This is a genomic window from Arthrobacter sp. SLBN-112 (genome assembly GCF_030944625.1).
GTDB lineage: Bacteria > Actinomycetota > Actinomycetes > Actinomycetales > Micrococcaceae > Arthrobacter.
In genome coordinates this window covers 622,712-1,534,892 of sequence record NZ_JAUSXY010000001.1, presented here as the reverse complement: position 1 = coordinate 1,534,892, position 912,181 = coordinate 622,712, and the positions used below count along the sequence as shown (strand labels likewise).

Sequence of the window (912,181 nt, the reverse complement as noted above, 5' to 3'; positions counted from 1 at the left end):
GTCCGGCCCGAGGTCCTCGAGGCCCGCTTCCCGGTACCGGAGCCTGCCGCGGTCCAGCGCATCCCGGACCAGGTCCAGGCACTGGTCCAGCCCGTAGCTGCCGTAGTGGACGTCCTCCTCCGGCTCGGGCTGGGTGGATAGCATGTGGTCCCCTTCCCGGACCATGTTCCGGCGGCGGAACTCCAGCGGGTCCATCCCGATCCCGGCGGCCAGCTCGTCCATCGCGGACTCGATCGCAAAAATCATCTGGCTCAACCCGTAGCCGCGGAACGCCCCGGCCGGGACGGTGTTGGTATAGACCGAATGCGCGTCCACCTTCTTGTTCGCGCACTTGTAGACAGCCAGCGACTCGCCGCAGCCGTGGAACATGACGCCCGGGCCGTGGTTGCCGTAGGCGCCGGTGTTGGTCACTACGTCCAGTTCCAGGGCCGTCAGCCTGCCGTCCTTGGCGGCGCCGGCTTTCAGCTTGATGGTGAACGGGTGCCGGGTTGTGGTGGCGGTGAACTGTTCCGTGCGGGTCAGTTCCAGCTGGACCGGCCGTTTCAGTTTCAGGGCCGCGAGCGCTACGAGGTCCTCGGTGAGGACCTCCTGTTTGCCGCCGAATCCGCCGCCCACGCGTCCTGCCACCACGTGCACGCGGTCCTCCTCGAGCCCGAACACCCGGCACAGCGTGCGGCGCACCAGGAACGGGACCTGGCTGGACGTGCGCACCTGCAGCCGGCCGTCGTCGTCCACCGTGGCGATGGCAGCGTGGGTTTCCAGGGCGACGTGCTGGACGCGCTGGGTCCGGTAGGTCTGTTCGTGGATGAAGTCGGCGGCGGCGAAGCCGTCGGCGACGTTTCCCAGTTCCGAGTGCAGCTCAGCCACCACATTCCGCTCCGGGCGGGAGATACGCGCTTTCGCGGCGTCCTTGTCTCCGTGGACCAGGGCGGCGCCCGGGAGCAGCGCTTCCTGCGGCGAAAAGACCGCAGGAAGTTCCTGGTACTCCACCTGCAGGGCGCGGACGCCGGCTTCGGCGGCGCTCACCGATTCAGCCACGACGGCGGCCACCCGCTGGCCGATGAACCGGACCACGTCATCGAGGACCCGGGTATCGTCCGGGTCATCGGTGAAGAGTTCGTGCTGGGCCGTGGAAAACAGCTGCGCCGGGGCGTCCTCGGAGGTGAGGACCGCCACCACGCCGGGCACGTTCAGCGCCGCGTCCTTGTCGATGGACACTACTCGGGCGTGCGCGTGCGGGGATCGGAGGATCTTCAAATGCAGCAGCCCTTGCTGCTGGTCCGGGGGGACGTCGAGCGTGTAGCGCGCGGCCCCCGTGACCACGGCGCGGCTGGCCGGGGCCGGGACGTCGTCGCCCAGCCTGCCCGGTTCCGGATCCGGCTGGCCCTCCCCGGCGATGCCCGAGCCCGGCCCTTCGGGATCCGGGTGGCCTGCGTTCCCGCAGACGGCATCGGCGATGGCGCGGTAGCCGGTGCACCGGCAGAGGTTGCCTTTGAGGTTGCGGGGCAGGTTGTCCTTTTGCGCGTCGTCGAACGTGGCCGCGGTCATCACCATGCCGGCCGTGCAGAAGCCGCACTGGAAGCCTTGCCGCTCCAGGAACTGCTGCTGCACCGGATGCAGGCCGCCGTCAGTGGTGCCGGCCAGCCCCTCGATGGTGGTCACCGCATGGCCCTCGGCGCGGACCGCAGGGTAGATGCAGCTGTGGACCGGGGTGCCGTCCACGTGCACCGTGCAGGCTCCGCAGTCGCCGCCGTCGCAGCCTTTCTTGACGCCCAGGTTGCCTTGCTCGCGCAGGAACGTGCGCAGGCACTGCCCGGGCCGCGGAGCAGCCTCGGACGCGGTGCCGTTGATCTCGATGGCCATGCTCAGGCCCCTTTCGGACGTGTGGTGGGCCGGGCTGCCGGTGTTGCACTGGTGCGGGGCGGCCAGAAGTCTCCGGAGAAACGCAGCCCGGGCACACCGGCCGGCACGGCAAGTTCGGCGCGGATTTCCTCTGCCAGCCGGTAGGTCATGTCGCGGCGCCAGGCCGGCAGCCCGTGGATGTCGTCGTGGTAGAGCCCGGCCGGGATGGCGTCGTCCAGGGCAACTGCCAGCCGGTCGGCATCGGGCAGGCCGTCGAAGCGCAGCTGCACCGGCCGTTTGGTCGCGGCGGTGACGGTCAGGACCAGCGAGCCGCCGGCGTCGAGCCGCCCGATCAGGAGCACCCCGGACCGGCCCAGGTTGCTCAGGGACAGGCGGCGGAACGCCACGCGTGAGGAAAGGGCCGACGCCGGGAGGTGGACGCTGCGGAGCAGCTCGCCCGGTGCCAGGCAGTTGGTGGCGTCACCGGTCACGAAGTCCGAGACCGGGACGTTGCGGCTTCCGCCGCCCGGGGTGAGGATGGTGGCCACACCGTCCAGCCCGGCGCAGAGCGAGATGACGGGGCCGGCGGGCAAGGACGTGCAGAGGTTGCCGCCCACAGTGGACATATTCCACACCTTGAAGGAGGCCACGAAGGAATCGCAGCAGGCCCGGACCAGGTCCAGCCCGGGCCAGCCACGGCCGTCCGCGGCCGCCGTGCCGGGAAGTTTGTACAGGTCGGCAATGGTGCAGGTGGCGGCAAGGTCAATGCCGTCGTCGGTGACGGTGACGGGGGTCCAGCCGGCTGAGCCGAGGTCCAGGAGCCGCGTGAGCGGCTGGGGCCCAAAGGCGTAGCTGCCGTAGGAGAAGAGGACCGTTCCGCCGGCCAGCCAGGCGTCGCCGTCGCGCCATTCTGCGGGGTCGGTGGTGCGGACCACCGCCTCGATGGTGTTCATGTCCATGCGATCTCCTGCGGGGTAAGGTCTGCGGGCGCCGTTGCCGGCGCACGGTGGTGGATGGTGCCGGTGGTGTCGCGCAGCGGCACGCAGGTGGCGGCGCGGCTGCGCGCCGCGATGAGTTCCGCGGTGACGGACACCGCCACCTCGGCGGGGGTGACGGCGCCGAGGTCCAGTCCGATGGGTGAGTGCAGCCGGGCAATCCGCTCCGGCGGTATGCCAGCGCTGAGGAGTTCGTCAACCCTTTGCAGATGGCTCCGCCGGGACCCCATGGCCCCCACATAGGCGAGCTCCAGGGTCAGTGCCGTTTCCAGCAGGGGGACATCGAACTTTGGGTCATGGGTCAGGACGGCGGCCACGGTGCGGCTGTCCGTCCGGCCCGCGGCCGCTTCCGCCGCCAGGTAACGGTGCGGCCAGTCGGTGACCACTTGGTCTGCGGCGGCGAACCGGGGCTGCGAAGCGAAGGCCGGCCGGGCGTCCACCAGGGTCACGTGGTAGCCAAGCAGCTTGGCGGCGGGCACCAGGGCCGCCCCGAAATCGTTGGCGCCGAACACCAGCATGCGTGGCGGGGCGAGCCGGGACTCCACCAGGACGGCGGGTTCCCCGGAACGCCGGCTATCGCCGTCGCGGTGCGGCAGGCAGTCCACTGCCTGGACCAGCGGGACCAGCCCTGCGCCGCCGCCGCGCAGGATGGACTCCACCCGCAGCGCGGACTCCCCGCGCAGTACAGGTGACAGTTCCGGGGAGGCAGCCACGCGGAACTTCGCCGGATCAAGGAGTACGACGGCGGCGCCACCTTGTGCGCCCACCAGCCGTACCAGCGCCACGGGTTCGTCGTGGCCGAGGCCGGCGAGTTGCCGCACGGCTGCCCGGAGCGGGTGCCCCGGTTTATCGGGAACGGCCGCCGGCACCGGCTGGACATGGATCTCCAGCTGTCCGCCGCAGGTGAGCCCGGCCGCGAAGGCGTCGGCGGAACTGAAGCCGAAGACCTTGTGGCGCGGGACGTCGTCGTCCATTGCCTCCTGGGCGAGCGCCACCACGGCGCCTTCAACACAGCCGCCGGAGAGGCTGCCCAGCACCTCACCGGATTCCGTGACGAGCATTGAGGTCCCCACGGGGCGGGGCACCGAACCGGAGGCAGCCACGATGGTGGCCACGGCGAACTGCCGGTCCGCGAGGCGGGGCAGCCAGCGGCCGAGCGAAGGGATCAGGTCAAGCATGGCGGCACTCCTTCTTCCGCGCGGCGGTGGTGTCCATTGTCTGTCCTGTCAGGGGCCGGGCCAAGCATTGGCCCGGCCCCTGGTCTGGTTGGGGCAACGATCAGCCGCCCAGCAGGAGGTTGATCGGTCCGCGGGCGAAGTACACCAGGAACCCGGCGCTCACCACCCACATCAGCGGATGGATCTTCTTTGCCTTGCCGGACGCGGCGCCGATGACGGCCCAGCTCACGAAGCCGACGCCGATGCCGTTGGCGATCGAGTAGCTCAGCGGCATGGTGACGATGGTGAGGAATGCCGGCAGGGCCACGGTGAACTTGGTGAACTTGATCTCGCGGATTTGGGCCATCATCATGGCGCCCACCACCACCAGCGCGGCGGCGGCGACCTCGAGCGGCACCACGCTGGTGAGCGGGGTGAGGAACATCGAGCCGAGGAACAGCACGCCGGTGACCACCGAGGCAAGGCCGGTCCGCGCGCCCTCACCGATACCCGCCGCGGAGTCGATGTATACCGTGTTGGACGAGCCTGAGGTTGCCCCGCCCGCCACGGCGCCGAAGCCTTCAACGATGAAGGCCGATTTCAGGCGCGGGAACGTGCCGTCCTTGTGGGCCACGCCGGCGTTCTTGGCCAGGCCGGTCATGGTGCCCATGGCGTCGAAGAAGTTGGTGAACACCAGCGTGAACACCAGCATGGTGGCCGCGAGTCCGCCGATCCGGCTGAACGAACCAAAGAGGTCGAAGTGGCCCACCAGGCCCAGGTCGGGCGCGGAGACCAGCTGGCCGGACAGGACCGGGGTGTTCAGGTGCCAGCCGCCGGGGTTGGTGGTACTGGCAGGGCCCAGTTTCAGGACGGCTTCGACGACGGCGGCCAGCACGGTGGTGCCGACGATGCCAATGAGCAGGCCGCCCTGCACTTTGCGCGCCACCAGGATGCCCATGGCCAGGAGCCCGACGACGAACACCAGCGTGGGCACGGAGGTGATGGAGCCGCCGTCGCCCAGTTGCACGGGCGGCCCGCCGGTGGTGGGCCGGACGAAGCCCGAGTCAACAAAGCCGATGAAGGCGATGAACAGGCCGATGCCCACGGTGATGGCGGCCTTGAGTTCCTTGGGAACGGCCCTGAAGATGGCGGTCCGGGCGCCGGTGACGCCGAACAGGACGATCAGGATGCCGTTGATCACCACCAGTCCCATAGCCTCGGGCCAGGTGACTTCGTGGATCACCGAGACGGCCAGGAAGGAGTTGATGCCCAGCCCGGCGGCGAGCCCGAAGGGCAGGTTGGCGATGAGGCCGAACAGGATGGTCATGACGCCGGCGGTGAGGCCGGTGACGGCGCCCACCTGGGATGCGGAAAGCCAGCCGCCGGCGACGTCGGTGGGGGCGTTGTCCGCGCTGAACCCGCCGAGGATGAGGGGGTTCAGGATGACGATGTACGCCATGGTGAAGAAGGTGACCAGGCCGCCCCGGAATTCGCGGGCAAGGGTTGAGCCGCGCCGGGTGACCTGGAAGAAGCGGTCCAGGAAGGAGCCCGACGACGGCGGCCCGGGGATGGGTGACGCTTGCGCCGGGGTGCGCGGCACCCGCCGCGACGTGCTGGTGGTTGGAGCCGGATGCTCCTCGTGGGAATGGTCCAGGATGGTCATGTCAGCCGCCCGGCCTAGTAGTCGATCCTGGATTCGAGCGTGTTCCAGGTGTTGAACGGCTCCAACGCCGCAGGGGCCTGGGGATCGCCCAGCTCCAGCTTGGAGACCGGCATCAGGGAGTCCCTGTCCTGGTTTTCGAAGTATTCGTAGAAGACGGCGTCGTCGAAACCCACCGAGGCGGCATCGTGCCGGTCGGCGGCGTAGACCACGCGGTCAACGCGTGCCCAGAGTGCGGAGGCCAGGCACATAGGGCATGGCTCGCAGCTGGTGTAGAGGACCGCGCCGCTGAGGTCGAAGGTGCCGAGTTCGCGGCAGGCGGTGCGTATGGCGGTGACTTCGGCGTGGGCCGTGGGATCGTTGTCCGCCGTGACGCGGTTGACGCCGTCGAACGTTGTGCCGTCCGCGGTGACGATCATGGCGCCGAAGGGGCCGCCGCTGTTCAGGACGTTGGCCGTTGCCAGCCGGATTGATCTGGCCAGGAACTGCTCGGCCGTGACGGTGGTACTCATGATGCGACTTCCTTTTGCCGGGAAGCCTGATGCCGTGCAGGACCAGTAGAACCAGGTGCGACGGTTACCAGGCTTCAGCATGTGCTGTGAAGGTTAAGTTGCGCCTGGTAGATAGCTTCCCGGGTTCGGGTGCCCGCCTTTGGCAGAATCGAGATTAGCACCGGTTTGTGGTCCGCGCCATAGTTTTCTGGAAATTTAATTTCGCAATGTGAAATCCGTGTTTCGGGTTGTTAACGCCGCCCAGTCACATCCCGCCGGTGTTGACGCCCGGCGCCCGGGCTGGCTAATCTCGTCGGACCCGCGGCCCGGCCGCGGCCACCTGGATCAGCAGACAGGGCCTCACTGAGCTGGAACAACTGCCACCGCGCTCAGGACAGGAACATCCCATGCACCAGCCCATTCCCACACCCGCACCCCGGCTCTGGATCCGGAATCCGCAGGCCGCGTTCACCGCCAACAGCCTTGATGCTTCAGGCGGGGTGGTGGTCAGCGGCGGCCTCATCACCGAGGTTCTGGCCGCCGGAGAGCGGCCGTCCGAACCATGCGCCGAGATGTTCGACGCCGGCAGCCACGTGCTGCTGCCGGGACTGATCAACACGCACCACCACTTCTACCAAACCCTCACCCGCGCCTGGGGTCCGGTGGCCAACGCCCCGCTGTTCCCCTGGCTGCAGAACCTCTACCCGGTCTGGGCCCGGCTCACGCCCAAGGACGTGGAGCTCGCCGCCACCGCGGCCCTCGCGGAGCTACTGCTCAGCGGCTGCACCACCGCGGCCGACCACCACTACCTCTTTCCTGCCGGCTTGGAGGATGCCATCGACATCGAGGTGGCGGCGGTGCGCCGGCTGGGCATGCGGGCCACGCTCACGCGCGGCTCCATGACGCTGGGAACGGACGACGGCGGCCTGCCGCCGCAGTCAACGGTCCAGGCTCCGGAGGTTGTGCTGGCGGACAGCGAACGGCTGATCGGCGCCTACCACGAACGCGGGGAGGACGCGATCATCCAGATCGCCCTGGCGCCGTGTTCACCGTTCTCCGTCACCAAGGAAATCATGGCCGAGAGCGCTGCGCTCGCCGAACGGCTGGACGTCCGGCTGCACACCCACCTGGCCGAAACCCTTGACGAGGAGGACTTCTGCCGGGAGATGTTCGGGCTGCGGACCGTGGATTACCTGGACAGCGTGGGCTGGTTGACGGACCGCACCTGGCTGGGGCACGGGATCCACTTCAGCGACGCGGAGATCACCCGCCTCGGCTCGGCGGGGACCGGCGTCGCCCATTGCCCCACCTCCAACATGCGGCTCGCCTCGGGCACGGCCCGGGTCCTGGAACTTGAGGACGCGGGCGTGCCGGTGGGGCTGGGAGTGGACGGCTCTGCGTCGAACGATGCCTCCAACATGATCTTGGAGGCCCGGCAGGCGCTGTACCTCCAACGCCTGCGTTATGGCGCCGATGTCCCGGTGGAGCGGGCACTGGGTTGGGCCACCCGGGGCTCGGCCGCAGTGCTGGGCCGCCCCGGGCTGGGCCAGTTGGCTCCCGGGATGCAGGCTGACCTGGCCCTGTTCAGGCTTGATGACCTGCGCTTCTCCGGCAGCCACGACCCCGTCGCCGCCCTGCTGCTGTGCGCCGCCGACCGCGCCGACCGGGTGATGGTGGGTGGCAGGTGGCGCGTCGTGGACGGGCAAATCCCCGGCCTTGACATCGCAGGGCTCATCGCGGAGCACTCAGCCGCGGCAAAGCGCCTGGTAAACGGAGGCCGGTGAACGGCTGACACGGGTCCGGGCCACTGCTACCGTGGCGGCATGACTCCGTCAAAGACGCCGGCCGAGATCCTGGACATCGAGGGTGTTGAGGTCCGGATCTCGAGCCCGGACAAGGTGGTATTCCCGGAGCCCGGGCTGACCAAGCTCGACCTGGTGCGGTATTACCTTGCAGTTGCGGACGGAGCGCTCCGGGGTGCGGGAGGCCGGCCGATGGTGCTCAAGCGGTTCCCCAAGGGCATCAACGCCGAACCCTTCTTCCAAAAGCGCGTGCCGGAGAACCACCCGCCCTTCGTCGACACCACCACACTGCATTACGCGTCCGGCACGTCGGCGGAGGAAGCAGTGATCCGGGATGCGGCGGGCCTGGCCTGGGTGATCAACCTTGGCTGCCTCGATCTGAATCCGCATCCCGTGCGGGCCGAAGACCTGGAGCACCCGGACGAACTGCGGGTGGACCTCGATCCGATGCCTGGCGTCGACTGGTCGCAGATCGTGGACGTCGCCTACGTGGCCCGGGAGGTCCTGGACGACGTGGGGTTGGTCGGATGGCCTAAGACCAGCGGGTCCCGCGGGTTGCATATCCTGGTGCGCATCGCCCCCCAGTGGTCGTACCGCGATGTCCGGCTCGCCGCCGAAACCCTTGCGCGGGAGGTGGAAAACCGCGCTCCAGGACTCGCCACGGCACGGTGGTGGAAGGAGGAGCGCGGCGAGAGCGTGTTCGTGGACTTCAACCAGAACGCCAAGGACCGCACCGTTGCCTCGGCCTACTCGGTCAGGCCCCTGCCGGACGCCCGGGTGTCCACCCCGCTCACGTGGGAAGAGGTCCGTACCGCCCGGCCGGAGCAGTTCACGGTGCAGACGGTGCCGGAGCGCTTCGCGAACATCGGGGACCCGCACGCCGGGATCGATGATGCCGTGGGCGCACTCGACGGACTCCTCGCCCTGGCCGAAAGGCTGGGCCCGGCGGAGAAGGCTCCCCGCGCCGGCAATGGAACCGGACGCCGGCAGTCCCTCATGCCGCTCATCGAGGTGGCCCGGACCAAGACCAAGCCCGAGGCCCTGGCAGCCCTCGATCAGTGGAAGGCCGGGCACCCCGCGGCAGTGGGCGCGCTCGAGCCGGCCGACGTCCTTGTCGATGGGATGCGCGGATCCAGCTCACTGTGGTACCGGGTCCGCGTGAACCTCCAGCACGTCCCTGAGGATGAGCGGCCGCCGCAGGAAGAGCTCATCGCCGACTACGACCCCTGGGCCGGCAAGCAGTGGCCGGGGCGGCCCGGCTCCTGAGGGGTTACTGCCAGGCCCGTACCCAGTCCACCCGGACCGCGCCATCAGGGCCCAGAGTTTGCCGGTCGCCCCAAAGGCCAACGTTCAGTATCAGGTAGTGCGGAGCATTGCCGTCGGTTGTGCTGTAACTGAAAACGAGCTTGCCATCGAAGTAAATGTCATTGGCGCCGATCTTCCGGAGAACGCCATATGTGTGGTAGTTACCAGCCCAACAACCAAGGACAGATTTCGCGATGTCACGGCCTTCGGCGTGATACACACTCGTCGCGATACCTTCCAGGGGCTCCGCAATGTCTATCTCGCCAGTGCTGGGAAACTTCTGCCCGGTGGTCCACCAGGCGGGCCAATTGTCGGTGCCGCCCGAGCAGGTACCGGGAAAGTAGATCCTGGCTTCGACGTATCCCGTGGTGTATTGGAAGCCCACGTGGCCGGGAACCCCATCCTTGGGGTTGGTGGACAGCAGCCCCCCGGAGTCGGAGTCGGAGAGTTGGAGGACGGCCTCGCCATTGGCGACCGTGACGTTGCTGGAACAGGTCTTGACACCGTTCATCTTGGATTCAGGATGACAGTCCCTGAACCAGTAGGGAGTCCATACTGCAGGGTTCAGCGTATTGAACTCCTCGTCGAACGCCAGATGCCAGGAGCCGGGGACTCCCGCGGGCCCCAGTCCCTGGCTGGACACCACCGGCTTGCCTTTCAACGACTCATCATGGGCCGTGTCATCGGCGGGCGGCGCGTCGGAGGGTGCGGCGTCCGCCGGCGCTGCGGCCTGGCCGGTGGAGGCATCCAGTCCGGGCGCTGCCGCGGAATCCGTAGGCGCTGCCGGCGCATCAGTCCCGGGAGCACCTTGAGCTCCCGGAGTCCCTGGAGTTCCTGAGGGCGTAGGAACGATGACACCGGGAGAACCGGAGGCCGCTTCAGCGGAATCCGCGGACAGGCCGGGTTCCGCGGTGGTGCGGACCGCGCTGGCCGAAAGACCTCCGATCACCAGGAGGCAGCACACGCATTGCAGCAGGCGGGTCTTCACGGGCAAGCCCCGCATGGGCCACGTCGGGAACCGGACTGCTCCATAATGTCGCGCATCCTTGCCTCCCTGGCGCTCAGTGGCATCCGGCCCGGGCAGCCGCGCAAGCCCAGCTCCGGTCCACTACTTACCGCCTCAGGCTATGGGAGTTACCGGTGGGGGTCGCCAGTAGCGACTACCTGTGTTTGCCGGCGCGGTTCCGCAGGTACGCAGGGCGGTACTCAGATCCGCCGGCCGAATACCGGCAGCGAGTGGACCCAGCGCGAGAAGCGCCCGCGTTCGTGGTGCCGTTCCTCCGGCACATACAGGTCCGGGTCAATGCCGCCGCCGAGCGGGAGGTAGAACTCCGGCGCTCCGGTTCCCGCGGCCGGGGCGGCCGGCACGGGAGGGGTGTCCTGCTGGTACATCGAAACCTCCTTATTTCATATTACGGAAAGCAAATTCTGCTATGTGAAAGTCTAGAAGCGCGACCGTCGGCGCGTCAACAGTCCAACGGCACCTCCCCCCGGCCGCTCCGGTCACAATCTAAATTTTGGAGTTGTGATGTACACCACCGGCCGGCGGGGGTACGCTGGTAGGCAACTCGTGGCGCAGGTCACGTAACCTGGGAGCAGCAGGCAGGGTCGTAATGAGCTGGCATCAATGGATGCCGGCTCTTTTTTGTTGGGTCGGCTCCACCGGAAACGCGCTTGAAACGCGCGCTTAATTTCAGTGATGGAACCTTGGTTCCACTTACCGGAGATTGGGAAAAGACCATGAGCAGCAAGATCATCCTCGGCGAAAACCAGTACGGCAAGGCCGAAGTCCGCGTCGTCAAGATCACCAGGGACACCAACCGGCACGAGATCGAAGACCTGAACGTTACCTCGCAATTGCGGGGCGACTTCGCCGCGGCCCACCTTGAGGGCGACAACGCCCACGTGGTGGCCACGGACACCCAGAAAAACACCATCTACGCCTTCGCCCGGGACGGCATCGGCTCACCGGAAGCCTTCCTGCTGCGCCTCGGCGAGCACTTCACCTCCAGTTTCGACTGGGTCACCGGCGGCCGCTGGGAAGCCGAGTCCTACAGCTGGAACCGCATCCAGGCGCACGGCAGCGAACACGACCACTCATTCGTCCGCAACGGCCAGGAAGTCCGTACCGCCGTCCTGGTCCGCGATGGCGCCACCAGCCACCTGATCTCCGGCCTGAAGGACCTGACGGTCCTGAAGTCCACAGAGTCCGGCTTCGTGGGCTACCCCCGCGACCGCTACACGACGCTTCCGGAGACCACCGACCGCATCCTCGCCACGGACGTCTCGGCCCGCTGGCGTTTCAAGACCGGTACCGACTTCAGCAGCCTGGACTTCAACAAGAATTACGACGACGTCAAGGGCCTCCTGCTCGAAGGCTTCACCGAAAAGTACTCCCATGCCCTGCAGCAGACACTGTTCGACATGGGCACCAAGGTGCTTGAGGCGCACAGCGAGATCGACGAAATCAAGTTCTCGATGCCCAACAAGCACCACTTCCTGGTGGATCTCTCGCCGTTCGGCCTGGACAACCCCAACGAGGTCTTCTTCGCAGCCGACCGCCCGTACGGCCTGATCGAGGCCACCGTCCAGCGCGAGGACGCTGCGGCAGCTCCGGCTGGCTGGTCCGGCATCGCCGGCTTCTGCTAAAGCACCATCCCAGGGTTTCGGCTGGCTCAACCACCAACCATCGGTGGTTGAGCCAGCCGCAATCCACCTGTTAGCCAGACACAAGTTAGCCAGACGATGACGTCTGCCATGAACCAAGAAAGTCTGCCATGAACACCAAGAAGAAACTGGCCGCCGCGGCCGCCGGTAAAGGGGCCAAGGGCCGCCCGGAGGACCAACGACTCCCGATCGGAAGCACGTTTGCCTACGGCTTCCAGCACGTCCTGACCATGTACGGCGGCATCATCGCCCCTCCCCTGATCATCGGCGCAGCCGCCGGAATGAACTCCCAGGACATAGGCCTCCTCATCGCGGCCTGCCTCTTCGTCGGCGGCCTTGCCACCATCCTGCAGACCGTCGGCGTTCCATTCTTCGGCTCGCAACTGCCGCTGGTGCAGGGGGTCTCCTTCGCCGGCGTCTCCACCATGGTGGCCATCGTGCACGGCGGCGGCGGGATCCAGGCAGTCTTCGGATCCGTCATTGCTGCCTCCCTGATCGGCCTGCTGATCACTCCACTGTTCTCGAAGATCATCCGCTTCTTCCCACCCGTCGTGACCGGAACCGTGATAACCACCATCGGCCTGACGCTGATGCCAGTGGCCGCGAACTGGGCCATGGGCGGCAACAACAAGGCTCCGAACTATGGCAGCGTGGCCAACATCGGCCTGGCCGCCGGCACCATGGGCATCGTCCTGCTCCTGAGCAAGGTGGGCAGCGCCGCCATCTCCCGGCTTTCCATCCTCCTTGCCATGGTCCTGGGCACCCTCATCGCCCTGGTTTTCGGCATGGCCGACTTCTCCAAGGTGGGCCAGGGCGAGATCGTCGCCTTCCCCACCCCCTTCGCCTTCGGGCCGCCCACGTTTGAGTTGGCTGCCATCATCTCGATGCTGATCGTCATCCTGGTCACCCTGACGGAAACGTCCGCGGACATCATCGCGGTAGGCGAGATCGTAGGCACCAAGGTGGATTCCAAGCGGATCGGCAACGGCCTGCGCGCGGACATGCTCTCCAGCGCCGTGTCCCCCCTCTTCAACTCCTTCACCCAGAGCGCCTTCGCACAAAACGTGGGCCTGGTGGCCATCACCGGCGTCAAGAGCAGGTTCGTGGTCAGCGCCGGCGGCGTGATCCTGGTGGTCCTCGGCCTGCTGCCCGTCCTGGGCCGCGTGGTGGCAGCGGTGCCGACACCCGTCCTGGGCGGTGCCGGCGTCGTGCTCTTCGGCACAGTGGCTGCCAGCGGCATCCGGACCCTGTCCAAGGTGGATTACAAGAACAACATGAACCTGATCGTGGTGGCCGCTTCCATCGGCTTCGGGATGATCCCCATCGCCGCGCCCACGTTCTACGACCAGTTCCCTTCCTGGTTCGGCACCATCTTCCACTCCGGCATCAGCTCGGCCGCCGTCATGGCCATCCTGCTGAACCTGCTGTTCAACCACTTCCGCGCCGGAAATTCGGATAACCAGTCCGTCTTCGTCGCGGGCACCGAACGGCTGGTCAAGGCGGAGGACATCCGCTGCCTTGCGGACGGCGACCGGTTCGAGAACGGCAAGCTCATCGACTGCGACGGAAAGGAAGTCCCGGTCCAGGCATCAGAAACGGTCCAGTCATCCGACAAGGCGTCGGAACACTGACCCTGCCTGAAACCGTCGACGGCGGCCCGCTCCGAAAGGAGCGGGCCGCCGTCGTGCGTGGTTGGCACAGCCTTTGCAGGCCGGGTGCCTCAGGTGTGGTTGAGCTCGCGGGAGATGGCCTCCGCGGCTTCGCGGAGGATGGGGACGGCTTTGTCGGCGAAGTTCTCGTCCACCCGGGACACCGGACCGGAGACCGAGATAGCTGTGGGCGTGGGGGCGTTGGGGACCGCCATCGCGAAGCAGCGGACGCCGAGCTCCTGCTCCTCCTCGTCGATGGAGTAGCCCCGCTCGCGGATGAGCTTGAGGTCGGCCAGGAGTTCCTCGACGTCGCCAATGCTCTTGGCCGTGGGCGTGGGCATCCCGGCGCGGGCCACGATGCCGCGGACAGTGTCGTCGTCGAGCTGGGCCAGGATGGCCTTGCCCACGCCGGTGGCATGGGTATGGGCGCGCCGGCCCACCTCCGTGAACATGCGCATGGAGTGCAGCGACGGGACCTGGGCCACGTAGATCACCATGTCCGAATCAAGCACGGCCATGTTGGAGGTCTCCCCGAGGCGGTCCACCAGGGTTTTGAGCTGCGGGCGGGCCAGGGCGCCGAGCTGCTTGTTGGCGCCTTCGCCCAGCCGGATCAGCCGGGGCCCCAGGGCATAGCGCCGGTTGGGCAGCTGCCGGATATAGCCGAGCGATACCAGCGTGCGGAGCAGGCGGTGGATGGTGGGCAGGGGCAAATCGGTCGAGGACGACAGCTCACTGAGCGTGACGTCGCCGCCGGCATCCGTGATGAGCTCCAGCAGCTCGAAGACGCGCTCCACCGACTGCACTCCGCCGGAGGCTTTTTCTGCCATTCCGTTGTCTCCTATGGCTCGGAATCCGACAACTCTTATCCACATCGTGAAAAGAGTTGCTTAGAACACCCAACATACAGCACGGCAGGACGCACGGCGACGTCCCTCAGCAGTCACATCACAAAGGGGTTGTGTTTCCATAAAGTAGATAATAATATCCATAATACGAAAACATTCGGATCAGAGCAGAAGCCGGACAAGGCCTAACAGGAGGACATTCAATGGCGAACCCCAGCCCCGGAAATTCGATCACCCTGCGCGTGGAAGCGCCGTCGAGCTTCAGCGCCACCAGCGAGCTTGCAGCGGCCGTGGGAGCAGCCGGCGCCGCAATCACCGCGCTGGACGTCACCGAGTCCCACCACGAGACCCTCGTCGTCGACGTCACCTGCAACACCACCGACGACGCCCACGCAGCGCGGGTCAAGGACGCCCTTAACGCCCTCGATGGCGTTACCGTCCAGCATGTTTCGGACCGCACCTTCCTGATGCACCTCGGCGGCAAGCTCGAAGTGGTCCCGAAGGTCCCGCTGCGCAACCGCGACGACCTCTCGAGGGCCTACACCCCAGGCGTTGCCCGCGTCTGCCTGGCCATCGCCGAGGACCCCGCCGCTGCCCGCAACCTCACCGTCAAACGGAACACTGTCGCCGTCGTCACCGATGGCTCCGCCGTGCTGGGCCTGGGCAACATCGGCCCCGCAGCCGCCCTGCCGGTCATGGAGGGCAAGGCCGCCCTGTTCAAGCAGTTCGCCAACGTGGACGCGTGGCCGGTCTGCCTGGATACCCAGGACACCGAGGAGATCATCCGCACGGTCAAGCTCCTGGCGCCCGTGTTCGGTGGGGTGAACCTGGAGGACATCGCCGCTCCCCGCTGCTTCGAGATCGAGGCGCGCCTGCGCGAAGAACTCGACATTCCGGTGTTCCACGACGACCAGCACGGCACCGCCATCGTGACCCTCGCGGCCCTGGTCAACGCCCTGCGCGTGGTGGACAAGAAGATCGAGGACGTAAAGATCGTGGTCTCCGGCGTTGGCGCTGCCGGTTCGGCGATCATCCAACTGCTCAAGGCCCAAGGCGCACGCCACATCGTGGCCGCAGGCCGTTCCGGTGCCATCCACAAGGGCGAGAAGTACGACGACGGGCACCGCACCTGGATCGCGGAAAACACCAACGAGGAAGGTTTCTCCGGCAGCCTGCACCAGGCCCTGGCAGGGGCGGACGTCTTCATCGGCGTCTCCGCCCCGAACATCCTGGACGAGGAGCACGTCGCCTCCATGGCAAAGGACTCCATCGTTTTCGCCATGGCAAACCCCACGCCCGAGGTGGACCCGGCCATCGCATCCCGGCACGCCGCCGTCGTGGCCACCGGCCGCAGCGACTTCCCCAACCAGATCAACAATGTCCTGGCCTTCCCGGGCCTCTTCCGCGGGCTCCTGGACGTCGGAGCCAGCGACATCACCCCGGAAATGCTGGTGGCCGCCGCGGAGGCAATCGCCAACCGGGTGAATGATAATGAGCTCAATGCCAGCTACATCATCCCGAGCATCTTCGACCCGCACGTGACCGCCAACGTCGCGGCAGCCGTCGCAGCCGCGGCACACGCCTCAAACGTGGCAACGGCGGCCGATTCCGCCAAGGAGCCGGTGGCCGCACTGGCCTCCGCCTGACCGCCCCGACTTCCCGCACAAGGAAAGGACCAGAAATGGCCATCACCGTCACAGATCCCCGGCCGATCAACCGCGCAGAGGAGATCCTCACGCCCAAGGCTCTGGCCTTCGTGGAGGAGCTTCACAACCGGTTCGCCGGCACCCGCAACGAGCTCCTGGCGGCACGCGCCGTCAAGCGGCAGCGGGTGGCAGAAACCGGCAAGCTGGACTTCCTGCCGGAGACACAGGACGTGCGCGACGGCGACTGGAAGGTTGCGCCCGCCCCCGCAGCCCTGCAGGACCGCCGGGTTGAGATGACCGGGCCCGCCTCGCCGGCGAAGATGGCCATCAACGCCCTGAACTCCGGTGCCAAAGTGTGGCTGGCGGACCTCGAGGATGCCAGCACCCCCACGTGGGCCAACGTCATCGATGCCATCCTGAACCTCCGCGACGCCGCCCAGGGCACTCTGAGCTACACCTCGGAGGAAGGCAAGGAGTACCGGCTCCGCACGGACGCGCCGCTGGCCGTCGTGGTGGCCCGGCCCCGCGGCTGGCACATGCAGGAGAAGCACCTGCTGCTCAACGGCGAGCCCGCCGTTGGCGCGCTGGTGGACTTCGGGCTGCATTTCTTCCACGTCGCCAAACAGCTGGTCCTCAACGGACAGGGCCCCTACTACTACCTGCCCAAGATGGAGAGCCACCTTGAGGCCAGGCTGTGGAACGACGTGTTCGTGTTCGCCCAGGACTACCTGGGCCTGCACCAGGGCACCATCCGGGCAACGGTCCTGATCGAGACCATTCCGGCCGCCTTCGAGATGGACGAAATCCTCTACGAACTGCGGGACCATGCCTCGGGCCTGAACGCGGGCCGCTGGGACTACCTGTTCAGCATCATCAAGTACTTCCGTGACGCCGGCGAGGAATTCGTCCTGCCGGACCGCGCGTCCGTGGTGATGACCGCACCGTTCATGCGCGCCTACACCGAACTCCTGGTCAAGACCTGCCACCGCCGCGGCGCCTTCGCCATGGGCGGCATGGCTGCGGTCATCCCCAACCGCCGCCACCCGGAAGTGACCGAAGCAGCTTTCGAGAAGGTGCGGGCGGACAAGACCCGTGAGGCAAACGACGGCTTTGACGGCTCCTGGGTTGCACACCCGGACCTGGTATCCACCTGCCGCGAGGTCTTCGACTCCGTGCTGGGGGACAAGCCGAACCAGGTGGACAAGCAGCGTCCGGAGGTTTCGGTCACCGCGGAGCAGTTGCTCGATGTCTCCTCCGCCGACGGCCAGGTCACCGAGGCCGGCCTGCGCCTGAACCTGTACGTGGCCGTGGCCTACACGGCGGTGTGGCTGTCCGGAAACGGCGCCGTGGCCATCCACAACCTGATGGAGGACGCCGCCACCGCGGAGATCTCCCGCTCACAGGTGTGGCAGCAGATCAGGAACAAGTCCATCCTGGCGGACACCGGCAACACGGTGACCAAGGAGCTGGTGGAGCGGATCCTGGGCGAGGAAACCGAGCGGCTCCGGACCGAATTCGGCGACGAGGCCTTCCGCCGCTACTACCAGCCGGCCAGCGAACTGATCGCGGACATCTGCCTTTCGGATGGTTACACGGACTTCCTCACCACCCCCGCCTACGAACTGGTGGGCTGAGATGGCAGCACCCAAGCCCTCACTTTCCGCGGCGGATCTCGCGCACATCGACGGGCAGTTGGCTGCCACGGACCGGCTGCTGGAGCAGAACTACCCCGGCGACGACGGCTCACGCCAGCCCGTGCACACGGTGTACGTGCCGGCGGACCGTTTCACGCCGTCGCTCGCCACGGACTGGGGTGCCCAGGCAACCGCGACGGCGGACGCGCACGGCGGCTTCGAAAAGCTGGGGCGGCTCCTGGGCCAGGACGCGGGCCACGCCGGGGCGGTGGCCGCCCGTGTGGCGGCGAAACTGGCCACCGAGCCAATCGAGGACCTGCGGCTGGACTTCGAAGACGGGTTTGGCGACCGGGGCGACGACGCCGAGGACACTGCCGCGGTGGCCGCGGCAGCAGCGGTGGCAACCGCCGTCGCGGCCGGGTCCGCTCCCCCGTTCATCGGCATCCGCTTCAAGTGCTTCGAAGCCGCCACCCGGGCCCGCGGACTCCGCACCCTCGACCTGTTCGTCTCCGGCCTTGCCGCCGCCGGCGAGCTGCCGGATGGGCTGGTGCTGACCCTGCCCAAGGTCACCACCGTGGCCCAGGTCCAGGCGATGGACTACGCCGTGTCCCGGCTGGAGGACGTCCACTCGCTGCCGGCCGGCCGCCTCCGCTTTGAGGTCCAGGTGGAAACGCCGCAGCTCATCCTGGGCCCGGAGGGCACCTCGCCGGTGGCACAGCTGCCGCACGCGGTGCCCGGCAGGATCAGCGGGCTGCACTACGGAACCTATGACTACTCGGCGTCGCTGCAGATCTCAGCCGAATACCAGTCCATGGAGCACCCCGTGGCCGACTTCGCCAAAGAGGTCATGCAACTGGCCGTGGCCGGTACCGGAATCCGGCTTTCCGACGGATCCACCAACATCATCCCGGTGGGCGACAACGTTGAGAACGCCTGGCAGCTGCACGGCCGGCTGGTGCGGCGGTCGCTGGAGCGCGGCTACTACCAGGGCTGGGACCTGCACCCGGCCCAGCTGGCCAGCCGGTTCGCGGCCACCTACGCCTTCTACCGGGAGGGCCTGCCGGCCGCAGCGGCACGGCTGCGCAACTACGTGGAGCGGACCGAAGGCGGCGTCATGGACGAGCCCGCCACGGCCCGGGCCCTGGCCGCGTTCGTGCTCCGCGGGGTCCAGTGCGGCGCCGTTGGTGCCGAGGAAGTCCAGGCGCTTGCCGGCGTCGGAATTCCGCAGCTTACCGGCCTGGCACACCCGCGGCTCGCCACCACTTCCAACTCCTAGGCAAAGGATCCCTTTCATGGGCAAGTACTACTCCCCCACCGGCGGACTGCCGCCGCAGACCCACCTGACCACCGAGCGCGCCATCGTGACCGAGGCGTACACGGTGATCCCCAAGGGCGTGATGACGGACATCGTCACGTCCAACCTGCCCGGCTTTTCGAACACCCGGTCCTGGATTATCGCCCGTCCCATCTCCGGCTTCGCCACCACGTTCTCCCAGTTGATCGTGGAAATCGGACCGGGCGGCGGCGCTCCCAAGGCGGAGTTCGAGGCCGGCGTCGAAGGTGTCATTTTCGTGACCCGCGGCAAGGTCAACCTCACCCTCGACGGTGAATTGCACCCGCTGGAGGAAGGTGGCTACGCCTACGCGGCTGCCGGTTCGGAGTGGGGCCTGGAGAACGTTTCGGACGACGTCGTGTCCTTCCACTGGATCCGCAAGGCCTACGAGCGGCTCGAAGGGTACGAGGCAAAGTCCTTCGTCACCAACGAAAAGGACGTGGAGCCCACGTCCATGCCGGACACGAACGACGTCTGGAAGACCACCCGATTCACGGACTCCAACGACCTGGCGCACGACATGCAGGTGAACATCGTGACCTTCCAGCCCGGCGGCGTCATCCCGTTCCCGGAAACCCACGTCATGGAGCACGGCCTGTACGTCCTGGAGGGCAAGGCCATGTACCTGCTGAACAACGACTGGGTGGAGGTGGAGGCAGGCGACTTCATGTGGCTGCGCGCCTTCTGTCCGCAGGCCTGCTACGCCGGCGGCCCGGGCGAGTTCCGCTACCTGCTCTACAAGGACATGAACCGCCAGGTGAAGCTCACCTAGGAACCCTCCGGTCTGCCCGGGAAGCAGCAGGGGCCATTACGGATGTCCGTAACGGCCCCTGCTTTTTGTGCCGGCAGCCGGGCTCACGCGCCCGGGTTGAGGACCACCTTGATGCAGCCGTCCTCTTTCTTCTGGAACTTTTCGTACAAGGCGGGCGCACCGTCAAGGCCCGCGCGGTGGGTTACAAGGTCCATCACACCCAGCGGCTCGGCGTCGTCCTCCACGAGGGGGAGCAACTGGTCCGTCCAGTTCCGCACATTGCACTGCCCCATCCGCACCTGCAGCTGCTTGTCGAACATGGTGAGCATGGGCAGGGGGCTGGCCTGGCCACCGTACACTCCGCTCAACGAGAGCGTGCCGCCGCGGCGTACCGCGTCAATGGAGGCGTGCAGCGCAGCCAAACGGTCCACCCCGGCCGTCTCCATAGCCTTCTGCGCGAGCTTGTCCGGCAGGAGTCCCAGCGCCTGGTGTGCAAAGCCCGCCACCGGCGAGCCGTGGGCTTCCATGCCGACGGCGTCCACCACCGCGTCCGGGCCACGTCCGGCGGTCATTTCCCGGAGTTCGTCCCCGATGGCCTTGCTGTAATCGAGCGTTTCGACGCCGTGCCGCGCCGCCATCTCCCGCCGTTCGGGAACCGGGTCAACGCCGATCACCCGGAAGCCCCGATGCACGCCGATCCGGGCAGCGAACTGGCCAACTGGTCCCAAGCCGAACACGGCAAGCGTGCCACCTTCCGGGACGTCCGCGTACTCCACGGCCTGCCAGGCAGTGGGCAGGATATCGGAGAGGAACAGGTACCGTTCGTCCGGAAGTTCGTTTCCGACCTTCACGGGACCGTAGTTGGCGTGCGGCACCCGCAGGTATTCAGCCTGGCCGCCGGGAACAGAGCCGTACAGTTCCGAGTAGCCGAATAGCGCCGCGCCGGACCCCTGCTCGGTGACCTGGGTGGTTTCACACTGGGATTGCAGGCCCATCTTGCACATGTAGCAAGAGCCGCACGAGATATTGAACGGGACAACAACACGGTCTCCTTCGCGGAGGTTGGTGACACCGCTGCCCACTTCTTCAACGATGCCCATGGGCTCGTGCCCGATGACATCACCCTTGTGCATGTAGGGGCCCAGGACCTCGTAAAGGTGCAGGTCGGAACCGCAGATGGCGGTGGAGGTGATCCGGACTATCGCGTCCGTCGGTTCCTGGATGACGGGATCGGGTACTTCTTCCACGCTTACCGACCGTTTTCCTTGCCACGTCAGTGCTTTCACAGTCTCCCTTTCGCTCTGTCTTGCCACAGGGGTTTCTCCGGCGCGCGGACCAGGACGCCTGCAGGCACCCTCTCTCCGACGCTATCGGCTTTACGCCTAAAAAGTAAGCATGCTGATGAAAACCTTGTGGGCGCCGTCGGCTGCTCCTAGCGTAGGAAGGGCAGGGAAGAAGACAACGTGAAAGAGGAACGCCATGTCGCTGTACCAGCCCGAACCGGTCGAGATCTCCACCCGTATACGTCCCGGCGAATGGACGGAAGAAAGCCTGGCGGAACTGGTCAGCACCTACCGCGCGCGGATCGCGGAAATGGGGGCACCCCCAACTGAGGTGGCAACGGACATTGAGCGGAACGACGACGGCTCGGTCAAGGTCGTGGTGTCATGGGTAAAGCCCGCCATCGCCGGCGACGAGGACTCGGTGCCCGGCGGCCAGCCGCTGTGACCGCCCTGCAATGCTGCCGTCAGGTGTTTGGCTGGAGCGCGAGCAGCCGACCGATAGCACTGGACCCAAGGTTTTCCAGCAGGTCGCGGGGGCCTTCATAGACCTCGACGGCGCCCGCGTCGCGCAGTTCCGTCGAGTTGATTCCGCCGCAGGTAACGCCGATCGCAGGAATGCCCAGCGCCGCCGCCGCCTTCATGTCCCACACCGCGTCACCGACATAGACCGCGTTCGTAGCGTCGACGCCAACGGCGGCCAGGCTGCCTCCAGGATGTCCGGCGCAGGTTTGCTTTCCTCCGCATCGTTGGCGCTGGTGGCGGCATCGATAAAGGCGTCGGCGTCCAGCACCGAGCGCATCACCTGCAGGTCCCTCTCCCGCGCCGAGGAGGCCAGCGCCACGGCCAGGCCGCCGGCGTGGCACTTGCCTAACAGTTCCTTGGCACCTGCGAAGGCACGAAGCGAGGGCCAGTTCGAGGCATACAGTGCGCCATGGCTGGCCATGATGTCCTCATCCTCGGCACGGTCCCGGCCGGACGGCAGGAGATTGTCCACCAACCGGGCGCCACCCATGCCGACGAAATGGTGGATGGCCGCCATGGGCACATCATGGCCGTACTGGCGGAACGCACCCCACCAGGCCATCGTGTGGATGTACGACGAGTCGATCAGCGTCCCGTCAACGTCAAAGAGGACTCCCCGGCGCGGGCCGCCAGGCGGTGAACCGGCAGCGGGCATCAGCCGACCGCCGCCCGCCGCACACCGGGCGCCTTCTTCCGTTTCGCGGCGTCCTCCTTGGGGGAACTGACAGGCCGCACCCGCTCGCGGATAACCGACCCCGCGCCGTCCAGGCTCTTGTCCCGGATCAGGCCCGTGCCCGCAATTTCCCTGGCCATGGCGATGCCTGCGACGGCCGCCCGCTTGGTGGGGAAGGTCACTGAAATGGCCATCAGGTTCCCGCTTCCGTCCATCATCCGGATCCGGTATCCGCCATCAGGGGCATCCACGAGTTCAAAAAATCCGGCCATAACTATCACTCCTCCATCAATCACGGCGCTGTGCTTGGGAGCACTCCATGAGGTATTAGTAAGTATACTTATCTATCCTGCGAAGGAGAAGTTACAGCCCCGGTCCGCGCCGCCTCAGCGCGAATCCGCCCGTTCCGGCGGAATGGGGGTGTCACTGCGCCGAACCGTATCCTGATGGAGCTCCAGGGCGCTAGTCACAAGCGCAAAGTGGCTGAAAGCCTGCGGCGTATTGCCCAGTTGGCGCTTGGCCTTCACCGCCCATTCCTCGCTCAACAGCCCTACATCGTTGCGCAGCTCAAGAAGCCGCTCGAAGAGTTCGCGCGATTCCTCATAGCGGCCGGCGCCGAGGAGCGCCTCCACAAGCCAGAACGAGCAGGCCAGGAAGACGCCCTCGTCACCCGGCAGGCCGTCGTCGCTTTGTTCCGGCCGGTACCGCAGCACGAACCCGTCCTGGGTCAGCTCGCGCTGGATCGCCTCGATGGTCCCCAGCACCTTGGGGTCATTCGGAGGCAGGAAGCCCACCCTGGGAATCAGCAGGAGGCTGGCGTCCAGTTCCGGACGGCCGTAGGACTGGACAAACGTGTTGCGCTCCGCGTCGAAGCCGTTGGCCAGGATGTCCTGCCGGATCCGGTCCCGCAGCGCCTCCCAGCGCTCCACCGGGCCAGGCAAGCCGGACTCCCGCACGCCCTTCACCATCCGGTCTGCAGCCACCCAGGCCATGACCTTGGAGTGCGTGAAGTGCCGCCGCGGCCCCCGCATCTCCCAGAGCCCATTGTCCGGCTGGTCCCAGATGGTCTCCAGGTGTTCCATCAGGGCAATCTGGACGTCCCAGGCCTCGTCCGTATGTTTGAGCAGCGAGTTCCGGGTCAGCGCAAGGCAATCAAGCACCTCACCCCACACGTCCAGCTGGAATTGCGCGGCAGCCGCATTTCCGATCCGCACCGGCGCGGAGTTCTCGTAGCCTTTCAGCCAGGGCAGTTCCATCTCCGGCAGCCGCCGCTCGCCGTGGATCCCGTACATGATCTGCAGGTCCGCGGGGTCTCCCGCAACGGCACGGAGCAGCCAGTCCCTCCAGGCGGCTGCCTCTGCCTTGTACCCGGCAGCCAACAGCGCCTGCAGGGTCATGGTGGCATCCCGCAGCCAGCAATAGCGGTAGTCCCAGTTGCGTTGGCCGCCCGGCTGTTCCGGCAGTGATGTGGTGACGGCGGCGACGATTCCCCCGGTGGGTGCGTAGGTGAGGGCCTTGAGCGTTATGAGGGAGCGCACCACGGCATCCTGGTACTTCCCTTCGACCGTGCATTGCGAGGACCAGCCCTGCCAGAACTCAAACGTGCTGTGCAGGACTTTCTCCGCATCCACGGAAACCGGCCGGCCCACGTGGCTTGGCGCCCAGGTCAGCACGAATGGCACTTTCTCGCCCGCATTCACTGTGAAGTCACTGACGGTGTGCATGTTCTCGCCATGCAGGGGTGCGGGAGTGACCAGGTAGACGGCGTCGGGACCGGCAATGGCGTGCAGCCCCCGCTTGTCTTTGCGCACCCAAGGCACAATATGCCCGTAGTCGAAGCGAAGCACCAACTCACCGTGCATCTTTACGCTGCCACTGACGCCTTCGACGATCCGGACGATGTCGGCCACCGAATCGCGGGGCGGCATGAAGTCGGTGACCCGCACCGTTCCGTCCGGGGTCTCCCACTCGGTATCCAGGATCAGGCTTCCGTCGCGGTAGCTTCGACGGGTGCAGGAACCACCCCCTTCCGGTGCCAGCAGCCAACGTCCGGAGTCCGGTGTATCCAGCAACGCGTTGAAGCACGCAGGGGAATCGAACCGCGGCAGGCAAAGCCAGTCGATCGAGCCTTCATTGCTGACGAGGGCACCTGTGTGAAGGTCGCCAACCACCGCATAATCCTCAATTCGCGCCATGACATTACCCTGCCACACAACACTGTAGGAATATCGAAGAATGACTGTGCACATCGGTACCTCCGGCTGGAGCTATGACCATTGGGAGAACGTCCTGTACCCGCCCGGGCTGCCGGTCCGGGACCGGCTCCAGTGCTACGTCGCCAGGTTCACCACGGTTGAACTGAATGCCAGTTTCTACCGGTGGCCCCGCGATACCACCTTCGCTGGCTGGAACAGGCGGCTGCCGCCGGGGTTCAGCATGTCCGTCAAGGCCCCGCGCGGCCTTACCCACGCCCGCAAGCTGTACGCACCGGAAGTCTGGGTGGAACGCATAGCCCGGTGCTGGCATGAGCTGGGGGATAAGCGTGCGGTGCTCCTGGTCCAACTGCCTCCGCAACTGAGCCGGGACGACGCACGGCTGGACTATTTCCTGGCCGCAGTTCCAGCCTGGATTCGGGTGGCCGTTGAATTCAGGCACCCCAGCTGGGACTGCCCGGAGGTGTTTGCGCTGCTGGAGCGGCACCAGGCGGCCTACTGCATCATGAGCGGCGCCAACCTGCCCTGCATCCTGCGCACCACCGCGCCGTTTACTTACGTCCGGCTGCACGGCCCGGACCATGAGCATTTGTACGGCGGCTCGTACTCGGATGTCGACCTGCATTGGTGGGCCGACCGGATCCGGGAATGGGACAGCGGAGGCCTTGACGTGTACGCCTACTTCAACAACGACGGCGGCGGGAATGCCGTGCGCAATGCCGAAACCCTGCGTGGGATCGTCGGCGCCGGCTGATCCGCGCTCCACCCTGTGGCAGAGTGGTGGCATGGACACGGCTCCCCAGCATCCGGCCCGGAAGACACGTAAACCCGCGCAGGCAGTACTGGCTCAGTACGCGCTCTCCGGGAACCAGGCCTTCCGGCTGGCGCACCGGCTCTCGGACGTCGTCAACGGCCTCCGGATCCGGCTGGCCAAGCGCTGGGGTTTCGTACCGCAGACCATTGCCTACCAGGGCTATGGTTCAACGTCCCGGGTGCGCGTGCTGGGCCGGGTACTGCTGACGCATAAGCCCCTGCCGGGAAGCAGGGCGGAGCAGGAGGCGAAAGACGGTAACCAGAACATCCGGGGCTGGCGTGCCTTCACCGGCGTGCCGCTGCAGTTTACCGACGTCGAGATCACCATCGGCAACGTCGTCACCCACGTGACGGCGGACCGGGGCGGCCTGATCGACACGGAAGTGGACGTCCAGCTTCCCCCCGGCTGGCACACCGCGGTCCTGCGCGCGAAGGGCACCGAACCGGAAGAGGCGCTGATCCAGGTGATCGCACCTGAGGTGGGATTCGGAATCGTCTCGGACATCGACGACACCGTCATGGTGACCGCGCTCCCCCGGCCGTTCCTGGCGCTGTGGAACACCTTCGTGCTCAGTGAACGGGCACGGAATGGCCACCCCGGGCATGGCGGTGCTGCTGGACCGGCTGACCATCGAGCATCCGGACGCCCCGGTCGTCTACCTGTCCACCGGCCCCTGGAACGCTGCACCCACGCTGGGCCGCTTCCTGACCCGGAACATGTACCCCAAGGGCGCGCTGCTGTTGACGGACTGGGGCCTGACCCAGGACCGTTGGTTCCGCAGCGGCCAGGAACACAAGCGGCGGAACCTGGAGCGGCTGGCCCAGGAATTCCCGGACATGCGGTGGCTCCTGATTGGTGACAACGGGCAGCACGATGAAGCCATCTACTCCGCGTTCGCCGCAGAAAACGCGGACAAAGTGGCAGCCATTGCCATCCGGCAGCTGTCCGTCAGTGAGTCTGTGTTCGCCGGGGGCCACTCCGAGGACGGCGACCACACCTCATCCAGGGTTCCGTGGATCTACTCCCCGGACGGCGCAGGCATCGCCAAGCAGCTGGCCATGCTGGACCTGCTCCGGGGCTGACCGGGAGCGGGGCCGGCCCGTCCGGCCTATGCGGTGGCACCCAGCGCCGCGCCGTCGTCGGGCGCTTCACTGCCGCCCAGGATCTCCGGAACAACCGCCTGGGCGATTGCTGCGTCTGCCGCCGCGGCCAGGTCCCTTTCCTCGATGAGCTCCTGGAACCAGAAGTATGAGGCTTTAGGCGTCCGCTCCAACGTTTCGAAGTCCACGTGCAGGAGGCCGAACGGTTGCTTGTACCCGGCGGACCACTCGAAGTTGTCCAGGAAGGACCATACGTAGTAGCCGCGCAGGTCCACCGATTCGGCTTCGCCGCCGGGAGCCGTGGCCTTCAATGCAGCCTCAAGGTGATCGGAGATGTACTTCAGCCGGCGCTCGTCCGGAATGAACCTGGTATTGGTCGACTTGTCCCGGACAATAATGTCCTCGAAGCTCGCACCGCCTTCGGTGATGATCACCGGAGGCAAGTTGGGGTACCGCTCCGCCATCTCCTTCAACGCGACCGCCATATACTCGGGCTTGACCGGCCACCCGTAAGCGGTAATGTCCGCTTCCGGCCACGCCTCCACGTGGAACGGTGTTGTACCGCCTCCTGCTGCGTTGAGGTCGCTCCCCATCGCCTCCGCCATGCTTTCGGGCACAGCACCGCTGCCGGGCCCCACGGCGACCTTGGTGGGCATGTAGTAGTTCAGCCCGTAGAAGTCCAAAGGTTGGGAAATGACCTGCATGTCCTCCTCGGGGTGTTCGAAGGAGCTGAAGAACTTGGCCGCCCGGATGAGGTCCGGATACCTGCCTGTCAGGACCGGGTCTGCGTACAGCCGGTTCTGGCCCAGGTCCATGAGCCCGGCGCTGATCTTGTCCAGCGGGTTGATGGAGTTCGGCACCATGGGCGAGTAGACGTTGGTCATGCCGATCTCGCCGGGCACCCCCGCGGCACGGAGGGCCTGGACCGCCAGGCCATGGCCGAGCAGCTGATGGTGGACGGTGGGAAACGCGCCCAGGGCCAGCTTCTTGCCGGGGGAATGCACTCCCAGTGAGTAGCCGTTGGCGCTCACCGTTGCCGGTTCGTTGATGGTGACCCAGCGGGCCACCCGGTCGCCGAACGCGTCGGCTACGAGGGCGGCGTACTCCCCCAGGCGGTAGGCCATGTCCCGGTTCATCCAGCCGCCCGCTTCGTCCAACTCCAATGGTGTGTCCCAGTGGTAGATGGTGGCCATGGGTGAGATCCCGTTGGCCAGGAGCTCATCCAGGAGCCGGTCGTAGAACGCCAGTCCGGCCCGGTTTGCGGGCCCGGTGCCGCCAGGCTGGATGCGCGGCCAGGAAAGGGAGAACCGGTAGGAGTCCACGCCAAGCTGCTTCAGCAGGGCCACGTCCTGCGGCATCCGGTGGTAATGGTCGGCGGCTACTGCCGGACTGTGCTCACCCACGATCACACCGGGCTTGGCGGCAAACACGTCCCAGCCCGCCTTCCCGCGGCCGTCTTCGTCCAGCGCCCCTTCAATCTGGAATGCTGCGGTTGCGACGCCAAGCGTGAACCCCGGAGGGATAAGCGCTGCGAGGTCCTTGGCGGATTTGTGCATGGGGGCCAGCCTTTGTTGCGGTGATTCGGGTACGTCTCAGGATTACACAGCGGGAACCGGCTGACGAGCAGCAACCCCCCGGCCGGCACCGCTGGTTACTGCGACCCGAACAGGAACTCCTTGGCGTGCGCCACCGCCTTGCGGAAGGCGTCATTGCGCAGGGTCACCAGATGCTCCGTGTCGCCGTCGGATGGTTCCAGGTAACCGGTGTAGCCCGGCCGCAGGACCCAGATATCGCCGGCAGGGGGCAGGTAGAACACGCCGAAGGACCGTTGCTGCGCCTCATCGGCCGTCCAGATCGGAACCACCGCCAGGGCGGCACCAGTGGCCGGGTTGATCCACTGCGCCCGCGGCATGGGCTGCTCATGGGCCTCGGGGTCCAGGAATGGCGCCGTTCCCGGCCCCCACCGCTGTTCGAAGCGCTCATGGAAGGCAGGGATCAGGGGTGAATCGTAGCGCCGCCACTCACTCATAAGGGTTTCCGCCTCCTTGGATGAATACGTCTGTGCCTGCCATGGCTGCCGGCGTCCCCGCCCGGAGGCAGGGGCGCCGGCGGAGTGCCACCGGTCCTAGGCGTTGATCTGCTGCATGCCGCCCTGTTGGGTCTGGATCTCGATCTTGCGTGGCTTTGCCTGCTGGGCCACCGGGATCCGCAGGGTGAGCACGCCTTGGTCGTAACCGGCCTTGATCTTGTCGGTGTCCAGGGTGTCCCCCAAAATCAGTTGGCGGCTGAACACTCCCCGGGGACGTTCCGACGCCACCAACTCCACATCGGGCTGCGTGGGGTCGCGGCGCTCAGCCCGCACCGTCAGGACGTTCCGTTCCACGTTCAGGTCCACAGAGTCCACGTCCACACCGGGAAGGTCGAACGCCACCACGAATTCGTCGTCTTCCTGCCAGGCGTCCATGGGCATGGCAGCCGGGCGGGCGGCGGTTCCCAAGACCTGCTGCGCAAGCCGGTCCAGCTCACGGAACGGGTCCGTACGCATCAACATCATTTCCCACTCCTTCAGCTTCAAGGTGTTGGATTTCCAGCTACCCACCACCCTTCTAATCTATGGTGGTGGATGTAGATTTTTTATAGCACCGGTGGGAAACTTAGGCAAGACGGCAAGCGAAGGTTTTTTGGGAGAACACATGGCGGAATCTGCAGCCGGCCGGCCCGGCCGTTCCCCCGGCCCGCGCGCCCTGTACGCCATCTCGGTAGCGGCGGAACTGACGGGTACGGGACAGCAAAACATCAGGCTGTACGAGGCCAAGGGGCTGCTGACGCCGTCCCGAACCGCGGGCGGAACGCGACAGTACAGCGAGGATGACATCGCCGTACTGCTGCGGATCGGCGAGCTCCTCCAGGAGGGCCTGAACCTGGCCGGTGTAGCCAAGGTCCTGGAGCTGGAGGCAGCAAACCTGAAACTGCACCGGGCGCTGAAACGGGCGCGGTCCAGGCCTTAGCGGGACAGGGAGTGAACCGGTTCCAGGGGCCGGTTCACTCCTGCGGTGATTCCGCTTTGGACAGCTCCCCTGTGATCGGTTCGCCTTCGATCCTGGCCGTCCGCCAGGTATCGAGTGCGATGACTCCGCCCAGGATCAGCAGCGAGAGAGAGAACGAAGCCAACGTGTCGGTGGGCCAGTGGTAGCCCAAATACAGGCGGCTGGCGATTGCCAGGACAATTCCGATTCCCGCGCCGATGAACCCGTAAACGGCTGCCCGGCGGTTCCGGCGGCGGGAGGCGATCAGGTACGCGCCCACCAGCAGGAAGTCGCAGGCACCCAGGACATGCCCGGATGGGAACGAGAAGGTCTGGTCGGCGCCAAACAACATCTGGTCCACAGGCGGGCGCGAGCGCTGGACGATGTGGAGGATGATCTGCGAAACGATCACGCCGGTCAGCATCGCAGATGCCAGCAGGATGGGCCGCCAGGCGTGTTTGGCTGCGAAGCCCCAGACCACGATCACCACCAACACGATGATGGGCAGGGCGATAGGGCCGAAGAAGATCGCCAGGAAGATCATGATGGCGGTCAGGGCCCCGGAACGCGTGGTCAGCAGCCAGTCATGCACGGGTTCGTCGGCCGCGGACAAGCCAGTGGCCTGCACCACGCTGACGAGCGTGGCGATAAAGAGCGCCAGCCCCACCACCGAGAGGATGACCGACGCCCGGTACAGCCTGCGACGGTCAGCCACGTCAACGTAGCGCTCCTCCACCACGAACTTCTCATTGAAGGCACGCCACTTGCCGGCATTGTGTTCCGCGGCCCCGGACCGTGCTGATTTTTCTACCAATGTGCTGCCTTGTCCCTGCCCCGTGATAAATGCTTAGGCTGAACACTATCCCGGTGACAGCCCATTCCTCCATCACGGCGCCAACAATCGCGGTGGCCGCTAGAACGAGCCGGTGGTGAACTGCCAGCTCCCATTTGAGAGCGGATTGCCGGCGAGGTCCCTGATGGCGGCGCCCCCGCCGATCAGCGTCACGGTATAGCGGGTCTTTGCCGCCAGGGCGCCCTGGGGGTCGAGGATCCACTGGTTGGTGGTGCCGTTGCGGTAGACCGATGCTGCCACTACCGCCCCCGTGGACGCGTTCTTCAGGGTGAAGGTTGCTGTTCCGACGCCTTGGACCGCCTCGCTGAAGGTGGCACTGATGTTGCTGCTCCTGCGCACCAGGAGGGCATTGCTGCCGGGGCTGATGCTGGTGACGGTGGGCGCGGGGCCGGTGGTGAAGGTCCAACTCGTGGTAGCCAGCGGTGTACCGGCAGCGTCCCGGATGGCAGCGGGTCCACCCACCAGGGTGGCGGTGTAGGTGGCATCGGCGGCCAAGTTCACTGCAGGGTCAAGGGTGGCAGTCCTGGTGGAGTCGTTGTAGGTGACGGTGGCGGTGATACTGCCGCCGGCCGCGTTCGTGAGCATGAACGTCCCTGCGGACACACCCTGCACGCTGGCGCTGAAGGTGGCCGTCACGTTGGTGCCAGCCGCGGCTGCCGTTGCCTTGGCGGCCGGCGAAACGGAGGTGACGGTCGGTGCAGGTGCAGGTGCAGGTGCAGGTGCAGCCGCACCCGTATAAAGCAGGCGGTCGGGGGTCCCAGTGCCGGCCCCGGCGACCACGCCGGGAGTGGCATTGGATACGAGTGCTGCGGCCACATCGGCAGGCGCCAGGGCCGGGTTCTGCGAGAGCAGCACGGCCGCGGCCCCGGCGGTGTGCGGGGCAGCCATGGAGGTCCCTGACATGGATGCCGTGGCTGTGGTGGAGGTGTAGTAGTCGGAGGTGATGCCTACCCCGGGAGCGTACAGGTCCACGCAGGATCCGAAGTTGGAGAACGATGCCTGCTTGTCGGCGGAGTCGCTTGCAGCCACCGTGACGGCGCCGGGCACGCGGGCGGGAGACGCAGTGCAGGCATCCGTGGCGGAGTTTCCGGCGGCCACCACTGTGGTGACGCCGTCGTTCAGGACTGCCTGGATGGCGTTGTCCACTGCCGTGCTCGCGGCTCCGCCGAGACTGAGATTGGCCACTGCGGGTGTTCCAGCGGCGTGGTTGGCAGCGATCCAGTCCAGGCCCGCCACTACATCGGAGTTGTAGCCGGACCCGCTGCAATCAAGCACCCTGACCGGCACCAGGGTGGCGCTCTTGGCGACCCCGTAGGTTGAACCGGCCAGGGTTCCGGCTACGTGGGTGCCGTGACCGTTGCAGTCTGTGGTGCCGTTGCCGTCCGACACCGCAGTCCACCCGGCGGCCACCCGGCCGCCGAAGTCGGTGTGGGAGGCCAGGATGCCGGTGTCCACGACGTAAGCCGTCACACCGGCGCCGGCCGCGGTCCACGAGTACGAACCGGAGAGTGGAAGGGACCTTTGGTCGGCCCTGTCAAGGCCCCAGGGGGCGGGTTGCTCGGTGCCGGAAATCCGGACAGGGGAGTCTGCCTCCACCGACAGCACCTTGCCGGACTTGGCGAGGGCCGCCGCTTGGGCCGGGTTGGCGGTGACAACCGCGCCGCGGATTGCGTGGTCAAACGTACGGCCGACGGCGACACCTTGGGCCCGCAGGCCGGAAACCTCCGCAGCAACGTCCGCGGCGGGGGCGTACTGGACAATGTAGCGGCCGGTTGCGTTGGTGGGTGCGCCGGCGGTGACGGAGGAAGCAGCGGCAACGGGCAGGGACGCCGTGGACAGGACGACGGCGGAGAGCAGCGCTGTGATGACGGGAAGCACGAGGGATCGGATACGAATTTCGGGGTCCTTGTGGTGGCGGGGGCCCACTCCCGTTCAGGGACTCCGCCCCGGAACCGGCAATGGTTGCGTGTACCAAAAGGATAGGAGCCGGAAGCTCACGGCTCCCGGCTCCTTGGATGATCCTTCGCCAACCTTTGGCGATTCCTGCGAACCGGTGATTATTCCTGGCTTTCTCCTGCGCCGGAACCGGCCGCCGCGTGGTTCCGCCAGCTGTGTTCGGGCTCGAAGCCGAGCAGGCGCCGGGCCTTGTCAATGGACAGCATGGTTTCGTGCTCGCCCAGTTCCTTGGTGACCTTGACGCCGGGGAAGACCTCCGCGGCCAGGCTGTTGCTTGAGCGGCTCATGACGGTATCGGCGTTGGCGATGATGAAGGCTTCGAAACCGGGCTTCGCGTTCTCCAAGGCCCGCGCCACTGCCTGCGCGCCGTCCCTGCCGTCGATGTAGCCCCAAAGGTTCCACTTGCGCAGCGTCGCGTCGTCGTCGAAAGAGGGGAACCGCGCGTAGTCGGACTCGTCCATGACGTTCGAGAACCGCAGCCCGGTGATGCTCAGTTCCGGGTCCCAGCGGGTCAGTTCCACCGCCATCCGCTCCTCAAGGGTCTTCACCAGGGAATAGGTGCTTTCCGGCCGCGGAGGATATTCCTCGTCCACCGGAATGTAAGGCGGGTCAATGTCGAATGGCAGCCCCAGTACTGTCTCGCTGGAGGCGTACACCACCTTCTTGATGCCGGCCCGTCGCGCCGCCTGGAAGACGTTGTAGGTGGAGAGCATGTTGTTCTCGAACGTCGCGGCGTCCGGAAGGATGCCCGGGGCGGGAATGGCACCGAGGTGCACCACGGCGTCGAACCCGTCATGGCGGTCATCCACTCCCAGCAGCGCATCCACCACCTGGCCATAGTCGCGCAGGTCCACCACGAGCAAGCCAGGACTCCGGGTCCCGGCACGGTCCAGGTTGAGGACCTCGTGGCCGTCGTCGGTGAGCCGGCGCACCACGTGCCGGCCAAGTTTTCCGCTTCCGCCGGTAACGGCAATTCTCATCAGTTTTTCCTTCTGCTCGAGTTCACCATGCGTTGTTTCGGTCAGGATGGCCGCCTGGGTGCTGCCAGGAATTGTTCGACGGCGGCTATCGCCAGCGCGGTAATTTCCTCCGGATCTCCGCTGCCGTTGACGGATAGCAGGATTCCCCGGCCCGCGTACACCGAGACTACTTCATGTGTCTGGCGGCGGTAGAGGTCCAACCGGCGCCGGAAGACGTCAATGGTGTCGTCGGTGCGCCCTTGTTCCACCGCCCGCCGGTGCATCCGCTCTTCCAGTTCAGCATCGGGAGCCTGCAATTCGATGACGGCGTCCAGCCCGTGTCCCTGCGCAGCGAGCATACCGTCCAGTTCCATTGCCTGCGGCGCGGTGCGGGGGTAACCGTCCAGCAGGAAACCGTGCCTGACGTCGCCATCAAGGAGGCGGTCCTTCACGAGTGCATTGGTGAGGTGGTCCGGAACGAAATGGCCACCGTCGAGGTATTCGGCAGCCTGGTTCCCCAGCTCTGTCTTCCGGCTGACGTTGCTCCGGAAGATATCTCCCGTCGATACGGCCGGGATCCCGAAGTGGCGGGCCAGGTGTTCAGCCTGGGTTCCCTTGCCGGAGCCCGGTGGACCGATGATAAGAAGCCTGGTCATGTTCCTGTCCTTCCCCGGCGGGCAGCTTTGGGTTGGCGCCGCATCCGGTGGCCGGCTCCCGCTTCATTGTGCCGGTTACCCCTGCATGGCGCCAGCACCCGGCTGTGACGGCCCGGCGGACATGACGTTTCGCCTTCCTTGCGGATGTATATACTCTGGTTATCGGTTTAGCAGCGGGCCGTTGGAAAGTTCTTCGATCCAGCGACCATCACCGGCTCCCCGCCCAAGTTGCGGGGCGTTTGTGTGTTGCCGGTTCGTTTTGACCTGAGCGAATGGCACCAAGAAACAGTGGCCAGCGAGTCAACAGCTAAACCCGATACATCCATAACTGAGTACCTGCACGAAATTGTCCTTGACAGCTCTGACGTCGAGGACTTCCTCAACGAACTGGCGCAGGTCTCAGCACGCAACCTGTCTGAACCCGGTGATGAGATGCTGTGCGCCGTCACCCTGCTCAGGCAGCGGAAGGGCACCACGGTAGCCAGCAGCAGCCACGAGGCACGGTCCATTGGACGGCTGGAACACCGGTTCACCGAGACACCGGGCATGACGGCAGCAACCACCCAGGAAACTGTCCATATTCCGGATCTCACCTCTGGCGGCCGCTGGCCGGACTATTCCTCGGCCTTGTTGGCAGAGGGAATCCGCTCCGTTGCGGCGCTCCCGTTCCGGCTGGAGGGCGACACCAAGGCAGCCCTGTTGCTGTACTCCGGCCGCGCGCACCGCTTCGAGGGCCGCATCCTGGAATTCGCCGAGGATTTCGTCAGCCAGACCTCATTGGCCCTGCGCCTTGCGATCCGCTTTGCGCATTTCAGCGAAACGGCCGCGAACCTCCGCGCCACCCTGGAAACCCGGACCGTCATTGATATGGCGGTGGGGATCATCATGGCCCAAAATCGGTGCAGCCAGCAGGACGCCTTCGACATCCTTAAGACGGCGTCAAGCACCCGCAATTCGAAACTGCATGATGTGGCCGCTGCCGTGGTCCACTCCCTGGGCCAGGGTCCCGCGCGGACACATTACGACGGATAAGGCCAAGGCCCGATAAACCCGCCACAGCCCCGGTAGACTGTTGCCAACTTTTTCGCCGGGGGGCTTGGATGGAACAGCAGCGCACCTGCCTTGTCGTTGAAGATAACGACGATATCCGCGGACTGATCTCGGTAGTCCTTTCGCGTGCGGGCTTCGTCGTGAAAGCCGTAGGCACGGGAGCGGAGGCCATCGCCGCCGCGGCCGATCCCGCCATCGTCCTGGTCACCCTGGACCTTGGCCTTCCGGACATGGACGGGCACGTGGTTGCCCGCGCCATCCGTGCCAGGACCTCTGCCCCGCTGCTTTTCCTGACGGCCCGTTCGGAGAGCGATGACGTGTTGGCCGGCATGGCGTCCGGGGCCGCCGCCTACCTCACCAAGCCTTTCCACCCCCCGGAACTCAAGGCACTTGCCGAGCAGCTGTGCCCCGTACCCGTGGTACAGGAGCCCCGCATCACTGGCCCGTCCCTCCGCTGACAAGATAAGCAAAGGGCGACGACGGGAGTCCCGCCGCCGCCCAAGGATGCCCTACCTGGAGAGGAACCCGAGCAACGCTTCGTTGACCTCTGCGGCGTGCGTCCAGAGCAGGCCGTGCGGCGCGCCTTCGATTTCGACGTATTCCGCGCTGGGCAGCGCCTTGGCGAACAGCCGGCCGGTCGAGTCGATGGGCAGGATATTGTCGGCGGTGCCGTGGACGATCAGGGCGGGAACATCGATCTTGGGGATGTCCTGCCGGAAGTCCGTCAGCCATGTCGGCTGGGCGGCAACGGACGCTGTGGCCCCGGCACCGGCGGCAAGGTTCCAGCTGGCGTTGACGGCATCCTGGCTGAGGCGCGGAGTGCCCAGGAAGGTGTCCGAGTTATAGAAATTCTTGAAGAACTCAGTGAAGAAGGAATACCGGTCAGCAGTGACCGCAGCTTTGAGGCCATCGAATACGTCCTGCGGAACGCCGCCTGGGTTGTCATCGGTCTTAAGCAGGAAGGGCTCCAGCGACCCGAGGAACGCGGCGCGGGCAACCCGCGCGGAGCCATAGGTACCAAGGTAGCGGCCCACCTCGCCGGTGCCCATGGAGAAGCCCACCAGCACCACGTTGTCCAGGTCCAGGGTGGTCAACAGGGTGTTGAGGTCCGCCGCGAAAGTGTCGTAATCGTACCCCTCGGCGGGTTTGCTGGACTTGCCGAAGCCGCGGCGGTCGTAGGTGATGACCCGGTAGCCGGCGGCGAGGAGCGCGGCAGTCTGCTTCTCCCAGGATGATCCGTCCAGGGGGTAGCCGTGGATCAGCACCACGGGCTGGCCCGAACCGTGATCCTCATAGTAGAGCTCGATATCAGTGCTGTTCTCAGTACCTACGGTGATGAAAGCCATCGGGGTAAATTCCTTTCGAGACTGACCGGAGCGGCCGGCGGCACGCCGTGCCCGTACCCTCCTACTTTAGGGGCCCGCCCTGGCCTGCACGCCGCCGGTCGCTAACGTGCAGGATGCCGATATGCGCGACAGCCGGCATTGTGACACTATATGCGCATGAATGCAGATAATAATGCTTGCTCGCTGGGAACGGACAGCCAGTACGTGGAGTTGGCCGTGGAGGTCTTCTCGATGCTGGCTGACGCCACGAGGGTGCGGATTATCCTGGCCCTTCGCGACGGCGAAATGGCAGTGGGTGCCCTGGCGGAAGCCGTAGGGAAATCCCCCGCAGCCGTGTCCCAGCACCTGGCCAAAATGCGGCTGGCCCGAATGGTGTCAACGCGGCAGGACGGCACGCGGGTTTTGTACCGGCTGGAGAACGAACACGCCCGGCAACTGGTGGCCGACGCCATCTTCCAGGCCGAACATGCGCTCGGCGGCGAGCCGGCGCACCACCGGGCACCTTCCCATCACGCACAGAGGAGCGCCTCATGACCGGGCCGCACCATGAATCAACCCATACGCACAATCACCATGATGACGGCCACGCCGGCCATCATCACGACCACGACCACGACCACGACCACGACCACGACCACGACCATCATCACCATTCCGGCTTCAAGGGCTGGCTTTTCGAGCTGTTCGTTCCGCATACCCATGACGCCGCCGATTCCATCGACGACGCCATGGAGGCCAGCACCGAGGGCATCCGGGCGCTGAAGATCAGCATGTTCGTCCTGCTGGCCACCACGGTGCTGCAGTTCCTGGTGGTCCTGTTCAGCAGTTCGGTGGCACTGCTCGCGGACACCATCCACAACTTCTCTGACGCCCTGACCGCCGTGCCACTGTGGATTGCCTTCATCCTGGGGCGCAGGGCGGCGACCCGCCGGTACACGTACGGGTATGGCAGGGCCGAGGACCTGGCCGGCCTGTTCATCGTGGCCGTGGTGGCCCTCTCCGCCATTGTGGCGGGCTGGCAGTCCGTGGACCGGCTCATCCATCCGCAGGCGCTGCAAAACCTGGGCTGGGTCATGGCGGCTGGCCTGATTGGTTTCGCCGGCAACGAGGCCGTGGCCATCTACCGCATCCGGGTGGGCCGCAGGATTGGTTCTGCGGCTCTGGTGGCGGATGGGGTGCACGCCAGGACGGACGGTTTCACCTCGCTCGCCGTGGTGATCGGCGCCATTGGCGTCATGCTTGGTTTCCCGCTGGCGGACCCGATCGTGGGATTGATCATTTCCGCCGCCATCATGGTGTTGCTCTGGGGGACGGTCCGCAGCATCGGGCGTCGGCTCATGGACGGCATCGAACCGGAACTGGTGGAGCGTGCCGAGGCCGCACTGCAGGACACACCCGGTGTCCTGGCGGTCCGGCAGCTGCAGCTGCGGTGGTCCGGCCACCGGCTGCAGGGCTCCGCGCGCGTGGAACTGGCCGATACCGGTTTGTCCCAGGCCGCGGAGATCCTTGACCGCGCCGAGCACCGGCTTCGGCATGCCCTGCCGAAGCTGGACCACATGCTCCTGGCGCCCGAAAGCCGGCGCTAAAGGGCCGGACAAAAAGGGCCCAAAGACAGGAAGTGACCCGGCCGGACAGCTCCAGCCGGGTCACTTCCTGCGTTGTGCTTGTGGTCCTTAGGCGCGGGCAGCCTTACCGGGCAGTGCCAGCTTGAAGACCTTCGCCCAGGACGAACCCACCTGCTTGAGCAGCGGACCGGTGGTGTACTTCAGGCCGTAGCGCTGGCAGATCTCGCGGACCCTGGGTGCCACCTCTGCGTACCGGTTGGAGGGCAGGTCCGGGAAGAGGTGGTGCTCGATCTGGTGGGACAGGTTTCCGGTCATGAGGTGCATGAATTTGGACCCGGAGATGTTCGCGGAGCCGATCATTTGGCGCACGTACCAGTCGCCCCGGGTTTCCCCTTCCACCATTTCTTCAGTGAAGGTGTCGGTGCCTTCAGGGAAGTGGCCGCAGAAGATGACGGCGTGGGCCCACACGTTGCGTACCGCATTGGCGGCAATGGCGCCGAACAGCGCCTGCTTTGCGGAGCCGGTGAGCATGGCCAGGGCAGGGGTGGCGGCGTAGTCCTTGGTGAACTGGGTGATCACCTTGCGGCCTAGAGCCTTCAGGTCCTTGAGCAGGGCCTCCTTGGACTTGGTGCCTTCCTTGTACTCGGTCAGCTCGAGGTCGTAGACGGCGATGCCCCACTCGAACACGGGAGCAAGGATCGCATTGAACAGCGGGTTGGCCAGGTTGATAGGCTTCCACGGCTGGTTCTCGTCCATCCGGAGGAGGTTGTATCCAACGTCGTTGTCCTTGCCCACTACGTTGGTCCAGCGGTGGTGGAGGTCGTTATGGGTGTGCTGCCAGGAGCGGGACGGGGTGACGAAGTCCCATTCCCAGGTGGTGGAGTGGATATCAGGGTCCCGCATCCAGTCCCACTGTCCGTGCAGGATGTTGTGGCCGAGCTCCATGTTTTCCAGGATTTTGGCCAGGCTCAGGAGGGTGGTGCCGGTAACCCAGGCAGCCTTGTTCTTGCTGACCAGCAGGGCGGCCCGGCCGGAGATTTCAAGCCCGCGCTGGATCTTGATCATGCGGCGGATGTAGGCGGCATCCTCCGCACCGCGCTTGCCCAGGATCTCGTCCCTGATGGCATCGAGCTCGCGGCCCAGCTCCGCCACCTGTTCGTCGCTGAGGTGCGCTGCGGCCGGGGGCCGGACAGTGGGGCTGCCGGATTCTGCGAGCTTGCCGGGGCGCGTTCTTGAGCTTCCCGTGGCCGTGGCCTTGGCGGGTGAGATTACAGACATACCGTGGTGCTCCTCAGATTTCGAGGTTGACGGGTCCGGCGGCTGCCGAGACACACGTTTGGATAAGTTCGCCGGGTTCGCCATGGACTTCACCGGTGCGGAGGTCGCGGACCTGGCCGGCCAGGAGCGGAGTGAGGCAGCTGTGGCAGATGCCCATTCGGCAACCGCTGGGCATCAGGACCCCGGCGTCCTCGCCGATATCCAGGATGGGGGTATCGCCGTCGGCCTGCACCTCCCGGTCGGAGGCCTCAAAGGTGACCAGGCCGCCGTCGTGCCCTACCCCGGCGTTGAAGGTGGTGTTGAAGCGTTCGATCATCAGGTTGCCCGGGTCTCCGGCGACGGCGACGTCGGTGCCGGGCGCGCGGGTGGTCAGCGCTGCCCGCTTCCAGAGGGCTTCGGCATCGTCCAGGAAGCTGTCCGGGCCGCAGGCGTAGGCTGCGCGCTCCTTCCAGTCGGGGCAGATCTCGTCCAGTTCCTTGGTGCTGGAGAAGTCCATCCGGCCCTGCTCGCCGGTGTACCAGTGCGCCAGCCGGAAGTTGGGGAACTGGTCCGCCAGCTCCGCCAGCTCCTCGCGGAAGAGGCTGTCACCCGGCGTGCGGGCGGAGTGCACCAGCACGACGTCGGCATCCGGACGACGCGGCACCAGCGTACGGATCATGGACATCACCGGAGTGATGCCACTGCCCGCGGTGACCATCAGGAGGGGGCGGGGATGTTCCGGGAGCACGAAGTCACCCTGCGGCGGGGCCAGGAACAGGACGTCGCCGGGTTTGGTGGTGCGCACCAAGGTGCCGGAGACAGCCCCGACATCCGTGACAGTGATGGCAGGGTCCTTGCCGGCCGGGGCACTCAGTGAGTAGGAGCGCCAATGGCGCACGCCATCGAGTTCGACGCCGATGCGGGCCCACTGGCCGGCGAGGTGGGACTTCCAGCCTCGACCGGGGCGGAAGAAGATCGTGGCCGATTGGGCCGTCTCCTGGACGACCCGGGTGACCACGCCGCGCAACTGCCGGGCTGAGTAGACAGGGTTGAATAAGGCCAGGATGTCCTCTGGCGCCAAGGGTGTGGTCAGCACTGAGGCCGCCTGGGCCAGCTGACGTAGCCGGATCATACGGTTAAGCCTAAGGCGGTGCGAGCCATATTTCTCTCTCTCCGTCATATGACCGTTCCGCAGTCACACAGTAGTAGGGGCGCGAAGCCCCCACCACGCACTTACAAGCCTAACGGTTGGGTGTCACAAAAGGTTCCCCCGGCATCAGCGGCGGCTCCATCCCAGGGCAGGAGCAACGTGTTCCACGATGTTGCCAAGGAGCTTGGCGTTGTACTCAACGCCGAGTTGATTGGGAACTGTCAGCAGGAGCGTGTCCGCCGTCTGCACCGCCGTGTCGGCTGCGAGCTGCTCGGCCAGCCGATCCGGCGCACCCACATAGCTCTTGCCGAACCTGGCTGTGAGGCCGTCGATCACGCCCACCTGGTCGCGGCCGTCCCGGAGGGCGCTGCCGGCGAAGTAGTAGTTGTCCTCTTCATCCACGATGGGAAGCACGCTGCGGCTGACCGAAACCCGCGGGGTGCGCGCATGTCCTGCCGCGGCCCATGCCTCCTTGTACAGCTGGATCTGCTCGGACTGGAGTTCATGGAACGGAACGCCGGTGTCCTCGGTGAGCAGGGTGGAGCTCATCAGGTTCATGCCGAGTTCCGCCGCCCACACCGCGGTCTTCCTGCTGCCGGCGCCCCACCAGATCCGGTCCGCCAAACCCGGGGACTGGGGCTGGACGGGCAGGAGGCCGCTGGCGCCGCCGGCGTACCGGGGGTCTGCCTGGGCAACGCCCGCACCGGTAATGGCCTGGCGGAAGGCGGCCGTATGGCGCCGGGCCATGTCCGCGTCGGTCTCCCCGGACTGCGGCCGGTATCCGAAAGCCGACGCGCCGTCCCGGGCAGGTTCGGGTGAGCCGCGGCTGATGCCCAGCTGCAGCCTGCCGCCGCTGATCAGGTCTGCGGCAGCCGCCTCCTCCGCCATGTAGAGGGGATTCTCGTAGCGCATGTCGATGACGCCCGTGCCGATTTCCAGGCGGCTGGTGCGCGCGGCAATGGCTGAAAGTAGAGGGAAGGGCGAGGCCTGCTGGCGCGCGAAATGGTGGACGCGGAAGAATGCGCCGTCAACTCCGAGTTCTTCGGCAGCTACCGCAAGTTCGATCCCCTGGAGCAGCGCGTCGGCGGCCGTCCTGGTGCGGGAACCCTGGCCGGGGCCCCAGTGGCCGAAGGAAAGAAATCCAATGCGCTCCATACCTGCCCCAACTGTCCGGCCACCCTCCGCATTCCCGGCTGGCATGATGGCTGCGTGGATATTCTGGAAGAAACCGTCAGTGTCTTCAAGACCATTGTGCTGTTCAGCGGAGTGTTCGTGGCCGGCTCCCTGGCCTGGGGCATGGCGGAGCGGGGGGGGTAAACAGCGCACCGGTGGCTAGACTCTAGCCACAACGAAAGGCGGAGACCCGTGGAACGGACGGACTACTGCATCATTGGCGGCGGAATTGTGGGCCTTGCCACTGCTTACCAGCTCCTGCGGAAAGAGCCCGACGCCTCATTGGTCCTGCTGGAGGCCGCCCCCACGCTGGCTTCGCACCAGACCGGGCACAACAGCGGCGTCATCCACTCCGGGATCTACTACGCCCCGGACAGTCTCAAGGCCGAATTCAGCAAGGCCGGAGCCCGCCAGACCAAGGAATTCTGCCGGGACCACGGCATCAGCTACGCCGAGCCGGGCAAACTGCTGGTTGCCACCACAGCCGTGGAACTGGAGCGGCTGGACCGCCTGGAGGAACGAGCCGCCATCCACAGCCTGGGCTGCGAGCGCATCGACGAGGCGGAGCTCAATCGGCGCGAACCCAACGTTTCCGGGCTGGGCGCCCTGTTCATCCCCAGCACCGGCATCGTCGACTACCAGCAGGTGGCGCACAAGCTGGCAGAACTCATAACGGCCGCCGGCGGAAGCGTCCTCACCGGAGCCCGGGTCACCTCCATCGTGGAACACTCCGGGCATGTGGAGGTTGGCACGGATCATGACGCCTACGCCTGCCGCCGGATGATCGCTTGCGCCGGGCTGCAGTCGGACCGGCTCGCCGAACTGGCCGGAATGAACATCGATGTCCAGATCATTCCCTTCCGCGGCGAGTATTTTGAGTTGCCCGAAACAAAATCGCGCTACGTCAAACACCTCATCTACCCGGTACCTGACCCTGAATTGCCTTTCCTGGGCGTGCACCTCACTCCCACCATCAACGGCAGCATCACCGTCGGACCCAACGCGGTGCTGGGCCTGGCCCGGGAGGGCTACCCCAAGTTCTCGGTGAACCCGAAGGACGTGGCACGCTACCTGCGCTTTCCGGGGTTGTGGCACGTGGCGAGGTCCAATGCCGCCACAGCCGTTCGGGAGGTCCGGAACTCCCTGTTCAAGGGAAGCTACCTTCGGGAATGCCGGAAATACGCACCCGGCCTGGCCAAAGAGGACCTGCTGCCCCGCGAGGCAGGCATCAGGGCGCAGGCCGTGCGCCGGGACGGCACGCTCCTCCATGATTTCCTGCTGGCCGGGACCGACCGGATGATCCACGTATTGAACGCTCCGTCCCCCGCAGCCACCGCCGCCTTGCCCATCGGTGAGCACTTGGCCGGCAAGGCGGCGCTCCGCCGGGCGGCCTGACCGGTCATCGTGCTGTGCCGGCGCGGCTAAACTGGGCCCGTGACCAAGAGTGAGCAGCCGCCCGGCCCTGCGGCCCCGTCCTCGCGTGGACGACTCGCGGAACGCCTGCTGCCAGGCGGCGAGGAGCCGGACCCGCGATTTACCCTTGCCAACGAACGCACTTTCCTCGCATGGATCCGCACGTCCCTTGCGCTGCTGGCCGGCGGCATTGCCGTCGAGGCCTTCACGTCAGGCCTGTTCATCGAGCCGGTCCGCAAGGGCCTGGCCGTCATCCTGCTTCTGATGGGCATGATGCTCAGCGGCGGTGCCGCAGTGCGGTGGCTTCGCGTGGAGCGAAGCATGCGCAATAAAGCGCCGCTTCCCCTGCCGTTCTTCGTCCCCCTGTTGGCCGGGGCAGGCGCCCTGGCGGCCGCCGTCGTACTCGTCTTTATCCTCATGCGCTGATGGCATCCGGCGCACCCCGGCCGCACGGCGATCCGGGCCTCCAACCCGAACGGACGGCACTCGCCTGGGGCCGGACCATGTTGGCGCTGGTGACAGCGAGCGCCTTCTTCCTGCGCTGGCTTCCCACCTACGGGCCGCCCATCCTGATGCTCTTGGCAGTGTCCGGCAGCGCCGCCTTGGCCATCTATCTCACCCAGCGCCGCCGCTACCGGGCGAGGTCCCACGGCCTGGCAGGGGAAAGCATCGAAGCGGACCTTTCGGCCGTGCTCTGGACCGCAGTCGCGGGCGTCGTCCTGGGCGCACTGGGCATCGTTGTGGTGGTAGCCGGCTAGGGGCCTGCGGCTAAAACATCGGCAGGACGAACCCGCCCAGCAGGGCCACGGTACCGATTGCCGTCAGGCAGCGGCCCAGGACCGACGCCGTCCTGCCCGCCTCTTCCGGGGCGGTGGCCTGCCACTGGGTTGGGCGTTTGGGGTGGTAATAAATGGGCAACGTGTCCCCCACCGCCATGTCCCTGATGTCGTAGGGGGACATGGGGGCGTTGTGCACCTGGTGCTTCCGGTCGAACCAGCGGAATCCGACGCCGGTGGAGTCCGAATACACCACGGCCTCGGCCACGTCCCACGGATGGACAAAGCGGCGGAGGAAGCCGGTGTAGATCAGCAGTCCCAGCCCGGCGGGCAGGCACAACCAGGTCAGCACTTCCAGGATGGGACCTGCCATATCGAGCGCAGTGGGCATGAAATTGATGGTACAGCGCGGGGGCTGGTGGCTTCAGCACCTGCTACGTACGCTGAAGGTGACCGGACCGGAGTTAGGGGAAACCATGAATGACCAGGATATTTTGACGCACATCCAGTCCCTGGTGGAGGAGGAGCACGCGCTGCGCGAGGGCGCGACAGGCGGCCGGGCGCCGGACCAGGCGCGGCTCAAGTATGTTGAAGAAAGCCTGGACCAGTATTGGGACCTGCTCCGCCAGCGGAGGGCCAAGAAGGACTCCGGCGAAAACCCGAACGAAGCCCAGGCCCGCCCCATCAGTGAAGTGGAGGGCTACAGGCAGTAGCTTCGAGGCGTGAAAGGTTCCGCCACCCAGGGTGGGGCGGCGGAACTTTTCTACGCGTTCACGCCGCTCGGTGCCTCGCTTAGCCGATGGGTTGCGGCATTTGCTCCACGACATACTGCACGTCCAGCGACTCTCCAGTCACCGGATCCGCCATCTCCACCTTCCAGCTGCGGGCGAACTGGTCCACCCCGCCGGTCATCGCCACGGTGCCGGAAATCAGCACGGTGCCCGGCTGGTTGAGACCGCGACCGGCCAGCACCTCCAGCCAGTAGTCCGGCGTCAGCAGAGCCTCGAGGGAACTGTCCTGGATGAGGGTGTCCGGGGTTTCCCCCTCCCCTACCCAGCCCCGCAGCGTGATGCGGTCCAGGTGGTCCCGCACATCCTCAAGCCGCCATGCCTTGCGGCCCAGGACGTCAGGGCTGGCGTTCTTGCTCCATGCCACACCATGCACTTCCAGCTCACGGTCCGTATGATCACAGGCGGCGGTGAGCAGGACGCCCTCGTCGGTGATGACCAGCGCCCATTCCGCCTCCCCGGACGTCCGCCCATGCTGGACCCGGACCTCGGACACCTGCTGCGCGAGATAGGGCGAGACGGGGTACATGGCCGGCGTGGTGGTGGGGCCGGGGACGCCAAGCTCGGCGAGTTCAGCAATGTGCGCCTGCACCTCATCCTGCTCGCGCCCTGCGTAGCCGGCGTTGAGGAGGTGCCGGACCTGCACGTTCTTGATGCTGCCGTCGGGAAGTTCAAAGCTGAGAGCCGTCATGGTGCAGTCCTTTTCGAAGGCCGCGGAGCCGGTGCACCGCGGGAAAATTAACAAACCGGAAACCGGAAACAGTCGCCAATGTACATCCAGTATGCGTAATGTATACATTTAACGCCAGCGTGACAGGCGTCACCTGAAAAAATCCACTGTGGAGGACACAATGAGCAATTCTCCGGTTTCGGCTGCGGGCGCAGCATCACAGCCAGGGCCGCCGATCCATCCCAAGGGCCTGTTCAAAGCTTTTGCGGCGAGCCTGACCGGCACGGCCTTGGAGTGGTACGACTTCGCCGTCTATTCCGCGGCTGCCGCGGTGGTCTTTCCCATCGTTTTCTTCCCGTCCTCGGATCCCCTGACCGGCACCATCCTCGCCTTCTCCACCTACGCCGTCGGCTATGTGTCACGGCCCGTGGGCGGGGTGGTCTTCGGCCGGCTCGGCGACAGGATCGGGCGCAAGAAGGTCCTGGTCACCACACTGATGATCATCGGCGCGGCCACGGTGCTGATCGGCGTCCTCCCGGGCTACGGCAGCATCGGCGTTGCCGCCCCGATCATGCTGGTGCTGCTGCGCTTCGCCCAGGGCGTGGGCGTGGGCGGCGAATGGGGCGGCGCGGTGCTGCTCTCCAGCGAATACGGCGACCCGCAGCGGCGGGGTTTCTGGGCCTCGGCCGCGCAGGTGGGTCCGCCTGCCGGCAACCTGCTGGCCAACGGCGCGCTGGCGGTCCTGACCCTGATGCTCACCGAGGAACAGTTCCTCAGCTTTGGGTGGCGCATCGCATTCCTGGTATCCGCACTGCTGGTCGGGTTCGGTCTGTGGATCCGGCTCAGGCTTGAGGACACCCCCATCTTCAAGGCCATCGAAGCCCACGGCGAACAGCCCGCCGCACCCATCCGGGAGGTGTTCAGCAAGGAACTCCGGCCACTGATCGCTGCCATGCTCTGCCGCGTTGGGCCGGACGTGCTGTACGCGCTTTTCACCGTCTTCACCCTTACCTACGGCATCCAGGGGCTCGGCTACGAACGCAACCAGGTGCTCACCGCCGTCCTGGTCGGCTCGGCCTTCCAGCTGTTCACGATCCCCCTGGCGGGCGCAGTCTCAGACCGCTTCAACCGGCGGCTGGTCTATGGTGTGGGTGCAGTAGTGGGCGCCGTCTGGACCTTCGTTTTCTTCGGCGTCCTGCGTGGCAACAACGAGCCGATGCTGATCGTGGGCATCGTCCTGGGACTGGCGGCACACTCCTTTATGTACGGACCGCAGGCAGCCTTCATCGTGGAGCAGTTCTCGCCGCGGCTGCGTTCCACGGGAAGCTCACTCGCCTACACCTTCGCAGGCGTCATCGGCGGGGCCATCGCACCATTGATGTTCACAGTCCTGCTTTCGCAGTTCGGCACCTGGATTCCGGTGGCCATTTATGTGGCGGTCGCGGCGGCAGTGACCCTCGTGGGCCTGGCCTTGGGCCGGGACAACAACACAGTGGAGGACCAGGACTACCGCCTGCTGCTGGAAGGGACTGCGGCGTCCCGGGCAGCCGGCGAAGCGGCGCGTGCATCCGGCGTTGGCCACGTCCGATGATCAGGTGCGCAGGAGGATGTCCCGCGTCACCGCGAGGTGGCGGTCGATAGCCTCCTTGGCACGGGCGGAATCGCCGGCCACCAGGGCATCGAGGATGTCCTGGTGTTCGGCGCACACCGCCTGGCGCCTGCCGCCCGTGCGGAACAGGGCGGCGACGCCCACCAGGATCTGCCGCACATGGAGCTTGCTGTACGTTCGTGAAATGAGTTCGTTTCCGGCGGCGTCGATGAGCTGCTGATGGAAGAGCGTGTCCAGGCGGATGAATTCGCGGGCGTCTTCCGGGTCATCGTTGTTCGGAATTTGCGCCTGCTGCTGCAGGGTGTCCTGCATTTGCTTGGCGGGCACGCGGTGTTCGTCAATAACGAGTTTGGCCGCATGGCTTTCCAGCACGCCGCGGAGTTCCATGAGCTCGGAAATCTCCCGGCCGGTAACGACCGGAACGTATGCGCCCCGCTGCGGAATGAGCTCCACCAGCCCGTCGGAAACCAGCAGCAGCAGCGCCTCACGGACCGGAGTGCGGGACACCCCGATGTCCGCGGCAAGCTCCTGCTCGTTGAGGAAACGGCCTTGCAGTTCCGGGTCGGTCAGGACGTTTTCGCGCAGGTAGGCGTACGCCTTTTCGCGGCCCGAGGCGGCCGAACCCGAAATTTTTACCATACATTATGTATACAACAGATCGGAGATCTTCCATGCGTATCGCCATCGCCCAAATCATCAGCGGCGCCGACACGGCGGCCAACCTTGGCATCATCCGGGACTATGCCGCCCAGGCGAAGAACGCCGGTGCGCAGCTGGTGGTCTTTCCGGAGGCGGCCATGCGCGCCTTCGGCCACTCGCTGAAAGACATTGCCGAACCGCTCGACGGCCCCTGGGCAGGCGAGGTTCGCCGCGTCGCCAAGGACCTGGGCATCACCATCGTGGCAGGCATGTTCACCCCCGGCGCGGAGGGGCGCGTCCGCAACACGCTGCTGGTCACCGGCCCCGGCGTGGAGGCGTCCTACGACAAGGTCCACCTCTTTGACGCGTTCGGCTTCACCGAGTCCAAGACAGTGGACGCCGGGGAGGCGCCGGTAACGTTCGAGCTCGAAGGCACCGTGTTCGGCCTGGCCACCTGTTACGACGTCCGCTTCCCGGCCCTGTTCACGGCTAACGCCAATGCAGGAGCACAAGTGAACATCGTGTGTGCTTCCTGGGGAGCCGGCGAGGGCAAGGCCGAGCAGTGGGACCTGCTGGTGCGTGCCCGGGCGCTGGACAGCACCACGTTTGTGATTGCGTGCGGCCAGGGCGATCCCGAAACCGTCGGCGCGGGCCCCGCAGGCGCGGCACCCACCGGAATTGGCCACAGCGCCGTTGTCACACCCCTGGGCACCGCCGTGGTGGCCCTCGGCGGAAAGCCTGAACTCGCCGTCGTCGACATCGATCCCGCGTCCGTTGACTCCGTGCGCGCCACGCTGCCGGTCCTGGCCAACGCCCGCAGGTTCTGAACGGTGAATCGCCGTTCACGGTCCTGAAACATAAGGGAAAAGGCGCACGACGGCGGGTTCTCACCCCTGGAACAGCCGGAACCCCCGCGAATTCGGCAGGATCGCGGGGGCGGCGGCGGGGACGAGCCGCCAGGGGTGGGGGCGTGTTTACATTCCCGAAACATAGCTGATACGTGAACTTCACGCAGGAGCGATTTGTGTAACCTGACCGCAACTTTAAGCGGCACTGGCTGAAACACGCGGCACCAAAAATAGACCGCGGGGGAAATGCCACGGGGCCAAGCGGGCCCCACACACCGTTCACGCTGCGAAGGGACCCACCAGTGGAAATCACTGCCCAACACGTCTGGTTGATGATTTCAGCCGCGATGGTACTGCTGATGACTCCTGGCCTTGGCCTCTTCTACGGCGGTATGACCCGGGCCAAAGCCGCCCTGAACATGATCATGATGAGCTTCATCTCTGCCGGCATCGTGGGCGTGGTCTGGGTCCTGTGGGGTTACTCCATGACCACCGGCAACGGCGTGCTGGGACTCTTCGGCAACCCCTTCACCAGCTTCGGCCTGCAGAACCTCATTGGTTCGCCGGACCTGCTCAAGGCCGGGTACAGCGCCACGTTCGCCATCATCACCGTGGCCTTGATCAGCGGCGCCATTGCGGACCGCGCCAAATTCAGTGCCTGGGCCCTCTTCGTGCCCGTCTGGATTACGGTGATCTACTGTCCCCTCGCCTACATGATCTGGGGCGGCGGCCTGATGAGTGCCGGCGGCGCCGTCACGGCAATCTTCGGCCAGGTCATCGACTTCGCAGGCGGCGCGGTTGTGGAGATCAGTTCAGGCACCGCCGCCCTGGTGCTGGCCATTATCGTGGGCCAGCGGCACGGCTTCGCCAAGGACCCCAACCACCGCCCGCACAACATCCCGTTCATCATGCTGGGCGCAGCAATCCTGTGGTTTGGCTGGTTTGGCTTCAACGGCGGCGCCGCAACCAGCGTGGAGCAGGCCGGCCTGATCTGGATCAACACCCTGATAGCTCCCGCCGCGGCGATGCTGAGCTGGCTGGTCACCGAGAAGATCCGCCACGGGCACCCCACCTCCCTGGGTGCCGCCTCCGGCGTTGTGGCCGGACTGGTAGCCATCACGCCGTCCTGCGCGAACATCAGCCCGCTCGCTGCTGTGGGCCTGGGCCTGGTTGCCGGAGTTGCCTGCTGCGTGTTCGTGGACCTCAAGTACCGCTTTGGCCTCGATGACTCCCTGGACGTGGTGGGTGTCCACCTGGGCGCGGGCCTCATCGGCACCCTGGCGCTGGGATTCATTGCCCTTCCCGTGAACGGCCAGGGCGGCGGACTCTTCTACGGCGGTGGCGTGCAGCAGCTGGTCGCCCAGTCGGTCGCGGTCGTCATCACCCTGCTGCTGTCAGGGATCGGAACGGCGATCATTGGCCTGGTCATCAACAAGACGGTTGGGTTCCGTGTCAGCCACGAGGCCGAGACCGCCGGCGTGGACCTGTCCGAGCACGCGGAAACCGCCTACGCATTTGGGGAAATGGGCTCCGGATTCAGCACCCTCAGCCACATGCTGACCCACCACACCGCCCACGCTTCGGCTGCACCGGCCAAGGCCGACGTGCAGGCCAAGGAAGACGCTTTCGCGTAGATTCCCTTCACCGGGACTTCCGTTCGCAGGATTTCCGTTCGTTTGACTTCAGGTCCTGGAGCTTGTCCCGGGCGGAGCCGGCGCCTGCGGGCCCGGACCGCCCGGAGCACCTAGTCAGCAAGGATCTTGTAGAGTGCACGCCGCAGTTCGTCCATCTTTTCGACGGCTGCCGCGCGCTGTTCCTCAGTAGCACCCGTACGGAATTGATGGATGGCACCCAGCAGCTTTCCTATGCTTTGGTGGAAGTCCCGGTCCGCACTGTCCGGCTCAGCGCTCCAGGCGTTTTCCATTTCCTCCGCGTGCTCTGCCACATAGGCTTTGCCGGCGTCAGTGAGCGCAAACTCCGTTCCCCGGCCCTCGCTGAGCGCCTCGATCAGGCCTTCGTCCACCAATTGCTGAAGGGTGGGGTAGATCGATCCGGGGCTGGGGCGCCACATGCCGCCGGTCTTCGCGGCAATGGTCTTGATCAGCCCGTAACCGTTGGAGGGCGCCTCGGCCAAGAGCGAGAGGATGGCCGCGCGGACATCCCCGCGGCTTGCCCGCCGTCCGCCGCGGCCAAAACCGGGACCGAACCCGGGACCAAAGCCGGCGCCAAAACCGGGTCCAAACCCAGGCCCGAAGCCGGGCCCAAACCCTGGCCCCCGATGCCCGTGCGGACCCCTGTGGGCCCTCCCCCGCTCGAAGCGGCCTTGACCGAAATCCGGGCCGGGGTGTTTCTCGTCGAATATGCCTTTCATAGCGGCATCGTCCTTTCAATGTATTTTTCGCTGATGATTCAGCGATAGTTAACGATATGTCGCTAACTATCGCTGGTCAATAGGCGTGACGTGACCAAATCCTGCCCCTTCCGCCTCTGGCACGCCCCTTGCCGGCGGCGTATTCTGTTCACACCTTCAAGCACGAGGGCTGAGGCATGGCGAAGAAGCGGAAGCGCAGGCGGAGTTTCGGCGCAGCTGTGGGACGGCTCCTGGGGTTCCTTGCAGCCAGCATCTTGTGCGGAGTACTTGCCGCCAGCCTGGTGATTCCGGCGGTGGCAGCCGCGGGTCTCGGCGTCAGTTCTTCCATCGGATTCTTCGAGAACCTGCCTGCGGAGCTGACCGTGCAGCCGCCGTCGCAAGCCACCAAAGTCCTGACCTCCGATGGACAGCCGATCGCCACCCTGTACGCGGAGAACCGTGTGCGCGTGCCACTGGACCAGATGTCACCGTTCATCAAGGACGCCATCATTTCGATCGAGGACAGCAGGTTCTACGAGCATGCAGGGGTGGATCCGCAAGGCATCCTCCGCGCCCTGTTTTCGAACCTGACCAAAGGCAGCGAGCAGGGTGCATCAACCATCACCCAGCAATACGTCACCAACATCCTCAATGAAGCGGAGCTCTCACAGGACAGGCCGGACGCGGTGGTCCTGAGCGGGCAGAAGAACCTCGGCGACAAGCTGCGGGAGATGAAGCTCGCCATCGCGCTCGACAAAAAATACACCAAGGACCAGATCCTTGAGGGCTACCTGAACATCGTGTTCTTCAGCAGCAACGCCTACGGGATTGAGGCGGCGGCCCGCTATTTCTTCAGCACCACCGCAAAGGACCTCACCTTGCCGCAGGCGGCCCTGCTGGCAGGGCTCGTGAACAGCCCCACTTTCTACAACCCGGCCACCAATCCGGACAAGTCCGTAGTGCGCCGCAACCAGGTCCTGGCCGAAATGCTGCGCCTGGGAAAGATCACCCAAGCCCAGCATGATGAGGCCGTGGCCACCCCCATCGAATTGAAGATCACGCCCCAGGAGCAGGGGTGCGCCAATGCGGCCATGGCACCGTACTTCTGCGATTACATTTCCCACTTGGTCCTGGAAAATCCCGCATTTGGGCAAAGCGAGGCTGACCGGGAGCGGCGGCTGTATCGGGGCGGCCTCACCATCGTCACCACCTTGGACAGCAGGCTACAGGCTGCGGCCCAGGCACAAGTGGACGGGACTGCGGGCCCCAACCCGGACCGCTGGGCGGCATCCTTGGTGACCATCCAGCCCGGCACCGGGAAGATCCTTGCGATGGCCCAAAACACGGTTTTCCTTCCACAACCCGGCAAGTTCGATACCAACCTGAATTTCAACGTGGATGCCAAAGACGCGCAGGGCAATGACCTCAACGGGGCGGGCGGGTTCCAGCCGGGGTCAACCATGAAGCCCTTCACGTTTGCCGAGTGGCTGAATGAGGGCAAGGCCCTAACTGCAGTGGTGGACGCATCACGGCGGGTCTATCCGCTCGACTTTCCGTGGAAGGACAGCTGCGGCAAAGTGCTGGGCGCCTATGACAGCGCGCAGAACAACCCCACCCTTGGTGCGGCCGACGACCTGCAGAATGCCGAAGACGGTTTTTACCGGCCAATGCCCGTCAATTACGGCCTGTACAACTCGATCAACACCGCCACCTTCGCCTCTGCCGCGCAACTCGATTTCTGTGGCATCCAGAAGATGATCGACTCGGTGGGCCTGCATAGCGGGTTGGACAGCACATCGGTCAACATGCACCAACTGGGCAACCTCCTGGGCGGCACTGGAGTGGCGCCCCTGACCCTTGCCAACGCTTTTGCCACCTTCGCCACCGAGGGCCGCTACTGCACGCCCATCGCCTTGGTGGAGATCACTGATGCCGCGGGCGCGAAACTCCCCGCACAGGCCCCGGACTGCCATGACGCCGTCAAGCCGGACGTGGCCCGCGGTGTGAACTCGGTCCTGCAGGACGTTCTGAAGCGGGGGTCCGGTGTGTGGATCAACCCGAAGGTGCAGGACAAGTTCCCCACCGCGGCCAAGACCGGAACGTCGAACAACAACGGCTCCACCTGGGTGGTGGGCTACACCACCGGACTGGTCACGGCGTCCTTCTTTGGGGATGCCCTGGGAGGACAGAAGCGATCCGGCCAGAACGTCACCATCAACGGCACGTTCTACCCCAGCCTGGACGGCTACATGATTGCCGGCCCGCAGTGGGCCAACTACATGCTGAAGGTGGCGGCCCTGTATCCCGCAGCACCGTTCGCGCCGCCTCCCGCATCGATGATCGGGCCAAATCCGACTCCGAAACCCTAGCACCGGAGTGAGAGTGGGACGTGCCAAAGGTTGTTGCAGTGACGCATCCTGCCAACACAGTATCCCAGCGGGTATGCACCAGGATTGGCATGGCCCATGCGGACAGACCGACAAGTACTACAACGCACGGTGTGAACTCTACGAATCGCGGACCGCTTAGTCCTGGCCCGTCCCCTTCCACAACCGCTGCCACCATGAGCGCTCGGGTTCCGGCTCCGCGGGAACTTCGGCAACCCGCGCTGCCCGGCGGCTGCGCCAGTGCTCCAGTTCCGCTTCCACGTCCCGCGTCTTGGTGATGACAGGCGGGCCGCCCTGCAATTGCCGGCGTGCGTCGATAACCCTGCGGTTGAAGTCCTGCAGGAGGTCCCGGACCTGCTGCTCCGTGTACTGGGCGTCAAGGGTGTCATCGAGTTCGGCGTCCTCGGCGCGGAGCAGGATGGCCGCCGGCCCCAGTCCGCTGATATTTTCCCGCTGGATCAGTCCCTTGACCCACCAGTCCGGATCATAGGATTCACCGAGGCCGGGTATCGGTTTGCCGGCGTACTTGAGGTTGTCGAACTTGCCCTGTGCCATCGCATCGCGGACCAGGTATTCCGCGAGGGCGGCGTCGCTGACCTTCCGGCGCTTGTCCCTCTCCTGTGCGTCAAGGGCATCCAGTTCGGCTTCTTCTTCGGCACTGATGCCGGCGCCACGGTAGGAGCGCCGCTCGGCTGCCCGCTCCAGTCGCTTGCGGAAATCCGCTGCCCCGCCACTCATTGCCGCCACCGCCTTACGTGAGGTTGGTCCACCTTCCAGTATTCCGGCGCCGGCTTGTGCCTTCAACGCCCGGGGTGGGGAGGACGACGGCGGGACGTCCCGCCGTCGTCCTTCCGCCTGACGCCGTGGCAAGGTTCCTGCCGGGTATCAGATATTGGCGTGCTCGGCGAGGATGCCGTCGATCTGGCCGGCGGCCAGTTTCAAGCCTTCCTCCATGCCCATGGCAACCATCTGCTCCAACTGCTCCTCGGACTCGAACGCGGAATGGATGGTCATGCGGGTGCGCTCCCCCACCTGCTCGAGCGTGACGGTCGCATGGGTAACCCCCAAGTCACCCGCGGGGTTTCCGTCGCTGTCGGCGAACCCGTCGTCGAACTGGAGCTGCCGGGGTGCCTCGATGGCCGTGAACTCCCACCAGCCATGGGCTTGCTCCCCCTCCGGACCCGTCATGTAGTAGTTGGCGCGGCCGCCGGGGACGAAGTCATGCTTGTGGAAGGTGGCCGGCCAGGTGGGTGGGCCCCACCAGCGCTCGAGCTGGCGGGGGTCCTCCCAGAGCTGCCATACGCGTTCGACGCCGGCATCGAACTCGGCGACCAGCGTGAGGGAGAGCGCCTCGGGGTTCTTGTCCATACTGATGACTGTCATGGCCGTGCCTTCCTAACCTTCAGCGAGAATGTCTGCCATCCGGGCGGCGCGCTGCCGCCAGATCTGTTCGTATTCGTCAAGCAGCCGCCGGGCTTTCTGGAGCCCCTCGTGGTTGCCCCGGACAATCTGCTCCCTTCCGCGTTTTTCCTTGGTGACCAGTGATGCACGTTCCAGCACCGCCACATGCTTCTGTACGGCGGCGAAACGTGTCAACGGGTTTCCTGGCAGCCCTGCCCAACAGCACCGCAGGGGCTGTTAGGAGTCGAAGTGCGTCTTCACGCCATCGCCGGACAACTGCTCAACGAGCTCGCTGGCAACATCCCGGAGTTTCCGGTTGCGGTTGCTTGAGACCCGCGTGAGGATATCCATTGCTTCCTGCTGCGAGCAGCGGTTTTGCGCCATGATCACCCCGCACGCCAAGTTGATGGCAGTCCTGCTCTCGAGCGCCGCCTCAAGATCGTCAGCACGGTTTTGCGCAGTGTTGATCCGAACGGAGAGATGCAGCGTGTTGCGGGCGGCGGCCGCGAAGCCCACCGCCTTGTCGTAAACGTCCGCCGTGAACGCACCAGGGAGGGTGGCGAAGAAGTTCAGCGCGGCACCGGCGTCGCTGGTGATTTCCAGCGGCACGCCAAGGGTACTGTGGACGTCGCGTTTGACCAGTTCCTGGCTGTAGGTCGACCACCGCGAATCCTGGGTGACGTCATCAATCATCACCGGGGCCATCTCCCGGAGGGCACGGAGGCAGGGCCCATCGCCCAGCGCTTGCTCAACCTGGTCCAGCTCCAGCGCACGGGCGCTGCTGGCCGCCGCAGTGGAGGGACGCCGGCGGAGCTGGAGGGTAATGGCACACTCGACCTTGGACCCGGCAGCGTCAGACACTGCCTCTGCCGCCAAGCCGGAGAGTCCGGACAGGAATTCCACGGCATTCCCGGCACCCACCAGGATCTCCTGCAGGTGATGAACGATTTCGTTATCGACAGGATTGAGCATGGGTTTATCCTACGGCTGACCGGCGCTCCGGAGGACCCCTTCGACAAGGAGCAACTGTGCCGCGCCTCACACGTGATGAGATTCACTCGCAATAAAGCGCTATTTGGTTGAGCCCGCCATTCCGGCTTGGGCACTATGGATGAGAAGGGTGGGCAAGCCCCCGCCCCGAGATCCTGGTGACGCAACGAGGCCCACCGGTGAGCGCAGGCCACCGATCCCCGGAGCGTGGACAGGCCAATCCAGCGGCACCAAGCGGCCGCACTGACGAAGGAAAGTACTGAACAATGACGTTTAACGCTGCCAAATCCGTAACACTGAAAATCTGGGACCGGGCCTCTCTCCACGAAACCCTCGATTCCGCAGTGACGGACCTCTCCAGCCGCCACAACACCACCACCTGCCGCATCGCCGTCACCTGCAGCGGCCCCAACACGTTCACACTGAGCGTTCGCGGCGACGAAGCGGCCCTCGCGGCCGTCTAAGCGGCACCCCCAAGGGGAGCGGACGACGCCGGGACCTCCCGGCGTCGTCCGCTCCCCTTTTTCACGCCCCCCCGGCACCGTCCTGGCGGCTTCATATTGGAGCGCCGACGGGCGTAGCATTCGTCAGGTACGCACAGCCTGCCCGGGAGGGATTTGTTGAACAGCCAGCGGAAACCACGTCGGTTCAGTCTCAAGTCCCTGGAGCTGCCCGTCATCCAGGCGCCTATGGCCGGTGGGCCGTCCACTCCGGAGCTGGCGGTTGCAGTCAGCACCAATGGCGGCCTGGGCTTCCTGGCTGCAGGCTACAAGGCTGCGGCCGCGATGCGCGCCGACATTGAAGCCGTCAGGAAACAAACGGGTGCGCCATTCGGCGTGAACCTTTTTGTCCCCCAGCCGTCCGTCATTACTCCCGAAACCCTGCAGCGCTATGCAGCTTCGCTTGCCCCCGACGCTGAACACTTCGGCGTCGCACTGGGGAATCCACGGCATGACGATGACGACTGGGACAACAAGCTTGAGGCCCTGCTGGACCTGGCACCGGCAGTGGTGTCCTTTACCTTCGATTTTCCCGGCGCCGGCGTAGTGGAGGCCCTGAAGGAACACGGGGTCTACGTCATGGCCACGGTGACAGGCCGCGAAGAGGCGCTCCAGGCACTTACCCGCGGTGCTGATGCCCTCTGCGTCCAGGGGCCCGAAGCCGGCGGCCACCGGGGGACGTTCAACGCAGCCGGTGCCCCGCCCGAGGTGCCCCTGCACGGGATCCTCGAGGAACTGTCCGATCTCGAGGTACCGCTCGTCGGGGCGGGCGGGATCACCACCGCTGACGAAGCCCGGGCAGTCCTCAGCGTCGGTGCCGTGGCCGTCCAGGCCGGAACGGCGTTCCTCCGCGCTGACGAGGCGGGAACCAAGCCGGCGCACCGGGCTGCATTGTCGTCGTCGGACCGATTCACCACCACCGCCGTCACCCGTGCCTTTTCAGGCCGCAACGCCCGCGGCCTGTACAACGGGTTCATGCGCCGCCATGACGGCGACGCACCCTACGGGTATCCGGAAATCCACCACCTCACCACTCCACTGCGTGCCGCGGCCGCGACCGCGGGCGATCCGGAAGGGCTGAACCTGTGGGCGGGAATCAACTACCGGACCACCATGGAAGGCCCGGCCGCGTCGATCCTGCGAAGCCTCACCCCCTGAGGTTCGTCCCGCCGTCGTCCTCCGTGCCTTAAAGCACGACGGCGGGCCGGCCCCTTTCGGAGCCGGCCCGCCGCACGTGGTGGCGCCTTAGAGGGTGGCGGTATCGATCACGAAGCGGTACCGGACATCCGAAGCGAGGACGCGCTCGTAGGCGTCATTGATCTTTTCGGCCGGGATGACCTCGATCTCGGCGCCCAGGTGGTGCTCGGCGCAGAAGTTGAGCATCTCCTGGGTTTCGCGGATGCCGCCGATCATGGAACCGGCGAAGGAACGGCGTCCGCCAATCAGTGCGAAGGCGTTGACGGGAAGCGGCTCGGCGGGGGCACCGACGTTCACCAAGGCGCCGTCGAGCTTCAGCAGGCCCAGGTAAGAGCTGATGTCGATCGAGGCGCTGACCGTGTTGATGATCAGGTCGAAAGAGCCGGCCAGTTCACTGAAGGTGTTCTCATCACTGGTGGCGTAGTAGCTGTCAGCTCCCAGGCGGAGCCCGTCCTCCTGCTTCTTCAGCGACTGCGACAGGACCGTCACGTCGGCGCCCATGGCGTGGGCCAGCTTGACGGCCATGTGGCCCAGTCCGCCGAGGCCGACGACGGCGACCTTCTTGCCCGGACCGGCGCCCCAGTGCCGCAGCGGGGAGTATGTGGTGATGCCGGCACACAGCAGCGGTGCAGCGACATCGAGTTCGATGCCCTCGGGGATGGTCACCACGAAGTCCTCGGTAACCACGACGTGGGTGGAGTAGCCGCCCTGGGTGATGGTGCCATCGCGGTCAACGGCGCCGTAGGTGCCCACGTTGCCCTTGAGGCAGTACTGCTCCTCGCCCTTCTGGCAGTTGACGCACTCCTTGCAGGAGTTGACCATGCAGCCCACACCCACGCGGTCACCCACGGCGTGCTTGGTGACGGCCGCGCCCACCTCGGTGACGATGCCGGCAATCTCGTGGCCGGGAACCAGTGGGTACTGCTGCGGGCCCCAGTCGCCGCGGACGGTGTGGATGTCCGAGTGGCAGATGCCGGCGAACTTGATCTCGATCATGACATCGTGCGGACCCACCTCGCGGCGTTCAATGGTGGTTGCCACCAGGTCCTCCGTGGCGGACGGGGATGCAAAAGCCTTGACGGTAGTCATGGTTCTCCTCTGATCTGTTGGGGGGATAACTCGATGTTACAAGGGCTTGCCTGGTGAAACCCTGTGCAGGGGCACAGCCAGGGTGGCCCTGTTGTACCTGGTCTTGGGAGTCCTACCCTTGGCGGCCATCGTTGCGGGCCATGGTTGCCGGCCACGGCAGGACTGCGGTCACGGGCGCAACAGCACCTTGATGGCCCGGCGTTCGTCCATGGCCTTGTATGCCTCCGCAGCCTGCTCCAGCGGCAGTTCAAGGTCGAACACTCTACCGGGATTGATCTCGCCGCGGAGGATCAGGTCGATCAGCTCGGGCAGGTACTGCCGCACCGGGGCGGGCCCGCCGTGGAGGTGGACGTGCGAGTAGAACAGGTCCCTTCCGGGCAGCGCCACATCATGGGACACACCCACGAAACCAACGTGGCCTCCCGCACGCGTGGAGTGGATGGCCTGCAGCATGGATTCCTGGGTGCCCACGGCTTCGAGCACGGAGTGCGCGCCAAGCCCACCCGTGAGTTCCTTGATCTTCTTCACGCCCGCGTCGCCACGCTCTTCGACAACGTCGGTGGCGCCGAATTCGCGGGCCAGTGCCTGCCGGTCGGCATGCCTGGACATGGCGATGATCCTCTCGGCGCCCATCTGCTTCGCCGCCAGGATCCCGAGGAGTCCCACGGCACCGTCGCCCACTACCGCAACGGTCTTGCCGGGGCCCACCTCGGCCGCCCTGGCGGCGAACCAGCCGGTGCCCAGGACATCGGAGGCGGCAAGCAGCGACGGAATCTTCCCGGCGTCGGGCATTTCCGGGGTGGCCACCAGTGTGCCGTCCGCCAGCGGGACGCGCAGGTACTCGGCCTGGGCGCCCCCCACGCCCTGGCGGTGGACGCAGCCGCTTTGGTAGCCGGAACGGCAGATTTCGCAGGTGTTGTCCGAGGCGAAGAAGGACCCCACGACGAACTGGCCGGGGTGGACGTTCTTCACTTCGGCGCCGACTTCGTCGACGATGCCCACGTACTCGTGGCCCATCGGCTGGGGCCGGGCCAGCTTGTCGGCGCCGCGGTAGGGCCACAGATCGGACCCGCACACGCAGGCGGCAACGAGCTTGATGACCGCGTCCGTGGGCTGCTGGATGGCGGGCTTGTCACGGTCCTCGACGCGGACGTCTCCTGGGGCGTGCATGATGGTTGCGCGCATGCTGGGTCCTCCAAATACTGAAAGGCTGAAAGCGGACGATTACATCAAACCTGCACCGGCGGCAGTAAGCGAGGGCCCTGCTGTAACTGGTTCTGGCAGACCCTCCTTACGGTTGAAGGAATCGTCGTAACGTGTTCCCTATGGATAACCGAGCCGAGGTACGTCAGTTCCTCTCCTCCCGCCGTGGACGCATCACCCCCGAGCAGGCAGGCATTGAACCGTACGGCGGCCGGCGCAGGGTCCCGGGGCTGCGGCGCGAGGAGGTGGCACGGCTGGCAGGGGTCAGCGTGGACTATTACACACGCCTTGAACGGGGCAACCTCAGCGGTGTCTCGGACAGCGTCCTGGATGCCATTGCCGGCGCCCTTGAACTGGACCGGGCCGAGCACGACCACCTCTACGACCTGGCAAGGGCGGCCAACTCCTCCGGACGCAAGCGGGCTGCGAGCGCCGGCGGTTCCGCGTCCTCGGCGGTGCGGCCGGAATTGCAGTTCCTCCTGGACACCATCACGGGGGCACCCGCCTTCATCGGCAACAACCGCATGGACATCGTGGCAGCCAACACCCTGGGCTACGCCCTCTACTCGGACATGTACCGCAACCCCTCACGGCCGGCCAACCACTCCCGGTTCATCTTCCTCGACCCCCGCGCCCACAACTTCTATACGGACTGGGACCGGGCAGCGAACACCAACGTGGCCATCCTCCGCCGCGAGGCCGGCCGCAACCCGCATGACAAGGGCATCGCCGAGCTCATCGGCGAACTGTCCATGCGCAGCGATGAATTCCGGACCCTGTGGGCCGCCCACAACGTCCGGCGCCACTACGCAGGCACCAAGTTCTTCCAGCACCCGGTGGTGGGGTTGCTGGAGCTGAACTACCAGGTCCTGGGCCTGGAGGAGGACCCCGGGCATACCCTCACCGTGTATCCGGCCACACCCGGCAGCCCCTCCGAGGAAGCCCTCAAGCTCTTGGCCTCCTGGGCGGTCACCGAGAACATCGCCGACACGGCCCAGGGGCACGTGCGCGCCTGACGCCCAGAGCACGTGCACAAACGGGCGGCGGCCACAGTTCCGGCAGCAACTGTGTGATACCGGCGCTGACGCGGGTACTCCCTAGACTGGCAGGTGGACGATTGACGACGGAACGAGGGAAGGACCCCAAAGCATGAGTGGAGTAGTCGTAGTAGGTGTGGATGCCAGCGCATCGGCACGGAAGGCAGCGGAAGTTGCCCTGGGCCTGGCGGAATCGCTGGGAGCATCACTTCATGTGGTGACAGCGTTTGAAACCGAGAATGCCGAAACGTACGGCGTGGGCTCGGACAAGGTCAGGATCTCCAACGCGGACAGCTCCGAGCTCGTGGCCAAATCCCTGGTTGGCTCACGTCCGGGGGTGGAGGTCACCCACTTCGCCGCACGCGGCAAGCCTGCCGATTCCCTGATCAAGGAAGCCATCCGCCTGGACGCCCGGCTGATCGTGGTGGGTAACCGAAGGATGCGCGGCATCGGCCGGCTCCTGGGCAGCGTCGCCAACAGCGTGGCTCATAACGCCCCGTGCGATGTCTACATCGCCAACACCTACGACGACTGACCCTTACCCGCAACGAGGAGAGCGGACGACGCCGGATTCATCCGGCGTCGTCCGCTCTTTTTCCTGCCCGGGCGGGAGCTAAGCCCCGTATTCTGCCTCAGTGACGTGGTCGAGCCAGGTGACCACCTGGCCGTTCGCATCGGCTTCCTGCATGGCGACGTGCGCCATGAACCGCTCCGGAGTTGCCCCGTGCCAGTGCTCCTCGCCGGGCTCTATGTAAACCACATCGCCGGGACGGATTTCCTGGACCTCTCCGCCGCGCCGGGCCACCAGCCCAATGCCGTCGGTGACGTAGAGGGTCTGGCCCTTGGGGTGGTGGTGCCACGCGGTGCGGGCACCCGGGGCGAACCGGACATGGGCGCAGCCGATGGCCGACTGCTCATCGGGGTTGCGGATCCCGTCGATGTGCACCGTTCCGGTGAACCATTCCTTTGGCCCGGCGCCAGTCTGGCCGCCGCTCTTCGTGAACTTCATGGTCTCCTCCAGTTGATTCGGTTGACGGAAAATCTGTCGCCTGCTCAGGCGGTGCGGCGTGTGGCCCGGGCGGTCACGAAGGCCAGGACGCCCGCGGCCGAAAGAACCGCTGCGCTCGCGATGAAGGTGCCGCCGTGGCCTGCAGAGTCGAACAGTACGCCGCCCAGGGTTGATCCGATGGCAATCGACGTCTGGACCACAGCCACCATCAGCCCGCCGCCTACCTCGGCATCGTGCGGCATGGCCTCGGCGATCCAGCTCCACCAGCCCACCGGCGCGGCCGTGGACAGCAGGCCCCACAGGCCCAAAAGAACCACGACGGCGGCTATCCAGCCGCCGGCCGGAACGAGCAGGGCCGCGATGACGGCCATAAGCACGGGAATAGTGGCGAGCGTCCGGTACAGGCCTTTCCCAAGGAACCGGCCAATCAGCATGGTGCCCGCAAATCCTGCCACCCCCATCACCAGAAGGACCAGGGAGACGGTGGCCGCATCAACCCGCGTCACCCGTTCCAGGAACGGGCGGATATAGGTGAACAGGACGAACTGTCCCATGAAGAAGGACCCACAAGCGGCCATGCCCCAGGCTACCGACCGGCTTTTGAACGCGGCGAAAATCCCGAAGACGCTGCCGGACTCCCGCGGCTTGTCCACCTTCATGGACGGAAGGCTGATCCACTGCCAGACCATGGCAACCACCGCCAACGGCACCAGGCAAAAGAAGGCAGCGCGCCAGCCCATCACGGCGCCCAGATAGCTGCCCAACGGGGCGGCCAAAACCGTGGCAAGGGCGTTGCCGCCATTAAAGATCGCCAGGGCGCGTGCCACCTGGTGGGCCGGCACCAGCCGCATGGCGCTGGCTGCGGACAGGGACCAGAATCCACCGATCACTATGCCGATGAGGGCGCGGCCGACCATGAAGAGCAGGTATCCCGGCGCCATGGCCACCAAGGCTCCGGAGAGTGCCATCAGCGCCGTGAGGCCCAGCAGCAGGGTCTTGCGGTTCATGCTGCCGGCCAGGGTGGACACCGACAAGCTGGTCAGGACCGCGAACAGGCCGGAGATTGCGATTCCCTGCCCCACCATCCCCCTCGGAGACCTGAAGCTCGGAGGCCATCGGCGTGAGCAGGCTGACGGGCATGAATTCGGAGGCGATCAGGGCGAAGACGCACAGCGACATTGCGAAGACGCCTCCCCAGTGGGCCTGGTGGTGCTCGGGGCCATGGGTTTTCTGCGGCTCGCGGGTACTGCTGACTGTAGTTTCGGGGGGCATAGTGTCCATCAAAGCGCGTTCCCCCAGCCCTAGCGAGGGCTCTGTTGAAACGGGTTTTGGCAGACCCCCCTTTACCGCGGCAAGGCAGCCGACGGAACGTCCCGGCGTCGTCCATTGTCCATTTCCGGCTCCTGGGGCTTGTAGACCCAGGCCACCAGCACCACGGAGATGAGCATCAGCAGGAACCAGGAAACGAGTTTCTCCAGGCCTACCGGGTGCCAGCCGGCAACCTGGCTGGGGTAGAGCCAGGCCCCGGACCAGGTGGCGATGTTCTCGGCGATCCAGATGAACAGGGCCACCAGCAGGAAGGAGACCGCCAACGGCATCCGGAACTCCCGGCGGAACACGCGGAAGTGCATCACGCAGCGGCCATAGACAATGACGACGGCGGCCAGCAGCACCCAGCGCAGGTCCCAGATGTAGTGGTGGGTGAAGAAGTTGGCGTAGATGGCGCCGGCAAGGATGGCGGTGATCCAGCGCCGTGGGTAGGCAGCGAATTTCAGGTCGAAGAGCCGGTAGACGCGCACCATGTACGAGCCCACGGCGGCGTACATGAAGCCGCTGAAAAGCGGTACCGCACCCACCCGGAGGAAGCCCTCGGCCCCGTAGGACCAGGAGCCGACGTCGGTCTTGAACAATTCCATGACGGTCCCCACCAAATGGAACAGGACAATGACGCGCAGTTCCTTCAAGGTTTCCAGTTTGAAAGCGACCATCAGGACCTGGATTACGACGGCGGCGAGCGTCAGGAAGTCGTTCCGTGCCAGCACCGCCGTGTCCGGGTACCAGAGCCGGGCCGCCAAGAGCACCGCCAGGAGGGAGGCTCCGAAGGTGCAGGCCCAGCCCTGCTTGAGGCCAAAAACGACGAATTCGGTGAGCCGTGCCTTGGCGCCGCGGGCAGGGGACGCAGCCAGGAAGCGGCGGGCGTAGTCATCGATCCGCTGCTCGACGGAGGTGGAACTACGCACGGGTCCCCTGACGCTGTTGGGGCTGGCCGCTCCTGCGCAGGTCCTTGTCGAGCTCGCCCAGGCAGTAGTCCTTGAACCAGTGCCGGGTTCCCCGCGGCAGTTTGGGGTAGGCCACGGCCAGGACGCGCATGGTCCGGTCGAAGCGCCGCTCGTGGCGGTCGCTCCAGGCAAGGCCAAAGTCTTTCCGCAGCTGGTCGGGAAGCAGCCCGGCGGTGAGGAACCGGGCCGAGGGCATAATGGCCCGGTACCAGAGGGCTGTGTGTTCCGGGTACAGCAGGCCGCGGCCGACGTGCGCGCCTTCTTCCTCCACGCGCAGGGCGGCGAGCTGCTCCTGCCAGTAGCGGCCGAACGCGGCCCGGTCCTTAGGCCACAAGCCAGCGGGAACCTGCAACGATGTGCCGAGCCGCGCATAGTCCCGGTACATGGCGTCGGCGGAGTCGTCGTCGAGCGGGCCGTAGATTTTTTCGATGACGGTGAGCGCCGTGTCGTAGAGCGTGGCCACCACCCAGAGCTGCAGCGCGGGATCGTAGGCGTTGTACCCGGCCGATGACTCGTCGGCCGCCCGCCGCACGGGGGCATGGGCCCGGTTCACCCTGCGGCGGACCTCGTGCACCTGCTCATCGGTTCCGTACACGACGGCGTAAACGTAGGTGAGCGTGCCCTTGAGCCGGTTTACGGGACGCCGGGTGAAGGTGCTGTGTGCCGCCACCCCGCGGCCGATGGCGGGATTGGCAAGCTGCAGCAGGATGGCCCGTCCCGCCCCGGCGAGCAGGATGCCTTCTGCCCTGTAATCGGCCACTTCCTGCACCATGTGAAAAGGGTACCGGAGGGGCAGGACAGCAGGGCGGGGCCTTTGTCCCCATTGTCCGGGCAGGCCCCGGCCCGCAGCATCCGGCTAGCGATTCACCGGCCGCAGCGAGGTGATCATTTTCCTGATGTCCGAATACTCGGCCGTGTCCCGGTACTTCCGGGCGAGTTCCAGGTATGGGAGGGACGGGTCGCCGGGCGTCGCATTGTTGTCGGGGTCATAGGACGCACCGAACATGGCAGCGTTCGGGGGCCACCTGAAGAACTGGAAGATGGGGCAGGCGTCCGGTCCGCTTGCCGCGGGGCCGGACGTGATGCCGTAGCCGGCGGCCGGTGTGGTGTACAACCCCGGCGTCGCGGCGTTTGCGCGTGATTCGAACACGAACTGCGGCACCACTCCGCCCTGGACCAATGCCGGGACGTCAACGGTGTCCATGATTTCGTAGGGGTACCTCTCGGTGCAGGTGGATCCGGTGGCCATGTTGGTCCTCAGCGTGGCTATCACCTTTCCGGCCTGGTTCCTTACCTCAGCGAATGCCCCGCCGCCCTCAGCCAGTTCCCCCGCAGGGTCCTTGACGCGCCAAGCGGCCGGAAGATCGAACGCCATGGTGCCGTCCGCCGTCGTAAACGTGGTCCATTGTGCCGCGGCCGTGCCGGACGTTGTTTCGGCGGCCGGTGTGGACGGAACGTCCGACGGCGTCGGCGCGGCGGGCGTCCCGGTCGCCGTTGCGGAGGCAGCAGCGGAAGAGGACTGCGCAGGCTGCCGGCTTCCCGGCTGCGGCGAGCAGCCGGCCACCAGCATCACGGACAGCAGCATCACGGCCAGGGACGCGGGCGGAAGTGACTGATCAAACCTGCGCACCACACCTCCCCGGGCCCTACGATGACCCTTCAAGTGTGGCGCGGTAACCCCGGGCGGAGGAGGGCCATTGGACCTGCCCCTCCCCCGCCGGGAAAGAGCCTTAGCGCTCCAGCAGCGACACGTCCCGGACGGCTCCCTTGTCCGCGGAGAGGGCCATGGCGGCGTAGGCACGCAGGGCAGCGGAAACCTGGCGGTCCCGGGCCTTGGGCTTGTACCCGCCGTTGACTTCCAGCTTCTCGCGGCGTTCGGCCAGGATCTCATCGGAGACCTCCAGCTGCATGGAGCGCCGGGTGATGTCGATGCTGATGATGTCGCCGTCCTCCACCAGGGCGATGGTGCCGCCGGAGGCAGCCTCCGGGGAGATGTGCCCGATCGACAGGCCGGAGGTTCCACCGGAGAATCGGCCATCCGTGATGAGGGCGCACTTCTTTCCCATGCCGCGGCCCTTGAGGAACGACGTTGGGTACAGCATTTCCTGCATGCCGGGACCGCCGCGGGGGCCTTCGTAGCGGATGACCACCACGTCGCCTTCCTTGACGGTCTTGTTCAGGATCTTTTCGACGGCTTCGTCCTGCGACTCGCACACCACGGCCGGGCCGGAGAAGACCCAGATGGACTCGTCCACGCCGGCGGTCTTCACCACCGCGCCGTCAACGGCTACGTTGCCGCGGAGCACGGCCAGGCCGCCGTCCTTGGAGTATGCGTGCTCCACGGAGCGGATGCAGCCTTCCGCGGCGTCAGTGTCCAGGGAGGTCCACTCGTTCGACTGGGAGAATGCGGTGGAGGAGCGGACGCCGCCCGGGGCCGCGTGCCAGAGGGCCTTCGCTTCATCCGTGGCCTTGCCGCCGCGGATGTCCCAGTCATCCAGCCAGCCGTCCAGGTCATCGGAGTGCACCGAGTGGACGTCCTTGTGCAGGAGGCCGCCGCGGTTCAGCTCGCCCAGCAGGGCCGGGATGCCGCCGGCGCGGTGCACATCCTCCATGTAGTAGGTCTTGTCCTTGGCGACGTTCGGTGCCACCTTTGCCAGGCAGGGCACTTGGCGGGATTTGGCGTCCATCTCGGCCAGGCCGTAGTCCACGCCGGCCTCCTGGGCCGCGGCCAGCAGGTGCAGGATGGTGTTGGTGGAGCCGCCCATGGAGATGTCCAGGGCCATGGCGTTGTCGAAGGCCTTGGCAGTGGCGATGGAGCGCGGCAGCACGGACTCGTCGTCGCCGTCGTAGTAGCGCTTCACCAGCTCGACGACGGTGGCGCCGGCCTTCTCGTACAGCGCCTTGCGGGCGGTGTGGGTGGCCAGCACGGACCCGTTGCCGGGCAGGGCCAGGCCGATGGCCTCGGCGAGGCAGTTCATGGAGTTGGCGGTGAACATGCCGGAGCAGGAACCGCAGGTGGGGCAGGCATTCTCTTCGATGAGGTTGATGTCGGCATCGGAGATGGACTCGTCCACGGCGTCGGCAATCGCGTTCACCAGGTCAAGGGAGCGGACGGAGCCGTCGGTCAGGGTCACCCGGCCGGCTTCCATGGGGCCACCGGAGACGAAGACCACGGGGATGTTCAGGCGCAGTGCTGCCATGAGCATGCCCGGGGTGATCTTGTCGCAGTTGGAGATGCATACCAGGGCGTCGGCGCAGTGGGCGTTGACCATGTACTCAACGGAGTCGGCGATCAGGTCGCGGGACGGCAGTGAGTAGAGCATGCCGCTGTGGCCCATGGCGATGCCGTCGTCCACGGCAATGGTGTTGAACTCGCGCGGCACGGCACCGGCGGCGAGGATGGCGTCGGAGACGATCCGGCCCACGGGGGCGAGGTGGGTGTGGCCGGGGACGAATTCGGTGAAGGAGTTGGCCACGGCGATGATCGGCTTGCCGATGTCCGAGTTGGCGACGCCGGAGGCGCGCAGCAGTGCGCGGGCTCCGGCCATGTTGCGGCCGTGGGTGACTGTTCTAGAGCGGAGTGCAGGCATGCTTACCATCCTGCGGGCATCGCCGCCCGTGCGGAAGACGCTCTTGCTACTAGTAGTAGGAGTACCAGAGTAATAGTATTTTCCAGTGAATGATCCCGGGCGCCGAAAAGAACTTGGCCTTTTCCTGAGGGCCCGGCGCGACCAGGCGCTGCGGGCGGACTACGGCCTGCCACCGATCGGACGTGCGCGGGACCGCGGGCTGCGGCGTGAGGAGGTGGCCTTCCTCTCCGGCGTCAGTGTCACCTGGTACACCTGGCTTGAGCAGGGACGGGACATCAGTCCGTCGCGGCAGGTCCTGGAAGCGGTCAGCCGCGCCCTGCATCTCTCGGCCACAGGCGTGGGTTACGTCCTGTCCCTTGGCGGCTACGCGTCCGCCGCTCCCGCCGGGCCTGCGGCGGACACTGCCCCGCCCCATATCCAGCGGCTGCTGGATGCGCTGGACCCCAACCCAAGTTTCGCGCTGTTCCCGGACTGGGGCGTGGCCGGCTGGAACAGGGCCTACGCGGCGCTCTACCCCAACATCGCCACCGTGGCTCCGACGGACCGGAACCTGCTGTGGCTGGTTTTCACCGACCCCTACGTCCGCGACCTGCTCCCGGACTGGGAGACCACCAGCAAGCGGTTCCTTGCCGAATTCCGCGCCGAAGCCGGGCAGCGGCTGGGTGATCCGGACATCCAGTACCAGGTGGAACGGCTCAAGGATGCCAGCCCCGAATTCCGGCAGGGGTGGGACCTGTACGACATCCTGGGGTTTGAATCCCGCGAGCGCCTCTTTCACCACCCGGCGGTGGGGGTGCTGCAGCTGGAACACCACCAGGTCTCCCCCTCTGACCGGCCGGACCTGCATATCGTGGTGTACACGCCGGCCCCGGGCAGCAACGCGGCCGCACAGATGAAGTCCTTGCTGGCCAAAAGCTGACTGGCCCCGAAGAACCAAACGGCCGGCGGCGGGTGTCCCCTCCGCCGGCCGCCTCTGCTTTCCGGGAACGCTAGGCCGGCACCCCCTGCCGCACCACGGCCGGCTCGAATTGCGCACCCGCGCCCGGAAATACCGGCACGTCAATCCGCGCGTGGGTGTGGACCCCGGCCACCGTGGCCTTGGTGTGGCGGGCAATCTGTTCCATGGTGGTGACCCACATCCCGTCCATCGCTTTCACCCGCTCGATCAGCTGCTCCAGTGCCACGGCCTTGGACGGCCGGCCGGAGATGAACGGGTGGTTGGTCAGGACGAAGCAGCTGCCCTGGGAGTGGTGGGCCTCGGCCTCAAGGGTCCACATTTCCAGGACCTTTGCCGGGCTTTCGATGACGCCACTGCCGGTCACGCCGGGGTAGAAGGCATACTGTTCCCAGTCGTCCAGGGTCCAGTCCACGGGGATTTCCACGATGTCCCGGGGATCGTCGGCGGCGACGGCGAAGCGGTAGGGGGCATCGCCGTCGAGCAGGCTGGAATCGTAGAGGAAACCGCGGTCGGCCAGCAGGCCCGGGGAGTGCCAGTTCAGTTCCCACCACGGTGCCCGGTACCCCACCGGCCGGACCCCTGCCACCTTGGCCAGGGCTTCGAGGCCGCGGTCCATGTAGCTGGCCTCGGTGGCGGCGTCAATGCCCTGCATCGGTTCGTGGAGGTAGCCGTGGTGCCCCACTTCGTGCCCGCCGTCGACGATCCGCCGGACCACGTCCGGGTAGGACTCCGCCGTGAAGCCGGGGATGAAGAAGGTGGCCTTGATGTCCTGGCGCTCGAGGATTTTCAGCAGCCGCGGCACCGCCACCTTGGGGCCGTAGGACTGGTGGGTCATCAGCGACATGCGACGGGTGCTGGTGGGTTCGTGGGCGATGGTGCAAGACTCGGCGTCCACGTCGAAGGTGAAGGAGGCTGCGGCTTTGGCGCCGTCCGGCCAGGTGATGGGGTGCAGGGCATCCGCGATGGCGGGCTGGTTCACGGGAAATCCTTTCGGCGGGCGCAGGGCGCCCGCCAGGTTTGTGGGAAGAGGAGCCGTGCCGGTTAGAGGGCGGGAAGGGCAGGGGCGGTGTCCGCTTCTTTGCCTTCTGCTCCGGGAGCGGTATCAGCCTTCCCACTGGTGCGGGGCTCCAGGGCAAGGTAGCGGATGTGCTGCCGCGGGCCCAGGATGGCGTACACCCCGGCGCTGGTCAGTCCGCCGGCGAGCCAGGACAGGTCCCAGCCGCCCAGGGCGACGGCAATGGGGCCCTGCATGATGGGGATCAGGCCGTACATGAACAGCCAGGTGGCGAAGATGCCGGCCACCAGGGAGACGACGCCGGCCCAGTTGACGCCGGGCAGCCGCTTGGTTCCAACGGCGTCGAACAGGCGTTCGGGCTCTCCGGGCCAGCGCTTCTCCAGCCAGAAGTAGTGCACCAGCATGATCCCGCCCCAGGCGGCCACCCAGGCCACCAGGCCAATCAGCCAGGCGTCCAGCACCGCGGCGAAGTCCTCCTGGAAGATGAAGAAGACGACGGCGGCGAGCGAGAAGACGCCGACGAACAGGTTGAGCTTGCGGCGGCTGATGGAGATGTCCAGTGCCTGGGTGGCAACCGAGAAGGTGTAGATGTTCAGGATGTTGGTGGCGATGGGGCCGTGGAGCACCATCAGCAGCACCGGGAGCGCCATGGCGCCGAAGTTCAGGACGATCAGCTTGCCGGGATCGATCTCCCCGCTGTTGGTGGCGAGGCTTGCGCCCAGGACGCCGAGCCAGACCACCGGGATGAACTGGCCAAGGACGGAGGCGAGGTAGACCTTCTTCTTGGGGACGCTGGTGCTGACGAACCGGGAGTAGTCGGCGGCGTAGGTGAACCAGGTGATGCCCCAGCCGATGCCGATGGCCGTCATGACGGCGCTCATGGCCGCGATCCGTTCGGAGCCTTCCAGGATGTGCCCGGCGGGTCCGGCGTAGCCCCAGTCGATGTCCATGCCGAACCACGCGACGGCGGACATGACGGCGAGGATGAGGATGGTGGGCGGCACGGTCCACTTTTCGAAGGCCGCGATGGCCTTGTAGCCAAACCAGGCGATGGCCACCTGGAGGGCCATGATGAAGGTGGCGACGCCGATCTTCCAGGCGTAATTGGGGGCTTCCGGGTCAACCCAGCCAAGGGTTCCGAAGAGGGCCATGACCAGGTCCAGGATGATCCAGGTGTTCACCGCGCACCAGCCGATGACCAGCAGGGCCTGGATGGCGGCCGGCAGGTAGTTGCCGCGCCGGCCGAATGCTGCCCGGGCCAGGACCATGCCGGTGGCTCCGGTCTTTTGGCCCAGGAGGACGAAGCAGCCAAAGAGGAGCATGCCGATCAGGTTGCCCAGGACCAGGACGGTGATGGTGTCCGCCAGCCCGAGTCCCAACTGGATACCGAGTGCCCCCAGCACCCAGTTGATGGGAGCCAGGTTGGCGCCCGCCCAGATCCAGAACTGGCCGGATACCTTGCGTGTGCGCGCTGATTCGGGGATGGGCTGCAGCCATGCTTCGTGGTCCACGGCGTTGTGGTCCTGACCGGCTGGGGCAGCGTGCCCGTGCGTTGCTGGTGAAAGCTTTTCTTGCATGGGGGCCTCCGTGAGGTGAATAAGTACTCAAAGGCTATGTGGCCCCCATCACAAGCAACAAGATACAATCTGTCTAACAAAATTCCCTACTACGTTACGGAATGTCGTGTCACTGTTTCTTGGTGAAATACTCGCCCATCCCGCCCTTGCCGCCGCCGATCCCGTGGTCCACCCTCTGGGCGCGGTAACTGACGCCCAGCCGGTCCGCTGGGTCCACTCCAGCGAAGTCCTGGACATCGCTCCCCTGCTCCGCGGCGGCGAGCTGTTGCTCTGCGGCGGGATCACCCTGGCCACGGCCACCCCCGCCAAACGCGAAGACTATGTCCGTGAGCTGGCCCAGCGGGGTATCGCGGCGCTGGCTATCGAGACTGGTGGGGCCCTGCCGGAAATTCCGGCCGACATGCTGACGAAGGCCGAGGAATACGGCCTTCCGGTGGTGGAGCTGCGCAAGGTGGTGCCCTTCGTGGGCGTCATGCAGGCCATCAACTCCATGCTGGTGAGCGAGTCGGTGGGGCACCTGCAGCAGGCCGACGCCGCCACGCGCGCCATGGCCGCTGAGCTGGCGCACGGCGCCTCGCTGGACAAGATCCTCAGCGTGCTGGCTGGCATCACCCGCGCCGCGGTGAAGCTCACCTCCCCATGGGGAGTGACCATGGGCAGCGCCGTGCCGCGAGGGGTGGAGCAGTGTGGTCGACGCGGAAGCCGGGGAAGGACCGGAGGACGACGACGGCCCCAGGCCGGGTGCGCACGCCGGCTTTGACGGCAGTGCCGCAGGGCCCGGCGGACCGGTGGTCACCGTGGATATTCCTGTGCGCGGTGTCCTGATGGGCCGGCTTGAGGTGGGGGTGCCGGACGCCGCGGACGTGGCGCTGGCGCAGGTGGCCGGAGAACGCTCCGTGGACATCCTTGGGCTGGCGCTGCTGCAGCACACTCCCCCCGGGCTGCATGCCTTGGCCGGGGCCGAACTGATGCGGGCCGTGCTGAGTTCCGCCCCGGAGTGGCGGCTTGAGCAGCTGGCCCCTGCGGCCGGCTTTCCGGCGGATTCCCCGGCGGTGGTGGCGGCAATCCACGCGGCGTCACCGCAGGAGGTGCGTGGCGCCGTCGAAACCTTCCTGAGCTCACGCCGGATTCCCTGCGCCGCTTACCTGGACGACGCCGAGCTGGTGGTGATGATCGGGCTGTCCCGCACCGATACCGCCGGTGAGCGGCGGCAGCTGCTGGATTCGATGAAGGGCTTGGCGGGCGACCCTGATGCGGTGATTGCCGTGGGGCCCTTGGCCGGCAGGGTGTCGGAGGCTTCCTGGTCGCTGGCGGAGGCGCGGCGGGCCTTGGAGGTGCGCCAGATCCGGCGGCGGAACGCGTCGGTGCGCCGGCAGTATCCGGCCCGCGGCCTGGTGGTGGTCGATGCGGAGGATGCCGCCGTCGAAAGCCTGTCCCTGACCTGCCTGGATGCCTCGGCACGGGAGGCGTTCGTGATCCGGCAGTTGCGGGCGGTCCTGGAGCATGACGCACAACGGCAGTCCCAGCTGCTGGAGACCTTGCAGGTGTGGCTGGACTCGGGCTGCAATACCGCTCAGTCAGCGCGCGAACTGCACCTGGAGCGGCAGTCCATGCACCACCGGCTGCAGCGGATTTTCGAGCTGTGCGGAGGCGATCCCCGCGGAACGGGGCGGCTGGCTGCATTGCACCTTGCTGCCCGGATGGCGGGGCTCCCCTGAGAAACCCGTCACCTGATGTACCCCGAAGCAGGCTTTAGGGCCTGCACCTATGCCTGGAAACCAGGTGCGCTCAGCGCCGGACTTCGTACCTCGTAAGGACCACACCGTCGGGAAACGCCCGGGTCTCCACCAGCCTCAGCTGCACCCAATTGTCCAAGGCTGTATAGAAGGGCGTGCCGCCGCCCACCAAGACCGGATGGGTGACCATCGCATACTCGTCGATCAGCCCTGCCCGCATGGCCGCCGCGGCGAGCGTGGCACCGCCGATGTCCATGGGGCCGCCATCCTCCGCCTTGAGCCGCGCGATCTCCGGAACCGCATCGCCGGTGACCAGGCGGGTATTCCAGTTGACCGGGCGGGCCCTCGAGGAGAACACCACTTTTGGCATGTCCCGCCAACGGCGGGCGAACTCGATCTGCGCCGCTGTGACGCCCGGCTCCTGGTCCGCGGTGGGCCAGTGGGAGCTCATCGTCTCCCACAGTTTGCGTCCGTACAGGGCCAGGCCCGTCGCCGCCACCCGGTCGGACCACCATTGGAACAGTTCGTCGCCCGGCACGCTCCAGCCGAGGTCGTCCCCGGGCGCGGCGATATAGCCGTCCACGCTCACGTTCATGGCGAAGGTCAGTTTGCGCATGGCGCCAGTCTCCCGTGCGCCGGTCTTGGTTGTACAGACCAGACCGGCCGGGGTGAACGCCCGGCCAGGCCGCGCAGAAGCCTGGGGCTTCCGCCACATATCGTCCACATGATGGGACATTCTTGCTCAAATAATGGACACATCGTTTAGCCTGCACTGTATGGACGAGACCCCAATAGCCCAGGCGGACCTGCCACCCTTTATGGATGCCGCGTGGCTCGAGGCGCACCGAAGGAATGTTGTCATCGCCGATGCGCGCTGGTACCTCGACGGCGCGTCGGGCCGTTCAGCGTACGACGGCGGGCATCTTCCGGATGCCGTGTTTGTGGACCTGGATGCCTGGCTCTCGGGCGATCCGGGACCGCACGGGTTGAACCCGCTTCCCGACCCGGAAGTGTTTGCCAGTGGAATGTCCTCGCTGGGAATCGGTGACGACACAGCTGTTGTCGCCTATGACGACGCGGGAGGAGTCATTGCCGCGCGTCTCGTCTGGATGCTGCGTGCGAGCGGGCATCCGGCAGCGCTGCTCGACGGCGGGATGGCCGCATGGACGGGACCCTTGGAGACCACGCCCGCGAAGCCGATCCCCGCGACGTTCACTCCGGTTCCGTGGCCCGGGTCCCGCCTGGCCCAACTGGAGGACATCACGGCAGGGCCCGCCGGGATCATCGTCGACGCCCGCAATGCCGACCGGTTCGACGGAACCCTCCAGCTGCCCACCGATCCCCAAGCAGGACACATCCCGGGCGCAGTGAACGTACCGTGCCGTGAGAACCTCTCCCCCCATGGACGCCTGCGCCCGATCGCGGAGGTCCGGACTGCGTTCGCGAGGGTCGGGATCGACGACGCCGCCACCGTCATCTCCTACTGTGGCTCAGGCGTCACGGCGTGCCACAACCTCCTCGCCCTCGAACATGCCGGACTTGGCCAAGGCCGCCTCTACGCCGGCGGGTGGTCGGAGTATGGAGCCGGTCCAGGGCGCCGAGCCGAACTGGGCTGACAAGCTGCAAAGCCCGCCCGCGCCTGGACCCCGCATCTATCTCCCGTGATGCCTCCGCTTTCGGACGTATGCTTGCCTGGCATTGCCTTGGGGGCCGGCGCCATGCGTACGGCGGCCCAGCCGGATTCGAAAGGGTGCATTATGGCTATTCGGGATACGTCGTCGGTAGGTGCGCCATGCTGGGTGGATACCTGGCAACCGGAACCGCAGGCCGCCACAGAGTTCTACGGCCAGCTTTTCGGCTGGAGTTTCGACGAGGCCATTCCCATGTCGGGGATTGACGGCGAGTACTACCGGGCGCGCCTCAACGGACACCTGGTGGCCGGAGTGGGGCAGGCCCCGCCACAGTCGCCTGCGGGCTGGCTGACGCACGTCCGGGTGGAGGACGTCTCGGAGGCTTCGGCCCGCGCAGAACAGGCGGGGGGCCGGCAGCTTATGTCCCTCGACGCCCACACTCCCACCGCACTGGTTGCCGACTCCTCCGGCGTGCTGTTCTGCCTGCGGCAGGCAGGCGAACATGAGGGCGTTGAGCTTGCCGATCAGCCGAACTGCTGGGCGATGAGTTCCTTGCACACCCCGGATCTTGGAAAAGCCCGGGATTTCTACCGGACAATGTTCGCGTGGGAGCTGAAGTCATCGCCGGACGCCGCCTTCTCACTATGGCTTCTGCAAGACCGGATGGTGGCAGTCGCCACCTCAACAGAGGGGGTGGACGTTCCGCCGAACTGGAGTGTGAACTTCGCAGTCGACAGTGCAGACACCACCGCCGACCGGGCCGTTGCATTAGGGGGCGGCATCCTCATGGAGCCCTCGAATACCCCGGGATTCCGGAGCGCGGTGATCAGCGACCCCTGGGGTGGCGTCGTCGCAGTCAGCGCTGTGGCAGCGTGAACCAGGTATTCACTCCAACCGCCTGAACATGCAGGATCAGCGTGCCGGCCGGCCGCCCAAACGCGTGGTCACCTTGCCGGCGGCGGCCACGCAGGCTTCGGCCAGGCTCTCGAACCGCTCCTTCGACACCCGGAACCGGGGTGCCGGGATGAGGACGGCGGCCACCACGTCGCCGCGGTGGTCGCGGACGGGGGCTGCCACGCCCACCTCGTCCATGGACGATTCACCGTAGTTGCCCGCCCATCCCCGCCGCGCCACGTCCTGGAGCCGGGCCTCGTAGGCCGCCAGTCCGGCGTCGTCTATTCCTGGAAAGGTGATGGTCCCGCTCCGCAGCAGCTCACGCACCCGCTCGGCCGGCAGCGTGGACAGGAACACCTGGACGGAGGCGCTCATGGCGTCACGGTACCGGGCGCCCAGCGGGGTGGTGTGCTTGATCTGGTGGTGGCTGGCAATCTGCTCCACGCAGATGGCTTCGTCCCCGTTCCAGAGCATCAGCGCACTGGTTTCGCCCGTCTGTTCAGTCAACTGCCGCAGCACGGGGTATGCGACGCGCCGCTCCTCCATTTCGGCCAGCAGCGGCCCCGCGACGGCGATCAGCCCCAGGCCCAGCCTGAACCGCTTGGTTTCCGGGTCCCGTTCCACCAGGTTTTCCTGCTCGAAGGTGGCAAGGATCCGGGAGACACTGCTCTTGTGCATGCCCACGCGGTTGGCGATTTCCGTGACCCCCAGCAGGGGTTCGTCCGCCGTGAAGGTGCGCAGGACGGCGATGGCATTGACGACGACGGAGGCACCTTTCGCGTCCGTCCCGCCGTTGGTGCCGGTGCTGGTGCCTGTGCCGTTGCTGTCGGAAGTTGTTGCAGGAGTCATGGTGGACACCATCTTTCCTCATGGACGGCAGAAGCGGCGCCACGTGTCCGTCGCGCCGCTTCCCTGTGGCGATGGTTATGCCTGGATGATGTTGTGCTCGGGACCGAACGGGAACTTGGTGATGTTCTCCACCGTGTTGTCCTCCCCGATCACCAGGATGTCGTGCTCACGGTACCCGCCGGCGCCCGGCAGGCCGTCCGCCACCGTGATCATCGGTTCCATGGACACCACCATGCCCGGCTCCAGGACCGTATCGATGTCCTCCCGCAGCTCCAGGCCGGCCTCGCGGCCGTAGTAGTGGCTGAGGACGCCGAAGGAGTGGCCGTAGCCGAAGGTGCGGTTGGCCAGCAGGCCGTGGCCGATGTAGATCTCATTGAGTTCGGCGGCGATGTCCTTGCAGACGGCGCCGGGCTTGATGAGTTCCAGGCCGCGCCGGTGTACCTCCACGTTGATGTTCCACAGTTCCAGGGAGCGCTCGTCCGGCTGGCCCAGGAAGAGGGTGCGCTCCAGGGCCGTGTAGTAGCCGGAGGTCATGGGGAAGCAGTTCAGGGAGAGGATGTCGCCCTGCTGCAGCTGCCGGGTGGTGGCCCAGTTGTGCGCGCCGTCGGTGTTGATGCCGGACTGGAACCACACCCAGGTGTCGCGGACCTCGCGGTCGGGGAAGGTCCGGGCGATCTCGTGCACCATGGCCTCGGTGCCGATCAGGGCAACCTCATACTCGGTAATGCCCTCGCGGATCGCGTTGCGGATGGCCTCGCCGCCGAGGTCGCCGATGCGGGCGCCGTGCTTGATGACCTCGATTTCCTCGGCGGACTTGATCATGCGCTGGCGCATGGCGTCCTGGGAGACGTCCAGGAGCGTGGCGCCGGGGAACGCTGCGGCGATCTTCTCGCGGGTCAGGCCCGGGAGGAAGTCATCCTCGACGCCGAGGCGGGCGGCCTTGACACCGCGCTGGCGCAGGGCCTCCTGCAGGCCGAAGTAGAAGTTGTCCCGGCGCCAGTCGGTGTAGACGATGTTCTCGCCGTACGAGGTGCGCCACGGCATGCCGGCGTCGATGTTCGCGGTCACGGTGACCGAGTCGTCCGCGGTAACCACCAGGGCATAGTTCCGGCCGAACGTGGTGTAGAGGAAGTCGGAGTAGTACTTGATGCCGTGGTAGCTGGTGAGGATGACCGCGTCCAGGCTCTTGGCGGCCATGATCTGGCGGAGGCCGCCCAGCCGGCGCTCGAACTCCGCGTCGGAGAACGTGAGCTTGCCCTTGGTGCCGTTGTGCAGGACCTTGAGGCGCTCCAGCTCGGCGATGGAGGAGGCGTTGTCGGTGGTGATGGTCACAGGTGTGCCTTTCGATGATGCGGCTGTTGGCCGCAATGGGGGTTGTGTGGAAGGAAGGGTTTTCAGCGGCCGCTGCAGGATCAGAGGTGCTTGAGCGGCTTGCGCGAGGTTTCGGCCGCGAACAGGACCGCCGCCAGCGAAATGGCGGAGGCGGCCACGAGATACCAGCCGGGAGCAAGCTTGCTCTGGGTCAAGCCGATGAGCAGGGTGGCCATGAACGGGGCCGTGCGCGCCGAAGAGCGCGTTGGAAAGGTTGAAGCTGACGGCGAAGCCGCTGTACCTGACCTTGGTGGGGAACAGTTCGGCCAGGAAGCTGGGCAGCGTGCCGTCATTCAGGGTGAGCATGCCGCCCAGCAGGATCTGGACCAGGACGATGACCAGGAAGTTGCCCGTGTCCAGGAGCATGAAGGCAGGGACGGTCAGGAGCATGAAAAGCACCGACGCGGTGATCAGCATCCGTTTGCGGCCGAACCGGTCCGAGGCCATGCCGGTCAGGAAGATGAAGCCGATGTAGCTGGCCAGGGCAATGGTGGTGGCCAGGAACGATTCGGTGGGGCCAAAGCCCAGTTCCTCGGACAGGTAGGTGGGCATGTAGCTGAGGATGACGTAGAAGCCGACGGCGTTGAGCAGCACCGCCCCGCAAGCGATGATGAGCTGCTTCCGGTAGGTCCGGAACATGTCCAGCGCGGGAGCTTTGGGGGCGGACTCTTCGTGCTCAGCCAGGGCGCGGAAGGCGGGAGTGTCCTCCAGCTTGGTGCGGATGTAGCGGCCGATCAGCCCCATGGGGGCGGCCAGGAGGAACGGCAGCCGCCAGCCCCAGTCATGCAGTTGTCCGGTGCTGAGCACCGAGCTGAGCAGTGCCGCGATCAGCGAGCCCAGGAGCAGGCCCGCGGCGGTGCTGGCGGGGACGACGGCGGCGTAGAGTCCGCGGCGGTTGGCCGGCGCGTATTCCACCAGGAAGGCCGATGCCCCGGCGTATTCCCCTGCCGCCGAGAAGCCCTGGACCACACGGACCAGCAGGAGCAGGACCGGGGCCAACATGCCGATGGTTCCGTACCCGGGAATGAGGGCGATGCAGAAGGTGGAGACGGACATGATGACGATGGAGAGGGAGAGTGCCTTGCGCCTGCCCAGCTTGTCGCCGATGTGGCCCCAGAAGAAGCCGCCCAAGGGCCGGACGAAGAAGGAAATCGCGAAAACGGCGAAAGTGGCCAGCAGTGCGGTCTGCCGGTCGGCTTCGGGAAAGAAGACGGATGAAATGACGGCTGCGAGGTAGCCGTACACGGCGTAGTCGAACCATTCGACGAAGTTGCCGATGAAGCTGGCCGTGACCACCCGGCGTCGAACATCCTTGCTTGCCACGGCGTTGCCGGCGCCTTGGCCTGCCAGGACGGACCCGTTGGCGTCAGCGGCAACGGCTCCTGCCCCGGCGGAGTTTGAATTGGTACTCATGGAACCACCATTAGAAGTTTGAGTTGCACTGATTGCAACGTGGTTGTTTCAAGATAGATGGCGACGAGCACCACAGTCAAGAGTTTTCTGCGGCATTAATCTTTGGCAGGTCAAGCATCCAGCAGCGCGGTGGCACAACCGGAGCGCCGTCCAGCCGATTGGCGAGAAGTTGCAATAAGAGCAACAGGGTTGTCAAGAATGTGGAACGCGGAAGTTAACGCAGCAATGGCCGCCAAGCGAAGGCTTGGCGGCCATTGAAGGGTTGGGGCTTTACCGTGCCGGGACGGGCTCCGCGGCAACGACGGGATGGTCCCGATGCAGGTTTCCCAGGGCAGAGGCGCCCTGCGGCGACCCCAGGTCATGGAAGAACTCCACGTTGGCGCGGACGTAGTCTGCCCATTCGTCAGGCACATCGTCCGAGTAGTAGATGGCCTCCACGGGGCACACCGGATCGCACGCACCGCAGTCCACGCATTCGGACGGATGGATGTAGAGCGAACGTTCACCCTCGTAGATGCAGTCCACGGGGCACTCCTGGAGACACGCCTTGTCCTTCACATCCACGCACGGCTGCGCGATCACATACGTCATGGAACTACACGCCTGTGTAGACGGTCTTGCCCCAGGTGAAGAATTCCAGCGCGGACCTGCCCTGCTCGCGGAACGTGTTGGTGGAGGAATCCTTGACGCCGCCGAACGGCACGTTCAGGTCCAGTCCGGCGGTGGGCCGGTTTACCTTGATGACTCCGGCCTGGGCCCGCGCGGCGAAATCGGTGGCCAGCGCCAGGGAATCGGTGCAGATGCCGGCGGTTAGGCCATAGCGGGAATCGTTGATGGCTGCCAGTCCCGCCTCGTAGTCGGGCACTTCCAGCACGGCAACCACGGGGCCGAAGATCTCCTCCGTCACGGCAGGATCGTCGAATGCCAGCCCGGTGAGCACCGCGGCGGGAAAGAACAGCGCGTCGGAGGAATCGCCGTCGTACTTTCCGTGCAGGAGCGTGGCACCGCGCTCGACGGCGCCGCGCACCGCCGCCTGGTCCTGCTCGAACTGCTGGGGGCTCACCACTGCCCCCATGGCGGATTCCAGGCCGTCCCCCGGGGTGTACTTCGCCGCCTCTGCCACCAGGGCTTCCAGGAACGCGGATCGGATGCCGGGGGTGACGTACACACGAGACGTGGCCGTGCAGGCCTGGCCGGTGAGGCCGAAGGCGCCGGCGGCCACCACCTGGGCTGCCTTGAGGGGATCGGCGTCGTCCAGGACCAGGACGCCGTTCTTGCCGCCCATCTCCAGCTGCACCCGTGCCCGCCGGCCGTTGAGGATCTCCTGCAGCCCGAGGCCCACGTTGGTGGATCCGGTGAAGGACATCCCGGCGATGCGCGGATCGCGGGCCAGTGCGTCGCCCACCACACGTCCCTTGCCGTGCACAACGTTGAACACGCCCGCCGGCAGTCCGGCGTCCTGCAAGGCCCGGGCCAGGTGGGTGGCGGAGAGCGGCGTGAGTTCGGCGGGCTTGATTACCACGGCGTTGCCGCTGATCAGGGCCGGCGCCGTTTTCCAGGCCGGAATGGCGATGGGGAAGTTCCAGGGGGTGATCAGGCCAACCACGCCCAGCGGTTCGCGCCGGGTGGTGATGGTGGTGTCCGGCAGGCCACTGGGCAGTACTTCGCCGGTGGCGGCCCAGCCGAGTGAACCAAAGAAACGCAGCACGTCGGAGGCACGCTTCACCTCGCCCTTGGCTTCGGCCAGGGTCTTGCCTTCCTCGCGGACCAGGTCCTCGGCGATCGCGGACTGCCGTTCGATCAGCAGGTTGCCGGCGGCAATCAGGACGGCGCCGCGGGACGGGGCGGGCAGGGCGGCCCAGGCGGGCTGCGCGGCCGCTGCCGCGGTGATGGCGGCGTCAACATCCTCCGCAGTGCCGCTGGGCGACAGGGCTGCCAGTTCGTCCGGCCGGGCGGGGTTGCTGCGGCGGGTTTCCGCGGTACCAAGCCACTGGCCGTTGATCAGGTGCTGGGCGGTGAGGTGGGCGTGGACGGTGGTGTTGGGGTCCAGGGCGGTGGAGGTCATGGCATTCCTTTGGAAGTTTGGGGCTAGAGGCTGCGGATGAGGCCGCCGTCGCACCGCAGTGCCACGCCGGTGATGTACGACGCCGGGGCGCTGCAGAGGAAGGCGGCGGCCGCGCCGAATTCGGCGGGCTCGCCGTAGCGGCGGGCAGGGATGGTTTTGCGGGATTCCAGCCGGATGTCCTCCAGTGTGGTGCCGCGCCGCTTGGCGGCCGCCTGGTCCAGTTCGGTGACACGGTCCGTGGCGATCCTGCCGGGCAGGAGCAGGTTCACGGTCACACCGTCCAGGGCCACCTCGGCGGCGAGCGTCTTGAGGTAGCCGGCAAGGGCGGCGCGGCCGGCATTGGAGACGGCGAGGTTGGGCAGTGGGGCTGCGACGCCGCTGGAGCCGATGGCAAGGATCCGCCCCCACCGCCGTTCGCGCATGGCCGGAAGGGTGCGCGACACCAGGGCATGGTGCGGCTTGACCAGGAGGTCGAACGCCGCGGCGATGTCCTCGCTGCCCAGGGTCGCGGCGGCTCCGGGCCTGGGCCCGGGCCCGTTGAGGACCAGGACATCCACCGGCCCCAAACCGGATTCGGTCTGCGCTACGGCGGCATCGACGCCTTCGGTGCCGGTGAGGTCAGCCTCGACGGCGATGGCGGCAAAGCCCGGCAGGCCACCGAAAGCCTCCTGCAGCTCCTCCACGATCTCCTTGGCCCGGATGCCGCGGCGGCCCACGATGGCCACCCTGGCACCTTCCGCGGCGAGCGCGCGGGCCACGGCGAGTCCCAGGCCGCCCGTGGAGGCGGCCACCAGCGCCGTCTTGCCGGCGATTCCCAGATCCATCAGTTCCTCCCTGCGGGGGCCAGTGCACGGTTGAAGTCCAGTGCGACGGAGGCTTCGCGGAGATGTACCTCCATGGCGTGCCGCAGGCTTTCCGGGAAGCCTGCGGCCGGTGCACGTACACCCGGGTCCTTGATCCAGCCGCGTTCCCGGAGGCATTCTTTGCGGATGGCAAGGGCCACCTTGGCCTGCTGCTCGAAGTTGATCAGGGGCAGGTAGGGCACCAGCTGCCCGGCGGCCGCCGCATACCCATGCTCCTGCCAGGCGCGGACGCAGGCGATCAGTGCCTCGGGGAAGGAGAAACCGGTCATGGCACCGGCAGCACCTGCCAGGAGTTCGTCCAGCAGCCCCTGGCCGCCGAGCCCGCCGAACACCGAGACCCCTGTGGCCGCACTGAGTTCGGCGATGGCCACGCTGGTGGGCGGCGCCTCAGCCTTGACGGCGATGACGCAGGGGCTTGCCGTGACCACGGCGATCAGGGCGGCGGTGGAGATGGCGACGCCGCTGGCCATCGGGTAGTCCTGCAGCACCACCTTGGCTCCGGTGGCGCGGTGGATGGCGTCCAGGTGCGCGGCGACCACCTCCGGCTTCGCCGAGTTGGCCTGCACCATCACCGCGGCCAGGCGCTGCCCGGCAGCCTGCTGAGCGGCGCGGATTTCCTCGATCGCGGGCCGCGTGGCCAAGGCGGTAACGCCCACCACCAGTGGCAGGCTGGTGCATTCGACGGCGATTTCCAGGACCTGGTGGCGCTCCTCCGGCGTCAGCGCGGCCGCCTCACCGAAGACGCCCAGGACGGTCAGGCCCGTTGCACCGATGGCTTCGTACCGCTCCACGAGGTCGGAGAGGCTGTCCAGGTCCACGTCCAGCGTGCTGCCCTGGAACGGTGTGGCAACAACGCCCCACACGCCTGGCGTCAATGACTCCCGCATTGGGTTCTCCCTTGGTTTGTTGTTCATCTGACGCATTCCTTACTTGCCGGGCCAGGCCGGTTTCCGCTTTTCCTGGAAGGCGCGGACGCCCTCGGCGGAGTCTTCGCTGTCCAGGGCTGCCATCAGGGCCGGCAGCCGCAGGCCGCGTGCTTCCGCGGCTGTGAGGTGCCCGGTCCGGGCGACCATCTGTTTGACGGCCCGGACGGAGGTGGGGGCGCAGGCCAGGACCTGGTCCACCCAGCGCTGCACGGCGGCGTCGAGTTCCGTTGCCGGTACCACTTCGTTGACCAGGCCCATGGCCTGCATCTCGGCGGCGTCAGCTTTCCGGCCGGTGAGCAGCATGCCCATCGCCTGGGTGTAGGGGACGCGGCGCACCAGTTGGTGGATGCCGCCGTCGAGCGCCAACCGCCCCACGCGGGGCTCCGTCAACCCGAACCTTGCACTGTCCGCCGCCACCACGATGTCCGCGCCCAGGACGATTTCCATGCCGCCGCCCAGGGCGTAGCCGTTCACCCGGGCGATCACGGGGATATCCATCGTGGTCCGCAGGCTCAGCCCGCCGAAGCCGTTGGGGTCCAGGCCGGCCCAGTACTCCAGGCCGGTCTTGTCCACGGCGGCGGCGGACATGTCCGCGCCAACACAGAACGCCCGGGGTCCGGCGCCGGTGATGACCACGGCGCGGACGTCCGGATCAGCCTCGAGCTGGTCCCAGATGGCGTTGAGCCTGGCTTGGGCCGTGCCGTCCACGGCGTTGAGGACATGCTGCCGGTCGATCACCACGGTGGCCACCTGGTTCTCGATGGTCAGGGTGACCTGGTCAACTGCGGCCGGGGCCGCGGGGCTCACGGGGGCTTCCGACACGGCCGTCACCGGAGCACCCCGAGTTCCTGCAGGCGCTTGATGGTGGCTTCGTCGAAGCCGTTCTCCAGCAGGACCTCCACGTTGTGCTCGCCCAGGCGCGGAGCCACGCGGCGGACGCTCGGCGGGGTGGCGGAGAGCCGGATGGGGGCGTTGAGCATTCTCACCGTGCCCACGCCCGGGTGTTCCGCCTCCACGATCATGCCGTTGGCCTCGGTCTGGGCGTCGGCGAGCGCCTGTTCCAGGGTGTGGACGGGGGCGTTGAGGAGCCCTTGTTCCTCCAGTTTGCCGGTCCAGTATTCGGTGGTGTTGGCGGCGAAGTGCTCGCGGAAGATGGCCTGCAGGGCCGGCTTGTTCTTGAACTGCTGTTCCAGGGTGGCGAATCCGGGGCGTTCGGTGAGGTCCTCGTCCAGGCCCAAGGCGTCGGAGATCCGGGCCAGCGGGTCAGGGGTGAAGCCGCCCACCATGCAGACGGCGCCGTCGGTGGTTTCAAAGACGCCGCTCAGGGGCATGGCGCCCCAGTTGACCTCGTAGCCGCGGTTGAGCTGCATGCACGCCTCCTGCATCTGCAGGTGCAGCATGGAGTCGTACATGGTCACCTCCACCTTTTGCCCGGTTCCGGTGGTTTCCCGGGCGCGCAGCGCCAGCAGGATGCCCTGCATCAGGTGCATGCCCGTGATGTAGTCGCAGAGGGTGGTGGGGTAGATGGCCGGCTTCTGGTCCTCCGATTCCCGCCGCCACATCACGCCGGAGTAGGCCTGCGCGATCGCGTCCTGGCCGCCCTTGTGCGAGTACGGTCCCACGGGGCCGAACCCGGTTCCGGACGCCCAGATGATGCCGGGGTTCTCCGCCTTGAGGTCCTCGTAGCCGAACCCCATCCGTTCCATGACGCCGGAGCGGAAGTTGCTGACCACCACGTCCGCGTCCGCCATGATGGCGTGCAGGACGTTGCGGCCTTCCTCGGTGCGGGTGTCGATGGAGACGCTCCGCTTGTTCCGGTTGATGGACAGGAAGATCGGGTTGTCCTGGCCGTCCTTGTCCGGGAACGAATTGCGCGAGATGTCCCCGGCGCCCGGGCGTTCCACCTTGATGATGTCCGCGCCGTAGTCGCCCAGCAGCTGGGTGCAGGACGGGCCCATGAACACCTGGGTGAAGTCCACGATCTTGATGCCGTCCAGCGGCAGCGGGGTGGCCGGCTGCGCGCCCTCGGTGAGGGGTGAAGCTGCGGCGGGTGCCGGCGTCGTACGTTCTGCCGTTGCCGTGCTCATGCCGGCACCGCCGCGTCGGAATCGATGCTGGCGTTCGACGACGGGACGTCGCCCGGGTCCGCACCGTGCCGGCGCATGCCCTGCTGGATGTCCGCTGCCGCGACGTCGCGGACCAGCACGCCGGACTGGACGGCGAGCGCTGCCGCGACGCCTACGGCCTGGCCCATGGCCATGCACGGCGGAATTTCGCGGGACATCTTCTGCGCCTCGGGGGTGGCGGAGTAGTGGCGGCCGGCCACCAGCAGCTGGTCCACTTCCTTGGGCAGCAGCGAGCGGTAGGGGTAGTAGTAGTCCCGGCCGCGGGCCACGCTGTCATGGAAGTGCCGGCGCTGGGTGACGTCCTCTTTGGTCATGACGTATTCGCCCTGCAGCAGGCGGGTCTGGCGGACGCCCATCTGGGAGGCGACATCCAGCATGTAGCACTTTTCGAATCCCGGAAGGTTGGCGCGGACGTAGTCCACGGCTTCGGAGATCTTGTCGCGGGCGGCGAACTCGGCGGCGGTCATGTCCGCCGGGTCCACGCCGTCGTAACCGGTCATGTGCGGGGCGTTGCACCAGACCACGCCGTCGATGGGGGTCTTGAGCCACCACAGTTCCCAAGCGCCGCCGAGGAGGCGCTTGATCTTGCGGTTGATGGCGCGGGCTTCCTTGGGGTTGGCCTGTTCGAAGGCTTCCGCGGCGGCGGTATCCACGTTGCCCAGGCGGAACACGAGGGTGGTGAGGTAGTTGTCCTGGGCGTAGCTGGCGCCGGCCCGGGAGGCGACGTCGATGTCACCGGTGGTGTCGATGACCACGTCCGCCATGAAGGCCTGCGGGCCAAGCTTGGTCTCGCAGACGACGCCCTTGATCACGCCGTTGTCCACGATGGGGCGGGAGAACCAGGAGTGCAGCCTCAGGTCCACGCCTGCTTCGCGGACCAGGTCGTTGGAGACGCGCTTCCAGCCGTCGGGATCGAAGGCGGCGGCGTAGCAGATGGGCTTGGGGGTGGTGTGGGAGTGGAAATCGAAGGTGCCGTAGCGGCCCCACTTGTTCCAGAGCTCCTCTGACGTGCGGCGGTCTTCGGCCGGCGGGACGATGGCAAGGCCCAGTTTCTGCAGCCGTTCCACGTATTCGGAGACGATGCCGGTGACCGTGATGTCCTGGCCGTTGATCATGTCGTCCAGCACCAGCACCATGCCGCCGGAGGCCAGGCCGCCCAGGGAGGAGTAACGCTCCAGCAGGGTGACCTTGGCGCCGGAGCGGGCTGCGGTGACGGCGGCGGCCACACCGGCGGGGCCACCGCCTACCACCAGGACGTCGGAGCGGGAGATCACCGGGGCGGTGAGGTCCGCCGTGGTGGTGCCCAGTTCCAGGGAACCGTTTTTGGGCGCGACAAAGCTGCGTGTGTTGTTCATGGGGAAGTCCTTACTTTCCGACGAAGATGCCGTTGGAGCGGCGGGCGGCGAGGTAGAAAACGATGCTGAGGACGGAGAGGACGGCCACGTAGACCGGGAAGATCCAGGTGAGGTTCAGGGACTGCAGCCACACCAGCAGGTAGGAGGCCGTGCCGCCGAAGATTGCGACGCCGATGCCGTACCCGAGTGCCACGCCGGTGCCGCGGATGTTCTTGGGCATCAGGGACGAGCTGACCACGTTGTAGAGGGTCATGTTCAGGACCAGGACGATCGAGCCGCCCAGCAGGACTGCCGCGAATCCGCCGATGCCCGGCTGGACATAGAGGAGCATGAGGAAGACGGACGGGATGGCCAGGACCCGGGTCACCAGGAACCAGCGGGACATCGACCGGCCATCGGCGAGTTTCCCGATGATCCAGCTGCCTGCCACCAGGATGACGCCCAGGATGGTGGTGAGGGCGAAAACGGCGGTGGGGTCCTCCTTGAAACCACTGCGTGCGGCGCTGGGGAGGCCCACGTTCCAGGCGTAGTTGTAGGCCTGGGCCGCACCCACCACGAACACGATGGCCAGGACGGAGAGCCAATGCTTGCCGACTCCGGACCATACGGACTTTGCCGTGGTGGAGGCCATTTCCTCTGCCTTCAGGGTTTCAGGCAGTGAACGGCGCAGGTAGAGCACCACGAAGCCGAACACGGCGCCGATGATGAACGGGACGCGCCAGCCCCACTCCCCCATGGCCGCGCCGCCGATCATCAGGCTGCAGACGAAACTGACAAGGGAGGCGAGCAGGATGCCGATATTGACGTAGAAGGACATGATGCCGGCCACGTAGCCTTCGCGGCCCTCCGGGGCGAGTTCCACCGCGTGGGAGGTGGAAAGCGGTGCTTCGATGCCCGTGGAGATGCCCTGCAGGACGCGGCAGGCCACCAGGATGATGCCGGACCAGGCGCCGATGGTGGCGTAGCTGGGGGTGATGGCGATGACCAGGGTGGTGCCGGCCATCAGCATGATGGACAGCAGCATCACGCGGCGGCGGCCGATCCGGTCCGCGAGCGTTCCCAGCAGGATGCCGCCCAGCGGCCGGAAGGCGAATCCGACGGCGAACACGGCCAGCGCGTTCAGGGTGGCCGAGAGCGGCTCGTCGTTGGGGAAGAAGTTGGGGCCGATGAAGGCGGACAGGAGGCCGAAGACCATCCAGTCGTACCATTCCAGGGCGTTGCCCAGGCCAAGGCCCAGGAGGCCTTTGCGGACTTCGGGGGTGAACTTCTCGCGGTTGCGGGGGGATGAGGTGGTGGAACGGGGTGACGGGACGGCATTGTCCGTCGCTTGGATGTCGAGCATGGAAGTGTCCTTACGCTGGCGCCGGGGACGGCGCAGGAGGGTATGACGCAGCCGCGCCTGTTGGAGGAGGCGCATGCTGCGAAGATGGCAAGGATTGTCCGGGGCCACGTGTGGGGTCCGGGCAGTTAAGGGGAAACGCTGGCGCCGGCGGGGACCGGGACGCCTACCACTTGTGTGGTGCGTTCACCCAGATGGCTACGCATACCTCTTCGTAGCTGTTCTTGTACCAGTGCGGGGTCTCTGCCGGGTAGGTGATGGAGTCGCCCTCTTCCAGGCTGTAGCAGACGCCGTCCAAGTAGACGTCCTTGCGGCCCGAGATGATGTAGCAGAACTCTTCCCCGCTGTGGGTAAAGGGTGTTGCGCTGGTGTCGTGCCCTGGGGGCGTACTGATCCATTGCGCTTCGATGGTGCCGTCGCGGTCCGGGGTGAGCAGTTCATGGACTGCTTCGCCGACGGATTCGCGGGTGACGTTTTGCAGGTTCCGGCGTGCCGACCTGCGCACGACGGGGGATTTGGATTGTTCCTGGCCAATGAAGAACCTTCCCACGGGAATGTCCAGTCCATGGGCCAGCTGGGCAAGGGTTGTGAAGGACGGGTTGGCCATACCGCGTTCGATCTGGCTGACGATCGCCTGGCTGAGTCCGGTGATGTCCGAGAGCTTGGCGAGGGTCATGCCCTTCTCCTTGCGCATGGCCCGCACCTTGTTTCCAACCGTGGCCAGCAGTTCGCTGGTGGCTGGAGGTGCGGTGGTGCTACTCTCGGTGGTCATCGGTTGTCTTTCACTGGGTGAGCTAACTCACATAACTATAGTGAAAATTTCGGCACAGTCAACGCTTTTTCTTAACTATGTTGAAGATTGGGCTGAGGTCGCGTCCAGAACAGGCCTAAAGGCACAGGTGAAACCGGCCGCCCGGATCGATACTCATGCCATGGACGACGCAGCACGAAGACCGGACCGGATCCTCGTCGCCCTGATGGGCGTGGTGGCCTTGCTGGTGGTGGTTGCACTCGCGGTGGTGTTCACCCGCGGTGAGCCGGCCCCGCTGGACCAGGCCAGTCCCGCCGGAGTGGTCCAGCGGTACAGCAAAGCAGTGATCGACGGCGACATACCCACCGCGGAAACATTCCTCACGCCAGGTGCCCGGAGCAGGTGCTACGGCTCCTATTCCGGCGAACCCCGCCCGGCCCGCATCGTATTGATTTCGACGACGGAGCGCACCGATTCGGCCACCGTGCGGGTCTCGATCGTCCAGTCACCCCAAGGCGGCCCGTTCGGCCCGTCCGAGTATGAGATGGAGGACGCCTTCTCGCTCCTGAAGGTGAATGGACAATGGATGATCGACCAGGCCCCGTACCCCCTGATGGCCTGCACGGCCGTTCCGGTGAAGCCATGAGCGCCCCGGCAGGTACCGTTGCCGCCCCCGCCGGCGGCCTGGCCACCCTCCGCCGCCTGATCATGTATGGCCTGCTCTTTGCCGTGGTGGTCATTGCCGTGTCGGGCTTGGTCGGACTGCTTGAGCGGCTCTTCCGCACGGCGTCCACCCTGGTTGCGGGCGACGTGGCCGGGCTGGCCCTCTCACTGGCATTCACCCTGATCGGCGGCCCGCTGGCGCTGCTGCTGTGGTGGTTTGTGTGGCGGCGTCTTGACGACGAGTCGGAGCGCACCGCCGCGGGCTGGGGCCTCTACCTGACCGGGATGTACGCCGTCTCCCTGATCATCGCCACCACCTCGTTGCTGGACCTTGCCTCCTCCTTTATCGGTGCGCGGGAAAGCCAGTGGCCGTCCCCGCTGGCCAACGGACTGGTCTGGGCCGCCATCTGGCTGTGGCACCGGTGGATGTGGAAGCATCCCCGCAAGCCGTCGTCGCACCTCGAGGACGTGCGGGCCGTCGTCGGATCCGTCTTTGGCCTGCTGCTTGGCGCCGGCGCGGCGATTGCGGCGTTGAGCGCCCTGCTGGACACTGCCATCCGCGGCTTCACGGCAGCAGCGTCCTTTGAGCCCTGGTGGTTCGATGTCCTTCGGTCAGTGCTGTGGGCGGCCGGCGGAGCGTTCGTGTGGTGGTGGCACTGGTTCCGCGAGGGCGGCCGGCGTTTCCGGACCGGCCTGGTGGACGTTGCCATCATCGCCGTCGGCATCTTCGTTGCCGGCATCACCGCCCTGGGAGGCCTGGGCGTGGCCCTGTTCGTGCTGCTGCGGCTGGCATTTGACCGGACCGATCCGCTGACCGCCCTGCTGGAACCGCTGGCCCCGGCCATCGCGGCTGCCGTCATCGGAGCCGTGATCTGGCGCTACCACCGCACCGCCTCCATTCTGCGTTCCACCCGGACCCGGCGTGCCAGCCTCCTGGTGACATCGGCCGTTGCCCTCGCAGCAGCGGCGTCCGGGGTGGGCGTTGTGGTCAACGCACTGCTGGCTGCCGCCGTCTCGCCGCTGGCGGGCGGCGCCACCCGCACCCTGCTCCTTGGCGGCATCAGTTCGCTGGCAGTGGGCGGCCCGGTCTGGTGGTTGGCGTGGAAGCCGCGGCACCAGCCGCGGACGGCGGACCAGATCCCGCCCGGGCGGCGTGTCTACCTGGTGGCGTTCTTCGGTGTCAGTGCCGTCGTTGCCCTGATCACGCTGCTGGTGATCGGCTACCGGCTCTTCGAGTTCCTGCTCAGTGACGTTACGGGCGGGAGCGTCCTGGACCGGATCCGCGCACCCGTGGGCCTACTGGTGGCGGCCGGGCTCGTGGCGGGCTACCACCTTGCGTTGTGGCGGCACGACCGGACCCTGCTCGCTGCCGCGGCCCCTGCACGCAAGCGAGTGATCGAGCACATCACCCTGGTCAGCGGCTATTCGGCGGCCGCCGTAGACCCCGATGCCCTTGCCCGCGGCATCGCCGACGCCGGCCGCGGTGCCAAGGTGACCACCTGGCTGCGGGCGGACGACGGCGGTCCCGGCCTCCCGCCGTCGACCACCGCTCCGCCCTCCGTGGAGGAGCTCACGGCGCAGGCGGCGACGGCGCTGGACGGCGTGGCGGCACGGCACGTCCTGGTGCTCGCCGGCCCCGGCGGCAGGATGGAAATCATCCCGCTGGCGGGCCCTGATTCGCGTGCGCCGGCGAGTGCTGAACGTCTGAGCAGGGCCGCCGTTCAGGGTCCCCAATAGCAGCCATCCTCAAGATTTGCGCAGTTTATCCCGCCCGTGGATTAACCCTCTTCCCATGCCATTCGGGGGCTCCTAGTGTGGGCACACAGGCTTGTCGAGGGGGACGCGTGAAAAGCTCAGTCGAAGATCTTCAAGGCACCACGAACCAGGACGCGCAGCAGGTTTCCGCGCCCGCCGAACTGGACGTTGAAGGCACGGTTGCCGAGTGGTCGTCCGACTGTCTCCTCACGCTGCAGAGCCCAATCCGCTTCACCCGCGCCGACTGGCCCTGAGGTCCCGGCAGTCCAGACCGGCCGCTTCCTCACCCCAGGAAGGTGCGGTGGACCTCGCTGCCGTAGCGGCCGATGATGCTGCGCTTGGCCTTCCGGAAGGCCTCCAGGTCCCCGGCGTGGCCGTGTTGTTCCACCCGGCGCCGTGCCAGTTCCTCCGAGATAACGTCGAGGAAGAGCTCGGCCAGCAACAGCCGGGCGGAGTCACGGAACCGTCCGCGGCCATCGACGTAAAGCTGCACAGTGGGTGCGGCGGTGTTGATAATGACTTTGCGCTCCGCCTCGCTGTAAACGGCCCGGTCGGTGCTGTTGTGGAGGTTGCGGAAGTCGTAGCCGGTGAAGAGGTCAACGCCATGATCCCGACCGGGACGGTGGGCCTGGTGGTGCGGGCCCGGCCGGGTGCCGGCAGCAGCGATGGCAGGGTGCGGCGGCTGGTCCGCGCTTTGGCGTGAAGCGTGTTCGGCGATGACGATTTCGCAGAGCGCCCAGTAGTCCCCGGCACGTACGGTGATTTCCCCGTGGTCCCCGGGCCGGTCCCCGGTAACCGTCCATTCAAGCCGGGTTGTGTCCCCTACACCGGAAACGGGCATGGACACCGGGAACGGGGTCATCCGGATCGAATCCGGCAGGTCCAGATCGAATTCCAGGGTCCCGCCGGCGGGGAGCTGGCCTGGGTTCAGCAGCAGAGCCGCATGGAACGGATGCCCCGGCGGGCGGTAGTAGAACGGCGTGGTGAAACGCAGCGCCGCCGACGCTGCCTCCTCCGTTGCCGGGGTTCCGTCTTCGTGACGAACGGATGCGGTGTCCAGGCCCAGGTCCAGGACGGCTGCGGCGCTCATGTGCTGCAGCAGGTGTTCGATCATTTCAGCAGTGCGTCCGGAGGTGGTGGCGCGTTCCAGGTGGGTGAGTTTTTCCTTCTCTGCCTGCACGGCGCCGGCGATCATCCGGCTGACGGCGACGGAGAACGCGGCAACGAACGGGTCTTTGGGGTTCAGCCCCTCACGTTCGTCGCTGATGATTGCTTTGCCCCTGCCCAGCATTTCCGTCAGCGCCGGGCACCTGACTGTGCCGAAAAGGTACTCCGTGCCCACCTGGTTTTCGTAGTCGAACATCTGGCAATCCAAGACGGCCATGCCGGATTCCACCACCAGGCCTGCGGTGCGCTCGTCGCCCTTCAGCGTCAGCTCAACGCCGTTGGCCCGCTTGAGCGTGACGGTGAAGGCATATTCGCCGCCGTCAACGGTGAAGGTTCCGGGACGGTCGGGTCCTATCAGCGTGGTGGCCGCGGGTTCTTCGAAGCGGATGGCGTCCCTGCCGTAGCCGTCGGTGCCCGGGGTCCCGCGCTCCAGCTGCACTTCGCGGCGGTCCAGCACGTCGCGCAGGTAGATGTTGTCCGCGAGCAGCTGCAGCAGGGTCGCCTGCTGCGTGATCGTGGCGCGGGGATTGTCGACGACGATGGTCACCTTGGTGCCGTTCCGTGCGTGGCCGGGGACCCCGGCGTCGTCTATTCCAAGCCGGGCGTAATCGGCCGTGAAGGCCTGGCGGTCAGCGCCGTCGTCGTCGTAGAGGTAGCCGCCGTTCTCGCCGCGGAAGACATCGACGCGGGTGAACCTGCCGCCCTGGATGGTTTCGATCCAGCCGTGGCCCAGGCCGAAGATAGCCTGTTTGAGTCCGCGCCCGAAGTACCCGCGGCCGGCGCCCTCGCCGCGGGCCAGGGGGCTGTGCGCGCCGCCGTAGCTGAGGATCCGGCCGGCCTGTTCGAAGGACATGCCCTCCGCTTGGTCGCTGACTGTCACGACCGCGCCGGCGTGGTGGCGCTCATAGTCCACCACGATCCTGCCGGTTACCTGGCTGCCCGCCTTTTCCAGGCGCGCGTAGCTGTCATCGCTGTTGGTGATGAGCTCCACCAGGGCCTTCTCCACCGAGGCGAACCGCCGGGAGTCGATGCCGATCACGCGCTGGTCCACCTGGATTTCCGCGACGGCCATGCTTGGATACCCCGCTCACAACTGAAGCTGCTGGTGGCTGTTGGCCAGCCGGTTGGCGCATCAATGGGCCAACTACGTGGAGCGTATCAGGTATGCGCCGATCTCAGGAGGCCTCGGCGAGCAGCCCGTCAATTCGTGCCAACAGGCTGGGCCAGCCATTAGCCATGCCGTCGATCGCGTGGCGGCCATGGGGGTATCGAGGCGCTGCCGCGTCAAGGGGATTGAACTGGCGGCGCGCCTGTTTCCGGCCCCGAAGGCATCGAAACGAAGCCGGAATATCGGGTCCTGCAGGCAATCGGCGCCCGCCTGTTCCAGGGCTGTTGGTTCGGTACACCGGCGTTCGAGCAACGTCCCGAAGTACCCATCCCGGTTGCCACCACAGGCGCGCAGGGCCTGGCGGCGCCTCCCGGCTAACGAGGACCGGAACCGGTCCGGCGGCCAGCCACCAGCCCGGCCCAGAATGCGAGCACCAGCAGGCCAACGACGGCGAGCGCCAGGCCCAGCTGGGTGCCTTGCGTGATGAACGCCGCGCCATTGGCGGTGAAAGGCTGGTTGCTCAGCGGCGCGTAGGCAAACCAGCCGGTGAAGTCGCGGTTCAGGTACGCGACCAGGCAGCCGCCCAGCACTGCCGCGAGGCCCAGGAAAGGCACGACGGCGGCAGGCAGTTTGGCGGGTTTGGACGGTTGGCGTTCCCCAGGTGTGTTGTTTTCCCCCATGAAGGGGAGTCTAGCCGGGCCGCAGCCGCCCGGTTTAGGCTGGTCGAATGTTGACCATCGGCACCATCGTCCTCGGCGTCAACAACGTCGCCGCCGCCACCACGTTCTGGCATAACGCCCTCGGCTACGTGCCCAGGGAACCTGGCAACGAAACGTGGGTGACCCTTGCCCCGCCGTCGGGCCCAGGCGCCCACCTGTCACTCATGCTGAGCGAAACCCAGGTCCAGGCTTACCCGCGGATCCACCTTGACCTGTACGCGGACGACCAGGCCGCGGAGGTGGAACGGCTTGTCTCACTCGGCGCCAAGCGTGTGGACTGGGACATGTATCCGCAGGACCCGGACTTCGTGGTGCTCGAGGACCCGGACGGGAACCGGTTCTGCGTTATCGACAAGGGCCCGGAGTAGCGCCGGCGCGCTCGATAAATTCCGTGGGTAAGCGGCCCGGCCATGAATCCTTGGCCGGGCCTTCCTCCACCCTGGTCAGCGGTGGTTCTTGCGCTGCTTTATGACGTGGAGCTCACTGCTTTCGCTTTTCGCCCTTTTTTCAGCCCGTTTCTCAAGGATCGACTTGCCGACCTTTTTGGCTGCTCCGCCTTTTGATTTTCCAGACACCGGAACCACGCCTTTCTCTCGCGTTAACGGCCACCATACCCCTTTCTACTTTTTTGGCCAGTCCCCTGTTCCGCCGCGGCCGGAGGCTTCGCAGGGCACCAAATCAAGGGTGATGACGTGACTCCACCAGTTACGGGAAATTCATAATTTTGACGGGTTCCAAGTTTTTTCGTGCTTTTTGTCATGGTCGGAAAAACGCCAAAGAACTTGTGTGCCAATAACTTCCGGGACGTTGGGCCCTACGGCGCACACCTGGAATTTGGCAAGGTTATACGGGACCAATACGGACACCACCAGGAGATCGATGATGGCCAGCATCTATATCCCGTACGGCACCACCGAGGGCCAGACGGCCAGGATCGCCGAGTTTATCGGGGACGTGGTCCAGGCGCACGGGCACGAGGCCCGCATTGCGGACATCAAGCAGGCAGGGGATGCGATCCCGCCGGGGTGTGATGCGGTCTTGGTGGGGGCATCGGTGCACATGGGCAAGCATGAGGAGTACGTCCAGGACTTTGTCCGGAAAAACCGGGACACCCTGGAGCGCCTCCCGTCCGCCCTGTTCTCCGTCAGCCTTGCCGCGCATGGAGATGCCGAAAACGCCGAAAGCTACGTCCAGGAGTTCGAGCAGCAAACCGGCTGGCGGCCGGCCCACGTGGCGTTGTTCGGCGGCGCGCTGCTCTACACGCACTACGGGTTCATCAAGCGGCTCATGATGAAGAAGATCGCCGGCGACAAGGGTTCCCTGGATACGGACACATCCCGGGACTACGTGTACACCGAGTGGGACGGCGTAAAGAGGTTCGCGGAGGACTTCCTGGCCACGCTTTAGGGGAACGCGTTCGACGGCGGGTGCCCACCCGCCGTCGAACGGTCCCGGGAGACGTCAGCCCCAGAAGGCCGCGAGCCGCCCGGCAAGGGCCTTGCCTTGGTTGTAGCCGGCCTGGGCGGCGGCCGGGCGCAGCGACAGGTCCATGGCGTTGGCACCGAACATGTGCTCCGAGTCGGAGTCCGGGAAGATTGCTTCCACCACGCTGCCCCCGGCCCGCAGTTCATCGACCTGGGCTGAGAGCTGCATGTCCCACTCCAGCGGCATCCGTGTCCTGCCGCCGAAGGGCGACAGCACCAGCACCCGCCCGCACCCGGCAGCCAGGTCGGCGTTCTCGTTGCGCCGGTAGCCGCCGTCGATATAGCTGCCGTTCCCGATCCCGTACGCGAAGCCGCTGGCGCAGCTGGCCGCCACGGCATCCACCAGGTCCACGCCGCTGTGCCGGTCGAACACCACGGGTGTGCCGGTGTGGGCATCAACCGCGGTAATCAGCAGCTCATGCTGCGGCCAGTCCCGGCTTGGCAGCCGCGCGGCAACGGTCTCCCGCCACCGCGCGGTTGCGTCGTGCGCCGCAGCCAGGTCCAGTGCCAGCGCACCCATCCTGCGGCGCATGTCCGCCGCGTCTTGGGAGGATGCGATGATCCTGCCGGTCCGTTCCAGGTGATCGGATACCGGCTTGCCGGGCGGCTGGGATCCCGCGGGACGGCGTCGTGGCGGAAGCGGTGCGTCCAGGATGGCGGCATAAAGTTCGGCGGCCCCGGCGCCGGAAGTTTGGGCTGCGGCCGTGGACCCGGCGGACGTTCCGATGACCCGGCCGGCGCCGGTCACGTCCAGCCCGGCATCGGCGAGGCCTGCGAGGACGCCGATCAGCCAGGCGTTGCCTGTTGAGCCGCCACCGCCAAGGACGAGGGCGCGTTTGGATGGGGCTTGTGAAGAAGGTGTTGTGTTCATGGGAGTCGCCTTTCGCGAATTGCCTGTTTGGCGCTCCCGGTGGCGGCTAGTTCAGCCGCGCGATCGTGGACTGCGAGGGAGCACCCATTGCGGATACTGCATTCATGGGTCTCACCTCCTGCGGCCGGATCACGATCACCCGAATAGTCGCACACCGGCGCCGCGGTAGGCAACCGGTAAATTTGAAGCGATGATTTCCATAAACCGGGACAGTCCCACGCGCGACGACGTCCACCGCCTCCTGAGCGAACACCTGGCAGACATGTTCGCCACCTCGCCGGCGGAAAGCGTCCATGCCCTGGACCACTCCGCGCTCTCAGCGCCGTCCATCTCGTTCTGGACCGCCCGCGAGGACGGTGCCCTGCTGGGGTGCGGAGCGCTCAAGCTCCTGGACCCCGCACCGGGCGCAGGCGGGCAGGGTGAGATCAAGTCCATGCGCACCGCGGCCACGGCGCGGGGACGCGGCGTGGCCACCCTCGTGCTCCGGCATATCCTCGACGACGCACGGTCCCGGAACCTTGAAAGCGTCTACCTTGAGACCGGGACCGAGGACTACTTCGCCCCAGCGCGGCGGCTGTATGCCCGGCATGGCTTCACCGAGTGCGCACCCTTCGCCGATTACGTGCTGGATCCCAACAGCGTCTTCATGGAGCTTCAGCTCTAGCAAGGCACGTCGCGCCTGATCGGCTTGACGATGATTCCCTGCGGTTACCGCCCTGTTCCCTGACAAAGAATTACGGCGCAGAGGGTTTCCACACTTGAAGGTAAGCATGCTTGCTATTAGGTTGGAGTTCAGCTTCTCCGCCTGGCCCCCATCAGGCGGAGTGGTTGCCTGGAAGGCCCCGCTGTGCACCAAGTGTTGCGGGGCTTTTCGGTATCTACGCGGAGGCGGCAGGTAACCAACATCCGTGACGGCAGAAGGAGTAACGCAATGGCTCAGGGTGACATCGAGACGTACCACGAAGACGGCGCATGGAAGAACCGGCGCGAGGGCACGGGCCGCGCATTCGGTGCGGTATACGCCACGAAGGATGAAGCTGTCGCCGCAGGCCGGGAGGCTGCCCGGGCAGACAAGGTGGAGCACATCATAAAAAACCAGAACGGCCAGATCGGCTCCAAGCACAGCTACGGCAACGATCCCAGCAACGTGGCGGGCTGACCCAACAGTCTCCAATGCCTGGTGCCTGGGACGGCTGAAACACCGAGGCGCCGGCTGTGCCCGGCACACAAGGAAAGCGGACGACGGCGGGTGGGCACCCGCCGTCGTCCGCTTCCTGTCTTCTTTCCTAGACTTCGCCTCGCCAGCCGCCGGATTCGGTGCCGCGGGATTCGATGAAGTCCTTGAACTTCCGCATGTCCGCCTTCACCTGCATGTCGTCGGCCTTCAGTGCCGCGCCCGCCTTTTCGGTGACGGTTTCCGGCGACCACTCGAAATGGACTTTGACCTTCGTGTGGTTGGCGTCCACCTGTGTAAACCTGATGATGCCGGCGTGGGATTTTCCGTCGGTGCTGCGCCAGGCGATGCGGTCATCCGGCTCCTGGTCAACTATCTCGGTATCGAATTCCCGCTGGACACCACCCACTTTGGTTACCCAGTGGTTGGTGGTGTCGGTGAGCTGGGTTACGGATTCCACACCGGACATGAACTGCGGAAACGATTCGAACTGGGTCCACTGGTTGTACGCCGTCCGCACCGGGACAGCGACTTCAACAGTCTCTTCAACCTCTTCAACGTGCTTCATTGCTGCCTCCTCATGATGGACGGCCGCAACAGCGGACCGGCAGAGCTTGCCATCCTGCCAGTCAGGCAGCCGCCACCCTTGCACGATAAATCCGGAGATTACCCGTGTCCAGACCCTTAAAACCACAGCGGACGACGGCGGGTGGGCACGCGCCGCCGTCCGCTTGCGTTTGGAGCTACTCGCTGTAGCGGACCTTTTCCCACCTCAGGACGTCGGCGCCCTTGGCGCTGTTGCCTGACACGGTGACGCGGAGGTAGTCGACGGCGTTGTTGGCGCCGTCCACGGTGATGCGCTCCAGGTTGTCCGCGGCCGGCGAGCCGTAGATGTCCAGCCAGGGCGAGCCGGCGGCGAGAGGCTGGTTGGCGGCGAAGACGTGGCTGTCGCCGTTGACCAGGTAGACCGGGGCGTCGAAGTGGTTCGTTTCGTCGACGATCGCCTGCACGATCTCCCGGAAGCCGGACACGGTCTTGGGGTCGGCGGTGGCGTCGGCGAGCAGTGCGGGATCAAACATGTCCGCCTGCTGCATGAGCACCACGGCGCGGTCGTTGCTGCGCTTGGCATCGGCGAACGTCTGGTGGATTTGGGCCAAGACGGCATCCGTGCGGTGTTCCACCTCGGCGAGCTGTTCCGGCGTGGGAGCAGTCTTGCCCAACCCCGTCCACGGCAGGAGGGAGTTGTTGCTGCCCTGGACGTTCAGGACGGAGAAGGCCACGCGGTTCTTGGTGAAGCGGACGTCCTCGGGCAGCCCCAGGTCCTCCTGGCTCTTGACCGGCATGTTGGCGCCGAGGGTCTTGCCGGGTTCGTTGAAGAACACCTCCCTGATCTTGTCCAGGCGTTCCAGGGGGTTGTAGGCGCCGTTGTTGGTCCGGTGGCAGTCCACCCATTCGTTGTCGCCGGGCGTGTACACCAGCGGGTGGGTGAAGGTGTCGAACTGGGAGCGGATGTAAGAGAAGTACTCGTTGGAGCAGACGGAGGAGCCGTTCTTGATATCACCCAGGTGTGCTACAAACTTCAGGTCCTGATCGGCGTTGAGGTCCTGGATGTGCGACGGGAACTTGGCGATCTCGGCGGCGCCGTACGGGATGTCGCCGATGACGCCGAAGGTGAAGGCCTGGTTGCTGCTGGTGGTGCTGTCCGCGGCTGGGGTTGATCCGGCGAAGGCGGGCTGGGCCGCGAGGAGGCCGAGCGCCAGGGTGAGTGCCGCCGTCGTGGCTTTCAACGTCTTTGAAGGCATGGGAATGGTCCTGTTTCTCGTGGGGCTTAGGCGGAGCGGGCGGTGAGGAACTGCTGGAGTCCGGCGAGGTCGTCGGTGTTGATGTGGTCCACGCCGGCGTCGGCGAGTTCGGTCCAGACGGCGTCACGGGCGGCACCGGGCTGGTCCGGGGTGGCCCAGAAGCGGACGCGGTAGCCGTTGGCGTGGGCGGTGGCCACGAAGGCACGCAGCTTGGTGCGCTCAGCCTCGGGCATGGGGCCGACGCCCTGCCAGGTGAAGAGCTTGGTCCAGTTGTCACTGACCAGCGGCATCAGGGCGGCGGGCAGGCCTGAGGTGAGGTCGGCGGCTCGGCCGTCGTAGAAGCTGAAGCGCTGGGTCTGTGCCTGCATGGTGGCCAGCGGACGGTTGCCGCTGATGACCGCGGTGACCGGGCCGGTCTTGACGTTGCCGTTGGTGTAGCGGCTCATGATGTCGCGGTGCTCAGCCAGTTCCTCCTCGACGGCGGCGTAGGTGGCCTCGCCCTCGCTCTTGATGTCAATGAGGAGCTGCAGGCTGCCGTCCCACTGGGGGTAGACGCCGTGGCCGGGCTGGCTGCGGACAAGGTCCTGCAGCGGATCGAGGTAGAGGCTTTCGAGCGTGACGCCCTGTTTTGCGTCGGCCAAATCATGCGCCACCCGCAGCTCACCGTCCACCAGCCACACGTCCGCCTCGACGCTGGTGAAGCCGTGCTCCAGGGCGTCATACAGGGGGCGGTCATGCTCGTAGTCATTGTGGGCGTGGGTGCCGGCGAGGGGCTGGCCGACGACGACGTCCGCCGGTTTGGCTGCCTCAGCGCCGGCATTGGCGGGGGCTGAGGCTGTCCCGGCCAGGGACGCGAGGACGGCGACGGCGGCAAGGGTGCTTTTCACGAACACGGAGTACTCCTGGTACCTCGGGGATGTCCGCCCGTCTGGGGGTGTGCCGGGCGGAAGGGTGCGTGAAAAGACTGGTGGGTCTGATGGAACGGTATGCGGCTTGGTGATTGACGGCGGGTGAACGCCACTGGACAACGTGCCCGGAATATCAGTGGCCGTGCGTAGTCCCGGTTATGCAAGCGGCGGCGCTGACGGCGCGGGAGCGGCAGCGGAAACGCGAAGCCTGCCCACTCACGCTGCCCGGGGAAGCAGCGTCTTGCTGCACCCGGGCAAAGTCGGACCACGGCTAGGCAACGAGATAGTCAACGATGAGTGTCTCCAACGGGCTGCTTCCGTCCGGGAGGAAACCTGGAGGCCAGAGCGTTGGTTCCCGGTCAGCTCGTTCGGCATTGTATTTGCGGCCAGAGGGCGAGACCCAGCCGGGCGGCTTATTCGCGGCTGCAGGGCCCGGGCTCCAGCGGGTCCGATGCTTAAGCCGATGATGCTTGGGACACAACTGACCCAGGTTGCTGATCCCGGTGCTTCCACCTCGCTCCCAGGCCCTGAGATGGTCGGCTTCGTTGTCCTGACTGTGGTTGCTGCAGCCGGGAAACGTGCACTTTCCATCGCGCATCCGCAGCCACCGCTTCAGTGATTCCGGAAGCCGGTAGCTGGTCCGGCCGATTTCCAGCGGCGCCCCGTCCCGCGGGTCCACCAACACCCGGTAGAAGGAACCGGCGCCTTCCGAAACGAGTTTGCGGGCCATCGATGCCGGGATGGGTCCGTAGTTGTCAAGATCTGCGGGTTCGTCTGTGGCGCCAAAGAGAGAGAGGACCGGCACCGTGACCAGGACGTCCGCATTGAGCGACGGCCCGGCCCCGGCATTCTTCCCTGGCGTGCCCAGCAACAATCGGGCGGCCTCGTCGACCTTGATTTGGGTGAGGGTCCGCGGTTCGTCTGGTCCCTGCAGGCCACGGGCCAAGGCAGTGGTCTTGTTCCAAATGGCGCAAGCCTTGTCTGCACGCATATATAGCGAAACCCACGCCATCCCGTTGCGGTCCGGGGAGTATTCCATCCGTCGGTCTTCCACGGACTTCGCGTGTCTGATCTCGAGGGATTCGGGATGATGGCGTTCCCGCCAGGCACGTACCTTCCGCCGGAAGCGGGCCGGCGCCAGCTCCCCCGCCGCGGCGCCCCTGGCCGCGTTCGGCGCCTCGGCGTCCAGGAAATGCGCCTCCAGAGCTGACGCGGCGGCTTTGTCCAGGCCCGTGGTTTCATCGACGATGATCCGGGCGTGCTGCCAGGAAATCTTCCCAGCCTGCAAGGCATCCAGTGCGGCCGGCAACGTTGTGGTCAGCGCATGCGCCTCGCCCAGCAACGCGGCTGCGGCCCGTTCCCCGATGGTGAGAAGGCAGGCGACTTCCGTCACCTGGCTCATTTCCCGCGCCGAGGACTCATATGCACTTTGGGCTGGCCCTTCCAACGCGTCTGCCGACTCTGTATAACTGGCAAGCAGCCGGACCTTCACCGCGGCCGTGACCGCTTCAAGGCGGGCCACGACCCCCAAACCGTCCAGGCATGACTGGGAAAGTTCACGCAACGGGTCATTGTCCGCCAAACTCCCCACAGCTTGCGAAGGACGGGCCAAGCCGGCGGCCAACTCGTCCACCAGCCCAGCCATGGGCGCGACGGCAGCGGCCAACGTGGCCCTGACTCCAGCATCCACGACCACTCCCGGTTTCCATAAAGCAAACTCTCCCACGGGGGTCCGACATTTTGATTCGGCCCCACAAAGCGTCCCGCACCGCTGCCGGGCAACCCGGAACCAGGTTTTGCATTCCCGAAACCCAAAACCCTATTCGCAAACCAAATTGCAGAGTACATTGGATGCAATTGCACTTGCAGAGTGATCCGCGTTACAGGACAGGCCTCACCGTGAACCCCAGCACTTCCACAGAGCAGGCAGCAGAGCAGGCACCCGAGCACGCCGCCGAAAGCGGCGGCAACGGCTCCGGCATCAGTTCCCACGCATGGCTCGGTGATGCCTTGCCGGATGTTGTGCTGACCAAGGCCCAGAGCCGCGTGGTGGAGGTCATCCGCCGCAACCCGCAACTGTCTTCCTACGCGGACATCGCCGAGATTGCCCAGCGCGCAGACGTGAACAGCTCCTCCGTAGTCCGCACGGCACAGCACCTGGGTTACCGGGGCTGGCCCGACCTGCAGCGCGAACTCCGCTCCCGCTACCTGGTGATGATCTCCACGGAGGACACCCTCACCGAACACGGCGAAACCCGCAGCCCGCTCTATGAAGCCATCACCCACGACATCGAAAACCTCCGCCTGACGCTGGACTCGAACACCCCCGAGGAAGCCGAGGCAGCCATCGCCGCGCTGGCCGCAGCGAAGTCCATCACCGTCGTCGGCATCGGCTCCTTTGCCGGGCCCGCAAGCGTCATGGCGCACCTGGGCTCCACCATGGGCTACCCGATCAGCCTGGAAAACCGTGGCGGCCCGCACCTGGCGTCGGGCACCAACAACCTTGGCCCCGGCGATGTCCTGGTGGTCATCAACATGTGGCGCTCGGTAAAGCAGATCATCATCGCCGCCGAAGCCGCCAAACAGGCAGGCGCCACGGTCATCGCCATCAGCGACCTCCGCCGCGGCCGCCTGGCCACCGCCGCGGACCACCTCCTGGTGGTGGCCTCCGAAGGCATCTCCTTCTTCCAGTCCGTCACCGCCGCGAACTCCCTGGTCTACGGCCTGCTCGCCGGCATGGAGGCGGCGCATCCGGAGCGCAGCCGGGCCACCATCCGCCGCACCCAGCAGCTCTGGAAAGACTTGGACATCTACCTCGACTAACTGCCCTGACCACACAAAACTTTCCGCACAGAACCACCAACCGCCACCCAGGAGTACCCCTATGAACGAGCCACAAAACCGCCGCGTCGCCGTCATCGGCCTCGGCGCCATGGGCGGAGCCATGGCCGCCACCCTGCACAAGGCTGGCTGGGACGTCACCGGCTTCGACCCCTCGGAGGCCGCCCGCCAAGCAGCCGCAGAAACCGGCATCGGCACCACGGACACCCTGGCCAGCGTGGCCGGGACGCCCTACGTGGTCCTATCCCTCCCCGCTGCCAGCATCGTGGAAACCACGGTGCCGCATCTCCTGGCCAGCCCGGGAACCGTCGCCATCATTGACACCACCACCTCCGAGCCCGCCACCAGCAAGCAGATGGCCCAGCTCGCGGAAGCCGACGGTGCGGCTTTCATCGACGCCCCGGTTTCCGGCGGCCGCGACGGCGCCGCAACCGGAACGCTCAGCGCCTTCGTGGGTGCCACGGAAGCCGCGCTGAAAGCCGCCGAACCCGTACTGCTGGCCCTCACCGGCGGCAACTACAGCCACATCGGCGGCCCCGGCAGCGGCAACGTGGTCAAGCTCCTCAACAACGTCCTGGCCGCCGCAAACCTCGCCTCCGTGGGCGAGGCCCTGGGCGTGGCCAAGGCCTACGGCATCGACCCCGCCACGGCAGCGGCCAGCATCAGCGGTGCCTCCGGCGGCAGCAAAGTCTCGGCCACCATGTACCCCAACTGGATCCTCACCGGCACCCACGATTCCGGCTTCTCCATGGGCCTGATGGCCCGCGACGCCGCCCTGGCCGTCGACGTGGCCGCCCAGATCGGCGAGAAGCCCGCGCTCCTGGCCGCCGTCGCCAACCAGTGGCAGGACGCCCTGTCAGTCCTCGGCCCGCGGGCGGACTTTACCGAGATCGCCCGCACCGTAGCCCCCGCCATCACCCCCGCCGGTGCACCAAGCCCCGCTACCGCAGCCTGACGCCCAAACAGCGACACCGGCAGCAGAACCCCCGGCATCCCAACGCCCCCAAAGGAAACAAACATCTTGAGCATCACCACAGCACCTACCTCTTCCTCCGCGGCCACCGCCAGGGAAGTCCTTGACGCCGCCTTCCCGTCAGGCCTCGGCGCGTTCGTTGACGGCCGCGTCGCCACCGGCAGCGGAGACAGCATCACCCTCACCGCCGCGGCAACCGGCGAATCCTTCGCCACCTACGCGGACCCCGGCGCCGAGGGTGCCAACGCCATCCTGGAAAGCTCGACGGCGGGAGCCGCCGTGTGGGGGCGGCTGAACGGCTTCGAGCGGGCCGCCATCCTGCGCGACGTCAGCCGCGCCGTGGAGCAGCACGCCGAGGAACTGGCCATCCTGGAATCCGCCACCACCGGCAAGCCCATCCGGGACGCCCGTGCTGAGGCCGCCAAGGTGGCCGAAATGTTCGGCTACTACGCCGGCTGGGCGGACAAGCTCACCGGGCAGACCATCCCCGTCCCAGGCAACTGGCATACGTACACCGAGCGCGTGCCGTGGGGCGTCGTCGTCGCTATCACGCCCTGGAACGCTCCCCTGTTCACCGCCGGCTGGAACTCCGCCGCCCCGCTGGCCGCGGGCAACGCCGTGATCATCAAGCCCAGCGAATTCACCCCGGCGTCCTCGGTCCGGCTCGCCCAGATCGCCCACGAAGCAGGACTCCCGGCAGGGGTGTTCAACGTGGCAGCGGGACTCGGCCAGACCGTTGGTGCGGCACTGACCACGGACACCCGGGTGGGCAAAGTCAGCTTCATCGGCTCCGTCCCCACCGGCCGCAGGGTGGCCGTCGCGGCTGCCCAGGCAGGCATCCCGGCCCTGCTGGAGCTCGGCGGCAAGAGCGCCAACATCGTCTTCGCCGACGCCGACCTGGACCGTGCCGCGGACGGCGCCATTTCCGCCATCTTCTCCGGCGCGGGCCAGTCCTGCGTGGCCGGGTCCCGGCTCCTTGTGGAGCGCAGCGTGCACGCACAGTTCGTGGAGATGGTCGCCGCCAAGGCGGCAAGGCTCCGCGTGGGAGATCCGCTCAGCGCGGACACCGAGGTGGGCCCCATCATCACCGCGCAGCAGTTCGCCACGGTCACCGGCCTGATCGAAGCAGGAATGGACGACGGCGGCCGTCGCCTCACCGGGTCCGCGTTGCCGGAGGCGCTGAGCGGCGCCCTGAAGGGCGGCCACTGGGTGATGCCCACGCTGCTGGATGGCGTGACACCCGAGAACCGGCTGGAGACCACCGAGGTGTTTGGCCCCGTGGTGGGCGCGGACGCGTTCGATACCGAGGCCGAGGCCATTGCCCGCGCCAACAACACCAATTTTGGCCTGGCCGGGGCGGTGTGGACCTCGGACGTCTCGCGCGCCCACCATGTGGCCCGCGAGGTCAAGGCCGGCACGTTCTGGATCAACTCCTACAAGACCATCCATGTGGCGGTGCCGTTCGGCGGGTTCGGGGATTCCGGCCACGGCCGTTCCTCCGGCCCGGGCGTGCTGGACGAGTACACCCAGACCAAGGCTGTGTGGGTGCCCACCCGCGCCGCCGGCTCCCCCTTCCCCTCACTGTCTTACTAGGAGTCCCGTGCACACGACTGACACAACCCCCGCGGCAGGTGCGATGCGCACTGCCCTGGCGGACGGCGTCGAACGCTGGAAGCCCCAGGTGGAGGCGCTGGCCAAGGACATCCACGGGTTCAAGGAACTCTCCTTCGAGGAAGTGAAGTCCGCTGAAGCCATCACCACGCTGCTGGCCGACGGCGGATTCGAGGTGGAGCGCGGCACCGCCGGGCTGCCCACCGCCTTCACCGCGACCACCGGCAGCGGCGACCTGACCGTGGCGCTGTGCGTGGAGTACGACGCACTGCCGGGCATCGGCCACGCCTGCGGGCACAACCTGATCGCCGGCGCCTCCGTGGCCGCAGCCCTGGCGCTGCAGCCGTACGTGGACCAGTTGGGCATCACGCTCAAGGCCATCGGCACCCCCGCGGAGGAGCACGGCGGCGGCAAGGCGCTGATGCTGGAGCAGGGAGCGTTCGACGGCGTGGGGCTGGCATTGATGGTCCACCCCGTTCAGGACGGGGTCACCTACAACCCGGCCGGCACCAGCGCCCAGGCCGTGGGCCGGTACAAGGCGACGTTCACCGGCAAGGCCGCGCACGCAGCGGCCGCCCCGCACCTGGGCGTGAACGCCGCGGATGCGGCGGTGCTGAGCCAGGTGGCGATCGGCCTGCTGCGCCAGCAGATCCCGTCCGACCACCGGATTGCCTGCTTTGTAGCGGAGGCCGGGCACGTCACCAACATCATTCCGGAGAAGGCCGTGGTGGAGTTCGAGTGCCGGGCCTTCACCCTGCCCGAGTTCGAGGCGCTGCTGGTGCGGGTGCGGCGCTGCTTCGAAGGCGCTGCGCTGGCTACCGGGACCACGCTGGCGTTCGAGGACACCGAACCGCTGTACGAGCCGCTGATCCAGGACGACGACCTGGCAGCGCACTGGACCTCGGCAATGGACGCGTTCGGCAAGGACACTTCCCCGGCTGCGGGTTTGAGCGGCGGTTCCACGGACATGGGCAACATCTCCCAGGTCATCCCGTCCCTGCATCCGTGGTTGAGCATTCCGGGTGCGGACGTTCCCATCCATTCGCATGCGTTCGCCGCCCTGGCGGACACTCAGCAGGCGTACGGGGTGATGTTTGAGGCCGGCACCGCGCTGGCCTGGACCGTTGCCGCAGCTGCCTCAACCCCCTCCCAACGTCAACGCTTCACCCAAGCGGCGTACCGCCGTCGTACTTTCACCCAGGAAGGCGCATCATGAGCACTGTCAAAACAGCCCGGACCGATAAGGCCGGCACCAGGCTGACCATCCCCATTGCCGCTTTGGCGTTCGTGATTGCCCTCGCCGTCCAGTTCATTGGGCAGGCGAAGATCGATCTGGGCATCGGCGCCATCATTATTTTCCCCATGGTGTGGGGCCTGATCCTGGGCCTGCTGGTGTCCATCCAGAAGTTCAAGCCGCTGGGCATCGACCTGCAGCGGGTGGCGGCGGCCCTGGTGGGTGTGGCGGTGCTGCTGCTGGTGGCGCGGCTGGCGTTCAATATCGGTCCCAGCCTGCCCACCCTGTTGAAGGCGGGACCGGCGCTGCTGCTGCAGGAGGTGGGGCACCTGCTGGGCACCATCGTGCTGGCGCTGCCGCTGGCTGTGCTGCTGCGGATGGGCAAGGCCACGGTGGGCGCCACGTTCTCGCTGGACCGTGAGCCGTCCTTCGCGATGGTGTCCGAGAAGTACGGGCCGGACTCGGACCAGTACCGCGGCGTGCTGGCCATGTACGTCTTCGGGACGCTGTTCGGTGCCGTGTTCATCACGCTGCTGACCTCGCTTGTGGCCAACTGGAAGATGTTCGACCCGCTGGCGCTGGCCATGGGTTCCGGCGTGGGGTCCGGTTCCATGATGGCCGCGTCCGTTGCGAGCATCACCGCCGCGTACCCGGGCGACCAGGACGCGATCCTGGGGATGGCCGCCGTGTCCAACCTGATCACCACGGTGCTGGGTGTGTATGTGGGCATCTATGTGGCGCTGCCGTTGGCGGACAAGTTCTACCGGGTGCTGACGCGGAAGCAGGAGAGCCGTGAGGTGGTTGCTGCTGGTTCTGGCGCTGCCGCTCCTGCTGCTCCGGCTGCTTCCGCTGCCGACGTTGAGCGCGAGGCCGCACAGGCGGAGGAGAACCGGCGGTTCCGTGAGCGGGTGGCCGAGTCCTCCGCGGCGATCAAGCTGCCGCTGTGGCTCTCGCTGTCTGTGCTGACGGTGCTGGGTATTGGCACGGCGTCGATCGCAGCGAAGGGGTTCAGCCTGACCATCGTGCTGGGGTACGTGGTCCTGCTGGCGCTTGTCCTGGTCGGCATCGCGCTGGCGAAGATCACCCGGAAGATCTCGGCCATCGTGTTCATCACGACCATCGGCGCATACATCTCCAGCCCGTGGTTCTTCGGGGCCGAGGCGCTGAACGCGGCCGTCAAGACCGTGGACTTCCTGTCCATCGCCACGGTGATGCTGACCCTGGCGGGCCTCTCCTTGGGCAAGGACATCCCGCTGCTGAAGAACATCGGCTGGAAAATCATCCCGGTGGGGCTGGTGGCCATCACGGCGTCGTTCCTACTGTCCACGGTGATTGCCGAGTTCGCGCTGGGGTTGTGGCACTGAGGTAGTTTGCGGGGCGGCTTTGTTGGGCGGCTTGGACGGAGCGGACGACGGCGGGTACGCACCCGGCGTCGTCCGTGTCGTTGTGTACGGAAAACGGTAGTTGCAGCCGGACGTTGCTGGCACACTGGGCCTATGAATGAGGCGCTTCCACCCACGCGGCGACCGGGCATCCGCTCGGCCATGTTCGTGGACTTCGACAACGTTTTCACCGGCCTGCAGGCCATCGACCCGCTGGCGGCCAAGCGCTTCGCAGAGGATCCCAAGCACTGGGCGGATGCCCTGTCCGCCGGAGGTTCCGGTGACGGGACCCGGCGCTTCCTGATCCGCAACTGCTACCTGAACCCGATGGTGTATTCGAAATACCGCCCGTACTGGACGCGTGCCGGGTTCCGGGTGATCGACTGCCCGTCGCTGACGCAGCGTGGAAAGAGCAGCACGGACATCAACCTGGTGCTGGATGCCATGGATGCCCTGTCCGGAAGCGTGGGCATCGAAGAGTTCTTTATCGCCTCAGCGGACGCGGACTTCACTTCGCTGATTCAGCGGTTCCGGGCCGCGGACCGGATGACCACCGTCATCGCCGCCGGGGCTGTGGCCTTCGCCTACCGGGAGATGGCGGACCATGTGGTGGAGTCCCACGACTTCGTTTCCATCTTGACCGGCTCCACGGCCGAGCCAGTCCGCGCCCTGGCATCCGTGAACCAGCGCCAGTTTCCCGCCCCTGCCAAGGCGAAAACCAAGGCGGTACCGCCGGGGGTCCGCGAAGTGCTGGAGTTTATCCGCACCGCACCGGGGCCTGTGGTGGGAGCGATGGTGGCGCACCGGGCCCTCGCTGCGGACCCGTCGCTCAAGACGGACTGGGGCGGCTACGGGAAGTTCGGAACGTGGGTCTCGCAGATCGGCAAGGACGTGGAGTACTCGGCGGTGCAGGGCGGCTGGGTATGGGATGCCAAGCGGTTTTCCAGCGAGGATCTCCCGGCTCCGGTCGAAACCCAGCCGGGAGTTGAAGAGCAGGTTGCCCGGGTCACGGACATCCCGGCGCTCTCAGCAGCGCAGTTCCGGCAGATCTTCCAGGCCATGGCGGCGCGGCTGCGGGAGCATCCGGCCAACCGTACAGAGTTGTCGCGCCAGGTCCGGGATGATTGCGTCTCCGCGGGAGAGCCGGTGTCCAGGAACGCGGTGAGCTTTGTACTGCAGGGGCTCGGATATGCCAACTTCCAGCTCACCGACGAAGCTACGGCGCAAGAACTGGCGGCGGCCTGGACACGCTACGTGGAGGAACTGTGCCGGGTCGCCCTGCTGGAGTTCGACACCGGTGAACAGTTGGCGGTTCGGCTCTGGGCCAGCGGCGGGCTGCTGGCCCAGTAGCCTGCGGGGACGTTCGGCAGTGGCAGCGGTCCCGCAGGCGGACGCCCTTGGAGACGATGGCCTGCTTGCAGCCGTTGACGGCGGCCTTGGTCTGCAGGAGGTCCTGGCTGGTTTCGATAAGGAACGCGTCCGCGCCGCCGTCGATGAGGCCTTCCGCCTGCAGTGCGAAGGTTTGCTTGAGCCAGTCGTAGCTGGTGTGGCCCAGGCTGGGGAGCTTGGTGCCCGGGCCTATGGAGCCGAGGACCCAGCGCATGCGCCCGTCTATTTCTTCCGCGGCTTCGGAGCGTTCGCGGGCCATTTTGGCGCCCTTGAGAGCGAGCTCCTCGATGCGGTTGTCGATGCCGGTGGCGAAGTAGGCGTCGTGGATGTCCGCGATGACGTCCGGCCGCGTGTCGTTGAGGATCTCGGTGCAGCCCTCCAGGTTTTGGAAGTCCGTCTCGAGCTGGAGGTCCCGGCCCTGCAGCATCGTGCCCATGGCGCCGTCCGCAATGACCACCCGGTGGTTCACGGCGTCGAGGAGTTCCTGGGAACGGACCGGGCGGGGGACGGACTCGATGTCCGGTGCGAAACGAGGCATTTAAACAGGTTACGGGCGGGGGCTGACGCGTTGCGCTCTGCGTCGGTGTGCCACGGTGGGGTGATGATCGACGCAGAAGCACCTACTCAGTTCGCAAATACTGGCCCGGGAACCCTGACGACATACTCTGCTCGTGGACATATTCGGCTGCTACGCCGATACCGCAGAGGTTTAGTCAGCTGTTCCTGACGAAGGCCCAAGTATATAGCGGAAACGCGCAACTAAGGCGATTGTAAATCGGGTAAATTTAGCAAGGGGCAAAGCGGGTCTCTTCATAAGTAAGCCAGTGCACGCCTTCGGCAGTGAGGACGCTGTGCACATGCGAGCTGCTTTGGTTCCAACATCCTGCTCTCAAAAAGACTTGCGGCTCTAATCCTTGCATCTTGGCAAACAGAAACCCCGCTATCAGGGTGAGATCGTTGAGGATCCGTTCGAAAAAGTCCGCACCATAAAGCAGATGTGGGTCGTACTTGAATTCCGGTCTCTCCAGTAGCTGTTGGTAATCTTCCGGATCACCGAAGAGCGCTCCCAGCGCAGGACGCATACCTCCATGCCCAATGAACTTGTTTCGAATCTCCTTCAGGGAATAGATCAGACCGACTGTTTCCACTGCCAAGATTCCTTCAGCAATCAGCGCTTCCTTTACCCTCTTGGAGAAAATGATTTTGTCTTCAAGAACGTTTTTCACTGCATCGGGCGGCAACTCCGCCTTCCAAGCTAGTTGCTTGATAAACAGTTCAATGACCTTGAAGAACTCGACAATGGCACTCTCGGGGTCTGACATGAGTGCCAGGCCACGTGAGAAGGTAAAGCGAGCCTGTATCTGGTAAGGGTCCCGCGCCCGTTGGAGTTCACTGATAGTCGTCATGACCTCCTCAGAGTAATTCGGTTCCTCGTACTCTTCAGGACTAGGACTTGCAAAGTACCCCCCGAGGCCTCCCGCGGCCCTTTCCCTGAACCCCACTCCGAAGTAAATGCTCAGGAGGGCTAATCCGACAGAGAGTCTTTCGAAGGCTTCCCTCCGATCAACTTGTTCGCGCGTACGAAGGATCACGGAGTGACCACCCTCGCCGGCCACGTCCAGTCCATAAATCGGATGCGCCACGCCAAACACAGGGGCGGGTACGAGCGGGAACATGTGCCGGAAGCTTTTTGGAACGGAGCTGGGCCCCGTGACGTTGAGGCTTGGAACGTACCTTCTGCCGCTGTATGCCATACTCCAATTCTGAAGCATCAGACTCGGGTCGCTTGTCTGCGGAAGGGACATTACGCGCTGTAGCGGATTCTTCTGGTTCGGGCTAAATAGTGACAGATCGGTTTGAGGCCTCCGTCTGCGAGCAACGGATGTTGCAGCCCGACATCTTGGATGTTTCGCTCCGAAATTTGCTACGTCCCTTGGTCATTAGTGTCACGTTCTGTAAGTCTTTTCGGCATCTCAATCGGACTCCATTCGCAAAACCCGACTGTCCCGGGGCGCCGCCGTTAGTCGCCTCTTGCTAATCTCTTGAGAGAGACAATAAAGATGCGTCTACCGCTGCGGCCTCAACCTCGTTCGGCACACAGGCGATTGAGCGGAAATTTGGGAATACAAGTTCCGCCAGCCAAGTTCCCATGCAGGCTCGCAGATCGACATCAGCCAGCATCCAAGTCGCGTTGCCCATCAAGCCCTGAGTAATAGCAAACTCAGACTGCCGTTGCCGAATACACAAGCTGTGTACGTAAATGGCTTGTTACCTTCGAGCGTGTCCTTGCATCCCGGCAACCCAAATCTCGACAAGAATAAAGACTTCACTATTAGGACAAGCTTAGGAAATTAATGGCACGACTGGCAAAAACACTCCCCAAGCTCACTTCCGATTGGGCTACAGAACGAAATAGCTCTAAAGGGTGGCCAAAGTTCCTCGACTCTGTCAGTGTCAGTGGAATCCGAGGATGGTCAGGACAGAAAGTTGAGTTCCGTTTCCCGGTTGTGGCCATAGCAGGAGAAAACGGCGCTGGGAAGAGCACAATCCTCAAAGCGGCCGCCGCTTCGTACTCCGCAGATCCATCAGCCGCAGCGACGCTTGCGCAGACATACTCGCCAGACGATTTTTTTCCGACCACCCCTTGGGAAGTGGTCAGCAATGCCAAACTCGCCTACCAAGCCAGACAAGGCACCGATACTTCTATCTATGCAGTCGGTAAAGTCACTAGTCGGTGGCGGGGAATGCCTGAACGCCCAAAGCGACCGGTCTTCTTCTTAGATATCTCGAGGACTCAGCCCATCGATACCTTGATTGGATACGGTCGAATCGCGATGACAAAAATGGCCGACAAGAACTTCTCCGCCCTGATCGATGAGGAGTATCTGGGCGTACTCTCCCGCGTGCTGGACCGCACCTATGACAGCGGCGAGATTGTTCAAAGCAGTAACAAGCAGGTCGGGGTCCTGAGCAGGGATGGCCGCAAGTACTCTAATTTTCACCAGGGCGCAGGCGAAGACGCAACGGCTGACCTCGTGGCTCTGCTTCAGAACGCCCCAAGACACTCACTCGTGATCATCGATGAGGTAGAGGCCTCGCTCCATCCCCGTGCACAACGCCGGCTCATGACTGAACTAATCGAGTTGGCGCAGAAGAACCGGCTTCAGATCATCGTCTCGACTCACTCCCAATACGTCCTTGAGCAACTGCCGCCCGAAGCCCGACTTGTCTTGACTACAGATGAACAGGGCATCAAGGAAGTTATCTACGGTGCAACGACAGAGCTGGCGCTGTCCCTGATGGACGACGAAGCACATCCTGAGCTGGTTCTGTACTGTGAGGACGACAAAGCCGAGTACCTGATCCATCGCTTTATCGCGTTCACTGATCCGGATTCGCTTTCTCGGCTCGCGGTCATAATTGCAGGGCCCGCTAGTTCAGTGAAAACGCTAGGCCTGATGGCGGAGCAGGGCCGCTTGCCAGGACTGGTAACTGGCGTCCTCGACGGAGATCAGTCGGCTAGCCCGGGGTGCACCGTGATGCCCGGCGGAGCGGCCCCGGAGAGAGTAGTTTACGAAGGCCTCACCACCGATGGCTGGCGAATCGTGGCTGAGCGACTCGGTGTGCGTGAGGGAGACCTTGCCGACGGGTGGGAGCATGCGAAGCGAATTCCCCAGAAACACCACGTTTGGACCGAACGAATAGCTGAAAAACTGCCAGCACACATTCGAAAATCCCGCATCTGGGAATCAGCTTGCGATGTCTGGATCGAGGACATGCTTGACGAACAGATCCGAAAGGACTTCGTGGGCGAACTTTTGTCGGCCTTACCATCCTTTAGTCGTAATAGCTAAAGGAAAGTGTCGCCCGTTCTGGGACCGGCTTCGGCCAACCGAAGTCGGTCCCAGAACCGAGCGTAACCCGAAGTCAGACGAAACGTGGGCGAACGGAGCCCGATCAGCCACGTATGGTGCCGCGCCATCCCGATCCGCCGGTTCAGGATCAGGGTGGCGATGTCTCTGCCATCAAGTTCTTCCGCCCACAGTCGTGAACGGGCGATCTATTGCATCCCTCAGCTGTCAGCTTCACTGGAGTTCGCTATTGAGAATAAGAGCTTTCCGAGCTTGGCCAAAATTAGGGGGTTGCGGCGGTGAATAGAAGGCCAATGGTGTCCGGACTCGTTGCAGGAAATTTATGCTCATATGGGCAGTCATTTTTCTGACGTGGACACCCGTCGATGCCCTTCGGTTGATTACCGGAATTGTGTTGGTGCCGCTGGGGCTATGGCTGGTGGCCCGCTACATTGTTCTGCGTCGTCGGGCGGAGCGTACTTCACCGGCAACATAGCCCTTGCCGTAGCTTAAACCTCCGCCACCGGCGCCGCGAACTGCGCCTCGTACAGCCGGGCGTAAGCCCCGCCGGCGCCCAGCAGTGACGCGTGGTTCCCCTGCTCCACGATCTGCCCGGCCTCCATCACCAGGATGAGGTCGGCGTCGCGGATCGTGGACAGGCGGTGCGCGATCACGAAGGACGTCCGGTCGGACCGCAGCGCGCTCATGGCCTTCTGCACCAGCACCTCGGTCCGGGTATCCACCGAGGACGTCGCCTCATCCAGGATCAGAACAGAAGGCTGCGCCAGGAAGGCCCGGGCAATCGTCAGCAACTGCTTCTCACCCGCGGACACGTTGGCGCCCTCGTCATCCAGCACCGTGTCGTACCCCTCGGGCAGCGAGTGCACGAACCGGTCCACGTACGTCGCAGTAGCCGCCTCCAGGATCTCGTCCGAGGAAGCAGTTGGCCGCCCGTATGCGATGTTGTCCCGGATGGTCCCGCCGAACAGCCACGTATCCTGCAGCACCATCCCCATCCGCGAGCGCAGATCGTTCCGCGTCATGGTGGTGATGTCCACGCCGTCCAGCGTGATCCGGCCGGCATCCAGCTCGTAGAACCGCATCATCAGGTTCACCAGCGTCGTCTTGCCCGCACCGGTCGGCCCTACAATCGCCACCGTCTGCCCCGGCTCCGCCACCAAGGACAGCCCGGAAATCAGCGGCTTGTCCGGCGAGTACGAGAAGGACACATCCTCAAACACCAGCCGCCCGCGCCCGGCACCGTCAGGGCTCTGCAAAGAAGCACCCACAGGATCAGCGGACTGCTCCTCCGTATCCAACAGCTCGAACACCCGCTCAGCAGAAGCCACACCGGACTGCAGCAAGTTGGCCATGGACCCCAGCTGCGCCAGCGGCTGGGTGAACTGCCGCGAGTACTGGATGAACGCCTGCACATCGCCCAGCTGCATCGCCCCGGACGCCACCTGCAGGCCGCCCACCACAGCGATCCCCACGTACACCAGGTTGCCGATGAACGTCATGGCCGGCATGATCAGCCCGGAAATGAACTGCGCCCCGAAACTCGCCTCATACAGCTCCGCGTTCTTCTGCCGGAACCGCTCCCCCACCTCACGCTGCCGGCCGAACACCTTTACCAGCGCGTGCCCGGTGTAGGTTTCCTCGATCTGCCCGTTCAGCTCGCCCGTATTCTTCCACTGCTGCACGAACAGCTTCTGTGAGCGCTTGGCGATCAGCGCGGTGATGCCCAGCGTCAGCGGAATGGTCACCAGCGCGATCAGCGCCAGCGTGGGCGAAAGGATGAACATCATCACCAGTACGCCCACCACGGACAGCACCGAGGTCACCGCCTGGCTGATGGACTGCTGCAGGCTCTGCGAAATGTTGTCCACATCATTGGTGACCCGGCTCAGCAGCTCACCGCGCTGGATCGAGTCGAAATACCGCAGCGGCAGGCGGTTGATCTTCGCCTCGATCTGCTCGCGCAGCCCGAACACCGTCCGCTGCACCACGCCGTTGAGCACATACGCCTGCCCCCACATGAACGCCGACGCCAGCACATACAGCACCAGCGCCCACGTCAGCACGCTGCCCAGCGCCGCGAAATCGATCCCCGCACCGGGCGTCAGCGTCATGGCGCTGAGCATGTCCGCCTTCTGGTTCTCCCCCGCCGCCCGCAGCTGCGCAATCAGCTGCGCCTGAGTCACGCCCGGCGGCAGCTGCTTGGACACCACGCCGGAGAAAATCAGGTTGGTGCCCTCACCCAGCAGCCGCGGCCCTATCACCTGCAGCGCCACGCCCGCCACGGCCATGAACAGCACCAGCACCAGCCACAGCCGTTCCGGCCGCAGGGTGGCCAGCAGCCGCTTCGCCGAGCCGCTGAAGTTCATCGCCTTCTCCGCCGGCACATTCATCCCGGCGAACGGTCCGCCCCTGCCGGGTCCGCCGGCCGGGCGCGGGATCCGTACGACGTCGGCCTGGCCGCCTTTGCCGCCACCAGAGGTTCCAGCGCGCGCACCTGCGCCCGGGCCGGCTCCGGCGGGGCGGGTTCCTGCGCGGTGCGTGCTCATACCGTTTCCTCCGCTGCCAGCTGGGACGAGACAATCTCGCGGTACGTCTCCGAAGTCTCCAGCAACTCGTGGTGCGTGCCCTGCGCAACGATCCTGCCGTCGTCGAGCACCAAAATCCGGTCCGCCTCCACAATGCTGGACACCCGCTGGGCGATGATTACCATGGTTGCCCCGGCCGTGCTGCGCTTGAGCGCCTGCCGCAGCCGGGCGTCGGTGCCGGTGTCCAGGGACGAGAACGAATCATCAAAAATGTAGAGCTCGGGCCGCTTCACCAGGGCCCGGGCGATAGCCAGCCGCTGCCGCTGGCCGCCGGAGACGTTGGTGCCGCCCTGCGAGATGGCCGCGTCCAGCCCCTCCTCCATCCGCTCCACGAAGTCCCTGGCCTGCGCGATCTCCAGCGCAGTCCACAGCTCATCCTCGGTGGCGTCCGGGTTGCCGTACAGCAGGTTGCTGCGCACGGTGCCGGAGAACAGGTACGGCCGCTGCGGCACCAAGCCGATATGCCCCCACAGCAGGTCCGGGTCCAGGTCCCTGACGTTCACGCCGTCCATCAGCACCGCCCCGGAGGTAACGTCGAAGAGCCGCGGCATCAGGTTCACCAGGGTGGTCTTGCCCGAGCCGGTGCTGCCGATGATCGCCGTCACCTCACCCGCGCGGGCGGTGAAGCTGATGCCGGACAGGACGGGCTGGTCGGCACCCGGGTAGGCGAATCCGACGTCGCGCATTTCCAGCTCGCCGCGCCGCGGCTTGCCGGCGAACGCCGCGCTGGTGACCGGGTTCTCCGGCGGCAGGACGCTGGAACTGGTGCCCAGCACCTCGCCGATGCGGTCCGCGGACACCGAGGCGCGAGGGATCATGACGGCCATGAACGTTGCCATCATGACGGACATCAGAATCTGCATCAGGTAGCTCAGGAACGCGATCAGGGTGCCCACCTGCATGGACCCGTCCTCGATCCGGAACGAACCGAACCAGATCACAGCCACGCTGGAAATGTTCAGGACAAGCATGACCACGGGGAACATGAGCGCCATCAGCCGGCCGGCGCGCAGGGCAACATCCGTGACGTCACTGTTGGCGCCGGCGAACCGCTCCGTCTCCATGTCCTCGCGCACGAACGCCCGCACCACCCGGATGCCGGTCAGCTGCTCGCGCAGCACCCGGTTCACGGTGTCGATCCGGGTCTGCATCTTGCGGAACAGCGGCACCATGCGGGTGACAATGAGCCCTACGGCGATCAGCAGCACCGGGACACACACGGCAATCAGCCAGGACAGCTGGGCGTCCTGCCGGATGGCCATGATCACCCCGCCGATGCTGAGCATGGGCGCGGCCACCATCAGCGTGGCGGACATCAGCACCAGCTGCTGGACCTGCTGGACATCGTTGGTGGAGCGGGTGATGAGGCTGGGGGCGCCGAATTTGGTGACCTCCTGCTCGGAGAACTCGCCCACCCGTTCAAAGATGGCGCCACGCAAGTCCCGGCCCAGGCCCATCGCCGCCTTCGCACCGAAATACACCGCCACCACGGCGCACGCGATCTGCGCCAGCGTGATCAGCAGCATGACGCTGCCGGTGGACATGATGTAGCCGGTATCACCCCGGGCCACGCCCTGGTCGATGATGTCCGCGTTCAGCGTGGGCAGGTACAGGGATGCGATGGACTGCGCCAGCTGGAAAACGACGACGGCGGCCAGCAACGGACGGTGCGGCCTGAGGTATTCAACGAGTAGCTTCCAGAGCATGGGCGGCTCCAACCTGACGGTGTGTCCACAAACGTGGTGCGAAGGTCAGTGTACGTCCGGAAACTGGGACTTGACCGGGCGTTGTTGGAGGAAGTTTCAGGGTTCACTGACGGCGTACGGCAGGCTCCGGTTCAGGTCTTATTGCGGCGTGCGGTGTGGGTCGGGCGAGCGATGTTCACCTTGCGTGCAAGCGCACCGTAGGCCGCCAGCAGCCGTGGCACCACAAGGTAGACCGCCAGAGGCACGACCAGTGCAGTGAGAAGAAGCGCCCGGAGGACCGGGTGCCACCCCTCCATCAGAGGCCCCAGCACAAGCATGCCGGTAGACACCAAGGGAAAGATTGCCGTCCAGGTGATGAAAGCCCGCATGTGGATGGAGGGAGTGCGCGGCTCGACGACAGCCCGCATTGCAGGATGTTCAGCTTCACGTTTGCAGTTTGCATGCATCGTCACGAGATTTTCCGTTCAACTAATTGCTGTATTCCCTGGCTCGATCGGGGCCCGTGCTGCGAATCGAGCTCAGGCGTCGGGCGCCGCCTGGGACTCGGCTCCGGAACCTCCCGTGTCCCAGACACGGGAGGTTCCGAACGCTTTGGCTGATCGGTCCAAGGCGACCGTCAGCGGTGTGATCCTTGACCGCGCATCGCTGGGACATTTGACGGTCCAGCCTCCCCGAGAAGGGAAAGCCATTGCCGTCGCTCCTCCTTTTGGCCAAACGGAACCTCAAAGGTTGGCGTGACGGAGAAGGACCAGTAGTCGTGCTGGGTGATCACGACCCCGGCACCGCCCAAAAGGCCGGCCTCAAGCTCTGCGATTTCGATGGCGCGCATCAGTTCATTTTTCTGGGTGTGCGGATCGTCCGCGTCAACCGCTACCGACATTTCCGTCTCTTTGAATATGGCCACCGGAATTGATCCGTCGTTTGTGCGCAATCGTTCTTGACCGGGCCTGCCGCTACCCGAGTTCGCGGGTGGTTTTGCGGCCGGTTTCCGGTCCGGCCAGCGCTGCGATGGCGCCCAGGATGCCCACCGCCACGCACATCCACACTGCCGGCTGCCACGAGCTTGGTCCGGCGCCGAGCGCCTGGGCGATGGTCGGAGCGAAACCTGCAGCCACCAATCCGAGCATGAGCCCTACTGCCATTCCGGTGTACCGCACCTTGGATGGGAACTGTTCCGCGTAGTAGGCAGCGCCGACGCCGATGGCCATGCTGTAAAAGACGCTGATGCCCAAGACCGCTGCGATGAGCAGAAGGAAGACGTTGCCCGAGTCGATAGCGTTGAACAGGACGAACAGCGTGGAACTGGCACCCAGTGCGCCGATGATGTAGACGGGGCGGCGTCCGAAACGGTCCGCCCAGATACCCACAACGGGTGCCATCACTGCGGCACCAATGTTTCCCACAGACACCGCTACCAGCATGGTGACGCTGGAGACGCCTTGGTTCTGCGTCACGTAAGCCAGGGTAAACACGTTGAAGATGGTGCCCACGACGTTGATGCAACTGCAGACAAGTACGCGGAGCGTGGCTTTCCAGTGGAAACGCAGAAGGGTAACGATGGGCAGGGAATCTGTTTTGCCTTCCTCGCGTACCTCCTTGAAGACTTCAGGTTCTTCAAGGTTTCGCCTGAGGAGGTACGCAATGAGTGTCAAGATGCCGCTGAGAAGGAATGGGATGCGCCATCCCCACGAAACAAGCTGTTCCTGGGGCATTGCGGCAAGCGGCAGGAAGACCAACGTTCCCACCGACATACCCAGTTGCATGCCGCTCATCGAGAAGGCTGTGTAGAAAGCCCGTTTGCCGTCGGGGGCGTGTTCTACAGTCAGGCTGCTGGATCCCGGTACCTCTCCCCCTGCCGAGATGCCCTGCAGGAGCCGAAGAACCACCAGGAGGATCGGAGCCGCCAAACCGATGCTTCCATAGGAAGGGAGGACGCCAATGAGGAAGGTGGCGCCACCCATCAAGCCTATGGAGAGCATCAGGGCAGTCCTGCGGCCCAGCCGATCACCGATGTGGCCCCAGAATATGGCGCCGAAAGGACGGGCAACATAGGCGACCCCGAAGGTTGCGACGGACACCAAGGCTCCTGCTCCGCCTGACATGTCGGAGAAGAACACTTTGCCGAAGACAAGGGCCGCGGCAGTGCCGTAGATGATGAAATCGTAGTATTCGAGGGCGCTGCCAAAGAACCCGGAGAAGGCAGCACGACGCACCCTTTGGGCTTTGGTTTGCCCTTCGACGTCTGCAATGGTTACTGACATTTTGGCTCCTGTAATTGGGGAGTGGAGTTGGGTTAGAGGGTGATGGGGTTTAGAGGGTGATGGGGTTTAGCCGGATGGTTTGCGGTCCAACGGAGGAATCAAAGGTGACCGCGTAGAGCCCGTCAGGTCCGCCGTTGTAGGTGATGTCGACGCCGAGCTGCCGCGCGCTGGCAACATCGCCCAGCCACGCCTGCAGATCGGCCTCGGTGCCACCGATTTCGATCGAGATGACGCCTGCGCCCTTGACGTCGCCGGTTCCCTGCTGGACAGGTGCCAGGCTGGAATGCCTGCTCAAGTCCGGGACGTAGTAGACGTTCGGCTTCCCAATCCGCCAGGAATTCCAGAAATCGGGAGTGTGGGGAATCGGTGGTTTATCCGCCGAGGGGACCATGGAGACTTTCCCGCCGGATATTCCTTCCATTGGCGTGAGTCCATGGGCTCTGGCGAGTTCGTGGATCTCGTCCATGGAGTCAGTGCGCAAGCACAATCCGGCAAAGCAATCGCCAGAACCTGTTTGGCGCTCCAGTTCAAGAGCCATGGGTTCGCGGTCCCTGATCATGCGATGGTCAACGATGCTCTCTACTTCGATGTACACGTAGTTGCCCAGCGAGATGATCTTTTGGCCCAGCCCCAGGCCGGGGAAGTAACCACCGTCGGAAGACCCGATGCCGGTTTGTCGGCTGAGTCCCACGGTGGTGCGGTACAGGTTGTCAGACCAGACCGCGATGTGATCGAGTGTGATCACTTATGGCTCCTTATGTTGATGCTTTTGCAGGTACTTTGCGGTGGGTCCTGGGTCAAGACCGGGACAGTGCGGTCTGGACTGGCCTGCTGAAAGCCCGTGAATACTGGTGCGGGTACCTTGCCGGCTCGCCCAGATGCTCCGCCGCCTGCTGTGCCCAGTAGGGGTTGCGCAACAGTTCCCGGGCAAGGAACACGGCATCTGCTTGGCCGGAGCTGACGATCCGGGCAGCGTGGTCGGCGTCCGTGATGAGCCCTACCGCCGCCGTTGCGATGGACGCTTCCTCGCGTATCTGTTCGGCAAATTCAACCTGATAGCCCGGCCGTACAGGAATCTTCGCGTCCGGCACGATGCCTCCGGTGGAGACATCGAACAGGTCCACTCCGTGGTCCTTTAACTCTTTTGCAAGCAGGACCGACTCGCTGCTGGTCCACCCGCGGCGTTCGTCGTCGGCGTCTCCCGCCAGCCAGTCAGTCGCTGATACCCGGAAGAACAACGGCTTATCAACGGGCCACTCTTGACGCACAGCATCAACGACTTCCACCGCGAACCTCATCCGGTTTGCCAGGGATCCGCCGTACTCATCGGTGCGGTGATTGGAAGCCGGCGACAGAAACTGGTGAATCAGGTAGCCATGGGCCCCATGGAGCTCAAGCACATCAAAGCCCGCCAGGTTGGCCAGCCGGGCGCTGTGAGCAAACTGCCGGACGAGAGCATGGATTTCCGCGCGGGTCAGCTCCTTCGGGGCGGCCAGGCCGCCAAAAGGGACAGCGCTGGGCGCCACGCGCTGCCACATGCCATCTTCAGTACTTTCGTTTTCCCAGGGCCGGCCGGTGGCTGCCTTGCGGCCGGCGTGGACCAGTTGGATGCCGGCCGCGGTCTTGTGGTCGTGCAAGAACTTGATGATTCTGCGGTGAGACGTAGCCTGTCGGTCATTCCACAAGCCCAGATCAAAGCGGCTGCTTCGCCCCTCCGGGCTGATGGCGGTTGCTTCGACCATGGCCAGGCCTGCACCGCCCAGTGCGCGGGCTGCGAAGTGCTGGAAGTGCCAATCAGTGGCTGCACCTGTCTCGGGTCCGGACGGATAGGAGGAGAACTGCATCATGGGAGACATCCAGATGCGGTTAGGTATTGTCAGTCGCCGAAGAGTGAGGGGCTGGAACAGCTCATTCATCGTGGCTCCGCCGTCCTCGTCCCAACGCCCAGGAAGGCCGCGCCGTTGCGCTGGAGAGCGGCCCGGTCCAGTCCGTTCTTTTCCACGAAGCCGGGCAGGTCGGCTTCTGCCATGTCGAACGGGTAGTCCGTCCCGCAGAGGATCCTGTCTTCCCCTGCGTGTGTTGCCAGCAGGTCCAGTGTTTTCCCATCGTGCGTGACCGTGTCGAAGTACGCCGAACGGAAAAGATCACGTGGATCCGTGGAACTGCCGGCGCGGACATCGGCCCGCGCCCGCCAGGCGTGCGACCAGCGGCCCAGAAGCGCGGGCGCGCATCCGCCCCCGTGGACGAAGCAGATCCGAAGATCAGGCAGTTCTTCCAGGACGCCCCCAAGAATTCCTGATGCAACCGCTGTTGCTGTCTCCACCGGGTTCCCAATGAGGTTGGCAAGGTAGTAGGAGGCCCATTCAGGGCGTGGCAACTGCATCGGGTGGACCAGCACTGCCAGGTGATATCCAGCGGCAGAGCGCAGGACGGCCCGAAGCACACCGGTGTCCAGTGACTCTCCCCTGAGAACGGGTGGGATGGCCACACCCGCGAGGACGCCCGCCGCAGCAATTGAGCGGATCTGTCGCTGCGCAGCCGCAGCGTCATCAAGCCGGGTCAGACCGAGGCCAGCGAGACGGCCTGAGGAATCAGCCACCACCTTTGAAAGGCTTGAGTTGTACTCATTGATGTAGTCCTCGGACGGCGAGTTCACCGCGAAGGCAAACGGCGGTGGCGACAAGGCCCGCAATGCGATGCCATGGGCATCCATGTCGGCAATGATTGCGTTGACATCGCTCATGGCCTCGGTCCTGATCGAGAGCGGCAGGTCCCCAAGGAACAACTCGCCGTCCTTGTCCCGCATGCTTCCAAATGGTGAGCCTGACGGAAGGTGGAACAAGCTTGCCGGAAGCCAGTGTGCGTGAACGTCGATCAAATCAGCGTTCATGACGCGCCCAACGGCAGTGGCTCGTTGACGGAGTCAAGATGTTCGACGGTGGTGAAAACCAGGTCGGTATGACCGATGTTCTCGATGTCGTGGAGCAGGTACTCCCCTGCACCGAAGTGGAAGTGCCTGGTCTCGCCGGCAGAATACGAGACGTCGCGCGTTGTGCCGTCATGTGTATGCTGCCGGCTGCTGCCGGCGTTGACTGCGGTCCAAAAGTAATCGAGAACGTGGCGATGGGTGTGCCAGCGTTCGCCCGGGGCGAGCCGGATTTCCCAGACCCTGACGCGGTCGTTTTGGCTGAGCAGTTTGGACCCTACCTCGCCGTCGAAGGCGTGGGTCTCGAATTCCTTCCGGAGTTCCTCCGACCAGCCGTCGAAGTCCTCTCCTACGAGGGTTCCTGCAAGGGGAAGGTCGCTGAGGAAGCTGTTGGTGCTCATCGTGAGTCCTTTCGTTGGTTTGTTGTGCTTAGCGGCCGGGTCCGTAAAGGCCGAAACGAAGGTCCTGGTCGCCCGGGGTCCAGGTGTTCGTGAATTGGGACCGTTCGCCCATGGCCTTGACGCGGGCGAGCAGGTTGCTGCTCAGTTCGAGCTGGCCCGGCTCCCATTTCTCCAATGCTTCGGCAACATTGCCTGCCGCTGCCGTCAATGCGTCGCTGAGGGCCCAGGCGTCGGCTGCCGCTTTCGCGGTGCCGGCAGCTGCATGGGGTCGTGCAGCGCAGGCAGCGTCACCAATGAGTGCGACGCGGCCGTTGGCCATCTTCGATGCCCGCGAGTCCCAGACAACCTGGATGAACGGGGCCTTCGTGGAGGTGACCAATTCGGCTGCGGCCGGGGCGAGGATCCGGGAGGCCGTCTGGCGCATCTCGTCCACGTAGCGGTCCTGGACCTGGTTTGGGTGTATGGAGACCTTGCCCGGGAAGCCCTGCTTGTTGATGAGCATTTCATCGAGTTCGGGACCTTCTGGAACGTTGCGGTACCAGACGTAGTTCATCAGCCGTTGCCCCCTGCCAAGTCCCCTCTCGCTGGGGATGGGATACATGGTGATCTGAGAGTGGGGAACAACGTTGTACGTGACGGCGTCGTTCAGGAGGCTTGCAGTTTCTTCCGACAGGTCTGCCTCGTCGACTGTCCCGCGCCACCCGATGTAGCCGGAATACTCGAGGGTGACGTCCGGATCAATTCTGGCCCGGTTTGCGGAGGTGATTCCGTCGGCGATGACCACGAGTGCGGCCTTCTCCTGGCGTCCGCTCACAAACCGTACCGTGACGGAGTCCTCGTCCTGGTCAAAACCGCAGGCAAACTCCCCCAGGTGGTAATGGTCCCGTCCGAAGTCGGCGAGCAAGGCACGGTAAAACGTGCCCCAGGATGTGTGGGACCACGTGCGGGCTTCCCGGTCAATGACGTGGTTTTGGGCATCAAGGTATTGGACCCAGGTCGTTGTGGTACTGACGTCCTCGGGCCGCTGGGAACTGCGTTCCTGGAACCACCTCAAGGTGTCCGGCTGCAGAACAATGCCGCCGCCGCGGCCATCGAGGTCCGTGGGTGTGCGTTCGTAGATGTCGACGTCGAATCCGAGGTCGCGGAGCAGCAAGGCGGCCGTCAGCCCGCCGATCGATCCTCCGATAACGAGTGCGCGCGATCCCTTGTATGCGCTCATGACGATATTCCTTTCACTGATGCGTGGTCTTGAGGGACGTCTGCGACGGCGTCCGTGGGTAGCTCCGCGTCACGAGTCTCCGGAGCGAAGTACAGGCCGATGAGGGCGATGATTCCTGTGGCGGCCAGGACTGCTGTAGCCAGTCCGAGGTTGCCGCCAAACCAGGAAGATGCGATGACACCTGCAACGAGCGGGCCTGCCGCGGTGATGTAGCGGCCGATGCTGTTCGCCAAGGCAATTCCGCTTGCCCGCATGCTCGGTGCGAACATTTCCGGTCCGTAGACGAAGTTCCCGGAGAGTGCGCCGAACAGGCCAAAGCCGACAATGGGAATGACGGCCAAGTAGGTGGTGTAGGAGTGTTCAAAGGGGAAAAGGTATGCCACGCTGGCCCCGGATACGACGAAACTGACCAGGAACGCCTTCTTGCGTCCGATGGCATCGGCCATGAAGCCCCAGGAAGCGTAGCCGAGGATCCCGCCGGCATTGAACAACATGGAGGAGATGGCAACCCGGTGGTTCGCTTCCTGCGCTGGAAGTGACTCCGCCAGTGTCATGTCCCGGATGATCTGCGGGTACCACGTGGAGACGCTCCAAAAGGCGAGCAAGGCCCCCGTGGCCAGTGCAGTACAGATCAGGGTTGCCCGCAGATGAGGTGGCGAAAGCAACCTGCGGAGAACGAACTGGTCCTCTTGGCGGCGGGAAGTTTGTCCTTTGCGCTCCTTGCGCCTGGCAATGACGTCCGTGATCTCCTCCGGCTCCGGCACGTACCGGCGCAAGAACCAGACCAGGAATGCGGGAACGACGGCGAGGACCAACATGAAACGCCAGCCGTTTTCACTGAGCAGGCCATAGGCAAGCGCTGCCATGAAGAACCCTGCTGCGTAGCCGGACATCATGACCCCGCACGCCCGGGCGCGGTACCTGTTGCGCCACACCTCAGCAACAAGCGCTGCACCGACCGGGGCTTCCACACCCGATCCAAGACCGGCGATGAATCGCAGGATGCCCAGTTGCCACCATGTATCAGCGAACGCTGCAGCAGCCGTGAAGACCGCATAAGTGAGGATGCCGATTGACAGGACACGAACGCGCCCGAAATAGTCTGCCAACACTCCGAAGAGGATCCCGCCGGTGGCCCACCCGGCCAGGAAGAGGGCCACCGTGAGGCCGCCGTAGAATCCGATCTGCGCCGAATTGACCACAACGCCGGAGTGGGGCAACAGGTCCGTCATTGCCGGCCCGAGGACGAGTGCGTAAAGGCTGCCCGCGAAGCCATCGAGCGCCCATCCCATGGTGGTGCCGAAAAGTACGAGCCATTGCACCCTTGTTATTTGCTGCCGCCAGCCAGGGGCCACCGAATCTTGTTTGTTCCGCATCACGTGCGCTGTCCTTTCAGGATCCCTGTCGAGTCAGTTCAAGCGCCCGGGAGCGTCGGCCCCGTACCAATCGACGTCGGAGTCCGCTGTCCGAACGACGATGGTCTTGATCCAGGTGAAGTCGTCGAAGGACTCCGTTCCAGCGTCCTTGCCCGCCCCGGATTCCTTGATGCCGCCCCACGGCAGCGAAGGCTCAAGCCTGTGGTGGTCGTTGACCCACACCATTCCGGACTCGATAGCGGCGGCCACCCTGTGCCCTCGTGCGAGGTCATGGGTCCAGACGGCGGCCCCAAGGCCGAAGCGGTTTTCATTAGCCATCTCAATGGCCTCAGCTTCAGAGTCGAATGGCACGACGACGGCCACCGGCCCGAAGATCTCCTCCTGCGCGACGCGCATACTATTCGTTGCATCAGCAAAGACGGTGGGCTGGAGGAAGTACCCGTCGCGGAGATCATCGGGCAGTTCGGGAACCCTGCCACCGGCGGCGAGGCGGGCACCTTCCTCCTGACCGACGGCAATGTAGTCAAGAACCTTCCGACGCTGCGCGTCACTGATCATCGGGCCCATCTGCGTTTCAGGTTTTGCCGGGTCGCCGATCCTGATTGCATTGGCCCGTGAGACCAGGGCTTCAACGAACTCGGCGTATCGATCCTTTTGCACGAGGAAACGCGCCCCGGCTACGCATGATTGCCCCGAGGCAACGAAGGCTGCGAACGCAGCGCCTTCAGCCGCAGCGACAGGATCGTAGTCTCCGAAGACAATCACAGGGGTCTTACCGCCCAGTTCGGCAGTGATCCTCGCAAACCTGGATGCTGTAGCAACGGCGGCGGAGCGGCCGGCCTCGGTGCCCCCGGTCAGCGTCACTTTCGCGACGTCAGCATGTTCCGTCAGGCCGATCCCGGCCTCGCGTCCGCCAGTAACAACGTTGATTACTCCTTCGGGGACGCCGGCCTCGGTGACAATGCGGGCGATGGCCAGGGTGGTCAGCGGAGTCAGTTCAGATGGTTTGATCACCACGGTGTTCCCTGTGGCCAAAGCAGCAGACAAGCTCCGTGCAAGGATCAACGCCGGGTGGTTAAACGGCGTGATAATTCCACAGACCCCAAGAGGGCTGCGCTTCTGGTAGGTCAGGTAAGGCCCATCGCTGGGCAGGACAGCGTCCCGCTGAGCGGCGAGAAGGGCCGCGTTGTAGCGGAACCACTCCGGTACACGTGACAGCTGGGCACGGGTCTCAGTAATCGGGCGGCCGTTGTTTTGTGTCTCGAGAGTGAACAGAGACTCGCTTGCCGCTTCCAGCGCGTCAGCAGCTTTCAACAACACTTTTGCGCGTTCGGTGCGGCTCATCCGGGGCCAAGGCCCTGATTCGAAGGCTGCCCGGGCGGCAGCGACGGCCCTGTCGATATCGACGCGGACGCCGTCCGGAACAGTGGCCAGCGGCCTGCCTGTTGCGGGGTTGGAGATCGTCAGGAATGCTCCGCTCTCGGCAGGAACATCCTTTCCATCGATAAACATCAGCTGTTCCATCATGGGTGCCTCATTTCTTGTCGCCCGTCTGCTCTGACGGCCCTGAAAGGAATCCTTCTCAGTATGTGATGTGAAGGGGTATCGCGATATGTTGCTGGAAACACAAATAGCGGCTAAATATGTTTCTTTTGACACCATGAATGACTACACTCACTGGAATGACGACCTACGGCAACAGGCAAACCAACGGATCTGTTGAGGTCCACCGCTGGTTGGACAGCGTCCGGGGAATTTCCCAGACGGTGGCAACAGCCCAACCGCTCCCGCAGGTGCTCGAATTGATCGCCAATACTGCCGCTGCCCTCATGGGGTACGAATTCTGTGGCGTCCTCTTGCCGGACCCGTCCGGCAGCAGGCTCACTATCGAAGGATCGAGTGGACTCTCCCGGGAGTACATCGACCAAGTGAACGCGGATCACCCGGTTTTGTTGCAGCAGGGCACGGCTCCCGAGGCCCCCTCCAGCCGTGCATTCAGGACCGGAAGGCCTGTCGCCATTGCGGATATCCAGGCGGAGCCCCAATTTGCCCCCTGGGGCGGCGTCGCCCGCGAGCAGGGTTACCGGTCCATGATCTCCGTACCCCTGCTGGAATCGGGTCAGCGAGCTATCGGCACACTGAACTGCTATCGGAGAGGCACCCACAATTTTGGCCAGCAGGAGATCGCCCTTCTCTCGGTACTCGCAGACCACGCCGCCATTGCCCTCACTACTTCCCGCCTGCGTTCGGATGAAGCCCGCCGGATGGACGAATTGGTACGTCTTAATGCAGAGCTGCATACACAACGGGACCTACTGGAGAAGTCCGAAGAGATCCACCAGAAACTGACCGACATTGCGTTGAGGGGTGGCGGCGTACCCGGGATTGCAGTTGCGCTGGCGAATTTGATTTCACGCGCCGTCCTGATCGAAGACGCCCAGGGGGCAGTGATTGGCCGGTCGGGCCTTGATGCCGGACTTCCCGACGAGAAGACCAGAGCCGGTGACCGGGATGATCCGTCCCCGGCGTTCGAGGTCTTTCCCGTGCTCCTCAATGACAGTGAAGTCGCAAGGATCTGGACCGTGACCGCATCGCGAACGCTGGCTCCGCTTGAGACCCGCGCCGTCGAACATGCCACCGTGGTGACATCACTTGAACTCCTCCGGGCGCGGACAGCCGAGGAGGCCCAGTGGCGGCTGCAGGGTGAGGTATTGCATGACCTCTTGGTGGGTGAACCCTCTGCGATGGATTCAATTCATGCCCGGGCCGAACGCCTGGGCCACAACCTGAAAGTAGAGCACACCCTCGTAGGGGTTTCCTTGGCGGAAATGGCGCAGGAGGATGTCAACATATGCCTTCAACAGGCCCTCCGGCGGATCAACGCGTGGGCATCGACGCAGAAGCCGCGGCCCCTGTGCACCATCCATCACGACCGTATCGTTGTGCTCATCCCTTCGCCGTCCGGCCGCTCTGAAGAGGAATCCACAACCGAAAAGATCCGAAGAATGGCTGTCTCGCGCCGCCCCAAGGCCACTGCTACGGCCGTGTCGAGAGGTCCCGTCAGCGAGTTGAACATGTACGCCCGGGTATACCGCTCCGTTGCCGGAGCCCTGAACATGCTCGCGCTGGGTGGGCGGACCAATGCATCAGTTACCCTCGACGATCTCGGACTGGTAGGCCTGCTGCTCCAGCTGGATGACTCCAGCCAGCTGCTCCGGTACGCCGGCCAGGCACTGGGCCCGGTCCGCAACCACGACGCGACCCGAGGAACTGAGCTGCTCAAAACGTTGCGAACGTACTTCGCAGCCGGACAAATGAACGCGGAAACCGCACGCCTTCTCCAGGTCCACCCCAACACTGTGGCGCAGCGGCTTCGCCGCATACAGGTCCTGACGAACAGGGACCTCAGCCGCCCGGACCAGGCAATGGACCTTGCCGCTGCCCTGGCCATCGGCGACGTTGCCGACTCGAAATCCCTGCCCGCAGATGACCGGGCCGGTCCTGCACCACTGGCCGGCTGGCGCCAGGAACAGCCAACGACCCACTCGTTGGGTCGGGCGGGCCAGAGTCACACCTGGGGCGCCTGATCAGGGAATCAGGTTGTCGGCGCGGTACCGGGCAGACAGTCGTGAAGGAGTCCAGCGTCCGCCGGTATCCCGTGAAGCCGGCGTCCCTGCTCTTGCCCATGTCCGTGACCACTTCGATGCCGCGCCCCAGGTCGCCGTCCGTGTGCCACCAGGACGCCACCCGGTCCAGTTCCGGTTCGTTGAGGTTCCGGGCCGCGGCAATCTGCCGCCACTGGTCCTCCCGCCCCGCCATGGACTGCTCGAGGGGACGGGCCCCCCTGGTACCCTCCCGCTCCACGCCGAAGTACGCGGCGAGTTTCGGCCACATCCAGCGCCAGCGGAACACATCGCCGTTGACGATGTTGAACGCCTCGTTGGCCGCTGCCGGAGTAGTGGAAGCCCAGAGCAAAGGTATCTACCAGGGTGGAGCCCGCGATGCCGGTGGCACCCAAGACCAGAGCCGTCCGGCCGTTGCCCGCTGCTGTTCCTGATCCGATGGTCGTGGTGCTCCGGAATACGAGGGACTAGAAGGTGCCCGTTGCGTCGGGCTCGATCGCCCAGGCAAGCCGGTGCAGGGCACTCGCCAGCCGGCCCCGCAGGACGGACCACCCCGACAGGCCGGGCTTCTTTACCCGGACCCTTCTGGGCGCCCGTGGCAACGCGCTGGTGGCAGTATCGTCGCTCCTCGCAAGGAAGAGGGCTATAAGGCTTGAACTGTCCATGAAGTTGTTTCCTGAATATTTGAAAGTAGCCACGCAAATGGTGGGACGGGATGGTGTGGGCTCGGATCCGGACGCCGCCGTGCCGATCATCGACGGCGGGGTGCGTGGGGATTGCTCCGAAGTGCGGGCCTGCGCTGGACTATCAGAGAGAAGACCCGCACTTTGATTATGGAACGGCCCAGGGGAAGTCTCCCAACCGGTTGACCAACTGTTACGGATCCCTCTGGAGAGAACGCAGCCTCAGTAAAACAGGGGGCTCCTCCTCCCCGGCGTTTATGTTCCAATGGGAGGGTTGCACCGGCTGCCCGAGTCCAACCGCGGCCTCGGACCCACGGAAGGAAGAAGCACATGACCGAACGCCCAGACCATCCCCCGGTACCCGCTCCCGGCAGTGCACAAGGCCCGGACCAGAACGCTGAAGGCGGGTGCCCCGTGGCCCATGGAAGCGCCACCGCCCAGGGCAGCGAAAGTGAAAACCCGGCGATCGATACACCCCAGCCCAAGGGGACAAGGCCGCGGACCAACCAGGACTGGTGGCCCAACCAGCTGGACCTGTCCGTTCTCCACACACACGGCCAGGCCAGCAACCCGCTGGGACCTTCGTTCAGCTACCGCGAGGAATTCGACAAGCTCGACGTCGAAGCCCTCAAACGGGACATCACCCAGGTCCTGACCACCTCGCAGGACTGGTGGCCGGCGGACTTCGGCCACTACGGCGGTCTGATGATCCGGATGAGCTGGCACGCCGCCGGCACCTACCGCGTCCACGACGGCCGAGGCGGCGCAGGCGACGGTGCCCAGCGGTTCGCACCGCTGAACAGCTGGCCGGACAACGCCAACCTGGATAAGGCCCGGCGGCTGCTGTGGCCGGTGAAGCAGAAGTACGGCCAGAAAGTATCCTGGGCGGACCTGCTGGTCCTGGCCGGCAACGTTGCCCTCGAATCCATGGGTTTCACGACCTTTGGCTTTGCCTTTGGCCGCGAGGACGTGTGGGAGCCCGAACAGATCTTCTGGGGGCCTGAGGACGCCTGGCTGGGCGATGAGCGGTACACCGGCGACAGCACGATGGCCGAGGACGTTGGGGCCACCGAGATGGGACTGATCTACGTCAACCCCGAAGGTCCCAAGGGCAACCCGGACCCGGTGGCCGCGGCCGCGTTCATCCGCGAGACGTTCAAACGGATGGCGATGAACGATGAAGAGACCTTCGCACTGATCGCCGGCGGCCATACATTCGGCAAAACCCACGGCGCAGGCCCCGCCGACGCCCACGTGGGCCCCGAACCGGAGGCTGCCGACCTGGAATCACAAGGCCTGGGCTGGCTCAGCACCTACGGCAGCGGCAAGGGTGGCGACACCATCACCTCGGGCCTGGAGGTCACCTGGACGGACAAGCCCACGCAGTGGAGCAACCGCTTCCTGGAGATCCTGTTCGAGTACGAATGGGAACTCGTCAAGAGCCCCGGCGGCGCGCACCAGTGGGTTGCCAAGGACGCCCCGGAGATCATCCCGGACGCCCACGATCCCAACAAGAAGCACCGCCCCACGATGCTGACCACTGACCTGTCGCTGCGGTTCGATCCCACCTACGAAAAAATTGGCCGCCGGTTCCTTGAGAACCCGGACGAGTTCGCCCTGGCCTTCGGCAAGGCCTGGTACAAGCTCCTGCACCGTGACATGGGTCCCGTGGGTCCACACATGCTGGGGCCGTGGGTTCCGGAGGCGCAGCTGTGGCAGGATCCCGTTCCGGTCGTCGACCATGAACTGATCGATGACCAGGACATCGCCTCGCTGAAGGCCAAGCTCCTGGATTCGGGCCTGACCATCTCGCAGCTCGCAGGCACCGCCTGGACTTCGGCCGCTACATTCCGTAAGACCGACAAGCGCGGCGGCGCCAACGGGGCCCGCATCCGGCTGGAGCCGCAGCGCAACTGGGAGGCCAGCGAACCGGACCAATTGTCCGCCGTCCTCCCGGTGCTGGAGCGCGTGCAGGAGGAGTTCAACTCAGCACAGTCCGGCGGCAAGAAGGTTTCCCTCGCGGACGTGATCGTCCTTGGTGGCGCGGCGGCCGTGGAAAAAGCAGCAGCCGACGCCGGGTTCCCCGTCACCGTGCCGTTCCGGCCCGGCCGCACCGACGCCGCACAGGAGCAGACCGACGTCGAATCCTTCGGCTACCTGCAGCCGCGGGCAGACGGGTTCCGCAACTACCTGCGCGCCGGCGTGAAGCTCCAGCCGGAGACCCTCCTGCTGGACAAGGCGTACATGCTGGACCTCTCCGCTCCGGAGATGACGGCGCTTGTGGGCGGCATGCGCGCCCTGGGCACCAACGTGGGCGGCTCCAGCCACGGCGTGCTGACGGACAAGCCGCAGGTGCTGACCAACGACTTCTTCGTCAACCTGCTCTCGCCCGGCACCAAGTGGAAGGCGTCCGAATCGGAAGAAAACGCCTACGAGATCACGGATGTGGCCACTGGTGAGCTGAAGTGGACCGCCACCGCGGTGGACCTGGTCTTCGGTTCCAATTCGCAGCTGCGCGCCCTCGCCGAGGTCTACGCCAGCGAGGACGCCGGGGAGAAGTTCGTCAACGACTTCGTGGCGGCCTGGACCAAAGTCATGGAGCTGGACCGCTTCGACCTGAACTGATTGACCCATTGTTCCGGGCCGGCTGCCTGCGCGGCCGGCCCGGAACAGTGGGGAAGGCCGCGCTCGCGCCGACGGCTCGGCTACGATCTTGTGATGGCCCACCTCACCAGCCCTGACGCAACCCTCCACGCTTCCTGGCTGGAGGCGACAACGGAATTCGACGGAGCCCATGTTGACGGCGCAGGCCTTGAAGGCTGGGCGCTGGAAGACCTCAAGGACCCAGAGGTTTTCGCGCGCCTGGTCAGCGTCCTCATCAACGACGCCAAGCCTGAAACAGTGCGCAAACCCGGGTACGTCCCCTGCACCTACCTGTGGATTGTGGACGGTGCCACGTTCCTCGGTTCACTGGCCATCCGGCATGAACTCAACGAGTACCTCCTCAACGAGGGCGGCCACATCGGTTACAGCATCCGGCCGTCGGCAAGACGGCGGGGGCACGCTGCGAAGGCACTGGCGGATGCGCTTCCGGCGGCCCGGGCGCTGGGGATCCAGCGGGTTCTTTTGACCTGCGACGAGGACAACGCCGGCTCACGGGCAACGATCGAAAAGAACGGCGGCCGCTACGAGGACTCCCGTAACGGCAAGCGCCGCTACTGGATCACCCCCGGACAGCCAAGTTCTGCCAGACTTGCCCGGTGATTACAGAACATGCCCTGCTGCCGGTCCTGCCGGGCCGGGAAGAGGAATTTGAGGCCGCCTTCGGCCAGGCCCGGGCGATCATTGCTTCGAAGCCGGGCTTCGTTTCGCTGTCGCTGTCCCGCTCGATTGAATCTCCCAGCACCTACCTGCTGCTGGTCGAATGGGAGAAGCTGGAGGACCATACGGTCGGTTTTCGCTGCTCCGCGGAGTACCAGCAGTGGCGGTCGCTGCTGCACCAGTTCTATGAGCCGTTTCCCGTCGTTGAGCACTTCGCGCCCGTGGCCCCTGCAAATAGCTGAAGCAGCCTGAACTTGGGGGGAAGCCCCCGCGCGAGTCTCGCTCCAGCGCAGGGGCTTCCAGTGCTTCCTGCCGGGGAACTGACTGAAGCAATAAAGAAATTACCGGTCGGCAGCCCTCCAGAATGCCCAAAACCAGCACCTTCAGCCAATCTTGAGCCAACCTTGAGCAGTATCCAGCGGCCCCTCAACGAACCTCAGTCGGCCGGCCCCGCCGTGGCGTCCGGATCCTCTTCGGGTTCAAAGGTGTTGGGTTCGGCACCATCGGAAATCCCGACGCCGTCCTTCCCCCCGGGGATCCCGCCGTCGGCATTGCCCTTGCTGGCCGTCGCGCCCTCCTGCGGCTCATCCTCGGGCAGTGAATCAGGTGAATTGATGGACATCGCTCCTCCTTCTGTGGCTGGGCCTCCACGCTAACAGCCACTACGCAAAAAGGCGCCGGCGAACGGTCACCTTTTGCAGCCAAACAGGAAAGATCAAAAAGGCCCCAGCCACGTCCCACATCTCTGATTGCTAGCCCCTTGGTTCCGCGGCCCGCTGCTGCCTCAGGATGTAGCGCTGCAGCTTTCCTGACGGAGTCTTTGGCAGGTCTTCCACGAAGTGGATGCGGCGCGGATAGGCATGTGCGGCGAACTGCGTCTTGACCATGGCCTGGAGTTCGGCAACCAGGGCATCACTGCCGGTGATCCCGTCTGCCAGGACAACGTAGGCTTCCAGGACTTCTCCGCGCAGTTCATCGGAAGCACCCACAACGGCACTTTCCGCTACCGCCGGATGGGTGGACAGGACACTCTCCACTTCGAAGGGGCCAATCCGGTATCCGGCCATGATAATCACGTCATCGTCCCGGGAGGAGAAGAAGTAGTAGCCGTCCGCGTCCACCATGCCCGCGTCACCCGCGAGGTACCAGCGCCCGTCCTGGCTGAACCTTTCGGCGGTCTTCTCCGGCGCGTCCTGGTACCCCTTGAACCACATCATGGGACTCCCGGCAACGTTGACGGCAACGCGGCCCAGTTCACCCGGTGCAGCCGGCTCGTCGGCGTTGTCCTTGAGGACGGCGCAGCTCCAGCCCGGCAGGGGCCGACCCATGGAACCCGGCCGAAGCTCCGTCCTCACGTCGTCATGCCAGGCGTTGATGATCATCATCCCGTGTTCGGTCTGTCCGTAGTGGTCCCGCACGGGAACGCCCAGCACCTCCCGGGCCCAGCTGATCACCTCAGGGGTCAGCGGTTCGCCGGCTGATGATGCGCGGCGAAGGTGGAAAGGGCCCGCTCCGGCGCCGGTTTTCGCGCGCATGGTGCGGTACACCGTGGGAGCAGCCGCGAAGTTGGTGACGGAGAACGCCCTCAACACTTTGAAGCTGAGTTCCGGGGAGAAACCAGGGCGCAGCAGCAGGTTCCGCCGTCCCGCCGCCATGGGCCCGAGAATCCCGTAGTACAGGCCATAGGCCCAGCCGGGGTCCGCCGCATTCCAGAACACATCCTCTGCACTGACGTCCAGGCCCAGTTCGACGTACTGGCGGAACGCGGCCAGCGCCCGGACCGGCACCGGTACACCCTTGGGGGCGCCCGTGGTTCCGGACGTGAAAATCAGCACCAGGGCACCGTCACCGCCCACGGCTTCGGCCGCGATCCCCGGTTGCTGCCTGGCCAGGAGCGGCGTGAGCGCCAGGTCCGGATGGGCTGCTTCTGCACCGGCAACCACGACGGCGGCTCCGGTTTCCCCGATCTTCGCCCGCTGGTCGGCATCGGTGATGACGGCCTTTGCGCCGGACGCTGTGAGGCGAAGTTCGATGGCCGGCCACGCAAAGGCCGTGAACAGCGGGACGTGGACAGCTCCGCGCCGCCAAATGGCCAGGAGCATGACCACAAGGTCTGCCGATTTTCCCATCAGGGTGGCCACGGCGTCTCCGGGCCCGATCCCCAGCTCTGCCAGGGCGGCGGCTCCCCGTTCCGAGCGCTCCCGGAGCTCGCCGTAGGTGATGTCCTCCGCAGAGAGGTCGGCTGCAACCACCGTGAAAGCAACGGAACCGGGATCGTGGCTGTCGCACAGGAGCTCCGCCGCGCAGGCATCGGCCGCACCGTAGGTGGCAAGAAGGGCATCAACGGCTGGGACCGGACGGGACATTCGTTCTCCTTTGAACAGTGTGACCTGGGATTAGCGGCACCTGGAAACAACAGCCTCTGTAAACGCAGTGGAATAAACCTACTGCAGCTCAGCCCCTGGCGCCCGGCGGCCGGATAATCCGCCGCTGGGTGGCGGCGGCGATGGCGGCCGTGCGGTTGTCCACGCCGAGCTTGCCGTAGATGTGCACCAGATGCGTCTTGACCGTGGCCTCCGAAATGAAGACCTGCCTGGCGATGGCCCGGTTGGACAGGCCGGTGGCCAGCAGTTCCAGCAACTGGACTTCCCGCGGGGTCAGGGAGGTGCCCGGGTTGCTGATCCGGTCCATCAGCAGCGCCGCCGCCCGCGGCGCCAGGGCCGTGCCGCCCGCCGCGGCCTGCAGGACCGCCTGCCGCAGCTGTTCCGGCGGCGCGTCCTTCAGCATGTACCCGCTGGCGCCCGCCTCGACGGCGGCCAGGATGTCCGCGTCGGTGTCGTACGTGGTGAGGATGAGCACCGGCGGGGCCGGGTGCAGCTTACGGATCTCCGCGGTGGCCGTGACGCCGTCCATCCCCTCCCCCATCTGCAGGTCCATGAGCACCACATCCGGCACCTCGCCCAGTGCCGTCAGCCGCGCCAGTTCGTGCAACGCAGCCCTGCCGTCGGCGGCTTCGGCGGCAATGGAAATGCCTTCGAACCCCGTAAGCATGGCCCGCAGCCCTGCACGCACCACGGGGTGGTCGTCCACCAGCAGGACGCGGACCTCACCCATCACTTCCCCCATCCAGAGAGGCAGCACCATCCAGAGCGGCAGCACCGTCAAGCGGCAGCCGGATGGCCACCACCGTCCCCTCCCCCGGCGCCGACTCCACGGCCAGCGAGCCGTTCAAAGCGGTGACACGCTCCCGCAGCGAACGCAGCCCGAACCCGCTGCCGTCCGCAGTGTCCGCGGCACCGGCCGCAACGGACGGCTCAAAGCCCGTCCCGTCGTCGTAAATGTCCATGGTCACCTCGGTGCCCAGGAAGGCAAGGGTGACGACGGCGTTCGCCGCCCGGGCATGGTCGCGGACGTTGGCGAGGCTCGCCTGCGCCGCCCGCAACAGGGCCACGCGCACGGGCTGGGGCAGATCCTGCGGCTCGCCGTCCACCTCCAGCCGGCAACGCAGCGCAAGCCCTGCCGCCGCGGCACCGGTCTCCGTGGTCCCGCACAGCCGGCGCAGGGCCTCCACCAGCGTGGTCCCCTCAAGGTGCGGCGAAGACAGCCCGCGCACAAAGCTGCGTGCCTCGGCCAGGTTGTCCGCCGCGGTCTGTTGCACCAGCGCCAGCCGGGAGGATGCCGTCGGTGCGTCACCGTCGGCCAGCGACTGTTCGGCCGCCCGCCCCAGGAGCACGATGCTGGAGAGCCCCTGCGCCAGGGTGTCGTGGATTTCCCGGGCCAGCCGCTCCCGTTCCGCCAGCACTCCGGACTCGTGCTGGGACCGGGACAGTTCCTCGCGCGTGCGCCTCAACTCGTCCGCCGCACGCCGCTGGTTCTCGGCTTCCCGGTAAAGGGCCGCATAGGCCAGGCCGGTGATCACGGAGAAAACGGCGCCCAGCACCGGCCCGACGACGGCCGCCGCGTGCGGGACCGGCGCACCACTGGCAGCCCACTGGGAAGCGACCACCGCACCGGTCATCAGGGTGATCGCCAGCAGCGCCCCGCGCCGCGGCAGCAAGTGCAGGTGCAGGAAGAAGATGGGGAAGGCAAGCCAGGCGAAGTCTGCGCTTCCGGCAAGGAGGACCGCCCAGAGGGCCGTGACCAGGCCCAGCCACAGCAGGCCGTAGCGGCGGGGGTTGAAGCCGATCCGGGCTTCGGCGTGCCGCTTTTCCAGGACAGTTCCCGCCAGGTAGATGGCCGCGAGGACGACGGCGGCGGCCGCCCACAGCCAGCGCAGCGGACCGCCGGCCATGAAGATCCGGACCACCGCCACGGCCAGCAACAGCGCGAACCCGGTGTGGAGGGTGACGCGCAAGACCCGGAGGATTGCTGCCGATGACGCGTTTTCCAGGGCGTCCAGTGGCCCCTTGGCCGGGGTACCGCCGGTTTTCTCCGGGGACGGCGGCAGGGGCGTGGCAGGCATTTCATCAGCTTATGCCGGGCCGGCCGGTACAGGATCAACCAAAAGGTTGACTGCGGGCTCAACCTTTCCATTCCTGCGGATCAACCGTCCCCGTGATGCCACCGCAGGCTCCCGACGGGAGAGTGGAAGGACCAAGAGAATCCACCCCTGCTGAGAGAAGAAACAACGTGTTCCTGGCAATCCGCGATATCCGCTTCGCCAAAGGCCGGTTCGCCATGATGGGCGGCGTCGTAGCCCTGATCACCCTCCTGCTGGTCATGCTGTCCGGCCTGACGGCGGGGCTCGCAGAGCAGTCGACGTCCGCAATCGACAAGCTCGGCGCCTCCGCCGCCCGGCCGGTGGACTCCATCGCCTTTGGCGCCCCCGGTTCCGTGACGCCCAAGGCGTCCTACACGGAAAGCTCCGTGACAGCCGGCCAGGTGGCGCGCTGGAAGGACGCGCCCGGTGTCCAGTCCGCCGAACCGCTGGGCATCACCCAGACCCGCGCGCAGGTGCCCGGCGGCGCCGGCACCGCAAACGTGGCCGTTTTCGGCGTCTCTCCGGGCAGCCCGCTGGCACCGGTTGAGGTATCCGCCGGGACAGCGGTGCTGGGGTCTTCGACGGCGGAGGCACTGTCCGTGGGCCAAGGGGACAAGGTATCTATGGGAGGCGTGGAGCTGGGCGTCGCCGCGGTGGTGCCGGACCAGTGGTATGCACACACCAGCGTGGTGTGGACGGCGCTGCCTGCCTGGGCCAAGGTGGCGCACGTGTCCGACGGCGACCAGCTGGCCACCGTCGTGGCGGTCACCTTTGCCGGCGGGGCGAAGGTGGACAGGGCCGCCGCCGATGCCGCGGCGCACACGGTCAGCGAGTCCCGGACCGGATCGTTCCAGGCGCTGGGCTCCTTCAAGAGCGAAAACGGATCCCTCACCTTGATGCAGGCTTTCCTGTACGGGATCTCCTCGCTGGTGATTGTGGCCTTCCTGACGGTCTGGACCATCCAGCGGACCCGCGACATCGCCGTGCTGAAAGCCATGGGCGCCCCCGGCTCCTACATACTCCGCGATGCCATGACCCAGGCGGCCATTGTCCTGGTGGCCGGGGCCGCCGCCGGCGGAGCAGTGGGCGTTGCAGCCGGCGCGCTGGCGGCCCAGGCTGCCCCGTTCCTGCTGACCGCAGGCACCACGGTGCTGCCCGTCGTCGGGATTGTTGCCCTGGGCCTGGCCGGCGCCGCACTGGCCGTCCGCCGCGTCACCAAGGTTGACGCGCTCCTGGCTCTCGGCGGCAACTAAACCCCTTCCCCTTCCTGAAAGGAACCCCGATGTTCGATTCGTCCTCCCCCGCTCCCCTGAGCCTGGTCAACGTCACCCTCGAATACCCCGACGGCGGCGGAACCACAACCGCCCTGGACCGGGTCAGCCTGACCGCCCCGGCCGGCCAGCTGGTCTCGCTGGTGGGCCCGTCCGGCTCCGGGAAGTCCAGCCTCCTGGCCACCGCCGCCACCCTGGTCCGTCCCACCCGCGGGCAGGTCATCATTGACGGCACGGATACGGCCGGCCTCAAGGACAAGGAACTCACCGCCCTGCGGCGGGACAAAGTGGGCATCATCTTCCAGCAGCCCAACCTGCTCCCCTCGCTCACGGCCGCCGAGCAACTCATCATCAGCGACCACCTGCGGGGCAGGCCGGCCAAGGCAGCCCGGGCTAAGGCAGCCGGGCTGCTGGACGTCGTCGGCCTCGGCACCAGCGCAGGAAAGCTGCCGCACCAGCTCTCCGGCGGCCAGCGCCAGCGGGTGAACATCGCCCGGGCACTCATGGGCAATCCCAAGGTACTGCTGGTGGACGAGCCAACCGCCGCGCTGGACCACGAACGCAGCGCCTCGATCATCGGGCTGCTGCGCCAGGTGACCACCGAGTTCGGGGTGGCCACCGTGATGGTCACCCACGACACCGAGTTCGTGCCGCTCACGGACGTGGTGGCCACCATGCGGGACGGCAGGCTCACGGCGCCGGTGGTGACCGGCGCCTGAGCCGCTACTCGCGGACCAGGACCGACATTTGCCGGACCCGCTCCACGCGTTCCGCCGGCGAAAGCACCTCCGGCCCAAGCCCGATCTTGAACCCGAGGATGGGCAGCGGCCCCGCCGCCGCCAGGCACCGGTCAATTTCGCGGCGGTTCAGCACGGAGCTGGGCGGGGCTCCGTCGACTTCCACGGCGGGGAGGTGCGCATCGATCCACGCATAGCCAAAGCCGGTTTCCTCCGGTGAGCATCCGGAAAAGACCAGGCCCGCAAGGACGCCTGCCTCACGGCCGAGGGACAGGTGCTCAACCGCCGTATCGGGGTTGCCCGATTCGATCACCGAGCGTGCCCAATTGACCGTCACCCCCACCCGCTCCCAGCCCTGGGCCCTGAGTGAAACAGCGACGTCCACTTCCTCCGCAAAAGTGAGGAAACCCTTCTCCGGGCTGGCACCGGGACGCGGGGCGTCACAGTGTTCGATCAGCACTCGGGAGGGTCCCCAGTCCCACGCCAGGACTTCCTTCAGCGATTCTTCGAACCAGCGGCCGGAGGCGCCACCGGTGGGGGCGGAATGCAGTTCAACAGCCTCCACGTCGTGCCCGGCATCCCGCAGCCGGAAAGCATAGTCCCTGACTCCCGCCGCGAATTCGAGGGCTTCCCGCCGCCCCGCCGCATCAGCGGAGGCCAGCCCGAACGCTTTGTTGGTGCCCAGCCGCTGCATGGTCCCGGGAATGGCGGTAACCACGGCGGACCAGCTCTCCGGTGCACCCGCCGGCCACCCGGTCCCGCCATAAGGGCCATAGGGAAGCTCGAGACCGCGGATCCCGGAAATGGCAGCAAGGCCCCGGTAGAACTGCTCCTGCGGTTCGCCAGGCTGGGCGGGGTATGCGCCGACAATCAGGGACAAGGAAGCTCCATTCGCAAAGGGGCTGGCGCCCGGCCAGGCGCAAATGCAAGAAACTCTAGTGCAATAATCCACCCCGCCACCATCACTGACTGGTTCGCGGACGCGTTGGAATGACAGGGGCTACCCGGCCTTTTGCAGCGTTGCGTTGCGCGTGAGCAGTTCCGGGCCCTGCGGCTGCGGCGGTTCGGCCAGGGGCATGATCAGCAGGTTGCGGTGCAGGCTGACCCACCCGTCCCGTTCCAGTGGGCCGTGGTCGAACTGGTCAGGCACAAAGAGAATGTCCCGTCCGTCGGGGTCCTGCACCTCCAGCAGGATGTCCCGGGCGTCGGGGATGTAGTCGCATGCCTCCCAGTAGGACACCTGGTCCCATGCGTTCTTCCCCACCAGGCAGGCGACGCCGGATGTCCGGGCTGGGGCGGCGTAGTAGGTCATCGACTCATAAGAGGCGAGCAGCCGGGTCTCGCCGATGATCGCCTCCCCTTCCTCGTCCTGGATAGCCGGGATGGCATCGCTTTTGGTCAACTGCCGCTCCAGCACTTCCATGGTCCCGGGTGTTGCCACCAGGAAGTGCGTGTAAATAAGCCAAAGACCCGCGCAGGTGCCCACGCCGACGACGGCGGCGAGGGTGATCATGAATTTCCAGAACAACATCAGCGGTTCCGCCGGCCGTTTGGCGTTCACGGACGCCCCCGGCCGAGGGCCCCGGGTGCCGGACGCACTGCTCTGACGGAGTCGGTGATGTTCAAGCGCTGCCCCCTCAGGCTGTTGATCTTCCTGCACGTTACATGGTGCGGGCGCAGCCTATCTGCTTTGCTTTCGTGTCGGCGCGGAGAACGGCGGCGAATCCGGCTGCGGTTGCCCGGGGCGCTGCCGCGAACTTGGCACCCACTGCACCCGCCCTCTTCCCGCCTTGCGCCGCGCACAGAATTGATCGGATCTTGAGGCAAATCTTGCGCCCCCTAGACGTTTCAGGTCCACGCTGGGGGTATCAGACAAAACCAGCTTGGGGAGCAGGAAGTCATGGGCACCAAGACAGCCTTGGAGAACGAAGTCACAACCGTGGGAGGCGTGCTGACCGACCTCCAGCCGTTGGATTTCCACACCCTGGGGCTGGCCGGTTGCATTGACCGGCTCACGGCGCCCCTTCGCCAGCACGGAACCACGGTTCACTGGGATACTCCACATTGGGGCATTGAGATCCCGGCGGACTGCGCCTCCCTCCTGTACCAGTCAGCGCGAGAGGCGCTCAGCAACGCCTTCAAATTCTCCGGCGCATCCACGGTAACCGTGCAGCTGCTGGCCGTTGACCACGGGATCCGCCTGGTGGTTGCCGACGACGGCACAGGCTTTGACAGCGACGCCGCCACGTGCGGACGCCATCACGGGTACGGACTGCGGCTCATGACGGTGGCCGTGCAGGAAGCCGCCGGGGCAGTGGATATCAGCTCCGCACCGGGCCGCGGCACCAGCGTGACGGTAACCCTTCCGCTGGACTAACAAAGACTCGGATGGCCGCCGTCGCTGGGACGGCGGCCATCCGTATTCCCACCCGGGGCGAACCGTGGGCATGAGAACTTGGCATCGTCAGGTTCAAGGCCGCCGATGTGGCCCCGCGCCTTGGCAGCCAGGACCCTGGCGACAAACGCCGCATACTCATCAAATATGCCCGCGTCCGGCCGCACGGTTGTTCCGGCCGACGGATACCCCTTGCGCCCCGCCCCATCGTCTACTACGTTGTAATCCTGATCGAGAAAGCGCTTTCCCGCATTTCGGCGGGACCCAAACGCGCGGCAATCACCAGTGGAATCGGATGACATGACGGACAGCACCCTCATCAGGTGGATCGATGGCCAGGCCCCTGCAGCAATCAGTGGCGGAACAACGTGGGGCATGCCGTTCGCCCGCGGCTCAGTGCCCGGCGCGGACACCCTTACGGTGGCAGACGCCGCCGGCACTCCCCTCCCCAGCCAGGCATGGCCCTTGGCCACCTGGCCGGACGGCTCCTTAAAATGGGCGGGCATCGCCCTCCCGGCAACCGACACGCCGTCGGGCACCTACCAGGTGGGGGCCGACGCCGGAGCGGCCGCCGCAGCCGGCCGGCCGGCGCCGGACGGTACGGCCGTCACGGTCACCGAGGATGCCGACGCCCTGACAATTGATACCGGTGTTTTGCGGATGGTGATCAACCGCCGCGGATCCACCCTGTTCAGCAGCCTGTCCCGGGACGGCCGGCCCGTTGCCCGCGACGCACGGCTGGTCAGCCTGCTGCAGGACGGCGTTCCCGAAGGTGCCGGAACCGCCGGCCGGGAGGCCTTCACCGGCGAGGTGACCGCCGTCGTCCTGGAACAAGCCGGGCCCGTGCGCGCGGTGGTGCGGCTGGAAGGGCGCCACCACCCCGACCTGCCGGACAACGCCCACCGGGGTTGGCTGCCCTTCGTGGTGCGGTTCTACTTCCACGCCAACGCCCGCAGCGTGCGCATGGTCCACTCCTTCATCTGGGACGGTGACCCGGAGCGTGACTTCCTGGCCGGGCTCGGCGTCCGGTTCAGCGTGCCGCTGGAGGCCGAACTGCATGACCGGCACGTCCGGATCGCCGGGGCCGACGGCGGGTTCCTCACCGAGGCCGTGCGTGGCCTGACCGGGTTGCGCCGGGACCCGGGTGCGGAAGTACGGGACGCGCAGATCGCCGGCCGCGCCACTCCCCCGGCAGAGGCCTGGAACCCCGAGGTCTCGGGAAGGCTGCACCTCATCCCCAGCTGGGGCGACTACACCCTTACCCAACTGAGTGCAGACGGCTTCGAACTGCGGAAACGGACCGCTGCCGGCCACGGCTGGGTGGGCATCTCCGGCGGCACCCGCTCGGCAGGCTTCTGCTCCCTGAGCGATACCCGCGGCGGCCTGGGCGTCGGGATCAAGGACTTCTGGCAGTCCCACCCGGGCCAGCTGGATATCCGCGGCGCGGCCGGCGGCGGAGCAAACCTGACGGCGTGGCTGTTTTCCCCGGAAGCCCAGCCCATGGACCTGCGATTCTACCACGACGGACTGGGCCAGGACACGTTCGAGGAGCAGCTCGAGGGACTGGAGATCACCTATGAGGACTACGAACCCGGCTTCGGCAACCCCACCGGAATTGCCCGCACCCACGAGTTGACCCTGTTTGCCTATGAGAGCACCCCTTCCACGGAAAGCCTCGCGGCCGACGCCGCCGCGGCGTCCGCCCCGGCGCTCCTGCAGGCCACGCCGGAATACCTGCACTCGGTGGGCGTCTTTGGCGACTGGGACCCCGTGGACCGGAGCACTCCGGCGCGTGCCGGGCTGGAGGATCAGCTGGACTTCCTCTTCGACTTCTACGCCGGCCAGGTGGAGCAGCGCCGCTGGTACGGGTTCTGGAACTTCGGCGACGTGATGCACACGTACGACTTCGACCGGCACGTGTGGCGCTATGACGTGGGCGGCTACGCATGGGACAACTCCGAGCTCTCCCCCGACCTGTGGCTGTGGTACTCCTACCTGCGCTCGGGCCGGGCAGACATTTTCCGTTTCGCCGAGGCCATGACCCGGCATACCGGGGAGGTGGACGTGTACCATCTGGGGCCGTGGAAGGGCTTGGGGTCCCGGCACAACGTCCAGCACTGGGGCTGCAGCGCCAAGCAGTTGCGGATCAGCACCCCCGCCTACCGCCGCTTCTACTACTACCTCACCGCGGATGAGCGCACCGGAGACCTGCTCAGCGAACTGGTGGACAGCGACCGGAACTTCCTGGGCCTGGATCCGGTCCGCAAGGTCCGCACGGATGCTGCCACCTACCGGCCCAACCGCGGCGCCCTGGGCGTGGGGCTTGGCACGGACTGGGGCTCCCTGGCCGCCACCTGGCTCACCGACTGGGAACGGACCGGCAACCCGCGGTCCCGGGACCGGCTGCTGGGCACCATGGCGGACATCGGCGCACTGAAGTTCGGTTTCCTCACAGGCGAAGCCCTGTACGACCTGGACAGGGGCCGGTTCGACACCGGCCGCGAGCAGATCCAGGTCTCACACCTCAGCGCCGTCTTCGGACTGGTGGAGATCTGCAGCGAACTGGTGGGCCTGGTGCCGGATGCGGACTTCGAGCGGGCCTGGCTGCAGTACTGCCGCCTGTTCCTGGCCACCAAGGAGGAGCAGGTGGAGGCTGTGGGCCAGCCGCTCGAGGGCGTCTACCTCACGCAGGCGCACAGCCGGCTGACGGCGTACGCCGCGGCAAGGTTGCAGGATCGTGACCTCGCAGCCCGGGCCTGGGACAGCTTCACCGAGGGCGGCGAGCACCTGAACCACGGATCCGCTTTCACGCTGCGCAGGATCGAACCACCCCACGTGCTGCTGCCGGTGGACGAGGCACCCACGGTCTCCACCAATGACACGGCGCAGTTCGGGCTGGCGGTCATCCAGAACCTGGCGCTGGTGGGCACCTACCTGGACTAACAATTCCCGGCTGTCGCGTGTTTGCCTCCCGCGGCCCCCAGGCCAGCCTTTTTGTCGCCGACCGCTCTGGAAACCGGACCTTCCACAGAGTATTTTGGTAAGCATGCTGATGATTTACCATACTCATCAGTTCCCGGTGACACAGCGAAGGAGACGTTATGAGCACGAAGGTGGAAAAACGCATTCTGGTGAACGTACCGGTGAGCACCGCTTACAACCAGTGGACCCAGTTCGAGGACTTCCCGCACTTCATGGGCGGCGTCAAGAGCGTGACCCAGCTCAGCGACGACCGGCTGGAGTGGGTGGCTGAAATCGGCGGCGTCCGCAGGCAGTGGGAAGCGAAGATCCTGGAACAGGTACCCGACCGCCGGGTGGCCTGGGCCGCTACGGAAGGCGCCACAAACGCCGGCGTGGTGGAATTCGAGGACGTTGGGGGCGGCCAGACCTCCATTCAGCTGAGCCTGGAATACGAGCCCGAAGGCCTGGTGGAAAAGCTGGGCGACAAGCTCCATGTCGTGGACCGCCAGGCGGAGTCAGACCTGAAGAAGTTCAAGGAATTTATCGAAGACGAAGGCTACGCCAGCGGCGCCTGGCGGGGATCGGTCAATGCCGCTTCGGCGGTGGGCACGCCCGGCGTTGAGCATGCCGGCGCCTCACGCGGCGATTCCGGCAAGGCCGGCATCTCCGGCAAGGTGGCCGCCGGCGCGGGCATCGCGGCTGCGGCCGGTGCGGCAGCGGCGATGGCCGCAAGCGGCAACAAGGACGAAACCGAGGCCCGCGACGTAACTGTCACTGGGACAACCCCCGTGGCCCCTGCGGAGCCGGTTGTTCCCGCTGAGCCACTCACCGCAGGCTCCACCACCGGTTCGGCGGATGCAGGCGTCGGCGTCCACGCAGCGGGCACGACGGCGACGGCCGGCTCCACCGGTTCAGTCGCCGACCTGGGTGATGACAGGATCGGGCATGCCTTCGACCAGACCAACGGCCTGGTGGACACCACGGGCGAGTCCGACGAGACGCTGGAAGGCGAGAACCTGAGCGCGGCCGAGCGCGACCAGGACGGCAACGATTTGCGGCGCAACGACGGCGGCCTGCCGCCGGTCAACGGCAACCTCGGTCAGCACTAGTCCGTCCTGGTCCACAACGCCGCACTGCAGCACAGCGCCGCCCGTCTTCCCCCAAAGGCGGGCGGCGCTGTGCTGTCACTTCCAGGCAGCGCCTCACACGATAATTGCGCCGTCCTGGACCACGTGCTCCAGGTGGTCGGCAATATCGGCCAGCACTGCGACGTCCTCTACCGGGTCCGCCGAGAGCACCAGCATGTCCGCATCCGCTCCGGGGGCGATGACTCCCAGTTCGCCCGCCCGCCCAAGCAGTTCGGCGGCCGTCGTGGTGGCGGACCGGATGGCGTCGATGGCCGGCTGGACTTTGCCCAGCAACCGGAACTGCTCGTTCTGGTGCCGGTGCATGCCGCCGAGGAGGTCCGAGCCGTAAACCATCTTCACTCCGGCCTCGTGGGCCCGTGCGATGGCCTCAAGTCCGCTGCTCAGGACAGAATCCACTTTGGCCCACATCTCATCGGTCAAGCCGAATTCCTTGCCTTCTTCCTTCAACGCCCAGTAAGTCACCAGGGTGGGCACCAGGAAGGCATCCTTCTCCAGGAAGAGCCGCAGGCTCTCGTCGTCAAGGAGGTTGCCGTGTTCAATGGACCTGACCCCCGATTCGAGGGCGCGGTTGATGGCCCGGGCAGAGTAGGCGTGGGCTGCCACGTACCGGTTGGCCGCTTCGGCTTCTTCCACGGCGGCCCGCATCTCTTCCAGCGAATACTGGGTGGAGTCGATCCGGTCCGTCGGGGAGGACACGCCTCCGGATGCCATGATCTTGATGTGGTGGGCCCCCTTGCGGAGCTCGTCGCGGGCGGCGGCACGCACGGCGTCCACCCCGTCCGCCACCCGCCCGATGCCACAGCACCCCCGGCCGTTGGGCTCGTGGTCTTCGCCGGGCAGCCGCATGTCGCCGTGGCCGCCCGTCTGGCTGAGGGCGCGGCCGCAAAAGTGCAGCTTCGGCCCTTCCAGGAGGCCCTCGGCCTGGGCCCTCGCCAGGCCAAAGTCGGCACCTGAGAGATCCCGCACGGTGGTGAAGCCGCGGCGCAGCATGCCCTGCATGATCCTCGCGGTCTGCGCGTACACGTAGGAAGCAGGTGTCCAGGTCAAGGACCGGAAGTCCGCGCTGGAGGCCACCACGTGGACGTGGGCGTCAATGAGGCCGGGGATGACGTATTTGCCCGTGCCATCAATGACGCGTGCATTTTCCGGCGCTTCCGCGCTCGGCCCAACGCTGCGGATCTTTCCGTCAGCGGTCACGACGTCGGTCAGCGAGAAGGTGCCCGCGTGGACATCCAGGACATTGGCGTTCCTGATGACGAGCGGTTCAATGGAGGAGGTCACGGGATGACTGGATCCTTTCCTGTCGGGATGATTTGGTCTGAGTCGATAAAGGCTGAGGCAAGGTGTTCGGATGCAGCGGATACTGCCACGGACGCCACGTCGAGGCTGCGTCGGGTGTATTTTCCTTCGGCGTCGAGCAATGCCAGGACGCCCACCACGGTGCCGTGGGTTGTTACCGGGATGTTGATCACTGCGCCGCAGCCCAGGGACTGGATCAGGGCGACGTCGGTGAATACCTCGGCGAGTGCGGCGGCGTCAGGGGCGAGGAACGGCTGCTGCTTCGCGATTACGGTGTCCAGCCAGCCTTCGGAGATTTCCACCGACTTTTCGGCACCCAGCGGGTACTGCACGGGGTGGCTGGTGAACACGCGCCGGAGCACGGAGGATCCGGGCAGCCAGCGCAGCGCGGTGAACAGGATGACACCCGGGTCGCGGCGGAGGTGGTCGAAGATGTCCTGGAATGCTGTGTTTGGGTCCTGCTCCGTCATTTGCCGCCTCCCGACATGGCTGCCTGCTCGGGCTCGGTGCGGGCATTGATGTCTTCCAGTGATTTGCCCGCCGTGGACGTTCCGAAAATGACGACGCCGATCACGCCCACTGCCAGGACCACCGTGGTCATGGTGAAGACGCCGCCGAAGCCGAGCGTTGCGGCGAACACGCCGATGATGGACGGGGCCAGGATGCTGCCCACGCGTCCCACCGCACTTGCCAGTCCGACGCCGGTGGCCCGCATCCACGTGGGGAACAGTTCCGGGGTGTAGGCATAGACCCCGGCGTAGGTGCCGTTGAGGAAGAAGGACAGGGTGGCCGCGGCCACCAGGATCATCCCGGAATCGTTGGACTGGCTCAGCCAAAACGCGCTGAGGGCCGAGCCCGCCAGGTACAGGGCGATCGTGTTCTTCCGGTCGATCCGGTCGCACAGCCAGGCCGCGGAGAAGTAGCCGGGAATCTGTGCCAGGTAAATGATGATGGAGTATTCGAAGCTCTTGGTGACCGTAATTCCGCGCCCAACCAGCAGGGTGGGGATCCAGGAAAAGAAGCCGTAGTACGAGAAGGTGATCACGAACCAGATCAGCCAGATCACTGCTGTCCTCCTGCGCAGGGCGGGAGACCACATGAATTTCAGGGCATTCCAGATGCTGATCTTCTGCCCGTGCTTGGCGATGTCTTCCCCGCCTGCCGGCACCGCCGGAAGCTCCTTGCCAGTGGCGCGGAGCACCTTCTGCTCGAAGCCTTTCACCACCCGTTCAGCCTCCGCCGCCCGGCCTTGGCTCATGAGGAAGCGGGGCGATTCAGGAAGGCTGCGGCGCCACCAGAGAAGCAGGAGGATGGGAACCGCGGTAATGACCTGGGCCCACCGCCATCCGTCGTTACCCAGGGGAACCACAAACCGCCCGATGAGCGCGGCGGCCACGAAACCGAACGAGAAGAACCCGGCCAGCGTACCGATGAACCAGCCGCGCCGCTTGGGCGGAATGAACTCCGAGAGGAACGGCGCGATGATGACGCTCTCCGCGCCCGCGCCGAGACCCGCCAGGACCCGGGCTGCCAGGAAGACTTCGAAGTTCGGGGCCACGGCGGCCGCCACGGACATGGCGCAGTAGAAGGCAAGCGCCCACAGCATGACCTTCTTCCGGCCGAACCGGTCACCCAGCCAGCCGGACAGGATGGCACCGAAGAAGAAGCCCAGCGGAGCGGCGGAGCCGACCAGGCCAAGGCTTGCGGTGCTCAGGCCCCAGATCTCCTGGATGCGCGGGAGCAGGAAGGCCACCACGGCGCCATCCATGCCGTCAAAGGAGTAGCCGAGCCCTCCGATAAGGAGAAGCTTGTAGTGTGGACGACTGAGTGGGAGCCGGTCCAGGCGTGCTGTTAGGGACATTGGGATTCCTGCCGAAGTGGGCCAAGTTGTACAGTTTTTAGGATTTGCACAGATCCGTGCATATAGATTGAAGTTACGTGCATCACTTGCGGAGGTCAATAGGTGAAACAAGAAGTTAACAGCGCCACCTTGACCGAATGGCTCGATGGCCACGCCCAGGGGCGCAAGCTCGCCGCCCGGCAATTGCAGGTATTGGGCGTCCTTCGCTCCCAGCCGCGGCTGGCATCCTATGGTTCGGTCAGCGACATAGCCGCCGCGGCGTCGTCGAACGCCTCAACGGTGACCCGGACCGCCCAGACGCTGGGCTTCAAGGGCTGGGCGGAGTTCCAGTTCGAGCTTCGCTCGCGGTTCCTCGCGTCCCTGAGTGCCGTGGAAATCGCTGCACAACACAACGGCCACGTAAGCAGCCCGGCCCAGGCCTCCCTGACCACGGACCGGTCCAACCTTGCCCATTTGGAGCGGACGGTGGACCCCGGCGAGGTCCATGCGGTGGCCGAAGCCATCGCGGGTGCACGGCAGACCCTGATCATTGCGGCCGGCAGCTACGCCATTCCGGGCAAGGCGCTGGAGCACAACGCCATTATCGCCGGCTATGACGTCCGGCTGCTGGATGCCGATGTGGCAGCGTTGACCAACGCCGTTGCGCGCCTGACGCCGGACGACCTGGTCATTGCCATCAGCCTCTGGCGGGTCTACGACAGCACGGTCCGCGCCGTGGACATCGCATACCAGCTGGGAGCCCGGATCGTCACCATCACTGACACCGCAAGTTCGCCGGTGGCGGCGCACGCCCTCCACAAGATCGTGGTACCGGCCGAAAGCGCAGGCTTTTTCCCCTCCCTCACGGGCGCCGTCGCCGCAGTCCAGGCGGTGGCCGTTGAACTCGCCTCCCTGGACCGTGAACGGTCCACTCGAAGCATTGCGGCCTCGGAAAGGACCTGGGACCAGATGCGCATCATGCATCCACGGCCGAGCACATAAAGAGATTGCCGCCCCGCCCATGGTCGGGGCGGCCGGCCGCACCCAACCGGCCATCCTTACCGCCTTCGTGGACGCACTCATCGACGCCCTGGACCAGCTCGCCTGACGGCGGCCCCGCTATTTCCGGGCAGCCGCCTGCAGCAGGGGCAGCGTCCGGGTGGGCATGACTTCCACCAGTGACATCGCAGTGCTGGTGCGGACGACGCCGTCAATCGCCAGCATCGCGTTGGTGATCCGGTGGAGATCGGCCGGGTCCTTCGCGGCCACTTTGGCGAGCAGGTCCGCGTCCCCGGTAGTGGCGTGCATTTCGATGATTTCCGGGATGGTCTGCAGTGCCGCCACGGCCTCGTCGCTGGAGGACTGGCTGATGGAAATCGAGATGAAGGCAATAAGCGGCAGGCCCAGGGCCGCGGTACGCACCCGCTGGCTGAAAGGAGCCAGGCTGCCGTCGTTCACCAGCCGCCGCAGCCTGGCGTGGACAGTATTGCGGGCCACGCCCAACGTCCGGGACAGCGAGAGGACCGTGGCCTGGGGATCCTGGTCGAGTGTGAGCAGAATCTCGGCGTCCAAGGCATCAATGTGGTGCATAGTGAGCATTTTGCCACTTTCCTGGCATGCAAGGGCTGGATCTGTCCTATAGGAGACGGCTGTGTTGCGCAGACGTCCTATCCTGGCCCACCATGCTGTCCATGACCAGCAGCCTTACCGAAACCGCCGTACCGGAACTCCGCGCCGCCGTCGCCCAGCTCCCCGCCTACGTGGCAGGAAGGGGCGCGCAGACTGACCTGACGGCCGCCCTGGCCGCCAATGAGAGCCACTTCGCTCCCCTGCCGTCGGTAGTTGATGCGATCTCGGCGGAAGCCGGCAGGATCCACCGGTACCCGGGCATGGGTGCACCGGAGGCCCGGGAAGCCATCGCCCGGCATTTCGGTGTCGCGCCCGAGGAAATCGCCGCCGGGCCGGGGAGCTCCGGCGTGCTGCAGCAGATCATTTCGGCTGTGTGCGGCCACGGCGATGAAGTGGTGTTCGCGTGGCGGTCCTTCGAGGCCTACCCCATCCTGGTGGCGGTGGCCGGCGCCGTTTCGGTTCCCGTGCCGCTCCTGGCCAATGAGCAGCACGACCTTCCCGCCATGGCGGCGGCCATCACGGACCGCACCCGGCTGGTGATCCTCTGTTCGCCCAACAACCCCACCGGCGTTTCCATCAGCGCCGGCGAGCTGGCGGAGTTCCTCCAGTCCGTGCCCCCGCGCGTGCTGGTGGTGTTGGACGAGGCCTACATCGAGTTCCAGCGCCGACCCGGCGTGGATTCCCTGGACTTCTACCGCCGGTATCCCAACCTCTGCATCCTGCGCACTTTCTCCAAGGCCTACGGCCTGGCGGGGCTGCGGATCGGCTATGCGATTGCCCGGCCGGAGATCGCCGAGGGCCTCCGGCGCACCGCGGTCCCGTTCGGCGTGAACAGGATGGCGCAGGCCGCTGCGGTTGCCTCCCTCGCGGCCGGGGACGAAATCCTCGAGCGGATCGAGGCGGTGGCCACGGAACGCAGCCGGGTCATCGAAACCCTCCGCGGCTCTGGCTGGGAAGTACCGGACAGCCAGGCGAACTTCTACTGGCTCCGTGCATCCGACGAGCTACGCGAACAGCTCCTCGCCGCCCTCCGGGAGGCCGACATCCTGGCCCGCGGCTACGCCGCGGACGGCGTCCGGATCACACTGGCGGACCCGGACACTAACGACAGGGTGCTTGCCGTGCTGGCCAACCGCGGCCGGTTCCTGCCTCAGGCGGGTACTGCCCAGTGAGTGCCCCCGCAGAATCTCGTGTCGACGCAACCAGTGCTGACGCACCCACGCACCTACAGGGGCCGACGGCGGCCCCGCCAGCGCCGTCGTCGGCCGTCCGCCACTCCGTGGTTGAGGATGTCCTGGGCATCCTGACCGGCACCTTCGCGGCCTCGCTGGGGCTGTTCCTGCTGAAGTCGAGCGGGGCGGTGACGGGTGGAACCGCCGGCCTGGCGCTGCTGCTCAGCTACACCGTGCCATTGCCGTTCGGCGTCATCTTCTTCGCCGTCAACCTGCCGTTCTTCGCCTTGGCAGTCTGGAAGAAAGGCTGGGAGTTCGCCCTTCGCACCGGGGCCGCCATCGCACTGGTCTCGGTGCTTGCCGGCGTGCACCCTGCCGCGTTCGGATCACTGCATCTCGACCCGGTGTACGGCGTGGCGGGCGGAAACCTGCTCGCCGGCGTCGGGCTGCTGATCCTGTTCCGGCACAAATCCAGCCTGGGCGGGTTCAACATCCTGGCGCTGCTCCTGCAGGAGAAGCTGAAATGGCGTGCCGGGTACGTCCAGATGGTGCTCGATGTGGCCATCGTCCTGGCATCGCTCGTCCTCGTTCCGCCGCTGATGGTGGTGCTGTCCGCGGCTGGCGCCACGCTGCTGAACCTGGTGCTGGCCCTGAACCATCGGCCTGGGCGGTACCAAGGAAGCTAGGGGACAGTTTCCTCCTGGCCAATCCCGGAAACGGGAACTGCTATATTCTTTTCACTTGAATTCCCGGGCCCGGGGGAGCCCGGATACAGCACGTCGAACGGCTCCACTGTGACTTCCAACAGCATCTCTTCAGTACCGGCAACAGCGGAGAATCTCAGCCCCGCCTACCTCGATTGCCCCACCGGGCTGGTGGAATATTTCTTCTCGGACGGCATCTTCCGCTGGTCGGACGACCTCTACCGCATCTACGGCTATGAGCGTGGCGACGTCATCCCCTCGATGGACATGGCCCTCGCCCACATCGAACCGGATGACAGGCCCACCGTACAGGCGTTCTGGGACCGCGTGGCCACGTCGGGCGGGCCGTCCTCCATCTACGTGTCCATCCGGGATCGAAAGGACCGGCAGCACAAACTGCTGTTTTCGGCTGACTTCATCCTCGAAGCCGGTGCACCAGTGGGCGTCTGGGGCGTCGTGGTGGACCTGACCCAATCCATCCACACGGACCGGCACCAGTTGGCGACGGAGGCTGTCGCCGCCTCGGCCCGCAACCGGGCGGTCATTGAACAGGCGAAAGGCATCCTGATGGGCCGCACCGGCGTCACCGCGGACGAGGCCTATGAGCTGATCAGCCAGCAAAGCCAGGCGCTGAACAAGAAGGTCTACGCGATTGCGCAGGGAAATCGTGGAACGTGCTGCGCAACATTCCAGGAGCGACAAGGACTGACTCGCGCTGGTACGGCCCCGAAATATCCTGGCGCGGCCTGGTGTTGCCGCCCGTATGACAACAATCGGAATCATCGGTGCAGGACATATTGGCAGCCAGGTTGCACGGAAGGCCGTGGAACTGGGCTATGACGTCGTCATCAGCAACTCCAGGGGCCCGGAAACCCTTCAGGGCCTGGTGGCTGAGTTGGGCCCCAAGGCGCGGGCGGCCACGGCAGCCGAAGCCGCAGCCGCCGGCGACTTCGCCGTGGTCACGGTGCCGCTGAAGAACTACAAGGACATCCCGGCGCAGCCTCTGGCCGGCAAGATTGTCATCGACACGAACAACTACTACTGGGAGCGGGACGGCAGGATTCCCGCCCTGGACAACGGCGAAGCCACCACCTCCGGGCTGCTCCAGGAGCACCTGCCCGGGTCCAAGGTGGCCAAGGGCTTCAACCACATCATGGCCAAGGACATCGCCTCCGACGCGACTCCGGCAGGCACGGAGAACCGGCGTGCCCTCGCCACCGCCAGCGACTACCCGGAGGCCGCCGAACTGGTCACGCGCCTGTACGACGAATTCGGTTTCGACACCGTCAACGCCGGCCGGCTCTCGGAAAGCTGGCGCGTGGAGCGGGACCGCCCCGCCTACGTGAAGCGGCAGACGGCAGCTGAGTTGAAAGACAACCTGGCCAAGGCCACGCGGACCGTCTGACCAGGCGGCAAAGGGTTCAACGCACACTGGCCGGCAGGTCCTCCTGCCGGCCGGTTGTGTGTTCAGCGGCGGGTGCCGGGTCCTCGATGAGGCCCGCCGCCGGGCCAAAAGGGATGAGGGGAGCAGCAATGAAAGCCGCCGCGAAGGCACTGGGGTACCTAATCTGCTTACAATCGAAACCTCTGACCACTACCGAGGGACCCATGAAGAAATTCGCCACAGCCCTGTTTGCCGCCGGCCTCGTTGCCTCCGCTACGGCCTGCTCCGCCTCACACCAACTGACCACCGCTGAAACCTGTGAGCGGATCCAGGCCGTTGTGTCGAACCCCGCCAACAACGCCGGCAAGACGGGCATGAACAACCTCGCCAACCAGATCCGCCCCATCCACGCCGTTGCGTCGGACGATCTCAAGCCCGCCCTCGCCTCGATCCTTGCGTACACGGACGAGCAGGCCAAGGAGAACCCGGACAAGGACAAGCTCGCCGATCTCCAGTCCGGCTACCAGGAAGCCGGCAGCACCTACAGCAAGTTCTGCGGCCAGGCCGGCGGCTAGGCCACCCGGCGAAGGGACCGGCCGCCCATCCGGGCGGCCGGTGATTCTTCAGAGCGTTGCCGGGTCCGTATTGGCGCCGCACAGGATCACGGCAACGCGTTCGTCCTCCCGGGGCACATAGGCGCCGGCAGCCAGCGCGGCAAAGGCAGTTGCCGCACCGTGCTCCACCACCATCCGGTAGTCATTCCACAGCGCCGAGCGCGCGGCAACAATCTGTTCATCGGAGACCAGGACACTTTCGACGCCGCAGCGGAGCGCCACGGAGAGGCCGATGTCACCTATCCGCCGGGCGCCCAGGGAGTCTGCCGCGACGCCGGATACCGCCACGTCCACCGGCTCGCCCGCCGCCAGGGCAGCGTGCAGGGTGGGCGCGGTTGCCGGTTCCACGGCCACCACTTTGGCATAGCCTTCGACGGCGGCGGCCACTCCTGCCATCAGTCCGCCGCCTCCCACGGCCACCAGGATGGTGTCCACGTCCGGCAACTGTTCCAGCAACTCGGAGCCCACGGTGCCGGCACCGGCGGCGATTTCGGCCTGGTCATAGGCGTGGCAGTAGACCGCGCCGGTTTGCTCCGCGTGCGCCACAGCGGCCTGGTAGGCCGCGGCGTACTCCGAACCGCCTTGGACCACGGTGGCCCCGATGGCCTTGAGTTTGCGGACTTTGACGGCGGGCGCTGCTTCAGGAACAAACACCGTGGCAGGCACCCCGAGCTGGGCGGCGGCGTAGGCGTTGGCCAGTCCGGCGTTGCCGCCGGAGGCAACCACCACCCCGACGTCCGCGCGGAGTTCCCCGCGCTCCTTGCTGGCCAGGATCCGGTTGAGGGCTCCCCGGGCCTTGAAGGTGCCCGTGTGCTGCATGAATTCGCATTTGAACCAGACCGGGCCCGCGGCTGCGTCCGTGTCGGCCGCCATCACGGGGGTCTTTCGGATGAGCCCTGCGGTCCGGCGCGCTGCCTGGTCAATATCTTTCCGGGTGATCATGCCTAAACTTCGTCGTCCCAGGTGCCCGGTTCTTCCAGGGCTTCCTCCGGCTTGTGCTCCCGGGACGCTGCTTCGCCGCCCAGGTAGGAAGCCGGCACGGTCCCGGCGGCCTGGGCCTGCTGCTCCTCACGGATGTTCGCGGCGCCGGGTTGTTCCGGGTGCTGCCCGGACTGGGGCGCCTTTGCAGCTTCTTCGTTAGCCTCGTCCGGGTCTCCCGGCCCGCGGAGGTCTGCGGTGTTCTGGGGATCGTCGCTGGAAACGGTCATGGTCCTGCCTTTCACCTGGGAACTGCTGAGCCCGGCCGGGGGCAACACCCCGGACCGGCTTCCAGCCTACGGCCTGGGATTGCGTAGCCGATGAATTCCTTGAAGTCCTTCAGGCCCCGCTCCGCCCGGCGTCGTATCCTGCTGTGGACGATGGCCGGCATGGCCATCCTGGGTGTGCTGCCCTCGTTTTCGGGGGCATGTCCAACCAGCCGGCCACCCCGACCCCGGAGCCGACCATGACTGCAGTCCAGATCATCCCGCTGGTGATCCTCGTGGTGATGTTCGTTGTCGCCACCAGATGGCCGCTGAACATCGGCGTGATGGGACTCGTCGCGTCCTTCGGCGTCGGTTACTTCATGCTCGGCATGTCGGACAAGCAGATCCTTGATGCGTTCCCGGCCACGATTGTCCTGACCATCATCGGCGTCACGTATTTCTTCAGCATGGCCCAGCGGAACGGCACGATCGACATCATCGTCAAGACCTGCGTGCGCCTGGTCCGCGGCAAGACTCTGCTGCTGCCCTGGGTGTTCTTCCTGATCGCCGCCGTCCTCACCTCACTGGGCACATTCTCCCCCGCCGCCATCGCGCTGCTGGCACCGGCCGCCATCGGATTTGCCTACGAATCCCGCACCCACCCGGTGGTCATGGGTGCGTTCATCGTCAACGGCGCCCACGCCGGCGGGTTCTCCCCGCTGTCCGTGGCCGGCGTCCTGGTCCATGACATCGCCCTGAAATACGGCTTCCCGGTCTCCCAGGCGGCCCTGTTCCTGGCCAGCTTCGCGCTGAACCTGCTCCTCTCGGTGCTGACCATCATCCTGTTCGCCTTGATCGGCAAGCTGCGTGACGGCGCGGGCGGCCGGCACCTGGACATCGACACCGCCTCCGGGCGCCCCCACGGCCAGCAGGTCCTGACCCTGGCCCTGATCGCCCTCATGCTGTTGTGCACCCTCGGGTTCCACATGCCCATCGGCTTCGTTGCACTCGCCGCCGGCCTGCTGCTGGCCTTCGTCAACATCAAGGAACACAAGACCTTCATCGGTGGCATCTCCTGGTCCACCGTCCTGCTGGTGGCCGGCATGATCACGTATGTGTCCCTGCTGCAGCGCGTGGGTGTCATCGACACCCTTGCCGGGCAGGCACTGGCACTAGGTGCGCCGCTGCTGATCGCTCTCGTCCTGTGCTACGTGATCGGCGTAGGCTCCGCCTTCGCGTCCTCCACGGCTTTGCTGACCGCCTTCATCCCGATGGCCGGCCCGCTGCTTGCCACGAGCTCGCTCAGCGCCTCCGGAACCGTTGCTGCGCTGGCCATCGCGGCCACCGTCGTCGACGTCTCCCCGTTCTCCACTGACGGCGCACTGGTGGTGGCCAATGCCCGCGACGACGACCGCCAACGGGTCTACAAGCAGCTGATGTTCTATGCGGGCGGTGTGGTGCTGGTGGCGCCGGCGCTGGCATGGGCTCTGCTGGTACCTACCGGCATCATGTAGGGCGTATGCCACCGGCTGCCTGCATCGAGCCCCAGCCGTTCCCCGGCCCATGAACTGGCAGCCGAATTGGCCGCGCGCGTAGCGCTCCGCTCAGTCACAAAGCTGCATTGGCGTTCCGCATTGTGGAATTTGGTTTTCCTCTTGCGGAATAGTGTGACCGGGATTACTTTAGAAATGAGCCCCGGAAACGGGCTGTCCCCAATCGATAGGCAAAGGTCAATGAAGATCCCTAACCCTGAGGCACTGAAGGCGAGTTCGGTGCCCGCGAAGAGGAAGCCGCTGTACAAGTCGCTCTTCTTCCAGATTCTGATCGCCGTCGTGGCAGGTGTCCTCATCGGGCATTTCTGGCCGGACCTCGGATCCCAACTGAGGCCGCTCGGAGATGGCTTCATCAAACTCATCAAGATGATCATCGCGCCGCTGATCTTCCTGGTGATCGTCACCGGAATTTCGGCCGTAGGCGACGTCAAGGCAGTCGGAAGGGTTGGCGTCAAGGCCCTGCTGTACTTCACCGGGGCAACACTGTTCGCCCTCGTCTTCGGGTTGATCGTCGGCAACATCGTCCAGCCGGGCTCCGGCCTGAATATCGATCCGGCTACCCTTTCCCAGGCAGACCTGGACGCCAAGACCGGTTCCGCGGCACCCAAGGACGCCGCATCCTTCATTCTCGACATCATCCCGGCCAGCGTCGTCGGCGCATTCGCCAGCAACAGCCTGCTGCAGGTGCTCTTCTTCTCCGTCTTCTTCGGAGCGGCGATCGTCGTGATCGGCCGCGAGCGGTGCATGCCGGTGATCAACCTGATGGAAACGGTCCTGGAACTGATCTTCAAGATCATGGCCTGGATCATGAAGGTGGCTCCGCTTGGTGCGTTCGGTGCCATGGCGTTCATCATCGGCCAGTACGGGCTGGACACGCTGAGCACGTACGCGGTCCTGATCGCGGCCTGTTACGGCGCGGCGCTGATCTTTATCGGCCTGCTGTTCATCGTGGCCTGGGGCTTTGCCCGCGTGCCACTCTGGCACTTCCTCAAGTACACCCGGGAGGAATTCCTCCTGGCCCTGGGCACCGCATCCACCGAAGCGGTGATGCCCAGGATCATGACCAAACTGACCAACGCCGGCTGCTCCCGCGCCACCACCGGCCTGGTGGTTCCCACCGGTTACTCCTTCAACCTCGACGGCGCGGCGATCTACCTCTCCATCTCGCTGCTGTTCCTTGCCCAGGCCTTCGGCCACCACCTTGACCTGGGCCAACAACTGGCAGCCCTCGGCGTGCTGCTGCTGACATCCAAGGGCATGGCAGGGGTTCCGGGCTCGTCGTTCCTGGCCCTGTCCGCCACGGCTGCGGCGCTGGGCATCTTCCCGGTGGCCGGCGTCGCGCTCCTCCTGGGCGCGGACCGACTCATGGATTCGATGCGCGTGGTGGTCAACCTGCTGGGTAACTGCGTCGCCACCTTCGTGGTGTCCAAGTGGGAAGGCCAGTTCGACCGCAGCGTCATGCTGAGGGCGTTCAAGGGTGAAATCACCAACCATGACTCCGCAATCCTGCTCGGCAAGGAGGAGGATTTTGAGGGCCAGGAGCTGCAGCGCCTGACCCAAGGCCAGGATCCCTCGCCGAAGTTCCGCGGCGCACCCACCCGCAACGTGGTCACCGAGCTTCCCCTCGACACCGGCGACAGCGTCCGGCTGGGCGGCAAGGCGAAGTAAACGGGCAAGGATGAGGGTGCCGGCCGGGGCTTTAGGTCCCGGCCGGCACCCTCTTCCATGCCGTGCTGCGGCTACCGGGATGAAGTCGGGGAGGCCGACGACGAGGCGCCGCTGCCCGAGGACATGGTCGCCGAAGAGGTGGATGAGGCAGTCAAGGACGCCGAGCTGCTCGGCGACATGCCTGCTGAACCGGACGAGCTGGTGGAGCTGGGGCTTGACGTTGCGCCGCCCTCAGCCTTCTTCAGGACGTTGTTGATGAGGCCCTCCAGTTCCTTCTGGTCCTTGTCGCCCAGGTCGGTGCCGCTCTTGGTGGCAACCACCAGCAGGCGCCCCTGGGCGGCGGAAACCTGCATCAGCTTCTGCTGGTTATCGCCGCTGCGGGTGCTGACGGTGGCGAAGGTCTTGTCAGCATCGGTCTTCGCCTGGAGTTCCTGGCTGGAGACGTCATACTTCTGCCCAAGGGCCGACACGGAGAACTTAGCGCACTGGCTCATCTTGCCGCTGATGTCACTCAGGGTCTTGACGGCGTCCGGACCGTCGCTGCCGGACTGGGCGGACAGCGTACGCGGCTGGTTTCCTTCAGAAAGCGCGACGGCGACATCACCGTTCTCCACCTTATCCAGCAGGCCGGCGGTTGCGATGTCCTTGCAGTCCTTGGGATCAATGGTGGCCGTGCTCATCAACAGGTTGGCAATGTTGCTGCCTTGGGCCACCTGGTCCTTGGAGTACAGCTTGAGTTCATTGCCGTCGTCGTCCTTCATGCCGGAGATGAGGTTGCGCAGATCATCCTCGGAATACACCTTGGCGTCGGCAGTCTTACTTGCAGAAGCAGAAGTGGATGTGCTTGCCGTGCCCGACGGGCTGGCAGTACCGCTTCCTCCTCCCGAGCAGCCGGCCAACGCCAGCACCACCGCAGCTGCAACTCCAAGCGCAGAAACTCTTCGCATCAGGTCACCCTCCAAACTAGACAGCATGCTTACTACCGGTACTTTAGAGATTCCCATCACCGGCAGAAAGTAACCACGGATTTGGTGTGGAATAATCCGAGGAAGTGGTCCTAACCGGACCGCTCCAGACTAAGGAGGGGCTGGATGTCCGCCACACCAGGCAGCACGGCGCAGGCGGCCAACGCGCCCATCAACAACTCACAGGTCCCCAAGCATGAGCAGCTCCGGCTCATCATCCTCAAGCTTGCCAAGGAGGAACTGGAGCCCGGCGCCCGGCTTCCCAGCGAACGGACGCTCATGGATTCGTACGGTGTCAGCCGTATCACCGTGCGCGCCGCGATCGGCCGCCTGGTCAACGAAGGGCACCTGGTGCGGGTTCCGGCCAAAGGGACGTTCGTGGCGGACTCCCCCGTCCAGTCCACGTTGCACCTCGCCTCGTTCACGCAGGAGATGGAGGCGATGGGCCACGTCCCCAGCACGGTGGTGCTGGTGGCCGAACAGGTCGCAGCGCCCGAAGACACTGCAAACGCGCTCGGCCTCGCTCCGGGCGCGGAGGCATTCCACCTCAAGCGGCTCCGCCTGGCGGACGGCCGGCCGGTGAGCGTGGACGATGCCTGGTACAACCCCCAGCATGCGCCCGGACTGCTGGGCATCGACCTCACCGGCTCCGTCTACAAGGCCCTGGCTGCGCAGTTCGGCCACCAGATCGACCGGGCACGCCAAAGCGTCCGGTCCGAGGGCGCCCCGGCCGACGTCGGGGCGCTCCTCGGGACGGGAACGGGCGCGCCGGTGCTTGCGTTTGACCGCGTGTCCTATTCGGGCACCTTGGCCATCGAGCATTCGCGTTCCTGGTACCGTTCGGACCGCTACTCCCTCACCATGGAAGTCCGCCTGTAACGGCGGCTCAGCCGAGCGTAAACAGCAGTTCGCCAGCAGTTACGGTCCCGGCCTTCACAAGGGTTGCGGTGTCGGGCTTGGTATCCAGTACGACGACGGGGCTCACCATTGAGTAGCCCGCGGCCAGGGCTGCGGTGGGATCCACGTGCATGACCGGCTCGCCGGCCTCGACCACGTCCCCTTGGGCCACCAGCAATTTGAAGCCTTCGCCCTTGAGCTTGACGGTGTCGATGCCCACGTGCGTCAGCACCCCCCGGCCGGACGACTCAACCACCACGAAGGCGTGCGGCAGCATCTTGACCACTTTCCCCGCAACGGGGGACACGACGTCGAACGCCACCCCGACTGGCGGCGCCACCGCCGCGCCGGAACCCACCATCTGGCCAGCGAATACGGGGTCCGGCACATCGGCCAGCGGCACAACTGAGCCGCCGATTGGGGCATGGACCGGCAAGGACTGCGCCACTAGAGGAGGTCCTCGATGTCTTCGGCGAGCGTGTCCGCCTCGGGGCCGACAATCACCTGCACGGCGGTGCCGGCGGCCAGGACGCCGTGGGCTCCGGCGGCCTTGAGGGATGCCTCGTTCACCAGCGAGGAGTCCTTCACCTCGGTCCGCAGCCGCGTGATGCACGCTTCCACTTCCACGATGTTGGCGGCTCCGCCCAGGCCTTGGATGATTTTTTCTGCTTTGGACATGGCTGCCCTTTCTGACGGTGCCCGTACGGAGCACATCTTCCAACACCGGAGCCGGCGGCCCCGGTACGACCAATGATGGCTTCTTTTGCCACGGGCGGCCCGTCACGGAGGGGAAATTCCTTCCTTGACACCGGACCGTGGGATGAATCACACTGAACTGGTCATAACCAGACAGTACCGGCTGGAACCTGTTCTTTACAAGCCCCCACCCGAACCCCGCAGAGGTGCAACCATGTCAACATCCGAGACCACCGCCCTGGCCCCAGAGAAGAAGCCAAACAGGGCCTTCGCCACCCTTCAGCGGCTGGGCCGCTGCCTGATGCTCCCCATCGCAGTACTTCCCGCCGCAGGTATCCTGCTGCGCATCGGGCAGGCCGACCTGCTCGGTGCCATTCCCGGCTTCGAAGGCGGAGCGTCCGTCATCTCCGCCGCAGGCAACGCCGTCTTCACCTGGCTGCCGCTCATCTTCGCCGTCGGAATCGCCGTCGGCTGGGCCAAGAAGGCAGACGGCTCCACCGCACTCGCGGCGGTGGTGGGCTACATGGTGATCGACGGCGTCTTCAAGGCCATGTCCCCCCTGGTCCTGGACGGACAACTGGACCCCGCGGGAAAGCCGGCCATGATCAACTACGGCGTCCTCGCCGGAATCGTGGTGGGCCTCTTGTCCGCCGGACTGTGGCAGCGGTTCTACCGCACCAAGCTGCCTGACTTCCTTGGCTTCTTCAGCGGCCGCCGCCTGGTGCCCATCCTGACGTCCGTCACCAGCCTCCTGGCCGGCGTCGTCCTGGCCCTCCTGTACCCGCTCTTCAACGCAGGCCTTTCCGCAGTGGGCCAGGCCGTGGCGGGCAACGCGGTACTCGGCGGCGGAGTCTACGGCTTCGCCAACCGCATGCTGATCCCTGCCGGACTGCACCACATCCTGAACTCCGGTGTCTGGTTCCTCATTGGCGACTACACCGACGCTTCCGGCCACCTGGTCCGCGGCGACCTCAACCGCTTCTTCGCCGGCGACCCCACCGCGGGCACGTTCATGACCGGCTTCTTCCCCATCATGATGTTCGGCCTGCCCGCCGCAGCCCTGGCCATCTGGCGCCACGCCAAGCCCTCACAGAAGAAAATCGTGGGCGGCATCATGCTCTCCACCGCGCTCACGGCGTTCTTCACCGGCATCACGGAACCGCTCGAGTACTCCTTCATGTTCGTCGCCTTCCCGCTCTACATCGTCCACGCAGCCCTGACCGGAACCTCCATGGCCCTGGTGAACGCGCTGGGCATCCACGACGGCTTCACGTTCTCCGCCGGCCTGATCGACTTCGTCCTCAACTTCGGCAAAGCACAGAACGCGTGGATGCTGATCCCGATCGGCCTGGGCTACGCGGCCATCTACTACTTCCTCTTCTCGTTCGTCATCAAGCGCTGGAACCTGCGCACCCCAGGCCGCGAGGACGACGAGGTAACGGTGGAAACCGAAGCCGCAAAGTAGCCCCTCCAACAACAGCAACCTCCAGCCGAAAGCATTACACCGCATGGAAATCATCATTCTTCCCGCCCCCGACGACGTCGCCCGCATTGCCGCGGATGCCATCGAGGAGCAGGTCCGCCGCGGGCCGTCCGTCCTTGGACTGGCCACGGGCTCCACTCCCCTGGGCACGTACCGGGAACTCATCGACCGGCACCGGAATGGCGGGCTGAGCTTCGCCTCGGCCCAGGCCTTCCTGCTGGACGAGTACGTGGGCCTGCCTGCCGGGCATCCGCAGTCCTACCACTCGGTAATCCGGGACGAATTCACGGCAAGCGTGGACTTCGGCGCCGGAGCGGTCCACGGACTGGATGGCATGGCCCGGGATCCGCAGGCGGAGGCATCCGCGTACGAGGCCAGGATTGCAGCTGCCGGAGGGGTGGATATCCAGATCCTGGGCATCGGGACGGATGGCCATGTGGGCTTCAATGAGCCCATGTCCTCGCTCGCCTCCCGCACGCGGATCAAGACGCTCACCCGGCAGACCCGCCTTGACAACGCGCGCTTCTTTGACGCACCGGATGACGTGCCGGACCATGTTCTGACCCAAGGCCTGGGCACCATCCGGGAGGCCCGGCACCTGCTGCTGCTGGCGATGGGCGAGGCCAAGGCAGAGGCTGTGGCGGCCGCCGTCGAAGGTCCCGTCGCGGCCATCTGTCCGGCGTCGGCCCTCCAGCTGCACCCGCACGTGTCGGTACTGGTGGACGAGGCCGCGGCCTCACGGCTCGCCCACCGCGAGTATTATCAGGACACCTTCGGCCGGAAGCCGGCATGGCAGGGACTCTGAGCTTCAGGCGGGTGCCCGTGGCCGGAACCGTGCCGCAGCTGGAGTTGGCGGTGGAGAATGCCGACGGCGTCCGGCTGGCCGCCGCCGTGGGCGCGGCCCGCGTTGAACTGTGCGCCGCCCTGGCGGAGACAGAAGGCATCACGCCGAGCATCGGCACCATCGGGCAGGCGTGCGACCTTGGCCTTCCCGTCCATGTCCTGGTGCGGCCGCGGCCCGGCAACTTCACCTATGCGCCGGACGAGCTGGATGTCATTGAACGCGATGCCACCGCCGCTTTGGCAGCCGGAGCTGCGGGCGTGGTGGTTGGTGTCCTGTCCCCCGACGGCAGCCCGGATATCCCGGCGATCCGTCGCATCGTGGCGGCGGCGCGGGCCGTGAAGCCGGACGCCGAAGTCACGTTCCACCGTGCGTTCGACGCAGCCCTGGCGGCCGGCGTCGACCCGGCCGGGGCGCTCTCCCGGCTGGAGCACGCCGGGGTGGACCGGGTCCTCACCAGTGGGGGCAGCGCGGACTGCGCCGCGGGGTTGGAGATGCTGGGCAGGATTGTGCAGCAGGGACGCCGGAGTGCGCCATCGGTCCAGATCATGGCAGGCGGGGGTGTCACCCTGGCGCTGGTACCGTCGCTCCTTGAAGCGGGAGTCCATGCCGTGCACACCTCGGCGCGGCCCCGGCACGGGGGCGCTGCGGGCGGGGACCGGGCTGGAGCCGCGGACCACCGCCTGGCCGCCCGCATGGCTGCCGCTGTGGCCGCCGATGCTTTCGACGAACGAAGGACCTTGAATGATGGGCGATGAAGTTGTTATTCGCGGCCGTATAGTCACCGCCTCGCTGGATATTGCGGACGGGGTGATGGCGGCCGACGGCGGCCTGGTCACCTTCGCGGGCCCGGCGCAGGTCTTCCCCGGGGTACTTCCGCCGGAGGCACCCGACGGCCGGGTCCTGGTGCCCGGCCTGGTTGACATGCACTGCCATGGCGCCTACGGCTCGGATTTCTCCGAGGGCGATCCCGGTGGCGCCGAGCGGGCGGCACGCTACCTGCACAGCCGTGGAACCACCACGGTGGTGGCAAGCCTGGTCACCGGAAAGCCCGGGGACCTGGTCCGGAACCTTGGAATGTTGCGGGAGCTGGCAGGCCGGGGGCTGATTGCCGGCTCGCACCTGGAGGGTCCTTTCCTCTCGAGCCACCAGTGCGGTGCGCATGACCCCGGTCTGCTCCTGGAACCCGATCCGGACCTGGTGGCCCGCATGCTGGCCGCGGCAGGTCCAACGCTGGCCTCCATGACCCTGGCGGCCGAGCTGCCCGGGGCCTCCGAACTTGCCGGCCGGCTTGCGGCCAGCGGCATCATCCCGTCCCTGGGCCACACCGCAGCGGACCATGCGACGGCGGCGGCTTTCCTGGCGCGCGCGGCGGTGGCTTTGGACTCGGCCGGCAACTCCACCGGGAGGAACCGCCCAACGGTAACCCACTTGTTCAATGCCATGCCTCCGCTCCACCACCGCTCCCCCGGGCCGGTATCGGCGAGCCTCAGCGCGGCCAAGGCCGGGCAGGCGGTGGTGGAGTTGATTGCCGATGGTGTGCATCTGGCACCCGAAACAGTGAAGTTGGTGTTTGACCTTGTGGGGCCGGAGAACATCACATTGGTGACCGATTCAATGGCCGCCACCGGGCTGGAGGACGGACAGTACAAACTCGGGTCCCTCTCCGTCACGGTTGCCGGCGGCGTAGCCCGGGTTGACGCCACGGGCGCCATTGCCGGGGGTACCAGCACCCTACTGGACGTTGTCCGCTCCTGCGTGGCTGCCGGAGTTCCTTTGCGGGATGCCGTCACCTCGGCTTCGGCCGTCCCTGCATCCCTGCTGGGTCTCTCGGCGCAGGCGGGTGACCTGCGCGCCGGAATGCAGGCCGACGTCGTAGTCCTTGACCAGGACCTGAACCTGACGGCAGTGCTGCGAAGGGGCGAATGGGTCAGCGCACCCGGCTAAGGATTGGCCGTCGGCTCCAGGATGATCGTGCCCGGACGCAGCAAGATCCGCAGATCGTCACCTGCGTCGGTTGCAGATCTATTGGCGCCGCTTAGTCCTTGTCGAGTTCCTCAAGCAGCGACTTTGCCGCCTTGGCGATGTCGTCGTGGTTGTTTTGGGCGGCTCGGCTTTCGATGGCCAGTATCGCGCACCTGTGCAATCGGCGGAAATCCCCGAATGGGAAGCTGTATCGACCCTTCGTTTCGGGCGTCTTGTCGCTGTCTTCGCCCAGGTGCCAGGTGCCGTATTCCGCGTAGCCGTGCTTGTCAATGAACGCGTTTTCCTGCTTTGTGTCCGGGGCATGTTCGCTCCAGTCGTCGCGGGCATCGCGTGCGATTCTGGAGTCCTTGATCAGCTGCCGGGCGTGACGTAGTGCTGCGTCGTTCAGCTTGATGGTCATGAGTGGGACCTCCGCCCTGTCGTAGTCTTCCTGGTCCAATAGATTTCAGACTATCCAGTCTGCTTTAGGTTCTTGTCGATCGTCAGGATGTCCTCCGTTTGAGCACGCACTTTGTACATGCACTTTGTACATGCACTGCTCACTGAGAACTTTAGACCTGAACAGCATCGTAGGAGTCGCATCCAGAATGGCAGCGGCACTTCGATCGCCGCGCGCTAAACAGCGCCGGGCGCTCCCGCGGCGCGGCGGCGAAACGCGATCCGCTGCTTGTGCTCCTTCGCGGCCAGAGCCCGCAACCGGGGAACGACCCCAAAAGCCAAGGGCTGCCCATGGCCGGGCGCCAGCAGGCGGGGTCCCAGTTCGGCGAGGCGTGTGACGGAGTCCCTGGCCAGTTCCATGTTCCACGTGGTGTACCAGGGCGGCCCGGACAAGTCCGGCAGTCCCAGCAGGATCCCGCGGAAGGAGTTCAGGTTTACGGTCACAACAGCGTCGCCGGTGATGAGGATGCCGTCGCCGGCGTGCCAGTAGGCAACGTGCCCGGCGGTATGTCCCGGCGTGGGTACGACGACCCACCCTGCCAGGCCCGGCACTTCACCAGTGCGGGGAAGGGGCAGTACGAGGTCTGAAATATCCCCTGCAGCCTCGATCCTGCGACGCGCGCGTGCCGGCAGCGACCACATCAGCGGGGCTGTGATCCACCGGTCCAGCGGCATGGACCGCGCTGGAACGTATCTTCCGGCCGCCATGGGCAGCTCGGCCTGGTGAGCGTACACGGGTATCCCCCACCGCCGGGCCAACGCGCCTGCGGCGCCGGAGTGATCCGGATGGATATGGGTCAGGAAGATCGCTTCAGGTTTCAGCCCGGGCCCAAGTATCCGCTCAACGGCCGCGCGCACCGGTTCCGCGCTGCCGCCCCAGCCGCAGTCGACCAGCGCCCAGGCCGGACCGGACCGGACAAGGTAGAAGTTCGAGGCCAGAGGCCCGCTGCCGGAGGTGAGGAGCAGCAGGCCAGAGGCGATCTCCCGGGGCACAGAAACGCGCATCGTCCAGTCACACCTCCGCGTGGCGAATCAACGAATGCAGCTTCCGAGGGACACTGCAGCGTCGCCATGGTTCCACTCCGCCGGCTGCCGCCATGAGCCCAGTCTTTCGTCGTTCCAAACTGCGGAGTAGGGCCGAACGGCCTTCCCGCTCAGTCGGCACCAGGCAGGCATACCTCCACGAGTCCGTCCGTGGTGCGGGTTTCGAAAACCGGTTGGCGGGCCGTAGCAGGCCCGGCGTTGACCTCGCCGGTCCGCAGTGAAAAGGTGCTCCGGTGCCAAGGGCAGACGACGCACGGGTCCCCGCCGTCGTCCTTGATCTTGCCTTCATGGAGCGGTCCGGAAAGGTGGCTGCAGACGTCGGACAGCACGTTGACGGTATCGCCGTCGCGGTGGACCAGCAGCGGGATCCCGGCCACGTCACGCTTGTGCAGGCCGCCTTCGGGCAGGTCAGCCAGCGGCGCCAGGGGATGCCAGCCGGAGGGGAACCGGTGCGGGATTTCCTCGCTGTGGTTCACACCGGCGGCCTGCCGGTAGGTGAGATGGCCGCCCAGGAAACCGCCGGCGCTCACCGTGGCCAGCCCCAAGTACGCCAGCACCTTTCCACTGCCTTGGCTGCCCCTTGCCCGCTGGACCAGCGAGGCAAGGTAGAGCCCTGTTGCCGTCACATTGGCCGCCGCGTGCACCAACCCCACCCGCTGCTGCTGCGGGTGCAGTTGTGACCAGTCGGTGAACCCGGCCAAAGCGGACGGAAGCACGCTGGCGGTTCCAACTCCGATCAGGAGCCTGGCGGCCTTCTCACCTCCGGGGACTGCATCAAGCACGCCGGCGGAAAGCCAGGCGCCAATTGGCACCTGGACTGCGAGCGGGTGGACCGGGTGGCCGATGGGGACGCCGTGCAGGGCATCGCGGGCCCAGCGGGCCGGAATGACCTTCTTCACGGCTTTCCGGACACTTTTGGCCAGGGGATCAAGCCAGACGGCATCCTCGAGGCGGGTGATAAGTTCAAGCGCGGGCAGCGGTTTCATGTGTCCTCCTTACCCCGATTACCGTAGTCCACCCAGGCTGAACTGGTCCCTTAAAGCCGGGACTGATTTCTCGTCACGACTTTCGGGGCAGTTCAAGGAGGGCCGGCCCAACAGCCTTACTGCAGCGGCGAGCCCAACACCGTGAACCGGTGGCCGCCCATTTCCCCGGAAAGCAACGGCATGGCCTCGGCGATCGCTGCGCGCGTGCTGTCCAGCTGCAGCGATGCCTGGTGTGCCTCCGCGGACTCCCAGAGTTCGGAGACGAACACAGTGTCCGGTACGTCGTCGTTGATTCCCACCTCGTACAGCAGGCAGCCGGCTTCCTTCATCCCGGGTTTGGGCCGGAGCAGGATAGCCACGAGGGCATCCCGCTGGCCGGGTTTGGTTCCGAGCATTCCTAAATAGGCAAAAGTCATAGGGACAGTGTGCAGCATGGCCCGGACAATAGTCCCGGGGACGGCCGGCCAGGCCCGACGGCACTACGGGCGGAGTCGGCAGCACAGGCGGGGGTGACTGGACCCACCGGACCACCCCGGCGCAGCGGCCACCGGCTCCATTCGCGGCGCCTTGGTGCGTGATTTCGACGCCGGTTCCCGCCGCTTACCCTTGCGGCACCGTGGCAAGGACCGGCTGTCCTGCCGCTGCCGTCGTCGTGCCCCCACTCGCGAATTCCGTCGTGGCGTCCTGTCCGGCGAAAGCCCTCAGCATGGCCTCGCGATCGAACTGGCCCTCCCATTTGGCCACCACGAACGTTGCCACGCAGTTTCCCAACAGGTTCACCACAACACGCATGGAGTCCATCAGGCGGTCGGCGCCGAGGAGGAGCGCGACGCCGGCTACCGGGAAGATGCCCAGCGCCCCGGCCGTGGCGGACAGGGCAAGGAAGGCAGATCCGGGAACTCCTGCCATGCCCTTGGATGTCAGCATCAGGATCCCCAGGGCCGCGAGTTGCTGGCCCAGGTCAAGGTTGTAGCCGAAGGCCTGCGCCAGGAAGAGCAGGGAGATGGAGAGGTAGATGGCTGCACCGTCCAGGTTGAACGAATAGCCGGTGGGAACCACCAGGCCCGTGGTGGCGCGGGAGCAGCCGGCGTTGGTCAGCTTGGTCATGATTCGCGGCAGGACAGACTCGGTGGATGCCGTGCCCAGCGCCAGGAGGAACTCCTCCCGGGTGTACTTGAGGAACTGCCACAACGGCACGCGGGGGTACACCCATGCCACCACGAACAGCAGACCGATGAACACCGCTGCGGCGCCGTAGCAGGCAGCGATCAGCACTGCGTAGGTCCCAAGGGAATCGAGGCCGTACTGGCCGATGATGAAGGCCATGGCGCCAAACGCCCCCACCGGCGCCACGCGCATCACCCAGCCCATGATCTTGAAGAACAGTTCCAGCACGGTTTCCATCAGGGTGATCACCGGCAGGCAGCGTTCACGGCCGACGACGACGATCGCCGCACCGAAGAAGACGGCGAAACAGAGGACCTGGAGGAGGTTGTTGCTGGCGAAGGCGCCAACGACGCTGGTGGGGATGATGCCGAGCAGGAAAGTGCCGGCGTCTTTGGGCGGGGCGGTGGAGGTTTTTGCGTTGACGGCGTCCTGGGACAGGGTTGCCGGATCGATGTTGAGGCCCGCCCCGGGCTGCACCAGGTTCGCTACCACCAGCCCAAAGGCCAGGGCGAACAGAGTGGCGCCGGTGAAGTAGGCCAGGGCTTTGATGCCCACCCGGCCCACGGCCTTGACGTCACTCACCGCGGCGATTCCTGTGACGATCACCAGGAATATCAATGGCGCAATGATCATCTTGATCAGTTGGATGAAGCCGTCGCCGAGTGGGCGGAGTCCTGCGCCGAGGTCCGGCCAGAAGTGGCCGATCAGGACACCTGCCACCACCGCCACGAGGATCTGGACAAAAAGGGACGTATATAACGGCTTCCTGCGTGCATCGCGTGCCGGCGGCTGCGGCGTAGCGGGGGCGGTGATCTTCATGCTGTGGGCCTGTTCGTTGGGAAGGACACCGTACGGGAGCGGCGTCTGCTTCGGATGGCGGCGCCAAGAACGCCGCAGGGTCATCCCCAAAGTAGGGAACCCATGTTTCCGGAAAGATAAATCCGTAATGCGGAAGTATTAAAGTATTTATTCCAAACGCTGTATTATTACTCCGGCTCCAGTCCACCCGGCCGGGGCGCACCGGCGAACACGCTGCATCGGCGAACAAAGGGAACCCAATGGAAGACCGCGCGGAGGACAAGACCGGCTCAACAACCGGCTCTATGCAGGACAGCGGAACATCCGTCACGGACCCAACCTCCCGCCCGGACCGGACCGCCCACCGGCCTGGCGGCCGGACGCCGGCAGCGGAAGCCGGCCTGGCCGTCCTGCTGGGCATCGCTGCCGCGCTCGTGGGGATCGCCCCTTGGCTGCTCACCGGGGCGCGGCTTCCGCTGCAAAATCTGTGGGCCACCGACGCCCTTCCGCCGGACATGCCCGTCACGTTCCTGCCGCTGAGCCAATACCGGGGAACCACCATTGTGGCGTTGTTGACGGTGGGCGCCTCGGCGGCGGCCCTGGCCCTCCGTGTTTGGAAACCGGGCCGCCGCGGCCTCGCTACGGCCGGCGCCCTGTGCGGCGTGCTGCTGGTCCATGTCGGCGCCACCATCCAATCGTTCAGCGTACTCAACGACGGATTGGCACCCGGACCCAGCTCAGCCCTGTATTTCGCCGGCCTGCTTGGCGGCACCATCGCCGCAATAGCCGCCGGCGTCCTGGCGCTGCTGATGCTCGCGGCAAGGTCCCGCGCCGTGGCCGCCCTGGGCGTCGGCTTCATGGCCGTACCTTTCGCGTCCTGGCTTGCCGCCGCTGCCACGTTCACGGCGGGCGCGGACGCCGTCCCTGCCGCCCTCAGCATGGCCTGGCGATGGCTTCCGGCGGTCCTGGTTGGCCTGGCCCTGGCGTGGTGTGGATTCAGGCCGCCTGCCCGACTCCTCGTGTGGGGCGCCGACTTGGTACTGCTATGGCTGGTTCCGGCTCTTTTCACCAGCGTGAACTACGTCCTCGGAACCCGGGTCTACCTTGGCGACTTCCAGGAGATGGCCCTGTTGTCGCGCCAGATCCTGGCGACTACCCTGGGGCCGGCCGGCGGTGCCGGACCCAGCGTCCTGGTGGCCCTGGGCATCGGGATTGCCGGGGCACTTCTCCTCGGCGTCAGGGATAGGAAGAACCTGCGGCCGGCAAATGCACAGGACGACGACGGCACGGCGGCTTAGCGCAGCGCACCCTCACTCAGCCGCACCCACGCTCGCTTCATGCACCACGGCGCCGGTCGCCGTCGTATCTTCCCTCAGCATCCAGCCCACCCGCTTGACTGTCCGCAGCATCACCGCGCTTTCGACGATCTCGATGCCGGGCACCTTCTGCTGCAGCGCCAACTCGGCTGACATGATGTCGGCGAGCGAGTGCAGCCACATAATGATCACGAAGTTGGTGGGTCCGGTGGTCGAGGCACTAAGCCTGACGTTGCTGATGGTGCGTATCCCGGCCGCCGCCGCCTCGTGCTCGCCTGCCGGTACGTTGACGAACCACTGGCATGTCACGGGAAACGACGAATACCGCTGGGCGATTTCGCATCGGAAGGACAGGATGCCGCTTGCCAGCACCCGGTTCAGCTGGCGCTGGGTCGTGGCCGGATGGCGGCCCAGCGCGCGTGCAATTTCTGCAGCCGTGGCGCGGCCGTCCCGGGCCAGGAACGGCAGGAGGTCGAGATGGCTCTCCGGAAGCCGGCCCGTGTCCGGCGCCGGCTCGGTCCCCGCTGGCGTTCCGAGCGTCCGGAGCGCAGCCAGCTGCGACCGGCTCAGGACGTTCAGGCGCCAGTCGTCGCCGCTGCTGTGCAGGCGCGTACACAGGGCCACCTGGTACTTGGTCAAACCCCTCGATGGTCTTGAGCCTGGAGATGATCTTGTCGCTGAATTCCTCCAGCGAACGGGTGATGACGGTCAGCATCAGGTCCCGGTTGCTGGCCGCCTCTTCCACGGTGACGATCTCCGGAACGGCTGCCAGCTGGGCCGTGACGCTTTCCCGTCGGGTCATCTCGCAATCCACCGCCACATAGGCCAGGAGCATCTGCTTCGGGTCCCCGGCAAGGTGGGCAGTCACCCACGATGCTCCGCTTGACGTCAGCCGCTCCCAGCGGGCGGCCAACGTGGTGGCGTGCACGCCAAGGACCTTTGCAGCATCCGCCCAACCCAGCCGCGGGGAGGCCTGCAGGACCTGGATCAGGGCAAGATCGTCCTCGCTCAGCTCTTCTGACATTCTTCTCCCTTTGCGCGAATCCTGTTCCATGGCACTGTTCTGGGCATAATTCCAGCGGTTTGCCCGAGTGTGAATCACGCCACTCCAGAATAGTCCACAAGCCCGGATGCCAATTGCCAAGGAGTGACACGTGCCCATTACCGCTGACGCCAAGGACCTGCAGGATGACCTCATCCGCCTGCGCCACGATCTTCACCGCCAACCGGAAATCGGGCTCCAGCTCCCCCGCACCCAGGAGAAGGTCCTCCAGGCGCTGGACGGCCTCCCCTTTGAAATCACGCTGGGCAAAAACACGACGTCGGTCACCGCGGTCCTGCGCGGCGGGCACCCGGAAGGGGAGGCCGCCGGTCCCCGCGCTGCAGTCCTGCTCCGAGCCGACATGGACGGGCTGCCAGTCCAGGAGAAGACCGGCGTCGACTTCACGTCACAGGCGGACGGGGCCATGCACGCCTGCGGCCACGACCTGCACACCTCCATGCTCGTGGGAGCAGCCACCCTCCTGGCCGAAAAGAAGCACCTGCTCGGCGGCGACGTCGTCCTCATGTTCCAGCCCGGTGAGGAAGGGTTCGACGGCGCCAGCTACATGATCCGCGAAGGCGTCCTGGATGCCGCCGGAACCGCGCGTCCAGGCAGCATATGGAATGCACGTGTTCTCGTCGCTGGAACCGCACGGCACCTTCTGCACCAAGCCCGGCGTCATGCTTAGTGCGTCCGACGGGCTGGAGGTCACGGTGCTCGGCGCCGGCGGCCACGGCTCCGCCCCGCATTCGGCGAAGGACCCGGTCACGGTCGCCGCGGAGATGGTGACCGCCCTGCAGGTGATGGTCACCCGGCAGTTCAACATGTTCGATCCCGTGGTCCTGTCCGTTGGCGTGCTGCACGCCGGCACCAAACGGAACGTCATCCCCGAATCGGCCCGCATCGAGGCGACCATCCGGACATTTTCCGAGGCGTCACGCCAGAAGATGATGGACGCCGTGCCGCGCCTGCTCAAAGGGATCGCCGCGGCGCACGGGGTGGAGGTGGCCGTCGACTACCTGCAGGAATACCCGCTCACCATCACCGATGAGGACGAAACACACACCGCCGAAAAGGTGATCACCGAGCTGTTCGGCGAGCGCCGGCTCTCGCGCTGGGCAACCCCGCTGAGCGGTTCCGAAGACTTCTCCAGGGTGCTGGCCGAGGTGCCCGGTACCTTCGTGGGCCTCAGCGCCGTGGCCCCGGGCGGCGACCCGGCCACCTCACCTTTTAACCACTCACCCTACGCAACGTTCGACGACGGTGTGCTGGCTGACGGGGCCGCGCTGTACGCGGAACTCGCCATGTCACGGCTGGGCGCCCTCGCCCCGGTCTCTTAGCATCCGGCACCAGCGCCGCCAACCGCCCCCAGACCAACCGACCAGGAAGAACACCATGTCCGTCGCAGTAAGCAAGCCCCAGACTGGACGCATGTCCACCGCGAAGACCATCGTCGGCACCGGCATCGGAAACGCCGTTGAGTGGTACGACTGGGCAATCTATGCCACGTTTACCCCCTTCATCGCCAGCCAGCTCTTCAGCAAGGAAGACCCGGCGTCGGCCGTGTTGTCCACGCTGGCGATCTTCGCCGTCGGCTTCGTGGCCCGGCCCTTCGGCGGGTTCCTGTTCGGCTGGATCGGCGACCGGGTGGGCCGGAAGACTTCCATGACCTTCGCCGTCGGCCTCGCCTCGGTGGGCAGCCTGATGATCGGCGTTGCGCCCACCTTCGCCAACGTTGGAGCCTTCGCGTCCCTGATGCTCCTGGTGGCCCGGCTGGTTCAGGGCCTGGCGCACGGCGGCGAGCTGCCGTCGTCGCAAACTTATCTGTCTGAAATGGCACCCAAGGAACACCGCGGATTCTGGGCCACCCTGATCTACACCTCCGGTACGGTGGGCATCCTGTTCGGCACCTTGCTGGGGGCCGTCCTGAACATGGCGCTGAGCACCGAGGCGATGAACGCCTGGGGCTGGCGGGTTCCGTTCCTCATCGGCGCGGCCATGGGCCTGTACGCACTGATCATGCGGTCTCGGCTGCACGAAACCGAAGCGTTTGAGGGCGAGGCCGTCACGGCCAAGCGCGCGGCGATCTGGCCGCAGATTGTCCGCTACCGCAAGCAGGCGCTCCAGGTAATCGGCCTGACCGTTGGCCTGACGGTGATCTACTACATCTGGGGCGTCGTGGCACCAAGCTACGCCACCACCGCGCTGAAGATCGACCGCGGTGAGGCACTCTGGGCCGGCGTGATCGCCAATATCGTCTTCATCGCCGCGCTGCCGGTCTGGGGCAAGCTCTCCGACCGGATCGGCCGCAAGAAGGTCCTCTGGGCCGGTGCCATCGGCTCCGCCGTGCTGCACTTCCCCATGACGTGGCTGCTGAAGGACTCCGCCTGGCAGCTGGCGGTGAGCATGTCCGTGATGTTGATTTTCGTAGCAGCGAGCGCTGCGATCGTGCCCGCGGTCTACGCCGAGCTGTTCCCGACGTCGATCCGCACCGTGGGCGTGGGCGTCCCCTACTCCATCTGCGTGGCTGTTTTTGGCGGCACCGCCCCCTACCTGCAGCAGTGGCTGGGTTCCTCGCTGGGCGCGCCACAGGTGTTCAACGTCTATGCGGTGCTCCTCCTGGTGATCAGTGCGGCCTTCGTGTTCACCATCCCCGAGACGAAGGGCAAGGACCTGACGCACTAAGGCGCAGCGACTGCGAATAATCCCCCGGCGCCAAACGCGCCGGGGGATTTCCCGCTGTGCAGTGGGGCGCCCCAACCCGTGAAACACCCTGCGGCCCCTTCCGGGCCTTCCACCTATGTCACCTTAGGCGGCGACGGGCAGTACCAGGAGATAGCCCGCCGGAAGCCCACTGCTCCACCGGCGCGGCTCCCGGACCACGAACTGGGTCGCGAGCTGTTCCGGGCTAATGAGGCTGTTGGGCGCCGGCGAGGGTCCCCACTGCCCGCTGCCGTAGGGATACAGCGGATCCAGGACACGGATGCCGGTCACGGTGAAATCGGCGAACTGCCGGGGGTCGCCCAGCGACTCGAATCCGCTCATTACCCACGCATGGCGCCCGCTCCACATAACGAGCCCCACCGGCCTGCCCGTTTCGGTGATGGCGCGTGAGGCCGCGCGGAGCGCCTCGCCGTATTCGGGAACGCTGACCACCTGGTAGGGCCCCATCCCCGACTCGGTGAGCACCTGCGCCCAGCCGAAGGGATTGGCGCCATTGAACGAGTCGGACGAGCGGGCTCGGGCCATTTCCCACAGCTCGCCCTGCTGCGCCCTGTCAGCCCAGGTGCCGCCGCCCGTGTCGTCAAGGAGGTTGTGGGCCATCTGGATGCTCGCCGCCACGCACCAGTCGAAGGTGTACTGGGGCACAAAGTCACCTTCCCGGTACAGGTTGACGGCGAACGGCTGAGGAACCGGGGCTGGAGCCGGGGCCTGGGACGGAATTGGGGCCGGTGCGGTGGCCGGCGGAGAACCGGGCGCCGGTATGGGTGTGGGCCCGGATGGCGGAGCCAGGGTGCCCTCGGCGGTGGGGACAGTGCCCGGAGACGACGTTCCGGATGATGCAGCCGGTGATGCGGGTGCGGTAACTGCCTCTGGAAGGCCCGCCGTCGGCGTGCAGGCCGCGAGGAATCCAGCCAGGGCGACGAGCCAGGCCAGAAAGCGCAGACGGCCGCCGGTCATGGCCTCTCCCAACTGTTCCTGGTATGCGGGTTGCTTCCTACCAGTTTCCTGCCCGCGCCTCCCCTTGACTACCCCACCCCACGTTCCCTACACTTTTCATAAAGCAGAATCTAAATTCCACAAAGCGGAAACGGTGAAGAGCCGTGAGGCAAGGAAAGATAGATCAAAGCCCCTCCTCGGAAGGACCTACGATGACGTACACAGTGAACTGCTCCATCCTCCTCACGGAGCTGCCCCTGCTCGAGCGCCCTGCCGCCGCCAAGGCCGCAGGCTTCGACGCCGTCGAGTTCTGGTGGCCCTTCGGAACGTCAGTCCCCGGCGACGCGGAAGTTACAGAGTTCGAGAACGCCATCACGGATGCCGGCGTCCAGCTCACCGGCCTGAACTTCAACGCCGGCAACATGCCCGGCGGCGACCGCGGCCTGGTGTCCTGGAAGGGACGCTGCTCCGAATTCAAGGACAACATCGACGTCGTCGCCGGCATCGGCGAGCGCTTGGGCTGCAAGGCCTTCAACGCCCTCTACGGCAACCGGCAGGACGAGTTCACCCCTGAAGAGCAGGACGAACTTGCCGTCAAGAACCTGGCGGCGGCAGCCGAAGGTGTCGCGCGGATCGGCGGCACCGTCCTCCTCGAACCGGTCAGCGGCGCACCCAAGTACCCGCTCCTCACGGCCAACGACGCGCTCAAGGTCATCTCCCGCGTCAAGGAGGAAGCCGGCGTCGGGAACATCAAGCTCCTCGCCGACTTCTACCACCTGGCAGTCAACGGCGACGACGTCGAATCCGTCATCGAAAACCACGCCAAAGACTTCGGCCACATCCAGATCGCCGACAACCCCGGCCGCGGCGCCCCCGGCACCGGCACCCTCCCCCTCGGAGAATGGATCGCCCGCAGCCGCGAACTCGGCTACCAGGGTTACATCGGCCTCGAGTACAAGGAACCGCAGGAAACGGCCTTCAGCTGGGCCATCCGCGAACACGTCAGCCAATAACGGGGATTGAGCCAGTTGAAATCCGGTTTCGACAAGCTCAACCACCGATTCATACAGACTTCAGAAAGAGAACCATCATGAGCAACGTCGCAGTCATCGGACTCGGAATCATGGGCCTGCCCATGGCCATCAACCTGGTCAAAGCCGGCCACACCGTCACCGGCTTCAACCGCAGCCAGGACAAGATCGACAAACTCGTCTCCGAGGGAGGCAAGGGCGCCTCGAGCATCGCTGACGCCGTGAAAGACGCCGACGTCGTCATCACCATGGTGCCGGACTCCCCCGATGTCGAGGGTGTTGTCAGCGGCAAGGACGGTGTCTTCGCCAACGCCAAGCAGGGCGCCCTGTGGATCGACGCCTCCAGCATCCGCCCGGACGTAGCGGTCCGCCTCGCAGGAGAAGCCAAGGAAACCGGCATCCGCCCCCTCGACGCCCCGGTCTCCGGCGGCGAACAGGGCGCCATCGACGCCGCCCTCTCCATCATGGTGGGCGGCGACAAGGCAGACTTCGACGACGCCCAGGACGTCCTGAACGCGGTCGGCAAGACCATCGTCCACGTGGGCCCCTCCGGCTCGGGCCAGACCGTCAAGGCAGCCAACCAGCTGATTGTCGCCGTCAACATTGAAGTCCTCGGCGAAGCCATCGCCTTCCTCGAGGCCTACGGCGTGGACACCGACGCCGCCCTCAAGGTCCTCGGCGGCGGCCTCGCCGGTTCCAAGGTCCTGGAGCAGAAGGGACAGAAGATGCTGGACCGCAACTTCGACCCCGGCTTCCGCCTGGCCCTGCACCACAAGGACCTGGGCATCGTCACCTCCGCCGCCCGCGAGGCCAACGTCGCCATCCCGCTCGGCGCCATCGCCGCCCAGCTGGTCGCCGCCACCGTCAACCAGGGTGACGGCGCACTGGACCACTCGGGTCTCTTCAAGCAGGTCCTCCAGCTCAGCGGCAGGAAATAGGACAGGCCGCAAGTAAGGCCAGAAGCAGCCCCGCCAAAGCGGGGCACTTCGACACAGACACGCCGGCCGCCGTCGTCAATTACGACGGCGGCCACCCCCAAAGCGCCCCGCCCCCGCCGGGCCTTCCTCCAGCACACCCAAAAACAGGTTTCGACAGGCTCAACCACCGGGCCCGACCACAAGCTTTCAAGGAGCACCCCATGAGCAAGATGCGTACCGTTGATGCAGCGGTGGCCATCCTGGAAAAGGAAGGCGCCATCGAGGCGTTCGGCCTGCCAGGCGCCGCCATCAACCCCTTCTACTCCGCAATGCGCGCCCACGGCGGCATCCGCCACACCCTGGCCCGCCACGTTGAAGGCGCCAGCCACATGGCCGACGGCTTCAGCCGCGCCAAGGACGGCAACATCGGCATCTGCATCGGCACCTCCGGCCCCGCCGGTACGGACATGATCACCGGCCTCTACGCCGCCTGGGCCGACTCCATCCCCATGCTCTGCATCACCGGCCAGGCACCCGTGGCCAAGCTGCACAAGGAAGACTTCCAGGCCGTGGACATTGAATCCATCGCCAAGCCCGTCACCAAGATGGCCATGACCGTCCTGGAGCCCGGCCAGGTTCCCGGCGCCTTCCAGAAGGCATTCCAGCTGATGCGCTCCGGCCGACCCGGACCCGTGCTCCTGGACCTGCCCATCGATGTGCAGATGGCCGAGATCGAGTTCGACATCGATACCTACGAGCCCCTGCCCGTTGAAAAGCCCAAAGCCTCACGCAAGCAGCTGGAAAAGGCCCTGGACATGCTCCTCGCCGCCAAGCACCCGCTGATCGTGGCGGGCGGCGGCATCATCAACGCCGGCGCCTCCGCGCAGCTGGTGGAACTGGCCGAGACCCTCAACGTTCCGGTCATCCCCACCCTGATGGGCTGGGGCACCATTCCCGATGACCACCAGCTCATGGCCGGCATGGTGGGCCTGCAGACCAGCCACCGCTACGGCAACGAGAACTACCTGCAGAGCGACTTCGTGATCGGCATCGGCAACCGCTGGGCCAACCGCCACACCGGCGGCCTGGACACCTACACGGCCGGCCGCAAGTTCGTGCACATCGACATCGAGCCCACGCAGATCGGCCGCGTGTTCTCCCCGGACCTGGGCATCGCGTCCGACGCCGGTGCGGCGCTGGCCGGGCTGGTTGAGCTCGCCAAAGAGCGCAAGGCGGCAGGGTCCCTGCCGGACTACAGCGCCTGGGTTGCCGAGTGCCAGGACCGCAAGGCCTCCCTGCACCGCAAGACGCACTTCGAGAACATCCCCATCAAACCGCAGCGCGTGTACGAGGAGATGAACAAGTCCTTCGGCCGCGACACCACCTACGTGTCGACCATCGGGCTCTCCCAGATCGCGGGTGCGCAGATGCTGCACGTCTTCGGCCCGCGCAAGTGGATCAACGCCGGCCAGGCAGGACCCTTGGGCTGGACCGCCCCGGCAGCCCTCGGCGTCGCACGTTCCAACCCGGACCAGACCGTGGTGGCCCTCTCCGGCGACTACGACTTCCAGTTCATGATCGAGGAACTGGCCGTGGGCGCCCAGTTCAACCTGCCGTACATCCACGTGGTGGTAAACAACTCCTACCTGGGCCTGATCCGCCAGTCCCAGCGCGGCTTCAACATGGAACAGAACGTGTCCCTGGCGTTCGAGAACATCAACAGCGCGCACCTGTCCGAGGAAACCCGCGGCTACGGCGTGGACCACCTCAAGGTGGCCGAGGGCCTGGGCTGCAAGGCGGTCCGCGTGGAGGACCCCAACGACCTCGCCGCCGCCTTCGACAAGGCCAAGGCCCTGATGGGCGAGTTCCAGGTACCCGTGGTGGTGGAAGTGATCCTGGAAAAGGTCACCAACATCTCCATGGGCGTGGAAATCAACGCCGTGAACGAGTTCGAAGAGCTGGCCGAGACCGCCGCGGACGCGCCCACCGCCATCCTGGCCCCCCAGGCCTGACATGCGGATCGTGATCGCCCCGGACAAGTTCAAAGGTTCGCTGTCCGCCCCGGAGGTGTGCAGCCACCTGGAAAAGGGCCTGCAGCGCGGTGCGGGCGGCAACCTTGAGGTGGTCCGGATTCCGGTGGCCGACGGCGGCGAGGGCACCCTCGACGCCGCCGTCGGCTCCGGCTTCACCCGCCGCACGGCAACGGTCACCGGCCCAACCGGCCAGCCGGTCGAGGCGGACTATGCCGTCCGCGGCCACGACGCGGTCATCGAGATGGCCACCGCATCCGGTCTCGCGCTGGTCCCTCGGACCAGCAAAGGGGGACGGCCGGACTCCGCAGCCGCCACCACGGCAACGTCCCTCGGGACCGGGCAGCTTATCCGGGCAGCACTGGACGCCGGCTGCCGCCGCATCGTGCTGGGCGTTGGGGGCAGCGCGAACACCGACGGCGGTGCGGGACTCCTGCAGGGACTCGGCGCCAGGTTCCTGGACAACAGGAACAACGAACTCCCGCCCGGCGGGGCGGCCCTGGCCAACCTGCACAGCATCGATTTCACCCACTTCGAGCCCCGGCTGGTGGACACACGCTTCGTGCTGGCATCCGACGTCGACAACCCGCTGCTGGGCGCCCAGGGCGCCGCGGCGGTCTTCGGCCCGCAAAAGGGCGCCACACAACAAGACGTCGGCATGCTCGACGCCGCCCTGGCCAGGTTTGTCGAAGTCCTGGCCAGGGAAATCGGATTCCGCGCCGTCAAGGCTGCAGAGGCTCCCGGAGCCGGGGCAGCCGGCGGCGTGGGCTACGCCGCCATCGCCGTCCTGGCCGCAACGCGGCGGCCGGGCATCGACGTCGTCCTTGAATTCACGGGACTCGCGGACCGGCTGGCCGGCGCGGACCTGATGATCACCGGCGAAGGCAGCCTGGACGAACAAAGCCTGCTCGGCAAGACCCCCATGGGCGTCGCCCGCGCGGCTGCAGCGCACGATGTTCCCGTCATCGCCGTCTGCGGCCGCACCACCCTGGACCATGACCAGGCGGCAGCCGCAGGCTTCGGGGAGATCCACGCTTTGACGGCGCTCGAATCAGATGTAAACAGGTGCATAGCAGAGGCAGGACCCCTGCTGGAGCAGCTGGGCACCCAGATCAGTGCGGGGCTGGCGGCCAACAGGCCCGGCACCGCAAGTACCAAGGAGGACCTCCGTGTCTGAAGAACGCTTTGACCTCGTCATCCGGGGCCGGCGCATCCTGACCACCGCCGGCATCGCCCCGCGCGAGGTAGGTGTCCGCAACGGCAAGATCGTGGCCATCGAACCGCTCGGCAACGGCCTGGCCGGAGCCGAAGTCATCGAACTCGCCGACGACGAGACCCTGCTGCCCGGCCTGGTGGACACGCACGTCCACGTCAACGAGCCCGGCCGGACGGAATGGGAAGGGTTCGCCTCCGCCACCCGCGCCGCAGCCGCCGGCGGGGTGACCACCATCATCGACATGCCGTTGAACTCCGTCCCGCCCACCACCACGGTGGAAAACCTCAAGCTCAAGCGCGAGGTGGCAGAGGACCAGGCGTTCATCGACGTCGGATTCTGGGGCGGCGCCATCCCCGGCAACAAGGCCGACCTCCGCCCCCTGCACGACGAGGGCGTCTTCGGGTTCAAGTGCTTCCTGCTGCACTCCGGCGTGGACGAGTTCCCGCACCTGGACGCGGACGAGATGGAAGAGGACATGGCCGAACTGAAGTCCTTCGACTCGCTCATGATCGTCCACGCCGAGGACTCCCACACCATCGACCGCGCACCCCACCCCGGCGGCGACCACTACTCCACGTTCCTGGCCTCCCGCCCCCGGGGCGCCGAGAACAAAGCCATCGCGGAGGTCATCGAACGGGCCCGCTGGACCGGTGCCCGTGCGCACATCCTGCACCTGTCGTCGTCGGACGCGCTGCCCATGATCGCCTCCGCCAAGCGCGACGGCGTGAAGCTCACCGTGGAAACCTGCCCCCACTACCTCACCCTGATGGCGGAGGAAATCCCGGACGGCGCCACCGCGTACAAGTGCTGCCCGCCCATCCGCGAGGCCTCCAACCGTGAGCTGCTCTGGCAGGGCCTGCAGGACGGCACCATCGACTGCATCGTCTCGGACCACTCCCCCTCCACACTCGATCTCAAGGACCTGGAAAACGGCGATTTCGCCGTGGCCTGGGGCGGCGTCTCGTCGCTCCAGCTGGGCCTGTCCCTGATCTGGACCGAAGCCCGGCAGCGCGGCATCCCGCTGGAGCAGGTGGTGTCCTGGATGGCCGAAAAACCCGCCGATTTGGCCCGGCTCGGCAACAAGGGCCAGCTCGCCCTTGGCTACGACGCCGACTTCGCCGTCTTCGCCCCGGACGAGGCCTTCGTGGTGGACGTATCGAAGCTCAAGCACAAGAACCCCATCACGCCCTACGACGGCAAGGCGCTGTCCGGCGTGGTCCGCAAAACCTTCCTCCGCGGCACCGTAGTGGACGGCCAGACCCCCACGGGCAAGCTGATCCGCCGCGGCGGCGTATAAGGACCCGCCATGGCAGTGGAAGCCCATCATCCCCGGCCGGCGGCCGCGCATCAGGTTCCGGCCAGGCGCGCCACCGCGTACGGGCTTGCCCTGTGGGTGGTTCCGGCCGAAGGCACCAGCCCGGAAGTCCTGCGCCACGCCGCCCGCATGGTCCTTGCCAAAGCACTGCAGACTGCTCCGGAGGCGGAAGTCCATTGGCCTGCCGCCGGAGCCCCCACGTCCGCCGCGGAGGGAGCCGCAGACCACTCCTCCCGCACTCCCTCCGCGGCGGAGAACCCTGGCCCGGCACAACCAGGGGCCGACGACGGCACCCTGCTGCCGCCGTCGGCCGGCCCGGTCAGCCGGGTTGCCGTGGACCTCGCGGCCGATACCGTGCTGCTGGACGGCACTCCGGTGGCCTTGACCGGCGTCGAATACAAGGTGCTGCGCTACCTGGTGACGCATCTGTCACGCACCGTAGGCCGGGAGGAACTGCAACAGTTCCTGGAGTCGCTGGCTTTTCCCGGCGCCACCGCGCGGTCCATCGACGTGTATGTGGGAAGGATCCGCAGGAAACTGGGCAACGCCCGCCATGCCGTGGCCACCGTTCGTGGCGGCGGTTACCAGTTTGTTCCGGGCCCGCACGCAACAGTTCGTGGACCGGCGGAATACTGCATATGACGCCCGAGTTGTATCACCAAGCGGCAAACCGCTTCACTGGATGTTTGGCCATCACTGACCGAGTCTTACAAAGGAACGCCATGAGCCCCACCCTGACCACCAAGCTTCAGCCCGGCACGCCGGCTCCTGAGTTCACCCTCCGGGACGCCCAGGGCCGCGAGACCTCGTTGGCCGATTACCGTGGCAAGAACGTCATCGTGTACTTCTACCCGAAGGCCGCCACCCCCGGCTGCACCACCGAGGCCTGCGACTTCCGCGACAGCCTGTCCTCCCTGCAGGGCAAGGGCTACGAAGTCGTCGGCGTCTCCCCCGACGCCCAGGAGGCCCTGGCCGGCTTCACCGGTGATTTCTCCCTGACCTTCCCGCTGCTCTCGGACCCCGACCATGCCGTCGCCCTGGCCTACGGCGCCTGGGGCGAGAAGCTGGTCAACGGCGAAATCCACGAAGGCATCGTCCGCTCCACTGTTGTGGTGGACCCCGACGGCAAAGTCACCCTGGCCCAGTACCAGGTGCAGGCCGACGGGCACGTCGCCCGCCTGAAGGAAGCACTGGGGGTCTAGCGCTCCCACAGCTTCGCACCCTTATCCGAACGCCCTTGCACTTTGATGCAGGGGCGTTCGGCGTTTCCGGATGGGCGCTTCCCCGCGTGCGTTGCCCGCGTGCACGGCCGGTGGAAGGATGGCGGAATGGCCATCGAAGTACGCCCGGCTACTGTATTCGAGGACGTCAGGAAAGTGGTGGGGCCCAAACGGCCGGATGCGACGGTCTGCTGGTGCCTGAGCTACCGGATCCCGTCAAAGCAGAACCTCTCGCTGCGCGGGGAGGAACGTGGCGAACTGGTGAAGGAGTTGGTGGCCGAGGATCCACCGCCCGGTGTTTTGGCGTACGACGGCGGCGAGGTTGTTGGGTGGGCGGCGGTCCACCCCCGTGCGGACACCAGTTTTGCCCGGAACCGGAAGATCCCGCACGTGGACGGGCAGGATGTATGGTCCGTCTGGTGCCTGCGGGTCCGTCCGGGGCACAGGGGCGAGGGTATCTCCCACCACCTCCTGGCAGGGGTCGTTGACATGGCCCGCTCCTACGGGGCGCCGGCAATCGAGGGCTACCCGGTGGATAACGGCGGCAGCAAAGTGGACCTCACCATGGCTTACGTCGGCACCCGGAAACTCTTCGAGGACGCCGGGTTCATCAAGGCCGCCGGGACGGATTCGGTGCTTAACGGTTTCCCCCGCGTGCTGATGCGGCTCGACCTGCGGCAGTGAAAGTCCATGCGGGTGGGCCAACGGCAAGCGCCTGGAGGAACACTGTTACTTTCGGTGCCAGTACTTTCCCCAGTCAACCTCCATGGCCCACAGCGCCAGGAGCAGCGCATCCATGGTCATGAGTCCCGCCATTAGGTACGACCAGCCGAGCAACAAACTCACAGCAATCTCCTGACTATCCCCAGCCAATCGATTGCTGCTAAGTGTGGCACCTACAGCGCCGCTAAGGAATGCCCCCAACCCGCAGTCTTAAAGAGATGTGCGAACCTGACGTGTGCCTCGGTCTCCACCTTGAGCCGGCGGGTCAGTTTCTCCACGTGCCGGGACATTTCCTCCCCCACCGGAAGACGGTCGCCGGGCCAGCTGGATACTTCCCGCGAATCGGCGAGCGCCTGCTCCAGTTCTTTGGACGCGGCCCGCACTTTCCGTGAGTGGAAGTACAGGCGAAGCAGGGCCCTGGCCTTGGCCGCCCCTTTGTTCTTGACTTCTTCCACGGGCTTCCCCCCTTTCCGCAAGCTGTACAGCGTCCGCGCGGTCGTCGTCGTATCCTGATTCGCGGAAGCTGCTGCGTTCTTTCGAGTGTGCGCGGGTTTCCTCAACGTCCCGGCAAGCGGGTGCCAAGATTTCCGCAAGATCTGCTGGATGGCACGCCCGCAGGAGGGGGCCTAAAGGCCGGCAGCCCTCCTGTCAGGCAAGTCACCGGAAGCTGTGAAGCATAAGACATGCCCTGTGCGGCTTAATACGGTTAAGTAGAGCTATGGTCTCTCCCTCCGAATCCCGCCGTGCGGTGGTCATCGAAGATGACCCGGACATCCGCGGCCTGCTGGTCCGTGTCCTGGCGAAGCAGGGCTTCGACGTCACCCACGCCGGCGCGGGTTTGCCGGGGGTGGAGGAAGTCCGCCGCCGCAAGCCCGACCTCGTGACCCTGGACCTGAACCTGCCCGACCTCGACGGGCTGGAAGTGTGCAAGCTCCTGCGGGAGTTCTCGGACGCATTCATCGTGATGCTTACTGCCCGGGCTGATGAACTGGACAAGCTGACCGGCCTGGACAACGGCGCCGATGAGTACATCAGCAAACCGTTCAGCCCGCGGGAACTCCAGTCCCGCATCAACGCACTGTTCCGCCGCCGCCCGTCGGCCGCCGCCGAGTCCGCGGCCCGGGGCGAGCTGGAACGCGCCACCGAGGTGCAGCAGAGCCTGCTGCCCAAGGAGGACATCCGGGTGGACGGCTACGACGTTGCCGGTATCTTCCGTCCCTCCCGCAACGTGGGCGGCGACTTTTACGACTGGTACCAGACTCCGGAGGGTTTGCACCTGACATTCGCCGACGCCATGGGCAAGGGCATGGGCGCGGCGCTGATCGCGGCCACGGTCCGGGCCGTCATGCGCTCCACCGGCCAGCGGCAGGACCTCCACGCCGGGTTCGCCTCCGCCAGCAAGGCGATCGCCACGGACCTGGACTCATCCAATTCATTCGTGACCCTCTTCCACGCCCGGCTCGACGCAGCATCCGGCAGGATCAGCTACGTGGACGCCGGCCACGGCCTGGCGCTGCACGTCCAGCCAAGCGGCCCGGCCCACCGCCTCCCCACCGGCGGACCGCCGGTGGGTGCCTGGCCTGGGACGCAGTGGCCGCACGCGGAACTGGAACTGGCCCACGGGGACACCCTGGTAGTGGTCAGCGACGGTGTCCTGGACGTTTTCGAATCTGTGGAGGACTTCACCGATGCCGTCCAGGCGGCCACCCAATCCGCCGGTTCGGCACAGGCGGCCAGCAGCGCGATACTTGCCCTGGCACCGGCCGAAACCGCGGAGGATGACGTCACGGTGGTGGTCGTCCGCCGCCTGCCCGAAGAGGACGCGGCCGCATGACCCGTTCCTGGACCCGCCTGGTCGTGGTCCTCACCGTCCTGACGGGCCTGAACTACATCGCCTGGCGCTGGATGTCCTCCCTGAATTGGGACGCGTGGTGGATCGCCCTCCCCCTGGTGGCCGCCGAAACCTACAGCCTGATCGACGTCATGCTCTTCGGCATGACGGTGTGGAAACTGAAAATCCGCAAGGACGCACCGGAACCGCCCTATGACGCCACCGTGGACGTCTTCATCACCACGTACAACGAGGACCTGGACATGGTCCTCACCACGGCGCTGGCAGCCCAGAAGATCCGCCACCCGCACAGCACCTGGATCCTGGACGACGGCGCCAGGCCCGAACTCAAGGCCCTGTGCGAACAGCACGGACTGGGCTACGTCACCCGCAGCGAGGACTGGACAAAGGACCTCCCCCGCCACGCAAAGGCCGGAAACCTCAACAACGCGCTGATGGTCACCCATGGCGAATTCCTCCTGATCCTGGACGCGGACCAGATCCCCGAACCGGACATCCTGGAAAAGACCCTGGGCTACTTCAACAACCGGCGCGTCGCCCTGGTCCAGACACCCCAGTACTTCAGCAACGTCCCTGCCGACGATCCGCTCGGCAGCCAGGCGCCGCTGTTCTACGGCCCCATCCAGCAGGGCAAGGACGGCTGGAACGCCGCCTTCTTCTGCGGCTCGAATGCCATCCTGCGCCGCGAAGCCTTGATGCAGCTGGGCCTGGTGGGCTACGTCAAGGAAACCGAAAAGAGTATCCGCCGCGCCTTGGCCGCTTCCCGCGCAGCCGTCCGGCAGGCCCGCAAGTCAGCGGACATCGAGTCACCCCTGGTTTCCGAGGTCCTCGACGAGGTTGAGGCTGCCACCCGGGAGGCCCAGCAGGAGGTGGACGCCGGCCAGCCGCTGAGCGAGGTGACCTACCGGGTTCGGCGCCGCGTCGACGCCGCCGTCCAGACCCTGGTCCAGGCCGACGTCGCAGCATTGCAGGCCGACCTCGAAGAGATCGCTGCCATGGAATTGGCGCACGTGGGCGAATCCGGCGTGCCGGTGGTGGCGGACGACGCGGTCCAGCGCATGTCCGCCCGGGACTGGTCCCCGCTCGGCGCCCTGGAGTCCGTCCAGGCCGTGCTGGATGCGCTGAGCGTTGAGCGGACCGGCGAGGCCCAGCCGGTCATGCCGCTGGCCACCATTTCCGTTACGGAGGATATGGCCACGGCCATGCGCATGCACGCGATGGGCTGGGAGAGCGTCTACCACCACGAGATTTTGGCGTATGGCCTGGCACCCGAGGACCTGAAGACCATGCTCACCCAGCGGCTGCGCTGGGCGCAGGGCACCATCCAGGTCCTGCTGCGGGAAAACCCCCTGGTGCAGAAGGGCCTCAAGATCGGCCAGCGCCTGATGTACTTCGCCACCATGTGGACCTACCTGAGCGGTTTCGCAGCGGTCATCTACTTCGCGGCCCCCATCATCTACCTGCTGCTGGGCATCCTGCCGGTCAGCAGCCTGAGCTGGGACTTCTTCATCCGCTTCATCCCGTTCATGGTGGTCAACCAGCTTCTGTTCGCCGTCGCCGGCCGCGGTATCCCCACCTGGCGCGGCCAGCAGTACAGCCTTGCCTTGTTCCCCACCTGGATCAAGGCATGCACGACGGCGGCCCGCAACGTTTGGTTCGGCCGTCCCCTCGGGTTTGCGGTCACCCCCAAGGCGCGCCAAAGCGGCGGACCCAGCTGGAGCCTGATCCGGCCCCAGATCGTGGTGTCCATCCTGCTGGCTGTCGCCGCCGTCGTCGGCATCATCCGCCTGGCCACCGGGCTGGCGGAGCCGCTGGGCACCCTGGTCAACGTCGTCTGGGTGGTCTTTGACCTGGTGGTCATGAGCATCCTGGTCCGCGCCGTGCTCTACAAGGGGTACGAACCGGCTGCAAAACCTGAAAAGAGAGAGGAATCCTGATGGAGTTCAGTTATGAGGTCAAAGACTCTTACGCGGAGGTCAGAGCGGACGGGCGGCTGAACATGGTCTCCGCGCCCAAGCTGCGCGAGTTCGTCACCGACGTTATCGCCGGCGGCTCAAACCGGATCGTCGTCAACCTGGAAAACACCGCCTTCATGGACTCTTCCGGCCTCGGTGCGCTGATCGGGTGCCTGAAGGCAGCCCGCCAGGCCGGCGGCGACCTCCGGATCGCCGCCGTGCAGCCGCAGGTGAACATGGTCCTGAAGCTGACCAGCATGGACAAGGTCCTCACCGCCTACTCCACGGCCGAAGAGGCGTTTAGCAATGACTGAGATCCTGGCCTCGCGCAGCTTCCGGGGACCGGCCGCCGAGGACGCCATCGAAGCCGTCCACAACGACCTCGACAGCCTCTGGCTGGACGTTCCGTTCGTCAACGACATGGACCAGATGACGTTCACCACGGCCGTGATCGAGTCTGCGTCCAACATCGTCCAGCATGCCCAGCCGGCCGGTGACCGGGACGTGGAGTTGGGCGTGGAAACCACCGTGCAGCCCGCGTTGTTGCAGGCCCGCGTCAGCGCCTACCACGCCAAGCCTCCCTTCGGCCCGATGGAGCCGGCGACGCCGGGCGAAGACGCGGAATCCGGGCGCGGCCTGGCGCTGATCGAGGCACTGGTTACCACGGTGACGTTCGAACGCCAGGACGGAACGAACACCTGGGTCCTCTCCCGGACGTCCTCCCAGGACTAGGACTGCCCTGTGGGGCTGCGCGTCATCGCTTGACACGGCCACGCGGCTGTTCTTGAATATTACGTATGCTGAAATAACAGTTCCATGATGCGGAAGCCGCTCGGAAGGTCGGCGCCGGGCCAACCGGCATCCGCATAGCCGTCACCATGGATGCCAGCATGACCATCAAGGAATACGCCAGCATGAAGCTTGCCGAATTCAACGCCGCAGAGAACGCTGCGGCCCAGGCCACCCTTCGGCCGTGCATCGATGTCACCCGCTGGGTGGAGGCCGTGGCAGGAGCGCGGCCGTTCACCACCCGGGACCGGCTGCTGGAGTTCGCTGCCCAGGCGGCCAATCCTTTTACCCCCGCGGAGGTTGAAGCAGCCATGGCCCACCACCCCAGGATCGGGGAACGCCCGACGGCGGCCAGCGCCGAGGCGTCCATGTCCCGTTCCGAACAGGCCGGGGTGGACCCGGCGGATGCCGATGCTGCGGCCGACCTTGCCAGGGGCAACCGGGAGTACGAGGAAAAGTTCGGCCGGGTCTTCCTGATCCGGGCGGCCGGGCGCACCGCGCCGGAAATCCTGCAGGCCCTGAACCAGCGCCTCACCAATTCCCCCGAAGAAGAAGACACCATCGTGGCCCAGCAGCTGCGCGAGATTGCCGTGCTGCGGCTTGAAGGACTGATCAGCGAATGAGCGTTTCCCACGTCACCACCCACATCCTTGACACCGGTGCCGGGCGCCCGGCGGCGGGGGTCGCCGTCGTCCTTTTGAAGAACGACGGCGGCACCTGGCGTGAGCTGGCCACGTCCAGCACGGACGCCGACGGCCGGGCGAAGGACCTGGGGCCCGAGCAGCTGGAACCCGGCCACTACAAGCTGAACTTCGCCACGGGGAAGTACTACGCCGGGCTGCAGACGGCAACGTTCTTCCCTGAAGTGGACCTGGTCTTCGAGGTCACCGGCCCCGAGCACTACCACGTACCCCTGCTCCTGAGCCCGTTCGCGTACTCCACCTACCGCGGCAGCTAGTGCGGCCTTAGGGTGCTTGGGTGTCAAGCGCGTTAACCCAATGTCACGGCCGTCACAGTTTCGGGCATAGGATCAGGAAGTATGGCTTCGAATAGAGACCCTGAATCCGATACCGATGCCGAAGGCGGCCAGTCCGGCGGTGTGCAGTCCGTGGAGCGCGCCCTGACAGTACTGGAGATCCTCGCCCGGGAAGGGCACGCCGGCGTGAGCGAAATAGCCGAGGAAATGGGGATCCACAAGTCAACCGTCTCCCGGTTGATGGGTTCGCTGGTGACACGCGAGATGGTGCACCAGAACAGCGAGCGGGGCAAGTACCAACTTGGGTTTGGCATCCTGCGCCTGGCCAGCTCCATTCCCGGACGGCTCAGCCTGGTCCGCGAGGCACGGCCAGTCCTGGAAAGCCTGGCCGACGAATTCAAGGAAACCGTCAACCTCGCGGTCCTGCGCTCGAACTACGCGGTGAATGTGGACCAGGCCATGGGCCCGTCCACCCTGGCCACCTACGACTGGGTGGGGAGCCTGACGCCGCTGCATGCCACGTCCAGCGGCAAAGTCCTCCTGGCTGCCCTGGAGGCGGACGAGCGGGACCGAATCCTAAAGGAGACGGGCCTTGCTGCCCGCACTGCCCGCACGATCACGAGCCGCAAGGCGCTGGACGCCCAGCTGCTCGACGTCGTCGCCAAGGGGTACGCGGTGGTGCGCGAGGAGTTCGAGATCGGCCTGAATGCCGTGGCGGTGCCGGTCTACAACCACCAGGGCACCGTGATTGGCGCCCTTAGCATCTCCGGGCCGGCCTTCCGGTTCGACCCCGAGAAGATTCCAGGCCTGCTGGACGGGTTGAAGGAAGCGGGCCTCAAGGTCAGCGCCAACATGGGCTACAACCGGCAGTAGGAACAGCCAAAAGACCCCCGGGACGTCCCGGGGGTCTTTTTGCGGTTAATCAACACGCTTTTACGCAACAGAAGGCGCAATATGCAACAGGTTAACGGCTACTGCACCCCTGTCAAGGAGTATCCGGAGACGCAGTCCGTAGCTCCGTAACATCCGGACTTCAAGAAAGAACCCTTGACAAAGGGAGTGGCGTAAATCACTCTGTTGCGTAAGACGAAGTGCGTTGCTGCTAACACAACTCACTTGGTCACCCGAAATGCAGAAAGTCGATCGCAGCCTGGCTGCCCTACCCCCGCTATGACTTCGTGCAGCAAGCACAATTCACAACGTTCCCCGACGTCGGGCCCAGAGCTACAGCGGATTCCCTCTGCGCCGGCGCCCGGCAAAATCTCTACCCCACCCAAGCATGCGGTTCCAGCCTCCACCAAGCAGGAGTACAGCCATGAACAACCCCGCCATCTCAGTTCGCGACCTTTGGAAGGTCTTCGGACCAGGGGGAGAGAAGATCCCGGGAAACCGGGATCTATCTGCCCTTAGCTCTGCAGAATTGCTTGAACGCACCAGCTGCGTTGCCGCGGTCCGCAACCTGAGCTTCGACGTCGCAAAAGGCGAAGTCTTCGTGGTCATGGGATTGTCCGGGTCGGGCAAATCCACCCTGATCCGCTGCCTGACCAGGCTCATCGAGCCGACGTCCGGACAGGTTCTGGTGGACGGCAACGATGTCCTGCAGGCAGGCGTGGCTGAACTTCGGGAGCTCCGCCGGCGGAAAGTGTCGATGGTTTTCCAGCACTTCGGGCTGCTGCCGCACCGCACGGTCCTGGACAACGTCTCGTATGGACTGCAGATACGCGGAACAGCGAAGAACGAACGCCACACCAAGGCCCGGGAGATCATCGAACTTGTTGGCCTGAAGGGCTACGAACAGCACTACCCGGACCAACTGTCCGGCGGTATGCAGCAGCGGGTCGGCTTGGGTCGGGCATTGGCCGGAGACCCCGACACCATCCTCTTCGATGAGCCCTTCTCAGCACTGGACCCGCTCATCCGGCGTGACATGCAGGCAGAAGTCATCCGGCTCCACAAGGAGATGGGCAAGACCATGGTGTTCGTGACCCACGACCTCGCGGAAGCGCTGAAACTCGGAGACCGCATCCTGATCATGCGCAACGGAGAGCCTGTCCAGTGCGGCACCGGTGACGACCTTGTAGGGTCCCCGGCGGACAAGTACATCGAGGACTTCGTCTCGGAAGTCCCCCGCGCCGACGTCTTGACCCTCAAGTGGATCACGCGACCGCTTGCCGACACCACGCCCAGGGATGCAGCAGTGCTCAACTCCAGGATGATCATCCGCGACGCCATCCCGGCCGTAATGCACTCCTCCTGCCCGGTCCTTGTCGAAGAGGGCGGCAGGATCACAGGACAGATCGACCGAGACAGCATTCTTTCGGTGCTGCAACCGGCAGAAGCGGCGGCCTGATGTCTGCCCTCCTCGAAAAACAGAAAACCGTCCAGCCTGCCCCCATTGTCCTTGAAGCACGCCGCAGGCCCAGCCGAAGAACAGTGCTCCTGCTGGCCGCCGGTGCACTCTGGATCCTGGGATTCCTGCTCCTCAACGGCACGGCAACCCTGGCGTTGCCAGCCTCAGAACTGACGGACCTGCACCGCTCGCTGAACCAATTCAACGCCTGGGTCGCGGCAAACCGGGCTGACAACCCGGTCTTCCTCTACTTCTTCACGCCCCTTCGGACCGCCGTGGATGCGGTGGCGAACCTGTTTACCACCACCTTCGCAGCAACCCCCACCGGCCTGCGCCTGCCAGAAATCGGCTGGCTGGGAACGGTGGGCCTGCTCACCTGGATCGCGCTGGCCGTCGGCAATGTACGGGTAGCCCTGCTGACGGCTGTGGTCTTCGTCTTCTTCGGTTTTCAAGGCCTGTTCGTGGAAGCGACCTACACGTTCGCCCTGGTTCTGACTTCCGTGCTGCTGACACTGCTGGTGGGCATCCCGCTCGGCGTGCTGTCCGGCATCTACGGCAGGGTAGCCGGGGTCATCACCCCCGTGCTGGACTTCATGCAGACCCTGCCCACCTTCGTCTACCTGGCCCCGCTTGCCCTGGTCTTCCTGATCGGACCGGCGTCGGCAGTGATCGCCACGGTGATCTACGCTGCTCCACCGGTTATCCGCCTGACCGCACATGGTATCCGCCGCATTCCAGAGAACACCCGGGAAGCATCCGACTCGCTCGGCACCACTGGCCTGCAACGGCTCCTGACATTGCAGCTGCCCATGGCGCGCCGGACCATCGTGATGGGTATCAACCAAGGGACCATGGCCGCCCTGTCCATGGTGACCATCGCCGCCCTGATCGCAGCTCCGGGCCTTGGCCAGACGGTGGTCCGGGCACTGCAGTCCCTGGACGTTGGTACTGCCGTCAATGCCGGCCTCTCCATAGTCCTGCTGGCCATCGTGCTGGACCGGGTGACCACGGCGGCCAGCCGCCGTGCGGAGCCCGGCGCAGCCGGCAAACGCCGCTTGGGCCGCAAGACCCGCGCCGGACTCCTCGGGATCGCGCTGGCCGTAGTCCTGGTGATGGTGCAGTTGTCCAGGACCATGCTTTGGGCAGCAGCCTTTCCCCAGGACCTCAACGTTGGACCGGCAATCGTTCAGGCCGTGAACACGGCCAGCCACTGGCTGCAATCGAATGTGTCGCTCTTCACGGTATCCCTGCGTGAAGGTGTTACCGGCACGATCCTCAACCCGTTCCAATCGTTGCTGACCGACACGCCTTTCTTCATCCTCGTCGCAGTGGTCGCCATCGTGGCCTACGCACTGGGCGGCTGGAAGCTCGCTGCTGTGACCACTGCCTGCCTGGGGGTCATCATCTATCTCGGGCTCTGGAGTGACGCCATGGTCACCCTCGCCGGAACCCTCGTTGCCACCGCCGTGGTGATGGTTTTGGGCATAGTCTTTGGCGTGGCCATGGGCCGGTCCAGCCGCGTCGACCAGCTCATGCGGCCCCTGCTCGACGCGGGCCAGACCATGCCCTCCTTCGTTTACCTGGTGCCCTTCCTTGGCCTCTTCGGAGCCACACGATTCACTGCGATCATCGCGGGCATCATCTACGCCGCCCCGGTCGCCATCAAGATCACCGCCGATGGAATCGCGGCGATCTCCCCGACTGTCGTCGAGTCAGCGATCGCCAGCGGTTCGACACCGTGGCAGGTGATCACCAAGGTGCAGCTGCCCATGGCCAGGCAATCGCTGGCGCTCGCTGCCAACCAGGGGCTGATCTATGTCCTGGCCATGGTGGTGGTGGGAGCCCTCGTCGGGGCAGGCGGCCTCGGATATGACGTCGTCGCGGGATTCGTCCAGAGTTCCATTTTCGGTAAGGGCCTCGCCGCCGGCCTGGCCATCGTGTTCCTCGGAATCATGATGGACAGGATGACCCAGGCTGCCGCCGCCGCTCCGGCCCGCAGAATCCCATCTCCCTCCAGGTAACCCCTCCCCTCCTGCACACGCCAGGAAATATCTCCCCACACAGCTTGCCGCTGACCCGGCATGAAGATCCGTACGCCCCAACAAGGAGACCCACCATGAAAAAAGCTGAAAGGCTGATAAAACGCACCTTGCCGGCAATGGCCGGAGCTGCTGCCGCCGCCCTGTTCCTCGCAGGCTGCGGCGGTGCATCGGTAAACCAGACTGCTGCGGCAGGCGGAGCCACGGGAACGCCCTGCGGCAGCGTGAACGTAGCAATGAACGCCTGGGTCGGTTACACCGCCGACGCAGCCGTCTACAGCTACGTGGCGAAAAACAAGCTCGGCTGCAGCGTCGTCCAGAAGGACCTCAATGAGCAGGTCTCCTGGCAGGGCTTCGCTTCAGGCGAAGTGGACCTCATCATCGAAAACTGGGGCCACGCCGACCTGGCCAAGCAGTACATAACCGACCAAAAGGTGGCCGTTGATGCCGGCCCAACAGGAAACGAAGGGCACATCGGCTGGTACGTCCCGCCATGGATGGCAGAAAAGTACCCGGACATCACCGACGGCCAGAACCTCAACAAATACGCTTCGATGTTCACCACGTCGGAGTCCGGCGGAAAGGGGCAGGTTCTTGACGGCGACCCCGCCTTCGTCACCAATGACGAAGCGCTGGTGAAGAACCTGAACCTGGACTACAAAGTGGTCTTCGCCGGATCGGAAGCGGCCCTGATCCAGTCGTTCCGGACGGCACAGCAGAACAAGACGCCGCTACTTGGCTACTTCTACGAGCCACAATGGTTCCTCTCCGAGGTTCCGTTGAAGAAGGTAAACCTCCCGAAATGGACCGAGGGCTGCGACTCCAACCCCGAAAAGGTTGCGTGCGACTACCCGACCTACAAACTCAACAAGATCATCTCCAAAAAGCTGGAGGACAGCGGCTCGCCTGCCGCCAAGCTGGCTAAGGCATTCACCTGGACCAACGAGGACCAGAACTCGGTTGCTACGGATATACAAGGCGGTATGACGCCTGAAGCGGCGGCAAAGAAGTGGGTCGATGCCCACCAGAGCGTGGTGGATGGTTGGCTTAGCTGACAAGCATTCCTAGTGCCATACCTAGGGAAGCAGTCCGGAGGTTTCAATGCCTCGGGACTGCTTCCTTTGGTTTTGCCCAACCGCACACGCAACGGGACTCTGGCGGCGAGAACCTACTGATCAACGTCCGGGACGACGGGAGGGGTGGGCTCTCGGCTGAAGCCCCCAACATGGAACGGCTGCCGCGCAGCGTCCAGGCACCGGACGGCCGCATGGCAGCATCGAGGGCGCCAGGGATGGTCACACCCAGATCTGGTAGCCCGATGACTTGTCGAAGATCCGCCGCGTGCTGATGCCCTCAGCGGCTATCCAGAGCACCGACCCGTCCTCCGCAGCCTGGTCCACCACGCCACTGGCCACGAGCTCCCCCAGCAGCCACACTTCGACACTGCGGCCGGGCAGGCGGGCCCAGTCCGCCCGGAGGCCGAGGCGCTTCTTCGACGTGCCGCCGTCCTGCCCGCCTTGTTCGAGGTCGAGGCCGGGGGCACGAAATGGGGCTTCAAGGGTTGCCTGGGAATTCACTGGTCGCTCCGTTCGCCGGCGCCATCGCCGCTCATAAGAATCCAACACTGATATTTGATTGATATATCAATGTGAACTCAGAGTATGGTGCAGGTCACATCCGATGTCAACAGGCGGGGATGCAGCGGGTCTAGGCGTTGAAGAGTGCCTCGCGTACCGCGTGCTCGAACCCGCTCACGTGGACCTTGGCAAGTTCGGAAGCCCGCTCCTCGTCGCCGTCGATGACGGCGCGGAGCAGATCGAGGTGTTCGCGCACGTGGTGGGACAGGTCCGGCAGGCGGTCGATCACCATGCACCAGATCCGCGTTGCCAGGTTGTCGTACCGGATCAGGATGTCCTCCAGATGCGGGTTGGCAGCGGCGGCATAGATACCCTGGTGTACCCGGGCATCCAGCTGCAGCGTCTCGGTCACGGTTGCCGCGGCGACATCAAATGCCTCGACCTTCTCGAGCGTGGCCCGCAGCCCCGCCCGAACCGCAGGGGAGGCCACCCGGGCGGCCCGAGCAGCCGCAAGGGGCTCGAGCTGGGCCCGGATCTCCGAAATGAAGGAAAGGTCAGTCACGTCCACCCGTGTGGCGAAGGTGCCCCGCCGCGGGTAGGTCTTCACCAGCCGGTCCAGCTCCAGCCGCTTCAGGGCTTCGCGCACCGGAGTCCGCCCCATACCCAGATTCTTGGCAAGGAGCTCGTCGTTCAGCAGCTCTCCGGGTTTGATTTCCAGGGTCAGCAACCAGTCGCGGACGCTCTCATAGGCGACGTCTGCCAGCGACTTCCTGCCGGTGTCGTCCGCCACCGCCAAAGATTCGATTGCCATGCTGAGCCCCTTCTTCGCAAACTGGAAAAAACTATTGACCTCGCCTATGGACCAGTATACGCTGACATCCAATCTAATATATCAGTCCGCAGCTTTTGAATATATCTAGAAGGAGGAGGGACATGACCCTCATTGAAACAGCTTCAGCAACCGCTGTCCTGCCGGCGCTCAAGGAAGAGCAGGCGCAGAAGTTCGTACTGACCCTGTCCTGCCGCGAGCAGGCCGGAATTGTGCAGGCCGTGACCACGTTCCTCTTCGAGCGTGGCTTCAACATCGACGAACACCAGCAGTTCGATGACAGCCTGCGCGAGACGCTCCACCTGCGCACAGCGTTCACCGGCTCCCACGACTACACGTCAGCGATGCTCGAAGAAGAGTTCGCCGGCATCGCCAGCCGCTTCGACATGAAGTTCAGCTTCCACGACCAGACCCCCAAGCGGGTCCTGATCATGGTGTCCAAGTTCGGCCACTGCCTGAACGACCTCATCTTCCGGTGGCGCGGCGGCAGCCTGGGCGCAGAGCTGGTAGCGATCGTTTCCAACCACGAAACCCACCGTGCGATGGCGGAAGCCGCAGGGCTGCCCTTCATCTACGTCCCGGTCACCCCGGACACGAAGACCGACGCCGAGCGTCGGCTCCTGGAGCTGGTGGATGAGTACAACGCCGACCTCGTGGTCCTGGCCCGCTACATGCAGGTGCTCTCGGACGACCTCTGCCGGGCCCTGGAGGGACGGGCCATCAACATCCACCACTCGTTCCTCCCCGGGTTCAAGGGCGCACGCCCCTACCACCAGGCCTACGACCGCGGCGTCAAGCTGGTGGGTGCCACCGCCCACTACGTCACGGCGGACCTGGACGAGGGTCCGATCATCGAGCAGGAAGTCATCCGCGTGGACCACACCTATGGCCCGGCGCAATTGTCCACCGTGGGCCAGGACGCCGAGGCGCTGGCCCTCTCCCGCGCCGTCCGCTGGCACTGCCAGCACCGGGTGCTGCTGGACCAGACCAGCACCGTGGTGTTCCGGTGAGCACAGGCGCGTACGCAGACACAACCCGTAAAGCAGCAGGAGAGACCCCCTTGGAATCGTCGCCACGCATTGTCATTATCGGAGCCGGCATCGTCGGCACCAACCTCGCGGATGAACTCGTCACGCGGGGCTGGAACAACATCACCGTCCTCGACCAGGGACCCCTCAACATGCCCGGAGGCTCGACCTCGCACGCCCCGGGACTGGTCTTCCAGACCAACCCTTCCAAGTCCATGGCCCTGTTCGCCAAGTACACCGTGGAAAAGCTGCTGTCCCTGACCGAGGACGGGACCAGCTGCTTCAACCAGGTCGGCGGCCTGGAAGTGGCCACCACCGAAACCCGGCTCACCGACCTCAAGCGGAAGCTCGGCTATGCGTCGTCGTGGGGCATCGAAGGCGCCATCCTGTCACCGGCCGAGTGCAAGGAGCTGTACCCGCTTATTAACGAGGAGGACATCCTGGGCGGGCTCCACGTTCCCAGCGACGGCCTTGCCAGTGCTGCCCGCGCCGTCCAGCTCCTGATCAAGCGCACCGAGGCTGCCGGCGTCAAGTACCTGGGCAACACCACCGTCACCGGCATCGAACAGTCCGGCCGGCAGGTCACCGGCGTCCAGACGCCCGACGGCGTGATCCCGGCAGACATCGTGGTCTCCTGCGCCGGATTCTGGGGTGCGAAGATCGGCGAAATGATCGGCATGTCCGTCCCGCTGCTCCCGCTGGCCCACCAGTACGTCAAGACCACCCCGGTCCCGGATCAGCAGGGCAAAAACGAGCTGCCCAACGGCGCATCGCTGCCCATCCTGCGCCACCAGGACCAGGACCTCTACTACCGCGAGCACGGCGACCGGTACGGCATCGGTTCCTACGCCCACAAGCCCATGCCTGTTGACCTGGACGAACTCGGCACCTTCAAGCCGAACGAAATCAGCGAGCACAACATGCCCTCCCGCCTGGACTTCACCCTGGAGGACTTCCTCCCGGCGTGGGAGGCCACCAAGCAGCTGCTCCCCGCCCTGCGCGAAAGCGAAATCGAGGACGGCTTCAACGGCATCTTCTCCTTCACCCCCGACGGCGGCTCCCTCGTTGGCGAGTCCAAGGAACTCGACGGCTTCTTCGTCGCCGAAGCCGTCTGGGTCACCCACTCCGCCGGGATCGCACGCGCCGTGGCCGAACTCCTGGTGGACGGCAAGTCCTCCATCGACCTGGGCGACTGCGACATCCACCGCTTCGAGGACGTCCAGCTGACTCCCGAATACGTCAGCGAAACCTCGCAGCAGAACTTCGTGGAGATCTACGACGTCCTGCACCCGCTGCAGCCCAAGCTCTCCCCGCGCAACCTGCGCGTGTCCCCCTTCCACGCCCGGCACAAGGAACTCGGCGGCTACTTCCTCGAAGGTGCCGGCTGGGAACGCCCCTACTGGTTCGAAGCCAACGCCGACCTCCTCAAGGAAATGCCCGCCGACTGGCAGCCCCCGGCCCGCGACGCCTGGTCCGGCATGTTCAGCTCCCCCATCGCCGCCGCAGAGGCCTGGAAGACGCGCACCGCCGTCGCCATGTATGACATGACCCCGCTCAAGCGCCTCGAGGTCTCCGGCCCCGGCGCCGTGAAGCTGCTGCAGGAACTCACCACCGCCGACCTGAACAAGAAGCCGGGCGCCGTCACCTACACGCTCCTGCTCGACCACGCCGGCGGCATCCGCAGTGACATCACGGTCGCCCGCCTGTCCGAGGACACCTTCCAGCTGGGCGCCAACGGCAACATCGACACCGCCTACTTCGAACGCGCCGCCCGGCACCAGACCGAAAGCGGCGGCGCCGGCGACTGGGTCCAGGTCCGCGACACCACCGGCGGCACCTGCTGCATCGGCCTCTGGGGCCCGCTGGCCCGGGATCTGGTCAGCACCGTCAGCAGCGACGACTTCTCCAACGACGGCCTGAAATACTTCCGTGCCAAGAAGGTGGTCATCGGCGGCGTCCCCGTCACCGCCATGCGCCTGTCCTACGTCGGCGAACTCGGCTGGGAACTGTACACCAGCGCCGACAACGGCCAGCGCCTCTGGGATGCACTGTGGAAGGCCGGCCAGCCGTTCGGCGTCATCGCGGCCGGGCGGGCCGCGTTCAGCTCGCTCCGCCTGGAAAAGGGCTACCGCTCGTGGGGCACGGACATGACCACCGAGCACGACCCCTTCGAAGCCGGCCTGGGCTTCGCGGTGAAGATGGCCAAGGACAACTTCGTCGGAAAGGCAGCCCTGGAAGGCCGCACCGAGGAGAACTCCGCCCGTCGGCTGCGCTGCCTCACGGTCGACGACGGCCGCAGCCTGGTGCTCGGCAAGGAACCGGTGTTCTACAAGGACCAGGCAGTTGGCTACGTGACCAGCGCCGCCTACGGCTACTCCGTCAGGAAGCCGATCGCCTACTCCTACCTGCCCGCCGAAGTTTCGATCGGCGACTCCGTGGAGATCGAGTACTTCGGGCGCCGGATCGTCGCAACGGTCACCCAGGACCCGCTGTACGACCCCACCATGACCCGGCTCCGCGGGTAAGGCCATGATCAGCTCAGAGACAATCAGCAGCTACCTCACCCGGCTGGCCGCCAAGCAGCCGACGCCGGGCGGCGGCGCTGCCGCGGCGCTGCACGCGGCCCAGGGTGCAGCGTTGGTGGCCATGGTGGCGCGGTACACCACCGGCGCCAAGTACGAACAGCACGCACCCCTGGTGCAGCGCATCACCGCGGCAGCCGACGGTCTCATCGGTGAGGCACTGCGCCTGGCCGACGCGGACGAAGAGGCCTTCCAGGGAGTCATCGACTCCTACAAACTCCCGTCCGACACAGATGAGCTCAAGGCCGCCCGCGCGGCCGGGATCCAGTCCGCACTCATCCAGGCGGCACAAACACCCGCCCAGCTCGTCAAGTTGTCGGGCGACATCGTGGACCTTGCCACCGAACTGTTCGACGTCGCCAACGCCAACGTCATCAGCGACGTGGCAGCGGCCGCCGATGCCGCCCGGGCAGCTGCCGCCACGGCGCGCGTCAACATCGACATCAACGTCGTGGCGGTCAAGGACCCGGAAGCACGGGCCCTGCTTGCCCGGCAGACGGACGGTATTGAGGAGAAAAGGTGGTCCTGGCGGCAGATGCCCTCTCGGCCCGCGTCCGGGAAAGGATCCTTGGGTGAATACAGCAGTACTTTCCGGAAAGCCCCTGGCAGCCCGGTTCCAACAGGAGGTTCAGGAACAGGTCCGGTCGCTTGAACTCGACGGCGTTCGACCGGTCGTGGCGGTGGTCATGGCGACCGCCGACGAGTCGACGCACTGGTACGTCCGCTCCATCGAGCGGGCAGCGGAGCGCGCCGGAGTCGGCTGCCGGATCATTGACCTGGGCCACGATGCAACGGAGCCGGTGCTGGCCAACGTCCTGCGGGACCTGAGCGCCGAACCGTCAGTGAACGGCATCATCCTGCAAACCCCGTTGCCGCCCGGTGTCCGGACCGACAACCTGGTGGGCCTCATCGCCCCGGAAAAGGACATTGACGGCGCGAATCCGCTGAGCCTGGGACGGCTTGCCGTCGGGCAGCCGGCCTTTGCGCCCGCTACCGCGCGCTCCGTCGTCGAAATCCTGGAGCATTACCAAATTCCCCTGGCGGGAAAGGGCGTGGTGGTGGTGGGCCGGTCCGCCGTAGTGGGCAAACCGCTGTCCCTCCTGCTGCTGGCACGCGATGCCGCCGTGACGATCTGCCATTCCAGGTCGGGCCCGCTGGAGCGTTACACGAAGGACGCCGATGTCGTGGTGGTCGCCGCCGGGCGCGCCGGGCTGCTGACCGGCGGCCAGGTCTCCTCCCGGACAGTAGTGGTCGACGTCGGCACGAACGTCCTACCCGACGGCTCGCTGGTGGGTGACGTGGACGAAGCCAGCGTCACCGGGACGGCAGCGGCGCTCACCCCGGTTCCCGGCGGCGTGGGCTCAGTGACCACGGCATTGCTGCTCCTTCACACCGTGGAGGCCGCACGCAGGCAAGTGCCTTCCCTGCCGCTGGCGGCCGGGGCCCTGGAGTCCCAGGTCCTGGAAGCCGCGGGCTAGGAAAGGCACAGCGTTAGCAACGGGTGTCCCGTTTTCCGTGAAAGGTGCTTCGATGGGCCTAAGACCTGGGGAGGTATTCCTCATCGAAGCACCGTTTTCGGAAAACGGGGCCCCGCAACCGGCATGGTGCCGGTGACTTAATAAGGAGGGGGCCCGGATGCCCGCCAATGCACTGACAGCCACAGTTTCCAGCAGCACGGCTGCGCCGGATCCCGTCCCGGAACGCGGGTGCATACCGTGGTTCGAAGCGCGCCATGCAGCCTTCTGCGCCGCCGGTCCGCTCCCGCCCGTGGCCGTCCCGCTTACTAAGGCGATTGGGCGGATCCTGAGCCGTGATGTCAGCGCGCTTCAGGACCTGCCGCACTACGCCTCGTCCGCCATGGACGGCTGGGCCGTGAACGGGCCCGGTCCATGGCTGCTGGCCGGATCCGGCCACCACGCCTCCCTCCCCCACACAGACAACAGGTTCCTGCCTGCAAACAGTGCCGCTGTGATAGCCACCGGCGGTCTGGTGCCGCACGGCGCCGACGCCGTGCTGCGGAAGGAAAGCGGCCTGGCCGCAAGGGATCTCAACGGCAACCACGTCCTGACACTGCGTGCCGACGCGAAGGCCGGTGAACCGCGCACCGGCCAACACATCCGCCCCGCCGGGCAGGAAGCCCGGTCAGGGGACGTCCTCATACCTGCCGGCACTGTCCTTAATCCAGCGCATGTGGCCCTGGCTGCGGCGGCAGGGCACGACACTGTGCACGTCCGTTCCCGGCCCGGTGTCGCCGTCGTACTGACCGGGGCTGAAGTGGTGACGCAGGGCGTTCCGGCGCCTGGACAGGTCCGCGACACCTTTGGCCCGCAGCTTGGAGCCGTGGTTTCCCTCCTGGGAGGGAGTGCCGGCAGCCCGCAGAGAATCGGCGACTCCTTTGGCGGCTGGCTGGATGCCTTGGACAGCCCCGTCCTGCCCGCCGGCGGGCACGCAGATGTCATCATCACCACCGGCGGCACCGGGAAATCCGGGACGGACCATTTCCGTGCCGCCATCGACGCCCTGGGCGGACAGCTGCTGGTGGACGGCATCGCGATGCGTCCCGGCCATCCGGCCGTGCTCGCCGGGCTTCCCGACGGGCGGTTCGTGATCGGCCTGCCGGGCAATCCCTTGGCGGCCGTGATGGCCCTGCTCACCATCGGCGCACCCCTGATCGCCTCGCTTGGGGCCGCGCAGTTGCCTCCGTTGCAGCTCGTGATGTCCGGCTGCGACATCGAGGGCGATCCAGGAAGGACACGCCTGATCCCCTGCCGGTTCCTGTCCGGCCTTGCGTTCCCGGTCGAGCACACCGGCCCCGGTATGATGCGGGGGCTTGCCTGGGCCGACGCAGTCATGGCCGTTCCTCCCGAGGGCGTTGACTCAGGCGGACCCGTTCCCGTGCTCCCGCTTCCGTGGGCAGCACAACCGGCAATCGCAAGCACACCCGGGGCGCAAGGACGGAACACCGCATGGCACGTATGACCCAACGCCGGAGGAGGATCCAGCACTTCGATCCATCGCGGGATCCCGTCCGGAGCACGAAGCAAGAACGCTTACATACTTCGTCTTCCACAGGTCACGCTCTTGACATTGGGTGTGAGCTAGCGCACGATTTTGTTGCATAGAGCGAATGTTGTTGATCATCACGGAACGAAGCTCACCCGGAGAGGCTCCCGTCCCCCGACTCCACCCGTGATGACCCTGGAAACAGACGAACGAATTCACGATGGCCGATCCGAAGGGGAGCCCTGGCTCGCGGACCAGCCGCACAACGTTGTCAGCATCCATGCGGCAGCGCTACATCACCAAAGGAAACTGTTTATGACTATCAAAGGTGGCAGCACCATCGATCAAAGCAGTGCAGAGCGCCGGAACCTGGGGACGACGCCGAAGTCATCCCGCGAGTCCCGCGCGTCCATGTCGGCCGGCATCGAACCAGTCGGCCTCGTCCACGGGTCGCTGAGGGCTGCGGCTGTCCGTGCATCCAGGAAACGGCGCTCTGGTGCCGTCAGCGGTTTGCGCTGAAGCCGGAAAGGGAACGAATCTCAATGATCAATCCGACCAGCACGACGGCCTCCGTCGACGCCCCCCTATCAAAAGAGACCAGCTCCAAGTTCAAACGCCGCTTCATGGTGCGGCTTGTCGCCGTCTTCATCGGCGGCATGTTCCTCGACGGTTACATCCTCGGAATCATCGGCCCCGTCGCCGGATCCATGCGGTCAGATCTCCAGCTCGACGCGCTGTCTCTGGGCATGATCGCTGCAGGCCCGCTCGTTGGTATCTTCGTCGGCTCCCCCCTGGCCGGCTGGGCTACTGACAAGTTCGGACGCAAACCCATGTTCCTCGTGGACATGGGCCTGTTCCTGGTCGCCTCAACGGCCCAGTTCTTCATAACCTCCGGAGACGGGGCCGTGATCCAGCTGGCCGCCATCCGGTTCCTCATGGGCGTCGCGATCGGCGGCGAGTACTCCATCGGTGGGCCATTGCTCTCAGAGTTCTCCCCTCCAAAGCTCCGCGGGCGATTGCTCGGGCTGACTCTGATCGCCTGGTACGTCGGTTTCATGGCGGCATTCATCGTCGGCACGCTCCTGCACGACGCCGGCGCCCCATGGCGCCTCGTACTCGGCACTTGCGCGATACTCGCGCTCGTCCTGTTCCTCGCCCGCCTGGGCCTCCCCGAATCGCCGAGCTGGCTCATTACGAAGGGCCGGCGTGAGGAAGCACTCGCGATCGCACACCGCTATGTCGAATCGCCCCAGATGCACGAAAGCATCACCGGAGAGATCGATCTGAGGATGATCCAGGAGGCCCAAGCCGCGAAGAGTGGGACCAAAATCAAGAACGCCTCCTTCGGATTGCTGTTCTCAAGGCAGTACTGGCGCACCACCCTCTTCACTGCAGGTTTTTGGTTCTGCGCGGTCACTCCGTACTTCGCGATCGCGACCTTCGCCGACGAGGTGCTCACCCAATTCGGCTTCGGCGGCGGCTGGGCCGGTGGAGTCGGCCTGTCCGCACTTGCGGTCGCGGGTGTTGTCACCAGCGTACTTCTGATTGACAAGCTCGGCCGGCGAATCCTCACCGTGCCCGGGCAGTGGCTCTGCGCGGGTATCCTGCTGGTCATCGGAGTCTGGGGGAGCGCACCAGCGATCCTCGTGCTCGTCCTGTTTCTCGCCTTCTCCTACTTCAATGCCGGCTACACCACGATGACCCAGGTCTACCCGGCCGAGGTATTCCCCGGCAACCTGCGCGGCGTCGGCATGGGCTTCGCCGCGGCCTTCAGCCGCATCGGAGCCGCACTCGGCACCTTCGCCCTGCCATGGGCGATCGCCAACATCGGCATGGGTGCAACCATGGTCATAGCCGCCGCCGTCGCATTACTCGGCGCAGTCCTCTCGCAGTGGCTCGCGCCTGAGACGAAGGGGCGCACCCTCGCGGAGATCTCAGCAAACTTCTCCCACTGACACCACGCCGCCGGGCAACCGATAATCGGGCCCAACATACAGAGGCCTTCGCCGCAACAGCGGCGGAGGCCTCTTTTCCGTGTCCAGCACGCGTGCGCCGAATCCAGCCAGAACGTGCTGAAACAGTAACGGCAGCGGGCGCAACAATGCAGGAAACCCTTGACAATCCATGTGAGCTGCGCCACCGTGTTGCATATAGTGATGCGCGTTGCTCATAGCGAAGCAAATTCCATCACCCGGTCAGGCGGATTCCAGCACCAACCAGGAGAACCACGAAATTATGAGCGCATCACCCCGCGTCGTCATCATCGGAGCCGGCATCGTCGGCACCAACCTCGCCGACGAGCTGGCAGGCCGCGGCTGGAACGACATCACCGTCGTCGAGCAGGGCCCGCTGGAGCTGGCAGGCGGCTCCACATCGCATGCTCCGGGCCTCGTGTTCCAGAACAACCCGTCCAGGACCATGACGGAATTCGCAACGTACACCGTCAACAAGCTGCTCGCCCTGAGCAAGGACGGCCAGTCCTGCTTCAACCAAGTAGGCGGCCTGGAACTGGCAACGACTCCGGAGCGCCTGGCCGACCTCAAGCGCAAGATGGGCGTGATGACCTCCTGGGGTGTCGAAAGCCGGATCGTGGACGCCGACGAATGCGAAAAGATCTACCCCCTGCTGAACACAGGCAAGCTCAGCGGCGGCCGGGAGGTCCTGGGCGGCCTGCTCATCCCCACCGACGGCCTCGCCCTGGCGGCCCGCGCCGTACAGCTGCTGATCGAGCGCACGCGCGAACGCGGCGTCACCTACCGCGGGTCCACCACCGTCACCGGCATCGCCCGTGAGGGCGGCAAGGTCACCGGCGTCGAGACCTCCGCCGGACTGATCCCTGCCGACATCGTGGTGTCCTGCGCAGGGTTCTGGGGCCGTGAGCTCGGCAAGATGGTGGGCCTGGAGGTGCCGCTCCTGCCGCTGGCCCACCAGTACGTGGTGACCACGCCCCTTGCCGAACTTGAGGGCGTCAACGAGCTGCCGCAGGGTGCCAGCAAGCCCATCCTGCGCTACCAGGACAAGGACCTGTACTACCGCGAGTGGGGCGACCGCATCGGCATCGGCAGCTACGCGCACCGACCGATGCCCGTGGACATGTCTGCACTGCCGAAGGTCCCGGCCGGGGAGATGTCCGACCACCGCATGCCCTCCCGCCTGGACTTCACCCTTGAAGACTTCGTACCCGCGTGGGAGGACAGCCAGGACCTGCTGCCGGCACTGCGCAGCACCGGAATCCAGGATGGCTTCAACGGTATTTTCTCCTTCACCCCCGACGGCGGCCCGCTCATGGGCGAGGCGCCTGACCTCGAGGGTTTTTTCGTGGCGGAAGCCGTTTGGGTCACGCACTCGGCCGGCGTTGCCAAGGCCATGGCAGAGCTGATCATCGATGGCCAGCCGCAGACCGACCTGCACGGCTGCGAGCTGACCCGTTTCGAGAAGGTGCAGACCTCCGACGCCTACGTCAGCGAAACCTCCCAGCAGAACTTCGTGGAGATCTACGATGTGATGCACCCGCTGCAGCCGCGTGAATCCCCGCGCGACCTGCGCGTCAGCCCATTCAACGTCCGCCAGAAGGAACTCGGCGCCTTCTTCCTTGAGTCCGCCGCTTGGGAACGCCCGCACTGGTTCGAAGCCAACCGCGGACTCCTCGAGGAACTTCCCGCCGAATGGCGGACCCCGGAACGCGACGACTGGTCCGCCATGTTCCACTCCCCCATTTCCGCCGCCGAAGCGTGGAAGACGCGCACCGCCGTCGGACTTTTCGATATGACGCCGCTGAAGCGCCTCTCCGTCGCCGGCCCCGGCGCCCAGGCACTGCTGCACCGGCTCAGCACCGGCAACATTGCCAAAAAGCCGGGTGCCGTGACGTACTGCCTGCTGCTGGCGGACGACGGCGGCATCCGCTCGGACGTGACGGTCGCACGGCTGGCCGAGGAAGAGTTCCAGCTGGGCGTCAACAGCAACGTCGACTTCGATTACCTCCGGGTGGAGGCCCGCCGGCAATCCGCGGCCGATCCCTCCCGGTGGGTCCACGTCACGGACATCACAGGCAGCACCTGCTGCATCGGTTTGTGGGGTCCGCTGGCCCGCGAAGTGATTGGCAAGGTCAGCACCGACGACCTCACCAACGACGGCCTGAAGTACTTCCGGACCAAGGAAATCTCGGTGGGCGGCATCCCGGTGACGGCCATGCGGCTCTCCTACGTGGGCGAACTCGGCTGGGAGCTCTACACCACCGCCGAGTACGGGCTCAAGCTCTGGGACCTGCTGTTCGAGGCCGGCCAGGAGCACGGCATCATCGCTGCCGGCCGCGGCGCCTTCAACAGCATGCGCCTTGAGAAGGGCTACCGACTGTGGGGCACGGACATGACGTCGGAGCACCACCCCTACCAGGCGGGGCTGGGCTTCTCCGTGGCGAAGGACAAGACCGGGTTCGTGGGTGCCGAGGCGCTGGCGTCGCTCCGCGTGCAACCGGCGGCGAAGATTCTGCGCTGCCTGACGGTCGACGACGGCACGTCCGTGGTGCTGGGCAAGGAACCGGTGTACGTGGGCGGGGAAGCCGCTGGTTACGTCACGAGCGCGGCGTACGGCTTCACCATCGGCAAGCCCATCGCCTACGCCTGGCTGCCCTCGTCGGTGTCCGAAGGAGACGCCGTGGAGATCGAGTACTTCGGCCGGCGCGTGGCCGCCACCGTCAGCACCGAGCCGCTCTTTGACCCGGGCATGGAGCGCCTCCGCGGCTGATCTGCCCCAATCACACCAGGTGGTTGGGCCTGCTTGAGACCGGCAGGCCCAACCACCTTTTTGTTGCCCGCGGAGCGGCATTGTCGGCAACGAAAAAGGAGCCAGTCCCAAGGTAGATCCTTGGGACTGGCTCCCATGCTCTTCAGAAACCGGGCTCCGGATATCAGTTGTTGAGGTAACCGTTCGGGTCCAGGACGTACTTCGTGGCAGCTCCGGCGTCGAACTCCGCGTATCCGCGCGGGGCATCGTCGAGCGAAATGGCCGTGGCGTTGACCGCCTTGGCGATCTGGATCCTGTCATGGAGGATGGCCATCATCAGCTGGCGGTTGTACTTCATGACCGGGCATTGGCCCGTGGTGAAGGAGAGGGACTTCGCCCAACCGGTGCCCAGGGACAGGGACAGGCTGCCCTTTCGTGCGGCCTCGTCCGCGGCTCCCGGGTCCCCCGTGACGTAGAGGCCGGGAATACCCACGGAGCCGCCCGCGGTAGTGAGGTCCATCAGTGAGTTCAGCACGGTGCCCGGTGCCTCCTGGGCGCCGTGGCCGTGTCCGCGGGCCTCAAAGCCGACGGCGTCGATGCCGGAGTCGACCTCCCGGACGCCGAGGATCTGCTCGATCTGGTCTGCGGGGTCGCCGTTGGCCACATTGACGGTTTCGCAGCCAAAGGACCGGGCCTGGGCCAGGCGGTCTTCGTTAAGGTCGCCCACGATGACCACCGCGGCACCCAGCAGTTGGGCGCTGGCGGCCGCGGCAAGCCCGACAGGGCCGGCCCCCGGCAACGTAGACGGTGGACCCCACGCCGACGCCTGCCGTGACTGCGCCGTGGAAGCCGGTGGGGAGGATGTCGGAGAGCATCGTCAGGTCCATGATCTTCTCCAGGGCCTGGTCCCGGTCGGGGAACCGCAGCAAGTTCCAGTCCGCGTAGGGGACCAGCACGTACTCGGCCTGGCCGCCCACCCAGCCGCCCATGTCCACATAGCCGTAGGCGGATCCGGGGCGGTCCGGGTTGACGTTCAGGCAGATGCCGGTCTTGCGCTCCTTGCAGTTCCGGCAGCGTCCGCAGGAGATGTTGAACGGGACGGAGACGATGTCCCCGACCTTGATGAATTCGACGTCGGGTCCGGTCTCAATGACTTCGCCGGTGATCTCGTGGCCCAGGACCAGGCCGGCCGGGGCCGTGGTCCGGCCGCGGACCATGTGCTGGTCGGACCCGCAGATGTTGGTGCTCACGGTGCGCACGATGACCCCGTGCGGGACCTTCCGGCCAACATTGGCGGGATTGACGCCGGGGCCGGCTTTCAGTTCAAACGAGGGATACGGGGTGTCGATGACCTCGACGACCCCGGGCTCCTTGTACGCAACGGCTTTGTTACCTGACATGGGCATGGCTCCTTTGATTGGCGTTCAATAGCCACGGAAGGCCTGACGCTGGCTGCATCAGACCCTTCCGTGTGGTTCTAGCTTGCGGTGAATCTTGGGACAGGGCGCGGCGCCCACGGCTCCTGGGAGCGGCTAGGCGTCGATCACCATGTCGGTGCGCGCGGTGGAGCAGCAGGGAAGGAACTTGCCCGCATCGATTTCCCGTTTGCGGATTCCGCCCTGGTGGTTCATGTCGATCTCCCCGGACAGCTTGACCACCTTGCAGGAGCCGCACATGCCCTCCTTGCAGTTGGCGCCGATCCGGACACCAGCACGCTGTGCCACCTCAAGGATGTGCTCCTCCGGGTCGATCCGCACATTGATTCCGGTGCGCATGAAGGACAGGGTGAGGCTTCCAGTTCCCACGGTGTCGAAGCTGGACGCATCCGGGGTTGCGGCTTCCGTCGCGGATCCGGCGGCTTCCGCCGAGGCCGGGGCGGCAGCTTCCAGCGGCAGCCCCGTGGCCTGCAGGGTTCCGTCCTCGTCGTAGCCGGGCTCATAGATCCCGAACGCTGCCGGCTGGCTCTCGAAGTAGTCCTCGGCGGACTCGGCGATCTCATCGGCGATTTCCTCGGCGATATCCGCTGCCAGGGCGAGCTCGGCCTGGTATTCGAGGAGGGTCTGCCGGTCGCCGGAGAAGAACTCCATGTAGATGGAGGTGTCGTCGACGCCCACGTTTTTGAGCAGCTCAGTGGCGGTGTTCAGGTACCCCTCGGGTCCGCAGCTGTACACCTGCCGGCCGTTGGCGTCGGGCGCCACCTCGTCGATCATGGCCGCCGTCAGCCTTCCGGTGAAGCCTTCCCAGTCCTCGGGCCTGCCTCGGTCACCAAGGGCGTAGAAGACCTTGATGCGCGAGTCCACCGAAGCGATGTAGGCCAGCTCCCGGTGGAAGGCGAAGCCGCCGGCTTCAGCGCCGTGGTAGAGCACCACCACATCGGCGGTTCCGGGCAGGGAGTGGATGGTCCGCAGCATCGACATGATGGGAGTGATGCCTGCGCCGGCTGCCAGGAAGAGGTACCGGGCGCGCCGGTCGGCGTCAGGCAGGTGGAATGCCCCAACAGGTCCCAGCATGTCCAGGACGGTGCCGGGCCTGACGTTCTCATGCACCCATGGGGAAACCAGTCCGCCGGGGTCGCGCTTGACGGTGACGTTGAAGGTCCACGGTTCCGTGGGTGAGCTGGACAGCGAGTAGCTGCGGTCCACCGGTTCCAAGTCCTCGCCGTTCACGGGGAAGGCGATGTTCACGTACTGGCCCGCGCGGAACGCCAGGGGCGCGCCGTCGCAGCGGCGGAAGACGAAGGTCATCATGCCGCCCGCTTCGGGAACGGTTTCGACGCATTCGGCCATGAACTCCTGCGGATGCCACGGCCCAAGAGCCTTGGCTGCGCTGGCCGGTCCTTCGATGCTGCCCATAACCCGGTTCCACGGCATTTCAAGGCCGCGGATGCGCTGTGGTTCCTGGACCGGCGTCTCAGTGAGGACGTCAATCATGCCAAGTGCTCCTGCACGCGCTTGACGTACCAGTTGATGAAGGCCTCCACCTGGTATTCGCTCTTCATGTACGGGCCGGGCTCGTAGGCGGGGCTGGCAGCACCCTGCTGGCATAGTTCAACGAACGCCTTGTCCTGCAGGTTGGTCTGCTTCCAGGTGTAGGTGAGCTTTTCGAGGTCGTAGTCAACGCCTTCCTCGGCGTCGTCAGCCACCAGCCAGGTGGTGCGGACCAGGGACTGGTGCTCGTTGATGGGGAAGACTCCGAACGTGATGACGTGGTCACCCAGGAAGTGGAACCAGCTGTTGGGCTGCAGGTGCATCGAGCAGCGGCCCAGGCGGAAGTCCCGAAGGTCGCCGAGCAGCTTCTTGGAGAGCCTGCGACCGTCGGCGGAGAACGACTCGCCTTCGCCGTCCAGGGATTCGCGCGAGATGCGGATACCGGCAATGCGGGTATCGAGTTCCTCAACCACCTCGTAGGGCAGGCCATAGCGGCGGCACCGCTCCTCGAGGGAGGACTGGGCTTCCTTGTTGCGGTCCCAGACCTCTTCAAGGTGGGCCGGGACCAGTCCCTCGGTCAGGCCCCACGTGGGGAAGAGCGAGCAGGCGAGTTCCGGGTGTCCGTCGCAGTGGTAGCACTCACGGTTGTTCTCCATGACGAGCTTCCAGTTGCCCTCTTCGATGATGTTCTGCTGGTAGGCAATCTTCGTCTTGGACAGGTCGTGGGGTGCGAGGTAAGGCTCGAAAATCTTGGCGGTCTCGTCGAAGTCTGCGGGCGGAACGTCTGCGATGCAGACGAAGATGAGCCCGGCAACCTCGCGGCTGTGGGCGCGCTTGAGGGCAAAGCAGTTCTTGTCGAACTTGGCTTCGCCGGGGGCGGATGCGTGGATCAGGTTGCCCTCAGGGGAGTAAGTCCAGGAGTGGTAGCCGCAGACCAGGTTTCCGGTGGAACCGGCAGCTTCGGTCAGGACGCGTGCACCGCGGTGGCGGCAGACGTTGTGCAGGACATTAACGTCGCCCTCGTCGGTGCGCAGCACAATCAGGGAGTAGGGGCCGTAGTCGACCGTGATGTAGTCGCCCGGCTCCGGCAGCTCGGCAACGCTGCCGGCAAAGATCCAGTGCTGGCCGAAGATGGCCTCCATGTCGAGCTTGAAGATTGTCGGGTCGGTGTAGAAGGGGGCATCGAGGGAGTAGCCGGTGCGCCGCAAAGCGAACAACTCGGTAATTTCAGCCAGCTGCTCGGCAGGCAATGCTGAGGCGAGCTTTCCGCGTGCGCTGAGGGGCGCGTTCACTGAGGTGGTCATGTGTTTCCTCCCGATAGGGCTGGGTAGTAAGCGATTTGCGGTGATTACGGAGCAGGTGGGGCAACAGAGGGTGTCCAAGACGTTCTGTTCATGAATGTGGGGAGGTCCATCAGCAACAGAAGCGATGACTCCGGAATAAAGCTGGGAGCACCTAACGCAACACCAATCACCATATGCAACAGTGTGACTCCAGCCACGCTGACTGTCAATCAATTTCGGATATGACGAAATGCACGGGCGGTGCCACGGAGGACCGCCATTGCTGAACGTAGAGAATCCGGGACCGGAACCCATGTTTAGCTGACCTCCACTGCCGGGGACAGGCCCGGCAGTCCTATTAATGTCGTACCCCCTTGTCATGATTGGTTTATGGGAAGGGCAGCGGTGGCTAAGGCTTATGAGGACATCCGGGCTGCCCTGGCTGTGCTGAATGCCGAGGTAGATGGGTGCGGTTCTGAGCCGTTTTCGCTGGCCGATCCGTTGGCTGCTGTGGCGGCTGGGTGCCTGGACATTCTTGCCGATACCCGGGAGGTCGAGGCCGGGTTCGCTGGCCTGAAGGCCAAGGCCGCGGTGAAGTACGCGGAGAGCGCCTACGCTGTTGCCGGTCCGGATGCGCCGGTACGTGCGCAGGAGATGGCGGTCACGGCGGAGATCGGGTGTGTGCTGGCTCTGGGGCCGCGCGCCGCGTCGTCGTTCCTGGCCGACTCGCATGCATTGACGGCGACGTTGCCGCGGACGTTGGAGGCGTTGCAAGCCGGCGCGATCTCCTGGGGCCACGCGGTGGTGATGGCGGACGAGACAGCGTGCCTTGATGCCGCGGGGGCGGCGGCGTTGGAAGCCCATTTCCTGGACCCGGACGCCCCGGACCCGGCGCGGGGATGTCCGGTGGGGCAGTTGCCGGCGCACCGGTTCAGAGCCAAGGCCCGGACCTGGCGGGAACGCCACCACGCCGAGAGCATCGAGAAACGCCACGTCAAGGGGGTCGCGGACCGGCGGGTGGAGTTCCGGCCGGACCAGGACGGGATGGCCTGGCTGTCCGCGTGCCTTCCCGCGGACCAGGCACTGGCGGGGTGGAACCGGCTCACCGCGATCGCCCGGGGCATGCAGGGACCTGATGAGTGCCGAAGCATGGCGCAGCTTCGGGCAGACACGTTCGTGGACGCATTTCTCGGCGTCAGTGTCACCAGGGGTTCGGTCGGCGCTTGCGGTGGCGCTGCCGAATTGAGTGCTACCCAGGAGGATCCGTCTTCACGAATCCGGGCCCAGGTGCTGCTCACCGTCCCGGCGCTCTCCCTGATCGGTTTGACCGATGAGCCGGCGATGCTGGACGGGTATGGGCCCATTCCGCCGTCCATGGCCCGTCAACTTATCGCAAACGGGGCCGGATCGTTCTACCGGGTGTTGGTGGACCCTCGGGACGGGGCGCCGCTGGAGATCGGCCGGACAAGTTACCGCCTCACCAAGGCGATGCGGGCCTGGTTGCGGATGCGGGACGGGAAGTGCCCGTTCCCGGGTTGCAGCAACAACTCCCTGGACAACGACGCCGACCACATCCTCGCCTGGTCCAAGGGCGGCACCACCGGGATCCGCAACCTGGGACAACCATGCTCCAAACACCACAAACTCCGCCACACCACCAGATGGAAACCAACACCCGCAAGCAAGAACGAACCACCCGGCTGGACCTCACCCACAGGCCGCCATTACCAAAGCGAACACCAGGACTGGGAACCACCACGATGGCCTCCCGTCCAGAAATGCGGCCACGCACCGGGGGAAGGACCGCCGAGAGGCTACCCCGACCTCTTCTACCTCAGGCTGTCCCCCGGGGAAGAAGCATTGGAACGGATACTGCACGCCCCACCCGCCTGACACAGCAAGTACGTTGCGGTCCCGCCAAAGCGTCGTCCCCCGGCTATGGCAAGGACCTGGACCCGGAGGCCGGTCCCGACGGGAACCACCCGGCATAAAAACCTGAGTGGGGAACAGCGACGGCGGCACCCGGCACCTGCCGGACTGCCGCCGTCGTTATTGCGCGCACCGGCGCAGCTAACCACCTCGGTGGGCTAAGCGTGCGTTCCGGCCAGCTCCCCTGCAGATTCCTCGGCTGCTGCCGCCCCGCCCTGGTGCGGCTCGAAGCGGACGAACATGGCTTTGAACCCGGGGGTGTTGGATTCCCGGGCCACGTTTTCTTTGTGGACCAGTGCGTTGGCTTCGGGGAAGTAGGCCGCGGCACAGCCCTTCGCGGTGGGGTAGGCCACCAGGCGGAACTTGTCCGCGCGTCGGTCAACGCCCTGGAAGGTGCTGACCACATCGACAAGTTCCCGGTCCTGGAAGCCCTGTTCGGCGAGGTCTTCGGGGTGGATCAGGATCACGCGGCGGCCACCGGAGATGCCGCGGTAGCGGTCATCCAGGCCGTAGAACGTGGTGTTGTACTGGTCGTGGCTGCGGATGGTCTGCAGCACCAGGTGACCCGGCGGCGGCGTCAGGTACTCCAGGGGACTGACGGTGAACCGGCCGCGGCCGATGTCGGTGGCGAAGGACCGGGTGTCGCGTGGCGGGTTGGGCAGCACGAACCCGTTCTTGGTCCGGACCCTGGCATTGAAGTCCTCGAATCCTGGCAGCACGCGGGCGATGTGGTCGCGGATCACGTCGTAGTCCTCGGCCATGCCCTTCCAGTCCACGGGGTGGTCCGGTCCGAAGGTGGCGTCTGCCATCCGGGCCACGATGACGGGCTCGGCCAGCAGGTGCTCGGAGACCGGAGTGAGGCGGCCTTGGGTGGAGTGGACCACGGACATGGAGTCTTCCACTGAGAGGAACTGGGCGCCTTTGGAGTGCTTGTCATCCTTGTCGGTCCGGCCCAGGGTGGGCAGGATCAGCGAGGTGCGGCCGTGCACGATGTGCGAGCGGTTGGGCTTGGTGGAAATATGCACGGTCAGCCCGATCCGCTGCATGCCTGCTTCCAAGGCTTCGGTGTCGGAGCAGGCGAGCGAGAAGTTCCCGCCCATCGAGACGAACACGTCCACCTCGTCGCGTTCGAAGGCCTCCATTGACTCCACGGCGTCGTAGCCGTGGTGCCGCGGGGACGTGATGCCGAACTCGGTGTCCAGCGCCTGCAGAAGCCATTCCTTGGGTTTTTCCCAGATGCCCATGGTCCGGTCGCCCTGGACGTTCGAATGCCCGCGGACCGGGCAGGCGCCGGCGCCGGGCTTGCCGAAGTTGCCCTGCAGCAGCAGCACGTTGACCATTTCCTTGATGGTGTCCACCGAGTGCGGCTGCTGGGTCACGCCCAGCGCCCAGCAGAAAATGGAGGCCTTGGACGCCACCAGCATCGCCGCCACCTTCTCGATCTGCCCCCTGGTCAGGCCGGTGGCCTTCTCGGTCTCGTCCCAGTCCACCGTGCGGCGGGCTTCACGGTAGGCGTCGAATCCGTCCGTCTGGGCGGCGATGAAGGAATGGTCGACGACGGTCCCCGGGTTGGCTTCCTCGGCCTCCAGGAGCAGGTGGCCGAGCGCCTGGAACAACGCCAGGTCCCCGCCGACCTTGATCTGCAGGTATTCGTCCGCGAGCGGGGTGCCGCCGCCCACCACGCCTGAGACGGTCTGCGGGTCCTTGAAGTTGAACAGGCCGGCCTCGGGCAGCGGGTTCACCGCCACCACCTTTCCGCCCTTGTCCTTGCACTCCTTCAGCGCGGACAGCATCCGTGGATGGTTGGTGCCCGGGTTCTGGCCGACGACGAAGATCAGTTCGGCGTCGTGGATGTCATCCAGGGAGACCGTGCCCTTGCCGATCCCGATGGTGGGGTTCAGCGCTGAGCCGGAGGACTCGTGGCACATGTTGGAGCAGTCGGGCAGGTTGTTGGTGCCCAGGGAGCGTGCGAACAGCTGGTACAGGAACGCGGTCTCGTTCGCGGTGCGGCCGGAGGTGTAGAAGACGCTGCGGTCCGGGGTGGTCGCCCGGAGGTGTTCGCCGATCAGCTCGAACGCCTCGGCCCACGAGATCGGCGAGTAATGCGTCTCCCCTTCGCGGATCACCACCGGTTCGCTCAACCGGCCCTGGTTGCCCAGCCAATACTCGGTCTTCTCCGAGAGTTCGGCGATGGAGTGCCTGGCCCAGAACTCCGCCCCGACGGTACGCAGGGTGTTCTCCTCGGCCACCGCCTTGGCACCGTTCTCGCAGAACTCGGCGGCCTTGCGCTTCTTGTCCGACTCCGGCCACGCGCAGCCCGGGCAGTCAAACCCACCCCGCTGGTTCAACCGCAGCAGCGACTGCGCCGTCCGGGTCACACCCGCCTGCGCCACCGCACGTTCAAGGGCAACCATGACGGCCTTGACCCCGGCCGCCTCCGTTTTGGGCTTGTGGACAGAAAGGTCATCCTCATTGATATCCGCAACGGGGGCGGGCTGCTTTCCGAACTTCATCGTTCCAACTTCCTTACCGGCTTGTGCTGTTCGATCGCCGGCAAGGGCGCGCCAGGCTCTCCCGGCGCGCCTTTCGCTGGCACCTTTCGTGTACGTCCGCTGGCTACTGCGGAACCTTCGCCAGCGTTTCCTGTTCCGCGGCGATGGTGGTGTTGTCCCCGTGGCCGGTGCGGACCACGGTGTCGGCCGGCAGCGTGAGCAGCCGTTCGCGGATGGACGCCAGGATGGTCGGGTAGTCGCTGTAGGACCGTCCCGTGGCCCCGGGGCCACCATTGAACAGCGTGTCCCCGGTGAACACCGTCCCCTGGCTTTCAAGGTAGAAGCAGGTGGATCCCGGCGAGTGGCCGGGCGTGTGGATCGCCTTCAGCGTTGCCCCGCCAACCTCGAACACGTCACCGTCGGAGTGGTAGCGGTCCGGTGTGGCGTCCGGGTACACCTGTTCCCACAGCACCAGGTCCTCCTGGTTCAGCAGAATCGGTGCACCCAGGGCGCCGGCTACCTCACGCGCGGCACCAATGTGGTCATTGTGCGCGTGCGTGAGCAGGATGGCCTTGACCTTCCGGCTGCGGACCTGGCTGATGATCGCTCCGGCATCGTGGGGCGCATCGATGATGACGCATTCCTCGTCATTGCCCACCGATCCAGACGTTGTTGTCCACGTCCCAGGTGCCGCCGTCGAGTGAAAAAGTACCGGAGGTGACCAGGTTCTCGATGGTCACGCTCATGCGGAGGCCCCAGCCGCCTGGACCTCGACGACGGACCGCAGCACCTTGCCTTCGTGCATCTTGCCGAAAGCCTCCTCCACCTGGTCGATCGAGATCCGCTCGGACACGAACGCGTCCAGGTCCAGGTTGCCCTGTTTGTAGTGCGAAACCAGCATGGGGAAATCGCGGGACGGCAGGCAGTCGCCGTACCAGGAGGACTTCAGCGAGCCGCCGCGGCCAAAGACGTCCAGCAGCGGCAGTTCGAGCGTCATCTCCGGCGTCGGGACGCCCACCAGCACCACGCGGCCGGCAAGGTCGCGGGCATAGAAGGCCTGCTTGTACGTTTCGGGACGGCCGACGGCGTCAATCACCACGTCAGCGCCGTTGCCTCCGGTGAGGGCCCGGATGGCTTCCACGGCGTCCTCCTGGCGCGAGTTCACGCCATGGGTGGCGCCGAGGGACTGTGCCATGTCGATCTTGTTGTCGTCGATGTCCACGGCGATGATCGTCGTCGCCCCCGCGAGCTTCGCGCCCGCGATCGCGGCAATCCCCACGCCGCCGCAGCCGATCACGGCCACGGACTCTCCGCGCTTGACCTCGCCGGTGTTGATGGCGGCACCGATGCCGGCCATGATGCCGCAGCCCAGCAGGCCAACCGCGGCAGCGTCAACGTCCGGGTCCACCTTGGTGCACTGCCCGGCTGCCACCAGGGTCTTTTCCGCGAAGGCACCGATGCCCAGGGCAGGGGAAAGGACCGTGCCGTCCTCGAGGGTCATCTTCTGCGTGGCGTTGTGCGTATTGAAGCAGTACTGCGGCTGGCCCTTGGCACACGCACGGCACTCCCCACAGACCGCCCGCCAGTTCAGGATCACCCGGTCACCCGGGGCCACCTGGGTCACATCGGGGCCAACGGCGCTCACCACACCGGTGGCCTCGTGACCCAGCAGGTACGGGAAGTCATCACCAATGCCGCCCTGCTTGTAATGCAGATCGGTATGGCAGACACCGCAGGTCAGGATGTCCACCAGGGCCTCGCCCGGCCCCGGATCCGGCACCAGGATGGTCTCCAGCGACACGGGAGCGTTCTTCTCCCGGACAACGACTGCTTGTACTTTGTGGACCATGGTTCTTGCGTTCCTTTCCTGGATCCGGCCGGATCCGTGAGTCGGCACCACGTGCCAATCTAGCTGACATGCCATGTCCGGGGACCACGCCACCTCAGTTCACGAGCCCGCTGAGTTGCATAATAAACAACAGGGTGCACATAACGCTTACAGCACAATATGGCAGCGGCCACACTTCGTGTCAATAGATATATCAGTCTCCGCCTGGTCGGCTACCAGCCCTTCGCCGCAAATTTCGCCGGCACCGGGAGCACCCCGCCCCGTTACGCGGACCAAAACACCGGGCAGTAGGCTGGATGCCATGTCTTTTGAAGAAACCCCTGCCGAGCGGCGCGAAGTCACGGTCCGCCGGGCACCCAAATACGTTCCCTTCCTGGTGGTCGGAGCGCTGCTGGGTGTGGTCGCAGCCGCAGTGGTGGCGTACGCGGTGCCGGGCGACACCACGTTCGAACCCGGGGCCGTGTTCGGTTTCTTCCTGGTGATGTTCGCGGCCGCAGGCGCAATCCTGGGCGCCGGACTGGCACTGTTGCTGGACCGCCGCAGCGTGAAGCGCCAACAGCGGGCAGTGGTGGAGTCCGTCCCGGATTCCGAACCTGACACTGACCCCCAGGCCTAGCAGGTCCCAAACGCCCCAGGCCTGGCAGGTCACAAACGGGCAGCCGGAAAAGTCATACCCCATATCGTGCGATAATCGATCAGTGGCACGCGGCGATGGAAAACTTTCCCATGATCTACTTCCCGGCGAAAAAGGCCCGCAGGACGCTTGTGGCGTCTTCGGCGTCTGGGCACCAGGCGAAGAGGTAGCAAAACTTACCTATTACGGGCTGTATGCACTGCAGCACCGCGGTCAGGAGTCGGCTGGCATAGCCACCAGCGACGGCAAGCGGATCAACGTCTACAAGGACATGGGACTCGTCTCCCAGGTCTTCGACGAGACCACCCTGAACACCCTGACCGGGCACCTGGCCGTGGGCCACTGCCGCTACTCCACTACCGGCGCCAGCCACTGGGCCAACGCGCAGCCCACACTCGGCGCGACCTCCACGGGCACGGTTGCCCTGGCGCACAACGGCAACCTGACCAACACCGCCGAGCTCAACGCCATGATCAACGAGCGCAACGGCGGGCAACTCACCGGCGAAATGAAGCAGGGCAACACCTCCGACACCGCCCTGGTCACCGCGCTGCTTGAAGGCGAGCCGGGCAAGACCCTCGAGGAAACGGCTACCGACCTCCTGCCCAAAATCAAGGGCGGCTTCTGCTTCGTCTTCATGGATGAAGGCACCCTGTACGCCGCACGCGACACCTTTGGCATCCGCCCGCTGGTCCTCGGCCGGCTGGAACGCGGCTGGGTGGTGGCCTCCGAGCAGTCCGCACTGGCCACCGTCGGCGCCAGCTTCATCCGCGAAATCGAGCCTGGCGAGTTCATCGCCATCGACGAGGACGGCGTACGGTCCAAGCGGTTCGCGGAGCCGACGCCGGCCGGTTGCGTCTTCGAATACGTCTACCTCGCCCGCCCGGACGCTGCCATCGCCGGCCGCTCCGTCTACGAGTCCCGCGTGGAGATGGGCCGCCAGCTGGCCCGCGAAAACACGCAGCCGGCAGACATCGTCATTCCTGTCCCGGAATCCGGCACCCCCGCCGCCGTCGGCTACGCCGAAGAATCCGGTATCCCCTTTGCACACGGGTTCGTCAAGAACTCCTACGTGGGCCGCACATTCATCCAGCCCTCGCAGACTCTGCGCCAGCTGGGCATCCGGCTCAAGCTCAACGCCCTTGAATCCGTGATCCGCGGCAAGCGTGTGGTGGTGGTGGACGATTCGATCGTCCGCGGCAACACCCAGCGCGCCATTGTGCGGATGCTCCGGGAAGCCGGCGCCGCAGCCGTCCACGTGAAGATTTCCTCCCCGCCGGTACAGTGGCCCTGCTTCTACGGCATCGACTTCGCCTCCCGCGCGGAACTCATCGCCAACGGCGCCACCATCGAGGAGATCTCCCAGGCCATCGGCGCGGACTCGCTGGCCTACATCTCCGAGGACGGCATGATCGGGGCCACGCGGCAGCCGCGCGAACGGCTCTGCACCGCCTGCTTCACCGGCAAGTACCCCATCAAGCTCCCGGACGCCGACAAGCTGGGCAAGAACCTGCTTGAGCGCACCGACCTCGGCGGCATCAAGCCGTCCCCGTCCGCGCTTCCCGGCGAAACGGCCGCCCTGGCCGTTGACGCCACGGAGGACCCGGCGGAGAAAGCCGGCGCCACCGGCTGCGATCCCGGGCCGGACTCCGAATTCGAAAACCTGCTGACCGAAGCCGACCTCGTGCCCGACGTACACGCCGCCACCAGCGCCGACAAGAAGGACTCCGTATGACTTCCGCCAACACCGCCGCAGAGAACTCCGGCATCACCTACGCCTCCGCGGGCGTGGACGTTGAAGCCGGGGACCGCGCCGTCGAGCTCATGAAGGACGCTGTCAAGGCGACCCACAACTCCTCGGTGATCGGCGGGGTGGGCGGCTTCGCCGGACTCTACGACGTCTCCAGGCTCCTGACGTACAAGAAGCCGCTGCTGGCCACCTCCACGGACGGTGTTGGCACCAAGGTTGCCATCGCCCAGGCCATGGACATCCACGACACGATCGGGTTCGACCTGGTGGGCATGGTGGTGGACGACATCGTGGTGGTAGGTGCCGAGCCGCTGTACATGACCGACTATATCGCCTGCGGCAAAGTGGTCCCCGAGCGCATCGCGGACATCGTCCGCGGCATCGCCGCAGCCTGCTCCGTGGCCGGAACCGCCCTGGTGGGCGGCGAGACCGCAGAGCACCCGGGCCTGCTGGGCGAGCACGAATACGACGTCGCCGGCGCAGCCACCGGCGTTGTGGAAGCCGACGCCCTGCTTGGCCCGGACCGCGTCCGCGCCGGCGATGTGGTCATCGGCATGGCCTCCTCCGGCCTGCACTCCAACGGCTACTCGCTTGTCCGCCGCGTCATCAACCACGCCGGCTGGGCACTGGACCGCCAGGTCTCCGAACTGGGACGCACGCTGGGCGAGGAACTCCTGGAACCCACCCGCGTCTACGCAGCCGATTGCCTGGACCTGGCCCGCACCTTCCCGGTCAGCGCCGGTGCCGCCGTGCACGGCTTCAGCCACGTCACCGGCGGCGGCCTGGCCGCCAACCTGGCCCGGGTCCTCCCGCAGGGGCTGGTGGCCACGGTGGACCGCGCCACCTGGGAACTGCCCGCGATCTTCAAGCTGGTGTCCGAACTTGGCAACGTCCCGCTGCCCGATCTCGAACGCACCCTCAACCTCGGCGTGGGCATGGTGGCCATCGTATCCCCCGACGCCGCCAACGCCGCGGTCGCGCGCCTGAACGACCGGGGCCTGCCGTCCTGGGTCATGGGCACGGTCACGGAGGATTCGGATTCCATTTCCAAATCCGGCCCCGACTACGTCCAGGGCGCCAAGGGCGTGGACGGCGGCGCAGTCCGCATGGTCAACGCCTACGCGTAAAGCCGCAAACATTTGGGGTCCCGCACCGCACGGTGGGGGACCCCACTGTTGTTAATTGACCTGGATCAGGCTGAGGATGCCGCCCTGCGGGTCCTTGATGGTGATCAGTGAACCGTCGGCAGGATGCTCATCCGGCTCCACGATGACCTCTCCCCGGGCCTGGACCGCAACCTCCGCTGCGCCGCGAATGTCCGCCGCGCCAAAGTAGACCTGCCAGGACGCTTCCTCGCTTTCTTCGGCAGGAACGACGCCGGCCACCTCGCCACCATCGATGAGCAGCGTGCTGTAGCTGCCGCCGTCGTCCTGCGGGTATTCGGTGACCTCGTGCCCGAACAGGTGCTGAAAGAAGCCGACGGCGGCCTGCGGCTCGGGCGTGGACAATTCCGCCCAAGCCAGCGCACCTGGCTCGTTGAAGAGGTGGCTGCCGAAGTGAGTACCGGCCTGCCAGATGCCCGTGGTCCCGCCACCAGGCGGGGCGAGGAAAGCCAAGACGCCGGTGCCGCCTACCTCTTCAGGCCCGAACTGGACGTCGCCGCCTGCACGGGTGGCATCGTCAAGCAGCGCTGCGGCGTCTGCGGCCGCGAAGTAGATATTCCATTGCGCCGGAGTGCCCGGCGCCTGCAAAGGGCCCTGCGGCGCAATGGTGGCAACCAGCTGGCCGTTCATGAAGGCCTGTGCGTAGCTGCGGCCGTCCGGGGTGGGAAAGTCCTGGTAGGTCCAGCCGAAAACGCTGGCGTAAAAGTCTTTGGCGGCGGCGACATCGGGGGTCTGCAGATCCGCCCAGCAGGGCTCACCATTGGCGTAGTTGGTCCGAACAGTCATCCGGTCAGGTTACCAACGCCGGAAAGCCCGCTGCCACCGGATGTCCGGGAAGGCAGCGGGCTTCCTCATGTCAGCAGTCACCCGAAAGCGGGTACTGGAAAGGAGGTCCTGTGCCATCCCTAAGCTGCGGGGACAGCACCTGCGGAGTCTGTTAGCGCTTAGCTGCGCCGCGAACGGGGAAGCCCGGGGCCACGGCGGCCTTACGACAGCTAGCCGATGCGACGGTTGTCAACCTCGTCGTCATCGTCATCCAAATCATCCGCGTACTTATCCACATAGGCCGAATAGTCCGGCTCGACCGGTTCATTCGAGTAATGGCTCGTTGAACGACTGCCTGGGCCCGTCAGCTCACGCTGAAGTGCCGAGTAGTCAGTGTTCGGGGAGTAGTACTTGATGTCCCGAGCCTGCTTGGTAGCTTTTGCCTTTTGACGGCCGCGCCCCATGGCGTGACCCCCTTTTGTACTTGGACCGGAGGTGGTCACCTTGGCGATCGGTGAGGCCCCGGAATGTTTGGTCAATTTGTCGTACACCTAGATTACATGCTTTCGGCTGCCCCTGCTTGCCGCCAACGGCCCCGAGCCGGGGCGTGGGGTACCATGGCTCACTTCGGCCCGCAGGATCACGGCATTTTTCTTCGGTAGAGTCACTTAAGAACTGCCGATTTTGACCGGCCGTTGGCGAGCCGCGGAACAAACCCCAGGAGGATGCGCACCCGTGAACCACCAGGACATCCCGCCGAAGCCTGCCTCGCCGCCGCACACCGGCAGCCTGCCAAGGGTCCCAAGCGGGGGCAACGGTTCAGCGCCCGCCCCGGAATCTGTCACGTGGTCCCAGCCTCTCCCGGAACCGCCACCCCGCCGCGCACCCAACAGGGTGACCTTCTGGAAGGTGTTCTTCGTCGTCGTGATCGTGGCCGTTGCCGGCTCGCTCGTGTGGCTTGCCGTGTGGTTGAACTCATCCTCCGGTGCCGACAAGTCCGCGGCCGACGCGCCGGGTGTGCTGCAGACCACCGCCACAGCCCCGGCCACTCCCCAGCCACTTCCACGCGACGGGGTGGCACCTGCCGCCTACGCGGTGGGCGACTGCTTCAAGGACTTCGATCCCGAAGCCCTGGCGTCCACGGTGGTGTCCTGCGATACCGGGCATTCGGCGCAACTGGTGGCAACGTACAGCTATCCGGCCGCAGCCGCCTACCCGGGGGCTGACCCGTTGAAAGCCAAGGCGCTGGAGGCATGCCAGGCGGCCACGCTCGGCCCGGCGGCCAACCAGTTCCATCTCAACTACCAGCGCAGCTTCCCCAGCAGTACCAGCTGGGACTCGGGCGACCGCCGGGTGGATTGCTACGTCACAGCCGATACCGGCAACGTGATTACCGCCAGCGTGCTGCCCTGACGAGCGATCCGCCCGGGCAGCACGCCGGCGCGTGAGCCTGCCGGCTAGTCTTTCCGCCGAACGGACAAGCCCGAACTGGGAGCGCAGCGCCCGTCAGCGTGTCCACGTTGCCGTCGGCGAGTTCGCCGAGATCCGCCGCGGTATCAACCAGGACCGTGTCACCGTCGCTGATGTCCCCGGCCAGGATGGCCTTGGCCAGCCGGTCGCCGATCTCACGCTGCACCAGGCGGCGCAGCGGACGGGCACCGTACGCGGGATCGTAACCGGACAGGGCCAGCCACGCTTTCGCGCCGTCGGTGACCTCAAGGGTGAGCCGGCGCTCGTGGAGCCGGCGGCCCAGCTCCGCCACATGCAGCTCCACGATGTGCGCCAGCTCCTCCACCGTGAGGGCGTCGAACAGCACCACTTCGTCGAGCCGGTTGAGGAACTCGGGCTTGAAGGACGCGTTGACGGTGGCCATGACGGCGTTGCGCTTGGCGGCGGCATCCAGGGTCTGGTCCACCAGGAACTGGCTGCCGAGGTTGGATGTCAGCACCAGGATGACGTTGCGGAAGTCCACGGTGCGGCCCTGGCCGTCGGTGAGCCGGCCGTCGTCGAGCACCTGGAGGAGGATGTCGAAGACTTCGGGGTGCGCCTTCTCCACCTCGTCCAGCAGCACCACAGAGTAGGGGCGGCGGCGGACGGCCTCGGTCAGCTGGCCGCCTTCCTCGTAGCCGACGTATCCGGGAGGGGCCCCGACCAGCCGGGCCACGGAGTGCTTCTCGCCGTACTCGGACATGTCGATGCGCACCATGGCGCGTTCGTCGTCGAACAGGAAATCCGCCAGGGCCTTGGCAAGCTCGGTCTTGCCCACCCCCGTCGGGCCAAGGAACAGGAAGGAACCGGTGGGGCGGTTGGGGTCGCTGATCCCGGCACGGGCGCGGCGGACGGCGTCGGACACCGCGGTGACGGCCTTGGACTGGCCAATGAGCCGCCTGCCCAGTTCCTCCTCCATGTGCAGCAGCTTCTGGCTCTCGCCCTGCAGCATGCGGCCGGCCGGAATTCCGGTCCACGCGGAGATGACCTCGGCGATGTCGTCCGCGGTCACCTGTTCGGCCACCATCTGCGCGGACTTGTCCGTGACGGCGGCTTCAGCCTCGGCAGCGGCGTTCAGTTCGCGTTCGAGTGCCGGAATCTCGCCGTACAACACGCGTGACGCCGTTTCCAGGTCGCCTTCGCGGGCTGCTTTCTCGTAGGCGCTGCGGAGTTCGTCCAGCTTTGCCTTGAGGTCGCCCACCCGGTTGAGCCCGGCCTTCTCGGCCTCCCAGCGGGCCTTGAGGCCATTGAGTTCCTCTTCTTTGTCGGCTTTGTCGGCCCGGAGTGCGTCCAGGCGCTCCACAGAGGCGGCGTCCTTTTCGTCCTGCAGCGCCAGTTCTTCCATGGTGAGCCGGTCCACCAGCCGCTGGAGCTGGTCGATTTCCTCCGGCGCGGAGTCGATCTCCATGCGGAGCCGGGACGCGGCCTCATCCACCAGGTCGATGGCTTTGTCCGGCAGCTGGCGCCCCGAGATGTAGCGGTTGGACAGCGTGGCGGCAGCTACCAGCGCGGAGTCCGCGATGGCCACCTTATGGTGCGCCTCGTAGCGCTCCTTCAGGCCGCGAAGGATCCCGATGGTGTCCTCAACGCTGGGCTCACCCACATAGACCTGCTGGAAGCGGCGTTCCAGGGCTGCATCCTTTTCGATGTTTTCGCGGTACTCGTCCAGCGTGGTGGCACCGATCAGGCGCAGTTCGCCGCGGGCCAGCATGGGCTTGAGCATGTTGCCAGCGTCCATGGAGGAATCGCCGGTAGCGCCGGCACCCACCACGGTGTGGATCTCGTCGATGAAGGTAACGATCTGCCCTTCGGAGTTCTTGATCTCCTCCAGCACGGCCTTGAGCCGCTCCTCGAACTCGCCGCGGTACTTGGCTCCGGCCACCATGGATGCGAGGTCCAGGGCGATCAGGGTCTTGCCGCGGAGGCTTTCCGGCACGTCTCCGGCCACGATGCGCTGGGCCAGCCCTTCGACGACGGCCGTCTTGCCGACGCCGGGCTCGCCAATGATTACGGGGTTGTTCTTGGTGCGGCGGCTCAGGACCTGGACGATGCGGCGGATTTCGGTATCGCGGCCAATGACGGGGTCCAGTTTGCCGGCGCGGGCCATGGCGGTGAGGTCAGTGCCGAACTTTTCGAGCGACTGGAAGGTGTTTTCCGGGTCAGGGCTGGTGACTTTCCGGTCGCCCCGGACACCCGGCAGGGCGGCGAGCAGCGCCTCATGGGAGGCCCCGGCGTCGCGCAGCAACCGGCCGGTGGCATCGCTGGCGGAGGAGAGGCCCAGCAGCAGGACTTCGGTGGACACGAACGTGTCACCCAGCCGCTCCGCTTCTTCCTTGGCGTTCTGGATGGCCTGCAGGGCGGGGCGGCTGAGCTGGGCCTGCTGGCTGGATCCGCCCGACGTGGCGGGCAGGGCCTTGATGGCGCTGCTGGCCTGGACGCTGACGGCGTCGGGGTCGGCACCGGTGGCGCGGAGCAGCGCGACGGCCACGCCTTCCCGCTGGTCCATCAGCGCCTTGAGGAGGTGGGCCGGTTCAACCTGCGGGTTGCCGGCGGTCGAGGCATTCATTGCCGCAGCGGAAAGAGCCTCCTGGCTCTTGGTGGTGAATTTGACGTCCAAAGAGGGCTCCTTTCGGGGGGCTTGATAACCAAGTTGAGTGTACTACGCTCAACTTGGCAGGACGAGGTTCACTAGCCATGTTTGCCCACGGCGAAACCGCTGTCCAGAGCAGGAAGTCCTGCTAGGTCCCGTACACGGAAACGGCGGCCGCTTTGACCACGAAATGAACGGTCATCCCCGGCACCAGGCCAAGGTCCGCCGATGCCGCCGGCGTGATGTCGGCGGCCAGGCGGCCGGCCCGGACACGGATCTGGTCGCCGTGCGGCTCGAGGTCCGTGATGGTTACCGGGAACGAATTGCGCGGGCTGCCGTGCGCGTCGGTGAGAAACACGGAAACGGCCGACGGCGGGAACACGGCCACCCCGGGGCTTCCTGGCCCGGATTGAGCCTGCTGCCCGGAAAGCACTTGCTCATCGGCGTGGCCGGCGATCCGCAGGCCATCTTCGGTACGCACCGCCGCCCCGTCCAGGGTTCCGGGGACGAAGTTCAGCCCGGCCAGGCCGGCGGCAAAGGAACTGCGTGGACGTTCCAGCACTTCCCGGGTTGGGCCTTCCTCGGCAATCCTGCCGTTCTCCAGGATGACCACCCTGTCCGCGAGGATCAGCGCGTCAAGGACATCGTGGGTGACGATAATGGCCTGCCGACCCGCGAGGACGCGCTTGAACAGGCGGCGCAGCAGCGGGGCGGAGTGGATGTCGAGGGCGGCGAGGGGCTCGTCAAGCAGGAGCAGCGCGGGATCCGCGGCGAGTGCACGTGCCACGGCAACCCGCTGGGCCTGGCCGCCGGAGAGTTCGGCGGGACGGCGCCCGGCCAGGCCTTCCGCTTCGACGTCAGCCAGCCAGCGCAGGGCCTGCTCCTTGGCGTCCCGCTTGGGGACGCCGGCGCTGCGGGGCCCGAAGGAGACATTGTCCACCGCGCTCAGGTGCGGAAAGAGCAGGGGCTCCTGGGCAAGGAGCGCGGTCCCGCGCTGGTGCGGCGGCACCCAGGTGCGGTTGCCGCCGTCGAGGTCGAACAGGGTCTTTCCGTTGAGTTTTGCCACGCCGGTGTCCGGCCGCAACAGGCCCGCGACGCTGGACAGCAGGGTGGACTTCCCGGCGCCGTTGGGGCCCATCACGGCTACAGTTTCGCCGGGCCCGACCGTGAGGGACACGTCGAATCCCCGCCCGGCCACGGCTGCCTGGAAGGACAACGTCACTTGCCGTCCCCTCCTGCCGGAGTGGGCGTCGTCGTCCGTTGTCCTGTTCTGCTGCCAGCCGCGGGCCGGCTGTAGGCGAGCGCCACCACCGCTACGGCCACGGCCACCAGCACCAGCGACAGGGCGACGGCGGCGTCCGGGTCGGTTTCCCGCTGCAGGTAGATTTCCAGCGGCAGGGTCCGGGTGACCCCCTGCAGGCTGCCCGCGAACGTCAGCGTGGCCCCGAACTCGCCCAGGCTGCGGGCGAAGGAAAGAACGGCACCGGACGCCAGTCCGGGCAGGACCAGCGGGAGCGTGACCCGCCGGAAGACGGTGCCCGGGCGTGCGCCCAGGGTTGCGGCCACGGCCTCGTAGCGGGAGCCCGAGGTGCGCAGGGCCCCTTCCAGGCTGACCACCAGGAAGGGCAGCGCCACGAACGTCTGCGCCAGGACCACCGCAGTGGTGGAGAAGGCAATCTGCAGGCCAAGCAGATCGAGGGTCTGCCCCAGCAGGCCCTGGCGGCCGAAGGTGTAGAGCAGGGCGATGCCGCCCACCACGGGGGGAAGAACCAGCGGCAGGAGCACCAGCGAACGCAGCAGCCCCTGCAGCCGGAACCTATCCCGGGCGAGGACCAGCGCCAAGGGGACCCCCAGCACAATGCACAGCACGGTGCTCGCCGCGGAGGTCCGCAGGCTCAGCCCCAGCGCCGTCAGCGACGACTCCGAGGCCACGAGGGGAATGAACTGCGACCAATCCACCCGCAGCACCATGGCAAGCAACGGGAGCACCACCACGACGGCGGCAACAACCGCCAGTGCGCGCACCAAGCCGGGAACACCGGAATACCCCTGCTGACCCACCTGCTACCTCTCGTGCTTCCCTGGCTCAGCGGTTCCCGGCATTACTGCCCACCGGGTCCGAATCCTGCCGTGGCGAGGATCTTTTGCCCTTCGGCGCCGGTCACCAGGCCGATGAAGGCCTGTGCTGTGGCCTTGTTCCGGCCACTGGCCACGCCCGCGATGGGGTAGGTATTGACCGCGCCCTGCGACTCCGGAAATTCAATGCCGTCCACCTTGGCGCCGGCTGCCTTGACGTCCGTGCCGTACACCAGGCCGGCGTCGGCCTCCCCCGATGTGACCTTGCCCAGCACATCAGTGACAGCGTTTTCCTCGCTGACGGGCGCCAGCGCAATCCCGGCCGCGCCTGCCACCTTCGCCGCAGCTGCCCCACAGGGAACCTGCCTGGCGCAGACCACCAGCTTGACGCCCGGCCGCGCCAGGTCCTTCAGCGCCGAAATACCGGCCGGATTGCCCGGCGGAACGGCAATGGCCAGGGTATTGGTGGCGAAGTTCCGCGGCGTGCCGTCAGCGAGGGCGGCGTCCTGGAGTTTCTTCATGTTGGCCGTATCCGCCGAGGCAAAAACGTCCGCAGGCGCGCCCTGGTTGATCTGGCTGGCAAGGTCCGAGGAACCCGCGAAGCTCAACGTGACCGTGGTTCCCGGGTTTTCCGTTTCGAAGATGCGTGCCAGTTCAGTGAAGGTGGCCTTGAGGGAAGCTGCCGCGAAGACCGTGATGGTGCCTGCCGGCTTGGCACTGGAGCCTGCGTCAGCGCCGGAACTTGTCCCCGCAGCCGGGCCGCCTGCCGCGGCGCAGCCGGACAGGACGGCCAGCAGCACAGCCAGTGGCAGGACTGCTGCTCGAAGGGTGGACGCCGGCAAGCGGACGGGTTGCCGGCTCATGCGGTGGCCCTGCCTTTCGGGGATTCGATGATGACTGTCGTTGCCTTGACCACCGCAGTGGCGACGGCACCCGGCTCCAACCCCAGGTCGCGTACCGCCTCGCTGCTCATGAGGGATACCACCCGGAAGGGCCCGCACTGCAGTTCCACCTGGGCCATCACTTTGTCGGCGATGACGTTGGTGACGAGGCCGACGAACCGGTTGCGGGCCGAGCTGCCGCCGCGTTGCGGATCATCCGGGAGCTGGGCCAGCTTCCGTGCGTGCGTGGCAAGTTCCAGCCCGTCGACGGCGAGCCGGCCGGCGTCGTCCCGGAATGGCGTGAGTGTTCCGTGGTCCGTCCAGCGGCGGACGGTATCGTCGCTCACGCCCAGGAAACGGGCGGCTTCGGAAACGCGAATAAGGGCCATGCGGCAATACTAATCCGCAAATGCCACTCCCAGAGTGTCATCACTACGCAAATGAGGATTTGTTTCTGGCCCGCCATACCAACAGGTTCCCGGCCACCGACAGCACTAGACTCCTTCCATGGCCATCTACATCGACCCGCCATTGTGGCCTGCACACGGAACGCACTTCTCGCACCTGGTGTCCGATACTTCCCTTGATGAGCTGCACGCCTTCGCTGCTGCCGCGGGAATCCCCGAGCGGGCGTTCGACGGCGACCACTACGACGTGCCGGAGCGCCGGTTCGACGAGCTGGTGGCGGCCGGGGCGGTTTCGGTGGAAGCCCGGCTCCTGGTCCGCAAGCTGATCGCCAGCGGACTGCGGATACCCGCACGCCGGCGGAACAAGTCGTTAAAAGTTCCGCTGCTGCACCGCTGGGAAGCCATCATGCCCGGCCACGACGCCCTCTTCCTGGACCTGCTGGACCGCTGGAGCGAACCCCACCGCCAGTACCACGGCTGCACCCACCTGCTCTCCGTCCTGGAAGCACTGGACCTGCTCACCGAACCGGCTGAGGCTCCGCGGACCGTGCTGCTGGCGGCCTGGTTCCACGACGCCGTGTACCGGGGCACGGCAGGCCAGGATGAAGAAGAATCCGCCCGGCTGGCCGAGGACCGGCTCACCGCGGCAGGCTTGCCGGAGGCAGACGTGGCAGAGGTGGCCCGGCTGGTCCTGCTGACATCTGACCACCAGCCTGAACCGGGTGACGACGACGGCGCCCTCCTCTGCGACGCGGACCTGTCCATCCTCGGCGGGGAACCGGAGGAGTACGCCCGTTATGTTGCGGCCGTCCGGAAAGACTACGCGCACATCGGCGACGCCGACTTCGCTGCCGGCCGGGCCGCCGTCGTACGCCAACTGCTGGAACTGGACCCGCTCTTCCACCACCAACGCGCCAGGGAACTGTGGCGGGACGCTGCGCACCGCAACCTGAAAGGCGAACTGGCATGAACGCTCCCCGTTCCACGCCGCGGCACACGCACTCCGCAAACGCCGCACACCGGCAGCTCCCTTTCGAGGTGCGGTTCGACTGGGGACTGAACGGTGCCAGGACCGTGGCCCCCGGAGCGGATATCGCGGTGGTGGTGGACGTCCTGTCCTTCGGCACCTGCGTCAGCGTGGCACTGGACCGGAACGCGGAAGTCTTCCCCTTCCCGTGGCGGGACACCGGGGCCGAAGACTTCGCCGCCCACCACCATGCCCAGCTGGCGGGCCCCCGCAACGGCGGCGGGCTGAGCCTCTCCCCCGCGAGCCTGCGCAGCGCCGAATCGCTGGAACGGATCGTCCTGCCCTCCCCCAACGGCTCTGAACTGTGCCATCGGCTGGCAGGCGACGTTCCGTTGGTGGCCGCGGTGTGCCTCCGGAATGCCGCGGCCACGGCGGACTGGGTTGCCGCCAACCTTCCCGGGGACGCCGTGGTGGCGGTGGTTGCGGCCGGTGAGCGCTGGCAGGACGGCACCCTCCGGGCCGCCGTGGAAGACCAGATCGGGGCCGGGGCTTTCATTGCGGGACTGGCGGCCGCCGGGAAGGGCGGGTATGAAGCCGGCGACGGCAGGCACGGCTACGCGCCGGAGGCCGAGGCGGCCATGGCCGTGTTCGAAGCCGCCGAGCCGCGCCTGCGCGAGGTGCTGTTGCGGTGTTCCAGCGGCCGCGAGTTGACGGGTGCCGGCTACGCGGAGGACGTGGACGTCGCGGCCGAACTGGACGACAGCGGGTCCGTGGCCATCCTGCGGGACGGGGCCTTCCGACCGCTGCAGCCCTCGCGCTGACCCTTAGCGGTAGTTGCTGGCAAAGGGCCTGCTGGTGGGCACGATCTGCTTGCCCAGCGGCATCAGGGACACCGGGATCAGCTTGAGGTTGGCGATGGCCAGCGGGATGCCGACAATGGTCACCGCCATGGCGAACGCCGTCAGCACGTGGCCAATGGCAATCCAGATGCCGGCCACGAGCAACCAGATCACGTTGCCCAGCAGCGAGAAGACACCGTTGCCGCCGGGCCGGTCAACCACCATCCGGCCAAAGGGCCACAGCGTGTAGGCCGCGATCCGGAAGGAGGCGATGCCCCAGGGAATGGTGACGATCAGCAGGCAGCAGACCACGCCCGCAAGAAAATAGCCAAGGGCAAGCCAGAAGCCGCCGAAAACAAGCCAGATGATGTTCAGAAGTGTCTTCATGAACCCATTCTGCCCCCGCACTTCCAGTAAGAAGGTAGGGGACTCCCCTGATCTTGCCCTGAGCCCGGCGCCTACACCGCTGCGGTTGCCTTGGCGGCCTGCACGAAGGCGCGGATCTTTGCCAGGTCCTTCACGCCGCGGGAGGCTTCGACACCCGAGGAGACGTCCACGCCCCAGGCCCGGGCATCGGCGGACGCCCGGCCCACGTTAGCCGCGTCCAGCCCACCGGCAAGCAGCCACTCCCGTCCCTGCAGCACCGGCAACGCCGCCACCGAGGCGTAGTCCCAGGACTCGCCGGAGCCCGGCACCGCCGCATCAATCAGGAGCAGGTCCTCGCCCCAGTCTTCGAACTCATCCTCGCCGGCACCCATGGTGATGGCCCGGACCAGCTTCATGCCGGCGTCGTGCACCGTTGCCACGTCCGCCCGCGACCGTTGCCCGTGCAGCTGGATCCACTCAAGGCCGGCCGCCCGGGCGATTGCGACGGCGTCGACCACGGGTTCGTCGCGGAACACTCCAATCGGACGCACACCGGCGGGAACCTCCGCTAACAGGGAGGCGGCCTGGGAGGGGGAGACCACCCGGGGGCTGGCCGTGAGGACGAACCCTACGGCGTCGGCCCCCGCGTCCACCGCCTCGCGGATCGATTCGGGCGTACTGAGACCACACACTTTGACGAACATTCCCGGCTCCTTCAGGCTGTTTTCGTGTTGACCCCCCGCAGGAGATTAGCAGGGACGGGGCGCAACCTGCGACGCCGGACCACGCCGGGCCCGGGGCAGGGAACTAGGCTGGGCTGATGCAGATCATCCGCTTCGCAGAGCTCAAGGCCGAACCGTGGCGCAACGGCGGCGGGGTGACCAGGGAAATCGCCCGCCAGGACGCGGCCGGGGGCGGCTGGGATTGGCGGGTGAGCATCGCGGACGTTACCAAGGCAGGTGACTTTTCGGAGTTCCCCGGCATGGAACGGGTCCTGACGGTCATTGACGGTGAACTGCTGCTTCTCACCGTGGACGGCGCAGAGCAACCCGTGGAGAAGTACCGGCCTTTCAGGTTCGACGGCGGCGCGGCCACAACGGGGTCATTGCCCACCGGAGACATCCGGGACCTGAACGTCATCACCCGCGCCGCGGCGTACAAGGGATACACCTCCATCCTCGAGCTGTCCAAGAAGCGCGCCCACCCGGTCTTCGAAGGCCAGCTGGCGGTGCTGCTGCAGGGCCAGGCGATGGTCAGTGAAGGCGGCAGCGACCAGGCGGACAGTGAGCCGTTGGAACTGGGCCGCTACGACGCCGTGGCAGGCTCGGACGCCAACAGCCCCGGGATCCTGGGCCGCGGCTTCCTGGCAGTGGTATCAATCAACCCGGTGGAGCCCGCCACGTAGCAGCCGTGTGGTGAGGTTCGGCACCATCGGTGGCCGCCCGTCGTCGGGCGTTGCTAGGCTGGAATCCAAGGCTCCGCACCTGAGCCTCCGGACGACGGTTCAGTACCCGGCACGCGACAAGACTGGCCAAAGGATCTGGTCATGTCGTGGATAATCCTTCTTCTTTCCGGCGCGCTGGAGGCCGTCTGGGCAGCCGCCCTGCACCGGTCCGCCCAGGTTTCCGGCCGCCGCCGCCTCGCTCCCGCTGCCTTGTTCCTGGTGGCCGTCGCGGCGAGCACCGGCGGCCTGGCCATCGCGATGCAGTCCGTCCCCACCGGAACGGCCTACGCCGTATGGGTGGGGGTGGGCGTTGTCCTGACCTCCGCCTACGCCATGGCCACCAAGGTTGAACGTCCGACGGCGGGCCGGCTGATGCTGCTGTCCGGCATCGCCGCGTGCGTGGTTGGCCTGAAGGTGGTGGCGTAACGGTGAAACGTTCAGTTCCCTGGCTGGTGCTCCTTGCCTCCGCGGTCCTGGAAGCGGTCTGGGCCACCGCTCTGGGCCTGTCCGATGGCTTCAGCAAGCCGCTCCCCACTCTTATTTTCGCCGTCACGGCAGCCCTGAGCATGCTGGGCCTGGGCATGGCCATCCGGAGCATTCCGCTGGGCACCGCGTACGCGATCTGGGTGGGCATCGGTGCTTCGTTGACGGTCGGCTGGGCGATGGCAACCGGCGTGGAACCCTTCAGCGTCCTGAAGCTGTTGTTGATTGCCGGCATCGTGGGCTGCGCCGCCGGCCTGAAGGCACTGCCCGCCGGGAAGGACCATGCGGCCGCAGGCAAGCCGGCCGGCGCTTTCCGCCGCTGACTTTCTCCACCTTTGAGGGACGCCGACGGCGAGTCCCGGCAACCCGCCGTCGTACGCCGTCCTGTTGGGCCGAAAAGTGGGGAGATTCGGCGGCCGGTCCACGGCCGATAGCCGTAGGCTTTTGCCATGGACTCCCCCGAGATCACCCAGGCCGTCGAGGCGCTCCGGTACAGGCTGTCCCCCAGGACGCGCACCATCCTGGGCATCGCCGGCGCGCCGGGATCCGGAAAGTCCACCTTCGCCGCGTGGCTGCAGGAGCAGTTCAGCCCGGGTACGGCCGTGGTTGTCCCGATGGACGGCTTCCACCTGGGCAACGCGATCATCGAGGGGACGCCGCTGCGGGAGCGCAAAGGCGCCATTGATACGTTCGACGGCGGCGGCTACCTTTCGCTGCTGCGCCGCCTGGCGCGCCGGGACGAAGCAGTGGTGTACGCACCGGAATTCCGCCGCACCCTGGACGAGCCGGTGGCCGCCTCGATCGCGGTGCCCGCGGATGTCCCGCTGGTCATCACGGAGGGCAATTACTTGCTGGCCGAGCAGGAACCATGGAAGGAAGTGCGGGCGCAGCTGGACGAGCTGTGGTTCCTCGAAACTCCGCCCGCCCTCCGCCTGCAGCGGCTGGTGGACCGGCACGTGTCATTCGGCATGGACCGTGCAGCCGCCACGGCCTGGGCCACCGGTCCCGATGAAGCAAATGCGCGCCTGATCCAGGCCGGACGGCCGGCGGCAGACCGGATCATCCCCTGGCTGTAAACGAACCTCTCTCCACACTGCAGGACCGAACAGGAGCACTCATGGCACACACCCGCACTGACCACGGCAACACCAGGCCCGCCGCCAGTGTCCAGCTCGGCGACGGCCTGGCTGTCAGCCCCCTTGGATTTGGCGGCATGGCCCTCACCCCGGTTTACGGCGACGTTGATCCCGCCGAGGCCCTCCGGACGCTGCACCATGCCGTCGATGTCGGCGTCAGCTTCATCGACACCGCGGACATTTACGGCGGCGGCAGCAACGAGGAGCTGATTTCCCAGCTGCTCAAGGAGCGGCGGGACGAGATCCAGCTGGCCACCAAGTTTGCGCTGGTGGGCACCCCCGCGGACGGCTACACGGACATCCGGGGCGATGCTGAATACGTGCGCCAGGCTGTGGACCGCAGCCTGCAGCGGCTGGGCACCGACGTGATCGATCTGTACTACATGCACCGCCGCGATGTCCGGGTCCCCATCGAGGAAACCGTGGGCGCCATGGCGGAGCTGGTGAAGCAGGGAAAGGTCAAGCACCTGGGGCTGTCCGAGGCGACGGCCCAGGAACTCCGTGACGCCGCAGCGGTGCACCCGATCTCCGCGGTCCAGAGTGAGTGGTCCATCTGGAGCCGGGATGTGGAGCGCAACGTGGTTCCCGCCGCAGCAGAGCTTGGTGTTGGCTTCGTCCCCTACTCCCCGCTGGGCCGCGGCTTCCTCACCGGCACCGTGGACACCTCAAGCCTGGGCGAGAAGGACTTCAGACGGAACATTCCCCGCTTTGCCCCCGACGCTGCGAGCGCCAACCAGGCGGTGGTGGACGCCGTCCGCGCCGTGGCTGACCAGTTGGCCGCCACACCGGCGCAGGTGGCCCTGGCCTGGCTGTTCGCCCAGGGCAAACGGCTCGGCTTGCCTGTGGTTCCCATCCCGGGCACCCGGAAAGCTGCACGGATCGACGAAAACCTCGGCGCCCTTGCCCTGGACCTCACCCCGGCGCACCTGGAGGTTCTCGGCGCGGCCTCGGACGCCGTCGTCGGATCCCGCTCGGCAAACCCCGCCTGGGTGTCCGAAGGCCGCGAATAAGGGATGCTGTTTCCAACCAAACCGTGCATTTGACAGCAATTTTAAGGAGCTCCATGCCTGCCATCGTCCACTTCGAAGTCCGGTTCGATCCCGCCCACCGGGAGGACGCCGCCAAGTACCTGTCCGAGACGCTTGCTGCCACCCGTGCCTGGCCGGGCAACCAGGGCATCGAAGCGCTGGTGGACGACGCGGATCCCTGCCACATCCTGGTGGTGGAAACCTGGGCTACCACGCAGGACCATGACGACTACGCCTCGTGGCGGAAAACGCCGGAGGGCAAAAGCGCGCTGCACGAGGTACTGGCCGCGCCGCCGTCCAAGCAGGTCTACTCGACCACCCTGCCGCTCGACCTGTAGCCGTGCCTGGACTGAAGCCCATGGACTCACTTCTCTACGACCTGCCGGCCCTCACCATCCGCGGCATCTCAGTCAGCGACATGGACAACAATGTGTACCTGCTGACAGCCAAAGCCAGCGGCGCGCAGCTGCTGATTGACGCCGCGGATGACCTGCCGGCCATCCGGCAGTTGCTGGCGGACGGAGCCGGGGACACCGCTGCCGGGCCGCGGCTGGCGCTGATCGCCACCACGCACCAGCATTGGGACCACGTTCGGGCGCTGAAGGAGCTGGTTGACGCCACCGGAGCCCGGACAGCGGCGGGAGCGGACGACGCCGATGCGTTGCCGGTTCCCGTGGACGTGCGGCTCAGCCATGGTGACCTCGGGAATTTCGACGGCTTCGACGTGACCGCGGTGCACCTGCGCGGCCACACGCCCGGTTCGATCGCGTTCGTGTACCAGGACCCGGAAGGGCCGGCGCACATCTTCTCCGGTGACTCGCTGTTCCCGGGCGGGGTGGGCAACACACAGAAGGATCCGGAACGGTTCGCCCAGCTCCTCTCCGATGTCACGGAACGGTTGTTCGACGCCTACCCGGACACCGCCGTCGTCCATCCCGGCCACGGCAAGCCCACCACGCTGGGTGCCGAACGGCCGCACCTCGAAGAGTGGCGCGCCCGCGGCTGGTAGCCGTTAAACGCATCGAGTGCTCCGTACCTGTCGTTATGACGCGTCTAAACGACAGGTACGGAGCACTCGATGTAGGGGCTTGGGCCCACACCGGCAGGGAAGCCGGTGGGGATTAGCGGCCGCGGCGCTCGTTCGACGCCGGTGCCGAGGCGCGGCGGGGGCCGCTGCGGGCGGGACGGCCGGAGCCGCCGTTGCCACCGCTGCCGGCACCGTAGGAGCCGCCGGAGGTCCCGCCGGTGTTGGAGGACCAGACTGCCTTGTTGCCGCCGGTACCTGACGAACGCTGGCCGGACGCACCTGCTGCTGCACGCTGGCCGGTTGCCGGGCGTCCGCTGCGCTGGCCACCGCCGGACGCCGGGCGTCCGCCTGAGGCCGGGCGGCCGGAGCCACCGCGAGGGGCGTCGCTGCGGGTGATCCGGGCATCGCCCCGGCCTTCTGCTGCGCGGCCGTCTGAACCGCGGCCGGCCGATGAGCGGCCACCTGCTGCGGGGACGTCGTTGCGGTGGGTTGAGGCGGTGCCGCGGCCACGGGCGTTGCGGCGGGCCGCCGCTGCCGCAACAGCGCGGTCCTCATTCTGCTCGGCGTTGCGGTCAAAGGCAGCGCGGGCTTCAGTGCGGCCTTCGAAGGCTGCTGCGCGGCGCTCTGCACGGGGGGCATCGCTGCGGGCTGGCTCGGCCGAAACCTTGCCGCGTCCGCCACGTCCGCCGCGGCCACCGGCGCTCGGCGCAGCCTGGCGGCGTGCACGCTTGCGCTCGGCGTTGGCACCGGTGGAGGTGCCGGCGCCCTGCTTGGGTCCCTTGGCCGCCAGCAGTGCGGCGCGGGTGCGGGGGTCGACCTTCTCGGCGATGTCGCCGACGAGCTCGGCCACGATCGGCGAGCTGGCCGTGACGCGTTCGAAGTTGACGTCCACGCCGGCTGCCTTCATGAGCTTCTTCACGTCGGACTGCTGCTCCGGCAGGGTCAGCGTGACCACGGTGCCGTCGGAACCGGCACGCGCGGTGCGGCCGGAACGGTGCAGGTACGCCTTGTGCTCGGTGGGCGGATCCACGTGGATAACCAGTTCGACGTCGTCAACGTGCACACCGCGGGCGGCGACGTCGGTGGCCACCAGGACGCGGACATCGCCGTTGGAGAACTCGGCGAGGTTCCGGTCACGGGCCTTCTGCGAGAGGTTGCCGTGCAGGTCCACGGCAGGGATACCGGCGTCGGTGAGGGTCTTGGCCAGCTTGCGGGCGTGGTGCTTGGTCCGCATGAAGAGGACGCGGCGGCCGGCGCCGGAGGCGAGCTCTCACGATCAGCTGCTTCTTGACGGTCTGGTCGTTGACCACCAGCACGTGGTGCTCCATGGTGGTCACCGCAGCCTGGGGGTCGTCCACGGAGTGCGTCAGCGGGTTGGACAGGTAGCGCTGGACGATCTTGTCCACGCCGTTGTCCAAGGTGGCGGAGAAGAGCAGGCGCTGGCCCTGGCTGGGGGTCATGTCCATGAGCTTCTTCACCACGGGCAGGAAGCCGAGGTCGGCCATGTGGTCGGCCTCGTCCAGGACGGTGATCTCCACGCCCTCGAGGGTGAGGATGCGCTGGCGGATCAGGTCCTCCAGGCGGCCGGGGCAGGCGATGACGATGTCGACGCCGGCACGCAGCGCCTTCTCCTGCCGGGCCTGGGAGATGCCGCCGTAGATCACGGTGGTGTTCAGGCCGGCGGCCTTGGCCAGCGGCTCGATGGTGGCGTTGATCTGGGTTGCCAGTTCACGGGTGGGTGCCAGGACCAGGCCCATGGGGCGGCCGGGCTTGCGGAAGTGCTTGGCTTCCCGCTCAGCGAGTCTTGCTACAAGCGGGATAGCGAAAGCAATGGTTTTACCGGACCCTGTCCGGCCGCGGCCAAGGACGTCACGGCCGGACAGGGTATCCGGGAGGGTCTTCACCTGGATGGGGAACGGTTCAACGATTCCCTGCGCAGTGAGTGTGTCTGCAAGGGCCTTGGGAGTACCGAGGGCAGCAAAAGTAGTCATGTAGTTTTTTACGGTCTTTCTGGCGGTATCCGGGCGGATATCGGCCCCCGATGCCGGTTGGACCAGGGGTTTCGCCGAAGAAAAGTCAGGTGATCAACCGGGCGCTGTAAATAGGGACAGCCGGCCGGGACCAAATGGAACGCGTTCATCGACGCAGGATGTGCCTCTCACATGAAGAAAGCCCACTCCCTGGAAAGGATCTCCAGATTAGGAGCAGGCGGCATCACTGCACATCAAGTTCCTCCAGTCTAGCATCCCGCCGGCCGGTACCCGTCCGCGGCGTTGCCATCGGCGGCATGGCGGGGCAGTGTTGGAGCATGAGCGAACACCCGGGGCAGGGCCAGGACACGCACCAGCATGAAGCGCACCAGCACCACGCGGACGACGCCGGCGGGGCGCCGGAAGCGGCGGGCGGCGGCGTCGACCCCGGGACGGTTTGGGACGAACGCTACCGGACCAAAGCCCGGCTCTGGAGCGGGAAGCCGAACCCGCAGCTGGTCCGTGAGGCCGGCGGCCTGCGCCCCGGCAAGGCACTGGAACTGGGGTGCGGCGAAGGTGCCGACGCCATCTGGCTCGCCCGGCAAGGCTGGTCCGTGACCGCCGTCGACGTTTCCGCCGTGGCGCTGGAGCGGGCCCACTCCCACGAACTGGCCGAGCTGGCACGCGAAAGCGTGAACGCATCCAACGGGGACATCCGCAGCCGGATCACCTGGCAGCAGGCGGACCTGACGCAGTGGCAGCCCGAGGGTTCCTACGACCTCGTGACCTCGCAGTTCCTGCATTCCCAGGAGCTCGACTGGCGGGTCCCGCTGCGCGCCGCCGCCTCAGCCGTCAAGCCCGGCGGGACCCTGCTGGTGGTGGGCCACCACCCGGACCGGTTGCCGCCTTGGGGCAACGACCACCACCAGCACCTGGACATGTTCTACACCGGAAACCAGCTGGTCCGTGAACTTGCGCTCGACGGCCCCGGATGGCAGCTGGAGGTCCTCACCAACCGGGAGCGCCCGGTCACCGGGCCTGACGGGCAGGAGGCGACCATTGCCGACGTCGTCCTGCGCGCCACCCGTCTGGCTTAGCTGGCCTGGCCTTTCCCGCCGGTGACCCGCGGTGCCACCAGCACCGCGGCCACCCCGAGGGCCGCGGTAAAGGCGAAGACGCCCGCAAAGGACTGGACCGTCGTCGTAAATGCTGCGAAGACAATCCCGGTGGCGGCCAGCGAAAGAGCCCCGCCGAGGGAGTCCGCGATGGACATGGCAGAGCTGTTGAAGCCCTCGTTTTCCTTGCTGGAAAGTGCCAGCGTCATCACGCTCAACCGGGGGTAGAGCAGGCCCATTCCGCCGCCGGCCAGCACCCACCCGGCGATGGCGACGGCGGCCGGCCAGTGCAGCCCCGCGGTGGCCAGCGCCAGGAGGATGGCAACGAGCACCATCAGCGAGCCCACCCGCACAGCTCTCCGGTGCGGCAGCCGTGGGCCCATCCGGCCCTGGACCGCTGCGGCACCGGCCCAGGCCAATGCGCCGCCGGTGAGGGTAACGCCCGCCAAGGTGGGCGGGAAGCCGTACTGGTCGATCAGCAGGTATGGAAGGTAGACCTCGGCCCCGAAGAAGGACGCCGAGGCGAGGCCGCGGGCCAGGATCACGCTGGGCAGGCCGCGCCGTGCCCGAAGGGTCCCGGCGGGCACCAGCGGGCGGACCGCTGCCAGGGCAAGGACGACGGCGGCAACGGCCAGGAGTGCCTTGGCCGGCGGGAAGGCGGGGATGCTGACGTCGGCGGAGAGGTTGAGCCCCAGTACGGCCAGCGCGGCCAGCGCCGCCCACCCGAGCCGGCCCGGAGCCCACGGCGGGACCCTCTCTTCCGGCCCGTCGTTTGACCCGGGTGCGTCCAGTCCGCGCAGGACCGGCACGATCATGGCGAGCGCCGGAATCACCAACCCCACGACGCCCAGGAACACCCAGTGCCAGCTGAAGACCTGAGCCACCACACCGGCCGCGAAGGGCCCCACCAGTGAGGGCACCACCCAGGCGGCCGAAAACGCGGCGAAGATCCTGGGATGCAGCGTGCCCGGGTAGAACCTCGCCACCAGGACATAGAGGGCCACGGTGAGGGCGCCCCCGCCAAATCCCTGGACCAGGCGGCCGGTGACCAGCATGGGCATGGAAACCGAGGTGCCGGCGACCAGCAGGCCGGCCACGAACAACGCTACGGAGGCATACAGCGGCAGGGCAGGCCCGCGCCGGTCTGACCAGTTGCCGGCCCCCACCATGCCGATGACACCGGTGGCCAGCGGCCCCGCGAAGGCCAGCGCGTAGAGGCTCCCGCCGTTCAGTTCCCGGCTGACCAGCGGCATGATGGTGGTCACGGCAAGGGATTCGAACGCGGCCAGGAACACCAGGGCGCAGGTACCCACCGTCACCCAGAAATACGGGGGCCGGAAGATCCCGGTGGCGTGGTGGACAGCTGGAAGTGTGGGGTCCTGCATTACGGTTCCTCGCCCACGTACCGGTTCCGGCCGGAGCGGTAGCCGAAGACGGCGGCGAGCAGGCCGACCACCGTGAACAGGATGGCGGCGGGAATAAAAGACCCTGTGGCCTGGTGCAGTTGCCCCACCATGAGCGTTCCGGTCGAGCCAACCCCGTAGCCAACGCCCTGCATCATGCCTGAAAGGTGCGCGGCGGTGTGCCCATCGCGGGTGCGGAGCATGATCAGGGTCAGCGCGCAGGCAGTGAGGCTTCCCTGCCCCAGGCCCAGCAGCCCTGCCCATACCCAGATCAGGTCCAGCGCGGCCGAGGATGCTCAGCACGAAGCCGCCGCCGGTCATCAGCGCGACCACCGTATTGATGGCCCGCTGGTCGCGGAACTTCGCGGCCAGGGCAGGGGCAAACAGGGAACCCAGCATCTGCAGCACGATGCATACCGCAACGATCAGCCCTGCCGTTGCACCGTCAACGCCCCTTTCGCGGAGGATGGGCGAGAGCCAGGCGAAACCGCTGAAGGACATCATGGCCTGCAACACCATGAAGATGGTCACCTGCCATGCCACCGGCGACCGCCATACGTTGACCCCGTCCCTGACCGTTTGGTGCCGGACCGTTCCCTGCCGCACGGCAACGGGCAGGAACAGGAGGAGCACGACGGCGGCGGGCACCGCCCAGACCCACAGCGCCCTGGTCCACTCCCCCGTCGCCGTGTAGACCGGGTACGTAAACCCGGCCCCGAGGGCGGCGGACGCGCAGATGGCGGTGGTGTACAGGCCGCCCATGAGGCCCAGGCGGTGCGGGAAGTCCCGCTTCACCAGGCCGGGCAGAAGGACGTTGCACAGGGCGATCGCCGCGCCGCAGGCGGCCGTGCCGGCCAGCAGGGCAGGCAGGTGGCCGGCACCGCCCAAGGTTGCCCCGGCGTCCACAGGCCGCAGCAGCAATCCCGCGGTCAGCAACGCCATGGCCCCCAGCAGTACCCGTTCGGCACCGAACCGGCGGGCAAGAACCGGGGCAAGCGGGGCAAAGACACCCAGCAAGGTCACGGGAACCGTGGTCAGCACCACCACGGACCAGCCAGGCAGGCCGGCCTGGGCGGTCACCTCCGGCAGGACAGCGGACAGGCTGGAAAAGACGCTGCGCAGGTTCAAGCCGATCAGCACCAGGCACACACCCAGGTAGGCCAGGGCGCGCCGGCCGCCCACGCGGGTGGGTCCGGGCGCGGGGAGCTCGTCAATCTCGGCGTCCACCAGGGTGCTCAGGTCCACCAGGCTGCTGCCCGTCCTGGACCGCCCCTGGGCATCTTCGGAGACAGCCCTTCGCCGTTGCTTCCTTACCCCGGCATTCGTTGCGTCCGTCATCCGCCCATTCTTGCAGGACGGCGCTCCCGCGGGAGTTATCCACATACGGGGTGAAGCGTCTTCCGGCACCGCTGCTGCCTTCGTAGTTTGGGAGCACCCGCGGCCGCCCGGCTGGCCGTACAGACCAATGGGAGAACGATGAAAGATTCCTCACCTCGGGAACCGTGGCCTACGCCCCAGGAGGGTGCGCTGCCGGCAGGGGACAGCCCGCCGGATGGACAGGGCGGCACTCCCCCGCAGGGCCCCATCCAACACCGTCCCAGGCCCTGCCACAAAGGGGCAAACAGCCTGGTCCTGGCGCTCATCGCCCCTGCGAGCATGTTCCTTACCGGACCGGCCGCCATGTTTGCCATGTTGCTGACTTACCCGGATGAAGGCCCTTCGCCGAGGCCTTGGGTGATGCCTCTGGTGTTCTTCAGCCTCCCCTTGCTGTTTGCCTCGCTGGCGCTTCGACTGGCACTTCCTGTGCTGAAGAGCGCGCCGCAGCCCTCAAAAGACAGGTCCAGCGCCGCAGTCGCCCTGTGCATTGCCGGCTTGATGTTCGCCCTGGCCTTGGGTCCGGCGCTCGATGCCATCGGGCTGTTCGGATGATGTGCTGACCGGCGTTCTCCGTGCGGCGCTATTCTGGAAGGGATGAGCGAATCCCCTGAAAACCCCCAGCAGCCGCATGTCCCCAGGCCCGTCACGCCCGGAACCCAAGCCTCCTTCGGTACCTACGGCGGGCGCCCGGTCAGCTTCGTGCGCCGCGGCACCCGGTTGCAGGGCCGGCGGCAGGCCGCCTGGGCCGAGCATGCGGAGCGGTGGGCTGTGGACGTTCCCCGGCACGTGGCCAACACCTCGGTCCACCCCGACTACACCTTCGACGCGGCAGCCGAATTCGGCCGCGAAGCCCCGCTGGTCGTCGAGATCGGGTCCGGCCTGGGCGACGCCATCTGCCACGCGGCAGAACAGAACCCGGACACGAACTTCCTTGCCGTGGAGGTCTACACGCCCGGGCTCGCCAACACCATCATCAAGATCAACAGCCGGGGCCTGACCAACGTCCGCGTGGTCGAGGCGAACGCCCCGGAAGTACTGGCCACCATGCTTCCCGCCGGCTCCGTCAGCGAACTGTGGGTCTTCTTCCCGGATCCGTGGCACAAGTCACGGCACCACAAGCGCCGCCTCATCCAGCCCGAGTTCGCCGGCCTCGCGGCAAAGGCATTGAAACCGGGCGGCCTGTTCCGGATCGCCACCGACTGGTCCAACTACGCCATCCACGTGAGGGACGTCATGGCGGGCTCAGCGGACTTCGAAAACCTGCACACCGGCGAGCGCCGCGGACCCGAAAGCCCGCTGACCCAGGTGTGGCAGTCCGGCGTCGAATCGCTGGTAGGCGGTGCACCGGTCCGGGAGGGACGGGCGCCCGTGAGCACCGGGCACACCGGTCCCAACGAAGGCGTGGACGAAACCGGCGGCTGGGCGCCCCGGTTCGAAGGCAGGATCCGGACCAGCTTCGAGGCGAAGGCCCACGAAGCCGGCCGGCTGATCTTCGACCTCTGCTACCGCCGACGCTGACGTGCTGGCCTGCTGAACTGCAGGCGTGACCGACCGGTGCGGCGTTGGGCGCTATCCGACGTTGATGGCGGCCACGATCTCCTTGAGCATGTCCAGCCTGGGCTCGGCCTCGGGGTTCAGGTACGGCCAGATCACCACGACGCCGATGAACCGTCCGCTTTCCCACACGCCAACCGTGGCTGCCACCTTTGCCGACCCGCCGGCGTCGTCATAACCCACCACCACGGCGTACGCGGACTTGCCGGGCAGGTTCAGCTCGCCTTCGGCCAGCAGGGTGCCGCCGCGCTCCTCGCGGTAGAAATCTGACATCAGGTGTGCCCAGCCGTTGGCCTGCGGCGCATCCTGCACGGAAGTGTCGTCCTTGATCACGGTGACCAGGACGCCGCCCAGCAGACCGTACTGCTCGCTGTTGGGGCCCGCCGACGAGTCGTCCAGGACCTGGGTGTGCTCGGGGAAGTCTGCGGTGAAGCCCAGCGGGGATTCGATGTGCACTGACATGGTTTCAGAGCCTCTCGAGCTTGGTGTCGTTGGGGACTTTATAGTACGTGGAGACGTTGGTGGTTGACTGGTTCTCGGTCTTCACTTCCACCTCACCCAGCTTCACGTCGAATCCGGCCTCATTGGTGGCGGTGACCACCGAGTTCACCTGGACGGTGGCGGAGCCGGCCTCGTACAGCCTGGCGGCATCACGGGCGGCACCGGCCTCATTGCCGAGGGCAACGTTGCGCAGGTAGCTGTCGATGACGGGCCGGTTTTCCGGGGAGTAATCCACGTTGATCTTGACCGTGCCCTGGGTACCCGCGGTCACGGTGGAGTCGAACTTGGCGGCCTTCCCATCCACGCCTTCGGTGACGCCCTGGGCGACGGTCCCGTCCATGGACACGGATACTGAATCGATGTTGTTGCCCTTGTCCATGTTGACCTGCAGGCCGCCCTTGCCGGAGGCCTCGAAGACACGGCCGTCCAGGTTGAGCTTGCCCTGCGCCGAGACCTCGCCGCTGGCCGTTGACGTCCCGTCCGTCAGGTTGCGCTCGTACGCAAGGTCGAGCTTGGCCGAGCCGGACGCCGTGCCGGATTCGCCCGAGGCTTCCAGTGAGAAGGTTCCCTTGGCCTTGTCCGTCTGGCCGGTGGAGCCGTTGTCGTGGGCGGCGTCGTTGATGGTGTCCAGGATGTAGCCGGGCGGGTTGCCTGCCACGTCCTTGATGTCGCTGATGCTGTCCGGCGGCAGGTCCTTGTACATCTGCTCACGGGCCGCCATGGCCTCCTCCACGCTGGCGAACGTGTATTCACGGGAGACTTCCCCGGTCAGGGTGGCGCCCGCCGTGCCGGTGGTATCGTTGACGCCCAGGCCCATGTTTCCGTACACCTTCATGGTGGCGGAGCCGTCGGCGTTCTCCACCACTTCCGTGCCCACTTCAGCGCCGCCGTGGACCCAGGCCACCCTGGCCTCGATGGAGGCCTTGCCGGTCTCCGAATAGATCGGGATGTCCGCCTTGGCAAGCTCCTGCAGGTGCTGCTTGGCCAGTTGCTGCGCGGCTGCGGGAATGCCGCCGTCCATGCGCATCAGGTCCTCGGCGAAGGGCCCATCGCTGCCTTCGCCCTCAATCAGGTATTTGCGGTCCGCCGCTGACAGGCTGTCCCACCACTTGGCCTGCTCTTCCGGGCTGGCATTGACCATGCGTTCGAGCCCGGCTTCAAGTTCCTTACGGTGTTCGGCTGCCGCCCTGGCCGCCTCCGCTTTCTCTTTCAGCCATTCCCGGGCCTGCGCGGCCAGCGAGGTGAGCCGGTCCCAGGTGCTGGTCCCGGATCCGCCTGAACCGGCGGTGGAGGCCTTTTCCTGCTCGTCGGCCTGCCGCATCAGGATCTTGGAGTTCTCCCGCAGGCTGGCCACCACCTTGTCCAGGCTGGGCCGGTGGCTTCCACTCCACTCCTGGCGGAAAAGTTCACCGTCCCGCCCCTTCCACGGAGCGGACTGGATCTGGCTGTGCAGGGTGCCGGCCCGGCTGCTCAAAAGGGACGCCGCCTGGTCCGCTGCCTTGGCCAGAGCCCGCAACTGGCTGACGTCAGCGCCGTAAAAAGTCATGGTTTCCCCCGGAAAAGTGTGCGGTGCGTGTGGATCGCTGGTCCTTATGGTTGCACAGGGTGCCGGACCCGGCGATGGGGATCCCTCCCCATCCCCGTATCCCGAACCCGGGGCCCGCACGGCGGCAGCACCTGCACCGGCCATCGCTTGGCGGCAGGCAGCCCGCGCCGGCCGCTGCGGGGCCGGCTGTTCCGGACCGGGCCCGCGTGGCACGATTGCCATTGTAAGAAGGGCACGCACACCAGCGCTCTACTGCGCTTGTCCAAAGGAACGACGATCAAAAAAGAGTTGCAGCAGGCCGTTGACAAGGCCGAAGACGTCACGAATTCGCGTGTGCTTGAGATTCTTGCCCGGCTGGGTTTTGCGGTCAGCGGCATCCTGCACCTGCTGGTGGGTGCGATCGCCATCCGGCTCGCCGTGGGGGGCACCGGCAGCGCCGATTTCAGCGGCGCCGTGGCCGAACTGGCCACCATGCCTGTTGGCCCCTTCCTGCTGTGGGGCAGCTTCGCCGCTTGCGCCGCCTTGTCGCTGTGGCAGACAAGCGATGCGATCTTCGATTTCAACCACCAGCCCACCAAGAAGAAAGCCAAGAACAAGGCCAAGGCCGCCCTGCAGGCCGTCGTCTATGCCGTGCTTGCCCTGACGCTGTGGCACTTCGTCACGGGCACGGGCACCGGCGGCGACAACCGCAAGGCCACCAGTGACTTCACCGTTTCCATGATGGTGGCGCCCGGCGGTGTGGCGCTGCTGGTGGTGATCGGCCTGGCGGTGGCTGTCGCGGGCGTGGCGTACGGCATCAGGGGACCCAAGAAGTCCTTCCAGAAGCAGTTGCGGATGCCCTCTCCCGGCCCGGCGAGGACGGCGGTCACCGCACTGGGAGTGGCCGGCTACGTCGCGAAGGGAACGGTACTGCTGCTCGCCGGCCTGCTGATCGTCGTGGCCACGGTGAAGCAGCACCCGGAGGACTCCACCGGCCTGGACGGCGGCCTGCGCGCCCTCCGCGACCAACCCCTCGGGCCCTATCTCCTGGCCGCGGTGGGAGCAGGCTTGATTTGCTACGGCGCGTACATGGTGATGCGCGCCCGGTTGGCCAAAATGAGCAAGTAACCGGCAGTACGGGTGGTTAGGGTTGAAGGATGCCCCAGGTACGTGCCGAGCGCTTTATCCGCATCGATCCGGAGACTGCCTTCGCCTTCTCCCAGACCACCGGCACCTTCCGGCTCAAATGGGACCCCTTCATCTCCGCGCAGGGTTTCCTCGACGGCGCCCACGCTCCGGGGAAGGGCGTCCGCACCCGCACCAGGTCGCGGCTGGGCCTGTCCATGGTCAGCCAGTACGTCTCCTACGCGCCACCGCGCAGCGTCGGCATGACCATGGTGTCCGGCCCGTGGTTCTTCGCGAATTTCGGCGGTGGCTGGCGCTTCACCGCGGACGACGACGGCACAAGGGCAGTCTGGAAGTACACGTTTTCGTGCCGGCCGGCTGTGCTCCGGGCCGCGATGGAGCGGATCGGCAGCCGGCTGCTGGGGTACGAGATCGAACGGCGGATCGAAGCTTTCGCCCGCGCCTGCGAGGACCAGGCCCTGGTGGCCGAATTCCGGGCACTGGAGAACAAGCCGGCAGGTCCTAGGGAACCGTAATCACCGCCACCGCGTGCTGGGCGCCGTCGCGCAATTCCACACTGGAAATGCTGCCCAGCTGGATGGGTGTTGCCCCGGTGACCTTGACTTTCCCGGTGGGGGTGGCCGACCAGGCGCAGGCACGGTCCTCCCCGCCGGCACGGTCGCGGACCCATAGTGAGAGTGTCCCGTCCGAGGGCAGGCTGCTGCCGCTCACCGCGAGCTCGGTTCCCCAGGCTTTGCGTGCCATGTCGATGTGGACCTGCAGCCCGTTCCCGGAGGCCACGGAGTAGGTGGCATCCGGCTGCGGCGGCCTGACCAGCAGCGGCCCCACGGCCAGGCCCACTGCCAAGCACGCGGCCGCAATGGCGCCGGCCAAAGCCACCCACCGCCGTCGTAAGGTTCGACGCCGGCGGGACAGTTCGTCGAAAAGGCGGACGGGAACGTTGTTCCCGGCGTCTTCGCTGCCGCCGGGTGCGGCGGTGAGCGCCAGGGCGTCCGGGACGGGGAGGGCGTCCAGGAGCATTGGTACCTTTTCCAGCGCGGCCAGTTCCTTTCGGCAGGCAGCGCAATCCTGGAGATGGGATTCGAAGAGGGCGAGGTCCTGGGAATCCAGGCCGCCCAGGACGTAGGCGCCGAGCAGGTGGTGCTGGTTGGTGCTCACCGCTCCACCCCCATCTCGTCCAGGATGGTTCGCAGTGCCCGGAGCCCGTAGTAGGCGCGGGACTTGACCGTGCCGCTGGGAATATTGAGCTGGACTGCTGCCTCGTTGACCGTAAACCGGCGGTAGTGCAGGGCCACCAGGACCTCGCGGTGTTCCTTGCTCAGCCGCAAGAGCGCTTCCTCCATCAAAACCCGGTTAAGCATTTCGTCAACGCGTCCCACAACCTCGACGGGATCTGCGAGGCCACTTCCCAAGGCCTCGGCCGGCCGGCGCCGGCTCCTGCGATAGTTGTCGATCATGACGTTCCTGGCCGTGCGGTACAGGTAGCTGCGGAAGCTCCCGTTGATGTCCGGGGCGTGCTGCCAGACGCGGAGCACGGTTTCCTGGACCACGTCCTCCGCGATCTGCGGGTCCCGGGTTGCGCTGAGCACGAAACGGCGCAGGGCGCTGCCGTGCTCGCGGTAGATCGCCTCCACCACGCTGTCATCGAGCGGCATCCCACTCCTCCCGTCACCCGGCCCGTCGCCGAAACACTCCGCTTCCTGCTGTTACGACGCCGGCGGGCCGGAAACGGTTCAACCGGAGTGTTCCAGCCCCTTCTGGTCGATGTCCCCAAGTCTCGAGGGCCCGGTGCATTCTCCGTTCCGTACATTCGGCAGGCCTGTGAACCATTCTTCACCCGGAAGCGTCGTAGGGGTTAGCGTCCGGTCATCCGACGCCGGGCCCTACCAAGAAATAATCCAGCCAAGGGAGCACACCATGAAGCACCATCCCGGGCCGGGCCTCGCCATCCTGGCCCTCGCCGCAGCCCTCGCCGGCTGCGGCAGCAGCTCCGGCACCGCACCCGCCGCCACCAGTCCGGCCACGGGCACCGCGGCTTCCTCAGCCGCCACCTCGTCGGCTTCTTCCGCAGCGTCATCCTCGCAGGCGGGTGCCGCCGTCGAGCTTAAGACGGCGTCCTCCTCAGCGGCGGGCAGCATTGTGGTGGACGGAAAGGGAATGAGCCTCTATCTCTTCACCAAGGACACAAAGGACTCCGGCACCAGCGCATGCACGGGCTCCTGCCTGGTCCAATGGCCGCCGCTGACCACCACGTCCGGGACGCCCACTGCTGAGGGAATCACCGGGAAGTTGGGGACCATCACCGGCGCGGACGGCAAGAAGCAGGTGACGCTGAACGGCATGCCCCTGTACTACTTCGCCAAGGACACCAAACCCGGTGACACCCTGGGCCAAGGGATCGGCGGCGTGTGGTTCCTGTCCGATCCGTCAGGGGCTATGGCCAAGGCGGCGGGGCAGGCCTACTGACCTGACGTCCGAATGCGGCCAGGGCCTACTTCTGGGGCGCGTCCGTCGCTTTACCGGGGAGCGGGATTTCGGTGGGAACGGGAACCGGCAGTTTGGGCGCCTGCTCCAGGCCCTTCCGGACATCCCCGGGGACGTCCGTGGGCAGTGACGGTTCCGCCGGCACCCCGGCCGGCTTCTGGGCCGGTGAAGCGGACGAACCATGGGTGGGGGTGCTGCCCGGCCGGGCAGCAGCGGACGACGACGCCACGCCGCCGGGTGCCGGGGCGGTTGCGGGTGCCGCGGGAACGGCCTCCGGGCTGGTCGCCGCGGGCCGCGTCGCCGCGGGACCCGGCACGGGCGCTTCCCCGCCCTTCTTGCCTGCGGGGGCGGCGGTGGAACCGGTCACGAAGGAGGTGACCGCGTGGTTCAACTGGCTGAAGGAGTCACGGAATCCCTGGTCGGAGGCAGCGGCGACGGCGCCGCCGGCCGCGAGGGAGGCGGCAACGGAGAGCGTGGTGAGCGTGATCCGGCGCTTGGCCTTGCGGCGCGCGGCCAGTTCGTCTGCCGGTTTCCCGGTGGGAAGCATCGATGTTTCCGCGGGTGCGGCGGCGGGAAGCACCGTGGTGGCGGGGGCGCCAGTGGACGCACCGGACATCAAGGCGGCGATGTCGGCTGAAGGTGCCGGGGCCCTGGCTGCCAGCGAACGCAGGTCGAGCAGGGCGTCACGGAGCTGGCCGTCGTCGCCGAGGCCTGCCTCCAGCAGGAGCTGGTCGACCACCCCGTCGTTGCGGGATCCTGCGGTGTCACTCATGATTCGCCTGGTTTCTCTTGAGCGTTTGTGCCTTAAGGTTTTGCAGGGCCCGGCGCTGGAGCTGCTTGATGGCTCCGGCGCTCTTGCCCATGATGGCGGCCACCTGTTCGATGGACAGGTCCGCCACGACGCGAAGGGCCAGGACCTCCTGGTGTTCTTCGCTGAGCCCTTCCAGCATGGCTGCGGCCCCGCCGGTTAATTCGACGGCGTGGTCCTCCGCGGACGGGGTTGTCCGGCCGTCATGCTGGGGGTCGTACGGTGTCAGCTGCGGGCGTCGCTCCAGCCGGCGGTAGTGGTCCACCATGCGGGCGTGGGCGATGGAAAAGATCAGCGACTTGGCGCCCTGCAGCCCGCCTGTGAGGTTGCCGATCCTGGGAAAGAACGCCATGAAGACGTCCTGGGTGACGGCTTCGGGATCATCAAGTCCGCGTGCTTTGAGGTACCCCTGCACCGGGCCGGCGAAAGTTCTGTAGGCAGCAGCGAACAACGCGGCCGGATCCGTTCCGGCTGCGTTGTCGAATATGTCGAACTCTTCTTGGGCCAAAGTGTCTAGCACCAGCGGCTCCTCCATCCCGGGATCCGACTCTCGCCTTTTCCCGGTTTCCGGTACGGACTGCCAGTTCCCGTGGTTTTCCGGCTCCCTTGTTGCGGGTTGTTCAGGGTGCTGTCCCAGGCATGCGCACCCCGCCCGGCTGCCCGGACTGCGGCCGCAGCCGCAATCCAGACTAGCCAACTGCCTTAGCGGACCGAAACTGAAGGAGCGTGGGCGGTGTTGCCGCCAACGGCGGGAACGGCCGGAACGGCGGGAACGGTGGTGTTGCCGTCGGCGCCCGGAACGGCGGGGACAGCGGGCACGGCAGGTGCGGACGGAACCTCGGGCTTGTCGGCCTCAACCGATGCGGAACCCTTGGCTGCGGCGTCGGCCTTGGCGGCCACGTCGGCCTTGGCTACGACGTCGGCGCAGTAGCTCTTGATGTTCGCGTCACCCTTGGCGGCGATGGACAGGGAGGAGAAGGCCTGCGAGGAAGCGTTCAGTCCGCCATTGGCGAAGGCGGTGCAGAGGCCGAAGGCAGCCGGACCGGCTGCGTCAACAGCGGTCTTGGCTGCTGCGGAGGCGGTGGTGTTGGCGGAAACCTTCTCGTCGCTTGCCGTAGCGGTGCCGGAAGCCTTGGCGCTGGCGTCCGCGGAAGCGTCAGCGGTCTTCAGGGCGTCGGAAACAGCGGCGGTGGCGGTCGGCGCCGGGGTGGCCTGGGCGTTGGCTGCGGCGTCGGCGCCGAGCTTGGGGGCCGGCGCGCCGAAGACTTCGTGGGCGGTCTGCTGGGCCTGGGTGGGCAGGACGCCCGAGATGGCGGCGGCGCCGGTTCCTCCAACGGCCAGGGTTCCTGCAGCCAGGACTCCGGCGGCGACTTTGCTGGTGGCGAGCACGGTGAACACAGACATTTAACTTCTCCAAACCTAGACAACACGTCCGATTGGGCCCGGCGGGCGGACCCATCACTGACTACATCGCCGGAGACGGCGCGGAGGTTACGGGTGCCTGGTTTTTTCTTTTTCGGCCACATCGCGGGAAGGGGCGGGGCAGCTGATCCGCTGCTGCCGCCCCGTCCCGAGTCCGCTGAGAAGTTCCGCCGGCCGCGCCAGTACCGGAGCGGCCGGCCGCGGCTGCTAGGCCTCGACCAGGTCTGCGTCCTCGAATTCCACGGCCGCGACGATTTCCTGGGTCTCAGGGTTGATCATGAACGCCTCGTCCTCCTCCTCCACCATGAGGAAGTCGCCGTTGTCGGTGCTGAAGTGCCACGCCAGCGTCTTTTCGCCGTCGTGAATGTAGTTGGGGTCGCCCATGGTGATCTTCGTGAGCCCGTAGCCGGCAATGTCGCACAGCTCGCGGATGATCACTTCGAAGTCCGGAGCATCCTCGAGTGCTTCGGCTTCAGCCTGTGCACGGCGTTCGGGCAGGTCCGGGATGTGGGCAACGAGGCCCTGGATGTACGGGCCGACTTCCTCGTCATCGAGCACCACGAGGTCTGCCTGGCGTCGCAGCCAGCCGGCATTGAGGGCCGTGATGTTCTCCTGCTCCAGCAGTTCCTCGAACTCGCCGTCCAGCTCCTCCATCCGGAGGACGCCGTCGGGAACGTCGCCGCCGTCATCGACGCTGCCGTCGAGGTAAAGCTCCGTGTCCTCCTCGGACAGTGCATCGTAGGATTCGACGGCGCGGTTGAACAGTTCAAGGTGTGCTGTGGCGCCCATGCCCGCCATGCCCTCGCGGATGAGCGTGTCCGTAGCGGCACGGTCAAGGGCCAGGAAGGCGTACTGCGCGAAGCCGCCTTCCAGCGCCTGCGTCAGGTAGAAATCGACGTAGTAGCTGCGGACCGCCACCGGTGACATCTCCCCGGTGTGGAGCAGGGCAGTGTGCATGGCGTCGATGACGGTGACGTTGGCCTGCACCGTCTCCTCATCGCTCGCTTCGATGCTGCTGCTGGTCAGGACGACGGGCTGGGGCGTGGTGATCATGGAAATCCTCGCTGCTGGGATGGTGGTGCTCCGGACGCTTTTCACGCTACGGGGGCCAGTTCACGGCAGCGTCGAGGAGGAAGTGAACGTCAAGCGAAGTTTTCGAGGCCGCCCGGAAAGAAGACGGGACATGGGCCTGCTGCCGGGCGAACTAAGATGGATCAGATAACCACCCACCGGACCCGGCTCCGCCGTGGCCTGCTGAAAGTAGCGCGCACCATGCCATCCCAACCGGACGAAAGTGCGGCACTGGCAATACAGACACCCGCCATCAACGACCGCTCCCTCGCGGCCGGGCTGGCGTATGCCATGGCCAGCAGGGTCTCGGGCATGTCGTTCGACGCCGGCACCGGGCTCATGCTGGGCAAGGTCCGGGGCGGGGCGGAAGTTCCGTACTCCACCACCGCCAAGCTGGTCCGCAAGGCAGGCGGCTGGAGCTGCACCGTAGGAGTCTGCAGCTGCCCCGTCCGCAAGGACTGCAAGCATGTGGCGGCCCTGCTTTTCGCGGCGGAGGACAACCCGGCCATTCGCATGCAGCTACTGGCCCCGTCCACGTCCACGCAGGTGTCCCGCGCTCCCTCCGCAGCCCTCTCGGACTGGGAACAAGCCCTCAGCCCGCTGATTTCCCAGCCCGGCACCGGCCCTTCCACCAGCGGTGTTCCGCTGGCACTGCAGTTCGAGGTGGAGGAACCGCCGCCGCACTTCTCCTACACCGGCCGCCGCGACCCGGTGCGCGGCGTGCGTCAGCTCAAGGTCCGGCCCGTCATCATGGGCGCCAAGGGTAAATGGATCCGCGGGGACGTTTCCTGGAACACCCTGAGCTACCTGAACTTCCGGCGCGAATCGAACCAGGCGCACGTGGAGTGGATGCAGGAGTTCCTGGCCGGGCACTCAGCGTCCGCCAGCCGGATGCACAATTCTTCCGGCCTGTGGCTGGGCCTGAACTCCTACGCCGGGAAGAACCTGTGGAGCCTGCTCTCCGATGCTCGAAAGATCGGGCTTGCCCTGGTCCACTCGCGCGGCACCGAGCCGGTCCGGGTCGCGGACGCCCCCGCCGCCGTCGGGCTTTCCCTGAGCAGGCTCGGGGCCCCGGCGGGCCAGCCTCCCGCGGCGGATTCCGCCGGGTCCAATGCGGCTTCCGAACCCGCTGCGTCCGGAACTGCCGGGTCCGGCACCGCAGGTTCCAGCACTGCAGTGTCCGACGCCGGGCTGGAGTTGTCCCCCACCATCACCGTGGCGGGGGAAGAGGTTGATCCGGCGGCGGTGGGCACCATCGGCCGGCCCGCGCACGGCCTCTTCTTCACGTCCGGGGAGGCCGCGCTGCCAGGTGTCCCGGATCCGGACGGCGCCATTACGCTGGCGCCGCTGGAGAACGGGCTGAGCGAGGAGCTCCTCGCGTTCGTCACGGCCGGAAGCACGCTCCACATTCCGGCCAAGGACGAGTCCCGGTTCCTCACGGGTTTCTACCCGAAGCTCAAGCAGGCCGCCCGGGTCACGGCGCGGGACGAGTCCGTCGAGCTTCCCGAGCTGGCCGTTCCCACCCTGTCCCTGCTGGCCAATTACGGGGCGGACCACCGGGTGCGGCTGCACTGGGAGTGGCACTACCGCACCGGGAAACTGGTTACGGCGCAGCCGCTGTGGCGGCACCCGGGCGATCAGGGCTACCGGGACGACACCGCCGAGTCCCGCATCCTGGAAGGTATCGGCCAGCCCTGGGATACGGTGGCAGCCCTGGGCGAGTCCGCCACCGACGGCTGGGGCACTCCGCGCCTGGCGGCGTCGGTGGAGCTCAAGGGCCTGGATACGCTGGCGTTCACCGAGGAAGTGCTGCCCCGGCTGCGGGAAGCACCGGACGTGGACGTGGAAACGGTGGGCGAGATCGCCGACTACCGCGAAGCCGAGGAAGCGCCCGTGGTGTCCATCTCCACCAAGGCCACTGAGCAGCGGGACTGGTTCGACCTCGGCATCCAGATTTCCCTGGAAGGCCAGCCCGTCTCCTTCGCGGCCGTGTTCTCAGCGCTCGCCTCGGGGCAGACCAAAATGCTGCTGCCCAGCGGCGCCTACTTCTCGCTCGACCTGCCGGAACTGCACCAGCTGCGGGCACTGATCGAGGAAGCCCGTTCGCTGCAGGACAACAAGGATGCACCGTTGCAGATCAGCCGCTTCCAGGCAGGGCTCTGGGACGAGCTGGCGCAGCTGGGCATCGTGGACCAGCAGGCAGCCGCCTGGCGCTCGGCCGTGGGCGGACTCCTGGAGGGTGGCGTGGACGGCCTGCCGCTGCCCGCATCCTTGAACGCCGAGCTGCGCCCGTACCAGCTGGAGGGCTACAACTGGCTCAGTTTCCTGTACAAGCACGGCCTGGGAGGGGTCCTGGCCGACGATATGGGCCTGGGCAAGACCGTGCAGGCGCTGGCGCTGATGTGCGCCGCGAAGGACCACGGGCTTACATCCGGAGAGCCCGGACTTGGGTCCGGGAACACCGGGCTCGCGCCCGGGGATACCGGTACCGTGGCGGTGGGAACCAGGCCGGCCGCCGTCGCGCCCTTCCTGGTGGTGGCACCCACCACCGTCGTGGGCAACTGGGCCCTCGAGGCCGCGCGCTTCGCCCCCGGCCTGACCGTGCGCACGGTCGGTGAGACGTTCGGGAAGAGCGGCCAGGACGTGGCCGAGGCTCTCGGCGGGGCCGACATCGTCATCACCTCGTACGCCCTGTTCCGGATCGACTACGAGGCCTACGCCTCCCACACCTGGGCCGGACTGGTCCTGGACGAGGCGCAGTTCGTGAAGAACCACCAGTCCAAGGCCTACCAGTGTGCGCGGAAACTGCCGGCAGCATTCAAGCTGGCCATCACCGGTACCCCGTTGGAGAACAACCTGATGGAGTTCTGGGCGCTGACGTCCATCGTGGCTCCCGGCCTGTTCTCCAGCCCCAAGCGCTTCGCAGAGTACTACCAGAAGCCGGTGGAAAAGAACGGCGACAAGGGCCAGCTCGAGAAGCTCCGGCGCAGGGTCCGGCCGCTGATGATGCGGCGCACCAAGGACCAGGTGATCAAGGACCTGCCGCCCAAGCAGGAACAGGTCCTGGAAGTGGTGCTCAACCCGCGGCACCAGAAGGTGTACCAGACGCACCTGCAGCGCGAGCGGCAAAAGATCCTGGGGCTGATCGAGGACGTCAACAAGAACCGCTTCACCATTTTCCAGTCCTTGACGCTGCTGCGGCAGCTGAGCCTGGACGTAACCCTGGTGGACCCTGCGCTCTCCGCCGTCCGCTCCAGCAAGCTGGATGTGCTGTTCGAGCAGCTGGATGACCTGGTGGCGGAGGGGCACCGGGCCCTGATCTTCAGCCAGTTCACCGGATTCCTGGGGAAGGTCCGGGAGCGGCTGGACGAGGAAGAAATCGAGTACTGCTACCTCGACGGCGGCACCCGGAACCGGGCCGACGTCGTCAGCGAATTCAAGAACGGCAGCGCCCCGGTGTTCCTGATTTCGCTCAAGGCCGGCGGGTTCGGGCTCAACCTCACCGAGGCGGACTACGTCTTCCTGCTCGATCCCTGGTGGAACCCTGCCTCCGAGGCGCAGGCCGTGGACCGGACACACCGGATCGGGCAGGCGCGCAACGTGATGGTGTACCGGCTCGTGGCCAAGGACACCATCGAAGAGAAGGTCATGGCCCTGAAGACCCGGAAGTCCCAGCTTTTCGCGGACGTGATGGAAGGTGACGCCCTGGCCGGCGGAGCCATCACGGCGGAGGACCTGGCGGGGTTGTTCAAGGACTAGCAGCCGCTTTCGACGCGTGTACTGCAGTTTTCGACGCGGATCTTCGGCTCCGACGCGCGAATGCGTTTTCGACGCGCATCTGCAGCTTCGACGCACGTCTGAAATTTCGCTGCGCGGATTCCCTGGCGCACCCCGCATATCCGGTGCGCCAGGGTACATGCGCAGCGAATCCGAATATAGGCAGCGCAGATGGCGTTTGCCCGCCGCCCGTTCCCGCATATGCTGGTCTCCACCGCAAAAGTACAACGTTGGAGAAACTTCCGGCTCGGCGGCAGCTACTGGATGATCGTGGACGAATGGCGCGGCCAGGCGGTTTACCGCTCGGTGGACGGCACCGGGCACTGGATCCGGCGGAACCCTGGCCTGCACGGAACAGTAGGCACGACGAAGGGCCAAACCCTGGAACTATAAGCCGGCGGCTGCCGGCACCGGTCCAAGGTTTGGCCCTGACTCGTGCGCTGGGACCCGTGACGCGGAAGCGTCCACCGGACGCCGCCCCCAGCAGGCGGCCGCCGGCGCGTTGCCGACGTTAGACCCGCTGCGGCGAGCCCAGTTCCACCGGGTCCTCATCGGTAAGGTAGGCAAGCTCGGAGTGCGCTGCGAGGTCGATGCCGCGCAGTTCATCCTCGGGCTTGATGCGCAGGCCGCCCATGGCCTTGTCCAGGATCTTGGCCAGGAGCCAGGTGATGCCGAACGAGTAGGCCAGGACGCTGACGGTGGCGATCGCCTGGACGCCCAGCAGGTCGAAGCCGCCGCCGTAGAACAGGCCGCTGACGCCGTTCGGGGCCTTGTCCGTGGCGAAGAGGCCAATCAGCAGGGTGCCCAGGATCCCGCCGACGAGGTGGACGCCCACGACGTCGAGCGAATCGTCGAAGCCCAGGCGGAACTTCCATTCGATAGCCAGCGAGCAGACGGCCCCCGCGATGGCACCAATGGCCAGCGCACCCAGCGGGCTGACCGCGCCACAGGCCGGGGTAATGGCCACCAGCGCGGCGATCAGGCCCGACGCGGCGCCCATGCTGGTGGCGGCGCCGTGGCGGACACGCTCCACGAGGGCCCAGGCGAGCAGGCCTGCCGAGGCGGCGACGGCGGTGTTGAGGAAGACCACGGCCGCGGACTGGCCGGCGGCGAGTGCGGAGCCGGCGTTGAAGCCGAACCAGCCCACCCACAGAAGGCCTGCGCCCACCAGGACCAGCGGGCGGCTGTGCGGCTTCGTGTGTTCCATTTTCGGCCAGCCGGAGCTCTTGCCCAGGACCAGTGCCAGGGCCAGGGCGGCGGCGCCGGCGTTCATGTGCACCGCGGTGCCGCCGGCGAAGTCGATGGCCTTGATGCCGTTGGCGATCCAGCCGCCCACCGTGCTGCCGTCCGCAGAGTCGAACGCGAACACCCAGTGCGCGATAGGGAAGTAGACCACGGTGGCCCAGATGCCGGCGAACACCATCCAGGCGCCGAACTTCATGCGGCCGGCTGCCGCCCCGGCAACCAGCGCCGTGGTGACGCAGGCGAAGAACAGCTGGAATGCGGCGAACAGGATGAGCGGGATGGACGCCGAATCGTCCTTGGCGAGCATCTGCCCCATGCCGGGGAATTCGGTGACGTCACCGATCAGGCCCAGGCCGCCCACGGAGTTGCCGAAGGCCATGGAGTAGCCGAACAGTGCCCAGAGGACGGCCACCAGGCTGGCGCCGCCGAAGCACATCATCATCATGTTGAGAATGCGGCGTGACCCCACCATGCCCCCGTAAAACAGGGCCAGGGCGGGGATCATCATGCATACCAGCGCGGAGCTGGCCAAAATCCAAGCGACATTTCCCGAATCCATGGGAAACCCCTTTCGTGATGCGAAGAGAGAACGGTCGTTTGCCGTCAGAGCCGCTCTGCGGAGGGACGTGGCCGGAGAAACCACGTTCAGCGGGAGGGGCGGCTGTTGCCGTCTGATTCCAACTGTATGGCGGCAATTCCCGGGTGGGTTTCCGGTGTGTTAAATCATCATTTCGGTCACCCACAAGCGAGTTTCAGGCGTCCCGCGGCGCGCAGGAGGCACTGCAGGAGACGTGGCTGTACACCACGAGCATGTAGATGAACTCGGTGCCCGGGTGCTGGAACAGCGGGAACACGTCCGAGGCGTCGGTGAGTCGCGAGCGGGTCAGCGTGAGCTGGCAAGGCAACGGGCAAGTCGAGTAACTTTACTGGCACGCCGACCAACGCCGGAGGTCTAGCCTCCGGCGTTGGTCGCCGCCAAAAGCGGCTCAAAGCCTGTTCAGTTGCAGACCGACTCGTGGGGAGTAAATTCAGCATGGCGGACCGGCTTACCCATGCCTGTCCCTTTGCTGACTTGTCGACAAGTCAGCCGGCGTAGGGGTCTGCGATGCCGATGTATTGGGTGGTGGTGTATTCGGCGATGCCTTCGGTGCCGCCTTCGCGGCCGAGGCCTGATTGTTTGACGCCGCCGAAGGGTGCTGCGGCGTTGGAGATGACGCCGGCGTTGAACCCGACCATGCCGAACTCGATTTGTTCTGCTACCCGGAGGAGGCGGTTGAAATCCTTGCTGTAGAGGTAGGAGGCGAGCCCGTATTCGGTGTTGTTGGCGAGCCGGATGGCGTCTTCTTCGGTAGCGAAGGTGGTGACCGAGGCGACGGGGCCAAAGATTTCCTGGCCCAGGATCGCGGCGTTGTTGGGGACGTTGGCCAGGACGGTGGGCTGGTAGAAGTAGCCGGGCCCGTCCACGGGCGCCCCGCCGGTGACGGCCACTGCCCCGGCGTCGACGGCGGCAGCCACCAAAGCGTGCACGTCATCGCGCGCGCCTCCGTCGATGAGCGGGCCGACCTTTGTGTTTGGGTCGGTGCCGCGGCCGGTGGCCAGGGTGCCCATGGCGGCGGCGAACTTGGCGGTGAATTCGGCGGCGACGGAGTCGTGGACCAGGAAGCGGTTGGCGGCGGTGCAGGCTTCGCCCATGTTCCGCATCTTCGCGGCCATGGCTCCCTCTACGGCGGCATCGAGGTCGGCGTCCTCGAACACGATGAACGGGGCGTTTCCGCCGAGCTCCATCGAGGTCCGCAGGACGTTGTGGGCGGCGTCGGCCATGAGGCGTTTGCCCACGGGGGTGGAGCCGGTGAAGGAGACCTTCCGGAGGCGGGAGTCCTTCAGCAGCGGCCCGGAGATCCCGGAGGCGGAGGAGGAGGCGACGACGTTCAGGACACCGGCGGGCAGGCCGGCGTCCAGCATGGTCTGGGCGAAGTACTGGGCGGTGAGGGGTGTGAGCTTGGCGGGTTTCAGGACCATTGTGCAGCCGGCGGCGACGGCCGGGGCGACCTTGCGGGTGGCCATGGCCAGCGGGAAGTTCCACGGCGTGATCAGCAGGCAGGGCCCGACCGGTTTGTGCTGGACCAGGATCTTGTTCTTGCCCTCGGGGGTGGTGAGGTAGCGGCCGTAGTCGCGGACCGTTTCCTCGGCGAACCAGCGCAGGAACTCCGCCCCGTAGGCGACCTCGCCGCGGGCCTCGGCCAGGGGTTTGCCCATCTCCAACGTCATCAGCAGGGCGAAGTCCTCGGCCCGCTCGGTGACCAGGTCAAAGGCGCGGCGCAGGATCTCGGCCCGTACCCTGGACGGGGTCCGGGCCCAGGACGCCTGGACGGCGTCAGCTGCATCAAGAGCGGCGACCGCGTCCGCGCTCGTGGCGGAGGCCAAGGTGGCGAGCACCTCCCCGGTGGCCGGATCGTGCACATCGAACGTGCCGCCGTCGGACGCCTCCACCCACTCGCCGTCAATCAGCAAACCGGTGGGCACGGACGCCAGCAGGCTCGTTTCTCGGTCAATCGTCAAAGTTGCGTTTTCAGCCACAGCGGGCTCCTTACTATGCGTAGCTCATTTTCAATGCCACAGAACCCGTGGTAGGCGGATACGCGTCCAGCGGGGACACGAGTCCGGGGTACTTGGAGGCGGCCCATTCGCGGGCCTGTTGGACGTCCTGGCGCAGTTGGTCCGTCAGGGACTGGATGTCCGGGAATACCCGCTGGCTCCGGAGCTTTACGGCCATCTCTACACGGATCTTCCGTCCGTAGAGATCCTCATCGACGTCGATAAGGTGCGCTTCCAGCAGCCGCTGGCCTTTCTCCGCGTAGAAGGTGCGACGGCGACCGACCGACACCGCGGCTGCTGCCCATCGTTCAGGTTCCATCCTCACGAGCGCCGCCCAGACGCCGTCGTCGATCCCGTGATCGGGGAGGGCGATGTTGGCGGTGGGAAACCCGAGGAGCCTGCCCCGCTGGTCGCCCGGTTCAACGGTGCCTTCGATGACGTTCATCATGTTGCCTTTGTGCCGCTGTCCAGGAGCGTGCTTTGGAGGACGGTGTCCAGCCAGGGAACCCGGTTGGAGAAGCGGCTTACCTTGGCGGGAATGGTCCAGCGGTAAGCATCATGCTCCTCATTGATCGTTAATCGGCGGCGCTTGCTGACGGCGGTGTAAGTATGGACCAGCCACGGGTTGCCTGCTTTGTCGGATATCAAAAGCTGTTCCCCGGTCTGGAAGGCAGCGAGATCCAGCGGGCTAAGACCTGCTTCTTCCTCGAGTTCAGCCAGGGCCTGTTGCTGTGGAGATACGCCCGCCTCGACGTACCCGGTGATGCAGTGCCAGAGGCCGCGCTCGTGTCCAACGGACTGGCTGCGCCTGAACAGGGCAATACGTTGGCGCCATTCAACAATTACAGCCACAACCTCTCGGGGCGGGCAGACTGCGGGACCGTCCTTCTCTGAACCAGTCCGTTCAAGTGTCGTAGTACTCATCTGCCGGTGCTCCTGGTGCGACTGTCGTCTCCGTGGCTGGCCACGGGTGCAGGAAGGATGGGGAGGATCCTGATGGACCCTCCCCATCCTTGTGATGCTGTTGCCTACAGCGTCTGTGCTGCGGGGCTGCGGTCGAGCATTTGCAGCCCTGAGAGGCGCCTGCGGCGGTGGGTGGCGAAGTAGACGCCGGTTGCGACGGCGGCTCCGACGTAGTAAGACAGGTCACCCATTTCCGGAACAGCGGCGGCGATAGGGCCAGTGTAGATCGAGGACATCCAGAACGGGGAGGAAAGCGCTACGCCGGCCGCCCAGGCCACGAAGCCCCATTCAAACTTTCGGCTCTTATCGAAGAGTTCACGCAGACCTCGTTCTGTGCGTCGGCCTCCGAACAGATAGTCGCAGACCAGGACCGCAACGTAGGGGGCGATGCAGTATGCGGTGAGGTTGAGGAACGCCGTGAAGCCTTCGTTGAAGCCTGTCTGGCCCCACTGCGCCACGAGGTACGAGGCCACGCAGATGAAGACGACGGCCGTGTGGCGCTTGACGGGTACACCCATGGTTTGGATGGAGATGGCGCCGCCGTAGACGTTGAGGAAGTTCTGGGTGAATGAGGACAGTGCGACGACGCCGAGGCCGACAGCGGCCCAGGGACCCATGAGTTCCTTCAGGGCGCCAATGCTGTCGGACGCCGTGGTCGTCGTTCCCAGAAGGGTTCCGAGGATGCCCATCCAGACAAGGGTGACGAAGTTGCCGAGCATGGTGGCCCAGCCGGCGCCGCGCCTGTTCCCGGCGGTGTTGGGGAGGTAGCGGGAGTAGTCGGAGGCGAAGGGCATCCAGGCGACGATGAAGGAGAAGAACCAGCCGAAGAAGATGATCCACCCTCCGACGCCGTCAAAGCCCTTCGCGGCTGGGTTGAAATCAGTTTCGACGCGTCCGTTGGCCGCTGCCACGATGGTGATGAAGACGAAGCCGACCACAAGGACAAAGGACAGGATTCGCTGCAGGAAGTGGATCAGGTTGTAGCCGATGACGGCCACGCCGAGCTGGATTCCCATCAGGATCAGTGAGGAGAGCCAGAAGGGGATGTCGGTGAGCAGGGCGATGGCTTTGCCGCCGAGGATGACGGTAACGGCTGCCCAGCCGATCCCGGCGAAGACGTTTACGTAGGCCACGGGGAAAAGGTTGCCGATGAACCCAAGTGGTCCTCGGCCCTGCATCTGCTGCGGGACGCCCAGCCGGACTCCCATCGCTGACAGGTATCCCATTCCCGCCGAAGAGGTTACGCCGGCAAGGATGATCGCCAGGGCCGCGGCCCAGAAGGGCAGGCCGAAATATGTGGCGCTGAAGCCCAGCACGACGATGGGGAAGTTCATTCCGGCGGCAAACCACAGGAAGAACTGGGAACGGGGTTTGCCGTGGCGTTCGACGTCGGGGATGTGCTCGATGCCGTAGGGCTCGATCTTGGTGAGGCTGTCGCGGTAACCGCGGTCTTCGGCGACGCTGCTTTCGGCAGCACGCATGGTATCTGGGCTCATTTTTGTCCTAATGTGGGATGCGCACCGTGGTGCGCTGCTTACGAGCAGTTCGGTCGGCGCGGTTCGTTTCCTGTCCGAGGATTGTTGGCCGCGCCGGCCGTTTAAAGTTCGGCGAGTTCTGCGCCGTTGAAGAAGTGACCGGCCTTGTAGACCATCGGCGCTGTTTCGCCGATTTCCGCGTGGCGGACCCTGCAGATGAAGACAGTGTGGGTCTTGGCTTGGAAACGTTCCTGGATTTCAGCTTCAAGGGAAGCGGCGGAACCGTCCAACAGTGGGCTTCCCTTGGGCCCTTCGTGCCAATCGAGCTCGGCGAACTTGTCCGGAGCTTTCGAGGCGAAAGTCTTCACCGTGCCCAGCTGCTCTGTGCCCAGGATGTTGATGCCAAGGTGGCTTGAAGAAAAAAGTGCCGGATATGTACTGGATGTCTTTTGGACGCAGACCAGCACCAGCGGCGGTTCCAGGGAGACCGAGCAGTACGAGTTGGCGGCCAGCCCCTTTGGGGTATCCCCTTCCTTTGTGGTGACGACGGTAACTCCGGTGATGAACTGGCGGTTGAACGCCTTCATCAAATCCGGGTTCAACTCGGTTAGCTCCCCATCATCTGGGACGGCGGGGGCAGCGATGCCCCGCAAGGGGCGAATTCCGAGGCCCGCGAGCAGTTCGCTGCCGTCCCAGGTCACGGTTTCTTGCAGGATCTTGCCGTCCTGAAGGGCCAGGATGTTTGAGCCGCGGGTCTGGACGGTCAGTCCGGTGGCCGGTACGCCGAGGTACTCGTGGGTGTGGGTGCCGGTGGAGGTCCAGAAGACGGCCACGGTGCCGTCCCCCTCGACGACGTCGTCGACCGTCGTGCGCAGGTCGGGAAAGGCTTCCCGAACTGCGGCGATCTCGGACTTGAGGCCAGCGAGGTCGACGGTTGCACCCGTCGCCTTGCTGGTACGCGTGTAGCCGACAGCTGCCAGCCGGTCCAGGGCATCAAGGTCTCCCTTGTCCCAAGCGGCGAGCCAAGCTGACGTGATAAGCGGTTCGAGCGTCTGTTGCATACCAATGACGGTAAGCCAGCTCACACATTAAGGTCAAGAGGAGAGTCAAAAATCCCGACAAACCGCTGAATATAGGTCTTTTCTAAAAATGCCGCTCACCTTATTGACTGTTCTGATGCATGCAACATAGGCTTTGATGTATGCAAGGCAATGTCGAAGTAGTGAGTGATGCAGCTGACCGGGATGGACTTCTTGACCGGATACGCCGGCTCGTCCTGGGAGGAGAATTTCCTCCAGGCGCAGTTCTTCCGGAGGCCTTCCTGGCGCAGGAGTTTGAGGTGAGCCGGACCCCCATCCGGGAAGCACTCAAGCAGCTTCAGCACGAAGGACTGGTCGAGATCCGCCCGAAAGTGGGCACCTTCGTGCGGGAGCCCACCCGGAGGGAGATCATCGAACTCTTCCAGCTCAAAGAGTCTTTGGAGGGGCTGGCTGCTTCCCTGCTCGCCCGCCGCGGTGAGGTCAAGGAACTCTCGATTCTGCGGCGAAACCTTGAGCAGTCCGAAATGACATCCCTCACCCATGACACAGATGCCTATGCCCGGCTGGTCCACGAGTTTCACTGGACGATTGTCCGCGGCTCGGATAACAGCAAGCTCGTTGAGCACTACGAGCGGCTCATGAACCAGCTCGCCTACCAGCGGCTGGTGCTGCGCACGGTCGAACATCCGGGCAGGCTCGAAGCCTCCACCCGCGAACATCGCGCAGTACTGGACATGATCGAGCATAAGGACCCCTTCGGGGCCGAATCAGCCATGCGGAACCACGTTCACGCTTCATCCAGAGAGGCCCTAACTTACCCGGTCGAGGACGGCCGGAACTGAACCAACGACCCATGAAAGGAAGCTATGCGCTTCGCCAAGACTGAAGGGCTCAAATGATGAACGACCAAGGGCTCGGCATCCGCAAGATTGTGTACTACAGCGAGGAAATCCTGCTCGAAAACGGCCTCTCCCCCGCCGTTCCAGCAGTCCGTGCAACCGCGGCCGCCGTTGTTGCCAACCCTTGGTTGGGTGGTGGCGCGGCCGACGACCTCGGCGAAGAGGTAGTTCAGCTCGCCCCGGTGCTTGCCCGTAAACTGACCGACCTCCTGGCCGGCAACCTCGGCGGCGTGGAGGCCATCGAGGCGTTCGGCAAGGCGGCACTCGTCGGCACCGACGGCGAAATTGAGCACGGTGCTGCCCTTATCCACACCCCATTCTTTGGCAACCTCGTCCGCGAGTATTTCGAAGGCGAATCCATCATATGCTTCGCCGACGACCGCGGCGACGCGGGCGCTTCGCTCGTTGTGCCCCTCTGGCACAAGAACGCCGCCGCCACACGCTCGCATTATCAAACCATCAGCACCCGCATCGGTGACGCCCCCGGCCCGGGAGAGATCGTCGTCGTCCTCGGCGCATCAACCGGCCCCAGGCCGCACTCCCGCATTGGGGACCGGCTCACCGATCCCGTCGTCAAAGCAGACACCCTAGGAGAACTAGTTTCATGAGCATCCGTAAGATCGTCACCCTGACCGAAGACGTCCTCATTGAGGGAGGCCGGGAAGTCAGCCCGGCCGCAAGGGTCGCGGTCGTCGCGGCCATCGTCAAGAACCCGTGGGCCGGACAAGGCTTCGTCGAGGACCTTTCGGCGGGAATCGACGGGAACGCCTCCGACATCGGCGCCCTGCTCGCCCCCCGCGTACTCGAAGCCCTCGGCTCCCCAGCCGAAGCGTATGGAAAAGCTGCCATCGTGGGCCTCAATGGCGAGATCGAGCATGGTTCCGGACTCATCCATACCCTTGCATTCGGAAACCACTTCCGTGACGCCGCGAACGCAACCACGCTCTTGCCCGCGGTGGAAAAGCGCGGTCCGGCCGGTGTTGTCTTCGACATTCCACTCAAGCACATCACGGACGCGACCATCCGGTCACACCACCAGAGCATCGAGGTTCGGATTAACGACGCGCCGCACGCCGATGAAATCGTGATCGCCCTGGCTGCAGCAGCTCAAGGACGCCCCCAGCAGCGCCTGGCGGCCTTCAGCACCGAAGCGAAGTAAAGGAGCCTGCCTCGTGAGCCGCGCCCGCATCGCACTCATACACGGAGTCGGCCTTGACGGGTCGATGTGGGGGCCGCTCCGTGAATTCCTCGAACCCGAGTTCGACATCCAGATCATCGAACTCCTCGGCCACGGAAGCCGCGGCCAGGCCGCCCCGGAAGGGGTCACCCTGGCCGGGCTCGCTGATGACGTCGCGGAACGCCTCCAACCGCGAACCCACGTTGTGGGGTTCTCACTGGGCGCCCTCGTTGCCCAGCACCTGGCCCGCTTCCGGCCGGATTTGGTGGCCTCCCTGGTTTCGGTGGGATCGGTATGTGACCGGACAGCGGAGGAGCATACGGCGGTGATGACCCGGCTGGCCTCAGCCGAGTTCGATTTCCCCGCGACGGTGGAGGCCTCCATCCTTCGCTGGTACCCCGAAGGGTCCCCCGTTCCGGCCGAAATAGTCCAAGCAACGAGGGACGTCCTGCTCCGCAACGACCCCCGGTCCTTTCTGGCCTGCTATCGCGTCTTCGCGACCGCCGACGCGGAAATTGCGCCGGAGCTCCCGCGGATCAGCGTTCCCGCCCATGCCGTAACCGGCGAGCTGGACCCGGGATCTACGCCGGAGATGAGCGCCCGGCTCGCCGCCGCCATACCGGGCTGCACGTACTCCGTCATCAGCGGGGCCCGGCACATGATGCCCGTGGAACGTCCCCAAGAGCTCGCCAACGAACTGACAGCCTTCATCAAGGAGCATTCGCATGTCCACTGAACGCCGCTACGAACACTTCATAAACGGCGAATGGGTCGCGCCATCGAATGGGGATTACTTCGACAGCACCAACCCGGCAACCCTCGACGTCCTGTACAGCGCTGCACGCGGCAACCAAGCCGACGTCTCCAAAGCCGTTTCAGCCGCGGCTGCAGCGTTCGAAAACCCTGGGTGGCGCGACCTCAGCCAGACTAAGCGAGGGCATCTGCTGCGCAGGCTCGGCGACCTGGTCGGCGAGCACGCCGACGAACTCGCCCGGATGGAATCCCTGGACAACGGCAAGCTCCTGCGCGAAATGCGCGCCCAGCTCGCCGCAATGCCCGAGTACTACTACTACTACGCGGGCCTCGCCGACAAGATCCAGGGCGACACCATCCCGGGCTCAAGCCGCGCGATGCTGAACTACACCCTGCGCGAACCGCTCGGTGTCGTCGGCGCGATTACACCGTGGAACTCACCCCTGACACTGACCACGAGCAAGCTCGCCCCCCGCCCTCGCGGCGGGCAACACCATCGTCATCAAACCCTCCGAATACACCTCCGCCACGGTCCTGCGCCTTGCCGCGCTTGCCGATCAAGCCGGCTTCCCGCCCGGTGTTATCAATGTCGTGACGGGATTCGGCGCAGAGGCCGGTGCGGCGCTGGTGGAGGACCCCCGCCTGGCAAAAATCTCATTCACCGGCAGCACCGCCACGGGTGCCCGCATCGCTTCCTCAACCGCCTCCCGCTTCATCGGCTCGACATTGGAGTTGGGGGGAAAGTCACCCAATATCGTCTTCGGCGACGCCGACGTTGCCAACGCCTCCATGGGAGTAGTAGCAGGCATCTTCGCCGCCGCGGGCCAGACCTGCATCGCAGGAAGCCGGGTATTCGCACACAAATCCATTTATGATGAGCTGCTCGAACGCGTCGCCAACCGCGCCCGCAGCATCGTCATCGGTGACCCCCTCCTTGACGCCACCGAACTGGGACCTCTGGCCTTCCAGGACCAACGCGACAAAGTGGCCGGCTACGTCGATCTCGGAGTCTCCGAAGGAGCGACCGTTCTCACCGGCGGTGGCCGGCCCAACACCGGCCTAGGCGGCTACTTCTTCGAGCCCACCGTCCTCACCGACGTCGACAATTCCATGCGCGTGGTCAGGGAGGAAATCTTCGGCCCTGTGGCTGCAATCATGCCGTTTGAAACAGAAGAAGAGGTGCTGCGCCTTGCCAACGACACCACCTACGGGCTCGCCGCCGGCGTCTGGACCACCAACCTGGCGAGGGCGCACCGCATGGCCGCCCGCCTGGAGGCAGGAACGGTGTGGGTTAACACCTACCGCGCCATGTCTCCCCAATCGCCACGCGAAGGCTTCAAGACCAGCGGTGTGGGTGTGGAACATGGCATGGAAAGCATCCGGGAATACACCCGGGTCAAGAGCATCTGGATCAACACCGACGAATCCCCCATCGCCGATCCCTTCATCATGAGGAGCTGAAAATCTTGCCTCTTATCGAAGTTTCCATCGCCCGGGGCCGGACACCCGGGCAGCTCCGAGCGCTCATCGACGAGCTTCACCGTGCCGCCGAAATCTCTGTTGGTGCCGTGCCCGAAAACACCACCGTCATCATCCGCGAAATCGAGCACGAGCACTGGTCCCGCGGCAACCAGACCATCGCCGAACGCAACGCAGAAGCCCAGGTTGCTGCCCACACCACCGATTCGCCGGCCCACACCGCCGCAGAACCAAGGAGTCACTAATGCGCTTTTCCCTCTTTGTCCACATGGAGCGCTGGGACGAATCCGTCTCACATCGCGAATGCTTCGAGAACCTCACTGAACTGACCCTCATCGCGGAAGCCGGAGGATTCAGCACAGTCTGGATCGGTGAACACCACTCGATGGAATACACCATCTCCCCCAGCCCCATGCCGCAGCTTGCCTACCTCGCAGCGCGCACCTCCCGCATCAGGCTGGGTGCCGGAACCATTATCGCGCCCTTCTGGAATCCCCTCCGCGTAGCCGGTGAGACCGCACTGCTGGACGTCATCAGCAACGGCAGAATGGAAGTAGGCCTGGCACGCGGCGCCTACCAGTTCGAATTCGACCGCCTCATGGGCGGCATGTCAGCCGTCGACGGCGGCAAGCACCTGCGCGAGATGGTTCCCGCCGTGCGGGCGCTCTGGGAAGGGGACTACGCACACGACGGCGAGGTCTGGCAGTTTCCGACCTCCACCAGCGTCCCCAAACCCATCCAAAAGCCCACCCCGCCCATGTGGATCGCTGCCCGCGACATCTCCTCCCATGAATTCGCGGTCGCAAACGGCTGCAACGTCATGGTGACACCGCTGATGAAGGGTGATGAGGAAGTCGAAGACCTGGCACGCAAGTTCGACACCGCCGTCGAGAACAACCCCGGCGTCCCCCGCCCGGACCTTATGGTGCTTCGCCACACGCACGTCCACCCGGCGGATGAACCCGAAGGTTGGCGGCGGCCCGCTGAGGGCATCAACAAGTTCTACCGGACGTTCGACGCCTGGTTCGGAAACAAGGGCACCCCAACGAACGGTTTCCTCGAGCCCAGCCCGGAAGAGAAGTTCACCGACCGCCCGGAATTCACACCCGAATCCCTCCACCAGACCGCGATGATTGGGACGCCCGATGAGGTCATCGAGCGGCTCCGCCACTACGAGGCACTGGGCGTCACCGAGTTCAGCATCTGGTCCGATAACAGCCTGACCCACGAGGAAAAGAAACGCTCGCTGGAACTCTTCATCGAGCACGTTGTGCCGGCTTTCCAGGAACAGCCAGCCACCGCAGCACGCTGACGCCTCCCTTACCGACCTCGGCACGGACGTCAGCCCGGCTGCGCTTCCGTCCCCGGGCTGACGCTTGATCGATTCGCTTTTGTCAGCTTGAAGCACACCTCGAGCCAACAGTTGTGCCCTAGGCAAATAGTGAGGATCACTTGGCGGAGACCGCCAGGAACTGGATGGGAAGGTCCAGCAGTTCCAGCGGGCCGTGGGGGCCTTCCCCGTCCAGCAGCAGCGAGTCCCCGGCCTCCATCGTGTACTCGTAGGAGCCGTGGCCGTACACCATCTTGCCGGAGAGCATGTAGATGAACTCGGTGCCCGGATGCTGGAACAGCGGGAAAACGTCGGAGGCGTCGGTGAGGGTTACGAGCGTGGGTTCGATGGCGTCGCTCCGGCCCTTCAACGTACCCAGGACGCGGTATTCATGGCCGTGCTGGGTGCCGCTGCGGACGGTCAGGCTCCCCTGGCCACTCTTAGTGAAGGTGGCGTCCCTGTCGGTGTCGGCGCCGCGGAACAGTGCGGTCACGGGAACCTCCAGCCCGTCCGCCAGCCTCTGCAGCGTGGTCAGCGAGCAGGAGGTGGTGGCGGTTTCCACTCGCGAGATCATGGCCTTGGACAGGCCTGTCCGGGCTGCGAGCTCGGCCGATGACAGGCCGGCCGACGTGCGGTAGTGCCGGACCTGGGCGGCGATGACCTGCTCAAGCCGGCCGGCAACCTGGTCAGCGGCGTCATCCCCGGCGTGTTCCGCTGCGTGGTTCCCGGCCTTTTCGGTCATGTCTGCCATCTTAGGCGGCCCGCGGGAGGCACGGAGTACGACGCCGGTCCTAGCCAATCCCGCGTGCCTCGCCCAACAGCCCGGCCAGTGAGTCCGCGAGGGCAAGTGCGCCGGCTTCGGCGTCCCCGTCCTCCACCAGTTCGTCCGGCGAATGCGAGACGCCCGTGGGGTTGCGGACGAACAGCATTGCGGTGGGCAGGTGCGCCGCGAGCACCCCGGCGTCGTGCCCGGCGCCGGTGTCCATCACCGGGGCGGCAGGCAGCAGCTCCTGCAGCCGGCCCCGCAGGCCGCCGTCGAAATGCACTGTGGGGCTCAGCGATTCCATGCCCAGGCTGGCTGTGCAGCCTTCCTCCGCGGCGAGGACCTGGGCGTTCAGCCCGATCGCCTCCACCAGTGCGGCCGTGACGGAGTCCTCCGGGTGGCGGACGTCGATCCACATGTCCACCCGGGAGGCGATGACGTTGGTGCCTCCGGGGACGGGTTGCATCCTCCCCACGGTGGCCCGGGCGTCACGGTATTTGCGGGCGGTATCCCGGATGGAAACCATCACCTTGGCGGCGGCGATCATGGGGTCCTTGCGGTCCTTCATGAGGGTGGTGCCGGCATGGTTCCCCTCCCCCGTGATACTCAGCTTCCAGCGGCCGTGGCCCAGGATGGACGATCCGATGGCCACGGGCTGGTTGAGGTCGATCAGCCCCCTCCCCTGCTCCACGTGGAGCTCGACGAACATTCCGAGCCGCTGCAGGGCCTTGTAGTCTGCGCCGATGAACCGCGGGTCCTGGCCGTTCGCTGCGGCCACGTCGGCATACGTGTTGCCGTCCGGGTCCTTGAGGTTGCGTGCCTTGTCCGGGTCCAGTTCACCGGTCAGGAGCCGGGAACCCAGGCAGGCGACGCCGAACCGCGAGCCCTCCTCCTCCGGGAAGACCGCAAGGGCCAGGGGCCGCCGTGGCCGGAAGTTGCGGGCTTTGAGGCGGTCGACGGCGACCAGGGCCGACGCAAGCCCGAGCGGCCCGTCGTACTCACCGCCACCGGGAACGGAATCGAGGTGGCTGCCGGTGGCGACGGCGTCCTTCCGCACTCCCGTCGCCGTGTCCCACCAAGCCCATATGATCCCGTTGGAGTCCGTCTGGACGTCGAGGCCGCGCCGGCCGGCCTGTTCGATGAACCAGGCCCGCAGGTCCGTCTCGGCGGTGGAGAACACCGGGCGTGAGTAGCCCCCGCGGGTGTTGTCGCGGCCCACGCCGGAAATGTCCTTGAGGAGTCCGGCCACCGTGGGGGCGCCGGCGGCTTCACCGGGTACGGCAGCCGGCGCAGGTGCTGTCTGGGAAAGGCTCACAGGTGTCCGTTCTACGTGGTCAGGGCTGGGGAGGTGGCGCTGCGGAACCTGTCCGGAACAGTCCCGGCGCCGGTGGCCAGGTCGGCCGCCCACTGGCCGATCAGCGGCGCGAACTTGGCCCCGTGTCCGGAGCAGGGCGAGACGAGGGTAAGGTTGCCCGCCCGGTCGATCAGGAAGTCCTCGGTGGGGGTGTTGGTGAACAGGCAGGTGGTTTCGGCGTACGGCTCAGGGTCCAGGCCGGGAAGGTACCGGCGGACGTAATCCGTCACGCGGGCTCGGTTGGCCGGGTCCACCGTGCCCGTCTGGCCGGCTGCCGACGGGATGCGCGGTCCGCCGTTGTACTCCGCCACTTTCTGTCCGGCAAACCCGGCGTCCCGTCCGCCGGGCAACCCGTAGGCCTGGATGTCGGCTGCCTTGTGGATGAAGGTAGGCCAGCCGCCGGCCGGAAAGCCGGCAGTGTCCTTGTACCGGAAGTGGAATGCCTGCTCCTGCCGCACGGTGAATTCGGGCAGTCCGGCCAGGAAGCCCGCCGGGAGCGGCAGCGATTCCAGCAGCTGTGGCAGCCAGCCGCCTGCGCTGACCACGATGTTGCCGGCGTCGATGGTGCTGCCTGCTGCCGAGTGCACCCGGTAGCCGGCGCCCCGTGTTTCCACGCGGGCGACGTTCCAGCCGGTGAGGACCCGGGCCCCGTTCCGGACGGCGAGCTCCACCATCGCTTTCACGGTGGTCTGGGCGTCGATCACTCCAGCTCCGGGATGCCAGAGCACCTCGGTGTCGAAGGCGATCTGAGGCCAGAGGTTCCGGGCTTCGGCGGCCGAGAGCAGTTGGTGCTCGATTCCTGCGCCGGCCAGCACCGAGGCCAGGAGCCGGGGATCGCGCTGCGACCCGTAGTCCACGGCGCCGAACGGGCTGATCAGCTCCGTCCCGGCATCCAGGGCCAGGGCGTCCCACAGTGGCTTCGATTCCAGCACGGCGCGCGTGAAGAACGGGTCCGGATAGGCGTAGCGGAAGATCCGGGCGGACCCGTGGGAGCTGCCGTCATGTGCCGCCGGGACGCCGCGTTCCAGCAGGGTGACCTGGTGTCCGCGGACGGCGAGCTGCCAGGCGGTGGCGGCACCGGCCAGGCCGGCGCCCACCACCAGGTAGTCGGACCATCCGGTCATCAGAAGCTCCCCTGGACTCCGGGGATCCAGCTGGTGCCTGCCAGCGGCACCCGCGCCATGGCGGAGGCCTCGATGGTCAGCGCCACCAGGTCCTCCGGCTCCAGGTTGTGCAGGTGGGACTTTCCGCAGGCCCGGGCGATGGTCTGGGCTTCCATGGTGAGGACGCGGAGGTAGTTTGCCAGGCGCTTGCCCGCGGCTACCGGGTCGAGCCGGGAGGACAGCTGGGGGTCCTGGGTGGTGATGCCGGCCGGGTCGCGGCCGTCCTGGAAGTCGTCGTAGAAACCGGCGGCGGAGCCCAGGGCGGCGTACTCGGCGGCGTAGCGGGGATCGTTGTCGCCGAGCGCGATCAGGGCGGCGGTTCCGATGGCGACGGCGTCCGCGCCCAGGGCCATGGCTTTGGCCACGTCCGCGCCGGTCCTGATGCCGCCGGAGACGATGAGCTGGACTTTGCGGTGCACGCCGAGTTCCTGGAGGGCCTGGACGGCCTGCGGGATGGCGGCGAGGGTGGGGATGCCGACGTTCTCGATGAACACCTGCTGCGTGGCGGCGGTACCGCCCTGCATGCCGTCCACCACCACCACATCGGCGCCGGATTTCACGGCGAGCGCGGTGTCGTAGTACGGCCGGGAGGCGCCGATCTTGACGTAGATGGGGGTCTTCCAGTCGGTGATTTCGCGGAGTTCGCCGATCTTGATTTCGAGGTCGTCCGGGCCGGTCCAGTCCGGGTGCCGGCTCGCGGAGCGCTGGTCGATGCCCACGGGCAGGGTGCGCATTCCGGCGACGCGTTCGGTGATTTTCTGGCCCAGCAGCATGCCGCCGCCGCCGGGCTTTGCGCCCTGGCCCAGCACGATCTCGATCGCGTCGGCCTTGCGGAGGTCGTCCGGGTTCATGCCGTAGCGGGAGGGCAGGTACTGGTACACCAGGTGCTTGGACTGGCCGCGCTCCTCGGGCGTCATGCCGCCGTCGCCCGTGGTGGTGGAGGTCCCCACCTCGGATGCGCCGCGGCCCAGCGCTTCCTTGGCGTTGGCGGACAGTGCGCCGAAGCTCATGCCGGCGATGGTCACCGGGGTCTGCAGGTGCAGCGGGCGGCTGGCGTGCCGGTCGCCGAGGACGACGTCGGTATCGCACTTTTCGCGGTAGCCCTCCAGCGGGTAGCGGGACATGGAGGCGCCCAGGAAGAGCAGGTCATCGAAGTGCGGGACCTTGCGCTTGGCGCCCCAGCCGCGGATGTCGTAGACGCCGGTGGCGGCCGCACGCTGGATGTCGGCGATGGTGGCGCGGTCGAACGTGGCGGACTCGCGCAGGCCCAGTTCGGCAATGTTGGCCGGTGCCGCGGCGGGAGTCTGTGCGGGGGCGGGGATGGAGGTGATGGTCACGGTGGCCTCCTAGTAGGCGGTCGAGTTGTCGACGTGGAAGTGGTAGAGGTTCCGGGCGGAGCCGTAGCGCTTGAAGTCGGCAGGGTTATCGGGGCGGCCGGCGGCGGCGAGCAGTTCCGCGAGTTCGGCGAGGTGCTCTTCGCGCAGCGGCTTTTCGATGCAGTCGGCGCCCAGTGAGGCGACCGTTCCCTGGACGTAGATCCGTGCCTCGTAGATGGAGTCGCCCAGGGCGTCCCCGGCGTCGCCGCAGACCACCAGCCGGCCGGCCTGGGCCATGAACGCGGACATGTGGCCGATGTTCCCGCCCACCACGATGTCCACGCCCTTCATGGAGATGCCGCAGCGTGCACCGGCGTTGCCGTCGATGACCACCAGGCCGCCGTGGCCGGTGGCGGCGGCGGACTGGGACGCATCACCCTTCACGTGGACGGTGCCGGACATGATGTTTTCCGCGAGGCCGACGCCGGCGTTGCCGTTGATGGTCACGTCCCCCTTTTGGTGCATCCCGGCGGCGTAGTAGCCGGCGTGGCCTTCGACGGTCACCGAAACGTCCGCGTTGATGCCCACCGCGAGGCTGTGCTTGCCTTCGGGGTTGGTGACCGTCCAGGACTGTCCGTCAACGGCGTTGTGGAGTGACTGGTTCAGTTCGCGGACCGGGGCGTCGGCGAGGTCGAGCACGGCGGGGGTGGCGGCGGGTGCCAGGGCTTCGGGGGCTGTCAGAGTGACCATGTGTAGACCTTTCCGGGTTCCGGTTCAAAGATGCGCGCGTTGTCGATGCCGGGGAGGGCGGCCAGGGCGCGGTATTCGGAGGCCATGGCCACGTAGTCGTCGGTTTCGGCGATGATGGCCGGCTTGCAGGCGATGGGGTCGCGGACCACGGCCATGCTGTCCGCGGTGGTGACCACCAGGGTGTAAAACCCGTCCAGGACGTTGCCCAGGTTCACCAGGGCTTCCTCGAGGGTGTCACCCTGCGTGAGCCGGGAGGCGACGTAGCGGGCACCCACTTCGGTGTCATTCTCGGAGTCGAACACCACGCCCTCGCGCTTCAGGCTCCGCCGGACCGTGGCGTGGTTGGAGAAGGAGCCGTTGTGCACCAGGCAGAGGTCGTCGGCCACGGAGAAGGGGTGCGAGCCGCCGGCAGTGACGGCGGATTCGGTGGCCATCCGGGTGTGGGACAGGCCCTGGCTGCCGGCCATGGCTTCGAGCCCGTGTTCGGCGGCGATCTGCATCGGATGGCCCACGCTTTTCATGACGGCCACGTGCTCGCCCCGGCCGATGATGGTGGAACCCGGAAGGGTTTCGCTGACCGCCTTCACCAGAAGATCTGTTCCGACGGCGGCGCTCACCAAGGTGGTGTCGCCCACCACCTTGACCGTTGCTCCCGCGTCGGCAGGGAGCATGGCCGCCAGGCCGGAGGTGATGGCCGTCGTCGTCCTCCCCTGGTCCTTGCCGAGGAGGCTCAGCGTGGACGTGCCAGGGGAAACCAGGCCGGGAGTGTTGTAGACGGCGAGTCCGGCGGAGTCCGGGCCGCGGTCAACGATCTGGCACAGCATCGAGGACAGCAGGGCGCCCATTTGGGGGTGCAGCGAGGGATTGCGCAGCTGCAGCGCGGCGATTCCGCACATGGAAAGTCCTTTACGAAGTAGGGATCAGATGGATGTGAGGTAGGTCCGGATTTCCCAGTCGCTGACCTGGTTGTGCCAGCTGAGGAATTCTTCTTCCTTGGCGTCGGCGTAGTACATGCCGATTTCCGCGTCGCCGCTGAGGCCGGCCAGGATCACCGGGTCCTTGCGGAGTGCCTCGACGGCGTGCAGCAGGGTGGCCGGCAGGAAGTGGGCGTCCGGTTTGGACTCGCCGGGACCGGACGGCGTGCCGGGGTCGGTTGATTTCGCCACCCCGTCCAGGCCTGCCGCGAGGGCGGTGGCGATGGCCAGGTAGGGGTTTGCGGAGCCGTCGCCGGAGCGCAGTTCGATCCGTCTGTTGTCCGGGACGCGGATCATGTGCGTGCGGTCGTTCCCACCGAAGGAAGCCTTCCGTGGCGACCAAGTGGCGCCGGAGGAGCTGGTGGTGGCACCGCTGCGCTTGTAGGAATTCACGGTGGGGGCGAGGAAGGCCTGCAGGGCAGGGGCGTGGTCCAGGATGCCGCCAATAAAGGCGTAGGCCAAGCCGGACAACCCGAGCCCGCGGCCGTCGTCACCCGCTGCCGTGCCGGGGAACAGTGCTTCGCCGCCGGACCACAGCGAGAGGTGGAAGTGCAGCCCGGTGCCGGTGCGGTCCGTGAACGGTTTGGGCATGAAGGTGGCGGTCATGCCCCGCTGTTCGGCGAGGATGTTCAGGATGTAGCGGAGCGAGATGACGCGGTCTGCGGTGGTAAGAGCGTCCGCATAATTGAAGTTCTGCTCGAACTGGCCTGCGGCGTCCTCGTGGTCGTTGGCGTAGTTGCCCCAGCCCAGTGAGTTCATCGCCGCGCTGATGGAGGTGAGGTGGTCGTACATTCGGGTCACGCCCCGGGCGTCGTAGCAGGGGCGGGGCGAATCGTCGCGGGTGTCGGCGGTGGCCAGCGTCCCGTCGTCGTTCCTGGTGACCAGGAAGTATTCCACCTCCGCACCCACCTTGGCCTGCATGCCTTGGTCCGCCAGGCGGGCCAGGGCGTTCTTGAGGATGACGCGCGGCGCGTAGGGCCACGGCTTGCCGTCAACGTGGGGATCGCAGTGGATGATGGCCAGGCCCTCCTTGATGAAGGGCACCGGGGTGAAGGATGCGAGGTCCGGGACGGCGATCAGGTCCGGGTCCTGCGGCTTTTGGCCGATGAGGCCCGCAGCGTAGCCGGCGAAGCCCATGGCGCCGCTCTCAAGTTCGTCGGCGGCTTCCACGGGGACCAGCTTGGCGCAGGGTTTGCCGGTCATGTCCACGAAAGTGGCCAACAGGAAACGGACATCATGGGCGCGGGCGATGTCCTTAAGGGAAATCCCGGCGGTATCTGCACGGGCCGCCGGGGCGCTTGCGGGTGCGGGGGTTACAGCAGGGGTTGCGACACTGGTCATCGAAACATTCCTGTCCGGGTCGGTGTTAGCTAAGAGTAAACCTTGTTGCACCAGATTAGCCAAACAGACGTTTCGCGCGTCGGACGGGAATGTTAAATGCACGTTTCGGGCCCCGCGCTTTGTCCGGCCAGTGTCACGCCAGGCATCTTTTGGAGGGACGCCCGACGGCGGAGGGCCGGGTTTGCGCGGGCCACGGCGCCACGGCGGGACGAAACGATGCTCCGCGTGACGCCACCTGCAACAGCCTGGCCCCGGCGCGGTGGCGGCTAAGCTGAAAAAACACCGGAACACTGCAGGGCCCGGCCCGCGGAAGGACATATCGGAATGGCTCGAGCGACCGTGCAGGACGTCGCCAAAACGGCGGGGGTATCCGTGGGCACGGTCTCCCGCGTACTCAACGGAAGTCCTGCGGTGAGCGCCTCGAGCAGGGAAAAAGTGGCCGGGGCGATCCGGGACCTCAACTACCGGCCCCTCGCCTCCGCCCGGGACTTGCGCCGCGACCGGACCATGCGCATCCTGGCCCTGTCCAAGAACCTTGAGTCCCCGGTCATCAGTGAAGCCTTCCGAGGGGTGGGGGACGCCGCGGCACTGTCCGGCTATGTCAGCCTGATTGCCCCCACCGCCGGGAGCCTGGAACGCGAGCAGCAGCTGGTGGACATGCTCCGGAACGGATCCGTGGACGGGTTGATCCTGTTTTCGCCCACCATGCCGGACGACGATGTGGAAGCCCTCGCCAACCAGCTGAGTGTTGTCCAGTTGTGTGAAATAGCGGAGTCGGAAGCCGCCTTCGGCGTCTCGATTGACGACCGGCAGGCCGCCTGCGAGATCACGCGGCACCTCATCGGGACTGGCGCCCGGCGGCTTGCCATGATCGGCAACCGGGCGGCACGGTCCGGGCGGCTGCGCGAACAAGGGTTCCGCGAAGCCTTGTCCGAGGCAGGCCTGGACGCGGCGCAGAGCCTGTTCGCCGCCGGTGATTTCGACTTCCACGCCGGCCGGCAGCTCACCCGCGAACTCCTCGCCGCGGACCAGCTCCCCGACGCCGTGTTCTGCGGCAGCGACACGGTGGCGGCCGGCTGCGTCCGCGAAATTACCGACGCCGGCCTCCGGATCCCGGAGGACCTGGCCGTTGCCGGCTTCGACGATTCCATCCAAGCCGAGATGTGCGTCCCGGAACTGACCACCATCAGGCAGCCCGCCTACGAGATGGGCCGCGTTGCGTTCGGGGCACTCCTGGAACGGATGACGGAGCCGGAGCCGCACCGCCGCGGCCGGATGTTCCTCCCGCACGAGCTCGTCATCCGGGACTCCACGAAGAACTGACAGGGGGTTGACGTCCCCGCGCTGTTCCTGACAAGATTTTGGAATCGATTCCAAACATCCGGCAATGCGCATCGCGATTGGTTTGGAATCGATTCCACAACTCGCCGCACAACCCGCCCCGCACCCGCCCCGCACCGAAAAGGAAGCACCCCTTGAACAACCAGCAGTCCCCCGGCCAGCAGCCCCAGGCACCAGGAAAAGCCCAAGCCAAGGAACTCCGCGTCGGCGTCGTTGGCATCGGCTGGGCCGGCCAGCAGCACCTGAAGGCCTACAGCGAACTGGACGGTGTCCGCATCGTCTCGCTGGCAGGAATGGAGCAGGAACTCCGCGAGGACCTGCAAGCCGAATACGCCATTCCCAACGGCTTCGCCGACTGGCAGGACATGCTGGACCATGGCGGCCTGGATGCCGTCAGCGTGGCGGTACCCACCTTCCTGCACGCCCCCATTGCCATCGCGGCCCTGGAACGGGGAATCCATGTGCTGAGCGAAAAGCCCATCGCCCGCAACGCCGTGGAGGGCCAGGCCATGGTGGACGCGGCACGGACGGCCGGACGGGTCCTGGACGTGGCCTTCAACCACCGCCGCCGCGGCGACATCAAGGCCCTCAAGGACGTCATCGACGACGGCGGCCTGGGCCGCCCCTACTACGCCAAGGCCTCATGGCTCCGCCGCTCCGGCATTCCCACGCTGGGCAGCTGGTTCACCAACCCCGAGCTCGCCGGCGGCGGACCGCTGGCGGACATCGGCGTCCACGCGCTGGATTACGCCCTGCACCTGCTCGGCGAACCGAAGGTGGTGGCCGTCTCCGCCGCCACCCACTCGGAGCTGGGCCCGCAGGGACGCGGCGGCGGAAGCCGGTATTCGGCCCAGGCCACGAGCCACGCCTTCGAGGTGGAAGACTTCGCTTCAGCGTTCCTCCGGCTTGAGGGCGGCGGAACACTGCTGATCGAGGCGGGCTGGGCAACGTACCGGGAAACGGACGATCTCCTCGACTTCACGGTCTACGGCACGGACGGCGGCGCCGAACTGAAGGTGCACGGCGCCCCGTTCCCGCCCGTGGGCCAGCTCCGGGTGTTCACTGACAAGGACGGCGAATCCGCCGATTACGTGCCACCTGTCCTCCCCGGCCGCGCCCACGATGCCGTGGTGGAAGATTTCGTCATCGCAGTCCGCGACGGGGCGGCCTGGGCCGAGCATGACGGCTCCCTGGCGCTCTACCGGGCACAGATCATCGACGCGTGCTACCAGTCAGCACTTGAGCAGAGGGAGGTTCGCCTCTAATGAACGGCAAACTGAGGATCCGGGTGTGGAACGAGGGCGTCCACGAGGCCAACAACGAGCCGTCCCACATCGGCGACATCTACCCGGATGGTATCCACGGCGCCATCGCCGCAGGGCTCCGGTCCCACTATCCGGACGCGGACATTACGACGGCGGTGCTCGCCAGCAATGACGAACACGGCCTGGACGAGGAGGTGCTCGCGGAGACGGACGTCCTGCTCTGGTGGGGCCACATCGCCCACCACGAGGTGAGCGACGCCGTCGTCGAACGCGTCCACCGGCACGTGCTGGGCGGAATGGGACTGATCGTGCTCCACTCGGGGCACTTCGCCAAGATCTTCACCAGGCTGCTGGGCACCAGCTGCTCCCTGGCCTGGCGGAACGACGGCCAGCGCGAGCTGGTGTGGACGGTCAAACCGTCACATCCCATCGCGGAGGGCGTGGAGAGCCCCATCGTCATCCCCGAGCAGGAGATGTACGGCGAGCTGTTCGACATCCCGGACCCTGACGACCTGATCTTCATCAGTTCCTTCGCCGGCGGCGAGGTGTTCCGTTCCGGGGTCACGTTCACCCGGGGCAAGGGCAGGATCTTCTACTTCAGCCCCGGCGACCAGGAGTACCCGGTGTACCACCATCCGCAGGTCCAGCGGGTGCTGGCCAACGGCGTGAAGTGGGCGGCGCAGCCGGGGCTGGACCGCTCAGCCCCTGCCGTGACCAACCCCGGCAGGGCGTGGTTCGAGGAGGACAGCCGGCATTGACATCGCCTGCGTGGGGGAGCAGATTGAAAGCGTTGCGACGCAAAGGTCCGGCGGGTTCTGGACGGGCACTACCCGCCCCGCTGGACCGTCTTTCCCTGAGCGGCTCAGCGCCCGTGGGTGAATTTCATAACCACTCCCTTTCGAGGAGCCAGAAATGCCTGCAGTAACGGTTAAGGACCTTGAAACCAAGTCCTTTAACGACGCCGACGAGAAGCGCCGTCCGCCCAAGACCCAGGTGGACGTGGTCAGTATTGGCGGCGCCACCCTGGGCCGGTTCACCTTCGAGCCCGGCTGGCGCTGGTCCGAGACGGTTAAAACCGTGGTCCACACGGACAGCTGCCAGAACAACCACCTTGGCTTCTGCACCGCCGGGACCCTGACCGTGCAGCTGGACGACGGTACCCGCACCACCATCCACGCCGGTGACGCCTACTCAATTCCCGCCGGCCACGACGCCTGGGTGGAAAACGATGAAGAGTTCGTTGGCTACGAGGTCATAAGTGCCGCGGAGTACGCGAAGCCCGCCTGACCTTGGGGTTCAGCGCGAATAACCAGGAAAGGGAGGTCCGCAGGGCCCTCCCTTTCCTGCTGCCGCGACCCTTACGGTTGAGGGGAACACAACGATCGGAGAGCAATGAGAGTCACCGTCATCGGCGGCAGCGGCCACATCGGTTCGTTCCTGGTCCCCCGGCTGGTCCGCGCCGGCCACGAGGTCACCAACATCAGCCGCGGCGCCAGCAAGCCCTACACCGCCTCACCGGAATGGGAGCATGTACACCAGGTCGCAGCGGACCGTCAGCAGGAGGACCGGGACGGGACGTTCGGGGACCGGGTGGCCGGGCTGAAGCCGGAAGCGGTGGTGGACCTGGTCTGCTTCACCCTCGATTCGGCTGCGGCGCTGGTGGACCGGTTGCGAGGTGAGGTGGGGCATCTGCTGCATTGCGGTTCCGTGTGGCGTTATGGCCAAAGCCTGAAGCTGCCGATCAGGGAAGGCTCGGATTCTGCCGCTGAGCCCTTTGGCGAGTACGGCGTCGAAAAGAACCGGATCGCCGTGATGCTGCGGGAAGAGACGGCCCGGGGCGGCCTGGCGACCACGTCCCTGCACCCGGGCCATATCGTAGGACCAGGTTGGCATCCCATCGGTCCGGTGGGAAACCTGGACCCCGGCATCTGGCAGACCATCTCCGCAGGCCAGCCCCTCCGGGTTCCCGGCAGCGGCGCGGAACTGATGCACCACGTGCATGCCGACGATGTTGCCCAGGCTTTCGAGAAAGCCCTCGCACAGCGCGAAGCGGCCGCCGGAGAGGACTTCAACATCGTCGCTCCCACGGCGCTGACCGTGCGCGGCTACGCGGACATCGCGGCTGCCTGGTTCGGGCACGCTGCCGTGCTGGAAACGGTCAGCTGGGAGCGGTTCCGTGAAGACACCTCACGGGACTATGCGGAGTCGAGCTGGGGCCACCTCTACCGCAGCCAGTGCTTCAGCATCGACAAGGCCGCGTCCGTGCTGGGCTATGCACCGCGGTACCAACCTGAGCAGGCCATCTTCGAATCCGTAAAATGGCTTGTTGACCACGGCCGGCTTCACGTCGCGCGCCCCTTGGGCGTCTCCAAGGACTAAGGCAGGCTACGCACACCGCCGCCTCAGCCGAGCCACCAGCGTGGCGGCCAGGAGTGCCGTCGCCAGTTCCAGTGCAATGACCAGCAGCAGCCCGCCGGCACCGTCCGCATGGGCAGCGGACGACGGCGGCCCTCCGGTGTGGGCGTGGCCGGCACCGCCGCCGCCGAGCAGGAGGGCCGCGTGGACGGCTGCCATTGCCACGGCGGCGACGGTGACCTGGTGGAGCGCGGCCACCCCGCTGTGCCGCCAGATGTGGACAGCACAGGGAACGCACACCGCGGCAAGGACCAGCATCAGGGCACTGAGCCAGGCACCATGGTTGCCCGTGGCGGCGAGCCACAGGTGTGTTGCGCAGGAAACGGCGGTGACCACGGCAGCGAGCCGCGCATGAAAAACCGGACCGCCGGCACGGGCCCGGACCGCCGTCGTCGTCCTTCCTGCTGCTGCCCTGTTTCCTGCCGGCGCAGGGGCCACGCTAGTGGCAGCCACCGCTGCCGCCTTCGCTATGGCAGGAATCGGCCTGCTGGTTCGGGTTGGCGGGGACGTCCAGGACGGGACTGCGGTCGAAGAAGCCCTCGGGCCGCAGCTTGAAGCCCACGGTGTCCACGGGCATGATGGGCCAGTCCTCCATGCGGGGGAAGTGGGTCAGGCCAAACGTATGCCACACGACGATGTCCTGGCCGTCGAGGTCGCGGTCCTGTGCCACGTAGGCGGGCAGCCCGGCTCCCCCGGCATGCTGGTTCACGAAGTCGCCCGTGGGGTACTTCTCGTCCTCGGCGTACCGGGTGACCCACAGATCCTTGGTGGCGAACGCGGCCCGGCGGGCGATTGAAGAGTCCGGATCCGCCAGCAGCGTGGGCTGGTTGTGGGAGTGGAGCTTATAGCCCACCGGCTCGCCCAGCCGGTTGCGTGAGTCCGGGTTGGAAATGATCCAGGTGCGGCCGGAACGGGCGTCGGCCTCGCGGACGGCCTCGGATTCGCGCGCCAGAACGGTGCGCTTGCGGGAGAAGGCGTTGCCGCGCTCATTACCCGGGCCCATGGCCTGCCGGACCACATCCTCCTCCTCCACGCGGTTGGTGAATCCGTCAATCGCCATGTCCAGCCGGGCACTGAAGAGGTGCTGGTGGAACGGGGCGCCCAGGCCCGGGGCCAGCTGGGAGATGTTGTCCGAGCCGCCCTCCGGGAACGCCGAGGTGAAGACGATGCCGGTGGCTTTGGCCTCGAATTCGATAGTGCCGTCCAGGTAGAGGTACCAGTAAAAGCCGTAATCGTAATTGCCGATGGTGGTGAAGAAAGAGATCACCAGCCGGCGGTTGCGGCGGGTGTAGGTGACGCCGCTCCACAGGTCGGAGTGCTTGGAGAGGATGCTCCAGTCTTCCTCGTGCATGCAGATGCCGTTGCGGATCTCCCGCGGGTTGCCGAACGCGTCGCTGATGACCGGGCTGAGGTAGGTGATCTCGCCCAGGCAGTCGCAGCCGAGTTCCAGGGAGTTGGCGTACTGGCCCACCAGGTATTCGCCCGTGTCGAAGTAGTTCTGCCACGAACGGACGGGTGACGGGTCACCGTACGGGACCACCATCTCGGCAATGGAGGCCCGGTTGATGATGGGCCGCTTCCGGTCGCCGTCCTGGAAGGCGAGGTTGTGCAGGACCACGCCCTCGCGGACGTCGAAGCCCACGTCGACGCTCCATTTTTCCCATTCGACGTGGTTGCCGGCGGTGACGGTGAAGCTGGGGCCCTCGGGCTGGGTGATGCTGATCGGTTTCTGGGTGGTGCGGAGCGGGCCGGTCAGTTCCGGGTCCGTGTAGTTGCCGTGTTCGGCCGGGATGGGCATGGCGCCGAGGTCGATGACCTGGGTGACCTCCTTGCTGACCACATCCACGTATGCCACCAGGCCGTCCACCGGGTGCGCCCAGGCGCTGTCCTCCGGGAACTCCTGGACGAAGGCCAGCCCGCGCAGGATCCGGCGGCCCTTCTCCTCCGGGTACTCGAAGACACCGGCGGACAGCGGGGCTACCCGGACGTTTTCGACGGCGAGTCCGCGGTCAGCGAGCGCCTTGAGCCACCGTTCATCGGTGGCCAGCAGCGTTTCCACCACCTCGAACTCCTCCTCGAGCACCGGCAGTTCGCCGGTCACTGCGGTGTCCAGTTCGACGGCGGAGAGCACCTTCTGCCCGGTGGCCGAGACCACGACGTCCCGCGGCGCCGCCCCGGAGACATCGTGGATGAAGACCCGGAAGCGGCGGTCCGCCGCCGCGGTATCAGCGCCGCGGGCCGGATCCAGCAGGCCCAGGTAGGCGATCCTGTGCTGCGGGCCCAGGTGGCCTTCCGACTGCAGGATGGCGCGCACGTCCTGGATTTCCTGGGCCGTGGCCAGGCGGAAGGCTGATGCGGTTTGGGTGGGTGCAAGCGTCATTGGGGGAACCTTTGTCCGGGCCGTCGCCGGCCATTGCGTTTATTTTCTATAGTTGTAGAGAATAAACGTCCGTAACATGGCTCACAAGAGGTTGGGCAAAGAAATTTCCGGGGAGTGGCCGCGTGCCGAAGATAGTTGACCATGACGAGCGCCGCCTGGAACTCGTGGATGCCACCTGGCGGATCATCGCCCGCCAAGGCCTCGAAAGCGCCACCATGCGCGAGATTGCCATGGAGGCAGGCTTCGCCAACGGCGCCCTGAAACCCTACTTCCCCACAAAGGACACGCTGCTCGAGTTCGCCTTCAGCCACGTCTTCAACCGGACCAACCAGCGTATCGCCCAGGTGGCGGCAGGCAAGACCGGGCTGGATGCACTGCGGGCTTTCTGCCTCGAAGTACTCCCCCTCGACGAGGAGCGCATCAACGAAGCCCGGGTGGTCATCCCGTTCTGGCAGAAGGCGGTCAACGATCCGCGGAAGGCGGAAATCCACCGCGAATCCATGGCGGAATGGCTGGCCGCCATCTGCCGCTACCTGGCAGAGGCAAGGAACAGCGGCGACGTCAGTGCCGGCGTCGCCGACTCCGTCCTCGCCGGCCAGCTGCTGAACATGCTGCTGGGGACCCAGATTGAGGCAGCCCTTGCCCCGGAGGGCCAGCTGGAGTTCGGCCACGCCGCGCAACTGGAAGGCTACCTCGCCCTGCTGGGCAAAATTCCGGGCGGCAAATGAGCCGCTAACTCGAAAGTATGCTTACTATTGTGTGGTCAGGTTCTGGTGCAGACCGGAGCGAGCACGAACTGTAAGGAGCATCTCCATGGGTTTGGACGACAAGATCGGCAACGCTGCAGAGAAGCTTGGCGGCAAGGGCAAGGAAGCTGCCGGCAACGCCACGGGCGATGAAAGCCTGAAGGCTGAAGGCCAGACCGACCAGGCAAAATCCGACCTGAAGCAGGCCGGCGAGCACGTCAAGGATGCGTTCAAGAAGGATTAATTGACGCCTCACAAAACGGGTGCAGCTCCAATCGGAGCTGCACCCGTTGGCGCTTAAGGACCCAACGCCCAGGCAGTAAGCGCGATTAGTGGATGAGTCCCGACACCAGGTTGATGGTGGTTGCCAGCACGATGGCCCCCAGCAGGTAGGACAGCAGGGCCTGCCGCAGGACCGTTGAGCGGATGGCGTTGGTTTTCAGGTCGGTGTCCGATACCTGGAAGGTCATGCCGACGGTGAAGGCCAGGTACGCGAAGTCTGCATACCGGGGCTGGGTTTCCTCATTGAAATCAACGCCGGTCCCGTCGCGGTAGTAGATGGCCGCGTAGCGGAGGGTGAACAACGTGTGGACCAGGAACCAGGACAACGCGATGCTGCCCAGGGCCATGGCCACCGTGGCGTCCTTGCTCATGCCCTGCGAATTGGAGGCGTCCAGCAGGATCAGGGCCACTCCGGCAAAGCTGGCCACCGTGGCACTGAGGACCAGGGTGTCCGAAAAGACCCGGCCCGGATCCTCCCGCCGGGCGTGGGCCGCCGTAGCGCCCGGGCCCATGTGCCGGATGACGCTCCATACCCAGATCAGGTACGTTGCGGAAGCGGCCGCCCAGCCAAGGGCGGGCGCATAGGCCCAGCGGCCAAGCGCTCCGACAGCCAGCGCCACCACCACGCCGACAGCGAGCATCACCACCATCCGCAGCCGGGAGTGGTGCGCGGGGGAATTGAAGTTGTGGTGGCGATCCTGGGACGCGGCAACGGCATTCATGCGCGGATCATGCCACGGCAAGCTTGGAAACACCTGACAGGCCGCTTCAGACATCTTTTTTCGCCAACCGTTGAAAAAAGATTGCGCTGGCGCTAACCTGAACATACTGTGTCGCAGGACACAGGCCGGGGGAACATCAGGTGGCCATCCGTCGCGAGGAACTTCCATGCCAGCAGCAGCTACAGCCGGGGCCTCTGCCCGGCCCGAACGCCAAGACGTCACCTCGAGCGTTGCGGCATCCTTCGACCATTGGAAGCACCTGGTGGCGGAGTCCTTCGTACCCCTCACCGCCCAAACAGCTGACGTGGATGGCTTCCAGGGCCGGATGCGCTCCCGGGTACTGGACCGGATGTCCATTGTTGAAGTGACCGCCACCTCGCACGAGGTCCACCGCACCCCGGCCCTGATCGCGCAGGCCCATGAACGCTACTTCAAGCTCAACCTGCAGTTGGAAGGCACCGGCCTGCTGGTCCAGGACAACCGGGAAGCCGTGCTTGAGCCCGGGGACCTCGCCATCTACGACACCAACCGGCCGTACACCCTCGCGTTCGAGGACAAGACACGGATCATGGTGCTGATGTTCCCCTGCGACGCCGTGTCCCTGCCCGCAGACTATGTGGGGCAGCTGGCCGCCGTGCGCATGGGCAACAGAGGCCTGAGCGGGCTCGTTGGACAGTTCATCCGCCAGCTGTCGGAAAACCTGGACGTCCTGAATGGACCCAGCGGCTCCCGGCTGGCAACGAACGCCCTTGACCTGGTGTCCACCATGCTGCATGCCGAAATGGATATTAAGCCGGACCGGATGAAGCCGCAGGCGCTGCTGGCCGTCTCGGTCCGCGAGTACATCGAGGCGAACCTCTCTGACCCGCTGCTGTCCCCGGCGGGTATTGCGGCGGCGCATTTCATCTCCACCCGGCACCTGCACAACGTCTTTCACGAGTCCGGAACCACGGTAGCCAGCTGGATCCGGACCCAACGGCTCGAGGGGGCCCGCCGCGAACTTCGGGACCCGCTGCACGCGGGACAGCCCGTCGGCGCGGTTGCGGCCCGCTGGGGTTTCCTCGACGCCGCCCACTTCAGCCGCACCTTCCGGGATGCTTTCGGGGTCTCGCCCAGCGAGTGGCGTAAAAGCTCCTAGCCGGCGCCGGGCCTTTCCCACCGATTACGACCAGGGCCCACTGGGCGCTCCGTCACCGCTTCGGCTAACGTCCCTCAGGTGACAAAGAAGTTTCACCTGACGGTACTTGATAGGCCCGGGGCCCGCTGATGCCCTTCATTTGCCTCCTGCTCTCCGGTGCCGCACTGCTGGCCAACGGCCTGGCGACCCTCGGGCACGTTCCCCGCCGCGACGCCGCTGCCCTCAACCTGCTGGTTGGAGGCACCCAGCTGGTGCTCGGCGTCGTCTACGTCTCTGCCGCCGGGAACGCTCCGGCACGGCTCCTGACGGCGGCCGGCATGTTCCTGTTCGGAGCCACCTACCTGTACTCGGGATTGGACGTGCTGCTGGCACTCGGGTCCCGCGGGCTGGGCTGGTTCTGCGGGCTGGTGGCGTTCTGCGGCGTGCTGCTGGCGGTTGCCTGGCTGGGCACCGACCCTCTGCTTGCGGTGCTGTGGGTGTGCTGGTCCGTGCTGTGGGCCCTGCTGTTCGCCTGCCTGGCCCTGGATGCTGTGCGGCTGGAGCGGTTCACGGGCTGGGCCCTGGTGCTGGCGAGCCCGGCGTCGGCCACGGTTCCGGCGCTCCTTGGCCTGGCGGGGTTCTGGCCCGTCTCCCCCGCCGCGGCGTGGGGTGCTGCGCTGGGCGGGGCCACGCTGTTCGTCGCGGCACGCGCAATGGCCCGGCGCGGACAGAAAGTTCCGCGCCGGGCCAGTGCCGGAGATCCTGCGCCTGCTAAGTGAGCGCGTGGCCCAGGGAGGCGGGGTGGTGGCGGCGCTGGATGACCCACTCCACCAACACGCCGGCCAGGAAGACCAGCGGGACCGCCGCGAGCAGGGCCGTGGCCGTCTCGGCGCTGCCGCCGATGAGGGCCGTGAAATTGCTGACCACCAGGTACAGGACCCACGCCAGCAGGACCGCCGCCACGGCCGGGGCGATCCGGGTCTGCCACAGCTGGGCGCCCGCGCGCTCCCGGCGGAAGAAGGCGACGACGGCCGCCGAGCACAGCATGTACAGCACCAGCAGGGCCGCCACAGCCAGGCCGCTGAACCAGGAGAACAGGGTCAGTACGGGGTCCATCGCCAGGATGGCGAACGGCACCACCAGGACGACGGCGGTGGCGGACTGGACCCAGGCGGCCGCCGCAGGTGCCCGGTGCCGGTTGGTCCGGGCCAGGACGGCCGGCATGGAACCGCGCGCAGGGCCAGGGAGTGCAGGTAGCGGTTGATGCCGTTGTGGAAGGCGATGATGCCGGCCAGCAGGGAGGTGACCAGCAGAATGCCGGCCACGATGCCCGCCCAGGGTCCGAACAAATCCACCAGCGGACCCAGCACAAAGGAGGTGGCATCCCCTGACTCGAGCGCGGCACCGGCGGCATCCATCACCTGCGAAGGCCCGTAGTAGCTGACCAGCATCCAGGAGATAAAGGCGAAGAACACCGAGATCACCCCGACCGACAGGTAGGTTGCCCTGGCCACGGTGCGGTGCGGATCCTTTGCCTCGGCAGAATAGATGGCAGTGGACTCGAAGCCGAACATGGACGCCACCGCGAACATGATCGCAACGCCGGGGGCGCCTGCGCCGATGGCCTCCGGGGAAAAGGACGCCGCGACGCTGATGCCCTCCGGGCCGCCGCCGTGGAACAGCACCGTGAACCCGAACATCAGCAGGATGGTCACCTCAAGGCCAACCAGCACGGCCAGGACGCGGGCGCCGAGTTCGATGTTGAGGGAGCCCAGCACCTGGACTCCGGCCATGGTGGCCACGGCCAGCAGCCACCAGGGAATGGCCAGGCCGATCGACGCCAGGAGGCCGGAGAAGGCAGCACCGTACAGCCCGTACATGGCGGCCTGGACAGTGCTGTAGGCCAACAGGGCCAGCCAGGCCGCCCCCGCTCCGGTCCGCCGGCCGAATGCTGCAGTCACGTAGGCGTAAAAGGCGCCGTTGGCCTGGATCTTGCGACTCATGGCGACAAAGCCGACGGCGAAGATCACGATGACGACGCCGACGATCAGGTAGGCGCCCGGGGCGCCGGCGCCGTTGCCCAGCGCCGCCGCGAGGGGCGAGGCGCCCACGATCCCCGTGAGGGGCGCCTGGGCGGACAGGACGAAGAACAGGATGCCGAGCACGCCGATGCTGCCGGCGCGGAGGGCGGTGGAATGCTCCTTGGCCGGAGCGTCAGCGGTCCGGGTCTCGGAAATTCGAAATACTCATTTGATCCTTCTTAACGGTCATGAGCTCGGGAAAATTGCTGTGGAATCCAGCTTGGCAGCGGCAGCCGTTTCCGCCTTGTCCACCAGCGATCAGTTGTTGTCGGTCAGCGCAGCGGACACAACAAAGCGCGGCCGGCCGCCCCGGGAGGGGAAGCCAGCCGCGCTGACAGTGTTCAATTAGGTCGGGCTACCGCAGCACCACTGTGCGGTTGCCCTGCAGGAGGACCCGGCCTTCGCAGTGCCACTTGACCGCGTTGGAGAGGGCCTTGCATTCGGTGTCACGGCCGGCGGCCACCAGGTCCTCGGGCCCGTACGTATGGTCCACTTCCACCACCTGCTGCGCGATGATGGGCCCCTCATCGAGTTCGGCGTTGACGTAATGCGCCGTGGCGCCCACGGTCTTGACACCCCGCGCATAGGCCTGGTGGTACGGCTTGGCGCCCTTGAAGCTGGGCAGGAACGAGTGGTGGATGTTGATGGCCCGGCCGTCCAACTGCCGGGTCAGGTCGTCGCTGAGCACCTGCATGTAGCGGGCCAGCACCACCAGTTCCACGTCGAGCCCGTCCACCAGTTCCATGAGTTTCGCCTCGGCCTCGGGCTTGGTGGCGGCCGTGACCGGGATGTGGTGGAACGGGATGCCGTGCCACTCCACCAGTGCCTGGTGGTCCAGGTGATTGGACACTACGGCCACCACGTCCACCGGCAGTTCGCCCATCCGGGCGCGGAACAGGAGGTCGTTGAGGCAGTGCCCAAACTTGGACACCATGATCAGCACTTTGCGCTTGGATCCCTGGCGTTCCAGCTGCCACCGCATGCCGAACTTGTCCGCCACCGGGGCAAACGAATCCCGCAGCACCTGCAGTGTCGATTCGTCACCCTCGGACGCGAAGTGCACACGCATGAAAAAATGGCCTTCGGAGCGTTCGCCGAACTGTTTGTTGTCGATGATGTCGCAGCCGTGTTCCAGCAGGAAGCCGGAGACGGCGTGCACAATGCCGGGGCCTTCCGGGCAGTCCAGGGTGAGGACGTGTTCCACAGTGGTTGGCGCCTTCGGTGTGGGGATATGGGTTTCAGTGATGGTCATGGCTCAGCACTCGATTACATTCACGGCGAGGCCTCCTCGGGAGGTTTCCTTGTACTTGGTTTTCATGTCGGCTCCGGTGTCGCGCATGGTCTTGATGGCCTTGTCCAGCGAGACCTTGTGGCTCCCGTCCCCGTGCAGGGCCAGCCGGGCCGCGTTGATCGCCTTCACGCTGGCGATCGCGTTCCGCTCGATGCACGGGATCTGCACCAGCCCGCCCACGGGATCGCAGGTCAGGCCCAGGTTGTGCTCGATTCCCACCTCGGCGGCGTTCTCCACCTGCGCCGGCGTCCCGCCGAGCACTTCGCAGAGCCCGGCGGCGGCCATCGAGCAGGCAGAGCCCACCTCCCCCTGGCAGCCCACCTCGGCGCCTGAGATGGAGGCGTTCGTCTTGAACAGGATTCCGACGGCGGCCGCCGCCAGCAGGAAGCGGACCACACCGTCGTCGCCCGCTCCTGGAACAAACTTCACGTAGTAGTGCAGGACGGCAGGCACAATTCCGGCCGCGCCGTTGGTGGGCGCGGTGACGATCCGTCCGCCGGCGGCATTCTCCTCGTTCACGGCGAGCGCGAACAGGTTGACCCATTCCATCGCCAGCAGCGGGTCCGCCGGCGCCTGGACGGGCGACGGCGTTGCTGCCGCCGCCTGGGCGGAGGCTTCCGCCGATGCCGCGGCGGAGGCGGTCAGGGTGCGGAACAGTCCGGGGGCGCGCCGGGGCACCTTGAGGCCGCCCGGCAGGATGCCCTCGGCGTTGCAGCCGTTCTCCACGCATTCGCGCATCACGGCCCAGAGCCCCAGCAGCTTCTCCCGGAGCTCCGCTTCGCTGTGCCAGGTGAGTTCGTTGGCCAGCATGACGTCGGAAATGGACATGCCCTCGCGGCTGCAGATCTGCAGCAGCTCGTCCGCCGTGGAGAACGGGTAGGGCAGCACGGTGTCGTCTGCCACCACCTTGTCTGCCCCTTCGGCGTCGCCGTCCACCACGAAGCCGCCGCCAATGGAGTAGTAGCTCCGTTCGCTGAGTACGGCGCCGGTGTGGTCAAGGGCGCGGAAAGTCATGCCGTTGGGGTGCGCGGGAAGGGACTTGCGCCGGTGCAGCACCACGTCCTCTTCCCAGTTGAAATCCACGCGGTGGCTGCCGGCGATCTGCAGCTCGGCGTTCAGGGCGGCGGCCGCAACCTGGTCATCGGCCGTGAAGGTGTTGACTGTTTCGGGCTCCAGGCCCTGCAGGCCCAGGACCACTGCCTTGTCGGAGCCGTGCCCGCGCCCCGTGGCGCCCAGGGAACCGAAAAGTTCCGACTGGACGCGCACGGTGGAGGCCAGGTGGCCGTCGCCCTTCAGCCCATCGGCGAAGCGCTTGGCCGCCCGCATCGGGCCCACCGTGTGTGACGACGAGGGCCCGATGCCAACAGAGAACAGGTCCAGGACGCTGAGCGCCATCAGGGGACCTCTGGTGAGGCGTACTCCCGCATGGCGTCCAGGAGCCACCGGCCCAGGAACTCGGCGAACGACGCCCGGGGGAAGATCCGGAAGGAGTCCTCGCCGGTCTTCCACAGGATGGCGGGGATGTTCGCGATCTCGGTGGACAAGGCGGTGCCTGCCTTGAACACCCGGGGGTGCAGGTCCAGCGAGCAGCCCTTTTCCAGGACGGCGCGGGCCCGGGGGCCAACCAGCTCGAACGTGGTCCGGTTGGCGGAAAGATCCACCACCTGGCCTGCGCCGGTGCCAAGTGCTTCCCGGAGGGCCGGGATCAGGTGGCCGCCCAGGGATTCGTGCGCCTCGGTGGGTGCCACCACCAGGAATTCCGAGGGGCCCAGCCACAGGACCGAGGTGTCGCCGGAGTTGACCACATCACCGGAACCGGCCGGCACGCCGCCGGTGACGGCGGCCAGGCGCGTTGCCTCGTCCGAGCCTGCGTCAGCCCGGAGGCCCACCATAGTCAGGAAGGGTACTTCCGAGATCTCAACGGTTCCGGCCAGGGAACCTGCGGCGAAGGCTTCCGCCAGCTGGCGTGCCGGGCTGACACGGGCCGAATTGTTCTGCTCTGCGGAGCTCTGGGTGGGGGATGCTGCTGTTTCAGCCATCTTTACGGGTCCCTTCTGGGTCAAAAAGCACTGTTTCTGCAACAACCACGTCCACCAACTGGTCGCCGGCGGCGGCCACCAGGGTTTCGCCAATGCGGTTGCGGCCATTCTTGATCAGGGCCAGGCCAAAAGACCTGCCCAACGCTGCGCTGTGGTAGCTGGAAGTGACGAAGCCCTCCATCGGTACAGGACCGTAGGCCGGGTTGGTGGAGCGGCCCTTCTCCACGAGCTGGGTGCCTTCCGGCAGCCGGAGCGTGCCGTCGACCGGGAGGACGCTGACCAGGTGCTTGCGGTCCTCGCGACTGGAGTCCGCCCGTGAGTACGAGCGCTTGCCGATGAAGTCCTTGGCCTTGGAAACGATCCACTCCATGCCCGCGTCCTGCGGGGTGACGGTGCCGTCCGTGTCCTGCCCGACGATCGGGTAGCCCTTTTCGGCGCGCAGCACGTGCATGGTTTCGGTCCCGTACGGGGTGATGTTGAATTCGGCGCCGGCAGCGGCCACGGCTTCCCAGGTGTTCAGTCCATACCAGGCCGGGATGTTGATCTCGTAGGCGAGTTCGCCGGAGAACGAGATGCGGCAGACCCGGGCGCGGACGCCGGAGGCGAGGGTGGTTTCGCGGAAGGTCATGAACGGGAAGGCTTCGGCGTCCAGGCCGCCGTTGGCTGCCAGTTCCGGTGCCACCTTGGCGATGACCTCACGGGATTTGGGCCCGACGACGGCAATGGTGCTCCACTGCTCCGTCACCGAGGTGCACTTCACGTCCAGCTCTGGCCACTCGGTCTGCAGCCATTCCTCCAGCCAGTCGAGCACCTTGGCGGCGCCGCCGGTGGTGGTGGTCATGAAGTAGGTGTCGTCGTCCACGCGGAGGGTCACGCCGTCGTCGAAAATCATGCCGTCCGGGGTGCACATGACGCCGTAGCGTGCCGAACCCGGCGCAAGCTTCTTGAACGCGTTGGTGTAGACCCGGTTCAGGAACTCCCCCGCGTCCTTGCCGCGGATCTCGATCTTGCCCAGGGTGGTGGCGTCCATGAAGCCCACGGAGTCGCGGACGGCTGCGCATTCGCGCAGCACGGCAGCGTCCATGTCCTCCCCGTCCTGCGGGTAGTACCAGGGGCGCTTCCATTGCCCGACGTCCTCGAACAGCGCACCCTTGGCAACGTGCCAGGGGTGGATGGACGTGATGCGGGCGGGATCGAACAGTTCTCCGCGCTGGCGTCCGGCCAGTGCCGCGAACGCCACCGGGGTGAACGGTGCCCGGTAGGTGGTGGTGCCTATGTCGCCGATGCCGCGGGAGGCCTCCCCGGCGGTCCGCAGCGCCGCGGCAATGACGCCGATGGCGTTGACGCCGGAGGTCTTGCCTTGGTCATTGGCGGTGCTGATGGAGGTGTACCGCTTGATGTGCTCAACGGAGCGCATGCCGGCTCCGGTGGAGCGGAGGACGTCCGCCACGGACTGGTCGCGCTGGAAGTCCACGAAGTGGTGGTGCCAGTCGTCCGGGGTGCCGCTCTCGCCGGGTACCAGCCAGAGCTGGCGGGTGGGAGCGGAGGCCTTCGGCTCGGCGAGGGGGGAAGGCTCGACGGCGGACGCGAAGCCCGCCGCGATGGCCGCCCGGGCGCCCGCGGAGACGCCCTCGGCAACGCAGTCCGCGGTGGCGAAGGAGCCGCGGCCGGAGCCGATGGTCTGCTGGTTGGGCACTTCGGTGCTGGGCACGAAAGCTGCCAGGGCGTCGTCCCAGCGCAACTTACCCTGCCGCTGCGAGTGCAGGTGGACCAGCGGGCTCCAGCCGCCGGACACGGCCAGCAGGTCGCAGGCGATCTGCTCGACGCCCGAGGTGAGCTCGCCGTCGTCGTTGATGCTGCGGACGGTGACGCCGTCCAGCCGGCCGGACCCGTCGGCGGAGGTGTTGGCCACCGCGCTGCCGATCAGCACCCGGATTCCGGATTCGACGGCGGCGGTTGCCGCGGCGGTCAGGGCAGGACGGGCGTCGATGACGGCAGCCACCTTGACGCCTGCGGCGGCGAGGTCGGCTGCCACGGCATAGGCGCTGTCATTGGTGGTGCTGATGGCCACGCGCTTGCCGGCGGCAAGGCCGTACCGGTTGAGGTAGCTGCGCACGGCGGAGGCGAGCATGATGCCGGGGCGGTCGTTGTTCTCGAACACCAGGGGACGCTCGTGGGCGCCGGGGGCCAGCACCACCTGGTTGGCACGGATGTGCCAAATCCGCTGGCGGGAAACGCCGGGGGCCGCGGGGCTGGAGAGATGGTCGGTGCGGTTCTGGACCGCGATGACGTAGTTGGCGTCGTAGGCGCCGAAGGCGGTGGTGCGGTTCAGGACGGTGGATTCCGCACCGGACACCAGCTCGGCCTCGACGTCGGCCACCCACTCCAGGGCGGGCTTGCCTTCGATGGTCTCGGCCAGGCCGGGCGCGGTGGAGCCGGAGAGCAGTGAGCCGCCGAGTTCGGGCTGGTCGTCCAGCAGCATGACGCGGGCGCCGGTGCGGACTGCTTCGCGGGCTGCGGCGAGGCCGGCGGGACCGCCGCCGACCACCAGGACGTCGGTGTGGACGTACTTCTTGTCGTATTCGGCGCGGTCGTCTTCCGGGTCCAGTTTGCCCAGCCCGTTAAGCAGGGTGGCCTTGAGCCCGTCAACGAGGGAAACGGTGGTGGCGGGGAGCATGGATTCGGCGACGTGGCCGGGGAAGCGGGCTTCGATGCGGACCAGGGCGTTGGCCTCTTCCACACCCGCGGACATGATGCCGCGGGGGCGGTCCTCATAGAGCGAATTGCCGACGGCGACGCGGCCGTTGGCCAGCAGCGCGGAGGCAAGCGTGTCGCCGGGGTGCCCGGTGAATTCCTCGCCGTCCACGGTGAAGCGCCAGGAGATGGTTCGGTCGATGCGGCCGCCGGTTGCCAGGCGGGCGTTCTGCGAGGTCACTTGGTTGCTCCTTCCGGGGCGGTGGTGGTGGCGGGCGTGGTGCTGGCGGCAAGGCTGGTTGCAGCGAGGCTGGGTGCGGCGGTTCCGGTGGTGGTGCTGTCAGCGGCGAGGCTGGCCGTGCCGGATTCCCCGGCGGGGGCGGCAGCCAGGTCCGGCCGGCGGGCACCCATGGGATAGATGGCCTGGATGTCATAGCTCACGGTGTCGCGGAGCATGTTGAACCACTGGCGGCAGCCGGTGCTGTGGACCCAGCGCTCGGCGAAGATGCCTTTGGGGTTTTCCCGGTAGAAGAGGTAGCGGGACCACTCGGTATCGCTCAGCTCGTTCGGGTTTTCCGGGTAGGGGACGTGGGCCTGTCCCCCGTAGTGGAATTCGGTTTCGTCCCGCGGGCCGCAGTTGGGGCATGGGATCAGCAGCATGTGCGTTAGTCCTTTTCTGGTGGCGGCGGCTAGTGGGCCACGGCGGCGGCGCCGTGTTCGTCGATGAGCGCGCCGGTTTCGAAGCGTTCCAGCGAGAACGGCTTGTTCAGCCGGTGCGGGGTGCCGGTGGCGATCGTGTGCGCGAACGTCATGCCGGCAGCGGGGATTCCCTTGAACCCGCCGGTCCCCCAGCCGCAGTTCACGAACATGTTCTCCACCGGGGTCAGGCCCACGATCGGCGAGGCGTCCAGGGTGGTGTCCACGATGCCGCCCCAGGTCCGGAGCACGTGGGCCCGGGCGAAGATGGGGAAGAGTTCGACGGCGGCCGCCATCTGCTGCTCGATGACGTGGAAGGAGCCGCGCTGGCCGTAGCCGTTGTAGGAGTCCACGCCGGCGCCCATCACCAGTTCGCCCTTGTGGGCCTGGGACACGTAGACGTGCACGTGGTTGGACATGACCACGGTGGGGTGGACGGGCTCATGCAGTTCGGACACCAGTGCCTGCAGCGGGTGGGACTGGATGGGGAGCTGGAAGCCGGCCATCTCTGCCAGGACTGAGCTGTGGCCGGCGGCGCAGAGGCCCACCTTTTCGGTGTTGATGGTGCCGCGGTTGGTCTTGACGCCCACCACCCGGTCGCCGTCCTTGAGGAAGCCGGTGACTTCGCAGTTCTGGATGATGTCCACGCCCATTTCGTCGCACTTGCGGGCGAAGGCCCAGGCCACATGGTCGTGCTTGGCAATGCCGGCGCGCGGCTGGTAGGTGGCGCCCATGACGGGGTAGCGGATGTTGTCGCGGATGTTCAGGATGGGGCAGAGTTCCTTGACCTGCTGCGGGTCCAGCCATTCGGCGTCCACCCCGTTGAGCTTGTTGGCGCCCACACGGCGGATGCTTTCGCGCACGTCGCCCAGGGTGTGGGCCAGGTTCATCACGCCGCGCTGGCTGAAGAGGAAGTCGTATTCGAGTTCCTCGGGCAGGATCTCCCAGAGCTTGAGGGCGTGCTCGTAGATGGCGGCGCTCTCGTCCCAGAGGTAGTTGGAGCGGATGATGGTGGTGTTGCGGGCCATGTTGCCGCCGGCCAGCCAGCCCTTTTCCAGGACGGCGATGTTGGTCATGCCGTGGTTCTTGGCCAGGAAGTAGGCGGTGGCCAGGCCGTGGCCGCCGCCGCCCACGATCACAGCGTCATAGGAGGATTTGGGTTCCGGGTTCCGCCAGAGGAAGTCCGGGTGCTCCGGAAGGTGCTGGGTGTTCACTGGGCGGCTCCAATCAGGTCTGCTTCGGCTTCGTCCAGGCCGGCGCCGGCGGTGAGGTGCGGGTAGAGGGGGAACTTGTCGGCCAGGGCCGTCACCCGGTTGCGGAGTTCGACGGCGGTGTCCCCGGGCAGGGTGCCCGTGCCGGCGGAGGCAATCAGCGCCGTGGCGATGATGTCTGCCACTTCGGTGAATTCGGCGGCGCCGAAGCCGCGGGTGGCCAGTGCGGGGGTGCCGATGCGCAGGCCCGAGGAAACCATCGGCGGGCGGGGGTCGAACGGGACGGCATTGCGGTTGACGGTGATGCCGATCTTGTGGAGGGCGTCCTCGCCCTGCTGGCCATCGAGCTCGGAGTTCCGGAGATCCACCAGGACCAGGTGGACGTCGGTGCCGCCGTTGACCACGGAGATGCCTGCGGCCTGGACGTCGGGCTGGAGGAGGCGTTCGGCCAGCAGCTTGGCGCCCTGCAGGACGCGCTCCTGGCGCTCCTTGAATTCCGGTGCAGCAGCGAGCTTGAAGGCGACGGCCTTTGCGGCCACCACGTGCTCCAGTGGTCCGCCCTGCTGGCCGGGGAACACGGCGCTGTTGATCTTCTTGGCGTACTCCTCCTTGGCCAGGATGACGCCGCCTCGCGGACCGCCCAGGGTCTTGTGCGTGGTGGTGGTGACCACGTCCGCGTACGGGACGGGGTTGGGGTGCAGCCCTGCGGCGACGAGGCCGGCGAAGTGGGCCATGTCCACCATGAGGTAGGCACCCACGAGGTCGGCGATCCGGCGGAATTCGGCGAAGTCCAACTGGCGTGAGTAGGCGGACCAGCCGGCCACGATCAGCTTGGGCTTGTGTTCCAGGGCCAGGGCTTCCACCTCTGCCATGTCCACCCGGAGGTCGGATTCGCGGACGTGGTACGGAACCACGTTGTAGAGCTTGCCGGAGAAGTTGATCTTCATGCCGTGGGTGAGGTGGCCGCCGTGGGCCAGGGAGAGTCCAAGGATGGTGTCGCCCGGGTTCAGCAGGGCGAACATGGCGGCGGCGTTGGCCTGCGCGCCGGAGTGCGGCTGCACGTTGGCGAACTCGGCGCCGAACAGGGCCTTCACGCGGTCGATGGCGAGCTGCTCGATCACGTCGACATGCTCGCAGCCGCCGTAGTAGCGCTTGCCCGGGTAGCCCTCGGCGTACTTGTTGGTCAGAACCGAGCCCTGGGCTTCCATCACGGATGCCGGAGCGAAGTTCTCCGAGGCAATCATTTCCAGGGTGGACTGCTGGCGGTGCAGTTCCTGTGCCACAGCGGCGGCGACGTCGGCGTCCACGGTGGCGAGCGAGGCGTTCAGTACGTCCTGCATTGTTCTCCTTTTGAGCCCTTCGGAGTTACTGATCCATAACTGATCTGTAACTGATATATTAGAACTGACGTAATAGTATGTTGTAGATCACGCGGCAGTCAATAGCTACCTTGGGAGAGCCCGGATGAGCGTAATGCTAGAGAACCAGCTGGCCGGAGAAGGCGACCTCTCGCTCGCAGAGCAGGCCTACCGGCACCTTCGGGACCGGCTCATCATGCTCGACATCAGGCCGGGCGAGGCCATCAACGACGGCAAGCTGGCCGCGGAACTCGGGATCGGCCGCACGCCGGTGCGGGAAGCGCTCAAGCGCCTGGAAGGCGACCACCTCGTGGTCTCGTACCCCCGCCGCGGAACGTTCGCCACCGTCGTCGACATCACCGAACTCGCCGACGTCTCCGAACTCCGCGAGTCCCTGGAACCTTTGGCAGCGCGCCGCGCTGCCAAGCTGGCCACCCCGGCGCTGCGCCAGGAAATCCGTGACACCGCCGCAGCAATCTCCACCATGGGTGATGCCGAGGACCCTTATGACCTGATGCGCTATGACATCAAGGTGCACCGCCTGATCTACCGGGCGGCCGCCAATACCCACCTTGAAGACGTCCTGATCCGCTACGACAACCTGGCCACCCGCATCTGGTGCATGGTGCTGGAAAAGGTACCGTCTGTGGCGGCCCACATTGCCGAGCACGTGGCGCTGCTGGAGGCCGTGGCCGACGGCGACTCGGACCGTGCGGGCAAGCTCGCCCTGGAGCACGTCACCAGTTTCGAGCAGGCCATCCGCAACGTGCTGTAGCTTCTGCGTCCGCGTGGTTTCCTCACGCGCTATTGCCCCTGGCTGAACTTGAGAGCAGGGGATCACTTGGGTTGGATGCCGGGCAAAGCCTTGCGCGGGCAAGCGTCCCTGCGAAACACTCAAGGTACGCGTGCTGAATTTGACGGAAATTTGGATGGCGGGATAGCAGGAATTACAGAGGCAAGGATGCCTCGTGCCTGTCGGGGCGGCAAAGATGCCACCCCAAGATCCCGCAGACCGAAAGGATCGCAATGGCAGGAATGTTCGAACTATTTGTCGACGCGGAATCAGCGTTCAGGTTCCGGCTGACAGCGCCAGACGGCACCATCATGGCAGTGTCCAAGCCCTTCGACACCAAGACGGACGCTGTTGCCGGCATCGCCGCCGTGCGCGAATACGCCGGCATGGGCCTGATCAGCGACCACTGCACAACACCCGCAAATGCCGCACAACCAGCAGTCTGGAGGGATCCTGGGGGCCAAACTGAGGATTCCCCGCGCATGCCAAAGATCGACTTCCACACCCGTGCCAGGGCGGTCCGCCGGGCCGTCTCGGGCCCCCGCTGGGCCGGGGCAATCCACAGCCTTTCCTAAACGGCCGGGAGGGGCGTGGAGCCCCCTCCTTCGCGCCAGTTTTACGTAAGGTAAACTATCGGCTCTTTGCGGATTGCTATTTTCGGTCTGCCCCACTGTGTGCCCCGGGCTACACCACACCTGCGGAAAACGAACGTGTACACGAGCCGATGCCGTCGACCTTGCGCCGAGACGTGTGGCGGGGCTCGAACCGATCGGGCGGCCGCCGATACAGCGGAAAACGTGCTGCTCTGAGCGTAGCGGGCGCGGTCGCCTGATCGGTTCGGGGCTGCGTTGATGCAGTTGGGGCTACTCAGTGTTGGCGTGGGCAGATTTGGCCGCTGAGTTGTCAACGCCGCGGCGGGTGGCGATTTCGAGACATATGGCATCCAGGGCCAGGTGAGTGACCTGGTCGAACAGGCTCGACAGTGGCTGTACGGTTGGGGCCTCGCCTTCACGGCGGTACTTGGTCGCTGCCGGGATCACCATCACGGCCGCGGCGAGCAGCCCGAGCGGTGAGGCAGGTTCAGTCGTCACTGCAAGCACGTTTGCACGGACAGACTGGGCCTGTTCGGCAACACGGACCGTTCCTGCTGTCGTTCCCGATCCCGATACGGCAAAGATCGTGTCGCCCTCGCGGACCGAGGGAGTGACGGTCTCTCCGATCACATAGACCTGCAAGCCGAGGTGCATCAGACGCATTGCAAACGCGCGGGCCATGAATCCGCTGCGTCCTTCGCCAGTGATGAACACCCGTTCGGCCAGCGCGAGTCGGTTGGTCAGCTCCTCGAGTTGTGCCGGATCGATCCGCGGCACGACGGCCTGGATTTCTTTGAGGATGGTTCTAAGTCCGCTCATGGCAGGACCTTGCATGATCCTTGCACTTCCCACGTACCCGTTGAGCCCCGATCCCTCCGACGTCTTGGCGGCAATGCATACGGCACATGACAGCTACGCGTTCGGTGACATCCACTGCCCCGGCGAATACCCCGGCTACCTGCTGCGATACTTCCGGGACAACGGCATCGACCTGGACATCACCCTCGAATCCGCAGCAGGCCTGGCCGCTTTGATGGTGCCCGTGATTGGGGAGTAGATCCGGCCGTCCGCGGGGATGATGCCTAGGCCCTTGCCCATGGCGCCAGAGGCGAACACTTTGTCTTGAACGTCCTTGAGGGCCACGGCCTGTCCGGTGACGGGGGCCAGGACCTCTACCGTGCCAGCGAAGGTGGGAGCGGGAACAGGGTCAGCTTCGGGAATGGAGGTGCCGGCGTCGGACGTCGCTGCCGATTCCGCCTCACGTGGGCCGAAGAAGAAGGTTAGACCGAAGGCGATCATTACGGCTGTGCCTGTTCCTACCAACAGTAGGCCGAAGTCGCCCACGGTGGTGAATGCGGGCAGTTCCAGCAGCGACGGGAACACGAAGGAAGTTGCACCGCTGCCGCCGGCCGCTACAACTGCGTCGCCTAGGACACCACCGGCGATACCGAAGTAAAACGGCCTTTTTAGGGGAAGGTTGACGCCATAGATGCGCGGTTCAGTGATGCCTGCAAGGAAGCCCGATAGCGAAGCGGGACCTGCGACGGCACGGCGGGCTTTGTTGCGGGTTCGGAAGGCCACGGCAAGGGCTGGCAGCTGCTTGGGCGAGCACGGCGGGCAGCAGCGGCCCGAACAGGAGGGAGTGGCCCTGGGCGATTTCGTTCAGCATGCCAGGAACGAAGCCCCAGTGCAGGCCGAAGAGGACAAAGACTTGCCAGAAGCCGCCTATGATGGCTCCGGCGAGCCAGGGTGCGACAGTGAAGGCGGTGCTGATGCCGGCTGAAAGACCCTGTGCAGCGTAGGTGGTGATCGGGCCGACAGTGAGAAGAACCAGCGGCACCATCACCAGCAGGGTCAGCAGTGGTGTAGTGAAGTTCCGGATGGCTGAGGGAAGTGCCCGGGTGAGGAAGCGTTCAAGGTAGCCCTGGAGCCAGACGGCCACGATGATCGGGATGACAGAGCTGTTGTAGTTCATCATCACCACCGGAAGGCCGGCGAAGCTTACGGGCTCGGTCTGCGCGGCCAGCGCGACGATGCTCGGGTAAACGAGTGCGCCGGCTATGGCCATGGACGTTTTTGCTGCCGTGACTGCCAGAAAGAGCGGAAGGAAGTAGAACAGTGCGTCCGCGGTGGCGGCCAGAATCACATTGGTCTGGGACGTTGGGTCAAGCAACCCCGTTTGGGTGGCCAGACTCAAGAAGGCTTTGAGCAGACCGGAAGCGGCCAGTGGCCAGATGACAGGTGAAAAAATCCAGGAAATCAGGTCAATGAAGCGGCTCAAAAGGTTGCCCTTTGATACCGGCTCGTCATCCACCGTGGAATCTTCGGTGAGCTTGGTGATTTTGCCCAGTTCTGCGTAGACGGTTGGGACGTTGTCGCCGATGACTACCTGGTATTGGCCGCCAGCCTTCATTACGGTGATCACACCTGGCAGCTTTTCGACGGCGGCGGTGTCGGCCTTTGCCTCGTCCCTCAGCTTGAGTCGGAGCCGGGTAGCGCAGTGGGCGGCGCTGACGATGTTCTTTTCGCCGCCCACTCCTTGCAAAATCTCTCCGGCCAGCGACCGGTAGTTCACATTTGCCATGCCAGACCTCTCTGTCTATTTTTGGGCACAAAAAAAGACCCGAGACGCACATAAGTGCTTCTCAGGTCTTGCCCCGTTTCCGAGTAACAATCCTGACGGCGAAATGGCCGCTGACATGGAAACATAGGTGTGGTCGTCATCGTGTGCAACCCGAACTTGAATAATGGTGACGGGGCCATACGTCTTACGTAGATACCTTTGCCGTGGCATCGTTTGTCACATCTGATCGTTAGCTTTTGCCAGGAGGCAGGAGCAGTGAGCTGGCTTCCTGGCGGGTGGTGCCGGAATCCTGGATGCCTTCTGCGATGTGGGCGAGTTCGGCGGGGATGTCCCGGCCTTTCTTCCGCATCGCCGTGGCCCAGAGCCGGCCGGCCCGGTACGAGGAGCGCACCAGCGGGCCACTCATGACGCCGAGGAAGCCCAGCTCGGTGGCCTCGTCCTGCAGGTCCACGAACTCCTGGGGCTTGAACCACCGGTCCACCGGCAGGTGCCGCTCACTCGGGCGCAGGTACTGGGTGATGGTGATCAGGTCGCACCCGGCCTCATGCAGGTCCCGCAGCGCTTCGGAGATTTCTTCGCGGGTTTCGCCCATGCCCAGGATCAGGTTGGACTTGGTCACCATGCCAAGGTTCCGGCCCTGTGTGATCACATCCAGGGACCGCTCGTACCGGAACGCCGGCCGGATCCGCTTGAAAATCCGCGGCACGGTCTCCACGTTGTGCGCGAACACCTCCGGCTTGGAGTCGCAGATCGCGGCGATGTGTTCGGGTTTGCCGGAGAAGTCCGGGATCAGCAGCTCCACCCCGGTGCCCGGGTTCAGCTCGTGGATCTTCCGGACGGTCTCGGCGTACAGCCACACGCCCTCGTCCGCCAGGTCGTCCCGGGCCACCCCGGTGACGGTGGCGTAGCGCAGCTGCATGGCCTGCACGGACCGGGCCACCTTGGTGGGCTCGAACATGTCCACCGGGGAGGGTTTGCCGGTATCGATCTGGCAGAAATCACACCGCCGCGTGCACTCGGACCCGCCGATCAGGAACGTGGCTTCCTTGTCCTCCCAGCACTCAAAAATGTTCGGGCAGCCGGCCTCCTCACACACCGTGTGCAGGCCCTCTTTCTTCACGAGGTTCTTCAGCCCGACGAACTCCGGGCCCATCTGGACCTTGGCCTTGATCCACTCCGGCTTGCGCTCCACCGGAACAGCAGAGTTGCGCTGTTCAACGCGCAAAAGCTTCCGGCCTTCAGGTGCCAATGTCATTTCAACGCTCCCTTGCCTCTGGATGGTTCGATGGTGGTGCGGTCATTAGTGCCTGTTTCCGCTCTGATTCGTTGAGTGCTACTCGCGATTTGCGAGCAACTTTTGCTGAGCCTGCGCATCAGCGGCACCGGAACCAAAAGTTGGCACCACTGATGCGCCGGATGCTTGTAGCCCATAACTCTCATTGCTAGGCCACGACAATTTTCGCGGCGTCGTTCAAGTGTTCGTTGAGGGCTCTGATTGACAAAGAGGGTCACCGGTTTCGATGACGATCACGATGTCGCGGTGACGCTTCGCGCTTACCCTTGGCGTCGTCCTTTTCCGGACCGCGAAAAGCGACGGACATGCGGCAGGAGCCTTCAAGGGAGGTCCAGGAGCGAAGCAGTGTTTGGTTACCAGTTAGCCTGCAGAGGCTCCGGTGGAATTCTGTTTCGGTTTCAATCCGTTCCTCGACTGATGCCTCACGGGCAGCCTCTATCGCGTCGACTGCCTGATGCAGTAATCTCACTGCCATTTCACGGTCCGGGAGTTCGCAAAGTGTACGAACGGCCAACGATTCCAGCGCGGCACGCACAGCATAAATATCGCGCGTCGCAGCGGCGTCAATACGGCGGACCGAGAGTCGGCCTTGTGATCCTCTGCAGTGATCAGGCCTTCTTGTTCGAGCGATCTAGGCGCTTCACGGAGGGTTCCGCGGCTGATCTGTAGCATGTCCGAAAGCTCTGTCTCAACTAGGGGCCGGCCGGGTGGGAGTTCGCCGCTCGTGATGGCGGCGCGGAGCGCGCCCAGTGCCTGCTCACGGAGGTTCTTCCTTTCCAGACCATGCAATGGTAGGGGCACGACCGCGTGGGCGGATGTCATCGGGTCTCCTCCTTCTTGCTTGTCATGTGGATACAGGTTGCTGGAGTTACGCACTTGCGTTGTCGAAGGTTCTACCCTTCGTGGGTGGCCGGACCCCGCCGGACATCCACGATTGAGGAGTCGTCAGCGGCAGCCAGGCCTTCTTCGGTCGCGCGCTGGAATTCGCGGGTGACTGCGTCGAGGATTCTGGCGTCGAATCCCGCCGCTGCCGCTGCGGCCTTCACCAGTTGCGTGTCCTTAACGAAGATGGACAGATGGGTCTGCGTGGGGCGCTGTTCCGGGGATTGGAGCATGCGGGGACCTCGGTCGGTGAGCATCCAGGATCCGCCGGCGCCTTCGCTGACGGCTTTGAATACTTTGCCTTGATCCAATCCGAGCGATTGAGCGAAGGCGAGTGCTTCGCCTGCAACGGCGAGATGGGACGCAGCCAGCAGCTGATTGACCATTTTGTAGGCCTGTCCGTCGCCGACTTTGCTTCCGCAATCCTGGAGGGTCCCCATGGTTGCCAATATGTTCCGGAGGGGTCCTACGTCCGCCGGGTTACCCGCGGCGAAGAGAGTCAGTCGCCCATCAACCGCGCCGCTGACTCCTCCTGTTACGGGGCAATCGACGGCGCTGATACCTCGCACCCTGAGTTTGTCAGCGAAGTCTCTTACCGCATGGACACCTACGGTGCTGAGTACCACAACAACTTTGGTAGCGCAGGCTCCTGAAAGCAGTCGGGACTTCAGCAGGTTCATCAGCTGGTCGCCGGTTGCGACCACTACAAAGAGGGCGTGGGCGTCAGCGAGATCCTCAATTGCCATTGAAGCCGGGATTCCCAGCTCGGAGGCTTTCAGGACCTGGTCATGACTTACGTCTACGGCGTGCAGAGGCTGGCCGCTGTCATGTATCCGCTGCGCCATAGGCAGACCCATGGCACCTATCCCAAGAAAACCGGCAAGCGGAATCCCTTTCACTCTGCTCATACTGTCTGCGCCGCCTTGTGATGAAAAAATCGGAGAGCGGGTCGGTATGCCATGCCCGCCCACGGGGTGGTGGTGGTTGGATTGCGCGGTAAGTCCCCCATGGGAGTAGCGCTTGAGCCGCCTAGCAGCCCTCAGAAGGCCAGGAATACAATCTACGGTCAGCCCAAAGCCTAACTTGGTATTACCAAGGTGTCCAGCCGCAGGTACTCCCCCAAAAATCCAGCACTCCCGCGTGGGCTGCACGACAGGCGGGATGAGGCAGCAGGGCTGTCCGCTGCTTCGCTTCCGCATCTTCTGGCCCCGACACCTTTAAACCTTTGTAGCCGTATGGCAAAGCCGATCCCACGCCAGTCGGCGATGTGGGCTTGACCACATTTCTCGGTCATGCCAAACTTGTGCCTTGGTAGTACCAAAATTTTGGCCCGTGTAGGTGAAAGCCATCATGCGCCTTTCGAACTTTGGTCACACCAGAGCGAACGTGGGAGCCCCCACTAAATGCCCGCAGTCAATATCCCCTTAACGGGCGAAAGCGAAAGGATTCTGCTTTGGACACTGTCGTCAAGCGGAAGTCTCCGATGAGCAGCGCGCAAACCTGCGCGCTTCGACCGGAGCCGAAGCAGGAGCCGGTCGGCGTAGCGGCCCTGCGGGTCAACCAGTGGAGCCTCCTGGTTGGCCTTGAGGTAGAGGTTCGCCTCGAGCCAGGACACCGTATTACCGGTCGGGTCGATGACGCGATGCCTGACTCCACCCTCCTGTGGCTGATCACAGATGGTGCAGGAAGACGTGCGATCGAAAAGTCCCAAGGGCATGAAGTCTGGGTCCACACGTCGGTCGCAAACCTCCGCTGACGGAGGGTAGAGGCCGTCAGGTCCCTGCCTTCCGATTAATCTGCATGTGCGTTATACCTACATATGCGCGAGGCCTCATCGCCCGCGCGAAAGGGACAAATGAGCAACAAATCCTCCGTCTCGAATTCCGAGGCCACAGAACGGTCGGCCGAGAAATCTCCTCCGATCATGAAGAAAGTCGCTTTCGCGAGTTTTGTTGGCACAGCGATCGAGTATTACGACTTTTTCGTTTACGGGACAGCAGCGGCGCTGGTCTTCCCGACAGTGTTTTTTCCTGAAATGACTCCAGCGCTGGCCGCAACGGCTTCCTTCGCTACCTTTGCCGTGGCCTTCCTCTCACGGCCCCTCGGTGCCGCGATCTTTGGCCATTTTGGTGACCGCCTGGGGCGGAAGAAGACACTTGTTGCCACCCTGCTCATTATGGGGCTTTCGACTGTGGCCGTTGGAATTCTGCCGGGATCTGCCGTTATTGGCGTAGCCGCCCCCATCATCCTGTTGGCACTTCGCCTTCTGCAGGGAGTGGCGGTAGGTGGCGAATGGGCCGGCTCGGCCCTGCTGAGTGCAGAATACGCGCCAGCCAATAAACGTGGGCTCTATGGCATGTTCACCCAGCTGGGCGTGGGTGCCGGCCTGGTGCTGACAAATCTGGTCTTCCTTGTCGTCAACTTCACCATGGGAGAAAAGAGCGAGGCGTTCCTCGCCTGGGGCTGGCGGGTGCCGTTCCTTTTCAGTGCCGTCCTGGTCATCGTTGCGCTGTATGTGCGCCTCACCATCGAAGAGACCCCGGTCTTCCGCGCCGAGAAAGCGAAATCGGGGGCCACCAAGGCACCCATCGTCGAGCTGTTCCGTCACCAGGGAGGCCGGGTAGTCCTCGCAGGCGGCTGCATCCTCGGAGCCTACATCTACAGCTTCATGGGTGGAACATTCCTTCTTGGCTATGCCAGCACCTCTGTACATCACCCTCGGACACTGATCCTGGTGGGCGGTGTCCTCGGTGGACTCGCCCTGATGGCGGTCACCGCACTCTCGGCAATCCTCTGCGACAAATACGGGCGCCGGGCAATGATGATCCTGGGATTCGGCCTGGCCCTCCCCTGGTCCTTCGCAGTCATACCGCTTCTCGATACCGGATCAGCAGCCCTTTTTATCCTCGGAGTCATGGGAACGTCCGCCATCATGGGTGTCTTCTACGGCCCGCTCGCATCCTTCATCCCGGAACTCTTCGCCACCCGGTACCGCTACACCGGAGCCAGCCTGGCGTTCCACGTCAGTGGCATTATTGGTGGCGCTATCCCGCCGCTCATCATCGGCGGCCTCCTCGTGGCGTATGGGAGCTGGGCAGTTGGGGCCATGATGGCAACTCTTGTACTGCTTAGCCTGCTGAGCACCATTGCCTTGAAAGAAACGCGCAACGAGGCCCTGGACGCCGTCCACTAACCCCTAACTGACCGAACACCAGCGGTCCCGCGTGGACTTGCGCAACGAGCATCCCAAAAAGCAGTCCACTTGAGATCCACCTCACAGAGGCGTATTGTAATTCGAAACGGGATCCAGGATCCCGGATTCTGGATCCAGCGGATCCGCTTAGTTTTTCAGCACAACGAAGTGGAAGGAAGAGAATCCCTATGAGTCTTGTCCAAAAGAGCGAGGCTGATCTCACCTCGCCCAGCGGTGCCCGCCCGCCCGTCGTCGATTGCGACGTTCACCCCATTCTGGAGTCATCGGCTCAGTTGCTGCCATATCTGGATGAGTACTGGCACGATCAGCTGGTGGCCGCGAGGACACCCACGTATGAACCGAACTATCACCCGCGCAACTCTGCGATTGCCCAACGTCCTGAAACCAGGACCGATGGCAATGGCCGGGCCGCGACCACGGTGGAAAACCTGGTTGCCGATGTCTTCGAAGACGGATTCACCGATTTCGCCATTCTGAACTGCCTGTATGGCACCCAGCAGATCCACCAGCCACGGCGGGAGCAGGCCCACGTCCGGGCACTGAACACATGGATCGCCAACGAGTGGCTGGCCAAGGACTCAAGGCTCAGGGCATCCATTGTTGTCCCCCTGGGAACGCCGGAAGCCGCTGCAGCGGAAATCGATTTCTGGGCCAACGACGATCGATTCGTTCAGGTACTGCTGGTGGGCCAGTCGGAACTGCTCTACGGGCGCCAGATCAATTGGCCGATCTGGGAAGCCGCAGAACGGGCAGGGCTTCCGGTTGCGATTCACATCGGAGGCGTATTTCGCCAGGCCCCAACCTCGGTTGGATGGCCCGCTACCCATCTGGAATGGTATGCCGGCCAGACGTCCAATCTTGAAGCGCAGATCAGCTCGATTGTCTGTGAAGGCGTACTTCAAAAGTTCCCCGGAACCAAGGTGGTTGTCAGCGAGGTCGGATTCAACTGGCTGCCGGCGTACATGTGGAAATTCGACAAGCTCTGGAAGAGCTACCGGCCCGACACCCCATGGCTTGACCGGGCACCCTCGGAACTGATCCGGGAGCACTTCAGGTTCACCACCAGCCCCTCTGACGGTGCCGAGATTCCGGGGCAACTCGACAAGACCGTTGATCGGATGGGCTCCGATCGCCTGCTGGTTTACTCCAGCGACTATCCGCACAACCACGCCTCAGGGCCACGAGACATAGAAGCGGGAACCAACGACCCAGCGCTTCTGGACCGGATCTACCGCCAGAATGCCGCCGAGCTCTACAACCTGGTCGTTGCCGAAAACCGGATTGAGGGGAATTAGGAGCCATGACTACAGCTAAAAGCGAAAAGGCAACTGCTTTGTCCAAGCCAGTCGTCACTACCGGACTTATCGATGTTGATATCCACCCCCTTCCCAAAGTTGGTGGACTCAACGAGTACCTGCCAACAGGCATCTTGAAGCAGCTTGATGAGTATGGGATGAGGTCAACCACGGGGCTCCAGCTCATCAGCGAGTACCCGCAGATGTATGGCAACGCGATGCGCGCCGACGCCTGGCCTGAAGACGGATACCCGGGCAGCGACCTGGACCTCATGCGAACCCAGCTTCTTGACCTGTACAACATCGAACTCGGCGTGCTGCAGTGCCTGTCACCCGGAGGTCAGACACTGAACCCCGCCGGGCAGGCTCTGAATCCTGAACTCGGATCAGCCCTGTGCAGCGCACTCAACGATTACCAGATCGAGCACTTGGTGCACCCCGAGCCTCGTCTGCGCGTTTCGATGGCGATAACCTTCGAAGCGCCCGACCTGGCCGTCAAGGAAATCGAACGTGTTGGCTCCGACCCCGCAGTCATTTCCATTCTTGGCCTCAGCAAGACCATGGAACCGTTGGGCAGCAGGAAGTACTGGCCCATCTACGAGGCCGCGGTTGCGCACAACCTGCCCATCCAGGTGCACCTTTCCCAGGGCGGCGGACACGCCAACACGGGCACAGGGTGGACCTCATATCACGCCGAGTACCACGTCGGTCACGTACAAAGCATTCAATCGCAAATGCTGAGCCTCATTCTTCAAGGCGTCTTCGACCGTTTCCCCGGCCTCAAGATCATGTTCGTCGAGGGCAACGTCGCACATTTCGTCCCGTTGATCCAGCGGCTCGACTACCACTGGAAGACGCTGCGCAGTGAAGTTCCGAACTTGCAGCGCAAACCGTCCGAGTACATCTACGATCACGTCTGGGCATCCACCCAGCCCATCGATGAACCGCAGAACCCCCGGCATCTTCAGGAAATCATTGAAGAGTTCTGCCCGGACAACGTGCTCTTTGCTTCCGACTATCCACACTTTGATTTTGACTCGCCCGAAACGGTGTTCCCGGCAAGCTTCTCGCCCGAGCTCAAAGAGAAGATTTTCAGGACCAACGGCATGCGGTTCTTCGGATTGGAGAACGAGGGAAAGTGAGTAAGTACGTTGTTGCCCGAGCCGACGAGATTGAGCCAGGCGGCCGGAAAATCATCGAACTCGAAGGACGCTCGGTTGGCGTCTTGAATGTCGATGGTGAGTACTTTGCTCTCCTGAACCACTGCCCGCATGCCGGCGCCGAACTGTGCAAATTCGGCACCATCTTTGGAGTGTCTTCCGCTGAAAAGCCTGACACCCCCATTACCTACCAGCGCGGCCGCTCCATCAGGTGCCCTTGGCACCAGTGGGAATTCGACATCCGCACCGGTGAATCCTTTTACGATCCGAAAAACGCCAGAGTACGCAAGTACGACGTCGAAGTGTTCCCCGGTTCCCCCGAGGCCTTAACAGACCCTGAGGGTGGCCTGCAAAAGGGGCCCTACGTTATGGAGGGGTACGAGGTCAGTATCGAGGGCGGCGCCATCGTTGTGGATACGAGCCGTCGCCGCAAAGAACGTCGTCCCGGGAGCGAGTAGTAGTCCGCTGCTTGCAGGCCCGCCCCCCTTTTGGAGGGGATGGCACTTTTCCGTGGCAGCTCAGATGCCTCACAGGCATCTGAGCTGCCCAAACAGCAACCCGCCGGTACATCCGTGCCCAACTCTTACAGGTGAGATCCATGACCAATTCAACTCCAACCACGGCACATACCCTTCCGCACCTTACCCACGTGGACGCTGTCATTTCCGACATCGTCACCGAGGCCGAGGGAATCATTTCGCTGCACTTTGAACCCACGGCGGGAGTCTTTCCCGAGTGGCAGCCGGGCGCCCACATCGACCTCAATCTCGCCCCGGACCTGGTACGCCAGTATTCTCTCTGCAGCGACCCCAAAGATCGGCACAAGTGGCGGGTCTCGGTTCTCCGGGAGCCGCAGAGCCGCGGAGGCTCGGAATGGGTCCACGACAAACTGTCCGTGGGCGATCACCTTGTCCTGGGCAGTCCCCTGAACAACTTCGAACTGACCGTACAGCGGGAATACCTGTTCATCGCAGGCGGCATCGGTATTACCCCCATTCTGCCCATGATTGCCCAGTGCGAGGAACAAGGGCTGCCCTGGCGCCTGATCTACGGCGGCCGCAGCGAATCATCGATGGCATTCACCGCCGAGCTGGCACGCTATGGTGACAAGGTCACACTGTGGCCCCAAGACAAACACGGACTGATTGACCTGCCCACCCTGCTCAAGGAACCACGAGAAGGCTTTGCCGTCTACTGCTGCGGACCTGGCGTGCTCCTCGATGCAGTCGAAAGCCACTGCGAAAAGTGGCCCGCCGGTGTGGGCAGCCTGCACCTGGAGCGGTTCCGGCCCAAGGCCGGCGCGTTGGACGGCAAAAACACAGAGTTCGAAATCGAACTGGACTCATCAGGAGCAGTATTCACCGTTGCCGCGGACAAATCCATCGCAGAAACCCTTGAAGCAGCCGGGGTACATGTCCCCACGTCGTGTCGGGAGGGTACCTGCGGAACCTGCGAAACTGTCGTCCTGGAAGGAACACCCGATCACAGGGACTCATACCTGACACCGGGCGAGAAAGCCTCCAATGAAGTCATGATGGTGTGCTGCTCCAGGTCATGCAGCAAACGCCTGGTTCTCGATCTGTGATCCTGTCATGTTTGTTGAAGTATTTTTCAAAGTACTCCCCCTCTTCCTTGGAATCCTCGTTGGGTACCTTGCAAGTTACTGGCCTCGGTTCCAGGAAAATACAGAGTCTGCAATCAGTGCCTTCGTCTTCTATATCGCCCTGCCGGCCCTGCTCTTCGTCGTCGCAGCTGAGGCCGATCTGACCCAAGGCATCCCACCAGCCTTTCCCGTCTTGGCCGTGGCTGCGACCCTTGGAGTCGGCCTTATTGGCTTCGTTCCGCTTTGGATAATCTCAAAAAGAGAACTGCCAAACAGTATTGCCGCAAGCCTTTCCGCGACTTATGGCAACGTCTCTTACCTCGGCATACCGGTGGTGTTGGGAATTTTGGGCACAGCAGGGGGTCTTCCTGCAGTAATCGGCCAACTCGTCCATAACCTCATATTCCTGCTGGGCTACCCCGTCCTCCATGAACTGCTATTCAGCAAGCGGCCCGCCGGAGCGGGCCGATGGAAGACGATTGCCGCCACGGTAGGGAGAGCGTTGACGTGCAGCCCGCTGATCTGGGCCATCGTGCTGGGGATGGTAGTGAGCACGACCAAGATCCATGTGGTCGCGCCGCTGATGGAATTTACAAGCATGCTGGCAGGAGCAGCTGCCCCAGGGGCGCTCTTCGCCATCGGCCTAACCCTCCGGGGCGCCGTCCGAGTTTTTCGCGGCGGCAGACTTCGCCTGATGCCCGTGTGGGCGGCTGGCGCCGGCAAGCTCCTCCTTATGCCAGCGGCAACAGCGGCGGCGGCGCTGATTTTCGCTCCGGACATGCCGCAGCCCTGGCTCGTTACCCTCATCATCATGGCTGGAATGCCGACCTCAGCCACTGCCTTTGTGCTGTCCCAATCCAGTGGAGGAGACGGCCGGACAGTTGCGGCGATCATACTTGTGACCAACTTTTTCGGGATCGTCACCCTTCCCATTGCCGCACAGTTATTCACCTAGAGGGAGCGCGTCGATCCGGAGGAACTGTCCGTCTCGACTACCGGTCCCGCTCTCTTTCGCCTGGTCCCTCATGGGCCGGCGACGTTAACGACGCACGAGGTCTGGAGCCTGGGTCAGGCCCAGCGGCATAACGGAGGCAACCTCGCTTCGCTGCCGAAGGAGTTAAGGCGAAGGTTGGGGTGCCGGGCCCGTCATAACAACGCCTCAGCTTCGGCCCGTCACGCCATACGTCTGCTGTCCGGCCTGGCAGGTAAGAGTTGGCAGCTGCACCGGCGCTTTTTCTCTGTCCCTGGGCAGAAACTAATGGCCATTGACAGGCGCCCACGCCTTCGGCGGTCGATCAGGCCCTGTGAAGAGGGAGGAGCCGGGGACCTAACCCTGAGTCATGGGGTCGACCACGCCCTGAATTTGCGGCCACCGGCAACATCACAAGAGCCTGGAGGCTGTTGCGAGTGCGTGGTCCTCCGCTACAAGCTGCAGCAGGGTGATCGACTAAACCCGGACTCGTGCCCATAACCACGGCCTTGACTTCCGGATGCGACGTTCTATGCAACAGGCCGGCACCCCGCAAGGAGTGCCGGCCTGTTGCAAACGTTGGAGCAAGTGTCCGCGCAAATATAGTGCGTCTGGAACCGCGAGAAGATCGTGGGTGATGCGGCTGTCCTCGGGTTGGCACATAAGCCTGCTGACCTGGAGGACACACCGGGCCCAGAAGGAGGACCATGGGGCGCTCAAACCGTCGCTGTCAAACCTGCATCTTCGATTGCGGAAGCAAAGGCGCCAAGCACCGTTGCTGCGGCTGCCCCGTCAAGGGCTTGATGATCGAAGGTTAAGGACAACGGAATCTGGGGGGCGCCTCCAGGGAAGAAAGTGTGCATGGCACCGATGCCCAGGATGCCGACCTCTGGTGCGTTTAGAACGGGAGTGAACCAGTGGATTCCGAGCCCTCCCAGGTTGGAGACCGTAAAGGTTCCTCCCGTCATGGCGTCCGCAGTGATCTTTCCGGTTTTTGCAAGGTCAATCAGCTCCTTGCTCCGATGCGCCAGTTCTTTCAGACTCAGTTCGTTGGCGCCATGGATAACCGGAACCAGGAGCGACCTTCCCGTGTCCACCGCGAATCCAAGGTTGACAGCGGAATGCCGTTCGATCCCCTCTGGGGTGAAGAGGGCGTTGATCTCGGTATGAGCTTCCAGCACCCGTGAAACGCAGTGCATGATGATGTCATTGAGGGTAGGGCAGACATCCTCGGGGTTCTTGGCGCTCTGCGCTTTAAGGCCGCTTCGGAAGGAAACCAGGTTCGTGGCGACGGCATATCGAGTCAGGGTGACTTGTGCCGTTTCTTGCAGTGATGCCCGCATCCGCTGGGCGGTGATCTTGCGGGCACCCCGGACCTTGAGGATTTCCGTGCGTGCGTGGTCTGTGTCCTGCATTAGTCAGCTCTCTTGATGCTGTCGACAAAGCGTGTCTGTTGCGTCCAGCTTCTGGTAGGGGATCCAAGATCCGGGTTCCGTGCCATGTGGCGCCTGAGTTCGTGGAATGACGACTCAGACTGTGCGCTGCGCGATGCGGTCGCGGCGCACAGTCTGAAAGTCAAAGCCGGTGTGTCTTCGGTGGTGGAGTCACACCGTGAGCTTGTTGTGATGCCCCACAGTTGTCAGAGCTTCGGCGACGATGTCCTGCGTTGAGGGAACCACGGCGCTCTCCAGCTCTTCTGAGTAGGGGATCGGTGTACGTGCGGCGCCCAATCTGCGGGGTGCTGCGTCAAGTTCTCCCCAGCATTCCTGCACGGTATTACTGATGAACTCACCGCCCCAGCCGAAGTCCCGGACTGCTTCGTGAACAACCAGGAGGTGACGGGTTTTGCGGACTGAAGCAAAAACGGTCTCCATGTCGAAGGGGTACAGAGTCCGCGGATCAATGATTTCCACGTCCACCCCCTGTGAGCTGAGAACGTCCGCCGCTTCCAGTGCACGCTTGGTCATGAGTTGGGTGGCAACGATGGTGAGATCCTTGCCCTCACGTGCCACCCGGGCCTTGCCCAGCGGAATAATTTCCTTCGTGACTGGACCCTTGTCGTAGTACAGGGCCTTGTGCTCGAGGAAAATCGTGGGGTTATTGCTCTTGATGGCGCTGCGCAAGAGACCATAGGCATCGTTTGCTGTACCGGGAACCACAACCTCCAGCCCGGGGATATGGGCATAGAGGGTTTCCAGTGACTGTGAATGCTGGGCCGCTTTGCCGATGCCGGATCCCCCGTTGCTGCGCACCACCAGCGGGGTGGAGAACTGTCCCCCGAACATGTACCGGGCTTTGGCTGCCTGGTTAATCAGCCCATCTGCTCCAAGAAGCATGAAGTCGGAGTACATGATCTCAACGACGGTGCGTGTGCCCGCCATAGCGGCTCCGGCTCCGGCAGAGATCAACGCCTCTTCGCTGATGGGAGTGTCCCGGACGCGTTCCTTGCCAAACGTGTCCGCCATCTTGCGTGTTACACCGTAAATCCCGCCGCCTGTACCCCAGGTGGTGAGATCCTCACCCATGATGATCGTCGAGGGATCCTCAGCGAATTCATCATGCAAGGCTGCGTTCAGTGCCCGCCAAATCGTCAGTTGTTGAGCTGGTTTGTTCATCGGTTGTCCTCGCTGACTTGAGTGAAGGCTGAAGAAACGTCCGGGTAGGGAGAAGCCTTGGCGAATTCCTCAGCGCCGTCTACTACCGTCACGGCGGCTGCTGCAATCACGTTCAGTTGCGCCTCGTCCAAAACGTTCGAGTCGAGGAGTTTTTTCGCAAGCCGCGCGATTGGGTCGCGGCCCTTCCACTGCTCCACCTGTTCAGCGGTCCTATAAATTTCGGTGTCGCCGGCCATGTGGCCCAGGTACCGATAGGTATCAGCGACGATAAACGAGGGTCCCTGTCCCGACCGGGCCCGACGGACGGCTTCAGCGGCGGCATTGCTGACTGCTTCGACGTCCATTCCGTCGACATCGACGGAGGGCACTCCATAAGCTTCTCCCCGCCGGCGAAGATCGGGCTGGGCCACCATCTCCTCCAAGGTTGCGGACTGGGCGAAATGGTTGTTCTCACACACAAAGATCACCGGGAGGTTCCAGATCGCTGCGAGATTAAAGGCCTCGGCGAGCACGCCCTGATTGGTTGCCCCGTCACCGAAGTAGGCGACAGCGACGTCGTCTGTTCCCTGTGCCTGGGCCGCCAGTGCCGCGCCTGTTGCGAGCCCGATTCCGGCCCCGACGATGCCGTTGGTGCCCAGCAGGCCCAGCTCTTTCACGCCAATGTGCATGGAGCCTCCCTTGCCGCCGCAATATCCATCGCTGCGTCCCAGGATTTCGGCCAGCGTCCGTCCGGCATCTGCGCCCTTGGCCAGACAGTGGGCGTGCCCGCGATGGTTGCTCGCGACGCTGTCGGAAGCCCGCAGTGCCCATGAGACGCCTACTGCGACGGCCTCCATGCCTACGGAAGGGTGCGTGGAGCCTCGGATGAGGCCTTCCTCCGAGTACCCAGGCAGCCTGGACTCGAACTCACGGATGGTACTCATCAGCTCCAAGGCTGACGGCCCATCCATCTCGAGATCGAACGTGGTGGATGTCGTGGTTTCGGCAGTCATCGTTAGTTCACCCTCGCGATGATGCTCTCGGGTTCCACGACATCTCCCTCGGCTGCTACGTACGTAATAGTTCCGGTGGCCGGGGACACCACTTCGACCTGGACCTTGGAGGTCTCAAGTTCGGCGATGGCCTGGCCTGCGGTGACTTCACTGCCATCCTCTACCAGCCATTCGCTGAGGTCGGCTTCAGTTTCGGTGCCGAGGAGTTCCTGGCCCACAATGACATCCACAATAAAATCCCTTCGTTGGTGTTGCCTTAATTCATCATGGTGCTACCAAGCGCATCCTGTCAATGGTACGGCTGAAAATGCACATGATTGCTTGACGTGGGCGCCGAGGCGCCCGGCCCGGATTTGATCAGCGCTGCCGGGGCGGCTGCCGGCAGGGCGACGGACATGTACGGCGAGTAGCTTTTCGTTGCCGGTTCCTGCTCGCCATTTGCTCGACGAGATCCAACAAGCCGTTAGCTCGTCTGAGGCGTTACGAAACCTGGAGGTTCTCCCGTGCTTAACCGGCAGGTGGCAGCCGGATTCCCCGGGCACGGATGCGTGCGGCAGAGGCCTTAGTCTGAGAGGGAGATGACCCTGGCCAGCTGAGCTGCCCCATTCTCGAGATGCTGCCTCAATCTGCTCTCCGCCAGATCGGGGTCACCGTCGATGATTGCAGCAGCTATCATTTCGTGCTCGTCCCATGCGATGGCAGCCACGTCCGGCATTTTCAGCATTTTGAACATGGCGCGCTCCACCACCGACCATACGGGGATGACGACTTTCTGGAACTGCAAATTTCCGGTGGCGGCCAGGATCGACATGTGGAACTCTCTGTCGACTTCAAGCAGTTGCTCGGCATTGTAGCCAGCCACGTGGTCCCGATGCCGCTCGAGGACGCGACGGATCTGTTCCACACCCTCCATTGGGCGATGAGTGGCCACATGCCGTACGGCCTGGGATTCAAGAGCCTGCCGGATTTCGTAAACGTCCTGCAGATCCTTTACGTACAGAGGCCGGACGGCGACCCCTCCCCCGGGCAGCTTTTCGAGCAGCCCTTCAGTCACCAGTTCGCTGATGGCTGCCCGAACAGGCATCCGGCTGACGCCAAGCTGGTTGGCGACCTGCTCCTGGCTGAGGCGGACCCCGGAGGGCAGTTCGTCGCGCGCCACTGCAAGGCGCAGCCTGTCGCGCACTGTTCGGGCCAGTGTCGTCGAGTCCCGGGCAGGAATCTCTGTCATGGCGGGTCCGCCGGCCTGAGGCATGCTCGTTCCGAAGCCTGGCACAGTGTGTGAATTAGGCAGGGACATGTATTGCTCCTCAGGTAGCGGTATGGCTCATCCTATCCTTAGGATCCTGGATCCTGCAGGTGATGGGTTCCCCTTTTCCTGGCAGATTACTGGCCGATGGAGGCTGTCAGGCCGCCATCTACGGGCAAGCAAACGCCGTTGACGTACTTCGACTCGTCGGAGGCCAAGAAGAGTGCCGCCTGGGCTACGTCAAATGATGTCCCCATCTTTCCGGTCGGGCTAAGAGCGTGGCGGGCCTCAAGCATCGCTTCAATGGAGGGGTAGTTGCCGGCAATTTGCTTGTACATCATGGGTGTTTCGATGAAGCCAGGCGCGACGGCGTTGGCACGGATGCCCTTATCGGCGTATTCAAGGGCCAGGTTGACCGTGAACTGAATCAGGCCACCCTTTGTCGCGGAATAGCTCGGGTAGTTGTATCCCAGGTAGCGCATGCCGCCGACCGAGGCGATGTTGACGATGCTGCCGTAGCCCTGTTCGAGGAAGATCGGCAGAACATGCTTACAGGTGATGAATGCACTCGTGAGGTTGACCTTCATGACCAGGTCCCAATCCTCGAGAGTCATCTCGACGGGACCGCCCATCCGCGCGATGCCCACGTTGTTGTGGAGCACGCTTGGCTTCCCCACCTGGGCAACACACTCCCGGACAGAAGCTTCCACTGCCGCGTTATCCGAAACATCCGCTACCGCACCGCCCACGGAAATCGAGAGAGCCTTCGAATCTTTCAGCTCCTCCAGTTTTTCAACCGAGCCCTTCACTGCATCCGGGGACACATCCACCACAAATACGTTGGCACCCTCTTCGGCATACGTCAGCGCCGCGGCCAGACCATTGTTGATCTCCCCGCCTACGGACCCACCGCCGAAGACGATGGCCGTCTTCCCTGCCATACGTGCTGTCATAACGTCTCCTTTGTCGATTCTGAATTTCCAAAACGAAGGCCCGCACAACCTGCGGGAGCTTTGCCGAACGGCTCCGCTTGAGCGTGGCGCCCCAGTGGAGCTAAAGCTTCCCGGACGGCTGCTCCTCCTAATCAGGGGCGGCATGGTTGCCTAAACCGCCATGCGGTCACTCCCTGCGTAATTTTGGTACTACCAAGGTGGTGCTGTCAAGGACAACTTGTTCCAAATCCAAGTACCATAAGGTCAAAGGGGACAGTTGGGGGGCTGTTTGGTATCGCCAACGGCTACACGGGAGGGATTCAGATGGAAGACAATCTTCTGGTCAAACTGCTGAACCTGGTGGAGGAGGCTGGCCCTGACGAGCGAATTCCGTCAGAGCGAGATCTTGCGGTCCAGTGGGGGACGTCGCGCACCGCTCTGCGTCACCGGCTCAGGATGCTCGAAGCCATGGGCGCCCTCGAGAGGAGAGGCGGGGCAGGCACATACACCCGCACTGTGAAACCGCAGGATGTGGCAGCGGCCCTGAAGATAGGCCTGCATTCCTCGGCCCTGTCCTCCGCGTCGGCTTTCCAGCCGGTTCGGGTCGCGCTCGAACGGCAGGCGGCCAAGATGGCGGCGGAGGACTTCAAGCCCATTCCTGTAGCGCATGCAGAAGATGCTGTGATGCGAATGGAAAAGTCCACAACGCCTGATGACCTCTACGCGGCTGATCTCGATTTTCACCGCGCAATTTTCCAGGCATCCGGTGATCCTTCGTTGATCTTCTTCTCCAGCGCGGTCGGTGATCTCATCGCGGACTCTGTGAGTTCCCGCCGTTCGAGAATGCTTCGGCTCGCCAACGATCTGGACGAAATGAGGGTGCTTCACCGTGCCATCCTTGAAGCGGTCAAGGCCAAGGATCCAGCCGCCGCCATGGCCGCCATGGACAGCCACTTCGACAGAATCGATTCACTGGAGATTGACGACCTCCGGTCCGGGGCTACCGCGGACGAGTTGGCCTAAGACGTTTTGACGCCGCTGCCCTGCAGCGTGCCTGCAGCCCTCATCCCTTTCCAGGAGACAGGGCGAGCAGTCAGGTAGGTGCCTTCGATGCCGCTGCCGGGGAAGAAACAGCACAGGGCCGGCCGCAGAACAACTGGGGTGCAGTCAGGCGCGGGACGAAACCAGCGCCTCGGGCAATTTTCCTACCCGCGCCGAGAGCAGCGCGTTGGCACGCAGCAGCCTTTCTTTTCCCCTCTGGGAGAGGTGAACGATCGCCTTTCTTCCGTCATCCGGCGACGGTCGACGAAAGACGAGGCCGTTGTCGGTCATTTCGTCAATGAGCCGTGTCGTGGTGGCGTGCGGAATAACCTGGGATTCCGATATTTCACCCATTGACATACCGTCAGCCTGTGACAAGCACATCAGGATCCGCCACAAATCTTCCCGCAGATTGTCTTCACCAAGAATTCTGTTCAACTCTTGAGCGGTGCGGCGGGCAGCTGTGAGGAATTCGGCCAGTTCGGCGGTGGCATTGTCGATCAGCTGAAGGTCTTCCACTCCACGGCCCCTTTCCATATGGAACCAGCAAATCTACATTGAAAAGATGCCAGCAACTATACCGATGCTCGACTCACTTGAGGCGATGCTGCACGGGCCGAACCCGGGCGCGTTCCGGGTGGGTCTGGTCTTTCCGTTATCGGGGGTATTGGGAGTTACCGGACCCACCGTTCTTGACGCAGTCTCCTTGGCAGCCCATGAGCTCAATGCCGCTCGGTCCGGACGCGCACGCAAATTGGAACTGATTCTCGTAGATTCCGGGGCTCCCCCGGCGCAAGTCGCCGCCCAGGTCCGGGACCTCGCAATGAGCAAGTCGGTGGAGGCTTTCATTGGCCTGCATACGAGCCAGACGCTCGAACACGTGGAGCAGTCCCTTGGCGCTGCCGTGCCCTATATTTTCGCCGCGGGACATGAGGGCGCCTCCCGCCTGCCGGGCTTCTATTGTGTAGGGGAAACGCCCAACCAATCGGCGGACAGCCTTCGATGGATCATGGCGGCACGCAGTGTCAGCGAATGGGCAATATTGGGTACCGAGTACATCTGGCCTCGAATGGCCCGGGACTTTGAACGCCGTCAGATCGAGGCGAGCGGCGGCAGGGTCGTCTTGGACCGGCTGATACCCCTCGGCGCAGTGAAGTCGAGCATCCGGGCCTTACTGCAAGAGGTTGCTGCCAGCGGCGCCAAGGGCCTGATAGTCAATATGCCGGGGCGTGATCTGATAACAGCTCTTCGCGCAGCCCGCGCCTGTGGTCTGGAAAAGCGACTCGTTATTTTCTCCCCGGGATCCCTGGACGAGAATCTCCTTTATGCGCTCGACGGGGACCGCAGCGGCAACCTGTATGCATCCATGCACTCGTTCCACGCCGTGGGCACCGACCGCCGCGCTGACCTGAACGATCGCTACCGGTTCATGTTCGGTGACTCCTCCCCCGTCCTCACCAGCTGGGGCGAACACGCCTACGATGGAATGCATCTTCTGGGGCAGCTGGACGACACCGGCGCCTTGGACGTAGCCAACCTGGGTACGCCCGGAGGGGTGCCGCGGGTCCAGGGTCCATCAGTAGTTGCCCGGGAGTACCGGGCTCACCTGGCTGTCACTGCCGGCCTCTCCTTCGAGGTCATCGACGTCTAGGGTCCCGACCCCGGTCTTTTTCGGATTCGCGTTAACAAACCCTTTACTTTTGGTGCACTTGACGGAAACATCTTCCCCATACCTTTCCATATGGAAGGAGTTGGGCGCCGCGCGCCCGACGTACAGGAGGAAAAAGTCTTGGTTAATCATGAGGAAATCTGTTTCCTTGAACTAACAGAAGTGGCCGAGCTGATCCGGTCCCGCCAGATCAGCGCATCGGAAGTTCTAGACGCAACTCTGGAGCGAATCGCCGATCACGACCAGGTTTTGGGAAGCTATGTCACGGTGATGGGCGACGTTGCCCGCGCTGCGGCAGCCAAAGCGGACAAAGAGATCAGCCGAGGCAATTACAAGGGCCCCTTGCATGGAATTCCACTCGGCATCAAGGACCTCTGCTACACCACCGATGCCGTAACAACGGCCGGCATGCCCATTTTCAATGACTTCACCCCGCCCTATGACGCAACGGTCGTGACACGTTTCCGTGACGCGGGTGCAGTCAAGAGGGTAGTCATGGTCGGCAAGCTGAAGATGACCGAGGGTGCCTACACCGAACACCATCCCCAAGTAGCCGCGCCGGTCAACCCCTGGGACGCGGAAACGTGGGCCGGGGTATCGTCCAGCGGCTCCGGAGTTGCCGTAGCAGCCGGGCTGTGTTTTGGTGCCACCGGCTCGGACACTGGCGGTTCCATCCGGCTCCCCTCCAGCATGAATGGGGTTACCGGGCTCAAGCCCACGTGGGGCCGGGTCAGCCGCTACGGTGTCGTTGAATTGGCGGCGAGCCTTGACCACGTAGGGCCCATGGCCCGGAGCGCGCGCGACTGCGCCGCCCTGCTGGAGGTCATGGCCGGGGCGGACCCGAACGATCCCACCGCGTCCCTGGAACCCGTTCCGTCATATGCAGCCAATCTTTCGCTGGCAGCTCCGCCCCGTGTAGGGGTTGACTGGACGGCGATGGCGTCCTTCGACGAGACCACCCGCCAGATGCTCGTTGATACTGTAGTTCTCCTTGAAAGCCTTGGCTGGCCCGTTGTCGAGCTCCGTCTACCGGACCTGGCCGCGATCTCGGAGGCTTTTGGTCCGCTCCTCGCGGTTGAAACTGCCCTTGCACATGAGGACACTTTTCCGGCACGAGCCGCCGAATACGGAGAGGCTCTCGGCGACTTTATTGAAGCGGGCAGGGCGAGCATGGCCGTGGGCTACCAGAAGCTGGTCAAGCAGCGGATGGCATTCGTTGGGGAGTTCCGTCGGGTCTTCCAGAAGGTTGACCTGGTCCTGATGCCCGGAGTCGGCTTTGCTTCCCCCACGCTGGAAAAGCTCAGCACCCTGGGCGAAGACATGGAACTCTTCGCTGCCCTGCTGACACCTACTGCGCCCTTCAATATGACCGGCAGCCCCACCATCACGCTGCCGGCGGGCTTTTCACCTCGCGGGACTCCACTGGGTGTCCAGTTCATCGGCCGCGACTTCTCCGAGCAGCTGTTGCTTCAGGCCGGGCATGCATTCCAGTCCGTGACTGACTTTCACACGAAACACCCGCCGATGGCACAAAAGGCACGTCAACTCGAAAGGGCAGTGTTATGAGGGGTATCCATGATGTAGGAGGCGCCGACGGTTTCGGGCCCATCCTTGTTGAAGAGAACGAACCAGTCTGGCATGCGGAGTGGGAAAAGGCTGCCTTTTCCTTCTTCGCGCAGTGTGCCATCGCCGGCTACTTCAACCTCGACGAATTCCGGCATTCGATGGAGAAGATGGATCCTGTCGAGTATCTATCCCACCCGTACTATGCGCATTGGATGCACTCGTTCGAGGAATACCTTGCACGTGACGACTCCACGTTCACAGCGGAGCTGGACCGCCGGACGGCCGAGTATCGGAAGTCCCCTGAGCTTCCGCTGCCTCCAACCGTCAACCACGAGCTCGCCGACACCATCGGCGCGCTGGCCTTTGCCGGCGCACCCACGCGCCGTGATGTGGACCGCCCAGCTGGTTTCAAGATCGGGGACCTGGTCCGGGTCTCCGGATCCGTTCCGGTAGGCCATACGCGCAAGGTGGGGTACGCGACCGGCCGGGTGGGAACCATCATCTCTTCGCACGGCAGTTTCGTCTTTCCGGATACCAACGCCCACGGCGGCGGCGAGGCGCCGGACTACGTCTATTCCGTCCAGTTCTCGGCCGAAGAACTGTTCGGGGAGTCAATCGGTGACCCCAAGGCGAGGATCATCTGTGACCTCTGGGAGCCTTACCTCAGTCTCGCCAGCACCACCTCAAACACCTAGGAGACAAAAGTGACTGACTTTATCCATGCCTTCAGCGGCCCGGTCGTCCCCGCTGCCACAGCAGAGTTTGACGAGTACATGACCGCAAGAGTCAAAGCAATGGAAGCAATCCTCATTGAACGCGGTGTCGTTTCCGAAGAAGCAGTTGAACGCATCTCGAACATCTACGAACACCAGGTGGGCCCCCAAATCGGAGCCAAGGTGGTGGCCAGGGCGTGGACCGAGCCCGACTTCAAGGCCCGGCTTCTTGAAGACGCGACAGCAGCCTGCGCCGAAATGGGCGTCAGCGGCCTGCAGGGCGAGGACATGCTCGCGGTCGAAAACACCGATGAGGTCCACAACGTGATTGTCTGCACCCTGTGCTCCTGCTACCCGTGGCCAGTTCTCGGCCTCCCGCCCAACTGGTACAAGAAGGAGGCCTACCGAAGCCGCGTCGTCCGTGACCCCAGGTCGGTCCTGAAAGAATTCGGCCTGGACCTTGCTCCGGAGAAGGAAATCCGGGTATGGGATTCCAGCTCCGAACTGCGCTACTGGGTGCTCCCCCAACGGCCGACAGGGACCGAAGGCCTGTCCGCTGAGGAACTCGCCGAACTGGTAACCCGGGACTCGATGCTTGGTGTAGGCGTGGTCGCACCGGCCAAAGTGGGTGCCTGATCATGTCACAGTGCCAAACCCTGTCCGAAGAAAACATCCAGGACATTCACGTGAGCAGCGCCCGGACACCCCGGGACGGAGAGGAAGCCTTCCGGCTTCCCTGGGAGCTGCGTAGCTTCGCACTGGGCGTCGCCTACTACGAGAACGCCAACTTCTCCTGGAGCGACTTCCAGTCCAGCCTGATCAGAGCCATCGACAAGGCTGAAGACAAGAACAAACCGGAGCACTATTACGCTCGTTGGGTCGAAGCACTCGAGGCACTTCTAGCCGAACGCGGCGGCCTCGATCTCGAAGAGGTCGACCGCCGCACCCGGGCGATCCTCGACACGCCACGGGATGACACGCACAAACATCCACACGGTGACGACGACCACGGCCACGTCCACTAATCGACCTGCATTGCTGCTGGGCCTCGCCCTGCGCGTGGCCCCGCACCGGATCCTGCTACAAGGCAGGGCCGCACTGCGCGGCCTCACGCGCACTCGCTGTGCGTCGCCGTCAGCCATTCCCGTCCGAGAAAGGACACCCAGTGACTCAGTGGATCCCCGCTGCTCCCTCCCGGCAGGGCCTCCAGACCCACCGGCCGGAACCCTCCACATCGGGGGCGGGGGCCAACCTCAACCAAATCAATGTTGTCCGCGGCCGAGGCACCTGGCCGGCGCAGACACCGAACCATGATGAAAGTTCTTGTTCCGCCGGCAGTCCCGAGACCCACGGGCCACGCCGATGACAACGATGATCTCACCGGCCGCGGGACGTGGCCAGACGATGGCATGGAGCCGAGGGGAAAAGCGCCGTATCGCGGCGATCATAGGAGTTATCGTCGCACTTCACCTCGGAGGTGTCGTCCTCTATCTGGCAGGGCAAGGAGAACTTGCCGGCGCCGGCGGTCTGGCCGGCGCCGGTGCTCTTGCCTACGTTCTGGGCATGCGGCACGCGTTCGATGCTGATCACATCGCGGTCATCGACGACACCACCCGGGCCATGATGTACCGGGGACGCCGCCCCGTCGGGGTGGGCTTTTTCTTCGCCATGGGCCATTCCTCCGTCGTCGTCATCCTGGCCCTGTTGATCTGGTGGGGTGCCGGAGCAATTGACGAAGGGGCCCTGGCCACCGTCACCGACGCCGGAGGAAAGGTGGCAGCGGCGGTTGCTTTCTTCTTCCTGGTCCTCGTCGCAGTCCTTAACGGTTCAGTCCTGCGCGGGCTTCGTGCTCTGTGGCGGGAGTCGAAGCAAGGCAGACATGATGGCAAGCGCATCGACCAGCAGCTCGCATCCCGGGCCCTGGTCTCCCGGCTCCTTGGTTCCCGCGGCCGGTCAATGATCACATCCTCATGGCACCTCTACCCGGTCGGCCTGCTGATGGGCCTGGGGCTGGAAACTGCAAGCGAAGTGGCCCTCCTAGCCATGACTGCATCGGCCACCGACGCCGGAAGCGTTTCCCTCCTGGCTGTACTCAGCCTGCCCCTGCTGTTCGCAGCCGGCATGAGCACCTTTGACACCGCTGACAGCCTCATCATGACCAAGCTGTATTCCTGGTCCCACCGCGACCCCGTGCGTACTCTGTTCTTTAACATCGCCACCACCACCATGACCGTCGTGATCGCGCTCGTTGTCGCGACCGTTTACGCGAGCGGCTTGGCCTCCCAGCTCTTAGGCTGGGCGTGGCTGGAGCCAGTAGCCGCACTGGCCGAGCAATTCGAGCTCATGGGCTACATCATTGCTGGAATCTTTGTGCTCACCTGGCTGGTGGCAGCCCTCATCTGGCGCAGCCAGTCCGGCAGCAGTGCTCTCCGGACGGCGGCTTCGGCGACTCACGGGAGTGATCCCGGAGCCTGAATCCAATCCGACTCTGACCCGGGCTTCTACTCCCCTCGAGCCAGGAAGCCTGGCCATATCTGCAGACAGCGGGACGTACTTGTTTTCAAAGGCAGGCGGTATTCGTTCTGGTCCTCGCAGCTACCCAGAGCGGGATAGCGGGCGCCCGGATCTGCCGCAAGCGTGGAGGAACGGCCGCGTTTCTACCTCTGCGAAGTGACCGCCGTGCACCTTCCTGACGTCAGCCGGCCGCGGCTCCGGGGTGCACCACGAGACACTGCCGCCGGCGCGCCACTGCCTCACCTCTTCTGCCATATTTGCCCGAATCCCGCCCTTGCTATGGCGAAACGCCACCCCGTGTGTGACAGTGGTTGCACCAACCCTTCCATTTGGAAGTACCAAGCAGAATTTCCCGGCCGTTTCAAGGCCTAATCTTTCGCATCGCACATCAGGAGCAAGCATGAAAATTTCGAGCCGACTGACCCTGGGGGCCATCACGGTTGCCACCGCACTGGTCGCAACCGGGTGCGCCACTCGCGGCGACACCTCCGAAGGGCAGGCTTCGGCTGCCCGTACCGCCCGCACCAGCTGCGACACGAACGGTGTAGCCCAGGGCATCACGGACAGCAAGATCAAGCTTGGAATGTTCACCCCATTGACCGGGCCGCTTGCGGCCCCGGGCAACGGCGCACTGAAGGGCTTCCAGTTCGCACTCGACAAAGTTAATGCGGCAGGAGGCGTGCAGGGCCGTCAGGTGGAAGTCGTCGCCGAGGATGATCAGTATGACGCTGCAGTAGCGCAGCAGGCAGCGCGGCGTCTTGAGACGAGCGAAGGCGTATTCGCGTTTGCAGGCGGCATAGGCACACCAAACTTCGTTGGTGTGCTGCCCTTCATCAAAGAAAAGCACATACCATCCGTGGGCCCATATGCTCCTTCCAACCAGGTCGGTGTCATGCAAAACCCGGACGTTTACATGATCTGGCCAAATTTCATTGACGAATACAACGTCGCGCTGAGCTGGCTGATGAAGGAGCAGAAGCCCGCGAGCATCTCCTTCGTGCAGCAGGTGGGGGACGTCGGCGACGACGCACTGAGCGGCATAAAGAAGGCCCTTGACGGCAGCGGGCTGACGATTGGGACAACGCAAACAGTCGAACCGACCATGACCGACTTTTCGGCGGTTGCACAGGCACTGAAGAACAAGAACTCCGAGCTGGTCGCGCTGGTGGCGGGCCCGGTCGTCGTTGGCCAGGTCATCGCGGCCATGAACCAGATCGGCTACAAGCCGAAACTACTTGCCCAGTCTGACATCACCGATGAATCCTTTCTGTCGGAGTACGGGAACGTGGTGGAAGGAATGACCGTACCTACGAAGGTCGCGCCGTTCGCCAGCGATGATCCGCTGGTCCGGGAGTTTGTCTCTGAGTACACCAAAACCACAGGAACAGCCCCCACGATGTGGAACGCCGTCGGCTACACCCAGGCACTTGTCACCCTCAAAGCCTTGAAAGACGCGCCGGCTCTGACCCGGGATTGCCTTGCCTTTTCCCTCGAAAGCATGAAGGACTTCAAAACCGGCCTGATCCCGCCGGTCACCTTTGGTCCCAATTCCAGGCAGGGAACCAATGCCGTCGGTGTAGCCCGCATCGAAGACGGCAAGGCCGTGCAGGTCGCGCCGTTCCAAACAGTGACAGGCAAGTAGGACATCGCGTGCAGTTGTCCGGACTATTACAAATACTCCTAAGCTCGCTCGCCACGGGGGCGCTGTACGCTCTGCTTCTGTTTGGCATGCTCATCGTTTACCGCGTCAGCAAGGCAGTGAACTTCGCTCACGGAGCTCTGGGAATGATGGCAGCCTTCATCACCTTTACCTTGGCTGCCCGCACTCAGCCCCTTTGGGTAGGAATCCTTGCAGGCTTAGCCGCCGCGGCTGTGATCTCCTTTGCCACTGATCGGTTCATCCTTGAACCGATCAGTCGCAAAGCGGGCCGCGACGGACTGGATCTCGTGGTGACTCTGGGCATCTTGCTCCTGCTGACAGCTGTCGCCGAAGCACTCTTTGGCACGACCACCCGTTCATTTGTTCCCTTGGGCACTGATGTCCCGGTGGAAATAGGCGACCTGTTCCTGAACCTCAATCAGGTCGTGGTGACCCTCGGCGTCCTCGTGCTACTCGCCGGCTTCGCATGGTTTCTCTCAAAGACACAGTTCGGTCTGGCAATGCGGGCTGTTGCCACCGACCCGGCGCTGGCCAAAAGCATGGGCCTGAACGTCAGCCGCGTCCGAGGAGCTACGTGGGCGTTCGCCGGGCTGACCGCGGGCGTCGTCGGAATCGTTGTGGCCAGTCGGCTGTCTTTGGACGCCTATTACATGACGCCCTTCCTCATTAAGTCTGTCATCGCAGGAATTATTGGCGGGCTCGACCGTTTCGTAGCTCCCCTGACGGCTGCCTTTGGCCTGGCCCTCTTCGAAGGCCTGGCGACTTACGCCATTGGCACCAACTACGGCACACCCGCGGTGTTCATCGTCGTTATCCTGCTCCTCGCCGTGCTGCCCAAGCGTTTCCTGTCCGAGAAAGGAGTCGTACGCGTATGACTCAGGCAAAAATACACGCAGATTCCGCCACCACCACGGGTAACGGCTGGGCGCTGCCCCTTTCACCAGGGGCAAAAGAAAGAATCACTCACCTGCTGGCCGGGCGCCGCAGGAGAACCATCATCACCGTGGCACTCTTCACTATCGTCGTGGCGCTTCTACCCTTCTTTCTGGATCCTTACTGGCTTTATCTGGCGTCGTCATGGATGGCGTACACCATTGCCGTCATGGGTGCCCGGGTTTTATTCGGGATCACAGGGATCTTTTCGTTGTCGCAGGCGACGTTCGTTGGAATCGGCGCCTACACGGCGGCTGTAGGAGCAACGGTGCTCGGCCTCACAGGCCTCTATGAAATCGTCCTGGTCATAGGTGTTTCGGTGGCTGCGGCGCTTCTGGTTGGAATCCCAGCGCTGCGGGTCAGCGGACTGCGTCTTGCCTTGGTGACGCTCGCCGTGGGCGAGCTGTTCCAATGGTGGATCCGTGAGCAACGGGCGGTTACCGGCGGCCTTCAAGGCCTTCCGGTCGCCTCCTTCTACATTCCGGGGCTGGAGACTGACAGCCCCTACTTCCTTTACGGTTTGTGCGCTGTCTCGGTTGGCCTGGCCACCGTCGTTCTGGCGCGAATACCTCATACCCAGTTGGGCAGGAACATGGCGGCAGTGCGCGAGTCGCAATTCGCAGCCCGTTCCGTCGGGGTCAGTCTCTCGCGCACCAAATTGGCCGCCTTCGTCGTAGCCGGTGTCTGCGCGGGAGTGTCAGGTTTCCTGGTTGCCCATCTGGTCGGATCGGTGACGCCGGCCACCTTCGGACTTTTTCCGTCGGTTTACATCCTGGTGGGGGTCATCCTTGGCGGCTCAGGTTCCACCCTGGGCGCATGGATTGGCGCGGCCTACGTGTCCCTGGTCCCGCCGCTGTTCAGCGCCCTTGGCCAAGACCGCCTCTACGTCCTGTTGTCCGGCGCACTGCTTGTAGCGCTCATCTACTTGCTGCCCGGTGGAGCTGTGCAGCTCAAGAATATATTCAGCCAAAGCAAGAACACCGGAAAGGTCACTCCATGACCATTCAGTTGGAAATCAAGGATGTGGGCGTGAGTTTTGGCGGATTAGTCGCTCTGCATAATGTGAACCTCCACCTCAAGGGGCCAGGAACAATAGGCCTCATCGGTCCAAACGGGGCAGGTAAGAGCACCCTGCTTAACGCACTGTCCGGGTTTGTTCGTCCAACAGAAGGCACCATCCTTCTCGACCAGGAGGACATCACCGCGCTTTCACCGGAACTTCATGCAAAAGCCGGGGTGGTGAGAAGCTTTCAAACTGCTCAGCTGCTGGAAGATGAAACCGTCATCACCAATCTGCTACTGGGACGCCAGCGGTTCAGCGGCGCCGGCGCGCTTCGGCAACTCTTCGGGTCTGCCCGCCATCGTAAGTCCGAACGCGCCTGGTTGGGTCAGGCCTACGCAACCCTCGACCTGCTCAAGCTCGTTGACTACGCCGACGCCCAAGTCTCATCCCTGTCCACGGCTACCCGCCGGTTGGTCGAAATCGGGCGTGTGCTCATGGCCGAACCCCGGGTGATATTCCTCGATGAACCAGCCGCCGGCCTTGACTCAGGAAGCCGGGAACAGCTTGCCGCTATCCTTCGTGACCTGCCCTCCAAAGTCGGATGCCTCCTGATCCTCGTAGAACATGACGTCAACATCGTCCGGAAATCATGCGACCGATGCATCGCACTGGTAGCCGGAACTGTCCTTGCCGAGGGTCCAACCGACCAAGTGCTTGACCGTCCAGACGTTCGCCTTGCCTATTTCGGAGAATCACATGCTCTCGCTTGACCATATCGAAGCCTGGTACGGCCGCACACAAGCCCTCTTTGACGTCTCTCTCACCGTGGTTCCAGGGCAGGTTCTTGCACTTGTCGGAACCAACGGTGCCGGTAAGTCCAGTACCGTCAAAGCCACCCTTGGTCTTATCAAGACCCGTGGGACGGTCACTATGTACGGCACAGACGTATCGTCTTGGCCGACACATCGCCGGGTCAGGGAAGTAGGGGTTGGCGTCGTGCCGGAGGCCCATAGCCTCTTTTCGGCCATGACAGTACGCGAAAACATGATGGTCGGCCAGACCAAGGCCGCGATCAGGAATCTCGACATGACGCTGGATCTCTTTCCAATGCTTCAATCGCGCACTACCACCGACGTTGGAGCGCTGTCAGGCGGGCAACGCCAAATGGTGGCCCTGGCTCGTACTTTCATGCGGGATCCAAAAATCCTCCTGCTCGATGAACCCGGGCTGGGTCTGGCTCCGGTTATCGTGGATGAAATCTACGCCCAGATCCGCTCGCTGCTGAATCCCAACCTCGCCGTGGTCCTCGTGGAACAGAGCGCAAGCAGAGTCGCAAACCTCGCTGACGACGCGATGCTCATCTCTATCGGAAGAAGCCGTGAACAAGTGAAGGCCAGTGACAGTGACGGCCTCCGACGTTTGGAATCCATCGCATTCGGCGGCAAGAACGGAACCACCTCACACGGAGTTTCCGCCCGCTCTGCGCCCACAGACCTACAGCAGGAGATTTAGCCGCTCGTTTCCAAACGGCTATCGACGCGACCCTCGTGACCTCGCACTCGGACAAGGAAAACATCGCCGGAACCTACAAAGGCGGCTACGGATTCGCCCCCTTCATCGCCTCCTGTGACTACGGCGCCGGCAAGGGTTCCGGGGAAATCCTCGCCGCCGTGCTGCGTCCCGGCAACGCCGGAGCGAACAGCGCCGAGGACCACTTCCGGGTCTTCCACACCGCCGCAGCCCAACTGCCCGAAAGCCTCCACAACGACACCGGAGCCCTGACCGGGGAGAAGATCCTGGTCCGCACCGACAGTGCCGGGGCCTCACGGAAATTCCTCTGGCACCTGCACGGCCTCGGCGTGCAGTTCTCCACCAGCTACACCCTCCCGTTCGGCAGGGCCCACATGATCGACTGGATAAACGACAAGGAGTACTGGCAGCCGGCCCTGACCAGACCGGCAACGACCGCACCGATGCGTGGGTTATCAACGCCACCGACGTCATCCCGTTCACCGACTACCCGCCGGGCACCAAACTGTTCCTGCGGGCCGAGCCGCTGCACCCCGGAGCCCAGCCGACCCTGCTCGATACCGACGGGCACCGGATCACCGCGATGCTGACCAACTCACCACGCTGGCACGGACCGTTCCTGGACGCCCGGCACCGCGCCCGCGGCCGGTGCGAGAACAGGATCAATACCCTGAAAAACACCGGCCTGGGCAAGCTCCCGTTCTTTGATTTCGCCGTGAACCAGGCCTGGGCAAACATCGCAGCCCTCGCCTTCAACCTGGTCTCCTGGCTCCAGCTCGCAGCCCTCCCGGACGGCCACCGCTCCAAAGCCTGGGACATCAAACGCTGGCGCTACCGGCTCTTCGCGACCGCCGGGAAAATCATCACCCGAGCTCGCCGCCACCGGCTCCTGCTCCCCGAATCAGCCCCAGAAAAGGACCTCCTGAAACTGCTCCTGGCCAACACCAGTGACCTCAAACAGTTGCTGTCCTCGGGCTGAACAGACCCTCATCCCGTCCCGACGAACAGCCCCATGAACCGGCAGTGGAACCGGCGCCAACCCCAAGACGAACCAACGGGCCACACCACACTGCCCGAAAACAGAAAACAACCGCCAGCCACCCACCAGCCCCAACTCAACGGGCATCACCGGCCATCATGAAAAATCGGGGTTAGAGTCCTCTTTGCCCTTTGCAAAGGGCTGGCAGGGGCCGAGTCATTAGACGCTCGAACTGCCTCGCGGCGAGAATCTAGGGGCCGGGTCGAGGAATTGACCCTTCGTTACCCGGCCCCGGTTGCGGCCTATCCCCGTGCCCTAATGAACGCACCTCTTTTGCTCCTAGGACCTGGGCTGTTGGCCGTCCTCGCAAGGCTCCACACTCTTCGCGCTCATCAGAGCTCCATTTCTAAGCGGTGAGCAATCGGCGACGGCGGAAGGCACTATGCAAGCACCAGATGAATCGAACGAGGCCGGGAGCTATCGGCAAGGCCCACGTGCTGCTCGCTCCTCGGGCATCTCCTACACCTTGACTTGGGAAAGTGCCAACCAGAGCCGGCAAGTAATCCTCGGCGGGCACCACTCCACTGAGACTGATGAAGCAACCACGCTGATCAAAAAAACGTCCCTTGACGACAGGCACGGGCCGGGTGAGGCATGTAGTGACGCCTGGGAAGAAGAAGGCTCAGTGCGGTTGATTGCCCGGTCAGGGCACACCCCAGCCTGACGTCAGGGATGCCAGCCAAACACGTCAAGATAGGGCTCTATTTTCGTATTCCTTACTCGCCGCCCAGAAAGTCTTAGGATCCAACCTGGCAGATGTTGCGTAGAGCGAGGCGCGGAACCCCCCGCTGGGAACCGCCACGTGGGAGTCACGCAGCAACCCGGAACGCGTTCGGCCGAATGTGACGTGGAATACTTCCGTACAGGTGCGCGGCCGGGAGGTCCGGCGGAATTGCGGAAGGGGCCGGTCACATGCAGGAGTACGTCAACGAGAACGAAGAAGCGCGCCGGCACGTGCTGTCAGCGTTGTCACGGGAACACGAACACGGCCTGCGCCGGGACGCGGACTTTGACCGGCGCCTCGACGAGCACTTTCCCACCCTCCGGAGCCTGTTCCATTCCTTGTACGGTGCACGCCAGGACTGGTTGAATCAACTCACTGACCTAGTACTCCAATGCGCACGGTTCTGGCAGGAGCGCTCCCCGGAACTGAAGGCCCTGGATGCCAGCCGCGAACAGACGCCGGACTGGTTCCAGTCCAACCGGATGCTCGGCGGGGTGTGCTACGTGGACCGCTATGCCGAGAGCCTCGAAGGGGTGCGGGCCCGCATCCCGTACTTCAAGGAGCTGGGCCTCACCTACCTGCACCTCATGCCCCTGTTCCTGGCACCAGAGCCGCACTCGGACGGCGGTTACGCGGTCTCCAGTTACCGCCAGGTCAACCCGGTACTGGGCACCATGGAGCAACTGCGCGGCCTCGCCGCCGAGCTCAAGGCCAACGGGATCAGCCTGGTGGTGGACTTCATCTTCAACCACACCTCCGACGAGCACGAGTGGGCGCGCAAAGCGGCCGCGGGGGATCCCGAGTACAGCGACTACTACTGGATCTTCCCGGACCGGACCATGCCGGACGCGTTCGAGGCGAACGTCCGCGAGATTTTCCCCGAGAACCACTCCGGATCCTTCATCCAAATGGAGGACGGCCGCTGGGTTTGGGCCACCTTCCACACCTATCAGTGGGACCTGAACTACTCCAATCCCGAGGTGTTCCGGGCCATGGCGGGCGAGATGCTGTTCCTGGCCAACCAGGGCGTGGACATCCTGCGCATGGACGCCGTGGCGTTCATCTGGAAGCAGCTGGGCACCCCGTGCGAGAACCTGCCCCAGGCTCACACGCTGCTGCGGGCCTTCAACGCCGTGTGCCGGCTGGCGGCGCCGTCGCTGCTGTTCAAGTCCGAGGCGATCGTGCACCCGGATGAGGTGGCGCTGTACATCGACCCCAAAGAGTGCCAGCTTTCCTACAACCCGCTGCAGATGGCGCTGATCTGGGAGTCCCTGGCCACCCGCGACGTCTCGCTCCTGGCCCAGGCCCTGGAACGCAGGCACAACATCCCGGACGGCACCGCCTGGGTGAACTATGTCCGCAGCCACGACGACATCGGCTGGACCTTCGCCGACGAGGACGCGGCCGAGCTGGGCATCAACGGGTTCGACCACCGCCGCTTCCTGAATTCCTTTTACGTCAACCGGTTCCCCGGCAGCTTCGCCCGCGGGGTCCCGTTCCAGGACAACCCCAAGACCGGGGACTGCCGGATTTCAGGGACGACGGCTTCACTGTGCGGCATGGAGGTTGACCCGGCCGAGGCGGTGGAACGGATCCTCCTGGCCCACTCGGTGCCGTTCAGCACCGGCGGCGTCCCGCTGCTGTACCTGGGCGATGAGGTGGGGCAGCTCAACGACTACGGCTACGCCGCCGAACCGGGCCACGGCGATGACAGCCGCTGGGTGCACCGCCCGCACTACCCGGCGCAACAGTACGCCCGGCGGGACGACCCCGCCACACCCGAGGGGGCAGTGTACGCAGGCATCAAGCGGATGATCGAGGTCCGCGCCGGCACCCCGGAACTGGCCGGAACCACGCTGGTGGATTTCGCCACGAACAACCGCTCCGTGCTGGCGTACCAGCGGCCCGGCGACGGGGAGGGCGGCAGCGTCGTCCTGGCGCTGGCCAACTTCAGCGATTCCGCCCAGGCGCTGCCCGGGGAAACCTTCGGCGGATACTTTCCTGCCGCCGTCGACCTCCTCTCCGAGGCGGCCCTGAACCTGCACGACGGCGTCACGCTCCTCCCCCGGCAATACCTCTGGCTGCGCGTCACCCCGGCGTAGCATCGCGGACCCGTTTTCCCAACGGGCCCGCGCGCGTGAAACCATACGGATCATGGCCTCCAAGATTGCGTACCAGGGTGAGCCCGGTGCCAACTCCAATATCGCGTGTCAGCAGATGTTCCCGGACTTCGAAAGCGTCCCGTGCGCCAGCTTTGAGGACGCGTTCGAGCTGGTGACCACCGGCGAAGCCGACCTGGCCATGATCCCCATCGAGAACTCCATCGCCGGACGGGTGGCGGACATCCACATCCTGCTGCCGCAGTCCAGCCTGCAGATCGTGGGCGAATACTTCCTGCCCATCCACTTCGACCTGCTGGGCATCCCGGGCAGCACCATCGAGGGCGCCACCGAGGTGCACAGCCACATCCACGCCCTGGGCCAGTGCCGGAAGCTGATCCGCGACCACGGCCTCAAGCCCGTCATCGCCGGCGACACTGCAGGGTCCGCCCGCGAAGTGGCCGAGTGGAACGATCCCCGCAAGCTCTCCCTGGCTCCCCCGCTGGCGGCTCAGATCTATGGCCTCGAAGTCCTGGCCTCGCGCGTGGAGGACGACCCCTCCAACACCACCCGCTTCGTGGTCCTGGCCCGGGAAACGGCACTGCCGGCCAAGGACGAACTCCCCGGGCCGGCAGTCACCAGCTTCGTGTTCCGCGTCCGCAACGTCCCTTCCGCGCTGTACAAGGCACTGGGCGGCTTTGCCACCAACGGCGTGAATATGACCCGCCTGGAGAGCTACATGGTGGGCAACGAATTCGCGGCCACCATGTTCATGGCCGACGTCGAAGGCCACCCCGAGGACCTGCCGCTGAAGCTGGCCCTCGAGGAACTGGACTTCTTCACCACCGAGGTGCGGATCCTCGGCGTGTACCCGGCCGCGGACTACCGGGCTGCCGCAGCCACCGCCTGACGCGGTTCCTTCACGGGTGCCGGGCGCTTCAGCAGGGGGCCGAAGAACCCACCGAGTTCCGCCGTTGCGGTGAGCGGCAGGACGTTCGCCACGTACTGGTCCGGCCGGACCACCACCACGGCGCCCGCACGGTCGATGCCGCGGAGCTCGAAGATGTCCGCCTTGGGATCGGTGGCGTACACCTTTTCGTAGTCGGTCAACTTGAACGGGCCCACCTGCGGCTTGAACACGGCAGGCACCGCATTGATGTCGACGGCGGTGTGCGGCTGCTGGTAGATGACCTTCAGGTCGAACCACGCATCCGGGTCGGCGCCGGCCGGGGTGGCAGCCAGCGGTGAGTCCGGTGACGTCGCGAACCAGTCCGCCAGTGTGTCCGTGGCGGAGCCGGTGCCGGGCAGCGCGGGATCGGCGAAGACGTAGATCCGCCACCGTCCGTCAGCTGTGGCGTGGTGGCCAAGGTGGATGGGGTTGGTGTCCCCCACGCGGACTGCGGGCGCCGACTTGAAGCGCTTGCCCACCGGGAACCCGGCGGCCAGCTCCTGGTGATCCGCAGAACCAATGATCAGGGACGGCGCGTACTGGGTCATGAACCCGGCCGGGAACTCCGCCGTCTGCACGTAGAAGTCCTCAAGATCGGAAGGGTGCTCGAACTCCTCCGGCTTCTTGGCCATCATCGTGGACCATTCCTTGTCGAAGTCGATCAGGTTCTTGGCTACCACCTGGCGCTCCTCCGAGTAGGTGGACAGCAGGCTCTCCGGGCTGCGCCCCTCCAGGACGTGTCCCAGCTTCCAGGCGATGTTGAATCCGTCCTGCATGGAGACGTTCATGCCCTGGCCGGCCTTGGCGCTGTGGGTATGGCAGGCGTCGCCGGTGATGAACACCCGCGGGGTCCGCGTGCCGCGGTCCGCCGGCAGGACGTCGTCGAACCTGTCCGTGAGTCGGTGGCCCACCTCGTACACGCTGTGCCACGCCACGTTCCGCACATCCAGCGTATAGGGGTGCAGGATGGCGTTCGCCTTGGCAATGATCTCCTCGATGGTGGTGTTCCGGACGGAGTGCTGGCTGTTCGGGTCCACTTCCCCCAGATCCACGTACATCCGGAAGAGGTGGCCGCCTTCGCGCGGGATGAGCAGGATGCTGCCTTCGGCGCCCTGGATGGCACACTTGGTGCGGATATCCGGGAAATCGGTGACGGCGAGGGTGTCCATGACGCCCCAGGCGTGGTTGGCCTGGTCGCCCGCGAGCGTACAGCCGATGGCCTGGCGCACCTTGCTGCGGGCGCCGTCGGCACCCACCACGTATTTAGCGCGGACAACGCGCTCCTGGCCCTCGTTGGGGCCGGAGGCGTGGACAAGCCGCACGGTGACCGGGTAGTCACCTTCGCCTGTGACCTCCAGTCCCTGGAAGCCGTAGCCGTAGTCGGGCTTCATCCGGGTGGGTGCGTTGGCCATGTACTCGGCGAAGTAGTCCAGCACGCGGGCCTGGTTCACGATCAGGTGCGGGAACTCGCTGATGCCCATTTCGTCGTCCACGGCGCGGGCGGTCCGGATGATGTTGGCGTGGTTTTCGGGGTCCGGCTTCCAGAACGCCATCTCGGTGATCCGGTACGCCTCGGCAATGATGCGCTCCGCGAAGCCGAAAGCCTGGAAGGTTTCCACGCTGCGGGCCTGGATTCCGTCCGCCTGGCCGATGGCGAGCCTGCCGGGGCGGCGTTCGATGATGCGCGTGGTCACGTTGGGGAACATGGACAGCTGGGCGGCGGCGAGCATGCCCGCCGGACCCGTGCCCACGATGAGCACGTCCACTTCGTCGGGGAGCTCCTCGGGGCGGTTCAGGCCGACGCCGGCCGCCGGCTGGACGCGGGGGTCACCGGATACGTATCCGTGGTGGTGGAACTGCACGGGATGTCCTCACTTCGTTGTGGATGATAATCTCCGCAGGGTGTTCTATATGAGAACAGGAGATTCGATATTAGAAACTGAACGACTTGGTTTCCACTGTACGCCCGATGTGATCGAGCCGACAAGTACCGTCGCGGAAGCCCGTAAATAAGCGATATTGCGGGGGTTGACGGATACGGCAGCATGCGCGATAGTGATCGTATACGATTTCGTACCTGATGAGGAGAAGGCTTTGGAGCAGGTCAACGGCGACACCCTGGCAGCAGCCCGCAAGGTGATCGCAGTGCACATCAACTACCCCAGCCGGGCCGCGCAGCGCGGCCGCACGCCGGCCCAGCCGTCCTACTTCCTCAAGCCTTCCAGCTCGCTGGCCCTCAGTGGAAGCCCCGTGGAGCGTCCGGCCGGCTGCGAACTGCTCGGCTACGAGGGCGAGATCGCCCTGGTGATCGGCAAGGCCGCCCGGCGCGTGCGGATCGAGGACGCCTGGAGCCACGTTGCCGCCGTCACGGCCAGCAACGACCTCGGCGTGTACGACCTTCGCTGGGCGGACAAGGGCTCCAACCTCCGTTCCAAGGGCGGGGACGGGTTCACCCCCGTGGGCCCGGCACTGCTTCCGGCAGACGCCGTCGACCCCTCAAAACTGCGGATCCGGACCTGGCACAACGGTGACCTGGTCCAGGACGACACCACCGGGGACCTGCTCTTCCCATTCGCCCGCCTGGTGGCGGACCTGTCCCAGCTGCTCACCCTCGAGGAAGGGGACATCATCCTCACCGGCACCCCGGCCGGCGCCTCCGTGGCGAAGCCCGGCGACGTCCTGGAGGTTGAGGTGGAGACGATCGACGGCGCGCTCACCACCGGCCGGCTGGTCACCACCGTGGAGGAAGGTACGACGGCGTTCGCGGACTTTGGTGCCCAGCCCAAGGTCGATGACCTGCAGCGGGAGGAAGCCTACGGTTCCCGCGAGGCCGCCGGCCTGACACCAGAGGCGGAGGCCGCCGTCGGGCCTGCCCTGCCGCCGGAGCTGAAGGCCAAGCTCGAGTCGGTTGCCACCGCCACCCTGTCCTCCCAGATGCGCAAGCGCGGCCTCAACAACGTCAGCATCGACGGGCTCCAAGGCACCCGCCCGGACCGCCGTGTGGTGGGCCTCGCCCGGACGCTCCGCTACGTACCCAACCGCGAGGACCTGTTCAAGACCCATGGCGGCGGATTCAACGCCCAGAAACGGGCCATCGATTCCGTGAACGAGGGTGAGATCCTGGTCATGGAGGCCCGCGGCGAGAAGGGCACCGGCACGGTGGGCGACATCCTGGCCCTGCGCGCCCAGGTGCGCGGTGCGGCTGCCATCATTACCGACGGCGGTGTCCGCGACTACACCGCGGTGGCCGGACTGGACATGCCCACCTGGTTCGCCAACCCGCACCCTGCCGTGCTGGGCCGCCGCCACATCCCGTGGGACACGGACATCACCATCGCCTGCGGGGGCGCCACCGTCCAGCCCGGCGACATCATCGTGGCCGATTCCGACGGCATCCTGGTGATCCCGCCGGCCATCGCCGAAGAACTCGTCGAGGACTGCATCGCCCAGGAAAGGGAAGAAACGTTCATCTTCGAGATGGTCCAGCAGGGCAACAGCGTGGACGGCCTCTACCCGATGAACAAGGAATGGCAGGCAAAGTACAAGGAATGGGGAGGGCAAGCCGATGACTGACACGGCGACCGACCTCGCCGCTGCCACTCCCGGCAGCAAATCCGAGCAGGCCTACCAGGCCGTCAAGGCCCGGATCGTGGAAGGCACCTACACCCCCGGCTACCGCCTGGTCCTGGGTTCCATTGCGAAGGACCTCGGCTTCAGCGTGGTCCCGGTGCGGGAAGCCATCCGCCGGCTCGAGGCCGAAGGCCTGGTGTCGTTCGAACGCAACGTCGGTGCCACCGTGGCCGGGATCGACCCCACCGAATACCTCTACACCATGCAGACCCTGAGCATCGTCGAAGGCGCCGCCACCGCCATGTCCGCCCCGCTGATCGATGCGGCGGCCATTGCCCGAGCCCGCGCCGTGAACCAGGAAATGCGCGAATGCCTGGACCACTTCGACCCCGTCCGGTTCACCCGGCTCAACCAGGACTTCCACAGCGTCCTGTTCGAACACTGCCCCAACCCGCACATCCTGGACCTGGTGCACCGCGGCTGGAACCGGCTCGCCTCGCTCCGGTCCTCCACCTTCCGCTTCGTCCCCGGCCGCGCCCGCGAGTCGGTTGAGGAACACGAAAACCTGCTGAAGCTCATCGAAACGGGAGCCGACGCAGAACAGATCGAAAAAGCCGCCAGGCTTCACCGCTCCGCCACCCTGGACGCCTACCTCGCCCAGGCCAATAACCTCTGACCCGCAGATAGGACTTCAACGATGACGACCTCAGTAGAAACCAGCACGCACTACGTCCCCGAGGACCTCCCCACCCACATCCAGCACTTCATCAACGGCGAGTTCGTTGACTCCGTGGGCGGCAAGACCTTCGACGTCCTGGACCCGGTGTCCAACCGGAACTACGCCACCGCGGCGGCCGGCCAGAAGGAGGACATCGACCTCGCCGTGGCCGCCGCCCGCGAAGCCTTCACCAACGGCCCGTGGCCGAAGATGAAGCCGCGTGAGCGTGCCCGGATCCTGAACAAGATCGCCGACGCCGTTGAAGCCCAGGAAGCACGCCTGGCCGAACTGGAAACCTTCGATACCGGCCTGCCCATCACCCAGGCCAAGGGCCAGGCCCTGCGCGCGGCCGAGAACTTCCGGTTCTTCGCGGACCTGATCGTGGCCCAGTTCGATGACGCCATGAAGGTCCCCGGTTCGCAGATCAACTACGTGAACCGCAAGCCGATCGGCGTCGCAGGCCTCATCACCCCGTGGAACACCCCGTTCATGCTGGAGTCCTGGAAGCTGGCCCCGGCGCTGGCCACCGGCAACACCGTGGTCCTCAAGCCCGCCGAGTTCACCCCGCTCTCCGCATCCCTGTGGGCCACCATCTTCAAGGACGCGGGGCTGCCCGATGGTGTCTTCAACCTGGTCAACGGCCTCGGTGAAGAAGCGGGCGACGCCCTGGTCAAGCACCCGGACGTCCCACTGATCTCCTTCACCGGCGAGACCACCACCGGCCAGACCATCTTCCGCAACGCCGCCGCCAACCTCAAGGGCCTCTCCATGGAACTCGGCGGCAAGTCCCCGTGCGTCGTCTTTGCCGACGCCGACCTGGACGCTGCCATCGATTCCGCCCTGTTCGGCGTGTTCTCCCTCAACGGCGAACGCTGCACCGCCGGGTCCCGCATCCTGGTGGAACGCGCCATCTACGACGAATTCTGCGAGAAGTACGCCGCCCGGGCCAAGAACATCGTGGTGGGCGATCCACACGATCCCAAGACCCAAGTGGGCGCCCTGGTCCACCCGGAACACTACGAGAAGGTGGCGTCCTACGTGGAGATCGGCAAGTCCGAAGGCCGGTTGCTGGCCGGCGGCGGCCGCCCCGACCACCTGCCCGAAGGCAACTACATCGCACCCACGGTCTTTGCCGACGTCGCCCCTGACGCCCGGATCTTCCAGGAGGAAATCTTCGGACCCGTAGTTGCCATCACCCCGTTCGAGAACGACGACGAGGCCCTCGCCCTGGCCAACAACACCAAGTACGGCCTGGCCGCCTACATCTGGACCCAGAACCTGACCCGGGCCCACAACTTCTCGCAGAACGTCGAGGCCGGCATGGTGTGGCTGAACAGCCACAACGTCCGCGACCTGCGCACCCCGTTCGGCGGCGTCAAGGCCTCCGGCCTGGGCCACGAGGGCGGCTACCGATCCATCGACTTCTACACCGACCAGCAGGCCGTGCACATCACCCTCGGCACCGTCCACACCCCTAAATTCGGCGCCTAGCCCGTACCCCTTTCAAAGAAGAGAGACCATCATGACCAACTTTGTTCCCACCCCCACCGTCCCGGCTCCGGACATCGTCCGCTGCGCCTACATGGAAATCGTGGTCACCGACCTCGCCCGGTCCCGCGAGTTCTACGTCGACGTCCTGGGCCTGCACGTCACCGAGGAAGACGAGAACGCCATCTACCTGCGCTCCCTGGAGGAGTTCATCCACCACAACCTGGTGCTCCGCAAAGGCCCCATCGCCGCCGTCGCAGCCTTCGCCTACCGGGTGAAGTCCCCCGCCGAGGTGGACGCCGCCGAGGCCTACTACCGCGAGCTGGGCTGCCGGGTGGAGCGCCGCAAGGAAGGCTTCACGAAGGGCATCGGCGATTCCGTCCGCGTTGAGGACCCGCTGGGCTTCCCCTACGAATTCTTCTACGACGTGGAGCACGTGGAACGCCTCACCCAGCGCTACGACCTCTACTCCGCCGGGGAACTGGTCCGCCTGGACCACTTCAACCAGGTCACCCCGGACGTCCCCCGCGGCCGCGCCTACCTCGAGGACCTGGGCTTCCGGGTCTCCGAGGACATCAAGGATGCCGACGGCGTCACCTACGCGGCCTGGATGCACCGCAAGCAGACCGTCCACGACACCGCCCTGACCGGCGGCAACGGCCCGCGCATGCACCACGTCGCGTTCGCCACCCATGAGAAGCACAACATCATCCAGATCTGCGACAAGATGGGCGCGCTGCGCATCAGCGACCGGATCGAACGCGGCCCCGGCCGGCACGGCGTCTCCAACGCGTTCTACCTCTACATCCTGGACCCTGACGGCCACCGCATCGAGATCTACACCCAGGACTACTACACCGGCGACCCCGACAACCCCACCATCACCTGGGACGTTCACGACAACCAGCGCCGCGACTGGTGGGGCAACCCCGTGGTCCCGTCCTGGTACACCGAGGCCTCCCTGGTCCTGGACCTCGACGGCAACCCCCAGCCCGTCATCATCCGGGAAGAAAAGTCCGAGATGGCGGTGACCGTGGGCGCCGACGGATTCTCCTACACCCGCAAGGACGGCGCCCCCGAAGGCGACCGGACCGGCTTCAAGCTGGGAGCGCAGCTGTAGCCATGCTGGAGCCGAAGACGATTGAGGCGATCGCGGACGAGCTGGTGGAAGCCGGCCGGACCCGCACCCCTGTTCCCCGCCTGACCGCCCGCTACCCGGACATGACGGTGGAGGATTCCTACGCCGTGCAGCAGTTGTGGCGGCGCCGCAACGAGGAAGCAGGCCGCACCCTGGTGGGCCGCAAAATCGGCCTCACGTCCAAGGCCATGCAGGCCGCCACCGGCATCACCGAACCGGACTACGGCGCCATCTTCGATGACATGGTGCTGGAGACCGGCTGCTCGGTCGAATGGGACCAGTACACCCACCCGAGGGTCGAGGTGGAGCTTGCGTTCGTCCTCAAGGACGGACTGAAGGGCCCAGGCGTGACCATCTTCGACGTGCTGAGGGCCACCGACTACGTGGTGCCGGCCCTCGAGATCCTGGACTCCAGGATCGAGATGGAGGGCCGGACCATCGTGGACACCATCTCGGACAACGCAGCAATGGGCGCCATGGTGATCGGCGGGAACCCGGTGAATCCGGATGCGGTCGACCTGCGCTGGGTCTCCGCCATCCTGTACAAGAACCAGACCGTGGAGGAGACCGGCGTGGCCGCCGGCGTCCTGGACCACCCGGCCAACGGAGTCCACTGGCTGGCCAATAAGATCGCCGCCCACGGTGACGCCCTGAAGGCCGGGGACATCATCCTGGCAGGCTCGTTCACCCGCCCCATGTGGGTGTACAAGGGCGACACCGTGCACGCAGACTACGGCCCCCTGGGGAGTGTGACATGCCGCTTCGAATAGAGGACACCTTCCGCGACGCCCTGGCCGGGCAAAAGCAAAAGGGTAAGGCAGGCCGCCCGCTGGCGGGAATGTGGGTCTGCTCCGGCAGCCCGCTGATCGCCGAGCTCTGCGCCGGTGCCGGCCTGGACTGGCTGTTGGTGGACGCCGAGCACAGCCCCAACGGGCTCGAGTCCATCCTGGCGCAGCTGCAGGCCATCCACGGCTACCCGGTCCACACCCTGGTCCGGCCGCCGGTGAACGACACGGTGGTGATCAAGCAGTACCTGGACCTCGGTGTCCAGAACCTGCTGATCCCCATGGTGAACTCGGTGACAGAAGCCGAAGCCGCGGTGGCGGCCACCCGCTACCCGCCCCACGGAGTCCGCGGGGTAGGCTCCGCCCTGGCCCGCGCCGCCCGCTGGAATCGAATCCCGGACTACCTTGCCCGCGCCAGCGAGACCATCAGCATCACCGTCCAGATCGAATCCACCGCCGCCGTCGACGCCGTGGAGGACATCCTCAGCGTCGATGGCGTGGACGCGATCTTCGTGGGCCCGTCCGACCTCGCAGCGTCCATCGGCCTGCTGGGACAGCAGGAACACCCCGAGGTACGCGCCGCCGTCGAACACTGCCTGTCCGCCGCCAAAGCGGCCGGCAGGCCCGCCGGCGTCAACGCCTTCAACCCCGACACCGCCCAGCACTACCTGGAGTTTGGCGCGGACTTCATCCTGGTGGGCGCCGACGTCGCCCTCCTGGCCCGCGGCTCCGAAGCCCTCGCCGCGAAGTACATTCCCCAAGCCGGCGGCGGCAATCCCGCCAGCTACTGACCCTCGCTTTTAAGGACTTCTCCATGACAGTTACTACTGTGCTGCCCCCTGCCGTCTCGCCGGAGCGCGAGGCGTCCCTGCTGGCGTCCGTGCCCACCGGCCTGCTGATCAACGGCGAATGGCGGGACGCGTCCGACGGCGGCACGTTCGACGTGCACGATCCCGCCACCGGGGAGGTTCTCGCCACCCTCGCCTCCGCCACCAGCGCGGACGCTATCGCGGCGTTGGACGCCGCCGATGCCGTGCAGGCGTCCTGGGCCCGGACCGCGCCCAGGGTGCGGGCGGAAATCCTGCGCCGGGCCTTTGACCTGGTCACCGAACGGGCCGAGGACTTCGCCCTGCTAATGACCCTGGAAATGGGCAAACCCTTGGCCGAAGCCCGCGGCGAAGTCACCTACGGGGCGGAGTTCCTGCGCTGGTTCGCCGAGGAAACCGTCCGCGACTACGGCCGCTACCTCACCACCCCCGAGGGCAAGAACAAGATCCTGGTCCAGCACAAACCGGTCGGGCCCTGCCTGCTGATCACCCCCTGGAACTTCCCGCTGGCCATGGCCACCCGCAAGGTAGCCCCGGCCGTCGCCGCCGGCTGCACCATGGTCCTGAAACCCGCCAAACTCACCCCGCTCACCGCCCAGTACTTCGCCCAGACCATGCTGGACGCCGGCCTGCCCGCCGGGGTGCTCAACGTCGTCGCCTCCTCCTCCGCCTCCGGGATTTCCGGGCCACTGCTGAAGGACTCCCGCCTCCGGAAGGTCTCCTTCACCGGCTCCACCCCCGTGGGCAAACGCCTCATGGCCGACGCCGCCCACAACGTCCTGCGGACCTCGATGGAGCTCGGCGGAAACGCCCCGTTCATCGTGTTCGAGGACGCCGACCTCGATGCCGCCGTAGAGGGAGCCATGGCCGCGAAGATGCGGAACATGGGCGAAGCCTGCACCGCCGCCAACCGCTTCCTGGTCCACGACTCCGTCGCCGCCGAATTCACCGCCAAGTTCGCCGCCGCCATGGGCACCCTGGCCACCGGCCGCGGCACCGACCCAAACACAAAGGTCGGCCCGCTCATCGACGGAGGCGCGCGCGATGACGTGCACGCTTTGGTGGCTGCCGCCGTCGACGCCGGGGCAGTGGCCGTCACCGGCGGCGCCCCCGTGGACGGGCCCGGCTACTTCTACCAGCCCACCGTCCTGGCCAACGTCCCCAACAACGCCGCGATCCTGGGCCAGGAAATCTTTGGCCCCGTCGCCCCGGTCACCACCTTCGCTACCGAAGAAGACGCCATCCGGCTCGCCAACAACACCGAATACGGGCTCGCCTCCTACCTCTACAGCAAGGATTTCAACCGCCTCCTCCGGGTAGCAGAACAAATCGAGTTCGGCATGGTCGGGTTCAACGCCGGCGTCATCTCCAACGCCGCAGCACCCTTCGGCGGCGTCAAACAATCAGGCCTCGGCCGCGAAGGCGGAACCGAAGGCATCGCCGAATACACCACCACCCAATACATCGGCATCGCAGACCCCTACGCCGGCTGACATACGGGCCGCACTGGCCCAGCTTTTAGGCAGCGGGACCCCGGCAACACCGGGGGTCCCGCAGCCTTTGACCCCTAAAACCGGGCGGCCAGTGCGGCACCGCGTCGACCAGCGTCTGCCTCCACCCCTGGTCGAATTGGGTGGCAGGTGCTTTTTCCATGTGGGTCAGCCGCCGCAGGTGCAGCTGATCTCAATCTCCCCCGCCCGGGGCCACCGGAAGTGTCACGTATGTGCCCTGGACCTTGCTGCCGTTTGCCGGCAGGGCTCCAGGCAGCGAGACATAGCTGCCCTTCGGCTGCGGCGGCACCTCCTGTCCGGCTGGCAAGGTGACGTAGCTGCCCCCTCGGGAGATATCGGTAGCTGCTGTTGCGGGTACTTCAGTGCCCTCGGCCTCGAAAGTCGTGATGTTCTCCTGCTTGCGTAGGGTGACGACGGCGCACAATACCCAACACCTCTGCCACGGGGGCGCAGTAAGAGCCCTGGTATCCGCTGCTGGGTGCCTGGTGGGGTCGTTTGCCTGTATCCGGGGAGGAGTTACCCGGCGGTTCTTGAGGCTTCGCCGGCCTGAGGTCGATTCTACGGCTTAATCTGACTAGTTCACAATAAGATGGCACGATTTTTTGCGCCGTTCACTCCACGTCAAGGGTCCTGCGCCCAAACACAAGAGCTGAGACCGGGCTGTCACCCACACTGGGGAGTAACCCGCTACGCCGCCCGGCTGGCGACCTTGACTACTCGAAGTGGAGTACCCCTTGGAAACCTACGATGCGCTCCTGGCGTCCATTGCCCCCGCTGCCGGCACCGGCCGTATCATCTTTGACCCGGCCACCGGCGAGGCCGTGGGCGAGGCCCCGATCCATGACGTCGACTACCTGGAACGCGCAGTGGCGGCGGCCGTCGCCGCGCAGCCGGCCTGGGCTGCCCTGGGCCACGATGCCCGGTCCGCCGTGCTCCTGAAGGCAGCCGACGCCGTCGAACGCTCCGCCGAAGAACTCGCCCGGCTGCTCTCCCGCGAGCAGGGCAAGCCGCTGAACGGACCCAACGCCCGGTTCGAGGTAGGCGCCTGCGTGGCCTGGCTGCGCGCCACCGCCAGCCTGCCGCTGGAGCCGGAAACCATCGTGGACGACGGCGAGACCCGCGCCGAGCTGAATTACCGGCCCATCGGCGTGGTCGGCGCGATCGGCCCCTGGAACTGGCCCATGATGATCACCGTCTGGCAGCTCGCTCCCGCCCTGCGCATGGGAAACACCGTAGTGGTGAAGCCCTCCGAATACACGCCGCTTTCCGTCCTTGCCCTGGTCAAGGTCATCAACGAGGAACTTCCGGAAGGCCTCCTGGCCGTGGTCTCCGGCGGCCGCGACGTCGGCGCCCGGCTGGCCGAACACCCGGCGATCGGCAAGGTGATGTTCACTGGTTCCACCGCCACCGGCAGCGCGATCATCAAGTCCTCCGCGGACACCGTCAAGCGGCTCACCCTGGAACTCGGCGGCAACGACGCCGGCATCGTCCTGCCCGACGCAGATCCCAAGGCCATCGCCCAGGACATCTTCTGGGGCGCCTTCATCAACACCGGCCAGACCTGCGCGGCCCTCAAGCGGCTGTACGTCCACGACGACATCTACGACGCCGTCTGCGAGGAGCTCACCGCCGTCGCCGAGGCCATGCCGATGGGCAACGGCCTGGACGAGAACAACGTGCTGGGCCCGCTGCAGAACAAGGCACAGTACGACGTCGTCGCCAACCTCGTGGAGGCGGCGAGGGCTTCCGGGGCACGCGTCCTGCTGGGCGGGAACCCTGACACCAGCCAGCCGGGCTACTTCTACCCCACCACCCTGGTGGCGGACATCGACAACGACAACCCGCTGGTAGCCGAGGAACAGTTCGGACCCGCCCTGCCCATCATCCGCTACAGCACCATCGACGAAGCAGTGGAAAAGGCGAACGGGCTCGACGTCGGCCTCGGCGCCTCGGTCTGGTCACGGGACCTGGCCGCCGCCCGCGAGGTGGCGGCGCGGATCCAGGCCGGCACCGTCTGGATCAACCGGCACGGCGCCGTGGACCCCCGTATCCCGTTCGGCGGAGCCAAGAAGTCTGGCTACGGCGTCGAATTCGGCGTCGAAGGCCTCAAGGCCCTGGGCGTCCCCCAGGTCATCAACGGCTGATGTTGACGCGGGAGCCCGGCACGCAGATTGCCAGCGCCGGGCTCCCGAGGTTTGCGGCGCTAGGCCATGGCCGGGGCGGCGGCGGTCCGGCCGGCGAACTGCCGGCGGGCCCAGCGGGCGAGCTTCTTGCCCTTGCCCTTCCACCAGTTGTCTTCGTCCGGGTTGTGGTGGAACCGGAAGACAATGGCTACCAGGACGAACATGCCCATCACCACGTCCACCCAGGACGACATCACCAGGGCCACGAAGACCGTCAGGGCATTGGCGACGATGGACGGGATGGCCAAGGTCCGGAACACGGTGCTTGCCACATAGCGGCGGTGCGACCTCGGGACGGACAGTTCACGGACCATGTCGAAGCAGACGCAGACCACCACGATGGTCTGCCCCAGGGCCAAGAGAATCTGGCCCGGCATTGAGCCGCTGAACGCAGCGACGGACTCCATTCCCGGGCTCATGGCCGGGCCTTGCGGTTGACGCCTTTGCTGAATACACCAAACACGGAAAACCCCCAGAAACTTGCGGAACCACCGCCGCTGATCCGGCGATGGTTCCATTCAAGGTTCGGGGGGCTCTTGGGTCACGAGTAGTGGGTACTCTAGTTTTCGCTGGAGCCCGTCGGCTGTACTTACTTGCCGATGGCGCGCGGCCGCCACAGCATAACAGCCTGCGACCGCGGCCGGGGCCGCTGCCCGCGGGAGAGGCTCACAACATCGCCTGCGGCACCGGCCGCGAAGATGCGCGAATCCACGGCCCGCGGCCGGCGCGCCAGTTCCTCGGTAAGTTCCGAGATCCGGCTCTGGAGGGCGGCCACCTGGTTTTCAAGTTCCAGGATGCGCTTGATTCCCTCCAGCGACACGCCTTCCTGGGAAAGCCGCTGCACTTCCCGCAGCATGTTGACATCGCGCTGCGAGTAGCGCCGGGACTTCCCGGGGGCACGGCTGGGCTTGACGATGCCAAGCCGGTCGTACTGCCGCAGCGTCTGCGGGTGCATGTCTGCAAGCTCGGCCGCCACGGAGATCACGAAGATCGGCTGGTCAGCACTGATGTCCACGGCTCACCTCCGCTCCTAGAGCCGGGCCTTGGCTGCCAGGCCCTCACGGACGTCCGCCGACGACGTCGCCTCGGCGAACGCCTTGACCGCAGCTTCGGCGTCCTTGTTGAGATTCTTGGGAACCGCGACGTCGATGGTCACCAGCAGGTCACCAGTTGCCTTGGACGTCTTCACGCCTTTGCCCTTCACCCGCAGGGTGCGGCCCGACGGTGTGCCGGCCGGCACGCGGACCTTCACCGTGTCGCCGTCAATGGTGGGAACTTCGATGTCAGCGCCCAGGGCGGCCTCGGGGAAAGTGACGGGGACGTGGATGCGCAGGTTGTCGCCGTCGCGCGTGTAGAACGGGTGCGGCTGCACCGCGACGGACACCACCAGGTCCCCGTTGCCGGCGGCACCCGGCTGGCCCTTGCCGCGGACGCGGACCTTCTGGCCGTCCTTGATGCCGGCCGGGACCCGGACGTCGATCACCTCGCCGCTTGGCTCGCGCAGGCCGATGGTGGTACCGCGGATGGAACCGGCGAACGAAATGCTCGTGGACGCGGTGCGGTCGGCGCCCTTCTGCGGCGTGCGCTGGAAGCCGGGGGAACCACCGAAGCCGCCGAAGAGGTCCGCGAACTCGGGCGGGATACCGCCTGCGGACGGGTTGAACCCGCCCGAGTGCCGCCCCGTGTTGCCCGTGAACAGGCCACCGAACATGTCCTCGAACCCGCCGTTGGTGGCACCGGCGCCACCAGGGGCAAAGCGCGCCCCGCTGCCCATGGCCCGGATGGCGTCATACTGCTGGCGCTCGTCGGGGTCCGAAAGCACAGAATAGGCCTCGGAGATGTCCTTGAACTTCTTCTCGGAAGCAGCGTTCCCGGCATTCGTATCAGGGTGGTGCTGCCGCGCAAGCTTCCGGTAGGCCTTCTTGATATCGGCTTCGGAAGCGTCCTTGGCAACACCAAGGATCTTGTAAAAGTCCTTGTCCACCCAATCCTGGCTAGCCAATGGCGTTTCCTTTCTTGTACAAACCTACGTGCCCGGCTGGGCAACGCTCCGCTGGGTAGGGGGCCGTGCCCGCTTCGCGGTGCCCGCCACGCCGCGGCCCCCTACCCAGCTGCGCTTCGCTAGCTCCCACCTTAGGTGAGACAACCGCTGAGCGACGGACGGATAAGGGGGCCCGGGAGTGGCATCGGGCCTGCCGGAGCGTGGCGGCTTAGGTCCGTAGGACCAAGCCGCCACGCGTAGGGGCGGGGCCCCCTTATCCGTTCGGCGCGGTCCCAGCGAGGGCGTAGCGCCGGAAGTACCCCGACTAAGCCGGGACGGCCACAATCACTTGCGCGGCGCGGAGGACGCGGTCTCCTGATTTGTAGCCTGAGCGGAGGACCTGGCTGACGGTGTCAACCTCGATGTCTTCGCCGGGCTGCTGGATCAGGGCTTCGTGGATCGTGGGATCGAACTCCACGCCGGTCTCGTTGATCCGGACCAGGCCGTAGGTCTTCAGCGCGTTCTCCAACTTGGTGGCGATCGCGGCGAAGGGACCGTCGGTCAGGTCGCCGTGCTGCCGTGCGGCGTCAACGTCGTCCAGGACCGGGAGCAGGGAGTTCAGGACGCCAATGACGGCCATTTCCCCTGCCACGGCGCGGTCGCGTTCGACCCGCTTGCGGTAGTTGACGTACTCGGCCTGGAGGCGGAGCAGGTCGTTGCGCAGTTCGGCTGCCTCGGCGTTGCCGGCTGATGCCGGAGCCCCCTGGGCCACGGATTCCTCTGCCGGCACGTCCACGCCGTTGAGGATTTCCTCTGCCTGGGCCAGCGCGTCGCCGTCGGAATCCGCAGCTCCCTGCCGGGGCCCTGCCCCGGAGGCGTGGCCGCCTTCGGGGTGCCGGGCCTGCCCGGTCACCGGGTCAACCTTGCGGTTGTCCCGGATGACCGGCTCGCCGTTGCCCTGCTTGGCGTCATGGTTCGCGGATGAGTTGTGCTCTTCCTCGTTACCGTGGTGCGGCATGGCTACTTCTTCGCTTCGTCTTCGTCGATGATCTCGGCGTCGACGATGTCCTCATCGGCGTTGCTGCCTGCTGAGGCTCCGGCGGCACCCTCAGCGCCGGGAGCACCGGCGCCGTCCGGCGACCCGGCCTGCGAGTAGATGGCTTCGCCCAGCTTGGTCTGTGAGGCCTGCAGCTTCTCGAACGCGGCCTTCACGGCGGCGTCGTCGGTGCCCTCGAGGGCCTTCTTGAGGCTGTCGACGTCGCCCTGGACCTCGGTCTTGACCTCTTCGGGCAGCTTGTCCGCGTTGTCGGCGATCAGCTTGTCCACGGAGTACGCGAGCTGCTCGGCGGTGTTGCGGGTGTCGGTTGCCTCGCGGCGGGCCTTGTCCTCGGCTGCGTGCTCCTCGGCGTCCTTGACCATGCGGTCGATGTCTTCCTTGGAGAGGCTGGAACCGCCGGTGATGGTCATGGACTGTTCCTTGCCGGTGCCCTTGTCCTTCGCCGAGACGTGCACGATGCCGTTGGCGTCGATGTCGAAGGTGACCTCAACCTGGGGAACGCCGCGCGGAGCCGGCGCGATGCCGGTCAGTTCGAACGTGCCCAGCGGTTTGTTGTCGCGGGTGAACTCGCGCTCGCCCTGGAAGACCTGGATGGCCACGGACGGCTGGTTGTCGTCTGCGGTGGTGAAGGTCTCGGACCGCTTGGTGGGGATGGCGGTGTTGCGCTCGATCAAGTGCGTCATGACGCCACCCTTGGTTTCGATGCCGAGGGACAGCGGGGTGACGTCGATCAGGAGGACGTCCTTGCGCTCACCCTTCAGCACACCGGCCTGCAGGGCTGCACCCACGGCGACGACCTCATCCGGGTTGACGCCCTTGTTGGGTTCCTTGCCGCCGGCCAGTTCCTTGACCAGCTCGGAGACGGCGGGCATACGGGTGGAGCCACCGACCAGCACGATGTGGTTGATGTCCGAAAGCTTGATGCCGGCTTCCTTGATGACGTCGTGGAATGGTTTCTTGGTGCGCTCCAGCAGGTCCTTGGTGAGGTCCTGGAACTTGGCGCGGGTCAGCTGCTCGTCCAGGTGGACCGGGCCGTCGGGGGTGACGGAGAGGTACTGGAGGGAGACGTTGGTGCTGGAGGAGGAGGAGAGTTCCTTCTTGGCCTGCTCGGCTGCCTCGCGGAGGCGCTGGAGGGCGATCTTGTCCTTGGAGAGGTCGATGCCCTTGACCTTGAGCTGGTTCAGCAGGTAGTCGACGACGCGCTGGTCCCAGTCGTCGCCGCCCAGGCGGTTGTCACCGGCGGTGGCGCGGACCTGGATGGTGGAGAAGTTGTCTTCGTCCTTGCCGACTTCCAGCAGGGAGACGTCGAAGGTACCGCCGCCGAGGTCGAAGACCAGGATGAGTTCGTCTTCCTTGCCCTTGTCCAGGCCGTAGGCGAGGGCTGCGGCGGTGGGCTCGTTGACGATGCGCAGGACGTTCAGGCCGGCGATCTCGCCGGCTTCCTTGGTGGCCTGGCGCTCGGCGTCGTTGAAGTAGGCCGGGACGGTGATGACGGCGTCGGTGACCTTTTCACCCAGGTAGGACTCGGCGTCGTTCTTCAGCTTCATGAGGATACGCGCAGAGATTTCCTGCGGGGTGTACTTCTTGTCGTCGATCGCGACGGTCCAGTCGGTGCCCATGTGGCGCTTGACGGAGGCGATGGTGCGGTCGATGTTGTTGACGGCCTGGCGCTTGGCGATTTCGCCGACCAGGACTTCGCCGGACTTGGAGAATGCAACGACGGACGGCGTGGTGCGGCCACCCTCGGCGTTGGCAATAACGGTGGGCTCGCCACCTTCGAGAACGGAGACGACGGAGTTGGTGGTTCCGAGGTCGATACCTACTGCACGTGACATGTGTTGCTTCCTTCTTTCCTTGGAAACTGGCTGGCGCCCAATGATTGAGCGTTCTGGGCTCAACTTTACTCAGGGCTCAACAGATGTCAACCGAAGTTGAGCGAAGTACGCTCAACTTTGCTCACGGCGTACAAAGAGGGCGCACGACGGCGGCCGGCGCCACAGTGCGCCGGCGTCAGTCCGTACCCGGCGCGTCCAGCACTGCCGCGAGGAGTCCGGGGAACCGCGCATCCAGGTCCTCCGTGCGCAAGGTCAGGCGGCGGCCGCGCCCATTGGCCTCGTTGCGGATCACGCCGGCCTCGCGGAGCACCTTCATCAGATGGGACTTGGTGGACTTGGGCATGTCCGGGTTACTCAGCGCGCACTCGGCCATATCAAGGGGGCCGGCACGCAGCTGGCGCGCGATCTCCAGCCGGTCGGGGTCACTCAGGGCAAAAAGCACGCTGGGCAAATGGAGGTCCGCGCGTTCGGGATGGGGAAGGTTCGCCGGTGTAGCCACAGTTCGACTTTAGTTGAACCAATGCCGCCACTGCCAGTAGGCTGATGTTTCGATTATTTTCGAACCACCCCCACCTACGCAGAAGGCGGCTCATTTTGACGCACTCCCCCGCAGTCCGGCCCCAAGAGGCCCGCCGGCGGCTGGGCTTTGTCCTGATCGCGGCTGCAACGGCAGCGATGATGGCCGGAGCCAGCGCGCCGTCGCCCTTCTACCCCACCCTCCAGGAGCAGCTGCACCTGCTGCCCGTGGCAACCACCGGGATCTTTGCCGTTTACGCCGTGGCATTGCTGGCAGCCCTGCTGGTCTTCGGCTCCATTTCGGACCATCTGGGCCGCAGGCCGGTGATCAGCGCAGCCTTCATCCTGCTCGCATGCAGCGTCACGGCCTTCCTGGTGGCCGATTCACTGGCCATGCTCCTGGTGGCCCGCGTACTGCAGGGCATCGCCAGCGGCATCCTGCTGACCACGCTCTCCGCAACCATCGCGGACCTGGAAGCCGAGGACCACCCCGGCTCCAGTGCCGCCTGGAACACCGTGGCGCCGCTGGGCGGCCTGGCACTGGGCGCCCTGATGTCCGGGCTGCTGCTGGATCTGCTGGCGGAGCCGCGCACCCTGGTCTTCGTTTCGCTGACCGTCCTGTACGCGGTGTTCGCGGCGCTGGTGTGGGCCGCCCCCCGAAACCTCGCCCCGGACCCCCGGGGTGACGGCCTCGCTCAAGCCCCACCTGACCCTGCCGCCCGCCGCCCGCCGCGGATTCATCTCCGGCGCCCCGGCCGTGTTTGCCGGCTGGGCCACGGGCGGGCTGTACCTCTCGCTCGGCGCCGCGATCGTCCACACCACGTTCGGCATCAAGGAGCACCTGTGGCAAGGCATGGTGATCACCATCCTGGCCGGCACCGGCGCCGCCACAGCTGCCTGCCTGCACAGGTTCGGCGCCCGCACCATCACCATCTTCGGCACCACGGCTTTGGCCCTGGGGACCGCGCTGTCCCTGCTGGCCATCGGACTGGACTCGTTCGGCCTGTTCCTGGCTGCCGTAGTGGTGGCCGGCGCCGGCTTTGGCACGGCGTTCATGGGCGTGATCCGGTCCATCAGCCCGCTGGTGGAGGACCACGAACGTGCCGGTACGTTCGCCTCGCTCTTCGTGGTGGCCTACACGGCGTTCGGCGTTCCGGCGGTGCTGGCCGGCCTGCTGGCCCCCATGCTGTCCCTCCCGGTCACCACCTACGCGTATGGCGGCCTGGTGACGGTCCTGGCCGCCGTCGCTGCGATCAGCCGCGCCCGCAGCAAGGATGCCGAACCGGCAGCGGACGTCACAGTGGCGCCCACGGACGCCGGACCGCACGCGGACACCACGGAAGGCATCGCCGCGGGCGCAGTTCCGGAATCCGCCCGCCGCTAGGCATGCCTGCCCGGGAATGTCGACGGCGGCCCGTCACGCAGCTGCGCGGGAAACGGGCCGGCAGGGGTGCTTACCGGTCGGAGTCCGGACGCCCGTGCAACGGACCACGCTCTTCCGCGGTCGATTGGACCTGGCCGTCGGTCAGGCCCTCGCGGATGGCGTCTTCCGTGCGCGCGCCTCCGGTGGTTCCGGCGTCGCCGTAGTTGCCTTCCTCGTATTCGCCGTCCGATTCCGGTTCCGGCTCGTTGATGGTGCCCGCGGTTCCGTAGTCCACCGTCCACGTACTGGCCGCCTTCACCCTCCAGGCCAGGGGCGCTGCTGCCCTTGCGGGTTTCCTCCACTTCAACTTCAGGGTTCTCAGTCATGGTGCATCTCTCCTTCGAGACTCCGCGTCCGGGCGGGCGCACTGGCAGTCTACCGACGCCGCACGGCTGCCAACAGGGCTATACGCACCCCCTCGCAGGACGCCTATGCCTGCAGCCCCGCGACACCGGCAAGGACGGCAAGGTTGTGGTCGAAAAGTTCGGCCGGAACACTGAAGGTGTCGGGCCCGTATTGCCTGAAGGCCTCAAAGCTGACGGCACCAAACACTGCGCTCCACACCAGGAGCCCCCGGGCCACGAGTTCCTCGGGGACGGTGAGTCCGAACTGCTTTCGGATGGCCGCCAGGTCGGCCTGGAGCGCGGCCGGGATCCCGGCCCGCGCCCCGCCCTCCACGGCCAGCCGTCCCGCCCGGAAGGCAGACTCCAGAATGCCGATCAGTGCGATTATCACGCGGGTGCCGGGGCCGGTGGTCCGTTCGGCGGGGGCGTTGTAGCCGGGCACCGGGCTGCCGAAGAGGAGCGCGTAGCTGGCAGGCTCCCGCAGCGCCCACGTCCGGACGGCTCGGCCCCAGGCCATGAAGCGGCCGGCATGGTCATCGCCTGGAACGGCCTCGATGGCGGCGTCCACCTCGTCCCCCAGCTCGTTGAAGGCATCAATCAGCAGCAGCGTCAGTAGCTCATCCCGGCTTTCCACATAGCGGTACACCGCCGAGGACACCACCCCCAGGTCCCTGGCCACTGCCCTGAGGGAGAGTGCCGCGGCCCCATGCAGGGCCAGGTGGCGCCGTCCCAGCCGGACGATGTCGGCCACGGTCTGCGTCCGGGCCCGCTGCCTGGGCGTCAGGGCCCGGGCGGAAGCCGCCGGGGTGGCCGTTGCGTCCGTTTTCTCTGTGTCCGTCACAAGCTCCAGCATGCCACAACCGAGAGCGGTGGCATCAAATGAGAGCAGTGCTCTTGACAAGACCGACGCACTCAGCTCATGCTGTTACCGAGAGCACCGCTCTCGCAATGAATTTTCCCAGGAGGAACACATGCGCAAGAACTATGTCGTCACCGGTGCGGGGCCGGTGGGCTGGACGGTTGCCGAACAGCTCGCGGCCGATGGACACCACGTCCGTGTGGTCACCCGGTCCGGCAGCGGGCCCGAACATCCGCTGATCGAGCTGATCAAGGGAGACGCAAAGGATCCGGAAATGCTCCGGAGCGTCGTTGCCGGCGTGGATGCCGTCTTCCACTGCATCCACGGCTCGTCCTACAGCGCTGCAGCCTGGGAGGCCGAACTGCCTGCAGCTGAGCAGGCGGTGTTGAACGCGGCGCATGAGGCGGGCACCGTCGTCGTCTTTCCGGAAAGCCTGTACTCCTACAGCGAGCCGGACCGCGTGATGACCGAGGACGCCCCGCGCCGGGCAACCGGCGGCAAACGCGGCGTGCGCACCCAGTTGCTCCAGGCGTTGCTCCAGGCCAGGCAGGCGTCGGCAGCGTCCACCGTCAGCGTGGTGGCCGGCGATTTCTTTGGCCCGCGGGTCCGGATGGCGCACGGCGGCGAGCGCATCGTGGTCCCCGTACTTGCCGGCCGGAATGTCAGCGTGGTGGGGAGCGCGGGCCGGCCGCACTCCTTTACCTATGTCCCGGACCTCGCCGCCGCGATGATCGCCGCGGCCGCCAGTCCCGCTGCCTGGAATTCGGTATGGCACGCTCCCACCGGACCGGCATTGACACAGCGGGAGCTTGTCCAGGCCTTCGCCCAGGCTGCCGGTGTGCGGGCACCCAAGGTCCGCGTCCTGCCTGGCTGGGCCCTGCGGGCGGCGGGGTTCTTTTCCACGGACATGCGGGAGTTGGCGGAGACGCGCTACCAGTTCGAGCACCCGTTCGTGATGGATTCGGCGCGCTCGGAAGCCGCCCTCGGCATCCGGCCCACTCCCCTGGACGCGGCTGCCGCCGCCACCGTGGACTGGTGGCGGCGGCAGGGTTGAGCGTCAGCGGGTGGGGACCTCCGTGCGGGGCTCGACGCCGGGCTCCCGGGACCGGGTGCCCGGCCCTGCCTGGGCGCGGGCCAGTTTGCCGGGCCACCAGATCTTCGGGCCGATATCGTAGGCGAGCGCCGGTACCAGCAGCGAGCGCACCAGCACGGTGTCCAGCAGCACGCCGAACGCCACGATGAAGGCCAGCTGCACCAGGAACATGATGGGGATGACGCCAAGGGCGGCAAACGTGGCGGCCAGCACCACGCCCGCGGAGGTGATCACGCCCCCGGTCACGCCCAGGCCCCGCAGGATCCCGGGCCTGGTGCCGTGCTTGAGCGATTCTTCCCGGACCCGGCTCATCAGGAAGATGTTGTAGTCCACGCCCAGGGCCACCAGGAACACGAAGCCGAACAGCGGGACAGTGGCATCCGCTCCGGGGAATCCGAAGATGTTGTTGAAGACGAACGCGGACACACCGAGCGCGGCGGCGTAGGACAGCACCACGGAGAGCACCAGCAGGACCGGGGCCACGATGGAGCGCAGCAGCAGCATCAGGATGAAGAGGATCACCACCAGGACCACGGGAATGATGACCACGAGGTCGTGCTGGGCGGTGGTGTTGGTGTCCAGGGCCGTGGCGGTGACGCCGCCCACCAGCGCACCGGGATCAACCGCTTTGACCTCGCTGCGGAGGGCCTTGATGGTTTCCTCGGCCTGCAGGGAATCCGCCGCGTCGTTCAGTGTGGCGTTGATGAGGACCTTCCCGTCCCTCACGTCCGGGGTGCCGGGAGCTCCGGGGGCTCCGGTGATGGGCACGCTGCCCGGGGCCAGGAGATAAGCCTCGCCCACGCCGTCGTTCGCTTTGACCCGGTCCAGTACTTCGGCGGCCTTGGCCTGGTCCGCAACCACGACGGCGGGGCTGCCGCTGCCGGCGTCGAAGTGGCGCGCCAGCGCGTCCTGGCCGTCAACGGCGTTGGAGGCTGTGAGGATGACGTCCGTTTGCGGCACGCCGTTGGCTTTGAGCTGCAGCAGGCCGCCGGCGGCCACCAGGAGCAGGAGGACGGAAGCCACCCATACAGTCCTGGGCCGGCGTGACACCAGGGACCCGGTGGCGCGCCACAGGCCCTTTTGCCCTTCCAGCCCGGTGACCAGTTCGGGTTCGCGCTGGTCGGCGGGGACCAGTTTGGGGCGGAAGGGCCAGAACGCGGCCCGGCCCAGGAGCGCCATCAGTGCGGGCAGCAGGGTCAGCGCGGCGAACAGGGCGCACAGGATGCCGGCGGCGGCAACCGGGCCGAGGGCCTTGTTGGAGTTGAGGTCCGAGAAGAGCAGGCACAGCAGGGCGATGATCACGGTGGCGCCGGAGGCCAGGATGGGCTCGAAAGAGGCCTTCCAGGCGGTCAGGACTGCGGCGGTCCGGTTGGTGGTGTGGGCGAGCGCTTCCCGGAAGCGGGCCACGAAGAGCAGGGCGTAGTCCGTGGCCGCGCCGATCACCAGGATGGAGAGGATGCCCTGGCTTTGGCCGTTGAGCTGGATCCAGCCGGCTTTGGCCATGCCGAAGACCAGGAGGATGGCCGCGCAGAGGGCAAAGACGGAGGTCAGCAGCACCATGACGGGCAGCAGCAGGGACCGGTAGACGATCAGCAGGATCACGAAGACGGCGGACAGGGCCACGAGCAGCAGGATGCCGTCGATGCCGCCGAACGCGGCGGTAAGGTCGGCGGCCAGCCCTGCGGGTCCAGTCACGAACGTTTGCGTTCCCGCCGGTGCTGCTGTGGATACCGTGTCCCGGAGTTCCTTGACGGCGTCCTTGACCTCGGTGGAGGAACCGATGGGGACAACGAACTGGACGGCCTTGGCGTCCTTGGACGGGATCGGGCCGATCACGGTGCTGCCCAGCTTGAGGCCTTCGAGGCTGGTCTTGAGCGTGGCCAGCTCTCCCAGCTCTGCGGGGGTGAAGGCGGCCGTGTTTTCGATGACGATGATGCCGGGGACCTCGTCCGAGTCCCGGAACTTTGCCTGCCAGTCCTGCGCCTCGGTCGCTTCGGCGCTGGCGGGCAGGAAGGATGCCTGGTCATTGCTGGAGACCTCGTCCAGGCGGCCGAACGTGGGGCCGCCCACCCCGGCGAGTCCCAGCCAGGCCACGACCAGGACGAGGGGGATGAGCCACCGCAGCCAGAACGGGACACGCTCTGCGACTTTTGTTCGTTTCATGATGCCTTCCATCAGGGGTGCCGTGGGTAGTATTGATTCCATCATAGATTATCTCCATGATAGAGATAAGTGCCAGTCAAGCTTTTTTTGAGTGCGCCGCCAGTAGGTCCGGACCGTACGTAAGGGCCGAGGCTCAGGCGGCTGAAGTAATATCCGTCAGTACGGTCGGGCAGAAAAGGCCCGGCAGGAACGCGATCGTTAACGGCGGAAGGGAGGTGGGCATGGCTGGACAGAGTGCCCCCGGGTCCCCAGCCTTCCCCCAGGCCGGACCCGAATTCGGCCCGCCGAACCCCCTGCTTCGGCTTCTGCAGGAGTTCACCATCGAGGCGAACCGGTACGTGGACGCGGCCGGAGACCGCAAGGACATGCACCGGACGGACATGAATGCCCTGGCGGTGATCATGCGCCACACCGCCAGGGGCGAGGTGGTGACCCCCGGCGTGCTGCGGAAGGAACTGAACCTGAGTTCTCCCGCCACCACGGCACTGATCGACAGGCTGGACAACTCGGGGCACGTGGTCCGCGAACGGCACGCAACGGACCGGCGCCAGGTCCAGCTGAAGATGACGCCCAAGGCCTTCCGGGAAGGCGGCGCCATCTTCGCCCCGCTGGCGCAGCACATGGACGGCGCCATGGCGGGGTTCTCCCCGGCGGAGCTGGAAACGGTGACCCGCTTCATGACCGCGATGATCGAGGCCACCGCCGCGGCCCGGGCCGCCTCCGACGACGAACAACCCAAGGACGGCCAACCCGGATAAGCCCCGGTTTTTGTGGTTTGGCGCCCCGGAGGAGCGGCAACCGCAGCCCGGTTGGGAGTAGCGTTTGGTTATGAGTGCGCAGCAGCCAGAGGAAGACGTCTACACGCACGGCCACCACGAATCGGTGGTCCGCGCCCATGCCGCCAGGACCGCCGAAAATTCCGCGGCGTTCGTCCTCCCGCACCTCACGCCGGGAACAGCGCTGCTCGACGTTGGCTGCGGGCCGGGCAGCATCACCTGCGACTTTGCCGCGCTGGTCAACCCCGGGCACGTCACCGGCTTGGACCGCTCGCCGGACATCATCGCCCAGGCCCAGGCCCTCGCCGTCGAACGCGGCGTTCCCAACGTTGAATTCGTTGCCGGCAACATCTACGACCTTGACTTCGCCGACGAAACGTTCGACCTCGTCCACGCCCACCAGGTGCTCCAGCACCTGACCGACCCCGTGGAGGCCTTGCGTGAGATGCGCCGCGTGGCCAAGCCCGGCGGCATCGTGGCGGTCCGTGATGCGGACTTCCACGGGATGAGCTGGTACCCGGCCATCCCGGAGCTGGACGAGTGGATGGACCTGTACCAGCGGATTGCCCGCCGCAACGGAGCAGAGCCCGACGCCGGGCGCCGGCTGGTCAGCTGGGCCCAGTCCGCGGGGTTCAGCGACGTCGCCCCCAGCAGCAGCAACTGGTTGTACGCCACGGCCCAACAGCGCCGCTGGCAGGCGCGCGTGTGGGGTGAGCGGGTGCTGCACTCAGCCTTCGCCGAGCAGGCACTGGAATACGGATTCGCCAACCCGGCGGACCTGGCCAGGATTTCCGCCGGCTGGCACCGCTGGGGCTCCACCGACGACGGCTGGTTCCTGATCCCCAACGGCGAAGTCATCGCCCGGGCCTAGCGCTGAAGCCGGGGCGTGCTGCCCGCCCTAGGATTGATGAGTGGAATCTTCCCTGTGGCTGGCCCTTGCGGGTGCCGGCGCCCTCATCAGCTTCACCCCGGGTGCCGGGGCCATCAACACCATGAGCAACTCGCTGAACGCGGGGTTCCGCCGGTCCATCTGGGGAATCCTGGGCCAGCAGGCGGCCCTGGTGGTGCACGTGCTGATTGTGGCCCTGGGTGTGGGGGTGCTGGTGGCAAGCTCGCCCGTGGCCTTCAATGTGATCCGCTACGCCGGTGCCGCCTACCTGGTGTACCTGGGCATCCGCCAGTTCCTGAGCAAGCCCACGGCCGCCCGGGAGGAGGCCGCCGCCCTGCGCAATGAGCCGGCGTGGTCCATCTTCCGGCGCGGATTCTGGGTCAACCTGCTGAACCCGAAGGCGATCGTGTTCTTCCTGGCGTTCACTCCGCAGTTCATCCGGCCGGAGCAACCCCTGTTCACGCAATACGCGGTGCTCACCGCCACCATCGTGTTCATCGACATCCTGGTGATGTGGTTCTTTTTCGCCGCAGCCGCCAGGTCCTTCCAGCGCTTCACCAGCACCGAGCGGGGCCAAATCGTCCTCAGCAGGGTCTTCGGTGCGCTCTTCGTGGGCGTTGGCATCCTGCTGGCCCTGATCCACTAGCAGCAAGCGGCCGGCTCAACAGCCACAGGACCCGTACCCATATGACAGCCAGTAATGCATCTTTACAAACCGGTAAAGCATTGTGAACAGGCCGCTAGCCAAGACGGGCAACCAGCGCGCATGCTTAGCCTCATGAACTCAACGTCGAGCCCATACCGTGTTATCACCGTCTGCACCGGCAACATCTGCCGGTCCCCCATGGCTGAGCTCATGCTCGCGGCAGCGCTGGAACGCGAAGGGCTGGACGGGCTGGTGGAGGTGGACTCTGCCGGCACCACCGGGTACGAGGCCGGCAGGCCCATAGATCCCCGGGCCGCCCGCCGGCTTGCCGCCGCACAGTTGGCCTCCGAAAACCATGTCGCCCGGGAATGGGACCCACGCTGGTTCAGCGAGCGGGACCTGATCCTGGCCCTGGACATCGACCACTACGCCTGGCTTACCGAGGCAGCCCCCGGCCGGGATGCCCTCCAAAAGATCCGGATGCTCCGCAGCTTCGATCCCGCCATGGCCGGCCGGGACCGGCTGGACCAGGGCATCGAGGACCCCTGGTACGGCGGCCACGCGGACTTCGACGCCGTCTGGCACCAGATCCACTCCGCCCTCCCCGGGATCGTGGACCACATCAAGGCCGAAGCCCTGCGGAACACTGAACTGCAGCGGCAGGCACACTGAAAACGGTACGCTCTAGTCCATGAGCCCAGCCCCCGTCATCATCGCCATCGACGGGCGCTCCGGCGCAGGGAAGACCACCCTCGGAGTCGAACTCGCGGCCCTGCTCCGCGCCCACCACAAGGTGTCCCTGTTCCACCTCGAGGACATCTACCCGGGCTGGGACGGGCTCGCTGCCGGCGTCGAGCGCTACGTCTCTACCGTGCTCACGCCGCTGAGCCGGGGCGAGGCCGCCACCTGGACCAGCTGGGACTGGGCAAACCATTACGACGGCGACGCCCGGGTAACACTGCCCGCGGAGATCGTCATCGTGGAGGGCGTGGGCGCCGCGTCGGAGGCTGCCCGCCCTTTCCTGAGCGCTGTGATCTGGGCGGAGTCACCGGACGATGTCCGCCGGACCCGCGCCCTTGACCGGGACGGCGACACCTACACACCGTTCTGGGACCAGTGGGCAGCCCAGGAAGAAGAATGGCTGGACCGCGACGACGTCCCCGGCCGGGCAGACCTCCGCGTCAACAACCTCGCCGACGGCTCCGCACCCGTTGACCTGTTGCGGCTCCTCCCGTACCTGCCTGCGCTGGCACCGGTCCTCGCGCCGGAACTCTCTGCCCGCCGCGGCCTCCGCCTGCACGCCGAACGCCTGGACCTGGCACCGGACGCGCCGGCCCTGTTCCATTCCCTGTATGGCAGCTCCCCCAACGCCGTCTGGCTGGACTCCTCCAACCACCGGGACGCAACAGAAGGCCCCGGGCAGGACAGGACCCCCGCCGAACGCAGCCGGTTCAGCATCATGGCGGACGACGCCGGAACGTTCGGGCAGTTTGTCACGCACCGTGCGGGGGTAAGCCTGGTCAGTGCAGGCTCGTCCATGGTGAAGGTTCCAGGCCCCTTCTTCCGCTGGCTCAATACCGTGTGGGGCCGGCGGGCGGTGCGGACTCCCGAGGACTATCCGGGCCAGTTCACCCTGGGCTGGCTGGGCTGCCTGGGTTACGAGCTCAAGCGCGAGACCGGCGGCAGTGACCTTGCCGCGCCCACCCCGGACGCGGCCCTGATCTTCGCCGGCCGCGCCGTGGTGCTGGACCACGCCGAACGCACCGCCTGGCTCCTGGCCCTTGAAGCACCGGACGCCGGCGAGTGGCTGGCCCGGGCGCGGACAGCCGTGCACGCCGCCGCCTCAGGTCCGGCCGGGGCGGTGGGCGCCGCGGCCGCCGGCGGCAGCACCGGCGTCGTACGTCCAGGACCGCCCGCTTTCCGCAGCCGGGATACGGGCGCCCTGTACCGGGCCAAAATCGCCGCCGCGCAGCACGAAATCGCGCAGGGAAACACCTACGAAGTCTGCCTGACCACCACCCTGGAAGCCCGGATCCCGGCGGATACCCTGGATCCCTGGACCACCTACCTGGCGCTGCGCCGCCGCAACCCGGCCCCGTTCGCCAGCTACCTGCGGCTGGGCGGCCTGGCCGTCGCCAGCACCTCGCCCGAGCGGTTCCTGAAAATAGCGTCCGACGGCGGCATGCGCGCCGAACCGATCAAGGGCACCCGCCGCCGGGCTGCTGATCCGCAGGAAGACTCGCAACTGCGTGCGGACCTGGCTGCGTCGCTGAAGGACCGTGCCGAGAACATCATGATCGTTGACCTGCTGCGCAACGACCTCAGCCACTTTGCGGTGCCCGGCTCCGTGACGGTCAGCCGCCTCTGCGCGATCGAGAGCTACGCCACCGTCCACCAGATGGTCAGCACCATTGACGCCCGGCTCCTCCCCGGGGCGCCGCGGGCCGAGGCGGTGGCGGCCTGTTTCCCGGCAGGTTCCATGACCGGCGCCCCCAAGATCAGTACCATGGCCATCCTGGACCGGCTGGAGGCCGGACCCCGCGGACTCTACTCGGGGGCCATCGGGTACTTTTCACTGAACTCGGCGACGGATCTCGCCGTCGCCATCCGCACCCTGGTGATTGACGCCCGGGGTGGCGGAGCGGCGGACCTGACGCTCGGCGTCGGCGGTGCCATCACCTCGGACTCCGTGGCGGAGGAGGAGTACGAGGAGATCCGGACCAAGGCCTTCGGTGTGCTCTCCACCCTGGGGGCGGAGTTCCCGGACGACTGACCCCTGCGGGCCGGCCGGTTACTGCACGGTGGCGGTCAGGCGGGCCACGTTGTCCACATAGCGCGCGGCGAGCGGCCGGTTGAGCCAGTCCGTCAGCCTGAGTTCGTGGGAGATGCCCCGGTACGTATCCTCCACCGCCCGCATCTTGTTCACGATGTCCTCCCCCAGGAGCATCACGGACACCTCAAGGTTCAGCGAGAACGAGCGCATGTCCATGTTGCTGGAGCCCAGGACCGCCACCTCGTCATCAATCGTGAAGTGCTTGGCGTGCAGCACGAACGGGGCCTTGTACAGGTAGATGCGCACGCCGGCTTCGAGGAGGGCCTCGTAATAGGACCGCTGGGCGTGGTGGACCAGGAATTGGTCGCCCTTCTCGGATACGAACAGCTCCACGTCAACGCCGCGCTGGGCTGCGGTGGTGATGGCGTAAAGCAGTGAATCATCGGGGACGAAGTACGGGCTGCAGATGGAGATCCGGTGCTGCGCCGAGTAGATGAGCGTGTTGAAGAGACGCAGGTTGTTTTCCGTGATGAACCCCGGGCCGCTGGGCACCACCTGGGCCGTGACGTGGCCGGGCTCCGGGTTAGCCGGGAGCTGCAGCTGGTGTTCCAGTGATTCGTCGGTCTCGCTGAGCCAGTCGGTGGCGAAGACAACGTTCAGGGTGGTCACGATCGGTCCGCGCAGGCACGCCATCAGCTCCACCCACTCACGGCCGGCCTTGCGGTGGCGGGGGTTGTTGTAGGAGGGCTCGATCAGGTTCTGCGACCCCGTGAACGCGATTTCGCCGTCGACCACCATGATCTTTCGGTGGTTGCGCAGGTCCGGCCGGCGCCACTGTCCGTGGATGGGCAGGAGCGGAAGCATGCGCCTCCACTGGATCTTGCCCGACCTGAGGCGCTTGAGCAGCTTCCGGTAGCCCTTGATGCGCAGCGTACCGATGTGGTCGAACAGGAGCCGCACTTCCACGCCCCGCTCGGCGGCTTCCTCCATGGCGGTGAGCAGGTCATTGGTCACATGGTCCGAGCTCATGATGTAGAACTCGGCATTGACGAATTTCTTCGCCTTCCGCACGGCGTGCGTCATTTCCAGGATGGAGTCCGGGTAGCCGGGGATCAGGTCCACGGAATTACCATCCACCATGGGCAGCGAACCCAGGGTGCGGTTGAGCTCAGCGGCGGATGTGACCCACTCCGGGCCGGGGTAGTCGCTTTCCACGTCCGAGAGTGCGGTGATGCCCGCCCGTACGCGGTCGTTGACCTGTTCCTGCTGGGCACGGCGGCGGCTGGACAGCTGGAAGTTCCCAAACAAAAGGAACAGGACGATGCCTACAAACGGGATGAAGAAAATTCCCAGCAGCCAGGCCATGGCCGTGGTGGGCCGCCGATTGCCGGGGATTATGCCCAGGGCCAGGACCCTGATGACCAGGTCCGCGAAACCCAGGAGCACCACCAGCCACGTCGGCGCGGTGCCGGCAAGCGAAAAAGGCCACAACACGTCTATAACTCCCGGAGAGATTGGGCTCCGGAGGACGGCTTCCGGCCGGTGCACTCTGCCCAGCTTATCCGCGGAGCCGCACTAAGCTGGTGCCATGACCCCTCCAGCCCCAGTGGTTCTTATCTTCCTTGACCCCGCGTTCCCCGACGGCCGGGTGGCCGATGCGTCCAAACCCCAGCTGCTGGTCACGGACCTGGGTGTTACCAGGGGTGATGGCGTCTTTGAAACCATGCTGGCCGTGGGCGGAACAGTGCGGAAAATGCAGGCCCACCTTGACCGGCTGGCAGGCTCAGCCGCAGCACTGGACCTGGACATCCCGGACCAGGACGCGTGGCGGGGCGCCATTGCGGCTGCCGTGGCGCGGCACCGGTCGGAGAACCCGCCGTCGGACGCTGACGCAGACGAACTGGTGGTCAAGCTTGTAGTGACCCGCGGCATCGAAGGCGCCCCCGCCCCCACCGCCTGGGTGCAGGTATCGCCTGCGGGGGCTGTCGGCCGCCGCCAGCGGGAAACCGGCATTGACGTGATCCTCCTGGACCGGGGCTACGACAGCGACGTGGCCGACCGGGCTCCGTGGCTGCTCCTGGGAGCCAAGACGCTGTCCTACGCCGTGAACATGGCGGCCCTCCGGTACGCCCACAAGCAGGGCGCGGATGACGTCATCTTCACCTCATCCGACGGCCGCGTCCTGGAAGGCCCCACCTCCACCGTGCTGCTGGCGCACGTGGAAAAGTCCGACGACGGCACGGCGGTCAAGCGCCTCATCACGCCCCAGCTGGACAGCGGCATCCTGCCCGGAACGTCCCAGGGTGCCCTCTTCGCGGCGGCCAAGGCGGCGGGCTGGGAGCTGGGGTATGGCCCGCTGGAACCCCGGGACCTGCTGGATGCGGATGCGGTCTGGCTTATCTCCAGCGTGCGCCTGCTGGCCCCCGTGAACCGGATCGACGGCAAGGAGATCGGCGCGCCGGCCATCCAAAAGGAACTGACCGCCGAGTTGAGCGGGCTTTTCGCCGGGATCCAGTAGCCGCGCAACAGGGCCACCGGCCCTGTTGCGCTTCGGGCTTCAGCCGTAAGGTGTGGACCATGGACTCGCACAAGCTGCCGATCGAAAACCTCTCCTTTGACGACTGCTGGGAACTCCTCGCCAATGACACCGTGGGCAGGCTGGCCATCGTGGTGGACGAGCATCCCGAAATCTTCCCCGTGAACTACATCGTCCACCTGCGCAGCATCGTCTTCCGCACCGCGCCCGGCTCCAAGCTTTGGGGCGCCAAGATGGAACGCCCGGCCGCGTTGGAGATCGACGGCTACGACCCCGCCACCGAACTGGCGTGGAGCGTGGTGGTGCGCGGCGATACCGAAATCATCGAAGACCAGGCGGTCAAGGACCAGGTGGACGGCCTTGGTCTGGAACCGTGGCAGCCCGGCGAAAAGGCCAACTATGTCCGGCTCAACGCCAAGGCCCTGACCGGCCGCAGGTTCCAGGTGAACCGGCCGGATGTCTGGAACACCCGCGTGCAGGACCGCCGCCGGGCCTCGTTCGAATAATCTTGCGTTTGCCGCTTCCGCGCTAACCGAGCGGTACTGCCGCCTGCCGGGAAAGCTGCGCTTCCAGCCCGGACAGCAGGATGGTAAGCCCCTGGTCGAGTTCGATGGCGCCGTCGTAATCCGACAGCGCCGGCGCCAGCGCCCGCAGCCTGGGAAATTCCTTGGCAGGAAGGCGGTGGAGCCCCAGCCGGAGCAGAACCTCGTTCTCTTCCGGGTCCACCACGAACTCCTGCAGTTCGTTGAGGATGTGGCCGTAGAGGAAGCCGTAGTACACGCGATAAACGTGCAGCGCGTCGGCCGGTTCGAATCCGGCAGCCGCCAGCAGCGTCAGGATCTGTTCCAGCGGCCGCAGCGTGCCCAGCGGGCGCAAACCCAGCGGGGTGGAAAGGGGCCGGGTGACCAGCAGGGGCACAACATTGGGATGCCGCAGCGCCAGCATCCGCAGGTTGTGGGCGATCTTCCGCAACTGCGCCTTCCAGTCCGGGTCCTCCGGCTGGATGGTGAGCTGGCCCAGGACCAGTTCCGTAACCCCGTCCAGCAAGGCGGCCCGGTTTTCCGCGTAGCGGTAGAGGCTCATCGGGTCCCGCCCCAGCTCCTGGCCCAGGCCGCGCATGGTCAGCGCGTCCAGGCCTTCGGCATCCACCATTTCCAGCGCTTTAGCCAGCACGATGTCCCGGCTGAGCCTGGCTTTGGCTTTGCCGGCGCGGGACGGATTGGGGGAGGTCATGGCTTTATCCTTGCTGGGGGCGGCCTCCCGGCTTCTTCCGAGAGGGTTGCCTCATATGTAGTCTACGAGTAAAGTCTACAGCGTAGACAGGCGTTGACGGCGCTAACGACCCCAGTTTTTCCGGGGATCGAATCTATGGACCCGATTGCCACCAGTGCACGGCATCGAGTCCGCTGCTGTAGCCGAACGGCGGCGCCACGCACTTAGCGAAGGGACGCCCTCATGGCACATTCCCAGTTTGATCTCTTTCTCCAAGACGCCACCTACTTCGACCAGACATCCGACTCCACGCTGGAACGCGACCGCTTCTACGGCCTGTACATGAGCTGGTGCTTCATCAATCAGCACCTGCCAGGCACGGAAACAACGTTCTGGGCAGCGATGAAGGACCGGCTGCCGGGAAGCCGCAAGGGCCTGCGCATGAAGGGTGCGGCAGCCGCCGACTACATTGTCGCTTCCTATCCCGAGCTGGTCTAAGACACCGGAACTGCGGGGCCTCCCCCACCGAGCATTCGGCACTTGAGATAAATGCTGTGGCACCGACCGTGCCACGGCATTTTTCATGCCCGGGCACCGCATACCGGGCGTCGCCCGGCCGCTACGTGGGAATGAGCCGGAACAGGAACCTGGTGCGGACCATCACCCACAGCAGCCCCAGCACCACGTGCATGATGAACACGTAAAGCGTTGCCCGGCCAAGCGGGATCAGGAACCAGCCCAGTTCGCATGCTGGCAAACCCCCCGGTACTCCCACTGTGACGGCAGGGCGGCGCCCAGGTAGAAACTTTATCGGTCCGGCCGCCTTGCAGCGTTCCCGTGACGCGCAGCGGCTGCCAGCTCTCAATTACGGAACATGACGACGACGGCCGTGCGGCTTGGCGCGGCAGGTGTTACGTTTTTGGGGAGTAATGAGTACCGGTGTTAAGCCCTGACTGGCCGGTCGGCAACCCTCCTCTCGCGGCGGGGTGCCTCAGGTGAATACTCGGCATATCGACCGATTCGAGCTGCAAGCGTGAAAGAAGGAGATCCGTCGTGTCTGACGCACCCGCCCCTGACGAAAAATTGTCCTACCGCCTGATTACGGGCCCCGACGACCGCTCATTCTGTGAGCGGATCTCGGCTGCACTCGCGGACGGCTACGTCCTGCACGGCAGCCCGGCGGCCACCTTCAACGGCAGCAGCGTCATCGTGGCCCAGGCAGTTGTCCTCCCGGCCGCAATCGCCTCGGCAGACGCCGCGGTGGCCACGGCCGTTGACGACCTGGAGGGCGAGTTCGACGGCGAGGGCCACGCATGAGCTACGCAGGAGACCTGACGCCGCAGGAAGCATGGGCCAAGCTGGAGCAGGGCGCCATCCTGGTGGATGTCCGCACCGAGGGCGAATGGGCCCACATCGGCATTCCGGACACCAAGGCTACGGACAACGATCCCCTGTTCATCCAGTGGACCTTCCCTGGCGGCATCCCCAACCCCGATTTCGTGAAGGATCTGACGGAGCAGGCGCCCGAGGACCCCGGCGCGGAACTGGTGTTCCTCTGCCGCTCAGGCCAGCGCTCCATCGCAGCAGCCATTGCGGCCACCCAGGCCGGCTTCACCTCCTACAACGTCCTGGAGGGCTTCGAAGGCGAGCCGGACCGCTACGGCGAACGGACCGTCAACGGCTGGAAGAACCGCGGCCTGCCCACCAACCTCGGAAAGAATTAAGTGACTTTCAATCAAGATGCCCCCGGCTGGAACCCCGATACCCAGGCGGTCCGCGGCGGCCTGGACCGCACCAACTTCCAGGAAACCTCCGAGGCCATTTTCCTGAACTCAGGGTTCGTCTACGAATCCGCAGCGGCGGCCGAACGCGCCTTCACCGGCGAGGACGAACGCTTTGTCTACTCGCGCTACGGCAACCCGTCCGTGGCCACATTCCAGGAACGGCTCAGGCTGCTGGAAGGCGCCGAGGCCTGCTTTGCGACGGCGTCGGGCATGTCCGCGGTGTTCACCGCCCTGGGCGCGCTGCTCGCCGCCGGCGACCGCGTGGTGGCCGCCCGATCGCTGTTCGGTTCGTGCTTTGTGATCCTGAACGAGATCCTTCCCCGGTGGGGCGTGGAAACGGTCTTCGTCGACGGCCCGGACCTGGACCAGTGGCGCGAGGCCCTGTCCAAGCCCACCACCGCCGTCTTCTTCGAATCCCCGTCCAACCCGATGCAGGAAATCGTGGACATCGCCGCGGTGAGTGAACTCGCCCATGCCGCCGGCGCCAAGGTGGTTGCGGACAACGTCTTCGCCACTCCCCTGCTGCAGCGTTGCGGGGACCTCGGCGCGGACGTGATCGTGTACTCCGGCACCAAGCACATCGACGGGCAGGGCCGCGTCCTGGGCGGCGCCATCCTGGGCACCAAGGAATTCATCGACGGCCCGGTGAAGCAGCTGATGCGCCACACCGGTCCGGCGCTTTCAGCGTTCAACGCCTGGGTCCTGACCAAGGGCCTGGAAACCATGAGCCTGCGCGTCCGGCACTCCTCGGCCACCGCGCTGCGGCTTGCCGAATGGCTCGAAGAGCAGCCTGCCGTGAGCTGGGTGAAGTACCCGCTACTCAAGTCGCATCCGCAGTATGAGCTGGCGGCGAAACAGATGAGTGCCGGCGGCACCGTCCTCACCCTTGAGCTGGCTCCTTCCGGCGCGCGCTCCGGCAAGGAGGCCGCCTTCGCGCTGCTGGACGGCCTGCGGATCATCGACATCTCCAACAACCTCGGCGATTCCAAGTCCCTGATCACCCACCCCGCCACCACCACGCACCGCGCCATGGGGCCGGAGGGGCGGGCCGCCATTGGCCTCAGCGATGGCGTGGTCCGGCTCTCGGTGGGGCTCGAGGACGCGGATGACCTCATTCGCGACCTGGAACAGGCCCTCAAGCAGATCTGAAGCGTCAGGCCTGGCGGACCCGCAGGAGTTCCGGTGTGTCCTCCACGTCTGAAAGATCCAGCGCGCCGCGCATGGTGACGTCCACGGCGTGCCGGACCACGGCGCCGAACCCCATGTCCTCGGGAGGTGGTCCGGCCAAAGCCCGGTCGCGGGCCCGACGCTGCTCGGCGGCCCCGGTGCCGCGGGCGATGATGTGCTCCACGCCCTGCCGGGCCAAGGCCAGTTCGCCCTGTTCGTGCAGGACAGGCGCCAGGTAGTCCACCAGGGAACGGGCGACGTCGGCGGCCGGGGCCGGGCGGAAATTCCCAAAGTCCAAAAGTTCCCCGCTAAGTCCTGAGCTGCTGGCCTGCCACGACGCCATCCGCAACAGGACAGTGGGCACGGGGGCCGGATCCACGCCCTCGGACCATTCCCTGCTGGCTGATTCCACCAGCGCACGGACCAGCACGGCGATCAGGGCTGCGTCCTCGGCACGGAGGCAGACATCGGCCACGCGCACCTCCACGGTCGGGTGGTTGCGGGAAAGCCGCGCGTCGAAGTACAGCATCCCCTCGTCGAGCATGACGCCGGTTTCCAGCAGCCGGGTGACAACCCTCCGGTACGCGGGGTACGTTCCGTAGATGGCGGCCGGGCCGGCAGTCGGCCACCGGTTCCAGGCTTGGGTGCGGTAGCTTTCGAATCCGGTGGGAACGCCGTTCCAGAACGGCGAATTGGCGCTCAACGCCGTCAGCACGGCCAGCTTGTCGCGGATCCGGTCCAGGACCGCGACGCCTTCTTCCGGTGATTCGATATAGGTGTGGACGTGGAAACCGCAGGTCAGCTGCTCCTGCGCCGTGAGGCCAAAGCGTTCCAGCATCCTGGCGTAGCGCGGGTCCGGCGTCGTATGGCTGGTGGATGCCAGGGGTGAGGTGGCGAGCGCAGCAACCCTGGCACCATGTTTGGCGGCCGCGTGGTTGGCCATTGCCCGGCCGGCCCGGATCTGTTCGAGCAGGCCCGCGGACTCCAGGCAGGGCCGGGTCTGCGTCTCGATTTGCTCAAGCTTCAGCTCGGCACTCAAGCCCATCTCGTCGTCGTGGTCCGCCTGCTTCCCGGAAGGGTGGACGTCCGGGTCCACGGGACGATCGTCCGCCGCGACACGGTGTCCGGCGAGGAGGGCGTCAGCCAGGGCAAGCGGCTCTCCGGACTCCGGATCAACAATCAGGAGTTCTTCCTCCACGCCGAAAGTACGCATACGAACATTCTGCGTCAGGGGCCGGAAATTCCGGGAGCCGCCACTGATCATGACGAACCGTGAACGCCTAGTCCTGGAAGTACTCCACTTTGGCGCCGATGGTGTTCAGGCGCTCCGCCAGGTCCTCATAGCCGCGCTCAATCACGTAGATGTTGCGCAGCTCGGAGACGCCCCGCGCGGCGAGCATGGCCAGCAGCAGGCAGGCAGCGGGCCGGAGCGCCGGCGGGCAGCCCACCTCTGCGGCGCGCCACTTGGTGGGTCCATTGACGTAGATCCGGTGCGGGTCCAGCAGCTGCACCTGTGCCCCGAGCCGGTTGAGCTCCGTCAGGTAGATCGCCCGGTTCTCGTACACCCAGTCGTGGATCATGGTCTGTCCGTGCGCATTCGCGGCGATGACGGCGAAGAACGGCAGGTTGTCGATGTTCAGCCCGGGGAACGGCATCGGGTGGATCTTGTCCTCGGGGGCGCGCAGCTCCGAGGGCTTGGTGGTCACGTCCACCAGCCGCGTGCGGCCGTTCCGGGCCATGTACTCACCGGAGATTTCGAGCTTCTGTCCCATTTGGCCCAAGGTGGCCAGCTCGATTTCCATGAACTCGATGGGTACCCGACGGACCGTGACCTCGGAGTTGGTGACGATGCCGGCCGTGATCAGGCTCATGGCCTCGATGGGGTCCTCAGACGGGAAATACTCGATCTCGGCGTCGATCGCGGGCCGGCCGGTGATTCGAAGCGTGGTGGTTCCCACGCCCTCGATGGTGACGCCGAGCATCTGCAGGTAGAAGCAGAGATCCTGCACCATGTAGTTGGGGCTGGCATTGCGGATCACGGTTGTTCCGGGCCGGTGCGCTGCCGCCATGATCGCATTCTCGGTGACGGTATCGCCCCGTTCGGTGAGGACGAAGGAGCGGTCCTGGTTGTCCGCAGGTGGCGCCTGGACAGTGTAGAAACCGGCGGTGGCCTCCACCGAGAGGCCGAACTCGCGCAGTGCCTGCATGTGGGGTTCCACCGTGCGGGTTCCCAGGTCGCAGCCGCCGGCGTAGGGCAGCCGGTATTCCCGTGACTCGTCCAGCAGCGGGCCCAGCAGCATGATGACGCTGCGGGTGCGCCGTGCCGCGTCCACGTCCATCGCGTTAAGGTCGAGGACGGCCGGGCGGCGCAGGCGGAGATCGGTGTCGTTAAGCCAGGTGCATTCCACGCCGATGCTGGTCAGCACTTCAACGATGCGGTTGACTTCCTCGATCCGGGCCAGGCGGCGGAGCACGGTGGTGCCCCGGTTGATCAGGCTGGCGCACAGCAACGCCACACCAGCGTTCTTGCTGCTGTTCACGTCCACGGCGCCGGACAAGGTGCGGCCGCCCTCCACACGCAGGTGCGTCATCCTGGGCTTGCCCACGTTGACGATGCTCCGGTCGAAGATGTTCTCCAGCCGTTGGATCATCTTGAGGCTGAGGTTCTGCTTGCCTTGTTCCATCCGGGCGACGGCGCTCTGGCTGGTACCGAGTTCGGAAGCCAGCTGGCCCTGCGTCCAGCCCTTTTCGTTCCGGGCGTCCCTCAACATGGCGGCCACGTGGCCGGCGGTCTCCTGAGTCATGCCAAAAATATATCATAGATGAGCTAGCGTGCCGAGGATCATCGTGTGTGGTAGCCAATCGGGGGCACCCTACCCGCCACATGCGATAGTACCCGCGAGTAACCGGCCTAGCTGCCCAACCACACCATGTTCCAACTGCCCGCGGCAAGCGCCGCGCCCAGGGCAAGCCCGGCCACCAAGACGCCGCCGCCCACCACCCCACAGGTCCAGCACACTGAATGTGGATTCGCGGGCCCACGTCCGGTCCCCGCCGCCGAAGCCCCGCGCTTCCATGGTGACGGCAAGCCTCGACGCGCGGCGGATCGCCTGCACCAACAGTCCAAAACTCTGCCCCAGCATCGCCTGCACCCGCCGGACCACGTTCCCTCGCGAACCAACACCGCGGGCGCGCCGGGCCATGCCGATCGTCTGCCATTCCTCGGCCATGAGCCCCACCAGGCGCATCGCCGCCAGGGTTCCCAAAACAAACCGGTGCGGCAGGCGCGCCTTCTGCGCCAGTGCATCCGCGAGGTCGGTCGGATCGGTGCAGCTCATCAGGAGCACCGCCGGAAGGGCGATCGCGAAGCCGCGCAGCAGGAAGCCGATGCCCAGCTGGAGGGACCCTTCGCTCATGGTCCAGATGCCGGCGTCGAGCAGGATCCTTCCGCTGTCCGGCGCCAGGATGGACGTGCTCCACCCGCCGATGGCGGCAGCGAGGATCAGCGGCCAGCCCCGCTGCCAGAGCAGCGACAGGGTGAGCCCCGCGAGGGGAAACAACATCAGCTCGAAGGCCAGGGCCACGGAAGCGGACACCCAGTCGATGGACAGCGCCAGGACCGCCGTGATGAGCACGACGGCGGCGAACTTGCTCAGCGGATTGGCCCGCGCCAGGAGGGCGTGGTTGCCGCTCAACGTCAGTTGCTGCCTCATGGCGCCACCGGTTCCGCCGCAGCCATCCGCAGCTCGGCCCCGCCCAGGGCAGCGGTGAATTCGGCGTCGTGGGTCACGGACACCACTGCCGTGCCGGCGTCCAGGAGTTCGGACAGGAACGAGGCCAGCTCGGCCCAGGTGTTGGCGTCCTGCCCGAACGTGGGCTCGTCCAGGACCAGCACCTGCGGGCTGGCGGCCAGGACCGTGGCCACGGACAGCCGCCGTTTCTCACCGCCGGACAGTGTGTAGGGGTTTGCGTCCACCAGCTGGGTGAGCCGCAGCCGCTCCAACAGTTCCTCCACCCGGTCCTCGCCGTGGCCCAGATGCCGCGGCCCGAACAGCAGCTCATCCAGCACCTTGCCGGTCACGAACTGGTGCTCCGGCTCCTGGAACACGGTGCCCACCCTCGAGATCAACTGCTCGGCCTTCCACGTGTAGGGGTCGATCCCGGCACCGCGGCTGAGGTCCACCGTGGCGGACACTTTTCCGGACACCGGCTCCAGGAGCCCCGCGAGGGTTAGCGCGAACGTTGATTTCCCGGCGCCGTTGGGGCCCGTGACGGCCAGAGCCTGGCCGGCCCTGACCTGCGCGGCAACACCCTCCTGGACCGGAACCGGCGGGATTTTCCGGAAGCCTTTGCGGCGGGGACGCTCGCGGGAGACGCCGAGGTCTTCGGCTGCCAGCAGGAGGTTGCCGGTTCCGGCGGCCGGGACGTCCGCCCGGCGGCGGGTTGCCGGCACGTACCCCGGCACCCACACCCCGGCGGCCGTCAGCATGGCCCGGGCTTCGCTGAGCACCCGGTCCGGGGGCCCGTCCAGGAGCACGGCGGGATCCGAGGCGGAGCCCGGCTGCAGGACCACGATCCGGTCCACCAGGTCCTTCCACACGGAGACCCGGTGCTCCACCACCACCAGGGTGGCTCCGGTCTTGTCCAGGCAGCGCGCCACGGCGTCGCGGACCTCCAGCACGCCGTCCGGGTCCAGGTTGGCGGTGGGTTCGTCCAGCAGGATCAGCCCCGGGCGCATCGCGAGGATGCCGGCCAGCGCCAGGCGCTGTTTCTGGCCGCCGGAGAGGGCCGACGTCGGGTGGTCCAGCGGGAGGTGGGACAGCCCGACGTCGGCAAGCGCCTCGTGCACGCGCGCCCAGATGGCGTCGCGGGGCACGGCAAGGTTCTCGGCGCCGAAGGCGACGTCGTCCCCGACCCGGGAGAGGACCACCTGCGTCTCCGGGTCCTGCTGCATGAGGCCGGACCGGCCGCGCCTGTCCCGGGGCCGGGCGCCGTCAACCAGCAATGAACCGGACTCGTCCGCGTCGCCGGCCTCGCCGTCGTCGTTGATATCACCCAGCACCCCGGCGAGGGCATGCAGCAGCGTTGACTTCCCGGCACCCGAGGGACCGAGCAGGAGCACCCGCTCGCCGGGGCTGATGTCCAGGTCGAGGGCATGGACGGCAGGTTTTGCCCGGCCGGCATGCCGCCAGCCCCAGCCCCGGGCCGTGACGGCGGCGGGGCGGACGGCGCCCTGGGCTGGTGCCATCAGGAGAAGACAGGCTCCGTAGCGGCCTTGCGGGACGCGAAGGAGCTCAGCACGCCGGTGCGCGCCAGCCCGCGCGTGGCGAGCCAGGACAGGGCACCGGCGAGGATGGCACCGGAGACGGTGGTCAACACGATGTAGGCCAGCTTGTCCGCACCGGAGTAGGCGATATTCCAGCCCCACGGCGCGAACGAGTCATTCAGTCCGCAGAAGAATCCAGCCGCGGCGCCGGCCAGCAGGGATACGGGCAGGTTGAACTTGCGGTACACGAAGATGGCGAAGATGATTTCGGCGCCGAGGCCCTGGATGAAGCCGGAGAAGAGAACCGAGGCGCCGTACTGGGAACCCATGAGGAGTTCCCCGGTGGCGGCCACGGTTTCACAGAACAGGGCGGCACCGGGCTTGCGGATGATGAGCATCCCCAGCACGCCGGGAATCATCCAGCCACCCGCCAGCAGCCCAGTCAGGGGCGGGTAGGCGGCGTTCATGGGGGCAGACAGCGCGGCTGCTCCCTGGTCCCATGCCCAGAAAATGACGCCGCCCGCGATGGCCACCAGCGCGGCGACGACGATGTCCACGACGCGCCAGGACTTACTGGTGGTCTTCTTGATTGCTGCAGTACTCATGTGATCCTCCTGGGAAACAGGAGGGGAAAGTGGACCCGGCTGACGGCTGTTGCCGTGCAGCCGCGGCACTTTGAGAACTCGACTCCCTTGCGCCGGTACTAACCGGATCAGGTTCGAGGGTCTGCGGCTGTTCCGCACTCTCAGCGCCCACCTGCGGTTCCTGGCAAGCCAGGTTGTCCGACGGCGGCGCTCCCCTGTCGTTATTGGTGTTGTTGTTCGTTGGGTAAGGCTTTTGATTGCCCTTCCGGGCGTGGTCAAGTTTACACCTGGCAGGGGTGGATAGCGGGCTGTGAGCGCCATTCCACCGGATGTGACAGGATACGATCCGGATTCGGCGGGCGCCCAGCCGGAGGGCTCGCTGGAACCGAGCCCCGCCAGAATGCCGTCCGGTTGCCTACCCCTATTGAGCGCTGCCTGCCCGGGCGCCAGTGGACCTGCAGGAGCCTCTGCGCAAAGCCTGCTTAGGTTTTATTAGTAACCATGCTTACTATATTGTTTCCCGGGTTTCGAGAGGACAGGGCATGGGAGTCACCATGGCGGTCCGGCGTTCGTTCCCGTCCCCGCGGCAGGCCAAGGAGCACCATGAGAATCCCGGACACCAGAGGCCCCCTCACCAGCGCCCTGTTCACAGTCCTGGCCCAGGCACCGGGTGCCGCAGGGACGGAGCTGGACCGGCTCTACCGCCTGGCGGCGCGGCAGGTGGCCGGCACCGGTGACATCATTGGGGACGAGGACATCCAACTGGCACTCTTTTGCCTCTACGAGCTCCATTACTCCGGCCTGGACAGCGTCTCGGACAACTGGGAGTGGGAGCCGGCGTTGATCAGGGTCCGGCAGCTGGTCGAGGAACCGTTCGAGGCGGCCCTCCGCGCTGCCGCACACCAGGCGGCCGGAGACTTCGAACTGCCCGACCGCGGCGCCATAACCAGCGACGAAGTAGCCGACGTCCTGTTCGGCCTCGCCGCCATGGACACCGGTCCCAGCCTCTCCCGCTACGTTGCCAGGAAGGCAAGCCTGGAGCAGCTCCGGGAATTCCTGGTCCACAAGTCGGTGTACCAGCTGAAGGAAGCCGATCCGCACACATGGGCCATTCCGCGGCTCAGCGGACGGCCCAAGGCGGCCTTGGTGGAAATCCAGGCGGACGAATACGGTGGCGGCCGGCCCGAGCGGATGCACAGCGCGCTGTTCGCCCGGACCATGCGCGGCCTGGGCCTCGACGACAGGTACGGCGCCTACGTTGATGCCGTCCCCGCAGTCTCCCTCGCCACCGTTAACCTCATGTCGCTCTGCGGCCTGAACCGGCGGCTCCGGGGTGCCATCACCGGCCACCTGGCGATCTACGAAATGACGTCCTCCCAGCCCAACCGGTTCTACGGTAACGGATTCCGCCGGCACGGTTTCGGCGCCGAGGTTACCCACTACTTCGATGAGCATGTGGAGGCAGACGCCGTCCATGAACAGATCGCAGGCCGTGACCTCGCCGGCGGCCTGGTCGAGGCCGAGCCGCACCTCCTCGCGGACGTCCTGTTTGGGGCGAGTGCCGTCATGGCCCTCGACAGCAGGCTGTCCACCCACCTGATGTCCTCGTGGGAGGCCGGGGCATCATCGCTGCGGACGGCCGTAGCGGCGGCAGCATGAGGCCTGCACCCCCGATAGCCGGGCCCGCCAAGAACGGCAACAACTCGATGAAAGCGGTGCAGGCATGAATCCCGGACAGCGTGGAACCGGCTCCGACATGGACCAGGAATCCGCCACGGGCTCCATCGTGGTCTGCCCGGACGGGCCCCTGATCGTCCGGGGCGATTTTGAAATCGTCACGCCGTCCGGGGACGCCGTACCCCGCGACCGCAAGACCGTTGCCTTGTGCCGCTGCGGCGCCTCGGCCATCAAGCCCTACTGCGACGGCACGCACAAGATGATCAAGTTCCGCACCGGCCCGTCGGCCGGTTAGCCGAACAACCCGCTTGCAGCCCGCCACGCCTTTGCCCGGACCGGCACGGGTGTACGGCTAGGCTGGAGGAAGTCCGTTTTCCGCCCGCAAGGAGTACCAGGAATGAACCTTTTCATCAAGCTGCTCGGGACCGGGGTGAGCCTGGGCGCAGGCTTGGTCGGCACCAAGCTCGTCAACGCCATCTGGGAGAAGACCACCGGGCAGAAGCCGCCTACCGGAAAGAACGAGGACGTGCCCACCAGCCTCCGTTCGGCGCTGACATTCGCGCTTATCTCCGCCTCGGTCAGCGCGATCATCCAGGTCCTGGCCAACCGGGGCACCCAGCGCGCCATCACCCGGTTCGCCAAGACGCAGGACATCGTCTAGCTACTGGCGGGTTTCGCCGTCGTCGGGGTTGTCCGTCCGGGCAGCCTCGGCGGCGGCTTTTTGCACCACGGCTTCAAGCTCATCCGCGGCAAGCAGTTCCCTGTGCAGGTGCTTGGTGCGGTAGCCGGCCCTGCCCACCATGTGCGCGGACACGGGCACCGTAAGCAGCTGAAAGATCCAGGCCACCACCAGCACCGGCCAGACCCACCATGTCCGCATCTGGAGTCCAATGGCTGCCAGCAGCAGGAACAGGCCCAGGACCTGCGGCTTGGTGGCGGCGTGCATGCGGCTCATCAGGTCCGGGAAGCGGAGCACGCCCGATCGCGGCGCCCAGCGACAGAAGCGCACCCACCACCATGAACACCGCGGAGACAAGGTCAATCCACGCGTCGGCGCCGGAGACGTCAGGATTCATTGGGGTTCACCCTCCGGTCTGCGACGAACCGGGCCACCGTCACTGACCCGATGAACCCGATGATGGAGATGGCCACCACCAGCATCAAGTTGTTCAGGTGCCGGTTCACCGCCATGTCCACGCACAGGGCCCCGCCCAGGATGGCAAGCAGCACGTCGGCCGCGAGGACCCGGTCCAGCAGCGAAGGGCCGCGGGCAATCCGGATGATGGCCCCGCCGGCGGCCAGCGAGAAAATGACGGCCGTGACCGCCAGGACAACGGGCATCATGCGGATGCCTCCATTCGGACGGCTTCAAGTTCTTCGACGGAGCCCATGATGCGGATCAGGCCGGCCTCGATGGACCGTACCTCGTTCCGCAGGCCCTCGATGTCCTGCTTCGAGGTGATGTTGAGTGCATGCAGGTACAGGGTGGAGGCCGGGCGGTCCACCTCCACCACCAGGGAGCCTGGGATCAGGGAGATCACGTGCCCGGTGGCGGTGACGATCAGGTCCTGGTGGCTGCGGAGCTTTACCGCGACGACGGCGTTGGTCACCTTGGGTCCCCGGACGGTCGCCAGGTACAGGACCTGGCCGCTGGCCACCACCACCTTCCCCAGGAAGGCAAAGGCGAAGGGTACGGCGTACAGGATGTTGAACCGGCCGCTGAGCTCCACCGGCGGAAGGTAGAACAACCGGGCAACCCCCACCGCCAGCAGGGCGCCGAAGAGCAGGTTTCCGGGGCTGAAGTCCTGCCACAGGGCGCCCCAGACAATCACCAGCCACACCAGCAGCGGAAGCTCCTGGCGCAGCGAAATCCGTTTGCGGCTCATCGTCCTCCTCCCGTCACGGTGGCCGGGACAGCGGTATTTTCGCCGAGGACCGACTGGATATACGGCGCCCGGTCAAGCATGTCCCGCGCGGCCTGGCCGGAGAGCCCGAACAGTGGCCCCGCGAACACGGTGAGGGCGACACCGAGGACCACCAGGCCCAGGGTTGAGCCAACCATGGTGCGCGGCAGGAGCGTGACGGTGTTGAGTTTGGCACCCGGCCCGGCGGCGCGCCCCGAGGGGCCGGCCAGGAGCACCGGGTCCGGATGTTCGGCGTCCTCCGGCTTCCGCCAGAACGCGCGGTTCCAGACGCGGGCGATCGCAAGCAGCGTCAGGAGGCTGGTCAGCACCCCGCCGGTCACCAGCGCATAGGCCAGGGGGGTGCCCAGCTCAACGCCGGCCTGGAGCAGGCCCACCTTGCCAAGGAACCCGGAGAAGGGCGGGATGCCGGCCAGGTTCATGCCCGGGATGAAGAACAGCAGCGCAAGCATGGGTGAGAGCTTGGCCAGGCCGCCCAGCCGGTCGACCGAGGAGCTGCCGCCGCGGCGTTCAATAAGTCCGGTCACCATGAAGAGGCTGGTCTGGATGGTGATGTGGTGGGCCACGTAGAAGACCGCCGCCGCCAGCCCGGCCACGGAGGACATGGCCAGCCCGAACACCATGTACCCGATGTGGCTGACCAGGGTGAACGAGAGCAGACGCTTGATGTCGCTTTGCGCCAGCGCACCAAGGATGCCCACCACCATGGTCAGCAGCGCCACCACCATCAGGGGCGTGTTAAGGGTGTCGCCGGGGAACAGCAGCGTCTCGGTCCTGACCATCGCGTACACGCCTACCTTGGTCAACAGGCCGGCGAACACGGCGGTGACAGGTGCCGGCGCCGTTGGGTAGGAGTCGGGGAGCCAGAAGGACAGGGGGAAGACGGCGGCCTTGATGCCGAACGCCACCAGCAGCATGACATGCAGCAGGGTCCTGGTGCCCTGGTCCAGCTCGCCCAGCTTGAGGGCGAGGTCGGCCATGTTCACGGTGCCCGTTGCGCCGTACACCATGGCGATGGCGATCAGGAACAGCACCGAGGACACCACCGACACCACCACGTAGGTGACGCCGGCTCGGATGCGTGGCCCGGTGCCGCCGAGGGTCATCAGCACGTAGCTTGCGGTCAGGAGGATCTCGAAGCCGACGTAAAGGTTGAAGAGGTCCCCGGAGAGGAACGCGTTGGACACCCCTGCCACCAGGATCAGGTAGGTGGGGTGGAAGATCGAGACCGGGGCGTCCTCGTCGCCGTCGGCCATGCCCTGCCCGGTGGCGTACACCAGCACGGCCAGGCTCACGGCCGAGGAGACCACCAGCATCAGTGACGAGAACTGGTCCACCACCATCACAATGCCCCAGGGCGGCAGCCAGCCGCCGATGGTCACCGCTGCGGTCCCGCTGCTCCACGCGGATGCCAGCAGGAGGCATTCGAGCGCCAGGGTCAGCGACAACAGTCCGATACTCACTGCCCGCTGGGCCCGGGAGTGCCGGATCAGCAGGAAGGTCAGGGCGGCGCCCAGGATGGGAAGGACGACGGCGAGCGGGGCCAGGCTGGCGATGTTCACTTTTTGCCGCCTTCCGGGCCGGGTTCAATGTTGAGCGAGCCCGGTTTTTCCTCCGCGGCTGCGTGTTCGGCCGGCATTTCCCGGCCTCCCGCGGTGACGGTGGCGAGCGGGAACTCGGATGTTTCAGCAGGGACTTCGGCGTCATCCTCCGCGTCGAAGCTGGGGGTTTCCGCCACCCGGAGGTCCTCCACGTCGTCCTGGATGTCGTCCTCGCGTGCCAGCACCCACGTGCGGTAGATGATGCCCAGCATGAACGCGGTGACGGCGAAGGAGATCACGATCGAGGTCAGGATCAGGGCTTGCGGCAGGGGGTCGTTGTAATCGGCGGCGGGCGTGTCCTTGGTGAAGAACGGGGCCAGGCCGGCGTATCCGCCGGTGGAGAGGATCAGCAGGTTGGTGGCGTTGGCCAGCAGCATCAGTCCCAGCAGGACGCGGGTCAGGCTGCGTTCGAGGATGAGGTAGATGCCGCAGGCATACAGGGCGCCCATGACGATCAGCAGGGTCAGGTTGACGCTCATGCGTTGCCCTTTGCGGTGGCCTCGGCAGGAATACGGTCCGGTGCCTGGTCCTGCTGTGCCGGTTCGGGCCCGGCTGCCGCGGACCGCTCCTCCATGTGTTCATCGATCTCGGCGCCGAGGCTGCGCAGCACGTCCAGCACCAGGCCCACCACCACGACGTACACGCCGATATCGAAAATGGTGGAGGTGACGAACTTGATGTCGCCGAACACCGGCAGCCACACCTCGATGATGGCGGACTGGAACACCTGGCCGCCCAGCAGCAGGGGCGTCACGCCGGAGGCGGCGGCCAGGGCCAGGCCGGTGCCCAGCAATGCACCGGCACTGAGCGGTGCGGCTTCCCGCAGCTCGAACCGCCCGCCGGCGAGGTAGCGGATGGTCAGGGCCAGCCCGGCGGTGAGGCCGCCGGCGAAACCGCCGCCGGGCAGGTTGTGGCCTGCCAGCAGCAGGTAGAGCGAGAAGATAATCATCGAGTGGAAGATCAGGCGGGTGACCACTTCGAAGATGATGGAGCGGCGTTCCGGGGCGAGGGTCCTGCCTGCCACGATCCAGGCGTCCCGGGCGGAAGCGGCGAACTTCCGGCTGATGGCCAGCGCCGCGCCGTCACGGGAGCCGGGGTCCACACCGTGGTAGCGGCCCACCGTGCCCTCGGCAACGGACGCGGACCTCTGCAGGCGGTCTCCGCGGCCGCGCACGAAAATCAGGCTGGCCACGCCGGTGGCGGCCAGGGCAAGGACGCTGATCTCACCGAACGTGTCCCAGGCGCGGATGTCCACGAGCGTCACGTTGACAACGTTCAGGCCGCCGCCGCCCTCGTAGGCAAGCCGCGGAAATTGCAGGGATACCGGGATGGCGGTCCTGGCTCCCATGGCGAAGATCCCGGCGAACACCATGGTCGCGCCGAATCCCAGCCCGATGATGACGCGCACCACCCGGTATTTTCCGCCGGTACGGTCGCGCAACTCGGGTGGAAGGGCTGCGCATGGCCAGGACGAACGCCACCAGGATGATGGTTTCCACGAGCATCTGCGTGAGGGCAAGGTCGGGAGCTCCCTGCAGGGCAAACATGAGGGCGATGCCGTATCCGGTGACGGAGACCATCAGCACCGCCAGGAAGCGCTTGTTGGCCTTGACGGCGGCGAGGGCACCAATCACGATGCCCACCCCTGCCACGAGCTGCAGCGGGGAGTGCGGATCCACGAGGTAGATGTCATGCGGCAGGGCATTGCCGCTGAGCAGGATGGCGGTGAGCGGCAGGACGAATGCGACGCTGAGGATCACGGCGAGGTAGAAGTAGAGGGAACCGCGCTGGGTCCGGCCCGTGATCCAGACGGCGGCGTCGTCCAGGGCCCCGATGCTCAGCTGGTAGGCCCGGTCGCCGTCCACCCAGGCCGGGACCAGGGATTGGGCGCGGGCCACGGCATTGCGCCCGAAGTACATGGCCGCGCCCAGCACGAAAGTGACGGCCGTCAGCCCCAGCGCCGGGGTGAAACCGTGCCACAGCGCGAGGTGGCCCGCCTGCTCGGCCGGCGTCCCGGCGTCGGGCACTGTGGACGCGAACAGCGCAGCATAAGGCTGGATCCAGGCATCCACCGGAAGCGGCCAGAGCCCGTAGGCGACGGTCAGGAGGCTCAGGACCGCGGGGGCGGCAAGGAAGGAGGGCCTGATGGCTTTGAACGGGGTGGGTTCCACGCCGGGCTTGGCCGCGAAGGCGCCCCACATGAACCTGGCGCTGTAGGCGAAGGTAAGGATGGATCCCACCACGAGGCCTGCAAGGACCACCATCCCCCAGGGGCCGGCGTGCGGGCCGGTGGCGTGGTGCACGAACGCTTCGAGCACAGATTCCTTGGCAACGAACCCGGCCAGCAGCGGCACGCCTGCCATGGATGCGGCGCCGATGCCGGCCACGATGCCCAGGGCGCGGGAGGACCGGAAGACCCCGGAGAGTTCCCGGACATCGCGGGTCCCGGACTGGTGGTCGATGATGCCTACCACCAGGAAGAGCGTGGCCTTGAACAGGCCGTGGGCAAGCAGCATCGCCAGGCCGGCCAAGGCGGCGTCCGGCGTTCCCAAGCCCACCACCATGGTGAGGAACCCCAGTTGGCTGACGGTGCCGTAGGCGAGGATCAGCTTGATGTCGGACTGCCGCAGCGCCCGGTAGCCGCCCACCAGCATGGTGGCCAGGCCCAGGCCCAGGACCACAGGCTGCCAGTACGCCGTCCCGGCGAAGCCCGGGGCCAGCCTGGCCACCAGGTAGATTCCCGCCTTGACCATCGCCGCGGCGTGCAGGTACGCGCTGACGGGGGTGGGCGCAGCCATGGCGCCGGGGAGCCAGAAGTGGAACGGGACCAGCGCGGATTTGGTGATGGCACCCACCAGGATGAGTACGACGGCGGCATTCACCGTGGCACCCGAGGGTCCGGAGACCAGGGCGGCCGCCTGCTCCAGGATGCTGGAGACGCGGTAAGTGCCTGCGGTGTAGCCCAGCATGATCAGGCCCACCAGCATGGCGAGGCCACCGGCCGTGGTGACCATCAGCGCCTGCAGGGCGGACCGGCGGGCCGCGAGCCGGGTCCGGGCAAACCCGATCAGGAGGTAGGACAGGATGGTGGTGAGTTCCCAGAAGACGAACAGCAGCAGCAGGTCATCGGCCAGCACCAGCCCGAACATGGCGCCGGCGAACGCCAGCAGCTGCGCGCCGAAGCCACCGAGGTCCTGGTCCTCCCGCTTGAAGTACCGGGCGCAATAGAGCAGCACCAGCGCACCGACGCCGAGCACCAGCAGGGACATCACCCATGCCAGCGCGTCCATCCGGAAGGCAAACTCGAGATGGAGGCCTGGAATCCATTCGAAAACTTCCGCTACCGCACCCGGGCCGGAGTAGACGGAACCGTACTGGGAGACCAGCCAAACGAAGGAAACAGCCGGGACCGCCGCCAGCGCGTAGAACGCATTCCGGCCCCAGGCCCTGAAGAGGAAAGGCGCCAGGACAGCCACCGAAAAGTGCACGGCAAGGACTGTTATCACTGGTATCTCCGCAACGTCAGGGATTCGATTGTCAAAAGTTGGAGCAGGCGGCAAAAGTAGTTAGATCCGGGAGGGTTCAGTTTATCAAGGCACCGGCACCAGCTTTTCTGGTCCGCGCGGGCCCGGAGGGCGAATTCCCCGACGTCAGGGGCCTGTGCTCCGCCGGGTGTTCGCCACGGGCGGATACGATTCAACGTATGAACAGCGCCAGCGCTCAGGGGGCAATGCGGCCTGCCTCGGAACTCGAAACCGGAACCCGGACCTCCAGCAAGCGCCGCATCCTGGCGTGGGCCTCGTGGGACTGGGGTTCGGCGGCCTTCAACGCGGTCATGACCACGTTCGTGTTCACTGTCTACCTGACCTCCAATGCCTTCGGCGGGGAGGACAGCGCCTCCGCGGTCCTGGGCGCCGCACTGGCCGTTGCCGGGCTGGCCATCGCACTCCTGGCGCCGGTCACCGGCCAGCGCTCGGATGCGGGCGGCCGCCGCAAGCTGTGGCTGGGAGTGAACTCCGCCGCCGTCGCCATCCTCACCGCCCTGTGTTTCTTCGTGTTTCCGCACCCGGAATTCCTGCTCCTTGGTGCCTGCCTGATCGCCCTGGGCAATGTGTTCTTCGAATTCGCCGGGGTTAACTACAACGCCATGCTTGCCCAGGTCTCCACGCCGCAGAACATCGGGAAGGTCAGCGGGTTCGGCTGGGGCGCAGGCTACCTCGGCGGAATCGTGGCCCTCCTGATCGTCCTGCAACTGTTCGTCCAACCGGCTTTCGACTGGTTCGGGGCATCCACCACGGACAGCCTCAACATCCGGCTGGTGGCCGTCTTCTCCGCCCTCTGGTTTTTCGTCTTCGCCCTCCCGGTCCTGTTCGCCGTCCCCGAACTGCCCCGCACCACGCAGGCCGCACGCCTGGGCTTCCTGGCCAGCTACGGGCTGCTGCTCCGGCGCATCAAGGCCATCTACGCCACCAGCCCGCACACCATCTACTTCCTGCTCGCCAGTGCCGTTTTCCGGGACGGCCTCGCCGCCGTCTTCACCTTTGGCGGCATCATCGCTGCCGGCACCTTCGGCTTCGCCCTGTCCCAGGTCATCTTCTTCGCCATCTTCGGTAACGTGGTGGCGGCCATCGGCGCCGTGATTGGCGGTTTCCTCGACGACAAGGTGGGCCCCAAGGCCGTCATCACGGGTTCCCTCGTGGGGCTCCTGATCGCCGGGACCGCCATCCTGGTCCTCGGCAACGGAAACTATTCCTTCTTCGGCATGGATTGGGCCGGGAGCACCACCTTCTGGGTGTTCGGGCTGTTCCTCTGCCTGTTCGTGGGGCCGGCCCAGTCCTCGTCCCGCGCCTACCTGGCCCGGCTGGCGCCGCACGGGGAATCGGGAGAGCTCTTCGGCCTGTATGCCACCACCGGACGGGCGGTCAGCTTCCTGGCACCCGCCCTGTTCACCCTTTGCATCACGGTGGCCACCCCGCTGGTACCGGCAGGGCAGGCGCAGCGCTGGGGCATCCTGGGCATCATGGTGGTGCTCTTGGCCGGGCTCCTGGTCCTGCTGCCGGTGAAGTCTCCGGACCAGGCTCCCATCGCCGTGGTTCCCGCCGCCTGACGCGGCGTCCGGCACCCCGCCGGAGCCCGGCCAAGTCCCGCCAGGCAGACTAGGCTGGAACCATGAACGTGGACGAAACCAACCTGCCCGGCCTGGGCCGCCGGAGGGATTTCATGACCGCCTCGGGACGCCGCATAGGTGTGGTGGAGCTTCGGGAAGGCCAAACGGAACTTATCGTTTCCACCTGGGACGATCCCGATACCTGCCAGGCCTCGATTCCGCTCACCAGCGATGAAGCCGCCACCCTGGGCAACCTTTTGGGTGGCACCCACTTGGCCATGAAGCTCGCCGAAGAGCACAAGGACGTCCCCGGTATCGTCACCCGCCAGTTCTCCATCGCTGCGGACTCCCCGTTCCAGGGCCAGCCCATGGGCAAGGCGTGTATCCGCACCCGGTGCGGCGTTTCCATCGTGGCCATCATGCGCGAGGGTGAGGTGCTGCCCTCGCCTGGGCCCGACGTCGTCCTCCACCCCGGTGACCTGCTGGTGGCGGTGGGCACCCAGGAGGGCCTGGACTCTGCGGCCAATATCCTGCGTAACGGCTAAGTCGAATGGATCCGCTGGCCCAGACCCTCATTGAGCTGGGGGCCGTCGTGTTCTGCCTCGGCCTGCTGGCCAGGCTTGCCGGCCGGATTGGAATGTCCCCTATCCCGTTCTACCTGCTGGGCGGGCTCGCTTTCGGGGCGGGCGGCATCGTCAAGCTCGAAGGGATGCACGAGTTCGCACACCTCTCCGGCGAGATCGGCGTCATCCTCCTGCTGCTTATGCTCGGACTGGAATATACGGCGGCCGAGCTGTTCACCGGGTTGCGCCGTTCGTGGCAGGCCGGTGTCCTGGACCTCGTCCTGAACTTCCTGCCCGGGGCCGGCCTCGCGCTGCTCCTGGGCTGGGGCGGCGTGGGGGCCATGGTCATGGGGGGCGTCACGTACATTTCCTCGTCCGGAATTGCCGCCAAAGTCATTACGGACCTGGGCCGGCTGGGAAACCGCGAAACCCCGGTGGTGCTGTCCATCCTGGTGTTCGAGGACCTGGCCATGGCCGTCTACCTGCCCATCCTCACGGCCATGCTCGCCGGCGTGAGCTTCCTGGGCGGCCTCACCACGGTGGGTATAGCCCTGGCGGTGGTGAGCCTGGTGCTGATGGTGGCGTTGCGCCACGGACACCATGTCTCCAAGGCCGTCCACAGCGAGAACTCTGAGGTCTTCCTGCTCAACGTCCTGGGTGCTGCGTTGCTGGTGGCTGGAGCCGCGTCGGCCATGCAGGTGTCCGCGGCGGTGGGCGCCTTCATGCTGGGCATCGCCATCTCCGGCGCCACGGCCCACAGCGCCACCCGCATCCTCGAACCGCTGCGCGACCTCTTCGCCGCCATCTTCTTCGTGGCGTTCGGGCTCAATACAGACCCCACATCCATCCCGCCGGTCCTGGGCTGGGCGCTGGTCCTGGCGGCAGCCACCGCGGCCACCAAGATGCTGACCGGTATCTGGGCGGCGAAACGGGCCGGAATCGCCCGTCCGGGCCGCTTCCGCGCCGGCGCCGCCCTGATCGCGCGCGGCGAATTCTCCATCGTGATCGCGGGCCTGGCGGTCGCTTCCGGAGCGGTTCCGCACCAGCTGGCGGCGCTGGCAACGGCCTATGTGCTGCTGATGGCGGTGCTGGGCCCGTTGGCTGCACGCTATGTTGAACCACTGGCCAAGGCGGCCATCCGGCGGCCCGCCGTCGCGCCCCAGGTCTAGCGTTTCCGCCAGCGCGGGTCCAGGGGTGCCGCAGCGCCCGGGCTGGAAGCGGGTGCTAGATGCGGGTGCGGTGGAAGTTCAGGTGGCTGCGGCTCGCAGTGGGACCGCGCTGGCCCTGGTACCGGTTGCCGTACTCCCCCTGGCCGTAGGGGTATTCCGCGGCGGAGCTGAGCCGGAAGAAGCAGAGCTGGCCGATCTTCATGCCGGGCCACAGCTTGATGGGCAGCGTGGCCATGTTGGACAGCTCCAGCGTGACGTGCCCGGAGAAACCGGGGTCGATAAAGCCTGCGGTGGAGTGCGTCAGGAGGCCAAGGCGGCCCAGGGATGACTTGCCCTCCAGGCGGGCTGCGATGTCATCGGGCAGGGTGACGGTTTCGTACGTTGACCCCAGGACGAACTCCCCCGGGTGGAGGATGAACGCTTCGTCCTGCTCCACTTCCACCAGCCGCGTCAGCTCGGGTTGCTCCAGCGCGGGATCGATGTGCGCGTACTTGTGGTTGTCGAACAACCTGAAGAATTTGTCGATCCTGACATCCACGGACGATGGCTGGACCATCGCGGGGTCGTAAGGTTCCAGCACGATCCGCTGGGAATCAATTTCGGCACGAATGTCGCGGTCAGAGATCAGCACGGGTCCCAAATTACCGCATCGGTTATCCACACCCGCACTTTCCCGTTGTTGCTGTGGCCTCGTGGGGCTAATGTTGCGAATGAAAGCCGCCGGAATGGTCTCCCGGGTAGGCATGACAGAGCTGGGGATGTTGTGAATAAATTGGTGGCACCGTCTTTCATTGGCGTGCTCTGTGCGTTGGCGCTGGTTTCATCGTCCGCCGCAGCTCCTCCTGCGCCGCAGTTCGGCCAGGCTGCGGGCACGGCGAGCATCACCCTCGCGGCTCCTTTAGTGCGCGACGCCGGCAGGTCCCCTGCTGCGGACGCCGGCACCGGCAACCTCACCCCGGCCGTGGACCCGGACATCCGGGCCGCTTCGCCGCTGCCCGCGCCCACCCCGGCGCCCACCGCCACGTCCGCTCCTGCAACATCATCAGCGGCTGCGGTATCTTCTCCAGCCGCTGCTCCTTCCACGGAGGCACTCCCTGCCACCACCCCGGCGGCGCCGGCGGCCGACGTGCCGTCCGTACCTCCGCTGTGGGCACCGGACCAGGAACTTGCCACCCCGGCGCCGGCCCCATTGGCCGCACCCGAATCCGCCACCGCGCTTCCGTCCACCGAGGCGCTGGTCCCGGACAGCAATGCGGCAGCGATCCTCACGGTCTTCACCAAGATCAACGAGTACCGGGTGGCCAACGGCCTGAACAAGGTGAAGTACCACCCCACCGTGGCAAGCATGTCCCAGGAATGGTCGGACAATATCGCCACCCGGGAAGTGGTGGAGCACCGGGCCTCCTTCTGGACCGACCCCCGCGCGCTGAGTCCCAACAACGGGGCCGGTGAGATCATCGCCATCCGCACCGACCGCGACGCCGCCCAGCTCGTGGAATGGTGGAAGGGCTCCCCCGGGCACAACGCCATGCTGCTGGACCCCAGGTTCAACGTCATGGGCGCCGGAATCTCCTACACCAACTCCACCTACCAGATCTGGGGAGTGGTCAACTTCTTTGGTTACACCACGCTGCCCGCCGGCACCCTCGATTCCCCGGGCGGCGCAGGAACCGGCGGGCCCTTCCCGGCACCGTCGCCGAGCCTGTGCGATCCCCCGGTACGGCACATGCCGCCCACCTTGAACCTCTCCGCCGCCGCGATCACGGGCCCGGCGGACCTCGTCTCGGTCGACTCGGCAGGGCAACTGTTGAACAGGGCATCTACCGGGCCGCGCACCTACGCTGCAGCGAAGGTGATCGGCTCAGGGTTCGCCGGCGCCAAGGAAGTCTTCGTGACGGACTGGGACCGCGACGGCACCTACGATGTCCTGGCCCAGTGGACGGCGGGTAACTTGGCCCTGTACCGGGGCATCGCGGCCGGCGGATTCCAGGCGCCCATCACACTCGGCACGGGCGGCTGGAGCACCTTGACCCTGGCGGTGGGAGGCTGGTGCGCCAACAACAGGATGCCCCAGATCCTGGCCCTCGACGGCTCCGGGAACCTCTACCTCTACGCCAACAAGGGCACCGGCGATATCGCCGACCGCGTCACCATTGCCACCGGTATTTCCGCCTCCCGGCTGGCCATGGTGGACTACGACGCCGACGGCTTCCAGGACGTCCTTGCCCTGAAGGCCGACGGCAGCGTCACGCTGTACCGCGGGTTGGGAACCACCACACTTCGCGCTGAGGCACGGCCTACCGTGGCCACGGGCTGGACGGATGTCACCGGGATCCGCGCGCTGCGCAATGTCACGGGGCTGAACTCCACGGGGGTGGCGCTGCGCCGGGCAAACGACACCGTGCAGTACTGGGACCTGACCTCCGGAAGCCTCGCGTCGCCGTCGAACGTTGCCGGGCCCTGGACCGGGCAGCGGCTGGCGCAGTAGGCCCGGTCAGCAGGCCCCGGGATGTTTGGGCCGGCGGGCCCAGCCGGTTTTCAGACGGCGGGCTGGAGTTCCAGGACGTCCTTCAGCCGCTCGAGCTGTGCGACGTCGGAGCTGACGCGCCGCTGCAGCATCCCGTCCAGGATCCCCAGCCGGTTGAGGATGCTGAACCGGCCCTCGCGTTTGGCTTCAATGGCGAACCGGACGCGGGTCCCGGAGCCTTCGGTGCTGAGGTAGTACCCGCCCCAGCGGGTGGCGGGCCCGGAAACGATGTGGAACTCGATCTCAGCCCCGGGCCGGACGTTGGTGATTTCCAGCTCCGCGGGAATGCTCAGCCCTGAACGGCCCGCCACCATTTTGCGGTACACCGCGCCCCTGCTGTCGGCCGGGCCTTGCACGAGTTTGACGCTGCGGACGTCGTGCCGCCAGGCGGGCAGGTTGGTTGCATCAAGGAGGTACTGGTACACGGCCATGGCGTCGCGCCCAATGAGGACCTCGTATTCTGCGATTGCCATGAAGATATTCCTGTGGTTGACGTCGGCTGCCGCAGTAACTGCCTCCCCCAATGTGGCCGCTACCCGGATCAGGTTAGCCAGCGCCCGTCCGCCGGACCTAGCCGGCAGGGCCGGCGTTATTGAAGAGTTACTGGATGACGCAGGTGGTTTGCGGGACACGCAACGCCCGCTTGCATGGTTGGCGGGGAGCCCGCCGATCTGCGCTAAGCTAAGTTCTGCCCCGCGCGAGTGGCGGCACTGCGGCTGTAGCTCAATGGTAGAGCGCTAGCTTCCCAAGCTTGATACGCGGGTTCGATTCCCGTCAGCCGCTCTGGTACCTCCTTCCCCGCATGTTGCAATCTCCCCGCCGCCCATTAGGTACAGGGGTGTAGGGTCGATAGCCAGGAACCTTTTCGGTTCCGCTACAGGAGCAATCATGGCTGACAAGTCCCCGCGTCAAAGTGCATCAAAAAAGTCCGGCAAGTCCATCAAGGAAAAGCGCGCAGACAAGAAGGCCGCCGCAGCGCCGGCCAGCTCCCTGGACATCACGTCCACCAAGGCCGCAAAGAAGAAGTGAGGGGCCAAGAACCCCAGCTGAGCCTGGGCGTCCTGGCCTCCACGCGTAAACCGGACGAGCGCCGCGTACCCATCCATCCCCTGCACTTCGAACGGATCGCCCCCGCACTGCGGCGGAGCATCATCCTGGAGCAGGGCTACGGCGAGCGCTTCGGCGTCCCGGACAGCCATCTCTCCACTTTGGTGGGACGAATGGCGCCCCGGGCAGAGCTGCTGGCCTCGGCCGACGTCGTACTCCTGCCCAAACCGCAGCCGGAAGACCTGGCGGACATGCGTGACGGGCAGATCCTCTGGGGGTGGCCACACTGCGTCCAGGACCGCGCCATCACCCAGCTGGCGATTGACAAGAAACTGACCCTCATCGCGTTTGAGGCGATGAACCATTGGGCCAGCGACGGCGGGTTCGGCCTGCACGTGTTCCACAAGAACAACGAGCTGGCCGGCTACGGCTCGGTCCTGCATGCGCTTGCGCTGACCGGTTCCACCGGGGATTACGGGCGGCGCCTGAGCGCCGTCGTGATCGGATTCGGCGCCACGGCCCGCGGGGCTGTGACGGCGCTGAACGCCCACGGCATCCACGACGTCCAGGTGCTGACCAACCGCAACGTGGCAGCGGTGGGCGCCCCCATCCATTCGGTGAACATCGTGCAGTTCGACCACGACGACGAGGCCCCCTTCCTGAGCCAGGTCATCACCGAACGGGGCAGGGTTCCGCTGGCACCGTTCCTCGCCGAAAGCGACATCGTGGTCAACTGCACGCTGCAGGACCCGAACAACCCGCTCACGTACCTGCGGACGGAGGACCTGGCGGCCTTCAGCCCGGGGAGCCTCATCGTTGACGTTTCCTGCGATGAGGGCATGGGTTTCAGCTGGGCCCGTTCCACCACGTTTGCCGCACCTATGATCACCGTCGGCGACCACATCAACTACTACGCGGTGGACCACAGCCCCTCCTACCTCTGGAACTCCTCCAGTTGGGAGCTCAGCCAGGCGCTTCAGCCGTTCCTCGCCACCGTGATGGGAGGCCCGGGCGCGTGGGAAGGCAACGAGACCATAGCGCGGGCCATTGAGATCCGTGACGGCGTCATCCGGAATGACGCCGTGCTGCAGTTCCAGGAGCGCGGCCCGGAGTATCCGCACAAGGCGTTGCACCTGGCCGCCGTCTAGGCACCGCGCCGGGGAGCAGTGCCCGGCACTGCTCCCCGCGCACCTCCTTAGGTGCCGGCGTGGCGGCTGACGATCCTCAGTGGGCGCCGGCACTTCAGGTCCATCCGGAGTTGCAGGCCGCCCTTGCGGGCCAGCACTGCGCCCACCGTCAGGGCCGCCAGCGCCGGAACGCCACCGGACACCAGCAGCGCTGCGTGCGGGTCCGCGTGTTCGGCGATCCAGCCCAGCATGGGCCCTCCCAGCGCCTGGCCGCCGATCAACACCATGATGTACAGGCTCATCACCCGGCCGCGGATCGCCATGTTGGAGCTGACCTGCACCAGCTGGTTGGACCCGGTGAGGAACATCAGGCACCAGAATCCGGACAGCACCATCACGGCCCCGAACCACACCATGGACGGTGCGAGGGTTGCAAGGCAGAGCATCACGCCGTACATCCCCGCGCAGAACACCACGGACCGCAGGCGGAGCTGCCGACGCCGGGTGGACGCCACGGCGCCGGACAGGGCACCGAGTGCCACCAGGGCGTTGAGGAGTCCATAGCCGCCGGCTCCCACCTGATAGACGTGGTCCGCGAAGGCGGCGAGCAGCACAGGCAGGCTCATGGCGAACACTGAGATGAACCCGGCCATGAGCCATGGCCAGTAGATGGTGGGCTTGCTCAGGGCGTAGCGCAGCCCCTCGCGGAGCATGCCCTTGCTTTTGGGTGCCGGGGCGCTGACGTACAGCTGGTCCTTGCGCAGGACCAGGAGCATGGTCACCGTTGAGCAGCACGCCAGGGCATTGGCGGCGAACGCCCAGCCCGCCCCCACTGCCGTCAGGAGCAGGCCCGCGATGGCCGGGCCAATCAAGCCGCCCAGCTGGAACGTGGTGGAGTTGACGCTGATGGCGTTCCGCAAATACGTGGGCCCCACCAGTTCGTTGACGAACACCTGGCGTGCCGGCTGGTCAAGGACGGTCACCAGCCCCAGGACGAAGGCGATGACGTAAACATGCCACACCATGATCACGCCCGTGAGGGCAAGGACGGCCAGGGCCGCCGCCAGGATCGCTGCCATGCTCTGGCACAGGATGAGGATCTTCCGCTTGGCGAACCGGTCGGCGATCATGCCGCCCCACGGCCCAAGCAGGAGGGAAGGCGTGAACTGCAGTGCCACCGTGAACCCCACGGCGGTCACCGATCCGGAGAGCTGAAGCACCAGCCAGTCCTGGGCGATGCGCTGCATCCAGATGGCAATGACTGCGATGAAGTGGCCGACGGCGAAGATCCGGAAGTTGGGCACCCGTAGCGAGATGAAGGTATGCCGCCAAGGGAGCCTGTCAGCGACGACGGCGAGCGGCTGGGTCTGGTTGTCCGGCGGCGATGAGCCCGCCGCGTCGATGACTGGCTGGGTGACGGAGGCCGACGAAGGCGGTGGGGGTGCCACAGGTGTGTCCTCAAAATTGCGGGCGGTCTGGGATGTCCTTAACGCTAGGCTGGCGGAGGCAATTATGGAGCGGTATGGTCCCTATAACTCGTATTGCAGAACGCAATAGATGCCGAGACTGAACGCCGCGGGAGTACCGAAATGTTTGAACCAGCCCAGCTGCGCTCCTTCCTGGCGGTGGCAGATACCCTGAGCTTTACCAAGGCCGCCGAGCGGCTGGGCCTGGCCCAGCCCACCATCAGCCAGCACATCCGCAAGCTTGAAACGGCCGCCAAACGCAGCCTGATCGCCCGGGATACCCGGGACGTGCGGCTCACCGACAACGGCGACGCCATGGCCGGATTCGCCCGGAATATCCTGGCGGCCCATGATGCCGCCGCGCGCTACTTTTCGGGCTCCGCAATGCGGGGGCGCCTTCGGTTTGGCACTGCGGACGATCTCGCCATCACCGGGCTTCCCCGCATCCTGCGCGAATTCCGGCAAATCTACCCGCAGATCAACCTGGAGCTCACGGTGGGGCAAAGCGACCAGCTCTACCGCAAACTCAATGCCGGCCAGCTGGACCTGGTCTTCGTGAAGTGGGTGGCCGGGGCGAAGGACGGCACGGTGGTCCAGCATGATTCGTTCTCCTGGGTGGGCCTTGAACAAACCGCACTGGAACCCGGGACACCCGTCCCGTTGATCGCCTACCCCTCCCCCAGCCTGAGCCGGAAACTGGCCATCGATGCACTGGAAGCCCATGGCCGGACCTGGCGGATTACCTGCACCACCCGCCAGATCAGCGGAGTCCTCGCGGCCGTCCGGGCGGGCATCGGCGTTGCCGTGATGCCGACGTCGCTGGTCCCCGAGGACCTGAAGATCATTACCCGGCGCTTCGATCTTCCGGCGGTGGGGGATGTGGACTTCACCCTGATCCGCAATCCGTTGGCGAACTCCGAGGTGATCGACGCCCTCACCCAATCGATCGTCGGCAGGACCATTAACCGGCAAACTTAACCCCGCGGCGCCCCAAATTCCAGCATTTGGCCTGATTAGGGGGTCCGTGTCCATTGATAGGGGAGATTCCATCCCCTATGCTCTATTACCAAGGTCCAGCAGCAGGCCGCGTTCACCCACCACAAACGCGCTTCCGCATGCCGGCCCGCGTTTGGGACAGGCAGCCAATGACGACAGCCAGGAACACCCACCTCAACTCCGCGCACGCTCGCCCGTACGCCGAAACACGGCCGTCCACCCGCCAGAACACCCTCGGCAGCGGACGGGCCTCCGTTGACACCGGATACGTCGGGAAGCCCACGTGCGACAAGTGCCGGACCGACGAATTTGTCTACCTTGAGTCCTACATCCCCCCAACGTACCGGCGCGATGGCAGCGTGGCCGCACTTGGCGAAGTGGCCTACACCTGCACCCACTGCGAGGAATTCTCGGCCCACAACGTCCCCGTCACCTGGACACCGCCCGGGCTGGTACCTGGGGTAAAAACAGGCCAGGTCTCATGCCGCGCAGACGGCGCGGACATTAACAACAAGAAGGCCGGTGGTTGGGCCTGTCGAACGGTGGTTGAGCTTGTCGAAACCCAGGTTTCGACAAGCTCAACCACCGTTTTCTTGCGTGTGGTGCCGGGCCTAGATCAGGGCATCGGAGAGGTGGTTAGGGGTTCCGAACCGGTGCGCAGTGATGCTTACGGCCTGCTCGTGCAGGAACGGCAGCAACTCCACGCGCCCGGCTTCCGTGACCGGGTGCGCGTACACCGCAAGATCGGGCCGTCCGCCTGTCGCATCGGCCAGCGCGGAGGCGTCACCGCCGATCAGGCGGATACGGCCACCGGACAGCTTGCCCGCGGAGGCGAGGCGTCCCGCCGAAGCCAGCCAGCCGGCGTCGGACTCCACCGTCACCTCGATGTCCTGTGCGGTGAGCACGGCGCGCAGTTGGGCGGGAAGTTCGACGCCGGTGGAGACGGTGAGCGCCGAGCCTGCCAGTACACCGGCCGCCACGGTCCGCACGAGGTGTGCCAGCGGCGCACCTTCGGAGAGGCGGATGGTGACGGGGAGGTTCCGGTAGCGGAAGATGTTGCGTTCCGCGCTCAAGCCTGAGACGTCCTTGGCGGTGCCAAACTCCTCAGCCCAGGCTGCGGCGTCGGATGCCAGGGCCCGGTGGAGGGACTCCAACCCGGCGGCCTCAATGGCGGGGCCGGCCGCGTCGAGGATCCGGCGGACACCCGCGTGGGTCACGGCGGCGGTGGCGGTGCTGGTGGCAGGTGCCCAGTCGCCCAGGCCGGCAAGGTAGTTGGGGCCACCGGCCTTGGTCCCGGCGCCCACGGCGGATTTCTTCCAGCCGCCGAACGGCTGGCGCTGCACGATGGCACCGGTGATGCCGCGGTTGACGTAGAGGTTGCCGGCCTGGATGGTGTCCAGCCAGATGCCCAGTTCCTCGGAGTTGAGCGAGTGCAGGCCTGCTGTGAGGCCGTACTCGATCTGGTTCTGGATGGCGATGGCTTCTTCCAGGGTTTCGGCGGTCATCACACCCAGGACGGGGCCGAAGAATTCGGTGAGGTGGAAGTAGGAACCGCGCTTGACGCCGTAGCGCACGCCCGGGCTCCAAAGCCGGCCCGTGTCGTCGAGCTTCTTCGGTTCCACGGCCCAGTCTTCGCCCTCACCCAGGGTAGTGAGCGCGTTGAGGAGCTTGCCGTTCGCGGGTTCGATGATGGGGCCCATCTGGCTGGTGGGGTCCTGCGGGTAGCCCACCTTGAGCGAGGTGACGGCGTCAATCAGCTGGTTGTGGAACCGCTTGGACTTTGCCACGGAGCCCACCAGGATCACCAGTGAGGCCGCGGAGCATTTCTGGCCGGCGTGGCCGAACGCGGAGTAGGCCACGTCCTTGGCTGCCAGGTCCAGGTCTGCACTGGGAGTGACGATGATGGCGTTCTTGCCGCTGGTTTCGGCCAGCAGCGGCAGGTCCTTGCGGAAGGACCGGAACAGTTCGGCGGTTTCGTAGCCGCCGGTGAGGATCACGCGGTCCACGGCCGGGTGGCTGATCAGCTGCCGGCCGAGCTCCCGCTCCCCCAGCTGCACCATGGTCAGGACGTCCTTCGGGACACCGGCTTCCCACAGCGCTTCCACCATGACGGCACCGCTGCGGGCGGCCTGCTTGGCAGGTTTGATGACGACGGCGGAGCCGGCGGCGAGTGCCGCCAGCGTGGACCCTGCCGGGATGGCGACCGGGAAGTTCCACGGCGGGGTCACCACGGTGAGCTTGGCTGGGACGAACGTGGCGCCGTCGACCGCGTCCAGCTTGCGTGCGGACTCGGCGTAGTAGTGCGCGAAGTCCACTGCCTCGCTGACCTCGGGATCACCCTGGTCGATGGTCTTGCCGGTTTCGCTGGCCATGACCTCCAGGAGGTCGGCGCGGCGGGCCTCGAGGATGTCGCCGGCACGGTGCAGGATCTCCGCCCGCTCGTCGCCGGACAGGGCGCCCCAGGCCTTGCCCTTCTCGATGGCGGTTTCGATGGCTGAGGTGAGCGCGGCTTCGTCGTTGATGAAAGCGGCCTCGACGGCGGCGTTGCCCAGGGTGGAGGACGGGACGCGCTCCAGGATGGCACGGCCCCAGGTGCGGTTGGCGGGCAGCGCGGGGTCGGTATCGGGGGTGTTTCCGAAGCCGGTGCGAGGCAAGGCCTCCGGAGCCAGATTCCGGTCCTGCCGGCGGTTGGGCAGCGGAACGGTGTTGTCCAGGGCTTCCAGCGAGGCGAGGAAGCGCTGCTTTTCGCGCTCGAACAGGCCCTCGTTTTCGCTGAGCTCGAACACTGCCGACATGAAGTTTTCCTGGCTGGCCCCCTCTTCCAGGCGGCGGATCAGGTAGGCGATGGCGACGTCGAACTCGGCCGGGTGGACCACCGGGGTGTAGAGCAGCAGGGAGCCGACGTCCTTCTTGACGGCTTCCGCCTGGCCCTGCGCCATGCCCAGCAGCATCTCGAATTCGATGCCGGATTCCACACCGCGTTGCTTGGCCAGCAGCCAGGCGAAGGCGATGTCGAACAGGTTGTGGCCGGCCACGCCGATCCGGATGTTCTTGATCCGGTCCGGGTGCAGCGCATAGTTGATGACCCGCTTGTAGCTGGTGTCCGAATCCTGTTTGGAACCCCAGGTGGCCAGCGGCCAATCGTGCAGGGAAGATTCCACCTGCTCCATGGGGAGGTTGGCGCCCTTGACCACGCGGACCTTGATGCCGGCTCCGCCGTTGGCGCGGCGCCCGGCGGCCCAGTCCTGCAGCCGGATCATGGCGGACAGTGCGTCCGGGAGGTAGGCCTGGAGCACGATGCCGGCTTCGAGGTCCTTGAACTCCGGCTTGTCAAGGATCCTGGTGAAGACCGCGATGGTCATGTCCAGGTCCTTGTATTCCTCCATGTCCAGGTTGATGAACTTGGCCTTTTTACCGGGGCCGGCGAAGGAGGCAGCGCGCTGGAACAGCGGAGTGAGCTTGTCCACCACGTGCTCCACGGCTTCGTCGAAGGCCCAGGCGGAATGCGGGGCCACAGTGGAGGAGACCTTGATGGAGACGTAGTCGACGTCGGGGCGGGCCAGCAGGGTGTGCGTGCCTTCGAGCCGGCGGGAGGCCTCGTGCTCGCCGAGGACTGCCTCGCCGAGCAGGTTGACGTTGAGCTTGACGCCGTCCTTCTTGATCTTGGCGATGGCGGGGCCAAGCTTGGCGTCGGTGGCGTCAACGATCAGGTGGCCCACCATTTCGCGCAGGACCCTGCGGGCCACGGGGATGACCACCTGGGGCAGGACGGGGGCCATGGTGCCGCCGAGCGCCACGGCGCTGCGCATGTACCAGGGCAGGAAGGCCGGAACCTTGGGGGCCAGCGCGGCCAGGTTGTGGGCGGCGACGTTCACGTCCTCGGGACGGACCACGCCGTCCACGAATCCGACCGTGAACTCCAGGCCGTTGGGGTCCTTGAGCACGCCTGCCAACTGCTGGGCGGAGGCGTCGACGGGGACCTTCGACGCCTCCGTGAGCCAGCGGCGGACCAAGGTGACCGCTTCGTCGGCGAGTGCCTTCGCCTGGGGGACGTCGACGTCGACCGTCTGCGGCGTGGCAGCGACTGCGACTGCCGGTTCCATTGCAACGTGGGTCATGGTTTTCCCGATCTTTCCTGGGGTATGGAGGAGGTCTTTCCACCAGTATGAGCTTCGAGTCACATAAGATAAAGCGATCTTTTCCAACCAATACAGGTTAGAAAAGCCAATGCTTCCAAGGCCCTCAAAACCCCCGCTCACCTTTGACACCTACCCCCCAACCCCCGCTCACCTTTGACACCTATACCCCCAACCCCCGCTCAGATCCTGCGGCTAAATTCCAAACGCCCGCTCACGTTCGGCGGTTGAACGAGGAACCCTCCTGCACGTGATGCGCAGGAGGGTTACCTGTTCTAACCGAATGTGAGCGGGCGTTCCGGGAGAAACCGCCAGACGTGAGCGGGCGTCGGGGAGGAGGTTACGCCAGGGGGCGGTGCATGTCTGCGAGCTCCTGGTGGCGCGGGCTGTTGGGGTTCATCAGCGAGTGCTTGCGTCCGTAGCCGAAATAGATCACCAGGCCGATGATGAGCCACACCACGAACCGCAGCCAGGTTTCCCAGTGCAGCTGCAGCATCAGGAAGGCCGAGGCCAGGACGCCGAACGCCGGGATCACGGGCATCAGGGGCAGGCGGAACGTGCGGGGCGCGTCCGGCCGCTTGTAACGGAAGATGATCACTGACAGGCAGACGACGACGAACGCGGCCAGGATGCCGATATTGGTCAGGTCCGCAACCGCCTTGATGGGGAAGACGCCGGCCAGGAAGGCGGACGCGACGCCGCCGATCCAGGTGACCCGCTGCGGGGTGCCGCGGTGGTCCGTCTTGGCGAACCAGCCGGGGAGCAGTCCGTCGCGGCTCATGGAGAACCAGACCCGTGTGACGCCGAGCAGGAAGGTCAGCATCACGGTGAGGATGGACAGCACGGCGAACACCGAGATGATGGTGGCAATCACCGGCAGCCCCACGGACGTGAAGGCCGAGGCGAAGCCCGCCTTGGGGTCGATGTCCTTGTAGTTCTGCATGCCGGTGAGGACGAGCGTGGCAGCAACGTAGAGCAGCATGGCAATGATGAGCGAGAGCACGATGGCCTTGGGCATGTGCTTCTTGCCGTCCTTGGCTTCCTCGGCCGCGGTGCTCATGGCGTCGTAGCCGAACACGGCGAAGAAGACGGTGGCGGAGCCGGCAACCACGGGCCCGAAGCCGCTGGGCATGAACGGGTTGTAGTTGTTGGTGTCGATGTAGAACACGCCAAGCCCGATGATGAAGAGGATCAGGACCACCTTGATGGCCACTGCCGCCAGTTCGAACCGGCCGAACGCCTTGGTGCCGCGGGACAGGATCCAGGTGACCAGGAGGCAGACCAGGATGGCGGGGACGTTGATGATGCCGCCCTTGCCTTCGTCAAAGGTCGAGGTCATCCAGGCCGGCAGGTGGATGCCAATGCCGGCCAGGAAGGCGTCCAGGTAGCCGGAGATGCCGATGGCCACAACAGCGACGATCGCAATGTATTCCAGCAGCAGGTCCCAGCCGATGAACCAGCCGATAACCTCCCCGAGCGCCACATATCCGTAGGTGTAGGCCGAACCGGCGCGCGGGATCATGCCCGCGAATTCCGCGTAGGAGAGGGCCGCCGCCGCGGAGGCGAGGCCTGCGATCAGGAAGGAGATCAGTACCGCGGGCCCCACCCCGGGAGTTCCATCGCTGCCGGCCGCCACCAGTCCCGCGAGCGAGAAGATGCCGACGCCGATAATGCCGCCAACACCGATGGCGGTGAGCTGCCACAGCCCGAGGGACTTGAAGAGGCCGCTGTGCTTACTTTCTTCTTCGATGTCGTCGATGGGCTTGCGCCGCATGATCGACTGGGTCATGTCTCTGCTCATCAGGAACTCCTGCTTTTGGGGTGCGACCCCGCCGCGGCACGCCAAGTGAATGGGCTGTGACGGGGGTAACTCGGTTCCAACAGTATGCGTGGGCGGTTGCGTTAGATAAAGTGAATCCTTCTAACCAATATTGATTAGTTTCAGTCAGGAATCCGCTATGCTCGACGTCCGCCGGCTCCGGCTCCTGCGAGAGTTAAGCATTCGAGGGACGCTCGCCGAGGTGGCTGAGGCTCTGCAGTACAGCCCGTCGTCGGTGTCGCAGCAGCTTGCACTCCTGGAGAAGGAGGTAGGCGTGGAGCTGCTCCGGAAAACCGGCCGCCGCGTGCAGCTCACACCCCAGGCCGAAGTACTGGTTGCGCATACCGCGCAGCTGCTCGAAACCATGGAGCAGGCCGAGGCGGACCTGGCCGCGTCCCTGACCACCGTAACCGGGACGGTGCGGATCGCGGTGTTCCAATCGGCCGCGCTGGCGCTGATGCCGGACACGTTGACGCGGATGGCCGCCGCCTACCCCGAGGTGCGGATCGAAATGATCCAGCGGGAGCCGGAGACGGCGCTGCACGAGACCTGGGCGCGGGACTTCGACCTGGTGGTCGCGGAGCAGTATCCGGGGCACGCGGCCCCGCGCTACCCCGAACTGGACCGGGTGAAGCTGACCACCGACGCCATCCGGCTCGCCGTTCCCCCGGCGTCCGACGGCGGCCCGGCCATCCGTTCGCTGGCGGACACGGCGGACCTGGCCTGGGTCATGGAACCGCGGGGTGCCGCGTCCCGCCACTGGGCGGAGCAGGCGTGCCGCAGCGCCGGGTTCGAGCCCGATGTCCGTTTTGAAACCGCCGACCTGCAGGCACAGGCCCGCCTGATCGAGTCCGGCAACGCGGTGGCGCTGATGCCGGACCTGGTGTGGACCGGCCGCGGCACCACGGCGGAACTCCTTGAGCTTCCGGGCAAGCCGCACCGCACCATCTTCACCTCGGTCCGCCGCTCCAGCGTCCAGCGCCCGGCGATCCTCGCGGCCCGCGAGACGCTCGCCGCAGCCGCCGCGGCGGTGGCGGGGAACGACGCCGGGTGACCGGCCGCCGTCGTACGTGACTGGTGTGTTTCCTGCGTCACTGCGGGGTGAGGGAGCACGGGTCTAGACTGGGTCCGTTATGAATCGAACAATGTTCAAGTCCAAAATCCACCGGGCCACCGTCACCCACGCCGACCTGCACTACGTCGGCTCGGTCACCGTTGACCTTGACCTGCTTGAGGCTGCGGACATCCTTCCTGGCGAGCTGGTGTCCATCGTGGACGTCACCAACGGGGCGCGGCTGGAGACGTACACCATCGCAGGTGAGCGCGGCTCCGGCGTGATCGGCATCAATGGTGCAGCGGCGCACCTTATGCACGAGAACGACATTGTCATCCTGATTACCTACGCGCAGATGACCACCGAGGAAGCCAAGGCGTACGAGCCCCGGGTGGTCCATGTGGACCAGGACAACCGGATCATCCAGCTGGGCAACGACCCCGCCGAGGGCCTCACCGCCGGCATGATGCGTCCGCCGTTCGCGCTGAACAACGCCACCCTCTGAACCTGGAGCGTGAAGTCCGTTAGACGCTCCCGCCGCGGCCGCGGAGGGATCCCGTGCTAGGGGTCCTGGCGGGATTCTTCGTGGTCTGGTGCATCATCCTGGTGGGATGGTTCGTCGGCCGGCGGAACATCCTCGGCGAGAACGCCCGGCCGGTGCTGAGCGGCCTGACCTTCTTCGTGGCCAGCCCGGCGCTGCTCTTCGAAACCCTGGGCAAGGCGCGCCTCCAGGAAGTCTTTGCCCAGCCGCTGCTGGTGACGGCGGTGGCCGCGATCACAACGGCATCAATCTTTTTCCTGCTCACACGGTTCTGGCTCAAGCGGCCGCTCCCGGAATCACTGATGTCCGCCATGTCCGCTTCACTGGCGAACTCGGCCAACCTAGGTATTCCCATCGCGGTATATGTCCTGGGCGACGCCAGCTACGTGGCACCGCTGCTGATCTTCCAGCTGGCGTTCTTCACGCCGATGTTCCTGATGGTCCTGGATTCAAGCACCAGTGCCCACCGCACCACTCCCCTGCGCTTTGTGCTGATGATCCTGCGGAACCCGATGATCGTCGGCTCCGCCCTGGGCCTGGTGGTGGCCGGCACCGGATTCCAGGTCCCGCCGCTGGTGATGGAACCCATCCACCTGATCGGCGGCGCCGCGATTCCCGCCATGCTGATCGCGTTCGGGATGAGCCTGCACGGCACCCGCCCCCTGCAGGCTTCCGCCGGGCGCCGCGTGGACACACTGCTGGCGAGCGGTTTCAAGCTCGCCGTCCAGCCGGCACTTGCGTACATTGTGGCCCGCTTCGCGCTCGGGATGGACGGCCACGCGCTGTTCGCGGTGGTGGTCACCTCGGCGCTGCCCACAGCCCAGAACGTGTTCGTCGCCGCCAGCCGCTACCAGACCGGGCTCACCGTGGCCAAGGACACCGTGCTGATCACCACCGTGGTGGCGGTGCCGGCCATGATCGGCGTCGCGCTCCTGTTGGCGTAGCTTTTTGACCGCATGACCCCAGTCTGGAGGGCTGATGAATACCATTCTTGACACCGTGGTGATCGGCGGCGGCGCCATGGGCTCGGCCGCCGCCTGGGCACTCTCCCGCCGCGGCCGCGAGGTGACGCTGGTGGAGCAGTTCGGTCCCGGACACAAGATCGGCGCGTCGCACGGCGCCACCCGGAACCTGAACCCGGGCTACCACCAGCCGGACTATGTGGCCATGTTGGCTGAGGGATTGTCGCTGTGGGAAGAGCTGGAGCAGGACAGCGGCGTGCAGCTGTTGGCGCGCACTGGCATCGTCAACCACGGGCCCGGTTTCGACCCGCAGCAGGTTGCCTCCGCGCTCACCTCGGCCGGGATCCGCGCCGAATTCCTGGCGCCGGAGGAAGCCGGTGAGCGGTGGCGCGGCATCCGTTTCGACCGGCAGGTCCTGCATATGCCCGACGGCGGCCAGCTCAATCCGGAAGCAGCGCTTCCTGCGTTCCAGCGGCTGGCGGCGGCCCGGGGCGCTGAGATCAGGCACCACACCAAGGTGGTGGACTTCGAGGTGTTCGACGACGGCGTGCGGCTGACGCTCGAAGACGCTGCGGGCACCGAGGTGGTCACCGCAGCCCAGGCCGTGGTGACTGCCGGCGGCTGGACGGAGAAGCTGCTGGCCACCTCTGCCGGGAAGGATTCGTCTGGTGTGCGGATCCCGGAGCTGCGGGTCACGCAGGAGCAGCCGGCGCATTTCCGGGTGGCGGACGCCGGGGCAGTGTGGCCGGGGTTCAATCACTACCCGGGCCCGGACTACCGGGACTGGTACTCCCCCGTGTACGGCATGCAGACTCCCGGCGAAGGCATCAAGGCCGGCTGGCACGGTGTTGGCCCTGTGGTGGATCCGGACCACCGGGATTTCCTGCCGGAGCCGGCCCAGCTCGCCGCCCTGCAGGAGTACGCCCGGCAGTGGCTCCCGGGCGTCGACGCCGAGCAGTTCGAGGCCATCAGCTGCACCTACACCACCACCCCGGACGAGGACTTCATCCTGGACCGGGTGGGGCCGGTGGTGATCGGCGCAGGGTTCTCCGGCCACGGCTTCAAGTTCACGCCGGTCATCGGCCGGATCCTGGCGGACCTTGCCACCGGGACGCGGGACGCGCCGACCATCTTCCGGGCATCCCGGTAGCTGGAGCTGCCCGCTGGCCGAGGCGTCCCGCTAGCTGGAGCTGCCCTCCGCGCTGGTGGGGACCGGCTGCTCCTCTGCCTTCCCGGCGTCCTCAGCCTTCACCGCGGGCATGGCCAGCACGGCTGCCACGGTGAGCAGCCCGGCCACCAGCGCGGCCAGGAATACGGCCCCGGATGCGCTGATCACCGTGGCGGGATCGGTGTTGCCGCCGCTGCTGCCGCCGTAGATGGAGTTGGCCACAGCACCGAAGACGGCCACGCCCAGGGCGCTGCCGATGGAACGGGCGAACATGTTGGTGCTGGTCACCACGCCGCGTTCGTGCCACGGCACGCTGGACTGGGCGGAGATGAGCGTGGGCGTGGCCAGCAGGCCCAGGCCGAGCCCGACGACGAAGCAGCTGATGGCGATCAGCGCCACGTTGGGCGAAGACGCCGTCAGCGCCAGGATCAGCAGCCCCGCCACGGAAATGGCGATGCCGATCAGGGCGGTGGATTTGAAGCCGATCCGCAGGTAGAACTTGCCGGCCTGCGAGGCGCTGAGGGGCCAGCCGAGGGTCAGGGCGGCGAGCGCCAGGCCGGCCACCAGCGGCGAGGAAGACAGGGCACCCTCCAGGTAGGTGGGCACGTAGGAGGTCAGGCCGATCATGACCGCCCCGACCCCGAAGGACACCAGGGTGGTGGTGGCCAGCAGGCGGCGGGACACCACCCATGCCGGCAGGATGGGTTCCGCCGCGCGCCGCTCCACCAGGAGGAACGCGACCAGCAGGACGGCGCCCACCGTGAACACGGCAATGCTGATGGGAGAGTTCCACGCCCAGGCCTGGCCGCCTTGCAGGGCGCCGAGGATCAGCAGGCCCAGGGATCCTGCCAGCAGTACGGCGCCGGCATAATCCACTTTGTGCTTGGCGCGTTCCACGTCCTCATGAAGGGTGCGGACCAGCATCCAGCCGGCCAGCAGGCAGAGCGGCACGTTCACCAGGAAGATGCCGCGCCAGATGCCCAGCGCGGAGAAGATGCCGCCCAGGCTGGGGCCCACCACCGAGGAGACGGCCCACACGCTGGCCAGGTAGCCCTGGACCTTGGCACGTTCCTGAAGCGTGTAGATGTCGCCGGCGATGGTGACGGCAACCGGCAGCACCGCACCGGCGCCGAGTCCCTGCAGGGCCCGGAAGGCGATCAGGGAGGGCATGCTCCACGCCAGGCCGCAGAGGACCGAGCCAAGCAGGAACAGGCCAATACCCGTGAGGATGATGGGCTTGCGGCCTGTCATGTCGGACAGTTTGCCGTAGATGGGCACCGAAACCGCCTGCGCCAGCAGGTAGGCGGAGAAGAGCCAGGGAAAGGAGGAGAAGCCGCCCACGTCGCGGACGATCGAGGGCACGGCGGTGGCGACGATGGTGGAATCGATGGCCACCAGTCCGGTGGACAGCATCAAAGCGATGAGAATCGGGCCCCGTTCGGAACGGAACCCCACTCCCTGGGCGCGGGCGGTCATCATCAGTCTCGTTTCAGTCTTTTTGGGTCCCTGTTACCTCCACTCTAGGTACCCGCAACCGACGCCGACTACCGTCTGCCCTGGTGTGCGTCCAGGAGCCGGGCGCAACGGATGAAGCCCAGGTGCGAGTAAGCCTGCGGGTGGTTGCCCAAGTGGGTCTCGGTGCCGGGATCGTATTCCTCCGGGAGCAGTCCGGTGGGGCCGAAGAGGTTCACTAACTGGTCGAACAGGTCCCAGGCCTCATCGATGCGGCCCACGGCAACGTAGGCTTCGATCAGCCACGTGGTGCAGATGTGGAACCCGCCCTCCAGGCCCGGCAGGCCGTCGTCGTACCGGTAGCGGAACACGGTGGGGCCCACCCGCAGTTCCCTTTCCACGGCGGTGACGGTGTCCAGGAAGCGCTGGTCCGTGACCTCCAGCAGGCCCGAGAGGCCGATGTGCAGGACGGCGGCGTCGAGGTCTGGGCTGTCGTAGGCCACCGTGTAGGACTGGGCCGATTCGTCCCAGCCTTCGCGCAGCACCTCATCGCGGATGGTTGCCGCCGTCGGCGCCCAGGCCTGGTCCGGCTGGCGTCCGTGGCGGGCCGCCGTCCGCAGCGCCCGGTCGAGGGTGACCCAGCACATCACCTTCGAATAGACGTGGTGGCGGGCCGCACGCCGGGCCTCCCAGATCCCGTGGTCCGGTTCATGCCAGCGGGCCAGTACGGCCGATGCCATCTGCACCATCAGTTCCCAGTGGGCGTCGTCGAGCGAGCCCTCCCGTTCACTGAGCGCATGGATCAGTTCGGCGACGGGCCCAAAGACGTCCAGCTGGACCTGGTGGTCCGCGGCGTTTCCGATCCGTACCGGGCGGGAACCGGCGTACCCCGGGAGGCTGTCGACGACGGCCTCCGTGGAGAGCGGCGCGCCGGTCACCGAGTACAGGGGGTGCAGCCATTCGGGGCCGGGTGCGTGCTCGAGGATGCGGCCCAGCCAGTCCAGGAAGCCCGCCGCCTCAGCGGTGGAGCCCAGGTCCACCAGTGCGTTGACCGTCATGGACCCGTCCCGGAGCCAGCAGTACCGGTAATCCCAGTTCCGTGTCCCGCCGATCCCCTCGGGCAGGGACGTGGTGGGCGCGGCGAGGACGGCGCCCGTGGGCTCATGCACCAGGGCGCGGAGCACCAGGGCCGAGCGCCGCACCAGGGAGGGTTTGACGGAGGGCAGGGCGAGGTCCTGCACCCACTGGCGCGATTGCAGGGCCACCCCCGCCCGGCGCTCCGTCTCGCCTTCGGGATCCGCGGGCTGCGGTTCGGTATCGCCGCAGCGCAGGTTCAACACCACCGGGCCGTCCTGCAGGTTCACGGAAGCCGTGGCTGTAGCGTGGACGCCGTCCGAGGTGATGCTGAAGGTCACGCCCGGAGCGAACAGGATGATGGGCTCAGAGGTTCCCACCACGTGCAGTTCGTCACCGCGGGCCTCCAGGCTGAACGGGGCGTTGGCGTAGTCCGGCCGGGGAGCGAAAGTGATCCTGGCGGCGCCATGGCCGGAGAGCACCCGCACCAGGCTGGTAATGCCTTCCGGTGCGGGCTCAAGGTAGTCGGTAACCGTGACGTCCGCCCACCGGGTTTCGACGATCATGGTGCTGTCCACATACCGCTGGCCCAGCACCTGTGAGGCTTTGACCGGTTCCACGGAGAAGTGGCCGGCGGCGTCTCCACCCAGGATGTGGGCAAACAGGGACCCGGAATCCGGCAGCGGGTGGCTCATCCAGCAGATCTTCGCGTCCGGGGTCAGCAGCGCGGTGGAGGATCCGTTGCCGATCATCGAGTGCCGTTCCAGGCCCACGGCGTCCTCCCCGAAGAGCCAGGCACGGCGCAGTTCGAAGAGGAGGGCAAGGACGCGGGCAAAGGCTTCCGGGTCACGGACACGATGCGCGGCGGCGGTCTCCCCCGGCCCTACCCGCAGCCCCAGGTCGGGGCCGCGCAGGGTGGCGATGGCCAGTTCGTCGCTGTAGGCATCCCCGGCGAACATGGCGGCGCTTGCCCCGAGCCGGGACCGCAGGATTTCCAGCGCCTCGGCTTTGGACGGTTCCACCACGGAGAGGTCCAGCACGGAGCCGTCCACAATGAAGAAGAGCCCATGGAGGCGGGCAATCTCGCGGGCGGTCTCCGTTACCGATTCCACCACCTCCGGCGGTGCGGGCCGGGTGTGGACGGAGACAGCGACGGGTTTGCGTTCAATCCAGATGCCCTCCTGGAAGCCCACGGCCTCGTTGAGGGCGGCGTTGACCTTTTGCAGGACGGATTCGGTGGCCAGCGTTTGGGCGTGCGCGAAGCCCATGTCCGTCTCGGCCCCGTGCGACCCGATGAGGTGCACCTCCACGGGCAACCGCGACACCGCCGCCAGGTCACGGAGTGACCGGCCCGAAATGATTGCGGCGTGGGTGTTGGGCAGTGCCGCCAGGGCACGCAGGGCGATGGCCGCATTGCCCAGGGGAAGGACCTCGGTGGAAATGCCTTCGGCCTCGCACAGGGTACCGCCGTAGTTGCAGGCCACCAGGAGGGACGGTACGCGGGCCAGCACTTTGAGTTCAGCCAAGAGCCCCGGGGTCAGCCCGTTTCCGGCCGCATCCGACTGGATGAAGGTGCGGAGCATGTCCAGCGGGAGGGAGCGGGTGAGCAGCGCGGATTCCGCCACGCTTTGGTTCAACGGCGTAGGCATCCAGGTACCCCTTCGAGGCACGACCAGGCCGGGAACTCAGCCGCTGGATCGCCTGCGGACTACCGGTTGGTGCCCCGCCCGGAAATCCCAGCTATCCCTGACGGGGCAGTACCCATCTTCAGCCGCGGGGGTTTCCCCCGAAAGTCGCTTTCATTGCGTCTGTGTAAAAGCCGCGGACAGGGCCCGGGGCACCGCGTGCGGCGAAGCCCTCAGGCGCCGACCCGCGCCAGTCCGGCAGCCTCGGCCAGCAGCTCGACCGACCGCAGGCGCGCCTCGGTGCCGGTGCTCTGGTGCGCCACGATGAGTTCGTCGGCGTCGGCGTGCTTGCCGAAATCAGCCAGGTAGTCCACCACGGCGTCCGGCGTCCCCACCGCGGAGTAGCGCATCATCTGGGCGACGTGCTGTCCCTGCGGGGAGTCCAGAACCATGTCCGCCTCGTCGTCGGTGAATTCGCGGCCGCCGCCGAAGAACAGCGAGACCCGGGCACGCTTGGTGGCCTGGAACATGGCCTGGGCCTCGGAGGCGGAGTCGGCGGCGATCACGTTGACGCCGGCGATCACGTGCGGCGCGTCCAGCTGTGCGGAGGGCTTGAACTCGCGGCGGTAGATGGCCACGGCGTCCTGCAGGGCGGCGGGGGCAAAGTGCGAGGCGAAGGCGTAGGGCAGGCCCAACTGCGCCGCCAGCCGGGCGCCGAACAGGGACGAGCCCAGGATGTACAGCGGAACGTTGGTCCCCTTGCCCGGCGTTGCCTCGACGCCCTGGATGCGGGTGGGGCCGGTCAGGTAGCCCTGCAGTTCCAGGACGTCCTGCGGGAAGCTGTCCGCGGACATCGGGTCCCGGCGCAGGGCGCGCATGGTGTTCTGGTCACTGCCCGGTGCCCGGCCCAGGCCCAGGTCGATCCGGCCGGGGTGCAGGGTTTCCAGGGTTCCGAACTGTTCCGCGATGGTCAGCGGCGAGTGGTTGGGCAGCATGATGCCCCCGGCGCCCAGCCGGATGCTTTCGGTGTGTGCGGCGACGTGGGCGATCAGCACGCTGGTGGCGGAGGAGGCGATGGAGGACATGTTGTGGTGCTCCGCGTACCAGACCCGCCGGTACCCCAGCTTCTCTGCACTCTGCGCCATGGCCACGCTGCCCGCGAAGCTCTCCGCCGCCGTCTGGCCTTTGCCGATGGTTGCCAGGTCAAGGATGGAGAGGGGAAGAGTCACGTCAGGTGCCGGCCTTTCAAAAAAACGTTTCGTAGGGCGTGCCGGCCGGATTGCGGCGGGCACTTTGTGTATAACGACGGCGGGCCCCGGCTTATTTCTGTGAGATGCGGAATACTCAGCACACTGATGATGTTGCCGCCCCTATGAGCCAAGATTCAACGAAGCAGCTGGAACTGTCCGGAACGATCGACCTCAAGGACCTGGGAACCGTGCACCGGCTCGGTTTTGGTGCCATGCGCATCGTGGGCGACGGGGTCTGGGGTGAGCCCGCCGACCGCGCCGCCGCCGTGGCCGTGCTGCGCCGCGCAGTGGAGCTCGGCGTGGATTTCATCGACACCGCCGACTCCTATGGCCCCAACATCAGCGAGGAAATCATCGCCGAGGCCCTGCACCCCTACAAGGCGGGGCTGAAGATCGCCACGAAGGTGGGCTTCACCCGCACCGGTCCCAACAAGTGGATCCCCGTGGGCCGCCCCGAATACCTGCGCCAGCAGACGGAACTGAGCCTGCGGAAGCTGAAGGTGGACACCCTGGACCTGCTGCAGCTGCACAGGATCGATCCCAAGGTGGACGCCGAGGAGCAGTTCGGCGTGCTGCGCGAACTCCAGGACGAGGGCAAGGTCCGCGCTCTGGGCCTGTCGCAGGTGGGCGTGGCGGAGCTGGAAGCGGCCGGAAAGCACTTCAACGTGTCCACGGTCCAAAACCGCTACAACCTGACCGACCGGTCATCGGAGGACGTGCTGCGGTACTCGGAAGACAATGGCATCGGGTTCATCCCGTGGGCACCCATTTCCGCAGGCGAGCTCGCCAAGCCGGGCGGACCGCTGGATGAAGCCGCCAAGCGCCTGGGCGCCACCACCTCCCAGGTGGCCCTCGCCTGGCTGCTGCGCCGCTCCCCCGTGATGATGCCCATCCCCGGCACCGGCTCCGTGGCCCACCTCGAAGAGAACATGGCCGCCGCCGGCATCACGCTCGACGACGATACGTACGCCGAGCTCGAAGCCGCCGGCAAGTAGAAACCCAGAGACAGGAGAAACACCATGGCAAACATCCTGATGGTCGTCTCGGCCGCCGATTCCCTCACCATGAAGGACGGCAGCGAACACCCCACCGGCTACTGGGCGGAGGAGCTGGTGGTATCCCACCAGACCCTGACCGAAGCCGGGAACACCGTGCACATCGCCACCCCCGGCGGCAGGAAGCCCACGGTGGACCAGGTGAGCCTGGCCCCCGAATCGGCAGGCGGTGAGGACCGCGCGCAGGGCTTCCGGGACTACCTGGCGAAGATCGACGGCGAGCTGGCGCACCCGCTGGTCCTCGCCGACGTCGACATCAACGGCTATGACGCCGTGGTGATGCCCGGCGGGCACGGCCCCATGGCCGACCTTTACAAGGACGCCCACCTTGGCCGCCTGCTGGTGGCAGCCAACCGGGACGGCAAGGTCATTGCGCCGTTCTGCCACGGACCGGCGGGCCTGCTGAGCGCAACGGACGACGACGGCGGGTTCGCTTTCAAGGGCCGGCGCCTGACGGTCTTCACCAACGAGGAAGAACTCGGCGGCGGAACCGGCGAGAACACGCCGTGGCTGGTGGAGGACGCGCTCAAGGACAAGGGCGCCGTGGTGGAGAACGGGGCCGCCTGGTCCTCCAACGTGGTGCGGGACGGGAACCTCATCACCGGGCAGAACCCGCAGTCCAGCGAGGCCGTGGCCAAGGAAGTCCTGGCAGCCCTCAGCTAAGGCCAGGCAGGCAGCGCAGTGCAAGGGGGACCGGTTCGCCGGTCCCCCTTTTGCGTGCCGCAGGCGCCGGGAGCGGCCCGGAATGTGACTGCCGCGGTCCTCCGGTTAACCGCCATTACTCCCTGTATCTCCGGATTTCGCGCCCTTTGGTTCCCCCGGCGGGGCTGCCGGATAGTTGCTGCAACGCGCACATTCCGCGGCATCCCAACCCACCTCCAAGGAGGAACCATTGGCCATCAAACCCAAGCCGTCCGCCGTCGTGGCGCTCACCGTCGCAGCGCTGCTGGGGCTGTCTGCCTGCTCCGACCCGGGCGCCTCGGCGGCGACAGCACCGTCGTCGTCATCCACTGCCGGCGCCGCGGGCAAGACCTTCAACCTGTCACCGCAGCAGGACCGCTTCCCGGTGACCACGGACGCCGCGGCAGCGGCCCTGGTGCCTGAGGCGGTCAAGGCCGACGGCAAGCTCACGGTGGTGACTACGGGCGGCGCGGCGCCGTTGAGCCTGTTCGCCACGGACAACAAGACCCTGATCGGCAGCGAGGTGGACATCGCATACGCCGTGGGCGAGGCCCTGGGGCTTGACGTCGAGGTCCTGCCCGTCGCCTGGGCGGACTGGCCGCTGGGCATCGAATCGTCCAAGTACGAGGCCGTACTGTCCAACGTGACCGTCACCGAGGCGCGCAAGGAAAAGTTCGATTTCGCCACGTATCGCAACGACCTGCTGGGCTTCTACGCCAAGAGCGACTCCGGCATCGGGGAGGTCAAGGAGGCCAAGGACGTGGCGGGCAAGCGGATCATCGTGGGCTCGGGCACCAACCAGGAAGCGATCCTGGTGCGCTGGGACGAGGAGAACAAAAAGAACGGCCTGGCGCCGGTCCAGTTCCAGTATTACGACGACGATTCCGCCTCAAGCCTGGCCCTCCAGTCAGGACGTGCGGACCTGACCTTTGGACCCAACGCCGCCGCGGCGTACAAGTCGGCGCAGGACGGGAAGACCAAGCAGGTGGGCACCCTGAACGGCGGCTGGCCGCTGACCGCGCAGATCGCCTTCACCACCGAGAAGGGCAACGGCCTGGCGGTTGCCGCACAGGCCGCGCTGAACCACCTGATTGACGACGGCACCTACGCCAAGATCCTGGACCGCTGGGGCCTCTCCTCCGAGGCCGTCCAGAAGTCCGAACTTAACCCGGCGGGCCTGCCCAAGAAGTAGGCGGCCCCCGCCCCCGTACCGATGGACAGGGCGAGGAAGTAGTTTATGACTACGTCCTGGCAAAGCAGGGCAGCACGCAAACAGGGAGATACCCTTGGAGGCGCTCCAGAGCTGATGCTTCGGAGCGTCTCAGGGTTTCCCCAAGCCAGGAGCCCCGATGAGCCGTCCCCGCCACGATCCGGCAGCCCCGCCGGCGCCGGCACCGGAACCCCTGCTGGAACGCCCGGGGGTCCGGCCCGCGGGCCCCCGCCGGATTCTTCGCGACCTGGGCCTGTCGTATGTCTCCAACGGGGCCATCGGGCTCATTTTCGCGGCGTCCGGACCGATCGCCGTCACCCTGGCTGTCGGGACGGCCGGCGGCCTGACCCAGGGCCAGCTGTCGTCCTGGGTTTTTGGCATTCTCTTTTCCGGCGGGGCGGCCACGCTGCTGATGTCGCTCATTTACCGGCAGCCCCTGGGCTTCGCCTGGTCCATCCCCGGCACGGTGCTCCTGGGACCTTCCCTTCAGCATCTGGCCTTCCCCGAAGTCGTCGGGGCCTTCTTCACCTCCGGCGTGCTGATCCTCGCCCTGGGCGCCACCGGGGTGGTGCGTAAAGCCATGGCGCTGGTGCCCATGCCGCTCGTGATGGCCATGGTGGCCGCGGTGTTCCTGAAGTTCGGCACTGACATCGTTGCCTCCACCCAGGACAACCCGGCGGTGGCTGCTCCGATGGTGGCCGCGTTCCTGGTCCTCACCGCAGTTCCCAGGCTTGGCAGGTACCTGCCGCCGGTCCTGGGCACCCTGGTGGCAGGCTGCATCGCCGTGGCGGCCAGCGGCCAGTTCAACCTTGCGCCCGGCGGACCGCTCCTGGCCACCCCGGTTTTCACCGCCCCTGATTTCACATGGGCTGCCCAGCTCGAGCTGGTGGTTCCCCTGGCCCTCACCGTGCTGTTCGTCCAAAACGGCCAGGGCATCGCCGTCCTCCGCGCCGCCGGCCATCAGCCGCCGGTGAATGCCTTCGCCATCGCCTCGGGCGCGTTTTCAATACTGAATGCCGGATTCGGCGCAGTTTCGGCATGCGTCACGGGTCCCACCAACGCCCTGTTGACGTCGTCCGGGAAGCGCCAGCGCCAATACACGGCTGCCGTGGCGTACGGCCTGCTGGCCCTGGTATTCGCCGCGTTTGCCCCCACCCTGACCCGGCTGATGCTGGCCGCGCCCAAGGAGTTCGTCCTGGCGCTGGGCGGCATCGCGATGCTGCGCGCCCTTCAGCAGGCCTTCGTCACGGCCTTCGCCACGAGCTTCACCCTGGGTTCGCTGGTGACGTTCGTGGTGACCATCTCCGGCATGAACCTCTTCAACATCCACGCCGCATTCTGGGGCTTGGTGATTGGCTACGGGGTGTCCCGCCTGCTTGAGCGCGCGGACCACGCCCAGCCGTGACGGCATACAGCTCAGCCGGGCGCCCGCCCGGGTCCGGCAAAGTGCGCTTCCGGCCGGTTAGGCAATAGTCTGGCCAGATGGGGACGAATGCCGTGAACTCCGGCGAACAGGTGGACAGGCAGTCACGCATCCTCGAGGCGGCGATGGACCTGTTGTCCCGCCATGGCATTGCAGGGGTGAGCATGCGTGCCGTGGCGCGCGAAGCAGGCGTGGCTCTGGGCCTGGTGAACTACTACTACGACGACAAGACCACGCTGATCCGGGCTGCCCTGCGGCGGGTGGACGAACACGACCTCCTGCTGGTTGCGCCGGACCCGTCCTTGCCCCCTGACGAACAATTGCGCAAAGCGCTTCGGCGGGTGGCAGGCGCAGACTTGCTGACCACCCGCTACCTGTCACTGCGCTTGCACCTGTGGGCCCTGGCCCGGGCCGACGAGGATTACGCCCAGATCAACGCCGCCGCGTTCGACCGGTACCTGGACGGGCTCGCCACACTGGTGTCCAATGCGATTCCTGAACTCCCTTGGAAGGCATGCAGGGATCGGGCCGCCGATATTGTCGTCATCCAAAACGGCATGTGGTTGACCGCCCTCCTCGGCGTGGACCGGGCTGCCACCCAGCGGAGCATCGCCCGTACGGAGGAGATCGCCTTCGCACCGGTTCCGGACGACACAGGAACCTCCCCGGAACCCGGCCTGGACTGAGGCCACCCGCCGTACCACGCGGATAGTGGCGGGCGTAGCATTGAACGACTGTTCAAGAAAAGTATTGAACAGTCGTTCAATCTCCATTATTGTGCTCGGTATGACTTACGCCACAGCAGACGGAGACGCCGCCGCACGCGCCCTCCGCGACACGCCCCGCACCCTGTTCATCAACGGCCGCTGGGAACCGGCAGCCTCCGGCGCCGCCCGGGAGATCCGCAATCCCGCCGACGGCGAAGTAGTCGCCATGGTGTCCGAAGGCGACCGTGAGGACGCCGAACGCGCCATCGCCGCGGCCCGGGCAGCCTTCGACTCCGGAGTGTGGTCTTCCGTCCCGGCCCCCGAGCGCGGCACGTTCCTGCTCAAGGTTGCCGCTGGCCTGCGGGAGCACCGGGAAAAGTTTGCCCGCGCCGAATCGCTGGACACTGGTAAGCGCATGGTGGAAAGCCGCATCGACATCGATGACATCGCCGCCTGCTTCGAGTACTTCGGCAGGCTCGCGGGGCAGCAGCCGGGCCGTGTGGTGGACGCCGGGAATCCGGACGTGGTCAGCCGGATCGTCTACGAACCGGTCGGCGTCTGCGGCCTGATCACGCCGTGGAACTACCCTCTCCTCCAGGCTGCCTGGAAGATTGCACCCGCGCTGGCAGCCGGCTGTACCTTCGTCCTCAAACCGGCCGAATTAACCCCGTCCACCAGCATCCTGTGCATGCAGCTCATGCAGGACCTGGGCCTGCCCGACGGCGTCGCGAACCTACTCACCGGACCCGGCACCAAGGTTGGGGCACCGCTGTCCGAACACCCCGACGTCGACCTCATCTCATTCACCGGCGGGCTGGAAACCGGCAAGCGCATCGCCGCCACCGCTGCCGCCACTGTCAAGAAAATTGCGCTTGAGCTGGGCGGCAAGAACCCGAACGTCATCTTCGCTGACGCCGACTTCGATGCCGCAGTGGACAACGCGCTCAATGGTGCATTCGTCCACTCCGGCCAGGTCTGCTCCGCAGGCGCCCGCCTGGTGGTCGAGGAATCCATCGCCGAACGCTTCGTGGATGAACTGGTGCGCCGCGCTGAAGGCATCCGCCTGGGCGGCCCCTTCGACGACGACGCCGAGACCGGCCCGCTGATCTCGGCAGGACACCGCGACAGTGTCCACGAGTACGTCCAGCGCGGCATCGCCGAAGGCGCCCGGCTCAGGACCGGCGGCTCGGCGCCGTCCGGGGAGAAGTACGACGCCGGGTTCTACTACCTGCCCACCATCCTGGACCAGGTGCAGCGCGGCATGTCCGTGGTCACCGACGAGGCGTTCGGCCCGGTGGTCACGGTGGAAACCTTCCGCACCGAGGACGAGGCCGTGGCGATCGCCAACGACACCATCTACGGCCTGGCAGGGGCCGTCTGGACGCAGGACGCCGGGAAAGCCCAGCGGGTGGCGGGCAGGCTTCGGCACGGCACCATCTGGATCAACGACTACCACCCCTACCTCCCGCAGGCCGAGTGGGGCGGCTTCGGCCAGTCCGGCGTCGGCCGCGAGCTGGGCCCCACCGGCCTGGCCGAATACCAGGAAGCCAAGCACATCTACCAGAACACCAGCCCGCAGGTCACCGGCTGGTTCGCTGACCACGGCAAGGAGAACTAGATGCACTACGACAACATTGAGGACGTGAGCGACCGCGGGTTCGACTACGTCGTGATCGGCGGCGGGTCCGCCGGCGCCGCCGTCGCCGCGCGGCTCAGTGAGGACCCGGACGTCACCGTCGCCCTCGTGGAAGCCGGCCCGGACGACCGGAACCTGCCCGAAATCCTGCAGCTGGACCGCTGGATGGAACTGCTGGAATCCGGCTACGACTGGGACTACCCCATCGAGCCGCAGGAGAACGGCAACTCCTTCATGCGGCACGCCCGCGCCAAGGTGATGGGCGGCTGCTCCAGCCACAATTCCTGCATCGCCTTCTGGGCTCCGCGCGAGGACCTGGACGAGTGGGAGTCCAAGTACGGCGCCACCGGGTGGAACGCGGACGCCGCGTGGCCGCTGTACAAGCGGCTGGAAACCAACCAGGACGCCGGCCCGGACGCACCCCACCACGGGGACTCCGGCCCCGTGCACCTGATGAACGTGCCCCCGGCGGATCCTGCCGGCGTCGCGCTCCTGGACGCCTGTGAGCAGGCGGGCATTCCCCGTGCGAAGTTCAACACGGGAACCACCGTGGTGAACGGTGCCAACTTCTTCCAGATCAACCGGCAGGCGGACGGCACCCGCGCCTCCAGCTCGGTTTCCTACATCCACCCGATTATCGAGCGCCCCAACTTGACCCTGCTGACCGGCCTCCGCGCCCGCCAGCTGGTGTTCGATGCGGACAAGCGCTGCACCGGCGTGGACGTGGTGGACTCCGCGTTCGGCCGGACCCACCGGCTCTCCGCGCACCGCGAGGTGGTCCTGTCCGCCGGTGCCATCGACTCGCCCAAGCTGCTCATGCTCTCCGGCATTGGCCCGGCAGCGCACTTGGCCGCCCACGGCATCGAGGTCCTGGTGGACTCCCCCGGCGTGGGCGAGCACCTGCAGGACCACCCCGAAGGCGTGGTGCAGTGGGAGGCCAAGCAGCCCATGGTGCAGGCCTCAACGCAGTGGTGGGAGATCGGCATTTTCACCCCCACCGAGGACGGCCTGGACCGGCCGGACCTGATGATGCACTACGGCTCCGTCCCGTTCGACATGAACACGCTGCGGCACGGCTACCCCACCACGGAGAACGGCTTCAGCCTCACGCCCAACGTCACGCACGCACGGTCCCGCGGCACCGTCCGGCTGCGCAGCCGCGACTTCCGCGACAAGCCGATGGTGGATCCGCGCTACTTCACGGACCCGGAAGGCCACGACATGCGCGTCATGGTGGCGGGCATCCGCAAGGCCCGTGAAATCGCCGCCCAGCCCGCCATGGCGGAATGGGCCGGGCGCGAGCTGTCGCCCGGCGTCGAGGCGCAGACGGATGAGGAACTGCGGGACTACATCCGCAAGACCCACAACACCGTGTACCACCCGGTGGGAACCGTCCGGATGGGCGCGGACGACGACGATATGTCGCCTTTGGATGCCCGGCTGCGGGTCAAGGGCGTCACCGGGCTACGGGTCGCCGATGCGTCCGTCATGCCTGAGCATGTCACCGTCAATCCCAACATCACGGTCATGATGATCGGCGAGCGCTGCGCTGACCTGATCAAGGCGGATTACGCCGGCGCCGATGCCGCAGACAAGGAGCTCACCACTTCCCTGGCCTGAGCGGGCCCCACGGGGTCGCCGCTCCCATGAGCACCAACCCTCAAACAAGCGTTATTCCGCCGCACCCCAGGGCGGCCGGTCCCATCGTGCTTTCTGATCCAGGAGTCCAATTTGGAACCCAGCAAGAGTATTGATTCAAGCGGCATGGACGAATTCGGCTACACCCAGACCCTCGACCGAAGTATCGGCAAATTTGCCAGCTTCGCCGCGGGTGTCAGCTACATCTCCATCCTCACCGGTGTTTTCCAACTGTTCTACTTTGGTTTTTCCATGGCCGGCCCGGCGTACGCCTGGTCCTGGCCCATCGTGTTCGTAGGCCAGCTGATGGTGGCCCTGTGTTTCGCTGAACTGGCCGGCCGCTACCCGGTGGCGGGTTCGGTCTACAACTGGGCCAAGCGGCTGGCGTCGGGGACCTCGTCCTGGCTGGCCGGGTGGCTGCTGCTGCTGTCCTCGATCATGGCGCTGGGCTCGGTGGCGCTGGCCCTGCAGATCACGCTGCCGCAGCTCTGGTCCGGCTTCCAGTTCGTTGGTGACGGTACCGGCCCCTATGACTTCGCCATGAACGGCGTGGTGCTGGCCACCATCATGATCACCATCTCCACCCTCATTAACGCGTTCGGGGTGAAGCTGATGACCAGGATCAACAGCATCGGCGTCTTCGTGGAGCTGGTAGCGGCCGTGCTGCTGATCCTCGCCCTGGGCTGGCACGTGGTGCGGGGCCCTGAGGTCTTCTTCCAGACCAACGGCTTCGGCGAAGGCCACGATCTGGGCTTCTTCGGCGTCTTCCTGATCGGCGCCATGGCCTCCGGTTATGTCATGTACGGCTTCGACACCGCCAGCTCCCTCGGCGAGGAAACCAAGGACCCCAAGAAGACCGCTCCCAAGGCCATCCTGCGCGCCGTCACGGCGTCGTTCCTCCTGGGCGGGGGAATCCTGCTGTTCGGCATCCTGGCCGCACCGGACCTCACGGACCCGCAAATCGGCTCTCCCGACGGCGGCCTGCAGCACATCGTGCTCTCCGTCCTGGGCGGCCCGTTCGGCAAGGCCTTCCTGGCCTGCATCGTGGTGGCCGTGGTGGTCTGCACCCTGGCCGTCCACGCCGCCGCCATCCGGATGATGTTCGCCATGGCCCGTGACAACAACCTGCCCTTCAGCCGGCAGCTCAGCAAGGTTGATCCCGTCCGCCGCACCCCCACCGTGGCCGCGATCGTCATCGGTGTCCTGGCCGTTCTGCCGCTCCTGGTCAACGTTACGCAGCCGGCCATCTTCACCATCCTGTCCAGCATCAGCATCGTCCTGATCTACCTCTCCTACCTCCTGGTGACGGTTCCCCTGCTCCGCAAACGGTTCCTGAAGAAGTGGCCGCTGGCCGACGACGGTTCCGAGCCCGGGTTCTGCATGGGCAAGTGGGGTGTTCCCGTGAACATCCTGGCGGTCCTTTGGGGCGCTGCCATGACGGTGAACCTGGTGTGGCCCCGCCCGGAAATCTACAACTCAGTGCCGCCGTTCGAGTGGTACCTGCAGTGGGGCGGCGTGATCTTCGTGGCCGCCGTGGTGATCGGCGGAACCCTGCTCTACCGGCTTAAGATCCGCCACCAGACAGGGGTGCTGGCCGAGCACGCCGCGGCCGTCTCTGCCCACCCGTCGTCCGGCGATCCGCGGTATGACGCGCCGGAGGAGGCGCTGGCAGCTAACGGGGCCCTGGCAACAGAATCCGCCTAACACCTCACGCAAAAGGGTCGACGGCGGCACCCACCTGGGGTGCCGCCGTCGACCCTTTTGCTTTGGAATGGGTCCTGCCGCTCTGAGGCGATATCCCAGCACAACGCTCACCTGCCCAGACGTGCCAGCTCCTCCCCCATGGCCTGCGCAAACACATCGCCTGGGACATTCGAGGCATCGAAGTGGATGCCGCAACACAGGTTGCCGGCGTAGGAGACCGCAGCGACGCCGAGCCGCACATTGCCGGCAAGCACCGCAACCGGCCAGAGCGCGGTGACCGGAGCCCCCGCGAGGAGAAAAGCTCCTTTCGTACCCGGCACGTTGGTGACGAACCCGCCCACCAGATGCTGCCGTCTGGCGAGGCTGTCCATGATGCGCGCGCCGATCGGGCCGCGCATGAACTCCAGGGTGCCCTGGTCCCTCGCCCGCAGCTTCTCGTCACGCGTCTGGGCACCGATGAGCCGCAAGCGCTCATCCGGGTCTGGCTCGCCGAGTGGCAGCCGCACCAGCATGACTCCCACCTGGTTCCCCGCAGTCCCGCGGCGCCGCAGAGCCACCGGTTCCGAGACCGGCAACCAAGACGGAACCGGTTCACCGGCCGCCAACAAAGCTGCCCGGAAGCCGGCCGCCGACGCAGCAAGCAGTGCATCGTTGACGGTGGCACCCCGCGGGCGCACCGCCGCTTCGAGGGCTTCGATTTCCGTCCGCAGGAAAGCGACGCCGTGGTGGGCGCTGCGCTCACCCAGCAGCATCGTGCGGCCCACGCCCTGGCCCCATAAAGTCTTGCGGATGCGGCTAAGCCCCGTCCCAATCCGACGAAGTGTGCTGCGGGGATCGTTCCGGGGATGGTGCCGGGGAGCCTCCGTCGGCCGGCGCATAAGGGGCTGGTTCGAGGGGCTCTCCCCCGGTTCGCCGGGATCGAAAAGCCGCTGCACGATGAGCGCCGCCGTCATCCCGTCGGCCACCGCGTGATGGATACGCAACACGACGCCAAGTCCTCCCGCTGTGGCACCCGGTACCACCAGGATCTCCCACAACGGACGGTCCCCTGCCAGCGGCTGCCCCATAAGTTCGGCGCATCTGTCCTCAAGTCCTGTAAGGCCATCCACGGGCTCTACGGCGCGGATGTGGTGCTCGACGTCCGGAATGGTTTCAATCCAGTGGTGCCGACGGCCCGACTGGACGGCGCTTTTGCGGAGTGCCGGCAACTCCGCAATCCGCTCACGGAGGACCGCCCTCAGCGCTGCGATGTCTGCCGTGCCGTCCGGAGCCAGGAAGCCTCCGGGCGCGAGCAGCGCAGCGACGAGGAACACGTTGACCTGGCCGGCGTGGTCAAGCACCAGGTTCGCCTCATCAGCAGGGGCCAGCCATTGTGTCGCTGGGCACATGTCTCGAGAGTAGCCGGGAGACAGCCCGACTGATAGTGGTTCTAGTGGAGACCTGACGTCATACAACGCGGCAGCATCCCGCTCCGGGCAGCAACGCCCTACCCTTGACAGGTGACATTGACTAAGACCCGCACCGCCGCCGCGAGCTCCCTCGCCGCCGCCGGCCTCCTGCTGACCCTCGCCGCCTGCTCCACGCCGGCCGCCACCCAGTCCGCTCCCTCCGCATCCGCATCCGCTTCCGCCTCGGCATCAGCCAGCGCCTCTGCCTCCGCCGGGCCCTGCACCGGGGTGAAGGTCGTGGTGGATTCCGCCTCCCTGAAGCAAGCTGCCGCCGACACCTCCACCTGCGTGCCCGCGGACGGACCCACTCTGGCATCGGACGTGCTGAGCAAAGCCGACGTGAAGATCGAGGGCACCGCCAAGTACCCCACGAGCTTCGCGTGCCGCGTCAACGGCGTGCCCGCTGCGGACTTCGACATCAAGCACAAGGGCGGCACTACCCGCGAAGCGTGCGATGACAAAAACACGGTCTCTTATTGGGCCCTCTGGGTGAAGCCCGCCGCCGGCACGTGGGCCTACGCGCAGGAAGGCCTGGACAGCCTCAAGCTCAGCCCCGGCGAGAGCCTTGAACTGCTCTACACCGTGGACAACGAACCGGCAGCACCCGCGTCATGACCTTCCGGCCCGCGCCGTTACGGGCGGCGGCGGCCCTCGCCGCCGTCTTCATCGCGGCGCGGGTCATCTACCGAGTCCTGTTCAACGGGGCGGGCATCGGTGAGCCGCTCCTGCTGGCCATGCCGCAGGTCCGGCTTCCCGCGCCCTACGCGCATGTGGTCCTCCTCGGCCCGGTTACGGCGCCCGGTCTCTGGCAGGCGGTGCTGTCCGCCCTGCCCATAGCCGGGCTGATCCTCGGCTTCGGGCTGCTCAACGCGTGGGTTGATGTGTCCCGCGGCTTCGTCCGGCTGGCCCGGGGCGGCCCACTGCAGGGCGTGGCCCGGGTGCTGGTGGTGGCATGGGCGGCGCTCCCGGCCCTGTCCGACGCCGTGGCCTCCGTCCGCCTGGCCTTCCGGTTGCGGGGCGAACGCTTCGGACCCCGTGCCCTGGTTCCTGTGCTGGAGCGCACCCTTGAGCATGCGGGCCGGGTTGCCGCGGCCCTGGAGTTGCGCGGATTCGCTGGCCGGCCCGCACCCCAATCGGTTTCCGGCAGCGCCCCGCCGCTCGTGGTCCGGGACGCACAGTTCCGGATTGGCAGCGCGCAGGTGCGCGCGGCCGGGTTCACGCCGCCCGCCGGATCCATCACGGTCATCACCGGTCCCACGGGCTCCGGCAAGTCCACCATCCTGCGCGGCGTCGCCGGGCTGCTCTCGCATGTCGACGGCGGTGGCATCTCCGGCACGGTGCGCGTGGCCGGCGTGGACCGTGCCGCTGCCCCGCCGCGCGACACGGCCCGCCTGACCGGGGTGGTCCTGCAGAATCCCCGCGCGGCCTTTGCCACCACGCGGGTCAGGGACGAGATTGGCCTGGCCCTGGAACTGCGCGGCGTGGCCCGGCCGGCCGCCACGGCCCGGGTGCTGGAGGTGGCGGAGCGGATCGGGGTCTCGGCACTGCTGGACCGGAACGTCAGCACCCTGTCGGCAGGTGAGGCAACGCTGGTGGCCATCGCCGCCGCCGTCGTGGACCATCCCGTCCTGCTCCTGGTGGACGAGCCGCTGGCCGACCTCGATGCCACAGCGCGCCGCCGCGTCATCGCCGTGCTCAGCGGCCTCGCCCGCCACTCCGGTGTGTGCGTGATCGTGGCGGAGCACCGGGCGGAAGCGCTGGTCCCTGTTGCCGGTTCATGGTGGACCCTCGAGGGCGGCGCGCTGGTGCCCGGCGCGGCGCCTTCTCCCGCTCCTGCGCATCCCGCTGAAGGTCCTGCCCCAGTTTTGGCGGACACCGTACCCGTGCTTACGGCCACGAACCTAGCCGTGCACGGCGGCGGCACGCCCCTGGTGCGGGAGGCATCCCTGGCCCTGCACCCCGGCGAGATTGTGGCGCTGGTGGGCCCGAATGGGGCCGGTAAGTCGTCCCTCCTGGTGGCGCTGGCCCTGGGTGAGGGCGCCAGCGCCGCAAGGACGGACGACGGCGGCCGGGTGGCCCTGGTGCCGGACGCCTCCGACGACCTCTTCACCAGGGACACCGTTGCCGCCGAGTTGAGGGCGGCGGAGCGGCGCCTGGCGCGCGGAAAGACGCGCGGAGGCTCTGGCGGAAAGCCCGCTGGGAAGCCTCCACCCGGCACGGCGGAAGCACGGCTTGCCCGGCTCCGGGGCAACGTCAGCATGCCCATCGGGCACGAACACCCCCGGGACCTGTCCGCCGGCGAGCGCAGGATCCTTGCCATCGCGCTGCAGACCATGGACCGGCCGCAAGTGCTGCTGATCGATGAGCCCACCCGCGGGCTCGATCCCACCGCGCGGACGGCGGTCGCGGCAGCACTGCGGGCCGCTGCCGCGGAGGGCGTCGCGGTCCTGTTCGCCACCCACGACCTCGAGTTTGCGCACCGGCTCGGGGCCCGGATCCTGCCGATGCGGGACGGCGTGGCGCCCTCCGCCCTGGCAGCCGGTCCGGATGAGTCAGCAGACGTTCCCGCAGCCCAACCTCTGGCCCCGGCCCGGACCATCGAGCACCGGCCTGACCTGCCCGGCGCGAAGCCGGGCCGCCGTATCCGGATGCCGCGGGCAGCCGAGCTGGCAGTCCTGGCAGCCGCAAACCTGCTGGCCCTCGCGGCCTTCTGCTGGCCGCTGCTTGCCGCGGCACTTCCGCAGGACGCCGCTGCAGCCACCCCGTACGCCGCCCTGGCCATCGCGCCCCTGGCCGCGGCCGCCGTCGTGGTGTCCCTGGACGGTTCAGTCCGCTCGGCACACACGGTGGCGTTGCTCGGCGTCCTGGCAGCGGTAGGTTCGGCGGTGCGGGTGGCGAGTACCGGCGTCGGCGGCGTGGAAGCCGTGTTCATCCTGCTGGTCCTGGCGGGCCGGGCGTTCGGTCCGCGGTTTGGCCTGCTCCTCGGCGCGGCCACCATCGCCGTCTCCAGCGTGCTGTGGGGCGGGATCGGGCCGTGGACGCCGTTCCAGATGTTTGCCTGCGCGTGGGTGGGCGCGGGGGCCGGACTGCTCCCCCGCCGGGTGCGCGGCAGGGCAGAGCTGTGGATGCTTGCCGGGTACGGCGTGGTGGCGTCCTATGTGTTCGGCCTGCTGCTCAATCTGTGGTTCTGGCCCTTTGCGGTGGGCAGCGGCACCGGGATTTCCTACGTGCCGGGCGCACCGCTGGGCACCAACCTCAGCAGCTTCCTGCTCTACTCACTGCTGACGTCGACGGCGGGATGGGACACCCTCCGCGCCGTCACCACGGTCATCGGGATCGCGGTGGTGGGGCGGGCCGTCCTGGCCGCGCTCCGGCGGGTGAAGCCGGTCGCTGGCCCGGCTTCCGGCGCAAACGGCCGCCCCGCCCGGACACCGTCCACCCACGCCAGGGACCGGCACCAGCTCACACCTTGAAGTACTTGGCCTCCGGGTGGTGCAACACGAACGCGTCGGTGGACTGCTCGGGGTGCAGGAATAGTGTCCACCCGTAGGCCCGCGCCCTCCCCGACCTACGCCCACCGCAGGTAAAAGCCTTCGCTGAATTCGGGTACCTGCCACCCGGGTGCCCGTTAGACCGCGGCCGTACCGTGGACTTAGACCTTGCTGCGCCCCTACGCGTCGGGGCGCAGTGGCAAGACAGTTGAAGGAGAACGGCCAGCATGACCCCTCACGAAGCACCAACCTACGAGCCGACGCATTACGAAGCTGGTTGGCGGTTGAAGCCGCGCCCGTGGCCTGTTGGCCCCAGCGAGAGCTACGGAAAAGTGGACTTTGATGACGGTGAGGGAAAGGCCGTCCTCACCCTCTACATTCAGCGCGCGCCCGAAGAAGGTTACGTCCTGCACCTCGAGCACCTAACCGCGCCGCTGCGGGTGGATGGCACGCTCCTTCGCCTGAGCCCGGCTCCTCCTGTGGACAGGGAGGCCGCGGACTTCCGCCGGATCTCCGCTGCCCGTACGGCTGCCGCGAAAGCCGCAGCCGAGCTGGACGCAGCCGTCAGCGCCGCCCGCGCGAAAGGAGACTCGTGGGAGGTTATCGGTGCCGCCCTCGGCACATCCGCTCGAACTGCCCGGGCGCGGTTCGGGCAGCATTGAGAGGACCGCGAGACCAGCTCACACCTTGAAGTACTTGGCCTCCGGGTGGTGGAACACGAACGCGTCGGTGGACTGTTCGGGGTGCAGCATCAGCTCATCGCTCAGGACCACGCCCATGCGCTCGGGCTTCAGCAGCTCGGTGACCTTGCGGCGGTCCTCCATGTCCGGGCAGGCGGGGTAGCCGAGCGAGAACCGGGCGCCGCGGTAGTCAAGCTTGAAGTACCCTGCCGTGTCCTTGGGCTCCTCGGCCGCGAAGCCGAGCTCCTTGCGGATCCGGGCGTGCCAGAATTCGGCGAGCGCCTCGGTGAGCTGCATGACCAGGCCGTTGAGTTCGTAGTAGTCGCGGTACTGGTTGGCCGCGAACATCTTGGAGGTGAACTCTTCGATCTTGGAGCCGGCGGTGACCAGCTGCACTGGCAGCACGTCAATCTGCCCGGATTCCCGCGACTTCACGAAGTCGGCCAGGCACAGGTGCCGGTCGCGGCGCTGGCGCGGGAAGTTGAAGCGCAGCCTGTCCGTGCCGATCGGACCGCCTGAACCACCGTCGGGGGCGAGCAGGCCCGCCTGGCCCAGGACGCCGTCGGGATCCTCGCCGTGGTGCAGCACCACCACCTGTTCCCCTTCGGAGACCACGGGGAAGTAGCCGTAGGCCACCGAGGCGTCCAGCATGCCCTCGCCCAGGATGCGGTCCAGCCAGTAGCGCAGCCGCGGCCGGCCTTCGGTCTCCACCAGTTCCTCGTAGGAGGCGCCGTCCTCGCCGCGGCCGGGTTTGAGGCCCCACTGCCCCATGAACGTGGCGCGCTCGTCCAGGAAGGCGGCGTAGTCGTGGAGCGAGACGCCGCGGACGATCCGGGTGCCCCAGAACGGCGGGGCGGGGACAGGGTTGTCGGTGGCGACGTCGGACCGGCCGGGCATCGCCTCAGGCTCGGTGATGGTGAATTTCGGGCCGCCCTTGTGGATGCGCTTCTTCAGCGGCGGCAGGCCCACGGAGTCCGGGTCCTCACCGCGGGCCACGCGCACCAGCGGTTCCATGAGCGCAAGGCCCTCGAAGGCGTCCTTGGCGTACCTGACGGTGCCCTCGAACTGCTCCGCCAGGTCCTGCTCCACGTAGGCGCGGGTCAGGGCGGCGCCGCCCAGGATGACAGGCCACCTCTTGGCCAGGCCGCGCGTCTGCAGCTCGGCGAGGTTTTCCTTCATCACCACAGTGGATTTCACCAGCAGCCCGGACATGCCGATTACGTCGGCGTCGTGTTCCTCCGCGGCGGCGATGATCTCGGCGATGCCCTGCTTGATGCCGATATTGACTACCTTGTAGCCGTTGTTGGTGAGGATGATGTCCACCAGGTTCTTGCCGATGTCATGCACGTCGCCGCGGACGGTGGCGATCACCATGGTGCCCTTGCCGGAAGAATCCGCCTTTTCCATGTGCGGCTCGAGGAGGGCCACGGCGTTCTTCATGACCTCGGCGGACTGCAGCACGAACGGCAGCTGCATTTCGCCGGCGCCGAAGCGTTCGCCCACCACTTTCATGCCCTCGAGCAGGTGGTCGTTGATGATGCCCAGCGGGGTCATGCCTTCGCTGCGGGCCAGGTCCAGGTCCTCCTCGAGGCCCTTGCCTTCGCCGTCGATGATGCGGCGTTCCAGGCGGGCGCCGGTGGGCAGGGCGGCGAGTTCGGCGGCGCGCTGGTCCTTCAGTGCTGCGGTGTCGACGCCGGCGAAGAGGTCCAGCATGCTGGCGAGGGGGTCGTAGGTGGTGTTGCCGTCGGCGTCGTATTCGCGGCGGTCGTAGACGAGGTCCAGGGCCACCTTGCGCTGTTCTTCAGGGAGGGAGGCGAGCGGGACGATCTTGGCGGCGTCGATGATGCCGCTGGTCAGGCCTGCCTGGACGGCTTCGTGCAGGAACACGGAGTTCAGGACGATGCGGGCTGCCGGGTTGAGGCCGAAGGAGACGTTGGAGACGCCGAGCGTGGTGTTGATGCCCGGGTACTTGGCGGTGATCTGGCGGATGGCCTCGATGGTTTCGATGCCGTCGCGGCGGGTTTCCTCCTGGCCGGTGGCGACCGGGAAGGTGAGGCAGTCCACGATGATGTCCTCGACGCGCATGCCCCACTCGCCCACCAGGGAGTCGACCAGGCGCGACGCGATGGCTACCTTGCCGTCGGTGGTGCGGGCCTGGCCCTGTTCGTCGATGGTCAGGGCGATCACGGCGGTGCCGTGTTCCTTGACCAGCGGCATGATGCGGGCGAAGCGGCTGTTGGGGCCGTCGCCGTCCTCGTAGTTGACGGAGTTGACCACCGGGCGGCCACCGATGAGTTCGAGTCCGGCCTGCAACACAGGCGGTTCGGTGGAGTCGATGACCAGCGGGAGGGTGGAGGCGGACGCGAAACGGCTCACAACCTCCTTGATGTCGGCCACGCCGTCGCGACCCACGTAGTCGATGCAGACGTCCAGCAGGTGGGCACCTACGCGGATCTGCTCGCGGGCGATGTCCACGCAGTCGTCCCAGCGCTCTTCGAGCATCGCCTGGCGGAAGGCCTTGGAGCCGTTGGCGTTGGTGCGTTCGCCGATGGCCAGGTAGGCGGACTCCTGGTCGAAGTTCACGTGCTGGTAGAGGGAGGCGACGCCGGCTTCGCGTTCGGTGGGGACGCGGGCGGGGGCTGTTTTGCCGTTGCTGGCGTTCGTGTCCGTGGCGGCCACGGCTTGGGTGCGGAAGGGGGCAAGACGTTCGACGACGGCGGCCATGTGTTCCGGCGTCGTACCGCAGCAGCCGCCCACCAGGCCCAGGCCGAATTCGCGGACGAATTGTTCGTGCGCGGTGGCGAGTTCGGTGGGGGAAAGCGGGTAGTGCGCCCCGTTGGCGCCGAGGATGGGCAGCCCGGCGTTGGGCATGCAGGCGATGGCGACGGAGGACTGTTTGGAGAGGTGGCGGAGGTGCTCGCTCATCTCGTCCGGGCCGGTGGCGCAGTTCAGGCCGATGGCGTCGACGCCGAGCGGTTCGAGGGCGGTGAGCGCGGCGCCGATTTCGGAGCCCATGAGCATGGTTCCGGTGGTTTCGACCGTTACTTCGACGAAGATGGGGAGCCGGATGCCCTTGGAGACGATGGCCTGCTTGCAGCCGTTGACGGCGGCCTTGGTCTGCAGGAGGTCCTGGCTGGTTTCGATGAGGAACGCGTCCGCGCCGCCGTCGATGAGGCCCTCGGCCTGGAGGGCGAAGGTCTGCTTGAGGTAGTCGTAGCTGGTGTGGCCCAGGCTGGGGAGCTTGGTGCCGGGGCCCATGGAGCCGAGGACCCAACGCATCCGGCCGTCTGTTTCTTCTGCCGCTTCGGCACGTTCTCGGGCGATTTTGGCGCCCTTCAGTGCGAGTTCCTCGATGCGGTCGTCGATGCCGTAGTCGGAGAGGTTGGACCAGTTGGCGCCGAAGGTGTTGGTTTCCACGGCGTCGATGCCGGTGGCGAAGTAGGCGTCGTGGATGTCCGCGATGACGTCCGGGCGGGTGTCGTTGAGGATCTCGTTGCAGCCTTCGAGGTTCTGGAAGTCCGTTTCGAGCTGCAGGTCCCGGCCTTGCAGCATGGTGCCCATGGCGCCGTCGGCGATGACCACCCGGTGGTTCACGGCGTCCAGGAGCTCCTGCGAACGGGCGGGGCGGGGGACGGACTCGATGTCCAGTGCGAAACGAGGCATTTAACCAGGTTACGGGCGGGGGCGCCTGCGTTGCGCTGTGTGTCCGGATGCTACGTTCCCCGTGTACTGGGACGGCGGGTGGTGGCGTCCCTCAAATCAGTCTTCGAGGACGGCGCGAGCGGCTGCCATGTCGTGGAGATTCGGCAAGTGCTTTTCCTGTTCTTCGATCTTGCGGCGGTAAAAATCGTGGGCTGCTTGCTTTGTGATCCCCAATGCCTCACCGATCTGTGTCCACGTGGCGCCGCCCTCACGGGCAGACTTCATGACATACCAGCGCCTCGCCGTGAGCAGCTCAACTGCTTTGGCATTTGCCCGCAGCGCCTCCAGCGCGGCGACTTCCGATACCTCTGACAGAAAATGTGCTGCAGCTTCCAGCGCCGGATCATCGCCGGCGGGGGAAATGCCAGGCGATGCCTCGCCCCGGTTAAAGTCTTCCCACACTTTGAGCAGCTCGTGGACGTCACCGCTGTTGAGTGCCTGCTCCACTGACGCCTGATCCATGGCGTCAAGTTAGTTTGACGCCAGTCGCAGGTCAAGAGGAAGCACCGACTCCACGCCCGTCTCTAAAGTGCGGCAGATGGTGCCCCACTTACGTAGTGGGCCAAGTTCGCCGCGGACAAGAACAGCCCGTGGGAAGTTGAATTTAGGCCTGGTTTAGAGCACGGAGGTCCATGGTGATCGCAGTTGCACAAGTCCCAGGACGGAAAGCCGATAATGAAGATTCTGTCAGCGTGAGGGAGTGGCGGAGATCGTCGATCTACGGGTCTTCGGCCGCAAGAGGTGTGAAGCCCTTCGCTGCCACGATGCCCAAACCAGTCACGGTAGGCGCACCAGAGCAAGGCGCAACTGGCCGCCCAGCGCAGAAGCACGAAAGGCCCCCACTGGCGCATCAAGCGGCGCTGAAAGAAGCAAGATCGGCTTGGGCCGCTTGCGCTGCAAGTCGTCGTTCGGTAGGTACCTGCCATGCTCGGGATGCCTGTGTGGATTCCGTCAATGCCCGGCGATGATCCCGAGACCACCCGTAATGAGGAGCCGGCTTGCGGGAGGCCCGATCGACCGCCCAGCCCTTGCAAAGCGAGTCGAGTGTATTTGCAGCTGGACACAAGTGATTCGTAAGCCACTCCGTACCGTCCGAGCCGCTTTCGCAGGGCGAGCGGTGAGCTCATGTCAGTGCCGCGACGGCAGCACCCTGTTACGGCTCAGTAGCCGAGCCACGCTCGAGGTGGCGCAATTGTATCCAGATGCCCAGCCGGTCATCGGGGTGCTTGAAGTTTAGGCCGAACAGTTCGGAGACCCGCCGCAGCCGATACCGCAAGGTGTTTGGATGGACGTGAAGTACGGACGCAGCGGTCGATACGTCCCCTGCGGCCTCGAGCCAGGCGCTGATTGATGCGGCAAAGTCCGTGTTCCGGCGCCGGTCGTATGCCAGCATCGCAGCGATTCCAGGGTGCTGCAAGCGCGGCTCGCGGGCCAATTCGTCACCGACATGGTTAAGCAGCACTCTTGTGTGGACGTCGGACAGCCTCGCAACATTTGGCAGTGAGGCGTCGGCTAACGTTACCCGCAGGACGTCATCGACTTCCTGCCGGACGGCAGGGAGCTTTGCTGGGTCGGTTGTTGCCTGACCGACCGCTACCCGGACCCGATCGTTGAACGTTGGCGACATTGCACTCACTGCGCCCCGGGCAAGTCGAAGCGCCGCATCCAGCCCTCCGGATGGAAGCAGTACGTAGACAGCACGTGATGTCGTAGCAACTCCTGCATCGGGGCGAAGCGCGAATACGTAGCGCGATACGGCGCTACCAAGATGGGCCATGAGTGGTCCGGTACCTGTTGGGTCCGGGAGTAGAGCGAGCCCGCAGAGTATGAGTTCGGCATTTGGTGGCAGTGAGAGCCGGAACGCAATGTCATGAGCCGGCCATGATCCATTGAGGGCGCCAAGTATTGCGCTTTCTCGCATATGCCACTCCAGTTCGTCGGCATTGCGGCGGCGAAGGATGTGCATGACAGCTAGCGAAGCACCATCGATCAGCGCACGCTCTCCGTCGGCCGACAGGCCCTCCGGCGGCTCAATCGCCCAGATGCTTCCAAGGGGTTGCCGGCCCGCACGCATCGTGATGGCCGAACGCGGCCGTGTCCCGAGCTCCTCCGGGAAGTGGATGACACCCGCCGCTTCCAACAGCACACGGTACCGGCCCAGGTTGTGTGTGATCTCAGGGACGCGTCTGTTCAATATCCCTTCCCGTCGCAGCTCATCGATGGGTTGTCCGGGCAACGATGAGTATGCCAGGACCTTGCGGTCAAGGTCCTCAATCGAGACTGCGCCGCCGGCAACGGCCGCCAGCGCGTTGGCCAATGCGAACAGGTCGTCGCCTGCGGGCGTGTCCCCTGCCCCGGCACCCTGGGAGCCCAGCAGCGAGAGCAGGAGTGAGTCCAGATGGCGCCAGGGCACATCATCGTCGGCGGTCAGGACTGTTACCCCCGCAGCGATTGCCGCCGCGGCGAGGTCTGCCGCATCTACCCCTCGTTGCTTGATAACGATGCCGCAGTACCCCCGCAGGCGCGATGCGCTCAGAAGGTCTGTAGCAGCTGCGGAATCAGGTGTCAGTCCGGGTACCAGCAGCAACGCGTCAACCCCTTCAGGGAGGGGGTCTGCCGGGTCGTGCAAAAACGTGCCCCGGATCTGGTGATCAAGTCCCCGCGGAGCAGCGAGAACCCGCACGATCGGCTCGCCAATCCTGGCGAGCACTTCCCTGAGCGTGGCTACGTCGCCCTTACCGCCTGGGTTTCTTGAAAGATCAGACAAAGACATACAGCAAATCTAGGCCGGTCGGACGATGAACTGAAGGATTTAGGGCACCTACGCTAAGGGAACCGCTCGAACCGGTCACTAGTTCCACCCAACGCCCGACCCATCCCCAGCACCTGGCATTAAGGATTTCCCATGTCACTGAACCGAAAACACCTGCTGGCCACCGCGCTCTGCGGTGTGCTGACTTTTACAGGCCTGACGGCGTGCAGCACCTCTTCGGCTCCGCCATCGACGGCGGACGCCAAGCTCGCCTCGCTTCTTCCCAAGCGGTACGCCAATGGCATAAACGTCGCCAGCGGGGTCTACCCGCCCATGACCACCCGAGATGAAGCGGGTAATTTCGGCGGTTTCGATTACGACCTGGGCCAGGCTCTTGGCGAACGACTTGGCACCAAGTTCACTTTCACGACCCAGGACTTCACCAGCATCATTCCCTCCCTCCAAGCCGGCAAACACGACATCATCATGTTCGGAATGAATGACACGGCCGAGCGGCAAAAAGCGCTCAACTTCGTCGACTATTTCCAGGCCGGCCTTGCCATCGTCGTCAAGAAGGGAAACCCGGAAGGAATACATGGACTGCTCGACTTGTGCGGTCACACTGTGGCAGTGGCCAAAGGCACCACCCAAGCCCAGTTCGTCAGGGACCAGACGGACAGCTGTGCAAAAGCAGGTGCAGGCCCGATCATTCCGCTCGAGTTGCCGAGCGAAGGAGAGGCGCTGCTGGCTGTCCGTTCCGGGCAGGCCGTTGGCGACGTTTTGGACGCCGCACCTGCGGTGAATACAGCAGAAACATCGGGCGATGGCAAGCTTTTCGAGATCATCAACGATCCCCACAATCCAAAAGGGTTCGGTGCGGCGCCGACCGGCATCGGCGTTTTGAAGGCAAATGCCGACCTCACCCAGGCTCTTCAAAAGACGCTCCAGTCCCTGATCGAGGACGGCACCTATCAAAAGCTGCTGGACAAATACCATCTCTCGCAATACGCCGTCCAGACAGCCAAAGTTAACGGCGGTGCCTGATGCCTGCCCTGGAAATGAAACCGGCCACCGATGACAAGAGGCTCAGCGGCCATGACATCGTTGCCCGACCCCTGCGGCACCCTTGGAGATGGGTTGCCGCCGCCCTGATCGCTGCCGGCACCTCGTTGGGGATTATTTCGGTCTGGAACAACAAAAACATTGAACATGACGTCATCGCACAGTTCCTGTTCGACCCCCGCATCCTCAACGGGGTGCTCATGACCATTGTCCTGACCGCGTGCAGCATGCTGCTGGCAACTGTCCTGGCCACCATCCTCGCGGTCATGAGGCTATCGTCAAACCCTGTCATGGCTACCGTCGCGTGGGCCTACACCTGGTTCTTCCGGGGCACCCCGTTGCTCGTGCAGATCGTCTTTTGGGGCTATCTCGGTTTGTTGTATGCCAACATTTCAGTCGGGATTCCGATGACGGAGCTCACCATCTTCACCGCACCAACCCCTACCGTAGTGACCCCCTTTATTGCCGGCCTGCTCGCACTTGCACTGAACGAGGCGGCCTACGCCTCTGAAATCGTGCGAGCGGGTCTGCTCTCGGTTGATCCAGGCCACGTCGAAGCGGCGAACTCCCTGGGCATGTCGCCCCGCTACACCTTGCGGCGCATCGTCCTGCCGCAGGCAATGCGTATCATTATCCCCCCGATGGGCAACGAGACGATCTCGATGCTGAAGAACAGTGCCCTCCTGCAGCTGATCGCGGTCCAAGAGCTATATACCCGTGCCAGCGACATTTCCGCGCAAAATCTGCGCCAGGTCGAGCTGCTGGTCGTGGTCAGCATCTGGTACCTGCTCCTCACAACGGTGCTCTCGGTGCCGCAGTACTTCCTCGAGCGCCGCTATGGACGCGGTGTAGGCCGCCGCGTCACCACCCCGTGGCAGCGGCTACGTCATCTCAGCAGCAAGTTCCAGGAGATGCAGATCAAACGCGCTCCCGTCAATCCATCCCACACCGACCACGAAGAAGCCGTGAAGGAGGACAAACATGTCCGCTGAGAACACGAACAACGTCCTCGTAGACGTCCGAGGCGTTCGCAAGGCCTTCGGCAGCCTGCGCGTGCTGGATGACATAAACCTCTCCGTTCGCCGAGGCGAGGTCCTATGCCTGCTCGGCCCATCGGGGTCCGGCAAGTCAACCTTGCTGCGCTGCGTCAACCACCTTGAACGCCTCGACGGTGGCAGCATCTACGTGGACGGGGAGCTTATGGGCTACCGACCCCATCGCGGAGGCTTGCGGGAGATGAAGCCCGCGGAGATCGCCAAACAACGCCGCCACATTGGCATGGTGTTCCAGCGGTTCAATCTGTTTCCCCATCTCAGCGTTCTGGAAAACATCACGGAGGCGCCCACAGGGGTAAGTCGCACGCCCCGCCAGAAGGCGCGCGCCACCGCACTGGAACTACTCGACCGCGTCGGACTTGCCGAAAAAGCATCCTCCTATCCCGCCCAGCTTTCAGGCGGCCAGCAACAACGAGTTGCCATTGCCCGCGCTCTGGCGATGTCACCCAAACTCATGCTCTTCGACGAGCCAACATCGGCGCTTGACCCCGAGCTGGTAGGCGACGTCCTCAGCGTTATGCGCGATCTCGCCCGCAGCGGCATGACGATGATTGTGGTCACTCACGAGATCGGTTTCGCCCGCGAAGCCGGGGATCAGGTTGTCTTCATGGACGGCGGCGTCGTCGTGGAGTCCGGCGCTCCCCGCGACGTGTTGGAAAACCCTCAGAATCAGCGGACACGCGCCTTCTTACACAGCGTTCTCTAGCCGAGCGTCCTGAGACCTAGCCGGCAACGCCCCCCAATCGAACCATCGGAGACGACGTCGTTCACCCGATGCCAGTCCACCAGGCCGGGCAAATGCCCAGCCCGCTTGCGCTGCGGGCCATACTCCTCGCCCACTACGCGGCATCCACCACATCCGAAAGGACATCATGAGCAAGCGCCCGACCATTGCGCTCACACTGGGCCGTGACCTGCCCCACGACCCCAACAACTACAGGATCGCCGAAGCATACAACAGCGCTCTGCTAGCTGCCGGCGCCATTCCAGTCGCCATCGCGCCCGGGCTCGATCACGCAGCAGTACAGAGCGTTCTCGATCTCGTCGATGGCTTGCTGCTGCCAGGAGGAATCGATCCACACCCTCGGCTATTTGGCGAAGCGCCTGATCCAACTACCAATATTGACGAGGAACTCGACAGCCTGGAACTCCTGGTCATCGCCGAGGCGATGCGTCGCAGCATGCCGATTCTCGCGATCTGCCGAGGTGCCCAAATTCTCAACGTTGCACTCGGTGGCAGCCTCATCCAGGATCTGGAACCTGGACCAATCCAACACAAGCAAGAAGGGCAACTTGATATCACCACCCATGACCTCAACCTCGACCCGGATTCACGTCTAGGACGGCTCCACGGACAGACAAAGTTGCGGATCAACAGCCTCCATCATCAGGCGATAGCGCGCATTGCACCTCCACTTCGCGTCGTTGGACGCTCCGAAGACGAAGTGATTGAGGCAATCGAGTCAATCGATCGTTCGCATTGGATTGTCGGCGTGCAGTACCACCCGGAATGGCTGCGTTCCGACGGCCACGACCCGCTTTTCGAGGAGTTTGTCGCCAGGGCCCAAACCTATGAATCCGTCCCCGCATAAGGACCCGGATGGATTTGCCCGCCAGCAGATCAGTGCCTTGGCGGCATGCCCAGTCGTGATTGCCCCCTCCCACGCGAGGTCCAGACCAGACCCATACGGTCGCCCCATCAAGCCAAGAGTGAACGAATTAGTGATTTTTGAGAAAGGCGAAGAGTGAAAAACCTAGAGGCCTCCCAGCGGCGGGAGCTGATCCTTGAGACGGCCATCCGGCAAGGACTGCTGCACCCCGAGGAAGCTTTGGTCGCGGGTTTCATCGACCTGGACGCGGTCGAAGAGAACGTCAAGGCCCTGCACACCGCCTTCCCCGGCAACCCCGGCACACTCCACGCATTTGCGGCCAAGGCCAATTGCCTCGTCCCTGTCCTCTCCATGCTCAAAGACTTGGGCATGGGCTGTGAAGTAGCCAGTGAGGGCGAACTTGCCCAGGCCCTCGCCGCGGGGTTTCCCCCCGACAGGATCGTTTTCGATTCCCCCGCGAAGACCCGGGGGGAACTGCGGCAAGCCCTCTCACTGGGCGTGGCCATAAACGCCGACAACTTCCAGGAACTCGAGCGCATCGACCATCTTCTGGGCCAGTCGCCGTCGGCCTCCAAGATCGGCATCCGTATCAACCCACAGGTCGGCCTGGGCGGCATAGAGGCCATGAGCACCGCAGGGGCGACGTCGAAGTTCGGAATCGCATTGACAGACCCCGGCAGCAGGGCGCGCCTGTTCGAGGCCTACCGTAAATATCCTTGGCTCAGCCGCGTCCACGCCCACGTTGGGTCCCAGGGATGCCCCCTGGCGCTTATCGCAGACGGGATAGCACGGGTTGTGGACTTCGCCGATGAAGTAAACGAAACACTCGGCCGCCAGCAGATCAGGGCCATAGACATCGGAGGCGGCCTGCCGGTCGATTTCGAGAGCGACACGATGGAATCGAGCTTTGATCCCTACGTCCGCGAGCTGCGAAAAGCAGTGCCGGGTCTGTTCAACGGCAAATACGAAATCATCACCGAATTCGGCCGGACCATACTGGCGAAGTTCGGATTCCTGGCGGCGCACGTTGAATACACCAAAACCAGCGGCGGCCGCCGGATCGCCATCACCCATGCCGGGGCGCAAGTCGCCACCCGAACCGTATTCATGCCGGAGGCATGGCCCATTCGCGTCCAAGCGCACGACCGCCTTGGACGGCGAAAACCAGGGGAACCCGTCGCCCAGGACATCGCAGGACCCTGCTGCTTCGCCGGCGACTTGATCGCCCGGAACCGGCTCCTGCCACCGCTCGAACAAGGCGACATCATCACCCTCCTCGACACCGGCGCGTACTACTTCTCCACACCCTTCAGCTACAACTCATTGCTCGAACCAGGCATATACGGAGCAAAAATCGACGCCGAAGGAAGCATAAAATTCACCACACTCCGACGTCCCCAAAGCATCCCGGAACTACTGGAGCGGACAGGGCTGAACCAGCTTCCCTCCCTGGCTATCCCCCAATCAATCTAGAAAACAACGACAGGAACCAATCGGGAGGTACAACCCTCCCGAGCCGGAGCATCCTACAGACCTAGAAGTCAGCGTCCCAAAGGGAATCCTTCATTCGGCGGACTATCTCCAGCGGCTTTCGGAGAGTCTCCCACCCCATCGGTTGCGGGACTGTCCGATAAACGATGTGTGGAGTCCGGCCGGTTTTCATTAGGGGATGGCTCTTTCGAGGCGGCCGCCGCGCTTAGCGCAGGCTTCCACCTCATCACCCAGCGTGCCCTGCCGCCGCCGGTTGGCCCAGGGATCCGGCGACCAGGTACAGGCACCTCAGGGCAGCGGTCTCGTTCGGAAAGTGCCCGCGCCCGCACGGCCCTCCGACACCGGGCGTTGATCGACTCGACGAAACAAAGGAGGACTCGTGTCCCACGAACCACATCTATCGGTGACCAGCGTTGCCTTCCCACTAATGGGCGGCGACAATTTCCCAAGCCGACCGCTTCCTCTGTCCCTTGAGGTCACCACTGTGGAGGAGCCATGGCGCAGAGACGAAAAGCTTTGCCGTGCGGTCAACGTACTCATACCCTTCGCCTTGGAACACAAGCAGGGAATCCTCGTCATACAACGCGACTACGGCAAGTACATCGTCCGCGTCGATCAGGAAGTGCCATGCGGCGTGACTCACGAAACCCGTCATCAAAACCTGCAAAAGGGGAAATCATGATTAAGATCCTTGGCTTGTGAACCCTTCCTAATGAGTTACACCCCAACCTGACGTCCGGTTGGGGTGTGGTAAGTGTCAGAATAGGGCCCTACACGGGACTGATTGCACGGACCGCCGAACAGTCTGAGAATCCTGACAAGTTTGAAGTACTTCTCCACATGCTCGCCTGCCTGAGAGAGCCGTACCGACTACCCCAATGCGACACACAAACCGCTCCGCACCGTGACTGAAGTTCTGGAGATGGCTTTTGCGGAATGCCCCCAACCTTGACGGCATCAACCTGACCAGGGTTAGGCTCACCACGAGCCAGCGACGGCGCCGCCACAGGAGGAATACATGTCACTGCAGGAAATCGAGTTCACGTCCGCCAACGGCCGCGACACCATCCAGGCGTGGGTCTACGAACCCATCGGCAAGCCCAAGGGGATCGTGCAGCTGATCCATGGGCTCGGCGAGCACTCCCGCCGCTACCTGCACCTCATTTCCACCCTGGTGGACACGGGATTCATCGTGGTGGCAGGTGACCACGCCGGGCACGGGCGCACGGCCATGCAGCAGGGCACCTGGGGCGACGCCGGAGACAATGCCGCCAGCGTGGTGGTTGCCGATGAACTCACCCTGCAGGCCAAAGCCCGGGAGGGACTCCCCAAGCTTCCGTACGTGGTGTTCGGCCACAGCTGGGGATCCATGATTGCGCGCGGCTTGGCCATCAATCCAAAGGCGCAGCTTTCCGGCCTGATCCTCTGCGGCATCGCCGCCCAGATGCGGGGCATCGAGACAATGATCAACCGGCCCGAACTGGCACGGCTTGCCTCCGGCGAGCGCGCTGCGGAGCCCGCGCCCGAGGAACTGGTGGGCCAGTTGTTCGACGGTTTCCTGGGCCGCTTCGGCGAAGGTGCCGGCCCCACTGCCTGGGTGGCGCTGGACCCCGACGTCGTTGCCGACCACGGGCGGGATCCCTTCAACAACTTCGGCGCACCGCTGAGCGCGCGCTTCCTGCAGGGCTTCGTGGACCTCTACGACCAGGTCAACGCCGACGACTGGTACAAACAGCTCCCCGCGGACCTCCCTGTCCTCATCCTCGCCGGCGACCAGGACCCCGTGACCAACTACGGCGAAGGGGCCTACCACGTGGCCAACCGCCTGGCTGATTCGGGCCACGCGGACGTCCGCACCCGCGTCTTCCCCGGCGTCCGGCACGAGGTGCACAACGAACCCACCACCCGCGCCGAAACCGAGCGCGAGACGGTCGAGTTCATCCAGCGGGTCTCGCACCAGCGGCAGGACTCCCCCACGCCGTCAGCCACATCCTGACGGTCCCGGGGAAAGCAGCCCGGCGGCAGGTTACGACGACGGCGCCCGGCCCGCCGCCGTCGTCGAACCTTCCAGCAAAACCAGACCGGCACGTCAGGCGTGCGTTGCCTTCCCCGGCCAGCGGGGCCGGCGTGAAAAGGTGGGCCCCGCTGGCGGCGGAACCCTGGCAGGGTCGGCGCCGGGCCGCCGTCGGCGCAGTTCCAAGGCCAGCGCCTCCTGACCGCGCGCCATCGCCCACCGGTGGTTCGCGGCAAAGGCCGGCTTGAGCAGCCAACTCAGCCGCCGCAGCAGCGGCTTCGCCGCGCTGACCCGCCACTCGTAGGTGACCACCGTTTCGGGCCCGTCCTGCTTGAACGTCCAGCGTCCGGTGCCGTTGAGGTCGCCCCGCGCGGAGATGGCGAAACCGTGCTCCGTGATGGGCTCGGTGACGGTGAGCCGCCACTTGAGCGTGTACGGCAGCCAGCCTTTGGTGTGGAGGAAGAACGCCTTCCCGGTGCCATCCGGGTTGCCCGGCACCAACTGTTCGACCGCCAAATACACCGACGGCCACCAGCGGGGAAGCGTGCCGGCATCGCCCAGGATGTCCATGACCTCCCGCGGGGTACCCGCCACGCGCCAGACGGTCAGGAATTCGTAGTCAGTGCTGCTGTTCGAAGTGCCGGCCATTGGTGCCTCCACGGCGAGGATGAATAGGCGGCCAACAGTACTCACGCCGTTGTTTGTGGTCAACGGGCGGCCAGCAACCCTCTTACTCAACTAAATTGATTTAGTGCGGAGTGTGGGCTAGATTACTTTTGTCCAGACTTGGTCCCTCCTGGCCGCTCAAGCTGCCGGCTCACTGGGGCCGCGTGACTTTCCCTTTTGCCTTGCGAGGAGTTTCCCTTGATCGGAGTTGCGGGTGCACCCGTGAGTTTTGGCGTCTTTGACTTAGGCGCAACAGCAGGAGGCCGCGTGCCCGGGCCGGACGAGGTCTGCGCGGTCCTGAGTAAACACGGATATACCGGGATCGATCTGGGGCCGGTGCGGATTTCTCGGCCGCGGCCCGAGGCTCCGTAGCCGGCTGGAGGAGTACGGGTTGTCCCTCGCCGGCGGCTGGATCGATCTTCCCTTCACCGACGACGACGCCTTTACCGCGGCGCTTCCGTCGCTCTCGGTAGTACTTGACGTGTTTGACGAAGCCTCGGCCGGGCTGCGGGGCCACCTGCCGCTGCCGACTCTTGCGGACAGCGGCTCCGACCGCCGTCGGGCGAATCCGGGAGGAGGCGCGCACGTGGCCCTCGACGCGGAGGGCTGGACCACGGTGGCCCGGAACGTGGCCACCGCCGCGCGCCTGGTGCGGGACCGCGGGTACGAACCCACCTTCCATCACCATGCCTGTACCTACGTGGAAACACCGGAAGAGATCGAGGAGTTCCTCGATTGCACTGACGTGGGCCTAACGCTGGACACCGGCCACCTCATTCTTGGTGGCGGTGATCCGGTGGAAAGCCTCGGGCTGTGGGGGAAACGGATCAACCACGTCCACATCAAGGATGCCCGGGCCGACGTCCTGAGCGCCGTGGTCCGGGACAAAGGGGACATGCGTGATGTCTGGGCCGGGAAGGCATTCGTGCCCCTGGGCGACGGCGACCTGGATGTGGAGACGTTCATGGACGGTCTGGCGCGGACAGGCTATGACGGCTGGCTGGTGGTGGAGCAGGACACCATCCCCCAGCCTGGCGACGACCCAGACCTTGCAGACAAACACCATGCCATCAACCGCAACGTACTCAGAAAGTGGATCCCCTAATGACTTTGCTTCGAATCGGAGTTGTGGGACTGGGCGCCGTTGCCCAGTCCGTGCACCTGCCCCTGATCACAAGGCGATGGGATCTGTTCGACCTCGTTGCGGTGGCAGATCTCTCCCCCGCCCTGCTTGGCCGGGTAGGCGCCCAATACGGCATCCCGGCCGGGCACCAGTACCACAACCTGACCGACATGCTGGCCGGTGAGGACCTGGACGCCGTCTTGCTGTTGACCTCGGGATCCCACGGCCAGCCGGCCCTGCAGTGCATCGAAGCAGGGGTGGCGGTGCTGTGCGAGAAGCCACTGGCGTTCTCCCTCGGGGAGATCGAACTGCTGCGCAAAGCCGAGCAGGGCCAGGGCCGGCCAATGCTCCTGCTGGGCTACATGAAGGAGTACGACCCCGCCGTCCTGACCCTGAAAGAACGGTTGCCAGGCCTGAAAGACACGCGGTACGTCAACGTGGAAGTGCTCCACCCCGCCGGCTCCGCGCAGCTGGCCTTCGCCAACCTCCACCCGGGAGCCCGGGACGTCCCCGCCGACGTGCTCTCCGGGCTGGTGGAAGCCGACGAACAAAAGCTGGATGCAGCCCTGGGCAAAGACAGCCCCGGCCTGCTGCGGCGGCTCTACTCAAACGTCATCCTTGGCAGCCTCATTCACGACATCGCGGTGGTCCGGGCGCTGGTGGGCCCGTTGCAGGCAGTCGATTCCGTCCTTTACTGGGCAGAACAGGACGATCCGGGGTCCATCGAAATAGCTGCGACAGCTGCCGAGGGGGTCCGCGTGCACTTCAATTGGCATTACCTGGCCGACTACCCCGCGTACCGCGAAACCGTGACCGTCCACCACACCACGGGCAGCGGAAAACTGGAATTCACCGTCCCCTACCTCCTCAACGCCCCCACCAGGCTGCAGATCACCGAGAAAGCCGGCAGCGGGGTCTCCGACTCCCTGTTCGCCGACGTCACGGAAGCATTTGAGCAGGAACTCGTCGCCTTCCACAGGATGGTGGACGGTCAAGCGACACCTCCCACCGGGATCGCCGAAGGTGAGGCGGACGTCCGGGTCGCCCAGCTGATCGCCGCAGCCCTGGCCGAGTCCCTGCAGCTCTCCCTCGGCGGAGAGGCGGCCTCGGCATGAGCCCGGTAGAGGAGACCGGCATCGTCCTGGTACCCCACACGCACTGGGACCGGGAGTGGTACGAACCCTTCCAGGTGTTCCGCTTCAAGCTGGTCCAGATGTTCGACACCGTCCTGAAAATGGCGGAGGAAGACCCACGGTTCCGGTTCACGCTTGACGGCCAGACGGCCGCGATCGAGGACTACCTGGAAATCAGGCCCGAAAACGAAGAGCGGGTCCGCGCCGTGGTGGCCAGTGGTCAACTGGCGCTGGGCCCCTGGCAGATCCTGCTCGACGAATTCCTGTGCTCGGGCGAGACCATCATCCGCAACCTCCAAATGGGCATGGCGGGCGCCCGGCGGCTGGGCGGGTACATGAATGTGGGCTACCTGCCCGACATGTTCGGCCACGTGGCCCAAATGCCGCAGATCCTGAGCCGGGCCGGCATCGCCCACGCCTGCCTCTGGCGCGGAGTGCCAGCCAAAGTTTCCGGGCATTCGTTCAGGTGGGAAGCCCCGGACGGATCATCCGTCCGGGTGGAATACCTCTTCGACGGATACGGCAGTGCCCTGGACCTCCTGGCCATTCCCGAACACATCCCGCACGCGTTGGCGGAATACCGGCAACAAACCGCCGACAGGTACCGCGGCGACCCCATCCTGGGCATGGTCGGCACCGACCACATGCCGCCGGACACGGCACTGATGCGCCACGTGGACACGTACGGTTCACCCGCCTTCCCCATCCGCGTCGGCACGCTGGAAGAGTACGTTTCGGCCTTCGACCCGGAGGATGCGCGCCTGGAGGCAGTGCGCGGGGAACTCCGCTCCCATGCCCGGGGCAACATCCTTCCGGGTGTCTTCTCCATCCGCCGCAACCTCAAGATCGCGATGGCCGCCGCAGAGCGGATGGCCTTGGACGCCGAACGGCTGGCGGCAGCCCATCTGGGCGTCGACTTCGAACCCTTCATCAGCATGTCCTGGCGCCGCATCATCGAGTCCACCGCGCACGACTCCGTGGTGGGCTCCGGCACCGATGAAACCGTCAGCCAGGTAGAGGCGCGGCTGCACGAAGCAGCCCAGATAGCCCGCGCCGCCCGCGACGAAGTGGCCCTCTCGGTGGCCGGCGGCATCCCCAGCGACGCGTTCGTGGCGTTCAATACGTTGCCCGCGGACCGCAACGTGGTGGTGGAACTCGACGTACCTGCCCCGGAAGCAGGACTGCCCGTGGCCGCCATGACCGGCGACGGCACCCTGCTGCCGGTGCAGGAAACCGAGCACGCCCCCACCATGCTCGGTGATGAGACCATGGACGCCTCCGTCCTGGTGGAACGCATGATGAACCGCATCCACGGACGCGAATTGTTCGGCCAGCTCATCGAGCAGTACCGGGTGGCACCGTATTCCCTCGAGTTCGATGTGGCGCAGGTGCCCACGGCCCCGGTGTTCGACATCGTCGCGTTCAAGGCCGAACTGGCAGCCGCCGTCGAGGCACACCCCGGCGACTGGAAAGTCCGGATCGTCGCCGAACCCCGGCGCCGGGTGCTGGTGGGCGTCCCCGTCGCGGCCATGGGCATTACCCCGTTCAAGGTCTTCCAGGCAGAACGCCCCGAACCGGAGCACATCAGCTGCGACGACGGCATTCTGGACAACGGACTCATCTCGGCGCGCATCGGCCCGGACGGGGACGTCACCCTGACCGGGGCGGACGGCACCGTCCTGCACGGTATCGGCAGGCTGGCTGACGGCGGGGACTGCGGGGACAGCTACAACTACGGCCCTCCAGCCGTGGACAGGATCGTCACTGACCCTTCCCGGGTGGCCGTGGAGGTCGTCGAACGCGGACCCGTACGCGCAGTCGTCAAGGTCACCAGGCACTACTCCTGGCCGCGTTCCCTGGACCGCAGCATGGGGAGCCGGGACAACGACACCGTCGACGTTCCGGTCCACACGTTCGTGGAGCTGCGCCGCGGTGAACCATTCGTTCGGCTTCGCGTCCAGTTCACGAACGAGGCAGCAGACCACCGGCTGCGGATGCACATCCCGCTCCCTGGCCCCGTGGAATCCTCCGCGTCGGAAGGCCAGTTCTCCATCACCACCCGCCCGCTTACCGCAGAGGGCGGCGGCGGCGAATTTCCGCTTCCGACGTTCCCCGCCTACACCTTCGTGTCCGCGGGACCAGCTACCGTGCTCCTGCACGACGCCACCGAGTATGAGGTGGTGGATGGAAAGGAACTGGCGCTCACGCTGCTGCGCGCCGTGGGATCGATCAGCGTCAACGTGCACCCTCTTCGTGACGAACCGGCCGCCTCCGAGATCCCCATCCCGGGCGCGGAAGAAGCAGGAACCCAGGTGGACGTCGAATTTGCGGTCATGGCCTCCGCGCAGGGTTACCGCAGCGCGGACGCGGTGCGGCTCGCGGACCACTTCAACGCACCCGGCCTGGCCGTACGCGGCCGCGGCACCCCGGCACCCACGGTTCCGGCGCCTGCGGAAGGCCTGCGGCTCAGGGGGGATGGCATCCGGTTGAGCAGCATGCGCCAGGTGGGCGACGACGTCGAAATCCGTGTTGTCCTGCTGGCCGAACAGCCCACCGGTGGCGTGGTGACCGGCCCCTTCGGCGGCGTGTCCACCGTTGACCTGGCGGGCCGGACGTTGTCCTCGGAACCGGCTGACGGTGAGTACAAGTTCGAGCTGGATCCGTGGGAAATCCGGACACTGCGCCTGACTCCCTCGAAGTAATTGCCACAACAGATACGCCCCGTTTCACCAGAAGCGGGGCGTATCTGTTTGGTCAGGCTATGTGGTGAGGGCGAGGATGCGGCGGTCCGACGTTTCGAGCCGGTACGGTCCGGCTCCCTGGGCGTCGATGGCTGCATAGGGGTCGCGGATGAGCTGCCGGCGGCCTTCGAAGTCCACCAGGATGGTCCCTTCCGCGTCGATAGCAACCAATTCGCCGTCGACCCGCAACAGCAGCGGTGCGTCGACCCCCAGGCTGAGGGCTGTCGGGCCGGCCTTGAGCGCCGCCAGGAGTCCCTCTTCGGACGGGTCCGCAGACTGCACCCAAGTTGTGGGCAGCCCGGTGGGATGGCCGTCCTCGAGGCGGTGGAAGTCCCCGCCCCCGAGCGGAATGACGGGCTCGCTCCAGGCGCTCAACCAAGCCCAGATGCTGGTATCGCGCCGGTTGGGCAACCAGGTTTCATGCATGATCTCGGCGTGGGTGGGCTTCCGGGACAACTGCCATTGCCACGAACAATCGGTGGCCACCGGGTGGTTGATGGACAGGAATCCGCCTTCGCCTTCAACCTGGTCAAGCCAGGCGTCAGGGTGGTCCCGGAAATCCACCCAGTTAATGCGGCCGTAGGCGTTCGCATGGCCGCGGACGGTGGTGACTTCCTGTCCGGGCAAAAGCGCGATCCCATACTCATTGCCCACGCCCTGCAGGTGCGGATGGTGGCTGACGGTGTTGTGGTCCGTGACGGCCAGGAAGTCCAGCCCGTTCCGTGCAGCCTCTCCCGCCAGTTGCCGGAGGGAGAGGCTGCCGTCGGAATGGAGGCTGTGTGCATGGCAATCCCCGGCAAGCCACCGCATCCCTGCCGCGGCAGGAAGATTCCGACGGCGGCTGGCCGGGACTGTGCCGGCCGGCGCGGGGGCCGGCGGCTCGGGTTCCACGGCCCCTGTTGCCGGCGTATTGATGGTCAACTCGACCGTGACACCCTCCGCCGGAATCTGGTGAAGGCCCAGCACAACCTTCCACACACCGGTTTCAAGTTCACCCGGGCAATAGCCGGTGGACGCCGCGGTCCTGCTGATCACAAACCGCTTCTTGGCTCCGCCGGACCAACCCCGCCACCCGCCAGGACCCATGCAGCCCAAATCAATGACCGCCCGGGACCTGTCGTAGTCCAGGAGCACTTCCAAAGATTCGCAGCGTCCCAGCTCGAAGGGAACGTCGAAGTAGAGGTTCCCTGCCCGGTCCTCCGGGGTCAGCATCCGGCTGATGCGCACCGTCAGTCTCCGATCCGCAGACCTTCAGCATCGAACAACAGCGTCCGCCGGGGCTCAAACGTGACCCATAGGCGTGTTCCGATTCCGGGCTCATGGTCCTCACTGACCACAACCTGGACCGGTTCCCCGCTGTCCGCCAGTTCCACCGTTATCAGGGCGGAGGCGCCCAGGTTCTCAGACACGGTGACCGTTCCTTCCAGGCTGCCGGGGGCCGCGGCCGGGGATATGCCCAGGTATTCGGGCCGGGCTCCCCAGGTGACTTCCTGGCCCTCGGCTACCCTGCCGACGGCATCGGAGGGCAACGGCACCTGCTGGGTGCCGATCGTCACTGTGTGGTCCCCGACGATGCCCTTGAGCAGGTTCATGGACGTTGAGCCAACGAACGACGCCACAAAGGTGTTGGCCGGACGCTGGAACACTTCCCGGGGCGTTCCGAGCTGCTGCATCTTGCCCGAGCGCATGATCGCGATCCGGTCGGCGAGGGCGAGTGCTTCGGCCTGGTCGTGGGTGACGAACACCGTGGTGACGCCGAGGTCCAGCTGGAGCTTCTTCAGGAATGTCCGGGCCTCGAGCCGGAGGCGGGCGTCCAGGTTGGACAAGGGTTCGTCAAACAGGAAGACGTCGGGGCGGCTGGTCACCGCCCTGGCCAGGGCGACGCGCTGCTGCTGGCCGCCCGAAAGCTGCCCGGGCCGGCGCTCCAGCAAGCCCTGGAGGGACAGCTTGTCACCGACTTCTTCGGCCCTGGAGTGGCGTTCGGTCTTGGCGACCTTCTGGATCTTCAGCGGGTACGCGATGTTGTCGGCAATGGACATGTGCGGAAACAACGCATAGTCCTGGAACACCATGGCGACGCGGCGCTGCCCCGGTTCCATGTTAGTGACTTCCCGATCGCCGATTTTGATGCTGCCGGACGTGGATTTCTCCAGGCCCGCGATGGTGCGAAGCAGGGTGGTCTTGCCGCAGCCGGAGGGACCCAGCAGGGCGAAGAACTCGCCGTCGTGGATGGTGACGTCCATTTCGTCCACGCCGCGGACTCCGCCGGGATACTCCTTGATCAGGGAGCTGGTGGTGATGCTGGCCATTAGCTTTTGATACCTCCATGGAAGCGGAACCCGTAGCGCCGGTTGACGAAGAAGTACATTGCGACGACGGGGATTGAAAAGAGCAGTGAGAAGGCGGAAATCAGGGCGAGGTTCGGCTGGCCGCCTTCGGTGTAGAAGGTGTACATCACCACGGCCGCGGGCGACTTGGATGGGGACCTAAGCAGGATGTAGGGAACCAGGAAGTTGCCCCAGACCTGGACGACAGCCCACACGGCGATGGTGGCGAGCCCGGGCCGGGCCAGCGGGATGACGACGTCCCACAGGATCCGCAGGGGCTTGGCACCGTAAAGGCGTGCCGATTCTTCGTAGGACTTGGGTGTTGAGTCCATGAAGTCCTTGAGGATGAAGATCACCGTGGGGAGGATCCCGCCGCTGAGCACGAGGATCACACCGAACTGGGAGTCAATGAGGCCCAGCTTCACCATCAGCAGGAACGTGGGCACCATGGCTGCTGTGCCCGTGATGATGGACGAGAGCAGCAGCAGTGTGTAGAGCAGCAGGTCGCGGCCGGGGTATTTTCACGCGTGACAGCGAGTAGGAAGCCAGCGAGCCGAGGACCAGCACCACCACCATCGAACCGAGGGCCAGGATCAGCGAGTTGCCAAGGGAAGCGATGGCGGTCGGGTTGTCGAACAGGATCTTGAAGTTGTTGAAGGTGAATTCCGGCAGCTTCACGTTCAGGCCGGGGTGGGCGTCGAAAGGTGCGAAGACGAGCCACAGCACGGGGATGACGAAGAACGCCAGGACCAGGGCGGTGAAGACGCTCTTGCCCATCAGCCCAAGGAAGTGCGTGAGCATCTGCCGGCTCTCACCGTTGGCGGTTCGCTTGGAGCCAGTCACGGCGGTCATGATTTTCTCTCCTTCAGCAGGCGCAGGTAAACGGTGGCGATGACCAGGTTGATGATGATCATGATCAGTGAGATCGCCGAGCCCTGCCCGAGTGCTCCGTCGTTCAAGGCCAGCCGGTAGATGAAAATCGGCAGGATGTTGGAGCGGTCATCGGGTCCGCCCGCCGTGAGCAGGTAGGGGGTGAAGGTGTTGAAAGTCCAGAGCGTGATGAGCAGCGTGTTGGTCAGGACGTGTCCACGGATGTGTGGGAACACCACGTCGCGAAACTGTGCCCAGGCGCCGGCCCCGACCATGCGCGCGCTCTCGAGCTGGGATGGCGGCACCGAGGCGAGGGCGGAACTGAACAGGAGCATCGAGAATGCTGTGCCCACCCAGGTGTTGAACACAACGATGCTCTGCAGCGGGTAGTCGAGCAGCCAGGCGGTGTTGCCCGTGGAGAGCATCGCGTTCAGCGTGCCATCGCTGCGGTCCAGCATTGCGTACCACAGGAAGGTGGTGACCGAACTGGGAATGATCCAGGCCAGCAGCACGAAGAATTCGACGACGGCCCGCACCGATTTCCTGACCCTGGTCATGGTCCAGGCGATGGCGAACCCCAGTGCGGACTGTCCGATGACGGCAGACCCGAACACGAAAATCAGCGTCAGCCCCAGGGAGTTGAAGAACCTGTCGTCGGAGAGCGCATTGATGTAGTTGTCTATCCCGACGAACTGCGGGTTCTTGGCCGCTGAACCACTGAGGCGGTAATTGGTCATGCCCAGGTAGAGCGTCCAGAGGGCGGGGAAGACGAGGAACAGCGAGATCAGGAGCAGGGCCGGCGCCAGGAAGGCCATGGCCCTCGCTTTGCCCAGGCCTGCTACGTCGCCGTCGTCAACGACTGCCCGGGAGGGCCCGGTGCCCGCTGCTGGAGCGGTCACCGGAGCCTCCACTTTTGGGTCACTTGAAGGTTTTGTCGCTACCACCGACGATTCCCTCCAACGCCTTCTGGTACGAGCTGCCTGCATCCGCGGCCGACTTGCCCGAGGCCACCATCCCGCTGGCGTCCTGCAGTGCAGCCGAAACCTGGGTGTAGTCCGCGAGTCCGGGACGGAACGCCGTCACCGGCAGGACCTCGGTGGAAATGAAGTTCAGCAACGGGTCAGCTTTGAGGATTTCTCCGTTGACGTCGTCCCGGGCTGAGATCTGGGGAGTTGACCCGATTCGGGCCTTGATCGCGTCCGCCGAGGACATGAACTGGAGCAGTTCCCATGCCTGCTGCGGGTACTTGGTTTTGGGGTTGATAACCTCACCGGAACCGCCGGACATGCTGACAAAGTCAGCGCCGTTGGGGCCCTTGCCGGGCGCTTGGGCGGGGATCTTTGCCCACCCCACTGCGCTGTCCCGGTTCGCCATGGGTGACACACCCTTCACCGGGTTGATCACGGAGCGCCAGAGGTAGTCACTTTCGATCAGGATGCCCAACTTGTTTTGCGAGAATTCCTGGAAGGACTTGTCCCGGCCCTTGGCGTCCTGCTGGAGCAGGGGGTCGCCCAGCTGCTCCGAACCGTAGACCTTTGAGTAGAAGTTCAGCACGTCCTGGACGCCCTGGCTGTTGCCCTGCCACTTGCCGTCCTTGTTGATCGGCTGGCCGGTACCCTGCAGCAACGGCAGGAACCCCTGCATCGTTGCCGCTTCTCCCATTGCCTTGCCCGCATTGATCTGCAGGGGCGTCACGTCCGGAAGTTTCTTGAGCTTGCGCGCGGCATCGAGGATGTCGTCCCAGCTCTTGGGCTGCCAGTCGGCGGGGAGGCCCGCCTGGGCGAACAGGGTCTTGTTGAAGTAGATGACCCGGCCATCCGTGCCGTCCGGAACGCCGTACTGCTTGCCCTCGTACGTGGTGAGCTGCTGAACGGCAGGCTTGATCTGCTTCCAGCCGTCCCAGGCCTGGACCTTGTCCTTGCCCACAATGTCCTCAAGGGGGCTGATGTACCCGGCGTCAGCGAACTCGCCCAGCCAGATGCCGTCGATGGACGTGACGTCCGCGCCCTGCCCCGTGGACAGGTCCAGCGAGACTTTGGTCTTGTAGGCCTGGTCATCCACGCCGTTGGGCTGGAAGTTGACCTTGGCCGTGACGCCCTTGGCCTTTTCCGCCTCCTCAAACTTGGGGATGACGTAGTTGGTGATCCAGTCGGCGCCGGCGGCATTTTTCCCGCCCGAGATGGAGTTGGCGGTAATGGTCAGCGTCACCTCCTTGGCGTCCGCATTCTGGTCGGTTGCCTGGGATGGTGCAGATGAGCTGCCGCAGGCGCTCAGGGCAACGGTGCCCGCGAGCAGACCTGCTGCAGCCGCAAAAAATCTCGTCCTAGTCATATCAGGGGATCCCTTTGGGAGACAGAGCTCCGCCTCTGCGAAGCTACTTGTTGGAGTGTCCGAACTAACAGACAGCCTGTGATACAGGCCACTATAGTCTAGGATCGGGCTTAGTCAAATAAATTGAGTTAGGGAGTTCGGATGCCTCGCGGATCGAATCTGGAGCGTGTCAGCGCCTTCAATCAGGCCGTTGTACTGGACCTCGTGCGCCGCTCGGAATCAGGGATGAGCAGGGTGGAACTCATCGGCGCAACGGGCCTGTCCACGCAGACGGTGTCCAACATCGCGAGGCGGCTGCTGGATCTGGGACTGATCCTGGAGAGCGGAAAAGTGCACGTCCCCCAGGGCAAACCGCGAACCACGCTGACCATCGATCCGAAGAGCAAATATGCGGTGGGGGCCCACCTGGATCCATCCATGCTCACGTTCGTGCTGCTGGACCTGGCAGGTACGGTGGTGCACCGCAAACACCTCCCGGTGGTGGCCGTTGCCGGACCGGAAGAAACCGTGGCACGGATTGCGGCTGCCATTGAGGATCTGATCAGCGAAACGGATATACCCCGGACGCGCGTCCTGGGAGTAGGCATCGCCGCACCCGGACCCATCGAGTTCGATCAGGGCGCCGTGGTTGGGCCGCCGATGCTGACCGGCTGGGAGCGCGTGGAATTGCGGGAATCGCTCGGGAAAGCCACGGGATTTCCCGTCTTCCTGGATAAGGACTCAGCCGCGGCAGCCCACGCCGAGTTGTGGGTGCGGGACAAGAGATCAGACCAGAATTTTGCCTTCGTCTACCTCGGCAGCGGCGTCGGCGCAGCCGTGGTGATGAACGGCGAAGTGGTGCGCGGATCTTCGAACAATGTGGGCGAGATCGGACATTTTTCCACCGGTGAGGGAGGCCGGCTGTGCGGTTGCGGACGCAAGGGCTGCCTGGGCATATCCATCATGCCCGTCGAGCTGGTCAACGACGCCGTCGTCAAGGGGATCCTCTCCGGCCCCGTCGACGATTCGGACCTGCGCCAAATCACCGACCACTTCCACAAGCTGGCGGCGTTGGCGGATGCCGGGGACCAAAGCGCCTCGTCGATCTTCCAGGAAGCAGCGGACCGCCTTGCCCGTGCCGTGGAGGACATCGCGAACCTGCTCGACGTCGATGGCATCGTCTTCGGTGGACCGTCCTGGCCCCCGGTCGGAACCCGATACCTTGAAGTCCTCCACGCCGCCCTTGCCAACCGCCTGGCCATGGGAATGATCCACGAAGTCGAGCTGGTGGGTTCGGTTCTCGGCGAGGACATCACGGCCGTGGGAGCCGCCTGCATCGTCCTTGACCACGTCCTGGCACCCCGGTCCGGAGGCCTGTTGCTGGAATGACCCCCGTCACGGCGGCCAGCGCGCCCCTTCGCGCGGCGTCGTGGCATCCTGCTTCAACGCGGCCGGAACGTCCGCCTATGGGCGCGCGGGCCGGGACCTGTAGACGTGGCCAGGGATGAGCGGCGTTCCTTCGAAGAGCTGCGGGACTGACACCAGCCGGTAGCCCTGCCCTTGCAGGGTGGAGATCAGTTCCTGTTGTCCGGCTATTGTCGTTGGCTGGACGTCGTGCATGAGCACCACGGCCCCGGGCGTAATTTCCTTGAGCACTTTGGGCACAAAGGCCGCCGGGTTCTTGCTCTGCCAGTCAAGCGAGTCGACGGCCCAGATAATGAGTGGTTTGCCCACCGCACCCTGCACGGCGGCATCAGCTGCACCGTAGGGCGGCCGCATCATGGCCGGGGTGGACCCGGTGGCGGCCAGGATGGCGGCGTCCGTACGCTCGATCTCCTTCTTGACCGCGGGGATGGGCAGCTTGGTGAGATAAGGGTGGCTGTAGGTATGGTTTCCGATCGCGTAGCCTGCGTCGGCCACTTGTTTCGCGATTGATGGGTTGGCGGCAGTATTGGACCCGGTCATGAAGAAGGTGGCTTGGGCTTTTCTCTCTGCCAGGATGGCCAAAAGCTGCGGTGTCGTGCGGGCGTCCGGCCCGTCGTCGTACGTCAAGGCAGCGCACGGGACGATGTCGCAGTTCACATGCCGGAGTGCCGGTGCCGTCGCCGGACGCGGGACCGCGGCGGCGTTCAGCTGCCCCAGCACGTGGCGGCCGTAGTCGCTGAGCGCCGCCCTGGCATCGCCGGCACTCATCGTCATGGACACCTGGCGGCCGGGCCCCCCGGGCAACTCCGCCGTTACCGTGAGTTCCCCCGATGGGCTGAGAAGCAGGTCGGTCACCGGTGGTTCCTGCTGGGAAGGCGCCGCGATGTCCGCCGGGACACCCGTGATGCGGGATTGGATGCCGGGGACAGACTCCGGCCGAAGCAATTCCGCGCCGCTGCGCAGTTGCCCGGTGACTGTGTCGACGTACACGGTGGCAGACCTTACGGAGCCCGTCCCGTTCGTCCCGGAACTCTTCACTTTTTCACGGACGACGACGATTGTTCCGGCAGCCTGCACGGGCGCCGCCGAGACGGTCATTTCCTGGTTCAAGGGCTGGAGTGCGTTCAGTGCCATCGCGGGCCGGTAGCGGCTGCCGGCCGGCGCGGCCGCATCCAGGACGCCAAGCAGCCAGGAATCGACCTGCATGTTCAACCCCGGCAGCCCGTCGATATAGGTCCAGGACGCATTGACGCGATGATCTCCGACGTGGGCGGTCAACGTCATGGGGTACCCGCCGGGCGCCCCGACCGCGCGATCCAACATGTCCGACACCAGGGTGGGCAGGGGCTCGGCCTGCGGTTGGCTTGAAACCCGTTCATGCGGCCGCATGGTCACGTATGGCGCCCCGGACGTACCGTCCCCGCCGCAGATAAGCGCCACCACGCAAATCGCCGCCAGGAAGATCCGCAGGCAGGCAGCAGCTACGCTCCCGCCGGTGCGCCCCATACCGTGCCCCATCGATCCGCCCAGTCCTCAGATGTTGACCCCTTGATTGTCCCTTAATAACAGACCGATGTAACGGAACCGGGGGCAGTTGCCTGGACCTGAGGAGCTCCGACGCGCTAGATGGTCACGTTGAGCCCCGCCGTGTAACCGGCCGCGGCCGAGCCGGTCATCGTCGCCAGCTGGTAGATGCCGAGGTCGTCCCCGAACACGTTGTCCGACTGCAGGGTGGTGCGGGTCATGTTGGTGATGCTCTTTTCGTATCCGGGGGTGGCGTAGACGTCGTCGCAGGCCGCCTTCGGCAACGCGACCTGGGAGACGGCCAGCACCTGCCCGGCAGAGGTGGCGTTGTTCATGGACTCGAACACCTCGGAGAGGATGTGCGGCCAGCGCCCGGAGTAGGCGGCCGGGAAGATGGACGTAAACGTGACCTGCCCGTTGGCATCGGCTTCCTGCACGCCGCGGAGGTAGTTCTCGTTCTTCAGGCTCGAGTCATACATCGAGTACTTCCCGTCGCGGTCGCAGTGCCAGGCGTACACCGCGGCGCCGGCCATCGGGGTGCAGCCGTTGGCGTTGTCCAGGAGGGTCAGGGTGAAGGTCAGCGGAACGCCCTCGGCCTTCGCAGAAGCCGTGCCGAAGCTCGAAGTGATGTCCCGGCGCACCACCCCGGACGCTTCCAGGACGTTCGGCCCGTTGGAGCCATCGCCCGGATACGGGCCCGCGGTTTCCTCCGGGATTTCCACGCCGCATTCGGCGATGGCCCGGGTCAGCGTTGGTGTGGCGGTGGCGGCAGACGAGCCGGCGGCAGTCGCCGAAGCAGTGGCGGTCGCTGAGGAAGTGGCTGACGACGTGGCACCAGTGTTCCCGGCCGGGGTACAGGCGGCGAGCGCGGCAGCCGCGCCGCCTGCACCCAGGAACAGTCCCAGGGACCTGCGGCTCACCAGGGTGTTCAGGTCGAACTCCAGCCCCCGGTCGTGATCGGGGTGCGGCTGGTCGAAGTCGGGCTGGTGGGGTGTGCGTGAAGTGGTCATGATGCAAGGAAACCGCGCGGCGCTATGCGGTAGGCCGGTTGCTGCTGTGCCGTTGCTGTGCGTCCGAACGGACACTTCCTGCAGAGCCAGCCCCCGCGGAAGGCTCGACGACGGCACTCACCCCGCCGTCGTCGTCGCCCGTTCCAGCAAAAGCGGCCGGCGCACCAGGCGCCGGAAAAGCGAGGAGGGGAGGCCCATTGGAGCCTGCCCCTCCTCTTTGCACCGGCTGATGCCCTGCGCCCGACTTTCGGGATTCCTGTTGCGATGGAGTATGCAGGAACATCTGCCGGCGGGATTGAAGGGACGCTGCCAGGCAGGGTGTACCTAGAGCGTCCGGGGGTCCTCGGCGTACATCTTCAACCTGATGGCCAGGGCCTCCGTCATGTGCCGGGCTGCCACGTTGCCTGCGCGTTCGGGGTCGCCCTCCTCGATGGCTGCCAGCAGTTCGGTGTAGGCCGCCAGCACCGCCGGCCACCTGCCGGGGTAGGTCAGCGTTGTGAAGGAATACCGCCGCACCTGCTGGTCCAAACGCTCCAGCAGGCTGATCAGCGAGGGGCTGTGGGTGGCGTGCCAGAGCTGTGTGTGGAAGGTGCGGTTCGTGTCCGCGAGCATTCGCCCATCATTGACGTCCAGATCGCGCATCTTCAGCAGCAGCGCGTTGAGCGAGCGCTTATCCAGCGACGTTGCCTTGATGGCAGCCTTGGAAGCGGCGGCCTGTTCGAGGATGATTCGCGACTCGTAGATGTCGATGATCTCTTCGGCCGAATGCGTGCGGACAACAACGGCCTTGCCGCGGCGTTCGAGGAGACCGTCCTGTTCCAGCCGCTGCAACGCCTCCCGCACCGGCGTCCGGGAGGCCCCGTACCGCTCGGTGAGCTTGGCCTCCGTGAGCGGCTCGTCCGGGGCGAAGACGCTTGCCAGAACGTCCTCGCGAAGCCGTTGATGGACGGGTGTGGCCACTTTTCCTCTTTCCACTTAGTTCCGCATACCACTGTATACAGTAGTACGCAGAGATGTTGGGACGAATTCCCGAGAGTGGGAAGTGGCATACTCCCGACGGGAACGGGACCCCTCCTTTGTCAGGGAGCCTGCCCTTTGGCAATGGACTGAAACACCTGGGTTGCCTGCTGCGCAGCGGGGCTGAGCCGACGGCTTGCAAGATGGGCGAGGAGGATCCGCCGTTTCGGGGAACCGGCGAGAGGGACGGCTACGACGTCGGGGCGCAGAGCGGTCAGCGCCAGCCTGGGAGCCAGGGCGATCCCGATACCGGCCGCCACCATGCCCTGCGTTTCCTGGTAATCGTTGGCTGCGAAGGCGATCCGCGGCTCGAACCCCGCGTCGCGGCATACCCGGCTGAGGACGTCGGCCACGGGGTGCTCGTCACGCACCACCCATTCCTGGTCGCTCAATGAACCGATGCGGACCGAGCCCAGTTTCGCAATGGGGTGCTCCCGCGGAACCAGCAGCACTGTCGGATCGTTCGTCAGCCGGACCAGGGTCAGGTCAGGATCCTCGATCTGCTGCCAGGGATAGTCCCACAGGAGCGTCAGTTCGATTTCCCGCCGCCGCAGGCGTTCCAGCAGGCCGTCCCGGCGGGCGCTGACCACCGTCACTGCCACCTCCGGATGGCGGGCGCGGAACGCCAGCACAACGTCCGGCATCAGGGATGCTCCGCCGGTGGGAAAGGTTCCAAGGCGCAACTGGCCCCGCCGAAGGCCCGCGAACTCCCCCATTTCGGCACGGGCAGCTTCAACGGTCCTGTCGATGTCGTCGGCGTAGTGCAGCAGGGCGTGCCCCGCTTCGGTCAGAACCACGCCCCGGGGATGGCGCTCGATGAGGACCACGCCCATCTCCTGCTCAAGTTTCGCGATCTGCTGCGAGACCGCCGAGGTGGTGAAGGAAAGGGCGGCAGCAGCGGAGGTCAGGGAACCGGAACGGCCCACCTCGCGGAGCACATGGAGCCGGTGGAGATCGAGGATTGCCATGTACTGAGTTTAGCAAAAGTAGATAGTCGTCCATTTATTTGCGATTGTGCTGAAGCCTCCCATCCCGGATCGTAGAAGTACAAGGTGCTGTGAAGTAGAGCACTGCAAGTTACGAGGGAGAAATACAGTGGGACTCAAAGGACATTGGTACCGGGGCGGCACCAGCAAGTGCTGGCTCTTCGATGCCAGGGACGTGGCCCTCCACGCCCCCACCCGCGAGGACATCCCCGCACTGCTGTCAGCAGCTTTCGGCGCAGCGGACGCGCGGCAGCTGGACGGCGTCGGGGGAGGAACGTCCACCACGTCAAAGGCGGCCGTCATCTGGGCAACCCCCGATGCCGAGGCTGACCTTGACTACCTCTTCGCCCAAGTGGGGATCGGCGACCCAACCGTTGAACTCGGCTCCAACTGCGGCAACTGCGCCACCGCCATTGCCCTGTTCGCAGTCCAGACGGGCATCGTTCCCGCCCGGGACGGCATGACCAAGGTCCGCATGCGCCACCTCACCTCCGGCGCCGTGCTCAGCGGAACGGTTCCCACTCCCGGCGGACACGTTCCCAAGTCCGGCCTGGCCCGGGTTCCGGGCAGCAGCGCTGCCGGTGTTCCCGTCAGCCTCTCGTTCCACGGCCCCTGGGGCCAGAACACCGGCGCACTCCTGCCCACCGGCAACACGGTGGACCAGCTCCAGGTAAACGGCATGACGCTGAGCGCAACGATGGTGGACGCCGGCGCCCCTGCCGTGCTTCTCGCAGCCGACCAGGCCGGCGTCGATCTTTCCTCGATGACGGACACCCTCACCGCGCAGCTGCCCACCCTCATCGCGGCACGGGCATCAGCGGGCCTCATCATGGGGCTGCGGAAGCCTGAGGATCCACCACAGAACGCTGTCCCGAAAGTCGGGGTTGTGGCGCCTGCCGGGGACTACATCGCCGCGGACGGGACAACCATCCCTGCGGACAGCCACGACGTACGGGTGCGGATGCTGTCGATGCTCGCGCCCCACCCTGCCATCGGCCTGACGTCAGCCGTGGCAGTTGCCCTTGCCGCCTCGCTGCAGTCATCGGTCGTAGCCAACGCAGCAGGCCCGTCACCCTCCACCGGCGCCGGAAGTGCCCGCTTGTTGCGGGTCGGGACACCCGCCGGCGTCATCACCGCCGAAATCATCTCCGATGAAACCGGCGCCGTCAGCGAAGTGGCCCTGCACCGGGCAGCCCGCCACATCGCAACCGCAGACATCGACGTGGCCCCGGCCGCCGAGCTGTCCGCCTAAACCCCTTTCTCTTTGCCCCATCATTAAGGGGCCGCACCAACCAGGAAGTTGTTCAATGAAGATCAAATCCATCCTCGGACACCTGTATGTCCAGGTACTCATCGGAGTCGCCCTCGGCGTCGTTGTGGGCGCACTGTGGCCGGACCTCGGCGCATCCCTCAAGCCAATCGGCGACGGTTTCGTGAAACTCGTGAAGTTCATGATCGCTCCGATCGTGTTCTGCACCATCGTGGGAGGCATCACCTCCCTGCGGGACACCAAAAAGGTGGGTCCCACCCTGATCCGCTCGCTGGGCCTCTTCTACGCCCTGACGGCACTCGCCCTGGCCTTGGGCCTGGCCGCGGTGATGCTTTTCCAGCCAGGTGCGGGCATGCACATCGATCCCACGCACCTGGACTCCTCGGTGGCGCAGAAGTACACCACCCAGCTGCCGAGCAGCAACCCCGTGGACTTTATCCTGAGCATCATCCCCAGCACGTTCGTCGGCGCCTTCGCCGATGGTGAGGTCCTCCCCGTGCTGGTTATTGCCCTGCTGTGCGGCTTCGCCTTCAGCAAGCTCGGCGCGCCGGGCCAGCTGGCACTGAATGTGGTCAACAGCTTCAACAAGCTGCTCTTCATCATATTCGGCTACATCATGAAGGTTGCTCCGCTGGGAGCCTTCGGGGCCATGGCGTTCACGGTTGGCAAGTACGGCGCGCACTCGATCGGCAACCTCGGCATGCTGATCCTTGCCTTCTACGCCGCCTGCATTGTTTTCGTGGTGGTGGGCCTGGGCCTCCTGGCAAAGATGACCGGCTTCAGCCTGTGGCAGATCCTGCGCTACTTCAAGGACGAATTCCTGATTGTCCTTGCGACGTCCTCCAGCGAACCCGTCCTGCCGCGTCTGCTGTCCAAGCTCGAACGGATCGGTTGCGACCGCAGCGTCGTGGGCCTTGTGGTCCCCACCGGATACTCCTTCAACCTCACCGGCACGGCCATCTACCTCACCCTCGCCTCCATGTTCATCGCCCAGGCCTGCGACATCCACCTCAGCTGGGGCCAGATCCTGCTGATGCTCGGCATGATGCTGCTGACCTCCAAGGGCGCGGCGGGCGTCACCGGCAGTGGTTTCGTGGCCCTGGTGGCGACGCTGACGGTCATGCCCACCCTGCCGGTGGCCGGCGTTGCCCTCATCGTTGGCATCGACCGCTTCATGAGCGAGGCCCGCGCCCTGACCAGCACGGTCTGCAACATCGTCTCCTGCGTGGCCATCGCCAAATGGCAGGGTGAACTGGACATGGCCAAGCTCCGCTCCGAACTCCAGGCGGGCTTCGTGCCCACCGAGGAAGAAAAGGTGCAGCTGGCCGAGCCGGCCCTGGCGCACTAGCCTGCCGGCAGGCCACCACCCCCAGTGTTTGCCCGGGATCCCAGCAGGGGTCCCGGGCTAGCTTTGCCGGCACGGCACGCAAGAACACACAGGAAGGACTCAGGCAGTGGAAACAAACAGCGAACGCAATGGAGTGCCCCGCCGCCCTCCGCGTGGACAGCCAATACCCAACTGGTGCACGCTCTCCCGTTCAGACGAAGTGGAAATACGCCGGAACGGGCGCCACATCGCGGCCGGCCGGATCGATATGCTTGCCCTTGACGGCACCATGATATGGATCCTCAAGGAGCCCGGAAACGACCGCGAACTCTTCCTGCGCAGCGACGGCGTCACCCTCCATCGGCGGCTGGCGCAGGGAACAACGTGACCGCGAGTCCGCAACCGTGGTGGATGTTTCGCCTTTCTCCACCGATGGCGCCCTGGTAGTCGCCAACGCCCAGGAAGACGACCGGCAGCGGGTCTACCGCCAACTCATGTTCTACGCCGGAGCGGTGGTCCTGGTTGCCCCGGCCATGGCGTGGGCGCTCTTGCTCCCCACAGGTTTTCTCTAGCGGGAGTGACACGGCCATACGGGTCCCGACCGTCGGAGCCCGGGACCCGTCGAACCATAACCAAAATTGTCTTCCCACCATCCATCCGAAAGGAATCAAAATGAGTGAACTTCAAACTCAAGAAACAACTGACGATTGCGATACGGGAGATTGCTTCTACTGCTGTAGTCCTGAGACCGACTAAGGCCGGCTACCGCACTAAGTGCGGCAGCCGGCCCCATTCAACTTCGGTGCAAATGGGCCGCGACAAGCGCAGTGTCAGGAAATGTTGTGCGTTGGTTTTTCTGCACCGGCCCTTCCCTGTTTCCCTTCCTGCAGCGGCCCACCTGCCACCGGCCGGTCACCGCCGCGCCGGAGGCTTAGCATCACCAGGCCGGCTGCCAACAGACAACATGCCAGGAAAATGGACGTGGCAAGGAAGCTGCCGTGCGTCACGTCCTGCAGGTACCCGCCAACATAGGGCCCGACGAACCCGCCGAGGTTGCCTACGGCGTTGATCAGGCCCATGGCGGTGCCGGCCACAGCCACTGGCATTGCCCGGGACGCGGAGGCCCAGAACGGGCCGTCATAGGCCAGTGCGCCGGCGACGGCGATGCTGATCAGGGTGACCGCGAGGAACGGAATGTTATCCCCGGTTGCCACCGAGAGCACCAGGGTGACAGCACCCACGGCCATCGAAAGGAGCACATGGGTGGAGTAGCGGGCCCGTACGGTCAGCGGCCTTGGCGTTGTACCAGAGGCCCACCATCGCCAGCACGTAGGGGATCGCGGTGATCAGGCCAACCTCCACGGAATTCCCGGAGGTGATCGTCTTGATCACATGCGGGAGCCAGATGTTGATGCCGTAGAAGCCGATCTGGATGAGGAAGTACACCAGGGTCAGCCGCCACACCACTGAGTTGGACACGACGTGGCGCAGGCCAAGCTTTTCCTGTTGCGGATGTGCTGCCGCATCGGCAGCAAGTCCGTTCTCTATGTACTCCCGCTCCTGGACGGAGCACCACTTGGCTTCACGGGGATAGTCAGCGATCAGCGCCCACCACAGGGGTGCGGCGATGACGAACGGGAAGATGCCCTCGATGATGAACAGCCACCGCCAGTCCGAGAAGGACAGGATCCACCCGGAGAGGGGCGCGGTGATGATGGAAGCGATGGCGATGTTCATCATCCAGAATGCGTAGGCCCGGGCGCGTTCAGCGGCGGGGAACCAGTGGCTGATCAGGACAAGGATCGCGGGCCAAATCCCGGCCTCGGCGACGCCAAGGAAGAAACGCACCACAAGCAGCTGGGTGAAATCCTGGATGAACCCGGAAAGCACGGCCAGCACACCCCAGATAAGGACCATGATGCCCACGAACTTCTTGGCACTCCAGTGTTCGGCGAGATAGCCACCGGGTATCTGCAGAACGAGGTAGCCGATAAAGAAGATGCCGGCGGCCAGTCCCTGTTGGGCGGCGTCAATGCCCAGGTCCTGGTGGAGTCCGTTGAGGGCGAACCCGATATTGGTTCTGTCCATGAACGAGATGATGTAGACGATGATGGCGACAGGGATCAGCCGCTTCCACCGGGCGTTGCCTACGGCCGGTACTGACGTGAGGTTGCGTGCCATCGGAGTTGCTCCTTCGCAATATGGCTTATTGAATCGCGCCCCAGCCCGTTTTACTCTTCCGCGGACCCAAGTGGGGCGCTTTCCGCCGCAGGACGGAATGAGAAGGTCTTCGCGGGGGAGCCGTCAGTGCGGCGGTGCAACCAGCGCGTTGGCCTGCTGGCGGGCCCCTCACGCGGGCCATGCCTTCATTTAATAGCAACTGTTGCGGTTATGCAAGGGATAAATCAGTCCCTGATTTTGGCGAATAGATAGCTCTGCCCGGCCTAGTAGAACATCTAACTTGCGAGCCATTGCGTTTACGCAATCGAAGCCTAAACCCACTGCTCCCATACCGTCAGCTGGAGCCTGGCGGTCCCCTGCGAACCGTCCCCCAAGGCGGCTTCCCCCCGGGAAGGGCCGACGACGGCACTTACTTCGCCGCCGTCGTCGCCCCTCCCAGCCAACCCGGCCCTCCCAGCGAAACCGGCCCAGCGCATCAGGCCCGAACCGCCGCGGCGGCCTCATCGGCGGTACGCACCGGCGTCTCCAACCCCAGGTGCTCGCGGAGCGTGCTGCCCCGGTACCCGGCGGGGTACACGCCGCGTTCCTGCAGTTCCGGCACCAGGTGGTTCACAATGTCGTCCAGGCCCGTCGGGATCAGCCAGGGTGAAATGTTGAACCCGTCCACGGCGCCCACCCTGGCGTACTCGGCCAGGTGGTCGGCCACGGCGGTGTAGGAGCCGGTGAAGGTGGAATCGATCCGCGCGGTCTTCGAGGTGACGAACTGCCGGATGGACAGCCCCTTGTCCTTGGCCTCAGCCCGCCACTGATCCGTCAACTGCCGGGCCTTGGCGCCGTGGAAGCCGCTGCCCCGGGTTTCGGACGTTTCTTCCACCACGGGGTCGATCTCCGGCAGCGGGCCGTCCGGATCGTAGGAGGACAGTTCGCGGCCCCAGAACTGCTCCAGGTAGGCGATGGCCTGCTGCGGGCCGATCTGCAGGCTGCGCACCCACTCCTTCTTCTCCGCGGCTTCGGCGGCGGTGGGCGCCAGGATGAACTCGCTGGCCGGCATGATCTGTACGGCGTTGGCCCCGCGGCCGGCGGCCACGGACCGCTCCACCAGGTCCTTGCGGAACTCCACGGCGTCGTCGAACTTGGGGTGGGCAGAGAAGATCACGTCCGCCTGCCGGGCCGCGAAGTTGCGGCCTTCCGGCGAGTCACCGGCCTGGAACAGCACCGGCCGGTACTGGGCACTGCGCGGCAGCCGCGGTGTCACGTCCACCGTGTAGTGCTGGCCCTCATGGAGCACCCGGCGCGCGGGGCCGTCCGGCGTTTCCCACGAGTCCCAGATCCGTTTGGCGGTTTCCACAAACGCCTCGGCGTGCCTGTATCGGTCCGCGTGGTCCAGGTAGCCGCCGCGGCGGAAGTTCGCCCCGGTCCAGGCATTGTCAGTGGTCACGATGTTCCACGCCGCACGCCCGCCCGAGATCAGGTCCAACGACGCGAGCCGGTGCGCCAGGTCTGCCGGATCGTTGTACGTGGTGTTTTGGGTGGCCACCAGGCCGATGTTCTTAGTCACCGAGGCCAGGGCCGCGAGCATGGTCTGCGCGTCCGGCCGGCCCACCACGTCCAGCGCGTGCGGGCGGCCCAGATGCTCCCGCAGGCGCAGCCCCTCCCCCAGGAAGAACGCCGCGAACAGCCCCCGCTCGGCGGTCTGGGCGATCCGGCGGAACGATTCGAAGTCCGTCTGCGAGCCGGATTCCGCCGCCTTCCAGATGGTGCCCGAGTTGACGCCCTGGAAGAAGACGCCGAACTGGATCTGGCCGGACGGCACAAAGACCTCGGATTTAGCACGGGTGTGCTGTGTCACGGTTTTTCCTTACTTTCCGGCGCCGGCGGGCGCAGCGGAGGCGGTTGCGTAGCGGCTGGCGGGGCGCGGAAGCCCCAGCAGGTCGCGGAAGGTCCCGTCCTGGACCACCGGCTGGAGCGCGCCGCGGCGGCGAAGATCCGGCAGCACCAGCCGGCCCAGCTCCTCCAGGTCAACGGTGAGCGACGCCGGGTGCAGCCGCACGCCGTCGGCCTCCGTCAGGAGTTCCGCGAGGAAGTCGGTGAGGCCGGCAGCAGAACCGGCATAGACGGCCCGCTCGGTCCCGGTGCCGGCCGCACGCCCGGCCGCAGCCTGGCCGCGGGCGTCCAGGACGACGTTGAGCTCGGCGATCACCGCAACGGCCCCACCCACCCGGGCCCGGACGTCGCGGACCTCCGCTGCCAGCAGTTCCGCGGCAGGGGCGGACACCAGCACGGCGTCCACGGCAGCCGCTGAAACTTCTCCGAGCAGGGACGCCGGAACCAATACCGGCAACTGCCCCTGGAGCGGCCGCGGGATGATGGACGGCCCCTTGACGGAATACCCCGCGCCGGCGAATTCGGCAGGCGTCTGGAAATCTGCGTAGTGCAGCTTGTCCACGTCGATATAGCGGCCGGTGGCAACATCGCGAATCACGGCGTCGTCTTCCCAGGAATCCCACAGCCGGCGGGACACCTCGATGGACGCGGCGGCTTCCTGGCCCAGAGCGGCGCCGGTCATGGCGGAACGTCCGACCGCGGCAGCCGTCTCAGGTGCCTCGGCGGCGGTGGCGATCCACCCGGCCCGGCCGCCTGACACGTAGTCCAGGCTGGCCAGCTGGGTGGAAACGTGGAACGGCTCGGTGTACACGGTGTCCACCTCGGGCACCAGAACCATGGTCCGGGTGACGGGCCCGGTGAAGGCTGCGCGCTGCAGCGCGTTGGCGCGGCCCGGAGCGGGTGCGTCGGTGAACGTGGCGGCGTGGAAGCCGGCGGACTCTGCTGCCAGCACGGCCCGGGTGAGGTCCGCGCCGTCCCAGCCGGCGCCGTCGAGCTCGATGGCAAGGAACCCTGCCTGCCCTGTGCGTACTGCGTTCATGATGCCTTTCCTGACGGCGTGGCGGTGGCCGTTGTCTGGGTGGCCGCGTAGTTCTCATCCGTGATGGTCTTGGATTCCGGCAGCGCTTCCTCGGACAGGCCCCAGCGTCCCAGCACCTTGCCGTAGGAGCCGTCCTTGATGGCCGAGTTGAGGGCCTCGGAGATGACCGGCGCCAGGCCGTTGCCCCGCAGCGTGGTGGCAGCCACCAGGGTTTCGGACGGCCAGCCGGCGTTGACCTTGCCTACCACTTTCAGGTCGTCGCGGGTGTTTTCCCGGTAAACCGTGGAGGGGTAGGGGGCGATGTTGAGGTCCGCCCGGCCGGAGGACAGCGCCAGGATGGTGTCGGGGTCGGAGGAGTAGTACTGCAGCGTGGCCGGGGCCTTGCCCTTGGCTTCAAGTTCCTTGTTCCAGGCCAGCAGGATCTTCTCCTGGTTGGTGCCGGACCCCACGGAGACCTTCAGACCGGAGATGTCGTCCGCGCCCTCGATGTCGTAGCTGGCGGACTTCTTGGCCTCAAAGCCCATGTAGGCGGCGCGGTAGCTGGCAAAGTCGAACAGCTTCACCCGGTCCTTGTTCACCCCCACGTTGGAGAACACGGCCTCAAAGTCGCCGGACTGGGTCTTCAGCGGCCAGTTCTCCCAGGACGTGACCTGGACACCGAGCTCCAGGCCCAGCTTGTCCGCCACCAGCTGGGCGATGTCCAGCTCGGAGCCGATCGGCGTCTTGTCGTCCGTGGCGTGGAAGGACAGCGGAATGGAACCGGCCGTGGTGGCCACGGTCAGCTTGCCGTCCTTGCTGATCAGCGCGGGAACCTTGGCGGCGAGCGCCGGGTCCTTCACGGCCCGGATCCGCTGCTGGTCCGGGGAGGTGTTGTAAACCACGCCGTTGCGCGCCGCCGTCGTCTGCGCTCCTCCGCTGGGGTTGCTGGCGGCCGAGGCGCCGGGATCGGCGCACCCTGCCAGCGCGGCGGTGCCAAGGAGTACGACGGCGGGAAGCACCGCGAGTGCGCGGCTGCGGCGTTTGCCGTGGGTTGGGAAAGCCATGAGGGTGGTCCTTTAGATGTTGAAGGCCGGTTCCAGCACCTTGGAGAAGAAGCTCCGGGTGCGCGGTTCCTGCGGGTTGCTGAAAATGTCCTGCGGAGTGCCCTGCTCCACGATCTGGCCCTGGTCCATGAACACCACGGTGTCCGCCACGTCGCGGGCGAAGCCCATCTCATGGGTGACGATGATCAGCGTGGTGCCGGACGTGGCGAGTTCACGGATGACGTCCAGCACTTCGTTGACCAGCTCGGGGTCCAGGGCGGAGGTGGGCTCGTCGAACAGCAGGATTTTCGGCTCCAGTGCCAGTGCGCGGGCAATCGCGACGCGCTGCTGCTGGCCGCCGGAGAGCTGGCGGGGATAGGCGTCCGCACGGTCCTTGAGGCCCACCCGGTCCAGGAGTTCCAGGCCGCGGCGGCGGGCTTCCTCCTTGGTGCGCCCCTGGGCGACGACGGGGGCTTCGGCCACGTTCTCCAGCGCGGTGAGGTGCGGGAACAGGTTGAAGTTCTGGAACACCATGCCGATCTCGGTGCGCTGTTTCAGGATCTCCTTTTCGCGCAGCTCATGCAGCCGGTCGCCGCGGATTTCGTAGCCCACCAGCTGCCCGTCGATGGTGATGTGCCCACCGTCCACCTTTTCCAGGTGGTTGATGGTGCGCAGCAGTGTGGACTTCCCGGAGCCTGACGGGCCCACGATCACTGCCACGCCGCCCGGTTCAACGGTCAGGCTGACGCCTTTGAGGACTTCGGTGGCGCCGAAGGATTTAAGCACGCCGGTGATCTCCACCAGGCCGCGGGTGGCAGGAGGGGCCGTAAGGGTTGCAGTCATTAGATGTTCCTCCGGTTGGGCACTGCCGCGTGGGCGGCGAAGAATTTGCGGGCCTTCTGCAGGGGCGTCAGCGGCAGGTTCCGCACCGCACCCTTGGAGTAGTGCCGTTCGATGTAGTACTGGAAGACGCTCAGCACGGACGTGATCACGATGTACCAGAGCGTGGCCACCAGCAGCAGCGGCAGGACCTGCTGCGTGCGGTTGTAGATGACCTGGACGGTGTAGAACAGCTCCGAGTAGGCCAGCACATAGACGATCGAGGTGCCCTTGACCAGGCCAATGATCTCGTTGAAGGCGGTGGGCAGGATGGCCCGCATGGCCTGCGGCAGCACGATCCGGGTGGAGCGGCGCCAGGCCGGGATGCCCAGTGCGGCCGCAGCCTCCAGTTGGCCGTGGTCCACGGACAGGATGCCGCCACGGATAATCTCCGCCGAGTAGGCGGCCTGGTTCAGGGTCAGGCCCAGCACGGCTGCCGCAAACTGGCTGATCAGCGTGGTGGTCTGCACCTCGAAGAACCGGACATCCGTGAACGGGATCCCCAGACTGATCTTTTCGTACAGGTAGCCCAGGTTGTACCAGAGGAGCATCTGGACCAGCAGCGGCGTGGACCGGAAGATCCAGGAGAACGTCCAGGACACCGAGACCAGCAGCGGCGATGCCGAAAGCCGCATGAGCGCCAGGATGAAGCCGAGCACGAACCCGAGAACGCCGGAGATGGCCGTCAGCTTCAGGGTTTCCACCAGCCCGTTGACCACGGACTGGGCGGTGAACCACTGGGCCACGACCCCCCATTCCCAGCGCGGGTTGGTGGCCAGGGACCAGGCAACGGCCAGGACGCCGAGCGCGACGACGGCAGTCCCCACCCAGCGCCACGGATGCCTGGCGGCCACCACCCGGTAGGACGAGTAGTCCACCGCCTGCCGCGTCGGGGCTTGTCCGGCGGGGGCACCGGTGTTGGCCGGGGGCGCTTCCGCCGCCGGGGGCTGCGGCCGTTGTGACTGCGCCGCTTTGGTTGCTGCTGAACTCATGCGCCACCTCGCTTCTTGTCGTCGGTTGATGTTTCGGGCCCTTCCGGCCTGCTGCTGGCTGCAAATCTAGGACCGCCCGGAAAGGGCCAGCAAGGCGGCAGGTTGCATAAGTTCACGGGGCTTCGCACGGCGTCATGAGTCGGTTTTTTGCGTCGTTTAACCCGCCGTGACGCGGAGTTAACGGGCGTGACCAGGCGCTCGACCGCCGTCGTCACGGCTGCCTAGCATGGGCAATCAACCCAGCCCCGGCCCTCAGGAGTACCCATGCCAGCCACCATCCCGGCCATCGTCTTCATCGGCGGCGGACCGCGCACGGCGGGCGTGCTGGAACGGATCGCGGCCAACCGGCCGGACGTCTTCCCCGGCCCGCTGCAGGTCCACGTGGTGGAACCGCACATCCCGGGGTCGGGCCGCATCTGGCGGTACGACCAGGATCCCGGCCTCCTGCTCAACTCCATGGCAGCGGACATCACCATGTTCACGGACGGGTCGGTGGACTGCGAGGGTCCTGCCGGGCCGGGACCGGGGTTGGCCGAGTGGGCCGCCGGCGTCCTGGACGCCTCCATCATCGATGTCCCGGACTTCCCACAGCCGCTGTGGGACCAGCTCCGGTCCCTCACCGGTACCACGTTTCCCACCCGCCAGCTGCAGAGCCAGTACCTGGAGTGGTTCTTCCGCCGGGCCGCCAAGTCGCTGGACCGCAGCGTCACCGTGCACCGCACCACGGCCGTGGGCATCACGGAGCCGGCCGGCGGCGGGCACGACGTCGAGCTGGGCAACGGCCGGACCCTGCACGCGGACATCGTGGTGACCGCGCTGGGCCACACCGATTCGCGCCCGGACGCTGAATCCGCGGGGTTCTCGGACTTTGCCGCCCGGCACGGCGGCTACCACGCGGCACCCGGCTACACCACCGACGTCGACTACTCCCCCATCGCCGCCGGGCAGGACGTGATCGTCGCCGGGATGGGCCTGGCCTTCGTGGACCTGCTGGTCCTGCTCATGGAGGGCCGCGGCGGCAGGTTCCAGGAAACGTCCGACGGCGGGCTCCGCTACCTTCCGTCAGGCCGCGAACCACGGCTCTGGGCCGGCTCGCGCCGGGGCGTGCCGTACCACTCCAAAATTTCCGCAGTCCTGCGCGGGCAGGCGCCGGGGCCGCTGCAGATCTTCACAAAAGCCACGGTGGACTCCTTGCTGCAGCAGCACGGTGAACTGGACTTCCGCCGGCACCTCTGGCCGCTCATTGCCAAGGAAGCCGGCTACTACTATTACCGCGAGCTCCTGACGGGCAGCCCCGAACGCGCCGCCATGGGCTGGGACGAGTTCGCCCCCCGCTACGCAGAGCTGGACTGGTACAGCAGCGGGCGCGCATCGCTGGTTGCGGCCGCCGTCCCGGACCCCGCCCTGCACCTGGACCTGGAACGGCTGGACCGGCCTTTCGACGGCCTCACCTTCGCGGAGCACCAGGACGTGCAGGACGCCGTGGCCGGGTACATCGAACGCGACCTTGCGCTGCGTGACAGCCCGGACCACCCCGAAACGCTGGCCCTGTTCCTGGCCCTGCTGCACGTATACATGGAGGTGGGCCGGGTGGTTCCGCCGGAACGGTTGAACGCACGCTCCCAGCAAGTGGTCCATGGCTGGTGGCACGGTTTCTTCAGCTTCGTCGATTCCGGTCCCCCGCCGCACCGGCTGCGCCAAATGCTGGCGCTGCACCGGGCCGGGCTGCTGCAGTTCCTGGGCCCGGGCCTCAACGTCACCGCCGACGAAACCACCGGGTTGTTTGTTGCTTCGTCCCCGCAGTCGGGAGTCTCGGTTGCGGCCACGGCCCTGATCGAGGCACGGCTCCCATCCACGTCCGTGGCCCGCTCGCTCAACCCTGTACTCGCCTCACTGCACGGGAGCGGCTTGGGCACCGAGCAGCAGCTGTTGACCTCCGATGGCATCCACTCGACCGGGAAGCTGCTGGTCTCGGCGCGGCACCAGCTGGTGGATTCCGACGGGAACCCGCAGCCCACCCTCTTCGGCGTAGGTCCCGGAACGTCCGGGTGGGGCGCCGGTGCCTTCGCCCGCCCGCACACCAACGCCGCACCGTTCCGGGAAAATGATGCCTTGGCCCGCACCATCCTCGGCGCTGCCCGGGACCTGTCCCACGCGTCCGCCCCCATACCTTCAAACCCGGTAACTTCAGAACCAGCAACTCCAGAACCAGCCGCCGTCGGAAAAAACTGACCAGTGACAAGGAAAGACCAGTGACCGCAGAACCCGGCCTCCGTCCGAGGCCCCTGGACCCCGCCGCCCTGACAGTCCTCACCCTGCCCCTGCACGATCCCCGCGTCCGCCCCCTCCTGGACGAACTCGCCGTCGAATATGACACCCGCTACGGGGACCTGTTTGGCCGCGGCGCCGCGGCGGAGGAGCTGAACCGCTACCCGGCGGCCGAATTCGAGGAGCCGAACGGCGCCCTCCTGGTAATCCAGGAAAATGACGAGTCGATCGCCGGCGGCGCGTTCCGCCGGTACGACCCCACCACGGCGGAACTGAAACGGATCTGGACGCACTCGGCCCACCGCCGTCGTGGACTGGGACGCCGGGTGCTCGCCGAACTCGAAGCCCTGGCCGCCGCCCGCGGCTACACCCGGCTGTACCTCACCACCGGCCCGCGGCAGCCGGAGGCCAAGCACCTCTACCTGAACACCGGTTACCTGGCGCAGTTCGACCTGGCGGCAGACCCGGAAACCATCGGGCCCCTGGCATTCACCAAGGAGCTGCCCGCCGTACCGCGGAACTGACCGGGCGGGTACCGCGCCACCGGAGCATGCCGCCGCTAAGCTAGCGCCATGGCCACGAAAACCACAGCAGAGAAGCTTGCCACCATCCAGCAGGGCTACACGCTGGAAGGTGCCACCATCGAGCTGGGAGCCGCCATCATCGACGGCGAACTCCACAAGGACGCGCCGGTGCGGCTGCCGCTGGCCATGATGAACAGGCACGGGCTGGTGGCCGGCGCCACCGGTACGGGCAAGACCGTCACGCTGCACATGATGGCCGAACAACTCTCCACCGCCGGCGTCCCTGTCTTCCTGGCCGACATCAAAGGCGACCTCTCCGGGCTGGCAACAGCCGCCGTCGGCAGCGACAAACTCACCGCCCGCACCCAAGGCATCGGCCAGCCGTGGGAGGGGAAGGCGTTTCCGGTGGAGTTCCTCGCCCTGGGCGGCGACGGCAACGGTGTCCCGGTCCGCGCCACGGTCACCTCGTTCGGGCCCATCCTGCTCTCTCGCATCATGGAACTGAACGACACGCAGGAATCCAGCCTGCAACTGGTCTTCTACTTCGCGGACAAGAACGGCCTGGAGCTCATCGACCTCAAGGACCTGCGTGCCGTCATCCAGTTCCTCACCTCGGACGAGGGCAAGGACAAGCTGGAGGAACTCGGCGGCCTGTCCAAGGCAACCGCGGGCGTGATCCTGCGCGAAATCGTGAACCTTGAGGCGCAGGGGCTGGAGAAGTTCTTCGGGGAACCGGAATTCAATACGGCCGAGCTTCTCCGCACTGCTCCGGACGGACGGGGCGTGGTCACTTGCCTCGAGCTGCCGACGCTGCAGACCAAGCCCATGCTGTTCTCCACCTTCCTCATGTGGCTGCTGGCAGACCTGTTCGAGGACCTGCCCGAGGCCGGAGACCTGGACAAGCCCAAGCTCGTGTTCTTCCTGGACGAGGCACACCTGCTCTTCAACGGCGCTTCCAAGGCTTTCCTGGATGCCATCACCACCACCGTCCGGCTGATCCGGTCCAAGGGCGTGGGCATCTTCTTCGTCACCCAGACCCCCAAGGATGTGCCCGCCGACGTCCTGGGCCAGCTGGCCAACCGGGTGCAGCACGCCTTGCGCGCGTTCACCCCCGAGGACGCCAAGGCGCTGAAGGCCACCGTGTCCACGTTCCCGCTCAGCGACTACGACCTCGAGGAGACCCTGACCTCGGCCGGAATCGGCGAGGCCGTCATCACGGTCATGAATGAGAAGGGTGCGCCCACGCCGGTGGCCCTTACGCGGCTCCGCGCACCGGAGTCCGTGATGGGACCCGCCGACGACGCCCTGGTGCGGAGCACGGTGGCCGGCTCTGCGCTGCTGGGCAAGTACGGGACGGCGGTGGACAATCCGTCCGCCTACGAGAAGCTGACCGGCAAGGGGGCGGCACCCACCGGCCCGGCCGCGCCGGAACCGTCCGGCGGCGGACCTGCGGGCCAGGCTGCACCGGCCGGCTATGACGTTGACGCCGAGGCCCGCCGGATCGAAGAGGAGATCCTGGGGCGGCCAAGCAGCAGGCCAGCGCCAACCCCGGCGCCCGCGCCCCGCGCTCCGCAGCCGCCGTCAGAGCCGCAGTCCCAGCCGGGCGGCATGATGGGTGATCTGGGCGGCGTGCTCGGTGGAGCCCTGGGTGGTGGGCTGAAGAGCATGGCGCGGTCCATGGGCACCCAGCTGGGACGCGAACTGCTCCGCGGCGTGTTCGGCACCTCTTCCACCCGGCGCCGCCGCCGCTGACCCGCACCGGGTCCCTGCCGCCCGGCCGCGAAACTCCTTAAAGCGACGGTTGGAGCTAAGCCGGCCACCCGCCGTCGGGCCTTATCGGTGTGCCGCCCACCGGATAAGGGGGGACGCCAACTTTAGAGTGCGTCCGCACTGCCGTTACTGTAAGAAACGTGCAGATGAGTCAAGCGTTGGTGAGGATCGCGGCCGGATGGCTGCTGGGCCTTATGCTTGCCATCGCCGGAGCCATCGTGGCCATCAACATTGTGAACAACACCGTGGCCAGTCCGCAGCAGCCCGTCAGGGAGTATCTGGACGCGCTGCGGAGCGGTGACGGAGGCCGTGCGTTGGGGATCCTGCGTGCCACTGTCCCGCCCGGAAACGCCGCGATGCTTGACGGCAGCGGCCTGCAGACGGCCGCTTCCCGGCTGTCCAACGTGGACGTCGGCGATCCCGAGGAACGCTCCGGCAACCAGGTGATGGTGCCCCTGGAGTACACGATCGACGGCAGCCGGCTGCACACCGAATTCCTGCTGCAAAAGACCGGCACCGAGTGGCTTTTCTTCAACACCTGGGCATTTGTCCCGTCCCGGCTGCCCACAGTGGACATGACCGTGGTCAACGCCAATGAGGCCACCGTGAACGGTGTTCCGGTGAACATGCCAGGCGGCCGCAACTCCTTTGCCGTGTTCTATCCGGGCGAGTACGAGGCCTCCCTTGACGGGCAGTACTTCGCGGCGCCGGCCACCCGCGCCACAGTCACTTCCAAGGACGCCCCCGTGGCCCCGCTCAACCTGCTGACCCAGGCCACGGACAAGCTGAAGAGCGACGTTGCGGCCAAGGTCCGTGAATTCCTCGACGGGTGCGCGGCGGAGGCCGTCAAGGAACAGAAGCTCCAGCCGGACTGCCCCTTCTACTACGCCAGCAACAACAGGGTCCAGGACGGCACCATCAAGTGGACCGTCACCGAATATCCGGGCGTCTCGGTGGAGCCGTTCGACGGCCGCTGGGTGGTGGCCCCGCTGGACGGCAAGGCCAAGGTGGAGGCGCTCCAGCAGAATGCCTTCACCGGGGCCTGGTACCCCCTCGACGCGGAAGTGGACTTCAGCTTCACCACCCGCCTGGACGTCGCCGGTGACACGGTCAAGGTCACCCCCATGCTGAGCTTCTAGCGCCGGTTTCGGCTTTCGGCGTCACGCCAGGCATGCTTTGGGCGGTGGCAAGTCCCGCAGCCCCCGGCACTCCAGGCCTGCGCCAGCCCTGAGACTGGGAATGCGTGCTCCGCGTGACGCTGGCTTTCCGCTACCGCCGCCGTTTGAGGACAGCAATCACCTGAGCCACCATCTCCTGGGGCCGGTAGACCACGTCGGCGTAGTAGTAGCGGAGGGCCGTATACCCCTGCAGGGCTGACTCATTGTTGCGGCGGTGGTCTTTTTGAACCTGTTTCCAGTCGGCGTGGTGCCGTCCGTCCAGTTCCACGACCAGCCACCCGTCCAGCAGCAGGTCGACATACCCCACTCGTTCCAGATACACCTGAGGTTGCACGTGGATTCCGGCCTGCCGGAAGTAGGTCCGCGCCAGCGTCTCCAAGAGCGAGTCCGCCCCGGTGTCCACCCAGTCCAGAACAGCCCTGGCTGTACCGTTCCGGTTTCCGGGCAACCGCCTGCGCAGGAAATCCACCGTCATGTCGCCACGGGCTACGGCGCACTCCACCATGACCAGTGACTCCGCGAAAGGCAGGCATCGCAGGGCATGGATCAGCACATCCGCCAAGGCGGCAACGGGCTGAAACTGTGGTGGCGGCAGGAGGAGACCGGCATGGTGGGCGCTGTCGCCGCAGACAGCCTCTTGGCGGCGATGATATACGTGGTGTCGTCCGTCGGACGGCAGCGACCACAAGTTGTAGAACGTGGTGGCACTGGAACACGTCAGCAGCTCCCGGTTCCTCAGGACGGCAACCAGGTCCGGAGGCGCCGTCGGAAGCGCGTAGAGCCCGCGGCACGGTTGCCGCAGCCCTCCCCGAACCGCCCGCCTAAGCGCGGCATCATCCACGCCTAACCTGGCCAGGGCGGGCCGCCGCGCTGCTCCGCCACAAACCTCCAGGGCTTTGAGGATATCCATCCGGCCATGCTGGGCTCCCCCTGGCACATTGGGACAGCCGCCGCAGGCCCTATGTGGAATACGGAAGCCCCCGGCGGCGTCACGCGGCGCAGCGTTTGAGGACCTTCCGGCAGCCCGAAGCGCGGAATTGCGGGGCTGCCCGAACCCCGGACACGGGAAAGGCTGCTGCCCGTGACGCGTGGGTCGCGGGCAGCAGCCTTCACAGCATAATTGGTCCGTTAGTCCATGCCGCGGAGGTCCAGGACCAGCTCAGTGTCGCCGTCGGCCTGCAGGACCACCGGGATGCCCCAGTCCTGCTGGTAGAGGTGGCAGGCTGCATGGTCGGGGATCTCGCCGTCCTCGGTTTCGGGTCCGTCGCATGCCGCGGCGCGGGCGGTAATGTGCAGCACGCCCTCGGGGACGTCGGGGGACACCTCAAGGGTGCGCAGCAGCCCCACGGACGTTCCGCCGCCGGACACCAGCAGTTCGGGCGGGGTGGAGGAGATCTTCAGCTGGGTGGGATCGCCCCACCGGTCATCAAGCTTCTGCCCGGTGGGCGCCGTGAAGCGGACCGCCAGCTCCAGCGGGCCCGCCGCCACAGGGCTCTTGGGCCGGTGGGTCTGGGACGCGCCCTCATCCACCTGCTGCGCTTCCTTGGGGATGGGCACGTACACCAGCTGGTGCTTGTTGGCCTCCACCACCACCAGCAGCGGCTCCGAGCCGGCGGACTGCGTGTGGTCCACGATCACGTCGGAGGGCTCGGCGAGGCCACGGGCCAGGGTGGACACCGTACCGGATGCGGGGTCGTAGCGGCGCACGGCTCCGTTGTAGGTATCCGCGATGGCCACGGAACCGTCGGGCAGGACGGTCACGCCGAGTGGGTGCTGCAGCCGGGCCTCGGCGGCGGGTCCGTCGCGGAAACCGAAGTCGAACAGTCCCTTGCCGACGGCGGATTCAACAGTCACCGAGCCGTTCTCGCCAATAATCAGCTTGCGGATGGCGGACGTTTCAGAGTCGGCAACCCAGATGTTGCCGTCGGCGTCCTCGGCCAGGCCGGAAGACTGCGCGAACCAAGCCTCGTGCGCCGGACCGTCCAGCAGGCCTTCCAGCCCGTTGCCGGCCACGATGGCCACGGCGCCGGTCACGGGATCGAAGCTGAAAATCTGGTGCGTGCCGGCCATGGCCACCACCACCGCATTGAGTTTGCGCGACCATACGACGTCCCACGGTGAGCTGAGTGAGACCTCCAGGGGGTGTCCGCCAAGTCGTCCGGTGAAGCCGGCCGCCTCCTCGTCCACCCGTGCCGGGCCGGTTTCCAGCAGGCGCTGGATGCCGTTGCCGGCCAACGTGGACGCTTTGCCGGAGCTGAGGGAAAGTCCGCGGAGGCGGTGGTTCACGGAGTCTGCAATCACGACGTCGTACCCGGCCTTGGCTGCCACGCCTTCCGGAAGCAGCACCAGGCCCTGAGGCTCGTTGAACCGGGCGGTGGCGTCGTCACCGGCGGCCGGACCGTCGGCATGGCCCTTGGTGCCCGAGCCGAAGGTGGCCAGCACGGTCTGGAAGTCCGTTCCCAGTTCCACCAGGCGGTGGTGCCCGGTGTCGGTAACCAGCCAGGAACCCTTGCTGGCCCCATCCGTGGCTGCGGCACCCGCGGAACTTCCGGCGTCGGACGTTCCCGCCACGGCCATGGAGCCGCGGCCCGGCGGCAGGAACAGCGCCTTGCCGGGGAAACGCAGCGTGCCGGAGGTCGCCTCGGGCGCCACGTAGGGGCCGGAACCCCGGTGGAGGGTGCCCTTGGCCTCGTGTTCGGCGATGAGCTCGGGGATCAGCACCGCCAGCCCGTCCGCGTGGCCCTCGCCGGACAGGTGCGCCACGATGTAGCCCTCGGGGTCGATGACCACCAGGGTGGGCCAGGCGCGGGCGGTGTAGGCCTTCCAGGTGTCCAGCTCGGGATCGTCCAGGACGGGGTGGTGGATCTCGTACCGCTCCACGGCGGCGGCCAGCGCCACCGGATCCGCTTCATGCTCGAACTTGGGCGAGTGGACCCCGACGGTGACCAGGACATCCGAGTACTGCTCTTCCAGCGGCCGCAGCTCATCCAGGACGTGCAGGCAGTTGATGCAGCAGAAGGTCCAGAAGTCCAGCAGCACGATCTTGCCGCGCAGGGCTTCGAGATCCAGGCTCTTGCCGCCGGTGTTCAACCAGTTGCGGCCCACCAGTTCGGAGGCCCGGACCCGGGCGTGCGTGCGTACGGTTTCGCTCATCAGCGTCCTTCCAGCTTGTTGCGGTCAGCCAGCTTGGCGTCGCGTTCAGCCAATTTGGCAAACATATCGTTGTAAGCGGCCAGATCGGCGTCGTTATTCCTGTCCGCCGCGCGGTCCACGCGTTTTGTCTCCCGCTGGTCCGACCTGGACCACATGATGGCGACGCCGATCGCCACCAGGAGCGTGGGCACCTCGCCGATGCCCCAGGCCACGGCGCCGCCGGCCTGCTGGTCACCGAGGGCGGATGGTCCCCAGGCCCGGCCCAGGTTGCCGAAGTAGTCCGCCGCCAGCAGGCCTGTGCCGCCCATGATGGAGACGCCGAAGAAGGCGTGAAAGCCCATGGTCGCCAGGAGCAGGAGCAGCCGCATGGGGTAGGGCGCCCTGCGCGGCAGCGGGTCGGTGCCGATCATGGTCAGCACGAAAATGTAGCCGGTGAGCAGGAAGTGCAGGTTCATCAGTTCGTGGCCCACGTGCTCGCGCATCGCGTATCCGAACAGGTCCGAGTAGTAGAACAGCACGATCGAGCCGGCGAAGTTTGCCGCCGCGAACAACGGATGCGTCACCAGCTGCGAGAACTTCGAATGCACAAAGACCATCAGCCACTCGCGCGCGCCGCGGGAGCCGTCACCGCGGGCGGGGAGGGCCCGCAGGGCCAGGGTCACCGGCGCACCCAGCACCAGGAAGATCGGCGCCACCATGGTCAGGGCCATGTGGTCCACCATGTGCGCGGAGAACAGGACGCGGCCATAGACCGACGGCGGCCCTGAGGTTATGTACGTCAGCACCACCATGCCGATGACCCAGTTCACGGACCGGAACCATTGCCAGCTGTCGCCGCGGCGGCGAACCTTTGCCACGCCCAGGAAGTAGGCCACCAGGCCGAAGAGGGGCCACGGCCACCCAGAGCCAGTCCAGGCGCCACTCGGTCAACCAGCGTTCAGGCGTGAGCTCGGGGGGAAGCTCGTAGCCGCTCAGGATGAACGCGGGGGACGCATCCGGCGCCAGGGTGGTTGGCTGCGGCGGCGCCGAACGGCCCAGGGCCACGGCGATGCCGGAGGTGGCTCCCATGACCAGCAGTTCGGCCAGGATCAGCTGCCACAGCACCCGTCGGGAGGACAGGGTGGAGCCCTTTCGGCCGAGCTGCGGGATGACCCACTGCCGGTGCATGAAGCCGATGCCGCCCAGCACCACCGCGCCCGCGGCTTTAGCCAGGATCAGTTGGCCGTAGGCGGATCCGAAGAGGTCTGACCAGCTGGTCACGCGGATGCTGGCGTTGATGATGCCGGAGGCGAAAACCAGCACGAACGCGAAGCCCGCCAGCGTGGAGAAGCGGCGGAGCGTCGGTTCGGTAATGTCTGCTGCCGTCCCGGCCTTGGGCCCGGTGAGGATTCCGGACAGCATTGCCAGGATAATGATGCCGCCAACCCAGGCGCTCACGCCCACCAGGTGCAGGCCCAGCGAGTTGATTGCCCCTTCGTGGTCCGAGGAGCTTGAAGAGTGCCCGATCAGGGCTGCCGGAACCAGGCCGATGAGGGCCAGGATGAGGGTGAGGAACAGCCCGCCGGGGGACCTGACGCCAAAGAGCGCGGTTGTCACCACGGCGGCGATGATGGTGACGGCGAGCCACGCCCGGCCCGTTTCGATGTCCGTCATGAAGTACACCAGGGCCTGGGTGAAGGCGGGGTCCCCGGAGAGTCCCTGGCCGGCGACGTCGGCGTACGTGAGTACCAGGACGGCGATGGCGGACAGTGTCCACACCGCGCCCGCGGCGGCTGCTACGGCCAGGACCCGGGTGAAGGCAGGGTGCTCAGGCCCGGCATCCCGGGAGGTTCCCCGGTCACGGGTGCGGGCGTTGAGGTTCTTGGGGAGGATGCCGACGGCGAAGATCAGGCCGCCGACGACGGTCGCCAGGGACACGTTGTGGATGGCTTTACTGATGGGGAGGCCCCACCGGACGAGGGCGCCGGGATCTGCGACGCTGCGGGCTGCCGCGGCGCCGGAAAAGAGCAGTGCTGCCGTGAGCCCAAGGATGAGGGCTGCAAGTCCTGCCAGCTGCCAGGGCAACGGGATCCCCCTGGTCCCGGCGTCCCGGACCGCGGCTCCCTTGCCAGGTTGGGACTGGGGCGCGGTGGAACGGGGCTTGGCGGCAGAAGACACCATTCCATTGTCCGCTACGCCTGCCCGGGCCGCGAATCCGGCTTAAAGCCAAGGAGCGGCAACCCAGGGGGTTGCCGCTCCTTTTCCCGCCGGCTGTGTGCCGGACAGGGAGATGCTTTACTACTTCTTGCTGGAGACAGCAGCCTTCAGCTTGGAGCCGGCGGTCAGCTTGACGCTGTGGCCTGCTGCGATCTGGATGGTTTCGCCGGTCTGCGGGTTGCGGCCGGTGCGTGCTGCACGGTCGGTGCGCTCCACGGCGAGCCAGCCCGGGATGGTGATCTTCTCGCCGGCGGCGACAGAAGTCTCGAAAACCTCGAACAGAGCGTCGAGGACGGAGTTGACGGCAGCCTGGCTGGTGCCGGCCTTGCCAGCTACCTCTGCAACAAGTTCACTACGGTTCTTAGCCATTTATGTCCTCCTGGACGATTCTTGATTCTGAAGCCTGCACGCGGCATGCGCGCAAGCCACTGTTCGAAAACTTACCAGCTTGGGCCGTTCCGATCCGCAAATTCCGCGTGTTTCCGCGACTTTTTGAGGTTAATCACCGAATTCGGACGCTAAATCCACCCCTTCACGGGGCCTGTTCGGCTGGTGGTGTTTTAAATGTGGGAGGCCCCAACCGTGTGGTTGGGGCCTCGACCAATGATTGTCCGGCGGTGTCCTACTCTCCCACACCCTCCCGGGTGCAGTACCATCGGCGCTGTGGGTCTTAGCTTCCGGGTTCGGAATGGGACCGGGCGTTTCCCCCACGCTATGACCGCCGTAACCCTTGTACCCGTCACCAACCCCGGGGGGTGGTGTGGGAAAACTGTGGTTACAACATTGTGGTGTTGTTATTCAGTTGTTGGTTCGTGCAACCATCCCCTGTGACGGGGTTGTTGGTTGGGAACCACATAGTGGACGCAAGCAGATGTTGTATGTATCTGTGTGGTGTAAGTTGTTGGCCTATTAGTACCGGTCAGCTTCACGAGTCGTTAGTCCTCGCTTCCACATCCGGCCTATCAACCCAGTGGTCTGGCTGGGGGCCTCTCACACCCGAGGGTGTATGGAAATCTCATCTCGAAGCGAGCTTCCCGCTTAGATGCTTTCAGCGGTTATCCCATCCGAACGTAGCTAATCAGCGGTGCACTTGGCAGTACAACTGACACACCAGAGGTTCGTCCGTCCCGGTCCTCTCGTACTAAGGACAGCCCTTCTCAAATTTCCTGCGCGCGCAGCGGATAGGGACCGAACTGTCTCACGACGTTCTAAACCCAGCTCGCGTACCGCTTTAATGGGCGAACAGCCCAACCCTTGGGACCTACTCCAGCCCCAGGATGCGACGAGCCGACATCGAGGTGCCAAACCATGCCGTCGATATGGACTCTTGGGCAAGATCAGCCTGTTATCCCCGAGGTACCTTTTATCCGTTGAGCGACGGCCATTCCACAATGTACCGCCGGATCACTAGTCCCGACTTTCGTCCCTGCTCGAGATGTCTCTCTCACAGTCAAGCTCCCTTGTGCACTTACACTCGACACCTGATTGCCAACCAGGCTGAGGGAACCTTTGGGCGCCTCCGTTACTTTTTAGGAGGCAACCGCCCCAGTTAAACTACCCATCAGGCACTGTCCCTGACCCGGATTACGGGCCGAAGTTAGATGTCCAAAGTGACCAGAGTGGTATTTCAACGATGACTCCACCCGAACTGGCGTCCGGGCTTCAACGTCTCCCACCTATCCTACACAAGCCCACTCCGAACACCAATACCAAACTATAGTAAAGGTCTCGGGGTCTTTCCGTCCTGCTGCGCGTAACGAGCATCTTTACTCGTACTGCAATTTCGCCGAGTTTATGGTTGAGACAGCGGGGAAGTCGTTACTCCATTCGTGCAGGTCGGAACTTACCCGACAAGGAATTTCGCTACCTTAGGATGGTTATAGTTACCACCGCCGTTTACTGGGGCTTAAATTCTCAGCTTCGCCTTGCGGCTAACCGGTCCTCTTAACCTTCCAGCACCGGGCAGGAGTCAGTCCGTATACATCGTCTTGCGACTTCGCACGGACCTGTGTTTTTAGTAAACAGTCGCTTCCCCCTGGTCTCTGCGGCCCCGATCCCCTCCCGGTCGCTAGTACCGTTCAAGGTTGGGGCCCCCCTTCTCCCGAAGTTACGGGGGCATTTTGCCGAGTTCCTTAACCATAATTCTCTCGATCGCCTTAGTATTCTCTACCTGATCACCTGTGTCGGTTTGGGGTACGGGCGGCTAAAACCTCGCGTCGATGCTTTTCTCGGCAGCATAGGATCACCAAATCCCCCCAAACGGGGGTCCCATCAGATCTCAGGCACCATGAGTGGCGGATTTGCCTACCACTCGCCCTACATCCTTAGACCGGGACAACCATCGCCCGGCTCGGCTACCTTCCTGCGTCACACCTGTTAATACGCTTGCCTCCCAGGATCAGGTCCCGCGCTCCACCAAAACCCTCCACCCACAAGGGGTGTCAGGCAGGTCTCGGGCGGTTAGTATCCCCTGTTCAACATGGACGGTTTTTCGCCGGTACGGGAATATCAACCCGTTGTCCATCGACTACGCCTGTCGGCCTCGCCTTAGGTCCCGACTTACCCAGGGCAGATTAGCTTGACCCTGGAACCCTTGATCATTCGGCGGACGGGTTTCTCACCCGTCTTTCGCTACTCATGCCTGCATTCTCACTCGTGTAGGCTCCACCACTGGTTTACACCGCGACTTCACCGCCCACACGACGCTCCCCTACCCATCCAAACACCTGAACCACGAAGGCTTAGTACATGTCTGAATGCCACAACTTCGGCGGTGTACTTGAGCCCCGCTACATTGTCGGCGCGGAATCACTTGACCAGTGAGCTATTACGCACTCTTTTAAGGGTGGCTGCTTCTAAGCCAACCTCCTGGTTGTCTTCGCAACTCCACATCCTTTCCCACTTAGCACACGCTTAGGGGCCTTAGTTGGTGGTCTGGGCTGTTTCCCTCTCGACTATGAAGCTTATCCCCCACAGTCTCACTGCTGCGCTCTCACTTACCGGCATTCGGAGTTTGGCTGACGTCAGTAACCTTGTAGGGCCCATTAGCCATCCAGTAGCTCTACCTCCAGCAAGAAACACGCAACGCTGCACCTAAATGCATTTCGGGGAGAACCAGCTATCACGAAGTTTGATTGGCCTTTCACCCCTACCCACAGCTCATCCCCTCCATTTTCAACTGAAGTGGGTTCGGTCCTCCACGACGTCTTACCGTCGCTTCAACCTGGCCATGGGTAGATCACTTCGCTTCGGGTCTAGATCACGCCACTGCAACGCCCTATTCAGACTCGCTTTCGCTACGGCTGCCCCACACGGGTTAACCTCGCGACGTAACACTAACTCGCAGGCTCATTCTTCAAAAGGCACGCCGTCACCAGAATCAGACTGGCTCCGACGGATTGTAAGCACACGGTTTCAGGTACTGTTTCACTCCCCTCCCGGGGTACTTTTCACCTTTCCCTCACGGTACTGGTCCGCTATCGGTCATTAGGGAGTATTTAGGCTTATCAGGTGGTCCTGACAGATTCGCACGGGATTTCTCGGGCCCCGTACTACTTGGGATACTCTCACAGGCGGCACAAACACATTACGGTTACGGGACTAACACCCTCTCTGGCCGGCCTTTCAAAACCGTTCACCTATGCGCGCACATCACACCCCACCAGCCCGGCAGAACTGGTATGGAAAGTCCCACAACCCCGACCATGCAACGCCCGCCGGCTATCACACATGGAACGGTTTAGCCTGATCCGCGTTCGCTCGCCACTACTAACGGAATCACTATTGTTTTCTCTTCCTGCGGGTACTGAGATGTTTCACTTCCCCGCGTTCCCCCCACGCACCCTATGTGTTCAGGTACGGGTCACCAAGTCACTCGCGCGCTTGGCGGGGTTTCCCCATTCGGACACCCTGGGATCACAGTCCGGTTATCGACTCCCCCAGGCTTATCGCAGATTCCTACGTCCTTCTTCGGCTCCTAATGCCAAGGCATCCACCGTGTGCTCTTAAAAACTTGACCACAAAGATCAAAAAAAATTTCTCGAGAGAACCATGAAAACCGTCCACACCCAAAGATGCGGCCAGATCCAGGTTCATATTCTTGGAAATTGCTTCTTATACAAGATGCTCGCGTCCACTATGTAGTTCTCAAACAACAACCCCAAACCACACACCCCACACACAAGCCCACAACAAAGGAGCCACCATGCATGATCGGTGCAGCCAGGAAACCAGAAACAAAGTCCCACCAACAACCCCCACCAAAGGAGGCCGCCAACAGTCCTGTTGCCTCAGGACCCAACAGTGTGCCAAACACTAAACCGCGCCATCCCCCACCCACCGTTCCAGAACCATCACTGGCCCGTACTAGAGAAGAAGAAAACACCACGGCCGCTATTCATTGATATTCCACCCTTGAGCACCCGCCACGAAACACTCGTCCGTGAAACGGGCCTTTACTCCTGACAACCCCCACCACCAACATGCGTCAGCAGCAGAACATTGTAGGTGCTCCTTAGAAAGGAGGTGATCCAGCCGCACCTTCCGGTACGGCTACCTTGTTACGACTTAGTCCCAATCGCCAGTCCCACCTTCGACAGCTCCCTCCCACAAGGGGTTAGGCCACCGGCTTCGGGTGTTACCAACTTTCGTGACTTGACGGGCGGTGTGTACAAGGCCCGGGAACGTATTCACCGCAGCGTTGCTGATCTGCGATTACTAGCGACTCCGACTTCATGGGGTCGAGTTGCAGACCCCAATCCGAACTGAGACCGGCTTTTTGGGATTAGCTCCACCTCACAGTATCGCAACCCTTTGTACCGGCCATTGTAGCATGCGTGAAGCCCAAGACATAAGGGGCATGATGATTTGACGTCGTCCCCACCTTCCTCCGAGTTGACCCCGGCAGTCTCCTATGAGTCCCCACCATCACGTGCTGGCAACATAGAACGAGGGTTGCGCTCGTTGCGGGACTTAACCCAACATCTCACGACACGAGCTGACGACAACCATGCACCACCTGTAAACCGACCGCAAGCGGGGCACCTGTTTCCAGGCGTTTCCGGTTCATGTCAAGCCTTGGTAAGGTTCTTCGCGTTGCATCGAATTAATCCGCATGCTCCGCCGCTTGTGCGGGCCCCCGTCAATTCCTTTGAGTTTTAGCCTTGCGGCCGTACTCCCCAGGCGGGGCACTTAATGCGTTAGCTACGGCGCGGAAAACGTGGAATGTCCCCCACACCTAGTGCCCAACGTTTACGGCATGGACTACCAGGGTATCTAATCCTGTTCGCTCCCCATGCTTTCGCTCCTCAGCGTCAGTTAATGCCCAGAGACCTGCCTTCGCCATCGGTGTTCCTCCTGATATCTGCGCATTTCACCGCTACACCAGGAATTCCAGTCTCCCCTACATCACTCTAGTCTGCCCGTACCCACCGCAGATCCGGAGTTGAGCCCCGGACTTTCACGGCAGACGCGACAAACCGCCTACGAGCTCTTTACGCCCAATAATTCCGGATAACGCTTGCGCCCTACGTATTACCGCGGCTGCTGGCACGTAGTTAGCCGGCGCTTCTTCTGCAGGTACCGTCACTTTCGCTTCTTCCCTACTGAAAGAGGTTTACAACCCGAAGGCCGTCATCCCTCACGCGGCGTCGCTGCATCAGGCTTGCGCCCATTGTGCAATATTCCCCACTGCTGCCTCCCGTAGGAGTCTGGGCCGTGTCTCAGTCCCAGTGTGGCCGGTCACCCTCTCAGGCCGGCTACCCGTCGTCGCCTTGGTAGGCCATTACCCCACCAACAAGCTGATAGGCCGCGAGTCCATCCAAAACCACAAAAGCTTTCCACCAACCACCATGCGATGGAAGGTCATATCCGGTATTAGACCCAGTTTCCCAGGCTTATCCCAGAGTCAAGGGCAGGTTACTCACGTGTTACTCACCCGTTCGCCACTAATCCAGGAGCAAGCTCCCTTCATCGTTCGACTTGCATGTGTTAAGCACGCCGCCAGCGTTCATCCTGAGCCAGGATCAAACTCTCCGTTGAAGTAAAACAGACACAACCACGACCACCGGAAATAACGGCAACCACGACTGCACAAAATTTGAAACCAGCTGTAAAAACCATGCCACCACGGGGTGGCGACACAGCCAAAACAACCAATCAATAAAACAATTGGTATCAACAAACTTGGCACACTATTGAGTTCTCAAACAACAGACACACCCAGCACCACCACAACCCACCAAGGGCCGCAGATCGCTCCGGAGCAACTTTCCAAACTTACCCGAACCCATGAAGCTTTGCAAACCCGCGTTACCGCGAACCCGCAACTCCACAAACAGGACCCCCACCCTACTCAGCGCGCAACATACCGCACCATTTTCAGGCCATTCAGAAGGGGTTTGGCCGCTATCTTTCCGCATCAGCGGCGGCGACTCAGAAAACAATACACGCCCACCAACCCCGCCGCAAATCAGAGATTACGAGCTCCGCACGCCGCTGGAAACCGCGCATTTCCGCGGTTTCCAGCGGCGCATGCCAGGCTCCCACCCCACTTGCGGCGGGTCTGGGGTCTATGTTGGGTGACTCACATTCCGCAGCGGCTTTAGCCGAGGACGCGGAAGATGACGTCGAACTCAGCGTCACGGGGCTTCAGCCGGTATGGCTCCAGGACACCGGGTCCACACGCTGCAGTCCCCACACCCCGCCGGGCATGATCAAGGTAAACGTAGCTGCGTCCGTCGGGAACCAGGTCGGGACGGTGCCTGGCGGCCGCGAGTACACCCAGGCCATAGGGCCTGACAGTCAGGGCAAAAGGTTTTCCGGAGAGATGCAGCTGCTTGCCGCCGGTTTCCAGAACCGCGTGCCGTACGCCGCCGCGCGCCCCGGATTCCTGCGGCCGGACGTAGTCCACGTCCAAGCCGGCAAGTGGCAACTCGAACCACCCCGTTCGCGCGCCCTGGCCGGTGTCCGGGTAACTCTGGTGCGGACCCTGCCCGAACCAGTTCACCGTAGTTGTCCCGGTCCCCAGGACGAGCTCCAGCCCGATCCGTGCCCATTCGACGTCGAAGCCGGCGTTGACCCAATCCCCTACGGGCTTGATGCGGGTGCGCAGTGCCAGTTCGCCGGAGTTGCTGGTCCACAGGTAATCGACCAGTATGCCGTACTGCTTGTCCGCGGCGCCGACGCGGGTGCTGACGCGGAGTCGCTCGCCGCCGTCTGCCGCGGGTTCCGCCGTGATGCCCAGCAGGCGTGTGTGGAGGCGGTCAAGTCCTGCGTCCTTCCACTGGGTGGCAAGCGGCCGCTCGTCGGTGCTCCCCCATTCCCGGCCCAGGTCGTTGTCAGTGGGTGGCCACCACAGGACCAGCCCCAGCTTGTCGACGGGAAGGCCACCAATGGACGTGGGCATGCCAGTGGCCCGGCTGAATCGGGCGGGACCAAGCCTCAGCTCGTCGTCCGTGACCTCGACTCCGTCCCCGGCGGGCAGCCCAGGATCCTGTGCCGCAATGCGGCCCCCCTGGCCCCAGGCGACCTCGTGGCCGGCCCTGGCCCAGGCCGTATCGGAGGCAAGCACGGCGCTAACGGTCAGCACCGCAGCCTGGCTGGACGCCGGCGCGGCCGCGTACCCGGCAACTTCCGCCGGCAACTCCACAACTGTTTCGGACTGCGGCGCTACGGGCGCAACGGCCACTGACCCCTCAAGCCGGATGTCGCCGTCGGTCTCAACTTTGTACTGGAAGCTGAAAGCGGACGTGTCCGCAAAGTCCTGGCCATTGCGTACGGCGAAGCTGGCCCAATCCTGCCCAACCTCTATGTGCAGCGGCTCAATGACCTTCTTGAAGTCCAGCAGCCCGGGGCGGGGCTTGCGGTTGGCGTCAACCAAGCCGTCGGTGACGAAGTTTCCATCATGGATCTCTTCACCAAAATCCCCGCCATAGGCGAAGTGTTCGCCCCCATCGGGGTCCCGCACGGTGATGCCGTGTTCCAGCCACTCCCAGACGAAGCCGCCCATCAGCCGCGGGTACTTCTCGAACAGTTCCTGGTATTCGCTCATGCCGCCGGGCCCGTTGCCCATGGCATGGACATATTCGCAGAGCACGAACGGCATGGCGCGGCGCCGGGCATCCAGTTCGGCATTCTCGAGTGCCGGTTCGATTCCCTGGCCGATCAGCGCCGTCTCGGCCTGGCTGGCGTACATCCGGGAGTAGACGTCCACGTCGGGCGATGACCAGTCGCCTTCGTAGTGGATGGGGCGCGACGGGTCACGGTCCTTGGCCCAGCGTGACATGGCCGCAAGGTTCCGGCCGGTGCCGGCCTCATTGCCCAGGGACCACATGATGACCGAAGGATGGTTCTTGTCGCGCTCCACGGTGCGCTGCATCCGGTCCACCAGGGCTTCTTCCCATTGAGGATCGTCGCTGGGGTTCTGCGCCCATCCGGCCCCCACGAATCCGTGGGTCTCAAGGTCGCATTCGAGGACCACGTAGAACCCGAGCTGGTCGGCCAGGGCCAGGAATTCCGGATGCGGCGGGTAGTGCGAGGTGCGGATCGCATTGATGTTGTGCTGCTTCATCAGCCGCAGTTCGGCTTCCACCACGTCCCGCGGCACCACGCGGCCCAGCCGGGGGTGGTGCTCATGCCGGTTCACACCGCGGAGCAGGATGCGCCGGCCGTTGACCTTGAACTGGGCGTCTTCGATAGTGATGCTGCGGAAGCCCACCTGCAGGGAGGCGGTCTCGCCAGGGGTGCTGACGGTGGCGTCATACAGGCGCGGCTCTTCCGCTGACCACGGCTCGACGCCCGGTATAGCCTGTTCAGTGGCGGCGGGCAGTTCCAGGCCGAGTTCCGGGATGCGTACGACGGCGTCAACCACCTTTCCGGCCCGGGTCACCTCGACGCGCAGCGTGCCGTGCCCCGTCTTGTGGTCGTAGTCTGCATGGACGAAGAGATCGTCGATGCCGTCCGTGGGCCGCGCCTGGAGGGTTACGTCCCGGAAGATCCCCGGGAGCCACCACATGTCCTGGTCCTCCACGTAGCTGGCGGCGGAGAACTGGGCCACCCGCACCGCCAGGGTGTTGGTGCCTTCCACCAGGATGCCGGACACGTCGAATTCGTGGGCCAGCCTGCTGCCGCGGGTAGTTCCGAGTTCCACCCCGTTCAGCCATACCGTCCCGGCGGAATCAATGCCGTCGAACCGCAACAGCGCGTGCGGGAGAAACTCGGGGCCGGCTTCAAAGGTCACCAGGTGGTCCCCGATGGGGTTGGCTTCCTGGACGAACGGCGGTTCCACGGCAAAGGGGAACTGGACATTGGTGTACGCCGGGGAGCCGTGGCCGTGCATGCTCCAGCTGGAGGGGACGGGCAACGGAACGAAGCCGGCCGGGTCCTTTCCGTGCTGCCACCCGTCATTAGGCGCAGTCCGGATTCCAGGGCTCAGCCTGAACTGCCAGTCTCCGTTCAGCGACAGCTTGGGAGCGTCAGTTGCGAGGTACGAACGTGCGGGCAGGCTTCCCCTTCCCGGCGCCAGCGAGGCCAGCTCCCGGACCCCTTCCTGGCCAAGCTCCAGGTTGGGGGTGGAGTTCGCGGCGCCGCGGGAGTCCTGGCCGCCGGCAGTTGCGGCGGGGATGTGGAGTGACATGGGTTTCCTTGCTGCAAGTGTCTGGGATTGAGCGGCGTGAACGTTCACGTGATTGCGCTTAAAGCCTATCCGTTACCTTCGTTTTTGAGTAGGGCTTAGGCGGATTGGCGGAGAATCAGCTGGTGCCGAAGGATCAGGTGAGTCTCGGTGCCGCCTTCCGCGAGCGAGCCTGCGAGGAGGCCTTCCAGGAGGCCGACGGCGGCGCGGCCCACCGCGCGCAGGTCAAGGGCAAGGGTGGTCAACTCCGGCGTGAGCAGCTCTCCGAGCGGTATCCCGTCCATACCGATGACGGCGCAGTCACCAGGGACAGCTATGCCGGACGCCTGCAACGCTTTCAACGCACCGGCGGCCATCAGGTCATTGAAGGCAAGGATCCCATCCACGGGCCGCCCACCCGCGGTCAGGAGGGCCACGGCGGCCTTGGCCGCGGCAACAGAGGGTGCCGCCCGGAACCGGGTGAGCTGTACTCCAGTTTCCTGGGCCACCGCGGCCGCCGCAGCGCTCCGGCTGCCGGCAGGCCCGCCTTGGTCCGAGTCAAGGAAGGCAATGTTCGCGCAGCCCCTGGAGGCGAGGTGGGCGAGGGCCAGCCGCGCCGCGTGGTGGTAGTCGAACGAGATGCCGCCGGCGGTTCCCGCGCCTGGCGAGTCAAGGGCGACGACGGGCCGGCGGCCCATGAGCGCCTGCGCCTCGTCCGCGTGGGGCGCCAGGTAGCCGATCAATGCGTCCACCTGCGGTGCGAGCCTGGCGGCGGCGTCCGCGGCGCTGCCGGTGCCGTGACCGTAATCATCAACCACCACATTCCAGCCGCGCCCGGTAGCCGCCTCAACCACGCTGGACGCAAAGGCCGGGAAGTAGGGGTTGGTCAGGTCCGGGATGGCGAGGCCCACAGAAACCCTGGCTCCCTGGACCAGTCCCTTGGCGAAACGGCTGGGGGTGTAGCCCAGCTCTGCGGCAATCTTTTGGACGCGCTCACGGGTATCGGGGCTGATGCCGGCCATATCGTTCATGGCCCGGGTTACGGTCTGCCGGGAGACTCCGGCGGCTGCGGCGACATCCAGGATGGTGGCCCGCTTGCCGTTCCGGCTTGTGCTTCGGGGGGTCATAGACCGTAAGTCTAGGTGGTTGTTTTAAATGTGGGAGGCCCCAACCGTGTGGTTGGGGCCTCGACCAATGTGTGTCCGGCGGTGTCCTACTCTCCCACACCCTCCCGGGTGCAGTACCATCGGCGCTGTGGGTCTTAGCTTCCGGGTTCGGAATGGGACCGGGCGTTTCCCCCACGCTATGACCGCCGTAACCCTTGTACCCGTCACCAACCCCTGGGGTGGTGTGGGAAAACTGTGGTTACAACATTGTGGTGTTGTTATTCAGTTGTGTTTGGTTCCTGGACCATGAAACCCCGGGTGGGGGTTGTTGGTTGGGAACCACATAGTGGACGCAAGCAGAATGTTTTTCTGTGTGGTGTAAGTTGTTGGCCTATTAGTACCGGTCAGCTTCACGAGTCGTTAGTCCTCGCTTCCACATCCGGCCTATCAACCCAGTGGTCTGGCTGGGGGCCTCTCACACCCGAGGGTGTATGGAAATCTCATCTCGAAGCGAGCTTCCCGCTTAGATGCTTTCAGCGGTTATCCCATCCGAACGTAGCTAATCAGCGGTGCACTTGGCAGTACAACTGACACACCAGAGGTTCGTCCGTCCCGGTCCTCTCGTACTAAGGACAGCCCTTCTCAAATTTCCTGCGCGCGCAGCGGATAGGGACCGAACTGTCTCACGACGTTCTAAACCCAGCTCGCGTACCGCTTTAATGGGCGAACAGCCCAACCCTTGGGACCTACTCCAGCCCCAGGATGCGACGAGCCGACATCGAGGTGCCAAACCATGCCGTCGATATGGACTCTTGGGCAAGATCAGCCTGTTATCCCCGAGGTACCTTTTATCCGTTGAGCGACGGCCATTCCACAATGTACCGCCGGATCACTAGTCCCGACTTTCGTCCCTGCTCGAGATGTCTCTCTCACAGTCAAGCTCCCTTGTGCACTTACACTCGACACCTGATTGCCAACCAGGCTGAGGGAACCTTTGGGCGCCTCCGTTACTTTTTAGGAGGCAACCGCCCCAGTTAAACTACCCATCAGGCACTGTCCCTGACCCGGATTACGGGCCGAAGTTAGATGTCCAAAGTGACCAGAGTGGTATTTCAACGATGACTCCACCCGAACTGGCGTCCGGGCTTCAACGTCTCCCACCTATCCTACACAAGCCACTCCGAACACCAATACCAAACTATAGTAAAGGTCTCGGGGTCTTTCCGTCCTGCTGCGCGTAACGAGCATCTTTACTCGTACTGCAATTTCGCCGAGTTTATGGTTGAGACAGCGGGGAAGTCGTTACTCCATTCGTGCAGGTCGGAACTTACCCGACAAGGAATTTCGCTACCTTAGGATGGTTATAGTTACCACCGCCGTTTACTGGGGCTTAAATTCTCAGCTTCGCCTTGCGGCTAACCGGTCCTCTTAACCTTCCAGCACCGGGCAGGAGTCAGTCCGTATACATCGTCTTGCGACTTCGCACGGACCTGTGTTTTTAGTAAACAGTCGCTTCCCCCTGGTCTCTGCGGCCCCGATCCCCTCCCGGTCGCTAGTACCGTTCAAGGTTGGGGCCCCCCTTCTCCCGAAGTTACGGGGGCATTTTGCCGAGTTCCTTAACCATAATTCTCTCGATCGCCTTAGTATTCTCTACCTGATCACCTGTGTCGGTTTGGGGTACGGGCGGCTAAAACCTCGCGTCGATGCTTTTCTCGGCAGCATAGGATCACCAAATCCCCCCAAACGGGGGTCCCATCAGATCTCAGGCACCATGAGTGGCGGATTTGCCTACCACTCGCCCTACATCCTTAGACCGGGACAACCATCGCCCGGCTCGGCTACCTTCCTGCGTCACACCTGTTAATACGCTTGCCTCCCAGGATCAGGTCCCGCGCTCCACCAAAACCCTCCACCCACAAGGGGTGTCAGGCAGGTCTCGGGCGGTTAGTATCCCCTGTTCAACATGGACGGTTTTTTCGCCGGTACGGGAATATCAACCCGTTGTCCATCGACTACGCCTGTCGGCCTCGCCTTAGGTCCCGACTTACCCAGGGCAGATTAGCTTGACCCTGGAACCCTTGATCATTCGGCGGACGGGTTTCTCACCCGTCTTTCGCTACTCATGCCTGCATTCTCACTCGTGTAGGCTCCACCACTGGTTTACACCGCGACTTCACCGCCCACACGACGCTCCCCTACCCATCCAAACACCTGAACCACGAAGGCTTAGTACATGTCTGAATGCCACAACTTCGGCGGTGTACTTGAGCCCCGCTACATTGTCGGCGCGGAATCACTTGACCAGTGAGCTATTACGCACTCTTTTAAGGGTGGCTGCTTCTAAGCCAACCTCCTGGTTGTCTTCGCAACTCCACATCCTTTCCCACTTAGCACACGCTTAGGGGCCTTAGTTGGTGGTCTGGGCTGTTTCCCTCTCGACTATGAAGCTTATCCCCCACAGTCTCACTGCTGCGCTCTCACTTACCGGCATTCGGAGTTTGGCTGACGTCAGTAACCTTGTAGGGCCCATTAGCCATCCAGTAGCTCTACCTCCAGCAAGAAACACGCAACGCTGCACCTAAATGCATTTCGGGGAGAACCAGCTATCACGAAGTTTGATTGGCCTTTCACCCCTACCCACAGCTCATCCCCTCCATTTTCAACTGAAGTGGGTTCGGTCCTCCACGACGTCTTACCGTCGCTTCAACCTGGCCATGGGTAGATCACTTCGCTTCGGGTCTAGATCACGCCACTGCAACGCCCTATTCAGACTCGCTTTCGCTACGGCTGCCCCACACGGGTTAACCTCGCGACGTAACACTAACTCGCAGGCTCATTCTTCAAAAGGCACGCCGTCACCAGAATCAGACTGGCTCCGACGGATTGTAAGCACACGGTTTCAGGTACTGTTTCACTCCCCTCCCGGGGTACTTTTCACCTTTCCCTCACGGTACTGGTCCGCTATCGGTCATTAGGGAGTATTTAGGCTTATCAGGTGGTCCTGACAGATTCGCACGGGATTTCTCGGGCCCCGTACTACTTGGGATACTCTCACAGGCGGCACAAACACATTACGGTTACGGGACTAACACCCTCTCTGGCCGGCCTTTCAAAACCGTTCACCTATGCGCGCACATCACACCCCACCAGCCCGGCAGAACTGGTATGGAAAGTCCCACAACCCCGACCATGCAACGCCCGCCGGCTATCACACATGGAACGGTTTAGCCTGATCCGCGTTCGCTCGCCACTACTAACGGAATCACTATTGTTTTCTCTTCCTGCGGGTACTGAGATGTTTCACTTCCCCGCGTTCCCCCCACGCACCCTATGTGTTCAGGTACGGGTCACCAAGTCACTCGCGCGCTTGGCGGGGTTTCCCCATTCGGACACCCTGGGATCACAGTCCGGTTATCGACTCCCCCAGGCTTATCGCAGATTCCTACGTCCTTCTTCGGCTCCTAATGCCAAGGCATCCACCGTGTGCTCTTAAAAACTTGACCACAAAGATCAAAAAAAATTTCTCGAGAGAACCATGAAAACCGTCCACACCCAAAGATGCGGCCAGATCCAGGTTCATATTCTTGGAAATTGCTTCTTATACAAGATGCTCGCGTCCACTATGTAGTTCTCAAACAACAACCCCAAACCACACACCCCACACACAAGCCCACAACAAAGGAGCCACCATGCATGATCGGTGCAGCCAGGAAACCAGAAACAAAGTCCCACCAACAACCCCCACCAAAGGAGGCCGCCAATGGTCCTGTTGCCTCAGGACCCAACAGTGTGCCAAACACTAAACCGCGCCATCCCCCACCCACCGTTCCAGAACCATCACTGGCTCGTACTAGAGAAGAAGAAAACACCACGGCCGCTATTCGTTGATATTCCACCCTTGAGCACCCGCCACGAAACACTCGTCCGTGAAACGGGCCTTTACTCCTGACAACCCCCACCACCAACATGCGTCAGCAGCAGAACATTGTAGGTGCTCCTTAGAAAGGAGGTGATCCAGCCGCACCTTCCGGTACGGCTACCTTGTTACGACTTAGTCCCAATCGCCAGTCCCACCTTCGACAGCTCCCTCCCACAAGGGGTTAGGCCACCGGCTTCGGGTGTTACCAACTTTCGTGACTTGACGGGCGGTGTGTACAAGGCCCGGGAACGTATTCACCGCAGCGTTGCTGATCTGCGATTACTAGCGACTCCGACTTCATGGGGTCGAGTTGCAGACCCCAATCCGAACTGAGACCGGCTTTTTGGGATTAGCTCCACCTCACAGTATCGCAACCCTTTGTACCGGCCATTGTAGCATGCGTGAAGCCCAAGACATAAGGGGCATGATGATTTGACGTCGTCCCCACCTTCCTCCGAGTTGACCCCGGCAGTCTCCTATGAGTCCCCACCATCACGTGCTGGCAACATAGAACGAGGGTTGCGCTCGTTGCGGGACTTAACCCAACATCTCACGACACGAGCTGACGACAACCATGCACCACCTGTAAACCGACCGCAAGCGGGGCACCTGTTTCCAGGCGTTTCCGGTTCATGTCAAGCCTTGGTAAGGTTCTTCGCGTTGCATCGAATTAATCCGCATGCTCCGCCGCTTGTGCGGGCCCCCGTCAATTCCTTTGAGTTTTAGCCTTGCGGCCGTACTCCCCAGGCGGGGCACTTAATGCGTTAGCTACGGCGCGGAAAACGTGGAATGTCCCCCACACCTAGTGCCCAACGTTTACGGCATGGACTACCAGGGTATCTAATCCTGTTCGCTCCCCATGCTTTCGCTCCTCAGCGTCAGTTAATGCCCAGAGACCTGCCTTCGCCATCGGTGTTCCTCCTGATATCTGCGCATTTCACCGCTACACCAGGAATTCCAGTCTCCCCTACATCACTCTAGTCTGCCCGTACCCACCGCAGATCCGGAGTTGAGCCCCGGACTTTCACGGCAGACGCGACAAACCGCCTACGAGCTCTTTACGCCCAATAATTCCGGATAACGCTTGCGCCCTACGTATTACCGCGGCTGCTGGCACGTAGTTAGCCGGCGCTTCTTCTGCAGGTACCGTCACTTTCGCTTCTTCCCTACTGAAAGAGGTTTACAACCCGAAGGCCGTCATCCCTCACGCGGCGTCGCTGCATCAGGCTTGCGCCCATTGTGCAATATTCCCCACTGCTGCCTCCCGTAGGAGTCTGGGCCGTGTCTCAGTCCCAGTGTGGCCGGTCACCCTCTCAGGCCGGCTACCCGTCGTCGCCTTGGTAGGCCATTACCCCACCAACAAGCTGATAGGCCGCGAGTCCATCCAAAACCACAAAAGCTTTCCACCAACCACCATGCGATGGAAGGTCATATCCGGTATTAGACCCAGTTTCCCAGGCTTATCCCAGAGTCAAGGGCAGGTTACTCACGTGTTACTCACCCGTTCGCCACTAATCCAGGAGCAAGCTCCCTTCATCGTTCGACTTGCATGTGTTAAGCACGCCGCCAGCGTTCATCCTGAGCCAGGATCAAACTCTCCGTTGAAGTAAAACAGACACAACCACGACCACCGGAAATAACGGCAACCACGACTGCACAAAATTTGAAACCAGCTGTAAAAACCATGCCACCACGGGGTGGCGACACAGCCAAAACAACCAATCAATAAAACAATTGGTATCAACAAACTTGGCACACTATTGAGTTCTCAAACAACAGACACACCCAGCACCACCACAACCCACCAAGGGCCGCAGATCGCTCCGGAGCAACTTTCCAAACTTACCTGATCTTCGACTCCGACGCAAATCCTTATTCCAGGATTTCCATCAGCGGGAAGATCTCCCCTACCAATTTCCAGCGCCCTAAAGAGCTACCAGATTTTAGTCTGTATTTTGGGGGTTTGGCCGCCCGCGGTTACCAGCTCTTGGCTGTCTCCCCCGCGGCGACCTAGAAAACAATACACGCAGTCGGGACCGACCGCAAACCCGTCACCGCAGGGCATGAAAACCCCGGGATTCCGGGGTAACAGCGGGCAGAAAGGGACCGAACTGCCTTGGCGCCGCAGTAAGCGGTCAGTGTGGGCTGCCGCACAGATTTCGACAAGCTCAATCACCAGGGCGAAAAGCTCAGCCCCGGAAAAGGCGGGGTGGCTTAAACGCAGAAGGGCCGGCAACCGTGAGGTTGCCGGCCCTTCTCAAGCAGCTGGTATCAGCGTGGCTGGATTACCAGGAAGACTTGGTGATGCCCGGGAGCTCACCGCGGTGAGCCATGTCGCGGAAGCGAACACGGGAGATGCCGAACTTCTGGAAGGTACCGCGGGGGCGGCCGTCGATGATGTCGCGGTTACGCAGACGGATCGGGGACGCGTTGCGGGGCAGCTTCTGCAAGCCCAGGCGGGCTGCTTCGCGTGCTTCGTCGGTTGCGTTCTCGTCAACCAGGGTCTTCTTCAGCTCGAGGCGCTTGGCAGCGTAACGCTCAACGATGACCTTGCGCTGCTCGTTGCGAGCAATCTTGGACTTCTTAGCCATGTTTAGCGCTCCTCTCGGAATTCGACGTGCTGGCGGATCTTGGGGTCGTACTTCTTCAGGACCATGCGGTCCGGATCGTTACGACGGTTCTTGCGGGTTACGTAGGTGTAACCGGTGCCCGCGGTCGACTTGAGCTTGATGATCGGACGTACGTCCTTGTCCTTAGCCACTAGAGCTTCACCCCACGAGCAAGAATGTCGGCGACGACTGCGTCGATGCCGCGCACGTCGATGGTCTTGATGCCACGTGCAGAGACCTGCAGCGTGACGTTACGGCGCAGGGACGGAACCCAGTAGCGCTTCTTCTGAATGTTCGGATCGAACCGGCGCTTGTTGCGGCGGTGCGAGTGCGAAATGCTGTGCCCAAAGCCCGGCTCGGCCCCGGTCACTTGGCAGTGTGCTGCCATGACTTCTCCTCAAGAATTGAAAGTAATGATCCGCATATCTTCTGCTGGACCATGCTGCTAAGGGCGACCCAAAATAAGGAAGGGCAACGGTTAGTCACGCAACTTGAGCCCCTAACTACCGGTCACCCGAAAATTACAGGGGCAACCGGAGCAATTGCGCACGCTCCGCGCACTTAGCGCCTACCAAGTCTACGAGTTGACGCAATTAAAGACCAATCGGGTGTATAAGGGCAGCCGCAGGAACGAAAGGTCACAGCTGCCGGTTGCCCCTTTTCACAGCAGGGACATAGCTTCCCAAAGCAATCTTGGAGGCATGAACACGCAGCTCCTGCCGACAACACCGGCCGCAAGCAGCTCCGGCCGTCCGGGGCGTCCTTCCCAGTCCACCACGAGGCCCGTCCGCGGCTGGTTCACCCGCCAGCACAGGCAGCGCATGTTGCGAACGGACCTCCTGACCGTCATTGCCTGGGCATCCGTTGCCGCGGCAATCGCGCTGTGGCTGGAGGACGGCGGGGCTTCGAACATCACCTCGCCCGCCGGGTTGTTCACCGCAGGCGGGATCGTCGCCGGACTGGCGGGCATGGACCTGGTCCTGCTCATGTTGCTCCTGGCGGCAAGGATCCCGTTTATTGACCGGACCATCGGCCATGACCGCGCCTTGGAGTTCCACGGCAAGCTGGGCAAACCCTCCCTTTATCTGCTCCTGGCCCACGGCGTGCTGATCGCCATCGGGTATGGCATGGCGGAGGGGCTTGATCCCATCACCGAGTCCATCAACTTGTGGGTGCAGGTGCCCGATATGTGGCTGGCCTTCGTGTCCATGGCACTGTTTATCGCCGTCGTGGTGACGTCCCTGGTGGCCGTACGTCGCCGCTTTCCCTACGAGTTCTGGTACGTGGTGCACCTCCTGACGTACGCCGCCGTCGCCACCTCAATCCCGCACCAGTTCAGCGTCGGCGGGTTGTTCGCCGCAGGTACCTGGCAGCGCTGGTACTGGCTGGCCATCTGCATCTCCACCGGCACCGCCCTGGTGTACTTCCGCATCCTGGAACCGGTGCTGGCCACCCTCAGGCACCGGCTCACCGTGGCCCGGGTTGAGGCCGTGGCGCCAGGCGTGGTGAACATCGTCATGCGGGGCCGGCAGCTGGACCAGCTGGCAGGGACCGGCGGGCGCTTCTTCATCTGGCGGTTCCTGGCCCCGGGAATGTGGTGGCACCCGCACCCGTTCAGCCTGTCCGCCGAGCCGGTCTTCAATGGTCCTGACGGCCAGGGGACCATGCGGATCACCGTCCGCAACCTCGGCGACGGATCAGGCCGCCTCCTCCGGCTGCGGAAAGGTACCAAAGTGGCGCTGGAGGGACCGTATGGCCTGCTCAGCACCGCCGCCCGCACCAAGAACAAAGTGGTCATGATCGGGGCCGGCATCGGCATCACTCCGCTGCGGGCGTTGCTGGAAACCACGCCGTTCGGACCCGGTGAGGCCAGCGTCCTGCTGCGTGGCCATACGGAGCGGGAGCTCTACCTCGGCAGCGAAATCCTGGAGCTCTGCCAGGAACGCGGCGCCAGGCTCTTCCACCTCACCGGGCGGCGGTCCCATGGCCGCTCCACATGGCTCCCTGAGGACGCCGTGCACAACGGCTACAGCCTCACCTCCTACGTCCCGGACATTGCGGACGCCGACGTCTACGTCTGCGGCCCGGCACACTGGGCAGCCAACGTCATAGCGGATGCCGCGAACGCCGGCGTCCCCGAGGACCAGATCCATCACGAAAGGTTTGACTGGTGAAAATACGCGGAATAGCCGCTGCCGCCTTCGCCTCCGCCGGGATTCTCCTGGCGGGCTGGCAGGCAGGCACGCAGGTATCGGGCATCAGCACCGTTGCAACGGGCACGACGGCGGCAGGCACCACGGGTGCCACCGGCACCGGCTCATCCGGGGCGGGTTCCTCCGGCGCAACAGGCTCCTCCAGCACTTCCGGGTCCTCGGGTTCAACCGCCTCCGGTATCTACAAGGGAACCGCCGTCCAGACCAGGTTCGGTCCCGTGCAGGTCCAGATCACGGTGGCGAACGGCAAGATCACGGACGTCACTGCCCTCCAGCTGACCAACACCGACGGCAAGTCGATCCAGATCAGCAACCGTGCGGCACCCCTGCTCCGCAGCGAGGCGCTGGCTGCCCAGTCGGCCAGCATCAAGACCATCAGCGGCGCCACCGTCACCAGCAGCGCCTACGTCACCTCACTCCAGGCAGCCATCGATGCAGCGCACCTCTAGCCCCGTGCCGGCGGAAACGGACACCCCGGCCCTGAAAGCCCGCACCTTTGAGTGCATGGGTACCGTCATCAGCCTGACCATGCCCGTCGGCATCGCCGCGGAAGGGCAGCCACGGCTTGACGAGCTCGCGGCCGCCACCGCCGTCGTCGAACGCCTCTTCCGGGACCTCGACGAAACCTTCAGCCTGTACCGCCCCGATTCCGAGGCGAGCCGGCTGGCCCGCGGCGAACTGACGCTGCGGACCGCCTCGGTCCGAATGCGGGAACGGTACGCCGAGGCGCATGAATGGCGGCTGCGCACGGAAGGCGCCTTCACTCCCGAGCGGCCGGACGGCGTCCTGGACCTTTCCGGCATCATCAAGGGCCACGCGATCCGCGAGGCCGGAACCACCCTCCTGGCGTTGGGCCGCCGCGACTGGTGCCTCAACGCGGGCGGGGACGTGCTGGTCAGCGGCTCGCCCCGGCCCGGCAGCTCCGAACCGTGGAAGACCGGCATCGTGGATCCGGCGGACCGGCAGACCCTCATCACCGGGTACGCGCTTGGAGCGGGTGGGCCGCACAGTGCGGTTGCAACCTCCGGCTCGGCGGAGCGGGGCGAGCACATCTGGCGGGTGGGCGGGGGCGCCGGGTTTGTCCAGGTCAGCGTGGCTGCGGCGGACATCGTCACCGCGGATGTGCTGGCCACGGCCATTATCTCCGGCGGAACGCCAGTGCTGAACCTGGCCACAGACAACTGGGACGTTGCCGTCCTGGCGATCCGCCCCGACGGCTCCATGCTGGCGACTCCGGCTTTCCAGTCCGCCTGAGCCGGCGGCCGGAAGCGGTCCGCTACAGGCGCGTCAGCTGCGGATATTTGGGCCGAAGATTGTCCCCGGACGACTTGCCGGTAACGCGGCGCACCACCCACGGTGCCGCATACTCCCGGAACCATTGGGCATTGGCGCGGAGCGCATCCCTGCCGCTGAGATCAGGGACCGGCGTCATGGGCGGGATATCGATGGAGTGGTCATATTTGAGGACCTCGAGCACACGCTTGGCCATGTTGGCGTGGCCCGCAGCGGACATGTGCATCCGGTCGTGGGCCCACATGCCCCAGTCGTAGTACTCGCTGAAGCGCCAGTAATCCACCAGCAGCGCACCGTGGTCCCCCGCAATGCCGCGGACCAGCTCGTTGTAGATTGCGGTCCGGCCGCGCATGGTGCCGAAAACCTTGGAACCCCGGGCGTCGAAACCGGTGAACATCACCACGGTGGCTCCGGTGGCAGCCAGCCTGCCGACGGCGTCGTTGTACTCCACCAGCAGTTCGTCGATGTCTACCCGCGGGCGAAGGATGTCATTGGCGCCCGCATAGATGCTCACCAGTGTGGGCTTGAGTTCGACGGCGGCATCCACCTGCTCGGCGAGGATCTGGCGGAGCTTCCTGCCGCGGATGGCGAGGTTGGCGTAACCGAAGCCGGGATCGGCGGCGCAGAGTTGTTCAGCCACGCGGTCGGCCCAGCCGCGGACACCGTTGGGGCGTGCGGGGTCGTCGTCGCCAACGCCTTCAGTAAAAGAATCGCCCAGGGCCACGAACCGGGAAGTGAAATCCATGCGGTAAGTTTGCCACCCGTTGCCGGAAGCAACCAATTGGCGGGTCAGCCCTTGGTTTCGCGCAGGATCCAGTGGTCCGTGTCCAGTCGCCCAACGACTTTTTCGCCGATCCGCGCCAGGTCCAGGACGTCCTGTTCGGTCAGGGCATCGAGGAAGAGGTCACGGACGTCCTCGACGTGGCGGGGCGCCAGGCCAACGATCGTGGCCATGCCTTCCTCGGTGAGGTGGGCGGTGGTCACCCTTGCGTCATGGGGGTGCGGCCGGCGTTCCACCCAGCCACGCTTCTGCAGCTTCGTCACCACGTGGGAGAGGCGGGACAGGGAGGCGCTGCTGCGGGCGGCAAGCTCACTCATGGGCAGGAACCGGTCTTCGGCTTCGGAGAGCATGGCCAGCACGGTGTAATCGAAGAGGGACAGTTTCCCCGCGGTGTGCAGCCTGGTGTCAAGGGCCGCAGGCAGCAGGGTGTTGATGCTCACCAGCGCCAGCCAGGCACGGCGTTCGTCTGCGTTGAGCCATCGGGGTTCCGTCATGAACCCATTCTACGATTGATCTTTCAAGTAGCTTGTTGAGGCGCCGGTAGGCTTGGCGCATGTATGTTGTCTCCCTCACCTACCGCGTGCCCCAGGAGATCGTCGACTTCCACAACGAGGCCCACATGGCCTGGCTGCAGAAGGCGTTCGACGACGGTGTGTTCATCGCCGCGGGCCGCAAGATTCCCCGCACGGGCGGATTGTTGTTGTCGCAGGCCGAGCGCGCCACCCTCGACGCCAGCCTGGCGCTTGACCCGTTCTACTCCAACGGGGTGGCCGATTTCGAGGTGCTGGAGTTCCACGCCGGCCGTGTGGCGCCAGGGTATGAAAACCTGCTGGACAGCCCGCCCGCAGAAACCAGCTAAGGCGCGGCGCCGCCGTCGGGCGTTTCCGACGTAAGCTTCTTCAAACCCTTGCGCGGCACCTTCACCGGCTCGGGCCAGCGCGGGGTGAGCGTGTCCCCCAGCGTGACGCCGCGGAGTTTGCGGCCGAACAGCGGCAGGACCCAATCGTGGACCCAGCGCCGCTGCTGCTGCTCCCATTCGCGCAGGCTCAGCCGGACCGGCGGTTCCCAGTCCTTGCGCTTGATTTTGTGCGGCACGCCCAACTGGTCCAGCACCTGCCCGGCGAGGTATTTGTGCCCGGCCTTGGACATGTGGAGCCGGTCCGAGTCCCACATCCGGCGGTCATGGAAAGCGTCCAGGCACCAGTAATCCACCAGCAGGGCACCGTGCTTCGCCGCGATGTCCCGCACCCGCTGGTTGTAGTAGGTGTTGCGCTTCTTCAGTGGCTCCAGCAACGCCGAAACCTTGACGTCGAACCCGGTAAACAGGACCACCGTGGCCCCGGTGCCGGCCAGTTTGGCGACGAATTGGTCGTAGTCCACCATCAGCGCCACCATGTCCGTCTTCAGGTCCAGGAGGTCGTTGCCGCCGGCGTAGAGCGTGATCAACGTGGGCCGCATCCGAAGCGCTGGTTCCAGCTGCTCGTCGATGATGTGACGCAGCCGTTTGCTCCTGATGGCCAGGTTGGCGTACTTCCAGCCGGGCTGCGCCTTGGCCAGTTTCTCGGCCACCCGGTCGGCCCACCCGCGGACCCCGTTCGGCAGCCGCTCGTCCCGGTCCCCCACCCCTTCGGTGAAGGAGTCCCCAAGGGCAACAAAAACCCGCCGCCCCAAGTCAGGAAGCAAGGATTCAGGCACCACCGACCCAACGTACCGGGGCAAGGAAAAGCCCGGACGACGCCGGGGTGAACAGTGAGTGTCTACCCCTCGGCTTTGCCCTGCCGCCAGTACCCCATGAAGGCCACCTGTTTCCGGTCAATGCCCACCTCGCGGACAAGGTACCGGCGCAGGTCCCGGATGACTGCCGCTTCACCGGCGATCCAGGCGTAGAAGGGCATGGCGCCGACGGGTCGATGCGGATTCCTGGAGGCGGCGATACCGGCTGTTTCCATCCGGGCCGGCGTTTCCCAAAGGATGTCCACGTCAACGTTGACGTCTTCCGGCTCCGGCCCGGCGCCGCCGTCGTCCGCTGTGATGCCTACCCAGCCCGGCACGGGGACGGCCTTGCGCACGGCCTCCTGCAGCAACTGGCCGTGCAGCCTGGACCTGCCGATGGCGGCACCCCGGGCCAGCCAGGTGATCTCGATGTCCGCCGGCGAGCTGAGCTCCAGGAAGTCCGCAGCCTGCTGAACTTCCAGGAAAGCGTGACCGCTCATGTACGGCGGAAGGGTTTCCAGGATCGCCGAGATGGCAGGGACGGCGGTTTCGTCGCCGGCGAGCAGGATGCGCTGAGCCAGCCCGGGCCGCCATTCGATGCCGGAATAGGTCTCCGCGGTGACGCAGTGCGCGGCGCGGTTGTTGGGCCCGATGATGGTAAGGGCGTCGCCCGGTTTGGCGTTCACGGCCCAGTTCGCGGCCGGCCCGGAGGCTTCCTGCGGCTGCCCGCGGTGATCGCCGTGCAGGGCGAAGTCAACTTCGATCTCCGGGTACACCGCGTCCAGCCGGGCCTCCCGGACCGTGTAGGTGCGCATGGCGCCGCGGACGTCCGGGTCCATGGCCAGCCAATCCCGGTACCAGCCCGCCTGGCTGGTGTTGAACGCCGGAAGCGGCAGTTCCGCTCCGTCGGCGGCAACGGAGGGAATCAGCAGTTTGATCCGGAGGTCAAGCGTGTCCCCGTGGACGCCGAAACCTCGCAGCGAGTACCCGCCGAAGGTGATCCTGCGGAAGTTGGGGCTGAGTTCGCGGACCGAGGTGACACTGACGTCGAAGGCCACGCTCATCGGCTGGGTGGCGGCGGTTTCGCGGGTCTTCATGAGACGGGCTCCAGTTCGTTGGCTGTGGCGTGGTGGCGGCCGATGGGAATGATGAGCGGGGTACCGGAGACGGGATCCGGGATGACGCGGCTCTCCAGGCCGAAGACATCGCGGACCAGGCCTTCGGTCACCACGTCGCCGGGGGCGCCCGCGGCCGTTACGGCGCCGCCCTTCATGGCGATGACGTGGTCCGCGTAGCGCGCGGCGAGATTGAGATCGTGCAGGACGATGGCCACGGTGGTGCCGCGCGTCCGGTTCAGGTCCGTCACGAGGTCCAAAACCTCCACCTGGTGGGCAAGGTCAAGGTACGTGGTGGGTTCGTCCAACAGCAGCACGTCCGTTTCCTGCGCCAGCGCCATGGCGATCCAGGCCCGCTGCCGCTGGCCGCCGGACAGCTCATCCACCTCACGGCCGGCGAGTTCCAGCGTCCCGGTGGCTTGCAGCGCGCGCTGCACGGCGGCGTCGTCTTTTTCGCTCCAGCTCCGGAAGAAGCCTTGGTGCGGGTAGCGGCCGCGGCCCACCAGGTCCCGGACCGTGATTCCGTCCGGGGCGGCGGGATGCTGGGGAAGCAGGCCAAGGGTGCGGGCCAATTCCCGGGCCGGCCGTGCGTGGATGTCCTTGCCGTCCAGGGTCACGGCTCCGGACGCGGGTTTGAGGAGCCGGGACAGGCCGCGCAGCAGGGTGGACTTTCCGCAGGCGTTCGCACCGACGATCATGGTCACCTTGCCTTCGGGAATCCGGATGCTGAGCCGGTCCACCACGCAGCGTTGGTCGTATTTCAGCGTCAGGTCCTGGGCGTTCAGAACGGGCACGTCAGGCGTCCTTTCGGTTGGCTGTGACCAGGAGCCACAGCAGGAACGGGGCACCGAGCGCGCCGGTGACCACTCCCACCGGCAGGACGGTTCCATCCAGCAGCAGCGGGGCGAGGTTGGCGGCGAAGTAGTCCGCCGCGAGGACAATCAGGGCACCCACCAAGGCCGACGCCGGCAGGCCGGGTTTGCCGGTAAAGCGGCGGGCGATGGGTCCGGCCAGGAAGGCGACGAAGGCGACCGGCCCGGCAGCCGCCGTCGCCACCGCCGCCAGCGATACCGCGATGACCACCACGGCCAGGCGGGTGCCGGCGACGCGGAGTCCCAGTCCGGCGGCGGCGTCATCTCCCAGCTCCAGGATGCGCAACGGCCCGGCGATGAACACGACGGCGGGAACCAGGGCCGCGAGCGCCAGGAACAGGACGCCGGCGCGGCCCCAGTTGGCGGAGTTGAGCGAGCCGTTCAGCCAGACCAGGGCGTCGGCGGCGGTACGGATGTCGGCGCGGGTCATCAGGAAACTGACCACCGCCTGCAGGGCGGCGGCGATGCCCACCCCGGCCAGGACAAGGCGGTTCCCTGCGGCGTTCCCCCGGCCGGGCCCGCGGTTCCTGCCGCTGGAGATCGCATAGATGAGGACGGCTACGGCGAGCGCACCGGCCAGCGCCGCCCCGGACACCGTGACACCGGACGCGCCGAAGACAACGATGGCAACAACGGCTGCGGCACTGGCTCCGGAGCTGATGCCAATAACGTCGGGGCTGGCCAGCGGGTTGCGGAGCATCGTCTGGAACAGTGCGCCGGCCAGTCCGAACGCAACACCGATCATGGTTCCGATGACGGCGTGCGGAAGCTTGTTCTCCATCACGATGAAGCTGGCGCCGGGGATTTTGGGTCCGCCGGTCAGGTGGTTGGTGACGATTGTGAAGAAGTCCGGGATGGTGACCGTATAGCTTCCCAGCAGGACGGACACGAAAAACATCACCACCACGGCGGCGGCCAGCACGGCAGTCCTGTGGACCCTCACAGGCCGGCTCCCTTCCCGCGGCGGATCAGCCACACGAAGACCGGCGCGCCGACCAGGGCCGTCATGATGCCGGCCGGAACCTCGCCGGGGAGCAGCACCACCCGTCCGATGATGTCCGCCCCGAGCAGCAGCGCAGGGGCGGCCACCAGGGAGAAGGGCAGGATCCAGCGGTAATCCGGGCCGGTGAGGAAACGGACGGCGTGGGGCACCACCAGGCCAACGAAGCCGATGGGGCCGGCCAGCGCGGTGGCGGTGCCGCACAGCAGGACGATTCCCAGGGCGGTTCCGGCGCGGGCGGGGCCAACGCGCTGCCCAAGCCCGCGGGCGGTGTCGTCGCCCAGTGCCATGTTGTTGAGGGTCCTGCCGCCCTGCAGCACAATGAGCGCCCCTGCGGCCAGGAAGGGCAGGCCGGGCAGCAGCACGGCCCAGTCCCGGCCTGCGGTCCCGCCCACCTGCCAGAACCGGAACCTGTCCAGGGTGTCCTGGCTGGAGACCAGGATGACGTTCATCAGCGAGGAGAGCCCGGCGCTCAGCGCAGCCCCCGCGAGCGCGAGCTTGACCGGCGTGGCGCCTTCCCTCCCCAGCGAGGCGATGAAGTACACCACGACGGCGGCGGTTGCGGCGCCGATGAAGGCGAACCAGATGTAGCCGGAGAAGCCGGTCACACCGAAGATGTAGATGCCGGTCACCACGGCCAGGGCTGCACCGGCGTTGACCCCGATGATGCCGGGATCGGCCAGCGGATTGCGGGCAACTCCTTGCATTGCCGCGCCGGCCAGGCCCAGGGCGCCGCCGGCCAGCAGGCCAAGGACAGTCCGCGGAATCCGGGCCTGGACCACGGCATGGTCGCCGTTCGCGGGGTCGAAGGCGGCTAGCGCCTGCCAGACAGTGCCGGGTGGAACATCGCGGGCCCCCACGGCCAGCGACGCCCCGGCCATGAGCACCAGCACGACGACGGCGGCGGCCAGCCAGGCTGCACGCTTCCTTCCCGGGGCGTCACCGCGGAGGGGAGCAGCCGCCGCCTGAGCCGCCACCTGGGTGCCGGGATCCGCGGCGGGACGTGCCGTCGTCGTACTCATGGCGCTGGACCTACTTCACCGCATCCGCTGCGGCGGCGAGCTGTGGCAGGAACGTGTCCAGGGACCACGGCAGGCTCAGCGGCGAGGATGCTGAGATGGAAAGGGTCAGGGTGTTGTCCGAATCGGCAACCAGGGCGCCGTTCTTGATGGCGGGAATCTGGCCCAGCAGGGAATCGGCCTTGATGGCGTTCGTGGTGGAGGCATCGGGGACCCAGGTGACGAAGATGTCCGAGGCCAGTTCGTTCGCCTTTTCTGCGGACCACTGAATGTAGAACTCTTTGGAGCCCTTGGAGTTGTCCGCCACCACCGGGGCCAGGGTCATGCCGATTTCGGTGAGGAAGCGGGGGCGGTTGTCATTGGCCGTGTAGACGTTCACGCCGTCACCCTTGGCGGGCTCGAGGTTGCCGTAGATGAAGCTCTTACGCGCGATCTGCGGGTACTTGGCGACCTTGTCCTGGACGGTGGCTTCGGTGTCCGCCACCAGCTTGGCCGCCTGGGCCTCCTTGCCCAGGGCCTTGCCGATGATGGTGGTTGAGTCCTGCCAGGAGGTTCCGTATGCCACCTCGGGGTGGGCCACCACGGGGGCGATCTCGCTGAGCTTCTTGTAGTCCTCTTCGGTGAGGCCCGAGTAGGCGGCGAGGATGACGTCGGGGCTGAGCTTGGCGATCTCGGTGAAGTTGATGCCGTCCGCTTCGGAGTACTGGACCGGCGCCTTGGCGGAGCCGAACCCGGCGCCCAGCTGTTCCAGGGCGGCGTCCTTCCAGGGGGTGGAGCCCTTGCTGTTGCCGCCCCAGTCGTTCTTGGGGACGCCCACCGGCACCACGCCCAGGGCGATGGCGACGTCGTCGTTCACCCAGGAAACGGTGGCCACCCGGGTGGGCTGCTTCTCAATGGTGGTACTGCCGAACGCGTGCTCGATGGTGACCGGGAACGCTGCGCTGCTGCTGGAGCTGCCGGCGTCGGCAACGGAGGAAGCGGGGCCCGTGGAGCAGGCCGAGAGCGTGAGCGCGGCTGCTGCCACAACGGCTCCCGCTTTGCCGGCAGAGGAAAACAGGGTCCGACGGCTGGGGAGGGGACCAGGGAAAAGGGGGGATGTCACGGGGCTCCTTCAAGGGGGGCGGAGGAAAACTTAAGTAAGGCTAACCTATGTAAATCATCATTACGCAACATTTTTGTCACCTAATCCGAAATGGGTGACCAACGACACATCCAGGCATCAATCCTTGGACAGTTGACTCTCAATTTGGCAGGATGGCCTTGCCGGGGCCGGCCAAAGCCGCGCCGGGACACTGAACATCGGACAGGACAACGGGAATGCGCATGCAGAGGGTCGTCACGGCCGCCGCTGCCATGGAGAGCGGGGTGGCCGCTTTGGCCTGCTCCGCGGAGACTGACTGACTCTCCCCCGTTACCTTGGCCCTGATCCGGGCCGCCCACTGCTACGAAAGTTCAGCCATGCAATCAGTCACGCCTCAGCAAATCCGCTCATCCTTCGTCAACGCCAGCCGCTCAGAAGCTGCGAAACTGACGCTGCCCAAGAATTTCGACTCCCTGGACTGGGACAGCCTGGAGTTCCTTGGCTGGCGCGATGCAAAGATGCCGCTGCGCGGTTACCTGGTGGTTCCTGGCCCCAAGGGACTCACCGGAATCATGCTCAGGGCCCCCGAGGGAGGCGCCCGGAAGAACCGCTCCGTGTTGTGCGAACTCTGCCGGGACGTGTTCTCCAAGGAGGACGTCCTGCTCTGGGTCGCCAAACGGTCAGGCCAGTCCGGGCGCGACGGCAACACCGTGGGCACCCTGATCTGCGCCGACTTCGTGTGCTGCGGCAACGTCCGCAGGGAACCGCCGGCCAACGAGATCAACCCCGACCCGGCCGTCGTCGTACAGCGCCAAATCCAGGGGCTGCAGGACCGTACGGCGCAGTTCCTGGCGCGTGTGCAGTCCAGGTAACCGGCACAGTCCAAGTAGTGCCGGTTACCGCAGGACGATGTCCACCGGGTTCGCCTCCGACCGCCAGGCGCCTTCCTCCCCCGGCCGGGGGCGGATGACGGGTGCGGTCAGGACGCCGGAGCGGTTGGTGCGTTTGTCACGCAGGATTTCGGTGACGGAGCCCAGGTGCCGGGACAGGTCGATCACGTTTTCGGGGGCGGCCAGCAGCAGCTGGAACCCGAATTCGTGCAGCGCCTTGATCCCGGCACCGGCAAACTCCTCGGAGGCGAGCACGAAGGCCTCATCCATCATCACTGTGCCGTAGGTGGTGAAGCCCTGCTCGGCAATGCCCAGCTGGTAGCTGAGGGCGGCGGCCATGATGAACGCGGTAAACCGCTGCCGCTCGCCGCCGGACATGGAACCGGTATCGGCGTGCATGAAGACTTCGGTCTTCTTGCTGCCGCCCTTCTTTCCCGAGGTGGGGGCGGCGACTTCGCGATGTTCCTTGCACTGGATGAAGAGGTGGCCGCGGACGTCCAGGACCTCCGCCCGCCAGCGCCGGTCCTCCGGCGCCTGCGAACCCAGCCGCTTGACCAGCGTTTCCAGGGACTTGTAGCGGGCGGTGAGCTCGCCGTCGTCGTCCCTGTCTGGACCGGGGCCATCGGCACGGCCTGCCTCCGCCTTCGCCGGCCGCGTGTGCCGGGCCTTCAGCGCGTTCTGGATGGCGTCCTTGAACTGCTTGGCGGTAGGCGGCAGTGTCTGCTTGATGTCCAGTTCCAGGTAGCTGCCCTCGTGGAAGTTCACCTGCGAGAGGATGCCGTTCAGGGGCAGGATGCGGCTGGTGATGGAGCGGCGTTCCTCGTCCAGCAGGTGCAGCAGGGTGCTGAAGGACTCATGCGTGCGCTGGTTGAAGAACTGCCGGAACTCTGCTTCCTGTGCGGGCAAGCCGTCATTCACGATCGCGTGGTAGCGGGCCTCGAATTCACTGGCCGCCCCGATGCTGGTGCCGTGGTCCGCCGAGATGGCGCTGCCCCACTCCCGCACGAAGCCTTCGAAGATGCGGGTGAGCCGCTCCGCCGTGGCCTGCCCCCGTGACTCTGCCGTGTGCAGTTCGCCCAGCAGGACGGTCCGGACCCGGTTGGCCAGGTTGTCCAGTTCGTGCATTTCGGTCACGTCGCCGAATTCCGCGAAGTGCGGTTCCAGCGCTGCGGCCGTGGCGTCCGACGGCGGCGCCTGGGCCAGGCGGACGCGCGCGGCTTCCAGCAGCGCGTCCGCCCCCGTCAGCTGGCGGTCCAGTGCCTTGTATTCGCTTTGCAGGACGGCAGCGGACTCGGTGCTGGACTGGTGTTTCTGCCGGACTTCCTCGATGGTGGCGCGGAGCGGTTCCAGGTCCGCCTGCGCGGCCAAGGCGTCCTTGAGCCGCTGCTCGATCCGGGCGAGCTCATCCGCCGCGACGGCCGCGGACACCTGTTCCCAGGGACGGTCATCCTCGGCGATGCGGCGGAGGGCATCGAGCTGCCGGCTCATGCCCTGGTGCGAGTCCTCGCGGCTCTGGGCGAGTTCGGCAGCCTTGGCCACTTCCTGGCGGAGGTCCTCCACCTGTCCGGCCACGAGTTCGAGCTTGGCGGCGTTGTCGAAGCCCAGCACGTAGTCCTGGCGGCTGGTAAAGCGGTCATCCTTCTCCACCGTGTGCCGGTTCCGCTTGACCACGCCGCCCAGGCTCAGGCCCTTGTCCAGCGCCGCCAGCTCGTCCGGATCCTCCACGCACGGATAGGCGAAGTCCAGCGCGATCCGCTCACGGACCCACTCGCCGGCCTCGGCCACCGCACCCGCGGCGAGGATATCCAGCTTGGCCAGGAGGTCGCCGTCGCGCGCGTCCTCCACGGCGAGCGCACCGCCGGCCAGGGGCTTGGAGACGTCCACCGCCCGCAGCGCGCCGCGGACGTTGTGGTCGTTGAGGTACCGGGTGACGGCACCGAAGTGCTCGCCCGGCACCAGCAGGGTGGTGGCCAGGTTCCGGAGCGCGCGTTCCGCTGCCGGGCGCCACCGTTCCTCCCCTTCGGCGAGGTCCATGAGCTCGCCTGCGAACGGCATCCGGTCTTCCGGGATCCCCGTGGCGGCGGCGATCGCGGCGCGGTTTTCAATGCTCGACGGCGGCAGCAGGGATTTGCGTGTCTTCAGCGAGACGAGTTCCTGCTCGGCGGCCGCGAGCTCCCTCTTGCGGGTGGCGTGGGCGTCGAACGCCTCGAACCGCAGCTCCTGCAGGGCCTGCGAATCATCCTTCAGCTCGGCGGACCTCGCCGCCGCCTGCTCATGGGCCTGCTCCCAGCCGGCCGCGCTCCACTCAAGCTGCAGCCCGGCGTCGGACAATGCCTGCTGGGCCGCCTCCTCCACCTGCCGGCGGAGCTTCAGGCCAACGCGGGCGTTTTCCAGCGACTGCTCGATCGCCGAGATGGCGTTGCCGCCCTGGTTGTTGTAGTCGGTCTCCAGCTGCCGCAGTTCCTTGGCCAGGCCGTCGCGGACCGCACGTTCGGCGCCGAGCTCCTTGGCCTTCGCCTGCGCCAGCTCGCGGAACCGGACCAAGGTCTTCTGGTGGACCTCGACGGCCAGCTTCTGCTTGTAGGCCTCGAACTCCTCGCCCACCAGCTCCCGGAGCCGGTTCGCGTCCAGCAGGGACTGGGCATATTCACGGTTCAGGCCAGGGACGGGGGCCAACTGGTCGCGCTGCTGCCGGACGTCCTCCAGCCGCTGGCGGATGGACATCAGGTTGCTGAACTCCTCCACCACGTCATCCGCGGCGGCCAGGGTGGCAGGGGCATCCAGCACCTGGTCACGGAAGAACGTGTTGACGCTGCCGCCCAGGCCCTTGCCCGCCTGGATCACGCGCAGCAGGGGCAGCGCCTGGTCCGAGCTGATGCCCAGCAGCCGCCGGAACCGCTCAGCGAACGCCTTGTGGACATCGAATACCTGGGCGTGCGGGAAGATCGCCTCCAGCGCACCCTTGGTGAAGCGCTTGTCCGCGATGCCTTCAACGGCCTCCAGGTCCAGCGGCACATTGTCGATCAGGTAGAACCGGCCCACGCTGGATTCCGTGCCGTTCTTGGGCAGGTCGAACAACGCCGAGACCGTCACCCGGGTGCCGGCTGCGTTGTCGAACGTCAGGGCGACGGCGGACCAGGTGGCACCCGGGCGCTGGAACGCACTCGCCGAGCCCTCCCCCACCGCCTTGTCCCCCACCTTGCCGCGCATGTACGTGAAGGTGGTGCGCTTGTCCTCCACCGCACCGCCCGAACGCTGCGCGGCTGCCTCGTTGGACCGCGGCCGCGCATCGAACACCCGGAGCATGGCATCGAACAGCGTGGACTTGCCCACGCCGGAATTACCCGTCAGCAGGGTGCCGTTGCGGTCCACATGCATGGTGTGCGCCCCGTGGAACGTCCCCCAGTTGACCACCTGCACCAAGGCAAGCCGCATCTGGCCCGGGTTGGTTACGTCCCCCAACGGGAGCATGCTTGCGATGGTCACTTGGTCACCTCAGTCGTGGTTTCGTTCGCGCCGCCACCGGGCACATGCTCGGCGTGCTCGCTCGTTCCTCGCTTAGACGCACGCTGCCGCATGTCCCCGTCGCCACCGCTAGTGCCCGGAACCTGGGTATCCACTGACGATGACGCCGGTGCCGCCCCGGGAGTGGCATCGGCGTCGTCGTCCTCGGGACCACTGTCCGCGTCGAGGTCAAGGAGTGGTTCTGTTCCTGACTGGTCGGCCGAGGCCGCCACGAGGGCCTCGATGTGGGCCGGGATGTCGCCGATGTTTTCGAAGGGCAGTGCCAGGGGCAGGGCGTTGGAGATGGCGTAGACGTCGTCCAGGCCGGTGGGGAGCAGGAGTTGGCGGGCCAGGAGCTTGGTGATGGCGCGGGTCACCACATCGGAGTCCCGGAGCGCGTCCTGCTGGCCGGCCGGCTGGTAATGCGCCACCAGGTCCGTGATTTCCTCGCGCGTGATGGTGGGGTCTGTCTGGGCGGTGACGTGCCGGTCCAGCAGCAGGCGGAGCCGGAGCAGCACAATGGTTTCGACCCGGCTGAGCGCGCGCTGCTGCCGCAGGATGCTGGAGCGGGTGCTGCCGCCGATGACCTCCGGGTCAACGGGACGGAGGACCGCGATCTTCCGCTCATGGTCCAGCTGCAGGGTAAGGAACAGCTCGGAGAGGCGGCTCCGAAGAATCAACTGGTTGTCCAGCAGCACCGTCCAGAGCTTCTCGTCGCGGCCGCCGTCGATGTAGGGGCCCTTGAGGAGCTTGACCAGGGCTTGCCGCACCTTCATGGGCAGCACGCCGGTATCGCCCGGGAACAGGGCTGCGCCATCGACGAAGGTGTCGCGGGGGGAGACTGCTCCGGTGATGTGGCCAGTGGATATCGGTGTTTCGACCGGCTCAACCACCGGCTCGTCCACCGGCGTCGTGATTTCCTCAGTCATCTGAATCCTTTGCGAGCGTGACCACCGGCAGGTAGGCGCCTGCGGGTGGAACCGTCTATCTGTTCGAAGTCCAGGCCGTCCCAGGCTCCGCGGTTGAAGTCCGCACCCCGGTGCAGGGCTTCGGAGAGGAGGGCGCGGATGGAGTTGATGTGCTGTTCCTCGGACGGCAGCTGCTGCCAGGCGTCGGCGAGCGTCGCAGCCCCGGCCATGGCCGCCCGGACCAGCGCGGGCTTGGCCTTGCCGGTCCTCTGCGAGCGCACCCGGTCCGAGTCGGTAAAGGCGATGGGATCGGCCAGGCGGGGCGGGGCCGCGAACTCGTCGGGATCGAAGAGCTTCACCATGGACAGTGACTCGAAGCCGGCGTTGTACAGGACCGGGCCCGGTACCAGGCCGGGCCGTTCACGCTCATATGGCAGGGAGCGGATGGCCTGCTCCGCTTCGCGCAGGACCTGGCGGAGCCGGACCGACTGGCGGAAGTCGTCACTTTGGACGTACGTATTCAGGCTCTCGCTGAGCTTGCCGTAGATGCGCTGGATCTGGCTGTGCTGCTGCCGGAGCTCGGCCACCAGGTTCTTCAGCGTCTCCCGGTCCTCGGGTGAGAGGTCATCCGCGAACTGCCGGCTCAAGACTTCGCCGATGGCGGACCGGAACCGCAACTGCTGCTGCGGGTCCTCCAGGAATGCGGTGAAGGACCTGAACGTCCTGCCCTCCGGGCTCTGGCGGAGCCGTTTGTCGGCCTCCAGGACCTGGGCCATGGTGGCGCCCTTGGTCAGCGACTCCTCGATGATCTGGTTGCGCAGGCCGCCCACCAGTTCCTCGATCCGGTCGCGCATCTTCTTGTAGTCCGCGGGCAAGCTGGCAGCCAGGTCCAGGATGTTCCCTGCAGCCTCCACGGCTTCGTCGTCGTCCAGCAGGCCGTCGAACTCGCCGGTGCTGATGTCCTGGATGAGCTGCTGCCGCTCTTCGATTTCCTCTTCCAAGGCTTCCAGGCGGGCGCTCTGGTCCGGGTTGGTCTCGTTGGCGAGTTTCTCCACGTCCCCCAGCAGCGTTCCCAGCCGGGACCCGTTCAACGTGGACCTTTCGCTGGAAAGGCTGTCCAGGAAGGCCAGCACACGGGCGGCCGGTTCGGTGACCTCGTAGACGATCTGGCCTGACTGGTTCCGGCGGGTCAGGAACTGCCTGCGGGTCCACTCATCGCCGAAGGACTTCCCGTTGGCCCCTCCGCCCAGCCCGGGATCCTGGCGCCGGAGATCCTCAAGGAAGGAGTCGACGTCGGCATGGAATTCTTCCAGCGGCAGCTGCGGCCGGGTACGGGTAAAGGAAGCCTGGAGCACCGCGATCACCCAGGGCGCCGAACGCGTCAAGGCCCAGGCGGGTCCCTTGGTGAGGAGTTCGAGGTCCCGGAGCCGGGCGCTGATGGCGTCAGCGGATGACCTGGCGGTGCGGGGCACACACTCTCCTTGGGCTGGTGGGCGGGGGCGCGGCAGCGGGACGAACCGGAAAACTGCCAACTACAAGGTTAACGCAGGCCGCCGCGACCACTCCGTGACCTACCTGCGGGTATTGTTTCGATCCCGTATCAACAGCCCCTTCCGCCCCATGCGCCTCTGGCTGGCCGCGGGCCTGTCCCCCTAGGCTGCTGCTACTGGTCTTCGCCACAGCAGTCTTTCGCAACGCAACGCCGCAGCAGGGGGATTCATGCAGTTCGATCTGAGCACAGTGGAAACAGCCACCATGGTTTTTATCGGGACGCTGGTATTTGGCGCGATTCTGGCCGCATTCGTCCTCGCCGCCGGGCTGGTTGCCCTGGTGCTGCTGGGCGCCGGCAAGCTCACGTGGACAGTGCTGGCCACGACGCTCCTGGCAGTGGTCCACGGGATCAACGCCGGGTGGGACAGGCTGGTCCACCGCGCGGCCGCCGTGGATATTTCCGGCGATTTCCAGGGCCAAACGTCCCCTAGTACCGGAACCTACCCGCGGGTAATCTTGAGTGACAGCTGAAGGGTTCTCCAACCCGGCGGATCCATGGCTACACCGGCCATTCCGGCCCAAGGAGATAACCCATGAGCTCCGCTACTGACAGCCAGGCCAAAGACGCCCCGGCTGAGGAAACCCCCGTCCCGGCCGGCAACATCGGGGCCGGCGCCACCGCCGAAGACGCCCGGGCCGTCGCAGAAGCCGCCCGGGAAACCGGCTGGGACCGTCCCAGCTTCGCCAAAGGCCTCTACCTGGGCAGCTTCGACCTCGGCCTGGTCCATCCCTGGCCCGCCGCCGATCCCGCGTCCGTGGAAAAGGGCGAGGCATTCATGGCCCGCCTCACCGAGTACGCCAAGACCATGTCCGGGCGGGTCATCGAACGCGACGCGAAGATCCCGGACGAGTACATCAATGGCCTGGCCGGCCTGGGCGTCTTCGGCATGAAGATCCCGGAGGAATACGGCGGACTGGGCCTCTCGCTGGTGTACTACGGCCGGGCACTCGCCCTTCTCGGCAGCGTCCACCCCAGCCTCGGAGCGCTCATCTCCGCACACCAGTCCATCGGCGTTCCCGAGCCCGTCAAGGTCTTCGGCACACCGGAGCAAAAGCGCGAATACCTCCCCCGCTGCGCCGGCGGCGCCGTCACTGCGTTCCTCCTCACGGAACCGGACGTGGGCAGCGATCCTGCCCGGATGGGCAGCACGGCAACGCCAACGGACGACGGCGAGGCGTACCTCCTGGACGGCGTGAAACTTTGGACCACCAACGGTGTGATTGCCGAACTGGTGGTGGTGATGGCACTGGTCCCGGCCCACACCGACTCCGCAGGCACAAACCATAAGGGCGGCATCAGTGCGTTCGTGGTGGAGATGGACTCCCCGGGCATCACGGTGGAAAACCGGAACGCCTTCATGGGATTGCGCGGCATCGAAAACGGCGTGACCCGCTTCCACCAGGTGCGGGTTCCGGCCGCCAACCGGCTGGGGCGCGAGGGACAGGGCCTGAAGATCGCCTTGACCACGCTGAACACCGGCCGCCTGGCGCTGCCGGCGCTGTGCGTGGCCTCCGGGCGCTGGAGCCTGAAGATTGCCCGCGAATGGTCCAACGCCCGCACCCAGTGGGGCCGGCCCGTGGGCGAACACGAAGCCGTGGGCAAGAAGATCGCGTTCATCGCGGCCTCCGCCTTTGCCCTGGACGCGGTCTTCGAACTCGCCGCCGAGCTTGCCGACGCCGGGCAGAAGGACGTCCGGATCGAAGCCGCGCTCGCCAAGCTCTGGGCCACCGAGATCAGCTGCCGGATCGCTGACGAGCTGGTGCAGATCCGCGGCGGCCGCGGGTTTGAAACGGCCGAATCGCTGGCGGCCCGCGGCGAGCGCGCAGTACCGGCAGAGCAGCAGCTGCGGGACATGCGCATCAACAGGATCTTCGAGGGGTCTTCCGAGATCATGCGGCTGCTGATTGCCAGGGAAGCCGTGGATGCGCACCTGGCTGCCGCGGGCGACCTCGCGTCCATGGATGCGAGCCTTGCCGATAAAGCCAAGGCCGCCGTCGGCGCCTCAGGTTTCTACGCCAGGTGGCTGCCCAAGCTGGTGGCCGGCGCCGGCATGGACCCCCGCTCGTACAACGGGTTCGGCAGGCTGGCCAAGCACCTGCGGTTCGTGGAACGCTCCTCGCGCCGGCTGGCACGGCAAACCTTCTACGGCATGGGCCGGTGGCAGGCGAAGCTGGAGCGGAAACAGGCGTTCCTGGGCCGCATCGTGGACATCGGCGCCGAACTCTTCGCCATGACCGCCTGCTGTTCCCGCGCGGAGATGCTGCTGCACACCTCCCCCGGCACGGCCGCCGGCGCATACGAGCTCGCGGACGCCTACTGTGAGCAGGCGAAGGTGCGGGTGGACGAATACTTCGACCAGTTGTGGCGGAACACTGACGATGCGGACCACACGCTGACCCGCAATGTCCTCGCCGGTGACTACACCTGGCTGGAAGCGGGCGTGCTGGACCAGTCCGAGGGCACCGGTCCGTGGATCGCCGACGCCTCCCCCGGCCCGTCGCAGAAGGAAGACCTGCACCGCAAATACCGGTAAAACCGCAGGTCACAAACTAGTAAGCACGCTTGCTATCAGGGGTGGCGGGTGGTTGAGTTGGTTCATGAGCAGCTCAACGGACCCAGAGAACCTGCCTCCCCGCCGTGTCCGGGGGGACGAAACCTCCCGCAATGGCAACCACCGCGCGGGCGCAGCGGAGGATTCCGCCACGCGCTCGATGGACAAGACCCCTGCCCGCACCCCGGAGGACAGGGATTACGCCGCCGCCCCCACCGCGGAGCGCGAGTACCAGCCGGCCCCGACTGCCGCGGCACCCGTGGTGGACCCGACGCTGACGGACAGGGAAACCGCAGTCGCCCGCCAAAAGGAACGCTTTGGCGGCATCAAGGCGGGGTCTGCGTTCTTCGGCTGGCTCACCGCCACCGGGATGGCCGTGCTGCTGACCGCCCTGGTGGCAGCCGCCGGAACCGCCGTTGGGCTGGCCAACAACACCGATGTCAACGCGGCCGTAAACCAAGCTGCGCAGAACAGCGGCACCGTAGGGCTGGTGGGCATCATCGTCCTGCTCGTGATCCTGTTCCTGTCCTACTACTGCGGAGGCTACGTCGCCGGGCGGATGGCGCGCTTCAACGGCGCAAAGCAGGGGCTCATGGTGTGGATCTGGGCCCTGATCGCGGCGGTCGTGGTCGCCATCCTGGGCCTGGTGGCCGGGCAACAGTTCAACGTCCTGGCCAATCTCAACAGCTTCCCGCGGATCCCCGTCAACGAAGGCCAACTGACCACCACCAGCATCATCGCAGCCGTCGTGGTGGCGGCCGTGGCCCTGGTGGGCGCCGTCCTGGGCGGGCTTGCGGGTATGCGGTTCCACCGCAAGGTTGACCGCGCCGGCTTCACGCCGGACAGCGAGTATTACGACGACGGCGAATAGTCTGCGGGCAGCGCGCGGCTGCTAGGAGGACAGGATGTCACCGTCCACATAGAGCCATCGGCCGCCTTCGCGGACAAACCTGCTGGCTTCGTGGAGGATGCCGCGGTCCGCGCCGTGCCGGTAGTAGGCCTTGAACTCGACCGTCCCTTTAGTGTCGAAGGGACCGCCCTGGCTGGTGGCCACAATATCCAGGCGCCGCCACTGCATGGCCGGGTCCAGGTCCAGGCCGGCCGGGACCGTGCCCGGATGCTGGGTCCGCAACAGGTATCCCTCATCCAACCTGACGAACGCGGTGTAGCGGGACCGCATCAGCTGCTCCGCGGTTGCGGGTTCGGCCTGGCCGGAATGGAACCTTCCGCAACACATTGCGTACGTTTCGCCGGACAGGCACATGCAGTTCGCGGACTCATTCGATTCGGTCACCCGGTGATGCTGTCACATCGGGTAACAGCTTCGCTACAACACTGGCCGCGACACCGCGCGCGGCCGCACGTCGAGCCAAAAATCCGTATGGTGGAGGAGGAGCTTGGCCCCCCGGCGCTGTGCGCCGGCCGCAAGCCCGGGGATGTTGGTGGAAAGGAGTGATGACGTGGAGCAACCGGACACTCTGGTCCTCAACCTGACCTTCTTCGGCACCATGGGCGTAGCCCTCCTGATGTTCTTTGCCCTCTTCCTCCTCGGGGTGATTACCTTGGTCCTGGCAGGCCTGGGCCGTCTTGCAGGCATCGTCCTGATGACCTTGTTCGGAAAAGGCCCGCGCACAGTCCTTGCGCTTTCCGCGGCGGCACGGGATCAACACCCGGAATCCCGCAAATCCTGGCGGGAACGCGCCGCCACCCTCAGCCCGGCCCGGCTCACGGAGTCCCTGCGCACCGCCGTCGCACGCCACCCGAAGCTTGCCGTCCGCCGCGAACCCCCTGTCCTCGCAGAAGACTGGGCTTCAGCAGTGGCGCGGGCGGATGCCCGCGCCACTGCCCGGGCCAAAGCCGCGGCACCGGAGATCAAACTGTCGGTGCGGGACCTTCCGGATCCCGCTGTGCCCGCCGACAAGGTGGAGGAGGTGGCTCCGCTGGTGGAATCCGCGCTGCGCAACCACCGGCCGCCGCACGAGCTGCCGAGATCCTTCAAGAGGCCCCAGCCGTCCCACCCGCTCGCGCCATTGGACACCGGGTCCCTCGTTTCGCTGGCCGGCCCGCAGCAGGTGCTCAAGGAACAGGAACCGGACAGGAACCGGACGTCGCCCGCCGCGACGCGGGAGAACGGCAAGCAGCCCTTACCCTGAGCAACCAACTGGGTTAGCGTGAAACCCATGGAATTCAGATACCTCGGAAACAGTGGCTTCAAAGTCTCGGAAATCACGTTCGGCAACTGGCTGACGCACGGCTCGCAGGTGGAAAACGACGTCGCCGGCCAGTGCGTGCGCGCGGCCCTCGATGCCGGCATCAGCACCTTCGACACAGCGGACGTCTACGCGAACACGGCAGCGGAAACCGTCCTGGGCGAGGCGCTGAAGGGCGAGCGCCGGGAATCCCTGGAAATCTTCACCAAGGTCTTCGGCCCCACCGGCCCCAAGGGCAAGAACGATCTGGGCCTCTCACGCAAGCACATCATGGAATCCATCAACGGGTCACTGCGCCGGTTGCAGACAGACTACGTGGACCTCTATCAAGCCCACCGCTACGACTTTGAAACGCCGCTGGAAGAGACCATGCAGGCGTTCGCCGACATCGTCCGGCAGGGCAAGGCGCTCTACATCGGGGTGAGCGAATGGACCGCTGACCAGCTGCGTGAAGGCCACAAGCTGTCCAAGGAACTGGGCTTCCAGCTCATCTCCAACCAGCCGCAGTACTCCATGCTGTGGCGGGTTATCGAGGCGGAAGTTGTCCCGGCGTCGGAGGAGCTGGGGGTGTCCCAGATCGTTTGGTCGCCCATGGCCCAGGGCGTCCTCAGCGGCAAGTACCTTCCCGGCCGGCCGGCCCCGGAAGGCAGCCGCGCCACGGATGAGAAGGGCGGTGCCAAGATGATCCAGCGGTGGATGCGCGACGACGTCCTGGCAGGTGTGCAGGACCTGAAGCCGATTGCCGCCGAAGCGGGCCTGACCATGCCGCAGCTGGCCGTTGCGTGGGTCCTCCAGAACCCGAACGTGGCATCCGCCATCGTGGGCGCGTCCCGGCCTGAACAGATCGCGGACAGCGTTGCGGCGGCAGGCGTGAAGCTGGACGCCGCGGTCCTGAAGAAGATCGACGACGCCATCGGCGGCCTCGCCGAACGGGACCCGGCCCAGACCAAGTCGCCGGCCACCCGGGAAGCCTGAATGCAGTCCCCGGCCGATCTCCCGGAGCTTGCGGTCACCGGATCAACCGGAGGCCTGGGCGGCATGCTGGCGCGGCAACTTGCCGGGTCCGGATTCGCGCAACGCCTGCTGGTGCGCGACGCCGCCCGGGCCCCGGAACTGGCCGGGGCCTCCGCCGTGGCGTGTTCCTACGGGGACGGCGCCGCGTCCCGGCAGGCCCTGGACGGGGTAAAGCTGCTGTTCATGGTGTCCGCGGCCGAAGCCGAAGACCGGCTGCAGCAGCACTACGCGTTCGTGGACGCCGCCGCTGACGCCGGAGTGCAGCACGTGGTTTACACGTCCTTCTACGGCGCTGCGCCGGATGCCACCTTCACCTTGGCGCGGGACCATTACGCCACGGAGGAGCGGATCAAAGCCTCCGGAATGGACTTCACGTTCCTTCGGGACAACTTCTACCTGGACTTCCTGCCGCTGATGACCGGGGAGGACGGCGTGATCCGCGGTCCTGCCGGTGAAGGCGTGTTTTCCGGGGTAACCCGGGAGGATGTGGCCCGCTCCGCCCATGCGGTGCTCCGCGATCCGGCAATCCATAAGGGAATGACCTACAACCTGACCGGACCGGAAGAGTTGACGATGGCGCAGGCCGCCCGGGTACTCAGTGACGGAACGGGCCGGACCATCAGCTACCACCCGGAAACGGTGGAGGAAGCCTACGCATCCCGGGCGTCCTACGGTGCTCCACAGTGGCAGTTGGACGCGTGGGTGAGCACCTATACGGCGATGGCGGCCGGGGAGATGGCGGGGCTGTCACCTGACGTGCACGGGCTGACCGGCCAGGACCCGATCAGCCTGGCCGAGTTCCTGACCCGGCCTGTCCTGTAGCGCTCCCTCCCCGGTCCGTGGGGCTGTTGACGGACCGGGGAGCCCGGCGTAGACCTGTGGCTAGGCGCCGCCACCCCGGCGGAGCACGGCTCAGAGAATCCCGGCGCCATGACAGAGACCAGAGAACACAGGCAATCAACAACCGTGGCAGCGGAAACCCTCCCGGTTCCCGCTGGCCCGTCGAACGGCCCGCTCACTCCCGAGGAGTTGCAGCTCTCCGCCCGCAACCATTCAATGCCACTGGAGGCGCTCCGCCGCGAGGTCACGCCTCCCGGGCTCCACTACGTGCTCACGCATTTCGATATCCCGGATATCGACAGCCCCTCCTGGCATCTGCGGATCCGCGGTGCGGTGGAACGGACCCTGGAGCTGGGCATGGCCGCCCTCCGCAGGGCCCCGGCCATCACCCTTCCGGTCACCCTGGAGTGCGCGGGCAACGGCCGGTCGCTGCTGGAGCCGCGGCCCCTCAGCCAGCCGTGGGTCCTGGAAGCGGTGGGCACGGCCCATTGGACCGGTGTTCCGCTGGCCTACCTCCTGGGCAAAGCGGGTGTACTGCCGGATGCCTTGGAGGTGGTCTTCACCGGCGCGGACATGGGCGTGCAGGGCGGCGTCCCGCACCATTACGCGCGCAGCCTGCCGGTCCGCGAAGCCCTGCGTCCCGACGTCGTCCTTGCCTACAAAATGAACGGCGCCGAACTGCCGCCGCAGCATGGGTACCCGCTGCGCCTGGTGGTTCCGGGCTGGTACGGGATGGCCAGCGTCAAATGGCTGGAGTCGATAGAGGTGGTCAAAGAGCCGTTCACCGGGTTCCAGCAGCAGTCCGCCTACCGTTACCAGGCCTCCGCGGATGACGCCGGCCGGCCGGTTTCGAGGATCAGGGTGCGTTCGCTGATGGTTCCGCCGGGTGTCCCGGACTTCTTCACGCGCGGGCGGTTTGTCCGCCCGGGCCCGGTCATGTTGCAGGGCAGGGCCTGGTCCGGGGAAGGCGCCGTGGCCGGCGTCGAGGTAGCCATTGACGGCACGTGGCTGCCCGCCCGGTTGGGCAAGCCGGCCGGCGGCTACGCGTGGCGGGGCTGGACCATGCCGTGGGTGGCCGAACCCGGCGAGCATGTCCTGGCCTGCCGCGCCACCGACGTCACCGGCGCCACCCAGCCCCTGGAACAGAATTGGAACTACCAGGGGATGGGCAACAACGTAGTGCAGCGGGTCAGGGTGATAGTGGAGTGAAGCCGGCGGCCCGGGGCTATACTCGGTGCCAATCATGACCAGCCTCCCATCCTCCCCCGCCAGTGTCCGAATCGATGCGTGGTTGTGGGCCATCCGTGCCTACAAGACACGGTCCGCCGCCACCGCCGCCTGCCGGGCCGGGCACGTCCGCCTCAACGGCAGCCCTTCCAAGGCTTCAGCGACTCTGGTCACTGGAGACACGGTGACGGTGCGCATGTCCGGGTACGAGCGCATCCTTGAAGTGCGGCGGCTGATCGCCAAGCGCGTTGGAGCCGAGGCCGCATCCCATTGCTTCACGGACCACACTCCCCCGCGGCCCGTCCTGCCGGCGCTGGGGCTCCCGCAACGCGACCGGGGCGCCGGCCGGCCCACCAAGAAGGACCGCCGTGAGATGGAGCGCCTCAAGGGACCGGCCTAAGGCTGCACCCTGGCTCAGTTTCTGGTCCGCCCCCGCACGAGGTTCGCGTACGGCAGTTTCCCGTACTCCTCGACAAAACCTGTGTGGTAGTCCGCCTCGGCCTGGTTAAGGGTTTCGGCGGCCATTTCCTTCCACGCGACCAGCAGCGTCCCGGCATCCCTGAGTTGCCAGATGAGCCGGCCGTCCCAGTGGCCCGGCGGCTTTCCGTGTCCGAAGTCCAGGAACTCCTGGATCTGCCGCCTTAGCCCGCGGTTGCCCTTGCTGCCCGGACCGGCTTTGCCGAGGTACAGGACGGCGGCCGTGTCCACCCAGGCAGCTTTAAGGTCCTGCTCCGGCAGGGAGGGATCTTTCTTCTTAAAGACGCCGGCGGTGCTCTTCTTCAGGAATTCCGGCTGGAACGCGTCCGGCGTCAAGACGACGAAAATGCCCGTTCCCCGCGGGACCCGCATGGCCTCAAGGTCCTTGGCAGGCCTGAAGCCCAAAAAGCCGTCATCTCTCAAGCCCTTCCTGGTGAACTGCATCCTCACATTGAACAGCATCCCGGCAGTCCCCGATCTCCGAAAAAACGCCCATGCTGTTCTCAGGAATACTGGCTACCATTGGCCCGTGCCACCGCTTGAGATCCTTATTTCCTCCTGGCGCCTCGACTGGGCCGCCACAGTGTTCGTCGTTGTGGCCGGAGTCCTCTACGGGTGGGGGATGCGTTCGGCCGGACGGAAGGGCCACCGCTGGCCGGCCTGGCGTGCGCTGGCGTTCTACGTCCTGGGCCTTGGTACTTTCGTCATCCTGACCTGCGGCTTCACCGGCGTGTACGGCCCGCAGCAGCGGTGGGCGTTCACCCTCAAAATTTCCCTGCTGCTCTTTGTGGTTCCGCTGCTCATCGGCCTGGGCAAGCCGCTGACGCTCGCGCGTGCGGCGTTGCCGGACCACGGAGCGGCAGTCTTTGACGCTGTCCTGTCCAGCCGTCCGGTGCGGTTTGTCAGTAATTCATTCGGCGCACCCTTACTGGGGCTGGCCCTCTTCTCCACCTTTCTGACGCCGGCCTTCTACACGCTGCGGACCAACCCTGCGGCCGACGCACTGCTCACGCTTGGTGTCCCGCTGCTGGGCATGCTCATGGCACTGCCCATCATCGAAGAATCCAATTTCCAACGGTCCAGCGCCTACCTGACCCTGGAATTCATGTTCGTGTTCATTGAGTTGCTGATCGACGCCGTCCCCGGAATCCTCCTTAGCCTCAACGGCCAGGTCCTCGACCATGCAATGACCGTCCCGGATCCCCAGTGGTGGTTCAGGGACGCCCTCCAGGACCAGCAGTTCGCGGGGAATTTGCTGTGGTTCATCTGCGAGGTGGTGGACCTGCCGCTGATCATCCTCATGTTCATCCGCTTCTCACACAGCGACAAGCGCGAAGCCTTGGTGTTTGATGAACTGACCGACGAGCAACTCGATGAGCTCCACAACCAGCACCTGCGGGGCCGGCACTAGGCTGGCCTGGGCCAAAAATCAAGTGTGCCCACCTCCCGCCGCGGAAGCGTAGAGTGACATAGGACGCCTGATTCTGGACGCCTCGCCGCAAAGGGAGAAACCGTGACGATTGATTGGGACGAAAAAAAGGCCCTGCTACAGGAACCGAACATCGCGAAGGTAACCCAACTTTGCGAAGAACTGATGGAGAAGAAGCCCGGTTCCACCGTCCCCTATATCGACCCCGTCCATGACGAAGACGAGTGCCGAATCATCAGCCTCCAGGCCAGCCCCGGCAAGGGCACCGAATCCGGGTTCGTCTCCCTGTATAACGACGACGAAGCAGCCCGCCGCGCCACCCAGATCTACGAGCTCGCCGAACTGGATCCGCAGTACGTCATGCCGTGGAACGCGTACCCCTGGATCCGCGAAAGCGGCAGCCCGTCGGCGCTGAGCGTCCAGGAGAAAACCGACGGCCTGCGCCCCTTCCGCCAGTTCCTCAAAATCAATTCCCGCGTCTCGGCGGTCATCGCGCACGGTACGGACGCTTCCACGTTCCTGACCCTTTTTGAAAAGACCTACCACTCGTCGCTGAAGAACAGCGGCATCAAAATCTACAAGGCCTCCGCCCTCGGCGGCAGGGCCTTTGCTGTCTCAGAGGCCAAGCAGGAAGAACTCCTGGCCAAGAGCGTGGAAACCTACCGTGATGCCATGCAGCGGGCGGGCATCCAGCACCTCTAAGACTGCGGCCGGCTCCGGCTACAGGCCCTCCAAGAGGCGGCGGCGGTGTTTCAGTTCCTTGACCCACGCCCTGGTGACCATCTCCGGAAAGGGTGACCCGCCGGCGTCGTCCGCCGTGGAATTGTTCACGACGGCGAAGGCCGTCCCTGCCTCAAGGTCGGCGATCAGCGGCCCAGACGCCTTCAGGGCCAGCTCCACCACGGTGGAGGCCGCACGCTCCGGCAGGCCCAACGTGGTTGCCCAACCCAGGAAATGCCGTCGGGAGATGCCGGTCCGTTTTCCGCCCAGGGTCAGCGCCAGGGTCTTGTCCCCGTAAACCACTGTGGAGGGAATGTCGTACGCCGGGGCGATCCCCCACTCCCCGCCGGGGTCCTGCACCATGGACACGTTCTTGGCGTGCAGGTCGCCATTGCCGGTGAGCCAGGCAAAAGCGGCCTGAAGGGCGAGGTTCCGCAGGGCGGGCAGCGGTGCCGCGCAGTGGTCGGCCAGCGCCTTGCAGACCTGCCCGTACCCCACGTTGTACTTATCCGCCGGGTAGAGCTTGAGTACCTGGGCACCGTCTTCAACGGCAAGGCGCAGGACGTCGTCCGGGCCGCCGCCAGGGAGCGGAATACGGTCGAAGCGTTCCACCAGCAGCCCGGGGCGCCCCGCGACATCGCGGATCAGCTGTACCCGGCTCAGGGGAACCCGCAGCTTCGCGGCGTAGCGGAACATGACGAACTCGTTTTCCACCACATGCGGAAACTCGGGAGCATTGAGTTTGAGGATGAACCGCTTCCCCGCCTTGGCCACTGGCAGCGAGATCATTCCGGCGGAAAGCTTGTCCTGCACCCCGGCGAGCGCCACGGGATCGATCAGGTCGGAGTCGCCGATGAGCTGTTCGAAATCCACCGGTTGCCCGGGATCCAGGCGCACCGCATGCTCGTCCGGGTCCAGCGGCTCCCCGTGGCCGACCACCTGCACGTCGCCCACCGGATTACCGCCCGCAGCGATGAGCAGCGAGAGGTCGTCGTCAGCACTCGCCTTGATGGACCGGCGGAGCGCGTTGAGCCGGCGCCCTTCCGGCAGCAACCCCGTGAAGTAGGGCGGAGCGGCACCGGCGGCGGACAGGACGGGTTCGTCAGTGAGCGGCAGGGAGGTGGCGACGGCGGCCCTCCCGGATTCCAGGTAGGCGGGCAGGTAGCTGAACCGGGTGCCGCCGTCGTGCCGCTCAAGCCTGGCGGCCAGGATACCGGCCTTGTACACGTCTGCCACGCGGTGCCTCATTCGCCGGTTCCGCCTTCCGTTGCGGCGGGCCGCGGGAACGTCCGCACGGCGTGGCTGGTCCGTGGCGCGACCTGGAGCTCGAGCCCCAAGGCCTCCAGCAGGGCAAGCAGCGAGTCCACTTGGACGCTGGGCTTTCCCCGTTCCACGAAGCGCACGAAACGCTCGGATACGCCGGCAAGGTCCGCCAGGTCACGCTGGTTGAGCCGAAGGGACTTGCGCCGCGCGCGCACCTCCAGTGCCACCTGCTCCATGAGGGAGTCGGTCACCACACCTCCTAGGCACGATCGTGCCGATTAAGGCCAAATTAGCACCATGGGAACGAAAAGATAAGTCCCGCGCCTGGACAGACGGCACGTTCGTGCCGATTCACCTTCGGATGTTCGTCGGGTCAACTGTCAGGGAATTTTCAGGAGCGCAGGCGCATACTCGAAGTTATCCTGACCGCCGGCCAAAGAAACAGGCTCACCCTTGACGTCCCCCTCCAACCGTCCACCCGAGGCAGTGTCCCCGGAACGGGCCGCAGCGCTGTTCATCAATATGGTGTTCAGCCTGGCGCCGCGGGCTTAGGGTTGCTGCCATGACGGGGTTCATCGACGGCCTCTTGAACGTCAGCCCACTGGTGGCGTATATCGCCGTGTTCTGCCTCGTCTTTGCCGAGGACGCCTTGTTCATCGGTTTCGTCATCCCAGGAGAGACCGCGGCCGTCCTGGGCGGCGTGGTGGCCAGCCGGGGCGAAGTCCAGCTGGGCGTCATGATGGCCCTGGTGGTCGCCGCCGCGATCGTGGGCGACAGCGTGGGGTATGAAGTGGGAAAGCACCTGGGCAGCCGCATCCTGAAAAGCAGGGCGCTGGCCCGCCACTCCGGGAAGCTGCACAACGCCCAGGACCTGCTCCGACGCAGGGGCGGCGCCGCCGTGTTCCTGGGCCGGTTCACCGCCTTCTTCCGGGCGGTCATGCCGGCCCTGGCCGGCACCTCGCGGATGCCTTACGGCCGCTTCCTCGCCTACAACGCGGCAGGCGGCGTGGTGTGGGGCATCGGCTTCGTCCTCCTGGGCTTCCTGGCGGGAAACTCCTACGAAGCCGTAGCGCAGGCAGCCGGTCGGGACATCGCCGTCGTCAGCGTCGGTGTGGCGGTGGCCGCGCTCATCGCCTGGCATTTCCGCACGCGGCGGCGGCGGCAGCACCGGCGTGCCGCAGGACAGCGGCAGGACTAGGGAGGGCTTGACAGCGACTGTGACGGGTGCCATATTTAAGGCGTGAACCTGTCAGACAGCCGGACAGCAGGACAGCCTGCATCCCGTCCCCTTGCCCGGCTGAGCGCTGCCGAGGCGGTGTTCAACACCATCCGTGCGGACATCGAATCCGGCACCTTTCCGGTGGGCAGCAAGCTCAGCTCGGAAGCCACGCTGTCCCAGCAGTACGGGGTCAGCCGCTCGGTCATCCGGGAAGCGCTCCGCTCGTGCACGGCCTTGGGCCTGACAGTCACCCGGACCGGCAAAGGCACGTTCGTCATTGCCGGCAAGGTGGCCAATGACCTCACCCTGGGGCAGTACTCGGCACGGGACCTGACCGAGGCCCGCCCGCACATCGAGGTCCCGGCCGCCGGGCTGGCCGCCCAGCGGCGCACCCCGGAAGAACTGGAAACCCTCCGCGACATCGTGGCGGCCATGGCCACGGAAACCGACCCCGAGTCCTGGGTGGTCTTGGACTCCTCCTTCCATGCGGCCATCGCCCGGGCCAGCGGCAACAAGGTGTTCGCAAGCGTGGTGACGGACATCCGGGACGCCCTGGCCCACCAGTCCGAGACGCTGAACATGGTGGCAGACCGCCAGCACGCCTCCGACGTTGAACACCAGCAAATCCTGGCCGCCATTGAGTCCGGCTCCCCGGACAACGCCCGCGCCGCCATGGCCCACCACCTGGAAGCCGTGGGCGCGGCCCTGGACTCCATCCTCAACAACTAGACACATCCAACCGACCCTTCCAAGGACGCCATGCCATCCCCCGTGTTTTCCGCTGCCCACACCGCTGCCCTGGGTGAACCGGCCCTGCCGCAACACACCCCGCTGGTGGCTGCCGTCCGTGACGGCCTCGTGGAGAGCGTCCACTACGGCTCGGCAATCGCCCTTGCCGCTGACGGGTCCGTGGCGGCAACCGCCGGTGATCCGCTGGCTCCCTTCTACCCGCGGTCCGCGCTCAAGCCGCTCCAGGCCGTCGCCATGGTCCGGGCCGGCCTGGAGCTTCCGGCCGACCTCCTGGCCCTGGCCGCCGCAAGCCACTCGGGCTCGGCAGCCCACCGCGACGGCGCCCGGCGCATCCTCGATCTGCACGGGCTGGCCCCCACCGACCTTGAGAACAGCTCCGACCTCCCCTACGGCACCGCCGAACGTGAGGACTGGCTGCGCGCCGGCGGCGGCCCCACGCAAATCATCCAGAACTGCTCCGGAAAGCACGCCGCCATGGCCGCGACCTGCGCGATCAACGGCTGGTCCGTCCGGGGCTACCTCGAACCCTCCCACCCGCTGCAGCAGCTCGTGGCGCAAACCGTCACCGACCTGACCGGCGAGGCCCCCGCCGCGCTGAGCACCGATGGCTGCGGCACCCCGCTGTTCGCCCTCTCACTGGGCGGCATGGCCCGCGCCTTCGGCCGGATCGCCCGGGCGGCTTCCCTTGCAGCCACGCACGGCGACGGCGGGCCCGATTCCGGAAGCGCGGAAGCCGCCGTCGGGCTCGCCATGCAGCGGCACCCGGACATGGTGGCCGGTGAGGGCCGCGACGTCACCGACCTGATGCGCCTGCTCCCGGGCGCCGTGGCCAAGGACGGCTTCGAGGGCATCCAGCTGGTGGGCCTGGCCGACGGCGGTGCCGCAGCCGTCAAGATTTCCGACGGCGGAGACCGCGCCCGGATGGCCGCCACAGTGCAGCTGCTGGCGGCGCTGGGCGTGGACACCGCGCGGCTCGCCGGCATCGCCACCGCCCCGGTCCTGGGCGGCGGCCACCAGGTGGGCCAGCTGCTGGCCACTGACTTCCTGAATACCAACCCGTCCACGCCCGTCAACGAAGCCCTGTGAGGACCCTTATGACCATGATCGACACCGCTGCGGACGCAACATCCGCCCCCGCCACCAGGTCCGAGCACGACCTGCTGGGCGACCGGGACGTACCCGCGAATGCGTACTGGGGCGTGCACACGCTCCGGGCCGTGGAGAACTTCCCGATCACCGGCCAAAAGCTGTCCTCCAACATGCACCTGGTCCGCGGGCTGGCCGCCGTCAAGCTCGCGGCCGCCCGGACCAACCGTGAGCTCGGCCTGCTGGACGCCGAGCGGGCCGACGCCATCGAGCAGGCCTGCCAGGATGTCCTGGCCGGCCGGCTTGCCGACCAGTTCGTGGTGGACGTCGTCCAGGGCGGCGCCGGGACGTCGTCGAACATGAACGCCAACGAGGTCATCGCCAACCGTGCCCTGGAAATCCTTGGCCACCTCAAGGGCGACTACGCCAGGCTGCACCCGAACGACCACGTCAACCTCAGCCAGTCCACCAACGACGTCTACCCCACGGCCGTGAAACTGGGCACCATCTTCGCCGCCCGGGAACTGCTGGCCGCACTCGAAGAACTCGAGGACGCCTGCGCCGCCAAGGCCATGGAATTCCGCACCGTGGTCAAGATGGGCCGCACCCAGTTGCAGGACGCCGTCCCCATGACCCTGGGCCAGGAGTTCGGCAGCTACGCTGTCACCATCGGCGAGGACCGGCTCCGCCTGGCGGAGGCCGAGTTGCTGATTCACGAGATCAACCTCGGCGCCACCGCCATCGGCACCGGCCTGAACGCCCCTTCCGGGTACGCGGACACAGCCTGCCGGCACCTGGCGGAGATCACCGGGGTGCCGCTGGTGACCGCCGTCGACCTGATCGAAGCCACCCAGGACGTTGGCGCCTTCGTGCACCTCTCCGGGGTGCTCAAGCGCGTTGCGGTCAAGCTCTCCAAGATCTGCAACGACCTGCGCCTGCTCTCCTCAGGCCCGCGTGCCGGTTTCGGCGAGATCAACCTTCCCGCCGTCCAGTCCGGCTCCTCCATCATGCCCGGCAAGATCAACCCGGTGATCCCGGAAGTGGTCTCCCAGGTGGCCTACGAGGTCATCGGCAACGACGTCACCATCACCATGGCCGCCGAAGCCGGGCAGCTCCAACTCAACGCCTTCGAACCGATCATCGTCCACAGCCTCCACAAGAGCATCTCCCACCTCGAAGCAGCCTGCCGCACCCTCACGGCCCGCTGCATCCGGGGAATCACCGCCAACACCGAACACCTGCGCCGCACCGTGGAGCAGTCCATCGGCCTGGTCACCGCCTTGAATCCCCACCTCGGCTACGCCACCGCCACCGCCATCGCGCAGGAAGCACTTGCCACCGGCAAGGGCGTGGCCGAGCTGGTCCTCGAACACGGGCTCCTCACCGACGCCCAACTCCAGGACCTCCTCAGCCCCGAACGCCTGGCAAACCTCACCAAGTAGGCCCCACCCGCCCCCTGGCCTCGCAAGCTCGGCCAGGGAACCCGGCGGGCGTGGGCCCACCAACACCCCCCCAGTCTGTAAGGACACTCCAATGACAAATTCCCCCCTTCCAGACCACTTGATTGATGGTGGTCACGCGCATGCGTCCGAGACCTCCCTGCACGCGGAGGACAAGGGCTACCACAAGAACCTCAAGCCGCGGCAGATCCAGATGATCGCGATCGGCGGTGCGATCGGTACCGGCCTGTTCCTCGGCGCCGGCGGCCGCCTCAACGCTGCGGGCCCGTCCCTGGTCATCGCCTACGCCGTGTGCGGGTTCTTCGCGTTCCTGATCCTGCGTGCCCTGGGCGAACTGGTCCTGCACCGGCCCTCCTCAGGCTCCTTCGTCTCCTACGCCCGCGAATTCTTCGGCGAAAAAGCCGCGTTCGTCTCCGGCTGGTTCTACTGGATCAACTGGGCCACCACCACCATCGTGGACATCACCGCCGCCGCCCTCTACATGCACTTCTTCGGCAACTACATCCCCTGGATGGCCGACGTCCCGCAGTGGGCCTGGGCACTGACCGCCCTGATCGTCGTCCTCGCCCTGAACCTGGTCTCCGTGAAAGTCTTCGGCGAAATGGAATTCTGGTTCGCCCTGATCAAGGTCGCCGCCCTCGTCGCGTTCCTGATCATCGGCACCTACTTCGTCATCTTCGGCACCCCCGTCTCCGGCCAACAAGTCGGCATCAGCCTCCTGTCCGATAACGGCGGGATCTTCCCCAACGGCCTGCTGCCCATGATCATCCTCATGCAAGGCGTCCTGTTCGCCTACGCCTCCATCGAACTCGTCGGCACCGCCGCCGGCGAAACCGAAAACCCCCAAAAAATCATGCCCAAAGCCATCAACTCCGTGGTCTTCCGCATCGCCGTGTTCTACGTCGGCTCCGTCATCCTCCTCGCCCTCCTGCTGCCCTTCACCTCCTACCAAAAAGGCGTCAGCCCCTTCGTCACCTTCTTCGGCTCCATCGGCGTCCAAGGCGTGGACGTCATCATGAACCTCGTCGTCCTCACCGCCGCCCTGTCCTCCCTGAACGCCGGGCTCTACTCCACCGGCCGGATCCTGCGCTCCATGTCCGTCAACGGCTCCGCCCCCAAATTCGCCTCCCGCATGAACAAAGCAGGCGTCCCCTACGGCGGCATCGCCATCACCGCCACCGTCTCCCTCCTCGGCGTCCCCCTGAACTACCTCGTCCCCGCCGACGCCTTCGAAATCGTCCTCAACATCGCCTCCGTCGGCATCATCATGACCTGGGCCACCATCGTGCTGTGCCAAATCCAACTCAAACGCTGGGCCGACAAAGGCTGGGTCGAACGCCCCACCTTCCGCATGTTCGGCGCCCCCTACACCGGCTACCTCTCACTCCTCTTCCTCATCGGCGTCCTCATCATGGTCTTCATCGACTCACCCCTGACCATGCTCGTCACCGCCATCGCCTCCATCCTCATGGTCGCCGGCTGGTACGCCTGCCGCACCCGCATCCGCCACATCGCCGAAACCCGCGACGGCTACACCGGCACCTCCCCCGTCATCGCCAACGCGCCGGCGGATACCTTCAAGAAGTAGCCGCCTTAACGGCCAGCGGCGGCACCCAGGTCCCATTCCGGGACCCGGGTGCCGCCGTCGGCCGTTTAACGCCGGCCTACTGTGACGGCTTAATAACCATGGCCGAGCCGCCGCCGCGCCTCACCGGCTCTGCGGCCGCAAGGGTCCTGCCGTCCTTCAGAAATTCGATGGCGGTGGCCGCCCCGATCTCCGAAGCGGAAGTGAACGAGTCGCCGGACGGGGTCAGGGTGTGGCCGAAGCGGGAGGTCAGGGCAGCACCGTACTTGTCGATGAAGGCAGGCTCAGCGGTGACGCTGGCCGTGTTCCGCTGCGAAGCGCGCGGAGCCGCGATGGCGTCCGGGGTGCTCATCCCCAGGTCGATCCGGTTGACCAGGGTCTGCAGCACCGTGGTGATGATGGTGGAGCCCCCCGGTGATCCCAGTGCCAGGAACGGCTTGCCGTCCTCCAGCAGGATGGTGGGAGACATGGACGACCTGGGCCGCTTGCCCGGCTGGATCCGGTTGGGGTCGGTGGCGCTGTACACCGTGGAGAAGTCCGTGAGCTCGTTGTTGAGCAGGAAGCCGCGGCCGGGCACAACCATGCCGGACCCGCCGGTCTGCTCGATGGTCAGCGTGTACTCCACCACGTTGCCCCACTTGTCCGAGACGGTCATGTTGGTGGTGGAGATGTTTTCGGTGTCCTTCTCATCGGCGAGTGCCGCCGGGCCGGTCGGGCAGGTGCCGTCGTAGGAGGTGACATCGCCGGGCAGCACCGGCTTGGTTGCCGCATGGGCGGGATCCAGCTCGCAGGCGCGTTCCTTGCCAAAAATCGGATCAGTCAGGGCTTTGGTCGGGACTTTCACGAAGGCGGGGTCGCCGACGTACTTCCCGCGGTCGGCGAACGCCAGGGCGCTGGCCTCGAGGTAGTGGTGCAGGACGGCCGGCTGGTCCGCCTTCAGGGCTGGCAGGTCGAATATATCCAGGATGTTCAGGGACTCCCCTATGGTGGTGCCACCACTGCTGGACGGAGCCATGCCGTAGACGTCATAGCCGCGGTAGTTCACGTGGGTGGGGTCCTGGTCCACTGCCCTGTAGTGTTCCAAGTCCTCCGCCGTCATGGAACCCACGGGAACGGGGAGCTTGGTGTCCGGGGACTTGGGCGGATTCTGGACTGTGTGGGCGATCTCCTCGGCGAGCGGGCCGTTGTAGAACGCGTCCATGCCGTTGCGTGCCAGCAGCCGGTAGGTGTCCGCGAGGTCATGGTTCTTGAAGACCGATCCCACCTCCGGCAGCTTGCCGCCCTGGAGGTACAGGTCCTTGGTGGAGGTGAAGGCCGCGAACCGCGTTTGATTGTCCTGGGTCTGGTTGCGGAATGTCTCATCCACCACGAAGCCGCGGTCCGCCACCTTGATGGCCGGCTTCAGGGCATCCCCCAGGCTGATGCTGCCCCAGCGTTCCAGCGCGCGTTCCCAGGTGGCCGGGGTGCCGGGGACGCCCACGGAGACACCGCTGGTGACCAGTTCCGGGGTGAACGGGTAGGGCTTGTTGGTGGCGGGATTGATGAAGGCATCCGGTTTGATTCCCGCCGGCGCCGTTTCGCGGCCGTCAATGGTGCTGACCTTCCCGGACTTGGCATCGTAGTAGACAAAGTAGCCGCCCCCGCCGATGCCGGCGCTGTAGGGTTCGGTGACGCCCAGCGTGGCTGCGGCGGCAACAGCGGCGTCCACCGCGTTCCCGCCCTTCCGGAGGACCTCGATGGCCGCTGCCGACGCTTCCGGGTCCACGGTGCTGACCGCGCCGCCGTACCCGGTGGCCGTGGGATTCTTATCGGTCTGCCGGGGGTCCGCTGCAGCGGGACTGACGGCGCCGGTGGTCACGCCGATGGCCAGCGCCGCGGTAACAGCGGCGAGCCGGCGTCCGAAATGTGGCATGGTGGCTCCTAAGTGGGGGTTCGTGTGATGTGGGCCACGCTACTCTTCGGGTAGGACACACTCAACGATTCCGGAAGGAAGGCACCATGCCAGGAGGATCCAAGCTCGCAGTGGTGGGGGCCGGGAGCGTTGGTACATCACTGGCCTATGCCTCGCTGATCCGCGGCTCGGCAAGCAGCATCGCCTTGTTCGACGTCAATGCGCCAAAGGCTGAGGCGGAGGCCCTGGACCTTGCCCATGGCAGCCAGTTTGCCGCGGCATCGGCAACGGTGGCCGGTGGCGGGGACATCGCCGTCACGGAGGGCGCCGACGTCGTGGTGATTACTGCAGGCGCCAAGCAGAACCCGGGCCAGAGCCGCCTGGACCTGGCCGGCACCAACGTGCGGATCCTCGAACAGCTGATGCCGCCGCTGCTTGAGCGGGCTCCGGAAGCTGTCTACGTCCTGGTCACCAACCCTTGCGACGTCCTGACGGTGGCCGCCCAGCGCATCTCCGGGCTTCCTCCGGAGCGGATCTTCTCTTCCGGCACAGTGCTGGACACGTCCCGGCTGCGCTGGCTGCTCGCCCGGCGGGCAGGTGTTTCCGTCACCAGCGTGCATGCCAGCATGGTGGGCGAGCACGGCGACACCGAATTTCCGCTGTGGTCCGGCGCCACGATCGGCCCCGTCCCCATCCGCGACTGGACGGACGGCGGCGGGCGGATCTTCACCCCTGAGTACTTGGCCACCACCGCCCGGGACGTGGTGCAGGCCGCCTACAAGGTCATCGCCGGCAAGGGCGCGACGAACTACGCCATCGGCCTCTCCGGAGCCCGCATCGTGGAGGCGCTGCTCCGCGACGACAAGGCGGTCCTGCCCGTCTCCACCGTCTTGTCCGGGCAGTATGGAATCTCGGACGTGGCCCTGTCCCTTCCCAGCGTGGTGGGCCGCGGCGGGGTGCACCGGGTCCTGGACACACCCATGGACAGCCACGAACTGGCAGCCCTGCAGCATTCCGCGGACACCCTGCGGCACACCATGGACAGGCTCGGCATCTGAGCGGAGCAGAGGTGGGGGCGGCCGGCGTCATGCAACGCCGCCGCAACCCCTCCCGCTGTGCGCTTCACATATGCTCACCTGAGATGTCCACACTGGCTCAACGACGAACCAACAGGAGCAACCCATGACCAACTGGCGGATCAGGGATTTCCACTCGGCGGACCTGGACGGGATCCTGCACCTCTGGGAGACGCTGAAGGCGAGCAACGTCGAACCCGTGTACGCGCTCTCCGAGGTCCTCGCGTCATGCGAGAAAGACCATGCGGTGGTGGCGGTGCAGGGCGACCAGGTGGTGGGCGCCGCCGTCGGACGCGCCGCGCACGACCAGGGCTGGATCGTGTTCCTTGCCACCCTCCCCGAATACCGCGGCCGGGGCATCGGCACCTCGCTGCTGGCCGCCGTCGAGAACCGGATGGCCCCGCACGGGCTGAACAAGCTCTCGGCGCTGATGCCGGAGTCCGAAACCCGGGTGGAGGCCTTCCTGGGCCGGGGCTTCGCGCTGAAGAAGAACCTGCGCTACTTCGAACGCACCATCCCGGTCCAGCGCCAGGAACTGGGTGCCTTGGGCCAGTTGGGCGGCCGCGTCCTGGCCCGCGACCTGTGGGAAAACGTGGCCGGCATGCGCAAGGAAAAGGAACTGCTGGAACGCCGCCTGGTGCTCCCGCTCGCCGAGGCGGACCTGGCGGATGAATTCGGTGTGGTGCCGCCGCGCGCCGTCGTCCTCTTCGGCCCTCCGGGCACGGGCAAGACCACCTTCGCGAAGGCCATCGCGTCCCGGCTCGAGTGGCCGTTCGTGGAGGTGTTCCCGTCCCGGCTGGCAGGCGACCCCCAGGGCCTGGCGGGTGCGCTGCGGGAGACCTTCCTGGAAATCGCGGAGCTGGAGCACGCCGTGGTGTTCATCGACGAGGTGGAGGAGATCGCGTCCCAGCGGGCCGGTGATCCGCCGTCACCGCTGCAGGGCGTGACCAACGAGCTGTTGAAAATCATCCCGGCATTCCGCGAGCAGCCCGGCCGTCTGCTGGTGTGCGCCACCAACTTCATCCGGGCGCTGGACTCCGCCTTCCTGCGCCACGGCAGGTTCGACTACGTGATTCCCATCGGCCTGCCGGACCGGCAGGCGCGCGAGGCGATGTGGCAGCGGTTCATCCCCGCGGCCGTGGTGGACGCCGTGGACGTGGAGCTGCTGGTGGAACGCACCGAGGGCTTTTCCCCGGCGGACATCGAATACGCTGCCCGCAGCGCCTCCCAGCGGGCCTTGGAAAAGGCAGTGTACGACGACGGCGGCGTGGCTTCCGGCGGCGAGGTTTCGGTGCGCGAGGCGGTGCGGAAGGGCCCGTCCACCCAGGATTACCTGGACGCGATCAGTGAAACGCGCACCACGGTCAGCGCGGAGGTGCAGGCGGACTTCCTTGAGGACATCGGCTCGCTGGGCCGGGTCTAGTTGCCGGAAGCGTCGTCGTAGGAGAGGTTCTCGTAGTCGGTGTCGTCGTCCTCGTCCAGCATGGCGTCGAATTCCTCCAGCAGCCAGGGGTTGATACGGGCGAGGATCTTGCGGGTTTCCTCCACGGGGACCGCTGCGTACAGCACCGGCCGGGCGTCCTCGTAGCGGGTGACCGGCGGCTTGTCAGGCCACTTTTCCGCCAGGGCTTTCACCCGTTCGGGCAGCGAATTGTGGGCGTTGTCGGCGATCTTGACCAGCGTGGCGTCATGGTCCTCGGCAATGAAAAGGATGCCGGCCTGGTAGTCGTCCGGGTTGTCGTGCAGCCGTTTGGTGACGCGCTCGATGATCCGCACGGCGCGCTCGGAGACGCCCATGTCCAGCAGCGCCTGCCGGGTGATCGGGGTGTCCTCCGCGATGTCGTGCAGGTAGCCGGCGATCCGGACGTCGTCGTCGAAATCTGCCAGGGCGTCACCCACGGCCAGGACATGCTCGCGGTACGGCCGCTTGAGTTTGTCCTTTTGGCGGTTGTGGGCAACTTCGGCGAGGACCTTGGCCGTCTCCACCGTGAATCGTGGCCCACGGAGGTTCGCGTCCGCGCTTCCTGTTTCTGGCATGGGTCCAGCCTACGCGCCTGTCCCGGGCATGCCCGGCCACATCCATGGCTCCATGGGGAGCGAGCGGGGGTCAAAGGATGCCAGGGCATTCGCCAGCGGTCCGGCCGGGAGCCCCAGCGAATCGAGGATGGTGTCCCGCACCCGGGCTGCGTCCACCCCCGCCGATGCCAAATCCGCCAAGGTCACTGCGCCGTCGCGCTTCGCCAGCCGCGCGCCGTCGCGGTTTACCACCAGGGGCACGTGGGCATATTCCGGCACGGGAATATTCAGCAGGGATGCCAGGTATGCCTGCCGCGGCGTGGACGGGAGAAGGTCGTCACCCCGGACCACTTGGTCTATGCCTTGCGCGGCATCGTCCACCACCACCGCGAGGTTGTAGGCGGTCACACCGTCATTGCGGCGCAGCACCAAGTCATCCACCACCCCGGTGAATTCGCCGTGCAGAACGTCATGGACCGTGAACTCAGCGGCGTCCGCCCGCAGCCGGAGGGCCGCGGGCCGGGTGGAGCGCTTGAACTCCAGCTCCGCCCGTTCCAGGTTTCGACAGGTCCCCGGGTACGCACCTTGGGGCGCGTGCGGTGCGGAGGCGGCCTCCTGGATTTCCCGGCGGGTGCAGAAGCACTCGTAGGTAAGCCCTTCCTGCTCCAGCATGGCAATCGCCCGGGCGTAGAGGGGCCCGCGCGCCGTCTGCCGCACCACGTCGCCATCCCAGGTCACTCCAACGGCCTGGAGATCCCGCAGCTGTCCCGCCTCTGACCCGGCGCGGGCGCGGTCCAGGTCCTCCACCCTCAGCAGGAACTCCCGTCCGGTGGATCGGGCAAAGAGCCAGGCGAGGATGGCAGTCCGCAGGTTTCCCACGTGCAGTTCACCGGAGGGGCTGGGGGCGAAACGTCCGGCGGAGGTCATGGATCCACCTTAGGCCGGACAGCACAAGAGCCCCTCAGCTACCGATGACTTCGGGGAATGCCGACGTCGGTAGCTCAGGGGCTCTTGCCGTGTGATGCGGAATGACATTGGTGTGAACAAGAGTCAATCTGCGGCGGCGTCTTTGCGGGAAGCCTGGTCCAGGGACCGGGTGGTGTGCCGGGGTTCCTGTAGCCTGCGGGATGCCGACGGTAGCCCGCATCCCTTATTGCCATGATTTCAGCAGATGACCTACAGTAGGCGCAACCGGAGTGATGAGAAGTGGTCAAACTGACTAATTGACGCCTCATAACAAAGCAGGAAGTGGTCAGATTGCAGGAACTCGATTCAACCGACCGGCGCATCCTGGCCGCGCTGGATGACGATCCCCGGGTGCCCATCATGGTGCTTGCGCAGAAGCTGGGCCTTGCCCGCGGCACTGTCCAGTCACGCCTGGAGCGGATGGCCGCCTCGGGCGCCCTCCGCCCCAACAGCAGCCGGGTACTGCCCTCGGCGCTCGGCCGCGGGGTGGCCGCCGCCGTCAGCGCAGAACTCGACCAAAGCCATCTGAACGAGGCCATCGCCGCGCTGCGCGAAATCCCCGAAGTCCTGGAATGCCATGCACCCGCGGGGGACACGGACCTGCTCATCCGCGTGGTGGCCAAAAGCCCGGACGACCTCTACCGGGTGTCCGAGGAAATCCGCCTCTGCCCCGGCATCGTCCGCACCTCCACGAGCATGTTCCTGCGCGAGGTCATTCCGTACCGGACCACCGGGCTGCTGCAGGACGGGCAGGGGTAGCCCGGCACCACAGGGCAGTTCTCCCCATCGCACCCGGGCATCCGCTGCGGCTAGGCTGGCAGCGAAAGATCCACTGGGGGAAATAATGGCGGGAAACTTCTATGGCGCGGACGTCGGACAGCTGCGCCAGATGGCAAAGGAGCTGGCCAGGGGCGCCGGCCGGCTGGAGCAGCTGGGGCAGCAACTCGGCGGCTCTATTGCCTCCACGAGCTGGAAAGGCAGTGACGGCGAGCGTTTCCGCGGCGACTGGAACGGCTCCCACGCACGGACGCTGAGAGCGGCGGCAGCCGGCGTCCGCAGCGCATCCAAGGCTCTTCTGCAGAATGCCGACGAGCAGGACCGTGCCAGCAGCGATCCTGCGGGCGGTGGATCAGGGGGTCCGGGCAGCGGCGGCAAGTCGTCGACGGACGACGCCGCCCGGGAGCTGACGGACAAACTCAGCGGCATGACGCCTGCGGAACGCGATGCCTACCTGAAATCGGAGGAATTCGGGCAATGGGTCCGGCAAAACCAAGCCAACGCCGATGCGGCGAAAGGCATCCTGGACGGCCTGGTGGACTCCGGCGCCCTGCCGCCTACCGGCCCAGGCGGCCAGGTCAACGCCTACGGCCGGTTCCTCCAGCAGTACTGGTCGGAATCCGCCATGCGGCAGGCCGGGATCGACCCCAACCACTGGGATCCGTCCAAGGGCGTTGACTACAACCGCGCCGATATCTACAAGGTGTACGCCTTCTACGCTGAGCTGTACAAGAACGACCCCCGCATGGAGTGGATCGGCATGGCCAACCAAGTGGGGCCGACCTTCATCGCCGGCTTTGAAGACATCGCGTTCCTCCGCCACATGGCGGAGACCGGCCGTGACATTACTCCGCTGCTGTCAGGCGGAGACCCGGTCAAGCGGGCCGCGCTGGCTGCACTGGCTGAGTTCAGCACCTCTGAGCTGCACTACTACGAAACCACCTTCCTGCAGATGCAGAAAGAGATCTTCACGGACATCGGATCACAGCACTTTGCCTACCAGCAAGGCGGCATTGCCGAGATCCAGAGGTTGGAGCGCGCCGGGATGGTGAGCACCCGCATGAATGACGCGTGGGCCGGCATTGATTCTGTCCCGGCATATCGGGGCCCGGAGGGCTACCACCACCTGTCGCCGGCCGAGCAGACGGCCCTTCATCAAGCATCCTTCAACATGGCGGACCAGGAGCAGAACTACGTTATCGCCGACGACTACGACAACATCCGCGGACGCACTACCGGAACGGTGTTTACCGAGGCCATGACCGTCCTGGGTGAACCCAGTATCGATGGGGCCAAGTCTTACTACGAGCAGTTCCCGGCGGCGACCCCGTACGTTGACATCAGCAGGATCCCGCCCGTCGGTATCGATCTCCATCACGGCAACATCTCCGTCCGGGAGGATCGATGGCGCCTCATCGACCAAGACACACTCGGCGCCTACGAGAACTGGCTGCACGGAGAGAAGGACCCGTACGGTGAGATGGTGAAACCCATGCCTGACCGGGTGGAGGAGTACCGGATGGTGCCGGCGGACGTTCGCAAGGCTGTGGGTGCCCCGTGAAGCTGCGTATCGTCCTCATGGCCCTGCTCGCGGCGCTGTTGAGCGGCTGCGGCATGTTCCCTGATGAACACTCAATCGAAAAGGAAGAGATCGTGGCTAACGGCAATTCCCAGTTCACGCCCGAAGGCATCGAGGCCATCAAGAGCAGCGGGAAAGCGGTCTTCGATTTCACCAGCCTGCCCATGGACATGTCCGCTCTTGGGTTTTCGACAGGTTCCGACGGAGCCCTGGTGGCAACTGACTCCGACAAGTTGATTGACGTAAGGATGACCACGCCCCACGGCGTGGTTGAAATGCGTACGGACACCATTCGAATCCGTCCCGGGGCAGACAACACGGTGGACCACATAGACATATTCATCAACTACCCTGACGCCCAGGACGCCAACGCTGAAATCAGGCGGGCTGTGGATGAACTGGGTTTCGTCATTCTTCAGGACGCCGAACCCATTGGAGCCGACTTCAAAGACGGTTCCGGGAAGGAGCAGTGGAACCCCGGAATGGGCAACAAGACGGGAACCGTCTTTTCCGCCGAGATCCTTTCCAACCACGACACCGGCCGGATGACGTTCATCTACTCCGTGCACCTCGCCGGGAAGTACTACACCCCTGGGGCCGAGGCCGGCATCGCTGCCACGGGTAAACCCTAACCAGCTGTTACACGGGCGGGCCGGCGTTGGACTTGAGGTTCTTCATTACCAGCGTTGACGTCAGCCGCTCGACGCCCGGAAGCGAGGTCAGTTCGGTGTCGTAAAAGCGCTGGTAGGCGGGCAGGTCCGCTGCGATAATCTTCAGCAGGTAGTCGGGGGAACCGAACAACCGCTGCGCCTCCACAATGTTGGGGTTGTCCGCCACCCGGTTCTCGAAGATTTCCATGGTGGGACGGTCCACCTGCCGCAGGGTGACGAAGACGATCGCCTCGAACCCCAGGCCGACGGCGGCCGGATCAATGTCCGCCTTGTAGCCGCGGATCACGCCGGACTGCTCCAGATCACGCAGCCGCCGGTGGCAGGGCGCCACCGTCAGGCCCACCTTTGCGGCGAGGGCGGTGGCAGTCATCCGGCCATCCTCCTGGAGGTAGCGCAAAATATTCCTGTCAATGCGATCTATCACGCAATAAACATACTGCCGTTACCGCGAGGCGGGCTAAAACCGGACAGCACTTATGGCCGGATTCTCCCTATGGTTGCTCTTGAGACGCCGTCGACAGGAGAATCCCATGAATCCGCAGCTGTTCCTGGCCTTTATCGTGGTGGCCGCAGCACTGGCCTGCACGCCGGGAGTGGACTGGGCCTACACCATCGCGGCCGGCCTCCGGCAGCGCAGTTTCGTACCGGCGGTGGCGGGGCTTTGCGGCGGCTACGTCCTGCATACCGTCCTTCTGGTGGCCGGCCTGGCGGCGTTGTTGGCCGGAATGCCCGGCCTCCTGGGCTGGATCACCCTGGCCGGCGCGGCCTACCTTCTCTGGCTCGGCATTGGGACCCTCCGGTCCTGGCGCGGTGCAAGCTTTGGCGCCGCGGCGGCAGGCGGCTCCGGAACCCAGCTGCGCATTTTCCTCCAGGGCATGGGCACCAGCGGGATCAACCCCAAGGGCCTGCTGTTCTACGTGGCGCTGATTCCGCAGTTCGTCAGCGCCGACGCCTCCCTGCCGGTACCGGTGCAGTCGGGGCTGCTGGGAATGACGTTCGTGGCCCTGGCAGGGCTGGTGTACACGGCGGTGGCGCTCCTCTCGCGGACGCTGCTGCAGAGCAGGCCAGGTGCTGCGCGCGTGGTGACCCTTGCCAGCGGCCTGATCATGGTGGTGCTGGGGGCCGTGCTGCTCGGTGAACAGCTGGTGCCCTTCCTCGCCGGCCGCTCCTAGTCCCCGCTGAGTTCCTTCCAGTCCTGCTCCCACATCCGCCGCATTTCCTCGTCCTTGCGGATGGGGACCGGCGCCCCGATTTCCCGCTGCGGCTCCGGGTCCCCGCGCCGGCGTCCCCAGTCGCGCGGGTTCAGGGAACGCCGGCTCGAATCCAGGACCAGCAGCGCACGGTCCGTCAGGGCGTCATTGCGGAGTGCCAGGTGCGTCTTGCGGCGGCGCAGGACCTCGGCGATGGCCTGGTGCGCCGCGTCCAGCCGCCCTTCCCGGCGCAGCGCCCGTGCACGGACCAGGAGGAGGGCGGCGGAGAGATCGTCGGCGTTCAGCAGGCCCTCCGTCCAGTCGATAACGGTGCGGCTCCGGCCCAGGTCCAGGGCCAGCGAGCAGCGGGCCAGTGCCATGGGGAGCGACGGCGGCAACCCGGCCAGTGCGTCCAGGGCAGCTTCCGTGCGGCCTGTTTCGCGCAGCGAGTGGGCCAGTGCCAGGAATACCGATTCCTCACTGAACAGCACCGGGATCTCCACCCGTTCGGCCAGTTCAATCCGGGTGACGATCCTGGTGAGGTACGTGGACGAGTAGCGGTTCGCCTCCTCATCGTTCCGGGTGGTCAGCCCGCGCTGCAGGAGTTCGGAGGCGCGGAGGTAGCCGCCGTGCTTGTACTCGAGCAGGCCGGCCATCAGGTAGCACAGCCCGGCCCAGCCGGGGTAGGTCCGCGCCAGGTAGATCAGCCGCTCGGGTTCGCGGCTGGTGAAGACGGCCTCGTGGACAGCTTTGGCGGGTTTGGACGGCAATCGCTTGAGCCGCGGCACCTCACCGTCGAGGGACAGCAGGGCCGGATTCCGTCCGCCCAGCACTCCGGTGAGCAGGCCGCCCACGCCGCCGGCGAGGTCGTGGACCGGGGACCGCAGTTGGGCGTGCCCGAACGGCGTGAGGTCGCGGCTGTCCCAGTAGATCGGTGCGGTTTCCCCGGCGCTCATCATTCCATGCTAGCCGGGAAGCGGCGGGGTCCAAGCCGCCCGGTCAGCGGCCGGCTGCAGTAATCCACACCCCGACCACCCAGGTGCTGGCGGCGAGGCAGGCCAACCCGAATTCCGCGAGCATCCCCAGGCCGGTGGCCTTCAGGGCAGCCCAGCTGGATCTGGCCGCCGCCGGAAAATTCCGCGTGCGGACGAACTCGCTGACCAGCAAGCCGGCCGCAAAACCAACGAAGAGTCCCAGCACGGGGATGATGAACATCCCCACCACGCCCGCCACGAGCGCCACCACAATGCTGCGGCTGGGGATGGCGTGCTGCCGGAGCTTCCTGCCGGTGAGCACGGCGCCGGCGGTCATGCCCGCGGCAACAAAGATCATGGCCACCGCGAAGACCACCCACCCCACGGTTCCGGCGCCGCCCCAGATGGCCCAGGCCAGCAGGCTGATGCCTACCAGGACACTGCCGGGAAGGACAGGAATGATGGTGCCCGCCACGCCCGCCAGGATTCCCAGGCCGCACAGGATGGTCACCACGGTTTCGGAGGTCATGGTCCCCAGTCTAGGGGCGCTCCCTTAACGCCCGACGGCGGTGCTTCCTTCGGCAAAGGAGGCACCGCCGTCGTACTATCCGCAGGCGCGGATTTACTCCGCTTCCACCGCCGCGGCGACGGCCGCGGTGACGGCGGGGGCGACGCGCGGGTCCAGCGGGCTGGGCACGATGTAATCGGCTGAAAGGTCCTCGGCGGCGAGCTCCGCGATGGCGCGGGCGGCTGCCAGCTTCATGGCCGGCGTGATGCGGCGCGCGCCGGCGTCAAGTGCACCGCGGAAGATGCCCGGGAAGGCAAGGACGTTGTTGATCTGGTTGGGGAAGTCGCTGCGGCCGGTGGCAACCACCGCGGCGTACTTCACGGCTACCTCGGGCAGGACTTCGGGGTCCGGGTTGGACAGTGCGAACACGATGGCGTCCTGGTTCATCAGGGCCAGGTGCTCCTCAGCCAGCTTGGAGGAGGAAACGCCGATGAAGACATCCGCGCCGGCCAGTGCTTCGGCGGGGCCGCCGTTGATGCCACGGGGGTTGCTGCGGGCTGCGATGTCCGCCTTCTTGCTGGTGTTGTCGGCTGCGAGGTCGGCGCGGCTGCTGTTGATGACACCGCGGGAGTCCAGCAGGACGACGTCGGTGATGCCGGCGGCCAGCAGGATTTCGGCGACGGCGATGCCGGCGGCGCCTGCACCGGACACCACCACCTTGAGCCCGTCGAGTCCCCGCCCGGTCACCTTGGCGGCGTTGGTGAGGGCTGCGAGGGCCACGACGGCGGTCCCGTGCTGGTCATCGTGCATGACGGGGCAGTCCAGTGCCTCGATCAGCTTTTCCTCGAGTTCAAAGCAGCGTGGCGCGGAGATGTCTTCGAGGTTGACGGCGCCGAAGCTGGGGCGCAGGCGGACCAGGGTTTCCACGATCTCGTCCACGTCGGTGGTGTTAAGGACCAGCGGGATGGAGTCGAGGTCGCCGAAGGTCTTGAAGAGCGCCGACTTGCCTTCCATGACGGGCAGGGAGGCGCTGGCGCCGATGTTGCCCAGGCCCAGGACGGCCGTGCCGTCGCTGACCACGACCACCAGGCGCTCGGCCCAAGTGAGGGTGCGGGCCAGTTCCGGCTTGGCGTGGATGGCACGGCTGACCTCGGCCACACCCGGGGTGTAGGCGATGGACAGGTCCCGCTTGTTGGAGAGCGGAACGGTGCTGGTCACGGACAGCTTGCCGCCTTGGTGCGCGCCGAAGATTTCCTCTTCGGTCAGGGCCGTCGCTGCTGAATTGTCGGTGGCTGTAACTGCGTCAATGGACACGTCGTTGTCTCCTGGTGCTCGCCGTGGGCGCACGGCACATGGAGCTGGAGCCCGGCCGGGCCCAGCGGGGAAAGTAGTGCGACAGGAAACCCAAGGGTGGCGGGTCCAGGGGAACGCCGGGGGTGTTTCCGCCCTGCCGCTCCGGTGCGACCATGGTAGGCATCCCCAAAGGGCCAGCCGGAACACGCTGGCGCAGCTTTTCCCATGCCAAAAGGTTTAAGCAGGCGATTTAGTGACTCAGATCACGGTATTAAGGCGTATTTAATTGCCTATTGGTCTAGACCAGTTACGCAGTTTTGGTGACTGTTAATCCGGATTCGGCCCCCGGAGACAACCGCCCGCACGCCTTTTTGAGATCCTCCTCGGCTTCGAAGAGGGACAGGCGGCGGTTCCGCACGGACTGGACCAGACCAGTGACCGCCAGGAGGAGAACCCGCGCACCCACGGCATCGCCGCAGGCGCCGGCAACGAGCTTCTCGCTGAGCGCGTCGATCTCGCGCAGGAGCTCAGTGGTGTCCCGCTCCGGCAGGTATACACCCCGGCTCAGGCACTGCTCCACCGCGGGCTGCATGACGCGCATGTGGAAGATCTCCATCACCAGGCCGGAGAGGGCGCGGCCGCGGAAGCGCGGGGACGAGCCACGGGCACCGGCCTGCAGTTCGTCAAGCTGCTGCCGGAAGAGCGCGAGCATCAGGTGGGTGGGAGACGGGAAATACCGGTAGAGCGTGCCCAGCGGGACGTCTGCTTTTTCGGCGACTTCTGACAGCTCCACGGCATCAAGGCCCTTGCGGGCAAACCCTGCGGCGGTATCGAGGATGCGCGCGTAGCGGAGGCGCTGGCGGGGAGCGGAAGGCCGGGCGGCCATGGGCGGATGGTCTGAAAAAGTCTCGGGCATCAGCATTCCGGGGTTGTGTTTTTAGGGGACTGCGGCCAGGAGTGCCCCCACTTCCGTACCACCCTGCAGCCCGGTTCAACTATACGGCACCGGCGCGGAGCAGGTTGGTCAGCGGGCTTACTTTCGGACGCCTGCGGGTCAGTCCACGCCCTTGATCTTGACGACGAAGACGGCACCCAGAAGCCCGATGACAGCAGCCGTGAGGAACAGCGTCCGGTAGCCGCCCGCGTACGTCACGGCCACCAGTGCCAAGGCCGGAGCAACCACCTGCGGCAGGGAGTTGGCCACGTTGATGACGCCCATGTCCTTCCCCCGGCTGACGGCGAACGGGAGGACCTGGGTCAGCAACGCGAAGTCCACCGCCAGGTAGGCCCCAAAACCAATGCCCAGGACGGCGGCCCCGGCGAGGGCGCCCGGCCACACGGGGAAGAACGCCATGATGGCCCCGGCCATGGCGATGGTGGCTGACGAGCCGATAACGAACGGCTTCCGCTTGCCTACCCTGTCGCTCCAGGGCCCGGCCAGCACGGCGGTGATCATCACCATCACCGCGTAGATGCCGGTGAGGACCAGCACCCCGGTGGCCGGATCCGGGTAGCCGATGACGTCCCGCAGGAAGAACAGCAGGTACACGATGGTGAGCTGGTTGCCAACGTTCACCAGGAAACGCGTCAGCCAGGCCCACGCGAAGTCCGGATAGACAAACGGGCTGATCCAGAAGCCCTTGATAAAAACGCGGGGGCGGAAAGCCTCCAGTTCCGACTTCGGCAGGGCGGGATCGTTCCGGTGGAACAGGTACGGCACGACGGACAGCAGCAGGGCAGCCGCGCACAGCCAGTAGCCCACCATGAAGTTGCCGGCGACCACCGCACCGAAGACGGCGCCGGTAAGGATGCCCAGGGTCTGCCCCATGGCGGCGAGTCCGCCCACTCCGCCGCGCTGGGCCACGGGCACCCGGTCCGGGACGGCGGCGGTGATGGCGGCATAGGCGGCATTCGCGCCCAATTGCACCAAGCACCAGAAGAGCACCATCAGCGCCACAACGCCCGAAAAGGACATGGCCAGCAGGGCCGCCGTCGCCAGCACAGCCCCGGCCAGCACCCACGGCGCGCGGCGGCCGAAGCGCGACGTGGTCCGGTCCGAGAATGCGCCGAAGAGCGGGTTGGCCACCAGGGACACAGCTGCACCGCAGGCCGTGACCAGGGAAAGGATGGCTTCCTTGCTGGGCGCGTCGATGCTGATGGCCTGTTGCCCGATAAACACGTTGATCGGGCCGAAGAAGGCCGCATTGATGCCGACATTGACCAGCACCAGGCCGGTCACCCACCGCGCAGTGACCTTCTGCACCGGCTCGGCGAGCGCCGCCGTCGAACTTTCCGGGGAGGTGCCGCCCGGCGGCGCAGGCTTCTTGGACAGACTCATTGGCTTGGCTCCCCCTGGTGCGGCCGGTTGGCGGTGGGAATCAGACTATCGTGGGCCGTACCTGGCCGGCAGGCACCGCCCCGGCCGCCCCGTCGCCGAAGACCAAGGAGCAGCAGATGAGCGCACCCACCCCCGCAGAACGCGCAGCCGTGAACACCGCAGACCTCTATGACGAACGCGGCTCCGAACTGGCATCGATCCCCCTGCAGTTCCAGTCCCTGGGCGGCCGGTCGCATTTCAATGGCCCGGCCCGGACCATCCGGTGCTTCCAGGACAACGCCCTGGTGAAGTCGACGCTCGCGTCCCCGGGCAACGGCGCCGTCCTGGTGGTGGACGGCGGCGGATCGCTGGGGACGGCCCTGATGGGGGACATGATTGCCGAAAGCGCCGTGGCGAACGGCTGGGCCGGCGTCGTGATCAATGGCGCCATCCGGGACCGGCTGGCGCTCGCCCGGCTGGACCTTGGAGTCAAGGCACTTGGCAGCAACCCGAAGAAGAGCCTGAAGGCGGGCGCCGGGGAGGTTGACGTGGATGTGGTGATCGACGGCGTCACCATCCGCCCTGGGGCCGCCATCTGGTGCGACCCCGACGGCATCCTCGTGGAGGCGTAGGCGGGCGCCCGCCGCAGCGAAAGGCAGGGGCAAAAGTTGGCGGAACCGGGAATAAAAAGAGCGAGTAAGATAGTTACTGAAAGCAACTATCGCTGCTTATATCCTTTTCTTCCCCTGGAGAACCCATGTCTAAAGCCTCTGCCGCGCCCCGCGCCGGAGAAACACTGACGCAACGCCAGATCGTCACGGTAATGGTTGGCCTGATGCTGGGCATGTTCCTCGCGTCCCTTGACCAGACCATCGTTTCAACGTCCATCTACACCATTGCCAACGATCTCGACGGGCTCTCGCTGCAGGCGTGGGCCACCACCGCGTACCTGATCACGTCCACGGTCAGCACCCCGTTGTACGGCAAGTTGAGCGACATCTTCGGCCGCCGCCCGCTGTACCTGACGGCGATCCTCATCTTCCTGGTGGGCTCGCTGTACGCCGGCTCGGTCCACTCGATGACCGAACTGGCCATTGCCCGCGGCATCCAGGGCCTCGGCGCCGGCGGCCTGCTGGCACTGGCGCTGACCATCATCGGCGACATCGTCTCGCTCAAGGACCGCGCCAAATTCCAGGGCTACTTCATGTCCGTCTTCGGCATTTCCTCCGTCCTGGGCCCGGTGGTGGGCGGGGCGTTCGCCGGTTCCGCCAACATCCTGGGCTTTGACGGCTGGCGGTGGGTCTTCTTCATCAACATCCCCATCGGCCTCGCCGCCCTGACGGTGGTGTTCCTATTCCTGCACCTGCCCGCCAAGCACCTGAAGCAAAAGATCGACTACTGGGGTGCCGCGGCCATCACGGTGGCCATCGTTCCGCTGCTGCTGGTGGCCGAGCAGGGCCGGTCCTGGGGCTGGACCTCGGTCAACTCCTTCCTCTGCTATGGCCTGGGTGTGGTGGGCATTGCCTGGTTCCTGCTCGCCGAAAAGCGGGCCGGCGACTACGCCCTGATCCCGCTGCGGCTCTTCCACAACGTCACGTTCGGGCTGTCCTCGCTGCTGAACTTCATCATCGGCATCGGCATGTTCGGTGCGATCGCCATGCTCCCCATGTACCTCCAGCTGGTGAAGGGCCTCACCCCCACCCAGGCCGGCCTGATGATGATCACCTTCACGGTGGGCATCCTGTTCGGCTCCATCACCGCCGGCCGCACCATTTCGGCGTCCGGGACGTTCCGTATCTTCCCCATCATGGGCACCGGCATCCTGACCGCCGCCGCCCTGGTGATGGGCTTCTCCCTTGGCGTGGACACCGGACTCTGGGTCCCCGGGCTCATCGCGGTGTTCTTCGGCGTCGGCCTGGGCTTCTGCATGCAGCCCCTCACCCTTGCCATGCAGACCTCCGTCCCGCCGCGCGACATGGGCGTGGGCACCTCCTCGGCGGCCTTCTTCCGCTCCATGGGCGGCGCCGTGGGAACGGCTGTGTTCATCTCCATGCTCTTCAGCCTGGCAGCCAGCCGGATCGCTGACGGCATGAAGAGCGCCGCCACGGACCCCGCCTACCTGGCCGTCCTCAAGGACCCTGCCGTCGCCTCCGATCCCGCCAACGCCAAGCTGTACGACTTCTTCAAGAACGGCGCCTCCAACGATTCGCTGAATGACACGAGCTGGCTGCACACCGCCAACACCACCCTGACCAGGCCCATCACCGAAGGCTTCGCCACTTCGATCGACACCGTGATGCTGACCGCGGCAGCGCTGACCGGACTGGCGTTCCTCATCAGTTTCGCGTTGCCCCGCAAGAAGCTGACGGACCAGAAGGCCTCGCCCCAGGACAAGGACGACATGCAGATCCCGGCCCACTAGACCCGGAAGCGCAGGGAACAAACGACGACGGCGGCACGGCCCGCCGTCGTCGTTTTGCGTTCCGGAGCCGGGGGGCCAAGTGGAACCTGCGGCGGTGACGTGCCACACTGTTTAGCGCGTGTGCGCCGGCCCTTTTTGCCGGTACCGCAGCCGACGACGTCCGCACCGCATCCATAAACCCCCAACACCAGGGAGAACCATGCCCACTGCACAGGAGCAGACAACCACCCGGATACCGCGGCGGGTGATCTGGCTGGCGCTCGCGGGGGCGGTGGGTGGATTCCTCTTCGGCTTCGACTCATCCGTGGTCAACGGCGCCGTGGACGCCATGAAGGAAGAATTCGCCCTGTCCGAGGCCGTGACCGGCTTCGCCGTTGCCATCGCCCTGCTGGGCTGCGCCGCCGGGGCCTTCCTGGCCGGCAAAGTGGCCGACCGCTACGGCCGTATCCCTGCCATGAAGCTTGGCGCGTTGCTCTTCCTGGTCAGCGCCGTGGGCACCGGCTTCTGCTTCGGCGTCTGGGACCTGATCTTCTGGCGCCTGGTGGGCGGCCTGGGCATCGGCCTGGCGTCCGTGATCGCCCCCGCTTACATCTCGGAGATCTCACCGCGAAAGGTCCGCGGGCGCCTGGCGTCCCTGCAGCAGCTGGCCATCACCACCGGCATCTTCGCAGCCCTGCTCTCCGATGCGCTCCTGGCCACGACCGCCGGCGGCGCAGACCAGTCGTTCTGGCTCGGTATCGAAGCCTGGCGGTGGATGTTCCTTGCCGCCGCCGTCCCCGCCATCGTCTACGGCTGGGTGGCGTTCACGCTGCCTGAATCCCCGCGCTTCCTGGTGTTCCAGGGCAAAGAGGACCAGGCCCGGAAGGTGTTCGATTCGATTGCACCCGCCGAGGACACCGACCGGCACATCCGCGACATCCGGGAAGCCATCGAGGAAGACAAGTTGGCCGGCCAAAAGGGTTCCCTCCGCGGCAAGACCTTCGGCCTGCAGACCGTGGTCTGGGTGGGCATCATCCTGTCCGTGCTGCAGCAGTTCGTGGGGATCAACGTGATCTTCTACTACTCCACCACGCTGTGGAAGGCCGTCGGATTCCAGGAGAAGGACTCCCTGGCCATCTCCGTGGCAACGGCGGTCACCAACATCCTGGTCACCCTGGTGGCCATCGCCCTGGTGGACCGTGTTGGGCGCCGCCCCATCCTCCTCGCCGGGTCCGTGGGAATGGCCGTCTCCCTGGGCGCCATGGCCCTCGCGTTCTCCTCGGCAACGGGCAGCGGCGAGAACATCACCCTGCCGGGCGCCTGGGGTCCCGTGGCACTGGTGGCAGCCAACGTGTTCGTGATCAGCTTCGGCGCGTCCTGGGGGCCGCTGGTGTGGGTGCTCCTGGGCGAAATCTTCCCGTCCAGGATCCGTGCCCGGGCCCTGGGCCTGGCCGCTGCCGCGCAGTGGGTGGCCAACTTCGCGATCACCCTCAGCTTCCCGGTGATGGCCGCCGGCTCGCTGCCCCTGACGTACGCCATGTACGCGCTGTTCGCGGCCGCGTCCTTCTTCTTCGTGATGTTCAAGGTGCCGGAGACCAACGGGATGTCCCTGGAGCAGGCCGAGACGCTGTTCGTGCCCAAGGGGTCCAAGAAGGCCTCGTAACGCCCCTTCAGCTTTCGCCGGAAGACACCAAACCCTCCATCACCTGGCGTGATGGAGGGTTTGCTTGTTGTCCGGCCGCTTACACCACGTGCGGTTCGTGCGAGGAGAGGTAGGCCCGGCCGCCGAGGGCGATCAGGATGGCGACCACCATGGCCGCCGCACCCGCGAAGAACGGAACCTGCGGGCCGAAGTGCTCACCGAGCTGCGCCGCCGCGAACGGGGCCAGCGCACCGCCCATCCAGCGGACGAAGTTGTAGCCGGAGGACGCCACGGGGCGGGGCGAATCCGAGACACCCATGGCCAGTTCGGTGTAAATGGTGTTGTTGACGCCCAGCAGGGCACCGGCAACGATCACCAGGACGACGACGGCCGGCACCGAGTGCCCCGCCGCCAGGCCCAGCCCGGCCAGGTCCAGCATGAGCAGGAACAGGGTGCCGGCCAGTACCTTGACGGCACCGAAACGGGCCTGCAGCGGCGGTGCCACGAAGACGGAGAAGACGGCCACGGCCACGCCCCAGCCGAAGAAGACGCCGCCGATTCCGTAGGCGTTCATGCCCAGGATGAACGGGGTGAAGGCCAGGATGGTGAAGAAGCCGTAGTTGTAGAACAGGCCGCTCGCCGCCGTCGTCCGCAGTCCCTTGTGGCCCAATGCCAGCAGGGGATCGCGCAGGCGGACCTTTCGCTCGGGCAGGGGCGTCTTGGGCAGCAGGGCGATCAGGGCGACGAAGGCGGCCGCCATGAGGACGGCGGTGCCGAAGAACGGTGCGCGCCACTGCCAGCCGCCCAGGAGGGCGCCCAAGAGCGGGCCGAGCGAGATACCCAGGCCCAGGGCGGCTTCGTAGAGGATGATCGCGGTACCGGCGCCGCCGCTGGCCACGCCCACGATCACGGCGAGGGCCGTGGCCACGAACAGTGCGTTGCCCAGGCCCCAGCCCGCGCGGAAGCCCACCAGTTCACCGACGCTGGCGGACAGGCCGGAGAGCGAGGAGAAGACGACAATCACGGCCAGGCCGATCAGCAGGGTCCGTTTGCCGCCGATTCGGGAGGAGACAAACCCGGTGATCAGCATGGCCAGCGCGGTGACCAGGAAGTAGCTGGTGAACAGCAGCGAGACCTGGCTGGGGCTGGCATCGAGGTTTGTGGCAATGGCCGGGAGGATGGGGTCCACCAGGCCGATGCCCATGAAGGCGAACACTGCGGCGAGCGCGGTGGCCCACACAGCCTTCGGTTGCTTAAGGAATGAGGCCTTTTCAGCCTGCAAGGTGTTTTCTGGTGCCGGCAGGGTTTCTGCGAGCTGGCCGTCCATGGAGGGTGCTCCTAAATTCGTCACTGGTTCAGTTCTGGAGGGAAGCGTTGATTTTGTCGATGACCGGCAGCGCGTCCGCCAGGGCCTTGCGGTCCTGGTCGCTGAGGGTGCTCAGGATGCCTGCCATTACCTGGTTGCGGCGCCGGTTTGCGGAGTCGACGGCGTCCCGGCCTTCGGGGGTCAGGATCACCCGGACGGCGCGGGAGTCGTTGGGGTCCGGCTCGCGGCGGGCCAGCCCGGCACGTTCGAGCTTGATGATCTGCTCGGTGGCGCTGGGGACACGGACCCCGAGGTTCCGGGCGATCTCGCCGACGCGCTGGCCCTCGTCGAGCAGCATCTTGAGGGTGCTGAGCTGGGCGGCGCTGAGTTCGCCGTCGGCGTCCAGGCGCCGGACCAGGTACACGCTGTGGCGGAGGGCTTCGCGGAACCCGCTGGCAAGTTCCTGCAGTGCGTTATCGTCGTTCATCGTTAGGTAGCCTAACATTTAGGGTGCCTAACAGTCAAGCCTCAGAGAGTCAACTTCATCCCTACATGGCTGGCCTCAAAGCCCAGCTGCTCATAGAACCGGTGCGCTGCGGAGCGGCTGTGGTGCGTGGTCAGCTGCATCAGGTTGCAGCCGCGGCGCCGGGACTCCCCGATGGCCCAGCCCACCATGAGCTTTCCGAGGCCCTGCCCCCGAAGGGACGCAGCCACGCGGACGCCTTCGAGCTGCGAGCGCCACGCACCTTGCCGGGAGATGCCGGGGAGGAAGCTGAGCTGGAAGGTGGCCACCACCGGCCCAGTCTGGTCCCCCGGCGGAACAGTCTCGCCAACGATCAAGAGGTGGGCGGGGTCGGCGTTGATCGCATCAAAAGCGCGCTGGTAGGGCTCCATGTCCCGCGCGGTCTCGCGGCTGGCACCCAAGGCGTCGTGGGCGAGCAGCCGCACCATGGCCGGGAGGTCGGCAGGGGTGGCGTGGCGGAGGCGGAACGTACCACCGTCGACGTCGGCGGTCAGCAAAGGAGTCACGGCGCTTTGGGTATCGGTCACCTGCCCAGCTTGGCACAAGATCTGAGCGGGGGTTTGGGGGAACCGGGACCCTGCCAAAGGTGAGCGGGCGTTGCGGTAAAACACGCAAAAGGTGAGCGGGGGTTCGGGGAAAAGCTGCCAAAGGTGAGCGGGCGTCTCATGGGCGCAGCAAGACGAACGACGCCGGCACCCACTACTGGAATGAAGTGGTAAGTGCCGGCGTCGTTGTTATGGCGCGTGCCAGGGGGTGCTTCAGGCGGGGGTGCCGGCCAGTTCCGCTTGCCGCTCCTCCACGAGAGTGGCGACGGCGCTGAACAGCGGATGGTCCGGTTCCAGTCCGGTGATCCGGGCCGTGGCGTCAGCCGGGCTTGCGGTGCCGAGGATCTCCGCCAGCTCGGTGGCCTCGGCATCGGCGGGGTCGTTGAAGCGGAGCGCGGCAGCGATGGCGCCCAGCAGGGCCTCCGGCACCACGCCGCGTTCCGCCAGCTCCGCCGCCGGGCCGATGAAGCGCTCGTGGCGGCTCAACTTCCGCAACGGCGCCCGGCCCACCCGGTTGACGGTGTCCGGCAAGTACGGGTTGGAGAACCGGACCAGGATTTTCTGGACGTAGGCTTCCTGCTCGTCGTTGCTGAAACCGTGCTTGGCCACCAGGAGCTGCTTGGTCTCCTCGAGCACCGCCCGGACGTCCTCGGCCACATCCTGGTCCGCCATGGCGTCGGAGATCTTTTCCAGCCCCGCCTCAAAACCCAGGTAGGCCGCGGAGGCATGCCCGGTATTCACGGTGAACAGCTTCCGTTCGATGTACGGCGAGAGGTCGTCCACGAATGTGGCACCGGGGATCGCCGGTGCGGCGTCGCCGAAGGCGGTCCGGTCGATGACCCATTCGTAGAAGGTTTCCACGGTGACGTCCAGGCCCTGCCCGGGTTCCTGGTTGGGCACGATCCTGTCTACGGCAGTATTGGCGAACACCGCCTTCCCGTCCAGGGCCCCGGCGGCGGCCCCCGGCTGGGCGGCCACCTCTTTGGCCAGGATGTCCGTGGCGTTGATGGCGTTCTCGCAGGCCATCACCTGCAGGGGTGCCCGGCCGGGCACCCTGGCGACGATGCCCTTGGCGATCACGGGCGCCACGAACTTCAGGATGTGCGGACCCACCGCCGTGGTGACGATGTCCGCCGTCGCAATCTCCGCGACCAGCTCAGCTTCCTGGGCGTTGGAGTTCAGCGCCCGGAAGTTGTCCACCGTCCGCACGGCAGGGTTCTCGCCCACCTCGTGCACCGCGTAGCTGTCCGCAGCCGCCAGCCGGGTGATCAGTTCCTCGGCCACGTCCGCGAACACCACCTCGTAGCCGGCCTCATGCAGGAGCAGGCCCACGAAGCCGCGGCCGATGTTGCCGGCGCCAAAATGTACTGCCTTCATTAAGCGTTGACCTTTCCGAAGAGCTCCAGGACTTCATCCTCGGACGTGGCAGCCTCGAGCCGTGCCACCTGCTCCTTGTTCGTGAAGACCTTGGCGATGGAGGACAGGATGTGCAGGTGTTCGTTGTTGATGCCTGCGACGCCCACCACGAACTTCACTTCCTTGCCGTTCCAGTCGATGCCTTCCGGGTAGCGGATCACGGACACCGCGGACTTGCGGATGTGGTCCTTGGCGGCGTTGGTGCCGTGCGGGATGGCCAGGAAGCTGCCCATGTAGGTGGACACGGACTCCTCGCGCTCGTGCATGGCGGCGATGTAGCCCTCATCCACGGCGCCCCGGGCCAGCAGCAGCCGGCCTGCCTCGTCGATGGCAGCGTCGCGGGTGGTAGCCGAACCGGTCAGGACCACGCTCTCCCGGGCCAGGATCTCGGGGGTTCCGGCAGCGGAAGCCGCAGCCGCGGTTCCTGCCGCGGCAGCGGGCGCAGCATCCACCGGGGCATCGGCGGCGTGCGCACCGTGGGTGGCGCCGGCGTCGGCCGTGTCACCGCGCTCGGTGTTGCTTTCGCGGACCAGCTCCACGATCTCGTCGTAGCGCGGGCTGCTCATGAAGTTGTCCACCGAATAGTGCACGGCGCTGGACGTGGCCGGCTTGGCACGCTCGGTGAGGTCCTGGTGGGTGACCACGACGTCGTAGCTGTCGGTGAGGTTGGCGATGGAGGCGTTGGTGACCTTGACGTCGGGGAACCCGGCGGCCTTGATCTTGTTCCGCAGCACCGAGGCGCCCATGGCGCTGGAGCCCATGCCGGCGTCGCAGGCGAACACGACGTTGCGCACCGGGCCTGCCAGGACGCCTACTCCGCCGCGGCGGCCGGCAGCGGCACCCGCTGCGGCTCCTGCGCCGGCACCGGTCAGGGTGGAGGCAACCGAGCTCTTCTTCCCCTTCATCTCCTCCATGCGGGAGGTGGCGTCGGACAGGTCCGTCTCATCGCTGTGCTTGGTGGTTCGCAGGATGACGGAAGACACCAGGAAGGAGACTGTGGCCGCCAGCACCACGGAGAGGATCACGCCGAAGTAGCTGTCGCGGGAGGTCTGCGCCAGCACGGCGAAGATGGAGCCAGGCGCGGCCGGGGCCACCAGGCCCGAGTTGGTGACGGCAAGCGTGGCGATGCCGGTCATGCCGCCGGCGATCGTACCCAGGATGAGCAGCGGGCGCATCAGGACGTACGGGAAGTAGATCTCGTGGATACCGCCGAAGAACTGGATGAGGGCTGCGCCGGGAGCCGATGCCTTGGCGGCGCCGCGGCCAAAGAACGTGTACGCGAGCAGGAGGCCCAGGCCGGGGCCCGGGTTGGCTTCGAGCAGGAACAGGATGGACTTGCCCTGCTCCAGCGACTGCTGCACGCCCAGCGGCGTGAGCACGCCGTGGTTGATGGCGTTGTTCAGGAACAGGACCTTAGCCGGTTCGATGAAGATGCTGGTCAGCGGCAGGAGCCCGTTCTGCACCAGGAACTCGACGAACTTGCCTGCCTGCTCACTGAAAGCGGTGACCAGCGGCGAAATGCCATAGAAGCCCAACAGGGCCAGCAAGGCGCCCCAAATACCGGCGGAGAAATTGTTGACCAGCATCTCGAAGCCGGGGCGGATCTTGCCGTCCCACAGCATGTCGATCTTCTTCATGGTCCAGCCGCCCAGCGGGCCCATGATCATGGCGCCGATGAACATGGGGATGCCGGCACCGACGATCACGCCCATGGTGCCGATGGCACCCAGCACGCCGCCGCGGACGTCGTAGACCATTTTGCCGCCGGTGTAGCCGATCAGCAGGGGCAGGAGGTAGGTGATCATCGGGCCCACCAGGCCGATGTTGGGCTTCCCGTCGGTCTCGCCGAAACCACCCAGCTGCGGCACCGGCAGCCAGCCCTTCTCGATGAAGAGGGCGGTGATGATGCCCCAGGCGATGAACGCACCGATGTTGGGCATGATCATGCCGGACAGGAATGTCCCGAACTTTTGGACGTGCACGCGCGCGCTGGTGCGGGGTTTTGCAACTGTCTCTGTTGCCATGTGATTTCCTAACCGTCATTCCTGCTGCTCCGCAGGATGGTCCGAATGATTACGACGACGTAGTGCTGGGTAATGCGCTGATTGGGGCCTAACCGGCGGCGCTGGTGGAGATCCGGTGCAGCCATTCGAGGAAGAGCTTGAGTTCCGAGCTCGAAAGCTGGTCAGAGTGCGAAGCCTGAAGTGCGGCGTTCAGGGCGATCGCTGCCACCACCACCGAGGACTTCCCGGTGCTGCCCCCGGCGGAGCCGCTGGCGGGCTCGGCGGACACCGCGAAGATCATGGCGTCCCGGGTCATGGTGGACAATTCGAGGTTCCTTTCGGCGACGGACTCCGCAATCAGCATCAACGTCACGCCCACGTTGGCCGCCAGGATTGACCTGGCCGCCTCCCTGGGCTGGACGTTCAGCTGGCCCGCAGCCGCTGCCTTGTTCAGCATCTCCTCCATCAGCGCCTCGGCGTCCGCCACGATGGCAGGCCGGCTTTCCGGGCGGATGTTGCCAAACATCACCAGGTACAACTCGGGCTGGTTCAGTCCGAACTGGACATGGTTGTCCCACATTCTCCGGATGTCCTCAATCGGCTGTCCGGAAGGGGCAAAATCCCTTTCGCCCGCGACATATTCCTCAAACCCTGCGGCGACGACGGCGTCGAACAGACCTTCCTTGTCACCGAAGTGGTGGTACAGCGTTGGCGCCGATACCCCAGCCAGCTGGGTGATCTGGCGGGTGGACACCGGCGCCCCCGCGGAATTTGCCAGCAACTCCGCGGCTGCGCGGAGCAGCCGCATTTTGGGGGGAAGCTGGCCATCCAAACTCATAACCGCTACCCTAGCACCTATAGCGTTGCTATATGAACTGAATCACATACAATTTTTTCAGGCACGTTTCCCGCCCTGGACGTAGCAGTCCACCGGCGGACCCGGCACGGCGCCGGAGAACTTGGCGGGCCTGTCTACCGGCAGAGAATGAGGACCTTCAGTGCAGAACTTCCCAGGAGTAGGCGTCAGTCCAGGTCGCGTCATCGGCACCATCCGCCAGATGCCCAAACCGATCAGCGAGCCGCCCGTCGGCGACCAGCTGGCCGCCGACACCACTGCCGATGAAGCCACCGCCGCATTGAAAGCTGCCGCGCAGGCCGTGCACGACGAACTGAAGGACCGGGCCTCCCATGCCGTGGGTGATGGCAAGGCAGTCCTGGAAGCCACCGCGCTGATGGCCAAGGACACCATGCTGATCAAGGGGGCCGCCAAGCTTGTGGCCCGCGGAACCTCCGCCGAACGCGCCATCTGGGAATCCGGCTCCTCGGTTTCCGAGATGCTGCACAACCTGGGCGGCTACATGGCCGAACGCGCCACGGACGTCCTGGACGTCCGCGCCCGGATCGTCGCTGAGCTCCGCGGTGTTCCCGCGCCGGGTATCCCGGCCTCCAACACCCCGTTCGTCCTGGTGGCCGAGGACCTTGCGCCGGCCGACACCGCCACCCTGGACCCCAACAAGGTCCTGGCACTGGTTACCGCAGGCGGCGGCCCCCAGTCCCACACCGCCATCATCGCCCGGTCCCTGGGCCTGCCCGCCGTGGTTGCTGCCGTCGGCGTGGACGAACTCGCGGACGGCACCGAGGTGTACGTTGACGGTGCGGCCGGGAACATCACGTCCGAACCGGATGAGACCCTCCGGGCTACAGCCGAGGCGTGGGCCGCCACGGCGTCGCTGCTGGCGGAGTTCAACGGCACGGGCACGACGGCGGACGGCCACCTGGTGCCGCTGCTCGCCAACGTGGGCGGCGGCAAGGACGCCGAAGCCGCTGCCAAACTCGGAGCGCAGGGCGTGGGCCTGTTCCGCACCGAGTTCTGCTTCCTGGAACGCGATACCGAACCCAGCGTGGAGGAACAGGCAGCGGCCTACAAGAGCGTCTTCGATGCCTTCCCCGGCAAGAAGGTGGTCCTGCGCACGCTGGACGCCGGGGCCGACAAGCCCCTGCCGTTCCTGACCGACTCCACGGAGCCCAACCCGGCCCTGGGCGTCCGCGGCTACCGCACCGACTTCACCACCCCCGGCGTCCTGGACCGGCAGCTGGAAGCCATCGCGCTGGCCCAGCAAGAGTCCGAGGCCGACGTCTGGGTCATGGCCCCCATGATTTCCACGGCCGAGGAAGCCGCGCGCTTCGCTTCCATGTGCGCAGACGCCGGCATCAAGACCCCCGGCGTCATGGTGGAGGTCCCGTCCGCCGCCCTCACCGCCGAAGCGATCCTCCGCGAAGTGGGCTTCGCCAGCCTGGGCACCAACGACCTGACCCAGTACGCCATGGCCGCCGACCGCCAGCTCGGCCCCCTTGCCAACCTCAATACCCCCTGGCAGCCCGCGGTCCTGCGCCTCGTCGGGCTCACGGTTGAAGGGTCCAGGGCCGAAGGCCACAACAAGCCGGTAGGCGTCTGCGGTGAGGCTGCCGCGGACCCGGCCCTCGCCGTCGTCCTCACCGGCCTTGGGGTGAACACCCTGTCCATGACCGCCCGCTCGCTCGCGGCGGTGGCCGCCGTCCTGAAGACAGTGACCCTCTCCGAAGCCCAGGAACTGGCAAAGCTGGCCCTCTCCGCGCCGAGCGCCACGGAAGCCCGGGCGTGGGTGCGGGAGAAACTGCCGGTCCTGGAGGAACTGGGGCTCTGATCCGGAGGAACTGACCGGCCAGCGGGAACGCACCGTACGCGGGATAGGCTACGTCCATGGCATTGATAGCCCCCCGCGTTACGGCCGGCCTGCCCGCAGGCGAGGCCGGCAGCCTTGCGCGCGCACTCGAGGACAGCAACGACATCACCGTCTTCGTGGACGGCACCGTCCACCGCCTGCCCGCGCAGGCGAGGGACGCCGTCGTGGATCTCCTTGCACGGCTGGGACGCGGCGAAACGGTGACGGTGAGCAGCGTGGAGGAAATGCTGACCACTTCCCAGGCGGCGGAACTGGCGGGGATCTCGCACACCTACCTGCGGAACATGACGGACCGCGGCGAGATTCCGGTGGAGTACCGCGGCTCGCACCGCCGGATCCGGCAGGCTGACATCATGGCGTGGCTGGAACACCAGAAGCATGAGGACCAGAAGCGCCAGCAGGACAATGCCGCCCGGGACGCCGCCGGGCAGGCAGAGTAGTGCGGTTTCCCCTTGGGCGGTGGAGCCGGAAAGACGTCAGGCTGCACCGAGCCGAGGTGGAGGCCAATGGCCTGAAGGGCAGGCTGCTTTGGGCTGACGGGACACCCCCGCCCGGAAAACAGGCCGCCGGCAATCCCGCCGGACCGGCGTACGTGCTCATCCACGGCATCGGCGTCTCCCACCGCTACCTCCGCCGCCTCCACTGCGAACTGGCCGCCGCCCCCACCTACGCGCTGGACCTGCCGGGCTTCGCCGGAAGACCCAAGCCCGGCAGGCAGCTGTCCGCAGCGGACTACGGCGCCTTCATCGCCCAGGCATTGAAGGCATCCGGAATCGACTCCTACATCCTGGTGGGACACTCGATGGGCGTGCAGTTCGCCATCGAGGCCGCGCTTTACGCACCGGAACGAGCGCTGCAACTGGTGTTGATGGGGCCTGTGGTGGACTCCCGGCACCGGAGCGTCCTGCGGCAGGGCCTGGCTCTTTTCCTGGACGCCATGCTCCGGGAAAATGCCTCATCCAACTGGATCGTCTTCACCGACTACCTCCGCTGCGGACCGCGCTGGTACTTCACCGAAGTGCCGGTAATGATGGGCTACCCCACTGAGCTGCGGCTGGCCGGCATCAACGTGCCCGTCCTGGTCCTCCGCGGCAACCACGACCAAGTGGCCGGGCCGGAGTGGTGCATTCGGCTCGCCCAAGCCGTACCGCAGGGAAGCTTCGTGGAAATACCGCGGGCAGGCCATGTGGTCCAGCACCTGCGCCCGCAGCAGGTGGCGGACGCCATCCGGTCCTTCGCAGGGGCCGCCTCCCGGTAACCCCGGATCTTCCGGCGTCAGATCCTGGGCCTTGCCGCCCAGCGCCGCATCTTGAGCGCGGCATGCAGTTCCAACCGGGGCAATCCCTTCAGCGGGTCCACCCCCAGCAACTGCCGGATCCGCCCCAGCCGGTTGTAGATGCTGCTGCGGTGCAGGTGAAGCCGGGTGGCCACGTCCTGGACCGAGCCGTCATTGTCATACAGCAGCTCCAGGACGGGAATGAGCTCGCCGTTGCGGTCGTGATCCTCGAGCATCCGGAAGTACACGGACCCGGAGTCCGCCCACGCCCCGACTCCCCCACCGGCCGAGGCGAGCAGCTGGTAGACGCCGGTGGCGCGGCAGTCCACCAGCTCGCCCAGCTGCGGATCGACGGCGGCCGCCTGGGCTGCCATCCGGGACTGCCGGTAGGCCTCCGCGAGCTGGCGCGTCCTGGCGAAACCCTCGCTGATCCCCAGGATGATCCGGTGGACCGGCCGGCCCGAGCGCTTGGCCAGCTCCAGCTGGTAGTGCACCAGCACCTGGGCGTGGTTGGCCCGCCCGGTCGATTCGCGGAACAGCACCACCGAGTGGGTTTCGGTGCCGGCACTGAAGAGCGCAGCGTCCACCCCCACCGTTGCCTGCAGCGCCGTTGAACGGTGGATCAGGGCGGAGGCGATGGGGTCCGGCCCGCTGGCCCAGCCGTCCGCATCGAGGATGGTGACCATTTGCCAGGGGCCACGGCCCTGGACTTCCTTCCAGCCAGCCACCGCAGCCACCGCATTGGGTTCCCCCGCGCAGGCTGCCAGGAACTCGCGCTCCCGGCCCCGCCGGAATTCGGATTCCGCCGTGTTCGAGTCGAGCAGGAGCCCCGACAGCAGCTCAAGCTCGTGGTTGACGCCCGGCAATTGGGTGAGTATCGCCGTCGGACTTTCCTCCGCCGAGTCCTGCTGCACCCACAGGTACCCCACGCGGAAGCCACGCACCATCAGCGGAACGCAGACCCGGCCCAGCATGCCCAGGTCCGGGTTGGCCGGCACCACCACCGGCCGCACGGCGGTGGCGATGCCGTGGGAGAGCTGCCATGCGCTCACGTCCGCCGGAACCTTCTTGCTCAGCAGGAAATTCACCCGCACGCGGTCGGCGTGGGACTGGTTGGAGCTGTAGGCGAGCAGCAGGCCGTCCAGGTCCTCGAGGGAGAGGCCGCGTCCCAGCTTCTGCGCCACCTGCTCGACGAGCTCTTCCACACCCTGCTGCTGCATGCGCCAACACTACTGCTTGGGCGCTGCACAGGACTAACGGACATGAGGCGACACATGACGCTCCAGGACTCGACACTTGTCGAGCTAAACACCGTAAAATCCGCGTCATTTCGCGGTTTTGCCGCACGTCGGTCAGGTGGAACATGTCAGCTGGCTCACAACCGGATTTATCGTTGAAACACGAAATTCCTTCCGCTTTTCCGGCCTATCGGCCCCCATACATTGGAGCAGACGATGATCATCGGCGTCCCCAAAGAAATCAAGAACAACGAATTCCGCGTGGCCATCACCGCTGCCGGCGTCCACGAGTTCCGCACCCACGGCCACACCGTCCTGGTGGAGCGCGGGGCCGGCCTGGGCTCGGGCATCACTGACGAGGAATACGCGATCGCCGGCGCCGAGATCGTCAATGAGGCCGACGACGTCTGGGCCCGTGCCGACATGGTGATGAAGGTCAAGGAACCGGTCAAGGCCGAATACCACCGCTTCCGCAAGGGCCTGATCCTCTTCACCTACCTGCACCTCGCGGCCGAGCCGGAACTGACGCAGGAACTCATTAACTCCGGCGTCACCGCGATCGCCTACGAGACCGTGCAGGAAGGCCGCACCCTGCCGCTGCTTGCCCCGATGTCCGAGGTCGCCGGACGCCTGTCAGTCCAGGTGGGCGCCACCTCGCTGATGGCTCCGGCCGGCGGCAAGGGCGTGCTGCTGGGCGGCGTCCCGGGCGTCCGTCCCGCCAAGGTGGTTGTCCTGGGCGCCGGCGTGGCCGGAACCAACGCCGCCGCCATGGCCCTGGGCCTGGGTGCCGACGTGACCATCCTGGACATCAACATCAACCGGCTCCGCGAACTCGATGCCCAGTACCAGGGCCGACTCAAGACGGTTGCCTCCAACAAGTACGAGATCGAAAAGTCAGTGGTGGACGCGGACCTGGTGATCGGCTCCGTCCTGATCCCCGGCGCCAAGGCCCCCAAGCTGGTCACCAACGACCTCGTGGCACGGATGAAGCCCGGCTCGGTCCTGGTGGACATCGCCGTGGACCAGGGCGGCTGCTTCGAGGACACGCACCCCACCACGCACCAGGAACCCACCTACAAGGTGCACAACACCATTTTCTACTGCGTGGCCAACATGCCCGGCGCCGTGCCCAACACCTCCACGTACGCGCTGACCAACGTGACCCTGCGCTACGCCGTGTCCCTGGCCAACCTGGGCGTCAAGGCTGCGTTCGACCGCGACCCTGCCCTCGCCGCCGGGCTCAACATCGCCGCCGGCCACGTGGCGCACCACTCCGTGTCCGAGGCCCACAACCTGCCCCTGGTTTCCGACTGGCACGAACTGGTCTCGGCCTAGCCCCAGTTAGCCGTTTGAACGGCAGTCATCCAACGCGTGCTGCTCCTTCGTCGCCTGGGCCCACGCCAGCAGGGTTCCCTGACCGAGCTTGCGAGGTTAGGGTGCTGGTGGGGAGCACGCTTTCTGGATGGCTGCCGTTCAAACGTTAAGTCCGCTGTGTGGCCAGTTCGCGGGCTTTTTCTATGATTCTCAGGACCTCGACGGCGTCTTCCGGGTTTACGGGGAGGGGCAGGGCTGACGCTGTGCCGCCGTCGAGGATCTTGTCCGCCAGGATGCTGTAGAACTCCGGGTAGGCTCCGCGTTCGGTGGGGAGCCGGTCCAAGTGGCCGTCACGGCCCAGCAGCCCTGCCCATTCCGGCGCTTCCTGCCCATACCCGGGATCCAGGGGGCTGCCACCGGCGGCAAGGTAGGGCTCCTGCGGGTCCACCCCGTTCTTCGTGTACCCACCCACGGAACCGAGCACCCGGAAGCGCGGCCCCTGCTGCGCGCACAGCATGTTCATGGTCAGGTGGCTGGTCGCGCCGGAATCGTGACGCAGGACCAGGAAGACATCATCATCCGCCCGCTCATCGGACCGCCGCGCCGTCAGCTCGGCGTGAGCCACCGCGGCGGGGCCGAACAACTGCAGCGCCTGGTCAACGAGATGGCTGCCCAGGTCGAAGAGGACCCCTCCCCCGTCCGCGGCGGTGGCCCGCGCCTTCCAGGGCTTGGCAATACTGGGTTGCCAGCGCTCGAACCGGGACTCGAACCTGGCCACCTCACCCAAGGCCCGGACGTCCAGCAATTTCCGCAGCGTCAGGAAATCGCCGTCCCACCTCCGGTTGTGGAACACCGTCAATACCCGACCCAGCTGCCGCGCCAGGTCAACGAGCTCCTGCCCCTGCGCGCTGGTCACGGCGAACGGCTTGTCCACCACCACGTCCAGCCCCGCCGCCAGCGCCGCCTTGGCCAGCGGAAAGTGCGTCTCCGGCGGCGTCGCCAGGACCACCAGGTCAAGGTCAGCTGCCCGCCCCAGGACGGCGGCGCCGTCGCGCACAACGTCCACCCCCGGAAGCCGGGATGAGGCAGCCGCCTGCCGCCCGGCGTCGGACGTGGCAATGATGTCCAGCGAATAGCTGCCGTTGGCTGCCAGCAACGGGGTGTGGAACACGCACCCTGCCAGCCCATAGCCGACGACGGCGGTGCGGATGGTGCGGGGGTCGACTTCAGTTCCGGTCATGGAAGCTACGCTACCCGGGGGTGCGAACCGTTAAACGGGGCCGGCACCCCTGGTGACCAGGGGTGCCGGCTTTTCGAGCGGATTGCGGGCTGGTTACTTCTTTTCCCAGCCGATGGTGGTCCAGTCCGGGACCTGCGAGGTGCTCTGGAAGAGCGACGGGCCGTAGTTGGCCAGGCCGGTGCGGACGAAGGAGATCTGCGGGCCGTTGAAGACCACGCCCATGGAGAAGTACTTCGCCATGTGCTCCTTCTCCACGTCCATGGCAGCCTTGTTGCGCGCTGCGTTGTCCTCGATGGAGGCGAGGTCGGCGATCTTCTTGTCCAGATCGGCGTCACCCAGCTTGTTCTCGTTGGTCTTGGAGTCGTAGTACTGCTTGACGGCGTCGGTGGCATCCGGGCCCACGGTGTAACCGGAGATGCTCAGGTCGAATTCACGGCTGCCCAGGACCTTGCCAAAGTCGGCGGAGGCGCGCTGGTCGATGCCCACATCCATGCCGCCGGCCTGGAGCTGCTTCTGCAGGGTCTGGGCCACGGCGAGAGTGGTGGGATCGTCACCGAAGTTGCTGATCTTGAAGGAGGCGGGCTTTCCGTCCTTCTCCATGATGCCGTTGGCGTTGGCCGTGTAGCCGGCGTCGGTAAGGACCTTCTTGGCGGCGTCCGGCCCGGTTTCCTTGACCGGGTAGTTGTCCTGGTAGTACTCGGAGAACGGCAGCAGCATCATGGAACCGGAGCTGGGCTCTTCCCAGTTCAGGCCGTTGAAGCGGACCTTGCGGAGTGCCTCGCGGTCTACGGCGGCGAAGATGGCCTTGCGGACGTTGACGTCCGTGATGCGCTGGGCGTTGAGGTTCAGGCCACCGGCAAAGAGGCGCTGGCCGCGGCGGATGTCTGAATCCTTGGTGCCGTCCAGCTGCTTGTACAGCGAGATGGTGTTGGCGGACATGGCATCGATTTCACCGTTCTTGAAGGCGGCGATCTGTGCGCTGGTTTCCAGCTGGCGGAAGGTCACGTTTGACAGGACCGGCTTCTGGCCCCACCACTTGTCGTTCGGAACCAGGGTGACGGTCTTGGCCGCGGTGTCGTACTGGTCCAGCTTGAAGGGGCCTGCCATCCACTCCGGGTGCATGTTGCCGTTAAAGCCCTCGTTGAAAATCTCCGGGGTGTTGACGGCGGGATGGATCAGTCCGAAGAACAGCGAATCGACCGGGAAGACCGGGCGGGACGTCTTGACGATGACTTCCTTGTCGCTGCTGCCGGCCTCAACGGAGTCAACGAATTCGTAGGCTCCGGAGCTGACGATGTCGTAACCGGCATCCGGGCTCTTGAGGATGTTCCAGGTGTTCTTGAAGGCCTTGACGTCAATCGGGGTGCCGTCGTTGTAGGTGGCCTTGGGGTTGACCTCGATGGTGATGGTCTGCTTGCCGTCCTTCACCTCGCTCTTCACCGACTCGCAGAAATCGGTGTTCGGGGTGACCTTGCCCTTGAAGTCCACCTTCCAGCAGCCGCCGATGCCGCCGCTGTTCATAGCCACCGGGTTCATGGGGATCTGCAGGGCCGAGTTGTCAGCGCTGTTGCCGTTGTTGGAGAAACCATTGAAGTCCGGCCCGATGTTGCCCAGCGGAAGGGTAACCTTGCCGCCCTGCTGGAGGTCGGCTGCCGGCTTCTCATTGATGCTGATCAGCTTGGACAGGTCGCTGCCTGCCTCCTGCCCCTTGGCCGTTTCGGGGCCGCTGGCACCGCCACCGCCGCAGGCCGTCAGCGTCAGGGCGGCAGCAATGGCTGCTGCCCCGCTGATCCTGTTCAGTTTCCTCATGGTTTTCCCTTCGATTGGTGCGAGTGGTGGTGCGGGTGTGTCGAAAAAATCCTAGGGCGCAAGGTGGTCCGCCGGTTCATGGACCACCAGCATGTCCTCATCAATTTCCCCGTCCGGATAAAAGCAGGCGAACTGCTGGTCCGGCGCAGGCACGGGAGCCTGCTGCAGGGCCTGCACTGCCGCCGAGGGTGCCGCGGCTTCCAGGGGCGGTTCGAGGGTGAGGCATTTTTCCTGCTTCGCGGGCGGCAGTGCGGCGAAGACCGGGCAGCGGGTGGCAAAGTTGCAGCCTTTGGGTGCCTGCAGCGGGGACGGCAGGTCGCCCTGGAGGATGATGCGTTCGCGGGTCCGCTCCAGCTGCGGATCGGGCACCGGGATGGCGGACAGGAGTGCACGGGTGTAGGGGTGGCGGGGGTTGTCGAAAACCCGGTCCACAGCCCCGACCTCCACGATCTTCCCGAGGTACATCACGGCCACGCGGTTGGAAATGTGGCGCACCACCGACAGATCGTGCGCAACCAGCAGGTAGCTCAGGCCCAGTTCCGCGCGGAGCTGGTCCAGGAGGTTGATGACGCCGGCCTGGACCGATACGTCCAGGGCGGAGACGGGCTCGTCCAAAACCACCAGTCTGGGGTTCACGGCCAGCGCGCGGGCGATCCCGATCCGTTGCCGCTGGCCACCGGAGAACTGGTTGGGGAAACGGTTGACGTGGTCCGGCTGCAAGCCCACGAGCTTCATCAGTTCCATGATCCGCTTCTTGATGGCCGTCCGGTCCATTCCCGCGTTCTGCAATGGTTCGGCCAGAACCTCGTAGACCGTGAAGCGCGGATCCAAGGCACCTGTGGGGTCCTGAAAGACCATCTGGAGTTCGCGGCGCATCTTGCCCTTGGTCTTTGCGTCGGCCGCCTGCTTGTTGCTCAAGCCGCCGATCACCACCTCGCCGTCCTGGTCCGGGTGGAACTCCATGATTTCCAGGAGGGTTGGTGGTCTTTCCCGAGCCGGATTCGCCAACGATGGAGAAGCATTCGCCTTCGCGGATGTCGAAGCTCAGGCCGTCCACCGCCTTGACGGTGCCGATCCTGCGTTTGATCAGGGCGCCCCTGGTCAGCGGGAAGTGCTTGCGGACGTCCGTGAGCTGAAGGACGGTGGCCCGTTCCGCCCGCGGGATGGCATCGAAGCGGGAGACGGGTACCGGTGGAGCGGCGAAGACGTCGTGCACGTCCACCGTGCCGCCGAGGGATTCGGACTTGATGCAGGCGGCGCGGTGCAGCCCGTCGCCGCCGACCGGTGCCAGGGCGGGTTCGCCGTCCAGGCAGGCATCCGAGGCCAGGGGGCAGCGCGGCGCGAACGAGCAGCCGGTGGGGCTGTGGAGCAGGTTCGGCGGCATCCCCTCGATGGGGACGAGCGAGGACTTCTCTGCCACGTCCACGCGCGGGACAGCCCCGAGCAAGCCCATGGTGTAGGGCATCCGCGGGTTGTAGTAAATGTGGTCCACGGCCCCGGTTTCCACGGGCTTGCCTGCGTACATGACCATGATGTCGTCGGCCATTCCGGCCACGACGCCGAGGTCGTGCGTAATCATGACGACGGCGGCCCCGGTCTCCTCCTGCGCCTTGTGCAGCACCTCGAGGACCTGGGCCTGGATGGTGACGTCCAGTGCCGTCGTCGGCTCATCGGCGATCAGGACGCGCGGGTTGTTGGCGATGGCGATCGCGATCATGACGCGCTGGCGCATGCCGCCGGAGAATTCGTGCGGGAAGGCTTTGAGCCGGTCCTTGGGGCTGGGGATTCCCACCATGGCCAGGAGTTCGACGGCGCGGGCTTCCTTGGCCTTCTTGCTCATGGCGGGGTTGTGGATGGTGAGCGCTTCGATGATTTGGGTGCCCACGGTGAACACCGGGGTGAGGGACGACAACGGGTCCTGGAAGACCATCGCGAGATCGTTGCCGCGGTACTTGCACATGGCCTTATCGCTCAGTCCCAGCAACTCGCGGCCCTTGAGCCGGACGGACCCGGTGACCTCCGCCGTCGGCGCGAGGAGGCCCATGATGGCCAGGGACGTGACCGATTTGCCGGAACCCGATTCACCCACGATTCCCAGGGTGCGGCCGGGCAGCAGGTCGAAATCGATGCCCCGGACGGCGTGCACAACGCCGTTTTCCGTATTGAAGCGGACGTTCAGGTCACGGACGGACAGGACGGCGTCACCGGGGGCGTGCAGCCCTGCCACCTGCAGGCGCTCCACGGTTGAACGTGACGGGTCCGTGGCTCCGGTGGTGGTTTCGCTGCTCATGGCGCCTTCTTCTCCGCACGGATAGTCCGGGCTTTGGCTTTTTTGGTTTTGCCGCTGGAGGTGGAGCTGGGGTCAAAGGCGTCGCGCAGGCCGTCGTTCATCATGGCCAGGGAGCCGGTCAGCAGGAACATCACGGTCAAGGGCACCCAGAACATCCAGGGAAAGGTTGAGACCTGGGAGGTGGCCTGGCCGATCAGCACGCCCAGGCTCACGTCGGGGACCTTGATGCCGATGCCGATGAAGGAGAAGGCTACCTCGGCCAGGACGGCCGCGGTGACGCCGCGGGTAATGTCAAGGATCAGCAGCGAGCCGATGTTGGGCACCAGGTGCCGCCACACGATCCGGCGCGGCGGGACGCCCATGTACTGGGCCGCCTTGACGAAGTCACGCTGCATGAGGGACATGGACATGGACCGGATCAATCTGGCGGTTCCCATCCAGCTGAACACGAGCAGCACGATGATCAGCAGCAGCCATGAGGGGAGGTCGCGTTTCAGGCCCGCCCCTCCGCCGCTGGTGGCAACGGCCACCACCAGGAGCGCCGGCATCATGATCAGCGCCTCCAGGATGAACAGCATGACCTTGTCCACCTTGCCGCCGAAGTAGGCCATGGTGCAGCCGTAGACGGCGGCGATCAGCACCGACACCAGCCCCACCACCAGGCCGATCAGGATGGAGATCCTGGTTCCTTCGACCGTCATGGCGTACAGGTCGATACCCGCCTGCGAGGTGCCAAGGTAGTGCTCGGCGGACGGCGGCATCCCGATATTGAAGGGGTCGATCGCCTCCTTGTCCCACTGGGTGAAGAATCCCCCGATGAACGAAAAGACGGTCAGGGCAACGAAGATGGCAAGGCCCGTCACGGCGGTCTTGTTGCGCAGGAACCGGCGGAGGATGATGGTGGACTTGCCAATGACGATGTCGGCGCTTTCCAGGTGCGCGTCCTGCGCCACGGCTGCCGGGTCAACGGCGTTCAGGTTGGTCATGGCTACTGCACCCGCACTCTCGGGTCAACAAGGGTGGTGGCGAAGTCCGCCAGGATGGCGCCCAGGGCGAAGATCACGGAGCCGTAGGCCAGCGTGGCGGTGGCGGCATTGACGTCCTGCAGTGAGATAGCGTCGATACTCCAGGAACCGACGCCGGGCCAGGCGAAGATCTTTTCGGCGAAGAAGCCCCCGGCGAAAATGGCCGGAATGGTGAAGGCGATGCTCTGGGCCACCGGGATGAAGGAAACCCGGAGCGCGTGCCGTGCGATGGCCTGGTTCCGGCTCAGGCCCTTGGCCCGGGCGGTACGGACGAAATCGGCGTTCACGTTGTCCAGCAGGTACTGCCGCTGGGCTATCTGGTAGGCCCCCCAGCCCACGAGGGTGATGGCCACTGTCGGCACCACGTAATGCCCCAGCAGGTCGGTGAACTGTGGCCAGCCAGGGGCAACACCCGGGGTGGAGATACCCGTGACGAAGAAGAGCCGATCACCGACTGATTCGTTGATGTTGATGGCCCCCAGCTGCACCAGAAAATAGGCGATGGGTGCGGGCACGATGTAGGCGAGGTAGCTGTAGGACGTGATGACCCGGTCCTGGAACTTGTACTGCCGCGACGCCGAGTACACGCCAAGCGCGACGCCGATGACCAGGGTCAGGATGATCGAGGCCAGGAAGAGCCGGCCGGAGATCCACACTCGGTCCCCGAACTCGGCGTTGATGAAGGCGCCATTGGGGCTCCGGCCCCAGTCCCAGCGGGTGACGATGCCGGTAAGCCAGTCAACGTAACGCTCCCACGGGCTGAGGTCCGGGTCCAGGCCCTTGAGCCGCATGGAGTTGGCAACCTGCTCCGGAGTGGGCCTGGGGATTCGCTCCTGCTCCAGGAGTGCCGGCTTGAGCGAACTGACCGCCAGGAAGTAACCGGCTGAGGTGGTGAGGAAGATCATCACCACGTACGTGATGCCGCGCTTGGCGAGGTATTTGAGCATGGGGGGCTATTTCTTTGGCACCGCCGGGTGCTGGACGGAGGAACACTCCGGTGTCCGCTGGTATGCCATGCCGCCCACATCAACCATCACTGCTGGATCCTTCCGTCTTCCCCGGACGAGCACGGGTTGTGCCGGCCTCCCCGGGACCTGCGGCCAGCGGATAGCTGACCTCCCGCCGCCTTTGGGGGCACGTCCTATTGGACTATGTTGCGGGTCACATTCCAGAGGAAACTATCACAAGCCACAACCCCGGAAGAGCTGTAATCCCCCGAAATACCGTGGGCCGTATCAGATCGTTATGAATAGTTCTGTGAAGTTGGCTTGACTGGACGTCAGCGCATTCCACCGCGTAATCTACGCTCCGCCTGCCACGCGTGTGACAAGTTCGCGCCACGACGCAACCAGGCGCTCACTCGTGACGCCATGCTCGCGGATGAGGTGCAGGAGCCGCTCGGGGTCGAGGGTCGCCGTCAGGGAACCAGCCAGCAGCCCGGGCTCCCGGGACTCGACGCCCCCGGCGCGCAGCAGCATCTCAACATGGCGGTTCCACAGGGCCACGGCCGGGACTTCAAACCTGCCCCGGGAGGCGTTCCCGGCCGCCAGGACCAGGTCCCCGTACTCCACGACGTAGGCGATCCGTTCGGCACCGAAGGCAATAAGCCGGTCAAGGGGCGGAGCGCCCGGCCCAAGGGGCGCCGGGCCAAACAGGAAGCGGGCCTGGAAAGCGGCCTCCGAGTCGTTCAACAGGGTCAGCATGAGTCCCGCACGGCTGCCGAAACGCCGGAAGACCGTGCCCTTGCCCACGCCGGCATGCTCCGCCAGGCGGTCCATGGTGAGCGCGGCGGCACCGCCCTGCTCGATCAGGTCGCGGGCAGCGAGCAGGAGGCGCTCCCGGTTGCGGGCAGCGTCGCTGCGTTCCGCGGCCGTCACCGGTGTCATTCCCGGCCGCACTGGGATGGAACTCACAAAGCCAGTGTAGCCGCGGGGAATATAACCGGACTGCGGTCCGTTTAGCTGGGTGAAGGCTCCCTGAGCCTGACCTTTGACCGATCGCGGCCCCCGCCGCGCCCCTAGCCAGGAGTTTCCATGACCAAGAGCACAGTACTGACCCTCGTCGGCAGCCTCCGCGCCGAGTCCACCAACCAGAAGCTGGCGGAAGCGATCCAGCTCAACGCGCCGGAGCAGGTGGATGTCGTGATCCACGAGAGCCTGGGCAACATCCCCTTCTACAACGAGGACATCGACGTCGAAGGCCAGGTGCCGGCCGCAGCCGCAGCCTTGCGCGCCGCAGCCGCCGAGGCCGACACCGTCCTGCTGGTCACCCCGGAACACAACGGCACCGTTCCGGCATCCCTGAAGAACGCCATCGACTGGCTGTCCCGCCCCTTCGGCGCCGGCGCGCTGACGGGCAAGCCGACCGCCGTCGTCGGAACCGCGTTTGGCCAGTACGGCGGCGTCTGGGCCCAGGATGAGGCGCGCAAGGCTGCGGGCATCGCCGGTGCCCGGATCCTGGAAGACGTCAAGCTCGCGGTGCCGGGCTCCATGGTCCGCTTCGCCGAAATCCACCCCAAGGACGACGCGGAGGTTGTGGAGCAGATCAAGGGCATCTTCGACTCCCTCGCCGCTTCCACCCCGGCAGCCTAGGGCAGTTAGCCACGTGGTGCCCGGCACGCGCCAGACGTGCCGGGCGCCGGCGTCTCCGGGGCGCCGGTGCCAACGAAGGCGTAAATAAGGAATCAACAAATGTTGCCCTTGGAGCAACAGTCGGCTGTATTCTGGGTCTGTGACCCACGAAACACTTGACGCTTCCGCCGGCACGCTGCCCGCGGAGGCCATCGACGCGATTGAACGTGCCGCCACCTCGGCACACCGCCACGAGGAGCTGTTCTCCGAACGGGCGGCAAATATCCGCCAGTCGGCCGTCAGGGATGTCTTCGACATTTCCCTGCGTCCGGGCTTGGTATCGCTGGCCGGCGGCAGCCCCTATCTGCAGTCGCTCCCGCTGGACCGGCTGGCAGCGACGGCGGCCTCGATCATCGCCAACGACGGACTGACGGCACTCCAGTACGGGGCCGGGCAGGGCACCTTAGAGCTCCGGGAGCAGATCTGCGAGGTTATGGCCGCGGAAGGCATCCTCGATGCAAAACCGCAGAACGTGGTGGTTACCGCAGGCTCCCAGTCGGCGCAGGACGTGGCCACCAAGCTCTTCTGCAATCCCGGCGACGTGGTACTTGTGGAGGACCCCACCTACGTTGGGGCGCTCAACACGTTTGAGGCCTACCAGGTCCAGGTGGAGACGGTGGAGATGGACCAGTATGGCCTGGTCCCGGAGCTTTTGGAGGCGCGGATCGCGGCCCTCCAACTCGCAGGCAAAAGCATCAAGTTCCTGTATACGATCCCCAACTTCAACAACCCCTCCGGCATCACGCTGGCCAGGGAGCGCCGGCAGCAGGTGGTCGATATATGCCGCAGGGCGAATGTTCTGGTCCTGGAGGACAACCCCTACGGACTCCTCCGCTTTGAGGGCGAACCGGTGGCACCCCTGCGCGCCGCCAATCCTGACGACGTCATCTACCTGGGCTCGTTTTCCAAGATCTTCGCCCCCGGCCTGCGGATCGGCTGGGCCCTGGTCCCGGAACACCTGCAGCGGCGCTACTACTTGGCCGCCGAGTCCGTCACCCTCTGCCCGCCGGCCCTGAACCAGATGCTGGTCTCCGCGTACCTGCGCGAGTACGACTGGAAAGGCCAGATCGAAACCTACCGCGCCCTGTATGCCGAACGGTGCCAGGCCATGCTGGCCGCCCTCAGGGAGTACATGCCGCCCGGAGCCACCTGGACCAGCCCGCAGGGCGGCTTCTTCGTCTGGGTGACGCTGCCTGAAGGCGTGGACACCTACCCGCTGCTGCACAAAGCGATCGACGCCGGCGTTGTGTTCATTCCCGGCGCCGCCTTCACGCCGTCGGACGAGCCGTCCAACAAGCTGCGGCTCGCCTTCAGCGCCGTTCCCCCGGACGCCATCGCAGAGGGAGTCCGCCGATTGGCGCCGGTGCTTCAGGAAGCGATTGCGGCGCTGTAGCGTAAGGCTCACGAGTGCCGAAAACCGAGCAAAGGAGCATGCACATGGGTGGAATCATCGTTGTAGGGGTTGACGGCAGCGCAACGGCAAAGAAAGCGGCCGAGTCGGCAAAGGACCTGGCCGCGGCCCTCGGCGCCTCACTGCACGTGGTGTCGGCCTTCGACAGCGACCGCACCGAGGTGTTCGGCAGCGGCAGCGACCGCTGGATCGTGTCCGACGCCGATGCCGCAGAGCAGGTTGCCCGGACCGTGGCAGAATCCCTGGGCCGGGATATCACGGTGACGTACTCGGCGGCACGCGGACGGCCCGCAGACGCCCTCATCAAGGAAGCCCTGCGCGTGGATGCGCGCATGATTGTGGTGGGAAACCGGCGGATGCACGGAATCGGCCGGGTCCTTGGCAGCGTGGCCAACAGCGTGGCGCACAACGCACCCTGCGATGTCTACATCGCCAACACCTACGACGCCGACTAAAGCGTAACGGCGGACACTCCCCGTGGTGGCGGACATCGCTGCGGGGGGTGTCCGTTCTCACCGCTGAAACGGCGGTGCGGCGCGGTCTGCAACGATAAAATTGGATAGGCCCCCAAAGGCGTGGACACCTCCGATCCACCTCCAGCAAAGGCCTCCCCTTGATTACTCTGCAGCGCCGTCAGCTCGTCGGCCACGACATCCTCCTGGCCCGCCACGGGAACCACATCTGCTCCATGCGCGTGGACCACAGCAACGGCAGGGTGGTGGCACTGCTTGACGACGGCAGCCTGGACAGCGCGCCCAACCTGATCGCCCCCGGACTGCAGCTGCCCCAGACCGTGCGGAGCGTCCTGCGCGATGACTGGAAGCTCCTCAGCGCGTGGGCTGGTGCAGCCGCCCTGTTGGGAGGCCTGATGACGGCCGCCACCGTTGTCCTGGGCACTACCGCTGACCCGGCCGTGCTCGAAGCCTTCACGGCCTACGCCGCCTACTAGGACCCTGCCGCCGGAGCCTTCAGCCCACCAGCCAGCCCCGCAGCAGCCACCAGATACCGGCCATCACCACTCCGCCGAAGAGCGCACCGGCCACCACCTGGGCCACGGTATGGGCCCGCAGCACAACCCGTGACCAGCAGACCGCCGGAACCAGGACCAGCAGCGGCGCCCACGCGGCACCGAGCATCAACACCGATACGACGGCGGCGCAGGACACGGCAGCGGCATGGCCGCTCATTTTCCAGAACGGGCTGACCGCGGCCAGCACCGTTACGCCGCCCACCACTGCCAGGACCATGGCAACCACGCTTTGCGGCGCGCCTGCCGCGGCCAGCACCAGCAGTCCGACGGCAATGCACGCCAGTGCCATCAGGAGCACGGGCGCGCGCTGCTTCCGGTCGCTCACGTGGTGGTCCGTGACCTTTCCCAGCCGGACCAGGACCAGCAGCACGATGAGCGGGAGCACGCAGACAAACATGGCCGCGAGTGCGCCGTAGCCGATGGTTCCGGGAAATCCTGGCTCGGCCAACGGGCTGATCAACAGCTGGATGCTGACCACCACCGGAGGCTGGAACACCTCCGTCACCCAGGCGGCCGCGCGGTTCTTAGTCCGCAGCGACACGGTCTTGACGGGCACGGCCTAGTCCAGGAGGAGCGCGGGCTCTTCCAGGATGGCCGCGACGTCGGCCATGAAGCGGGCGGACAAATCACCATCCACCACGCGGTGGTCGAAGGATCCGCCCAGTGTGGTGATCCAGCGCGGAATCACCTCGCCGTCCAGGACCCAGGGCTTTTGCTTGATAGTGCCGAACGCGACGATGGCAACTTCGCCCGGATTGATGATGGGCGTTCCCGTGTCGATGCCCAGGGCGCCGATGTTGGTGACGGTGAGCGTGCCGCCCTGCATCTGCGCGGGCTGGGTTTTCCCTGCCCGGGCCGTGGTGGCCAGGTTGTTCAGCGCCAGGGCCAGCTCCTTCAGGGACAGATCCTGGGCGTTCTTGATGTTCGGCACCATCAAACCCCGCGGGGTGGCGGCGGCAATGCCCAGGTTCATGAAGTGCTTGACATGGATTTCAGCCGTGTCGGAGTCTTCGTTGTCCACCCACGACGCATTTACGCTGGGGTTCCGGGCGGCCGCCCAGATGACCGCCTTGGCCAGGATGAGCAGCGGGGAGACCTTGATGCCCTCGAAGTCCCGGGAAGCCTTGAGCCGCTTGACGAACTCCATGGTGCGGCTGGCGTCGACGTCCACGAAGATGCTGACGTGCGGGGCGGCGAAGGCCGATTCCACCATCGCCTTGGCCGTGGCCTTGCGGACGCCCTTGACCGGGATACGCTCCACGCGCTGGTCCTGCGGCTTGCCGGCCTTGCCCCAGAAGCCATCAGCCTTGTCCAGTTCGGCATCGCGCTGCGACTGGTAGCTGACGAGGTCCTCGCGCGTGACCTCGCCGCGGGAACCGGTGGCCACCACATCCGCAAGGTCAATGCCGAGGTCGCGGGCGATCTTGCGGACCGGCGGCTTGGCCAGGACCCGGTTGACCAGGCCCGTGATGGTGCCGCCAAGGGTGGGACGGTTGTCGCCGGCGGCGGGTTCGTTGGCGGACACCTCGGCGGGGGTCCGCGGCTGCACAGGCTCAACCTCTGGAGCATTGAGCGTCACGGCAGCGGCCGGTGAGTTCTTACGGGGACGCCGTTTGACGGCGTCGGCCTTGGGTCCGGAACCCACCAACGGCGCGTTCGCCGGGGCGCCCCCGCTGCCGGCCGCCGTCGGCTCCTCTGCCGTATCCTCCGGGAGCTTGCCGTACAGCGGCTGCACCGGGGCATCCGGCGCGCGGACGTCGGCAGGAGTGGGATCACCGGAAACTTCGTCGCTGACACTGATGATGGCGGTGCCGACGTCGACGGTCACACCCTCCGCCACCAACAGCTCACTGACGGTCCCGGCAAAGGGGGACGGCAGCTCCACGATCGACTTTGCGGTTTCGATCTCGCAGATAACGTCGTTGATGGCGACGGCGTCGCCCGGCTTGACCTTCCAGGAGACGATTTCAGCCTCGGTGAGGCCCTCGCCGACGTCGGGCAGGTTGAACTTGTTAAGGGTCATGGTGTCCTCAGTAGGAGAGGGCGCGGTCCAGCGCCTCCAGGATGCGGTCGATGTCCGGAAGGTAGTCTTCCTCCACCTTGGCAACGGGGTAGGGCATGTGGAATCCGCCGACGCGGATCACCGGCGCCTCGAGGGAGTGGAACGCCCGCTCGCTGATCCTGGCGGCAATCTCGCCGCCCACTCCGCCGAACGTGGGGGCCTCGTGGGCCACGATCAGCCGCCCGGTCTTCCGGACGGAGGCGGTGACGGTGTCGAAGTCGATCGGGGAGATGGACCGGAGGTCAATGACCTCAAGGCTCCGGCCGTCTTCCTCCGCGGCATTCGCGGCGGCCAGGGCCACGGGCACCAGGGGGCCGTAGGCCACTACGGTGGCGTCGGTTCCCTCCCGCAGGACGTGGGCCTTGAAGGGGTCTTCCGAGGGGCCGGGACCCTGGACGTCAACGTCGCCCTTGAGCCAGTAGCGCCGCTTGGGTTCGAAGATGATCACCGGGTCCTTGCACTCCACGGCCTGCTGGATCATCCAGTAGGCGTCATGCGGGTTGGACGGGGTGATGATGCGCAGGCCGGCCGTGTGCGCGAACAGGGCTTCAGGGGATTCGGAGTGGTGCTCGATGGACCCGATGCCGCCGCCGTACGGGATCCGGATGACGACCGGCACGCTGAGGTTGCCGCTACTGCGCGAATGGATTTTGGCCAGCTGGGTGGTGATCTGGTTGAAGCCGGGGAAGACGAACCCGTCGAATTGGATCTCGCACACCGGGCTGTACCCGCGCAGGGCCAGACCGATCGCGGTGCCGATGATTCCGGACTCAGCAAGCGGGGTGTCGACGACCCGGTCGGGGCCGAATTCGCCAATCAGCCCGTCCGTTACCCGGTATACGCCGCCCAGGGGGCCGATGTCCTCGCCCATCAGCAGCGATTTGGGGTTGGCCGCCAGCGTGGCTCGGAGGCCTTCATTGATGGCCTTCGCGATGGTCATGGTGGTCATCAGTGGCCTGCCTTTGCTGCCTGCCCGGCGGACTCTTCCTCGCCGGCGAATCCTGCGCTGTATTCCTCGAACCACGCCAGTTCCTCGGCCACCAGCGGGTGCGCCTCGGCGTAGACGTTGGCGAACGACTGCCGGATGTCCGGGTCCTCGAGGTCGTGGGCGGTGCGCCGGACGTAGGCGGCGAGCTCGTCGCCGTCGGCCTTGACCTTGGCGAAGAAGGCGTCGTCCGCGAGGCCTTCGGCACTCAGGTACTTCTCGAGCCGTGCCAGGGGATCCTTGGCACGCCACGCATCCTCTTCGGCCGACTCACGGTACTTGGTGGGATCGTCGGCGGTGGTGTGCGCCCCCACCCGGTACGTGAAAGCCTCGATCAGGACCGGACCCTTGCCTCGGCGGGCGTGCTCCAGCGCCCACTCGGTGACAGCGTGCACGGCGATTACGTCATTGCCATCCACCCGGATGCCCGGGAAGCCGTAGCCCTTGGCCCGGTTGGAGAGCGGAACCCGCGTCTGCACGTTGCTGGGCACGGAGATGGCCCAGTGGTTGTTCTGGCAGAAAAACACCACCGGAGCGTTGTAGGAGGAGGCGAACACCATGGACTCGTGGACGTCGCCTTCGGAGCTGGCGCCGTCGCCGAAGTAGGCGATGACGGCGGCATCAGGTTCCTTGCCGGCAGCACCGGTTGCGGCGGCGAGCTTCTGGTCGCGTTGGATTCCCATCGCATAGCCCACTGCATGGAGGGTCTGCGCAGCCAGGACCAGCGTGTACAGGTGGAAGTTGGTGTCCTTGGGGTTCCAGCCGCCGTTGGAGACTCCGCGGAACTGGCGCAGGAGCTCGGCAAGGTCCACGTTGCGGGTTAACGCGACGCCGTGCTCACGGTACGTGGGGAAGATGTAGTCCTGTGGCTGGCTGGCACGGCCCGAGCCGATCTGCGCGGCCTCCTGGCCCGTGAGCGGCACCCACAATGCCAGCTGACCCTGGCGCTGGAGGGCGGTGGCTTCGACGTCGAACCGGCGGATCGCGGCCATGTCGGCGTAAAGGCCGCGCAGCGCCTCCGGGGTGAGCTTGTCCGCGTAGTTGCTGAACACCGGATCGGCGCCCAGCTTTCCATCGGGGCCTAGCAGCTGCACCATGTGGGCCGCGGGCTCGCCCAAGACAGCTTCAGCATCAGCTTCCCGCTGGTCGTCTACCGCTGTTCCGTCGAACTCGGTGGAAGGCAGATGAGTGCCCATACCGTCTCCTTGCTTGCCGCATCCGGATGCAATGCAAATGTCGCTGGGATATATGCCGCAAAGGGAATACATTCCGCTTGCGGCATATACATTGGCTTACTGATCCTAACTTTATCTTCGGTAAGTAGCGGAAGGGCTACTTGTTAAGTGCTAGGAACTGGCTGGTGCCTTTGTATAGTCGGCACACAACTGGAGAAAACGCGCGTTGGCTTCGGCCTCCCCGATACTTACCCTCACACCTTCGCCGGGAAACGCCCGCACGGAGAGGGCGCGTGTCCCCGCCAGCTCCGCAAACGCGGTACTTTCGGTGCCAAGGGCGAGCCACACAAAGTTGCCCTGCGCGTCGGGGATATCCCAGCCGAGATCCCGCAGGCCGGCAGTGACGCGTGCCCTCTCATCGACAAGCTTTTGTACCCTTTCCACAACCTGGCCGTAGTTCTCGAGCGAAACAATTGCCGCCCGCTCCGCAATTTGGGACACCGCAAACGGGGTTGCGGCGATGCGAAGGTACTGGGTCAGTTCGGGATGGGACACACTGTAGCCCACGCGGAGCCCTGCCAGGCCGTGCGCCTTGGAGAACGTCCGGAGCACGACGACGTTGGGGTATTTCCGGTAGAGGTCAATCCCGTCCACGGCGTCTGCCGCCCTGACGAACTCCTGGTAGGCCTCGTCGATCACCACCACCACATCGGCAGGGACGGACCGGATGAAGGCCTCGGTTTCTGCTGCCGTAAGGGCAGGGCCGGTGGGGTTGTTCGGCGTACAGAGAAGGATGATCCTGGTGCGGACGGTGACTGCAGCCGCCATGGCTTCCAGGTCATGCCGGCCGTCCGGCAGTACGGGGATACGCACACTTTCCGCACCGGCAAGGCCGACACTGATGGGGTAAGCCTCAAAGGACCGCCAAGCATAAATCACTTCATCGGCCTTGCCGTCCTCATTCTGGCCGGCGAAGGCCGCGAGGATCTGGCTCAGGGCCCCCAGGCTTCCCGCACCGGTCACAATGTCCTCGGCCGGCACGCCAAGGAACCCGGCGAGCGCAGCCCGCAACTTGCTGCTCAGCGGATCCGGGTACCGGTTGAAGTCATCCTGCCGGGCGATGGCCTCCAGCACCGCAGGAATCGGCGGCAGCGGGTTCTCGTTGGATGACAACTTGTAACTGGCCAGTCCGCTGACGGCGGCGGGAGGTTTTCCTGCGGCGTAACGGGGCAGCCGGTCCAGCACCGGGCGCGGCGCGATTCCGCCTGCCCTGGTCTCAGATGAGGTCATGGTTCCAGCCTACTTCGCGGCCGCCGGAGGCACCCGGGAGGCAAACTCCAAAATCCCGGCTTCTCCCCAAGCCACCGCGCGGGGCCATGTGGAAGCATGGTGGCATGGGTTCATTCATTCCTCGGGTCATCGTCAACGCCGCAGCTCTCTGGGTGGCCAGTTGGATCCTGCCGGGAATGGACATCGCAAGCACCGCAGCATCGGATGCGGTGGCAAGGTCCGGGATATCGCAGGATACCGGCACCATCGGGATTGTCCTGGCCTATCTCTTCATCGGCCTCATCTTCGGGGTGGTCAACGCCTTTGTGCGGCCACTGGTAAGGCTCCTGGCCCTGCCTATCACCATCCTGACACTTGGCCTTTTCGCCATCGTCATTAATGCCGCCATGCTCTACCTGACGGCCTGGATCAGCAGTTACACCCCCGTGCACCTCACCATTGACTCCTTCTTCTGGACTGCGGTGCTGGCTGCGATCATCATCTCCCTGGTCTCCATGGTGGCGGGCATCCTGCCAGGCGCCCGGCGCTGAGCCGGGCCGTCCGGGACCTGCCGTCCCAAGTAGGGGTACGCCCCAAAACAAGTACACGGCAGGTGCGCTTCCCCTAAACCCTCCTGAAACTGCAGTACCGGCCACCCATGACCCGCGGAACGCGGCCTCCTAGGCTGCTGCCAGTTGGGCCGCCGAACGGCCCGTTGCTGTCAGTTCCTGGAACGGGGGCCATCAATGAAGGCGATAAGGATCCTGGTTGCCGCCTGCGTGCTTTTCGCCTGGCAGGCGAGCCCGGCTCACGGGGCAGTCGCAGCAGGGCCGGCGCCTGGCGACGGGGCTGTGCTCGGCAACGACATCTCTTGGCCCCAATGCGGCGGCGGCCTTCCCGCACCGCCGGCGTTCGCGCTTGTGGGGGTGAACGGCGGACGGCCGGACACAGTCAATCCATGCCTGTCCGCCCAGTTGGCCTGGGCGGACCGCACCTCCGATGCCGCGGCGGGAACTCCGGCGGCGGTGTACGTGAACACCGCCGCAACCGGGCCGGTGGAATCCCTGTGGTGGCCGGCGGGCAACACGTACCTGGGCACCGACGTGGGCAACCCCTACGGATTGTGCGACGGCACGGCTTCCCCGGCCTGCGCCTACGTCCACGGGTACGCCATGGCCTTCAACGATGTGGTGATCCTAAAGGATGCGGGCGACGGCGCGGTGCGGCGCGTGTGGTGGCTGGATGTCGAAACCGGAAACAGCTGGCTCTGGGACAAGGCCGCCAACGCAGCCGAGCTGGAAGGCATGGCCGCCTACCTGGAGAGCACGGGCGCGGAGGTCGGGATCTACTCCACGGCCTATCAATTCGGCGAAATCGCCGGCGGAGTCACTCCCGGAACCAACCTCTCCGGACTAAGAAGCTGGCTGGCGGGTGCGGAATCCACCTCCACAGCGCAGGAGCTATGCGGGGCCGCTCCGCTCACGCCCGGCGGGATGGTAGCCCTGACCCAGTTTACTGACGGGGACCTCGACTACAACTACCGGTGCCCCGCCGCCCCGCCACCTGCGGCGCCGCTCCCTCCCCCGCCGCCGGAGCCCGCCCCGCTCGACGCCTACGCTGAAATGCACGCAGCCCAGATCTCGTGAGCCTGTCTTGCCGCGCTTCCTACTTGGCACCCCGTTGCGGGCGCCCAGAGAAGGGGTCCCTGCGCTCCATGGGTGGAGGGGGCGGCGGAGTTTTCGCCAAGGAAAATCGCGTGGCAGTGGCAACGCCGCCGGCACCCAATACGCCGCCGAGGACGGCCGCGGACTGTGCAAGAGAGGGGTCCTTGCTGGTACCCACGAGCCGGGCGGCCTCTTCATAGCCGCTGAGGTTGTGGCCCGGTCCGAGCCCGGCGTCTTCTCCGCCGCGAACGTAGAGGTCGTTGGTCATGGTGACTGTGACCTGGTTGCGGGTGTCCGGGTTGGCAAGGCCATCGCTGCCCGGCACCCAGTCCATGCGGTGCTCCAAGTGAAGGCTGCTGACCTCGGGGGGAGGCGTGATGCGCGAGATTGGCGATCCAGCCGTTAGCACGTACTTCATGTGGTACTCCTTCCGGAACCTCTCGTCTGCCGCCAGGTTCATGGCGTGAATTCCGCCCTGGCTGTAGCCCACTCCCACTACGTCCGCCCCCGGTTGCGCTCCGGCGGCCCGCAGCGATTGGAGGACGGCGGCATTTACCTGCGCAGAATTGTTGCCCATCCCGTCGACGATGCCGCCAAGATCGAAAGGATTGGTTCCGCTGTCTTGGTCGTGAACCTGGGTGCCGGGAATGATCACCACGTACGCTTTCGCCCCGTTGTTATCCACCTCAATTACTTCGATGAAGCCGCTGCCCCGTTCCTCCAGCAGCCTGACCCGGTCCAACAGCCCTGCCGGCGTGGCATCGAGATCGATGCTCATGCTTTCTTCCGGCGTGGCGACGACCGTCCCGGTATGCAGCGCGGGGACGGCCCATTGAACCCCTGGTGTGATCGCAGGCAGGACTGCGGCCGCATTTGCCACGAGCGTCTCGGTGGCGTCGCCGTTGAGGAACCCCGTGCGCCAGAAGTCGACGTGTTTCTGGAGTTCAACCCCCGGTTCGGACAGGCGCAGCATCCACAAGGTGCGCGCAGTAGTTTCGGCAAATTCGTACTCACGCCTGCAGCTGCGGACCTGGCTGCTGGTGCGCTGGAGTTCCATGCGCACTTTTTGGACATCGTCGCGTGCGTCGCCAACGGCAATTAGTGCAGCGGTCCCCGTGACGCGCGGCTGGTCTTGGTAAGCACCGAGCTGCTGCCACGTGTTGAAAAGCTCCATCTCGATGGTGGCGAGCCTGTCGGCCAACCCATCGAGCTTGACGGCGCCTGCATCGAGCTCCTCCAACTGGACAGTAATGCCACCCACGCCTCCAGAGATCTCCAGGATGCCGTCGGGGGGCGGGGGCGACACATGGATAGGGCCTCCCGACCCGGCCGGCGTTGTGTCGGCCATCAGAAGCGGCTGTCCGGCGAACACTCGGAAGTCAGGGTTGCAAGTGCATGGGCAGCTACGGCGGCGGAGGCCTCCCGCAGCCGGTCAAGTGTCCTTCGCACCGCCACGGCCTGAAGGCTGACGGAATCGCGATATGCCTTACCGGCCGGTGATTCCCAGTCTGACAGCTGGATGTCATGGAATCCGGCGAGGACCTCTTCCGTCCTGTCGGCACAATGTGCCACTCTTCTGGCCAGCTCTTGGACTTCACTGCTGGAGCGCTGCCCGCTGCCCCAGATCCCGTCCGCCAGATCATTCCCCATGCCCACTCCTGCCCTGCCTTCCGGGCTGTTGATACCCGCGCCTCGCCACCTGCCATCCCAACGCTAGGGACCCCGCCCGCGGCCGGTAAGCGCCGCCGTCGGCTATGTGGAAAAGTAACGTGGGATGCCCGCTTAAGGCGCCGCCTGACTTCGTGAAAGAATCAGCACATGCCTGAAACTGCCGCCACAGCTGACACCCGTACGCCCTCAGGACGCCTGGCCCTCGCCGCGTCGCCGGAAAAAATCGCGCTCGGACCCCTCGACGGCCGCTACCAGCCCGCCGTCGCGCCCCTGGTCGATTACCTGTCCGAGGCGGCACTGAACCGGGACCGTGTGGCCGTTGAAGTGGAATGGCTCATCCACCTGACCAGCAACAACGTCCTTCCCGGCGCCGGCCCGCTGAGCACCGAACAGCAGGACCAGCTCCGGGCGATTGTCACTGAATTCGATGCTGCCTCCGTGGCGGAGCTCGCCGAAATAGAGGCCGTCACGGTCCACGACGTGAAGGCTGTGGAGTACTACATCGGGCGCCGCCTGCCCGCCGTCGGCATCGAAAACCTGACCGCCATGGTCCACTTCGGCTGCACCTCCGAGGACATCAACAACCTGTCCTACGCCCTCGGCGTCAAAGGTGCTGTGGAGGACGTGTGGCTGCCCGCCGCCCGCAAGCTCGTGGCGGAGATCAGCACGATGGCCGAGGAGAACCGCGCGGTGCCCATGCTGTCACGCACGCACGGCCAGCCTGCCACTCCCACCACCCTGGGCAAGGAACTGGCGGTCATCGCCCACCGCCTGACCCGCCAGCTGGACCGGATCGCCAAGACCGAATACCTGGGCAAGATCAACGGCGCCACCGGCACGTACGCCGCCCACGTGGCCTCCGTTCCGGGTGCTGACTGGCAGCAGGTCTCCAAGTCGTTCGTCGAGGGGCTGGGCCTCACCTGGAACCCCCTGACCACCCAGATCGAAAGCCACGACTGGCAGGCCGAGCTGTACGCCGACGTCGCCCGCTTCAACCGGATCCTGCACAACGTCTGCACGGACATCTGGAGCTACATCTCCATCGGCTACTTCGCGCAGATCCCCGTCGCCGGCGCCACGGGCTCCTCCACCATGCCGCACAAGGTCAATCCCATCCGGTTCGAAAACGCCGAGGCCAACCTGGAGATCTCCTCCGGCCTGCTGGACGTCCTGGGCTCCACCCTGGTCACTTCCCGCTGGCAGCGCGACCTCACCGATTCCTCCAGCCAGCGCAACATCGGCGTCGCCTTTGGCCACTCCCTGCTGGCTATCTCGAACGTTGCCAAGGGCCTGGAGCGCCTGGACGTTGCCGAGGACGTGCTGGCCGGTGACCTGGACACCAACTGGGAGGTCCTGGGCGAGGCCATCCAGATGGTGATGCGCGCCGAGGCGATCGCCGGCGTCGAAGGCATGGAGAACCCGTACGAACGGCTGAAGGACCTCACCCGCGGCCACCGCGTGGACGCCGCCCGCATGCAGGAATTCGTGCAGGGCCTGGGCCTGTCCCCCGAAGCCGAGGCCCGGCTCCTGGCCCTGACGCCCGGCAAGTACACCGGCATCGCGGACCAGCTGGTGGACCACCTGAAGTAAAGCCCGCAGCAGGGCAGGAACGTACGACGACGGCGCCGGGCCCGGGAGGGTCCGGCGCCTTCCTTGTATCCCGCGGTGTGCCCTGCCTGCCGTTGCGGTGCGTGTGAGCCGGCGTCCGATCGGGTGGGAAACTGGAATCATGAGGCTGCTCCTGATCCGACATGGCGAAACTCCCGGGAACGTCCTGGGCCAACTGGACACCGACCACCCGGGCCCCGGGTTGACCGAGCTGGGTGAACGCCAGGCTGAGGCCATGGCACGGGCACTGGCCAACGAGAGCATCGGGGCACTGTACGCCTCCACCCTGATCAGGACGCAGATCACTGCGGCCCCGCTGGCCCGGCTGCATTCCCTTGATATCGAGATCCTGGACGGCCTGCACGAAATCGAGGCAGGCTCCCTGGAGAAGCTCACGGACCACGAATCCCACAAGCGCTACATGGGGACGGTCATCTCGTGGGCCGCCGGCGACCTGGACCAGCGCATGCCGGCAGGGCCGGACGGCCACGCCTTCTTCGAGCGTTTCGACGCCGCGATCGCGAACGTGGTGGAGCGCGCGGTGCGCGATCAGCACGGCACGGCGGCTGTGGTCAGCCACGGCGCCGCCATCCGTACTTGGGCCGGGATGCGGGCCCAAGGCGCAGGCCACGAGTTCGCTGCACGGCATATCCTGGCGAACACCGGAATCGTGGCGGTGGAAGGGAGCCTGGAAGCGGGCTGGAACCTGATCCACTGGGATGGCAGCCCGGTGGGCGGCCTTGCCTTGGCCGACCCGACCGCCGGGGATCCGACCGGCCGGGACGTCACGGCTCCCTAAAGCTGCTGCCGGTGCCGGCGGCCAGGGAAGATCCGCCGCGTCCTGCACGGGCCGCCCTGGCTGTCCCGCGGGACCGCGGGCACAAGCCGCGCCGCCATCGCGGCGGCGTCCGCCGCCGTCGGCCTTTCCGCGGCGTCCATCGCGGTCAGCGCGCGCAACAGGACTCCCCAGTCGCCCAGGTGGTCAGGGATCTTCGGGGGCCGCAGGGTCCGGGCCACGAGTGACTCGATGGCCGTCCCCGGAAACGCCTTGGTTCCGGTGAGGAGCTCCAGCAGGACCAATCCCATGGCGTAGACGTCCCACGACGGGTCCGTCACCTGGCCGGATGCCTGCTCCGGACTCATGTAATGCACTGTGCCCGAGGAGATCCCCGGATCGGGGGCAGACCCCGCAGCCGCAGTGATTCCAAAGTCGATGATGCGGACCGGGCTTCGCCGCAGGCCGCTCAGCATCAGGTTGGCCGGTTTGATGTCACGGTGCACCAGGCCCCTGGAATGAAGGTGCGCCAGCGCGCCGAAGAGGCCACGCGCCCACACGGCTACGTCCGCCGGCCGCGGGCCCTGCATGCGGATGGCTTCCGCGAGGCTTGCCCCGAGAGCCAGTTCTTCGATCAGGAAGGCATGCCCGGCGGAGGGGCCACCGGCAGGCATGACGCCGCCGGCGATAAACCTCACGATGGAGGGGTGGTCCAGCCCTGCCAGGACTGCTGCTTCGTTGTGGATCCGCTGTTGGTGTTTCCTGTGGTCAGCCGTGGCGATCTTAACGGCGGCATCGGGGCCGCCTGCCAGGTCGACGGCACGGAAAACTTCGGCGGCAGATCCGCGGCCGAGCCGCTCTCCAAGCCGGTATCGGCCGGCCAGCACCACGCCTTCGGCAGGACCTACAGGCTGCAGAACTGCCGCGGGCATCACCGTCCCGACGGCGGTCATGCCGGGAGGGCAGCTGGGGTGGATCCCTGGCGGGAATCGCCCGCCGAGCGCATGCGGGCGCCGTTCGCAGGCCACGCATCAAGCTGGAATCCGCAGCCGCAGCGCCACACGGGCGGAAGTTCAATGCCGTTGGCTTCGGCTGGCGCGAACGTGTAGCTGGCGCCAACGGGCCCCAGAGCGGGAGTGACCAGCCGCATTGCCGTCCCACAGTGGACCGCAGACTTTCCCTGCGGCGCGGAATTACCGTCCAAGGGATGGTCGAAGCAGGAGGGGGCTGGTCAGGACAGCCATGCCGTCGCCCGGATCAGGCGGTGAAACTTCGGTGAAAGTAACCAACTCACTCACGACTCCGTTGGGGAAGCAGCTTCGGGGAACAATCGTAAGCTTACATATAACTAGGCCATCTAGCTAGTCCACCTAGCTAATCTTTTTCTCTTCCCCGTCGTGCGAAGCGAGGGCTTGTGTCATCCGCTGCAGGAAATCAACCACAATGCGGGCTTCCTCGGCAGTAAGGCTTTCCGTGACGGACATCATCCGCCGATGCATTGCCCCCAGCGTTTCGCGGACTTCTTTGTCCGACTCTCCAGTGGCGATGACCACCACGGAGCGCCGGTCAGTGGGGTGGGGTTCACGCCGGACGTGGCCGCTGGCGACCAGTCGGTCAATCAATGACGTGGTGGAGGCGCTGGTGATGTTGAGGAACTGGCTAAGGTCCTTGGGAACCACTTTTTTGCCGGATGCCTGCTCCCGCAGCAGGTACCGCAAGGCGAGGATGTCCGTTTCGCCCATACCCATGGAGTCCCTGGTGGTGCGGCGGATTTCCGTCTCGGCCGACCGGTAGTCCCGGAGCGACTTCAACACCGCTGCGCTGTTGTCCAGCTGCCCATCGGGTCCATACCAGTAGCCAGAGCCCTCGTTGCCCGTAGAAACCATAAAATCAGTTTAGACCACCTGATAACTAGCCTGCCAAGCAACTTGCCTGCGGGCCGCGACCCGGCGTTATCCAGGTGCTTACCGCCAGGAAACACCCGCGTAATCCCCGGCACCTAGCCTTGTCAGGCATACCCCTCCGGCGAATCGAGGCAGATATGCAGACAAACCCCAGGCTGAACATCCGGCAGGTCTCCTGGTCCAACCCTGTGGGCGCCGATCTTCGCCGCGCCCAGCAGGCCGAACTCGACGCCCGCTTTGGCCGGCCGGACCACGAACCCGGCCCGCCACCGTCGGGCGCCGACTGCGCTGTCTTCCTGGTGGCGTACGACAAGGGCTCGGGCCAGCCCGTGGGCTGCGGGGGGCTGCGCCTGCTGGACGGGGCAACGGCGGAGATCAAGCGGCTCTACGTCCTGCCTTATACGCGGGGTTCAGGCGTGGCCAGCTCCATCCTGGCAGCCCTTGAAGCAGAGGCCTTCAGTCAGGGCATCACCCGCATCAAGGCGGAAGCCGGATCCGCCCAGCCCGACGGCAGGAACTTCTACGAGAATTCCGGCTTTGATGCGATCCCGAATTTTGGGCCGTACATCGGGGTGCAACACTCGTACTGCTACGCCAAGAGCATCAATGCGCGCAGCGCCGCCCATACGGCCATGGCATAGGCCCGGACGGTCCCGCGGCCGGGCCCGTCACAGTGGGAGGGCCCGAGGTGCGTTGGGCTAACCTCAGCCTATGGAAACAGCAGACATCACGTTCCGCACCCGCAAGTGGGTCAGGCCGGAGGACCTCAACGCCAACGGAACGCTGTTTGGCGGGAGCCTGCTGAAGTGGATCGACGAAGAAGCCGCGATCTACGCAATCCTCCAGCTGGGAAACGGCCGCGCTGTCACCAAGTACATCTCCGAGATCAACTTCGTCAGCTCGGCGGTGCAGGGAGACCTCATCGAAATGGGCCTGACGGCCACCCGTTTCGGCCGGACTTCGCTGACCATGCGGGCCGAGGTCCGCAACATGATTACCAGGCAAAGCATCCTCACCATCGAGGAAATCGTCTTCGTAAACCTGGACGCCGCCGGCAAGCCGGAACCGCACGGTTACACCGAGATCACTTACGACCGGGACCGGATCCCTACCCACCACCTGACGGAGACGCTGCAGCAGGACTGAGCAGCGGGGCGAGGTTGAGCAGGCGGTCACGGAGGGGCTGGGCACCCTCCGCCAACGCCACCTTCATCATCGCCGCGGATCCCAAGCTGAGGGCGCGGGTCCGCAGCCGGCGCTGCCGGTTGTAGGCGGCGAGCGCTTTTTCCCGGGGAAGGCTGTTCAGCAGGTCGGCCAGGACCACGGCGTCCACCAGCGATTCGCAGGCACCGCGGCCGAGGTTGGGCGTCATGGCATGGGCCGCGTCCCCCACGAGTACCGCCCCACCGCGGACATAGGACCGCAGTGGGGGAGTAGTCCAGATCCGCTGGGCCAGGGAAAGCTCCGGACTGGCAGTTGCGAGTACCTCCCGGATGGCGGGAGCGTGACTCGCGAAACGCCGGCGCGCCTGCGCCAGCGCCTCTTCCACGGCTATCCCGGCAGGGCCAAGCTCCGATCGCCAGCTCCCGTACCAGTTGGTTCCGCCAGGGGCGGCCGCAATGCCGAACAGGTCTCCCCGCCCCCAATACTCCCCAACCTCGTCGGCGTGGACCGGGGAAGGGATGGTGCCGCGGACGGCGAGGGCAGAGGTCAGCCTGGCATCCGTTGCAGTCCCCCAAACCTCGCGGCGGACAACGCTGTGCACGCCGTCGGCCCCCACCAGCAGCCCGGCACCTCCGGGCAATTCCCGTACATGGGCGGCCACCCTCCGGACGGTTCCGGGCACGGCCCCGTCCAACAGCCGCAACAGGTCCACCCGGGAAATCCCGAACAACTCCCCGCCGCGGACGGTGATCCAGGGCTTACCGGCGGCATTGCGGATGGACCCGCTCCCCAGCACGGGGCTCACAGTACGCGCACCGGCCAGGACACCCACCCGCGCCAGTGCACGCTGCGCATTGGGCCACATGGCCAGCACGGTGCCCACAGTGGGCAGTTCGGGGCGCTTCTCGTAGATCGACACCTCGAAACGGGACGGGTCCAGGCAGGCCGCCAAGGCCAGGCCCGCGATGCCGCCGCCGACGATGGAGATTGCTTCCATGCGGCCAATTCTACTACTTTTGTAGTGGCATGGAAGGGGCACTTACACTGGGCGCATGCCTGACCGCCGCACGGAACTGATGGACGCCGCCCTCGGGGTGGTGGCGGACAAGGGAATGAAAGGCCTCACGCACCGTGCCGTGGACGCTGCGGCCGGCCTGCCGGAGGGCACCACGTCCAATTACTTCCGGAGCCGCGCGACCCTCGTCGACGCGGTACTGGGCCGCCTGCTGCAGCTTGATTCCGGGCTGCTCCAGGGCGCCGGCCCGGCCGGACCGCCGTCGGGCATCCCGGAACTGGCCGGCCAATTGGCCGCCGTGGTGCTCGCCCTGGCCCGGCAGCACGCGGGCCTCACCCGGGCGCGGATGGCCCTGTCTCTGGACCGCCCGGAGGCAGTGACCGCCGGCCACTACCTCCTGCTGGCCGGCCTGGAGCAGGCCCTGGATGGTTTGGGGGTGGCGGACCCGGCGGCGCGGGCCCGGGACGTGGCTGACTACGCTGACGGCCTGTTGTTGCACCTGCTCACCGTTCGGCGGGACCAGCAGCCGGACCCGGCCGCAACCGCAGCGGCGATCCGACGCCTGCTCGCCCCGTGAAGCGTGCCCGGCAGGCCGCCGTCGTACTCCTGAACCCTTAGGAGGCCGTGGGCCAGCCCGTATATGCCTCGGCCAGGTACGCCATGCCATGCCGGGACGAGACCACCGAATTCAGTTCGCCAAGCTGGCGGGCGCGGGAGAAGTCGTCGGCGTCCGCGGGGGTGTGCAGCATGGTGGTCATCCAGTAAGAGAACTGCTGCGCCTTCCACACCCGGTCCAGGGCACGGTCGCTATAGGTGTCCAGCAGGCGGCCCGAGCCGGAGTTGTAGTTGCTGTCCAGTCCCTCGAAGAGGACCTTCACGTCATTAATGGCCAGGTTCAGCCCTTTCGCCCCCGTGGGCGGCACGGTGTGCGCGGCATCCCCGGCGAGGAACAGGTTGCCGTGACGCATGGGGGTGTGAACGAAGCTGCGGAACGGCAGCACCATCTTCTCCAGGACCGGCCCCTCCTTGAGTTCAAACCCGTTGCCGTTGACCCGGCTGCGGAATTCGGCCCAGATCCGGTCGTCATCCCACTCCGCCACGTTCTCCTTGGGGTCGCACTGGAAGTACATCCTCTGGACGGTTTCGGTGCGCTGGCTGATCAGGGCGAACCCGTTGGCGGAGTTGGCGTAGATCAGTTCATCGGAACTGCGCGGCGCTTCGGTTAGGATGCCAAACCAGGCGAAGGGGTATTCGTGGAAGTACCACTTGCGGTGCGCCTCGGGGATCTGGAAGCGGCAGTGGCTGCGCGAGCCGTCCGCACCCACCAGGAAATCGGCCTGGATCTCGAACTCCACACCCTCGGAATCGGTGAACCAGACCTTCGGCTTGCCCTCCAGGTCGTGGACCGACGTGTCGCTTACGCTGTAGCGGACGTCACCGCCGTCGTGCTTCCTGCGGGCGGCCAGGTCCAGGAACACGTCCGTCTGCGGGTAGAGCCACACTGACTCCCCCACCAGGTCCTTGAAATCGACGCGGCGGCTCTCGCCGTTGAACCGCAGCTCGATGCCGTCATGTCGGTCGCCGTCGCGCAGCACCCGGTCTGAGACCCCGCTGTCCACGAGCAGGTTCACAGTTCCGTGCTCCAGGATGCCTGCGCGCACCGTATGCGAAATTTCCTCGTGGCTGCGGACCTCGATCACCGTGGACTCGATTCCGGCCGTGGCCAGCAGGTGCGAGAGCATGAGGCCTGCCGGGCCGCCGCCCATGATGGCTACTTGGGTGGTGATGATTTTTCGTGCCATGACTGCTTCTCGCTTCGTTGCGGGTCCCGGGAGGGGACGGAGTGGTTGCCTGGCCTTCAGTGTGGGCCCGCAGGAGTGACGGGCGTTACAGTCATTCCGTTCAACAGAATTTGCGCGTGAGCGGACTCAGGCTCGCTGCAGGCCGCGGGCGATGCCCCGGGCCGCCGTTTGCAGTGCCGGCACCAGTGCCTGCAGGCGCATGTCCCGCAGGGGAACCACCACGCCCAGCGAAGCCACCGCCCGCTTCCGGCGGTCCAGCACGGGCACCGCGATCCCCCAGGTACCCGCATCCACCACACCCTTCAGCTGCGCGTAGCCTTGATGGGATGTCTCGGCCAGCAGCGTCCGAACATCGTCCGCTGTGAGTTTGCCGTCCGGGTCCGTGAACCCCGCGAGGTACCTGGCCTGCAGCGCCTTGTCCTGGTGGGCCATCAGCGCCAGACCGGCGGACGAGATATGTATGGGCATCCTGCCCGCCACCTGCGCCCGGTTGGCCACGGAGCCCCGCCGGGACAGTCGCTCCACGAAAAGCGCTTCCCAGCCGTCGAGTACTGCCAGGTTGACGTTCTGGTTCAGCACCTGCTGGATGTCCTCCATGAACGGCATGGCGGCCTGGCGGAGCGCCAGGGCGGGCGAGGCACGGTTCACCAGTTCCCAGAGCCGGAGCCCCGGCCGGATCATTCCACCCGGGGCGGTTTCCAGCAGTCCGTGACTTGCGAGCTGGCCCACCAGCCGGTGGGTGGTGGTGAGCGGAAGGCCTGCCCGCTCAGCAAGGTCAGACAACTGGAGGGCATTGACGTCCTGGGGGAAGGCGGAGATCAGCCGCACGATCCGGTCCACCACGGAGTCGCCGGAGCTCGAGTTCGCCACCGCCAGTCCTTCCGTTCAACGGGAAGTCCAGCGTATCGCGCCCGCGTGGAACCCGCGCGCACAAGGCGGTCAGGCCGCCGTCGTCCTTTGCCTGATCCGGCGCCATGCGCCGGGTGCCAGCACCACGGCAATGCCGACGGCGGCGCCGATCACGGTCTCGATGATGCGGTCGCGCAGCAAAAGGGTGGGCGAGGCCGGCACCACCAGCAGTGTCGAAACCAGCGCCAGGGGCGTGACGAACAGCTGGGCCAGCAAGTACTGGCGGATGATGAACATTTCGGCGCCGAACTGGCACAGCGCCATGACCAGCACGGTCTGCCAGGGCTGCAGGCCGAGCAGCAGGACGGCGGCGAGGACCAAGAGGCCCAGGACGGTGCCGATGATCCTTTGGATGCCCCGGCGCACCCGGTGCCGTGTGCTGTGGCCCACCAGGGGCACCACCGCCGCCACCATGGCCCAATAGTTGTGCCCAAATCCCAGGCGCTCACCGGCCCACGTGGCAAGCGAGCCGGCAAGTCCCGCCGCCACGAGGTAACCGAAGCCCTCGAGCCACGCAGCATGCTTCTCTGCGGCGGTGCGGCGGATTCGGGCCGGCCGGGTCCAGGATGTGCGATGGCTGGGAAGGATCCGGGATGAGAAGCCGATCAGCAGGGCGAACACCGTGGTGAGCGCAGCCACCAGCATCCCCTGCCACAGGGGCGGCTGGTTGGGAATGGACGCAATGGCGGCAAAGGCGAAGATGTGGAACAGCGAGCCTGCCGGTCGAAGCCTGAACCACGAAATGGCCACCGAACATGCCCCGGCAACCAGGGTGGTGGCCAGGACCAGGAGCCAGGTTGTGGTGGCGCGGTCAAGGCCCCAGGCGGATTCCATCCGTGCGGCGAGCCCTGCCAGGAAGATCACCAGCAGCATCAGCAGCCCGGCCCGCAACTGGAGCACAAACCGGACAGCGTGCGGCTCACCGCGCCCGTAGATCCCCGTAAAGGCGCCGAAGGAGGCGAAGATTGCCAAGTCCAGCCGACCCAGGAGCACCAGGGTGGTCAGCGGCACGAAGACACCGACGGCGCACCTCAGCGCCGGATGGTGATCCTTGTTGCCGGGGCCAATGCTGAACATCTCGGCAAACATCTTCACGTGGGCAGCGCCTTCCTTGGGGGTGGATTGTGTCGGGCGGCCGCGCTGACGTTCCCGCTAAATCCTACGGCGGAGGCGCCGCGAACGCCCGGCACGTTCCCATGAATGGAATCAGGGGGCAACGCAGCGGAAACAGCACCCCGTGATGCTTGAGTCATGAAGCGCCCTCCGCACAACACGCCCGCTGCCGACCTGAGCTGCGAGGTCTGCGGCCGCATGCCGGAGCCGCACAAGGCGCGGCTCACTGTGGCCAACGTGGCCGTAATGCTGCCCATCGAGCTGCTGGTCCATGCCCTGGTGGTGGAGACCCACCTTCCCTACGTGGCCAAGGTGCTGGTCCTGACCTTCACGGCCACAGTCCTGGTGATTTGGGTGGCCGAACCGTCAGCGGCGAGGATCCTGCGCAGCTGGCTCCATGCGCCGGCGCTGCGGCACCGCCGCCAGCTGGCGGCGGCCCCCGCGCTCTGGCGGGCGCGGACGCTCCTGGCGGACCACCCCGGCTCCCTGCAGAGAATGACCCAGGCACTGGCCCGGCTGGAGGCCAACATCCTGGGCCTGCACGTGCACCCGGTTCCGGACGGAGTCCTGGATGAATTCGTCCTCTCGGTCCCCGGGGAGGTGGGCGAGCGCGAGTTGCTGGCGGCGCTGCACGACGGCGGCGGCAGCCATTCGCACGTATGGCCCACCACTTCCCTGGCCATGGCCGACGGCCAGACGAAGGCGCTCAGCCTGGCGGCGAGGATCGCCGCCAGGCTGGACGAACTGCCATTGGCGGTGGCCGAGCTGCTGCACGCACAGATCGTGCCGCCGCAGGACGGCGGGGCAGCAGCCGACGACGGGACACGCCTGAAGATCCCCACGGCATGGCACGGGCCCATCACCTTTTCCCGCCCCGGCGAACCGTTCACCCCGGCCGAGTCAGCGCGGGCCCACCGGCTCGCCGAGCTGGCCGAAACGCTGTCCCACCGGCACACAGACTCCTCCCTGTAGCGGTCGGCGCGGCGCGGCACCAGTCACAATCCGTTTGCAGGAGCCGCGGGACGCTGCCAGGCAAAAAACCCTTGACAGTGGCGGGAGTCACTTCTAACTTTGTTTTTGGGATCCCAAATTGGGATCCCAAAACCCGAATACTCCCCATTCGTGAACTTCCCCGTGAAGGAGAAGCTGTGTCCGTCCCAAACACTGAAACAACGGCGCCAGCCGCCGAATCCACTTCCCACCCCGACGAGCCCCGGAAGGACGGCCTGCAACGTCGCAGCGCCGTCCGGTGGCGGCTCTTCCTGCTGCTCCTGGTCCTGGTGTCCGTCAACTACATCGACCGGGGCTCCATCTCGGTGGCATTGCCCATCATCCAAAAAGAATTCAACCTCGCCCCTGAAATGGTGGGCCTGCTGCTGTCCGCCTTCTTCTGGACCTACGCCCTGCTGCAGGTGCCGGTCGGCTGGCTGATCGACAAGTTCGGACCGCGCAAGGTGATGACCGCGTCCTGCCTCGGCTGGGGCGCCGCCACGGCAGCCTCCGGCATGGCCGGCGGATTCCTGAGCATGTTCATTGCCCGGCTCGGGATCGGCGTGACCGAAGCCGGCGTAATGCCCGCCGGCGGCAAACTGAACGCCATCTGGATGCACCGGTCCGAACGCGGCCGCGGCGCCACCATCCTGGACGCCGGCGCACCCCTGGGCGCCGGACTTGGCGGCATCATCATTGCCGGCCTGATTGCCACCACCGGCAGCTGGCGCTGGTCCTTCGTCATCGCCGGTGCCGCCACCGTCCTCATGGGACTCGCCGTCTGGTGGTACGTCCGGGACAACCCCCGCGACCACCGCGCCGTCAACGAAGCGGAAGCGTCCTACATCGAAGCCTCACACGCCGCCGAGGACGCCGAAGCCACCATGGACGGCAGCACGGGCAAACGCGGCCTGCTCCCCTACCTCAAATTCCGTTCCTTCTGGGCCATGTGCCTGGGCTGGCTCGGATTCAACGGAGTCTTCTACGGCCTGCTGACCTGGGGGCCGCTGTACCTGGCACAGGCCAAGGGATTCGACCTGAAGACCATCGGCTGGTCCACCCTGGTGATCTTCGGTGCCGGGTTCGTAGGCGAAATCATCGGCGGCACCATTGCCGACAAATGGCGGGCCACCGGCGCCTCCGCCAACCTGGTGATGCGCACCCTCCTCGGCATCTCCAGCGCCGTGGTGATCGGCGGCCTGGTGGGCGTCACCGTGGTTCCGGATGCCACCACCGCAGTGGTGCTGCTCTCGCTGGTCCTGTTCTTCCTGCGCTGGGTGGGCCTGTTCTGGAGCATCCCGTCCATCCTCGGCGGCCGCACCAACGCAGGCGTCCTGGGCGGCGCCATGAACCTCAGCGGCAACATCTCCGGCTTCGTGACTCCGATCGTCGTCGGCCTGATCGTCGGGGCCACCGGGTCCTACACCTGGGCCCTGCTGTACTTCGTGGGTTCCGCGGTAATCATGGGCGCATCGGTCCTCACCCTGAACTACAACAAGCGTCTTCCTGTCTAAGCTGGCCCTCGCAGGGAAACCTGCAAACCATGCCCCCGCAGCCGGGAGCAGTGCCGCACACGAATCGAAAATGGAGCATCATGCTGACCGCAGAAGAGACCCAGGACAAGGACCGCCCCCTCCGCGAGACCGTCCGGGACACCCTCCGCACCCGCATTTTCGAAGGGCACTACGCTCCCGGCACGCGGCTGGTGGAACGCGACCTTGCCGCCGAATTCTCCGTATCCCGGCTGCCGGTCCGCGAAGCACTGCGGATGCTCCGCCAGGAAGGCCTCATCAGCGACCGCGGGGCCCGGGGTGCGGAAGTGAGCAGCCTCAGCCCCAAGGACGTGGAGGACCTCTTCGACGTCCGGCAGTCCCTCGAGGTGCTGGCGTGCCGGCTCGCCGCCAGGCGAGCCACCGCAGACGACCTCGCCTACCTCAAGGGACTGCTGGACAACGCCGAAAGTTTCCTGGCCAAGGGAGCGGTGATGGAAGCGCACCGCTCCAACAGCGAGTTCCACGACGCCATCACCGGCATCGCGGACAACAACTTCCTCAAGTCCGCCCTGGAACCCCTGCAGGGCCGGATGCACTGGCTGTTCCGGCACGTCAGCGACCTGCCCGAATTGATCCGCGAACACCGGGAGCTCTACGCCGCCATTGCCAGCGGCGATCCCGACCTTGCGGCCGCCCAATCCGCCTCCCACATCGGGAAGTACCGGGAACAGTTCCCCGAGGACTTCCAGAAAACCGAACCAGAATTCCACCGGAAGAGAAAATGAAACTCCTGGTCATCAACCCCAATATCAGCGCCGACGTCACGGCCCTGATCGAATCCGAGGCGCTCCGATCCGCCGCCCCCGGCACCCGGCTGCTGGTCCGGACCGCCGGCCACGGCGTCGAGTACATCGAAACCCGGTTCGAGTCCCTCATCGCAGCCGGCGCCGTCGCCGAAATCGTCGCCGAACACACCCGCCCCGGCGCGGACCCGCGTTGACGCCATCGTGGTGGCAGCCTTCGGCGACCCCGGCACGCCCGCCCTGAAGGAACTGGCCGACGTACCCGTCATCGGCATCACCGAAGCCGCACTGTGCGCGGCGGCGCTGCAGGGCCACCGCTTCTCCATCATCGCCATCTCGGACCGGATCAAACCCTGGTACCGCGAGTGCGTGGAACGCTTCGGGCTGGCAGGCCGGCTGGCCTCCATCCGTTCCATCAACGACTCCCTCCCCAGCATCGGTTCCGTCCAGCAGGACTTCAAGGAAACCCTGCTGGCACTCAGCAGGCAGGCCGTGGCAGAGGACGGGGCCGACGTCGTGATCCTCGCCGGCGCCCCGCTGGCCGGACTGGCCCGCGAACTCAATGGTCAGATCCCCGTGCCGGTGGTTGACGGCATCTCCGCGGGCATCCGCATGGCCGAAGCGGTGGCGGGGCTGCAGTCCGGACCGCACCGCGCCGGCGCGTTCGCCCCTCCCCCGGCGAAGGACCGAAAAGGCCTCTCCGGCAACCTGGACGCAGCCCTTGCGGCGCGCCAGGAGCATGCCGGTACGCCGCAGCCTGCCGCCTAAAGCCAGTCGCCACCACACCCACAAGGAGGACACCGATGTCCCACCAGCCAGAACTTGTCATTGCCAACGCCACGATCGTCAACAGCTTTGGCCGCCAGGACGCCCACATCGTGGTGCATGGGGGCCGCATCGCCGCCCTCATCGACGTTGACCAGCCGGTCCCCGCTGCCGGCCGCACCATCGACGCCACCGGCAAACTCGTCATCCCCGGCGGCGTTGATGGACACTGCCACGTCGCCCAGGTCACCGGACGCTTCCGGACACTTGACGACTACCGGACCACGTCCACCGCGGCACTGTGGGGCGGCACCACCACCATCATTGACTTCGGGATCCCCCGGGATGCCCAGGAAACCCCGCTGGCCGCCGTCCTGCACAAGAAGGAACTCGCCACCGAATCCCGGTGCGACGTGGCCCTCCACGGGGCGGTGGTCAGCTGGGACGAGACCATCCCATGGCAGCTGGAGCAGCTTGCCGCCGAGGGCGTGCGCTCCGTGAAGATGTACACCACCAACCGCGGCACCACCATGGCCGACGGGGACACCATCCTGAAGGTCATGCGCGAACTGGTCCGGCTGGACGGCCTGGCCTATATCCACGCCGAGCACGATCCGATCATTGCCGACTGCACCGAACAGCACGCCCAGGACGGCCGGATCGGCATCGAACACCTGCACCGGACCCGGCCGGAACTGGCCGAGGAGATCTCGGTGCAGGAGACCCTGGCCATGGCCGAATACACCGGCGCACCGGTCTACTTTGTCCACCAGTCAACACCCGGCGCCGTGGACCTGGTCTCGCAGGCACGGGAGCGCGGACTCCAGGCGTACTCGGAAACCTGCCCCCACTACGTCACCCTGGACGACACCGTCTACGCCTCAACCTTTCCCGAATGGTTCGCGTGCTGCCCGCCCATGCGCAGCGCCGAGACCGTCGCCGCGCTCAAGGAACGGCTGGCATCCGGAGCCATCCACACCATGTCCTCTGACCACTCCTGCTACGACCTGTCCCAGAAGCGCGAGCGCACCGACGACGTCCGGGCCATGCCGCACGGGCTGCCGGGGGTGGAGACCCGGATGCCTGTCGCCTTCACCGCGATGACCTCCGCCGGAGCCTCCGTGGAGCAGTTCGTCGAGGCGTTCGCCGCCGGCCCGGCCCGCATCAACGCGCTCCCCGGCAAAGGCCGCATCGCCGAGGGATTCGACGCCGACCTGGTGGTTTTCGATCCCGCCGAGGAACGAACCGTGGACGGCGCTGCCCTGCACATGGGTACGGACTTCTCACCCTTTGACGGGAAGGCACTGACGGGCTGGCCCGCCGTCGTGGTTTCCAACGGCCGCGTCGTCCTGGACCCGGACGGCTTCCACGATCCCGGCGCCGCGGGCCGGTTCATCAACCGCAACGGCTTCCGCGAGCACCAGTCCCTTCCCGCCGGCGTCGCGCACGCCGCCGCCTTCTAGGAGTTCCCATGCCTGCAACCACCCGCCCCCGCCGGATCGGTATGATCGTGCCGTCCTCGAATACCTGCCTGGAGCCGCAGACCTACCGCATTCTCGGCGGCCGGACCGACGTCACCGTCCATTTCACCCGGATCCCCGTCACCCGGATCGCCCTGGACGATTCCGCCAACCGCCAGTTCGACCCCGCCGTCATGCGGGAGGCCGCAGGACTGCTGGCGACGGCGGACGTGGACGTGATTGCCTGGAACGGCACCTCAGGCTCGTGGCTGGGATCGGCCCACGACCGGGAGCTGGCTGACGAAATTACCGGCGCCACCGGCATCCCGGCCACCACTTCCACGCTGGCCTACCTTGAGGCGTTCCGGACCTTCGGCATCGAACGGATCGGCCTCTTCACGCCCTATACAGAGGACGTGAACCACCAGGTCATCGCATCCTATGAGCGCGAAGGCATCAAGACCGTGGACCACCGGGCACTCGGGCTCAGCGACAACGAGTCCTTCGCCAGGGTCACCGAGGAGGAGATGCTGCCGGGATCGCGGGAACTCGCCGCCACCGCGCCCGACGCCCTGGTGTACTTGTGCACCAACCTTTACGGGGCAAACATCACCGAGGAGATCGAGGCGGGCACCGGGGTCCCGGTCCTTGATTCCGTGGCGGTCACCCTCTGGCATGCGCTGAAACTGGCGGGTGCCCCGCTGCTGGATCCGCGCTGGGGCAGGCTCCTGGCGTAGCGGGCCTGCCCCTGGCGGGGGACTTACATCCGCAGGGTCAGGGCGCCGGGCTCGATGCTCATCAGCACGTGCTTGCCCTCGCCCTCGTGGTCCCCGTCCAGCTGGTAGTCGTCCTTGTGCTCCAGGGTGATCTCGACTGTCTTGCCCTGGAAGTACTCCACCGCCGTATCCCGGTTCCGGCCCTTGCCGATGATGCCCGCCAGCACCGACAGCCAGCCGAGCTTGCCGTGGTGGGGTGCCAGGACGGCAATGTCCAGCAGGCCGTCGTCGATCTTGGCGTCGGGGAAGATTTCCAGGCCGCCCTGGACCTTGCCGCAGTTGCCCACCATCACGCTGCGCACACCGCGGTGCACAACGGTGTTCCCGTCAACCGCAACGGTTGCCTTCACGGGTTTGCCGGGCAGGTTCCGGATGCCGGCGTCCACGTAGGCCAGCCAGCCCACTTTGTCCTTCAGGTCCTCGTTGGTGTCGCCCATGATGGTGGCGTCGTAGCCCATGCCGGCCATGACCAGGAAGAGCTGGTCCTGGTCCGGGTCCTTGCGCTTGGCGCGTACCACGTCGATCTTCCGCTCGGCACCGGTCAGGGCGCCGGCCATGGCGCCGTCGTAATCGGTCACGTCCATGCCCAGGTTGCGCGCCAGCAGGTTCCCGGTCCCCAGGGGCAGCAGGCCCATGGGGGTGTCGCCGCCGGACAGGACCTCGGCGACGCACCGCACGGTACCGTCGCCGCCGGCCGCGATGACCACGTCCGCGCCCTGCGCCAGGGCTTCCTTTGCCTGGCCGACGCCGGGGTCCTCCTTGGTGGTCTCCAGCCAGATCGGCTCGCCCCAGCCGTTCTCGACACAGTGCTTGGCCACCAGGCCCCGCACGTCGATATCCACCGGCTTGGCAGGATTGACAATGATGGCGGCACGTTTGGGGGAAGTGGAGGTGGTGTCAGTCATGGCGTCCTCTGGTGGGGTGGAAAGCAAGCAGGCTGTTGAAAGAAGGGTAACCCGTCGCAGCGGCAGTTCCGTGCCTACAGTGCCTTGACGGCGCCGAGCACCTGGGCCAGGGACTCCTTGGCATCGCCGAACAGCAGGGACGTCTGCGGCTCGTACAGGAGCTCGTTTTCGATGCCGGCGAAACCGGGGCGCATGGAACGCTTCAGGAACACCACCTGCCGCGCCTCCGCCACTTCCAGGATGGGCATCCCGTAGATCGGCGACCCGGAGGACGTCTTGGCCGCCGGGTTCACCACGTCGTTCGCGCCCACCACCAGGGCAACGTCGGTGGTTTTGAACTCCGGGTTGATCTCACCCATTTCCTTGAGCGACTCGTAGGGCACGTTGGCCTCCGCCAGCAGTACGTTCATGTGCCCGGGCATGCGGCCGGCTACCGGGTGGATGGCGAAATCCACCTGGATGCCGCGGGCTTCCAGGGCCAGTGCCAGTTCGGCGGCGGTGTGCTGCCCCTGGGCCACCGCCAGGCCGTAGCCCGGGACGATGATCACGCGCTGGGCATAGCCCAGCAGGACGGCCACGTCTTCCGGTGAGGACGACCGGACCGGACGCTCGCTCACTGCCGTGGATCCCGCCGTCGAACCTCCGCGGAACGCGCCGAACAGGATGCCCGCAACGCTCCGGCCCATGGCCGCGGCCATGGCGCGGGTGAGGATGGTGCCCGAGGCGCCCACGAGCGTGCCGGCCACCACCAGCAGGACGTTGCCCAGCACTACGCCGGACGCCGCGACGGCCAGGCCGGTGAAGGCGTTCAGCAGCGAGATGACGATGGGCACGTCTGCGCCGCCCACGGGCAGCACCAGCAGCACGCCGGCGGCGAGACCCAGGACCAGCAGCAGGACGGCAAGGGGCAGCGAACCCGAAAGGACCACCGCGACGCCGGAGGCCACCGCCGCCAGCAGCACCACCGACATCACCACGGGGAGCCCTGGGAACACCACCGGCCGGGTGGTCATCAGCTCCTGCAGCTTGGCGAAGGTGATGCCAGAACCGGCAAAGGAAACGGCCCCCACCAGGAGCGTGAAAACGATGGCCACGCGGACCCAGGGATCCGCGGTGTGGCCCAGTTCCAGGAGGGCCACCAGGGCGGCAGCGCCGCCGCCCACCCCGTTGAACAGGGCCACCAGCTGCGGCATCTGCGTCATCCTGACACGCCGGGCCACGGGGGCGGCCACGGCGGAGCCCACCACGATGGCGCCCAGGATCCACGGAATGTTGTCGAGCCGCGCGGACAGGAAGACCGTCACGACGGCGATCACGGCACCCAGCGCGCCCACCAGGTTTCCGCGGCGGGCGGTGCGGGGTGAACTGAGTCCGCGCAGCGCCAGGATGAAGAAGACGGCGGCGGCCAGGTACAGCAGGGCGGTCCAGACGGGATCGAGGATGCTCATTTGCTGCCGGCCTTGGGCTGCCCGGCGTCCTTTTTCGCGTGGAACATGTGCAGCATCCGGTCCGTCACCACGAACCCGCCCACCAGGTTGGCGGTGGCGAGGACGACGGCGAGCAGCGCCACCGCCAGGACCCACGGGTCCGCTGCCTGGCCGGCCACGATGATGGCACCCACCAGGATGATCCCGTGGATGGCGTTCGCGCCGGACATCAGCGGCGTGTGCAGGGTGCTGGAGACCTTGGACACCACTTCGAAGCCGACGAACACCGCCAGCACCGTAATGGTCAGCAGGGCTGTCCCGTCCATCAGAGCGCTCCGTCCTGCCGGGCCACGGCTGCTGCGCCGGTCCGTGCCGCCAGAAGGTCTGCGGTTGGCTGGTGCCGCACCACGCCGTCGTGGGTCAGGCAGGCTCCGGCCACCACTTCGTCCTCGAAATCCAGGGCCAGGGTGCCGTCCCGGACCATCAGCGCCAGCAGGTTGGCCACGTTCTTGGCGTACAGGCGGGAGGCGTCGGATGCCATCGCCGAGGCCGGGTCCTTCAGGCCCACCAGGGTGATGTGCCCGGACCCGTCGGCGGTGGGGATGGGAATGTCCTGGCCGGGCACGGATCCCTCCACGTTCCCGCCGGACTCCGCGGCGAGGTCGACGACGACCGATCCCGGGCGCATGCCCTGCACCATCTCGCGGGTCACCAGGAGGGGCGCGGGACGGCCGGGGACGGCCGCCGTCGTGATCAAAACGTCCGATTGGGCGACGTGCGGTGCCAGCAGCTGGCGCTGCCTGGTGCCGGCGTCGGTGCCCAGCTGCCGGGCGTAGCCGCCGGCCGCTTCCGCCGTTTCAAGGTCCAGCCGGATGAAGGTGCCGCCCATGGAGGCCACCTCGTCAGCGGAGGCGGGCCGGATGTCGTTGGCGAAAACCCTGGCTCCCAGCCGCTTTGCCGTCCCAATGGCCTGCAGGCCTGCCACACCGGCACCGAGGACCAGGATGCGGGCCGGCGGGATGGTCCCCGCGGCGGTCATGTACAGGGGAAAGAACCGGGGCAGCCTGATGGCCGCTTCGAGCACGCAGCGGTAGCCGGCCACCAGTGCCTGCGAGGTCAGCGCATCCATGGACTGGGCCCGGGAAATGCGGGGCACCAGCTCCAGGGCGAAGGAGGTGATGCCGTTGTCCGCGAGCGCCTGCACCGTGGGCAGTTCGGACAACGGCGATCCGAGCCCCACAGTGACGGCTCCCCGTTTCAACGCCGCAGCGGTGTCCGGGTCCAGCGGGCGGACGTGGGCCAGGATATCGACGGCGCCGAAGTCCAGGTCAGGGACTACTGCCGCGCCCGCCTGCCGGTAATCATGGTCGGAGTGGCCTGCGGCGGTCCCGGCCGCGGTTTCGAGCAGGACGTCCAGGCCCATTCCGGTCAGCTGCCTGACGGTGTCCGGAGTGGCGGCCACGCGCCGCTCCCCCTCCCGGCGTTCCCGCGGAATGCCCAGTTTCACCCGCAGACTCCTCTTCCTGAAGGGCGTTGCAGCGGCTCTGCTGCACGCAGTTGGCTTGAGTCTAGAGCCCTGCGGGCCGCGGCGGGAGTAGGGCGGCCGGCTTGGATGGCAAAGAGTTACCTCGCGGCGGCGCCGGCTGATCCGCCGTAATCGAGGGCAATCCGCCGCGCGGCTTCCAGCAGTTCGGGGAGGACTGTTGCTTCGATGTCCTGGGCCGCGGCACGGTGGGTCTGCAGGGAAACGTTGGCCGCAGCCACAACCTCGTGTCCGCGCATGACGGGAACGGCCACGCCGCGGAGGCCTTCCTCGAGTTCCTGCGAGACCATGGACCAGCCTTTTCGTCGGGTTGCCTCCACCTCGGCCCGCAGGTCCTCGACGCTGCCGAGGGAGCGGTCGGTGAAACGGTGCAGCTGGACCGAACGGAGATAGTCATCAAGCCGGGCTGCGGGCAGGCCGGCAAGCAGGACACGGCCCATGGAGGTGGCCCAGGCCGGGAAGCGGGTGCCAACGGTGATGGAAACGCTCAGCAGCCGCGGTGACGGCACGCAGGCCACGTAGACCACGTCGCCGCCGTCGAGGATGCACAGGGCGGTGGTTTCGTTCAGGTGCTCCGCGAGTTCCTTCAGGTGCGGCCCGGCCACCCTGGGCAGCGTCAAGCCGGCCAGGTAGGAGCGGCCGATGTCGAGGGACCGGGGTGTCAGTTCGAAAGCGGACCCTTCGGCCCGGACGTAGCCAAGATCGGCCAGGGTCAGCAGGAACCGGCGTGCGGAGGCGCGCGTCATGTCCGTCGCGGCTGCCACCTGGGAAACGGTGAGCCGTTGCTGGTCCGGCGTGAAGGCGAGCAATACGTCGAAGGCCTTCTCCACCGACTTCACAAAGTAGCCTGCCTGCTCCTCCATGGGCGTTGCGGTTTCCTCTCCGGACGTCGGTGGCGCACCGCTCAGGTTTGCCGGGTTTCAGCGCCTGTCCGATCATATCGGGGGCGGCTGTCAGGACGCCTTCCGGAGATGCCCGAGCGTTTCCTGCAGCAGCCCGCGGGCCCGCCCGTCCAGGCCCAGCAGCGGGACCATGGCCACGGCTTGCTCGCGGAGGTGGTCCCATCCGTCGATGTACCGGAGCCCCATCCCGCGGGCCCGGGCCACGCTTGCCGTGGTGTGGCGGGCGTACACGAAGTCGTAGAGCATGGCGTCCGGCGCCAGCGGGCCGCTGCCCCACGCGGGGCCGTCCGAGCTGCCCTTTCCGATGGGGGTGGCGTTGACCACCAGGGATACGTCGCCGGCGAGGTCCTGCGCCGCAAGCCATGTGACGGTCCGTGTATCAATGCCAAGTTCCAGGCCAAGCTCCATCAGCTCTTTGGAAGCCCGGGGGTCCTGGTCCGTGATGGAGACGGCACCCACGTTTCCGCGCAGGGCGATCAGTGCCGCCCGCGCCGCTCCGCCGGCCCCAAGTAGCAGCGCATGCCGGTGGGAGACGCCGTCCAGCAGCACCTCCACCGCAGTGATGTCGGTGTTGTGCCCCGCCAGTTCCCTGCCCTCCTTGACCAGGAGGTTGCAGGCGCCGCTCAGCCGGACCGGGGCGGTCACGCGGTCCGCGGCCTCAGCTGCCCAGTGCTTGTGCGGCATGGTGATGTTGGCCGCCAGGATCCCGGGTTCCAGGAGCCTGCCGCGGGTCCGGGCCAGGTCGCCGCCCGCCGGGACGTCCCAGGGTTCATAGGTCCAGCCAGTGCCCAGTTCCTGCAGGACGGGATTCCACAGATCGGGAGACATGGCCGTGGATGCAGCCGACCCGATCAGGATGAGGCGGGATGCCTCCACAGAAGGATTCCTCATAACGCACCTTTCGCGCAGTGCCATTGTGATTGGTCTCACTCGCTAGTATCCTCGATTCAAACGCATATCGCACACATGTTCGGTATACGCACAAAATCAAGAAATTCACGCTCCCTTCAGCGCGGAAGGAAATCCCATGACAGACATCGCAGCAGGCTCGCAGGCCCAGTACATACCTGACGCCCAACGCCGCCTCAAGCGCGCCAGGAAGGCAGCGCTGGCCGCCTTCCTGGGCGGCGCCCTGGAGTATTACGACTTCTTCATCTACGCCACCGCGGCGTCGCTGGTGTTCTCGAAGATCTTCTTCCCATCGGGCGACCCGACCATCGCCCTGCTGGCCTCGTTCGCAACGTTCGGCGTCGCCTACGTCGCCAGGCCGTTCGGCGCCGTGGTGTTCGGCCACCTGGGTGACAAGATCGGACGCAAGAACACGCTGGTGCTCACCCTGGTGCTCATGGGCAGCGCCACGTTCCTCATCGGCGCCCTGCCTGACTTCAATGCCGCCGGCTACTGGGCGCCTGCCCTGCTGGTACTGCTCCGCCTGATGCAGGGCCTTTCCGCGGGAGCCGAGACAGCAGGCGCTTCGGCGCTCTCCACCGAGGAAGCACCCGAAGGCCGGCGCGGCTTCTTCGCCAGCTTCTCAATGAGCGGCATTTCCTTTGGGATCGTCCTGGCCTCATTGGCCTTCCTGCCGGTGGCCGCCATGAGCGAGGCAGACCGGCTCGCGTGGGGCTGGCGGATCCCTTTCTGGCTCTCCATCGTGGTGCTCATCGTGGCGTACCTGGTGCGCCGCTCGCTGGAGGAACCAGAGGTCTTCGAGGAAAAGCAGGACCATGGCGAACTGGTGAAACTGCCGTTCGCCAAGATGTTCCAGACCCATCCCGCGCAGTTCTTCCAGGTGGCACTGATGTCCTTCGAGACGGTCACCAACACCTTCATGCAGTCGTTCGGCCTGGCCTACGCCGTGTCGGTAGGCGTTCCCGCGTCCACCATGCTGTGGGTCAGCATCGTGGGCAACGTCCTGGCGATTGCCACCCAGCCACTGACTGCCCGCCTGTCGGACTCGTTCGGCCGCCGCCCGATCTTCATCATCGGGGTCCTGGGCTCCGGCATCATGATCTTCGTCTACTTCTCCGTGATCGCCACCGGAAACATCCCGATGATCTTCCTGACCAGCACCCTGATCACCGCCGGAACGTACGCCATGTCCAACGCGATCTACCCGGCATGGTTCTCCGAGCTCTTCAATGTCAAGGTCCGCTACTCCGGCATGGCAATCGGGCTCCAGATCGGCATCCTCTGCGCCGGCTTCACCCCACTGCTGGGAACCGCCCTGGTAGGTGCGGAGAAGGCCAACTGGGGCCCGGCAGCCTGGATTGTCGCGGCGTCATCCATCCTGGCGGTAGCGGGTGCATGGTGGGCCCGTGAAACCGCCAAGACCCCGCTGCGGGAACTCGGCAACCCGGTCAGGTAGCGCCTGGGCCGCCCGGACAAAGGTGGGGCCGACGACGGGACGCACCTCCCGCCGTCGGCCCCACCCTTGTCTGCTGCCGGACGCCCTACTGGCCGGCTGCGCCCGTAGGCGCGGCGGCCGGGGCGGTAGCGCCGTTATTGCCGCCGCTGCGTCCCTGGCCGGGCGTTTGGGTGCCTGGGTTGTTGCCGGTTCCGGCCCCGGCGCGGCCATTGGTTCCCTGGAAGTTGCCCACGTTGGTCCGCCCGCCCCGGGCGCCCAGGTCAAGCTGCTTCTGCACCATCGAGCCGCCGAAGAACCCTGCCACCACCAGCAGGACGCAGGCCAGGATCTTCGTGGTGCGGCCGGGCGTGTACCGCTTCCTGGGAATAAAGGGCTCGTCGTTGGCCTGGACCTCGGCCGGCTGGTCCGGGAAGGGCCCGTGGTCCTCGCCGGGGGGCGTCAGGGGAACGGGAGCCGGCAGCGCTTCGGTGACGGCAGCGGTGTCCGGGCTGTAGGGGCTGTAGGGGCTGGAGCTGTTCACGGGTTTCCTATTCATAGCGGAGGGCATCGATGGGCCGCAGTTTCGCGGCCTTGTTGGCGGGGTAGACCCCAAAAACCAGTCCAATGACGGCCGAAACCGCCAGGGACAGCCAAACTGTCCAGGCCTGCACCTCGGGTTGGACGCCGAGCACGGGGAACGCGCTGCCCGCAAAGCCGACGGCGATCCCCGCCACCCCGCCGATCACCGAGATCACCAGGGATTCGATCAGGAACTGGGTCACGATGCTGCCCCGGGACGCACCGATGGCCTTCCTGATGCCGATCTCCCGGGTCCGTTCCGTCACGGTGACCAGCATGATGTTCATAACGCCGATCCCGCCGACCAGGAGGCTGATGGCAGCCACCGCCCCGAGCAGGATGGTCAGTGTCTGGGTGGTGTTGGTGGCGGTGGTGAGAATCTGCGCCTGGTTGCGGACCTGGTAGTCCCGGTTGGTGGAGTCGACGTGGTGGCGGGCGTCCAGGATCATCTGGATCTCGTTTTGCGCCTGGTTCATGACGTCCGCGGAGGCAGCCTGCACCGTGATCGACGCCAGCGTGGGCGCGTAGCCGGTGAACTTATTCTGCGCGGCGGCGAACGGCACCACCACGATGTCATCGGGATCGTTCAGGCCGGTAGATCCTTTGACCGCGAGCACGCCGGACACCGTGAAGTTCTGGCCGTTCAGCTGGATGGTCTGCCCCACCGCGGAACTGGTGGCTGCGCCGAAGAGGTCGCTGGCCACCGTGTTTCCGATGACTGCCACCGGGTTGCCTGCCTGCTGGTCGGCTTCGGTGAAGAACGCCCCGGACGCCATGGTGCTGTTGGTGATATCGAAGTACGAGGATGTGGTCCCGAGGAAGCTCGCAACGGAGTGGGTGGCGCTGGTGTACGTTGCGGTGACGCCCTGCGCCTGGACGATCGGCGCCGTCCGGGCCACATCGGGGGCCAGGACTGCATCCGTGAGGGCATGTTCGTCGTCGAGGGTGAGGTTGGTGCTGCGGGTGCGGCTTGCCCCGGCCTGGCCGCCCCGTGCTGCGTCCGCCCACGCTGGTGGAACGGCTGACGGTGAGGACGTTGGTGCCCAGCTTGCCGATCTGGGCTTTGATGTTGTTGCTGGTCCCCGCCCCGACCGCGAGCAGGATAATGACAGCGGCAATGCCGATCAGGATCCCCAGCGTGGTGAGTACTGAACGCATCTTGTTGGCGGCCACGCCGGACAGGGCGAACCGCGCCGATTCGAGGAGGTTCACGGCGCCACCGCGAAAGTTCTTGCGGTCACCGGCTGCTGCCGGACATCGGAGACGATCCTGCCGTCCTGCATCCGCACCACCCGGCCGGCCCGCTCGGCGACGTCCATTTCGTGCGTGATCATCACGATGGTCCGTCCGCTGGCGTGCAGGTTCCCGAAGAGGTCCAGGATCTCGGCCGAGGACCGCGAGTCCAGCGCTCCCGTGGGCTCATCGGCCAGCAGGAGCACCGGGTTGGTCACCAAAGCCCTGGCGATGGCCACGCGCTGCTGCTGGCCGCCCGACAGCTGCGACGGCTTGTGGCCTGCACGGCTGGACAACCCCACGGTGTCCAGCATGGCCAGTGCGCGGCTGCGCCTCTCGTGCCGCCCCACTTTCGCGTAGGCGAGGGGCATGGCCACATTGTCCACCGCCCTGGTCCTGGAGATCAGGTTGAAGTTCTGGAACACAAAGCCGATCTTGCGGTTGCGGATCTGTGCCTGCTGGTACTCGTCCAACTCCCGGGTGTTGATGCCGTCCAGGCGGTAACTTCCGGTGCTGGGCGCGTCGAGGCAGCCGATGATGTTCATCATGGTGGACTTCCCGGACCCCGACGCTCCGATGATGGCCACGAAATCGCCCCGCTCGATCGCGATGTCCACATGGTCCAGCGCGCGCACCTCTGCCTCGCCCTTGCCGTAGACCTTGCTGACACCGGAGAGTTCGATGACGGCTGCCACGGTCACTGGCCGCCGTTCCGGGTACCGCCGCGGGTGCCCGCGCCGCCAAGTCCACCGGCGCCGAATCCGCTGCCGGGGGTGGTGCTGCCGGTGTCCAGGGTGCTGGAAATGGCAGGGAGTTCCACCTGGTCCCCGTCGGCAAGGCCAGTCAGGACCTGGGTGCGCCCGTTGGCGCTGATCCCCGTGGTGACCGTCACCGGCGTCGGGGTACCGTCCTTGAGGACGTTGACCGTCTGCCGGTTCCCCGTGGTGGTGATAGCGAGGCTGGGCACCACCAGGGCGTCGTCGGCCGTGGCGGTGGTGACCGAAATGTTGGCGCTCTGGCCCAGGCGCAGCCCGGCCGGCGGATTGGCGATGGAGACCGTCACCGGATAGGTGACCACGCCGTTGGTGGTGCTCGAGGTCTGGGCGATGGAGACCACCTTGCCGGTGACGGGCGCGGCGGCAGGATCCTGGGCCAGTGCGGGAAAGGTGAACTGGGCCGTCTGGTCCGGCTTCATGCTGGTGACGTCGGACTCGGAGAACCCGGCAACCACCTGCAGGTGGCCGGTGTCGCTGATGGTGACCAGGCCGCTGCCGGAGCTTCCCGCGGCAGACGACGATGCCCCGGAGGACGCGGACGAGGCGGCCCCGGTGCCACCGCCGGCGGTGGCACCGGACGAAGCTGCCGAGGAACCCGAGGAGGATCCCGTCAGCGCGCCGGCCGTTGCGGTCACCGACGTGACGGTTCCTGCCACCGGCGAGGTCAGGTTGCAGGCGGCGAGGTTCGCCTTGTCCGTATCGACGGCGAGTTGGGCGCTGGTGACGTTGGTGCCCCCTGCCGAGGCTGCCGCGTTCTGGGCGTTGCCCAAGGCAGTGGTGGCGGAGGCAACCTGCTGCTTGTCCTTAAGCTGGGTGGACGCAGCCTGGTTTTGCGCCTGAGTCAGCGCGGCCTGGTCCTTGGCCAACTGGTTCTGGGCAGCCGCCACCGGGTCCGTCCAGTTGGCAGGCTTCGGGTTGGGGACCGGCACAGCCTGGGCGGCGGTCACGGCAGCATTATCGGCATCCACTGCCTTCTGGGCCGCGGACACCGCAGCGGACTGCTGGGAGGAGTCCAGGCCGGCGGATTGCTGGGCGTTCACCAGGGACTGGTTTGCCGTAGCCACCTGCCCGGCGGCGGATGCCTGCTGCTGGTTGGCCTGGGCCGTCACCGAATCCAGCTGGGCTTGGGCCGCGTTCAGGGCATTCTGGGCATTGGTGGGATCGATGGACACCAGCAACTGCCCGGCAGTCACCTGCTGGCCCAGTGTTGCTGCCACGGATTGGATCACGCCGCTGCAGTTCTGGGCGCTGACCACCGTGGTGGTTTGCGGGGCGACATTGCCCGAAGCTGTGGCCACTGAAGAGATAGCCGCCTTGCCCACCGTTACCGTGCGCACGGCCGCTGACGGGGTGGTGGAGCCAGCCGCCGTGGCCGTGAGGTAGGTGCCTGCGCCGAGGGCCAGAATGACGGCGCCCAGGCCCAGGTTGATAACAAGGGATTTTGAGGTCATGGCTGGACCTTAAAAGGGGCACCTGAAGATACGCCGTGAAAATGGTGGGAGCAGGGCGAATGGGACTTTTTGTGTCGTCCCGTCCCGGTTCATCCCACCCGCAAACGGGCCTACCCGCGGGCGGTGAGGTCGGCGGAAATGAGTTTCGCCGTCGCCACGATTTCCTGTGCCACCGAGGCCAGGTAGGCGTCCCGGTCCGGTTTGGCTTCCACGGACTGCGCCTGCAGGGACACGTTCACCGCCGCGACCACCTTGGAACCGTCATAAACCGGGGCGGCCACGGACATCAGGCCCAGCTCGAGCTCCTGGTCCAGCAGGCACCAGCCCTGCGCCCGGACGGTTTCCAGCACGGCCAGCAGTTCCGGGACGCTGCCCAGGGCGCGCGGCGTCAGCGGCTTGACCTCCGCCGCCGCCAGGTACGCCTTGAGGTCCGACGCCGGCAGGTGGGCCAGCAGCACGCGGCCCATCGACGTCGCATACGCCGGGAAGCGGGTGCCCACCGTGATCCCGATGGTCATGATGCGGCGGGTGGTCACCCGCGCGACATAGGCGATGTCCGTACCGTCCAGCACGGCGGCGGAGGTGGACTCCCCCAGCTTCAAGGAGAGTTCTTCAAGGTGCGGCTGGGCCAGCTGCGGCAGTGACAGCCCCGAAAGGTACGCGTATCCCAGCTGGAGCACCTTGGCCGTCAGCGCGAACGTCTTCCCGTCGGTCCGCACGTATCCCAGCTCCACCAGGGTGTGCAGGAACCGGCGTGCTGTGGCCCGGGTGAGGCCGGTGCGGGCCGCCACCTCGGTGAGGGTCATCACCGGACGGTCGGCATCGAACGCGCGGATCACCGCCAGGCCGCGTGCCAGCGACTGGACGTACTGGTCGCTGGCCTGCGGGGCGGCCTGGGTGTCTGTGCGGAGGGCGTCGCTCATGGTTATCAATTTTAGGGGCCGTCCTTAGGCGGCCGGTGCGGCTTTCAGCGGGACGGGGACCAGTTCCTGGAGTTCTTCGAGGGTGCAGCCGAAGGTTTCGCGGACGGTGACACCGTCGGGACCGGTGAGGAAGACGCCTTTGTCGGTGTAGACGCGGGTGACGCAGCCGACGCCGGTAACCGGGTAAGTGCAGGCCTCGACGATCTTGGAGGCCCCTTCGCGGGTGAGGAGGGTCATCATGACGAATACGTCCTTGGCGCCGGTGGCGAGGTCCATGGCACCGCCGACGGCGGGAATGGCACCGGGTGCGCCGGTGTGCCAGTTGGCCAGGTCTCCGGTGGCGGAGACCTGGAAGGCCCCCAGGACGCAGATGTCCAGGTGCCCGCCGCGCATGATCGCGAACGAGTCCGCGTGGTGGAAGTAGGACGCACCCGGGAGTTCGGTGACGGGGATCTTGCCGGCGTTGATGAGGTCCTCGTCAATGTCGTCGCCCGTGGCTTCCGGGCCCATGCCGAGCATCCCGTTCTCCGTGTGCAGGGTGATGTTCTGGTCCTCGGTGAGGTAGTTCGATACCAGGGTGGGCTGGCCGATCCCCAGGTTCACGAACGAGCCCGGCGCGATGTCCCTGGCCACGAGGCGGGCGAGGTCGTCCCGGCCCAGGGGTGTGGTGGAGGTCTGGAGTGATGTTGCAGTAGTCAATGTCAGGCCACCTTTTCGCTAGTGCCGGTTGCGCTGCGGTCTGAAGCGGGGACGCGGACAACAGTGTTGACGTAGATTCCGGGCGTGACCACGTTTTCCGGGTCCAGCGCGCCTGTGGGGACGATCTCGGAGACTTGGACGATGGTGTGCTTGGCGGCCGCTGCCATGATGGGCCCGAAGTTCCGGGCGGTCTTCCGGTAGACCAGGTTGCCCTTGCCGTCGGCCTTGAGTGCCTTGATCAGGGCGACATCGGCGTGGATGGGTGTTTCGAACACCTGGCCGCGGCCGTCGATGATGCGGGTTTCCTTGCCCTCGGCGAGCATGGTGCCGTAGCCGGTGGGGGTGAAGAACCCGCCGATCCCGGCTCCGGCGGCGCGGATCCGTTCGGCGAGGTTGCCCTGCGGGACGAGTTCCAGTTCGATCTGCCCGGCCTTGTACTTGGCGTCGAAGTGCCAGGAATCGGACTGCCGCGGGAAGGAGCAGATCATCTTCTTCACCCGGCCTTCCTTGATGAGCAGGGCCAGGCCCTGGTCGCCCTGGCCGGCGTTGTTGTTCACTACGGTCAGGTCCGTGGCGCCGCAGTCCATCAGTGCATCGATGAGTTCGAAGGGCTGGCCGGCGTTGCCGAACCCGCCGATCATCACGGTGGAGCCGTCCTTGATGCCGGCCACGGCCTCCTGGACCGAGTCAACAAAGTTCAGCATGGCTTAAGCCTTTCCGTTGGAAGCAGTCACGTTTTCAAGCACCACGGCCAGTCCCTGGCCCACGCCGATGCAGATCGCCGCGACGCCCCAGCGTTCCCCGGAGGCCTGCAGGGACCGGGCCAGGGTGCCCAGGATCCGGGTACCGGAGGCTCCCAGGGGGTGGCCCATGGCAATCGCTCCGCCATGGGCGTTCACAATTCCGGGGTCGATGCCCCAGGCGTTAATGCAGGCCAGGGATTGCGCGGCGAAGGCTTCGTTGAGTTCGACGGCGCCCACCTGGTCCCAGCCGATGCCCGCCTTCGCGAGCGCCTTGTTCGCCGCCTCCACAGGGGCGTAGCCGAAGTACTGCGGGTCGTTGGCGTGCGCTCCGCGCCCGGCGATCCGGGCCAGCGGGTCCAGCCCGAGCAGCCCGGCGGCGGCCTCGGAGCCGATCCAGGCCGCGGAGGCGCCGTCGGACAACGGCGACGCGTTCCCGGCGGTGACGGTTCCGTTCTCCGCGCGGAACACGGTCTTCAGGCCGGCGAGCTTCTCCGCCGACGAACCAGGGCGCACGCCCTCGTCCCGGACCAGGTCCGTGCCGGGCACCGGGGCGACCAGGTTGTCATAGAACCCCTCGTCCCAGGCCGCGGCCGAAAGGTTGTGCGAGGTGGCGGCGAACTCGTCCTGCGCCTCCCGGGTCACACCGTACTTCTCCCGCAGCCGCTCCGTGGCCTCGCCCAGGGAAATGGTCCACTCCTTCGGCATCGCCTTGTTCACCAGGCGCCACCCCAGCGTGGTGGACGCCAGCGTCATATCCCCAGCCGGGTAAGGCTTCTCCGTCTTCGGCAGCACCCACGGCGCACGCGACATCGACTCAGCCCCACCCACCAGCATCAGCTCGGCGTCGCCGGCGTTGATCTGGCGCGACGCGATGATCGCCGCATCCAAAGACGAACCACACAGCCGGTTTACCGTGGTCCCCGGAATGGACACCGGCAAACCGGCGAGCAGGGTGCCCATCCGGGCGATGTTCCGGTTTTCCTCACCCGCGCCGTTCGCGTTGCCGAACACCACCTCATCAATCCGCTCAACATCGAGTCCGGGAGCGCGTTTCACGGACTCCTTGATCACGTGCGCGGCAAGATCATCCGGACGGACCCCGGCAAGGCCGGAACCGAACTTACCGAACGGGGTGCGCACGGCGTCGTACACAAAAGCCTGGTTCATGAAGGTGCATCCATTTCTTTGAAGACCTGCTGGGCAGTTTTGAAGGCGGTGTTGGCGGAGGGGACGCCGCAGTAGATGGCGGTCTGCAGCAGGATCTCCTTGATCTCGTCCCTGCTCAGGCCGTTGGTGATGGCAGCGCGGATATGCATGGCGAGTTCTTCCCAATGCCCGTGCGCCACCATGGCGGTGATGGTCACCGCGGAACGCATTTGCCGGGACAGCCCGGGCCGGGTCCAGATGCCACCCCACGCGATGCGGGTGATCATGTCCTGGAAGTCCTCGGTAAACGCGTCCTTGTTGGCGTTGGCCCGGTCCACGTGCGCGTCGCCCAGCACTTCGCGCCGGACCACCATGCCGCCGTCGTAAATCTGCTGGCTGGTGGCGCCGGGCTGGACCACGCCGTGCCTCTCATCGCCGCTCACTTGGCTGCCTCCCGCGATTCGGCCCAGCTGATCAGGCTGCGCATCAGGTCCGCAACGTGGGCCGGCGCCTCCGCCGGAGCCAGGTGCGAGATGCCCTCCACGGTCACGGCGGTGGCGGTGCCGCCCCCGGCGGTGATGCCGGTTGCCACTTCTTCCGCCATGTCCGGTGTTGCCACGCCGTCCAGGGCCCCGGCGATGACCTGGGTGGGGACGCTGATGCTGCCGAGTTCACTGCGGACGTCGAAGGCGGCAAGGGCCTCGCAGCAGAAGGCGTAGCTGAAGCGGTCGGCGTCGCGCAGGGAGTGCAGGAGCCGGCTGCTGAATTCGGGTTCGCGGTCCATGAAGCCCGGGGCGAACCACCTCTGTGCGGAGCCCTGGATCATCACGGGCGTGCCCTGGGTGCGGACCGTTTCGGCGCGCTCGAGCCAGGCTTCGGGGGTGCCGATCTTTGCGCCGCTGTTCTGCACGGAGAGGCTCTTGAGCCGTTCGCCGTGCTTGATGCCCAGCTGCAGCCCCACCGCGCCGCCGAGCGAAACGCCGGCGTAGTGGAAGGCCTCGCCCGGGGCGATGGAGTCCACCAGGTCCACGACGGCGTCTGCGAGGGCTGCGACGTCGAACGGTTCGGTGGCGGCGGGCGAGACGCCGTGCCCGGGCAGGTCCCAGGCCACCACGTCGTAGTCGTTGCCGAGCAGGGACGCGGCCCGGTTCCACAGGATGGACGATGTGCCCAGGGACGGACCCACCAGCAGCAGGGGGTGGTCGCCCAGGGGACGCTGGGGTGACAGCAGCGCTGCCTTCACGGCCGGTTTAGCCACGGGACGCTCCATTCGCGTTGGGGGTGCGGGTAACAAATTCAGGGAAGGCTGCCAGGATGCGGCGGGAGATTTCCACCGATTGGCCCAGGTAGCTGGCCGGGTCCAGGAGTTCCGCCAGCCGGGCGTCGGGGACGACGGCGGCGGGGACAGCGTCGCGGAGCAGCTTCCGGTAGGTAGTGGCCTGCTCGGCCGGAGCCACCTGCAGGGTCCGGTCCACCACGTCCTGCAGCTGCTGCTTGCCGTTGCGGCCGTCGTTCTCCGCCAGCAGCGGCGCGACGGCGGCATTGACACCCTCCGCCAGCAGCAGCGGGCCCGCGAGGTCCAGGTTGCGGCGCATGGCGGCCGGGAATACCTGCAGTCCTTCTGCGAGTTCGCGGAAGTGGCCGGCGGCGCCGAGGGTGAGGGCCAGGAGCTGGCGCAGGGCTGGCCATTCAATGTGCCAGGCCCCATCCGGGCGTTCGTCGTTGAAGGTGGCGGCGGCCAGGTGCAGCTGGGCTGCCAGGCCGGGTGCCTGCAGCGCGGCGCTGCGGACCAGGACGGAGAGCACGGGGTTCTGTTTTTGCGGCATGGCGGAGGAGACCCCGCGCCCGGCCGCACGGGGCTCTGCCACTTCCCCCACTTCGGGGCGGCTGAGGAACAGGACGTCCGCGGAGATCTTGCCGTAGGCGTCCAGCACGGCGGCCAGGGCGTTGCCCAGCGAGGTGATGGCCAGCCGGTTGGTGTGCCAGGGAGCCGGCGCCGGAGCCAACCCAAGCTGGACTGCCAGGGCGTCGGCCAGGCTGAAAGGTGTGGCGTGCGTACCGGCCGTCAGCACGGTTCCGGCGGCCAGCGTTCCTGCCGCGCCGCCGAACTGCACGGGGAACTCCAGGGCCGCCAACTGCCGGCCTGCCGCCGCCACGCCGTGGAACCACTGCGCCGCCCGGAGCCCGAAGGTGTACGGGAGCGAATGCTGTGTCAGGCTCCTGCCCACGCACAGCGTGTCCGCATGCTGCTCCGCCACGGCCGCGAGCGCCGCTGCGGTGCCGTGCAGGTCAGCCAGTACGGCGTGCACGGTATTCCGGGCAAGCAGCATCAGGGCGGTGTCCAGCACGTCCTGGCTGGTCAGGGAGGTATGGACGGCCTTTCCGGCGCCAACCCCGGCGGTGTCGAGTGCCGCCACCTGCTTCCGGAGGTCGGCCAGCAGCGGAATCACCGGGTTGCCGCCGCCCTGGGCGCGCAGCGCGATGTCGGCGAGGTCATAACGCCCCGCCTCAGCGGCGGATGCGACGACGGCGGCCGAACCGGCAGGTGCGAGGCCGGCCTTTTCCAGGACGGCGGCCCAGCCGGATTCGATGGCGAGGATCGCCGCCAGCACTGCCCGGTCCCCCGTCAGCGCCGCCACCAGGGGTGAGGCTGAAACGGGACTGAGCAGGCCGGCGTCGGCCTCTTCCGCGAAGCCGCGCATGTCTCCCAGGGCGGCGTTGGTCACTGGAAGTCCAGGAAGACCGTCTCGCCCTCGCCCTGGAGGCGGATGTCCCAGGTGAGGCCGCCGTCTGCGTCGCGGCGGGCAATCAGCGTCTTGCGGCGCTCGGGGTCCAGCGAGCTGAGCAGGGGGTCGTTGGCCAGTGCCCCGGTGTCCTCCGGCAGGTAGATACGGGTGAACAGGCGGTTGGTGAGGCCGCGGGCGAAGAGCGCCACGGAGATGAACGGGGCCGAGCCCGGCTTGGTGGGGCCGGGGTTGACCGTGGTGAACGTGAAGACGCCGGAGTTGCCCACGGCGCCGCGGCCCCAGCCGGTGAACGTGTAGCCGTCGCGGACCAGCGAACCGGTGCGCTGGACGACGTTGCCCCCGGCGTCCGGCTGCCAGATTTCCAGGATGGCGTCCGGGATGGTGTGGCCGGCTCCGTCGTAGACCGTGCCCTGCAGGCGGATGGATCCGGGCGAGCCGGGGGCCAGGAGCTCATTGTCCTTCTCGAACGGGAGGGCATAGCCGTAGAACGGGCCGACGGTCTGGCCGGGGGTGGGTACCAGCTTGGTGCTCATCTCTACTCCTCGTCGCCTTCTGTGCCGAACGCTTCATTCTCGGTCCAGGTCCGTTTGGAACCGGTCAGGACGATGTCCCAGTTGTAGCCCAGCGCCCACTCGGGCTCGGTGAGGCTGTGGTCGTAGGTGGCCACCAGCCGGTCACGCGCGTCCTGGTCCACGATGGTCTGGTAGATCGGGTCCAGCGGGAAGAGCTGGTCGCCGGGGAAGTACATCTGGGTGATGATGCGCTGGGTGAACTCGGTGCCAAACAGCGAGAAGTGGATGTGCGCCGGCCGCCAGGCGTTCAGGTGGTTCTTCCAGGGGTAGGCGCCGGGCTTGATCGTGATGAACCGGTACGAGCCGTCGGGGCCGGTGATGCAGCGGCCAATACCCGTGAAATTGGGGTCGATCGGCGCGGGGTGCTGGTCGCGCTTGTGGATGTAGCGGCCGGAGGCGTTGGCCTGCCAGATCTCCACCAACTGTCCCGCCACGGGGCGGCCGTCGCCGTCCAGGACCTTGCCGGAGACGATGATCCGTTCACCGAGCGGTTCGCCGTTGTGCTGGATGGTCAGGTCCGATTCCAGCGCGTGCACGTCCTGGTGCCCGAACGCCGGCGAGTACAGCTCGATGGTTTCGGGGTCCGCGTGCTGCAGGCTCTTGGTGGGGTGGCGCAGGATGCTGCTGCGGTATGGCGGGTAGTCCAGCCGCGGCTGGGTCTCCGGGAGACCGCCGTCCTTGAGGGCCCGCTGGTACGCCTCGCCGATGGCGCTGATCTCTGCACTGAGGTCCGCCTGCGATTCGATGGCCTTGTCCAGTGGCTGGTGGGCAGCCTTCGGTTCGGCCGGGGGCACGAGTTCCTCCGACTCCAGCTCTGTGGTGATGTCTTCCGGCACGGCTGGCTCCTTTCTCATCTGTTGGGTTTGTGGTGTCTGTGGTCCGGGTTGGCTCAGGTGCGGTGCAGGAAGTCGTACTGCACCGCGTGGCGCACCGGAGCGTTGGGGGCGCCGTAACCGTCGTAGCGGCCGCGGCGTTCCACCATTTCGAAGAACACGCTGCCCACGGTGGCGGTGTAGAAGTGCAGGAACTCCCCGTCCGCGTCCCGGTCGAAGAGCAAGTTGAGCTCCTGCAGCGTGGCCAGGAACCCGGGCTCAAGATCGAACCGGGCGTCCAGGTCCTCGTAGTAGTTGGCGGGGATCCGCAGGAATTCCAGGCCCTTGTCCCGGGCGGCGCGGGCCGTGGCCACGAGGTCCTCCACGGCAAAGGCGATATGTTCCTGGTACGTCTTCTGGCCGTGTGCCTGCTGCACCGGAGCGAGGTTCAGTACCAGCCGCACCGCGCCGTTGGAGGTCTGCATGACCTGCGAGCGCACCAGTCCGCTGGGGCTGGGCACCTCGGCGAACGGCTGGGGCTCCAAGGCCAGGGCGCTGGTGTAAAAAAGCACGGCCTCGTCGAAGTGCTGCCACGGCTGGGCCAGGTTGACGTGGTCAATCACCGCCCGGGCGCCTGCGGAAGGGTGTTCGAGGCTGTCGCCGAACTCGTGGGTCCACGCGGCGGTGCCGTCCGGGCTCCCCTGGCAGAGGAAGATCTCGGTGGAGTCCGGGGCGGAGATGCCCTGGAAGACTTCCTCGTCGGCCTGCACCTTGCGGGCCACCACGGGGGCCTTGAGCTGCTGGGCCCGGGCCGAGGCAATCACGGGGGAATCGACGTCGAACCCCAGGGCGGCGATGGCCGGCTCGGCGTGCGAGGCTGCCTGTTCGTTGATGATCACGCGGGCCTGGCCCATGGTCCACAGCTGGACGTCCTTGGTGCGGTGCCGGCCTTCGAACGTGAAGCCGAGCTGGCCGAGGAGTTTCTCGACCTGCGCGGTATCGTCCGCCTTGACCTCGGCGAAGTTGAAGCCCGCGGGCTCGTTGACCTTGGGCAGCGTGGCCAGTTCCATGGGATAACGACGGCGGAGCGCACCACCGCCGGCAGCGGCACCGGCTGCGGGGGCGTCCGCAAGCCAGTTGGCGCTCTGTTCCTCCAGCCAGATCAGGGACCGCATGGCGTCAACGGCCGTGCGGTCCACGTCTGACTGCCGGAAGACGTCGTTGAAGACCTCCAGGGACACCGGACCGGTGTAGCCGGCACGGACCACGTGGCCCATGAACTTTGCCAGCTCGAACTGGCCTTCGCCCGGGAACACCCGGTAGTGGCGGCTCCAGGACAGCACGTCCATGGAGAGCTTGGGGGCGTCGGCCACCTGGACGAAGAAGATCTTTTCCGGGTTGATGGTTTCGATCGGAGCCGTGTCCCAGTCCCGGGAGAGGATGTGGAAGGAGTCCAGGCAGGTCCCCAGGTTGGGGTGGTCCACGGCCTCCACCAGCCGGTAGGCGTGCTCGTAGTCGTTGACGTACTTGCCCCATGCGAGTGCCTCGTACGCCACTTTGACGCCGTGGTCCCCGGCCAGTTGCGCCAGCTCCGCGAGCTGTTCGGCGCGCAGGCCGTCGTCGTCGATGGTTGCGGTGGCAACGTTGGAGCACACCAGGATGGTGTCCATCCCCAGGCGGCCCATGAGCTTGAACTTCGCTTCGGCGCGCCGGAGGTTGGCCTTGAGCATGTCCGGGGTGACGCCGTCGAAGTCCCTGAACGGCTGGTACAGGTCCAGGCCAAGGCCCAGGTCAGCGGCCATCTTCCGCACGTCCTCGGGGCTGAGGGGCGAGGTGACCAGGTCCTGCTCGAAGATCTCGATGCCATCGAACCCGGCGATCGCGCAGGCCTGCATCTTTTCCTTCAGTGTGCCGGACAGGCAGACGGTGGCGATTCCCGTGCGCATCAGGCCGCCACCTCCTCGGCGGCCACGAGCTCCAGGAAGTGTGCGCGCATCCGGTCGGGGTCAGCGTCCTGGCCGGTGAAGATCCGGAAGGCGTCCGCTGCCTGCCCCACGGCCATCCGCCCGCCGTCCAGGACCTCGCAGCCCTTGGCGCGGGCCCCGCGGACCAGTTCGGTCTCGATGGGACGGTAGACGATGTCCGCCACCCAGTGGCGCTGCTCCAGCAGGTCCAGGTCCAGCGGCAGGCCGGGGTGGGCGGCCATCCCCACGGGGGTGCAGTGCACCAGCCCGGCGGCCAGCGGCATCAGGCGCGGCAGGTCCGCCGGCGTGCCTGCCGTGATGGTGCTGTCCGGGAAGAAGCCCTGCAGCTCGGCGGCCCGGGCAGCACCTCGGGCGGCGTCCATATCCACCAGGTCCAGGTGGCGGACCCCGGCGGTGAGCAACGCGTACGCGACGGCGGATCCGGCGCCGCCGGCGCCCAGCTGGACCACGCGGTCCAGGCGCGCCCCGGGGAGGCCGGAAGCCAGGGCGGCGGCGAAGCCGGAGAAATCGGTGTTGTGCCCGATGAATCGGCCGTCCCGGATGACCACCGTGTTCACGGCGCCCAGGCGGCGGGCGTCCGGGGAGATCTCGTCCAGGTGTTCCAGGACGAGCTGCTTGCAGGGGTGGGTGATGTTCAGCCCGTTGAAACCCAGGGTACGTGCGCCCTGCAGGAGAGTGCCGACGGATTCGCCGGACAGGCCCAGTTCGAGGAGGTCGATGGGCCGGTAGAGGTAGCGCAGGCCCTGCATGTCCCCTTCGCGCTCGTGCATGGGCGGGGTGAGCGATGGCATGACGCCGTCTCCGACCAGTCCCACGAGGTAGGACTCAGTTCGATTACTCATCCGTGCAGCTCCTTTGGTAACGGCACCGAAGGGCTGCGTCCACGCGGGGAGCGGCTTGTCCGGTGATAGGGATTACAGTACAGCATTTGTTCACTGTGCGCACTCTAGTTCGAGATGCGAACATAATTTATCTCTTGGCCCGGTTTTCGGGGCGTCCGGAGGTGGTCACCCGCGCTGCGGAAGGCGGTCCGCGAGCTCGGCGGCCGCTTCCTGCAAGACCGGAACGTGTGCCTCCAGCTCCTCGAGGCTGAGGCGGAAGACCGGGACGGCCGTGGCCAGCGAGGCAAAGGCGTGCCCCTGGCTGTTGAGCAGCGGGACGGCCACAGCGCGCATGCCGGCCTCATTCTCTTCGTCCATGACCGCATAGCCACGGCGGCGCACTTCTTCGATCTCCTTGCGGAAGGCGTCACGGTCCGTGATGGAACGCCCGGTGAGGGCCTCCAGCGGAAGCTCCGAGAGCAGCCGCTCCCGCTCCGCGTCTTCGGCGAAAGCCACCAAGGCTTTCCCCACGGCAGTGGTGGAGAGCGAGCCCAGGTGGCCGGGGTCACTGGTGACCCGGAAGATCTGCGGGCCGTCCACCTTGCTTACCGTGAGGTGGTGGAGGCCGTCGCGGACGCTGAGGATAGTGGCCTCCCCCGTCCGCTCGGTCACCCGCCGCAGGATGGGCAGGGACGTGCCGGCGAAGCCGTGATGGTTGGAGACCCGCTGGCCCAGCTGGAAGATCCGCAGGCCCAGGTGGTAGCGGCGGCCCTCCGGCTCGTAATCAACGAAACCGTCGCGCGCCAGCGATCCCAGCAGCCTGTACGTAGTGCTGAAGGGCAGCTCCGCCCGCCGGGAGATTTCCGCCGCACTGGCACCGCGGGGTTCATCACCCAGCAGGACCAGCAGGCTGAGGGCCTTGCCCACCATGTCCGGGCGCTCGGCGGGTTTGGCGGACGCCTTGGGTTCGGGGGGCAGGGCATCGACTGGGGCCGGGACGGCCTGGCCGGAACCAGTGGATTCGTCGTCGGCCACTGTGGTTTGGTTCACACTCATAGAAAGATGTTGCCACAATGTGAGAGCTATTTCTAGATCGTGAGTATTTTCTTGACAAGTGACTGCCCTCACAGCCATAGTTTCTATATCGCAAAAGTAGCTCCCACCATGTGGCTACAAATGCCGGGTCTTTTTCCGGACTCCAGCCGCATCGCGCCCGCCCGCACCAAGGCAGCGGCGGCTGCGACCTCCAGATCCATCCGCGACAATGTCGTCACACCAAAGGAACACCATGAGCCAGACACTTCCGTCCGCCGGGGCGGGTGCCCTCACCTCCGGCGGGACGCCCAAGAAGGCAGCCCTTGCCAGCTTCCTCGGCAGCGCCGTCGAGTACTACGACTTCTTCATCTTTGGCTCCGCAGCCGCACTGATCTTCCCCAAGGTCTTCTTCCCCGATGCCGACACCAACGCGGCGATCATGTCCTTCGCGACGTTCGGCTTCGCCTACGTGGCCCGGCCGGTGGGCGCCGTCATCCTGGGCCATTTCGGTGACCGGGTGGGCCGCCGCAAGGTCCTGATGTTTACGTTGTTGCTGATGGGCGCCTCCACGTTCGTGATCGGCTGCCTGCCCGATTTCCACACCGTGGGTTGGTGGGCTCCGGTCCTGCTGGTGCTGGCCCGCCTCTGCCAGGGCCTCTCAGCCGCAGGCGAGCAAGCCGGCGCCTCCTCCATGACGCTTGAGCACGCCCCGGACAACCGCCGCTCCTTCTTCACCTCCTGGACCCTCACGGGCACCCAGGGCGGCCAGATCCTCGCAGCCCTGGTTTTCATTCCCGTGCTCGCCCTGCCGGACGAGATCAAGTACGGCATTGGCTGGCGTATCCCGTTCTGGCTCAGCGCCGTCGTGGTCATTGTTGCGTTCCTGATCCGGCGCACCCTGCACGAGCCGCCCGCCTTCGAGGAAGCCCGCAAGACCGCCCAGATCGCGAAACTGCCCGTCGCGGACCTGCTCAGGGGCCACTGGCGCGACGTCCTCCGCGTAATCTGCTGCGCGTTCATCGCCGCCGTTTCCACCGTGTTCGGCACGCTGGCCATCAGTTACGCCAAGACGGTCGCTGGAGTTGACGGCACCACCACCCTGTGGCTCGTCGTTGGCGCAAACCTGGTGGCCCTGGGCACCCAGCCGCTCTTCGGCAGGCTCGCAGACAAGATCGGCCGCAAGCCCGTCTTCATCTACGGCGCCGTGGCCAGCGCGATCCTCACCCCCGTGTTCCTGCTCAGCCTGGAGTCCGGCAGCATTCCGCTCATGTTCCTGGCCGCCATCGGCTACTTCTCCGGCGGCTATGCGGCTGCCAATGCGGTCTGGCCCTCCTTCTACGCCGAGATGTTCAGCACCAAGGTCCGCTTCTCCGGCCTGGCCATCGGCACCCAGCTCGGCTTCCTGATGGCAGGCTTCGCACCGGCCATCGTCGCAGCAATGGGCGGCATCCAGCCGGGCGGCTGGGTGCAGATCACCATCTTCACCGGCATCATCTGCGCCATTGCAGCCATCTCGGCACTCACTGCCAAGGAGACCTTCCGGACACCCACCAAAATGCTCGGCCTGAAGTAGGCAGCGGAAGCGTCGAACCAGCCCGGTTTTAGAGCCGGAAAGCCCGCCATTCCCCCAAATGGCGGGCTTTCCTTTGCGTAAGATGGGCTGCTTCGGCAGCGGTCCCTACGGCCGGGCCGTCTCCAAAACCGAGGCAAGGTCGAAGTTCACTGGCTCCTCGAGCTGGGCGTAGGTGCAGGATTCCGGTTCCCGGTCCGGCCGCCAGCGGTTGAACTGGGCGGTGTGGCGGAACCTCTCGCCCTCCATGTGGTCGTAGCGGACTTCCACCACGAGTTCGGGCCGCAGCGGAATGAAGGACAGATCCTTGCCGGCGCTCCACCGGCTGCCCTCGGCGTTCCGCGGTGTCCGCTCGCCCTCCTCCTGCTTGGCCCAGGCCCACGGGTGATGGTCGAAGTCCGTCACCAGCGGCTGGAGCTCCTCGAACAATTCCTTGCGGCGCTTCATCGGGAACGCGCCGATCACGCCCACGCTGGCAAGGCCGCCGTCCTCCTTGTACAGGCCCAGCAGCAGGGAACCAATGGCGTCGGGCCCGCTTTTGTGGAGCCGGTAGCCGGCTACCACGCAGTCAGCGGTCCGCTCGTGCTTGACCTTGAACATCACCCGCTTGTCCGGTTCGTACCGGCCCTCCAGGCGCTTGGCCACGATGCCGTCCAGCCCCGCTCCCTCGAACTGTTCAAACCACTGAGCGGCGGTGTCCTTGTCCGTGGTGGCCGCCGTCAGGTGGACGGGGGCGCTGCTGCCCGCGAGCGCCTTCTCCAGTGCTGCCCGCCGCTCCGAGAACGGCCTGTCGGTGTAGTCCTCATCGCCCAGGGCCAGGAGGTCGAAGGCCACGAATGACGCGGGCGTCTGCTGGGCCAGCAGCTTCACCCGGCTGGCCGCGGGGTGGATGCGCTGCTGCAGGGTATCGAAATCGAGCCGGTCTCCGGAGGCGCCCACCAGGATGATCTCGCCGTCCACCACGCAGCGCGGCGGCAGGTTCTCCTTCAGGGCGGCCACCAGCTCCGGGAAGTAGCGGGTCATGGGTTTTTCATTGCGGCTGCCGATCTCCAGGTCCTCCCCGTCCCGGAAGATGATGGACCGGAAGCCGTCCCATTTTGGCTCATAGCTGAGGTCCCCGCCTGCCGGAATGCCGTCGATGCCGCTGACGGCCTTGGCGAGCATGGGCGGGACGGGCGGCATCACGGGAAGTTCCATAGCGCTCATTCTTGCCCGTCCGGGGCCCGGGACGGTAGGGCGGCACGGTGTCAGGCGGCCAAAAGCCAGACGATCAGGACCAGTACCGGCGCCGCGGCGGCCGTGGAGAGCAGGATTGTTTCCCGCGCCACGGCCACGCCCCGGCCGTACTTGCTGGCGAACAGGAACACGTTCTGCGCCGAGGGAAGCGCCGCCATGAGCACCACGCCCAGGAGCATGTGGTGGTCAAGGTTGAAAAGGAAGTGTCCGACGACGAAGGCCACCGCCGGCATGACCGCGGACTTGAGGGCCGTGGCAGTGAGGATTTCAGGGGTGTGGCCGCCGCTTCGAAGCATGGTGGTTCCCCGCAGCGACATTCCGAACGCCAGCAGCACCACCGGGACGGCCGCCCCGCCCAGCAGCGTCAGCGGGGCCATCACGGGGGCCGGAAGCTCCACGTGCAGTGCGGCCAGGACCACGCCAAGGAGCGAGGCGATGATCATCGGGTTCCGGAAAGGCTGGGTGAGCATCAGCCGGGGCGAGAACCGCCCTGCGGCGGACAGGTCGAGCAGGGTGAGGACCAGCGGGGCGAACAGGAGCAGCTGGACCAGGAGCACGGGTGCCACCGGCGTGGCGTCCCCCAGCGCATAGAGCATTATGGGGATACCGATGTTGTTGGCGTTGACATAGGAACCCGCCATCGCGCCGACGGCTGTCTCGGCGAGCGGCCGCGGAAACCAGATCCGGCTGGCGGCCACATACAGCAGCGCGGTGACGGCGGCCGTAATCATGGCCAGCGGTACGTAAGCGGAGAAGACCACCGACAGGTCCGACTTCAGCACCACAGTGAAGAGCAACACCGGGTTGGTGATGAAGAAGGCGGTGCGCGTCAGCGCCATGATGGTGGGTTCATCGCCCAGGCCGCAGCGTGCGGCCAGGTAGCCCACGGCGATGACGACGCCGATCACGGCGAGGCCAATGAGCACTCCGCCCATAAAGGTACTTCCTTCCGGTCCCGCGCCTTCTGCCCGGTGCGGGACCAGCGGGACCACAAGTACCCAACTTATCGAACAAGTGCCCCGCAGGCGGCGGGCGTCCACGACGTGGGCCACCGGACGCCGCGGGGCCGCCGGTGTGAAAAAATCAACCATGCATGCCATGCAACACTCCAGCAAACTCCAGAACGTCCGGTACGAACTCCGGGGACCCATCCTGCAGGCGGCCAAGAACATGGAGGCCGAAGGCCACCGGATCCTCAAGATGAACCTTGGGGACACCGCACCTTTCGGGCTGGAAGCGCCGGAGTCCGTGGTGGTCGACATGATCCACCATCTCCGCGGCGCCCAGGGCTACAGCGATTCCAAGGGGATCTTCACGGCGCGGACCGCCATCTCGCAGTACTACCAGACCCGGGGCCTGATGAATATCGGTGTCGAGGACATCGTGATCGGCAATGGCGTCAGCGAACTGATCAACATGTGCCTGCAGGCGTTCCTGGAAAACGGGGACGAAATCCTGGTCCCGGCACCGGACTATCCACTCTGGACGGCGGCCGTGACCCTGACCGGCGGCAAACCGGTGCACTACCTCTGCGACGAAGCGGAAAACTGGTGGCCGGACATGGCCGATGTGGAAGCGAAGATCACCCGCCGCACCAAGGGCATCGTGATCATCAACCCGAACAACCCCACCGGCGCCGTCTACCCGCGCCACATCCTGACGCAGTTCGCGGAGTTGGCCCGGAAGCACAACCTGGTCCTGTTCTCGGACGAGATCTACGAGAAAGTGCTGTATGCGGACGCCAAGCACATCCATACCGCGGCCGTAGCCGAGGACATCTGCTGCCTGACGTTCAGTGGCCTGTCCAAGGCCTACCGGATGCCCGGCTACCGGGCCGGATGGGTGGCCATCACCGGGCCGCTGGCCGCCACCGCCGGTTACCGCGAAGCCCTGGAACTGCTCGCGTCGCTGCGACTGTGCGCCAACGTACCCGCCCAGCACGCCATCCAGACCTGCCTGGGCGGCTACCAAAGCATCGAGGCGCTGGTGAAGCCGGGCGGCCGGCTTCGGGAGCAGCGCGACCTCGCCCACAAGCTCCTCACTGCCATCCCCGGCGTGACGTGCGTTCCGGCGTCGGGCGCCATGTACCTGTTTCCCCGCCTGGATCCGGAGCTCTACCCCATCAAGAGTGACGAACAGTTCGTCCTGGACCTGCTCCGGGACCAAAAGATCCTGGTCTCCCACGGTTCAGCCTTCAACTGGCCCGCACCGGACCACTTCCGCTTCGTGATCCTCCCTTCGGTGCTGGACATCGAGGAAGCCGTCCGGAGGATTTCCACCTTCCTGGCCGCCTATCGAGGCGGAACAGCAGCATGAAACCGTCGCGGCGCGAAGAACTAACCGCACGCTAACCGCGAGGAAACCGGTACGCAACATTCCGCGCCCACACTGGATTACGCAGGCAAGAGCCCGCACCAGCTCCAGCCAGGAGGCCCCGCGATGTTGAAGAAGGCGACCACGCATGTAACCAGAGTCCGCGCACTGGACCAGCTCCACCGCGGTGATGAAATCGAAGCCCGCCTCTCGGTGGGGCCCTCCTACGACGACGTGGTGATCCGCCGCGGCAGTGTCCAGGAAACCGCCCCCGGTATCGGCGTGGTGTGGATCCTGGACCGGATCACGGGGGTCCGGAAGGCCATCAATACCGACGAATGCAGCGTGTGGCGCGTGGCTTAGGCACCGGTCGTTTGGCGGCGGGCGCAGTCAGTCAGGACTGCCCGCCGCCAGGCAACCCGGGCACTGACCTTCAGCCGCCGGCCACCGACTGGATCACCAGGACCTCCTGGCCCGGTGCAACTTCGGTGTCCAGGCCCTGCAGCCGCCGCACCTCGTCACCGCCCACATAAATATTGACGAACCGCCGCAGCGCGCCGGTCTCGTCGCGGAGGCGCCGGCCCAGGATGGCGTAGTCGGCGGCCACCGCATCAAGGAGCTTTCCCACCGTCACCGGCCCGTCGGCGGGTGCAGTCAGTACGGACTGCCCGCCGGCCAGAGGCTGCAGGACGCTGGGCAGCAGCAACGAAATGTCAGGCACCGGCCACCACTGCCGCCCGCACGCACAGGACGTCCGGCAGGTGTGTGGCCACTTCCATGAACGTTTCGCCTTCATCCGCACTCGCGTAGACGGTCCCGCCCCGCGTGCCGAAGTACACCCCTGCCGGCTCTGCGGTGTCCACTGACGCCGCGTCCCTAAGCACGCTGTTGTATTCCTTGTCCGGCAGGCCTGCATCCAGCCTCTTCCAGGTGCTCCCGGCGTCGTCCGTGCGGTGGACGGCGAGCTTGCCGTCCGGAGGGATGCGTTCGCCGTCGGCCTTCAGCGGGACCACCCATGCTGTCCCCTCCCTGCGGGGGTGGGTCAGCATGACGAAGCCAAAATCGGCCGGCAGTCCCTCGGCGATGGAGTCCCAGCTCTCAGCGTTGTCGTCCGTCCGGTAGACACCGTGATGGTTCTGGGCGTAGAGGCGCCCGTCCACCGCTGCGTCCGCCGCGATCTTGTGCACGCACTGGCCGAACTCGGGGTTCGGGTCCGGCATGAAGTACGCCGAGATGCCCTTGTTGCGTGGTTCCCAGGACGTGCCGCCGTCGAGCGAGCGGTAAACGCCGCCGGTGCTCATGGCCACGTGGACTGTTTCACCCGCGGGGTGGACCACAATCGAGTGCGCCGCCGCCCCGCCATAGCCCGCACCCCACTCGCTGCGGTGGGGGTGGTCCCACAAGCCGCGGTTCAACTCGAAGTGCTCCCCGCCGTCGGTCGACTTCCAGACCGAGATGGGTTCGGCTCCTGCCCACACCACGCCCGGGCGGGACTCCGCGTCCGGGTAGATCTGCCAGACGCGTTCCAAAGCTGCGCCGGTGTCCTCCGGGAACCTGATGGCGCCGTGCTCCGGCTCGGTCCATGTGGCGCCGAGGTCATCGGAGTGCGCCACAGTGGGACCCCAGTGCGGGCTGCTGACGCCCACCATGATCCGGGTGCGGCCCTCCCTGGTGTCGATCCCGATGCTGGGGATTTCTGCCATCAGGAAATGGGGGCCGGTGAAGGACCACTCCTGCCTGTCCTGGCTTGTGGCCAGCCACAGTCCCTTTTTCGTGCCGATCGCCAGGAGGTAGGTTTGCGCCGTTGCCATGCGCACCATGCAACCATTCGATGGACCAGCGCGCAACGGTTTTCAAGGGCCGCGGGGGCTGTCAGTCCACAAACTCCGATTGGGTCTGGATGAAGTCCCAGTCGGCGGCGTTAAGGACGGCCGCGGGATTGCCCGGGTGGGGTCCGCCGGCCTCCGCAATGCCTTGGAGTACCGGAAGCGGCAGCTCCTCCGCATAGAGGTTTTCCCGGAGCCATTCCTTGCTTGGAAGGTCCAGGTCCAGCCACCACATGAAGATTTCCATGTTCACCTCCCTGCCTCAGTTAAAACGTTAGGCGCGGCGCAGGTGGCGGACAAGGCTTCACTGCGGAAGCAGGTGGGCCACGCCGCATTTAGGGTACCGGCAAGTAACCTGGCCGCCAGGGCCGCGGAAAAGACGAGTAGCCGCTACTCGCGACTGCCTCCGGGGACGCCCCTAGCCTGAAAACTCACGCAAGCTGACCGTGCTGCTGGGGCTGATGGCGCCACCGCTGCCCTTTCCTCACCATGGTCCGTTTCACACATATATATGGGGAGAAAACATGAAACGCACCTTAGCCACACTCGGGGTGATGGGGCTCGGCCTGCTCAGCCTCACAGCGCCTGCCATGGCGGCCTCCGACCAAGTGGTGGTCTGCCACTGGGACGGCAGTACCCTCACGCCGATGTCGTTCAACACCAACGGGACGGGCGGACACGACCAGCACGCCGACGACATCATCCCGCCAACCCCCAAATTGCCAGCAGGCAAGAACTGGGACAACGCGGGAAAGATCCGCTACGTCAACGAATGCGGCGCGGCACTGCCCCCGGGTGAGGTCATCGATCCGCCCGTTGTCGTCGACCCGCCCGTGGTGACCCCGCCGGTCGTGACGCCGCCCGTCGTTGTTGACCCGCCCGTCGTGACCCCGCCCACCGTTGTCGACCCGCCCGTGGTGACCGCGCCCGTCGTCGTCGATCAGCCCGTGGTGCAGCCGCCGGCCGTGGCTCCGGTGGTGGACCCGCCGGCCGCCGTCGTCGCCGCGGCCGCACCCGCCCAGCCTGCACCAGTCCAGCAGGTTGCTGCGGCTCCGCAGGCAGCCCCCGCGGCAGCCCCTGTCAGCGTGGGAACCAACGAAGGCTTCAACGCCCAGACGGCCGTGGACGCCAGGGACGGCGGGCCGGCATGGCTTGCCGGAGTGGGAGCACTGGCAGCCGCAGGAGCCGCGGTGGCAGTACGCCGCCGGTCCCGCTCCGTGAACACCGCCGGCTAGCCGGTACCGGCCGCTTCCGGTGGCCCCGTGACAAGGAAGGCGTCCTGCCAGTGCCCGGCAGGACGCCTTCCTTCCAACCCCGCACCAACGCAGGAGGAGTGCCATGCCACAGGAGCGCAGCCGGCACGCCGCCCGTAAGAGGCGGCCGTGGCGGCGCTTGAACCGGGGCGACCTGGCCATCCTCTCCTGCGGCGTGGTGGCCTTCCTGTCGCTTACTTTTGGCAGTCCCATGTTCCAGCAGGGACAACTGACGGCCCACGTCAGCGCCCCGGCCACAGCCCCCATGGCCCCAGGCGCTGTGCCGGCCGGCAGTGCGGCCGCCCCGATCGCCGTGACAGGCACGCCGGACGCCGCGCCCGCGCCCGTCAAGGCAATCCCGGCAGCGGCCGCCCCGGCAGGACCCCAACTCCCGGCTGCCGCGCAGCCCGTCCACATCCGCTACCCATCCGCCGCCGTCGATGTGACCATCCATCCTCTGGACCTCGATGGCGCCGCCCAATCCAGCAGGACCATCGAGCCCCCCGCCACCAAGGACGGCTACTGGCTGACGCCGTTCGGCATCCCCGGCAAGGGCTCCGGCAACACCACCTACATCATCGGCCACAGCTGGGAGGGGGCGGACGCTCCCTTCAACCACCTCAGTTCAGCGGCGGCCGTCGGCGACCGCTTTGAGGTGGAGACCGCTGCCGGCACCATCACCTACCAGGTGGACAGCATCACCACCTACGTGAAGTCCACGCTCAAGGACAGCCCAATCTGGGACATGGTGCCCAACCGTCTGGTCCTGATCAGCTGCTACACCGAGGACCCGTGGGGCAAGAATGTTGTGGTCACGGCCTACCCGGCGTCCTGACCCTTGGGGGCCGGCATCAGTGGAGCGGCAGTCCGGCACCAGCAAAGCCGCTGGCCGAAGGTACCTGTTGACGCCGCACCTCTTGGGCGGACAATGGGCAGCATGACGTGGGAATACGCTAAAGGTGCTCCACTGCTGGTGGGGATCGTGCCCAAACAACACCCCGAGGTCCTCCAAACCGCAGCCAACCTTGCCGCCAGGCTGGCCGCGCCCCTGGTGTGCGCCTACGTGGATGAGGCCAGCTACCTGGTGGAGTGGGACCCTGCCCGCTCCGCGCACCGCCTTTCCCTGCACCCGGATGACGACAGCGACATCCGGGGCCTTACGGCGGAGTTGAAGGCCCAGGTCCAGGCCGCCGTTGACAATGCGGCGTCCGGTGGAAGGCCGCCGGAGTGGTCACTCCGCACGCTCGCCGGGGACCCGGCCCGCGCCTTGGGGCAGCTCGCCGCCGAACTGGACGCCCCGATGATCATTGTGGGCACCTCCGAGCGCGGCTTTTCGCACCGCCTTTCGGAGGCCCTCAGCGGATCCGCGGGGGCGTGGCTCAGCCATCACCAGAGCCGCCCCGTACTGGTGGTCCCCTACCGGATGGCCGCCCACGAGGACGCGCCATGACCCGCAATTCCCAGGTAAGAACAGCGCGCTGGAGGGCCGCTTAAAGTAAAGCGAAAGTAGTTATTCGCGTAGCTGGCGCCGTGCACGACCAGCCAGTAAGCTGGTTCAAGCAGTCCGGTTCCGCGAAAGCGGAGACGTGAAACTGCCCAAATGCTGCTCCGGAGTGCGTATCCCCCAATAACGCACTCCGGAGCTTTTTTGTGCCTTTTTCCGTCCAGACAGCAAGACCCCACCCCATCCCCGCATACCCCTATGGGGTACTTGCGCTATACCCCCGTGGGGTATAGCTTTGAGGGTATGAACCCTACCGAAGAAGCCGCCGTGGCGGTGGAACATGCCGTCCCGGGCAGCGATGCCACGCCCCAGCACGGGTACACGGGCAACAAGGACGCCTACCTGCGGCGGCTGAAGCGCATCGAGGGCCAGGTGCGGGGCATCGCCCGCATGGTGGATGAGGACAAGTACTGCATCGACATCCTGACCCAGGTTTCCGCCGTCACCAAGGCACTGCATGCTGTCAGCCTGGGCCTGGTCGAGGAACACATCGGCCACTGCGTCGTGGGCGCAGCCTCGGAACCGGACCCCGCCGCGCGAGCCGAGGCGATCGATGCCAAGGTGAAGGAAGCCGCCGATGCCATCGGCCGGCTGCTTCGCTGACAACAGAAACCCCCTCCCCGGCCACCGCCGGCCAGAATGAAGGAGCACGCCATGAGCACCACCTCCCCCGCCACCACCACCATCAGTGTCTCGGGCATGACCTGCGGCCACTGCGTGTCTGCCGTCAGTGAAGAAATCGAAGCCCTGGACGGCGTCGAAGCAGTGAACGTGGACCTCAACGCCGGCGGCATCTCCACCGTGACCATCACCTCCAGCGGCAAACTCTCGCCCCAGGACATCGGTGAGGCCGTGGCCGAGGCCGGCTACCTGATGGTCGCCAACGACGCCTGAAAACCCCTCCAACACCGGAAAGCGGACATGAGCCACCAAGAACTGCTGCACCCGCCAGGCACCCGCGTGGTGGAACTGGACATCCAGGGGATGACCTGCGCCTCGTGCGTCAACCGGGTGGAAAAGAAACTCGGCAAGCTCGACGGCGTGGCAGCCACGGTCAACCTCCCCTTGGAGCAGGCCTACGTCACGGTCCCGGACGGCATCACCGACGAGCAGCTCACGTCAACGGTGGAAGCCGCCGGATACAAGGCATACGTCCGCCAGCAGCGGTACCCGACCGTCGACGCGGAAACTCAAGTCAGCGCCGAAGGTGCGATGCCCTCAAGCGGCAACGCCGGGGACTTGCGGCAGCATGCGTCTAAGCGAGGCACGAGCGAGCATGCAGAGCAAGTTGCCGGTGGCGCCGCGGAAGGCGGAACTCCCGTGTCCGGCGTCGCTCGCAGCCTTCGCCCACGCCTCATCCTCGCAGCCACCCTGACCGTCCCTGTGTTCCTGGTCAGCATGGTTCCCGCGTTCCAGTTCCCCAACTGGGGCTGGGCAGCGGCCGTACTGTCGCTTCCCGTGGTCACTTGGGCGGCATGGCCTTTCCACCGGGCGGCAGCCGTCAACGCCCGGCACCTGGCATCCACCATGGACACCCTGGTGTCGCTCGGCGTAGCCGCCGCCTACCTCTTCTCGGCCTGGCAACTGCTTGCCGAGCCCGGCATGACGGAGCACCCGGGCACGGAGGGCATGTCCGGCGGCCTGTACTTCGAGGTGGCTTCCGTGGTCACCACCTTCCTGCTCCTTGGCCGCTACCTGGAGGCCAACGCCAAGCACAAGGCCGGCGACGCACTCCGGGCCTTGCTGAACCTGGGCGCGAAGGACGCCACGGTCCTGCGCGCCGGACGTGAACAACAGATCCCCGCCGACCAACTGCAGGTGGGCGACGTCCTGGTGGTCCGGCCAGGTGAGAAGATCGCCACCGACGGCGTGGTGATCGACGGCGACTCCGCCGTGGACACCTCGCTGGTCACGGGCGAGTCAGTCCCGGTCGAGGTGGCCCCCGACAGCCTCGTCACGGGTGCCACCATCAACACCTCCGGCCGCCTCCTGGTCAGGGCAACCCGGGTGGGAGCCGAGACCACCCTGGCCCAAATGGCCCGCCTGGTATCCCAGGCCCAAACCGGCAAAGCCCCGATCGCACGCCTCGCGGACCGGATCAGTGCCGTCTTCGTTCCGGTGGTCCTGGCCGTTGCCGTCCTCACGTTCGTGCTGTGGCTCCTGCTCGCCGGTCCGGACGCTGACGGCGGCCACCTTCGGCAGGCATTCACCGCCGCCGTCGCCGTGCTGGTAATTGCCTGCCCGTGCGCCCTGGGCTTGGCCACCCCGGTTGGCCTGCTGACGGGCAGCGGCCGCGGAGCGCAGCTGGGCCTGCTGATCAAGGGCCCGCAGGTCCTGGAGGACACCCGCACCGTGGACACCATCCTGCTGGACAAGACCGGCACCGTCACCACCGGCGCCCTGGCCGTGGACGCCGTGCTGGCATTCCCCGGCTTCAACCAGCACGAACTCCTCCGGCTGGCCGGCGCCCTCGAGGCCGCCTCCGAGCATCCGGTGGCCCGCGCCATCGCCGCGGCGGCGGCTTCCGCCACAGATTCTCCGGGCACAACGGACGACGACGGCGGCCTGCCATCCGTGGAGGGGTTCAGTTCCGCCCCGGGCGGCGGGGTGTCCGGAACCGTGCAGGGAAGGCAGCTGCTGGCAGGGCGGAGTGGCTGGCTGGGGCAGAACGGAGTCCCCCTGGACGCCGGGCAACAGGCACAACTGGCGGCTGCCGAGGACGGCGGCGCCACGGCCATCTGCGTCGCGGTGGATGGCACGGCGGCCGGAATCATCAGCCTGCGGGACACCGTCAAGGAAGGTTCCGCGGCCGCCGTCGCCCGGTTGAAGGCGTTGGGCCTGCGGCCCATCCTGCTGACCGGGGATAACGCCGCCGTCGCCGCCCGGGTTGCCGCCGCCGTCGGCATCGCCGCGGATGATGTCTACGCCGGCGTCCTGCCCGAGGGCAAAGTCGAAGCGGTGCGCAGGCTCCAGGCCGGCGGTGCCACGGTGGCCATGGCCGGTGACGGCGTGAATGATGCCGCGGCCCTGGCCCAGGCGGATCTGGGGATTGCCATGGGGTCCGGAACCGACGTCGCCATCGAAGCCGCGGATCTGACCGTCATGGGCAGCGACCTGGCCCAGGTGGCCCAGGCCATTGAGCTGTCCCGGAAGACCCTGGCCACCATCAAGACCAACCTGTTCTGGGCGTTCTTTTACAATGCGGTGGGCATCCCGGTGGCCGCCCTCGGCCTTCTCAACCCGATGATTGCCGGCGCTGCGATGGCCGCCAGCTCCGTCCTGGTGGTTGCCAACTCGCTGCGGTTGCGCAGCTTCGGCAAACCCCGGCCTTGAGCTCAGGCGGTGCCGTACCGCACTGACGCGCGCGCCCTGGCCTTGGCCGCTTCGGCGTCCCGGTCCTTGGGCGGCGCCTGCGTCACCAAAGCATCGAGCAGGTGCTGGGTGATGTGCGCAATCTCGTGCACCGCATCGTCAAAGGCTTCCTGATTTACCTTGGACGGTTTGGTGCTGCCACTGATTTTGCGGACATACTGCAGGGCGGCAGCATGGACTTCCTCCGACGTGGCATGCGGTTCAAAGTTGTGAAGGGTTCGAATATTCCGGCACATACCGCCATGCTAGGCTCTTCGAACGCCTGGGATCGACCCCTTTTTTTCTTCCTCCCGTCGCGGCGTCCATGGGGAGGCCTGCATGGGCAGGGCTGCCCATCGACACCGTTTTACGGGCCGGGGTAGGTTTTAGGCAATGGATCTTCCGGATGAGCCGGGGGGCCGCTGGGGATGCCGACCAGGTTCGGATCCACGATCTAACAAGGAGAAACTGATGGCTATTTGGGGTGCAGACGTTGAGCAGCTTCGCCAGCTCGGCAGCAAGCTTCAGGCAGGGGCGTCCGAGATCGAGACGCAGAAATCCACACTTACCAAGCTTCTGCACGGGACCGACTGGAAGGGCCCGGATGCGGACAAGTTCAAGGGCGACTGGGATGGCCAGCACGTCACCATGCTGACCAAGGTTGCCGAGGCCCTGAAAGAGGCCGGCAGCCAGGCCAAGCGCAACGCAGAACAGCAGAGCCAGGCCTCGCACGGCTAAAGCCTGGGGCGGCAGGATGCGCCGCCGGACCGGCCCGGGCACCTTGCGGTGCCCGGGCCGTCGTCTTTTAAAGTGCGGGCCCCGTTGACCGGACGGACGCGGCCTAAGGCACGGGCTCGACGTCGTTCGCGTGCTCCAGCGGCGACGCCGGCACCGGTGCCCCGGGCGCTTCACCGCCGGCTGCGGCGGCAGGGGCGCGGAGCTCGTCGAGCCGGACCAGGATGACCCCGCCGACGATGAGCACGCCGCCCAGCAGCTGGATGGCGCCCGGGAGCTCACCCAGCAGCAGCCACGCCCAGACGACGGCGAACAGAACCTCGGTCAGCGACACGAAGGATGCCACCTTGGACCCCAGGGCCCGGGCGGCCATGATGCCTGAGGTGTAGGCCAGGACGGTGGCCAGCACCACCAGCCCCGCCAGCGGTCCCCACCACGGCATGGTCCAGGGGCCCAGGCGGGTGTCCGCGCTGCTGAATGCCATGGGGAGCACGCCCACGGCACCCGCCAGCCACATCACGGCCGCACCCACCAGGAGTCCGCCCGAGGCCAGGACGAGGGGCGGCAGGGTGTCATTTTCCTTGGCAGTGATGAAGAAGTAGATGGCCAGGCAGACAGCGGCGGCCATGCCCCACAGAACCCCTTCGAGATCAACCTTGACCGCGCCCGTGAGGTCAAGGACCAGCACCAGCCCGGCCAGGGACAACAGCGTCCCGCCGAAGGTCAGCAGCCGGGGGCGCCGACGGCTTGCGGCCCAGAGCCACAGAACGATGATCACTGGGGCCAGGTACTCGAGCAGCAGCGCAACCCCCACGGACAACCGCGCCACGGCGTTGAAGTAGAACAGCTGGCAGGCCGCCACTCCGATCAGCCCGAACAGCACGATAGTGAGCCAGTTGTCCCGCAGCTGGTGCCAGCGGCCCTTGAGCGCGGACACCGCCGGCAGGGCAAGGATCAGAGCGGCGCCAGTCAGGCGGGCGGTGACGGCTGCCCCGGGGGACCAGCCGGTCTCAAGGAGGGCTTTGGCGAAGGACCCGGAGAGGCCGAAGACGGCGGAGGAAAAAAGCGCGATGCCAAGCCCGGAGGCAAGGAAGCCGGGCCGCCTGCTGGGCGCTTGGGGGTGTGTATCGTTCTTGGCGGCAGGCACCGTCGCCTCCTGTCAGGAGTAAAGTGGGGTAATGGTCATGACAGTACGCTTCCGCACTGTAAGGAGTCAACATGGTTTTCGCCCCTGACACTGAGGTGGCCCTGCGCACGGTGGTGAACCTCATCAACACGGCCGCGAACGGCAGGGAAGGTTTGGCCTCGGTCGGGGACCTGAACAGCTTCCTGGCGGCCGAAGGCTTCTCGGGGTCCAGGACACGGGACGCCGCGGAATTGCAGAGCGTCCGGCAGTTGCGCGGTGAGCTGGCGGGAGTGTGGACAGCCGGCGAGGACGCCGCCGTGGACACCGTCAACCGGCTGTTGCGGGACGCCAATGCGCTGCCGCAGCTGATGAAGCACGACGGCTGGGACTGGCACCTGCATGCCACCGCCCCCGAGGCCCCGCTGGCGGACCGGATGAGCACCGAAGCGGCCATGGCGCTGGCAGACGTGATCCGCGGCAAGGAAATGGACCGCATGCGGACGTGCGAGTCAGAGGACTGCGATGCTGCCGTCCTGGACTTGAGCCGGAACCGCTCCAAGCGGTACTGCGATACCGGCAACTGCGCCAACCGGGCGCACGTTGCTGCCTACCGTGCCAGGCAGGCCGCCGCAGGTTAGGCGAGCCGCCGCGTAGGTGCTACCCCTGGTCTTGGGAGGTGCCGTCCGCGTCGCCATCGGACGGCGGCTGGTTCTGGCTGGTGGAGGTACCGAAACCATGACTGGTCTTGGGCGCTGAACTGAGGTTCACGCCTGATCCCTTACCGAGGTGTTCAGCGTTTTCCTTGTAACTCATGGACAACATGGCGGCCACCACCAGGGTGACGATGAAGGCGATGCCGGCTGCGGTGAACGCGAGATCGAAGCGGGGAGCACGGGCGCTTCCGCCGGAAGCGAAGATCAACACGGCAACAAAGGCGACGACGGCCCAGAATGCCGAGAACATCAGCGGCCCCTTCACCGAGGTCCGCAGCTTGCGCGGTTTTCCTGGATGCTGGTCAGCCACGGTGGTTCCTCCCTGCAGGCGGCACACGGCCGGCCTGGTTCACGAATTGCGGTGTAGCCCCAAAATTTCTACAGCTAGTAGAAGGGCGCTCTTCCTAGTTTACGGCTTTACGGCACCGGCGCGGGCATCGTGCCGCAGCGTCAGTCCGGAAAGCACCCAGAGCACACCCGAAATAATCGCGCCGCCGCCGGCCACACCCAGCAGCGCATGGGCGCCAAGGTTGATGAAGAACGGCAGCAGCACTGCCGTTCCAATCCCGATTGCCCCGGAGGCGATCCAGTCCCGCGCCAGGACGTGCCGCCCCCGGTGCTTCAGGCCGCATGCGAGCTCCAGGGCACCGGCCACGCCCAGCCCCAGGGCAGCGATGACCCCGAACAACAAGTCACTGTGCAGCAGGATCACCGCCACGCCGGCGCCGGCCAGCGCCGCACCCGCTGCGGACAGCAACTTGCCGGAAGCCGAGTTCCGGGCGAACCCGGCTGCCGGTATGGCTTGCAGGGACACAACGCCAGCGGCCAGCAGGTAGAGCCCTCCGGCCCAGCCCATGACCTCAACGGACGGCGAGGTCCAGAAGACTGTCACGGCGCCGAACACCAGGGCGACAGCGGAACGGAGCAGGACCGGCTTCCAGAGAACATTGCGGGGGGTGGTTCCGGGAGCTGCGCTCGCGGGAGTCGATGGTTGCGTCACCGGTCCAGTTTAGTAGGGGCAGCCGGAAGGTCGAACCGGACTGCCCGTCCGCGGGGACTGCAGCCGGAATTTAGGCTGAACCGAGCACCATCCAGCGGTCCGACCGGGCACGCAGTCCGAGCGTGACGGCGCGTGCCGCCATGTAGCCCAGGGCGAAAGCCGCCCAGAGCCAGCCAAGCCCGATCGCGCCGGTGGCACCGGACAGTGCCACCGCCGCCAGCAGCGGCAAGTAGACAGCAAGGTTCACCAGGCCGGCCAGCGCCAGATACCGGGCGTCGCCGGCACCGATCAGCACCCCGTCCAGGACGAAGACGTACCCGGCGATGGGTTGGCCGGCCGCCAACACCCACAGCGCAACGGCGAGCACCGACTGGACCTGCGCGTCCGAGGTGAACAGCACCCCCACCCAGGGAGCTACCGCAGCGAGCAGCAGGCCCGTCACCACTCCGAACCCCGACCCCCACCGAATCATGGTGCTGGTCAGCAGCCGGGCCTTGGCCGCATTGGAGGCGCCAAGTTCCTTGCCTATCAGCGCCTGCGCGGCGATGGCCAGGGCATCCAGCGCGAACGCCAGGAAGGAAAAGATGGTCATGGCCAACTGATGGGCGGCAAGGTTGACCTCGCCCTGGGCCGTCACCACCACCACGGTGGCCAGGATCGCGGCCCGCAGGCTGAGGGTGCGCAGCATGAGCCAGGACCCGACGCGCGTCATGCCCCGGATGCCCCGCGAGCTGGGGAGCAGGCTGACGCCATGACGGACCGCATTCCTGCGCACCATGACCAGGTAGACGGCGGCCATGGCCCATTGGGCGAGGCTGGTGCCCACCGCCGAACCGACCACGGACATGCCCAGCCCGTACACGAGCCACAAATTCAGGACGATATTCACCCCAAACCCCACGGTGGCCACCACCAGCGGCGTCCTGGTGTCCTGCAACCCGCGCAACACGCCGGTACCGGCGAAGATCAGCAGCATTGCCACCAGTCCGGGCATGGACCACCGAAAGTAGTCGATGGCGAAGTTGCGCACGCTGCCGTCGGCGCCGAGGAGGCCAATGATCGGTTCCGCGGCGACAAACCCCGCCACCGCCAGCAGCACGCCGAGGAGCAATGCCAGCCAGACGCCGTCGCGCCCCGCGGCAAGGGCCTTCCCCACCTGGCCCTGGCCAATGGCCCGGGCTACCGCGGGTGTGGTGGAGTAGGCAAGGAACACCATGAGTCCGACGACGGTCTGCAGCACCGCGGAGGCCAGGCCCACCCCGGCGAGCTGGGCAACCCCAAGGTGCCCCACGATGGCTGAGTCCGCCAGCAGGAAGAGCGGCTCGGCAACCAGGGCTCCAAAGGCGGGGACGGCGAGGCGGAGTATCTCGCGGGAATGGCTCCGGAGGGCAGCCGTGGCGGCGGGGGCGGGTTCTGTGGGCACCGTGTCAGCTTAACCTTGCGCGACGACATGAAGAGAGCGCATGACAAAGCCCACAATTAGCCGGATTTGGTTGACGCTTCAATTATTTGTGGGCAAGAGTGGAATACATGAACCAGTCACGACTGACCACAGTTGCCCTCACCGTCCTGCGCGTCATCCCGGGTTTCCTCTTCGCGGCCCACGGCTGGCAGAAGTTCAATGAATGGACCATCGCGGGCACCCAGGCCTCCTTCGCCAAGATGGGCGTCCCTGCCGCGGACATCATGGCCCCGGCCGTCGCCGTCCTTGAACTGGCAGGCGGCGCAGCGCTGATCCTGGGGATCCTCACCCGCGTGGTGGCCGCCCTCCTGGTCTTGGACATGCTGGGCGCGCTCTTCCTCGTCCACGCTCCCGCAGGCGTCTTCGCGGCGAACGGAGGCTACGAGCTGGTCCTGCTCCTGGCCGCGGCAGCCTTCACGCTGGCGCTGGCGGGGCCAGGCCGGCTCTCCGTAGACCGGGCATTGTTCGGCCGCCGTACCTCCCGGCTGGCCGTGCTGGCCTAGTCCGCTTCAGTCCTGCCCTGCCCGACGGCGGCCGGCCACCATCAGGTGCCCGGCCGCCGGGACGTTAAGTGCCAGTCCAGCCCAATTGCCCGTCCTCGCTGCGCGCTCCGGCACGAACCCGCGGGTAACCTGCGCCGTCAGTAAGATCGCAGCATGACTGAGACCGGCCACCCCAACTCCGTGACCCTCCGCTTCCTCGCCGCCCCCACCGACGTGGGACACAGCGGCTCCGTGGACGCAGGCACGGTGCTCGAATGGGTGGACAAGGCCGCGTATGCGGCGGCGGTGGGCTGGGCCAAGTCCTACTGCGTCACCGCCTATGTGGGAAACATCCACTTCGCGGACCCGGTCAACAGCGGCGACATGGTGGAGGTTGAAGCCACCATTGTCTATACCGGCCGTTCCTCGATGCATATCCGCACGGTGGTCTCGTCCGGGGATCCGAAAGGCGGCCCGGCCACCATGCGCAGCCAGTGCATGGTGATCTTCGTGGCGGTGGGGGCGGACGGCAAGCCCATCCCGGTGCCCCAGTTCGAACCGGCCACCCCTGCCGAGGTTGAGCAGCGGGACCACGCACTGGCCCGGATCAAGGTGCGGGAACAGATCGTGGAAGCTATGAACCGCCAGGAATACACCGACGCCGGCACGGCGGAACGCGTCACGCTGCGGTTCATGGCCGCCCCCACCGACGTAAACTGGGGCGGCAAGGTCCACGGCGGCATCGTAATGAAGTGGATCGACGAGGCCGCCTACCTGTGTGCCTCACGCTACTGCGGCCGGGACACTGTGGCCGTGTTCTCCGGCGGCGTCCGCTTCTACCGGCCCCTGCTGATCGGCCATGTGGTGGAGGTGGAGGCCCGGCTGGTGTACACCGGCAACAAGGGCATGCACATTGCCGTCCACGTCCGCTCCGGCGACCCGAAGGGCCGGGAGCTTAACCTCACCACCTACTGCCTCACCGTGATGGTGGCGCGCGACGACGAGGGAAACTCAGTGCCCGTCCCGCCCTGGGTGCCGGTCAGCGACGAAGACAAGCGGCTGCACGCCCATGCCCGCGAACTCCTGGAGATCCGGGGAACGGCGCCCGGAAACCGGCTGCCCAACCACCTGCTGGCCGGCGCGGCACCTGCCGCCACCGCGGCGAACGGAGCCTAGAAGCCGCCGCCCCCGGAGTCGCCCGCCATGTTGGCGAAGCGGGAGTAGTGGCCCTGGAACGCCACCACGATGTCTTTGGTGGGGCCGTTACGGTGCTTGGCCACCAGGATGTCCGCCTCGCCCGCGCGGGGTGATTCCTTGTCGTAGACATCCTCGCGGTGGAGCAGGATCACCATGTCGGCGTCCTGCTCGATGGAGCCGGACTCGCGGAGGTCAGAGACCATGGGCCGCTTGTCCTGGCGCTGTTCCGAACCACGGTTCAGCTGGGACAGGGCGATCACGGGCACCTGGAGTTCCTTGGCGAGGAGCTTGAGGGCACGGGAGAACTCGGAAACTTCCTGCTGGCGGGATTCCACCTTCTTGCCCGAGCTCATCAGCTGCAGGTAGTCGAGGATGACCAGCTTGAGGTCGTGCTGCTGCTTCAGGCGGCGGCACTTGGCCCTGATTTCCATCAGGGACATATTGGGGCTGTCGTCGATGAACAGCGGGGCATCGTTCATCCGGCCCATGGTGGTGGCGATCTTGGACCACTGCTCGTCCTTGATGGTTCCCTTGCGGAGGTCCTGCAGGCCGATAGTGGCTTCGGCGGACAAGAGGCGCATGGCGATCTCGTTCCGGCCCATTTCCAGGGAAAACATGACGGTGGACAGGTTGTTCTTGATGGCCGCCGACCGTGCGAAGTCCAATGCGAAGGTTGATTTACCCACGGCGGGGCGGGCCGCGATGACGATCATCTGGCCCGGGTGGAGGCCGTGGGTCAGCTCGTCGAGTTCATAGAACCCGGTGGGCACACCGGTCATGCCCTCGCCGCGGTGGCCGGACGCCTCGATTTCGTCCACCGTGGATTCCATGACGTCCTTGAGGACCACGTAGTCCTCCGCCGTGCGGCGTTCCGCCACGGCGTAGACCTCGGCCTGCGCCTGGTTGACCAAGTCCTCCACCTCGCCGTCCGAGCCGTAGCCCAACTGGACGATCTTGGTGCCGGCGTTCACCAGCCGGCGAAGGACGGCCCGTTCGGCGACGATCTCTGCGTAGTACCCGGCGTTGGCCGCAGTGGGTACGGTCTGGATGAGCTCGTGCAGGTACGCAGGGCCGCCAATCCTGTTGATTTCGGCGCGCTTTGTCAGTTCGTCGGACACCGTGACGGCGTCCGCGGGCTCCCCGCGGCCGTAGAGGTCGATGATGGCCTCATAGATGGTCTCGTGGGCAGGGCGGTAGAAGTCCTGTCCCCGGAGGATCTCCACGACGTCGGCAATGGCGTCCTTGGACAGCATCATGCCGCCCAGGACCGACTGCTCCGCCGGGATGTCCTGGGGAGGTTTGCGGCTCGCGTCCGATCCGCGGGTTGCTTCCACCGGGTCCAGATGCGCGATTGTCAAAGCTGCCGTCCTTCATTTGTGCCGGGCCAGGCGCCCGGTGTTCCATCCTGTTTGCGGGTCCGAAACGGAACCCGCCACGCGTCCAGTCCTACCCGCAGGCTCTGACATTGAGGCACCCGCGGGCCCGGATGCCGCTGCCGGCCCGAAGTTATCCCCACTATCCACAGCTTTTCCACAGAGCACCCGCGATGAGGCCCTGGATAGGGTCGGGATCGAGGTGTACAGGTCTTGGTCCGGCCGTGGAAAACAGGTACCCCGCTACGGTAGCCGCCACCGGTCCAGCCGCAAAGCCAGCGGCCCGGGCCAGGTGTGGATAACCTGTGCACTACGGGGCATAGCTTGTGCACAGCCTGTGGGGAAGCCTGTGGATACAGGAATTTTTTATTCCCTGAAACGGTCCTGACCTGCGCAAACATCATCACCAGCATGTGGAGTAAATATTTCTTTCCAGGAATTTCATCCACAGGTTCCCGTGCGCGCCGGCGGCGGGGCAGGCCCGGGCGCTGGCCGCGGCAAGCCCGCACCCGGCCGCGTGGCGCTGCTCATATTCCTTGGGCGGAGTTTGACCGGCCGGGGAACGACTGCTGTATGCAGCGCGGTGAATATTGCTGTGGATAACCGGGTTCTGGATTAAGCTCTACGTATAGCCATGGCTGGACGGACAGCCGGCAACGCAACCGCCTTGGCGACGGCCAGGAAGCACAGAGAACGGCTCGTAAAAATGGAATCCCTAGTGGTCCCGGTCCTTATCCTGCTCGCCGTTGTTGCGGGGGTCATCATTGCCTACCGGGCCGCCCGAGGGCGCAAGGCGGCAGACGGAGGAGCCCAGTCCGGTCCGGCCCGGCCGGCACAGGAGTTGGCCCGCACGGCAGGCGAGAAGTTATCCGAAGGTGAACACCGGCGGCTGTACGCCATGATCGCGCAGGGCCAGGCAATGGCCGCCATCAGGCTTTACCAGGAGGTCACGGGCGAGGGGCTGCGGGCATCGCGTGACGCCGTCGGCGCCTTGGCAGCCCACCCCCAGCCCTACCGCCACCAGGAACCGGTGGAGGCCGCCGAGGAGGATGATGAGCCGCAGCGGTTCCCGTACCGCTACCGGGCCATTGCCAGCAAGGGCGATGTGACCCGCGAGGTGAGCAGCAATATGCTCAACGACGAAATTTACGGTCGGATCCGCTCCCTGGCCCGCAGCGGAGACACCGAAGCCGCCGTCAACGCATTGACGCGGCACTCGGACATCTCACCGGTGCAGGCCAGGGAATTCATCGCACTGCTGGACGACTAGCGGGATCCGGCGATTCCGGCCAGGAGCTGCTCGAACGGCAGGGACTCCAGCGGCGCAGGCTTCCGGCCCGGCTGGGGCCCCTCCAGCAGGAGCGCAAGTTCGGCGGCAGCGCGCTCGATGCGGTCCGCCAGTGAGGAGCCGCCCTCCTCCGTGGTTCCCCAGTCCTGCGGCCCGGCAAAGACTCCAGTGGCCGCCGTGCGCGTGCGCAGGTAGCTGAACAAGGGGCGCAGGGCGTAATCCAACACCATCTGGTGCCGGTCGGTGCCTCCGGTGGCGCCCAGCAGGACCGCCTTGCCGTCAAGGGACTTGGGATCCAGGACGTCAAAGAAGGACTTGAACAGGCCACTGTACGAGGCGCTGAAGACCGGCGTCACCGCGATGATCCCATCCGAAGCCTCCACCCCGGCGATGACCTCCGCCAGGCGGGGCGCGGCGTAACCGGTGACGAAGTTGTTGGCGATGTCCACGGCCAGGTCCCGGAGTTCGACCACGTCAACCACCACCTCATAGCCGCCCGCGGTGAGCCGCCGCTCGGCAGCGGCGGCGAGCTGGTCGGCCAGCAGCCGGCTGGACGAAGGGACGCCAAGTCCGGCGGAGAGGACTGTAATGCGGCGGGTTTCCATGGCATTCTCCTGGTGCTCGTTCATTCCATCATACATGCATTTGCATCTATATCCCTGAACGGCGGCCGCAGCTGTTGTATTCCCCGGGACCTGAATCAGAGCAGGACGGTGCCCTGGATGCACGTACTGGACTCTCCGCCCACCCACACATCACCATCTTCGGCAGTGACGTGCACACGGCCTGCCCGGCCCAGGACGGCGCCTTGCGCGGCCACGTAGCGCTCCGGCGCCCTGCCGCTGCCAATGAGCCACTGGGCCGCTCCTGCGTTGAAGTTGCCCGTCACCGGGTCCTCCACCATCGCGTCACCGGGGATGAACGTCCGCACCTCAAAGTCGGCGTCACCGCCGGGAGCGTGCGGCCCGATGACTCCAACCTTCAGGTTCCCCATGGCCACCGGATCCGGCGCAAGGGCCAGCACCTGGTCCGCCGAACCCAGCAGGACGCCGATCCACTCCGGGCCGTTCACCAGCCATGATGCGTCCAGGATGTCACCGGCCGTGATCCCGAGGGCGTCGGCCAGCTGTTGCCGGATTGGCTCCTCCACGGCCTCGAAGCGGGTCAGGGGCGGCGCCGCGAAAGCCAGCCGGCCGGCGTCGCGCTTTATCCTGACCAGCCCGGCGCCGCACTCCTGCACCACGTAGTTGCCGGACTTCGGAACTCCGCCGGCTTGCAGCCAGGTGTGCGCGGATCCCAGGGTGGGATGCCCCGCGAACGGGAACTCCTCGCTCCCCGTGAAGATCCGGACCTTGTAGTCGGCGCGGGGATCCTCCGCGGGCAGGAGGAAGGTGGTTTCCGAGAGGTTGGTCCAGTTGGCGAAGTGCTGCATTGTTGCGGTGTCAAGGCCCTGGGCATCGAGGACGACGGCGAGCGGGTTGCCCCGGTAGGCCTTGCCGGCGAAAACATCCACCTGGTGGAAGGGGCGGTTGCTGGGTGTCGGGTTCACCGGAGCAGGCTATCACCGGTTCACAGGGCGGATTGCCGGTCAGAAGGGGAGCAGCGGCACCGTCATGGCGGCCAAGGGGACGGCGACGAGCGCCAGGCAGAAACCCAGGTTGATCCACCGGTAGGTTGCGAGGATGGCAATGAATTCCCGAAGGAAGGCGCTGGGGATAAAGTAGCCCGCCGTCCTGGCCCCCGTGACGTGGGCGCGCAGCCCCGCGCGCCGGGTGAACATGGCCGCGCGGAACACGTGGTAGCTGCTGGTGACCACCGTGACGGGCGCATCCGGACGCTCCATCAGCCCGCGCGAAAAGTTCAGCTTCTCCATGGTGGTGGTTGCCCGGTCCTCCACCCTGATCCTGTGGGCAGGAATACCCTGCTCCTGCAGATAGCGGGCCATCGCAGTCGCTTCGGGCAGGAGTTCATCGGCCCCCTGCCCGCCGCTGGGAATAACCGCCCTGATGGAACCGCCATGCTTGCCGCGGTACAGGCGGACCGCCGCGTCAAGCCGTGCGGCCAGCAGGGGCGGAACGGCGCTGCCCGCCAGGCCGGAACCCAAAACCACCACGTATTCGGGATGGCGTCGCGGCGGCAGGATCGAGTAGATCAGCGAATAGACCAGGTAGCTGACGAACACGAAGCCCAGATACCCGGCCAAGAGGGCGGCCACCGACGTGACCGCGCCAAGCCCGGGCACGTACGTTTGCAGGGCAGCCAGGACGAGGGGGACGGCCACCACGGCCAGCCCTGCCAGCAGGGACAACAGGTTTGCCAGGCTGCGGCCTTCGCGGCGCAGCAAAATGATGCCGTTGAGGACCAGGAACACGGCAAGGACGGGCGCTGACACGATAAGCAGTAAGCCCAGGGCCAGGGTCATGAGGACAGGCACGGAGTTGTTGCCGGAGTCCACGAGGAGCCCAAGCCAGCCCACGACCGCCCCGGAGACGAGGAAGACTCCGTTCCTCAGGCGCCTCCGGTCGGCCGCAAAGCTGATGGCTGCAGCCACCAGGAGGATGCTGCTGACGGCGAGAAACGGCAATGCTCGGTGTCCTTCCGTGGCAACGGTGCTGCCCGCGCCAGGAACGGAGGGCCGGCATCCCGCCAGCATATGTTGCCCGCACCCGGCAGCCGGGAGCCCCGGCAGTGACCTTGAACGCAAATGGCCCCCGCACCGGAGTCCCGGGCGGGGGCCATTCAACTGCAGTGCGGAAACTACTTTCCGGCAACGACCTCAAGGTCGATGACAGCGGAAACATCCTCGTGCAGGCGAACGTTGGCCGTGTACGAACCGACAGACTTGATGTGGTTCGGCAGTTCAACGTTGCGCTTGTCGATGGCTCCGAGGCCGGCGGCCTCAACAGCGGCAGCGACATCAGCAGGCTTGACGGTGCCGAAGAGACGACCGGACTCGCCGGCCTTCACCTCGAGCTTGACCTTCTTGGAGGACAGAGCCTGGGCCTGTGCCTGTGCAGCTTCAACGGAAGCGTGCGCACGGGCGGCGCGGGCAGCCTTGATGGACTCAACCTGCTTCTCGCCACCCTTGGTCCAGGTCAGGGCGAAGCCGCGGGGCAGCAGGAAGTTACGTGCGTAACCGTCCTTGACCTCGACAACATCGCCAGCAGCACCGAGACCGGTTACTTCGTGGGTCAGAATGAGCTTTGCCATGTTAGTTAATCCCTTCCTTAGCCGCGGCCAGCGCCGGAGTAAGGCAGCAGAGCAACTTCGCGGGCGTTCTTGATTGCCTGGGCGATCTTGCGCTGTTCCTGCACCGTGACGCCAGTGACGCGACGGGCGCGGATCTTTCCGCGGTCGGAGATGAACTTGCGCAGCAATGCTACGTCCTTGTAGTCGATGACAGTGATGTCAGCGGCCTTCAAGGGGTTGGACTTTGGTTTGGGCTTACGGAGTTCAGCCTTAGCCATCGTGGAGCTCCTATTCTAGGGAGCCCGTGGATATTGATCCACGGGATGGTGGTGGTCCGACGGCGGCAAAACCTTTGGGTGCCTTGCGGCTCCCGGGCGGTCCCGGCGTCGGGCCGTTGTTTGGGTTTTAGAAGGGAGGTTCGGAATCGGGGCCGTTGCCCCAGCCGCCTGCATTGGACACGCCGGGCGTGGCCCAGGGATCGTCCTGTGCAGCCTGCTGGTTGCCGCCGCCCCAGCCTCCACCGGAGTTGCCGCCCTGGGTTCCACCAGGGTTGCCGCCTCCGAAGCCACCGCCGCCGTTGCCGCCGCCGAAGCCGCCCCCACCCTGTCCGCCGGAGCGCTGGGTGCGGTTGACCTTTGCGTTGGCATAGCGCAGGCTGGGGCCGATTTCGTCGACCTCAAGCTCGATTACGGTGCGCTTTTCGCCTTCTTTTGTTTCGTAGGAACGGCTCTTCAGGCGGCCGGTCACGATCACGCGCATTCCCTTGGTCAGGGATTCGGCGACGTTCTCGGCAGCTTCACGCCATACAGCGGCGCGGAGGAACAGGGTCTCCCCGTCCTTCCACTCGTTGGACTGGCGATCAAAGGTGCGGGGGGTGGAAGCGATGGTGAAGTTCGCTACCGCGGAACCGGACGGTGTGAACCGCAATTCCGGGTCATTGGTGAGGTTACCGATGACCGTAATGGTGGTCTCGCCTGCCATCTACTGCCTCCTTGTTCGATCCTGGGTGAAGAGTGCGTTTCCTGCGGGGTAAAGAATGAAAATCGGTGCTGAATTACTCAGCAACAACTTTCTGCTCTTCGGGGCGGGTGATCTTGGTGCGCATGATGGTCTCGTTAAGAGACAGCTGGCGGTCAAGTTCCTTGGCGGTTTCCGGCTTGGCGGTGAAGTTCACCACGGCGTAGATACCTTCGGACTTCTTCTTGATCTCGTAAGCCAGACGGCGACGGCCCCAGATGTCAACCTTTTCGATGGTTCCACCATCGTTGGTGATGACGTTCAGGAACTTCTGAAGCGACGGCTCAACGGTACGCTCTTCGACCTCGGGGTCGATGATTACCATCAATTCGTAAGGACGCATATGTGAACCCACCTCCTTTGGGCTAAGCGGTTACGGCATTTCCGTAACAGGAGGTTCATTTGCGAGTCCGTGAAGTGTCTTGCCACCGGTACGGAGGCAGGACGCAGCACAGACTTCAATATCCTAGTGCATCTGGACCTGATAGGCGATTCGCGCTTGACTCAAGGCTAGCCGCGTGATGCGGCGGGAACAGCCCGGCCGCCCTCTTATGTGGATAACGCAGGGAATCCGGCACCCCCTGTAAAGGCCCGCGCGGCAATCGGGCGGCAAGCCACGCCCGTGATGTTGCTTCCGTTACCCAATTGTGATTCCGCGAGGATTTTCGTGTACGGTCTTCGGGTGGGCCGCCCCAGCCGGCCCCAATCCCGGAAGACGCCCAACTCTGCCGCTTCCGCGATCCCCCAGGTTCCAGGCAGAGGCGGGGGACCCAAGCGTCACGGGTATGGCCTCCGCCTGCCCTCGGGGTGAAGCCGCAGCGAGCGGCCGAATGGCAACATTCGAACCCGACAGCTAACTCCGCAGGCGTTGAGAGGTAATTCCCCATGCCCGCATCCCGCAAAGCGAACGCCAAACGCGCACACCGTTATCAAAATGAGACCGCACCGGCCGGGCTCCGGCCATTTCTGACATCCAAAGACTCCCGCCGCCGCTTGCCCCTGGCCGCCGGCCTCGCAGCAGCCCTCCTCGGCGCGGCGTCCCTGGGCCTCGGCCTGGCCAACGGCAACGAGACTGCAGATGTCTCCCGGGTGGCGAGCGCCGCCGACGCCGGCAGCGAAGTCCAGGCCCAGGCCTCCCCGTCCACCCCGGCCCCGGCCCCGTCCACCCCGGCCCCTGCCCCGGCACCGGCCGCCGCACCCGCCCAGGAGCAGGCTCCCGCGCAGGCACCGGCTCCCGCTGCGCCTGCCCCGGCCCCCGCCGCGGCGGCTCCGGCCCCGCAGTCGCCCATCGTCGTGGCGCCCGCCGCGGCACAGCTGGCCAACAGCGGGACGCCCATGCCCGCGGGCGTCCCCGGAAACTGGACCATGACCTTCGCCGACGAGTTCAACGGCTCAGGCCTGGACAGCGCAAAGTGGTCCAACTGCTGGTTCGCCCCCAACTGCGGAACCATGAATAAAGCGGCCACCAGCCCCGCCAACGTCTCCGTGGGCAACGGCAACCTGGCCCTCAGCCTTGCCTCGTCCTCGTCCGGGTCCCTGGTGTCCACCAACCCCAAGGGCGGGGCTGGCACCGGTTACCAGTTCACCACCGGGTACGTGGAGGCCCGCATCAAGTTCCCAGGCAACGCCAACGGCCTGTACAACTGGCCGGCGTTCTGGACCACCGGGCAGTCGTGGCCCGCCACCGGCGAGAACGACATCGCGGAAGTCCTCCAGGGGAAGATGACCGTCAATTACCATTCAAGCTCGGGCGCACACAACCAAGGCACCGTCGGCGGCAACTGGGCCAACGAGTACCACACCTTCGGCCTGCACCGGATGGCCAACTCCTCCGACGTCTACTTCGACGGCGTGAAGGTCAAGTCCTACCCCACGGACGACGGAAACGCCCCGCAGTACATCGTCCTGAACGTCGGCGCTTCCTCGACGAACCCGGTCTACGGCCCGCAGTCCCAGCTGCTGGTGGACTACGTACGCGCCTGGCAGTAGCCAGCCACGCGCTTCGGTTTAAGGGGCGACGGCGGGGACTTCCCGCCGTCGCCCCTTTTTGGCTTCCTGCGGTTCCCCACAAAGTTGCCCAAAGCAACCCCTGCCGTCCCAGTGTGATCCAGTACACTCTTGCAATGAAGCTCCTGTACGTGACTGAAAGCGTGCCCAACCGGGACCCGCAACTCGGTGATGGAAGCTCCATGATCCCGTACGAAGTGATCCTGCACCTTCCCGCAGATGTGGCCGTCACCCTGCTGACGTTTTCCGGGCCCGTCCCGGTACCGGCGGAGATCCGGGCGCGCTGCGGGACCGTCCACGAAATTGCCCAGCGGGGCGACCTGTCCGCTCTTGCGCGCTCCCTGGGCGGCCTCACGGGCCTGGGCAAACACCGGCGCTCCACTCCCTCGGCGCGGGCAGCGGCGGCCACCTTGTCCGGCAGCAACAACGCCACCCTCATCCATGGCCCGCACGCCCTTTTCCTGTCCCACCACGTGGCCGGGCCCATGGTGCTGCAGACCGTGGACCCCTGGTCCATCCGCGCCGGCATGGACACGGCCATCGCGCGCGCCTTCCGGCCTGCCTACCGGCTGCGGGAACTCCTCGCCGAACGGGCTGAGCGGGGGCTGCCTGCCAAGGCGCGGCTGCTGACCGTCGGGGCGCAGGACGCTGCGGCCTGGTCCGCGAAGCTCGGCCGGGCCGTAGCAGCCATCCCCAACGGAACAGCCGCGACCGCCGGCCCCCGCCGGGACCGGACCGCACCGGTCGTATGCTTCGCGGGCAGCCTCAACTACGGCCCCAACGTTGACAGCGCCACGCTCCTGGCCACCCGAATTGCTCCCCTGGTATGGCGGGAGGTTCCGGAGGCCCGGTTCGTCATCGCCGGGCGGCAACCCACGGCTGCGGTCCAGGCGCTGGCCGGTCCCCGCGTTGAAGTCCTGGCCAACGTCCCATCAATCCTGGACATCTTCCAAGGGGCCGACGTCGCCGTCTTCCCCGACCAACACGGCGTGGGCATCCGAAACTCCGTGCTTGAGGCCCTTGCGGCGGGGCTGCCCGTGGTGGCATCCCCGGTGGCGGCACGGGAACTTCCGCCGCACCCGCTGCTCACTGTTGAGTCCGGCCAGGACGCGATGGTCCGCAAGGTCGTGGAACAACTCAGGGCCCCCCGGCCGCCGCACAGCTCTCCCGGCGGCGCTGCGGGACAGGCCGCCGGCACCGTCCGGTCCTGGGACACCGTGGCCGGGGAGTACCTGGCTGAGGTGCGGGCTGCCGTGGCTTCGTCCTCCCCCGCCGGGGACTTATCCGGCACCGCAAGGCAACTGTGACCTACGCGCCCGGCGAGCTGGAACGCAAAGGCGTCCGGGGAGCCTTGTGGCAGGGGCTGGCCTTCGCCTCCGGACGGGTGATCGTGCTGGTCACCACCGTGGTGCTGGCCCGGCTCCTGTCGCCCGAAGAGTACGGCCTCGTAGCCCTGGCGCTGGTGCTCATGGCATACGCCGAAACCATTGCCGACGCCGGGGTGGGCCAGGCGCTGGTCTACCTGCCCAAGACGAAGGTGATTGTCCGCTCGGCGCTCCTGCTCTCGGTAACCCTGGGCGCGGTGCTGGCCTTGACGGCCGTGCTTGCGGCCGATGCTGTGGAAGACCTCATCGGGCTCGACGGCGTGGCTCCCCTGGTGCAGGTGCTTGGCATCTCCGTGCTGGCCACCGCCTGCGGCGCCGTCCCGGAGGCGATCATGCGCCGCGACCTGAAGTTCCGGCAACTCACCGCCGCTCCGGTGCTGCGGGCCGCAACCATGGGAACGGTGACCCTCTACCTGGCCTTCACCGGCCACGGCGCCTGGTCGCTCGCCGTCGGAACGGCTGCGGGCTCGGTCGCCTACGCAGCCACCTGCTGGTTCCTGATCCGCCACGAAGCGCCGTGCAGCAGCTCTGGCGCGTCAGCAGGAGCGCCCTGGCCGAGAACATCCGCTTCGGCGCCCCCGTGGCGGGGAGCACCATGCTGGCCCGGGCCATCTTCGACGTCGACTACCTGGTGATCGGGATCGTGCTGGGCGCCCATGCGCTGGGCCTGTACACGCTCGCCTTCCGGCTCCCGGAGGCCCTGATCCTCAACGTGTTCTTCGTGCTTTCCACTGTCCTGTTTCCGCTCTATACGCAAGTCCGCGGTGACCGGCAGCGATTACGGGACGGGTACCTGAAAAGTGTCACGGTGCAGGCCCTGTACGGCATCACGGCCGGGGTGGGCCTTGCCGTGGTGGCGCCGGTCCTGGTGCCGGTCCTTTTCGGGCAGCAGTGGGAGGAATCCGTGACGCCGCTGGTGTTCCTTGCCCTGTATGCGGCGGCGCGTTCCCTGGGCGCCGGCGCAAACGACGTCTATAAAGCGCTGGGCAGGCCCGGGCTTTCCATCCGGATCTCCGTGGTCCGGCTGGTGGTCCTGCTCCCGGCACTGGTCTTCGCCAGCCGTTGGGGCATTGTCGGCGTTGCGTGCGCCCAAATGGTGGTGGCAGTGGTCTTCGCCTTCGGCATGCAGGCGGTCGCCGCCAAGGTCTTGGGGACAAGGATGCGCCGGATGCTCCGTGCTGCTGCACCGGGCTTGGCGTGCGGGGCCGCTGTGTCCCTGGTTGGCCTGCTCAACCTGTCACGGCATGCACTGGGGCCGGTCCTGACGCTCGCTGTCATGGTGGTTGCCGGCGTCGGATTGGTCTACGCGGTGCTGCGGTTCGGCTATCGGGGCCTGCACGATGACGTCCTGGGGCTTTTCAAGCGCCACCACGACTCCCCGGGACCGGCGCCCGACCACGTTCCCTAAGGGTGCACTTTTTCCTTGGGGCGGCCGTTTCCCACATGGTGCCGCGTCCCAGGCGGATGTCACGACTCCTACGCCGATGTCACCACGTGGCGCCACAACCAGTAGTCCCTGTCCGCCTCAAGCGCGGCACGGACCTTTCCGTTGCCCTGCGACGGATCAGCTTCTGTTTCCTGCGCCAGCCGATCGGCCAGCGTCGCGGTGGACCGCGCCCAGGTGGTGATCACCAGCAGTGGCAGGAGCGAGGCGTCCACTCCCCGCACACCCAGGTGGCGGGAAAGCGGGTCCAGCGCCCAGCCGCCCTGGCCGAACGCCTTCTCAAAGGCAGCGATCTGGGCATCCCTGGCAAACGCCTGCTCGCTGGACTCGCTGAGGTACTGGAGGTAGAACACCAGGTCGTGGCCGGGGACGCCGTCGGCCAGGGAGCGTTCCCAGTCCATGACCTGCAATCCACTGCCGGGCTTAACCAGCAGGTTGGGATGGCTTAGGTCGCCGTGCTCAATAACCGCCGGAAGTTGGGCGGTACGCAGGGGTTCGAGGAGTTGGTGGGTGCGCTCAACCAGGCGGCCGGTCTGGGCGTCAGGTCCGGCCAGCCGTTCCAGTGCCGCCAACGGCGCGGCGACCGCGCGCTGGTACCAGTCCGGGTTGTCAGTCGCAGCATGGGTGCAGGGAAGGGCCCCCACAAAGCCGGTTCCGGCCGCGACGGCCGAGGGGAGGTCGGCGGCCACCTTCCGCGGGTCCAGGGGTATGCCGGTCAATGCTGTTTCCACCAGGACCGTGTACGGCCCCTCGTCCCGGATTCCCACCAGGCGCGGAACACCCGGGCTGCCGACGGCGGCCGAAAGCTGGTCCAGCATGGCGGCCTCACGCCGGACTCCGCTGCTGTCACCTGGCTGGCGCGGGATCTTCACCACCAGGGCGGGGTCGCTTCCGCGGGACGGAAACACCAGGGCCACCACGTGCCGGGAGGTGGTGAAACGAGGTGTGAGCAGCAGCGTTTCCCACCGGCTGCCCAGGCCGTACCGGTCAAGGGCGAACTCCTCGAAGTGGTCCCGGAGGAACCGGTCAACGAAACTCATGGCCCACCCCGTTCCGGACGTCTTCCCGTGACTGTGCCCTCCGGGACCATGAGGTCGAAGACGTGAAGTGCCAGGGCCAGGTGGGCCGCGGCCGCTTTGAGCGATCCAAACCGCACATCTTTCCGCAGTGCCAGGGTGTCACGGATGGCCACGGCGGACCGTACCGGAACCAGCCTGGCGGTGCGGTCACGGTTGGGGGCATTCCAGTACAGGTTGACGTCCTGGTATCCGCGCCGCTCCAGTGTGCGTTTCCAGCCCCTGAGCGTCCGGGGCCCGGAACGCTGGAGCAGCGAGCGGCTGGCTTCCACGCAAATCCATCCTCCGGGTTCCAGCGCCAGCCCAGCGCTTTCCACGTGGCTGCGGCCCGGAGATGCCAGCAGCACCACGTCGCATGACGCGCCGTCCGGACCGGAGCCCGGGCCGCCCAAGCGCACGGCCTCCGGGTCCAACAGCCGCAACGCCGACTCCGTTTCCTGGCTTACCTGTCCGGCGAAGCCGAGGGTGCGGGGCTGCAGGATGGGGAGCAGGAAGCGCCAGTCCAGGAGGTGCCAGAGGTGCAGGGCCAGTGCCTCCGCCGCGCCGGTTTCCTGCGCGGCTTCCGCGGCCACCGGGTCCGCCTTTTCCGGCGCGGCGGAACCACCGCCACCAGGATGGCGACGACTGTGGGCCCGGCGGGTGCCGGCAGCCTGGGACAACGTCTCCCAGACAATGCCGGTGACCACGCGCTGGACGGCCTCCGCCGCCTGCGCCGCGTCCACCACCCGGCCGCCGGGAAGGCGCCCGGCCAGTTGCAGATAGTCCTGCCGCCACGATTCCAGCAGCTCCGGGCTGTGCTCGCCCTTCCGCTCAAACATCACGGCGCCGGGCACGTCCAGCACCAGGAGGACGTCCGGGGCCGGGATCACCGCCAAGGCGAGTGCATTGCTCATGCCGGCCAGGGGTCCGCCGCCGGACCCGCCCAGCAGTGCGTCATAGGCCACGCGGTCCATCAGCACCACCTTGCCCATGCGGCGGTAGAACCTTGCCAGCACTCCGCCCCGCACCAGCCGGTAAATCTTCTTTCCGGTCCGGCCGCCGGGAATCCGGCCCAGGACCTCGTCCCAGGGACCGGCTCCCCACAGGCCCATATAGACGTACTTGGTGGGCAACGGAACGTCGGCATGCAGGCCGTTCAGCAATGTGGTCTTGCCGGCCCCGTCCGGAGCCATGACTCCCAATAGCGGAGTATGCCCACGGACCTGGGCCCCGGAACGCCTCAGCAGCCTGTTGACTCCCGCAATCAGGCGCGGGCTCAAGCCCCCGCCGCGCCAGGCGGCACGCATGCGGGCCGCGGTCGCGGGTACCTCGTCCAACCGTCCGTCCAGGACCAAGTCCACCATCTCGGCCACCGGCCCGGCACCCACCCGGCGCCTGACCGACTCCGCGATGCGCCCGCCGTCGGCCGCCGTCCTGGCTGCGGCGAGGGCCAACGGCTGCCGCTCCGGGGAAATGCCGCCCTTGTCCATGAACAGGTGCAGCAGGAGCAGCCATGCCTGGTCCGCCGGGTCCGGCATCCAGTACGAGCCGTGGCGGACCCGGCGGCGCAGGCAGCGGGCCGCCCACGGCGTACGCCACTGCTGGTAGGGCCCGAACGCAAGGTCGGAAACAACGTCGAGCTTGATCCAGGCACCGTCATCCACCGAGTAGCAGAAGTAGAACCGGTGGCTGCCGTGGCCCGGCGCCAGGACCCGGCAGAACCCGGCGGTGGCCAGCAGTTCATCGAGCCTGGGAAGGACGCCGCTATCCACGAGGATGTCCACGTCGCCGGCCGGCAAGGCGAGGTCGTCTTCTCCGCGGAGCAGCAGCCACGACCAGTTGGATCCATTGAGGGCGTCGAACACTGCGGCCACCCGGGGATGGACGCACAGGATCTCAGCCCCGATGCCGTCTGCGGGCCTGTTATTCAGTACGCCCACGGCGCCGCCCTCCAATCGGTTGCCGGAGCCAACTCCGGGGTATGGTGCGAAGCTGTTCGGGCCTAGGGTGTGTAGGCATACTGCACCACCCAATCCACTTGGACGTGTCCGGCTGCGCCGGGTGCAGGAAAGGTACTGGAGGCGTCGTCGGCTGTTTCCACCTGGAGCGTCCAGCGCATGGGGGTGTCCGGCACACCCCCCGGTTTGGTGGTCTGGTCCACGAGCCGGCCATCCAGGAACCATTGGACCAGGCCGGGACGCCATTCGATGGTGGCTACGTGCCATTGGCCCGGCCGTGCCGCCGAGTAGCGCCTGTCGCCGGGATCGAACTGCATGCCGTTCGGCGTCCGGGTTCCCTTTATGGCGGAGTTTCCGTACAGGGCCCCGTCCAGGGCTCCCTCCGGCCAGTCGATCTCCCCCTCGTTCCAGTCGTCGCTGGCCGGCCAGAGCAGGAATGCAATCTTGTAGCCCGGAATGGAGTCGTACCTGAACCGGACGGAGTATCTTCCGTAGGTCTGGCCCGAATACCCAAACGGAATGACGCTGGCCACCCGCGGCCTGTCGTTCGAGTAGTGCAGGTGGAAATCAAGGAAACCGTCGTGGACCGACAGGACCTCGTCAGGGGTGTAGGTCCCGAACCCTGAGGAATCGGAAAGCCCGTCATAACCGCGCATGTCCAGGCCGTAGACGCCGCCCACGGCTCCCGCACCCGCGCGGACGTTGAAGTCCTGCACCATGGTCTGGCGCCAGGAGGGCAGATCACCCCGGGGCGCCCCGCTGACCTGTGAGGAATCGGCATGCAGCGCCAGCAGGGCCGCCCCAACCAGGGACAGGGACGTTACCGTGACCAGCGACAGTTGGTACGCCCGCCCGCTAGTTGCCCCAGTCAGCACGGGAAACCTCGTAAATTCGCACCGACTTGTTCTCGAAGACAACCTGGGCGGCCTTGGATACATCCAGGTCGTGCTCCAACGGGACCATGGCATCCTTGGAGAACTGCCGCAGGACACCCGTTGAGGTCCGCTGCTGCAGGTCTGAGACCACAACAAACAGCCGGTCCGAGGTCCGCAGGTTCGCTCCTGCCCTGGTCTTGTCCACGTAGGCCACCATGTCATCGCCAGTGAAGGGCTGGCCGGACTTATGGAGCTTTGAGGCAACCGAAACCAGCTGCCCGGTGCGGAGGTAGAAGGAATAGTGCGGGCCGATGAGGAGCGGCAAATGGTAGTTGGTCTCAACTACCGCGTCGCCCTTCTGGACGTTGGAATCGAGCCAGCGGCTGGCCGACACATCCGCTGCCGGCACCCGGACGTTGGCCTCGTTCTGGAAGTACACCGCTGTGAACATGACGGCCAGCACTGTAATCGAGGACGCAGCCCCCACCACTGCCCTCCTGCTGGGAACCCTGCCGGACCAGAGGAACCACGCTGCGCCGATGGCCAGCCACGGGAGGGCAAACATGAAGACGCGGAGCCTGCCCTCGCCACCATAGGAGGTGCCGAAAAGCCCAAGGATCGGCGTTGCCGCCAGCGTCCCCACGATCAGTGTGGTGCGGATGTTGCCCAGGCGGACGTTGCGGATGAATCCGAGCCCGGCAAGCAAGGCGGTGAACAAAGACAGGGCGAGCGCCTCGCGCGCCAGCCACCGCCCGGAGAGGAGGGAGGGGCCGGGGCTTCCATTGGACGCCTTGTAGCCGGCGTTTGCGAAGAAATCGAAGCCGCTCAAAAGGCCGTACTTGCCCGCCACGAAATCGACGTTTGGCAGGAGGTAGAGCAAAGCCATCAGCAGCAGTGCGGGTGCAACCCAGGCGGGCTTGAAGTAGCGCGTCAGGAAGAGCGGGAAGAGCCCCAGGATGGCCAGGTAGGGAGTCAGTTGGTGGCTCATCACAATCATTGCCTGCAGCACCAGGATTGCGACGATTGCGATCGCCTGCTGGCGGCCGCTGTACCTTGCGGGTTCTTCCACCTGTGGTTCGGATCTGGACAGCCGGGCCGACAGCCGGCGCTCAAGCTTGAGCACCCAGTTGGCGGGCGTGCCGCGCAGGAACGTAAGGATGATCAGGCACATTGTCAGGTGCAGGGTGTACGCAAAGGCCTGCGGCGAGTAGTAGTTCTGGTTGAGCCAGTTGGTAAGGGTGAACACCAGGGCGGCTGTCCAGTAGATCCGCGGATTCCTGGTCAGGGTCCTGGCAATGGCCAGCACCAGCGCGACGCTCATGAGCGCGAACACCGGTTCGGCCCAGCCGGCATAGGCCATCGGGTCCTGGTATCCGCTGGATTCGCCGAGGAAGGCGCTGAAGAGGAAGAATCCTGGCCAGCGGTTGTAGATGTCGATGCTCGGATCGAACTGCCCGGTGGTCTGGATCAGGTCCGTTACGGCGATGTGCTTGTAAGTCCAGGGCAGCCGCGGGACGGAGGTCAGCAACCCGGCAGAGGCGTACAGCATGACCACCAGTCCGGTGATGGAGGCTCCCGTGAGCCAGCCCGAATGCAGCCGCTGCCGAGAGATGCTCCAGATGCACAGGGCCACGACGAACGCCAGCGAGACGTACCACGTAACCGGGAAGGCCGTGAGCAGCCCGTAGTCACCCAGGCGCGGGTTTGTGGCGGCGAGGGAGGCCGCCCACATGGCCATCGCGGCCACCAGGACCAGCCACGGCGCATAGTTGATCAGTTGCGGGCGGGGCAGGGGGGAGGAAGCGGCCCGGGTCCGTGCCGGGCCTGGGACCAGGAGGGCGACGGCGGATGCCAGCATGATGCCGACGGCGACGGGCCGGGGATTCCAGAGTTGCAGCCACCCCATGGCTGCGGCAGTCAGGGCGAAGGCCGTTGCGCCGGCAACGACCGTGAATACCAGTCGGGCGACCGGGTCCACGCTGGGGAGCCACCGCACCAGCGCCCAGCCGGGCAGCGCAAGGCAGGCCAGGAGTTTGGCGCCGGCCAAGGACTCACCCCCGATGTCGAAGAGGATCAGGGCCGCCGTCACGGCACTTAGCAGGGCCAAGGCGTAATCGGCATAACCGGGCCTGCGCCGGCGCGAAGCGCGGGAGTTCATGGGACCGGAGACGTCACCCCTGATAAGAAGCGCCATACTGTTTCAACTCCTGGATCGGCTTGCCACTGGCGGATCGGTTCTCCGCACCAGCACTGGGTGGACTGTTTGTTCTAGCTGCCCGCAGTCCGGCGGGACTGCAGGTACTTGTAGGGCCCCAAGGCCACGGCCAGCAGCTGCAGCCGGGCGAGCCTGGCAACCTGCACCTCGAGGGAACTGTGGGCCGGGTATCCGTGGAGGCCCGGCTGGGCGGCGTGCGGATGGCTCAGGTATTCGAGCCCTACGCCCCAGCTCCTGGCCAGCGCCAACCTGGCGGTGTGGGGATCCATCATCACCTTCGCCATCCAGGCTCCCAGGCCGGTGCCGTAGCCCCGGGTCTGCACCCTGAGGTCTTCGAGCCCGTCCCGGTGGCGGTGCCACACGATCGCTGCCGGCTGGACCACCAGGGCGTAGCCGGCCAGGATGACCCGGGTGAACATGTCGATATCCTCGCCGCCGCCAGTGGGAGTACCCACGCCCAGGGCCGGGTCGAATCCGCCCAGGGTGAGGGCGGCGTGGCGCTTGAGGGCGAAATTCGCTCCGGTCCCGAAGGCCCCCGGGCTGAAGGGGAACTTCGGCAGCCCCTGGGGCGGCTCTGCCAGCGAGTAGACCCGCGGCACCAGGCTCCGCGACCAGCTCACCTTCGCATCGAAGTAGCCCTGGGTGGGGGTCCTGAGCTCCCCTGCCGGGACGAGCCCCGTTACGCATGCGGCCTCGGGGGCGGCTTCGAACGCCGAGGCGATCTCCCACAACCAGGACCTGTCAACAACGACGTCGTCATCCGTGAAGGCCACCAGGCTTCCGCGGGCGTGTTCCAGGCCGGTATTCCTGGCGTTGGACAGGCCGGGAGCGGGTTCAGTGACCAGCCGCACGCGCCTGTCCCTGAAGTCGCGCCGCACCAGTTCTTCCGTGTCATGCGTCGCCGGCGCATTGTCAACCACCACCACGTCAAAGCGGGGGTAGTCCAGCGCAAGGATGGTCATCAGCGCCCCCCTCAGCTGTGCCGTGCGGTCCCTGGTGCAGACCACCACCGTGATGTGCGGGGCCGTCACCGCCGGCGGGAATGACGTGACATGAGGCAAGGCCGCCAAGGCGTCCTCGAATACAGCCCGGTCCACGATTCCCGCCGGCGACGGCACATCGACAAATCCCCGCACGACCCCCGACGCGCGCACCAGCAGCCGTGCCCGTTCGTATCCAGCATGGTTCTCCAGTTCAAAGTGCGAGCAGTCCGCAAGATCCTCCAGGTCCACGGAGCCGATCCACCGGGCCCCCGGCCAGACCGGGGGCAACACGGACTCCATGGCGGGCACCAGGATCAGCGCTTCGCCCTGAAGCTCCTCGAGCACGCGGCTGGCGCCCTCGCTCATTGCACTTCCCTCCACTGCGCGCCGGCCGCCACCAAGGCGTCACCGCCGTCGTCCGGCCCCGTCCAATGCTGGAGGCGACGCCCCTGGAAGTACCCGGCCGCGGTGCAGGCAAGCACCGCAATCACAGCGCCCGCGCGGCCAAGGCCGTCGGGGCTGCCGTCCCGGCCCCAGGAACGAAGCCCGGTAAACACCGCCCGCGGGAGTACGCTGCGCACATACCTGCGCTCAGGTCCCAGGGCCCGTTTGTGACCCACCAACTGGCTGACCTGGGCTTTGGAGAGCCCCTCGGACCAGGACCGCGACATCATGTACCGCAACGTTCCGCGGGATGCGGGAACGTGGTGGCGGACCAGCGCCGCCGGTTCGTATACGATGCGGGATCCGGGTGACCCCATCTGCGACCGGATGCAGATTTCGGTTTCCTCGCAACCCAACGGCAAAGTGCCTTTGCGTCCCAGCGAGAGGTTGAAGCCCCCCACCTGGCGCAGCACCTCGAGCCGGAAGGACATGTTGGCGCCGATGACGTTGCGGACTTCCGAGGCCACCCGAGGCATGCCCCGGTGGCTGCACCCCACGATCCAGTCCAGTTCCTCGGCGAAATAGCCCGGCCGGCCGGCCTCCCAGAGCGGGACCACCTTGCCACCCACGGCCATGACGTCCGGGTCGTCGTACAGCGCAACCAGGCGTTCGAGCCAATCCGGCGCCGCCTCGGCGTCGTCATCCAGGAAGGCGACGATGTCCGACTCAGCGAGTCCGACGCCCGTATTGCGGGCTCCGGACAGACCGGTCTGGCCGGTGCTTTCCACCACTGTCACGTCGTCGACGATTTCGACGAGCCTGTCGTACAGTTCCTCGTTGTGGTCAACGACGACCAGCACCTGGTCCGGCGCCAGGGTCTGCAGCCGGACGGATTCGATGACATCGAGCAGCATTCCCCACCGCGCCGAGGTGTAGGCGCAGATCACCACCGTCACGGACAGTGGTTTCATGCGATCAAGCATGCTGGCTCACCGCCGCTGTGAGGACACTGTGCGGGTCCACGGGCAACCGCGGGAAGCGGACATTGGAGTAGGTGTATTTCACGCGGCGGAGGGCCTCGGGGCGGGCGCCGGCAGTCGGCGCTTCCCACACTGCGCACTCGCGCGCCAGCGTGTGCAGCACCCGCCAGCCGTCGCGGAAGGTCTGGAGGTTGGATGCGCCGGAGATCCGGTCCAGCTCAAGGCTGGGAACCTCGGCGATCCGCAATCCCGCTTTGGCGGCCCGGACGATGAGTTCGGTTTCGATTTCAAAACCGTCCGACTCCAGCTCCAGCACCTCCAGGCACTCGCGCCGGAAGGCGATATAGCCATAGCAAAGATCCGAGTAATTGCTGTGCAGGACAGCGTTCGCAAGTCCGGTCAGCGCCCGGTTCCCCGCCTTCCTCAGCCGGGTCAGGTCTTCGCTGCCGCCACCGGTGACGTGCCGGGAGCCCTTGACGAAATCGAAGTCGTGCTGGAGTGGCGCTACAAACCACCCGATCTCCTGCGGATCCATGCTGCCGTCCGCGTCCAGCATCACGATGATGTCCCCGCTGGCGGCCGCAAATCCGGAACGGAGGGCAACGCCCTTCCCTTTACGGGTTTCGTTGACCACCACGACGTCCGGGCGAATGGCCTTGGCCACTTCAACAGTGTTGTCCTGCGAACGGCCGTCCACGATCACTACTTCATCGACGTAGGAGGGCATCCGGCGCAGAACCCAGGGCAGGTTCTTTTCCTCGTTCAACGTCGGAATAACAACGCTGATTGAGGCTTGTGGAAATAAGAGTCCCGGCTGTGAAAACAAGGCCGGCAGTTGGGGCGAAATTGACAATTGCCTCACCACTTCATGACAGTTCGGATTCCGGACAATGCCGCCGGCCTTAATTGCCGCGGCACATACGCTTGATCCGGTCATGGTCTGGTCGCTGATCCCCCAGCAACCCATCGCCAATCCTCTGGCCGTTCACGCAGACTACCCCCTACCTAATCCGGGTATCACGAGTAGTAGGTACTCACTTTTTACCCCGTGTTTACCCCCTGTTAGGCAAGTAGAGGGGTCAGTGATGGCACTCAGGATTAGGTATAGGGGATCGCCGCGGCCCCGGAGCCATTAGGTAGGGGGGTGTAAAGAACCTCCATTTGGGTATGTCCCCTGCATTGCCCGCAGCGGCGTTCGGGCATACGCTTCTCGGTACTTGGGGGCTTGAGCTCTTTGTTTCTGGGCCAACGGGCAGACGTCCCCTGAACGTTTCCTAAATGCCCCAGGAGTTCCCTTATGAAGCTCAGAAACATCTCCCACCGGATGGGCCAGGCCCTCGTCGTCGCACTCGTTCTCGCAGCTTCCATCCTCGGCGTACCGGGTGCCGCTGTAGCCGACACCGTGTACGGCACCCAAGGCATGGCCTACTCCGGGGTGGCGAACCCGCCCACATCGGACAAACCGCAGAGCAAACTGTGGTGGAACGACGGATCATGGTGGGCGGATATGTGGAAAACCGGCACCGGATGGAGCATCTACCGGCTGGACCGGACCTCCAACAGTTGGGTGGATACCGGGGTGGTGAACGACACCCGGGGAAGCACGCTCGCGGATACGTTCTGGGACGGCAGCAACCTGTTCATTGCCTCGCACGTGGTAACAATCAGCAGCGACGGCACTCCAAAGCCATCGCTTTCGGGCCAGCCCGCCAAGCTTTACAGGTACAGCTACTCCGGCGGCAAGTACACGCTGGACAGCGGCTTTCCGAGCACAATCAGCAACAATTCGAGTGAATCAATAACCGTCGACGCGGATTCAGTGGGCGGCCTGTGGGCAACCTGGACGCAGGTGGGCGGAAATTCCACATCCGGATTCACCAACACGGTCTACGTGAACTACTCCACCAACAAAGGCGCGACGTGGGGTACCCCGTTCGTCCTTCCGGTGGCCAGCCCCAACCCGGCACCCGATGACATTTCCGCGGTGGTGGCGTTCGGCGGCGGCCAGATCGGCGTCATGTGGAGCGACCAGCGGACTGACACCATGTGGTGGGCCACCCACGCCGACGGAAAGCCCGCCAACTCCAACTGGAAACTCCAGCCCGCCCTCAGGGGAAACGGGCAGGCCGATGACCACCTGAACCTCAAGACCTTGCAGGCCGACACCTCGGGCCGGGTTTTCGCCGCAGTGAAGACGAGCCTCAACGACACGTCCTCCAACAAGACGCTGCCGCAACTGGTCCTGCTGGTCTTCAGGCCGGGAACAGGTGCCTTTACCCAGTCCACGATCGCCACCACCGGTGATTGCGTATCCCGCCCCCAGATCGTCCTGGATACCCAGAACAACCTGGTGCGGGCATTCCAAACGGCGCCGCCCACCTCGGTATCCGGCTGCGCGTACTCCGGCGTAGCCGGCAGCATCTACGAGAAGACCGCTTCCATGGACAATCCTGTCTTTGGGTCGGGCCGCGGTACCCCGATCATGCAGGCTGCGTCGTCGTCGAACATCAATGACGTCACCACCAGCAAGCAGAGCGTTAACAACACCACCGGCCTAGTGGTCATGGCCAGCGACAATGTGGCAAAACGCTACTGGTTCTCCGACCGGGCGCTGGGCGGCACTCCGCCGCCGGCAGGCCAGGCGCCGGTGGCGTCGTTCACCGCCAACCCAACCTCGGGCACGGCACCGCTGAACGTCACCTTCACTGATACGTCCACGAATACGCCCACCTCCTGGGCGTGGGATTTTGGCGACGGCGGCACGGCAGCAGTCCAGAATCCCGCCCATTCGTACGCGGCGGCCGGGACTTACACAGCCAAGCTCACGGCCACCAACAGCACGGGATCATCGTCCGCGACGGCCACCATCACCGTCAGCAGCGCGCCACCGCCGCCAACGTCCGGCGGGATTACGGTGGTTAACGCCAACACCGCGAACTCGGGCACCGCCGTGACCACGGCTTCGCTGGCGGTTCCCGCCGGCACCGCCGCCGGTGACGTCCTGGTTGCCGCCATCACCGTGGACCTCAATCCGGGTTTGACGGCGCCGGCCGGCTGGACGGCAATGGTCAACGGGCAGTCGATCAACAGTTCCTCCTCCTCCGGGGCGCGGGCCTACGCCTACTACAAGGTGGTGGGTGCCTCTGATCCGGCCACCTACAGCTGGACGCTCAGTTCGGCGGCAAAGTGGGGTGGCGGCATCACGGCGTACCGCGGGGTCAACAACACCACGCCACTGGACAGCCCGGTGGTGACGGCGGCTGACACCAGCTACTCCGCGACCAGCATTACGGTGGGCAGCATCACCACGGCCACCAACGGCGCCATGTTGATCGGCGGGGTGGGCTGTGACTGCAGCACTCCGGTGGTCACCGCCCCCTCGGGGTGGACCGAACGCTGGGAGGCCGCGGCCGGCCAGATTGCCGAGCAGGCGGATAAACCGCAGGCGACGGCGGGGGCCAGCGGAACAGCCACCTGGACCTTGAGTGCCGCCCGGGCCGTTGTTGCCTGGCAAACGGCGCTCAAGCCGGCGGCATAGGCCGCTGCCGGCAGAGCGTTAAGGGAAGCGGTTCCGGGGCTGCCATACCGGCCCCGGAACCGCTCCCTGCCGTTTGGCAAATGAATCTTATGTTGAAGCAAATTCGCCGTGCCTCGAAATTAACGCATTCTTGAGCGATCGCAGTGGCAAATCTTGATGAAATACAGCGCGTAATAATGTGCCGAATTTGTTCATTCCGACGCTATATTCACTCTTACCGGATGAACCCGCGCTGGGGCGCGTGAATCAACCTTAAATTGGCAGCGCAAGAATGCGGTCTCCTTCTTCGACGAATGGGGAACGCCATGCCGCTTGTGGGCCGAAGCAAAGAACTGGACCGAATCCTTTCCGTTGTCCGCGGACCCAAGGAAGGTGCCCTGGCAATTGCGGGCAGCAGGGGCACGGGAAAATCCGCCCTCCTTGCCGAAATCCCCACCCTGTCCGATTACCGGACGGTATTCATGGCCGCCAGCGCCGCGGAATCGGACTGGCCGCTCTCCGGGCTGACTGCACTCCTGAACAACATGGACGATCCTGTCCTGAACCGGATTGCGGACGATCTCCTTCGCGACACCGCCGGGGGCATGAACGTACCCTCCGTGTCCGGCATGCTCCTGAACGGCCTGCACCAGCGCTCGTCCTCCAGGACCGTGATCGTGATCGACAACGCCGACCAGCTGGACCACAGCAGCCAGGAAGTCCTGGGGTTCCTTGCCCGCCGCCTCACCGGCACCGACGTGGTCCTGGTCCTCGGACTGCGGGCAGACCTCCCGGAAGGCCCGTTCAGCGGGTTGCCCGTCCTGCAGCTTGGCGCACTCACCTACAGCGATACGGTGCGGATGCTTGAAAGCATTCCCGCGAAACGGACCACGACGGCGGCCGCGCACGCGGTTGCCGCAGCCACCCGCGGCAACCCGCTTGCCGCCGTCGAACTCTACAACCAGCTCATGGGCCGGCACGCTGAAGGAAAATACGCCCTGCCCGTCCCGCTCGCCTCCGTGGGAAGTTTTGACGCCGAGTACGCGTCCGTTGTTGGTGCGCTGAACCCCGGCGCCCGCGGGGTCCTGGACCTGCTCGCCCTGTCCTACCGCAGCGATATTTCCACGATCGAAAAGATCGACCATGATGTGTGGACCAGCGTTGATGAACTCCTCAGCGCCGGCCTGGTGAAGCGCACCGGGCCGCACCTTGGGATCGGTGACCAGCTGCTTCGGGGAGCCGTCTTCAACGCCATGACCCCGGCGGTCCGGACCGCCAACCACCGCGCCCTCGCGGAAGCAGCCAACAACACGGACCCGTACGCCCGCAGGTGGCACCTGAGTTTTACCGCCCTGGAACGCAAAACCCCGTTCCAGCTGCTCCGGCACGCCGTCGACCTGATCCGCGGCGGCGAGGTGGCCTTTGCGGTGGAGTACATCGAGCGGGCCTTGACCATCAATCCCTGGGAGGCCGAAACGGCGGCCCGCCTCACCACGCTGGCAGAACTCCTGTTCAACCGGGGTGAGTTCGTGTACGCCCGGCGCTATCTGGAATGGGCGCAGCGGGTTACCCGGAATCCGGCACTGATCCTGCGGCTTACCGGCCTGTCCTTCGAAATCCAGTTCGCCCAGGGCGCCGCCGTACGCTCCAGCATGGTCCTGCGCCTGGTGAAGGAGTTCGGCCAGCACGATCCCGCCTACGCAGCCAGCCTGCTCGCCATCGGGGCCCTCTACTACGCCGAGAGGTGGGAGTTGAAGGACGCCGCCGAGCTCCTCCGGTGCGGCGGCGGTTTCAAAGGCTCCGCCTCCGCCCAGTGCCTGGCCATTTCCGGCCGGGCCGCAAACCTGGTGGAATCCATCAGCGGAAACACCGCAAACCTTGCCTCCAAGTATGAGCAGTCCGGCACCGCGCGGGTGGCCGGGCTCCTGGTGCAAGGCCGGGCGCTGACCTACGCCGAGCACTATGAAAGCGCGCAAGAGGCCTTTGCCATGCTCCGCGGCTCCGCAGAACCCGGGCACGTCAACTGGCGTGAAACCGCAGCCCTGATGGCAGTCGACAATGAAATCCGGGCCGGGAACGTACGCGCGGCAGTCACGCTGATCGATGAACTGGAGCGTTCCGAACCCGAAATCAAATACCACCGCGGGGTGCGGCACTACTTCCGGGTGTGGCGCGCCTACGCCGTGGGTGATGCCGCACGTGCCCAGGCGCACGCCGTCGAGGCCCACCGATACGCGGGCGCGGAAAGCCACCCGGCGCTTACTGCCCAGCTCGCTGCCTGCCAGGGCCATTTTGCCCTGCTGCGCGGTGACCTGGCGGAGTCCGTTGCCCAGTTGTCCCGGGCCGTCGAGATCGGCATGGGGTTCGGCAATCCCACCCTGCTCCGTTGTGAGGCCGACCTGGTGGAAGTGCTCATCCGCCTGGGCCGGCACCACGAGGCCACCCAGGCGTTGATGCGCCTCGAGGGCCGTTCCGCGGGATTGCGCTCACCGTGGCTGATGATGGCCGTGACCCGGAGCCGCGCCATGCTTGCTGACGGCGAACAGTCGCTGCAACTCTTCTCCCAAGCCCTCCAAGGCCGGAACGGGCACATGCTCGAGCAGGCAAGGACACTGATGTGCTACGCGGAACGGCTGCACGCCTTCGGCAAGCTGCGCGACGCACGCGACGCCCTGCTCCGGGCCAAGGTGATGTTCGACGAGGCGGGCGCGGATGCCTGGACCCAGCACGTGGATGCCCTTCTCCTGGACGAACGCGTGGAACCGGTCCGGCAGCAGGGCAACCCGGCCATGCTGATGCTCGCAGACCATGAGCGGTCATTGGCCAAAATGGTGGCCCGGGGCATGCGGAACAAGGAAATTGCCGCCACGCTGTACGTCTCTGTACGCACGGTGGAAGTGCGCCTGACAGCCATCTACCGAAAGCTCGGTGTCGAGTCCCGGGCCCAGCTGACGGCCCTCGCCGCGGACAAGGGCCAGGCCGCCAGGGAACCCTACGTGCTGCCTGTTTTGTAGGCAAGATCCCTGCAGTTGCGGTACCCGCAGTTTCCACAACCTTCCCTTGCAAGACCCACAAAGGCCGCCCCCGCCCCGTTCAAACCCGGCCGGCCGCGGCTAGTTTTGCTTCACAGCCAGGGGACAGGCGCTACGACCGAAAGGGTGATCATGGCAGAGATACCAGTTGTCAGGGCCCGACGTTCGGCCTTCGACTGGCTTGTTCCGCCCGCTGCTGCACAGCGGGCGGGAATAGAGCCGCTGGCGGCAGGGGAAACCGCAGGAACCCGGTTCCCCCTGCCGCCGGCAGCCACCCTTCTTCCTGCGGCGAATGCCCGGCCCCGCAAGGCAACGGCAGCCTGGATCAGCCGGCACACCAACCTCCTCCGGTCCGCAGACGCCGTCGTGGTCACGCTCTCCGCATACGCCGGCTTCCTTCTTTCCGAGGCGGGTTTCTCGCCCGAAGGCCCCAGGGATGGCGGAGCAGCAGCCGCGGCAGCCGCGCTCACGGCCACCTGGCTGGCGGCGCTGGAGATCTATCACACGAGGGACCCGAAGGTGCTGGGCATCGGCGCTGACGAGTACAAGCGGGTTGCCTCCGCCACCCTCCGCGTTTTTGGCCTCCTGGCCCTCGCTGCCGTGATCGTCTCCATCCACGGCGCCGGCGCGTTCGTGACCGTGTCCCTGCCGCTGGGCCTGGTGGCACTGACCCTGAACCGCCGGGCGTTCCGCCGCCGCCTGACCGCCGAGAAGGCCAAGGGACGGCACCTCTCCCGCGCCGTGGTGGTGGGAGAGCCCGAGGATGTCCGTTACGTGGTACAGCAGATCCGCAAGTCCGGGGCGGTCTACGAAATCCTCGGGGCATGCCTCCCGGGAGCACGCCGCGGCGCAGGACTCCGGGTGGACGGCCGCACTGTGCCGGTCCTGTCCTCCACGGACGATATCGCCCGGACAGTACGCCTGGCGGACGCGGACTCGGTGATCATCGCCGGACCACTGCCGGGCGGCAACAGATTCATCCGCGAGCTGGGCTGGAAACTCGAAGAGTCCTCCGCGGAGCTGATCCTGGCATCAACCCTGACCAATGTTGCCGGTCCACGCATCCACTGGCGGCCGGTGGACGGCCTCCCCCTGATGCACGTGGACATTCCCCAGTACGGCGGGGCAAAGCATGCCATGAAGCGGATCATGGATGTGGCCGCGGCGCTGGCGGCCCTGCTGATGCTCTCACCTGTACTCCTGGTGCTCGCGCTGATCGTGAAGCGGGACAGCCCGGGCCCGGTCCTTTTCCGGCAGGCCCGGATTGGCAAGGACGGCCAGGTCTTCGGGATGTACAAGTTCCGGTCCATGGTGGTCGACGCCGAGGCGCGGCTGGCGGGGCTGAACCAGCAGAACCAGGGCGCCGGGGTGCTCTTCAAGATGAAGGACGATCCCCGGGTAACCCGGTGCGGCCGCTGGATGCGCAAATACTCGCTCGACGAACTCCCCCAACTCTGGAACGTGGTGCTGGGCGACATGAGCATGGTGGGTCCCCGGCCGCCGCTGGACCGTGAAGTCAGCGGCTACGAACGCCACACCCACCGCCGGCTGCTGATCAAGCCGGGCATCACCGGACTCTGGCAGATCAACGGCCGCTCCGACCTTCCGTGGGAGGAAGCGGTCCGGCTGGACCTCTACTACGTCGAAAACTGGTCCCTTGCCGGTGACCTCCTGATTCTTTGGCGGACGTTCCGGGCTGTCGTCCGGCCGTCCGGCGCTTACTGACACACTCACAAAATGGGAAGAAAATGACATGAGAAAATTCGGCAGTCCCTTCCATTCGGCCAACCACCAGCAGCCTGCGCCAAAACTCCGCATCGCCGTCGTCGGAGCCGGCTACTGGGGACCCAACTTGGCGCGCAACCTCCAGGCCAGCCCGGACTGGGACCTGGTGGCCATCTGCGACCTGAACATCGACCGGGCCCGGAAGCTGGCGGACACGCTGGGGCAGATACCTTGCGTCGAGTCCATCGACGAGTTGCTGGACAGCTTTGACGTTGACGCGGTAGCCATCGCGACGCCGGCGCGAACCCACCATGGAGCGGTCATGACGGCGCTGCGCGCCGGGAAGCACGTCCTGGTGGAAAAGCCGTTGGCGGACAGCAGGGAACACGGGCTGGAGATGGTGGCCGAGGCACGGGCGAACGGTTTGATCCTGATGGCGGACCACACCTACTGCTACACGCCGGCGGTCCTGAAGATGCAGGAGCTGGTGCAGTCAGGATCCCTCGGCGACATCCTGTTCGTGGACTCCACCCGGATCAACCTGGGCCTGGTGCAGCCCGACGTCGACGTTTTCTGGGACCTCGCCCCGCATGACCTGTCCATCCTCGACTTCGTCCTCCCGGGCGGCCTCAACCCCGCCGAGGTCTCAGCGTTCGGCGCGGACCCGCTGGGAACCGGCCGTGACTGTGTGGGCCACCTTAACTTCCGGCTCCCCAACGATGCCACCGCCCACGTGCACGTGAATTGGCTCAGTCCCACCAAGATCCGCCAGATGGTGATTGGCGGGTCCTTGCGGACCCTGGTGTGGGACGATCTGAACCCCCAGCAGCGGCTGAGCGTCTATGACCGCGGGGTGAGCCTGGACCGGCAGCCGAAGACTGCAGGGGAGAAGGCGTCCACCGCTGTTTCCTACCGCCTGGGTGATACGTGGTCCCCGGCGCTGCCAGAACGTGAGGCACTCGGCCAGGTGGTCCAGGAACTCGCATCCTGCATCCGCACCGGCCGGCAGGCACGGACAGGCGGCGCCTCCGGGCTCCGGGTGCTGTCCGTCCTTGAAGCGGTCACCCGCAGCCTGACCCTGGACGGCCGGCCCACCTCCGTGGCGGGCGCCGCGATGGCCGGTACCGGCGCTGAACTGGAGGGGGCCCGGTGAGCCCGCTGGAGGGGGCCAATGTCCTGGTCACCGGCGGCGCCGGCACCATCGGGTCCACCCTGGTGGACGCCCTGCTGGCCGCCGGGGTGGAGCGGATCGACGTCCTGGACAACCTGGTCCGCGGCAGGCTGGACAACCTCTCCGGCGCCCTGGCGGCCGGGCAGGTTGAACTGGTGCAGGGCAGCATCCAGGACCGGGACCTGGTGCATGACCTCACCCGGGGCAAGGACCTGGTATTCCATCAGGCGGCCATCCGGATCACCCAGTGCGCGGAGGAACCCCGGCTGGCACTGGAGGTACTGGTGGACGGAACCTTCAACGTCCTGGAAGCCGCTGCGGAACACAAGGTGGCCAAGCTCGTGGCCGCATCCAGCGCATCGGTCTACGGGATGGCCGAGGAGTTCCCCACCACGGAACGGCACCACCACGCCAACAACGACACGTTCTACGGCGCCGCCAAATCCTTCAACGAAGGAATGGCCCGGAGCTTCCGCGCCATGACGGGCCTTGACTACGTGATGCTGCGCTACTTCAACGTCTACGGGCCCCGAATGGACGTCCACGGCCTGTACACAGAGGTCCTGGTGCGGTGGATGGAACGGATCATGGACGGGCAGCCGCCGCTGATCTTCGGCGACGGCCTCCAGACCATGGACTTCATCTACACCGCGGACGTGGCCCGAGCCAACGTGCTGGCCGCCGTCAGCGGCATTGCCGAAGGAACCTACAATGTGGCCAGCGGGACGGAGACAAGCCTGCTGGAGATGGCACGCACGCTGCTGCGCGTCATGGGCTCGGACCTCAGCGTGGAGCATGGCCCCGCACGGCAGGTGAACAGCGTGGTCCGCCGGCTGGCCGATACGTCCGCGGCCGCCCGCGACCTTGGCTTCAAGGCGGAAGTGGAACTCGACGAAGGACTGCGCCAACTCGTCAGATGGTGGATGCCGCTGCGCGATGAAATTGCCGCCACACGGAAGGTTGGTGCCTGATGACTGCCGAACCAGTCCTCGCCCGGATCAATGTCATGAAGCCCTGGCTCGGTGACGAGGAAGCCAGGGCTTTGGCCGAGGTGGTGGCATCCGGCTGGGTGGCGCAAGGCCCCAAGGTCAAGGAGTTCGAGTCCCGGTTCGCCGAGTACCAGGGCGTCCGCCACGCGGTGGCCACCTCCAGCTGCACCACGGCCCTGCACCTCGCCCTGGTCGTGGCGGGAATCGGCCCCGGGGACGACGTTGTGGTGCCCTCCCTGTCCTTCATTGCCACGGCCAACGCGGTGACCTACGTCGGTGCCCGGCCCGTGTTCTGCGACGTGGACCCGGCCACCGGGAACGTGACGGCGGAAACCCTGCACGCCGCCCTCACGCTGGACACCAGGGCCGTGATCGTGGTGGACCAGGGCGGCGTGCCGCTGGACCTGGACCCCATCCGCGAACTCTGCGACCGGCACGAGATCATGGTGATCGAGGACGCGGCATGTGCGGTGGGGTCGATGTACAAGGGCAAGCCGGTGGGCGCGGGCGCGGACGTGGCGGTGTGGTCCTTCCATCCGCGCAAGATCCTCACCACCGGTGAGGGCGGCATGCTCACCACCAACCGGGCCGATTGGGCGGCCAGGGCCAGGACGCTGCGGGAGCACTCCATGAGCGTGTCCGCCGCGGACCGGCACGGATCGCTCCTGGCCCCTCCGGAGGTGTACCTGGAGGTGGGGTTCAACTACCGGATGACGGACCTGCAGGCCGCCGTCGGAATCGTCCAGCTGGGCCGGCTGCCGGAGGTGCTGGAGCGGCGGCGGAATATTGCGGCCCGCTACGTTGCAGGCCTTTCCCGGGTCCCGGGCCTCCGCCTGGTGTCGGACCCGCCATACGGCACCACGAATTTCCAGTCCTTCTGGGTGGAAGTGCTGCCCAGCTTTGGGACGACGCGGGACGGGCTGATGGAGCTGTTGGCGGACGCCGGGATCTCGGCCCGGAGGGGCATCATGGCCGCACACCGCCAGCCGGCCTACCGGTGGCGTAACTCGGGCGGCTCCCTCCTGCCGCAGACCGAACGGCTCAACGACAGGACCTTGATCCTTCCCGTTTACCACGAACTGGACGAAGACGGGCTGGACAGGATCATCGGCACCATCCGTGGGGCAGCCGCAGGGATGCGCACGTGAGCGAGTTGATCCTGATAGCTGCCAGCGGCCTGGCCCGCGAAGTCCTGGCGATGGTGCGCAGCAGCGGCCAGTACGACGTCGTCGGCCTGCTGGACGACGACAGGGAAATGGCAGGCGTCACCGTGGACGGGGCCCCGGTCCTGGGGACCATTGATGACGCCGCGAAGTACACGCACGCGTTTGTCCTGGTGTGCATTGGTTCCGGGCGGGTCAGGGAATCGGTGGTGGAGCGGCTGACGGCCATGGGTCTCACGGAGGCACGCTATGCGACGGCGGTCGACCCCTCGGTCCAATATCCGGAAGGATGCCGGGTGGGCAGGGGAAGCATCCTGCTCCGGAATGTCACCCTCACCGCAGCCGTCACCCTGGGATCACACGTGGTTGCCATGCCCTCGGTGACGTTCACGCACGACGACGACGTGGCGGACTTCGCCACCTTCGCTGCGGGAGTGTCGCTGGGCGGCGGAGTCCGGATTGGCCGGGCAGCCTACCTGGGCATGAACGCCAGCGTGCGGGAACGCACTTCCGTGGGGGCGTACGCCACCGTGGGGATGGGAGCGGCCGTGCTGAGCAACGTACCCGACGGGCAGACGTGGGTTGGGGTGCCCGCCCGTGAAATTGACGGCGAACGATTCAGTGTTGGGGGAATTTCATGAATTCCGACGTGGATGTGCAGGCGGTCCCGCTGGTGGACCTGGCAGCCCAGCAGGCTGAAATCCATGATGAGGTCATGGCCGAACTGGACACGGTCCTGAGTTCGGCTTCCTTCATTGGCGGCCCGGCCGTCGCCTCGTTCGAGGCGGCGTACGCCTCTTTCCTGGGCGCGCGGCACTGCGCCGGCGTTGCGAACGGAACGGACGCGCTGGAACTTGCGCTGCGGGCTGGCGGCGTGCGGCCAGGCGGGGAAGTCATCCTGCCTGCCAACACCTTCATCGCCACGGCGGAGGCAGTCAGCCGGATCGGGGCAGTCCCGGTGCCTGTCGACGTCGACCCTTCCTATCTCCTGATCGATCCCGACGCCGTGGCCGCCGCAGTCACCTCCCGCACGCAGGCCATCGTGCCGGTCCACTTGTTCGGGCAAACCGCCTTCGTGGAACAGCTGATCCCTGTTGCGGACTCCTGCGGCGCGGTGATCATCGAGGACGCCGCCCAGTCCCAGGGCGCAACACGGTTTGGCCGGCATGCCGGAACGTGGGGCCTTGCCGCCGGTACCAGCTTCTACCCTGGCAAGAATCTTGGTGCGGCCGGGGACGCGGGAGCGGTGCTGACGTCCGACCCCGATGTTGATGCCCAGGTCCGGTTGCTGGGTGCGCACGGGAGTTCGGTGAAGTACCGGCACGACGCCATCGGGTTCAACTCGCGCCTGGATACCGTCCAGGCCGTGGTCCTTAAAGCGAAGCTGGCGAGGTTGCAGGGCTGGAACCTGCGGCGGCGGGCAGCGGCGGAACGCTATGCCGCGTTGCTGGCAGATGTGCCGGGCGTTGAGCTCCCGCGTGAGGCGCCCGGGAACGCGGATGTGTGGCACCTGTACGTGGTGCGGGTCCAGCACCGGGACGCCGTCCTTGAGTCACTGCACGCGGCCGGGATCCAGGCAGGAATCCACTACCCGGTTCCGGTGCACCGCAGCGGGGCATATGCGGGCCGGACTATCGGTTCATTCCCCGTCGCCGAGGAGGCTGCCGGCCGGATCCTGTCGCTTCCGCTGTTCCCGCATATCACTGCCGAACAGCAGGAACGGGTTGCTGGGGCGCTGTCATGCGCAGTGGCGAAGCCGTAGCCCTTTGAGGACCACCGTGAGGGGACGACGATGAAGCGGCCCGGCCCGGCATCCGTCCAGGAGGCCGCGCAGCAGAACCCGTCCGGTGCCACCTCGGCACTGGGCTGGAGCCTGCTGAACACCGCGGTGGCCAGGTTCGGCACGCTGGGAATTGGCATCGTCCTGGCCCGCTTGCTGGGCCCGGACTCATACGGCAGCTTCGCGGTTGCCATGGTGGCCTTGCTCGCCGTCCTGACCATCAACGAACTGGGGGTAAGCCTTGCCATCGTGAGGTGGCCGGAGGATCCCGCACGGATCGCACCGACCGTGACCACCATCTCGATCCTCTCCAGCGCGGTGCTCTGTGTGGGCGGCCTTGCCGCCGCCCCATGGTTTGCGGACCGCATGGGCGACCCCGGTGCAACTGACGTGGTCAGGGTCATGGTGTGCTGCGTCCTGGTCAGCGGTGTCGTCGCTACGCCGGCAGCACTGATGCAGCGGGCATTTGACCAGAGAACGAAGATGCTCATCGACCAGGTGAATGTCTGGGTGGGGGCCATCGTCTCGATCTGCCTGGTCTTGGCCGGCGTGGGCGCAATGAGCCTGGCTGTCGGCCGGCTGGCAGGGACGGTGGCCGGCGGGCTGCTCTTCGTCCTCAAGTCGCCGCTCCCCCTGCGCCTGGGCCTGGACCGCAGCGTCCTGATGCCGCTGCTGCGGTTCGGGCTTCCCTTGGCAGGGACCAGCATCATCGTGTTTTGTGTCGGCTACCTGGACCAATTGGTGACAGGCAGCACGCTCGGTCCGGTCAGGTTGGGAATGTACGTCCTGGCCTTCAACCTCTCGAGCTGGCCGGTGACCATGTTCTCCCAGCCGCTGCGAAGCGTGGCTCCCGTGGTGCTTTCCCGGCTGCAGCATGACCCCGAAAGAATGCGCTCCACAGTGACGGCCCTGATCGGCGTGATGACGTGCGTTGTCTTCCCTGCCGTCACGTTCCTGGCAGCAGAGTCCGAAACCATCGTCCGGATTGTGTACGGCGATGTCTGGGCGGGTGCAAGCGCCGCCCTGTTTTGGCTTGCCATGGCGGCGGGACTGAGGATCCTGTTCGAGCTGATCTACGACTACCTGGTCGTTGCGGGAATGACAGGGTCCATCATGTCCATTCAGGTGTGCTGGCTGGTGGCCCTGATACCGGCCCTGATCCTCGGCGCCGGCTCCGGCATCGCCGGCGTGGCCATGGCCCAATTCCTCGTCGTCGCCGCGCTGGTCCTGCCCCTGTACCTCTGGCGGTTGCGCGCCGTGGGTGTCCCGCCGATCAGGGTGCTCCGCCAACTGCTGTTGCCCTCGGCCGCCTCGGCAGCGCTGTTGGCCGTCTCCGCCCTCCTCGGCCGGATGGAACTCGCCGTCCCATGGGCGCTGCTGATCTCCGGGGCTGCTGCCGGCTCCATCACTGCGGGCCTGCTGTGGGTCAAGCGCACCGACGTTGCCACGTTGAAGAAACTGGGGAGGAGCGGGGGCCTTGCAGAGCATCAGCGGTAACCGGGACACCTTTGAAACCCTGGTGGCGACTGCAGGCCTCCTGGCGGCAGCCGGGCAGTGGGAGCGGGCGGCGGTGCAGGCGCAGCTTGCCGCCCGCTTCGCCTGGACCGACCACACCGGCTATTTCGGCCACCAGGGGCTGGAAGACGTCCTGGGCAAGCTCCGGTACTCGATTGCACACCCCCTGCCCGCGGCACCGGGGAAAGCGGCCAGGCGCCGGGTGGTCCACGTGGCCACGCAGCTGTACGGCACCGGCGGCCATACCCAGAGCATTGCGCACTGGATCCGGCAGGATCCGGACTCGCGCCATCAAGTGGTTGTCACCCGCCAAGGCAGCACCGAATGTCCGGCCAAAATTGCGGCCTGCCTTTCGGATCCCCGGGACCTGCTTCTCCTGGACCGCCGGCACGGTGGACTGATCAAGAGGGCCGCCGAATTGCGCCGGATCATCGCGTTGGCCGACGTCGTTATCGTGCACGCACACCCGCACGACGTCGTCCCTTCCCTCGCGTTAGGCGTCCCCGGCACGGCCCCCGCCGTGTACGTCAACCATGCCGACCACGTCTTTTGGCAGGGGACGTCTGCCGCTGCCCTCGTCCTGTGCCTGCGGGAAAGTGGTCGGGACCTGGCCGTCCACCGCCGGGGAATGGATGCCAACCGCTGCGTGGTGGCCAACCGGCCACTCGAACTTGCACCCGCCGGGGCAGCCGATGACTCGCAGAAGTCGGCTGCACGGACCGGCTGGGGCGTCCAGGATACGGATTTCGTGGTGGTGTCTGCCGCGGCAGGCAGCAAATACGATCCCGTCGGCCCGGACTCGCTGATAGACCTGTTCCGGTCGTTCCTGCTCCGTCGGCCAAATGCGCGCCTCCTCGTCGCGGGCCCTTCGCCCACCGGAGCCTGGGCCGCGGCGGCGGCTGCCACCGGCGGAAGAATCCGTGCCGTCGGGAGGCTCGCCAACATCTCAACACTGCTGTCCATCGCCGATGCCTACGTGGACTCCTTCCCCTTCGCTTCGCTGACATCAATGCTGGAGGCCGGAGCACACGGGCTGCCGCTGGTGACGTTCAGGGGCCATCCGGCCGAATGCGCAGTCCTTGGATCGGATACGCCGGGCCTGGAGGACCTACTCCTCGCGCCGTCGACACCCGCAGGGTTTGCGTCCGCCCTGGCTGGACTGGCAGATTCGGATTCCACCAGGACGGCGCGGGGGGCAGCCACCCGAACGGCAATCCTCGACGGCCACAGCCCCTCAGCCTGGCGGGAGACGGCGGAACGGGTCTATGCCCAGGCCGCCCTGGCGCGAACTGCTCCGGTTGCGACCGTGCAGACTCCCTGGGGAGAGGGACCTCTTGACCGGCTGGTGGGGTTGGTGCAGCAGGAAACCGGGTTTGCCGGACTGGACGCGGCCTGGGCGGACATCATGCCCTTGCTTGGAACCCCACAGCGCATCAAACAGTGGGCGGCCTGGCGCACGTCACCCCATGTTGGCCTCGCACAGTTGGTTCCGGACCGGAGCCGCGCGTGGATGTCAGACACGCGCAGGCGCCTCATCCAACCTTCATAGCCAGTGGTGTCGAGCGGGGGGTGCGGTAGTGTGCCTCGGCCGCATCGACCCCGGGGCCCGTGAGCAGCCATGGTCCGGTATTTTCGTGGAATCCCAGGATGACCCTCCGTCCCTCCAGCGCGCCGACCACCTCACCGGCCGTATCAATGCTGATGTTGGTCACGGCGACGGTGGAGTCCGGCCCCTTGGGCCGACACCAGGGCAGCAACGGCAACCGCATCCACTGCCAGGAAGCGGAACCGGACACCTCGCCGGCCCAGTTCCAGGGGCTCGCCCAGTTCATGCCCACCGGCGCTGCGGGGAAGCACATTGATCACCGTGGCAGTGCCGACGCCGGCGGCGGTGCAGATGTCGTCGATGTCGCGGCGAAGGTCGCCGAGGACCGTTACCGGGCGCAGCGGGGATTTGTTGCGGAGCTTGCGGGCAGATACCGATTCCCGGAGCCATCGGTAACGCCACTTCTGCGAGTTCACCAGGCCGGCAAGGACGGAGGGAACGCGGGGGCGTTGCTGCACGGTGCCGCACGTGGTCACGATCGGCAGTTGATCCGGATACGCTCCGGCTATCCACAGGTGTGCCTCAGCCAACCGGTCCAGATTGATGCTGAGGCTGTTGTGGGTCAGGGGAATGTTAGCCACCGCCACGCGGCTGCCTGTGGACCGAAGCCGGGCTCCGTATTCCACAGCGTAGGCGTGCCATGACAGGTCCGGCTCCTCGCTCAGCGGCTGCCGGCGGATTTGGTCCCGCCGCATCATGAACAGCACTTCATCCAGGCTGTCCACATCCGCCAGGCCCGTCTCCTGGTGGCCGGACAGAACGATGCGGTCGCGGATCAGCCCCAGGAGGCGGCCTTCTCCGGTCATTCCGGTTGCGCCGACCATGCCCAGGGACAGATCTGCCATCATGGCCGCGGCAACCCTCTCCAACGCCGGGATGGAGTGCAGGAACACATCCTGGTGGACAAAAACCACCACATCGTTCCGCGCCAATGCAGCGCCGTGGTTCAAGGCCGCTCCGGCGGAGGAAAACTGCCGTGCCGTATTGTCCACGGGCAGGTAGTCGAGGTCCACCGCTTGACGGCGGCCTGCCTCAACGGAAGCCGTGAGGCACTCCTGGAGCACTCCCGGGTTGTTGAAGACGCAGACCACAGAGACCGGGACGCGCCGCTCCTGGTCAGCGTTTGACCGGGACATCGGAGCGCTGCTCGTCGAAGGAAAGGTCCTGCAGCTCGTGCTGTGGCAGCAGGAACGGCGAGTCATGCATGCCTGCCACGGCATATTTCCGGGGCTTCCTGTCCTCCACTGACCGTGCCCTCACTGCGCTGCCGCCGCCCGGTTCCCCGTCACCGTCCATGGCGGAGGCTTCCGGTACGGCGTGGCGGTCCCCGGAGCGCCTGCGCCGGGACACCGGCTTGGCCTTGTCCGCGGCGTCCTTCTTGGCTGCCCGCGAACTTTCCAGCATCCTGGCGATTGAGACAGCGCCAAACAGGAGGATGACCCCGCCAATCAGCACTACGATCATGGAACGGAGGCGACTGGAGAATTGCTCTGTCGCCTTGCTGGGCGGGTCAATCTGAAGAGCCGTGAAGAGATACCGGTCGTCAGCCCCGTTGACTTTCTGTGCATCCCGCAATTTGGCGGTGAGACGCTGGCCCAGGGCTTCGGCGGTGGTAATGGCCAACTGCGGGCTGGATCCCGTGGCCTCCATCCTGATGAGTTGGCCGGCACCAGTGGTGGCCGGCAGGGTCACGGTGTAATCCGGTGACAATCCGGTGGCCTTGAGCGAGTCGGCGACGTCGGTCGAACTCAATTTCGTCGCCATCACCTGGGTGATCAGGGAGCTGTCCGCCGAGCGCAGGTAGGGGTTGTCCGAGTTTGCAGCGGCGAGTGCGGGGTCGGTGCGCATTTCTTCCACGCTGGGCACCCGGGGCGTCACCAGGACGTAGACGGTCGAAGCCATGTAGCTCCGGGGCGCATAGAAGAAGACATAGGCGGCCGCTACAAGGGTGAGCACGACGACGGTAATCATCGAGACCTTGTGGCGCCACAGGATTTTGAGAACCGAGACGGGAGTCATGGGAGCCTTTCAGATTCTGCAAGGTTGGAGCCTTGTTCCTTGGTAGTCGGGCCAAGTGCCCGCCGTTCGCCGGCGACGAGCAACCAGACCGTTCCTGAGAGCCCGACGCACATGGGGTAGACGAGTGCGAGGACGGGGAAGCCCAGGGAGTCAAAGGCGGCTGACGCGGGAGCGGCCACCAGGCAGGCGGCCGCGACTGCTGCCGCCAGTGTCTTCAAGCGTTCTTCCTTGGCGTTGAACGCTGCCAGCCAGGCCGCGATCCCCGGAACAACCATGTACAGAAGGAGTGCCAGGAATCCTGGTACGCCCATTTCGACGATCGTTTTCAGGTACTGGTTGTCAAGGACCTCGATGGCGTTCCGCGCCAGGTACGCCCCGGGGCCTATTCCAAGCCAAGGCCGGGCGGACACCATGGCTTCCACCCTGGGGTAATCCTCGAGCCTTGCGGTGATGGAGGGGTCGGCCGTCCCCGCCGTGACGGACCCAAACAGCGTTGCGACGAATCCGGGCACTGCCAGGAACAGGAGTGTGGCAGCACCGGCGAACCCCAGGACCGTCCACTGCCTGGACCTGGAGGGCAGGAACGGGAAGAAGACCAGGGCCACGGTCAGCACACCCAGGACCGCAGAGCGGGAGATCGTCGCAGCGATGGCGAACACGATGAAACCTGTCCCTGTCCAGTGCATCCATTTGCGGCCCGACCTGTCATACAGCGCGCGCCAAAGGGACAGGGGAAGGAGCATGGATGCGATGACTCCCAGCTCGATGGGATGGAAGGTGCTGCCGGCAACCCGGAGGAAGCTTCCGCGTTCCTGGAACGGCTGGTTCCCGCCGTTGTCCTTGAAACCCGGCAGTACCCCTTGGAACCACGCCATGGGGTCCACGTGGGTGGTGAACTGGATTACCGCCACGATGCTGCAGAAGACGGCACCGCGCAGGAGCGAACGCACCAGCATCATCGCCGCGTCGACGGTCCGCGTTGTCTCAGTCGTCACCAGCACCAGCCCGGACGAGGCGACCATCAGCAACATCCAGCGGTCCGCACTCGCCCGCGTTGCATCGGTAGTGCCCCCGCTGATACCCACGTACATGGCGGCGTAGGAGGCGCAGGACACCGCGAAGAGGGCTGCCAGCGCGAACCGGCCCGGATGCTCCCGGTCGATGGTCTTGTGGAGGCCAAGCATGACGGACGTTACCCACAGCGCGAAAACCAGCAGCGCGAGTATGTGTGCCACGTAGCCTGCGGCACCCAGCGGTTCCAACACCAAATTGGAGGGGAAGACAAAACAGGCCACAGCCGTCACCCGCAGGAGCAGCGGTGGTTTTTGGTCCGCGCCGTCAACGCGCAGGGGTTCGTCCAGTCGGACTTCCGGACCCAGCACGGATGGAGCTGGCAGATGCTTTCCCACATCCCCCCAATCTTCCTGCCGGGGTTGAAATACCCTTACACACGCAATGTTGAGAGTGATAGCGTAGCTCCAAAATCACTATTTGTCGCCGCATATTTCCCTTTTATCCAGTATGACATTTGACCCATGATTTTACGACAGGAAATACCATGAAAACCCTGTTCGAAGCACCTCCAATAACCGCTCAGGGCATGCGTAATTCCACAAAATTCATCAAGAAAACCGCAATTCTATTGACTTGCCTTTTAGGAACGTCATGCATGTCGTCGAGCGCCTTCTCGGCGTCCTCAGGATTAGCTCAAGATCCGCTGCCTGAGGGAATCAGCGTCCTCGGCGTCGACGGCGGCGCGGACTTCTACGGAAGGTTCTCGCCAACGTTGCCGGCTGACCAGAACTTCTTTCCGCTCGGAGTTTGGTTTGAAAGCGTCCTGCAGGAATCGGATATCGCAGCGGACCGCGGTGCCGGCCTGAACACCTACGTACAACTCACCGAGGACTCGAATGTGGAACTGGTGCGAAGCAGCGGCCTTCATGCCCTCCCCTCCACCGTGGTTCCCGGTGCTTCCGGGTTCGTGGTCTCCGACGAAGTGGACATGTGGGCCGGCGGGGGGAACGCGACGTGGACCGGCAAGTCCCAGGGTGAAGGTGTCATCTGCGCTCCCGCCGGCTCCGAATGTGGTTATACCGTCCAGGAGGCGCTGGTAAAACTATTCCCGTCCCAGGCGTTGCTCTATTCCAATTACGGCAAGGGCGTTACGTTCCAACTGAAAGATCCGCAGGCCGCCCAATTCGTCAACAGCTACCAGGACGTCGTCTCCGCGGATAACTATTGGTTCACGGATCCCTACATTTGCAGCCATGTGGAAGGCGGGGCGGTTTTCGCCGACGGGCGTGACCTCACCGACGCTGAATGCCGCACCGGTGCCCACTACGGCTGGACGGTTGACCGGGTACGGTCCCTGGTCCAGCCTGCAGGCTCCAAGCCGGTCTGGGCGTTTGTTGAGGTGGGCCACCCATTTTCCGAAAGTGATTCACTCACCATCAGTCCGGCCCAACTTCGGTCCGCGGTGTGGAGCAGCATCATCCACGGCGCCCGGGGAATCGTCTATTTCAACCACAATTTTGGTGGCCAGTGCCAGTCCCAGCATGTGCTGCGGGATGAATGCGGCACCGCCATCCGTCCTACGGTAGCCGCAGTGAACCAGCTCATCACCAAACTGGCTCCGGCGCTAAATACGGGTTCGGTGACAGGGCTGGTAACCGCAAGCAGCAAGGACGTCGACTTCTCCGTGAAAGCCAGTGCGGGCCACTTTTATGTTCTGGCGGCGTCTACGCGTCCCGGCCCCCAATCGGTGACCTTCTCTGTACGCTGCGGCGGACCAAACCAGGCAGACGTACTGGACGAAAACCGTTCAGTGCCGGTGGCGAACCACACCTTTACGGATACCTTCAGCGACGCCAATGCGGTGCACATCTACCGGCTCAACGGTGGAAACACCTGCGGTCTTGGCTGAGGCCGCGCTCCCCGGCCTCGTGGAAAACGGCCCCGAAGGCCAGGCGTCAGGACACTTTCCATGCAGCCCTGGCAGGGGTGGGCCCGCGACGCCGGATTGCGCCACGGGCCCTTGAGCTGCCCTGCCTGCTATGCCTGCCCGCCCACTAGGGAGTGGTGACTTCCACATCCACCCAGTAGTTGGTGGCGTTCCAGGTGTTGCCGGGGAACCCTCCTGCGCCGTAGGCATAGACGCCATTAGGACCGCTGGTACCGTCCGCCAAACCGTGGAGGATGCCACTGTCCGCTGACTTGCCGGCGAAGAATGCGCCGTCCGCCGAGTAATACCCATTGGGCGCCAGGTACGAAACCACGTAGACCGTATTGGCGCTGATCGGAATTGGCGTCGCGAACGTTGCCCGCTGCCATCCCGAGGCGCCCTCGTTGGTGAACGTTACCGATCCCAGCAGCTGGCCGCCTGAGGTCCAGAGCTTGCCAACGTGCGTACCCGTGTTCTGCGGTCCCTTGTAGAAACGGACCGCCGTGACGGTGGCGTTGGTGTCAGAGGTGAACTTCATGCCCAGTTCCACCGATGAGTTGTCCTGGGCGGTGACGGTGGATGGAACCGCGGTGGGTGCGAAGACGCTGCAGGGGCAGCCGGCCGTTGGTTGCGGGGCTGTCGTGAACGACCAGGTGTACGGCGATGCCATGGCCTGTCCGTTGCTTCCGGTGGCTCCGGATACCGTGGCCGTGAATGTTGTGCTGTAGGCCAGCGCGGCGGCGGGGGTGAACACCGAGGTGTTGGTCAACGTGTCATAGCTGAGGGTGCCCGGCACGTTGGTGTTGGCAGCGTCCTTGACGTTGAAGACCACGGTGCTTGGGTCAACTGCCCTGTCGTACGTCGCCTTCACCGTGGTGGTGGTGGCGACGTTGGTGGCACCGGCGGCCGGCGAGGTGGACGACACCGTGGGAACACTGACCGACGAGGACCCGTTCAGCACCACATCAACCCAGTAGTTGGCGTTGTTGTAGCTGCTGGAAGGGAACGCGGACGTGCCGTACCGGTACACGCCGTTGAGTCCGTCCACCCCGCTGGCCAGGCCATGAAGCGGATAGTTGTCCACGCTCTTCGTAAAGAACGCTCCGTCTGCCGAGTAGTGACCGTTGGGTGCGTAGTACGAAACGATGTAGGTCGTGTTGGCCTGGATGGCCACCGGTGTGGAGAAGTTTGCCTGCTGCCAGCCGGACCCCGACTCTCCGGTAAAGGTCACGCTGGCCAGCAACTGCCCTCCGCTTGTCCACAGCTTTCCGGTATGCGTCCCGGTGTTCTGGGAACTCTTGTAGAACCGGACACCGGTGACGTTTCCGGCAATGTCCGAGCGGAATTTCATCCCGAGTTCAACCGAAGATCCGTCCGGCTGGTCAATCGTTCCGGGCAGTGCATTCGAGGCAAATACGCTGCATGGGCAATTGGCCGTGGGCTGGGCCACTGTGGTGAAGGTCCAGCTGTAGGGCGCGGTCATTGCCTGGCCCGCCGCATTTGTCGCCCCGCTGACGGTCGCCGTGTACGTGGTGTTGTAGGACAGGGCGGAGCCCGGCGTGAACGTCACGGTGTTACCTGAGTAGCTGCTGGTACCCGTCACATTTGTAGTTCCGGCCTGCAAGGTGAAGGTAATGCTGCTGGCGGTGACCACCTGGTTGAACGTGGCGCTTGGTGCCGTGTTCACGCCAATCGCCGTCGCCTTGTCTGCCGGCAGCGTTGACGTCACTGCGGGCGGAACGGGTGCGGTTGCGGTGGTAAACGTCCAGGTGTAGGGGCTTGCCATCGCTTGGCCGGAACTGTTTGTGGCACCGCTGACAGTTGCCGTGTACGTGGTGTTGTACGCGAGCGGGCTGCCGGGCACAAAGGTGGAGGTGTTGGTTGCGGAGTTGTAGTTGGTTGTCCCCGGCACCGTGTTCCGGGACGGATCCAGCACGCTGAAGACCACCGAGGTGGGCACCACTGCCTGGTTGAAGGTCGCTGCCGGGGTCGCGGAGATGGGCACTCCGGTGGCCTGGTTTGCCGGCGATGTGCTGCTGACGGCCGGAGCGGGAGGCGGTGCCCCGGTGGTGAACGTCCAGCTGTAGGGACTGGCCATTGTTTGCCCGGCCGCATTGGTTGCACCGCTGACGGTCGCCGTGTACGTGGTGTTGTAGGCCAGCGCGGCAGAGGGGGTGAAAGTGACGGTGCCTGAGCTGTAGGCGGCGCTGCCTGCCACTGCAGTGTTGTCCGGATTCTTCAGCGTAAACGTGATGCTGCCGGCCGTGACGGCCTGGTTAAAGGTGGCTGACGGCGCTTTGGTGATGGCCACGTTGGTGGCGGCATTGGCAGGGTCGGTTGAAGAGACTGCCGGCGGCACTGATGCCGACGGAACGAACTTGACGTCCACCCAGTAGTTCTCGGCGTTGTACGAGGACTGGGGGAATACGCTGCTGGCCCCGTAGGTATAGACGCCGTTGCCCGAGCTGGGCGTGTTCCTCAGCCCGTGCAGCACGCCGCTGTCCAGGGACGAGTGCCCGGCCGGCATGGGCGACGGGTTTGGATACATGAAGCCGGCCGCCTGCGCATAGTGTCCCTGGGGAGCGAAGTAGGAGACCACATACGTGGTGTTTGCCGTGATGGCCACGGGTGTGGCGAAGTTGACCGTTTGCCAGCCTGTTGCCGTCTCGCCGGTGAACGTTGCCGAGGCCAGCCGGGTTCCACCCGATGTCCACAAACTGCCAACGTGCGTTCCCTTGTTGAGGCTTGACTTGTAGAAGGAGACGCCGGTGACGGTTCCAGCGGTCTGGGCGGTGAACTTCATCCCGACTTCCACACTTCCGCCGTCACCGGAATCCGGCGTGTCGGGGATCATGCTGGACCCGAAGATGGAGCACGGGCACGAGACGTTGACCGACGCCCCGGACCCCGGCACCTCGATATTCCCTGAATCATCCGTGGCACGGGTCTTCACGGCCACTGCCGGGCTGCCGTGGACTGTCCAGGTGTAGGACCAGTTGGTGGTACCGGTTGCCGGGTGCCATGTGGTTCCACCGTCGGTGGATACTTCGACGCCGGCAACCACCCCGCCGGCGTCGGACGCCGTTCCCGAGATGGTGACGCCGGAACCGTCGGCCAGGGTCTGGCCGTTCAGGCCCGATGTGATGGTCGAAACGGGGCTGGTGGTGTCGGTGGACTTTGACGCGGCCACCAGTCCCGTCATCAGGGTGGTCGGCTGGACACCCATGTCGGCGAACAGGTTGACGGTGGCCTGCTGCATGTTCTTGTCGGGCGTGCTGGTGGGAATGGTGAAGTTGTCCAGGCCGTAGGCCCATTGGACTGTGCCTGCGCCAAAGACAAGCGCGCCGCTGGGAGCGCGGTACATGATCAGGTTGTGTGTTTGGCTGGACGCGGCAGTGCTGCTGCCATAGTCCGTGAACGCCTCGGGGACGGAAACGGTGGTGGCGGACAATTTGAACGCGCCGGCGGGCCGGAAACCGTTGTCGGCGTCGATGTCCCACTCGTAACCCAGCGTGTCCAGGCCGCTTCCGAGGGTGAGTGACTGCGTTCCCGTCAGTTTGGCGGCCGCAGTGTTGCGCCACAGCCGCATCCCCGCGTACTGGGCGGGGACCTTGATGTCCGCGGAGCCGGAATTGACCAGGAAGAACTGGCCGGTCAGCGAGTTCTCCGGGTTCCCGCCACCGGTTGAGGTGCCGAAGCGCGGGTCGCGCCAGGTACCGGTCCATTCAACGGGGTCTACGGGCGTGTTGTAGTGGGTGTCCTTGTATGAGACCAGTGTGCGGCCGGAGGTCTGGCTGCCATCGATCGAGGCCTCCCAGCGGGTGCGCCAGAACGCTTCGTTGCCGCTGAAGAAGGCCAGGTTGACTCCTGCGTTCCGGGCGGCCTCCACGTTGGTTCGCTGTGTTCCGCTCCAGTACTCATCGTGTCCGGAGGACATGAACATCTTGTGGTTGAGCAGCAGGGTGCCGCGCGTCGCCGTGTCCAGGCCGCTCATGTAGCTGACGTCGTAGCCGTTCGCCTCCAGGAAGCGGATCATCGGGTATTCGGTGTCCATCAGCCAGCTGTGGCCTTGGTCGCCCGTGGAAAGGAACGGCCGGTTGTAGGACACCTTGAACGCTGACTTGTAGGCCTGCGGATTGCCGGTGGGGCACGCCACCGTGCATTGGTAGAGGCTGTTGCCGCCGTAGGTGTTGTAGGCCTGCCACGTTGTGTCGGACGTCTGCACCACGATGCCGCTCTTGCTCGCGTCATTGCGCACCACGAAGGGAATCATGCTGTCCCCGCCCGTATCGTTCCGGACCAGGTGGGCGAAGTAGACGCCCGAGACAGCGGACGCCGGGACTGTCCAGGACGCCGACACTCCCCAGTTTCCACAGTCAACCAGGCCCGTTCCGGACTGGGTCAGGCAAGCGGGCTGGGTCTGGGGCAGCTTTGCCGTCAGGGGAATGCTGGCGGCGATCTTCCGGGCCCCGTTTCCCTGGTAATAGCCAAACCGAAGAATGTCGATGTGATAGGCGCTGGCGGTGGTCTTGATCTTGAAGCTGATGGATTCGCCAAGGTTGACGCTCATCGCCGTTCCGAACCCCTGGATGGACGCGTCGCCGGATCCGGAAACCTCCCAGTCTGAGGAGGGCGTGCCGGGCAGCGAGTTCTCACAGGCGACGGCGCTGGCAACGGGGGGTGTGCAGGCGTCGGCGTGGGCCGCCGGCGCCTGGGAAAGCGTGGAACTGAAAGACAACATCGCGGCGATGAGGAACAGTACGGAAAAACTTGCTGCCGTACGCAGTCTGCCTTCAACGGGCTTTGATTTTGCAAACACTTTAACTCCAATTCGAGACGTTAATAGCCATTTGGGCGCCAGGTGCCTGCACTACCCGAATCAAGGAATAGGCGGCCATTGAGGAATGCGGGAATGAAATTTCGCCAGGGTAATTCCGGGAATTCAACCCGAGCCCACTCCCCACGACTGCAATTCATAATTGCGGCTGCTGTCGTCCCGCTCCCAGGCGGGGCTTTTTCGGCGTCGGGCCGCACGGCCCGCAAGGGCGAAGACGGCATACACTGCGGCATCCATCGCGGAGCCGGGGCCCTTGATTGAATGCCCCAGTTGCCCCAGCGTCCTGCCCGCATGGGCACCCGGAACATCGCGGAGTTCGGAATTCCCCCGATACACGCGCTTGAGGGTGGAGAGCAGTGCCCTCCCGGTCCGCGGTGTATGGACAGTCACCGGCGGACAGGCGATCGTTGCTTTTTCGGAGGCATCGAACAGCCGGTCGATGTAGCAGTCGTCGGCCGTGACGGGCGGGAATTCACCCAGCCGTTCATGGCCCTTGCGGCTCAGGCCGTAGACGCCTGCACCCCACATCGACGCCGATGCCTGCGGAAGCCGGTTTCGTGCCCGGTAGTAGGCGCGGACCGCCCAGGAGGCGCCCGCCGTGTCGTAGGCGAAGGCGGGCCGGGCGCACAAGGGCCCGTCGTCGTCGGAAAGTGCCTCCAATGTGGCACGCAGCGCTGCCGCCGGTACCTCGATGTCGGCGTCCACGTACAGCCTCGGCCACCGGCCGGCGGCTTGGTCGCCGGCGTTGAGGGCAGCGGTCTTGGACGCCTCTTCCACGGTGACCACCCGGACGCCTGGAACGGCACCGGCCACGGCCTCTGTCCCGTCGGTGCATCCGTTACAGGCAACCACTACGTCCACGTTCCCGCCGGCGAGGGGCCCCTTGAGTGCTTCCAGCGTCCGTCCGAGGACCGAGGCTTCATTGTGGGCCGGAATGATGACCGTGCCGGAGGGAAAATCCCCTTCCTGCTCCGGGCGGCCCGGATAGGCAACGGCGTGGGGCAGGTCGGCCCACCGGGACTCCCTCGCGATCAGTCCCAGGATTCCCCGGTGGGCCGGCAGCGGTGCGCGCAGCAGGGCAGAAAGTACGACGGCGGCACGGAAGGTGCTTGCGTAGCTGCCATGATGGAATTTGCGGACATAGCGGATCCGGTTCGCCCCCATGAGCGCATCGAGGGACGGCGAGCTCCCGGACGCGCCACGGGAGTGGACCATGGCTGCAAGGGGCTCGAACCAGACGGCGGCCTTGAGCTCCCGGACGCGGTGCAGGTAGTCCGTCTCTTCCGAGTACAGGAAGTAGGACTCGTCCCAACCGCCAACCTGCTCCGCGATGTCGGAGCGGATCAGCAGCGCAGCCCCGGTGGCCCAGTCCACTTTGTGCGGGTGGGCGTAGCTTTCCGCGTCGAAGTCCATCTCCGTCAGCCACCCCGGACGTCCTCGGAACCTGCTTCCCAGCAGGGCGTCGCCCAGCGCGCGCGAGATGCTCGGCTCCCGGCGCAGCGAGGGGTAGACGCTTCCATCATCGTCACGCAACAAGGGCACCACCACTCCCGCGCCGGTGCTCTCCATGGACTTCCGCAGAGCCAGGACCGCTCCCGGGCAGAGCCTGAGGTCCGGGTTGAGGACCAGGTAGGCATCCGCACTTCCCGCTTTCGAACAGGCCGCATTGATGCCGCCCGCGTACCCGAGGTTTCCCCCGGTGGCGAAGGCGGCCACGCCCGGAAACTCCTGCAGGCAGGAAAGCGTCTCCGGGTTCGGCGAGTTGTCCGCAACCAGCACTTTGATGGACTGCTCCCGGGTCTGGAGCCGGAGGCTCTCCAGCAGCCCGCACACGTCCGCACCATTGTTGTAGGTCACCACCAGCGCGGCAACGTCGGCGTGTTCGTCGGTGGAGGTGAAGCCGTCTGCTGCGGCGCGGGTCCCGAGAAGGGAACCGGAATCGGCTTCAGGGACATCGCCCGAAGTCGCCTGCGGCGCACCATCTAAACTGTGCCGGCGAAGCTTCAGGTAGGCCTCCGGCCCCTCCACGACGTACCGTTTGGCAAGCCGCCTGGGTTCCATGGCCAGCCGCCAGGCCCATTCCAGGCCCATGTTGCTGACCTGGACCGGAGCGCGCCGGATGTGGCCGGCCAGGAAATCGATGACTGCCCCGAACGCAAGGAGGACCTTGGCCCCGGTCAGCTCCCCGTACTCGCGGATCCAGAGTTCCTGCCGTGGTTTACCCAGGCACACCACCAGGATGTCCACCCCCGCGGCCCGGATGTCCGCACACAATTCCGCGACGGCGGCGGTATCAGTGAGCATCGGGCGGGCGGGCGCCCACCACCCGGCCACGCGCAAATTGGGGCGCTCTGCTTCAAGCCGGGCGGCAACCAACTGCTGCGCTTCCGGACTGCCGCCCAGGAAACCGACGGACCGCCCCTGTGCCGCGGCGTCATCGAGTATTTGCCCGATCAGGTCACTCCCCGCAAGGCGCGGCCACCGTTGGCCTGTGAGTTCCTCCGCCTTGGACACCAGCGGGGCCCCATCCAGGAGGGCCAGCCACTCCAGCGACGGTACTCCCAGCGTTCCTTCCCAGCGGCTGCCCGTCCCGAAGTGGTTAACGTGGTCCAGGTTCGCCGACAGCACTCCCAAGGGGACTTCGGCGTTGCCTGCGGCGCGTTCCCTAATGGCTGCGAGGGCGTTTTCACGGCTCATCAGGTCCACCCTGACGCCGCCGAGCGTGACGGCCCGTTTCCGGGGACCCTCTAGGGCTGCTGTTCCCCGCGGTGCCACCAACCCGGCCATCCCCAGTTTGTGGATGCGGCGGGGCAGGCGTCCAAGTGCAGATGTCATTCCGGCTCCATGGTCACAGCGCAGGAGCACGTCGGCCGGAAAAGGGGTCTGCACTCCCCGTTTCAGCCGCGCACCGGTCACCCGGCACGGCACCTGTCGCATCTGTCAGTTGTCGACGGATGCCATCGGTTGGCAGGACTGCGAGGACCTGGCATCCGGCCCGGAACCGTGGGCCGGACACCCAACGGCATCCGTGTTTCCCCACCGTAGGCCGGGGAAACCCTCTAACCGGAGCCCGGTGGGCTACCTATGTGGGTACCCGCACGAACCTTTGTGGTGCCACAAACTGCCTGGCTATGCCGGCGTCCGGAAGAACAGTTCCGAGACGGCGGCAAGACGGAGGGGATCCTCCACTCCGCACAGCTCGCGTGCGGAATGCATGGACAGCAGCGGCACGCCCACGTCCACGGTCCGTATCCCCAGCCGCGTGGCCGTGAGCGGTCCGATGGTGGAACCGCAGGGCACCACATTATTGGAGACGAATTCCTGGTAGGGCACGCCCGCTTCGCCGCAGAGCCGGGCCCAGAACGCCGCGCCCAACGCGTCAGTGGCGTAGCGCTGGTTGGCGTTAATCTTCAGGAGCGGTCCCCCGTTGAGGACAGGATGGTTGGCGGGATCGTGCCGCTCGGCGTAGTTGGGGTGGACCGCATGCCCGGCGTCGGCTGAGAGGCAGAACGACGCCGCCAGGGCCTGGCGCCGCTGGCTCACCGTTGCGCCAAGGCCGTCCGAGATGCGCACCAGCACGTCCTCAAGGATGGGCCCGCAGGCACCGGAGCGCGAGTTGGAGCCGATTTCCTCATGGTCGAACGCGGCGAGGACCGCAATCGGTCCGCCGGCCGTGCCGGACCCCGCATGGGCAATCAGGGCCGCCAGCCCCGCGTGCGTGGCCGAAAGGTTGTCCAACCGCCCTGATGCGAAGAACTCCCCCTTGCCCCCGAAAACCGCAGGCGCCTGTGTGTCCGCAATGACGACGTCGTACCCGCCAATGTCCGCCGGATCGACGGAGGCACCGGCAACCGATGCGGCCAGGACGCCCAGCAGGTCCGAGTCCGTGGGATTTCCCAGCCCCCACACCGGGTTCATGTGGCGCTGTTTGTCCAGTGCGAGCCCTTCGTTCACAGCCCGGTCCAGGTGGATGGCCAGCTGCGGGAAGCGGAGCAGCGGTCCGGTGGCGGCCAGGTGCTCCGTGCCGTCGAGCATCACCAGCCGGCCCGCGAGCCGCAGCTCACGGTCCAGCCAGGAGTTGAGCAGGGGGCCGCCGTAGATCTCCACCCCGGCCTGGAGCCAGCCGTGGGCGCCGGTGGTGGGCTTCGGTTTGAGTTTGAAGGACGGCGAATCGGTGTGCGCCCCCAGGATGTTGAAGCCGGTGGCAGGTCCGGCTCCTTCGGGAACCACCCAGGCGATCAGAGCGCCGTCGCGGATCATGAAGAAGGAGCCGGGCCCGCCCTCCCACGGCTGCAGCTCGTCCAGGCGGAGGAAGCCGGCTTCCTCCAGCCGCCGGCCGCCCTCGTGGGCGGCGTGAAAGCTCGACGGCGATGCGCTGACATAGGCGCCAAGGTCCTGGATGTGGTCTGCGGCAGAGGAAGTCAAAGGCATGGTCCCGAGTCTAGTGCGGCCTACTCCACGGGTGCCGCGGCAGCCTCGGATGCCACGGCCGGTTCCGTTGCCGTTGCCGCGTCCTTGCGCCGGTAGCGCAGCACGCCCACGGCAACCACCACCAGGGCCAATGCGATGGAGAGCAGCAGTGATTCGCGGGTTGATTCCACGATCACCATGCCGATGAGCAGGGCCACGATGCTGACGATGGCTGCCCAGGTGAGGTACGGGAACAGCCACATCTTCAGCTGCAGGCCCTGGGCTGCGGCGCCCATCCGGCGGCGGAGGATCAGCTGGGACACGGAGATGACAAGCCAGACGAACAGGGCGATGGCACCGGAGGTGTTGACCAGGAAGAGGAACACCGTGTCCGGGGCGATGTAGTTCAGGCCCACCGTGACGAAGCCGACCACCGTGGAGGCGAGCACGGCCGCGGCGGGAACACCGCGCCGGGAGATCCGCATCCACGAGCGCGGGGCGTCACCGCGGGTGGAGAGCGAAAACAGCATACGACTTGCGGTGTAGAGCCCGGAGTTGAGGCAGGACAGGACGGAGGTCAGGACCACGACGTCCATGATGGTTCCGGCGCCGGGGATGCCGAAGAGTTCGATGACAGCAACGTAGGGGCTCTTGGCGACGGAGGCCGAGTTCCAGGGCAACAGGGTGACCACCACGGCGATTGAACCGATGTAGAACACCAGGATGCGCCACACGGTGGACTTCACAGCCTTCTTCACGGCGTCCACGGGGTTTTCGGATTCGCCGGCGGCAATGGTAGCGATCTCGGCGCCGAAGAAGGAGAAGACCACCACGAGGATGCCGGCCAGGACTGCGCCCGGCCCGTTCGGCATGAATCCTCCGTTGTTGACCAGGTTGCTCAGGCCGGGAGCCGGAACGCCGGGGATGAGTCCCAGGATGGCGGCGGCGCCGAAGACCAGGAACAGGACGATGGCGGCCACTTTGATGGACGCGAACCAAAACTCGAACTCGCCGTAGGACTTCACCGAGCCGAGGTTGGTCAGGGTCAGCAACACCATGAGGGCAAGGGCCCAGACCCACTGGTCGATGCCTGGCACCCACCGGTGCATGATGGCCGCACCTGCGGTGGCCTCGATACCCAGGACGATGATCCAGAACCAGGCGTAGAGCCAGCCGATGCTAAACCCGGCCCAGCGGCCCATTGCCTTGTCCGCATAGGTGGAGAAGGAACCCGTCTCCGGGTTCGCGGCGGCCATCTCCCCCAGCATGCGCATCACCAGGATGACCACCAGGCCAGCGGCTGCGTATGCGACGAGGATACCCGGGCCGGCCTGCTGGATCGCAGCCCCCGAGCCGACGAAGAGCCCTGCACCGATCACGCCGGCAATGGCGATCATGGACAGGTGCCTGGGTTTCAGGGACTTTGAGAGTTGCTGGTCAGCATGCATGGAAGTGCCGTCCTGTTGGGAAATTGCAGAGAGTGTGCGATGTTCGTTGATGCACCTCCGGCGGACCGTGTGATGCACCACATCGTCGTTTCACCCTAGGTCCGCCATTATGCCCCTTGCTTTGTGCACTCCAACAGATCTGGTTGCGTCCAACAGGACGGCACTCCAAGCAGGAACCACTAGAGGCAAATAATGTTTCCTGCCAGGCACTTTTGTAATGTGCCGGAAACCACGCGCCGGCCACGTCCGGGTGGCCGGCGCAGGGTAACCCCCTACACGTCCCGGCGCTTCAGCAGGACGGCGGCGATCAGGATGGGGATCACCACCCAGGCGCCCAGAACCAAGGCCGCCTGCCATGTTTCGAGGGTGTCCGGCACGTGCTGGGCCGCCGTCAACGGCTCAACCGTGTTGCCGGGCAGGTACTTCCTGGCTTCCTTGAAGAAGTCGCCGGGAATGAGCTGGAAAGCGATCGGTGCCACGAAGAAGATGCCCACCAGGCTCATGATGCCGCCGGCGGAGTTCCGAAGCAGCGTGCCCAGGGCCATGCCGATCGCGGCTACGGCCGCCACGTAGATGCTGTTGACCAGGAGCAGTTTCACGGATTCGGAGCTGCCCAGGTCCAGCTTGAGTCCGTAGTTGTCCAGAATGGGAACCGCCACCAGTCCCGCCGCCCAGGTGGAGATGGCCGTAACCGCGAAGGACACCACCATGACCACCACCAGTTTGGCCGTGAACGCGGGCAGCCTCTTAGGCACCGCCGCGAACGTGGACCGCGCCATGCCGGTGGTGAATTCCGAGCTCATCAAGAGCACGCCCAGGGAGCCGAGGATCAGCTGGGCGAAGGCGATGCCCGAAGTGGGCACGCTGATGGCGAGGTCCCCGCCTTGGGAAGCCGCCCGGACAGCCGCCTGCGGATCCCGCGAGGCCGCGCTGGCAAACTGGCCGGTGCCCCAGGCGGACAGCGCACCGAAGCCCACCATCACAACCGCGGTGGCCGCGAGCAGGATCAGCGTCGAGAGCAGGCTCCGGAACTTGATGACCTCCGAGTTGAGCACCCGGAGGAACGTGGGACCGGGCAGGGATTTCCCGTGGCCGCCGCGGCTGTGGCCTGCGGAGGACGATGCCGGTTCGGGCGAAGCCGTGGATTCTGTGGTCATGGCGCTCATTATTTGCTTACCTCCGCGGCGGGCAGGGAGTGGTATTCGACGTCGTCCTTGGTCAGTTCCATGTACGCTTCCTCGAGGCTGGCCGTGAGGGGCGTGAGTTCGTAGACCATGACCTGGCTTTCCAGGGCCGCCGCGGCGATCGCCTTGGGCTCCAGGCCGGTTACTTCCAGCAGTTCACGTTCCGGAACCTCGATGGAGGCGCCCCGGCCGGCAAGGAGCTGGTACAGCCGGTCAGGTTGGTCGGTGCGGACGCGGACGCGTGCCTGGCCCTTGCCGGTGATGATGTCGCGGATGGGAGCATCGGCGATCACCCGGCCACGGCCGATGACGATGAGGTGGTCGGCAGTCTGGGCCATCTCGCTCATGAGGTGGCTGGAAAGGAACACGGTGCGTCCCTGCCCGGCGAGGTAACGGACCAGGTTCCGCACCCAGACCACGCCTTCCGGGTCCAGCCCGTTGACCGGTTCGTCAAGGATGAGTGTCTGCGGGTCGCCGAGCAGGGCGGCGGCGATGCCCAGCCGCTGGCCCATGCCCAGCGAGAAGCCGCCGGCCTTCTTGCGCGCCACTGCGTCGAGCCCGGTCATCTCGATCACTTCGTGCACCCGGGCTTTGGGAATCCCGTGCGTGGCTGCCATGGCCAGCAGGTGGTTGTAGGCACTGCGGCTCGTGTGGACCGCTTTCGCGTCCAGCAGGGCACCCACCTGGCGCAGCGGCGCCGTGTGCTTGACGTACGGGAGGCCGTTCACTGTGACCGATCCCGACGTCGGCCGGTCCAGTCCCATGATCATGCGCATCGTGGTGGATTTTCCTGCCCCGTTCGGGCCCAGGAATCCAGTGACTTGCCCTGCCTTGACGGTGAAGCTGACGCCGGCGACGGCGGTCTTCGCCCCGTAGACCTTTGTCAGCCCGTTTGCCTCGATCATGAATAGTCCTTTTGACGGCAGCACGCGGCTGCGGATGGCGTTCTGTGGGAGTTCACTCCCCACGCTAACGGGGCCGCAGCCGCTTTTCGCCGGATTCAGGGATGATTCAGGGGAGAATCAGGGTTGCTCCGGGAACCACGCCTCCCCTGGTCAGGGGCGCGGGGAATAGTAGGTCAACGCCTTGCGCCGCACGGTGTAGGCGACCCGGCGCACTCCCGGCAGTGCTTCACCATCCACTGCCAGGGCCATGGGTGCGCCGTCCGCGTCGATGCTGACCTCCGTGGCCTCACGCAGGTGGGTGATCCTGGAGCTTGCCACGGTGCCGGTCAGTACGGCCCAGAGCAGGCGAACACGGGCGAAGGATTCGTCGGCGGTGATCAGTCGGACGTCCAGTAAGCCGTCGTCCATGACGGGCCGGATCAGCGGCGCGTGGTCCCGGGGGTAGTAGCGGCCCCGTCCGAGGTAGGCGATCCACACTTTGTGCCGGACGCCGTCCACGGACAGCGTGATCGGAGTTCCCGCTGCGAAGGTGCGGAACATGGCGACGACGCCGGCCAGTGGCTTTCCAAGCGCGGGCTGCAGGTGCTCCCGGCGCCGCACCAGATTGGGATAGAGCCCGATGCTCGATGTGTTCAGCATGACCAGTTTGGACACTTCGGGGTTGGCCGCCAGGCCGCGTTCCGCGGTCACCATGCCGATGTCCGCCAGCGCTGCCTCACCCTTGGTTGCCGCTTCCACGGCGTCCTTCAGGCTTCCGGTGCCCGCGTCCCGCGCGAAGTGGTTGAGGGTTCCGCCGGGCAGCACCAGCAGGGGGAGGGAGCGGTCGACGGCGGCAGCGGCCGCAGCGCCGACGGTTCCGTCGCCGCCCCACACACCCAGGGCACGGGTCCCGGGCACGTCGGCGGTTGCGTTGATTTGCTGCACCAGGTCATCTTCGGGCTGCACCGTGTTTATATGCGCCTTTGGGAATACTTGCTTGAGGGCGGCGGCCGTTTCCTCCTTGAAGGATCCACCCAGGGTGTTGACCACGATGCTGAGGCCTTCGCCGGCGGGCAGCCCGGGCGCCTCGGCCCAGGTCCGGGCTGTCTGCGGGATGGGCGGCCGGACAGGCCACCAGTGCCGGGTCACCAGAGCGGCGCCTGCGCCGAGCGCCGAACCGAAGATCACATCCGAGGGCCAGTGCGCGCCGGTGTGGACCCTTGAGTAGGCCACGCCGAGGGCCGCGGGGGCCAAGGCAGCCCCGAGCGCGGGCCGGACCAGGCCTGCGCCCACCGCGAAGGCGACGGCAGAAGCTGAGTGGCCCGAAGGCATGGAGGAGCTCTGGGGTTGGGGGTGGACGAAGCGGAACACCGGGAGGTGTTCCGGCTGCGGCCGGGTCCGGGGGAGCAGCGTCTTGAACACCAGGTTGGTGACGGCCGATGCGACGCCCTGGGCGATCAGCCCATGGACTGCAGCCCGCCGGGTCTTGCCGGGGAACAGCGCCAGGACGGCTGCGGTTCCGATCCAGAGCTTGCCCTGGTTGGCTGAAGCCGAAAGCCGACGGAAGAACGCGTCGTGGCTGCCTCCGGGAAGGTTTGAAACATGCTGGAGAAGGTACCTATCGACGCGGCTGGGCCAACTCCGGCGGCGGTGCCTGATGCTTTGCATGTGATCACCCTAAACCCAGGAGGCCCTGCCCCTCGGGCTCCGGTTCCTCCCTGCGCGGCGCCCTTGCTCCCGTCAGGGTTCTTTGGTGTCGTCGACCTGCAGGGGCCGGGCGGCACCGGCCAGCAGGAGCGCCACGAGGATCGGTGCCATGATCGCCAGCAGCGCGGTATGGATGCCCGTGAGGTCGCCGAGGTAGCCGAGCAGGGGTGGTCCGGCCAGGAAAGATATATAACCCAAAGTGGATACAACGGAGACGCGTGCTGCCGAATGCCTGGGATCATCGGATGCGGCGGACATTCCCATCGGGAATGCCAGCGCGGCGCCTACGCCCCAGAGGGCCGCTCCGATGCCGGCAAGCCAGATATTCTGCGCCAGGACGAAGAGACCCAGCCCCGCGGCCGCGGCGGCCATGCTGGCCCGCAGCACGGCAACCCGCCCGTACTTGTCGATCACCCGGCCGCCGAGGAAACGCATGGCCGTCATGGCCAGGACGAACAGGGCGAACATGAGTGCTCCCGTGGACTCCGATGTGGCCAGGCCGTCCACGGAAGCCTTGGCGATCCAGTCGTTGCCGGCCCCCTCGGTGAGGGTGGCTCCCAGGACTACGACACCGATCAGCAGTGTCCTGCTGTCCCGCCATGCAGAGGGGCCCTTGGCGGCCTTTGGTTCCCCGGGGGTGGCCGCGGTGGAAATGTGGGGGAGGAAGAAGCGCGGCGCGGTCAGGGCCACCAGCACCACGACGCCTGCGATGACCATCAGGTGCAGCGGAAGGTCCACACCCAGGCTCGAAAGGCCGGCGCCCACCAGCGCGCCCACAAACGCACCCCCGCTGAAGGCCGCATGGAATTGCGGCATGATGGTCCGGCGAAGTTTGTGTTCGACGTCGGCCCCTTCGATGTTTTGCGCTACATCCCACAGTCCGATGCCGATGCCGAAGAAGAACAGCGATACCGCGGTTCCGGGAATGGACGTGGCTGACAGTGACATGGCAATGCCTGCACCCGCGGCCGCGGCCAGCAGCCCGGCGAAGCGGACGGTGTTGGCCGTGCCGATCCGGCCCACCACCATTCCCGCCGTGGGGAGTGCCAGAAGCGACCCCACCGCCGTGCACAGCAGCAGCGTGCCCATCTGGCCGGACGTGATGTGCAGCGTCTGCGTGACTGCCGGGATCCTGGCTGCCCAACTGGCGAACACGAGCCCATTGATGCCGAAGACCACAAACGTGGCCGCGGCCGCCGCTTTTAGTCCCGCATGCTGTTCAGTACCGGCATTGATGCTCATACGTTCACTACTTCCACGGAGTACTTGTCGAGTTGGGCTTGTTCCTGGCCACTGAATTTCCGGTCGGTCACGATCACGTCCACCTGGTCCAGGCCGCCGATGAGGACCCTCGCGTGCGCCTGCCATTTTGCCGCCGATGCGGCAACAATCACCCGTGCTGAAGAGTCGAGGCCGGCTCTCTTGAGAGCGGCATCGTCCAGGTCGTGGGCCAGGAGGCCGTCAGTGAAGTCCACGGCACATGGGGTGACCACGGCGGTGTCAAACCGCAGTGACCTGATGTTGGATTCGGCCAGGGGCCCCCGGAAACAGAGTTCACCGGGCACCAGGCTTCCCCCTGGCAGCAACAACGCCGGGCGGGAACCCGCCGCACTGTCCCCGCCGGCGGCCGCATTGAGCCCGGGCAGGGACATCGGCATCAGGGTCAGTTCCCGGCCGGTGACAGCACGGGCGATTTCGGTGGCCGTGCTTCCGCTGTCCAGCCAGACATGTTCGCGTTCCATCAGCAGCCCGGCGACGGCGGCGGCGATGCGCTTCTTCGCGTCCCGGTCCTCCAGCTCACGCAGTCCGTAGCCGGGGTTCTGCCCCTGCCCGATCAGGCTCCTGGCTCCGCCGTGGATCCGCCGGAGGACGCCGTTGCCCGCCAGTGTTTCGAGGTCGCGGCGGATCGTGGGCCCGGAGGCGTCGCAGGCCAGCATCAGCTCTTCCACGCTGACTTCGGCTTGTTGCCGGAGGATATCGGCGATAAGCCTGTGCCGCTCATCCGTCTTCATGAGCAAATGATATCAATTTCTGATCATTTGCTCATGAAGTTGTTCACGGCGTGGTCAGCGGGCGCGTTCCACCCGCTGTTCGTCCCAGACCGGCTCGGCTGATTCGTACACTTTCCCGTCCGATCCGAACACCAGGAACCGGTCGAACGTCCGTGCGAACCAGCGGTCGTGGGTGACGGCGAGCACCGTGCCCTCAAAGTGGTCAATGGCCCGTTCCAGCGCTTCGGCGGAGTGCAGGTCGAGGTTGTCCGTGGGCTCGTCCAACAGCAGCAGGGTGGCACCGCTGAGCTGGAGGAGCAGGATCTGGAAACGCGCCTGCTGGCCGCCGGAGAGGGATTCGTACTTTTGTTCCGACTGCCCTGCCAGGCCGTAACCATCCAGGGCGCCGGCGGCAGCCTCCCGGCCCAGCCCGGAACGGTGTTCGTCGCCGCGGTGCAGGATTTCCAGGAGCGTCTTGCCCAGGAGATCGGGCCGGACATGGGTCTGGGCAAAGAACCCGGGCCGGATCCGCGCACCGAGCTTGACGGTCCCTTCGTGCGGAACCTCGGCGATCTCGACGTCCGAGACGGGCAGGTGCTCGCGCTCGGGATCGGTTCCGCCGGTGGCGAGCAGGCGCAGGAAGTGGCTCTTGCCGGAGCCGTTGGAGCCCAGCACGCCGACGCGGTCGCCGAACCAGACCTCGGTAGAGAACGGCTTCATCAGGCCGGTCAGTTCCAGCCGTTCGGCCACGATGGCGCGCTTGGCGGTGCGCCCTCCCTTGAGCCGCATCTGGACGTTCTGTTCGATCGGCAGCGCCTCCGGCGGCCCCACTTCGAGGAACTTGGCCAGCCGGGTCTGGGCGGCGTGGTACCGGTTGGCCATATCCGAGCGGAAGGCCGCCTTGTTCTTGTACATATTGACGAGTTCCTTGAGCTTGATGTGCTCCTCGTCCCAGCGCTTCCGCAGTTCCTCGAAGCGCGCGTTCCGGTCCGCGCGGGCCTCCACGTAGGATCCGAACCCGCCACCGTGGATCCAGGCTGCGGCTCCGTTGATCCCGGGCTCCAATGTGACGATCCGTCCCGCGGCGTTGTTCAGCAGTTCGCGGTCGTGGCTGATGAAGAAGACCGTCTTCTTCGACTCGTTGAGCTTTTCCTCCAGCCAGCGCTTGCCCGGAACGTCCAGGTAGTTGTCCGGTTCGTCCAAGAGAAGGAGGTCGTCCGGGCCGGCGAACAGTGCTTCGAGGACCAGCCGCTTCTGCTCGCCGCCGGAAAGGGTCGACGCCGGGCGGTGCTGTGCGCGGTCAAAGGGCAGTCCCAGCGCGGCCATGCAGACTTCGTCCCACACTGTTTCGACGTCATAGCCGCCGGCATCTCCCCAGTCCACAATGGCCTGGGCATAGCGCATCTGGGTGGGCTCGTCGTCGTGCTCCAGCATGGCCAGCTCGGCGTCATCAACCTCGCGGGCAGCGGCCGCCAGCGCCGGAGGAGCAGCGGACACCAGGAGGTCCCGGACTGTTGAACCGTCACGGACCTGCCCCACGAACTGGCGCATGATGCCCATGTTTCCGGACCGTCCAATGGCACCCTCGTCCGGGACCAGGTCTCCGGCGATGATCCGGAACAGCGTGGTTTTTCCCGTGCCGTTGGGCCCGATCAGGGCGGTCTTGGTGCCGTCCGGGACCTTGAAGGTCACGCCGTTAAGGAGCTGTGGGTGCCGTCGGAGAGGAAGTAGTCGATGCCGGAAACGTCAATGTGTGCCACGCCGTCAATCCTCCCACGGCCGAACCTAGCCGGCGGCGGTGAGGAACTGCTTCAACAGCGGACCCGAGGTGGTGGCGCCCAGGCCGCCGTCCTCCACGAACACTGCCACGGCGAGGTCGCCGTGGACGGCCACGATCCAGGCGTGCGTCTTGGGCGGATTCTCGGTGCCGAACTCGGCGGTTCCGGTTTTCGCACCCACGGGCGCACCGGGGACGCTGGCGAGGAACCCTGCATGGCCGGAGGTGACGACGGCGCGCATCATGTCAGCCAGCGATGCCGCTTCGGCTGCCGTGATCGGTTTGTCCGATGCCGTGGACGGAGCTTCGGCTGTGGCCGTAGCTGTCGGCGCAGCCGCCGGAGCCGTGGACCCTGCGGTGGTTCCCGCGGCGGCGGCACCGGCGTCGGGGTTGAGGACCAGCTGCGCCGAGACGGGGGCGCCCTTGGCTACGGAGCCGGCCATGATCGCCGCGGCCAAGGGGGAGAGCAATACCTTGCCCTGGCCGATCATGGATGCTGCGTGTTCGGTGCCTTGCGCTTGGCCGGGCACGGATCCCAGGAACGCTTCCGCGCCGAGTTTCGGCGCCTCGACCGCCACGCCCATGGAGGTGGCAGCGGCCTCGAGCTGGCTCTGCGATACCGAGTCGCGCTGGGAAATGAAGGCGGTATTGCAGGAGTGCGCAAAGGCATCCCGGACGGTTACCGTGCCAAGGGACGTTGCCGGGTAGCCTTCGGAGTTCTTGAAGGTGCGCCCGTCCACCGTGAGGGTGGGGGTGCACTGGACGGTGGAATCCGGATTCATGCCGTTCCGGAACATTGCCAGGGAATCCACCATCTTGAAGATCGAGCCCGGGGCGTACTGGCCCAGCATCGCCGTGTTGTAGCCGTTGCTGCCCGGACCGGAGGCCGCGGCGAGCACGGCGCCGGTGGAGGGCCGGAGTGCCACGATGGCCGACGCCGGCCCCACACCCTCCAGGGTGGTCTCGGCCAAGGTCTGCAGCCGAGGATCGAGGGTGGTCTTCAGCGGTGTCCCGGGCTTGGTTGCCACCTGGAAAAGGACGCGCCGGGGGTCGGTCCCGGCGGACTGGATCTGTTCGCGCGTCAGGTCGGCGCGCTGCGCCCGGATGACGACGGCGTCCGATCCGCGGAGTTGCGCGTCGTACTGTTGCTGGAGCCCGCCGATGCCCGTGACATCGCCGGCGTCCAGGGCACCGTTCGATGCGTCGATCTGTTCTGCGGTGGCTTCGCCCACCGAGCCGAGCACGGCGCGGGCAAACGTCCGGCTGGGGGCCAGCGGGACGGACGCGGGAATGCCGCGGGCACCCGGGATGGCCTGGATCTGTTGATCCGAGATGGTCCGGCCTTCTTCACGCAGCGTGATTGCCGAAACGAAGGCCTGCGCACCCGCGGCCTTGACCTGCTGTACGTAGGCGGCGGGGTCCACTCCCACCAGCGCGGCCAGCTTGCCGGCGGAATCGGCGGGGTCTGCGGCACCCAGTTGCGGCTTGTCGATGCCCACATTCACCACGGGACGGTACGTCACCAGTGGAGCGTCACCGGCACCAAGGATGTCGGCCCGCTGGGGGGACTGGGAACCCTTGGTGACAATCTCGCTGTCCGTAAGGCCGGGTGCCAGGAGCGCCGGGTCCCACACCGTCAGCCACTTATCGCCTGACTTCCTGAAGTTCGCCGAGCTGGTGTACTTCCACTCGGCGTCGCCGAACTTCCAGGTGTAGCTCAGCGGCGCAGACGCTTTATCGCCGTCCAGGGTGAGTCCGCCTGCCTGGACCTCGGGCTTCTGCGGATCCAGGGCCGCGAAGACCTGGTGCAGCTGGTCGTTGGCCGCGGCAGCGTCCTTGCCGTCAAAGGCCACCGAGCCAACGTCCAGCGATGAGACCGCGCCGGCCAGCTGTTGGGCGGCGGCTTCAGCCCCGCTCTTTCCGTCGTCGCAGGCCACCAGGGAAGTACCCAGGACGAGCGCAGCTACGGCAAGCGAAAGTTTTGTTGATTTCCCCATGGGGCCATTATCCCCCGGCCCGGCAGCGTGCTGCGCCGTGCCGCCGCAGGCCAGGCGGTTGTGGCAGCGTCGCCGTCCTTTGGACCTAGCCGAGGGACAGGTCCGGAACCGGCAGCTTGAAGATGTCCTTCAGGGCGTACGTGGCCGCGTGCATCCCGGGCATCCCCGTGACGCCCGGGCCAGGGGGCGTGGACGATGAACAGAGGTAGACGCCCAACAGCGGGGTCCGCCACGGGACGGGGGACACCACAGGCTTCTGGATCAGGCCGCGCACGTCCATGACGCCGGCACTGAAGTCGCCGCCAACGTAGTTGCGGTTGTACTGGGCCAGCTGCGCCGCCGTGATGGCGTGCGATTCCACCACGAGGTCGCGGAATCCCGGTGCAAACCGCTCCAGCTGCGCCGTCACCTGGCCGGTCATGTCCCGCGTGGAGCCTGCGGGAACGTGGCAGTACGTCCACAGCGTGTGCCGCCCGTCCGGGGCCCGGCCCGGGTCGAACCGGGAGGGCTGGGCCACCAGGACATAGGGCCGTTCAGGATGGCGGCCGGCACTGACCTCGTTCTCCGAAGCCGCCAGCTCGGCCCGGGTGCCGCCCACGTGGACGGTGCCGGCGTCGGCAAGTCCGCGGGCCTGCCACGGCACCGGGCCGGACAGAATGAAGTCCACCTTGCAGGAGCCGTTTCCGTACCGGAACTCCTCGAGCGCCCTGCGGTAGTGGCCCGGCAGGGATTCGCCTGCCATGTCCAGCAGTCCGCGGGGCGCCACATCCAGCAGGGTGGCCCTGGTGGGAGGAAGTTGTTCCAGCCGGTCGATGGGGGCATCCGTGTGGATGACGCCGCCGTGGGCGCGGATATCGTCGGCGAGGGCTGCCGCGATGGATGCAGAGCCGCCGCGGGGAATGGGCCATCCGCCGGCATGCCCCAGTGCACCGAGCATGAGGCCGGCCCCGGACGCTGCCAGGGAAGGCAAATGCGAGATGGCATGGGCGGCAACTCCGCTCAGGAGGGCAGGCGCAAGGTCCTCCCGGAACCTTGCGTTCCACAATCGGGTTCCCTGTTCAAGCGTCCGGAGTCCGTAAACGCCTGCCATTACCGGATTCCGGGGGATGCGCAGGAGCTGGTTTTGGGTGAAATCCATGATGTCGTCAATGTGCCGGACCAGCGGTCCCATGAGCCGGCGGTAGGCAGCGCCGTCCCGGCCCAGTTCCGCGGCGGTGCGTTCCAGCGATGTGTAAGCCAACGCGGCCCGGCCGCCGTCCAGCGGGGAACCGTAGGACACCTCAGGGGTGATCAGGTCCACCCTTCGGGGCAGCTCGAAGGCACGGAAGAACGGGGATGCCAACGCCATGGGATGCACCGCGGAGCAGACGTCGTGGAAGTGTTCCGGCTGCATGAGTTCGGTGGTGCGCGTGCCGCCGCCGATGGTCGGGGCAGCCTCAAAGACTTCCACGGACAGCCCTGCCCTTGCCATGACCGCTGCCGCGGACAGCCCGTTGGGACCGGAGCCCACTACTGCGACATCAGGCACGGGACGCGGATTTCCAGGGGACAATGGATTCCGCAGGCCGCGCCGGATCCAGCCGGAACCAGTCTGGCGCGTTCCCGAAGGGTCCACCGTGCGGATCATCAACGTGATGGCGGCGGATGGGGTCATATGCGGGGTTGTAGATGTCCCAAACGATTCGCGCCATGAGGTAAGCCACCGCGGCCATATGTGCGGCAACGGCGAGAACGTAGTACGGCATGTCCAGGTTGTGTTGGGACGAACCGGCGCTGGTCACCTGTCCAAGGTACATCCAGATCGCGGCCCAGTGCAGGGCTTCGATGCCCTGCCAGACCAGGAAGTCGCGCCACCTCGGCCTTGCGAGGGCAAGCAGCGGGATCAGCCATACGACGTACTGGGGCGAGTAGACCTTGCTGGTGAGGATGAAGGCTGCCACGATCAGGAACGCGAGCTGCGCCAGGCGGGGGCGGCGGGGAGCCGTCAGTGCAATGGCTGCTATTGCGGCGCACAGCAGCACGAACAGCCCGGCTGACAGGGCGCTGACGGCGTCCGGGGCCAGCCCGGACCAGCCCAGCCTGGCCGCCACCAGGTTGTAGGCGAACCAGGGGGAACTGTACCCGGCACCCCGGTCCGCGCTGTACTGGAAGAAATAGGCCCAACCAGTGGGATTGGCGGCCGCGAACGGCAGGTTGGCCACCAGCCACGTGGCGGCGGCACTGCCGGCAGTCAGCAGCAACGGCCGCCACCGTCCGGTCCGCACGGCGAGCAGCAGGATGGCCCCCAGGACCAGCAGCGGGTAGAGCTTGGTTGCGGTGGCCAGACCAATCAGGATGCCGGCAGCCACCGGCCGTTGCCGGGCAAAAAAGTACATGCCACCAGCCAGCAGGCAGGCCGCCCAAAGATCCCAGTTGATGGTTCCCGCGAGGACAATTCCGGGGGCAACCGCCACCATGGCGGCGTCCCAGGGCCGGCGCCCGGGCATGCGGGCAATTGCCACGACAGTGAGCATCGCCACGGCCGCCAGCAGCACGGCGTTGATGTCGAAGTAGGCCAAGGCCCGGGCGTTGGCGTCACCACCGGGAACCAACCAGGCCGTCAGCCCCGCAATCAATCCGATGAGCACCGGATACTCAAACTGGCTGCCGCTGCCAAGGATGGGGAAAACCCCCTGCGCCATGCCGCGGTTCCGGAACAGCTCCGGGAAGTCCGAGTAGCAGGTTGCGTAGAACTGGGTTGGTGTCTCCCAGCCGTTGACCCGGCAATAGCCTTTGAGCAGGATGCCCACCAGGGCCGCCAGTGCGGTCAGGACCACCAGCACCCGTTCCACGGTGTAGATGCCGGGGGAGGCGACGCCGGGATCCGCCCGGCTCCCGAGCGGGCCGCCGATCACCTCCGTGAAATTCCGGAGCAGTGCATCGCTCCGGCTTGGCACCACGATTCGGGGCCGTCGTCCACCCTCCGGCGGCTGGGTCTCGTGCATGGAGTCGAGCTTACAGCCGGCTCCCCACGCAAAGCGCGGGGAGCCGGCACTCAGCGCAAGCCACCGATCTGCTGGTGCATGAGCACGAAAACGTCGTTTCGATGCTGCTCCAGCAGGTCACTGTTGAAGGAACTGCGGCGCTGCAGTGGGCGGGACAAGAGTCCCAGGATTTTCCGCATCAAGGAAGACACCTCCTTTCGCCGTAACTAGGGCACAAAAAGTGCATGATGAATTAGCGCCGCTTTTCGGCGCGCAAAAGCGCGGAATGAGGGCGCACAAATTCCATGGGGGAAATAAGCCGAAATTGCAGGAAAGAATACAATTTCAGGGGACGCTGACGGTGCCGGAAGACCTGCACCTGCCGCAGAGCCGGAACGCGGAATTGCGCGGACGCGGTATCAGGCGTCAGCGAAGCGTGGGCTGGGGCAGGCGCTGCTCCGGGAAGTCAGCGCAGAAAGTGCGGCGTACCGGCAGGGATCCCGGGAACAGGCCCTGGTGGGCCGGGTTACCGGGGAGCCTGGTTCCGGTTAGCGGCGCCGCGGTGAACCGGGGAGGGCGGCAGACCGCCACCCGGTACCGACCGAAGCCACGCGCGCAGCACCAGCAAAGGCCGGGAACGCATTGATGGGGGTGTTCCATTCGCCAGTCAAAGTCATCATTTTCCCAACCTCCTTTTCTGCTGTCCGCTGCGTGGTGTGCAATGCGGTCTTGGACCCGGGCTGAGTGCCGTGGGGTCAGGAATAAAGGTACCCCAGGAATCCGGGAAAGGCCAGCAATTGCCGGGGAAAAGCGGAAAAGTCATTTAATAAAAGGGTTTACAGCCCCCAGCGCACAATAGCTGGCGTCTTTTTATCCCAGCCCAGGGTGCATACTTTGGCAGTGCCGAGGATAAAGTGCCTGCCTTCCGTGGGGGGCAATTCCAGCCAGCGCGCGGTAAGGATCCGGGAGAAGTGCCCGTGCGCCACGATCAGCACGTTGTCCATCCCGGATTCCAGGATCCGGCCAATGATCTTGTCCGCCCTCGCGGCCACCTCGTCAAGGGTTTCGCCGTTGGGAACGCCGTGCGTCCAGATCAGGTAGTCGGGGTTGTCCTTGCGGATCAGGTCCGAGCTGATTCCTTCGTAGTCCCCGTAGTTCCACTCCACCGCGAGCGGTTCGTGCCGGGCATCGGGGAAACCGGCGAGCTCCGCGGTGCGCCGTGCACGCCGCAGCGGCGAGGTGAGCACCAGGTCGAAGTCGACGCCGTCCAGTACCTTGCGGGCCTCCACGGCCTGCTGTTCCCCTTCCACCGTCAGGGGGAGGTCGGTCAGGCCGGTGTACTGCCCGCTCTTGGACCATTCGGTTTCACCGTGGCGGAGGATCCAGAGCTGGGGGCGCGGGGCAAAGGCGGGGTTGGTCATTTGGACTCCTCAGCGGGTGAAGGTTCGACGACGGCGGGAGAGGTTCCGGATTCGGGCCCGGCAGGTGCGGATTCAGGCTGTTCGGCCCACCAGCGGAGCAGGCGCGCCTGGGCTTCTTCCGCGGGCAACGGTCCGTGTTCCATCCGTTCATTAAGGAGGAACTTGTAGGCGCGGCCCACCACGGGCCCTGGTTTGAGGCCCAGCAGGTCCATGATCCGGGCTCCGTCCAGGTCCGGGCGCACGGCTTCCAGGGATTCCTGTTCGCGGAGCGCGGCAATGCGGGACTCAAGGTCGTCATAGGCGAAGGACAGCCGGTCGGCCTTGCGCTGGTTCCGGGTGGTGACGTCGGACCGCGTGAGCCGGTGCAGCCGTTCCAGCAGCGGGCCGGCGTCGGTGACGTAGCGCCGCACCGCCGAGTCGCTCCAGCCGGCGTCGCCGTAGCCATAGAAACGCATGTGGAGTTCCACCAGCCGTGCAACCGCCTTGATGGTGTCATTGTCGAACCGCAGCGCCTTCATCCGTTTGGAGGTCAGCTTGGCACCCACCATGTCGTGGTGGCGGAAGCTCACAGCCCCGCCAGGTTCGAAGCGGCGCGTAGCCGGCTTGCCGACGTCGTGCATTAATGCCGCGAAGCGCAGCACGAAGTCCGGGCCGGGCACTGCCCCCTCCGCGTCTGTTTCAAGCTCAGCTGCCTGCTCCAGGACCTGGAGGGAGTGCTGGTAGACGTCCTTGTGGCGGTGGTGCTCATCGGCTTCGAGCCGGAGGGCGGAGACCTCGGGCAGCACATACTCGGCCAGCCCGGTCTCCACCAGGAGGTCAATGCCCGTCCGCGGCCGGGCGCCGCACACCAGCTTGACCAGTTCGTCCCGCACCCGCTCCGCGGAAATGATCTTGATCCGGTCAGCCATGCGGGTCATGGCGTCCCGGACGTCGTCGCGGACCGAGACGCCCAGCTGCGCCGCGAAGCGGGCCGCCCGCATCATCCGCAGGGGGTCATCGGAGAACGAGGACTCCGGCGCACCGGGTGTGGCGAGCATGGAGGCATGGAGGTCCCGCACCCCGCCGAACGGATCCACCAGTTCCAGGGAAGGCAGTTTCAACGCCATGGCGTTAATGGTGAAGTCGCGTCGCAGCAGGTCGTCGGTGAGGGAGGAACCGAAAGCCACCACGGGCTTGCGGGAGTCGGGATCGTAGGCCTCGGCCCGGTACGTGGTGATCTCAATTTGGAAGCCGGCCTTGCGCATGCCGATCGTGCCGAAGGCGCGCCCGATCTCCCAGAAGTTGTCCGCCCACTTCTTGATCAGTGCCACCGTCTGGTCCGGGGTGGCGTCGGTGGTGAAGTCGAGGTCGGGGGAGGTCCGGCCAAGGAAAAGGTCGCGCACCGGCCCGCCCACCAGGGACAGTTCGTGGCCGGCGTCCACGAACCGCTGTCCGAGCTCCAGGACCACCGGGTCCACCTTGAAGTCAACGGTGTGGGAATCAATCTTGTGATGTGCGTGCGACATAGTTCCTTAAGCTTGGCAGAAACCAGCGGCGCGGCAGTCCAAAAAAGCGTCAAGATCCGCGCTGATTGAGGTTCCCGGTCTCAAAATGCGTCACATCCCGTCCATGTTGGTGTCATGTTCCGGTCATCACGAACGGGCAACAGTCGTTAGAGTGGACTCCATGGCCCATCCAGTACCGAGCGCTCCAGGCAGGAGGACGAACGCACCATTGCCATCGGCAATCGGGGCGCATGTTGCCCCTGCCCAGCAATCGGCACCGGCGTCGCTGCCCACGGTTGAGGAAGTCTCGGCCGGCGGCGTTGTGGTGGACACGTCCGACGCCGAATTGAGGGTTGCGATCATCGCCCGCCTTAATCGCGGCGGACGGTTGGAATGGTGCCTGCCCAAGGGGCATCCGGAGGGCAAGGAAAACAACGAGCAGGCCGCCGTCCGCGAAATTGCCGAGGAAACCGGCATCGAAGGAGACATCCTGGCGCCGCTGGGCAGCATCGACTACTGGTTCACGGTCAGCGGCCACCGGGTCCACAAGACCGTGCACCATTACCTCCTGCGCGCTACCGGCGGCGAGCTCACCATTGAGAACGATCCCGACCAGGAAGCGGTGGATGTGGCCTGGGTTCCCATCCAGGAGCTGGCCCGGAAGCTGTCCTTCCCCAACGAACGCCGCATCGCGGACCTCGCCCGCGAGGTCCTGCCCGGACACCTCTAAGCCCGGACGCCGCCGTCGTCATTGCGGTGTTACGGGCAGGCGGGTGAGACGATGAACTCGATGTCAGCTACCAACTTTCCTTCCGACCGGTCCGGCCGGCCCGATGACGCCGCACCCGTCGACGCAACCGCCGATCCGGCGGCACCGGAGACTGCGCAGCCCGCGTCCGCGGGTCCCAGCGAGTCACGTTCCAGCGCCATCATGGCCGCGGGGACGCTCGTTTCGCGTTTCCTGGGCTTCGGCAAGACCTGGATGCTCGGCACCGCCCTGGGCCTTGGCTCAACGGTCAACGACACGTTCATCAACGCCAACAACCTGCCCAACCTGATCTTCCTCCTGGTGGCCGGCGGTGTCTTCAACGCCGTGCTGGTGCCGCAGATCATCAAGGCAAGCAAGGCTCCGGACAGGGGAGCGGACTACATCAGCAGGCTGCTGACGCTCGCCGTGTTGCTTCTGTTCGGCCTGACGGCCCTGGTGACGCTGGCGGCTCCGGGGGTTATCGAGCTGACCACACAGGGATATTCGCCGCAGCAGAAGGCCCTCGCGGTCACGTTCGCTTTCTGGTGCCTGCCGCAGATCTTCTTCTACGGCCTCTACGCCCTGCTGACCCAGGTCCTGAACGCCAACGGCGCGTTTGGCCCCGCGATGTGGGCGCCCATCCTGAACAACGTGGTGGCCATCGCGGGCCTGGGCATGTTCATCTGGCTCTTCGGCAGCAACGAGGTAAGCGGACATACGCTGGACAACTGGGGGTCCACGCAGACGCTGCTGGTGGCCGGGTTCTCAACCATTGGCGTGCTTTCCCAAACGGCCATCCTGATGGTTCCGGTTTTCCGGCTGCGGCTTGGCCTCCGCCCCCGGTTCGGCTGGCGGGGCGTGGGGCTGGGCCATGCTGCCAAGCTGAGCGTGTGGACACTCCTGACCGCCGCCGTCGGGCAATTGGCCTTCCTGTACGTCATGCGCATAGCCACCATTCCCGGTGCGGAACGCATCCGCCTGCAGGAGGCGGGGGACCCTGCGGCGTCCATCCTTCCGGGCAACGCGGTCCTGGAGGTGGCCAGCCAGCTGTACCTCCTGCCGCACTCCATCATTGCGCTGTCCTTGGCCACCGTGCTGTTTAACCGGATGACCCGCGCCTCGCAGGAGGGCAACCGCGCTGAACTGCGGGACGCCCTCTCGCACGGCCTGCGGACCATGGCCGTAGCCACCGTGTTTGGCGCCCTGGCGCTCTTTGCCCTGGCCGGCCCGCTGGGGATGTTCTTCTCCGGCGGCTCGCGCCAGGACGGCGTCATGCTGGCCCAGACGCTGACCATCCTCGCCCTCAGCACCCCCTTCATGAGTGCCAACTTCATGATGTCCCGTGTGTTCTACGCCAACGAGGACGCCCGCACGCCGTTCTATGTGCAGCTCCTGTTGGCCGTCGTGTACGTGGCCGGCGCCTTCGCCATCCAGTTCCTGCCGGTTGGCCGGATCATCTACGCCATTGCCGTCCTCTATATGGTGGGCAACATCCTCTCGGTGGTCATCAGCGCGTTCTTCCTGCGCCGCCTCCTTGGGCACCTGGACGGTGCGCGGATTGCCAACTCTTACATCCGGATGGGGTACGCGGCGCTGGGCTCGGCCATCGCCGGCGCGGGCGCCCTGTGGCTCATGGGCAGCTACAGCCCGGACGGCTTCGCCTGGCAGAACCGGGGGACTGCACTGGTGACGGTCGTCGTCGTCGGTCCGGTCATGCTGGCCGTCTACCTCGTCCTCCTTCGGCTGTTCCGGGTCACTGAGCTGGGCGACATGCTCCGGCCGCTGCTGGGCCGGTTTGGCCGTGGCCAAGCTGTTGCTCCGCAGGCGGGGAACACGCCGTCGTCCTCTCCTGCCGAAGGGGCAGGCGGGGAGCGCGTCCACCGTCCGGAGCGGGCCACCACGTCCGTGGACACCGGCCTCATTCCCCGGATTTCCGGCGAGTTCGACGCCGTTTCCTTCCGGGCGGGCCCGGATCCGGAACGCGGAGTGCACCGCCAGGACGTGAACGACGACGGCAGCCACGAGGCTCCAACGGCTGAGTACCTGCCCGGCGAGGAGCAGCCCGCCACTGCGCGCGGAGGCCTGCTCAGCGAGCAGATTCCGCTTCCGGGCCGCCGGACGTACCAGGGGAAGGCCGGCGAAAACCCGTACTTCAAGAACCGCCGCCCACGGAAAAAGTGATGCTGGCGCGGTTTGGCGCCGGTCTTCTCCACGGGCGTCCGGGGCTGATCGGCTAGGATCGAACAGGTACAGGGGTAGTTGCATTCAGTTTGGCCGTGCGCGGCACCTGAACGGCGGTTGCGTCATTGAGGCCGGCAATCCCGGACAGTCTAGGAGGAACACGTGTCCAACCCGATCGATGTCGGATCAGTACTGGGCGGCCGTTACAAGGTCACAGCCACGGTATTGGCCTCCCACGACCACGATCTGGTGCTTGACGGTGTTGACCAGGTCCTCAACCGGCCGGTCAGCATCCTGGTTGCAGGCCCGGAGAACACGGAGCAGGTCGCCCAGAGCGCCCGCGAAGTGGCTACCGGCGAACGCCCCGGCACGGTACAGGTCCTGGACCTCGGCGTTACCGAGGACGCCACCTACCTCATCACCAACCACACCTCCGCCGCCGACCTCCTGGACCTTGTTGTGGCGTCCAACCCGCCCTACGTCGAACCCTTCTTCACGGACACCCTGGGCAGTGAGATCTTCGGCCAGGCGCGTTCCCACGAACCCGAGCCCTACGACGACGAAGACAACGTCGACGCCGGCTACATCAACTACGCCGACTCGCACCCCAGCCAGGTTGATCCTTATCCTGCCCCGGCCATGCCGCCCAGGCCCACGGTCCGGCCTGCAGGCCAAGCCCCCTCAGCGACCCCGGCTTCCGGCCGCGCTGGTACAGCCGGCGCCGCCGCTGCTGGTACCGCTGGTGCCGCCGCGGCGGGTGCCGGAGCCGCGGCAGCTGCGGCCGATCGGCGGCCGGCCAACGTTGATCCCGACGCCACGGCAGCACAGCCCGTACAGCCTGCGGCCGGGCGTGACGCCGGATTTGAGCCGGCAGACACCGCGGACACCGGTCCCACTGACACCACCCAGGCACATCCCCGGCAGTCCGTTCCGGACGGCAAGCCGAAGGTTTCCCTGTGGTCCGATGACGATTACGCGCAGTCGGGGGACCAGGACTACCACGAGGACAGCGACGCCCCCGAGGAGCCGCGCAGGGTCAACGGCAGGTCGGCCCTGTTTGCCCGTGCGGCGGCTCCCGCCGCTGTCGGTACTGCATTTGCCGGACGTGACGATGATGACGACGACGACCGTCATGAGTCCGAAAACCAGCCACGTTCCATGCGCTGGCTGGTGGGCGGCCTCCTGGCCGTTGTCCTGATTGCCGGGCTGATCTTCGCCGTCACCAACCTTGGCAGCCTGTTCACCCCCTCCCAGCCCCAGGCCAAGTCGGCTCCGCCCGCCGGCACCAGTGCACCGCAGGGGTCTGCGTCGGCCACCCAGGCAGCTCCGTCAGCTCCACCGGCTGTCCCGCCCGCTATCGAGAGTGTGACCCGGCAGGGGAACTTCGACTTTGCTGCCACATTCGATGGTGACCTCGTCAAGGCCTTCGACGGTAACAACGCCAGCTACTGGTCCGACATGGAGTTCGCCACTGAAAACTGGGGCGGCCTGGCCCCACAGGGCGTTCCCCTCGTGGTGAAGCTCAAGAGCAAGGCCACTGTTTCTTCCATCACGCTCTCCCAGCTTGGCGGTTCCGGTGGAAACATCACCGTTTACACCAACGACCAACCTTCCCTGGATGGTGCCAAGGCAGTTGGCACCAACAGCTTCACGTCCACGGACCTGAATGTGCCGCTTGCCGAGCCAGTGCAGGCCCAGTATGTGATTGTTTCCATCAATTCGCTTCCAAAGCTTGCGGCCCCGAAGACCCGTTACGGTTACGGCCTCCGCCTCGCGGAAATCAAGGTCCAGTAGGCCGCCTGCACGCTGCGGTTGTTACAGCCGCGCCGAGCGTCCCGAGCGGGGGAATGTACTCTGGAAAGAGCGCCCTGCGAAGGATCGTCCTGTACCCTTTGCGGGATTCACCTTGTCCGGGCGCTGGAATATTCAGCACGCGGGCACGGTTGTGCCATGTGGCCGGCCTCCAAGGGGAGGCAAGTCGAACAAGGAAGAGGTTCACGTCCCAGTGACCATCGCAGAAAACACGGCGTCCGACGTACGTGATGTCATCATCGTGGGCTCGGGCCCGGCAGGCTACACGGCAGCCGTGTACACCGCACGCGCAAACCTCAAGCCCCTGCTCCTCGCGGGTTCAGTCACTGCCGGCGGCGAATTGATGAACACCACGGATGTGGAAAACTACCCCGGCTTCCCTGAAGGGATCATGGGGCCGGACCTGATGGAGAACTTTGAGAAGCAGGCCACCCGCTTCGGCACTGAAATCCAGTTTGAGGATGTCACGGAGCTCGACCTCCAGGGACCAGTGAAGTCAGTCACCATCGCCACGGGGGAGACCTTCAAGGCGAAGGCCGTCATCCTGTCCACCGGGTCTGCCTACAGGGAATTGGGTCTCCCCAGTGAGAAGAAGCTGTCCGGTCACGGCGTAAGTTGGTGTGCAACCTGTGACGGTTTCTTTTTCAAGGACCAGGACATCGCGGTCATTGGTGGCGGAGACTCGGCAATGGAGGAGGCCCTCTTCCTCACCAAGTTCGCGAAATCGGTAACGGTTGTACACCGCCGTGACACGCTCAAGGCTTCCAAGATCATGGCGGACCGGGCACTCGCCCACGAGAAAATCAGCTTTGCCTGGAACAGCGCCGTGGACGATGTCCTCGGCGAAGAAAAGGTCACCGGACTTCGGTTGAAGAACCTCATTGATGGTTCCCTGTCTGAACTTGCCGTTACGGGTGTTTTCGTCGCTATCGGCAACGATCCGCGCACGGATCTGGTCAAGGGCATTCTGGATCTGACGCCTGAGGGCACCATCGCCGTGGAAGGCCGGAGCTCGCGGACCAGCCTGCCCGGTGTGTTCGCAGCCGGCGATGTTGTTGACCCGACCTACCGCCAGGCAATCACTGCTTCCGGTTCCGGATGTGTTGCGGCTATCGACGTCGAACACTACCTGGCCGACCTGCCCGCATAATCCGCGCCACTGTTATCCGAAGAGAAAGACAAGGTTATGAGCAACGCAAAAGATGTAACTGACGCAAGTTTCGGCACTGACGTCCTGTCCGCAGACAAGCCTGTCATCGTAGACTTCTGGGCTGAGTGGTGCGGCCCCTGCCGCAAGCTGGGACCCATCCTCGATGAAATTTCCGTCGAATACAGCGAGAAAGTAAACGTCGTCAAGGTCAACGTAGACGACAACCCGGCAATCGCTGCTGAATATGGCATCACTTCGATTCCGGCCGTCTACCTCTTCCAGGACGGCGAAGTGAAGAGCACTGTCATCGGTGCCAAGCCGAAGCAGTTCTTTGAGAAGGAATTCGCTGACGTTCTTTCCTGATCAAGTGCACCGCAGGTGCCCATTGGCAAATAGCTAGAGAGTGGCTCCCGTCATCCGGCGGGGGCCACTTTTTTCTCTTGGCTATGGCGGCGGACGTGTTCACAACTCGACCTGCGCCTATCGATCCTCTGTACGCGGTGAGCCAATACTGGCTGACGGGTTTATCGGGGGACCGCGCCAGGTACAACTGCACCTACCGTTTCACGTGAAACATAGCTGCGCTGCCCGCTTGTTCTGCGGATCCACAAGCTCGGCTTCGGCGGAAATCGTGCCCTGTATGTGTGAAGACTTACACGGAGGAGGGCGGCCGGCACGTCCCGGCCCCGCTCGTTTCCACCAATCAAATACGACGCAGCAACCTCCCAACATGATGTCCCCGTCGCATCTGGATGGTTTAATAGGCACCAGCTACGAAATAGGGGTGGCAACTGCCCTTCCCAAAGGGGCCGAAACCGATGCTGGAACAGGCGCTTCATGTTTCACGTGAAACAGCGTGGAGGCTGACTCTGTGGTTGAATCCCGCGCAGTACGACACGGGTGAAAGACACATTCTCTACAATCGTCCACAAGCTACTGAACGACGGCCTCTCGCCGGTTTCCCTGGCCGCTGGAACCACGTAGCGCAGCATAAGGGAGCGGACCCAAGCTGCCGACTCTTCGTCCCTGGTCTTTTCGCCCCCGGTTGGCCCATGTAGCGTGGACAACCCGAAGTCGATGAGACCGATCCGCCCCGTCAGCACGCTGCGTCTCTGTACAGTTTTGACCCTGGCGGAGACATACTCCTTACATCGCAAGGCCCGGGGTCAATGTTCATTGACGAAAGTAAAGGCATTGGCCTCACGACACTTGGAGAACCGAGTATAGACGCTTCGAGTGCATGCAGCGTCCTTGCCAACTCGCGCCGCAACTTCCAACGCAGGCAACGTTCTATACCGACACGGTACTGGATCTGAGTGCACGAGAGATCGAACCCTACCGCGTCAGCGGCCCTCTGCACGCGTAATGGCTGCCACCACGCCTAGACCCTCAAGTGTGCCCCGTATGCATCTCCACGACCCATCTGCAGGTCATCGCCTGTCTCATGGCGATGAAGGTCCCGGGCACGTAGGAGAGATGCATTTGGCTGCCAACGCAAACTAAGTCAGCCGACCTGGATGGGAAGCGCATCGGGGAACCGGAAGCGTCGTAGCTGGCTTTCCTTTAGACCGTCGCCCCATCCAGCCAATGGGTGTGCCCACCGTCTCGGGGCCTCTCCGTCTTGGTGGAATTCACGCAGGCCCCTTGGCTCCACATCCCAATGTTTCACGTGAAACAGCCCATGATCCGCCAACCGCTTTTACCTCGCCATAGATCCGAACATGTGCCGCCCAGAGATTGACTCGAAGGGACCTCCATTGTGATGGGTGGCCGCTACGGTCGGGCTCCAATTAGCATGCCCCACTTACGCATTGCTGTGTCCCTTGTGTTGGACCCTGAGGGCACCTGGCCGGTTGTGACATCGACGCTTTACGGCCTGGATGATTTAGGTGATGTCATGCTTAAAGAGGGCGCGGACCACGTCAAGGTGGGCACGCACGCCCGACCCGAGAATAAGAGGGCCCTGATCGGAGGTAGCCGGTGCTGCGTCCGCGAAGGTAGCCTGTACCGACTCCCAGTAAGGTCGTCGAAGATTAGCAACGCGGGGTAAGACCATGCGCCACGGTGGATGGCCAGGTCCGCCCCGAACCCCATCAAACCCCTCCGGCCGGTGGGACACCTGGCCGAGCAGGAATAACTGAACCCCGGAACCAAACCCGCGGCACGGGCACCTTAAGCTCTAACCGCCATACCCGCAGATCAGGGAGAATGGTGGGTGCCTGAGATGGGCGGAGGGGTTGTTCCAGGCCGGCACAAGGCATGCAATCAAAGCGACCGAGAACAGAACCCTGATGCCCCACCACTGGACTTGTTCACACGTTATCCACAGAGGAGCCCCGGAGTTATTCACAGCGATATCCACAGCCAGCACTGTTATCCGAGACGCCTGCCAGACTCCTCTCCGACCCAGTCGAGGAACCGGCAAGCTAGGTCAGGCCTCCGGTTCACAGGTCGGGACCTGTCCCGATAGCGTGAACTCAACATCCAATGAGGCAACCTAATGCGGAAAGTAATCGCTTTTCTGCTCAAAACGGCACTCTGACCATCTAGCGAGTGGTAACCTTTTGGTTTCACGTGAAACATGGCGGCTGGCGACCGAGTGGGCGGTCGGCAAGGCTCCGGCATTCCAGGCCGTTGTCGGTCGACTGTCCGCTCCCATCCAAGATGAGACGAGGGCGGTCGCCATAGTTATTCACAAAGTTATCCACAGCAATATCCACCGCTTTTGCCGATCACGGCACAACGCCAACACACCCATATTGACCCCATCAGGACTCTCGCGCCGTCGTAGGTACTGGCATCGTCTGCCATCATTCCGTCAAACAGGGCGTACCCGTCATGGCGCCCTGTCATTGCGTCTCTGCGCTTAGGCCGCTCGAGGACCCATTGAGTGATCGTGCTGCAGACCTTACAGTACGTTTGCCTGCCGCACTATTGCCGAACTTGTTGCCGCGTCGCTTCTTTTCCCAAGGTCCTAGGCCCGTCAGCACTTCGAGGGCAGCATTCCTGGGCTGTGATCCCTATGGTCCTGATGCAGTTAATACACTTCTCCTTGGACGTGGGAAGTGGATGGTGGTAGCTCCGATGAACATTGATGCCCGGTCGGGGAAGTGTAGAAAATACGTGGCCGGTCCTAGTGCGGCGAACGTCGCCGCACGCACCTGACAGCTGCCGCAGCGTCTCCATTGGATCGCACTGCTGCTTTTGCTACACCCACGGCCACGGGCGCCCTCGAGTACTAGGCGTCTCACTGTTTTCTGGCCAGCTTGCTCCCGCATCGTCGAGTAGCGGTATCGCCCCAGCTCCCGCCGTATTGGTACGAGACCTCGAAGGGAGCTCAGACTGGCTGAAGAACTCCTCCGCCCAGCCATGAGAAGTCCCTTCATCCGTGAACCGCCGCAGGCACCCTCACTACAGCGCCGTTGGCCAACAAGCCGCCACTACAGTTCTGTGTTCTTTCAGTCAATGAGCCTTTAGGTCACATGCACGCACAAAGTAAGTCCAGCAGGCCTGCCAGTGTGGCTCGTCAGCCAGGGGAGACCCATCTGACGCCACTCATTAGGGCGGCGATTCCTTGCGGGTACGCCCAGTGTATGGTCCGACACGTGAGATAGCAGGCCGAAGAGGGGCCGTGGACACAACGCCACAACGCCTCGCCCATGAAGTACCGAACTTCGTCGCCAGACACACTGCCGATGAAGCTTCCCTACTTCTGCACCCAACCATGTTTCACGTGAAACACACAACGTGAGGGGATCGGACCGCCCGAAGCATCCAGTCTGTTTCACGTGAAACATGGCTCGGACGGCCTATCGATGGACCCCGTCACTTGCCGCCGGACGGAGTCCCAGTGGTCAGCGACCGCCATATGCGCTCCCAGAATGGCCATGGCGGCGGGCGCTCGGAGTGTCACGCCACCGTTACTGACGTAAAACCCTCTATCCGAGGCCAGCTTTTCTGAAGAGGGCGATAGGGAACTGAAGCGGCCGCAGCGTTGCTGACACACGCTAACGGACGCTAATGTGGTGACTGAAAATCAAGGAATCGACAGTCCAAGTGACATAGCGCAGTGGTAACCACTTCAACTCGGAAAGCCCAGTGGAAGAACCATATCGAGGCGATTCCAGTGACAGGCAGAACGTCATAAGATCTCCTGACCTCCCAATCCAAGCACACCAGTAAAACTGTTACTTCTGACAAAGAGATGACCTAAAATTCCCTCAAATGAAACGGACCCGCCTGTTACCCGTCAGAAAATCGCCAATTCGTACACTCTTCCTCGCAACCGGTACGACGACGCATCCATTGACGAAGGCTACAAGCGCTTAGTTGCACAGAGAAAATCAAATTCTCTGAGGGGGTGGGCGCCATTGTGGCCGCGCCAAGGATGCAAGCACAAGAAGTCACAGAGGATCATGACAGTGCATCCCAGCAGGGGAGTCCAGCGCCGCCAGTTGATCCCGTTTCACGTGAAACATGAACGCCGCCAGCCGCACCCCGTCCAAACCCCCTCACGCGAGCTAGCCCCCGAGCAACATCCAAAACTCACGTCCGGCACTGCCCCGGCCCGGAGTCCTGAAATAGCCGTTTAGGGACGCCAGAAGGTCCGCCAAGAGAGCAGAGTCCCGCCGGTTGTCGAATGATAGTCAGGACCCTCCTACTCACGACTACAAGCGCAAGCTCGGCCCCATTGAGTCACTTCGTGTGTTATTCCGCGGAAATGGAGGAAGCCACCAGCGCAGAACAGCGGCAAAACAGCTGCTATCCAGAGGTTTTCGATGACCGTTCACATCTTCCAACATCGAAAAGGCGGGCCGTATCAGAAATTGAATTCCGGGCTGCGGACCGCCTGATGCCACTCTCAAAGCGGTCTGCATCCGCGGGATTGCCTCCTGGGCGGGAGTCAGCAGTCCGGCCTGAAGGTTTCCGCGGCGCCCGTTCCCAAGCCAGCATCAGCCCAAGCCAGCATCAGACAGTCGGTACACCATTTTGCTTTTAGGGGAGGGCCTTAAACACAAGGAGGCCCGATTCAATTCGAATCGGGCCTCCTACTGGAATTCGTGGTTGGGAAGATCAGTTGGTCGATCCCGGCGCCAGCACATCCATGATGCGGTTCAGGTCTTCAACGCTGGCAAACTCGATACTGACCTTACCCTTCCGAACGCCTAGGGAGATTTTCACGTTGGTGTCCAGGCGGTCTGAAAGCGACGAAGCGAGGTAGTCCAGCCGCTCATGCCGTGCCCCAGGCCGGGGAATGTTGTTCTTGGCCGGTTTCGAAGGGTCCTGGTAGAGGGTGACCGCTTCTTCCGTGGCGCGCACGGACATGCCCTCGGCAACGATCTTCTGGGCCAACCGTTCCATGGCCGCTGCGTCGGGCAGCGAGAGAAGGGCCCGTGCGTGCCCGGCTGACAGCACACCGGCAGCGACACGGCGCTGCACCAGCGGGGGCAGCTTCAACAGGCGGAGCGTGTTGGATACCTGCGGCCGGGAACGGCCGATCCGGTCTGCCAGTTGCTCATGGGTGGTACCGAAATCCTCAAGAAGTTGCTGATACGCCGCCGCCTCTTCCAGGGGATTCAGCTGGCTGCGGTGCAGGTTCTCCAACAATGCGTCACGGAGCAGGTCATCATCCGTGGTGTCACGGATGATGGCGGGGATAGTCTCCAGCCCGGCAGCCTGTACAGCCCGCCAGCGGCGTTCACCCATGACCAGTTCATAGGGCTCGCTACCACTTTCGGTTGAAGTGCGGACCACAATGGGCTGCAGGACTCCGATTTCGCGAACTGAGTGGACCAGCTCGGCCATGTCGTCTTCATCGAAGATAGCTCGGGGCTGTTTGCGGTTGGGGTGGATGTCCGCCACCGGCAGCTCAGCAAAGCGTGCGCCGGGCACCTCAACCAGCTCAACGCCGGAGTCCGGGGCCGCACCCGGATCCGCCGTATTCGTTTCTACGCCGGCCTCTGCGGGCTGATGGGTTTCTTCCGGTGCCGCAGCGGGGGCAGGCTCAGCGGCTGCCTTGGAGCGCGCTGCCGGGGCCTTCCTGGCGGGGGCCTTCTTGTCAGCCGCCCCGTTGGCTGCCGCCGCCGCAGCGGCGGCCTTGTCGCTGTCTGCGGATTTGGCGGCACTTGTCTTGGCTGCCGAAGCGCGTGGGCCAGGAGCCGGGCTCTCCTTCTCCTGCGCCGTGGCTGGAGCCGGCGGGACCGGCGGGGCCGCCTGCTCCACGGGTTCAGTCTTCTTCCGGCCCTCAGGAAAAAAGAGATCCACTGGCCGCGATACTGCTCCACCGTTGGCAGAGCCATTGGCTGCGGCGGAACTTGGAATCAGCGCGCCAAGACCGCGGCCTAAGCCCCTTCGCTTCTCGCTCATGGGTAAATCCCTCCAGTGGTGAAGCCCGGACGAGCCGGACCTCCATGCGTTGCGGTATTGAAGATTCTAGCGTTCCGCTATTTCAGCGGCGGCTTCCAAATAGGACAGGGCACCACTCGAGGACGGGTCGTAAGTCATGACCGTCTGCTGGTAGCTGGGAGCTTCAGAGATCCGCACCGAGCGGGGAACGACGGCGGAGAGTACCTGTTCAGGAAAATGCTGGCGTACTTCCGCAGCAACCTGGGCAGCGAGGTTGGTGCGGCCGTCGTACATGGTAAGCAGGATCGTTGAAACAACAAGATCCGCGTTGAGATGCTTCTGGATCATCTCGATGTTCTTGAGGAGCTGGCTGAGGCCTTCCAGGGCGTAGTACTCACACTGGATGGGAATCAGCACTTCACTGGCGGCGCAGAAGGCGTTTACCGTCAAGAGGCCAAGGCTGGGCGGGCAGTCGATAAAGACGTAATCGAGGCGATCTTCGCCGTTCTTCTCGCGCGTCTTCGCATATACATCGATGGCACGGCGCAAACGCTGTTCACGGGCCACCAGCGACACCAGTTCGATCTCGGCACCCGCCAGGTGGATCGTAGCCGGTGCGCAGATCAGCTTCCCGATGTCAGGGCACGGGGCGACAACATCGGCCAGCGGGACATCGTTGATCAGGACGTCGTAGATGCTGTCCACCTCAGCGTGGTGTTCAATGCCGAGGGCGGTGGAGGCGTTGCCCTGCGGATCGATATCGATGACCAGGACGTTGAGCCCGGCAGCGGCAAGGGCCGCAGCGATGTTCACGGTCGTCGTGGTCTTGCCCACGCCGCCCTTCTGGTTCGAAACGGTGAAGATCCGGGTCTGTTCCGGACGGGGGAGCTCGCGTCCCATCAGGCGTTCCCGCCGCTTGGTTTCGTGGGCGAGTTCACGGGCGATAGGACTCGAATCATCTATCGCATCGATAACGTTTGACCTACCGGAAGAGGTTGTTTCACGTGAAACTGCGCTTCCTACCGCACCGGTAGCCGACCGTGGATGGTTTCCACCGCGGGCCGGAGCCATTCCCAAACCGGCCAATCCGGACCCAGCGACGGAACGTGCCGACCCCAGAGACACAAACGGCGGGATCCGTTGTGCGGAGGCTTCACTACTCGTCACTGGGGCACACTCACTCTCGTTCAGCCAATTTGCTGCCGTTGTCTAGCCTAACTGCTCCACCCGTCTGACCACCGTCAGCAGGCCCACTTTAGGACTTCTTTTGGGACTTGTTCACCACAATGCGCACCACAGTGGTGGGCTCCTCGAGGAGGTTGTCGCCGACGGTGATTACCGACGTCTCCACACCCCCGAGCTTGCGGATGACTTTCGCGGCCTTTTCGATCTCTTCGCCGGCGCTGCGGCCCTTGATGGCCACCACTTCACCGTGGCCCGCAAGGAGCGGAATAGTCAGGCCTGCAAGGTTGGCCAAAGCCGATACGGCACGGGCCGTGACCACGTCAGCCTCCACGTGCCCCACAGCCAGTTCGGCCCTGGTACGCATGACGGTGACGTTGTCCAGGCCGAGGTCATCCACTACTTCCTGTAGCCAGATCACCCTGCGCTCCAGGGGCTCGATGAGCGTGAGTTCGAGGTCGGGGCGGGCAATGGCAAGGCACAGGCCAGGCAGGCCAGCCCCGCTTCCGACGTCGGCCACGTGGCTTCCCTGGGCTATCTCACTTTCGATGACCGCGCAGTTGAGCACGTGGCGGCTCCACAGGCGGGGAACCTCGCGTGGCCCGATCAGCCCGCGTTCGGTCCCGGAAGTGGCCAGGTGCTCCACATAGCGCTTGGCCAGTTCCAGGCGGTCGCCGAAAATCTTCTCAGCAGCGCGAAGCTCTGCTGCCGTGATATCAACCATGGTTATCGTGCTGGCATTCTCTAGTCTGCGGAAACAACAATGTGGCGTCCGGAGCCTTCGCCCTCGGACTCGCTGACCAAGCCGAGGTCAGCCACGGCGTCGTGCACAATCTTGCGTTCGTAGGCACTCATCGGCTCGAGGGCAACCGGCTTGCCGGATTCCTTGACGGAAGCTGCTGCGTCTTCGGCAATCTTCTGCAGGTGGCCGGTGCGTTCCTGCCGGTAACCATTGATGTCCAGCACAAGCCGGGAACGGTTCTCGGTGGCGGAGAGTACAGCCAGCCGGGTGAGCTCCTGGAGGGCTTCAAGCACCTCGCCGTCTTCACCTACCAGGCCTTCGAGGCCCTCGGTCTCGTCCTCGGCAACAATCGAGATGTACGTGCGGCCGTTGCGGACCTCGATGTCGATATCGCCGTCAATGTCAGCGATATCCAGCAGTTCCTCAAGGTAGTCGGCAGCGACGTCTCCCTCTTCTTCGAGGCGGCTGGCGGCGGAGGACTTGGGGGAAGCGTCCTGGTTCACAGACTCATCCTGGTCTGCGATTTCTTCGGAAAGGACGTGCTCGGTGCTCTCGGCTGACATTACTTCTTCTTCCTGTTCTTGCGCTGGGGCTGGACGCGCTGTCCCTTGGCTTCCACGGCGGCAGCCGCGGCGGCGTCGGCTGCTTCATCCCGCTTCCCGGTGAGGACAGAGAGGGCCGGCAGGCCCCTGGCGGCGCGGCGCTCGGCGAGGGCCTTCGCGGCGGGGGATCCCGGCGTCGGCATGCGGCGGATCACAAAGAACTGCTGTCCCATGGTCCAGAGGTTGGTGGTGGTCCAGTAGATCAGGACGCCAATGGGGAAGTTGATGCCACCCACGCCGAAGACCACCGGCAGGATATAGAGCATCATCTTCTGCTGCCGCATGAACGGGCTGGCCATGGCCTCTTCGGACATGTTCTTGGCCATGATCTGCTTCTGGGTGATGAACTGGGAGGCAGTCATGGCCAGGATCATCACGATAGAGAGCACCACCACGGCGGTGTTCCCCGCACCGCCATGCAGCAGTGCGGCGGACAACGGTGCACCGAAGATGCTGGAGGCATCGAACTCCACCACCTGCTCGTGGCTCATCGCCCCGATGCCGGCACCCTGGTCCTTTGCCTGGGAAATGCCCGAGAGCACCTGGAACAGGGCGAAGAAGAAGGGCATCTGGATCAGCATGGGCAGGCAGGCTGAGAACGGGTTGGTCCCGTGCTTCTTGTACATGGCCATCTGTTCCTGGGCCATGGCCTGGCGGGACAGCTGGTCGGTCTTGCCCTTGTACTTTTCCTGCAGCTTCTTCAGGTCCGGCTGCAGCAGCTGCATACCGCGCTGGGCCTTGATCTGCTTGACGAATACCGGGATCAGGGCGGCACGGATCACCAGCACCAGCCCGATGATGGCCAATGTCCAGGTCCAGCCGTTCGCGGCGGGCATGCCAATGCTGCTCAGCCCGTCGTGGAACGCCACCATAATGAACGAAACCAGCCACTTGAACGGGCCGATTATTGCTCCAAAGATGTCCATACTTATCCCTATTCGTCAGGCCGCACTGCGGCCTTCTTCATCAGTCCGAGCAACCAGGTACTTGTCCGGATTGTTCAGCACAACAATTGTGGGGGTACGGCCCGCAGGCCATTCCCGGCCGCCGGCGGGGACGTGGTCCACTCCGCCGGCATTCCATGGGTGGCAGTGGCCAAGGCGCCGGACCGCGAGCCAGCTTCCCTTGACAGCGCCGTGGACGGTGACCGCTTCAAGGGCATAGGCCGAGCATGAAGGGAAGAACCGGCAGACGGGGCCGTACAAGGGAGAAACCACCTTGCGGTAGGCCATCAACAGAAGAATGAGGATGTTCCGGGGCAGGTTCCAGAGGAACTTTGCGACGGCGGCAGTCACGTTCCGGAAACGGGCGACGGCGGCAGTGGCGTTAGGCACGCGTTGTCCCCTCCCGTGTTGTACCGGCCGAACCTTTGGCGGCAGGCCGTGGTGGCCGTCCGGCCAGCCGGCCCTGGGTTGTTTCCAGTGCTGCCCTGTAATCCGCCAGCAGTTGATCCCAACTGGCGGACGCCGATGCGGGCAGTGCCCGGACAACAATGGCGAGTCCAATTGGGTGTTCGCGCAGTGAGGCAGCAGCCGCTTCCCTCAGTCTTCTCTTAACGAGGTTCCTGACCACGGCGTTCCCTACACTCTTGGAAACAATGAACCCGATCCGGCTGGGTTCGTCGGCAGCGATGGCTGCCGCATATAACACTACGTTCCGGCGCCCATTGCGGACACCGGAACGTACGGTTGTTGAAAAATCGGTTGCAGTCCTCAGGCGGTTGCGGGCGGCCAGCACCTTAAACTCGCAAAGGGATGTCTACCGACGAGTCAGTTATTTAGGCCGAAAGCTCGGTACGGCCCTTGCCACGACGGGCTGCCAGGATGGCGCGGCCGGCACGGGTACGCATACGAAGGCGGAAGCCGTGCTTCTTGGCTCGACGGCGGTTATTCGGCTGAAAAGTCCGCTTGCTCACGTTAGTTACTCCAGTGGATCAAAGGTGCGCCCACCCGATCAGTAATGGGGAAGAACTGGCCGACGCTAAGTTTTGTATATGCACGCTTCCCCCGGCTGTCCAAGCGCAGTGCGCCTGGAAGTTCAGATGGGGCCAAAAAGCGGACACAAAGGACTTCACAACGTTAGGGCAATCCAAGGCCCGGAGTCAAACCGGGACAGCCCTGCAGTGCTATCCCCAGCTGTGCCTAAGTATCCCCAACAGGCTGTGGATGAAGTGGCTCACAGAGGCGTTTCGGGAACCACAACCATGTAATTATCCACAGCCGGATAGCCAGCTATCTTCTAGGCTTTTGATCCCCTAGAGTGTCCCAGTAGCCGATTATCCACGGACTGTGCATAACCCTGTGGATTAAGTTGGGCCAGCATCCTGGTTCCGGACTTGGGGCTGCAGGCAATGCAGGCATAGCAAGTTTTGAGGGAACCGATTGATGACAGTAGACGAAGCCAACCACGCCAATACTGTCGGAAGTTCCTGGCGCCGGGTTGTCAGCCTGCTGGAACAGGACCACCGTGTTTCACCGCGCCAGCGGGGTTTTGTCATCCTCGCCCAGGCCCAAGGCCTGATCGGCTCCACCCTCCTGGTGGCCGTGCCCAACGAACTCACGCGGGAAGTGCTTCAGACCCAGGTCAAGGATGCCCTTGACGATGCACTGCACAATGTCTTTTCCGAGGACATCCGTTGTGCCATCGACGTCGACACCGACCTGGTGCCCATTCACGTAGAGCCCGAGCCCGTCGTCGAACCTGCTTACGCGCCGGACCAGCTGATCGAACAGAAGCCGCAGCCCATGCTGCCCAGCACCTCGCACGAATTCGGCCGGCTGAACCCCAAGTACGTTTTCGATACGTTCGTGATTGGTTCCTCCAACCGCTTTGCCCATGCAGCCGCCGTCGCTGTCGCCGAAGCGCCCGCCAAGGCCTACAACCCGCTGTTCATCTACGGTGACTCCGGGCTCGGTAAAACCCACCTCCTGCACGCGATCGGGCACTACGCCCGCCGGCTCTACAGCGGCATCCGGGTCCGGTACGTCAATTCCGAAGAATTCACCAACGACTTCATCAACTCCATTCGGGACGACGAAGGCGCAAGCTTCAAAACCACCTACCGCAACGTGGACGTCCTGTTGATCGATGACATCCAGTTCCTGGCCGGCAAGGACCGCACGCTGGAGGAGTTCTTCCACACCTTCAACTCGCTGCACAACAACAACAAGCAGGTGGTCATTACCTCGGACCAGCCGCCCAAGCTGCTCGCCGGTTTCGAGGACCGGATGAAGTCCCGGTTCGAATGGGGACTGCTGACGGACATCCAGCCGCCGGAACTTGAAACGCGTATCGCAATCTTGCGGAAGAAGGCCCTCAGCGAGGGACTGTCGGCACCGGATGATGCCCTGGAGTACATCGCCTCCAAGATCTCCAGCAACATCCGTGAGCTCGAGGGCGCGCTGATCCGCGTCACCGCCTTCGCCAGCCTGAACCGGCAGCCGGTGGATGTTGCGCTGGCGGAAATGGTCTTGAAGGACCTGATCACCGATGACGGCGCACAGGAAATCACGTCCGCCCAAATCCTGCAGCAGACGGCTGACTACTTCAAGCTCAGCATGGAAGAACTCTGCAGCAAGTCCCGCACCCGGACCCTGGTCACGGCCCGTCAGATCGCCATGTACCTCTGCCGGGAGCTGACGGACATGTCGCTGCCCAAGATCGGGCAGGAACTCGGCGGCCGCGACCACACCACGGTCATCCATGCCGACCGCAAGATCCGTGAGCTCATGGCCGAGCGCCGTGTGATTTACAACCAGGTGACGGAACTGACCAACCGGATCAAGCAGCAGCAGCGCGACTCCTGAATCCACACCGGACCGCGCACTCTATACCTTATTAACAGGGGCATGTGGATAAGCCTGTGGATACTTAAGGGGACAAGCGCGGTTAATGGGCTTAAAACCCTTAAGGCGTCTGTGGATCGTCAAAAACAGCCCTTTGAGTTGTCCCCATCCACACCCTGTTTAAAACCCAGGTAACGCACACTCCGTGAACAGGGCTTAACCCCGGAAACGTGGGCCAGGATCGGGTTATCCACAGTTTCCACAGCAGTTATTAACACTACGAATCCCAAAAAATTGAATTCCCTCAAACAACAAGATCCATCCGCACGTCCACCCGGCGGGGACACCGGCCCCTGAAAGGGCCGGGCCGGGGTCTTAGGGATGGGTTAATCGCGGATCTTCCGGCTAAGCTGTCAGCAGCGCTCCCATCCCCGGGTTTTGTGTGGTTTCCGTCTGCACGGACCATGCACCGGCCGCGGCGCGCAGAACATCTTCCGGAGTTTCCCTGCGAAGTTCCCGGGTTTACATGGCAGCAGCAATGAAAGGCGGCACCCTTCCGTGAAGTTCAGAGTCGATCGGGACGTCCTGGCAGAAGCCGTCACCTGGACAGCCCGCTCGTTGTCTCCACGGCCGCCGGTTCCTGTCCTTTCCGGCCTTCTGCTGAAGGCCGAAGGCGGAACCGTCAGCCTCTCGAGCTTTGACTACGAAACCTCGGCAAGGCTCGAAATCGCAGCTGACATCAGGGACGAGGGAACCATCCTTGTTTCCGGCCGGCTGCTCGCGGACATCTGCCGCAGCCTCCCGTCCGCACCGGTGGATGTCGAAACCGACGGCAACAAGGTCACCCTCACCTGCCGTCGAAGCAGCTTCCACCTGGCCACCATGCCCGAAGCCGAGTACCCACCGCTGCCGGCCCTCCCCGCCATCAGTGGCACCGTACCCGGGGATGCCTTCGCGCAGGCTGTTTCCCAGGTGATCATCGCCGCCAGCAAGGACGACACCCTGCCCATCCTCACCGGCGTCCGAATGGAGATCGAGGACGATCTGATCACCCTCCTGGCCACTGACCGCTACCGGCTGGCCATGCGCGAAGTTCCGTGGAAGCCGGTGACCCCCGGCATCTCCACCAGCGCCCTGGTGAAGGCCAAAACCCTGAACGAAGTAGCCAAAACGCTGGGCAACAGCGGCGATATCAACCTCGCCTTGTCCGACGACGACAGCCGGCTTATCGGATTCGAAAGCGGCGGACGCACCACTACGTCCCTGCTGGTGGACGGTGATTACCCGAAGATCCGGTCCCTGTTCCCGGAATCCACGCCAATCCACGCCACGGTCCAGACCCAAGAGCTGGTGGAAGCCGTCCGCCGCGTGTCGCTCGTCGCCGAACGCAACACCCCGGTCCGGCTGGCTTTCAGCAACGGCCTGCTCAACCTCGATGCCGGAACCGGTGAGGACGCCCAGGCTTCGGAAGAGCTTGAGGCCCAGCTGTCCGGGGAAGACATCACGGTCGCTTTCAAACCCGCACTACCTGATCGAAGGCCTCAGCGTCATCGAGACGAAATTTGTCCGCTTCTCGTTCACCACGGCACCCAAGCCCGCCATGATCACGGCGCAGGCAGACGCCGACGGTGAAGACCAGGATGACTACCGCTACCTGGTAATGCCCGTCCGCCTCCCCAACTAGTCCCCATCGGCTCCCAGCCTTCGCAAGCTCAGGCCGGGTCCCTCGCCGATGGGGCCCCAACCACCGCCACCCCTTCCCAACCAGCGCAGGAAAGAGTTCCACCATGCACATTGGACTGATTGGCCTCGGAAAAATGGGTTTCAACATGCGTGAACGCCTGCGCAAAGGTGGCCTGGAGGTCACTGGCTATGACCGCAATCCCGACGTCACGGACGCGGCGAGCGTCGATGACCTGATCGCTGCCGTTCCGGCGCCGAGGATCATCTGGGTCATGGTCCCGGCCGGCCCCGTCACGGACGCCGTGATCACAGAACTAAGCGGCAAGCTCGTTCCCGGCGATCTTGTGATCGACGGCGGAAACTCACGGTTTACGGAAGATCAGAAGCACGGCGAGGTGCTTGCCGCCAAAGGCATCCGGTTCGCGGACTGCGGCGTTTCCGGCGGGGTATGGGGCCTGCAGAACGGTTACGGCCTGATGGCGGGCGGGGATGCCCAGGACATTGAACGCGCACTGCCGGTCTTTGATGCGCTGCGGCCGGAAGGTGAAAGGGCTGACAGCTTCGTCCACGTTGGCGGAATCGGCGCCGGCCACTACGCCAAGATGGTGCACAACGGGATCGAATACGGCCTGATGCAGGCGTACGCCGAGGGATACGAACTGCTGGCCGCCAAGGACATTGTCACGGACCTGCCGGGCACGTTCCGGGCATGGCAAAAGGGAACCGTGGTTCGTTCCTGGCTGCTGGACCTCATGGTCAAGGCCCTGGACGAGGATCCCGGACTGGCATCCATCGACGATTACGTTGAGGACTCGGGCGAGGGCCGCTGGACGGTGGAAGAAGCCATCGCCAACGCTGTTCCGGCCCCGGCCATCACGGCTGCCCTGTTCGCCCGTTTTGCCTCCAGGGAGGATACGTCCCCCGCAATGAAGATGGTTTCTGCGCTGCGCCACCAGTTCGGCGGCCATGCAACCCGTCCCGCCAAGTAGCACCCACCGGGAGCCATCACCGCTTCCAGAATTGCCGACCACCGCGTGTACCTTGAACATCTTTCGCTGACAGACTTCCGCAGCTACGCCCAGGTTGACCTAAGCCTGGGCCCGGGCGTCACTGTCCTGGTGGGATACAACGGCATCGGCAAGACCAACCTGATGGAAGCCATCGGCTACCTGGCCACCCTCAGCTCCCACAGGGTCAGTTCCGACGCCCCCCTGCTGCGGTTCGGCACGGAGCGCGCATTGGTCCGGGCACGCCTGGTCCGCGGCGGGCAGACCACGGTGCTTGAGCTGGAAATCAACGCCGGCCGGGCCAACCGCGGCCGGATCAACCGCAGCAACCCGGTCCGTGCCCGTGACCTCCTGGGCATCTGCCAGACCGTGCTCTTCGCACCTGAGGACCTGACACTGGTTAAGGGTGATCCCGCCAACCGCCGGCGCTTCCTGGACGAATTGCTCGCCAGTCTCATCCCGCACCATGCAGCTACCCGCAGCGATTACGACCGCGTCCTGAAACAACGCAACGCGCTGCTCAAATCAGCGCGCTCCGGACGGTTCACAACTGCCCATGAGGCCACCTTGGATGTCTGGGACCAGCACATGGCCCGCGCCGGAGCACAATTGCTGCACGCCCGGCTGGAACTGGTGGAACGGCTCCGGCCGCACCTTGCCCGTGCCTACGCTGAGCTGACAGACGCCTCCAAGGCCGCCGACGCCATCTACCGGTCAACGCTTCAGAACCAGATGGACGACGACGGCGTTCCGGCCCCAGGTGCCCAGCGCACCGCAGGCGCGGGTACTTCAGCCGGCCAGGAGGACCTGCGCCTGCTCACCGTCGACCAGCTGACCGGACGCTATATCCAGGCGTTCGCAGAATCACGGAAGAAGGAACTGGAACGGGGCATTTCGCTCGTCGGTCCGCACCGTGACGAACTGGAGCTCATGCTCGGCCAGGCGCCCGCGAAGGGATATGCCTCACACGGCGAGACCTGGTCCATGTGCCTGTCCCTGCGTTTGGCCTCGTACTACGTGATGCTCGATGACGCCCGGACCGGAGGTTCGGCCCCCATCCTGATCCTGGACGACGTCTTTGCCGAACTCGATGTCCAGCGTCGGCGTAAACTGGCGGCTATAGTCTCCGGCGCGGAACAGGTCCTGGTGACCGCCGCCGTCGACGCCGATATTCCGGAAGAGCTGTCCGGGCGGCGGGTGAAGGTCATCCCGGGAGGAATCGATGAGCAGTGACGAGGGCGCCGGGCCGCAGCCCGGCCGCGAACCCGACCACATCGATGCCCCGCAGGCTGCACTGAACCGGATGCGCGAGGCAGCTGCCGCCCGCGGCGAAGTCCGAAGGAAGGCGTCCCGGCCCGGATCCCAGAAAGCCAAGGGCAGTATCCGTGACACCCGCGGCTTCAGCCAGTTCCACGCCACCGGCCGGGACCCCCTTGGCCTGGGCAAAGTCGTTGGCCGGCTGGTTGCAGAACGCGGCTGGACTTCGCCGGTGGCGGTCGGTTCCGTCATGGCGGAATGGGCCACCCTGGTGGGCCCGGAGATTTCCGCCCACTGCACGCCCGAAAGCTTCACCGATACCACCCTGCACGTGCGGTGTGACTCCACGGCCTGGGCCACCCAGCTCAGGCTCCTGAGCACCAGCCTGCTGGACAAATTCCGCCGGGAACTGGGTGACGGCGTGGTCACCAGGATCCAGGTCCTCGGCCCTTCCGCACCCAGCTGGCGCAAGGGCGGACGCAGCGTCAACGGGCGTGGACCCCGGGACACCTACGGATAGCCGCGGCCGCAGCTCTTGAAACTTCGCCCAAAGGCGTATAGAGGCCGGTAGGGGCCACGGCGTGTATAGGCACCCGGAGGGCGCACCACCGGGCCGCCCTAGGTGGGGCCAAGAGCCTTGTACAGGCATATTCTCCGCCCGCCCACGGCCCTGGAATGCGGGGATATGGGTGTGTTCGCGGTAGAATTGACCGAGATAACTGGGCGCGGGTGAAACGTTGACTTCAGTCCGTTCTCCGCGCGCGTTCCGCACGCAGAGCGCGGATCACCGACCGTCATCGAGTCACCGGCGCCATAAGTTTGTGCCTGTTGGCGGGTCACTTTTCCCTGCGAAAAGAAATCAGCCGGCCATCATCGAGAACAGAGGAGTCGCAGCGCCTGTGGCTAACGACAATACAGATATTCTGGCAGCAGATACAGCGGTCGAGGATGGCCGGACCCCTGATACTCCGGCTGCGTCAACCAGCCCAAGGGAGTACGGCGCCAGCGACATCACTGTCCTTGAAGGCCTCGAAGCTGTCCGGAAGCGCCCGGGCATGTACATCGGCTCCACCGGTCCCCGCGGCCTCCACCACCTGGTCTATGAGGTCGTGGACAACTCCGTGGATGAGGCACTGGCCGGCTACTGCAGCCATATCGAAGTGGTCCTGCAGGCCGACGGCGGTGTCAAAGTAGTCGACGACGGCCGCGGAATCCCGGTGGACATGCACCCCACCGAGCACAAACCCACCGTCGAGGTGGTGATGACCATCCTGCACGCCGGCGGCAAGTTCGGCGGCGGCGGGTATGCGGTCTCCGGCGGCCTGCACGGTGTGGGTATTTCCGTGGTCAACGCGCTCTCCAGCAGGGTGGACACCGAAGTGCGGCGCCAGGGCCACGTCTGGCGAATGTCTTTTGCCGACGGTGGCAAGCCCCAGGGCGGCCTGGTCCAGGGTGAAGAGACCGATACCACCGGCACCACCCAGACCTTCTATCCGGACCCGGCGATCTTCGAAAGCACGGAGTTCGATTTCGAGACCCTCCGCGCCCGCTTCCAGCAGATGGCTTTCCTCAACAAGGGCCTGCGCATCACGTTGACGGATGAGCGTGCGGCCGACGGCGATGAGGCCGACGGCGACCTTGACCTTGACGACCTCAGCACCGACGGCGAGATCAGCGCCGAACACCGCACCGTGGTGTACCAGTACGACGAAGGCCTGCTGGACTACGTCAAGCACCTGAACTCCGGCAAAAAGGTGGAGGTGGTCCACGAGGACGTCATTGCCTTCGAGACTGAGGACACCGAACGTAAGATCGCCCTTGAAATGGCGATGCAGTGGACCAGTGCCTATTCCGAGAGTGTGCACACGTACGCCAACACCATCAATACCCATGAGGGCGGTACCCACGAAGAAGGTTTCCGTGCTGCACTGACGTCCCTGATCAACCGGTACGCCCGGGAAAAGGGCATCATCAAGGAGAAGGACGACAACCTCACGGGCGACGACATCCGCGAGGGCCTTACCGCCGTCATCTCCGTCAAGCTGGCCGAGCCCCAGTTCGAAGGCCAGACCAAGACCAAACTGGGCAACTCCGAGGTCAAGGGATTCGTCCAGCGCGTGGTCACCGACGGCCTGGGCGACTGGCTGGAGCGCAACCCGGGCCCGGCCCGCGATGTCATCCGCAAGGCCATCTCGGCAGCCCAGGCACGCATGGCTGCAAGGAAGGCCCGCGACAACGCCCGGCGCAAGAGCCCACTGGAATCGTTCGGCATGCCGGGCAAGCTTTCTGACTGCTCCTCCAAGGACCCGGAAAAGTGCGAGGTCTACATCGTGGAGGGTGACTCCGCCGGGGGTTCCGCCAAGCGCGGCCGCAACCCCGAAACGCAGGCCATCCTGCCCTTGCGCGGCAAGATTTTGAATGTGGAGCGTGCCCGCCTGGACAAGGCCCTGGGCAACGCGGAGGTCCAGTCCATGATCACTGCCTTCGGCACCGGGATCGGCGAGGACTTCGACCTCGCCAAACTCCGGTACCACAAGATCGTCCTCATGGCAGATGCCGACGTGGATGGCCAGCACATCACCACCCTGCTGATGACCCTGCTGTTCCGTTACATGCGTCCGCTGATCGAGAACGGCTACGTCTACCTGGCACAGCCGCCGCTGTACCGGATCAAATGGTCCAACGCGCCGCACGACTACGTCTACAGCGACCGCGAACGCGACGCCAAACTGGTGGCGGGCCAGGCTGCCGGACGCCGCATCCCCAAGGACAACGGCATCCAGCGCTACAAGGGCCTGGGAGAGATGGACTACACCGAACTCTGGGATACCACCATGGACCCCGACCACCGCACCCTGCTGCAGGTGACCATGGATGACGCCCTCGCCGCCGACCAGATCTTCTCCGTCCTCATGGGCGAAGACGTGGAGTCACGGCGCAACTTCATTCAGCAGAACGCCAAGGACGTCAGGTTCCTGGACATCTAAGGACCCGCTCCAAAGTATTCGGAACCAGACATATACCTGAAACGGAAAATAAAGAATGAGCGACGAAACCCCCGAGATTCCCCGCCCCCGAGGCCGGAGAACCGGACACCGTTCTTGAAGGCGACGTGCTGATCGACCGTGTGGAGCAGGTGGACCTGCAGACGGAAATGCAGCGTTCCTACCTCGACTACGCCATGGCCGTCATCGTTGGACGTGCCCTCCCGGACGTCCGCGACGGCCTCAAGCCCGTGCACCGCCGCGTGCTCTACGCGATGTTCGACGGTGGATACCGCCCCGACCGTTCCTTCAACAAGTGCGCCCGCGTGGTGGGTGAGGTCATGGGCCAGTACCACCCGCACGGCGACACCGCCATCTACGACGCTTTGGTCCGCCTCATCCAGGACTGGACCATGCGCTACCCGCTGGCACTCGGACAGGGCAACTTCGGTTCACCGGGCAATGACGGTGCCGCCGCACCCCGGTACACCGAAACCAAGATGGCGCCGCTGGCCATGGAAATGGTCCGCGACATCGACGAGGAAACCGTCGACTTCCAGGACAACTACGACGGCAAGAACCAGGAACCCACCATCCTGCCGGCCAGGTTCCCCAACCTGCTGGTCAACGGTTCCTCCGGCATCGCCGTCGGCATGGCCACCAACATCCCCCCGCACAACCTCCGTGAAGTGGCGGACGGCGTCCAGTGGTACCTGGCCAACCCCGGCGCCAGCCGCGAGGAACTCCTCGAAGAACTGCTGCTGCGGGTCAAGGGTCCGGACTTCCCCACGGGCGCCACCATCCTGGGCCACAAGGGCATCGAAGACGCCTACCGGACCGGGCGCGGTTCCGTCACCATGCGTGCCGTGGTAGCCGTGGAGGAACTGCAGGGCCGCACCTGCCTGGTGGTCACGGAACTGCCGTACCAGGCCAACCCGGACAACCTGGCCATCAAGATCGCCGAGTTGGTCAAGGACGGCAAGATCTCCGGCATCGCGGACCTCCGCGACGAAACCTCCGGACGTACGGGCCAGCGCCTGGTAATCGTCCTGAAGCGGGACGCTGTACCCAAGGTGGTGCTGAACAACCTATACAAGCACACTGAGCTGCAGAGCAACTTCTCCGCCAACATGCTGGCCATCGTTGACGGCGTGCCCCGGACGCTCAGCCTGGATGCGTTCATCCGGCACTGGGTGACCCACCAGATGGATGTCATTGCGCGCCGAACCCGGTACCGCCTCCGCAAGGCCGAAGAAGAAGCCCATATCCTCCGCGCCCTCTTGAAGGCACTGGATATGCTCGACGAGGTCATCGCCCTGATTCGCGCCTCCAACACCACCGAAGCCGCACGCGACGGGTTGATGGAACTGCTCGATATCGACGAGCTGCAGGCCCGGGCCATCCTGGACATGCAGCTGCGCCGGCTGGCCGCCCTGGAACGCCAGAAGATCCAGGACCGGCACACCGAACTCGAGGCCCTGATCGCCGAATACAACGCGATCCTCGCTTCCGAGCAGCGCCAGCGCGAGATCATCAGCGTCGAGTTGGCCGAAATCGTGGACAAGCACGGCGACGACCGCCGCACCAGGATCCTCATGGGCTTCGATGGCGACATGTCCATGGAAGACCTGATTCCCGAAGAGGAAATGGTGGTCACCATCACCCGCGGCGGCTACGTCAAGCGCACGCGCAGCGACAACTACCGCTCACAACAGCGCGGCGGCAAGGGCATCAAGGGTGCCCAGCTTCGCGGTGACGACGTCGTGGAACACTTCTTCGTCACCACTACCCACCACTGGCTGCTGTTCTTCACCAACCTCGGCCGCGTATACCGTGCCAAAGCGTACGAGCTGATGGAAGCGGGCCGCGACGCCAAGGGCCAGCACGTGGCCAACCTGCTCGCGTTCCAGCCCGACGAACACATTGCTCAGGTGCTGGACCTGAAGGACTACCAGCAGGCGCCGTACCTGGTACTCGCCACGAAGCGGGGCCTGGTGAAGAAAACCAGGCTCGAGGACTACGACACCAACCGGTCCGCAGGCGTCATTGCCATCAACCTCCGCGACGGCGACGAACTGGTTTCGGCGCAGCTCGTCTCGGAAACCGACGACCTGTTCCTGGTGTCCCGCAAGGGCCAGTCCATCCGCTTCACCGCAACGGACGACGCCCTGCGCCCCATGGGACGGGCAACATCCGGCGTTACCGGGATGAAGTTCCGTGAGGACGATGAACTGCTGGCCGCCGATGTCGTCACCGACGGATCGTTCGTCTTCATCGTGACCGAGGGCGGCTACGCCAAGCGCACCGAGGTGGAGGAATACCGCCTCCAGGGCCGCGGCGGACTCGGTATCAAAGTAGGTAAGTACCAGGAAGAACGCGGCCACCTCGTGGGAGCCCTTATTGTCCAGGAAGAGGATGAAGTCCTGGTGGTCATGGAGGGTGGCAAGGTTGTCCGGTCCTCCGTGGCGGGTGTTCCGGCGAAGGGCCGTGACACGATGGGCGTCATCTTCGCCAAGCCGGACAAGAATGACCGGATCATTGAGGTGGCGCGTAACAGCGAACGGGGCCTCGAGGACGATGAATCCGGCGAGGATGACGTAACGTTGGCTGAAGATGGCGGGCCCGCTGGGGATTCCGCCGCGCCAGCAATGGCAGAAGAATCACCGGCCGTTGAGTCAGAGGACGCCTCGGGCGACGCTGAGCCGAACGAAGACAACACGGAGGTAACGAGTGAGTAATTCCGACTCATTTCCCAAGCCGAACAGCACTGTTCCCGACGGGAACCGGCCTTCAGCGGCGCCCCGCGTGAACGCCCCCGTCCGTCCGCAGCAGCGCCCGGCAGCAGCCGCAGGCGCTCCCGGCCAGCGTCCCGCTGTCCCGGGCCAGCGGCCCCAGCAGGGCGACCGCCCTGCGCAGCCCGGCCAGCGGCCCTTCCAGGGACAGCCCGGCCAGCGTCCGGCCCAGGGATCCCAAGGACAGGGAAACCCCGGCCTGGTCAAGCCTGCACCGAAGGCCAAGGTCCGGCGGGCACGGTTGCTGATCAGCAAGGTGGACCCCTGGTCCGTGCTGAAGATGGCATTCCTGCTCTCCGTGGCACTGGGCATCGTCACTGTGGTGGCGGCAATCGTCCTGTGGACGGTCCTGGACCTGACCGGAATCTTCGACCAGGTGGACAGCCTGCTGGGGACGCTTGCCGGCTCTGAAAGCGGCGGCTTCGAATTGAAGAAGGTGGCTTCGCTCGGGCAGGTAGCTTCGTTCGCCACCATCATCGCAGTGGTCAACGTTGTCCTGCTGACGGCGCTGTCCATGCTCTCTGCTGTCCTCTACAACATCTCCGCCACCCTGGTAGGCGGAATCGGCGTCACCCTGACGGACGATTAAGAACCCGTTTTCGCCGGCGGCAATCCGGTGAAGATGCCCGATTTGAGATCGGGCCGGGGTGTGCTGTAAAGTCATATCTCGGCCCGATGAGGCATCGGGGCGTATAGCTCAGGCGGTTAGAGCGCTTCGCTGATAACGAAGAGGTCCCAGGTTCAAGTCCTGGTACGCCCACGGAACCTGTGCAGGTTTCAAACGGAGGTTGGTCCGGATTCATCCGGCACCCGACCGGAACGGGGAGCATGTGAAGAAGTTGCTGGTACTCGCAGCGGCGATCGCAGGCTTCCTGGTCTTCCGGAAAGCACAGGAATCCGAAGCCCGGAAAACAGTCTGGAGCAAGTCAACCGACACGGTGGACTAGCTGGGACACCAGGTCCGGAAGCCGTCAAGGCCTCCCCGGTTCCTAGGGTATGATGGACGGGTTGCTTCTTATGGGGGCATGGCGCAATTGGTAGCGCACCTGCTTTGCAAGCAGGGGGTTCGGGGTTCGAGTCCCCGTGCCTCCACCATAAGAAAGTCCCGGTCAGCGGAAACGCCGGCCGGGACTTTTTGTTCTCCTTCCCCGCGGGGATTGCCTCAGGGGGTATTCAAATGAACTTTTTCTTCGCGGCCCTGGGAGTCCTCGGAGTCGCCTCATCGGGTCCCCTCATTGCCGCCACCTTGGGCGCCACCAGCGTCAGCGCCCTCGCGATCGCTTTTTGGCGCAATGCCATTGGTTCCGTGGTCATGGCCGCGCCAACGCTGGTCCGGGAACCCCGCCAGTTCGGCAGCATAACCGGCCGTGAGTTCCGTTGGTCCCTGCTGGCCGCCGTCGCCCTGGCACTGCACTTCGCCTGCTTCATTACCTCGCTGCAGCTGACCTCTGTTGCCGCCGCCACTGCCCTGGTGTGCCTGCAGTCCGGCTGGATTGCCATCTTCCAGCTCATCCGGGGAACCCGGCACCGCTGGCAGGTGCTGGCCGGCCTGGGAATTGCCTTTGGCGGCGTTGTGGCAATTACCGGCTTTGACATGGGAACCTCACCCCAGGCACTCACCGGAGACGTCCTGGCTATGGCCGGAGGCGCCCTGGCGGGGCTCTACACACTGGCAGGGGGCAAGGCGCGGCAGAGCATGACTACGGGGACGTACACCACGCTCTGTTACGGCATGTGCGCGGTCCTCGTGGCGGTACTGGCACTGGCAGCCGGCCAGCCGCTGGGCGGGTTTGAGCCGGCAGGATGGCTGGGCATCGCGGCCATCACCGTCTGCGCCCAATTAGTGGGCCATACGGCGTTCAACCACCTGCTGGCCACCATGAGTCCGCTCATCGTCTCGATGATCATCCTGCTGGAGATCCCGGGAGCCGCGTTGCTGGCCGCCGTCTTCCTGCATGAGACCCTTCCGGCGGGCACCTATGCCGGGCTGGGCCTCATCCTGGCGGGACTCGCCGTCGTCGTCCTGGGACAACGGTCCGGGAGGGCCGGGAAGCGGCCGCTGCCGCCCGGGGAGGAACCGCCGCAGGGCCGTCCGCTGGCCGAACTGGGGACGGACTGACGGGAAGGCACCGGCTTGCGGCCGGCAAGGCCTATTGTCCGCCGCGACGGGCGGGCTGGGCCGTGTTGACCGTGTGGATGGCCCGCAGGAGCTTGGCCGGGAAGTACACCGAAAAGAAGACCACCATGGGGGCCTTCAACGCCATCTTCCGCACATTGTGGGCTTTGTAGGTCCGGTCGAAGCGGGTGACGTAGTAGCGGTAGTCCCGCGGAGAGTCCTCAAGCCGGCGGGCGGACATGCCGGACACCATCTGCGGCCAGTAGCGGACCGGCAGCTCATGGTCGGCAAGGTGCAGGGACAAGTCGATGTCCTCGTGCATCTCGTCTTTTTCGTCCCGGCAGGTCTCGGCCCGGATGGTTTCCCAGGCACTGGCGCGCAGGGCCATGTTGGAGCCGAAAAGGAAGTGGTACTGGTGTTTGGCCAGCTTCAGCATGAGCTGGCGCATCTTGTCGTCCGCCTTGAGCCCGAAACGGCGCATTGGCATGTCGTAATACACCACCGGCCCGGTGGCGGCCTGGACGACGGGGTCCGCAAATGCCCTTTGCACCTGCTCCACCCAGTCGGGTTCGACGACGGAATCCGCGTCAATCCGCCCAAGGACATCTCCCGTGGCGTGATCGAGACCGAAGTTCCTGGTGGGGATCAGGCCCTGTTCCCGGTCCTGGCTGAGCAGGATGATGGGGCTCTCCGGGTATTCAAGCTGCATCTGGCTGACGATCGCGGCCGTGCGGTCGCTCGAGAGGTTGTCCACCACGATGATCTCGTGGGCCGGGACCGACTGGTAGATGGCAGCTATGAGGCACTGCCTGATGACGCTTTCCTCGTTGTACGCCGGGATAACGATGGACACGCGGAGCTGTTCGGCTGCGTCGTTCAAGGCATCCCCAGAGGATCGATCGGCTGACATCAGTTCAAATCTAGCATCCATGCAGTGTCCTGCCGCGGCCCGACAGAGGACCTGCGCGGGCACACACAAAGGGCCCCGTTCGAAAACGGAGCCCCTTGGGTGTGGTGACGGACTAGGCCTGGGTGTTGCCCTTGGCGTCGTTGCCGATGTTCGACGCAATGTTCTTGGTGGCCGTCTTGGCGTCGGTTGCCGCGGTGGATGCGTCTTCCGCGGCGTCGTCGGCCACGTGCTTGGCCTTGTCAGCGGCGTCAGCAGCGTTGTCCTTGGCCGCTTCGGCGGCATCCGCTGCCTTGTCCGCGACGGCGGCCGCGGCTGAACCTGCGGCGTCTGCAGCCTTGTCAGCGGCGTCTGCCGTGTGTTCCTTGACCTCGCCGACGGTGGTGGCCGGGACCGGAGCAGGAGTTGGGGTGACCGGCGACGGAGTCTTCCAAGGGTCCTCCACGGGCTTGGAAGCCTTCCACGCGGCCACGCCCGCGGCCACTGCAGCGGCAATCACACCAAAGACCAGCCAGCCGCGCTTCTTCTTGGGCTCGGGCTGCGACAGCTGGATGCCGACGGTGCGGCCGGCCTCGGTTGCGGCCGCCTTCAGCTGCGTGCCGGTAGCCTGTGCCTGCTCCTGGATGGCGTGCACGATTCCCGCGTCGCCGAGCTTCTGGGCGACGGCATCGACGCGGGCGGGTGCGCCCTCAAGGGTGCGGTGCACGGCCTCCGACGCCACGCCAATCTGGTCAGAGAGCTTGGGCAGGTAGTCCACCACCACCCGGTCGCGGGCGTTCAGGACCACCGGAGTGGCCTTGTCCAGGGCGTTATGCAGCTTGGGCGACGCGTTTTCCACGACGTCGTTGATCTTGGGGGCCAGCTGGGCCAGCCCGTCCTGGATCCGGGGGGTCACGGTGGCAACACCGTCGGCCAGGTTGTGCGCTGCTGTCTTCAGGCCTTCCTGGATTTTGGGAGATGCGGTATCCAGGCTGTGCTGGAGCCGGGGAACAGCCCAGTCCACCGCTGCTTCCACCCGGGGGGCCGCCCAGTCCTTGGCATTTTCCACCGCACTGGTGACCGACTGCTCAAGGTCACGGGCAATACGATCCGATTTCTTCACAACTACCTCCCGATTAATGTGACGGTTCTGTCGCTAGCCTACGTGCCCGGACCAGCCCGGGCTATTCACTCTGCGGATTTTAGGTCGATTTCACCCAGCGCGGAACTGCCGCCGCAGCCGTTGCCGCCCATAGGGGACATGGAAGAATGAGGCTTATGACTGCCATCGCAACTGCAAAAGCAACCATCCACACCAGCCTCGGCGACATCGTAGTTAACCTCTTCGGCAACCACGCGCCCAAGACGGTCAAGAACTTCGTTGGCCTTGCCACCGGCGAGCAGGCCTGGACCCACCCGGAATCCGGCGAGGACAAGACCGGCACTCCGCTGTACAACGGAACCATCTTCCACCGCATCATCAAGGACTTCATGGTCCAGGCCGGCGACCCGCTGGGCCGCGGAACCGGAGGCCCCGGCTACCGCTTTGATGACGAAATCCACCCGGAACTGAACTTCAACCAGCCCTACAAGCTCGCCATGGCCAATGCCGGCATCCAGATGGGCAAGGGCACCAACGGTTCACAGTTCTTCATCACCACCATTCCCACCGACTGGCTGCAGGGCAAGCACACCATCTTCGGTGAGGTGGCGGACGAGGAATCCAAGAAGGTCGTCGACGCTATCGAAGGCGTCCGCACCGGCATGGGTGACCGCCCCGTGGAGGATGTCACCATCAACAGCATCGACATCGAAAAGCTGTAACGCCACAGCATGAGTTACGGAATTCCGTCGGCTGAGCCGTCCGCGCAGGTTCCGGTCTGCCCCCGGCACCCGGACCGGCCCTCCTACGTGCGCTGCCAGCGCTGCGGCCGCCCGGCATGCCCGGACTGCCAGCGGGCGGCCGCCGTCGGATTCCAATGCGTTGACTGTGTCAACGAAACACGACGCACGACGCCGGAAGTACGGACGGTCTACGGGGGAGCCGTCGCCACCGGCAGGCCGATGGTGACGTTCGCCATCATTGCGGTCTGCGCGGTCCTTCAGCTCCTGCAGTTCCTCATCCCCAACCAGGGTGTCTACCAGGCCCTGGCCTTTGCCAATATCTACGCGGAACCGAAGTACGGCGAGTTCGAGCCATGGCGGATGCTCACCTCCGCATTCCTGCACTCACCGGACAACCTCCTCCACATCCTGCTCAACATGTACACGCTGTGGATCTTCGGCCAGGCCCTGGAACCAATGCTGGGCCGGCTGCGGTTCCTTGCACTGTTCATTGTCTCCGCCCTGGGCGGTTCTGTGGGATACCTGCTGCTGACACCGCTCTACGTTCCCGGCCAGCAACTCTTTGGGGTGGTGGGCGCGTCCGGAGCGATCTTCGGCCTCTTCGGCGCCATGCTCCTGGTCCAACGCCAGCGCGGAGGCGATACCCGCCAGCTCTGGGTGCTGATAGCCATCAATGGAGTCATCGGCTTCCTGGTCCCCCAGATCGCCTGGCAGGCCCACCTGGGCGGACTGATAACCGGCGGCCTCTGTGCAGCCGTCCTGGCCTACACCCCACGGGGACCCCGACAGGGCCTCATCCAGGCCGCAGGGCTCGCCGCCGTCGTGGTCCTGATTGTTGCCCTGGCGTGGGTGCGGGTCACCCTGTAGCTCCGCTAGATACACCAGCAGCCTAAATGCCCGGCACCTTTGGTGCCGGGCATTTTTTGTTTTCCACAGGTCTTATCCACAGTGTTGGTAACTTACATACGTGTAGTTCAGATGCTGTTTCCCGTCCCTTGGCCTTCGATTTCCCCAACCGGGCCGGATACCCCCGATTTCTCCACACCTGTGGATAACCTGTGGGGATACGGGTGTGTGTAAGTGGATAAGCGGACGATTCTGGCCCCCTCTGTGGATATTTACCCCGGAATGGGGCCCGGAGAGCCCGTATTTGGTGCTTTTCCAGTACTTATTGACAGCCTTATGCACACTGTTAATAAGTAACAGCACTGTAGTTTCCTACCCGGAATCTGCGCTGAGAGTAGGCCAAACGGCCCGTCGCGGCCCGATTTCCACGCCGTTACCCACAGTTGTGGATAACTTGTGGGTATCCGGATGTTGTTAAGTGCATAAAGGGCCCTGCCGGTGCCTCCGATGCCTCTGTCTATGATGGTTCCCTGCCCAGCCGTTCTATCGAGAAGGACTCCCGTGAGCGTCACCGAGCACCTGTACCTGGACAAGCAGCACCCTGCCCTGTGGAGGGCGATCAGCGGCCTCGGACTGAAGGTGCAGGAAGCAGCGGAAGCCGCGGGATTGGGGACAGGCCTGCTGGAGCTCCTCAATGTGCGGATCTCCCAGATCAACGGCTGTGCCTACTGCCTGGACCTGCACGTACGGAAGGCCACTGAGGCCGGGGAAAGTCCACAGCGGCTCGCTGTGCTGCCGGCATGGCGCGACACTGCCCTGTTCACGGACAAGGAACGGGCCGCGCTGGCATTGGTGGAAAGCATTACCGAACTCCCCGACCCGGGGTCACGGGAAAGGGAAGAGGCATTTGCGCGGCAATGCCTTACTCCAGACGAATTTTCCGCGGTGAGTTGGGTGGCGGTGACCATGAATGCCTTCAACAGGGTGTCCATCACCAGCCACCACCCTGTCCGGCGCAGCCGTCCCTAGCACCGGATACGTCCGGCACGGTAGTTATCCACAGGTATTCCACACTGTTAATAACCACATCTGCCGGGCAAATTTCCGCGATATTGGGCGTCGGGGCGGCACAGGCGGCCACGGGGGAAAGGAACTGGCCCGGTTATCCACACTGTTGATAACCTTCCCAACAGTTGGGGACAGGCCCGGAGCGGCCTGCGCCGCGCTAGTCGGTCCAGATTCCGGAGGAACCCCGCCGGTGGCTCGCCAGGAGGTGCGTATCCACTATTCCCACGGCTTCCATCAAGGCGAACATGGTGGTGGGGCCAACGAACGAGAAACCCCGCTTCCGCAGCGCCTTGGACAACGCAACCGACTCCGCTGACTGGGTAGGGATGTCCGCCGCCACGCGGGGGCGGGGAGTACTCACCGGGCGGAAACTCCACACAAAGTCCACCAGCCCGCCGTCGTTCCGAAGCTCCAGGGTGGCCCGGGCGTTCTTGACGGCGGCATGGATCTTCAACCGGTTCCTGATGATGCCCGGGTCCTGCAGAAGCCGTTCCACGTCCGCGGCGCCGAATAAGGCCACGGCGTCGGGATCGAAGCCGGCAAAGGCGGCACGGAAAGCGGGACGCTTGCGCAGGATGGTGGCCCAGGAGAGTCCTGCCTGGAATCCTTCCAGGCAGATACGTTCGTAGAGGCCTTGCTCGTCCGTGACGGGCAGCCCCCACTCCTGGTCGTAGTAGTTACGCATCAACGGGTCGGTGGAGGCCCACGCGGGCCGTGCCAGGCCGTCGTCGCCAATGATCACGCCGGCCGAATCGGGAGACAGCTGGATCCTCCTCGGAAGAAGCTTTGCGAACGCGTCAGGAACGCCAGCGGGTGGTCATCAGGAATCCCACGATGGCAATGCCGAAGCCCGCCACGATGTTCCATGACTGCCACGCCTGGACCGGGAAGCGTCCCTCACTGATATAGAACGTAATGATCCAAAAGAGGCCAATGATCATCAGGCCGAACATCACCGGTTTAAACCACACGGGGTTGGGCTTGTAGGCCTCAGTGGAAGCCGGCCGGGCGGCGCTGGCGGTCTTCTTGCGAGGTTTCGACTCGGGCACGGGCTCTCCTTGGCGGGCTGGGCAAGCTCGGCGGTCCGGGCTTGATATCCTGCAAGAAGGAAATTGCCAGCGGTCTGCGCGATCTTGGTCAAATCTGGATTCTTACTAGCAGCCAATTCTAGCCGCAGTTGATGGGCACCCGGTGCCCGGGGTGGACGCCCGGAGGAGAACGCGTGGTATTGCAGGAGAAGGCCGGGCCTGTGGCCCCGACCGCACCCCGTGGCTCCCTGCTGCGCGGAACCATCCAGGTCATCGGCGAACTGCTGATCACCGCCGGCGTCATCCTCCTGCTCTTTGTGGCATGGCAACTGTGGTGGACCAATGTTGAATCTGACGCCAAGCAGAGCCAGGTCATCAAGGAATTCGCCCAGGACCTCAGCACCGCCGCACCGTCCCCGGCAGCCACGGCACCAGCCGTGCCGCCAGCCGCCGGTGAAGACTTCGGAAAGCCGGTGGTGGGAACGGCCCCCGGCCATGCCGGCACGATCGGCATCATGTACATCCCCCGGTTCGGCGCCACCTACACCCGTCCGATCGTGCAGGGGACCAGCCAGGATGTGCTGGACACCTTGGGGCTTGGCCACTACAGCAACACGGCCATGCCCGGGGCCGTGGGCAATTTTGCCGTGGCAGGCCACCGCCAGACGCACGGCGCGGTGTTGGACAACATCCACACGCTGGTGCCCGGCGACAAGATCTACGTCCAGACCAGGGACGGTTTCTATGTCTACGTTTTCCGGAACAACCAGATAGTCCTGCCCTCCCGCACCGACGTCCTGGAACCGGTGCCCACCCAGCCGGGCGTGGCACCGACCGAAAGTTACCTGACCATGACCAGCTGCAACCCCCGTTTCGGCGCCGAAGAACGCATCATCGCCTACGCCCTGCTGGAGAGTTGGCGTCCGGCGTCCGCAGGCCCGCCCAGTGAGATCGCGGCACAGGTTGCAGCCGCCACTGGAAAGGGCTGACCGTGTACGCCTGGATCTTCCGCCACCTCCCCGGCCCGCTCTGGCTGAGGATTGTCTTCTCGTTGGTACTGATCGCAATTGCCCTGGTATTGCTGGTCCAGTTCCTTTTCCCCTGGATGTCCCACTTCACCCAATTCACCGACTCGACGATTGGTTCCGCAGACCAGCCATGACCACAACCAAGATCCTCGTAGTGGATAACTATGACAGCTTCGTCTACACCCTGGTGGGCTACCTCCAGGAGCTCGGCGCCGAGACCACGGTGGTGCGGAACGACGACGTCACCCTTGCAGAGGCGATCGAACTCGCCGGCGCCAGGGACGGCGTCCTGATCTCACCCGGACCCGGCAACCCCGCCGAGGCAGGCGTCTGCATCGAGCTGATCAAGTGGTGCGGTGAACACAGTGTTCCGATGTTCGGAGTGTGCCTGGGCCACCAGGCACTGGCGGAAGCGTTCGGCGGCACCGTGACCCACGCCCCGGAGCTGATGCACGGCAAGACCTCCCAGGTGGAGCACATCGGCACCAGCGTGTTCGCCGGCCTCCCCTCCCCCATTACGGCCACCCGCTACCACTCGCTGGCAGCGGTCCGGGAATCCATCCCCGATGTCCTGGAGGTTACGGCACAAACCGCTTCCGGCGTGGTCATGGGACTGCAGCACAAGACCGCACCGCTCTGCGGCGTCCAGTTCCATCCCGAATCGGTCCTCACCGAGGGCGGGTACCAGATGCTCGGCAACTGGCTGGAGTCCCTGGGCATGAAGGGCGCCGCCGCGCGTGCGGCGAAGCTCAGCCCGCTCATCCAGCACTAACGGGCACGCCAGGCGGGCTCAGCCTTTCTTGGTGGGCTTCGGCGTGGGCGTGTCGGTGGGGCCCGGCGTCGGAGACGGCGATGGCGCCGGGGCAGGAGCCTTCGCAACCACCACCGTGATGGTCTTTCCCTGCTCGACGGCGGCGTTGACGGGGTCGCTTTGATCCGTCACCTTGCCCGGCTCCACCTGGGAGTTCTCCACCTCCACCACCAAGGGGACCAAGCCGATCCCCTTCAGCGCGGCCTCGGCCTCTTCGCGTGAAAGGCCCCGCAGTTCCGGAACCACTACCTTGCCTGTGGAGACCACCAGCTCGACGCTGGTGCCCACCCCGACGCTCTGCCCGGGGGCCGGGTTCGACGTAATGACAATCCCGGCGGGCACCGTGGCGCTGTTGGCCGTGGTGGTTGACGGTGCACCCACCAGGCCCACCTGGCGAAGGATGTCCCGTGCGGCAGCCTCGGTCTTGCCCGGCAGGCTGTCCGGAATCTTCACCGAGCTCGGCCCATCGGAAACATTGAGGACCACCTCGGCACCCGGATCCAGGGACGCCCCTGCCGAAGGATCGGTGCCGATGGCCGTTCCCTTGGCCACGGTATCGTTCTGCGACCGCGTGATCTTGGGACGCAGGTTCGCGTTGTACAGCGTCTGCAGCGCGGCACTTTCCGTCATGGCCGCCACCGAGGGAATCTGCACCTTGGCCACGGGTGCGGGCCGGTTGACCGTTTCGTAAAGCCAGAGGCCGGCTCCCGCCAGGACAAGCAGGGTGAAGATCACCAGAGTGGCAATCCACGCACGACGACGTGACTTCTGCCGCCGGCTTGGCTCGCGTTCCGGAGGGAGGCCAAGCGGAAGGGGCTCAGCCGCTGTGTGCGCGTCCGCCAGTTCCAGCGGACCGGCGCTGGCGTCGTCGTACATGCCGGCCGCAGCCAGCCGTCCGGTGGGAGCATCATCCAGGAAGCTTGTGCCGGATGCAGCGAAAGCCTCGGTGCGCGGCTGCGAGTCCGGAACGTGATCGTTGGGATCGGTGGGCGCCTCCGAAGCCGCCACGGCCGGCACGGCTACGCCGGCCTTCGCGGCCCGCAGGGCACGCCGGAAGGCTGCGGCATCCTGGAACCTGTCATCGCGGTTCTTCTGCAGGGCCTTGGCGATGACCGTGTCCAGTGCCGGAGAAACGTCGGGGTTCAGGCTGCTGGGTGGCTCGGCAATCTCCCGAACATGCTGGTAGGCCACGGATACCGGGCTGTCCCCGACGAACGGCGGCCGGGATGTCAGCATTTCATAGAGCAGGCACGCGGCGGAGTAGAGGTCGCTGCGGGCGTCGACGGTTTCGCCCCTGGCCTGCTCCGGAGAGAGGTATTGCGCGGTGCCGACCACCGCCTGGGTCTGGGTCATGGTGGCGGAGGAGTCAGCGATGGCCCGGGCGATGCCGAAGTCCATCACCTTCACCGAATTGGTACCCGGGCAGTACATCACGTTGGCCGGTTTGATGTCCCGGTGCACGATCCCGGCCTTATGGCTGTATTCCAGGGCCCCGAGGACACCCAGGCAGTAATCGATGGCGTGATCGATGGTCACTTCCTTGGCGCGGATCATATCGCGCAGGGTCTTGCCCTCAACGAATTCCATCACGATGTAGGGCATCCGCACGTCCTCGGCGGAGCCGTCGTGGACCAGGTGTTCACCGGTATCGAAGATGGCAACGATGGCCGGGTGGTTCAGGGCAGCCACCGCCTGGGCCTCGCGCTTGAACCGTGCCTGGAACTGGGGGTCCCTGGCCATGTCGGGGCGGAGCAGCTTGATGGCCACCGTCCTGCCGAGGCGGGTATCGGTTCCCCGGTAGACATCAGCCATGCCGCCGCGGCCAATAAGGCCGCCGAGTTCGTAGCGGCCGCTCAGGACACGCCGGTTATCCACCGGCAGGTTGTCCTCCCGGTGCAACGGTGTGCGTGATGACTCATTCACTGGTGGTCCCGGCGGTCAGGGAACGCAGGTTGGGGGCGTTTGGCCGGCCGCGCAGGTTGGAAGCGGTGAGATGGGCGTCGGCCCAGCCACGGGCGAGGTGGTTGGCGCAGGCGTTGGTGCCGCCGTGGTGGGGGCCGGTTTCGGTGCTGCCGCGTAGATCACGGTAATGAGCGAACCCTTGGGCACTGTCCCGGTGGGGTTCAGCTCCAGGACAGTGCCCGGGGTTGCGGTGCTCTCCTGCGGCAGGACCGTCACTTGGAGGCCCAATCCTGCGAGGGAAGCCTGTACCTGCCGGTAATCCTTGCCCAGGTAGGCCGCGGGGATCACGTTGACAGTGTCCTGGGTCGGCGTCGGTGTGGGGGTCGGTGTGCTGCGGGTCTGCGTAGGCGTGGCCGACGGGGTGGTGCGGGTGGGGGTGGCCGATGCGGACGGACTGCTGCTGGTGCTGGCGCCGGACGTCGGGTTGCCGGCCGGGGAGAAGAGACCCACCTGGTTCAGCAGGAAGCCCACCAGGGCGAACAGGAGCAGCAGGATCAAGGCGACCAAAGGCCAGGTCCAGGGGCTGCGGCCCTTGCGCCGGGGTTCATCGGCGGGGCCGTCGTCGTACGTCTCCTCCTCCCGGTCCCAGTTCCGCTCTGCCGCCAAGGCGTTGGCACGGGCGAGCGGCCCCTGCGGGCCGTGCCCGCCTGCTGCCATCCCTGCCGCGGCACCGGCGGCGCCGGCACCCAGGACCGGCAACGCCGAGGTTGCGGTAGGAGCGGAATCCTGCGCACCGATCACGCCGGTGGGAGCCGTAGCGGTGTCCACCGGGGCCGTGATGGGTCCGGTTTCGGCATCGAACAGCAGCATGCCCGGGACGGCGGCGCGTGCTGCGTTGATGTCGCCGTTCCGGATTGCCTCCGCGGCTTCGGCCAGCTTGATGGCGTTGGCCGGGCGGTTCTTGGGATCCTTGGCCAGCATGGACATCAGGAGTGCACGGACCGGGGTGGGCAGGGACTCCGGGAGCGGCGGCGGTGCGTCGTTCACCTGCGCCAGGGCGATGGCGATCTGCGATTCACCGGAGAAGGGCCGGTGGCCGGTGAGGCACTCGTAACCGATGACGCCCAGCGAATAGATGTCGGACGAGCCGGTGGCGGTCTGTCCCGTGGCTTGCTCCGGCGCCAGGTACTGCGCTGTCCCCATGACCTGGCCCGTCTGGGTGAGGGGGACCTGGTCGGCGAGGCGGGCGATGCCGAAATCGGTGACCTTCACCCGGCCGTCGGGGGTGATCAGCAGGTTTCCGGGCTTGATGTCGCGGTGGACAAGTCCCTGGGCGTGGGCGACGGCCAACGCCCGGGCGGTCTGGGCGATCATCGAGAGCGTACGGTCCGGTGAGAGCACCTGTTCGTGTTCGATAATGCTGCTCAGCGGCTGCCCCGGGACCAATTCCATGACCAGGTAGGCGGAGCCTTCCTCCTCGCCGTAGTCGAAGACGTTGGCGATGCCCACGTGGTTCAGCAGGGCCGTGTGCCGGGCCTCGGCGCGGAAACGCTGCAGGAAGCCCGGGTCACCGGTATATTCCTCCTTCAGCACCTTGATCGCGACGATGCGTCCCAGGACGAGGTCTTTGGCTTTCCAGACTTCCCCCATGCCGCCTATCGCGATCCGCGTGGTCAGCTGGAATCTGCCGCCGAGGGTGATTCCGGTTGTAGGCCTCACTTATTCAACACCGCCTCAAAAATCTTCTTCGCGTTGGGACTGGTCAGCTTTGCTCCCGCGTAGATGTCTACGCCTTCCATGACGATCGTGACGCTGACCTTCGGGTTGTCAGCAGGGGCGAACCCCGTGAACCACGAGTTGTTGGTTCCGTTTCCGAGTTCGGCAGTGCCGGTCTTACCCGCGACCTGGACGCCCGGGACGGCGGCCGTCTTGGCGATACCGTCAGTAACTACGCTGGTCATCCAATCGGTGATCTGCTTCGCGATCTCCGGGGTGGTGGAAGTGCGCAGCTGCTGCGGCTGTGGTTCGTCGATGACGCGCAGGTCAGGGGAACGCAGGGTCTTGACGAGGCTGGGTGCCATCTGGACGCCGCCGTTGGCGATGGCGTTTGTCAGCATGTTGATCTGCAGGGGCGTGGCACGGACATCCTTCTGGCCGATCGCCGACTGGGCCAGGCCAGGTGCATCCAGGTTGTCCGGGAACACGTTGCCCTGGGCATGGCCCAGCTTCAGCTGGTCCCCGACGTCCTCGCCAAGCCCGAACTTCTTTGCCTGGTCGGCGATGGCGTTGCGGCCAAGGTCCAACGCAATGCTTGCGAACGGCGTGTTGCAGGACTGCTGCAGCGCGAACGCGAAGGTGGCCGTGTCCCTGGTGTAGCAGTTGCCGCCGGCGTAGTTGGGCAGCTTGTACTGGATGCCGTCAAACGGCATTTCAGCGGGGTTGGGCAGCACGCTGTCCTTGTTGTACTTCCCCGAGGCAAGCGCCGCCGCCGTGTCCACGAGTTTGAAGACCGATCCCGGGGCGAGCAGCGCGCCGGTGGGGCCGCTGACGTTCTGGTTCAGGTTGATGCCCGGCACCTTGACCAGTTCGTTGATATTGGTGCTTTCCGCGGTTGGATCCTGCGTGGCCACGAGGTTCGGGTTGTACGAGGGTTTGGAGACCATGGCAAGGATGGCTCCGGTCTTGGGGTTGGTGACCACGATCGAGCCGCGCTGGCCGTCCGGGATGAGGCCGTAGGCCAGCTGCTGGAGCTGCGGATCTATGGTCAGTTCCACCGAAGCGCCCTTGGGCTGGTTTCCCAGGAAGAGCTGGCCCACACGGTCCAGGAAGAGCTGGTCGGAGTTCCCGGCCAGTTCAGCGCCCATGGACTGCTCCAGCCCGGTGGCGCCGTAATTCTGTGAGAAGTACCCGGTCAGCCCCGCGTATAGCTCAGGCTGGGTATAAGTCCTCTGGAATTTGCAGGTTTCCGAGTTGCTCTCCACCGACTCCGCTACCGGAGTCCCGCCCACAATGATCGAACCCCGGTCATTGCAGTAGGTCTGGAGGATGGCGCGCTTGTTCCAGGGGTTGTCCTTGAGCTCGTCGGCGCCCACCACCTGTACGTAGCTGATAGCCCCGAAGATCAGGGCGAACATTGCGATGGCGGCGACCCATGAGTGCCGTATTGCCTGGTTCACGCGTGCTTCACCGCCTCGGTTGGAGTATCAATGCCTGTGGATTCCGACCCGGCCGACGGTGAAAGCGGAGTGGTGTCCACCGGGCCCCGGGCCGTATGCGAGATCATCAGGAGCAGCCCGACGATTATCCAGTTGGCCAGCAGCGACGAGCCACCGGCCGCCAGGAACGGCGTGGTGAGTCCGGTCAGCGGGATGAGCCGCGTGACGCCGCCGATCACCACGAAGCACTGAAGTGCCACCGCGAAGGACAGTCCACAGGCCAGCAGCTTTCCAAAGGCGTCCCGGGTGCCCAGGGCGGCTCGGAACCCGCGGGTGAACAGCAGCAGGTACATCAGGACCACCGCGAAGAGCCCGATCAGGCCCAGCTCCTCGCCCAGCGAAGCAATGATCATGTCGCTGTTGGCGAACGGAACCAGGTCGGGGCGGCCCTGCCCCAGGCCGGTACCCACCAGGCCGCCGTTGGCCATGCCGAAGAGGCCCTCCACGATCTGGAAGCTGCCGCCGTACTGGCGCCCGTAAACCTGGTCGGTGAAGGCATTGAGCCAGCCGTCGATTCGCAGGCCCACGTGCGAGAACACCTGTGAGGCGATGAGGCCGCCGCCCAGGAGCAGGGCCATGCCGATGACCACCCAGCTGATGCGGCTGGTGGCCACGTAGATCATGACGATGAACAGGCCGAAGAACAGGACCGAGGAACCGAGGTCGCTCTGGAAAACCAGCACGCCGATGCTCACCAGCCAGGCAGCGACCATGGGACCGAGGTCCTTGAACCGCGGGAACTGCAGCGGCCCCACCTTGCGTCCTGCCAGCAGGATCAGGTCCCGGTTGGAGGAAAGATACCCGGCAAAGAAGATGGCGAGGGTGATCTTTGCGATCTCACCGGGCTGGAAGGTCATGGGACCAATCCGGATCCATACGCGGGCACCGAGGATCTCACCTGCGCTGATGCCCGGAATCAGGGGCAGCACCAGCAGGACGGCGCTGGCCGCCAGGGAAATGAAAGTGAACCGGCGCAACACCCGGTGGTCCTTCAGGAACCAGATAACGGCGATGGCCACAGCCATGGCGATCAACGTCCAGCGGAGCTGGTTGTTCCCGGTATCGCCGCCGGGAGGGTCCAGGCGGTGGATCATGGCCAGGCCGAGGCCGTTAAGGGCGACCACAAGTGGAAGTATTACCGGATCGGCATATTTAGCCCGGAATCGCAGGACGCCGTGAAAGGCCAGGGATGCTGCGGCCAGGAGGCTTGACTGGAACCAGAAATCGGAGTCGAAGGCCTTCTGCTGGTCCACCCCCACCAGCATGTTGGCGCCAACGCCGACCGCCAGGGCCAGCACCAGGAGCAGGAGTTCAACATTGCGACGGGGCTTGGGGGCGCTGCTTACCTGGCTCATTTGGCCCCCTGGCAGGTGATGGTGGGTGTGGGTGAAGGTGACGGTGCCGTCGGTGCGGGAGCGGGGGCGCCTGATGCCGGCGGGGGAGCCGCACTGTCGGTTGGTGCGGGCGGCGTGGCGGACGCAGACGGCTTGGGGCATTCCTCTTCCGGTGAGGTGCTGCCCGTCAACTCGAGGTTCTTGACGATCCGCTGTGCGTCGTAGAGGTCGTTGGCCGGAACCGTCTGGCGTACGCGCTGCTGCGAGAAGGGCGGCAGGGAATCCATCCGGATATCCGTCACGGCTTCAAGGGAGGACAGCTGGATGGGGCCCAACCGCTGGGAAACCCCGTTGTAGATGGCCACCCGGGAGTCGAACTCGCCCACGTAATAACGGGTTTGCGTCCAGGCGTAACCCAGCCAGAGGCCAACCCCCACCACGACCACCACGGCGGCCGCAACGGACCACGCCACCCAGCGGCGGGGCCGAAGGGGGACAAGGGTGTCCGCTGTGTCGCTTGCGGGTTCGGCTTTGTGGGTGAGCAGCGTTGCTGCACGTCTTGCCACGGTGCGTCCGGCAACCGTGGGGATGGACCCGGATTCTGCGGCGGAAGCGGCCGCGCCCACCAATTCATGCGGGCGGGAGGCGAGTTCTTCGCGGAGGACCTCGGCGGACAGGTGTTCGCCCAGGTGCGGGTCTGTGCCGCCAGGTTCAGTGGAGCTTGAGTCCGCGTCCTTGGCGTCGCCGTCGCCGTCGCCGTCGCCGTCGCCGTCTCCGGATCGCGGGGACGTGGGGGCCGTCCCGGCGTCGCCGGCACCGGCATCCGTTGGAGCGGAAGCCTGCTTGATATTGTCCGAAGCGGGAGTTGCCGGATTGGCGGCGGTACCGGCACTTGCCGTGGCAGCGGGCTTGCTGCCCGGCGGCATGATGATGTCGACGGCGGCCGTGCTGACGTCGTCGGGCGTTTCCGGAACGATGTCCAGGACCACCACGGTGACGTTGTCCGGGGAACCGGCCTCAAGGGTCAGGTCAACAAGGGTTTCGGCGCACTCGCGCAGGTCCTTGGTTTCCCGGACTGTCCGTTCCACGGCATGCCCTGCAACGTAGTTGAGCCCGTCCGAGCACAGCAGCCAGCGGTCGCCCTGGCGTGCTTCCAGGGTGTCCAGGTCAAGCTCGGGGCTGGCGTCAACATCACCCAGGACGCGCATCAGGACGTTTTTGTGCGGGTGGGTTTCTGCTTCTTCAGGCCGGAGGCGGCCCTCGTCGATCAGCCTCTGGACAAAGGTGTGGTCCACGCTGATCTGTTTGAATTCGCCGTCGCGGAGCCGGTAGGCGCGCGAATCGCCAATGTGGGCGAAATGCAGTTTCCCCTGCGCCAACAAAAGGGCTGTGACGGTGGTGCCCATCCCCGCCAGTTTGGGGTTGATGTGCACCAGTTCGGAGAGCAGGGAGTTTGCGGTCTGGATTTCGTCGGCGAGGATGGTGCCGGCATCGTCCCCGTGGTCCGGCCGGTCCAGGTGGATCATGTCCAGGACGGTGGCGGCGGAGGCAACGTCACCTCCCGCATGCCCGCCCATGCCATCGGCGACCACTGCCAGGTGGCGGCCCACATAGGCGGAATCGTCGTTCTTGGAGCGGATCCGGCCCACGTCGGAACGCGCTGCATAGCGCATGATGAGGGGCCGCTCCGCCGGTTCGGATCCGGGTGCGGGCTTTTCAGTGACGGCCACGGTTACGGCCTCAATTCAATGACCGTCTTGCCGATTCTCACGGGTACCCCTGGCTCAACCGGCAACGCACGGGTAAGTTGTTGGTCTCCCAGATAAGTTCCGTTGGTGGAGCCGAGATCCTCGATGAACCACCGGCTGCCCTGCGGGAAGAGTCTTGCATGGCGGCCGGAGGCGTAATCGTCCTCCAGGACCAGGGTGGCTTCCTGGGCACGTCCAAGCAGGATGGGGCTGGCGGCCAGGGGAAGGGTCTTGCCCTTGAGGGGGCCTTCCACCACCACCAATTGCCGGGCCTGCTGCTTCACGGGCTGTTGCGGCGGCTCGGCCAATTCCGGGTTCCGGCGCACCTGGCGTGCCGTGGGTGCCCCGGCCGCAGCTTTGCGGCCAACCATGAGGTCGCGGCGCATGGCCGAGACGATGCTGAAGATGAGCACCCACAGGAGCAGCAGGAAGCCGAACCGCAGCGCGGTGATGGTGAGGTCGCTCATGCGCGGCCACCCGGGTTGGCAGGAAGCAGGCGGAAGATGATCTTTGTCCGTCCCATCGTGATGGTGGAGCCGTCCGTGAGTTCGGTGCTTCCGGAGACCCTCTGCCCGTTGACGTAGCTGCCGTTGGTGGATCCGAGGTCCACCGCATTCGTTACGCCGTTGGCCGTGCGGATTTCGAGGTGGCGGCGTGAAACCCCGGTGTCCTCGATGTGGATGTCTGCCTCGGAGGACCGGCCCAGGATGATGGACGGTGCATTCAGCGAATAACGCTGGCCGTCGATATCGAGCACAGGCTGGAGCCTGGACGGCTGCCGGCTCGGTGCTGCCGGAACGTTGGGGCGCGCCTGGGCTGGGGCTGAATCCGCGGAGCCCTGTGATTTTTCGGTTGAGGAGGCGATCTCGAAGTCACCGGCGCGAAGCCCGGCGTCCCGTCGAAAGGAAATCCGGACCGGGCCCTGGAGAATGTAGTCCTGGCTGCGGACATGGTTGATGACGACGTCGCAGAGTTCCTCGGCGAGGGGAGTGCCCCAGTCCTGCGCGCGCCGGAAATCGTCATCACTGAGCTGGACGTCAAAAACGTTGGGCACCAGTGTACGGCCGGCGGCCACGGTAAGGGCCTTGTGGTCCACTTCGCGGCGTAGCCTGCTGGCGATCTCCACGGGCTCAACCTGGGCTTTGGAACCGGTGGAGAAGACACCGCGGACGGCCTTTTCAATGCCGCGTTCGACCTTGTCCAGCAGACCCATGGTTCTTCTCCTTTCCCCCCGGTTCCGGGGCAGTGGTTGTTCCTGACCGGCACCTGCAGCGCAGTGCACCGCAGTGCGGCGTGCCCGCCGAAGGCAGTCACTCCTGTACCCGATACTACTGGCCAGCCCTGTGAATGACCTTAATCCACAACGGCCGGGCGCCTGGAAAAGTTCGTATTCACAACCGGGCGGCCCCGAAGCCGCCGCGGCTTTGGGCGGCTTTGCCGGCCGGTTTTCGGTTCGGTTTGGGCGTGGCCTCGGAGGGGCCCCGGCATGGGGGTGGCGGCTGCCGGGCGGCCAATTGGTAATTTGCCGCATGTGTCCGTTATGCTTGATCTCGCTGCTTTTGCGAGGTGCAGGTACGGGAAACCGGGCCCGCTGAGTGGAAGAAGTTGCGCGCGAGTGGCGGAACGGCAGACGCGCTGGCTTCAGGTGCCAGTGTCCGAAAGGGCGTGGGGGTTCAAATCCCCCCTCGCGCACGCAATTATTAGAGAGCCCCGGTCTTGGACCGGGGCTCTTTTGCGTTCCCGTCCCGCCCGTATGCCACTTCTCCCCGGCATGTGGTCAAGTCCCCCTGGAACGCCGAGGGGAATAGTCCGTGCGAGGGGGAAAGTTAGCCGGGCGGGCGCGCGGAAGCCTTGAACCGGCGTCGCGAATTGGCCAGGTGGCTCCGCATGGCGGCCGCCGCGGCAGCCTCGTCGCCATCCGCGATGGCTTCCAGGATGGAGCGGTGTTCCAGTACCACCTGGTCGAAATGGTCCCGAGCATAATGTTCGACGCCGGTCATCAGGCGGGTGCGGGGCATCGCGATCATGGTCTGCCCCAGGGCTGCCAGGCAGTCGGAGTAGTAGGGATTGCCGGAGGCCGCTGCCACGGTGCGGTGGAATTCGAAGTCCGACTTCATGGCGTGGGCAGGGTGGCCCGAGCTCTCGGTAAAGGCCTCCAGTGCAGTGCCGACGGCCCGCAACTGCCTGTCCGTGCGGTTGCGGGCGGCCAATGCCGCGGCCTCCGTCTCCACGCCCATGCGGAACTCCAGCAGGTGGAGCCTGTCCTCGGTAGTGGTCACGGGGCGGCCGCCCGGCTTGGCCGAAGGCGCGTCCGTGGGTGGAATGAGGGCGAAACTGCCGCGCCCGCGTTCGGTTTCAACGAGTCCCTCGGCCTGCAGCCGGGTCAGGGCTGCGCGGACCACCGTGCGGCTGACGCCGAAGTCACTGATAAGCGTGTTTTCGCTGGGCAGCTTCTCACCCGGCTGGATGACGCCGTCGACGATGCGGTTGCGAAGGTCAGCGGCAAGATCCGCGGTGAGGTTCCGGCTCATGGGTCAAGGTTACGCGCCGAATTCCACGCTCTCGGTGGTCCAGGCGCGCGCCTGGTCGCTAAGGGTGACGCCGAGGCCCGGGCGGTCCGGAACGACCATCCGGCCGTCCTTGGTCTCCAGGCGCTCGTTGAACAGCGGGTCCAGCCAGTCGAAGTGCTCCACCCAGGGCTCGCGGGGGTAGGCCGCGGCGAGGTGGAGGTGGATTTCCATGGCGAAGTGCGGGGCAAGGCCCAGGCCGCGTTCGTCGGCCAGGGCGGCGAGGCGGAGGAACTGGGTGATGCCGCCCACGCGCGGGGCATCGGGCTGGATGATGTCGCAGCCGTTGGCGGCGATGAGGCCCTTGTGTTCGGCGACGGAGGCGAGCATTTCACCGGTGGCGATGGGCGTGTCCAGGACCTGCGCCAGGTGGGCGTGGCCTTCGAAGTCGTAGGCGTCCAGTGGCTCCTCGATCCAGACCAGGTCGAAGTCCTCGAGGCGGCGCCCCATGCGCAGGGCGGTGACGCGGTCCCACTGCTGGTTGGCGTCGACCATCAGCGGAACGTCAGGCCCGATGTGCTCCCGGATGCCTGCGACCCGGCGGAGGTCCTCCTTGCTGTCCGGCAGGCCCACCTTGATCTTGATGCCGCCGATGCCTTCCTCGATGGACCGTGTGGCACGTTCCTTCACCTCATCGAGGGTGGCGTTGAGGAAGCCGCCGGAGGTGTTGTAGGTCCGCACCGAGTCGCGGTATGAGCCCAGGAGCTTCGCCAGCGGCAGTCCCGCGCGTTTTGCCTTCAGGTCGTACAACGCGATGTCGACGGCGGCGAGGGCCTGGGTGGCGACGCCGGAGCGGCCCACTGAGGCGCCGGCCCACGAGAGTTTGGTGTAGATCCTGGCGATGTCATTGGGGTCCTCGCCGATCAGGCCTTCGGCGACCTCTTTTGCGTGGGCGTACTGGGCGGGCCCGCCGGCCCGCTTGGAGTAGCTGAAGCCGATGCCTGAATGCCCGAGTTCGGTGGTGATCTCGGCGAACAGGAAGACCACCTCGGTCATGGGCTTCTGCCGGCCGGTGAAGACCTTGGCGTCGCTGATGGGAACGGTGAGGGGCAGGCGCGCGGTGGACAGCTTGACGTGCCGGATCAGATCGACGGTGCTCATGGATTCTCCTAAAGGCGTGGCTGGGCTCCATCGCCCATACCCTTAGGATATAAGTTACAAACTTGTATTACAAGTATTGTAGCCCGTGCGGCATCCACCATTTCCGGGGGCCGTGATGGAATAGCGCCGGGCAGGGACGCTGTTGACGCAGGAATGAAGGCGATTACTTACAACGAATACGGCAGCCCCGACGTTCTTGAGCTCACGGAACAGCCCATGCCGAAAGTGGGGCCCGGAATGGTCCTGGTCAAGGTAAAGGCGGCTGCGGTCAACCCCGTGGACTGGAAGATCATGGCGGGATACCTGGACGCGGCCATGGACCTGCAGTTTCCGGCGATCCCGGGATGGGATGTGGCGGGCGTGGTGGAATCGGTGGGAATTGATTCCCGGCAGTTCAAGCCCGGCGACGAGGTGATCGCCTACGGGCGCAAGGACTATGTCCACGGCGGCAGCTTCGCCGAATACATTGCCCTGCCCGAAAGGCTCCTGGCCCGAAAGCCCGCCTCCCTTGACTGGAACGGGTCCGCAGGGCTGCCGCTGGCGGGTTTGACTGCCTACCAGGTCCTGGACCGCCTGGGCCTCACTTCCGGTGAGACCGTCCTGATCCACGGCGGAGCCGGCGGCGTGGGATCCCTGGGCATCCAGATTGCCGTGGCGCTGGGGGCCGACGTCATTGCGACGGCTTCGGAAAAGAACCACGATTTCCTCCGCTCCCTGGGTGCCCAACCCGTCACATATGGTGACGGCCTTGCCGACCGGGTCCGGTCCCTCCGTCCCGACGGAGTGGAGGTGGTTGCCGATTTCGTCGGCGGAAACCTGGCCGCCACCCTCGCGGTCCTTGCGGCAGGCGGACGGCATGCCTCGATCGCCGACAGTGACGTTGAGGAGCATGGCGGCACCTGGATGTGGGTAAGCCCTGTTGGCGCCCAGCTGCAGGAACTTGCGGACTTGGTGGATGACAGGAAAATGCGGGTGGAGGTTGCGGAGGTGTTCCCCCTGGCCCGGGCCGCGGATGCATTCCGGCTCAACATGTCCGGTCATACCCGCGGCAAGATTGTCGTGGAGGTGGACCAGGCCGTATGAGGCCCCGAGCGGCCGCTACCTCCTGATTGCCCCCAAACCTGCAATCAGGGCCTCGAGACCAAGGTGGAAGGCGGTGTCGGCCGGGCGGCCCCGTTCCTGCCCGGCCGGCGCGTCCTGTCCCGATGCCGAACTCCGCACGGCGGCCGTGAAGTACGGGGTGGATCCGGCCATGGATCCTGATTCGAAGATGTCCTCCGGTGCCGTGACATCGTAAGCGGAACCAAAGATGAAGGACTCCAGTGCCACGATGGATGGCACGATGTGGTCCTGGGGGAATCCGGCGTCGGAAAATCCCTTGCTGACGGTTTCGTACATGGCGAGGGTCTGCGGCGCGTCCGTAACCGGCAGGACGGCGATGACGGGAATCAGCGGGGTATGTTCGGCAAAGACGTCCCGGTAGCTCCAGGCCCAGGTCCGGACGGCGTCTTCCCAGCCGCCGGTGCCAAATCCGGAGACATCCACCAGGGACATCAGGTGGTCCTCCACCAGGAGCAGGACGTCCTGCTTGGATGCCACGTGGTTATAGAGTGCGGACGGTGCCACGTCGAGAACCTTGGCGAGGGCCGCCATGGTCAGTCCGTCATAGCCCTTGCGGCTGACCAGCTTCAGTGCGGCAGACGTAATCCCTGCCTTGTCCAGCACCGCCGCCGACGGCCTGCCCGCCCGCCTCCTCTGCGCGCCCCCGCTGGTGGTGGAGCGTCCCTGTGCGGCTGATACTGCCGGCATTGCTGCCCTTTCGTTGGTGGTCTCCAGCATTATTCCATCCGGTACTTCCGCTCCAAGCGGCCACCCGCTATAGTTCTAATAAATGAATGCCATTCATTTAGTGGTTTCCGTCACCTGGGAAACCAAAGAGAGGACATCATGCTGAACCTGAACCGCGACGTCGTGGTCGTTGGAGCCGGGCCGTCCGGACTCACCGCCGCCCGTGAACTGAAGAAGGCCGGCCTCACCGTTGCCGTGCTCGAGGCCCGCGACCGCGTGGGCGGCCGCACCTGGACGGACACCGTGGACGGCGCCATGCTCGAGATTGGCGGCCAGTGGGTCTCCCCGGACCAGACGGCCCTCCTGGAACTGCTCCAGGAACTGAACCTGGAGACCTATCCGCGTTACCGCGATGGTGAGTCCATCTACATCGGCACGGACGGCGCGCCCGTGCGCTACACCGGCGACACCTTCCCCGTGGACGCGGACACCGCCGTCGAAATGGACCGCCTGGTGGCCCTCCTGGACGGCCTGGCCGCCGAAATTGGTGCCACGGAGCCGTGGGCCCACCCGAAAGCCCGGGAACTGGACACCATCTCCTTCCATCACTGGCTGCGGCAAAACTCGGCCAACGAGGAAGCCTGCAAGAATATCGGTCTCTTCATTGCAGGCGGCATGCTCACCAAGCCGGCCCACGCCTTCTCCGCCCTGCAGGCGGTCCTGATGGCTGCCTCGGCCGGCTCGTTCACCCACCTGACCGACGAGGACTTCATCCTGGACCGCCGCGTGGTGGGCGGGATGCAGCAGGTTTCGCTGCTCCAGGCGCAGGAGTTGGGCGACGACGTCGTCCTGGATTCCCCGGTGCGCACCATCAACTGGGAGCCGGATGCCGACGGCGGGCACCGCGTGAGCGTCGAGTCGGACCGCGCCACCGTGAATGCCCGGTTTGTGATCATGGCCGTGCCGCCTAACCTCTACTCCCGCGTCTCCTTCAACCCGCCGCTGCCACGCCGCCAGCACCAGATGCACCAGCACCAGTCCCTGGGCCTGGTCATCAAGGTCCATGCCGTCTACGCGACGCCTTTCTGGCGGGACAAGGGGCTCTCGGGCACCGGCTTCGGTGCGGATGCCCTGGTCCAGGAGGTGTACGACAACACCAACCACGGAGATTCCCGCGGCACCCTGGTTGGCTTTATTTCGGATGAAAAGGCCGACGCCGTCTTCGAACTCAGTGCCGAGGACCGCAAGCGCGCCATCCTGGAGTCCATCGCCGGCTTCCTGGGCGAGGAGGCGCTGGCTCCGGAGGTCTACTACGAGTCCGACTGGGGCTCGGAGGAGTGGACCCGCGGCGCCTACGCTGCCAGCTACGACCTGGGGGGGCTGCACCGCTATGGAAAGGACCAGCTGGCTCCTGTTGGCCCGATCTACTGGTCCTCCTCCGACCTTGCTGCGGAAGGTTACCAGCACGTCGACGGGGCCGTCCGGCTGGGACGCCTGACTGCCGCGCGCATCGCCGAGGTGGCAAAGGTTCCGATCGCCGCCGGCTGGTAAATAAGCATGCTTACTAATAGGCTGGCGGCGGGGAGCGTCCCCGACTTCAGACGAACGAGGTGAGGCATGACTGACGCCCAGAGCATCAGCAAGGTTACTGAGATCATCAACGATGCCAAGATCGGGATGGTCACCACCATCAACGAAGAAGGCGCCCTCGTCAGCCGTCCGCTGGCAGTCCAGGAAGTCATGGACGACGGCGACATGTGGTTCTTCACGGGCCTGGGTACCTCGCAGGTTGCGCACGTCCGGGCTGATCCGCGCGTCAACGTCGCCTTCGGCAAGAACACCGAATGGGTTTCCGTGGCCGGAACCGCCGAGGTTGTCACGGATCGGGCCAAAATCCACGAAATGTGGAACCAGGTGGTTGAAGCCTGGTTCCCGGACGGTCCGGACACCCCGGAGGTGTGCCTGCTCCGGGTCGAATCCGAATCCGCGGAGTACTGGACCAGCCCGGGTGGCACGGCGGCAACCGTGCTGCAGTGGGTGAAGTCTAAGGTCACCAACAGCCGGATGAGCGTTGGCGAGAGCGGAACCGTGGAGCTCTAAGCAGTGCCAGGGGGCGGGGCGGCTACGGCTGCTCCGCCCTTTTCAGTGCCTGCAGGACGGCCGGCAGCAGCACGTCATTGCGGCCCCACAGCGGATCCAGGATTTCCACGTACCAGGAGTCCGCGAGGAGCAGGGCCAGGGCATCGTTGGTTTCCACTGCCCAGTCCCGGATCTGTTCCTCCTCCACCGGGTTCTCGCTGGAGCCGAGCACCGTTGTGACTTCCGATCCGGCCAGGGTCACGGGGATGGCTGCGCTGCTTGCCTCACCCGGTGCGTGCGCCACGGTCACCAGCTCGGTGCGGGTGGATAACGCCAGCAGTTCGCCGGCGGTGGCGGCGCTGCAGAAGCCGGTGACATACTCCCGTTGCGCCGCGGCGCCGTCCCGGATGCCGGGCTGGGATTCCTTGGTGAACAGCCCATGCCGGTTCAGCTCGGCCAGGGCTGTGGCGATGGGCTTGGTCTCGTTGTCGGAGCCCGGAGCAAAATGTCCGGGCTGGTATGAACTCCCGCCCTCCAGCCATCGGGCCGTCAATTCCCCGGCGGCCTCGAGGGTGGTGGCTTGGCGCCAGACTCCACGGTCCTCCAGCAGCCTTCCGAACTTGTCATGGACCGGCATTTCCTCAGGCTTCATCTTCTGAGGCTATCGCCGGTGCTGCTGCCCGATCCACCGCTCGCGACACAGCAGTTAATGTCAGCCGGCTTGGTCGGCCGGCTGACGGGACGGAATTCCCGCCGACCGTTCGGCCGCCGCCAGGGTTGCCGCGAGGCTTCCGACGGCGTCCGGGTAGGTGGTGTGAGCGGCAGTGCGCAGCTGGTCCGCCCTCCGCATTGCCTTGATCAGGGCCGAGGTCTCCGGCCGCCGCACATCGGCCAGTGCGGGGTAGTCGATACTGCTGGCCGGATCGAGCTCATAGCGGCGCCAGCGGACCAGAAGCTCGTCATGGCGTGCTGTGGCGGCCTGATGGGCGGAGAGCTGCTGCCGGTGCTCACGGCGCGCGGCATGCCAAGCCAGGTAACGGGGAGTGCCGTGGTGGGCGCCAATTCCCGCGGCCACAGCGGCTCCCGCCATGACAAGCCCGGCCCAAGGGGACGTCATGGCAGGGATGATCAACGCAGGAAGTGCTACGCAGGAGCCCAGGAAGACGTCCCAAAAGAGCTGGTCCGGCACCTCCGCCGCGCGGCCCGCCCGGCCCTGGGCCCGCCGTCGTACGGAAAAAACAGTGGCGGCCACGCTGGCAACCAGTACAGGACCGCATAACAGGACCGCCCACGCACCCTGATGCAGTCCCTGGAACAGGAGTTCGGCCATGGCTGACATTTTGCACCTCCAGCGCCCGCAGGCCCCGGCCGGAACGCCCGGGCTGGTCATTCCATTGCATCGTCTTCCGGGCACAGCGTCAATGGCATCCGGCCCCGGAATAAACGCCGAACAGCGCTGTTGTCCCGTTTAGGAGCGCCGCGCAGGCAAGGAGGCGGACGATGGTCAGGATCGCAGTGGTGGCGGGCAGTACGCGGCCGGGGCGACGCGGCCGGGACGTGGCAGACTGGGTGCTCAGGCGCGCGGGGGAGCACGGCGGCGCCGAATTCGGGATGCTTGACGTGGCAGACTTCGATCTTCCCCTCCTGGACGAGCCGGTGCCGCCTTCACGGGGCAAATACCAGAACGACCCCACGAAGCAGTGGGCCGCGGCGGTCAGGGAATTCGACGGGTATATCTTTGTCACCGCCGAATACAACCATTCAGTTCCCGCGGCCCTGAAGAATGCTTTGGACTACCTCTACGCCGAATGGAACAACAAGGCAGCCGCATTCGTCAGCTACGGGAGCGCCGGTGGTGTCCGGGCGGTGGAGAACCTGCGGCTGATCGCCGGCGAGCTCCAGATGGCCGACGTGCGGGCCCAGGTTGCGCTCACGTTTGCCACAGACTTCCGGGAGTACACCACCTTCACACCCTCCGACGGCGCCGAACAGTCACTCCAGCGGCTCTTTGGCCAGATCATTTCCTGGGCGACCGCACTGCAAACGCTCAGGGCATGAGTACCGTGGACCCATGCGTATCAAAATGTGCAGCATCCACGTCCAGGATCCCGCCACCGCCCATGCCTTCTATACAGGGACCCTGGGTTTCGACACGCTCATGGCCATGCCTGAGTACAACCTCTACATCATCAAGGATCCTGGCGCGGATGACAGTTCCACCGGGCTGCTCCTGGAACCCAGCGACAACCCGATCGGCGCGGACTACATGAACGCCGTCCGTGAGGCAGGCCTGCCCGCCATCGTCTTCGGCGTCCCGGATGTCCAGGCCGAGTACGAACGGCTGACGGCCGCCGGTGTCAGCTTCAAGACCCCGCCCACCACGGATCCGTTCGGTACCAGCGCCGTGTTCGACGACGGCTGCGGCAACTACATCCAGATCCACCAGGACTGAGGCTACTTCGCCTGTTCGCGGTCCTTCTTGGCTTGCTTCTTCACGGCCTCGTCCTTGACCCGCTGGGCCGCGGCGCGGACAGCCGCGTGCGTGGAGCGTTCGGTGACCAGCCACTGCGGCGGTGCCTGCAGCAGGGCGGTGATTTCCGCCGTCGTGAGCGCTTCCTCCACGCCGCCGCGGGCCAGGCCGCTGATGGAGACGTTGAGCTTCTGGGCGACCACCGGGCGGGGATGCGGGCCGTTGCGGCGGAGTTCGGCGAGCCACTCCGGCGGGTTGGCCTGAAGCTCGGCGAATTCCTCGCGGGTGATGGTTGAATCCTGGAACTCCTGCGGCGCAGCAGGCAGGTAGATGCCAAGTTTCTTGGCAACAGTGGCCGGCTTCATGGACTGGGAGTTTGCAGAGGTCATGCTTCAAGGGTATCCGGGCGGCGGGTACTGTGAAGACGTGCCCGCCGACAATACCCCTGCCCCTGACGCCCCCGATGCCATTGCCGGGGCCGAGCCGCGGATGCTGCGCATCTCCTACGTGGCAGGAGTGACGCCGGGCAAGTGGATCCGCCGGTGGGAGGAGCGGATGCAGGATATTCCGCTGCGGGCATTCATGGTCGACGACGCTGACCAGCTTCAGGTGCTGCGTGACAGTGCGGCGGACATGGCGTTCGTCCGCCTTCCGGTTGACCGGGAGGGCCTCAGCGTTATCCCGCTTTATGAGGAGCAGCCCGTGGTGGTGGCTCCCAAAGGCCACGAGATTTCGGTGTTCGAGGAAGTGGCGCTTGCCGACCTCGCACAGGAATCATTCCTCGACGTTGCTGCATTGGGCGGACCGGAGGCGGCGCTCCAGGTGGTTGCCGCCGGTGCCGGGCTGGTGATCCTCCCCATGCCGGTGGCGCGCCACTTCAACGTCAAAGACACGGTGGCGCGGCGGCTGACGGGGACGGACGGAACGGAGATCGCGTTGGCCTGGCCCGCCGAAGCCACGGACGAGGTCCTCGAGGAATTCATTGGCATCGTGCGCGGGCGCACCGCCCAAAGTTCGCGGCAGCCGTCGGCACAGCCGGTCAAGGAAAAGAATGAAGCCAAACCTGACCGGCGGGGAACCGGTACCAAAAAGGCACCCAAAGTGGCCCAGCGCTACGCCCCAAACCCGGACAAGGGCCGGGGCCGGGGCTCGCGGAAAAAGGGCAAAAGATAACCAATTCCTGGTTCGCCGGCAGTCGAATGATAAGTCTACTTGCGGATATGTTGCTAAGCATGCTTATTGTAGAAGGGTAGCGACGCGGGGTGACCAGCACCTTGCCACCTGCAGGAAGGCCGCGGCCCGATGACCAGCAACCTCGATCCGGATGCCCGGAGCAGTTACCGCCTGATCACGCTGGCGGCACGCATGATCCAGCGGCGCCAGGACGATGCCCTCGCCCACCTTGGCCTGACCCGTGCCAGTGTTATTGCCCTGGAAGGGCTTACCGGGGGCCCGCTTAACCAGGAGCAGCTTGCCGAGGAGATCAGGGTCCAGAGCCAGACGCTGGGCCGGGTCCTCACGCGACTGGAAGCCGCCGGACTGATTACCCGGACCCGGCAGGCCTCGGACCGCCGGCAGTTCAAAGTGGAATTAACCACTTCCGGCACCGCTGCCGTCGAAGCCGCACGGCAGGCGGAGGTCAACGCCTATCCCCATGACTCCGACATCTCTTGGAAGGCCCTCCGGGAGGAGCTCACCAAGTTTGTCCACGCCGTGCCGCCCGGCAGGGAGACAGGCGTGGTCCCGTTTGCCCCGCCCGAACACCGGACCGGGCACCGGGCGCAGTCCAGCCGGGCAAGCGGCATGCGGGCGTGGGACCAGCCCCGCCAGAACTGACGGGCCAGGAGACCGGACTTACCGCACGCCACCCTCTTGGGCAGGCCCTTTACGACGCCGGGAGCTGCGGTCCCGAGGGCCAGCGCAGGAGTGCCGCGACATCGACGCCCTCCGGAAGGACCGACGCCGGCACCAGGAGAACACGCGCGTCAGTCAGGGCCGCTGCCCTCAGCAGGGCCGCCGGGGCAGGGGCTTCTCCCAGAAGTCCTGCCGCCAAGGTCTCCTCCCGGGCGGCCGCGATCCATGGTTCGGCATCGAGTGCCAGCAGGCTCTGTTCGGACAGGGCGGCATCATCAAGGATCAGGACCTCCACCTGGGCTTGTTGGAGTGAATCCACTGCCGCCCGGATACCGTGGACCGCCCCGGGGTTGGCCTGGCCCTCCTGGACCGCCAACCGGTCCATGACTGCCTGCTGCTCCGCGGCCCACACCTCGGACACCCGCGCTTTCACCTCGTCCTCCAGGTCGGCGCTGTCCGCTCCGGCAGTATGCGTGTGCGAATCAACTTCCGACACGAGGGCCATGCTGGCCTCGGAAAGGTTTTCCTTGACCAGGCCGCGGGCCCGGATGTCGCCGGCCAGGACGATCAGCCGCGCGCCGCTGCTCCTGGCAACCCTGTCTATTTCGCCTGCCACCTCGTCGGCGTTGCGGCGCCAGACGTCTTCGGTATGGTGCTGGAAACGCAACTGCGACCAGCCACCTCCGTGGAACTTATGGACGTGCAGAGAGGAGCCTTCCACTTCCTGGACGCTGCCCGGGCCGCCGGTTCCGGCACGGTAGCGTCGTATTTCGCCATGTTCGCGGCTCACTTCAGCCACGATGTAGGAGAGCTCTTCCGGCCGGTGCTTGACCAGCGGCAGCAGGTCTGGAACGGGACCAAATGCCAGCCGTTCCGGCATTAGCAGGGGACCGGGCAGAACCTCATTGACTTCGATTTGCCCGCGGCGGACCAGGACAAACCGGGATACCGGGGAAGGAACCCCCACTGCCGGTTTGAGGGCATGCTCCATCGCTATGATGTCTGCGGACGAGGCCCCCTGTGCCTCAAGCTGTGCGCGTGCATTCACCGGCCGGACGTCGCCTGCCTCCAGGGTGTCCACGGTTCCCGTTCCGGCATCCACATAGGCAGTGCACCAAGGTCCGGGAAGGCGGTACAGGACGGTGTAGGCCTCCAGGCTGGAACCGTGGTGGGTATTGCCGCGCTCTGCCATGACGGTCTCCTTCGCGCGTGATGACGTTCCACTGATCTGCGGTTCGTCATTCCACCGTAGGCGCGGGTGGACGTCTGCTGAAGGGCCTTCCGACCCCCTTGCGCGTCAGGCGCGGCAGGCGTCCTTGAGGGCCTTGACCGAGTCCGCGGGCACTTGGTCTCCGGATGCGGCCACGTCGCCCAGCGGCGTCGTAATTTCCGCCGGGACCCCGGCCTCCCGGGCCGCGGACACCAGCCCTGCCAGCGCCTTTTTGTCCTCCACGCTGACAAGCCCGTCCTGGACCCTGGCGCAGATCTGCTTGGTGACCTCCTGCGCCACCGCGGAGGCCGCCTGGGAGGCGGCAGCACTGGCCGCGTTGCCGGCCGCGTCACCTGCCGCACCGCACCCGGTCAACAACACGGCTGTGGACAATGCGGCGGCAAGGACTGTGTGGCGGCGGATCATGGTTCCAGCCTACCGGCGCGCGGGAACCCCCAGGATGCTGTCCAGCAGCCCGTTCCGGAATTTGCCCTCGGGATCGTGCTCGGCGGCGTAGGCGCGGAAGTCTGCGAAGCGCGGATACAGCTTCTCCCAGTCGTAACCGTCCGGGGTGAACAGCTTCCCCCAGTGCGGCCTCGCCCCGAAGGGCCGCAAGGCTTCCTCGAGGACCGGCAGGAATGCCTCCACCTCGGGTTGCAGCGGCTTCCACGTGAAGTGCAGGGCCACGCTCTGCTGCCGGAAGAACGGGCTGAGCCAAAACTCATCGGCGGCGCCGGTGCGGATCTCCGAGACGAAGAGCAGGGGTGCGAGCTGGTCCGCCAGGGCCCGGACCGCCTGGAGGGCCGCGGGGGCGTGCCCGATGGGAAGGATGAACTCGCTTTGCAGTTCATCGCCGTTGCTCGGTGTGAATTCATGGCGGAAATGCGGCAGCCGGTCCAGCCACGGCCCGGGCTGGTCCATCTGGATGGTGCAGTTCTCGGCAGACATGTCCGGCAGCGGGTGGCGCGGACGGAGGGCCGCGCTGGCGCCGTACAGGTTCGCCAGTGGCTCTTCCCCGGCAAGGGCCTTCAGCCAGACCTGGTTGACGGTGTCACCGGCGTAGTCCGTAAAAAGGCTGACGCTGTAGGCGCTGGACACGATGGCGGTGAAATCCTCCAGCGCAGCGTCCCACGGCAGGTCTTCAAGGACGCGCTGGCGCATGCTGAAGCTTGGCCGCACCGCCAGTTCCAGCCCCGTGACGATGCCGAGGGCACCGATGCCCACCACGCTGGCAAGGAAATCGTCCCCGTCCTTCCGGGACAGCGTGACCTGCTCGCCCGAGGCCCGTACCAGGTCAATGGACTCCACGGCACCGGCCAATGCGGGGTTGTTGACGCCCGAACCGTGCGTGCCGGTCTGCACCGCGCCGGCCACCGAGATGTGCGGCAGCGACGCCAAGTTATGGATGGCAACGCCGGCCTCTTCCAGCTTCCGGCACAGTGCCCCGTAGCTCACCCCGCCGCTGACGCGGACCGTTGAACGGTCCGGATCCACCTCCACCCGCTGGGGGAGTGCGTCGAGGAGGACGTGTACACCGTCCGTGTCGCCGACGCGGTTGAAGGAGTGCCGTGACCCCAGGGCCTTGACCCGCGGCGATCCGGCAACGATGCCAGCCAGTTCGCTGACCGATTCCGGCCGGCGGACATCGGCGGAGGAGTATTCGAGGTTTCCTGCCCAGTTCTTCATTGAGTGGCTTTCGCTTGGTATCGGGTTCATCCCACTGTCAGCGCTAACAAAGTGGGCTGTCAAGGCACTTCCGCTGTATGGGCGGCGGCGGCGCCTGACCCCGCGGACCAGCCCCTGGCTGACGGCTTGGCGCCAAAACAGCCAGGGGCGGTGCCCTGCATCTCCACTGCCGCGATGGTCTGTCAGGAGGCTGCTGCTTCTCCAGCCTGCGTGGTGCGGGGCGGCGGAACGCGGCGGCTGCCGGTGGCTTCGAAGGCCGCGGCCAACCGGAGCAGGTCCGTGTCGCTGTAGGCCTTGCCGGCGATGGTCAGGCCCACGGGCATGGCAATGTCCGCCGCGGTTCCCATCGGGACGGTGACCGTGGGGATCCCCAGGTGCCGGGGGACCAGGTTTCCGTTGGCCACCCACACGCCGTTGCGCCAGGCGATGTCTGCGGAAGCCTTATTGTTGTCGGCGTCGGCCGGTGCAACGTCGGCAGCTGCCGGGAACACCACGGCATCCAGGCCCAGCCGGTCCATCCATTCCTCCAGGTCAACGTGACGGGTTTCCTCGAGCCCTGCCAGGCCTTCGGGCAGATGCGGAATGTCGGCCAGGACCGGAACACCGTGCTCCCGGATCCAGGCGGGATAGTCGCTGATGTCGTCATCGAACCCGTCGTAGCGGTCCGGCAGCGAACCTTCGGGGGCGGGGAAGATGGCGGAGCCGTCCACGTCGGCAAGGCGGTTCAGCTGCGGATCGCCGTTGGCATCCAGGAAGTCATTCCATGCCCAGGCAGAGAGGTCCACGATCTCCCGCCTCAGATACTCCGGGGACACCAGTCCCCGCGTGGCGATGGTGGGTGCCCCGGGCCGGTCTCCTTCGTAGTTGGACACCACGGGGAAGTCCACCTCGATGACCTCGGCACCTGCGGCTTCCAGGTCGCGCCGGGCCGCGTTCCAGAGGTCCAGCACCGATGAGCGTGTATCGATGCGTTGCCCGGTGGGACCACCGATGCCCGGTTTGGTCGCTGTCCCGGCTTCGGGATCGGCGTTGATGTACATCCGGGGGATGCCCAAGCGCTTGCCGGCGAGCACGCCCGCGGCCGCGGCAGCGTCCGGCACGGACAGGTCAACGTACGACGGCGGCCGAACGGTTGAAGCCTTGGGTACCGGAACCCACGGCTGGACGCGCCAGAAGTCCCCGCGCGCCTCCGTGTCGTCCGCCACTACGACGTCCAGGACTTCCAGAAGGTCGGCCATGGTCCGCGCGTGCGGAACCACCACGTCCATGGTGGGTACCAGGGGCCAGTTGCCGCGGACTGAGATCACGCCGCGGGAGGGCGTGTAGGCGCAGAGGGCGTTGTTCGACGCCGGGGCACGCCCCGAGGACCAGGTTTCCTCTGCGAGGCCGAAGGCCGCGAAACTGGCGGCCGTGGCGGTTCCGGAGCCGTTGGATGAGCCGGACGCGAACGCGGCGGTGAGGTAGTCCGCGCTGTACGGACTCTCTGCCCGGCCGTAAACCCCGCGCTGCATCCCGCCGTTGGCCATGGGAGGCATATTGGTGAGGCCGATCAGGACCGCCCCGCCGGCCCGGAGCCGTTCAATGGTGAACGCATCCCGCTGCGCCACCAGGTCCTTGAATGCCGGGGAGCCGGCGGCCACGGTGAGGCCGCGGACCTGGTAGCTGTCCTTTGCCGTGTACGGGATGCCGTCCAGTGGGCCCAGGGTGAAGCCGGCCGCCCGGCGCCGGTCGGACGCCTGCGCCTCAGCCACCGCGTCCGGGTTCATGACCACCAGGGCGTTTAGGCATATGCCTGATGAGTCATATTTCCGGATCCGCTCCAGGTAGAGCCCCACGAGTTCCTCGCTGGTGACCTCGCCGGATTCGAGCGCGGCGCGGAGCCGGCTGATGCCGACCTCCACGACGCTGAAGCCGAGTGCCGCGGGCACCGGTTGCTGTTCCGCCATGAGTTTCACGCGGTTCCCTCCCTCGCGGCGGGCTGTTGCTGGGTGATGCAGTGGATGCCGCCGCCGAAGGCAAAGATGTCGCGGGCGTCCACCAGTTCCACCGTCCGGCCCGGGTAGGCGCGTTCCAGGATGCCTGTGGCAATGGCATCGTTCGGGTCATCGAAGCTGCACAGCACCACCACGTTGTTGGCCACATAGTGGTTGATGTAGGACCAATCCACCCACCCTTCATCGTCCTTGAGTGTTGTGGGTGCGGGAACGTCGATGATGCTCAGCGGCCGGCCCTGGGCATCCAGCTGGCCGGACAGGACCGCCTTCAGCTGCAGGTAGACGGCGTGATCCGGGTGGGCGGGATCGTCCTGGCGGTGCAGCAGGATTGTTCCGGGTCCGGCGAACGCAGCGACGATGTCCACGTGGCCGCGGGTGCCGAATTCGTCGTAATCGCGCGCGAGTCCGCGCGGCAGCCAGATGGCCTTGCTGGTGCCAAGGGCCGCGGACACCTGGGCCTCGACCGATTCCTTGGTGGCACCGGGGTTGCGGCGGGGATCGAGGTGGACGGTCTCGGTCAGCAGTACCGTTCCTTCACCGTCCACATGGAACCCGCCGCCCTCGTTCACCAGCGAACTTGGCCGGACGGGGACGCCGGCTGTGGCGGCGACGGCGCTTGCCGCGGCTTCGTCCTTGCCCCAGGCGGCCCAATCCTGGGCGCCCCAACCGTTGAAGATCCAATCCACGGCGGCCAGCGAGCCATCCGGCTGGTGCACGAAAGTGGGCCCGCTGTCGCGGAGCCAGGCGTCGTCGAGCGGAACCTCCACGACGTCGATGCCCGCACCGAGCCATTCCCTTGCGGCGGTGACGTCCCGGGGGTCGGCCACGACGGTGACGGGCTCGTACCGGGCGATGGTTTGCGCCACCTTGGTCCACGCTGCGCGGGCGCGGTCCAGGGTTGGGCTGCCTGCGGGGCCGAAGGTTTCATTGGGTGGCGGAAAGGCCATCCAGGTGCGCTGGTGGGCTTCCCACTCGGCAGGCATCACGGTGGCGACAGAGGGGGAAACTGGGTTGGGGGCGGCGGTGGCCCCAACGGCGGGCAAATAAATGAATGACATTCATTTATTATGGCGAGACGGATGTGCCGTGCGCAAGGGTTACGTCGATTCAGTCCATGCCTGACCGGTCAACTGCTGCCAGGATGGCCCGCGCCAGTTCCGCCGGCTTGGTGAATTGCGGCCAGTGGCCGGTGGGCAGGTCGACATATTCGACGTCGCGGATCCGTGCCAGTTCGGCAACGAACGGGCTGCCGGCCGCGATCCACTCCCTGAGCACCGCGGAGGGAAACTCGCAGGCAATCACGGTGGCGGGCACGGTGTAGCGGCGCTCGTCGTGCAGGTGCTGCCTGCCGTACGCCACACCCCGCGGTTCGGGAATGGCGCGTGCCCGGAAGGCCTGGCGGAGCGCGTCGTCAAGGTCTACGAGGTCGGCGTCGTCGAAGCTGTCCCACGGCGGAAGAGGGACGTCGTCGCCCACCGCGGCCAGTTCGTCGTTGATCACACCCCCTTCGCCCAGGGGGCCGCTGTCCACGTAGATGGCGCGTTCCACCTTGTCCGGCCGTGCGTCAACGGTCCCGTGGATGATGGCGCCGCCTCCCGAATGACCCACCAGGACCACCCTTCCGCCGACGGCGTCAACGGCTTCCACCACAGCATCGATGTGGTCCTGAAGTCCTATTCCGGTCCGGCTGGAATCCACCGATTCCAGTCCGGGCAACGTCAGGGGGTGGGGCCGGTGCCCTGCCGCCTCCAGGGCAGGTGTTACCTCCGCCCACGACGAGGCGTCCAACCAGAAACCGGGTACCAGGATGATGTCCATGTCCGCACCCTACTCCCCGCCCCCTGCGCTGGAGCAAGGGCTGCTACCGCCTCCGGTTCCGGCCTTTTCCGCCGTTCCGGCTGCCGCGTTCGGAGGCCTCGCGCTCTGCCCAACGCTGCGACTTTCCCGCAGATACCACCTTCTGTTGCCATTCCCGATGGTAAGCGCGCTCGGCGGCCACATCGGAGCGGCGGGCCAGGGCGGCGATTTCCCGCTGCATCTTCAGGTACGAATTCCAGCGCCGCTCATCCAGGACGCCGCCGTCAATCGCTTCCCGCACCGCGCAGCCCGGCTCACTGCCGTGCGCGCAGTCCGCAAACCGGCAGCCGGCGGCCAGTTCCTCCACATCGCCGAACATCCCGCCCAACCCCTCCCCGGCGTCGAACAGTCCGAAGCCGCGCACCCCCGGGGTGTCCATCAGCACCGTGCCGTTGGACAGTGGCACCAGTTCGCGGGCCGTGGTGGTGTGCTTGCCCTTGAAGTCGCCGGACCTCACCTCACCGGTCTGTTGGACTTCACGCCCCGCCAGGGCGTTGATCAGCGTGGACTTGCCGGCTCCGGACGGACCCAGGAGCACGATGGTTCCCCCGGCCGGAATGCGGCCCAGCAGTTCATCGATGCCGTCGCCGTTTTCCGCGGACGTAGTGACAACGTCCACGCCTGCCGCCTGCAGGACCACCTTCCCGACGACGTCGTCCGCCACCTGAGCCAGGTCAGCCTTGGTGATGATCACCAGGGGAGTGGCGCCGGAGTCCCATACGGCCACCAAGGTGCGTTCCAGCCGATTGTGGGTGAGCGGACGGTCCACGGGCACCACCACGCCAACGGTGTCCATGTTGGCGGCCAGGACCTGCCCGGCCGACGAGTCCTCGAACGCACGTTTGCGGCTGAGTTCGGACTGACGGGGAAGGATGGCCAGGATGTGCCGCCCGCCGGCGCGGTTGGGGCCGGTCCACACCCAGTCACCGGTGACGGGCTGCTCACCCGAGAGCGGGTAGGGCAGGTGGAGCAGCCCATCAGCGACGGCGACCAGCACCAGGGTGCGGTCCACGCGCACCACGCGGCCGGGGCCGGTGGCTTCGGGGTTGGGATGCGCGGCAAAATGGCGGGCGACGGCGGGCGTGTAGCCGTAGGCTGATGGGCCGTCAGCTGTTGGAGTGTTGTTGCTTGCGGACTTGTCCAGGGCGTTGCCTGAAGGAAGATGCACGATGGTTTCCTCGGAAAGGTCCCCAGTGCAGGCGCGAGGTACCGGTCAGGTGTCTCAGGAAAGGCGCGTGCAGCGGGAAGGGATGGTTGATGGTATTGATGCGGGGCGCTCACGGCGCGCGGCAACTGCAGTCATCAGAACCACCTCCTCTCCCTCGTGCGGGCTCACGTTACCCTGCCGGGAACGGCAGGATGGGGCCGGGACCCACTGTAGTGGGCGCCGGCGTCGGGCACCAGAGGCAGGCGCTGCCGTTCAGTGTGGGGCACAGCGCTTAATCATGGTGCGGGTTCTTCTGCGCGGCGCAGCGGGATGTGATACTTGCTCCGGCAGCATTCGGGCATTTGGGGGGATTTCGGGCAGATGGTTCTGGATACGGCAACCCTGCGCATCGCTTTTGCCCTCATGGCCCTGGTACTGGTTGTTCTCTTCTACTTTTCCGCTTACCGGGTAACGCGCTCGCCCTACAGTGCATGGTGGTGCGGAGCGCTGTTGTTCTTCCTGGCGGGATCGGCCTGCTTCCTGCTCGACGGCACCCCCCACCAGGTTTGGGCCAACCCGCTGGGGAACACCCTGCTGGTGCACGGCGGCGTGGCGGTCTGGGCCGGGGCACGTTCCTTGCGCACGGCGCCGCCGCCGAAGTGGGCCTTCACCGGTATCCCCCTGGTCACGCTGGTTGCCTCCGCGCTGGACCACCCGGCCACCAACGTGTGGTCCGGCGGCCCCGTGTTCCTCGCGGCCATGAGCGCCACCATCGGGCTGGCATCCCACGAGCTCTGGCGCCTGGAGCCGGGCTATTCGCGGGTCCGGATCCCGATGGCCGTGGCCGCGGGTGGGCTTTCCGTCTTCTACTTCTTCCGGTGGGTGGCGTTCCTGTCGGACGACCAGGACGGTCCGGTGTTCGTTACAGTGTTCGGCTCCGCCGTGACCACCATGGTGACCATGGTGCTGCTGGTGGTGGTTTCCTTCAGCATGGCGGCACTGAGCAGCGAACAGCAGACGCGTGCCCTCCGTGTGGTGGCCACCCGCGATGACCTCACCGGGCTCCTGAACCGCAAGGCGTTCCTGGACCTTGCCGCCGAGCAGCTCGCCGACCGCGCCATCACCCGGGGATCCGGGGCGCTGATCCTTGCCGACCTTGACCATTTCAAGACAGTCAACGACACCTACGGGCATGCTGCCGGGGACTTCGCCCTGAAGGCGTTCGCGGATGCCTGTGTGGCGACCGTTCGCTCCACAGACCTGACCGGGAGGTATGGCGGCGAGGAGTTCGTCATCCTGGTTCCCGGGGCCAGCGCCGGGCGGGCCGAAGCAATCGCCGAGGAAATCAGCCGGCGGCTTGCCGATGCTGCCACACCCGGCGGCCTGGAACTGCCCACGGCGAGTTACGGGATTTCCGCCTACGACGCCGGCACCGCAAGCGTGGACCACCTCATCGCATCAGCGGATGCCGCCCTCTACAAGGCCAAGTCGCTGGGCCGGAACCGCGCCGCCCGCAGCGACGAAATGCTTTAGGCAGCGCGGTTCCGGACGGCTGGCTACTTGGAGTGGAGCGCGTCCGCCTTCTCGGCCAGGACGGTCAGGGCCACACTGTCCGGCCGCTCAACCGTGCTCTGGATCCTCACCGACATGCCGGTGCGTGCGGCTTTGAGGACGGACTCCATGACCTCCAGGACGTGGAAGGCAAGTGCCCCTCCCGCCCTGGGCTCCTTGCCCTGCGGGGTGGCTGCAAGGTCCGCGATGCCGAACCCGCGTCCGGAATCGACATATCCTGCGGAGACGGGAAGGGTTTCCCAGTCCTCCGCGCCCAGGGAAAACAACTGGACGTCACCGTCAAAGTGGTTGGGGTCCGGTACCACCAGGGATCCGCGCTCGCCGTGGATTTCGATGTTGGGGCTCTTGGTTTTGACCGCGTCGAAGCTCATGAACAGCGTGGAGAGTGCGCCGGAGGCGTGGACCAGGACCCCCGTGACGTGGGAGTCGATGTTCACGGGCACCTTTTCGCCCTGCCGGGGCCCGGACCCGATGGTTCGCTCGTTCCGCGTATGGCTGGCGGCGCCCACCACCGACACCACCGGTCCGAGCAGCGTGACCAGGGCGGTGACGTAGTAGGGGCCCATGTCCAGCAGCGGGCCGCCGCCGGGCTGGTAGTAGAAGTCCGGGTTTGGGTGCCACCGCTCGTGCCCGGGAGTGGCCATGGTGGCGGTGGCCGAGATGGGTGCGCCGATCAGGCCGTCGTCGATCGCCTTGCGCGCGGTCTGGATTCCGGTGCCCAGGACGGTGTCAGGAGCGCAGCCGACGGCGACCCCCGCTGCTTTTGCGGCGTCGAGCACCTGGCGTGCCTCGGCAGTCGTGGCCGCGAGTGGTTTTTCCCCATAGACCGACTTGCCAGCAGCAATGGCCTTCAGCGCGATGTCTGCATGCGCGGCCGGGATGGTCAGGTTCAGGACCAGGTCCACGTCCTCGGCCGCGAGCAGCTCTTCGACGGAGAGGGCACGGACGCCGTCATGGTCATCTGCCACGGCCTGGGCGCGCGCCGCGTCCAGGTCTGCGACGGCGACCAGCTGGATCTGGTCCAACCGGCGGAAGTTGGTGAGGTATTGCGCGATGATGGCTCCGCAGCCAATGATTCCGACTTTCAACGGCTTGCCCACAGCAGGCCCCTTTCGATGATGGTGCGAACGTTCTGGTCCTGGAGGATTTCCACCCGGTGTCCGGGGGTGGCGACAAAGATCCGGCCCTTGCCCCACTGGCGGGTCCAGATCGCCGGGGACGTCACTTCTCGGTTCCAGGGGTCCCACTCGCGGACTTTCTGGGTGGTTGTGGCCAGGACATCGATGTAGTCGTCCGAGAGCACCCAGTACTGCTCGGTAACGAGGTCGAAGTCCTTGATGCCCTTCGTGATGGGGTGCTCGGCCGCCGCCGGCAACATGTTGACGGTGTAGGGCACGTAGTTGTCCGACTGCTCGCCGATGCACTCGTCCGGGTGCTTGCCGGGGTGGCAGGCGAACTGGCCGCCGATCAGGTGAAGGTAGTCGGAGGTGTTCCGGTAGGAATCGGCGATTCCGCCGTGCCAGCCTGCCAGGCCGGTGCCGTTTTCGACTGCTGCCCGCAGTCCGGCGAACTCGTCCTTTTCGATGGTGCTCATGGTCATGCACTGCATGATCAGGTCAACGCCTGCCATGTATGCAGCGTCGGCGTAGACCTTGGGGGACTCCTCCACCCGAACCTCATAGCCGTTGTCCTTGAGGTAGGGGATGAAGAGCTCGGTGGCCTCGTAGGGCTGGTGGCCGTCCCAGCCGCCGCGGACGACCAGCGCGTTCTTGGTTTCTGTCATTGACGTTTCCTTTGTTTGGCTACCGGCTTTTGCCGGCAAAGCGTGGGTCAGCGGCTGGCGAAGGCTGCGTCGAAGGCAGCTGGCGGCGGGGCGATCCGGGCCAGTTCCTGGACCATGGCCAGCGCCTGGGGGGCGCCGAGGAGTCGGTCCATTCCGGCGTCCTCCCACTCGATGCTGGTGGGGCCTTCGTAGCCGATTGCGTTCAGGGTCCGGAAGATCCGGTTCCACTGCACGTCGCCGTGCCCTGCGGTGACGAAGTCCCAGCCCCGGCGGGGATCGGCCCAGGCGAGGTGTGAACCCAGGCGGCCGTTGCGGCCGTCGAGCTGGCGGACGGATTCCTTCACATGGACGTGGAAGATCTTGTCTGCGAAGTCCTGCAGGAACATCACCGGGTCCAGGTCCTGCCAGATGAAGTGGGAGGGATCGAAGTTCAGCCCGAAATTCTTCCTGTGGCCAATCGCTTCAAGGGTCCGCTTGGCGGTCCAGTAGTCGTAGGCGATTTCAGACGGGTGGACTTCCAGGGCGAAACGGACGCCGACCTCGTCGAAGACGTCGAGGATGGGGTTCCACCGGTCCGCGAAGTCCTGGTATCCGGCGTCGATCATGGCCTGGGAGGCCGGCGGGAACATGGCCACTGCCTTCCAGATGGAGGAACCGGTGAACCCCGTGACGGTTTTGACGCCAAGCCTGGCGGCGGCCCGCGCGGTGTCTTTCATGACCTCCGCCGCCCGGCGGCGCACCCCTTCAGGCTCGCCGTTGCCCCAGACCTCAGTCGAGAGGATGCCCTGGTGGCGCTCGTCGATGGGGTCGTCGCACACGGCCTGGCCGGTCAGGTGGTTGGCGATGGCGAACACCTGGAGGTTGTTCTTCTCAAGGATGTCCAACCGGCCCTGAAGGTAGTTGTCGTCCTCGGCGGCCCGGCGAGGGTCCAAGTGGTCTCCCCAGCAGGCAATCTCCAGCCCGTCGAAGCCCCACTCGCCGGCAAGCCGCGCCACTTCCTCAAAGGGCAGGTCCGCCCACTGGCCCGTAAACAACGTGATTGGTCGTGTCATGTCTGTTCCTTGGTTTTCTTGAAGCTTGGTCTCTGCTCAGACTTTTTGCCACTGGCTCGAATGCGTGGCGCTGGACTCCACGGCTGCCAGGACCCGCTGCACTTGCAGGGCATCCGCGAAGGACGGCTCAGGCTGGCGGCCCTCGCCGATGGCAGTGACGAGGTCCACCACTTGATGCGTGAAACCGTGCTCGTAGCCCAGGCCGTGCCCGGTTGGCCACCAGTTGACGACGTAGGGGTGCTCGGGCTCGGTGACGAAGATCCGGCGGAATCCGGCGTCGGGCGACTCTGCGGCGTCATAGAAGGACAGGACGTTCATTTCCTCGAAATCAAAGGCCAAGGAGCCCTTGGTGCCATTGACCTCCAGCCGCATGGCGTTCTTCCTCCCCAGGGCGTACCGTGTCGCCTCAAAGACGCCGATCGCACCCGCGGAAGCGCCGCCGTCGAACCTTGCGCTGAAGATGGCCGCATCATCAACGGTGACCTTTCCGCGCGGCGCGTCGCTGCTGATGTCGCCGTGGCCGCCCAGGCCCACCATGTCGCCCGCCAAGGGACGCTCGGGGACGAAGGTTTCCAGCATCGCCGATACGCCGGTGATGTTTTGGCCGGTGACCCATTGGGCGGCATCGATGCTGTGCGCTCCGATATCACCCAGGGAGCCTGAACCGGACTTGCTCTTGTCCAGCCGCCAAGTCATGGGGGCGTTGGCATCGGAGAGCCAGTCCTGCAGGTACTGCGCCCGGACGTGTCGAATGTCGCCGAGCCTGCCCTGGTCAACGAACCGTTTGGCCAGGGCCAGCGCCGGCGTCCGCCGGTAACTGAAGCCGCACATCGAGAGGACCCCGCTCTTTGCGGCGGTCTCCGCCGCATGCGTCATCAGCTCGGCTTCCTCCACGGAGTTGGCCAGCGGTTTTTCGCAGAGCACGTGCTTGCCGGCTTCGAGGGCCGCAATGGCTATCTCGGCATGGGTGTTGCCGGGCGTGCAGATGTCGATGAGGTCGATGTCGTCGCGATCGATAAGGCGGCGCCAGTCGGTTTCCACCGATCCCCAGCCCAACTTGTCCGCAGCGGCGCGCACGCCATCGGCTTTCCTGCCGGCGACTGCGGTGAGCTGCGGCTGCAGCGGCAGGTCAAAGAACCTGGGTGCGGTGCGCCAGGCGTGGGAGTGGGCTGCCCCCATGAAGGCGTAGCCCACCATGCCCACCCGGAGTGGTTTTGCTGTGGTCATGTAACGGTTCTTTCTACTTGCTGAAGCCGGCCGTCAGGCCTGCGAGCAGTTGGCGCCGGCCGATGACATAGAGCACCAGAGATGGGCAGCGTGCTGAGCATCACCGAGGCGAGCACGGCCGGGATGTTGACGCTGAATTCACCCTGGAAGGTCCATAGGCCCAGGGGCAGGACCCGCAGGCTGGGGCTCTGGGTGAGCACCAGCGGAAGCAGGAACCCGTTCCAGACATGCAGGCCGTTGTAGATGGCAACGGTCACAATGGCCGGGCGGGTCAACGGCAGGGCGAGCCGCCACATGGTCTGCCACTCGCTGCAGCCGTCCAGCCGCATCGACTCGAACAGTTCGTTCGGGACGTCACGGATGAAGTTGGAGAGGATCAGCACAGTCAAGGGGATGGCAAATGCTATGGACGGCAGCATGAGCGCCAGCAGGCTGTCGTACAGGTTGAGGCGGATGATCATCAGGTAGATCGGGATGATCGTGGCCTGGAGCGGGATGGCCAGCCCCATGAGGAACATGCCGTTGACCAGCTTGAGGAACCTCCCGCTGCCACGGACGATCGCGAACGAGGCCATGAACGAAATCAGCACGGTGGGAATTACGGAACCGAGCGTCACGATGGCGCTGTTCATGAAGTACTTGGCGAAGTCTGCCTCGAGGACCAGCTGGTAGTTCTCCAGCGTGGGCGAGGTGGGGAAGGCCAGGGGATTCTGGCCGAAGTACCCTGCCTGCGTCTTAAGGCTGGTGATCACCACGTAGTAGATCGGCAGGATGATAATGGCCAGCCAAATCCAGCCGCCCAAGCCGCCGGGGATGTTCAGCCGCTTCATGCGGCCGGCGAGCCCCCGCTTGGCGGTGGTGGGATTGGCGGCGGAGCGGGCCGGGGCATCCCCGGCGGTTTTCAAGACGGTACTCACCCTACAGACCTTCCAATTGGCTGCCTTGTTTGTCCTTGCCTCCAAGGCGTTGGAGGAACAAGGCAAGTGCAAGGCCGATGATGACGAGAATGACGGCGATGACGCTGGCCGGCCCCATGAGGTTGGCCCGGAAGCCCCGCAGGTACATATCGAGGGCAAGGATCCGCGTGGAGTTTCCCGGTCCGCCGCCGGTGAGGACGAAGATCAGGTCGAAGTAGGTCAGCGAACCCACCACCATCAACGTTGAGGAGGTGATGATGGTGTACTTCAACTGGGGCAGGGTGATGTGGAAGAACTGCTTGATGGTTCCGGCGCCGTCGATCTGCGCTGCCTCGTAGAGGGACTTCGGGATCTGCCGCACGCCGCCTTGGTAGATGAGCGTGTGGAACGGAACGAACTGCCAGGCGATGACGAAGATGACCAGGCCCACGGCCAGCTGGGGTACCCCCAGCCAGTCCTGCGCCAGGAAAGGCAGCCCCAGGCCGGTTGCCAGGCCGAAGTTCGGGTCCAAAAGGGCCTTGAAGGCGATGGCGACGGCGGCTGAGGACAGCAGCAGGGGCAGGAAGTACAGGACGGCAAGGGCCGCCCGGTAGCGCTGGCTTCCCGCCGTGAAGACGCCCAGAAGGAGGCTGATGGGGGTCTGGACCAGCCACGAGACGATCATGATCAGGAAGGTAAGGCCCAAGGCGTTGTAGAGTCCGGGATCCGCCAGCACGGAGAACCAGTTGTCCATCCCCGCCGCCCCGATGGCGCCGATTCCATCCCAGCTGGCGAAGCTGAGGATGAGCACACCGGCCAGCGGGATGACGGCGAAGACCAGGAAGAAGAACAGCGCCGGCACTGTCAGCCACGCCAGGGCGGCCTTGCGCTTTTCGGTTTGCCTGGAATCCTTGGTGCCGACGGCGGCCCCCGGGGCGGTGGAAATTGCGTTACTCATTTGCCCAGGGTGGCGTTCATGTTCTCGGCGAACTGCTGCGGGGTGATCGACTTCAGGAACAGCTGGTCGATGTTGTTCAGCAGGGCCTCGGCTGCGGTGGGGCTCAGCGCCTGGTCCCAGGACTGCTGGAAGCTGGGGGCGTTCTTGGCGAGGTCATAGACGAAGTTGAGGAATTCCTTGTCCGGGGAAGTGTTCAGCTTGTTTTCGATGCCGTTGACGATGGGCACGGAGCCGGAGTTGATGTAGGCATCGATCATCGTGTCGGTCATGATGCCGTCCTTGAGGAACTTCTTGGCGGACTCCTTTTCCTTGTCGCTGGCCTTGGCGGAAATGGACTGATAGTTCGCCGGGTTTCCGACGCCGTTCTTCGGGTCGCCCTTGCCGCCGGGAATGGTGGGGAACTGAACGAAGCCGAGTTTCCCGTCCTGCACGAAGTTCTGGCCTGCCTTCTTCATAGGGCCGTACGTCCAGGAACCGTGCAGCATCATGGCGGCCTTGCCCGAGAACAGAAGGGCCTGGTCCGCATTTGAGTCAGCGGTGATGGAGGAGAAGCCTTTGATGAAGCCTTCGGCAGAAACCAGCTCCTGGATCTTGGTGCCGGTCTCGATCACGGCGGGATCCGTCCAGGCATTTGGCTTGCCTTCGAAGATCGCCTTGAACACGTCGGGTCCGCCAATGCGGTCCAGCAGGTATTCCAGCCACATCATCGAGGTCCAGCGCGACTGGCCACCGAGTGAGAAGGGTGCCACCCCCATGCCGTTGAAGGTCTTGACCAGTGACATGACGTCGTCCCAGGTCTTGGGCGGCTGGACGCCTGCCTTCTGGAAAAGCTCCTTGTTGTAGAACAGGACAATCGGACCGACGTACATGTTGGGCAGGGCGTAGATCTTGCCGTTGACGGTGGCCGCGCTGAACGTCGAGGGAAAGAACTTCTTCTTCAGGTCGGGCTCGGAATCCAGCCAGCTGGTCAGGTCCTCGACCTGGTTCGCCTCAGCGTACGACTTCAGGGTGCCGCCGCCCCAGTTGTAGATGATGGTGGGGGCCTGGTTGGCGCCAATGGCGGTCTTAATCTTGGTCTTGTAGGCGTCGTTCTGGAAGAACGTGATCGCGATTTTGTTATCGGGGTTTGCCTGGTTGAAGGCATCGACTGCCTTCTGCATATTGGTCTGGTTCGGCTCGCCGGAAAGGAACCACATGCTGGCGCCCCCGCCACCGCTGGAGGCGCCCCGGACCGGACGTCCCGCAGGCAGACGTTGCGGCAACGGCAAAGGGAGTAAGGGCAGCGAGGGCGAGGAAAGAACGCCGGGAGGTCTGGGATTGCTTCATTGCTTCTCCATTGTCTATTTGCTGTCGAGTGCGGGGCGTCAGCTCCGACGATTATTCGAAACATTTCGATCGGTGATATAAGTCACGCTCTAAACTAAAGCCTGAAAGCTTGGCGTCGTCAAGGGATTGTGGAGCCTCTTTTGAACTACAACCATGAGTTCCCTGGGGTCCTTGACCGACTTGATGCCCGCTCTGCACAATGGAGACCCAATTTACTTTCGAAAGATTGCGAACTCCATGACGACCAAGATGCCTGAGCGGACAAAGCCAACGCTCGCCACGGTGGCCAGGCAGGCAGGGGTCTCGGCTCCGACGGTTTCCAAGGTGGTGAACGGCCGTGATGATGTGGCGCCGGAAACCAGGGCCCGAATCCTCGCAGCCCTGGAGCAAGCGGGGTACAAATCGCCTGTGCAGCGTCGGGCAGCCGCCGAAAGCGGGACCGTGGTGGAAGTGGTCATCGATGTGCTCGACTCCGCGTACACCATCCAGGTCCTGAATGGCATTCTGCAATTCGCCGCCGGCGCCGACGTCGAAATCCTGGTGAGCGTCACCGGCCAATCCACTCCTGGCAGACATACTCCGGAACGCCGCGCCCAGCGCATGCTCGAAGAGGGCCGGGCCGGGATGATCGTGGTCACCTCTGCCTTTAGCGAAGCGCAACTGCATGCATTCCGGCGCCGTCAGATCCCCGTCGTCGTCATTGACCCGCTCAACCCGCCCTCAGCTGACGTCGTCAGCGTTGGGGCCACCAACTGGGCGGGCGGCAAAGCCGCCACTGAGCACCTGCTGGGACTGGGACACCGGCGGATCGCCTACATCGGCGGCATAGAAGACGCTGAATGCAACCAGGCGCGGCTGCACGGATACATGGCTGCGCTCATGGCCCAAGGCATCAAGGTTGACCCCCAATACATAGTCTCCGGAGGCCGCTTCCGGACCGAGAGCGGGGTCAGTGGCTTCAAAGAGTTGTTGAAGCTTGATTCCCTCCCTACTGCCATCTTTGCCGGCAGTGACGCCATTGCCCTGGGCGTCCTGAGCGAAGCGCGGCACCACGGAATCAGGGTTCCCGAAGACATCAGCCTGATCGGTTTTGACGGCACCAACCAGGGTGAGCAATCGGTGCCATCGTTGAGCTCCGTGGCACAGCCCCTCGAAGAAATGGGACGCGCCGCCCTCAGGTCCCTGCTGCGGCAGGCGCGCGGCGAAGTGCTGGATTCCCACCGTGTGGAGCTGGCCACCCAGGTGATCGTCCGCGAATCCACCGCGCCCCCGGCGGCCTGACTTGAGGACACCTCAATTCAAAGCATCATGGCAGTGAGTCTCTTGTTTACCCTGCCGGCAGTCGCCTTCTACCTGTTCGCACAACGATATGTGGTCAGCGGGATGACCGCCGGCGCTGTTAAGGGATGATCCGATATGAAAATCACTAACCTCGACACTGTTGTAGTCGACTTTTACCGGACAAATCTCATCTTCGTCCGGTTGAGCACCGATTCGGGCCTCACCGGCGTCGCCGAAGCAACCCTCGAAGGGCAGGAGCACGCAGTCAGGGGCGCCGTTGCCGTGCTCGCCGACGCTGTCCGGGGCAAGGACCCAACACGGATCAGCCAAACCATCTACGAACTTCACCGCGACGCCTACTGGCGCGGCGGTCCTGTGTCCATGACCGCCCTGAGCGCCCTTGAAATGGCTATGTGGGATGTATCTTCCCGTGCCCTGGATGTGCCTATCCACCGAATGCTGGGTGGCCAGGTCCGCGACAGGGTCCGGGCGTACGCCAACGGCTGGTTTTCGGGAGCAAGAACGCCTGAAGAATTTGCCGACGCAGCCGTGAAGACCGTTGCCCAAGGGTTCCGCGGACTCAAGTGGGACCCGTTTGAGGCGGCGGACCTAACCTTGGAGCCGAGGGACTTGCGGCGGATGCTTGAACCCGTGGCCGCTGTGCGCGATGCAGTGGGCGATGATGTTGAACTCTTTATCGAAGGACACGGGCGGTTCGACGTCCCCACAGCCATTCGGGTTGCCCGCGAGATCGAACAATTCCAACCGGTGTTCTTCGAGGAGCCATGCCCTCCCGACGGAATCGATTCCCTCGTGGAGATACGCTCCAAATCTCCGGTTCCGATCGCTGCAGGTGAGCGGTGGATGGGGCGGAACACCTTCGTTCCCGCCCTCGCCCGTAAGGCAGTGGACTACATACAGCCCGACGTCACACACGCGGGAGGACTGTTGGAACTGTCATTTATCTCCACGCTCGCGGCGGCCCACTACATTCCATTCGCACCCCACAACCCAAGCGGTCCGCTCAGTACCGCAGCAACCCTCCAGTTGGGCGCTATGCTGCCCAACTTCCGGTACCTGGAAATCATGGCCACGGATGTGCCTTGGCGAAGTGAGATCTCGAACGAACGCCTGCAACTGACCGAGGAGGGTGACGTCCTCATTCCTGAAGGGGTGGGCCTGGGCATCGAACTGGACTTCGAGGCCATAGCGGAGCACCCGTACACACCGCACCCGATGCGGATCTTCAGTGATGCCGTCGCAGACATCCGGCCGCCGGACGCCTGCTCCTTCTTCAACCTTGAGCGGACGCCCGCGATCTAAGCCAAGAGGTGGCAGCCGCCTCTTGTCGGGGCCTAGCGTTTGACGGCTTCGAGCTTGAGCATCTTGGCGATGACGCCATCCAGTTCGGAGTCGTCGAAGATCTTCTTCCAGTCGTCCTTGATGATGGTGTCCTTGCCGTACTGGATGGCAATTTCGCAGGCCTCGGAGAACGGGTTGGAGCCGCGCAGGGCGTTGGTCAGGGCGATCTGGACGTGGCCGAACAGCATGGCCTTGGCGGCTTCTTCGGGGACGCCGGCGGTGTGCACGGTCTCGTGCAGTGCCTCGTTGAGCAGGGTGCCGATCATGCAGGCCACGGTCTCCACGAGCGTAGGCTCGAGGATGGCGAGCTGCTTGACGGTGACCCAGTGCACGTCGATGACGGGTGCGTAGATGGTGCGGATGACCGCCTCTGCCGAGTCGCGGGTCGCTGCCGGTGCATCCTCGTCGATCGCGGCAACGACGTTCTGCGGGGCGCCCTCGCCGCCGAAGGTGTCGGCCCACTCTTCTTTGGTGGTGCGCTCCAGGAACACGGACGGGTGGCAAGGGTGCGCAACTGCCTGGACCACGTCGTCGCGCTTGGCCAGCAGCCCGGCGTACGCGGCGGCTGGATCCAGGGTGAGCAGGATGGCGCCGGCCTTCATCTGCGGGACGACGCCTTCCGACACGACGCCCAGGACGGTGTCCGGCACGGCGAGGATCACGACGTCGGCGCCCTTGACGGCGTCGTCCGTGGCGGTGATCTGGCGGCCTTCGGCCTGGATCCGCTCCTGGCCCGCGGGGGAGTTTTCGCTGTAGAAGACGGTGTGGGCGGACTTCTGCAGGTTGCGGGAAACCCGCATCCCCATCTTGCCTCCGGCTCCGATGACGGCGACGGTCAAAGTTTCTGCTGACATTTCACTTGCTCCTTAGGAATTCGATGCTGTGCCGGGTCCACTGGTTTTCGAGCCGGATGGTGTCCGCCTCGGTGTCCTGCCAGGGCAGCCAGTGTTCGACGATTTGGTTGATGTTTCTTTCGTGCGGCCGGATTTTCCCGGCCATGTACGCGTAGTCGAGCAGGCCTTCGCCCAGGGGTGCGCCGGAGTAGGTGAAGCCCACCCATCCGTCCTTGCGGCTGAAGGCAAAGTCCTTGATGTGCATGTTCAGGACGTAGGGCGCGACGGCGTCAATCACCTCCCGCGGCATCTCCAGCGCCGCGACCGTGTTGGCCGGGTCGCTGCAGATCCCCAGGTACGGGCTGTCCACCCCCCGGATCACGTCCAGGACGCGGCCGGTGGGGACCTGTTCGTAGGTTTCGACGGCGATCTTCACCCCGGCGTCCTTGAATTCCGGCAGCACGTCCTTGAAGATGGCCACCGCTTCCTCAGTGGTGGGGAGGTGCCCGGGGGAGTTGAACATGGTGCGCAGCAGCGGCGAGCCGAGGATCCCGGCGATGTGCAGGAACCGGCGCAGGTGTTCCGGGCGGATCCCCTTGGTGCCCAGTTCCAGGTTGATGCCCAGCTGGTCCGCGGTGTCCCGCACGGCCTGGAGGTCCGCGTCACTCATGGCTTCCAGCGGCGCGTAGTCGCAGACCTGGAACAGGTCCACACCGAGTTCTGCCGTCCGTTCCAGGGCATCGTGGATGCTCAGCGGCGAGGAGACCTTGTCCGAGAGCTGCCAGAAGAACGCATAGCTGCTGAGGCCGATTCGCGAGGTCAAGCCGCCACCTCCGCTGTTTCCAGCCGCGCCGCGGCCTCGTCCAGGATGGTTTTGAGCGCCTTCGGGTCGTGCGCGAAGCGGCCCAGGAAGAGGCCGGCGACGGCGGGATCGAGTTGGCCGATCAGGCCCGGGCCGGCGCTGCCACCATAAATCACGCGGCTGTCTTCCTGCCCCGGCAGGCTGCGCAGGTGCTCGTCCAGGCCCGTGATGACCGCGCTGATATGCCCGGGCGTTGCCGGTTCCGGAGCGCCGATGGCCCACTGCGGCTCGTACGCCACGATGGTCCTGGCGGCCGGTGTCAGCGATGACGCGCGCTTGAGGATGCCATCGATTTCCGCCGTGCACTGGGCAACGGCTTCCTCCACGGATCCGCGGTTCAGGTCCCCGACGCAGAGGACGGGGGTCAGGCCGTTGCGGTAGGCCGCGGCGGTCTTCAGTCCGATCACGCGCTGGTCCTCGTCAAAGATCCGGCGGCGTTCAGCGTGGCCCACCTCGGCGTACCGGCCGCCGAGTTCAGCTACTGTTTTGCCGCCGACTTCGCCGGTGAACGCGCCCTCGTCTTCCCAGAAGATGTCCTGCGCTCCGGTGGCAGCACCTGCCGGACCGAGGATCCGTGCCGCTTCCGGCAGTGCCGGGAGGATGGGCAGGACAAAGAGTTCGATGTCGCCGCTTAACACGGCGGGGTGGGTGAAGGCGATTGATGCGACGTCGCGGCAGTAGTCCACTGACCGCGCGTAGCCGAAGTACATCTTCAGGCTGACGCCGATGATGGCCTTGGGTCCGGTGCGGGGCTTAGCAGGAAGTGACACCTTCGTAGTCCTTAATCAGGGAAACTTTCTCTGCCGAGGCGGAGGTTTCGTCGAAGGTGTAGGTGAGCCATTCCCTGGCGAGGCGCCGGGCGAGTTCCAGTCCGACGACGCGCTGGCCGAAGGTCAGGACCTGGGCGTTGTTGCTCAGGATGGCGCGTTCAACGGAGAAGCTGTCGTGCGCGGTGACGGCGCGGACGCCGGGGACCTTGTTCGCTGCGATGGCGACGCCCAGGCCGGTGCCGCAGACGAGCAGGGCGCGGTCGGCCTTGCCGGCGGCGATGAGTTCCGCCGCGGCGATGGCCACGGAGGGGTACGGGGTGTGGCTGGTGGCGTCCACCCCCACGTCGGTCACGGATTTGACCAGTTCGGAGGCTTCCAGGTCTGCCTTGAGGGCTTCCTTGTAGTCGAAACCGGCGTCGTCGGCCCCGATGACCAGGCGCAGTTTGGCGCTCATGCGTTCTCCTTGATGGTGGTGTTCTGGCTGAGGGTGTTGTGGATGGCCCGGACGATGAGGGCCATTGAGACGGCGCCCGCGTCCGGGGTGCCGAGGCTCTTCTCGGCGTGCGGACGTGCCCGGCCCATCAGGGGGAGCAGGTTTGCCGTGTCCTCGGCCGCCCGCTGCGCGGCGGTGGCGGCGGCGTCCCAGGCGCTGGCCAGGGACTTTCCGCTGTTGACTCGGGCCGTGAGGGTATCGCGGAAAGGAACCAGTACGTCCACCAGGGTCTTGTCGCCCACCTTGGCCTTGCCGAACTCCATGATCGCTGCGGCGGCGCCGCCCACCCCGGTGGCGACAGCACCGGCGTCGGGCGCTTTGTCATCGCCCACGGCATCGCCCACCGCACGAAGGGCCATGCCCCACAGGGCACCGGACGTGCCGCCGGCCTTGTCCGCCCACGCGTCGGCCGCGAAGTACAAGGTGGTGGCGGCCCCGGCCCCGCGGGCGACGGCGTCTGCCGCGGCCTGGACGGCGGCGCGCACGCCGCGCTCCATGCCGATGCCGTGGTCGCCGTCCCCGGCGATTGCGTCGATGCGGCCCAGTTCGGCCGCGTTGGCGTCCACCGCGTCCTTGGCCGCGCCGAGCGCGGCGAGGACCCGGACGGCCCCGGCGCGGGATTCCGCGGTGGCCTCGGGAATGGATAGTTCGACGTCGGCCGCCTCGCCCACCGGCGCCTCCAGTGCCTCGGCCGTCACGGCACCGCGGCGGAAAGCCGGGCCGTCGGCGGGGGCGTTCCAGAGATTCTCGAGTTCGTCGTCGAGCCAGAAAAGCGTCAGGGAGGTGCCGGCCATGTCGAAGCTGGTGACGAGCTCGCCCACCTGCGGATCCACGGCCTGCAGGCCTGCCTCGGCCAGGAGCTGGGCCACGCGGCGGTAGACCACGAAGAGCTCCTCGTACTTCACGCTGCCCAGGCCGTTCAGGATGGGAACCACCCGGGCACCGTGGGGAGTGATCCCGTCCGGCACCTCGGTGAGGAGCTTGGCCACGAGCAGGTCGGCGAGCTCATCCGCCGTCGGAATGGCTGTTTCGCCGATGCCGGGCTCACCGTGGATGCCCATGCCTACGGCCATCCGTCCCTCGGGGACGGAAAACAGCGGCTGTTCAGCTCCCGGGAGGGTGCACCCGGTGAAGGCGACCCCGAAGGAACGCGTGCGGTGGTTGGCGCGTTCAGCGATGTCCACCACCGCATCCATGCCGTAGCCTGCCTCAGCGGCAGCCGCTGCCACCTTGAACACGGTGAGGTCCCCGGCGATGCCGCGGCGCTTGGTGTGCTCCTCGATCGGGGCGGAGGAGACGTCGTCCGTGACTGCGATGCTGCGGCAATCAATGCCTTCCCGGCGCAGCTTTTCCTGCGCCTGGGTGAAGTGCAGGACGTCCCCGGCATAGTTGCCGTATCCCAGCAGTACGCCGGCGCCGTTGTTGGCTGCCCTGGCCACGTTGTAGACCTGCTGCGCCGACGGTGACGCGAACAGGTTGCCCATCGCGGCGCCGTGTGCCAGGCCCTGGCCTACCAGTCCTGCGAATGCGGGATAGTGTCCGGAACCACCGCCGATTACCAGGGCCACCGTGTCCGGGGTGCTTTTGGTGTTGCGGACAACACCGCCGGAGACGCGCCGGACCCACCGGCCGTGGGAGGCGACGAATCCTTCGATCATTTCGTCAGCGAAGGCTGAAGGTTCGTTGAACAGGCGGGTCATGGGAAAGCTCCTGGGCCTAGCTGGGAAGGTCAGTGGGAATCGCGATACTTGGTGCGGGGGCGTCCCCGGGCAAGGGGGACGCCCCCGGGTTCAGGTGGCTCTGAGGCCGTCAGGGTTCGGCGTGCTGTCCGGCAGCCGCAGGGTTGAGGGCCTCGGGGCGAACGCTGTCCGTGACGCGGCCGGAGCGGCTGAGGACCAGCATCAGCACAGCTGAGAGGAGCATGAACGCGCCCACCACGAACATCGGCACGGTGTAATCGCCGGTCCAGTCCTTGAGCCAACCGGTGATGTAGCCGGCGCTGAAGCCTGCCAGGTTGCCCACGGTGTTGATCAAGGCGATGCCGGCTGCGGCGGCCGCACCGGTCAGGAACTGCGTGGGGACAGTCCAGAAGTTGGGGAGGGCCGCGAAGATGGCCATTGCCGTGATGGTGATGACGGCGATGGTGGCTGCCGGTGATCCTGCGAACAGTGCCAGCGGGATGCTTAGGCCACCCACCAGGGCGGGCACCGCGATGTGCCATGTCTTGACGCCGCGCTTGGTGGCGTCCTTGGACCAGAAGTACAGGGCAATGGCTGCCGGCAGGTACGGGATGGCGGTGATCAGGCCCTTCTGGAAGACGTCGAACTTGGTGCCATAGATGCCTTCGAAGCCGGAAATGATGGTGGGCAGGAAGAATCCGAGGGCGTAGAGGCCGTAGATGAAGCCGAAGTAGATCAGGGAGAGCATCCAGACGCGGCCGTTGCCGAACACGGTGCGGACGCTGACGTGCTTGTTGCCGGCGGTGGTTTCCTTCTTTTCCTTTTTCAAGGCGCCCGTCAGCCAGGTCTTTTCCTCGGCGGAGAGCCACTTGGCCTTGGCGGGGGAGTCTGCCAGGTAGAACCAGGAAATGATGCCGATCAGGATGGCGGGGATGGCGACGCCGAGGAACATCACGCGCCAGCCGTCGAGGCCGAAGAGGCCGTGCTGCTGGATCAGGAGCCCTGCCAGCGGGGCGCCGATGACGGTGGTCAGCGGCTGGGCCAGGTAGAACAGGGCCAGGATCTTGCTTCGGTGTCGTGCGGGAACCCAGAGGCTCAGGAAGAGGATGGCGCCGGGGAAGAAGCCTGCCTCGGCAACGCCGAGGATGAAGCGCAGGATGTAGAGCTGTTCGACGTTGGCCACCCAGGTGAACAGCAGCGAGACGATGCCCCAGCTGACCATGATGCGGGCCAGCCAGCGGCGGGCACCGAATTTGTGGAGCGCCAGGTTGGAGGGGATCTCGAGCAGGATGTAGCCGATGAAGAAGACGCCTGAGGCAAAGCCGAACTGTGCGGCATTCAGCGCCAGGTCCGTGTTCATGCCGTTGGGGCCGGCGAATGAGATGGCGGTGCGGTCGAGGTAGTTGATGAAGAACATCATCGCGACGAACGGGACAAGCCGGATCGCCACTTTCCTGATTGCGGATTTTTCGACCACCGATTGTGTGGTGTCCACATTGACTCCTAGATGTTGGTGCCCAGGCCGCGTCCGTCACTGGAGGCGTGGGGTTGTCTCATATGCGCGTGGCCTTTGGGGCGCCGCGGGGGGGTGAAGCTGTGAGTTCCACCATAAGACTGAAAGAATAATTGGTCAACCGGTTGACTAGTTTATTTCGGATTGCCGGACTGGATGCGGCCCGTGGGCCGCTGCCGGGCGTGGTCAACCAGTTGTTACGCTTGGGTGGTGTCCGTAGAATCCGCCGCCTCGACGGCCAAGATCAGTGCTGCCCTCGGTTCCTTGGGGCAGGGCTCCGTGGTGTCTGAGGTGGCTGAGCGCCTGCTGGCGTTCTTTACGAGTGGCGACATCGCCCCTGGGACCAGGCTCCCTGCCGAGCGGACGCTGGCCGCCTCCCTTGGCGTGGGCCGTTCTGCGGTGCGGGAGGCCCTCGCTGCGCTCGAAATCCTGGGCGTCGTGGTGGTCCGGCCCGGGTCGGGAACCTACCTTCGCGACGGCGTCTCCGAGCTCTTGCCGCGCACCCTGAGCTGGGGCCTCATGCTGGGCGCCCCCCGCACGCGCGAACTCGTGGAACTGCGCAGCGGGCTGGAAGTCCAGGCTGCCCAGCTGGCCGCGGAGCGCATCACGGAAGAGGCGCTGGCCCGGATGCGCGTCAACCTGGAGACCATGGCCGGAACCCTGGACGACCTCGGCGCCTTCGTCGAGGCGGACGCAGCCTTCCACCGCGAGATCGCCGAGGCGTCAGGAAACCAGGTCCTCCAGGAACTCCTGCAAAGTATCCGCTCACTCCTGCGGATCTGGGTGGACCGCGCCCTCACGGACGAAGGACATGCCGCGGCCGCCCTTAAGGAGCACGCCATGATCCATGAGGCCCTGGCTGCCCGCGACGCAGATGCCGTGACCGCGACCATGCGCTCGCACATGCAGACCGCGTCACGGCGCCTGCTGGCAGGATATGACGCCTCCCAGTAGGGGTGGGCCTAGGCTGATGCCGACTTCTTCAGTTCCTGCAGGATTTCCAGCTGGATGCGGTTGATGGAGATGAGGAGTTCGATCTCCTTCTTTGCCTCGGTGTTCGTGTCGTAGTCGTGTTGGGCCATAGCCGCGGCAATGGCGTCCTGCCGTTTGGCGGCGATGAGCAGGATTGCACCCTGAAGTCCGGCCAGCATTGAGAGCAGGAGGTTCAGGAGGATATAGGGGTACGGGTCCCAGGCGTTCGCCGCCAGTGCCCAGGTATTGATGGCGGCCCAGATGAGCATGAAGCCGATGAAGCTGGCAACGAAGGGCCAGCTTCCCATTCCGTTGCGCATGATGTCCGCGGCGCGCTGACCCTTGCTCAGGGAGGCTTTATGTTTCTCGTGCCAGGTTTTCTGTTGGTGGCTCATGGCTCAGGGTAACCGTGTCCGGCCGATTGAAGGTGCGAATGGTCCCCTCCCGTCCGCAGCGGTCCCACCGATCCGCGCCGCACCAGGGTGGCTGTGAACTGGGCCGGGGCGGCGGGGGGCAATCCCTCCATCTGGCGGATGAGCGCCTTGGCCGCTGCCACGCCCATGTTGTAGACGGGCTGGGCAATGACGGTCAGGGGCGGCGTGGTGAGCCTGGTCCACGCGAAGTCGTCATACATGAGGAACGAAACGTCTGCGGGAATGGACAGGCCCAGTTCCTGGATCGCCTCAACGACGCTGAGGGCGATCAGGCCGTCCGATGCGACCATGGCTGTGGCACGGTCGGGGTCCCGCAGCACTTCGCGGGTGATACTGCGGATGGAGTCTTCGTCGCCCGCATTCAACCTGACCAGGTCTTCCGGAAAAGGCAGCCCGGATTCCAGGAAGGCCTGCCGCATGCCCGCAAGGCGGTCGGCGATCTGCGATGACTCAAGGGCCATCCCGGGGGTGTAGGGCGCGTCAGTCCTCAATGTGGAGACGAAGGCGATGCGGCGGTGCCCGGCCTCGAGCAAATGCTGCGTGGCCTCAAGGGAGATCCGTGCCATGTCCACCGCCATGGTCTCCACCTGCAGGTCACCGGCGGTACGGTCGATAAAAACCAGGGGGCGGCCGGACCTGTGGACTTCCTGCAGATGCCCGGTATCCACGGAGGACGCCGGCGCCACAATCAGCCCGTCCACGCGCTTGTCCAGCAAAACCCGGACCGCGTCCACCTCGGCCGCGCGGTCCTCGTCCGTGTTGACCAGGATGACGTTATAGCCGGCCTTCTTGGCAGTGTCTGTGATGCCCCGGGTGGCAAGGCCGAAGTGCGGGTTTTCGATGTCACCCACCACCACGCCGATGGTGTGGGATTTCCCCGTGTTCATACTGCGGGCGAGCTCGTTGGGGCGGTAGGACAAGGCTTCCGCCGCGGCGAGGACGCGCTCGCGCACATCATCGCTGACCGCACCGTAGTTCCCCAGTGCCCGCGCCGCCTGGGCCTTGGATACCTGCGCGGCCTTTGCGACGTCGGCAACGGTTACGTCCCGCCGCCGTGCTCCTTCACCGTTCATCGTTACCTTTCGACGGGGTGTTGACGCCCCATGTGACTTCGGCTACATTTCTATTCATCGATGTGAGTCCGGTCTCAATCCTAGGGTGTGAGACCGGACTCAACAAGAGCATCGAAGACTTTCTTCGGCGGCCCTGACAGCACCGCCTTCCCACCAACGATTGGACAACGCTGTGAAGAAAATGAAATTCGGCCCGGCCGGCATTGCCGCGGCAGCACTCGCGGGGGTCCTGGCCCTTTCCGGCTGCGGCACCACCTCGGCCGCCTCCAGCACGGAGAACAATCCGTACGGCCTGATCCAGCCCGGTACCATCCGGGTAGCCAGCCTGGGCGACTCCAAGCCGTACACCTTCGCGGACGCCTCCGGTAACTTCACCGGTTTCGACGTGGAACTCTTCAAGGACGTGGCCCACCGGGCCGGTGTGGACAACGTGGTCTTCACCGGACAGGACTTTTCCGGTCTCCTGGCCGCGGTGGCCAACGGACAGTTCGACGCCGGCGTTGCCGCCATCGGCATCACGGACAAGCGCAAGGAAACCGTCGACTTTTCGGATGGCTACCTCGCCGGCTACCTGACCGTGATCACCACCAAGACCTCCGGAATCACGGGCGTCGACGGCTTGGCCGGCCAAGCGGCTCGGCGTGGTCCAGGGAACCCTCCAGGAAGCGTATGCCGTGAAGAACTTCACCTCGGCCAGCCTGGTCCGCTTCCCGGACAACAACACGGCCATCGCAGCGGTGAACAGCGGGGCGGTGGACGCCCACTTCCTCGACTACGAGGCCGCCAAGGCTTACGAGGCACAGCACGGGCTGGTCAGCGCTGCAGACATTCCGTCCTTCGATGCCCCTGCCGGCTTCGCGGTGGCCAAGGGCAAGACGGCGTTCAAGGAAGCCCTGAACAAGGGCCTGGCCGCAGCCATGGAGGACGGCACCTGGAAGAAGCTCTACCAGAAGTGGTTCCCGGGCTCCCCGATGCCTGAGCAGTACCTGCCCAAGGCCGAGCAGACCGCCTCGCCGGCGCCGAGCAAGTAGCACAGGCAATCAGCCGGCCGGCAAACACCTCTTTTGGCCGCCTGACCGGACGGGCCGCAGCAAGCGGCCCGTCCGGCACCTCCACCCAACCTACGTCTGAGAGCAACCATGGACTGGCTCAACACCATCATCCGAACCTTCTTCGACTTCGGCGCAATGGCCGAGGTCCTGCCCCAACTCCTGGCGGTCGGCCTGCTCAACACGCTGATCATCTCCATCGCCGCCACCGTCCTGGGCACGGTCCTGGGCATGGTGGTGGCCGTCATGGGCATCTCTCCGTCCCCATGGCTGCGGGTACCGGCCCGGATCTACACGGACCTTTTCCGCGGCCTGCCCGCCATCCTCACCATCCTGCTGATCGGCCAGGGTTTTGCCCGCCTTAGCCAATCGGTTTTCGGCCCGTCGCCCTACCCGCTGGGCATCATCGCCCTGAGCCTGATCGCCAGCGCCTACATCGGCGAGATTTTCCGCGCCGGGATCCTGAGCGTGGACAAAGGCCAGGGTGAAGCCTGCCGGGCCCTGGGCATGAGCTACGCCAAGTCCATGGCCCTGGTGGTGGTGCCCCAAGGCGTCCGCCGGGTGCTTCCGGCCCTGGTGAACCAGTTCATCGCCATCGTGAAGGACTCCTCCCTCGTGTACTTCCTGGGGCTGCTCGTGTCCGAACGCGAACTCTTCCGCGTGGGCCAGGATGCCGCCGTCCTGTCCGGCAACCTCTCGCCGCTGGTGGCAGCCGGCCTCTTCTACCTGGTGATCACCGTTCCGCTGACCCACCTGGTGAACCACTTCGACAACAAGTTCCGCACCGGCCGCCGCCGTGCGGCACCGCCCACCAGCGGGCTGAAGGAAGTCAAGGAACTCGACGCGGCCTCGCCGCTCACCACCGGGAGCAACACATGAACCTGCCCACCCCCACCACTAGCAACACTGCCCGCAGGGACAAGCACACCAGCCCTGATACCCAGGCCTTCCATGGCTCCAGCCTGGAACTGCGCAACCTGACCATGGCCTACGGTGACATCGAAGTGCTGCGCAACGTCAGCCTCTCAGTCGCCCCGGGCACCACCACCTGCATCATCGGCCCCTCGGGCTCCGGAAAATCCACCCTGCTGCGCGGCGTCAACCGGCTGCATGAACCCAGGAGCGGTGATGTGCTCCTGGCTGGCGAAAGCACCCTCGGCGCCAACCCCGACACCCTCCGGACGCGCATCGGCATGGTGTTCCAGCACTTCAACCTCTTCCCGGACCACACCGCCGAAGAGAACGTGGCCCTTGCCCTCTGGAGCGTCAAGGGGATGCCCAAGGCGCGAGCCATGGAAACTGCGCGCCGCCGCTTGGCCGAGGTGGGGCTGGCCGAACGCGCCGACCACCGCCCCAGGGACCTTTCCGGCGGCCAGCAGCAACGCGTCGCCATCGCCAGGGCCCTCGCCATGGAACCGGAAGTAATGCTCTTCGACGAGGCCACCAGCGCCCTGGACCCCGAACTGGTCAAAGGCGTCCTGAACCTGATGGCAGGCCTGGGCCGGCGCGGCATGACCATGCTCGTGGTCACCCACGAAATGGGCTTCGCCCGCAAGGTGGCGGACCAGGTGGTCTTCATGGACGAAGGCGAAGTTGTCGAAGCCGGGACGCCCGCGCAACTCTTCGACAACCCCCGCAGCGAACGCCTCCAGCGCTTCCTCTCGGAGGTGCTCTGATGGCTGTGGCTGCAGCGGCACCCATCCGGACCGCCGTCGTCGGCTTTGGCATCTCCGGCAACGTGTTCCATGCGCCGCTGATCGCCGCCAATCCGGACTTCTCCCTCCACGTAATAGTCACATCCCGGCCCGAGCGGGCCGCAGACGCCTCACGCCTCTACCCGCAGGCACGCATCATCCGGACGCCGGAGGAACTGTTCGCCTGCGCTGCGGACCTGGACCTGGTTGTCCTGGGCACCCCACCGCACACCCACTTCGACTTGGCCGCAACAGCCATCGCGCACGGCCTGCACGTGGTGGTGGACAAGCCCTTTGTCCCCACGTCGGCTTTGGGTGAGGAGCTGATCAGCAGGGCGGCCGACGGCGGGGTGCGGCTGACGGTGTTCCAAAACCGCAGGTGGGATGCGGACTTCCTCACCCTGAAGAAGGTGCTGGCGTCCGGAGCTCTCGGCGAGGTCACCACGTTCGAATCGCGGTTTGAATGGTGGCGGCCGGAGGGTTTTGGAAACTGGCGGGACACCGTGTCCCTTTCCGAGGGCGGCGGCATCCTGCACGACCTCGGCGCGCACCTGATCGACCAGGCGGTCCAGCTCTTCGGCCCGGTGGAGCGCACCTACGGCGAAACCGCCAACCGTGGACCACACCAGGACGCAGCCGATACCGAAGCCTTTGTGTCCATGCTGCACACCTCGGGTGTCCGCTCCCGGCTCTGGATGAACGGCATGGCAGCGCAGGCCGGACCACGCTTCCACGTCCTGGGTTCCCGGTCCGCCTACACCAAATGGGGCCTCGACGGCCAGGAACCTGCCCTCGCAGCCGGCCTGCCGCCGTCGGACCCCGGCTACGGTGTGGAACCCCAGGGAAGTTGGGGGCTCCTTGGGGTGGATGGGAGCGCTGGAGCCGTTCCCGCAGAGCGCGGCGCCTACCCGCAGTTCTACGTGCAGCTGGCCGGCGCCCTGCGCGGACAGGGGCCCCTGCCGGTGGATCCGGCCGGACCGCTGAACGTGCTGAAAATCATCGAGGGCATCCACGCCATGGCCTGACCCGGCCGCACCCTTCCTTTTCCGGGCGCCGCCGCGTCCTTCAACATCATGAATCAGAAAGGGACACCAATGTCCTCTGCAACATCCACCAAAAGAGTCGCCATCATCGGCGGCGGCATCCTGGGCGTCTCCACCGCAGTGCACCTTCTTCGCGACGGTGCCTCCGTCATCCTGCTGACCGAACGCGGCCTGGCCAGCGAAGCCAGCGGCCGGTCGCTGTCCTGGCTTAACTCCGCCGGTGAACGGTCCACCCCGTACCACCAGTTGCGCGTGACCGGCGTGGACCGCTACCGCACCCTCTTTGCCGCTGATCCGGCACGGGAATGGCTGCAGTTCGGTGGCGGCCTGATGTGGAACGCCCAAGGGCAGCGGGAAACCACCGAGGGCCGGCACGCCTATGAAAAGTCCATCGGCTACGACTCGAAGCTCATTGCCCCGGAAGACATCGCTGCCGTCACCGCCGGGATTGACGCCGGCGCTGTACCGGAGAACGCAATCTTCAACCCGGGCGAGGGCTGGGTCAGCCTCCCGGACCTGATCGACTTCCTCATGGAAGAATTCCACGCCCGCGGCGGTGAACTGGTCCTCAACGCCGGCAAGGCCTCCGTCATGGTGGAGGGCGGCCGCGCCACGGGCGTGGAGACCTCCGCAGGGGGAACATACGCCGCCGACGCGGTCCTGGTGGCCTGCGGTGCAGCGACGCCTGCCGTCGTCGAACCCCTGGGGGTGCACATCCCCAATGGGTCCCCGGTGTCCATGCTGGTGGTGACCAAGCAGGTGCAGCACGACGTTGCCGCAGTAATGAACACGCCGCGCGCAGCCCTCCGGCCCAATCCGGGCGGCACGTTCGCCCTGGACCACGACTGGTACGAAGAGCGCATCACCGAGCATGCGGACGGCTCGTTCAGCATCCCGGACGAGGTGGTGCAGGAACTCGCCGACGAGGCCTCGAAGCTGATTGAAGGAAACCCGGAACTCAAGCCCGCCTCCTGGAAGATGGGCTACAAGCCCATTCCCGGCGACGGCGAACCCGTCCTGGGCGAGTTGGGCCAGGTTCCCGGATGCTTCGTGGCGTTCACCCACTCCGGCGCGACTCTGGGACTCATCGCCGGCGAGCTTCTGGCCGGCGAGATCCTGACCGGCAAAAAGCACCCTATGCTTGCAACTTTCCGGCCCGGGCGCTTCTCCTGAACCGCATGGTGAACAGGCGGGGCCACGCAGGTCCCGCCTGTTCATCAGAACGGGGCGGGGATGGTCAGGCGCCCAGGTGCCCCGTGAGGCGGCGGTGGAAGCCGGTGCTGCGCTCGTCCAGGCCTTCGATTGCCACCGTGGCGCCATGGTCCGCGTACTTCGTCTCGATCGAGTCCAGGGCGGCCACCGTTGAGGCATCCCAGATCTGGGCCCGGCTGAGGTCGATGGTCACGGCGGCGGGGTCGTCGGCGTAGGCGAAGTGCTCCACGAGGTCATTGCTGCTGCCGAAGAAGAGCGGCCCCACCACCTCGTAGCGGACGCTCCCGTTGTCGTCGGCCAAGGTCCGCTCAACACTGATGACGTGGGCCACGCGGCGCGCGAACAGCACCATCGCGAGGACCACGCCGACCAGCACGCCGTATGCGAGGTTGCCCGTGAGGACCACGACGGCGACGGTGACGGCCATGACGAGCGTCTCCGGTACCGGCATTCTCTTCAGGGTGGACGGTTTGACGCTGTGCCAGTCCACGGTGGTGACGGCGACCACCATCATCACGGCCGCCAGGGCCACCATGGGGATCTGTCCCATGATCGAGCTGAGCCCCGTCACCAGGGCCAGGAGGAAGAGCCCGGCCACGAACGTCGAGATGCGGGTGCGGGCCTGGCCGGTCTTTACATTGAGGACGGTCTGGCCGATCATGGCGCAGCCGGCGATGCCGCCGTAGAGGCCGGCGAAGATGTTCGAGACGCCCAGGGCCCAGGATTCGCGGCCCTTGTGCGAGGGGGTGTCGGTGATGTCGTCGACGAGCTTGGCCGTCAGCAGCGTTTCCATAAGGCCGACGAACGCCACGCTCAGTGCGGTGGGCAGCACCAGTTGGAAAGTCTCCAGGTTCAGCGGAAACAGGAACGGTGTGATCCCGGGCATCTTGCCGGTGAGCGGGCCCTCGTCAGAGACATTCGGAACGGCGAGGCCGGCGATGATGGCGATGGCCGTGACGACGACGATCGCCACCAGCGGCGACGGGACCGCCTTGGTGAAGCGCGGCAGGATGAAGATGACCGCCAATGTCAGGGCGAACAGGGCGTAGGCGAGCCATGGGACGTTGAGGACGTGGGGCACCTGCGCCATGAAGATCAGCACGCCCAGGGCGTTCACGAACCCGATCATCACCGAACGCGGGATGAACCGCATCAGCCGGGCCAGGCCGGCAAAGCCAAAGACGATCTGGATCACACCGGCGAGGAGTACCGCGGGCAGGACATACTCGACGCCGTGCTCGTGGACGAGCGGTGCGATCACCAGGGCGACGGAGCCCGCCGCCGCCGTCACCACGCCCGGCCGGCCGCCAAGGACCGACATGGTCAGTGCCAGCACAATGGAGGCCACAAGGCTGACCATCGGATCGACGCCCGCGACGATCGAAAACGAAATGACTTCCGGGACCAGGGCAAGGGTGGTGACCATGCCGGCAAGGACCTCGCGGGAAAGCTGCCGCGGGGAGCGAAGCGCGGTCAGGACCGTGACCGGTTGCCGAAGAAGGCGGGGGTTGTCGGCGACGGACAAGGGGCGGCTCCAAGGACGTGGGCCCTCAAGGAAGGGCGGGTGGGCAACGTTTCTGCGCGCCACGGTGCGCACGGGTCCAGCCCGGTCATGGAAGACAGCTGGGGTGGAGGAGAATAGGCCGAACTCGGCTGCGGTTCCAAGGCTACCCTAGCTCCGTTGCCGGACTATGGCTTCGGGCCCGGCAGGACGCCCCCGGGCAGCAGTAAGCATGGCTGATAAAATGGCCGGGTTGCAGGGCGGCTTTGGAGCTGGTGCTACCAGGGCCGTAACAAGGTAGGGGACCACACACATCATGACGGCAGGCGGGTCACACCTCAGGACTTCGGACAGCCGGCCGGGCGAACCGGCCGACGCCTCCGCGCCTGCCAAGGGCCGCGCCTACCTGGCAACCATCGAAGGTTTTATTGGCGCCCTCATGATGTTCGTCGGCTCCACCGGCACCGGCTGGATCGCCAACGGCTCGCCGATGATCCGCCAGCCCGTGGTGATCGCGCTCCGCACCGAGGGCTGGGGCGTAGCAGTATCCACGGTGCTGTTGACCGCCGGGGCCATGCTGCTGATGCGCTCCTGGCTGCGGCTGGGCCAGCGGCTGGGGGACTGGGGCCAATCGTCGCTGCGGTCCGTGGTGGCAGCCATCTCCGCCTGGTCCCTGCCCCTGCTTTTCTGTGTTCCAGTCTTCTCCCGCGACGTCTACGCCTACACGGGCCAGGGCCGGCTGGTGATGGAAGGCCAGAACCCCTACGAGGTGGGCATCTCCACCCTCAACAACTGGTTTGCCCTTGGAGCCGACCCCGCCTGGGCGGAAAACCGCACACCCTACGGCCCCTACTTCCTATGGCTGGCGCGCGGGGTGGTGGGACTGACCGGCGCGCAGCCGGACGCATCGGTCCTGCTCTTCCGGTTGCTGGCCGGCGTCGGCGTGCTGCTCTGCGTCATCTACGTGCCCAAGCTCGCCGAGCTGCACGGCATCAACGGGGCGCGCGCACTCTGGGTTTCCGTGGCCAACCCGTTGTTCCTGATCAGTTTCATCGCCAGCGCCCACAACGACGCCCTGATGGTGGGGCTCGCCGTCGCCGGGGTGTACCTGGCCGCAACCCGCCGGTACCTCCTGGGCATCCTCCTGGTGACCGCCTCCATCGGCATCAAGCCCATCACGGTGCTGCTGCTGCCGTTCATCGGCCTGATGTGGGCCGGCCCGGGCGCCACCTGGCCGCGCAAGTTCCTCACGTGGGCTGCGACGGCGGCCATCAGCTTTGGCGTCCTGGCGCTCAGCGGCATCCCGTTCAACCTGGGCATCGGCTGGACCTGGGCCATCATGGACCCTACCCCGGGCTACACGGGCTATTCGCCGTCAGGGTTCCTGGGCCAGCAGGTGGAGATGCTTGCCAACGCGCTGGGCCTGCCGGGCGGGACGCTGGCCACCTTCCTGCGGACCGGCATGAAGTGGGCCGCCATCGGGCTGGTGCTGCTGCTGATGTTCCGCGGCGACTACTCGCGGGCGGTGCGCCGGATGGCCCTGGCGTTCACCGCCGTCGTCATGCTCTCACCCATCATCCAGCCCTGGTACATCCTGTGGTTCCTGCCGTTCCTGGCCGTCACCGGCATCCGGGACGACTGGCAGATCCGGTCGCTCTATGTGGGCGTGACGTTCTTCGTGGTGTTCGGCGCCCAGGACCAGCTCTCGGTCTGGTCCTTCGTGGAGCTGCCCATCGACGCCTCATCCATGGCGTTCTTCACCGCCCTGGCCTTCACGTTCTACCTGCTGGTCCTGGATGTCCACACCCGGAAACTGCTGATCGAAGGGAAACCGCTGGATGTGGCGCGGCGCGCCTGGAAGTGGGCGGTGGACCGCCGGGCTGCGCGCCGGGCCGAGGCCCGTGCCGCCGTCGACCGCTCCGAAGCCCCCTAGGCTCCTGCCGGTACCTGCGCGGTGGTCTTCCGGCCGAGCTCCGCGGTGCGCTTCACCGACCACCACAGCAGCACCACGAAGAGCACGTTGCGGGTGGTGAGGATGGCCGCCATGACCGGGTGGGCGTGGATGAGCGGCGTGTAGAACAGCGGGTAGATCACGAACGTGGTCATGGCGATGCCCATCAGCAACGCTGCCGGGACCTTCCAGCGCTCCCAGTCGTGCGTCAGGCCCGCGATGATCACCGGTGCCAGCCAGATGATGAACTGCGGGGAGCCCACCTTGTTGAAGACGATGAACGCGGTGACCATCATCAGGGCGCCTTCAAGGAACAGCTCCTCCCGCTCGGCGCCGCGCCGCAGGGCACGCACCAGCAGGATGGCAGCGCCAAGGGCGGCGAGGATGAGCAGCGGCTGCATGAGGAACGCGGCCACGTCGGCCCCGGGGCCGTAGACCTCGGTGGAGTTGATGGCCGTGTTGTCCGCCATTTTGGAGCCCGCGATGTGGAAGACGCTCAGCCAGACCCAGGGGGTGGAGAACGTGGCCTCGAGCTGCATGCCGCGCTCGCCCTGGTTGGTGAGGAAGTCCATGATGTGCGGCAGGCCGCCGGTCAGCCAGGTCCCCAGGCAGACGACGGCGGTCACGGCGGCGCCGGTGAGCACCACCTGGACCCGCTTGTGGCTGGCGATCACGATGGGCACGAGCACGGCCGCAGGCCACACCTTGATCCAGGTGGCGATGCTGAGCAGGACGCCTGCCACGACGGGCCGCTCCGCCACGTAGAGCAGCGCGATCAGCACGATCGGGGCGGTGATGCCTTCCACCCGGGCGAAGCTGAGGTAGCCCATGAAGACCGTGAAGAACAGCCACCACCAGGCCGGAGCAACACCGGTCACAGTCCGTGGTCCGCGGGTGAGGTAGAGCAGGCCGACGGCGTTGAGCGCCGTGATGATCAGGAACCATGCCAGCAGGTAGAGGCCGGGGCCGGCGACGTTCGCGAGGAAAATGGGGATCTGCGCCAGGACCGGGTAGACCCAGGGGCTGATCTTGCCGGTCAGGTCCGCCGGGTTGTAGCCCTCCATGGCCCACTGCCGGTATTGCTCGGTGTCGCTGAACGTATTGCCGTTCAGGAAGAAGGATGCCATCCAGCCCAGGAAATACACGTGCACGACGGCGAAGCCCCACCAGACGCTGGAGGGGCGGGCGAACCAGTCCACCACCGTGGCCGGGAGGACTTTGCTGCGGACCGTCACCAGGCGGTCAAAGAACCTCGTGGAAATCTCAGGTCTCCTTGAGCGCGGGGGCGGGTGCTGCGGTCTTCTTGCCCAGCGAGTACAGGCGCCGGACGCTCCACAGGAACAGGACCACCAGCAGGACGTTGCGGATGGTCAGCACCAGCGCCATCCATGGGTTGTTGTGGCTGAGGGCGTCGTAGAAGAGCGGGTAGATGAAGTAGGTGGCCACGGCGATGGCGATCAGCATCGCTGCCGGGACGCGCCATTCGCGCCAGCTGTGTGCCAGGCCGACGGCGACGGCGGGTCCGAGCCACACCATGAATTGCGGGGATCCCACCTTGTTGAACACCACGAAGGCGGTGGCAAGGGTCAGGGCGCCGGCGAGGAGCAGTTCGGTGCGGTCAACGCCGCCGGCCACCTTGTGCTGCTTTCCGTTGTGGAGCGCCCAGAACGTCAGCCCGGCCACCAGCAGGGCGGCCAGGACCAGGAGCGGCTGCATCAGCACGGACATGACGGCGGTGCCGGGGCCGTCCACCTGCATGGAGTTGATGTCCGTGTTCATGTACATCCGGGAGCCTCCAATGTTCAGGACGGACAGCCAGAGCCAGGGGGTGGTGAAGGTGGCCTCGAGCTGCATGCCGCGGTCGCCCTGCTGCGTGAGGAAGTTCAGGAGCTTGGGGACGCTGCCCAGGGCTGCCGCCAGCGCCACGACGCCTGCCGTCGCGGCTATTCCTGCCAGCACCACCAGCAGGCGGTTCTTCACGACGGCAAAGAGGGCAAGCATGATGGCTGCCGGCCACACCTTGACCCAGGTGCCGACTGCCAGCAGGATCGAGGCGACGAACGGGCGCTGGACGCCATACGCCAGGGCCACCAGGACCAGCGGAGCGGTGAGGCCGTCAACGCGGGCGAATCCCAGCCAGCCCATCAGGAACGTGAATGCCAGCCACCACCAGCCGGCGGGGATGGCATTGGAGTTGCGGCCCCGCCCGGTGAGTTTCAGCAGCGCCCAGCCGTTGAGGAGTGTGGTCATGAGGACCCAGAGTAAGAAGAACGGGCCAGGTCCTGCCACCCCGGCGATGGCCATGGGAATCAAGGCCAGGATGGGGTAGACCCAGGGGCTGGGGCCGCCGGAGAGGTTCGCGTCGTTGAAGCCGGCCATGGCCCACTCGCGGTAGATGAAGGTGTCGCTGAAGGCCTCGCCGCGCAGGGACAGGGACGCGCCGAACACCAGGAAGACCAGGTGCACCACGATGAAGCCGCCCAGCAGCCCGCGCCCGCTGTTCAGCGCCGCCCGCACCCTGGCGGGAAGGATGACATCGCGGATCCGGGTGAGGTTGCCGAAGAGAGCGTCGGTGGAAATGGCGGATTCCTTGTCAGGTCGTTGCACAGTCAGCGGCGGCGCAAAATGGCTCGGGTCATGCCCCGAAGCGGGTCTCATGGGGATTGGAGGCCTTGAATTTCGGGTTCCAGTCCTGTTCAACTCTAATTCACGGCGCATCTCCGCCAATAATTGTCAGGACAATCCTTGAACTCCGCGCGCCTGACCTGCGGCATTTATCTAAAGTTGCTGGCTCTTATTTGCTCAGGCACCATGGTGCGAGGCACGTCAGTGCCCACCGCCTATGCAGCCAGGGGGAGCGCTGGGCGGCGTTTTGCCCACCCGGCCCCACGAAAGACATAAGGCACCACAACATGAACTTCCCCCTGACCCTGACCGTGTCCGACCGCCAGAGCATGGACAGCGAACTCGACGCCGCCGTCGCCGCCGCCAAGGCCCATGCACTCACTGGCGAGCGCCACGGCATCCTCGTCACCCGGCACGGCGTGGACAAATTCACCGTTTCCCTCAGCGAGACGGTTCCCTTCGGCCTCACCCGGGAACACCAGGCCTGGTAGCCACCTCTTTGGCGCCAAACCAGCGGCGCCGCTTCCCCTTGTAAGGGACGTGCTCCCGCGCTCTTTCGCGCCGCCGTCGTACCTGGCTGCCCATGCCCGCCTGCCTGGCGTGTCCGCCGTGCCCAGGTGGCAGAAATTCCTTGTCCCGGGTTTGGCCGCCGCCACGTGTGGGTACCTGCCGTTCGTCTGCACTGAAAACAGATCCGGATCAGGAGAACAGCGGCATGGATACCAAGGTGAGCGTGGCGGTTCTGGGGACCGGAATCATGGGAGCGGCCATGGCGCGCAATCTCCTCCGGGCCGATCACAAGGTGTCAGTGTGGAACCGGGATGCCAGCAAGACTGATCCGCTGGCCGCCGAAGGTGCCCTGCGGGCGCCCAGCCCTGCCGAAGCGGTGGAGGCCGCCGACGTTGTCCTCACCATGCTGTACGACGCCGACGCGGTTGAGCAGGTCATGCGGCAGGCGGCGCCCGGCATCCGGCCAGGCACGGCATGGATCCAGTCCACCACCGTGGGTGTGGAGGATGTTCCCAAAATCGCTGCCTTGGCCGCCGAGCTGGGCCTGGACCTGGTGGAGGCACCCGTCTCCGGCACCCGTGCGCCCGCCGAGGCGGGCCAGCTCCTGGTACTCGCCGCCGGCCCCGAGGGCGTGCGCGACCGCGTAGCGCCGGTCCTTGATGCCGTTGGCGCCCGCACCATCTGGACGGGCGAAGACCCCTCCCTGGGCTCGGCTGCCCGGCTCAAGCTGGTGGTCAACAGCTGGGTCATTGCCGCCTCCAATGCTGCGGGCGAGGTGGTGGCGCTTGCCCAGGCGCTGGGCGTCGATCCGGAGCAGTTCCTCAGCGTGCTCGACGGCGGCCCGCTGGACCTGCCCTACCTGCGGACCAAGATGGGCCTCATCCTGGACGATGGATTGGAGCCCGCGTCCTTCGCCGTCGACACCGCCCGCAAGGATGCCCACCTCATTATCGATGCCGCCGCACAAGAGGGGCTGAAACTTGACGGCGCGGAGGCAGCCGCCGCCAGGCTGGACCGGGTGGCCGGCCAAGGGCGCGACAAGCAGGACATGGCAGCCGCTTACCACGCGAGCCGGTAGCGAGGCTGAGCCGGTCCCGCGACCTTCTGGGATAGCGCTTGCCATTGACGTAACACGCATCACCTTCTATATTGGATGAATCGATTCAAGAGCTGCCGCTCCGACCCCGATCCGGCTGAAGCGGCGCAGCACACCAGCCCTGGACACTGCCGAAACCAGCGGCTCCGGTTCCTTGCCAAAGAAGACGAAGGACAAGCACATGAGCACCACCCCAACCCGCGTGCCCCTCACCAGCCAAGGGGCTGGAACCGGTGTGCGGGACCCCAGAAAAGCCGCGATGAGCGGCTGGATCGGAAGCGCCCTCGAGTACTACGACTTTGCGCTGTACTCACTGGCGGCAACCCTGGTCTTCCCCGCCATCTTCTTCCCGTCCGGGAACCCGACCGTAGCCCTCATCGCCTCCCTGGCCACCTACGCCGTCGGCTATGTCTCCCGGCCCATCGGTGCCGTGGTGCTTGGTGCGTACGGTGACCGGCACGGCCGCAAGAAGGTGCTCGTGTTCGCGATGCTGCTCATGGGTTTCGCGACCTTCGCTGTTGGACTCCTCCCCACGTACGGGCAGGTCGGTCTCCTTGCGCCGGCACTGCTGGTGGTCCTCCGGCTTATCCAGGGTTTCGCGGTGGCCGGTGAGCTGGGCGGTGCCAGCGCGATGATCGTGGAACATTCACCGGACGCGAGGCGTGGCTTCTTCGCCAGCTTCAGCCTCCAGGGCACCCAGGTGGGCTCGATCCTGGCCACGGCGGTGCTCCTCCCGCTCGCCGCGCTCCTCCCGGCGGACCAGTTCAGCTCCTGGGGCTGGCGCGTCCCGTTCCTGCTCAGCGCCGTCGTCATCCTTGCGGGCTACCTGATCCGCCGCCGCGTGACCGAACCCCCCGCCTATGCGCAGTCCGGAACGGCCCAGGCCAAGCAGCGCTTCCCGCTCGTCGAGCTCCTGCGCACACGCCCCGGCGTCCTGGTCCGCTGCGTCGCGATGACGTTCACCAACGTGATCGGCATGGCCACGCTGATCTTCGGCGTCTCCTACGCCACCCAGAAGGGCTACGGCAACGGCTTCTCCAGCAGTGAGTTCCTCTGGGTGACCCTGGTGGCCAACATCGCTGCCGTCATCACCATCCCGGTTTTCGGCGCATTGTCCGACCGGATCGGCCGGCGGATGCTCATGGCGGCCGGCGGGGTCATTGGCGGCGTGCTGGTGACCGGATACCTTTGGGCGATCCAGCAGGGAAGCCTGCCGCTGGTCTTCGTGTGCGTCGTGATCGTGCAGGGCATCTTCTTCCAGATGTGGAACGCCACGTTCGCCACGTTTTTCCAGGAGCAGTTCCCCATGCGGATCCGGGTGACCGGCTTTGCCGTCTCGCAGAACATCGGGCTGATGATCGCCTCATTCTTCCCGAGCATCTTCACCGCGATCGCTCCTCCCGGCTCCGCCAACGTGCCGCTCACCATCGGCCTGACCACGCTCGGGATCTGCCTCGTTTCCGCGGTGGCCACCCTGATGTCCTCGGACACGAAGGGCAAATCGCTCGAGGACCTTGAGGGGCAGCAGGCCAGCTGACGCCGCGCCCGCGTCACGCGGAGCAGGCTTTCGAGGAGTGCCCGACGGCGGTGTCCCGGTTTTCCGGGGCACCGCCGTCATGGGTGGGCCGAAAGCGTGCCGGGCGTGACGGCGTCGTACGCCTCGCTAGGGAAGCCGCGATGGCCGCAGGAGGCTCGCCTCCCCGGCCTGGCCCGGATCCAGCGGCACCGGACTGACCAGCACGGCAGGGCCCCGGTGCAGGAGCCCGCTGGTTAAGGCCCGACACCGGATGCCGCCGCGGCCCCGCATGGCCGGGTGCGCCCCAGGGGCGAGCATTTCGTTCATCCATGCGCAGGGCTGGGCATGCCGGCCGCCGTGGAACCCCACCACGCCCCCGCCCGACTCCAGCGCAAAATCCTGTCCCAGCAGCGGCGCCAACTGCGCCCCGCGGAGCACCACGTTGCGGCGGGTCAGCAGGGGATCGAACGGCTGCGTGCCCAGCTCGGCGGCGATGGCCTCAAGCGATTCGACGGCGAACAGGGTCACCGCGGCGTCCATGTGCGCGGCCTTGCCGAAGAACCGGTCGCCCACGATGCCCTTCCCGGCCACCACCTCCGCCTGCGCAGCATCATCGGTGGGAACATCGGCGGCACCGTCGCGGGCCCGCCCGAAGTAGGCGTGCGCGGGGGACACCAGCAAGTGCAGGATCTCGACGTCGTACCGGAAAGTCCCCATCAGTTCCCCCACCTCGCAAGTCCACGCCGCCTCCCTGCCCTCGCAAGCTCGGTCTTGGGCCCTCGCCGGAGCGGCTCCACGGCCAGGGAACCCTGCGGCCGTAGGCCCTGGTTTAACCAGCGTATGCCGTTCACCAATATCCGGACGCCCGGTGGAAAGATCAGACCCATGGACACCTCACCAGCCCCGGCCCCGGTCATGCCCGCGAGGCACCGGACCGTTCTCTTCTGGGTGTCGGTGGCGTGCGCCGCCGCCCTGATCCTGGTTCCCGCGTGGATGCTGGCCGGAAATCCTGCGGTCCTGGACGGCCACCCGCTGCTGCCGGGCATCCTCCTGGCCGCAGCTGCGGCGGGGGTGGCCTGGGCCGTCGTGCTGTGGCGTCGCCATGGTGTTCCGCGGCAACGCTCACGTGTCCGGGCCGTCGGTGCCTGGGTGGCCAGGCTCGCCGTGCTGGCGCTCGCCGCCGGGCTGGCCTGGCTCAGCCCCTTCGCTTACCAGCCGGGCCACGCAGCGGAAGCGGGCCCGACGTCGGACCTCGCCATCACCGAGTCAGCCACCGCCATCACCATGTCGCCGGAGGGCAGGACCGCCACGAAAGGACTGGTCTTCTACCCGGGCGCCCGCGTGGACGCCAAGGCGTACCAGGACATCCTGGCCCCTGCCGTGGGCGCCGGGTACCGGGTGGTCATACTGAAGGAACCGCTGGGGCTCAGCCTGCTGGACGGAAACCAGGCCCGGAGCGCCATGGCCGACAACCCGGACATCACCACGTGGGCGGTGGGCGGCCACTCGCTGGGCGGGGTATCCGCATCGTCCTTCGCGCTGGCCAACACCGATGTCAGCGGCCTGGTCCTCTACGCGTCCTACCCGATCGACTCGCTGCGCGGGCGGACCGGACTGTCCGTCCTCTCCGTCTCCGGCAGCCAGGACGGGCTCAGCACCCCTGCCAAGATCCAGGCGTCCCGCGAACTCCTCCCCGTGGACGCGGAATTCGCCGCCGTCCACGGCGGGGTGCACGCATTCTTCGGCGACTACGGGGCGCAGCCCGGCGACGGCGAACCCGGCATCAGCCGCCAGGCCGCGCAGCAGCAGATCGCCGCGGCCACCGTGTCCTTCCTTGGGCGGCTGCAGCGAAGTTAGCGGGCGGCGACTTAGCGGCCGATGTAGGTCGCCAGGTGCTGCGCGGTGAGCGTTGCCCGGCCGGACACCAGGTCCGCCGGCGTGCCCTCGAAAACGATCGAGCCGCCGTCGTGCCCTGCGCCGGGACCGATGTCGATGATCCAGTCCGCGTGCGCCATGACCGCCTGGTGGTGCTCGATGACGATGACGGACTTCCCGGAGTCAACCAGCCGGTCCAGGAGGCCCAACAGCTGTTCGACGTCGGCCAGGTGCAGCCCCACCGTGGGTTCGTCCAGGATGTAGATCTCCCCGGTCTCCGCCATCTGCGTGGCCAGCTTGAGGCGCTGGCGCTCGCCGCCGGACAGCGTGGTGAGGGGCTGGCCCAGGGTGATGTAGCCCAGCCCAACATCCGCCAGCCGTTCCAGGACCTTGTGTGCCGCCGGCGTTTTGGCCTCGCCCTCGGCAAAGTACGCCAGCGCCGCCTCCACGGACAGGTCCAGGACGTCGGCGATGTTCTTCCCGCCCAGGGTGAACTCCAGGACGGCGGCCTGGAACCGGCGGCCTTCACATTCCTCGCAGGTGGACTCCACCGTGGCCATGACGCCGAGTTCGGTAAAGATCACGCCGGCGCCGTTACAGGTGGGGCAGGCGCCCTCGGAGTTGGAGCTGAACAGGGCAGGCTTGACGCCGTTGGCCTTGGCGAACGCCTTTCGGATGGGTTCCAGCAGCCCGGTGTAGGTGGCCGGGTTGCTCCGCCGGGACCCCTTGATGGCGCCCTGGTCGATCACGACCACCCCGTCACGCTTCGCCAGCGAGCCGTGGATGAGGGAGCTCTTGCCGGACCCGGCCACGCCCGTCACCACGCACAGCACGCCCAGCGGCACGTCGACGTCCACGTCGCGCAGGTTGTTGGTGGAGGCACCCCGGACCTCCAGCGCGCCGCGGGGCGCCCGGACGGAATCCTTCAGCCGGGACTTGTCACCCAGGTGCCGCCCGGTGATGGTGCCGCTGGAACGCAGCCCGTCGACGTCGCCCTCGTAGACGATCTCGCCACCGCCGGTGCCGGCGCCGGGACCGAGGTCGACGACGTGATCGGCGATCGCGATCATCTCCGGTTTGTGCTCGACCACCAGGACGGTGTTGCCTTTGTCCCGCAGCTGCAGCAGGAGCGTGTTCATCCGCTCGATATCGTGCGGGTGCAAGCCGATGCTGGGCTCATCGAAGACATACGTGACGTCGGTGAGGGAAGAGCCCAGGTGCCGGATCATCTTGGTCCGCTGCGCCTCACCGCCGGACAGGGTGCCGGCCGGGCGGTCCAGCGACAGGTACCCCAGGCCGATCTCCGCGAAGGAGTCCAGGAGGTCCCGCAGTCCGGCCAGCAGCGGGCGCACCGTGGGCTCGTCCAGCCCGCGGATCCACTGCGCGAGGTCGCTGATCTGCATGGTGCACAGGTCCGCGATGTTCTTGCCGTTGATCCGCGAATCGAGCACCTCGGGCGTGAGGCGGGTGCCGCCGCAGTCCGGGCAGGTGGCGAACGTAACCGCCCGCTCCACGAACCGCTTTACGTGCGGCTGCATGGCCTCCACGTCCTTGGACAGCATGGACTTCTGGATCTTGGGGATGATGCCTTCGAAGGTGAGGTTGACGCCCTCCACCTTGATCTTGGTGGGTTCGGCGTACAACATCGTGTCCAGCTGCTTCGCGGTGAACTTCGCGATCGGTTTGTCCATCGGCAGGCCCATGCCCTCGAACAGCCGGCCGTACCAGCCGTCCATGGAGTAGCCCGGGACCGTAAGTGCGCCGTCGGCCAGGGACTTCGAATCGTCGTAGAGGGCGGTCCGGTCGATATCGCTGATGTTGCCCATGCCCTCGCACCTGGGGCACATGCCGCCCAGGTAGGTCACCTGGCGGACCACGTTTTTCTCCACCCGGCCGCCCTTCTCGGTGCTCATGATGCCGCTGGCCTTGCGGGTGGGAACGTTGAAGGAGAAGGCCGTGGGCGGCCCGACGTAGGGCTGGCCCAGGCGGCTGAACAGGATCCGCAGCATGGCGTTGGCGTCCGTGGCCGTGCCCACCGTGGACCGCGGGTTGGCGCCCATCCGCTCCTGGTCCACGATGATCGCCGTCGTCAGGCCCTCCAGCCTGTCCACGTCCGGCCGGGCCAGGCTGGGCATGAAGCCTTGGACGAAGGCGCTGTAGGTCTCGTTGATCATGCGCTGCGACTCGGCGGCGATGGTGGCGAACACCAGTGAGCTCTTGCCCGAGCCGGACACGCCCGTGAAGGCGGTCAGCCGCCGCTTGGGCAGCTCGAGGCTGACGTCCTTGAGGTTGTTTTCCCGCGCGCCCTGGACCCGGATGGTGTCATGCGTGTCGGCCAGATGCATCCCGGTTTGGGCAGCGTCGGTGCTGGTGTCGGTGCTCAAGGTGTCCCCCTCTATCCTGGGCGGTACTGCAAGGAGGCTGCGCTGGCAGCCCCCTGCGGCGTCGTCTGATATATACGTTGCTGGTTATATGCCTAAGACTGCTGGTTAATGCGGACGGTATTGCCTGCCGGGTCGCGGAAGGCGCAGTCGCGGATTCCATAGGGCTGGTCGATGGGTTCCTGGACGACGTCGGCTCCCGTCGCCTCCACCTTGGCGAACGCGGCGTCCACGTCAGGGGAGGAGAGGACGATCGTGGCGTAGGTGCCCTTGGCCATCATTTCGGCGATGGTGCGGCGCTCGTCGTCCGTGATGCCGGGGTCCACCGCCGGCGGGTGCAGGACGATGGAGACGTCCTTCTGGCCGGCCGGCCCACGGTGATCCAGCGCATGGTGCCGCGGCCCACGTCGTTGCGGATTTCGAAGCCCAGGGCGTCGCGGTAGAACGCCAGTGAGGCGTCGGGATCGGTGGCGGGAAGGAAGGTTGAGGAAATGTTGATGTCCATGGCAGTCATGCTAGTAACGGTTCAGGGGCGGGCGCTTCTCGATTCCTGACCGGTCTGGTGACCTGCTTCGCCACGCACGCGGGGATCCCCGCCGTCGAGTGCGCCGCCTCCTGCTTGTAGACGCTGGGTGGCATGCCCACCAGTTCACTGAAGCGGGTGCTGAAGGTTCCCAGCGAGGAACAGCCGACGGCGAAGCACACGTCCGTGACGCTGAGGTCGCCGATGCGGAGCAACGCCATGGCCCGTTCAATGCGCCGGGTCATGAGGTAGCTGTAGGGTGATTCGCCGTACGCGAGCTTGAAGCGGCGGCTGAAGTGGCCTGCGGACATGTGGACGTCCTTGGCAAGGGATTCGACGTCCAGCGGCTGCGCGTACTCCCGGTCCATCCGGTCCTTGACGCGGCGGAGTTGGGTGAGTTCCCGGAGGTAGGGATCGTTGGCTGGACTGCTGGTCACAGCTCCGATCGTGCTACGCCGCGGGGGTCTTGTCCAGACGTGGGGAGCGTCACGGTCCAGCGGCAGGAACGGCGTCCGCGCGCAGGATATGATTATGCCGCCGCCAGCGCATGAGGTCCTCGCCCGAACAGGGCTCGAGGCAACGCAGAGCTGGATGTGCGCGGTCCTGCGGGGACGGCATCCGGCGAAACCAAACCCTGAATCACCACCATTAGCCCTGCCCGGATACTGCGCAGGCAAACCCTTGAAAGGACGCCATGGAACTGCTGTGGGAAATCGCCGGTTGGGCAGGGGCGGTTGCGATACTCAGTGCGTACCTGGCCGTTTCCATGGGCTGGCTGAAGGCCGGCAAGGGGTTCCAGACGGCAAACCTGTTCGGCTCCGTTGCCTTCATCATTAACGGAACCCTTCACGGGGCATGGCCGTCCGTGGTCACGAACGTGGCCTGGTTCCTGATCTCCGCGGTGGCGCTGGTCCGGATGCGGTCCGAAAACCCCGCGCCCTCCGCCGAACCGGCGCAGGTGCAGTACCCGGGGGTACCGGACAGCACCGGCCAGATGGCCGTGGTGGAAGCCCTCGCCGGCTCCCTGCCGGTGATCCCTTCGGTACACCCCGCCGGGGACGGGCCGCGGCTGGCGCTTTAGGCGCCGCCGGCGGGACGTACGCGCAGGGTTCCTTCAGTCGCCGCCGGCTGTGTCGCCGTCGGCCCTCATCTCCTTGACCTCAGAGCGCAGGATCCTCACGGACTGGCCGAGGCTGCGTGCCATGGCCGGCAGTTTCGGCGCCGCGAACAGGAGCAGCGCCACAACCACAATGATGATGATGGGCCACGGGCCATCGAACAGTCTCCCCACAGTAAATCCTTTCGTTGCCTGCTTGCCTCGGCTATTTGCCCGCGGCGCTGGTGGTGGTGCGTCCGCCGTCTGCTGTCAGGGCCACCGTCACTGGTTGGCCGCCGAGGACGCTGATGTGCGCGGTGGTGCCGGCCCCCGGTTCCAGGGTGGCAGCCAGGGGAACGGCAAACTTGGCGGGGTCCCGGCCGATGATTTTGGCCGGCTGGCCTGATGGGTTCATGATGCTTTCAATCCGGACGTCACGCGCCGTGCCGGGGCCATTGTTGGTGACAGTCACCGCCCAGGTGGTGGTGCCGCCGGAGTACGCCTTTTGCACATCAGCCGTCAGCTGTGCCGCGGGCTGGGGGGTGCCTTCGTCGACTTCGAGGACCAGAGTGTCCCAGCCCGGTCCCTTGCCGGCCGCTGCTGGCGCGCCATGCGCGAACGTGATCCGGTTCTCGCCGGCTGTGAGCAGTGCTGCCGGGAAGGACAATACGGCGGTCCGTGGATATCCACTCCGGTCTGCCTGCCGGGCAATGGTGGAGTCGTTGTTGTTGGGGAGGACGCCGGTTATGGACGAGCTGTTGCCGTTTACGGCTACCGTGGGGGCGCCGCCCTGCTGCATGGCCGTTGCAACTGTGAGGTAGGCGGTTCCCTGGAAAGCACGCTCAAGCATGAACCGCACCGTCCAGGTGCCCCTGTTGGTCTGGGCGTAGTACCAGTCCGTGGGTTCCCAGCTTTCGCCGATGGTGAAGGTCAGATCGGCCGGTATGGTGGACGGTTTTAGGTAGCCTCGCGGCTTGGCGTTCACCGGCGACTTCGTCGCCAGTGCATACTCTCCGGCGGTCCGGTCGGAGCGGCCCAGCTGCCAGAGGAATGTCCCGTGGCTGCCGGGGGTCCAGAGGATCTCGCCGAGGTCCTGGGTGCTGCCGGATACCACGACGCCGGGCCGGCGGTAGAGGTCGGTAACGGAGCCGTCGGCCGGCTGAATGTACAGGACGTAGGAGCCTGGTGCCGTGCTGCCGGGCTTCCATGCCTGCGGGATACCGGGGAGGGTGAAGTGTCCGTCGGTGTCGGTTTTGACGAAATAGGTGGGCTCGGCGATGGGGAACAGGCTGTCGCTGTCCTGGGTGGACAGGATCACGTGGAAGTTGGCGGCGGGCCGGCCATCCGCCAGGCGGACCCGGCCCGTTACTGTGGTGCGGCCGGCCGGTGACGGGTAGAGGGGATCGGACACCCATGGCGCGCCGCCCCGGTGCTCGCTGATCTCGGTTTCGGCGGTGCGCGCGGCCTGGGCGATCATCGCGTCGGGATCGGAGTCGTCCCCGACGGTGAAGAAGGTCAACCAGGGCCCGTACAACCGCCGGTATCCCGCCGGGATGGGATAGGCGGGTTCCCCGTAGTGGTTGCGGGAGAAATAGTTCAGGATGAGTGCGTCCTGGTGGATCCCCAGGTCCTGGTGCTGTGGCCCGGCTCCATAGAACGCGCACAGGGTGTCGTCCGTGATGCCGCCCAGTGGAGTGAACCAGGCACCGTAGCCGTGGCCGAAGTGCCCGAACATCGGGTTCTCGTGGTGATACAGGCTCCAGTCGTACTTGCTGTAGACCGCGTCCGCCGGCAAATTCCCGGAGTTGCTTTCCGGACTGGGAAGGGTGGCGTTGTTGATGCCGTCCACCTTCCAGGTCTCGTCCTGCAGCCTCTGCTGGGTGGCGAGGTAGGCGTATGTTGGCTGCTGCCCCGCGCCGCGCTCCCAGTTGTAGGCATGATCGAGAATGCTGCGGTCCCACCTGGTATTCATCCGGACCTCGTTGATGGCCGTGTCGGTCACCGCGGTCATAACGTTGTAGCCATAGATTCCCCGCCGGCCCGAGCGCATCACGAGGTGGTGTTCATGGCGCAGAGGGGTGCTGGTCGTGTCGACGAAGACCACCTCAACCAAGCCGGGTTCGGCCCGCACAACGTCAATCCGCGAACACACAAGACGGGTCTTGCCACCGGAGGCGTCCACATAGAAGGAGTGCTGCCGGTCCGGATCCCGCGGCTCGACGCCATTGAGGTTGTGTGCCAGCTCCTGTCCGCCCACCACGATCGACGTCGCCGTAATGGAGACATCGGACCAACCGGTGGGGATGCCGGTGTCATCCCGTCCGAACGTGGCCCGCACCAGCCCGTTGTCCAGGACCAGTTCCGGGACCTCTGCCGGGAAGGCGTAACTGCCCACACTGGCCGGAGCGCCACCGATCAACACCTTGACGCCTTCTCCTGCTGCCACCGGCGGCGCCGCCGAGGCAGCGCCCCCGGCCTGGCTGGCAAGGACCGCACCCAGCGCCGCCCCGCCCACCCCCTGGATGGCGTTTCGGCGGGTGATTCCCCGACCCTGGGACGGTTGCATTCCGTTGTGCTGCATACATGGCTCCTCATTGAGCGGAGGCTGGAAAACGCTTTCCGGATGATTGAAACGATTTTATGAGGGGTTGGCCGCAACGTCAATGGCGTACGGCAGCCGCTTCCGGACTCCGACAAGGCATCCGGAGTCCCGTCATCCTCAGTTGGCGGGAGCCCAAGCGAATGCGCTCAAGCTGCACGCACTATTCCGGGCGCCGTGGCGAGTACACGATCGTCCATATAGCTGAGCGTTTTTGCCATGGTCACCCGTCAAGACCACTTCTTAGCCTTGACGGGTGACCAACCAACTCAGCGAGCGGAGCAGGGTTGACCTGCCCGATGCCCTGCCGGGCCAGCAGGAGATCCTTGACGCGGGGGGCATTGCCTGCGGGAGAACCACCTGATCCTTACCGCCCAGTGAACTGAAAGACGTCTTCATGCCCTCCCGAAATACGGCCCTTGAACTTCCGACTGCCGTCCACCGGCCGCACGGGAATGCCTTGCTGCGGCCGCCCATGAGCAACATCGAGGATCCGCACGTCAGGTGGCGGGTCACAAACCACTACCTGGAATGCGGCGGACGCCCCGCCATTCCGGTCTCCGGGGAAATCCACTTCAGCCGGTTGCCCCGTAACCGCTGGGAGGACAGGCTTCGCCTGATGAAGGCCTGCGGTATCACCGTAGTGGCCTGCTACGTCTTTTGGATCCACCATGAGCCGGTGCAGGGTGGGGCGCGGTTTGACGGCAACCTGGATATTGCGGCGTTCGTGCGGCTCTGTGCCTCCCTGGACCTGGACGTCGTGCTGCGCGTCGGGCCCTGGGCCCATGGCGAGGTCCGCAATGGCGGCTTCCCTGACTGGGTCCAGGCGGCCGGCGTCGAACACCGCACCAACGATCCCGCGTACCTGGCCATGGTGGAGCGCTGGTACAACCGGCTGGGAGCGGAGCTGCGCGGCCTGACCGGGCCGCACAGCAACGTGATCGGCATCCAGCTTGAAAACGAGCTCTACGACCAGCCGGCCCATATTTCGCGGCTGAAGGAGCTGGCACGGGCGGCCGGACTCACGGCCCCCATCTGGACCGCCACCGCGTGGGGCGGGGCCGACCTGCCCGAGGCGGAGGTGCTGTCGGTCTTCGGCGGCTACGGGGACGGGTTCTGGGTGGATGCCGACGCGGCCTGGGACCCGACGTTCCGCCAGCACTATTTCTTCAGTCACCAGTGGGACGATCCCGGCATCGGCGCCGACCTCCGCGAACACCTCTCCGGAAGCGATGCCGCGCCGCCCCGCTCCGCCTCAAGCCTTTATCCGCCGGCCACCTGCGAGCTCACCGGCGGCATGGCCACGGCCTACCACCGCCGGCCATGGCCACAGGACAAGGACGTGGCGGCCGTTGCCAACAACAAGATCGGCAGCGGATCGGGCTGGCAGGGGTACTACATGTTTGCCGGCGGGACGAACCCTGCGGCCGGCCTGCAGGAGTCCCAAGCGACGGGCTACCCGAACGACTTCCCCGAGTTCGATTACGACTTCCATGCGCCCATCGGCGCATCCGGCAGGCTGGCGCCGGGCTTCGCGCTGCTGCGCCGGCAACACGCATTCCTGGCCGCGTTCGGGGAGCGCCTGGCGCCGATGCCGTCCACCTTGCCGGACCGGGAGCCGTCGGGGGTCGAGGACGCGGAGACCCTGCGCTGGGCGTTGCGTTCGGATGGGGACTGTGGCTTCGTATTCATCACTTGGCACCAACCGCATATTCCTCTTCCGATATATTTTGGCGCGCAGTTCCGTTTAGGCCTGGCTGATGGGCCGGTGATAGTGCCCGACTCGCCCGTTGACATTCCCGCAGGCACCATCGCCGCGTGGCCGGTGAATCTGGAGGTGGGTGGCGTCCGGTTGCTCTGGGCCACCGCGTCCGCGCTGACAGTGCTCGATCCGGAGGGATCGCCCACGTTGGTCCTTGCCGCGGAAGCCGGCATCGAACCGCGGCTGTGCCTGCCGGAGGGGACTGTCCTGTCGGGGGAGGCTGCTCCGCTGGGCGGGAATGCTTACGCGGTTCCTTCTTCTTCCGCAGCGCCGGTGACGGTGACGTGTTCTGCGGGCGCCTTGAAGATTCTGGTGCTGCCGGCTTCGCTGGCGGAACAGGCATGGATGCTGGATACGCCTCGCGGCCGGGAGCTCGTGCTGTCCGCCGAGCCGGTATGGGTTGATGCGCGTGGTTTGGTGGCGGGCCGCTCTTTGGGAATGGCGTCGGTCCGGAGGTATTCGAGCCGGTCCGGCCGGTTCGAGACTGTTACTGCCGACGCGGTGGTCAGGGAACCTTCCCGCCTGGACGTTACCGTGGCGCCCGTCCGCAGTGCCGCTGCGGTTCCCGCGTTCTTCGGTTCGCTGGCCGGCCGGGCTGCCGCGCCGGGCGGGGAAGCGGTGGCGGAGTTCGCCGCGGTGTACAGGCTGGAGCTTCCGACGACGGAGATCGCCGCTGGCGGTGGGCCCACCGAGCTGGAGATCACCTGGGCAGGCGACGTCGCCCGGCTGCTCGTGGACGGCCGGGTAGTGGCCGACCGCTTCTGGGACGGGTCTGCTTGGATCATCGAAATCGGCGACGCCGGCATCCGTCCGGGAGCGGACGTTTTGCTTCAAGTCCTGCCGCTTCCCAAGGCCGCGAAGGTGGGTTTGCCGGCCGAGGCCCGGTGCCGGAGGGACGCGGCGGTTGGTGACCTGCTTGCCGTGGACGGGGTGCAGCTGGTGTGCTGGTCTGATTGGCGGGAAGTCCTGGGCTGAGACGTCCCCGCCGTCTTACTATGGACGTTTCGTGACGGAGGGGGCCGTATGGAGCGGGCGCATGGTTTCCAGAACCAGCGGCTGGTGGTGGTGCCCCGGCCGCTGGTCCTCGAAGCTCTCAGGCGTCCCATAACCCGCAGCCTGGTGGTCACCGACGCCGGCGTGTTTCCCGCCGCGGAGGACCACGGCCGCTACCGGCCGCAGGGCGCGGAGGAAACCATCGTCATCCTGTGTGTTGACGGACGGGGGTGGGTGGAAACCGCCGGTGCGCGGACCGACGTCGGCAAGGGTTCCGCCGTCGTCCTTCCTGGCGGCACAGGCGAGGCGCATGCGTACGGTGCCGCCAAGGATGATCCATGGACGATCTGGTGGTGCCACGTCCGGGGGACGGATGCGGCGGAGCTGGTTGAAGGTGCCGGTATCACGCCGGGCCGGTGCATCGTTCCGGTGGTGTCGGTGGACCGGTTGACGGCGATGCTGGATGAAATCATCAGTGCCCTGGAGAAGGACCAGTCGCCCGCCCGGTTGGTGGCCACGGCGGGGATGGCGTGGAAGCTGCTGGCCACGTTGGCCGTGGACCGCCGCGTTCCGGAAAAGGGGACCCCGCTGCAGCAGGCGATGAACTACCTGGAAGAGCGGGTGGACGGTGCCATCCGGTTGGCTGACCTGGCCGCCTTGGTGGGTGTTTCGTCGTCGCACTTGAGCAAGCTGTTCCGGGAGGCGACCGGCGGGGGAGTGCTGGCGCACCATACGGCGCTGAAGATGGCGCGGGCGCGGCATTTGCTCGATACCACCGGCCTGACCATCGCGCAGGTGGGCCGCAGCGTGGGGCTGCAGGACCAGTTCTACTTCTCCCGGCAGTTCCGCAGGCTGCACGGGGTCAGCCCCAGCGCGTACAGGGCGGAGCGGAAGGGGTAGGGCAGGCGGCCGGGGGAGATTTCCGTTGCCAGTTGGCTTCCAGCACGATGTTTTGGGTTTGGTTTCTTGGCAATCTGTCAGGTTGAGAGCCAGGACCGTCGTGGCTGATTGTCCGGGAATGCCGGCATGGACCCTATTCCGACGGTTTTCGGAGGGCTGCCTGACGTCAGGTTGGGGTGTAGTTCACTTACTTGATGTTGTCGTTTGACGCTGGCCAGGACCATGAAGTGCCGGAGGCAGTTGGCCGCTACGGGCCACGGTGAGATATTCCCGTCGCAATGAGAGCATGATTTCGCGACAGGTGGCAAGCAGAGGAGCACGTACCTGCCCCGCGATATGGGGTTCGGTTACGTGCTCCTACGTCCTGTTGTGCTGCCGATGTTCCGTTAGTTCTGATCGTTAGGACCGGGCAATCGTCAGTGCAAAAAGCGCTCCCAGTCATCCGGTAAGCGCCCTGCCGGTCCCGGAACGGGCTGGCTGAGCGGATGGTGTTGGGGAGGGGCCAGAACCGGACCTTCGTAGTACTGCTCGGTAGTGTAGTTCCAAAACCAGTCCTCACCATGCTCGAAGGAACTGACAAATTCATGGCCGGTGGCGGCGGCGTGCGCACTTGCGTGCTGGGAGGGCGAGGAGTCACAGCAACCAATGTTTCCGCACTGAGCGCAGCGGCGTAGATGGAACCACCATCCTCCTTCGTTCTCGCAGTCGGCGCACCCCGTGCCGCTCGGCACCGCGGAGGGGTTAATTCCTGGTGGGTAGCTCATCTACTGGCTTCCTTTGCGCGAGAACGCCCGCCGGCGCGGGCGGCTCCTTGCATAGTAGAGCAACGCGTGTTCTTGCCGTAAGGTGCCGCGGAAGTCTTGAAGTTCCTCGGCGTGGGTGGGAAACTTGCGCGAGATTTCACGGCTGCTCGGAATGGGTGAGATGAACACGGATGGCTCAGGGACGTGGCCTTATCTGCCAACGGCCCAGTGGCAGGACACGCGCGACACCCTGCAGTTGTTCACCCAGATGGTCGGGAAGGTAAGCCTGGCTCACTCGCCGCTGGTTAATCACTGGTGGAACTGCAGTCTCCGTGTGACGGCCCGTGGGCTTTCCACCGTGCTGATGCCCCACCCGGGGGGTCAAAGGTTCCAGATCGATTTGGACTTTCAGGCCCATCGTCTAGAGATTGTGACCACGTCCGGCGCGGCGCGCTCATTCGGTCTCGTCTCCCTCTCCGTCGCGGACTTCTACACCCACCTGCTCCATTGCCTGAGCGAGCTGAATTTGACCACGGAATTTTGGCCTGTTCCGGTGGAGATTTCCGGTGCGGTTCCCTTCCCTGACGACTCGACGCATGCATCCTACGACCCCGAGCCGGTCCGTCGTTTCTGGCTTATCCTGGTCGAGGCCGAGCGTGTTTTCACAATCTTCCGCGGGCGATTCCTGGGCAAAGCCAGCCCGGTCCAACTGTTCTGGGGGTCCTTGGACCTCGCAGTAAGTCGTTTCTCCGGCAGGCCTGCGCCGCCTCATCCTGGCGGTGCGCCGAACTGTGGACCCCTTGTAATGCTTGAAGCGTATTCCCACGAGGTGAACAGTGCCGGTTACTGGCCCGGGGGCGGGCCCGAGGGCATTTTTTTCTCGTACATTTACCCCGAACCGGAGGGGTTCCGAGATTTTCCGATTAGACCTGCCGGCGCCTATTTCAGTACCGAGCTCAGTGAATTCGTGCTGCCCTACGCGCTGGTGCGGACTGCAGAGGATCCCGAGGCCACACTCCTTGAGTTCCTTCAGAGCACCTATGAGGCCGCCGCGATTTGTGCAAGCTGGGACCGTGCAGCCCTGGAACGCCGAGGCTGACCTCGCGGCTCAGCCCGCCGTGTCCTGATGATTGCCCAAGCACTTGCGATCTGAGTAAGAACAACCAATAAGAACGGCTGTTTACAAACGAGCGACTTGGTACTAATGTCAGGACATGTGCGGATTGAAGAATGCTCCATTGCCACGTGCATGAAGAGGTTGTTTTGAACCGGATGCGGTCCGAAGACAGCGATTCGCGGTGGGGATCTCCATCGCATAGGACCCCAATGTCGAACATTTGTGCCTCGGAGACCGGAACGGCCCACCGTTGCAGTAGTTGAACCCAGAAAGGACGAGATTGCCTTGCCCCACGAGCTTCTTACGATCGGGCGCATCAGCGTTGATATCTACCCCAACGACATCGGGGTTGGCCTGGAGGATGTTGAGTCCTTCGGCAAATACCTTGGTGGTTCACCGTCCAACGTCGCCGTTGCGGCAGCCCGCCACGGCCGCAGGGCAGGCGTGATTACCCGGACAGGGGACGACCCCTTCGGCACCTACCTGCACCGCGAACTGGGCAAGTTCAATGTCGACGATTCGTTTGTAACCCCGGTCGTGGGCCTGCAGACGCCAGCGACGTTCTGTGCCATCAAACCCGCGACGGACGAGTTCCCGCTGTACTTCTATGGCCGTTTCCCCACCGCACCGGATCTGCAGATTAAGGCCGAAGAGCTGGACCTGGACGCCATCCGCGGGGCCGGGATTTTCTGGTCCACGGTGACCGGCCTGTGCCAGGAACCTTCCCGGTCGGCGCACATCGCCGCCCACGAGGCCAGGAATCGAGACCGGCTAAGAATTGGCCAGTTCACCATCCTGGACCTGGACTACCGGCCCATGTTCTGGGCTTCCGAGGAGGAAGCGCGCGCGGAGGTCGCAAAGATCCTGCCGCACGTTACCGTTGCCATCGGCAATGACAAGGAATGCGCGGTTGCGGTCGGCGAGGGCACCCCTGACGAGCAGGCGGACCGGCTGCTGGCCGCCGGGGTCGAAATCGCCGTCGTCAAGCTCGGCCCGGAAGGGGTCATGGCCAAGACCCGCACCGAACGCGTAGTTTCCGCCCCGGTCCCGGTGGAAACCCTGAACGGCCTGGGTGCCGGTGACTCCTTCGGCGGCGCCTTCTGCCACGGGCTGCTCTCGGGCTGGCCCCTGAAACAGGTTCTGGACTATGCCAACGCCGCCGGTGCGATTGTGGCCTCGCGCCTGTCAGCTTCAGATGCCATGCCGACCCCGCACGAGGTCATCTCGCTGCTGGCAGAACGGGGACGTTCTGTGCCGGGCACCGTTTCCGGCACTTCCATTACTGAAGGAGCAGCACTGTGACCCTCACCCCGATCGCCTCAAACAATGCCGTCGATGATGATCCGCGCCGTTACGAGCACCTGAGCACCATCCGCCTCGAAGACCCGGACGCCGTGGCCCGCGCCGCCCAGTCCCGGCGCCGCCACCCAGGCGTGAAGGCGGGGCGGCAGAACTTTATCGTTGCCGCCGACCACCCGGCCCGCGGCGCCCTGGCCGTCGGCTCCGATCCCGTGGCGATGGCTGACCGCCGGCAGCTGCTGGACCGGCTCCAGGTCGCGCTGGCCAACCCGGCCGTCGACGGTGTCCTGGCCTCCCCGGACATCATGGATGACCTGTTGCTGCTGGGTGCCCTGGACGGCAAGCTGGTGTTCGGTTCCATGAACCGCGGCGGCCTGTCCGGGCTGGTCAACGAACTTGATGACAGGTTCACGGGCCACACCGCGGCAGCACTGGAAGCCCTCGGCGCGGACGGGGGGAAGATGCTGACGCGGATCTGCCTGGGCGATCCGGACACTGTGGTGACTCTTGAGGCAACGGCCAAGGCTATCGATTCTTTGGCGGAGCGGAAGCTGATCGCCATGGTGGAGCCGTTTCTGTCCAGATGGGAAAACGGCAAGGTCAAGAATGACCTCTCGACGGACTCGGTGATCAAGTCCGTCGCGATTGCCGAGGGACTGGGTTCCACCAGCGCCTACACGTGGATGAAGCTGCCAGTGGTGGCGGAGATGGAGCGCGTCATGGCGGCCACCACCATGCCCACGGTCCTGTTGGGCGGTGACCCGGACGGTTCCCAGGACGAGGTGTTCGCCACCTGGGGTGCCGCGCTGGCACTGCCGGGCGTGCAGGGGCTTACCGTTGGCCGCACCTTGCTTTACCCCTCTGACGGGGACGTCGCGGGCGCCGTCGCAGCGGCTGCCTCGCTCCTGCATCACACCACTGAAATCCCGGAGAACTAGCAATGGGCGCAACAACAGGAACGCGGAGAATGACGGTGGCCCAGGCCGTCGTCGAATACCTTTCCCGGCAGTACACGGTTGACTCGGTCAACGGCGTTGAGTACCGCGAGCGGCTCATTCCGGGCACGTTCGGTATTTTCGGGCACGGCAACGTGGCCGGTGTGGGCCAGGCCCTGAAGCAGTACCAGCAGCTGGACCCGGCCATCATGCCGTATTACCAGGGCCGGAACGAACAGGCCCAGGTCCACCAGGCCGTGGGATACGCCCGGCACACCCGCCGCCGCCAGACCTACGCGATCAGCACCTCCATCGGCCCGGGCTCGTCCAATCTGCTGACCGGCGCCGCGCTGGCCACCACCAACCGGCTCCCGGTGCTGCTGCTGCCATCGGATACGTTCGCCACGCGCGCTGCCGATCCGGTGCTGCAGCAGCTTGAGCAGCCCTACGCCTACGACATCACGGTCAATGACGCGTTCCGGCCGCTGTCCAAGTTCTTTGACCGGGTCAACCGGCCCGAGCAGCTGTTCTCCGCGTTCCACCACGGCCTGCGCGTGCTGACCGACCCGGCTGAGACCGGCGCGGTGACCATCTCCCTGCCGCAGGACGTCCAGGCCGAGGCCTTGGACGTCCCGGTCGAGTTCCTGGCCGAGCGGGAGTGGCGGATCCGCCGCCCCGAGGCCGACGACGAGGACATCGCCCGCGCCGCCGCAGCGATCCGCGCTGCAAAGCGTCCGCTGATCATCGCCGGCGGCGGCGTCCTCTACGCCTACGCCAACGACGAACTCGCCAAACTGGCCGAGCTGACCGGGATTCCGGTAGGCAACACGCAGGCCGGCGTCGGCGTCCTGCCCTGGGACCACCAGTTCTCCCTCGGCGCCATTGGCTCCACCGGTACGACGGCGGCCAACGCCATTGCCGCCGAGGCGGACCTGATCATTGGCATCGGCACCCGCTACGAGGACTTCACCACCGCGTCCCGGACGGCATTCCAGAACCCGGACGTGAAGTTCGTGAACATCAACGTCGCCCCGATCGACGCCTACAAGCACGGCACCACGCTGCCGATCGTCGCCGACGCACGCAAGGCCCTGGTCAAGCTCAACGCAGCCCTCGGCGGGTACCGGGTCGGCGGGGACCTGGAGCAGAAGATCGAGGCGGAGAAGAAGCGCTGGAACGCCACCGTGGACGAAGCCTTCGACACGAGGTTCACCCCGTTGCCGGCGCAGAACGAGATCATCGGCGCGACCAACCGGGCCATGGACGCCCGCGACGTGGTCATCTGCGCGGCGGGTTCGCTGCCAGGTGACCTGCACAAGATGTGGCGCGTCCGGGACCCGTTCGGCTACCACGTCGAATACGCCTACTCCTGCATGGGCTACGAAATCCCCGGCGGCCTGGGCGTCAAGCGAGCAGCGATCGCCGAAGCAGCAAGCACGACGGCGTCAGGCGCCATCGGTGGGGAAGCCGCCCAGGTGCGGGACGTCGTCGTGATGGTGGGGGACGGTTCCTACCTGATGATGCACACCGAACTGGTCACCGCCGTCGCCGAACGCATCAAGCTGATCGTGGTCCTGATCCAGAACCACGGTTACGCCTCCATCGGATCCCTCTCCGAGATGCTCGGTTCGCAGCGGTTCGGCACGCAGTACCGTGCCCTCGACGAGGAACAGCACAGCTTCGACGAGGGCGAGACCCTGCCCGTGGACCTTGCCCTGAACGCCCAGTCCCTGGGCGTGAAGGTCCTCCGGATCGAACCCGGCGAGAAGGTCATCGCCGAACTCGAGCAGGCCATCCGCGACGCCAAGGCCGCACCCGAAAACAGTGGACCGATCCTGATCCACGTCGAGTCCGACCCGCTCCTGGACGCACCGTCCTCCGAGTCCTGGTGGGACGTCCCCGTCTCCCAGGTCTCCGAACTGGAATCCACGAAACAGGCCTTCCAGACCTACGTCGACCACAAGAACCGCCAACGCAAACTGCTCGGCTAGAACTCTCCGGCCAGCTGTGCCGGGCACAACCCCGCAAGCAACCAAGTCAAAGGAAACCCAACCATGTCAACGACGACTGAAAACGTCATCAACCACTACATCAATGGCGTTGAGACGCCGGGCACCGGAACCGGCACCAAGCCAATCTACAATCCCGCGACTGGTCAGGTCACGGCAGAGCTGCGCCTTGCAGACAAGGCCGACCTGGACACCACCGTCGCCATCGCGCGGGCCGCCGCCGACACTTGGGGTGACATCTCCCTGGCCAAGCGCACCGCCGTCCTGTTCAAGTTCCGCGAACTCGTCGCTTCCCATATCGAGGAACTGGCGCAGCTGATCACCGCCGAGCACGGCAAAGTTCTCGCCGATGCCAAGGGCGAGATCGGCCGCGGCCTGGAAGTCATCGAGTACGCCTGCGGCATCCCCACGCTGCTCAAGGGTGACTACTCGGACCAGGTTTCCACCGGCATCGACGTGTTCTCCTTCCGTGAGCCCCTCGGCGTGGTCGCGGGCATTACCCCGTTCAACTTCCCTGTGATGGTGCCGCTGTGGATGGCCCCCATGGCGATCGCCACCGGCAACGCCTTCATCCTCAAGCCCTCCGGTAATGTCCCGTCCGCCGCTATGCTCCTTGCCGAGCTGTTCAAGGAAGCCGGCCTGCCTGACGGCGTCTTCCAGGTCCTGCACGGCGATCGCGATACTATTTCCGGATTGCTGACGCACCCTGACGTGGACGGCATTTCGTTTGTTGGTTCCACACCGGTGGCCCAGCACATCACAGAAGTTGCCACAGCGCACGGGAAGCGGGTACAGGCCTTGGGCGGGGCGAAGAACCACGCCATCATCCTGCCCGACGCCGACCTGGACAACGCCGCCGACCACCTCGCCGCTGCCGCCTTCGGCTCCGCCGGCCAGCGTTGCATGGCCATCTCCGTCGCCGTCGCGGTCGGGGACGCCGCCGACTTGCTAGTGACCAAGGTCAAGGAACGTGCCTTGGAAATTAGGGTCAAGGACGGCACCGCGCCCGATGCCGACATGGGCCCGGTTATTACCCCTGCATCCAAGGATTTCATCCTTAAGACGGTTACTGAAGCAGAGGCTGCTGGAGCCACGCTAGTAGTTGACGGCCGGGACCTGGTGGTCCCCGGCCATGAAGACGGCTTCTGGGTCGGCCCCACCATCATCGACCACGTCAAGACCGAAATGGCTGCCTACACAGAGGAGATCTTCGGACCCGTCCTCGTTGTGGTCCGTGTCGAGACCCTGGAAGAGGGCATCAAGCTCATTAACGCCAACCCCTACGGCAACGGCACCGCCATCTTCACCTCTTCCGGCGCCGCAGCCCGCAAATTCCAGCGCTCCGTGGATGTCGGCATGATCGGTATCAACGTGCCCCTGCCGGTTCCGGTCGCCTACTACTCATTTGGCGGTTGGAAGGCGTCACTCTTCGGCGACAAGCACATCTACGGCCCCGAAGGTGTTTCCTTCTACACCCGCGGCAAGGTCATCACTTCCCGCTGGCCCGAAACCCACCACGCATCAGGGGCGTCCTACAACTTCCCTTCCAACTAGCCCCGATCGAATGAAGGGATGCGGTTGGGCGTGGTCTTCATTCTCGTACTCCGGACACGCCCGCCCGTAAACCCTGCGAAACTAAGGAAAATACAATGACTGAATCCCTCCGTGTAGCCGTTATTGGTGCGGGGCGCATGGGTGCAGACCACATCAAACGGTTGCACACCCGGATCCATGGCGCCGAAGTAGCTGCAGTCGTAGACGTCGACCTGGTTCGGGCTCAGACCGCGATCGAGGGCATTAGAGGGGCGGTGGCGTTAAGCAGTTTCACGGAAGCTCTAGACCATGAGAACGTAAACGCGGTCCTAATCGCCACCCCGGGTTTCCTGCATGAGGAGGTTCTGGTCAAGGCCCTCGATAAGGACCTTCCGGTTCTGTGCGAAAAGCCTTTGACACCGGATGCTGAATCGTCGTGGAGAGTAGTCGAAGCTGAGACAAAGTTAGGACGTAAACGGATCCAGGTTGGTTTTATGCGTCGCTTCGACGCTGAATACATGGCTCTGAGGTCAGTGATTGGGGACCACGAACTGGGCGAGTTGCTCATGCTGCATCATCAGCACCGAAACCCTGCCGCCCCAGAGAGCTTCACCACCGAGATGCTGATAAACGACTCCGTAGTCCATGAGTTCGATGCCATCCGTTTCCTTACGGGAGAGGAAATCACCAGCATTCAGGTGCGTTTGGGTAAACCCACCCGCAACGCCCCCGCTGGCCAGCATGATCCTCAGCAGGTTCTTGTTGAGACGGAATCCGGTGTCCTGGCTGACGTCGAGATATACGTCAACGCGAGATATGGCTACGAAGTGGCAACACAGGCCTCGTTCGAGGAAGGCATTGTTAGCATCGGTCGGGACGGAGGACCTTATACGCGATACGCCGGCCGGTGGGGCGGCTCCGTTACACCGGGATTCGAGGAACGCTTTGGCACAGCATATGACGTGGAAGTACAGGCATGGGTTGATGCTGCCCTAAAAGGGGAAATTGGTGGGCCTTCCGCATGGGACGGCTATGCCACTGCGGCTTGTTGTGAAGCGGGTATCAAGGCGCAGAAGAGCGGAAAAAACGAGTCAGTAGCACTCAATCAAAAACCCGCGCTCTACGCGTAGTGGATCCGCAGGACTGGGCGGGGAGCATTCATTCAGTGAGACCTCCACCAACGTTATGCTCCGACGGTGGCTACCTCTTGGCTCTGCCGCTCAGTCGCGGAACCTCCATCATCCGCCACCGCTTTATCCGAAGGCCATAGTGACAGGAATGAAGTCACGACTCCCGCCATGTCTTCGCGGCTCCTGCCAGAACTGGCCTGGACGGCCAAGCCCTGAACAACTGTCGCTATCAGACCAGCTGTTTCCGCTGCAGACAGTCCACTGAGCAGCGGACCTACACGCTGAGCTTCCTCAAGTTTCTCCGTTAGCATCCCCCAAAGGGCGTCCCGCTCCTTCGCGAGGTGTTGTCTGATGTCGTCGAACTCCGGACCAGCCGTCAACGCGGCACTGGTTACAAGACAGCCTGCTGGTGTTGCGCCTTCGGCATGCAGCTCAACCATCCGGTAGAGAAGCGTGGAGGCAACTTCGCGGGGAGACGCCTGCTCAAGGGCGGCGTGGCGGAACGCGAGATAATCCTGGTTGTATAGTTCTACAACACGCCTAAAAAGGTCCGTTTTCGAGTTAAACGCACGATAAATGCTCGCCTTGTTCATGCCCATCAATTTTGCGAGAAGTTCGAGAGACGTTCCTTCATAGCCGTAACGCCAGAAGGCGATGAGTGCGGCTTCAAGCGCCGCGGACTCATCAAAGGACCTAGGCCGAGCCATCAATTTCTCCCTTCCTGGGAATCACAAGCGGCACCTCTTGTATCGGGAACCACCGCCTCTCAAATGAGACCGATCGTTTCACACTCGGCGCAACTAGCCGACTGCGTTCGTTCCACGCCATCCCGTTCCCGGCACGCCTGTAGACACCCGACCACCCCTTCAAACAACACCAAGAGTATTTATGTTCCATCCGAGGAGACCAGTCCACGCGAGACAGGCGTCAGTTTCCCCTTCGCCCAGGTCCTGTCATCGGCCCCCGGGCGAGGTGCCGGGAACACCGGCAAAACGACCCGCATAGCCCTGGGTACTCAGGGCTATGCGGGTCGTTCACTTCAGGTCGCCGGTTCCTCCTGAACGATGGCTTGAGAGGCTGCTACTCCCGCTGACGAGGTCGGGGTGTAGCAGCCTGTCCATGCTTCGTTCGGCCGGTTTGGACATGAGGAGATCCTAAGTGCGGGCGGGCGTTGGCCACGGAGTCTCACGAGAGCATTTTCCAGTCTCGTGGCCCGGGGCGCCACGGTCAGCGCGTCGGCGGGGACTGGGTACCCCAGTCATTGAGGAAGCACTCCTGAACAATCTTCCGGGCTGAGTATTTAGGGCGAGATTCATCAATTAGGATGAGGCAACAAGTGTCAGGATCTACACCTGTGCCGCCACAAGTAAGGCTGTCATGCTGCCCTTGCGTCGTTCGGATTTGTCAGACGAGACGCTTAAGGTGATCCGCCAGCCGCCGAAGCATGTGCTTCAGTGGCTGGCGGATCGTGTGGTCCCTCCGCTAAGTCATTGCCGGCAAATGCTGGGAAAGAACCACGGTTATCGCCAGCAGCCGTAACGCCTGCCGGACGACGGGGGGTGGGTTGGTCAGATACGCGCGGGGGTCCAATCAGGAGTGTCGCGAAGTATGAGCTCACTTAGTGTATTAACGGACCGGGTGACGCCCTCGCGCGAGCTTACAAGGATGTCTTCATGCTCGATATTGAGAGGACCGTCGTACCCCACGGAGCGCAACTGGTATACGAAGTCGGCCCAGAAGCCGGCACCTCCCGGGTGTCCCAGGCCCAGTGTCACGTAGTTCCAAGCACGGTTTTTTGCGTCGGACGGAGGAAGGGTGTCAAGGACGCCGTTCACTCCCGAGACTTTCCTATTGATGACCGCGTCCTTGGCGTGGACGTGAAATATAGAGGATCCAAGAGCATGGATTACATCCGAGATGTCAGCTCCCATCCACATCAAGTGTGAGGGATCCAGGTTGCAGCCCACTACTTCGCTGTCCACAGCCTCTCGCAGACGAAGCATAGTGGCAACGTTGAACACAAGCTGGCTGCCTATCATTTCGACTGCCAGCCGTACCCCACGGGCTTTAGCGTAACGTCCAAGATCTTCCCAGTACGGGATTGCTACTTCGTTCCACTGGTAATCGAGCACCTGTAGGGTTTCTGGCGGCCACGAAGTTGTGATCCAGTTGGGAGTACGGTCGCCCCGTGCTGCGGGCAGTCCGGAGGTCAGGACAACTGTCGGCACTCCGAGTTCACCCGCAACAGTGATGGTGTCGCGGACAACCTGGTCATGTTTGAGACCGGAAACGGGGTGCAGTTGATTGCCATTGGCATTCAGCGCGCTCAGCGTGAGCCCGCGGGATGCTACGGCCTCGGACAGTTGTTTCCGTGCGGTGCCGCTGGAAACGAGGTCGGCAAGGTTGGCGTGGGGCGCCTCGGACCAGTTGCCGGTCGCGATCTCAACTGTGTCGAGATTTAGTTCTGCTGCAAAGTCGAGTGCCTTCTCAAGCGGGAGGCTGCCGACTGAATCGGTTATGAGCCCGAGCTGCATGTTTAGTCCATTCTTGTGTGTAACTGATGGATCGGTTTGGAGGCCGGGGGCGATCGTTGACCTATCCAGCAGGCGGGGTGGCCGCGGAGGACCTCAAATTAAAGTGTCTTGATTAGGCCGCCGTCGATCAGGAAGTCGGAGCCGTTAACATTGGCGACGATGGCACCGGACAACATTGCGGCAAGTGCGGCCACTTCGCTGGCCTCAGTGAACCGTCCTGTGGTGAAGCCGCCCTGGGCATCCACCACGCTCTTCTTTGCGACCTCGGCTTCCAGCCCCGTAGCGGAAGAGATTGTGTTGACGATTCCGTCATCCCCGAACCACATGTCGGTTGCGACCGGACCGGGGCTGATTGTGTTGAACCGAATACCGCGGGGACCGAATTCCTTTGAAAGGGCCTTTGAGAGGTTGGTCAGAGCTGCCTTCGCCACTGAGTAGTCAGCAACACCGGGGTCAGGCAGGAATGCGTTGACAGAACTGATGGAGATGACGCTTCCCGCTCCGCGCTCAAGCAGTAGCGGCAATGCGGCGCGGATTGTCCGCAGCGCGGTCTTGAAGTTTACGGAGTACGTTTCGTCGAACGCCTTTTCAGGTATCGCCAAAAATCCGTCCATCCGGGGAGTCACGGCCCCGACGTTGTTCACCAGGATATCAAGACCTCCCAGTTCAGCTGCCCGTTGGATGATCTTCTCTGCAGCTCCTTCATGAAGGAGATCAACTTCCACGGTGACGATCCGGCCTTTTTCCTGGTCTTTCCCGTAGTCCGAGGGGAAACTTCGAGCACTGGCCACAACTGTGGCACCTTCGTTTGCCAGGGCGGATACTATCGCCTTGCCGATTCCCCTGCTGGCCCCTGTCACAACGGCGATTTTGCCATCCAGGTTCAAATCCATGTCGGTTCCCTTTTCACTTGTTGAGGTTTGAAAGATTTGCGCGGAGCACTAGGATTTATGAGCCTTCAGTCCTATCCACGCAGGCTGTGACCGCTGCCTCCGGGCGCAGTCACGCCGGGCGTTGCCCTCTGAAGTGCGGGATCTGTTGCGAGCTAGTTGCATCTGGCAACAGATCCCGGTGACTCCTTCAGGCATCTTTCGTCAGGCCGCCCAGAACTTGAGGATCTGCTCGACGAATTCTTCAGGGGCTTCTTCCGGAATGTGGTGTCCGATGCCTTCAAAGATGTGGTTCGTGACGCTGTCGCTAAATTGCTGCATGGTGTTGAAAAGATTGTCGCGGTCAGCGTAGCCTCCTCCCAAAGTCAGGACGGGCATGGGCAGCCGCTTCTTGCTGCGATCCAGGCTGGCAGCGCGGCCGGCCGGGCTGAAGATCTCGCGGTAGTACATCAGGCCAGCCCTGGCTGCGCCAGTTTTACTGAATACACGCAGGTATTCTTCGAAGGCATCGTGGTCGATTGCCCATGTCCGGGCAAGTTTTGCCGGTCCAAAGAACCACCCGAGGAATTCACGTTCACGACCGTGGATGAGGGCCTCAGGAAGTCCGTCGAGACGGTTGAAGTAGAAATGCCATTGCCTGTTAACTCCCTCCATTGCGGGATAGTCGCCCACAGGAAGGGGTGAAATGCCAGGGATATGGGCATCCGAGGCCACGAGCCGCTTAACGTCCTCCGGATATTCGATGGCGTGCGTGAATCCGATCCATGTGCCGACGTCGTGGGAGACGATATCCACACCTTCGGGGCCGACCAGTCCTAGCTGGTGCAGGAAGACGTGTACGTCCCTCGCGGTCGTCGCCATGTCGTAGCCTTCGGAAGGCATGTCACTGTCACCGAATCCTCGTGGATCAATAGCGTAGACCTTACGTCCCTGCTCAACGAGGAGCGGGATGACGTGACGCCAGGCGTACCAACTCTGCGGCCAGCCTGGGATGAGTACGACAGGCTCGCCTTCACCAGCAACAACGTAGTGCAGCCGTACACCTTCGTCGACGGGGACAAGGCCATGCCGAAGACCATTGATCTGGGAACCCCGGCTGCCCTTAGGGGCAGGTGAAGAGGGTGTAGGAGCTCCGTACCTTTTAGCGTATTCCGAAGTGAGGTCTGATTGAGATGCCATGATATTCCTTCCTAGCTGCCCGCGCCGCCTCGGATCTGGAGTTGCTTCGGCTGCGCTGGTTGTAAGCAATTTTGGGGGTGGGTTCGTCGACCTATTTGAGAACGCCGTAGAGAGTTACTGCTCCAAGGAGGAGTAGCCCGAAGAGGGGCAGCGATTTCAAAATGCGTTCTCGGCGTCCCTCTCCGTCAGCGGGGCGGTTCAGCGACACGACGATTACGATGATCAGACCCGTTACCATCAGGTTTGTCCACTGGTTGACGTTGAGCAGGTTGAGCAGGTTCGAAACCAAGGCCATGATCACGACGCCGATGAGCGTGCCGAAGATGTTGCCGCGACCGCCGGCCAACAGCGTCCCGCCGACAACGACGGCCGCAATCGCGCTTAGCTCATAGCCGCTCGCGAAGTTGGGGTCTGCAGTGTTCAGTTGCGCCATGCCGAGTACACCGGCCAGGGCCGAAAGGACGCTGCTAATGACGTAGACGCCGATGCGGTAACCGCGGACGTTGATGCCTGCGCCGTAGGCCGCCTCTTCATTGCCGCCGACAGCGTAAAGGCTGCGGCCAAACGTGGTGCCGCTGAGTCCCAGTTGTCCTACGACGACCACCACGGCCAGGATGACGATGGGCACGGGGATGCCGAGGACGAGACCGGTGGAGAACCAAGACAGCCCCGGGGCCGTTACCGGCAACGGTGAAGCGTTGGTTAATTCAAAGGCCACGCCCTTCGCCATAGTCATCGTAGCCAAGGTGACGATGAAGGGCTGGAGGTTCGAGTAGGAGACACCAACTCCATTGACGACTCCGAAGAATACTCCGGTGATCAGCGCGGCGATCAGGACCGCCGGGAGACCCCACGCCTGGTACAACGAGCCGACAACGGCAGACGCTGACGCGACCTGTGCAACCGAGAGATCGATGCCGCCCCTGCCGGATAGCACCACCAGCGTTTGCCCGACTGCCAGCAGGCCGATCACGGCACCGAGGCGCAATACATTGGAAAAGTTTGTCGCGGTGAGAAAGGCGGGCGACAAGATGGAACCTACGAGGATGAGTAGCACCAGTACCGGAAGCATTCCACTTACCGAGAGGATTCGACGGAAACGGTCGTTGGTGTGGCTCCCGCGCTTTGAGTCACTGGCGCGGTTCTTGCCCGCCGTATCGGGTGTTATGGTCTGTGTCATTTTGTTGCTCCAATTGCGAGCTGAAGGATGTTTTGTTCGCTGGCTTCAGCGGTTGAGATCTCGCCTACGAGACGTCCTGACCGCATCACGAGTACGCGGTCACAGATGCCCAACAGTTCTGGGAGCTCGGATGAGATCACCAAGGCGGCGGCACCTTTGGCAGTAAACCGCCCAATGTTCTGATAGATCTCTGCTTTCGCACCGACGTCGATGCCGCGGGTTGGCTCGTCCAGAATGTATACGCGCGGATCAGAGCAGAACCAGCGGCCAAGGACCACTTTCTGTTGATTGCCGCCGCTCAGGGATCCCACGGAGGTGGCTACGCTGGGGGCCTTGATATTCACCTGTTCCGCGACTGATTCACAAAGTGCCCTGATCCTGCGTCGCGAAAGCCAGGACATCGTGCTCATTTTCTTCAGGTGCGGAAGCACGATGTTGTGGGAAATCGGGAAGTTGAGTACGAGTGCTTGGCTCTTGCGTTCCTCGGGCACGAGGGCGAGACCAGCCTTAATCGCATCCTTGGGCCTGCGGATCTTGACTTCTTTCCCGTCAATCCGGACCGTTCCCTTGTCGGCCTTATCCAGGCCGAACAGGGAACGTGCGACCTCAGTTCGTCCTGCCCCTACGAGTCCGGCCAGGCCAACGATTTCCCCTGCACGCAGGCTCAGGCTGATGTCCTGGAAACTGCCTTTTCTCGACAGTCCCTCAACTTCAAGGACCTTTTCTCCGATGACGCGTTCTTGCTGGGTGTCAAAGAACCGCTCAACGGACCTGCCCACCATTGCCTGAACGAGGTCGTCTTCGGTCGTGCCGGCGAGAGGCATCCGCGCCACGGACCGGCCGTCCCGCATGACCGTGATGCTGTCCGCCACGTGTTGGAGCTCAGGGAGGCGGTGGCTGACATAGAGGACGGCTGAACCTTCTGCCTCCAACTGCTGGACCACGGCGATGAGACGTTCAACTTCGGGCTCAGTCAGGGTTGCCGTAGGTTCATCAAGGATAAACATCCGACCGCCCGTGGAAATGCCCCGTGCGATCATGACCATCTGTTTCACAGCAGGCCTCAAGTCACGCAGCAGCGATCGCGGGTCGATGTGTTCCAAACCAAGCCGCGCAAGCAGCGCCTCCGAACGGGTCAGCAAATTACGCTGTTGAACGAAGGGCCCGGCGTGCGGGAGCTTGCCAAGGAAGATGTTTTCGGCAATGTTCCGGTCCTCGGCCAAGGAGATTTCCTGGGGAACGAGGTGTATGCCGTGGCGAAGGGCGTCGGATGGAGTACGCAACACAACGGGTTGACCGTCGATGAGGACCTCGCCCGCGTCAGGCCGGACCAGACCGGCGATGACCTTGATCAGCGTTGACTTTCCAGCACCGTTTTCTCCTACGAGGGCGTGTCCGCGGCCTGGGTGGATGTCCAGATTGACGTCAGCCAGGGCCTTCACCCCGGGGTAGCTCTTGCTGATGCCTCGCAACGACAGGATAGGTTCCTGCGCGTGAGGTGCGATTCCCGGTTGTGATGGGTCTTGAGCCATGGTCATCCTTCCCAGGTGCTCTTCAGGACTTCTGCCGCGTTCTCTTTGGTGATAACTGGAGGCTGCTCGAGGAGATAGTCCTTCTCTACGGGCTTGCCCAAGACGTGGTAAAGCGCCACACGGATACCGACGTCGCCGTGCACAGGGTTCCAGGGGGAGAGCGCCTTGAAGACGCCGTCTTGGACGGCCTTGACTGCAGTCTTGCCGTCAACTATTGAGAACTGCGGGACTGAGTCGGCGCGGTTGTAATCCTTTAGGGCTTGGTTGACGCCGTATCCAATTTCCGTGTACTGGGAGTACCAGGCCCCGATCTTTTGGTCCTGATGGGCCTGGAGGTAGTCCAGAGCCACCTTGTATCCCTGGCCCCGGCTGTAGTCAGTGGGTGCCGTGTACTCGATTTTGATGTTGGGATACAGCTCATTGAGGGCCTTTTTGAACCCTTCGTTGCGAAGAATCTGAGGGGATGATCCGAGGGCGCCATCTGTTTCTACAACAACACCTTCTCCATTCATGGACTTTCCAACCTGCTCGGCCAGGCTCCTGGCTGACGCCTCGGTATCAAGGTAAATCCACGAATCGTAGTCCCTCGTGGCTACGGTTCGTTCCATGCCAACGATGGGCGTTCCGGAGTCCTTGATTTTTTCAATTTCAGGCGTCAGGGGTTTAACGGAGTGAGGCCAAACCACAGCAGCATCGACCTTCTGGGCAAGGCAGGAAATCAAGGTCCTGGACCTGCTTCAAGGGGTCATTGTTGGTGTTGTAGTAGAGAACCTTGACATTCGGGTGACGGGCCGCCTCGATGGCTGCACTTTCACGCTGGGCTACCGCCCAAGAACCAATCGAGTCCGCCTGCGAGAAGCAAACTGTGTAGGTCTTGGCGGGATCACCAACCGGTCCATCTGGCAGCGGTGCGATGTTCGAGTAGGGCATGGTGAATTGTTTGCCATCGGGCGACGTCACGGGCGTGCCCTCTTCTGACTTGACCTTGACAGCCGAACTGGGGGCTACCAGGTAGTTTTCACCCGATGCATCGGCATTGGCGCCGTTTCCAGAAGACTGCGTCGGGAGCGGCGGCGGGCTGCATGCCGCCAAGGCGGCCATCAGGGTAACCGCAGCTACCGATGCTGAAACTCGAGTGGTGCTGGTGATTCTTGACATATGCCTGTCTCCTTTGACGGGGCAGAGGGCTGGTATTTAGGCGGGCGAAAAGAACTTGATCAGAGTCTCGGCCAGCTCGACCGGACGCTCCAGCGCCAGGCTGTGGCCGCAGTCAAACCCGACGTACTCGACGTTGCTGGAGAAGTGCTGCATCTGGTTACGAGCCTCCTCTGCGATGAAGTACTCCGCGCCGATCGTGAGGATGGGCATGGGTAGTCCTTTTTCCTGAACTGATTGCGTGAACTTGATGTTCTCCCACGTGGCCCGATAGACGGAGAAAATTGCTCGAAGACCGCCGGGCGCCGACGACGTCCTGGCCCACTCATCAACACAGTCATCCGTGATGGCTGCCGGATCGTAGGTTTCGTTCTTCATCCAGGTGGACCAGAATGCCGCCTCCTTCCCCGAAATCAACATCTCCGGGAAGTCGGGAACGTGGAAGAAGCTGACGTGCCACAGGAAACGGCCCAAAGCGCGGTTTTCTGGGCTCAGGTGGGACCAGTCTTCGAGGCCAAACCCGGGGAGGAGTGACTCTCCAAAGGACAGTTTCGTTACCCGCTCGGGATATCTCGCGGCAACTGCGAAGGCGAAGCAGGCCCCCCAGTCTTCGCCGACTACACCGAACTTATCGAAGCCCAGATGGTCGACAAGCTGGATGATGTCTTCGGATACTGTCTCCATGTCATAACCGCTTTGCGGTCGGAAGGAGTCGCCGAATCCCCGGATGTCCGGGGCGATGACGGTGAAGTGCTCACTAAGCATCGGGATGACGCGGTGCCAGTAGTACCAGCTCTTCGGCACGCCGTGCAGGAGGACAAGCGGTTCCCCCTGACCGGCCACCACATAGTGGATACGTGTTCCATTCAGGCTGACGCGCCCATGAGTGACAGGTGCACCAGCGAAGTCTTTGACCTCGAGCATTGGGAACCCTCTCCTTACTTCTCTGTAAACGGAAAATCCCAACAGTGGGGATGGCGAGCACTTCTGGGGCGCACGGTGCGCGGAGACCCAACGTAAACGCTCGTTCTCAAAAAGTGTAAACGGGCGTTCTCATTGAATGCAAACGTTCGGTAAAAAACGTCTTGTTTCGTGAGAGGATTGCGCTGTTGACAGGAACGCGAGGAGGGGTGAATGTCGCGACCCAGGACATTTGAAGAGACTGCGGCCTTGAGGGCTGCCCTGCAGACCTTCTGGCGATACGGTTACGAGGGGGCTTCCATGGAGCTGCTGGCGGAAGCCATGGGGATGAACAAGGCCAGCATCTATAGAGTTTTCGGCTCCAAACAGGAGCTGTTTGAGCGCGTGCGGGAGGTTTACCATCGCGAGTACCTCAGGTTCCGGATCGAGGCACTGGGACAAAGGACCCCGAAGATGATCGCTACCAGGCTGCTGCACGGCATGGTGAATCTCCATGCCGAACAGGAGACTCCCGCAGGCTGCTTGGAGACCAATGCGGCTCTGGCCATAGGCCCGGAGAAAGAAAGAATCCGCGCTCAGCTGGCCGAGAGCCGGGAGGCCCTCTGGGACTTGTTAACTGAAAGGTTCGAGGATACAAAGGATGACGGTGGCCTTCCGCCATCGATGTCTGCCAGTGACGCGGCGGCAATCGTGAGCACACTCGTCCAGGGACTCGCCGTTCAGGCCAAATCGGGACGATCCAAGGAGGAACTCACCGAACTGGTAAATGCTGTCCTACGAACTTGGCCGGACTGAAAGATAGGACAACAACCCCCTAGGACGACGGGAAGGCAACCAGGTTGTGTGCAGTCACATTGCCGCTTGGCCCTGCCAACCACAGGCCTTCCTTGCCGTGCCCTGCAGGGTCTAGTTGGCTACGTTCCAGAGGGGCATGATTGATCTAACAACTGATTCGAGCTCTGCTCTGGTACGACCGCTTTTGCCCTTTACGGCCATTCCTTGGATAACTGTGCGTACCAACGCAGCCGCAGTGCTCTGCAGGCATCCCGTTCGGGAGCGGCCTCTGGGAGCTGTCTCTTCGAAGCGTCTTGCCGGGTAGCCTTGGATCAGGTCCCGGTTTTCCACAAGCCCCCCTCACCGCTTCATTCTCGGGATGGCAAGCTAGTGCCCCGCTTGTCTGAAGACGGCGTGCGGGAGTTGTCGTTCGTGTGCCGCGTGGCTAATCCCAGCAGTAATAGTTCCTAGTTTGCCTACGTGTCTGAGCTTGCAGCGCCTTTTTCTGGGCTTCACTCGCTGGAGGTGAAGTTACGGGCAGGTTGTTCTGTTGTCATAACAAACTCTTGCAAATCACATTCCTTCGTTCTAAGCTGAACAACAGTTTCTATCGAAACTAATCAAGTCGCCCGGCGGCGACGCTCCCCGGCATCCCTCATGAATGGACCGCGGAACAGGCTCTTCTAGGGCCGCAATCAATCCACACCCCCTCCAGCGCGGGGCCGCGCCGGCTTTCCCACCGGCTCTAGACCCGATGCTAAGAGTTCCAATCACGGAGATGACATGGCACACCGGGATACTCAAATCGTCCTTGAAATCACAGCGACGGACAGGACATCTATGGAGCGTCAGCTTCACAAGGCCGAATCGATTGCCAGGCAGGAAGCTATGAAGGAACGAAAGTATGGGGTGCTGGTCACCCGCCACAGCCTTAACCGTTTCACCGTGGCCGTCAGCGAATCCGTACCATTCGGACTCACTCAGGAACTTTCTTCCTGGTGATGCTGAAGCGGGGCAATCTCTGACGGTGAGCCCCTGGCGCGACAACCACCGGGTTGACTGCTTGCCCCTTCCAGGCCCAGTCAGCACGCGGTACTGCAATTTTCGGGACGTGAAACAGATGCTGAATGGAGCTGCGAATATGGGGACCTTATCCGCAGGTAGAGCGGGGGGAAACCAGCTTCTGACGCACAAACGGAGGACGCAACATCGCTGCCCGTTCGGGTATACGTTGAGCGGACCCCCGGCCACCCTTCCCCAAGGAAGAGTGAAGGTCCCGTCGTTGAGTTCCGGGACGATTGGGAAAACCCTAGAGGGGAAGTGATCGAGGTCTTTAGAGACGGCAGGATGTTGCGGGTCGGTGAGGTGGAAGACGTGGTAAATCGATCCTCAATCGTATGGGTCCTCTCGGAAGGAGCTGAGCCCCGGCGGGTGTTTGATAAAGCTTCAGGCTTTGACGTCCGAGTCCGCTCCTCCCTTCCACGAAACCAGGCTAACGAACCAAACGTCTGGGCCGCTTGCAACATAATGCCCTCATGGCGAGGCTGATAACGGCCTTTGACAGAACTTCCTCCGGGCCCGGAAACGAATGGAGTGCGGCCGTGCCCACCACCGGCCCCCTGTCCCTATGAGAAGTGGCGTTGGCGACATCTGGCAAAAAACGGACTAACGGCGGGAGTGCCCAAACTACGTACTCGTCCACCGACCTACTGGCGGAATTGCTATGGAGGACCAACATGAAAAACATGACGCTGGGCTTAGTCGGAGCTGGGCGGATAGGCGCGATGCATGCCAAAAACGTAGACGCCATCAAGAAAGAGATGCTCCGTCAGGGCATTGATCTCCAACTGGTCCTCACAGATGTTGCAGCTGATCATGCCCGAGACGTAGCCGCCCGTCTCGGGGCCGGATTTCGGACCTCATTCACTGATATTCTTGAGTCCAGGGTCGATGGAATCATCATCGCTACGGGCAGCAGCACCCACCCGGACCTTTTGCTGGAAACTGTCAATGCCGGCATCCCCGCTTTTTGCGAAAAACCCCTGGCCACTACTGTCCCTGAATCGCTAGCGGTTCTCCACCATATCAAGGCGATGGACGGTACGGTTCAAGTTGGTCACCAGCGCAGGTTCGACGCGGGCTACCTTGAGGCCAAACGCGCCTTTCTTGCCGGAGAGTTGGGGTGGCTCCATGCTCTGCGAGCCGTCACATGCGACATGGCCCCTCCACCTTTGGAATTTCTGGCCACCTCCGGCGGGATTTTTCATGACTGCTCGGTCCACGACTTCGACATCCTGCGCTGGTTGACAGGACGCGAAATCGTCGAGGTGTATGCGCAAGGGTCCAACAATGGAGATTCCAGGATCGGCGAACTTGGCGACGTCGATTCGGGGCTTGCCATGGTGACCTTCGACAATGGGATGCTTGCCTCCGTCTCGGCCAGTCGCTACAACGGCGGGGGCCATGATGTTCGGCTCGAGATACAAGGTTCAAAGGGCTCCCTCATGGTCGGTCTTGACCAGAGGATTGCCCTTCGCTCGGCGGAGGTCTCCAGTACGTTCCCGGAGGGCATCCCGCATTTGACTTTTGCCGACCGCTTCAGGGCGGCTTACCGCTCCGAAATCATCGCCTTCATCGAATTGATTCTCGGCAGGCGCAAGAACCCATGCCCTCCAGAGGATGCCGTCGCAGCTTCGATAGTTGCAGAGGCAGCTCAGCAATCGCTGCAGTCGGGTCTTCCTGTGAGTGTGACCGCAACCAGCCTTACCCTATAGCAGGCCGCCGGATGGCAGGGGGCACTTAGGATCCCGCACCCAGCAAGCCTGCGGGGCCGAGATGTCTGGACTAGAGCAGCCTATTTGTCATGCGGCAAATCTCTAGATTGCATTACCGGCCCCCAGCTAGGCTGTGATTGGGCCGTTCGGGGTGGCGCAGTTGTCTTGCGGACGACAAGATGCGGAGTTCTTACAACGTGAGCGGCAGAAGTTGTTCCTTCAACCCGTTCCACGGCACGGTCAACGGCCGTTGCTGCCAGAACTGGAGCATCCTGGCTAATGGATGAAAGCTGGACAAAACTAAGCCGCGCAAGCTGGCTGTCGTCGTAGCCGAGTACCGAGACGTCGCGCGGGACACGCAAGCCACTCGCCCGTAGGCCCTCTATCAGACCGAGGGCGGCCCTGTCATTGAAGGCCACAACTGCCGTGGGAGGGTCGTCCTTCAAGGCTTCTGCCGCTCGAAGCCCATCTTCTTCCCCAGGTCCACCGGGGAGGATAATCGCCTGAAGGCCCCGGCGTTGCATCTCGATACGAAAGGCCTTTCGGCGCTGCCTGGCCGAGACTGCTGTCCCCCCGTCCACATGAACTATTCTCGCGTGCCCTAAGTCGGCGAAGTGCTCAACAGCTAATCGGATGCCGTGTAGATCATCACTGCTGACCGCATCTATGTGGCCCCCCACATCACTGCGCAAAAGGCTGACGACTGGCGCTTGGCCGGAATATCGCTCGAGATCCTCCTGGCTCAAGGTTGAGGAAATCATGATCAACGCTTCGCATCCGAGATCAAGTAACGACTCTGCGGCGCGTTTTTCGGGACGTCCGTTGGCGACGGCACTCAACGCAATGTCGTACCCTCGAGCGTCGGCTTGCGCATACGCAGCGTCGACGATTTCTGTGTGAAACGGCTGGGAACTTGAAAAGCTCACACCGATCAACCTTGTGCGGGTGCTGCGCAGCAACCGCGCGCGGCTGTCCGGCCTGTACCCCAGCTGACGGGAAGCTTCGAATACCTTTTGGCGGGTTGATTCGGCGGCGCCGGGAACGCCTCTCATAACGATGGAGACCAAGGCCCGTGAAACTCCTGCGGCCTCGGCTACATCCATCATCGTCGGCCGGCGCTGTGGCTCTCTCGTCTGCTCCTCCATCTTGCTGAGTATAGAACGATCTAGACATGACGAGGATCACATGCCACTCTTGATCCACTAGAACGATCTAGATTGAGCAGCAGGAGCATTTATGACCTATATCCACCAACGTGTGATGGATGCCAGCCCCATTCGTCTGGGACTTATCGGAGCTGGATGGATTGGAAGTTTCCATGCCGAATCCGTTGTCCACAGAATCCCTAATGCCCGATTAGAGGCAATCGCGGACCCCGATTTTCCCGTCGCAAATGCGTTGGCGGCCAGACTTGGCGTCAGTAAGGTCAGCGCGGATCCCGCTGACGTGGTCGATGACCCCGACATCGATGCCGTCATCATCTCGGCGCCGGCGCGCTTCCACGCCAACTTGATCTCCGCCTGCGCTCAAGCGGGAAAACACGTATTCTGCGAGAAGCCGGGGGCGCGCAATATGGAGGAACTGGACAAGGCATTGGAAGCCGTCCAGGCTGCAGGGGTTGGTATTCAGTTCGGGTTCAACCGACGCTATGCGAAGGATTTCGCGGCAGCCAAGAAACTCGTTGACGACGGCACCGTAGGAACACCACAGCTGCTCCGTTCCCTGACCCGGGACCCGGGATCCGCTTCAGGTCTAGCGAACGCCGGCCGCATAGCGCCTGGAACGATCTTCCTCGAGACCCTGATCCACGATTTTGACACGCTCAATTGGCTCAATCCTGGCGCTGTTCCCGTTCGTGTACATGCCGTGGCGGATGCTCTAGTGGCTCCTGAACTTAGGCCGAACGGCCTTCAGGACACCGCCGTGGTAACCATTACCTACAGCAACGGTGCCATTGCAGTGGCTGAAGCCAACTTCAACGCCCTGTATGGCTATGACGTCCGGGGTGAAGTATTTGGCTCTGCAGGCATGATCACCGTTGGAGGACCTCAACATTCCAGCGCCACCAGTTACACGTCCTCGGGTATCGGCGCTGCCACCGTTCGATTGAACACTGAGCTTTTTTTCGACGCCTATACGGCCGAACTGGCCGAGTTCGTAACCGGAGTGGAATCCGGCCGGGACGGACGCCAGCAGGCGGCCGGCGCCCCTCGAGGCATCGACGCTCGTAACGCACTCGCCGTAGCCTTGGCGGCCTTCCGATCCGCGGAGACTGGCCAACCGGTTGACGTTTCGGCGATTGCCAACCTTCGGGCATCCCAGCCAGAAGCATATGCAGCAGTGGAGCTTGCATGAGCTTCCGGCTAGCAGTCTGTGCCGAAATGCTGTACGGGGAACTGCCATTGATCGAACGGGTGAAGCTGATTCACGAACAGGGCTTCGAGGTAGAGCTGTGGGATACCCGCGGACTGGACACCCATGCCCTGGCCGCCACCGGTGCGCGCTTTTCCTCAATGAGCGGCTACTTCGGGGGAAGCCTCATCGACCCGGACAGCGCGGACCAAGTCCTTGCATCAGCAGAGAAGCTGATTCCGACCGCAGCAGAACTAGGTATCGAACGCATGGTCATTCATCCGGCCGAACTAGGGGAGGGCGGTCATGCGGTTCGACCGCTGCACCGTGCCACGGGGGAAATGTGGCTTACCGGCTTGCGCACCCTCGAACGATTGGCCATGCTGGGCGAGCAAAACGATGTGACATTCGCCCTGGAGAACCTGAACACGACCCTTGACCACCCCGGCATACCGCTGGCCCGCGCTAAGGACACCCTTACTCTGGTCTCCGCCGTGGATCATCCCAACATCAGGATGATGCTGGACCTGTACCACGCCCAGATCGGGGAAGGAAACCTCATCGAGACGGTTCGGGCAGCGCTGCCTTGGATCGGAGAAGTTCAAGTTGCGGATGTCCCGGGGCGATTTGAGCCAGGCACAGGCGAAATCAACTTCCAGGCCGTCGCGGCGGCGCTCAGGCTCAGCGGCTACTCAGGTGTCGTAGGGCTGGAAGCCTCCGCTTCCGGTGGCCAGAGCGTGCCGGCCGGCAATGAGGCCCTCACCGCGTTCCGCACCGCATTTAGCGACTAAGCCGACAGCAGGACCGCACCTGGACGACGGGGAATCCGGTCCGTCGCTCATAAGCTCCCCCACCAGATTGAAATTCTGATCTAACCCCTCAGCCAACACCAAGTGAACCTGCTGGCATATCACTTGGATTGAACTCAGAAAGAGACAAATGAAGACATCAGCCAATGTTGCCGTGATTGCCTTCGCCGCATCACTCGCCTTCCTAACTGGATGCGGCTCATCCCCCCAGACCGGTTCATCAGACAACGAACCACTGCAAGCCGTTGACGCAGCGACGCTCGTACCCAACGACATCGTCGGGCGGGGACCTGACGGAGTTAAATCCGGCAACATCAGCGATCTCAACCTGACAACCGAAGAGGTCGCCAAAGCCAAGTCCGAAAAGTACAAAGTTGGCATTGTCATGCAAACCATGAACGTGGAATGGTCCACCGAACAGGTCCGGGGTATTACCGACCGACTAAAGGAGTTCAATGCAGAAGTAGTAGGAGTCATCGACCCCGACTACAACGTTGAAAAACAAATTGCCGGCATTGAAAACATGATTCAAAAAAAGCCCGACGCAATCCTCAGCATTCCCGTTGATGACACGGCAACCGCGGAAGCCTACAAGAAGATTGGTGCAGCCGGCATCAAGCTGATTTTGATGGACAACATCCCAAAGGGTCTGAAGTACCCTACGGACTATCAGAGCATAGTCTCATCTGATAACCAGGGCAACGGCGCTGTAGCTGCGAAAGCTCTTGCCGAATATATTCCCACCGGCGGATCGGTCGGCGTATTAGACTTCGGCGTCGACTTCTTCGTCACTAAAGAACGGAAAAACGGCTTTACGAACTGGATGAAGGAAAACCGTCCCGACATAGTTGTGAAAGTCACAGAATTTCTGGATCCAGCCAAGGCCGGTGACACTGCATCAAACTTCCTGACTGCAAATCCCGATGTGAAAGGCATGTACACGGAATGGGAGGTTCCGGCGATGGGTATTGAGAGCGCCTTGCGTAATCAGGGTAAGAACCTTCCTATCACGTCCGTAAATATCGCCTCTGACGTAGCCATCGATCTTGCCAACGGCGGAATGATCAAGGGTTTCGGCGCGCAGGTCCCCTACGACCAGGGGATGGCAGAAGCCAGCGCAGCAATCAACGCACTTCTCGGCAAATCCGTACCGCAATGGATTGCATTCAAATCCGTCCCGGTAATTCGCAACAACGTCCTAGACGCATGGAAGCAGGTATACCACCAGGATCCGCCGGCCGATCTCGTGAAGACCTGCAATGACAACGCCGCCTGCAGGAAATAACTCGTCGAAACACGAAAGGCGTCACTGATGTCTGTTTCCACAAAGGCTCAATCAGCCCCAACACGTGAGGGTTCCAACGAAATGGCTGTACCGCTACTCCGCATGGTTGGCATCGAGAAAGAGTACGGTCCGGTAAAGGCGCTGAACGGAGTCGACTTCGAGTTGTTCACCGGGGAAGTGCACGGAATACTTGGACAAAATGGTGCGGGTAAGTCGACCTTAATCAAAGTGCTGGCCGGCGCGGAAGAAAAAACCCGTGGCAGGCAACAGCTAAACGGAAAGGATGTGAATATACGCTCGACGGCAGAAGCCCAAAAAGCGGGCATATCCGTCGTATATCAGGATCTCAGCCTGATTCCATCCATGTCTGTCGCTGCGAACCTTTATCTCGGGCGTGAACCAAAAACCAATTGGGGGCTAATCGACCATAAAAAGCTGAAGAAAGATGCCCGGAATCTTCTTGAGGAGCACGGCTTCGACCTGGACCCCTCAACCGTAGTAGCTTCACTGCCGTTCGCTTACAGACAGATGACCGAGATTGCCAAGGCCCTTCTTGAAAAGGCGCAAATTCTGGTCCTCGATGAACCTACGTCTGCACTTACAGCGGACGAGGAGAAAATCTTGTTCGAGGCAGTTCGCAATGTAGTCAAACGGGGTGTGGGAGTAATTTACGTAACCCACCGCCTATCCGAGATTTTCAGGTTGACGGACAGGGTAACCGTGTTCAGGGATGGCAAAAATGTTCTAACTGTTAATACGTCAGAAACGGATATGTCGCAGCTCGTGAATGCCATCGTTGGCCGAAAACTTGCCGACGCGTATGCAAACAATGAAAGCAGCGCAATGAACCGATCTTTCATTCGTGCAGAGGAAAAGGATCGAATTACTCTGCGTGGGGTATCTAACAGACGTCTTCACGATCTGAATCTTTCCGTTGCATCTGGCGAGGTCTACGGACTGGCCGGGAACATCGGGAGCGGTCGGACGGAGATTCTTGAAACGCTTTTCGGGTTACTGCCCATAAAGGGCGGATCACTCGAGCTAGACGGGATATCGACCGTCCTGAGAAATCCCTCCGACGCGATCCGCCACGGAATAGCCCTGGCCTCGGAGGACCGCCACGAGTCGGGGCTGGTTCTGGAGCATTCCATAGAACGCAACATTGCCATGCCTCAACTTGGCGGGCTCTCGCGACAGGGGATCTACAACCGAGCGAAGTCAAGTGCCCGCTCCCTTGAAGCCATTGAACGCCTCGGTATTAAGGCACGCGATGCAGCAACTCAGGTTAAAACCCTCTCTGGTGGAAACCAACAGAAAGTCGTGTTTGGCAAATGGCTAGAACCAAGGCCGCGAGTCTTGCTGTTGGACGAACCATCGGTGGGTGTGGATGTCGGTGCCAGAAGTGAAATCTACGAGATCATCCATAAAACAGCTGAAGCTGGAAGCTCGGTCATTATTGCGTCGTCCGATTTAGCTGAACTACTTCAGCTTTGCGACACGATTGCCATCGTAACGGATGGAACAATCACCTCGGTAATCCCACGGACATCTATTTCCAGCGAACAGCACCTCCACCAATTGATCCAGGAGTTTCAACCATGAGTGTTTCGGCCGCGGTTCGGGCTGTGAAATCAGCCAAAGTTCCCACCCTCATAGAACGTATTCAAAGAAGTGTCCGCAGCGGTGAGCAGCCGGTGTTTTTGTACGTGGCCTTCTTGGTTCTCGTGCTCGGCTTCTCTGTGGCTTCGCCGGTCTTCTTTTCTGCAGACAACTTCGCGAACATCGCTCGGCAAACGGCGTTAGTGTCCATCATCGCCGTGGGAATGTCGCTAGTCATCGTCACTGCCGAGATCGACCTGTCAGTGGCATCCAACCTTGCACTTTCAGGCGTTGTAGCAGCTATCGCTATGAGGGAGTTCGCATCCAGTTGGACGGTAGGGGCTCTTGCGGCGATAGCTTGCGGCATCCTGATCGGACTCATCAATGGGCTCCTGGTCGCCAAGCTCGGGATTCCGTCCTTCCTCGTGACACTCGGAATGCTGGGTGTGGCTCGAGGCATCGCCATGATGATAACTAACACCGCACCCGTCCTGGTTTCGAACAGGGATTTTTGGACCATTTTTGGTGATGGATCACTTATCGGTATTTCAACTCCGATCCTATGGACTGCTTTCGTCATTTTGAGCGGAGTATTGATTCTTCATTTCAGCACCTTCGGCCGGAAAGTCATAGCAACTGGCGGTAACGCTCTCGCGGCAAAATACTCTGGAATAAAGGTCGGCCGTATCAAGATATCGGTATTTGCAATTACAGGAGCGCTTGCAGGACTGGCCGGACTTATTCTGACAGCCCGTGGACACGCAGCCCGGCCCGACGTCGCTTCTGGCCTGGAACTGGACGTCATAGCTGCCGTGATCCTGGGGGGCGTTAGCTTGTTCGGCGGTCGAGGGACGATCTTCGGAGTAGTCCTGGGCAGCTTGATCATCGGTATCTTGAACAATGGACTTGTCCTCATGGGAGTTAGCCCAGCAGTCCAGTTGACCGTCAAGGGAATCATCATCATCGCGGCTGTTGCCTTCAACAACAAGAAGAAGTAGCCCACGGCTCGACGAGGTCCGAGCCGGCCCTGACGTCGGCTGTTTGCGACAATCCTACGGGTAGCACCATGACGGGTACAGGCAACGGGCCCTTCAGGTGCTACCCGTACGGTCTCGGAGGCCCAGCGCGACATCACAACCGAAATCAGACTGCAGAGAGAGTCTGCTGGTAGGGCACCGCAGTATTTCGCCGAGCGTTGAACTCCTCCCGCGATGTCCTCAATGCCAGTAGGCATTATGTGGCCGTTTGAGCCAGCGGCGCGACGGCAGGCGGGACCTCGTTTCGCAGTACTACATGGGTTGATCCGGATACAGCTGCCAACCACATTCTTCCGGAGCGTCCGATGTTGATTCGCGAATTGGTCGCCCCCTCCAAGGCAATAGTCCGCCGATGGTTACGACTCAGAAAATTCATATCCCTGCACACGTAGAGAGGTACACAAATGGACGCAACACTTGATACTTTTGGTGGTCTGACGTCAGTGACGACACCGGCCACGGGACGATTCGGTGTCGGGTTTGAGCAAGAGCGATGGTGGCTGTTCACCCCAGAAGGAAACGCCTTCTTCTCCCTGGGTCTCAACCATGCCGAGGAAGCGGATCTTAAGCATCCCTATAACATCCAACTCTGGAATACGCGCTACGGCTCACGCGAGCGTTGGCGGGGCGCCGTTCTGGACGATCTGCGCACATTCGGGTTCAACACCTTGGGATGGACGCAGCAGTGGGTTGCCGGTGACTATGAAATCGACGCTGACTGGCTTAACCCGATCGACCTCAAGCACAGCGCAGGGTGGACTCCGAGCGAGTTGCGCAGCGCCGGAATGCCATACGTTCAAACGCTGAGGTTTGCCGAATTCGAAAACTGGAACGGTAACCCTCATTACCCTGACGTCTTCTCCCGCGACTTTGAAGACTACGCTGCCCACTTGGCGAGAACGGTGGTCGCTAATCACGCAGACGACCCCAACCTGATTGGCTACTTTTTTGTCGACATCCCGGCCTGGATGCACCATGCAAGCAACCGCTACTTCACGCGGAATGGCCGCCACGTAAGTGAGGGCGAACTGGCTGAAATAGCAGCTCGATACTACGAGGTGACAACATCCGCGGTCAGGGCTTTCGACGACACGCACCTCATTCTTGGGGACAGATACAACGGAAATAAGGGCATTCCCGACGTGGTCTTGACAGCCGCAGCCCCATTCCTGGACGTATTGTCAATCCAGTACTTCCCGGGAGCGGACCCGACAGCACACAAAAAAATGCGGGACGACCTGCACCGGTGGCATGACCTGACCGGAAAACCAATCATCAACGCAGACGCCGGTAACAGCTGTGGAACAGTCCTGCACGCGCCACGTTGGGACTCGCTCGCTAACCAGTCAGCACGCGCGCTTAATTACGAGGAGTCGTTGAACGCTCTGCTAGACGACCCGTGGCTGGTCGGATGGCACTGGTGTGGTTACGTGGAAAACCCCGTCAGGGGCTGGGGAATTAAGAGCCCTTTCGACGAGCCGTATGCCGATTTTGCACGCGTTGTGTCAGATGTAAACATGTCCATCTATGACAGGCTCAAACACAAGCAGGTTTGAAGCTCGGGCTTAAGGGGGAGTCGCCGTGTGAATCTGAACCTGTTCCGCGGGGCGCTAGTGGAGGGGAAGTTTGTAGGAAGCGCCGGAGGCGTGGTGGGTTTCGGGCCAGCGGGAAGTGACGACCTTGCCGCGGGTGTAGAAGGAAACACCTTCGGGGCCGTAGATGTGCTTGTCGCCGAAGAGTGACGCCTTCCAACCGCCAAATGAGTAATAGGCGACCGGAACCGGCAGGGGCACGTTGATACCGATCATGCCGACATCCACGGAGCGCTGGAATTTGCGGGCTGCGGCGCCGGAAGAGGTGAAGATGGCGGTGCCGTTGCCGTAGGGGTTGGCGTTAATGAGCTTGATGCCCTCTTCCAGGGTCTCGACACGGACCACAACGAGGACGGGTCCGAAGATCTCCTCTGTGTAGGCAGCCATTTCGGCCTTCACGTGGTCGATGATGGTGGGGCCGACCCAGAAGCCGTCTTCATGGCCGGGAACCACCAGGTCCCGGCCGTCAACTACTAGCGTGGCTCCAGCAGCCTCTGCTTCAGTAACCGTCTTAAGGATGAAATCCTTGGAGGCCGGGGTGATGACGGGGCCCATTGCGGCGTCGGGGGCGGTGCCGTTGGTGACCTTCACGGCCAGTGCCCGCTCTTCGACCTTCTTGACCAGCAGGTCCGCGGCGTCGCCAACGGCGGCGGCGGCGTTGTCCAGGTCGGCGTCGGGCAGGATGATGGCTGGTTCTTCGCCCCGCCCAGCGCCTGGACGCGCTTGCCGTGCTTGGTGGCGGTTTCGTGGACGTACTGTGCGATCGGGGTGGAGCCGACGAAGGAGATGCCGTCCACGTCCCGGTGGGTCAGCAGCCCGTCCACGGTTTCCTTGTCGCGTGCAGGACCTGGAACACACCGTCCGGCAGGCCGGCTTCCGTTCCACAGCTTGGCCAGCAGCAGCGACGCGGAGGGATCCCGCTCGGAGGGCTTGAGGATGAAGTCGTTGCCGGTGGCGATCGCCATCGGGGCCATCCAGAGCGGCACCATCACGGGGAAGTTGAACGGCGTGATGCCTGCAACGACGCCGAGCGGCCAGCGCAAGTAGTCGCCCTTGAGCAGGGTGGGGATGCCGCACGGGTGTTCGATGACTTCCGGGCTCTTCTTGTACGCTCCCCAGCGGCGACAGTGGCGGTAAGGGGGTACTCTCGTGACCCGGGAGTTGTTGCATGACGCTTCAAGATGGCAGGTTTGCGCTCCGTGAGTACTTGATTCGCGAAGCGCCCAACCTGCAGTCCAAGCTTGCGACGAGAATCACAACTAGAGAAGCAGTTGAACTCTCGCAAGACAAAGAAGGCGCGAGATGGTCTTATTGGCAGATAAGAGTCGGCCACGGGGGCCTTTTCACCAGTAGGTTACTGTAGGTTCTCGTTCCAGAAGCTCACTACCCGTTCGAACATTTGCTCCGGACATTCCTCTGGCAGGTGGTGTCCAATGCCGGGGAAAACATGTCCCGCGAGCCTTGGGGCCACGCTCTTCATGGTCTGATACAGGTTATCTGCGTCGGCCAGTTCGCCGCCGAGCGCTAGAGTCGGGGCGTCGATCATACATCCGCTTCTGAGGGCGCTGGCTGATCTCCCCTCTGGGCTGAATACATGTCGGTAATAGGCAAGACCTGCCCGAACCGCCCCGGGCTTGGAAAACACCCGCAGGTATTCCTCAAATGCCGTTGGCTCGATGGTCCAGGTGCGGGCCAGCTTAGCAGGACCGAAAAACCAGGACAGCCATGTTCGTTCCTTCCCCTCGATCATTGCCTCCGGAAGGCCCTCAACCCTGTTGAAGTAAAAATGCCACTGCCTGTGGACCATGACCATGTCTGGGTAGCCTGCCGGGGGGTTGGGAGAAACACCTGGGATGAAGGCATCAGAAAGAACTAGGCGACGTACGTCCTCTGGATACGCGACTGCGAGAGCATGCGCTATCCAACTTCCGGTGTCATGGCTGACGATGTCAACGCCACTGCCTTGATCCAAACCGAGGCGGGCGATCAGAACATGCAGATCACGGGCTAGCGTTTCTAGGTCGAAACCTTCTGGAGGCGCATCACTATCACCAAGTCCTCGGGTATCTACCGCGTAAACCTTCCGGCCGGCTGTCACGAACATCGGTATCATGAAGCGCCATGAGTACCAACTCTGGGGCCATCCGTGGATCAGAAGTACGGGTTCTCCCTCGCCTGCCACGGTGTAATGAAGCCGCACTCCTTCTGCTACCGGGACCAGACCGTGCTCTACGTCCACGGGTATGGTCGCCGAAGGGCTGCCGGCAGGCGCCTTATAAGGAATGGAAAGCGGACCGAATACTTCGTAATTTGGTTTGGATGGGGAAAGCATTACTACACCTCCGAGACGATTAAGATTTGGACCGAAGCGAGTGCTGTCGGCAAGCGAGGATTCGCCTTCAACAGCATCCTCTGAAGATCTGTGTCGAACGTTTTTTCTGTAGTAACGCCAAATTTTTGGCACCTGCAACGTTCTAGGGTCGAGAGTAGCCTGTAACGTTCTAGGGGACAAGGGAAAGTGACGATCCTTCTTCATGTCGGGCATCCTCGGCAGCGTCACAGAGTAACCATTGCCCCGTCCAGGCTTGCAGGGGAGGTAGACCACGATCCTTCGAAAGGCGGAAGCGATGACGCGCCGACCGACCATAGCCGACGTTGCCGCTGAGGCAGGAGTTTCGACATCCTTAGTTTCGCTCGTAATGCGTGATTTGCCGGGGGCGAGCCCGTCCAACCGACAGCGAGTAGTGGAAGTGGCGGCGCGGCTTGGTTACAGGCCCGATTCCCGCGCCCAGCGACTTCGGAAAAGGCAGGCAGGAACAATCGGGGTTGTTGTCAACTTTGAGCATCCATTCCACGCGGACATGATCGACGCTCTTTACGCTGAGATCGGCACACACTATGAATTGGCTATTAGTGCTGTGACACGCGGCCGAATGATAGACGCGGCAGTTGCTAGCCTTATTCAGGAGCGGTGTGACGCCCTCTTATTTCTGGGGGTGCAAGCTAGCGATGGGCAGCTCAAAGCTTTTGACCAGGAGCTTCCGTCCATAATGCTTCATAGACGGCTTCCTGCAGGAACAATCGACACCGTGCGTGTCGATGATGTTCTAGGAGGTCGACTTGCGACAGAACACCTATTGGATCGCGGCCACCGGCGCGTGGCTTACGTGGACGGCGCGGGTCAGGCGGGGTCACAGGACAGACTCCACGGGTACACGAAAACCATGAGATCGAGGGGACTGTCGAACCTTGCGGTCGTCCTGCCGGGTGGTGAGAGTGAGGATGATGGCGCCCGGGCTATGGAATCGATACTGCAGCTAGCACCAAAGGAGCGGCCGACAGCTGTTTTTGCATACAACGATCGATGCGCTCTCGGCCTGCTATACACCGCGGTCCGGGCAGGCGTCCGAGTTCCCGATGCGCTTTCGGTTGTTGGCTATGACGACAGCCGCATCTCCCGCTTGAGAGCGGTAGGGCTGACCAGTGTTCAACAGGACACGAAAGGCGTTGCCCGCATTGCCGTGGCCAGGGCGGTTGCCAGGATGCAGGATACTGACCTTGGTGTGACTGATCACGTCCTTCAGCCCACTTTAATAGTGAGAACGTCAACAGCGACGCCTTCAGTGAGACCCGCTGAGTAGGACTGGCCTGTAGCGACAGCTACTCCTCTGTGAAGCGCGGCTAGTTCTGCTGTTACTGGATGCCGCTCAACGTCGTGGGTTAAAAGTTCGGAGTGAGCTTTAGCGGGCGCCATTCGGAAGACCGAAGGGGCCGAGCCGCAACTCCGGGTGGTGAGAATACCCCTCGGCCCTGAGTCGTCGAAGATGCGGGGGTGAGTTACATGGCAGCCGCTGAAGCGCCAAAAAACCGTTCAGAAGTTCCTACCCTCTCATTTGTTGGTACCGCCAGGAGCGGCTATTTCTCTGGGACCGCCAATTCTCCAGTCACATACTGCGCTCTCCCAAACCCGAAAGACCAGTCGTCGGCACTGTTCTCCACGTAACCGATAAACACATCCTCACCGGCTACTCCAACAGCGGAAAGCTTTGCCGCCACCGCAGCGAACAGTTGCTGCTTCGCCTCCCGAGACCGGCCGCCCTGGGTGAAGATCTGAATCATCACTACCGCCGTCGTGCGCTCGAACCCCAGCCCTGCGTCCTGCGCGAAAATCTGACCCTGCGGGTGTTCCGTCAGGATATGGAAGTAGTCCCGCGCCGGAATGTCGAACTCTTCGAGTATGGCGTCGTGTATTCCCCGGCTGAGACCCTGGAGCTCCTCTTGGGTGCGTCCTTCGTTCACGTCGATTCGTACCAGCGGCATACGCCCTCCTTGTTAGTTTGTCCAGACATACTAACAAGGATGGTCCTTTGCGGCAACGTTTTCGTCACTGGAGCGCCCGCCGTGTGGCCGGGAACGTGCTTTTGGATGGCGAACGTCACCTCCCTTATAACAAATGCCGGACCCGGCTCTGTGCGGTAGAAACGGGGCCGTTCGGTGGCGGAGCCCCGTCTCGTTTTGGAACTACTTCGTCGGGATAGGCCCTAGCGGCGCCGCCGCGACCAAGCCGGATCAACGCCGCAGGCGCCAAGGTGAGGCAGGGGCGCCGAGCACGCCACCCCTGCCGTGGCCGACTATCTGTTCAGTGAGAACCTTGGATGCCACGAGGATTCAAAAGTGCTGGCCCCGGGCGCATGCCCGTGACTCTTTAGGCGAGACCGCCGTTGGCATAGATGGTTTGCCCATTAATCCACCTTCCAGGGCCGGCAAGGAACGCCACTGCTTCAGCGATGTCATCCGGCCGCCCGAGACGCTCCAACGGAGCTGCCTTTGAAAGCTGATCAATCTGCTGGTCAGCTTTTCCCCGAAGGAACAGAGGGGTTGCAGTGGGGCCTGGGGCCAAGGTATTGACCGTGATGTCCCTGCCTCGCAGCTCGCGCGCGAGCGTGAGCGTTATGCCTTCGACCGCAGCCTTGCTGGCGACATACGCTCCGTAACCTGGGAATTGCGCACGGGTCACTGTTGTAGAGAAGTTGATAATTGCCCCGCCAGCACGGACACGTCGGGCTGCCTGCTGGGATACGACGAAAGTCCCACGGATGTTGGTTCGATGCATGCGGTCGAGCTCATCAAGATCCAAATCGGCGATTGTTCCCAGAATCATGATTCCGGCCGTGTTCACGACGACGTCAATACCGCCGAAGGTGTCCTCAGCTAATTGGAACGCATCGCTCATCGCGTCCATGTCAGCCACATCGCCGCTAACTTTAATGGCGCTGCCCCCTCCTGCAGCTATGGAATCGACCAGATGTTCGGCGGCTTCCTTGTTACCCGCGTAGTGGATAACCACAGAGAACCCATCTTCGATGAGCCGCTCAACGACGGATCGTCCTATCCCTCCGGAACCTCCCAGGACAAGTGCGACTCGGTCTGTAGGTGTGTTCATGTTTTCTCCTAGGAATGTGTCGTTGTGCTACCTGCGGTCTCAGCCATACGTGTGCGTCTGACTAATTGGTACGGGTTTTAGTGGGCACTAAAGGCGGTGAAGTCGTCGAAAACCGTGAACGGTAGTCGCTCGGTGAGAGGTGGAGTCGGTTCATGAAGCTTCGCCGCAGGGACTCTGTGCTGCCGAAACCGGACGCGCGCGCGGCGGCTGATACGCTACATCCCGCTTCGAGGAGCGCCTTCGCATGCTCCAATCGAATGCGCTCTACAAATCTCGCGGGTGACGTGTCCAGCTCTGCTGCGAAGAGTCGCGAGACCTGGCGGGCACTTAGTCCTACCAGTAAACCCATAGAGTCGACGCTGTGATTCAGGGCAGGATAGGCGGACACGCTCTCGACGATGTCCCGCAGCGGCCTGCTCCCGACTGGCTTGATTTGAAGGGGTGCTGAAAACTGGGTTTGACCACCTGGCCGTTGCATGAACAACACGAGGTTCCTGGCCACCTCCCGGGCGACGGGGGCTCCATGGTCTTGCTCGACAAGTGCCAGTGCAAGATCAATACCCGCTGAAACTCCGGCTGAAGTGAATACCCCCTTGTCTTCGACAAACAACGCGTCGGGTTCAACATGGATGTCCGGGTGGGAGCGCGAAAAGACTGAGACATGCCGCCAGTGAGTGGTTGCGTTGCGACCGGAGAGGACGCCAGCAGAAGCGAGAACAAATGCCCCAGTGCAGATGGATACCAAACGCCGGGCGATAGGGTGAAGCTCTTGAACTGCTGCTACCAAAGCGGCAGGTATGGGCTTGACGACGAGGTCATCGCTTCCGGGAACAATAATGGTATCGATGTCTGTTCTCAGCCTGAGTGCGCCGTCCACTTCGAGCCTGGTTCCGATTGAGGTCAGGACGGGCTTTCCGCATATGGAAACGAAGCGCAGAGAATAGTTGCCGCCGAATTTGTTGGCCTCGGCGAAAACTTCCGCAGGTCCGGAGATGTCCAGCAATTTCACGCCGTCAAACACCAGGAAGACGACACTTTTTGAACGCGTCATGATGACCTTCCCTTGCGCTTGACTTCATGGATTGCCGGAGTCTGAGACCTTCCAGGTTCGGAATCCCGCTGCAGACGGAAGAGTAAGCCAAAGTTCCCGAATCTCTCGATTGGTTGAGTCCTCCGAAACGCCGGACTCCTGCATGCGTGTGAGCCCAGGCTGCAGGACCGGCCAGACATCATTCGTTCCAGTCGTTGTCCATGATGATTCTGACGAAGTTTTCCCGTTTGAAGGATGGATCGAAGTGACTGAGTACGTCATCATTCATCGTGCCGAAGGTCGTCTCCGGGCGGTCTTTCATACCTTCGTGGAAAGCTTCCAAGATGCGCTGTTTAAATTGCTTCCGCGGGTGCTGACGAACGACCTCACGGCGGTTTTCCTCGCTGATATGGTCAAGACGGAGGCCCAGGACGTCGGTCTCCACTCCCAGCGTTACCACTGCCACTTCGGGCGCCAGAGACAAGGGTATTTCTGGGGTTGTGTGAAGCGCTATCCCCAGCCAAACAGCGCGCGCCTCCTCTTCCGACCGTCCCTGTTCGCGCAGAAAATCGTATGCCGCTTCTGCACCATCAACCTCGAAGCGCCGGTCACGGGTGCGGTACTTTTGCGTCAGACCTAGATCATGAAACATGGCGCCCACGTAGGCCAGCTCCGGGTCGGGCTCTAGGCTCGAGGCTTTTGCTTGAAGCATTCCCCACACGTACACCCTGCGGGAATGGTGGAATAGGGTGTCATCTGCCGCCGACCGTACAAGGGCTGTCGCTTCACGAATCAGATCTGTATCAGGGACCGATATTCCGGCGATTGTTTCGATCATCACTTGTTCTTTCCGTGTTCAGGGCCGGAATGCATTTCCCGCATGCATCCAGACTCTCGCATAAAGGACCGCCCTGACACTGGCAGAACGGACGTCCATCCCACAGATCAGGACTCTCCATGGAGCGCTGCACACGCCGTCATGATGACGGCGCCGTCGGATGGAATCTCCTCATATCAGGAGACCCCCGAGCGGCATGTTCTGGTGCTGAGATGGCTCAGGCACTGTTGCTCGCTCCAGTGCCTTCCAAACGGGGAACTGACCATTTGGCGGCTGCCCGACTGGTCGCGCCCGCGTCAGACGCCGAAAGGCAGCCGGGGATCGATGTTCTGGCTGTCCCAGGTCTGGCGGACCCAGCCGTGGTGGGGGTCATCGCTGATCAGCCATTCGCGCACGGGTCCGGGGCCGGCCATGACGTTCAGGTAGTAAAGGTCGTATCCCGGGGCGGCCATTGCCGGGCCGTGCCAGCCGTAGGGGACCAGGACGACGTCGCCCGTGCGGACCTCGGCGGAGACGTCGATGGGCCGCTCGTCCGAGGCGTAGACGCGCTGGTAGCCCATGGCGTCGGCATCGGCAGGTGCCGGGCCGCCGGCTGCTACTTGGGTTTCGAAGTAGTAGATCTCTTCGAGGGAGGTTTCGCCGTCCTTCTCCTCGTCATGCTTGTGGGGAGGGTAGGAGGACCAGTTGCCGGCCGGCGTGAGGACCTCGCACACGATGAAGCGGTCGGCCTCCAGGGCTGCGGGTGTACCGAAGTTGTGGACCTGGCGCGAGCAGTTGCCAGCCCCGCGAAGCTCCACCGGGGTTTCAGCGGCGGGCACCAGCCTGGTGGGATACGACGCCTTGGCAGGGGCGGTTGCCACGGCAACACGGCCGCCGTCGGCAGAACTGACTGTCACGGCCCGCCCGGTGCCCGAGTACAGCACGTCGGTGGGCCCGGAGAACACGGACGAGCGGCCGTCCAGGGGGTAGTCCGTGCCGTCCACGGTCACGGTGAAGGACCCGCTGAGGGGCACCACGATCCGTTCCTCCTCTGCGGCGGGAAGTTCGACGGCGGCGCCCGCCGGCAGGGTGGCCACCTTCAGTCCGGTGTGTGCCCAGCCGTCCACGGTCAGGGAGGAATCGGAGGTTCCGATCGAAACGTCCCATACGTCGTCGGCGGCGGTGCCCAGGGGGTAGACCCAGTTGGTCATGGAGTTGGCTCCTTGGATTATCGCTGTACGAGTGTCATTTCAAAGCTGTAGGAATCGGCGCGGTACACATGGTGGCCCGTTTCGACCCGGCGGCCGGTATCGTCCACGGCGGTGCGTTCCATGGTGACCAGGGCCGACCCCGCCGGAGTGTCCAGCATGGACGCCTGGTATTCGTTGGCGTTCATGGCGCCGATTCGCTGCGTGGCGAGCCGGAAGTTCACGCCGCCGCGGCGCAGGATCGAGTAGAGGCCTTCCGCGCCCAGCATCGCCTCGTCCATCTCGGCGATATCGTCCCGCACCCAGTTCTCCATGAGGGCCAGGGGCTTTACGCCCACCCGCCGCAGCCTGGTGAAGTGGTACACCTTCGAGCCGGCGGGAAGCTGCAGCGTGCTAAGCGTCGCGTCGTCCGCCTCCACGTGCGAGAAGCTCAGCACCTCGGTGGTGGGCTTCTTGCCATTGTTGGTGAGGTCGTCGTAGAGGCTGGAGAGCTCCAGCGGGCGGCGCACCTGGCTGGAGACCACCTGGGTACCCACACCGCGCTTGCGCACCAGCAGGCCGGAGCGGACCAGTTCGTCCATGGCCTTCCGCATGGTCGGCCGGGAGAGGTTGAGCTGGGCGGCGAGGTCGATCTCGTTGTCCAGCCGGCTCCCGGGTTCCAGCACCCCGCTGTAGATGGCCGCTTCGATGCCCTGGACCACCTGGTGGTACAGGGGCACGGGGGAGGAGCGGTCGATGCTGAGTCCCAGGTTGTTCGCCACGGTGCGTTCCCTCGTCTTCGGTCTCTGCGCGTCCGTCCGGACCGGACAGCCGCGCCTACAACGGCAATAATAATGTCCGGTTGACCTAACATAGCACTCGAAGCGCCAGCGGTTCGGGCCAGAGCAACGGCGTTTCCGTTCCCGCAGGGTTTACACGGAGCTCCTGGGCTGGGGGGGTCAGCTTCAAAGACGAGACTGCGGCATTGCTGGTCACTCATGACGGAAACGAGCTGTATCTACGCAGTATGGGAAAAAACGCCACTCATTCCTTAGGTAGCCTCGGTATCCAATACCTCATGTGGACCGCCAAGAGCGAAGACGACTTGAAGCGGTGCGAAGCAATTTTACGGAAGCACTCAGCAAGGATGATTAAGCGTGTGGAGGAGGAGTGCATCATTATCGAAGGCAGTGATCCAGATGATGTACCGGTTTTTGTGACCTTTCCAGGGCCACCGCAGATCTCACATCACCAAATCTTTGCGCGACTTTACCGGTGGTGAAGACAATGCAGAGCACGGGATCGCCCAAGGCTTGGTAGCCGAATCGCTTGGCGGATTGGGGGGAGGCCGATATTCAAGTGCTCTTGGTGCGGGCATGGACAACCTCGTCCCATCTCCTTTTCAAACGCCGATAATGTCCGTAGCGCCAGCTGAAGTATGAGTTGTGCGCCTAACGACAACCTGGGTTTTTGACGTTATCAGGCGTTTGAGGGCACCCCGGTTGACAACTCCGAGGGGGTGGTCGAGGTGGGCCATGCGGACAAAATTGACTCGACCACCGCGGAAAGCTCTTCGCGCGACCTCCCCGATTTCGCTTGTACAGCCAGTCCCTGGATGAGGGTGCTAACTACAGCCGCCGCACTCTCGGGCGACATCCCCGGCGGCAGTGGCTGATCCGTTGATAGGTCCTGAAATCTTTGTGTCAGCATTCCACGCAATGCATCTCGACTCTGTGCCAAATCGGCGCGGATCATTTCGTTGTCAGGACCGGCCGCGAGGGCGGCGTTAGTCTCGAGGCAGCCTGCGGGCGTTTCGCCGTCAGCGTGAAGTTGGACCATCCCATGTAGAAGGTCCTCCACTATTGCCCGCGGTGAATCCTGCTGGAGCGCCTCGACGCGAAAGCCAAGGTAGTCCTTATGGTAGAGCTGGCGAACGCGCTGAAATAGGTCCTGCTTTGAGCCGAAAACCCTATAGATGCTTGCTTTGTTCATAGCCATAGCTTCGGATAGCATCTCGATTGATGTGCCCTCGTAGCCGTAGCGCCAGAAGGTGCGCAGGGCAGCCTGGAGAGCGATGGATTCATCGAAACTCCTAGGTCGCGACATTTCTACCCTCCCTGCATCGTCGTTTCCATTCTCTCACGCCCCGGTTCAATTCGAGAACGGCCGTTGACAAACCCTTATGTTACTCGGTAGTCAAGCAGGCGCGGTCAGCTGAGGTGGACTAGCTGTACTAGTCAGTAGGGAGGTTGCACCTGCTCATCGGTGGTTCCCGTCCGAGGCTGCCGTAGGGCCGGTGGTTGTTGTAGAAGTTTATCCATGGCTGCAGTGCATCGGTCCGGGTTTGATTCGAGGTGAAAGGCTGGCGGTAGGCCCAGCCTTCCTGGAGGGTGCGGTTGAAGCGTTCTGCTTTGCCGGGGTGGCGGGGTTTGATCAGGATGTGTTTGGCCCCGAACACGGCCAGTGCGTCTTGGAAGTCCCGGGAGAGCCGGTAGGCCAAAGCATTGTCAGTCATGACTCGGTTCACGGCTGCGCCCTCGGCTGCCATGGCCGCTACGGCCCGGGTGAGGAACCCGGCGCAGATCGGGCATTTCTCGTCGGGCAGGGACTGGAACGTGAGCTTCATTGGATCGGCAGGCTTGGGATTTCAACCCGCTCCTGCCACTGCGTCTATGGAGGAAGTCTGAGGCTCTAGCTACTTTGTCCACAGCCCCGGCGACGCGTGGTCTCCCGGACGGGCACGCTCGGTGAAGTGGCAGCCAAAGATTGCCCTCGCCGCTGCTGAATATGGACAACGGCCTGTAGGCGGCGGCTGATGGGAGTCAATGGGTACCAGTGGCCGTCTTCGAAATCCTCGTTCTACTCCCCGTTCGCGAACAGGGGCCTCCTACCGGGCGTGCAGACAAAGAAACCGGGCTGTTCCACTGGGGCGAATGGGACAATGAGCCATTCATTTCCGTAGCGCTCCACGTAGGAGTCCAACGGGCAATGGGAAATCGCTTCTTCGCGGGTCATCACGGACCTCCAGGGTGTGTGGGTCGAACCTTTGAGAACAACCGTTCTTATTCAATTGTAAACGGTCGTTCTCATATGGTCCAGACCTTCATTGCAAATGCTCGTTCCAAAGTGTTCTAGGTTTGAGACAAGTCTGGCGCCCAGGACGGGAGGCCATCGGGGCATGGCAAGGCCGCTTCCCTTACTCCGCGGCCTCCACCCGACTTTCGGTCGATCACACCTGTCTTGCACGGAAAGCCTGTCCTGAAGCCGCCCGTCGTGCTTAGGTATATTCATGGCCGCACGGATCGAGGATTATGCGCTCCTGTCTGATCTTGCCACCGGGCCGCTTATCTCCCGGAGCGGGAGCGTGGACTGGCTCTGCTTTCCACGCTTTGACTCTCCCTCGGTTTTCGCAGCTCTTCTGGGCACGGAGAAGCATGGTCGGTGGCTAATCGCCCCGGCACTGCCCGGAGCAGTGGTTGTTAACCGTCGGTATCGGGAGTCAACTTTCGTCCTTGAGACGACATGGCAGGCTACGACCGGACAGATTCTAGTGACGGACTTTATGCCGGCCGGACGAGACCGGTCATCGCTTCTGCGACGCGTTACCGGACTCCACGGCACCGTTTCGGTGCGGCAGGAGCTGTACATCCGCCCACAGTACGGAACGCTTAAACCGTGGATGAGCCGTGTACGCGTAGATCCGGTACTCCCCGCCACAGAAATGCTGCTGGCGATGGCAGGACCGGATGCTTGGGCTTTGCACAGCCGGCGACTGCCTCCGGCCCACGATCAGGGGCATGTCGGTGAATTCGCAGTTGCTGCGGGCGAAAATGTGGACTTTGAATTGACGTGGTTTCCGTCGTACCAAAAGATCCCGCCGGCGCTGAATTTCGACGCAGCCCTGGACGATACGGTGAGCTACTGGACCCGTTGGGGTGGTCATTGCCGGCAGGACGGAGCCTATGCGCCTGAAGTGAAGAGGTCCCTGCTCGTGCTGCGCGCTCTGACCCATTATGAGACAGGTGGCATCGTCGCCGCACCGACGACATCCCTGCCTGAGGATTTCGGAGGGGCACGTAACTGGGACTACCGATATTGCTGGCTCCGCGACGCCGCTCTGACCTTGGAATCCATGCTGACACATGGGTATGAATCGGAGGCCCTCAAGTGGCGCAACTGGCTCTTGCGCGCGCTGGCCGGCGACCCCGAGGACATACAGATAATGTACGGAGTCGCCGGTGAACGCAATTTACCAGAGACAGTACTGAGTCATCTGCCGGGGTACCAGAACTCGCGACCGGTACGGATCGGAAACGCTGCGGTCGAGCAATACCAGGCGGACGTTGTCGGTGAAGTCATGGTGGCCCTTGAAAAGCTGCGCCTCGCCGGCGGCAAGGAAGATCCCTTTTCCTGGGCACTTCAGCGGGCACTGCTGGGCTATGTGGAAAAGCACTTCGATGACAAAGACTGCGGCCTGTGGGAAATTCGCGGCACAGCCGAATTCTTCACGCATTCGAGGGTCATGATGTGGGCCGCATTCGACTGCGGGGTCCGGGCAGTTCGTCATCACGGACTCCCTGGCCCGGCGGAGCGCTGGGACGAACTTCGGGGCCGTTTACGGACAGAGATCATGGACAAAGGTTTCAACCGGGAGCTCAACTCGTTCACCCAAACCTACGGCGGCCAGCAAACCGACGCCGCTTTGCTGGCTCTGCCGCAGGTTGGCTTTCTCGCTTACGACGATGAGCGCATGCTTGGCACTGTCGCACAGCTGGAACGCGAGCTCATGACAGAACACGGCCTCTTGCTGCGTTACCGAACCGAGACGGGTATCGATGGGCTTGAACCAGGCGAGCACCCGTTTCTCGCCTGTTCCTTTTGGCTGGTAGAGCAGTATGCCCGCACGCATCGAATGACAGAAGCCAAAGCGGTCATGGACAACGTCGTCGGGTTCGGCAATGAACTGGGCCTCCTCAGCGAAGAGTTCGCCGCTAGGGAACGACGGATGGCTGGTAACTTCCCCCAGGCCTTTTCCCATCTGGCCCTCGTGCGCGCCGCCGATGCGATGCACGGCGTTGACCGACTGAGCCTAGCGGTTGAGCGATGAGAGTGAAGATCCTGTCCCAAGGTCAGCTGCACCCTTTGAGCCTCTCCCGGTCGTAATCAAAAGGCCGATATTTGATCTTTCGTCAAGCTACGGCCGCTTGGGCTGCGGCATATCGACACAGCGCCGGAAGGGACACCTCATCCCAGTTTGGCATGACGCAGGTACTGTTAGACGGTCTCGCGGCTGATTCCGTTTGCGTCTCCAACCCGCGTCCGGTCAGGTTGCGTTCCAGGCCCGTCCCGGTCACCCCGCGGCCGGCCCGGCAGGAGCCCTCGTGAAGGCCCCTGCCTCGCGGCGGCCGTTAGGAGAAGCGCCCGGGGCGGAAGGTGGCCAGCATCGGGTGCTTCTTGCCGGTCAGGATCTCACCGGCGAGAAGCTCGCCGGTGATGAGGCCGAGGGTGGCGCCGGAGTGTGTGAACGCGACGAAGCAGCCGGGCACCTGGCCGAGTTCACCGAGGACGGGGTCGCCGTCGCCGGGGATGGGCTTGTAGCCGATCTTCCAGGATGCGGGCTTGAGTTCGGGGTTGCCGGCGATGAGCTTGGAGGCTTCGTCGGCGAGTTCCTGGACCACGTCATCCGGGATACTGAAGGACCCGTCAGCGTGTTCGGTGATGCGTTCTTCGTACCAGTCGTGGTCCAGGGCGAAGGTGCTGCCGGGGTTGGGGCGCACCGCGGCGCGCGGGGTGTTCATCACGGCCTTGACCTGGTGGTCCACGGGCTTGGTGAGCACGAGCATGGAGACGGGGGAGCCGTTGGGGATCTCGACGCCGAGGGGCGCCACGACCGCTGGGGTCGCCGCTCCGCAGGCCACCAGGACAGCATTGGCGTCGTAGGTCCCGCCTGCGGCGGTCTCGACGCCGGTGGTCCGGCCGCCGTCGACAGTTACGGAGACTTTGCCGGCATTGAGGACGAGTTCGCCGCCGCGGGCGTGGAATTCCTCCATGAGGAATTCGATCAGGTGCGGCAGGCTGACCCAGCCTTCGCCGGGGTTGAAGATGGCGTTTTCCGGCACAGCGTCCGAATCGATTCCGGGGGTGACGGAGGCGATCTCAGCCGGGGCAAGCAGCTTGGAGTCGTAGCCGATGGACTTTTCGTAGGCGTGCCGGGCCTCGGTGGCCTCGCGCTGCCCCTCGGCGTTCCACATAAGCCCGCCGCCGAACTGCAGCCATTCCCGGCTGGGGTCCGAGGCGAAGAGCGTGCGGTAGCGGTCCACGCCGGCGACCCGCAGCTGGTGGTACGGGGTGGACCGTTCGCCGGCGGAATTGAGCCAGGACAGCGAGCGGCCGCTGGCTTCGCTGGCCAGGCCACGTTCGGTCAGGAGAATCACGGACGCGCCGTCGCGGAGCAGGTGCACTGCGGTGGAGACGCCGAGGATACCGCCGCCGATGACGGCGACGCGCTTGGCTGGAGTGATGGAGGACATGGTTCTCCCTTTCGTTAATTTCTAAGGTGTCGGGCTTCGCGTGCCGTAGGCGGCGTTGGCCCGCAGGACGGGCCTGCCGGTGGTCAGGCGAAGGGGTGCGTAGGGGAAATGGTGGTCAGGCGAAGGCGTGGATTTTTTCGATGATAGTGAGGACGTCGAGGGACCCGGCTGGGTTGACGGGCACGCGCCCGTGTCCGCGGAGGGCGGTGGCCAGTTCGGTGTAGAACCGGGGGTAGGCGCCCTTTTCGGCAGGCACCGCTGCGGTGGCTCCGTCAACTCCCAGGACCCCCCAAGAGTCCTGCGGGTCAACGCCGTAGGCGGGATCCGTGGGAGCCATGCCGGCGGCGAGGTCGGGCTCCTGGCTGTCCAGGCCCCATTTGGTGTACCCGGCGGTGGAGCCAAGGACGTGGAAGCGGGGTCCCACTTGGGCGGCCATACCGTTCATCCATAGCCTGGACCGGACCCCGGATTCGTGCAGCAGGGACACGAAGGCTTCGGTGTCGGCGCCCTCGGGACGGCCGTGGTTGGCCGTCTCCCCGTAGCTTTCCGCGACCGGACCGAAGAGCTCGATGGCCTGGTCGATCAGGTGGGCGCCTAGGTCCTGGAGGATACCGCCGCCCTCGGCAACGGTGGCGGTGTCCCGCCAGTTCCCGAAGCCTTCGGGCCGCCACCATTCAAAGCGTGATTCGAAGCTGCGAACCTCACCCAAGGCGCCGTCCCGGACGACTTTTTGCAGCGTCAGGAAGTCGGCGTCCCACCGGCGGTTCTGGAAGACCGTGAGCTGCACCCCGGCCTCGGACGCCCGGCTGATCAGCTCGTGGCCGTGGGCGGCCGTGGTGACGAACGGCTTGTCGACCACCACGTGCAGTCCGTGGGCGATGGCGGTAGTGGCGAGGTCAAGGTGGGTCGCCGGGGGAGTACCGAGGATGACGAGGTCAAGGCCGGTGGCCTGGGCGAACAGTGCTTCGGGTGACGGGACGATGCGGGCGTCCGGGTAGAGGCGGCCAGCTTCCGCTGCGCGCTCCGGGTCGGCGGTTACGATCACCTCGAGGGAGTAGCCCGGGTCTGCGGCGATGAGGGGTGCGTGGAAGACTTTGCCGGAGACCCCGAACCCGACGATGGCGGTCCGGATTCGGGCGCCGGAAACGGTGTGCATCAGAGCGGTGGGCATCAGAGGATCCGGCATCAGAGGACTTCGGAGAGGAAGCGCTGGAGGCGTTCGGACTGGGGATTGTCGAACAGGTCAGCGGGCGTGCCGGCCTCGACGACTTCGCCTTCGTCCATGAAGACGACCTGGTCGGCGACCTTGCGGGCGAAGCCCATCTCGTGGGTGACCACAACCATGGTCATGCCGCGCTTGGCGAGGCCTGCCATGAGGTTCAGGACGCCTTTGACCAGTTCGGGGTCCAGGGCACTGGTGGCCTCGTCGAAGAGCATTACTTCCGGTTCCATGGCGAGGGCCCTGGCGATGGCGACGCGCTGCTGTTGGCCGCCGGAAAGGTCCCTGGGGCGGTGGTCAGCGCGTTCGGCGAGGCCAACCTCGGCGAGGCGGCGGCGGGCGCGTTCCCGTGCTTCGGCCTTGGACATGCCCTTCACGCTCCACAGTGCCAGGGCCACGTTCTCCAGGGCAGTGTGGTCCGGGAAAAGATTGAAGTGCTGGAAGACCATGCCGATGCGGGCCCGCAGGATGTCCGGCTTGACGGTGAGGGCGCTTTCCCCGGCGAGGATCACGTCACCGCTTTTGGGTTCATGGAGGCGGTTGACGCCGCGCAGCAGCGTGGACTTGCCGGAACCGGAGGGCCCGATGATGCAGGTGGTGGTGCCGGGGGCCACGGTGAGGGTGACGTTGCGGAGGACTTCGATGTCCCCGTAGGCCATGGTCAGTTTCCGTAGCTCCAGGCTGGAGCCGTGGCAAGGTCTCGATGTCCGGCGCGGTGTTGGCCGTGTTGCTGGTGCTAGTGCTCATGTGTTGCTCCCGGTGATCAGCGGCGAGGCCGCGTCGAGTTCCTTGACTTCGTTCAGCCCGCTGCTGGGGGCTGAGGGACGGCGGCGGCCTGCCCGGAACCTGTTGTCGAAGTAGTTAACCAGGTGGGTCAGCGGCACCGTGACCACGAGGTAGAACAGGCCCGCCGCGACGAGCGGCGAGAGGTTGCCGGAGAGGACCGCGGCGTCCTGGCCCACGCGGAAGAGTTCGCGTTCGGTGACCAGCAGGCCCAGGAAGTAGACCAGCGAGGAGTCCTTGACGATGGCGATGAACTGGTTCACCAGGGCCGGAAGTACCCGGCGGACGCCTTGCGGCACCACCACCAGGGCCATGGACTTGGCGTAGCTCATGCCCAGGGCCCGGCAGGCCTCACCCTGGCCTTTGTCTACGCTCTGGATGCCGGCGCGGAAGATCTCGCCGATGTAGGCGCTGGCGATCAGGCTCAGGGCGATGATGCCCAGCGGGTAGGGCGAGGGCCCGAAGACCGACTGGCTCAACCGGGCGAAGCCCTGCCCGATCAGCAGGATGGTCAGGATGGCAGGAAGGCCCCGGAACAGGTCGGTGTAGATCCGGGCCGGAACCCGCAGCCACCGGGAAGGGGAGATGCCCATGACGGCGACGACCATGCCCAGCGCGACGCCGATGACGGTGGCGGAAACGGAGATGATCAGCGTGTTCAGGAGCCCGACCCCGAGGAGCTGGGGCATGACTTCGGCCATCGCGCCGAAGTCAAAGAAGGTGCGGATGATGGTATTGAACCAGTCCATGGTTGCTCTCAGACGTAGTTAGCTTGTGAATTCCGGGCGGACCGCCGGTGGCGGTCCGCCCGTCTCAAGTGGCAGCCGGGGTTAACGCCCGACGTGCTCGCGGTGCATAACGGGCCGTTTGCCGGCCCGGCTGCTTACTTGCTGGCGGAAGCGCTGGCGGTGGGGGTTGCGGTCTGTTCGGCCTTGGGCAGGTACTGCTCGGGCATCGGGGAGCCCGGGAACCACTTCTGGTAGAGCTTCTTCCAGGTGCCGTCCTCCATCGCGGCGGCCAGGCCCTTGTTCAGGGCCTCCTTGAAGGCGTCCTTGCCCTTGGCAATGGCGAACCCTGCGGGAGCGTCGAAGGAAGGGATGTCCGCGGCGCTGACCAGGCCGTACTGCGTCTCGTAGGCCTTGGCAGCCTCGTAGTCCAGGAAGTGGGCGTCCACGCTACCACTGTTCAGTGCGGCAATCGCGGTGTTGTTATCCGGGAAGCGGACCAGGTTCGCTGAGGAGAAGTTCTTCACCGCATAGGCTTCCTGCAGGGAGCCCTGGACCACGCCGAGCCGCTTTCCGGAGAGGCCGTCGGCATCCTTGATCCCGGAGTCTTTGGTGGTGATGACGGTCAGGTATCCGGCAAGGTAGCCGTCGGAGAAATCAACGGTCTGCTTGCGTTTGTCCGTGATGCCGATCGCCGCCACGCCCACGTCGAACTGTCCGTTGGAGACGGCCGGCAGGATCGCCGAGAAGTCCTGGCCGGTGAAGACCACGTTGTCCACCCCGGCCCGGTGGGCCACGTCCTTGAACAGCTCAACGTCGAAGCCGGTGAAGTTACCCTGCGCGTCGGTGAACGTGTAGGGCTTCGAGTCGCCCAGGCTGGCGACGCGGATGGTCCCGGCCTGGATCAGGCCGTACGGGTTGTCCGACGCACTAGAGGACGACGCGGGGGTCGAACCGCCACAGCCGGACAGGGCCAGGAGGGCTGCGACAGCAGCCGCAACGATCACCCCCGAGCGGAAGCTCAGTCGTTTAGTCACAGCATTATTCCAATCGTGGAAGCTAGAGGCCCTTCGGCCTCGTTTCTGAATCCCTTGCTGAGTCCGGTCTCACTCGATAGGATTGAGACCGGACTCACATCGGGGTTGCTAAAAATGTAACCCAGACCACACCGGTCGTCAAGGGCCCCTCCGGAAGGCGAAGATGAACAGCAATGGTTCCAGGCGCCGCGATGTCACCGTCGCGGACGTCGCGAAGGCCGCCCAGGTATCCAAAGCCCAGGCCGCCCGCGCTCTGGGCAACTACGGTGCCGTGAGCGACGACGTCCGGGAGCGTGTCCTGGCCGCCGCGGAGGAGCTCGCGTACCGCCCCAACGAGCTTGCGCGGAGCATGAACACGGGGAAATCCCACACCATCGGGGTGGTGGTGGGTGACATCGAAAACCCGCACTTTGGCCTGGCCACCAGGGGTATCACCGATACCGCCAAGAAGGACGGCTTCAATGTCATCCTCATTAACACCGACGAGGACACGGCGGCCGAAGTCGACGCTGTCAGGGTGCTCCTGGACAAGCGCGTGGATGGCCTGATCGTGGCACCGGCATCGTCAGTGGAAACACACCATTTACAGCGCGTTCACGATTCCGGCCGCCCCCTGGTCCTGCTGGACCGTAAGGCCGGGCAGCTGGAGGTTGAGACGATGGCCGTGGACATGGCCGGCATCTCCTACGAGTCCACCCGGTACCTTCTCCAGGCCGGACACCGGCGGATCGCCTTTATTTCCACACTCAGGACGGAATCCCCCTACCGGCCGGGGATGCTGCTCGATTCGTCCCAGATCGCCGACCGCCTGGACGGCATGCAGCAGGCCTTCCAGGAGCGGGAACTTCCCTTCCCCGAAGACCTCGTACGGCTCAACGCCGGCGACGCGGAGTCCATCCGCCGGATTACGCGCGATGTGCTCCTCAGGCCGGACCAAGCAACCGCCATCGTCGCCTCCGACGGGCTCATTGCCCTCAGCGTTGTGGAAGCCATCCAGGAACTTGGTCTCGCCATTCCGTCGGACGTCTCGTTCCTCATGTATGACGACTTCGCCTGGACACGCCTGACCAGCCCGCCGCTGACCGTCATAGCCCAGCCCGTCTACAATATGGGCGTGGCGGCCGCAAAGGCACTGATCCGCCAGATCGAAGGCCTGCCCCGCCTGGCCCCCGCCCCCAAGTTCACCGCGACGCTGGTCCGCCGGGGATCGGTAGGGACGCAGCCAATTGCCAGCCACCTGGCACCAATTTCTTGTGACAACCAGGGGACGCCGGCACAGATCCGGGACAGCGGCCATGCATGAATTGCCGCAGTAAGACCAGCTGGCTAAGTGACCGGCTCAGGACATGCGAAAGTAGGGGACCATCCACAGACAGCTGCGAACGCGTCTGTTCCTACGGCTGAATGATCGATCCGGTCAACGACAGTCGCTGCCTGGCATAAACGAAACGACGCTCAACCCCAAAGTACCGGCCTCTGGAAAAAGGGGTTTCAGGGAAGTCCTTTCAGCCGATACTCGGTAACCGAGCTATCCGTTTCTTGGATCCGATATTTTGGTACTGATCCCGATGGTGAACCGAGGCGTCCGACTCCTAATTCCGCCCGGCTTGTGATCCGCCAACTCGGCGATTGCGGCACTTGCCGTGAGACGATGGTAACGATCCCATTTTCGGGAACGGCAGTTCGGCGGGCAACGTGTGGCGCTGACATCCGTTCATGAGAGGAACTACGTGAGCCGTCCGCCGCTTCCTTCAGCCACCATCATCGATGTTGCCGCGAGGGCAGGTGTTTCGAAGTCGACGGCTGCCCGGGCGCTGGCCCGGTACGGGTCGGTCAGCGCCAAGACAAGGGAAGCGGTGCAGAAGGCGGCGGAGGAACTGGGGTACCAGCCCAACGCCCTAGCCAGAAGCATGATCACGGGTCGAACCAGGACGATAGGCGTGGTGATCCCGGACGTGGGGAATCACTTTTTTGCCGTTGCCATGCGGGGCATTTCCACCGCAGCGCGCGAAGCCGGGTACGAGGTTCTGCTGAGCAGCACCGAAGGTGACCTGACGCTGGAGCGCCGCGCCGTTGAACTTCTGGCAGGTAAACGTGTTGATGGCATCGTCGTGGCGCCGGTTTCGACAGAGGAAACCGAGCATCTGGAACGGCTTGAGGGCCAGGGTATTGCCGTGACCCTGCTGGACAGGCCGGCGCCGAATGTCAAGGCGGCTTCCTTCATCTCGGTAAACCATGTGGAGGCCTCGACCCTTGCGGTCAATCACCTGATCGATCTTGGACACCAGGACATCGGGATTGTCAGCGAAGCTCTGATGCCGGCGGGGTGGGAGCCCGACGCTCCGCAGGAAGCCAGGAACCTGCGTCCGAGCGCAGCGAGACTGGTGGGTTATGTGAATGCTCTCCGCGGCGCCGGTATTCGTTACCGGGATGAGTATGTTGCGCGTAGCGCTTATGCAAAGGCTGCGGCCTATGAGGCGACGCGGAGGTTGCTGAGGGACAACCCGCAGTTGACTGCCGTTTACTGCACCGACAGCGAACTGAGCGCGGGGGCGTTTGCTGCGTTGCAGGATCTAAAGATCTCCTGCCCCAAGGATATGTCTTTGATTGGTTTTGACGATCAGGACTGGGCGACGTTGGTCCGCCCCCCGACTGACGGTTGTTGATCAGCCCAGCTATCAGCTGGGGATGGCGGCCACCGAGGAACTGTTGTCGACCATATCTGCAACCCAGGATGGCCGTGGAGACAGGATGCTCAGTGGCCGTTTGATCGTGCGCGATTCCACGGCGAGGCCCCCGAGCACATTGGACCGATGACCCCGTCGAAGCCCCGGACAGGGCAGGGGAATGGGCCGGTGCGCTGGCTGCGCCCGGCCCATGTCCTCTGCCCTTGATCAGGCCGACATTGCTACGGCCGTTTTGGCAGGCCGCACCCTGTGGAGGGCCGCAGGGAGGGCGAAGATCGTAACGCAGATTGATACCACGCAGGCAGCTGTGGTGTACCAGCCGAAGGAGACGTTGGACCCCGTGACGGAGAAGAGCCAGACGGCGACGAGTCCTGCGGTGGCGCCGATCACTGAGGTGCCGATGTTGAAGTTCAGGGCTGCGGCCGTTGCCCTGACTTCAGGCGGGAAGCTGAGCACGTAGGCCACGCTCAGGGGTGCGGCGATCAGGTTGTTGATGAGGGTGAAGACGATGACGGCGGCAGTGGCCAGCAGGATGGATTTGTTGCCGATGGCGTAGAACGCCGGAACGGTCAGGGCGACGAAGAGCCCGTACCCGGTCAGCAGTACGCGTTTGGCGCCGTACTTATCGGAGAGCTGGCCGCCCCAGATGCTGGTGATGGGTCCGACGAGGTAGGTCAGCATTGAGGCCAGGAGGGCCTGGGATGCCGGGAACCCCGCAGTTATCAGGGCGGTGACGAAGTAGGCCTGGATGGTGTAGGAGCCGATCCTCTGCCCGGCGCCAAGACCGATGGCTTTGAGCATGTCTGACCAGTAGAGTCGGACGGCGGTGCGCAACGGGGTTTGTTTTACCTTCTCGGCTGCGACTGTGCGGACGACTTCCTGGAATTCTGGGGTCTCGCTGAGGTGGTTGCGCATGTAGACCCCGATAAGGGCGATGGGGATCGAGAGCAGGAATGGGATGCGCCATCCCCAGGAGGTGAAGGTGTCCCCGGGCATCGCGACGCTGAGGACGTAGGCGAGCCCTGCTGCGAGGAAGGAACCCACGGAGGCCGTGGAGTTCAGGACGCCGGCGATGAAGTTGGGTCGTCGGCCGCGTTCATGTTCAAAGAGGAAGTTTGCTGCCGTTGTGTATTCGACGCTTGCGCCAATCCCCTGGAGGAGCCTGGAGAGCAGCAGCAGAACAGGCGCGGCGACGCCGATGGCGGCGAAGGTGGGCAGGAAGCCGATGCCTGCTGTCCCAATGCTCATGAGGGCGATGGTGAGGACCAGGACAAATTTGCGTCCCTTGATGTCCGCCAGGGGGCCGAGGATGATACCTCCGAGGGGACGGATGGCGTAGGAAAGGACGACCCCGACGTACACGGCCAGGAGCGCCACAGTGGGGTCGCCGGAGGGGAAGAACTGGGTGGCAATGATTGCTGCCAGGGTTCCGTAGAGGGTGAAGTCGTAGTATTCGACTATGTTTCCCAGCATGGTGGAGGCGAAGATCCGCCGCCGTGCTGCCGGGGCCGCCAGGAGGTCGGCTTCCGGCGTCTTGTTATCAGACATGATTTTTCCTTTGATGAAAGCTGAGGCTCAGGGCGTCAGCGGGGGGATACCTGCCGCAGCGTCTTTGCCGGGCGGGGCATCTGGCTATAACGGGTGGGTTTAAGCTGGAGCTGGTTTTCAAGTAGCGAGTCTTGGAATGTAGCGCGGCCGGCGGTGGGCAGCCCGCGGGTCCTGCCCACCGCCGGCTTTGTTAGGAGCCGTCAGGCTTTGTCAGTTCCCGCATCTGGTCGGGGTAGGCTTGACGGGCGTAGTCGTCGGAAATTTTTCCTTCGGCGAGGTCCCGGGCCACTTGGTCCGCCTCGCGGAGCGCGGGCGAGCCGTAGCCGCCGGCGCCTGCTGTCTCAATGGCGACGCGGTCGCCGGGCTGCAACACGGTGTATCCGTGGTTGATGGGCCGTGCTTCCGGGTTGAGCACCGCTTTCGCGCTGGCTCCGGGCAGGCCTCCGTCCAGTCCCCAGGGTTGGGATTTCTGTCGGCTGGTGTCGAGCCAGAAGTGGATGTCCGGGTCTTCAACCCGGACCGCACGACGGATTCCGAGGCCGCCACGGTTCCGGCCCGCCCCGCCCGAGTCCTGGATCAGTTCGTAGGCCTCAATGACGAGCGGGTATTCGGCTTCGAGGCTTTCGACCGGAAGGTTGGACGTGTTGGTCATGTGGACCTGGACCCCGTCCAGTCCGTCCTTGGTGGCCCGGGCCCCGCATCCGCCGCCGATCGTTTCGAGGTAGACGAACTCCTTGCCGGTGCGTGAGCTTTTCCCGGAGAAGTGCACCCCGGTGTTGGCTCCGTTACTGGCCGCGGTGACCCGTTCCGGGACGGCTTCGGCGAGGGCGCCGTGGATCAGGTCCACGATGCGCTGGCAGGTCTCGCTGCGTCCGTTGACGGCCGCGGGTTCCTCGCAGTTGATGATCGAACCGGTGGGCGCCTGGATCCGGACCGGCCGGTACAGGCCGGCATTCGGGACAATGTCGGCGTCGATGAGGCTCTTGAGCGAGTAGTAGACGGATGCGTAAAGAGCCGTCCACACAACGTTGACGCTCGCCCTCACCTGCGGGGGATTGCCGTCGAAGTCGAACAGCATCTCGTCCCCGGAGACCGTGATCCGGATCCGCAGCTCGAGTTCGTCGTCCAGCTCGGGGCAGTCGAACTTGTCGGTGAAGGCGTAAACGCCGTCGGGCATGTTGCTGATAGCTGCCCGGGTCCTGCGCTCGGTGTAGTCCAGCAGTTCGGCGGCCGCGGCGACCATGACGTCACGGCCATAACGGTCGCAGAGGTCCTTGTACCGCTGACACGCGAGCCGGTTGGCTGCCTGCTGGGCGCGGAGGTCGGCCTGCCGCTCGTGCGGGACCTGGCAGTTGAGCAGGATCAGGTTCAGCATCTCCTGCTGCAGTACACCGGCGCGGACCAGGCGGACCGGGGGGATCCGCAGGCCTTCCTGGAAGATGTGGGCGTGCCCGCGGTCACCGAAGTCGGCGTGGTGGGCCAGGTTGGCCGCCCAGGCGGTCAGCACACCATCGATGAAGATCGGGGTGGCGAGAACGATGTCGGGTAGATGCGAACCGCCCCCGCTGTAGGGGTCATTGCCGATGAAGGTATCCCCTTCGGCGATATCCTCCAGCGGGTAGCGGGCAAGGATCCCATCCACGATGCCCATAAGCGACCCAAGGTGAAGGGGTGACCCGCCTTCGTCCTGCGCGATGCCGAGGCCCGTGGCGTCGAAGAGTCCGGCGGTGCAGTCCCTGCGTTCTTTGATGTTCGTTGAGTAGGCGGCGCGAACGAGCGTGCCGCCCATTTCCTCAACGATGGTCGACAGGGCGGAGCCGATGACCTCAACCAGAACGGTGTCCAGGTGGGCGGGGTCGGCTGCGAGGGGCTTATTCACTGGTGCTCCTTCGGATTTCGATGACAAGGTTGCGCAGGTCGTCCACGACGCAGACGTCCGAAGGCAAGAGAAGGGTGGTGGTATCCATCTGTTCGACGATGGCCGGGCCGGCAATGCGGTGGCCAACATCAAGGCGCGAGCGGTCATAGACCGGGCACGGGACGTAGTCGCCCTTTTCCGGCAGGAACACGTCCCGGTAACCGGTGACTGCGTCCTCGAGCTTTCGTCCTTCGACGGCTGAACGGCGCAGGTCGGCACGCGGAACGGTGGCGATGGCCTGAACGCGGAAGGTCACGGCTTCGACGACTTCGTTCCGTGCGCTGTACCCGTACATCCGGTCGTGGGCCCGCTGGAAGCCTTCGATCAGCGAGTTGATTGCTTCCTCATTCAGGGCACCATCGGGGACGTCGACCGGAAGTTCGTAGTTCTGCCCGGCGTAGCGCATCTCGATGCTGCGGAGCAGGCTTCGGCGCTCCTCTCCGATGTTCTCCTCCGCGAACCAGTCGGATGCCTGCTCAGTGAGTTCGGCGAAGACCTGGTTGAAACCGGCTGATGCTTCCGGCGTAACCTGCATAATTTTGGTCCGCATGAAGTCGCTGCGGATGTCGGTCATCAGCAGTCCCAGCGCGGACTGCGCGCCGGGTGTCTCCGGAACGAGAATCCGGTTGATTCCCAGTTCAATGGCCAGGCGGGACGCGTGCAACGGCCCTGCGCCGCCGAACGGGACGAGTACATAATCCCGGGGGTCGTATCCGCGTTGTACAGAGATGACGCGGATGGCGCGCGCCATGTTGGCGGTCACCACCCGGATGATGCCTTGTGCTGCCTCGGCTACCGTGAGGCCCAGCGGGTCGGCAACGGCCTTGATGGCCCGGTGTGAGGCCTGGGCATCGATCTTGAGTTGGCCGTTGAGCAGGTACTCAGGGTTCAGAACCTGCAGGACGACGTTCGCATCGGTGACCGTCGGTTCCTGGCCGTTGCCGTAACAGGCGGGGCCCGGGAACGCGCCGGCACTGGCAGGGCCCACGCGCAGGTGGTTTCCGCTGTCGATCCAGGCGATTGAACCGCCGCCGGCCCCGACGGTGTGGATGTCCAGCATGGGGGAGCGGATGGGCCGTCCGTCGAGCTCCATGCTGGAGGTGACTTTGGGGGTGCCGTTCTGGACCAGGGAAACGTCCGAGGAAGTTCCGCCCATGTCGAAGGTGATGATGTCCGGGCTGCCGGCGGCCGTCGTGATCGCTGCCGCTCCGACCACGCCGGTGCTCGGCCCGGACAGTACAAGGCGGACGGGGAGTTCTTCCGCCGTCGGGAACGGGATGATGCCGCCGTTGGACTGTGTCACGTGTGGCAGGCACTTAAGCCCGGCGTCCGCGAGGTTCCGACGGAGCCGTGCCAGGTAGCTGGCGACGACCGGTCCGACGTAGGCGTTCGTGACGACTGTTGAGAGCCGCTCGAACTCGCGGAACTCGGGGAGGACTTCGCTGGAGAGTGAGACATAGGCTTCCGGGAATTCCTCGGCGATGATCCGGCCGATTTCACGTTCGTGTTCCGGGCGGACGTAGCTGTAGAGAAGACAGACGGCAATGGACTCGACGCCCTGGGCCTTCAGCTCCCGGACGGCTGCGCGGACCTCGTCGGAGTCCAAGGGGATCTCCACCCGCCCGTCGTGCCGAACCCGTTCGGCGACCTCCATGCGCAGATCCCTTGGAATGAAGGGTTCCGGCTTATCGGCCTGGAGGTCGTACATGTGCGGCCGCCGTCCGCGGCCCAGCTCCAGCAAATCCCTGAAGCCCTTCGTCGTGATGAGGCCTGTGCGCACGCCCCGGCCGGTCAGGAGGGCGTTGGTGCCCACGGTTGTGCCATGCGCAAAGTAGGAGATTTCCTCGATGCTCCGCCCGCCGATCTGTTTCAGCAGTTCGTGTACGCCCTGGATGATGGCCCGGCCCGGGTCATCCGGGGTGGAGGAGACTTTGCGGACATGCACCTGTCCCGTGGCTTCATCGAACGCGCAGAGATCGGTGAACGTTCCTCCGGTGTCGACGCCGAATCGTAAACTCATGGATTTTCCTGCCTGCCTGTGATTCCGGCTGCTGTGAGGTCTTTAGTCGCTTGGGCGGGTTTGAATTGGGAAGGTTCCCACTGCGATCTGGATTCGAGTGTGACATGACCTGAATCACACGTCAACCCTCTATTGGGATCGTTCTCAAAACCACCGTCCCGTCGTCGCGCGGCAATGCATCAGGGGGAGCTTGGGTATCGAAAGGAGGGCATTGACCCGCCGGGCGACTGGGGGTAACGTCAATCGCAACGGTAATGGGAACGTTCCCCTTTTTGCCGTTTCTCGACTCGCAAACCCAGAAAGCTGAAGTCTTTGAAAAGGCGAACAAGAGAGTCCTCAACCGATTCAGTTGACGTCACCGCCCCCTTCGCGGGCCGTCCTGCGGCACGGCCCGCGCCACAGGCTCGCCGCCGCCACCGGAAGTCATTGTCCGATGTCAGGAACGTGGACTGCCGCTGCGGGAGGGCCAGGCATCATGCTCCATCTCAACGAAGGCCAGATCATGCCTCCCGTCGAGGGAGCGCCCGCCGTCTGGACATACGACGACCGCCGGGCCGACAACTTTCAGGGCCGGAACAACTCTGTCCCGCCGAACTGATGGATAAGAACGTTCAATTCCGAGAAAGGGAAACAACCACCATGACTTCTCCCAAGAGTGAAACCCACGTCGCAGTTCTGGGCGGGGGAATTCTCGGCGTTTCCACCGCCGTCCATCTGCTTCGCTCCGGCGCTTCTGTCGTCCTGGTCACCGAAAGCGACCTTGCCAGCGGTGCAACGGGACGTTCCTTGTCCTGGTTGAACTCGGCAGGAAAACGGTCCGATCCGTATCATCAGCTCCGCATGGCCGGGATTGACCGGTACCGGACGCTGTTCGCAGAAGATCCCACACGGGAGTGGCTCCAGTTCGGAGGCGGGCTGTACTGGGCGCCGGCAGGGGAAGCCGCCAAGGCAGAGGCCCGCCACGAGTACGAGCAGTCACACGGCTACGACTCCATCCTGCTAAAGCCTGGGCAGATATCCGCCCTCACCTCCGGGATTGATGAGACTGCTGTTTCCGACGTTGCTGTCTTCAACCCCGGGGAGGGATGGGTCAGCCTGCCCCATCTGGTGGAGTACCTCATGGCGGAATTTGCAGCCCTCGGCGGAACATTGATCACGGACGCCGGCAAGTCACGTGTCCTGGCAAAAGATGGAAAAGCGCGCGGCGTCGCCACCCAGAACGGCAGTGTCTATGCTGCAGACAGGGTCGTTGTGGCATGCGGTGCAGCTACCCCCTCGGTGCTCGAAGAGCACGGGGCGTACATTGCAGATGGATCCCCCGTCTCTGCCCTGGTAATCACCGAACCTGCCGACCACAGGTTGAAAGCTGTTCTTAATACCCCCCGGGTTGCCGCCCGGCCCAATCCCGGAGGCACACTCGCGCTGGACCACAGCTGGTACGAAGATCAGATTGTGGAATCAGACGATGGGTCATTCACCATTCCGGAAGATGCTGTCAAGGAACTGACAGAGGAAGCCTCAAGACTTCTTGGCGGCAGCCGACAGCTGACCCCCGCCAGCTGGAAGGTCGGCCGGAAACCGATCCCCGGAGATGGCGAACCCGTCTTCGGAGAGCTCGAGAAACTGCCAGGCTGCTTCGTGGCCTTTTCCCACTCCGGTGCAACCGTTGGACTGGTCGCCGGGGAACTGCTGTCCTTCGAGATCCTCACCAAACAGAAGCACCCCATGCTGGCCACTTTCCGGCCTGAACGCTTCAGCCGAAGCTGACCCGAGGACCTCAGAAGGGGGAACCATGCCGGCCTCGATCACCTGGGTGATCCAGGAACGGCACAGCGAGACTGTGAAAAATTTAGGACCTGCGTCTATCGCTTCCCTTACCTACGATGGACGGCTTGTTTGCTCACGCCCAGGCACAGCGCGATGGCCTCCCAGGAAAGGCCGGCCTCGCGCTGGGTCCAGGCGAGGCTTTCTACGAAAACGACTTTGGGGACAGCCGGCTTCACCGGCTCGAGCTGGTCTCCCGCCGCCCCCAGTCGAAGACAGCCCGCCCGCGCGGCTGATCGACGGCGCCCGGCGCGGCCCACTGGAAGACGCCGGCGGATTTTCCCGGATACGAGGAGACCGTGGATGCCTTGGCGGACCCTGCCCATCCCGACCACTCGGAATACTCCGCCTGGGTGGCCGACATAACCGGCTCCGATGCGCCTTTTGACCTTAACCGGGTCCTGGCTGAGCAGTTCGGACTTCCTGTATATGGGGGCAACGCCACCAAATGATGCCACTGGAAATAGCCCCTTCTGCAGCCATTCCCCCGCCAATTTCAAAGCGCCGATAATGGATATTCTGTCAAGCTGGCGTAAACGACGACTCTCTGTTGCGTTTGGCGCGTGGCCAAGTCCCGTCTACGAGACGGTGGTACCGTCGGCCAGGTAAAACGCCATTGTAATGCTGCACCTTCATACCGCCGATGCATAGGCACATCATCGCAAGGATCGATCCAATTCCTGTCGGCACCTTTCGCTTTTAAACCACAATCGCCACCAACAGAGGAATCGCTTCTGCGGGTGGCGAATGTGGTGCGCTTCGTTACGAGGCGCCAGGATCACGTTCTTTGCGGAGCCTGTCCTTTCTTTCCTGCCAGGTTTCTACCACTGTCCAGCATCGTAGGCAGATGTAGTCATCCGTGGACATTGAGTCGGCGTATTCTCTGTCGACTCGTTTGTGTTTAGCGGGGGAGCAGTCCGCCTGGCCCGACGCGACAAACGCTGCGCGCTGCCTTGCTACTTCACTCATTTGAACCATTAAGAATCGCTTTCTGTCGATTAAATACTGAGTCTCTGTTATGCCATTTCCGCTCATCTAAAGCAAATTAAACTCACGCCTAAGCTCTTTCTTTCATAGTGTTTGATTGTTTTTCTCGATTTATCAAAACACTATCTAAATACTGCGCGGATCAAGTCGCTCAGGTGCATTGTCCGCAAACCCTCGGAGGAGCAGAATCAGCACCGAAGACATCATTGAGTTCCAAGGGACGTTCAACCACCCGTGCCCGCTCGGAGGCGCGATTCGCGAGCTAGGGAGCCTACGCGCTCGATGCCTGGGTGCAGTCCCTTTCGGGTCCTTCCCCCGGCCGAAATTGGAAGCCGACGTTTTATCTTCCGTCAAGGCGGCATCGGCTATGGCGCAACGACGGCGCCGGCAGCAGGGGAGCGGGTCACTCCAAGTCGATGTGTCGCAGGTACTGGTAAACCGTCTCCCTGCTGATCCCGTAATCACGAGCGAGAACCGCTTTCGGAACGCCGCTGCCGGCCCGCTGGACCAACTCGGCCGCCCGCTCCGGCGTTAGGGTCTTCTTCCGACCTTTGTAAGCGCCGCGCTGCTTAGCCAGGGCGATGCCTTCCCGTTGCCGCTCCCTGATGAGGGAGCGTTCGAATTCAGCGAAAGCACCCATGACGGAGAGCATAAGGTTGGCCATGGGTGATCGCGGCTACAGCCGCAGCTGACTTCACGTACGAGATTGTTGCGGACGACGTGGCGATCCTACGGTTCCGCAGCAGCGGCAGAACTGCGCGGCGTCGGAATCACGACTATCGGCGTTGGGCAACCAGCCCAAGAATGGTGAAAACGACCCCTTGACGCGTGGGTACCATCACACTTATCGTTGACCCTAATCCTTTAGGTACCGCGATCGGAGCATCGCCAACCTCTTTCCCTAAACGATTAGAGAGTAGTCCTACCATGGCCAAGAAGCCCACCTTGCGGGATCTGAGCGAAGCGACGGGTCTGTCTTCCTACACGGTTTCGCGCGCTCTGAGCAACGGCGCCGATGTTTCGGAGGCGAGCCGGAAGCTGGTGCTGAAGGCCGCACGGGAGCTTGGGTATGTCCCGAACCGTGCCGCGCAGGAGCTTCGCAAGAAATCGCGCAGTTCGATCGCGGTCATCACGGCGAGCACCTCGAACTACTACTACCTGGACCTGATGAAGGGCATCCAGCGGGTCCTTCGCGGATCCAGCCGGAATGCCGTCGTCGCCGATATCGCCGCGGAAGGTGTGTACACGCCCGAGGTGGAAGATGCGACCATTCAGGATTTGATCCAGTCGCGGACGGCTGGCATCATCACCACGCTGACGCTGAGCAAGGAGAACGTCAAACTCCTCGAAAGCTGGGACATCCCGGTGGTTTTCGTGGACTCGGCGCCGCCGGAGGACGCCACACAGGTTCCGAGCATTCTCACGGATAACTATGCGGCGAGCATGAAAGCCGGAGCCCACCTCGCCCAGCACGGGCGTATGGATTGGCTTTTCCTGGCCTATCCGGGGCGCTGGTCCACGCGGGCGGAGCGGGAGCGTGGACTCCGTGAAGCGGCCACGAAGTACGGGGCCGTGCTGCGCGTACTGGAGACGGAAAACGACTCCGACTCGGCGTATAAGACGCTGTCCACCTACCTGGGCAACCCCGGGCAAGTCCTGCCCGAGGCGATCATCGCGGGAAACAACCCCCTGCTGCACGGTGTCTTGACCGTGCTCCAGCAACGTGAAATTGCTGTCCCCACCCAGGTGGCGCTCATAGCGTTTGATGAGTTCGCCTGGGCGCCCTTGCTGGATCCGCCACTGACGGTGGTGGATGAAGACAGCGAATCAATCGGCGTTCTGGCCGCGCAGACGCTGACCCGGATTCTGGACGGACAACTGGAGGCCGAACGGCGGGGCGAGCCCCCCGTTCCCGACTACCGTCCTGAGGACCGCCGGGAGGTGACCGCGGATTTGATCGTGCGCCAGTCTTGCGGATGCTGACCCTCTAGCTCCTCTTGACCCAAAGAAGCAACATTTAGCGGCGCCCCTGGCACGGCAAACATGCCTTTCCTTCCCACCTGGCCGCCGCTGCATGGCACCTCTGCTTTGGTACTCGAAGAGGGTACCGGCAAGCCCGGTTCCAGCGGAGCAACCCCTCAGTGATTGCCACGCCGCGGAACTAACTCGAAAGGCCCGGTCTTCGCATCGAAGCGGCCGGCGCAACCTCCATTACCAATTCCATCGACCGCGTTTTTTACGGACCTGGCCGGCCGTCATGGCCTCGCCGGTTCCGGTTCAAAGGAGATCCGAAAATGAATCAGCTCGTTAAGAAGTCGGCAGTTTTCACCGCCGCCGCGACACTGGCCGCGCTCAGCCTGACGGCCTGCAGCTCTGGTGACACCCAGGCCGGCACCAATAAGCCGGCAAAGATCGAGAAGATCGGCCTCATGGTCCAGGACATGTCCAACCCGTTCTTTTCCGCGATGGACAAGGGAGCCAAGGAAGCTGCTGCGAAGATCGGCGCCACGGCCAATACCCAGGACGCCCAGCTTGACCTGGCGAATCAGAACACACAGATTGACACGTTCATCCAGCAGGGCGTGAACCTGATTGTCATCAGCGCCGTGGACGAAAACGGCATCCAGCCGGCGATTGAGCGGGCGAAGCAGGCTGGCATCATTGTCATCGCCGTGGACACCCCGGCCAAGAGCGCCGACGCCGTGGTGATGACCAATGCCGTCCAGGCCGGCGAAAAATCCTGCCAGTACCTGTTCGAGCAGATGGGAGGAAAGGGCAATGTTCTCCTGGTGGACGGAACCCCGCTCCAGACGATCCGCGACCGCATCACCGGCTGCAAGAACGTCGTCAAGAAGTTCCCTAACATCAAAGTTGTCGGGCAGCAGGCCTCCAAGAACGACCGGGCCTCCGGCCTCGCCGTGACCACGGACATGCTCACGGCAACCCCTGACGTTCAGGGCATCTTCGGCATGAACGACCCGTCTGCCCTCGGCGCGGTTCTGGCGGTCCAGCAGGCCCACAAGGCGGGGACCGTAAAGGTCACCGGTGTGGACGGTAGCCCGGAGGCCGTGGCGGAACTGAAGCAGCCCGGGTCGCCTTTCATCGGAACCGCAACCCAAAATCCTGCCGAAATGGTCCGCAAGGCCGTCGAAATCGCGCAGAACATCATCGACAACAAACCACCGGCCGAGAGCACGATCCTGATCCCCAGCGAGCTCGTGACCCGCGAGACCGTCAGCCAGTACAAGGGCTGGTAAGGCTTCCCGCTGCCGTGTGGGGCCGTTCGGCTCCCGCAGCGGCCCCCACACAACCGGACTGAGAATAGGTCGCCATGACTACAACAACCTCCCGCCAGCCGCTGCTGCAGCTGGAAGGGATCACAAAGCGCTTCGGTGCCACGCTCGCTCTCAATAACGTCCACTTCGACCTGCGTGCAGGTGAAGTGCATGCTTTGATGGGCGAGAACGGAGCTGGTAAATCCACCCTGATGAAGATCCTGGCGGGCAACGTCAACCGCGATTCCGGACGGATCCTGATGGATGGCACCGAAATCGACATCCGCTCCCCGCATGAGGCCGTTGCCCACGGCATAGCCATCATCCATCAGGAGCTGAACACAGTGCCGGCGATGACAGTGGCCGAGAACCTGGCTCTCGGACGAGAGCCCTCGACGAAATTCGGGGCCCTGGACCGTCGCGTCATGATCGCCCAGGCCCGTGAGAAGCTCGCCCGGGTCGGGGCACGGATTGATCCGCGCACCGAGCTCGGTCAGCTCAGTGTCGGCATGCAACAGATGGTTGAGATCGCCAGGGCCGTCAGCGAGAACGCCAGGATCCTGGTCCTCGATGAACCAACAGCGGCCCTCTCACGGAGTGAAACGCTCCACCTTTTCGCGATCATTAACGAACTGCGCGATGCAGGCGTCGGTCTCGTGTACATCTCCCACCGGATGGAAGAGGTCTGGGAGCTTGCGGACCGTGTGACCGTCTTCCGCGACGGAACGTACGTCGGTACCCGGGGAAAGACCGAGATCAGCCCTCCCGACGTCGTCCGGATGATGGTGGGACGCAACCTTGAGGACCTGTACCACCACGACCGGCACAGCCCGGGAGAGGTCCTGCTGGAGGTCAAGGAACTCACCGACGGCGCCGGAATCGGGCCGGTCAGCTTCCAGGTACGGTCGGGCGAGGTCGTCGCCCTGTCCGGGCTCATCGGGGCCGGCCGCACGGAAACGGCCCGGATGATCTTCGGCGCCGACCGCTCCCGCAGCGGCACCGTGACGGTCCAAGGCAAAGCGGCACTGGCCTCCAGCCCGGCTCAGGCGATCGCCCGGGGAATCGCCATGGTCCCCGAGGACCGCAAGGACCAGGCCTTGTTTGTCTCCCATACTGTGGAGGACAACATCGCTGTCAGTTCCCTTGGCGGCCACGTGAACGCCGGCGTGCTTCAGCGGGCCAGAATCCGGAATGCCGTGAAAAAGCAGATGGAACGCCTGCACCTGCGGCAGAATGCCCTGCGCCTGCCCGTCAGCGCGCTTTCGGGCGGCAACCAGCAAAAAGCTGTTCTGGCCCGGTGGCTGATGCGCGAATCCGACGTGCTGATCCTGGACGAACCGACCCGGGGCGTGGACATCGGCGCGAAAAGCGAAATCTATGAAGTCATCAATGACCTCGCCAAGGCCGGCAAGGCCATCCTGGTCATTTCCTCGGACCTTCCCGAAGCGATCGGCATCAGCGACCGGCTCCTCGTGATGCGCTCCGGTCGGATCGTCCAGGAACTCAACTCACGCACCGCCAGCGAAGAGGACGTCATGTCCCACGCGACCGGAACAGCAGCACAGACAAACGGAGAATTCCATGACTAACCAGGCTCTGAACAACCCACAGGGCGCCGGCATCCGGCCAGAGGCCACACCTGCCACAGCCCGCGGCTTTGACTTTGCCTACTGGTGGGACCGCGTCGGCATCCTCGTGGTCCTGATCGCCCTCGTTGCCTTAATGGTCGTCATCGCCCCGAATTTCGCGAGCGTCAACAACCTGCTCAACATTGCCCGGTCGATCTCGATCAACGCGATCCTGGCGGCCGGAATGACATTCGTCATTCTCGCGGCCGGAATCGACCTTTCCGTCGGTTCCATTCTGGCCGTCTCCGGTGTCGCATCGGTCATGACAGGCATTGCAGGACTGCCCGCACCCGTCGCGATCCTGGTCGGCGTTGTAACGGGCGCCGTCGCGGGTTTGATCAACGGCATGCTCAGCGCCTACCTTGCACTGGCCGCCTTCATCGTCACCCTCGGCACCATGACCTTCCTTCGAGGCCTGGCCTACACCATGACCGACGGGCAACCCATTGTCTCTAACACGCTCAGTTTCCGGGACATCGGCAACGGGTACATGGCGGGCATTCCGGTGCCCGTGGTGATCATGATCATCGTCTACGTCGCAGCGTGGTTCGTCCTTGAACGCACCCGCTATGGCCGGCACGTCTACGCAGTGGGCGGCAACGCCGAAGCCGCACGGCTGGCGGGCATCAACGTCAAACGCGTCATCACTTCCGTCTATGTCATTGCCGGCATCTGCGCCGGCCTCGCCGGTGTCATCTTCTCCGCCCGAGTAGTCTCCGCCCAGCCGACAGCCGGCACCGGTTACGAACTGGACGCGATCGCCGCAGTTGTCCTGGGCGGCACAAGTCTCGTCGGCGGACGCGGACGGATCTACGGCACACTGATCGGCTCCATCATTCTCGGTGTCCTCAGCACCGGACTGATCCTGATGAATGTCCAGTTCTTCACCCAACTGCTGATCAAGGGCCTCGTCATCATCCTCGCCGTGGCTATCGACAGCCTGAAACAACGCACACTACGCCTGCCATGGTCCAGGGCCACCGCCGCCCAGACACCTGCATAAGAGCACGCCCGACGTAACCGACAGCCACATCCTGCCTGCCGCACGGGACTGTACCCCCACGCCAATAACTTGAGAGGAAAAGCCCGTGGCATTGCCCACCATCGCTATCACGGACGGCCTTCCCGGCCGCCGGACCAACGAACCAGTGACCTTCACCGTCAACGGAGAATTCACGGAAAATCTCTGGACGGCAACCACCAGTGCCGGAGAGACGGTTATCTGCCAGCGGCTGAACGCCCAGCCCGAACCGGGTAAAACCACGTTCATCACCGTCGTGACCTTCGAGGGAAACCTGCGGCTCACCCTCGTCGCACCGGTCACCGGGCGCGTGGAGGGGATAAGCGAACGGGAACCCGTCGAGTCCGACGCCTTCGTCCGCTTAGACACAGGGTACTTCGACCTCGAAATGTGCTCGGGCACGGCTGAGGGCACCGGCTCCTCAAAGTGGGGACTGCGTCACTTCGCAACACTGAAAGAAGGCATCGACCTGCTGCCCTCGGGCAACAACGCCATCGGCGGCTTCTACGGCCCCTTCTTCACCCCCGAAAACGGCCTCATCAACCCGCCCGAACACATCACCGTCGACATCGAAACCCTTGAACACGGTCCTGTCCTGCACCACTACCGGATGTATGGCACAGTCCCCGACGGCCTGCTTGAGGAGCTCAAGGGCAAGACGTTTTCCATCGACTGGAAATTCACCCACGGAACCCCCTACTTCACGCGCAGCTACCGGGTGGATGACTTCCAGACAGTCATCAACGGGCGCTCCATAACCAACAAGATCACCGTCGGCGATGAATTTGAGGCCGGTCAAGGCGATGTGGTCTTTGATCGCTTCGAAGCATACGGCGGCACACGATATCGAGCCGGGGACCCCTACGCTGCTGAACTCGCGCACATGCTCGATGAAACCATCGCGAACTCAGCGTCTGGCACTGCGAAGTTCCAGGAATTCCGCCGTCAGCTCACCGGCAATATCGAAGCCGCGCACTGGGATTTGTACTGGCGCCTGTTCTGCAGCTGGGAAGGTGCCTTGGACGACGAGGAAATTCGCACACGTCTCGCCCGGGTCAGGGCAACCTCGCACGTGCTCGCTGACCTGTCCGAGCGCCGTTGGACGATCGCGGATGCCCCCGTCGACGTCTCGGCCGTGCCGCATGAAACCATCTTCGCCGGGCCGGCCTCCAAAACCGCCGAATTCCATTCAGAACTCGACAGAACCATGGTCTGGTGGACCTCCGAACCCTCTGGCGCCTTCCAGATCGTCCAGCGCCGCCAATCCGGCTGGGTCAACTGGGGAACCAACGGCGAGAACGAATGCCCCGAACTTCCCGTCGGTGTCGAGATCAAAACCGCATACGGCATGTTCAGCGACGGCTGGCAGCACGTGGCAGACCAACTGGAGACCGCACCCACGGTCCACGAGGCCTGAAGGCTGGCCGGATGAACCTCTGGACATGGCAGCGGCTGCCAGCCCAGTGCCCACAGATGTCGCGGCATCTCCATGCAGTCTCGTGCTGTGATTCCCGGCGCCAACGCCCGGTTGAGAGATCAGTCTCCAGGGACTCCGGAACCTGCCTGGCCGTGAAACCAGGACCATACAATCAGGTGCCGGCCATCTCCTGGTCATGGCCAGGCCCATGCCACCATAGACTCGGGCGCTCAACAGGGATGCATTCAGCTCCCCGACAAGCATATGAATTGAGGTGCGCCAGACGGGCGGAACTATGACTGAGAAATCGGAATTCGTAGAGGACGGCGTCAGCGCGTCTTCGGATGCGGTGGGAGTCCGCAGGCCGAGGATGCGTGATGTGGCTGCTTTGGCCGGAGTAGGCATCAAAACGGTTTCCCGGGTCATCAATGACGAGCCTGGTGTTTCTGAAGTCACCCGCCAGAAAGTGTTGGAGGCGGCGAAATGGCTGAACTACCAGCTGGACATGACGGCCCAAAGCCTACGCCGCGCCGGCCGGCAAACACTGTCCGTTGGGCTGCTGCTTCCCAGCGTCGCCAACCCATTTCATGGGCAAATCCATCGGGCCCTGAGTGATGTCCTGGCGAGCCACGGCATAGCGGTCCTCGCGGCAAGTATGGATAATGACGCTGCACGTGAGGAGGAGCTTGTGAAAGCGTTTCTCCGGAGGCGCGTGGATGGACTGGTTCTGACCCCGGTCGCCAAAAGCCAGGGGTACCTGCCGGAACATTCCAAGGACCTTCCGATGGTCTTCGTCGACCGGGAACCGGTCGGCACCGATGCCGATGCAGTGGTAAGTGACAACGCCGCTGGCGCGGCCAAGGCCGCCGCACACCTGATTTCCCAAGGCCACACCAAACTCGCCTACCTAGGCGGCCGCACAGATATCCAGACCGCCCGGGAGCGGCGCCGCGGCTTCATTACTGAGTTGGGCCGAGCAGGTATTTCGACCGACACCGTTCACTTCCTGGAAGGACTGCGCAGTGAGGAATCAGCCCGGAAGGCGGTCAGTGAGTTACTCACGGGCGCTGAACCGCCGACGGCCATCTTCTCTGCACAGATTATGGTGACCTTCGGTGTCATGCGGGCTCTGCAGGAACTGGGGCTGAACCGGGCCGTAGCCTTGCTCGGTTTCGGCGACTTCACCCTCTCGGACATGATGAACCCCGGCATAACCGTCGTCGCACAGCACCCCGAGCACATCGGCAAAGTAGCCGCAGAACGGATTCTGGCCCGTATCAACGGAGACCGACAGGAACCGCGAACCTACACGATCCCCTCAGAACTGATCCTCAGAGGGTCAGGGGAAGTCCCACCGCCAAAGGACACGGCCTAAATCTATGACGTCTGTCAACAGGCGTACGGAATCTCGGCTATCGGTGGCTGGCCCCTGCACGGGGGGGTGCGCCTCGATAAGCGCACAAGGCCATGCCCAACAGTTCGTGCCGCTTGGGCTGCTTCAGGCTAAGTGACGTTGCCTTTCGAGCCACCCTTGTCCCACAGTCTGTGGGGAAAATTGCCGGCGCTGTCGCCGGACCTATTGGAAGCATGGGTCCGACTCGTTGTGGTCACGACGCGGGGCTTGGTCTCAAAAGCACCACAATGCAGCGGCAGCCCTTTCGTAGCTGTCTTGACCATACGAGCACCGCGTGGGGGTGGGCTCAGCAGACAGGCAGAACCAGCATTTGAAGTTGTCAGATCCGCGGATTCCGGCTGTAGCTGACGAAGCAGTCTTCGGAAACACGGACAAGACTAATCCAGGACTCCCAAATCCAGCCGTGGGTAACCCGAATTGACCCCAGCTATGGACGGAACGGAGTTATCCAGCGCAGCTTAACCGAGCCCCTCCAGCTTGACGGAATCTTCATTATCGGGCTTCGCCCTTTGGTGAGAGTCAAAAGCGGCTCGTTAGTCCCAGCAGCCCCTACTTCGTCGTCATCCTGTACCGCTCGATCTGCCGCAGCCGCCGCAGGAGGCTGTCGCGCCGGGGGTGCGGGACGGCGTCGGCCGGTTCTGCGGTGAGGTCGATGTGCTTGGTGCCGTACTGCCACAGCAGGAGGTCGTCCATCAACCGGTCGGGGCCGGGGGAGTAGCGGTGGTCCAGTGCCTTGCGGACCTCGGTGATGCGGTTGGCGCTGAGCAGGCCGGCCAGCTGCACGGTCTGGTTGAGGCCGTGGGCGGCCAGGAGTTCCGCGGCCCATCCCCAGTCGTCGTCCACTTTCCGGTCGACGTGCGGCAGCAGGGTCCGCCAGACGTCGCGGATCCGGTTCGGTGTGAGGGCCGCTGCCCCTTCCCCGTCCATATCCCAGAAGCTGCGGACTTCCTCGTACCGTTCGTGGAGGTCGGCGAAGGCTGTCTCTACGGTTTCCAGCATGGCGGCGGTGGCCGTGAACTGCCGGTCGAAGTGCGGTGTCCAAGCGCGCGGGTCCTCGGCCTTGAAGCGGATGTCATGCTCAATCTCGCTCCACGCATGGGCGAAGATGGTGCGGATCTGGCACTCGAAGAAGTAGCTGCCGTTGGGCACGGCGTCCGGGTTGAAGACCTGCTGGTACTCCTTGACGGCTTCGTTCTGGATGGTCCGCAGGATCAGGTGCCGGCTGGAATACCCGTACGTGCCGGACTCGATGGACCCGATGTCCTTCTCGCGGTCGCCGCGGCAGTCGAACAGCTGCCGCTGGCGCTTGATGATGTTGGCCACCAGGGCGTTCTCCGCCGGGAGCTTGGTGATTACCCGGATCCCCACCATGTCATTGAGGGTCCGGAACGGGTCCGGGAACTTGAGCAGCCGCGGGCCGCCGGGCTCCAGCGGCTCTTCCGTGCGCGAGATCTTTTCCCTGAACGACTCCACCGTCTTGGTGCGCCCGCTGACGAACAGCGGCGTCACCTCTGTGCCCTTGAGCATGTCCCGGAGGGTGAGGAGGACGTCCCGGGTGATGAGCTTCAGGGCAGGGCGGACGCGCTCGTAGATCTCCACATTGTGCTCTACCGACTCTCGCTGCGGCGCGTCCAGACTCTCCCAGTTACTCGGCATAATCCCAGCTTACGGCCGGGGTCCGACAGGAGCCCGCCGGCGCCGCTACGTTTCGCCGGCCGACGTCGAGCCGCGCACCACCAGGGAGCTTTCCAGGACGAGTTCCTCCTGCTCCAACGCCCGCCCTTCCATCAGCCGGCGCAGCTGTTCACCGGCCTTCAGGCCCAGGTGCGCCGCGGGCAGGTGCACGCTGGTCAGGCCCGGGCTGCTGGTAGCCGAATACGGCAGGTCGTCGAATCCGGCCACGGCCAGTTCCGCCGGAATGCGGACCCCGGCCACGCGGGCTTCCTGCAGCACCCCGTACGCATGGGTGTCGGTGGCGCAGACGACGGCGGTCACTCCCTGGCGCTGCCAGCCCGGCCAGGCGTCGGCGAAGGCAGCCGCCGCAGCGCCGACGTCGATGGTGGTGGCGGGCATATGGTCCGGATCCACGGTCATGCCGAGCGATGCGGCTTCGGCCAGGAAGGCGTCCCGGCGGATGGTGAACGTGGCGGTTCCGGTAACGCTGTCCAGGTAGGCCACGCGCCGGTGGCCCGCCCCGGCGAGGTGCGCAGCCAATTCCCGCGCGCCCTGGGCAACATCAAGGTTCACGGCCGGCGCAAATGACTCCAGGCCCGGAGCGTCCAGCAACACCAGGGGGCCGGTCACCGAAAGGTCTGCCAGGAACCCGGCATTCGGGGCGTCAACCAAAAGCCCTGCCGGCCGCAGGGACATCAGCTTCCGGACGTCCGCGGCCTTGGGAAATTCACCTGAGTCCGTGACCGAGAGAAGCAGTTGGTAATTGGGTCCCAAGGATTCCCGGACCCCGCTGATCACCTTGGCGAAGAACGGGTTGGAGATATCCGGCGCCACCAGGATCACAATTGAACTGACGCCCTTGGCCAGCGAACTGCCGATGCCGTCCACCACATAGCCAAGCTCGGCGATGGCCTCCTGCACCCGGGAAATGTTGTCCTCGGACACCCGGCCGGCCGTCTTGCCGTTGGCCACCAGCGATACCGTGGCCACCGAAACCCCGGCCCGCGCGGCCACCATGGCCGCCGTCACCCTCCGGGGCCGCGCCCGTTGCTGCACCTGTTCCCCGGAATCCATGCTTCGATCCTATCCGCCGCCGCGCGTCACAAGGGAGGGCAGGGCATCAAGCGTTTGACGTGCGCAAACGAAGCCCCAACGTTAAGCGTTTGACGTGGACCACAAATCGGTGCCATGATCACTCCCGGAATACTGGACCCCTGCCTCCCCGGCAGGCCCCAATGACGTGGAGAACCATCGTGGAACCAAATCCTCAACCGAACCAGCAAGAGCCCCGGAAGATCATCCTGGACTGCGACCCCGGCCACGACGACGCCGTGGCCCTGCTGCTTGCGCACGGCAACCCGAACATCGAACTGCTGGCCGTCACCACGGTGGTGGGCAACCAGACCCTCGAAAAAGTCACCCGGAACGCCCTGGCCGTAGGCACCATCGCCGGCATCACCGGCGTCCCCTTCGCCGCCGGCTGCCCGCGCCCCCTGGTCCGCAGCATCGAAACCGCGCCGGACATCCACGGCGAGTCCGGCATGGACGGCCCCGCCCTCCCCGAGTCCACCATCGAACTGGACCCGCGCCACGCCGTCGACCTCATCATCGATACCGTCATGGCACACGAGCCCGGCACCGTCACCCTGGTCCCCACCGCCGGCCTGACCAACATCGCCATGGCCGCCCGCAAGGAACCGCGCATCGTGGAACGCGTCAAGGAAGTGGTCCTGATGGGCGGCGGCTACCACGTGGGGAACTGGAGCGCCGTGGCCGAGTTCAACATCATCATCGACCCCGAGGCCGCCCACATTGTCTTCAACGAGAAATGGCCGGTAGTGATGGTGGGCCTGGACCTCACCCACCAGGCCCTGGCCACCCCGGACGTCGTGGAAAAGATCGCCACCATCGGCACAGCGCCCGCTAAATTCGTCACCGAGCTGATGGACTTCTTCGCCCACACCTACAAGGACGCGCAGGGCTTCGAGTACCCGCCCGTCCACGATCCCTGCGCCGTCGCGTACGTCATCGATCCCAGCATCGTCAGCACCCGCAAAGTCCCGGTGAACATCGAACTGCAGGGTGCCCTCACCCTTGGCATGACCGTCGCCGACTTCCGCGCCCCCGCCCCGGCCGATTGCCACACCAGCGTGGCCGTGGACCTGGACCACGCACGGTTCTGGGACCTCGTCACCGACGCTCTGGTCCGCATCGGCGAGCCCGGCACCGGTGACCAAAAGGGCAAAGGCAACGCGTCCGACGTCGAGCCCGGCCACAGTGCCCACCTCACCGCCGGAGGGGTCAAGTAAATGACTGCCACGACCACCGAAACCACCACCGGCCGCGGCAACATCGCCGCCCTCATGACCGCCCTTCTGGCCGCCTGCGTGGCGTTCCAGCTCAACGCCTCCATGCTCAGCCCCGCCCTGGTGACCATGGGCGAGGAACTCAAGACTGACCAGGCCGTCATCGGCCTCTCCCAGACCTGGTTCTTCACCGCCGCCGCCCTGTTCTCCCTGTTCCTGCCCCGCCTGAGCGACATCGTGGGACGCAAGAAGGTCCTGGTGGGCATGATGGTGCTGATGGCCGCGGGGTCCGTCATCGCAGCGCTCGCCCCGGACGTCACCTGGCTCTTCGTGGGCCGCATCATCCAGGGCATCAGCGGACCCACCGTCCCGCTCTGCCTGATCATGCTGCGCTCCGCCGTCAGCAACCCACGCAAATACGGCACGCTCATGGGCCTCATCACCGCCGTCAACGGCGGCGTGGCCGGCGTCGACTCCTTCGTGGGCGGCTACTTCGCCGAGCACTTCGGCTTCCGCAGCATCTTCTGGCTGATGGTGGTCCTGGCCGCCGCCGCCACCGCCCTCATCATGGTCCTTGCCACGGAGAGCAAGCCCGCCGCCGGCACCACCATGGACTGGCGCGGCGTCTTCTCCATCGTCGTGGCTGTCGGCGCCCTCCTGACCGCCCTGAACGAAGGCTCCAAGCTGGTGGCCGGCTTCTCCTCCGCCACCCTGATGCTGAGCCTGGCCCTGGTCCTCGTCTCGGCCGTCGCCTTCTTCGCCTTCTGGCGCACCGAACAACGGGCGGCCCGGCCGATGGTGGAAACGGTGCACCTGCGCCAGCGCGCCACCTGGGCTCCGCTGCTCACCACCACCCTGACCATGACCGGCATCTTCGCCGTCATCAACGGGATCGTCCCCGCGTACGTCCAGGCCGCGGCGCCCGGCTTCAGCATCGGCCCCACCGAGATGTCGCTGATCATCCTCACCCCGTACGCCTTGCTCGGCTGGCTGGTGGGTCCGCTCAGCGGGCGGCTGGCCCCGGTCCTCGGCTACACCAGGGTGCTGCGGATCGGCCTCCTCGGCAGCATCGCCGCGCTGGCCGTCATCGCCTTCCTCGGCCTGGGCAGCCTGCCGATGATGATCGCCGGCACCGTCTTGCTGGGCATCATGTACGCCGGTACCGTCAACATCATGCTCAACGGACTCGGCGTTGTCCTCTCGCCCGCCGGCAACCCCGGCTTCCTGCCCGGCATGAACGCCGGTGCCTTCAACCTGGGCGCCGGCCTGAGCTTCCTCATCCTGCCCGCCGTCCTGGTGGCGACGCAGGCGCTCGGCGATGCGAAGGCCTCCTACCTGACCGTCGTGCTTGTCGGGCTGGCCCTCACCGTGGCGGCGTTCGCCGCCTCGCTGTTGATCCCCAAGCCGGTTGAGGCCGAGGTGGCCGCATGAGCGCGGCCGTGGCCCAGGGGGGCTCCGGCAGCACCGGCCGAATCGTCGTCGTCGGCTCCCTGAATGCAGACCTGACCATCTACTGCGAACGCCTGCCCCAGCCCGGCGAGACCGTGCACGGCAACGGATTCGCCGTGAACCCGGGCGGCAAGAGCGCCAACCAGGCCGTGGCCGCGGGCCGGCTGGGCGGACACGTCAGCCTGGTGGGTGCCGTGGGGGACGACGCCAACGGCAAGATGCTCCAGGCCTCGGTTGCCGGCGCCGGCGTGGACGTGGGGCACGTGCGGACATCCGGCGAACCCACCGGCGTTGCGGTGATCGCCGTCGACGCCCACGGCGAGAACAACATCATCATCTCCGCCGGAGCCAACGGCATCCTGTCCCCGGACGACGTTGCCGGGGCCGCGGACGTCCTGGACGGCGCCGCCGTCGTCAGCCTCTGCCTGGAGGTGGCCATGCCCACGGTGCTGGCCGCCGCGCAGGCAGGGCACGACGCCGGCGCAACGGTTTTGCTGAATCTCTCGCCCTACGCGCATATTCCGGCAGAGCTGGCTGAACTGACCGACGTCCTGCTGGTGAACGCCCACGAGGCAGCGCTGTTCCTTGGCCCCGGGGCCTCCGTCCCGGGTGCGGATGCCAACGCAGCGCAATGGGATGCCGTCCGGGAACGGTTTGCCGGCCGGGGGATCGGGCAGGTCCTGGTGACCCTCGGCGCGCACGGGTCCGTGGTCCTGGATTCGGAGGCAACTCCGGGCTCCCGCGTGACCTTCGTGGCCCCCACACGCGTGGACGCCGTGGACACCACCGGCGCAGGCGACGCCTTCACCGGGGCTGTTGCCGTCCGGCTGGCCGCTGGGGACGCGCTCGCCGATGCCGCCGCGTTCGCCTCCGTTGCCGCGGCCCTGGCCACCACACGGAAAGGAACCCAAGCGGCGTACCCGGAAGCGGCCGACGTCGAACGCCGCCTCCGCGCGTCCTGACCCTTCGATAGCGGGCACCCGACTCAACAAACCCCGTCGATTGCTCCCCACCGGCACCCTTGCCTCGCAAGCTCGGCCAGGGAACCCTGCCGGCGTGGGCCCACTTGTCGTTTTCAGGCGCGAAAACGACAAGTGCGGAGCAATCGATGAGAACCAGGCGGGGCTACGCACGGGCCTTGGTCTGGACGGAGTTCCGTTCGACGGCGGGGCACTGGATCTTGGCTGCCCCGTCAACGGCAGCGTCGAGGCCCAGCAGCATCCGGACACCCGCAGCGCCGAGCTCGTAATGCGGAAGGGCAACCGTGGACAGCGGCGGGCGCAGGTGGGCGGCAATCACTTCCTGGTTGTCGAACCCCACCACCGCCATGTCCTCCGGGATGGCCAGGCCGTGTTCCCGCAGCCCGTCGTAGAGGCCCATGGCCATCCGGTCGTTGTAGCAGAACACGGCGGTGACATCCCGTTTGAGGAGTTCCGCCGTAGCCCGGTAGCCGCCTTCCTGGTCCGGGTAGGACTCCATCACCAGGTCCGGATCGAACGGGATCCCGGCCTCCTCCAAGGCTTGCCGGTAGCCGGCCAACCGGCCGTCCTTGGCCGGAGCCGGGATCGTGGCATTGATGAAGGCTATGCGGCGGTGGCCGTTCCGGAGCAGGATCTCCGTGGCCGAGCGCCCGCCCTGGACCTCGTCCGGAACGACGGCCCGGGCCCCCGGTTCATCGGAAAAGCAGTTCACCAGGACAAAGTCGGCTTCCCGCAGCGGCGCCGGGATGTCCGTGGCCCGGTGGAACCAGGTGGAGTAGAGGATGCCGCGGACCTTGTACTCCAGCATCATGCTGATGGCGTCCTGCTCCAGTTCGCCGTTGCCCTCGGTGTTGGCGATGAGCAGCGCATACCCGTGCTTCCACGCCTCATCCTGCGCGCCGTGGATGATCTGGCCGGCAAAGGGCGTGGTGGCCACACCGTCGGCCACCAGCCCGATGAACTTGGACGTGCCGCTGACCAGGGTCTTTGCCATCGCATTGGGCCGGTAGCCCAGGGTGCGGATGGCCTCCTTCACGCGCCGCCGGGTTTCCTCGGCAATGCGGGCGTCCTTCTTCTTGTTGACCACCAGGGACACGGTGGCGGTGGAAACACCGGCCGCTTCCGCGACTTCGCGGAGGGTCACGGGGTGGGCGCGTTCCGGCGCGTGCGGCGGACCCTGCGGCGCGCCGGCGGCTGCGCCCGCACCATTCTCCATTGAACTCATCTGCCCTCCTTCAGGAGTATATCCAGCAGCCGGTGCTGTCATCCCTTCGTCGCCCCGCTCTCAAGCCCCTGGATCATTGCCTTGTTGAGCACCAGGAACACCAGCAGCAGCGGAGTGATGGTGACGCACACGGCGGCAAAGGTGGCCGTCCAGTCCACCTTGCCCATGGCGCCGATGTAGTTCTGCAGGCCCAGGGGGATGGTCTTGAGGTCTTCGGAGAGGACGAACGTGTTGGCGAAGATGAAGTCGTTCCAGATGAAGATGCTGTTCACCAGGACCACGGTGACCACCGTGTTCACTGACAGCGGCAGGGTGATCAGGCCGAAAATCCGGTATGGGCCCGCACCGTCCAGGGACGCCGCCTCATATGTCTCTTTAGGAATATATTCGTAAAACGAGGAGAACAGGTACACGGACATGGGCAGGGAGAAGCCGGCCAGCGGGATGATCATCGACTGGTAGGTATCCAGCAGGTTCACCTGGGAGTAGTCGATGAACAGCGGGACCAGCGCGATCTGGACCGGGACGATGATGCCGATGAGGAACAGGCCGCGGACCAGCTTGCTGAGCCGGAAGCCGAGCACCTGGATGGCGTACGCGGCCATCATCCCCAGCAGCACGATCAGGACGTTGGCGCCCATGGTCACCACGAAGCTGTTCAGGATGTTCCGGCCCAGGTTGCCGGTTTCGAAGGCGCGGGCATAGTTCTCCCACGTCAGCGAACCCGGCAACGCGAAAGGATCGCCGGTGGCGAAGTCGTGTTCGCTGCGCAGGCTGGTCAGGAACAGCCACGCCAGCGGGTACACCTGCACGATCACAATGAGCATGATCAGCACCCGGGTCAGCGTGCGGAACAGGTCCGGCCGGCGCTTGCGGCGGGTTGGGGCGCCCTTGGGAGGTACGACGGCGGGCGGCTGGGCGGGCGGGGCTGCCTGGGTGATCATGCGTCTGCCTTTCGCTTCAGCAGGAACAGGATGAGGCCGACGGCGGCGAGGCACTCGATGACGATGAACACCGAGATGGTGCTCGCGTAGCCGAAGTCCGTGCTGGTGAACGCCGTCTTGTACATGTAGGTGGTGAGTAGCTCGGAGGACTGTCCCGGGCCGCCGTTGGTCATCAGGTAGGGGATGTCGAACCCCCGCAGGCCGTAGGTGGTGGCCATGATGGTGGTGGTGATCCATACCGGGCGGATGTACGGGAACCGGATCTTGCTGAACAGCGTCCACCGTGAGGCACCGTCCAGGACGGCCGCTTCCTCCAACTCCTTGGGCACCGCGAGCAGTGCCGCGTAGATGATCAGCATGTACAACCCGGTGAAGCGCCAGCCTTCCGGTGCGGACACGGCCGCCAGGACCGTGTTCACATCCGAAAGCCATGGCCGTTCCAGGCTGCCCAGCCCGATCCAGTGGAGCAGCTGGTTCAGCAGTCCCACCGGTTCCAGCGAGTAGATCCGGACGAAGAGGAAGGCGATGGCCACGGTGGAGATCACTGCCGGCAGCAGGTAGAGGGTTTTGATGAGCTCCCGTCCGCGGCGGAGGGAGGTGAGGAGGCTCGCCACTGCCAGGGCGCCGCCGAGCTGCAGCACCAGGCAGATGGCCAGGTAGATGAGCGCGTTCAGGAACGCCCGCCAGAAGATGTCATCACCGACGAACATCCGGACGTAGTTCGCCAGCCCGACGAATTCCATGTCGCTGATGCCGTTCCAGGAGAAGAAGCTCAGGAACAGGGACTGGAGGATGGGGAAGAGGACCGCAGCGCCATAGAGCAGCAGCGGAGGGAGCAGGAAGACCAGGACCGATGTCCGTGACCTGTTGGGCAGCATGGCGGGCCTTTACTTGAAGAACTTGGGGGCGTTCTGGGCGATGGTGCTGTCCAGCGTCTCCGTGAACTGCTGGGGCGTGACCTCGCCTTGCACCAGCAGGACCAGTTCCTGCTGCAGCCGCCCGTTGGTGGTGGGGTCCAGCTGGGTATCCCACGGCATGGCCTGCTTGGAGCCGAGGTCCTTCGCCTGGTCCAGGGCCTTTTGGAACAGCGGCGTGGCGTTGGCGGGGACAGTGGTTTGAACGTCGGTGGTGGGGGACAGTGCGCCGGTCGCCGCGTATTCAGCGGGGTACTTCTTCAGGGCAAACTTCAGGAAGTCGCTCACCAGGGGATCGTAGGTCTTGGCATTGACGGCCATGCCGATGCCCGACGGCGAGACGAACTCGTTTGCCGCCGTCACGGATCCTTCGGTGGTTGGCAGGGTGAAGAAGTCGATGTCGTTGCGGACAGCGGGGTTGAGCTTGTCCGTGGCCAGGCTGGGCAGCTCCCAGGTTCCAATGTTGTACATCGCGGCCTGGCCGGAGGTGAACTGGTTTTGCGCGTCCGAGTAGCCCTGGGCGGAGAAACCGTCCTGGAAGCACTTGGCCTTGCCCAGCTCGGCCAGCCAGTTGACGGTCTTCTGCCCGGCGGCGTCGCTGAACTTGGCGTCGCCCTTCTTCAGTTTCTGCACGAAATCAGGCCCGGCTTCGCGGAATGGCTGGTAGGCGACGTACCGCTCCAACGGCCACTGGTCCTGGCCGTCGATGGCAATGGGGGTGATCCCTTTGCTGCGCAGCGCGGTGCACATGGCCGGGATGTCGTCCAGGGACCTGGGTACGGCCACGCCTGCCTTCGCCAGGAGTGCCTTGTTGTACCACATGAACTCCAGCTCGAACTGGAACGGAATCATGTAGAGGGACCCGTCGTCGAAGCGCTGGTAGTCCAGTGCGCCGGGGCGGTAGTTGCCGTAGATGTCCAGGGATTTCAACAGCTTTTCGGCGTCGAGCATCTTGCCCTGCTTGGCCAGTTGCTGGGCGAAGGGGGTGGCGTCGGTGTCGAACAGTTCGGGAAGCTTGTTGGCCGCGGCCAGGGTCTCGAGCTTTTGGATGTAGGAGGGCCGGTCCGGGGTGGTGATCAGGTTCAACTTGAAGCCGGGGTGGTCCGTGGCATATTCGTCAGCCAGCTTCTTCATGATGTTGATGACGGCGCCATCTGCCGGGCGGGAGAGCAGCCAGGAGATTTCCCGGGGCTTGATCTCGCCGGTGGGGCTGACGTCGGCGGAATTGGTGGAACTGCCGCCGCCACAAGCTGTGAGCGCCAGGGCGGTGACTGCTGCGACGGCGGCAGCGCGGAGCAGGTTCTTCATTGGGGCAATCTCCCTTGATTGAACGGACCGTTGGAACGGGTCGGGTGGAACGGAGGATGGGTATTCAGTTGTCGGTACGCTTACGGACGTCGAATTCTGCGACTGTGACGGTGCCTTCGCCGGCGAACACGCCTATCGCGCCGGTGGGCAGGTCATAGATCCGGGTGCTGAGGGCCACTTGCCCGTCCACGACGGCGACGCAAAGGTCGCCGTCCACCACCACCTCCAGCGTGTGGCTGCCCGGGGCGAGGTCGCAGGGGCGCTCCAGTTCGATGGCGAACGGGACGTCGCCCGAGACGTGCCACTGGGCGTCGCCAGTGACGGCTCGTGGCCAGCGGTCAAAGACCAGCCGCCCGCGCTGTGGTTCAAGGCGGAGCACGTAGGAGTGGTCGCCGTCCGGCGTGGAGCGCAGCAGCAGCCCGCATTCGGTGGTGCCGGGCCCGATGTCCAGCACTGCCCGGGCGTAGAACTGCCCGGGCATCGCATTGGCGGCGATCGCAGCGCTGTAGCTGTCCGGGACGTCCAGTCGGAGGGGCAGCCCGCTCCCAAGTTCCAGCGGGACGTCGTCCCAGAAGCTGTCCACCAGTTCGTCGGCGAACCCGAACGCCAAAGTCCCGTCGGCGTTCTGCCGGGCCTCCAGGACGGCCATGGTGCCCGCCCACTGCCAGGCGCCGTCGTCGGAATTTCCTTCCTTGCTGGCGATCCAGCCGAAGAAGAACCGCCGGCCGTCCCGCTCTGCCGTCTTGGCGGCGTAGAAGGCGCGCCCGTCGATGCTGTCCAGGGCCGGGACGGTCCACGGGCCGTCGGGGCTCGTGGCCATCCGGTACCGCGTGGTAAAGGTTTCGGAGAACTCCGAGTAGACCATGTACCACCAGCCGCCCCACTCGAACACGTCGGGGCACTCGTGGGTGATGTACCGGCGGGGATCCCAGAAGGGATCGGTGTGGGACCAGGCCATCAGGTCCGGGGAGACGCACTGCGCGATCACGCCGCGCCGCCGCTCCGGTCCGGTGGAGTGCCTGGCAGCAAGGAGCATCCGCCACACGCCGGCTGCCTCGTCGCGGAAGACGAAGGGGTCCCGCCAGTCCGCGGAGTCGTACCCGTCGGGGGGCGCTGAAGGTGAGCTCGGGGTGCTTGGTCCAGGTGGCCATCCCGTCAGTGCTGGTGGCGTGCATGACCAGTTGCAGGGGCAGGCCGCCGGGGCCCAGGTTGCCGGGGTTCTGGCCGGTGTAAAAGAGGTGGTGGACGCCGGACTCGTCGGCAACGATGCTGCCGGTGTAGCAGTTGAAGTCCAGGTCGTTGGCGCTCCCGTGGGGGAGGGCCACGCCGTGGTCCTGGAACTGGGTCAGGTCTTTGGTGGTCACCAGGTTCCACGACGTTCCGGGCTTCGGATCGGCGCGCACCTCGTGAAGGTAGAAGAGCCAGAACTCGCCATCCTTCTGGAAGGGGATAAGGTCGCCAACCCACGCATCGGTGGGCTGGAAGAAGACTGGGTAGCTCATCAGCGGTGATGTCCGTTCTGCTAAAGCGTTTGATCAACTAGAAGCTAGCGCGAAACCGAGCCGTGATCAAGCGTTTTAGCAAAAATACTTTTCCGCGGGCCCGGGGACCCCTTTATGACGTGCGCCACTTTGCTCAAACGCTTGACCATTTTGACCGCGACTGGGTATCTTGTCCTGCTAAAGCGCTTAATCACTGCGGTGACCGTGCGGACCAACGAGGGTGCCCCACTGAGCGCCCGGCGGCGAAGGTGCCGCCTCCGCGAGAGGAAGTCAATGATGACCCATGCCATGTCACGCCGCCACGTCCTGCAAGGAACCGGAGCAGGAGCGCTCGCCCTGCTCACGGCCGGCGCCGTTTCCGCCCCGCCCGCGCACGCCCAGGGTTCCCTGCGCGCGGTCTTCCACATGACCCCGCCGTCGGGGTGGCTGTGCGACCCCCAGCGGCCGGTGTTCGTCAACGGCGCCCACCACCTCTACTACTTGCATTCCACGCAGAACAACGGGCAGGGCGGGTGGGACCACGCCACCACCACCGACGCAGTGGCCTTCACCCATCACGGCGTCGCGCTGCCCCTGCAGCCCGATTTCCCCGTATGGTCCGGATCCGCAGTGGTGGACACCGCCAACAGCGCAGGCTTCGGTGCCGGAGCGATCGTCGTGCTCGCCACGCAGCCCACGGACGGCATCAGGAAATACCAGGAGCAGTACCTCTACTGGTCAACCGACGGCGGCTACACCTTCACGGCCCTCCCGGATCCGGTGATCGTCAACACTGACGGCCGGGCCGCCACCACGCAGGCCGAGATCGACAATGCTGAATGGTTCCGGGACCCCAAGATCCACTGGGACGCGGCCCGCAACGAGTGGGTATGCGTGATCGGCCGTGCCCGGTACGCCGCCTTCTACACGTCCGTGAACCTGCGGGACTGGCAGCTGAAACGCAACTTCGACTACCCCAACCATGCGCTGGGCGGCATCGAGTGTCCGGACCTGTTCCAGATGAAGGCCGACGACGGCACCTGGCATTGGGTGCTGGGCGCCAGCATGGACGCCTACAGCATCGGGCTGCCCATGACCTACGCCTACTGGACCGGAACATGGGACGGTGACCAGTTCCTGGCCGACGATGTGGACAACCCGCAATGGCTGGACTGGGGCTGGGACTGGTATGCGGCCGTGACCTGGCCGGTGCCGGACGCGCCGGAGACTCGCCGGTACGCCGTCGCCTGGATGAACAACTGGAAATACGCCGCCCGGGACGTTCCCACGGATGCCACCGACGGGTACAACGGCCAAAACTCGATCGTCCGGGAGCTGCGGCTGGAGCGCCAGGGCGGAGGTTGGTACAGCCTGCTGAGCAGTCCCGTTGCAACGGTCGCAAACTACGTCACCGCCACCACGGTACTCCCGGACCGGACAGTGAACGGCAGCGTTGTCCTGCCCTGGAGCGGCAGCGCCTACGAGTTGGAGCTGGATATCTCATGGAGTACCGCGGCAAACGTGGGCGTGTCAGTTGGCCGCTCTGCGGACGGCACCCGCCACACAAACATCGGCAAATACGGTGATGAGCTGTACGTCGACCGCGCGCCCTCGGACCTCGCCGGGTACTCCCTGGTGCCGTACACGCGCGCCGCGGCCCCAGTCGACGCCGCCGCCAGGTCCGTGCACCTGCGCATCTTCGTGGATACCCAGAGCGTGGAGGTGTTCGTGAACGCCGGGCACACGGTGCTGTCGCAGCAGGTGCAGTTCACGGACGGTGATACCGGCATCTCTTTCTACAGCGACGGCGGGCCGGCCGTCTTTTCCGGAATCACCATCCGTGCCTTCTGACCGGGCTACCGGAGCGCTTCCAGGGTGACGCCGGTGTAGTCCGCGAGCTGGGCCAGCAGGGCGTCCTGGAAGCGGTGATCGTTGGCTGCCGGGTGCGGGGTTTGCCGTTGCTGGTGGTACCAGTAGCCGCCGCCGGACAGGGCCGCCGGATCATCGCTGGTGGCCAGCCATTCCTGGGTGCGGTGGCCCAGTTCCAGGCTGTCCGGCGCGGACCGGCCGCCCATCCGGGTGGGCACCCAGCCGGGGTCCACGGCGTTGCTGGCGACGTGTGGCACCAGCCGGGCCAGCGCCGCCGACAGCGCGGTGACCTGGAGCTTGGTGGTGGAGTAGGAGGCCGTCGTGGTCCGCCCTTCCCAGTCCAAGCCGTCCAAGCCGGCGTCGCCGCCGCGGTGCATGCCGCTGCTCAGGTAGACCAGGCGGCGCGGACCCGGCATGAGGGCCGTCAGCAGATACGGGGCCACCACGTTCACGGGCAGCAGCGCGGCCCCGTTGAGCACCCCGGCATTGTGGATGACGGCGTCAATGCCGCCGATTCCGTTGGCGTCCGCCGCGAGCTGCCTGACGTCCGCCAGGATGGCCAGGTCTCCGACGACGCTGTGCGCACCGCGGTCCAAGAGGTGCTGCACCGCGGCGAGCCGCCGGGAGGACCGCGCATGCACGATCACCTCATGGCCGTCCCGGAGCAGCGTCTCCGCCGTCGCCAGGCCCAGCCCGTCAGTGGATCCGGTGATGAAGATGCGTGCCATGCGCGGCCCTCCCTGGCTCCTGGGTGTTGTACCCAGTATCCCTACTCGATGTGGACGGGCACCCCCGGCGCGGCAGTCTTCGTGCGGAAGAACCAAGCCAGCAGGATGGTGGTGAGCACCGTTATGGCGGTCGACACCATGCCCAGCGAGGGGGCCAGCGGCACCACTCCGAAGACGACGACGGCCGACACCACCAAGGCGATCACGGTGGTGCGCGGCTGCTTCATGGACACGATGGCCTGCACCAGCACCGCACCAAGCACCGCAGGGAGCACGTAGAGCCGGGTCACCAGGAGGACCGACGGCGGAATGGCGCTGATCAACCAGCTCCCCAGGAGCCCCACGAAGACAGCAAGGGAGACCAGGTGCACGGCCGCGGCCCCGCAGATGGCGACGACGGCGGCCAGTTCGGCACGCTTGCTGCCCGGCTTCGCGCCGATGTTGGTCTGGGCGATCAGGGCCGCGGGCAGGAGTTTGTTGGAAATGTTGCCGATCATGAACGCCTGGTACATGGCGGCGGGACCGAGGACGGGGTAGTAGGTGAGGGGTTCGACGATCCAGATGATCCCGAACGTGGCGGCGACGGCGGCGAACGCGATCCAGAGTTGCGCGGGAGCGATGTCAAGGCCGCTGGCAAAGACCAGGTAGAGGGGGCCCGCTACTGAGATGAGAAGGCCGGCGATCATGGTGATCTGGCCCCACCGGGAGGTGGTGCGGCTGAAATCCGCCATGGCGGTGCCGGCTGCCGGAGTGGCTGCGGTGGTGGAGGTCATGGTGTTCCTTTCGGGAGGTGGGCCTAGGCGCCAACAGCGGGGCCGGCGGCAATGAAGGCTGCGCCGAGCGCACTTACGATGGCGAAGCCAAGCCCCCATTCGCGCAGCCAGCTTTTCCGGAGCTTCCTGGCCAGCAGCAGGCACAGGCCCATGACCGCGGCAGAGACCAGGAAGGACAGCACATGGATGCCCGATTTGGGCAGTTCGCTCAGGCCCAGGCACGCGAACGCTCCGATCAATGCAGCGGCCGGCACTATGGCCATGGCCAGCGGGTTGATGGAGCGGATTTTGGCGTCGCCCCTGCGCAGGACCGGCGTAAGGATGAGGGTGGCGAGCATCCACATGGCCCCGCCAATGCTCATCGCAAAGAAAGCAACTGCAAAGACGCTCTGGGTGTAGGTGGCGTCCCCGAGCTTGGCTCCCATCGAGCCCGCAGCAATGCCCGCCGCGGACACGTCGTAAGCGGCCGATCCAATCAGGCCGATCCGGGACAGTACCGCCGGGGCGCCGAACAGGCCCAGCAGGGCAACGGCCACCAGCGACACGGCCAGGGACGGACCGATGGCCGAAACTGCGCCGGACCTGAAAGATGTCCTGATGTCTGCGGGGCTCATCTCCACCGCCGGCGCGGCCCGGCGGGCCGCTTTCAGGAAGATCACCGATTGGACGATGATGACGGCGAAGACGCCCGCCACGCACATCCAGAGGACTGGGTTGTTGGCGACGGCAAGGATGTCCGACGGGCCGCCGGCGGCCGGTTGAAGTGCCAGGGGTAGATGCATGAAGACCTCCGGGTGAGGGCCCTGCCGGGACGCGGACCGACGTCCTTGTGCGGCCTGCGCCGCCGACGGGCAAATGCTTGTCCCGCGAACGAATCGGCCAGCGGGTAAGCAACAGGCTCCACTATGAGGCGGATCACACGCAATGGTTGACGGAATCGGTCAGCGCCGTGGCTGAAACCGTCAGAATGCCGCTGCCGGGCCGGCCGCACTTCCGTGCCCCGCCCGTGACGGGGCACACTTTCCGGCAAGGAATCATCCAGTAAAGGAGCACCATGCCCGGCACCATTGGCGACCTTTCCGCCGTCGAGCTCACCGCAGCAATCCGCAACAAGACGATCTCTGCCCGCGAGGCCCTGGAAGACCATCTGGCACGCATCGCCGCGGTCAATCCGGTCATCAACGCGGTGGTTACGCTCGATGCCGAAGGAGCCCGGGCGATCGCTCTGCGTGCCGACCAGCTCACGGCGTCGGGCGGGGAACTGCCGCCGCTGCACGGGCTGCCCATGACGCACAAGGACACGAACAACACGGCCGGAATGCGCACCACGCAAGGTTCGCTGGCCCTGCGGGACTTCGTTCCGGCCGCTGACGATCTCATTGTTGCCCGCCTGAAGGCGGCAGGCGTCGTTACTACGGGAAAGTCCAATGTTCCCGAGTTCGGCGCAGGTTCACACACGTTCAACGAGCTCTTTGGGACCACCACCAACCCCTATGCGCCCGGACTGAGTGCCGGAGGCAGCAGTGGAGGGGTGGCCGCAGCCGTTGCCGCCCGGATCCAAAGCATTGGTGACGGCAGCGACATGGGGGGCTCGCTGCGCATCCCTGCGTCGTTCTGCAATGTGGTGGGGTTCCGGCCGTCCACGGCGGTTATCCCCATGCCATCGGCCACCAACGCTTACGCCTGGCTGGGCAGGACCGGGCCCATGGCGCGCACCGTAGAGGACATTGCGCTGTTCATGTCCGCTACCGCCGGCAAGGATCCGAGGGTTCCCTATCCGCAGGTCCTGGCCCCTGAGGCCTTCCGCGCCGGCCTGGAGACGGACATGACGGGGGTCCGCATCGGGTGGTCGCCCGACTTTGGCATCGGAGTGCCGGTGGAACGCGAAATTATTGAGCATTTAGAGCGCCAGCTTGCCGTGTTCGAGGACCTGGGTGCCATCGTCGAGCAGGCGACGCCGGACTTCGGCGAGGCCGACCTGGTATTCGGCAACACGCGCGCCCTGGACTTCGCCGCGGGCCTAGGGCCGGTCGTGGAGCGCTCAGG

At 65.4% G+C, this 912,181-nt stretch carries 797 protein-coding genes, 4 tRNA genes, 6 rRNA genes, 38 pseudogenes and 4 riboswitches (2 of these 849 cut by a window edge); of the genes and pseudogenes, 392 read left to right on the top strand and 453 right to left on the bottom strand.

All coding sequences use genetic code 11. From position 1 onward, the window contains the following. The 5 genes from QF050_RS07215 to QF050_RS07195 all read right to left on the bottom strand — a co-directional run. Positions 1-1,863 carry the 5' portion of a molybdopterin cofactor-binding domain-containing protein gene (locus QF050_RS07215; RefSeq protein WP_308929827.1) on the bottom strand. Its footprint begins 963 nt before the window's first position, so only the first 1,863 of its 2,826 coding nucleotides appear in the window; it begins with the start codon at positions 1,861-1,863; its stop codon lies off the left edge, out of view. 2 nt (positions 1,864-1,865) lie between these two features. Further along, the gene (locus QF050_RS07210) at positions 1,866-2,801 is read right to left on the bottom strand and encodes an FAD binding domain-containing protein (protein ID WP_308929826.1); all 936 of its coding nucleotides are present in this window, start codon (positions 2,799-2,801) and stop codon (positions 1,866-1,868) included. Next, complete coding sequence (locus QF050_RS07205; protein WP_308929825.1) at positions 2,792-4,015, bottom strand: XdhC family protein; 1,224 nt, start codon at positions 4,013-4,015, stop codon at positions 2,792-2,794. The genes QF050_RS07210 and QF050_RS07205 overlap by 10 nt, the downstream gene beginning before the upstream one ends. Before the next feature lie 100 nt (positions 4,016-4,115). After that, entirely contained in the window at positions 4,116-5,657 is a 1,542-nt protein-coding gene (locus tag QF050_RS07200) for an NCS2 family permease (protein WP_308929824.1), read from the bottom strand. 14 nt (positions 5,658-5,671) lie between these two features. After that, entirely contained in the window at positions 5,672-6,166 is a 495-nt protein-coding gene (locus QF050_RS07195) for a nucleoside deaminase (RefSeq protein WP_308929823.1), read from the bottom strand. 386 nt (positions 6,167-6,552) lie between these two features. On the opposite strand from QF050_RS07195, the gene QF050_RS07190 reads away from it, so the two are divergent. Then, on the top strand, positions 6,553-7,929 hold the full coding sequence (locus tag QF050_RS07190; protein ID WP_308929822.1) for an 8-oxoguanine deaminase: 1,377 nt from the start codon (positions 6,553-6,555) through the stop codon (positions 7,927-7,929). A gap of 39 nt (positions 7,930-7,968) precedes the next feature. Beyond that, a complete protein-coding gene (gene ligD, locus QF050_RS07185) occupies positions 7,969-9,213 on the top strand; it encodes a non-homologous end-joining DNA ligase (protein ID WP_308929821.1) in 1,245 nt (414 codons plus the stop codon). Positions 9,214-9,217: 4 nt separating this feature from the next. Here ligD and QF050_RS07180 read toward each other — a convergent pair whose 3' ends face one another. Further along, a complete protein-coding gene (locus QF050_RS07180) occupies positions 9,218-10,240 on the bottom strand; it encodes a family 16 glycosylhydrolase (protein WP_308929820.1) in 1,023 nt (340 codons plus the stop codon). A gap of 218 nt (positions 10,241-10,458) precedes the next feature. Beyond that, positions 10,459-10,644, bottom strand: coding sequence for a hypothetical protein (locus tag QF050_RS07175; RefSeq protein WP_308929819.1), 186 nt, complete (start codon positions 10,642-10,644; stop codon positions 10,459-10,461). Positions 10,645-10,992: 348 nt separating this feature from the next. Here QF050_RS07175 and pucL point away from each other — a divergent pair, with 348 nt between their 5' ends. Together pucL and QF050_RS07165 are read left to right on the top strand one after the other, a co-directional pair. Continuing rightward, positions 10,993-11,901, top strand: a complete 909-nt coding sequence (pucL, locus tag QF050_RS07170; RefSeq protein WP_308929818.1) for a factor-independent urate hydroxylase — start codon at positions 10,993-10,995, stop codon at positions 11,899-11,901. A 128-nt stretch (positions 11,902-12,029) separates the two neighbouring features. Further along, positions 12,030-13,550: a nucleobase:cation symporter-2 family protein gene (locus QF050_RS07165; RefSeq protein WP_308929817.1), complete on the top strand. Its 1,521-nt coding sequence runs from the start codon at positions 12,030-12,032 to the stop codon at positions 13,548-13,550. A gap of 89 nt (positions 13,551-13,639) precedes the next feature. On the opposite strand, the gene QF050_RS07160 is transcribed toward QF050_RS07165, so the two are convergent. Next, a complete protein-coding gene (locus tag QF050_RS07160; RefSeq protein ID WP_308929816.1) occupies positions 13,640-14,395 on the bottom strand; it encodes an IclR family transcriptional regulator in 756 nt (251 codons plus the stop codon). 221 nt (positions 14,396-14,616) lie between these two features. Between QF050_RS07160 and QF050_RS07155 the strand changes: the two genes are divergently transcribed. The 4 genes from QF050_RS07155 to QF050_RS07140 are packed head-to-tail and all read left to right on the top strand — an operon-like array spanning position 14,617 to position 19,798. Beyond that, positions 14,617-16,059, top strand: a complete 1,443-nt coding sequence (locus QF050_RS07155) for an NAD-dependent malic enzyme (RefSeq protein ID WP_308929815.1) — start codon at positions 14,617-14,619, stop codon at positions 16,057-16,059. Positions 16,060-16,094: 35 nt separating this feature from the next. Continuing rightward, positions 16,095-17,693, top strand: coding sequence for a malate synthase A (gene aceB / locus QF050_RS07150; protein WP_308929814.1), 1,599 nt, complete (start codon positions 16,095-16,097; stop codon positions 17,691-17,693). A 1-nt stretch (position 17,694) separates the two neighbouring features. Continuing rightward, the gene (locus tag QF050_RS07145; RefSeq protein ID WP_308929813.1) at positions 17,695-18,969 is read left to right on the top strand and encodes an aldolase; all 1,275 of its coding nucleotides are present in this window, start codon (positions 17,695-17,697) and stop codon (positions 18,967-18,969) included. Between the two features lie 16 nt (positions 18,970-18,985). Next, entirely contained in the window at positions 18,986-19,798 is an 813-nt protein-coding gene (locus tag QF050_RS07140) for a bifunctional allantoicase/(S)-ureidoglycine aminohydrolase (protein ID WP_308929812.1), read from the top strand. Between the two features lie 83 nt (positions 19,799-19,881). On the opposite strand, the gene QF050_RS07135 is transcribed toward QF050_RS07140, so the two are convergent. Continuing rightward, on the bottom strand, positions 19,882-21,063 hold the full coding sequence (locus tag QF050_RS07135; RefSeq protein WP_308929811.1) for a zinc-dependent alcohol dehydrogenase: 1,182 nt from the start codon (positions 21,061-21,063) through the stop codon (positions 19,882-19,884). Between the two features lie 193 nt (positions 21,064-21,256). On the opposite strand from QF050_RS07135, the gene QF050_RS07130 reads away from it, so the two are divergent. Next, complete coding sequence (locus tag QF050_RS07130; protein WP_308929810.1) at positions 21,257-21,505, top strand: hypothetical protein; 249 nt, start codon at positions 21,257-21,259, stop codon at positions 21,503-21,505. A gap of 19 nt (positions 21,506-21,524) precedes the next feature. Here the strand turns inward: QF050_RS07130 and QF050_RS07125 are convergent. From QF050_RS07125 to QF050_RS07115, 3 genes and pseudogenes are all read right to left on the bottom strand, one after another. Next, positions 21,525-22,237 (bottom strand): annotated as a pseudogene (locus tag QF050_RS07125) (HAD family hydrolase). After that, positions 22,237-22,527: a hypothetical protein gene (locus QF050_RS07120; RefSeq protein WP_308929809.1), complete on the bottom strand. Its 291-nt coding sequence runs from the start codon at positions 22,525-22,527 to the stop codon at positions 22,237-22,239. The pseudogene QF050_RS07125 and the gene QF050_RS07120 overlap by 1 nt, the downstream one beginning before the upstream one ends. A 114-nt stretch (positions 22,528-22,641) precedes the next feature. After that, positions 22,642-24,450, bottom strand: coding sequence for a glycoside hydrolase family 15 protein (locus QF050_RS07115; protein ID WP_308929808.1), 1,809 nt, complete (start codon positions 24,448-24,450; stop codon positions 22,642-22,644). A gap of 40 nt (positions 24,451-24,490) precedes the next feature. Between QF050_RS07115 and QF050_RS07110 the strand changes: the two genes are divergently transcribed. Beyond that, positions 24,491-25,222 (top strand): DUF72 domain-containing protein, encoded by a 732-nt coding sequence (locus QF050_RS07110; RefSeq protein ID WP_308929807.1) that lies wholly within the window; start codon positions 24,491-24,493, stop codon positions 25,220-25,222. Continuing rightward, a pseudogene (locus QF050_RS07105) lies at positions 25,185-26,364 on the top strand (App1 family protein). The gene QF050_RS07110 and the pseudogene QF050_RS07105 overlap by 38 nt, the downstream one beginning before the upstream one ends. A 26-nt stretch (positions 26,365-26,390) precedes the next feature. Here the strand turns inward: QF050_RS07105 and QF050_RS07100 are convergent. From QF050_RS07100 to QF050_RS07090, 3 genes are all read right to left on the bottom strand, one after another. Next, complete coding sequence (locus QF050_RS07100) at positions 26,391-27,938, bottom strand: family 1 glycosylhydrolase (protein ID WP_308929806.1); 1,548 nt, start codon at positions 27,936-27,938, stop codon at positions 26,391-26,393. A 95-nt stretch (positions 27,939-28,033) separates the two neighbouring features. Then, a complete protein-coding gene (locus QF050_RS07095; protein ID WP_285248439.1) occupies positions 28,034-28,411 on the bottom strand; it encodes a hypothetical protein in 378 nt (125 codons plus the stop codon). A gap of 96 nt (positions 28,412-28,507) precedes the next feature. Further along, on the bottom strand, positions 28,508-28,933 hold the full coding sequence (locus QF050_RS07090; protein WP_308932119.1) for an HSP20 family small heat-shock protein: 426 nt from the start codon (positions 28,931-28,933) through the stop codon (positions 28,508-28,510). Positions 28,934-29,075: 142 nt separating this feature from the next. Here QF050_RS07090 and QF050_RS07085 point away from each other — a divergent pair, with 142 nt between their 5' ends. Further along, complete coding sequence (locus tag QF050_RS07085) at positions 29,076-29,390, top strand: MerR family transcriptional regulator (protein WP_308929805.1); 315 nt, start codon at positions 29,076-29,078, stop codon at positions 29,388-29,390. Between the two features lie 34 nt (positions 29,391-29,424). Here the strand turns inward: QF050_RS07085 and QF050_RS07080 are convergent, their stop codons facing one another. The 4 genes from QF050_RS07080 to QF050_RS07065 form a co-directional block, all read right to left on the bottom strand. After that, positions 29,425-30,222 (bottom strand): phosphatase PAP2 family protein, encoded by a 798-nt coding sequence (locus QF050_RS07080; protein WP_308929804.1) that lies wholly within the window; start codon positions 30,220-30,222, stop codon positions 29,425-29,427. Positions 30,223-30,321: 99 nt separating this feature from the next. Further along, positions 30,322-32,139 (bottom strand): S8 family serine peptidase, encoded by a 1,818-nt coding sequence (locus tag QF050_RS07075; protein ID WP_308929803.1) that lies wholly within the window; start codon positions 32,137-32,139, stop codon positions 30,322-30,324. 179 nt (positions 32,140-32,318) lie between these two features. Next, a complete protein-coding gene (locus tag QF050_RS07070; RefSeq protein ID WP_308929802.1) occupies positions 32,319-33,197 on the bottom strand; it encodes an NAD(P)-dependent oxidoreductase in 879 nt (292 codons plus the stop codon). A gap of 41 nt (positions 33,198-33,238) precedes the next feature. Beyond that, positions 33,239-33,832, bottom strand: coding sequence for an adenylate kinase (locus QF050_RS07065; RefSeq protein WP_308929801.1), 594 nt, complete (start codon positions 33,830-33,832; stop codon positions 33,239-33,241). A 288-nt stretch (positions 33,833-34,120) separates the two neighbouring features. Between QF050_RS07065 and QF050_RS07060 the strand changes: the two genes are divergently transcribed. Next, entirely contained in the window at positions 34,121-34,864 is a 744-nt protein-coding gene (locus tag QF050_RS07060) for a GAF and ANTAR domain-containing protein (protein WP_308929800.1), read from the top strand. Between the two features lie 68 nt (positions 34,865-34,932). Further along, entirely contained in the window at positions 34,933-35,340 is a 408-nt protein-coding gene (locus tag QF050_RS07055; RefSeq protein WP_308929799.1) for a response regulator, read from the top strand. Between the two features lie 51 nt (positions 35,341-35,391). On the opposite strand, the gene QF050_RS07050 is transcribed toward QF050_RS07055, so the two are convergent. Next, complete coding sequence (locus QF050_RS07050) at positions 35,392-36,228, bottom strand: alpha/beta hydrolase (protein WP_308929798.1); 837 nt, start codon at positions 36,226-36,228, stop codon at positions 35,392-35,394. 156 nt (positions 36,229-36,384) lie between these two features. Here QF050_RS07050 and QF050_RS07045 point away from each other — a divergent pair, with 156 nt between their 5' ends. Beyond that, positions 36,385-36,762: a metalloregulator ArsR/SmtB family transcription factor gene (locus QF050_RS07045; protein WP_308929797.1), complete on the top strand. Its 378-nt coding sequence runs from the start codon at positions 36,385-36,387 to the stop codon at positions 36,760-36,762. Beyond that, complete coding sequence (locus QF050_RS07040; protein WP_308929796.1) at positions 36,759-37,814, top strand: cation diffusion facilitator family transporter; 1,056 nt, start codon at positions 36,759-36,761, stop codon at positions 37,812-37,814. Before QF050_RS07045 ends, QF050_RS07040 begins: the two co-directional genes overlap by 4 nt. An 87-nt stretch (positions 37,815-37,901) precedes the next feature. Here the strand turns inward: QF050_RS07040 and QF050_RS07035 are convergent, their stop codons facing one another. The 3 genes from QF050_RS07035 to QF050_RS07025 all read right to left on the bottom strand — a co-directional run bounded on the left by QF050_RS07035 (position 37,902) and on the right by QF050_RS07025 (position 41,355). Continuing rightward, positions 37,902-39,071, bottom strand: coding sequence for an acyl-CoA desaturase (locus tag QF050_RS07035; RefSeq protein ID WP_308929795.1), 1,170 nt, complete (start codon positions 39,069-39,071; stop codon positions 37,902-37,904). A gap of 13 nt (positions 39,072-39,084) precedes the next feature. Beyond that, a complete protein-coding gene (locus QF050_RS07030; RefSeq protein WP_308929794.1) occupies positions 39,085-40,182 on the bottom strand; it encodes a ferredoxin reductase in 1,098 nt (365 codons plus the stop codon). A gap of 144 nt (positions 40,183-40,326) precedes the next feature. Then, positions 40,327-41,355, bottom strand: coding sequence for an LLM class flavin-dependent oxidoreductase (locus tag QF050_RS07025; RefSeq protein WP_308929793.1), 1,029 nt, complete (start codon positions 41,353-41,355; stop codon positions 40,327-40,329). Positions 41,356-41,565: 210 nt separating this feature from the next. Between QF050_RS07025 and lhgO the strand changes: the two genes are divergently transcribed. The 3 genes from lhgO to QF050_RS07010 are packed head-to-tail and all read left to right on the top strand — an operon-like array spanning position 41,566 to position 43,544. Beyond that, positions 41,566-42,768, top strand: coding sequence for an L-2-hydroxyglutarate oxidase (gene lhgO, locus QF050_RS07020; RefSeq protein WP_308929792.1), 1,203 nt, complete (start codon positions 41,566-41,568; stop codon positions 42,766-42,768). Positions 42,769-42,807: 39 nt separating this feature from the next. After that, positions 42,808-43,212 (top strand): DUF202 domain-containing protein, encoded by a 405-nt coding sequence (locus tag QF050_RS07015; RefSeq protein ID WP_308929791.1) that lies wholly within the window; start codon positions 42,808-42,810, stop codon positions 43,210-43,212. After that, positions 43,212-43,544, top strand: coding sequence for a DUF202 domain-containing protein (locus tag QF050_RS07010; protein WP_308929790.1), 333 nt, complete (start codon positions 43,212-43,214; stop codon positions 43,542-43,544). The genes QF050_RS07015 and QF050_RS07010 overlap by 1 nt, the downstream gene beginning before the upstream one ends. 10 nt (positions 43,545-43,554) lie before the next feature. Here the strand turns inward: QF050_RS07010 and QF050_RS07005 are convergent, their stop codons facing one another. Beyond that, a complete protein-coding gene (locus QF050_RS07005; protein ID WP_308929789.1) occupies positions 43,555-43,953 on the bottom strand; it encodes a hypothetical protein in 399 nt (132 codons plus the stop codon). An 85-nt stretch (positions 43,954-44,038) separates the two neighbouring features. Here QF050_RS07005 and QF050_RS07000 point away from each other — a divergent pair, with 85 nt between their 5' ends. Continuing rightward, positions 44,039-44,275, top strand: a complete 237-nt coding sequence (locus QF050_RS07000; protein ID WP_308929788.1) for a DUF2630 family protein — start codon at positions 44,039-44,041, stop codon at positions 44,273-44,275. A 79-nt stretch (positions 44,276-44,354) separates the two neighbouring features. Here QF050_RS07000 and QF050_RS06995 read toward each other — a convergent pair whose 3' ends face one another. Then, positions 44,355-45,041, bottom strand: a complete 687-nt coding sequence (locus QF050_RS06995; RefSeq protein ID WP_308929787.1) for a DUF2848 domain-containing protein — start codon at positions 45,039-45,041, stop codon at positions 44,355-44,357. Positions 45,042-45,201: 160 nt separating this feature from the next. Between QF050_RS06995 and QF050_RS06990 the strand changes: the two genes are divergently transcribed. Next, entirely contained in the window at positions 45,202-46,611 is a 1,410-nt protein-coding gene (locus QF050_RS06990; protein WP_308929786.1) for an MFS transporter, read from the top strand. Here the strand turns inward: QF050_RS06990 and QF050_RS06985 are convergent, their stop codons facing one another. After that, positions 46,612-47,268, bottom strand: a complete 657-nt coding sequence (locus QF050_RS06985) for a GntR family transcriptional regulator (protein WP_308929785.1) — start codon at positions 47,266-47,268, stop codon at positions 46,612-46,614. Positions 47,269-47,300: 32 nt separating this feature from the next. On the opposite strand from QF050_RS06985, the gene QF050_RS06980 reads away from it, so the two are divergent. Both QF050_RS06980 and QF050_RS06975 read left to right on the top strand, forming a co-directional pair. After that, positions 47,301-48,095, top strand: coding sequence for a carbon-nitrogen hydrolase family protein (locus tag QF050_RS06980; protein WP_308929784.1), 795 nt, complete (start codon positions 47,301-47,303; stop codon positions 48,093-48,095). Between the two features lie 323 nt (positions 48,096-48,418). Beyond that, positions 48,419-49,750, top strand: coding sequence for an ammonium transporter (locus QF050_RS06975; protein WP_308929783.1), 1,332 nt, complete (start codon positions 48,419-48,421; stop codon positions 49,748-49,750). A gap of 110 nt (positions 49,751-49,860) precedes the next feature. Here QF050_RS06975 and QF050_RS06970 read toward each other — a convergent pair whose 3' ends face one another. Further along, positions 49,861-50,487: a PadR family transcriptional regulator gene (locus tag QF050_RS06970; protein ID WP_308929782.1), complete on the bottom strand. Its 627-nt coding sequence runs from the start codon at positions 50,485-50,487 to the stop codon at positions 49,861-49,863. Positions 50,488-50,663: 176 nt separating this feature from the next. Between QF050_RS06970 and QF050_RS06965 the strand changes: the two genes are divergently transcribed. Beyond that, complete coding sequence (locus QF050_RS06965; RefSeq protein ID WP_308929781.1) at positions 50,664-52,835, top strand: transglycosylase domain-containing protein; 2,172 nt, start codon at positions 50,664-50,666, stop codon at positions 52,833-52,835. A 156-nt stretch (positions 52,836-52,991) separates the two neighbouring features. Here QF050_RS06965 and QF050_RS06960 read toward each other — a convergent pair whose 3' ends face one another. The 4 genes from QF050_RS06960 to QF050_RS06945 all read right to left on the bottom strand — a co-directional run bounded on the left by QF050_RS06960 (position 52,992) and on the right by QF050_RS06945 (position 55,226). Continuing rightward, a complete protein-coding gene (locus QF050_RS06960; protein WP_308929780.1) occupies positions 52,992-53,591 on the bottom strand; it encodes a DUF1992 domain-containing protein in 600 nt (199 codons plus the stop codon). A 147-nt stretch (positions 53,592-53,738) separates the two neighbouring features. After that, a complete protein-coding gene (locus tag QF050_RS06955) occupies positions 53,739-54,236 on the bottom strand; it encodes an SRPBCC domain-containing protein (RefSeq protein WP_308929779.1) in 498 nt (165 codons plus the stop codon). 12 nt (positions 54,237-54,248) lie between these two features. Continuing rightward, positions 54,249-54,485, bottom strand: coding sequence for a hypothetical protein (locus tag QF050_RS06950; protein ID WP_374121563.1), 237 nt, complete (start codon positions 54,483-54,485; stop codon positions 54,249-54,251). A 6-nt stretch (positions 54,486-54,491) separates the two neighbouring features. Beyond that, entirely contained in the window at positions 54,492-55,226 is a 735-nt protein-coding gene (locus QF050_RS06945) for a GAF and ANTAR domain-containing protein (protein WP_308929778.1), read from the bottom strand. Between the two features lie 284 nt (positions 55,227-55,510). On the opposite strand from QF050_RS06945, the gene QF050_RS06940 reads away from it, so the two are divergent. Together QF050_RS06940 and QF050_RS06935 are read left to right on the top strand one after the other, a co-directional pair. Then, positions 55,511-55,708 (top strand): hypothetical protein, encoded by a 198-nt coding sequence (locus tag QF050_RS06940; protein WP_308929777.1) that lies wholly within the window; start codon positions 55,511-55,513, stop codon positions 55,706-55,708. Positions 55,709-55,864: 156 nt separating this feature from the next. Next, positions 55,865-56,902: a nitronate monooxygenase gene (locus QF050_RS06935; protein ID WP_308929776.1), complete on the top strand. Its 1,038-nt coding sequence runs from the start codon at positions 55,865-55,867 to the stop codon at positions 56,900-56,902. A gap of 87 nt (positions 56,903-56,989) precedes the next feature. Here the strand turns inward: QF050_RS06935 and QF050_RS06930 are convergent, their stop codons facing one another. Beyond that, positions 56,990-58,030 (bottom strand): NAD(P)-dependent alcohol dehydrogenase, encoded by a 1,041-nt coding sequence (locus QF050_RS06930; protein ID WP_308929775.1) that lies wholly within the window; start codon positions 58,028-58,030, stop codon positions 56,990-56,992. Between the two features lie 168 nt (positions 58,031-58,198). Then, a complete protein-coding gene (locus QF050_RS06925; protein WP_308929774.1) occupies positions 58,199-59,215 on the bottom strand; it encodes a zinc-dependent alcohol dehydrogenase family protein in 1,017 nt (338 codons plus the stop codon). Positions 59,216-59,355: 140 nt separating this feature from the next. On the opposite strand from QF050_RS06925, the gene QF050_RS06920 reads away from it, so the two are divergent. Further along, positions 59,356-60,249, top strand: a complete 894-nt coding sequence (locus QF050_RS06920; RefSeq protein WP_308929773.1) for a helix-turn-helix transcriptional regulator — start codon at positions 59,356-59,358, stop codon at positions 60,247-60,249. Between the two features lie 133 nt (positions 60,250-60,382). Next, positions 60,383-60,805: a universal stress protein gene (locus tag QF050_RS06915; RefSeq protein ID WP_308929772.1), complete on the top strand. Its 423-nt coding sequence runs from the start codon at positions 60,383-60,385 to the stop codon at positions 60,803-60,805. A gap of 78 nt (positions 60,806-60,883) precedes the next feature. On the opposite strand, the gene QF050_RS06910 is transcribed toward QF050_RS06915, so the two are convergent. The 6 genes from QF050_RS06910 to ilvD form a co-directional block, all read right to left on the bottom strand. Beyond that, a complete protein-coding gene (locus QF050_RS06910; protein WP_308929771.1) occupies positions 60,884-61,279 on the bottom strand; it encodes a cupin domain-containing protein in 396 nt (131 codons plus the stop codon). Between the two features lie 44 nt (positions 61,280-61,323). Then, complete coding sequence (locus tag QF050_RS06905; RefSeq protein WP_308929770.1) at positions 61,324-62,361, bottom strand: MFS transporter; 1,038 nt, start codon at positions 62,359-62,361, stop codon at positions 61,324-61,326. 261 nt (positions 62,362-62,622) lie between these two features. Further along, on the bottom strand, positions 62,623-63,519 hold the full coding sequence (locus QF050_RS06900) for a DUF817 domain-containing protein (RefSeq protein ID WP_308929769.1): 897 nt from the start codon (positions 63,517-63,519) through the stop codon (positions 62,623-62,625). Next, the gene (locus QF050_RS06895) at positions 63,512-64,330 is read right to left on the bottom strand and encodes an oxygenase MpaB family protein (protein ID WP_308929768.1); all 819 of its coding nucleotides are present in this window, start codon (positions 64,328-64,330) and stop codon (positions 63,512-63,514) included. The genes QF050_RS06900 and QF050_RS06895 overlap by 8 nt, the downstream gene beginning before the upstream one ends. An 84-nt stretch (positions 64,331-64,414) precedes the next feature. Further along, the gene (locus QF050_RS06890; RefSeq protein ID WP_374121508.1) at positions 64,415-65,188 is read right to left on the bottom strand and encodes a hypothetical protein; all 774 of its coding nucleotides are present in this window, start codon (positions 65,186-65,188) and stop codon (positions 64,415-64,417) included. Positions 65,189-65,288: 100 nt separating this feature from the next. Beyond that, positions 65,289-67,148: a dihydroxy-acid dehydratase gene (gene ilvD, locus QF050_RS06885; protein WP_308929766.1), complete on the bottom strand. Its 1,860-nt coding sequence runs from the start codon at positions 67,146-67,148 to the stop codon at positions 65,289-65,291. Between the two features lie 85 nt (positions 67,149-67,233). Between ilvD and QF050_RS06880 the strand changes: the two genes are divergently transcribed. Next, the gene (locus QF050_RS06880; RefSeq protein WP_308929765.1) at positions 67,234-68,067 is read left to right on the top strand and encodes a helix-turn-helix transcriptional regulator; all 834 of its coding nucleotides are present in this window, start codon (positions 67,234-67,236) and stop codon (positions 68,065-68,067) included. 70 nt (positions 68,068-68,137) lie between these two features. Here the strand turns inward: QF050_RS06880 and QF050_RS06875 are convergent, their stop codons facing one another. After that, entirely contained in the window at positions 68,138-69,085 is a 948-nt protein-coding gene (locus QF050_RS06875) for a polysaccharide deacetylase (RefSeq protein WP_308929764.1), read from the bottom strand. A gap of 62 nt (positions 69,086-69,147) precedes the next feature. Continuing rightward, complete coding sequence (locus QF050_RS06870) at positions 69,148-70,698, bottom strand: cytosine permease (protein ID WP_308929763.1); 1,551 nt, start codon at positions 70,696-70,698, stop codon at positions 69,148-69,150. Positions 70,699-70,804: 106 nt separating this feature from the next. On the opposite strand from QF050_RS06870, the gene QF050_RS06865 reads away from it, so the two are divergent. Further along, positions 70,805-71,458 (top strand): PucR family transcriptional regulator ligand-binding domain-containing protein, encoded by a 654-nt coding sequence (locus QF050_RS06865; protein WP_308929762.1) that lies wholly within the window; start codon positions 70,805-70,807, stop codon positions 71,456-71,458. Then, positions 71,385-72,416, top strand: a complete 1,032-nt coding sequence (locus QF050_RS06860; protein WP_308929761.1) for a helix-turn-helix domain-containing protein — start codon at positions 71,385-71,387, stop codon at positions 72,414-72,416. Before QF050_RS06865 ends, QF050_RS06860 begins: the two co-directional genes overlap by 74 nt. 70 nt (positions 72,417-72,486) lie before the next feature. Here QF050_RS06860 and QF050_RS06855 read toward each other — a convergent pair whose 3' ends face one another. Further along, positions 72,487-73,050 (bottom strand): dihydrofolate reductase family protein, encoded by a 564-nt coding sequence (locus QF050_RS06855; RefSeq protein ID WP_308929760.1) that lies wholly within the window; start codon positions 73,048-73,050, stop codon positions 72,487-72,489. A 160-nt stretch (positions 73,051-73,210) separates the two neighbouring features. Between QF050_RS06855 and QF050_RS06850 the strand changes: the two genes are divergently transcribed. Both QF050_RS06850 and QF050_RS06845 read left to right on the top strand, forming a co-directional pair. Next, complete coding sequence (locus tag QF050_RS06850) at positions 73,211-74,050, top strand: sulfurtransferase (RefSeq protein WP_308929759.1); 840 nt, start codon at positions 73,211-73,213, stop codon at positions 74,048-74,050. Positions 74,051-74,191: 141 nt separating this feature from the next. Beyond that, positions 74,192-74,941 (top strand): VOC family protein, encoded by a 750-nt coding sequence (locus QF050_RS06845; protein WP_308929758.1) that lies wholly within the window; start codon positions 74,192-74,194, stop codon positions 74,939-74,941. A 36-nt stretch (positions 74,942-74,977) separates the two neighbouring features. Here QF050_RS06845 and QF050_RS06840 read toward each other — a convergent pair whose 3' ends face one another. From QF050_RS06840 to QF050_RS06785, 12 genes and pseudogenes are all read right to left on the bottom strand, one after another. Beyond that, the gene (locus tag QF050_RS06840; RefSeq protein WP_374121507.1) at positions 74,978-75,820 is read right to left on the bottom strand and encodes an IclR family transcriptional regulator; all 843 of its coding nucleotides are present in this window, start codon (positions 75,818-75,820) and stop codon (positions 74,978-74,980) included. A gap of 63 nt (positions 75,821-75,883) precedes the next feature. Beyond that, complete coding sequence (locus QF050_RS06835; protein ID WP_308929756.1) at positions 75,884-77,140, bottom strand: aminopeptidase P family protein; 1,257 nt, start codon at positions 77,138-77,140, stop codon at positions 75,884-75,886. Between the two features lie 80 nt (positions 77,141-77,220). Then, positions 77,221-78,592: pseudogene (locus tag QF050_RS06830) on the bottom strand (MFS transporter). 270 nt (positions 78,593-78,862) lie between these two features. Beyond that, positions 78,863-79,183 carry a ferredoxin gene (fdxA, locus tag QF050_RS06825; protein ID WP_308929755.1) on the bottom strand — a complete coding sequence of 107 codons (321 nt, stop codon included), beginning with the start codon at positions 79,181-79,183 and terminating at the stop codon, positions 78,863-78,865. 4 nt (positions 79,184-79,187) lie between these two features. Then, positions 79,188-80,657 carry an aldehyde dehydrogenase family protein gene (locus QF050_RS06820; RefSeq protein ID WP_308929754.1) on the bottom strand — a complete coding sequence of 490 codons (1,470 nt, stop codon included), beginning with the start codon at positions 80,655-80,657 and terminating at the stop codon, positions 79,188-79,190. Between the two features lie 23 nt (positions 80,658-80,680). After that, the gene (locus QF050_RS06815; protein ID WP_308929753.1) at positions 80,681-81,481 is read right to left on the bottom strand and encodes an SDR family oxidoreductase; all 801 of its coding nucleotides are present in this window, start codon (positions 81,479-81,481) and stop codon (positions 80,681-80,683) included. Continuing rightward, complete coding sequence (locus tag QF050_RS06810; protein WP_308929752.1) at positions 81,481-82,434, bottom strand: dihydrodipicolinate synthase family protein; 954 nt, start codon at positions 82,432-82,434, stop codon at positions 81,481-81,483. The genes QF050_RS06815 and QF050_RS06810 overlap by 1 nt, the downstream gene beginning before the upstream one ends. Before the next feature lie 12 nt (positions 82,435-82,446). Beyond that, positions 82,447-83,253, bottom strand: coding sequence for an enoyl-CoA hydratase-related protein (locus tag QF050_RS06805; protein WP_308929751.1), 807 nt, complete (start codon positions 83,251-83,253; stop codon positions 82,447-82,449). Between the two features lie 20 nt (positions 83,254-83,273). Then, a complete protein-coding gene (locus tag QF050_RS06800) occupies positions 83,274-84,533 on the bottom strand; it encodes a CoA transferase (protein WP_308929750.1) in 1,260 nt (419 codons plus the stop codon). After that, positions 84,530-85,927 carry an FAD-dependent oxidoreductase gene (locus QF050_RS06795; RefSeq protein WP_308929749.1) on the bottom strand — a complete coding sequence of 466 codons (1,398 nt, stop codon included), beginning with the start codon at positions 85,925-85,927 and terminating at the stop codon, positions 84,530-84,532. Before QF050_RS06795 ends, QF050_RS06800 begins: the two co-directional genes overlap by 4 nt. Before the next feature lie 10 nt (positions 85,928-85,937). After that, positions 85,938-87,269 (bottom strand): MFS transporter, encoded by a 1,332-nt coding sequence (locus QF050_RS06790; RefSeq protein ID WP_308929748.1) that lies wholly within the window; start codon positions 87,267-87,269, stop codon positions 85,938-85,940. A gap of 163 nt (positions 87,270-87,432) precedes the next feature. Next, positions 87,433-88,038 carry an XRE family transcriptional regulator gene (locus tag QF050_RS06785; protein WP_308929747.1) on the bottom strand — a complete coding sequence of 202 codons (606 nt, stop codon included), beginning with the start codon at positions 88,036-88,038 and terminating at the stop codon, positions 87,433-87,435. A gap of 160 nt (positions 88,039-88,198) precedes the next feature. Here QF050_RS06785 and QF050_RS06780 point away from each other — a divergent pair, with 160 nt between their 5' ends. The 3 genes from QF050_RS06780 (at position 88,199) to QF050_RS06770 (ending at position 90,689) form a co-directional block, all read left to right on the top strand. Then, positions 88,199-88,663 carry a hypothetical protein gene (locus QF050_RS06780; RefSeq protein WP_308929746.1) on the top strand — a complete coding sequence of 155 codons (465 nt, stop codon included), beginning with the start codon at positions 88,199-88,201 and terminating at the stop codon, positions 88,661-88,663. Continuing rightward, positions 88,660-90,417: a DUF5671 domain-containing protein gene (locus QF050_RS06775; protein ID WP_308932118.1), complete on the top strand. Its 1,758-nt coding sequence runs from the start codon at positions 88,660-88,662 to the stop codon at positions 90,415-90,417. The genes QF050_RS06780 and QF050_RS06775 overlap by 4 nt, the downstream gene beginning before the upstream one ends. 107 nt (positions 90,418-90,524) lie before the next feature. Next, positions 90,525-90,689 (top strand): hypothetical protein, encoded by a 165-nt coding sequence (locus tag QF050_RS06770; protein WP_308929745.1) that lies wholly within the window; start codon positions 90,525-90,527, stop codon positions 90,687-90,689. Between the two features lie 29 nt (positions 90,690-90,718). Here QF050_RS06770 and QF050_RS06765 read toward each other — a convergent pair whose 3' ends face one another. Next, complete coding sequence (locus QF050_RS06765) at positions 90,719-92,674, bottom strand: ATP-binding protein (protein WP_308929744.1); 1,956 nt, start codon at positions 92,672-92,674, stop codon at positions 90,719-90,721. A gap of 410 nt (positions 92,675-93,084) precedes the next feature. Continuing rightward, the gene (locus QF050_RS06760; RefSeq protein ID WP_308929743.1) at positions 93,085-93,390 is read right to left on the bottom strand and encodes a hypothetical protein; all 306 of its coding nucleotides are present in this window, start codon (positions 93,388-93,390) and stop codon (positions 93,085-93,087) included. Between the two features lie 47 nt (positions 93,391-93,437). Between QF050_RS06760 and QF050_RS06755 the strand changes: the two genes are divergently transcribed. Together QF050_RS06755 and QF050_RS06750 are read left to right on the top strand one after the other, a co-directional pair. Continuing rightward, positions 93,438-93,797, top strand: coding sequence for a VOC family protein (locus QF050_RS06755; RefSeq protein ID WP_308929742.1), 360 nt, complete (start codon positions 93,438-93,440; stop codon positions 93,795-93,797). 514 nt (positions 93,798-94,311) lie between these two features. Then, entirely contained in the window at positions 94,312-94,836 is a 525-nt protein-coding gene (locus QF050_RS06750; RefSeq protein WP_308929741.1) for a flavodoxin domain-containing protein, read from the top strand. A gap of 54 nt (positions 94,837-94,890) precedes the next feature. Here the strand turns inward: QF050_RS06750 and QF050_RS06745 are convergent, their stop codons facing one another. After that, a complete protein-coding gene (locus QF050_RS06745; RefSeq protein WP_308929740.1) occupies positions 94,891-95,784 on the bottom strand; it encodes a patatin-like phospholipase family protein in 894 nt (297 codons plus the stop codon). Positions 95,785-95,974: 190 nt separating this feature from the next. Between QF050_RS06745 and QF050_RS06740 the strand changes: the two genes are divergently transcribed. Both QF050_RS06740 and QF050_RS06735 read left to right on the top strand, forming a co-directional pair. After that, positions 95,975-96,448, top strand: a complete 474-nt coding sequence (locus tag QF050_RS06740) for a GNAT family N-acetyltransferase (protein ID WP_308929739.1) — start codon at positions 95,975-95,977, stop codon at positions 96,446-96,448. A gap of 267 nt (positions 96,449-96,715) precedes the next feature. Then, entirely contained in the window at positions 96,716-96,943 is a 228-nt protein-coding gene (locus tag QF050_RS06735) for a DUF2188 domain-containing protein (protein WP_308929738.1), read from the top strand. A 127-nt stretch (positions 96,944-97,070) separates the two neighbouring features. Here the strand turns inward: QF050_RS06735 and QF050_RS06730 are convergent, their stop codons facing one another. The 4 genes from QF050_RS06730 to QF050_RS06715 form a co-directional block, all read right to left on the bottom strand. Continuing rightward, complete coding sequence (locus QF050_RS06730; RefSeq protein WP_308929737.1) at positions 97,071-97,526, bottom strand: SRPBCC family protein; 456 nt, start codon at positions 97,524-97,526, stop codon at positions 97,071-97,073. A 175-nt stretch (positions 97,527-97,701) separates the two neighbouring features. Beyond that, positions 97,702-98,760, bottom strand: a complete 1,059-nt coding sequence (locus QF050_RS06725) for a metallophosphoesterase (protein WP_308929736.1) — start codon at positions 98,758-98,760, stop codon at positions 97,702-97,704. A gap of 26 nt (positions 98,761-98,786) precedes the next feature. Next, positions 98,787-99,653, bottom strand: coding sequence for a phosphatidylinositol-specific phospholipase C/glycerophosphodiester phosphodiesterase family protein (locus QF050_RS06720; RefSeq protein WP_308929735.1), 867 nt, complete (start codon positions 99,651-99,653; stop codon positions 98,787-98,789). 286 nt (positions 99,654-99,939) lie between these two features. Next, positions 99,940-101,070: a DUF222 domain-containing protein gene (locus tag QF050_RS06715; RefSeq protein WP_374121506.1), complete on the bottom strand. Its 1,131-nt coding sequence runs from the start codon at positions 101,068-101,070 to the stop codon at positions 99,940-99,942. A gap of 497 nt (positions 101,071-101,567) precedes the next feature. Between QF050_RS06715 and QF050_RS06710 the strand changes: the two genes are divergently transcribed. The 6 genes from QF050_RS06710 (at position 101,568) to QF050_RS06685 (ending at position 109,059) form a co-directional block, all read left to right on the top strand. Beyond that, entirely contained in the window at positions 101,568-102,491 is a 924-nt protein-coding gene (locus QF050_RS06710) for a MurR/RpiR family transcriptional regulator (protein ID WP_308929734.1), read from the top strand. 61 nt (positions 102,492-102,552) lie between these two features. Next, on the top strand, positions 102,553-103,464 hold the full coding sequence (locus QF050_RS06705; RefSeq protein WP_374121505.1) for an NAD(P)-dependent oxidoreductase: 912 nt from the start codon (positions 102,553-102,555) through the stop codon (positions 103,462-103,464). A gap of 66 nt (positions 103,465-103,530) precedes the next feature. After that, positions 103,531-105,075 carry an aldehyde dehydrogenase family protein gene (locus QF050_RS06700; RefSeq protein WP_308929733.1) on the top strand — a complete coding sequence of 515 codons (1,545 nt, stop codon included), beginning with the start codon at positions 103,531-103,533 and terminating at the stop codon, positions 105,073-105,075. 43 nt (positions 105,076-105,118) lie between these two features. Next, positions 105,119-106,309 (top strand): amidohydrolase, encoded by a 1,191-nt coding sequence (locus QF050_RS06695; protein WP_374121562.1) that lies wholly within the window; start codon positions 105,119-105,121, stop codon positions 106,307-106,309. Beyond that, on the top strand, positions 106,306-107,691 hold the full coding sequence (locus QF050_RS06690; protein WP_308929731.1) for a DUF3100 domain-containing protein: 1,386 nt from the start codon (positions 106,306-106,308) through the stop codon (positions 107,689-107,691). Before QF050_RS06695 ends, QF050_RS06690 begins: the two co-directional genes overlap by 4 nt. Positions 107,692-107,823: 132 nt before the next feature. After that, positions 107,824-109,059 carry an NYN domain-containing protein gene (locus QF050_RS06685; protein WP_308929730.1) on the top strand — a complete coding sequence of 412 codons (1,236 nt, stop codon included), beginning with the start codon at positions 107,824-107,826 and terminating at the stop codon, positions 109,057-109,059. 34 nt (positions 109,060-109,093) lie between these two features. Here the strand turns inward: QF050_RS06685 and QF050_RS06680 are convergent. Both QF050_RS06680 and QF050_RS06675 read right to left on the bottom strand, forming a co-directional pair. Further along, positions 109,094-109,636: pseudogene (locus tag QF050_RS06680) on the bottom strand (homocysteine S-methyltransferase family protein); the annotation flags it as partial. 247 nt (positions 109,637-109,883) lie between these two features. Continuing rightward, positions 109,884-110,774 (bottom strand): hypothetical protein, encoded by an 891-nt coding sequence (locus QF050_RS06675; RefSeq protein ID WP_308929729.1) that lies wholly within the window; start codon positions 110,772-110,774, stop codon positions 109,884-109,886. A 678-nt stretch (positions 110,775-111,452) separates the two neighbouring features. On the opposite strand from QF050_RS06675, the gene QF050_RS06670 reads away from it, so the two are divergent. Further along, positions 111,453-112,952 (top strand): AAA family ATPase, encoded by a 1,500-nt coding sequence (locus tag QF050_RS06670; protein ID WP_308929728.1) that lies wholly within the window; start codon positions 111,453-111,455, stop codon positions 112,950-112,952. A 506-nt stretch (positions 112,953-113,458) separates the two neighbouring features. On the opposite strand, the gene QF050_RS06665 is transcribed toward QF050_RS06670, so the two are convergent. The 12 genes from QF050_RS06665 to QF050_RS06610 all read right to left on the bottom strand — a co-directional run bounded on the left by QF050_RS06665 (position 113,459) and on the right by QF050_RS06610 (position 126,971). After that, complete coding sequence (locus QF050_RS06665) at positions 113,459-115,516, bottom strand: ABC transporter ATP-binding protein (protein ID WP_308929727.1); 2,058 nt, start codon at positions 115,514-115,516, stop codon at positions 113,459-113,461. Further along, positions 115,513-117,261: an ABC transporter ATP-binding protein gene (locus tag QF050_RS06660; RefSeq protein ID WP_308929726.1), complete on the bottom strand. Its 1,749-nt coding sequence runs from the start codon at positions 117,259-117,261 to the stop codon at positions 115,513-115,515. Before QF050_RS06660 ends, QF050_RS06665 begins: the two co-directional genes overlap by 4 nt. Before the next feature lie 131 nt (positions 117,262-117,392). Next, positions 117,393-117,707, bottom strand: coding sequence for a hypothetical protein (locus tag QF050_RS06655; protein WP_374121561.1), 315 nt, complete (start codon positions 117,705-117,707; stop codon positions 117,393-117,395). A 170-nt stretch (positions 117,708-117,877) separates the two neighbouring features. Then, on the bottom strand, positions 117,878-118,141 hold the full coding sequence (locus QF050_RS06650) for a hypothetical protein (protein ID WP_308929725.1): 264 nt from the start codon (positions 118,139-118,141) through the stop codon (positions 117,878-117,880). A gap of 73 nt (positions 118,142-118,214) precedes the next feature. Beyond that, entirely contained in the window at positions 118,215-119,522 is a 1,308-nt protein-coding gene (locus QF050_RS06645; RefSeq protein ID WP_308929724.1) for an MFS transporter, read from the bottom strand. A gap of 49 nt (positions 119,523-119,571) precedes the next feature. Further along, complete coding sequence (locus QF050_RS06640; protein WP_308929723.1) at positions 119,572-120,267, bottom strand: VOC family protein; 696 nt, start codon at positions 120,265-120,267, stop codon at positions 119,572-119,574. Between the two features lie 52 nt (positions 120,268-120,319). After that, positions 120,320-121,438 (bottom strand): NADH:flavin oxidoreductase/NADH oxidase, encoded by a 1,119-nt coding sequence (locus tag QF050_RS06635; RefSeq protein ID WP_308929722.1) that lies wholly within the window; start codon positions 121,436-121,438, stop codon positions 120,320-120,322. Then, entirely contained in the window at positions 121,435-122,412 is a 978-nt protein-coding gene (locus QF050_RS06630; RefSeq protein WP_308929721.1) for an amidohydrolase family protein, read from the bottom strand. Before QF050_RS06630 ends, QF050_RS06635 begins: the two co-directional genes overlap by 4 nt. Then, complete coding sequence (locus QF050_RS06625; protein ID WP_285242682.1) at positions 122,409-122,849, bottom strand: hypothetical protein; 441 nt, start codon at positions 122,847-122,849, stop codon at positions 122,409-122,411. Before QF050_RS06625 ends, QF050_RS06630 begins: the two co-directional genes overlap by 4 nt. Before the next feature lie 28 nt (positions 122,850-122,877). Next, the gene (locus QF050_RS06620; protein WP_308929720.1) at positions 122,878-124,068 is read right to left on the bottom strand and encodes an FAD binding domain-containing protein; all 1,191 of its coding nucleotides are present in this window, start codon (positions 124,066-124,068) and stop codon (positions 122,878-122,880) included. Continuing rightward, on the bottom strand, positions 124,065-125,390 hold the full coding sequence (locus QF050_RS06615; RefSeq protein WP_308929719.1) for an MFS transporter: 1,326 nt from the start codon (positions 125,388-125,390) through the stop codon (positions 124,065-124,067). The genes QF050_RS06620 and QF050_RS06615 overlap by 4 nt, the downstream gene beginning before the upstream one ends. Positions 125,391-125,477: 87 nt before the next feature. Continuing rightward, positions 125,478-126,971 carry an aldehyde dehydrogenase gene (locus QF050_RS06610; protein ID WP_308929718.1) on the bottom strand — a complete coding sequence of 498 codons (1,494 nt, stop codon included), beginning with the start codon at positions 126,969-126,971 and terminating at the stop codon, positions 125,478-125,480. A gap of 137 nt (positions 126,972-127,108) precedes the next feature. Between QF050_RS06610 and QF050_RS06605 the strand changes: the two genes are divergently transcribed. Beyond that, on the top strand, positions 127,109-129,031 hold the full coding sequence (locus QF050_RS06605) for a GAF domain-containing protein (protein WP_308929717.1): 1,923 nt from the start codon (positions 127,109-127,111) through the stop codon (positions 129,029-129,031). Here the strand turns inward: QF050_RS06605 and QF050_RS06600 are convergent. Both QF050_RS06600 and QF050_RS06595 read right to left on the bottom strand, forming a co-directional pair. Beyond that, positions 129,032-129,419, bottom strand: a pseudogene (locus QF050_RS06600) (NAD-dependent dehydratase); the annotation flags it as partial. A 115-nt stretch (positions 129,420-129,534) separates the two neighbouring features. Further along, entirely contained in the window at positions 129,535-129,732 is a 198-nt protein-coding gene (locus tag QF050_RS06595; RefSeq protein ID WP_308929716.1) for a hypothetical protein, read from the bottom strand. Between the two features lie 348 nt (positions 129,733-130,080). Here QF050_RS06595 and katG point away from each other — a divergent pair, with 348 nt between their 5' ends. From katG to QF050_RS06580, 3 genes are all read left to right on the top strand, one after another. Next, positions 130,081-132,375, top strand: a complete 2,295-nt coding sequence (gene katG, locus QF050_RS06590; RefSeq protein WP_308929715.1) for a catalase/peroxidase HPI — start codon at positions 130,081-130,083, stop codon at positions 132,373-132,375. 93 nt (positions 132,376-132,468) lie between these two features. Further along, on the top strand, positions 132,469-133,014 hold the full coding sequence (locus tag QF050_RS06585) for a GNAT family N-acetyltransferase (protein WP_308929714.1): 546 nt from the start codon (positions 132,469-132,471) through the stop codon (positions 133,012-133,014). Continuing rightward, positions 133,011-133,313, top strand: coding sequence for an antibiotic biosynthesis monooxygenase (locus tag QF050_RS06580; RefSeq protein WP_308929713.1), 303 nt, complete (start codon positions 133,011-133,013; stop codon positions 133,311-133,313). Before QF050_RS06585 ends, QF050_RS06580 begins: the two co-directional genes overlap by 4 nt. A gap of 194 nt (positions 133,314-133,507) precedes the next feature. On the opposite strand, the gene QF050_RS06575 is transcribed toward QF050_RS06580, so the two are convergent. The 4 genes from QF050_RS06575 to QF050_RS06560 form a co-directional block, all read right to left on the bottom strand. Further along, complete coding sequence (locus QF050_RS06575; RefSeq protein ID WP_308929712.1) at positions 133,508-133,693, bottom strand: hypothetical protein; 186 nt, start codon at positions 133,691-133,693, stop codon at positions 133,508-133,510. Between the two features lie 130 nt (positions 133,694-133,823). Continuing rightward, positions 133,824-135,437, bottom strand: coding sequence for an AMP-binding protein (locus QF050_RS06570; RefSeq protein WP_308929711.1), 1,614 nt, complete (start codon positions 135,435-135,437; stop codon positions 133,824-133,826). Positions 135,438-135,525: 88 nt separating this feature from the next. Then, positions 135,526-136,185 carry a response regulator transcription factor gene (locus QF050_RS06565; RefSeq protein WP_308929710.1) on the bottom strand — a complete coding sequence of 220 codons (660 nt, stop codon included), beginning with the start codon at positions 136,183-136,185 and terminating at the stop codon, positions 135,526-135,528. Then, complete coding sequence (locus QF050_RS06560) at positions 136,178-137,533, bottom strand: sensor histidine kinase (RefSeq protein ID WP_308929709.1); 1,356 nt, start codon at positions 137,531-137,533, stop codon at positions 136,178-136,180. The genes QF050_RS06565 and QF050_RS06560 overlap by 8 nt, the downstream gene beginning before the upstream one ends. Before the next feature lie 167 nt (positions 137,534-137,700). Here QF050_RS06560 and QF050_RS06555 point away from each other — a divergent pair, with 167 nt between their 5' ends. Both QF050_RS06555 and QF050_RS06550 read left to right on the top strand, forming a co-directional pair. After that, on the top strand, positions 137,701-138,804 hold the full coding sequence (locus tag QF050_RS06555) for an FtsX-like permease family protein (protein WP_308929708.1): 1,104 nt from the start codon (positions 137,701-137,703) through the stop codon (positions 138,802-138,804). Between the two features lie 29 nt (positions 138,805-138,833). Further along, complete coding sequence (locus QF050_RS06550) at positions 138,834-139,541, top strand: ABC transporter ATP-binding protein (RefSeq protein ID WP_308929707.1); 708 nt, start codon at positions 138,834-138,836, stop codon at positions 139,539-139,541. A 4-nt stretch (positions 139,542-139,545) separates the two neighbouring features. On the opposite strand, the gene QF050_RS06545 is transcribed toward QF050_RS06550, so the two are convergent. Continuing rightward, positions 139,546-140,439, bottom strand: a complete 894-nt coding sequence (locus tag QF050_RS06545) for a DUF4862 family protein (protein ID WP_308929706.1) — start codon at positions 140,437-140,439, stop codon at positions 139,546-139,548. Between the two features lie 120 nt (positions 140,440-140,559). Then, positions 140,560-141,090: a hypothetical protein gene (locus QF050_RS06540; protein ID WP_308929705.1), complete on the bottom strand. Its 531-nt coding sequence runs from the start codon at positions 141,088-141,090 to the stop codon at positions 140,560-140,562. Positions 141,091-141,459: 369 nt separating this feature from the next. Between QF050_RS06540 and QF050_RS06535 the strand changes: the two genes are divergently transcribed. The 3 genes from QF050_RS06535 to QF050_RS06525 all read left to right on the top strand — a co-directional run bounded on the left by QF050_RS06535 (position 141,460) and on the right by QF050_RS06525 (position 146,024). Next, positions 141,460-141,936 carry an ATP-binding protein gene (locus QF050_RS06535; protein WP_308929704.1) on the top strand — a complete coding sequence of 159 codons (477 nt, stop codon included), beginning with the start codon at positions 141,460-141,462 and terminating at the stop codon, positions 141,934-141,936. 318 nt (positions 141,937-142,254) lie between these two features. After that, on the top strand, positions 142,255-144,897 hold the full coding sequence (locus tag QF050_RS06530; RefSeq protein ID WP_308929703.1) for a Tat pathway signal sequence domain protein: 2,643 nt from the start codon (positions 142,255-142,257) through the stop codon (positions 144,895-144,897). Positions 144,898-145,055: 158 nt separating this feature from the next. After that, on the top strand, positions 145,056-146,024 hold the full coding sequence (locus QF050_RS06525) for an SRPBCC family protein (protein WP_308929702.1): 969 nt from the start codon (positions 145,056-145,058) through the stop codon (positions 146,022-146,024). A 93-nt stretch (positions 146,025-146,117) separates the two neighbouring features. On the opposite strand, the gene QF050_RS06520 is transcribed toward QF050_RS06525, so the two are convergent. From QF050_RS06520 to QF050_RS06510, 3 genes are read right to left on the bottom strand one after another with little or no spacing between them, the layout of a single operon-like run. Then, positions 146,118-147,344, bottom strand: coding sequence for an amidohydrolase family protein (locus QF050_RS06520; protein WP_308929701.1), 1,227 nt, complete (start codon positions 147,342-147,344; stop codon positions 146,118-146,120). Next, entirely contained in the window at positions 147,341-147,832 is a 492-nt protein-coding gene (locus QF050_RS06515) for a GAF domain-containing protein (RefSeq protein WP_308929700.1), read from the bottom strand. The genes QF050_RS06520 and QF050_RS06515 overlap by 4 nt, the downstream gene beginning before the upstream one ends. Then, positions 147,829-149,223, bottom strand: a complete 1,395-nt coding sequence (locus tag QF050_RS06510) for an MFS transporter (protein ID WP_308929699.1) — start codon at positions 149,221-149,223, stop codon at positions 147,829-147,831. Before QF050_RS06510 ends, QF050_RS06515 begins: the two co-directional genes overlap by 4 nt. 102 nt (positions 149,224-149,325) lie before the next feature. On the opposite strand from QF050_RS06510, the gene QF050_RS06505 reads away from it, so the two are divergent. Beyond that, the gene (locus QF050_RS06505) at positions 149,326-150,204 is read left to right on the top strand and encodes a MurR/RpiR family transcriptional regulator (protein ID WP_308929698.1); all 879 of its coding nucleotides are present in this window, start codon (positions 149,326-149,328) and stop codon (positions 150,202-150,204) included. A 117-nt stretch (positions 150,205-150,321) separates the two neighbouring features. On the opposite strand, the gene QF050_RS06500 is transcribed toward QF050_RS06505, so the two are convergent. Further along, positions 150,322-150,801 carry an Lrp/AsnC family transcriptional regulator gene (locus tag QF050_RS06500; protein WP_308929697.1) on the bottom strand — a complete coding sequence of 160 codons (480 nt, stop codon included), beginning with the start codon at positions 150,799-150,801 and terminating at the stop codon, positions 150,322-150,324. An 83-nt stretch (positions 150,802-150,884) separates the two neighbouring features. On the opposite strand from QF050_RS06500, the gene hisC reads away from it, so the two are divergent. From hisC to QF050_RS06475, 5 genes are all read left to right on the top strand, one after another. Next, on the top strand, positions 150,885-152,003 hold the full coding sequence (hisC, locus tag QF050_RS06495; RefSeq protein WP_374121504.1) for a histidinol-phosphate transaminase: 1,119 nt from the start codon (positions 150,885-150,887) through the stop codon (positions 152,001-152,003). After that, positions 152,000-152,689, top strand: a complete 690-nt coding sequence (locus QF050_RS06490) for a YitT family protein (RefSeq protein WP_308929695.1) — start codon at positions 152,000-152,002, stop codon at positions 152,687-152,689. Before hisC ends, QF050_RS06490 begins: the two co-directional genes overlap by 4 nt. A gap of 108 nt (positions 152,690-152,797) precedes the next feature. Beyond that, a complete protein-coding gene (locus QF050_RS06485) occupies positions 152,798-153,547 on the top strand; it encodes an ANTAR domain-containing protein (protein WP_308929694.1) in 750 nt (249 codons plus the stop codon). After that, complete coding sequence (locus tag QF050_RS06480) at positions 153,471-154,112, top strand: NAD(P)-binding domain-containing protein (RefSeq protein ID WP_308929693.1); 642 nt, start codon at positions 153,471-153,473, stop codon at positions 154,110-154,112. Before QF050_RS06485 ends, QF050_RS06480 begins: the two co-directional genes overlap by 77 nt. Before the next feature lie 203 nt (positions 154,113-154,315). Beyond that, positions 154,316-154,666, top strand: a complete 351-nt coding sequence (locus tag QF050_RS06475; RefSeq protein WP_308929692.1) for a hypothetical protein — start codon at positions 154,316-154,318, stop codon at positions 154,664-154,666. A gap of 48 nt (positions 154,667-154,714) precedes the next feature. Here QF050_RS06475 and QF050_RS06470 read toward each other — a convergent pair whose 3' ends face one another. Both QF050_RS06470 and QF050_RS06465 read right to left on the bottom strand, forming a co-directional pair. Further along, complete coding sequence (locus tag QF050_RS06470; protein WP_308929691.1) at positions 154,715-155,647, bottom strand: threonine/serine dehydratase; 933 nt, start codon at positions 155,645-155,647, stop codon at positions 154,715-154,717. A gap of 2 nt (positions 155,648-155,649) precedes the next feature. After that, positions 155,650-155,913 carry a hypothetical protein gene (locus QF050_RS06465; RefSeq protein ID WP_308929690.1) on the bottom strand — a complete coding sequence of 88 codons (264 nt, stop codon included), beginning with the start codon at positions 155,911-155,913 and terminating at the stop codon, positions 155,650-155,652. A 236-nt stretch (positions 155,914-156,149) separates the two neighbouring features. Here QF050_RS06465 and QF050_RS06460 point away from each other — a divergent pair, with 236 nt between their 5' ends. Continuing rightward, complete coding sequence (locus QF050_RS06460; protein ID WP_308929689.1) at positions 156,150-157,403, top strand: SLC13 family permease; 1,254 nt, start codon at positions 156,150-156,152, stop codon at positions 157,401-157,403. Positions 157,404-157,622: 219 nt separating this feature from the next. Beyond that, on the top strand, positions 157,623-159,110 hold the full coding sequence (locus QF050_RS06455; RefSeq protein WP_308929688.1) for a cation:dicarboxylate symporter family transporter: 1,488 nt from the start codon (positions 157,623-157,625) through the stop codon (positions 159,108-159,110). A gap of 71 nt (positions 159,111-159,181) precedes the next feature. On the opposite strand, the gene QF050_RS06450 is transcribed toward QF050_RS06455, so the two are convergent. Next, the gene (locus tag QF050_RS06450) at positions 159,182-159,910 is read right to left on the bottom strand and encodes a hypothetical protein (protein ID WP_308929687.1); all 729 of its coding nucleotides are present in this window, start codon (positions 159,908-159,910) and stop codon (positions 159,182-159,184) included. A gap of 291 nt (positions 159,911-160,201) precedes the next feature. On the opposite strand from QF050_RS06450, the gene QF050_RS06445 reads away from it, so the two are divergent. Then, on the top strand, positions 160,202-160,954 hold the full coding sequence (locus tag QF050_RS06445) for a GntR family transcriptional regulator (protein ID WP_308929686.1): 753 nt from the start codon (positions 160,202-160,204) through the stop codon (positions 160,952-160,954). A 7-nt stretch (positions 160,955-160,961) separates the two neighbouring features. On the opposite strand, the gene QF050_RS06440 is transcribed toward QF050_RS06445, so the two are convergent. Together QF050_RS06440 and QF050_RS06435 are read right to left on the bottom strand one after the other, a co-directional pair. Next, on the bottom strand, positions 160,962-161,420 hold the full coding sequence (locus tag QF050_RS06440; protein WP_308929685.1) for a glucose PTS transporter subunit IIA: 459 nt from the start codon (positions 161,418-161,420) through the stop codon (positions 160,962-160,964). After that, entirely contained in the window at positions 161,420-161,650 is a 231-nt protein-coding gene (locus tag QF050_RS06435; protein ID WP_308929684.1) for a PTS glucose/sucrose transporter subunit IIB, read from the bottom strand. The genes QF050_RS06440 and QF050_RS06435 overlap by 1 nt, the downstream gene beginning before the upstream one ends. 232 nt (positions 161,651-161,882) lie before the next feature. Here QF050_RS06435 and QF050_RS06430 point away from each other — a divergent pair, with 232 nt between their 5' ends. From QF050_RS06430 to QF050_RS06415, 4 genes are read left to right on the top strand one after another with little or no spacing between them, the layout of a single operon-like run. Continuing rightward, complete coding sequence (locus QF050_RS06430) at positions 161,883-163,133, top strand: PTS transporter subunit EIIC (protein WP_308929683.1); 1,251 nt, start codon at positions 161,883-161,885, stop codon at positions 163,131-163,133. A 43-nt stretch (positions 163,134-163,176) separates the two neighbouring features. Next, entirely contained in the window at positions 163,177-163,956 is a 780-nt protein-coding gene (nagB, locus tag QF050_RS06425) for a glucosamine-6-phosphate deaminase (RefSeq protein ID WP_308929682.1), read from the top strand. Then, on the top strand, positions 163,941-164,750 hold the full coding sequence (locus QF050_RS06420; protein ID WP_308929681.1) for a copper homeostasis protein CutC: 810 nt from the start codon (positions 163,941-163,943) through the stop codon (positions 164,748-164,750). The genes nagB and QF050_RS06420 overlap by 16 nt, the downstream gene beginning before the upstream one ends. Then, complete coding sequence (locus tag QF050_RS06415) at positions 164,740-165,939, top strand: amidohydrolase family protein (protein WP_308932114.1); 1,200 nt, start codon at positions 164,740-164,742, stop codon at positions 165,937-165,939. The genes QF050_RS06420 and QF050_RS06415 overlap by 11 nt, the downstream gene beginning before the upstream one ends. A gap of 91 nt (positions 165,940-166,030) precedes the next feature. On the opposite strand, the gene QF050_RS06410 is transcribed toward QF050_RS06415, so the two are convergent. From QF050_RS06410 to QF050_RS06390, 5 genes are all read right to left on the bottom strand, one after another. Continuing rightward, positions 166,031-166,378 carry a hypothetical protein gene (locus tag QF050_RS06410; protein WP_308929680.1) on the bottom strand — a complete coding sequence of 116 codons (348 nt, stop codon included), beginning with the start codon at positions 166,376-166,378 and terminating at the stop codon, positions 166,031-166,033. Positions 166,379-166,593: 215 nt separating this feature from the next. Further along, a complete protein-coding gene (locus QF050_RS06405; protein WP_308929679.1) occupies positions 166,594-167,421 on the bottom strand; it encodes an MBL fold metallo-hydrolase in 828 nt (275 codons plus the stop codon). A 149-nt stretch (positions 167,422-167,570) separates the two neighbouring features. Then, on the bottom strand, positions 167,571-168,446 hold the full coding sequence (locus QF050_RS06400; protein ID WP_308929678.1) for a Rieske 2Fe-2S domain-containing protein: 876 nt from the start codon (positions 168,444-168,446) through the stop codon (positions 167,571-167,573). 116 nt (positions 168,447-168,562) lie between these two features. Further along, entirely contained in the window at positions 168,563-168,862 is a 300-nt protein-coding gene (locus QF050_RS06395) for a putative quinol monooxygenase (RefSeq protein WP_308929677.1), read from the bottom strand. Between the two features lie 184 nt (positions 168,863-169,046). Beyond that, a complete protein-coding gene (locus QF050_RS06390; protein WP_308929676.1) occupies positions 169,047-170,432 on the bottom strand; it encodes a cation:dicarboxylate symporter family transporter in 1,386 nt (461 codons plus the stop codon). 239 nt (positions 170,433-170,671) lie between these two features. On the opposite strand from QF050_RS06390, the gene QF050_RS06385 reads away from it, so the two are divergent. After that, positions 170,672-171,709: a hypothetical protein gene (locus QF050_RS06385; protein WP_308929675.1), complete on the top strand. Its 1,038-nt coding sequence runs from the start codon at positions 170,672-170,674 to the stop codon at positions 171,707-171,709. Between the two features lie 12 nt (positions 171,710-171,721). On the opposite strand, the pseudogene QF050_RS06380 reads toward QF050_RS06385, so the two are convergent. After that, positions 171,722-172,751, bottom strand: a pseudogene (locus tag QF050_RS06380) (Lrp/AsnC family transcriptional regulator). Positions 172,752-172,881: 130 nt separating this feature from the next. Here QF050_RS06380 and QF050_RS06375 point away from each other — a divergent pair. Continuing rightward, positions 172,882-174,109 (top strand): annotated as a pseudogene (locus QF050_RS06375) (M20 family metallopeptidase). 55 nt (positions 174,110-174,164) lie between these two features. Further along, the gene (locus tag QF050_RS06370; RefSeq protein ID WP_308929674.1) at positions 174,165-175,454 is read left to right on the top strand and encodes an MFS transporter; all 1,290 of its coding nucleotides are present in this window, start codon (positions 174,165-174,167) and stop codon (positions 175,452-175,454) included. Between the two features lie 123 nt (positions 175,455-175,577). Here QF050_RS06370 and QF050_RS06365 read toward each other — a convergent pair whose 3' ends face one another. Continuing rightward, positions 175,578-176,450, bottom strand: a complete 873-nt coding sequence (locus QF050_RS06365) for a hypothetical protein (protein ID WP_308929673.1) — start codon at positions 176,448-176,450, stop codon at positions 175,578-175,580. A gap of 191 nt (positions 176,451-176,641) precedes the next feature. On the opposite strand from QF050_RS06365, the gene QF050_RS06360 reads away from it, so the two are divergent. The 8 genes from QF050_RS06360 to QF050_RS06325 all read left to right on the top strand — a co-directional run bounded on the left by QF050_RS06360 (position 176,642) and on the right by QF050_RS06325 (position 184,842). Continuing rightward, positions 176,642-177,442, top strand: coding sequence for a TIM barrel protein (locus tag QF050_RS06360; RefSeq protein ID WP_308929672.1), 801 nt, complete (start codon positions 176,642-176,644; stop codon positions 177,440-177,442). A gap of 77 nt (positions 177,443-177,519) precedes the next feature. Next, on the top strand, positions 177,520-178,398 hold the full coding sequence (locus QF050_RS06355; protein ID WP_308929671.1) for a 2-hydroxy-3-oxopropionate reductase: 879 nt from the start codon (positions 177,520-177,522) through the stop codon (positions 178,396-178,398). 200 nt (positions 178,399-178,598) lie between these two features. Beyond that, a complete protein-coding gene (gene gcl / locus QF050_RS06350) occupies positions 178,599-180,389 on the top strand; it encodes a glyoxylate carboligase (RefSeq protein WP_308929670.1) in 1,791 nt (596 codons plus the stop codon). A 1-nt stretch (position 180,390) separates the two neighbouring features. Next, on the top strand, positions 180,391-181,584 hold the full coding sequence (locus QF050_RS06345; RefSeq protein WP_308929669.1) for a glycerate kinase: 1,194 nt from the start codon (positions 180,391-180,393) through the stop codon (positions 181,582-181,584). Next, the gene (gene allB, locus QF050_RS06340) at positions 181,577-182,920 is read left to right on the top strand and encodes an allantoinase AllB (RefSeq protein WP_308929668.1); all 1,344 of its coding nucleotides are present in this window, start codon (positions 181,577-181,579) and stop codon (positions 182,918-182,920) included. Before QF050_RS06345 ends, allB begins: the two co-directional genes overlap by 8 nt. A 9-nt stretch (positions 182,921-182,929) precedes the next feature. Continuing rightward, a complete protein-coding gene (locus QF050_RS06335; protein WP_308929667.1) occupies positions 182,930-183,580 on the top strand; it encodes a winged helix-turn-helix domain-containing protein in 651 nt (216 codons plus the stop codon). An 80-nt stretch (positions 183,581-183,660) separates the two neighbouring features. After that, a complete protein-coding gene (gene bcp / locus QF050_RS06330; RefSeq protein WP_308929666.1) occupies positions 183,661-184,140 on the top strand; it encodes a thioredoxin-dependent thiol peroxidase in 480 nt (159 codons plus the stop codon). Positions 184,141-184,266: 126 nt separating this feature from the next. Further along, entirely contained in the window at positions 184,267-184,842 is a 576-nt protein-coding gene (locus QF050_RS06325) for a GNAT family N-acetyltransferase (protein WP_308929665.1), read from the top strand. Between the two features lie 212 nt (positions 184,843-185,054). Here QF050_RS06325 and QF050_RS06320 read toward each other — a convergent pair whose 3' ends face one another. Further along, complete coding sequence (locus QF050_RS06320; protein WP_308929664.1) at positions 185,055-185,336, bottom strand: hypothetical protein; 282 nt, start codon at positions 185,334-185,336, stop codon at positions 185,055-185,057. A gap of 263 nt (positions 185,337-185,599) precedes the next feature. Here QF050_RS06320 and QF050_RS06315 point away from each other — a divergent pair, with 263 nt between their 5' ends. From QF050_RS06315 to QF050_RS06270, 10 genes are all read left to right on the top strand, one after another. Beyond that, a complete protein-coding gene (locus tag QF050_RS06315) occupies positions 185,600-186,715 on the top strand; it encodes a SpoIIE family protein phosphatase (RefSeq protein WP_308929663.1) in 1,116 nt (371 codons plus the stop codon). Then, entirely contained in the window at positions 186,712-188,670 is a 1,959-nt protein-coding gene (locus QF050_RS06310; protein ID WP_308929662.1) for a glycosyltransferase family 2 protein, read from the top strand. Before QF050_RS06315 ends, QF050_RS06310 begins: the two co-directional genes overlap by 4 nt. Further along, entirely contained in the window at positions 188,670-189,002 is a 333-nt protein-coding gene (locus QF050_RS06305; RefSeq protein WP_308929661.1) for an STAS domain-containing protein, read from the top strand. The genes QF050_RS06310 and QF050_RS06305 overlap by 1 nt, the downstream gene beginning before the upstream one ends. Further along, positions 188,995-189,420 carry an ATP-binding protein gene (locus QF050_RS06300; protein WP_308929660.1) on the top strand — a complete coding sequence of 142 codons (426 nt, stop codon included), beginning with the start codon at positions 188,995-188,997 and terminating at the stop codon, positions 189,418-189,420. The genes QF050_RS06305 and QF050_RS06300 overlap by 8 nt, the downstream gene beginning before the upstream one ends. Before the next feature lie 182 nt (positions 189,421-189,602). Further along, on the top strand, positions 189,603-190,100 hold the full coding sequence (gene uraD, locus QF050_RS06295; protein WP_308932113.1) for a 2-oxo-4-hydroxy-4-carboxy-5-ureidoimidazoline decarboxylase: 498 nt from the start codon (positions 189,603-189,605) through the stop codon (positions 190,098-190,100). Further along, a complete protein-coding gene (gene uraH / locus QF050_RS06290) occupies positions 190,097-190,435 on the top strand; it encodes a hydroxyisourate hydrolase (protein WP_308929659.1) in 339 nt (112 codons plus the stop codon). The genes uraD and uraH overlap by 4 nt, the downstream gene beginning before the upstream one ends. Before the next feature lie 81 nt (positions 190,436-190,516). Beyond that, positions 190,517-191,326 carry an IclR family transcriptional regulator gene (locus QF050_RS06285; protein ID WP_308929658.1) on the top strand — a complete coding sequence of 270 codons (810 nt, stop codon included), beginning with the start codon at positions 190,517-190,519 and terminating at the stop codon, positions 191,324-191,326. Between the two features lie 442 nt (positions 191,327-191,768). Beyond that, positions 191,769-192,803 carry a glycine betaine/L-proline ABC transporter ATP-binding protein gene (locus tag QF050_RS06280; protein WP_308929657.1) on the top strand — a complete coding sequence of 345 codons (1,035 nt, stop codon included), beginning with the start codon at positions 191,769-191,771 and terminating at the stop codon, positions 192,801-192,803. Further along, positions 192,803-194,824 carry an ABC transporter permease subunit gene (locus QF050_RS06275; RefSeq protein ID WP_308929656.1) on the top strand — a complete coding sequence of 674 codons (2,022 nt, stop codon included), beginning with the start codon at positions 192,803-192,805 and terminating at the stop codon, positions 194,822-194,824. The genes QF050_RS06280 and QF050_RS06275 overlap by 1 nt, the downstream gene beginning before the upstream one ends. A gap of 95 nt (positions 194,825-194,919) precedes the next feature. After that, positions 194,920-195,897, top strand: coding sequence for an ABC transporter substrate-binding protein (locus tag QF050_RS06270; protein ID WP_308929655.1), 978 nt, complete (start codon positions 194,920-194,922; stop codon positions 195,895-195,897). Between the two features lie 240 nt (positions 195,898-196,137). Here the strand turns inward: QF050_RS06270 and QF050_RS06260 are convergent, their stop codons facing one another. Together QF050_RS06260 and QF050_RS06255 are read right to left on the bottom strand one after the other, a co-directional pair. After that, complete coding sequence (locus QF050_RS06260; protein WP_308929654.1) at positions 196,138-196,419, bottom strand: hypothetical protein; 282 nt, start codon at positions 196,417-196,419, stop codon at positions 196,138-196,140. Between the two features lie 130 nt (positions 196,420-196,549). Next, a complete protein-coding gene (locus QF050_RS06255) occupies positions 196,550-197,230 on the bottom strand; it encodes a GntR family transcriptional regulator (protein WP_308929653.1) in 681 nt (226 codons plus the stop codon). 122 nt (positions 197,231-197,352) lie between these two features. Between QF050_RS06255 and purU (QF050_RS06250) the strand changes: the two genes are divergently transcribed. The 8 genes and pseudogenes from purU (QF050_RS06250) to QF050_RS06215 all read left to right on the top strand — a co-directional run bounded on the left by purU (QF050_RS06250) (position 197,353) and on the right by QF050_RS06215 (position 208,604). Then, complete coding sequence (gene purU, locus QF050_RS06250) at positions 197,353-198,258, top strand: formyltetrahydrofolate deformylase (RefSeq protein ID WP_308929652.1); 906 nt, start codon at positions 197,353-197,355, stop codon at positions 198,256-198,258. 50 nt (positions 198,259-198,308) lie between these two features. Next, positions 198,309-200,801 (top strand): FAD-dependent oxidoreductase, encoded by a 2,493-nt coding sequence (locus tag QF050_RS06245; RefSeq protein WP_308929651.1) that lies wholly within the window; start codon positions 198,309-198,311, stop codon positions 200,799-200,801. 4 nt (positions 200,802-200,805) lie between these two features. Beyond that, positions 200,806-201,434, top strand: a pseudogene (locus QF050_RS06240) (cyclodeaminase/cyclohydrolase family protein). Beyond that, a complete protein-coding gene (locus QF050_RS06235) occupies positions 201,431-202,336 on the top strand; it encodes a bifunctional 5,10-methylenetetrahydrofolate dehydrogenase/5,10-methenyltetrahydrofolate cyclohydrolase (protein ID WP_308929650.1) in 906 nt (301 codons plus the stop codon). The pseudogene QF050_RS06240 and the gene QF050_RS06235 overlap by 4 nt, the downstream one beginning before the upstream one ends. A 157-nt stretch (positions 202,337-202,493) precedes the next feature. Beyond that, complete coding sequence (locus tag QF050_RS06230) at positions 202,494-203,837, top strand: molybdopterin molybdotransferase MoeA (RefSeq protein ID WP_308929649.1); 1,344 nt, start codon at positions 202,494-202,496, stop codon at positions 203,835-203,837. A 339-nt stretch (positions 203,838-204,176) separates the two neighbouring features. Then, positions 204,177-204,380, top strand: coding sequence for a hypothetical protein (locus tag QF050_RS06225; RefSeq protein WP_308929648.1), 204 nt, complete (start codon positions 204,177-204,179; stop codon positions 204,378-204,380). A gap of 23 nt (positions 204,381-204,403) precedes the next feature. Next, a complete protein-coding gene (locus QF050_RS06220; protein WP_308929647.1) occupies positions 204,404-205,816 on the top strand; it encodes an MFS transporter in 1,413 nt (470 codons plus the stop codon). A gap of 280 nt (positions 205,817-206,096) precedes the next feature. Further along, positions 206,097-208,604, top strand: coding sequence for an FAD-dependent oxidoreductase (locus QF050_RS06215; protein WP_308929646.1), 2,508 nt, complete (start codon positions 206,097-206,099; stop codon positions 208,602-208,604). 163 nt (positions 208,605-208,767) lie between these two features. Here QF050_RS06215 and fdhA read toward each other — a convergent pair. From fdhA to QF050_RS06200, 3 genes and pseudogenes are all read right to left on the bottom strand, one after another. Continuing rightward, positions 208,768-209,983 (bottom strand): annotated as a pseudogene (gene fdhA, locus QF050_RS06210) (formaldehyde dehydrogenase, glutathione-independent). Positions 209,984-210,115: 132 nt separating this feature from the next. Next, on the bottom strand, positions 210,116-211,513 hold the full coding sequence (locus QF050_RS06205; RefSeq protein WP_308929645.1) for a ferredoxin reductase: 1,398 nt from the start codon (positions 211,511-211,513) through the stop codon (positions 210,116-210,118). Beyond that, entirely contained in the window at positions 211,510-212,814 is a 1,305-nt protein-coding gene (locus QF050_RS06200) for an aromatic ring-hydroxylating dioxygenase subunit alpha (RefSeq protein ID WP_308929644.1), read from the bottom strand. Before QF050_RS06200 ends, QF050_RS06205 begins: the two co-directional genes overlap by 4 nt. A gap of 369 nt (positions 212,815-213,183) precedes the next feature. On the opposite strand from QF050_RS06200, the gene QF050_RS06195 reads away from it, so the two are divergent. Beyond that, positions 213,184-214,686, top strand: a complete 1,503-nt coding sequence (locus QF050_RS06195) for a DUF222 domain-containing protein (RefSeq protein WP_308929643.1) — start codon at positions 213,184-213,186, stop codon at positions 214,684-214,686. A gap of 194 nt (positions 214,687-214,880) precedes the next feature. Here QF050_RS06195 and QF050_RS06190 read toward each other — a convergent pair whose 3' ends face one another. The 3 genes and pseudogenes from QF050_RS06190 to QF050_RS06180 form a co-directional block, all read right to left on the bottom strand. Continuing rightward, positions 214,881-217,235, bottom strand: coding sequence for an FdhF/YdeP family oxidoreductase (locus QF050_RS06190; RefSeq protein ID WP_308929642.1), 2,355 nt, complete (start codon positions 217,233-217,235; stop codon positions 214,881-214,883). Between the two features lie 103 nt (positions 217,236-217,338). Then, positions 217,339-217,960, bottom strand: a pseudogene (locus QF050_RS06185) (MBL fold metallo-hydrolase). Then, positions 217,957-219,063 (bottom strand): S-(hydroxymethyl)mycothiol dehydrogenase, encoded by a 1,107-nt coding sequence (locus QF050_RS06180; RefSeq protein WP_308929641.1) that lies wholly within the window; start codon positions 219,061-219,063, stop codon positions 217,957-217,959. Before QF050_RS06180 ends, QF050_RS06185 begins: the two are co-directional and overlap by 4 nt. Before the next feature lie 301 nt (positions 219,064-219,364). Between QF050_RS06180 and QF050_RS06175 the strand changes: the two genes are divergently transcribed. The 3 genes from QF050_RS06175 to purM all read left to right on the top strand — a co-directional run bounded on the left by QF050_RS06175 (position 219,365) and on the right by purM (position 222,574). Continuing rightward, entirely contained in the window at positions 219,365-219,679 is a 315-nt protein-coding gene (locus QF050_RS06175) for a hypothetical protein (protein WP_308929640.1), read from the top strand. Between the two features lie 82 nt (positions 219,680-219,761). After that, the gene (gene purF, locus QF050_RS06170; protein WP_308929639.1) at positions 219,762-221,432 is read left to right on the top strand and encodes an amidophosphoribosyltransferase; all 1,671 of its coding nucleotides are present in this window, start codon (positions 219,762-219,764) and stop codon (positions 221,430-221,432) included. Continuing rightward, positions 221,429-222,574 carry a phosphoribosylformylglycinamidine cyclo-ligase gene (purM, locus tag QF050_RS06165; RefSeq protein WP_308929638.1) on the top strand — a complete coding sequence of 382 codons (1,146 nt, stop codon included), beginning with the start codon at positions 221,429-221,431 and terminating at the stop codon, positions 222,572-222,574. Before purF ends, purM begins: the two co-directional genes overlap by 4 nt. Positions 222,575-222,625: 51 nt before the next feature. On the opposite strand, the gene QF050_RS06160 is transcribed toward purM, so the two are convergent. Beyond that, the gene (locus QF050_RS06160; RefSeq protein WP_308929637.1) at positions 222,626-223,396 is read right to left on the bottom strand and encodes a VOC family protein; all 771 of its coding nucleotides are present in this window, start codon (positions 223,394-223,396) and stop codon (positions 222,626-222,628) included. Positions 223,397-223,605: 209 nt separating this feature from the next. Next, positions 223,606-223,839: a DUF3073 domain-containing protein gene (locus QF050_RS06155; protein ID WP_018772127.1), complete on the bottom strand. Its 234-nt coding sequence runs from the start codon at positions 223,837-223,839 to the stop codon at positions 223,606-223,608. 271 nt (positions 223,840-224,110) lie between these two features. Between QF050_RS06155 and QF050_RS06150 the strand changes: the two genes are divergently transcribed. After that, positions 224,111-224,788, top strand: a complete 678-nt coding sequence (locus QF050_RS06150; protein WP_308929636.1) for a septum formation family protein — start codon at positions 224,111-224,113, stop codon at positions 224,786-224,788. Between the two features lie 44 nt (positions 224,789-224,832). Here QF050_RS06150 and clpB read toward each other — a convergent pair. The 5 genes and pseudogenes from clpB to QF050_RS06125 all read right to left on the bottom strand — a co-directional run bounded on the left by clpB (position 224,833) and on the right by QF050_RS06125 (position 230,799). Further along, positions 224,833-227,480: pseudogene (gene clpB, locus QF050_RS06145) on the bottom strand (ATP-dependent chaperone ClpB). Positions 227,481-227,601: 121 nt separating this feature from the next. After that, positions 227,602-228,675, bottom strand: a complete 1,074-nt coding sequence (locus QF050_RS06140) for an ABC transporter ATP-binding protein (RefSeq protein ID WP_308929635.1) — start codon at positions 228,673-228,675, stop codon at positions 227,602-227,604. Beyond that, positions 228,672-229,514, bottom strand: coding sequence for an ABC transporter permease (locus tag QF050_RS06135; protein WP_308929634.1), 843 nt, complete (start codon positions 229,512-229,514; stop codon positions 228,672-228,674). The genes QF050_RS06140 and QF050_RS06135 overlap by 4 nt, the downstream gene beginning before the upstream one ends. Before the next feature lie 41 nt (positions 229,515-229,555). Further along, positions 229,556-230,392, bottom strand: coding sequence for a molybdate ABC transporter substrate-binding protein (gene modA, locus QF050_RS06130; protein ID WP_308929633.1), 837 nt, complete (start codon positions 230,390-230,392; stop codon positions 229,556-229,558). Beyond that, complete coding sequence (locus tag QF050_RS06125; RefSeq protein ID WP_308929632.1) at positions 230,389-230,799, bottom strand: TOBE domain-containing protein; 411 nt, start codon at positions 230,797-230,799, stop codon at positions 230,389-230,391. Before QF050_RS06125 ends, modA begins: the two co-directional genes overlap by 4 nt. A gap of 118 nt (positions 230,800-230,917) precedes the next feature. Between QF050_RS06125 and QF050_RS06120 the strand changes: the two genes are divergently transcribed. Together QF050_RS06120 and QF050_RS06115 are read left to right on the top strand one after the other, a co-directional pair. Beyond that, positions 230,918-231,787: a DUF4031 domain-containing protein gene (locus QF050_RS06120; protein ID WP_308929631.1), complete on the top strand. Its 870-nt coding sequence runs from the start codon at positions 230,918-230,920 to the stop codon at positions 231,785-231,787. Next, positions 231,784-232,605: a 2-phosphosulfolactate phosphatase gene (locus tag QF050_RS06115; RefSeq protein WP_308929630.1), complete on the top strand. Its 822-nt coding sequence runs from the start codon at positions 231,784-231,786 to the stop codon at positions 232,603-232,605. The genes QF050_RS06120 and QF050_RS06115 overlap by 4 nt, the downstream gene beginning before the upstream one ends. Before the next feature lie 3 nt (positions 232,606-232,608). Here QF050_RS06115 and QF050_RS06110 read toward each other — a convergent pair whose 3' ends face one another. Further along, entirely contained in the window at positions 232,609-233,010 is a 402-nt protein-coding gene (locus tag QF050_RS06110; protein WP_308929629.1) for a YccF domain-containing protein, read from the bottom strand. 71 nt (positions 233,011-233,081) lie between these two features. Continuing rightward, positions 233,082-233,693, bottom strand: a complete 612-nt coding sequence (locus QF050_RS06105) for a phosphoribosylanthranilate isomerase (protein ID WP_308929628.1) — start codon at positions 233,691-233,693, stop codon at positions 233,082-233,084. Between the two features lie 116 nt (positions 233,694-233,809). Between QF050_RS06105 and QF050_RS06100 the strand changes: the two genes are divergently transcribed. The 7 genes from QF050_RS06100 (at position 233,810) to QF050_RS06070 (ending at position 238,089) form a co-directional block, all read left to right on the top strand. Then, positions 233,810-234,394: a HutD family protein gene (locus QF050_RS06100; protein WP_308929627.1), complete on the top strand. Its 585-nt coding sequence runs from the start codon at positions 233,810-233,812 to the stop codon at positions 234,392-234,394. A 65-nt stretch (positions 234,395-234,459) separates the two neighbouring features. Beyond that, a riboswitch (guanidine-III (ykkC-III) riboswitch) is annotated at positions 234,460-234,525 on the top strand. A 10-nt stretch (positions 234,526-234,535) separates the two neighbouring features. After that, on the top strand, positions 234,536-234,859 hold the full coding sequence (locus QF050_RS06095; protein ID WP_308929626.1) for an SMR family transporter: 324 nt from the start codon (positions 234,536-234,538) through the stop codon (positions 234,857-234,859). Between the two features lie 2 nt (positions 234,860-234,861). After that, positions 234,862-235,239: a multidrug efflux SMR transporter gene (locus tag QF050_RS06090; RefSeq protein ID WP_308929625.1), complete on the top strand. Its 378-nt coding sequence runs from the start codon at positions 234,862-234,864 to the stop codon at positions 235,237-235,239. 126 nt (positions 235,240-235,365) lie between these two features. After that, a complete protein-coding gene (locus QF050_RS06085) occupies positions 235,366-235,992 on the top strand; it encodes a nucleoside/nucleotide kinase family protein (protein WP_308929624.1) in 627 nt (208 codons plus the stop codon). A 41-nt stretch (positions 235,993-236,033) separates the two neighbouring features. Continuing rightward, positions 236,034-237,062, top strand: coding sequence for an aldo/keto reductase (locus QF050_RS06080; protein WP_308929623.1), 1,029 nt, complete (start codon positions 236,034-236,036; stop codon positions 237,060-237,062). A 53-nt stretch (positions 237,063-237,115) separates the two neighbouring features. Beyond that, a complete protein-coding gene (locus QF050_RS06075; RefSeq protein ID WP_308929622.1) occupies positions 237,116-237,418 on the top strand; it encodes an antibiotic biosynthesis monooxygenase family protein in 303 nt (100 codons plus the stop codon). A gap of 20 nt (positions 237,419-237,438) precedes the next feature. After that, positions 237,439-238,089, top strand: coding sequence for an MBL fold metallo-hydrolase (locus QF050_RS06070; RefSeq protein ID WP_308929621.1), 651 nt, complete (start codon positions 237,439-237,441; stop codon positions 238,087-238,089). Between the two features lie 112 nt (positions 238,090-238,201). Here QF050_RS06070 and QF050_RS06065 read toward each other — a convergent pair. After that, positions 238,202-240,098, bottom strand: a pseudogene (locus tag QF050_RS06065) (DEAD/DEAH box helicase). A gap of 317 nt (positions 240,099-240,415) precedes the next feature. On the opposite strand from QF050_RS06065, the gene QF050_RS06060 reads away from it, so the two are divergent. Then, positions 240,416-241,174 carry a class I SAM-dependent methyltransferase gene (locus tag QF050_RS06060; protein WP_308929620.1) on the top strand — a complete coding sequence of 253 codons (759 nt, stop codon included), beginning with the start codon at positions 240,416-240,418 and terminating at the stop codon, positions 241,172-241,174. Here QF050_RS06060 and QF050_RS06055 read toward each other — a convergent pair. Further along, positions 241,171-242,577, bottom strand: coding sequence for an MFS transporter (locus QF050_RS06055; RefSeq protein ID WP_308929619.1), 1,407 nt, complete (start codon positions 242,575-242,577; stop codon positions 241,171-241,173). The two genes, QF050_RS06060 and QF050_RS06055, sit on opposite strands and share 4 nt — an antisense overlap. Continuing rightward, positions 242,577-243,933 (bottom strand): annotated as a pseudogene (locus tag QF050_RS06050) (MFS transporter). Before QF050_RS06050 ends, QF050_RS06055 begins: the two are co-directional and overlap by 1 nt. Positions 243,934-244,251: 318 nt before the next feature. On the opposite strand from QF050_RS06050, the gene QF050_RS06045 reads away from it, so the two are divergent. Continuing rightward, positions 244,252-244,524 (top strand): hypothetical protein, encoded by a 273-nt coding sequence (locus QF050_RS06045; RefSeq protein ID WP_308929618.1) that lies wholly within the window; start codon positions 244,252-244,254, stop codon positions 244,522-244,524. 42 nt (positions 244,525-244,566) lie between these two features. Continuing rightward, a complete protein-coding gene (gene trmB / locus QF050_RS06040) occupies positions 244,567-245,490 on the top strand; it encodes a tRNA (guanosine(46)-N7)-methyltransferase TrmB (RefSeq protein ID WP_308929617.1) in 924 nt (307 codons plus the stop codon). 51 nt (positions 245,491-245,541) lie between these two features. Here the strand turns inward: trmB and QF050_RS06035 are convergent, their stop codons facing one another. Both QF050_RS06035 and QF050_RS06030 read right to left on the bottom strand, forming a co-directional pair. After that, positions 245,542-245,988: a hypothetical protein gene (locus tag QF050_RS06035; RefSeq protein ID WP_308929616.1), complete on the bottom strand. Its 447-nt coding sequence runs from the start codon at positions 245,986-245,988 to the stop codon at positions 245,542-245,544. A gap of 4 nt (positions 245,989-245,992) precedes the next feature. Beyond that, positions 245,993-247,573: a hypothetical protein gene (locus QF050_RS06030; RefSeq protein ID WP_308929615.1), complete on the bottom strand. Its 1,581-nt coding sequence runs from the start codon at positions 247,571-247,573 to the stop codon at positions 245,993-245,995. Positions 247,574-247,861: 288 nt separating this feature from the next. Here QF050_RS06030 and QF050_RS06025 point away from each other — a divergent pair, with 288 nt between their 5' ends. Both QF050_RS06025 and QF050_RS06020 read left to right on the top strand, forming a co-directional pair. Next, on the top strand, positions 247,862-248,680 hold the full coding sequence (locus tag QF050_RS06025; protein WP_308929614.1) for a DUF1206 domain-containing protein: 819 nt from the start codon (positions 247,862-247,864) through the stop codon (positions 248,678-248,680). 29 nt (positions 248,681-248,709) lie between these two features. Continuing rightward, the gene (locus tag QF050_RS06020; protein WP_308929613.1) at positions 248,710-249,213 is read left to right on the top strand and encodes an SRPBCC family protein; all 504 of its coding nucleotides are present in this window, start codon (positions 248,710-248,712) and stop codon (positions 249,211-249,213) included. Here QF050_RS06020 and QF050_RS06015 read toward each other — a convergent pair. Next, positions 249,200-249,856, bottom strand: a complete 657-nt coding sequence (locus QF050_RS06015) for a zf-HC2 domain-containing protein (protein ID WP_308929612.1) — start codon at positions 249,854-249,856, stop codon at positions 249,200-249,202. The two genes, QF050_RS06020 and QF050_RS06015, sit on opposite strands and share 14 nt — an antisense overlap. Then, positions 249,853-250,353, bottom strand: a complete 501-nt coding sequence (locus tag QF050_RS06010; protein ID WP_308929611.1) for a sigma-70 family RNA polymerase sigma factor — start codon at positions 250,351-250,353, stop codon at positions 249,853-249,855. Before QF050_RS06010 ends, QF050_RS06015 begins: the two co-directional genes overlap by 4 nt. A gap of 262 nt (positions 250,354-250,615) precedes the next feature. Between QF050_RS06010 and QF050_RS06005 the strand changes: the two genes are divergently transcribed. Then, positions 250,616-251,164: a hypothetical protein gene (locus QF050_RS06005; RefSeq protein WP_308929610.1), complete on the top strand. Its 549-nt coding sequence runs from the start codon at positions 250,616-250,618 to the stop codon at positions 251,162-251,164. Positions 251,165-251,189: 25 nt separating this feature from the next. Here the strand turns inward: QF050_RS06005 and QF050_RS06000 are convergent, their stop codons facing one another. The 4 genes from QF050_RS06000 to QF050_RS05985 all read right to left on the bottom strand — a co-directional run bounded on the left by QF050_RS06000 (position 251,190) and on the right by QF050_RS05985 (position 254,465). Next, a complete protein-coding gene (locus tag QF050_RS06000) occupies positions 251,190-251,954 on the bottom strand; it encodes a hypothetical protein (protein ID WP_308929609.1) in 765 nt (254 codons plus the stop codon). Continuing rightward, positions 251,947-252,525, bottom strand: a complete 579-nt coding sequence (locus QF050_RS05995) for an RNA polymerase sigma factor (RefSeq protein ID WP_308929608.1) — start codon at positions 252,523-252,525, stop codon at positions 251,947-251,949. Before QF050_RS05995 ends, QF050_RS06000 begins: the two co-directional genes overlap by 8 nt. Positions 252,526-252,692: 167 nt before the next feature. Beyond that, positions 252,693-253,394 carry a protein tyrosine phosphatase gene (locus tag QF050_RS05990; protein WP_308929607.1) on the bottom strand — a complete coding sequence of 234 codons (702 nt, stop codon included), beginning with the start codon at positions 253,392-253,394 and terminating at the stop codon, positions 252,693-252,695. 225 nt (positions 253,395-253,619) lie between these two features. Continuing rightward, on the bottom strand, positions 253,620-254,465 hold the full coding sequence (locus QF050_RS05985; protein ID WP_308929606.1) for a hypothetical protein: 846 nt from the start codon (positions 254,463-254,465) through the stop codon (positions 253,620-253,622). Positions 254,466-254,684: 219 nt separating this feature from the next. On the opposite strand from QF050_RS05985, the gene QF050_RS05980 reads away from it, so the two are divergent. Next, positions 254,685-258,242, top strand: coding sequence for a DEAD/DEAH box helicase (locus QF050_RS05980; protein WP_308929605.1), 3,558 nt, complete (start codon positions 254,685-254,687; stop codon positions 258,240-258,242). Between the two features lie 189 nt (positions 258,243-258,431). Beyond that, positions 258,432-258,653, top strand: coding sequence for a hypothetical protein (locus QF050_RS05975; RefSeq protein WP_308929604.1), 222 nt, complete (start codon positions 258,432-258,434; stop codon positions 258,651-258,653). A 118-nt stretch (positions 258,654-258,771) separates the two neighbouring features. On the opposite strand, the gene QF050_RS05970 is transcribed toward QF050_RS05975, so the two are convergent. The 7 genes from QF050_RS05970 to QF050_RS05940 form a co-directional block, all read right to left on the bottom strand. Further along, complete coding sequence (locus tag QF050_RS05970; RefSeq protein ID WP_308929603.1) at positions 258,772-260,064, bottom strand: ammonium transporter; 1,293 nt, start codon at positions 260,062-260,064, stop codon at positions 258,772-258,774. Positions 260,065-260,257: 193 nt separating this feature from the next. Next, a complete protein-coding gene (locus tag QF050_RS05965) occupies positions 260,258-260,410 on the bottom strand; it encodes a hypothetical protein (protein WP_308929602.1) in 153 nt (50 codons plus the stop codon). 178 nt (positions 260,411-260,588) lie between these two features. Then, the gene (locus QF050_RS05960) at positions 260,589-262,082 is read right to left on the bottom strand and encodes an NAD-dependent succinate-semialdehyde dehydrogenase (RefSeq protein ID WP_308929601.1); all 1,494 of its coding nucleotides are present in this window, start codon (positions 262,080-262,082) and stop codon (positions 260,589-260,591) included. 13 nt (positions 262,083-262,095) lie between these two features. After that, positions 262,096-262,548 (bottom strand): riboflavin kinase, encoded by a 453-nt coding sequence (locus tag QF050_RS05955; RefSeq protein WP_308929600.1) that lies wholly within the window; start codon positions 262,546-262,548, stop codon positions 262,096-262,098. Continuing rightward, complete coding sequence (locus tag QF050_RS05950) at positions 262,545-263,024, bottom strand: NUDIX domain-containing protein (protein WP_308929599.1); 480 nt, start codon at positions 263,022-263,024, stop codon at positions 262,545-262,547. The genes QF050_RS05955 and QF050_RS05950 overlap by 4 nt, the downstream gene beginning before the upstream one ends. Positions 263,025-263,128: 104 nt before the next feature. Next, the gene (locus QF050_RS05945) at positions 263,129-264,559 is read right to left on the bottom strand and encodes a cytosine permease (protein ID WP_308929598.1); all 1,431 of its coding nucleotides are present in this window, start codon (positions 264,557-264,559) and stop codon (positions 263,129-263,131) included. Between the two features lie 101 nt (positions 264,560-264,660). Continuing rightward, entirely contained in the window at positions 264,661-265,599 is a 939-nt protein-coding gene (locus tag QF050_RS05940; RefSeq protein WP_308929597.1) for a flavin reductase, read from the bottom strand. Positions 265,600-265,739: 140 nt separating this feature from the next. On the opposite strand from QF050_RS05940, the gene QF050_RS05935 reads away from it, so the two are divergent. The 8 genes and pseudogenes from QF050_RS05935 to QF050_RS05900 all read left to right on the top strand — a co-directional run bounded on the left by QF050_RS05935 (position 265,740) and on the right by QF050_RS05900 (position 271,198). After that, a complete protein-coding gene (locus QF050_RS05935) occupies positions 265,740-266,420 on the top strand; it encodes a GntR family transcriptional regulator (protein WP_308929596.1) in 681 nt (226 codons plus the stop codon). Positions 266,421-266,473: 53 nt separating this feature from the next. Beyond that, on the top strand, positions 266,474-267,085 hold the full coding sequence (locus tag QF050_RS05930; RefSeq protein WP_308929595.1) for an amino acid synthesis family protein: 612 nt from the start codon (positions 266,474-266,476) through the stop codon (positions 267,083-267,085). Then, positions 267,082-267,636 carry an amino acid synthesis family protein gene (locus QF050_RS05925; protein ID WP_308929594.1) on the top strand — a complete coding sequence of 185 codons (555 nt, stop codon included), beginning with the start codon at positions 267,082-267,084 and terminating at the stop codon, positions 267,634-267,636. Before QF050_RS05930 ends, QF050_RS05925 begins: the two co-directional genes overlap by 4 nt. 13 nt (positions 267,637-267,649) lie before the next feature. Further along, positions 267,650-268,390 (top strand): alpha/beta fold hydrolase, encoded by a 741-nt coding sequence (locus tag QF050_RS05920; protein ID WP_308929593.1) that lies wholly within the window; start codon positions 267,650-267,652, stop codon positions 268,388-268,390. Further along, positions 268,380-268,820 (top strand): annotated as a pseudogene (locus QF050_RS05915) (aldehyde dehydrogenase family protein); the annotation flags it as partial. The gene QF050_RS05920 and the pseudogene QF050_RS05915, both read left to right, overlap by 11 nt. 82 nt (positions 268,821-268,902) lie before the next feature. Continuing rightward, positions 268,903-269,868 carry an aldehyde dehydrogenase family protein gene (locus QF050_RS05910; protein ID WP_308932112.1) on the top strand — a complete coding sequence of 322 codons (966 nt, stop codon included), beginning with the start codon at positions 268,903-268,905 and terminating at the stop codon, positions 269,866-269,868. A 5-nt stretch (positions 269,869-269,873) separates the two neighbouring features. After that, complete coding sequence (locus tag QF050_RS05905; protein WP_308929592.1) at positions 269,874-270,131, top strand: tautomerase family protein; 258 nt, start codon at positions 269,874-269,876, stop codon at positions 270,129-270,131. Then, positions 270,131-271,198, top strand: a complete 1,068-nt coding sequence (locus QF050_RS05900) for an LLM class flavin-dependent oxidoreductase (protein WP_308929591.1) — start codon at positions 270,131-270,133, stop codon at positions 271,196-271,198. The genes QF050_RS05905 and QF050_RS05900 overlap by 1 nt, the downstream gene beginning before the upstream one ends. Positions 271,199-271,334: 136 nt before the next feature. Here QF050_RS05900 and QF050_RS05895 read toward each other — a convergent pair whose 3' ends face one another. The 7 genes from QF050_RS05895 to glnT are packed head-to-tail and all read right to left on the bottom strand — an operon-like array spanning position 271,335 to position 278,877. Further along, on the bottom strand, positions 271,335-271,958 hold the full coding sequence (locus tag QF050_RS05895) for an XRE family transcriptional regulator (protein ID WP_308929590.1): 624 nt from the start codon (positions 271,956-271,958) through the stop codon (positions 271,335-271,337). 49 nt (positions 271,959-272,007) lie between these two features. Beyond that, the gene (locus QF050_RS05890; protein WP_308929589.1) at positions 272,008-273,294 is read right to left on the bottom strand and encodes an allantoate amidohydrolase; all 1,287 of its coding nucleotides are present in this window, start codon (positions 273,292-273,294) and stop codon (positions 272,008-272,010) included. Positions 273,295-273,305: 11 nt separating this feature from the next. Then, positions 273,306-274,457, bottom strand: a complete 1,152-nt coding sequence (locus tag QF050_RS05885; protein ID WP_308929588.1) for an FAD-dependent oxidoreductase — start codon at positions 274,455-274,457, stop codon at positions 273,306-273,308. Continuing rightward, positions 274,457-275,833, bottom strand: coding sequence for an FMN-binding glutamate synthase family protein (locus tag QF050_RS05880; RefSeq protein ID WP_308929587.1), 1,377 nt, complete (start codon positions 275,831-275,833; stop codon positions 274,457-274,459). The genes QF050_RS05885 and QF050_RS05880 overlap by 1 nt, the downstream gene beginning before the upstream one ends. A gap of 9 nt (positions 275,834-275,842) precedes the next feature. Continuing rightward, on the bottom strand, positions 275,843-276,562 hold the full coding sequence (locus tag QF050_RS05875; RefSeq protein ID WP_308929586.1) for a protein glxC: 720 nt from the start codon (positions 276,560-276,562) through the stop codon (positions 275,843-275,845). Next, positions 276,550-277,458 carry a glutamine amidotransferase gene (locus QF050_RS05870; protein ID WP_308929585.1) on the bottom strand — a complete coding sequence of 303 codons (909 nt, stop codon included), beginning with the start codon at positions 277,456-277,458 and terminating at the stop codon, positions 276,550-276,552. Before QF050_RS05870 ends, QF050_RS05875 begins: the two co-directional genes overlap by 13 nt. Positions 277,459-277,482: 24 nt before the next feature. Beyond that, the gene (gene glnT / locus QF050_RS05865; protein WP_308929584.1) at positions 277,483-278,877 is read right to left on the bottom strand and encodes a type III glutamate--ammonia ligase; all 1,395 of its coding nucleotides are present in this window, start codon (positions 278,875-278,877) and stop codon (positions 277,483-277,485) included. 324 nt (positions 278,878-279,201) lie between these two features. Between glnT and QF050_RS05860 the strand changes: the two genes are divergently transcribed. From QF050_RS05860 to QF050_RS05840, 5 genes are all read left to right on the top strand, one after another. Next, positions 279,202-280,200 (top strand): LacI family DNA-binding transcriptional regulator, encoded by a 999-nt coding sequence (locus QF050_RS05860; protein WP_308929583.1) that lies wholly within the window; start codon positions 279,202-279,204, stop codon positions 280,198-280,200. A 152-nt stretch (positions 280,201-280,352) separates the two neighbouring features. After that, a complete protein-coding gene (locus QF050_RS05855) occupies positions 280,353-281,483 on the top strand; it encodes a Gfo/Idh/MocA family oxidoreductase (RefSeq protein ID WP_308929582.1) in 1,131 nt (376 codons plus the stop codon). Then, on the top strand, positions 281,483-282,241 hold the full coding sequence (locus QF050_RS05850; protein ID WP_308929581.1) for a ThuA domain-containing protein: 759 nt from the start codon (positions 281,483-281,485) through the stop codon (positions 282,239-282,241). Before QF050_RS05855 ends, QF050_RS05850 begins: the two co-directional genes overlap by 1 nt. A 154-nt stretch (positions 282,242-282,395) precedes the next feature. Then, complete coding sequence (locus QF050_RS05845) at positions 282,396-282,770, top strand: cupin domain-containing protein (protein ID WP_308929580.1); 375 nt, start codon at positions 282,396-282,398, stop codon at positions 282,768-282,770. A gap of 105 nt (positions 282,771-282,875) precedes the next feature. Next, the gene (locus tag QF050_RS05840; RefSeq protein ID WP_308929579.1) at positions 282,876-283,862 is read left to right on the top strand and encodes an NAD(P)-dependent oxidoreductase; all 987 of its coding nucleotides are present in this window, start codon (positions 282,876-282,878) and stop codon (positions 283,860-283,862) included. A 6-nt stretch (positions 283,863-283,868) separates the two neighbouring features. On the opposite strand, the gene QF050_RS05835 is transcribed toward QF050_RS05840, so the two are convergent. Then, positions 283,869-284,351: a hypothetical protein gene (locus QF050_RS05835; protein ID WP_308929578.1), complete on the bottom strand. Its 483-nt coding sequence runs from the start codon at positions 284,349-284,351 to the stop codon at positions 283,869-283,871. Then, positions 284,338-286,278 (bottom strand): primary-amine oxidase, encoded by a 1,941-nt coding sequence (locus QF050_RS05830; RefSeq protein WP_308929577.1) that lies wholly within the window; start codon positions 286,276-286,278, stop codon positions 284,338-284,340. Before QF050_RS05830 ends, QF050_RS05835 begins: the two co-directional genes overlap by 14 nt. A 122-nt stretch (positions 286,279-286,400) precedes the next feature. Between QF050_RS05830 and QF050_RS05825 the strand changes: the two genes are divergently transcribed. Together QF050_RS05825 and QF050_RS05820 are read left to right on the top strand one after the other, a co-directional pair. Then, the gene (locus tag QF050_RS05825; protein ID WP_308929576.1) at positions 286,401-287,006 is read left to right on the top strand and encodes a TetR/AcrR family transcriptional regulator; all 606 of its coding nucleotides are present in this window, start codon (positions 286,401-286,403) and stop codon (positions 287,004-287,006) included. Positions 287,007-287,091: 85 nt separating this feature from the next. Then, positions 287,092-287,268, top strand: a complete 177-nt coding sequence (locus QF050_RS05820) for a CsbD family protein (protein ID WP_018770044.1) — start codon at positions 287,092-287,094, stop codon at positions 287,266-287,268. An 85-nt stretch (positions 287,269-287,353) separates the two neighbouring features. On the opposite strand, the gene QF050_RS05815 is transcribed toward QF050_RS05820, so the two are convergent. Then, the gene (locus tag QF050_RS05815) at positions 287,354-288,028 is read right to left on the bottom strand and encodes a DUF1345 domain-containing protein (protein ID WP_308929575.1); all 675 of its coding nucleotides are present in this window, start codon (positions 288,026-288,028) and stop codon (positions 287,354-287,356) included. A 166-nt stretch (positions 288,029-288,194) separates the two neighbouring features. Here QF050_RS05815 and QF050_RS05810 point away from each other — a divergent pair, with 166 nt between their 5' ends. After that, a complete protein-coding gene (locus QF050_RS05810) occupies positions 288,195-289,166 on the top strand; it encodes a helix-turn-helix domain-containing protein (RefSeq protein WP_308929574.1) in 972 nt (323 codons plus the stop codon). A 128-nt stretch (positions 289,167-289,294) separates the two neighbouring features. Then, positions 289,295-289,924: an AmiS/UreI family transporter gene (locus QF050_RS05805; protein ID WP_308929573.1), complete on the top strand. Its 630-nt coding sequence runs from the start codon at positions 289,295-289,297 to the stop codon at positions 289,922-289,924. Here the strand turns inward: QF050_RS05805 and QF050_RS05795 are convergent. The 8 genes and pseudogenes from QF050_RS05795 to glyA all read right to left on the bottom strand — a co-directional run bounded on the left by QF050_RS05795 (position 289,917) and on the right by glyA (position 300,497). Then, positions 289,917-291,395 (bottom strand): annotated as a pseudogene (locus QF050_RS05795) (APC family permease). The gene QF050_RS05805 and the pseudogene QF050_RS05795 overlap by 8 nt on opposite strands. A 186-nt stretch (positions 291,396-291,581) precedes the next feature. Continuing rightward, positions 291,582-292,478 carry a formyltetrahydrofolate deformylase gene (gene purU / locus QF050_RS05790; protein WP_308929570.1) on the bottom strand — a complete coding sequence of 299 codons (897 nt, stop codon included), beginning with the start codon at positions 292,476-292,478 and terminating at the stop codon, positions 291,582-291,584. Positions 292,479-292,481: 3 nt separating this feature from the next. Further along, positions 292,482-293,912, bottom strand: coding sequence for an L-serine ammonia-lyase (locus QF050_RS05785; RefSeq protein WP_308929569.1), 1,431 nt, complete (start codon positions 293,910-293,912; stop codon positions 292,482-292,484). Next, on the bottom strand, positions 293,912-294,556 hold the full coding sequence (locus QF050_RS05780) for a sarcosine oxidase subunit gamma family protein (RefSeq protein WP_308929568.1): 645 nt from the start codon (positions 294,554-294,556) through the stop codon (positions 293,912-293,914). The genes QF050_RS05785 and QF050_RS05780 overlap by 1 nt, the downstream gene beginning before the upstream one ends. Beyond that, a complete protein-coding gene (locus QF050_RS05775) occupies positions 294,549-297,491 on the bottom strand; it encodes a sarcosine oxidase subunit alpha family protein (RefSeq protein ID WP_308929567.1) in 2,943 nt (980 codons plus the stop codon). Before QF050_RS05775 ends, QF050_RS05780 begins: the two co-directional genes overlap by 8 nt. Next, a complete protein-coding gene (locus QF050_RS05770) occupies positions 297,488-297,910 on the bottom strand; it encodes a sarcosine oxidase subunit delta (RefSeq protein WP_308929566.1) in 423 nt (140 codons plus the stop codon). Before QF050_RS05770 ends, QF050_RS05775 begins: the two co-directional genes overlap by 4 nt. A gap of 29 nt (positions 297,911-297,939) precedes the next feature. Beyond that, complete coding sequence (locus tag QF050_RS05765) at positions 297,940-299,160, bottom strand: sarcosine oxidase subunit beta family protein (RefSeq protein ID WP_308929565.1); 1,221 nt, start codon at positions 299,158-299,160, stop codon at positions 297,940-297,942. Next, positions 299,157-300,497, bottom strand: coding sequence for a serine hydroxymethyltransferase (glyA, locus tag QF050_RS05760; protein ID WP_308929564.1), 1,341 nt, complete (start codon positions 300,495-300,497; stop codon positions 299,157-299,159). The genes QF050_RS05765 and glyA overlap by 4 nt, the downstream gene beginning before the upstream one ends. A gap of 124 nt (positions 300,498-300,621) precedes the next feature. On the opposite strand from glyA, the gene QF050_RS05755 reads away from it, so the two are divergent. Further along, entirely contained in the window at positions 300,622-301,290 is a 669-nt protein-coding gene (locus QF050_RS05755) for a GntR family transcriptional regulator (RefSeq protein WP_374121503.1), read from the top strand. A 251-nt stretch (positions 301,291-301,541) separates the two neighbouring features. Beyond that, positions 301,542-301,883 carry a DUF1508 domain-containing protein gene (locus tag QF050_RS05750; RefSeq protein WP_308929563.1) on the top strand — a complete coding sequence of 114 codons (342 nt, stop codon included), beginning with the start codon at positions 301,542-301,544 and terminating at the stop codon, positions 301,881-301,883. Positions 301,884-302,171: 288 nt separating this feature from the next. On the opposite strand, the gene hxlB is transcribed toward QF050_RS05750, so the two are convergent. Continuing rightward, positions 302,172-302,720, bottom strand: coding sequence for a 6-phospho-3-hexuloisomerase (hxlB, locus tag QF050_RS05745; RefSeq protein WP_308929562.1), 549 nt, complete (start codon positions 302,718-302,720; stop codon positions 302,172-302,174). 13 nt (positions 302,721-302,733) lie between these two features. Between hxlB and QF050_RS05740 the strand changes: the two genes are divergently transcribed. Further along, positions 302,734-302,958: a hypothetical protein gene (locus QF050_RS05740; RefSeq protein WP_308929561.1), complete on the top strand. Its 225-nt coding sequence runs from the start codon at positions 302,734-302,736 to the stop codon at positions 302,956-302,958. Here QF050_RS05740 and QF050_RS20325 read toward each other — a convergent pair. The 6 genes from QF050_RS20325 to QF050_RS20320 form a co-directional block, all read right to left on the bottom strand. Then, positions 302,856-303,200 carry a PTS glucose transporter subunit IIA gene (locus tag QF050_RS20325; protein ID WP_374121560.1) on the bottom strand — a complete coding sequence of 115 codons (345 nt, stop codon included), beginning with the start codon at positions 303,198-303,200 and terminating at the stop codon, positions 302,856-302,858. The two genes, QF050_RS05740 and QF050_RS20325, sit on opposite strands and share 103 nt — an antisense overlap. Before the next feature lie 199 nt (positions 303,201-303,399). Beyond that, positions 303,400-304,485 carry a PTS transporter subunit EIIC gene (locus tag QF050_RS05735; protein WP_308929560.1) on the bottom strand — a complete coding sequence of 362 codons (1,086 nt, stop codon included), beginning with the start codon at positions 304,483-304,485 and terminating at the stop codon, positions 303,400-303,402. A gap of 229 nt (positions 304,486-304,714) precedes the next feature. Next, entirely contained in the window at positions 304,715-305,740 is a 1,026-nt protein-coding gene (gene lipA, locus QF050_RS05730) for a lipoyl synthase (protein ID WP_308929559.1), read from the bottom strand. A 253-nt stretch (positions 305,741-305,993) separates the two neighbouring features. Further along, the gene (locus QF050_RS05725) at positions 305,994-306,314 is read right to left on the bottom strand and encodes an FCD domain-containing protein (RefSeq protein ID WP_308929558.1); all 321 of its coding nucleotides are present in this window, start codon (positions 306,312-306,314) and stop codon (positions 305,994-305,996) included. Continuing rightward, positions 306,245-306,601 (bottom strand): winged helix-turn-helix domain-containing protein, encoded by a 357-nt coding sequence (locus QF050_RS05720; protein WP_308929557.1) that lies wholly within the window; start codon positions 306,599-306,601, stop codon positions 306,245-306,247. The genes QF050_RS05725 and QF050_RS05720 overlap by 70 nt, the downstream gene beginning before the upstream one ends. Before the next feature lie 71 nt (positions 306,602-306,672). Further along, the gene (locus QF050_RS20320) at positions 306,673-307,506 is read right to left on the bottom strand and encodes an NAD(P)-dependent oxidoreductase (protein WP_374121559.1); all 834 of its coding nucleotides are present in this window, start codon (positions 307,504-307,506) and stop codon (positions 306,673-306,675) included. On the opposite strand from QF050_RS20320, the gene QF050_RS05710 reads away from it, so the two are divergent. The 8 genes from QF050_RS05710 to QF050_RS05675 all read left to right on the top strand — a co-directional run bounded on the left by QF050_RS05710 (position 307,450) and on the right by QF050_RS05675 (position 314,888). Then, the gene (locus QF050_RS05710; RefSeq protein ID WP_308929555.1) at positions 307,450-307,590 is read left to right on the top strand and encodes a hypothetical protein; all 141 of its coding nucleotides are present in this window, start codon (positions 307,450-307,452) and stop codon (positions 307,588-307,590) included. The genes QF050_RS20320 and QF050_RS05710 overlap by 57 nt on opposite strands. 554 nt (positions 307,591-308,144) lie before the next feature. After that, a complete protein-coding gene (locus QF050_RS05705; RefSeq protein ID WP_308929554.1) occupies positions 308,145-308,417 on the top strand; it encodes a hypothetical protein in 273 nt (90 codons plus the stop codon). 99 nt (positions 308,418-308,516) lie between these two features. Continuing rightward, positions 308,517-309,854 carry an MFS transporter gene (locus QF050_RS05700; protein WP_308929553.1) on the top strand — a complete coding sequence of 446 codons (1,338 nt, stop codon included), beginning with the start codon at positions 308,517-308,519 and terminating at the stop codon, positions 309,852-309,854. 188 nt (positions 309,855-310,042) lie between these two features. Beyond that, positions 310,043-311,170, top strand: a complete 1,128-nt coding sequence (locus tag QF050_RS05695; RefSeq protein WP_308929552.1) for an amidohydrolase family protein — start codon at positions 310,043-310,045, stop codon at positions 311,168-311,170. A gap of 5 nt (positions 311,171-311,175) precedes the next feature. Beyond that, positions 311,176-312,312 carry an amidohydrolase family protein gene (locus QF050_RS05690; RefSeq protein WP_308929551.1) on the top strand — a complete coding sequence of 379 codons (1,137 nt, stop codon included), beginning with the start codon at positions 311,176-311,178 and terminating at the stop codon, positions 312,310-312,312. Further along, positions 312,309-312,788 carry a Rieske (2Fe-2S) protein gene (locus tag QF050_RS05685; RefSeq protein WP_308929550.1) on the top strand — a complete coding sequence of 160 codons (480 nt, stop codon included), beginning with the start codon at positions 312,309-312,311 and terminating at the stop codon, positions 312,786-312,788. Before QF050_RS05690 ends, QF050_RS05685 begins: the two co-directional genes overlap by 4 nt. 140 nt (positions 312,789-312,928) lie before the next feature. Continuing rightward, a complete protein-coding gene (locus QF050_RS05680; protein WP_308929549.1) occupies positions 312,929-313,915 on the top strand; it encodes a PDR/VanB family oxidoreductase in 987 nt (328 codons plus the stop codon). A 7-nt stretch (positions 313,916-313,922) separates the two neighbouring features. Continuing rightward, the gene (locus QF050_RS05675) at positions 313,923-314,888 is read left to right on the top strand and encodes an AEC family transporter (protein ID WP_308929548.1); all 966 of its coding nucleotides are present in this window, start codon (positions 313,923-313,925) and stop codon (positions 314,886-314,888) included. A gap of 731 nt (positions 314,889-315,619) precedes the next feature. Here QF050_RS05675 and QF050_RS05670 read toward each other — a convergent pair. From QF050_RS05670 to QF050_RS05645, 6 genes are all read right to left on the bottom strand, one after another. Further along, complete coding sequence (locus QF050_RS05670; protein ID WP_308929547.1) at positions 315,620-316,318, bottom strand: 2-oxo acid dehydrogenase subunit E2; 699 nt, start codon at positions 316,316-316,318, stop codon at positions 315,620-315,622. A gap of 189 nt (positions 316,319-316,507) precedes the next feature. Then, positions 316,508-317,518, bottom strand: a complete 1,011-nt coding sequence (locus QF050_RS05665) for a transketolase C-terminal domain-containing protein (RefSeq protein WP_308929546.1) — start codon at positions 317,516-317,518, stop codon at positions 316,508-316,510. Then, positions 317,515-318,510 (bottom strand): thiamine pyrophosphate-dependent dehydrogenase E1 component subunit alpha, encoded by a 996-nt coding sequence (locus tag QF050_RS05660; RefSeq protein WP_308929545.1) that lies wholly within the window; start codon positions 318,508-318,510, stop codon positions 317,515-317,517. The genes QF050_RS05665 and QF050_RS05660 overlap by 4 nt, the downstream gene beginning before the upstream one ends. A 2-nt stretch (positions 318,511-318,512) precedes the next feature. Further along, on the bottom strand, positions 318,513-318,740 hold the full coding sequence (locus QF050_RS05655; protein WP_308929544.1) for a lipoyl domain-containing protein: 228 nt from the start codon (positions 318,738-318,740) through the stop codon (positions 318,513-318,515). A 332-nt stretch (positions 318,741-319,072) separates the two neighbouring features. Next, on the bottom strand, positions 319,073-319,738 hold the full coding sequence (locus QF050_RS05650) for a GntR family transcriptional regulator (protein ID WP_308929543.1): 666 nt from the start codon (positions 319,736-319,738) through the stop codon (positions 319,073-319,075). Positions 319,739-319,893: 155 nt separating this feature from the next. Then, positions 319,894-320,709 carry an SDR family NAD(P)-dependent oxidoreductase gene (locus tag QF050_RS05645; RefSeq protein ID WP_308929542.1) on the bottom strand — a complete coding sequence of 272 codons (816 nt, stop codon included), beginning with the start codon at positions 320,707-320,709 and terminating at the stop codon, positions 319,894-319,896. Positions 320,710-321,012: 303 nt separating this feature from the next. Here QF050_RS05645 and QF050_RS05640 point away from each other — a divergent pair, with 303 nt between their 5' ends. Then, positions 321,013-321,711 (top strand): FCD domain-containing protein, encoded by a 699-nt coding sequence (locus QF050_RS05640; RefSeq protein WP_308929541.1) that lies wholly within the window; start codon positions 321,013-321,015, stop codon positions 321,709-321,711. Between the two features lie 144 nt (positions 321,712-321,855). On the opposite strand, the gene QF050_RS05635 is transcribed toward QF050_RS05640, so the two are convergent. Further along, positions 321,856-322,248 (bottom strand): MarR family transcriptional regulator, encoded by a 393-nt coding sequence (locus QF050_RS05635; protein WP_308929540.1) that lies wholly within the window; start codon positions 322,246-322,248, stop codon positions 321,856-321,858. Between the two features lie 46 nt (positions 322,249-322,294). Between QF050_RS05635 and QF050_RS05630 the strand changes: the two genes are divergently transcribed. The 14 genes and pseudogenes from QF050_RS05630 to QF050_RS05565 all read left to right on the top strand — a co-directional run bounded on the left by QF050_RS05630 (position 322,295) and on the right by QF050_RS05565 (position 338,089). Beyond that, positions 322,295-323,380 carry an ABC transporter substrate-binding protein gene (locus tag QF050_RS05630; RefSeq protein WP_308929539.1) on the top strand — a complete coding sequence of 362 codons (1,086 nt, stop codon included), beginning with the start codon at positions 322,295-322,297 and terminating at the stop codon, positions 323,378-323,380. A gap of 180 nt (positions 323,381-323,560) precedes the next feature. Next, positions 323,561-324,964, top strand: a complete 1,404-nt coding sequence (locus QF050_RS05625) for an amidase (RefSeq protein ID WP_308929538.1) — start codon at positions 323,561-323,563, stop codon at positions 324,962-324,964. Continuing rightward, positions 324,961-325,659 carry a nitrile hydratase subunit beta gene (gene nthB, locus QF050_RS05620; protein WP_308929537.1) on the top strand — a complete coding sequence of 233 codons (699 nt, stop codon included), beginning with the start codon at positions 324,961-324,963 and terminating at the stop codon, positions 325,657-325,659. Before QF050_RS05625 ends, nthB begins: the two co-directional genes overlap by 4 nt. Positions 325,660-325,668: 9 nt before the next feature. After that, a complete protein-coding gene (gene nthA / locus QF050_RS05615) occupies positions 325,669-326,313 on the top strand; it encodes a nitrile hydratase subunit alpha (protein WP_308929536.1) in 645 nt (214 codons plus the stop codon). A 2-nt stretch (positions 326,314-326,315) separates the two neighbouring features. Beyond that, on the top strand, positions 326,316-326,702 hold the full coding sequence (locus QF050_RS05610; protein ID WP_308929535.1) for a nitrile hydratase accessory protein: 387 nt from the start codon (positions 326,316-326,318) through the stop codon (positions 326,700-326,702). A 379-nt stretch (positions 326,703-327,081) separates the two neighbouring features. Then, positions 327,082-328,152, top strand: a complete 1,071-nt coding sequence (locus QF050_RS05605) for a HoxN/HupN/NixA family nickel/cobalt transporter (RefSeq protein WP_308929534.1) — start codon at positions 327,082-327,084, stop codon at positions 328,150-328,152. 439 nt (positions 328,153-328,591) lie between these two features. After that, complete coding sequence (locus tag QF050_RS05600; protein WP_308929533.1) at positions 328,592-329,833, top strand: ABC transporter substrate-binding protein; 1,242 nt, start codon at positions 328,592-328,594, stop codon at positions 329,831-329,833. An 8-nt stretch (positions 329,834-329,841) separates the two neighbouring features. Then, positions 329,842-330,726 (top strand): branched-chain amino acid ABC transporter permease, encoded by an 885-nt coding sequence (locus QF050_RS05595; RefSeq protein WP_308929532.1) that lies wholly within the window; start codon positions 329,842-329,844, stop codon positions 330,724-330,726. Further along, a complete protein-coding gene (locus QF050_RS05590; RefSeq protein ID WP_308929531.1) occupies positions 330,723-331,784 on the top strand; it encodes a branched-chain amino acid ABC transporter permease in 1,062 nt (353 codons plus the stop codon). Before QF050_RS05595 ends, QF050_RS05590 begins: the two co-directional genes overlap by 4 nt. Further along, the gene (locus tag QF050_RS05585) at positions 331,781-332,557 is read left to right on the top strand and encodes an ATP-binding cassette domain-containing protein (RefSeq protein WP_308929530.1); all 777 of its coding nucleotides are present in this window, start codon (positions 331,781-331,783) and stop codon (positions 332,555-332,557) included. Before QF050_RS05590 ends, QF050_RS05585 begins: the two co-directional genes overlap by 4 nt. After that, positions 332,544-333,299 carry an ATP-binding cassette domain-containing protein gene (locus QF050_RS05580; protein WP_308929529.1) on the top strand — a complete coding sequence of 252 codons (756 nt, stop codon included), beginning with the start codon at positions 332,544-332,546 and terminating at the stop codon, positions 333,297-333,299. The genes QF050_RS05585 and QF050_RS05580 overlap by 14 nt, the downstream gene beginning before the upstream one ends. Positions 333,300-333,319: 20 nt before the next feature. Then, positions 333,320-334,296, top strand: a pseudogene (locus tag QF050_RS05575) (IS1380 family transposase); the annotation flags it as partial. Positions 334,297-335,268: 972 nt separating this feature from the next. Then, the gene (locus tag QF050_RS05570) at positions 335,269-337,182 is read left to right on the top strand and encodes an alpha-amylase family glycosyl hydrolase (RefSeq protein ID WP_308929528.1); all 1,914 of its coding nucleotides are present in this window, start codon (positions 335,269-335,271) and stop codon (positions 337,180-337,182) included. 52 nt (positions 337,183-337,234) lie between these two features. Further along, complete coding sequence (locus QF050_RS05565) at positions 337,235-338,089, top strand: prephenate dehydratase (protein WP_308929527.1); 855 nt, start codon at positions 337,235-337,237, stop codon at positions 338,087-338,089. Here QF050_RS05565 and QF050_RS05560 read toward each other — a convergent pair. Continuing rightward, positions 338,062-339,990 carry an FAD-binding monooxygenase gene (locus QF050_RS05560; protein WP_308929526.1) on the bottom strand — a complete coding sequence of 643 codons (1,929 nt, stop codon included), beginning with the start codon at positions 339,988-339,990 and terminating at the stop codon, positions 338,062-338,064. The genes QF050_RS05565 and QF050_RS05560 overlap by 28 nt on opposite strands. 232 nt (positions 339,991-340,222) lie before the next feature. On the opposite strand from QF050_RS05560, the gene QF050_RS05555 reads away from it, so the two are divergent. From QF050_RS05555 to QF050_RS05520, 8 genes are all read left to right on the top strand, one after another. Beyond that, entirely contained in the window at positions 340,223-341,701 is a 1,479-nt protein-coding gene (locus QF050_RS05555) for a fumarylacetoacetate hydrolase family protein (RefSeq protein WP_308932110.1), read from the top strand. After that, positions 341,694-342,374 (top strand): GntR family transcriptional regulator, encoded by a 681-nt coding sequence (locus QF050_RS05550; RefSeq protein WP_308929525.1) that lies wholly within the window; start codon positions 341,694-341,696, stop codon positions 342,372-342,374. Before QF050_RS05555 ends, QF050_RS05550 begins: the two co-directional genes overlap by 8 nt. A 21-nt stretch (positions 342,375-342,395) precedes the next feature. Next, the gene (hpaE, locus tag QF050_RS05545; protein WP_308929524.1) at positions 342,396-343,907 is read left to right on the top strand and encodes a 5-carboxymethyl-2-hydroxymuconate semialdehyde dehydrogenase; all 1,512 of its coding nucleotides are present in this window, start codon (positions 342,396-342,398) and stop codon (positions 343,905-343,907) included. 31 nt (positions 343,908-343,938) lie between these two features. Further along, on the top strand, positions 343,939-345,024 hold the full coding sequence (gene hpaD, locus QF050_RS05540; RefSeq protein ID WP_308929523.1) for a 3,4-dihydroxyphenylacetate 2,3-dioxygenase: 1,086 nt from the start codon (positions 343,939-343,941) through the stop codon (positions 345,022-345,024). A gap of 2 nt (positions 345,025-345,026) precedes the next feature. Continuing rightward, positions 345,027-345,812, top strand: coding sequence for a 2-oxo-hept-4-ene-1,7-dioate hydratase (hpaH, locus tag QF050_RS05535; protein ID WP_308929522.1), 786 nt, complete (start codon positions 345,027-345,029; stop codon positions 345,810-345,812). After that, on the top strand, positions 345,797-346,618 hold the full coding sequence (locus QF050_RS05530; RefSeq protein ID WP_308929521.1) for an HpcH/HpaI aldolase/citrate lyase family protein: 822 nt from the start codon (positions 345,797-345,799) through the stop codon (positions 346,616-346,618). The genes hpaH and QF050_RS05530 overlap by 16 nt, the downstream gene beginning before the upstream one ends. 23 nt (positions 346,619-346,641) lie before the next feature. Continuing rightward, the gene (locus QF050_RS05525) at positions 346,642-348,147 is read left to right on the top strand and encodes an NAD-dependent succinate-semialdehyde dehydrogenase (RefSeq protein ID WP_308929520.1); all 1,506 of its coding nucleotides are present in this window, start codon (positions 346,642-346,644) and stop codon (positions 348,145-348,147) included. Between the two features lie 752 nt (positions 348,148-348,899). Further along, complete coding sequence (locus QF050_RS05520) at positions 348,900-350,309, top strand: aldehyde dehydrogenase family protein (RefSeq protein ID WP_308932109.1); 1,410 nt, start codon at positions 348,900-348,902, stop codon at positions 350,307-350,309. A gap of 59 nt (positions 350,310-350,368) precedes the next feature. Here QF050_RS05520 and QF050_RS05515 read toward each other — a convergent pair whose 3' ends face one another. The 6 genes from QF050_RS05515 to QF050_RS05490 all read right to left on the bottom strand — a co-directional run bounded on the left by QF050_RS05515 (position 350,369) and on the right by QF050_RS05490 (position 355,720). Continuing rightward, positions 350,369-350,755: a hypothetical protein gene (locus tag QF050_RS05515; protein ID WP_308932108.1), complete on the bottom strand. Its 387-nt coding sequence runs from the start codon at positions 350,753-350,755 to the stop codon at positions 350,369-350,371. A 182-nt stretch (positions 350,756-350,937) separates the two neighbouring features. Further along, the gene (locus tag QF050_RS05510; RefSeq protein WP_308929519.1) at positions 350,938-351,363 is read right to left on the bottom strand and encodes a heat shock protein transcriptional repressor HspR; all 426 of its coding nucleotides are present in this window, start codon (positions 351,361-351,363) and stop codon (positions 350,938-350,940) included. A 15-nt stretch (positions 351,364-351,378) separates the two neighbouring features. Then, positions 351,379-352,350 carry a DnaJ C-terminal domain-containing protein gene (locus tag QF050_RS05505; RefSeq protein WP_308929518.1) on the bottom strand — a complete coding sequence of 324 codons (972 nt, stop codon included), beginning with the start codon at positions 352,348-352,350 and terminating at the stop codon, positions 351,379-351,381. Between the two features lie 304 nt (positions 352,351-352,654). Next, positions 352,655-353,347, bottom strand: a complete 693-nt coding sequence (locus tag QF050_RS05500; protein WP_308929517.1) for a nucleotide exchange factor GrpE — start codon at positions 353,345-353,347, stop codon at positions 352,655-352,657. Between the two features lie 2 nt (positions 353,348-353,349). Continuing rightward, a complete protein-coding gene (gene dnaK, locus QF050_RS05495) occupies positions 353,350-355,221 on the bottom strand; it encodes a molecular chaperone DnaK (RefSeq protein ID WP_308929516.1) in 1,872 nt (623 codons plus the stop codon). Between the two features lie 175 nt (positions 355,222-355,396). Next, the gene (locus QF050_RS05490; protein WP_308929515.1) at positions 355,397-355,720 is read right to left on the bottom strand and encodes a transcriptional regulator; all 324 of its coding nucleotides are present in this window, start codon (positions 355,718-355,720) and stop codon (positions 355,397-355,399) included. Between the two features lie 44 nt (positions 355,721-355,764). On the opposite strand from QF050_RS05490, the pseudogene QF050_RS05485 reads away from it, so the two are divergent. Together QF050_RS05485 and QF050_RS05480 are read left to right on the top strand one after the other, a co-directional pair. Then, positions 355,765-356,376 (top strand): annotated as a pseudogene (locus tag QF050_RS05485) (MFS transporter); the annotation flags it as partial. Positions 356,377-356,419: 43 nt separating this feature from the next. Further along, the gene (locus QF050_RS05480; RefSeq protein WP_308929514.1) at positions 356,420-357,121 is read left to right on the top strand and encodes a hypothetical protein; all 702 of its coding nucleotides are present in this window, start codon (positions 356,420-356,422) and stop codon (positions 357,119-357,121) included. A 70-nt stretch (positions 357,122-357,191) separates the two neighbouring features. On the opposite strand, the gene QF050_RS05475 is transcribed toward QF050_RS05480, so the two are convergent. After that, a complete protein-coding gene (locus tag QF050_RS05475; protein WP_308929513.1) occupies positions 357,192-357,395 on the bottom strand; it encodes a hypothetical protein in 204 nt (67 codons plus the stop codon). Between the two features lie 194 nt (positions 357,396-357,589). Further along, the gene (locus QF050_RS05470) at positions 357,590-358,345 is read right to left on the bottom strand and encodes a WHG domain-containing protein (protein WP_308929512.1); all 756 of its coding nucleotides are present in this window, start codon (positions 358,343-358,345) and stop codon (positions 357,590-357,592) included. Positions 358,346-358,475: 130 nt separating this feature from the next. Here QF050_RS05470 and QF050_RS05465 point away from each other — a divergent pair, with 130 nt between their 5' ends. Further along, positions 358,476-359,417 carry an NAD-dependent epimerase/dehydratase family protein gene (locus tag QF050_RS05465; protein WP_308929511.1) on the top strand — a complete coding sequence of 314 codons (942 nt, stop codon included), beginning with the start codon at positions 358,476-358,478 and terminating at the stop codon, positions 359,415-359,417. Positions 359,418-359,420: 3 nt separating this feature from the next. Here QF050_RS05465 and QF050_RS05460 read toward each other — a convergent pair whose 3' ends face one another. Continuing rightward, the gene (locus tag QF050_RS05460; protein ID WP_308929510.1) at positions 359,421-361,619 is read right to left on the bottom strand and encodes an efflux RND transporter permease subunit; all 2,199 of its coding nucleotides are present in this window, start codon (positions 361,617-361,619) and stop codon (positions 359,421-359,423) included. 221 nt (positions 361,620-361,840) lie between these two features. Between QF050_RS05460 and QF050_RS05455 the strand changes: the two genes are divergently transcribed. The 5 genes from QF050_RS05455 (at position 361,841) to pabB (ending at position 366,703) form a co-directional block, all read left to right on the top strand. Further along, entirely contained in the window at positions 361,841-362,377 is a 537-nt protein-coding gene (locus QF050_RS05455) for a MarR family winged helix-turn-helix transcriptional regulator (protein WP_308929509.1), read from the top strand. Positions 362,378-362,447: 70 nt separating this feature from the next. Continuing rightward, on the top strand, positions 362,448-363,266 hold the full coding sequence (locus tag QF050_RS05450; RefSeq protein ID WP_308929508.1) for a methyltransferase domain-containing protein: 819 nt from the start codon (positions 362,448-362,450) through the stop codon (positions 363,264-363,266). A gap of 40 nt (positions 363,267-363,306) precedes the next feature. Beyond that, positions 363,307-363,930: a LysE family transporter gene (locus tag QF050_RS05445; RefSeq protein ID WP_308929507.1), complete on the top strand. Its 624-nt coding sequence runs from the start codon at positions 363,307-363,309 to the stop codon at positions 363,928-363,930. Between the two features lie 132 nt (positions 363,931-364,062). Next, positions 364,063-364,602 (top strand): low molecular weight protein-tyrosine-phosphatase, encoded by a 540-nt coding sequence (locus QF050_RS05440; RefSeq protein ID WP_308929506.1) that lies wholly within the window; start codon positions 364,063-364,065, stop codon positions 364,600-364,602. A 19-nt stretch (positions 364,603-364,621) separates the two neighbouring features. Then, complete coding sequence (gene pabB, locus QF050_RS05435; RefSeq protein WP_308929505.1) at positions 364,622-366,703, top strand: aminodeoxychorismate synthase component I; 2,082 nt, start codon at positions 364,622-364,624, stop codon at positions 366,701-366,703. An 18-nt stretch (positions 366,704-366,721) separates the two neighbouring features. Here the strand turns inward: pabB and cls are convergent, their stop codons facing one another. Then, positions 366,722-368,197: a cardiolipin synthase gene (gene cls, locus QF050_RS05430; RefSeq protein ID WP_374121502.1), complete on the bottom strand. Its 1,476-nt coding sequence runs from the start codon at positions 368,195-368,197 to the stop codon at positions 366,722-366,724. Positions 368,198-368,291: 94 nt separating this feature from the next. Here cls and QF050_RS05425 point away from each other — a divergent pair, with 94 nt between their 5' ends. Then, positions 368,292-369,221: an aminodeoxychorismate lyase gene (locus QF050_RS05425; RefSeq protein WP_308929504.1), complete on the top strand. Its 930-nt coding sequence runs from the start codon at positions 368,292-368,294 to the stop codon at positions 369,219-369,221. A 59-nt stretch (positions 369,222-369,280) separates the two neighbouring features. Beyond that, on the top strand, positions 369,281-369,745 hold the full coding sequence (locus tag QF050_RS05420) for a pyridoxamine 5'-phosphate oxidase family protein (protein WP_308929503.1): 465 nt from the start codon (positions 369,281-369,283) through the stop codon (positions 369,743-369,745). A 22-nt stretch (positions 369,746-369,767) separates the two neighbouring features. Here the strand turns inward: QF050_RS05420 and QF050_RS05415 are convergent, their stop codons facing one another. After that, on the bottom strand, positions 369,768-370,472 hold the full coding sequence (locus QF050_RS05415) for a TetR/AcrR family transcriptional regulator C-terminal domain-containing protein (RefSeq protein ID WP_308929502.1): 705 nt from the start codon (positions 370,470-370,472) through the stop codon (positions 369,768-369,770). A gap of 222 nt (positions 370,473-370,694) precedes the next feature. Here QF050_RS05415 and QF050_RS05410 point away from each other — a divergent pair, with 222 nt between their 5' ends. Then, positions 370,695-370,949, top strand: coding sequence for a hypothetical protein (locus QF050_RS05410; RefSeq protein ID WP_308929501.1), 255 nt, complete (start codon positions 370,695-370,697; stop codon positions 370,947-370,949). A 121-nt stretch (positions 370,950-371,070) separates the two neighbouring features. Here QF050_RS05410 and QF050_RS05405 read toward each other — a convergent pair whose 3' ends face one another. Then, positions 371,071-371,208: an OpgC domain-containing protein gene (locus QF050_RS05405; protein WP_308932228.1), complete on the bottom strand. Its 138-nt coding sequence runs from the start codon at positions 371,206-371,208 to the stop codon at positions 371,071-371,073. 168 nt (positions 371,209-371,376) lie between these two features. Next, a riboswitch (SAM riboswitch) is annotated at positions 371,377-371,491 on the top strand. Between the two features lie 13 nt (positions 371,492-371,504). Here QF050_RS05405 and QF050_RS05400 point away from each other — a divergent pair. Genes QF050_RS05400 through QF050_RS05390 form a run of 3 tightly spaced genes read left to right on the top strand, consistent with a single transcriptional unit; the run spans position 371,505 to position 373,384 of the window. Beyond that, complete coding sequence (locus QF050_RS05400) at positions 371,505-371,768, top strand: DUF1737 domain-containing protein (protein ID WP_018760735.1); 264 nt, start codon at positions 371,505-371,507, stop codon at positions 371,766-371,768. Further along, positions 371,765-372,175 (top strand): rhodanese-like domain-containing protein, encoded by a 411-nt coding sequence (locus QF050_RS05395; RefSeq protein ID WP_285243836.1) that lies wholly within the window; start codon positions 371,765-371,767, stop codon positions 372,173-372,175. The genes QF050_RS05400 and QF050_RS05395 overlap by 4 nt, the downstream gene beginning before the upstream one ends. Next, complete coding sequence (locus QF050_RS05390) at positions 372,176-373,384, top strand: O-succinylhomoserine sulfhydrylase (protein WP_308929500.1); 1,209 nt, start codon at positions 372,176-372,178, stop codon at positions 373,382-373,384. It abuts the gene before it with no gap. A 4-nt stretch (positions 373,385-373,388) separates the two neighbouring features. Here QF050_RS05390 and QF050_RS05385 read toward each other — a convergent pair whose 3' ends face one another. From QF050_RS05385 to QF050_RS05365, 5 genes and pseudogenes are all read right to left on the bottom strand, one after another. Beyond that, positions 373,389-374,615, bottom strand: coding sequence for a glutamate--cysteine ligase (locus tag QF050_RS05385; RefSeq protein WP_308929499.1), 1,227 nt, complete (start codon positions 374,613-374,615; stop codon positions 373,389-373,391). A 67-nt stretch (positions 374,616-374,682) separates the two neighbouring features. Further along, positions 374,683-376,206, bottom strand: coding sequence for a UDP-N-acetylglucosamine 1-carboxyvinyltransferase (locus QF050_RS05380; RefSeq protein ID WP_308929498.1), 1,524 nt, complete (start codon positions 376,204-376,206; stop codon positions 374,683-374,685). Positions 376,207-376,313: 107 nt separating this feature from the next. Beyond that, a pseudogene (locus QF050_RS05375) lies at positions 376,314-377,115 on the bottom strand (energy-coupling factor transporter transmembrane protein EcfT). Then, positions 377,112-378,650: an ATP-binding cassette domain-containing protein gene (locus QF050_RS05370; protein WP_308929497.1), complete on the bottom strand. Its 1,539-nt coding sequence runs from the start codon at positions 378,648-378,650 to the stop codon at positions 377,112-377,114. Before QF050_RS05370 ends, QF050_RS05375 begins: the two are co-directional and overlap by 4 nt. Beyond that, positions 378,650-379,273, bottom strand: coding sequence for an ECF transporter S component (locus QF050_RS05365; RefSeq protein WP_308929496.1), 624 nt, complete (start codon positions 379,271-379,273; stop codon positions 378,650-378,652). Before QF050_RS05365 ends, QF050_RS05370 begins: the two co-directional genes overlap by 1 nt. A gap of 66 nt (positions 379,274-379,339) precedes the next feature. After that, positions 379,340-379,479: riboswitch (TPP riboswitch) on the bottom strand. Between the two features lie 376 nt (positions 379,480-379,855). On the opposite strand from QF050_RS05365, the gene QF050_RS05360 reads away from it, so the two are divergent. The 3 genes from QF050_RS05360 (at position 379,856) to QF050_RS05350 (ending at position 381,590) form a co-directional block, all read left to right on the top strand. Further along, a complete protein-coding gene (locus tag QF050_RS05360; RefSeq protein WP_308929495.1) occupies positions 379,856-380,911 on the top strand; it encodes an iron-containing redox enzyme family protein in 1,056 nt (351 codons plus the stop codon). Between the two features lie 97 nt (positions 380,912-381,008). Beyond that, the gene (locus QF050_RS05355; protein WP_308932106.1) at positions 381,009-381,224 is read left to right on the top strand and encodes a CDGSH iron-sulfur domain-containing protein; all 216 of its coding nucleotides are present in this window, start codon (positions 381,009-381,011) and stop codon (positions 381,222-381,224) included. 102 nt (positions 381,225-381,326) lie between these two features. Further along, entirely contained in the window at positions 381,327-381,590 is a 264-nt protein-coding gene (locus QF050_RS05350; RefSeq protein WP_308929494.1) for a DUF4235 domain-containing protein, read from the top strand. Here the strand turns inward: QF050_RS05350 and mnhG are convergent. The 6 genes and pseudogenes from mnhG to QF050_RS05320 form a co-directional block, all read right to left on the bottom strand. Then, positions 381,591-382,005 (bottom strand): annotated as a pseudogene (gene mnhG / locus QF050_RS05345) (monovalent cation/H(+) antiporter subunit G). It abuts the gene before it with no gap. Further along, positions 381,995-382,273: a monovalent cation/H+ antiporter complex subunit F gene (locus QF050_RS05340; RefSeq protein WP_308929493.1), complete on the bottom strand. Its 279-nt coding sequence runs from the start codon at positions 382,271-382,273 to the stop codon at positions 381,995-381,997. Before QF050_RS05340 ends, mnhG begins: the two are co-directional and overlap by 11 nt. After that, a complete protein-coding gene (locus QF050_RS05335; protein ID WP_308929492.1) occupies positions 382,270-382,815 on the bottom strand; it encodes a Na+/H+ antiporter subunit E in 546 nt (181 codons plus the stop codon). Before QF050_RS05335 ends, QF050_RS05340 begins: the two co-directional genes overlap by 4 nt. Beyond that, complete coding sequence (locus tag QF050_RS05330) at positions 382,812-384,413, bottom strand: Na+/H+ antiporter subunit D (protein ID WP_308929491.1); 1,602 nt, start codon at positions 384,411-384,413, stop codon at positions 382,812-382,814. Before QF050_RS05330 ends, QF050_RS05335 begins: the two co-directional genes overlap by 4 nt. Beyond that, positions 384,410-384,931 (bottom strand): Na(+)/H(+) antiporter subunit C, encoded by a 522-nt coding sequence (locus QF050_RS05325; protein WP_308929490.1) that lies wholly within the window; start codon positions 384,929-384,931, stop codon positions 384,410-384,412. The genes QF050_RS05330 and QF050_RS05325 overlap by 4 nt, the downstream gene beginning before the upstream one ends. Continuing rightward, positions 384,928-387,958 (bottom strand): annotated as a pseudogene (locus tag QF050_RS05320) (Na+/H+ antiporter subunit A). Before QF050_RS05320 ends, QF050_RS05325 begins: the two are co-directional and overlap by 4 nt. 197 nt (positions 387,959-388,155) lie before the next feature. On the opposite strand from QF050_RS05320, the gene QF050_RS05315 reads away from it, so the two are divergent. The 3 genes from QF050_RS05315 to QF050_RS05305 all read left to right on the top strand — a co-directional run bounded on the left by QF050_RS05315 (position 388,156) and on the right by QF050_RS05305 (position 391,291). Continuing rightward, on the top strand, positions 388,156-389,559 hold the full coding sequence (locus QF050_RS05315; RefSeq protein WP_308929489.1) for an MFS transporter: 1,404 nt from the start codon (positions 388,156-388,158) through the stop codon (positions 389,557-389,559). Between the two features lie 62 nt (positions 389,560-389,621). Further along, the gene (locus QF050_RS05310) at positions 389,622-390,104 is read left to right on the top strand and encodes a cation:proton antiporter regulatory subunit (protein ID WP_308929488.1); all 483 of its coding nucleotides are present in this window, start codon (positions 389,622-389,624) and stop codon (positions 390,102-390,104) included. 5 nt (positions 390,105-390,109) lie between these two features. Then, complete coding sequence (locus QF050_RS05305; protein ID WP_308929487.1) at positions 390,110-391,291, top strand: cation:proton antiporter; 1,182 nt, start codon at positions 390,110-390,112, stop codon at positions 391,289-391,291. A 55-nt stretch (positions 391,292-391,346) separates the two neighbouring features. On the opposite strand, the gene dcd is transcribed toward QF050_RS05305, so the two are convergent. Then, on the bottom strand, positions 391,347-391,922 hold the full coding sequence (dcd, locus tag QF050_RS05300) for a dCTP deaminase (protein ID WP_308929486.1): 576 nt from the start codon (positions 391,920-391,922) through the stop codon (positions 391,347-391,349). Between the two features lie 144 nt (positions 391,923-392,066). Between dcd and QF050_RS05295 the strand changes: the two genes are divergently transcribed. Further along, positions 392,067-393,779 (top strand): CAP domain-containing protein, encoded by a 1,713-nt coding sequence (locus QF050_RS05295; protein WP_308929485.1) that lies wholly within the window; start codon positions 392,067-392,069, stop codon positions 393,777-393,779. A gap of 50 nt (positions 393,780-393,829) precedes the next feature. On the opposite strand, the gene QF050_RS05290 is transcribed toward QF050_RS05295, so the two are convergent. Continuing rightward, positions 393,830-394,291, bottom strand: a complete 462-nt coding sequence (locus QF050_RS05290) for an SRPBCC family protein (RefSeq protein WP_308929484.1) — start codon at positions 394,289-394,291, stop codon at positions 393,830-393,832. A 239-nt stretch (positions 394,292-394,530) separates the two neighbouring features. On the opposite strand from QF050_RS05290, the gene QF050_RS05285 reads away from it, so the two are divergent. The 3 genes from QF050_RS05285 to QF050_RS05275 all read left to right on the top strand — a co-directional run bounded on the left by QF050_RS05285 (position 394,531) and on the right by QF050_RS05275 (position 396,013). Then, a tRNA-Gly gene (locus tag QF050_RS05285) sits at positions 394,531-394,601 on the top strand. Positions 394,602-394,706: 105 nt separating this feature from the next. Then, positions 394,707-394,847 carry a hypothetical protein gene (locus tag QF050_RS05280; protein ID WP_018760714.1) on the top strand — a complete coding sequence of 47 codons (141 nt, stop codon included), beginning with the start codon at positions 394,707-394,709 and terminating at the stop codon, positions 394,845-394,847. Continuing rightward, positions 394,844-396,013 carry a N(5)-(carboxyethyl)ornithine synthase gene (locus QF050_RS05275; RefSeq protein ID WP_308929483.1) on the top strand — a complete coding sequence of 390 codons (1,170 nt, stop codon included), beginning with the start codon at positions 394,844-394,846 and terminating at the stop codon, positions 396,011-396,013. The genes QF050_RS05280 and QF050_RS05275 overlap by 4 nt, the downstream gene beginning before the upstream one ends. A gap of 47 nt (positions 396,014-396,060) precedes the next feature. Here QF050_RS05275 and QF050_RS05270 read toward each other — a convergent pair whose 3' ends face one another. Further along, positions 396,061-397,440: an MFS transporter gene (locus QF050_RS05270; protein WP_308929482.1), complete on the bottom strand. Its 1,380-nt coding sequence runs from the start codon at positions 397,438-397,440 to the stop codon at positions 396,061-396,063. 141 nt (positions 397,441-397,581) lie between these two features. Between QF050_RS05270 and QF050_RS05265 the strand changes: the two genes are divergently transcribed. Next, complete coding sequence (locus QF050_RS05265) at positions 397,582-398,436, top strand: LysR substrate-binding domain-containing protein (protein ID WP_308929481.1); 855 nt, start codon at positions 397,582-397,584, stop codon at positions 398,434-398,436. A gap of 629 nt (positions 398,437-399,065) precedes the next feature. Here the strand turns inward: QF050_RS05265 and QF050_RS05260 are convergent. Next, entirely contained in the window at positions 399,066-402,572 is a 3,507-nt protein-coding gene (locus QF050_RS05260) for a bifunctional proline dehydrogenase/L-glutamate gamma-semialdehyde dehydrogenase (RefSeq protein WP_308929480.1), read from the bottom strand. Positions 402,573-402,930: 358 nt separating this feature from the next. Beyond that, positions 402,931-404,379, bottom strand: a complete 1,449-nt coding sequence (locus QF050_RS05255; protein ID WP_308932105.1) for an amino acid permease — start codon at positions 404,377-404,379, stop codon at positions 402,931-402,933. Between the two features lie 169 nt (positions 404,380-404,548). On the opposite strand from QF050_RS05255, the gene QF050_RS05250 reads away from it, so the two are divergent. From QF050_RS05250 to QF050_RS05235, 4 genes are all read left to right on the top strand, one after another. Then, positions 404,549-405,463: a LysR substrate-binding domain-containing protein gene (locus tag QF050_RS05250; RefSeq protein WP_308929479.1), complete on the top strand. Its 915-nt coding sequence runs from the start codon at positions 404,549-404,551 to the stop codon at positions 405,461-405,463. 79 nt (positions 405,464-405,542) lie between these two features. Then, the gene (gene panD, locus QF050_RS05245; RefSeq protein WP_308929478.1) at positions 405,543-405,968 is read left to right on the top strand and encodes an aspartate 1-decarboxylase; all 426 of its coding nucleotides are present in this window, start codon (positions 405,543-405,545) and stop codon (positions 405,966-405,968) included. A 53-nt stretch (positions 405,969-406,021) separates the two neighbouring features. Beyond that, positions 406,022-406,948 (top strand): AEC family transporter, encoded by a 927-nt coding sequence (locus QF050_RS05240; protein ID WP_308929477.1) that lies wholly within the window; start codon positions 406,022-406,024, stop codon positions 406,946-406,948. A gap of 34 nt (positions 406,949-406,982) precedes the next feature. Then, a complete protein-coding gene (locus QF050_RS05235) occupies positions 406,983-408,116 on the top strand; it encodes an FAD-dependent oxidoreductase (protein WP_308929476.1) in 1,134 nt (377 codons plus the stop codon). 30 nt (positions 408,117-408,146) lie between these two features. On the opposite strand, the gene QF050_RS05230 is transcribed toward QF050_RS05235, so the two are convergent. From QF050_RS05230 to QF050_RS05220, 3 genes are all read right to left on the bottom strand, one after another. Continuing rightward, positions 408,147-409,613 carry an MFS transporter gene (locus QF050_RS05230; protein ID WP_308929475.1) on the bottom strand — a complete coding sequence of 489 codons (1,467 nt, stop codon included), beginning with the start codon at positions 409,611-409,613 and terminating at the stop codon, positions 408,147-408,149. Between the two features lie 65 nt (positions 409,614-409,678). After that, a complete protein-coding gene (locus QF050_RS05225) occupies positions 409,679-412,309 on the bottom strand; it encodes a trehalase-like domain-containing protein (protein WP_308929474.1) in 2,631 nt (876 codons plus the stop codon). A 209-nt stretch (positions 412,310-412,518) separates the two neighbouring features. After that, complete coding sequence (locus QF050_RS05220) at positions 412,519-413,514, bottom strand: LLM class flavin-dependent oxidoreductase (RefSeq protein WP_308929473.1); 996 nt, start codon at positions 413,512-413,514, stop codon at positions 412,519-412,521. 143 nt (positions 413,515-413,657) lie between these two features. On the opposite strand from QF050_RS05220, the gene QF050_RS05215 reads away from it, so the two are divergent. The 8 genes from QF050_RS05215 (at position 413,658) to QF050_RS05180 (ending at position 423,589) form a co-directional block, all read left to right on the top strand. Further along, a complete protein-coding gene (locus tag QF050_RS05215; RefSeq protein ID WP_308929472.1) occupies positions 413,658-414,530 on the top strand; it encodes an aldo/keto reductase in 873 nt (290 codons plus the stop codon). 24 nt (positions 414,531-414,554) lie between these two features. Further along, positions 414,555-415,253, top strand: coding sequence for a type 1 glutamine amidotransferase domain-containing protein (locus tag QF050_RS05210; protein WP_308929471.1), 699 nt, complete (start codon positions 414,555-414,557; stop codon positions 415,251-415,253). 229 nt (positions 415,254-415,482) lie between these two features. Next, positions 415,483-416,463: an ABC transporter substrate-binding protein gene (locus QF050_RS05205; protein WP_308929470.1), complete on the top strand. Its 981-nt coding sequence runs from the start codon at positions 415,483-415,485 to the stop codon at positions 416,461-416,463. Positions 416,464-416,620: 157 nt separating this feature from the next. Next, positions 416,621-417,886: a benzoate/H(+) symporter BenE family transporter gene (locus QF050_RS05200; RefSeq protein ID WP_308929469.1), complete on the top strand. Its 1,266-nt coding sequence runs from the start codon at positions 416,621-416,623 to the stop codon at positions 417,884-417,886. A 77-nt stretch (positions 417,887-417,963) separates the two neighbouring features. Beyond that, the gene (locus QF050_RS05195) at positions 417,964-418,590 is read left to right on the top strand and encodes a TetR/AcrR family transcriptional regulator (protein ID WP_308929468.1); all 627 of its coding nucleotides are present in this window, start codon (positions 417,964-417,966) and stop codon (positions 418,588-418,590) included. A 100-nt stretch (positions 418,591-418,690) separates the two neighbouring features. Further along, the gene (locus QF050_RS05190; protein ID WP_308929467.1) at positions 418,691-420,229 is read left to right on the top strand and encodes an aldehyde dehydrogenase family protein; all 1,539 of its coding nucleotides are present in this window, start codon (positions 418,691-418,693) and stop codon (positions 420,227-420,229) included. Continuing rightward, positions 420,230-421,867, top strand: a complete 1,638-nt coding sequence (locus tag QF050_RS05185; RefSeq protein ID WP_308929466.1) for a GMC oxidoreductase — start codon at positions 420,230-420,232, stop codon at positions 421,865-421,867. Between the two features lie 144 nt (positions 421,868-422,011). Further along, complete coding sequence (locus tag QF050_RS05180; protein WP_308932104.1) at positions 422,012-423,589, top strand: APC family permease; 1,578 nt, start codon at positions 422,012-422,014, stop codon at positions 423,587-423,589. 107 nt (positions 423,590-423,696) lie between these two features. On the opposite strand, the gene QF050_RS05175 is transcribed toward QF050_RS05180, so the two are convergent. Next, positions 423,697-424,977 carry a wax ester/triacylglycerol synthase domain-containing protein gene (locus tag QF050_RS05175; RefSeq protein ID WP_308929465.1) on the bottom strand — a complete coding sequence of 427 codons (1,281 nt, stop codon included), beginning with the start codon at positions 424,975-424,977 and terminating at the stop codon, positions 423,697-423,699. A gap of 111 nt (positions 424,978-425,088) precedes the next feature. Between QF050_RS05175 and QF050_RS05170 the strand changes: the two genes are divergently transcribed. The 3 genes from QF050_RS05170 to QF050_RS05160 all read left to right on the top strand — a co-directional run bounded on the left by QF050_RS05170 (position 425,089) and on the right by QF050_RS05160 (position 429,190). Further along, the gene (locus tag QF050_RS05170) at positions 425,089-425,652 is read left to right on the top strand and encodes a hypothetical protein (protein ID WP_308929464.1); all 564 of its coding nucleotides are present in this window, start codon (positions 425,089-425,091) and stop codon (positions 425,650-425,652) included. Next, a complete protein-coding gene (locus QF050_RS05165; protein WP_308929463.1) occupies positions 425,649-428,510 on the top strand; it encodes an ATP-binding cassette domain-containing protein in 2,862 nt (953 codons plus the stop codon). Before QF050_RS05170 ends, QF050_RS05165 begins: the two co-directional genes overlap by 4 nt. 245 nt (positions 428,511-428,755) lie before the next feature. Then, positions 428,756-429,190 carry a hypothetical protein gene (locus QF050_RS05160; protein ID WP_308929462.1) on the top strand — a complete coding sequence of 145 codons (435 nt, stop codon included), beginning with the start codon at positions 428,756-428,758 and terminating at the stop codon, positions 429,188-429,190. A gap of 18 nt (positions 429,191-429,208) precedes the next feature. Here QF050_RS05160 and metH read toward each other — a convergent pair whose 3' ends face one another. The 3 genes from metH to QF050_RS05145 form a co-directional block, all read right to left on the bottom strand. Further along, positions 429,209-432,871: a methionine synthase gene (gene metH, locus QF050_RS05155; protein ID WP_308929461.1), complete on the bottom strand. Its 3,663-nt coding sequence runs from the start codon at positions 432,869-432,871 to the stop codon at positions 429,209-429,211. Positions 432,872-432,967: 96 nt separating this feature from the next. Then, the gene (locus QF050_RS05150; protein ID WP_308929460.1) at positions 432,968-433,372 is read right to left on the bottom strand and encodes a hypothetical protein; all 405 of its coding nucleotides are present in this window, start codon (positions 433,370-433,372) and stop codon (positions 432,968-432,970) included. Between the two features lie 691 nt (positions 433,373-434,063). Beyond that, positions 434,064-435,683: a helix-turn-helix domain-containing protein gene (locus QF050_RS05145; RefSeq protein WP_308929459.1), complete on the bottom strand. Its 1,620-nt coding sequence runs from the start codon at positions 435,681-435,683 to the stop codon at positions 434,064-434,066. Positions 435,684-435,815: 132 nt separating this feature from the next. Between QF050_RS05145 and QF050_RS05140 the strand changes: the two genes are divergently transcribed. From QF050_RS05140 to QF050_RS05120, 5 genes are all read left to right on the top strand, one after another. Then, positions 435,816-436,706: an ABC transporter substrate-binding protein gene (locus tag QF050_RS05140; RefSeq protein WP_308929458.1), complete on the top strand. Its 891-nt coding sequence runs from the start codon at positions 435,816-435,818 to the stop codon at positions 436,704-436,706. Further along, positions 436,706-437,716, top strand: a complete 1,011-nt coding sequence (locus QF050_RS05135) for an amino acid ABC transporter permease (protein WP_308929457.1) — start codon at positions 436,706-436,708, stop codon at positions 437,714-437,716. The genes QF050_RS05140 and QF050_RS05135 overlap by 1 nt, the downstream gene beginning before the upstream one ends. Beyond that, positions 437,706-438,485, top strand: a complete 780-nt coding sequence (locus tag QF050_RS05130; protein ID WP_308929456.1) for an amino acid ABC transporter ATP-binding protein — start codon at positions 437,706-437,708, stop codon at positions 438,483-438,485. Before QF050_RS05135 ends, QF050_RS05130 begins: the two co-directional genes overlap by 11 nt. 166 nt (positions 438,486-438,651) lie before the next feature. Continuing rightward, a complete protein-coding gene (locus QF050_RS05125; RefSeq protein ID WP_308929455.1) occupies positions 438,652-439,371 on the top strand; it encodes a gamma-glutamyl-gamma-aminobutyrate hydrolase family protein in 720 nt (239 codons plus the stop codon). A 153-nt stretch (positions 439,372-439,524) separates the two neighbouring features. After that, positions 439,525-440,862 (top strand): diaminopimelate decarboxylase, encoded by a 1,338-nt coding sequence (locus QF050_RS05120; RefSeq protein ID WP_308929454.1) that lies wholly within the window; start codon positions 439,525-439,527, stop codon positions 440,860-440,862. 212 nt (positions 440,863-441,074) lie between these two features. On the opposite strand, the pseudogene QF050_RS05115 reads toward QF050_RS05120, so the two are convergent. Further along, positions 441,075-441,242, bottom strand: a pseudogene (locus tag QF050_RS05115) (transposase); the annotation flags it as partial. Positions 441,243-441,259: 17 nt separating this feature from the next. Between QF050_RS05115 and QF050_RS05110 the strand changes: the two are divergent. Both QF050_RS05110 and QF050_RS05105 read left to right on the top strand, forming a co-directional pair. Next, positions 441,260-441,562, top strand: coding sequence for a hypothetical protein (locus QF050_RS05110; protein ID WP_308929453.1), 303 nt, complete (start codon positions 441,260-441,262; stop codon positions 441,560-441,562). Positions 441,563-441,898: 336 nt separating this feature from the next. Then, positions 441,899-442,876: an alpha/beta fold hydrolase gene (locus QF050_RS05105; RefSeq protein ID WP_308929452.1), complete on the top strand. Its 978-nt coding sequence runs from the start codon at positions 441,899-441,901 to the stop codon at positions 442,874-442,876. 93 nt (positions 442,877-442,969) lie between these two features. Here the strand turns inward: QF050_RS05105 and QF050_RS05100 are convergent, their stop codons facing one another. Further along, positions 442,970-443,542, bottom strand: a complete 573-nt coding sequence (locus QF050_RS05100) for an SRPBCC family protein (protein WP_308932103.1) — start codon at positions 443,540-443,542, stop codon at positions 442,970-442,972. 409 nt (positions 443,543-443,951) lie between these two features. Here QF050_RS05100 and QF050_RS05095 point away from each other — a divergent pair, with 409 nt between their 5' ends. The 3 genes from QF050_RS05095 to QF050_RS05085 are packed head-to-tail and all read left to right on the top strand — an operon-like array spanning position 443,952 to position 448,518. Next, on the top strand, positions 443,952-444,665 hold the full coding sequence (locus tag QF050_RS05095) for a TIM barrel protein (protein ID WP_308929451.1): 714 nt from the start codon (positions 443,952-443,954) through the stop codon (positions 444,663-444,665). After that, a complete protein-coding gene (locus tag QF050_RS05090; protein ID WP_308929450.1) occupies positions 444,665-445,798 on the top strand; it encodes a Gfo/Idh/MocA family oxidoreductase in 1,134 nt (377 codons plus the stop codon). Before QF050_RS05095 ends, QF050_RS05090 begins: the two co-directional genes overlap by 1 nt. Then, the gene (locus tag QF050_RS05085) at positions 445,795-448,518 is read left to right on the top strand and encodes a glycoside hydrolase family 38 C-terminal domain-containing protein (RefSeq protein WP_308929449.1); all 2,724 of its coding nucleotides are present in this window, start codon (positions 445,795-445,797) and stop codon (positions 448,516-448,518) included. The genes QF050_RS05090 and QF050_RS05085 overlap by 4 nt, the downstream gene beginning before the upstream one ends. Positions 448,519-448,575: 57 nt before the next feature. On the opposite strand, the gene QF050_RS05080 is transcribed toward QF050_RS05085, so the two are convergent. From QF050_RS05080 to QF050_RS05055, 6 genes are read right to left on the bottom strand one after another with little or no spacing between them, the layout of a single operon-like run. After that, positions 448,576-449,784, bottom strand: a complete 1,209-nt coding sequence (locus QF050_RS05080) for a CehA/McbA family metallohydrolase (RefSeq protein WP_308929448.1) — start codon at positions 449,782-449,784, stop codon at positions 448,576-448,578. A 2-nt stretch (positions 449,785-449,786) separates the two neighbouring features. Then, positions 449,787-450,866 carry an ABC transporter ATP-binding protein gene (locus QF050_RS05075; protein ID WP_308929447.1) on the bottom strand — a complete coding sequence of 360 codons (1,080 nt, stop codon included), beginning with the start codon at positions 450,864-450,866 and terminating at the stop codon, positions 449,787-449,789. After that, positions 450,866-451,333, bottom strand: coding sequence for a carbohydrate ABC transporter permease (locus tag QF050_RS05070; protein ID WP_308929446.1), 468 nt, complete (start codon positions 451,331-451,333; stop codon positions 450,866-450,868). The genes QF050_RS05075 and QF050_RS05070 overlap by 1 nt, the downstream gene beginning before the upstream one ends. Further along, complete coding sequence (locus tag QF050_RS05065; protein WP_308929445.1) at positions 451,290-451,736, bottom strand: hypothetical protein; 447 nt, start codon at positions 451,734-451,736, stop codon at positions 451,290-451,292. The genes QF050_RS05070 and QF050_RS05065 overlap by 44 nt, the downstream gene beginning before the upstream one ends. Further along, the gene (locus QF050_RS05060; RefSeq protein WP_308929444.1) at positions 451,733-452,653 is read right to left on the bottom strand and encodes a sugar ABC transporter permease; all 921 of its coding nucleotides are present in this window, start codon (positions 452,651-452,653) and stop codon (positions 451,733-451,735) included. Before QF050_RS05060 ends, QF050_RS05065 begins: the two co-directional genes overlap by 4 nt. 19 nt (positions 452,654-452,672) lie before the next feature. After that, complete coding sequence (locus tag QF050_RS05055) at positions 452,673-454,085, bottom strand: extracellular solute-binding protein (protein ID WP_308929443.1); 1,413 nt, start codon at positions 454,083-454,085, stop codon at positions 452,673-452,675. 141 nt (positions 454,086-454,226) lie between these two features. Between QF050_RS05055 and QF050_RS05050 the strand changes: the two genes are divergently transcribed. Next, the gene (locus QF050_RS05050) at positions 454,227-455,453 is read left to right on the top strand and encodes an ROK family transcriptional regulator (protein WP_308929442.1); all 1,227 of its coding nucleotides are present in this window, start codon (positions 454,227-454,229) and stop codon (positions 455,451-455,453) included. 75 nt (positions 455,454-455,528) lie between these two features. Here QF050_RS05050 and QF050_RS05045 read toward each other — a convergent pair whose 3' ends face one another. The 4 genes from QF050_RS05045 to QF050_RS05030 form a co-directional block, all read right to left on the bottom strand. Continuing rightward, positions 455,529-456,995 (bottom strand): polysaccharide deacetylase family protein, encoded by a 1,467-nt coding sequence (locus QF050_RS05045; RefSeq protein WP_308929441.1) that lies wholly within the window; start codon positions 456,993-456,995, stop codon positions 455,529-455,531. Positions 456,996-457,111: 116 nt separating this feature from the next. Then, positions 457,112-458,023: an intradiol ring-cleavage dioxygenase gene (locus QF050_RS05040; protein WP_308929440.1), complete on the bottom strand. Its 912-nt coding sequence runs from the start codon at positions 458,021-458,023 to the stop codon at positions 457,112-457,114. 324 nt (positions 458,024-458,347) lie between these two features. Continuing rightward, positions 458,348-458,983: a GntR family transcriptional regulator gene (locus QF050_RS05035; RefSeq protein WP_308929439.1), complete on the bottom strand. Its 636-nt coding sequence runs from the start codon at positions 458,981-458,983 to the stop codon at positions 458,348-458,350. Between the two features lie 119 nt (positions 458,984-459,102). After that, positions 459,103-460,008 (bottom strand): LysR family transcriptional regulator, encoded by a 906-nt coding sequence (locus tag QF050_RS05030; RefSeq protein WP_308929438.1) that lies wholly within the window; start codon positions 460,006-460,008, stop codon positions 459,103-459,105. A 127-nt stretch (positions 460,009-460,135) separates the two neighbouring features. Here QF050_RS05030 and QF050_RS05025 point away from each other — a divergent pair, with 127 nt between their 5' ends. From QF050_RS05025 to QF050_RS05010, 4 genes and pseudogenes are all read left to right on the top strand, one after another. Beyond that, positions 460,136-461,278 carry a PrpF domain-containing protein gene (locus QF050_RS05025; RefSeq protein WP_308929437.1) on the top strand — a complete coding sequence of 381 codons (1,143 nt, stop codon included), beginning with the start codon at positions 460,136-460,138 and terminating at the stop codon, positions 461,276-461,278. A gap of 55 nt (positions 461,279-461,333) precedes the next feature. After that, entirely contained in the window at positions 461,334-462,644 is a 1,311-nt protein-coding gene (gene dctA, locus QF050_RS05020; protein WP_308929436.1) for a C4-dicarboxylate transporter DctA, read from the top strand. A gap of 106 nt (positions 462,645-462,750) precedes the next feature. Continuing rightward, entirely contained in the window at positions 462,751-463,011 is a 261-nt protein-coding gene (locus tag QF050_RS05015; protein ID WP_308929435.1) for a hypothetical protein, read from the top strand. Positions 463,012-463,018: 7 nt separating this feature from the next. Further along, positions 463,019-463,195: pseudogene (locus tag QF050_RS05010) on the top strand (C4-dicarboxylate ABC transporter); the annotation flags it as partial. A gap of 258 nt (positions 463,196-463,453) precedes the next feature. On the opposite strand, the gene QF050_RS05005 reads toward QF050_RS05010, so the two are convergent. The 7 genes from QF050_RS05005 to QF050_RS04975 all read right to left on the bottom strand — a co-directional run bounded on the left by QF050_RS05005 (position 463,454) and on the right by QF050_RS04975 (position 470,620). Further along, positions 463,454-463,837: a hypothetical protein gene (locus QF050_RS05005; protein ID WP_308929434.1), complete on the bottom strand. Its 384-nt coding sequence runs from the start codon at positions 463,835-463,837 to the stop codon at positions 463,454-463,456. Next, positions 463,821-464,804 carry an MFS transporter gene (locus tag QF050_RS05000; protein WP_308929433.1) on the bottom strand — a complete coding sequence of 328 codons (984 nt, stop codon included), beginning with the start codon at positions 464,802-464,804 and terminating at the stop codon, positions 463,821-463,823. Before QF050_RS05000 ends, QF050_RS05005 begins: the two co-directional genes overlap by 17 nt. Positions 464,805-465,279: 475 nt before the next feature. Continuing rightward, positions 465,280-466,653, bottom strand: coding sequence for an NtaA/DmoA family FMN-dependent monooxygenase (locus QF050_RS04995; protein WP_308929432.1), 1,374 nt, complete (start codon positions 466,651-466,653; stop codon positions 465,280-465,282). A 9-nt stretch (positions 466,654-466,662) separates the two neighbouring features. Then, on the bottom strand, positions 466,663-467,727 hold the full coding sequence (locus QF050_RS04990; RefSeq protein ID WP_308929431.1) for an LLM class flavin-dependent oxidoreductase: 1,065 nt from the start codon (positions 467,725-467,727) through the stop codon (positions 466,663-466,665). Beyond that, positions 467,724-468,770, bottom strand: a complete 1,047-nt coding sequence (locus QF050_RS04985; protein ID WP_308929430.1) for a transporter substrate-binding domain-containing protein — start codon at positions 468,768-468,770, stop codon at positions 467,724-467,726. Before QF050_RS04985 ends, QF050_RS04990 begins: the two co-directional genes overlap by 4 nt. Before the next feature lie 12 nt (positions 468,771-468,782). Beyond that, the gene (locus tag QF050_RS04980; RefSeq protein WP_308929429.1) at positions 468,783-469,592 is read right to left on the bottom strand and encodes an amino acid ABC transporter ATP-binding protein; all 810 of its coding nucleotides are present in this window, start codon (positions 469,590-469,592) and stop codon (positions 468,783-468,785) included. Further along, positions 469,592-470,620 (bottom strand): amino acid ABC transporter permease, encoded by a 1,029-nt coding sequence (locus QF050_RS04975; RefSeq protein WP_308929428.1) that lies wholly within the window; start codon positions 470,618-470,620, stop codon positions 469,592-469,594. Before QF050_RS04975 ends, QF050_RS04980 begins: the two co-directional genes overlap by 1 nt. 264 nt (positions 470,621-470,884) lie before the next feature. Between QF050_RS04975 and QF050_RS04970 the strand changes: the two genes are divergently transcribed. The 4 genes from QF050_RS04970 to QF050_RS04955 all read left to right on the top strand — a co-directional run bounded on the left by QF050_RS04970 (position 470,885) and on the right by QF050_RS04955 (position 476,321). Then, entirely contained in the window at positions 470,885-472,852 is a 1,968-nt protein-coding gene (locus QF050_RS04970; protein WP_308929427.1) for an FAD/NAD(P)-binding protein, read from the top strand. 20 nt (positions 472,853-472,872) lie between these two features. Beyond that, positions 472,873-473,412 carry a GNAT family N-acetyltransferase gene (locus QF050_RS04965; RefSeq protein WP_308929426.1) on the top strand — a complete coding sequence of 180 codons (540 nt, stop codon included), beginning with the start codon at positions 472,873-472,875 and terminating at the stop codon, positions 473,410-473,412. A gap of 48 nt (positions 473,413-473,460) precedes the next feature. Further along, complete coding sequence (locus QF050_RS04960; RefSeq protein WP_308929425.1) at positions 473,461-475,164, top strand: helicase HerA-like domain-containing protein; 1,704 nt, start codon at positions 473,461-473,463, stop codon at positions 475,162-475,164. A 164-nt stretch (positions 475,165-475,328) separates the two neighbouring features. After that, entirely contained in the window at positions 475,329-476,321 is a 993-nt protein-coding gene (locus QF050_RS04955; protein ID WP_308929424.1) for a hypothetical protein, read from the top strand. A 130-nt stretch (positions 476,322-476,451) separates the two neighbouring features. Here QF050_RS04955 and QF050_RS04950 read toward each other — a convergent pair whose 3' ends face one another. From QF050_RS04950 to rpmB, 15 genes and pseudogenes are all read right to left on the bottom strand, one after another. Continuing rightward, positions 476,452-477,270, bottom strand: a complete 819-nt coding sequence (locus QF050_RS04950) for a DUF559 domain-containing protein (protein ID WP_308929423.1) — start codon at positions 477,268-477,270, stop codon at positions 476,452-476,454. A 218-nt stretch (positions 477,271-477,488) separates the two neighbouring features. After that, positions 477,489-479,513: an NHL domain-containing thioredoxin family protein gene (locus tag QF050_RS04945; protein ID WP_308929422.1), complete on the bottom strand. Its 2,025-nt coding sequence runs from the start codon at positions 479,511-479,513 to the stop codon at positions 477,489-477,491. Further along, positions 479,513-481,673: pseudogene (locus QF050_RS04940) on the bottom strand (cytochrome c oxidase assembly protein). The gene QF050_RS04945 and the pseudogene QF050_RS04940 overlap by 1 nt, the downstream one beginning before the upstream one ends. A 117-nt stretch (positions 481,674-481,790) precedes the next feature. Beyond that, entirely contained in the window at positions 481,791-482,078 is a 288-nt protein-coding gene (locus tag QF050_RS04935; RefSeq protein ID WP_091421683.1) for an HU family DNA-binding protein, read from the bottom strand. Between the two features lie 240 nt (positions 482,079-482,318). Further along, positions 482,319-482,435, bottom strand: a 5S ribosomal RNA gene (gene rrf, locus QF050_RS04930). Between the two features lie 162 nt (positions 482,436-482,597). After that, a 23S ribosomal RNA gene (locus tag QF050_RS04925) occupies positions 482,598-485,727 on the bottom strand. Positions 485,728-486,226: 499 nt separating this feature from the next. Beyond that, a 16S ribosomal RNA gene (locus tag QF050_RS04920) occupies positions 486,227-487,748 on the bottom strand. The 16S, 23S and 5S rRNA genes sit together here, the layout of an rRNA operon. Positions 487,749-488,310: 562 nt before the next feature. Then, positions 488,311-491,343, bottom strand: coding sequence for a glycoside hydrolase family 2 TIM barrel-domain containing protein (locus QF050_RS04915; protein WP_308929421.1), 3,033 nt, complete (start codon positions 491,341-491,343; stop codon positions 488,311-488,313). Between the two features lie 95 nt (positions 491,344-491,438). Beyond that, positions 491,439-492,446 (bottom strand): LacI family DNA-binding transcriptional regulator, encoded by a 1,008-nt coding sequence (locus QF050_RS04910; RefSeq protein ID WP_308929420.1) that lies wholly within the window; start codon positions 492,444-492,446, stop codon positions 491,439-491,441. A 73-nt stretch (positions 492,447-492,519) separates the two neighbouring features. Then, positions 492,520-492,636: ribosomal RNA gene (rrf, locus tag QF050_RS04905) — 5S ribosomal RNA — on the bottom strand. Positions 492,637-492,798: 162 nt separating this feature from the next. Beyond that, a 23S ribosomal RNA gene (locus QF050_RS04900) occupies positions 492,799-495,928 on the bottom strand. Positions 495,929-496,427: 499 nt separating this feature from the next. Next, positions 496,428-497,949: ribosomal RNA gene (locus QF050_RS04895) — 16S ribosomal RNA — on the bottom strand. A 680-nt stretch (positions 497,950-498,629) separates the two neighbouring features. Beyond that, a complete protein-coding gene (gene rpsN / locus QF050_RS04890; protein WP_015938870.1) occupies positions 498,630-498,935 on the bottom strand; it encodes a 30S ribosomal protein S14 in 306 nt (101 codons plus the stop codon). A 2-nt stretch (positions 498,936-498,937) separates the two neighbouring features. Next, complete coding sequence (gene rpmG, locus QF050_RS04885) at positions 498,938-499,105, bottom strand: 50S ribosomal protein L33 (protein WP_013602737.1); 168 nt, start codon at positions 499,103-499,105, stop codon at positions 498,938-498,940. Continuing rightward, on the bottom strand, positions 499,105-499,341 hold the full coding sequence (gene rpmB / locus QF050_RS04880; RefSeq protein WP_018763944.1) for a 50S ribosomal protein L28: 237 nt from the start codon (positions 499,339-499,341) through the stop codon (positions 499,105-499,107). The genes rpmG and rpmB overlap by 1 nt, the downstream gene beginning before the upstream one ends. Before the next feature lie 313 nt (positions 499,342-499,654). Between rpmB and QF050_RS04875 the strand changes: the two genes are divergently transcribed. From QF050_RS04875 to QF050_RS04865, 3 genes are read left to right on the top strand one after another with little or no spacing between them, the layout of a single operon-like run. Further along, entirely contained in the window at positions 499,655-501,127 is a 1,473-nt protein-coding gene (locus tag QF050_RS04875; RefSeq protein ID WP_308929419.1) for a ferredoxin reductase family protein, read from the top strand. Next, positions 501,124-501,615 (top strand): FMN-binding protein, encoded by a 492-nt coding sequence (locus tag QF050_RS04870; protein ID WP_308929418.1) that lies wholly within the window; start codon positions 501,124-501,126, stop codon positions 501,613-501,615. Before QF050_RS04875 ends, QF050_RS04870 begins: the two co-directional genes overlap by 4 nt. After that, positions 501,599-502,420, top strand: coding sequence for an FAD:protein FMN transferase (locus tag QF050_RS04865; RefSeq protein WP_374121501.1), 822 nt, complete (start codon positions 501,599-501,601; stop codon positions 502,418-502,420). Before QF050_RS04870 ends, QF050_RS04865 begins: the two co-directional genes overlap by 17 nt. A 22-nt stretch (positions 502,421-502,442) precedes the next feature. Here QF050_RS04865 and QF050_RS04860 read toward each other — a convergent pair whose 3' ends face one another. Both QF050_RS04860 and QF050_RS04855 read right to left on the bottom strand, forming a co-directional pair. Beyond that, positions 502,443-503,204 (bottom strand): SGNH/GDSL hydrolase family protein, encoded by a 762-nt coding sequence (locus tag QF050_RS04860; protein ID WP_308929417.1) that lies wholly within the window; start codon positions 503,202-503,204, stop codon positions 502,443-502,445. Positions 503,205-503,248: 44 nt separating this feature from the next. Continuing rightward, positions 503,249-503,734 (bottom strand): MarR family transcriptional regulator, encoded by a 486-nt coding sequence (locus tag QF050_RS04855; RefSeq protein ID WP_308929416.1) that lies wholly within the window; start codon positions 503,732-503,734, stop codon positions 503,249-503,251. Between the two features lie 59 nt (positions 503,735-503,793). On the opposite strand from QF050_RS04855, the gene QF050_RS04850 reads away from it, so the two are divergent. Next, positions 503,794-504,099, top strand: a complete 306-nt coding sequence (locus tag QF050_RS04850; protein ID WP_308929415.1) for a YciI family protein — start codon at positions 503,794-503,796, stop codon at positions 504,097-504,099. Here the strand turns inward: QF050_RS04850 and QF050_RS04845 are convergent. From QF050_RS04845 to QF050_RS04820, 6 genes are read right to left on the bottom strand one after another with little or no spacing between them, the layout of a single operon-like run. Further along, positions 504,096-504,938 carry an SGNH/GDSL hydrolase family protein gene (locus QF050_RS04845; RefSeq protein ID WP_308929414.1) on the bottom strand — a complete coding sequence of 281 codons (843 nt, stop codon included), beginning with the start codon at positions 504,936-504,938 and terminating at the stop codon, positions 504,096-504,098. The two genes, QF050_RS04850 and QF050_RS04845, sit on opposite strands and share 4 nt — an antisense overlap. A gap of 59 nt (positions 504,939-504,997) precedes the next feature. Further along, positions 504,998-506,050 (bottom strand): siderophore-interacting protein, encoded by a 1,053-nt coding sequence (locus tag QF050_RS04840; RefSeq protein WP_308929413.1) that lies wholly within the window; start codon positions 506,048-506,050, stop codon positions 504,998-505,000. Then, a complete protein-coding gene (locus QF050_RS04835; protein WP_308929412.1) occupies positions 506,047-506,862 on the bottom strand; it encodes an ABC transporter ATP-binding protein in 816 nt (271 codons plus the stop codon). The genes QF050_RS04840 and QF050_RS04835 overlap by 4 nt, the downstream gene beginning before the upstream one ends. A gap of 1 nt (position 506,863) precedes the next feature. Then, positions 506,864-507,838, bottom strand: coding sequence for an iron chelate uptake ABC transporter family permease subunit (locus QF050_RS04830; protein ID WP_308932101.1), 975 nt, complete (start codon positions 507,836-507,838; stop codon positions 506,864-506,866). A gap of 41 nt (positions 507,839-507,879) precedes the next feature. Then, positions 507,880-508,962, bottom strand: a complete 1,083-nt coding sequence (locus QF050_RS04825) for an iron ABC transporter permease (RefSeq protein WP_308929411.1) — start codon at positions 508,960-508,962, stop codon at positions 507,880-507,882. Positions 508,963-508,972: 10 nt separating this feature from the next. Next, positions 508,973-510,061 (bottom strand): iron-siderophore ABC transporter substrate-binding protein, encoded by a 1,089-nt coding sequence (locus QF050_RS04820; RefSeq protein WP_308929410.1) that lies wholly within the window; start codon positions 510,059-510,061, stop codon positions 508,973-508,975. Positions 510,062-510,417: 356 nt separating this feature from the next. Between QF050_RS04820 and QF050_RS04815 the strand changes: the two genes are divergently transcribed. After that, positions 510,418-510,912 (top strand): FBP domain-containing protein, encoded by a 495-nt coding sequence (locus tag QF050_RS04815; protein ID WP_308929409.1) that lies wholly within the window; start codon positions 510,418-510,420, stop codon positions 510,910-510,912. Between the two features lie 24 nt (positions 510,913-510,936). Here QF050_RS04815 and QF050_RS04810 read toward each other — a convergent pair whose 3' ends face one another. The 3 genes and pseudogenes from QF050_RS04810 to QF050_RS04800 all read right to left on the bottom strand — a co-directional run bounded on the left by QF050_RS04810 (position 510,937) and on the right by QF050_RS04800 (position 516,814). Next, complete coding sequence (locus QF050_RS04810) at positions 510,937-514,416, bottom strand: ATP-binding protein (RefSeq protein WP_308929408.1); 3,480 nt, start codon at positions 514,414-514,416, stop codon at positions 510,937-510,939. Continuing rightward, on the bottom strand, positions 514,413-515,363 hold the full coding sequence (locus QF050_RS04805; RefSeq protein ID WP_308929407.1) for a DUF4194 domain-containing protein: 951 nt from the start codon (positions 515,361-515,363) through the stop codon (positions 514,413-514,415). The genes QF050_RS04810 and QF050_RS04805 overlap by 4 nt, the downstream gene beginning before the upstream one ends. After that, positions 515,356-516,814: pseudogene (locus QF050_RS04800) on the bottom strand (DUF3375 family protein). Before QF050_RS04800 ends, QF050_RS04805 begins: the two are co-directional and overlap by 8 nt. A 247-nt stretch (positions 516,815-517,061) precedes the next feature. Here QF050_RS04800 and QF050_RS04795 point away from each other — a divergent pair. The 3 genes from QF050_RS04795 (at position 517,062) to QF050_RS04785 (ending at position 520,316) form a co-directional block, all read left to right on the top strand. After that, positions 517,062-517,364: a hypothetical protein gene (locus QF050_RS04795; RefSeq protein WP_308929406.1), complete on the top strand. Its 303-nt coding sequence runs from the start codon at positions 517,062-517,064 to the stop codon at positions 517,362-517,364. A 62-nt stretch (positions 517,365-517,426) separates the two neighbouring features. Continuing rightward, positions 517,427-519,427 carry an acyl-CoA dehydrogenase family protein gene (locus QF050_RS04790; RefSeq protein WP_308929405.1) on the top strand — a complete coding sequence of 667 codons (2,001 nt, stop codon included), beginning with the start codon at positions 517,427-517,429 and terminating at the stop codon, positions 519,425-519,427. A gap of 64 nt (positions 519,428-519,491) precedes the next feature. Beyond that, positions 519,492-520,316 carry a TIGR04086 family membrane protein gene (locus QF050_RS04785; protein ID WP_308929404.1) on the top strand — a complete coding sequence of 275 codons (825 nt, stop codon included), beginning with the start codon at positions 519,492-519,494 and terminating at the stop codon, positions 520,314-520,316. A gap of 21 nt (positions 520,317-520,337) precedes the next feature. Here QF050_RS04785 and QF050_RS04780 read toward each other — a convergent pair whose 3' ends face one another. Next, on the bottom strand, positions 520,338-520,709 hold the full coding sequence (locus QF050_RS04780) for a YchJ family metal-binding protein (RefSeq protein WP_308932100.1): 372 nt from the start codon (positions 520,707-520,709) through the stop codon (positions 520,338-520,340). A 196-nt stretch (positions 520,710-520,905) separates the two neighbouring features. Between QF050_RS04780 and QF050_RS04775 the strand changes: the two genes are divergently transcribed. From QF050_RS04775 to QF050_RS04755, 5 genes are all read left to right on the top strand, one after another. After that, a complete protein-coding gene (locus tag QF050_RS04775; RefSeq protein WP_308929403.1) occupies positions 520,906-521,598 on the top strand; it encodes a hypothetical protein in 693 nt (230 codons plus the stop codon). 27 nt (positions 521,599-521,625) lie between these two features. Further along, positions 521,626-522,630, top strand: coding sequence for an aldo/keto reductase family protein (locus QF050_RS04770; protein ID WP_308929402.1), 1,005 nt, complete (start codon positions 521,626-521,628; stop codon positions 522,628-522,630). Next, positions 522,631-523,491, top strand: coding sequence for an SDR family oxidoreductase (locus QF050_RS04765; RefSeq protein ID WP_308929401.1), 861 nt, complete (start codon positions 522,631-522,633; stop codon positions 523,489-523,491). A 108-nt stretch (positions 523,492-523,599) separates the two neighbouring features. Beyond that, positions 523,600-524,718, top strand: coding sequence for a sulfite oxidase (locus tag QF050_RS04760; protein ID WP_308929400.1), 1,119 nt, complete (start codon positions 523,600-523,602; stop codon positions 524,716-524,718). 34 nt (positions 524,719-524,752) lie between these two features. After that, positions 524,753-525,136, top strand: a complete 384-nt coding sequence (locus QF050_RS04755; protein WP_308929399.1) for an RNA-binding S4 domain-containing protein — start codon at positions 524,753-524,755, stop codon at positions 525,134-525,136. Positions 525,137-525,150: 14 nt separating this feature from the next. Here the strand turns inward: QF050_RS04755 and QF050_RS04750 are convergent, their stop codons facing one another. Next, complete coding sequence (locus QF050_RS04750) at positions 525,151-525,657, bottom strand: hypothetical protein (protein WP_308929398.1); 507 nt, start codon at positions 525,655-525,657, stop codon at positions 525,151-525,153. Positions 525,658-525,742: 85 nt separating this feature from the next. Between QF050_RS04750 and QF050_RS04745 the strand changes: the two genes are divergently transcribed. Further along, positions 525,743-526,624 carry a cytochrome c oxidase assembly protein gene (locus QF050_RS04745; RefSeq protein ID WP_308929397.1) on the top strand — a complete coding sequence of 294 codons (882 nt, stop codon included), beginning with the start codon at positions 525,743-525,745 and terminating at the stop codon, positions 526,622-526,624. Positions 526,625-526,726: 102 nt separating this feature from the next. Continuing rightward, a complete protein-coding gene (locus QF050_RS04740; RefSeq protein ID WP_308929396.1) occupies positions 526,727-527,344 on the top strand; it encodes a uracil-DNA glycosylase in 618 nt (205 codons plus the stop codon). An 18-nt stretch (positions 527,345-527,362) separates the two neighbouring features. Here the strand turns inward: QF050_RS04740 and QF050_RS04735 are convergent, their stop codons facing one another. Both QF050_RS04735 and QF050_RS04730 read right to left on the bottom strand, forming a co-directional pair. After that, positions 527,363-528,598, bottom strand: a complete 1,236-nt coding sequence (locus QF050_RS04735) for a HipA domain-containing protein (RefSeq protein ID WP_308929395.1) — start codon at positions 528,596-528,598, stop codon at positions 527,363-527,365. Positions 528,599-528,606: 8 nt separating this feature from the next. Next, positions 528,607-528,876 (bottom strand): type II toxin-antitoxin system Y4mF family antitoxin, encoded by a 270-nt coding sequence (locus QF050_RS04730; RefSeq protein WP_308929394.1) that lies wholly within the window; start codon positions 528,874-528,876, stop codon positions 528,607-528,609. 311 nt (positions 528,877-529,187) lie between these two features. Here QF050_RS04730 and QF050_RS04725 point away from each other — a divergent pair, with 311 nt between their 5' ends. The 5 genes from QF050_RS04725 to QF050_RS04705 all read left to right on the top strand — a co-directional run bounded on the left by QF050_RS04725 (position 529,188) and on the right by QF050_RS04705 (position 534,728). After that, the gene (locus QF050_RS04725; RefSeq protein WP_308929393.1) at positions 529,188-529,823 is read left to right on the top strand and encodes a DedA family protein; all 636 of its coding nucleotides are present in this window, start codon (positions 529,188-529,190) and stop codon (positions 529,821-529,823) included. A 42-nt stretch (positions 529,824-529,865) separates the two neighbouring features. Beyond that, positions 529,866-530,573, top strand: coding sequence for a FadR/GntR family transcriptional regulator (locus QF050_RS04720; protein ID WP_308929392.1), 708 nt, complete (start codon positions 529,866-529,868; stop codon positions 530,571-530,573). A 30-nt stretch (positions 530,574-530,603) separates the two neighbouring features. After that, the gene (locus QF050_RS04715) at positions 530,604-531,680 is read left to right on the top strand and encodes an asparaginase (RefSeq protein ID WP_308929391.1); all 1,077 of its coding nucleotides are present in this window, start codon (positions 530,604-530,606) and stop codon (positions 531,678-531,680) included. Between the two features lie 8 nt (positions 531,681-531,688). Next, complete coding sequence (locus QF050_RS04710) at positions 531,689-533,122, top strand: aspartate ammonia-lyase (protein WP_308929390.1); 1,434 nt, start codon at positions 531,689-531,691, stop codon at positions 533,120-533,122. A gap of 91 nt (positions 533,123-533,213) precedes the next feature. Then, positions 533,214-534,728 carry an amino acid permease gene (locus QF050_RS04705; RefSeq protein ID WP_308929389.1) on the top strand — a complete coding sequence of 505 codons (1,515 nt, stop codon included), beginning with the start codon at positions 533,214-533,216 and terminating at the stop codon, positions 534,726-534,728. 76 nt (positions 534,729-534,804) lie between these two features. Here the strand turns inward: QF050_RS04705 and ggt are convergent, their stop codons facing one another. Next, a complete protein-coding gene (ggt, locus tag QF050_RS04700; RefSeq protein ID WP_308929388.1) occupies positions 534,805-536,637 on the bottom strand; it encodes a gamma-glutamyltransferase in 1,833 nt (610 codons plus the stop codon). A gap of 86 nt (positions 536,638-536,723) precedes the next feature. On the opposite strand from ggt, the gene QF050_RS04695 reads away from it, so the two are divergent. Beyond that, positions 536,724-537,674 carry an L-lactate dehydrogenase gene (locus tag QF050_RS04695; protein WP_308929387.1) on the top strand — a complete coding sequence of 317 codons (951 nt, stop codon included), beginning with the start codon at positions 536,724-536,726 and terminating at the stop codon, positions 537,672-537,674. 124 nt (positions 537,675-537,798) lie between these two features. Next, the gene (locus QF050_RS04690) at positions 537,799-539,115 is read left to right on the top strand and encodes a GNAT family N-acetyltransferase (RefSeq protein WP_308929386.1); all 1,317 of its coding nucleotides are present in this window, start codon (positions 537,799-537,801) and stop codon (positions 539,113-539,115) included. On the opposite strand, the gene QF050_RS04685 is transcribed toward QF050_RS04690, so the two are convergent. Both QF050_RS04685 and gluQRS read right to left on the bottom strand, forming a co-directional pair. Continuing rightward, positions 539,112-539,729: a phosphohydrolase gene (locus QF050_RS04685; RefSeq protein ID WP_308929385.1), complete on the bottom strand. Its 618-nt coding sequence runs from the start codon at positions 539,727-539,729 to the stop codon at positions 539,112-539,114. The genes QF050_RS04690 and QF050_RS04685 overlap by 4 nt on opposite strands. 9 nt (positions 539,730-539,738) lie before the next feature. Next, the gene (gene gluQRS, locus QF050_RS04680; protein WP_308929384.1) at positions 539,739-540,635 is read right to left on the bottom strand and encodes a tRNA glutamyl-Q(34) synthetase GluQRS; all 897 of its coding nucleotides are present in this window, start codon (positions 540,633-540,635) and stop codon (positions 539,739-539,741) included. Positions 540,636-540,965: 330 nt separating this feature from the next. On the opposite strand from gluQRS, the gene QF050_RS04675 reads away from it, so the two are divergent. The 3 genes from QF050_RS04675 (at position 540,966) to QF050_RS04665 (ending at position 543,662) form a co-directional block, all read left to right on the top strand. Next, the gene (locus QF050_RS04675) at positions 540,966-541,433 is read left to right on the top strand and encodes an Lrp/AsnC family transcriptional regulator (RefSeq protein ID WP_308932099.1); all 468 of its coding nucleotides are present in this window, start codon (positions 540,966-540,968) and stop codon (positions 541,431-541,433) included. A gap of 85 nt (positions 541,434-541,518) precedes the next feature. Continuing rightward, a complete protein-coding gene (locus QF050_RS04670; protein WP_308929383.1) occupies positions 541,519-543,012 on the top strand; it encodes a WXG100 family type VII secretion target in 1,494 nt (497 codons plus the stop codon). Then, the gene (locus QF050_RS04665; protein WP_308929382.1) at positions 543,009-543,662 is read left to right on the top strand and encodes a hypothetical protein; all 654 of its coding nucleotides are present in this window, start codon (positions 543,009-543,011) and stop codon (positions 543,660-543,662) included. Before QF050_RS04670 ends, QF050_RS04665 begins: the two co-directional genes overlap by 4 nt. A gap of 7 nt (positions 543,663-543,669) precedes the next feature. Here QF050_RS04665 and QF050_RS04660 read toward each other — a convergent pair whose 3' ends face one another. Then, positions 543,670-544,125, bottom strand: a complete 456-nt coding sequence (locus QF050_RS04660) for an Lrp/AsnC family transcriptional regulator (protein ID WP_285245686.1) — start codon at positions 544,123-544,125, stop codon at positions 543,670-543,672. Positions 544,126-544,231: 106 nt separating this feature from the next. On the opposite strand from QF050_RS04660, the gene QF050_RS04655 reads away from it, so the two are divergent. After that, positions 544,232-544,873, top strand: coding sequence for a LysE family translocator (locus QF050_RS04655; RefSeq protein WP_308929381.1), 642 nt, complete (start codon positions 544,232-544,234; stop codon positions 544,871-544,873). On the opposite strand, the gene QF050_RS04650 is transcribed toward QF050_RS04655, so the two are convergent. The 5 genes from QF050_RS04650 to QF050_RS04630 form a co-directional block, all read right to left on the bottom strand. Next, complete coding sequence (locus QF050_RS04650) at positions 544,870-545,847, bottom strand: hypothetical protein (RefSeq protein WP_308929380.1); 978 nt, start codon at positions 545,845-545,847, stop codon at positions 544,870-544,872. The genes QF050_RS04655 and QF050_RS04650 overlap by 4 nt on opposite strands. A gap of 43 nt (positions 545,848-545,890) precedes the next feature. Continuing rightward, on the bottom strand, positions 545,891-546,394 hold the full coding sequence (locus QF050_RS04645; RefSeq protein ID WP_308929379.1) for a DUF456 domain-containing protein: 504 nt from the start codon (positions 546,392-546,394) through the stop codon (positions 545,891-545,893). 93 nt (positions 546,395-546,487) lie between these two features. Beyond that, a complete protein-coding gene (locus tag QF050_RS04640; RefSeq protein WP_308929378.1) occupies positions 546,488-547,687 on the bottom strand; it encodes a malic enzyme-like NAD(P)-binding protein in 1,200 nt (399 codons plus the stop codon). A gap of 286 nt (positions 547,688-547,973) precedes the next feature. Next, positions 547,974-548,582 carry a TetR/AcrR family transcriptional regulator gene (locus tag QF050_RS04635; RefSeq protein ID WP_308929377.1) on the bottom strand — a complete coding sequence of 203 codons (609 nt, stop codon included), beginning with the start codon at positions 548,580-548,582 and terminating at the stop codon, positions 547,974-547,976. Positions 548,583-548,720: 138 nt separating this feature from the next. Continuing rightward, a complete protein-coding gene (locus QF050_RS04630) occupies positions 548,721-550,004 on the bottom strand; it encodes an MFS transporter (RefSeq protein WP_308929376.1) in 1,284 nt (427 codons plus the stop codon). 116 nt (positions 550,005-550,120) lie between these two features. Between QF050_RS04630 and rraA the strand changes: the two genes are divergently transcribed. From rraA to QF050_RS04615, 3 genes are all read left to right on the top strand, one after another. Continuing rightward, positions 550,121-550,615 carry a ribonuclease E activity regulator RraA gene (gene rraA, locus QF050_RS04625; protein WP_308929375.1) on the top strand — a complete coding sequence of 165 codons (495 nt, stop codon included), beginning with the start codon at positions 550,121-550,123 and terminating at the stop codon, positions 550,613-550,615. Positions 550,616-550,740: 125 nt separating this feature from the next. Further along, the gene (locus tag QF050_RS04620) at positions 550,741-552,405 is read left to right on the top strand and encodes an MDR family MFS transporter (protein WP_308929374.1); all 1,665 of its coding nucleotides are present in this window, start codon (positions 550,741-550,743) and stop codon (positions 552,403-552,405) included. A gap of 199 nt (positions 552,406-552,604) precedes the next feature. Beyond that, positions 552,605-554,047, top strand: coding sequence for a sugar porter family MFS transporter (locus QF050_RS04615; protein ID WP_308929373.1), 1,443 nt, complete (start codon positions 552,605-552,607; stop codon positions 554,045-554,047). A 79-nt stretch (positions 554,048-554,126) separates the two neighbouring features. Here the strand turns inward: QF050_RS04615 and QF050_RS04610 are convergent, their stop codons facing one another. The 6 genes from QF050_RS04610 to QF050_RS04585 form a co-directional block, all read right to left on the bottom strand. Beyond that, the gene (locus QF050_RS04610; RefSeq protein ID WP_308929372.1) at positions 554,127-555,353 is read right to left on the bottom strand and encodes an MFS transporter; all 1,227 of its coding nucleotides are present in this window, start codon (positions 555,351-555,353) and stop codon (positions 554,127-554,129) included. Between the two features lie 28 nt (positions 555,354-555,381). Beyond that, a complete protein-coding gene (locus tag QF050_RS04605; protein WP_133832347.1) occupies positions 555,382-555,819 on the bottom strand; it encodes a MarR family winged helix-turn-helix transcriptional regulator in 438 nt (145 codons plus the stop codon). Between the two features lie 41 nt (positions 555,820-555,860). Then, the gene (locus QF050_RS04600; RefSeq protein ID WP_308932098.1) at positions 555,861-556,352 is read right to left on the bottom strand and encodes a GNAT family N-acetyltransferase; all 492 of its coding nucleotides are present in this window, start codon (positions 556,350-556,352) and stop codon (positions 555,861-555,863) included. Between the two features lie 261 nt (positions 556,353-556,613). Then, positions 556,614-557,777, bottom strand: a complete 1,164-nt coding sequence (locus tag QF050_RS04595) for a mannitol-1-phosphate 5-dehydrogenase (protein WP_308929371.1) — start codon at positions 557,775-557,777, stop codon at positions 556,614-556,616. Further along, complete coding sequence (locus tag QF050_RS04590; protein WP_308929370.1) at positions 557,777-559,840, bottom strand: PTS mannitol transporter subunit IICBA; 2,064 nt, start codon at positions 559,838-559,840, stop codon at positions 557,777-557,779. Before QF050_RS04590 ends, QF050_RS04595 begins: the two co-directional genes overlap by 1 nt. A gap of 88 nt (positions 559,841-559,928) precedes the next feature. Beyond that, the gene (locus QF050_RS04585; RefSeq protein WP_308929369.1) at positions 559,929-560,657 is read right to left on the bottom strand and encodes a TetR/AcrR family transcriptional regulator; all 729 of its coding nucleotides are present in this window, start codon (positions 560,655-560,657) and stop codon (positions 559,929-559,931) included. A 160-nt stretch (positions 560,658-560,817) separates the two neighbouring features. On the opposite strand from QF050_RS04585, the gene ptsP reads away from it, so the two are divergent. The 3 genes from ptsP to QF050_RS04570 are packed head-to-tail and all read left to right on the top strand — an operon-like array spanning position 560,818 to position 563,800. Beyond that, positions 560,818-562,503, top strand: coding sequence for a phosphoenolpyruvate--protein phosphotransferase (gene ptsP / locus QF050_RS04580; protein ID WP_308929368.1), 1,686 nt, complete (start codon positions 560,818-560,820; stop codon positions 562,501-562,503). A gap of 56 nt (positions 562,504-562,559) precedes the next feature. Further along, positions 562,560-562,982 carry a helix-turn-helix domain-containing protein gene (locus QF050_RS04575; protein ID WP_308929367.1) on the top strand — a complete coding sequence of 141 codons (423 nt, stop codon included), beginning with the start codon at positions 562,560-562,562 and terminating at the stop codon, positions 562,980-562,982. Beyond that, on the top strand, positions 562,982-563,800 hold the full coding sequence (locus QF050_RS04570; protein WP_308929366.1) for an alpha/beta hydrolase: 819 nt from the start codon (positions 562,982-562,984) through the stop codon (positions 563,798-563,800). The genes QF050_RS04575 and QF050_RS04570 overlap by 1 nt, the downstream gene beginning before the upstream one ends. A 17-nt stretch (positions 563,801-563,817) precedes the next feature. Here QF050_RS04570 and QF050_RS04565 read toward each other — a convergent pair whose 3' ends face one another. Then, complete coding sequence (locus QF050_RS04565; protein ID WP_308929365.1) at positions 563,818-565,038, bottom strand: helix-turn-helix domain-containing protein; 1,221 nt, start codon at positions 565,036-565,038, stop codon at positions 563,818-563,820. 234 nt (positions 565,039-565,272) lie between these two features. Between QF050_RS04565 and ald the strand changes: the two genes are divergently transcribed. Continuing rightward, the gene (gene ald, locus QF050_RS04560; protein ID WP_308929364.1) at positions 565,273-566,391 is read left to right on the top strand and encodes an alanine dehydrogenase; all 1,119 of its coding nucleotides are present in this window, start codon (positions 565,273-565,275) and stop codon (positions 566,389-566,391) included. Between the two features lie 145 nt (positions 566,392-566,536). Here the strand turns inward: ald and QF050_RS04555 are convergent, their stop codons facing one another. From QF050_RS04555 to QF050_RS04530, 6 genes and pseudogenes are all read right to left on the bottom strand, one after another. Beyond that, a complete protein-coding gene (locus QF050_RS04555; protein ID WP_308929363.1) occupies positions 566,537-567,610 on the bottom strand; it encodes a Gfo/Idh/MocA family oxidoreductase in 1,074 nt (357 codons plus the stop codon). A gap of 93 nt (positions 567,611-567,703) precedes the next feature. After that, a complete protein-coding gene (locus QF050_RS04550) occupies positions 567,704-569,419 on the bottom strand; it encodes an ABC transporter family substrate-binding protein (RefSeq protein WP_308929362.1) in 1,716 nt (571 codons plus the stop codon). Positions 569,420-569,470: 51 nt separating this feature from the next. Then, positions 569,471-571,709, bottom strand: a pseudogene (locus QF050_RS04545) (dipeptide ABC transporter ATP-binding protein). Then, positions 571,706-572,695 carry an ABC transporter permease gene (locus QF050_RS04540; protein ID WP_308929361.1) on the bottom strand — a complete coding sequence of 330 codons (990 nt, stop codon included), beginning with the start codon at positions 572,693-572,695 and terminating at the stop codon, positions 571,706-571,708. Before QF050_RS04540 ends, QF050_RS04545 begins: the two are co-directional and overlap by 4 nt. Positions 572,696-572,697: 2 nt before the next feature. Beyond that, a complete protein-coding gene (locus QF050_RS04535) occupies positions 572,698-573,681 on the bottom strand; it encodes an ABC transporter permease (RefSeq protein ID WP_308929360.1) in 984 nt (327 codons plus the stop codon). 354 nt (positions 573,682-574,035) lie between these two features. Next, entirely contained in the window at positions 574,036-574,647 is a 612-nt protein-coding gene (locus QF050_RS04530) for a TetR/AcrR family transcriptional regulator (protein ID WP_374121500.1), read from the bottom strand. A 120-nt stretch (positions 574,648-574,767) separates the two neighbouring features. Here QF050_RS04530 and QF050_RS04525 point away from each other — a divergent pair, with 120 nt between their 5' ends. From QF050_RS04525 to QF050_RS04510, 4 genes are all read left to right on the top strand, one after another. Beyond that, positions 574,768-575,325, top strand: coding sequence for an NADPH-dependent FMN reductase (locus tag QF050_RS04525; protein WP_308929359.1), 558 nt, complete (start codon positions 574,768-574,770; stop codon positions 575,323-575,325). 139 nt (positions 575,326-575,464) lie between these two features. After that, positions 575,465-576,757: a PLP-dependent aminotransferase family protein gene (locus QF050_RS04520; protein WP_308929358.1), complete on the top strand. Its 1,293-nt coding sequence runs from the start codon at positions 575,465-575,467 to the stop codon at positions 576,755-576,757. A gap of 44 nt (positions 576,758-576,801) precedes the next feature. Next, positions 576,802-577,230, top strand: coding sequence for a universal stress protein (locus tag QF050_RS04515; protein ID WP_308929357.1), 429 nt, complete (start codon positions 576,802-576,804; stop codon positions 577,228-577,230). A 158-nt stretch (positions 577,231-577,388) separates the two neighbouring features. Then, on the top strand, positions 577,389-577,724 hold the full coding sequence (locus QF050_RS04510; RefSeq protein WP_308929356.1) for a hypothetical protein: 336 nt from the start codon (positions 577,389-577,391) through the stop codon (positions 577,722-577,724). Positions 577,725-577,743: 19 nt separating this feature from the next. Here the strand turns inward: QF050_RS04510 and QF050_RS04505 are convergent, their stop codons facing one another. From QF050_RS04505 to QF050_RS04485, 5 genes are all read right to left on the bottom strand, one after another. After that, on the bottom strand, positions 577,744-578,361 hold the full coding sequence (locus QF050_RS04505; RefSeq protein ID WP_308929355.1) for a phosphatase PAP2 family protein: 618 nt from the start codon (positions 578,359-578,361) through the stop codon (positions 577,744-577,746). 3 nt (positions 578,362-578,364) lie between these two features. Next, positions 578,365-579,828 carry a 2-oxo acid dehydrogenase subunit E2 gene (locus tag QF050_RS04500; RefSeq protein ID WP_308929354.1) on the bottom strand — a complete coding sequence of 488 codons (1,464 nt, stop codon included), beginning with the start codon at positions 579,826-579,828 and terminating at the stop codon, positions 578,365-578,367. Between the two features lie 7 nt (positions 579,829-579,835). Then, positions 579,836-580,816 carry an alpha-ketoacid dehydrogenase subunit beta gene (locus QF050_RS04495; RefSeq protein ID WP_308929353.1) on the bottom strand — a complete coding sequence of 327 codons (981 nt, stop codon included), beginning with the start codon at positions 580,814-580,816 and terminating at the stop codon, positions 579,836-579,838. Next, positions 580,816-582,048, bottom strand: coding sequence for a pyruvate dehydrogenase (acetyl-transferring) E1 component subunit alpha (gene pdhA / locus QF050_RS04490; protein WP_308929352.1), 1,233 nt, complete (start codon positions 582,046-582,048; stop codon positions 580,816-580,818). Before pdhA ends, QF050_RS04495 begins: the two co-directional genes overlap by 1 nt. A gap of 150 nt (positions 582,049-582,198) precedes the next feature. Further along, the gene (locus QF050_RS04485) at positions 582,199-583,317 is read right to left on the bottom strand and encodes a histidinol-phosphate transaminase (RefSeq protein WP_308929351.1); all 1,119 of its coding nucleotides are present in this window, start codon (positions 583,315-583,317) and stop codon (positions 582,199-582,201) included. A 104-nt stretch (positions 583,318-583,421) separates the two neighbouring features. On the opposite strand from QF050_RS04485, the gene QF050_RS04480 reads away from it, so the two are divergent. After that, positions 583,422-583,847: a phage holin family protein gene (locus tag QF050_RS04480; RefSeq protein ID WP_308929350.1), complete on the top strand. Its 426-nt coding sequence runs from the start codon at positions 583,422-583,424 to the stop codon at positions 583,845-583,847. Positions 583,848-584,042: 195 nt separating this feature from the next. Further along, positions 584,043-584,942, top strand: coding sequence for a hypothetical protein (locus QF050_RS04475; protein ID WP_308929349.1), 900 nt, complete (start codon positions 584,043-584,045; stop codon positions 584,940-584,942). 19 nt (positions 584,943-584,961) lie between these two features. Here the strand turns inward: QF050_RS04475 and QF050_RS04470 are convergent, their stop codons facing one another. Next, positions 584,962-586,308 carry a hypothetical protein gene (locus QF050_RS04470; RefSeq protein ID WP_308929348.1) on the bottom strand — a complete coding sequence of 449 codons (1,347 nt, stop codon included), beginning with the start codon at positions 586,306-586,308 and terminating at the stop codon, positions 584,962-584,964. Beyond that, a complete protein-coding gene (locus tag QF050_RS04465; RefSeq protein ID WP_308929347.1) occupies positions 586,308-586,610 on the bottom strand; it encodes a hypothetical protein in 303 nt (100 codons plus the stop codon). The genes QF050_RS04470 and QF050_RS04465 overlap by 1 nt, the downstream gene beginning before the upstream one ends. A 168-nt stretch (positions 586,611-586,778) precedes the next feature. On the opposite strand from QF050_RS04465, the gene purB reads away from it, so the two are divergent. Both purB and QF050_RS04455 read left to right on the top strand, forming a co-directional pair. After that, entirely contained in the window at positions 586,779-588,221 is a 1,443-nt protein-coding gene (purB, locus tag QF050_RS04460) for an adenylosuccinate lyase (protein WP_308929346.1), read from the top strand. A gap of 139 nt (positions 588,222-588,360) precedes the next feature. Continuing rightward, positions 588,361-589,038: a histidine phosphatase family protein gene (locus QF050_RS04455; RefSeq protein WP_308929345.1), complete on the top strand. Its 678-nt coding sequence runs from the start codon at positions 588,361-588,363 to the stop codon at positions 589,036-589,038. Here QF050_RS04455 and QF050_RS04450 read toward each other — a convergent pair. Together QF050_RS04450 and QF050_RS04445 are read right to left on the bottom strand one after the other, a co-directional pair. Then, positions 589,035-589,967, bottom strand: a complete 933-nt coding sequence (locus tag QF050_RS04450) for a serine/threonine-protein kinase (RefSeq protein ID WP_308929344.1) — start codon at positions 589,965-589,967, stop codon at positions 589,035-589,037. The genes QF050_RS04455 and QF050_RS04450 overlap by 4 nt on opposite strands. A gap of 417 nt (positions 589,968-590,384) precedes the next feature. Beyond that, positions 590,385-590,900, bottom strand: a complete 516-nt coding sequence (locus QF050_RS04445; protein ID WP_308929343.1) for a MarR family transcriptional regulator — start codon at positions 590,898-590,900, stop codon at positions 590,385-590,387. 155 nt (positions 590,901-591,055) lie between these two features. On the opposite strand from QF050_RS04445, the gene QF050_RS04440 reads away from it, so the two are divergent. Beyond that, entirely contained in the window at positions 591,056-591,559 is a 504-nt protein-coding gene (locus QF050_RS04440; protein ID WP_308929342.1) for a GNAT family N-acetyltransferase, read from the top strand. A 70-nt stretch (positions 591,560-591,629) separates the two neighbouring features. Beyond that, complete coding sequence (locus tag QF050_RS04435; RefSeq protein WP_308929341.1) at positions 591,630-592,064, top strand: hotdog domain-containing protein; 435 nt, start codon at positions 591,630-591,632, stop codon at positions 592,062-592,064. Here QF050_RS04435 and QF050_RS04430 read toward each other — a convergent pair. Next, entirely contained in the window at positions 592,027-593,079 is a 1,053-nt protein-coding gene (locus QF050_RS04430; RefSeq protein WP_308929340.1) for an FAD-dependent monooxygenase, read from the bottom strand. The two genes, QF050_RS04435 and QF050_RS04430, sit on opposite strands and share 38 nt — an antisense overlap. A 55-nt stretch (positions 593,080-593,134) precedes the next feature. Between QF050_RS04430 and QF050_RS04425 the strand changes: the two genes are divergently transcribed. After that, positions 593,135-593,674 carry a TetR family transcriptional regulator gene (locus tag QF050_RS04425; RefSeq protein WP_308929339.1) on the top strand — a complete coding sequence of 180 codons (540 nt, stop codon included), beginning with the start codon at positions 593,135-593,137 and terminating at the stop codon, positions 593,672-593,674. 37 nt (positions 593,675-593,711) lie between these two features. On the opposite strand, the gene QF050_RS04420 is transcribed toward QF050_RS04425, so the two are convergent. From QF050_RS04420 to QF050_RS04410, 3 genes are all read right to left on the bottom strand, one after another. Next, the gene (locus QF050_RS04420) at positions 593,712-594,899 is read right to left on the bottom strand and encodes a 4-hydroxybenzoate 3-monooxygenase (RefSeq protein WP_308929338.1); all 1,188 of its coding nucleotides are present in this window, start codon (positions 594,897-594,899) and stop codon (positions 593,712-593,714) included. A gap of 126 nt (positions 594,900-595,025) precedes the next feature. After that, the gene (locus QF050_RS04415) at positions 595,026-595,769 is read right to left on the bottom strand and encodes an IclR family transcriptional regulator (protein WP_308929337.1); all 744 of its coding nucleotides are present in this window, start codon (positions 595,767-595,769) and stop codon (positions 595,026-595,028) included. 69 nt (positions 595,770-595,838) lie between these two features. Continuing rightward, entirely contained in the window at positions 595,839-596,903 is a 1,065-nt protein-coding gene (locus tag QF050_RS04410; protein WP_308929336.1) for an FUSC family protein, read from the bottom strand. A gap of 156 nt (positions 596,904-597,059) precedes the next feature. Here QF050_RS04410 and QF050_RS04405 point away from each other — a divergent pair, with 156 nt between their 5' ends. The 7 genes from QF050_RS04405 (at position 597,060) to QF050_RS04375 (ending at position 603,169) form a co-directional block, all read left to right on the top strand. After that, a complete protein-coding gene (locus QF050_RS04405; RefSeq protein ID WP_308929335.1) occupies positions 597,060-597,893 on the top strand; it encodes an amino acid-binding protein in 834 nt (277 codons plus the stop codon). 176 nt (positions 597,894-598,069) lie between these two features. Further along, positions 598,070-599,425, top strand: coding sequence for an MFS transporter (locus QF050_RS04400; RefSeq protein WP_308929334.1), 1,356 nt, complete (start codon positions 598,070-598,072; stop codon positions 599,423-599,425). An 80-nt stretch (positions 599,426-599,505) separates the two neighbouring features. Then, positions 599,506-600,189 carry a GntR family transcriptional regulator gene (locus tag QF050_RS04395; protein WP_308929333.1) on the top strand — a complete coding sequence of 228 codons (684 nt, stop codon included), beginning with the start codon at positions 599,506-599,508 and terminating at the stop codon, positions 600,187-600,189. After that, positions 600,186-600,404: a hypothetical protein gene (locus QF050_RS04390; protein WP_308929332.1), complete on the top strand. Its 219-nt coding sequence runs from the start codon at positions 600,186-600,188 to the stop codon at positions 600,402-600,404. The genes QF050_RS04395 and QF050_RS04390 overlap by 4 nt, the downstream gene beginning before the upstream one ends. Positions 600,405-600,411: 7 nt before the next feature. Then, complete coding sequence (locus QF050_RS04385; protein ID WP_374121499.1) at positions 600,412-600,975, top strand: aspartate/glutamate racemase family protein; 564 nt, start codon at positions 600,412-600,414, stop codon at positions 600,973-600,975. Between the two features lie 35 nt (positions 600,976-601,010). After that, a complete protein-coding gene (locus tag QF050_RS04380) occupies positions 601,011-602,435 on the top strand; it encodes an amidohydrolase family protein (protein ID WP_308929331.1) in 1,425 nt (474 codons plus the stop codon). An 8-nt stretch (positions 602,436-602,443) separates the two neighbouring features. Further along, positions 602,444-603,169: an aspartate/glutamate racemase family protein gene (locus QF050_RS04375; RefSeq protein WP_308929330.1), complete on the top strand. Its 726-nt coding sequence runs from the start codon at positions 602,444-602,446 to the stop codon at positions 603,167-603,169. A 23-nt stretch (positions 603,170-603,192) separates the two neighbouring features. Here the strand turns inward: QF050_RS04375 and QF050_RS04370 are convergent, their stop codons facing one another. The 6 genes from QF050_RS04370 to QF050_RS04345 form a co-directional block, all read right to left on the bottom strand. Then, positions 603,193-604,113: a diacylglycerol kinase family protein gene (locus tag QF050_RS04370; RefSeq protein WP_308929329.1), complete on the bottom strand. Its 921-nt coding sequence runs from the start codon at positions 604,111-604,113 to the stop codon at positions 603,193-603,195. Positions 604,114-604,187: 74 nt separating this feature from the next. After that, positions 604,188-605,561 (bottom strand): NAD(P)(+) transhydrogenase (Re/Si-specific) subunit beta, encoded by a 1,374-nt coding sequence (locus QF050_RS04365; protein WP_308929328.1) that lies wholly within the window; start codon positions 605,559-605,561, stop codon positions 604,188-604,190. Next, complete coding sequence (locus tag QF050_RS04360) at positions 605,558-605,866, bottom strand: NAD(P) transhydrogenase subunit alpha (RefSeq protein ID WP_308929327.1); 309 nt, start codon at positions 605,864-605,866, stop codon at positions 605,558-605,560. The genes QF050_RS04365 and QF050_RS04360 overlap by 4 nt, the downstream gene beginning before the upstream one ends. Further along, on the bottom strand, positions 605,866-607,047 hold the full coding sequence (locus QF050_RS04355) for a Re/Si-specific NAD(P)(+) transhydrogenase subunit alpha (RefSeq protein WP_308929326.1): 1,182 nt from the start codon (positions 607,045-607,047) through the stop codon (positions 605,866-605,868). The genes QF050_RS04360 and QF050_RS04355 overlap by 1 nt, the downstream gene beginning before the upstream one ends. Before the next feature lie 116 nt (positions 607,048-607,163). Then, positions 607,164-607,946 (bottom strand): IclR family transcriptional regulator C-terminal domain-containing protein, encoded by a 783-nt coding sequence (locus tag QF050_RS04350; protein WP_308929325.1) that lies wholly within the window; start codon positions 607,944-607,946, stop codon positions 607,164-607,166. A 90-nt stretch (positions 607,947-608,036) separates the two neighbouring features. After that, positions 608,037-608,876 (bottom strand): shikimate dehydrogenase, encoded by an 840-nt coding sequence (locus QF050_RS04345; RefSeq protein ID WP_308929324.1) that lies wholly within the window; start codon positions 608,874-608,876, stop codon positions 608,037-608,039. A gap of 136 nt (positions 608,877-609,012) precedes the next feature. Here QF050_RS04345 and QF050_RS04340 point away from each other — a divergent pair, with 136 nt between their 5' ends. Further along, positions 609,013-610,350 (top strand): MFS transporter, encoded by a 1,338-nt coding sequence (locus QF050_RS04340; RefSeq protein ID WP_308929323.1) that lies wholly within the window; start codon positions 609,013-609,015, stop codon positions 610,348-610,350. Positions 610,351-610,435: 85 nt separating this feature from the next. On the opposite strand, the gene QF050_RS04335 is transcribed toward QF050_RS04340, so the two are convergent. The 17 genes and pseudogenes from QF050_RS04335 to QF050_RS04255 form a co-directional block, all read right to left on the bottom strand. Continuing rightward, the gene (locus QF050_RS04335; RefSeq protein ID WP_308929322.1) at positions 610,436-610,870 is read right to left on the bottom strand and encodes a hypothetical protein; all 435 of its coding nucleotides are present in this window, start codon (positions 610,868-610,870) and stop codon (positions 610,436-610,438) included. Between the two features lie 7 nt (positions 610,871-610,877). Continuing rightward, positions 610,878-611,819, bottom strand: coding sequence for an ABC transporter permease (locus QF050_RS04330; RefSeq protein WP_374121558.1), 942 nt, complete (start codon positions 611,817-611,819; stop codon positions 610,878-610,880). Positions 611,820-611,967: 148 nt separating this feature from the next. Next, positions 611,968-612,066: pseudogene (locus QF050_RS04325) on the bottom strand (hypothetical protein); the annotation flags it as partial. Positions 612,067-612,116: 50 nt separating this feature from the next. Further along, positions 612,117-612,842, bottom strand: coding sequence for an ABC transporter ATP-binding protein (locus tag QF050_RS04320; RefSeq protein ID WP_308929320.1), 726 nt, complete (start codon positions 612,840-612,842; stop codon positions 612,117-612,119). Further along, positions 612,839-614,368, bottom strand: a complete 1,530-nt coding sequence (locus QF050_RS04315) for an HlyD family efflux transporter periplasmic adaptor subunit (protein WP_308929319.1) — start codon at positions 614,366-614,368, stop codon at positions 612,839-612,841. The genes QF050_RS04320 and QF050_RS04315 overlap by 4 nt, the downstream gene beginning before the upstream one ends. A gap of 110 nt (positions 614,369-614,478) precedes the next feature. Further along, entirely contained in the window at positions 614,479-615,291 is an 813-nt protein-coding gene (locus tag QF050_RS04310; protein ID WP_308929318.1) for an IclR family transcriptional regulator C-terminal domain-containing protein, read from the bottom strand. 24 nt (positions 615,292-615,315) lie between these two features. Next, on the bottom strand, positions 615,316-615,990 hold the full coding sequence (locus QF050_RS04305; protein WP_308929317.1) for a 3-oxoacid CoA-transferase subunit B: 675 nt from the start codon (positions 615,988-615,990) through the stop codon (positions 615,316-615,318). Positions 615,991-615,992: 2 nt separating this feature from the next. Continuing rightward, positions 615,993-616,694 (bottom strand): 3-oxoacid CoA-transferase subunit A, encoded by a 702-nt coding sequence (locus tag QF050_RS04300; protein ID WP_308929316.1) that lies wholly within the window; start codon positions 616,692-616,694, stop codon positions 615,993-615,995. Positions 616,695-616,697: 3 nt separating this feature from the next. Next, the gene (locus tag QF050_RS04295) at positions 616,698-617,900 is read right to left on the bottom strand and encodes a thiolase family protein (RefSeq protein WP_308929315.1); all 1,203 of its coding nucleotides are present in this window, start codon (positions 617,898-617,900) and stop codon (positions 616,698-616,700) included. After that, positions 617,897-618,322: a 4-carboxymuconolactone decarboxylase gene (gene pcaC / locus QF050_RS04290; RefSeq protein WP_308929314.1), complete on the bottom strand. Its 426-nt coding sequence runs from the start codon at positions 618,320-618,322 to the stop codon at positions 617,897-617,899. Before pcaC ends, QF050_RS04295 begins: the two co-directional genes overlap by 4 nt. After that, positions 618,319-619,137: an alpha/beta fold hydrolase gene (locus QF050_RS04285; protein ID WP_308929313.1), complete on the bottom strand. Its 819-nt coding sequence runs from the start codon at positions 619,135-619,137 to the stop codon at positions 618,319-618,321. Before QF050_RS04285 ends, pcaC begins: the two co-directional genes overlap by 4 nt. Further along, positions 619,130-620,581, bottom strand: a complete 1,452-nt coding sequence (locus QF050_RS04280) for a lyase family protein (RefSeq protein WP_308932096.1) — start codon at positions 620,579-620,581, stop codon at positions 619,130-619,132. Before QF050_RS04280 ends, QF050_RS04285 begins: the two co-directional genes overlap by 8 nt. 20 nt (positions 620,582-620,601) lie before the next feature. Further along, positions 620,602-621,159 (bottom strand): protocatechuate 3,4-dioxygenase subunit alpha, encoded by a 558-nt coding sequence (pcaG, locus tag QF050_RS04275; RefSeq protein ID WP_308929312.1) that lies wholly within the window; start codon positions 621,157-621,159, stop codon positions 620,602-620,604. Between the two features lie 2 nt (positions 621,160-621,161). Then, positions 621,162-622,034 carry a protocatechuate 3,4-dioxygenase subunit beta gene (gene pcaH, locus QF050_RS04270; RefSeq protein ID WP_308929311.1) on the bottom strand — a complete coding sequence of 291 codons (873 nt, stop codon included), beginning with the start codon at positions 622,032-622,034 and terminating at the stop codon, positions 621,162-621,164. A gap of 53 nt (positions 622,035-622,087) precedes the next feature. Next, on the bottom strand, positions 622,088-623,956 hold the full coding sequence (locus QF050_RS04265; RefSeq protein ID WP_308929310.1) for a TIM barrel protein: 1,869 nt from the start codon (positions 623,954-623,956) through the stop codon (positions 622,088-622,090). Continuing rightward, positions 623,956-624,837 carry a shikimate dehydrogenase gene (locus QF050_RS04260; RefSeq protein ID WP_308929309.1) on the bottom strand — a complete coding sequence of 294 codons (882 nt, stop codon included), beginning with the start codon at positions 624,835-624,837 and terminating at the stop codon, positions 623,956-623,958. The genes QF050_RS04265 and QF050_RS04260 overlap by 1 nt, the downstream gene beginning before the upstream one ends. Before the next feature lie 165 nt (positions 624,838-625,002). Next, the gene (locus QF050_RS04255) at positions 625,003-625,872 is read right to left on the bottom strand and encodes an IclR family transcriptional regulator (RefSeq protein ID WP_308929308.1); all 870 of its coding nucleotides are present in this window, start codon (positions 625,870-625,872) and stop codon (positions 625,003-625,005) included. A gap of 232 nt (positions 625,873-626,104) precedes the next feature. Between QF050_RS04255 and QF050_RS04250 the strand changes: the two genes are divergently transcribed. After that, positions 626,105-627,424: an MFS transporter gene (locus tag QF050_RS04250; RefSeq protein WP_308929307.1), complete on the top strand. Its 1,320-nt coding sequence runs from the start codon at positions 626,105-626,107 to the stop codon at positions 627,422-627,424. A gap of 105 nt (positions 627,425-627,529) precedes the next feature. Here QF050_RS04250 and QF050_RS04245 read toward each other — a convergent pair whose 3' ends face one another. Together QF050_RS04245 and QF050_RS04240 are read right to left on the bottom strand one after the other, a co-directional pair. After that, the gene (locus QF050_RS04245; protein WP_308929306.1) at positions 627,530-628,618 is read right to left on the bottom strand and encodes an ATP-dependent DNA ligase; all 1,089 of its coding nucleotides are present in this window, start codon (positions 628,616-628,618) and stop codon (positions 627,530-627,532) included. Positions 628,619-628,668: 50 nt separating this feature from the next. Beyond that, on the bottom strand, positions 628,669-629,592 hold the full coding sequence (locus tag QF050_RS04240) for an AEC family transporter (protein WP_308929305.1): 924 nt from the start codon (positions 629,590-629,592) through the stop codon (positions 628,669-628,671). A 154-nt stretch (positions 629,593-629,746) separates the two neighbouring features. Between QF050_RS04240 and QF050_RS04235 the strand changes: the two genes are divergently transcribed. Together QF050_RS04235 and QF050_RS04230 are read left to right on the top strand one after the other, a co-directional pair. Further along, positions 629,747-630,973: a pyridoxal phosphate-dependent aminotransferase gene (locus QF050_RS04235; RefSeq protein WP_308929304.1), complete on the top strand. Its 1,227-nt coding sequence runs from the start codon at positions 629,747-629,749 to the stop codon at positions 630,971-630,973. Positions 630,974-631,096: 123 nt separating this feature from the next. After that, entirely contained in the window at positions 631,097-631,333 is a 237-nt protein-coding gene (locus tag QF050_RS04230; protein WP_018762891.1) for a hypothetical protein, read from the top strand. A gap of 70 nt (positions 631,334-631,403) precedes the next feature. Here QF050_RS04230 and QF050_RS04225 read toward each other — a convergent pair whose 3' ends face one another. The 3 genes from QF050_RS04225 to QF050_RS04215 are packed head-to-tail and all read right to left on the bottom strand — an operon-like array spanning position 631,404 to position 633,043. Beyond that, positions 631,404-631,691 carry a MoaD/ThiS family protein gene (locus tag QF050_RS04225; RefSeq protein WP_308929303.1) on the bottom strand — a complete coding sequence of 96 codons (288 nt, stop codon included), beginning with the start codon at positions 631,689-631,691 and terminating at the stop codon, positions 631,404-631,406. Continuing rightward, a complete protein-coding gene (locus tag QF050_RS04220; protein WP_308929302.1) occupies positions 631,684-632,790 on the bottom strand; it encodes an exo-alpha-sialidase in 1,107 nt (368 codons plus the stop codon). Before QF050_RS04220 ends, QF050_RS04225 begins: the two co-directional genes overlap by 8 nt. Positions 632,791-632,842: 52 nt before the next feature. After that, positions 632,843-633,043, bottom strand: coding sequence for a hypothetical protein (locus QF050_RS04215; protein ID WP_308929301.1), 201 nt, complete (start codon positions 633,041-633,043; stop codon positions 632,843-632,845). A 277-nt stretch (positions 633,044-633,320) separates the two neighbouring features. On the opposite strand from QF050_RS04215, the gene QF050_RS04210 reads away from it, so the two are divergent. The 6 genes from QF050_RS04210 to QF050_RS04185 all read left to right on the top strand — a co-directional run bounded on the left by QF050_RS04210 (position 633,321) and on the right by QF050_RS04185 (position 638,886). Then, entirely contained in the window at positions 633,321-634,031 is a 711-nt protein-coding gene (locus QF050_RS04210; protein ID WP_308929300.1) for a hypothetical protein, read from the top strand. A 103-nt stretch (positions 634,032-634,134) separates the two neighbouring features. Beyond that, complete coding sequence (locus tag QF050_RS04205) at positions 634,135-634,884, top strand: class F sortase (RefSeq protein WP_308929299.1); 750 nt, start codon at positions 634,135-634,137, stop codon at positions 634,882-634,884. 102 nt (positions 634,885-634,986) lie between these two features. Further along, the gene (locus QF050_RS04200; RefSeq protein WP_374121498.1) at positions 634,987-635,499 is read left to right on the top strand and encodes a universal stress protein; all 513 of its coding nucleotides are present in this window, start codon (positions 634,987-634,989) and stop codon (positions 635,497-635,499) included. 297 nt (positions 635,500-635,796) lie between these two features. Next, a complete protein-coding gene (locus QF050_RS04195; RefSeq protein ID WP_308929297.1) occupies positions 635,797-636,156 on the top strand; it encodes a metal-sensitive transcriptional regulator in 360 nt (119 codons plus the stop codon). A gap of 51 nt (positions 636,157-636,207) precedes the next feature. Further along, positions 636,208-636,447 carry a cation transporter gene (locus QF050_RS04190; protein ID WP_308929296.1) on the top strand — a complete coding sequence of 80 codons (240 nt, stop codon included), beginning with the start codon at positions 636,208-636,210 and terminating at the stop codon, positions 636,445-636,447. A 27-nt stretch (positions 636,448-636,474) separates the two neighbouring features. Next, complete coding sequence (locus tag QF050_RS04185) at positions 636,475-638,886, top strand: heavy metal translocating P-type ATPase (RefSeq protein ID WP_308929295.1); 2,412 nt, start codon at positions 636,475-636,477, stop codon at positions 638,884-638,886. Positions 638,887-638,888: 2 nt separating this feature from the next. On the opposite strand, the gene QF050_RS04180 is transcribed toward QF050_RS04185, so the two are convergent. After that, complete coding sequence (locus QF050_RS04180; RefSeq protein WP_308929294.1) at positions 638,889-639,161, bottom strand: DUF2277 domain-containing protein; 273 nt, start codon at positions 639,159-639,161, stop codon at positions 638,889-638,891. Between the two features lie 214 nt (positions 639,162-639,375). Between QF050_RS04180 and QF050_RS04175 the strand changes: the two genes are divergently transcribed. Next, on the top strand, positions 639,376-639,642 hold the full coding sequence (locus tag QF050_RS04175) for a WXG100 family type VII secretion target (RefSeq protein ID WP_308929293.1): 267 nt from the start codon (positions 639,376-639,378) through the stop codon (positions 639,640-639,642). Between the two features lie 103 nt (positions 639,643-639,745). Here QF050_RS04175 and QF050_RS04170 read toward each other — a convergent pair whose 3' ends face one another. Then, positions 639,746-640,786, bottom strand: a complete 1,041-nt coding sequence (locus QF050_RS04170; RefSeq protein WP_308929292.1) for an EamA family transporter — start codon at positions 640,784-640,786, stop codon at positions 639,746-639,748. A 71-nt stretch (positions 640,787-640,857) separates the two neighbouring features. Here QF050_RS04170 and QF050_RS04165 point away from each other — a divergent pair, with 71 nt between their 5' ends. Continuing rightward, a complete protein-coding gene (locus tag QF050_RS04165) occupies positions 640,858-641,403 on the top strand; it encodes a CGNR zinc finger domain-containing protein (protein ID WP_308929291.1) in 546 nt (181 codons plus the stop codon). 19 nt (positions 641,404-641,422) lie between these two features. On the opposite strand, the gene QF050_RS04160 is transcribed toward QF050_RS04165, so the two are convergent. The 3 genes from QF050_RS04160 to QF050_RS04150 form a co-directional block, all read right to left on the bottom strand. Then, positions 641,423-641,788, bottom strand: coding sequence for a hypothetical protein (locus QF050_RS04160; protein WP_308929290.1), 366 nt, complete (start codon positions 641,786-641,788; stop codon positions 641,423-641,425). A 99-nt stretch (positions 641,789-641,887) separates the two neighbouring features. Further along, positions 641,888-642,478, bottom strand: a complete 591-nt coding sequence (locus QF050_RS04155) for a hypothetical protein (RefSeq protein WP_308929289.1) — start codon at positions 642,476-642,478, stop codon at positions 641,888-641,890. 70 nt (positions 642,479-642,548) lie between these two features. Continuing rightward, positions 642,549-643,901, bottom strand: a complete 1,353-nt coding sequence (locus tag QF050_RS04150; protein WP_308929288.1) for an MATE family efflux transporter — start codon at positions 643,899-643,901, stop codon at positions 642,549-642,551. A 107-nt stretch (positions 643,902-644,008) separates the two neighbouring features. Between QF050_RS04150 and QF050_RS04145 the strand changes: the two genes are divergently transcribed. Together QF050_RS04145 and QF050_RS04140 are read left to right on the top strand one after the other, a co-directional pair. Continuing rightward, positions 644,009-644,443 (top strand): DoxX family protein, encoded by a 435-nt coding sequence (locus QF050_RS04145; RefSeq protein WP_308929287.1) that lies wholly within the window; start codon positions 644,009-644,011, stop codon positions 644,441-644,443. Between the two features lie 153 nt (positions 644,444-644,596). Then, positions 644,597-645,598, top strand: coding sequence for a hotdog domain-containing protein (locus tag QF050_RS04140; protein WP_308929286.1), 1,002 nt, complete (start codon positions 644,597-644,599; stop codon positions 645,596-645,598). Here QF050_RS04140 and dnaB read toward each other — a convergent pair. After that, positions 645,595-646,977, bottom strand: a complete 1,383-nt coding sequence (dnaB, locus tag QF050_RS04135; RefSeq protein WP_109044819.1) for a replicative DNA helicase — start codon at positions 646,975-646,977, stop codon at positions 645,595-645,597. The two genes, QF050_RS04140 and dnaB, sit on opposite strands and share 4 nt — an antisense overlap. A gap of 721 nt (positions 646,978-647,698) precedes the next feature. Between dnaB and QF050_RS04130 the strand changes: the two genes are divergently transcribed. After that, a complete protein-coding gene (locus tag QF050_RS04130) occupies positions 647,699-648,262 on the top strand; it encodes a hypothetical protein (RefSeq protein ID WP_308929285.1) in 564 nt (187 codons plus the stop codon). Here QF050_RS04130 and QF050_RS04125 read toward each other — a convergent pair. The 7 genes from QF050_RS04125 to rpsF all read right to left on the bottom strand — a co-directional run bounded on the left by QF050_RS04125 (position 648,259) and on the right by rpsF (position 652,829). Continuing rightward, entirely contained in the window at positions 648,259-648,885 is a 627-nt protein-coding gene (locus QF050_RS04125) for an FMN reductase (protein ID WP_308932095.1), read from the bottom strand. The genes QF050_RS04130 and QF050_RS04125 overlap by 4 nt on opposite strands. A 95-nt stretch (positions 648,886-648,980) precedes the next feature. Beyond that, the gene (locus QF050_RS04120) at positions 648,981-649,829 is read right to left on the bottom strand and encodes a PhzF family phenazine biosynthesis protein (protein WP_308929284.1); all 849 of its coding nucleotides are present in this window, start codon (positions 649,827-649,829) and stop codon (positions 648,981-648,983) included. A gap of 39 nt (positions 649,830-649,868) precedes the next feature. Further along, complete coding sequence (locus QF050_RS04115; RefSeq protein WP_308929283.1) at positions 649,869-650,864, bottom strand: YdcF family protein; 996 nt, start codon at positions 650,862-650,864, stop codon at positions 649,869-649,871. 173 nt (positions 650,865-651,037) lie between these two features. Continuing rightward, positions 651,038-651,490 carry a 50S ribosomal protein L9 gene (gene rplI / locus QF050_RS04110; protein WP_018762867.1) on the bottom strand — a complete coding sequence of 151 codons (453 nt, stop codon included), beginning with the start codon at positions 651,488-651,490 and terminating at the stop codon, positions 651,038-651,040. A 17-nt stretch (positions 651,491-651,507) separates the two neighbouring features. Further along, positions 651,508-651,747, bottom strand: a complete 240-nt coding sequence (gene rpsR, locus QF050_RS04105) for a 30S ribosomal protein S18 (protein WP_003800144.1) — start codon at positions 651,745-651,747, stop codon at positions 651,508-651,510. A 127-nt stretch (positions 651,748-651,874) separates the two neighbouring features. Continuing rightward, positions 651,875-652,450 carry a single-stranded DNA-binding protein gene (locus tag QF050_RS04100; protein WP_308929282.1) on the bottom strand — a complete coding sequence of 192 codons (576 nt, stop codon included), beginning with the start codon at positions 652,448-652,450 and terminating at the stop codon, positions 651,875-651,877. Positions 652,451-652,523: 73 nt separating this feature from the next. Further along, positions 652,524-652,829, bottom strand: coding sequence for a 30S ribosomal protein S6 (gene rpsF, locus QF050_RS04095; RefSeq protein WP_013602900.1), 306 nt, complete (start codon positions 652,827-652,829; stop codon positions 652,524-652,526). 363 nt (positions 652,830-653,192) lie between these two features. After that, positions 653,193-653,366, top strand: a riboswitch (cyclic di-AMP (ydaO/yuaA leader). Between the two features lie 5 nt (positions 653,367-653,371). On the opposite strand from rpsF, the gene QF050_RS04090 reads away from it, so the two are divergent. From QF050_RS04090 to QF050_RS04075, 4 genes are all read left to right on the top strand, one after another. Then, entirely contained in the window at positions 653,372-654,475 is a 1,104-nt protein-coding gene (locus tag QF050_RS04090) for a glycoside hydrolase family 16 protein (RefSeq protein ID WP_308929281.1), read from the top strand. A gap of 134 nt (positions 654,476-654,609) precedes the next feature. Continuing rightward, the gene (locus QF050_RS04085; RefSeq protein ID WP_308929280.1) at positions 654,610-655,800 is read left to right on the top strand and encodes a glycosyltransferase family 4 protein; all 1,191 of its coding nucleotides are present in this window, start codon (positions 654,610-654,612) and stop codon (positions 655,798-655,800) included. Further along, on the top strand, positions 655,797-656,513 hold the full coding sequence (locus tag QF050_RS04080) for an oligosaccharide flippase family protein (protein ID WP_308929279.1): 717 nt from the start codon (positions 655,797-655,799) through the stop codon (positions 656,511-656,513). Before QF050_RS04085 ends, QF050_RS04080 begins: the two co-directional genes overlap by 4 nt. Beyond that, complete coding sequence (locus QF050_RS04075; RefSeq protein WP_308929278.1) at positions 656,396-657,286, top strand: oligosaccharide flippase family protein; 891 nt, start codon at positions 656,396-656,398, stop codon at positions 657,284-657,286. Before QF050_RS04080 ends, QF050_RS04075 begins: the two co-directional genes overlap by 118 nt. A gap of 68 nt (positions 657,287-657,354) precedes the next feature. Here the strand turns inward: QF050_RS04075 and QF050_RS04070 are convergent, their stop codons facing one another. The 7 genes from QF050_RS04070 to QF050_RS04040 all read right to left on the bottom strand — a co-directional run bounded on the left by QF050_RS04070 (position 657,355) and on the right by QF050_RS04040 (position 666,634). After that, positions 657,355-658,362, bottom strand: a complete 1,008-nt coding sequence (locus QF050_RS04070) for an aminoglycoside phosphotransferase family protein (RefSeq protein WP_308929277.1) — start codon at positions 658,360-658,362, stop codon at positions 657,355-657,357. Then, a complete protein-coding gene (locus tag QF050_RS04065) occupies positions 658,359-660,317 on the bottom strand; it encodes a hypothetical protein (protein WP_308929276.1) in 1,959 nt (652 codons plus the stop codon). Before QF050_RS04065 ends, QF050_RS04070 begins: the two co-directional genes overlap by 4 nt. A 62-nt stretch (positions 660,318-660,379) precedes the next feature. Beyond that, entirely contained in the window at positions 660,380-661,210 is an 831-nt protein-coding gene (locus QF050_RS04060; RefSeq protein ID WP_308929275.1) for a glycoside hydrolase family 16 protein, read from the bottom strand. Further along, positions 661,191-663,404 (bottom strand): hypothetical protein, encoded by a 2,214-nt coding sequence (locus tag QF050_RS04055; protein WP_308929274.1) that lies wholly within the window; start codon positions 663,402-663,404, stop codon positions 661,191-661,193. The genes QF050_RS04060 and QF050_RS04055 overlap by 20 nt, the downstream gene beginning before the upstream one ends. Positions 663,405-663,478: 74 nt before the next feature. Continuing rightward, a complete protein-coding gene (locus QF050_RS04050; RefSeq protein WP_308929273.1) occupies positions 663,479-664,774 on the bottom strand; it encodes a glycosyltransferase in 1,296 nt (431 codons plus the stop codon). Further along, positions 664,771-665,763, bottom strand: a complete 993-nt coding sequence (locus QF050_RS04045; protein WP_308929272.1) for a glycosyltransferase — start codon at positions 665,761-665,763, stop codon at positions 664,771-664,773. The genes QF050_RS04050 and QF050_RS04045 overlap by 4 nt, the downstream gene beginning before the upstream one ends. 4 nt (positions 665,764-665,767) lie before the next feature. Then, complete coding sequence (locus QF050_RS04040; protein WP_308929271.1) at positions 665,768-666,634, bottom strand: glycosyltransferase family 2 protein; 867 nt, start codon at positions 666,632-666,634, stop codon at positions 665,768-665,770. Positions 666,635-667,069: 435 nt separating this feature from the next. On the opposite strand from QF050_RS04040, the gene QF050_RS04035 reads away from it, so the two are divergent. The 10 genes from QF050_RS04035 to QF050_RS03990 all read left to right on the top strand — a co-directional run bounded on the left by QF050_RS04035 (position 667,070) and on the right by QF050_RS03990 (position 682,213). After that, positions 667,070-669,310, top strand: coding sequence for a PKD domain-containing protein (locus tag QF050_RS04035; RefSeq protein WP_308929270.1), 2,241 nt, complete (start codon positions 667,070-667,072; stop codon positions 669,308-669,310). 305 nt (positions 669,311-669,615) lie between these two features. Then, positions 669,616-672,303 (top strand): AAA family ATPase, encoded by a 2,688-nt coding sequence (locus QF050_RS04030; RefSeq protein WP_308929269.1) that lies wholly within the window; start codon positions 669,616-669,618, stop codon positions 672,301-672,303. Positions 672,304-672,453: 150 nt separating this feature from the next. After that, on the top strand, positions 672,454-674,046 hold the full coding sequence (locus tag QF050_RS04025) for a sugar transferase (RefSeq protein ID WP_308929268.1): 1,593 nt from the start codon (positions 672,454-672,456) through the stop codon (positions 674,044-674,046). Positions 674,047-674,074: 28 nt separating this feature from the next. Further along, complete coding sequence (locus QF050_RS04020) at positions 674,075-675,199, top strand: Gfo/Idh/MocA family oxidoreductase (RefSeq protein WP_308929267.1); 1,125 nt, start codon at positions 674,075-674,077, stop codon at positions 675,197-675,199. Then, positions 675,196-676,188 carry an NAD-dependent epimerase/dehydratase family protein gene (locus tag QF050_RS04015; RefSeq protein ID WP_308929266.1) on the top strand — a complete coding sequence of 331 codons (993 nt, stop codon included), beginning with the start codon at positions 675,196-675,198 and terminating at the stop codon, positions 676,186-676,188. The genes QF050_RS04020 and QF050_RS04015 overlap by 4 nt, the downstream gene beginning before the upstream one ends. After that, positions 676,188-677,354, top strand: coding sequence for a DegT/DnrJ/EryC1/StrS family aminotransferase (locus QF050_RS04010; RefSeq protein ID WP_308929265.1), 1,167 nt, complete (start codon positions 676,188-676,190; stop codon positions 677,352-677,354). Before QF050_RS04015 ends, QF050_RS04010 begins: the two co-directional genes overlap by 1 nt. After that, on the top strand, positions 677,351-678,010 hold the full coding sequence (locus QF050_RS04005) for an acetyltransferase (RefSeq protein ID WP_308929264.1): 660 nt from the start codon (positions 677,351-677,353) through the stop codon (positions 678,008-678,010). The genes QF050_RS04010 and QF050_RS04005 overlap by 4 nt, the downstream gene beginning before the upstream one ends. Further along, positions 678,007-679,131, top strand: coding sequence for a DegT/DnrJ/EryC1/StrS family aminotransferase (locus tag QF050_RS04000; protein WP_308929263.1), 1,125 nt, complete (start codon positions 678,007-678,009; stop codon positions 679,129-679,131). Before QF050_RS04005 ends, QF050_RS04000 begins: the two co-directional genes overlap by 4 nt. Positions 679,132-679,161: 30 nt before the next feature. Then, positions 679,162-680,646 carry a lipopolysaccharide biosynthesis protein gene (locus QF050_RS03995; protein WP_308929262.1) on the top strand — a complete coding sequence of 495 codons (1,485 nt, stop codon included), beginning with the start codon at positions 679,162-679,164 and terminating at the stop codon, positions 680,644-680,646. Then, a complete protein-coding gene (locus QF050_RS03990; RefSeq protein ID WP_308929261.1) occupies positions 680,627-682,213 on the top strand; it encodes a glycosyltransferase family 4 protein in 1,587 nt (528 codons plus the stop codon). The genes QF050_RS03995 and QF050_RS03990 overlap by 20 nt, the downstream gene beginning before the upstream one ends. Before the next feature lie 143 nt (positions 682,214-682,356). Here QF050_RS03990 and QF050_RS03985 read toward each other — a convergent pair whose 3' ends face one another. The 3 genes from QF050_RS03985 to QF050_RS03975 are packed head-to-tail and all read right to left on the bottom strand — an operon-like array spanning position 682,357 to position 685,698. Next, positions 682,357-683,406, bottom strand: coding sequence for a glycosyltransferase (locus QF050_RS03985; RefSeq protein WP_308929260.1), 1,050 nt, complete (start codon positions 683,404-683,406; stop codon positions 682,357-682,359). Then, on the bottom strand, positions 683,387-684,289 hold the full coding sequence (locus QF050_RS03980) for a chain-length determining protein (protein ID WP_308929259.1): 903 nt from the start codon (positions 684,287-684,289) through the stop codon (positions 683,387-683,389). The genes QF050_RS03985 and QF050_RS03980 overlap by 20 nt, the downstream gene beginning before the upstream one ends. Next, positions 684,286-685,698: an O-antigen ligase family protein gene (locus QF050_RS03975; RefSeq protein WP_308929258.1), complete on the bottom strand. Its 1,413-nt coding sequence runs from the start codon at positions 685,696-685,698 to the stop codon at positions 684,286-684,288. The genes QF050_RS03980 and QF050_RS03975 overlap by 4 nt, the downstream gene beginning before the upstream one ends. Before the next feature lie 119 nt (positions 685,699-685,817). On the opposite strand from QF050_RS03975, the gene QF050_RS03970 reads away from it, so the two are divergent. Beyond that, positions 685,818-687,212, top strand: coding sequence for a hypothetical protein (locus QF050_RS03970; RefSeq protein WP_308929257.1), 1,395 nt, complete (start codon positions 685,818-685,820; stop codon positions 687,210-687,212). A 145-nt stretch (positions 687,213-687,357) separates the two neighbouring features. Here the strand turns inward: QF050_RS03970 and QF050_RS03965 are convergent, their stop codons facing one another. Beyond that, a complete protein-coding gene (locus tag QF050_RS03965; RefSeq protein ID WP_308929256.1) occupies positions 687,358-691,800 on the bottom strand; it encodes a DUF4082 domain-containing protein in 4,443 nt (1,480 codons plus the stop codon). Here QF050_RS03965 and QF050_RS03960 point away from each other — a divergent pair. Further along, positions 691,790-692,131 (top strand): hypothetical protein, encoded by a 342-nt coding sequence (locus QF050_RS03960; protein ID WP_308929255.1) that lies wholly within the window; start codon positions 691,790-691,792, stop codon positions 692,129-692,131. The two genes, QF050_RS03965 and QF050_RS03960, sit on opposite strands and share 11 nt — an antisense overlap. A 41-nt stretch (positions 692,132-692,172) precedes the next feature. Here the strand turns inward: QF050_RS03960 and QF050_RS03955 are convergent, their stop codons facing one another. The 15 genes and pseudogenes from QF050_RS03955 to QF050_RS03885 all read right to left on the bottom strand — a co-directional run bounded on the left by QF050_RS03955 (position 692,173) and on the right by QF050_RS03885 (position 713,354). Further along, positions 692,173-694,902 carry a WecB/TagA/CpsF family glycosyltransferase gene (locus QF050_RS03955; protein ID WP_308929254.1) on the bottom strand — a complete coding sequence of 910 codons (2,730 nt, stop codon included), beginning with the start codon at positions 694,900-694,902 and terminating at the stop codon, positions 692,173-692,175. Between the two features lie 294 nt (positions 694,903-695,196). Then, positions 695,197-696,498, bottom strand: a complete 1,302-nt coding sequence (locus QF050_RS03950; RefSeq protein ID WP_308929253.1) for a M18 family aminopeptidase — start codon at positions 696,496-696,498, stop codon at positions 695,197-695,199. A gap of 20 nt (positions 696,499-696,518) precedes the next feature. Next, on the bottom strand, positions 696,519-697,925 hold the full coding sequence (locus QF050_RS03945) for an amino acid permease (RefSeq protein ID WP_308929252.1): 1,407 nt from the start codon (positions 697,923-697,925) through the stop codon (positions 696,519-696,521). Positions 697,926-698,197: 272 nt separating this feature from the next. Then, complete coding sequence (locus QF050_RS03940) at positions 698,198-699,091, bottom strand: ABC transporter permease (protein ID WP_308929251.1); 894 nt, start codon at positions 699,089-699,091, stop codon at positions 698,198-698,200. Next, a complete protein-coding gene (locus QF050_RS03935) occupies positions 699,091-700,014 on the bottom strand; it encodes an ABC transporter ATP-binding protein (protein ID WP_308929250.1) in 924 nt (307 codons plus the stop codon). The genes QF050_RS03940 and QF050_RS03935 overlap by 1 nt, the downstream gene beginning before the upstream one ends. 150 nt (positions 700,015-700,164) lie before the next feature. Continuing rightward, complete coding sequence (locus tag QF050_RS03930) at positions 700,165-701,661, bottom strand: phosphatase PAP2 family protein (protein ID WP_308929249.1); 1,497 nt, start codon at positions 701,659-701,661, stop codon at positions 700,165-700,167. A 72-nt stretch (positions 701,662-701,733) separates the two neighbouring features. Next, a complete protein-coding gene (locus tag QF050_RS03925; protein ID WP_308929248.1) occupies positions 701,734-702,942 on the bottom strand; it encodes an MFS transporter in 1,209 nt (402 codons plus the stop codon). Beyond that, entirely contained in the window at positions 702,939-703,712 is a 774-nt protein-coding gene (locus QF050_RS03920; RefSeq protein WP_308929247.1) for a DeoR/GlpR family DNA-binding transcription regulator, read from the bottom strand. Before QF050_RS03920 ends, QF050_RS03925 begins: the two co-directional genes overlap by 4 nt. A 54-nt stretch (positions 703,713-703,766) precedes the next feature. Next, positions 703,767-705,451 (bottom strand): annotated as a pseudogene (locus tag QF050_RS03915) (ATP-binding cassette domain-containing protein). 25 nt (positions 705,452-705,476) lie between these two features. Then, positions 705,477-707,465: a penicillin-binding transpeptidase domain-containing protein gene (locus tag QF050_RS03910; protein ID WP_308929246.1), complete on the bottom strand. Its 1,989-nt coding sequence runs from the start codon at positions 707,463-707,465 to the stop codon at positions 705,477-705,479. 85 nt (positions 707,466-707,550) lie between these two features. After that, a complete protein-coding gene (locus tag QF050_RS03905; RefSeq protein WP_308929245.1) occupies positions 707,551-708,993 on the bottom strand; it encodes an NAD(P)/FAD-dependent oxidoreductase in 1,443 nt (480 codons plus the stop codon). Further along, complete coding sequence (locus QF050_RS03900; RefSeq protein ID WP_308929244.1) at positions 708,986-710,449, bottom strand: glycosyltransferase 87 family protein; 1,464 nt, start codon at positions 710,447-710,449, stop codon at positions 708,986-708,988. The genes QF050_RS03905 and QF050_RS03900 overlap by 8 nt, the downstream gene beginning before the upstream one ends. Positions 710,450-710,499: 50 nt before the next feature. Next, positions 710,500-710,631 carry a hypothetical protein gene (locus QF050_RS03895; RefSeq protein ID WP_308929243.1) on the bottom strand — a complete coding sequence of 44 codons (132 nt, stop codon included), beginning with the start codon at positions 710,629-710,631 and terminating at the stop codon, positions 710,500-710,502. A 633-nt stretch (positions 710,632-711,264) separates the two neighbouring features. After that, on the bottom strand, positions 711,265-711,849 hold the full coding sequence (locus QF050_RS03890) for a histidine phosphatase family protein (RefSeq protein ID WP_018769863.1): 585 nt from the start codon (positions 711,847-711,849) through the stop codon (positions 711,265-711,267). After that, positions 711,846-713,354 carry a CCA tRNA nucleotidyltransferase gene (locus QF050_RS03885; RefSeq protein ID WP_308929242.1) on the bottom strand — a complete coding sequence of 503 codons (1,509 nt, stop codon included), beginning with the start codon at positions 713,352-713,354 and terminating at the stop codon, positions 711,846-711,848. Before QF050_RS03885 ends, QF050_RS03890 begins: the two co-directional genes overlap by 4 nt. Before the next feature lie 208 nt (positions 713,355-713,562). Between QF050_RS03885 and QF050_RS03880 the strand changes: the two genes are divergently transcribed. From QF050_RS03880 to trxA, 5 genes are all read left to right on the top strand, one after another. Next, positions 713,563-714,063, top strand: a complete 501-nt coding sequence (locus QF050_RS03880) for an NUDIX hydrolase (protein ID WP_018762826.1) — start codon at positions 713,563-713,565, stop codon at positions 714,061-714,063. 60 nt (positions 714,064-714,123) lie between these two features. Continuing rightward, positions 714,124-716,262 carry a murein biosynthesis integral membrane protein MurJ gene (gene murJ / locus QF050_RS03875; protein ID WP_308929241.1) on the top strand — a complete coding sequence of 713 codons (2,139 nt, stop codon included), beginning with the start codon at positions 714,124-714,126 and terminating at the stop codon, positions 716,260-716,262. Positions 716,263-716,424: 162 nt separating this feature from the next. After that, positions 716,425-718,056: an ABC transporter substrate-binding protein gene (locus tag QF050_RS03870; protein ID WP_308929240.1), complete on the top strand. Its 1,632-nt coding sequence runs from the start codon at positions 716,425-716,427 to the stop codon at positions 718,054-718,056. A gap of 211 nt (positions 718,057-718,267) precedes the next feature. Next, the gene (gene trxB, locus QF050_RS03865; RefSeq protein ID WP_308929239.1) at positions 718,268-719,224 is read left to right on the top strand and encodes a thioredoxin-disulfide reductase; all 957 of its coding nucleotides are present in this window, start codon (positions 718,268-718,270) and stop codon (positions 719,222-719,224) included. 36 nt (positions 719,225-719,260) lie between these two features. Then, on the top strand, positions 719,261-719,587 hold the full coding sequence (gene trxA / locus QF050_RS03860) for a thioredoxin (RefSeq protein ID WP_308929238.1): 327 nt from the start codon (positions 719,261-719,263) through the stop codon (positions 719,585-719,587). A 4,710-nt stretch (positions 719,588-724,297) separates the two neighbouring features. On the opposite strand, the gene QF050_RS03855 is transcribed toward trxA, so the two are convergent. From QF050_RS03855 to rpmH, 8 genes are all read right to left on the bottom strand, one after another. Beyond that, positions 724,298-725,590 (bottom strand): ParB/RepB/Spo0J family partition protein, encoded by a 1,293-nt coding sequence (locus QF050_RS03855; RefSeq protein WP_308929237.1) that lies wholly within the window; start codon positions 725,588-725,590, stop codon positions 724,298-724,300. Between the two features lie 66 nt (positions 725,591-725,656). Continuing rightward, positions 725,657-726,736, bottom strand: coding sequence for a ParA family protein (locus QF050_RS03850; protein WP_308929236.1), 1,080 nt, complete (start codon positions 726,734-726,736; stop codon positions 725,657-725,659). A gap of 88 nt (positions 726,737-726,824) precedes the next feature. Beyond that, a complete protein-coding gene (gene rsmG, locus QF050_RS03845) occupies positions 726,825-727,475 on the bottom strand; it encodes a 16S rRNA (guanine(527)-N(7))-methyltransferase RsmG (RefSeq protein WP_308929235.1) in 651 nt (216 codons plus the stop codon). A 20-nt stretch (positions 727,476-727,495) separates the two neighbouring features. Further along, positions 727,496-728,056 (bottom strand): R3H domain-containing nucleic acid-binding protein, encoded by a 561-nt coding sequence (locus QF050_RS03840; RefSeq protein ID WP_308929234.1) that lies wholly within the window; start codon positions 728,054-728,056, stop codon positions 727,496-727,498. Then, positions 728,056-729,021 (bottom strand): membrane protein insertase YidC, encoded by a 966-nt coding sequence (gene yidC, locus QF050_RS03835; protein WP_308929233.1) that lies wholly within the window; start codon positions 729,019-729,021, stop codon positions 728,056-728,058. Before yidC ends, QF050_RS03840 begins: the two co-directional genes overlap by 1 nt. A 15-nt stretch (positions 729,022-729,036) precedes the next feature. Next, the gene (gene yidD / locus QF050_RS03830; protein WP_308929232.1) at positions 729,037-729,429 is read right to left on the bottom strand and encodes a membrane protein insertion efficiency factor YidD; all 393 of its coding nucleotides are present in this window, start codon (positions 729,427-729,429) and stop codon (positions 729,037-729,039) included. Beyond that, positions 729,422-729,832: a ribonuclease P protein component gene (rnpA, locus tag QF050_RS03825; RefSeq protein WP_308929231.1), complete on the bottom strand. Its 411-nt coding sequence runs from the start codon at positions 729,830-729,832 to the stop codon at positions 729,422-729,424. Before rnpA ends, yidD begins: the two co-directional genes overlap by 8 nt. Before the next feature lie 40 nt (positions 729,833-729,872). Further along, a complete protein-coding gene (gene rpmH, locus QF050_RS03820; protein WP_003800212.1) occupies positions 729,873-730,010 on the bottom strand; it encodes a 50S ribosomal protein L34 in 138 nt (45 codons plus the stop codon). A gap of 469 nt (positions 730,011-730,479) precedes the next feature. Between rpmH and dnaA the strand changes: the two genes are divergently transcribed. The 12 genes and pseudogenes from dnaA (at position 730,480) to QF050_RS03760 (ending at position 743,722) form a co-directional block, all read left to right on the top strand. After that, positions 730,480-731,901 (top strand): chromosomal replication initiator protein DnaA, encoded by a 1,422-nt coding sequence (gene dnaA / locus QF050_RS03815; RefSeq protein ID WP_308929230.1) that lies wholly within the window; start codon positions 730,480-730,482, stop codon positions 731,899-731,901. A gap of 537 nt (positions 731,902-732,438) precedes the next feature. Further along, a pseudogene (dnaN, locus tag QF050_RS03810) lies at positions 732,439-733,564 on the top strand (DNA polymerase III subunit beta). A 103-nt stretch (positions 733,565-733,667) separates the two neighbouring features. Further along, positions 733,668-734,552 carry a phosphogluconate dehydrogenase (NAD(+)-dependent, decarboxylating) gene (gnd, locus tag QF050_RS03805; protein WP_308929229.1) on the top strand — a complete coding sequence of 295 codons (885 nt, stop codon included), beginning with the start codon at positions 733,668-733,670 and terminating at the stop codon, positions 734,550-734,552. A 45-nt stretch (positions 734,553-734,597) separates the two neighbouring features. After that, positions 734,598-735,803: a DNA replication/repair protein RecF gene (gene recF, locus QF050_RS03800; RefSeq protein ID WP_308929228.1), complete on the top strand. Its 1,206-nt coding sequence runs from the start codon at positions 734,598-734,600 to the stop codon at positions 735,801-735,803. Further along, positions 735,793-736,347, top strand: a complete 555-nt coding sequence (locus tag QF050_RS03795) for a DciA family protein (protein WP_308929227.1) — start codon at positions 735,793-735,795, stop codon at positions 736,345-736,347. Before recF ends, QF050_RS03795 begins: the two co-directional genes overlap by 11 nt. Before the next feature lie 379 nt (positions 736,348-736,726). Then, the gene (gyrB, locus tag QF050_RS03790; RefSeq protein ID WP_308929226.1) at positions 736,727-738,814 is read left to right on the top strand and encodes a DNA topoisomerase (ATP-hydrolyzing) subunit B; all 2,088 of its coding nucleotides are present in this window, start codon (positions 736,727-736,729) and stop codon (positions 738,812-738,814) included. Between the two features lie 55 nt (positions 738,815-738,869). After that, positions 738,870-741,549: pseudogene (gene gyrA / locus QF050_RS03785) on the top strand (DNA gyrase subunit A). Continuing rightward, positions 741,542-742,192: a DUF3566 domain-containing protein gene (locus tag QF050_RS03780; RefSeq protein WP_308929225.1), complete on the top strand. Its 651-nt coding sequence runs from the start codon at positions 741,542-741,544 to the stop codon at positions 742,190-742,192. The pseudogene gyrA and the gene QF050_RS03780 overlap by 8 nt, the downstream one beginning before the upstream one ends. Positions 742,193-742,289: 97 nt before the next feature. Further along, positions 742,290-742,363: transfer RNA gene (locus QF050_RS03775), tRNA-Ile, on the top strand. A gap of 70 nt (positions 742,364-742,433) precedes the next feature. Continuing rightward, on the top strand, positions 742,434-742,550 hold the full coding sequence (locus tag QF050_RS03770) for a DLW-39 family protein (RefSeq protein ID WP_240617712.1): 117 nt from the start codon (positions 742,434-742,436) through the stop codon (positions 742,548-742,550). A 72-nt stretch (positions 742,551-742,622) separates the two neighbouring features. Next, positions 742,623-742,698, top strand: a tRNA-Ala gene (locus QF050_RS03765). An 82-nt stretch (positions 742,699-742,780) separates the two neighbouring features. Continuing rightward, positions 742,781-743,722, top strand: coding sequence for a DMT family transporter (locus tag QF050_RS03760; RefSeq protein ID WP_308929224.1), 942 nt, complete (start codon positions 742,781-742,783; stop codon positions 743,720-743,722). 31 nt (positions 743,723-743,753) lie between these two features. Here QF050_RS03760 and QF050_RS03755 read toward each other — a convergent pair whose 3' ends face one another. Both QF050_RS03755 and QF050_RS03750 read right to left on the bottom strand, forming a co-directional pair. Further along, complete coding sequence (locus QF050_RS03755) at positions 743,754-744,629, bottom strand: glycosyltransferase family 2 protein (RefSeq protein ID WP_308929223.1); 876 nt, start codon at positions 744,627-744,629, stop codon at positions 743,754-743,756. A gap of 112 nt (positions 744,630-744,741) precedes the next feature. Then, positions 744,742-745,728 (bottom strand): hypothetical protein, encoded by a 987-nt coding sequence (locus tag QF050_RS03750; protein ID WP_308929222.1) that lies wholly within the window; start codon positions 745,726-745,728, stop codon positions 744,742-744,744. 155 nt (positions 745,729-745,883) lie between these two features. On the opposite strand from QF050_RS03750, the gene QF050_RS03745 reads away from it, so the two are divergent. The 3 genes from QF050_RS03745 (at position 745,884) to QF050_RS03735 (ending at position 748,325) form a co-directional block, all read left to right on the top strand. Next, a complete protein-coding gene (locus QF050_RS03745; protein ID WP_308929221.1) occupies positions 745,884-746,429 on the top strand; it encodes a peptidylprolyl isomerase in 546 nt (181 codons plus the stop codon). Between the two features lie 9 nt (positions 746,430-746,438). Next, a complete protein-coding gene (locus QF050_RS03740; protein ID WP_308929220.1) occupies positions 746,439-747,317 on the top strand; it encodes a rhomboid family intramembrane serine protease in 879 nt (292 codons plus the stop codon). A gap of 540 nt (positions 747,318-747,857) precedes the next feature. Then, complete coding sequence (locus QF050_RS03735; protein ID WP_308929219.1) at positions 747,858-748,325, top strand: carboxymuconolactone decarboxylase family protein; 468 nt, start codon at positions 747,858-747,860, stop codon at positions 748,323-748,325. A 196-nt stretch (positions 748,326-748,521) separates the two neighbouring features. On the opposite strand, the gene QF050_RS03730 is transcribed toward QF050_RS03735, so the two are convergent. Together QF050_RS03730 and QF050_RS03725 are read right to left on the bottom strand one after the other, a co-directional pair. Continuing rightward, positions 748,522-749,127: a DNA-3-methyladenine glycosylase I gene (locus tag QF050_RS03730; RefSeq protein ID WP_308932094.1), complete on the bottom strand. Its 606-nt coding sequence runs from the start codon at positions 749,125-749,127 to the stop codon at positions 748,522-748,524. A 34-nt stretch (positions 749,128-749,161) separates the two neighbouring features. Beyond that, complete coding sequence (locus QF050_RS03725) at positions 749,162-749,413, bottom strand: cell division protein CrgA (protein WP_308929218.1); 252 nt, start codon at positions 749,411-749,413, stop codon at positions 749,162-749,164. 173 nt (positions 749,414-749,586) lie between these two features. Here QF050_RS03725 and QF050_RS03720 point away from each other — a divergent pair, with 173 nt between their 5' ends. From QF050_RS03720 to QF050_RS03710, 3 genes are read left to right on the top strand one after another with little or no spacing between them, the layout of a single operon-like run. Beyond that, a complete protein-coding gene (locus QF050_RS03720) occupies positions 749,587-750,381 on the top strand; it encodes a class E sortase (RefSeq protein ID WP_308929217.1) in 795 nt (264 codons plus the stop codon). A 2-nt stretch (positions 750,382-750,383) separates the two neighbouring features. Continuing rightward, complete coding sequence (locus QF050_RS03715; RefSeq protein ID WP_308929216.1) at positions 750,384-750,554, top strand: hypothetical protein; 171 nt, start codon at positions 750,384-750,386, stop codon at positions 750,552-750,554. Beyond that, a complete protein-coding gene (locus QF050_RS03710; RefSeq protein WP_308929215.1) occupies positions 750,551-751,192 on the top strand; it encodes an aminodeoxychorismate/anthranilate synthase component II in 642 nt (213 codons plus the stop codon). The genes QF050_RS03715 and QF050_RS03710 overlap by 4 nt, the downstream gene beginning before the upstream one ends. An 18-nt stretch (positions 751,193-751,210) precedes the next feature. On the opposite strand, the gene pknB is transcribed toward QF050_RS03710, so the two are convergent. Genes pknB through QF050_RS03675 form a run of 7 tightly spaced genes read right to left on the bottom strand, consistent with a single transcriptional unit; the run spans position 751,211 to position 760,643 of the window. After that, positions 751,211-753,154 (bottom strand): Stk1 family PASTA domain-containing Ser/Thr kinase, encoded by a 1,944-nt coding sequence (gene pknB / locus QF050_RS03705; RefSeq protein ID WP_308929214.1) that lies wholly within the window; start codon positions 753,152-753,154, stop codon positions 751,211-751,213. 15 nt (positions 753,155-753,169) lie between these two features. Beyond that, positions 753,170-754,852: a protein kinase gene (locus QF050_RS03700; protein WP_308929213.1), complete on the bottom strand. Its 1,683-nt coding sequence runs from the start codon at positions 754,850-754,852 to the stop codon at positions 753,170-753,172. After that, the gene (locus QF050_RS03695) at positions 754,849-756,309 is read right to left on the bottom strand and encodes a penicillin-binding protein 2 (RefSeq protein ID WP_308929212.1); all 1,461 of its coding nucleotides are present in this window, start codon (positions 756,307-756,309) and stop codon (positions 754,849-754,851) included. Before QF050_RS03695 ends, QF050_RS03700 begins: the two co-directional genes overlap by 4 nt. Continuing rightward, positions 756,306-757,703, bottom strand: coding sequence for an FtsW/RodA/SpoVE family cell cycle protein (locus QF050_RS03690; RefSeq protein WP_308929211.1), 1,398 nt, complete (start codon positions 757,701-757,703; stop codon positions 756,306-756,308). The genes QF050_RS03695 and QF050_RS03690 overlap by 4 nt, the downstream gene beginning before the upstream one ends. Beyond that, entirely contained in the window at positions 757,700-759,412 is a 1,713-nt protein-coding gene (locus QF050_RS03685; RefSeq protein WP_374121497.1) for a PP2C family serine/threonine-protein phosphatase, read from the bottom strand. The genes QF050_RS03690 and QF050_RS03685 overlap by 4 nt, the downstream gene beginning before the upstream one ends. A gap of 2 nt (positions 759,413-759,414) precedes the next feature. Then, the gene (locus QF050_RS03680) at positions 759,415-759,897 is read right to left on the bottom strand and encodes an FHA domain-containing protein (RefSeq protein ID WP_285243413.1); all 483 of its coding nucleotides are present in this window, start codon (positions 759,895-759,897) and stop codon (positions 759,415-759,417) included. Beyond that, a complete protein-coding gene (locus QF050_RS03675; RefSeq protein WP_308929210.1) occupies positions 759,894-760,643 on the bottom strand; it encodes a DUF3662 and FHA domain-containing protein in 750 nt (249 codons plus the stop codon). The genes QF050_RS03680 and QF050_RS03675 overlap by 4 nt, the downstream gene beginning before the upstream one ends. 396 nt (positions 760,644-761,039) lie before the next feature. Between QF050_RS03675 and QF050_RS03670 the strand changes: the two genes are divergently transcribed. Continuing rightward, positions 761,040-761,122, top strand: a tRNA-Leu gene (locus QF050_RS03670). Positions 761,123-761,256: 134 nt separating this feature from the next. On the opposite strand, the gene QF050_RS03665 is transcribed toward QF050_RS03670, so the two are convergent. Together QF050_RS03665 and QF050_RS03660 are read right to left on the bottom strand one after the other, a co-directional pair. After that, positions 761,257-761,961 carry an FCD domain-containing protein gene (locus tag QF050_RS03665; protein ID WP_308929209.1) on the bottom strand — a complete coding sequence of 235 codons (705 nt, stop codon included), beginning with the start codon at positions 761,959-761,961 and terminating at the stop codon, positions 761,257-761,259. A 9-nt stretch (positions 761,962-761,970) separates the two neighbouring features. Next, positions 761,971-763,098: a mandelate racemase/muconate lactonizing enzyme family protein gene (locus QF050_RS03660; protein WP_308929208.1), complete on the bottom strand. Its 1,128-nt coding sequence runs from the start codon at positions 763,096-763,098 to the stop codon at positions 761,971-761,973. A 153-nt stretch (positions 763,099-763,251) separates the two neighbouring features. Between QF050_RS03660 and QF050_RS03655 the strand changes: the two genes are divergently transcribed. Further along, positions 763,252-764,181: an NADP-dependent oxidoreductase gene (locus QF050_RS03655; RefSeq protein ID WP_308929207.1), complete on the top strand. Its 930-nt coding sequence runs from the start codon at positions 763,252-763,254 to the stop codon at positions 764,179-764,181. A gap of 15 nt (positions 764,182-764,196) precedes the next feature. Here the strand turns inward: QF050_RS03655 and QF050_RS03650 are convergent, their stop codons facing one another. After that, positions 764,197-764,907 (bottom strand): TetR/AcrR family transcriptional regulator, encoded by a 711-nt coding sequence (locus QF050_RS03650; protein ID WP_308929206.1) that lies wholly within the window; start codon positions 764,905-764,907, stop codon positions 764,197-764,199. A 138-nt stretch (positions 764,908-765,045) separates the two neighbouring features. On the opposite strand from QF050_RS03650, the gene QF050_RS03645 reads away from it, so the two are divergent. Both QF050_RS03645 and QF050_RS03640 read left to right on the top strand, forming a co-directional pair. Further along, a complete protein-coding gene (locus tag QF050_RS03645) occupies positions 765,046-766,437 on the top strand; it encodes a flavin monoamine oxidase family protein (RefSeq protein WP_374121496.1) in 1,392 nt (463 codons plus the stop codon). A gap of 66 nt (positions 766,438-766,503) precedes the next feature. Next, positions 766,504-766,986 carry a pyridoxamine 5'-phosphate oxidase family protein gene (locus tag QF050_RS03640; protein ID WP_308929205.1) on the top strand — a complete coding sequence of 161 codons (483 nt, stop codon included), beginning with the start codon at positions 766,504-766,506 and terminating at the stop codon, positions 766,984-766,986. 22 nt (positions 766,987-767,008) lie between these two features. On the opposite strand, the gene QF050_RS03635 is transcribed toward QF050_RS03640, so the two are convergent. Both QF050_RS03635 and QF050_RS03630 read right to left on the bottom strand, forming a co-directional pair. Then, positions 767,009-767,617, bottom strand: a complete 609-nt coding sequence (locus QF050_RS03635) for a hypothetical protein (protein WP_308929204.1) — start codon at positions 767,615-767,617, stop codon at positions 767,009-767,011. A gap of 60 nt (positions 767,618-767,677) precedes the next feature. Beyond that, a complete protein-coding gene (locus QF050_RS03630; protein ID WP_308929203.1) occupies positions 767,678-768,295 on the bottom strand; it encodes a hypothetical protein in 618 nt (205 codons plus the stop codon). Between the two features lie 170 nt (positions 768,296-768,465). Here QF050_RS03630 and QF050_RS03625 point away from each other — a divergent pair, with 170 nt between their 5' ends. Together QF050_RS03625 and QF050_RS03620 are read left to right on the top strand one after the other, a co-directional pair. Continuing rightward, positions 768,466-769,023, top strand: coding sequence for an NAD(P)H-dependent oxidoreductase (locus QF050_RS03625; RefSeq protein ID WP_308929202.1), 558 nt, complete (start codon positions 768,466-768,468; stop codon positions 769,021-769,023). A gap of 13 nt (positions 769,024-769,036) precedes the next feature. Beyond that, positions 769,037-769,417 carry a VOC family protein gene (locus QF050_RS03620; RefSeq protein ID WP_308929201.1) on the top strand — a complete coding sequence of 127 codons (381 nt, stop codon included), beginning with the start codon at positions 769,037-769,039 and terminating at the stop codon, positions 769,415-769,417. A gap of 2 nt (positions 769,418-769,419) precedes the next feature. Here the strand turns inward: QF050_RS03620 and QF050_RS03615 are convergent, their stop codons facing one another. Continuing rightward, complete coding sequence (locus QF050_RS03615; protein WP_308929200.1) at positions 769,420-769,824, bottom strand: DUF5997 family protein; 405 nt, start codon at positions 769,822-769,824, stop codon at positions 769,420-769,422. Between QF050_RS03615 and QF050_RS03610 the strand changes: the two genes are divergently transcribed. Together QF050_RS03610 and QF050_RS03605 are read left to right on the top strand one after the other, a co-directional pair. Then, a complete protein-coding gene (locus QF050_RS03610; RefSeq protein ID WP_308932091.1) occupies positions 769,787-770,608 on the top strand; it encodes a LysR substrate-binding domain-containing protein in 822 nt (273 codons plus the stop codon). The genes QF050_RS03615 and QF050_RS03610 overlap by 38 nt on opposite strands. A 129-nt stretch (positions 770,609-770,737) precedes the next feature. Further along, positions 770,738-771,271: a MarR family transcriptional regulator gene (locus tag QF050_RS03605; protein ID WP_308929199.1), complete on the top strand. Its 534-nt coding sequence runs from the start codon at positions 770,738-770,740 to the stop codon at positions 771,269-771,271. A gap of 49 nt (positions 771,272-771,320) precedes the next feature. Here the strand turns inward: QF050_RS03605 and QF050_RS03600 are convergent, their stop codons facing one another. The 7 genes from QF050_RS03600 to rsgA all read right to left on the bottom strand — a co-directional run bounded on the left by QF050_RS03600 (position 771,321) and on the right by rsgA (position 779,204). After that, positions 771,321-772,481 (bottom strand): Vms1/Ankzf1 family peptidyl-tRNA hydrolase, encoded by a 1,161-nt coding sequence (locus tag QF050_RS03600; protein WP_308929198.1) that lies wholly within the window; start codon positions 772,479-772,481, stop codon positions 771,321-771,323. Between the two features lie 105 nt (positions 772,482-772,586). Then, complete coding sequence (locus tag QF050_RS03595) at positions 772,587-772,925, bottom strand: hypothetical protein (protein ID WP_308929197.1); 339 nt, start codon at positions 772,923-772,925, stop codon at positions 772,587-772,589. Positions 772,926-772,934: 9 nt separating this feature from the next. Further along, a complete protein-coding gene (locus QF050_RS03590) occupies positions 772,935-774,185 on the bottom strand; it encodes a D-arabinono-1,4-lactone oxidase (protein ID WP_308929196.1) in 1,251 nt (416 codons plus the stop codon). Between the two features lie 182 nt (positions 774,186-774,367). Next, positions 774,368-776,131, bottom strand: a complete 1,764-nt coding sequence (locus tag QF050_RS03585) for an amidase (protein ID WP_308932090.1) — start codon at positions 776,129-776,131, stop codon at positions 774,368-774,370. Between the two features lie 5 nt (positions 776,132-776,136). Continuing rightward, a complete protein-coding gene (locus tag QF050_RS03580) occupies positions 776,137-777,237 on the bottom strand; it encodes an agmatine deiminase family protein (RefSeq protein ID WP_308929195.1) in 1,101 nt (366 codons plus the stop codon). Between the two features lie 49 nt (positions 777,238-777,286). Further along, complete coding sequence (locus QF050_RS03575; protein WP_308929194.1) at positions 777,287-777,997, bottom strand: alpha/beta hydrolase; 711 nt, start codon at positions 777,995-777,997, stop codon at positions 777,287-777,289. Between the two features lie 43 nt (positions 777,998-778,040). Next, entirely contained in the window at positions 778,041-779,204 is a 1,164-nt protein-coding gene (gene rsgA / locus QF050_RS03570; protein ID WP_308929193.1) for a ribosome small subunit-dependent GTPase A, read from the bottom strand. A gap of 360 nt (positions 779,205-779,564) precedes the next feature. Between rsgA and QF050_RS03565 the strand changes: the two genes are divergently transcribed. After that, positions 779,565-780,716, top strand: coding sequence for a GGDEF domain-containing protein (locus QF050_RS03565; RefSeq protein ID WP_308929192.1), 1,152 nt, complete (start codon positions 779,565-779,567; stop codon positions 780,714-780,716). 23 nt (positions 780,717-780,739) lie between these two features. Here QF050_RS03565 and QF050_RS03560 read toward each other — a convergent pair whose 3' ends face one another. The 8 genes and pseudogenes from QF050_RS03560 to QF050_RS03530 form a co-directional block, all read right to left on the bottom strand. Beyond that, positions 780,740-781,855, bottom strand: a complete 1,116-nt coding sequence (locus tag QF050_RS03560) for a Gfo/Idh/MocA family oxidoreductase (protein WP_308929191.1) — start codon at positions 781,853-781,855, stop codon at positions 780,740-780,742. Next, complete coding sequence (locus QF050_RS03555; protein WP_308929190.1) at positions 781,840-782,538, bottom strand: ThuA domain-containing protein; 699 nt, start codon at positions 782,536-782,538, stop codon at positions 781,840-781,842. Before QF050_RS03555 ends, QF050_RS03560 begins: the two co-directional genes overlap by 16 nt. A 47-nt stretch (positions 782,539-782,585) precedes the next feature. Next, positions 782,586-783,590, bottom strand: a complete 1,005-nt coding sequence (locus QF050_RS03550; RefSeq protein WP_308929189.1) for a sugar phosphate isomerase/epimerase — start codon at positions 783,588-783,590, stop codon at positions 782,586-782,588. A 36-nt stretch (positions 783,591-783,626) separates the two neighbouring features. Then, positions 783,627-784,817, bottom strand: a complete 1,191-nt coding sequence (locus QF050_RS03545; protein WP_308929188.1) for a Gfo/Idh/MocA family oxidoreductase — start codon at positions 784,815-784,817, stop codon at positions 783,627-783,629. A gap of 100 nt (positions 784,818-784,917) precedes the next feature. Beyond that, a pseudogene (locus tag QF050_RS20315) lies at positions 784,918-784,998 on the bottom strand (hypothetical protein); the annotation flags it as partial. Further along, positions 784,976-785,335, bottom strand: a pseudogene (locus tag QF050_RS20310) (carbohydrate ABC transporter permease); the annotation flags it as partial. The pseudogenes QF050_RS20310 and QF050_RS20315, both read right to left, overlap by 23 nt. 400 nt (positions 785,336-785,735) lie before the next feature. Continuing rightward, positions 785,736-786,671, bottom strand: coding sequence for a sugar ABC transporter permease (locus tag QF050_RS03535; RefSeq protein ID WP_308929187.1), 936 nt, complete (start codon positions 786,669-786,671; stop codon positions 785,736-785,738). Continuing rightward, positions 786,668-787,831: an extracellular solute-binding protein gene (locus tag QF050_RS03530; RefSeq protein WP_308929186.1), complete on the bottom strand. Its 1,164-nt coding sequence runs from the start codon at positions 787,829-787,831 to the stop codon at positions 786,668-786,670. Before QF050_RS03530 ends, QF050_RS03535 begins: the two co-directional genes overlap by 4 nt. A 403-nt stretch (positions 787,832-788,234) precedes the next feature. Here QF050_RS03530 and QF050_RS03525 point away from each other — a divergent pair, with 403 nt between their 5' ends. Together QF050_RS03525 and QF050_RS03520 are read left to right on the top strand one after the other, a co-directional pair. After that, the gene (locus tag QF050_RS03525; RefSeq protein WP_308929185.1) at positions 788,235-789,278 is read left to right on the top strand and encodes a LacI family DNA-binding transcriptional regulator; all 1,044 of its coding nucleotides are present in this window, start codon (positions 788,235-788,237) and stop codon (positions 789,276-789,278) included. A gap of 135 nt (positions 789,279-789,413) precedes the next feature. Beyond that, positions 789,414-790,601, top strand: coding sequence for a mandelate racemase/muconate lactonizing enzyme family protein (locus tag QF050_RS03520; protein ID WP_308929184.1), 1,188 nt, complete (start codon positions 789,414-789,416; stop codon positions 790,599-790,601). A gap of 32 nt (positions 790,602-790,633) precedes the next feature. On the opposite strand, the gene QF050_RS03515 is transcribed toward QF050_RS03520, so the two are convergent. The 6 genes from QF050_RS03515 to QF050_RS03490 all read right to left on the bottom strand — a co-directional run bounded on the left by QF050_RS03515 (position 790,634) and on the right by QF050_RS03490 (position 796,772). Continuing rightward, positions 790,634-791,494 carry a phosphogluconate dehydrogenase C-terminal domain-containing protein gene (locus QF050_RS03515; RefSeq protein ID WP_308929183.1) on the bottom strand — a complete coding sequence of 287 codons (861 nt, stop codon included), beginning with the start codon at positions 791,492-791,494 and terminating at the stop codon, positions 790,634-790,636. Position 791,495: 1 nt separating this feature from the next. Continuing rightward, complete coding sequence (locus QF050_RS03510) at positions 791,496-792,296, bottom strand: TIM barrel protein (RefSeq protein WP_308929182.1); 801 nt, start codon at positions 792,294-792,296, stop codon at positions 791,496-791,498. Continuing rightward, positions 792,293-793,105: a triose-phosphate isomerase family protein gene (locus tag QF050_RS03505; RefSeq protein ID WP_308929181.1), complete on the bottom strand. Its 813-nt coding sequence runs from the start codon at positions 793,103-793,105 to the stop codon at positions 792,293-792,295. Before QF050_RS03505 ends, QF050_RS03510 begins: the two co-directional genes overlap by 4 nt. Continuing rightward, positions 793,089-793,559 (bottom strand): ribose-5-phosphate isomerase, encoded by a 471-nt coding sequence (locus QF050_RS03500; RefSeq protein ID WP_308929180.1) that lies wholly within the window; start codon positions 793,557-793,559, stop codon positions 793,089-793,091. Before QF050_RS03500 ends, QF050_RS03505 begins: the two co-directional genes overlap by 17 nt. Further along, positions 793,556-795,298, bottom strand: a complete 1,743-nt coding sequence (locus QF050_RS03495) for a dihydroxyacetone kinase family protein (RefSeq protein WP_308929179.1) — start codon at positions 795,296-795,298, stop codon at positions 793,556-793,558. Before QF050_RS03495 ends, QF050_RS03500 begins: the two co-directional genes overlap by 4 nt. Before the next feature lie 109 nt (positions 795,299-795,407). Further along, positions 795,408-796,772 (bottom strand): MFS transporter, encoded by a 1,365-nt coding sequence (locus tag QF050_RS03490; RefSeq protein WP_308929178.1) that lies wholly within the window; start codon positions 796,770-796,772, stop codon positions 795,408-795,410. Between the two features lie 228 nt (positions 796,773-797,000). Between QF050_RS03490 and QF050_RS03485 the strand changes: the two genes are divergently transcribed. Then, positions 797,001-797,744, top strand: coding sequence for a FadR/GntR family transcriptional regulator (locus tag QF050_RS03485; RefSeq protein WP_308929177.1), 744 nt, complete (start codon positions 797,001-797,003; stop codon positions 797,742-797,744). Between the two features lie 8 nt (positions 797,745-797,752). Here the strand turns inward: QF050_RS03485 and QF050_RS03480 are convergent, their stop codons facing one another. Both QF050_RS03480 and QF050_RS03475 read right to left on the bottom strand, forming a co-directional pair. After that, positions 797,753-798,157 carry a DUF1003 domain-containing protein gene (locus QF050_RS03480; protein ID WP_308929176.1) on the bottom strand — a complete coding sequence of 135 codons (405 nt, stop codon included), beginning with the start codon at positions 798,155-798,157 and terminating at the stop codon, positions 797,753-797,755. Further along, positions 798,154-799,269: a LacI family DNA-binding transcriptional regulator gene (locus QF050_RS03475; protein WP_308929175.1), complete on the bottom strand. Its 1,116-nt coding sequence runs from the start codon at positions 799,267-799,269 to the stop codon at positions 798,154-798,156. The genes QF050_RS03480 and QF050_RS03475 overlap by 4 nt, the downstream gene beginning before the upstream one ends. Positions 799,270-799,450: 181 nt before the next feature. Here QF050_RS03475 and QF050_RS03470 point away from each other — a divergent pair. From QF050_RS03470 to QF050_RS03450, 5 genes and pseudogenes are all read left to right on the top strand, one after another. Then, a pseudogene (locus tag QF050_RS03470) lies at positions 799,451-800,300 on the top strand (ABC transporter substrate-binding protein). Between the two features lie 108 nt (positions 800,301-800,408). After that, the gene (locus tag QF050_RS03465) at positions 800,409-801,197 is read left to right on the top strand and encodes an amino acid ABC transporter permease (RefSeq protein WP_308929174.1); all 789 of its coding nucleotides are present in this window, start codon (positions 800,409-800,411) and stop codon (positions 801,195-801,197) included. Then, positions 801,194-801,994, top strand: coding sequence for an amino acid ABC transporter ATP-binding protein (locus QF050_RS03460; protein WP_308929173.1), 801 nt, complete (start codon positions 801,194-801,196; stop codon positions 801,992-801,994). The genes QF050_RS03465 and QF050_RS03460 overlap by 4 nt, the downstream gene beginning before the upstream one ends. Further along, complete coding sequence (locus tag QF050_RS03455) at positions 801,994-803,037, top strand: Gfo/Idh/MocA family oxidoreductase (protein ID WP_308929172.1); 1,044 nt, start codon at positions 801,994-801,996, stop codon at positions 803,035-803,037. The genes QF050_RS03460 and QF050_RS03455 overlap by 1 nt, the downstream gene beginning before the upstream one ends. 69 nt (positions 803,038-803,106) lie before the next feature. Then, positions 803,107-804,228 (top strand): FAD-binding oxidoreductase, encoded by a 1,122-nt coding sequence (locus tag QF050_RS03450; RefSeq protein ID WP_308929171.1) that lies wholly within the window; start codon positions 803,107-803,109, stop codon positions 804,226-804,228. 64 nt (positions 804,229-804,292) lie between these two features. Here the strand turns inward: QF050_RS03450 and QF050_RS03445 are convergent, their stop codons facing one another. Further along, positions 804,293-805,792, bottom strand: coding sequence for a SulP family inorganic anion transporter (locus QF050_RS03445; RefSeq protein WP_308929170.1), 1,500 nt, complete (start codon positions 805,790-805,792; stop codon positions 804,293-804,295). A gap of 292 nt (positions 805,793-806,084) precedes the next feature. On the opposite strand from QF050_RS03445, the gene mptB reads away from it, so the two are divergent. Beyond that, positions 806,085-807,701 (top strand): polyprenol phosphomannose-dependent alpha 1,6 mannosyltransferase MptB, encoded by a 1,617-nt coding sequence (gene mptB, locus QF050_RS03440; protein ID WP_308929169.1) that lies wholly within the window; start codon positions 806,085-806,087, stop codon positions 807,699-807,701. On the opposite strand, the gene QF050_RS03435 is transcribed toward mptB, so the two are convergent. Together QF050_RS03435 and QF050_RS03430 are read right to left on the bottom strand one after the other, a co-directional pair. After that, on the bottom strand, positions 807,698-808,954 hold the full coding sequence (locus QF050_RS03435; protein ID WP_308929168.1) for a glycosyltransferase family 87 protein: 1,257 nt from the start codon (positions 808,952-808,954) through the stop codon (positions 807,698-807,700). The two genes, mptB and QF050_RS03435, sit on opposite strands and share 4 nt — an antisense overlap. Positions 808,955-808,982: 28 nt before the next feature. Next, complete coding sequence (locus QF050_RS03430) at positions 808,983-810,326, bottom strand: glycosyltransferase family 87 protein (RefSeq protein ID WP_308929167.1); 1,344 nt, start codon at positions 810,324-810,326, stop codon at positions 808,983-808,985. Between the two features lie 305 nt (positions 810,327-810,631). On the opposite strand from QF050_RS03430, the gene QF050_RS03425 reads away from it, so the two are divergent. The 3 genes from QF050_RS03425 to QF050_RS03415 all read left to right on the top strand — a co-directional run bounded on the left by QF050_RS03425 (position 810,632) and on the right by QF050_RS03415 (position 813,487). Further along, positions 810,632-810,835: a hypothetical protein gene (locus QF050_RS03425; RefSeq protein WP_308929166.1), complete on the top strand. Its 204-nt coding sequence runs from the start codon at positions 810,632-810,634 to the stop codon at positions 810,833-810,835. Between the two features lie 224 nt (positions 810,836-811,059). Further along, positions 811,060-811,932: an NAD(P)-dependent oxidoreductase gene (locus tag QF050_RS03420; protein WP_308929165.1), complete on the top strand. Its 873-nt coding sequence runs from the start codon at positions 811,060-811,062 to the stop codon at positions 811,930-811,932. 199 nt (positions 811,933-812,131) lie between these two features. After that, positions 812,132-813,487 (top strand): MFS transporter, encoded by a 1,356-nt coding sequence (locus tag QF050_RS03415; protein WP_308929164.1) that lies wholly within the window; start codon positions 812,132-812,134, stop codon positions 813,485-813,487. A gap of 126 nt (positions 813,488-813,613) precedes the next feature. Here QF050_RS03415 and QF050_RS03410 read toward each other — a convergent pair whose 3' ends face one another. After that, on the bottom strand, positions 813,614-814,183 hold the full coding sequence (locus QF050_RS03410; RefSeq protein WP_374121495.1) for an MOSC domain-containing protein: 570 nt from the start codon (positions 814,181-814,183) through the stop codon (positions 813,614-813,616). A gap of 168 nt (positions 814,184-814,351) precedes the next feature. Here QF050_RS03410 and QF050_RS03405 point away from each other — a divergent pair, with 168 nt between their 5' ends. After that, complete coding sequence (locus QF050_RS03405) at positions 814,352-815,323, top strand: alpha/beta hydrolase (protein WP_308929163.1); 972 nt, start codon at positions 814,352-814,354, stop codon at positions 815,321-815,323. An 11-nt stretch (positions 815,324-815,334) separates the two neighbouring features. Here QF050_RS03405 and QF050_RS03400 read toward each other — a convergent pair whose 3' ends face one another. The 3 genes and pseudogenes from QF050_RS03400 to QF050_RS03390 all read right to left on the bottom strand — a co-directional run bounded on the left by QF050_RS03400 (position 815,335) and on the right by QF050_RS03390 (position 818,682). Further along, positions 815,335-817,725, bottom strand: a complete 2,391-nt coding sequence (locus tag QF050_RS03400; RefSeq protein WP_374121494.1) for an ATP-binding cassette domain-containing protein — start codon at positions 817,723-817,725, stop codon at positions 815,335-815,337. Between the two features lie 92 nt (positions 817,726-817,817). After that, positions 817,818-818,227, bottom strand: a pseudogene (locus QF050_RS03395) (VOC family protein). 5 nt (positions 818,228-818,232) lie between these two features. Further along, a complete protein-coding gene (locus QF050_RS03390; protein ID WP_308929162.1) occupies positions 818,233-818,682 on the bottom strand; it encodes a helix-turn-helix transcriptional regulator in 450 nt (149 codons plus the stop codon). 257 nt (positions 818,683-818,939) lie between these two features. Between QF050_RS03390 and QF050_RS03385 the strand changes: the two genes are divergently transcribed. After that, complete coding sequence (locus QF050_RS03385) at positions 818,940-819,326, top strand: YgjV family protein (protein ID WP_308929161.1); 387 nt, start codon at positions 818,940-818,942, stop codon at positions 819,324-819,326. 36 nt (positions 819,327-819,362) lie between these two features. Here QF050_RS03385 and QF050_RS03380 read toward each other — a convergent pair. Further along, positions 819,363-819,536, bottom strand: a pseudogene (locus QF050_RS03380) (Sec-independent protein translocase subunit TatA); the annotation flags it as partial. Positions 819,537-819,567: 31 nt separating this feature from the next. Next, positions 819,568-821,922: a polysaccharide lyase family protein gene (locus tag QF050_RS03375; RefSeq protein WP_308929160.1), complete on the bottom strand. Its 2,355-nt coding sequence runs from the start codon at positions 821,920-821,922 to the stop codon at positions 819,568-819,570. Positions 821,923-822,337: 415 nt separating this feature from the next. Between QF050_RS03375 and QF050_RS03370 the strand changes: the two genes are divergently transcribed. Both QF050_RS03370 and QF050_RS03365 read left to right on the top strand, forming a co-directional pair. Then, the gene (locus tag QF050_RS03370) at positions 822,338-824,677 is read left to right on the top strand and encodes a beta-galactosidase (RefSeq protein WP_308929159.1); all 2,340 of its coding nucleotides are present in this window, start codon (positions 822,338-822,340) and stop codon (positions 824,675-824,677) included. 48 nt (positions 824,678-824,725) lie between these two features. After that, a complete protein-coding gene (locus QF050_RS03365; RefSeq protein ID WP_308929158.1) occupies positions 824,726-825,595 on the top strand; it encodes an AraC family transcriptional regulator in 870 nt (289 codons plus the stop codon). 416 nt (positions 825,596-826,011) lie between these two features. On the opposite strand, the gene QF050_RS03360 is transcribed toward QF050_RS03365, so the two are convergent. After that, positions 826,012-826,359: a UBP-type zinc finger domain-containing protein gene (locus tag QF050_RS03360; protein WP_308929157.1), complete on the bottom strand. Its 348-nt coding sequence runs from the start codon at positions 826,357-826,359 to the stop codon at positions 826,012-826,014. Between the two features lie 124 nt (positions 826,360-826,483). Here QF050_RS03360 and QF050_RS03355 point away from each other — a divergent pair, with 124 nt between their 5' ends. From QF050_RS03355 to QF050_RS03330, 6 genes are all read left to right on the top strand, one after another. Beyond that, complete coding sequence (locus QF050_RS03355) at positions 826,484-827,437, top strand: DUF5996 family protein (protein WP_308929156.1); 954 nt, start codon at positions 826,484-826,486, stop codon at positions 827,435-827,437. Between the two features lie 303 nt (positions 827,438-827,740). After that, complete coding sequence (gene iolC / locus QF050_RS03350; protein WP_308929155.1) at positions 827,741-828,757, top strand: 5-dehydro-2-deoxygluconokinase; 1,017 nt, start codon at positions 827,741-827,743, stop codon at positions 828,755-828,757. Further along, entirely contained in the window at positions 828,754-829,692 is a 939-nt protein-coding gene (locus QF050_RS03345) for a deoxyribose-phosphate aldolase (RefSeq protein WP_308929154.1), read from the top strand. Before iolC ends, QF050_RS03345 begins: the two co-directional genes overlap by 4 nt. A 29-nt stretch (positions 829,693-829,721) precedes the next feature. Continuing rightward, positions 829,722-831,680, top strand: a complete 1,959-nt coding sequence (iolD, locus tag QF050_RS03340; protein WP_308929153.1) for a 3D-(3,5/4)-trihydroxycyclohexane-1,2-dione acylhydrolase (decyclizing) — start codon at positions 829,722-829,724, stop codon at positions 831,678-831,680. 63 nt (positions 831,681-831,743) lie between these two features. Next, entirely contained in the window at positions 831,744-833,252 is a 1,509-nt protein-coding gene (locus QF050_RS03335) for a CoA-acylating methylmalonate-semialdehyde dehydrogenase (protein WP_308929152.1), read from the top strand. Positions 833,253-833,347: 95 nt separating this feature from the next. Then, on the top strand, positions 833,348-834,361 hold the full coding sequence (locus QF050_RS03330) for a Gfo/Idh/MocA family oxidoreductase (protein ID WP_308929151.1): 1,014 nt from the start codon (positions 833,348-833,350) through the stop codon (positions 834,359-834,361). 53 nt (positions 834,362-834,414) lie between these two features. Here the strand turns inward: QF050_RS03330 and QF050_RS03325 are convergent, their stop codons facing one another. From QF050_RS03325 to QF050_RS03285, 9 genes are all read right to left on the bottom strand, one after another. Next, positions 834,415-835,068 carry a TetR/AcrR family transcriptional regulator gene (locus QF050_RS03325; protein WP_308929150.1) on the bottom strand — a complete coding sequence of 218 codons (654 nt, stop codon included), beginning with the start codon at positions 835,066-835,068 and terminating at the stop codon, positions 834,415-834,417. Positions 835,069-835,929: 861 nt separating this feature from the next. Then, complete coding sequence (locus QF050_RS03320) at positions 835,930-836,895, bottom strand: sugar phosphate isomerase/epimerase (RefSeq protein ID WP_308929149.1); 966 nt, start codon at positions 836,893-836,895, stop codon at positions 835,930-835,932. Between the two features lie 98 nt (positions 836,896-836,993). Then, the gene (locus tag QF050_RS03315; protein WP_308929148.1) at positions 836,994-837,788 is read right to left on the bottom strand and encodes an SDR family NAD(P)-dependent oxidoreductase; all 795 of its coding nucleotides are present in this window, start codon (positions 837,786-837,788) and stop codon (positions 836,994-836,996) included. A 201-nt stretch (positions 837,789-837,989) separates the two neighbouring features. Then, a complete protein-coding gene (locus QF050_RS03310) occupies positions 837,990-838,964 on the bottom strand; it encodes an alpha/beta hydrolase (RefSeq protein WP_308929147.1) in 975 nt (324 codons plus the stop codon). 91 nt (positions 838,965-839,055) lie between these two features. Beyond that, the gene (locus QF050_RS03305; protein WP_308929146.1) at positions 839,056-840,144 is read right to left on the bottom strand and encodes an ABC transporter permease; all 1,089 of its coding nucleotides are present in this window, start codon (positions 840,142-840,144) and stop codon (positions 839,056-839,058) included. Next, the gene (locus QF050_RS03300) at positions 840,141-841,676 is read right to left on the bottom strand and encodes a sugar ABC transporter ATP-binding protein (protein WP_308929145.1); all 1,536 of its coding nucleotides are present in this window, start codon (positions 841,674-841,676) and stop codon (positions 840,141-840,143) included. Before QF050_RS03300 ends, QF050_RS03305 begins: the two co-directional genes overlap by 4 nt. Before the next feature lie 2 nt (positions 841,677-841,678). After that, positions 841,679-842,398, bottom strand: a complete 720-nt coding sequence (locus tag QF050_RS03295; RefSeq protein ID WP_308929144.1) for a substrate-binding domain-containing protein — start codon at positions 842,396-842,398, stop codon at positions 841,679-841,681. After that, positions 842,340-842,834 (bottom strand): hypothetical protein, encoded by a 495-nt coding sequence (locus QF050_RS03290; protein ID WP_308929143.1) that lies wholly within the window; start codon positions 842,832-842,834, stop codon positions 842,340-842,342. The genes QF050_RS03295 and QF050_RS03290 overlap by 59 nt, the downstream gene beginning before the upstream one ends. A 36-nt stretch (positions 842,835-842,870) precedes the next feature. Beyond that, complete coding sequence (locus tag QF050_RS03285; protein ID WP_308929142.1) at positions 842,871-843,755, bottom strand: alpha/beta hydrolase; 885 nt, start codon at positions 843,753-843,755, stop codon at positions 842,871-842,873. Between the two features lie 210 nt (positions 843,756-843,965). On the opposite strand from QF050_RS03285, the gene QF050_RS03280 reads away from it, so the two are divergent. The 3 genes from QF050_RS03280 (at position 843,966) to QF050_RS03270 (ending at position 847,300) form a co-directional block, all read left to right on the top strand. Then, on the top strand, positions 843,966-844,547 hold the full coding sequence (locus QF050_RS03280; RefSeq protein ID WP_308929141.1) for a TetR/AcrR family transcriptional regulator: 582 nt from the start codon (positions 843,966-843,968) through the stop codon (positions 844,545-844,547). Between the two features lie 762 nt (positions 844,548-845,309). Next, the gene (locus QF050_RS03275; RefSeq protein WP_308929140.1) at positions 845,310-845,528 is read left to right on the top strand and encodes a hypothetical protein; all 219 of its coding nucleotides are present in this window, start codon (positions 845,310-845,312) and stop codon (positions 845,526-845,528) included. A gap of 734 nt (positions 845,529-846,262) precedes the next feature. Then, complete coding sequence (locus QF050_RS03270; RefSeq protein ID WP_308929139.1) at positions 846,263-847,300, top strand: Gfo/Idh/MocA family oxidoreductase; 1,038 nt, start codon at positions 846,263-846,265, stop codon at positions 847,298-847,300. 80 nt (positions 847,301-847,380) lie between these two features. On the opposite strand, the gene QF050_RS03265 is transcribed toward QF050_RS03270, so the two are convergent. Continuing rightward, positions 847,381-848,445: a LacI family DNA-binding transcriptional regulator gene (locus QF050_RS03265; RefSeq protein ID WP_308929138.1), complete on the bottom strand. Its 1,065-nt coding sequence runs from the start codon at positions 848,443-848,445 to the stop codon at positions 847,381-847,383. A gap of 91 nt (positions 848,446-848,536) precedes the next feature. Here QF050_RS03265 and QF050_RS03260 point away from each other — a divergent pair, with 91 nt between their 5' ends. From QF050_RS03260 to QF050_RS03235, 6 genes are all read left to right on the top strand, one after another. Then, positions 848,537-849,655 carry a Gfo/Idh/MocA family oxidoreductase gene (locus tag QF050_RS03260; RefSeq protein ID WP_308929137.1) on the top strand — a complete coding sequence of 373 codons (1,119 nt, stop codon included), beginning with the start codon at positions 848,537-848,539 and terminating at the stop codon, positions 849,653-849,655. Continuing rightward, the gene (locus QF050_RS03255) at positions 849,652-850,443 is read left to right on the top strand and encodes a TIM barrel protein (RefSeq protein ID WP_308929136.1); all 792 of its coding nucleotides are present in this window, start codon (positions 849,652-849,654) and stop codon (positions 850,441-850,443) included. Before QF050_RS03260 ends, QF050_RS03255 begins: the two co-directional genes overlap by 4 nt. 148 nt (positions 850,444-850,591) lie before the next feature. Further along, positions 850,592-851,746, top strand: a complete 1,155-nt coding sequence (locus tag QF050_RS03250) for a substrate-binding domain-containing protein (RefSeq protein ID WP_308929135.1) — start codon at positions 850,592-850,594, stop codon at positions 851,744-851,746. A 27-nt stretch (positions 851,747-851,773) separates the two neighbouring features. Next, the gene (locus QF050_RS03245; protein WP_308929134.1) at positions 851,774-853,348 is read left to right on the top strand and encodes a sugar ABC transporter ATP-binding protein; all 1,575 of its coding nucleotides are present in this window, start codon (positions 851,774-851,776) and stop codon (positions 853,346-853,348) included. Next, the gene (locus QF050_RS03240; protein ID WP_308929133.1) at positions 853,345-854,343 is read left to right on the top strand and encodes an ABC transporter permease; all 999 of its coding nucleotides are present in this window, start codon (positions 853,345-853,347) and stop codon (positions 854,341-854,343) included. The genes QF050_RS03245 and QF050_RS03240 overlap by 4 nt, the downstream gene beginning before the upstream one ends. A 443-nt stretch (positions 854,344-854,786) precedes the next feature. After that, entirely contained in the window at positions 854,787-855,938 is a 1,152-nt protein-coding gene (locus tag QF050_RS03235) for an agarase (protein ID WP_308929132.1), read from the top strand. A 54-nt stretch (positions 855,939-855,992) separates the two neighbouring features. Here QF050_RS03235 and QF050_RS03230 read toward each other — a convergent pair whose 3' ends face one another. The 3 genes from QF050_RS03230 to QF050_RS03220 all read right to left on the bottom strand — a co-directional run bounded on the left by QF050_RS03230 (position 855,993) and on the right by QF050_RS03220 (position 858,306). After that, a complete protein-coding gene (locus QF050_RS03230; protein ID WP_308929131.1) occupies positions 855,993-856,565 on the bottom strand; it encodes an aldehyde dehydrogenase family protein in 573 nt (190 codons plus the stop codon). Further along, positions 856,562-857,017, bottom strand: a complete 456-nt coding sequence (locus QF050_RS03225) for an aldehyde dehydrogenase family protein (RefSeq protein WP_308929130.1) — start codon at positions 857,015-857,017, stop codon at positions 856,562-856,564. Before QF050_RS03225 ends, QF050_RS03230 begins: the two co-directional genes overlap by 4 nt. A 311-nt stretch (positions 857,018-857,328) precedes the next feature. Next, complete coding sequence (locus QF050_RS03220; RefSeq protein ID WP_308929129.1) at positions 857,329-858,306, bottom strand: alpha/beta hydrolase; 978 nt, start codon at positions 858,304-858,306, stop codon at positions 857,329-857,331. Positions 858,307-858,601: 295 nt separating this feature from the next. Here QF050_RS03220 and QF050_RS03215 point away from each other — a divergent pair, with 295 nt between their 5' ends. Beyond that, on the top strand, positions 858,602-859,615 hold the full coding sequence (locus QF050_RS03215) for a LacI family DNA-binding transcriptional regulator (protein ID WP_308929128.1): 1,014 nt from the start codon (positions 858,602-858,604) through the stop codon (positions 859,613-859,615). 274 nt (positions 859,616-859,889) lie between these two features. On the opposite strand, the gene QF050_RS03210 is transcribed toward QF050_RS03215, so the two are convergent. The 8 genes from QF050_RS03210 to QF050_RS03180 all read right to left on the bottom strand — a co-directional run bounded on the left by QF050_RS03210 (position 859,890) and on the right by QF050_RS03180 (position 867,077). Next, positions 859,890-860,294: a tautomerase family protein gene (locus QF050_RS03210; protein ID WP_308929127.1), complete on the bottom strand. Its 405-nt coding sequence runs from the start codon at positions 860,292-860,294 to the stop codon at positions 859,890-859,892. A gap of 385 nt (positions 860,295-860,679) precedes the next feature. Further along, a complete protein-coding gene (locus QF050_RS03205) occupies positions 860,680-861,417 on the bottom strand; it encodes an SDR family oxidoreductase (protein ID WP_308929126.1) in 738 nt (245 codons plus the stop codon). A 61-nt stretch (positions 861,418-861,478) separates the two neighbouring features. Continuing rightward, on the bottom strand, positions 861,479-862,468 hold the full coding sequence (locus QF050_RS03200) for a GlxA family transcriptional regulator (protein ID WP_308929125.1): 990 nt from the start codon (positions 862,466-862,468) through the stop codon (positions 861,479-861,481). Positions 862,469-862,646: 178 nt separating this feature from the next. Continuing rightward, positions 862,647-863,285, bottom strand: a complete 639-nt coding sequence (locus tag QF050_RS03195) for an HD domain-containing protein (protein ID WP_308929124.1) — start codon at positions 863,283-863,285, stop codon at positions 862,647-862,649. Positions 863,286-863,581: 296 nt separating this feature from the next. Continuing rightward, a complete protein-coding gene (gene iolB / locus QF050_RS03190; protein WP_308929123.1) occupies positions 863,582-864,475 on the bottom strand; it encodes a 5-deoxy-glucuronate isomerase in 894 nt (297 codons plus the stop codon). 17 nt (positions 864,476-864,492) lie between these two features. Next, positions 864,493-865,233 carry a GntR family transcriptional regulator gene (locus tag QF050_RS03185; RefSeq protein WP_308929122.1) on the bottom strand — a complete coding sequence of 247 codons (741 nt, stop codon included), beginning with the start codon at positions 865,231-865,233 and terminating at the stop codon, positions 864,493-864,495. Positions 865,234-865,930: 697 nt separating this feature from the next. Further along, positions 865,931-866,557 (bottom strand): TetR/AcrR family transcriptional regulator, encoded by a 627-nt coding sequence (locus tag QF050_RS20305; RefSeq protein ID WP_374121493.1) that lies wholly within the window; start codon positions 866,555-866,557, stop codon positions 865,931-865,933. Positions 866,558-866,684: 127 nt separating this feature from the next. Beyond that, positions 866,685-867,077 (bottom strand): integrase core domain-containing protein, encoded by a 393-nt coding sequence (locus QF050_RS03180; protein ID WP_308929121.1) that lies wholly within the window; start codon positions 867,075-867,077, stop codon positions 866,685-866,687. 663 nt (positions 867,078-867,740) lie between these two features. Here QF050_RS03180 and QF050_RS03175 point away from each other — a divergent pair. Further along, positions 867,741-869,558 carry a glycoside hydrolase family 15 protein gene (locus tag QF050_RS03175; RefSeq protein ID WP_308929120.1) on the top strand — a complete coding sequence of 606 codons (1,818 nt, stop codon included), beginning with the start codon at positions 867,741-867,743 and terminating at the stop codon, positions 869,556-869,558. A gap of 301 nt (positions 869,559-869,859) precedes the next feature. Here QF050_RS03175 and QF050_RS03170 read toward each other — a convergent pair whose 3' ends face one another. From QF050_RS03170 to QF050_RS03150, 5 genes and pseudogenes are all read right to left on the bottom strand, one after another. Then, positions 869,860-870,981, bottom strand: a complete 1,122-nt coding sequence (locus QF050_RS03170; RefSeq protein WP_308929119.1) for an FAD-binding oxidoreductase — start codon at positions 870,979-870,981, stop codon at positions 869,860-869,862. A gap of 115 nt (positions 870,982-871,096) precedes the next feature. Further along, positions 871,097-872,152, bottom strand: coding sequence for a Gfo/Idh/MocA family oxidoreductase (locus QF050_RS03165; protein WP_374121492.1), 1,056 nt, complete (start codon positions 872,150-872,152; stop codon positions 871,097-871,099). A gap of 14 nt (positions 872,153-872,166) precedes the next feature. Next, a pseudogene (locus QF050_RS03160) lies at positions 872,167-872,947 on the bottom strand (amino acid ABC transporter ATP-binding protein). Beyond that, the gene (locus tag QF050_RS03155) at positions 872,944-873,732 is read right to left on the bottom strand and encodes an amino acid ABC transporter permease (RefSeq protein WP_308929118.1); all 789 of its coding nucleotides are present in this window, start codon (positions 873,730-873,732) and stop codon (positions 872,944-872,946) included. Before QF050_RS03155 ends, QF050_RS03160 begins: the two are co-directional and overlap by 4 nt. Before the next feature lie 134 nt (positions 873,733-873,866). Beyond that, positions 873,867-874,745, bottom strand: a complete 879-nt coding sequence (locus QF050_RS03150) for an ABC transporter substrate-binding protein (RefSeq protein WP_308929117.1) — start codon at positions 874,743-874,745, stop codon at positions 873,867-873,869. A 163-nt stretch (positions 874,746-874,908) separates the two neighbouring features. Here QF050_RS03150 and QF050_RS03145 point away from each other — a divergent pair, with 163 nt between their 5' ends. The 3 genes and pseudogenes from QF050_RS03145 to QF050_RS03135 all read left to right on the top strand — a co-directional run bounded on the left by QF050_RS03145 (position 874,909) and on the right by QF050_RS03135 (position 877,411). After that, on the top strand, positions 874,909-876,048 hold the full coding sequence (locus QF050_RS03145; protein ID WP_308929116.1) for a LacI family DNA-binding transcriptional regulator: 1,140 nt from the start codon (positions 874,909-874,911) through the stop codon (positions 876,046-876,048). A 394-nt stretch (positions 876,049-876,442) separates the two neighbouring features. After that, a pseudogene (locus tag QF050_RS20300) lies at positions 876,443-876,580 on the top strand (hypothetical protein); the annotation flags it as partial. A 105-nt stretch (positions 876,581-876,685) separates the two neighbouring features. Beyond that, positions 876,686-877,411 (top strand): substrate-binding domain-containing protein, encoded by a 726-nt coding sequence (locus QF050_RS03135; RefSeq protein ID WP_308929114.1) that lies wholly within the window; start codon positions 876,686-876,688, stop codon positions 877,409-877,411. A 228-nt stretch (positions 877,412-877,639) separates the two neighbouring features. Here QF050_RS03135 and QF050_RS03130 read toward each other — a convergent pair whose 3' ends face one another. The 3 genes from QF050_RS03130 to QF050_RS03120 form a co-directional block, all read right to left on the bottom strand. After that, positions 877,640-878,980: an MFS transporter gene (locus QF050_RS03130; RefSeq protein WP_308929113.1), complete on the bottom strand. Its 1,341-nt coding sequence runs from the start codon at positions 878,978-878,980 to the stop codon at positions 877,640-877,642. Positions 878,981-879,170: 190 nt separating this feature from the next. Continuing rightward, positions 879,171-880,859 (bottom strand): hydantoinase B/oxoprolinase family protein, encoded by a 1,689-nt coding sequence (locus QF050_RS03125; RefSeq protein ID WP_308929112.1) that lies wholly within the window; start codon positions 880,857-880,859, stop codon positions 879,171-879,173. After that, positions 880,852-882,918 (bottom strand): hydantoinase/oxoprolinase family protein, encoded by a 2,067-nt coding sequence (locus QF050_RS03120; protein WP_308929111.1) that lies wholly within the window; start codon positions 882,916-882,918, stop codon positions 880,852-880,854. Before QF050_RS03120 ends, QF050_RS03125 begins: the two co-directional genes overlap by 8 nt. Positions 882,919-883,557: 639 nt before the next feature. Here QF050_RS03120 and QF050_RS03115 point away from each other — a divergent pair. After that, entirely contained in the window at positions 883,558-884,685 is a 1,128-nt protein-coding gene (locus tag QF050_RS03115; protein WP_308929110.1) for an FAD-binding oxidoreductase, read from the top strand. A 232-nt stretch (positions 884,686-884,917) separates the two neighbouring features. On the opposite strand, the gene QF050_RS03110 is transcribed toward QF050_RS03115, so the two are convergent. Next, a complete protein-coding gene (locus tag QF050_RS03110; RefSeq protein ID WP_308929109.1) occupies positions 884,918-885,106 on the bottom strand; it encodes a hypothetical protein in 189 nt (62 codons plus the stop codon). A gap of 1,026 nt (positions 885,107-886,132) precedes the next feature. Next, positions 886,133-886,399 (bottom strand): annotated as a pseudogene (locus QF050_RS03105) (helix-turn-helix domain-containing protein); the annotation flags it as partial. 257 nt (positions 886,400-886,656) lie between these two features. Between QF050_RS03105 and QF050_RS03100 the strand changes: the two are divergent. From QF050_RS03100 to QF050_RS03075, 6 genes are all read left to right on the top strand, one after another. After that, positions 886,657-887,712 carry a LacI family DNA-binding transcriptional regulator gene (locus tag QF050_RS03100; RefSeq protein WP_308929108.1) on the top strand — a complete coding sequence of 352 codons (1,056 nt, stop codon included), beginning with the start codon at positions 886,657-886,659 and terminating at the stop codon, positions 887,710-887,712. A 311-nt stretch (positions 887,713-888,023) separates the two neighbouring features. Beyond that, on the top strand, positions 888,024-888,986 hold the full coding sequence (locus tag QF050_RS03095; RefSeq protein WP_308929107.1) for an ABC transporter substrate-binding protein: 963 nt from the start codon (positions 888,024-888,026) through the stop codon (positions 888,984-888,986). Between the two features lie 74 nt (positions 888,987-889,060). Then, positions 889,061-890,593, top strand: coding sequence for a sugar ABC transporter ATP-binding protein (locus QF050_RS03090; RefSeq protein WP_308929106.1), 1,533 nt, complete (start codon positions 889,061-889,063; stop codon positions 890,591-890,593). Then, positions 890,586-891,635 carry a ribose ABC transporter permease gene (locus tag QF050_RS03085; RefSeq protein WP_308929105.1) on the top strand — a complete coding sequence of 350 codons (1,050 nt, stop codon included), beginning with the start codon at positions 890,586-890,588 and terminating at the stop codon, positions 891,633-891,635. The genes QF050_RS03090 and QF050_RS03085 overlap by 8 nt, the downstream gene beginning before the upstream one ends. Positions 891,636-891,720: 85 nt before the next feature. Continuing rightward, a complete protein-coding gene (locus QF050_RS03080; protein WP_308929104.1) occupies positions 891,721-893,070 on the top strand; it encodes a hypothetical protein in 1,350 nt (449 codons plus the stop codon). A 370-nt stretch (positions 893,071-893,440) separates the two neighbouring features. Further along, positions 893,441-894,445: a LacI family DNA-binding transcriptional regulator gene (locus tag QF050_RS03075; RefSeq protein WP_308932086.1), complete on the top strand. Its 1,005-nt coding sequence runs from the start codon at positions 893,441-893,443 to the stop codon at positions 894,443-894,445. A gap of 588 nt (positions 894,446-895,033) precedes the next feature. Here the strand turns inward: QF050_RS03075 and QF050_RS03070 are convergent. Together QF050_RS03070 and QF050_RS03065 are read right to left on the bottom strand one after the other, a co-directional pair. Then, the gene (locus QF050_RS03070; RefSeq protein ID WP_308929103.1) at positions 895,034-896,140 is read right to left on the bottom strand and encodes a RelA/SpoT domain-containing protein; all 1,107 of its coding nucleotides are present in this window, start codon (positions 896,138-896,140) and stop codon (positions 895,034-895,036) included. 45 nt (positions 896,141-896,185) lie between these two features. Then, a complete protein-coding gene (locus QF050_RS03065) occupies positions 896,186-897,175 on the bottom strand; it encodes a LacI family DNA-binding transcriptional regulator (RefSeq protein ID WP_374121557.1) in 990 nt (329 codons plus the stop codon). A 218-nt stretch (positions 897,176-897,393) separates the two neighbouring features. Between QF050_RS03065 and QF050_RS03060 the strand changes: the two genes are divergently transcribed. The 3 genes from QF050_RS03060 to QF050_RS03050 are packed head-to-tail and all read left to right on the top strand — an operon-like array spanning position 897,394 to position 900,875. After that, positions 897,394-898,467, top strand: coding sequence for a nucleoside hydrolase (locus QF050_RS03060; protein ID WP_308929101.1), 1,074 nt, complete (start codon positions 897,394-897,396; stop codon positions 898,465-898,467). Next, a complete protein-coding gene (locus QF050_RS03055) occupies positions 898,468-899,895 on the top strand; it encodes an MFS transporter (RefSeq protein WP_308929100.1) in 1,428 nt (475 codons plus the stop codon). It abuts the gene before it with no gap. Further along, positions 899,892-900,875 (top strand): ribokinase, encoded by a 984-nt coding sequence (locus tag QF050_RS03050; protein WP_308929099.1) that lies wholly within the window; start codon positions 899,892-899,894, stop codon positions 900,873-900,875. Before QF050_RS03055 ends, QF050_RS03050 begins: the two co-directional genes overlap by 4 nt. A gap of 163 nt (positions 900,876-901,038) precedes the next feature. Here QF050_RS03050 and QF050_RS03045 read toward each other — a convergent pair whose 3' ends face one another. From QF050_RS03045 to QF050_RS03025, 5 genes and pseudogenes are all read right to left on the bottom strand, one after another. Beyond that, on the bottom strand, positions 901,039-902,118 hold the full coding sequence (locus QF050_RS03045; RefSeq protein ID WP_308929098.1) for a LacI family DNA-binding transcriptional regulator: 1,080 nt from the start codon (positions 902,116-902,118) through the stop codon (positions 901,039-901,041). A gap of 38 nt (positions 902,119-902,156) precedes the next feature. Continuing rightward, entirely contained in the window at positions 902,157-903,062 is a 906-nt protein-coding gene (locus tag QF050_RS03040; RefSeq protein WP_308929097.1) for a carbohydrate ABC transporter permease, read from the bottom strand. Then, positions 903,059-903,940, bottom strand: coding sequence for a sugar ABC transporter permease (locus tag QF050_RS03035; protein ID WP_308929096.1), 882 nt, complete (start codon positions 903,938-903,940; stop codon positions 903,059-903,061). Before QF050_RS03035 ends, QF050_RS03040 begins: the two co-directional genes overlap by 4 nt. Positions 903,941-903,949: 9 nt before the next feature. Then, entirely contained in the window at positions 903,950-905,284 is a 1,335-nt protein-coding gene (locus tag QF050_RS03030) for an extracellular solute-binding protein (RefSeq protein WP_308929095.1), read from the bottom strand. 64 nt (positions 905,285-905,348) lie between these two features. After that, positions 905,349-906,786 (bottom strand): annotated as a pseudogene (locus tag QF050_RS03025) (GH32 C-terminal domain-containing protein). A 276-nt stretch (positions 906,787-907,062) separates the two neighbouring features. Between QF050_RS03025 and QF050_RS03020 the strand changes: the two are divergent. After that, on the top strand, positions 907,063-908,616 hold the full coding sequence (locus QF050_RS03020) for a glycoside hydrolase family 32 protein (RefSeq protein WP_308932085.1): 1,554 nt from the start codon (positions 907,063-907,065) through the stop codon (positions 908,614-908,616). A gap of 5 nt (positions 908,617-908,621) precedes the next feature. Here QF050_RS03020 and QF050_RS03015 read toward each other — a convergent pair whose 3' ends face one another. The 3 genes from QF050_RS03015 to QF050_RS03005 are packed head-to-tail and all read right to left on the bottom strand — an operon-like array spanning position 908,622 to position 910,917. Further along, the gene (locus QF050_RS03015; protein WP_308929094.1) at positions 908,622-909,362 is read right to left on the bottom strand and encodes an SDR family NAD(P)-dependent oxidoreductase; all 741 of its coding nucleotides are present in this window, start codon (positions 909,360-909,362) and stop codon (positions 908,622-908,624) included. Positions 909,363-909,403: 41 nt separating this feature from the next. Then, positions 909,404-910,135, bottom strand: a complete 732-nt coding sequence (locus tag QF050_RS03010; protein ID WP_308929093.1) for a hypothetical protein — start codon at positions 910,133-910,135, stop codon at positions 909,404-909,406. Between the two features lie 23 nt (positions 910,136-910,158). Further along, positions 910,159-910,917, bottom strand: coding sequence for a DUF5058 family protein (locus QF050_RS03005; RefSeq protein WP_308929092.1), 759 nt, complete (start codon positions 910,915-910,917; stop codon positions 910,159-910,161). A gap of 272 nt (positions 910,918-911,189) precedes the next feature. Here QF050_RS03005 and QF050_RS03000 point away from each other — a divergent pair, with 272 nt between their 5' ends. Beyond that, a protein-coding gene (locus QF050_RS03000) for an amidase family protein (protein ID WP_308929091.1) crosses the window boundary here: on the top strand, positions 911,190-912,181 show its 5' portion. 451 nt of this gene lie beyond the right edge of the window; the window shows 992 of its 1,443 coding nt (coding positions 1-992); it begins with the start codon at positions 911,190-911,192; its stop codon lies off the right edge, out of view.

What these genes read in the sequence shown, in the direction of transcription:
- QF050_RS04705 (WP_308929389.1), top strand. Translation starts at nt 533,214, where the DNA reads ATGACAAATTCCCCCCTTCCAGACCACTTGATTGATGGTGGTCACGCG.
- QF050_RS03890 (WP_018769863.1), bottom strand. Translation starts at nt 711,849, where the DNA reads ATGACCAACCCCGCCTTTGCCCCGCGCCCCCAGCTCTGGATCCTCCGC.
- QF050_RS06225 (WP_308929648.1), top strand. Translation starts at nt 204,177, where the DNA reads ATGACTATCAAAGGTGGCAGCACCATCGATCAAAGCAGTGCAGAGCGC.
- QF050_RS06105 (WP_308929628.1), bottom strand. Translation starts at nt 233,693, where the DNA reads ATGTTCGTCAAAGTGTGTGGTCTCAGTACGCCCGAATCGATCCGCGAG.
- QF050_RS06620 (WP_308929720.1), bottom strand. Translation starts at nt 124,068, where the DNA reads ATGAGCGCATACAAGGGATCGCGCGCACTCGTTATCGGAGGATCGATC.
- QF050_RS04685 (WP_308929385.1), bottom strand. Translation starts at nt 539,729, where the DNA reads ATGCCAGAAACAGGAAGCGCGGACGCGAACCTCCGTGGGCCACGATTC.
- QF050_RS04975 (WP_308929428.1), bottom strand. Translation starts at nt 470,620, where the DNA reads ATGAGTTCAGCAGCAACCAAAGCGGCGCAGTCACAACGGCCGCAGCCC.
- QF050_RS04590 (WP_308929370.1), bottom strand. Translation starts at nt 559,840, where the DNA reads ATGGCAACAGAGACAGTTGCAAAACCCCGCACCAGCGCGCGCGTGCAC.
- QF050_RS06945 (WP_308929778.1), bottom strand. Translation starts at nt 55,226, where the DNA reads ATGCTCAATCCTGTCGATAACGAAATCGTTCATCACCTGCAGGAGATC.
- ggt (WP_308929388.1), bottom strand. Translation starts at nt 536,637, where the DNA reads ATGCCACATTTCGGACGCCGGCTCGCCGCTGTTACCGCGGCGCTGGCC.
- QF050_RS05130 (WP_308929456.1), top strand. Translation starts at nt 437,706, where the DNA reads ATGTCCGCTGAGAACACGAACAACGTCCTCGTAGACGTCCGAGGCGTT.
- mptB (WP_308929169.1), top strand. Translation starts at nt 806,085, where the DNA reads ATGACGGCAGGCGGGTCACACCTCAGGACTTCGGACAGCCGGCCGGGC.
- QF050_RS05720 (WP_308929557.1), bottom strand. Translation starts at nt 306,601, where the DNA reads ATGACATCCGCCCACGCGGTCGTGCCCCTACCATTGCATGGTCTGGAA.
- QF050_RS04220 (WP_308929302.1), bottom strand. Translation starts at nt 632,790, where the DNA reads ATGGTGCGCATGGCAACGGCGCAAACCTACCTCCTGGCGATCGGCACG.
- QF050_RS05250 (WP_308929479.1), top strand. Translation starts at nt 404,549, where the DNA reads ATGCTCGACGTCCGCCGGCTCCGGCTCCTGCGAGAGTTAAGCATTCGA.
- trmB (WP_308929617.1), top strand. Translation starts at nt 244,567, where the DNA reads ATGAGCGAATCCCCTGAAAACCCCCAGCAGCCGCATGTCCCCAGGCCC.
- QF050_RS06775 (WP_308932118.1), top strand. Translation starts at nt 88,660, where the DNA reads ATGAGCGCCCCGGCAGGTACCGTTGCCGCCCCCGCCGGCGGCCTGGCC.
- ilvD (WP_308929766.1), bottom strand. Translation starts at nt 67,148, where the DNA reads ATGCCTGCACTCCGCTCTAGAACAGTCACCCACGGCCGCAACATGGCC.
- fdxA (WP_308929755.1), bottom strand. Translation starts at nt 79,183, where the DNA reads ATGACGTATGTGATCGCGCAGCCGTGCGTGGATGTGAAGGACAAGGCG.
- QF050_RS06980 (WP_308929784.1), top strand. Translation starts at nt 47,301, where the DNA reads ATGCGTATCGCCATCGCCCAAATCATCAGCGGCGCCGACACGGCGGCC.
- QF050_RS05660 (WP_308929545.1), bottom strand. Translation starts at nt 318,510, where the DNA reads ATGACTGCCGAAACCACGACATCCACCACGTTCGATCTCGAGATGGAT.
- QF050_RS05955 (WP_308929600.1), bottom strand. Translation starts at nt 262,548, where the DNA reads ATGATGAACGTCATCGAAGGCACCGTTGAACCGGGCGACCAGCGGGGC.
- QF050_RS05550 (WP_308929525.1), top strand. Translation starts at nt 341,694, where the DNA reads ATGACTGACACGGCGACCGACCTCGCCGCTGCCACTCCCGGCAGCAAA.
- QF050_RS03050 (WP_308929099.1), top strand. Translation starts at nt 899,892, where the DNA reads ATGAGCGCGGCCGTGGCCCAGGGGGGCTCCGGCAGCACCGGCCGAATC.
- QF050_RS05585 (WP_308929530.1), top strand. Translation starts at nt 331,781, where the DNA reads ATGACCATTCAGTTGGAAATCAAGGATGTGGGCGTGAGTTTTGGCGGA.
- QF050_RS07165 (WP_308929817.1), top strand. Translation starts at nt 12,030, where the DNA reads ATGAACACCAAGAAGAAACTGGCCGCCGCGGCCGCCGGTAAAGGGGCC.
- QF050_RS05085 (WP_308929449.1), top strand. Translation starts at nt 445,795, where the DNA reads ATGAGCCCGGTAGAGGAGACCGGCATCGTCCTGGTACCCCACACGCAC.
- QF050_RS06500 (WP_308929697.1), bottom strand. Translation starts at nt 150,801, where the DNA reads ATGCTCACTATGCACCACATTGATGCCTTGGACGCCGAGATTCTGCTC.
- QF050_RS03755 (WP_308929223.1), bottom strand. Translation starts at nt 744,629, where the DNA reads ATGTCAGCCGATCGATCCTCTGGGGATGCCTTGAACGACGCAGCCGAA.
- QF050_RS06960 (WP_308929780.1), bottom strand. Translation starts at nt 53,591, where the DNA reads ATGAGTGGCGGGGCAGCGGATTTCCGCAAGCGACTGGAGCGGGCAGCC.
- QF050_RS06970 (WP_308929782.1), bottom strand. Translation starts at nt 50,487, where the DNA reads ATGAAAGGCATATTCGACGAGAAACACCCCGGCCCGGATTTCGGTCAA.
- QF050_RS05180 (WP_308932104.1), top strand. Translation starts at nt 422,012, where the DNA reads ATGGACGAATTCGGCTACACCCAGACCCTCGACCGAAGTATCGGCAAA.
- QF050_RS06205 (WP_308929645.1), bottom strand. Translation starts at nt 211,513, where the DNA reads ATGATTGACGTCCTCACTGAGACGCCGGTCCAGGAACCACAGCGCATC.
- QF050_RS06120 (WP_308929631.1), top strand. Translation starts at nt 230,918, where the DNA reads ATGGCCATCTACATCGACCCGCCATTGTGGCCTGCACACGGAACGCAC.
- QF050_RS03680 (WP_285243413.1), bottom strand. Translation starts at nt 759,897, where the DNA reads ATGAGCGACCTCACCATCACCGCGCTGCGGTTCGGCTTCCTGCTGCTC.
- QF050_RS20325 (WP_374121560.1), bottom strand. Translation starts at nt 303,200, where the DNA reads ATGATCGCCTTCGGTCTAACCTTCTTCTTCGGCCCACGTGAGGCGGAA.
- QF050_RS04195 (WP_308929297.1), top strand. Translation starts at nt 635,797, where the DNA reads ATGAACCCTACCGAAGAAGCCGCCGTGGCGGTGGAACATGCCGTCCCG.
- QF050_RS04280 (WP_308932096.1), bottom strand. Translation starts at nt 620,581, where the DNA reads ATGCGCGGCTTCGCGGAAGAGGCCGACGCCGGCCTGCTCAGTCCCGTT.
- QF050_RS04360 (WP_308929327.1), bottom strand. Translation starts at nt 605,866, where the DNA reads ATGGACGGGACAGCCCTGCTGACCATTACGGTGCTGGCGGTGTTCGTC.
- QF050_RS04000 (WP_308929263.1), top strand. Translation starts at nt 678,007, where the DNA reads ATGAATTCCGACGTGGATGTGCAGGCGGTCCCGCTGGTGGACCTGGCA.
- QF050_RS04630 (WP_308929376.1), bottom strand. Translation starts at nt 550,004, where the DNA reads ATGAGTCTGTCCAAGAAGCCTGCGCCGCCGGGCGGCACCTCCCCGGAA.
- QF050_RS05850 (WP_308929581.1), top strand. Translation starts at nt 281,483, where the DNA reads ATGAACGGCAAACTGAGGATCCGGGTGTGGAACGAGGGCGTCCACGAG.
- QF050_RS03910 (WP_308929246.1), bottom strand. Translation starts at nt 707,465, where the DNA reads ATGGGGAAATCAACAAAACTTTCGCTTGCCGTAGCTGCGCTCGTCCTG.
- QF050_RS06515 (WP_308929700.1), bottom strand. Translation starts at nt 147,832, where the DNA reads ATGACGGAGCAGGACCCAAACACAGCATTCCAGGACATCTTCGACCAC.
- pucL (WP_308929818.1), top strand. Translation starts at nt 10,993, where the DNA reads ATGAGCAGCAAGATCATCCTCGGCGAAAACCAGTACGGCAAGGCCGAA.
- QF050_RS05710 (WP_308929555.1), top strand. Translation starts at nt 307,450, where the DNA reads ATGACTTACGTCTACGGCGTGCAGAGGCTGGCCGCTGTCATGTATCCG.
- QF050_RS06595 (WP_308929716.1), bottom strand. Translation starts at nt 129,732, where the DNA reads ATGGACAGTTCAAGCCTTATAGCCCTCTTCCTTGCGAGGAGCGACGAT.
- QF050_RS05225 (WP_308929474.1), bottom strand. Translation starts at nt 412,309, where the DNA reads ATGCCTACGCCGTTGAACCAAAGCGTGGCGGAATCCGCGCTGCTCACC.
- QF050_RS03180 (WP_308929121.1), bottom strand. Translation starts at nt 867,077, where the DNA reads ATGAAGCTCACGTTCCAGTCCCTGCCCGACGAGAAATGCCCGATCTGC.
- QF050_RS04765 (WP_308929401.1), top strand. Translation starts at nt 522,631, where the DNA reads ATGCAGTCCCCGGCCGATCTCCCGGAGCTTGCGGTCACCGGATCAACC.
- QF050_RS04790 (WP_308929405.1), top strand. Translation starts at nt 517,427, where the DNA reads ATGAGCTCCGCTACTGACAGCCAGGCCAAAGACGCCCCGGCTGAGGAA.
- QF050_RS05630 (WP_308929539.1), top strand. Translation starts at nt 322,295, where the DNA reads ATGCCAGCAACTATACCGATGCTCGACTCACTTGAGGCGATGCTGCAC.
- QF050_RS06200 (WP_308929644.1), bottom strand. Translation starts at nt 212,814, where the DNA reads ATGACCACCTCAGTGAACGCGCCCCTCAGCGCACGCGGAAAGCTCGCC.
- QF050_RS05235 (WP_308929476.1), top strand. Translation starts at nt 406,983, where the DNA reads ATGAATACCATTCTTGACACCGTGGTGATCGGCGGCGGCGCCATGGGC.
- lipA (WP_308929559.1), bottom strand. Translation starts at nt 305,740, where the DNA reads ATGACATTGGCACCTGAAGGCCGGAAGCTTTTGCGCGTTGAACAGCGC.
- QF050_RS05980 (WP_308929605.1), top strand. Translation starts at nt 254,685, where the DNA reads ATGCCATCCCAACCGGACGAAAGTGCGGCACTGGCAATACAGACACCC.
- QF050_RS03550 (WP_308929189.1), bottom strand. Translation starts at nt 783,590, where the DNA reads ATGACACGACCAATCACGTTGTTTACGGGCCAGTGGGCGGACCTGCCC.
- QF050_RS05000 (WP_308929433.1), bottom strand. Translation starts at nt 464,804, where the DNA reads ATGGCACGCAACCTCACGTCAGTACCGGCCGTAGGCAACGCCCGGTGG.
- QF050_RS07090 (WP_308932119.1), bottom strand. Translation starts at nt 28,933, where the DNA reads ATGTTGATGCGTACGGACCCGTTCCGTGAGCTGGACCGGCTTGCGCAG.
- panD (WP_308929478.1), top strand. Translation starts at nt 405,543, where the DNA reads ATGAATCGAACAATGTTCAAGTCCAAAATCCACCGGGCCACCGTCACC.
- QF050_RS04860 (WP_308929417.1), bottom strand. Translation starts at nt 503,204, where the DNA reads ATGGATTTCACTTCCCGGTTCGTGGCCCTGGGCGATTCTTTTACTGAA.
- QF050_RS05900 (WP_308929591.1), top strand. Translation starts at nt 270,131, where the DNA reads ATGCGCTTTTCCCTCTTTGTCCACATGGAGCGCTGGGACGAATCCGTC.
- QF050_RS06630 (WP_308929721.1), bottom strand. Translation starts at nt 122,412, where the DNA reads ATGAACGCTGATTTGATCGACGTTCACGCACACTGGCTTCCGGCAAGC.
- QF050_RS04760 (WP_308929400.1), top strand. Translation starts at nt 523,600, where the DNA reads ATGACAGAGACCAGAGAACACAGGCAATCAACAACCGTGGCAGCGGAA.
- QF050_RS03580 (WP_308929195.1), bottom strand. Translation starts at nt 777,237, where the DNA reads ATGTCATTCATTTATTTGCCCGCCGTTGGGGCCACCGCCGCCCCCAAC.
- QF050_RS03675 (WP_308929210.1), bottom strand. Translation starts at nt 760,643, where the DNA reads ATGGGTCTGCTGGACAAGGTCGAACGCGGCATTGAAAAGGCCGTCCGC.
- QF050_RS03885 (WP_308929242.1), bottom strand. Translation starts at nt 713,354, where the DNA reads ATGTCGCACGCACATCACAAGATTGATTCCCACACCGTTGACTTCAAG.
- QF050_RS03640 (WP_308929205.1), top strand. Translation starts at nt 766,504, where the DNA reads ATGACTGACGCCCAGAGCATCAGCAAGGTTACTGAGATCATCAACGAT.
- QF050_RS07045 (WP_308929797.1), top strand. Translation starts at nt 36,385, where the DNA reads ATGAATGCAGATAATAATGCTTGCTCGCTGGGAACGGACAGCCAGTAC.
- QF050_RS07025 (WP_308929793.1), bottom strand. Translation starts at nt 41,355, where the DNA reads ATGGAGCGCATTGGATTTCTTTCCTTCGGCCACTGGGGCCCCGGCCAG.
- QF050_RS05335 (WP_308929492.1), bottom strand. Translation starts at nt 382,815, where the DNA reads ATGAGCCGCAAACGGATTTCGCTGCGCCAGGAGCTTCCGCTGCTGGTG.
- gcl (WP_308929670.1), top strand. Translation starts at nt 178,599, where the DNA reads ATGAGCAAGATGCGTACCGTTGATGCAGCGGTGGCCATCCTGGAAAAG.
- QF050_RS03385 (WP_308929161.1), top strand. Translation starts at nt 818,940, where the DNA reads ATGGAACTGCTGTGGGAAATCGCCGGTTGGGCAGGGGCGGTTGCGATA.
- QF050_RS05465 (WP_308929511.1), top strand. Translation starts at nt 358,476, where the DNA reads ATGCGCAAGAACTATGTCGTCACCGGTGCGGGGCCGGTGGGCTGGACG.
- uraD (WP_308932113.1), top strand. Translation starts at nt 189,603, where the DNA reads ATGAAGCTTGCCGAATTCAACGCCGCAGAGAACGCTGCGGCCCAGGCC.
- QF050_RS07070 (WP_308929802.1), bottom strand. Translation starts at nt 33,197, where the DNA reads ATGAGAATTGCCGTTACCGGCGGAAGCGGAAAACTTGGCCGGCACGTG.
- aceB (WP_308929814.1), top strand. Translation starts at nt 16,095, where the DNA reads ATGGCCATCACCGTCACAGATCCCCGGCCGATCAACCGCGCAGAGGAG.
- QF050_RS06175 (WP_308929640.1), top strand. Translation starts at nt 219,365, where the DNA reads ATGTCTTTTGAAGAAACCCCTGCCGAGCGGCGCGAAGTCACGGTCCGC.
- QF050_RS03415 (WP_308929164.1), top strand. Translation starts at nt 812,132, where the DNA reads ATGAGCACCACCCCAACCCGCGTGCCCCTCACCAGCCAAGGGGCTGGA.
- QF050_RS03745 (WP_308929221.1), top strand. Translation starts at nt 745,884, where the DNA reads ATGACTGCCATCGCAACTGCAAAAGCAACCATCCACACCAGCCTCGGC.
- QF050_RS05200 (WP_308929469.1), top strand. Translation starts at nt 416,621, where the DNA reads ATGAGCCGTCCCCGCCACGATCCGGCAGCCCCGCCGGCGCCGGCACCG.
- QF050_RS03195 (WP_308929124.1), bottom strand. Translation starts at nt 863,285, where the DNA reads ATGATCGAAACAATCGCCGGAATATCGGTCCCTGATACAGATCTGATT.
- QF050_RS04375 (WP_308929330.1), top strand. Translation starts at nt 602,444, where the DNA reads ATGCCTGCAACCACCCGCCCCCGCCGGATCGGTATGATCGTGCCGTCC.
- QF050_RS06760 (WP_308929743.1), bottom strand. Translation starts at nt 93,390, where the DNA reads ATGGGGGAAAACAACACACCTGGGGAACGCCAACCGTCCAAACCCGCC.
- QF050_RS03095 (WP_308929107.1), top strand. Translation starts at nt 888,024, where the DNA reads ATGAATCAGCTCGTTAAGAAGTCGGCAGTTTTCACCGCCGCCGCGACA.
- QF050_RS03200 (WP_308929125.1), bottom strand. Translation starts at nt 862,468, where the DNA reads ATGACGCGTTCAAAAAGTGTCGTCTTCCTGGTGTTTGACGGCGTGAAA.
- QF050_RS05145 (WP_308929459.1), bottom strand. Translation starts at nt 435,683, where the DNA reads ATGTCTTTGTCTGATCTTTCAAGAAACCCAGGCGGTAAGGGCGACGTA.
- QF050_RS04175 (WP_308929293.1), top strand. Translation starts at nt 639,376, where the DNA reads ATGGCTATTTGGGGTGCAGACGTTGAGCAGCTTCGCCAGCTCGGCAGC.
- QF050_RS06000 (WP_308929609.1), bottom strand. Translation starts at nt 251,954, where the DNA reads ATGAGTGACACCGCAGGATCCCGCAACGACGGGGTGGTCGACCAGCTC.
- QF050_RS04245 (WP_308929306.1), bottom strand. Translation starts at nt 628,618, where the DNA reads ATGGAACTTCCCGTGATGCCGCCCGTCCCGCCCATGCTCGCCAAGGCC.
- ald (WP_308929364.1), top strand. Translation starts at nt 565,273, where the DNA reads ATGATCATCGGCGTCCCCAAAGAAATCAAGAACAACGAATTCCGCGTG.
- QF050_RS05175 (WP_308929465.1), bottom strand. Translation starts at nt 424,977, where the DNA reads ATGTGCCCAGCGACACAATGGCTGGCCCCTGCTGATGAGGCGAACCTG.
- QF050_RS05050 (WP_308929442.1), top strand. Translation starts at nt 454,227, where the DNA reads ATGCCTCGCGGATCGAATCTGGAGCGTGTCAGCGCCTTCAATCAGGCC.
- QF050_RS04480 (WP_308929350.1), top strand. Translation starts at nt 583,422, where the DNA reads ATGGGTTCATTCATTCCTCGGGTCATCGTCAACGCCGCAGCTCTCTGG.
- QF050_RS06985 (WP_308929785.1), bottom strand. Translation starts at nt 47,268, where the DNA reads ATGGTAAAAATTTCGGGTTCGGCCGCCTCGGGCCGCGAAAAGGCGTAC.
- QF050_RS05515 (WP_308932108.1), bottom strand. Translation starts at nt 350,755, where the DNA reads ATGGAGTCCGTCGCTGCGTTCAGCGGCTCAATGCCGGGCCAGATTCTC.
- QF050_RS06765 (WP_308929744.1), bottom strand. Translation starts at nt 92,674, where the DNA reads ATGGCCGTCGCGGAAATCCAGGTGGACCAGCGCGTGATCGGCATCGAC.
- QF050_RS04620 (WP_308929374.1), top strand. Translation starts at nt 550,741, where the DNA reads ATGTCTAAAGCCTCTGCCGCGCCCCGCGCCGGAGAAACACTGACGCAA.
- QF050_RS05185 (WP_308929466.1), top strand. Translation starts at nt 420,230, where the DNA reads ATGCACTACGACAACATTGAGGACGTGAGCGACCGCGGGTTCGACTAC.
- QF050_RS05160 (WP_308929462.1), top strand. Translation starts at nt 428,756, where the DNA reads ATGACCCCTCACGAAGCACCAACCTACGAGCCGACGCATTACGAAGCT.
- QF050_RS05705 (WP_308929554.1), top strand. Translation starts at nt 308,145, where the DNA reads ATGAGCAGCGCGCAAACCTGCGCGCTTCGACCGGAGCCGAAGCAGGAG.
- QF050_RS05600 (WP_308929533.1), top strand. Translation starts at nt 328,592, where the DNA reads ATGAAAATTTCGAGCCGACTGACCCTGGGGGCCATCACGGTTGCCACC.
- QF050_RS05590 (WP_308929531.1), top strand. Translation starts at nt 330,723, where the DNA reads ATGACTCAGGCAAAAATACACGCAGATTCCGCCACCACCACGGGTAAC.
- QF050_RS03280 (WP_308929141.1), top strand. Translation starts at nt 843,966, where the DNA reads ATGTCGCGACCCAGGACATTTGAAGAGACTGCGGCCTTGAGGGCTGCC.
- QF050_RS05410 (WP_308929501.1), top strand. Translation starts at nt 370,695, where the DNA reads ATGGCACATTCCCAGTTTGATCTCTTTCTCCAAGACGCCACCTACTTC.
- QF050_RS04010 (WP_308929265.1), top strand. Translation starts at nt 676,188, where the DNA reads ATGACTGCCGAACCAGTCCTCGCCCGGATCAATGTCATGAAGCCCTGG.
- QF050_RS06385 (WP_308929675.1), top strand. Translation starts at nt 170,672, where the DNA reads ATGGAAGACCGCGCGGAGGACAAGACCGGCTCAACAACCGGCTCTATG.
- QF050_RS06310 (WP_308929662.1), top strand. Translation starts at nt 186,712, where the DNA reads ATGACCCGTTCCTGGACCCGCCTGGTCGTGGTCCTCACCGTCCTGACG.
- QF050_RS05350 (WP_308929494.1), top strand. Translation starts at nt 381,327, where the DNA reads ATGAACCTTTTCATCAAGCTGCTCGGGACCGGGGTGAGCCTGGGCGCA.
- QF050_RS03360 (WP_308929157.1), bottom strand. Translation starts at nt 826,359, where the DNA reads ATGAGCTACCCACCAGGAATTAACCCCTCCGCGGTGCCGAGCGGCACG.
- QF050_RS03530 (WP_308929186.1), bottom strand. Translation starts at nt 787,831, where the DNA reads ATGCAGAAGGCAGTCGATGCCTTCAACCAGGCAAACCCCGATAACAAA.
- QF050_RS06845 (WP_308929758.1), top strand. Translation starts at nt 74,192, where the DNA reads ATGGCTATTCGGGATACGTCGTCGGTAGGTGCGCCATGCTGGGTGGAT.
- QF050_RS03010 (WP_308929093.1), bottom strand. Translation starts at nt 910,135, where the DNA reads ATGACCTCCACCACCGCAGCCACTCCGGCAGCCGGCACCGCCATGGCG.
- QF050_RS06605 (WP_308929717.1), top strand. Translation starts at nt 127,109, where the DNA reads ATGACTACACTCACTGGAATGACGACCTACGGCAACAGGCAAACCAAC.
- QF050_RS03085 (WP_308929105.1), top strand. Translation starts at nt 890,586, where the DNA reads ATGACTAACCAGGCTCTGAACAACCCACAGGGCGCCGGCATCCGGCCA.
- QF050_RS06930 (WP_308929775.1), bottom strand. Translation starts at nt 58,030, where the DNA reads ATGACTACCGTCAAGGCTTTTGCATCCCCGTCCGCCACGGAGGACCTG.
- QF050_RS06410 (WP_308929680.1), bottom strand. Translation starts at nt 166,378, where the DNA reads ATGACCATCAAGCTGAACGACGCAGCACTACGTCACGCCCGGCAGCTG.
- QF050_RS03465 (WP_308929174.1), top strand. Translation starts at nt 800,409, where the DNA reads ATGGACTGGCTCAACACCATCATCCGAACCTTCTTCGACTTCGGCGCA.
- QF050_RS03015 (WP_308929094.1), bottom strand. Translation starts at nt 909,362, where the DNA reads ATGGCACGCATCTTCATCACCGGATCCACTGACGGGCTGGGCCTGGCG.
- QF050_RS07005 (WP_308929789.1), bottom strand. Translation starts at nt 43,953, where the DNA reads ATGCCCACTGCGCTCGATATGGCAGGTCCCATCCTGGAAGTGCTGACC.
- QF050_RS05230 (WP_308929475.1), bottom strand. Translation starts at nt 409,613, where the DNA reads ATGATGACCGCCCGCGCCCAGGGAGTGGGGTTCCGTTCCGAACGGGGC.
- rpsN (WP_015938870.1), bottom strand. Translation starts at nt 498,935, where the DNA reads ATGGCTAAGAAGTCCAAGATTGCTCGCAACGAGCAGCGCAAGGTCATC.
- QF050_RS06800 (WP_308929750.1), bottom strand. Translation starts at nt 84,533, where the DNA reads ATGAGCACGGCAACGGCAGAACGTACGACGCCGGCACCCGCCGCAGCT.
- QF050_RS07140 (WP_308929812.1), top strand. Translation starts at nt 18,986, where the DNA reads ATGGGCAAGTACTACTCCCCCACCGGCGGACTGCCGCCGCAGACCCAC.
- QF050_RS06270 (WP_308929655.1), top strand. Translation starts at nt 194,920, where the DNA reads ATGAAAAAAGCTGAAAGGCTGATAAAACGCACCTTGCCGGCAATGGCC.
- QF050_RS03155 (WP_308929118.1), bottom strand. Translation starts at nt 873,732, where the DNA reads ATGGACTGGTTCAATACCATCATCCGCACCTTCTTTGACTTCGGCGCG.
- QF050_RS06395 (WP_308929677.1), bottom strand. Translation starts at nt 168,862, where the DNA reads ATGACTTTTGCCTATTTAGGAATGCTCGGAACCAAACCCGGCCAGCGG.
- QF050_RS05255 (WP_308932105.1), bottom strand. Translation starts at nt 404,379, where the DNA reads ATGACCCAGTCGATCATGCGGCGCAAGCCCATCGACGACATCGAAGAA.
- QF050_RS03450 (WP_308929171.1), top strand. Translation starts at nt 803,107, where the DNA reads ATGTCCTCTGCAACATCCACCAAAAGAGTCGCCATCATCGGCGGCGGC.
- QF050_RS06525 (WP_308929702.1), top strand. Translation starts at nt 145,056, where the DNA reads ATGAGCACGAAGGTGGAAAAACGCATTCTGGTGAACGTACCGGTGAGC.
- QF050_RS04445 (WP_308929343.1), bottom strand. Translation starts at nt 590,900, where the DNA reads ATGGTTTCTACGGGCAACGAGGGCTCTGGCTACTGGTATGGACCCGAT.
- QF050_RS03035 (WP_308929096.1), bottom strand. Translation starts at nt 903,940, where the DNA reads ATGCTGCCCAACAGGTCACGGACATCGGTCCTGGTCTTCCTGCTCCCT.
- QF050_RS03520 (WP_308929184.1), top strand. Translation starts at nt 789,414, where the DNA reads ATGAAAATCACTAACCTCGACACTGTTGTAGTCGACTTTTACCGGACA.
- QF050_RS04450 (WP_308929344.1), bottom strand. Translation starts at nt 589,967, where the DNA reads ATGACCGCCGTCGGGACGGTGATGCCCGCGGCAGTTCTGCAGCCTGTA.
- QF050_RS06030 (WP_308929615.1), bottom strand. Translation starts at nt 247,573, where the DNA reads ATGACTTTTTACGGCGCTGACGTCAGCCAGTTGCGGGCTCTGGCCAAG.
- QF050_RS03690 (WP_308929211.1), bottom strand. Translation starts at nt 757,703, where the DNA reads ATGAGCCAGGTAAGCAGCGCCCCCAAGCCCCGTCGCAATGTTGAACTC.
- QF050_RS06305 (WP_308929661.1), top strand. Translation starts at nt 188,670, where the DNA reads ATGGAGTTCAGTTATGAGGTCAAAGACTCTTACGCGGAGGTCAGAGCG.
- QF050_RS03270 (WP_308929139.1), top strand. Translation starts at nt 846,263, where the DNA reads ATGAAAAACATGACGCTGGGCTTAGTCGGAGCTGGGCGGATAGGCGCG.
- QF050_RS20305 (WP_374121493.1), bottom strand. Translation starts at nt 866,557, where the DNA reads ATGTCGCGACCTAGGAGTTTCGATGAATCCATCGCTCTCCAGGCTGCC.
- QF050_RS05975 (WP_308929604.1), top strand. Translation starts at nt 258,432, where the DNA reads ATGGCGTTTGCCCGCCGCCCGTTCCCGCATATGCTGGTCTCCACCGCA.
- QF050_RS03980 (WP_308929259.1), bottom strand. Translation starts at nt 684,289, where the DNA reads ATGACTCCCGTCTCGGTTCTCAAAATCCTGTGGCGCCACAAGGTCTCG.
- QF050_RS03425 (WP_308929166.1), top strand. Translation starts at nt 810,632, where the DNA reads ATGAACTTCCCCCTGACCCTGACCGTGTCCGACCGCCAGAGCATGGAC.
- QF050_RS06325 (WP_308929665.1), top strand. Translation starts at nt 184,267, where the DNA reads ATGGCCATCGAAGTACGCCCGGCTACTGTATTCGAGGACGTCAGGAAA.
- bcp (WP_308929666.1), top strand. Translation starts at nt 183,661, where the DNA reads ATGAGCCCCACCCTGACCACCAAGCTTCAGCCCGGCACGCCGGCTCCT.
- QF050_RS07030 (WP_308929794.1), bottom strand. Translation starts at nt 40,182, where the DNA reads ATGATCCGGCTACGTCAGCTGGCCCAGGCGGCCTCAGTGCTGACCACA.
- QF050_RS04020 (WP_308929267.1), top strand. Translation starts at nt 674,075, where the DNA reads ATGAGAAAATTCGGCAGTCCCTTCCATTCGGCCAACCACCAGCAGCCT.
- QF050_RS03920 (WP_308929247.1), bottom strand. Translation starts at nt 703,712, where the DNA reads ATGAAGACGGATGAGCGGCACAGGCTTATCGCCGATATCCTCCGGCAA.
- QF050_RS05260 (WP_308929480.1), bottom strand. Translation starts at nt 402,572, where the DNA reads ATGACCCACGTTGCAATGGAACCGGCAGTCGCAGTCGCTGCCACGCCG.
- QF050_RS06365 (WP_308929673.1), bottom strand. Translation starts at nt 176,450, where the DNA reads ATGACCGGCGGCCGTCTGCGCTTTCTGGCCTGGCTCGTCGCCCTGGCT.
- QF050_RS04230 (WP_018762891.1), top strand. Translation starts at nt 631,097, where the DNA reads ATGTTGAAGAAGGCGACCACGCATGTAACCAGAGTCCGCGCACTGGAC.
- QF050_RS03305 (WP_308929146.1), bottom strand. Translation starts at nt 840,144, where the DNA reads ATGACACAGACCATAACACCCGATACGGCGGGCAAGAACCGCGCCAGT.
- QF050_RS04635 (WP_308929377.1), bottom strand. Translation starts at nt 548,582, where the DNA reads ATGCCCGAGACTTTTTCAGACCATCCGCCCATGGCCGCCCGGCCTTCC.
- QF050_RS06635 (WP_308929722.1), bottom strand. Translation starts at nt 121,438, where the DNA reads ATGAATGAGCTGTTCCAGCCCCTCACTCTTCGGCGACTGACAATACCT.
- QF050_RS05815 (WP_308929575.1), bottom strand. Translation starts at nt 288,028, where the DNA reads ATGAATGCCGTTGCCGCGTCCCAGGATCGCCACCACAACTTCAATTCC.
- pcaG (WP_308929312.1), bottom strand. Translation starts at nt 621,159, where the DNA reads ATGAGCACCAAGCTGGTACCCACCCCCGGCCAGACCGTCGGCCCGTTC.
- QF050_RS05460 (WP_308929510.1), bottom strand. Translation starts at nt 361,619, where the DNA reads ATGAAACGAACAAAAGTCGCAGAGCGTGTCCCGTTCTGGCTGCGGTGG.
- QF050_RS06690 (WP_308929731.1), top strand. Translation starts at nt 106,306, where the DNA reads ATGAGCACTGTCAAAACAGCCCGGACCGATAAGGCCGGCACCAGGCTG.
- QF050_RS05450 (WP_308929508.1), top strand. Translation starts at nt 362,448, where the DNA reads ATGAGTGCGCAGCAGCCAGAGGAAGACGTCTACACGCACGGCCACCAC.
- QF050_RS04395 (WP_308929333.1), top strand. Translation starts at nt 599,506, where the DNA reads ATGCTGACCGCAGAAGAGACCCAGGACAAGGACCGCCCCCTCCGCGAG.
- QF050_RS03480 (WP_308929176.1), bottom strand. Translation starts at nt 798,157, where the DNA reads ATGAGCCACCAACAGAAAACCTGGCACGAGAAACATAAAGCCTCCCTG.
- QF050_RS04180 (WP_308929294.1), bottom strand. Translation starts at nt 639,161, where the DNA reads ATGTGCCGGAATATTCGAACCCTTCACAACTTTGAACCGCATGCCACG.
- QF050_RS06655 (WP_374121561.1), bottom strand. Translation starts at nt 117,707, where the DNA reads ATGCATGCAAACTGCAAACGTGAAGCTGAACATCCTGCAATGCGGGCT.
- QF050_RS04340 (WP_308929323.1), top strand. Translation starts at nt 609,013, where the DNA reads ATGACAGACATCGCAGCAGGCTCGCAGGCCCAGTACATACCTGACGCC.
- QF050_RS03665 (WP_308929209.1), bottom strand. Translation starts at nt 761,961, where the DNA reads ATGAGCCGGAACCTCACCGCGGATCTTGCCGCTGACCTTCGCAACCGC.
- iolB (WP_308929123.1), bottom strand. Translation starts at nt 864,475, where the DNA reads ATGACCAACTGGGTCTACCCCCTGGGCACCGCCGCCGACGACGTATGG.
- QF050_RS05895 (WP_308929590.1), bottom strand. Translation starts at nt 271,958, where the DNA reads ATGACCGAAAAGGCCGGGAACCACGCAGCGGAACACGCCGGGGATGAC.
- QF050_RS04875 (WP_308929419.1), top strand. Translation starts at nt 499,655, where the DNA reads ATGAACACGCAGCTCCTGCCGACAACACCGGCCGCAAGCAGCTCCGGC.
- QF050_RS04035 (WP_308929270.1), top strand. Translation starts at nt 667,070, where the DNA reads ATGAAGCTCAGAAACATCTCCCACCGGATGGGCCAGGCCCTCGTCGTC.
- QF050_RS04430 (WP_308929340.1), bottom strand. Translation starts at nt 593,079, where the DNA reads ATGGAAGCAATCTCCATCGTCGGCGGCGGCATCGCGGGCCTGGCCTTG.
- QF050_RS05500 (WP_308929517.1), bottom strand. Translation starts at nt 353,347, where the DNA reads ATGCCGCACCACGGTAACGAGGAAGAGCACAACTCATCCGCGAACCAT.
- QF050_RS05100 (WP_308932103.1), bottom strand. Translation starts at nt 443,542, where the DNA reads ATGGCCGGCACTTCGAACAGCAGCACTGACTACGAATTCCTGACCGTC.
- QF050_RS03315 (WP_308929148.1), bottom strand. Translation starts at nt 837,788, where the DNA reads ATGGATTTGAACCTGGATGGCAAAATCGCCGTTGTGACAGGGGCCAGC.
- QF050_RS03310 (WP_308929147.1), bottom strand. Translation starts at nt 838,964, where the DNA reads ATGGCATCTCAATCAGACCTCACTTCGGAATACGCTAAAAGGTACGGA.
- QF050_RS06335 (WP_308929667.1), top strand. Translation starts at nt 182,930, where the DNA reads ATGGCAGTGGAAGCCCATCATCCCCGGCCGGCGGCCGCGCATCAGGTT.
- QF050_RS04960 (WP_308929425.1), top strand. Translation starts at nt 473,461, where the DNA reads ATGGCCACGAAAACCACAGCAGAGAAGCTTGCCACCATCCAGCAGGGC.
- QF050_RS04315 (WP_308929319.1), bottom strand. Translation starts at nt 614,368, where the DNA reads ATGACCTCAAAATCCCTTGTTATCAACCTGGGCCTGGGCGCCGTCATT.
- ligD (WP_308929821.1), top strand. Translation starts at nt 7,969, where the DNA reads ATGACTCCGTCAAAGACGCCGGCCGAGATCCTGGACATCGAGGGTGTT.
- QF050_RS03090 (WP_308929106.1), top strand. Translation starts at nt 889,061, where the DNA reads ATGACTACAACAACCTCCCGCCAGCCGCTGCTGCAGCTGGAAGGGATC.
- QF050_RS04250 (WP_308929307.1), top strand. Translation starts at nt 626,105, where the DNA reads ATGAGCCAGACACTTCCGTCCGCCGGGGCGGGTGCCCTCACCTCCGGC.
- QF050_RS04425 (WP_308929339.1), top strand. Translation starts at nt 593,135, where the DNA reads ATGCCTGACCGCCGCACGGAACTGATGGACGCCGCCCTCGGGGTGGTG.
- QF050_RS06840 (WP_374121507.1), bottom strand. Translation starts at nt 75,820, where the DNA reads ATGGTGTCCACCATGACTCCTGCAACAACTTCCGACAGCAACGGCACA.
- QF050_RS04690 (WP_308929386.1), top strand. Translation starts at nt 537,799, where the DNA reads ATGACCAACTGGCGGATCAGGGATTTCCACTCGGCGGACCTGGACGGG.
- QF050_RS05040 (WP_308929440.1), bottom strand. Translation starts at nt 458,023, where the DNA reads ATGACCACTTCACGCACACCCCACCAGCCCGACTTCGACCAGCCGCAC.
- QF050_RS04785 (WP_308929404.1), top strand. Translation starts at nt 519,492, where the DNA reads ATGAGCAGCTCAACGGACCCAGAGAACCTGCCTCCCCGCCGTGTCCGG.
- QF050_RS03405 (WP_308929163.1), top strand. Translation starts at nt 814,352, where the DNA reads ATGGACACCTCACCAGCCCCGGCCCCGGTCATGCCCGCGAGGCACCGG.
- QF050_RS04420 (WP_308929338.1), bottom strand. Translation starts at nt 594,899, where the DNA reads ATGGCACGAAAAATCATCACCACCCAAGTAGCCATCATGGGCGGCGGC.
- QF050_RS03740 (WP_308929220.1), top strand. Translation starts at nt 746,439, where the DNA reads ATGAGTTACGGAATTCCGTCGGCTGAGCCGTCCGCGCAGGTTCCGGTC.
- QF050_RS05395 (WP_285243836.1), top strand. Translation starts at nt 371,765, where the DNA reads ATGAGCTACGCAGGAGACCTGACGCCGCAGGAAGCATGGGCCAAGCTG.
- QF050_RS04405 (WP_308929335.1), top strand. Translation starts at nt 597,060, where the DNA reads ATGAAGCGCCCTCCGCACAACACGCCCGCTGCCGACCTGAGCTGCGAG.
- QF050_RS04070 (WP_308929277.1), bottom strand. Translation starts at nt 658,362, where the DNA reads ATGAGTTTCGTTGACCGGTTCCTCCGGGACCACTTCGAGGAGTTCGCC.
- QF050_RS05690 (WP_308929551.1), top strand. Translation starts at nt 311,176, where the DNA reads ATGACTACAGCTAAAAGCGAAAAGGCAACTGCTTTGTCCAAGCCAGTC.
- QF050_RS05650 (WP_308929543.1), bottom strand. Translation starts at nt 319,738, where the DNA reads ATGACAGAGATTCCTGCCCGGGACTCGACGACACTGGCCCGAACAGTG.
- rpsR (WP_003800144.1), bottom strand. Translation starts at nt 651,747, where the DNA reads ATGGCTAAGGCTGAACTCCGTAAGCCCAAACCAAAGTCCAACCCCTTG.
- QF050_RS04945 (WP_308929422.1), bottom strand. Translation starts at nt 479,513, where the DNA reads ATGAGCGAAACCGTACGCACGCACGCCCGGGTCCGGGCCTCCGAACTG.
- QF050_RS04390 (WP_308929332.1), top strand. Translation starts at nt 600,186, where the DNA reads ATGAAACTCCTGGTCATCAACCCCAATATCAGCGCCGACGTCACGGCC.
- QF050_RS06715 (WP_374121506.1), bottom strand. Translation starts at nt 101,070, where the DNA reads ATGAGCCAGGTGACGGAAGTCGCCTGCCTTCTCACCATCGGGGAACGG.
- QF050_RS03475 (WP_308929175.1), bottom strand. Translation starts at nt 799,269, where the DNA reads ATGAACGGTGAAGGAGCACGGCGGCGGGACGTAACCGTTGCCGACGTC.
- QF050_RS05280 (WP_018760714.1), top strand. Translation starts at nt 394,707, where the DNA reads ATGGCTGACAAGTCCCCGCGTCAAAGTGCATCAAAAAAGTCCGGCAAG.
- QF050_RS06195 (WP_308929643.1), top strand. Translation starts at nt 213,184, where the DNA reads ATGGGAAGGGCAGCGGTGGCTAAGGCTTATGAGGACATCCGGGCTGCC.
- QF050_RS03065 (WP_374121557.1), bottom strand. Translation starts at nt 897,175, where the DNA reads ATGGTGGCCGCGCGGGCCGGGGTTTCGGTGGCCACGGTATCGCTGGTG.
- QF050_RS03635 (WP_308929204.1), bottom strand. Translation starts at nt 767,617, where the DNA reads ATGAAGCCTGAGGAAATGCCGGTCCATGACAAGTTCGGAAGGCTGCTG.
- QF050_RS05885 (WP_308929588.1), bottom strand. Translation starts at nt 274,457, where the DNA reads ATGACCGGATGGTCCGACTACCTGGTGGTGGGCGCCGGCCTGGCCGGT.
- QF050_RS07035 (WP_308929795.1), bottom strand. Translation starts at nt 39,071, where the DNA reads ATGTCTGTAATCTCACCCGCCAAGGCCACGGCCACGGGAAGCTCAAGA.
- QF050_RS06190 (WP_308929642.1), bottom strand. Translation starts at nt 217,235, where the DNA reads ATGAAGTTCGGAAAGCAGCCCGCCCCCGTTGCGGATATCAATGAGGAT.
- QF050_RS05580 (WP_308929529.1), top strand. Translation starts at nt 332,544, where the DNA reads ATGCTCTCGCTTGACCATATCGAAGCCTGGTACGGCCGCACACAAGCC.
- rraA (WP_308929375.1), top strand. Translation starts at nt 550,121, where the DNA reads ATGAGCGCACCCACCCCCGCAGAACGCGCAGCCGTGAACACCGCAGAC.
- QF050_RS03075 (WP_308932086.1), top strand. Translation starts at nt 893,441, where the DNA reads ATGCGTGATGTGGCTGCTTTGGCCGGAGTAGGCATCAAAACGGTTTCC.
- QF050_RS05150 (WP_308929460.1), bottom strand. Translation starts at nt 433,372, where the DNA reads ATGGATCAGGCGTCAGTGGAGCAGGCACTCAACAGCGGTGACGTCCAC.
- QF050_RS03005 (WP_308929092.1), bottom strand. Translation starts at nt 910,917, where the DNA reads ATGCATCTACCCCTGGCACTTCAACCGGCCGCCGGCGGCCCGTCGGAC.
- QF050_RS03575 (WP_308929194.1), bottom strand. Translation starts at nt 777,997, where the DNA reads ATGGACATCATCCTGGTACCCGGTTTCTGGTTGGACGCCTCGTCGTGG.
- QF050_RS06465 (WP_308929690.1), bottom strand. Translation starts at nt 155,913, where the DNA reads ATGACCGTTTCCAGCGACGATCCCCAGAACACCGCAGACCTCCGCGGG.
- QF050_RS05215 (WP_308929472.1), top strand. Translation starts at nt 413,658, where the DNA reads ATGAGCCAAGATTCAACGAAGCAGCTGGAACTGTCCGGAACGATCGAC.
- QF050_RS06610 (WP_308929718.1), bottom strand. Translation starts at nt 126,971, where the DNA reads ATGATGGAACAGCTGATGTTTATCGATGGAAAGGATGTTCCTGCCGAG.
- QF050_RS06870 (WP_308929763.1), bottom strand. Translation starts at nt 70,698, where the DNA reads ATGCAAGAAAAGCTTTCACCAGCAACGCACGGGCACGCTGCCCCAGCC.
- QF050_RS07200 (WP_308929824.1), bottom strand. Translation starts at nt 5,657, where the DNA reads ATGACCATCCTGGACCATTCCCACGAGGAGCATCCGGCTCCAACCACC.
- QF050_RS04205 (WP_308929299.1), top strand. Translation starts at nt 634,135, where the DNA reads ATGCCACAGGAGCGCAGCCGGCACGCCGCCCGTAAGAGGCGGCCGTGG.
- QF050_RS03955 (WP_308929254.1), bottom strand. Translation starts at nt 694,902, where the DNA reads ATGACATCTGCACTTGGACGCCTGCCCCGCCGCATCCACAAACTGGGG.
- QF050_RS03220 (WP_308929129.1), bottom strand. Translation starts at nt 858,306, where the DNA reads ATGCTTTCCCCATCCAAACCAAATTACGAAGTATTCGGTCCGCTTTCC.
- QF050_RS03045 (WP_308929098.1), bottom strand. Translation starts at nt 902,118, where the DNA reads ATGAGTTCAATGGAGAATGGTGCGGGCGCAGCCGCCGGCGCGCCGCAG.
- QF050_RS03265 (WP_308929138.1), bottom strand. Translation starts at nt 848,445, where the DNA reads ATGGAGGAGCAGACGAGAGAGCCACAGCGCCGGCCGACGATGATGGAT.
- QF050_RS05315 (WP_308929489.1), top strand. Translation starts at nt 388,156, where the DNA reads ATGAACAGCGCCAGCGCTCAGGGGGCAATGCGGCCTGCCTCGGAACTC.
- QF050_RS03950 (WP_308929253.1), bottom strand. Translation starts at nt 696,498, where the DNA reads ATGCCTTTGACTTCCTCTGCCGCAGACCACATCCAGGACCTTGGCGCC.
- QF050_RS07190 (WP_308929822.1), top strand. Translation starts at nt 6,553, where the DNA reads ATGCACCAGCCCATTCCCACACCCGCACCCCGGCTCTGGATCCGGAAT.
- QF050_RS03500 (WP_308929180.1), bottom strand. Translation starts at nt 793,559, where the DNA reads ATGAGCGCCAAACTGCGCCTGGTCATCGGGGCCGACGACGCCGGTTTC.
- QF050_RS04215 (WP_308929301.1), bottom strand. Translation starts at nt 633,043, where the DNA reads ATGGAAATCTTCATGTGGTGGCTGGACCTGGACCTTCCAAGCAAGGAA.
- QF050_RS03070 (WP_308929103.1), bottom strand. Translation starts at nt 896,140, where the DNA reads ATGCCGAGTAACTGGGAGAGTCTGGACGCGCCGCAGCGAGAGTCGGTA.
- QF050_RS03945 (WP_308929252.1), bottom strand. Translation starts at nt 697,925, where the DNA reads ATGCATGCTGACCAGCAACTCTCAAAGTCCCTGAAACCCAGGCACCTG.
- QF050_RS04265 (WP_308929310.1), bottom strand. Translation starts at nt 623,956, where the DNA reads ATGCGCACGGGAATCGCCACCGTCTGCCTGTCCGGCACACTGAAGGAA.
- QF050_RS04825 (WP_308929411.1), bottom strand. Translation starts at nt 508,962, where the DNA reads ATGAGTACGACGACGGCACGTCCCGCCGCGGATCCCGGCACCCAGGTG.
- QF050_RS06280 (WP_308929657.1), top strand. Translation starts at nt 191,769, where the DNA reads ATGAACAACCCCGCCATCTCAGTTCGCGACCTTTGGAAGGTCTTCGGA.
- QF050_RS05985 (WP_308929606.1), bottom strand. Translation starts at nt 254,465, where the DNA reads ATGATCACCACGCCCCAGCCCGTCGTCCTGACCAGCAGCAGCATCGAA.
- QF050_RS06020 (WP_308929613.1), top strand. Translation starts at nt 248,710, where the DNA reads ATGCCCCAGGTACGTGCCGAGCGCTTTATCCGCATCGATCCGGAGACT.
- QF050_RS03275 (WP_308929140.1), top strand. Translation starts at nt 845,310, where the DNA reads ATGGCACACCGGGATACTCAAATCGTCCTTGAAATCACAGCGACGGAC.
- QF050_RS06660 (WP_308929726.1), bottom strand. Translation starts at nt 117,261, where the DNA reads ATGCTCTGGAAGCTACTCGTTGAATACCTCAGGCCGCACCGTCCGTTG.
- QF050_RS03120 (WP_308929111.1), bottom strand. Translation starts at nt 882,918, where the DNA reads ATGAGTTTACGATTCGGCGTCGACACCGGAGGAACGTTCACCGATCTC.
- QF050_RS06080 (WP_308929623.1), top strand. Translation starts at nt 236,034, where the DNA reads ATGGCACACACCCGCACTGACCACGGCAACACCAGGCCCGCCGCCAGT.
- QF050_RS07175 (WP_308929819.1), bottom strand. Translation starts at nt 10,644, where the DNA reads ATGTACCAGCAGGACACCCCTCCCGTGCCGGCCGCCCCGGCCGCGGGA.
- QF050_RS06215 (WP_308929646.1), top strand. Translation starts at nt 206,097, where the DNA reads ATGAGCGCATCACCCCGCGTCGTCATCATCGGAGCCGGCATCGTCGGC.
- QF050_RS05075 (WP_308929447.1), bottom strand. Translation starts at nt 450,866, where the DNA reads ATGGCCAGCATCACCACCAGCTCCCTGATCAAGGAGTATCCCGGCGGA.
- QF050_RS06550 (WP_308929707.1), top strand. Translation starts at nt 138,834, where the DNA reads ATGTTCGATTCGTCCTCCCCCGCTCCCCTGAGCCTGGTCAACGTCACC.
- QF050_RS06575 (WP_308929712.1), bottom strand. Translation starts at nt 133,693, where the DNA reads ATGTCCATCAATTCACCTGATTCACTGCCCGAGGATGAGCCGCAGGAG.
- murJ (WP_308929241.1), top strand. Translation starts at nt 714,124, where the DNA reads ATGTCAGCTACCAACTTTCCTTCCGACCGGTCCGGCCGGCCCGATGAC.
- QF050_RS04695 (WP_308929387.1), top strand. Translation starts at nt 536,724, where the DNA reads ATGCCAGGAGGATCCAAGCTCGCAGTGGTGGGGGCCGGGAGCGTTGGT.
- QF050_RS03515 (WP_308929183.1), bottom strand. Translation starts at nt 791,494, where the DNA reads ATGTCAGCAGAAACTTTGACCGTCGCCGTCATCGGAGCCGGAGGCAAG.
- QF050_RS06035 (WP_308929616.1), bottom strand. Translation starts at nt 245,988, where the DNA reads ATGTCAGTGCACATCGAATCCCCGCTGGGCTTCACCGCAGACTTCCCC.
- QF050_RS07110 (WP_308929807.1), top strand. Translation starts at nt 24,491, where the DNA reads ATGACTGTGCACATCGGTACCTCCGGCTGGAGCTATGACCATTGGGAG.
- QF050_RS06535 (WP_308929704.1), top strand. Translation starts at nt 141,460, where the DNA reads ATGGGCACCAAGACAGCCTTGGAGAACGAAGTCACAACCGTGGGAGGC.
- QF050_RS04715 (WP_308929391.1), top strand. Translation starts at nt 530,604, where the DNA reads ATGCCATCCCCCGTGTTTTCCGCTGCCCACACCGCTGCCCTGGGTGAA.
- QF050_RS03855 (WP_308929237.1), bottom strand. Translation starts at nt 725,590, where the DNA reads ATGAGCGAGAAGCGAAGGGGCTTAGGCCGCGGTCTTGGCGCGCTGATT.
- QF050_RS04840 (WP_308929413.1), bottom strand. Translation starts at nt 506,050, where the DNA reads ATGAAGACCCGCGAAACCGCCGCCACCCAGCCGATGAGCGTGGCCTTC.
- QF050_RS03545 (WP_308929188.1), bottom strand. Translation starts at nt 784,817, where the DNA reads ATGACCACAGCAAAACCACTCCGGGTGGGCATGGTGGGCTACGCCTTC.
- QF050_RS04435 (WP_308929341.1), top strand. Translation starts at nt 591,630, where the DNA reads ATGGAAACAGCAGACATCACGTTCCGCACCCGCAAGTGGGTCAGGCCG.
- QF050_RS06220 (WP_308929647.1), top strand. Translation starts at nt 204,404, where the DNA reads ATGATCAATCCGACCAGCACGACGGCCTCCGTCGACGCCCCCCTATCA.
- QF050_RS07100 (WP_308929806.1), bottom strand. Translation starts at nt 27,938, where the DNA reads ATGCACAAATCCGCCAAGGACCTCGCAGCGCTTATCCCTCCGGGGTTC.
- QF050_RS03145 (WP_308929116.1), top strand. Translation starts at nt 874,909, where the DNA reads ATGAACAGCAATGGTTCCAGGCGCCGCGATGTCACCGTCGCGGACGTC.
- QF050_RS07095 (WP_285248439.1), bottom strand. Translation starts at nt 28,411, where the DNA reads ATGAGTGAGTGGCGGCGCTACGATTCACCCCTGATCCCTGCCTTCCAT.
- QF050_RS03645 (WP_374121496.1), top strand. Translation starts at nt 765,046, where the DNA reads ATGCTGAACCTGAACCGCGACGTCGTGGTCGTTGGAGCCGGGCCGTCC.
- QF050_RS04910 (WP_308929420.1), bottom strand. Translation starts at nt 492,446, where the DNA reads ATGACCCCCCGAAGCACAAGCCGGAACGGCAAGCGGGCCACCATCCTG.
- QF050_RS06480 (WP_308929693.1), top strand. Translation starts at nt 153,471, where the DNA reads ATGACAACAATCGGAATCATCGGTGCAGGACATATTGGCAGCCAGGTT.
- QF050_RS06110 (WP_308929629.1), bottom strand. Translation starts at nt 233,010, where the DNA reads ATGAAGACACTTCTGAACATCATCTGGCTTGTTTTCGGCGGCTTCTGG.
- QF050_RS05070 (WP_308929446.1), bottom strand. Translation starts at nt 451,333, where the DNA reads ATGGTGCCCACGTTCCTGCTGATGGTGAAGCTGGGCCTCATTGACTCC.
- iolD (WP_308929153.1), top strand. Translation starts at nt 829,722, where the DNA reads ATGACGGTGGCCCAGGCCGTCGTCGAATACCTTTCCCGGCAGTACACG.
- trxA (WP_308929238.1), top strand. Translation starts at nt 719,261, where the DNA reads ATGAGCAACGCAAAAGATGTAACTGACGCAAGTTTCGGCACTGACGTC.
- QF050_RS04770 (WP_308929402.1), top strand. Translation starts at nt 521,626, where the DNA reads ATGGAATTCAGATACCTCGGAAACAGTGGCTTCAAAGTCTCGGAAATC.
- QF050_RS04310 (WP_308929318.1), bottom strand. Translation starts at nt 615,291, where the DNA reads ATGAGCGACGCCCTCCGCACAGACACCCAGGCCGCCCCGCAGGCCAGC.
- QF050_RS04645 (WP_308929379.1), bottom strand. Translation starts at nt 546,394, where the DNA reads ATGACCTCCGAAACCGTGGTGACCATCCTGTGCGGCCTGGGAATCCTG.
- QF050_RS04515 (WP_308929357.1), top strand. Translation starts at nt 576,802, where the DNA reads ATGGGTGGAATCATCGTTGTAGGGGTTGACGGCAGCGCAACGGCAAAG.
- QF050_RS05325 (WP_308929490.1), bottom strand. Translation starts at nt 384,931, where the DNA reads ATGAGCGTCAACCTGACCCTGCTGATCGTCATGGGCGCCCTGTATGCC.
- QF050_RS04710 (WP_308929390.1), top strand. Translation starts at nt 531,689, where the DNA reads ATGACCATGATCGACACCGCTGCGGACGCAACATCCGCCCCCGCCACC.
- QF050_RS05680 (WP_308929549.1), top strand. Translation starts at nt 312,929, where the DNA reads ATGACCAATTCAACTCCAACCACGGCACATACCCTTCCGCACCTTACC.
- QF050_RS06445 (WP_308929686.1), top strand. Translation starts at nt 160,202, where the DNA reads ATGTCCGCCACACCAGGCAGCACGGCGCAGGCGGCCAACGCGCCCATC.
- dctA (WP_308929436.1), top strand. Translation starts at nt 461,334, where the DNA reads ATGAAGATCAAATCCATCCTCGGACACCTGTATGTCCAGGTACTCATC.
- QF050_RS20320 (WP_374121559.1), bottom strand. Translation starts at nt 307,506, where the DNA reads ATGGCGCAGCGGATACATGACAGCGGCCAGCCTCTGCACGCCGTAGAC.
- QF050_RS07085 (WP_308929805.1), top strand. Translation starts at nt 29,076, where the DNA reads ATGGCGGAATCTGCAGCCGGCCGGCCCGGCCGTTCCCCCGGCCCGCGC.
- QF050_RS06470 (WP_308929691.1), bottom strand. Translation starts at nt 155,647, where the DNA reads ATGATCACCCGGAAAGATATTGACCAGGCAGCGCGCCGGACCGCAGGG.
- QF050_RS05610 (WP_308929535.1), top strand. Translation starts at nt 326,316, where the DNA reads ATGTCACAGTGCCAAACCCTGTCCGAAGAAAACATCCAGGACATTCAC.
- QF050_RS05930 (WP_308929595.1), top strand. Translation starts at nt 266,474, where the DNA reads ATGATGAACGACCAAGGGCTCGGCATCCGCAAGATTGTGTACTACAGC.
- QF050_RS04200 (WP_374121498.1), top strand. Translation starts at nt 634,987, where the DNA reads ATGACGTGGGAATACGCTAAAGGTGCTCCACTGCTGGTGGGGATCGTG.
- QF050_RS05785 (WP_308929569.1), bottom strand. Translation starts at nt 293,912, where the DNA reads ATGGCGCTCAGCGTCCTGGACCTGTTCTCTGTTGGCATCGGGCCCTCG.
- QF050_RS03250 (WP_308929135.1), top strand. Translation starts at nt 850,592, where the DNA reads ATGAAGACATCAGCCAATGTTGCCGTGATTGCCTTCGCCGCATCACTC.
- QF050_RS03215 (WP_308929128.1), top strand. Translation starts at nt 858,602, where the DNA reads ATGACGCGCCGACCGACCATAGCCGACGTTGCCGCTGAGGCAGGAGTT.
- QF050_RS06895 (WP_308929768.1), bottom strand. Translation starts at nt 64,330, where the DNA reads ATGGTGCAGGAAGTGGCCGATTACAGGGCAGAAGGCATCCTGCTCGCC.
- QF050_RS03495 (WP_308929179.1), bottom strand. Translation starts at nt 795,298, where the DNA reads ATGACCCGCCTGTTCAACGAACCTTCAGCCTTCGCTGACGAAATGATC.
- QF050_RS03620 (WP_308929201.1), top strand. Translation starts at nt 769,037, where the DNA reads ATGCGTATCAAAATGTGCAGCATCCACGTCCAGGATCCCGCCACCGCC.
- QF050_RS06670 (WP_308929728.1), top strand. Translation starts at nt 111,453, where the DNA reads ATGGCACGACTGGCAAAAACACTCCCCAAGCTCACTTCCGATTGGGCT.
- QF050_RS06055 (WP_308929619.1), bottom strand. Translation starts at nt 242,577, where the DNA reads ATGCAGGACCCCACACTTCCAGCTGTCCACCACGCCACCGGGATCTTC.
- QF050_RS06345 (WP_308929669.1), top strand. Translation starts at nt 180,391, where the DNA reads ATGCGGATCGTGATCGCCCCGGACAAGTTCAAAGGTTCGCTGTCCGCC.
- hpaH (WP_308929522.1), top strand. Translation starts at nt 345,027, where the DNA reads ATGCTGGAGCCGAAGACGATTGAGGCGATCGCGGACGAGCTGGTGGAA.
- QF050_RS06990 (WP_308929786.1), top strand. Translation starts at nt 45,202, where the DNA reads ATGAGCAATTCTCCGGTTTCGGCTGCGGGCGCAGCATCACAGCCAGGG.
- QF050_RS05695 (WP_308929552.1), top strand. Translation starts at nt 310,043, where the DNA reads ATGAGTCTTGTCCAAAAGAGCGAGGCTGATCTCACCTCGCCCAGCGGT.
- QF050_RS04145 (WP_308929287.1), top strand. Translation starts at nt 644,009, where the DNA reads ATGAACCAGTCACGACTGACCACAGTTGCCCTCACCGTCCTGCGCGTC.
- QF050_RS06725 (WP_308929736.1), bottom strand. Translation starts at nt 98,760, where the DNA reads ATGCCTTCAAAGACGTTGAAAGCCACGACGGCGGCACTCACCCTGGCG.
- QF050_RS03130 (WP_308929113.1), bottom strand. Translation starts at nt 878,980, where the DNA reads ATGTCTGATAACAAGACGCCGGAAGCCGACCTCCTGGCGGCCCCGGCA.
- QF050_RS04050 (WP_308929273.1), bottom strand. Translation starts at nt 664,774, where the DNA reads ATGAGCGAGGGCGCCAGCCGCGTGCTCGAGGAGCTTCAGGGCGAAGCG.
- QF050_RS04025 (WP_308929268.1), top strand. Translation starts at nt 672,454, where the DNA reads ATGGCAGAGATACCAGTTGTCAGGGCCCGACGTTCGGCCTTCGACTGG.
- QF050_RS07040 (WP_308929796.1), top strand. Translation starts at nt 36,759, where the DNA reads ATGACCGGGCCGCACCATGAATCAACCCATACGCACAATCACCATGAT.
- QF050_RS04100 (WP_308929282.1), bottom strand. Translation starts at nt 652,450, where the DNA reads ATGGCAGGCGAGACCACCATTACGGTCATCGGTAACCTCACCAATGAC.
- QF050_RS06180 (WP_308929641.1), bottom strand. Translation starts at nt 219,063, where the DNA reads ATGGTCCACAAAGTACAAGCAGTCGTTGTCCGGGAGAAGAACGCTCCC.
- QF050_RS05640 (WP_308929541.1), top strand. Translation starts at nt 321,013, where the DNA reads ATGGAAGACAATCTTCTGGTCAAACTGCTGAACCTGGTGGAGGAGGCT.
- dnaK (WP_308929516.1), bottom strand. Translation starts at nt 355,221, where the DNA reads ATGTCACGTGCAGTAGGTATCGACCTCGGAACCACCAACTCCGTCGTC.
- QF050_RS05525 (WP_308929520.1), top strand. Translation starts at nt 346,642, where the DNA reads ATGACAGTTACTACTGTGCTGCCCCCTGCCGTCTCGCCGGAGCGCGAG.
- purB (WP_308929346.1), top strand. Translation starts at nt 586,779, where the DNA reads ATGCCTGAAACTGCCGCCACAGCTGACACCCGTACGCCCTCAGGACGC.
- hpaD (WP_308929523.1), top strand. Translation starts at nt 343,939, where the DNA reads ATGACCAACTTTGTTCCCACCCCCACCGTCCCGGCTCCGGACATCGTC.
- QF050_RS05415 (WP_308929502.1), bottom strand. Translation starts at nt 370,472, where the DNA reads ATGACCTCCCCCAATCCGTCCCGCGCCGGCAAAGCCAAAGCCAGGCTC.
- QF050_RS05360 (WP_308929495.1), top strand. Translation starts at nt 379,856, where the DNA reads ATGAGAATCCCGGACACCAGAGGCCCCCTCACCAGCGCCCTGTTCACA.
- QF050_RS05735 (WP_308929560.1), bottom strand. Translation starts at nt 304,485, where the DNA reads ATGGCAAATGTGAACTACCGGTCGCTGGCCGGAGAGATTTTGCAAGGA.
- QF050_RS06095 (WP_308929626.1), top strand. Translation starts at nt 234,536, where the DNA reads ATGTCGTGGATAATCCTTCTTCTTTCCGGCGCGCTGGAGGCCGTCTGG.
- QF050_RS03330 (WP_308929151.1), top strand. Translation starts at nt 833,348, where the DNA reads ATGACTGAATCCCTCCGTGTAGCCGTTATTGGTGCGGGGCGCATGGGT.
- QF050_RS03300 (WP_308929145.1), bottom strand. Translation starts at nt 841,676, where the DNA reads ATGGCTCAAGACCCATCACAACCGGGAATCGCACCTCACGCGCAGGAA.
- QF050_RS04370 (WP_308929329.1), bottom strand. Translation starts at nt 604,113, where the DNA reads ATGACTGACACCACCTCCACTTCCCCCAAACGTGCCGCCATCATTGTC.
- QF050_RS05105 (WP_308929452.1), top strand. Translation starts at nt 441,899, where the DNA reads ATGTCACTGCAGGAAATCGAGTTCACGTCCGCCAACGGCCGCGACACC.
- QF050_RS03940 (WP_308929251.1), bottom strand. Translation starts at nt 699,091, where the DNA reads ATGAGCGCCATGACCACAGAATCCACGGCTTCGCCCGAACCGGCATCG.
- QF050_RS04610 (WP_308929372.1), bottom strand. Translation starts at nt 555,353, where the DNA reads ATGGACGGCCAGCTCGCAGAAACCCTGCCGGCACCAGAAAACACCTTG.
- QF050_RS04605 (WP_133832347.1), bottom strand. Translation starts at nt 555,819, where the DNA reads ATGAACGACGATAACGCACTGCAGGAACTTGCCAGCGGGTTCCGCGAA.
- QF050_RS04495 (WP_308929353.1), bottom strand. Translation starts at nt 580,816, where the DNA reads ATGACCACCATGACCATCGCGAAGGCCATCAATGAAGGCCTCCGAGCC.
- QF050_RS06420 (WP_308929681.1), top strand. Translation starts at nt 163,941, where the DNA reads ATGGCAGGGACTCTGAGCTTCAGGCGGGTGCCCGTGGCCGGAACCGTG.
- katG (WP_308929715.1), top strand. Translation starts at nt 130,081, where the DNA reads ATGACCGAACGCCCAGACCATCCCCCGGTACCCGCTCCCGGCAGTGCA.
- QF050_RS06360 (WP_308929672.1), top strand. Translation starts at nt 176,642, where the DNA reads ATGACGTACACAGTGAACTGCTCCATCCTCCTCACGGAGCTGCCCCTG.
- QF050_RS05860 (WP_308929583.1), top strand. Translation starts at nt 279,202, where the DNA reads ATGGCTCGAGCGACCGTGCAGGACGTCGCCAAAACGGCGGGGGTATCC.
- QF050_RS03625 (WP_308929202.1), top strand. Translation starts at nt 768,466, where the DNA reads ATGGTCAGGATCGCAGTGGTGGCGGGCAGTACGCGGCCGGGGCGACGC.
- QF050_RS05290 (WP_308929484.1), bottom strand. Translation starts at nt 394,291, where the DNA reads ATGGCAATCGCAGAATACGAGGTCCTCATTGGGCGCGACGCCATGGCC.
- QF050_RS06475 (WP_308929692.1), top strand. Translation starts at nt 154,316, where the DNA reads ATGAAGAAATTCGCCACAGCCCTGTTTGCCGCCGGCCTCGTTGCCTCC.
- QF050_RS06780 (WP_308929746.1), top strand. Translation starts at nt 88,199, where the DNA reads ATGGACGACGCAGCACGAAGACCGGACCGGATCCTCGTCGCCCTGATG.
- purU (WP_308929570.1), bottom strand. Translation starts at nt 292,478, where the DNA reads ATGACCATCACTGAAACCCATATCCCCACACCGAAGGCGCCAACCACT.
- QF050_RS04045 (WP_308929272.1), bottom strand. Translation starts at nt 665,763, where the DNA reads ATGAAACCACTGTCCGTGACGGTGGTGATCTGCGCCTACACCTCGGCG.
- QF050_RS03040 (WP_308929097.1), bottom strand. Translation starts at nt 903,062, where the DNA reads ATGATCACCCAGGCAGCCCCGCCCGCCCAGCCGCCCGCCGTCGTACCT.
- QF050_RS04805 (WP_308929407.1), bottom strand. Translation starts at nt 515,363, where the DNA reads ATGACTGAGGAAATCACGACGCCGGTGGACGAGCCGGTGGTTGAGCCG.
- pdhA (WP_308929352.1), bottom strand. Translation starts at nt 582,048, where the DNA reads ATGGGCACTCATCTGCCTTCCACCGAGTTCGACGGAACAGCGGTAGAC.
- yidC (WP_308929233.1), bottom strand. Translation starts at nt 729,021, where the DNA reads ATGGACATCTTTGGAGCAATAATCGGCCCGTTCAAGTGGCTGGTTTCG.
- QF050_RS06075 (WP_308929622.1), top strand. Translation starts at nt 237,116, where the DNA reads ATGCCTGCCATCGTCCACTTCGAAGTCCGGTTCGATCCCGCCCACCGG.
- nagB (WP_308929682.1), top strand. Translation starts at nt 163,177, where the DNA reads ATGGAAATCATCATTCTTCCCGCCCCCGACGACGTCGCCCGCATTGCC.
- hpaE (WP_308929524.1), top strand. Translation starts at nt 342,396, where the DNA reads ATGACGACCTCAGTAGAAACCAGCACGCACTACGTCCCCGAGGACCTC.
- QF050_RS03285 (WP_308929142.1), bottom strand. Translation starts at nt 843,755, where the DNA reads ATGCTCGAGGTCAAAGACTTCGCTGGTGCACCTGTCACTCATGGGCGC.
- QF050_RS04455 (WP_308929345.1), top strand. Translation starts at nt 588,361, where the DNA reads ATGAGGCTGCTCCTGATCCGACATGGCGAAACTCCCGGGAACGTCCTG.
- QF050_RS06400 (WP_308929678.1), bottom strand. Translation starts at nt 168,446, where the DNA reads ATGAAACCGCTGCCCGCGCTTGAACTTATCACCCGCCTCGAGGATGCC.
- QF050_RS07195 (WP_308929823.1), bottom strand. Translation starts at nt 6,166, where the DNA reads ATGAGTACCACCGTCACGGCCGAGCAGTTCCTGGCCAGATCAATCCGG.
- purM (WP_308929638.1), top strand. Translation starts at nt 221,429, where the DNA reads ATGACTTCCGCCAACACCGCCGCAGAGAACTCCGGCATCACCTACGCC.
- QF050_RS04125 (WP_308932095.1), bottom strand. Translation starts at nt 648,885, where the DNA reads ATGGAAACCCGCCGCATTACAGTCCTCTCCGCCGGACTTGGCGTCCCT.
- QF050_RS04255 (WP_308929308.1), bottom strand. Translation starts at nt 625,872, where the DNA reads ATGAGTGTGAACCAAACCACAGTGGCCGACGACGAATCCACTGGTTCC.
- QF050_RS06230 (WP_308929649.1), top strand. Translation starts at nt 202,494, where the DNA reads ATGCCCGCCAATGCACTGACAGCCACAGTTTCCAGCAGCACGGCTGCG.
- QF050_RS04300 (WP_308929316.1), bottom strand. Translation starts at nt 616,694, where the DNA reads ATGCTGAACTTTGTTGACTCGGTCCAGGAGGCCGTGGCCGGCATCAAG.
- QF050_RS06370 (WP_308929674.1), top strand. Translation starts at nt 174,165, where the DNA reads ATGTCCGTCGCAGTAAGCAAGCCCCAGACTGGACGCATGTCCACCGCG.
- QF050_RS05030 (WP_308929438.1), bottom strand. Translation starts at nt 460,008, where the DNA reads ATGGCAATCCTCGATCTCCACCGGCTCCATGTGCTCCGCGAGGTGGGC.
- QF050_RS06355 (WP_308929671.1), top strand. Translation starts at nt 177,520, where the DNA reads ATGAGCAACGTCGCAGTCATCGGACTCGGAATCATGGGCCTGCCCATG.
- QF050_RS06995 (WP_308929787.1), bottom strand. Translation starts at nt 45,041, where the DNA reads ATGACGGCTCTCAGCTTTGAACTTCCCGACGGCAGCATCAAGAACGTG.
- QF050_RS03795 (WP_308929227.1), top strand. Translation starts at nt 735,793, where the DNA reads ATGAGCAGTGACGAGGGCGCCGGGCCGCAGCCCGGCCGCGAACCCGAC.
- QF050_RS07115 (WP_308929808.1), bottom strand. Translation starts at nt 24,450, where the DNA reads ATGGCGCGAATTGAGGATTATGCGGTGGTTGGCGACCTTCACACAGGT.
- QF050_RS05970 (WP_308929603.1), bottom strand. Translation starts at nt 260,064, where the DNA reads ATGGATTCGGGAAATGTCGCTTGGATTTTGGCCAGCTCCGCGCTGGTA.
- QF050_RS05570 (WP_308929528.1), top strand. Translation starts at nt 335,269, where the DNA reads ATGCAGGAGTACGTCAACGAGAACGAAGAAGCGCGCCGGCACGTGCTG.
- glyA (WP_308929564.1), bottom strand. Translation starts at nt 300,497, where the DNA reads ATGCAGGACGTACTGAACGCCTCGCTCGCCACCGTGGACGCCGACGTC.
- QF050_RS05770 (WP_308929566.1), bottom strand. Translation starts at nt 297,910, where the DNA reads ATGCTGCTGATCCCATGCCCCAACTGCGGCCCGCGGGACGAAACCGAA.
- QF050_RS05845 (WP_308929580.1), top strand. Translation starts at nt 282,396, where the DNA reads ATGCCTGCAGTAACGGTTAAGGACCTTGAAACCAAGTCCTTTAACGAC.
- QF050_RS05875 (WP_308929586.1), bottom strand. Translation starts at nt 276,562, where the DNA reads ATGGTCACTCTGACAGCCCCCGAAGCCCTGGCACCCGCCGCCACCCCC.
- QF050_RS06815 (WP_308929753.1), bottom strand. Translation starts at nt 81,481, where the DNA reads ATGGATCTGGGAATCGCCGGCAAGACGGCGCTGGTGGCCGCCTCCACG.
- QF050_RS06695 (WP_374121562.1), top strand. Translation starts at nt 105,119, where the DNA reads ATGCGCACTGCCCTGGCGGACGGCGTCGAACGCTGGAAGCCCCAGGTG.
- QF050_RS03535 (WP_308929187.1), bottom strand. Translation starts at nt 786,671, where the DNA reads ATGAGTAACGCAATTTCCACCGCCCCGGGGGCCGCCGTCGGCACCAAG.
- QF050_RS05995 (WP_308929608.1), bottom strand. Translation starts at nt 252,525, where the DNA reads ATGGAGGAGCCGCTGGTGCTAGACACTTTGGCCCAAGAAGAGTTCGAC.
- QF050_RS06955 (WP_308929779.1), bottom strand. Translation starts at nt 54,236, where the DNA reads ATGACAGTCATCAGTATGGACAAGAACCCCGAGGCGCTCTCCCTCACG.
- QF050_RS05750 (WP_308929563.1), top strand. Translation starts at nt 301,542, where the DNA reads ATGGCAGGAATGTTCGAACTATTTGTCGACGCGGAATCAGCGTTCAGG.
- QF050_RS06665 (WP_308929727.1), bottom strand. Translation starts at nt 115,516, where the DNA reads ATGAGCACGCACCGCGCAGGAACCCGCCCCGCCGGAGCCGGCCCGGGC.
- QF050_RS04780 (WP_308932100.1), bottom strand. Translation starts at nt 520,709, where the DNA reads ATGTGCCTGTCCGGCGAAACGTACGCAATGTGTTGCGGAAGGTTCCAT.
- QF050_RS04210 (WP_308929300.1), top strand. Translation starts at nt 633,321, where the DNA reads ATGAAACGCACCTTAGCCACACTCGGGGTGATGGGGCTCGGCCTGCTC.
- QF050_RS04500 (WP_308929354.1), bottom strand. Translation starts at nt 579,828, where the DNA reads ATGACCCTTAACAAGTTCAACCTGCCCGACGTCGGCGAGGGCCTCACC.
- QF050_RS04380 (WP_308929331.1), top strand. Translation starts at nt 601,011, where the DNA reads ATGTCCCACCAGCCAGAACTTGTCATTGCCAACGCCACGATCGTCAAC.
- QF050_RS04750 (WP_308929398.1), bottom strand. Translation starts at nt 525,657, where the DNA reads ATGCAGTTCACCAGGAAGGGCTTGAGAGATGACGGCTTTTTGGGCTTC.
- QF050_RS06010 (WP_308929611.1), bottom strand. Translation starts at nt 250,353, where the DNA reads ATGCCGCTCGATGACAGCGTGGTGGAGGCGATCTACCGCGAGCACGGC.
- QF050_RS03760 (WP_308929224.1), top strand. Translation starts at nt 742,781, where the DNA reads ATGAACTTTTTCTTCGCGGCCCTGGGAGTCCTCGGAGTCGCCTCATCG.
- QF050_RS06005 (WP_308929610.1), top strand. Translation starts at nt 250,616, where the DNA reads ATGAAGCACCATCCCGGGCCGGGCCTCGCCATCCTGGCCCTCGCCGCA.
- QF050_RS03630 (WP_308929203.1), bottom strand. Translation starts at nt 768,295, where the DNA reads ATGGCCGAACTCCTGTTCCAGGGACTGCATCAGGGTGCGTGGGCGGTC.
- QF050_RS07000 (WP_308929788.1), top strand. Translation starts at nt 44,039, where the DNA reads ATGAATGACCAGGATATTTTGACGCACATCCAGTCCCTGGTGGAGGAG.
- QF050_RS03165 (WP_374121492.1), bottom strand. Translation starts at nt 872,152, where the DNA reads ATGCCCACCGCTCTGATGCACACCGTTTCCGGCGCCCGAATCCGGACC.
- QF050_RS06070 (WP_308929621.1), top strand. Translation starts at nt 237,439, where the DNA reads ATGGACTCACTTCTCTACGACCTGCCGGCCCTCACCATCCGCGGCATC.
- QF050_RS06795 (WP_308929749.1), bottom strand. Translation starts at nt 85,927, where the DNA reads ATGAACAACACACGCAGCTTTGTCGCGCCCAAAAACGGTTCCCTGGAA.
- QF050_RS03460 (WP_308929173.1), top strand. Translation starts at nt 801,194, where the DNA reads ATGAACCTGCCCACCCCCACCACTAGCAACACTGCCCGCAGGGACAAG.
- QF050_RS06405 (WP_308929679.1), bottom strand. Translation starts at nt 167,421, where the DNA reads ATGCGCGTTTCTGTGCCCCGGGAGATCGCCTCTGGCCTGCTGCTCCTC.
- QF050_RS06650 (WP_308929725.1), bottom strand. Translation starts at nt 118,141, where the DNA reads ATGTCGGTAGCGGTTGACGCGGACGATCCGCACACCCAGAAAAATGAA.
- QF050_RS06745 (WP_308929740.1), bottom strand. Translation starts at nt 95,784, where the DNA reads ATGAACACAACACCTTCTTCACAAGCCCCATCCAAACGCGCCCTCGTC.
- QF050_RS06570 (WP_308929711.1), bottom strand. Translation starts at nt 135,437, where the DNA reads ATGTCCCGTCCGGTCCCAGCCGTTGATGCCCTTCTTGCCACCTACGGT.
- hisC (WP_374121504.1), top strand. Translation starts at nt 150,885, where the DNA reads ATGCTGTCCATGACCAGCAGCCTTACCGAAACCGCCGTACCGGAACTC.
- QF050_RS05645 (WP_308929542.1), bottom strand. Translation starts at nt 320,709, where the DNA reads ATGACAGCACGTATGGCAGGGAAGACGGCCATCGTCTTCGGCGGTGGG.
- QF050_RS03260 (WP_308929137.1), top strand. Translation starts at nt 848,537, where the DNA reads ATGACCTATATCCACCAACGTGTGATGGATGCCAGCCCCATTCGTCTG.
- QF050_RS05940 (WP_308929597.1), bottom strand. Translation starts at nt 265,599, where the DNA reads ATGCAACAGACGCTCGAACCGCTTATCACGTCAGCTTGGCTCGCCGCT.
- QF050_RS04030 (WP_308929269.1), top strand. Translation starts at nt 669,616, where the DNA reads ATGCCGCTTGTGGGCCGAAGCAAAGAACTGGACCGAATCCTTTCCGTT.
- QF050_RS05055 (WP_308929443.1), bottom strand. Translation starts at nt 454,085, where the DNA reads ATGACTAGGACGAGATTTTTTGCGGCTGCAGCAGGTCTGCTCGCGGGC.
- QF050_RS05530 (WP_308929521.1), top strand. Translation starts at nt 345,797, where the DNA reads ATGCCGCTTCGAATAGAGGACACCTTCCGCGACGCCCTGGCCGGGCAA.
- QF050_RS05265 (WP_308929481.1), top strand. Translation starts at nt 397,582, where the DNA reads ATGTTTGAACCAGCCCAGCTGCGCTCCTTCCTGGCGGTGGCAGATACC.
- QF050_RS04470 (WP_308929348.1), bottom strand. Translation starts at nt 586,308, where the DNA reads ATGGCCGACACAACGCCGGCCGGGTCGGGAGGCCCTATCCATGTGTCG.
- QF050_RS05780 (WP_308929568.1), bottom strand. Translation starts at nt 294,556, where the DNA reads ATGGCTGAAACAGCAGCATCCCCCACCCAGAGCTCCGCAGAGCAGAAC.
- QF050_RS06300 (WP_308929660.1), top strand. Translation starts at nt 188,995, where the DNA reads ATGACTGAGATCCTGGCCTCGCGCAGCTTCCGGGGACCGGCCGCCGAG.
- QF050_RS03840 (WP_308929234.1), bottom strand. Translation starts at nt 728,056, where the DNA reads ATGTCAGCCGAGAGCACCGAGCACGTCCTTTCCGAAGAAATCGCAGAC.
- QF050_RS04950 (WP_308929423.1), bottom strand. Translation starts at nt 477,270, where the DNA reads ATGGATATCCTCAAAGCCCTGGAGGTTTGTGGCGGAGCAGCGCGGCGG.
- QF050_RS06155 (WP_018772127.1), bottom strand. Translation starts at nt 223,839, where the DNA reads ATGGGGCGCGGCCGTCAAAAGGCAAAAGCTACCAAGCAGGCTCGGGAC.
- QF050_RS06820 (WP_308929754.1), bottom strand. Translation starts at nt 80,657, where the DNA reads ATGACCTCCACCGCCCTGGACCCCAACACCACCGTCCACGCCCACCTC.
- rplI (WP_018762867.1), bottom strand. Translation starts at nt 651,490, where the DNA reads ATGGCAAAGCTCATTCTGACCCACGAAGTAACCGGTCTCGGTGCTGCT.
- QF050_RS03365 (WP_308929158.1), top strand. Translation starts at nt 824,726, where the DNA reads ATGGAGCGGGCGCATGGTTTCCAGAACCAGCGGCTGGTGGTGGTGCCC.
- QF050_RS03290 (WP_308929143.1), bottom strand. Translation starts at nt 842,834, where the DNA reads ATGTCAAGAATCACCAGCACCACTCGAGTTTCAGCATCGGTAGCTGCG.
- QF050_RS05380 (WP_308929498.1), bottom strand. Translation starts at nt 376,206, where the DNA reads ATGACTCAGGAGACCGCCGGCCACGTGGCCGCCATGTTGAGGGACGCC.
- QF050_RS06125 (WP_308929632.1), bottom strand. Translation starts at nt 230,799, where the DNA reads ATGGCCCTTATTCGCGTTTCCGAAGCCGCCCGTTTCCTGGGCGTGAGC.
- QF050_RS03320 (WP_308929149.1), bottom strand. Translation starts at nt 836,895, where the DNA reads ATGCAGCTCGGGCTCATAACCGATTCAGTCGGCAGCCTCCCGCTTGAG.
- QF050_RS05365 (WP_308929496.1), bottom strand. Translation starts at nt 379,273, where the DNA reads ATGAGTACTGCAGCAATCAAGAAGACCACCAGTAAGTCCTGGCGCGTC.
- QF050_RS06810 (WP_308929752.1), bottom strand. Translation starts at nt 82,434, where the DNA reads ATGAACAACAAACCAAGGGAGAACCCAATGCGGGAGTCATTGACGCCA.
- QF050_RS04525 (WP_308929359.1), top strand. Translation starts at nt 574,768, where the DNA reads ATGACCAAGAGCACAGTACTGACCCTCGTCGGCAGCCTCCGCGCCGAG.
- QF050_RS03115 (WP_308929110.1), top strand. Translation starts at nt 883,558, where the DNA reads ATGACTTCTCCCAAGAGTGAAACCCACGTCGCAGTTCTGGGCGGGGGA.
- QF050_RS03325 (WP_308929150.1), bottom strand. Translation starts at nt 835,068, where the DNA reads ATGGCTCGGCCTAGGTCCTTTGATGAGTCCGCGGCGCTTGAAGCCGCA.
- QF050_RS06645 (WP_308929724.1), bottom strand. Translation starts at nt 119,522, where the DNA reads ATGTCAGTAACCATTGCAGACGTCGAAGGGCAAACCAAAGCCCAAAGG.
- QF050_RS04365 (WP_308929328.1), bottom strand. Translation starts at nt 605,561, where the DNA reads ATGAGCATCCTCGATCCCGTCTGGACCGCCCTGCTGTACCTGGCCGCC.
- QF050_RS04465 (WP_308929347.1), bottom strand. Translation starts at nt 586,610, where the DNA reads ATGGGGAATGATCTGGCGGACGGGATCTGGGGCAGCGGGCAGCGCTCC.
- QF050_RS06540 (WP_308929705.1), bottom strand. Translation starts at nt 141,090, where the DNA reads ATGTTGTTCTGGAAATTCATGATCACCCTCGCCGCCGTCGTCGGCGTG.
- QF050_RS06315 (WP_308929663.1), top strand. Translation starts at nt 185,600, where the DNA reads ATGGTCTCTCCCTCCGAATCCCGCCGTGCGGTGGTCATCGAAGATGAC.
- hxlB (WP_308929562.1), bottom strand. Translation starts at nt 302,720, where the DNA reads ATGAGCGGACTTAGAACCATCCTCAAAGAAATCCAGGCCGTCGTGCCG.
- QF050_RS03170 (WP_308929119.1), bottom strand. Translation starts at nt 870,981, where the DNA reads ATGTCCTCCATCACTCCAGCCAAGCGCGTCGCCGTCATCGGCGGCGGT.
- QF050_RS04185 (WP_308929295.1), top strand. Translation starts at nt 636,475, where the DNA reads ATGAGCCACCAAGAACTGCTGCACCCGCCAGGCACCCGCGTGGTGGAA.
- QF050_RS06100 (WP_308929627.1), top strand. Translation starts at nt 233,810, where the DNA reads ATGCAGATCATCCGCTTCGCAGAGCTCAAGGCCGAACCGTGGCGCAAC.
- dnaA (WP_308929230.1), top strand. Translation starts at nt 730,480, where the DNA reads ATGACAGTAGACGAAGCCAACCACGCCAATACTGTCGGAAGTTCCTGG.
- QF050_RS03060 (WP_308929101.1), top strand. Translation starts at nt 897,394, where the DNA reads ATGACGTGGAGAACCATCGTGGAACCAAATCCTCAACCGAACCAGCAA.
- QF050_RS04090 (WP_308929281.1), top strand. Translation starts at nt 653,372, where the DNA reads ATGCCCGCATCCCGCAAAGCGAACGCCAAACGCGCACACCGTTATCAA.
- QF050_RS06285 (WP_308929658.1), top strand. Translation starts at nt 190,517, where the DNA reads ATGGCTTCGAATAGAGACCCTGAATCCGATACCGATGCCGAAGGCGGC.
- QF050_RS06430 (WP_308929683.1), top strand. Translation starts at nt 161,883, where the DNA reads ATGTCAACATCCGAGACCACCGCCCTGGCCCCAGAGAAGAAGCCAAAC.
- QF050_RS05740 (WP_308929561.1), top strand. Translation starts at nt 302,734, where the DNA reads ATGATCCTTGCACTTCCCACGTACCCGTTGAGCCCCGATCCCTCCGAC.
- QF050_RS06705 (WP_374121505.1), top strand. Translation starts at nt 102,553, where the DNA reads ATGAACGAGCCACAAAACCGCCGCGTCGCCGTCATCGGCCTCGGCGCC.
- QF050_RS04795 (WP_308929406.1), top strand. Translation starts at nt 517,062, where the DNA reads ATGCAGTTCGATCTGAGCACAGTGGAAACAGCCACCATGGTTTTTATC.
- QF050_RS05440 (WP_308929506.1), top strand. Translation starts at nt 364,063, where the DNA reads ATGAACTCAACGTCGAGCCCATACCGTGTTATCACCGTCTGCACCGGC.
- QF050_RS04985 (WP_308929430.1), bottom strand. Translation starts at nt 468,770, where the DNA reads ATGGCTTTCCCAACCCACGGCAAACGCCGCAGCCGCGCACTCGCGGTG.
- QF050_RS03585 (WP_308932090.1), bottom strand. Translation starts at nt 776,131, where the DNA reads ATGGCGGAACAGCAACCGGTGCCCGCGGCACTCGGCTTCAGCGTCGTG.
- QF050_RS03925 (WP_308929248.1), bottom strand. Translation starts at nt 702,942, where the DNA reads ATGAGCATCAATGCCGGTACTGAACAGCATGCGGGACTAAAAGCGGCG.
- QF050_RS07065 (WP_308929801.1), bottom strand. Translation starts at nt 33,832, where the DNA reads ATGACCAGGCTTCTTATCATCGGTCCACCGGGCTCCGGCAAGGGAACC.
- QF050_RS05355 (WP_308932106.1), top strand. Translation starts at nt 381,009, where the DNA reads ATGGACCAGGAATCCGCCACGGGCTCCATCGTGGTCTGCCCGGACGGG.
- QF050_RS06510 (WP_308929699.1), bottom strand. Translation starts at nt 149,223, where the DNA reads ATGTCCCTAACAGCACGCCTGGACCGGCTCCCACTCAGTCGTCCACAC.
- QF050_RS05840 (WP_308929579.1), top strand. Translation starts at nt 282,876, where the DNA reads ATGAGAGTCACCGTCATCGGCGGCAGCGGCCACATCGGTTCGTTCCTG.
- QF050_RS06455 (WP_308929688.1), top strand. Translation starts at nt 157,623, where the DNA reads ATGAAGATCCCTAACCCTGAGGCACTGAAGGCGAGTTCGGTGCCCGCG.
- QF050_RS04855 (WP_308929416.1), bottom strand. Translation starts at nt 503,734, where the DNA reads ATGACGGAACCCCGATGGCTCAACGCAGACGAACGCCGTGCCTGGCTG.
- QF050_RS06675 (WP_308929729.1), bottom strand. Translation starts at nt 110,774, where the DNA reads ATGTTCCCGCTCGTACCCGCCCCTGTGTTTGGCGTGGCGCATCCGATT.
- QF050_RS07120 (WP_308929809.1), bottom strand. Translation starts at nt 22,527, where the DNA reads ATGGCCGGATTTTTTGAACTCGTGGATGCCCCTGATGGCGGATACCGG.
- QF050_RS03595 (WP_308929197.1), bottom strand. Translation starts at nt 772,925, where the DNA reads ATGATCCGCCGCCACACAGTCCTTGCCGCCGCATTGTCCACAGCCGTG.
- QF050_RS04955 (WP_308929424.1), top strand. Translation starts at nt 475,329, where the DNA reads ATGAGTCAAGCGTTGGTGAGGATCGCGGCCGGATGGCTGCTGGGCCTT.
- QF050_RS06965 (WP_308929781.1), top strand. Translation starts at nt 50,664, where the DNA reads ATGGCGAAGAAGCGGAAGCGCAGGCGGAGTTTCGGCGCAGCTGTGGGA.
- QF050_RS05310 (WP_308929488.1), top strand. Translation starts at nt 389,622, where the DNA reads ATGAACGTGGACGAAACCAACCTGCCCGGCCTGGGCCGCCGGAGGGAT.
- QF050_RS04055 (WP_308929274.1), bottom strand. Translation starts at nt 663,404, where the DNA reads ATGGCGCTTCTTATCAGGGGTGACGTCTCCGGTCCCATGAACTCCCGC.
- QF050_RS04165 (WP_308929291.1), top strand. Translation starts at nt 640,858, where the DNA reads ATGGTTTTCGCCCCTGACACTGAGGTGGCCCTGCGCACGGTGGTGAAC.
- QF050_RS05420 (WP_308929503.1), top strand. Translation starts at nt 369,281, where the DNA reads ATGGACTCGCACAAGCTGCCGATCGAAAACCTCTCCTTTGACGACTGC.
- QF050_RS03235 (WP_308929132.1), top strand. Translation starts at nt 854,787, where the DNA reads ATGGACGCAACACTTGATACTTTTGGTGGTCTGACGTCAGTGACGACA.
- QF050_RS06415 (WP_308932114.1), top strand. Translation starts at nt 164,740, where the DNA reads ATGGGCGATGAAGTTGTTATTCGCGGCCGTATAGTCACCGCCTCGCTG.
- QF050_RS05090 (WP_308929450.1), top strand. Translation starts at nt 444,665, where the DNA reads ATGACTTTGCTTCGAATCGGAGTTGTGGGACTGGGCGCCGTTGCCCAG.
- QF050_RS03525 (WP_308929185.1), top strand. Translation starts at nt 788,235, where the DNA reads ATGACGACCAAGATGCCTGAGCGGACAAAGCCAACGCTCGCCACGGTG.
- QF050_RS05805 (WP_308929573.1), top strand. Translation starts at nt 289,295, where the DNA reads ATGCCCTTCATTTGCCTCCTGCTCTCCGGTGCCGCACTGCTGGCCAAC.
- QF050_RS03455 (WP_308929172.1), top strand. Translation starts at nt 801,994, where the DNA reads ATGGCTGTGGCTGCAGCGGCACCCATCCGGACCGCCGTCGTCGGCTTT.
- QF050_RS04235 (WP_308929304.1), top strand. Translation starts at nt 629,747, where the DNA reads ATGCATGCCATGCAACACTCCAGCAAACTCCAGAACGTCCGGTACGAA.
- QF050_RS03175 (WP_308929120.1), top strand. Translation starts at nt 867,741, where the DNA reads ATGGCCGCACGGATCGAGGATTATGCGCTCCTGTCTGATCTTGCCACC.
- QF050_RS05665 (WP_308929546.1), bottom strand. Translation starts at nt 317,518, where the DNA reads ATGAACAAACCAGCTCAACAACTGACGATTTGGCGGGCACTGAACGCA.
- QF050_RS04130 (WP_308929285.1), top strand. Translation starts at nt 647,699, where the DNA reads ATGGAATCCCTAGTGGTCCCGGTCCTTATCCTGCTCGCCGTTGTTGCG.
- QF050_RS04345 (WP_308929324.1), bottom strand. Translation starts at nt 608,876, where the DNA reads ATGAGGAATCCTTCTGTGGAGGCATCCCGCCTCATCCTGATCGGGTCG.
- QF050_RS05210 (WP_308929471.1), top strand. Translation starts at nt 414,555, where the DNA reads ATGGCAAACATCCTGATGGTCGTCTCGGCCGCCGATTCCCTCACCATG.
- QF050_RS06060 (WP_308929620.1), top strand. Translation starts at nt 240,416, where the DNA reads ATGAGCGAACACCCGGGGCAGGGCCAGGACACGCACCAGCATGAAGCG.
- QF050_RS03555 (WP_308929190.1), bottom strand. Translation starts at nt 782,538, where the DNA reads ATGACAGAAACCAAGAACGCGCTGGTCGTCCGCGGCGGCTGGGACGGC.
- QF050_RS04725 (WP_308929393.1), top strand. Translation starts at nt 529,188, where the DNA reads ATGACGGGGTTCATCGACGGCCTCTTGAACGTCAGCCCACTGGTGGCG.
- QF050_RS06750 (WP_308929741.1), top strand. Translation starts at nt 94,312, where the DNA reads ATGGCCAGCATCTATATCCCGTACGGCACCACCGAGGGCCAGACGGCC.
- QF050_RS04990 (WP_308929431.1), bottom strand. Translation starts at nt 467,727, where the DNA reads ATGAACGCAGTACGCACAGGGCAGGCAGGGTTCCTTGCCATCGAGCTC.
- QF050_RS05675 (WP_308929548.1), top strand. Translation starts at nt 313,923, where the DNA reads ATGTTTGTTGAAGTATTTTTCAAAGTACTCCCCCTCTTCCTTGGAATC.
- QF050_RS06910 (WP_308929771.1), bottom strand. Translation starts at nt 61,279, where the DNA reads ATGAAGTTCACGAAGAGCGGCGGCCAGACTGGCGCCGGGCCAAAGGAA.
- QF050_RS05065 (WP_308929445.1), bottom strand. Translation starts at nt 451,736, where the DNA reads ATGACCGCCGTGACTGGCTCCAAGCGAACCGCCAACGGTGAGAGCCGG.
- QF050_RS04650 (WP_308929380.1), bottom strand. Translation starts at nt 545,847, where the DNA reads ATGAGCGCCGGGGAAACCGCACCGATCTACTGGGACAGCCGCGACCTC.
- QF050_RS04555 (WP_308929363.1), bottom strand. Translation starts at nt 567,610, where the DNA reads ATGACCGGAACTGAAGTCGACCCCCGCACCATCCGCACCGCCGTCGTC.
- QF050_RS04240 (WP_308929305.1), bottom strand. Translation starts at nt 629,592, where the DNA reads ATGGGCGGAGTGCTCATTGGCCTCGCCGTGATCGGCGTCGTCATCGCC.
- QF050_RS07050 (WP_308929798.1), bottom strand. Translation starts at nt 36,228, where the DNA reads ATGGCTTTCATCACCGTAGGTACTGAGAACAGCACTGATATCGAGCTC.
- rsmG (WP_308929235.1), bottom strand. Translation starts at nt 727,475, where the DNA reads ATGGTTGATATCACGGCAGCAGAGCTTCGCGCTGCTGAGAAGATTTTC.
- QF050_RS06685 (WP_308929730.1), top strand. Translation starts at nt 107,824, where the DNA reads ATGAATGAGGCGCTTCCACCCACGCGGCGACCGGGCATCCGCTCGGCC.
- QF050_RS04350 (WP_308929325.1), bottom strand. Translation starts at nt 607,946, where the DNA reads ATGGAGGAGCAGGCAGGCTACTTTGTGAAGTCGGTGGAGAAGGCCTTC.
- QF050_RS04190 (WP_308929296.1), top strand. Translation starts at nt 636,208, where the DNA reads ATGAGCACCACCTCCCCCGCCACCACCACCATCAGTGTCTCGGGCATG.
- QF050_RS05605 (WP_308929534.1), top strand. Translation starts at nt 327,082, where the DNA reads ATGGCATGGAGCCGAGGGGAAAAGCGCCGTATCGCGGCGATCATAGGA.
- QF050_RS03335 (WP_308929152.1), top strand. Translation starts at nt 831,744, where the DNA reads ATGTCAACGACGACTGAAAACGTCATCAACCACTACATCAATGGCGTT.
- QF050_RS03710 (WP_308929215.1), top strand. Translation starts at nt 750,551, where the DNA reads ATGACCACAACCAAGATCCTCGTAGTGGATAACTATGACAGCTTCGTC.
- QF050_RS03985 (WP_308929260.1), bottom strand. Translation starts at nt 683,406, where the DNA reads ATGTCCCGGTCAAACGCTGACCAGGAGCGGCGCGTCCCGGTCTCTGTG.
- QF050_RS03100 (WP_308929108.1), top strand. Translation starts at nt 886,657, where the DNA reads ATGGCCAAGAAGCCCACCTTGCGGGATCTGAGCGAAGCGACGGGTCTG.
- QF050_RS05670 (WP_308929547.1), bottom strand. Translation starts at nt 316,318, where the DNA reads ATGCAGGACACAGACCACGCACGCACGGAAATCCTCAAGGTCCGGGGT.
- purU (WP_308929652.1), top strand. Translation starts at nt 197,353, where the DNA reads ATGACCCTCATTGAAACAGCTTCAGCAACCGCTGTCCTGCCGGCGCTC.
- QF050_RS04585 (WP_308929369.1), bottom strand. Translation starts at nt 560,657, where the DNA reads ATGAGTTTGGATGGCCAGCTTCCCCCCAAAATGCGGCTGCTCCGCGCA.
- QF050_RS06850 (WP_308929759.1), top strand. Translation starts at nt 73,211, where the DNA reads ATGGACGAGACCCCAATAGCCCAGGCGGACCTGCCACCCTTTATGGAT.
- QF050_RS06755 (WP_308929742.1), top strand. Translation starts at nt 93,438, where the DNA reads ATGTTGACCATCGGCACCATCGTCCTCGGCGTCAACAACGTCGCCGCC.
- QF050_RS07055 (WP_308929799.1), top strand. Translation starts at nt 34,933, where the DNA reads ATGGAACAGCAGCGCACCTGCCTTGTCGTTGAAGATAACGACGATATC.
- QF050_RS05700 (WP_308929553.1), top strand. Translation starts at nt 308,517, where the DNA reads ATGAGCAACAAATCCTCCGTCTCGAATTCCGAGGCCACAGAACGGTCG.
- QF050_RS07205 (WP_308929825.1), bottom strand. Translation starts at nt 4,015, where the DNA reads ATGCTTGACCTGATCCCTTCGCTCGGCCGCTGGCTGCCCCGCCTCGCG.
- QF050_RS03615 (WP_308929200.1), bottom strand. Translation starts at nt 769,824, where the DNA reads ATGACCTCTGCAAACTCCCAGTCCATGAAGCCGGCCACTGTTGCCAAG.
- QF050_RS05125 (WP_308929455.1), top strand. Translation starts at nt 438,652, where the DNA reads ATGAGCAAGCGCCCGACCATTGCGCTCACACTGGGCCGTGACCTGCCC.
- QF050_RS07145 (WP_308929813.1), top strand. Translation starts at nt 17,695, where the DNA reads ATGGCAGCACCCAAGCCCTCACTTTCCGCGGCGGATCTCGCGCACATC.
- QF050_RS04815 (WP_308929409.1), top strand. Translation starts at nt 510,418, where the DNA reads ATGCAATCAGTCACGCCTCAGCAAATCCGCTCATCCTTCGTCAACGCC.
- QF050_RS03965 (WP_308929256.1), bottom strand. Translation starts at nt 691,800, where the DNA reads ATGAGCGTCAACCTTGGCGAATCCATCAGCTTCAAGATCAAGACCACC.
- QF050_RS04295 (WP_308929315.1), bottom strand. Translation starts at nt 617,900, where the DNA reads ATGAACCAGGCTTTTGTGTACGACGCCGTGCGCACCCCGTTCGGTAAG.
- QF050_RS03245 (WP_308929134.1), top strand. Translation starts at nt 851,774, where the DNA reads ATGTCTGTTTCCACAAAGGCTCAATCAGCCCCAACACGTGAGGGTTCC.
- QF050_RS05935 (WP_308929596.1), top strand. Translation starts at nt 265,740, where the DNA reads ATGCAAGGCAATGTCGAAGTAGTGAGTGATGCAGCTGACCGGGATGGA.
- QF050_RS03930 (WP_308929249.1), bottom strand. Translation starts at nt 701,661, where the DNA reads ATGCAAAGCATCAGGCACCGCCGCCGGAGTTGGCCCAGCCGCGTCGAT.
- QF050_RS03565 (WP_308929192.1), top strand. Translation starts at nt 779,565, where the DNA reads ATGGTTCTGGATACGGCAACCCTGCGCATCGCTTTTGCCCTCATGGCC.
- QF050_RS04865 (WP_374121501.1), top strand. Translation starts at nt 501,599, where the DNA reads ATGCAGCGCACCTCTAGCCCCGTGCCGGCGGAAACGGACACCCCGGCC.
- QF050_RS05425 (WP_308929504.1), top strand. Translation starts at nt 368,292, where the DNA reads ATGACCCCTCCAGCCCCAGTGGTTCTTATCTTCCTTGACCCCGCGTTC.
- QF050_RS04440 (WP_308929342.1), top strand. Translation starts at nt 591,056, where the DNA reads ATGCAGACAAACCCCAGGCTGAACATCCGGCAGGTCTCCTGGTCCAAC.
- QF050_RS06735 (WP_308929738.1), top strand. Translation starts at nt 96,716, where the DNA reads ATGGCTCAGGGTGACATCGAGACGTACCACGAAGACGGCGCATGGAAG.
- QF050_RS05950 (WP_308929599.1), bottom strand. Translation starts at nt 263,024, where the DNA reads ATGAGTACTACGACACTTGAACGGACTGGTTCAGAGAAGGACGGTCCC.
- QF050_RS03210 (WP_308929127.1), bottom strand. Translation starts at nt 860,294, where the DNA reads ATGCCGCTGGTACGAATCGACGTGAACGAAGGACGCACCCAAGAGGAG.
- QF050_RS05165 (WP_308929463.1), top strand. Translation starts at nt 425,649, where the DNA reads ATGACCTTCCGGCCCGCGCCGTTACGGGCGGCGGCGGCCCTCGCCGCC.
- QF050_RS07210 (WP_308929826.1), bottom strand. Translation starts at nt 2,801, where the DNA reads ATGGACATGAACACCATCGAGGCGGTGGTCCGCACCACCGACCCCGCA.
- QF050_RS06560 (WP_308929709.1), bottom strand. Translation starts at nt 137,533, where the DNA reads ATGCCTGCCACGCCCCTGCCGCCGTCCCCGGAGAAAACCGGCGGTACC.
- QF050_RS03900 (WP_308929244.1), bottom strand. Translation starts at nt 710,449, where the DNA reads ATGCACGAGACCCAGCCGCCGGAGGGTGGACGACGGCCCCGAATCGTG.
- QF050_RS05925 (WP_308929594.1), top strand. Translation starts at nt 267,082, where the DNA reads ATGAGCATCCGTAAGATCGTCACCCTGACCGAAGACGTCCTCATTGAG.
- QF050_RS07155 (WP_308929815.1), top strand. Translation starts at nt 14,617, where the DNA reads ATGGCGAACCCCAGCCCCGGAAATTCGATCACCCTGCGCGTGGAAGCG.
- QF050_RS07160 (WP_308929816.1), bottom strand. Translation starts at nt 14,395, where the DNA reads ATGGCAGAAAAAGCCTCCGGCGGAGTGCAGTCGGTGGAGCGCGTCTTC.
- QF050_RS06925 (WP_308929774.1), bottom strand. Translation starts at nt 59,215, where the DNA reads ATGCGCGCAACCATCATGCACGCCCCAGGAGACGTCCGCGTCGAGGAC.
- QF050_RS06855 (WP_308929760.1), bottom strand. Translation starts at nt 73,050, where the DNA reads ATGCGCAAACTGACCTTCGCCATGAACGTGAGCGTGGACGGCTATATC.
- QF050_RS03995 (WP_308929262.1), top strand. Translation starts at nt 679,162, where the DNA reads ATGAAGCGGCCCGGCCCGGCATCCGTCCAGGAGGCCGCGCAGCAGAAC.
- QF050_RS05045 (WP_308929441.1), bottom strand. Translation starts at nt 456,995, where the DNA reads ATGGGGCGCACCGGCGGGAGCGTAGCTGCTGCCTGCCTGCGGATCTTC.
- QF050_RS05830 (WP_308929577.1), bottom strand. Translation starts at nt 286,278, where the DNA reads ATGACGCTTGCACCCACCCAAACCGCATCAGCCTTCCGCCTGGCCACG.
- QF050_RS06085 (WP_308929624.1), top strand. Translation starts at nt 235,366, where the DNA reads ATGGACTCCCCCGAGATCACCCAGGCCGTCGAGGCGCTCCGGTACAGG.
- QF050_RS03410 (WP_374121495.1), bottom strand. Translation starts at nt 814,183, where the DNA reads ATGGGGACTTTCCGGTACGACGTCGAGATCCTGCACTTGCTGGTGTCC.
- QF050_RS06790 (WP_308929748.1), bottom strand. Translation starts at nt 87,269, where the DNA reads ATGCTCGACATCCAAGCGACGGACAATGCCGTCCCGTCACCCCGTTCC.
- QF050_RS04915 (WP_308929421.1), bottom strand. Translation starts at nt 491,343, where the DNA reads ATGTCACTCCACATCCCCGCCGCAACTGCCGGCGGCCAGGACTCCCGC.
- QF050_RS06115 (WP_308929630.1), top strand. Translation starts at nt 231,784, where the DNA reads ATGAACGCTCCCCGTTCCACGCCGCGGCACACGCACTCCGCAAACGCC.
- QF050_RS03655 (WP_308929207.1), top strand. Translation starts at nt 763,252, where the DNA reads ATGAAGGCGATTACTTACAACGAATACGGCAGCCCCGACGTTCTTGAG.
- QF050_RS05370 (WP_308929497.1), bottom strand. Translation starts at nt 378,650, where the DNA reads ATGGCACCAGCCCAGGGCGCCGTCCGCCCCGCCGCCGTCACGGCCCGG.
- QF050_RS07130 (WP_308929810.1), top strand. Translation starts at nt 21,257, where the DNA reads ATGTCGCTGTACCAGCCCGAACCGGTCGAGATCTCCACCCGTATACGT.
- QF050_RS04140 (WP_308929286.1), top strand. Translation starts at nt 644,597, where the DNA reads ATGACTGAGACCGGCCACCCCAACTCCGTGACCCTCCGCTTCCTCGCC.
- QF050_RS06530 (WP_308929703.1), top strand. Translation starts at nt 142,255, where the DNA reads ATGACGGACAGCACCCTCATCAGGTGGATCGATGGCCAGGCCCCTGCA.
- QF050_RS06435 (WP_308929684.1), bottom strand. Translation starts at nt 161,650, where the DNA reads ATGTCCAAAGCAGAAAAAATCATCCAAGGCCTGGGCGGAGCCGCCAAC.
- QF050_RS07010 (WP_308929790.1), top strand. Translation starts at nt 43,212, where the DNA reads ATGGCATCCGGCGCACCCCGGCCGCACGGCGATCCGGGCCTCCAACCC.
- QF050_RS06785 (WP_308929747.1), bottom strand. Translation starts at nt 88,038, where the DNA reads ATGACCACCGAGAGTAGCACCACCGCACCTCCAGCCACCAGCGAACTG.
- nthB (WP_308929537.1), top strand. Translation starts at nt 324,961, where the DNA reads ATGAGGGGTATCCATGATGTAGGAGGCGCCGACGGTTTCGGGCCCATC.
- QF050_RS04595 (WP_308929371.1), bottom strand. Translation starts at nt 557,777, where the DNA reads ATGAAGGCAGTACATTTTGGCGCCGGCAACATCGGCCGCGGCTTCGTG.
- glnT (WP_308929584.1), bottom strand. Translation starts at nt 278,877, where the DNA reads ATGACCAGTGTCGCAACCCCTGCTGTAACCCCCGCACCCGCAAGCGCC.
- QF050_RS04085 (WP_308929280.1), top strand. Translation starts at nt 654,610, where the DNA reads ATGAAGCTCCTGTACGTGACTGAAAGCGTGCCCAACCGGGACCCGCAA.
- QF050_RS05195 (WP_308929468.1), top strand. Translation starts at nt 417,964, where the DNA reads ATGGGGACGAATGCCGTGAACTCCGGCGAACAGGTGGACAGGCAGTCA.
- QF050_RS03935 (WP_308929250.1), bottom strand. Translation starts at nt 700,014, where the DNA reads ATGATCGAGGCAAACGGGCTGACAAAGGTCTACGGGGCGAAGACCGCC.
- QF050_RS04485 (WP_308929351.1), bottom strand. Translation starts at nt 583,317, where the DNA reads ATGACCTCATCTGAGACCAGGGCAGGCGGAATCGCGCCGCGCCCGGTG.
- QF050_RS03420 (WP_308929165.1), top strand. Translation starts at nt 811,060, where the DNA reads ATGGATACCAAGGTGAGCGTGGCGGTTCTGGGGACCGGAATCATGGGA.
- QF050_RS04830 (WP_308932101.1), bottom strand. Translation starts at nt 507,838, where the DNA reads ATGTTTTTCGTGTCCGTCCTGCTGGGAAGCTATACGGTCACCATCCCG.
- QF050_RS03605 (WP_308929199.1), top strand. Translation starts at nt 770,738, where the DNA reads ATGACCAGCAACCTCGATCCGGATGCCCGGAGCAGTTACCGCCTGATC.
- QF050_RS05810 (WP_308929574.1), top strand. Translation starts at nt 288,195, where the DNA reads ATGCCAGCAGCAGCTACAGCCGGGGCCTCTGCCCGGCCCGAACGCCAA.
- QF050_RS04850 (WP_308929415.1), top strand. Translation starts at nt 503,794, where the DNA reads ATGTATGTTGTCTCCCTCACCTACCGCGTGCCCCAGGAGATCGTCGAC.
- QF050_RS05945 (WP_308929598.1), bottom strand. Translation starts at nt 264,559, where the DNA reads ATGAGCCCAGATACCATGCGTGCTGCCGAAAGCAGCGTCGCCGAAGAC.
- QF050_RS04550 (WP_308929362.1), bottom strand. Translation starts at nt 569,419, where the DNA reads ATGAGGAAACTGAACAGGATCAGCGGGGCAGCAGCCATTGCTGCCGCC.
- QF050_RS04615 (WP_308929373.1), top strand. Translation starts at nt 552,605, where the DNA reads ATGCCCACTGCACAGGAGCAGACAACCACCCGGATACCGCGGCGGGTG.
- QF050_RS04260 (WP_308929309.1), bottom strand. Translation starts at nt 624,837, where the DNA reads ATGAGTAATCGAACTGAGTCCTACCTCGTGGGACTGGTCGGAGACGGC.
- modA (WP_308929633.1), bottom strand. Translation starts at nt 230,392, where the DNA reads ATGAGCCGGCAACCCGTCCGCTTGCCGGCGTCCACCCTTCGAGCAGCA.
- QF050_RS04970 (WP_308929427.1), top strand. Translation starts at nt 470,885, where the DNA reads ATGCCAGCCACCATCCCGGCCATCGTCTTCATCGGCGGCGGACCGCGC.
- pabB (WP_308929505.1), top strand. Translation starts at nt 364,622, where the DNA reads ATGAGCCCAGCCCCCGTCATCATCGCCATCGACGGGCGCTCCGGCGCA.
- QF050_RS05135 (WP_308929457.1), top strand. Translation starts at nt 436,706, where the DNA reads ATGCCTGCCCTGGAAATGAAACCGGCCACCGATGACAAGAGGCTCAGC.
- QF050_RS03370 (WP_308929159.1), top strand. Translation starts at nt 822,338, where the DNA reads ATGCCCTCCCGAAATACGGCCCTTGAACTTCCGACTGCCGTCCACCGG.
- QF050_RS05140 (WP_308929458.1), top strand. Translation starts at nt 435,816, where the DNA reads ATGTCACTGAACCGAAAACACCTGCTGGCCACCGCGCTCTGCGGTGTG.
- QF050_RS06940 (WP_308929777.1), top strand. Translation starts at nt 55,511, where the DNA reads ATGACGTTTAACGCTGCCAAATCCGTAACACTGAAAATCTGGGACCGG.
- QF050_RS03110 (WP_308929109.1), bottom strand. Translation starts at nt 885,106, where the DNA reads ATGTCGGCCACCCAGGCGGAGTATTCCGAGTGGTCGGGATGGGCAGGG.
- QF050_RS04980 (WP_308929429.1), bottom strand. Translation starts at nt 469,592, where the DNA reads ATGACTGCAACCCTTACGGCCCCTCCTGCCACCCGCGGCCTGGTGGAG.
- QF050_RS05190 (WP_308929467.1), top strand. Translation starts at nt 418,691, where the DNA reads ATGACTTACGCCACAGCAGACGGAGACGCCGCCGCACGCGCCCTCCGC.
- QF050_RS03240 (WP_308929133.1), top strand. Translation starts at nt 853,345, where the DNA reads ATGAGTGTTTCGGCCGCGGTTCGGGCTGTGAAATCAGCCAAAGTTCCC.
- QF050_RS06045 (WP_308929618.1), top strand. Translation starts at nt 244,252, where the DNA reads ATGTTCCTTACCGGACCGGCCGCCATGTTTGCCATGTTGCTGACTTAC.
- QF050_RS03030 (WP_308929095.1), bottom strand. Translation starts at nt 905,284, where the DNA reads ATGAAGAACCTGCTCCGCGCTGCCGCCGTCGCAGCAGTCACCGCCCTG.
- QF050_RS04670 (WP_308929383.1), top strand. Translation starts at nt 541,519, where the DNA reads ATGGCGGGAAACTTCTATGGCGCGGACGTCGGACAGCTGCGCCAGATG.
- QF050_RS06585 (WP_308929714.1), top strand. Translation starts at nt 132,469, where the DNA reads ATGGCCCACCTCACCAGCCCTGACGCAACCCTCCACGCTTCCTGGCTG.
- QF050_RS05455 (WP_308929509.1), top strand. Translation starts at nt 361,841, where the DNA reads ATGGCTGGACAGAGTGCCCCCGGGTCCCCAGCCTTCCCCCAGGCCGGA.
- QF050_RS05565 (WP_308929527.1), top strand. Translation starts at nt 337,235, where the DNA reads ATGGCCTCCAAGATTGCGTACCAGGGTGAGCCCGGTGCCAACTCCAAT.
- QF050_RS04535 (WP_308929360.1), bottom strand. Translation starts at nt 573,681, where the DNA reads ATGCTCAAATACCTCGCCAAGCGCGGCATCACGTACGTGGTGATGATC.
- QF050_RS05820 (WP_018770044.1), top strand. Translation starts at nt 287,092, where the DNA reads ATGGGTTTGGACGACAAGATCGGCAACGCTGCAGAGAAGCTTGGCGGC.
- QF050_RS04565 (WP_308929365.1), bottom strand. Translation starts at nt 565,038, where the DNA reads ATGCAGCAGCAGGGTGTGGAAGAGCTCGTCGAGCAGGTGGCGCAGAAG.
- QF050_RS06160 (WP_308929637.1), bottom strand. Translation starts at nt 223,396, where the DNA reads ATGACTGTTCGGACCAACTACGCCAATGGTGAGCCCTGCTGGGCGGAT.
- QF050_RS03650 (WP_308929206.1), bottom strand. Translation starts at nt 764,907, where the DNA reads ATGCCGGCAGTATCAGCCGCACAGGGACGCTCCACCACCAGCGGGGGC.
- QF050_RS03020 (WP_308932085.1), top strand. Translation starts at nt 907,063, where the DNA reads ATGACCCATGCCATGTCACGCCGCCACGTCCTGCAAGGAACCGGAGCA.
- QF050_RS05990 (WP_308929607.1), bottom strand. Translation starts at nt 253,394, where the DNA reads ATGTCTGTGTTCACCGTGCTCGCCACCAGCAAAGTCGCCGCCGGAGTC.
- rpmB (WP_018763944.1), bottom strand. Translation starts at nt 499,341, where the DNA reads ATGGCAGCACACTGCCAAGTGACCGGGGCCGAGCCGGGCTTTGGGCAC.
- QF050_RS05385 (WP_308929499.1), bottom strand. Translation starts at nt 374,615, where the DNA reads ATGCGTACTTTCGGCGTGGAGGAAGAACTCCTGATTGTTGATCCGGAG.
- QF050_RS03255 (WP_308929136.1), top strand. Translation starts at nt 849,652, where the DNA reads ATGAGCTTCCGGCTAGCAGTCTGTGCCGAAATGCTGTACGGGGAACTG.
- uraH (WP_308929659.1), top strand. Translation starts at nt 190,097, where the DNA reads ATGAGCGTTTCCCACGTCACCACCCACATCCTTGACACCGGTGCCGGG.
- QF050_RS03055 (WP_308929100.1), top strand. Translation starts at nt 898,468, where the DNA reads ATGACTGCCACGACCACCGAAACCACCACCGGCCGCGGCAACATCGCC.
- QF050_RS06740 (WP_308929739.1), top strand. Translation starts at nt 95,975, where the DNA reads ATGATTTCCATAAACCGGGACAGTCCCACGCGCGACGACGTCCACCGC.
- QF050_RS04655 (WP_308929381.1), top strand. Translation starts at nt 544,232, where the DNA reads ATGAATCCGCAGCTGTTCCTGGCCTTTATCGTGGTGGCCGCAGCACTG.
- QF050_RS06730 (WP_308929737.1), bottom strand. Translation starts at nt 97,526, where the DNA reads ATGAAGCACGTTGAAGAGGTTGAAGAGACTGTTGAAGTCGCTGTCCCG.
- QF050_RS04475 (WP_308929349.1), top strand. Translation starts at nt 584,043, where the DNA reads ATGAAGGCGATAAGGATCCTGGTTGCCGCCTGCGTGCTTTTCGCCTGG.
- QF050_RS06255 (WP_308929653.1), bottom strand. Translation starts at nt 197,230, where the DNA reads ATGGCAATCGAATCTTTGGCGGTGGCGGACGACACCGGCAGGAAGTCG.
- QF050_RS06625 (WP_285242682.1), bottom strand. Translation starts at nt 122,849, where the DNA reads ATGAGCACCAACAGCTTCCTCAGCGACCTTCCCCTTGCAGGAACCCTC.
- QF050_RS03660 (WP_308929208.1), bottom strand. Translation starts at nt 763,098, where the DNA reads ATGAGCACCGTCGATCTGATCCGGCACGTCAAGCTGTCCACCGCGCGC.
- QF050_RS05305 (WP_308929487.1), top strand. Translation starts at nt 390,110, where the DNA reads ATGGATCCGCTGGCCCAGACCCTCATTGAGCTGGGGGCCGTCGTGTTC.
- QF050_RS03590 (WP_308929196.1), bottom strand. Translation starts at nt 774,185, where the DNA reads ATGAAGAACTGGGCAGGAAACCTCGAATACTCCTCCGCCGATGTCCGC.
- gnd (WP_308929229.1), top strand. Translation starts at nt 733,668, where the DNA reads ATGCACATTGGACTGATTGGCCTCGGAAAAATGGGTTTCAACATGCGT.
- rpsF (WP_013602900.1), bottom strand. Translation starts at nt 652,829, where the DNA reads ATGCGTCCTTACGAATTGATGGTAATCATCGACCCCGAGGTCGAAGAG.
- QF050_RS06920 (WP_308929773.1), top strand. Translation starts at nt 59,356, where the DNA reads ATGGATAACCGAGCCGAGGTACGTCAGTTCCTCTCCTCCCGCCGTGGA.
- QF050_RS05340 (WP_308929493.1), bottom strand. Translation starts at nt 382,273, where the DNA reads ATGATGCCCGTTGTCCTGGCGGTCACGGCCGTCATTTTCTCGCTGGCC.
- metH (WP_308929461.1), bottom strand. Translation starts at nt 432,871, where the DNA reads ATGCCTCGTTTCGCACTGGACATCGAGTCCGTCCCCCGCCCCGCCCGT.
- QF050_RS04575 (WP_308929367.1), top strand. Translation starts at nt 562,560, where the DNA reads ATGGCATTGATAGCCCCCCGCGTTACGGCCGGCCTGCCCGCAGGCGAG.
- gluQRS (WP_308929384.1), bottom strand. Translation starts at nt 540,635, where the DNA reads ATGACCTCCGCCGGACGTTTCGCCCCCAGCCCCTCCGGTGAACTGCAC.
- QF050_RS04755 (WP_308929399.1), top strand. Translation starts at nt 524,753, where the DNA reads ATGACCAGCCTCCCATCCTCCCCCGCCAGTGTCCGAATCGATGCGTGG.
- QF050_RS03205 (WP_308929126.1), bottom strand. Translation starts at nt 861,417, where the DNA reads ATGAACACACCTACAGACCGAGTCGCACTTGTCCTGGGAGGTTCCGGA.
- QF050_RS05870 (WP_308929585.1), bottom strand. Translation starts at nt 277,458, where the DNA reads ATGTGCGGAATCGCCGCGCTGCAGCTGCGCAATCCCTCGCTGCACCCC.
- QF050_RS06390 (WP_308929676.1), bottom strand. Translation starts at nt 170,432, where the DNA reads ATGAAGATCACCGCCCCCGCTACGCCGCAGCCGCCGGCACGCGATGCA.
- QF050_RS06275 (WP_308929656.1), top strand. Translation starts at nt 192,803, where the DNA reads ATGTCTGCCCTCCTCGAAAAACAGAAAACCGTCCAGCCTGCCCCCATT.
- QF050_RS03600 (WP_308929198.1), bottom strand. Translation starts at nt 772,481, where the DNA reads ATGGCAGAGCGCGGCAATACCCACCACGGTTCCAGCCTGGAGGCCTAC.
- QF050_RS04935 (WP_091421683.1), bottom strand. Translation starts at nt 482,078, where the DNA reads ATGGCTAAGAACCGTAGTGAACTTGTTGCAGAGGTAGCTGGCAAGGCC.
- QF050_RS03375 (WP_308929160.1), bottom strand. Translation starts at nt 821,922, where the DNA reads ATGCAGCACAACGGAATGCAACCGTCCCAGGGTCGGGGAATCACCCGC.
- QF050_RS06565 (WP_308929710.1), bottom strand. Translation starts at nt 136,185, where the DNA reads ATGGGTGAGGTCCGCGTCCTGCTGGTGGACGACCACCCCGTGGTGCGT.
- QF050_RS05755 (WP_374121503.1), top strand. Translation starts at nt 300,622, where the DNA reads ATGAGCGTAATGCTAGAGAACCAGCTGGCCGGAGAAGGCGACCTCTCG.
- QF050_RS06915 (WP_308929772.1), top strand. Translation starts at nt 60,383, where the DNA reads ATGAGTGGAGTAGTCGTAGTAGGTGTGGATGCCAGCGCATCGGCACGG.
- QF050_RS04540 (WP_308929361.1), bottom strand. Translation starts at nt 572,695, where the DNA reads ATGACCAACCTGAACGCCGTTGACCCGGCAGCCGTGGCGCAGGACGCG.
- QF050_RS06460 (WP_308929689.1), top strand. Translation starts at nt 156,150, where the DNA reads ATGACTGCAGTCCAGATCATCCCGCTGGTGATCCTCGTGGTGATGTTC.